At 51.2% G+C, this 922,746-nt stretch carries 763 protein-coding genes, 10 tRNA genes, 1 other RNA gene, 46 pseudogenes, 2 riboswitches and 2 other annotated features (2 of these 824 cut by a window edge); of the genes and pseudogenes, 533 read left to right on the top strand and 287 right to left on the bottom strand.

The genetic code is table 11. The annotated features are described in order from the left end of the window. From P4S53_RS21595 to gltB (P4S53_RS21580), 4 genes are all read right to left on the bottom strand, one after another. Positions 1-587 carry the beginning of an FAD-dependent oxidoreductase gene (locus P4S53_RS21595; protein ID WP_337114315.1) on the bottom strand. Its footprint begins 823 nt before the window's first position, so 587 of the gene's 1,410 nt are visible here — the first part of the coding sequence; its start codon is at positions 585-587; its stop codon lies beyond the left edge, outside the window. Between the two features lie 13 nt (positions 588-600). Next, positions 601-5,064, bottom strand: coding sequence for a glutamate synthase large subunit (gene gltB, locus P4S53_RS21590; RefSeq protein WP_337114314.1), 4,464 nt, complete (start codon positions 5,062-5,064; stop codon positions 601-603). Positions 5,065-5,447: 383 nt separating this feature from the next. Next, complete coding sequence (locus tag P4S53_RS21585) at positions 5,448-6,920, bottom strand: glutamate synthase subunit beta (protein WP_337114313.1); 1,473 nt, start codon at positions 6,918-6,920, stop codon at positions 5,448-5,450. Continuing rightward, positions 6,913-11,466 carry a glutamate synthase large subunit gene (gene gltB, locus P4S53_RS21580; protein WP_337114312.1) on the bottom strand — a complete coding sequence of 1,518 codons (4,554 nt, stop codon included), beginning with the start codon at positions 11,464-11,466 and terminating at the stop codon, positions 6,913-6,915. Before gltB (P4S53_RS21580) ends, P4S53_RS21585 begins: the two co-directional genes overlap by 8 nt. 682 nt (positions 11,467-12,148) lie before the next feature. Between gltB (P4S53_RS21580) and P4S53_RS21575 the strand changes: the two genes are divergently transcribed. Both P4S53_RS21575 and arcB read left to right on the top strand, forming a co-directional pair. Beyond that, positions 12,149-13,957, top strand: a complete 1,809-nt coding sequence (locus P4S53_RS21575) for a GGDEF domain-containing protein (protein ID WP_337114311.1) — start codon at positions 12,149-12,151, stop codon at positions 13,955-13,957. 40 nt (positions 13,958-13,997) lie between these two features. Then, positions 13,998-16,355, top strand: coding sequence for an aerobic respiration two-component sensor histidine kinase ArcB (gene arcB / locus P4S53_RS21570; RefSeq protein ID WP_337114309.1), 2,358 nt, complete (start codon positions 13,998-14,000; stop codon positions 16,353-16,355). A gap of 79 nt (positions 16,356-16,434) precedes the next feature. On the opposite strand, the gene arcA is transcribed toward arcB, so the two are convergent. Further along, a complete protein-coding gene (gene arcA / locus P4S53_RS21565; RefSeq protein WP_337114308.1) occupies positions 16,435-17,154 on the bottom strand; it encodes a two-component system response regulator ArcA in 720 nt (239 codons plus the stop codon). Between the two features lie 420 nt (positions 17,155-17,574). Here arcA and P4S53_RS21560 point away from each other — a divergent pair, with 420 nt between their 5' ends. Beyond that, complete coding sequence (locus tag P4S53_RS21560) at positions 17,575-18,030, top strand: DUF3293 domain-containing protein (RefSeq protein WP_337114307.1); 456 nt, start codon at positions 17,575-17,577, stop codon at positions 18,028-18,030. 11 nt (positions 18,031-18,041) lie between these two features. Then, positions 18,042-18,533 carry a putative 4-hydroxy-4-methyl-2-oxoglutarate aldolase gene (locus P4S53_RS21555; protein WP_337114306.1) on the top strand — a complete coding sequence of 164 codons (492 nt, stop codon included), beginning with the start codon at positions 18,042-18,044 and terminating at the stop codon, positions 18,531-18,533. Between the two features lie 18 nt (positions 18,534-18,551). Here the strand turns inward: P4S53_RS21555 and P4S53_RS21550 are convergent, their stop codons facing one another. After that, on the bottom strand, positions 18,552-19,004 hold the full coding sequence (locus P4S53_RS21550; RefSeq protein WP_337114305.1) for a hypothetical protein: 453 nt from the start codon (positions 19,002-19,004) through the stop codon (positions 18,552-18,554). Positions 19,005-19,130: 126 nt separating this feature from the next. Continuing rightward, complete coding sequence (gene aceK / locus P4S53_RS21545; protein WP_337114304.1) at positions 19,131-20,861, bottom strand: bifunctional isocitrate dehydrogenase kinase/phosphatase; 1,731 nt, start codon at positions 20,859-20,861, stop codon at positions 19,131-19,133. A gap of 405 nt (positions 20,862-21,266) precedes the next feature. Next, positions 21,267-21,381: a sequence feature (Thr leader region), on the top strand. Positions 21,382-21,482: 101 nt separating this feature from the next. Here aceK and thrA point away from each other — a divergent pair. The 5 genes from thrA to P4S53_RS21520 all read left to right on the top strand — a co-directional run bounded on the left by thrA (position 21,483) and on the right by P4S53_RS21520 (position 27,188). Further along, a complete protein-coding gene (gene thrA, locus P4S53_RS21540; protein ID WP_337114303.1) occupies positions 21,483-23,942 on the top strand; it encodes a bifunctional aspartate kinase/homoserine dehydrogenase I in 2,460 nt (819 codons plus the stop codon). A 2-nt stretch (positions 23,943-23,944) separates the two neighbouring features. Next, on the top strand, positions 23,945-24,901 hold the full coding sequence (gene thrB, locus P4S53_RS21535; RefSeq protein WP_337114302.1) for a homoserine kinase: 957 nt from the start codon (positions 23,945-23,947) through the stop codon (positions 24,899-24,901). A gap of 2 nt (positions 24,902-24,903) precedes the next feature. Beyond that, positions 24,904-26,190, top strand: a complete 1,287-nt coding sequence (gene thrC / locus P4S53_RS21530; protein WP_337114301.1) for a threonine synthase — start codon at positions 24,904-24,906, stop codon at positions 26,188-26,190. A gap of 259 nt (positions 26,191-26,449) precedes the next feature. Continuing rightward, complete coding sequence (locus tag P4S53_RS21525) at positions 26,450-26,638, top strand: CopG family transcriptional regulator (RefSeq protein WP_027253128.1); 189 nt, start codon at positions 26,450-26,452, stop codon at positions 26,636-26,638. A gap of 208 nt (positions 26,639-26,846) precedes the next feature. Further along, a complete protein-coding gene (locus tag P4S53_RS21520; protein WP_337114300.1) occupies positions 26,847-27,188 on the top strand; it encodes a zinc ribbon domain-containing protein YjdM in 342 nt (113 codons plus the stop codon). 68 nt (positions 27,189-27,256) lie between these two features. On the opposite strand, the gene grcA is transcribed toward P4S53_RS21520, so the two are convergent. Beyond that, positions 27,257-27,634 carry an autonomous glycyl radical cofactor GrcA gene (gene grcA, locus P4S53_RS21515; protein WP_337114299.1) on the bottom strand — a complete coding sequence of 126 codons (378 nt, stop codon included), beginning with the start codon at positions 27,632-27,634 and terminating at the stop codon, positions 27,257-27,259. A 543-nt stretch (positions 27,635-28,177) separates the two neighbouring features. Here grcA and ung point away from each other — a divergent pair. Both ung and P4S53_RS21505 read left to right on the top strand, forming a co-directional pair. Beyond that, positions 28,178-28,878, top strand: a pseudogene (ung, locus tag P4S53_RS21510) (uracil-DNA glycosylase). Positions 28,879-28,958: 80 nt separating this feature from the next. Then, a complete protein-coding gene (locus P4S53_RS21505) occupies positions 28,959-29,498 on the top strand; it encodes a hemerythrin domain-containing protein (RefSeq protein ID WP_337114298.1) in 540 nt (179 codons plus the stop codon). A gap of 96 nt (positions 29,499-29,594) precedes the next feature. Here P4S53_RS21505 and P4S53_RS21500 read toward each other — a convergent pair whose 3' ends face one another. Beyond that, a complete protein-coding gene (locus P4S53_RS21500) occupies positions 29,595-29,774 on the bottom strand; it encodes a DUF3545 family protein (protein ID WP_027253123.1) in 180 nt (59 codons plus the stop codon). A 426-nt stretch (positions 29,775-30,200) separates the two neighbouring features. On the opposite strand from P4S53_RS21500, the gene P4S53_RS21495 reads away from it, so the two are divergent. Further along, positions 30,201-31,631: an alanine/glycine:cation symporter family protein gene (locus P4S53_RS21495; RefSeq protein ID WP_337114297.1), complete on the top strand. Its 1,431-nt coding sequence runs from the start codon at positions 30,201-30,203 to the stop codon at positions 31,629-31,631. A 104-nt stretch (positions 31,632-31,735) separates the two neighbouring features. Then, on the top strand, positions 31,736-32,509 hold the full coding sequence (gene yaaA, locus P4S53_RS21490) for a peroxide stress protein YaaA (RefSeq protein ID WP_337114296.1): 774 nt from the start codon (positions 31,736-31,738) through the stop codon (positions 32,507-32,509). Positions 32,510-32,593: 84 nt separating this feature from the next. Here yaaA and srmB read toward each other — a convergent pair whose 3' ends face one another. Then, positions 32,594-33,847 (bottom strand): ATP-dependent RNA helicase SrmB, encoded by a 1,254-nt coding sequence (gene srmB / locus P4S53_RS21485; RefSeq protein ID WP_337114295.1) that lies wholly within the window; start codon positions 33,845-33,847, stop codon positions 32,594-32,596. 161 nt (positions 33,848-34,008) lie between these two features. Beyond that, on the bottom strand, positions 34,009-34,752 hold the full coding sequence (locus P4S53_RS21480; protein ID WP_337114294.1) for a tRNA1(Val) (adenine(37)-N6)-methyltransferase: 744 nt from the start codon (positions 34,750-34,752) through the stop codon (positions 34,009-34,011). 366 nt (positions 34,753-35,118) lie between these two features. Between P4S53_RS21480 and brnQ the strand changes: the two genes are divergently transcribed. Continuing rightward, on the top strand, positions 35,119-36,429 hold the full coding sequence (gene brnQ / locus P4S53_RS21475) for a branched-chain amino acid transport system II carrier protein (protein WP_337114293.1): 1,311 nt from the start codon (positions 35,119-35,121) through the stop codon (positions 36,427-36,429). Between the two features lie 91 nt (positions 36,430-36,520). Here brnQ and P4S53_RS21470 read toward each other — a convergent pair whose 3' ends face one another. After that, on the bottom strand, positions 36,521-37,873 hold the full coding sequence (locus P4S53_RS21470) for an amidohydrolase family protein (RefSeq protein WP_337114292.1): 1,353 nt from the start codon (positions 37,871-37,873) through the stop codon (positions 36,521-36,523). Positions 37,874-38,467: 594 nt separating this feature from the next. Here P4S53_RS21470 and P4S53_RS21465 point away from each other — a divergent pair. The 5 genes from P4S53_RS21465 to P4S53_RS21445 all read left to right on the top strand — a co-directional run bounded on the left by P4S53_RS21465 (position 38,468) and on the right by P4S53_RS21445 (position 42,217). Continuing rightward, a complete protein-coding gene (locus P4S53_RS21465) occupies positions 38,468-39,493 on the top strand; it encodes an ABC transporter substrate-binding protein (protein WP_337114291.1) in 1,026 nt (341 codons plus the stop codon). Positions 39,494-39,495: 2 nt separating this feature from the next. Further along, the gene (locus P4S53_RS21460) at positions 39,496-40,323 is read left to right on the top strand and encodes an ABC transporter ATP-binding protein (protein WP_337114290.1); all 828 of its coding nucleotides are present in this window, start codon (positions 39,496-39,498) and stop codon (positions 40,321-40,323) included. A gap of 9 nt (positions 40,324-40,332) precedes the next feature. Further along, positions 40,333-41,112, top strand: a complete 780-nt coding sequence (locus P4S53_RS21455; protein WP_337114289.1) for an ABC transporter permease — start codon at positions 40,333-40,335, stop codon at positions 41,110-41,112. A gap of 104 nt (positions 41,113-41,216) precedes the next feature. After that, a complete protein-coding gene (locus tag P4S53_RS21450; RefSeq protein ID WP_337114288.1) occupies positions 41,217-41,867 on the top strand; it encodes a 2-oxoglutarate and iron-dependent oxygenase domain-containing protein in 651 nt (216 codons plus the stop codon). Next, the gene (locus P4S53_RS21445) at positions 41,801-42,217 is read left to right on the top strand and encodes a 2OG-Fe(II) oxygenase family protein (RefSeq protein ID WP_337114287.1); all 417 of its coding nucleotides are present in this window, start codon (positions 41,801-41,803) and stop codon (positions 42,215-42,217) included. The genes P4S53_RS21450 and P4S53_RS21445 overlap by 67 nt, the downstream gene beginning before the upstream one ends. Positions 42,218-42,268: 51 nt before the next feature. Here the strand turns inward: P4S53_RS21445 and fldB are convergent, their stop codons facing one another. Continuing rightward, positions 42,269-42,787, bottom strand: a complete 519-nt coding sequence (fldB, locus tag P4S53_RS21440) for a flavodoxin FldB (protein WP_192015546.1) — start codon at positions 42,785-42,787, stop codon at positions 42,269-42,271. A 210-nt stretch (positions 42,788-42,997) separates the two neighbouring features. On the opposite strand from fldB, the gene xerD reads away from it, so the two are divergent. The 7 genes from xerD to P4S53_RS21405 all read left to right on the top strand — a co-directional run bounded on the left by xerD (position 42,998) and on the right by P4S53_RS21405 (position 51,644). Next, entirely contained in the window at positions 42,998-43,852 is an 855-nt protein-coding gene (gene xerD, locus P4S53_RS21435) for a site-specific tyrosine recombinase XerD (protein WP_442958701.1), read from the top strand. 198 nt (positions 43,853-44,050) lie between these two features. Beyond that, positions 44,051-44,773, top strand: a complete 723-nt coding sequence (dsbC, locus tag P4S53_RS21430) for a bifunctional protein-disulfide isomerase/oxidoreductase DsbC (RefSeq protein WP_337114285.1) — start codon at positions 44,051-44,053, stop codon at positions 44,771-44,773. Between the two features lie 189 nt (positions 44,774-44,962). After that, a complete protein-coding gene (recJ, locus tag P4S53_RS21425; protein ID WP_337114284.1) occupies positions 44,963-46,690 on the top strand; it encodes a single-stranded-DNA-specific exonuclease RecJ in 1,728 nt (575 codons plus the stop codon). Positions 46,691-46,865: 175 nt separating this feature from the next. Further along, positions 46,866-47,964, top strand: a protein-coding gene (prfB, locus tag P4S53_RS21420) for a peptide chain release factor 2 (RefSeq protein WP_337114283.1) whose coding sequence is annotated in 2 segments (ribosomal slippage) — positions 46,866-46,940 and positions 46,942-47,964 — 1,098 coding nt in all. Because the reading frame shifts where the segments join, the coding sequence is not laid out codon by codon here. Between the two features lie 30 nt (positions 47,965-47,994). Beyond that, positions 47,995-49,497, top strand: coding sequence for a lysine--tRNA ligase (gene lysS, locus P4S53_RS21415; RefSeq protein WP_337114282.1), 1,503 nt, complete (start codon positions 47,995-47,997; stop codon positions 49,495-49,497). A gap of 215 nt (positions 49,498-49,712) precedes the next feature. Then, the gene (locus P4S53_RS21410) at positions 49,713-50,120 is read left to right on the top strand and encodes a hypothetical protein (protein WP_337114281.1); all 408 of its coding nucleotides are present in this window, start codon (positions 49,713-49,715) and stop codon (positions 50,118-50,120) included. Between the two features lie 195 nt (positions 50,121-50,315). Next, positions 50,316-51,644: a sigma-54-dependent transcriptional regulator gene (locus P4S53_RS21405; protein ID WP_442958700.1), complete on the top strand. Its 1,329-nt coding sequence runs from the start codon at positions 50,316-50,318 to the stop codon at positions 51,642-51,644. A gap of 5 nt (positions 51,645-51,649) precedes the next feature. Here P4S53_RS21405 and P4S53_RS21400 read toward each other — a convergent pair whose 3' ends face one another. Then, a complete protein-coding gene (locus P4S53_RS21400; protein WP_337114279.1) occupies positions 51,650-52,075 on the bottom strand; it encodes a PACE efflux transporter in 426 nt (141 codons plus the stop codon). A 101-nt stretch (positions 52,076-52,176) separates the two neighbouring features. Here P4S53_RS21400 and P4S53_RS21395 point away from each other — a divergent pair, with 101 nt between their 5' ends. After that, positions 52,177-53,058 carry a LysR family transcriptional regulator gene (locus P4S53_RS21395; protein WP_337114278.1) on the top strand — a complete coding sequence of 294 codons (882 nt, stop codon included), beginning with the start codon at positions 52,177-52,179 and terminating at the stop codon, positions 53,056-53,058. Positions 53,059-53,492: 434 nt separating this feature from the next. Continuing rightward, the gene (locus tag P4S53_RS21390) at positions 53,493-53,738 is read left to right on the top strand and encodes a hypothetical protein (RefSeq protein WP_337114277.1); all 246 of its coding nucleotides are present in this window, start codon (positions 53,493-53,495) and stop codon (positions 53,736-53,738) included. A gap of 88 nt (positions 53,739-53,826) precedes the next feature. Here P4S53_RS21390 and P4S53_RS21385 read toward each other — a convergent pair whose 3' ends face one another. Next, positions 53,827-54,861, bottom strand: a complete 1,035-nt coding sequence (locus P4S53_RS21385; protein ID WP_337114276.1) for an NADP(H)-dependent aldo-keto reductase — start codon at positions 54,859-54,861, stop codon at positions 53,827-53,829. 164 nt (positions 54,862-55,025) lie between these two features. On the opposite strand from P4S53_RS21385, the gene P4S53_RS21380 reads away from it, so the two are divergent. Then, entirely contained in the window at positions 55,026-55,328 is a 303-nt protein-coding gene (locus P4S53_RS21380; protein WP_337114275.1) for a DUF6482 family protein, read from the top strand. Between the two features lie 12 nt (positions 55,329-55,340). Here the strand turns inward: P4S53_RS21380 and mutH are convergent, their stop codons facing one another. Beyond that, on the bottom strand, positions 55,341-56,021 hold the full coding sequence (gene mutH, locus P4S53_RS21375; RefSeq protein ID WP_337114274.1) for a DNA mismatch repair endonuclease MutH: 681 nt from the start codon (positions 56,019-56,021) through the stop codon (positions 55,341-55,343). Positions 56,022-56,655: 634 nt separating this feature from the next. On the opposite strand from mutH, the gene rppH reads away from it, so the two are divergent. The 6 genes from rppH (at position 56,656) to P4S53_RS21345 (ending at position 62,094) form a co-directional block, all read left to right on the top strand. After that, on the top strand, positions 56,656-57,177 hold the full coding sequence (rppH, locus tag P4S53_RS21370) for an RNA pyrophosphohydrolase (RefSeq protein WP_027253098.1): 522 nt from the start codon (positions 56,656-56,658) through the stop codon (positions 57,175-57,177). A 19-nt stretch (positions 57,178-57,196) separates the two neighbouring features. Continuing rightward, the gene (gene ptsP, locus P4S53_RS21365; protein ID WP_337114273.1) at positions 57,197-59,452 is read left to right on the top strand and encodes a phosphoenolpyruvate--protein phosphotransferase; all 2,256 of its coding nucleotides are present in this window, start codon (positions 57,197-57,199) and stop codon (positions 59,450-59,452) included. Positions 59,453-59,460: 8 nt separating this feature from the next. Then, complete coding sequence (locus P4S53_RS21360) at positions 59,461-59,841, top strand: sulfite exporter TauE/SafE family protein (protein ID WP_337114272.1); 381 nt, start codon at positions 59,461-59,463, stop codon at positions 59,839-59,841. After that, on the top strand, positions 59,826-60,248 hold the full coding sequence (locus tag P4S53_RS21355) for a sulfite exporter TauE/SafE family protein (protein ID WP_442958677.1): 423 nt from the start codon (positions 59,826-59,828) through the stop codon (positions 60,246-60,248). Before P4S53_RS21360 ends, P4S53_RS21355 begins: the two co-directional genes overlap by 16 nt. 96 nt (positions 60,249-60,344) lie before the next feature. Continuing rightward, positions 60,345-61,151: a prolipoprotein diacylglyceryl transferase gene (gene lgt / locus P4S53_RS21350; RefSeq protein ID WP_337114270.1), complete on the top strand. Its 807-nt coding sequence runs from the start codon at positions 60,345-60,347 to the stop codon at positions 61,149-61,151. Between the two features lie 91 nt (positions 61,152-61,242). Next, on the top strand, positions 61,243-62,094 hold the full coding sequence (locus P4S53_RS21345) for a thymidylate synthase (RefSeq protein WP_337114269.1): 852 nt from the start codon (positions 61,243-61,245) through the stop codon (positions 62,092-62,094). A gap of 197 nt (positions 62,095-62,291) precedes the next feature. On the opposite strand, the gene P4S53_RS21340 is transcribed toward P4S53_RS21345, so the two are convergent. Next, entirely contained in the window at positions 62,292-63,434 is a 1,143-nt protein-coding gene (locus P4S53_RS21340; protein WP_337114268.1) for a Na/Pi symporter, read from the bottom strand. Positions 63,435-63,931: 497 nt separating this feature from the next. On the opposite strand from P4S53_RS21340, the pseudogene nhaA reads away from it, so the two are divergent. The 4 genes and pseudogenes from nhaA (at position 63,932) to P4S53_RS21320 (ending at position 66,749) form a co-directional block, all read left to right on the top strand. After that, positions 63,932-65,114 (top strand): annotated as a pseudogene (gene nhaA / locus P4S53_RS21335) (Na+/H+ antiporter NhaA). A 20-nt stretch (positions 65,115-65,134) separates the two neighbouring features. Then, positions 65,135-65,401, top strand: coding sequence for a hypothetical protein (locus tag P4S53_RS21330; protein ID WP_337114267.1), 267 nt, complete (start codon positions 65,135-65,137; stop codon positions 65,399-65,401). A 110-nt stretch (positions 65,402-65,511) separates the two neighbouring features. After that, positions 65,512-66,399, top strand: coding sequence for a transcriptional activator NhaR (gene nhaR, locus P4S53_RS21325; protein WP_337114266.1), 888 nt, complete (start codon positions 65,512-65,514; stop codon positions 66,397-66,399). Between the two features lie 59 nt (positions 66,400-66,458). Then, positions 66,459-66,749, top strand: coding sequence for an ArsR/SmtB family transcription factor (locus P4S53_RS21320; RefSeq protein WP_027253089.1), 291 nt, complete (start codon positions 66,459-66,461; stop codon positions 66,747-66,749). Positions 66,750-66,851: 102 nt separating this feature from the next. Here the strand turns inward: P4S53_RS21320 and rpsT are convergent, their stop codons facing one another. Continuing rightward, a complete protein-coding gene (gene rpsT / locus P4S53_RS21315) occupies positions 66,852-67,112 on the bottom strand; it encodes a 30S ribosomal protein S20 (RefSeq protein ID WP_027253088.1) in 261 nt (86 codons plus the stop codon). A 209-nt stretch (positions 67,113-67,321) separates the two neighbouring features. Here rpsT and murJ point away from each other — a divergent pair. From murJ to carB, 9 genes and pseudogenes are all read left to right on the top strand, one after another. Next, positions 67,322-68,879, top strand: a pseudogene (gene murJ / locus P4S53_RS21310) (murein biosynthesis integral membrane protein MurJ). A 133-nt stretch (positions 68,880-69,012) separates the two neighbouring features. Then, the gene (gene ribF / locus P4S53_RS21305) at positions 69,013-69,987 is read left to right on the top strand and encodes a bifunctional riboflavin kinase/FAD synthetase (protein ID WP_120511636.1); all 975 of its coding nucleotides are present in this window, start codon (positions 69,013-69,015) and stop codon (positions 69,985-69,987) included. Further along, positions 69,984-72,815, top strand: a complete 2,832-nt coding sequence (gene ileS, locus P4S53_RS21300) for an isoleucine--tRNA ligase (protein WP_337114265.1) — start codon at positions 69,984-69,986, stop codon at positions 72,813-72,815. Before ribF ends, ileS begins: the two co-directional genes overlap by 4 nt. After that, positions 72,815-73,330 carry a signal peptidase II gene (gene lspA / locus P4S53_RS21295; RefSeq protein ID WP_337114264.1) on the top strand — a complete coding sequence of 172 codons (516 nt, stop codon included), beginning with the start codon at positions 72,815-72,817 and terminating at the stop codon, positions 73,328-73,330. The genes ileS and lspA overlap by 1 nt, the downstream gene beginning before the upstream one ends. Before the next feature lie 136 nt (positions 73,331-73,466). Continuing rightward, a complete protein-coding gene (gene fkpB, locus P4S53_RS21290) occupies positions 73,467-73,901 on the top strand; it encodes an FKBP-type peptidyl-prolyl cis-trans isomerase (RefSeq protein WP_027253083.1) in 435 nt (144 codons plus the stop codon). Positions 73,902-73,967: 66 nt separating this feature from the next. After that, the gene (gene ispH / locus P4S53_RS21285) at positions 73,968-74,918 is read left to right on the top strand and encodes a 4-hydroxy-3-methylbut-2-enyl diphosphate reductase (RefSeq protein ID WP_337114263.1); all 951 of its coding nucleotides are present in this window, start codon (positions 73,968-73,970) and stop codon (positions 74,916-74,918) included. Between the two features lie 176 nt (positions 74,919-75,094). Next, positions 75,095-75,904: a 4-hydroxy-tetrahydrodipicolinate reductase gene (gene dapB, locus P4S53_RS21280; protein WP_337114262.1), complete on the top strand. Its 810-nt coding sequence runs from the start codon at positions 75,095-75,097 to the stop codon at positions 75,902-75,904. 530 nt (positions 75,905-76,434) lie between these two features. Beyond that, positions 76,435-77,574, top strand: a complete 1,140-nt coding sequence (gene carA, locus P4S53_RS21275) for a glutamine-hydrolyzing carbamoyl-phosphate synthase small subunit (RefSeq protein WP_337114261.1) — start codon at positions 76,435-76,437, stop codon at positions 77,572-77,574. Between the two features lie 16 nt (positions 77,575-77,590). Continuing rightward, positions 77,591-80,821: a carbamoyl-phosphate synthase large subunit gene (gene carB / locus P4S53_RS21270; protein ID WP_337114260.1), complete on the top strand. Its 3,231-nt coding sequence runs from the start codon at positions 77,591-77,593 to the stop codon at positions 80,819-80,821. A 122-nt stretch (positions 80,822-80,943) separates the two neighbouring features. Here carB and dacB read toward each other — a convergent pair whose 3' ends face one another. Further along, the gene (dacB, locus tag P4S53_RS21265; protein WP_337114259.1) at positions 80,944-82,356 is read right to left on the bottom strand and encodes a serine-type D-Ala-D-Ala carboxypeptidase; all 1,413 of its coding nucleotides are present in this window, start codon (positions 82,354-82,356) and stop codon (positions 80,944-80,946) included. A gap of 385 nt (positions 82,357-82,741) precedes the next feature. Between dacB and greA the strand changes: the two genes are divergently transcribed. Continuing rightward, entirely contained in the window at positions 82,742-83,215 is a 474-nt protein-coding gene (gene greA, locus P4S53_RS21260) for a transcription elongation factor GreA (RefSeq protein WP_192015579.1), read from the top strand. An 85-nt stretch (positions 83,216-83,300) separates the two neighbouring features. On the opposite strand, the gene yhbY is transcribed toward greA, so the two are convergent. Then, positions 83,301-83,597, bottom strand: coding sequence for a ribosome assembly RNA-binding protein YhbY (yhbY, locus tag P4S53_RS21255; protein WP_027253076.1), 297 nt, complete (start codon positions 83,595-83,597; stop codon positions 83,301-83,303). Between the two features lie 179 nt (positions 83,598-83,776). Between yhbY and rlmE the strand changes: the two are divergent. The 16 genes and pseudogenes from rlmE (at position 83,777) to P4S53_RS21175 (ending at position 100,273) form a co-directional block, all read left to right on the top strand. Further along, positions 83,777-84,405, top strand: a pseudogene (gene rlmE, locus P4S53_RS21250) (23S rRNA (uridine(2552)-2'-O)-methyltransferase RlmE). A 50-nt stretch (positions 84,406-84,455) separates the two neighbouring features. After that, positions 84,456-86,413 (top strand): annotated as a pseudogene (ftsH, locus tag P4S53_RS21245) (ATP-dependent zinc metalloprotease FtsH). Positions 86,414-86,547: 134 nt separating this feature from the next. Continuing rightward, positions 86,548-87,408, top strand: coding sequence for a dihydropteroate synthase (gene folP / locus P4S53_RS21240; protein ID WP_337114258.1), 861 nt, complete (start codon positions 86,548-86,550; stop codon positions 87,406-87,408). Further along, a complete protein-coding gene (gene glmM / locus P4S53_RS21235; RefSeq protein WP_337114257.1) occupies positions 87,401-88,738 on the top strand; it encodes a phosphoglucosamine mutase in 1,338 nt (445 codons plus the stop codon). The genes folP and glmM overlap by 8 nt, the downstream gene beginning before the upstream one ends. Before the next feature lie 223 nt (positions 88,739-88,961). Continuing rightward, positions 88,962-89,297: a preprotein translocase subunit SecG gene (secG, locus tag P4S53_RS21230; RefSeq protein ID WP_337114256.1), complete on the top strand. Its 336-nt coding sequence runs from the start codon at positions 88,962-88,964 to the stop codon at positions 89,295-89,297. 11 nt (positions 89,298-89,308) lie between these two features. After that, positions 89,309-89,393: transfer RNA gene (locus P4S53_RS21225), tRNA-Leu, on the top strand. Between the two features lie 61 nt (positions 89,394-89,454). Further along, positions 89,455-89,531 (top strand) — tRNA-Met (locus P4S53_RS21220). Between the two features lie 263 nt (positions 89,532-89,794). Then, positions 89,795-90,249 (top strand): annotated as a pseudogene (gene rimP, locus P4S53_RS21215) (ribosome maturation factor RimP). Between the two features lie 22 nt (positions 90,250-90,271). After that, positions 90,272-91,759 (top strand): transcription termination factor NusA, encoded by a 1,488-nt coding sequence (nusA, locus tag P4S53_RS21210; protein WP_337114255.1) that lies wholly within the window; start codon positions 90,272-90,274, stop codon positions 91,757-91,759. Positions 91,760-91,782: 23 nt separating this feature from the next. Next, complete coding sequence (gene infB, locus P4S53_RS21205) at positions 91,783-94,500, top strand: translation initiation factor IF-2 (protein ID WP_337114254.1); 2,718 nt, start codon at positions 91,783-91,785, stop codon at positions 94,498-94,500. A gap of 91 nt (positions 94,501-94,591) precedes the next feature. Next, complete coding sequence (rbfA, locus tag P4S53_RS21200) at positions 94,592-94,993, top strand: 30S ribosome-binding factor RbfA (RefSeq protein ID WP_027253067.1); 402 nt, start codon at positions 94,592-94,594, stop codon at positions 94,991-94,993. Next, positions 94,993-95,952 (top strand): tRNA pseudouridine(55) synthase TruB, encoded by a 960-nt coding sequence (truB, locus tag P4S53_RS21195; protein ID WP_337114253.1) that lies wholly within the window; start codon positions 94,993-94,995, stop codon positions 95,950-95,952. Before rbfA ends, truB begins: the two co-directional genes overlap by 1 nt. A 137-nt stretch (positions 95,953-96,089) precedes the next feature. After that, a complete protein-coding gene (rpsO, locus tag P4S53_RS21190; RefSeq protein ID WP_027253065.1) occupies positions 96,090-96,359 on the top strand; it encodes a 30S ribosomal protein S15 in 270 nt (89 codons plus the stop codon). Positions 96,360-96,654: 295 nt separating this feature from the next. Then, positions 96,655-98,766 carry a polyribonucleotide nucleotidyltransferase gene (gene pnp / locus P4S53_RS21185; protein WP_027253064.1) on the top strand — a complete coding sequence of 704 codons (2,112 nt, stop codon included), beginning with the start codon at positions 96,655-96,657 and terminating at the stop codon, positions 98,764-98,766. A gap of 148 nt (positions 98,767-98,914) precedes the next feature. Further along, a complete protein-coding gene (gene nlpI / locus P4S53_RS21180) occupies positions 98,915-99,829 on the top strand; it encodes a lipoprotein NlpI (RefSeq protein WP_337114252.1) in 915 nt (304 codons plus the stop codon). Between the two features lie 81 nt (positions 99,830-99,910). Next, on the top strand, positions 99,911-100,273 hold the full coding sequence (locus P4S53_RS21175; protein WP_337114251.1) for a hypothetical protein: 363 nt from the start codon (positions 99,911-99,913) through the stop codon (positions 100,271-100,273). Between the two features lie 74 nt (positions 100,274-100,347). Here the strand turns inward: P4S53_RS21175 and P4S53_RS21170 are convergent, their stop codons facing one another. Next, the gene (locus tag P4S53_RS21170; RefSeq protein WP_337114250.1) at positions 100,348-101,703 is read right to left on the bottom strand and encodes a GntP family permease; all 1,356 of its coding nucleotides are present in this window, start codon (positions 101,701-101,703) and stop codon (positions 100,348-100,350) included. Positions 101,704-102,020: 317 nt separating this feature from the next. Here P4S53_RS21170 and P4S53_RS21165 point away from each other — a divergent pair. Both P4S53_RS21165 and P4S53_RS21160 read left to right on the top strand, forming a co-directional pair. Beyond that, positions 102,021-103,560: pseudogene (locus P4S53_RS21165) on the top strand (acyl CoA:acetate/3-ketoacid CoA transferase); the annotation flags it as partial. Positions 103,561-103,747: 187 nt separating this feature from the next. Beyond that, complete coding sequence (locus tag P4S53_RS21160; protein WP_337114249.1) at positions 103,748-104,695, top strand: LysR family transcriptional regulator; 948 nt, start codon at positions 103,748-103,750, stop codon at positions 104,693-104,695. A 16-nt stretch (positions 104,696-104,711) separates the two neighbouring features. On the opposite strand, the gene P4S53_RS21155 is transcribed toward P4S53_RS21160, so the two are convergent. Continuing rightward, positions 104,712-106,751: a putative bifunctional diguanylate cyclase/phosphodiesterase gene (locus P4S53_RS21155; RefSeq protein ID WP_337114552.1), complete on the bottom strand. Its 2,040-nt coding sequence runs from the start codon at positions 106,749-106,751 to the stop codon at positions 104,712-104,714. 555 nt (positions 106,752-107,306) lie between these two features. Between P4S53_RS21155 and P4S53_RS21150 the strand changes: the two genes are divergently transcribed. The 3 genes from P4S53_RS21150 to rimI are packed head-to-tail and all read left to right on the top strand — an operon-like array spanning position 107,307 to position 108,693. After that, positions 107,307-107,816 carry a GNAT family N-acetyltransferase gene (locus tag P4S53_RS21150; RefSeq protein ID WP_337114248.1) on the top strand — a complete coding sequence of 170 codons (510 nt, stop codon included), beginning with the start codon at positions 107,307-107,309 and terminating at the stop codon, positions 107,814-107,816. Positions 107,817-107,843: 27 nt separating this feature from the next. After that, the gene (locus tag P4S53_RS21145; protein ID WP_337114247.1) at positions 107,844-108,245 is read left to right on the top strand and encodes a DNA polymerase III subunit psi; all 402 of its coding nucleotides are present in this window, start codon (positions 107,844-107,846) and stop codon (positions 108,243-108,245) included. Further along, positions 108,238-108,693 carry a ribosomal protein S18-alanine N-acetyltransferase gene (rimI, locus tag P4S53_RS21140; protein ID WP_337114551.1) on the top strand — a complete coding sequence of 152 codons (456 nt, stop codon included), beginning with the start codon at positions 108,238-108,240 and terminating at the stop codon, positions 108,691-108,693. The genes P4S53_RS21145 and rimI overlap by 8 nt, the downstream gene beginning before the upstream one ends. A gap of 2 nt (positions 108,694-108,695) precedes the next feature. Here rimI and P4S53_RS21135 read toward each other — a convergent pair whose 3' ends face one another. Next, a complete protein-coding gene (locus P4S53_RS21135; RefSeq protein ID WP_337114246.1) occupies positions 108,696-109,604 on the bottom strand; it encodes a LysR family transcriptional regulator in 909 nt (302 codons plus the stop codon). Between the two features lie 108 nt (positions 109,605-109,712). Between P4S53_RS21135 and metE the strand changes: the two genes are divergently transcribed. The 7 genes from metE (at position 109,713) to prfC (ending at position 118,659) form a co-directional block, all read left to right on the top strand. Further along, the gene (metE, locus tag P4S53_RS21130) at positions 109,713-111,989 is read left to right on the top strand and encodes a 5-methyltetrahydropteroyltriglutamate--homocysteine S-methyltransferase (protein WP_337114245.1); all 2,277 of its coding nucleotides are present in this window, start codon (positions 109,713-109,715) and stop codon (positions 111,987-111,989) included. A gap of 137 nt (positions 111,990-112,126) precedes the next feature. Then, positions 112,127-112,684: an isochorismatase family protein gene (locus tag P4S53_RS21125; RefSeq protein ID WP_337114244.1), complete on the top strand. Its 558-nt coding sequence runs from the start codon at positions 112,127-112,129 to the stop codon at positions 112,682-112,684. A 127-nt stretch (positions 112,685-112,811) separates the two neighbouring features. Continuing rightward, positions 112,812-113,690: a hypothetical protein gene (locus P4S53_RS21120; protein ID WP_337114243.1), complete on the top strand. Its 879-nt coding sequence runs from the start codon at positions 112,812-112,814 to the stop codon at positions 113,688-113,690. 23 nt (positions 113,691-113,713) lie between these two features. Then, the gene (locus P4S53_RS21115) at positions 113,714-114,856 is read left to right on the top strand and encodes a hypothetical protein (protein WP_337114242.1); all 1,143 of its coding nucleotides are present in this window, start codon (positions 113,714-113,716) and stop codon (positions 114,854-114,856) included. A gap of 154 nt (positions 114,857-115,010) precedes the next feature. Further along, positions 115,011-116,015 carry a 5'/3'-nucleotidase SurE gene (locus P4S53_RS21110; RefSeq protein WP_337114241.1) on the top strand — a complete coding sequence of 335 codons (1,005 nt, stop codon included), beginning with the start codon at positions 115,011-115,013 and terminating at the stop codon, positions 116,013-116,015. 9 nt (positions 116,016-116,024) lie between these two features. Beyond that, positions 116,025-116,729, top strand: a complete 705-nt coding sequence (locus P4S53_RS21105; protein ID WP_337114240.1) for a hypothetical protein — start codon at positions 116,025-116,027, stop codon at positions 116,727-116,729. 349 nt (positions 116,730-117,078) lie between these two features. Further along, on the top strand, positions 117,079-118,659 hold the full coding sequence (gene prfC / locus P4S53_RS21100; protein WP_337114239.1) for a peptide chain release factor 3: 1,581 nt from the start codon (positions 117,079-117,081) through the stop codon (positions 118,657-118,659). A gap of 68 nt (positions 118,660-118,727) precedes the next feature. Here the strand turns inward: prfC and P4S53_RS21095 are convergent, their stop codons facing one another. Continuing rightward, positions 118,728-121,316 (bottom strand): ImpA family metalloprotease, encoded by a 2,589-nt coding sequence (locus P4S53_RS21095; protein WP_337114238.1) that lies wholly within the window; start codon positions 121,314-121,316, stop codon positions 118,728-118,730. A 353-nt stretch (positions 121,317-121,669) separates the two neighbouring features. Between P4S53_RS21095 and P4S53_RS21090 the strand changes: the two genes are divergently transcribed. The 8 genes from P4S53_RS21090 (at position 121,670) to deoD (ending at position 129,347) form a co-directional block, all read left to right on the top strand. Continuing rightward, the gene (locus P4S53_RS21090) at positions 121,670-121,867 is read left to right on the top strand and encodes a hypothetical protein (RefSeq protein ID WP_337114236.1); all 198 of its coding nucleotides are present in this window, start codon (positions 121,670-121,672) and stop codon (positions 121,865-121,867) included. Then, on the top strand, positions 121,854-122,663 hold the full coding sequence (locus P4S53_RS21085; protein ID WP_337114235.1) for a TatD family hydrolase: 810 nt from the start codon (positions 121,854-121,856) through the stop codon (positions 122,661-122,663). The genes P4S53_RS21090 and P4S53_RS21085 overlap by 14 nt, the downstream gene beginning before the upstream one ends. Before the next feature lie 212 nt (positions 122,664-122,875). Continuing rightward, complete coding sequence (locus P4S53_RS21080; RefSeq protein WP_337114234.1) at positions 122,876-124,165, top strand: NupC/NupG family nucleoside CNT transporter; 1,290 nt, start codon at positions 122,876-122,878, stop codon at positions 124,163-124,165. A gap of 291 nt (positions 124,166-124,456) precedes the next feature. Beyond that, positions 124,457-124,627, top strand: a complete 171-nt coding sequence (locus P4S53_RS21075; protein ID WP_192015622.1) for a XapX domain-containing protein — start codon at positions 124,457-124,459, stop codon at positions 124,625-124,627. 402 nt (positions 124,628-125,029) lie between these two features. Continuing rightward, a complete protein-coding gene (gene deoC / locus P4S53_RS21070) occupies positions 125,030-125,803 on the top strand; it encodes a deoxyribose-phosphate aldolase (RefSeq protein ID WP_337114233.1) in 774 nt (257 codons plus the stop codon). A 164-nt stretch (positions 125,804-125,967) separates the two neighbouring features. After that, positions 125,968-127,299: a thymidine phosphorylase gene (deoA, locus tag P4S53_RS21065; protein WP_337114232.1), complete on the top strand. Its 1,332-nt coding sequence runs from the start codon at positions 125,968-125,970 to the stop codon at positions 127,297-127,299. Positions 127,300-127,311: 12 nt separating this feature from the next. After that, entirely contained in the window at positions 127,312-128,532 is a 1,221-nt protein-coding gene (gene deoB, locus P4S53_RS21060; protein ID WP_337114231.1) for a phosphopentomutase, read from the top strand. A gap of 92 nt (positions 128,533-128,624) precedes the next feature. Further along, on the top strand, positions 128,625-129,347 hold the full coding sequence (deoD, locus tag P4S53_RS21055) for a purine-nucleoside phosphorylase (protein ID WP_337114230.1): 723 nt from the start codon (positions 128,625-128,627) through the stop codon (positions 129,345-129,347). A 153-nt stretch (positions 129,348-129,500) separates the two neighbouring features. Here the strand turns inward: deoD and P4S53_RS21050 are convergent, their stop codons facing one another. Further along, positions 129,501-130,118: a YtjB family periplasmic protein gene (locus P4S53_RS21050; RefSeq protein ID WP_337114229.1), complete on the bottom strand. Its 618-nt coding sequence runs from the start codon at positions 130,116-130,118 to the stop codon at positions 129,501-129,503. Positions 130,119-130,231: 113 nt separating this feature from the next. On the opposite strand from P4S53_RS21050, the gene serB reads away from it, so the two are divergent. From serB to P4S53_RS21035, 3 genes are all read left to right on the top strand, one after another. Next, on the top strand, positions 130,232-131,182 hold the full coding sequence (gene serB / locus P4S53_RS21045) for a phosphoserine phosphatase (RefSeq protein ID WP_337114228.1): 951 nt from the start codon (positions 130,232-130,234) through the stop codon (positions 131,180-131,182). 280 nt (positions 131,183-131,462) lie between these two features. Beyond that, positions 131,463-131,996 (top strand): shikimate kinase, encoded by a 534-nt coding sequence (locus tag P4S53_RS21040; protein ID WP_337114227.1) that lies wholly within the window; start codon positions 131,463-131,465, stop codon positions 131,994-131,996. A 354-nt stretch (positions 131,997-132,350) separates the two neighbouring features. Continuing rightward, the gene (locus tag P4S53_RS21035) at positions 132,351-133,217 is read left to right on the top strand and encodes a PhzF family phenazine biosynthesis protein (RefSeq protein WP_337114226.1); all 867 of its coding nucleotides are present in this window, start codon (positions 132,351-132,353) and stop codon (positions 133,215-133,217) included. A gap of 106 nt (positions 133,218-133,323) precedes the next feature. Here P4S53_RS21035 and P4S53_RS21030 read toward each other — a convergent pair whose 3' ends face one another. Continuing rightward, positions 133,324-134,232: a LysR family transcriptional regulator gene (locus tag P4S53_RS21030; protein ID WP_337114225.1), complete on the bottom strand. Its 909-nt coding sequence runs from the start codon at positions 134,230-134,232 to the stop codon at positions 133,324-133,326. A gap of 95 nt (positions 134,233-134,327) precedes the next feature. On the opposite strand from P4S53_RS21030, the gene P4S53_RS21025 reads away from it, so the two are divergent. Continuing rightward, entirely contained in the window at positions 134,328-135,518 is a 1,191-nt protein-coding gene (locus P4S53_RS21025; protein WP_337114224.1) for an MFS transporter, read from the top strand. 228 nt (positions 135,519-135,746) lie between these two features. Further along, positions 135,747-136,550, top strand: a complete 804-nt coding sequence (locus P4S53_RS21020) for a glutathione S-transferase family protein (RefSeq protein WP_337114223.1) — start codon at positions 135,747-135,749, stop codon at positions 136,548-136,550. On the opposite strand, the gene P4S53_RS21015 is transcribed toward P4S53_RS21020, so the two are convergent. After that, a complete protein-coding gene (locus tag P4S53_RS21015) occupies positions 136,480-138,840 on the bottom strand; it encodes a PilZ domain-containing protein (protein WP_337114222.1) in 2,361 nt (786 codons plus the stop codon). The genes P4S53_RS21020 and P4S53_RS21015 overlap by 71 nt on opposite strands. A 188-nt stretch (positions 138,841-139,028) precedes the next feature. Between P4S53_RS21015 and radA the strand changes: the two genes are divergently transcribed. The 7 genes from radA (at position 139,029) to P4S53_RS20980 (ending at position 145,495) form a co-directional block, all read left to right on the top strand. Then, positions 139,029-140,420 carry a DNA repair protein RadA gene (gene radA / locus P4S53_RS21010; RefSeq protein ID WP_337114221.1) on the top strand — a complete coding sequence of 464 codons (1,392 nt, stop codon included), beginning with the start codon at positions 139,029-139,031 and terminating at the stop codon, positions 140,418-140,420. Positions 140,421-140,675: 255 nt separating this feature from the next. Continuing rightward, positions 140,676-142,001 carry an iron-containing redox enzyme family protein gene (locus P4S53_RS21005; protein WP_337114220.1) on the top strand — a complete coding sequence of 442 codons (1,326 nt, stop codon included), beginning with the start codon at positions 140,676-140,678 and terminating at the stop codon, positions 141,999-142,001. After that, positions 142,002-142,313, top strand: coding sequence for a Rieske 2Fe-2S domain-containing protein (locus P4S53_RS21000; protein ID WP_337114219.1), 312 nt, complete (start codon positions 142,002-142,004; stop codon positions 142,311-142,313). It begins immediately after the preceding gene. A gap of 11 nt (positions 142,314-142,324) precedes the next feature. Then, the gene (locus P4S53_RS20995) at positions 142,325-143,497 is read left to right on the top strand and encodes an MFS transporter (RefSeq protein ID WP_337114218.1); all 1,173 of its coding nucleotides are present in this window, start codon (positions 142,325-142,327) and stop codon (positions 143,495-143,497) included. Further along, the gene (locus P4S53_RS20990) at positions 143,487-144,725 is read left to right on the top strand and encodes an ATP-grasp domain-containing protein (protein ID WP_337114217.1); all 1,239 of its coding nucleotides are present in this window, start codon (positions 143,487-143,489) and stop codon (positions 144,723-144,725) included. Before P4S53_RS20995 ends, P4S53_RS20990 begins: the two co-directional genes overlap by 11 nt. Then, positions 144,718-145,002 carry a 2Fe-2S iron-sulfur cluster-binding protein gene (locus P4S53_RS20985; protein ID WP_337114216.1) on the top strand — a complete coding sequence of 95 codons (285 nt, stop codon included), beginning with the start codon at positions 144,718-144,720 and terminating at the stop codon, positions 145,000-145,002. Before P4S53_RS20990 ends, P4S53_RS20985 begins: the two co-directional genes overlap by 8 nt. A gap of 7 nt (positions 145,003-145,009) precedes the next feature. Beyond that, positions 145,010-145,495, top strand: a complete 486-nt coding sequence (locus P4S53_RS20980) for a YbaK/EbsC family protein (RefSeq protein WP_337114215.1) — start codon at positions 145,010-145,012, stop codon at positions 145,493-145,495. A gap of 60 nt (positions 145,496-145,555) precedes the next feature. On the opposite strand, the gene P4S53_RS20975 is transcribed toward P4S53_RS20980, so the two are convergent. From P4S53_RS20975 to ettA, 3 genes are all read right to left on the bottom strand, one after another. Continuing rightward, complete coding sequence (locus tag P4S53_RS20975; protein ID WP_337114214.1) at positions 145,556-145,993, bottom strand: Lrp/AsnC family transcriptional regulator; 438 nt, start codon at positions 145,991-145,993, stop codon at positions 145,556-145,558. 364 nt (positions 145,994-146,357) lie between these two features. After that, positions 146,358-146,723, bottom strand: a complete 366-nt coding sequence (locus tag P4S53_RS20970) for a PilZ domain-containing protein (RefSeq protein ID WP_337114213.1) — start codon at positions 146,721-146,723, stop codon at positions 146,358-146,360. A 255-nt stretch (positions 146,724-146,978) separates the two neighbouring features. Continuing rightward, complete coding sequence (gene ettA / locus P4S53_RS20965; RefSeq protein WP_337114212.1) at positions 146,979-148,646, bottom strand: energy-dependent translational throttle protein EttA; 1,668 nt, start codon at positions 148,644-148,646, stop codon at positions 146,979-146,981. A 242-nt stretch (positions 148,647-148,888) separates the two neighbouring features. On the opposite strand from ettA, the gene sltY reads away from it, so the two are divergent. Beyond that, positions 148,889-150,826, top strand: coding sequence for a murein transglycosylase (gene sltY / locus P4S53_RS20960; protein WP_337114211.1), 1,938 nt, complete (start codon positions 148,889-148,891; stop codon positions 150,824-150,826). Positions 150,827-150,942: 116 nt separating this feature from the next. After that, entirely contained in the window at positions 150,943-151,260 is a 318-nt protein-coding gene (gene trpR, locus P4S53_RS20955) for a trp operon repressor (RefSeq protein ID WP_337114210.1), read from the top strand. Between the two features lie 110 nt (positions 151,261-151,370). On the opposite strand, the gene yjjX is transcribed toward trpR, so the two are convergent. Together yjjX and P4S53_RS20945 are read right to left on the bottom strand one after the other, a co-directional pair. Further along, positions 151,371-151,946: an inosine/xanthosine triphosphatase gene (yjjX, locus tag P4S53_RS20950; RefSeq protein WP_337114209.1), complete on the bottom strand. Its 576-nt coding sequence runs from the start codon at positions 151,944-151,946 to the stop codon at positions 151,371-151,373. Between the two features lie 120 nt (positions 151,947-152,066). Then, positions 152,067-152,708, bottom strand: coding sequence for a helix-turn-helix domain-containing protein (locus tag P4S53_RS20945; RefSeq protein ID WP_337114208.1), 642 nt, complete (start codon positions 152,706-152,708; stop codon positions 152,067-152,069). Between the two features lie 824 nt (positions 152,709-153,532). Between P4S53_RS20945 and P4S53_RS20940 the strand changes: the two genes are divergently transcribed. The 14 genes and pseudogenes from P4S53_RS20940 (at position 153,533) to P4S53_RS20875 (ending at position 177,618) form a co-directional block, all read left to right on the top strand. Beyond that, the gene (locus tag P4S53_RS20940) at positions 153,533-154,753 is read left to right on the top strand and encodes an ammonium transporter (protein WP_337114207.1); all 1,221 of its coding nucleotides are present in this window, start codon (positions 153,533-153,535) and stop codon (positions 154,751-154,753) included. Between the two features lie 202 nt (positions 154,754-154,955). Further along, the gene (locus tag P4S53_RS20935) at positions 154,956-157,385 is read left to right on the top strand and encodes a DUF3772 domain-containing protein (protein ID WP_337114206.1); all 2,430 of its coding nucleotides are present in this window, start codon (positions 154,956-154,958) and stop codon (positions 157,383-157,385) included. A 119-nt stretch (positions 157,386-157,504) separates the two neighbouring features. Continuing rightward, on the top strand, positions 157,505-158,233 hold the full coding sequence (locus P4S53_RS20930; RefSeq protein ID WP_337114205.1) for a 4'-phosphopantetheinyl transferase family protein: 729 nt from the start codon (positions 157,505-157,507) through the stop codon (positions 158,231-158,233). 56 nt (positions 158,234-158,289) lie between these two features. Further along, positions 158,290-158,496 (top strand): hypothetical protein, encoded by a 207-nt coding sequence (locus P4S53_RS20925; RefSeq protein WP_337114204.1) that lies wholly within the window; start codon positions 158,290-158,292, stop codon positions 158,494-158,496. Further along, positions 158,433-159,518: an MFS transporter gene (locus P4S53_RS20920; RefSeq protein WP_337114550.1), complete on the top strand. Its 1,086-nt coding sequence runs from the start codon at positions 158,433-158,435 to the stop codon at positions 159,516-159,518. The genes P4S53_RS20925 and P4S53_RS20920 overlap by 64 nt, the downstream gene beginning before the upstream one ends. A gap of 230 nt (positions 159,519-159,748) precedes the next feature. Next, entirely contained in the window at positions 159,749-161,665 is a 1,917-nt protein-coding gene (locus tag P4S53_RS20915) for a TonB-dependent receptor domain-containing protein (RefSeq protein ID WP_337114203.1), read from the top strand. Positions 161,666-161,849: 184 nt separating this feature from the next. After that, positions 161,850-163,076 (top strand): isochorismate synthase, encoded by a 1,227-nt coding sequence (locus P4S53_RS20910; protein ID WP_337114202.1) that lies wholly within the window; start codon positions 161,850-161,852, stop codon positions 163,074-163,076. Next, a pseudogene (locus P4S53_RS20905) lies at positions 163,004-164,232 on the top strand (AMP-binding protein); the annotation flags it as partial. The gene P4S53_RS20910 and the pseudogene P4S53_RS20905, both read left to right, overlap by 73 nt. Positions 164,233-164,361: 129 nt before the next feature. Beyond that, positions 164,362-164,757: an AMP-binding enzyme gene (locus P4S53_RS22690; protein ID WP_442958699.1), complete on the top strand. Its 396-nt coding sequence runs from the start codon at positions 164,362-164,364 to the stop codon at positions 164,755-164,757. Next, positions 164,754-165,671, top strand: a complete 918-nt coding sequence (locus P4S53_RS20895) for an isochorismatase family protein (RefSeq protein ID WP_337114199.1) — start codon at positions 164,754-164,756, stop codon at positions 165,669-165,671. The genes P4S53_RS22690 and P4S53_RS20895 overlap by 4 nt, the downstream gene beginning before the upstream one ends. Continuing rightward, positions 165,668-168,796 (top strand): amino acid adenylation domain-containing protein, encoded by a 3,129-nt coding sequence (locus tag P4S53_RS20890; protein WP_337114198.1) that lies wholly within the window; start codon positions 165,668-165,670, stop codon positions 168,794-168,796. The genes P4S53_RS20895 and P4S53_RS20890 overlap by 4 nt, the downstream gene beginning before the upstream one ends. Beyond that, positions 168,796-169,593 carry a 2,3-dihydro-2,3-dihydroxybenzoate dehydrogenase gene (dhbA, locus tag P4S53_RS20885; RefSeq protein ID WP_442958676.1) on the top strand — a complete coding sequence of 266 codons (798 nt, stop codon included), beginning with the start codon at positions 168,796-168,798 and terminating at the stop codon, positions 169,591-169,593. The genes P4S53_RS20890 and dhbA overlap by 1 nt, the downstream gene beginning before the upstream one ends. A gap of 32 nt (positions 169,594-169,625) precedes the next feature. Then, positions 169,626-176,093 (top strand): amino acid adenylation domain-containing protein, encoded by a 6,468-nt coding sequence (locus tag P4S53_RS20880; protein WP_337114197.1) that lies wholly within the window; start codon positions 169,626-169,628, stop codon positions 176,091-176,093. Further along, a complete protein-coding gene (locus P4S53_RS20875; RefSeq protein ID WP_337114196.1) occupies positions 176,080-177,618 on the top strand; it encodes an amino acid adenylation domain-containing protein in 1,539 nt (512 codons plus the stop codon). Before P4S53_RS20880 ends, P4S53_RS20875 begins: the two co-directional genes overlap by 14 nt. Positions 177,619-177,760: 142 nt before the next feature. Here the strand turns inward: P4S53_RS20875 and P4S53_RS20870 are convergent, their stop codons facing one another. Continuing rightward, on the bottom strand, positions 177,761-178,693 hold the full coding sequence (locus P4S53_RS20870; RefSeq protein ID WP_337114195.1) for an iron-siderophore ABC transporter substrate-binding protein: 933 nt from the start codon (positions 178,691-178,693) through the stop codon (positions 177,761-177,763). A 198-nt stretch (positions 178,694-178,891) separates the two neighbouring features. On the opposite strand from P4S53_RS20870, the gene P4S53_RS20865 reads away from it, so the two are divergent. Genes P4S53_RS20865 through P4S53_RS20855 form a run of 3 tightly spaced genes read left to right on the top strand, consistent with a single transcriptional unit; the run spans position 178,892 to position 181,780 of the window. After that, positions 178,892-179,857 carry a FecCD family ABC transporter permease gene (locus P4S53_RS20865; RefSeq protein ID WP_337114194.1) on the top strand — a complete coding sequence of 322 codons (966 nt, stop codon included), beginning with the start codon at positions 178,892-178,894 and terminating at the stop codon, positions 179,855-179,857. Positions 179,858-179,891: 34 nt separating this feature from the next. Then, the gene (locus tag P4S53_RS20860) at positions 179,892-180,980 is read left to right on the top strand and encodes a FecCD family ABC transporter permease (protein ID WP_337114193.1); all 1,089 of its coding nucleotides are present in this window, start codon (positions 179,892-179,894) and stop codon (positions 180,978-180,980) included. Next, positions 180,980-181,780 carry an ABC transporter ATP-binding protein gene (locus P4S53_RS20855; protein WP_337114192.1) on the top strand — a complete coding sequence of 267 codons (801 nt, stop codon included), beginning with the start codon at positions 180,980-180,982 and terminating at the stop codon, positions 181,778-181,780. The genes P4S53_RS20860 and P4S53_RS20855 overlap by 1 nt, the downstream gene beginning before the upstream one ends. A gap of 125 nt (positions 181,781-181,905) precedes the next feature. On the opposite strand, the gene P4S53_RS20850 is transcribed toward P4S53_RS20855, so the two are convergent. The 4 genes and pseudogenes from P4S53_RS20850 to P4S53_RS20835 all read right to left on the bottom strand — a co-directional run bounded on the left by P4S53_RS20850 (position 181,906) and on the right by P4S53_RS20835 (position 185,168). Next, a complete protein-coding gene (locus P4S53_RS20850) occupies positions 181,906-182,985 on the bottom strand; it encodes a 3-deoxy-7-phosphoheptulonate synthase (RefSeq protein ID WP_337114191.1) in 1,080 nt (359 codons plus the stop codon). A gap of 88 nt (positions 182,986-183,073) precedes the next feature. Continuing rightward, a complete protein-coding gene (locus P4S53_RS20845; RefSeq protein ID WP_337114548.1) occupies positions 183,074-183,445 on the bottom strand; it encodes a siderophore-interacting protein in 372 nt (123 codons plus the stop codon). A 132-nt stretch (positions 183,446-183,577) separates the two neighbouring features. Then, positions 183,578-183,909 (bottom strand): annotated as a pseudogene (locus tag P4S53_RS20840) (siderophore-interacting protein); the annotation flags it as partial. A gap of 269 nt (positions 183,910-184,178) precedes the next feature. Next, entirely contained in the window at positions 184,179-185,168 is a 990-nt protein-coding gene (locus tag P4S53_RS20835) for a GIY-YIG nuclease family protein (RefSeq protein WP_337114190.1), read from the bottom strand. Between the two features lie 641 nt (positions 185,169-185,809). Here P4S53_RS20835 and P4S53_RS22685 point away from each other — a divergent pair. From P4S53_RS22685 to P4S53_RS20785, 9 genes and pseudogenes are all read left to right on the top strand, one after another. Beyond that, positions 185,810-186,729: pseudogene (locus tag P4S53_RS22685) on the top strand (DUF4007 family protein). After that, the gene (locus tag P4S53_RS20820; protein WP_337114187.1) at positions 186,722-189,991 is read left to right on the top strand and encodes an AAA family ATPase; all 3,270 of its coding nucleotides are present in this window, start codon (positions 186,722-186,724) and stop codon (positions 189,989-189,991) included. Before P4S53_RS22685 ends, P4S53_RS20820 begins: the two are co-directional and overlap by 8 nt. Next, positions 189,981-190,604, top strand: coding sequence for a phosphoadenosine phosphosulfate reductase family protein (locus P4S53_RS20815; protein ID WP_337114186.1), 624 nt, complete (start codon positions 189,981-189,983; stop codon positions 190,602-190,604). Before P4S53_RS20820 ends, P4S53_RS20815 begins: the two co-directional genes overlap by 11 nt. Positions 190,605-190,635: 31 nt before the next feature. Next, on the top strand, positions 190,636-190,812 hold the full coding sequence (locus P4S53_RS20810) for a hypothetical protein (protein WP_337114185.1): 177 nt from the start codon (positions 190,636-190,638) through the stop codon (positions 190,810-190,812). Between the two features lie 29 nt (positions 190,813-190,841). Beyond that, complete coding sequence (locus P4S53_RS20805) at positions 190,842-191,630, top strand: ATP-binding protein (RefSeq protein ID WP_337114184.1); 789 nt, start codon at positions 190,842-190,844, stop codon at positions 191,628-191,630. A 394-nt stretch (positions 191,631-192,024) separates the two neighbouring features. Continuing rightward, positions 192,025-192,828, top strand: coding sequence for a hypothetical protein (locus P4S53_RS20800; protein ID WP_337114183.1), 804 nt, complete (start codon positions 192,025-192,027; stop codon positions 192,826-192,828). 2 nt (positions 192,829-192,830) lie between these two features. Further along, a complete protein-coding gene (locus P4S53_RS20795) occupies positions 192,831-193,175 on the top strand; it encodes an ATP-binding protein (RefSeq protein WP_337114547.1) in 345 nt (114 codons plus the stop codon). Between the two features lie 16 nt (positions 193,176-193,191). Beyond that, positions 193,192-193,779 (top strand): hypothetical protein, encoded by a 588-nt coding sequence (locus P4S53_RS20790; RefSeq protein ID WP_337114182.1) that lies wholly within the window; start codon positions 193,192-193,194, stop codon positions 193,777-193,779. Next, entirely contained in the window at positions 193,755-195,071 is a 1,317-nt protein-coding gene (locus P4S53_RS20785; protein WP_337114181.1) for a hypothetical protein, read from the top strand. Before P4S53_RS20790 ends, P4S53_RS20785 begins: the two co-directional genes overlap by 25 nt. A gap of 99 nt (positions 195,072-195,170) precedes the next feature. On the opposite strand, the gene P4S53_RS20780 is transcribed toward P4S53_RS20785, so the two are convergent. The 3 genes from P4S53_RS20780 to smpB all read right to left on the bottom strand — a co-directional run bounded on the left by P4S53_RS20780 (position 195,171) and on the right by smpB (position 197,339). Continuing rightward, positions 195,171-196,278 (bottom strand): IS3 family transposase gene (locus P4S53_RS20780; RefSeq protein ID WP_337114180.1). Its coding sequence is split into 2 segments (ribosomal slippage): positions 195,171-196,026 and positions 196,025-196,278, totalling 1,110 coding nucleotides; the frame shifts between segments, so codons are not numbered across the junction. A gap of 166 nt (positions 196,279-196,444) precedes the next feature. After that, positions 196,445-196,812, bottom strand: a transfer-messenger RNA (tmRNA) gene (gene ssrA / locus P4S53_RS20775). Positions 196,813-196,856: 44 nt separating this feature from the next. Then, positions 196,857-197,339: an SsrA-binding protein SmpB gene (gene smpB / locus P4S53_RS20770; protein WP_027253003.1), complete on the bottom strand. Its 483-nt coding sequence runs from the start codon at positions 197,337-197,339 to the stop codon at positions 196,857-196,859. 142 nt (positions 197,340-197,481) lie between these two features. On the opposite strand from smpB, the gene P4S53_RS20765 reads away from it, so the two are divergent. Next, positions 197,482-197,916: an SRPBCC family protein gene (locus tag P4S53_RS20765; RefSeq protein ID WP_027253002.1), complete on the top strand. Its 435-nt coding sequence runs from the start codon at positions 197,482-197,484 to the stop codon at positions 197,914-197,916. Next, positions 197,906-198,289: an RnfH family protein gene (locus P4S53_RS20760; protein ID WP_337114179.1), complete on the top strand. Its 384-nt coding sequence runs from the start codon at positions 197,906-197,908 to the stop codon at positions 198,287-198,289. The genes P4S53_RS20765 and P4S53_RS20760 overlap by 11 nt, the downstream gene beginning before the upstream one ends. A gap of 121 nt (positions 198,290-198,410) precedes the next feature. On the opposite strand, the gene bamE is transcribed toward P4S53_RS20760, so the two are convergent. From bamE to nadK, 3 genes are all read right to left on the bottom strand, one after another. Then, positions 198,411-198,767: an outer membrane protein assembly factor BamE gene (gene bamE, locus P4S53_RS20755; protein ID WP_046218907.1), complete on the bottom strand. Its 357-nt coding sequence runs from the start codon at positions 198,765-198,767 to the stop codon at positions 198,411-198,413. A 175-nt stretch (positions 198,768-198,942) separates the two neighbouring features. Further along, complete coding sequence (gene recN, locus P4S53_RS20750) at positions 198,943-200,610, bottom strand: DNA repair protein RecN (protein ID WP_337114178.1); 1,668 nt, start codon at positions 200,608-200,610, stop codon at positions 198,943-198,945. 176 nt (positions 200,611-200,786) lie between these two features. Beyond that, positions 200,787-201,665 carry an NAD(+) kinase gene (gene nadK / locus P4S53_RS20745; protein WP_337114177.1) on the bottom strand — a complete coding sequence of 293 codons (879 nt, stop codon included), beginning with the start codon at positions 201,663-201,665 and terminating at the stop codon, positions 200,787-200,789. Between the two features lie 206 nt (positions 201,666-201,871). On the opposite strand from nadK, the gene grpE reads away from it, so the two are divergent. The 3 genes from grpE to dnaJ all read left to right on the top strand — a co-directional run bounded on the left by grpE (position 201,872) and on the right by dnaJ (position 205,853). Then, complete coding sequence (gene grpE, locus P4S53_RS20740; RefSeq protein WP_337114176.1) at positions 201,872-202,492, top strand: nucleotide exchange factor GrpE; 621 nt, start codon at positions 201,872-201,874, stop codon at positions 202,490-202,492. Positions 202,493-202,707: 215 nt separating this feature from the next. Next, the gene (gene dnaK, locus P4S53_RS20735) at positions 202,708-204,621 is read left to right on the top strand and encodes a molecular chaperone DnaK (protein WP_192016946.1); all 1,914 of its coding nucleotides are present in this window, start codon (positions 202,708-202,710) and stop codon (positions 204,619-204,621) included. 86 nt (positions 204,622-204,707) lie between these two features. Beyond that, positions 204,708-205,853: a molecular chaperone DnaJ gene (dnaJ, locus tag P4S53_RS20730; RefSeq protein ID WP_337114175.1), complete on the top strand. Its 1,146-nt coding sequence runs from the start codon at positions 204,708-204,710 to the stop codon at positions 205,851-205,853. A 249-nt stretch (positions 205,854-206,102) separates the two neighbouring features. Here dnaJ and P4S53_RS20725 read toward each other — a convergent pair whose 3' ends face one another. Further along, positions 206,103-206,483, bottom strand: a complete 381-nt coding sequence (locus P4S53_RS20725; protein WP_337114174.1) for a type IV pilin protein — start codon at positions 206,481-206,483, stop codon at positions 206,103-206,105. Between the two features lie 106 nt (positions 206,484-206,589). Here P4S53_RS20725 and P4S53_RS20720 point away from each other — a divergent pair, with 106 nt between their 5' ends. The 5 genes and pseudogenes from P4S53_RS20720 to mepA all read left to right on the top strand — a co-directional run bounded on the left by P4S53_RS20720 (position 206,590) and on the right by mepA (position 210,122). Next, positions 206,590-207,192, top strand: coding sequence for a pilus assembly FimT family protein (locus tag P4S53_RS20720; RefSeq protein WP_337114173.1), 603 nt, complete (start codon positions 206,590-206,592; stop codon positions 207,190-207,192). Further along, complete coding sequence (locus P4S53_RS20715; protein ID WP_337114172.1) at positions 207,179-207,769, top strand: hypothetical protein; 591 nt, start codon at positions 207,179-207,181, stop codon at positions 207,767-207,769. The genes P4S53_RS20720 and P4S53_RS20715 overlap by 14 nt, the downstream gene beginning before the upstream one ends. Beyond that, positions 207,769-207,966, top strand: a pseudogene (locus P4S53_RS20710) (hypothetical protein); the annotation flags it as partial. The gene P4S53_RS20715 and the pseudogene P4S53_RS20710, both read left to right, overlap by 1 nt. A 340-nt stretch (positions 207,967-208,306) precedes the next feature. Further along, on the top strand, positions 208,307-208,714 hold the full coding sequence (locus tag P4S53_RS20705; protein ID WP_337114171.1) for a prepilin-type N-terminal cleavage/methylation domain-containing protein: 408 nt from the start codon (positions 208,307-208,309) through the stop codon (positions 208,712-208,714). Between the two features lie 418 nt (positions 208,715-209,132). Further along, positions 209,133-210,122 carry a penicillin-insensitive murein endopeptidase gene (gene mepA / locus P4S53_RS20700; protein ID WP_442958675.1) on the top strand — a complete coding sequence of 330 codons (990 nt, stop codon included), beginning with the start codon at positions 209,133-209,135 and terminating at the stop codon, positions 210,120-210,122. A 5-nt stretch (positions 210,123-210,127) separates the two neighbouring features. Here mepA and P4S53_RS20695 read toward each other — a convergent pair whose 3' ends face one another. Next, the gene (locus P4S53_RS20695; protein ID WP_337114170.1) at positions 210,128-210,382 is read right to left on the bottom strand and encodes a YfhL family 4Fe-4S dicluster ferredoxin; all 255 of its coding nucleotides are present in this window, start codon (positions 210,380-210,382) and stop codon (positions 210,128-210,130) included. Between the two features lie 361 nt (positions 210,383-210,743). Between P4S53_RS20695 and P4S53_RS20690 the strand changes: the two genes are divergently transcribed. Continuing rightward, positions 210,744-210,917, top strand: coding sequence for a hypothetical protein (locus tag P4S53_RS20690; protein WP_155804892.1), 174 nt, complete (start codon positions 210,744-210,746; stop codon positions 210,915-210,917). A gap of 52 nt (positions 210,918-210,969) precedes the next feature. Here the strand turns inward: P4S53_RS20690 and trhP are convergent, their stop codons facing one another. Then, a complete protein-coding gene (trhP, locus tag P4S53_RS20685; RefSeq protein ID WP_337114169.1) occupies positions 210,970-212,343 on the bottom strand; it encodes a prephenate-dependent tRNA uridine(34) hydroxylase TrhP in 1,374 nt (457 codons plus the stop codon). Between the two features lie 301 nt (positions 212,344-212,644). On the opposite strand from trhP, the gene P4S53_RS20680 reads away from it, so the two are divergent. Beyond that, a complete protein-coding gene (locus P4S53_RS20680) occupies positions 212,645-213,628 on the top strand; it encodes an SPFH domain-containing protein (RefSeq protein WP_337114168.1) in 984 nt (327 codons plus the stop codon). Positions 213,629-213,630: 2 nt separating this feature from the next. Next, positions 213,631-214,113: an NfeD family protein gene (locus P4S53_RS20675; RefSeq protein WP_337114167.1), complete on the top strand. Its 483-nt coding sequence runs from the start codon at positions 213,631-213,633 to the stop codon at positions 214,111-214,113. A gap of 159 nt (positions 214,114-214,272) precedes the next feature. Here the strand turns inward: P4S53_RS20675 and rdgC are convergent, their stop codons facing one another. Beyond that, positions 214,273-215,184 carry a recombination-associated protein RdgC gene (rdgC, locus tag P4S53_RS20670; RefSeq protein WP_337114545.1) on the bottom strand — a complete coding sequence of 304 codons (912 nt, stop codon included), beginning with the start codon at positions 215,182-215,184 and terminating at the stop codon, positions 214,273-214,275. Positions 215,185-215,436: 252 nt separating this feature from the next. On the opposite strand from rdgC, the gene P4S53_RS20665 reads away from it, so the two are divergent. The 6 genes and pseudogenes from P4S53_RS20665 (at position 215,437) to P4S53_RS20645 (ending at position 223,709) form a co-directional block, all read left to right on the top strand. Next, positions 215,437-216,675 carry an exonuclease SbcCD subunit D C-terminal domain-containing protein gene (locus tag P4S53_RS20665; protein WP_337114166.1) on the top strand — a complete coding sequence of 413 codons (1,239 nt, stop codon included), beginning with the start codon at positions 215,437-215,439 and terminating at the stop codon, positions 216,673-216,675. Between the two features lie 15 nt (positions 216,676-216,690). After that, positions 216,691-216,846 (top strand): annotated as a pseudogene (locus tag P4S53_RS22680) (AAA family ATPase); the annotation flags it as partial. A 53-nt stretch (positions 216,847-216,899) separates the two neighbouring features. Next, positions 216,900-220,454: an SbcC/MukB-like Walker B domain-containing protein gene (locus tag P4S53_RS20660; protein ID WP_442958698.1), complete on the top strand. Its 3,555-nt coding sequence runs from the start codon at positions 216,900-216,902 to the stop codon at positions 220,452-220,454. Between the two features lie 133 nt (positions 220,455-220,587). Next, complete coding sequence (phoB, locus tag P4S53_RS20655; RefSeq protein ID WP_027252987.1) at positions 220,588-221,277, top strand: phosphate regulon transcriptional regulator PhoB; 690 nt, start codon at positions 220,588-220,590, stop codon at positions 221,275-221,277. 77 nt (positions 221,278-221,354) lie between these two features. Next, positions 221,355-222,658: pseudogene (gene phoR, locus P4S53_RS20650) on the top strand (phosphate regulon sensor histidine kinase PhoR). A gap of 115 nt (positions 222,659-222,773) precedes the next feature. Beyond that, entirely contained in the window at positions 222,774-223,709 is a 936-nt protein-coding gene (locus P4S53_RS20645) for a PstS family phosphate ABC transporter substrate-binding protein (protein ID WP_337114544.1), read from the top strand. Between the two features lie 93 nt (positions 223,710-223,802). On the opposite strand, the gene ppx is transcribed toward P4S53_RS20645, so the two are convergent. The 3 genes from ppx to P4S53_RS20630 all read right to left on the bottom strand — a co-directional run bounded on the left by ppx (position 223,803) and on the right by P4S53_RS20630 (position 228,030). Further along, on the bottom strand, positions 223,803-225,317 hold the full coding sequence (gene ppx / locus P4S53_RS20640) for an exopolyphosphatase (RefSeq protein WP_337114165.1): 1,515 nt from the start codon (positions 225,315-225,317) through the stop codon (positions 223,803-223,805). Continuing rightward, positions 225,314-227,437, bottom strand: coding sequence for a polyphosphate kinase 1 (gene ppk1 / locus P4S53_RS20635; protein WP_337114164.1), 2,124 nt, complete (start codon positions 227,435-227,437; stop codon positions 225,314-225,316). The genes ppx and ppk1 overlap by 4 nt, the downstream gene beginning before the upstream one ends. A 71-nt stretch (positions 227,438-227,508) precedes the next feature. Further along, on the bottom strand, positions 227,509-228,030 hold the full coding sequence (locus P4S53_RS20630; RefSeq protein ID WP_337114163.1) for a glycine cleavage system protein R: 522 nt from the start codon (positions 228,028-228,030) through the stop codon (positions 227,509-227,511). A 260-nt stretch (positions 228,031-228,290) separates the two neighbouring features. Here P4S53_RS20630 and P4S53_RS20625 point away from each other — a divergent pair, with 260 nt between their 5' ends. From P4S53_RS20625 to phoU, 5 genes are read left to right on the top strand one after another with little or no spacing between them, the layout of a single operon-like run. Continuing rightward, on the top strand, positions 228,291-230,180 hold the full coding sequence (locus P4S53_RS20625) for a phosphate ABC transporter permease (protein ID WP_337114162.1): 1,890 nt from the start codon (positions 228,291-228,293) through the stop codon (positions 230,178-230,180). Then, positions 230,177-230,494, top strand: a complete 318-nt coding sequence (locus P4S53_RS20620; protein ID WP_337114543.1) for a hypothetical protein — start codon at positions 230,177-230,179, stop codon at positions 230,492-230,494. Before P4S53_RS20625 ends, P4S53_RS20620 begins: the two co-directional genes overlap by 4 nt. A gap of 31 nt (positions 230,495-230,525) precedes the next feature. Next, positions 230,526-232,124, top strand: coding sequence for a phosphate ABC transporter permease PstA (gene pstA / locus P4S53_RS20615; RefSeq protein ID WP_337114161.1), 1,599 nt, complete (start codon positions 230,526-230,528; stop codon positions 232,122-232,124). Positions 232,125-232,138: 14 nt separating this feature from the next. Further along, positions 232,139-232,957: a phosphate ABC transporter ATP-binding protein PstB gene (gene pstB / locus P4S53_RS20610; protein WP_192016966.1), complete on the top strand. Its 819-nt coding sequence runs from the start codon at positions 232,139-232,141 to the stop codon at positions 232,955-232,957. Between the two features lie 12 nt (positions 232,958-232,969). Further along, the gene (phoU, locus tag P4S53_RS20605; protein ID WP_027252979.1) at positions 232,970-233,689 is read left to right on the top strand and encodes a phosphate signaling complex protein PhoU; all 720 of its coding nucleotides are present in this window, start codon (positions 232,970-232,972) and stop codon (positions 233,687-233,689) included. A gap of 37 nt (positions 233,690-233,726) precedes the next feature. Here phoU and ppk2 read toward each other — a convergent pair whose 3' ends face one another. From ppk2 to P4S53_RS20590, 3 genes are all read right to left on the bottom strand, one after another. Continuing rightward, positions 233,727-234,536, bottom strand: coding sequence for a polyphosphate kinase 2 (gene ppk2, locus P4S53_RS20600; RefSeq protein ID WP_337114160.1), 810 nt, complete (start codon positions 234,534-234,536; stop codon positions 233,727-233,729). A gap of 128 nt (positions 234,537-234,664) precedes the next feature. Then, complete coding sequence (locus tag P4S53_RS20595; protein ID WP_337114159.1) at positions 234,665-235,417, bottom strand: copper homeostasis protein CutC; 753 nt, start codon at positions 235,415-235,417, stop codon at positions 234,665-234,667. Positions 235,418-235,601: 184 nt separating this feature from the next. Continuing rightward, positions 235,602-236,204: a peroxiredoxin C gene (locus tag P4S53_RS20590; RefSeq protein WP_027252976.1), complete on the bottom strand. Its 603-nt coding sequence runs from the start codon at positions 236,202-236,204 to the stop codon at positions 235,602-235,604. Positions 236,205-236,334: 130 nt separating this feature from the next. Between P4S53_RS20590 and P4S53_RS20585 the strand changes: the two genes are divergently transcribed. The 3 genes from P4S53_RS20585 to aceA all read left to right on the top strand — a co-directional run bounded on the left by P4S53_RS20585 (position 236,335) and on the right by aceA (position 240,932). Next, entirely contained in the window at positions 236,335-237,231 is an 897-nt protein-coding gene (locus P4S53_RS20585; protein ID WP_337114158.1) for a hydrogen peroxide-inducible genes activator, read from the top strand. Between the two features lie 614 nt (positions 237,232-237,845). Beyond that, on the top strand, positions 237,846-239,453 hold the full coding sequence (gene aceB, locus P4S53_RS20580) for a malate synthase A (RefSeq protein WP_337114157.1): 1,608 nt from the start codon (positions 237,846-237,848) through the stop codon (positions 239,451-239,453). Between the two features lie 171 nt (positions 239,454-239,624). Next, a complete protein-coding gene (gene aceA / locus P4S53_RS20575; protein WP_337114156.1) occupies positions 239,625-240,932 on the top strand; it encodes an isocitrate lyase in 1,308 nt (435 codons plus the stop codon). Between the two features lie 225 nt (positions 240,933-241,157). On the opposite strand, the gene P4S53_RS20570 is transcribed toward aceA, so the two are convergent. Next, positions 241,158-241,766 (bottom strand): acyl carrier protein phosphodiesterase, encoded by a 609-nt coding sequence (locus P4S53_RS20570; RefSeq protein ID WP_337114155.1) that lies wholly within the window; start codon positions 241,764-241,766, stop codon positions 241,158-241,160. 324 nt (positions 241,767-242,090) lie between these two features. Here P4S53_RS20570 and P4S53_RS20565 point away from each other — a divergent pair, with 324 nt between their 5' ends. From P4S53_RS20565 to secF, 7 genes are all read left to right on the top strand, one after another. Continuing rightward, positions 242,091-243,254, top strand: a complete 1,164-nt coding sequence (locus P4S53_RS20565) for a S1 family serine peptidase (protein WP_337114154.1) — start codon at positions 242,091-242,093, stop codon at positions 243,252-243,254. A gap of 423 nt (positions 243,255-243,677) precedes the next feature. Continuing rightward, positions 243,678-244,604 carry a S1 family serine peptidase gene (locus P4S53_RS20560; RefSeq protein ID WP_337114153.1) on the top strand — a complete coding sequence of 309 codons (927 nt, stop codon included), beginning with the start codon at positions 243,678-243,680 and terminating at the stop codon, positions 244,602-244,604. A gap of 89 nt (positions 244,605-244,693) precedes the next feature. Next, on the top strand, positions 244,694-245,746 hold the full coding sequence (queA, locus tag P4S53_RS20555) for a tRNA preQ1(34) S-adenosylmethionine ribosyltransferase-isomerase QueA (protein ID WP_337114152.1): 1,053 nt from the start codon (positions 244,694-244,696) through the stop codon (positions 245,744-245,746). 203 nt (positions 245,747-245,949) lie between these two features. Continuing rightward, the gene (gene tgt, locus P4S53_RS20550; RefSeq protein ID WP_337114151.1) at positions 245,950-247,077 is read left to right on the top strand and encodes a tRNA guanosine(34) transglycosylase Tgt; all 1,128 of its coding nucleotides are present in this window, start codon (positions 245,950-245,952) and stop codon (positions 247,075-247,077) included. A gap of 21 nt (positions 247,078-247,098) precedes the next feature. Beyond that, a complete protein-coding gene (yajC, locus tag P4S53_RS20545) occupies positions 247,099-247,434 on the top strand; it encodes a preprotein translocase subunit YajC (protein ID WP_027252969.1) in 336 nt (111 codons plus the stop codon). Positions 247,435-247,459: 25 nt separating this feature from the next. Beyond that, entirely contained in the window at positions 247,460-249,304 is a 1,845-nt protein-coding gene (gene secD / locus P4S53_RS20540; RefSeq protein ID WP_337114150.1) for a protein translocase subunit SecD, read from the top strand. A gap of 12 nt (positions 249,305-249,316) precedes the next feature. Further along, positions 249,317-250,264 carry a protein translocase subunit SecF gene (secF, locus tag P4S53_RS20535; protein WP_337114149.1) on the top strand — a complete coding sequence of 316 codons (948 nt, stop codon included), beginning with the start codon at positions 249,317-249,319 and terminating at the stop codon, positions 250,262-250,264. Between the two features lie 138 nt (positions 250,265-250,402). Here secF and suhB read toward each other — a convergent pair whose 3' ends face one another. Continuing rightward, positions 250,403-251,203 (bottom strand): inositol-1-monophosphatase, encoded by an 801-nt coding sequence (suhB, locus tag P4S53_RS20530; RefSeq protein ID WP_027252966.1) that lies wholly within the window; start codon positions 251,201-251,203, stop codon positions 250,403-250,405. A gap of 200 nt (positions 251,204-251,403) precedes the next feature. Here suhB and trmJ point away from each other — a divergent pair, with 200 nt between their 5' ends. The 22 genes and pseudogenes from trmJ to P4S53_RS20420 all read left to right on the top strand — a co-directional run bounded on the left by trmJ (position 251,404) and on the right by P4S53_RS20420 (position 272,944). After that, positions 251,404-252,138, top strand: a complete 735-nt coding sequence (trmJ, locus tag P4S53_RS20525) for a tRNA (cytosine(32)/uridine(32)-2'-O)-methyltransferase TrmJ (RefSeq protein ID WP_337114148.1) — start codon at positions 251,404-251,406, stop codon at positions 252,136-252,138. Between the two features lie 109 nt (positions 252,139-252,247). Continuing rightward, positions 252,248-252,754, top strand: a complete 507-nt coding sequence (gene iscR / locus P4S53_RS20520; RefSeq protein WP_237793943.1) for a Fe-S cluster assembly transcriptional regulator IscR — start codon at positions 252,248-252,250, stop codon at positions 252,752-252,754. A 31-nt stretch (positions 252,755-252,785) separates the two neighbouring features. Beyond that, positions 252,786-254,000, top strand: a complete 1,215-nt coding sequence (locus P4S53_RS20515) for an IscS subfamily cysteine desulfurase (RefSeq protein ID WP_337114147.1) — start codon at positions 252,786-252,788, stop codon at positions 253,998-254,000. A gap of 32 nt (positions 254,001-254,032) precedes the next feature. Continuing rightward, positions 254,033-254,419 carry a Fe-S cluster assembly scaffold IscU gene (gene iscU / locus P4S53_RS20510; protein WP_046218868.1) on the top strand — a complete coding sequence of 129 codons (387 nt, stop codon included), beginning with the start codon at positions 254,033-254,035 and terminating at the stop codon, positions 254,417-254,419. 20 nt (positions 254,420-254,439) lie between these two features. Next, positions 254,440-254,763, top strand: coding sequence for an iron-sulfur cluster assembly protein IscA (iscA, locus tag P4S53_RS20505; protein ID WP_027252961.1), 324 nt, complete (start codon positions 254,440-254,442; stop codon positions 254,761-254,763). 81 nt (positions 254,764-254,844) lie between these two features. After that, positions 254,845-255,360, top strand: coding sequence for a co-chaperone HscB (hscB, locus tag P4S53_RS20500; protein ID WP_337114146.1), 516 nt, complete (start codon positions 254,845-254,847; stop codon positions 255,358-255,360). A gap of 39 nt (positions 255,361-255,399) precedes the next feature. Next, positions 255,400-257,252: pseudogene (gene hscA / locus P4S53_RS20495) on the top strand (Fe-S protein assembly chaperone HscA). A gap of 2 nt (positions 257,253-257,254) precedes the next feature. Next, positions 257,255-257,593, top strand: coding sequence for an ISC system 2Fe-2S type ferredoxin (fdx, locus tag P4S53_RS20490; RefSeq protein WP_027252958.1), 339 nt, complete (start codon positions 257,255-257,257; stop codon positions 257,591-257,593). 79 nt (positions 257,594-257,672) lie between these two features. After that, positions 257,673-257,873 (top strand): Fe-S cluster assembly protein IscX, encoded by a 201-nt coding sequence (gene iscX / locus P4S53_RS20485; protein ID WP_027252957.1) that lies wholly within the window; start codon positions 257,673-257,675, stop codon positions 257,871-257,873. Between the two features lie 360 nt (positions 257,874-258,233). Then, a complete protein-coding gene (gene pepB, locus P4S53_RS20480) occupies positions 258,234-259,520 on the top strand; it encodes an aminopeptidase PepB (protein ID WP_337114145.1) in 1,287 nt (428 codons plus the stop codon). Positions 259,521-259,592: 72 nt separating this feature from the next. Then, positions 259,593-260,870, top strand: coding sequence for an aminopeptidase PepB (pepB, locus tag P4S53_RS20475; RefSeq protein ID WP_337114144.1), 1,278 nt, complete (start codon positions 259,593-259,595; stop codon positions 260,868-260,870). Positions 260,871-260,929: 59 nt separating this feature from the next. Next, complete coding sequence (ndk, locus tag P4S53_RS20470; RefSeq protein ID WP_027252954.1) at positions 260,930-261,358, top strand: nucleoside-diphosphate kinase; 429 nt, start codon at positions 260,930-260,932, stop codon at positions 261,356-261,358. Positions 261,359-261,620: 262 nt separating this feature from the next. After that, the gene (locus P4S53_RS20465; RefSeq protein ID WP_337114143.1) at positions 261,621-262,742 is read left to right on the top strand and encodes a bifunctional tRNA (adenosine(37)-C2)-methyltransferase TrmG/ribosomal RNA large subunit methyltransferase RlmN; all 1,122 of its coding nucleotides are present in this window, start codon (positions 261,621-261,623) and stop codon (positions 262,740-262,742) included. Positions 262,743-262,787: 45 nt separating this feature from the next. After that, positions 262,788-263,558 (top strand): type IV pilus biogenesis/stability protein PilW, encoded by a 771-nt coding sequence (gene pilW, locus P4S53_RS20460; RefSeq protein ID WP_337114142.1) that lies wholly within the window; start codon positions 262,788-262,790, stop codon positions 263,556-263,558. After that, complete coding sequence (gene rodZ, locus P4S53_RS20455) at positions 263,548-264,540, top strand: cytoskeleton protein RodZ (RefSeq protein ID WP_337114141.1); 993 nt, start codon at positions 263,548-263,550, stop codon at positions 264,538-264,540. Before pilW ends, rodZ begins: the two co-directional genes overlap by 11 nt. A gap of 14 nt (positions 264,541-264,554) precedes the next feature. Next, positions 264,555-265,670, top strand: coding sequence for a flavodoxin-dependent (E)-4-hydroxy-3-methylbut-2-enyl-diphosphate synthase (gene ispG, locus P4S53_RS20450; RefSeq protein WP_337114140.1), 1,116 nt, complete (start codon positions 264,555-264,557; stop codon positions 265,668-265,670). Between the two features lie 120 nt (positions 265,671-265,790). After that, positions 265,791-267,059: a histidine--tRNA ligase gene (gene hisS / locus P4S53_RS20445; RefSeq protein WP_337114139.1), complete on the top strand. Its 1,269-nt coding sequence runs from the start codon at positions 265,791-265,793 to the stop codon at positions 267,057-267,059. A 13-nt stretch (positions 267,060-267,072) separates the two neighbouring features. Beyond that, positions 267,073-267,684: a YfgM family protein gene (locus P4S53_RS20440; protein WP_337114138.1), complete on the top strand. Its 612-nt coding sequence runs from the start codon at positions 267,073-267,075 to the stop codon at positions 267,682-267,684. A 12-nt stretch (positions 267,685-267,696) separates the two neighbouring features. After that, positions 267,697-268,854 carry an outer membrane protein assembly factor BamB gene (gene bamB, locus P4S53_RS20435; RefSeq protein WP_337114137.1) on the top strand — a complete coding sequence of 386 codons (1,158 nt, stop codon included), beginning with the start codon at positions 267,697-267,699 and terminating at the stop codon, positions 268,852-268,854. Positions 268,855-269,006: 152 nt separating this feature from the next. Further along, a complete protein-coding gene (gene der / locus P4S53_RS20430; RefSeq protein WP_337114136.1) occupies positions 269,007-270,515 on the top strand; it encodes a ribosome biogenesis GTPase Der in 1,509 nt (502 codons plus the stop codon). A gap of 425 nt (positions 270,516-270,940) precedes the next feature. Next, positions 270,941-271,180: a zinc ribbon domain-containing protein gene (locus P4S53_RS20425; protein ID WP_337114135.1), complete on the top strand. Its 240-nt coding sequence runs from the start codon at positions 270,941-270,943 to the stop codon at positions 271,178-271,180. Between the two features lie 150 nt (positions 271,181-271,330). Beyond that, positions 271,331-272,944, top strand: coding sequence for an ABC transporter ATP-binding protein (locus tag P4S53_RS20420; RefSeq protein ID WP_337114134.1), 1,614 nt, complete (start codon positions 271,331-271,333; stop codon positions 272,942-272,944). Between the two features lie 17 nt (positions 272,945-272,961). Here the strand turns inward: P4S53_RS20420 and xseA are convergent, their stop codons facing one another. Continuing rightward, the gene (gene xseA, locus P4S53_RS20415; protein ID WP_337114133.1) at positions 272,962-274,311 is read right to left on the bottom strand and encodes an exodeoxyribonuclease VII large subunit; all 1,350 of its coding nucleotides are present in this window, start codon (positions 274,309-274,311) and stop codon (positions 272,962-272,964) included. Positions 274,312-274,604: 293 nt separating this feature from the next. Between xseA and guaB the strand changes: the two genes are divergently transcribed. From guaB to P4S53_RS20385, 6 genes are all read left to right on the top strand, one after another. After that, positions 274,605-276,071: an IMP dehydrogenase gene (guaB, locus tag P4S53_RS20410; RefSeq protein ID WP_046218850.1), complete on the top strand. Its 1,467-nt coding sequence runs from the start codon at positions 274,605-274,607 to the stop codon at positions 276,069-276,071. Between the two features lie 110 nt (positions 276,072-276,181). Beyond that, positions 276,182-277,759 carry a glutamine-hydrolyzing GMP synthase gene (gene guaA / locus P4S53_RS20405; protein WP_337114132.1) on the top strand — a complete coding sequence of 526 codons (1,578 nt, stop codon included), beginning with the start codon at positions 276,182-276,184 and terminating at the stop codon, positions 277,757-277,759. A 481-nt stretch (positions 277,760-278,240) separates the two neighbouring features. After that, a complete protein-coding gene (gene atzF / locus P4S53_RS20400; protein ID WP_337114131.1) occupies positions 278,241-280,094 on the top strand; it encodes an allophanate hydrolase in 1,854 nt (617 codons plus the stop codon). A gap of 14 nt (positions 280,095-280,108) precedes the next feature. Continuing rightward, on the top strand, positions 280,109-283,741 hold the full coding sequence (uca, locus tag P4S53_RS20395) for an urea carboxylase (protein WP_337114130.1): 3,633 nt from the start codon (positions 280,109-280,111) through the stop codon (positions 283,739-283,741). After that, positions 283,738-284,478 carry a GntR family transcriptional regulator gene (locus P4S53_RS20390; RefSeq protein WP_337114129.1) on the top strand — a complete coding sequence of 247 codons (741 nt, stop codon included), beginning with the start codon at positions 283,738-283,740 and terminating at the stop codon, positions 284,476-284,478. The genes uca and P4S53_RS20390 overlap by 4 nt, the downstream gene beginning before the upstream one ends. 335 nt (positions 284,479-284,813) lie before the next feature. After that, positions 284,814-286,370, top strand: a complete 1,557-nt coding sequence (locus P4S53_RS20385) for an AbgT family transporter (protein WP_337114128.1) — start codon at positions 284,814-284,816, stop codon at positions 286,368-286,370. Positions 286,371-286,480: 110 nt separating this feature from the next. On the opposite strand, the gene P4S53_RS20380 is transcribed toward P4S53_RS20385, so the two are convergent. Then, on the bottom strand, positions 286,481-287,599 hold the full coding sequence (locus P4S53_RS20380; RefSeq protein ID WP_337114127.1) for an S-(hydroxymethyl)glutathione dehydrogenase/class III alcohol dehydrogenase: 1,119 nt from the start codon (positions 287,597-287,599) through the stop codon (positions 286,481-286,483). A 168-nt stretch (positions 287,600-287,767) separates the two neighbouring features. Here P4S53_RS20380 and tadA point away from each other — a divergent pair, with 168 nt between their 5' ends. Then, positions 287,768-288,298 carry a tRNA adenosine(34) deaminase TadA gene (tadA, locus tag P4S53_RS20375; protein ID WP_337114126.1) on the top strand — a complete coding sequence of 177 codons (531 nt, stop codon included), beginning with the start codon at positions 287,768-287,770 and terminating at the stop codon, positions 288,296-288,298. A gap of 100 nt (positions 288,299-288,398) precedes the next feature. Here tadA and mltF read toward each other — a convergent pair whose 3' ends face one another. Beyond that, complete coding sequence (gene mltF / locus P4S53_RS20370; protein ID WP_442958697.1) at positions 288,399-289,889, bottom strand: membrane-bound lytic murein transglycosylase MltF; 1,491 nt, start codon at positions 289,887-289,889, stop codon at positions 288,399-288,401. A 407-nt stretch (positions 289,890-290,296) separates the two neighbouring features. Here mltF and purL point away from each other — a divergent pair, with 407 nt between their 5' ends. From purL to P4S53_RS20355, 3 genes are all read left to right on the top strand, one after another. Then, positions 290,297-294,202 (top strand): phosphoribosylformylglycinamidine synthase, encoded by a 3,906-nt coding sequence (purL, locus tag P4S53_RS20365; protein ID WP_337114125.1) that lies wholly within the window; start codon positions 290,297-290,299, stop codon positions 294,200-294,202. Between the two features lie 219 nt (positions 294,203-294,421). After that, a complete protein-coding gene (gene glnB, locus P4S53_RS20360) occupies positions 294,422-294,760 on the top strand; it encodes a nitrogen regulatory protein P-II (protein WP_027252937.1) in 339 nt (112 codons plus the stop codon). Positions 294,761-295,001: 241 nt separating this feature from the next. Beyond that, positions 295,002-295,793 carry a hypothetical protein gene (locus P4S53_RS20355; RefSeq protein ID WP_337114124.1) on the top strand — a complete coding sequence of 264 codons (792 nt, stop codon included), beginning with the start codon at positions 295,002-295,004 and terminating at the stop codon, positions 295,791-295,793. Here the strand turns inward: P4S53_RS20355 and P4S53_RS20350 are convergent, their stop codons facing one another. Next, entirely contained in the window at positions 295,794-296,417 is a 624-nt protein-coding gene (locus P4S53_RS20350; protein ID WP_337114123.1) for a YitT family protein, read from the bottom strand. A 498-nt stretch (positions 296,418-296,915) separates the two neighbouring features. On the opposite strand from P4S53_RS20350, the gene glyA reads away from it, so the two are divergent. The 11 genes from glyA (at position 296,916) to P4S53_RS20295 (ending at position 306,242) form a co-directional block, all read left to right on the top strand. Next, on the top strand, positions 296,916-298,166 hold the full coding sequence (gene glyA, locus P4S53_RS20345; protein ID WP_337114122.1) for a serine hydroxymethyltransferase: 1,251 nt from the start codon (positions 296,916-296,918) through the stop codon (positions 298,164-298,166). A 172-nt stretch (positions 298,167-298,338) separates the two neighbouring features. Then, on the top strand, positions 298,339-298,788 hold the full coding sequence (gene nrdR / locus P4S53_RS20340; protein ID WP_027252933.1) for a transcriptional regulator NrdR: 450 nt from the start codon (positions 298,339-298,341) through the stop codon (positions 298,786-298,788). 6 nt (positions 298,789-298,794) lie between these two features. Beyond that, the gene (gene ribD / locus P4S53_RS20335; protein WP_337114121.1) at positions 298,795-299,919 is read left to right on the top strand and encodes a bifunctional diaminohydroxyphosphoribosylaminopyrimidine deaminase/5-amino-6-(5-phosphoribosylamino)uracil reductase RibD; all 1,125 of its coding nucleotides are present in this window, start codon (positions 298,795-298,797) and stop codon (positions 299,917-299,919) included. Positions 299,920-299,971: 52 nt separating this feature from the next. Further along, positions 299,972-300,634: a riboflavin synthase gene (locus tag P4S53_RS20330; RefSeq protein WP_337114120.1), complete on the top strand. Its 663-nt coding sequence runs from the start codon at positions 299,972-299,974 to the stop codon at positions 300,632-300,634. Between the two features lie 59 nt (positions 300,635-300,693). Continuing rightward, on the top strand, positions 300,694-301,797 hold the full coding sequence (ribBA, locus tag P4S53_RS20325) for a bifunctional 3,4-dihydroxy-2-butanone-4-phosphate synthase/GTP cyclohydrolase II (RefSeq protein ID WP_337114119.1): 1,104 nt from the start codon (positions 300,694-300,696) through the stop codon (positions 301,795-301,797). A gap of 171 nt (positions 301,798-301,968) precedes the next feature. Continuing rightward, on the top strand, positions 301,969-302,439 hold the full coding sequence (gene ribH, locus P4S53_RS20320; protein WP_027252929.1) for a 6,7-dimethyl-8-ribityllumazine synthase: 471 nt from the start codon (positions 301,969-301,971) through the stop codon (positions 302,437-302,439). Continuing rightward, positions 302,439-302,909, top strand: coding sequence for a transcription antitermination factor NusB (gene nusB, locus P4S53_RS20315; RefSeq protein ID WP_161455939.1), 471 nt, complete (start codon positions 302,439-302,441; stop codon positions 302,907-302,909). Before ribH ends, nusB begins: the two co-directional genes overlap by 1 nt. Positions 302,910-302,981: 72 nt before the next feature. After that, positions 302,982-303,959, top strand: a complete 978-nt coding sequence (thiL, locus tag P4S53_RS20310) for a thiamine-phosphate kinase (RefSeq protein WP_337114118.1) — start codon at positions 302,982-302,984, stop codon at positions 303,957-303,959. A 3-nt stretch (positions 303,960-303,962) separates the two neighbouring features. Continuing rightward, positions 303,963-304,448, top strand: coding sequence for a phosphatidylglycerophosphatase A (pgpA, locus tag P4S53_RS20305; RefSeq protein WP_337114117.1), 486 nt, complete (start codon positions 303,963-303,965; stop codon positions 304,446-304,448). Between the two features lie 133 nt (positions 304,449-304,581). Next, positions 304,582-304,734, top strand: a complete 153-nt coding sequence (locus tag P4S53_RS20300) for a hypothetical protein (RefSeq protein WP_337114116.1) — start codon at positions 304,582-304,584, stop codon at positions 304,732-304,734. Then, positions 304,731-306,242, top strand: a complete 1,512-nt coding sequence (locus P4S53_RS20295) for a hypothetical protein (RefSeq protein WP_337114115.1) — start codon at positions 304,731-304,733, stop codon at positions 306,240-306,242. Before P4S53_RS20300 ends, P4S53_RS20295 begins: the two co-directional genes overlap by 4 nt. A 69-nt stretch (positions 306,243-306,311) precedes the next feature. On the opposite strand, the gene P4S53_RS20290 is transcribed toward P4S53_RS20295, so the two are convergent. The 5 genes and pseudogenes from P4S53_RS20290 to rlmA all read right to left on the bottom strand — a co-directional run bounded on the left by P4S53_RS20290 (position 306,312) and on the right by rlmA (position 311,440). After that, the gene (locus P4S53_RS20290) at positions 306,312-307,106 is read right to left on the bottom strand and encodes an ABC transporter ATP-binding protein (RefSeq protein WP_161443481.1); all 795 of its coding nucleotides are present in this window, start codon (positions 307,104-307,106) and stop codon (positions 306,312-306,314) included. 24 nt (positions 307,107-307,130) lie between these two features. Next, entirely contained in the window at positions 307,131-308,057 is a 927-nt protein-coding gene (locus tag P4S53_RS20285) for an ABC transporter permease (protein ID WP_337114114.1), read from the bottom strand. Positions 308,058-308,119: 62 nt separating this feature from the next. Further along, positions 308,120-309,088, bottom strand: a complete 969-nt coding sequence (locus P4S53_RS20280; RefSeq protein ID WP_337114113.1) for an ABC transporter substrate-binding protein — start codon at positions 309,086-309,088, stop codon at positions 308,120-308,122. Positions 309,089-309,502: 414 nt separating this feature from the next. Then, complete coding sequence (locus P4S53_RS20275; RefSeq protein WP_337114112.1) at positions 309,503-310,459, bottom strand: ChaN family lipoprotein; 957 nt, start codon at positions 310,457-310,459, stop codon at positions 309,503-309,505. Between the two features lie 128 nt (positions 310,460-310,587). Then, positions 310,588-311,440, bottom strand: a pseudogene (gene rlmA / locus P4S53_RS20270) (23S rRNA (guanine(745)-N(1))-methyltransferase). 381 nt (positions 311,441-311,821) lie between these two features. Between rlmA and P4S53_RS20265 the strand changes: the two are divergent. Next, positions 311,822-312,853, top strand: coding sequence for a porin (locus P4S53_RS20265; RefSeq protein WP_337114111.1), 1,032 nt, complete (start codon positions 311,822-311,824; stop codon positions 312,851-312,853). A 72-nt stretch (positions 312,854-312,925) separates the two neighbouring features. Here the strand turns inward: P4S53_RS20265 and P4S53_RS20260 are convergent, their stop codons facing one another. The 4 genes from P4S53_RS20260 to P4S53_RS20245 all read right to left on the bottom strand — a co-directional run bounded on the left by P4S53_RS20260 (position 312,926) and on the right by P4S53_RS20245 (position 318,698). After that, the gene (locus tag P4S53_RS20260; protein WP_337114110.1) at positions 312,926-314,194 is read right to left on the bottom strand and encodes a sigma-54-dependent transcriptional regulator; all 1,269 of its coding nucleotides are present in this window, start codon (positions 314,192-314,194) and stop codon (positions 312,926-312,928) included. Next, positions 314,184-316,547, bottom strand: a complete 2,364-nt coding sequence (locus P4S53_RS20255; RefSeq protein WP_337114109.1) for an ATP-binding protein — start codon at positions 316,545-316,547, stop codon at positions 314,184-314,186. The genes P4S53_RS20260 and P4S53_RS20255 overlap by 11 nt, the downstream gene beginning before the upstream one ends. Continuing rightward, a complete protein-coding gene (locus P4S53_RS20250) occupies positions 316,547-317,710 on the bottom strand; it encodes an ABC transporter substrate-binding protein (RefSeq protein ID WP_337114108.1) in 1,164 nt (387 codons plus the stop codon). Before P4S53_RS20250 ends, P4S53_RS20255 begins: the two co-directional genes overlap by 1 nt. 487 nt (positions 317,711-318,197) lie before the next feature. Then, positions 318,198-318,698 (bottom strand): YfbU family protein, encoded by a 501-nt coding sequence (locus P4S53_RS20245; RefSeq protein ID WP_337114107.1) that lies wholly within the window; start codon positions 318,696-318,698, stop codon positions 318,198-318,200. Positions 318,699-318,870: 172 nt separating this feature from the next. Between P4S53_RS20245 and P4S53_RS20240 the strand changes: the two genes are divergently transcribed. Next, positions 318,871-319,521, top strand: coding sequence for an energy-coupling factor ABC transporter permease (locus tag P4S53_RS20240; RefSeq protein WP_337114106.1), 651 nt, complete (start codon positions 318,871-318,873; stop codon positions 319,519-319,521). 28 nt (positions 319,522-319,549) lie between these two features. On the opposite strand, the gene pflA is transcribed toward P4S53_RS20240, so the two are convergent. From pflA to P4S53_RS20225, 3 genes are all read right to left on the bottom strand, one after another. Next, positions 319,550-320,290, bottom strand: a complete 741-nt coding sequence (gene pflA, locus P4S53_RS20235) for a pyruvate formate lyase 1-activating protein (protein WP_337114105.1) — start codon at positions 320,288-320,290, stop codon at positions 319,550-319,552. A gap of 108 nt (positions 320,291-320,398) precedes the next feature. Beyond that, positions 320,399-322,675: a formate C-acetyltransferase gene (pflB, locus tag P4S53_RS20230; RefSeq protein WP_337114103.1), complete on the bottom strand. Its 2,277-nt coding sequence runs from the start codon at positions 322,673-322,675 to the stop codon at positions 320,399-320,401. Positions 322,676-322,817: 142 nt separating this feature from the next. Beyond that, entirely contained in the window at positions 322,818-324,308 is a 1,491-nt protein-coding gene (locus P4S53_RS20225) for a DUF3360 family protein (RefSeq protein WP_337114102.1), read from the bottom strand. Positions 324,309-325,427: 1,119 nt separating this feature from the next. On the opposite strand from P4S53_RS20225, the gene P4S53_RS20220 reads away from it, so the two are divergent. The 4 genes from P4S53_RS20220 to P4S53_RS20205 all read left to right on the top strand — a co-directional run bounded on the left by P4S53_RS20220 (position 325,428) and on the right by P4S53_RS20205 (position 328,654). Next, entirely contained in the window at positions 325,428-326,198 is a 771-nt protein-coding gene (locus P4S53_RS20220; protein WP_337114101.1) for an ABC transporter ATP-binding protein, read from the top strand. Between the two features lie 115 nt (positions 326,199-326,313). Continuing rightward, positions 326,314-327,090 carry an ABC transporter substrate-binding protein gene (locus tag P4S53_RS20215; RefSeq protein WP_337114100.1) on the top strand — a complete coding sequence of 259 codons (777 nt, stop codon included), beginning with the start codon at positions 326,314-326,316 and terminating at the stop codon, positions 327,088-327,090. A 142-nt stretch (positions 327,091-327,232) separates the two neighbouring features. Next, entirely contained in the window at positions 327,233-327,973 is a 741-nt protein-coding gene (locus P4S53_RS20210) for an ABC transporter permease (protein WP_337114099.1), read from the top strand. Between the two features lie 3 nt (positions 327,974-327,976). Then, positions 327,977-328,654: an ABC transporter permease gene (locus P4S53_RS20205; RefSeq protein WP_120511450.1), complete on the top strand. Its 678-nt coding sequence runs from the start codon at positions 327,977-327,979 to the stop codon at positions 328,652-328,654. Positions 328,655-328,743: 89 nt separating this feature from the next. On the opposite strand, the gene grxB is transcribed toward P4S53_RS20205, so the two are convergent. Beyond that, the gene (grxB, locus tag P4S53_RS20200; RefSeq protein WP_337114098.1) at positions 328,744-329,394 is read right to left on the bottom strand and encodes a glutaredoxin 2; all 651 of its coding nucleotides are present in this window, start codon (positions 329,392-329,394) and stop codon (positions 328,744-328,746) included. Between the two features lie 63 nt (positions 329,395-329,457). Continuing rightward, the gene (gene xthA / locus P4S53_RS20195; protein WP_337114097.1) at positions 329,458-330,264 is read right to left on the bottom strand and encodes an exodeoxyribonuclease III; all 807 of its coding nucleotides are present in this window, start codon (positions 330,262-330,264) and stop codon (positions 329,458-329,460) included. Between the two features lie 181 nt (positions 330,265-330,445). On the opposite strand from xthA, the gene P4S53_RS20190 reads away from it, so the two are divergent. Next, complete coding sequence (locus P4S53_RS20190) at positions 330,446-331,420, top strand: glutathione S-transferase family protein (RefSeq protein WP_337114541.1); 975 nt, start codon at positions 330,446-330,448, stop codon at positions 331,418-331,420. 31 nt (positions 331,421-331,451) lie between these two features. Here the strand turns inward: P4S53_RS20190 and P4S53_RS20185 are convergent, their stop codons facing one another. The 6 genes from P4S53_RS20185 to P4S53_RS20160 form a co-directional block, all read right to left on the bottom strand. Next, positions 331,452-332,504 (bottom strand): hypothetical protein, encoded by a 1,053-nt coding sequence (locus P4S53_RS20185; protein ID WP_337114540.1) that lies wholly within the window; start codon positions 332,502-332,504, stop codon positions 331,452-331,454. Beyond that, positions 332,501-333,190: a response regulator gene (locus P4S53_RS20180; RefSeq protein WP_337114096.1), complete on the bottom strand. Its 690-nt coding sequence runs from the start codon at positions 333,188-333,190 to the stop codon at positions 332,501-332,503. The genes P4S53_RS20185 and P4S53_RS20180 overlap by 4 nt, the downstream gene beginning before the upstream one ends. 226 nt (positions 333,191-333,416) lie before the next feature. Further along, positions 333,417-333,501, bottom strand: a tRNA-Tyr gene (locus P4S53_RS20175). A gap of 68 nt (positions 333,502-333,569) precedes the next feature. Then, a tRNA-Tyr gene (locus P4S53_RS20170) sits at positions 333,570-333,654 on the bottom strand. A 68-nt stretch (positions 333,655-333,722) separates the two neighbouring features. Continuing rightward, positions 333,723-333,807: transfer RNA gene (locus P4S53_RS20165), tRNA-Tyr, on the bottom strand. Positions 333,808-333,876: 69 nt separating this feature from the next. Then, a tRNA-Tyr gene (locus tag P4S53_RS20160) sits at positions 333,877-333,961 on the bottom strand. Positions 333,962-334,176: 215 nt separating this feature from the next. Between P4S53_RS20160 and P4S53_RS20155 the strand changes: the two genes are divergently transcribed. Further along, positions 334,177-335,286 carry an efflux RND transporter periplasmic adaptor subunit gene (locus P4S53_RS20155; RefSeq protein WP_337114095.1) on the top strand — a complete coding sequence of 370 codons (1,110 nt, stop codon included), beginning with the start codon at positions 334,177-334,179 and terminating at the stop codon, positions 335,284-335,286. Then, the gene (locus P4S53_RS20150; RefSeq protein ID WP_337114094.1) at positions 335,286-338,426 is read left to right on the top strand and encodes a multidrug efflux RND transporter permease subunit; all 3,141 of its coding nucleotides are present in this window, start codon (positions 335,286-335,288) and stop codon (positions 338,424-338,426) included. The genes P4S53_RS20155 and P4S53_RS20150 overlap by 1 nt, the downstream gene beginning before the upstream one ends. 60 nt (positions 338,427-338,486) lie before the next feature. On the opposite strand, the gene P4S53_RS20145 is transcribed toward P4S53_RS20150, so the two are convergent. Next, positions 338,487-339,110: a porin family protein gene (locus P4S53_RS20145; protein WP_337114093.1), complete on the bottom strand. Its 624-nt coding sequence runs from the start codon at positions 339,108-339,110 to the stop codon at positions 338,487-338,489. 320 nt (positions 339,111-339,430) lie between these two features. Between P4S53_RS20145 and rluF the strand changes: the two genes are divergently transcribed. The 4 genes from rluF to P4S53_RS20125 all read left to right on the top strand — a co-directional run bounded on the left by rluF (position 339,431) and on the right by P4S53_RS20125 (position 342,779). Further along, complete coding sequence (gene rluF / locus P4S53_RS20140) at positions 339,431-340,492, top strand: 23S rRNA pseudouridine(2604) synthase RluF (RefSeq protein ID WP_337114092.1); 1,062 nt, start codon at positions 339,431-339,433, stop codon at positions 340,490-340,492. Positions 340,493-340,584: 92 nt separating this feature from the next. Continuing rightward, positions 340,585-341,682 carry a chorismate synthase gene (gene aroC, locus P4S53_RS20135; protein ID WP_120511444.1) on the top strand — a complete coding sequence of 366 codons (1,098 nt, stop codon included), beginning with the start codon at positions 340,585-340,587 and terminating at the stop codon, positions 341,680-341,682. Between the two features lie 190 nt (positions 341,683-341,872). Further along, complete coding sequence (locus P4S53_RS20130; RefSeq protein WP_337114091.1) at positions 341,873-342,406, top strand: elongation factor P hydroxylase; 534 nt, start codon at positions 341,873-341,875, stop codon at positions 342,404-342,406. Between the two features lie 94 nt (positions 342,407-342,500). After that, positions 342,501-342,779, top strand: a complete 279-nt coding sequence (locus P4S53_RS20125) for a YfcL family protein (RefSeq protein WP_337114090.1) — start codon at positions 342,501-342,503, stop codon at positions 342,777-342,779. A gap of 129 nt (positions 342,780-342,908) precedes the next feature. Here the strand turns inward: P4S53_RS20125 and P4S53_RS20120 are convergent, their stop codons facing one another. From P4S53_RS20120 to P4S53_RS20095, 6 genes are all read right to left on the bottom strand, one after another. Beyond that, positions 342,909-344,042, bottom strand: coding sequence for an LPS O-antigen chain length determinant protein WzzB (locus tag P4S53_RS20120; protein ID WP_337114089.1), 1,134 nt, complete (start codon positions 344,040-344,042; stop codon positions 342,909-342,911). Positions 344,043-344,402: 360 nt separating this feature from the next. Further along, entirely contained in the window at positions 344,403-344,627 is a 225-nt protein-coding gene (locus P4S53_RS20115) for a hypothetical protein (RefSeq protein WP_337114088.1), read from the bottom strand. Positions 344,628-344,993: 366 nt separating this feature from the next. Beyond that, positions 344,994-347,240: a YjbH domain-containing protein gene (locus P4S53_RS20110; protein ID WP_337114087.1), complete on the bottom strand. Its 2,247-nt coding sequence runs from the start codon at positions 347,238-347,240 to the stop codon at positions 344,994-344,996. After that, a complete protein-coding gene (locus P4S53_RS20105) occupies positions 347,240-348,115 on the bottom strand; it encodes a capsule biosynthesis GfcC family protein (protein ID WP_337114086.1) in 876 nt (291 codons plus the stop codon). The genes P4S53_RS20110 and P4S53_RS20105 overlap by 1 nt, the downstream gene beginning before the upstream one ends. A 78-nt stretch (positions 348,116-348,193) precedes the next feature. Continuing rightward, on the bottom strand, positions 348,194-348,835 hold the full coding sequence (locus P4S53_RS20100; RefSeq protein WP_337114085.1) for a YjbF family lipoprotein: 642 nt from the start codon (positions 348,833-348,835) through the stop codon (positions 348,194-348,196). A 219-nt stretch (positions 348,836-349,054) separates the two neighbouring features. Next, positions 349,055-349,342: a hypothetical protein gene (locus P4S53_RS20095; protein WP_337114084.1), complete on the bottom strand. Its 288-nt coding sequence runs from the start codon at positions 349,340-349,342 to the stop codon at positions 349,055-349,057. Between the two features lie 900 nt (positions 349,343-350,242). Between P4S53_RS20095 and P4S53_RS20090 the strand changes: the two genes are divergently transcribed. From P4S53_RS20090 to wecA (P4S53_RS20005), 18 genes and pseudogenes are all read left to right on the top strand, one after another. Next, a complete protein-coding gene (locus P4S53_RS20090) occupies positions 350,243-351,397 on the top strand; it encodes a polysaccharide export protein (RefSeq protein ID WP_337114083.1) in 1,155 nt (384 codons plus the stop codon). 3 nt (positions 351,398-351,400) lie between these two features. After that, entirely contained in the window at positions 351,401-351,841 is a 441-nt protein-coding gene (locus P4S53_RS20085; protein WP_337114082.1) for an arsenate reductase/protein-tyrosine-phosphatase family protein, read from the top strand. 138 nt (positions 351,842-351,979) lie between these two features. Then, positions 351,980-354,138: pseudogene (locus tag P4S53_RS20080) on the top strand (polysaccharide biosynthesis tyrosine autokinase). A gap of 52 nt (positions 354,139-354,190) precedes the next feature. Continuing rightward, positions 354,191-355,258 carry a dTDP-glucose 4,6-dehydratase gene (rfbB, locus tag P4S53_RS20075; RefSeq protein WP_337114081.1) on the top strand — a complete coding sequence of 356 codons (1,068 nt, stop codon included), beginning with the start codon at positions 354,191-354,193 and terminating at the stop codon, positions 355,256-355,258. Beyond that, the gene (gene rfbA, locus P4S53_RS20070; protein ID WP_337114080.1) at positions 355,255-356,154 is read left to right on the top strand and encodes a glucose-1-phosphate thymidylyltransferase RfbA; all 900 of its coding nucleotides are present in this window, start codon (positions 355,255-355,257) and stop codon (positions 356,152-356,154) included. Before rfbB ends, rfbA begins: the two co-directional genes overlap by 4 nt. Next, positions 356,154-356,713, top strand: a pseudogene (gene rfbC, locus P4S53_RS20065) (dTDP-4-dehydrorhamnose 3,5-epimerase). Before rfbA ends, rfbC begins: the two are co-directional and overlap by 1 nt. A 5-nt stretch (positions 356,714-356,718) precedes the next feature. Next, positions 356,719-357,540 (top strand): NAD-dependent epimerase/dehydratase family protein, encoded by an 822-nt coding sequence (locus tag P4S53_RS20060; RefSeq protein WP_337114079.1) that lies wholly within the window; start codon positions 356,719-356,721, stop codon positions 357,538-357,540. Continuing rightward, positions 357,537-358,874, top strand: coding sequence for an O-unit flippase-like protein (wzx, locus tag P4S53_RS20055; protein ID WP_337114078.1), 1,338 nt, complete (start codon positions 357,537-357,539; stop codon positions 358,872-358,874). The genes P4S53_RS20060 and wzx overlap by 4 nt, the downstream gene beginning before the upstream one ends. Before the next feature lie 231 nt (positions 358,875-359,105). Beyond that, positions 359,106-359,987 carry a hypothetical protein gene (locus P4S53_RS20050; RefSeq protein ID WP_337114077.1) on the top strand — a complete coding sequence of 294 codons (882 nt, stop codon included), beginning with the start codon at positions 359,106-359,108 and terminating at the stop codon, positions 359,985-359,987. Then, on the top strand, positions 359,984-361,123 hold the full coding sequence (wzy, locus tag P4S53_RS20045; protein ID WP_337114076.1) for an oligosaccharide repeat unit polymerase: 1,140 nt from the start codon (positions 359,984-359,986) through the stop codon (positions 361,121-361,123). The genes P4S53_RS20050 and wzy overlap by 4 nt, the downstream gene beginning before the upstream one ends. Then, on the top strand, positions 361,123-362,196 hold the full coding sequence (locus P4S53_RS20040) for a glycosyltransferase family 4 protein (protein WP_337114075.1): 1,074 nt from the start codon (positions 361,123-361,125) through the stop codon (positions 362,194-362,196). The genes wzy and P4S53_RS20040 overlap by 1 nt, the downstream gene beginning before the upstream one ends. Continuing rightward, positions 362,193-362,999 (top strand): glycosyltransferase family 2 protein, encoded by an 807-nt coding sequence (locus tag P4S53_RS20035; RefSeq protein WP_337114074.1) that lies wholly within the window; start codon positions 362,193-362,195, stop codon positions 362,997-362,999. The genes P4S53_RS20040 and P4S53_RS20035 overlap by 4 nt, the downstream gene beginning before the upstream one ends. Then, positions 362,996-363,544 (top strand): acyltransferase, encoded by a 549-nt coding sequence (locus tag P4S53_RS20030; protein ID WP_337114073.1) that lies wholly within the window; start codon positions 362,996-362,998, stop codon positions 363,542-363,544. The genes P4S53_RS20035 and P4S53_RS20030 overlap by 4 nt, the downstream gene beginning before the upstream one ends. A gap of 117 nt (positions 363,545-363,661) precedes the next feature. Further along, complete coding sequence (locus tag P4S53_RS20025; protein WP_337114072.1) at positions 363,662-364,498, top strand: hypothetical protein; 837 nt, start codon at positions 363,662-363,664, stop codon at positions 364,496-364,498. Positions 364,499-364,502: 4 nt separating this feature from the next. Continuing rightward, positions 364,503-365,927 (top strand): mannose-1-phosphate guanylyltransferase/mannose-6-phosphate isomerase, encoded by a 1,425-nt coding sequence (locus P4S53_RS20020; protein WP_337114071.1) that lies wholly within the window; start codon positions 364,503-364,505, stop codon positions 365,925-365,927. Position 365,928: 1 nt separating this feature from the next. Further along, positions 365,929-367,308 (top strand): phosphomannomutase CpsG, encoded by a 1,380-nt coding sequence (locus P4S53_RS20015; protein WP_337114070.1) that lies wholly within the window; start codon positions 365,929-365,931, stop codon positions 367,306-367,308. A gap of 76 nt (positions 367,309-367,384) precedes the next feature. Continuing rightward, positions 367,385-368,578, top strand: coding sequence for a mannose-6-phosphate isomerase, class I (gene manA / locus P4S53_RS20010; RefSeq protein ID WP_337114069.1), 1,194 nt, complete (start codon positions 367,385-367,387; stop codon positions 368,576-368,578). Between the two features lie 106 nt (positions 368,579-368,684). Beyond that, entirely contained in the window at positions 368,685-369,779 is a 1,095-nt protein-coding gene (gene wecA, locus P4S53_RS20005; RefSeq protein ID WP_337114068.1) for a UDP-N-acetylglucosamine--undecaprenyl-phosphate N-acetylglucosaminephosphotransferase, read from the top strand. A 122-nt stretch (positions 369,780-369,901) separates the two neighbouring features. Here wecA (P4S53_RS20005) and P4S53_RS20000 read toward each other — a convergent pair whose 3' ends face one another. Further along, positions 369,902-370,072 carry a hypothetical protein gene (locus P4S53_RS20000; protein ID WP_337114067.1) on the bottom strand — a complete coding sequence of 57 codons (171 nt, stop codon included), beginning with the start codon at positions 370,070-370,072 and terminating at the stop codon, positions 369,902-369,904. 241 nt (positions 370,073-370,313) lie between these two features. Further along, positions 370,314-371,339: pseudogene (gene wecA, locus P4S53_RS19995) on the bottom strand (UDP-N-acetylglucosamine--undecaprenyl-phosphate N-acetylglucosaminephosphotransferase); the annotation flags it as partial. 324 nt (positions 371,340-371,663) lie between these two features. Between wecA (P4S53_RS19995) and P4S53_RS19990 the strand changes: the two are divergent. Further along, a pseudogene (locus P4S53_RS19990) lies at positions 371,664-372,299 on the top strand (phosphomannomutase CpsG); the annotation flags it as partial. A gap of 15 nt (positions 372,300-372,314) precedes the next feature. On the opposite strand, the gene P4S53_RS19985 reads toward P4S53_RS19990, so the two are convergent. Beyond that, positions 372,315-373,394 (bottom strand): hypothetical protein, encoded by a 1,080-nt coding sequence (locus P4S53_RS19985; protein ID WP_337114066.1) that lies wholly within the window; start codon positions 373,392-373,394, stop codon positions 372,315-372,317. A 64-nt stretch (positions 373,395-373,458) separates the two neighbouring features. Then, positions 373,459-375,774, bottom strand: a complete 2,316-nt coding sequence (locus tag P4S53_RS19980) for a hypothetical protein (protein ID WP_337114065.1) — start codon at positions 375,772-375,774, stop codon at positions 373,459-373,461. Positions 375,775-376,372: 598 nt separating this feature from the next. Here P4S53_RS19980 and P4S53_RS19975 point away from each other — a divergent pair. The 3 genes from P4S53_RS19975 (at position 376,373) to P4S53_RS19965 (ending at position 379,621) form a co-directional block, all read left to right on the top strand. Next, the gene (locus P4S53_RS19975) at positions 376,373-377,743 is read left to right on the top strand and encodes an MBL fold metallo-hydrolase (RefSeq protein WP_337114064.1); all 1,371 of its coding nucleotides are present in this window, start codon (positions 376,373-376,375) and stop codon (positions 377,741-377,743) included. Between the two features lie 171 nt (positions 377,744-377,914). Then, entirely contained in the window at positions 377,915-379,081 is a 1,167-nt protein-coding gene (locus P4S53_RS19970) for a nucleotide sugar dehydrogenase (RefSeq protein ID WP_337114063.1), read from the top strand. Between the two features lie 243 nt (positions 379,082-379,324). Further along, positions 379,325-379,621, top strand: a complete 297-nt coding sequence (locus tag P4S53_RS19965) for a hypothetical protein (protein WP_337114062.1) — start codon at positions 379,325-379,327, stop codon at positions 379,619-379,621. A gap of 132 nt (positions 379,622-379,753) precedes the next feature. On the opposite strand, the gene mnmC is transcribed toward P4S53_RS19965, so the two are convergent. After that, positions 379,754-381,781 (bottom strand): bifunctional tRNA (5-methylaminomethyl-2-thiouridine)(34)-methyltransferase MnmD/FAD-dependent 5-carboxymethylaminomethyl-2-thiouridine(34) oxidoreductase MnmC, encoded by a 2,028-nt coding sequence (gene mnmC / locus P4S53_RS19960; RefSeq protein ID WP_337114061.1) that lies wholly within the window; start codon positions 381,779-381,781, stop codon positions 379,754-379,756. 205 nt (positions 381,782-381,986) lie between these two features. Between mnmC and fabB the strand changes: the two genes are divergently transcribed. From fabB to purF, 12 genes are all read left to right on the top strand, one after another. Next, positions 381,987-383,201 (top strand): beta-ketoacyl-ACP synthase I, encoded by a 1,215-nt coding sequence (fabB, locus tag P4S53_RS19955; RefSeq protein ID WP_120511410.1) that lies wholly within the window; start codon positions 381,987-381,989, stop codon positions 383,199-383,201. A 268-nt stretch (positions 383,202-383,469) separates the two neighbouring features. Next, positions 383,470-384,636, top strand: coding sequence for a 4-phosphoerythronate dehydrogenase (locus tag P4S53_RS19950; RefSeq protein WP_337114060.1), 1,167 nt, complete (start codon positions 383,470-383,472; stop codon positions 384,634-384,636). Then, complete coding sequence (locus P4S53_RS19945; protein WP_337114059.1) at positions 384,633-385,646, top strand: aspartate-semialdehyde dehydrogenase; 1,014 nt, start codon at positions 384,633-384,635, stop codon at positions 385,644-385,646. Before P4S53_RS19950 ends, P4S53_RS19945 begins: the two co-directional genes overlap by 4 nt. Before the next feature lie 268 nt (positions 385,647-385,914). Further along, entirely contained in the window at positions 385,915-386,727 is an 813-nt protein-coding gene (locus P4S53_RS19940; protein WP_337114058.1) for a FimV/HubP family polar landmark protein, read from the top strand. A gap of 32 nt (positions 386,728-386,759) precedes the next feature. Next, positions 386,760-388,034, top strand: a complete 1,275-nt coding sequence (locus P4S53_RS19935) for a hypothetical protein (protein WP_337114057.1) — start codon at positions 386,760-386,762, stop codon at positions 388,032-388,034. A gap of 359 nt (positions 388,035-388,393) precedes the next feature. After that, complete coding sequence (locus tag P4S53_RS19930) at positions 388,394-390,445, top strand: FimV/HubP family polar landmark protein (RefSeq protein WP_337114056.1); 2,052 nt, start codon at positions 388,394-388,396, stop codon at positions 390,443-390,445. A 131-nt stretch (positions 390,446-390,576) separates the two neighbouring features. Further along, positions 390,577-391,356 carry a tRNA pseudouridine(38-40) synthase TruA gene (gene truA, locus P4S53_RS19925; RefSeq protein WP_337114055.1) on the top strand — a complete coding sequence of 260 codons (780 nt, stop codon included), beginning with the start codon at positions 390,577-390,579 and terminating at the stop codon, positions 391,354-391,356. Positions 391,357-391,635: 279 nt separating this feature from the next. Then, entirely contained in the window at positions 391,636-392,577 is a 942-nt protein-coding gene (gene accD, locus P4S53_RS19920; protein ID WP_337114054.1) for an acetyl-CoA carboxylase, carboxyltransferase subunit beta, read from the top strand. 202 nt (positions 392,578-392,779) lie between these two features. Further along, positions 392,780-394,063 carry a bifunctional tetrahydrofolate synthase/dihydrofolate synthase gene (folC, locus tag P4S53_RS19915; RefSeq protein WP_337114053.1) on the top strand — a complete coding sequence of 428 codons (1,284 nt, stop codon included), beginning with the start codon at positions 392,780-392,782 and terminating at the stop codon, positions 394,061-394,063. A gap of 2 nt (positions 394,064-394,065) precedes the next feature. Next, complete coding sequence (locus tag P4S53_RS19910) at positions 394,066-394,626, top strand: SPOR domain-containing protein (RefSeq protein ID WP_337114052.1); 561 nt, start codon at positions 394,066-394,068, stop codon at positions 394,624-394,626. A gap of 64 nt (positions 394,627-394,690) precedes the next feature. Further along, positions 394,691-395,182 (top strand): colicin V production protein, encoded by a 492-nt coding sequence (cvpA, locus tag P4S53_RS19905; RefSeq protein WP_337114051.1) that lies wholly within the window; start codon positions 394,691-394,693, stop codon positions 395,180-395,182. Positions 395,183-395,285: 103 nt separating this feature from the next. Beyond that, positions 395,286-396,803, top strand: coding sequence for an amidophosphoribosyltransferase (purF, locus tag P4S53_RS19900; protein WP_337114050.1), 1,518 nt, complete (start codon positions 395,286-395,288; stop codon positions 396,801-396,803). A gap of 99 nt (positions 396,804-396,902) precedes the next feature. Here purF and P4S53_RS19895 read toward each other — a convergent pair whose 3' ends face one another. Then, a complete protein-coding gene (locus P4S53_RS19895; RefSeq protein WP_161444961.1) occupies positions 396,903-397,502 on the bottom strand; it encodes a Yip1 family protein in 600 nt (199 codons plus the stop codon). A 147-nt stretch (positions 397,503-397,649) separates the two neighbouring features. Continuing rightward, complete coding sequence (locus P4S53_RS19890) at positions 397,650-398,528, bottom strand: LysR family transcriptional regulator (RefSeq protein WP_337114049.1); 879 nt, start codon at positions 398,526-398,528, stop codon at positions 397,650-397,652. A gap of 329 nt (positions 398,529-398,857) precedes the next feature. Here P4S53_RS19890 and P4S53_RS19885 point away from each other — a divergent pair, with 329 nt between their 5' ends. From P4S53_RS19885 to galU, 3 genes are all read left to right on the top strand, one after another. Further along, complete coding sequence (locus P4S53_RS19885; RefSeq protein WP_337114048.1) at positions 398,858-399,946, top strand: response regulator; 1,089 nt, start codon at positions 398,858-398,860, stop codon at positions 399,944-399,946. Positions 399,947-400,095: 149 nt separating this feature from the next. Continuing rightward, positions 400,096-400,596, top strand: a complete 501-nt coding sequence (gene rfaH, locus P4S53_RS19880) for a transcription/translation regulatory transformer protein RfaH (RefSeq protein WP_337114047.1) — start codon at positions 400,096-400,098, stop codon at positions 400,594-400,596. 158 nt (positions 400,597-400,754) lie between these two features. Then, a complete protein-coding gene (galU, locus tag P4S53_RS19875; RefSeq protein WP_337114046.1) occupies positions 400,755-401,657 on the top strand; it encodes a UTP--glucose-1-phosphate uridylyltransferase GalU in 903 nt (300 codons plus the stop codon). A 103-nt stretch (positions 401,658-401,760) separates the two neighbouring features. Here the strand turns inward: galU and folD are convergent, their stop codons facing one another. After that, a complete protein-coding gene (folD, locus tag P4S53_RS19870; RefSeq protein WP_192015100.1) occupies positions 401,761-402,618 on the bottom strand; it encodes a bifunctional methylenetetrahydrofolate dehydrogenase/methenyltetrahydrofolate cyclohydrolase FolD in 858 nt (285 codons plus the stop codon). A 351-nt stretch (positions 402,619-402,969) separates the two neighbouring features. Between folD and P4S53_RS19865 the strand changes: the two genes are divergently transcribed. From P4S53_RS19865 to P4S53_RS19830, 8 genes are all read left to right on the top strand, one after another. Further along, positions 402,970-403,046 (top strand) — tRNA-Arg (locus tag P4S53_RS19865). 416 nt (positions 403,047-403,462) lie between these two features. Then, positions 403,463-404,767, top strand: coding sequence for a trigger factor (tig, locus tag P4S53_RS19860; protein ID WP_337114045.1), 1,305 nt, complete (start codon positions 403,463-403,465; stop codon positions 404,765-404,767). A gap of 106 nt (positions 404,768-404,873) precedes the next feature. Beyond that, on the top strand, positions 404,874-405,497 hold the full coding sequence (gene clpP, locus P4S53_RS19855; protein ID WP_027252853.1) for an ATP-dependent Clp endopeptidase proteolytic subunit ClpP: 624 nt from the start codon (positions 404,874-404,876) through the stop codon (positions 405,495-405,497). Positions 405,498-405,611: 114 nt separating this feature from the next. Continuing rightward, positions 405,612-406,892, top strand: coding sequence for an ATP-dependent protease ATP-binding subunit ClpX (gene clpX, locus P4S53_RS19850; RefSeq protein ID WP_027252852.1), 1,281 nt, complete (start codon positions 405,612-405,614; stop codon positions 406,890-406,892). A 139-nt stretch (positions 406,893-407,031) separates the two neighbouring features. Next, positions 407,032-409,404: an endopeptidase La gene (gene lon / locus P4S53_RS19845; RefSeq protein WP_337114044.1), complete on the top strand. Its 2,373-nt coding sequence runs from the start codon at positions 407,032-407,034 to the stop codon at positions 409,402-409,404. 234 nt (positions 409,405-409,638) lie between these two features. Further along, positions 409,639-409,911 carry a nucleoid-associated protein HU-beta gene (hupB, locus tag P4S53_RS19840; RefSeq protein WP_027252850.1) on the top strand — a complete coding sequence of 91 codons (273 nt, stop codon included), beginning with the start codon at positions 409,639-409,641 and terminating at the stop codon, positions 409,909-409,911. Between the two features lie 195 nt (positions 409,912-410,106). Continuing rightward, on the top strand, positions 410,107-411,999 hold the full coding sequence (gene ppiD / locus P4S53_RS19835) for a peptidylprolyl isomerase (protein WP_337114043.1): 1,893 nt from the start codon (positions 410,107-410,109) through the stop codon (positions 411,997-411,999). A 133-nt stretch (positions 412,000-412,132) separates the two neighbouring features. Beyond that, positions 412,133-412,417: a ComEA family DNA-binding protein gene (locus tag P4S53_RS19830; RefSeq protein ID WP_337114042.1), complete on the top strand. Its 285-nt coding sequence runs from the start codon at positions 412,133-412,135 to the stop codon at positions 412,415-412,417. Between the two features lie 62 nt (positions 412,418-412,479). Here P4S53_RS19830 and rrtA read toward each other — a convergent pair whose 3' ends face one another. Beyond that, positions 412,480-413,052 carry a rhombosortase gene (gene rrtA, locus P4S53_RS19825; RefSeq protein ID WP_337114041.1) on the bottom strand — a complete coding sequence of 191 codons (573 nt, stop codon included), beginning with the start codon at positions 413,050-413,052 and terminating at the stop codon, positions 412,480-412,482. A 10-nt stretch (positions 413,053-413,062) separates the two neighbouring features. Here rrtA and P4S53_RS19820 point away from each other — a divergent pair, with 10 nt between their 5' ends. Continuing rightward, positions 413,063-413,680, top strand: a complete 618-nt coding sequence (locus tag P4S53_RS19820) for a tRNA-uridine aminocarboxypropyltransferase (protein WP_337114040.1) — start codon at positions 413,063-413,065, stop codon at positions 413,678-413,680. On the opposite strand, the gene P4S53_RS19815 is transcribed toward P4S53_RS19820, so the two are convergent. The 6 genes from P4S53_RS19815 to P4S53_RS19790 all read right to left on the bottom strand — a co-directional run bounded on the left by P4S53_RS19815 (position 413,677) and on the right by P4S53_RS19790 (position 420,331). After that, positions 413,677-415,041, bottom strand: coding sequence for an anti-phage deoxyguanosine triphosphatase (locus P4S53_RS19815; protein ID WP_337114039.1), 1,365 nt, complete (start codon positions 415,039-415,041; stop codon positions 413,677-413,679). The genes P4S53_RS19820 and P4S53_RS19815 overlap by 4 nt on opposite strands. Next, positions 415,041-415,625: a 5'-deoxynucleotidase gene (gene yfbR / locus P4S53_RS19810; protein WP_046218758.1), complete on the bottom strand. Its 585-nt coding sequence runs from the start codon at positions 415,623-415,625 to the stop codon at positions 415,041-415,043. The genes P4S53_RS19815 and yfbR overlap by 1 nt, the downstream gene beginning before the upstream one ends. Before the next feature lie 131 nt (positions 415,626-415,756). Then, complete coding sequence (locus P4S53_RS19805; protein ID WP_337114038.1) at positions 415,757-416,971, bottom strand: pyridoxal phosphate-dependent aminotransferase; 1,215 nt, start codon at positions 416,969-416,971, stop codon at positions 415,757-415,759. Positions 416,972-417,275: 304 nt separating this feature from the next. After that, positions 417,276-419,147, bottom strand: coding sequence for an MFS transporter (locus P4S53_RS19800; RefSeq protein ID WP_337114037.1), 1,872 nt, complete (start codon positions 419,145-419,147; stop codon positions 417,276-417,278). Between the two features lie 14 nt (positions 419,148-419,161). After that, on the bottom strand, positions 419,162-419,758 hold the full coding sequence (locus P4S53_RS19795; protein WP_337114036.1) for a TetR/AcrR family transcriptional regulator: 597 nt from the start codon (positions 419,756-419,758) through the stop codon (positions 419,162-419,164). 165 nt (positions 419,759-419,923) lie between these two features. Continuing rightward, entirely contained in the window at positions 419,924-420,331 is a 408-nt protein-coding gene (locus P4S53_RS19790) for an NINE protein (protein WP_161459467.1), read from the bottom strand. Between the two features lie 285 nt (positions 420,332-420,616). Here P4S53_RS19790 and P4S53_RS19785 point away from each other — a divergent pair, with 285 nt between their 5' ends. Both P4S53_RS19785 and P4S53_RS19780 read left to right on the top strand, forming a co-directional pair. Continuing rightward, on the top strand, positions 420,617-421,474 hold the full coding sequence (locus P4S53_RS19785; protein ID WP_337114035.1) for a Tim44 domain-containing protein: 858 nt from the start codon (positions 420,617-420,619) through the stop codon (positions 421,472-421,474). A 173-nt stretch (positions 421,475-421,647) separates the two neighbouring features. Then, positions 421,648-421,893: a TIGR02647 family protein gene (locus P4S53_RS19780; RefSeq protein ID WP_027252839.1), complete on the top strand. Its 246-nt coding sequence runs from the start codon at positions 421,648-421,650 to the stop codon at positions 421,891-421,893. On the opposite strand, the gene P4S53_RS19775 is transcribed toward P4S53_RS19780, so the two are convergent. Beyond that, positions 421,870-422,136 (bottom strand): YkgJ family cysteine cluster protein, encoded by a 267-nt coding sequence (locus P4S53_RS19775; protein WP_337114034.1) that lies wholly within the window; start codon positions 422,134-422,136, stop codon positions 421,870-421,872. The genes P4S53_RS19780 and P4S53_RS19775 overlap by 24 nt on opposite strands. A 264-nt stretch (positions 422,137-422,400) precedes the next feature. Here P4S53_RS19775 and P4S53_RS19770 point away from each other — a divergent pair, with 264 nt between their 5' ends. Then, positions 422,401-422,835 (top strand): YcgN family cysteine cluster protein, encoded by a 435-nt coding sequence (locus tag P4S53_RS19770; RefSeq protein ID WP_337114033.1) that lies wholly within the window; start codon positions 422,401-422,403, stop codon positions 422,833-422,835. A gap of 57 nt (positions 422,836-422,892) precedes the next feature. Here P4S53_RS19770 and P4S53_RS19765 read toward each other — a convergent pair whose 3' ends face one another. The 3 genes from P4S53_RS19765 to P4S53_RS19755 form a co-directional block, all read right to left on the bottom strand. Then, the gene (locus P4S53_RS19765) at positions 422,893-423,360 is read right to left on the bottom strand and encodes an arsenate reductase/protein-tyrosine-phosphatase family protein (RefSeq protein WP_337114032.1); all 468 of its coding nucleotides are present in this window, start codon (positions 423,358-423,360) and stop codon (positions 422,893-422,895) included. An 80-nt stretch (positions 423,361-423,440) separates the two neighbouring features. Then, on the bottom strand, positions 423,441-424,400 hold the full coding sequence (gene dusC, locus P4S53_RS19760; protein WP_337114031.1) for a tRNA dihydrouridine(16) synthase DusC: 960 nt from the start codon (positions 424,398-424,400) through the stop codon (positions 423,441-423,443). Between the two features lie 82 nt (positions 424,401-424,482). Beyond that, on the bottom strand, positions 424,483-425,184 hold the full coding sequence (locus P4S53_RS19755) for an NAD-dependent epimerase/dehydratase family protein (RefSeq protein WP_337114030.1): 702 nt from the start codon (positions 425,182-425,184) through the stop codon (positions 424,483-424,485). Between the two features lie 134 nt (positions 425,185-425,318). Between P4S53_RS19755 and P4S53_RS19750 the strand changes: the two genes are divergently transcribed. After that, positions 425,319-425,975, top strand: coding sequence for an SEC-C metal-binding domain-containing protein (locus tag P4S53_RS19750; protein ID WP_337114029.1), 657 nt, complete (start codon positions 425,319-425,321; stop codon positions 425,973-425,975). A 33-nt stretch (positions 425,976-426,008) separates the two neighbouring features. On the opposite strand, the gene dsbB is transcribed toward P4S53_RS19750, so the two are convergent. After that, complete coding sequence (dsbB, locus tag P4S53_RS19745) at positions 426,009-426,530, bottom strand: disulfide bond formation protein DsbB (RefSeq protein WP_337114028.1); 522 nt, start codon at positions 426,528-426,530, stop codon at positions 426,009-426,011. A 112-nt stretch (positions 426,531-426,642) separates the two neighbouring features. Then, the gene (gene nhaB / locus P4S53_RS19740; RefSeq protein ID WP_337114027.1) at positions 426,643-428,232 is read right to left on the bottom strand and encodes a Na(+)/H(+) antiporter NhaB; all 1,590 of its coding nucleotides are present in this window, start codon (positions 428,230-428,232) and stop codon (positions 426,643-426,645) included. 444 nt (positions 428,233-428,676) lie between these two features. Here nhaB and fadR point away from each other — a divergent pair, with 444 nt between their 5' ends. After that, positions 428,677-429,528, top strand: coding sequence for a fatty acid metabolism transcriptional regulator FadR (gene fadR / locus P4S53_RS19735; RefSeq protein ID WP_027252831.1), 852 nt, complete (start codon positions 428,677-428,679; stop codon positions 429,526-429,528). Positions 429,529-429,599: 71 nt separating this feature from the next. Here the strand turns inward: fadR and P4S53_RS19730 are convergent, their stop codons facing one another. The 3 genes and pseudogenes from P4S53_RS19730 to P4S53_RS19720 form a co-directional block, all read right to left on the bottom strand. After that, positions 429,600-431,132, bottom strand: a complete 1,533-nt coding sequence (locus P4S53_RS19730; RefSeq protein ID WP_337114026.1) for a SpoVR family protein — start codon at positions 431,130-431,132, stop codon at positions 429,600-429,602. Between the two features lie 96 nt (positions 431,133-431,228). After that, positions 431,229-432,499 (bottom strand): annotated as a pseudogene (locus tag P4S53_RS19725) (YeaH/YhbH family protein). Positions 432,500-432,529: 30 nt separating this feature from the next. Next, complete coding sequence (locus tag P4S53_RS19720; protein ID WP_337114025.1) at positions 432,530-434,464, bottom strand: PrkA family serine protein kinase; 1,935 nt, start codon at positions 434,462-434,464, stop codon at positions 432,530-432,532. 552 nt (positions 434,465-435,016) lie between these two features. Between P4S53_RS19720 and P4S53_RS19715 the strand changes: the two genes are divergently transcribed. Next, positions 435,017-435,397, top strand: a complete 381-nt coding sequence (locus P4S53_RS19715; RefSeq protein WP_337114024.1) for a VOC family protein — start codon at positions 435,017-435,019, stop codon at positions 435,395-435,397. 55 nt (positions 435,398-435,452) lie between these two features. On the opposite strand, the gene P4S53_RS19710 is transcribed toward P4S53_RS19715, so the two are convergent. Together P4S53_RS19710 and gap are read right to left on the bottom strand one after the other, a co-directional pair. Then, positions 435,453-436,325 carry a D-hexose-6-phosphate mutarotase gene (locus P4S53_RS19710; protein ID WP_337114023.1) on the bottom strand — a complete coding sequence of 291 codons (873 nt, stop codon included), beginning with the start codon at positions 436,323-436,325 and terminating at the stop codon, positions 435,453-435,455. Positions 436,326-436,461: 136 nt separating this feature from the next. Continuing rightward, on the bottom strand, positions 436,462-437,457 hold the full coding sequence (gene gap, locus P4S53_RS19705; protein ID WP_337114022.1) for a type I glyceraldehyde-3-phosphate dehydrogenase: 996 nt from the start codon (positions 437,455-437,457) through the stop codon (positions 436,462-436,464). A 345-nt stretch (positions 437,458-437,802) separates the two neighbouring features. Between gap and msrB the strand changes: the two genes are divergently transcribed. Next, positions 437,803-438,192 carry a peptide-methionine (R)-S-oxide reductase MsrB gene (gene msrB / locus P4S53_RS19700; RefSeq protein WP_337114021.1) on the top strand — a complete coding sequence of 130 codons (390 nt, stop codon included), beginning with the start codon at positions 437,803-437,805 and terminating at the stop codon, positions 438,190-438,192. A 26-nt stretch (positions 438,193-438,218) separates the two neighbouring features. Here msrB and P4S53_RS19695 read toward each other — a convergent pair whose 3' ends face one another. Beyond that, a complete protein-coding gene (locus P4S53_RS19695) occupies positions 438,219-439,028 on the bottom strand; it encodes a DUF2989 domain-containing protein (protein ID WP_337114539.1) in 810 nt (269 codons plus the stop codon). 286 nt (positions 439,029-439,314) lie between these two features. On the opposite strand from P4S53_RS19695, the gene P4S53_RS19690 reads away from it, so the two are divergent. Then, positions 439,315-439,614, top strand: a complete 300-nt coding sequence (locus P4S53_RS19690; protein ID WP_161446517.1) for a YeaC family protein — start codon at positions 439,315-439,317, stop codon at positions 439,612-439,614. A 42-nt stretch (positions 439,615-439,656) separates the two neighbouring features. Here P4S53_RS19690 and P4S53_RS19685 read toward each other — a convergent pair whose 3' ends face one another. The 3 genes from P4S53_RS19685 to sppA all read right to left on the bottom strand — a co-directional run bounded on the left by P4S53_RS19685 (position 439,657) and on the right by sppA (position 443,424). Further along, the gene (locus P4S53_RS19685; protein WP_337114020.1) at positions 439,657-440,331 is read right to left on the bottom strand and encodes a glutathione S-transferase family protein; all 675 of its coding nucleotides are present in this window, start codon (positions 440,329-440,331) and stop codon (positions 439,657-439,659) included. A 107-nt stretch (positions 440,332-440,438) separates the two neighbouring features. Beyond that, positions 440,439-441,452 (bottom strand): asparaginase, encoded by a 1,014-nt coding sequence (gene ansA / locus P4S53_RS19680; protein WP_337114019.1) that lies wholly within the window; start codon positions 441,450-441,452, stop codon positions 440,439-440,441. 118 nt (positions 441,453-441,570) lie between these two features. Further along, complete coding sequence (gene sppA, locus P4S53_RS19675) at positions 441,571-443,424, bottom strand: signal peptide peptidase SppA (protein WP_337114018.1); 1,854 nt, start codon at positions 443,422-443,424, stop codon at positions 441,571-441,573. A gap of 210 nt (positions 443,425-443,634) precedes the next feature. Between sppA and P4S53_RS19670 the strand changes: the two genes are divergently transcribed. The 3 genes from P4S53_RS19670 to P4S53_RS19660 all read left to right on the top strand — a co-directional run bounded on the left by P4S53_RS19670 (position 443,635) and on the right by P4S53_RS19660 (position 448,477). Continuing rightward, complete coding sequence (locus tag P4S53_RS19670) at positions 443,635-445,650, top strand: NADPH-dependent 2,4-dienoyl-CoA reductase (protein WP_337114017.1); 2,016 nt, start codon at positions 443,635-443,637, stop codon at positions 445,648-445,650. Between the two features lie 128 nt (positions 445,651-445,778). Further along, entirely contained in the window at positions 445,779-446,327 is a 549-nt protein-coding gene (locus P4S53_RS19665) for an NAD(P)H nitroreductase (RefSeq protein WP_337114016.1), read from the top strand. A 158-nt stretch (positions 446,328-446,485) separates the two neighbouring features. Next, complete coding sequence (locus P4S53_RS19660) at positions 446,486-448,477, top strand: DNA topoisomerase III (RefSeq protein ID WP_337114015.1); 1,992 nt, start codon at positions 446,486-446,488, stop codon at positions 448,475-448,477. 2 nt (positions 448,478-448,479) lie between these two features. Here the strand turns inward: P4S53_RS19660 and P4S53_RS19655 are convergent, their stop codons facing one another. Beyond that, positions 448,480-449,994 carry a GGDEF domain-containing protein gene (locus P4S53_RS19655; protein ID WP_337114014.1) on the bottom strand — a complete coding sequence of 505 codons (1,515 nt, stop codon included), beginning with the start codon at positions 449,992-449,994 and terminating at the stop codon, positions 448,480-448,482. 395 nt (positions 449,995-450,389) lie between these two features. On the opposite strand from P4S53_RS19655, the gene P4S53_RS19650 reads away from it, so the two are divergent. Then, positions 450,390-450,665, top strand: coding sequence for a hypothetical protein (locus P4S53_RS19650; RefSeq protein WP_337114013.1), 276 nt, complete (start codon positions 450,390-450,392; stop codon positions 450,663-450,665). Positions 450,666-450,726: 61 nt separating this feature from the next. Here the strand turns inward: P4S53_RS19650 and P4S53_RS19645 are convergent, their stop codons facing one another. Both P4S53_RS19645 and P4S53_RS19640 read right to left on the bottom strand, forming a co-directional pair. Beyond that, positions 450,727-452,601 (bottom strand): DUF3413 domain-containing protein, encoded by a 1,875-nt coding sequence (locus tag P4S53_RS19645; protein WP_337114012.1) that lies wholly within the window; start codon positions 452,599-452,601, stop codon positions 450,727-450,729. Positions 452,602-452,634: 33 nt separating this feature from the next. Next, a complete protein-coding gene (locus tag P4S53_RS19640; protein WP_027252814.1) occupies positions 452,635-452,853 on the bottom strand; it encodes a YejL family protein in 219 nt (72 codons plus the stop codon). A gap of 76 nt (positions 452,854-452,929) precedes the next feature. Here P4S53_RS19640 and yejK point away from each other — a divergent pair, with 76 nt between their 5' ends. Continuing rightward, positions 452,930-453,943, top strand: a complete 1,014-nt coding sequence (gene yejK, locus P4S53_RS19635; RefSeq protein WP_337114011.1) for a nucleoid-associated protein YejK — start codon at positions 452,930-452,932, stop codon at positions 453,941-453,943. Between the two features lie 720 nt (positions 453,944-454,663). Further along, positions 454,664-455,778: pseudogene (gene asd, locus P4S53_RS19630) on the top strand (aspartate-semialdehyde dehydrogenase). 150 nt (positions 455,779-455,928) lie between these two features. On the opposite strand, the gene sodB reads toward asd, so the two are convergent. After that, positions 455,929-456,513, bottom strand: coding sequence for a superoxide dismutase [Fe] (gene sodB / locus P4S53_RS19625; protein WP_337114010.1), 585 nt, complete (start codon positions 456,511-456,513; stop codon positions 455,929-455,931). 319 nt (positions 456,514-456,832) lie between these two features. Here sodB and P4S53_RS19620 point away from each other — a divergent pair, with 319 nt between their 5' ends. Then, complete coding sequence (locus P4S53_RS19620) at positions 456,833-457,174, top strand: Grx4 family monothiol glutaredoxin (RefSeq protein ID WP_027252810.1); 342 nt, start codon at positions 456,833-456,835, stop codon at positions 457,172-457,174. Positions 457,175-457,249: 75 nt separating this feature from the next. Here the strand turns inward: P4S53_RS19620 and P4S53_RS19615 are convergent. The 4 genes and pseudogenes from P4S53_RS19615 to rnt all read right to left on the bottom strand — a co-directional run bounded on the left by P4S53_RS19615 (position 457,250) and on the right by rnt (position 463,578). Next, positions 457,250-458,571, bottom strand: a pseudogene (locus P4S53_RS19615) (Na+/H+ antiporter family protein). 309 nt (positions 458,572-458,880) lie between these two features. Then, positions 458,881-461,331 (bottom strand): VolA/Pla-1 family phospholipase, encoded by a 2,451-nt coding sequence (locus P4S53_RS19610; RefSeq protein WP_337114009.1) that lies wholly within the window; start codon positions 461,329-461,331, stop codon positions 458,881-458,883. Positions 461,332-461,374: 43 nt separating this feature from the next. Continuing rightward, on the bottom strand, positions 461,375-462,628 hold the full coding sequence (locus P4S53_RS19605) for an outer membrane protein transport protein (protein ID WP_337114008.1): 1,254 nt from the start codon (positions 462,626-462,628) through the stop codon (positions 461,375-461,377). Positions 462,629-462,918: 290 nt separating this feature from the next. Continuing rightward, the gene (gene rnt, locus P4S53_RS19600) at positions 462,919-463,578 is read right to left on the bottom strand and encodes a ribonuclease T (protein ID WP_337114007.1); all 660 of its coding nucleotides are present in this window, start codon (positions 463,576-463,578) and stop codon (positions 462,919-462,921) included. A 195-nt stretch (positions 463,579-463,773) separates the two neighbouring features. Between rnt and motY the strand changes: the two genes are divergently transcribed. After that, a complete protein-coding gene (gene motY / locus P4S53_RS19595; RefSeq protein WP_337114006.1) occupies positions 463,774-464,661 on the top strand; it encodes a flagellar protein MotY in 888 nt (295 codons plus the stop codon). Positions 464,662-464,710: 49 nt separating this feature from the next. Here the strand turns inward: motY and P4S53_RS19590 are convergent, their stop codons facing one another. Together P4S53_RS19590 and P4S53_RS19585 are read right to left on the bottom strand one after the other, a co-directional pair. Beyond that, positions 464,711-465,154: a DUF2753 family protein gene (locus tag P4S53_RS19590; RefSeq protein WP_337114005.1), complete on the bottom strand. Its 444-nt coding sequence runs from the start codon at positions 465,152-465,154 to the stop codon at positions 464,711-464,713. Between the two features lie 15 nt (positions 465,155-465,169). Beyond that, positions 465,170-465,781: a superoxide dismutase gene (locus P4S53_RS19585; protein ID WP_337114004.1), complete on the bottom strand. Its 612-nt coding sequence runs from the start codon at positions 465,779-465,781 to the stop codon at positions 465,170-465,172. A gap of 178 nt (positions 465,782-465,959) precedes the next feature. On the opposite strand from P4S53_RS19585, the gene P4S53_RS19580 reads away from it, so the two are divergent. After that, a complete protein-coding gene (locus P4S53_RS19580) occupies positions 465,960-466,304 on the top strand; it encodes a hypothetical protein (protein WP_337114003.1) in 345 nt (114 codons plus the stop codon). Between the two features lie 78 nt (positions 466,305-466,382). Here P4S53_RS19580 and gloA read toward each other — a convergent pair. The 8 genes and pseudogenes from gloA to rsxA all read right to left on the bottom strand — a co-directional run bounded on the left by gloA (position 466,383) and on the right by rsxA (position 473,581). After that, positions 466,383-466,774: pseudogene (gloA, locus tag P4S53_RS19575) on the bottom strand (lactoylglutathione lyase). A 22-nt stretch (positions 466,775-466,796) separates the two neighbouring features. Continuing rightward, on the bottom strand, positions 466,797-467,438 hold the full coding sequence (gene nth / locus P4S53_RS19570; RefSeq protein ID WP_337114002.1) for an endonuclease III: 642 nt from the start codon (positions 467,436-467,438) through the stop codon (positions 466,797-466,799). A 115-nt stretch (positions 467,439-467,553) separates the two neighbouring features. Then, complete coding sequence (locus P4S53_RS19565) at positions 467,554-468,258, bottom strand: electron transport complex subunit E (protein ID WP_337114001.1); 705 nt, start codon at positions 468,256-468,258, stop codon at positions 467,554-467,556. Positions 468,259-468,263: 5 nt separating this feature from the next. After that, a complete protein-coding gene (gene rsxG / locus P4S53_RS19560) occupies positions 468,264-468,896 on the bottom strand; it encodes an electron transport complex subunit RsxG (RefSeq protein WP_337114538.1) in 633 nt (210 codons plus the stop codon). A gap of 11 nt (positions 468,897-468,907) precedes the next feature. Then, a complete protein-coding gene (gene rsxD / locus P4S53_RS19555; RefSeq protein WP_337114000.1) occupies positions 468,908-469,954 on the bottom strand; it encodes an electron transport complex subunit RsxD in 1,047 nt (348 codons plus the stop codon). Further along, positions 469,954-472,408, bottom strand: a pseudogene (gene rsxC / locus P4S53_RS19550) (electron transport complex subunit RsxC). Before rsxC ends, rsxD begins: the two are co-directional and overlap by 1 nt. Before the next feature lie 5 nt (positions 472,409-472,413). Next, entirely contained in the window at positions 472,414-472,998 is a 585-nt protein-coding gene (rsxB, locus tag P4S53_RS19545; RefSeq protein ID WP_337114537.1) for an electron transport complex subunit RsxB, read from the bottom strand. Positions 472,999-473,000: 2 nt separating this feature from the next. Beyond that, positions 473,001-473,581, bottom strand: a pseudogene (gene rsxA / locus P4S53_RS19540) (electron transport complex subunit RsxA). A gap of 664 nt (positions 473,582-474,245) precedes the next feature. Here rsxA and uvrB point away from each other — a divergent pair. The 3 genes from uvrB to P4S53_RS19525 all read left to right on the top strand — a co-directional run bounded on the left by uvrB (position 474,246) and on the right by P4S53_RS19525 (position 478,461). Beyond that, a complete protein-coding gene (uvrB, locus tag P4S53_RS19535; RefSeq protein ID WP_337113999.1) occupies positions 474,246-476,267 on the top strand; it encodes an excinuclease ABC subunit UvrB in 2,022 nt (673 codons plus the stop codon). A gap of 382 nt (positions 476,268-476,649) precedes the next feature. Further along, entirely contained in the window at positions 476,650-478,101 is a 1,452-nt protein-coding gene (luxO, locus tag P4S53_RS19530; RefSeq protein WP_337113998.1) for a quorum-sensing sigma-54 dependent transcriptional regulator LuxO, read from the top strand. Beyond that, entirely contained in the window at positions 478,102-478,461 is a 360-nt protein-coding gene (locus P4S53_RS19525) for an Hpt domain-containing protein (RefSeq protein ID WP_337113997.1), read from the top strand. It abuts the gene before it with no gap. Here P4S53_RS19525 and yvcK read toward each other — a convergent pair. The 3 genes from yvcK to P4S53_RS19510 all read right to left on the bottom strand — a co-directional run bounded on the left by yvcK (position 478,423) and on the right by P4S53_RS19510 (position 480,473). Beyond that, the gene (yvcK, locus tag P4S53_RS19520) at positions 478,423-479,322 is read right to left on the bottom strand and encodes a uridine diphosphate-N-acetylglucosamine-binding protein YvcK (protein WP_337113996.1); all 900 of its coding nucleotides are present in this window, start codon (positions 479,320-479,322) and stop codon (positions 478,423-478,425) included. The genes P4S53_RS19525 and yvcK overlap by 39 nt on opposite strands. 141 nt (positions 479,323-479,463) lie before the next feature. Continuing rightward, positions 479,464-480,039, bottom strand: coding sequence for an LON peptidase substrate-binding domain-containing protein (locus tag P4S53_RS19515; RefSeq protein WP_337113995.1), 576 nt, complete (start codon positions 480,037-480,039; stop codon positions 479,464-479,466). A gap of 206 nt (positions 480,040-480,245) precedes the next feature. After that, positions 480,246-480,473, bottom strand: a complete 228-nt coding sequence (locus tag P4S53_RS19510) for a hypothetical protein (protein ID WP_027252790.1) — start codon at positions 480,471-480,473, stop codon at positions 480,246-480,248. 204 nt (positions 480,474-480,677) lie between these two features. Next, a riboswitch (molybdenum cofactor riboswitch) is annotated at positions 480,678-480,843 on the top strand. On the opposite strand from P4S53_RS19510, the gene moaA reads away from it, so the two are divergent. The 11 genes and pseudogenes from moaA (at position 480,832) to P4S53_RS19455 (ending at position 493,951) form a co-directional block, all read left to right on the top strand. After that, complete coding sequence (moaA, locus tag P4S53_RS19505) at positions 480,832-481,821, top strand: GTP 3',8-cyclase MoaA (RefSeq protein ID WP_337113994.1); 990 nt, start codon at positions 480,832-480,834, stop codon at positions 481,819-481,821. (Overlaps the previous riboswitch by 12 nt.) 36 nt (positions 481,822-481,857) lie before the next feature. Beyond that, positions 481,858-482,354, top strand: a pseudogene (gene moaC / locus P4S53_RS19500) (cyclic pyranopterin monophosphate synthase MoaC). Further along, positions 482,354-482,604, top strand: a pseudogene (moaD, locus tag P4S53_RS19495) (molybdopterin synthase sulfur carrier subunit). Before moaC ends, moaD begins: the two co-directional pseudogenes overlap by 1 nt. Further along, a pseudogene (gene moaE / locus P4S53_RS19490) lies at positions 482,601-483,058 on the top strand (molybdopterin synthase catalytic subunit MoaE). Before moaD ends, moaE begins: the two co-directional pseudogenes overlap by 4 nt. A 650-nt stretch (positions 483,059-483,708) precedes the next feature. Next, positions 483,709-484,791 carry a porin gene (locus P4S53_RS19485; RefSeq protein WP_337113993.1) on the top strand — a complete coding sequence of 361 codons (1,083 nt, stop codon included), beginning with the start codon at positions 483,709-483,711 and terminating at the stop codon, positions 484,789-484,791. A 1,266-nt stretch (positions 484,792-486,057) separates the two neighbouring features. Next, complete coding sequence (locus tag P4S53_RS19480) at positions 486,058-487,689, top strand: ABC transporter substrate-binding protein (protein WP_337113992.1); 1,632 nt, start codon at positions 486,058-486,060, stop codon at positions 487,687-487,689. Between the two features lie 95 nt (positions 487,690-487,784). Further along, the gene (gene oppB / locus P4S53_RS19475) at positions 487,785-488,705 is read left to right on the top strand and encodes an oligopeptide ABC transporter permease OppB (protein ID WP_027252783.1); all 921 of its coding nucleotides are present in this window, start codon (positions 487,785-487,787) and stop codon (positions 488,703-488,705) included. Between the two features lie 15 nt (positions 488,706-488,720). Further along, positions 488,721-489,632 (top strand): oligopeptide ABC transporter permease OppC, encoded by a 912-nt coding sequence (gene oppC / locus P4S53_RS19470; protein WP_120511923.1) that lies wholly within the window; start codon positions 488,721-488,723, stop codon positions 489,630-489,632. 81 nt (positions 489,633-489,713) lie between these two features. Next, on the top strand, positions 489,714-490,679 hold the full coding sequence (locus tag P4S53_RS19465) for an ABC transporter ATP-binding protein (RefSeq protein ID WP_337113991.1): 966 nt from the start codon (positions 489,714-489,716) through the stop codon (positions 490,677-490,679). Beyond that, positions 490,679-491,668, top strand: coding sequence for a murein tripeptide/oligopeptide ABC transporter ATP binding protein OppF (gene oppF / locus P4S53_RS19460; protein WP_337113990.1), 990 nt, complete (start codon positions 490,679-490,681; stop codon positions 491,666-491,668). The genes P4S53_RS19465 and oppF overlap by 1 nt, the downstream gene beginning before the upstream one ends. Before the next feature lie 168 nt (positions 491,669-491,836). After that, complete coding sequence (locus P4S53_RS19455) at positions 491,837-493,951, top strand: methyl-accepting chemotaxis protein (RefSeq protein ID WP_337113989.1); 2,115 nt, start codon at positions 491,837-491,839, stop codon at positions 493,949-493,951. A gap of 80 nt (positions 493,952-494,031) precedes the next feature. Here P4S53_RS19455 and P4S53_RS19450 read toward each other — a convergent pair whose 3' ends face one another. The 5 genes from P4S53_RS19450 to P4S53_RS19430 all read right to left on the bottom strand — a co-directional run bounded on the left by P4S53_RS19450 (position 494,032) and on the right by P4S53_RS19430 (position 499,373). After that, positions 494,032-495,165, bottom strand: coding sequence for a ribosomal protein uL16 3-hydroxylase (locus P4S53_RS19450; RefSeq protein WP_337113988.1), 1,134 nt, complete (start codon positions 495,163-495,165; stop codon positions 494,032-494,034). Positions 495,166-495,279: 114 nt separating this feature from the next. Continuing rightward, entirely contained in the window at positions 495,280-496,647 is a 1,368-nt protein-coding gene (gene purB, locus P4S53_RS19445; protein WP_161459730.1) for an adenylosuccinate lyase, read from the bottom strand. A 73-nt stretch (positions 496,648-496,720) separates the two neighbouring features. After that, a complete protein-coding gene (gene hflD, locus P4S53_RS19440; protein ID WP_337113987.1) occupies positions 496,721-497,338 on the bottom strand; it encodes a high frequency lysogenization protein HflD in 618 nt (205 codons plus the stop codon). An 11-nt stretch (positions 497,339-497,349) separates the two neighbouring features. Continuing rightward, positions 497,350-498,459, bottom strand: coding sequence for a tRNA 2-thiouridine(34) synthase MnmA (gene mnmA, locus P4S53_RS19435; protein WP_337113986.1), 1,110 nt, complete (start codon positions 498,457-498,459; stop codon positions 497,350-497,352). A 257-nt stretch (positions 498,460-498,716) separates the two neighbouring features. Beyond that, positions 498,717-499,373 (bottom strand): pseudouridine synthase, encoded by a 657-nt coding sequence (locus P4S53_RS19430; RefSeq protein ID WP_337113985.1) that lies wholly within the window; start codon positions 499,371-499,373, stop codon positions 498,717-498,719. Between the two features lie 143 nt (positions 499,374-499,516). Between P4S53_RS19430 and icd the strand changes: the two genes are divergently transcribed. Then, positions 499,517-500,767, top strand: a complete 1,251-nt coding sequence (gene icd, locus P4S53_RS19425; protein WP_337113984.1) for an NADP-dependent isocitrate dehydrogenase — start codon at positions 499,517-499,519, stop codon at positions 500,765-500,767. A gap of 385 nt (positions 500,768-501,152) precedes the next feature. On the opposite strand, the gene cspD is transcribed toward icd, so the two are convergent. Then, complete coding sequence (gene cspD / locus P4S53_RS19420; protein ID WP_337113983.1) at positions 501,153-501,377, bottom strand: cold shock domain-containing protein CspD; 225 nt, start codon at positions 501,375-501,377, stop codon at positions 501,153-501,155. Between the two features lie 226 nt (positions 501,378-501,603). Here cspD and clpS point away from each other — a divergent pair, with 226 nt between their 5' ends. Both clpS and clpA read left to right on the top strand, forming a co-directional pair. Then, a complete protein-coding gene (gene clpS / locus P4S53_RS19415) occupies positions 501,604-501,924 on the top strand; it encodes an ATP-dependent Clp protease adapter ClpS (RefSeq protein WP_046218647.1) in 321 nt (106 codons plus the stop codon). Between the two features lie 46 nt (positions 501,925-501,970). Then, positions 501,971-504,235, top strand: a complete 2,265-nt coding sequence (clpA, locus tag P4S53_RS19410; RefSeq protein WP_192015168.1) for an ATP-dependent Clp protease ATP-binding subunit ClpA — start codon at positions 501,971-501,973, stop codon at positions 504,233-504,235. 132 nt (positions 504,236-504,367) lie between these two features. Here clpA and infA read toward each other — a convergent pair whose 3' ends face one another. The 3 genes from infA to aat form a co-directional block, all read right to left on the bottom strand. Further along, on the bottom strand, positions 504,368-504,586 hold the full coding sequence (gene infA / locus P4S53_RS19405; protein WP_027252769.1) for a translation initiation factor IF-1: 219 nt from the start codon (positions 504,584-504,586) through the stop codon (positions 504,368-504,370). Between the two features lie 176 nt (positions 504,587-504,762). Continuing rightward, a complete protein-coding gene (locus tag P4S53_RS19400) occupies positions 504,763-505,452 on the bottom strand; it encodes an arginyltransferase (protein WP_337113982.1) in 690 nt (229 codons plus the stop codon). Between the two features lie 9 nt (positions 505,453-505,461). Then, positions 505,462-506,163 (bottom strand): leucyl/phenylalanyl-tRNA--protein transferase, encoded by a 702-nt coding sequence (aat, locus tag P4S53_RS19395; RefSeq protein ID WP_337113981.1) that lies wholly within the window; start codon positions 506,161-506,163, stop codon positions 505,462-505,464. Positions 506,164-506,193: 30 nt separating this feature from the next. On the opposite strand from aat, the gene P4S53_RS19390 reads away from it, so the two are divergent. Continuing rightward, complete coding sequence (locus tag P4S53_RS19390; protein WP_337113980.1) at positions 506,194-506,658, top strand: glycine zipper 2TM domain-containing protein; 465 nt, start codon at positions 506,194-506,196, stop codon at positions 506,656-506,658. A 67-nt stretch (positions 506,659-506,725) separates the two neighbouring features. On the opposite strand, the gene cydC is transcribed toward P4S53_RS19390, so the two are convergent. The 4 genes from cydC to ald form a co-directional block, all read right to left on the bottom strand. After that, positions 506,726-508,447 carry a heme ABC transporter ATP-binding protein/permease CydC gene (gene cydC / locus P4S53_RS19385; RefSeq protein ID WP_337113979.1) on the bottom strand — a complete coding sequence of 574 codons (1,722 nt, stop codon included), beginning with the start codon at positions 508,445-508,447 and terminating at the stop codon, positions 506,726-506,728. Beyond that, entirely contained in the window at positions 508,440-510,212 is a 1,773-nt protein-coding gene (gene cydD / locus P4S53_RS19380; protein ID WP_337113978.1) for a heme ABC transporter permease/ATP-binding protein CydD, read from the bottom strand. Before cydD ends, cydC begins: the two co-directional genes overlap by 8 nt. A gap of 97 nt (positions 510,213-510,309) precedes the next feature. Then, positions 510,310-511,269: a thioredoxin-disulfide reductase gene (gene trxB / locus P4S53_RS19375; protein WP_337113977.1), complete on the bottom strand. Its 960-nt coding sequence runs from the start codon at positions 511,267-511,269 to the stop codon at positions 510,310-510,312. A gap of 164 nt (positions 511,270-511,433) precedes the next feature. Next, on the bottom strand, positions 511,434-512,555 hold the full coding sequence (gene ald, locus P4S53_RS19370) for an alanine dehydrogenase (RefSeq protein ID WP_337113976.1): 1,122 nt from the start codon (positions 512,553-512,555) through the stop codon (positions 511,434-511,436). 156 nt (positions 512,556-512,711) lie between these two features. Between ald and lrp the strand changes: the two genes are divergently transcribed. The 5 genes from lrp to serS all read left to right on the top strand — a co-directional run bounded on the left by lrp (position 512,712) and on the right by serS (position 520,079). Continuing rightward, the gene (gene lrp, locus P4S53_RS19365; protein ID WP_027252761.1) at positions 512,712-513,206 is read left to right on the top strand and encodes a leucine-responsive transcriptional regulator Lrp; all 495 of its coding nucleotides are present in this window, start codon (positions 512,712-512,714) and stop codon (positions 513,204-513,206) included. Between the two features lie 451 nt (positions 513,207-513,657). Further along, positions 513,658-516,624 carry a DNA translocase FtsK gene (locus P4S53_RS19360; RefSeq protein WP_337113975.1) on the top strand — a complete coding sequence of 989 codons (2,967 nt, stop codon included), beginning with the start codon at positions 513,658-513,660 and terminating at the stop codon, positions 516,622-516,624. 33 nt (positions 516,625-516,657) lie between these two features. Then, on the top strand, positions 516,658-517,254 hold the full coding sequence (lolA, locus tag P4S53_RS19355) for an outer membrane lipoprotein chaperone LolA (RefSeq protein WP_442958696.1): 597 nt from the start codon (positions 516,658-516,660) through the stop codon (positions 517,252-517,254). Positions 517,255-517,324: 70 nt separating this feature from the next. After that, the gene (locus tag P4S53_RS19350) at positions 517,325-518,662 is read left to right on the top strand and encodes a replication-associated recombination protein A (RefSeq protein ID WP_337113973.1); all 1,338 of its coding nucleotides are present in this window, start codon (positions 517,325-517,327) and stop codon (positions 518,660-518,662) included. 124 nt (positions 518,663-518,786) lie between these two features. Next, entirely contained in the window at positions 518,787-520,079 is a 1,293-nt protein-coding gene (serS, locus tag P4S53_RS19345; RefSeq protein WP_337113972.1) for a serine--tRNA ligase, read from the top strand. 132 nt (positions 520,080-520,211) lie between these two features. On the opposite strand, the gene P4S53_RS19340 is transcribed toward serS, so the two are convergent. Both P4S53_RS19340 and P4S53_RS19335 read right to left on the bottom strand, forming a co-directional pair. Then, entirely contained in the window at positions 520,212-521,114 is a 903-nt protein-coding gene (locus P4S53_RS19340; protein ID WP_337113971.1) for a hypothetical protein, read from the bottom strand. Between the two features lie 432 nt (positions 521,115-521,546). Beyond that, positions 521,547-523,087 (bottom strand): annotated as a pseudogene (locus tag P4S53_RS19335) (arylsulfatase). 249 nt (positions 523,088-523,336) lie between these two features. On the opposite strand from P4S53_RS19335, the gene P4S53_RS19330 reads away from it, so the two are divergent. The 9 genes and pseudogenes from P4S53_RS19330 to P4S53_RS19285 all read left to right on the top strand — a co-directional run bounded on the left by P4S53_RS19330 (position 523,337) and on the right by P4S53_RS19285 (position 533,137). Beyond that, the gene (locus P4S53_RS19330; protein WP_337113970.1) at positions 523,337-525,562 is read left to right on the top strand and encodes a tetratricopeptide repeat protein; all 2,226 of its coding nucleotides are present in this window, start codon (positions 523,337-523,339) and stop codon (positions 525,560-525,562) included. Positions 525,563-525,650: 88 nt separating this feature from the next. Further along, the gene (locus P4S53_RS19325; protein ID WP_337113969.1) at positions 525,651-526,643 is read left to right on the top strand and encodes an AAA family ATPase; all 993 of its coding nucleotides are present in this window, start codon (positions 525,651-525,653) and stop codon (positions 526,641-526,643) included. Positions 526,644-526,653: 10 nt separating this feature from the next. After that, a pseudogene (locus P4S53_RS22675) lies at positions 526,654-527,585 on the top strand (DUF58 domain-containing protein). Beyond that, complete coding sequence (locus P4S53_RS19310; protein WP_337113966.1) at positions 527,582-528,118, top strand: DUF4381 domain-containing protein; 537 nt, start codon at positions 527,582-527,584, stop codon at positions 528,116-528,118. The pseudogene P4S53_RS22675 and the gene P4S53_RS19310 overlap by 4 nt, the downstream one beginning before the upstream one ends. Further along, entirely contained in the window at positions 528,108-529,118 is a 1,011-nt protein-coding gene (locus P4S53_RS19305; protein WP_337113965.1) for a vWA domain-containing protein, read from the top strand. Before P4S53_RS19310 ends, P4S53_RS19305 begins: the two co-directional genes overlap by 11 nt. Continuing rightward, the gene (locus P4S53_RS19300; RefSeq protein WP_337113964.1) at positions 529,115-530,506 is read left to right on the top strand and encodes a vWA domain-containing protein; all 1,392 of its coding nucleotides are present in this window, start codon (positions 529,115-529,117) and stop codon (positions 530,504-530,506) included. Before P4S53_RS19305 ends, P4S53_RS19300 begins: the two co-directional genes overlap by 4 nt. Continuing rightward, entirely contained in the window at positions 530,485-530,784 is a 300-nt protein-coding gene (locus P4S53_RS19295) for a hypothetical protein (RefSeq protein ID WP_337113963.1), read from the top strand. The genes P4S53_RS19300 and P4S53_RS19295 overlap by 22 nt, the downstream gene beginning before the upstream one ends. 3 nt (positions 530,785-530,787) lie before the next feature. After that, positions 530,788-532,047 carry a hypothetical protein gene (locus tag P4S53_RS19290; protein WP_337113962.1) on the top strand — a complete coding sequence of 420 codons (1,260 nt, stop codon included), beginning with the start codon at positions 530,788-530,790 and terminating at the stop codon, positions 532,045-532,047. Between the two features lie 103 nt (positions 532,048-532,150). After that, positions 532,151-533,137 carry an HAD family hydrolase gene (locus P4S53_RS19285; RefSeq protein WP_337113961.1) on the top strand — a complete coding sequence of 329 codons (987 nt, stop codon included), beginning with the start codon at positions 532,151-532,153 and terminating at the stop codon, positions 533,135-533,137. Between the two features lie 86 nt (positions 533,138-533,223). Here P4S53_RS19285 and P4S53_RS19280 read toward each other — a convergent pair whose 3' ends face one another. Both P4S53_RS19280 and metG read right to left on the bottom strand, forming a co-directional pair. Further along, positions 533,224-534,525: a dicarboxylate/amino acid:cation symporter gene (locus tag P4S53_RS19280; protein WP_337113960.1), complete on the bottom strand. Its 1,302-nt coding sequence runs from the start codon at positions 534,523-534,525 to the stop codon at positions 533,224-533,226. Between the two features lie 404 nt (positions 534,526-534,929). Next, a complete protein-coding gene (gene metG / locus P4S53_RS19275; RefSeq protein ID WP_337113959.1) occupies positions 534,930-536,969 on the bottom strand; it encodes a methionine--tRNA ligase in 2,040 nt (679 codons plus the stop codon). A gap of 163 nt (positions 536,970-537,132) precedes the next feature. Between metG and apbC the strand changes: the two genes are divergently transcribed. The 6 genes from apbC (at position 537,133) to P4S53_RS19245 (ending at position 544,755) form a co-directional block, all read left to right on the top strand. Further along, positions 537,133-538,221 carry an iron-sulfur cluster carrier protein ApbC gene (gene apbC, locus P4S53_RS19270; RefSeq protein WP_337113958.1) on the top strand — a complete coding sequence of 363 codons (1,089 nt, stop codon included), beginning with the start codon at positions 537,133-537,135 and terminating at the stop codon, positions 538,219-538,221. Positions 538,222-538,434: 213 nt separating this feature from the next. Next, positions 538,435-539,079 carry a uridine kinase gene (gene udk, locus P4S53_RS19265; RefSeq protein WP_337113957.1) on the top strand — a complete coding sequence of 215 codons (645 nt, stop codon included), beginning with the start codon at positions 538,435-538,437 and terminating at the stop codon, positions 539,077-539,079. An 85-nt stretch (positions 539,080-539,164) separates the two neighbouring features. After that, positions 539,165-540,399, top strand: a protein-coding gene (locus tag P4S53_RS19260) for an IS3 family transposase (protein ID WP_337111999.1) whose coding sequence is annotated in 2 segments (ribosomal slippage) — positions 539,165-539,510 and positions 539,510-540,399 — 1,236 coding nt in all. Because the reading frame shifts where the segments join, the coding sequence is not laid out codon by codon here. A 174-nt stretch (positions 540,400-540,573) separates the two neighbouring features. After that, positions 540,574-541,170 carry a dCTP deaminase gene (dcd, locus tag P4S53_RS19255; RefSeq protein WP_337113956.1) on the top strand — a complete coding sequence of 199 codons (597 nt, stop codon included), beginning with the start codon at positions 540,574-540,576 and terminating at the stop codon, positions 541,168-541,170. 167 nt (positions 541,171-541,337) lie between these two features. Beyond that, positions 541,338-543,557: an AsmA family protein gene (locus tag P4S53_RS19250; protein ID WP_337113955.1), complete on the top strand. Its 2,220-nt coding sequence runs from the start codon at positions 541,338-541,340 to the stop codon at positions 543,555-543,557. A 154-nt stretch (positions 543,558-543,711) separates the two neighbouring features. Continuing rightward, on the top strand, positions 543,712-544,755 hold the full coding sequence (locus P4S53_RS19245) for a metal-dependent hydrolase (protein WP_337113954.1): 1,044 nt from the start codon (positions 543,712-543,714) through the stop codon (positions 544,753-544,755). Here the strand turns inward: P4S53_RS19245 and cobO are convergent, their stop codons facing one another. Then, positions 544,756-545,361 carry a cob(I)yrinic acid a,c-diamide adenosyltransferase gene (gene cobO, locus P4S53_RS19240; RefSeq protein WP_337113953.1) on the bottom strand — a complete coding sequence of 202 codons (606 nt, stop codon included), beginning with the start codon at positions 545,359-545,361 and terminating at the stop codon, positions 544,756-544,758. A gap of 216 nt (positions 545,362-545,577) precedes the next feature. On the opposite strand from cobO, the gene P4S53_RS19235 reads away from it, so the two are divergent. Continuing rightward, positions 545,578-546,006, top strand: coding sequence for a glycine zipper 2TM domain-containing protein (locus P4S53_RS19235; protein ID WP_337113952.1), 429 nt, complete (start codon positions 545,578-545,580; stop codon positions 546,004-546,006). A gap of 107 nt (positions 546,007-546,113) precedes the next feature. Here the strand turns inward: P4S53_RS19235 and P4S53_RS19230 are convergent, their stop codons facing one another. Further along, complete coding sequence (locus P4S53_RS19230) at positions 546,114-546,671, bottom strand: NADPH-dependent FMN reductase (RefSeq protein WP_337113951.1); 558 nt, start codon at positions 546,669-546,671, stop codon at positions 546,114-546,116. Positions 546,672-546,859: 188 nt separating this feature from the next. Continuing rightward, complete coding sequence (locus P4S53_RS19225; RefSeq protein WP_161456524.1) at positions 546,860-547,192, bottom strand: YnfA family protein; 333 nt, start codon at positions 547,190-547,192, stop codon at positions 546,860-546,862. 288 nt (positions 547,193-547,480) lie between these two features. Here P4S53_RS19225 and P4S53_RS19220 point away from each other — a divergent pair, with 288 nt between their 5' ends. The 3 genes from P4S53_RS19220 (at position 547,481) to P4S53_RS19210 (ending at position 550,481) form a co-directional block, all read left to right on the top strand. After that, on the top strand, positions 547,481-548,971 hold the full coding sequence (locus tag P4S53_RS19220; RefSeq protein WP_337113950.1) for a SulP family inorganic anion transporter: 1,491 nt from the start codon (positions 547,481-547,483) through the stop codon (positions 548,969-548,971). A 9-nt stretch (positions 548,972-548,980) separates the two neighbouring features. Next, complete coding sequence (locus P4S53_RS19215; RefSeq protein WP_337113949.1) at positions 548,981-549,832, top strand: universal stress protein; 852 nt, start codon at positions 548,981-548,983, stop codon at positions 549,830-549,832. Between the two features lie 163 nt (positions 549,833-549,995). Further along, complete coding sequence (locus P4S53_RS19210) at positions 549,996-550,481, top strand: low molecular weight protein-tyrosine-phosphatase (RefSeq protein WP_337113948.1); 486 nt, start codon at positions 549,996-549,998, stop codon at positions 550,479-550,481. 115 nt (positions 550,482-550,596) lie between these two features. Here the strand turns inward: P4S53_RS19210 and rne are convergent, their stop codons facing one another. Then, positions 550,597-553,875 (bottom strand): ribonuclease E, encoded by a 3,279-nt coding sequence (rne, locus tag P4S53_RS19205; protein ID WP_337113947.1) that lies wholly within the window; start codon positions 553,873-553,875, stop codon positions 550,597-550,599. Positions 553,876-554,339: 464 nt separating this feature from the next. Between rne and rluC the strand changes: the two genes are divergently transcribed. After that, positions 554,340-555,284 carry a 23S rRNA pseudouridine(955/2504/2580) synthase RluC gene (gene rluC / locus P4S53_RS19200; RefSeq protein ID WP_337113946.1) on the top strand — a complete coding sequence of 315 codons (945 nt, stop codon included), beginning with the start codon at positions 554,340-554,342 and terminating at the stop codon, positions 555,282-555,284. Between the two features lie 18 nt (positions 555,285-555,302). On the opposite strand, the gene P4S53_RS19195 is transcribed toward rluC, so the two are convergent. Beyond that, positions 555,303-555,884 (bottom strand): Maf family protein, encoded by a 582-nt coding sequence (locus P4S53_RS19195; RefSeq protein WP_337113945.1) that lies wholly within the window; start codon positions 555,882-555,884, stop codon positions 555,303-555,305. A 231-nt stretch (positions 555,885-556,115) separates the two neighbouring features. Here P4S53_RS19195 and yceD point away from each other — a divergent pair, with 231 nt between their 5' ends. The 14 genes and pseudogenes from yceD (at position 556,116) to ptsG (ending at position 568,588) form a co-directional block, all read left to right on the top strand. Then, positions 556,116-556,646 carry a 23S rRNA accumulation protein YceD gene (gene yceD / locus P4S53_RS19190; RefSeq protein ID WP_027253513.1) on the top strand — a complete coding sequence of 177 codons (531 nt, stop codon included), beginning with the start codon at positions 556,116-556,118 and terminating at the stop codon, positions 556,644-556,646. A gap of 5 nt (positions 556,647-556,651) precedes the next feature. Continuing rightward, entirely contained in the window at positions 556,652-556,822 is a 171-nt protein-coding gene (rpmF, locus tag P4S53_RS19185; RefSeq protein WP_027253512.1) for a 50S ribosomal protein L32, read from the top strand. A gap of 9 nt (positions 556,823-556,831) precedes the next feature. Further along, a complete protein-coding gene (gene plsX, locus P4S53_RS19180) occupies positions 556,832-557,860 on the top strand; it encodes a phosphate acyltransferase PlsX (protein WP_337113944.1) in 1,029 nt (342 codons plus the stop codon). Positions 557,861-557,865: 5 nt separating this feature from the next. Then, positions 557,866-558,822 carry a beta-ketoacyl-ACP synthase III gene (locus P4S53_RS19175; RefSeq protein WP_337113943.1) on the top strand — a complete coding sequence of 319 codons (957 nt, stop codon included), beginning with the start codon at positions 557,866-557,868 and terminating at the stop codon, positions 558,820-558,822. Between the two features lie 114 nt (positions 558,823-558,936). Continuing rightward, entirely contained in the window at positions 558,937-559,860 is a 924-nt protein-coding gene (gene fabD, locus P4S53_RS19170; protein ID WP_337113942.1) for an ACP S-malonyltransferase, read from the top strand. Between the two features lie 90 nt (positions 559,861-559,950). Continuing rightward, the gene (fabG, locus tag P4S53_RS19165) at positions 559,951-560,685 is read left to right on the top strand and encodes a 3-oxoacyl-ACP reductase FabG (RefSeq protein ID WP_337113941.1); all 735 of its coding nucleotides are present in this window, start codon (positions 559,951-559,953) and stop codon (positions 560,683-560,685) included. A 157-nt stretch (positions 560,686-560,842) separates the two neighbouring features. Beyond that, positions 560,843-561,082, top strand: a complete 240-nt coding sequence (gene acpP / locus P4S53_RS19160; protein ID WP_027253507.1) for an acyl carrier protein — start codon at positions 560,843-560,845, stop codon at positions 561,080-561,082. Positions 561,083-561,171: 89 nt separating this feature from the next. Then, the gene (gene fabF / locus P4S53_RS19155) at positions 561,172-562,410 is read left to right on the top strand and encodes a beta-ketoacyl-ACP synthase II (protein WP_337113940.1); all 1,239 of its coding nucleotides are present in this window, start codon (positions 561,172-561,174) and stop codon (positions 562,408-562,410) included. 63 nt (positions 562,411-562,473) lie between these two features. Then, entirely contained in the window at positions 562,474-563,298 is an 825-nt protein-coding gene (gene pabC, locus P4S53_RS19150; RefSeq protein WP_337113939.1) for an aminodeoxychorismate lyase, read from the top strand. Then, entirely contained in the window at positions 563,292-564,302 is a 1,011-nt protein-coding gene (mltG, locus tag P4S53_RS19145; protein WP_337113938.1) for an endolytic transglycosylase MltG, read from the top strand. The genes pabC and mltG overlap by 7 nt, the downstream gene beginning before the upstream one ends. Next, positions 564,303-564,941 carry a dTMP kinase gene (gene tmk, locus P4S53_RS19140; RefSeq protein WP_337113937.1) on the top strand — a complete coding sequence of 213 codons (639 nt, stop codon included), beginning with the start codon at positions 564,303-564,305 and terminating at the stop codon, positions 564,939-564,941. Beyond that, entirely contained in the window at positions 564,938-565,900 is a 963-nt protein-coding gene (gene holB, locus P4S53_RS19135) for a DNA polymerase III subunit delta' (RefSeq protein WP_337113936.1), read from the top strand. Before tmk ends, holB begins: the two co-directional genes overlap by 4 nt. 28 nt (positions 565,901-565,928) lie before the next feature. After that, positions 565,929-566,704 (top strand): annotated as a pseudogene (locus P4S53_RS19130) (TatD family hydrolase). A gap of 453 nt (positions 566,705-567,157) precedes the next feature. Next, a complete protein-coding gene (gene ptsG, locus P4S53_RS19125) occupies positions 567,158-568,588 on the top strand; it encodes a PTS glucose transporter subunit IIBC (protein WP_337113935.1) in 1,431 nt (476 codons plus the stop codon). Positions 568,589-568,694: 106 nt separating this feature from the next. On the opposite strand, the gene P4S53_RS19120 is transcribed toward ptsG, so the two are convergent. From P4S53_RS19120 to P4S53_RS19110, 3 genes are all read right to left on the bottom strand, one after another. Then, positions 568,695-569,594, bottom strand: a complete 900-nt coding sequence (locus P4S53_RS19120; RefSeq protein WP_337113934.1) for a lysine exporter LysO family protein — start codon at positions 569,592-569,594, stop codon at positions 568,695-568,697. Between the two features lie 209 nt (positions 569,595-569,803). Next, a complete protein-coding gene (locus P4S53_RS19115; protein ID WP_337113933.1) occupies positions 569,804-570,679 on the bottom strand; it encodes an HDOD domain-containing protein in 876 nt (291 codons plus the stop codon). Between the two features lie 142 nt (positions 570,680-570,821). Beyond that, positions 570,822-571,424 (bottom strand): LON peptidase substrate-binding domain-containing protein, encoded by a 603-nt coding sequence (locus tag P4S53_RS19110; protein ID WP_337113932.1) that lies wholly within the window; start codon positions 571,422-571,424, stop codon positions 570,822-570,824. A 217-nt stretch (positions 571,425-571,641) separates the two neighbouring features. Between P4S53_RS19110 and P4S53_RS19105 the strand changes: the two genes are divergently transcribed. Both P4S53_RS19105 and P4S53_RS19100 read left to right on the top strand, forming a co-directional pair. Next, positions 571,642-572,361, top strand: coding sequence for a TfoX/Sxy family DNA transformation protein (locus tag P4S53_RS19105; protein WP_337113931.1), 720 nt, complete (start codon positions 571,642-571,644; stop codon positions 572,359-572,361). Positions 572,362-572,576: 215 nt separating this feature from the next. Then, complete coding sequence (locus tag P4S53_RS19100) at positions 572,577-572,894, top strand: VF_A0006 family four-cysteine protein (protein ID WP_337113930.1); 318 nt, start codon at positions 572,577-572,579, stop codon at positions 572,892-572,894. Here P4S53_RS19100 and znuB read toward each other — a convergent pair whose 3' ends face one another. Next, complete coding sequence (gene znuB, locus P4S53_RS19095; protein ID WP_337113929.1) at positions 572,895-573,680, bottom strand: zinc ABC transporter permease subunit ZnuB; 786 nt, start codon at positions 573,678-573,680, stop codon at positions 572,895-572,897. Beyond that, the gene (gene znuC, locus P4S53_RS19090; protein ID WP_337113928.1) at positions 573,673-574,440 is read right to left on the bottom strand and encodes a zinc ABC transporter ATP-binding protein ZnuC; all 768 of its coding nucleotides are present in this window, start codon (positions 574,438-574,440) and stop codon (positions 573,673-573,675) included. Before znuC ends, znuB begins: the two co-directional genes overlap by 8 nt. Positions 574,441-574,539: 99 nt before the next feature. Here znuC and znuA point away from each other — a divergent pair, with 99 nt between their 5' ends. Continuing rightward, positions 574,540-575,463, top strand: a complete 924-nt coding sequence (gene znuA / locus P4S53_RS19085; RefSeq protein ID WP_337113927.1) for a zinc ABC transporter substrate-binding protein ZnuA — start codon at positions 574,540-574,542, stop codon at positions 575,461-575,463. 6 nt (positions 575,464-575,469) lie between these two features. Continuing rightward, complete coding sequence (mepM, locus tag P4S53_RS19080; RefSeq protein WP_337113926.1) at positions 575,470-576,831, top strand: murein DD-endopeptidase MepM; 1,362 nt, start codon at positions 575,470-575,472, stop codon at positions 576,829-576,831. Between the two features lie 127 nt (positions 576,832-576,958). On the opposite strand, the gene P4S53_RS19075 is transcribed toward mepM, so the two are convergent. Further along, entirely contained in the window at positions 576,959-577,387 is a 429-nt protein-coding gene (locus tag P4S53_RS19075) for an HIT domain-containing protein (RefSeq protein WP_337113925.1), read from the bottom strand. A 165-nt stretch (positions 577,388-577,552) separates the two neighbouring features. Between P4S53_RS19075 and P4S53_RS19070 the strand changes: the two genes are divergently transcribed. Then, complete coding sequence (locus tag P4S53_RS19070; protein WP_337113924.1) at positions 577,553-578,146, top strand: DUF924 family protein; 594 nt, start codon at positions 577,553-577,555, stop codon at positions 578,144-578,146. A gap of 11 nt (positions 578,147-578,157) precedes the next feature. Here the strand turns inward: P4S53_RS19070 and P4S53_RS19065 are convergent, their stop codons facing one another. Both P4S53_RS19065 and argS read right to left on the bottom strand, forming a co-directional pair. Then, on the bottom strand, positions 578,158-579,210 hold the full coding sequence (locus P4S53_RS19065; protein ID WP_337113923.1) for a GGDEF domain-containing protein: 1,053 nt from the start codon (positions 579,208-579,210) through the stop codon (positions 578,158-578,160). 131 nt (positions 579,211-579,341) lie between these two features. Beyond that, positions 579,342-581,072 carry an arginine--tRNA ligase gene (argS, locus tag P4S53_RS19060; protein WP_337113922.1) on the bottom strand — a complete coding sequence of 577 codons (1,731 nt, stop codon included), beginning with the start codon at positions 581,070-581,072 and terminating at the stop codon, positions 579,342-579,344. Between the two features lie 393 nt (positions 581,073-581,465). On the opposite strand from argS, the gene P4S53_RS19055 reads away from it, so the two are divergent. Continuing rightward, entirely contained in the window at positions 581,466-582,047 is a 582-nt protein-coding gene (locus P4S53_RS19055) for a VOC family protein (protein ID WP_337113921.1), read from the top strand. Between the two features lie 53 nt (positions 582,048-582,100). Here P4S53_RS19055 and purU read toward each other — a convergent pair whose 3' ends face one another. Continuing rightward, a complete protein-coding gene (purU, locus tag P4S53_RS19050; RefSeq protein ID WP_027253486.1) occupies positions 582,101-582,934 on the bottom strand; it encodes a formyltetrahydrofolate deformylase in 834 nt (277 codons plus the stop codon). Between the two features lie 189 nt (positions 582,935-583,123). Here purU and P4S53_RS19045 point away from each other — a divergent pair, with 189 nt between their 5' ends. From P4S53_RS19045 to rnd, 7 genes are all read left to right on the top strand, one after another. Continuing rightward, on the top strand, positions 583,124-585,076 hold the full coding sequence (locus tag P4S53_RS19045; protein WP_337113920.1) for an ATP-dependent DNA helicase: 1,953 nt from the start codon (positions 583,124-583,126) through the stop codon (positions 585,074-585,076). Next, the gene (gene tsaB, locus P4S53_RS19040) at positions 585,077-585,781 is read left to right on the top strand and encodes a tRNA (adenosine(37)-N6)-threonylcarbamoyltransferase complex dimerization subunit type 1 TsaB (protein ID WP_337113919.1); all 705 of its coding nucleotides are present in this window, start codon (positions 585,077-585,079) and stop codon (positions 585,779-585,781) included. 35 nt (positions 585,782-585,816) lie between these two features. Then, the gene (locus tag P4S53_RS19035; protein ID WP_337113918.1) at positions 585,817-586,113 is read left to right on the top strand and encodes a chromosome partitioning protein ParA; all 297 of its coding nucleotides are present in this window, start codon (positions 585,817-585,819) and stop codon (positions 586,111-586,113) included. 57 nt (positions 586,114-586,170) lie between these two features. Beyond that, the gene (locus P4S53_RS19030; RefSeq protein WP_337113917.1) at positions 586,171-586,722 is read left to right on the top strand and encodes a Slp family lipoprotein; all 552 of its coding nucleotides are present in this window, start codon (positions 586,171-586,173) and stop codon (positions 586,720-586,722) included. Positions 586,723-586,759: 37 nt separating this feature from the next. Beyond that, positions 586,760-587,677, top strand: a complete 918-nt coding sequence (locus P4S53_RS19025) for an alpha/beta fold hydrolase (RefSeq protein ID WP_337113916.1) — start codon at positions 586,760-586,762, stop codon at positions 587,675-587,677. Positions 587,678-587,797: 120 nt separating this feature from the next. After that, positions 587,798-589,495 carry a long-chain-fatty-acid--CoA ligase FadD gene (gene fadD / locus P4S53_RS19020; RefSeq protein ID WP_337114535.1) on the top strand — a complete coding sequence of 566 codons (1,698 nt, stop codon included), beginning with the start codon at positions 587,798-587,800 and terminating at the stop codon, positions 589,493-589,495. Between the two features lie 155 nt (positions 589,496-589,650). Then, positions 589,651-590,772: a ribonuclease D gene (gene rnd / locus P4S53_RS19015; protein WP_337113915.1), complete on the top strand. Its 1,122-nt coding sequence runs from the start codon at positions 589,651-589,653 to the stop codon at positions 590,770-590,772. A 62-nt stretch (positions 590,773-590,834) separates the two neighbouring features. Here the strand turns inward: rnd and minE are convergent, their stop codons facing one another. From minE to minC, 3 genes are read right to left on the bottom strand one after another with little or no spacing between them, the layout of a single operon-like run. Further along, complete coding sequence (gene minE / locus P4S53_RS19010; protein WP_027253478.1) at positions 590,835-591,095, bottom strand: cell division topological specificity factor MinE; 261 nt, start codon at positions 591,093-591,095, stop codon at positions 590,835-590,837. Between the two features lie 7 nt (positions 591,096-591,102). Then, positions 591,103-591,915, bottom strand: coding sequence for a septum site-determining protein MinD (gene minD, locus P4S53_RS19005; RefSeq protein WP_337113914.1), 813 nt, complete (start codon positions 591,913-591,915; stop codon positions 591,103-591,105). Between the two features lie 21 nt (positions 591,916-591,936). After that, positions 591,937-592,599, bottom strand: coding sequence for a septum site-determining protein MinC (gene minC, locus P4S53_RS19000; protein WP_337113913.1), 663 nt, complete (start codon positions 592,597-592,599; stop codon positions 591,937-591,939). A gap of 238 nt (positions 592,600-592,837) precedes the next feature. On the opposite strand from minC, the gene P4S53_RS18995 reads away from it, so the two are divergent. Together P4S53_RS18995 and P4S53_RS18990 are read left to right on the top strand one after the other, a co-directional pair. Further along, the gene (locus P4S53_RS18995; RefSeq protein WP_337113912.1) at positions 592,838-593,119 is read left to right on the top strand and encodes a YcgL domain-containing protein; all 282 of its coding nucleotides are present in this window, start codon (positions 592,838-592,840) and stop codon (positions 593,117-593,119) included. Positions 593,120-593,135: 16 nt separating this feature from the next. After that, a complete protein-coding gene (locus tag P4S53_RS18990; protein WP_337113911.1) occupies positions 593,136-594,107 on the top strand; it encodes a lytic murein transglycosylase in 972 nt (323 codons plus the stop codon). 109 nt (positions 594,108-594,216) lie between these two features. Here P4S53_RS18990 and P4S53_RS18985 read toward each other — a convergent pair whose 3' ends face one another. Beyond that, a complete protein-coding gene (locus P4S53_RS18985; RefSeq protein WP_027253473.1) occupies positions 594,217-594,609 on the bottom strand; it encodes an H-NS family histone-like protein in 393 nt (130 codons plus the stop codon). Positions 594,610-594,982: 373 nt separating this feature from the next. Continuing rightward, a riboswitch (Lysine riboswitch) is annotated at positions 594,983-595,162 on the top strand. A 105-nt stretch (positions 595,163-595,267) separates the two neighbouring features. On the opposite strand from P4S53_RS18985, the gene P4S53_RS18980 reads away from it, so the two are divergent. Then, positions 595,268-596,869, top strand: coding sequence for a Na+/H+ antiporter NhaC family protein (locus P4S53_RS18980; protein WP_337113910.1), 1,602 nt, complete (start codon positions 595,268-595,270; stop codon positions 596,867-596,869). A 177-nt stretch (positions 596,870-597,046) separates the two neighbouring features. After that, positions 597,047-597,649 (top strand): thymidine kinase, encoded by a 603-nt coding sequence (locus tag P4S53_RS18975; protein WP_337114534.1) that lies wholly within the window; start codon positions 597,047-597,049, stop codon positions 597,647-597,649. Between the two features lie 78 nt (positions 597,650-597,727). Here the strand turns inward: P4S53_RS18975 and hisIE are convergent, their stop codons facing one another. The 12 genes from hisIE to P4S53_RS18915 all read right to left on the bottom strand — a co-directional run bounded on the left by hisIE (position 597,728) and on the right by P4S53_RS18915 (position 608,523). Then, positions 597,728-598,360 (bottom strand): bifunctional phosphoribosyl-AMP cyclohydrolase/phosphoribosyl-ATP diphosphatase HisIE, encoded by a 633-nt coding sequence (gene hisIE / locus P4S53_RS18970; protein WP_337113909.1) that lies wholly within the window; start codon positions 598,358-598,360, stop codon positions 597,728-597,730. Further along, positions 598,357-599,130: an imidazole glycerol phosphate synthase subunit HisF gene (gene hisF / locus P4S53_RS18965; protein WP_337113908.1), complete on the bottom strand. Its 774-nt coding sequence runs from the start codon at positions 599,128-599,130 to the stop codon at positions 598,357-598,359. The genes hisIE and hisF overlap by 4 nt, the downstream gene beginning before the upstream one ends. Positions 599,131-599,143: 13 nt before the next feature. Beyond that, positions 599,144-599,878: a 1-(5-phosphoribosyl)-5-[(5-phosphoribosylamino)methylideneamino]imidazole-4-carboxamide isomerase gene (gene hisA, locus P4S53_RS18960; protein ID WP_337113907.1), complete on the bottom strand. Its 735-nt coding sequence runs from the start codon at positions 599,876-599,878 to the stop codon at positions 599,144-599,146. A gap of 17 nt (positions 599,879-599,895) precedes the next feature. Further along, positions 599,896-600,528: an imidazole glycerol phosphate synthase subunit HisH gene (hisH, locus tag P4S53_RS18955; RefSeq protein WP_337113906.1), complete on the bottom strand. Its 633-nt coding sequence runs from the start codon at positions 600,526-600,528 to the stop codon at positions 599,896-599,898. After that, entirely contained in the window at positions 600,528-601,598 is a 1,071-nt protein-coding gene (gene hisB / locus P4S53_RS18950) for a bifunctional histidinol-phosphatase/imidazoleglycerol-phosphate dehydratase HisB (RefSeq protein ID WP_442958674.1), read from the bottom strand. Before hisB ends, hisH begins: the two co-directional genes overlap by 1 nt. A 17-nt stretch (positions 601,599-601,615) precedes the next feature. Next, the gene (gene hisC / locus P4S53_RS18945; protein WP_337113905.1) at positions 601,616-602,671 is read right to left on the bottom strand and encodes a histidinol-phosphate transaminase; all 1,056 of its coding nucleotides are present in this window, start codon (positions 602,669-602,671) and stop codon (positions 601,616-601,618) included. Between the two features lies 1 nt (position 602,672). Next, positions 602,673-603,989: a histidinol dehydrogenase gene (hisD, locus tag P4S53_RS18940; protein WP_337113904.1), complete on the bottom strand. Its 1,317-nt coding sequence runs from the start codon at positions 603,987-603,989 to the stop codon at positions 602,673-602,675. A gap of 5 nt (positions 603,990-603,994) precedes the next feature. Beyond that, positions 603,995-604,891 carry an ATP phosphoribosyltransferase gene (gene hisG / locus P4S53_RS18935; protein ID WP_027253462.1) on the bottom strand — a complete coding sequence of 299 codons (897 nt, stop codon included), beginning with the start codon at positions 604,889-604,891 and terminating at the stop codon, positions 603,995-603,997. Between the two features lie 46 nt (positions 604,892-604,937). After that, positions 604,938-605,077, bottom strand: a sequence feature (His leader region). Between the two features lie 157 nt (positions 605,078-605,234). Then, on the bottom strand, positions 605,235-605,723 hold the full coding sequence (locus P4S53_RS18930; RefSeq protein ID WP_337113902.1) for a YchJ family protein: 489 nt from the start codon (positions 605,721-605,723) through the stop codon (positions 605,235-605,237). Beyond that, on the bottom strand, positions 605,724-606,938 hold the full coding sequence (locus tag P4S53_RS18925) for an EAL and HDOD domain-containing protein (protein ID WP_337113901.1): 1,215 nt from the start codon (positions 606,936-606,938) through the stop codon (positions 605,724-605,726). A gap of 296 nt (positions 606,939-607,234) precedes the next feature. Then, the gene (gene lpxH / locus P4S53_RS18920) at positions 607,235-607,978 is read right to left on the bottom strand and encodes a UDP-2,3-diacylglucosamine diphosphatase (protein WP_337113900.1); all 744 of its coding nucleotides are present in this window, start codon (positions 607,976-607,978) and stop codon (positions 607,235-607,237) included. 47 nt (positions 607,979-608,025) lie between these two features. Further along, on the bottom strand, positions 608,026-608,523 hold the full coding sequence (locus P4S53_RS18915) for a peptidylprolyl isomerase (protein ID WP_192015239.1): 498 nt from the start codon (positions 608,521-608,523) through the stop codon (positions 608,026-608,028). A gap of 243 nt (positions 608,524-608,766) precedes the next feature. On the opposite strand from P4S53_RS18915, the gene cysS reads away from it, so the two are divergent. Further along, on the top strand, positions 608,767-610,146 hold the full coding sequence (gene cysS, locus P4S53_RS18910; protein WP_337113899.1) for a cysteine--tRNA ligase: 1,380 nt from the start codon (positions 608,767-608,769) through the stop codon (positions 610,144-610,146). An 88-nt stretch (positions 610,147-610,234) separates the two neighbouring features. Here cysS and P4S53_RS18905 read toward each other — a convergent pair. Beyond that, positions 610,235-611,082, bottom strand: a pseudogene (locus tag P4S53_RS18905) (ion transporter). 648 nt (positions 611,083-611,730) lie between these two features. Between P4S53_RS18905 and adhE the strand changes: the two are divergent. Next, positions 611,731-614,444 (top strand): annotated as a pseudogene (gene adhE / locus P4S53_RS18900) (bifunctional acetaldehyde-CoA/alcohol dehydrogenase). 124 nt (positions 614,445-614,568) lie between these two features. On the opposite strand, the gene P4S53_RS18895 reads toward adhE, so the two are convergent. The 9 genes and pseudogenes from P4S53_RS18895 to P4S53_RS18855 all read right to left on the bottom strand — a co-directional run bounded on the left by P4S53_RS18895 (position 614,569) and on the right by P4S53_RS18855 (position 623,550). Then, complete coding sequence (locus tag P4S53_RS18895; protein ID WP_337113898.1) at positions 614,569-615,258, bottom strand: SDR family oxidoreductase; 690 nt, start codon at positions 615,256-615,258, stop codon at positions 614,569-614,571. Positions 615,259-615,505: 247 nt separating this feature from the next. Continuing rightward, positions 615,506-616,027: a VC2046/SO_2500 family protein gene (locus tag P4S53_RS18890; RefSeq protein ID WP_337113897.1), complete on the bottom strand. Its 522-nt coding sequence runs from the start codon at positions 616,025-616,027 to the stop codon at positions 615,506-615,508. A gap of 88 nt (positions 616,028-616,115) precedes the next feature. Further along, positions 616,116-617,264: a MalY/PatB family protein gene (locus P4S53_RS18885; protein WP_337113896.1), complete on the bottom strand. Its 1,149-nt coding sequence runs from the start codon at positions 617,262-617,264 to the stop codon at positions 616,116-616,118. Positions 617,265-617,373: 109 nt separating this feature from the next. Continuing rightward, the gene (locus tag P4S53_RS18880) at positions 617,374-618,345 is read right to left on the bottom strand and encodes an alpha-L-glutamate ligase-like protein (protein WP_337113895.1); all 972 of its coding nucleotides are present in this window, start codon (positions 618,343-618,345) and stop codon (positions 617,374-617,376) included. A gap of 3 nt (positions 618,346-618,348) precedes the next feature. After that, positions 618,349-619,854: an inactive transglutaminase family protein gene (locus tag P4S53_RS18875; RefSeq protein ID WP_337113894.1), complete on the bottom strand. Its 1,506-nt coding sequence runs from the start codon at positions 619,852-619,854 to the stop codon at positions 618,349-618,351. A 97-nt stretch (positions 619,855-619,951) separates the two neighbouring features. Next, positions 619,952-620,707, bottom strand: a complete 756-nt coding sequence (locus P4S53_RS18870) for an ATP-dependent zinc protease family protein (RefSeq protein ID WP_218383301.1) — start codon at positions 620,705-620,707, stop codon at positions 619,952-619,954. Positions 620,708-620,809: 102 nt separating this feature from the next. Continuing rightward, a pseudogene (cmoB, locus tag P4S53_RS18865) lies at positions 620,810-621,783 on the bottom strand (tRNA 5-methoxyuridine(34)/uridine 5-oxyacetic acid(34) synthase CmoB). Positions 621,784-621,813: 30 nt separating this feature from the next. Beyond that, positions 621,814-622,542: a carboxy-S-adenosyl-L-methionine synthase CmoA gene (gene cmoA, locus P4S53_RS18860; RefSeq protein WP_218383031.1), complete on the bottom strand. Its 729-nt coding sequence runs from the start codon at positions 622,540-622,542 to the stop codon at positions 621,814-621,816. Positions 622,543-622,710: 168 nt separating this feature from the next. Next, entirely contained in the window at positions 622,711-623,550 is an 840-nt protein-coding gene (locus P4S53_RS18855; protein ID WP_337114532.1) for a DUF72 domain-containing protein, read from the bottom strand. 332 nt (positions 623,551-623,882) lie between these two features. On the opposite strand from P4S53_RS18855, the gene aspS reads away from it, so the two are divergent. The 20 genes from aspS to P4S53_RS18755 all read left to right on the top strand — a co-directional run bounded on the left by aspS (position 623,883) and on the right by P4S53_RS18755 (position 644,602). Further along, entirely contained in the window at positions 623,883-625,670 is a 1,788-nt protein-coding gene (gene aspS / locus P4S53_RS18850; RefSeq protein WP_337113893.1) for an aspartate--tRNA ligase, read from the top strand. A gap of 172 nt (positions 625,671-625,842) precedes the next feature. Further along, positions 625,843-626,586, top strand: a complete 744-nt coding sequence (locus P4S53_RS18845) for a YebC/PmpR family DNA-binding transcriptional regulator (RefSeq protein ID WP_337113892.1) — start codon at positions 625,843-625,845, stop codon at positions 626,584-626,586. Between the two features lie 5 nt (positions 626,587-626,591). Beyond that, the gene (gene ruvC / locus P4S53_RS18840) at positions 626,592-627,113 is read left to right on the top strand and encodes a crossover junction endodeoxyribonuclease RuvC (RefSeq protein WP_027253444.1); all 522 of its coding nucleotides are present in this window, start codon (positions 626,592-626,594) and stop codon (positions 627,111-627,113) included. Between the two features lie 170 nt (positions 627,114-627,283). Next, positions 627,284-628,741: a methyl-accepting chemotaxis protein gene (locus tag P4S53_RS18835; RefSeq protein ID WP_337113891.1), complete on the top strand. Its 1,458-nt coding sequence runs from the start codon at positions 627,284-627,286 to the stop codon at positions 628,739-628,741. A gap of 102 nt (positions 628,742-628,843) precedes the next feature. Further along, positions 628,844-629,464, top strand: coding sequence for a Holliday junction branch migration protein RuvA (gene ruvA, locus P4S53_RS18830; protein WP_337113890.1), 621 nt, complete (start codon positions 628,844-628,846; stop codon positions 629,462-629,464). A gap of 10 nt (positions 629,465-629,474) precedes the next feature. Then, the gene (gene ruvB, locus P4S53_RS18825; protein WP_337113889.1) at positions 629,475-630,488 is read left to right on the top strand and encodes a Holliday junction branch migration DNA helicase RuvB; all 1,014 of its coding nucleotides are present in this window, start codon (positions 629,475-629,477) and stop codon (positions 630,486-630,488) included. Positions 630,489-631,527: 1,039 nt separating this feature from the next. Next, positions 631,528-633,111 (top strand): cytochrome ubiquinol oxidase subunit I, encoded by a 1,584-nt coding sequence (cydA, locus tag P4S53_RS18820; protein ID WP_337113888.1) that lies wholly within the window; start codon positions 631,528-631,530, stop codon positions 633,109-633,111. A 25-nt stretch (positions 633,112-633,136) separates the two neighbouring features. Next, positions 633,137-634,273, top strand: a complete 1,137-nt coding sequence (gene cydB / locus P4S53_RS18815; RefSeq protein WP_337113887.1) for a cytochrome d ubiquinol oxidase subunit II — start codon at positions 633,137-633,139, stop codon at positions 634,271-634,273. Between the two features lie 11 nt (positions 634,274-634,284). Beyond that, positions 634,285-634,404: a cytochrome bd-I oxidase subunit CydX gene (cydX, locus tag P4S53_RS18810; protein ID WP_046222334.1), complete on the top strand. Its 120-nt coding sequence runs from the start codon at positions 634,285-634,287 to the stop codon at positions 634,402-634,404. After that, on the top strand, positions 634,376-634,702 hold the full coding sequence (locus tag P4S53_RS18805) for a cyd operon YbgE family protein (protein ID WP_337113886.1): 327 nt from the start codon (positions 634,376-634,378) through the stop codon (positions 634,700-634,702). The genes cydX and P4S53_RS18805 overlap by 29 nt, the downstream gene beginning before the upstream one ends. Positions 634,703-634,923: 221 nt before the next feature. Further along, the gene (ybgC, locus tag P4S53_RS18800; RefSeq protein ID WP_337113885.1) at positions 634,924-635,328 is read left to right on the top strand and encodes a tol-pal system-associated acyl-CoA thioesterase; all 405 of its coding nucleotides are present in this window, start codon (positions 634,924-634,926) and stop codon (positions 635,326-635,328) included. After that, positions 635,329-636,015, top strand: a complete 687-nt coding sequence (tolQ, locus tag P4S53_RS18795) for a protein TolQ (protein WP_027253435.1) — start codon at positions 635,329-635,331, stop codon at positions 636,013-636,015. Between the two features lie 4 nt (positions 636,016-636,019). Then, positions 636,020-636,469 carry a protein TolR gene (gene tolR / locus P4S53_RS18790; protein ID WP_337113884.1) on the top strand — a complete coding sequence of 150 codons (450 nt, stop codon included), beginning with the start codon at positions 636,020-636,022 and terminating at the stop codon, positions 636,467-636,469. Beyond that, a complete protein-coding gene (tolA, locus tag P4S53_RS18785) occupies positions 636,450-637,523 on the top strand; it encodes a cell envelope integrity protein TolA (RefSeq protein WP_337114531.1) in 1,074 nt (357 codons plus the stop codon). Before tolR ends, tolA begins: the two co-directional genes overlap by 20 nt. A gap of 13 nt (positions 637,524-637,536) precedes the next feature. After that, entirely contained in the window at positions 637,537-638,883 is a 1,347-nt protein-coding gene (tolB, locus tag P4S53_RS18780) for a Tol-Pal system beta propeller repeat protein TolB (protein WP_337113883.1), read from the top strand. A 35-nt stretch (positions 638,884-638,918) separates the two neighbouring features. Further along, a complete protein-coding gene (gene pal, locus P4S53_RS18775) occupies positions 638,919-639,452 on the top strand; it encodes a peptidoglycan-associated lipoprotein Pal (RefSeq protein ID WP_046222340.1) in 534 nt (177 codons plus the stop codon). A gap of 14 nt (positions 639,453-639,466) precedes the next feature. After that, positions 639,467-640,216, top strand: coding sequence for a tol-pal system protein YbgF (gene ybgF, locus P4S53_RS18770; RefSeq protein WP_337113882.1), 750 nt, complete (start codon positions 639,467-639,469; stop codon positions 640,214-640,216). A 158-nt stretch (positions 640,217-640,374) separates the two neighbouring features. Continuing rightward, entirely contained in the window at positions 640,375-641,436 is a 1,062-nt protein-coding gene (gene nadA / locus P4S53_RS18765; RefSeq protein ID WP_337113881.1) for a quinolinate synthase NadA, read from the top strand. A 248-nt stretch (positions 641,437-641,684) separates the two neighbouring features. Then, positions 641,685-642,626 (top strand): TAXI family TRAP transporter solute-binding subunit, encoded by a 942-nt coding sequence (locus P4S53_RS18760; RefSeq protein WP_337113880.1) that lies wholly within the window; start codon positions 641,685-641,687, stop codon positions 642,624-642,626. A 74-nt stretch (positions 642,627-642,700) separates the two neighbouring features. Beyond that, on the top strand, positions 642,701-644,602 hold the full coding sequence (locus tag P4S53_RS18755; RefSeq protein ID WP_337113879.1) for a TRAP transporter permease: 1,902 nt from the start codon (positions 642,701-642,703) through the stop codon (positions 644,600-644,602). 57 nt (positions 644,603-644,659) lie between these two features. On the opposite strand, the gene P4S53_RS18750 is transcribed toward P4S53_RS18755, so the two are convergent. Further along, positions 644,660-645,235 (bottom strand): UPF0149 family protein, encoded by a 576-nt coding sequence (locus tag P4S53_RS18750; protein ID WP_337113878.1) that lies wholly within the window; start codon positions 645,233-645,235, stop codon positions 644,660-644,662. 251 nt (positions 645,236-645,486) lie between these two features. Between P4S53_RS18750 and P4S53_RS18745 the strand changes: the two genes are divergently transcribed. The 4 genes from P4S53_RS18745 to P4S53_RS18730 all read left to right on the top strand — a co-directional run bounded on the left by P4S53_RS18745 (position 645,487) and on the right by P4S53_RS18730 (position 649,187). After that, positions 645,487-645,574: transfer RNA gene (locus tag P4S53_RS18745), tRNA-Ser, on the top strand. Positions 645,575-646,242: 668 nt separating this feature from the next. Then, complete coding sequence (locus P4S53_RS18740; RefSeq protein WP_337113877.1) at positions 646,243-648,075, top strand: M4 family metallopeptidase; 1,833 nt, start codon at positions 646,243-646,245, stop codon at positions 648,073-648,075. Between the two features lie 308 nt (positions 648,076-648,383). After that, positions 648,384-648,554 carry a hypothetical protein gene (locus P4S53_RS18735; RefSeq protein ID WP_337113876.1) on the top strand — a complete coding sequence of 57 codons (171 nt, stop codon included), beginning with the start codon at positions 648,384-648,386 and terminating at the stop codon, positions 648,552-648,554. A gap of 189 nt (positions 648,555-648,743) precedes the next feature. Next, positions 648,744-649,187, top strand: a complete 444-nt coding sequence (locus tag P4S53_RS18730; RefSeq protein ID WP_337113875.1) for an L-alanine exporter AlaE — start codon at positions 648,744-648,746, stop codon at positions 649,185-649,187. Between the two features lie 64 nt (positions 649,188-649,251). Here the strand turns inward: P4S53_RS18730 and mscM are convergent, their stop codons facing one another. Further along, positions 649,252-652,566, bottom strand: coding sequence for a miniconductance mechanosensitive channel MscM (gene mscM / locus P4S53_RS18725; protein ID WP_337113874.1), 3,315 nt, complete (start codon positions 652,564-652,566; stop codon positions 649,252-649,254). A 199-nt stretch (positions 652,567-652,765) separates the two neighbouring features. Between mscM and P4S53_RS18720 the strand changes: the two genes are divergently transcribed. The 12 genes and pseudogenes from P4S53_RS18720 (at position 652,766) to P4S53_RS18665 (ending at position 661,072) form a co-directional block, all read left to right on the top strand. After that, positions 652,766-652,853: transfer RNA gene (locus P4S53_RS18720), tRNA-Ser, on the top strand. 6 nt (positions 652,854-652,859) lie between these two features. Continuing rightward, positions 652,860-652,950: transfer RNA gene (locus P4S53_RS18715), tRNA-Ser, on the top strand. Positions 652,951-653,753: 803 nt separating this feature from the next. Next, positions 653,754-654,416, top strand: coding sequence for a LuxR C-terminal-related transcriptional regulator (locus tag P4S53_RS18710; protein WP_337113873.1), 663 nt, complete (start codon positions 653,754-653,756; stop codon positions 654,414-654,416). Further along, a complete protein-coding gene (locus tag P4S53_RS18705) occupies positions 654,413-654,907 on the top strand; it encodes a CsgE family curli-type amyloid fiber assembly protein (RefSeq protein ID WP_337113872.1) in 495 nt (164 codons plus the stop codon). Before P4S53_RS18710 ends, P4S53_RS18705 begins: the two co-directional genes overlap by 4 nt. Before the next feature lie 11 nt (positions 654,908-654,918). Then, on the top strand, positions 654,919-655,323 hold the full coding sequence (locus P4S53_RS18700) for a curli assembly protein CsgF (RefSeq protein WP_337113871.1): 405 nt from the start codon (positions 654,919-654,921) through the stop codon (positions 655,321-655,323). Positions 655,324-655,333: 10 nt separating this feature from the next. After that, a pseudogene (locus P4S53_RS18695) lies at positions 655,334-656,168 on the top strand (CsgG/HfaB family protein). Positions 656,169-656,534: 366 nt separating this feature from the next. Beyond that, positions 656,535-657,098 (top strand): hypothetical protein, encoded by a 564-nt coding sequence (locus P4S53_RS18690; RefSeq protein ID WP_337113870.1) that lies wholly within the window; start codon positions 656,535-656,537, stop codon positions 657,096-657,098. A 20-nt stretch (positions 657,099-657,118) separates the two neighbouring features. After that, entirely contained in the window at positions 657,119-657,970 is an 852-nt protein-coding gene (locus P4S53_RS18685) for a hypothetical protein (protein WP_337113869.1), read from the top strand. A gap of 826 nt (positions 657,971-658,796) precedes the next feature. Beyond that, positions 658,797-659,267, top strand: coding sequence for a GNAT family N-acetyltransferase (locus P4S53_RS18680; RefSeq protein WP_337113868.1), 471 nt, complete (start codon positions 658,797-658,799; stop codon positions 659,265-659,267). Between the two features lie 8 nt (positions 659,268-659,275). After that, positions 659,276-659,482, top strand: coding sequence for a GFA family protein (locus P4S53_RS18675; RefSeq protein WP_337113867.1), 207 nt, complete (start codon positions 659,276-659,278; stop codon positions 659,480-659,482). 481 nt (positions 659,483-659,963) lie between these two features. Continuing rightward, positions 659,964-660,470: a GNAT family N-acetyltransferase gene (locus P4S53_RS18670; RefSeq protein WP_337113866.1), complete on the top strand. Its 507-nt coding sequence runs from the start codon at positions 659,964-659,966 to the stop codon at positions 660,468-660,470. A 146-nt stretch (positions 660,471-660,616) separates the two neighbouring features. Continuing rightward, positions 660,617-661,072 carry an SRPBCC domain-containing protein gene (locus tag P4S53_RS18665; RefSeq protein ID WP_337113865.1) on the top strand — a complete coding sequence of 152 codons (456 nt, stop codon included), beginning with the start codon at positions 660,617-660,619 and terminating at the stop codon, positions 661,070-661,072. A 7-nt stretch (positions 661,073-661,079) separates the two neighbouring features. On the opposite strand, the gene P4S53_RS18660 is transcribed toward P4S53_RS18665, so the two are convergent. From P4S53_RS18660 to cls, 3 genes are all read right to left on the bottom strand, one after another. Then, positions 661,080-662,153, bottom strand: coding sequence for a GGDEF domain-containing protein (locus P4S53_RS18660; RefSeq protein WP_337113864.1), 1,074 nt, complete (start codon positions 662,151-662,153; stop codon positions 661,080-661,082). A 101-nt stretch (positions 662,154-662,254) separates the two neighbouring features. Continuing rightward, positions 662,255-662,770 (bottom strand): oxidoreductase, encoded by a 516-nt coding sequence (locus tag P4S53_RS18655; protein WP_337113863.1) that lies wholly within the window; start codon positions 662,768-662,770, stop codon positions 662,255-662,257. Positions 662,771-663,172: 402 nt separating this feature from the next. Beyond that, positions 663,173-664,630, bottom strand: a complete 1,458-nt coding sequence (gene cls / locus P4S53_RS18650; protein WP_337113862.1) for a cardiolipin synthase — start codon at positions 664,628-664,630, stop codon at positions 663,173-663,175. A gap of 225 nt (positions 664,631-664,855) precedes the next feature. On the opposite strand from cls, the pseudogene P4S53_RS18645 reads away from it, so the two are divergent. From P4S53_RS18645 to P4S53_RS18635, 3 genes and pseudogenes are all read left to right on the top strand, one after another. Next, positions 664,856-666,144: pseudogene (locus P4S53_RS18645) on the top strand (sodium-dependent transporter). Positions 666,145-666,221: 77 nt separating this feature from the next. Then, a complete protein-coding gene (locus P4S53_RS18640; protein ID WP_337113861.1) occupies positions 666,222-666,926 on the top strand; it encodes a TIGR01621 family pseudouridine synthase in 705 nt (234 codons plus the stop codon). Positions 666,927-666,982: 56 nt separating this feature from the next. Beyond that, positions 666,983-667,918, top strand: coding sequence for a class I SAM-dependent methyltransferase (locus P4S53_RS18635; protein ID WP_337113860.1), 936 nt, complete (start codon positions 666,983-666,985; stop codon positions 667,916-667,918). Positions 667,919-667,993: 75 nt separating this feature from the next. Here the strand turns inward: P4S53_RS18635 and gspS2 are convergent, their stop codons facing one another. The 11 genes from gspS2 to P4S53_RS18580 form a co-directional block, all read right to left on the bottom strand. Continuing rightward, entirely contained in the window at positions 667,994-668,404 is a 411-nt protein-coding gene (gspS2, locus tag P4S53_RS18630; protein ID WP_337113859.1) for a type II secretion system pilot lipoprotein GspS-beta, read from the bottom strand. A 5-nt stretch (positions 668,405-668,409) separates the two neighbouring features. Next, positions 668,410-668,712, bottom strand: a complete 303-nt coding sequence (locus tag P4S53_RS18625; protein WP_027253406.1) for a YciI family protein — start codon at positions 668,710-668,712, stop codon at positions 668,410-668,412. An 87-nt stretch (positions 668,713-668,799) separates the two neighbouring features. After that, on the bottom strand, positions 668,800-669,198 hold the full coding sequence (gene yciA, locus P4S53_RS18620) for an acyl-CoA thioester hydrolase YciA (protein WP_120511214.1): 399 nt from the start codon (positions 669,196-669,198) through the stop codon (positions 668,800-668,802). 181 nt (positions 669,199-669,379) lie between these two features. Beyond that, a complete protein-coding gene (locus P4S53_RS18615) occupies positions 669,380-670,648 on the bottom strand; it encodes a dicarboxylate/amino acid:cation symporter (protein WP_337113858.1) in 1,269 nt (422 codons plus the stop codon). Between the two features lie 290 nt (positions 670,649-670,938). Continuing rightward, positions 670,939-671,745 (bottom strand): tryptophan synthase subunit alpha, encoded by an 807-nt coding sequence (gene trpA / locus P4S53_RS18610; RefSeq protein ID WP_337113857.1) that lies wholly within the window; start codon positions 671,743-671,745, stop codon positions 670,939-670,941. After that, on the bottom strand, positions 671,745-672,935 hold the full coding sequence (gene trpB / locus P4S53_RS18605; RefSeq protein ID WP_337113856.1) for a tryptophan synthase subunit beta: 1,191 nt from the start codon (positions 672,933-672,935) through the stop codon (positions 671,745-671,747). The genes trpA and trpB overlap by 1 nt, the downstream gene beginning before the upstream one ends. A gap of 65 nt (positions 672,936-673,000) precedes the next feature. Further along, positions 673,001-674,371, bottom strand: a complete 1,371-nt coding sequence (trpCF, locus tag P4S53_RS18600; protein ID WP_337113855.1) for a bifunctional indole-3-glycerol-phosphate synthase TrpC/phosphoribosylanthranilate isomerase TrpF — start codon at positions 674,369-674,371, stop codon at positions 673,001-673,003. A gap of 2 nt (positions 674,372-674,373) precedes the next feature. After that, positions 674,374-675,384: an anthranilate phosphoribosyltransferase gene (trpD, locus tag P4S53_RS18595; protein WP_442958673.1), complete on the bottom strand. Its 1,011-nt coding sequence runs from the start codon at positions 675,382-675,384 to the stop codon at positions 674,374-674,376. A gap of 19 nt (positions 675,385-675,403) precedes the next feature. Continuing rightward, a complete protein-coding gene (locus P4S53_RS18590; RefSeq protein WP_337113854.1) occupies positions 675,404-676,015 on the bottom strand; it encodes an aminodeoxychorismate/anthranilate synthase component II in 612 nt (203 codons plus the stop codon). Positions 676,016-676,025: 10 nt separating this feature from the next. Further along, on the bottom strand, positions 676,026-677,594 hold the full coding sequence (locus P4S53_RS18585) for an anthranilate synthase component 1 (protein WP_337113853.1): 1,569 nt from the start codon (positions 677,592-677,594) through the stop codon (positions 676,026-676,028). Continuing rightward, positions 677,591-678,604: a bifunctional 3-deoxy-7-phosphoheptulonate synthase/chorismate mutase gene (locus tag P4S53_RS18580; protein WP_337113852.1), complete on the bottom strand. Its 1,014-nt coding sequence runs from the start codon at positions 678,602-678,604 to the stop codon at positions 677,591-677,593. The genes P4S53_RS18585 and P4S53_RS18580 overlap by 4 nt, the downstream gene beginning before the upstream one ends. A 264-nt stretch (positions 678,605-678,868) precedes the next feature. Here P4S53_RS18580 and rnm point away from each other — a divergent pair, with 264 nt between their 5' ends. The 3 genes from rnm to rluB all read left to right on the top strand — a co-directional run bounded on the left by rnm (position 678,869) and on the right by rluB (position 681,620). After that, positions 678,869-679,705, top strand: a complete 837-nt coding sequence (gene rnm, locus P4S53_RS18575) for an RNase RNM (protein ID WP_337113851.1) — start codon at positions 678,869-678,871, stop codon at positions 679,703-679,705. A gap of 46 nt (positions 679,706-679,751) precedes the next feature. Next, positions 679,752-680,372 (top strand): L-threonylcarbamoyladenylate synthase, encoded by a 621-nt coding sequence (locus P4S53_RS18570; RefSeq protein WP_337113850.1) that lies wholly within the window; start codon positions 679,752-679,754, stop codon positions 680,370-680,372. A 243-nt stretch (positions 680,373-680,615) separates the two neighbouring features. After that, complete coding sequence (rluB, locus tag P4S53_RS18565; RefSeq protein ID WP_337113849.1) at positions 680,616-681,620, top strand: 23S rRNA pseudouridine(2605) synthase RluB; 1,005 nt, start codon at positions 680,616-680,618, stop codon at positions 681,618-681,620. A gap of 85 nt (positions 681,621-681,705) precedes the next feature. Here rluB and P4S53_RS18560 read toward each other — a convergent pair whose 3' ends face one another. Continuing rightward, entirely contained in the window at positions 681,706-682,446 is a 741-nt protein-coding gene (locus P4S53_RS18560) for a YciK family oxidoreductase (RefSeq protein ID WP_337113848.1), read from the bottom strand. 273 nt (positions 682,447-682,719) lie between these two features. Here P4S53_RS18560 and sohB point away from each other — a divergent pair, with 273 nt between their 5' ends. Together sohB and topA are read left to right on the top strand one after the other, a co-directional pair. Next, the gene (gene sohB, locus P4S53_RS18555; RefSeq protein WP_337113847.1) at positions 682,720-683,781 is read left to right on the top strand and encodes a protease SohB; all 1,062 of its coding nucleotides are present in this window, start codon (positions 682,720-682,722) and stop codon (positions 683,779-683,781) included. A gap of 512 nt (positions 683,782-684,293) precedes the next feature. Beyond that, entirely contained in the window at positions 684,294-686,930 is a 2,637-nt protein-coding gene (topA, locus tag P4S53_RS18550; protein WP_337113846.1) for a type I DNA topoisomerase, read from the top strand. Positions 686,931-686,956: 26 nt separating this feature from the next. Here the strand turns inward: topA and P4S53_RS18545 are convergent, their stop codons facing one another. Both P4S53_RS18545 and P4S53_RS18540 read right to left on the bottom strand, forming a co-directional pair. Continuing rightward, complete coding sequence (locus tag P4S53_RS18545; RefSeq protein ID WP_337113845.1) at positions 686,957-687,880, bottom strand: DMT family transporter; 924 nt, start codon at positions 687,878-687,880, stop codon at positions 686,957-686,959. Between the two features lie 354 nt (positions 687,881-688,234). Further along, complete coding sequence (locus P4S53_RS18540; protein ID WP_337113844.1) at positions 688,235-689,446, bottom strand: MFS transporter; 1,212 nt, start codon at positions 689,444-689,446, stop codon at positions 688,235-688,237. Between the two features lie 92 nt (positions 689,447-689,538). Here P4S53_RS18540 and P4S53_RS18535 point away from each other — a divergent pair, with 92 nt between their 5' ends. Further along, positions 689,539-691,257: an SgrR family transcriptional regulator gene (locus tag P4S53_RS18535; protein ID WP_337113843.1), complete on the top strand. Its 1,719-nt coding sequence runs from the start codon at positions 689,539-689,541 to the stop codon at positions 691,255-691,257. Here the strand turns inward: P4S53_RS18535 and miaE are convergent. Continuing rightward, on the bottom strand, positions 691,244-692,035 hold the full coding sequence (gene miaE / locus P4S53_RS18530; protein WP_337113842.1) for a tRNA isopentenyl-2-thiomethyl-A-37 hydroxylase MiaE: 792 nt from the start codon (positions 692,033-692,035) through the stop codon (positions 691,244-691,246). The two genes, P4S53_RS18535 and miaE, sit on opposite strands and share 14 nt — an antisense overlap. A 260-nt stretch (positions 692,036-692,295) precedes the next feature. On the opposite strand from miaE, the gene P4S53_RS18525 reads away from it, so the two are divergent. The 3 genes from P4S53_RS18525 to P4S53_RS18515 are packed head-to-tail and all read left to right on the top strand — an operon-like array spanning position 692,296 to position 695,493. Further along, complete coding sequence (locus P4S53_RS18525) at positions 692,296-693,309, top strand: ABC transporter substrate-binding protein (protein WP_337113841.1); 1,014 nt, start codon at positions 692,296-692,298, stop codon at positions 693,307-693,309. A 59-nt stretch (positions 693,310-693,368) separates the two neighbouring features. Beyond that, positions 693,369-694,268, top strand: a complete 900-nt coding sequence (locus P4S53_RS18520) for an ABC transporter permease (protein WP_337113840.1) — start codon at positions 693,369-693,371, stop codon at positions 694,266-694,268. After that, entirely contained in the window at positions 694,261-695,493 is a 1,233-nt protein-coding gene (locus P4S53_RS18515; RefSeq protein WP_337113839.1) for a quaternary amine ABC transporter ATP-binding protein, read from the top strand. Before P4S53_RS18520 ends, P4S53_RS18515 begins: the two co-directional genes overlap by 8 nt. A 104-nt stretch (positions 695,494-695,597) precedes the next feature. On the opposite strand, the gene P4S53_RS18510 is transcribed toward P4S53_RS18515, so the two are convergent. Further along, positions 695,598-696,359, bottom strand: coding sequence for a hypothetical protein (locus P4S53_RS18510; protein ID WP_027253385.1), 762 nt, complete (start codon positions 696,357-696,359; stop codon positions 695,598-695,600). A 324-nt stretch (positions 696,360-696,683) separates the two neighbouring features. Between P4S53_RS18510 and cysB the strand changes: the two are divergent. From cysB to P4S53_RS18495, 3 genes and pseudogenes are all read left to right on the top strand, one after another. Beyond that, a pseudogene (gene cysB / locus P4S53_RS18505) lies at positions 696,684-697,657 on the top strand (HTH-type transcriptional regulator CysB). Positions 697,658-697,791: 134 nt separating this feature from the next. Beyond that, the gene (locus P4S53_RS18500) at positions 697,792-698,970 is read left to right on the top strand and encodes a methyltransferase (protein WP_337113838.1); all 1,179 of its coding nucleotides are present in this window, start codon (positions 697,792-697,794) and stop codon (positions 698,968-698,970) included. Positions 698,971-698,992: 22 nt separating this feature from the next. Beyond that, on the top strand, positions 698,993-699,721 hold the full coding sequence (locus P4S53_RS18495; RefSeq protein ID WP_337113837.1) for a sulfite exporter TauE/SafE family protein: 729 nt from the start codon (positions 698,993-698,995) through the stop codon (positions 699,719-699,721). A gap of 45 nt (positions 699,722-699,766) precedes the next feature. Here the strand turns inward: P4S53_RS18495 and P4S53_RS18490 are convergent, their stop codons facing one another. Next, on the bottom strand, positions 699,767-701,731 hold the full coding sequence (locus P4S53_RS18490) for a putative bifunctional diguanylate cyclase/phosphodiesterase (RefSeq protein ID WP_337113836.1): 1,965 nt from the start codon (positions 701,729-701,731) through the stop codon (positions 699,767-699,769). Positions 701,732-702,045: 314 nt separating this feature from the next. Then, positions 702,046-703,251, bottom strand: a complete 1,206-nt coding sequence (tyrP, locus tag P4S53_RS18485) for a tyrosine transporter TyrP (protein WP_337113835.1) — start codon at positions 703,249-703,251, stop codon at positions 702,046-702,048. A gap of 454 nt (positions 703,252-703,705) precedes the next feature. Between tyrP and P4S53_RS18480 the strand changes: the two genes are divergently transcribed. Continuing rightward, positions 703,706-704,938 (top strand): CinA family nicotinamide mononucleotide deamidase-related protein, encoded by a 1,233-nt coding sequence (locus tag P4S53_RS18480; protein WP_337113834.1) that lies wholly within the window; start codon positions 703,706-703,708, stop codon positions 704,936-704,938. A 44-nt stretch (positions 704,939-704,982) separates the two neighbouring features. On the opposite strand, the gene P4S53_RS18475 is transcribed toward P4S53_RS18480, so the two are convergent. The 6 genes from P4S53_RS18475 to ubiG form a co-directional block, all read right to left on the bottom strand. After that, positions 704,983-706,217 (bottom strand): IS3 family transposase gene (locus P4S53_RS18475; protein WP_337111999.1). Its coding sequence is split into 2 segments (ribosomal slippage): positions 704,983-705,872 and positions 705,872-706,217, totalling 1,236 coding nucleotides; the frame shifts between segments, so codons are not numbered across the junction. 122 nt (positions 706,218-706,339) lie between these two features. Further along, the gene (locus P4S53_RS18470; RefSeq protein ID WP_337113833.1) at positions 706,340-706,627 is read right to left on the bottom strand and encodes a 2Fe-2S iron-sulfur cluster-binding protein; all 288 of its coding nucleotides are present in this window, start codon (positions 706,625-706,627) and stop codon (positions 706,340-706,342) included. Next, the gene (gene nrdB / locus P4S53_RS18465; RefSeq protein WP_337113832.1) at positions 706,624-707,757 is read right to left on the bottom strand and encodes a class Ia ribonucleoside-diphosphate reductase subunit beta; all 1,134 of its coding nucleotides are present in this window, start codon (positions 707,755-707,757) and stop codon (positions 706,624-706,626) included. Before nrdB ends, P4S53_RS18470 begins: the two co-directional genes overlap by 4 nt. Positions 707,758-707,810: 53 nt before the next feature. Beyond that, positions 707,811-710,078: a class 1a ribonucleoside-diphosphate reductase subunit alpha gene (nrdA, locus tag P4S53_RS18460; protein ID WP_337113831.1), complete on the bottom strand. Its 2,268-nt coding sequence runs from the start codon at positions 710,076-710,078 to the stop codon at positions 707,811-707,813. A gap of 343 nt (positions 710,079-710,421) precedes the next feature. After that, positions 710,422-711,138 (bottom strand): HAD family hydrolase, encoded by a 717-nt coding sequence (locus tag P4S53_RS18455; RefSeq protein ID WP_337113830.1) that lies wholly within the window; start codon positions 711,136-711,138, stop codon positions 710,422-710,424. Between the two features lie 177 nt (positions 711,139-711,315). Next, complete coding sequence (gene ubiG / locus P4S53_RS18450) at positions 711,316-712,026, bottom strand: bifunctional 2-polyprenyl-6-hydroxyphenol methylase/3-demethylubiquinol 3-O-methyltransferase UbiG (RefSeq protein ID WP_337113829.1); 711 nt, start codon at positions 712,024-712,026, stop codon at positions 711,316-711,318. 337 nt (positions 712,027-712,363) lie between these two features. On the opposite strand from ubiG, the gene gyrA reads away from it, so the two are divergent. The 11 genes and pseudogenes from gyrA (at position 712,364) to P4S53_RS18395 (ending at position 724,888) form a co-directional block, all read left to right on the top strand. Beyond that, positions 712,364-715,006 (top strand): DNA topoisomerase (ATP-hydrolyzing) subunit A, encoded by a 2,643-nt coding sequence (gyrA, locus tag P4S53_RS18445; RefSeq protein ID WP_337113828.1) that lies wholly within the window; start codon positions 712,364-712,366, stop codon positions 715,004-715,006. Between the two features lie 239 nt (positions 715,007-715,245). After that, positions 715,246-716,326 (top strand): annotated as a pseudogene (serC, locus tag P4S53_RS18440) (3-phosphoserine/phosphohydroxythreonine transaminase). Positions 716,327-716,579: 253 nt separating this feature from the next. After that, on the top strand, positions 716,580-716,738 hold the full coding sequence (locus P4S53_RS18435) for a hypothetical protein (RefSeq protein ID WP_337113827.1): 159 nt from the start codon (positions 716,580-716,582) through the stop codon (positions 716,736-716,738). 80 nt (positions 716,739-716,818) lie between these two features. Next, a complete protein-coding gene (gene aroA / locus P4S53_RS18430) occupies positions 716,819-718,102 on the top strand; it encodes a 3-phosphoshikimate 1-carboxyvinyltransferase (protein ID WP_337113826.1) in 1,284 nt (427 codons plus the stop codon). Positions 718,103-718,251: 149 nt separating this feature from the next. Continuing rightward, positions 718,252-718,944, top strand: a complete 693-nt coding sequence (gene cmk, locus P4S53_RS18425; protein ID WP_337113825.1) for a (d)CMP kinase — start codon at positions 718,252-718,254, stop codon at positions 718,942-718,944. 93 nt (positions 718,945-719,037) lie between these two features. Next, positions 719,038-720,708, top strand: a complete 1,671-nt coding sequence (gene rpsA / locus P4S53_RS18420) for a 30S ribosomal protein S1 (protein WP_027253367.1) — start codon at positions 719,038-719,040, stop codon at positions 720,706-720,708. A 74-nt stretch (positions 720,709-720,782) separates the two neighbouring features. After that, complete coding sequence (ihfB, locus tag P4S53_RS18415; RefSeq protein WP_027253366.1) at positions 720,783-721,073, top strand: integration host factor subunit beta; 291 nt, start codon at positions 720,783-720,785, stop codon at positions 721,071-721,073. Positions 721,074-721,202: 129 nt separating this feature from the next. After that, entirely contained in the window at positions 721,203-721,490 is a 288-nt protein-coding gene (locus tag P4S53_RS18410; protein WP_046219696.1) for a LapA family protein, read from the top strand. Between the two features lie 7 nt (positions 721,491-721,497). Next, positions 721,498-722,666: pseudogene (gene lapB / locus P4S53_RS18405) on the top strand (lipopolysaccharide assembly protein LapB). A 99-nt stretch (positions 722,667-722,765) separates the two neighbouring features. Beyond that, complete coding sequence (pyrF, locus tag P4S53_RS18400; protein ID WP_337113824.1) at positions 722,766-723,464, top strand: orotidine-5'-phosphate decarboxylase; 699 nt, start codon at positions 722,766-722,768, stop codon at positions 723,462-723,464. 152 nt (positions 723,465-723,616) lie between these two features. Beyond that, complete coding sequence (locus P4S53_RS18395; RefSeq protein ID WP_337113823.1) at positions 723,617-724,888, top strand: MgtC/SapB family protein; 1,272 nt, start codon at positions 723,617-723,619, stop codon at positions 724,886-724,888. On the opposite strand, the gene P4S53_RS18390 is transcribed toward P4S53_RS18395, so the two are convergent. The 6 genes and pseudogenes from P4S53_RS18390 to pspF form a co-directional block, all read right to left on the bottom strand. After that, positions 724,885-725,709 (bottom strand): peptide ABC transporter ATP-binding protein, encoded by an 825-nt coding sequence (locus tag P4S53_RS18390; RefSeq protein WP_337113822.1) that lies wholly within the window; start codon positions 725,707-725,709, stop codon positions 724,885-724,887. The genes P4S53_RS18395 and P4S53_RS18390 overlap by 4 nt on opposite strands. Continuing rightward, positions 725,706-726,704, bottom strand: coding sequence for a peptide ABC transporter ATP-binding protein (locus tag P4S53_RS18385; RefSeq protein ID WP_337113821.1), 999 nt, complete (start codon positions 726,702-726,704; stop codon positions 725,706-725,708). The genes P4S53_RS18390 and P4S53_RS18385 overlap by 4 nt, the downstream gene beginning before the upstream one ends. Beyond that, positions 726,704-727,591 (bottom strand): putrescine export ABC transporter permease SapC, encoded by an 888-nt coding sequence (gene sapC / locus P4S53_RS18380; protein ID WP_027253359.1) that lies wholly within the window; start codon positions 727,589-727,591, stop codon positions 726,704-726,706. The genes P4S53_RS18385 and sapC overlap by 1 nt, the downstream gene beginning before the upstream one ends. Next, positions 727,578-728,540, bottom strand: a complete 963-nt coding sequence (locus tag P4S53_RS18375; RefSeq protein ID WP_337113820.1) for an ABC transporter permease — start codon at positions 728,538-728,540, stop codon at positions 727,578-727,580. The genes sapC and P4S53_RS18375 overlap by 14 nt, the downstream gene beginning before the upstream one ends. Positions 728,541-728,543: 3 nt before the next feature. Beyond that, positions 728,544-730,164 (bottom strand): annotated as a pseudogene (gene sapA / locus P4S53_RS18370) (ABC transporter substrate-binding protein SapA). 122 nt (positions 730,165-730,286) lie between these two features. Further along, positions 730,287-731,309 carry a phage shock protein operon transcriptional activator gene (gene pspF, locus P4S53_RS18365; protein WP_337113819.1) on the bottom strand — a complete coding sequence of 341 codons (1,023 nt, stop codon included), beginning with the start codon at positions 731,307-731,309 and terminating at the stop codon, positions 730,287-730,289. Positions 731,310-731,595: 286 nt separating this feature from the next. Here pspF and pspA point away from each other — a divergent pair, with 286 nt between their 5' ends. The 6 genes from pspA to tyrR all read left to right on the top strand — a co-directional run bounded on the left by pspA (position 731,596) and on the right by tyrR (position 737,161). Further along, entirely contained in the window at positions 731,596-732,261 is a 666-nt protein-coding gene (gene pspA, locus P4S53_RS18360; RefSeq protein WP_192015330.1) for a phage shock protein PspA, read from the top strand. A gap of 21 nt (positions 732,262-732,282) precedes the next feature. Continuing rightward, the gene (gene pspB, locus P4S53_RS18355; protein ID WP_027253354.1) at positions 732,283-732,513 is read left to right on the top strand and encodes an envelope stress response membrane protein PspB; all 231 of its coding nucleotides are present in this window, start codon (positions 732,283-732,285) and stop codon (positions 732,511-732,513) included. Continuing rightward, a complete protein-coding gene (pspC, locus tag P4S53_RS18350) occupies positions 732,510-732,896 on the top strand; it encodes an envelope stress response membrane protein PspC (RefSeq protein ID WP_161456179.1) in 387 nt (128 codons plus the stop codon). Before pspB ends, pspC begins: the two co-directional genes overlap by 4 nt. A gap of 83 nt (positions 732,897-732,979) precedes the next feature. After that, positions 732,980-734,377, top strand: a complete 1,398-nt coding sequence (locus tag P4S53_RS18345) for a YcjX family protein (protein ID WP_337113818.1) — start codon at positions 732,980-732,982, stop codon at positions 734,375-734,377. Then, positions 734,374-735,411: a YcjF family protein gene (locus P4S53_RS18340; RefSeq protein ID WP_337113817.1), complete on the top strand. Its 1,038-nt coding sequence runs from the start codon at positions 734,374-734,376 to the stop codon at positions 735,409-735,411. Before P4S53_RS18345 ends, P4S53_RS18340 begins: the two co-directional genes overlap by 4 nt. Before the next feature lie 214 nt (positions 735,412-735,625). After that, positions 735,626-737,161 (top strand): transcriptional regulator TyrR, encoded by a 1,536-nt coding sequence (gene tyrR, locus P4S53_RS18335; protein ID WP_337113816.1) that lies wholly within the window; start codon positions 735,626-735,628, stop codon positions 737,159-737,161. Positions 737,162-737,203: 42 nt separating this feature from the next. On the opposite strand, the gene P4S53_RS22670 is transcribed toward tyrR, so the two are convergent. Further along, positions 737,204-737,437 carry a methylated-DNA--[protein]-cysteine S-methyltransferase gene (locus P4S53_RS22670; protein WP_442958695.1) on the bottom strand — a complete coding sequence of 78 codons (234 nt, stop codon included), beginning with the start codon at positions 737,435-737,437 and terminating at the stop codon, positions 737,204-737,206. A gap of 359 nt (positions 737,438-737,796) precedes the next feature. Here P4S53_RS22670 and rimJ point away from each other — a divergent pair, with 359 nt between their 5' ends. Continuing rightward, a complete protein-coding gene (gene rimJ / locus P4S53_RS18325; protein WP_337113814.1) occupies positions 737,797-738,381 on the top strand; it encodes a ribosomal protein S5-alanine N-acetyltransferase in 585 nt (194 codons plus the stop codon). Positions 738,382-738,493: 112 nt separating this feature from the next. Here the strand turns inward: rimJ and pyk are convergent, their stop codons facing one another. Both pyk and P4S53_RS18315 read right to left on the bottom strand, forming a co-directional pair. After that, a complete protein-coding gene (pyk, locus tag P4S53_RS18320; protein WP_337113813.1) occupies positions 738,494-739,939 on the bottom strand; it encodes a pyruvate kinase in 1,446 nt (481 codons plus the stop codon). A gap of 284 nt (positions 739,940-740,223) precedes the next feature. Next, positions 740,224-741,078: a MurR/RpiR family transcriptional regulator gene (locus tag P4S53_RS18315; RefSeq protein ID WP_046219713.1), complete on the bottom strand. Its 855-nt coding sequence runs from the start codon at positions 741,076-741,078 to the stop codon at positions 740,224-740,226. Positions 741,079-741,391: 313 nt separating this feature from the next. On the opposite strand from P4S53_RS18315, the gene P4S53_RS18310 reads away from it, so the two are divergent. From P4S53_RS18310 to fabV, 4 genes are all read left to right on the top strand, one after another. Continuing rightward, positions 741,392-742,225, top strand: a complete 834-nt coding sequence (locus P4S53_RS18310) for an NAD-dependent epimerase/dehydratase family protein (RefSeq protein WP_337113812.1) — start codon at positions 741,392-741,394, stop codon at positions 742,223-742,225. A gap of 581 nt (positions 742,226-742,806) precedes the next feature. After that, the gene (locus P4S53_RS18305; protein WP_120511160.1) at positions 742,807-743,478 is read left to right on the top strand and encodes a TetR/AcrR family transcriptional regulator; all 672 of its coding nucleotides are present in this window, start codon (positions 742,807-742,809) and stop codon (positions 743,476-743,478) included. Positions 743,479-743,546: 68 nt separating this feature from the next. Then, the gene (locus P4S53_RS18300; RefSeq protein WP_337113811.1) at positions 743,547-745,820 is read left to right on the top strand and encodes an acyl-CoA dehydrogenase; all 2,274 of its coding nucleotides are present in this window, start codon (positions 743,547-743,549) and stop codon (positions 745,818-745,820) included. 289 nt (positions 745,821-746,109) lie between these two features. Next, a complete protein-coding gene (gene fabV, locus P4S53_RS18295) occupies positions 746,110-747,312 on the top strand; it encodes an enoyl-ACP reductase FabV (RefSeq protein WP_337113810.1) in 1,203 nt (400 codons plus the stop codon). Positions 747,313-747,433: 121 nt separating this feature from the next. Here the strand turns inward: fabV and P4S53_RS18290 are convergent, their stop codons facing one another. The 5 genes from P4S53_RS18290 to P4S53_RS18270 all read right to left on the bottom strand — a co-directional run bounded on the left by P4S53_RS18290 (position 747,434) and on the right by P4S53_RS18270 (position 752,922). Continuing rightward, entirely contained in the window at positions 747,434-748,786 is a 1,353-nt protein-coding gene (locus P4S53_RS18290; protein WP_337113809.1) for an ATP-binding protein, read from the bottom strand. Further along, on the bottom strand, positions 748,783-749,457 hold the full coding sequence (locus P4S53_RS18285) for a response regulator (protein WP_027253340.1): 675 nt from the start codon (positions 749,455-749,457) through the stop codon (positions 748,783-748,785). Before P4S53_RS18285 ends, P4S53_RS18290 begins: the two co-directional genes overlap by 4 nt. A 176-nt stretch (positions 749,458-749,633) precedes the next feature. Next, entirely contained in the window at positions 749,634-751,316 is a 1,683-nt protein-coding gene (locus P4S53_RS18280; protein WP_337113808.1) for an aspartate:alanine antiporter, read from the bottom strand. Between the two features lie 162 nt (positions 751,317-751,478). Beyond that, on the bottom strand, positions 751,479-751,742 hold the full coding sequence (locus P4S53_RS18275; protein WP_027253338.1) for a GrxA family glutaredoxin: 264 nt from the start codon (positions 751,740-751,742) through the stop codon (positions 751,479-751,481). A 199-nt stretch (positions 751,743-751,941) separates the two neighbouring features. Next, positions 751,942-752,922 carry a porin gene (locus P4S53_RS18270; RefSeq protein WP_337113807.1) on the bottom strand — a complete coding sequence of 327 codons (981 nt, stop codon included), beginning with the start codon at positions 752,920-752,922 and terminating at the stop codon, positions 751,942-751,944. Between the two features lie 280 nt (positions 752,923-753,202). Here P4S53_RS18270 and nfsA point away from each other — a divergent pair, with 280 nt between their 5' ends. Both nfsA and P4S53_RS18260 read left to right on the top strand, forming a co-directional pair. Then, positions 753,203-753,928: an oxygen-insensitive NADPH nitroreductase gene (nfsA, locus tag P4S53_RS18265; protein WP_337113806.1), complete on the top strand. Its 726-nt coding sequence runs from the start codon at positions 753,203-753,205 to the stop codon at positions 753,926-753,928. Positions 753,929-754,158: 230 nt separating this feature from the next. Beyond that, positions 754,159-755,376 (top strand): hypothetical protein, encoded by a 1,218-nt coding sequence (locus tag P4S53_RS18260; RefSeq protein ID WP_337113805.1) that lies wholly within the window; start codon positions 754,159-754,161, stop codon positions 755,374-755,376. A 153-nt stretch (positions 755,377-755,529) separates the two neighbouring features. Here the strand turns inward: P4S53_RS18260 and P4S53_RS18255 are convergent, their stop codons facing one another. Next, positions 755,530-755,778, bottom strand: a complete 249-nt coding sequence (locus P4S53_RS18255; RefSeq protein ID WP_337113804.1) for a hypothetical protein — start codon at positions 755,776-755,778, stop codon at positions 755,530-755,532. A 31-nt stretch (positions 755,779-755,809) separates the two neighbouring features. Here P4S53_RS18255 and P4S53_RS18250 point away from each other — a divergent pair, with 31 nt between their 5' ends. Further along, positions 755,810-756,403, top strand: a complete 594-nt coding sequence (locus P4S53_RS18250; RefSeq protein ID WP_120511152.1) for an acetate uptake transporter — start codon at positions 755,810-755,812, stop codon at positions 756,401-756,403. Between the two features lie 286 nt (positions 756,404-756,689). Here P4S53_RS18250 and P4S53_RS18245 read toward each other — a convergent pair whose 3' ends face one another. The 4 genes and pseudogenes from P4S53_RS18245 to pabB all read right to left on the bottom strand — a co-directional run bounded on the left by P4S53_RS18245 (position 756,690) and on the right by pabB (position 761,712). Then, on the bottom strand, positions 756,690-758,051 hold the full coding sequence (locus P4S53_RS18245) for an L-serine ammonia-lyase (protein WP_337113803.1): 1,362 nt from the start codon (positions 758,049-758,051) through the stop codon (positions 756,690-756,692). A gap of 180 nt (positions 758,052-758,231) precedes the next feature. Next, complete coding sequence (locus P4S53_RS18240) at positions 758,232-759,512, bottom strand: serine/threonine transporter (RefSeq protein ID WP_337113802.1); 1,281 nt, start codon at positions 759,510-759,512, stop codon at positions 758,232-758,234. A 168-nt stretch (positions 759,513-759,680) separates the two neighbouring features. After that, positions 759,681-760,289: a CoA pyrophosphatase gene (locus P4S53_RS18235; protein WP_337113801.1), complete on the bottom strand. Its 609-nt coding sequence runs from the start codon at positions 760,287-760,289 to the stop codon at positions 759,681-759,683. A gap of 47 nt (positions 760,290-760,336) precedes the next feature. Continuing rightward, positions 760,337-761,712: pseudogene (gene pabB, locus P4S53_RS18230) on the bottom strand (aminodeoxychorismate synthase component 1). 222 nt (positions 761,713-761,934) lie between these two features. On the opposite strand from pabB, the gene P4S53_RS18225 reads away from it, so the two are divergent. The 4 genes from P4S53_RS18225 (at position 761,935) to P4S53_RS18210 (ending at position 768,858) form a co-directional block, all read left to right on the top strand. Further along, positions 761,935-763,449, top strand: coding sequence for a fumarate hydratase (locus P4S53_RS18225; protein ID WP_337113800.1), 1,515 nt, complete (start codon positions 761,935-761,937; stop codon positions 763,447-763,449). A 186-nt stretch (positions 763,450-763,635) separates the two neighbouring features. Beyond that, positions 763,636-764,670, top strand: a complete 1,035-nt coding sequence (locus tag P4S53_RS18220; protein WP_337113799.1) for an efflux RND transporter periplasmic adaptor subunit — start codon at positions 763,636-763,638, stop codon at positions 764,668-764,670. A 1-nt stretch (position 764,671) separates the two neighbouring features. Continuing rightward, the gene (locus P4S53_RS18215) at positions 764,672-765,760 is read left to right on the top strand and encodes an efflux RND transporter periplasmic adaptor subunit (RefSeq protein WP_337113798.1); all 1,089 of its coding nucleotides are present in this window, start codon (positions 764,672-764,674) and stop codon (positions 765,758-765,760) included. Next, positions 765,760-768,858: an efflux RND transporter permease subunit gene (locus tag P4S53_RS18210; RefSeq protein ID WP_337113797.1), complete on the top strand. Its 3,099-nt coding sequence runs from the start codon at positions 765,760-765,762 to the stop codon at positions 768,856-768,858. Before P4S53_RS18215 ends, P4S53_RS18210 begins: the two co-directional genes overlap by 1 nt. An 82-nt stretch (positions 768,859-768,940) precedes the next feature. Here the strand turns inward: P4S53_RS18210 and P4S53_RS18205 are convergent, their stop codons facing one another. The 3 genes from P4S53_RS18205 to pyrC all read right to left on the bottom strand — a co-directional run bounded on the left by P4S53_RS18205 (position 768,941) and on the right by pyrC (position 771,355). Beyond that, positions 768,941-769,186 (bottom strand): cation:proton antiporter domain-containing protein, encoded by a 246-nt coding sequence (locus P4S53_RS18205; protein WP_337113796.1) that lies wholly within the window; start codon positions 769,184-769,186, stop codon positions 768,941-768,943. Further along, on the bottom strand, positions 769,186-770,175 hold the full coding sequence (locus tag P4S53_RS18200; RefSeq protein WP_337113795.1) for a cation:proton antiporter domain-containing protein: 990 nt from the start codon (positions 770,173-770,175) through the stop codon (positions 769,186-769,188). The genes P4S53_RS18205 and P4S53_RS18200 overlap by 1 nt, the downstream gene beginning before the upstream one ends. Positions 770,176-770,323: 148 nt before the next feature. Next, entirely contained in the window at positions 770,324-771,355 is a 1,032-nt protein-coding gene (gene pyrC / locus P4S53_RS18195) for a dihydroorotase (protein WP_337113794.1), read from the bottom strand. A gap of 300 nt (positions 771,356-771,655) precedes the next feature. On the opposite strand from pyrC, the gene P4S53_RS18190 reads away from it, so the two are divergent. From P4S53_RS18190 to P4S53_RS18180, 3 genes are read left to right on the top strand one after another with little or no spacing between them, the layout of a single operon-like run. Beyond that, positions 771,656-771,976, top strand: coding sequence for a (2Fe-2S)-binding protein (locus P4S53_RS18190; protein WP_337113793.1), 321 nt, complete (start codon positions 771,656-771,658; stop codon positions 771,974-771,976). Next, the gene (locus P4S53_RS18185; RefSeq protein WP_337113792.1) at positions 771,969-773,351 is read left to right on the top strand and encodes an FAD/NAD(P)-binding oxidoreductase; all 1,383 of its coding nucleotides are present in this window, start codon (positions 771,969-771,971) and stop codon (positions 773,349-773,351) included. The genes P4S53_RS18190 and P4S53_RS18185 overlap by 8 nt, the downstream gene beginning before the upstream one ends. Then, entirely contained in the window at positions 773,351-774,586 is a 1,236-nt protein-coding gene (locus P4S53_RS18180; RefSeq protein WP_337113791.1) for an NAD(P)/FAD-dependent oxidoreductase, read from the top strand. The genes P4S53_RS18185 and P4S53_RS18180 overlap by 1 nt, the downstream gene beginning before the upstream one ends. Before the next feature lie 274 nt (positions 774,587-774,860). Here the strand turns inward: P4S53_RS18180 and P4S53_RS18175 are convergent. Continuing rightward, positions 774,861-775,816, bottom strand: a pseudogene (locus tag P4S53_RS18175) (transposase). A 341-nt stretch (positions 775,817-776,157) separates the two neighbouring features. Here P4S53_RS18175 and P4S53_RS18170 point away from each other — a divergent pair. Continuing rightward, entirely contained in the window at positions 776,158-776,448 is a 291-nt protein-coding gene (locus tag P4S53_RS18170) for a YkgJ family cysteine cluster protein (RefSeq protein WP_081669315.1), read from the top strand. A gap of 228 nt (positions 776,449-776,676) precedes the next feature. Here P4S53_RS18170 and P4S53_RS18165 read toward each other — a convergent pair whose 3' ends face one another. Together P4S53_RS18165 and P4S53_RS18160 are read right to left on the bottom strand one after the other, a co-directional pair. Then, complete coding sequence (locus tag P4S53_RS18165) at positions 776,677-777,420, bottom strand: class I SAM-dependent DNA methyltransferase (protein WP_337113790.1); 744 nt, start codon at positions 777,418-777,420, stop codon at positions 776,677-776,679. Positions 777,421-777,671: 251 nt separating this feature from the next. Further along, positions 777,672-779,669, bottom strand: coding sequence for a methyl-accepting chemotaxis protein (locus tag P4S53_RS18160; protein WP_337113789.1), 1,998 nt, complete (start codon positions 779,667-779,669; stop codon positions 777,672-777,674). Between the two features lie 360 nt (positions 779,670-780,029). Between P4S53_RS18160 and hinT the strand changes: the two genes are divergently transcribed. The 8 genes from hinT (at position 780,030) to P4S53_RS18120 (ending at position 786,719) form a co-directional block, all read left to right on the top strand. Continuing rightward, entirely contained in the window at positions 780,030-780,380 is a 351-nt protein-coding gene (gene hinT, locus P4S53_RS18155; RefSeq protein ID WP_027253317.1) for a purine nucleoside phosphoramidase, read from the top strand. Positions 780,381-780,448: 68 nt separating this feature from the next. Continuing rightward, positions 780,449-781,846, top strand: a complete 1,398-nt coding sequence (locus P4S53_RS18150) for a COG3014 family protein (protein ID WP_337113788.1) — start codon at positions 780,449-780,451, stop codon at positions 781,844-781,846. After that, positions 781,846-782,241 carry a YcfL family protein gene (locus tag P4S53_RS18145; RefSeq protein ID WP_337113787.1) on the top strand — a complete coding sequence of 132 codons (396 nt, stop codon included), beginning with the start codon at positions 781,846-781,848 and terminating at the stop codon, positions 782,239-782,241. Before P4S53_RS18150 ends, P4S53_RS18145 begins: the two co-directional genes overlap by 1 nt. Positions 782,242-782,311: 70 nt before the next feature. Then, the gene (gene lpoB, locus P4S53_RS18140; protein WP_046219739.1) at positions 782,312-782,902 is read left to right on the top strand and encodes a penicillin-binding protein activator LpoB; all 591 of its coding nucleotides are present in this window, start codon (positions 782,312-782,314) and stop codon (positions 782,900-782,902) included. Further along, on the top strand, positions 782,903-783,748 hold the full coding sequence (locus P4S53_RS18135; protein WP_337113786.1) for a phosphotransferase: 846 nt from the start codon (positions 782,903-782,905) through the stop codon (positions 783,746-783,748). Positions 783,749-783,796: 48 nt separating this feature from the next. After that, complete coding sequence (locus P4S53_RS18130; RefSeq protein WP_337113785.1) at positions 783,797-784,651, top strand: DUF6279 family lipoprotein; 855 nt, start codon at positions 783,797-783,799, stop codon at positions 784,649-784,651. A gap of 102 nt (positions 784,652-784,753) precedes the next feature. Continuing rightward, positions 784,754-785,296 carry an alpha/beta hydrolase YcfP gene (gene ycfP / locus P4S53_RS18125; protein ID WP_337113784.1) on the top strand — a complete coding sequence of 181 codons (543 nt, stop codon included), beginning with the start codon at positions 784,754-784,756 and terminating at the stop codon, positions 785,294-785,296. Positions 785,297-785,429: 133 nt separating this feature from the next. After that, positions 785,430-786,719: an NAD(P)/FAD-dependent oxidoreductase gene (locus P4S53_RS18120; protein ID WP_337113783.1), complete on the top strand. Its 1,290-nt coding sequence runs from the start codon at positions 785,430-785,432 to the stop codon at positions 786,717-786,719. A 127-nt stretch (positions 786,720-786,846) separates the two neighbouring features. Here the strand turns inward: P4S53_RS18120 and P4S53_RS18115 are convergent, their stop codons facing one another. From P4S53_RS18115 to P4S53_RS18095, 5 genes are all read right to left on the bottom strand, one after another. Further along, positions 786,847-787,320, bottom strand: coding sequence for an FKBP-type peptidyl-prolyl cis-trans isomerase (locus tag P4S53_RS18115; RefSeq protein ID WP_337113781.1), 474 nt, complete (start codon positions 787,318-787,320; stop codon positions 786,847-786,849). Positions 787,321-787,387: 67 nt separating this feature from the next. Beyond that, positions 787,388-787,960 carry a GNAT family N-acetyltransferase gene (locus tag P4S53_RS18110; protein WP_337113780.1) on the bottom strand — a complete coding sequence of 191 codons (573 nt, stop codon included), beginning with the start codon at positions 787,958-787,960 and terminating at the stop codon, positions 787,388-787,390. A gap of 59 nt (positions 787,961-788,019) precedes the next feature. Next, positions 788,020-788,841: a peptidoglycan binding protein CsiV gene (locus P4S53_RS18105; RefSeq protein ID WP_337113779.1), complete on the bottom strand. Its 822-nt coding sequence runs from the start codon at positions 788,839-788,841 to the stop codon at positions 788,020-788,022. 28 nt (positions 788,842-788,869) lie between these two features. Further along, positions 788,870-792,325 (bottom strand): transcription-repair coupling factor, encoded by a 3,456-nt coding sequence (gene mfd, locus P4S53_RS18100; protein WP_337113778.1) that lies wholly within the window; start codon positions 792,323-792,325, stop codon positions 788,870-788,872. A 2-nt stretch (positions 792,326-792,327) separates the two neighbouring features. Then, the gene (locus P4S53_RS18095; RefSeq protein ID WP_337113777.1) at positions 792,328-792,903 is read right to left on the bottom strand and encodes a PilZ domain-containing protein; all 576 of its coding nucleotides are present in this window, start codon (positions 792,901-792,903) and stop codon (positions 792,328-792,330) included. A gap of 188 nt (positions 792,904-793,091) precedes the next feature. Between P4S53_RS18095 and lolC the strand changes: the two genes are divergently transcribed. Genes lolC through lolE form a run of 3 tightly spaced genes read left to right on the top strand, consistent with a single transcriptional unit; the run spans position 793,092 to position 796,223 of the window. Beyond that, positions 793,092-794,300 carry a lipoprotein-releasing ABC transporter permease subunit LolC gene (lolC, locus tag P4S53_RS18090; RefSeq protein ID WP_337114529.1) on the top strand — a complete coding sequence of 403 codons (1,209 nt, stop codon included), beginning with the start codon at positions 793,092-793,094 and terminating at the stop codon, positions 794,298-794,300. Then, positions 794,293-794,982: a lipoprotein-releasing ABC transporter ATP-binding protein LolD gene (gene lolD, locus P4S53_RS18085; protein WP_337113776.1), complete on the top strand. Its 690-nt coding sequence runs from the start codon at positions 794,293-794,295 to the stop codon at positions 794,980-794,982. Before lolC ends, lolD begins: the two co-directional genes overlap by 8 nt. Continuing rightward, positions 794,979-796,223, top strand: coding sequence for a lipoprotein-releasing ABC transporter permease subunit LolE (gene lolE, locus P4S53_RS18080; protein WP_337114528.1), 1,245 nt, complete (start codon positions 794,979-794,981; stop codon positions 796,221-796,223). Before lolD ends, lolE begins: the two co-directional genes overlap by 4 nt. Before the next feature lie 226 nt (positions 796,224-796,449). On the opposite strand, the gene P4S53_RS18075 is transcribed toward lolE, so the two are convergent. Then, positions 796,450-796,959 carry a DUF2062 domain-containing protein gene (locus P4S53_RS18075; protein ID WP_120511125.1) on the bottom strand — a complete coding sequence of 170 codons (510 nt, stop codon included), beginning with the start codon at positions 796,957-796,959 and terminating at the stop codon, positions 796,450-796,452. Between the two features lie 44 nt (positions 796,960-797,003). Between P4S53_RS18075 and P4S53_RS18070 the strand changes: the two genes are divergently transcribed. Beyond that, the gene (locus P4S53_RS18070) at positions 797,004-799,304 is read left to right on the top strand and encodes a DNA internalization-related competence protein ComEC/Rec2 (RefSeq protein WP_337113775.1); all 2,301 of its coding nucleotides are present in this window, start codon (positions 797,004-797,006) and stop codon (positions 799,302-799,304) included. 160 nt (positions 799,305-799,464) lie between these two features. On the opposite strand, the gene P4S53_RS22665 is transcribed toward P4S53_RS18070, so the two are convergent. Next, positions 799,465-799,587, bottom strand: coding sequence for a hypothetical protein (locus tag P4S53_RS22665; RefSeq protein ID WP_442958707.1), 123 nt, complete (start codon positions 799,585-799,587; stop codon positions 799,465-799,467). Here P4S53_RS22665 and msbA point away from each other — a divergent pair. The 4 genes and pseudogenes from msbA to kdsB all read left to right on the top strand — a co-directional run bounded on the left by msbA (position 799,577) and on the right by kdsB (position 803,138). Beyond that, a pseudogene (msbA, locus tag P4S53_RS18065) lies at positions 799,577-801,204 on the top strand (lipid A ABC transporter ATP-binding protein/permease MsbA). The gene P4S53_RS22665 and the pseudogene msbA overlap by 11 nt on opposite strands. A 14-nt stretch (positions 801,205-801,218) precedes the next feature. After that, a complete protein-coding gene (lpxK, locus tag P4S53_RS18060; RefSeq protein WP_337113774.1) occupies positions 801,219-802,232 on the top strand; it encodes a tetraacyldisaccharide 4'-kinase in 1,014 nt (337 codons plus the stop codon). Continuing rightward, positions 802,213-802,392 (top strand): Trm112 family protein, encoded by a 180-nt coding sequence (locus P4S53_RS18055; protein ID WP_027253299.1) that lies wholly within the window; start codon positions 802,213-802,215, stop codon positions 802,390-802,392. Before lpxK ends, P4S53_RS18055 begins: the two co-directional genes overlap by 20 nt. Beyond that, positions 802,392-803,138: a 3-deoxy-manno-octulosonate cytidylyltransferase gene (kdsB, locus tag P4S53_RS18050; protein ID WP_337113773.1), complete on the top strand. Its 747-nt coding sequence runs from the start codon at positions 802,392-802,394 to the stop codon at positions 803,136-803,138. Before P4S53_RS18055 ends, kdsB begins: the two co-directional genes overlap by 1 nt. 106 nt (positions 803,139-803,244) lie before the next feature. On the opposite strand, the gene exaC is transcribed toward kdsB, so the two are convergent. Further along, positions 803,245-804,765, bottom strand: coding sequence for an acetaldehyde dehydrogenase ExaC (gene exaC / locus P4S53_RS18045; RefSeq protein WP_337113772.1), 1,521 nt, complete (start codon positions 804,763-804,765; stop codon positions 803,245-803,247). Between the two features lie 284 nt (positions 804,766-805,049). Between exaC and P4S53_RS18040 the strand changes: the two genes are divergently transcribed. Next, positions 805,050-806,831: a sigma-54-dependent Fis family transcriptional regulator gene (locus P4S53_RS18040; protein ID WP_337113771.1), complete on the top strand. Its 1,782-nt coding sequence runs from the start codon at positions 805,050-805,052 to the stop codon at positions 806,829-806,831. Between the two features lie 73 nt (positions 806,832-806,904). On the opposite strand, the gene P4S53_RS18035 is transcribed toward P4S53_RS18040, so the two are convergent. After that, positions 806,905-808,293, bottom strand: coding sequence for an L-cystine transporter (locus P4S53_RS18035; protein WP_337113770.1), 1,389 nt, complete (start codon positions 808,291-808,293; stop codon positions 806,905-806,907). Between the two features lie 237 nt (positions 808,294-808,530). After that, a complete protein-coding gene (gene elyC, locus P4S53_RS18030) occupies positions 808,531-809,343 on the bottom strand; it encodes an envelope biogenesis factor ElyC (RefSeq protein WP_337113769.1) in 813 nt (270 codons plus the stop codon). A 117-nt stretch (positions 809,344-809,460) separates the two neighbouring features. On the opposite strand from elyC, the gene cmoM reads away from it, so the two are divergent. The 8 genes from cmoM to P4S53_RS17990 all read left to right on the top strand — a co-directional run bounded on the left by cmoM (position 809,461) and on the right by P4S53_RS17990 (position 820,977). Further along, positions 809,461-810,255, top strand: coding sequence for a tRNA uridine 5-oxyacetic acid(34) methyltransferase CmoM (gene cmoM, locus P4S53_RS18025; protein WP_337113768.1), 795 nt, complete (start codon positions 809,461-809,463; stop codon positions 810,253-810,255). Positions 810,256-810,305: 50 nt separating this feature from the next. Continuing rightward, positions 810,306-811,634 (top strand): chromosome partition protein MukF, encoded by a 1,329-nt coding sequence (gene mukF, locus P4S53_RS18020; RefSeq protein WP_337113767.1) that lies wholly within the window; start codon positions 810,306-810,308, stop codon positions 811,632-811,634. Further along, complete coding sequence (gene mukE / locus P4S53_RS18015; protein WP_337113766.1) at positions 811,615-812,343, top strand: chromosome partition protein MukE; 729 nt, start codon at positions 811,615-811,617, stop codon at positions 812,341-812,343. Before mukF ends, mukE begins: the two co-directional genes overlap by 20 nt. Continuing rightward, positions 812,340-816,803: a chromosome partition protein MukB gene (mukB, locus tag P4S53_RS18010; RefSeq protein WP_442958694.1), complete on the top strand. Its 4,464-nt coding sequence runs from the start codon at positions 812,340-812,342 to the stop codon at positions 816,801-816,803. The genes mukE and mukB overlap by 4 nt, the downstream gene beginning before the upstream one ends. Positions 816,804-817,164: 361 nt before the next feature. Continuing rightward, positions 817,165-818,205: a hypothetical protein gene (locus tag P4S53_RS18005; protein WP_337113764.1), complete on the top strand. Its 1,041-nt coding sequence runs from the start codon at positions 817,165-817,167 to the stop codon at positions 818,203-818,205. A 315-nt stretch (positions 818,206-818,520) separates the two neighbouring features. Continuing rightward, positions 818,521-819,348 (top strand): tetratricopeptide repeat protein, encoded by an 828-nt coding sequence (locus P4S53_RS18000; protein WP_337113763.1) that lies wholly within the window; start codon positions 818,521-818,523, stop codon positions 819,346-819,348. Positions 819,349-819,501: 153 nt separating this feature from the next. After that, positions 819,502-819,987 (top strand): globin domain-containing protein, encoded by a 486-nt coding sequence (locus P4S53_RS17995; RefSeq protein ID WP_337113762.1) that lies wholly within the window; start codon positions 819,502-819,504, stop codon positions 819,985-819,987. A 147-nt stretch (positions 819,988-820,134) separates the two neighbouring features. Beyond that, a complete protein-coding gene (locus P4S53_RS17990) occupies positions 820,135-820,977 on the top strand; it encodes a PEP-CTERM sorting domain-containing protein (protein WP_337113761.1) in 843 nt (280 codons plus the stop codon). A 59-nt stretch (positions 820,978-821,036) separates the two neighbouring features. Here the strand turns inward: P4S53_RS17990 and P4S53_RS17985 are convergent, their stop codons facing one another. Continuing rightward, the gene (locus tag P4S53_RS17985) at positions 821,037-821,159 is read right to left on the bottom strand and encodes a hypothetical protein (protein ID WP_337113760.1); all 123 of its coding nucleotides are present in this window, start codon (positions 821,157-821,159) and stop codon (positions 821,037-821,039) included. 299 nt (positions 821,160-821,458) lie between these two features. Here P4S53_RS17985 and P4S53_RS17980 point away from each other — a divergent pair, with 299 nt between their 5' ends. After that, complete coding sequence (locus P4S53_RS17980) at positions 821,459-822,229, top strand: TSUP family transporter (RefSeq protein ID WP_337113759.1); 771 nt, start codon at positions 821,459-821,461, stop codon at positions 822,227-822,229. On the opposite strand, the gene P4S53_RS17975 is transcribed toward P4S53_RS17980, so the two are convergent. Both P4S53_RS17975 and P4S53_RS17970 read right to left on the bottom strand, forming a co-directional pair. Further along, entirely contained in the window at positions 822,174-823,034 is an 861-nt protein-coding gene (locus P4S53_RS17975; protein ID WP_337113758.1) for a LysR family transcriptional regulator, read from the bottom strand. The genes P4S53_RS17980 and P4S53_RS17975 overlap by 56 nt on opposite strands. A 136-nt stretch (positions 823,035-823,170) precedes the next feature. Then, a complete protein-coding gene (locus P4S53_RS17970) occupies positions 823,171-823,671 on the bottom strand; it encodes a MarR family winged helix-turn-helix transcriptional regulator (protein ID WP_046219768.1) in 501 nt (166 codons plus the stop codon). A 558-nt stretch (positions 823,672-824,229) separates the two neighbouring features. Here P4S53_RS17970 and P4S53_RS17965 point away from each other — a divergent pair. From P4S53_RS17965 to P4S53_RS17935, 7 genes and pseudogenes are all read left to right on the top strand, one after another. Further along, positions 824,230-825,483: an imelysin family protein gene (locus P4S53_RS17965; RefSeq protein ID WP_337113757.1), complete on the top strand. Its 1,254-nt coding sequence runs from the start codon at positions 824,230-824,232 to the stop codon at positions 825,481-825,483. 104 nt (positions 825,484-825,587) lie between these two features. Next, positions 825,588-827,024 (top strand): di-heme oxidoreductase family protein, encoded by a 1,437-nt coding sequence (locus tag P4S53_RS17960; protein ID WP_337113756.1) that lies wholly within the window; start codon positions 825,588-825,590, stop codon positions 827,022-827,024. Between the two features lie 10 nt (positions 827,025-827,034). Further along, entirely contained in the window at positions 827,035-828,045 is a 1,011-nt protein-coding gene (locus tag P4S53_RS17955) for an imelysin family protein (RefSeq protein ID WP_337113755.1), read from the top strand. Then, a pseudogene (locus P4S53_RS17950) lies at positions 828,035-829,152 on the top strand (DUF1513 domain-containing protein). The gene P4S53_RS17955 and the pseudogene P4S53_RS17950 overlap by 11 nt, the downstream one beginning before the upstream one ends. Before the next feature lie 137 nt (positions 829,153-829,289). Beyond that, positions 829,290-831,077, top strand: a complete 1,788-nt coding sequence (locus P4S53_RS17945) for a L,D-transpeptidase family protein (protein ID WP_337113754.1) — start codon at positions 829,290-829,292, stop codon at positions 831,075-831,077. A gap of 155 nt (positions 831,078-831,232) precedes the next feature. Next, positions 831,233-831,784 (top strand): YcbK family protein, encoded by a 552-nt coding sequence (locus P4S53_RS17940; RefSeq protein WP_337113753.1) that lies wholly within the window; start codon positions 831,233-831,235, stop codon positions 831,782-831,784. A 66-nt stretch (positions 831,785-831,850) separates the two neighbouring features. Further along, positions 831,851-832,504 (top strand): MBL fold metallo-hydrolase, encoded by a 654-nt coding sequence (locus P4S53_RS17935; protein ID WP_337113752.1) that lies wholly within the window; start codon positions 831,851-831,853, stop codon positions 832,502-832,504. 5 nt (positions 832,505-832,509) lie between these two features. Here P4S53_RS17935 and P4S53_RS17930 read toward each other — a convergent pair whose 3' ends face one another. Beyond that, entirely contained in the window at positions 832,510-833,175 is a 666-nt protein-coding gene (locus P4S53_RS17930) for a DUF2982 domain-containing protein (protein WP_337113751.1), read from the bottom strand. Positions 833,176-833,530: 355 nt separating this feature from the next. Between P4S53_RS17930 and P4S53_RS17925 the strand changes: the two genes are divergently transcribed. Together P4S53_RS17925 and P4S53_RS17920 are read left to right on the top strand one after the other, a co-directional pair. Beyond that, positions 833,531-833,923, top strand: coding sequence for a MarR family transcriptional regulator (locus tag P4S53_RS17925; RefSeq protein WP_337113750.1), 393 nt, complete (start codon positions 833,531-833,533; stop codon positions 833,921-833,923). A 224-nt stretch (positions 833,924-834,147) separates the two neighbouring features. Further along, positions 834,148-834,453: a hypothetical protein gene (locus tag P4S53_RS17920; RefSeq protein WP_027253270.1), complete on the top strand. Its 306-nt coding sequence runs from the start codon at positions 834,148-834,150 to the stop codon at positions 834,451-834,453. Positions 834,454-834,588: 135 nt separating this feature from the next. On the opposite strand, the gene P4S53_RS17915 is transcribed toward P4S53_RS17920, so the two are convergent. Beyond that, a complete protein-coding gene (locus P4S53_RS17915) occupies positions 834,589-835,779 on the bottom strand; it encodes an amino acid aminotransferase (RefSeq protein WP_337113749.1) in 1,191 nt (396 codons plus the stop codon). A 280-nt stretch (positions 835,780-836,059) separates the two neighbouring features. Then, on the bottom strand, positions 836,060-836,953 hold the full coding sequence (locus P4S53_RS17910) for a LysR family transcriptional regulator (protein ID WP_337113748.1): 894 nt from the start codon (positions 836,951-836,953) through the stop codon (positions 836,060-836,062). A gap of 112 nt (positions 836,954-837,065) precedes the next feature. On the opposite strand from P4S53_RS17910, the gene P4S53_RS17905 reads away from it, so the two are divergent. Continuing rightward, positions 837,066-838,268 (top strand): MFS transporter, encoded by a 1,203-nt coding sequence (locus P4S53_RS17905; protein WP_337113747.1) that lies wholly within the window; start codon positions 837,066-837,068, stop codon positions 838,266-838,268. 22 nt (positions 838,269-838,290) lie between these two features. Here the strand turns inward: P4S53_RS17905 and P4S53_RS17900 are convergent, their stop codons facing one another. Beyond that, positions 838,291-839,499 carry a GGDEF domain-containing protein gene (locus P4S53_RS17900; RefSeq protein WP_337113746.1) on the bottom strand — a complete coding sequence of 403 codons (1,209 nt, stop codon included), beginning with the start codon at positions 839,497-839,499 and terminating at the stop codon, positions 838,291-838,293. A 229-nt stretch (positions 839,500-839,728) separates the two neighbouring features. Between P4S53_RS17900 and P4S53_RS17895 the strand changes: the two genes are divergently transcribed. Then, positions 839,729-840,400, top strand: coding sequence for a hypothetical protein (locus P4S53_RS17895; protein ID WP_337113745.1), 672 nt, complete (start codon positions 839,729-839,731; stop codon positions 840,398-840,400). 96 nt (positions 840,401-840,496) lie between these two features. Further along, positions 840,497-840,685 carry a DUF4250 domain-containing protein gene (locus P4S53_RS17890; protein WP_027253265.1) on the top strand — a complete coding sequence of 63 codons (189 nt, stop codon included), beginning with the start codon at positions 840,497-840,499 and terminating at the stop codon, positions 840,683-840,685. 70 nt (positions 840,686-840,755) lie between these two features. Here the strand turns inward: P4S53_RS17890 and metR are convergent, their stop codons facing one another. Beyond that, entirely contained in the window at positions 840,756-841,667 is a 912-nt protein-coding gene (metR, locus tag P4S53_RS17885) for an HTH-type transcriptional regulator MetR (protein WP_337113744.1), read from the bottom strand. Positions 841,668-841,852: 185 nt separating this feature from the next. On the opposite strand from metR, the gene P4S53_RS17880 reads away from it, so the two are divergent. Then, a complete protein-coding gene (locus P4S53_RS17880; protein ID WP_337113743.1) occupies positions 841,853-843,559 on the top strand; it encodes a CHASE domain-containing protein in 1,707 nt (568 codons plus the stop codon). 24 nt (positions 843,560-843,583) lie between these two features. On the opposite strand, the gene P4S53_RS17875 is transcribed toward P4S53_RS17880, so the two are convergent. The 7 genes from P4S53_RS17875 to P4S53_RS17845 form a co-directional block, all read right to left on the bottom strand. Further along, positions 843,584-844,018, bottom strand: a complete 435-nt coding sequence (locus tag P4S53_RS17875) for an META domain-containing protein (protein WP_337113742.1) — start codon at positions 844,016-844,018, stop codon at positions 843,584-843,586. A gap of 101 nt (positions 844,019-844,119) precedes the next feature. Continuing rightward, the gene (locus P4S53_RS17870; RefSeq protein ID WP_337113741.1) at positions 844,120-845,757 is read right to left on the bottom strand and encodes a mechanosensitive ion channel family protein; all 1,638 of its coding nucleotides are present in this window, start codon (positions 845,755-845,757) and stop codon (positions 844,120-844,122) included. A gap of 111 nt (positions 845,758-845,868) precedes the next feature. After that, positions 845,869-846,246 (bottom strand): hypothetical protein, encoded by a 378-nt coding sequence (locus P4S53_RS17865; RefSeq protein ID WP_337113740.1) that lies wholly within the window; start codon positions 846,244-846,246, stop codon positions 845,869-845,871. A gap of 238 nt (positions 846,247-846,484) precedes the next feature. Beyond that, positions 846,485-847,234 carry a phosphate ABC transporter ATP-binding protein PstB gene (pstB, locus tag P4S53_RS17860; RefSeq protein WP_027253259.1) on the bottom strand — a complete coding sequence of 250 codons (750 nt, stop codon included), beginning with the start codon at positions 847,232-847,234 and terminating at the stop codon, positions 846,485-846,487. Between the two features lie 17 nt (positions 847,235-847,251). Next, entirely contained in the window at positions 847,252-848,136 is an 885-nt protein-coding gene (pstA, locus tag P4S53_RS17855; RefSeq protein WP_337113739.1) for a phosphate ABC transporter permease PstA, read from the bottom strand. Positions 848,137-848,141: 5 nt separating this feature from the next. Next, positions 848,142-849,053: a phosphate ABC transporter permease subunit PstC gene (pstC, locus tag P4S53_RS17850; protein ID WP_337113738.1), complete on the bottom strand. Its 912-nt coding sequence runs from the start codon at positions 849,051-849,053 to the stop codon at positions 848,142-848,144. Positions 849,054-849,145: 92 nt separating this feature from the next. Next, entirely contained in the window at positions 849,146-849,964 is an 819-nt protein-coding gene (locus P4S53_RS17845) for a phosphate ABC transporter substrate-binding protein (RefSeq protein WP_337113737.1), read from the bottom strand. A gap of 545 nt (positions 849,965-850,509) precedes the next feature. On the opposite strand from P4S53_RS17845, the gene P4S53_RS17840 reads away from it, so the two are divergent. Together P4S53_RS17840 and P4S53_RS17835 are read left to right on the top strand one after the other, a co-directional pair. Further along, complete coding sequence (locus tag P4S53_RS17840) at positions 850,510-851,298, top strand: THxN family PEP-CTERM protein (RefSeq protein WP_337113736.1); 789 nt, start codon at positions 850,510-850,512, stop codon at positions 851,296-851,298. 257 nt (positions 851,299-851,555) lie between these two features. Next, positions 851,556-853,220: a methyl-accepting chemotaxis protein gene (locus P4S53_RS17835; RefSeq protein ID WP_337113735.1), complete on the top strand. Its 1,665-nt coding sequence runs from the start codon at positions 851,556-851,558 to the stop codon at positions 853,218-853,220. Positions 853,221-853,459: 239 nt separating this feature from the next. Here the strand turns inward: P4S53_RS17835 and P4S53_RS17830 are convergent, their stop codons facing one another. Next, positions 853,460-856,276, bottom strand: coding sequence for an FAD-binding and (Fe-S)-binding domain-containing protein (locus P4S53_RS17830; RefSeq protein ID WP_337113734.1), 2,817 nt, complete (start codon positions 856,274-856,276; stop codon positions 853,460-853,462). Positions 856,277-856,558: 282 nt separating this feature from the next. Here P4S53_RS17830 and P4S53_RS17825 point away from each other — a divergent pair, with 282 nt between their 5' ends. From P4S53_RS17825 to P4S53_RS17810, 4 genes are read left to right on the top strand one after another with little or no spacing between them, the layout of a single operon-like run. After that, positions 856,559-856,948: a DUF805 domain-containing protein gene (locus tag P4S53_RS17825; RefSeq protein ID WP_337113733.1), complete on the top strand. Its 390-nt coding sequence runs from the start codon at positions 856,559-856,561 to the stop codon at positions 856,946-856,948. Positions 856,949-856,961: 13 nt separating this feature from the next. Then, complete coding sequence (locus P4S53_RS17820; RefSeq protein ID WP_337113732.1) at positions 856,962-857,435, top strand: hypothetical protein; 474 nt, start codon at positions 856,962-856,964, stop codon at positions 857,433-857,435. Between the two features lie 59 nt (positions 857,436-857,494). Next, positions 857,495-859,594 carry a protein-disulfide reductase DsbD family protein gene (locus tag P4S53_RS17815; RefSeq protein WP_337113731.1) on the top strand — a complete coding sequence of 700 codons (2,100 nt, stop codon included), beginning with the start codon at positions 857,495-857,497 and terminating at the stop codon, positions 859,592-859,594. Between the two features lie 4 nt (positions 859,595-859,598). Further along, on the top strand, positions 859,599-860,117 hold the full coding sequence (locus tag P4S53_RS17810) for a protein disulfide oxidoreductase (protein WP_337113730.1): 519 nt from the start codon (positions 859,599-859,601) through the stop codon (positions 860,115-860,117). 67 nt (positions 860,118-860,184) lie between these two features. Here the strand turns inward: P4S53_RS17810 and P4S53_RS17805 are convergent, their stop codons facing one another. Next, entirely contained in the window at positions 860,185-860,727 is a 543-nt protein-coding gene (locus tag P4S53_RS17805) for a hypothetical protein (protein WP_337113729.1), read from the bottom strand. 236 nt (positions 860,728-860,963) lie between these two features. Between P4S53_RS17805 and P4S53_RS17800 the strand changes: the two genes are divergently transcribed. Continuing rightward, positions 860,964-861,329: a hypothetical protein gene (locus P4S53_RS17800; protein ID WP_337113728.1), complete on the top strand. Its 366-nt coding sequence runs from the start codon at positions 860,964-860,966 to the stop codon at positions 861,327-861,329. Positions 861,330-861,459: 130 nt separating this feature from the next. Beyond that, positions 861,460-862,008, top strand: coding sequence for a copper-resistant cuproprotein CopI (gene copI, locus P4S53_RS17795; protein ID WP_337113727.1), 549 nt, complete (start codon positions 861,460-861,462; stop codon positions 862,006-862,008). Positions 862,009-862,179: 171 nt separating this feature from the next. On the opposite strand, the gene P4S53_RS17790 is transcribed toward copI, so the two are convergent. Further along, on the bottom strand, positions 862,180-863,199 hold the full coding sequence (locus P4S53_RS17790) for an integron integrase (RefSeq protein WP_337113726.1): 1,020 nt from the start codon (positions 863,197-863,199) through the stop codon (positions 862,180-862,182). Positions 863,200-863,516: 317 nt separating this feature from the next. On the opposite strand from P4S53_RS17790, the gene P4S53_RS17785 reads away from it, so the two are divergent. The 3 genes from P4S53_RS17785 (at position 863,517) to P4S53_RS17775 (ending at position 864,816) form a co-directional block, all read left to right on the top strand. Beyond that, positions 863,517-863,888: a hypothetical protein gene (locus tag P4S53_RS17785; RefSeq protein WP_337113725.1), complete on the top strand. Its 372-nt coding sequence runs from the start codon at positions 863,517-863,519 to the stop codon at positions 863,886-863,888. Positions 863,889-863,982: 94 nt separating this feature from the next. After that, positions 863,983-864,297: a hypothetical protein gene (locus P4S53_RS17780; RefSeq protein WP_337113724.1), complete on the top strand. Its 315-nt coding sequence runs from the start codon at positions 863,983-863,985 to the stop codon at positions 864,295-864,297. A 96-nt stretch (positions 864,298-864,393) separates the two neighbouring features. Continuing rightward, the gene (locus tag P4S53_RS17775; protein WP_337113723.1) at positions 864,394-864,816 is read left to right on the top strand and encodes a GNAT family N-acetyltransferase; all 423 of its coding nucleotides are present in this window, start codon (positions 864,394-864,396) and stop codon (positions 864,814-864,816) included. 28 nt (positions 864,817-864,844) lie between these two features. On the opposite strand, the gene P4S53_RS17770 is transcribed toward P4S53_RS17775, so the two are convergent. Next, the gene (locus P4S53_RS17770) at positions 864,845-865,795 is read right to left on the bottom strand and encodes an IS110 family transposase (RefSeq protein ID WP_337113722.1); all 951 of its coding nucleotides are present in this window, start codon (positions 865,793-865,795) and stop codon (positions 864,845-864,847) included. Between the two features lie 390 nt (positions 865,796-866,185). On the opposite strand from P4S53_RS17770, the gene P4S53_RS17765 reads away from it, so the two are divergent. From P4S53_RS17765 to P4S53_RS17740, 6 genes and pseudogenes are all read left to right on the top strand, one after another. Next, a complete protein-coding gene (locus P4S53_RS17765; RefSeq protein ID WP_337113721.1) occupies positions 866,186-867,001 on the top strand; it encodes a toll/interleukin-1 receptor domain-containing protein in 816 nt (271 codons plus the stop codon). A 426-nt stretch (positions 867,002-867,427) separates the two neighbouring features. Further along, the gene (locus P4S53_RS17760) at positions 867,428-867,937 is read left to right on the top strand and encodes a hypothetical protein (RefSeq protein ID WP_337113720.1); all 510 of its coding nucleotides are present in this window, start codon (positions 867,428-867,430) and stop codon (positions 867,935-867,937) included. Positions 867,938-868,248: 311 nt separating this feature from the next. Next, positions 868,249-868,497, top strand: coding sequence for a DUF3297 family protein (locus P4S53_RS17755; protein WP_161456581.1), 249 nt, complete (start codon positions 868,249-868,251; stop codon positions 868,495-868,497). 255 nt (positions 868,498-868,752) lie between these two features. Then, the gene (locus tag P4S53_RS17750; RefSeq protein WP_337113719.1) at positions 868,753-869,310 is read left to right on the top strand and encodes a hypothetical protein; all 558 of its coding nucleotides are present in this window, start codon (positions 868,753-868,755) and stop codon (positions 869,308-869,310) included. Between the two features lie 143 nt (positions 869,311-869,453). Beyond that, entirely contained in the window at positions 869,454-870,458 is a 1,005-nt protein-coding gene (locus P4S53_RS17745) for a S66 family peptidase (RefSeq protein WP_337113718.1), read from the top strand. A gap of 91 nt (positions 870,459-870,549) precedes the next feature. Next, positions 870,550-871,019 (top strand): annotated as a pseudogene (locus P4S53_RS17740) (GrpB family protein). Between the two features lie 250 nt (positions 871,020-871,269). Here the strand turns inward: P4S53_RS17740 and P4S53_RS17735 are convergent. Beyond that, on the bottom strand, positions 871,270-872,226 hold the full coding sequence (locus P4S53_RS17735) for a transposase (protein ID WP_337113717.1): 957 nt from the start codon (positions 872,224-872,226) through the stop codon (positions 871,270-871,272). Between the two features lie 398 nt (positions 872,227-872,624). Between P4S53_RS17735 and P4S53_RS17730 the strand changes: the two genes are divergently transcribed. From P4S53_RS17730 to P4S53_RS17670, 13 genes are all read left to right on the top strand, one after another. Then, positions 872,625-873,317, top strand: coding sequence for an aspartate/glutamate racemase family protein (locus P4S53_RS17730; RefSeq protein WP_337114527.1), 693 nt, complete (start codon positions 872,625-872,627; stop codon positions 873,315-873,317). A 56-nt stretch (positions 873,318-873,373) separates the two neighbouring features. After that, positions 873,374-874,654, top strand: a complete 1,281-nt coding sequence (locus tag P4S53_RS17725) for an RNA polymerase sigma factor (RefSeq protein WP_337113716.1) — start codon at positions 873,374-873,376, stop codon at positions 874,652-874,654. A 126-nt stretch (positions 874,655-874,780) separates the two neighbouring features. Continuing rightward, on the top strand, positions 874,781-875,632 hold the full coding sequence (locus P4S53_RS17720; RefSeq protein ID WP_337113715.1) for a YciI family protein: 852 nt from the start codon (positions 874,781-874,783) through the stop codon (positions 875,630-875,632). 35 nt (positions 875,633-875,667) lie between these two features. Next, positions 875,668-876,066: a YciI family protein gene (locus tag P4S53_RS17715; protein ID WP_337113714.1), complete on the top strand. Its 399-nt coding sequence runs from the start codon at positions 875,668-875,670 to the stop codon at positions 876,064-876,066. A 16-nt stretch (positions 876,067-876,082) separates the two neighbouring features. After that, positions 876,083-876,436: a DUF1428 domain-containing protein gene (locus P4S53_RS17710; protein ID WP_337113713.1), complete on the top strand. Its 354-nt coding sequence runs from the start codon at positions 876,083-876,085 to the stop codon at positions 876,434-876,436. A gap of 75 nt (positions 876,437-876,511) precedes the next feature. Further along, positions 876,512-876,913: a putative signal transducing protein gene (locus tag P4S53_RS17705; RefSeq protein WP_337113712.1), complete on the top strand. Its 402-nt coding sequence runs from the start codon at positions 876,512-876,514 to the stop codon at positions 876,911-876,913. A gap of 659 nt (positions 876,914-877,572) precedes the next feature. Continuing rightward, positions 877,573-878,763: a hypothetical protein gene (locus P4S53_RS17700; protein ID WP_337113711.1), complete on the top strand. Its 1,191-nt coding sequence runs from the start codon at positions 877,573-877,575 to the stop codon at positions 878,761-878,763. Between the two features lie 36 nt (positions 878,764-878,799). Beyond that, a complete protein-coding gene (locus P4S53_RS17695) occupies positions 878,800-880,158 on the top strand; it encodes an NAD(P)-binding protein (protein WP_337113710.1) in 1,359 nt (452 codons plus the stop codon). 12 nt (positions 880,159-880,170) lie between these two features. Continuing rightward, positions 880,171-881,430: a DegT/DnrJ/EryC1/StrS family aminotransferase gene (locus P4S53_RS17690; protein ID WP_337113709.1), complete on the top strand. Its 1,260-nt coding sequence runs from the start codon at positions 880,171-880,173 to the stop codon at positions 881,428-881,430. Between the two features lie 167 nt (positions 881,431-881,597). After that, positions 881,598-882,119 carry a GNAT family N-acetyltransferase gene (locus P4S53_RS17685; RefSeq protein ID WP_337113708.1) on the top strand — a complete coding sequence of 174 codons (522 nt, stop codon included), beginning with the start codon at positions 881,598-881,600 and terminating at the stop codon, positions 882,117-882,119. Positions 882,120-882,204: 85 nt separating this feature from the next. Then, on the top strand, positions 882,205-882,573 hold the full coding sequence (locus P4S53_RS17680) for an MmcQ/YjbR family DNA-binding protein (RefSeq protein WP_337113707.1): 369 nt from the start codon (positions 882,205-882,207) through the stop codon (positions 882,571-882,573). Between the two features lie 558 nt (positions 882,574-883,131). Further along, positions 883,132-884,442, top strand: a complete 1,311-nt coding sequence (locus P4S53_RS17675; RefSeq protein ID WP_337113706.1) for a methyl-accepting chemotaxis protein — start codon at positions 883,132-883,134, stop codon at positions 884,440-884,442. 337 nt (positions 884,443-884,779) lie between these two features. After that, the gene (locus tag P4S53_RS17670) at positions 884,780-886,207 is read left to right on the top strand and encodes a DEAD/DEAH box helicase (protein WP_337113705.1); all 1,428 of its coding nucleotides are present in this window, start codon (positions 884,780-884,782) and stop codon (positions 886,205-886,207) included. 72 nt (positions 886,208-886,279) lie between these two features. On the opposite strand, the gene P4S53_RS17665 is transcribed toward P4S53_RS17670, so the two are convergent. The 5 genes from P4S53_RS17665 to P4S53_RS17645 all read right to left on the bottom strand — a co-directional run bounded on the left by P4S53_RS17665 (position 886,280) and on the right by P4S53_RS17645 (position 890,144). Next, positions 886,280-886,930, bottom strand: a complete 651-nt coding sequence (locus P4S53_RS17665) for a lysophospholipid acyltransferase family protein (protein ID WP_337113704.1) — start codon at positions 886,928-886,930, stop codon at positions 886,280-886,282. Between the two features lie 7 nt (positions 886,931-886,937). Next, the gene (locus P4S53_RS17660) at positions 886,938-887,870 is read right to left on the bottom strand and encodes a phosphatidate cytidylyltransferase (RefSeq protein ID WP_027253220.1); all 933 of its coding nucleotides are present in this window, start codon (positions 887,868-887,870) and stop codon (positions 886,938-886,940) included. Further along, a complete protein-coding gene (locus P4S53_RS17655) occupies positions 887,863-888,558 on the bottom strand; it encodes a CDP-alcohol phosphatidyltransferase family protein (RefSeq protein ID WP_337113703.1) in 696 nt (231 codons plus the stop codon). Before P4S53_RS17655 ends, P4S53_RS17660 begins: the two co-directional genes overlap by 8 nt. 418 nt (positions 888,559-888,976) lie before the next feature. Further along, complete coding sequence (locus tag P4S53_RS17650) at positions 888,977-889,372, bottom strand: rhodanese-like domain-containing protein (protein WP_337113702.1); 396 nt, start codon at positions 889,370-889,372, stop codon at positions 888,977-888,979. Positions 889,373-889,391: 19 nt separating this feature from the next. After that, the gene (locus tag P4S53_RS17645) at positions 889,392-890,144 is read right to left on the bottom strand and encodes a sulfite exporter TauE/SafE family protein (protein ID WP_337114526.1); all 753 of its coding nucleotides are present in this window, start codon (positions 890,142-890,144) and stop codon (positions 889,392-889,394) included. A 102-nt stretch (positions 890,145-890,246) separates the two neighbouring features. On the opposite strand from P4S53_RS17645, the gene P4S53_RS17640 reads away from it, so the two are divergent. The 7 genes and pseudogenes from P4S53_RS17640 to P4S53_RS17610 all read left to right on the top strand — a co-directional run bounded on the left by P4S53_RS17640 (position 890,247) and on the right by P4S53_RS17610 (position 895,313). Then, positions 890,247-891,128 carry an MBL fold metallo-hydrolase gene (locus P4S53_RS17640; RefSeq protein ID WP_337113701.1) on the top strand — a complete coding sequence of 294 codons (882 nt, stop codon included), beginning with the start codon at positions 890,247-890,249 and terminating at the stop codon, positions 891,126-891,128. A gap of 76 nt (positions 891,129-891,204) precedes the next feature. Further along, entirely contained in the window at positions 891,205-891,627 is a 423-nt protein-coding gene (locus tag P4S53_RS17635) for a YeeE/YedE family protein (protein WP_337113700.1), read from the top strand. Positions 891,628-891,631: 4 nt separating this feature from the next. Beyond that, complete coding sequence (locus P4S53_RS17630) at positions 891,632-892,057, top strand: YeeE/YedE family protein (protein WP_337113699.1); 426 nt, start codon at positions 891,632-891,634, stop codon at positions 892,055-892,057. A gap of 16 nt (positions 892,058-892,073) precedes the next feature. Continuing rightward, positions 892,074-892,373: an ArsR/SmtB family transcription factor gene (locus tag P4S53_RS17625; protein WP_027253214.1), complete on the top strand. Its 300-nt coding sequence runs from the start codon at positions 892,074-892,076 to the stop codon at positions 892,371-892,373. A 594-nt stretch (positions 892,374-892,967) separates the two neighbouring features. Next, entirely contained in the window at positions 892,968-894,143 is a 1,176-nt protein-coding gene (locus P4S53_RS17620; RefSeq protein WP_337113698.1) for an amino acid permease, read from the top strand. Positions 894,144-894,531: 388 nt separating this feature from the next. Continuing rightward, a pseudogene (locus tag P4S53_RS17615) lies at positions 894,532-894,920 on the top strand (phosphorylase); the annotation flags it as partial. Between the two features lie 36 nt (positions 894,921-894,956). Then, complete coding sequence (locus tag P4S53_RS17610; RefSeq protein ID WP_337113696.1) at positions 894,957-895,313, top strand: hypothetical protein; 357 nt, start codon at positions 894,957-894,959, stop codon at positions 895,311-895,313. A gap of 94 nt (positions 895,314-895,407) precedes the next feature. On the opposite strand, the gene fusA is transcribed toward P4S53_RS17610, so the two are convergent. Beyond that, the gene (fusA, locus tag P4S53_RS17605; protein WP_337113695.1) at positions 895,408-897,495 is read right to left on the bottom strand and encodes an elongation factor G; all 2,088 of its coding nucleotides are present in this window, start codon (positions 897,493-897,495) and stop codon (positions 895,408-895,410) included. 412 nt (positions 897,496-897,907) lie between these two features. On the opposite strand from fusA, the gene P4S53_RS17600 reads away from it, so the two are divergent. The 7 genes from P4S53_RS17600 to P4S53_RS17570 all read left to right on the top strand — a co-directional run bounded on the left by P4S53_RS17600 (position 897,908) and on the right by P4S53_RS17570 (position 906,831). Then, on the top strand, positions 897,908-899,701 hold the full coding sequence (locus P4S53_RS17600) for an extracellular solute-binding protein (RefSeq protein WP_337114525.1): 1,794 nt from the start codon (positions 897,908-897,910) through the stop codon (positions 899,699-899,701). 27 nt (positions 899,702-899,728) lie between these two features. Beyond that, entirely contained in the window at positions 899,729-900,826 is a 1,098-nt protein-coding gene (locus P4S53_RS17595; protein WP_337113694.1) for a microcin C ABC transporter permease YejB, read from the top strand. 4 nt (positions 900,827-900,830) lie between these two features. Next, positions 900,831-901,877 (top strand): ABC transporter permease, encoded by a 1,047-nt coding sequence (locus P4S53_RS17590; RefSeq protein ID WP_337113693.1) that lies wholly within the window; start codon positions 900,831-900,833, stop codon positions 901,875-901,877. A 16-nt stretch (positions 901,878-901,893) separates the two neighbouring features. Beyond that, positions 901,894-903,489 (top strand): ABC transporter ATP-binding protein, encoded by a 1,596-nt coding sequence (locus P4S53_RS17585; RefSeq protein ID WP_337114524.1) that lies wholly within the window; start codon positions 901,894-901,896, stop codon positions 903,487-903,489. A gap of 427 nt (positions 903,490-903,916) precedes the next feature. Beyond that, positions 903,917-905,464: an alanine/glycine:cation symporter family protein gene (locus tag P4S53_RS17580; RefSeq protein ID WP_337113692.1), complete on the top strand. Its 1,548-nt coding sequence runs from the start codon at positions 903,917-903,919 to the stop codon at positions 905,462-905,464. 171 nt (positions 905,465-905,635) lie between these two features. Beyond that, on the top strand, positions 905,636-906,232 hold the full coding sequence (locus P4S53_RS17575) for a DJ-1/PfpI family protein (RefSeq protein WP_337113691.1): 597 nt from the start codon (positions 905,636-905,638) through the stop codon (positions 906,230-906,232). Positions 906,233-906,321: 89 nt separating this feature from the next. Then, complete coding sequence (locus P4S53_RS17570; protein ID WP_337113690.1) at positions 906,322-906,831, top strand: GNAT family N-acetyltransferase; 510 nt, start codon at positions 906,322-906,324, stop codon at positions 906,829-906,831. A gap of 67 nt (positions 906,832-906,898) precedes the next feature. Here P4S53_RS17570 and P4S53_RS17565 read toward each other — a convergent pair whose 3' ends face one another. Further along, on the bottom strand, positions 906,899-908,767 hold the full coding sequence (locus tag P4S53_RS17565) for a methyl-accepting chemotaxis protein (RefSeq protein WP_337113689.1): 1,869 nt from the start codon (positions 908,765-908,767) through the stop codon (positions 906,899-906,901). A gap of 211 nt (positions 908,768-908,978) precedes the next feature. After that, positions 908,979-910,082 (bottom strand): phosphoribosylaminoimidazolesuccinocarboxamide synthase, encoded by a 1,104-nt coding sequence (locus tag P4S53_RS17560; protein WP_337113688.1) that lies wholly within the window; start codon positions 910,080-910,082, stop codon positions 908,979-908,981. A 286-nt stretch (positions 910,083-910,368) separates the two neighbouring features. On the opposite strand from P4S53_RS17560, the gene P4S53_RS17555 reads away from it, so the two are divergent. Next, positions 910,369-912,723: an ATP-dependent helicase gene (locus P4S53_RS17555; protein WP_337113687.1), complete on the top strand. Its 2,355-nt coding sequence runs from the start codon at positions 910,369-910,371 to the stop codon at positions 912,721-912,723. Between the two features lie 8 nt (positions 912,724-912,731). On the opposite strand, the gene P4S53_RS17550 is transcribed toward P4S53_RS17555, so the two are convergent. Next, the gene (locus P4S53_RS17550; RefSeq protein ID WP_337113686.1) at positions 912,732-913,256 is read right to left on the bottom strand and encodes a TetR/AcrR family transcriptional regulator; all 525 of its coding nucleotides are present in this window, start codon (positions 913,254-913,256) and stop codon (positions 912,732-912,734) included. Positions 913,257-913,413: 157 nt separating this feature from the next. On the opposite strand from P4S53_RS17550, the gene P4S53_RS17545 reads away from it, so the two are divergent. From P4S53_RS17545 to P4S53_RS17500, 10 genes are all read left to right on the top strand, one after another. Next, positions 913,414-913,641, top strand: a complete 228-nt coding sequence (locus P4S53_RS17545; protein ID WP_337113685.1) for a hypothetical protein — start codon at positions 913,414-913,416, stop codon at positions 913,639-913,641. 130 nt (positions 913,642-913,771) lie between these two features. Beyond that, positions 913,772-914,155, top strand: coding sequence for a hypothetical protein (locus P4S53_RS17540; RefSeq protein ID WP_337113684.1), 384 nt, complete (start codon positions 913,772-913,774; stop codon positions 914,153-914,155). A gap of 259 nt (positions 914,156-914,414) precedes the next feature. Continuing rightward, positions 914,415-914,987 (top strand): O-methyltransferase, encoded by a 573-nt coding sequence (locus P4S53_RS17535; RefSeq protein WP_337113683.1) that lies wholly within the window; start codon positions 914,415-914,417, stop codon positions 914,985-914,987. Positions 914,988-915,014: 27 nt separating this feature from the next. Beyond that, positions 915,015-915,905, top strand: coding sequence for an EamA family transporter (locus P4S53_RS17530; RefSeq protein ID WP_337113682.1), 891 nt, complete (start codon positions 915,015-915,017; stop codon positions 915,903-915,905). Between the two features lie 186 nt (positions 915,906-916,091). Next, a complete protein-coding gene (locus P4S53_RS17525) occupies positions 916,092-916,421 on the top strand; it encodes a hypothetical protein (protein WP_337113681.1) in 330 nt (109 codons plus the stop codon). Between the two features lie 745 nt (positions 916,422-917,166). Continuing rightward, positions 917,167-917,655: a GNAT family N-acetyltransferase gene (locus P4S53_RS17520; protein WP_337114523.1), complete on the top strand. Its 489-nt coding sequence runs from the start codon at positions 917,167-917,169 to the stop codon at positions 917,653-917,655. Between the two features lie 21 nt (positions 917,656-917,676). Next, positions 917,677-918,075, top strand: a complete 399-nt coding sequence (locus P4S53_RS17515; RefSeq protein WP_337113680.1) for an ACT domain-containing protein — start codon at positions 917,677-917,679, stop codon at positions 918,073-918,075. Between the two features lie 239 nt (positions 918,076-918,314). Then, complete coding sequence (locus P4S53_RS17510) at positions 918,315-918,911, top strand: GNAT family N-acetyltransferase (protein WP_337113679.1); 597 nt, start codon at positions 918,315-918,317, stop codon at positions 918,909-918,911. 220 nt (positions 918,912-919,131) lie between these two features. After that, positions 919,132-922,344, top strand: coding sequence for a PAAR-like domain-containing protein (locus P4S53_RS17505; RefSeq protein ID WP_337113678.1), 3,213 nt, complete (start codon positions 919,132-919,134; stop codon positions 922,342-922,344). 35 nt (positions 922,345-922,379) lie between these two features. Further along, on the top strand, positions 922,380-922,746 hold the 5' portion of the coding sequence (locus P4S53_RS17500; protein WP_337113677.1) for an imm11 family protein. 191 nt of this gene lie beyond the right edge of the window; 367 of the gene's 558 nt are visible here — the first part of the coding sequence; the start codon lies at positions 922,380-922,382; its stop codon lies off the right edge, out of view.

Genomic DNA, 922,746 nt, shown 5'->3' with positions numbered 1-922,746 from the left:
TTTTCCAGCTTGAACGACGGGATACCGAAGGTCAGCAGACCGCCAATTTCCGGGTAGCGGTCAAACACCACAGGTTTCACGCCGTTACGCACCAGAATGTCGGCGCAGGAGAGGCCGGCAGGACCGGCACCGATAATGGCGACTTTCTTGTCTGTCCATTCAACGCCGGACATGTCCGGTTTCCAGCCCATTTCGAAGGCTTTGTCGGTAATGTATTTCTCAACATTACCGATAGTCACAGCCCCGAAATCATCATTGAGCGTACAGGCGCCTTCACACAGACGATCCTGAGGGCACACCCGGCCACAGACTTCCGGCAGGGTGTTGGTCTGGTGAGACAGTTCAACGGCTTCCAGAATCCGGCCTTCATTGGCCAGACTCAGCCACTGCGGGATATAGTTGTGTACCGGACACTTCCACTCACAGTAGGGGTTGCCGCAGTCCAGGCAGCGATCAGACTGAGCGCTGGCCTGCTGTTGAGTAAAAGGTTCGTAGATTTCGACGAACTCAATCTTACGGATTTCAATCGGCTTCTTCGGCGGATCGACACGTTCTACATCGATAAATTGGTAAATGTTCTGGCTCATTGGATTCCCTCCCTTATTGTGCCTGAACGCGGAGTTCAGCAGCTGAACGGCTTTGGTGACCCAGCAGCGTGTTCACGTCTGCCGACTTCGGTTTAGCCAGGAAGAATTTCGGGATCCACTGATCAAAGTTGGCCAGAATTTCCTGTGCACGGCTTGAGCCGGTTTCCTCCAGATGGCGGTCGATCAGACCACGCAGGTGTTCCTGATGAATCGTCAGTTCCTGCAGGGGCAGGGCTTCGATCAGTTCAGGGTTGACCCGGCCGGCGAAATCACCGACTTCATCCAGAATATAGGCAAAGCCGCCTGTCATACCGGCGCCAAAGTTAACGCCTGTGTGGCCAAGGATCGCCACGATACCGCCTGTCATGTATTCACAGGCGTTGTCGCCTGCGCCTTCAACCACGGCAATTGTGCCTGAGTTACGAACTGCAAAGCGCTCACCGGCCTTACCGGCAGCAAACAGCTTACCGCCGGTTGCGCCGTACAGGCAGGTATTGCCTATGATGGTGGATTCATGCGATTTGAACGCAGATCCCACCGGTGGCCGGATCGTAATCACACCGCCTGTCATGCCTTTGCCGACATAGTCGTTGGCATCACCGGTCAGATACAGGTTCAGGCCACCGGCATTCCATACGCCGAATGACTGTCCTGCCGTACCCGACAGGTGCACATTGACGGGATTGGCCGCCATGCCCTGATTGCCGTAGCGCAGCGCAATTTCACCTGACAGGCGGGCACCGAAGGAGCGGTCTGTGTTGCGGATATCCAGATATATATCGGCGCCACTCTGAGCTTCCACCGCTGGCAGAGCTTCATCGACCAGTTTCTGGTTCAGTACACCGGTATCGAACGGCGTGTTCGGTTCGCTGCAGTACAGGGTCTTACCTTCCATCGGCGTGGGCGTATGCAGCAGACCACTGAGGTCCAGCTTGTTTTGCTTGGCCGTAAAGCCGTTGACCATTTCCAGCAGATCGGTACGTCCGATCAGGTCGGTCAGCTTTTCAACACCCAGTTTCGCCAGCAAGGTCCGTACTTCTTCACCCAGGCCGACAAAGTAATTCATGACCTGCTCAGGCAAGCCTTTGAAGAAATCGCGGCGCAGGGTGTCATCTTGTGTCGCGACACCGGTTGCACAGTTGTTGAGGTGGCAGATCCGCAGGTATTTACAACCCAGTGCCACCATAGGTGCAGTCCCGAAACCGAAGCTTTCCGCGCCCAAAATAGCGGCTTTGACGACATCCAGTCCGGTTTTCAGGCCGCCATCCACCTGCAGGCGGATTTTATGACGCAGACCATTGGCCACCAGTGCCTGCTGCGTTTCCGCCAGGCCCAGCTCCCAAGGGCTGCCGGCGTATTTCACCGAGGTCAGCGGGCTGGCACCTGTACCGCCGTCATAGCCTGAGACGGTGATCAGATCGGCATAGGCCTTAGCCACACCGGTGGCGATCGTGCCGACGCCGGGTTCTGATACCAGCTTGACCGAGACCAGGGCTTTCGGGTTGACTTGTTTGAGATCGAAAATCAGCTGCGCCAAGTCTTCAATCGAGTAAATGTCATGGTGCGGCGGCGGTGAAATCAGGGTGACGCCCGGCACGGCATAACGCAGTTTGGCGATTTCAGTGGTGACTTTATGGCCGGGCAACTGGCCGCCTTCACCAGGTTTTGCTCCTTGCGCCACTTTGATTTGCAGCACATCAGCATTGACCAGATAGTGAGGAGTCACCCCGAAGCGGCCGGACGCGACCTGCTTGATGCGGGAATTGCGCTCGGTGCCGAAGCGACGCGGATCCTCGCCCCCTTCACCTGAGTTGGAGAAACCACCGAGACGGTTCATGGCAATCGCCAGCGCTTCATGGGCTTCCGGACTCAGGGCGCCGATAGACATGGCGGCTGAGTCGAAGCGCTTGTACAGTTCGGTGGCGGCTTCTACGTTGGCAACGTCAATCGGGTTGGTTGATTCTTTCAGTTTCAGCAAGTCACGCAGCGTTGCTGCCGGACGTTCGTTCACCACGTTGGCAAAGGCGAGATAATCCTGGTACTCACCGGATTTAACGGCTTTTTGCAGCGTCGTGACAACATCCGGGTTGTAAGCGTGAAATTCGCCACCGTGGACAAATTTCAGCAAGCCACCGTGATCGATTTGCTTGCGCTTGACAAACGCTTTACGCGACAGGTTGAACAAGTCTTGCTGGAAGTCATCAAAGTTCGCGCCTTCAATACGGCTCGATACGCCCTTGAAGCACAATGCCACCACATCCGAATGCAGACCAACGGCTTCAAACAGCTGCGAGCAACGATAAGAGGCGACGGTGGAAATCCCCATTTTCGACATGATCTTATACAGACCTTTGTCGATACCGTTACGGAAGTTCAGCATCACCTCGCGGTAGGGCTTGTTGATAGCACCGCTGTCAATCTGCTGTGCCAGTGACTCGTATGCCAGATACGGATAAACAGCCGTGGCGCCAAAGCCAAGCAAGACAGCGAACTGATGCGGGTCACGGGCAGTGGCGGTTTCTACGATGATGTTGGCATCACAACGCAGGTTGGCGGTCACCAGGCGAGCCTGTACTGCACCCACAGCCATCGCGGCCGGGATCGGCAGCTTGTCGGCACTGATCCCCCGATCAGACAGTACGACAAGTACAGTCCCGCCACGGACCAGGCGTTCCACCTGATCGCACAGATCGACCAGGGCCTGCTTGAGATCTTTCTCGTTCGGATCGAAGTTAATGTCGATAATGCTGTTACGGTAGTGCTGGTTGTCCAGCCCCAACAGCTGCACCATGTCAGAGTACAGCAGAATCGGTGACTTGAACGCCACGCGGTGGGCATGGCCGTCGGTTTCGTTAAACACGTTCATTTCACGGCCGATACAGGTGGCCAGCGACATCACGTGTTTTTCACGCAAGGGATCGATCGGCGGGTTGGTGACCTGTGCGAACATCTGACGGAAATAATCAGACACCAGACGCTCTTTGGAAGACAGCACGGCCATTGGGGCATCATCACCCATAGAACCAGTGGCTTCCTGACCGTTTTCACCGATCACCCGCATCACCTGATCCAGTTCTTCACGGTTCACCGCAAAGAGTTTCTGGTAAGTGTTCAGCTCTTCCGGCGACATTTCCCGGCTGCCGACCTGATCATCTCCCATCTCTTCAAAGGGCACCAGGCGGCGAACATGGGTATCCAGCCACGCTTTATAAGGGTGGCGTTCCATCAGGTCGTTATCAATGTCGGCGGAATGCCAGATTTTGCCCAGTTTGGTATCTATGACCAGCAGTTCGCCGGGACCGACCCGGCCTTTTTGCGCCACTTCGTCCGGCGCGTAATCCCAGATACCCACTTCTGAGGCCAGGGTGATTAGTTTGTCTTTGGTGATGACAAAACGCGCCGGGCGCAGACCGTTCCGGTCGAGGTTACAGGCGGCATAGCGGCCGTCCGACATCACGATACCGGCCGGGCCGTCCCACGGCTCCATGTGCATGGAGTTAAAGTCGTAGAAGGCGCGCAGTTTCGGATCCATATCCGGGTGGTTTTGCCATGCCGGCGGCACCAGCATCCGCATGGCACGGAACAAGTCCATACCACCGGCCAGGAAGAGTTCCAGCATATTATCCAGGCTGGAGGAGTCAGAGCCGGTTTCGTTGACAAAAGGCGCGGCGGTGGCCAGATCCGGCAGCAGCGGGGAGGCGAACTTATACGCCCGTGCCCGAGCCCACTGACGGTTACCGGCGATGGTGTTGATTTCACCATTATGGGCCAGGTAACGGAACGGCTGAGCCAGTGGCCAGCGGGGTTGTGTATTTGTCGAAAAACGCTGGTGGAACAAACAGATAGAAGATTCCAGGCGTAAGTCACCTAAGTCTTTGTAAAACTTAGGCAGATCGGCGGGCATACACAGGCCTTTATAGACGATAACCTGGGTCGACAGGCTGCAGATATAGAAATCAGAATCGTCCTGAATGCGTTGCTCAATACGGCGACGGGCAATATAAAGGCGACGATCCACATCCCGCGGCTTCCAGCCAGCAGGTGCATTGATAAATACCTGAGCGATAGCCGGCAGGGAATCTTTTGCTATTGGGCCAAGGACTTGCGGATTGACCGGCACATCTCGCCAGCCAGCAACAGACAGGGTCTCTTTGCTTAATTCTTCCTGGATGATCGTGCGGGCTTTTTCAGCCAGAACAGGATCCTGGCTCAGAAACAGCATACCCACGGCGTATTCGCGGGCCAGTGTCCAGCCAAGTTCTTTGGCAACCAGCTGATAAAAGCTGTCCGGCTTTTTCATTAACAGGCCGCAGCCATCACCGGTTTTGCCATCAGCAGCGATGCCGCCTCGGTGTGTCATACGATCCAAGGCCGATATTGCGGTACGGACCAACTTGTGGCTGGCTTCGCCTTCTGTATGGGCGATCAGACCGAAACCACAGTTATCTTTTTCCAGCTTTGGGTCATACAGTGTCATTGCAACTCTCCCTTGCGCCTGCTCCACTGAGCAGGGTTACTGCATAATTATGACAATCTCCCTGATTGTCACTCTCGCGTCCAGCGGACTTTCAAACTAACGGCAAATTACAAAAAGGTCAAATTTTCTTTAATTCTGGTCATAAATTCTGGATTATTCAAAGTCAACTATTTATCTGTATGATTTATAGTGGTTTATTATTTTTTTGAAATATTTTGTTTACAATTGAACGTGTCGAAACTGAGACTTTTTTGCTGTAAAAGGAAGTGATTTTCATTTGCAGGAGAGGTTGGAGTTAAAAAGGATAAAACACTGATTCATTTTAAATAAAAAAGCCAGCTCCTGGGAGCTGACTTTAAATTTTAGTATAAAATCAAGGTTGATCAGGATTCTGATAGCATAAGTGAATGGTCTTTCGCTTCCAGCTTAGAATCACCCATCAGGTAAGCATCAATTTCACGGGCACATTCACGGCCTTCGTTGATGCATCTTACGACCAGTGACTGTCCGGTTCGCATATCACCTGCAGCAAACACGCCAGGCTGGTTAGTGGCAAATCCCTGGGTGGCAACATTGCCGCGCTCATCCAGTCCAATATTGAGCTGGGCCAGCACACCCTGCGGTTCCGGATGCAGAAAACCCATCGCCAAAAAGGCCAGATCACACGGAATGATGCGCTCAGAACCCGGGACTTCTTCAAAACCAGGACGCTCGCCGGGTTTGGCTTCGTTCCAGTGGATATCTGCAATCCGCAGTGCCGTGACCTGACCATCGTCATTGCCGATGAATTCTTTGGTCAGGATATTCCAGTGACGCTCACACCCTTCTTCATGAGAGGTGGAGGTGCGCATGATCATCGGATAAGCCGGCCAGGGCTGATTCACCGGGCGCTTCTCTGGCGGCATCGGCATGATTTCGACCTGAGTGATGCTGGCTGCGCCGTGACGGTTTGATGTACCGACACAGTCAGAGCCGGTATCACCGCCGCCGATCACCACCACATGTTTCCCTGCAGCATGAATCTCTGCTGTTTTCAGATCCATATTGTTGGCACGGCGGTTGTTCTGGCTCAGAAATTCCATCGCAAAATGGACGCCTTTCAGTTCACGGCCCGGGATCGGCAGGTTACGCGGCACAGTGGAACCGCCGGTCAGCAGGACCACATCATGCTGTTTGCGCAGCTCTCGTGCATCAATGTCCACACCGATGTGGGCATTGACGACAAATTTGATCCCCGCCTGTGCCATCATATCCAGTTTACGGTCAATCACACTCATGCTGAGTTTGAAATCCGGAATACCAAAGCGCAGCAGACCGCCTATTTTCTCGTCGCGTTCGTACACTGTGACGGTATGGCCGGCGCTGTTAAGCTGCTCTGCGGCTGCCAGGCCTGACGGGCCGGAGCCGATAATCGCCACGCTTTTGCCTGTGCGGCTGCGCGGGGTTTTCGGCTTTGCGTAGCCTTCACGGTATGCTGTTTCAACAATGGTCTTCTCTATGTTACAGATGGTGATCGGATCTTGGTTGATCCCCAGGACGCATGAGCTCTCACACGGCGCAGGGCATACACGCCCTGTGAATTCCGGGAAATTATTGGTCGAGCTCAGGATATGCCAGGCTTCCTCCCAGCTGTCGCGGTACACCGCATCGTTAAACTCAGGGATGATATTGCCGATCGGGCAGCCGTTGTGACAGAAAGGCACGCCGCAATCCATGCAGCGTGAAGCCTGTGTGCCAATTTTGCTGCCGAACGCGTCATTCAGAACGAATTCTTTGTTGTCCTGAATACGTACTTCAGGGGCAATTTTTGACGGCAGTTCACGGCCGTGCTCGAGAAATCCGGTTGCCTTACCCATGGCTCACCTCCAGTGCTTCCTTGTTCTGTGCTTCTGCCGCTGCTTTACGTTTTTGCAGCACGGCCTTGTAGTCGCGTGGCATCACTTTGACGATGTGTTTGAGGTTTTCCTCCAGATTGCTGAGGAAGGTTTCAGCCACCGTACTGCCGGTCAGTTGCTGGTGACGCGCCACCATATCGCTCAGCAGTGCAATGTCTTCGCTGTCGAGCGGATCCAGGTCGACCAGCTCAGGATTGAGTTTGCTTGCAAAGTCGCTGAACTGATCCCAGACGTAGGCGACACCGCCGCTCATACCTGCCGCGAAGTTACGACCGGTCTGGCCGAGAATAATCGCCACGCCGCCTGTCATATATTCGCAGCCGTGGTCACCCACACCTTCAACCACCACACGGGCACCTGAGTTACGGACACAGAAACGCTCACCGGCTTTACCACGGATGAATGATTCACCCGATGTGGCGCCGTAGAAGCACACGTTGCCGACGATGATGTTGTCTTCGGCAATCAGATCAGACTTGGCATCCGGGTAGAGCACCAGCTGACCGCCCGACAGACCTTTGCCCCAGTAGTCGTTGGCATCGCCTTCGACTTCAAAGCACACACCTTTGGCCAGGAAAGCCCCCAGGCTCTGGCCGGCAGAACCTTTGAACTTCACCTGCATCGGCTGCGGCAGGCCCTGGTCTTTGTAGACTTTGGAGATCTCGTTCGACAGCATGGTGCCGACGCTGCGGTCGATGTTGGTGATCGGGAACTCAGCGTTGACCGCTTCACCACGCTCCAGTGCTGGCTGAGCCGCAGCAATCAGCTGACGATCCAGCACGGCATCCAGATGGTGGTTCTGGCTGCACTGGTTGTAGACACCGTCGGCCTCACGGGCCGGTTCAATGTGCAGCACAGGGCTGAGATCCAGGTTTTTGTATTTCCAGTGACCGATGTTGTCACGGATTTTCAGACGCTGTGACTGACCGACCATCTCATCTATGGTACGGAAGCCCAGCTCTGCCATAATTTCGCGCAGGCCTTCGGCCATGTACTGGAAGAAGGTCACCACGTCTTCGACGCGGCCGTCGAAACGTTCACGCAGCGTCTTGTTTTGCGTCGCGATGCCAACAGGGCAGGTGTTTTTATGACACTTACGCATCATGATACAGCCTTCCACCACCAGTGCTGCGGTGGCCACGCCCCATTCTTCGGCACCCAGCAGGGTGGCGACAGCCAGGTCTCTCGGGGTTTTCATCTGACCGTCACTTTGCACCACGATCCGGTTACGCAGGCCATTTTTCAGCAGTGTCTGGTGTGTTTCTGCCAGTCCCAGTTCCCACGGCAAGCCTGTATGGCGAATCGAGGAAATCGGCGAGGCACCGGTACCGCCGTCGAAACCGGCGATCAGGACCACATCGGCTTTGGCTTTGGCGACACCTGACGCGATGGTGCCGACACCGGCCTCAGACACCAGTTTGACGTTGACGCGGCTCTTGCGGTTGGCGTTCTTCAGGTCATAAATCAGCTGCGCCAGATCCTCGATCGAGTAAATATCGTGGTGTGGCGGCGGCGAGATCAGGCCGACCCCAGGGGTGGAGTGACGCGTCGCTCCGATCCAGTCGTCCACTTTATCACCCGGCAGCTGACCACCTTCACCCGGCTTGGCACCCTGTGCCATCTTGATCTGCAGCTCATCGGCGTTGGTCAGGTAATAGGAGGTCACCCCGAAGCGGCCAGACGCGACCTGCTTGATGGCTGAGCGTTCCCAGTCACCATTGTCTTTTTTCTCGAAACGGGCCGGGTCTTCACCGCCTTCGCCTGAGTTCGACTTGGCGCCGATGCGGTTCATGGCAACCGCCAGGGTCGAGTGCGCTTCATGGGAAATCGAACCGAAGCTCATCGCACCTGTGGCAAAACGCTTGAGAATGTTTTCAGCCGGTTCGACTTCATCCAGCGGGATGCTGCGGCTGGTATCCACTGCAAACTGCAGCTGGCTGCGCAGAGTGGCCGCGTGGTCGCCCTGGCTGTCGACGGCGTGGCAGTATTGCTTGAACTGATTGTAGTCCTTGCCACGGGTAGACTGTTGCAGCAGAGAAATCGTGGTCGGGTTAAACAGGTGTTTTTCACCACGTTGTTTCCATTGATAGACACCGCCGACATCCAGCATTTGCAATGGGATATCCCGCAGCGGATAACCAATGCGGTGGCGAATCAACACTTCTTTGGCAATGTCATCCAGGGTCAGCCCCTGAATCCGTGACACAGTACCGGTGAAATATTTGTCGACCACAGCTTTGCTGATCCCCAGTGCTTCAAAAATTTGTGCACCGTGGTAGGACTGCAGGGTCGAGATTCCCATTTTGGAGAAGATCTTCAGCAGACCGCCGTTCACGGCTTTGCGGAAATTGCTGAAGTACTTGTCAGCGCTGACGTCTTTGTCCAGCTTGTTACGTTGCTGCAGCGAGACAATGGTTTCTGTCACTATGTACGGGTTGATCGCGTTGGCACCGTAGCCGATCAGGGTGGCGAAATGGTGTGTTTCGCGGGCATCGGCGGTTTCAACCACCAGATCACACTTGGCACGCAGCCCTTTGCGGATCAAATGATGGTGTACCGCCCCGACAGCCAGCATGGCCGGAATATGGGCATGCTGTGAGTTGACGGCGCGGTCACTGAGGATCAGGATCGAGTAGCTGTCATTGACTGCATCTTCGGCGTGCTGGCACAGATGGTTGAGTGCTTGTTCCAGTTTGCCTGCTTCGTCGCTGGCCTTAAAGACGATATCCAGGGTTTTGGCCTGCAGGTGGGGCTTGTCGATGGCGCGCAGTTTTTCCAGCTCGGCATCGCTCAGAACCGGTGAGTTCAGCTCCAGTTTCTGGCAGTGCGACGGGCCTTCACTCAGCAGGTTCTGATCTTCACCCAGATAGGTGTTCAGTGACATCACCATACGTTCACGGATCGGGTCGATCGGGGGGTTGGTCACCTGAGCAAACAGCTGCTTGAAGTAATGGGATAAATGCTGCGACTGGTGTGACAGAATCGCCAGCGGCCAGTCCGCCCCCATGGATCCCAGCGGCTCTTTACCGTCACCGGCCATTGGCAGAATGATTTCGTTGACTTCTTCATTGCTGATGCCAAAAGCCTGCTGCTGATGCAGCAATTTTTCAGCTTCAGGCTGGGTGTGGCTGTAATCGGCCTCAGGCAGATCGCTGAGGTGAAGCAGGTTGTTCTTCACCCAGTCTTCATAAGGTTTGGCAGAGGCAATGCTGTCTTTGACTTCGTCATCAGAGACGATACGGCCTTGTTCCAGGTCCGCGACAAAGATACGGCCGGGCTGTAAACGGCCACGGAAATGGACATTCTCAGGGGCGATATCAACCACACCGGACTCTGAGGCCATGACCAGGAAATCATCTTTGGTCACTGTATAGCGAGACGGACGCAGGCCGTTACGGTCCAGAGTGGCACCCACTTGCACACCGTCCGTGAAACAGACAGAAGCCGGGCCATCCCAGGGCTCCATCAGGTTGGCGTGATACTGGTAGAACGCACGGCGTTTGGGATCCATGGCCGGATTTTCCTGCCAGGCTTCCGGGATCAGCATCATGAGTGCATGGGGCAGACTCCGGCCGGACAGCACCAGGAGTTCCAGGGCCATATCAAAGTTGGCCGAGTCCGAGGCTCCTTCCTGGCAAATCGGCAGCAGCATGTTGAGCTCTTCTGCGCTGAACAGATCTGATTGCAGCAAGGCTTCGCGGGCTTTCATCCAGTTCAGGTTACCGCGCACCGTGTTGATTTCACCGTTATGGGCGATATAACGGAAAGGCTGCGCCAGACGCCATCTCGGGAAGGTGTTGGTGGAAAAACGCGAGTGAACCAGTGCTAAGGCACTGACCATAGACGGGTTTTGCAGATCGAGGAAATACTGCGGCACCTGCTCTGTCGTGAGCTGGCCTTTGTATACCAAGGTTTTGCTGGAGAAGGCGTTAATGTAGAAATCGTCACCAATGTTGGTCACGCTTTCCAGACAGACTCGAACCGTGTAGTTACGCAGGACATACAGCTTGCGCTCCAGTTCTTCCTGCGGCATATCGCTGCCGCCGGTGACGAAGGCGTGTTCAAATTGCGGCTCAGTACTGAGGGGATCGGCACCAATCATGCTGTTATCTGTGGGCAGTACGCGGTAGCCAAGTACGCTCAGGCCCAGGCGTTGGGCGTTGCGGGCCAGAATGTCGCGGCACTGTTCACGTTTGTCTTCGTCTTTCGGAAACAGGATGACTCCGACGCCATACTGCTCAAAGGCAGGCAGTGCCAGGCCAATTTTCTGACATTCCTGCAACAGGAATTCATGGGGTTTTTGCAGCAGGATACCGGCACCGTCACCACTGCAGGGGTCGCAACCCTGACCGCCCCGGTGCTCCATACGAGCCAGCATGTCCAGTGCCTGAGTGATGACCTGGTGGGACTTACGGTTCTTGAGATGGGCAACAAAGCCGATACCACAGGCATCGTGCTCCATTTCAGGGACATAAAGCCCCTGACCATTCAACACTTGATCTGTCATAACTACATCCTTCCAGTGTAGAGCAGACGGTTCCTCCGTCTGCGGTTCCCTATTTATTTTTATATAGACCTGCATGTCTTGGTCAGGCGGGCATCTTGCCCGTGACTGACCGCAGGAGGGCTGCCTTATCTGAAGGGAGGCAGCCGGTCTCAGGCGCAGGACTAAGCCAGCACGCTAAAGACATGAAAGCCATCCTGGCGGATGGCAATCTGGTTATATAATGCACACAATGAAAATATATTACAGATCTGTTGGCTGAATTACTATCACTAAATCCGACTTTAGTTGTAGTGCGGGCTAAAACTCTGGTCGGTTTAGTTAAAATTATGATTAAAGATTCACTATTTAATAATGTTGATGAATTGTTACGCATTGTGGTGAGGGGAGGAGATTTTTTGATGGGAAATTTATAGTTGTATTTGTGGTTATTTTATTTCAGATTGTGTTTTTGGCATGATGAAATGTGATTTAGATTCCGTACTAGCAGATTGCTCTGTCATGATGAATGTAATCAGTGTCGAATCCTTGACGCTCTGGAGTGTCAAACATCACTTTTTGGCATTTTAAAAATCCGCGACATGCAGCACCTTCTTGCAACTGTGTTAAATTGGCGGTTGAGTATTGCAGAGCCAAGATGGCCTACACGGAACCGCCAGGGAAGACTGCGGGGAGAAGAAACAGCATGCAGAAAGTGAACATGATGGCGTTTGCTATCCTTGCCTGTACCGCTTTACCGGTATGGGGGATAGCTGAAGAAGGGCTGAATATGTCAGTCATAGGTATGACATTTCTGTTGGTGGCTGTTTTAACTTCACTGGCGGCCTGGATAGTGCATCATTTGGGCAGTCTGGCCTTTCGGCGTCTCCATGCCACCATTTCCCGGCTTCCCATTGCAGCGGCCATTGTCCGCAGTAAAGATGGCGAACTGTTTTATGCCAATGCCAGCTGCCGGGAACTTTTGGGGGTCAGTAAAGTGGAGAACCGCTTTTACTATCCGGAAGGGATTGGCGCGCGGATGATGGCCGATGTCCTGCGCCCCTTACAGCCGGGCACGGGGTTTGAAAACGTAGAAGAAACACTGCAACTCGGCCATTCGACCATCCGGGTGCTGATCTCCGGACAGTTGCTCAGCTATCGCTGGCAATCGGCCTGGTTACTGTTTTTTGTTGCGCCAACCAGCCCGGCGAGCCCTTACGTTCAGATAGAGCAGCGCGTTTTCCAGCGCGTCCTGAACTCACTGTCAGAGCTGGTGTATTTTCAGGATAAGGCCGGCAATATCATCGGCACCAATACCGCCTTTGATCGTTTCTGGCGCGGCCGCCGGGAAGAGGGACTGATACAGGGCGATCCGACCGGCATTGGCGAGACGCCTGTGATTCATACCTGGACCACGGCGCCGGATGGGGCCAGCCGGTTGCTGGAAACCAATAAAACCGTGATGACAGATGAAGACGGTCTGATCATAGGCACCCTGAGTATCAGCCACGACGTGACCGACTGGCACGAGATGCAGGAAAGCCTCAAGCAGGAGATAGAGAAGCGGGAAGTCACGGAGCAGATCCTGGCTCAGCGCAACACCCTGCTCAACTCCATCCTCAATGCCAGTCAGGATCCGATTGGTCTGTACAATGAACACGGCGTCTATGTTGGCTGTAATGAACCGTTTGCCAAAGTACTGGGGTTCAGTGCCAAAGAATTGATCGGCAAGACAGCCCGCAATGTGATTGATCCTGAGATGCTGCAGGAGTTTTATCAGACCGACATCAAAGTGCTGAGAGACGGTCTGACCGTGAAGACGGATGCCTATGTCATTCTCGAAACCGGTGAACCGGTCTGGTATGAAATCGTGAAATCCCCGTATCGCGATCCGACCGACGGCTCAGCCGGCGTGTTGCTGATCGCGCGGGACGTGACAGAGCGTAAGCAGGCTGAGCAGCAGCTGGCCGACGCCATCATGGAATTGCAGGAGCTCAGCTTTGTCGACAGCCTGACAAAAGTGGCCAATCGCCGCAGCTTTGATGAACAGCTGCGTAAACTCTGGCACAGCCATATGCGCGAGCAACAGCCTCTGACATTAATTCTTTGTGATATCGACAGTTTTAAAGCTTACAACGATAATTACGGCCACCAGCAGGGCGATCATGCGCTGCAGGAAGTGGCCCAAGTGTTCGACAGCGTGATCCGGCGGGAAACCGATGAAGTCGCCCGTTATGGCGGTGAGGAGTTTGCCTTTTTGCTGCCAAATACACCTTTGGCGGGCGGGCAAACCGTGGCAGGCAAAATCCACAATAAACTGGCTGAAAAAGCCATTCCTCATGGCTTTTCCGACATCAGTGACATGTTGACGGTCAGTCTGGGGGTGGCGACCATGACACCCATGCCGAATCAGGATTACGGCGAGTTGATTGCCATGGCAGACAAAGCGCTTTACAAAGCAAAAGCCGACGGGCGGAATACCACCCGCCTGATGGCTGAATCAGATGAGTTTTAATGCTGCCTGAGGGCAGCATTTTGTTGTAGCAGGAATCACAATGAAACAAATAAAAATGTTGGCGCAGTTCTATGTCGACCTGTTGGTGAAGCTTGGCATCGTGCGCTTCAGCCTGCTGCTGGCGTTAGCTCTGGTGGCATTGGCTGTGGTGGTCCAGGTGGGGGTCACTCTGGCACTGCAGGGCGAAGTTCTGGATATCGATATTGTCCGCTCTGTTTTTTTTGGCCTGTTGATCACTCCCTGGGCGGTTTATTTTCTGTCTGTGGTGGTGGATCAGCTGGAAGACTCCCGTCAGCGGCTGTCTAAGCTGGTGACCAAGTTAGAAGAAATGCGCTCCCGGGATCTGACCCTGAACAAGCAGCTGAAAGATAACATTACTGAGCTGAATCAGCAGATCGAAGTGCGAATCAAGGCAGAAGAAGAGCGCCGGATTGCGATGCAGGATCTGGAGAACGAGGTGGCACAGCGGGAGAGTGCCCAGCTGGAATTGGCCGAGCAAAGCGCCTTGCTGAAGTCCTTTCTCGATGCGTCGCCGGATCTGATTTATTACCGTAACGAAAAGAACGAGTTTTCGGGTTGTAACCGGGCGATGGCTGAATTAACCGGCAGAACAGAACAAGAGCTGGTCGGCCTGACCCCCTGGGATGTATACAGTGAAGAGGTGGCGGTCAAGATCGTGGAAACCGATCAACAGGTTTTCACGCAAAATATCTCGCTGACCTATGAGCAGTGGCTGGAATATCCTGATGGCCGCAAAGCCATTTTTGAGTTGCGGAAAGTGCCTTTTTACAGCCGCGATGGCCGCCGGCTGGGTCTGATGGGGTTTGGTCGCGACATTACCGAGCGCAAGCAATATCAGGAAGCTCAGGAGAAAGCCAGCCGGGATAAAACCGCGTTTATTTCGACCATCAGCCATGAATTACGGACACCGCTGAACGGGATCGTTGGATTGAGCCGGATGCTGCTGGAAGGCCCGCTCAATGATCAGCAGCGCGGCTATATGCGGACGATTTATGTCAGCGCCATTACTCTAGGCAATATCTTCAATGACATTATCGACATGGACAAGTCGGATCGCCGCCGTCTGGAGTTGTTGCCAACGCCGCTGGATTTCGATGCCTTTATCGAAGAGATGGGCAACATTTCCGGCCTGATGGCCGAGCAGAAGGGCCTGCGATTCGATCTGGAGCAACTGACGGATTTACCGCCCTATATTCAGGTCGACGGGACGCGGCTGCGCCAGGTGCTGTGGAATCTGATCAGCAACGCGACCAAGTTCACCAAGGAAGGCGGGGTCATTCTGTCTGTGAGCAGCGAACTGCTGGACAACCAGCAGGCGGAAATCACCTTTGAGATCGAAGACAGCGGGATCGGCATTCCTGAGTCTGAGCTGGATAAAGTGTTTGCCATGTATTATCAGGTCAAACAGGGCCAGGATAATCTGCACGCCGTCGGCACCGGCATTGGTCTGGCGGTATCGCGCCAGCTGGTGAACATGATGGGCGGGGATATTGAGGTCAGCTCCGAAGTCGGGGAAGGCAGTACGTTCACCGTCACTATCTGTGTCCCTGTGCTTGAGCAGATTGTTGAAGATGAAGAGCTGCCCGAATTGGCACAGCGTTCACTGCGCATTTTCATGGTGGAAGATATCGAGCTGAATATCACGGTTGCCAAGGCCCTGCTGGAGGGCCTGGGGCACCAGGTGACGGTGGCAATGCGCGGGGATGAAGCCCTGGAGGTGTTTACACCGGGTCAGTACGATTTGGTGCTGCTGGATATTCAATTGCCGGATATGACCGGCTTTGAAATCGCCAAAGTCCTGCGTGCGCGTTATCGCCAGCTGCCGCCACTGGTAGCGCTGACGGCCAATGTGATTAAAGACAAGCACGAATATCTGGATCAGGGCATGGATGATGCCATCAGTAAGCCGCTCAGCGTCAAGGCGATTAACACTGTGATTCAGGCTTTGATACAGCAGGGTGCCAGCCAGACGGATAGCACGGAGCCTGTGATAGCGGACGAGAGCCGTCTGAGCGAAGATACGCTGAGCAAACTGCTGGATTTGGAGATGCTGGACTCCTATGTCGATATTGTTGGTGCTCAGCCTGTGTATGATTCTCTGGCTATGTTCGAAAAAATGATGCCTGAGTATCTGGCGATTCTGGATTCGAATATGACGGCGAAAGACAAGGACGGCATTAAGTTTGAAGCGCACAAGATCAAGGGAGCCGCGGGTTCCATCGGACTGAAGCGTATTCAGCAAGTGGCCCAGAAAGCGCAGTCGCCTGAACTGCCGGCCTGGTGGGAAAACATTGAAGACTGGGTTGATGAAATCAAAACGAGTTATCAGGCCGATCTGAAGGTGCTGAAAACCTGGCTAGCCAGTAAAGAGACCTGAACAGGCTGAGAGCAAACCATGAAAAAAAGCGTCGCAATCGCGACGCTTTTTTGTATTCCGGACAAGTGAGTGTCTGGTCTTAGTTTTCTTCGATATCACCGCAGAAACGGTAGCCTTCACCATGGATCGTGGCGATGATTTCCGGGGTGTCGGACACTGATTCAAAATGCTTACGAATACGGCGGATAGTCACGTCAACGGTGCGGTCATGCGGCTTCAAATCACGGCCGGTCATTTTTTTCAGCAGCTCAGCACGGGTCTGGATCTTGCCCGGGTTTTCGCAGAAATGCAGCAGGGCACGGAATTCAGAGCGCGGCAGCTTGAATTGATCACCGCTCGGGCTCACCAGAGAACGGCTGTTCAGCTCCAGAGACCAGCCGTTGAACTCATAGCGTTCAACCAGGCGGCGATCTTCTGAGGCCAGACCCTGGCTCATTGCACGCGTGAGCAGGTTGCGTGCACGAATGGTCAGCTCTCGCGGATTGAAAGGTTTAGTGATGTAATCATCAGCACCAATTTCCAGCCCAAGGATTTTATCCACTTCGTTGTCACGTCCGGTCAGGAACATCAGCGCCATATCGCCTTGCTCACGCAATTCACGCGCCAGCAGCAGACCGTTTTTACCTGGCAGATTGATATCCATGATCACAAGGTGAACATGATGTTCAGACAGCATCTTGTGCATTTCTGCACCATCACTGGCTTCTAAAACCGTATACCCTTCTGCTTCAAAGATGCTTTTCAGGGTGTTACGGGTTACGTGCTCGTCTTCTACAATTAGAATGTGAGGGGTTTGCATTGGCAGTACCTAATTACTCAAAACGGAATCTGGTCTAACAGAGAATATTTCAATTCTATAAAAATAATTCGCTTACAGGCAAAGTAACAGAACAGCTGCGGTTTGCACCCGTCTTTTCAACTACCTGCTGGTACGCCATCCTCATTTTTCAGCGGCCCAACGGACAACTTGCTGAAAAACCCGAACTTGCGGGACTGGCTACAATTTCCCTTGGATGCAGACGATTGTATGCATTTAACAGCGTACTAACAATATGATTTTATTGTATTGCGCTCAGTTTTTTCGATTTTACCGTGCCATACTAGCGTATCGGAAACACTATCTTATTGTTATAGCTCAAACAATTTGTTGTTTCATCAATGAAATAAGGCTGTTAAAGATAACAGTCTTATGGGCTGACCAGGCAGGGAGATCAGACACATGTCGGAAGATGACCGTCACGCTGATGATGACCGGTTGCAGGACAGGCATGCAACATGGCTCAGCTATCAGCAGATCATTTTTCGTGCGTCTGCAACACCTGACTACGCAAACTTCGCTATTTTAACCGCTTTTAACCCTGAAAGTATTGTGCTCAGTTGTAAGGAAAATCGTCAGCGGCAGCGGCGTCTGGAAGCTGAACTGTCCGCTTTGGGATATGCTTACCTGAGGCTTGATTGCAGTGCGCCGGACGGGCGCTGGCATGAGCCGAGTCTGGCGGTGTGTGCCGGGTTAAGTCAGGCCTGTGCGCTGGCGGCGAAGTGGCGGCAAAATGCCATTTACTGGGTATCACAGCAGCAGTTGTACCTGGTGCCCGTGATGCTCAAAAATCAGGGTTTTTCTCAGACTGCGCTCGGGAAATGGCCCGCTTACCTTCATATTCAAGGATTAGAGTAAGGAGTTCTACGATGAAAGATCTACTGCCGGATTTGTGTGATCACTACGAGGATGAAGTACGTTGGTTGCCGCTGGCACATCGCGATTTTGGTGGGAAATCTGTGTTCTATGGCGAGGTAGTCACACTGCGCTGCTTTGAAGATAACAGCCTGGTGAGGGATATTCTCAATGAAGACGGCACCGGCAAGGTGCTGGTAATCGATGGTCATGGATCGTTAAACAAAGCCTTGTTGGGTGATCAGCTGGCTTTGCTCGCGATCAAGAATCAATGGGAAGGCATCGTGGTGAACGGCGCAGTGCGTGATGTTGTTGCACTGAGCGAGATGGCGCTGGGGGTGAAAGCCATCGCGACATGTCCGTTTAAAACCGAGAAGCGCCAGACCGGCGACAGAAATGTCACCCTGACCGTCGCCCATACGCTGGTTTACCCCGGAGATATATTGTACGCGGATCCCAATGGTATCTTGCTGAGTAAAGAGCCGCTGGATTTGTCCGTGCTCTGAGGTCGGCGTTCAGTTGGCCTAAAACCGAAAGCCAATACCGAGCTGATACACCTGCTCTAACGCTTCATAATCCATGGTGGCATGCAGGTTGACCTTCTCATTCAGCTCGTATTGACTGCTGAGTTCGACCCCCAGCCGGGTGTTTTCTTCCACCCGCTCAGACGTCACCGCACTGCGCAGGCTGATTTTGGGGCTGAAGTTGTACTTTACGCCCGATAACAAGCCGCGTGTTGCGGCCTGCTGCTGGTTACCGCTTTTAAGGCGGGTACTGACATACAGCTGGGTGGACTGGGTCAGGGCATAGGCATAACCGCTGTCTATCTGCCAGAGATCGAATTGCTCGGCACTGCGTGACTGAGAATTCAGAAACCATCCTGCCATTGCTGACGCTGAAACAGGCTCAGTTGCCGGCTCGGTGGCCAGCGCTGGCCAGGCCAGACAGAATAAGAGCAATAAGCAGCAGTGTTTCATCCTCAGCCATCCCTGTGAGTGCAGTTTCCTTTGTATGACAATTAATCCTAGGCCAGAAATATTTCACAAAGTGCGTATTTCGTCGCACCGCACTGATTTACATCTCAGATTGCGGCAAAGATCAACTTACGAGTGATTTTGTGCTCTCATCAACCGGTGTTTTTCTTTGTACGGAAAGACATCTTCAAACCGCCCTTGTTCAATGTTGGACTGTAAGTGCTGCCAGTAGCCGGGATCAAACAGATCGCTGTGCAGCTCATCGAACAGTTGTCGCACTTTGGGATTGATCAGCAGGAAAGTCCGGAATTCTTCAGGGAAAACATCATTGGTGCCCACGCTGTACCAGGGTTCGGCTGACAGTTCATCTTCCGGGAACCGGGGCGGCGGAATACGGCGGAAATTAATTTCGGTCATGTAGCTGATTTCATCATAGTCATAGAAGACCACGCGTTTATGGCGCGTCACCCCGAAGTTTTTGAACAGCATGTCACCCGGGAAGATGTTGGCGGCTGCCAGTTGTTTGATGGCTTTGCCGTATTCATCCACGGCGTGGCGCAGATCGTCATCACTGGCTTGTTCAATATACAGGTTGAAAGGGATCATCCGGCGTTCAATGTAGAGGTGCTTTATCATGATTTCCTTGTCCGTCACGATAAGGCTCGACGGCGCTTCACGCCTGAGCTCCTCTAATAAAGTATCGCTGAACCGGCTGCGGTCAAAACTGAAGTTGCGGTACTCCTGGGTATCAGCCATCCGGCCGACCCTGTCATGTTCCTTCACCAGCTGGTATTTCTCTTTGACCGTGGCCCGGTTCATCTCTTTCTGAGGGGCAAACTTGTCTTTGATCACTTTAAACACAAACCCGTAGGATGGCAGCGTAAAGACGCTCATCACCATGCCTTTAATCCCCGGCGCCAGATCGAACTTGTCGTCGGAGTGTTCCAGGTGATGGAGAAACTCCCGGTACAGCTCTGTTTTGCCGTGCTTCTGGCAACCGATGGCGGTGTAGAGTTCGGCATGGGTTTTGTTAGGTAACAGCTCACTGAGGAAACGGACCAGTGCGGCGGGAGCGGGGGCGTACACCATGAAGTAGGAGCGCGCAAAACCGAAGACGATACTGACATCATCGACATGGCACAGGCAGGCATCGACGTACAGTTGGCGGTTTTCAGTGGTCAGCACAGGCAACACCAGCGGGATCTGGGTGTTGTCTTCCAGCAACAGCCGGCCAATCAGATAAGCGGCTTTATTGCGGTAAAAGGGTTCTTTGATCAGCTCAAGCCGGGCTTTTTGCATCGCTGTGGTGCCAAACTCATCCTCGAGTCTGGCGACGATCAGAGCAATATCCCGGTTTTTGTCTTCCCAGCTCAGGGTGAAGGGGGTTTCATCCATCATGCGTTCAAACAGATAGTGCGGCCCGTTTTCAGACTGGTACAACCGGGTTAAAGCCGTTGGATAAGGCGCGATGCGCCCGGCCTGAGAGCTGTGCACAAACAGTTTGTCGCGGTTGATATCGCGATGCTCGAAAATTCGGCAATAGACGGAATTAAAGAAGCTTTCCGCAATATCATAGCGAGGGTAATCCAGCAGCAGATCTTCATAGGAGGATTTGACGGCGGTCAGAAACTCGCGGTTCGCGTATTGCCTGCCGAGCATAATCTGGATCTGGCGGCTGACCAGTTCGACATGATGGTCGTAAAAGCTGATCCGCTGTTTCAGAGCCTGATGGACTGACATCCAGTCCTGATTTTCAAACCTGTCCTGCGCACCGGCGGTGACATCCAGAAACCGGCCGTACATGGCATCAAAGCCTTGGAGTATGGTATGTGCAACAAGCTGTTCCATCGCCGCTGTCATGCCGGATCCCTCCGAAATATTATTGTAATCATTGTTATCCTCCAGGCTGTCTTCCTGCATGGCCTGTGAGTGATCTCTCTGGTTCTGAGGGTGCGTTGACTGTCCTGAACCAGAACATTGTTGGGCTTGAACGGATAAGTTGCTTCAGGTCTTGCTTGAGGAGGCAAATCATCCTTACGAGTTACTATGCTATGTCAATGAGTTAACTGCAATTGCAGAAATGCGATTTCCTCTAATTTTATGCGACGAATCTATTCTTGGCGGGAATAATGAATTGGCAGAGACAAAAACTGTATTCTGGGAAAGTAAGAAATAAATCACTAGTCAGTGTTGACTCATACCTGGGGATCAGGTAAACGTAAACAACACGCACACAACATTAGCAATCATATAAAAGCATGGCACTGAACCTTATCGGCACCACCACCATTATTATTACCGGCACAAACAGTGTTGGGGCGGGCTGATACGCGCAAGATTTCAAAAAAAGCCCGCACCTCACAGTGCGGGCTTTTTTTCACCATGATTTTTCAGATGCAATGGCAAGATTCACTGGCCACACACAATAACAGCCAGGAAGTAGTTGCCGACAAGTCAAAATTAACGGAAGTGGAGTAGGGAATGCGAGTGCTTAAGTTTGGCGGTTCATCTTTAGCGGATGCCGACCGGTTTCTCAGGGCGGCGGACATCATCGCCAGTAATGCCCATCAGGGTGAAGTTTCAGTGGTGCTGTCAGCACCAGGCAAAGTGACCAACAAACTGGTGTCAGTGATTGATACCACAGTTGCGACAGGCGATGCTGAACTGCAGCTCACTGATCTGGAAAACACCTTTAACAGCCTGTTTGAGGGGATTGCGCAGCATTTACCTGCATTTGATCGTTCAGCTGTGGATGCCAAGCTCGCCAGCTCGCTGGGACAACTGAAGCAACTGGTCCACGGGATGAAGTTGCTGGGACAGTGCCCGGATAATGTTTACGCCCGTGTCATCAGTAAAGGCGAGCGCCTGTCGATCGTGGCGATGAAATCGGTGCTGGAAGCCAAAGGACACAAAGCCGATCTGATTGATCCGGTTGCTTCTCTGGTGGCGCATGGTGATTACCTGGAAGGGCATGTTGATATTGAAGTCTCAACCGACAACTTCCGTCGTCATCCGCTGGCTGAAGGGCACATCCATATTATGCCCGGGTTTACGGCCGGCAATGAGAAAGGGGAGCTGGTGATTCTGGGCCGCAACGGTTCGGATTACTCAGCCGCTGTACTGGCCGCCTGTCTGCGAGCCGAGTGCTGTGAAATCTGGACCGATGTCGATGGCGTGTATAACTGCGATCCGCGTCTGGTGCCTGATGCCCGTTTGCTGAAATCGCTCAGTTACCAGGAAGCGATGGAGCTGTCTTACTTCGGCGCCTCTGTACTGCATCCCAAAACCATTGCCCCCATCGCACAATTTCACATTCCCTGCCTGATCAAAAACAGTTTTAACCCGCAAGGGGCCGGTACTCTGATCGGCCAGGATACGGGTGAAGACAAGCTGGCAATCAAAGGTATTACCACGCTCAAAAACCTGACCATGGTGAATGTGTCCGGTCCGGGTATGAAAGGCATGGTTGGCATGGCGGCCCGCGTTTTCGGGGCGATGTCGGCGTCAGGCGTCTCAATTGTTCTGATCACTCAGTCTTCATCTGAATACAGCATCAGTTTTTGTATCGAAAGTGATGATCAGCAAGTGGCAGAGCAGGCGCTGCGTAATAATTTTGAGCTGGAGCTGAAAGAAGGGCTGCTGGAGCCGGTAGAATTCATTGACGATTCAGCCATCGTGACCCTGGTCGGGGATGGCATGCGCACCTCCCGTGGTGTGGCGTCTCAGTTCTTCACTTCGCTGGCTGAAGTGAATGTCAATATTATTGCAATTGCTCAGGGGTCTTCTGAAAGGGCAATTTCCGCTGTGATCCCGGCCAACAAGGTCTCGGAAGCGGTGAAAGCCTGTCATGAGAACCTGTTCAACAGTAAGCACTTCCTGGATGTGTTTGTGGTTGGTGTCGGTGGTGTCGGTGGTGAGCTGGTGGATCAGATCCAGCGTCAGCAGGAGAAACTGGCGCAAAAAGGGATTGTGATCCGTGTTTGCGGCTTGTCGAACAGCAAAGGTATGCTGCTAGACAATAATGGCCTGCCGCTGGAAAACTGGCGTGATGCGATGGGTCAGGCGGCAGAGGGCTTTAATCTGGCCAGTCTGATTCAGCTGGTGCAGCGTCACCATATCATCAACCCTGTGATTATCGATTGTACGTCTGATGAAGGCATTGCCGAGCAGTACGTCGACTTCCTGGCAGCCGGTTTCCATGTGATCACCCCGAACAAGAAAGCCAATACCGCCAGCATGGCTTATTATCACCAGCTGCGTCAGGCCGCGCGCGTGACCCGCCGCCGTTTTATGTATGACACCACTGTTGGTGCCGGTCTGCCAGTCATTGAAAACCTGCAGAACCTGATGGCTGCCGGTGATGAGCTGGAGCGTTTCGCCGGGATTCTGTCTGGTTCGCTGTCTTTCATCTTCGGGAAGCTGGACGAAGGCATGAGTCTGAGTGAAGCAACGACCGTGGCCCGCAATAACGGTTTCACTGAGCCGGATCCCCGTGATGATCTGTCCGGCATGGATGTGGCGCGCAAACTCTTGATTCTGGCCCGTGAAGCCGGTTATGCCCTTGAACTGAGCGATGTGGTGGTCGAGCCGGCCTTGCCGCCGGGCTTTGATCAAAGTGGCGATGTCGAGGCCTTCATGCAGCGTCTGCCGCAGGCCGATGCTTACTTCAGTGAATGGTCAGCCAAAGCGGCCGCAGAAGGCAAAGTCCTGCGCTATATAGGAGAAATCGACCAAGGTCAGTGCAGCGTCAAAGTGGCGGCCGTTGATCCCGATGATCCGATGTTTAAGATCAAGGACGGCGAGAATGCCCTGGCTTTCTACAGCCGTTACTATCAACCCATTCCTCTGGTCCTGCGCGGATACGGCGCCGGTACCGAGGTCACAGCGGCAGGGGTTTTCGCAGATCTGATGCGTACCGTCGGCTGGAAACTGGGAGTCTAATCATGAGTGTGACTGTTTACGCACCGGCATCCATTGGAAATGTCAGTGTCGGTTTTGATGTTCTCGGGGCGGCCGTGTCGCCCGTTGATGGCACCCTGCTGGGGGATAAAGTGACAGTGGCCGCCGGCACAGCGCCCTTTTCACTGCGATGTGAAGGGGACTTTGTCGCCAAGTTGCCGGCTGAGCCGCAGGAGAACATCGTTTATCACTGCTGGCAGGTGTTTGCCCGCGAACTGGATAAGAAAAACGTCAGCCTGAAGCCTGTGTCGATGACACTGGTGAAGAATATGCCCATTGGCTCCGGCCTGGGTTCCAGTGCCTGTTCCATTGTGGCCGCCCTGGATGCCCTGAACCGCTTTCATGATAACCCGCTGACAGAGACAGAACTGCTGGCGCTGATGGGGGAAATGGAAGGCCAGATTTCAGGCGGTGTGCATTACGATAACGTGGCGCCCTGCTATCTTGGCGGGCTGCAATTCATGGTCGAAGAGCTGGGGATCATCAGCCAGTCAGTACCGAGCTTCGATAATTGGTACTGGGTGATGGCGTATCCTGGCATCAAAGTCTCGACCGCTGAGGCCCGCGCTATTTTGCCGGCGCAGTACCGTCGGCAGGATATCATTGCCCATGGCCGTTATCTGGGCGGTTTTATCCATGCCTGCCACAGCCAGCAGCCGCAGCTGGCCGCCAAAATGATCAAAGACGTGGTGGCAGAACCCTACCGCGAAGGCTTGCTGCCGGGCTTTAAGGAAGCGCGCCAGTACGCCTTGGAAGCCGGCGCGTTAGCCAGTGGTATTTCAGGTTCAGGCCCGACCATGTTCAGTATCTGTGATGATCTGGAGGTCGCAGAGCGCATTGCCCGCTGGCTGCAACAGCATTATGTCCAGAATGATGAAGGATTCGTCCATGTCTGTCGTCTCGACAGCCAGGGTTCAACAGAAATAGGAAGTGAGTATTAATCATGAAGTTGTATAACTTGAAAGATCATCAGGAAGAAGTGTCTTTTTCTCAGGCGGTCCGCCAGGGGCTGGGCCGTAATCAGGGCCTGTTTTTTCCTGAACAATTGCCGGATTTAGGCGACATCGATGCGTTGCTGGCGCAGGATTTCGTCACCCGCAGCAGCCGTATCCTGTCTGCTTTTATCGGCGATGAGCTGGGCGCGGACACCGTTCAGCAAATGGTAAGTAACGCTTTCCAGTTCCCGGCCCCGGTGGCTCAGGTGAAAGATGGCGTGTATGCGCTGGAACTCTTCCACGGTCCGACCCTGGCCTTTAAAGATTTCGGTGGCCGTTTTATGGCCCAGTCGCTGGCGGCTGTGTCTGACTCGAACGGTAAGATTACCATTCTGACCGCTACCTCAGGCGATACCGGTGCCGCTGTGGCGCACGCCTTCTACGGGATGGACAATATCAAAGTGGTGCTCCTGTATCCGAAAGGCAAGATCAGCCCGCTGCAGGAAAAGCTGTTCTGTACGCTGGGCGGCAATATCCACACCGTGGCGGTGAACGGCACCTTTGATGATTGCCAGTCGCTGGTCAAGCAGGCCTTTGATGACGCCGAGCTGCGCCAGGAAGTGGGCCTGAACTCAGCCAATTCCATCAACATCAGCCGTCTGATGGCGCAGATCTGTTATTACTTCGAAGCGGTGGCGCAGTTGCCGAAAGCTGCTCGCGGCAACCTGGTGGTGTCGGTGCCAAGCGGTAACTTCGGTAACCTCACCGCAGGTCTGCTGGCCAAAGCGCTGGGTCTGCCGGTGAAGCGCTTTATTGCCGCCACCAATGTCAACGACACCGTGCCGCGCTATCTGCAAAGCGGTCAGTGGGAGCCGAAAGCCACAGTGCCGACCATTTCCAATGCCATGGATGTCAGCCAGCCCAACAACTGGCCCCGCATCGAAGAGCTGTGCCAGAAACAAGGCTGGGGTCTGAGCGAGCTGGGTTATGGTGCAGTGACTGATGAGCAGAGTGCCGAAACCCTGCGTCAGATGGATGCGGCAGGCTACTTGTGTGAACCGCACGGTGCCATTGCCTACCGCATACTCAATGAGCAACTGCAAGACGGCGAGACCGGCCTGTTCCTGTGTACGGCGCATCCGGCTAAGTTCAAAGAAGTGGTGGAAGAGATCCTGCAAAAAGAGATAGATTTGCCGGCGCCACTTGCTAAGCATGGCGCGATGGAGCTGCTGTCGGTGGAGCGCGACAATGATTTTGCTCAGTTAAAAGCTGTGCTGCAAGCCGTTCAGGACTGATAACTTTCTGCGAGCCAGACTCTGATTGAGCCACCGTTATGGTGGCTCTTTTTGTCTGTGTGTCCCGTCCTGCTTGACGTTACAGCGGTGTTGACTGCGTTCATTCACTGGAACGCCAGCCCGGCCCATCGCATAATTCAGCGATGCTCATGGGATTCACTCACTTGTCGCCTATCTGCATCATCAAGTCGTTTGGGTATATTCATCACCCGGTTAAGATTATAATTTGATTATCATGTCCGACCGAGAGTAGCTGAGTGTGGAAAGCAAGACTGCCCGTTTTACTGTATTGATGGATCCCCGCAAAAAGCAGGCTTTTGAAAAGCTGTGCGCTTCCCAGGATCTGACCCCCTCCCAGGTGGTCCGTCAGTTGATCCGTGAATATCTGGAAAAACATGACATCAGTTATCTCGATGATGACGCCACGAAGAACCCTCAAGTGAAGTAATGGTGTCTGGCTGTGCTCCTGAGCCGGTATAAGCTGTTATTTTTAAGGCCCCGCTGTCTTTGATAGCGGGGCCTTATGATGAATGGAACGTCGAGGTGATAATTTAATGATAATTACATTATAATGTTTGCATCCCGTCCGGCATTGGCAAGTCAGTGCAGGGCGAATATCTTTAAGTGACGACTTTTTCAATGAGAGATAGCAGCGTATGAGCGATACCTTACCTCCTTGCCCGGAATGCAATTCGTCTTATGTTTATGAAGACAGCAACCTGTTGATCTGCCCGGAGTGTGGCCATGAGTGGATCCAGGGTGAAGTGAAAGAAGATCCGGATGCACTGATTGTGAAAGATGCGAACGGCACTGTGTTGCAGGACGGCGATTTCGTTACCTTAATCAAAGATCTTAAGGTTAAAGGGTCGTCGTCTGTCGCCAAAGTGGGGACGAAAGTGAAAATCAATCGCCTGGTGGACGGTGACCACAACATCGATTGTAAGATTGATGGCATTGGTGCCATGATGCTGAAGTCTGAGTTTGTGAAAAAAGCCTGATTTCAGTGAATGCCAGACGAAAAAACGCCGCAGCCCAATGGGTTGCGGCGTTTTTGTATAGCAAGCCCTTACAAAGTGTCGGTGAAGGTCCGGGCGATGACATCTCGCTGCTGCTCTGGCGTCAGCGAGTTGAAGCGTACCGCGTAGCCAGACACCCGAATGGTCAGCTGAGGATATCGCTCCGGATGCGCCACAGCGTCTTCCAGAGTTTCGCGTTTGAGCACATTGACGTTGAGATGCTGGCCGCCTTCAATACGCGGCGCCTGTTCAACAGGCAGTTCGCGATACTCAAACTGACCCAGTTCAGACTGGGCGATATCCTGATCTTGCGCAAAGCCGTCAATAGCGCACAGGCAACGGGCTGTGCCCTTGGCAGCGTCCAGCAGCCAGATGGAATTGAGCAGTTGAGGATTGGCCGCTTGGGTAATTTGAATGCCGGTGATCATGGCAGCTCCTTGGTTGTGTTCAGAATGAGCAGAATGGCGAGCCTGACAAGGTGGCCAGGCGTTGTTATTGAATCTGCATCCTACCGCGTTGGCTATCAGGCCCCTTGATCTGCATCAACGAAGCGCCCTTACTGCCGGTTGCGTGACGCTGCACAAATTGTGCGCAAAAATGCGCTCAACTGGCGCATCAGCGATAAAGCAGATTGCTGCTTTGGTCGCCTGAGGACTACAGATGCCGCTAAATCACTGTGAGACAAGCCCAGTGAACAAACTGACAAAGTTGGCATTGATCTTTCATTGAATAGACTGAACCTTCGATTATGAGGAAATACCCTATGAAAGCGAGTGCGATGCCAGCCCCCGAAATGAACTCAGTAAGCGGCTCACGCCTTCCTCAGGCCAACCGTCCCATTCAGGGACGCGGCCACTGGCGTACCCCTGTTGGTCCTGTGTCCCGACCCAAGTGATCGCTGTTTTCATTGCGATGCCCTGATCAGACAGGCAGAATGTCGGCTTACCTTCATTTTCCCAGCAGGAGCCGACATGTCTGTTTCAGAGTCCCCATCTTCAACGCTTTTCGACTGGAAACAGTTGCTGGAACAGGAACGGCAGCAAGCTTACTTTCAGCAGGCTGAGGCACAGGTTGCCGCAGAAAGGCAGGCTGGCAAAGTGATCTATCCTGCGGCAGCTGATGTATTCCGCGCTTTTGATGCTACTCCTTTCGATCAGGTTAAGGTCGTTATTCTGGGCCAGGACCCATATCACGGCCCTGATCAGGCGCACGGGCTGAGTTTCTCCGTGCAACCCGGGGTCAAAATTCCCCCGTCTCTCGCCAATATGTATAAAGAGCTGGCGACTGATATCGACGGATTTAGCATTCCCGGCCATGGCTGCTTACAGCCCTGGGCTGAGCAGGGCGTGCTTCTGCTCAATACTGTGCTGACGGTTGAGCAAGGCAAAGCGCATTCGCACAGTAAATTTGGCTGGGAAACGTTTACCGACAGCGTTATTGCCAGTTTGAATCAGCACAGAGAAGGCCTGGTGTTTCTGCTGTGGGGAGCACATGCCCAGAAGAAAGGGAAACATATCGACAGGGACAGACACTGGGTGCTGGAGGCGGCGCATCCGTCACCCTTGTCTGCTTACCGGGGCTTTTTGGCTGCCGCCATTTTTCGCAAGCAAACAAGTGGTTGCGACAAAGCCGTAAAAGTGAGATTAACTGGCAACTTCCCGAACAAATGTAAGGCAACTTAACCTGGATCAAACAGAATTCGTGATCCCGGTTTACACTTATAGCTGGGATGTTAATGTCCGGGAGGTCGAAATGCTATTGGACAGTATTCACACCGAACATGGTTATATCAACCGGTTGCTTAAGTTGTTAGGGACAAAATTAAAAGGGATCAGAGAGGGGCACGAAGTGAATTATCAGCTGATTCGCGACATAGTGACCTATCTGCAAAACCAGGCCGAGCACTGCCACCACCCGAAAGAAGATGTCATCTACCATTACTACCTCAAACACTATGGTGAGGAGCAGGACATTTTGGATCTGGAGGCGGAACATATAGAGCTGGCCAAACTGACCGCAGAGTTTGCCGAAACCGTCGATATGATCCTGATGGATGCCGTGATTCCGCTGGATGTCTTTGCGGAAAAACTGAATGCCTTTGTGGAGCGTCAGCGCCAGCACCTGGAAACCGAAGAGAAGAGGGTGTTCCCTGTGATTCGCCGGCATTTTACCGACCAGGACTGGGCAGCCGTTGATGAAGAATATCAGGACTGCCTGTGTGATCCTTTATTCGGCAAAGAGGTTTCTGCTCAGTACCGGGAGTTGGCAAACCGGCTTGAGCCTGAGCATTAATATCTGCCGGGTCACTAAAAAACAGCACCGGCTGCAGAGCCGGTGTTGGTCGTTTGAGACTAGCCTTAACCTAGTCATGGTCGTGCAAAACCCAGATTACAAATCTACCTCATCGGTAAACTCATGTAAGATATCAATGTCCTGAAGTTCCTTTTTCAGTTTTTGCTTATCTTTGAGTGCTTCAATTTCCCGCCATTTGCGCTTAACAGGTTTACTGCGTGCATTGCGACGAGGAAAATCGCTTTCAAGCATGTTGTCAAATCCAAAGCTATCCATTTTGCACCTCTCTACCATCCTGAGTATTGCTCAGAGCGGGGGCATCTTGCCCCCTCGATCATCAGTTAAATATCACAATACGGCATAGAATAAAATTGAACTATTTCGCATTTGTTATTTATTTGTGAAATTAGTTCAAACTGAATCATTGAACTCAATGGTTTGTCCAGTGGGTTAGAAAGTAATGCAGTGCTCAATTCTGCTCAGTGTGCGTTGATTTTTTGCGACTAACTCCGCATCATCGCTCAGGTTTTCGGCAGCCGGGAACCAAAACGGTCTGAGATCAGCAAACCGGTCATATCCGGCAATGCAAATGTTTTACTGGCTTTTTATCAGCCTGTGCTGACAGATGAATTACAGTTGAATGAAGCGGCACAGCAAAGGCGTGCCGGGCAAATATACCTTTGAGCAAGGGAAGGGGTTGGTGTGACAAGTCAGATAAATTTCCTCAATGATCTGCTGTGGGGATCTGTATTGATTTACCTGCTGGTCGGGGTAGGGATCTATTTTACCTACTTGCTGGGTTTTATTCAGTTCCGGCATTTTGTCCATATGTTTCAAGTGATGAAAAACAGCCGCAAGTCGGATGCTGCCGGCATCTCTTCTTTTCAGGCATTGTGCACCAGTCTGGCTGCCCGGGTTGGGACCGGCAACATGGCCGGGGTCGCCGTGGCACTCACCTTAGGCGGGCCGGGCGCAATATTCTGGATGTGGCTGATTGCCATGTTAGGCATGGCGACGGCCTTTGCGGAAAGTGCGCTGGCCCAGCTATACAAGACCCGGGATGATGACGGCAATTACCGGGGCGGTCCGGCGTACTACATGGAAAAAGGGCTGGGCATGCGCTGGATGGGGGTGGTGTTCTCCATCTTTCTGATCATAGCCTTCGGTCTGGTATTCAATGCGGTTCAGGCGAACTCCATTGCTAAAGCCATGAATGTGGCCTTTGGCTGGCAACCTGTGGTGGTCGGCATGGTGCTGGTGGCGCTGACCGGCTTTATTATCTTCGGTGGTATGCGAACCATTGCCCGCACCGCAGAAATTCTGGTGCCCGTGATGGCGATTTGTTATCTGCTGCTGGCGCTGGTGGTGGTGGCGATGAATATCGAGCAGGTCCCTTCGGTGATCGCCCTGATTTTCCGCAGTGCCTTTGGTCTGGAAGAGGCGGCCTCCGGTGCTCTGGGCTATACCATCGCTCAGGGCATGATCAATGGCCTCAAGCGCGGGCTGTTTTCGAACGAAGCGGGCATGGGATCGGCGCCCAATGCAGCGGCATCAGCCACGCCGTACCCGCCGCATCCGGCATCACAAGGTTATGTACAGATGCTGGGGGTCTTTACCGATACGATTGTGATCTGTTCGGCCACCGTCGCCATTATTCTGGTTTCAGGTGAATATGTGCCGCATGGCGAAGTGACCGGGATAGAACTGACACAGCGAGCGCTGGCCTCCCAGGTGGGGGACTGGGGTGGGATCTTCATCGCCATTGCCATCTTTCTGTTTGCCTTTACCTCGTTGGTGGCCAATTACTCGTATGCAGAAACCAACCTGATTTTTCTCGAACACAACCACAAAGCCGGGTTGCTGATTTTTCGCGCTGTGGTACTGGGCATGGTGATGTTCGGTGCACTGGCCGAATTACCGACGGTATGGGCGATGGCGGATGTTTCTATGGGGATGATGGCTATTATCAACCTGATCGCTATTTTACTGCTCTCAGGCACTGTGGTGAAACTGGCGAAAGACTATAACGCGCAATTGGCCCAGGGGAAGGTGCCAACGTTTGACAGCGCCCAGTACCCGGAATTGCACGCGCAGCTGGATGAGGATATCTGGACCAGTCGTTCTGAACGATAGGCGGCTCCTATGGCAAAGAAAGCGACAACCACGCGCGTTGTGCGTGGTTTTTTGATGCCGAAATGGTAATCTTGCCGACAGACACGCTTACAGGACATCAAAACATGCTGATAGTGGTTTCCCCTGCTAAAACCCTGGATTATGAATCTCCTCTGGCCACAAAGACTTACACTTTGCCTGAGCTGACCGATCACTCAATGGCGCTGATTGAGGTGTGCCGCCAACTGACGCCGATGGACATTGCGAGCCTGATGAAGGTGAGCGATAAAATCGCCGGGCTCAATGCCGCCCGTTTTGCAGACTGGCAGCCGGATTTTACGCCGGAAAACGCGCGTCAGGCGATTCTGGCCTTCAAAGGGGATGTGTATACCGGCCTGGAAGCCGAGAGCCTGAGCGAGGATGACTTCACTTTTGCCCAGCAGCACCTGCGTATGCTGTCCGGTTTGTATGGTTTGTTACGGCCGCTGGATTTGATGCAGCCGTACCGTCTTGAAATGGGCACTAAGCTGGCCAACGATCGCGGTAGCAACCTGTATCAGTTCTGGGGCAGTATTATTACTGACAAACTCAATGCCGCGCTTGCCGCACAGGGCGATGACATCCTGATTAACCTGGCCTCCAATGAATACTTCAAAGCCGTGAAGCCGAAATCGCTCAAAGGCAAAGTGATTACCCCTGTGTTTAAAGACTGCAAAAACGGTCAGTACAAGGTGATCAGCTTCTACGCCAAGAAAGCCCGTGGCATGATGGCACGTTACATCATTGATAACCGCCTGACGTCAGTCGAGCAGCTGAAACAATTTGACGTGGCAGGCTATTACTTCGCACCGGAAGAATCGACGGCCGCCGAGCTGGTATTTAAGCGCGAAGAGCAATAAAGCCTGAGCTTTATCTCGTTGACAGAAAAAAGGGCCGGATACTGTATCCGGCCCTTTTGTTTTCGTCTGTTGTCACGGCAAAGATTACTTGGTTACTGCCTTCTTTTTGACAGATTTTTTCTTCTTGGCGTCTTTCTTTTTCGTGTCCTTCTTCTTACCGTCTTTGACTTTCTTTTTCTTCACGGTCGTCGGCTTTTTGTGTTTCGGGCGCAGGCCTTCAATATAGCGCTCGGGGATCTCTTCTTTCATATAACGGCTGACACGCTCGATCATGCCTTGATCATGGGCTTCGACCAGCGAGATGGCGGTGCCTTTTTTGCCGGCGCGGGCCGTTCGGCCAATCCGGTGCAGGTACACATCGGCTGTACGCGGCATGTCAAAGTTGATGACGTGGCTGACATCCGGCAGGTCAATCCCCCGCGCTGCGACATCGGTGGCGATCAGGATATTGGTTTCCCCCTCGCGGAAACGACGGATGGCATTGTTGCGGGTGGCTTGCGCCATTTCACCCTGGATCCAGACGCAGGCGATTTTCAGTGCCGCCAGTTGATCGCGCAGCTCGGCCAGACGTTCGCGGGTTTTGACAAAAATGATACTGCGCTCGGCCTGATCACTGAGGATATTTTGCAGCAACGCCATTTTGTGCGCCATGTCGTCACAGCGGTGGTAGACCTGATGGATCTTTTTGCGCTCGCGACGCGGCGGTTCCGCGTTCACTTCGACAGGCTCATTTAAAATGGTCTGGGAGAACTCACGCACCCCTTTGCCTTCCAGGGTGGCAGAAAACAACAAGCTCTGACGGCGCCAGCGGCACTCTTCATGCAGGCGTTTCACAACGGCCCCGAAGCCCATGTCGAGCATGCGGTCGGCTTCGTCCAGGATCAGGCATTCGATGGCGCGGCAATCGAATTTCTCGCCTTCGATGTATTCCATCAGACGGCCCGGTGTGGCAACCACGATGTCTTGGGTTTTGCCCAGGTACTCAGCGTGCTCGTCATAGGAGATACCGCCTGTGATGGTGAAAATTTTCAGATCAGTGTGGGCGGCCAGGGCTTTGGCCTGATCCGCGACCTGAATCGCCAGTTCACGGGTCGGTGTCAGAATCAGTACCCGGGCCGGGCCGGGTTTGCGGCGCGGAAAATCAAGCAGGTGCTGAATCATAGGCAAGACAAACGCGGCTGTTTTTCCGGTACCCGTTGGTGCGGATGCCAGTACGTCACGGCCATCCAGGGCATGAGGGATAGCCTCAGACTGCACAACGGTTGGACGGGAATACCCCATATCTTCAATCGCTTGTAGCAGAGCGCCATCTAACTCTAATTCGGAAAAATCTCTCACCAGTCTTACTCCTAAGTAGCGGGCTGCCCGTATGGGTCGCATGTCGATGGGCAGTTTGCTGCTGTGATTCAGTTAAGGGGCGGCATTATAGTGTGATTTGATGCAAGTATCACCGATTAAAGCACAAAAACTTGGATTATCCGTGCTGGCTGCTGACAGGATCAGAGCTTAAGGTAAAAGTCTTGTGTCAGGGCAATAAACTCTGCTGAGTACTGGCCTTGCTGATGGACGGTCAGCGATGTTTCGTCACACTCGCCGGCCTGAGGGGAAAGCGCAATCAGCAGGCGGTGAACCGGTTTGGTGGCGGTGCTTTTCACCCGGCACAACCGGCGGCAATGTAAGTCATCCTCAGCCAGCATCGCCAGTAAGGCTTCACCTTCGTAGACTGGCAGGATCAGGCTGGCCTGTCCTGTCGGTGCCAGCAGGTCTTGCATGCAGCTGAGCAGTTCTCTGTGGGAGAGAGTGTCGGTGTGACGCGCAGTGGCCCGGCGCTGACAACTGGCCTGTTCACCATGGTTGAAATAGGGCGGATTACACAAAATGGTTTGTAAACGGCCTTTGGGCTGAGCGCGGCTCCATTCGCGAATATCCTGCTGCTCGGCCTGCAATCGCGCAGACCAGGGCGAGGCCGAGAAATTTTTGCCGGCCGCAGCCACGGCGGTCGGGTCAATATCCAGCGCTAGAATATCCGCTGGGACGGATTGCGTGCGCTGCGCTGCCATTAAGGACAGCAAACCGCTGCCGCAGCCAATGTCGAGTATTGTATGGCCACTGTTGTCCGTCTGACTGTCACGGCAGCTTGACACGCTGGCCCATGCGCCTAACAACACCCCATCTGTGCTGACGGGCATGCCACATCCGTGGTCGTCGACATGAAACTGTTTAAACGTAAAACCTTTATTCATCGAATGAATGTCCGAAAAGACAGCCGGGTAAAATCAGTCCGCTATTATAGCGGTTATTCTTATCAATGGTTGAATTGCGGCCAAACACTGTAAAGTTTGGCAAGCTGATGGTTTAATGTTCTGTGTTGGATGTTTTGTGAGCAATGTTTGTTTTGGTGTTTGATTCTTACATCTGGTCACTAATTGGTGGTTTATTTTGGTTTTTTGGTTAACAGTCCGAAGAAAGTGGTGTTTTTGGCTGCAAGGTTGTCACTGACATTCTTTTGCTTCATTATGCTGCCTCTTTGTCTGGATATAGTGATATATCTCAGTCATGAGCCATGAATGCTAACACAACATAACAATAGACGAGTGGGAAGGTGCAGTTTGAATAACACACTCAAGGTTTCAGATATTTTTGCGATAGGTTTTATGACCTTTGCGTTCTTCCTGGGTGCCGGAAATATTATTTTCCCGCCCCAGGCCGGTTTAAGCGCAGGTGATAACCTGCTGCCAGCGATGTTTGGCTTCCTGTCGACGGCAGTCGGCTTGCCGCTGATCGGTATCATCGCCGTGGCTGTTGCCGGTGGCGGCTGGAAAGGACTGACCCGGGATCTGCCGCCTCAGCTGGCAACGCTGATGGCTGTTCTTATCTTTATCATCATCGGCCCTGCTTTTGCTGCGCCTCGTACGGGTCTTGTGGCCTACGAAATGGCGGTCAAACCTTTTATTGCCGATGGTGGACAAACCAGTCTGACCATTTTCTCTGTGGCTTTCTTCGGGCTGGCGCTGTTCTTTGCCTGGTCGCGCGGCCGGCTGATCGATTCTATCGGAAAGCTGCTCACCCCGGCGCTGTTTGCCGTGCTGGCGATTCTGGCGGTTGCGGTATTCCTCAACCCGCAAAGCGAGATTCAGGCCGCGCAGGGCGATTATGTCAACATGGCGTTCACCAAAGGTTTCCTGGAAGGGTATAACACCATGGATACCTTTGCGGCGCTGATGTTCGGTATGCTGATTGTGGATGTGATCCGTAACAAAGGCATCACGGATGAAAAAGCAACCTGCAAGTATCTGATGATGGCCGGTGTGATTGCGGCAGCGGGCCTGGCGTTTGTGTACATCTCCCTGTTCTATCTGGGTGCCACCAGTGCGGCTGTTGCGGATGGTGCGGCCAATGGCGGTGCGATTCTGGCCGGTTATGTACTGGCGCTGTTTGGTCCGGTCGGTCAGTATATTCTGTCGGCGATTGTGATGCTGGCTTGCCTGACCACAGCGATTGGCCTGATCAGTGCCTGTTCGGATTATTTCAGCTCGCTGACCCGTTTGTCTTATGAAACCTGGGCCGTGATCCTGTCTGTGACTTGTGGTGTGGTGGCCAATGTCGGTCTGAATCAGCTAATCAGCCTGTCGGTACCTGTGCTGTTTGCCCTGTACCCTGTGGCTGTGGCACTGGTGATCCTGACCTTTGTCCGCCGCTGGCTGCCAAATCCGCGTCTGGCCTACCGTGTGGTGATGCTGGTCTCGCTGATCTTCAGCATGATTGATGCGGGCAAAGTGATCGGTCTGGATATGTCATTCCTGAGCTTCCTGCCGATGTTTGACTACGGCATGGCCTGGACAACGCCGACCTTGCTGGCCCTGGTGGTGACCCGTTTCTTCCGGGCGGACATCTGTGAGGCCAAAGCACAGACGGCTTAAACCGTCTGCTGCAATTTGTTTTCTCTGAACGCCCCGGTTTGCACCGGGGCGTTTTTTTGCCGCCTGAATACGACGATACGACGACGGCGGCTCAGGCGACTCGCCTGAGCAGATCCTGGATCGCTTCTCTGGCCAGGCTGGCCAGTCGTTGCGGGTCAAGCAGAGGCACACCGTTTTTCACCACGGGTCGGCCTTGCACAAAGGTATATTTGATATCGACGGGTTCGCCGCACAGGATCGGAGCCAGTCGCGGCGTATGGCAGCCCGCGAAGCGGGGCGCCCGCAGATCGTAGAGCACCAGATCGGCTGCGTAACCAACTGCCAGTTTGCCGACTTTATCCAGTCCGAGCAGTCTGGCTCCGTCTTCCGTGCCCCATTTGAGCACGGTTTCCAGCTTCGTTGCATCAGCCCCCTGCTGGGCTCTGTGCAGCAGCCAGGTCAGGTTGAGTTCCTGGATCATCGAACCGGATTCTGAAGACGCTGAACCGTCGACCCCTATGCTGATTGGCATGCCGGCCTGCGCCATGCGGATCACAGGGGCAATGCCGCTGCCGAGACGGCAATTGGAGGTCGGACAGTGGGCTATACCTGTCTTGCTGGCAGCTAGTGCCGCGATATCCCGTGCATTGGCCTGCACCAGATGGGCAAACCAGACATCCTCGCCCAGCCAGTGGCAGCTTTCGGCATATTCCACGGCGCTCATCTTGTAGGTCTGTTGCGCCTGAATCTCATCAAAGCGGACTTCCAGCAAGTGCGAATGCATTTTCAGGCCATGACTGCGGGCAAACTCCGCCAGCAGCCGTAAATCAGCCGGAGAAGATGAGTGCACCAGGCTGGTCGGCGCGACGACCAGTTTGCGCATCGCATCCCCGCCTGGCTGGTGATAGCGTGAGCGGGACTGTTCGAGCCGGGCCAGGCACTGGGCGATGGATTCCGGTTCAACCGGGCTGCTGCGCATGCCTTTGTGGCTGCCCTGGCGGGTTGCGCCTCCCCGGCAAAGTACCAGCCGGATACCCATATCCTCTGCGGCTTGCCACACCGCGGCTTCCAGTTCCGGGCTGATCGTCGCATGATACAGATAATGGTGATCGGCGCAGGTTGTGGTGCCCGAGCGCAGCAGTTCACTGAAACCCAGACAGGCGGCGGCGTACATGATATCCGGCGTGATGTGCGGCCAGAAGCGGTAAGGCACACTGGCCAGCCAGTCACCGAGCGGTTGATTGAGTCCGGCCGGGATACCTTTGAGGAGCGACTGCGCCAGGTGGTGATGGGTGTTGACCAGCCCGGGATAAATCACGCAGTCGCGGGCATCAATGCAGGTCTCTTCCGGCAACTGGGCAAGCTGGCAGCCGATTTCAGTGATGTAGCCCTGCTGGATACGAATATCGCTGGCCGCGGCATCATGGCAGAAAATGGCGGAAGCCCCTTTTATCAGATAGTTCATCGGTGCACTTTCCTCGTTTGAGCAATGTCCCGGGTAGCCTCCCTGACCGCTTCTACTCTTGGGTGTATGAGTTGATCGTTGATTGCTTTCTCGTTCTTCGTACGTTGGCTCGTTCTTCGCGCGTTGGTTTAACGCCCGTGAGCCTGTTCGCTGTCTGTATCCCAAAGCAATTCTTGCGCCAGCCAGAGACTTGCACCGCTGCCTCGCCCTGCGCGCTGGCGTTAGGGCACCGCTGAGTATTTGATGCACAAGCACAACGCATTGAATGGGGGAGTTGCACCAGTGCAGTGCGCTGATTTACAGGGGATTTGTGCGCTGCTGGCGCGGCGGTTGTCTGGTGTCATCTTCATTAAAGCTACGTAAATAAAGGAATGTCTGCCGTGCTGTCTTGCTTTGCAACCAGGCTGGCATGGTGTTTGCCTTAACCCTGTTGTTGATTGTCAGCACGGCTGGCAGCAGCAAGGTTCAGTGTTGAGTAGAAGCGGTTAGGGAAAGATCCCGGGACATTGCTCAATGAGTGCGATGCACAGGGCGGCTCCACACGCTGTGTTATCGCTACTTTTCCCAGGTGCAATGGATGACACGGAGAAAGCAATGACAACTACTTCACACACAGTAAGCCGGTTGAGTCTGGCTGCCATTCTGCTGGTATCGGCCCAGGCCAGCGATGCAAATGAACAGGCGAACGATCAGGTGATGGACAAGGTGACGTTTCAGCTCGACTGGCTGCCCGGGGGCGATAAAGCGCCGGTGTATGTCGGGGTTGAACAGGGCTTTTTTGCCGAAGCCGGACTGGAGGTCAGCATCCGGCAGGGGAAAGGCTCGACCGATGCCATTACCAAGCTGGCCACAGGTGCTGCCGATGTCGGCCTGTCTGATCTGGTTTCTCTGCTGGTCGCCAAAGCCAGCGATGAGGTGCCGGTCAAAGCGATTTACTCGGTATTCAGTAAAGCCCCGTATGCCTTTTATGTGCTGAGCGACAGCAAGATCAAGTCGGTGCGGGACGTGGCCAATACCACGATTGCCACCTCACCGTTTACCTCGGCCAATGTTTTTCTGCCTTTGCTGCTGCGTAAAAACGGCATCGCCGAAGACAGTGTGACTGTGCTGAAAGCCGATCCGGGCGCACTCAATCCGATGCTTATCACCGGTAAGGCGGAGGTCATGATCTCCTGGATCACGGACACCGTGAAAAATCAGGCCCAGGCGGCCGAGGTGGGGAAGCAGCTGACTGTGTTGCCCTGGCATGATGCCGGTCTGGAATTTTATTCCACGGCTGTGATTGCCAGCGATCGGTTTCTGAAAGCGCGTCCGGAGGTCGCCAAACGCTTTGTGGCCGCCTATGCCAAATCGGTCGCCTATACCTGGTCACATCCTGAACAGAGTGCAGCGGCTGTGCATGCCAGGGTGCCGGATGTCGATCCGCAACAGGCGTCAGATACCATCAAATCCATCCAGGGTCTGGTCTATAACGATGTCAGTGACCGGGATGGCATTGGCCATTTTACCCCCGCACGCCTGGCATCCACCTGGCAGTGGACGGCGCAGGCCCAGCAGCTGGAGCCTGCCAGCTTTGATCCGGAATCCGCCATCAGCCGTGATTTTATGCCGGAGGAATAAGCATGAATCCTTTTGTGTCATTTCGTCAGATCAGCCATGTCTATCGCTCAGGACAGCAGTCCACTCAGGTACTGGATAAGGTCAGTTTTGAGATCAACCGCCACGAATTTGTGGCGATTGTCGGGCCGTCGGGGTGCGGTAAGTCGACCTTACTGCGTTTATTGTCCGGTTTACTGAACCCGACCGAAGGGCAGGTGGAAATTTTCGGCCGGGAAGTACGTGAGCCCAGAGAAGATATTGGCATCGTCTTTCAGAAGCCCACTTTGTTGCCGTGGAAAAATGTGCTGGATAACACCTTATTTCCGATTTATCACAAGTACGGCGGGGTCTCGAATAAAGACAGAAAATTTGCCCGCAGCCTGCTCAGGAAAGTCGGTCTGGCCGATTTTGCCGACAGCCGGCCGGATCAGCTGTCGGGCGGTATGCAGCAGCGGGTCGGTATCGCCAGGGCATTGCTGCTCGATCCCGATATCCTGATCATGGACGAACCTTTCTCGGCACTCGATGCCCTGACCCGGGAAGAAATGGGCTTCGAGCTGCTGCGGCTGTGGGCGGAAAAGCCGAAAACCGTGCTGTTTATCACCCACTCGATTTCCGAGGCAGTGCTGCTGGCAGACAAGGTGTTGGTGATGGGCCCCAGACCAAGCACCGTGCTGGAAGAAATCCCCATTGAATTACCCCGGCCCCGGACTCTGGATTCCATCAAGCACCCGCTTTTCGGCTGCTATACCGGCAAGATCCGCGAACACTTTTACCGTCCGGCCGAGTTACCGGTGACGGACAAGGATGCCGAGCCTGAACCTGCCCCCCATATCCGGCCTGTGGCCTGAGGAGAGACGATGAAATCAGCTGTATCTGAGGGGCTGAAAGGCAGCCTGCCGGTGCTGGCGATGCTGGCCATTTTGCCTGTGTGGGAGTTGGGGTGCCGCGTGTTTGCGATCCCCTCATTCATATTACCGTCCCCTTCGGCCATCGTGACCGCATTTCTGGAGGTGCCGCTGGATCGCTGGCTGGATAACCTCTATGCCACGCTGCGAGTCGCACTGCTGGGTTTTGCGATTTCGCTGCTGATCAGTATTCCGCTGGCGATTGTGATGGTGCGATCTCCTTTTCTGACCAAAGCCCTGTTTCCGCTCTTGGTGGTGATCCAGTCGACGCCTGTGGTGGCCATTGCGCCGTTGCTGATTGTGATTCTGGGGACTGGGGATGCGCCGCGGCTGGCCATTACCTGTCTGATCACTTTCTTTCCGCTGGTGGTGTCGGCAACCACAGGGATGCTGGCCACCCCGCCAGAGCTGGTAGAACTGTCGAAATCGCTCAATGTGCCGACCCGCAAAACTATCTGGCAGATCCGCTTGCCCTATGCCATTCCGCATTTGTTCAGTGGCATTAAGGTCGCCATCACGCTGGCGGTGATAGGGGCGGTGATCGCCGAGTTTGTCGCGGCGGAAAAAGGGCTGGGGTACTTTGTTCAGTTCTCCACCTCTTACTTTAAGATCCCGCAGGCCTTCGCGGCTCTGGTGTTCCTGTCGCTGGTCAGCATGGTGCTGTTCAAAGCCGTTCACTGGGTGCAGAAATACTGGTTTGCCTGGAGCTTACCAGCCGAAAAAGAACTGTAACGTACAGGATTATTCACGGAGTAGAAGCGGCGGGCAGGGCACGGATCTCCGCACCTGCCAGGCATTGCTCCAATACGGGCGAAAGCCGACTATTGGAGAACAAGATGAAACCATCAGTATATGAACTGGATGAACTTAACGTGGAATCGACCCTGGGTCAGCGCGGGCTGGAATCAGATCAGGTCAGTATTCCTGTCATTGATCTCAGCGACTTTGAGAACAGACGCGAAGCCATCACGCAAGCGTTGTGGCAGGCAGCGACTGAGGTCGGTTTTTTCCAGGTCAAAAATCATGGGATCGCGCTGCGCGATATTCAGCGCGCTTTTCTGACCAGCGAGCAATTTTTCGCGCTCAGCACAGCGAAAAAGCAGGCTTACCCGCTGAAAGACGGCCTGAATGCGGGCTGGGAATTCAAAGCTCAGGTGCGGCCCTCAACAGGGACGCCGGATCAGAAAGAGTCGTACCAGATCACCTTGCCGCATATGGCAGGCTTGTGGCCTGAACCGGATGAAGTGGCCGGTTTCCAGTCTATTATGCTTGATTTTGAACGCCAGGCCTGGCGGCTGGGGATGGCGATTCTGTCCTGCTTTGCGGATAAGTTAGGGTTTGAGCGGGATTTTTTGCGCGGGTGCATCAGCCGGAGTCTGAGCATTATCAGAGTACACTGCGGTTGTTGCATTACTTGCCGATGGCGGTATTACCGCAAGGGGACAATCACTGGCGCGCCGGCGCCCACACGGATTTCGACTGCCTGACGATGGTCTTTCAGCAGGCCAATCAGGGCGGGTTGCAAGTTGCTGCCGGCAAAGATGCCCGGCAGCAGCCGCTCTGGTGTAACGTGGTGCCGCAGGCGGATATCATCACCTGCAATATCGGTGACATGCTGATGCGCTGGAGCGATGATCAGCTGAAGTCGACCCTGCACCGGGTCAGAATGCCTTATCCGCAAGAGAATCAGCACTCCCGCTACAGCCTGGCTTTCTTCTGCCAGGCCAACAAGGATGTGGTGATTCAGGGGCCGCTCGGCACATACCCGCCCATTACGGCTGCGGACTATCTGAAGCTGAGGATGAATGCGAATTTTGCGGTAAACACAGCTGGGTAAGCGCAAGCCGGCGCATCACCGCCCGTGGTCATACGGGCGGTGCACAGTCCATTACAACGAGTCGCCGTATTCGGTCAGTACCTGCTCGCACCATTGCTGGATGCGCTCATCACTGAGTTCGTACTGGCTGTCTTCATCCAGTGCCAGCCCGACAAATAAGCTCTTGTCTTCGGTCAGGGCTTTTGAGGCTTCAAAGTTGTAGCCTTGATTTGGCCAGTAGCCAACGAACTGGGCCCCGGTCGGCAGCAGCTGATCGTGCAGCATACCCATGGCGTCCAGGTACCATTCTGTGTAGCCTTCCTGATCGCCCAAGCCGAACAGGGCGACGGTTTTTCCGGTCAGCGTCAGGCCATCCAGTTGATTCCAGACCGCTTCCCAGTCTTCCTGCAGTTCACCAAAGTCCCAGGTCGAGATGCCCAGGATCAGCAGATCATACTGGTTCATCTCGCTGAGCGCCGCTTCTTTGATGTTGTGCAGCTCAACCAGCTCGCCGCCGATGCAATCACGGATTTTCTCCGCGGCCATTTCGGTATAGCAGGTGGTCGAGCCGTAAAACAGACCGATTTTCATACTGATATTTCCTGGGGTGGCAACTAATTTGCGCTGATTTTACCCTGTCAGGCGTCCGGGTGCATCCCTCAAGCGAGCGCACCTAGTTACATTGCAGGAGAAATTCAGTACTATGCTGCAATATACTGTGTTTATATCCAGATGTTTTGGGAGTGGCGCGACGTGGAAACCAATAACGATATCGCCCTGATCGAGCGCTTTTTAGATGCGATGTGGATGGAGCGGGGGCTGTCGGCCAACACCCTGTCTTCGTACCGTAATGATTTGATGAAACTGCAGCAATGGCTGGATTCACGACGTCAGTCGCTGTTGTCACTGCACTCCGGCGATCTGCAGGATTACCAGCAATGGCTGTTTGAGCAAGACTTCAAGCAAAGTTCCCGGGCCAGGATGACCTCGGCGCTGCGGCGGCTGTTTCAGTATTTTCACCGTGAAAAGCTCAGGGAAGACGATCCCAGTGCCATTTTGCACAGTCCCAGATTGCCACAGCGACTGCCGAAAGACATCAGCGAAGAGCAGGTCAGTGCCCTGCTGGGCGCGCCGGATGTCAATGATCCGCTGGAACTGCGCGATAAAGCCATGCTGGAGCTGCTGTATGCCACGGGCCTGCGGGTCACTGAGCTGGTGAGCTTGCGGATGGACAACGTCAGTCTGCGCCAGGGCGTGGTCCGGGTGACAGGTAAAGGGGACAAAGAACGCCTGGTACCTATGGGGGAAGAGGCGATGGAATGGATTGAAACCTTTCTGGTTCAGGGACGCCCGTACCTGTTGGGCGAGGTCAGTTCCGATGTCCTGTTTCCCAGCAAGCGTGCCCGCCAGATGACGCGTCAAACCTTCTGGCATCGCATTAAGCATTACGCTGTGCTGGCCGGGATTGATGCCGATACCTTGTCGCCGCACGTCATGCGCCATGCGTTTGCCACCCATTTGCTCAATTACGGCGCGGACCTCAGGGTCGTGCAAATGCTGTTAGGTCACAGTGATTTATCGACCACACAGATCTATACTCATGTGGCAACCGAACGTCTGAAGCAGTTGCATCAGGCGCACCATCCGCGAGCCTGAAACCCGCAGTGATCTTTTGTGACACTTCGCCAGTGCTTACTGGGGCAGAGATCCCAATCATCACCCTGCAGAGCCACCGGAGTATGAAATCACTTGCCTTTTGAGATTGAACTTTGAAAGATGGCCATACTCAAAGGGTCTGTATAGTATTCACAGGGACTATCCCTGAATTGCCAACGATTTGTTAAGGATGTTTTCATGCCATTTTCCCGCCGTCCCCTGCTTGTTGCACTGGCTGCGCTCACGGCTTTTTCTGCCAGTGCAGAACCTGATGTCCGTGCCATTGAAGCCACGTTGAATCCGCTGGGCCTGACTGCAGCGTCAGTGACGCCCTCACCGCTCAAGGGTATGAACGAGGTAGTGACCGAGCGCGGTATTATTTATATGTCTGATGACGGTCAGTATTTTGTTGCCGGTCATTTGTATCAGTCGGTAGACGGTGAGCCGGTTAATCTGACTGAGCAGAAAATGGCCTCAATCAACAAAGACAAACTCAAAGGCATGGAAAGCGAGATGATCGTCTATCCGGCCAAAGAGGAAAAATACGTGGTGACTGTGTTCACTGACACCAGCTGTGGCTACTGCCGTAAACTGCACAGCGAAATGCAGGCCTATAACGATGCCGGTATCACGATCCGTTATCTGGCTTTCCCGCGCGGTGGCGAACGCTCGCAGAATTTCGGCGAAATGAGTGCTATCTGGGCGTCGAAAAACCGTGCCCAGGCCATGGATGACGCCAAGAAAGGCAAGCTGGATGTTGAGCAAAGCCCGCATAATGACTCGCTGGTGATGAAACATTATCAGCTGGGGGTGGCCATGGGCGTGACAGGCACGCCGGCACTGGTGCTGGAAGACGGAACGATGCTGCCAGGCTATCAACCGGCCAGCCGCTTGCTGCAATTTCTCAACAGCCGCAGTTAATTGATTGTTTTAGCTGACGCAACAGCCCGCAGATTGAGCGGGCTGTTGCGTCTTGACGCATTCTCTCTCTTGTCAGCGCCAGCTTGTGAGCCCGGTGCTGGATTGACCCATTCGGGTACCCGCCGGCGCGGTTTTTTGATATAACACCTTCTCATTTTTCCCATCTGCCAATCGCCATTAAGTTGTCTAATGAAAATCGAAATCAAGCGTCGCCCTGAAGCGGATACCTCTGGCTTTTCCTCTGAGATCCCCCCTCTGCTGAAGCGCATTTACGCCAGCCGCGGGCTCCGTACGGACACGGATCTGGAACGAGGCGCCAAGGGGTTGCACAGCTATGACAAACTCAATGGGATTGATGCGGCCGTCGCTTTGCTGATTGAGGCACTGCGTGATCACAAGCGCATTATTGTGGTGGGCGATTTCGATGCCGATGGCGCAACCAGCTCAGCGCTCTCGGTTCTGGCGCTGCGTCAGCTCGGGTGCCGCAATGTCGATTATCTGGTGCCGAACCGGTTTGATGATGGCTATGGCCTGAGCCCGGAAGTCGCTGAACAGGCCGCTGCCCGGGGCGCGGAAATCATCATGACGGTGGATAACGGCGTGTCGTCGGTGGCCGGGGTTGCCGCTGCGAAAGAAAAAGGCATCCGGGTGCTGGTGACCGATCACCACTTACCGGGAGATGTCCTGCCAGCCGCCGATGCGATTGTGAATCCAAATCTGCACAGCTGTGATTTTCCGTCTAAAGCGCTGTGCGGGGTAGGGGTGGCTTTTTATCTGATGCTGGCATTGCGGGCGGCGCTGCGCCAGCAAAACTGGTTTGTTGAGCAGGGGATCCCTGAACCCAACTTAGCCGGGCTGCTCGATTTGGTGGCACTGGGCACAGTGGCTGACGTGGTCGCGCTGGATGGCAATAACCGGATTCTGGTACATCAGGGCCTGCAGCGCATTCGTGCCGGCCAGTGCCGGCCGGGCATTCAGGCGCTGATTGAAGTGGCGAATCGTGATCCGTCCCGGCTGGTGGCCAGCGATCTGGGGTTCGCGCTGGGCCCGCGTATCAATGCGGCGGGTCGCCTCGATGATATGTCTTTTGGCGTTGAGCTGCTGTTGTGCGAGGACATTCAGTCGGCGCGGCGCATGGCGGTCGAGTTAGATGGTCTGAACCAGACGCGAAAAGAAATTGAGCAGGGCATGAAAGAAGAGGCGCTGGCGATTTGCGAGCGTTTAACATTCAGCAAAAAAGACATGCCCTACGGGCTGGCGCTGTATCAGGCCGACTGGCATCAGGGGGTGATCGGCATTCTGGCGTCGCGGATCAAAGAGTTGTATCACCGCCCTGTGATTGCGTTTGCGGCGGCGGGCGAGGGCGAAATCAAAGGATCCTGTCGTTCGATTCCCGGTTTGCACATGCGGGATGTGCTGGATCGGATCGACACCCGCAATCCGGGCATGATCCTCAAATTTGGCGGTCACGCCATGGCTGCCGGGCTGACGCTCGCCGCTGATCAGTTTGAGGCGTTCAGCAAAGCCTTCGATCAGGCGGTGCGGGATGAGCTGGATGAGTCTGCCCTGCGCGGTATCTTGCTGACCGACGGTGAGCTTGCGGCGCAGGAAATGACGATGGACACGGCTGAGCTGATCCGCAGTGGCGGTCCCTGGGGGCAGCAGTTCCCGGAACCAAGCTTTGACGGCCGTTTCCGTTTGCTGCAACAGCGTCTGGTCGGCAGCAAGCACCTGAAAATGATGCTGGAACCGATCGATGGCGGCAGCATGATTGATGCCATCGCGTTTAATATTGATGTCCGGCGTTGGCCGGATGCGTCCGTACAACAGGTCAACCTGGTGTATCGTCTGGATATCAATGAGTTTCGAGGCAATCGTAGCGTTCAGCTGATGGTTGAGTACCTCGAAGCGGTATAATCTGTGTATCGGTGAAGCGCCTGCTTCACCGTTTTTCTTTTGTCCGAAAATCCATGCTGTCAATATTGCGTGCGATATTTTGGATAAGTTTTGTGATCCTCTGTTTATTCCTGCCGCAATTCGCTAGAATCCTCCGGTTATGTCCGTTTCGGCGAAAAGGCTAAGAAGAGTGGCAATGTTCGAAGTTAATCCTATTAAAAACCGTCTTGAGGATGTGTCTGCACGGACCGACATCCTTAGGGGGTACCTTTGACTACGATGCTAAAAAAGAGCGTCTTGAAGAAGTCAACGCAGAATTAGAGCAACCTGATGTGTGGAATGAGCCAGAGCGTGCTCAGGCATTAGGTAAAGAGCGCGCAGCGCTGGAAGCTGTGGTGGAAACCATCGACCAGCTGGATCAGGGCGTCGAAGACGTCGAAGGTCTGCTGGAGCTGGCGATCGAGGAAAACGATCAGGAAACCTTTGACGAGATTGGTCCTGAACTGGACGAACTGGTCAACAAGCTGGAACAGCTTGAATTCCGCCGTATGTTTGCCGGTGATCACGATAGCGCAGATTGTTATGTCGACCTGCAGGCCGGTTCGGGTGGCACAGAAGCCCAGGACTGGACTTCCATGATGCTGCGCATGTACCTGCGCTGGGCAGAAGCCAAGGGCTTCAAGACAGAAGTGATTGAAGTCTCTGAAGGTGATGTCGCCGGGTTGAAATCCGCCACGGTCAAAATCAGCGGTGAGTACGCTTACGGCTGGTTGCGCACTGAAACCGGCGTTCACCGTCTGGTGCGCAAGTCGCCGTTCGATTCAGGCGGCCGTCGTCATACCTCGTTTGCTTCGGCGTTCGTGTATCCGGAAGTGGATGACAATATTGCTGTTGATATTAATCCGTCTGATTTGCGGATTGATGTCTACCGTGCCTCGGGCGCGGGTGGTCAGCACGTCAACACCACGGAATCTGCGGTCCGGATTACCCACGTCCCGACCAACACTGTCGTGCAGTGTCAGAATGACCGCTCTCAGCACAAGAACAAAGATCAGGCGATGAAACAGCTGAAAGCCAAGCTGTTTGAACTGGAAATGCAAAAGCAGAACGCCGAGAAACAGGCGAATGAAGATGCGAAGTCTGATATTGGCTGGGGCAGTCAAATCCGCTCTTATGTGCTGGATGATTCCCGAATCAAAGATCTGCGTACCGGTGTCGAGAACCGCAATACCCAGGCGGTGCTGGACGGAGACCTGGACCGCTTCATCGAAGCTAGTCTGAAATCCGGTCTTTAATACCGGCCCGAACTGTTGCTAAGGTTAACCATGACTGAACAAGTACAAGACGAAAACAAACTGATTGCAGAGCGCCGCGCGAAACTGGAACACATTCGTCAGGAATGCAAAGCAAACGGCCACCCGAACGATTTCCGCCGTGACAGCCTGGCTGCTGATCTGCAGGCAAGCTTTGGTGATAAAACCAAAGAAGAGCTGGAAGAAGCCAACAACATTGTGGCGATTGCCGGTCGTATCATGGCCAAGCGAGGTCCATTCCTGGCGATCCAGGATGTTTCCGGCCGGATTCAGGCTTATGCGTCCAAAGATGTGCAAAAAGAGCTGAAGGAAAAATATTCAGGTCTCGACATTGGCGACATCATCGGTGTGAAAGGGGCGTTGCATAAGTCTGGCAAGGGTGATCTGTACGTCAACTTTGACGAGTACCAGTTGCTGACCAAAGCACTGCGTCCGTTGCCGGAAAAATTCCATGGTCTGACTGACCAGGAACAGCGTTACCGCCAGCGTTATGTGGATCTGATCGTCAACGAAGATTCACGCAATACCATGCTGATGCGCTCCAAAGTAGTGAATGCGATTCGCCAGTTCATGACCACCAAAGGGTTCATGGAAGTGGAAACGCCGATGATGCATGTGATTCCTGGCGGCGCGACGGCGCGTCCGTTTATCACCCATCACAACGCGCTCGACATTGATATGTACCTGCGTGTTGCGCCTGAGCTGTACCTCAAGCGTCTGGTGGTTGGTGGTTTCGAGCGTGTATTCGAAATCAACCGTAACTTCCGTAACGAAGGTCTGTCGCCGCGCCATAACCCAGAATTCACCATGATGGAATTCTATATGGCCTATGCCGATTACCGCGATCTGATGGATCTGACCGAAGACATGCTGAGCACGATTGCGCAGGATCTGTGCGGCACCACGGGTCTGCCATACGGCGATGAAGTGATTGAATTTAAAGGTCCGTATCCGCGTCTGAGCATGCTGGAAGCTATTAAGCAATACAACCCGGAGCATGACACCATCCAGACCCTGACTTATGAGCAGGTGCAGGATCGTGATCTGATGGTGGGTATCGCGAAATCGCTGCACATCCAGGTTGAACCGTTCTGGACCTGCGGTCAGCTGCTGGAAGAAATCTTTGGTGAAACGGCTGAGCCGAAACTGCTGCAGCCAACCTTCATCACTGAATACCCGGCTGATATTTCACCGCTGGCGCGTCGTAATGATAACAATCCTTTCATTACCGACCGCTTTGAGTTCTTCATCGGTGGCCGTGAAGTAGCCAACGGCTTCTCGGAGCTGAACGATGCCGAAGATCAGGACCAGCGCTTTAAAGCTCAGGTGGATGCCAAAGATGCCGGTGATGATGAAGCTATGTTCTACGACGCAGACTACATTACTGCGCTGGAACACGGTCTGCCACCAACGGCAGGTCAGGGAATTGGTATCGACCGCCTGGTGATGCTGTTTACCAACAGTCATACCATTCGTGACGTGATTTTGTTCCCGGCAATGCGTCCGCAGAACTAAGACACTGAGACGATGCATCTCTTTAAGCCACTTCAGTCGAAGTGGCTTTTTTATTGCCCTCCGGCAAAAAGGCATCACGAATGTGCAGAGCGTGTTGAAAGGTAAAATGTATTTCAGCGATGTTTAACATTTTTTGTTATCCGGTATAGATGAATTTATGAGTAAAGTGTCATAATTCAGGCTTTGTGGTGATGTGAACAACGTTAGGCTGATAAATGAAAAAAATGATTCTTCCTGCTTTTGGCGCTTTGGTGCTCAGTGGTTGTGCAGCCATGGCACTGACTCAACCGCCGACCGATTTTGTCGGTTCGTTGCCTGAAGCGTGGAAACAAGAATTCACTAAGTTGAATGATTTACCGCCGGAGGGAGATCGCGGCGAAGTGCGTCAGTTCCATTTTGACAGTGAGCGTTCGCTGTTAACGATTATTCGTCAGTTACGCAGTACACGGTGGAACTGGCAGATGGATGCGTCAAAAGTGAAGCCTGCCCTGGTTGATGTCGCCTGTGAGAATTTTGGTGATGCCATTGCCATGGGGCTGGGGGTGCGCTTTTGGTACACAGGCGCCGGCGGCTTTGTCAGTGAACCTGTGACGAACGAAGCCTGCATGGCAAGAAAATCCTAATCTCCCTTTTTAAAACCTTATCCTCTTGAAGAATTTCCGGAAATATCACCTGTTGTGTTTATGGCAGGTGATATTTTTGTTATCTGGCGATCCTGTCTCTTATACTTGTTGAATACTGTTTTGCATTTTTATGATCAGAACCACTGTATCAGTCTGGCTCTGAATCGTTCTGCTATCGGTGAAATGGGTGAGCGAATGGGAATGGATGCGCGCAAGGACATCTGGCATGGTGAACTGGTGTTGCTTGGGGGACACACGATCCCCTGGCTGAATGCGTTGAAACAGGCCGGATGGATTTGTCATCAATGCCACGATCTGCGGGCAGCAGAAACCTTATTGCTTGAAACCGGCCCTTGCCTGGGGGTGGTTGATCTGAGCCATGATGATTTCAGTCTTCAGGCCATTGCCAGCCTGGTCAACCGGCACAAACAGGTGCGATGGCTGGCGTTGGTCAGAGACGAACAGCTCAGTATTGAATCTGTTTGCCAGTTTATTGTCAGTTTTTGTCTTGATTATTTTACTTCGCCGATCCCTGAATCCCAGCTGCTGAAAACCTTAGGCCATCAGCGCGGCATGCTGACACTGGAACGAAAAGTCTGGCCTAAGCTGGGCCACTTTGGCCAGCAGGGGCTTCAGGGCAATACACCGGTGATGAAAAAGCTGCTGCAGCATGTCAAACGTCTGGCGGCGGCGGACATGCCGGTGTTGATTCAGGGGGAGATAGGCACAGGGAAAGAAATGGTTGCGGAAGCTATTTTTCAGGCATCAACCCGCGCGAAAGGACGGTTTGTGACGGTGAACTGCTCAAGTGTCGGCCACAACTGGACGGTGAACGGTGCCGAGTCAGAGTGCTGTTTTGATGCGGCCAGAGACGGTGTACTCTTTCTCAATGAAGTCACCTCATTACCTCAAGATCGCCAGCAAGAGCTGGTCCAGTGGCTGCAGGACGGGCGCTTTACCAAGGTAAATGGTTCTGAGGTCAGTGCCGAACCCAGACTGATCGCTGCGACACATTATCCGCTCGATGATCTGGTCAGTGAAGGGCGGCTGAGCAAAGCGCTTTTCTACCGGCTGAATGTGCTGAGCCTGACGGTCCCGCCTCTGCGCGAGCGCGGAGATGACTTACTGATGCTGGCCGATGCATTGTTACTCAAGTATGCCCGTCAGTATAACTGCGGAGTGAAAGCCTTTTCGGACAATGCCAGACAGTCCATCGTTACTTATAACTGGCCTGGCAATGTCCAGGAGCTGATTGGGCGAGTCAAACGGGCGGTGCTGCTGACGGAGCAGAAGAATATTGAGGCGGATCATCTTGAGCTGCCAAGGCAGGCCGATGATAAGCAGAGCCTGAAAAAAATCCGGGAAGAGTCGGAACGCAGCGCTTTGTTAAGTGTGCTGGAGAATAACCGGGGGCAGATTTCAGCGGCGGCACGCGAGCTTGGCGTCTCCCGCGCCACTATGTACCGGTTGCTCAACAAACATGACCTGATCCCGCCACCGCGGGATCTGGGTCAGAATTCCTAACTACATCAGGCTGTTTGTGTTTCAGGCAGTGGAAACACTTTGTCGTACGCCAGATTATAGACATAGGCATAGACCAAATAAAATACGACCAGACCCAGGTCCATGATCAGGGCTTGCCAGAGACCGATGTCCAACCACCATGCCAGCATCGGCAGGGTGATCACCAGCAGGCTCATTTCGAAGCCCAGGGCATGGATGATCCGGTGACGGGTCTGCTTCTGCAGCTTGCCGCAGTATTTCAGCATGGCATGATCAAACCACAGGTTGTAGGCGTAATTCCAGAATGTCGCAATGACAGAAAAAATAACGCCCAAAACACCAATTTTTGCCATATCAAACCCAAACATCTGGCTCAGCACCAGTGTGATCAGAATCAGCGCAATGGCTTCAAAACCAATGGCATGACGAATTCTGTCTCTTTGTGTACGCATTTTAGTTACCTCTGAACAATGAATCAGCTTGAGGACTATCCTAATGCTATTATCGATAGATAAAAGTTAGTTGTTATCTGTTTTATAGATAGGTTTTTGGTATGCAATTTTCACTGGAGCAGCTCAGAGCGTTTGTCTGTGCAGCAGAAACCGGTTCATTTTCCGCAGCAGCACGTCAGTTGGGCAAGGCACAATCAGTGGTCAGTACCGCGGTTGCGAATCTGGAACTGGACTTCGATCTGGCACTGTTTGATCGCAGCGGTAAAAAACCGCGGTTGACGCCAGCGGGCGAAGCCTTGCTGATCAAAGCCAGACGGGTGCTGGCACAGTGCGGTGAACTGCAAGTGGCTGCGGACAGTTTTCAGCAGGGGGTGGAGCCCAAGTTGACTCTGGTGGTGGAATCCATGGCGATGATCCCGGCACTAGCCGACACCTTGCAGCAGTTTGAAGCCAGTTTTCCAATCGTTGAGGTAGAAATTCTGACTGTCGGGATGGGTGATGTCGTGAAATTGCTCAATGAAGGCCGGGCACAACTGGCACTGATGGTGCAGCTGTCTCTCCTGCATCCTGAGATTACGGTTCATGGTCTGGGACAGGTCGACGTCTGGTGTGTGGCGGCCAGCAGTCATCCGCTGGCAGCACTGAAAACCGTGGATTGGCCGGATCTCAGACAATACCGGCAGGTATTACTGACCGGGCGTTATGGTCAGGATAGTGAGGAATGGCGGGTGTCTGATGCGATCTGGCGAACTGAGCATATTCTGTCGGCCCTGGAACTGGTTCAGCGAGGTCTCGGCTGGACAGTCTTGCCGGCAGACATGGTCAGGGACAAAGTGCTGGCCGGACATGTTGTCAGACTGGAACCTGCCTTTGAAGCACAGGCATGGAAGCAACCGATTGATCTGGCATGGAGCAGCCAGCATGCTTTGGGTCCGGCGGGCAGGGCGCTGCTGACGATGATGAAAACCATGAAACTGTCCTGACAGCAACAGTCTGGCTGAATGCTACCTGTACTGTGAAAGAGGAATAAGCTGGTATTTTAAGCTAAATAAAGAAATCTATCTGGCTTGGCCTGTTGTCTTGTGCATTCAGCGGAGCATTTCCCTTTTTATCATGTAATGGAAAATAACTTCTTGTTTTTGATGCACTATCAGGCAAAAATAACACCCATATCACATCTTTATATCTTATAACCAGGAGGAACACACAATGAGCACATTCAATACTAAATGTCTGCGTCCTGCTGGTGTTAAGGATCACACTTCCCATCAGCACTAAGATCATCGATCTTAGATACTTTTTACAGTAATACACTCTGTAAATGGGCCGCGGATACGTCTGTCGCGGCTAGTATGTTGTCAGCCTGAAAACGGTCGTATCTGCGTCCCTCCATTTTATTACCCTGGAGAGCACACTCATGCGCCAATCAGTCTATTTACGTTTTGCTGTTTTACTTATCCGTCTTGATTTACACCGTGAAGAAGAAGCATGGCGTCGCGAACACCGACGTATGCAGGTTCATCTGCCACATTTAACGCCGCATATTCTCAAAGATATGGGTATCGACAAAGATTTGCGGGTAGATTCCGCCCTGGTCGGCCTGCGAGTCAGCCGTAAAACACGTCATCTGAGGCGAGCGTTGAGGTGGCGAAGTCTCACGTAATCTCTGGCCTTACTCTGCGGAGTAAGGTCGGAAGAACACTGACAGCCCCCACTGAGGTGGGGGCTTTTTTTCAGCTTGAGAAAATAGTTTAAGGGCAAGGATTTGAGTAGGTGATACCGACTTGTTCTAAGTCTGCCAGCACTTCTGCACTGAGTTCCACCGACAGGCTGTCGATGTTGGCTTCAAGCTGAGACAGGCTGGTGGCACCAATCAGGGTTGAGGCATTAAACGGCTGCTGATTCACAAAGGCCAGAGCCATTTGTGCCGGATCCAGACTGTGTTTTCTTGCCACTTTGACATAGGCTTCCGTGGCCGCCACACCTTGCGGCGTGAAATAACGGACAAAGCGATCAAACAGCGAACAGCGGGCACCGTCGGGTTTTTTGCCATTGAGGTATTTGCCGCTCAGGGTGCCGAAGGCCATCGGGGAGTAGGCCAGTAGTTTGACCCCTTCATAATGGCTGATTTCAGCCAGACCCACTTCAAAACTGCGATTGAGCAGGTTATAGGGATTTTGAATGGTCACCACCCGTGGCAGGTCATGTTTCTCTGCCAGACGCAGGAAAGACATCACACCCCACGGGGTCTCGTTCGATAAGCCGATATAGCGAATTTTGCCGGCCCGCACCAGCTCGGCCAGTGCCTCAAGCGAATCAGTCAGTGTGACACCGGTATTCGTCTCGGGATAAGGGTAATTGAGCTTGCCAAAACAATTGGTTTCTCGCTGCGGCCAGTGCAACTGATACAGATCGATATAGTCTGTTTGCAATCTTTCCAGGCTGTTTTCAACCGCTTCGTGAATATTGCGCCAGTCGAGCGCCATGTTGTCACGGATGTGGGGGACATTACGGGGACCGGCAACTTTGGTCGCCAGAATCACTTGGTCGCGTTTGCCTGATTTCTTCAGCCAGCTGCCGATATAGGCTTCGGTCAGCCCCTGAGTGTCCGCTTTCGGCGGTACAGGATACATTTCAGCAGTATCAATCAGGTTGATACCGCGCTCCAGCGCAAAATCGAGTTGGCTGTGGGCCTCGGCTTCCGTATTTTGCTCGCCAAAGGTCATGGTGCCCAGGCCGATCTGGCTCACTTCAAGGTTTGAATGGGGGATCTTATGGTATTTCATTTGCCCTCCTTGGACCGCAAATTCTCCCTGACTATAACCTAGGAAAGGGTTACTGAGAAGCCGCAGTAAAATGAAGCAGTTATCTCATAGGCTGCACGGGCAGACCTTGCTGATAAGCGAATGTTCGCACATAGTTAAAGCAGTTCCCTTGAAAAGGTGTGATCATGAAACTGTCCCAATTCAAGCACTGGGTAAAGTCACCCGGAGAAGAAATTCCTAAGTGCGTACTGACCAGTTACGCCGGACGTGCAGATTATTTGATGGAAGTTGAATATAAACATCATCTTGAGCCTCTCAAGGATGACGAAGATAACATGCTGCATTTTCAGACCATGGAGCAGGTGAGGGATTTTCTGCGGCCACTGGGGATCAAGTCGATCACATTAAGGACGATTGATCCTCATGATGAATTCTCACTGGATGGCAAACCTGAGTGTTGCCAGGATGACATGACGATCAATGTATAGCCCGCTCTGTGATCAGAGCATAAAGTGGCGTTTGAGCAGCTCGGCGGTGAACTGGGTTTTGAGATAAAAGCCCCGGGGCAAAGTTTTGATCGGGTGGCCGTCTGCGCCGTAAGCATCAGTCTGCACTCTGCTGTTGGCGGCTTTGGGCCTCAGCTGCAGGACTTCGCCGTGGCGGGCCGTAATCTGCTCCACTTTGCCCAGCACGATCAGTTCCATCAGCTCTTCCCAGTCCTGGCGTAACCGGGCTTCTTCGTCGGCAGATGGACTCCACAACAGAGGAGAGCCGACATGGCGTGCAGCAAGCGGAATTTCACGCTCCCCTTCAACAGGGATCCACAGGACCCGGGCGAGTTTGTGCCGGATATGGCTGTTTTCCCAGTTCACGCCCTGCAAGCCAATCAAAGGAGCGACACAGACAAAGGTGGTTTCCAGCGGTTTACCCTGATGGCTGATGGGGATAGTTTTGAGTTCAATGCCTAAATTGGCGAAATCAGGGACGGGCTGGCTGCCTGCCGTCGCACCCAGATGCCATTCCAGCAATTGGCCCACCCAGCCTTTATCCCGGCGTAAATCCGGTGGTGCAATTTGTCCGGCCTGCTCAGCCAGTTCGCCCAGGGTACAACCGGCCAGCGCCTGTGCCCGGCTGAGGAGTTCGGATTCTGAGGTCGGAGCTGGTCGTCTGGAGATCGTCATTCGGATGAGTCATATTTCAAAAGCGTGGCCGTGAATTTTAACACAGTTAGGACGCTGTGCGGATGATTGACTAACCGCTTGATCAGACTGTTTGTGTTGGATCCTGGGATTAAGATATCCACAGGTACTTTTTTGAACAATGTGAATACTGTGTGAGCTGGACGTATCTACAGGGTTTTGTGCAGTATTTAAACGCTTTATCGGTGGTTATTTAACCGTTAATGATCGAGGGGTGTGGATAAAGCCAAGGGTGGTTGATCTTTAACCAGTCGTGATGATCCTCTGGAAACCGGTTGAGCCTTTCGCTGTGTTTTCAGTTGGATTTTAATTTAAATTATTGAATTTAAATTGTTTATCGTTTTTGTTGTTCTCGGGTGGCCATTGTTAGGATCCTGATTTATTGTTGATTAAATGGACAATAGAAGAGCTTCTACACACAACTATCCACAGAAAGCGTGAATAAATGTGGGAGAGGTCTCATTTCTTTGTTTATAACCTCTGAATTCCTCTTAAGTTATCCATAAAGTGAGTGCTAGGTAGGAAAAAACAGTGATTGATGACAATGAATGTTTACCCTGAGGCTCATTCTGTGAAAAAATCACTGTTAATTGATATTTTTACTTGAGGTCGTCCAGTGATTGATGGCGATGGATATCGCCCTAATGTGGGGATAGTTATCTGTAACAGCCATGGCCAGGTATTTTGGGCTCGACGATATGGACAACACTCTTGGCAGTTTCCACAAGGCGGTATTGATGAAGGGGAAACCCCGGAACAGGCCATGTACCGTGAACTGTATGAGGAAGTGGGTCTCACCAGAAAAGACGTCAGGATTCTGGCATCCAGCCGCCATTGGCTGCGATACAAATTACCGAAACGTCTGGTCAGGTGGGATTCCAAACCAGTTTGTATCGGACAAAAGCAAAAATGGTTTTTGCTGAGTCTGGAATGCGATGAGTCTAAGGTGAACATGCAGCGTGGCAGTACACCGGAGTTCGATGGCTGGCGTTGGGTCAGCTACTGGTATCCGGTTCGTCAGGTTGTGTCCTTTAAACGGGACGTTTATCGCCGGGCGCTGAAAGAGTTCGCGGCGATGGCGATGCCTTTCAAGGAGCGCAAGGAACGCAAGTTAAAACGTAAACACAAGCGGAGTTAACCTAGGGAAAGTAACGCTTATGCTGACCCAGCTAAGAGAAATTGTAGAGAAAGTCGCCAGTGCTCCGACATTACTCGAGGCGCTGGATCTGCTGGTTGTCAGTATTTGCCAGGCAATGAAGACTGAGTGCTGCTCAGTCTACATTGTTCATGAACACCGCAAGCAATATATGCTCATGGCGACTCAGGGGCTGACCAAGCCTTCTTATCAGGTCGGGCTTGGCTTTGATGAAGGTCTGGTCGGTCTGGTTGGCCGTCAGGCTGAACCTGTCAATGTGGCCGATGCGCGTCAGCACCCGAACTTCAAACATATCCCGGGCACCAACGAAGAAACCTTCCGCTCCTTTTTCGGCACTCCCATTATCCATCAGCGCAAAGTCCTCGGCGTATTGGTGATCCAGCAACGCGATATGCGTGAATTCACTGAAAGCGAAGAATCTTTTATGGTCACACTGGCCGCACAGCTGGCGGTGATACTGGCGCATGCCAAAGCGCAGGGGATGTGGCCCGGCCATCGTGACGGACTGCATTTAACCGGTTCGGCGGCATCGACCGGGGTTGCCATTGCCAAAGCCTGGTGGGATGACAACCAGCCCCGGCTGGAAGCTGTTTCACCTGCTTCCTGTCTGGACAGAGAGTTCGAACAGGAACGCTTGAGCATTGCCATTGAGATGGCGAGTAATGAGTTTCGGCGATTGCGGAAACGCTTTGACAGCGAGCTGCACAAAGACACCCTGGCGATTTTTGATCTGTTCAGTCACTTGCTCAATGATCCCATGCTGCGTAAGGATCTGTTTGCCAAAGTCGCTGGCGGCGATCAGGCCGAATGGGCCGTCAGGCAGACTGTGGAGGCCTACTCGGTTCGCTTTGCCAATATGAAGGATGACTACCTGCGCGAACGGTCGCACGATATTCGCGAACTGGGTCAGCGCCTGCTGTTTTTCCTTCATAACGAAGAGGGGGTCGAGCACCAGTGGGATGCCCCGATCGTCCTGCTGACCCGAGAGCTGACCGCCGCCATGCTGGCCAGTATTCCGCGAGATAAACTGGCTGCCGTGGTGGCTCAGGAAGGTGCCGCCAACTCCCACGCGGCCATTCTTTCCCGGGCACTGGGTATTCCTGCCATCATGGGCGTCGATTTTGTCCCGGAGAAAGTGCATAACGCTCTGGTGGTGGTCGACGGTTATCGCGGCGATCTGCTTATTGAACCCAACCGGCAGATTCTGGCTGAATACAAGCGGTTACTGAAAGAAGAAAATGAGCTGACGGCTCTGGTCGAACAAGATCTGGATAAAGCGGCGGAAACGGAAGATCAGGAAAGGATTTACCTGTATCTGAATGCCGGATTAAGTGCTGACACCAATATCGCGGTCAACAAAGGGGTCGATGGTGTCGGCCTGTACCGAACCGAAGTGCCGTTTTTACTGCAGCGCAGTTTTCCCTCGGAAGAGGAACAGGCGGCTCAGTACCGCTCGATACTGGCCTCTTACCCGGGTAAATCTGTGGTCATGCGTACCTTGGACATAGGCGGCGATAAACCGTTGCCTTATCTGACCATTGAAGAAGATAATCCTTTCCTAGGCTGGCGCGGTATCCGCTTTACCCTGGATCATCCGGAAATTTTCCTCATCCAGGTCAGGGCCATGCTCAAGGCCAGTATTGGCCTTGATAACATGGACATACTCTTGCCCATGATCTCCGGCATTCCTGAGCTGGATGAATCCAAAGCATTGATTGAACGGGCTTTCAATGAAGTGTCTGTGTATGCTGCCAGCAAAGGACAAGTGCTCAAGCAGCCCAGACTGGGCATCATGATCGAAGTCCCTTCGATTTTATATCAGCTGCCGGCCCTGAAAGGGCGGGTCGACTTTATTTCGGTAGGCAGCAACGACTTAACGCAATATTTATTAGCTGTCGACAGGAACAATTCCCGTGTTGCCAGTGTCTATGATACGTTCCATCCGGCAGTCATTCAGGCACTGAAGCACATTCAGGATACCAGCCATGCGTTATCAATCCCGGTGAGCGTGTGTGGCGAACTGGCCGGTGACCCTCTCGGCGCCTTACTCTTGGTTGGAATGGGATACCGCTCTTTAAGTATGAATACCCGCAACGTCGCCAAAATTAAATATGTTCTTCGTCATGCCAGTCTGGCCGATATGACGCAACTCGCCGATAAGGCGTTACAGGCGACCTTCGGCCAGGAGGTCAGGCAAATGGCAACAGAGTTTGTCGAACAACGCGGCATGGGCGGCTTCATCCGGGCAGGTAAATGATGCCGGATATGTTATGGCTGCTCCTGATGTGTCTGGGGCTGGGGGCTGTGGTCGGCCTGCTGGCAGGTTTGCTGGGGATTGGCGGGGGATTATTAATTGTCCCCGCGTTAGTCTGGATGTTACCCCAAACCGGGATCGAACCTGGGGTTGTCATGCATATTGCGCTGGCGACCTCGCTGGCCTGTATTGTGCTGACGTCCGGCTCTTCGGCACGTAGTCATTTACGGCTGGGGAATGTGGATGTCTCTTTGGTCAGGTTGCTCGCACCGGGTATGGTACTGGGGGCATTGCCGGGAGTGCTGTGGCCGAGTGGGTACCTGCGGATTGGCTGCCCAGGATATTTGCTGGTATTGTGCTTTTACTGGCGCTGCAAATGCTGCTTTCATTGAAAGTCACAGGGCGTCATCCTATGCCGGGGCGGGTTGCAATCGCAGGCAGTGGCAGTGTGATTGGCCTGGTGGCCAGTTTAGCGGGCATCGGTGGCGGTTCGCTGATCGTACCTTATCTGAGTTGGTATGGCGTAGAAATGCGCCGTTCTATCGGGACCGCCGCTTTTTGCGGGTCCATTATTGCCATCGCCGGCATGGCCGGATTTATTGTGGCGGGCAGTGGTGATGACAGCCTGCCGCCTTACAGCCTGGGTTATGTCTATCTGCCGGCACTGATGGGCGTGGTTTGTACCTCTGTACTGACCACCCGATATGGTGCGCGTATGGTCAGTCACTTACCGACTCCGACACTGAAAAAAATCTTTGCCATCTTTTTGTTATTTGTGGGTGGTAAAATGTTGTTTTAACTCGGGTCAGTCACGGGGACTGGCATGAGACTTTTCATTGTGGGTACATGCTGTACCGCCGTGAACTTCTTTATTGATTAACCACGAGTATGTTGAATGAGCCAAGGTTATCTGACTTTTCCAAACTTTGACCCAATCCTGTTTCAAATCGGCCCGCTGGCGATCCGCTGGTATGGATTGATGTACCTGCTGGGCTTCGTCTTTGCGCTCTGGCTGGCAAACCGTCGTGCCGATAAGCCAGGCAGTGGCTGGACGCGAGATCAAGTCAGCGATCTGCTGTTTGTGGGCTTTCTCGGGGTCGTGATCGGCGGCCGAGTGGGTTATGTCCTGTTTTACAACTTCGAAGTCTTCCTGGCCGATCCGCTTTACTTATTTAAAGTCTGGACCGGGGGGATGTCGTTCCATGGTGGCTTATTAGGCGTCATGACCGCGATGGTCTGGTATGCCTACCGCAATGGCCGGCGCTTCTTCGACGTGGCTGATTTTGTGGCGCCGTTAGTGCCATTTGGCCTCGGCGCTGGTCGGCTTGGAAATTTCATCAATGGTGAACTCTGGGGCCGGGTTACAGATGTGCCCTGGGGCATGGTATTTCCGAGCGGTGGGCCGCTACCGCGCCATCCTTCTCAGTTATATGAGTTTTTACTGGAAGGTCTGGTATTGCTGATCATTTTAAATGTCTTTATCCGTAAACCGCGTCCGGCGGGTGCCGTCTCCGGGTTATTCCTGCTGGGGTACGGCTCGTTCAGGTTCCTGGTTGAATACTGCCGTGAACCCGACGCTCAGCTTGGCCTGTTTGCCGGCTGGATCAGCATGGGTCAGATCCTGTCTCTGCCAATGGTGATTGGCGGTGCATTGCTGATGATATGGGCCTATAAGCGGGCCGGTAATCACCGCACCGCTTAACAGTCGTTTCAGGCAGCCATTGGCTGCCTGATTTGTGATTATGGTATGCTAGCAGGCAGATTTTCTCCCGCCATTTTGGGTTAACAGAGACATGAAACAGTATTTAGATTTATGCCAGCGGATTATCAGTGAAGGTGAGTGGGTTGCCAATGAACGGACAGGTAAGCGTTGCCTGACGCTGATTAACGCTGACCTGACTTATGATGTGGCCAACAATCAGTTTCCGCTGATCACCACGCGTAAAAGTTACTGGAAAGCGGCGATAGCCGAACTGCTCGGCTATCTGCGTGGCTATGACAGCGCCGCACAGTTTCGTGCGATCGGTTGTAACACCTGGAATGCCAATGCCAATGACAATCAGGCATGGCTGAGTAATCCTCACCGCACAGGTACCGACGACATGGGCCGTGTGTATGGCGTGCAGGGCAGAAGCTGGCGCAAGCCTGATGGCAGCACCCTGGATCAACTGCGAAAGATTGTCGATGATCTGAGCCGTGGCCTTGACGATCGCGGTGAGATACTGACGTTTTATAACCCGGGTGAATTTGAGATGGGTTGTCTGCGTCCGTGTATGCACACGCATACGTTTTCGCTGTTGGGTGACAGCCTGTATCTGACCAGCTACCAGCGTTCCTGCGATGTGCCGCTCGGGCTCAATTTTAATCAGATTCAGGTCTATACCTTGCTGGCTCTGATGGCGCAAATCACAGGCCATAAAGCCGGTAAGGCCTACCACAAGATTGTCAACGCGCATATCTATGAAGATCAGCTGGCGCTGATGCGAGATGTTCAGCTCAAGCGAGAGCCGTATCCATCGCCCCGGCTGGTAATTAACCCAGAGATTCAATCCCTGGACGATCTGGAAACCTGGGTCACGATGGATGATTTTAAAGTCGAAGATTATCAGCATCATGAGCCGATACAGTATCCGTTCTCGGTCTGATCAAAGGGAACTCCCAGAGCCTCACGCATGTGGGGCTTTTTTGTACCTGAAAGTAGGGGGAGGGGCGCCAAAGCTGCTGACGGCCAGCCTGAGCATCCGCTGGGGTTGCTGGTGCGGCGGGATAAACGGTTATCATCAGATGAAAAAAATCCCTGCTCACAGCGAGCAGGGATTTTTTAGTATTCACCAGGCCTTGCTTATACCGTTAAGGCCAGAATGCCGCCCGGGATAATGATAAAGACCAGTCCCAGATAGGCCGCCACGGTCGATTTGCTTTTTACGGCCAGCTCGCCCAGATAGAGAGCGCCCTTCATCGGCAGTTCACGCAGGAACGGCAAGCCAAAGATCAGCAGGGTTGCGAGTACATTAAAGCACAGGTGCACCAGCGCAATTTGCAGGGCAAACACGGCATGGTCGCCGGAAATCGCGGTTGCAGCCAGCAGTGCAGTAATACAGGTGCCGATATTGGCGCCCAGCGTAAACGGATACACATCGCGTACTTTCAGCACGCCGGTACCGACCAGAGGCACCATCAGGCTGGTTGTTGTCGAGGACGACTGCACCAGGATGGTCACAATCGAACCTGACACAATTCCGTGTACCGGGCCGCGGCCAATCGCACTTTTCAGGATGTCACGGGCGCGACCAACCATCAGGCTGCGCATCAGCTTACCCATGACAGTAATCGCCAGGAAGATAAGCGCGATACCCAGGGCAATCATAATCACACCGCCCATGGTCCCCATCGATTCCAGTGGCGCTTTGACTGCGTTCACTGCCGGTTTCGTCAGGGGCTTAATGAAGTCCAGTCCTTTCATACTCATGTCACCGGTCGACATCAGGGGTGAAACCAGCCAGGCCGAAATTTTTTGCAGCAGACCAAACATCATTTCCAGTGGCAGGAAGATCAGCACGGCCAGCAGATTGAAGAAATCATGCACTGTGGCGGCAGAAAATGCGCGGCGAAACTCTTCTTTACAACGGGCATGGCCCAGACTGACCAGTGTATTGGTCATCGTCGTACCAATATTGGCACCCATCACCATAGGAATCGCGGTTTCAACGGGCAGACCTCCAGCAACAAGACCCACTATGATAGAGGTCACCGTACTGGAAGATTGGATGAGAGAGGTGGCTACCAGACCGATCATCAGGCCTGCAATCGGGTGTGAGGCAAATTCAAACAGGGTTTTGGCCTGCTCTCCGACCGACCACTTAAAGCCGCCGCTCACCAGAGAGACCGCGACCAGCAGCAGATAAAGCATGAAAACCAGGTTTGCCCAACGAACCCATCGCATGGAGCTTTGCATTGGCTCAGCTGTAGTGGCTTGGGTAGTCATATTCTGTTCTCCGTGACATTGTGATGTCATTTTGGTGTCAGTTTTTTGAATGTTGCCGCGATAGTAGAGAACGAATATTTCAGAAATATGACACAGCGAACCCTTTCTGCTGTACCCGTAGATTTTGTGGCCAGGAGCAAAGAATGGGATCAGGATCTATCTTTTTATCTATAGGATTAAAGCTGTGATTTTTTTGATAAAACCTTTATTAGTATTGAAGAGAAGGATGTCGAAAAAAAACAGATAAAAAATTTGTCGGATGGGTTTTCAGTGTCATAGTGAAGGTGGCTTACTCTGGAAAGTGTGCTGTCACTGGCCTGGGATGATAGTTAGATACTGCGGGTATTACGGTGTATTGCTGTCAATGATTCGGTTTTTCCGAGCTGTTGGCTCTAAACAAACGATTTCACACAGATGTCAGTAGGCGTCTACACTGTTTCAACCGCACACCAATAAAAAAGTGTGATTTTACAATGAGTAGTAAGGAGCTGCGGTCAATGACCGATGTAATTCTGAAATTCTTCAAATTAGAGTCTCGCCGGCGGCATTTTGCTGATCGTCGCGGCAGCCCTGGCCATGATCATTGCCAATTCGCCTTTGCAGCCCCTGTATGAGGGCGCATTACATACTTATATTGCAGGCCTGTCGGTAGAGCATTGGATTAACGATGGTTTGATGGCGATTTTCTTCCTGGTGATTGGCCTGGAAGTGAAGCGTGAACTGATCGAAGGCGCACTGAATACGAAAGAGAAAGCGATTTTCCCTGCGATCGCCGCATTGGGTGGTATGGTCGCGCCGGCTTTGGTGTATGTGCTGTTTAACTATGGCGATCCAGTGGCGATTGGTGGCTGGGCAATTCCAGCTGCCACAGATATCGCATTTGCGTTGGGTATTATGGCCCTTCTGGGTAACCGGGTGCCGGTGAGCCTGAAAGTCTTTTTGCTGGCATTAGCAATTATTGATGACCTGGGTGTTATTGTCATCATCGCCTTGTTCTACAGCAGTGATTTGTCCGCCATTGCGCTGGCCGTGGCATTCGCAGCGACTGCCGTGCTCTTTATTATGCACGCACGCAATGTCACCAATCTGGTCTGGTATATCCTGGTCGGGCTGGTGCTCTGGTTCAGCGTACTGCAGTCGGGCGTGCATGCCACGCTGGCGGGTGTTGTACTGGGCTTTGCCATCCCGCTTCAGGGGCAGAATAAGCAGGGCAAAGAAATCTCGCCGCTCAAGACAATGGAGCATGGATTACATCCGTATGTCGCGTATCTGATCTTGCCGTTGTTCGCCTTTGCGAATGCGGGAATTTCGCTGGCAGGTGTCTCAGCAGAAGGTCTGACCGCGATGCTGCCGCTGGGGATTGCACTGGGCCTGTTTGTTGGTAAGCCGCTGGGTATTTTTACCGCAAGCTATCTGGCAGTGAAAATGGGGATAGCGCGTTTACCTGAAGGGACAGGTTTTGGTCAGATATTTGCGGTGTCTGTGTTGTGCGGTATCGGTTTTACGATGTCGATCTTTATTTCGATGCTGGCATTCAGCGGTGCTGATCTCGAGCTGATTACTTATTCCAAGCTGGGGATTCTGATCGGTTCGACCACCGCAGCTGTTGTCGGTTATATACTGCTCCACCGTTCGCTTCCGGCTGCCAAGGCGGTTAAGGATAGTCAGACATCATCGTAATCCGGGACAGGGAGATGTTTATGAAAGCATTTATTGTACTGATATTGGGCCTGAGTTCGGCCGGTGCCTCAGCGGCGGCGGCTGACTACAGTCACTGCCAGCAGCAGCTTGAGAATGAGTTGTGCCAAGCCTATCTGACCGGCTTTGAGCAGGGGGTGAATCAGAGCCAGCAGCGGCAGGAAGATGCCCCCACAGGTTTTCTGGCCCGGGCACTGGAGCAGCGGGCGGGTGAACGTTCCCGCCATTTGGTGTCAGCGGAAACAGTGACTGAAATACAGGCGCAATAATCCTTTCCCGCCCCCAGACTCAGTGTCTTTTCGGATAAAAAACACATAGGATAACCCCAGGCTGATAAGGCCTGGGGTTTTTTATTTGTTGAGTATCGAGGCCTACGACAGTGTCGCACCTGAATTACAATCACCTGTATTATTTCTGGATGGTCTGCAAGCAAGGGTCAGTGACCAAAGCGGCCGATGCCTTATTTCTCGCGCCGCAGACAGTGACGGGCCAGATAAGGGCACTTGAGGAAAGGCTGAACGGTAAGCTGACCAAAAGGGCGGGCCGTAACATAGAGCCCACAGAGCTGGGACAGCTGGTCTTTAAGTACGCTGATAAAATGTTTGATCTCAGTTATGAATTACTGGATATCGTGAATTATACCCAGCGTGAGAATCAGCTGCTGGAAGTCGGGGTTGCGGATGCGCTGTCAAAACGCCTGGTCAGTAAGATTTTGATGGCGGGTATCCCGGAAGATGAGCGCATTCATTTACGCTGCTACGAGTCGACGCATGAAATGCTGCTGGAGCAATTGTCTCAGCATAAGCTGGACATGATTTTGTCTGATTGTCCGGTGGACTCCACACAGAGTCCTGGGCTGTTCAGTAAAAAACTGGGTGAGTCCAGCATGAGCTTTTTCTGTTCGGATGCGGACAAATCACTCAGTTTTCCCGCCTGCCTTGAAGAGTACAAGCTGCTGGTGCCGGGACGTCGTACGGCAATGGGACGTAAACTACATCACTGGTTTGATCAGCAGGGGATCACGCCCAATATCTTGGGTGAGTTTGATGATGCGGCGTTAATGAAAGCGTTCGGCTCGTTTCGTAAATCTATGTTTGTGGCGCCTTCGATTTATGCCGAAGAAATTGAACAGTCGCATACCGTACGGGAAGTGAAGCGAGTCAGGGCGATTCGGGAGGAATATTACGTTATTTTTGCCGAACGTATGATCATGCACCCTGCGGTGAAGAAAATTTGCGAAGCTGACTTCAGAAAATTGTTCAAATGACCGCCTTTTTCAGTGATAGAAGTCAATAGATAAATCACTGAAGTTCAAGCGGTGGGAAGATGGAAACCATAACGTTACATCACAGTGCTCCTCAGGCAGTCTCTTTGCTTAAGGCTATGGCGAATGAGCGGCGGCTGCTGATTTTATGCTATTTGCTGGAAGGAGAGTTGTCGGTTGGAACGATGAGTGACCGTCTGGAATTAAGCCAGTCGGCCTTGTCACAGCATCTTGCCTGGCTAAGGCGTGATGGCCTGGTGGCGACACGTAAAGAGTCGCAGACTGTGTTCTACAGGCTGAGAAGCCAGGAAGTGAAGTCGATGATTCAGCTGTTGCAGCAAATGTACTGCTAAACACTGATTGCCAGTCTGGGACAAGGTGTTCAAGTAAATCGCGAATATAAAAAAACCGGCCATAGCCGGTTTTTTTATTGCTGTAGCATCAATGCACTGAAATTACAGGGCGTTGATTTTTGCAGACAGGCGCGCTTTATGACGAGCAGCCTTGTTTTTGTGAACCAGGCCTTTAGTAGCCATACGGTCCATAACAGGTTGCATGTCAGCGAAGGCCTTAACGGCGGCTTCTTTATCGCCTGCTTCAATAGCAGCAACAACTTTTTTGAAGAAAGTGCGCATCATAGAACGACGGCTAGCGTTGTGCTGACGACGTTTTTCAGAAGTGATTGCACGTTTCTTAGCAGATTTGATATTTGCCAAGGGTGTAACTCCCAAATTCTTGGTATGGTGACAATTTAAGGCCGAGGAATATGCCTCTAAAACCGAACAATGTCAAATGATTTGTGCAAATAACAGCCGCGCCATTGAAATTGGCACTTGTGCATTAACACGGTTAATATGGCGGCAGATTCTACCAGCATTTGGCTCTGCAAGTCACCTTTCTGGGCCATCTTTTATGAGGTTTTTTTGTGAGTAAGCGTCTTTTGCGCTCCGGGCTGATTGTCAGCAGTATGACTTTAGTATCTCGCGTCATGGGTTTAGTGCGAGATGTCGTGGTAGCAAACCTGATGGGAGCCGGTGCGGCTGCCGATGTTTTTTTCTTCGCCAATAAGATTCCCAACTTCCTTCGCCGCCTGTTTGCCGAAGGGGCTTTCTCACAAGCCTTCGTTCCCGTGCTGACCGAAGCGCATGCGGCGGGTGATAAAGACAAGACCCGTGAGCTTATCGCCCGGGTGTCCGGTACGCTGGGGGGGATAGTGACCCTGGTCACCTTGTTGGGCGTATTGGGTTCCGGGGTAATTACTGCCCTGTTTGGTGCCGGCTGGTTTATTGACTGGCTTAATGACGGGCCGGCAGCGCCGAAGTTTGAGCTGGCAAGCCTGTTGCTGAAAATCACGTTTCCTTACCTGTGGTTTATCACTCTGGTCGCTTTGTCGGGAGCCGTCCTCAATACCTTAGGGAAATTTGCCGTTTCTTCGTTTACCCCGGTATTTCTCAATATCTCCATTATTTTATGTGCCTGGTGGATATCGCCGAATCTGGAACAGCCTGAGATCGGACTGGCGCTGGGCGTTTTTCTGGGCGGTTTAGTGCAGTTTCTGTTTCAGTTGCCCTTTCTTTACCGGGAAGGGGTGCTGGTACGTCCGCGCTGGGGATGGCGCGATCCCGGCGTGGTGAAAATCCGCACTCTGATGATCCCGGCCCTGTTCGGTGTGTCAGTGAGCCAGATTAACCTGCTTTTTGATACCTTCATCGCCAGCTTTCTGATGACGGGATCCATCAGTTGGCTGTATTACTCAGACCGGCTGCTGGAATTTCCTTTGGGGCTGTTTGGGATTGCCATTGCGACCGTGATCCTGCCGGCTTTGTCGCGCAAGCATGTCGATCAGAACCGGGAGCATTTTGCTCACACCATGGATTGGGGGTCAGAATGGTACTTCTGCTCGGTTTGCCTGCTATGCTGGGGCTAATGGTGCTGGCGAAGCCTATGCTGATGGTACTTTTCATGCGGGGGAATTTACCCCCAATGATGTCGAGCAGGCGGGTCTGTCACTGCTGGCTTACGCGTCTGGGCTGCTGAACTTTATGTTAATCAAAGTGCTGGCGCCTGGGTACTACGCAAGACAAGACACCCGTACCCCGGTGCGCTATGGCGTGATTGCGATGGTCACCAACATGGTATTCAATGCGATTTTTGCCTATTTCTTAGGCTATGTAGGCCTGGCGCTGGCAACGGCCTTGTCGGCATTGGTCAACGCCGCACTCTTGTACCGCGGCCTGCACCGTGCCGGGGTGTACCGGATTTCACGTACGACGTTTGGATTTGTGCTCCGCTTGGTTGTTGCCGGCGTGGCGATGGTGGGCGTGCTGTTATGGTTGTCGCCGGATATGACGCACTGGCTGGCATTGGGTCTGGTTCAGCGCGTGTACTGGCTGACTGGCCTGATAGGGATTGGTGCCGTGACTTACCTGTTATCACTGACGGTGACAGGTGTCCGTTTGCACCACCTGCGCAGCGAAAGCTAAGGTGCGCGATACGGATTATGGCCGGCACGCAATTGAGGCAAAAAAGTACATCTTACGGCGCGCATGGTTTTAACCCTGTTGCGCTCTGGTATATAATCCGTCAGTTTTTGACTTTGGTAATGATTAGCTGCAGATGGAATTGATCCGAGGAATTCATAATATCCGGCCCGGTCACCACGGCTGTGTTCTGACAATTGGCAACTTTGACGGGGTCCATCAGGGCCATCTGGCCGTGCTGCGTCAGGTACTGGAGCAAGCCCGGCGATTAGGGGTTCCTTCGACCGTGATGAGTTTCGAGCCTCAGCCCATGGAGCTGTTTGCCAAAGACAAGGCGCCGGCAAGGCTGACCCGTTTTCGCGACAAGTATCAGCAGCTCAGCCATGCAGGCATAGATCGCCTGTTGTGTGTCAATTTCAACGCCCGCTTTGCCGCGATGGCACCGGAAGATTTCGTCCGTCGCTTGTTGGTGGAACAATTGGGTGTTAAGTTTCTGGTTGTTGGAGACGATTTTCGCTTCGGCAAAGGCCGCAGCGGTGATTTTGCCATGCTGGAGGCCGCCGGGCGTGAATTCGGCTTTGAAGTTGTCAGTACCCAGAGTTACTGTGTGGATACTCAGCGCGTGAGCAGTACGGCAATCCGCGAAGCGCTGGCCAGTGATGACCTGGCTTCAGCGGAAGCCATGCTGGGTCGCCCGTACAGCATTACCGGCCGGGTGTCACATGGTCAGAAGCTGGGCCGGACCATCGGCTTCCCAACGGCCAACGTGCCGCTGAAGCGCCGGGTGTCACCGGTTTCCGGAGTGTATGCCGTTGAAGTGCTGGGGGTGGCGCAGCAGCCATTGCCCGGGGTGGCGAATATCGGCCGCCGACCGACAGTGAACGGCGAGCGTCAACAACTGGAAGTCCATTTATTTGATTATCAGTCTGATATTTATGGTTGTCAGATTGAAGTGGTGCTACACCACAAATTACGAGATGAAATTAAATTCGCCTCCTTTGATGCGCTGAAAGCGCAAATCGAGCGTGATGCCCAGACTGCGCGGGTGTGGCTGTCTGAGCATCGTCAACATGTCCAACTTCGCCCAAGTAACGGAATTGAGAATCAATGAGCGACTATAAAGATACCCTGAACCTGCCTGAAACAGGGTTTCCGATGCGAGGCAACCTGGCGCAACGCGAGCCTGCAATGCTTAAGCGTTGGTATGACGAGGATCTCTACGGTGAAATCCGTAAAGCCAAGAAAGGTAAAAAATCTTTCGTACTGCATGACGGCCCTCCATATGCCAATGGTGATATTCATATTGGTCACGCACTGAACAAGATTCTCAAAGACATTATTATCAAGTCAAAGTCGATGTCCGGCTTTGACGCGCCTTACGTGCCGGGCTGGGATTGCCATGGTCTGCCGATCGAGCTGATGGTTGAGAAAAAAGTCGGTAAACCCGGCCATAAAGTCTCTGCCGCCGAGTTCCGTGAAAAATGCCGTGCCTATGCAGCCGGTCAGGTTGAAGGCCAGAAAGAAAGTTTTATCCGCCTCGGTGTCCTGGGTGAATGGGACAAGCCTTACCGCACGATGGATTTCGCGACCGAAGCCAACATCATTCGTGCCTTAGGCAAAATTGCCGATAATGGCCACCTGCTGAAAGGGTTCAAACCTGTTCACTGGTGTACCGACTGTGGTTCAGCGCTGGCTGAAGCCGAAGTGGAATACAAAAACAAGGTCTCGCCGTCCATCGACGTGAAATTCAAAGCCGTTGATGAAGCTGAAGTTTTAAGCAAATTTAATCTGGCCAGTGGTCATCAGGGACAGGGCGATGTGTCCATTGTGATCTGGACCACCACGCCTTGGACACTGCCGGCCAACCGTGCGGTCGCTGTGCGTGACGATCTGGAATATGTCCTGATCCAGGTGGAAGGCGAGCAGCCTCAGCGTCTGATTGTGGCCGCTGAACTGGCAAAAGATGTGATGGATCGTGCCGGCATCGAGCATTTCCACAATCTGGGCTTCTGCAAAGGCATCGAGCTGGATCTGCTGCGCTTTAACCATCCGTTCTACAGCTTCGATGTGCCAGTGATCCTGGGTGATCACGTGACCACCGAATCCGGTACCGGTTGTGTGCACACAGCGCCAGGTCACGGTCAGGAAGACTTTGTGGTCGGTCAGAAGTATGGTCTGGAAGTGGCAAACCCGGTTGGCAGTAACGGTGTCTACCTGCCGGATACCGAGCTGTTTGCCGGTCAGCATGTCTTCAAAGCTAATGACGCAGTGGTTGAGACGCTGAAAGAACACGGTGCCTTGCTGCATCATCACTCTTATGAGCACAGCTATCCGCATTGCTGGCGTCACAAGACCCCAATCATCTTCCGTGCCACCCCGCAGTGGTTTATTTCCATGGATCAGAACGGTCTGCGTGCCAAAGCGCTGGAAGAAATCAAAGGTGTTCAGTGGATGCCTGAGTGGGGCCAGAGCCGTATCGAGAGCATGGTTGAAGGTCGCCCTGAGTGGTGTATCTCACGTCAGCGCACCTGGGGTGTGCCGATCGCACTGTTCGTCCATAAAGAAACGCAGGAACTGCATCCGGACAGCCTGGCGCTAATTGAAAAAGTGGCTCAGCTGGTGGAAGAAAAAGGCATCCAGGCGTGGTGGGATCTCAATCCTGCCGAGATCATGGGTGAAGCCGATGCTGAGCAATACGAAAAAGTGCTCGATACCCTGGATGTCTGGTTCGACTCCGGTGTCACCCACTATGCCGTGGTTGATCACCGCGAAGAATTCAATGGCAATGCAGCCGATCTGTATCTGGAAGGCTCTGACCAGCACCGTGGCTGGTTCCAGTCTTCGCTGATCTCATCGGTGGCGATGAAAAACAAGGCCCCTTACCGTCAGGTACTGACCCACGGTTTCGTGGTGGATGGCCAGGGCCGTAAGATGTCGAAATCTATCGGTAACGTGGTGGCGCCAAAAGATGTCACCAATAAGCTGGGCGCTGACATTCTGCGTCTGTGGGTGGCATCGACTGACTACACGGGCGAAGTGGCGGTGTCGGATGAAATCCTCAAGCGCAGTGCTGATGCTTACCGTCGTATCCGTAACACGGCGCGTTTCCTGCTGGCTAACCTGAGCGGCTTCAACCCGGCCACCGACTGTGTGCCGGCTGAAGAGATGGTCGCGCTGGATCGCTGGGCGGTCGCGCAAGCGAAAGCGGCACAGGATGAAATCATCAAAGCGTACGATGAATACAACCTGCACACAGTGACCCAACGTCTGATGCACTTCTGTTCGATCGAAATGGGCTCTTTCTATCTCGATGTGATCAAAGATCGCCAGTACACCGCCAAACGCGGGGGCCATGCCCAGCGCAGCTGCCAGACCGCTTTGTACTACATTGTCGAAGCGCTGGTTCGCTGGATGGCGCCAATCATGTCTTTCACCGCCGATGAAATCTGGAATGAGATGCCGGGCGAGCGTGATACCTTTGTCTTCACCGGCGAGTGGTTTGAAGGCCTGTTTGCGCTGTCTGACAATGAGGCATTCAGCAACGAATTCTGGACTGAGATCCAGGCGGTTCGCGGCGCGGTGAACAAACTGCTGGAAGAAGCGCGTAACGAAAAACGTATCGGTGGTGCGCTGCAGGCTGAGGTAACCCTGTTTGCAGAACCTGAGCTGGCAGCCAAGCTCAGCAGCCTGGAAGACGAACTGCGCTTTGTGCTGCTGACCTCCAAAGCCCAGGTGGCTTTGGCTGATGCGAAACCTGCAGAGGCCAAAGCAACAGACGTGGCCGGCTTGTCGGTGCTGGTGACAGCTTCGGAAGCAGCCAAGTGTGACCGCTGCTGGCACCATGTGGCCGATGTTGGCACCATTGCCGGCCATGAAGAAATTTGTGGCCGCTGTGTGACCAACATCGACGGCCAGGGTGAAGAGCGCAAGTTTGCCTGATGAGTAATTTACCTGCTTTGAAGCAATCCGGAATTCGCTGGCTGTGGCTGGCGGTTCTGGTCTTTGCCATCGATATCGGTACTAAGCTGCTGGTAATGGACACCATGGGTTATGGCTGGCCGAACCGCATTGAAGTCTTGCCCTTCTTTAATTTGCTGTATGTGCACAACTACGGCGCGGCCTTCAGCTTTCTCAGTGATGCCAGCGGCTGGCAGCGTTGGCTGTTTACCGCCATCGCCTTAGGGGTGACTGCGTTACTCATGGTCTGGATGCGTCGCACACCAGCCAGCCACACTCTGGTCAATTCTGCTTATGCGCTGATCATAGGTGGTGCACTCGGCAACCTGTTTGATCGCCTGTACCATGGCTTTGTGGTGGATTTTCTCGATTTCTATATCGGGCAGCACCACTGGCCGGCGTTTAATATTGCCGACTCGGCAATTTGCGTTGGCGCGGGTCTGATCATTCTGGAAGGCTTACTGGCCGGAAAGAGCAAGACCAAAGCCAGCCAGTAAGGCGTTCAGGCTCACGAACCAAGCGCTGCTCGTTGCGATGGGCGGCGCTTTATTGTAAAAAGCGATGGATTTATCCGGTAAGCATGAAAATTAAGGCCTGCCGTAGCACTCAGTAATTCGAAATCAGGATGTATGTATGTCGGTCATCACGCACAACAGTGAAGTTTTAATGCACTTTTCCATCAAGCTGGAAGACGGCTCTGTCGCGGAGTCGACTCAGTCTATGGGGAAACCGGCTAAGTTTCGGATGGGCGATGGCAGCCTGACTGACAACTTTGAACGTTGCCTGCTTGGTCTGGCGCAGGGCGAGAAAAACCAGTTTGTGCTTGAGCCGGAAGATGCGTTCGGTATGCCGAACCCTGACAATATCCATCATGTTGATTTAACCCGCTTTGGCTCTGACGCTCCGGCAGAAGTCGGCGCTATCATTGCATTCAGCGGCCCGGACGGGCAGGATATCCCTGGTGTGATTACCGCTGTGGTCGGTGATTCTGTCACTGTTGATTTCAATCATCCGCTGGCCGGCCAGCGGGTGACCTTTGATGTTGAAGTGGTCAGCATCGAAGGGTAAACCCATATCCGCTCCCGGCCCTAATGAGATCAGGAGTGGAAGGATGAAGGTAAAGAGTCCTCAGATATGAAAATCTTACTTGCTAACCCTCGTGGCTTCTGTGCCGGTGTTGATCGGGCAATCAGTATCGTTGAGCGTGCGCTGGAGCTGTATCAGCCGCCTATTTACGTGCGCCATGAGGTGGTTCACAACCGGTTTGTGGTTGAAGGACTGAAACAGCGTGGGGCAGTCTTTGTCGAAGAGCTGAGCGAAGTGCCGGATGATAATATTGTTATTTTCTCTGCTCACGGGGTGTCTCAGGCTGTTCGCAATGAAGCGAAAGCGCGCAAGTTAACCGTGTTTGATGCGACATGCCCTCTGGTCACCAAAGTCCATATGGAAGTGGCCCGCGCCAGTCGCCGCGACATGGAAGTGGTATTGATCGGCCATGCCGGTCACCCTGAAGTCGAAGGGACGATGGGCCAGTACGCCAGCGATACGGGCGGTATGTACCTGGTTGAAACCCCGGTCGATGTTGACAAGCTGAAAGCTGTGGTGAGAGATCCGGGTAACCTGCACTACGTCAGCCAGACGACTTTGTCGGTGGACGAAACCGCAGAGGTTATTGATCGCTTGCGACAGGTCTTCCCGGATATTCAGGGGCCGCGTAAAGATGATATCTGTTACGCAACCCAGAATCGCCAGGATGCTGTGCGTGAAATGGCCGCCAGCGTTGATGTGATGATAGTGGTAGGGTCAAAAAACTCCTCCAACTCCAATCGCCTGCGTGAATTAGCAGAAAAACTGGGTACCCCAAGCTACCTGACGGACTGTGCCGAAGATGTCGATGCCAACTGGCTGACCGGCAAAGCGAGTGTGGGCGTGACAGCGGGAGCCTCGGCACCGGAAGCGCTGGTTAACCAGATTATCGCCCGAATTCAGGCACTGGCAGGTGGCGAAGTGGAAGAGCTGAGCGGCTGCGAAGAAAATATGTTTTTTGAAGTGCCGCGGGAATTGCAGGTCAAAAATGTAGGCTAAGCAGCCCGTCGCAGGATTATTTCTGGAACCCCGGTCATACCGGGGTTTTTTTCACCGTTATACAGGCTAGATTAATGGGCTGTTTATCTTTCATGGTCTTGGCGTGTAGGCCGGTCAATCTGGCCCTGAAAGATAAACAGACCTTCATCTGCTGAATGTTTTAAGGAGAAACAGCTATGGTCAGAATCGCGATTGCCGGTGCGGCAGGGCGAATGGGACGCCAGTTACTGAAAGCGACAGCACAGTCTGAACAGGCACAGGTGGGTGCGGCGACTGAGCGTCCTCAGAGCAGCCTGATCGGCGTTGATGCCGGCGAACTGGCGGGGATTGGCAAGCTGGAAGTGGCTGTGGTCGATGATATTGAAAAAGCGATCAATGATTTTGATGTGCTGATTGATTTCACAGCGCCAGTCGCAACACTGGCGAATCTGGCGCTGTGCCAGCGCCATCATAAGAAAATTGTCATTGGAACAACCGGCTTTAGCGAAGAAGAAAAAGCCCGGATTGATGCTGCCGCCAGTCAGATAGCCGTTGTCATGGCCCCCAACTACAGCGTAGGCGTCAACCTGACGTTCAAGCTGCTGGAGAAAGCGGCCAAGATCATGGGGGATTACTGTGATATCGAAATCATAGAGGCCCACCACAGACATAAGGTCGACGCACCTTCCGGCACGGCGCTGGGCATGGGCGAGGCCATTGCCGGCGCAATGGGGAAAAAACTGAGCGATGTCGCTGTCTATGCCCGCGAAGGGATCACCGGAGAGCGCAGCCGCGATGAAATCGGCTTCGCGACGATTCGCGCCGGCGACATTATCGGTGAGCATACGGCGATGTTTGCTGATATTGGCGAGCGGGTCGAAATCACTCACAAAGCGACAGACCGGATGACATTTGCCAACGGTGCCGTCCGCGCAGCGGCCTGGCTGGATAAGCAACCGGCAGGTTTTTATACCATGCAGGATGTGCTTGGCCTGAACGATCTGTAAATCACTTCTGTCACACTGCAGTCGGTTCCGGCTGCAGTGTCCTGCCCAGACCTCTGTTTTCATCCACCTTCGTTTTGCATAAATCATCAAATTGAACGAGAAAGCATTCTTGTTGCGCCCTTCGCTGTAAATCCAAGGGTTTGCTTGCTTTTTTGTTTGCTTGTTATGCCTTATGTCCTCCTGAGCTCTGAAAATAGGTGTTATGTTGCCTGATTTCTGTGCTTTACCCGCTTGATAATTTGTGGTGTGCGTTTGGCTGGCTTGGCAAACGGTTGCCTGAACATGCAGCCCGGAAGGCCGATGGAAAAAGGCAGGAAAAGATATGCTTTCTCTGGTTTGGTGTCTTAAGCGGCCGGAGTGGTCGATATTTAAAATTTAATTTCCCCCTGTTGTTGACAGTTTGGGCATGGATCACTAGAATGCGCGCAATTTGTCAAAATTCGGCTTGACTGGGGTTTTGACTTTCTATGGAATGGGTAAGTGCAATTTTATCTGTTTTATTTGCGTTTTTATGAAGATTGGAGGTTGTCTTGAACAAATCGGCGCTGTTAGTCCTTGAAGACGGGACTGTGTTCCACGGCGTATCCATCGGTGCAGATGGTTCGGCCGTTGGTGAAGTTGTTTTCAATACCTCGATGACGGGGTACCAAGAAATTCTCACTGACCCCTCTTATTCTCAACAGATTGTCACTCTCACTTATCCCCACATTGGCAATACCGGAACCAATTCCGAAGACGAAGAATCTACTGCAATCCACGCGCAAGGCCTGGTAATTCGCGACCTCCCTCTTATTGCTTCAAACTTCCGCTCCCAGCAGACCCTGTCTGATTATCTGAAATCTCAAAACATTGTTGGTATCGCTGACATTGACACCCGTAAGCTGACCCGTCTGCTGCGTGAGAAAGGCGCACAGAATGGTTGCATCATGGCGGGGGACAATCTCGATGCCGCGCTGGCGCTGGAAAAAGCCAAAGCCTTTCCTGGCCTGAAAGGGATGGATCTGGCGAAGGTGGTATCGACCAAGGAAAGCTACAGCTGGGCGCAGGGTTCCTGGACGCTGGAAGGCGGGCTGCCGGAAGCCAAAGAGGCCGGCGAGTTACCTTACCATGTGGTGGCTTATGACTTCGGTGCCAAGCGTAATATCCTGCGCATGCTGGTTGACCGTGGTTGCCGCCTGACTGTGGTACCGGCAGAAACCTCAGCAGAAGAAGTGCTGGCGATGAATCCGGATGGCGTCTTCCTGTCGAATGGCCCGGGCGACCCGGAGCCTTGTACTTACGCGATTGAAGCGACGAAAACATTTCTGGACAAAGGCCTGCCTGTGTTTGGCATCTGCCTGGGACACCAGATCCTGGCGCTGGCAAGCGGTGCCAAGACAGTGAAAATGAAATTTGGTCACCACGGTGCCAACCACCCGGTCAAAGATCTGGACCGCAATGTTGTGATGATCACCAGCCAGAACCACGGTTTTGCGGCTGATGAAGACACACTGCCGAATAACCTGCGTGCGACCCACAAGTCGCTGTTCGATGGCTCCCTGCAGGGCATCCACCGTACCGACAAGCCGGCTTTCAGCTTCCAGGGCCACCCTGAAGCCAGCCCGGGCCCGCATGATGCGGCACCACTTTTTGACCACTTTATCGACCTGATTAAACAGCACAGCGCCTAAGCCGGAGTAGTAAACGATGCCAAAACGTACTGACATACAAAGTGTTCTGATTCTGGGTGCCGGTCCTATCGTGATTGGCCAGGCGTGTGAGTTTGACTACTCAGGTGCTCAAGCATGTAAAGCGCTGCGTGAAGAAGGTTACCGCGTTATCCTAGTGAACTCGAACCCGGCCACGATCATGACCGATCCGGAAATGGCGGATGCGACTTATATTGAGCCGATCCACTGGGAAGTTGTACGCAAGATCATTGAAAAAGAGCGTCCTGATGCCGTCCTGCCGACGATGGGCGGCCAGACCGCGCTGAACTGTGCGCTGGATCTGGAGCGCTACGGCGTGCTGGCCGAATTCGGCGTAGAAATGATTGGTGCGACGGCTGATGCGATTGACAAAGCTGAAGATCGCTCGCGCTTTGATAAAGCCATGAAGTCGATTGGTCTGGAGTGCCCGCGCGCCGATACCGCGAAAACCATGGAAGAAGCCTACAAAGTCCTCGATATGGTCGGCTTCCCTTGTATAATCCGCCCGTCTTTCACCATGGGTGGTACAGGTGGTGGTATCGCCTATAACAAAGAAGAATTTGAAGAAATCTGTCGCCGTGGTCTGGACTTATCACCGACCAATGAACTGCTGATTGACGAGTCACTGATTGGCTGGAAAGAGTACGAGATGGAAGTGGTTCGTGATAAGAACGACAACTGCATCATCGTCTGCGCCATTGAAAACTTCGATCCAATGGGTATTCACACCGGTGACTCCATCACAGTCGCGCCAGCCCAGACGCTGACGGACAAAGAATACCAGCTGATGCGTAATGCGTCGCTGGCGGTACTGCGTGAAATCGGTGTGGAAACTGGTGGTTCAAACGTTCAGTTCGGGATTAACCCGAAAGATGGCCGTATGGTTATCATTGAGATGAACCCGCGTGTTTCCCGTTCGTCTGCCCTGGCCTCGAAAGCGACCGGCTTCCCGATTGCCAAAGTGGCCGCCAAGCTGGCGATCGGTTTCACGCTCGATGAGCTGATGAACGACATCACGGGTGGCGCAACACCGGCTTCGTTCGAACCAACCATCGACTACGTCGTGACTAAGATCCCACGTTTCAACTTTGAAAAGTTCGCGGGTGCGAACGACCGTCTGACCACTCAGATGAAGTCTGTGGGTGAAGTGATGGCCATCGGCCGTAACCAGCAGGAATCACTGCAAAAAGCACTGCGTGGCCTGGAAGTGGGTGCCAATGGCTTTGATGAAATGGTGGATCTGGACGATCCTGAAGCGCTGACTAAGATTCGCCACGAGCTGAAAGAAGCCGGTGCTGAGCGTATCTGGTACATCGCCGATGCTTTCCGTGCCGGGTTGTCTGTGGATGGTGTCTTCAACCTGACCAATGTCGACCGCTGGTTCCTGGTACAGATCGAAGAGATCGTCCAAATGGAAGCCAAGGTCAAAGAAGATGGCTTTGCGGGTCTGACCGGTGATTTCCTGCGTAAACTGAAGCGCAAAGGTTTCTCGGATGCCCGTCTGGCGAAACTGCTGGGTGTGGCTGAGCTGGAAATTCGCAAAGAACGCGACCGTCACGATATCCACCCGGTTTACAAGCGTGTGGATACCTGTGCGGCTGAGTTCTCTTCAGATACCGCTTACATGTACTCGTCTTATGATGAAGAATGTGAAGCCAACCCGACCGATCGTGACAAGATCATGGTGCTGGGTGGCGGCCCGAACCGTATCGGTCAGGGGATTGAATTCGATTATTGCTGTGTCCATGCGTCTCTGGCGCTGCGCGAAGACGGTTACGAAACCATTATGGTGAACTGTAACCCAGAGACAGTCTCCACTGACTACGACACCTCAGATCGTCTGTATTTCGAACCTGTGACACTGGAAGATGTCCTGGCGATAGTACGCGTCGAGAAGCCTAAAGGTGTGATTGTTCAGTACGGTGGTCAGACACCGCTGAAACTGGCGCGTGCACTGGAAGCGGCCGGTGTGCCGATTATTGGTACCAGCCCGGATGCGATTGACCGCGCCGAAGACCGTGAACGTTTCCAGGCCGCTGTTGAGCGCCTGGGCCTGAAGCAACCGGAAAATGCGACAGTCACAGCGATGGAACAGGCTGTTGAGAAATCGAAAGAAATCGGTTTCCCGCTGGTGGTGCGTCCTTCGTATGTACTGGGTGGTCGTGCGATGGAAATCGTTTACGACGAAAATGACCTGCGCCGTTATTTCAACGAAGCGGTCAGCGTATCAAACGAATCGCCTGTGCTGCTGGATCGCTTCCTGGACGATGCCACGGAAGTGGATGTGGATGCCATCTGCGACGGCGAGCGTGTGGTGATCGGCGGTATCATGGAGCATATCGAGCAAGCGGGTGTTCACTCAGGTGACTCAGCCTGTTCGCTGCCAGCTTATACCCTGAGCCAGGAAATTCAGGATGAAATGCGCCGTCAGGTTGAGAAGCTGGCGTTTGAGCTCGGTGTTCGCGGCCTGATGAATACCCAGTTTGCGGTTAAAGACAACGAAGTGTACCTGATTGAAGTTAACCCGCGTGCCGCGCGGACAGTACCTTTTGTCTCCAAAGCCACGGGTGCTCCACTGGCGAAAATCGCTGCACGTGTGATGGCCGGTCAGACACTGGAACAGCAAGGTTTCACCAAAGAAATCATTCCGCCTTACTACTCAGTGAAGGAAGTGGTGCTGCCTTTCAACAAGTTCCCGGGTGTCGACCCGCTGCTTGGCCCTGAAATGCGCTCAACCGGCGAAGTGATGGGTGTGGGCGATACGTTCGCGGAAGCCTTCGCTAAGGCTGAACTGGGCTGTGGTAAAGAGCACAGTCGTGAGAATGCCGGCCGCGCACTGCTGTCTGTCCGTAATAACGACAAACGCCGTGTGGTCGACCTGGCTGCTAAGCTGGTGAAGCTGGGTTACGAGCTGGATGCGACCCACGGTACTGCTGTGATTCTGGGCGAAGCGGGTATTAACCCACGCCTGGTGAACAAGGTGCATGAAGGCCGTCCTCATATTCTTGACCGTATCAAGAACAACGAGTACAGCTATATCATCAACACCGCAGAAGGCCGTCAGGCGATTGAAGATTCTAAAGTGTTGCGCCGCGGTGCGTTGCTGGAGAAGGTGAATTACACCACGACCCTGAACGCTGCGTTTGCCACCTGTATGGCACTGACTGCGGATGACCGCAATAAGGTGACCTCAGTGCAAGAGCTTCACGCAAGATTGAACAAGGCTTAACAGCCCGCTGATAAAGCAGCGAAACCCATAGCAAGCCCGTCGTTGTGAAACGACGGGCTTTTTTTCGTGTTATTTTTTGCACGCGATGATGACGTCAGTTCGCGGTTCAAGGCTGAATCTGGTTAAAACGACTCATACAGATCTGTATATAGCTGACGTTCGAACCTGAAAATCTCCGGCATGATAGCCGGGGCATCTTCTGTTTTTTCTGGTGGCAGATAGTTCGTGACAAACTGAACAAATAATAAGGGTTTGCCGGATTTGGCTGTCATCACGCCGGCTAAATTGAACGTGCCGTAGAGTGAGCCAGACTTTGCGGCCAGCCGGTTTTTCAGCGGCTCATGCCGGATACTCTGGCGGTAACGCAGGGTGCCCGTTTCGCCAGAAACGGGCAAATCAGCAAGCAAGTTCAGGCTGTCATTATGCTGGTAGATGTAAGTCATCACTTTCATCATGTCGCTGGCCATGATGCGGTTGTCCCGGGATAAGCCAGAACCGTCGGCCAGCACCGCCCGGCTCAGATCGATCCCGGTATGCTCAGCGATGATCTGCTTGATTGCTTCGGTGCCATTGTGAAAGCTGCCCGGTTGATCGTAGAAGCGCTGGCCCAGCGTTTTGGCAAGGTTATCGGCAATCAGGTTGTCAGAATCTTCCAGCATGACTTTCAGCAATGCCGGCAAAGGTGCTGAGCTGTGGCTGGTGATCAGCTGGCCTGTCTGAGTGTCATCGCGCAGGATTTCGCCCTCAAATGCTATGCCCCTTCTGTCGAGCTCTTGTAATAGCACATCGCGGACATAGGCCTCGGTATCCACGACTGCAAAATTCAGTGGCAAGGGCTTCTCCCGCTGCGGCAGGCAGCCGTTGAGCTGATAATGGTTGCCGGGCCGGGTTTGCAGCTCCAAAGAGCAGAAGGTGGATTTTTGCTGATCTTTGCTGACGACTTTGGCCAGGCTGGTGGCACTGATTGGCTGATGGGCTGGAATATGAAGCCGGGTCGGCTGGCCCAGTGGCCGGTCACTGTATAAGGCCGCCTGAACGCAGTTGTGTTCCAGGGTGATACTGCTGGACGGGGCACTGTAACAGACGCCAAGGCTATCCCAGGGCCAGCCTGATGCTTGTTCGTAGCCGGTAAACTGGCTGCCGTTGAGGTAGATATTCCCTTTGATGCGATGGACACCTTTTTGTTTCAAAGTGTGCAGCATGGCAGCAAGATCGTCACGCGTTAGCGTCGGATCGCCACTGAAACGGATAATATAGTGCTCTTTGTTCTGCTCTAGCCGGGTGCTAAAACGAAAGTTCTGCGCCAGGTACAGCCTGGCTGCTAAGGCCGTCAGCAGTTTCTGAGTGCTGGCGGGGGCCTGCAATTGTTCAGCGCGCTGGCTGAAAATGGTGTTGCCCGTTGCCGGGTCCGTAATAATGAGAGCCAGATCATGCCCAGAGGGGAGTGATGTCATCGCCGCATCAGGAGAAAACTCGGCAAATGCCGAATGGGATAACACGAGTGCCGCGAAAAATAAGCCAACTTTGTTTTTCATAATGGTGACGAGCCGTTGTAAACCTAACTGGCAATCATAGGGGGTAAGAGAGCGGGGTGGCAATGAAAGATCGTTAATATCCTGTAAGATATGATGTCATATCCCGAATACCACTGCCCCTGTACATCAGGGAATCAGACAAAGGCGGCTTCTGGCGCCCGCCCTGCGAAATTGGGCAGGGCGGTAAGCGACGGAATGTGATGGATAGACAGCGACTAAACCGCAAGCTGTAGACAGAGGTTGCATCCGAGGCCGTGTATTAGGTATCTTGTTAGGCAGAAAAGCCGTTTCTTCTATTCATGCGTTAGCCCAGACTTGTGCTGGGCTGGCTTTTTTTGTCCGAAAAGCAATCCTGCTTTTCTGGCGTTTCGAGGTAGATTACTTTATGGAAAAGATCCCAATGACAGTCCGCGGCGAACAGCAGCTGCGTCAAGAGCTGGACGCCTTGATGAAACGTCGTCCACAGATTACAGAGGCCATTGCTGAAGCTCGTGAGCTGGGTGACCTGAAAGAGAATGCGGAGTATCACGCGGCCCGAGAGGAGCAGGGGATCTGTGAAGCACAGATTCGCGATATCGAGTATAAGTTGTCTGTGGCTCAGGTCATTGATGTCACCAAGATGACGAATCACGGAAAAGTGATTTTTGGCTCCACAGTGACTTTGCTGGATGTGAATACTGACGGTGAAGTGACTTACTGCATCGTAGGGGATGATGAAGCTGACATTAAGAAAGGTCTGATTTCGGTTAATTCGCCCATTGCACGGGGTTTGATTGGCAAACAGGAAGGTGATGAAGTCAGTATTGCCACCCCTGGTGGCCGAAAAGAGTTTGAGATCGAGAAGGTTGAGTACGTTTAAAGGTCAGGGCCGGGTGCTTTATTGTTAATAAATGTAACAGCAACCGGGCCTTGAAAAGTAAAAAAGGCCGCGTTGGCGGCCTTTTTTATTTGCGGGGAAGCTCGATTTTCCGGTCTTCCGACTGACGGTACAGCACCAGGATATTACCGATAACCTGTACCTTTTCTGCCTGAGTTTCACGAACGATGGCATCGACAATCAACAGCTTGGTTTCGCGTTCTTCCGCGGCAACCTTCACCTTGATCAGTTCATGGTGGTTCAGGGCCAGTTCGATTTCTGACAGCACGGCTTCAGTCAGGCCGTTAGCGCCCATCAGGACGACAGGCTTGAGGCTGTGAGCAAGGCCTTTCAGGTATTGCTTCTGTTTGGTGCTTAGATTCATGGTGACTCAATATCTATAACAAGGGTTGAAAACAGGGTATTCTAACGCCATCTAGTCAATATGACTAACGTTGTTTCGTTACGCTGGTGTTCCTGCCAACTCTGGGCCACAGTAAAAGTAGTACTGCTGAACCAGAACAGGAACCATCGGCTGTTGGGTTGATTCGCATTGGGTAATGCATGAGTAAAAAGAAACATTCTGCCAGTTCCGGACGCTGGCTGAAGGAACATTTTGATGATAAGTATGTCATGGAAGCCCAGAAAAAGGGTTACCGTTCCCGAGCCATTTTCAAACTGGAGGAAATCCAGAGCAAAGATAAATTGTTAAAACCAGGGATGACAGTTGTCGATCTGGGTGCTGCACCCGGGGGTGGTCTCAGTATGCGGCCAGTGTTGTTGGCGATTCAGGGCAAGTAATTGCCTGTGATATTCTGCCAATGGATTCTCTGCCTGGTGTGAGCTTTTTACAGGGCGACTTCCGTGAAGAAGCTGTGCTGGATGCATTACTTGAGCGAATTCAGCCAGATATGGTTGATGTTGTTTTGTCTGACATGGCGCCGAACATGAGTGGTAATCTGGCGTCAGATCAGCCTAGAGCAATGTATCTTGTTGAACTAGCATTAGATATGTGCAGGCAGGTGCTTGCGCCCAATGGAAGTTTTGCGGTAAAAGTTTTCCAGGGCGAAGGCTTCGATCAGTATCTGGCCGAAGTGCGCAGCATGTTCAAGGCAGTTAAAATCCGTAAACCAGACTCATCCAGGGATCGCTCCCGTGAAGTCTATATTGTGGCTACAGGTTATAAACTGTAGTACCCTACATTCATCTTTAAAGTTATCGCGAGGTTAACACCTTGAGTGACATGGCAAAAAACTTGATTTTGTGGTTAGTCATCGCCGTGGTGCTGATGTCTGTTTTTCAGAGCTTCGGTCCGGGAGATAGTGCTGGCCGTCAAGTCGACTATACGACTTTTGTCCGGGAAATCGGTCAGGATCAGATTAGGGAAGTACGGTTCAGTGATCGTGAAATCACGGTATTTAAGCGTGATAACACCCGTTATGTGACTTACTTGCCTGTCCTGAATGACCAGAAATTGCTGGACGATCTGATTAATGCCAACGTAAAAGTGGTTGGGACACCTCCTGAAGAGCCGAGCTTACTGGCTTCTATCTTCATATCCTGGTTCCCGATGCTGTTACTGATTGGGGTGTGGATCTTCTTTATGCGCCAGATGCAGGGCGGCGGTGGCAAAGGTGCCATGTCGTTCGGCAAGTCTAAAGCGCGCATGATGAGTGAAGACCAGATTAAAACAACGTTCAACGACGTTGCCGGCTGCGATGAAGCCAAAGAAGACGTGAAAGAGCTGGTGGATTACCTGCGTGATCCCAGCCGCTTCCAGAAACTGGGGGTAAAATCCCAACCGGTGTGCTGATGGTCGGTCCTCCTGGTACGGGTAAAACCTTACTGGCTAAAGCCATCGCCGGTGAAGCGAAAGTCCCATTCTTTACTATCTCTGGTTCTGACTTCGTCGAAATGTTTGTCGGTGTGGGTGCATCCCGTGTCCGTGACATGTTTGAACAGGCTAAGAAAGCGGCGCCTTGTATTATTTTCATCGATGAAATTGATGCAGTAGGTCGTCAGCGTGGTGCGGGCGTCGGTGGTGGTCACGATGAACGTGAGCAGACACTGAACCAGATGCTGGTGGAAATGGATGGTTTCGAAGGTCACGAAGGTATTATCGTGATTGCAGCGACCAACCGACCAGATGTTCTGGACCCGGCTCTGTTGCGTCCAGGTCGTTTTGACCGTCAGGTCGTTGTCGGTCTGCCCGATGTGCGTGGCCGTGAACAAATTCTGAAAGTACACATGCGTAAAGTACCGCTGGATGGGGATGTCGAACCATCACTGATTGCCCGTGGTACGCCAGGCTTCTCTGGTGCCGATCTGGCCAACCTGGTGAATGAAGCGGCGCTGTTTGCAGCCCGTGGCAACAAGCGTACTGTGTCTATGGTGGAATTCGAACTGGCGAAAGACAAAATCATGATGGGCGCTGAGCGTAAATCGATGGTGATGTCTGAAGAGCAGAAAGAATCGACTGCTTATCACGAAGCGGGCCACGCCATTATCGGCCGACTGGTACCGGATCATGACCCGGTTTATAAAGTGTCCATTATCCCTCGGGGTCGTGCACTGGGTGTGACCATGTACCTGCCGGAGCAGGATCGCGTCAGCCACTCCAAAGAGTATCTGGAGTCGATGATTTCCAGCTTGTACGGTGGCCGACTGGCAGAAGAGCTGATCTACGGGGTAGAAAAAGTCTCTACCGGTGCGTCAAACGATATTGAGCGTGCCACTGATATTGCCCGTAAAATGGTCACTCAGTGGGGCTTCTCGGATAAACTGGGTCCTCTGTTGTACGCAGAAGACGAAGGTGAAGTATTCCTGGGCCGTTCAGTGACGAAGACAAAACACATGTCTGATGACACTGCTCGTACTATTGATACTGAAGTCCGTGCCATTATCGACCGTAACTATGAGCGTGCGCGTGAAATTCTGGCAAGCAATATGGATATTCTTCATTCAATGAAAGATGCGTTGATGAAGTATGAAACCATCGATGCGGGTCAGCTTGACGACCTGATGGAGCGTAAATCCGAGATTCGCGCACCGAAAGGCTGGGGTGACAAAGACGACACCCTGAAAGCAGAAGCGCCTGAGTCACAAGACAAAGCCAGTGATGCGACACACGACAAGCCGGCTGAAAAGCCTGAGCAGGTTCAGTCACACCACAGCGAAGAAAACGATAAACCGCAGGCCTGATGCCTGGCGGTGAATATAAAACCCCGGGGCGACTCGGGGTTTTTTGTTTCTGTGGTGTCAGATATTCTCAGTTGTAAAGAAACAAGCGAGCCTCGGGATAGTATGAGCGCTCCCCCAGTCAGGAGTAATGGGCCTTGTTACTGAAAAGCAAAGAAAAAACGTTAGACCTTTCTTACCCTCATACCATGGGAATCCTCAATTTCACCCCGGATTCATTTTCTGATGGTGGTCAATTCAATCAGCTGGACGACGCCTTAAGACATGTTGAAACCATGCTGGCCGTCGGAACCAGTATCATTGATATTGGCGGTGAATCGACACGACCCGGAGCGGCGGATGTGTCAGTCGCGGAAGAGCTCGATCGTGTTGTGCCTGTTGTGGAAGCAATCGCCCAACGTTTTGATTGCTGGATCTCTGTGGATACCAGCAAGGCGCAAGTGATGACTGAAACCGTCAACGCCGGGGCCGATTTAATTAATGATATTCGCGCACTGCTTGAGCCGGGCGCGATGGAAGCCGCTGCAGCTGCCGGCGTCCCAATTTGTTTAATGCATATGCAGGGGCAACCGCGTACAATGCAGCATCAGCCGCATTATGATGACCTGCTGTCAGATGTGAATACGTTTCTTACGGAGCGCATTCAAGCCTGTGAAAAAGCCGGTATTCGTCGTGATCAACTGTTGCTGGATCCGGGGTACGGTTTTGGTAAAACCCTGGAGCACAATTATCAGTTGCTGGCACATTTGGAGCAGTTCCATCAGTTTGGTTTACCACTGCTGGTCGGAATGTCCAGAAAATCCATGATTTGTAAATTACTGAATAAAACACCTGCGGAAGCGCTGGCAGGCAGCCTGGCCTGCGCTGCAATTGCAGCAATGAAGGGCGCCCAGATTATCCGTGTCCATGATACCCGTGAAACACAGGATGTCCTGGCTGTCTGCCGTATGACGCTTGAACAGGACAATAAAGCGCTAGGAGCGAAGATTAATGGCTGAACGTAAATATTTCGGCACCGATGGTGTCCGTGGCCGTGTTGGCCAGTCACCCATCACCCCTGAATTTGTCTTGAAACTGGGCTGGGCGGCGGGCCGTGTCTTGTCACAGCAGGGCACCAAAAAAGTTATTATCGGCAAAGATACCCGCATCTCCGGTTATATGCTGGAATCGGCTCTGGAAGCCGGATTGGCCGCCGCAGGTTTGCAGGCCGCATTTACCGGGCCAATGCCGACACCTGCCGTAGCGTATCTGACGCGGACATTTCGTGCCGAAGCTGGCATTGTGATTTCGGCCTCTCATAACCCCTATTATGACAACGGTATCAAGTTCTTCTCGTCTGAGGGGACCAAACTGCCTGACGCAGTAGAAGCGGCCATTGAAGCAGAAATGGATAAAGAACTGGTCTGTGTTGAATCGGCCAGTCTCGGCAAAGCTTATCGGATTAACGATGCGGCCGGCCGTTATATCGAATTTTGTAAGGGCACGTTTCCATCTCATTTGAGCCTGGAAGGCTACAAGGTTGTGGTCGACTGCGCCCACGGTGCCACTTATCACATTGCACCGAACGTGTTCCGCGAGCTGGGTGCGGAAGTGATCACGCTGGGCTGCGAGCCAAATGGTATCAATATCAACGCCGAGGTCGGGGCGACGGATGTCCGCGCATTACAAGCGAAAGTCCTGCAGGAAAAAGCGCATTTCGGTATTGCCCTGGACGGTGATGGTGACCGGGTGATCATGGTTGATGAAGACGGTAACAAGGTCGACGGTGATCAGATTGCCTATATCATTGCCCGTGATGCGTTGCGCCGTGGTGAGCTGAAAGGGGGCGTCGTGGGGACATTAATGACCAACCTGGGGATGGAGCTGGCGCTGAAAAACCTGGGGATCCCGTTTGTTCGCGCTCAGGTCGGCGATCGCTATGTGATGGAAGAGCTGGTGAAAAACCAGTGGACCATAGGCGCGGAAAACTCTGGCCATGTCATCGTGCTGGACAAGGTAACCACAGGCGACGGCATCGTGGCAGGTCTGCAGGTGATGGCTTCGATTGTCAGCAGCAAGCTGTCACTCAAGTCGCTGTGCGAGGGGCTGACAATGTTCCCGCAAGTGCTGGAAAATGTACGTTTCGCTGGCGATTCCAATCCATTGGAATCTGAGGCGGTACTGGCCGCAAAAGCAGCCGCAGAAGCTAAACTCGGTGAGCGGGGTCGCGTATTATTGCGTAAGTCTGGCACTGAACCGCTCATTCGTGTCATGGTTGAAGGTGAAGACGGTGCTCTGGTGAGCGATTCGGCCATGTCGATTGCTGCTGCTGTGAAAGAGTGCTGTTAACAGTTTGCCTTGAAAGGGATTCCGGATTACAGGTCTGTAACCGGAATCCTTCTGAGTAAACTGTTTATTTATTACACAAGCGATTCATCAATCACTACAATCTGAGAAAAATCGCTTGTCACTCCTGTCGGCATTCGCTAGTATTCCCTCGCTCCTGACAAAGGGGTGCGCTGGCACTGCTGTTGCAAAGCCGGCACAACACTATGGAACATAGGTGGAACCCATGTACGAAATTCTACTTGTGATTTATCTGTTGGCTGCGCTTGGTGTAATTGGCCTGGTTCTGGTTCAACAGGGTAAAGGCGCAGATATGGGAGCCTCATTCGGGGCTGGTGCATCAGGAACTTTGTTCGGTGCCAGCGGCTCTGGTAATTTTTTAACCCGAATGACTGCAATTTTTGCAACTGTATTTTTTGTGATCAGCTTGGTTCTGGGCAATTTAAGCTCAAAACAAGCGGATGCAACAAGTGGCTGGGAAAACTTAAGTGCCCCAGCACAACAAGAACAAGCTGTTGATACAACTGAGAAAGCGCCTGTAAATAGCGATATTCCTCAGTAATTAACAGATTTGCCGAGATGGTGAAATTGGTAGACACGCTAGCATGAGGTGCTAGTGCCGTAAGGTGTAGGGGTTCAAGTCCCCTTCTCGGCACCATTGTTTCCCGTTACTTGAAAGAGTAACCTCTGAGGGATATAATCGCTCTCAGAATTACGGACGCGGGGTGGAGCAGCTTGGTAGCTCGTCGGGCTCATAACCCGAAGGTCGTCGGTTCAAATCCGGCCCCCGCAACCAACTTGGACGAAGGTTTGAGTTATTTTCTCAGGCCATCGATGGATTGCCGCCCAGATGAAATCGGCTCCATAACCGAGTTTTGAAAAACGACGATTCCCGGAACAGAATCGATTTTCGTTTTTCTGCTATAACCTTTAAGAGGTTTTAGCTATCAGGGTCCAGAGATAATAAACCCCGTAATTCGGGGTTTTTTATTATCTGAAACATGACCATTCAGGTATCTACTGGGCTTTAATGCCCTTTTTTGTTTCCAGGGGGTTGTCTTGACCGCTTTAGAGATGCAACTAACTGAACTACTGGAAGCGCCAGTTACTGCCTTGGGCTATGAACTGGTGGGTCTGGAGTTTATTCGTGCGGGTGAACATTCCACATTGCGTGTGTTCATTGACCACGAGAACGGTATCACAGTCGATGATTGTGCCGATGTGAGCCGTCAGATCAGTGCAGTGATGGATGTTGAAGATCCGATTACTGTTGCTTATAACCTGGAGGTTTCTTCCCAGGTCTGGATCGTCCGCTGTTCAGAGCGGCACATTATGAGCAGTTTATTGGCCACGAGGTCAGCCTGGTCCTGAAAATGGCGATGAATAATCGTCGTAAGTGGAAAGGTGACATTGTTGCCGTTGACGGCGAGCTGGTCACGTTGAACGTGAAAGGCGATGAAGAAACCTTTGCGCTTAGCAATATTGCCAAAGCCAACCTGGTTCCAAAATTCTAACCGCTAAATTGGGGCATTAGAAATGAACAAAGAAATCTTGGCTGTCGTTGAAGCGGTATCCAACGAGAAAGCTGTTCCGCGTGAGCGTATCTTCGAAGCATTGGAGATTGCACTGGCAACAGCAACAAAGAAAAAGTACGAAGCTGAAATTGACGTGCGTGTTGCGATTGATCGTAAAACGGGCGACTTCGATACTTACCGTCGCTGGAAAGCCGTGGACGAAGTAACGGCGCCAACTCTGGAAATTACTCTGGAAGCCGCGCAGTATGACGATGAAACTGTAGAGCTGGGTGATTATGTTGAAGAGCAGATCGATTCTGTGACCTTTGACCGCATCACGACGCAAACAGCAAAGCAGGTAATCGTACAGAAAGTGCGTGAAGCTGAACGTGCACAGATCGTTGAACAGTTTATCGATAATGAAGGTGAGCTGATCACGGGTGTGGTTAAGAAAGTTAACCGCGATGCCATTATTGTTGATCTGGGTAACAACGCTGAAGCTGTGATTCTGCGTGAAGACCAACTGCCACGTGAAAACTTCCGTCCAGGTGACCGCGTACGTGGTCTGCTGTATGCTGTGCGCCCTGAAGCGCGTGGTTTCCAGTTGTTCATGACTCGTTCCAAGCCTGAAATGCTGTCTGAATTGTTCCGCATCGAAGTCCCGGAAATCGGTGAAGAGATGATTGAACTGATGGGCGCTGCCCGTGATCCTGGCTCTCGTGCCAAGATTGCAGTAAAAACCAATGACAAACGTATCGATCCTGTCGGCGCTTGTGTTGGTATGCGTGGTGCGCGTGTTCAGGCGGTATCCGGTGAACTCGGTGGTGAACGTATCGATATCGTACTGTGGGACGAAAACGCCGCTCAGTACGTTATCAATGCCATGGCACCGGCTGAGGTGAGCTCTATCATCGTTGATGAAGACAACCACACCATGGATATCGCGGTGGAAAAAGACAATCTGGCGCAGGCCATTGGTCGTAGCGGTCAAAACGTTCGACTGGCATCTGTCCTGACCGGCTGGGAACTGAATGTGATGACTGTGGAAGATCTGCAGAAAAAGCACCAGGCCGAAGCGCAGGCGTCGATTGATCTGTTTGTTAAGTACCTGGAAATCGATGAAGAATTCTCGATTGTCCTGGTTGAAGAAGGCTTTACCAGCCTGGAAGAAGTAGCCTATGTACCTGTTCAGGAATTAATGTCAATTGACGGCCTGGACGAAGAGACGGTTAACGAATTGCGTAACCGTGCGAAAGAAGCACTGACCACTATTGCCCTTGCGCAGGAAGAGTCTTTGGATGGGGTTGAACCTGCCGAAGACCTGCTGAGCCTGGATGGTATGGAACGCGAACTGGCATTCAAACTGGCCGCTAAAGGTATCTGTACGCTGGAAGATCTGGCTGACCAAGGTACTGATGACCTACTGGACATCGAAGGCCTGAATGAAACCAGCGCGGGTGAATTGATCATGGCTGCCCGTAATATCTGCTGGTTCAGCGACGAAGCATAATTAATTAGCAAGGGAGGAGCAGCATGTCAGAGGTTTCAATTAAGGCACTTGCCGAAGAAATCGGTACCCCGATTGATCGTTTGCTTCAACAGTTTGCCGATGCTGGTATCAGCAAAAAAGCTGAAGACAGTGTCAACCAACAGGAAAAAGAGTCTCTGTTGAGCCACCTGAAGAAAGAACACGGTGGTAACACTGACGAGGCACCGACACGCCTGACTCTGCAACGCAAGACCCGCAGCACACTGAGTGTATCGGGTACAGGCGGAAAGAGTAAAAACATTCAAGTAGAGGTGCGTAAAAAGCGCACCTATGTCAAGCGTTCAGCCCTTGAAGAAGAGCAGCGTGCTGAAGAAGCACGTAAGGCTGAAGAAGAAGCCAAGCGTGCTGCCGAAGAAGCAGCGAAACGCGAAGCTGAAGAGCGGGCTAAACGTGAAGCTGAAGAAAAAGCGAAGCGTGAAGCGGAAGCAAAACGCTTAGCAGAAGAGAAAGCCCAGCAGTCAGAGAAGCAAGCTAATCGTGATGCAGTGGATGCCAATCCACGTCAGGCAGAAGAGAAAGCGAAACGCGCTGCTGAGCAACAGGCTAAAAAAGAAGCTGAAGAACTGCAACGCCGCCGGGAAGAGGAAGCCAAGCGTAAAGCCGAGGAAGAAAGTCAGCGTCAGCTAGAAGAGGCACGCAAAATGGCAGAAATCAATGAAAAGAACTGGTCGAAAAAGGACCAGGAAACAGGTGCTATGGAACAATCAGACTACCACACGACTACCTCTACCTATGCCCGTGCGGCGGAAGATGAACAAGACCGCCGCGAGGAAGAATCTCGCCGCCGTGCTAAGAAGAAAAAAGCCGCCAGCGGTCCTAAGGGTGATGAGCCGCGTGAGCGTGCGATGCCTCAACGTGGCGGCCGTAACCAGCGTGGTCGTGGCAAGCAGCAGATGAGCAAGCCGACGTCAATGCGCCATGGTTTCGATAAAACAGCCACTGTAGCGAAAGCTGATGTTGTCATCGGTGAAACCATTGTCGTTGCTGAACTGGCCAACAAGATGGCGGTGAAAGCGGCTGAAGTTATCAAAGTGATGATGAAACTTGGCGCGATGGCCACGATCAACCAGGTGATTGATCAGGAAACCGCTCAGCTGGTTGCTGAAGAAATGGGCCACAAGGTTATCCTGCGTAAAGAGAACGAGCTGGAAGAAGCCGTACTGTCTGATCGCGACGAGAATCTGGCTGTTGTCCCTCGTGCTCCGGTTGTGACTATCATGGGTCACGTTGACCACGGTAAAACATCTACGCTGGATTACATCCGTAAAGCGCACGTTGCGGCAGGCGAAGCCGGTGGTATTACCCAGCACATTGGTGCATACCACGTTGAAACCGATAACGGGATGATCACCTTCCTGGATACCCCTGGACACGCCGCGTTTACCGCAATGCGTGCCCGTGGTGCACAGGCGACGGATATCGTTGTCCTGGTGGTTGCCGCAGACGATGGCGTGATGCCACAGACGATTGAAGCGATCCAGCACGCGAAAGCGGCAGGTGTACCGCTGATCGTTGCGGTGAACAAGATCGATAAAGAAGATGCTAACCCAGACAACGTGAAGAACGAGCTGGCCCAGTACGACGTGATGCCGGAAGAATGGGGCGGCGAGAACATGTTTGTTCATATCTCTGCCAAACAGGGTACGAACATCGATGGTCTGCTGGAAGCGATTCTGCTGCAAGCGGAAGTGCTGGAACTGAAAGCCGTTTCTGAAGGCATGGCGAAAGGTGTGGTGGTTGAATCGCGCCTGGATAAAGGCCGTGGTCCGGTTGCGACTGTACTGGTTCAGGAAGGTACGCTGCGCAAAGGCGACATCGTTCTGTGTGGCCTGGAATATGGTCGCGTCCGTGCGATGCGTGATGAGCTGGGTCGTGACATTGAAGAAGCGGGTCCGTCTATCCCGGTTGAGATTCTGGGTCTGTCTGGTGTCCCGTCTTCGGGTGACGAAGCGACGGTTGTCCGTGATGAGCGTAAAGCGCGCGAAGTGGCACTCTACCGTCAAGGTAAGTTCCGCGATGTGAAACTGGCCCGCCAGCAGAAAGCCAAGCTGGAGAACATGTTCTCTAACATGACTGCAGGTGAAGTGGCTGAACTGAATGTTGTACTGAAAGCCGATGTACAGGGTTCTGTGGAAGCGATTGCCGATTCACTGCGTAAGCTGTCAACGGAAGAAGTGAAAGTGAACATCGTCGGTTCCGGCGTAGGTGGTATCACTGAAACTGACGCCGTACTGGCTGCCGCGTCTAACGCGATTCTGCTGGGCTTCAACGTCCGTGCGGATGCGTCTGCGCGTAAGACCATCGAAGCTGAGAACCTGGATCTGCGCTACTATTCCATCATCTATCAGCTGATTGATGAAGTGAAAGCAGCGATGGGCGGCATGCTGTCTCCTGAGTTCAAGCAGGAAATCATCGGTCTGGCTGAAGTGCGTGATGTGTTCAAATCACCGAAACTGGGTGCGATTGCCGGTTGTATGGTTACCGAAGGTACCATCAAGCGTAACAACCCAATTCGTGTCCTGCGTGATAACATTGTTATTTACGAAGGTGAACTGGAATCACTGCGTCGCTTTAAAGATGACGTACAAGAAGTGAAGAACGGTTACGAATGTGGTATCGGCGTGAAGAACTACAATGATGTTCGCGTTGGCGACCAGATTGAAGTTTTCGAAATCGTTGAAATTCAGCGTACGCTGGATTAATCAGGTTGCTCGCTGACCTGGAATGAACACTGGGGAGCTTCGGCTCCCCTTTGTGTCGAGGTAGGCGGCCGACTTTTAGAGAGAGAATCAAATGGCTAAAGAATTCAGCCGTACACAACGTGTTGCTCAGCAGCTGCAAAAAGAGCTGGCAGTGATTCTGCAACGCGAAATTAAAGATCCCCGTATTGGCATGGCGACAATTTCCAGTGTGGAAGTCTCCCGTGATATGGGATATGCCAAAGTGTATGTCACCTTCCTGACGATCGGTGAACAAACACCGGAAGACAGCCTGGAAGCGTTGCGCGAAATGGCACCTTACATCCGTTCGCTGCTGGGTAAGCAAATCCGTCTGCGAGTGACACCTGAGTTGAACTTTATTTTTGACCAGTCACTGACCGAAGGCATGCGTATCTCCAACCTGGTCAGCAAGGTTGTTCGTGATGACGAAGCACGCCGCGTTGACGAACCGAAGGACGAAGGTGAGGATAACTGATGGCACGTCGTCGTAAAGGGCGTCCGGTAGACGGGGTTCTGCTGCTGGATAAGCCGGGCGGCATCACTTCCAATGATGCCCTGCAAAAAGTAAAACGTATCTTTTTTGCGGAAAAAGCAGGCCACACCGGCGCTTTGGATCCGCTTGCGACGGGTATGCTGCCAATCTGCCTGGGAGAAGCGACCAAGTTTTCCCAGTTCCTGCTGGATTCCGATAAGCGTTATCGGGTCATCGCCAAGCTGGGCGAGCGTACCAATACCTCGGATTCGGATGGCGAAGTGGTCGAAACCCGTGACGTGAAGGTCGACCGGGGTCTGCTGGAGCGCTGTATTGCCAAGTTCCGCGGGACAACCAAGCAAATTCCGTCTATGTTCTCGGCGCTGAAATATCAGGGACGCCCGTTGTACGAATATGCCCGTGAAGGCAAAGAAGTCCCCCGTGAGGCCCGCGATATCACAGTGTATGAAATCTCACTGCTGCGCTTTAGCGACAACGAAGTTGAGATGGAAGTCCATTGCTCCAAAGGCACTTATATCCGCACGATTGTGGATGATCTGGGCGAGATGCTGGGCTGCGGCGCACATGTGACTTATCTGCGCCGTATCGGTGTCTCTAAGTACCCGTTAGACAAAATGGTCACGCTTGAGCAGCTCGAAGCGCTGCTGGAGCAGGCCAAAGCGCAGGATATTCAGCCGAAAGAGTTGCTGGACCCGCTGCTGTTGCCAACCGACTCCGCGGTACAGGATTTACCGGAAGTGAATTTATTGCCGGGTGTCGCCAGTTATGTGCTCAACGGTCAGCCCGTTCAGGCCGGTCGTGTGCCTGATGCCGGGACCCTGGTGCGGCTGACGGCCGGTGAGCAGCGTGATTTCATCGGTGTGGGTGAAATCAATGCCGAAAACATGGTGGCACCTAAGCGTGTGCTGGCCAATCGGGACCAGGCTGACCAAGAGAAATAAGCCGCTCAGCGGCCTGTCCGGTGAATTAGATTCCGCTTGCGGCCTTTCGGACAGGTGCGTATAATTCGCGGCTCGGGTGTCGGCTGAATCAGAGATTGGCTGGCACAAATTTTACTATTTTGTATTAGGAATGAGTTATGTCTCTGAATGCAGAAACTAAAGCAACTATCGTTGCTGAATACGCGCAAGGCGCAAACGACACGGGTTCACCTGAAGTTCAGGTTGCACTGCTGACTGCACAGATCAACCACCTGCAAGGTCACTTTGCAGAGCACAAAGGCGATCACCACAGCCGTCGTGGTCTGCTGCGCATGGTTTCTCGTCGTCGTAAGCTGCTGGACTACCTGAAAGGCAAAGATCTGGGTCGTTACCAGTCTCTGATCGAGCGTCTGGGTCTGCGTCGCTAAGATTGCTGGAAGAAAGGAGCCGATTGGCTCCTTTCTTTTTTGCATCTACCGGTCGGAGATGCCAATCTCTGACAGGAAAGTTGTTTTAAAACGGTACTGAATAGCGTTCACGAGTCGTTTTCGTCGACCTAGAGGTCGCGGCTATTGACAGAGGCTGCCCAAACCGGCTTTTGCCATTAGTCGCGATGCGTGAAATGTGCTTTAAAGTACCCCACTTCACATGACGCTTTTTGCTGTGTCGGATATACTTACAGACGCAAATAGAAAAGCAGATCAATATTTTAAGGAAATTCACGTGAATCCTATCGTTAAAACCTTCCAGTACGGCAACCATACCGTAACACTGGAAACCGGTGTGATGGCGCGTCAGGCGACTGCCGCTGTAATGGCTAGTATGGATGACACTTCCGTTTTCGTTTCTGTTGTGGGCAAAAAAGAAGCGGTAGAAGGCCAGGACTTTTTCCCTCTGACTGTGAACTACCAGGAGCGTACTTACGCTGCCGGTAAAATCCCGGGTGGTTTCTTCAAACGTGAAGGCCGTCCTTCTGAAAATGAAACCCTGACGGCCCGTCTGGTAGACCGTCCAATCCGTCCGCTGTTCCCTGATGCGTTCAAAAACGAAGTACAGGTGATTGCGACTGTGGTTTCTGTGAACCCGGACGTTAACCCAGATATCGTGACCATGATTGGTACCTCGGCCGCTCTGGCTATCTCAGGTATTCCTTTCAACGGTCCAATCGGTGCAGCCCGTGTGGGTTACATCAATGACCAGCTTGTGCTGAACCCAAGCAACAAAGAACTGGCTGAGAGCCGTTTGGATCTGGTTGTTGCCGGTACAGACAACGCCGTTCTGATGGTTGAATCAGAAGCAGACCGTCTGACTGAAGAGCAAATGCTGCAAGCGGTTGTTTTTGGTCATGACCAACAACAAACTGTGATCAATGCCATCAAAGAATTCGCCGCAGAAGTGGCAACCCCAGCGTGGGATTGGGTAGCTCCGGCCGTTAACACCGAGCTGAAAGCACGCGTGGCTGAAAAAGCAGAAGGTCGTCTGACAGATGCTTACCAAATCACTGAGAAGATGGCACGTTACGAGAAAGTCGGCGCTATCAAAGCTGACGTGGTTGCTGAACTGCTGGCGGAAGATGCCGCACTGGATGAGCGCGAAATCCGCGACATGCTGGGCTCTCTGGAGAAGAACGTAGTTCGCAGCCGCATCATTGCCGGTAACCCGCGTATTGATGGCCGTGAAAAAGACATGGTTCGTGCGCTGGACGTTCGTACTGGTGTACTGCCACGTACGCACGGTTCATCACTGTTTACCCGTGGTGAAACGCAGGCGCTGGTTTCTGCCACTCTGGGGACCCAGCGTGACGCGCAGATCCTGGACGAGCTGACCGGTGAGCGTAAAGAACACTTCCTGCTGCACTACAACTTCCCTCCATACTGTGTAGGTGAAACTGGCTTTGTGGGTTCGCCTAAGCGTCGTGAAATCGGCCACGGTAAACTGGCGAAGCGTGGTATCAAAGCGGTAATGCCATCAGTTGACGAGTTCCCGTACACGGTACGTGTAGTGTCTGAGATCACTGAATCAAACGGTTCGTCTTCAATGGCTTCTGTCTGTGGTACCTCTCTGGCTCTGATGGACGCCGGTGTGCCAATTAAAGCCTCTGTAGCGGGTATCGCTATGGGTCTGGTGAAAGAAGGCGACGACTTCGTGGTTCTGTCTGACATTCTGGGCGATGAAGATCACCTGGGTGACATGGACTTCAAAGTGGCCGGTACGAACGACGGTATTACTGCCCTGCAGATGGATATCAAGATCGAAGGTATTACCAAAGAGATCATGCAGATTGCTCTGAACCAGGCGAAAGGCGCCCGTATTCACATCCTGGGTGTGATGGATCAGGCTATCAGCACTGCTCGCGATGACATTTCTCAGTTTGCACCTCGTATCCACACCATGAAGATCAACCCAGAGAAGATCAAAGATGTGATCGGTAAAGGTGGTGCGGTAATTCGTCAGCTGACAGAAGAAACCGGTACAACGATTGAGATCGAAGACGACGGTACAGTGAAAATTGCAGCTACCGAAGGGACTGCTGCGAAAGAAGCGATCCGCCGTATCGAAGAAATCACCGCAGACGTTGAAGTTGGCCGCATCTATACTGGTAAAGTAGTGCGAATTGTTGATTTTGGTGCTTTTGTTTCTGTTATCGGTACAAAAGAAGGTCTGGTACATATTTCTCAAATCGCTCAGGAGCGTGTCGAGAAAGTGTCTGATTACCTGCAAATGGGCCAGGAAGTCCAGGTCAAAGTACTGGAAATCGACCGTCAGGGCCGCATCCGTCTGAGCATGAAGGAAGCACAACCTGAGCAGGCACCAGCCGCTGGTGAAGATGCTTAATCCATCTGGATAAGCCTGTCTTCATGAAGTAATAAAAGTGGGGCTGTGATAGCCCCTTTTTTATACCAATGAACTATCAAAACCGAATCGCTACCTTTGGCTCATCACGTGTTGATGAGCGGCAACGGGTTCGCACGGGCAGGGGAGAATGGCATTGTTTGCAAAGAGGTGTAAGTACGTAGCCATTGCGATGGCCGTTATGTTGGCAGGGTGCTCAACAAGTACCTATTCCAGCTGGGAGCAACCGCTGATTGCGGTCCCGCTGCAGCCAACCATACAGCAACAAATCCAGTTAGCACGTATTGATCAGCTGCTGGGACGCAGTGATCTGAACGATGAAACCCGTTCGCAGATCTATTATGAGCGCGGGCTGCTTCATGATGGGATTGGCCTGCGTGATCTGGCCAGACTGGACTTTAACCAGTCGCTGTCTCTGTATCCCGCACAGCCTGATATTTTTAATATTCTTGGGGTGTATTTTACTCAGAGTGCGCATTTTGACGCGGCCTACGAGGCGTTTGACTCTGCACTGGAACTGGATATCAGCCATCCGTTTGCACAGCGAAACCGCGGTATCGCGCTGTATTATGGCGGTCGGTTTGACTTGGCCAAACAAGATTTACTGGCGCATTATCAGCAGGATCCCAATGATCCTTACCGTGCTATCTGGCTGTATATGGTTGAGCTGGAATCTGAGCCGGACAAAGCCAAACAGAATCTGCAGAACCGGTTTGACCGGGCAGAACGCGAAGACTGGGGCTGGAACATTGCCGGTATGCTGCTTGGTAGCGAATCGGAACAACAGCTGCTCGATGGCATCGTGAAAGACAGTGAAACCAATGAACAGATGGCGGAGCGTTTGACCGAGAGCTACTTCTATATGGCCAAGCGTTATCAGCATAACAACCAGTATGCCGAAGCGGTTCAGCTGTATAAACTGGCTTTAGCCGGCAATGTCTACGAGTTTGTTGAGCACAGGTTTGCGACTCTGGAGCTCAATCGTTTACTGGCGAGTTTGCAGGGTGAAGCCGATACCAGCGGCGACATAGGCGATGAACTTTAAGCCGCTCTGTCGCTGAGTTAAGAAAATACTGACCAGCTGCAATCACTATAGTGTTAGAAAGTGTGCTTGCAGGTGGCGGTTATGTTCAGGTTTGGTGTCGCTTTGACGTTCATGACAATGGTGGCGGTCAGCGCAGCCAAAGCACAGCAACTGGACTTCGTCTATTCGGTCTCCACGCCGGGCGAAGGCCGTCTGGTGACTGTCGATAACTACTGGTTGCTGGCATTCAGCCATACCTACGATATTCGCTTGCCTGAGCATGTCAGCCAGGGTGACAAAGTGATGATTGAGGTTAAGCAGGATGATCGCTGGCAGGCCGAACCCTTTACAGTCACAGCAATCAGTATTTTTCAGGATTTGTGTCGATTACACCGCCAGCATCCCAGTCTGGATGGCCGTTTTCCGTCAGATGCCATCTATATTCAGCCTTGCTACAGCGAATAACAGCGTCAAATCATCCAGAATACCGACGAATAACAACGCCCCGTATCATTCGGGGCGTTGTTGATCCGGGACGGTCAGACCAGGCCGGTACTGAGATGTACCACGATGACAGTAAAGGCCGCCATCAGCGGAATCGCCATCGTCACCACGGCAATATCCCCATAGCTCTGTCTGTGAGTCAGGCGGCAAACCGCCAGCAAGGTAATCACAGCGCCACAGTGCGGCAGCGTATCCAGCCCGCCTGCGGCCAGCAAGATCACGCGATGCAGTACTTCAGGGTTAATGCCGGTATTGAGAAAATCATTGCCCAGCAGGGCCAGTACCATACCGGTTCCGCCTGATGACGAACCAATAATCCCGGCAAGACTGGTCGAGGTGAGTGCCACTTTGAAGAGATCCGGGATATCAATGGCGGCTATACCGGCCTTGATAATCACAAAAGCAGACAGCGCGGTAATCACGGCCCCATAACCGACCTCAGAGGCGGTGTTGAAAATGGGCAGCAGAGAGCCCACTGAACCGTCGAAGACGTGCTTATTGGTATCAAACAGATAGCGGCGATAGCTCACCAGCATGAAGATAATGGCGACGGCCAGCGCGATAATCACAGGCCAGGTGCCGTTGATCCGCGTATCCAGCGTCTCATACTCGGCAATCACAGCAGGTGATTTGAAGTAAATATTGGTCAGCACAAAATTGATGACAAATACCATCAGAATCGGAACAAGTGCCATCAAGACGCTCGGTGTTGCTGCGCTGTCATCCAGTTCTTTATCACTTTCCTCATGGTCGCCATAGTTCTCACCCGCCGCAATGGCTTTCTGGGCGCGGTATTTGATCCACAATACTCCCAGTACCAGCATCATAGTCCCGGCCAGCAAGCCCAAGGCCGGTGCCGCGTAAATCGTGGTGCCGAACGGTATGGTTGGCATGGTGTTCAGGTACTGCGGCGTGCCCGGCAACGCCGTCATGGTAAAGGTGAAAGCGCCCAGAGTGATCGCCGCAGGCAGCAGGCGCTTAGGGATGCCGGCCGCGCGAAATGTGGCTGCACCAATCGGATACATGGCAAAGACCACCACAAAGAGTGATACGCCGCCGTACGTCAGCAACGCGGTCGCCAGCACGACAGACAAGATCGCGTGTTTGGTACCTAGATGCAGAATGATAAAACGTGATAAAGCACGGGCGGCACCCGATGCGCCCATCAGTTTGCCAAAGATTGCCCCGGCGATGAAGATGGGGAAGTACAGTTTGATGTAATTGGCAGCGGCGGGCATGAAGACATTAGACAGTGCATACAAAAAAGGGAAATCGCTGGTCAGCAGTGCAGCAGCCATGGCTAAAATGGGGGCGAGGATCAGCACTGAAACGCCTCGGTAGGCAAAGTACATCAAACCCACAAGCGTGAGCAGTATCACGGCAACATCCATATTCTCTCTCCGTTTCATGGTTATCGTTGTAACAGGTCGTTAACATCCTAGACTGCTCAGTCGTGATTGAAAACATCACTGGTCGGTCCAATTTTTAACTTCAGCGGTAAAGTGCGAGCGGCATCATGCTATACCAGGTGTAAATCGCAGCCCCTGTTTTAATTGATGATTATATTTTTTAATTATTTCAATATCTTACCACGTGCTTGCGGCTGGTTGTGGTCAGTTTCGAAAAACACAATTTCATCTGTAGCTATTAAAGCAAGGGGATGGGATTCATACACTTCAGGCAATTGCACGGTAAAAGGAAGTTGCGCATGGCAGTTACCCAACTTACGGCTGAAGAAGCCGCGGCATGGATCACCGACGGGCAGTCCGTCATGCTGGGGGGATTTATCGGTTCCGTGGTACCCGAGTCGATCATCAGGGCCTTGGGTGAACGCTACGACAGTGAAACCTCACCCCGTGATCTGACATTGATCTTTGCGGCCGGCCAGGGAGACGGACAAGGACGGGCGGCGAATCATCTGGCCAGACCGGGTATGGTGAAGCGAGTGATTGGCGGCCACTGGGGGTTGGTGCCCGACCTGCAAAAGCTGGCCCTGAGCAATGAGATTGAGGCGTACAACCTGCCCCAGGGGGTGATTTCACACCTCTTGCGCGATACGGCGGCCGGTAAACCGGGAACGATAACAACCACAGGGTTAGGGACGTTTGTCGATCCCCGGCTTGAAGGCGGCAAAATAAATGCCATAACCCGCGACGATCTGGTGTCTGTGCTGGAGCTCAATGGCGAAGAATACCTGTTCTACCAGCGCCTGCCGGTGAATATGGCGATTTTGCGCGGCACAACGGCAGATGAAAACGGCAATATCACGATGGAAGATGAGTGTCTGGTGGTGGAAAACCTGGCCGCAGCACAGGCAGCCCGTAATCAGGGCGGCAAAGTGGTCGTGCAGGTCAAACGGCTGGTGCCGGCCGGTACACTCGATCCCCATAGCATCAAAATTCCGGGCATTTTTGTCGACGCGATTGTGCTTTGCAACGATGAAGCAGAGCACATGCAGACCTTTGCCACTCGTTTCAATCCCGATTTTGTCGGACGGGCAGGTTCAGGCGAACAGCAGGCAAACCACAGGGATAGTCTGCCTGAGCAACTGGACGCCAAAACCCTGATTGCCCGCCGCGCCGTGCAGGAGCTGACGCCCGGTGCTGTGTTGAATCTGGGGATTGGCGTGCCGGAATACATTGCCATTGTGGCCGGCAAGCTGGGCATCCTGGATACCATGACCCTTACAGTCGAGCCCGGCGCTATCGGCGGCCTGCCGGCCAGCGGACTGGATTTTGGCGCCAGCGAGACATCCGCAAGCCATCATTACTCAGGATCAGATGTTCGATTTTTATGATGGCGGCGGGATCGATCAGGCCTTTCTCGGCCTGGCACAGTGCTCTGCCCGCGGCGATATCAATGTGTCCCGCTTTGGCGATAAATTACCGGGCTGTGGTGGTTTCATTAACATCAGCCAGCATGCGAAGTCTCTGTTTTTCTGCGGTACTTTTACCGCTGCTGGGTTAGAGATCGCCGTCAGGAACGGAGAGCTGCATATTCTGAAAGAAGGCCGCCAGAGTAAGTTTGTGGAGACCGCGGAACAAATTACGTTTTCGGCTTCACGGGCCATCCAGACCCGGCAAGCGGTGCGTTATATTACGGAACGCGCCGTGTTCCGGCTTGAGCCGCAAGGTCTGGTGCTGGAAGAAATTGCGCCAGGCGTGGATCTTGAGCGTGATATTCTGGCGCATATGTCATTCACGCCTGTGATTGATCCGGGCCTGACATTGATGTCAGCAGAGATTTTTCTCCTCAGTTTGGGCACAAAACCGTTTAAATCGCCGGATGTGGATCAGAAGACTGTGAAGCGAGTTGTAAGACGAGATGCCGGTGTTAGTGCAGCCAGGATTGCGCAGGCATTATTGAGGCTCATCACTCTCGGCCCTTGCCTGAAAAACATGGCCGGGTGGGCGTTCAAACCATAAGGAATGTGCTATGACTCAGTCACTGGTCGGGATTAATCCTCGCCAGCAACAATTAGATAAAATCGTGTTTTTTTGTTCGGTGATTCAGCATGGCTCGTTTCGCGAGGCCGCGGAAGTGTGGGGCATATCTGCTGCGGCGGCCAGCCGGTGGGTCAAGGAGCTGGAAGGGCTGATGGCCGTTGAGCTGATCAAGCGCAGTACCCGCCAACTCGTCCCGACCGATGCCGGAGAAATGCTGTATCGCCGTTTTTCTTCTCTGTTGCCGGAAATTGATACCATCTGTGCTGAAGTCGGCAGCATGGCAGATGAACAGCGGGGGATTATCAGTATCTCATCGACCCCGCTGTACGCGAGTTATTATCTGCGGGAAATCATAGCTGAATACATGGAAATGCATCCGCAGGTGAACTTTCGTTTGTTTATTGAAGCCGGGGAAACGGATCCGTTACATGTGGATTTTATTATCCGGGCCAAAGCCACCAACCGGGAAACGGAAGAGAAAGACTCTTTGCTGATCCGCCGGTTGTTGCTCAGTGAGCCGTTATACGCCTGCGCGTCGCCAGGCTATCTGGCACGGTGCGGCAGGCCAACGGAACCGGAAGATTTAAGAGATCACCGCTGCCTGTATGCCAGTTCACTGGTTGGCGGTAATCGCTGGTATTTCCGTTTAAATGGCATGAACCGCGCTGTGGCGATCAGCGATGCGCTGGAATGTGATAACAGTGAGATACTGCGCGATATGGCAATCAGAGGCGCCGGTGTCGCCTATTTGCCGCATTCTGTGATTAAGGATGCGCTGGCGTCTGGCGCATTAACTGTGCTTCTGACTGATTATGTTGCCAGCCAGTTTGATATCAATCTGTACTTTCGCCCCAGGCATCCAATGCCTGCTCGTTGTCAGGCGTTTAAGGATTACCTGCTGCGCAGGACAGAAGAGATTGTGGCACAGCAGGCGTGATGACTGTGCATCAGGCCTAAAATCTGCCGCGGAAGTTTTTCATCAGTATGGTTTCCAGATCATTCTTCGGCAGCGGGCGGAAAAAGTGAAAGCCCTGGATGAAATCGCAATTGAGATTGGAGAGCAGGGCGGCCTGCTGGCGCGTTTCCACACCTTCAGCGACGACACTCATATTCAGCGACTTACCCAGATTGATAATGTTTTCGATCAGGGTCAGCTGCTTAGGCACAGTTTCCAGATCTTTGATAAAGGCCCGGTCGATTTTGAGCTCGTCCAGCGGGAATCGGGCCAGATAGGACAAAGAGGAGTAGCCGGTCCCAAAATCGTCAATCGATAAGGCAAACCCCAGTTTCTTGATAGCGTTCAGCATTTGGATGGTGTGTTCGTTTTCACCCAGCATGGCGCTTTCAGTCAGTTCAAAAGTGATGTCATCCGGATTGACGCCTGTGGTTCGCTGCAAGTCTGAGACATACTGAATCAGGTTGGGATTACCAAATTGCTGGGGTGACAGGTTGATCGCGACCCGGCCCTGAAGGATCCCCTGCCTTTTCCAGTATTTCACTGTGGTGAAGACTTCTTTCATCACCACCTGGCCAAGCTGTTCAATCAGGCCTGAGCGTTCAGCCACCGGAATAAACTGGGCCGGGCTGATGTAACCTTCAATCGGGTGTTTCCAGCGTACCAGGGCTTCGGCGCCATGAATGGAGAAATCCCTCGCACTGACTTTGGGCTGATACCAGACTTCCAGGCCTTTGTTCTGTAAGGCTTTCTGCAGTTCAATTTCCAGCCACAACCGCATTCGTGCTTCTTTGTTCATGGTCTCGTCAAAGGTGACCAGACGGTTACGCCCGCGATTTTTGGCTTCATACATGGCAGTATCGGCATGCTGCAGCAGCAAGCGTGCATCACTGCCATTGCCCGGGTAGTTCACCATCCCGATTGAACAGGCCAGATGCTTGCTGAAGTGCATCAGGTCGAAGGGTTGGTTCACCAGGGCAATAATCTTTTTCGAGACCTGCTCACCAATTTCAGCATGGATGGGATCGGGCAGCAGAATGCCGAATTCATCGCCCCCCAGATGGCCGATCACAGCGTTCTCCGGCAACAGCTGACGCAGACGCTGGGAAATTTCCTGCAGCACCCGGTCGCCAATGTGATGCCCCAGGGAATCGTTGATGTTTTTGAAATTATCGATGTCCAGATACAGCATGACTAACGGGGTCTGCCGGTTGATCATCTGCTCCAGACGACGGCTGAATCCGTGGCGGTTATACAAGCCTGTCAGCGGGTCGGTATGAATCAGCTGTTCCACCTGTTCGGGTTGGACTTGTTGTGTCTGTGGCTGCTTGAGGACAACCAGACTGGCAGGCGAGCCAACGACCAGGGTGTCTTTCAGGGTCAGTGTCAGTACATTTTCAACCTGACATCTTTGACTGGTCAGGCAATGGTAGGCTTTGCCGTTGCTCAGCCCGGCCAGTTGATCACCAAAAGGCCGGTTGTTTCTGCTGTCGATTAATAGCTGCCCTAAATCTTCCCCAGTTATGTCATCCGGTGAAGCAAACCCCAGCAGCTCAGCGGCCATCGGGTTGGCGGACAGCACTTGATTTCTTTCGATCAGCAGGCAGCCATCAGACATCAGCTGACTGAGTTGGTTAAAGTGGTCTTCACGTTCAGCCACGGCATTGGCAAGGTGTAAGCGTTCCGAAGTATCCATCGCATGCAGAGCCAGGCCGGTCACTTCGCCGCTCTCATCGCGCAGTGGCGACACACTGAAATACAGGCAGGTGTGATGCCTGTGTTCATCGAGAATCACATCACCTTCTACGTATTCGCCGCTCAGGGCGCGTTCGTAGTAGGGCTGCAGGGTGTGGTAAAAGGTCTCACCGAGTATTTCGCGATCACGGCGTCCTACCAGTTCTTCCCGGCTGAGGCCGCTGAGCTGGCAGTAATGTTGATTGACCGCGACATAGTGGTGTTGCTTGTCCAGAATGGCGAACAGGAATGGGCTATTGCCTGTCAGTTGAAAAAACCAATTGTTGATGAATTCAGTCGGCATGGCGAAATTGTCTGTTACTGCTGACATCGCTCGGATGTCCCTTTCTGGCTAAGTCGTACCTGTAATATAACGTCAGAAAATGTCTGATTGTCAAAAAATCCTATTTTCATGAGAAAATTTTGATTTGAAATGTAAAAAAATGGATTTATTGACACCGGTTACAAAAAACCAGCCGGAGTAAACGAGATGTATGCATCTAAAATAATGTTTTAAAAGCAGATTATTTCAGCGGTTCATATTTGCAATTGTATTGGCGAGAAGAAGAAAAGTCCGGTTGGTTCGGTATGACATTGATTTTTCATCTGCATGTCTGCAACACAAATACGAATCAGCAACCTATTGACTGACCTGATTTCAGGCGGACGGTCCTAGTGTCCGTTGGGAAGGTATCATTACTATGAATCTGTGCGGATATCCTTTTTCAGCCTGTGCGTTGTGTCTGGCGAGAAAGGGGTTGTTATCACACTGGCCTGGCCGCAAAATAGGGCCGGCTAAATGTGGCGGATACCCGCCACATTCAATGACAGTCTGACGACTGTCTTTTCGAGGATAACTATGCTGATTCGAACTGAAGTGCCGGCGGACATTCTGACGATTGATGCCTTGCTGCGACACACATTTGATACTGAAGCGGAAGCGGATTTGGTCATGACCCTGCGTGAAAATGGCCATATGACGTTATCGCTGGTGGCATGCAATGATGAAGGTGAAGTGGTTGGCCATATCTTTTTCAGTCCGGTCACTGTCAGCGGGCAGGATTTAGGTTGGCAAGGGCTGGCACCGCTGGTGGTAAAAGCCGAATACCGCGGGCAGGGGATCGGCCAGACACTGATGCGCGAAAGTGCAGAAATACTGGCAGAGCTAGGTTACCCTGTGGTGGTGGTGCTGGGGGATCACAGCTATTACCGTAAAGGCGGTTATGTGACGGCGGCGGCGCATGGTTTGCGCTGTACCTGGCCGGTACCGGAAGAGGCTTTCATGGTTCAGGAATTACTGCCATCCACCCTGAGCGGTCATCATGGCCTGGTTGAATACAGCGCTCCTTTTTCCGCGCTCCCGGCCTGACAGAACATCAAAAGCGGTAAACACATCATGCAACAAAGAGACATACAGCTATTGCAGGAAATGGGACTGACCACCTGGCAAATCAGAAAGCCTGAGTGCTTTCCTGACTGGGTTCAGTCTGTGATTGATTTACCCGAATCCTGTCAATTGCTGTTGGTGACCGCCGATGAGATGGATGAACACGATGCCTGGTTGTTCGGCAATATTCTGCGCAGTATGAAGCTGAGCCCGGAGCAGGCATTCACGCTGCCGCCCCACGCCTTGTCTGAATTGGGTGAGCATCATCTGACCTGGTGCTGGTTTGCCGGTTGTCAGGGTGTTGAACCGTCCGATTGCCAGGTTCTGCACTCGGCATCACTGCGGCAGATGCATCATAATCCCGCCAGCAAGAAAGCATTGTGGCAGCAGATCTGTGCCTTCAATGATTGAATTCCTGCCAATGACAGCAGCCCACCTTGATGCCGTGTGGGCGATTGAGCAACGTGCCCACCCGTTTCCCTGGACAGAAAGCCAGATCAGAGAAACGCCCTCCCGTATTGCCCTGAATCTGGTAATGCAGATAGACGGCAAGGTTGCGGGCTACTGTTTTGGTCAGTCCGTGGCCGGTGAAGTAAGCCTGTTTAATCTTGCGGTTGATCCCGGTTGGCAGGGACAAGGGCTGGGCCGTCAGTTACTGGCGGCGTTTGTGGCGGCCGCCCGATCGGAAGGTGGGCAGGACATCTGGCTGGAAGTGCGGGCCAGCAATACAAAGGCCAGTCAGTTGTATCTGGCCGGTGGTTTCGAGCTGATCAGTCGCCGGCAAGACTATTACCGGGCCGACAGCAGTGTCAGTGCGCACGGCCGGGAAGACGCGCTGATCATGAAGGCCAGGCTCTGAGGTTACAGACCTGTCGGCTCTTTGTGCTCAGACAGGGAGTCTGCCAGGCGAATAAACGCACTCAGGTAATCAATGTCCAGATCCGTTTCCCGGATTCCCAGGTGAATGTGTTTGTGAATTCCCCTTTCGCCCAGTCGAACAGCCACGATCGGCATTTTCTCTTCATACTCTTTAGCCAGCCATTTCGGTAGCGCTGCCACCCCGCGTCCGGCCGCCACCATCTGCAGCATAATATCCGTTGTTTCAATCAGTTTATGTTTACGGGGGCTGCATTTGGCCGGTGTCAGAAACTGGCTGTACACATCCAGCCGACTTTGCTCTACCGGGTAGGTAATCAGGGTTTTATCCAGCAGCATGTCCGGCGCTATGTATTCCTCGTGAGCCAGCGGACTCTGCGCGCTGACCACCAGCACTTGCTCATAGTCGAACACAGGAATGTAACGGATACCGGGCCGGAGTAAGGGATCGGGCGTGACCAGCACATCGATTTCATACCCGAACAGTGCGCCCAGCCCGCCAAACTGGAACTTCTGTTTCACGTCGACATCCACATCTGGCCAGCCTTGCAGATAGGGATGGACCACTTTGAGCAGCCACTGATAACAGGGATGGCATTCCATCCCAATGCGCAGCGTGCCCCGCTGGCCGGAAGCGAACTGCTGCATCTGCACTTCAGCGTGTTCAAATTGCGGTAAGACCCGTTCCGCCAGTCGCAGCAGATAAAAGCCCGCCTGGGTAAAGTGCAGGCTTCGGCCGGATTTGCTCCAGACTGGTGTCCCTATCTGCTGCTCCAGTTTTTTCATGCTGTGGCTCAGCGCCGACTGGCTTAAATACAATGCCTCTGCGGCGGCCGTCAGCGAGCCGAGCCGGTGTACCTCGCGCAATATCGCCAGATGGCTCCTTTCTATCATGGTAATCCCTGACTTATGATTAGAATTCATTGGTTAATGAAATAATGCCATTTTTATTCATCACAAGATAGCCATAAGATGTCTTCAACAACCTTGGAGGACGTATAGATGGCTAAAATTCATAACTTAGGTTTCCCGCGCATCGGTGCGAACCGTGAACTGAAATTCGCACTGGAAAAGTACTGGAAAGGCGAAAGCAGCCAAAGTGAGCTGACAGCGCTGGCCGCCGGTTTGCGCCAGAAACACTGGCAGCAGCAGTCGGGGCTTGATCTGATCCCGGTCGGCGACTTCTCTTTTTATGATCAGGTGCTGGATACCAGCTTCACGCTCGGCCATATCCCGGCCCGTGTCCAAGATCTGGCTGGTGACGAGCTGGACAACTATTTTCGTGTAGCACGTGGCCGTTCGGCCAACGACAGCGGTTGTCACTGTGTGCATGCCGGTGAGATGACCAAATGGTTCGACACCAACTACCACTATATCGTGCCTGAATTTACCGCCGACACCCGTTTTGCGCTCAATCCAGAGCGCCTGCTGGCACAATTGTCGGAAGCCAAAGCGCAGGGTGTCGCCGCCAAACCTGTGCTGATCGGCCCTGTGACCTATCTGTGGCTTGGCAAGGAAAAGGACCACGCCAACAAGCTGGATCTGCTTGACCAACTGCTGCCTGTGTACGAGCAGCTGCTGACGCTGCTGGCCGACAAGGGGGTTGAGTGGGTGCAAATCGATGAGCCGATCCTGGTCACTGAGCTCTCTGCGGAATGGCAGGAGGCGCTGAGCAAGGCCTACCAGAGTTTAAATAAAGGTCAGGTCAAGCTTTTGCTGGCGACTTACTTCGGGGAGCTGAAAGAGAACCTGTCGCTGGCGGTCAATCTGCAGGTTCAGGGTTTACACTTTGATGCGGTGCGTGGCCGCAATGAGGTGGATGCTGTGATTGCCGCCCTGCCTGCTGACAAAGTGCTGTCACTGGGGGTGATTGATGGCCGGAATATCTGGAAGACTGATCTGAATGCCGTACTGGACTGGCTGGCGCCCATTGCCCGCGATTTCGGCGAGCGCCTGTGGGTGGCTCCCTCCTGTTCCCTGTTGCATGTGCCGGTTGATCTGAACAGTGAGCAGACACTGGATGCGGAAATCCAGTCGTGGCTGGCGTTTGCGCTGCAAAAACTCGATGAGCTGGCTGTGCTGGCCCGCGCCCTCAATGATGGCTGCGATTCCGTTTCTGCTGAACTGGCTGCCAATCAGGCTGCCATCGACAGTCGCCGTCAGTCCCGCCGGGTGAATCATCCTGAGGTGCAGACCGCCGTGGCAGCGATTCGCCCGCAGCTGGGCCAGCGTCAGAGCCCGTTTGCCGATCGCATCGTGAAGCAAACCGCGCACCTGAACCTGCCGCCGTTTCCGACCACCACGATCGGTTCGTTTCCTCAGACCGCAGAGATCCGTCAGGCCCGCCTGAAATTCAAGAAAGGTGAGCTGGATCAGGCCACTTATGTCAGCCAGATGAAGGAAGAGATTGCCCGCGCGGTGCGTGAGCAGGAAGCACTGGATCTGGATGTGCTGGTTCACGGCGAAGCGGAACGCAACGACATGGTGGAATATTTCGGTGAACAGCTGGACGGTTATGCCTTCAGCCAGTTTGGCTGGGTTCAGTCTTACGGGTCGCGTTGTGTCAAACCGCCTATTCTGTTCGGGGATATCAGTCGTCCGGCAGCCATGACAGTGGCCTGGACCCGGTACGCTCAATCACTGACCGAAAAACCGATGAAAGGCATGCTGACCGGTCCCGTGACCATACTGAACTGGTCTTTTGTGCGCGACGATCAGCCTCGCGCCGTCTCTTGTTATCAGCTGGCACTGGCCATTCGCGCCGAAGTGCTGGATCTGGAAAAAGCCGGAGTGAAAGTGATTCAGATTGATGAAGCGGCACTGCGTGAAGGGCTGCCGTTACGCCGGTCTGAGTGGCAGGACTATCTGAACTGGGCCGTGGAGTCGTTCCGCATCACGGCCAATGGTGTGGCCGATGAAACCCAGATCCATACCCACATGTGTTATTCCGAGTTCAACGACATTATTGCATCTATTGCCGACATGGATGCCGATGTGATCACCATAGAGACCTCCCGTTCCGACATGGAACTGCTGGATGCCTTTGATCACTTCAAGTATCCGAACGAAATTGGCCCGGGTGTCTATGATATCCACTCACCCAATATTCCGACCGAAGCCCAGATGGTGAAGCTGATGCAGCAAGCCGCAAAGCGTATCCCGGCCGAGCGGCTGTGGGTGAACCCGGACTGCGGCCTGAAAACCCGCCAGTGGGCTGAAGTGGTGCCAGCACTGCAAAATATGGTGGCTGCCGCCAAGACGCTGCGCGCTGACAGCTAAGCCGGCCTTCATCTTATTGTGTCCAGCCAGGGCTGCTCCTGATAACAGGGCAGCCTTTTGGGGGTGAACATATTCAGCGGGTGTGGCCGTATCGACACTATAGTGTATCGGTAAGCGAAATTTTAAGGAGTGGTGATATGCCGCTGACACAACTGGATAGTCGTTCGGCCTTGCTTGTGATTGATCTGCAAAAAGGCATCGTGGGGCTGCCTCTGGCTCACGATGCGGGGACCGTCGTGAAACATGCCGCCCGGCTGGCAGAGGCGTTTCGAGCTCATCAGTTACCGGTTGTCCTGGTGAATGTGGCAGGCAGTGCCCCCGGACGCACAGAGCAGCCCCGCACCGGAGGGACGCCTGCCAGCGACTGGGCGGAGCTGGTACCGGCAATGACGCCGCTGGCGAGTGATATCTGTATCACGAAGCAATGCTGGGGCGCGTTCAGCCATACCGGCCTGGCCGAAACACTCAGCGCCTTGTCCGTGACCCAGGTGGTGGTGGTCGGTATCGCGACCAGTATCGGTGTGGAATCCACCGCCCGTCAGGCGTATGAGCTCGGGCTGAATGTCGCTTTGTGTACCGATGCCATGACTGATGTAAATGTGTATGCCCACCATAATTCGCTGGAACGTATTTTCCCCCGTCTGGGTGAAACCGGAACCTGCGAGGAACTGCTGGCCTTGCTGGACAAACGCTAGCGCATCAAGGCTGGCTGATAGCGAACACCATGCTGGTATCGGCGAGCGTCAATTGCATAGTGTCATATAAGCTTCACAACCCTTGTTTATGCTGGCAGTAAAGGAACGAGTGTAAACGTAAACAGGCATGGATGCAGTCAAACGCCGGACAGGGCAATTCGCAAACCAATACGCGGCGCGGCTTAGCGCCTTGGCCGGACAACAGTGGCAGGGGCCAATCTTCTATCTGGCGGCTCAGTCGGCGATACTGCTGACTGTGTTGTTGCTGGTTTTTTGGGTTTTAGCGCCCGTAATGCCAGTGGCTGCTGTCGCTTCTTATAATCAGGTCTCTTGTGCTGATATCGGTGTGGCTTCGACTCAAAATGCGGGCCGGGAGCCGCTGCGGGTCTTTACTCCGGTACATCAGCTGGCACTGCCGATACTGAAAAAACTGTGTTCGCAAGCTGCCATTCAGAGCGCGTATGCTGATGTCAGCGTGTTCTGGCAGGCGCGCAGCGAGTTCGTTCCGGCGCAGATTTACAGTCAGTTCTACGATGTGATGTGGGGGCGGGATTACGTGCTGAACGGCATGAGCCCGAGCTATCTGGATTATTACCAGCCTCTGCTGACCCTGCCCGGATATGATGTCTACTGGTATGCCAATACCGCGGGTTTTCAGGGGAATCGCCATGACTTTGAGCAGCTTGAGGTGGGTCTGCTGGATGATCCCTTCAGCCTGTCCGGTTACCAGCTACCCATGAATCAGCTGAACAGCCTGCAGTTGGCGGCGGATTCGGTGCATATCGCTTTTTATCCGTCGCGGCAAGCCTTGGCTGAGGCATTGCTGGCCGGGCAGGTGGATGTCATTGCCGACACGAGTTTCAGTGCGCTGTTGCAATCTTCGGCAGTGCTGTCCAAAGTCAAAATTGCCAGCCAGGTATCCTCTGGTGCCTGGTATGTCAGCGATCGCGTATCTTCTCCTCAATCCTTAATCGCCATTAAAGACGGCTTATCGTCTTTGCGATAAAAGCGCTGCTCAGGTTATTCCCCATGAAACGAATTTACTGTTTGCCTCTGCTGTGGCTGGTGGTGCTCTACGCCCTGGCCATTGTACTGGCATCTTCCTTCGGCCGTTATCAGGAATATCGGCAGATCATCTCTGACAGGGTGCAGCCTGTGATGGCCGAGGCCTGGCAGGACAGTGCAGATTACCAGTTACCTGAAGCACTGGAAGCGATCCTGATCCGGCGGTTGGAAGGCGAGCTGGATGCGGTGCAGGGCAACTGGCTGTCGGCTCAGATCCAGCAATGTCACAGTCACCTTTACCGGTTTGGTGCTCAGGGGGAGCGGATATCATCAGAAAACAGCCGCTGGTTGCCCTGGAGCATGACCTGGCTGGTCGCTGCGCAGGGGGCGCAGCAAACCTGGCTGGCTATTGACTGCCGGATAAGGTTAGTGCCCTGGCTGAGCCTCAGTCTGGGGCTGGCACTGCTCACTGTGGCTGGCTGGCACCTTATCGGTCAGCCGGTCAAAGAAGAAGACAGAGTGCTGATGGCGCTTTTCTTACAGCCAGGTGTGACTGCAGACCAGCAGGACGGCATGATGAAACGCTCTGCAATCAAAGCGGGTGTGATCCATTTCCGGCAGACTTACCCCGACCGTCAGGTCAACCCGGCGATTTTGCGGGCGCTTATCAGCACGAACCGGGCAATATTCAGTTCGCCGCAGCAATGTGTGGTGTCTTTGCTGGCGCGTGCCAGCCAGCCCCCAGAGCTGCACTTTGATCTGACCGGCGGCAAGGTTCGGGTGACACTGGCAGGCATACCCCTGGCCTTGTCCGTCACACCGGCGTTGTACTTATTGTGGTATGCCGGCAAGCGGCGAGAACAAACAGGCGGCGGATGGGTCAGAAATCCGCCTTCCAACAAACCGGACCCTGTGCTGGCGCAGTCACTGCTTGAGCTGATGTATCGCTATGGCGGTCATGGCCGGGCCATTCGCGAGCTGGAACAGGCCGGACTGAAAGCCAAATCACTCGATCAGAACCGCAGCAAAATCAAAGAAGCGCTGTCAGCTATCACAGGTGAGGAAGCCGCGGAGGATTGTCTCTTTGAAAACAGGAAACCGGGCGACAATCCCCAGACCGAATACCGTTTGCAGATATCTCCGGAACAAATCACCATTGCAAAATGAATGATTAATTCATTGAAAATAAAAAGTTTTATTTTTTAGATATCTCTAATGCCGATCTGGTTTGCCGTGTCACAGAGTCGTCATGTGATTTCGCAACAGTAAGCGCACCCCCTGGTACAGGGAGGACGATGTTGAACTTACTGTAGGAATAACAATGAAACTCACAAAGGAAAAACTGCTGGCTGTCAGCCTGCTCTCTGCTTCTGTCATCAGCGCGCCCGTGATGGCCCTGAATATTGTGCTGACCAATGATGACAGCTGGAGCACTCAGAATATTCAGATCATGAAATCGGCCCTGTTGGCGGCCGGACATCAGGTGATTATGTCGGCGCCCTGCACAGGTCAGAGCGGCAAAGGCGGTGCCATGACCTTCCTGAAACCGGTCAGTGTGGATGAAACGAAAGCGGCACAGCAGGAATTCTGTGTCGGCGATACCGACACCCGTGTGGCGTTCGAAGATTATGCTGAAGGCACGCCTGTGATGGCTGTTCTTTATGGCATTGATGTGGCCGCGCAAACGATCTGGGGCAAGGCGCCTGATCTGGTGATTTCCGGACCGAATGAAGGAAATAACCTGGGGTTCATGAACAACAACTCAGGCACTTTAGGGGCAACCATGGTTGCACTGAGTCGTGGGATCCCGGCAATTGCCATCAGCGGCCATGAGAATACCGCGCATGACGCGGCTCAGTCCGAGCTGGTGGCAAACGCTGTGGTTGATGTGGTGGCCACACTGGAAAGCAGCCGTCCGGCCGGAGGCCCTTTACTGCCAGCCTATACCGGCCTGAATATCAATACCCCGGAAGAGATGTCGAATCATCTGGGCTACAAGTTTACTGATGTGGGCTGGAATGGTGGTGGTATGGAGCTGAAGTTCAGCAACGACCTGTCCAGTGATGCTGTGCTGATGGGCTATATGGTGCAGAAACTAATGGCAGGCGGCATGGATCAGGCAACAGCCGAGGCCACCGCGCAGGCGGCGATGCAGGGCAAGCAAGGGCTGTCGTTCGGTATGGGGGATGCCGGAGATGCCAACGCCAACTCGGAAGGCAATGCGGTGAAGGCGGGGTATATCACGATCAGTACCATAGACGGCAATGTCCAGGCGGCGCGTGCCAAGGTCGCCCTGACAGAGCAGCGTCTGCTGGATTTGAAGTAGGAGGCGGCCATGACAATCAATTCAAGCCACCTGCTGTGCCTGTTGTTCACCCTGGTGCTGGCCGGGTGTAATGGCTCAGATAAGCATTCCGACACGGATAAAGGCAGCAGCGGAGCGGATGCCAGTCAGCAAGCCTGGACAGGCGTTTACCGCGGGATTGCGCTGGATGCGGATGCCAATCCCATCGAGATTCAGATCATTGCTGAAAGCGGGCAACTGCCTTTGCTGACCGTATGGGATGACAGAGAACATCAGCGATCATTTCAGGCAGAGCAACCGGCCGGCAGCGCGGAGGCACTGAGCTATCACTTTGCCGGGATTCAGTTCCAGTGTCAGCGATCGCCGGATGGGGTTGTGTGTGACACCCCTGAAGGCACAGCCCGCTTGGCCGCCGATTTGTCGTCGGCGCAACATACTGGTTTTGTCGCCGGAGAGTATCAGGCGGCATGGAACGGTGAGCGCTATACCCTGGCGCTGGATGCGCAGGGCAATGCCATCGTTTCAGGGGCACAGTGTGAATCTGCGGCGCGCTTTGTTGTGTCGGACTCACTGGAGAATGTGTGGGTGATGACCGTCGAAGCCAGCAACGTTTGTCATTTGCCTTTCTCTCAGGTTTATGCGGAAACCGTGGTGGATAATGACACGCTGTACAGCCTGAACTTTCAGACGCAGATCACTGACTTTCCTCAGGTCTGGGTCAAGGTTGCCGGCTAGGAAAGCTTGCTCCGGACTCAGAAAACTGATCGGCGACAGGGCAGTGTGAACTGGCTTGTTGCCGATTTTCGTTCCGTAATTCTGCTTCGTTCGCCTGTTGGCAGCAGCTTGCGTGGCGAGTGACTGTTTCTTTGCGCAGACTTTGCGTATAATTCCGCCATCATATACCCAAGTCATCCCCTATTGCCTGTTACGGCACAGAAGAGCAAACAGAGGCCAGGATGTAACCACAGGTTAATCAGCCATCACCCGGCTTGTTCCGGGCAAGACTCAACTGACATACCGGGCGCCGCGTTATCACGGATCTCGCCTGGGCTGACTTTATTCGATAACTGGATCTTCACTGAATATGTCTTTTTTAACTGAAGTGGGCAAACGCCGCACCTTTGCCATCATTTCTCACCCGGATGCGGGTAAAACCACCATTACTGAAAAAGTGCTGCTGTTCGGAAACGCCTTGCAGCGCGCCGGTACAGTCAAAGGCCGCGGCTCTAACCAGCACGCCAAATCCGACTGGATGGAAATGGAAAAAGAGCGGGGTATCTCGGTCACTACCTCTGTGATGCAGTTTCCGTACAACGCGTGTCTGGTCAACCTGCTTGATACCCCGGGGCACGAAGATTTCTCGGAAGATACCTACCGTACCCTGACCGCCGTGGACTCCTGTCTGATGGTGATTGATGCGGCGAAAGGTGTTGAGGATCGGACCCGTAAGCTGATGGAAGTCACCCGTCTGCGCGATACGCCTATCGTGACCTTTATGAACAAACTTGACCGTGACATCCGCGATCCGATGGAATTGCTGGATGAAGTGGAAAGTGAGCTGAACATTGCCTGTGCGCCGGTCAGCTGGCCGATTGGCTGTGGTAAAGAGTTCAAAGGTGTGTACCACATTCACCGTGACGAAACCATTCTGTATGCCACCGGTCAGGGTCATACCATTCAGGAAGTCCGGATTGTCAAAGGCCTGGATAACCCGGAACTGGATGCGGCTGTCGGCGAGGATCTGGCCAGCCAGCTGCGTGACGAGCTGGAGCTGGTGCTGGGTGCATCGCACGAATTTGATCGTGAACTGTTCCTGAAAGGGGAGCTGACGCCGGTATTCTTCGGTACGGCACTGGGTAATTTTGGTGTCGACCACATGCTGGACGGCCTGACTGAGTGGGCGCCCGCGCCGTTGCCGCGTCAGGCGAATGAGCGCGATGTTGCAGCGACGGAAGAGAAGTTCTCCGGCTTCGTCTTCAAGATTCAGGCGAATATGGATCCGAAACACCGCGACCGGATTGCCTTTATGCGGATCGTCTCGGGCACTTATACCCAGGGCATGAAGATGAACCATGTCCGTATCGGCAAGAACATCAGCATTTCAGATGCCGTGACTTTCATGGCCGGTGACCGCTCCCGTGCTGAAACCGCCTATGCCGGCGACATCATTGGTCTGCATAACCACGGCACGATTCAGATTGGCGATACCTTTACACAGGGTGAAAGCCTGAAATTTGCCGGTATTCCGAACTTTGCTCCCGAGTTGTTCCGACGTATCCGCTTGCGCGATCCGCTGAAGCAGAAACAATTGCTGAAAGGCCTGGTGCAGCTGTCGGAAGAAGGTGCGGTACAGGTATTCCGTCCGCTGCTCAACAATGACCTGATCGTCGGCGCAGTCGGTGTGCTGCAGTTTGACGTGGTCGTGGCCCGTCTGAAAGCGGAATACAATGTCGAAGCCATTTACGAGAGCGTTAACGTGGCCACGGCGCGCTGGGTTGAGTGTGGCGACGGCAAGAAATTCGAGGAATTCCGTCGCAAGAATGAAGTGAACCTGGCGCTGGATGGTGGTGATAACCTCACCTATATCGCACCGACTATGGTGAACCTCAATCTGGCCAAAGAGCGTTTCCCGGAAGTGGATTTCCGCGCTACCCGCGAGCACTGATCGCCTGATGAATGCAAAAGCCCCTGATTTCAGGGGCTTTTTGTTGAATATCACGCATGAGGATGCGATCAGAAATACACCTTGTCCTGACTCAGAGAGTCACAGTAGGCCCGGTTCGATACCGGATTGAAGAATGCCTTATCAACTGCGGCATAGCCGAATGCTGACAACTGGGCATTTGCTTTACTGCTGTACGTCAGCCCCATCAGATCCAGATACGGCCGATAATCCAGCCCGGTCACGTAGCTGGCCGCAATCAGCAGCCAATCATTGTTATCCATACGCTTCGCGTCTTCGAGCGTATAAGTGCTGAAGCCCAGAGCCGCTTTTTTGGCTTCCCAGCTTGCTTCATCGTGATCGGCATCGGCGAAGGCTTTTTCCAGTAAATGTAACCGCGGGATTAAATGCCAGCCGTTGGCCAGTTTACCTTTGTCCTGCGCATGCATCATCATCTGAATGACTAACGCGACACCCTGACTCCAGCTGCTTCCTAACCGGGCAGCCATATAAGCCGCAGGATCTGAGGTCAACTGGCTTTGCCTGAGATCCTTCAGCATGACATCAAAGGGCAGCAACTGACACTGATGGTCGTAACCCGGTTCATTGATGGCCGCCAGCGATTTTGGATAATAGGAATAAAAGTTCGTGGTGGCATGCCCTTCAAAGCCGTTGAATTTAAAGCGACTACTTTCAACATTGTGCCCCACCTCATGCAGGTCACCGTGGCCGAGCACACTGAATGCCCAGCCCGCATCATAAGGATTGCCGGAACAGCCATAGCCGCAGGTCGGCTGATCGGCATTCATGTGCTGGACCTGAGCCCACACCGGCAATGTCATGCCATGCTGGGTTGCAAAGGACTGCACTTCAGCAATCGGCGTGATGTTTTCCCCCTGATATCCCGCCAGTGCTCTGAGCGCGCTGTGATGATAAGTCGTCATAAAATCCGCCATTTGACTGGGGGTATCCCAGCGGCTGTTGTCGGACAATGTGGTTTGCATCCGGCTGTTTCGAGAGTGAATTTCAAAATGCTCGGTTGCAATTTCCGCCCAATCGAAGGCGTTGTTGCTCAAGGCTGCGAGAAAGTCGGCGTCATTGCTACCCGGCTGCCAGTAAGGGTGCAGGCCAATCTGGCGAAAGGAAAAGGTCATTGCTGTCCCTTGGTCGGTAAAGCCAATCTGGATTGGGCCGCCATAAGGAGAGGTGATCGTCAGGGTTTGACCCGCCTTAATTGTCTGATGGTGGGACTGAAGGAATTTAGGGCGGTTATACCCATGATTGGCAGCCATCTGCTTGGTGGAAGACGGGCGCTGGGTATTGATAAAGAGACTGGCGGCCACGGTATCATGGCTATCGGTACGGGTAACACTAAACGTCTGACCCGGCAGGGCATAGACACCTGCTGCTCGCCAGGGCTGACGGCTGACCAGCGTGACGATTTTATCTGTTGGCGTGATGTGGCTGAAGTCAGTCCGGCTGAAATTCCCCAGTTCAGGCGGAACCGGGTTGTACTTGCGTGAGTGATACACCAGGTGGTCGGCAAAATAGCTTTTTAAAAAGGCCAGGGTGGGTGTCGTGTTCTTTGACATGGGAAAGTGCACCCCTTCACGGTATCTGTCCGCCAGAAGAATCAGATGTTTTTCCAGCGTATACTGACCCGGCAGGGCAAAAATGTCTGTTGCGCTGGCATCCAGAGCACGGATGATCTGACGCAGTGATCCGGCGGGGGCAAGAAACTCTCGGCGAAAGGCGGGAATATTGCTGCAGCTATCATTGTCATCTTCGCAATCTGTCACTGAGAAGCTGAAGCTGTCGTACTGAAGGTGCTCCGTCAGTGCATGAATTTCAGCCAGCAGCCCGGTCTCAGTTCGCATCTCGGCGGCTGATGCCCAGTTAGCTTTGTCTTGTGCAAAATAATTACCCGCTCCGCCGATTGCCTCCGTTTGCGCGCCAAAGTAAGTGAGCACAAGGTTCGTTAAAGGCGTGGCATTCCAGCTGTTGGTGTGGACATACAGCAGGGACTGCTTGCGGGCTGCCGCGGCACTGAGGGCGGCCTGACCCCCAGATTCGCTGAACGAGCCGCTGGAACCGGTAATGATCAGATGTGCAGACGCTAAACACTGTGTCAGTTGTGCTTCATGATTACAGAGCGTTGTTGCGATTGTGGGGTATCGGCTGGCAAGCCAGTTTTTCGACTGGTTGTACTGGCTGTTACTGAGCAGCATAAATGACACGTTGACGGTGTCGTTTTCCGCCAGTGAGGCGGGCGCAAGCAACCAATCTGTGATGTTTTTCATGTGTGATGCGAAGGCCGGGTTTTCACCCGCATCAAGGTCGCGCAAAATGTTGCTGCCGAAAGCGATACTGCGGCGGGAGTGCTGTTCACTGACCGTGGCCAGCGTATTTCCCTGGTTCCCTGAGATCAGCTCTTTGGCGCTGGTTAACGTTTGAAAGCTGAACAGCCGGGAGTTCCGGCTCGGATCATAATCGATCGCGTCATCGCCAAAAATCTGGTGATGCGCCGTCGTGAGAGCGGTTTGCTCAGCCTTGATCAGCGTTGAAATCCGCTGTTCGAGCAGGGCTGTACTGGCAGGCAAGCGTCCGGGATCACCCTGTCTGACAGCCTGGTTGATCGGGTCGTCAGGCAGCGTGATCACGGGCGGCTGCCCATGGTCATTCGGTAAATCGGGCAGACTTCCGGAAGATGTCGATGGGGTGCTTTCCCCTCCACACGCGGTTAATGAGAGCAAGAAAAGAAAACAGTATTTGTTCATGGAGATAAATGATCGCTGAGCCTTGCGAGCCTTGCGAGCCTTGTATCATAAAAAGTGATGATTTATGGAATGATGAGCAATACTTGGGCTGGACAGCTGAAATTTTGGAAAAACCGTGTTGTTTTTAACCGCTGCGAACGCATTGGCGCTCCCGATCTGAATGCCGGCATATTGATTTAGTTTTGGCCCGGCATAATGATCACAGAGATCCATCCGTACTGAAGGAGAAGGTATTCATGTTCACTCTGATCCGCCATTGGCTTGCCCGCTACGATGCCTGGTGCGAGCGTATGGGCTTTGTCCCGGAAAACCGGCGCTGCTGTGCGCCTGTCCGCTATGATGAAGACGATGCCCGTCATCCGGCGCAGCGCGCCGCCAGGGCAAGCGCTGGTCAGCCCGTGAAGAAAAAGGAGACCTCAGGTGCAGCTGATTGATAGTCACTGCCATTTTGATTTTCCGCCGTTTGCCGCTGATCCCGAGCCGTATCTGACACAGGCCGGGCAGGCTGGTGTCAGCCATATCGTGATCCCATCGATCGGGGCGCGGAACTGGCAACCCATTCAGACCTTGTGTGACCGGCCGGCCTCCCCGTCACAGCCAGCGCTCTACTATGCGCTGGGCATGCACCCGTATTTTGCCTCCGAGCATGATGATCACACACTGAGTCAGCTTGAGAGCAGGCTGGAGAAGGTGTGCCAGGAGGCGGAAAACCGCTGTGTGGCGGTTGGGGAATGCGGGCTGGATTTTGCAATCGCCGCTGCAGACAGGCAGCAGCAAATGGGCTGGCTGCTCAGGCAGCTGGAATTCGCCAATCAATTTAACCTGCCGGTGATACTTCACTGCCGCAAAGCCTTTCCTGAACTGATGCAATGCCTGAAATCCTGCCCGCCAATTCGGGGAGGGGTTTATCATGCATTCGGTGGCAGTTTGCAGCAAGCGTCTCAACTTCTTGATCTAGGTATCAAAATTGGAGTAGGTGGTACGATCACCTATCGCAGAGCGAACAAAACTCGAACTACAATGACTCAGTTACCTCTTGATGCGATGTTACTGGAAACCGATGCGCCAGATATGCCGTTGGCCGGTTACCAGGGAGAGCCGAATCAGCCGGACAGAGTGGCGTTAGTGCTGGCGGCTCTGGCTGAACTGAGATCAGAATCATTGGCGGTACTTGCTGCTGCTACTAGCAAAAATGCAGAAGTTTTGTTTGCACTGCCTTCTCAAATTTGATGATTCTGACATTTCTCTGGCTTTTCTTTATGCATCAGGTGGTGCCTTGGTGTGAGTTTCGTCACACTTGATATTCAACTTTCACTCGGTTTCCAATCAAAGTGTGATGTGTGCATTACATGCTGTAAGTTGCCATGCGTATAATGCGCCCGACTCTTGAGAGAGCCGAATTGTCGAGACGCCAAAATTTAACTATAGGGATGCCATAAACTATGAGCGTGTTTATGAGCCTGGTTGGGATGGTTGTGCTGCTGCTTGTGGCGGTGCTGCTGTCTGATAACCGTAAAGCTATTAACTTACGTACTGTGGGTGGCGCGTTTGCCATTCAACTCTTTTTCGGCGCATTCGTACTGTATGTGCCGGTAGGCCGTGATGTGCTGTATGGTGCATCACAATTCGTTGCAAGTGTGATCGGATATGGCGATCAGGGGATTTCTTTCCTGTTCGGCGGTCTGGTATCAGGCAAGATGTTTGAAGTCTTCGGTGGCGGCGGCTTCGTCTTCGCCCTGAAAGTGCTGCCGGTTATCGTGTTCTTCTCAGCACTGATCAGCGTATTGTACTATCTGGGTATCATGCAGTTTGTGATTAACATTCTGGGTGGTGGTCTACAGAAAGCACTGGGAACGTCCCGTGCCGAATCCATGTCTGCAACAGCGAACATTTTCGTGGGTCAAACTGAAGCACCACTGGTTGTGCGTCCGTTTGTACCTAAGATGACTCAGTCTGAGCTGTTTGCGGTGATGTGTGGTGGTCTGGCGTCTGTTGCCGGTGGTGTACTGGCCGGTTATGCCTCGATGGGTGTACCGCTGGAATACCTGATTGCAGCCTCTTTCATGGCGGCACCGGGTGGTCTGTTGTTTGCGAAAATCATCAAACCTGAAACAGAAACGCCTGTGGATCAATTGGGCGTTGATAAAGATGATGAAGGTCACGATGACAAGCCTGCTAACGTCATTGACGCAGCGGCTGCGGGTGCCTCTTCCGGTATGCAACTGGCACTGAACGTCGGTGCGATGCTGCTGGCATTCATCGGTCTGATTGCCCTGATCAACGGTATGTTGGGTTGGTTTGGCGGCTGGTTCAATATGCCTGAGCTGACGCTGGAACTGATCCTGGGTTATGTCTTCCAGCCGCTGGCCTTCCTGATTGGTGTGCCTTGGAATGAAGCACAGATTGCCGGTTCTTTCATCGGTCAGAAAATCGTCGTGAACGAGTTCGTGGCTTACCTGAACTTCACGCCGTACCTGAAAGATGTGGCTGATGGTGGTCTGCTGGTTGCTGAAACTGGCGCAGCGATGACTGAGAAGACCAAAGCGATCATTTCTTTCGCCTTGTGTGGTTTCGCCAACCTGTCTTCGATTGCGATTCTGCTGGGTGGTCTGGGCGGTCTGGCACCAAGCCGTCGTCACGACATTGCCCGCTTCGGTATGAAAGCCGTTGCCGCAGGTACCTTGTCTAACCTGATGTCTGCAACGATTGCAGGTCTGTTCCTGTCACTGTAATTCAGTCAGAAACCGTCAGATTGAAAACGCCACAGCCTAGCTGTGGCGTTTTTTTGCCTCGCATTTTCTTTGCCGCTGACGCTGGCGGCAGTCAACAGAATCAGTAACTATCTGAATCATTTCCGGTAAAAGCCGCTAAAAAGCGCCAATTGACACTTCCTTCGCCCGGGCTGTACGCGCATGCTTAAGGGGTCAGCAGACACTTGGTTTTCTGCGGTCTACACTCTGTGAGTATTTCCAGACCGGATTGCTTCGCTCTCCCTGTCTGGTCACAACGACGGGAGTGATAGCATGCATGACGTAATCGTGGCTTTACTGGCAGGTGTGATCGTCGGGCTGATGTTTTCCGCACTCAAATTGCCGATTCCGGCGCCTCCTGTGTTATCCGGGGTGATGGGCATTGTCGGCGTGTATATCGGCGGGCAGCTGTATCAATGGCTGATTGAACGTTTCTTTTCCTGAGCAAGGGAGTCCTGAGCAAGGAAGCAGAATGCAATCGGGCGAAGGAGAGGTGACGATAGCCACGTGCTGGGTCAACACATTATCCACTCTGGGAAACGTCTATTGTATGGTTTGCCTCTGGGCTCCTTGGTAAAATGGCTGTGTGGAATCGCAGATTGATGATATCTGCGTGTAAGTATCCTGATAATTTTGTGAATTAGGATGCGAAAATGAATGGCTGGCAAGGTGATAGCCACCTTGCGCGGTGAAAAGGACGTCGATCGGGCACGCTGTACAGCGCCTGAGTCTTCATGGAATCAAGTCCGCTTCTGTTTCTCTGAGGCTACAATCTTCAGGGTGTCATTTTCTGAATGGACAAAGAGAACAGGACACTTGGTAGAACATAATCGACTGGAGAAAGTCATGAGCGATTTAAAAACGGCTGCACTGCGTGCGTTAAAACTGATGGATCTGACCACACTGAACGATGACGATACCGATGCGAAAGTGATCGAACTGTGTAAGAACGCGAAAACCCCTGTCGGTAATACCGCAGCGGTTTGTATTTATCCGCGTTTTATTCCGGTTGCCAAAAAACAGCTGCGTGAGCAGGGGACGCCGGACGTTCGCATTGCCACAGTGACTAACTTCCCGCACGGCAATGATGATATTGAGATTGCCGTTGCAGAAACCAAAGCGGCGGTTGCTTACGGCGCAGATGAAGTGGATGTCGTGTTCCCATACCGCGCACTGATCGCTGGTAACGAGGACGTGGGTTTTGAGCTGGTGAAACAGTGTAAAGCCGCCTGCGGTGACATTCTGCTGAAAGTGATTATTGAAACCGGTGAGCTGAAAGATGCGGCACTGATCCGCAAAGCCTCTGAAATCTCAATCAAAGCTGGTGCGGATTTCATCAAAACATCGACCGGTAAAGTACCGGTGAACGCCACGCCGGAATCAGCTGAGATTATGCTGACCGTGATCAAAGACATGGGCGTACAGGACAAAGTAGGCTTTAAACCAGCCGGTGGTGTGCGTACTGCAGAAGATGCACAGCAGTATCTGGCGATGGCTGATCGTATTCTGGGTGCCGACTGGGCAGACAGTGCCCACTATCGTTTTGGTGCATCCAGCTTGCTGGCAAACCTGCTCAACACGCTGGGTGAAGGCGAAAAAGCTGCAGAAGGCGGCTATTGATACCGCTGGTATCGGTTGACCGATTCTGAATCTGATCTGTGGCAGCCGGCTCGGCTGGCTGTCACAGGAAACTGCCAATTCAAGGGAAAGACCGCGCCTGTCGGCACGTGCTGCTGACGCTGCAGGGCCGCTATTGTCTCTCCCCAGCCATGTCGAGGCATCCTATGTATTTACCTCAGGAAATTATCCGCAAGAAGCGCGATAACATCGCACTCACTCCAGACGAAATTAACTTCTTTATTCAGGGCATCGCCAAAGACACTGTGTCTGAAGGCCAGATCGCAGCTTTCGCGATGGCGGTGTACTTCAACGACATGACCATGAATGAGCGGGTCGCACTGACCTGCGCCATGCGCGATTCCGGTATGGTGCTGAACTGGGATCACATGAATTTCGGTGGCCCGATTGTCGACAAGCACTCCACCGGTGGCGTGGGGGATGTGACCTCACTGATGCTCGGCCCGATGGTCGCCGCCTGCGGCGGTTTTGTGCCGATGATTTCCGGTCGTGGTCTGGGCCATACCGGCGGGACGCTGGATAAACTGGAATCCATTCCGGGCTATAACATCATGCCGTCGAACGAGGTGTTCGGTCAGGTAACCAAATCGGCGGGTGTCGCTATCATCGGTCAGACCGGCGATCTGGCCCCGGCGGACAAGCGTGTGTACGCCACCCGTGATATTACCGCCACGGTCGATAACATCTCGCTGATCACTGCCTCGATTCTGTCGAAGAAACTGGCGGCAGGTCTGGAGTCGCTGGTGATGGACGTCAAAGTCGGTTCCGGTGCTTTCATGCCCACCTATGAGGCTTCGGAAGAACTGGCGAAATCCATTGTGGCCGTGGCCAACGGGGCCGGCACCAAGACCACCGCCTTGCTGACCGACATGAACCAGGTCCTGGCCTCCAGTGCCGGTAACGCAGTGGAAGTGCGCGAAGCCGTTCAGTTCCTGACCGGCGAATACCGCAATCCGCGCTTGTTTGAAGTCACCATGGCGCTGTGCGCCGACATGCTGCTCAACGCCGGTCTGGCCAAAGACGACCACGAAGCCCGTGCGAAGTTGCAGGCGGTGCTGGACAACGGCGCAGCGGCAGAGCGGTTCGGCAAAATGGTTCACGGCCTGGGTGGCCCGGCGGGTTTTGTTGAAAATTATCAAAACTATCTGGCAAATGCAGCGATCATCAAACCTGTGTTTGCGGAAACCAGCGGCTTTGCCGGGGCGATGGATACCCGCGCACTGGGCATGGCCGTGGTGAGTATGGGCGGTGGCCGCAAAGTGGCCTCTGACAGCATTGATTATGCAGTGGGCCTGACGGACATGATCCGCCTGGGTCAGACGCTGGATAATCAGACGCCGCTGGCCGTGATCCATGCTCGCAGTGAAGCACAATGGCAGGAGGCTGCGCAGGCTGTTCGTCAGGCTGTCACAGTCACAGAGCAGGCACCTGCGGCGACCCCTGAGGTTTACCGCCGTATCCGTGCTGAAGATGTCTAAATTGGAGCAATGATGAAAAGAGCAATTATCCTGGTACTCGATTCTTTTGGCTTGGGTGCCACTGAAGATGCGGTCAAATTTGGCGATGTGGGTTCGAACACCATGGGCCATATTGCCAAAGCCTGTGCCGAAGGCCGTGCCGACAATGCCGACCGCAGCGGTTTGCTGAATCTGCCGAACCTGACCCGCCTGGGTCTGGGCAAGGCCGCGGAAGAATCCTGCGGTGAATTCCCGCCAGGGCTGGATCCTGTGGCGGAGATCACCGGCGCCTACGGTCACGCTGCTGAGATCTCATCCGGCAAAGACACCCCGTCGGGCCACTGGGAAATCGCCGGTGTACCGGTCTTGTTCGACTGGGGTTACTTCAGCGATACCAGCAACAGCTTCCCGCAGGAACTGCTGGATCGCATCGTCGAACGTGCACAGCTGCCGGGTTACCTGGGTAATTGCCACGCTTCCGGTACTCAGGTGCTGGACGATCTGGGCGAGGAGCACATGAAAACCGGCAAGCCGATTTTCTATACCTCAGCCGATTCCGTGTTCCAGATTGCCTGTCACGAAGAGACTTACGGTCTCGATAATCTGATGACGCTGTGTGAGATCGTCCGCGAAGAGCTGGAAGACTACAATATCGGCCGCGTGATTGCCCGTCCGTTTATCGGTCCGGCCAAAGGTCAGTTCGAACGCACAGGCAACCGCCGTGATCTGTCCCTTGAGCCGCCATCAGCCACTGTGCTGCAAAAACTGGTGGAAGAGAAGCAGGGCGAAGTGGTGTCTGTCGGTAAGATTGCCGATATCTACGCCCACTGCGGGATCACCCGGAAAGTGAAAGCGACCGGCCTGGAAGCCCTGTTTGATGCCACGCTGGCACAAATGGAAACAGCTGGTGATAACACGATTGTGTTCACGAACTTTGTCGATTTCGACTCCGCCTACGGCCACCGCCGCGATGTGGCCGGTTATGCCGCCGCGCTGGAATATTTTGACCGTCGCCTGCCTGAGCTGCTGTCGCAGCTGAAAGAAGACGACGTGCTGATCATCACGGCCGATCACGGTTGCGATCCGACCTGGCCGGGCACAGACCATACCCGTGAGCACATTCCTGTGCTGGTCAGTGGTCCGAAGATCCCGGCCGGCTCACTGGGCCGCCGCGACACCTTTGCTGATATCGGCCAGAGCCTGGCGAGTTACTTCGGTACTTCGCCCATGGATTACGGTACATCTTTTCTGTAACCGCACAGCTGTGTGGTGAGGTTTGGCGCTGAAAGCGTCATTGCCTCGTCCATAATGGATGAGGCAGTTCAACAAATTGAAGGAGCGAACAGATGGCTACTCCACATATTAATGCTGAAATGGGTGATTTTGCCGACGTTGTGCTGATGCCGGGCGACCCATTGCGTGCCAAGTTCATTGCCGACACTTTCCTGCAAGAAGTGAAAGAAGTCTGTAATGTGCGCAATATGTACGGTTACACGGGCACATACAAAGGCCGTAAGATCTCTGTGATGGGCCACGGTATGGGCATTCCGTCCTGTTCTATCTATGCCACTGAGCTGGTCAAAGACTTTGGCGTGAAGAAAATCATCCGGGTCGGCAGCTGTGGTGCGGTGCGTGATGATGTGCACCTGCGCGATGTGGTGATCGGCATGGGCGCTTCTACCGATTCGAAAGTGAACCGCATCCGTTTCGGTGGTCACGATTTTGCGGCCATTGCCGATTTCGGCATGGTGCAAAACGCTGTGGATGCTGCCAAAGCCAAAGGGATCGCGGTGAAAGTCGGTAACCTGTTCTCTGCTGATCTGTTCTACAACCCGGATTTCGACTTCTTCAAGACCATGGACAAGTACGGCATTCTGGGCGTGGAAATGGAAGCCGCCGGGATTTACGGTGTGGCGGCAGAATTCGGCGCCAAAGCCCTGACCATCTGCACTGTGTCTGATCATATTCTGCGTGGCGAAGCGACGACCTCAGATGAGCGTCAGACCACGTTTTTAGAGATGATGGAAATCGCCCTGGAATCTGTCCTGCTGGGCGATCAAGACGCCTGAGTTTGAGTCTACGCTTGTGGAGACAGGCGGACGCGCAAAAGAGGCTTTGGCCTCTGACTCAAAGCAAAAGACGACCTTAGGGTCGTCTTTTTTTGTCTCGGGCTTTTGTCTTAAGCTTTCTTTAGCATACTGCGCTTCATCGCTTGCGCAGATCTAATCTTTGGCGTTTGCCGTCAGCAGGAACGGAAAATGCCACACGTCTTTTCGGCGGCCGAAGGTATACGCCAGAATAAAACCGATCAACAGCGCGACCAGCAACATGCCGCGGACTGTATTGGTCATACTGTCAATCTGATCGGCGGCGTGCTGAACCAGTTTGCCGTGTTCCAGTGTCAGGCGGATAAAGCCGACCACCTGACCATCATCGGTCAGGACAGGCTGAACCAGCTGCTGGCGGCCGATGCTGGCAGTCGAGAGTGGAGTGGTCAGGCCGGACACCTGCTCAAGCGGCATCGCATCTTCGGTTTGTGCCAGCGGCACCCCTTCGAGATCATAAATGCTGGCGTCCAGGATCAGGGGTTCATCGGAAATCCGGTTGACCAGATCCTGCAGTTTGTCCTGTTGTTTGTCGAGAATATCACCAGCTGCCGTACTGGCTGCCTGACGGGCGATAATGCGAGACAGGGATTGCGTCTGCTCGCTCAGCATGTTGAAGTTATTCTGATTCAGCCGGGCGCCGTACTCCAGCATGGTAATCAAGCCGGCAAAACTAACGGCCAATACCACAAACTGCCAGATACGCTGCATGCGTACAGTTTTGAACTTAAACATAGTCATGACTTCTTCGATAAGGCTAACTGAGCAATATTGGGACTTGCCCTGACAAATTGCAATAGGGTACTTTGAAGGGAGTTGAATACGCCTATACAGGGATGTGATATACAGTGCTGACCATCAAAAAACATACTTCGCTTCATACCCGCTTTCCAGACTGTGTTGCCAGCAGCAATCTGGATGTGAAACACGTTGCCTCAGTGATTTACAGTCAATCGCTGACCACAGATCGTATCGAGCGCCTGGAAACCCAGAGTGGGGAAAGCCTGTCGTTGGTGGCCGCCTGGAAGGTGGGCGAGTACGACGTGTTGCTGCTGACTAATGCTTTGTCTGACACCCTGATCCGTGCGCTGGACGCCCAAAAGATTGATTACGCTCATTATAAAGACTTGCCGGATTTGTCCGAGCCGGGTCTGGTGGTGTTTGATATGGACTCCACGGCAATTCAGATTGAATGCATTGATGAAATTGCCAAACTGGCCGGTGTCGGTGAGCAGGTGGCGGAAGTGACTGAGCGCGCCATGCAGGGCGAGCTGGATTTTGAACAGAGCCTGCGCCAGCGCGTCGGCACCCTCAAAGGGGCCAGTGCTGAGATTCTGGAGCAGGTCCGCAGCCAGCTGCCGCTGATGCCGGAAATGCGCGAGCTGGTGGCCGAGTTACATCAATACGGCTGGAAAACTGCGATTGCCTCCGGCGGCTTTACCTATTTCTCGGACTATCTCAAAGAGACGCTGAATCTGACGCATGCCCAGTCCAACCAGCTGGAAATTGTCGATGGAAAGCTGACCGGTCAGGTGCTCGGCAGCGTGGTCGATGCACAAACGAAAGCTGATATCCTGCGCGAGCTGGCAGAAGAATACGACATCGCCAGGCACAATACTGTCGCGGTCGGTGACGGCGCCAATGACCTGGTGATGATGGCAGCCGCAGGGCTGGGCATCGCTTACCATGCCAAACCTAAAGTGGTCGCCGCCGCACCAGCCGCCGTCCGCTACGCCGATCTCGGTGGCGTGCTGTGTATTCTGTCCGCTTCCCTGTGGCCGCAGAAAATCGGCTGGTAAGCCATCCTGCAGTAAACCTCAAGAAGCGAAACCGAGCGGTTTCGCTTTTTTTGGTGAGCAGACAGGCGTGAGTGGATGTATTCGGTAAGAAGTCTGGATCGGCTGTTTGGGGCTCCTCGGCGGAGGACACAAGTGCTCACCCTGCCATTAATGAGTGATGCCGCTTGTAAGGGGGGAATCATTTGTCCTTGTTCTGATCGTGACGTTAGATGAGATGAATTGGCGTCGTTAAGTCGAATATTAGGCGCGGTGTACTCAGTCAACATTTCAGGTAGGCGTTATGGAACGGATTAATATTGTGGGCACCAGTGGTAGTGGTAAATCCACCGTTGGCCGTATGCTGGCCGCCCAATTAGGTTTCCCATATATTGAAATGGACGCTATGTTCTGGAAACCGAATTGGCAAGAATCTACTGATGAAGAGTTCTTTTTTAAACTTGAACATGCGCTTTCTCAGGAAACCTGGGTGTTAGACGGAAATTATAATCGCACCGCACCGATAAAATGGGCCCGTGTCGATACCGTGATCTGGGTTGACTACTCATTCGCCCGAACGCTTTATCAAGCGGTCAAACGGGCATTTATCCGGTCCGTGTCCAAGCAAGAGTTGTGGAACAAAGCGGGGAATGTCGAAACATTTAGCAAGTCATTCTTCAGTAAGGATTCCGTTATCTTGTGGACACTGAAAACCTACAAAAGTAATCGCGTTCGCTATACGGAAATGTTCAATGATCCGAAGCACAGCCATATTCAACTGATCCGTGTCACAAGCCCCAAAATGGCGAAGCTGTACGTGAATGGGTTACGAAAATAGCACATAGTTATGGCTTTAGTAGCGAAACCTAATGCTAAATTCACACCGTACTTAAGCGCGATATACGTTCCGCAACAATGGATGTTGCAAACCTCGTCCTTAATTCGTTAGAGAAATGACAACACCAGAGAACCCAAAGGCTTTTCTGGACACGCTGTGAGCAGACAAAGCGTGTCTGGCGCGCATCAAACCATGCTGAGAAGCACACCGCACGCAAGCGCGACATAGATTCCGTATCAATGAATGACTTTTAAAATATTTTATAAAACAACATGTTGGCTTAATGACGCTCACTGTGGCAAAGTCTGGCGAAAGAGGTTTCATACTATTTGCGATACGGAGCAATACAGACACATGAAAATTGACGCTTATCTGGTGAACGCCTTCACTTTCAATGGCACTGGCGGAAACCCTGCCGGCGTGGTGTTGCAAGCGGATCATCTTTCTGACGACGAAAAATTAACCATCGCCAAGGCCGTGGGTTTTTCAGAAACCGCGTTTGTGTCGCAAGATGACGAAGCCGATTTTGCGGTGTCTTTTTTCACCACCACGGATGAAGTCGATTTCTGCGGTCATGCCACCTTAGCTGCATTTTCAACTCTGTATCAAAAAGGGATGATATCCGAAGGGCAATATGTTCAACGGACCAAAGCTGGTTTGCTTGCCGTCACCATCGCGCCTGATGGTGAAATCATTATGCAGCAGAAGCTGCCTGAATACCTTGGGGAGCTGGGTTACGAGGCAGTCTCAGAACTCATCGGTATTGATGCAGCCGTGCTGGCGTCAACCGGGTTCCCTGTCGAGGTGATTTCAACAGGCTTGCCTGATATGGTTGTTCCCGTGCCCTTGGGGTATCTGGATAGAATTCAGGTGAATAAAGATTTACTCAGTGATTTCTGCAGAAAGCATGGTCTGGTCAGTCTCCATGCGTTTGAATTGTATGACAAAGACAGCGAACCGACTGCGAGTTGTCGAAACTTTGCTCCTTTGTTTGGTATCCCGGAAGAATCCGCAACCGGCAGTGCCAGCGGCGCCTTAGCCTGTTATTTAACCAAGCACCTTGGAGGCGAATATTCGGAAGGTTTTACTTTCGAGCAAGGCAGGGCGATGAACTGCACTTCAAGAATCACGGCGGCCGTTGAGTTGAAAGCGCACAAGATTACCAGGGTACGGGTCGGCGGTTATGCGCATGAGCTTGGGCTGCAGCAAGTCTTCTTATAACAATGTGTTTAAAAGGACAATCGACTCCCTTTGTTTTCAACAGCATAAAATGACATGGGAGATATAGGCCACACGCACTTCAGCCAACGAGAGCCCCTCTACTTCATCATGTGCCTGCCGCCCGATCACCCCAGTAGGCCAGGAGTGCCTCACGAAAAACCGTCAGTTTGGCTGAATATTGACGCGATGGCGGGTAGAGCAATGTCAGTGGCTGGGGAGGCGGTGCATTGTGGCTGAGCACTTCCTGTAAGCGCCCGTCGGCGAGATATGGCCGAACGAAGAAAGTCAGCAGCTGCACAATTCCGGTGCCGGTGACGGCGGCTTCAACCAAAGGGTCGCCATGATCCAGGATCAGGTTTCCATTCACATCAACACTGATGGGCTTGCCATTCTCGGTAAACCGCCATGGGTTCATCTGCCCGTTTGAAGATAAGCGAACTCTCAGGCAATTATGTTGCGATAACTCGTTGATATATTTTGGGACACCACGTCTGGCAAGATATTTGGCAGAAGCCACTGTGACCCAATGGGCCGGAGATAAGCGCCTGGCGATGACCCGGGCATCGGCAACGGGGCCGCTGCGAATGACTGCATCAAATCCCTCATCAACAATGTCGACGATTCGGTCGGTTAAAACCAGTTCGATGTTTAACTGCGGATGGGATTCCAGTAACTCACTGACGACTGGCATCAGGATCGCCCGTCCAAATGCGGAAGGGGCACTGACTTTCAGCGTGCCTTGTGGCGCATGACCATGATGCTGAATTTCATGCTGGGCATCAGAAAGTCCCGCAATTAATGGACGGACGCGAGACAGAAATAATTCACCGTCTGCGGTCAGGCTCAGGCTGCGGGTATTGCGGTGTAACAGTTTGACACCCAATTGTGCTTCCAGTCTGCTGATGGCCCTGGAAATGCCCGACTGCGTCAGACCCAGTTGGGTGGCTGCCACGGTGAAGCTTTGATGGTCGGCCACTTTAATGAATTGCCTGATGGCATTGAGATCAGCATCCATGATTTAAGTCATTAGTGAAATGATTTCAAAGTATTTATCAATCATATTTCATAAATGATACTGGGTGAATCTCAAACGTCATTTGGAATGAATTTATGCGATCTCCTCTACCTTCAGGGATTTACCTGCTTAGTCTCGGTATCTTTATCATGATTTCCTGCGAGTTGCAGGTGCTGGGTTTTATGCCTGCGCTGGCAGCCGATCTGGGTGTTTCCATTGCTGAGGTCGGTTATCTGGTTTCAGCCTTTGCCGCCAGTATGGCCATTGGCGGCCCAATCCTCATGCTGGCGCTTTCTCGCTTTCCACCACGTGTGATTCTGGCTTGCCTGTATACCATTTTTATCCTGGGCGAGCTCTTTGGGGCACTGGCACACAGCTATACCCAACTGATACTGGCGCGAGCGGTGACAGGCATGGTGTCCGGCGCATTCTTTGGGGTATCGATTGGGCTTTGTTCAAGGATGGTTGCCCCCCAAGACACTTTGCGAGCCGTTGCAATGGTGCTGGCGGGTATCATGCTGGGCACCATTATCGGCCTGCCGCTGGCAAAAGTGATTGCTGAATATTGGGGATGGCGTGAAAGCTTTTATGTGGTGGTGGCACTGGCGGTGTTCAGTGCAGCCTTGACGCTGAAGGCGGTTCCGTCCTTGCCAGCAGAAGCTTCGCATCCGTTAAAGCAAGAGCTGAAAGGGGGACTGGATGTGAGGTTATGGTGGGTTTTTGCGACCAGCTTTTGTGTGATTGGTGCGGTTTATGCGCCTTTTAGCTTTATCGTGCCGATTCTGACTGATTTAGCGGCTCTGCCGGAAGGGACTGTGACCTGGTTACTCTTCGCTTACGGGCTGTGCATGCTGGTTGGCAACTATGTCGTTGCTGGTCTGGCTGTGAAACATGCGAAAGCAACAATCATGGGCGGTCTGGCAATGATGATTACTGTTTTTGTGATGTTTGCGCTGTTTGCCGACATTGGCTGGGTCGCGGTGATTTGTCTGGTATTGTTGGGCTTTTGTGGGGTGAGTCTCAACCCGGCCTTGGTCAGCCGACTGATGTCGTTACCCCAGGGGCAGCGGGCCTTTATCAATACCTTGCACGCTTCTGTGATTAATGCCGGGATTATGTTCGGCAGCTTTGCGGCAGGTCTGACTCTGGATTCTGGCTTCACGCTGCATGCCACAATATGGCTGGGAGCTGCCATCGCTATCCTTGGTCTGTTAGTGCTTGCCATGTCGCCACTGCTTTGTGAATCGTCTGCTCAAACAACGTTGCAGTTGCCTGAGACAGAGTAGTCCCGTATCCATTTTGGATAACAACAAACTATTGCTGCCGTTTTTAAATGCTTTTGCTGTCAGCAGCTGACCCAGATAAACCGCAACGCTGATATTGAAGCTAAGCTTGGTTCAATCAATCTCATAAACCGGCCGTGGCATCGTGAATCAGGCTGAGCCAGTGTGGTAAAGCCTGATGCAGTGACAGTCTATGCTATGGGTTGGACGACTCAGCAGGAGATCTGAACCATGAGCGAACTGATTATCTGGACGTTGGACTGGGTACCTGAAGGCCCGCGCGGATTTGTGCGTGACTTGCGCTTGCGATGGGCATGCGAGGAAGCCGGTCTGCCCTACCGGGTGCGAACGATCCCCTTTGATGGCCGTGAGACCAATCATCTTGCCCGCCAGCCTTTTGGGCAGGTGCCGTTTTTGAGCGACGGGGAACTGCAGCTCTTTGAAAGTGGTGCATGCCTGATGCATCTTGCGCAGCAATCTGACCAGCTGATGCCGAGCGATGCTGGGGGTCAGGCGCACACGCTGCAATGGGTCTTTGCGGCGCTCAATTCGATTGAGATGGTCAGCGTCCCCTGGTGGTTTCTGACGATTTCCGGTCATCGCGAAAATGAACTGACCGGGTGGGTCGATAAACGCCTGATGCAACTTGAAGATGTGCTGAGCAAGCGAGAATGGCTTGCTGGCGATCGGTTCACGGCTGCGGACCTGATGATGGCTGATGTGCTGCGCATCCCGCAGGTGCGTGCTGTCGGTGAGCGCCCGGCTTCGGAAGCCTACGTGGTCCGCTTAACCCAGCGTCCGGCCTTCAGAAAAGCGTACGCGATCAGATGGCCCATTTCGAACTGGCCGACAAGATGCGGGCCTAATCTGTATTTCAGTCGTACTGGGCCTGCTCCCTCAAAAACAGCGGCAGCTGTATTTTGCGGTGAGGGAGAGGCCACTTCATCATTCAGCCGGACCTGTGTTACAAGCCCAGCCTCAGCAGCACTTCATCGGTCACGTCGTAGAATTCACCAAACCCGATCAGCGAGGTAAACTCAATTTCCAGTGCCCTGGCGCGGTGCATGGCTACACGGGACAGCTCTGCCAGTTCCCGGCTGATCAGTGCGGTGGTCGGATCCAGCACTGGCACTGCGGTGATCCGTACCGCCAGAAAATGACCCTGCTCTCTGGCCTGCTGCGCAAAGCGGCGACGGGTGTCGCCGGTCGGAAAATCACTGAACAGCTTGCTGATCACTTTGGGCTGACCAAGCGGCTGAGGCAGCACCGCCAGATACATTTCGTGCACATAGGGATCACTGACAGCCACCGGGCGCATGGTTTCGCTGAGCAGGGTTTTCACCCGGTTCTGGAAAATGGGCGCCAGGTTGATCTGCTTGCCATCACCCAGTTCCATCATCAGTTTACCCAGCGGCGGCAGCGGCTGGTTCGCACCTAAGGCACGCACTTTCACCTGATTCTCAATTTTATCGCAAAAGAAGGGCAAGCCATTGAGCCGTGTCAGCAACATCTGGTGCATGGCCAGCAACAGCGGACCGGCCGGCATGATTTCTTCACTGACAGGCAGCCGCTCTTCATTGTGCTTGATGAGACGTCGCAGGAAATGCTCGCTGCGGGTGGCGTCATCGCCCCGGCCTGTTTCCAGTTGCACATTACGCCTGTCGGGACTCAAACGGACAACCTGATAAGGAATGCGTTTGAGCGGTGCGTCTTTGGCCATTTTCAGCAGTTCATCGAAAGTGACTTTCAGGACATCGCCCCGTTTGGCATCCAGCGGTGCGGCAAGGCGGATGTTCAGACCGCGGGTGGACACATCAATGCTGGCGCCGCTGAGAGTGCGGGCTTCCTGGTCCGGTGTGCCGGGCTGCACCAGGCTGACCGGGGTGCGAAACAGAAAACGCGATTCGCTGCGCTGCGGCTTGGGATCAAAGAAAATGGCGTGGGTACCGGCAACGGGGTTTCGCGGATGACGGAAGGTCTGTAAGTGTTTACTTGGCAGTGCCGGCTTCTCTGTCAGGCGGTAGTCATTACGACCTGCCATGTTGGTCAGATTCTGCAATACCCCGATATGGGTCAGACTAGAGAGGGTTTCCAGCAGTTCAGGGGCAATTTCCTGCAGCTGGATTTTGTCATCCTGGCTGATAGGGTAAAGCGTCAGGCGAACAACCCGCCAGCTTTCTCTTGTGGCTCCGATTTGCCAGAACAACTGCCGCTCTTGCACGCTCATTTCAGGTAAGGCAGCGGAATAAAAATAGGTTTTGCCTTCGTGCTGATGGGTAAAACTGTAGATCAGGGTACTGCCCTGACTCAGGCCTTCCTGGCCCAGCGTGCGGATACGATCTTCAGACAGCAGATGATTGATCACCGATTGGTTACGTTCATCATGCCAGTGTTCCCACAGGTGCCGGTTATGCTCTGTCTGCAGGCAATACTTCAGCTCATGACCGGCAAAAAACAGCGGTATGCTGCTGGTATGTTTTAAAAAGCAGTGCTCGTAGCCCCGGGTACGCGACTGGATGATTTTGTCTTCGTGATTTTGCCGCGAGCGGCTGGCCGCCATTTTCTGACGGGCTTCGATGGCATCTTTCAGTGCGTCACTGGATTCGACCAGCATCAGGCGCAGCCAGGTGTAGCTGTCGTTATCTGCATGGGGCGATACCCCCAGAATCCGGTAGCTGATCCCCTGCACGAGCCGTTCGTCTTTGAGTTGTTTGGCCAGCTCGGGGAAATACGCGGTGACCACCTGTCCGGTATGGTAGCGGAATGCGGAAGACACCCGAAAGCGTGCGCCGGAAGGCGAGATATCCGATGTGGTGCCGTTCACTTCCTGTGAATACGGCAGCGTCAGCACAACCGGGGTGGTGATCTGAATGCGTTGTTCACTGCGGCTGAGGTGATAGCCAAAGCGCAGCAGCTCGGCACCAAAAGGCAGCGCTTCGGCCGGCGCCTCCGGCGGCGGAGCGGGTGTGTCCTGTTGCTGCATGACCCGGAAGTTGTTGCGGGTATTCATCAGCGATTCAAACAGACCGACCCGGTATTGTTCGCCATAGGTTTTGATCCGGCGGCGATAGACATTCATCGCCACGTCATCCAGCCAGTGCGTCATCCCGTGCATGTCATAAGGACGGCACTCGCCACTGACCTTGCCGCGTAAATCAACGGGCTGGCGGCAGGGGGCCATCAGACGGTTGATTTCCATTTTAACCTGCAAGCGTACCGGACCACTGAGATCCGCGGTCAGGTGCTGAAACAAGTCATTAAAATCCCCGCTGTCATAAGCCGGGAGCAGTTGTTCTATCAGTCCTTTGTATTCATCCAGCAACATAGTGGTTTTAGCAATAGGTCTCTATCGGGTATGATCCCTATTGTGCAGTAAAACGAAGAATTGTCATAAACTTGTAAGCGGAAAGTCAGGCATGGCGCATGTCCTGTCTGTTTCTTCGCCACAGATTGGCTGGCACCTGCACTGAGTGGCCCTTTTCGGTCACGGCTTGATGATGAAAAAGGGATACAATGGCGAAAACCAAAAGAGCTTACGTCTGCAGTGACTGCGGCGCCGATTTTCCACGCTGGCAGGGCCAGTGCAGTGCGTGTGCCGCCTGGAATACCATTACTGAATTTACGATCCCCAAAACGAAATCTGCCCTGGGCGCTGGTGGTGGCGGCGGTGCGGTCAGCAGTTATGCCGGCTCGGCGACCAAAGTGCAGACGCTGTCGGAAGTTGAAAGTAAAGATTTGCCGCGTTTCAGCTCGGGGATCTCAGAGCTTGACCGTGTACTGGGTGGCGGTATTGTACCGGGCTCTGTGCTCCTGTTGTGCGGTGATCCCGGTGCCGGTAAATCGACGCTGTTGCTGCAAAGCATCGGGGCGGTCGCGGAATCTCGTCAGGCGCTGTATGTGTCCGGTGAGGAGTCCATTCACCAGATTTCGCAACGGGCAAAACGCCTGGCGACGCCGAATATCGACAAAATACAGGTGGTGGCCGAAACCTCGGTCGAGCAGATCCTCAATCACGTGGTCGAGCAGAAAGTCTCTTTCGTGATCATTGACTCGATCCAGACGATGACCGTGGCGCACAATGAATCGGCGGCGGGCAGCCCGAGTCAGGTCAAAGAGTCGGCCGCGGCACTGACCCGTTTTGCCAAGACGGAAGGCGTGACCTTCATGATTGTCGGTCACATCAATAAAGACTCGAATGTGGCCGGTCCGATGCAGTTGATCCACATCGTCGATGGCTTGTTCGCCCTGTCATCGACGTCGGATGAAAAATTCCGGGTCTTACGCACCTCTAAGAACCGTTTCGGGGCCGATTCTGAATCCTGTTTCTTTGCCATGACAGAAACAGGCATGAAGCAGGTTAAAAACCCGTCTGCGATATTTCTCAGCCGCTCGAATAAAAATCACGCCGGTTCGGTTTGTACCACGCTCTGGGAAGGGACCCGCCCTTTGCTGGTGGAGATTCAGGCGCTGTGCAATCAGTCGATGACCGAAGTGCCGCGCCGCCTGAGTGTGGGGTACGATTCCAACCGGCTGGCGATGTCCATTGCCGTGCTGGCGCGGCATGGCGGGGTGATGCTGTCGGATATGGACATCTTTGTAAACTGTGTCGGCGGGATCCGGATCGAAGAGACCTCCGCGGATTTATCTGTGTTGCTGGCGATCTTCTCCAGTTTCAAAAACGCACCGATCCCACAGGATGTCTTGGTGTTTGGTGAAATCGGCCTGAATGGTGACATCCGTCCGTCTGCCAACGGGGTCGAACGGATTCGGGAAGCGGCCAAGCAAGGCTTTACCCGTGCGATTATCCCGAAAGCCAATGCAAGCCGCTCACTTCCCGGGATTGAGATCATGCCGGTTGAGGATCTGCAAGAAGCGCTGGCGGCGTTTGAACGGGTCGCTGTTTAAACCACGAACGCTTGTTATTCACCTGATTCCCCTGTCTGGCCGGTGGTTGTGTAAGGCGAACACAACCACCGGCTTTCGTTGCCGTTAGTCACAGCTATTAACTCCTGTTCAGGGGAATTAAAGGCTTACCGTTTTAAAGAAAATTCACACTTCAGGTGTTAATTTCACTCTGAAAAAAGTGAAATGCTCTTTATCTTTAGTCAATATTTTCAATCGCCCTGCAGTAAAATTGCCTCATTACATAGGAGGTAATACATGGCAATTGAATCATTTCTGAGCTGTTCTCATTTTAAAGATGCACCGAAAGATGTTTTTATGGCATCTCCTTATCAGCGTCCTTGTCGGCCACAGGATTTAAAGGCGCTGGATTTATCGAAACCGGTTGACCTTGATAAGTATTCTTCTAATGAGAATTTGTTGATTCAGCGTTCCATTTTAAACGCCTATGAATTAGATCTGGTTTTTCTGCCATTCAGTAAACCTGTCAACCTGAAGGAGTTCAAAACATTTTACTGTGATGAAAACTATAAGAATGCAGCAGCAGTACTGCCTTTTTTTGAACAGCTTGCATTTTCATCTCTGGAAAAAAGCATCAATGTATCAGGTCATTGGACCTTGCAAGACTTCGTTCAATATACGAAGACAAAAATAAAAGATGTTGCCAATAGTGAGTCAACACTTTATAAGAAAATAACAGGTTCGAAAGATCCTGAGTCAGCGGCTAGGTTTTTCTTTATCCAGTGTGCGGGTGACTTTCTTTCTGAAGCATCAGCGATGGCGCGTAACGTATTAGGAAATTATGGCTCTGCTACCTCTGAGCTATTTAAAGTACTGATCGATGAGTACGGTTACGGTGTACATGAGAAAAAACACTCCAGCATTTTTGAACGTATGATGAAAGATGTTGGATTAAATGACATGATTCACTATTACTGGCATTTTTATACGCCAGGTAGTTTATCTCTGATTAATTACTTTCATTACATTTCTAAAAACCACAGCCGATTCTTTAAATATCTTGGCGCACTTTATTATACAGAAGCGACATTGGCTTTTACGACCAAGAGTCAGTCCAAGATTGTTAACGATGTATTTAAAGGTCGGGTGAGTTCTCTGTATTTTGATGAACATAGTCATATTGATATTCATCATGGCAGAATGGCACTGGAAAAGATTATTATTCCTTTGGTTGAATTACATGGTGAACAAATCATCCCGGATATCTTATCAGGCTTTGAAGAGTTTGCTTCTTTGCAAGATATAGCTGACGAAGAGTTGTATCGCCATATTGAGGTACATGATTCGCTTGATGAACTGGTAGAAAAAGCGAAAAAGTACCCTGATGTGAGTGGTGCCGTTAAGTTTGAAGAAGTACTGGGTGAGGTGTCTGTATCACATATCCACAACAACGATGAACTGTTCATGGTTGATGAAGGGGAATTGGACCTTTATTTCTCACCCGATAAAGTAGTGAAAATGAAGGCGGGGGATAAAATCATCATTCCGTCAGGTATTCTGCATTTATCAAAAATCACATCAGATACATGTTGTTATTCTGTTAAACATATTGAGGTGGCATAAATGACGGTGATCTCTGTTGATTCAAGAAAAAATAACAGGCTAGCAGTGAACGAGAAAAATTTTTTCATTCAACGTGTAGAGCATGATGGCAAAGTGTGGGTATTACCGTCTGAATGCCCACATCGAGGTGGTCCGCTGCATCTGGGTAAACAGTGCGAAAAAACAGGTGCGATCGTTTGTCCCTGGCACGATAACAGAATTAGCATGCATTGCATCAAAAGAAGCTCATTGCCAGCAATATCCAATAAAGATTTAATTCATGTGGTGCTGCCAAATGATAACTATCGTATATGGTCAGAAAGAAAATTATAAAGGAATGGAAAATGAATAGTACATTATTAAAAACGTATCTATTGCTTGCATTTTCTGTTTTCCTGGATATGTCAATTCAAATTGTCATGATCTGGAAAATACTTGAAATCACAAGCTCTACAGTTTATATGGGAATGATTGTCAGTATTGGCGCAGTCACGCCATTTATTCTGAGTAAAATTATTCAAAAGAAAGATATCTTTTATAAGAAGTCGACCATCACAACGCTCAGGGCTGTTTTCTTTGCTTGCATGGTGACCGTTTTATATTTCGGTGCAACGGGTATGATTTACATCATATTTATGATTGCTGTTTTTTCCTCTTGCAATATGGTTTGCAGTATCAATACCTTTGAAGTGAAAAATTCCAGTTTTGTGAAAAGCAAACTGATTGAAGCCTCTAAAGCATCCAGAGTATTGCAGACAACGATTCAGTTTGGTGCTTTCTTTGGTGCATTGTTTGGAGGTTGGTACCTCAAGGCGATGGGTTTTGAAAATTTTATTCATTATATCGCCGTCATGTCTATTTTATTGTCAGTATCTTACCTGTTTGTTTCTGATGTAGATAAAGAAGATGCCGACGCAGAGAAAAGTAATCAGCAAGCGCTTTCCGGGAAAAGAGAACGCTTTGTTATCCAGGTTGCCTTGTCGGTTTTAACCGGCTTACATATCGGTGCGTTCAATACCTTCGTCCCAGTGTACTATCAGCTGTTCAGAGAGTGGGGGCCTGATATTCTGGGTTTTGCATCAGGGTTGGCGGGGATAGGCGCATTATGCGCGGCACTTCTTCCTCAGAATAAACGCGTTTATTTACTCAGTGCGGCACTGTTACTGGTCGGAGATATCGGCCTATTCTTTATGGATATGCCTTACTTATCTGTGCTGTTCTGTTTCTGTATTGGTTATGCGGTTAACTCTGTCAGGATTACATCTAGAACAGAAATTTTGAAATCTGATGCTGTTCAAAGTGATGTCAATAACGCTATCAGCCATTCTAATTACCTGTTTTATATTGTGTCTGGTACCGTTCCTATGCTGGTGACTCTGCTTTTGACTTATTTTTCATTCTCAAGCGAAGCCTATGGTGTATCACTGATATTGGTGGGTGTTTTTTCCGCTGTCGTCATCTTGCTGTTAACCCGAAGTAAAAAAACAATCACATTGGAAGGTGCATATGAAAAGTAAAGTATTGATAGTGAACCCTGCATCCAGCGGAAAAATGATCCGACCAAAATTGCAAGAAAGCAATATTCAATGTGATGTGTATTTTGACTCAGAACATGATCCCAAAGGCATGCTGGATACAATGAATATCGAGAATTATGATCAGAATGTCTCCGGTTTCAGTCTCGATGCGTTGAAAAATGAACATTATGATGCTGTGATTGCCGGATCTGAACTCGGTGTTGAACTGGCAGATAAGCTTGCCAGTGACTTAGGTTTACCAGGAAACTCACCGTTGACGACTGGACTGCGCCGAAATAAAAATGAAATGCAAGATGCATTGAAAAAAAACGGTTTGTCCTATATTCAGACATTCATGGTTGATATGGATGGTAAAGGGCTAAATGAGCTAAATGAAATCAAATGCAAAAAGTATATCATCAAACCTGTGAATTCTGCAGGTTCTGAAAACGTCTACTTCTGCAATAGCAGAGATGAGGTTATTAATAAAATATCTTCGTTGCCTTGGGGGAAAATAAACAGCACTGGAAAAAGAAATGACCAGTTTCTTGTTCAGGAGTTTATTGAAGGCGAGGAGTACGTTTTAGATCTGATAGTCAATGGAGACCAAATCGCTTTAGTGGCGATTTGTAAATACGTTAAAGGTCAGTCGGGTCATAATCCATTTGTTTATAATCGACTGGAACTATTAGATCCATATGACGCCGGGTTGGCGCCAATTCGTGAATATGCTGTTGCAGCGACCCGGGCGCTCGATATTACCTATGGTCTTGTGCATATGGAACTGATGCTGAGTCCGTCATCAGGCCCGGTCATGATTGAAGCAGCAACACGGATACACGGTGGTGTTGCGCCATCATTATTTGAAAGCTGTTATTCTCCCAGTTTGCTGGATACGATTGCTGCACTGGTGTCAGAGCAAAGCGTACCTGAACAAGATTCGCAGATAGTGAAGCAGGGAAGAGTATATTTTCATGTTAATCAATACCCTGCGAAATTTTCAGGTGTCGATGCCATCAGTGACGGTAAGCTAAGACGTATTCCATCATTGATTGATTATTTTGTCACCGTGAAAGAGGGGCAAGAATTACCGGCCACGGATGATTTGTTCACCTGCCCGTGTCTTGTGTGGTTAGCCAATAATAATGCTTTTGATTTAGAGTCTGATATTCAGGAAGTTGAGCATGTTCTGAATGGTGTATTTAACAAGGAGTTGATCAGTGCCTAAGCTAATCATTAAAGACACAGATGAAACGATAGAAGCAGAAGCAGGCACCCCTGTTTCAGAATTGTTTGAGTTTGATGGACTGAGAAGTGTTCCGTTTAATTGTATGCGTGGCATTTGTGGTTCTTGTGCCGTAAAACCGGTCACAAATATAGATCATCTCGGCGATGTACATGAGAATGAGAAAGGCACACTTGAGATTCTGGCTTTGTGTCCGGCTGAATACAGATTACTGTGTCAGTGTACCTTAGTCAGGGATTCAGAGGTTGAGTTAGCTTAAGGTAATTATGAATATATCTACTTTATATAATAACAATGTGAAGTTGTTTGAAATGTTAAATCTGGATTATCGTTCATATAAACATGAGCCTATACTGGATTATGAAACCGATCTGAAAGTTTCTAAAGAATTAGGCTGGACAGCAGCACCCAGTAAAAGCTTATTTCTGAAACGTAAAAGCGGCGGCTACTGTGTGTTTGTGACCCATAAAGAAAACCGTTTTGATCAGAAGAAGATTCGGAATGTGATTGGTGAGCGGGTTTCTATTTGCAACAATGAAGAAATGGAGACGATTACAGGCTGTATTCCCGGCGCGTTATGTCCTTTTGTTTTAGAACCATCGATCCCTATTATTTTAGATGTCTCTTTACTGGACCATAAAGAAGTGATGTTTACTCCGGCTGATCCCAGTTATACATTCATTGTTGAATCAGACTCATTGGTCAATGTGTTTGAAAGCTTAAACAATGAAATGTACTTTTACGCTAATTAAAGCTAATTAAAGCTAATTAAAGCTAATTAAAGCTAATTTAAATAGGGGCTGTTCAGCCCCTTATTCATGTTTAATGTCTAACACGGGAAGAATATGGATGGATTCAATACCGCCCATATCGATGATGAATTTTTTAATTTCATACAGTAGCGGAAGCCGGGTGCTGTTGATCCTGATCAGGCAGTCGAACTCACCGTATATAGATTCGAATTGAAAATCATAACCGGCACTTTTGAGGTGTTTGAAAATTTGTTTACAGTCGACGCTTCCGGATTTGATCAGCAAGTAAGAATGGATATCATCAGAAGGGGATAAACGCTGATCAAAGCAAGTACTGATTGTGAAGCCTGTTATGATGTTCTCCTGTATGAGCGATTGTATTCTTTTATCAACGGCACTGCGTGAGAGATTGACCTGTTCTGCAATTTTCTGGATACTCTCTCTTGAGTTACTTCTCAATAACTCAATAATTTTCATGTCCACTTTATCTAAATTCATGATGGTTACTAACTAGCCTAGCCTGGTGACTTTTTGATTCAAAAGAAACAGAAAGTGTTTGTAGTTATATTCTGCTTTTGATACTGGTTCATTCTCTGCTTTGCTTGACAAGCAACCGCATACTTACCATACACCTCAGGTATCTTGTCAATATGAACATTAACGATTATGTGAATAACGTGATAGGAAATGATCTCAGCAGAGAAATGACTGAAACGGCAGGGCGCAGTCGTGAGCCTGGTTAGGGTTACCTGAAGCCGTAACACATGCGAAACTAGCCTTGAAAAGGAAAATGGTGTCCTGTCTGCATCAAGGCTCTTTGCTGACCGGCGAGCGCGTCAGCACAGGTGAAACGCTGTGGGTTTCAGCCAGCAAGATCAGCAAGAAGTGCCAGTTCGCGATAAAGCAGCTCGTCATTACCCACGTTGAGTTCAATCAGGCGGCGCAGGTGAGAAATGCTGTCGATATCAATATTCACGATCTTCATCCGCAGACAGTGGCTGTCATGGGCGACCAGTTCAGTGACCATCGTCATATGAATCTCTGTGTCATGCAGGGTGACATCGACTTCAAACGGGGCGTTGTCATCCGGCTGCCAGTGTTCAGGCATGCTGAGCAGAATACCATGCAGTGAGATATCCCGAACATCAGCAGACCAGTGTGACTGAGCCTGGCGCACCCGCGCCAGAGCCTGATAAACAATACGGATAAACTGGCGTCTTTCGTTCATAGTCTGTGATTACCTGTATGAGCCTATATTGTCGAGTTTAGGGGCAGTTGGCTTTTTGGGGCTGATTTTTTCTGTGTTGATGCGATGTAAGGTTACAGCACAGCCCCTCTGCGAAGGGATCGAGCTTGTGCTGGAACAGCCCTGACTCTGATGAAACAGGCGACTTTGATGATTTGCTTATTAAGTAATCACGCAATAAAAAGGCTGCCTAAATGGCAGCCTGAGTGACGTGATTGCAAATCTGTCCGGACAGACTTATTTGGCAATACGCTTGTACTTAATCCGGTGCGGCTCTGCAGCCTGCGCGCCCAGTGTTTTCTTCAGCCAGTCGGTATATTCGCTATAGTTACCTTCGAAGAAATTCACCTGGCCTTCATCGCGGTAGTCCAGAATGTGGGTCGCGATACGGTCCAGAAACCAGCGGTCGTGCGAGATCACCATGGCGCAGCCAGGGAATTCCAGCAGCGCTTCTTCCAGTGCACGCAGAGTTTCTACGTCCAGGTCATTGGTTGGCTCATCGAGCAGCAGGACGTTGCCGCCGGCTTTCAGCAGTTTGGCCAGGTGAACACGGTTACGTTCACCACCAGACAGCTCGCCAATGCGTTTTTGCTGATCGCTGCCCCGGAAATTAAAGCGGGACACATAAGCACGCGCCTGAATCTCGAAGTTGTTGATGCGAATGACATCGTTGCCTTCAGAGATTTCCTGATACACAGTATTGTTATCATTCATGCTGTCGCGGAACTGCTCCACAGAGGCCAGTTTCACTGTGTCGCCCAGTTCGATCGTGCCCGCATCGGGCTGCTCTGAGCCGCTCAGCATCTTGAACAGGGTCGACTTACCGGCACCGTTGGCACCGATAATGCCCACGATGGCGCCTTTAGGCATGCTGAAAGACAGGTTATCGATCAGCACACGGTCACCAAAGGATTTGGTCAGGCCGTTGACTTCGATTACTTTGTCGCCCAGACGATCACCCGGCGGGATGAAGAGTTCGTTGGTTTCATTCCGCTTCTGATGATCTGAGGTATTCAGCTCTTCAAAACGGGCCATACGTGCTTTGGATTTGGCCTGACGACCTTTCGGGTTCTGGCGTACCCACTCCAGCTCTTTCTCAATGGTTTTCTGACGCGCTTTCTCCTGAGAGGCTTCCTGTTTCAGACGGGCGTCTTTCTGCTCCAGCCAGGACGTATAGTTACCCTGCCATGGAATGCCTTCACCACGGTCCAGTTCCAGAATCCAGCCGGCGGCGTTGTCCAGGAAGTAACGGTCGTGCGTAATCGCCACGACTGTGCCGGTGTAATCAACCAAGAAGCGCTCCAGCCAGCCAACGGATTCGGCATCCAGGTGGTTCGTGGGTTCGTCGAGCAGCAGCATGTCCGGCTGTTCCAGCAGCAGGCGGCAGATTGCCACACGGCGGCGTTCGCCCCCCGACAGTAGTTTGATCTGAGCGTCCCACTCCGGCAAGCGCAACGCATCCGCAGCACGCTCCAGCGTGTTGTCCAGATTGTGGCCGTCTTTGGCCTGAATCAGGGCTTCCAGCTCACCCTGCTCTTTGGCAAGGGCATCGAAATCGGCATCTGGTTCCGCGTAAGCAGCATATACAGCATCCAGGCGGGTCAGGGCGTTTTTCACATCGGAGACGGCTTCTTCAACCACTTCACGCACTGTCTTGCTTTCGTCCAGTACCGGCTCCTGCGGCAGATAACCGACATTCAGGCCGGGTTGCGGGCGGGCTTCCCCTTCAATATCGGTATCGATACCCGCCATGATGCGCAGCAGGGTGGATTTACCAGAACCGTTCAGGCCCAGGACACCGATTTTGGCGCCAGGGAAGAAACTTAATGAAATATCTTTCAGAATCTGTCGCTTAGGTGGCACAACTTTGCTCACTCGCGACATGGTATAGACGTATTCAGCCATTTCCGTAGGTCATCTCTAATGATTGGAGAAAGGGGTATTTTAACCATTCTGGCCCTAAGTTTAACAGCAATGTCTCACAATGACGGTTAAGATGAATACATGACCTTCACCGCAGGTTTTCGTTATTGACCGGAGCCTGACCCGGGGCTGACGTTGATGCGGGGATGGGGCGCTAGGATGACAGTGTCAATGAAACGTGCTGATTTTTAATCTGAGTGAAGCTGGAGCTAGAAAGAGTATATATGCAGTCTGAAGCCGTTAAGCACCGTTATAGCCGTTGGATTCTGGGCCTGGGAGTATGGGTGCTGTTAGGAGGAAGCGTGGCACAGGCCGCCTCGCTGGAAGAGCAAAGAGAATGGTATGAAGCTGCGAAAGATGCGCTGGAACGTAGTGATCTGGCCACGTATCAACGCTATCGCGGCAGGCTCAATGACTATCCGCTGACCCCTTATCTTGATTACCGCCAGTTTCAGGACAATCTGGAAAAGCGTTCCCCTGCTGAAGTGAGCGCATTCATCAAAAAATTTCAGGATCTGCCTTTCACCATCAAGTTGGGTTATGCCTATCAGGATGTGCTGGCGGAAGCTAACCGCTGGCAGGATCTGGTGACCTTTCAGACTGAGCCGCCTTTCAGGGAAAGTTATCAGTGTCAGTATTATCTGGCACTGAGCAAAGTGGGCCGTAAGAAAGAAGCCTGGCAGGGTGCACAGTCACTCTGGCTGACCGGCCAGTCGCTTGACGATGATTGTGATCCTATGCTGGATGCCTGGGCAAAAGCCGGAAAACGCACCAACTCGCTGATTCTCGATCGCATGCTGCTGGTGTTTGAAGCCGGCAATCAGGGGCTGCTGAAATATCTCGATAAACAACTGACAGGCAGCGCCAGAAAAGACGGCGATACGCTGCTCGCGTTGTTTGCCAAACCGCAGGGTGTGGCCGAGTTCGCCAAAAAAAGCAAAGTGACTGACTATAACCGGCAACTGACGGTGGCGGCTTATCAGCGGCTGGCAAGCGCCGATACCAAAGAAGCCCTGGGCCAGTTAGAGCGGGTAGCGGACGGGCAAAAACTGGATGCAGCGCAGAAGCAGTCACTGGCAGATTATACAGCGTCACGACTGATGGATACCGAGGACGCTGATCTCATCCGCTGGCGCGATGCCATTTTGCGCAAAAGCAGCGATGATGGTTTGATTGGACGACGCATTCGTCTTGCCCTTCGTAATGGCAACTGGACCGAAGCGCAGGCATGGATACCGCAACTCTCGGCCGAAGAGCAGAACACGCTGCGCTGGAAGTTCTGGCAGGCGCATTTGCTGGCTAAAACCGATCCTGTGGTTGCCAAGCCGAAATACCAGGAATTACTGGGTGAGCGGAATTTTTACAGTGCCGCAGCCGCCACTGTGCTGGGCGAAGAAATCGACTTTCCGGTGGAATCCCTGGGAGAAGAAGAACAGGATGTGACCCCTTATCTGCCGGCGTTGAAGCGAATTGAAGAAATGATCGCTCAGGATAAGGTGTTTGATGCCAACCTGGAGTGGTGGTATCTGATGAAAGATCTCGATCCGAAAGCCATCTGGCCGCTGGCGGGTTACGCAGATAAGCAACACTGGCACCATCTGACGGTGCAGGCCACTATTTATGGCCGGATGTGGGAGCACCTGTCGTTACGTTTCCCGCTGGCATTTGCTGAGACCTTCAAGTCATTCGGTCAGCAGCGTGAGCTTTCTGTGACGACTATGATGGCACTGGCGCGTCAGGAAAGTGCGCTGAATCCGCAGGCAATGTCGCCGGTAGGTGCCCGCGGGCTGATGCAACTGATGCCCGCCACAGCCAGAGAGACAGCCGGTAAGCTGAACTATAAATACGCGGGCAGCAACAGTCTTTTTGAGCCTGAGGTTAACATTCGTCTTGGCAGCGGATACCTGAAAATGATGCTGGAACGTTACGACAACAACCGGATCTTTGCTTTCTCGGCGTACAATGCCGGACCGGGCAGGGTCACCAGCTGGCGAAAAATCAGTGATAGCAAACTGGATGCCTTTGCCTTTATGGAAACCATCCCTTTCGGCGAAACGCGTGGTTATGTCCAGAATGTGCTGATGTTTGAAGTCTACTACGACAAATTGACCAATCAGCCGATTCAGTTACTGACCACAGAGGAACTGAACACTAAGTATTGAGACAAACTGCTGCTATAGGTTTGGTGGAAGGCTGTGGTTCAGGGTAGAATCCGGACAGAATTAATACGCCTGTGTGGGTTACGAACGACTAGCGCAGGCAATTTTTGAGGAAAACCATGTCAACCAAAGCCGATACGCCGGACTTTTCTGACTGGCAGCAAATAGTCTCTCTGTTCCGCCAGGCCTCTGCTGAAGGCAAAGATGAGTTACTCCTTCGCCTGCTGTTAACCCCGGATGAGCGTGAATCGCTGATCGCCCGGGTGAATATTTTCCATGAATTGCTGAATGGTGAGCGTAGCCAGCGTAAAATCAGCGAGTTATTGGGCGTTGGTGTGGCGACAATCACTCGTGGCTCCAACGAACTGAAACACCACGATGCGGAGATCCGCGACTGGTTAGCTGAATTCCTGTTGAAACAGCAGCCGAAAGGCTGAAGGACCTTGTCACCCCCTCCTGACCTCCCCCTTGAAAAGGGGGAGGGATTATACAGAACTCACTGAAACCACCAAGATTCCTTTCCCTTGGTCAATCTGCGAGAGCAAGATTACTTTTGTGCAAACTCAGCGGCTGTCTGATCGTACAGTCCCGGGTTCATGAAAGGGATCAGGGCCAGAATCAGAGCCTGCTGGTACACACTGCTGCGGCTGAGCTTGTGTTCAGTAAGCATCGCGATAGCGCCACCTTGCTGCTTCACATTCTGCTGCTGAAACATATCATCCATCACATCCCCCAGTTCTTCTCCGTCATGCAGACGGGCCAGCGCTTTGGGCGGCAGAGGCAGAGAGGCTGAACGGGATTCACCCCGCAGATTGCCGTTCTCGATCACCATCCAGGCAAATGTCGCACAGCCATCAAGTCCGGCTTCCAGACTGACGTAATAGTCCGCGCCAGGCTGCAGTTCCCGGGCATGGACGACCCGGTTACGGGCACCGTTCAGGGTTTCTTCGGCACACATTGGCTGTGCTCTGACGCCGCTCTCTACGGCCACACCGCTAATTTGCAGGGCTTGTGCCGGGAATGCCTGGTGGAAGGCGTTTTCTACTGCCCGGATTTTAGCCGGGTTTGCCGAGGCGACAATAATGCGAGTCTGGCGCTCTGGTACTGGATTGGTGGTGGGCATGATGGGCTCCTTCAGTTCACGTCGTTATTGTACGGATTGGAAGGGCGCTGTCACCCCTGACGGGCGTCTGCAAGCGCATAAGCTAATCAGGGGGAGGCGGCAGGATCACCAGCGGGGCAATCAGATGCGGTCGAATGACCAGTCGGACTGAATAATGTAACCGTGGATCTTGAACTCGTCGTGGTTGACAAACAGGTTCGGAAAATCCGGCTGGGAAGTGGAAAACACCACGCCATCTGCCAGTTGGGTCATGTGGTAGAAATCGGGCTCGCTGCCACGTACCGAGGCAAATACCGGCTGTTTCGGACGATAAGGGGCTTTGCGTGTCGCCAGCGCATAGCTGCCCAGCGGCGCACACTGCGCGATGTTTTCGTTATCGACCAGCAGGCCAAGGCAATCATCGCGATCCAAATGATGCGGGATCGCCCGCTTGCTCAGCACGTCGACTTTGCCGCCATCGCGATAGGACAGGTAGTCTTTGCGATGAATAATCGGAATGTAAGTCGATGTCGAGTTGTGACCCGTTTCGTGACTGATGGCCGTTGTGGCCTGAGTGCCTGAATCAATCTGTCCGGTCAGCAAGTAGCTGATAGAGGTGTTCAGGGTTTCAGCAATTCTTTCCAGCTCACGTACCTCAATGCCGTATTTGCCTGACAGTTTACGGCTCATGGTGCCTTGTTGCAGGCCCAGTGTTTCGCCAAGCTGTTTCTGGCTGATTCCCTGAATCTTTGCCAGGCGCTTAATCCGCTCTAAATATTCCATATGAATGGCTTCCCGCTCGCAGTAAAAAAAGAATGCGAAAGGCATTCGCAAAAGTCATAAATTATTTTACTGATATCCTTGTCTAAAGGTTTTACTCAAGCTGAAAAGTGCGATGGATTTCGTTAAAGGAATATACATTTGCACTGAGTTGGGTAAAAAAAGGGACAATTTTTTTCAGTAAAATAAGCCAGTAAGAAAAAACAACGCCAGCTGCTGACAAAAGTAACATATCAGTTCCGACCAAGAAATAAGGAAACTGCATGCGATTGAGGGTTTTATGCATATTTTATGATATGCAACCCAAGGTTACACAGGATTTCTTAAAAATATGAAGAATGGAAGAAAGGGGAGTGGATTCATGATGCAAATGAAATCGATTTCATCCCTGTGGTGAATATGTGCACTCTATCAATAAAAACGGTGAATATTATTCCTTCTGAGTATATTTCCCGGTTGCCTCGGCCAATCAATAAAAGAGGCTGTTCAGAATCCGGGCTGGCGGAAGTGGATAAGACTCAGCTGCCGGACCGGATAACCTTTCGCTGTTTCACCAGTATTGAGCACGAAAAGGCGTACAAGTTGCACCATTGTGGATCGAACAGCACGGTATTGGTGCACAAGGCTCGGGTGTTCCGGGCAGACAGCAAAGCACACCATTTTTTGTTATTGATTTTCAATCACTTAGTTTTGCTGACGAATTTAGCAGTTAGTGAGTCAAATTGGAACAGTTATTGCTTGCCTCTTAATCATGATTGATTCGCCCTAATTTGGGGCTTGTGGTGATTTTTTGCACATATTTTGTGCGCGACTTAGGGAAGAGTTCGATGACTGAATCTATGACACAGGTGACGGGGGCCGTGCAGGCCCTGACGCAAAGTGCGGACACTTTGTTCCTGCTGCTGGGCGCCATCATGGTGTTTTTGATGCATGCCGGTTTTGCGTTTCTGGAAGTGGGCACGGTACGGCAGAAAAATCAGGTCAACGCGCTGGTGAAGATATTGGCTGATTTTGGTGTATCGACCATCGCTTACTTCTTTATCGGCTACTGGCTGGCCTATGGCGCCACCTTTTTTGCCGATGCAGAAACCTTATCGGCCGGTAATGGCTTCGCCTTAGTCAAATTCTTCTTCCTGCTGACCTTTGCCGCCGCGATCCCGGCGATCGTCTCCGGCGGCATTGCGGAGCGGGCCCGCTTCAACCCTGTACTGATCTCGACCTTCTTTATTGTGGGCCTTGTGTACCCGTTATTTGAGGGCATGATCTGGAACGGCAATTTTGGTCTGCAGGCGTGGTTTGAAGGCCAGTTTGGCGCCGCTTTCCATGATTTTGCCGGCTCAGTGGTGGTGCATGCGGTCGGCGGCTGGATTGCACTGGTGGCGGTGATGCTGCTGGGGATGCGCAAAGGGCGGATCCGGGCCGGTAAACACACGAACTTCGCGCCGTCTAACATCCCGTTTCTGGCATTGGGCGCCTGGATTTTAAGTGTCGGCTGGTTCGGCTTTAACGTGATGTCGGCGCAGTCGATCAACGGTGTCAGCGGACTGGTTGCCGTCAACTCGCTGATGGCGATGGTGGGCGGGATTCTGGCCGCCGTGGTGCTGGGTAAAAATGACCCCGGTTTTATTCATAACGGCCCGCTGGCCGGGCTGGTCGCTGTGTGCGCCGGTTCGGATCTGATGCATCCGCTGGGGGCGCTGATCACCGGTGTGGTGGCGGCTGCTATTTTTGTCTGGCTGTTCACTTACCTGCAAAACCACACCAAAATTGATGATGTGCTCGGTGTCTGGCCGCTGCATGGCATGTGCGGAGCCTGGGGCGGTATTGCGGCTGGTATCTTTGGCCTGCAATCGCTGGGCGGATTAGGCGGAGTCAACTTTATCGTCCAACTGCTGGGTACTGTGATAGGCATCGCGATTGCGCTGGCAGGCGCGTTGATCGTTTACGGCCTGGTGGACAAGCTCTCGGGCCTGCGCCTGAGCGAAGAAGATGAGTTCAACGGCGCAGATCTGGCAATCCACAAGATCAGTGCCACCAATTTAGAATAGAACCACTTAGCTTATCAATGATCGAATGCCGCCTGGTGCGGCATTTTTTTATGTGAGGTATTCAGTGCGTGAATGAAGGCAAAACCGTTCACTGTCACTTTGGGGCTGGTGACAGTGAACGACCGGGATTTCTTACTCTTATGACGACACCATTCGCTGCGATTGCTTAAGCTCAGTCTGTGTTTCTGTGCTGGGTTCAAGCATGCAGCAACGAATAGGGTCAGGTCAGTGGCATCGACTGATCGCAGCCGCCTTGAGCGGTCTTTTTGTCATCCTGCTTCAGGGGATACTGAGTGCCAGTGTGGTCAGCGCAGAAGCCCCTGAGCTGAAAGCGCTGCACCAAAAGGAGCCCTTTGCCAGCTGGGATCGCACCGCATCAGAAGCGCGAGTGCTGCTGCAGGACAAAACCGCAGAGACCACTCAACTAGAGCGCATTCGCGCAACCCTGGCTGAACAGCGGGGTGAAGCTTATCAGATATCACAAGACAAATCGGTGGATGTCCGCTGGCTGGAAGCGCAAATTAAATCCCTGGGTCCGGAACCGAAGGCCGGGGAAAGCGAACCTGAGGTCATTGCCAGCCGTCGCGCCGAGCTGGAAAATGAGCTGGCAACTGCCAGCGCGCCGATTTTTCTGGCTGATGCAGCGTATGAGCGGGCCAACCTCCTGGTGGGCGAAGTCGACAAGGTGATCCGCCAGAACCTGTCCGCAAAATTGCTCGATAAAAGCCCGACGCCGTTATGGCCGGGGCGCTGGGGAGAGGCGCTGAGCGAACTGAAACAGTATGTCAGCGTGTTAGGACAGCAGTTTCACGCTGTCAGGCAAGATCCGCAACAAGCCCGTGAGATGAGTGCATCTATCACTCCGTTTCTGGTGTTTATGGCGTTCGCTCTCCTGACCATGCTGGTAATACAGCCTTGGGTGATCAACCGGCTGGACAGATTCAGCCAGAGCCTGACCAAGAAAAGCCAGATTCTGATCTGCAATGTATTCTCAACATTACTGAGGCTGTTCTTTCCTTTGCTCACTGCGTTCCTTTTAATTGTGGCAATCGGCCAGCTGAAGCTGCCTTTACCGTCTGTCAAAGCGACGATCAGCGCACTGGCGGGCGCGGCTGTGTATATTGTGGTCAGCCATTGGCTGGGGTTTCTGATATTCCGGCCTAATGCAGCAGAACAGCGAATTATCCATCTCGATGACGTTTCAGCCCGGCGTGGCATGCGGATCTGTCAACTGCTTGGGATTTTCCTTGGTCTGATTATCCTCTTAACGGCAGTCAAAACGGATCATGCCTTTTCAGCGGCCAGTTCGGCATTTTTGACCTTGCCTGTGATCGTGTTCGGCAGCTGGCTCATGTGGCAACTGGCGCAGGTCTTAAGCAAGGCTGCTATGAAAACCGATGAGGCCGACGCGCAAAGTGATCAGGCCAATCATGTCAGCCGCGGTGTACTCAACACGCTGGTCTGGTTGATGAAAGCCTCCAGTATCCTCAGCGTGGTGTTTGTCTGTGTCGGCTACGACAGCCTGGCGCGGCAGGCCATTATACCTATGGTGATGTCCATTGCGCTGATTGCCTTTGCCATGGTCATTTACTACGGCCTGCTGAATGTCATCAACCGGATCATGGGAGGTGATAATGGGCAAGACACCGAAGCGAGTGTCAGCGAAGGGCTGTTACCCATCGTGCTGATTGTCATGATGTTCATGGTGTTTGCCCCTATGCTGGCACTCACATGGGGCGCCCGGCTGACCGATATCGCAGAAATCTGGCGGCTCTTGTCCGATGGCGTTGAGCTGGGGGATGTCCGTATTTCTCTGGACGTGATCATTACGTTTCTGGTGGTGGTGTTTGTCGGTGTGCTGCTCACGCGCTGGATTCAGCACGTCATGCGTCATTCCGTGTTGCCGAAAACCAAGACCGACCCCGGCGCACGAACCGCGATTGTGACAGGGCTGGGTTATGTGGGGTATACCTTGGCGATGATAATTGCCGTATCAGCGGCGGGGCTGAATTTATCCAGCCTGGCAGTGGTGGCCGGAGCATTGTCGGTCGGGATTGGTTTTGGCCTGCAGACCATCGTCTCGAATTTTGTCTCCGGTATTATTCTGCTGATCGAGCGGCCGATCAAAGAGGGAGACTGGATCGAGGTTTCCGGTTATTCGGGCTTTGTCCGTAAGATAGCCGTCCGATCAACGCGAATCGAAACCTTTGATCTGCAGGATGTGGTGGTGCCCAACTCGGATCTGATCGCCGGTATCGTGAAAAATATGACGCTGCGATCCGACCATGGCCGATTAATCGTCCCGGTTGGTGTGGCCTACGGCAGCGATCTCAATACCGTCAAGCAAGTGTTGCTGGCGGCGGCCCAAAAGCATGGCATGATCCTCAGCTATCCCGAACCGACCGTTGTCTTCACCGAGATGGCCGACAGCGCATTGCTGTTCGAGCTTCGTTGCTTTGTCCGCGACATCAAACAGTACATGATTATCAAATCCGAACTGTTGTTCGACATTTATCAAACGCTGACTGATCAGGGCGTCAGTATCCCCTTCCCACAACGTGATGTGAGTATCAAAGGGCTGGAAAAATTACTGAAGGTGTGGGAAGAGAAAAAAGCGGAATCGGGTGACTGAGCGGTGAGTCTTACATGTTGCACCGGCGATCTGCGGGCATCAACCCAATAAAGGATTGTGTGGCAGCATCGCAATCATAATAATGACAGCCATTGTTCTTTGGTATGGCTTTGCTTTTTATGATGATTCCGTCCGTTTTCTTTCAGCCGCTGCACTCAGTCACTTTGCCCGGATGTGGCACCGAAGTGTTACTGGCCGGGTTTGATCTGCACCATTACTCGCCGTCCCTGTTCAGCCAGCTTGGCGTGAAAATGCCTGACGCATTAAGCCGGGCGGTGCCAAAGCGGCAGGCGGAATTTCTGGCCGGCCGTTATCTGGCGCAGCAACTGCTGAAAGAGCGGGGAATCGCACCGGTCGAGATAGCGGTTGGCGACAACCGTGCACCTGTCTGGCCGCAGGGGCTGACCGGCAGCATCAGCCACCATGATCAGCTGGCCGCCTGCGTGATTTGTCCCCGGCACCATGAGCAGGCCGGTGTCGGTTTGGATATTGAGCTACCAGTGAACGCGGATATTGTACCGGGCATGCAAGGGGTGGTCGTCAATGAGCAGGAGCAGGCCAGGCTGGAAACCGATGAACAAAATGCTATCTGGCTGATGACCCTGATGTTTTCTGCCAAAGAAAGCATTTTTAAAGCCTTGTATCCGCAAGTGCAGCGCTATTTCGATTTTCTGGATGTCGCATTTCTGGGGATGAACGATCAGTGGCTGTATTTTGAGTTGAACACAGAGCTGGCCGCGTCTTTGCCTGCCGGCCGGCAAGGAAAGGTGTACTACACCAAAATGGGAGAATCTGTCCTCACCTTTACCCATTCTGAGTATTTTACTGATAATAATTATCATTATTGAGTTTGTCCCGATCGGCAGTTACAATCGCTTTCTTTTTGCGGATGGATCGTGTCGTCATGGACAGTAACACGCTGAATGCGAAGTCAGTTTTAAGACTTGCGCTGCTGATTAATATGCTCTCGGTCGGGACCCTGATGATGGTGATGCCGCTGGGGCCCGATTTAGTGCGGGATATTGGGTTGCAAGGCGAGCACATCGGATACATCAGCGGTGGTGCAACATTCGGCTCCGCGATCATTGGTTTTTTCTTGCGCCTTTCTTAGACCGTTATGACCGCCGGGCGGCACTGACACTGTTTCTTCTGCTGCGCTCTGTGCTGATTGCGCTATGCGGGCTGGCAACCACGCCGGAGCAACTGCTGTTGCTGTTTATTGCCGCAGGCTGTTTCTCGGGCCCGCTCAGTGGATTGATCATGGCCTCCGTGCTGGATGTCACCAAAGTGGCGGAGCGGGGCAGGGCGATGGCCTTTGTGGCCAGCGGGTTTTCGCTGGCGGCGATCATTATTGTCCCGGCTTCTTTGCTGCTGGCACAGTGGCTGAACTGGCAGATGACTTTCTTTTTCTTTGGTGGCATCGGCCTGATCCTGGCCGTCGCGGTACGGATCTGTATGCCGTCGCTGGTACCACTGAAGCAGACTTCGGCGCAACCGATCCCTCAGTCAGACGGCTTGTCCGGGATGATCTGCTCAATGCCCTTCATTCTGGCGATGGCGATGATGGGGATCAGCCTGTTCGGGCATTTCCTGTTAGTGCCGAACCTGTCGGCTTATTTCCAGTTCAACCTCGGTTTCCCGCGTGACGAAATCAGTTACCTGTACCTGCTGGGCGGGATCATGAGCATACTCGCCATGCGCTACAGCGGCAGGATGATGGATAAAGGCTCGGGTCAAACGGCCTTGTTTGGTCTCAGTGCGATTGTGGCGGCTGTGGTGTACTACGGCTTTGTCAGCGACAGTTCGGACAAATGGGTCTATCTGATTTTTATGATTCTGATGGCCTCCAGCTCGGCGCGCAGTGCGGTGCTGGCAGCATTCACCTCCAGAGTGCCACCGCCGCAGTACCGGGCGGCTTTTATGACCTATCAGTCTACGATGTCGAACCTAGCCGCCGGTGCCGCCAGCATCATGGGCTCGGTATACCTGACATCCGGCCCGGCGCATCAACTGCTCGGGCTGGATACGCTGGCAACGGCCACGATAGTCAGCGCGATTGCCGTGCCATTGCTGGTCTGCTGGTTTATCCCTTCGCTCAAGCAGGCTCAGGTTTCACAACAGGCTCCGGGTTAATCCCGGAGTTTTTTTATCTCTTTTATTCTCCGCGCCAATACTCCCTGAAGTGCTTATAAAAACATCATTTTTATAAGTAATCAGTCTCAGTCTTTCCGTTGCACTTGAACGCGAATAAAAAAAGTTATCAATTCGATTGAACTTTTGTTGACGCTGATAATAACAATAATTATCATTTGCGCCATTGTTATTAATGGAGTGTTGAAATGTTTCAGCAACAAGGAGATAGTGTGATCAAGTTAACTCGTTTGAACCGGGCTTTATGTGTTGTCGGTATGGTCTCTTCATTTACGGCGATGGCCGAAGTGGCCAACAAAGAAGTGATGGTGGTGACGGCGAGTCAGACGGAACACCCTGAATTAACGGCTCCTGCTTCTGTGTCTTATATCACGCGTGAAGAACTGGATAACCTGGTGGTCAATGATGTCGGCGAAGCGATCAAAAAGCTGCCGGGTATCAACATCAATCCAGGCACCTCTTACGGCCGGAATGAAATCAAAATCCGTGGCCTGGGTGCAGACTACACCTTGCTGCTGATCAATGGTCGTCGCATTAACTCTCGTGATGGCCTGCTCAGCGCCTACGGCAACGACTTTGACCTGTCCAGCATTCCGATGTCCGCGGTTGAGCGGATTGAAGTGATCCGCGGCCCGATGTCATCCCTGTACGGTGCGGATGCACTGGGCGGCGTGGTGAACGTTATCCTGCGCAAACCCACCGAGGAAACGCAAGGTTCTGTCGGTTACCAGTTTGACGGTATCACTGAAGGCTCAGGCGGCGACACCCATAAACTCAATGCTTATGTCAGCGGTGCGCTGATCCCGGAAACCCTGCTCGGTAACCTGATCGTTGAAAAAAGCGATCGTGATGCCTGGCGCACGGATAAATCGGTCAACCCGGATACCGATGTGCTGGAAGAGCGTGATGAGCTGAACCTGTACTCCAACCTGAAGTGGCTGGTGAACGAGCAGCAGGATATCGATCTGGATTTGATCTACAGCAAAGATGATCGTGATGCAGACTGGAACAATTGGGGTACGGCGGTTAACAACGTGCAGGAGATGGCGCGTTATAACGTTGCGCTGACCCATTACGGTTACTGGGCCAATTTTGATTCCCGCCTGCGTTACAACCTGGATATGTCTGAGCTGAGAGATGACTCAGAACTGAACGGTGCGGTCGGTAATATTGATCAAACCAATAATACCGTGGACGGGCAGCTGTCCGGCTACCTGGGGGATCACCTGCTGACCGGCGGTGCGGAATACCGGGATACCAAGCTGAAGAATAACCTGACTCTGAACACGGATTCCGTGAACTACAGCCAGGCGGCCGTTTACCTGCAGGACGAGTTCTCGCTGGGCAATCTGGCCCTGACCCTGAGCGGCCGTTATGACGATCACGAAGTGTACGGCGGTGAGTTCAGCCCGCGTGCCTATGCGGTTTATAAAATCAGCGACAGCTGGGTCGTCAAAGGGGGCGTGGGTAAAGCTTTCAAAGCACCGAGCCTGAACCAGTACAGTGATTCTTACTCAGTCCTGGCCTGCCGTGGCGCTTGTAGCGTGGTCGGTAACCCGGATCTGAAAGCAGAAACCTCGCTGAGCTATGAGCTGGGCACCAGCTATGAAGCCGCTCGCTGGGGCGCCGGTCTGACATTGTTCCAGAACGACATTGACGACATGATTCAGGCTGAAAACTGGGACCGCGTCAGCACCGAGCTGAGCTACTTCAATGTGGCGGAAGCGGAAGTGAAAGGCGTGGAAACCATGGCCTGGGTGGATATCACAGACACGGTGAGCCTGTCGGCGAACTACATGTACACCAGTGCGGAAGACAAGGACACCAAAAAAGATCTGATCCTGACGCCAAGCCATACCGCCAATGTTCAGCTTGACTGGCAGGCAATGGATAACCTGTATGCGTACACTTCGTATCAGTACACAGGCTCTCAGTATGTCCGTTCAGGGGAGAAACTGTCGGCATACGGCACCATGGATCTGGGCGCACGCTATGAAGCGATTCAGAACCTGAATCTGAAATTGGGTGTCACTAACCTGACCAACGAAGAGCGTGACGCCGCCGCGACAAAACTGGATTACATCCTGAAAGCCCGCAGCGTGTATGCAGGCGTTTCATACGATTTCTGATAACAACATCAGTCAGGACCACCTGACACCAAAAAGAGCCAATGTCCATTGGCTCTTTTTTCCCTGCAAAAGCAATGTGATGTCACTTTCTAACCATTAAAGCCCTAACGAATTAACACTCAATCAGCCAGTTTACGATGTGTCATAAGCTGCACATATTCTTGCGTAAAAAGGGAGTTGTGACATGCAACAGACTCAAAGTGAGAATCCAATACTGAATCCGGTATTCTCACCGAATCATGATCTTTTCTTCTCGTCTGTGTACCGGACCGTCAAAGGGAAGGGCATCAGCCAAGTGATCACCACACCTGCCATTCACGGTGAAGACAGCCAGAGTGAATTCCAGCAGGTCATACAGCAGGCATTCGCCAAAGAAAAAGCCAAAGGCGTTGAAAATCCGATTCTGATCGGTTCGATTCCGTTCGATGTCTCTGAGCCATCCTGCCTCTACATTCCACAAAGCGTCGAAGTGACCGAACATCAGCCGGATGCCTTCGGTGCGCTTGGCGGAATGCCAGCCAGCAAACCGTTGCAGGTTGTGGCCAGGCGCAGTGAGCCGGAAGAGTCGGTATTCAAGCAGGCCGTCGCGCAGGCGGTGGAAAAATTTCAGCGCACTCAGCTGGAAAAAGCCGTGCTGTCGCGGGTGCTGAACATTGAGCTCAGCGATGACATCTCGGCCAGTGATATTCTGGCTCGCCTGATCAAACAAAACCCGACCGGCTTCCATTTCGCCATTCCGCAGCAGGATCAGTCCGTGTTACTGGGCGCCAGTCCAGAGCTGCTGATCCGCCAGGAAGGGCTGCAGATTCTGTCCAACCCACTGGCAGGCTCGGCGAAGCGTCAGGCCAGTGCAGAGGCTGATCAGCAAGTGAGTCAAACACTGCTGCAGTCGGTCAAAGACAGGTACGAGCATCGTCTGGTGATCGATGAGATTGCCCAGCAGCTCAAGCCTTACTGCCGCGAGCTGGATGTGCCTGCCGGTCCGTCTTTGATCCATACCCCGACCATGTGGCATCTGTCGACCCGGATTGAAGGCCAGCTCAAGACGCCGGAACAGACACCAAATCTGTCAGAAGCGTCCCCTTATAACGTGCTACAACTGGCGTGTCTGCTGCACCCGACCCCTGCGGTATGCGGTTTTCCGTTCAACCTGTCGCGGGATGCGATCAAAGAGCTGGAAGGCTATGAGCGCGGCATGTTTACCGGCATGGTCGGCTGGTGCGATTCCCAGGGCAACGGCGAATGGGCAGTGACGATCCGGTGCGGTAAAGTGCGCGAAAAATCCGTTCGCTTGTTTGCCGGGGCCGGTATCGTTGACGCTTCCTGCCCGCAGGCCGAATGGGCGGAAACCGAAGCCAAGCTGGGCACCATGCTCAACGCCTTCGGGCTGGGCGAGCAGGGGGTGGCATGAGTATTGCCTTTACGCCCTGGCCGCCAGCGCTGGCCGACCAGTACCGCCAGAAAGGCTATTGGACCGACGTGCCCATGACCGACATCCTGACACGCCATCTGGAAGAACGCGGTGATCATCAGGCGCTGATTTGCGGTGATCGCAGCTGGACGTACCGCCAGCTTGAGCAGGATGCCGAGCGTCTGGCGGTATCCCTGCTGCGGCAGGGGGTGAAACCCGGTGAGACCGCGCTGGTACACCTGCCGAATGTCGCGGAGTTCTACATTGTTTTCTTTGCCCTGATGAAAGTGGGCGTGGTGGCGGTGAATGCCTTGTTCAGCCATAACCGGCATGAGCTGACGGCTTACGCCGAGCAGATTCGGCCGACACTGGCGATCGTCTCGGCCCGTCACAGTTTATTTGCAGACGGCGAGTTTGCGCAGGTGCTTAGCCAGCAGGTGCCCACGCTGAAGCACTGGCTGGTTGATGGCGATGCCGGTTTCGGCAGCTCGCTCGCCGCGGCCATTGCAGGCAGATCGGCGGAGCAACACGTGCAACAGAATCAGACCGATGAGGTGCTGAACTGGCCGGTGCTGTCGGCCGCTGAAGTAGCCTTTTTCCAGCTGTCCGGCGGCAGTACCGGCACCCCGAAACTGATCCCCCGCACCCATAATGACTATTACTACAGCGTGCGTGCCAGTGCAGACATTTGCCAGCTGGATACCAACACGGTTTTCCTGTGTGCACTCCCGGCGCCGCACAACTTTACCCTGAGCTCACCGGGCGCGCTGGGCGTATTCTACGCCGGGGGGCCGTGGTGCTGGCGGCCGAGCCAAGCCCGATGACCTGCTTTCCGCTGATCCAACGCCACCAGGTCACTATGACCTCTCTGGTGCCACCGGCGGTTACGTTGTGGCTGCAGGCGGCTGCGGATGATCGCTCGGCGCTGGACAGCCTGCAATGGCTGCAGGTCGGCGGCGCCCGCCTCGGGGAAAGCCTTGCCCGCCGGATTGAACCCGAACTGGGTTGCCGCTTGCAGCAGGTGTTCGGCATGGCCGAAGGGCTGGTGAATTACACCCGCTTTGACGACAGCGAGTGGCATGTGCTGAATACCCAGGGACGCCCGATCAGCGACGATGACGAAGTGCGCATCGTGGATGAGGACGGCCAGGATGTGCCGCGCGGCACCCCCGGCGCGCTGCTGACCCGTGGTCCTTATACCTTCCGTGGCTATTACAACAGTCCGGAGCACAATCGCGTCGCATTTGATCAGGACGGCTTTTACCGCTCCGGCGATGTGGTGGTGATGACCGAAGACGGCTATCTGATGGTGGTCGGCCGCGACAAAGATCAGATCAACCGCGGCGGCGAAAAAGTGGCCGCCGAAGAGATCGAAAACCAGCTGCTGGCGCTGCCGGAAATTACTCAGGCGGCACTGGTTGCCATGCCGGATGACGTGATGGGCGAGAAAAGCTGCGCCTTCATTGTCACCACGAACCCCAAACTGAAAACCCTCAGTATCCGGAAGCACCTGCGGACGTGCGGTATCGCCGACTACAAGCTGCCGGATCGGATTGAGAAAGTCGACGCCTTACCCATGACGCACGTCGGCAAAATTGACAAAAAAGCCCTGCGTCAGTTGATTGCCAACCAAATACAAGCCCAGTCACAGCCTCAGCCAGAAAAGGACGTTTTATCATGACTATTCCAGCATTACCGACTTATACCATGCCTGCTGCCGAGGCTTTTCCTGCCAACAAAGTGTCGTGGGCCTTTGACCCGCAAAAAGCGGCGTTTCTGATCCACGATATGCAGGAGTATTTTGTCAGTTTCTATGCGCGTGACAGCGCCCTGATGCAAACCCTGCTCAGCAATCTGGTTGCCCTGAAAGCCTTCTGTAAAGCCAATGGCATTCCGGTGATCTACACTGCTCAGCCGAAAGAGCAGAACATGGCAGACCGGGCCTTGCTGAACGACATGTGGGGGCCGGGTCTGAACAAATCTCCTGAGCTGCAACAAGTGGTTGCCGCACTGGCACCGGAAGCGGGCGATACCGTGCTCGACAAATGGCGATACTCGGCGTTTCAGCGCTCGCCGCTGGAACACATGCTCAAAGAGCTGGGTCGTGATCAGCTGCTGATCGGCGGGATTTACGGTCACATTGGCTGCCTGATGACGGCCGTGGACGCCTTTATGCGCGACATCAAGCCTTTCATGGTTGGCGATGCGATTGCGGATTTCTCACTGGAAGAGCATGAAATGGCGCTGAAATATGTCGCTGGTCGTGCCGGTATGGTGGTCTCGACCGCTGCGCTGATCGGCACGGCGCCGCAGGCTGGCTCACAGCACAGCGCGTTGCCGGAAGTACTGACCCGCGCCGGTTTGCTGGCGCGCATTGCCCGGCTGGTGGAAGAAGAGGAAGACGAGTTTGATCCGGAGGAAAACCTGATCGACTACGGTCTGGATTCAGTGCAGATCATGTCATTGATCACCGAATGGCGTAAGCACGGGGTGGTGATGAACTTCGTCCAGCTGGCGGAAACGCCGACCTTCAATCACTGGTGGAGCTTACTCGAAGCCGCACTGCACAATGTGAACCCGGAGGTGCAGGCATGACAGCACTCAATACGGCTCAGCACGGGCTGTGGCTGGGACACACCCTGAACGAAGACAAGGCGTTGTTCAACACCGCCGAATGTATTGTGTTTGACGGCAAAGTGGATGCCGGCAAACTGGAAATGGCGGTGCGTCAGGCGGTGGCGGAAAGCGAATGCCTGTCCTGTTATTACCGCAGCGAGAATGAACAGCCGTACCGGGTTGCGGCCACTGAGCCTGTGACATTTGCGGTGGTGGAACTCGAATTGTCCGGCGGACAGGACGCCGAGCTGGCGGCTGTGCGTCGCTGGGCCGAACAGGATATGACGCAGGCGTTCGATCTTGAGCAGCAGTTGCCCGGCCGCTTCGCACTGCTGCGCGGCGAGCAGCAGGACTATCTCTATAACTGCGTGCACCATATTGCCCTGGATGGCTTCGGCACCACGCTGGTATTCCAGCGCATCGCCGAGATTTATTCCCTGCTGGTGCAGGGCGTGCCGGTCACGCCTTCGCCGTTCGGCGCCTTTCAGGCGGTGCTGGATGAAGATCAGCACCGCCGCGACTCCGGCGCCTATGACAAAGCCCGTCAGTTCTGGCTCGATACCCTGGCCGGCAATACAGCACCTTCCTCGTACAGCCGCGAGATAGCGCCGATTGCGGCCCGCTTTCACCGCGAGAGTACGACCTTCAGCGACAACCTCTGGCAGCAGTGCCAGCGCCTGGCTGATGAGCATCAGCTGACCTGGGTCGATATCTTCCTCGCCGCGCTCTGCACCCATCTGCGTCACTACAGCGACACCGAACAGGTGGTGCTGGGCATGATGGTGATGAACCGTCTGGGCTCGAAATCTCTGACCGTGCCCAGCATGCAGATGAACATCGTGCCGCTGGTGGTTGAGATCTGCGGTGACGACGATCTGCTGAGTGTGGCGCGTAAAGTGGCGGCACACAAAAAGAAAATGCGCCGTTTCCAGCATTATCGCTATGAAGATCTGCGCCGTGACCTGAACCGGGTCGGCGGCAGTCAGCGCTTATATGGCGCGCTGGTCAATATCATGCCGTTTGATCATCCGCTGCAGTACGGCAGCCTGGCGGCTGAGACGCTGAATCTCAGTGCGGGACCGGTGGAAGATCTGACCATCGAGCTGCACAGCAAATCGGAAGGACTGCCGATGGTGGACTTTGATGCTAACCCGGCCGTGTATGGGCAGGGCGATCTGGTCAGCCTGCAACAGGAACTGCTGAGCCTGCTGGTAAACTGGTTAGCGGCGCCGGATCAGAGCACAGCCACCCTGCTTGGCGGTCTGCATGCTCAGGCCAGACTGGACGCTGTGATCCGCAATGAGGAAACCACACTGGCCGGTACGGAAGTGACTTCTGTGCTGGCCGCGATCCGTCGCCATGCCGCTCAGCACCCGGATGCGATTGCGCTGGAGCAGGATGGGGCATCGCTGAGCTACCAGAGCCTGATGGAAAAAGCCGATGCGGCCGCCAGCGCTTTGCTGGCGCAGGGCGTACAGCCGGGAGATAAAGTCGGGGTCGCACTGAGCCGCTCTCTGCCGTGTATCACCACGGTACTGGGCGTGATGCTGAGCGGCGCCGTTTACGTGCCGCTGGATCCGGAGCAGCCGATTGAACGTCAGAGCAGCATCGTCAGCCAGGCCGGTATTCGCATTCTGATCACTGAAGCCCAGCACCAGCACCGTCTGTCGGTGCTACCGGTTACGATTCAGCTGGCCGGTCATCTGCATGCCGCGCCTGTGGCTTTGCCGGACACGGCGAGCTCAGATCTGGCCTATATCATGTTCACCTCCGGCTCGACCGGACAGCCCAAAGGCGTGGCCATCAGCCACCAGGCAATGGATCATTTCGTGGCCGCCGCCGCCCTCCGGTATGGCATCGGCGCGAGCGATCGGGTGTTGCAGTTTGCCCCGTTCAACTTTGATGCCAGCATCGAAGAGATCTTTGTCACCTTAAGTCAGGGTGCCACGCTGGTGCTGCGAACCGATGCCATGCTCGAATCGATGGCGACCTTCTCTGATTCAATCGCCGCCGCCGGGATCAGCCTGCTGGATCTGCCGACCGCGTTCTGGAATGAATGGGTGGTCAGCCTGCAGGCGGGCACAGCGACCCTGCCAGCCAGCTTAAAAGCCGTGATTATCGGCGGTGAAGCTGTGTACCCCGAACCACTGGCTCAGTGGCAGAAGGTGGTTGAGCAGGCCGGGAGCGCTGACGGTGTTCGCCTGTTCAATACCTATGGTCCGACGGAAACCACAGTCGTAGCCACCTGCAGCGAACTGCAGGAGTTCCGCGGCCAGCACAGCCAGTTACCGATTGGCCTGCCGCTGCCCGGGGTTGAAGTCCTGGTGCTGGATGCGCAGTCCCGTCCGGCGAGTACCGGTGAGCTGGTCATTCTGGGCAATACCCTGGCAGACGGCTATCTGGGACAGACCCATCCGGCCTTTATCCACCTGCAGGTCGGTAATGTGTCGCGCCGGGCTTATCGCACCGGTGACCGGGTGACGCTGACTGACGGCCAGCTGACCTATCTGGGACGTATCGATAACGAGTTCAAAATCAGCGGCTATCGCATTCAACCGGGTGAAGTGGAATCTCACTTGCTGGCTCTGGATGGGGTGGACGAAGCCTGTGTGCAGGGCATGGTGTTTGATAACGGGATCCGTCGTCTGGTGGCCTTTGTCGCTGGCGAAGGGCACGATGACTTTGATGCGCTGAGTATCAAAAAAGCCCTGCAGGACAACCTGCCACCGGCCATGGTCCCGACCGATTTCCGCTTTTTTGCCAGCCTGCCGAAAACCGGCAGCAACAAGGTGGATCGCAAAGCCCTGGTGGCCGGTTATCAGAATGACAGCGCCGAGCAGGTGCTGGCCAGCGAGACCGAAAATCGGGTCGGCACTGTCTGGCAGCAGATCCTCGGGGTCAGCGCGATTCAATCACAGGACAATTTCTTTGAGCTGGGCGGCCAGTCCCTGCAGACCATTCAGATTGTGAACCGTCTGGGCGCGGAGTTCGATGTCAGCATCAAGGTGTCCGATGTGTTTGACCGGCCGGTGCTGAGTGATTTCTGTCGTTATCTCGATGAGATGCAGCAGCAGAGCGAAGACGAAGTGGAGATGGTGTGGTGATGGCAGCGCAGCAGCAAACAGCAATGACCTTCAGCGGTCAGTTCGCCAACAAAGTCGTCTGGGTGACCGGCGCCGCCCGTGGCATCGGGCACGCGGTCGCCATGAGCTTCCACCAGCTGGGCGCTCAGGTGATCGGTTTGGATATTGATTTCAGCGCCGCCCATGAAGCGGGCATTGAACATCCGTTTGCCACCTATACGGTGGATATCAGCAACCCGGATGCAGTCCGGGAAGTGGCGCAGAGGATTCTGACGGCCTTCCCTGTGATTGATGTCCTGGCCAATGTCGCCGGGATTCTGCGGATGGGCCAGACCGAGGAGTTGAGCGTGGAGGACTGGCACACCTGCCTGAACGTGAATGCGTCCGGGGTGTTTTACCTGCTGCAGCAGGTGATCCCTGTGTTTAAGCAGCAGCGTCACGGCGCTGTGGTCACGGTCAGCTCCAATGCCGCGCACGTGCCGCGTCAGCACATGACCGCTTATTGCGCGTCCAAGGCCGCGCTCAGCAGCCTGGCCAACTGCGCTGCCCTGGAGCTGGCGCCGTATGGCGTGCGCTGCAACCTGGTGTCACCGGGCTCGACCGATACGCCGATGCAGCGTTCACTGTGGCAAAGCGAAGATGCTGAGCAGCGTACCATTGCCGGTTTCCCCGAGCAGTTCAAGCTGGGCATTCCGCTCGGCAAAATCGCTCAGCCGCAGGAAATCGCTCAGGTTGTGGTGTTCCTGGCGTCTGATCTGGCCAGCCACGTCACCCTGCAGGATATCGTGGTCGACGGCGGGGCCATTCTCAACGCCTGAGCAGGCGCTCAACAGTGAAACAGGAAAACACAATGACAGACATGATTTCATTTTTGGCGGATCTTGAGCGCAAAGGCATCCGGCTGGCACTGAACGAGAAAGGTCAGCTGACTTCTCAGTGCAGCAAGCAGGCACTGACGCCGGAAATCGGACAACAGATCCGCGACAATAAAGACGCCATCATTCGCTGCCTGCGTGCCCGCCAGGCTTACGAACAACCCATTCCGGTACAACAGGCGGCCTCCGGGCCGCTTTCTTTCTCGCAAAGCGGTTTGTGGTTTATTGAGCAATACGAAGACAACTCGCACCTGTACAACATGCCGGTGCATTTCCGCCTGACCGGTCAGCTGGATGTCGGCGCGCTGGAATACGCGTTTTCGGCACTGGCACACAAGCATGCCAGCCTGCGAACCCGCTTTCTGCGCAACAGCCAGGGTAAAGGTGAGCAACACATTGCGGCGCAGACTGAGCTGACGGTGATACATCATGACTTGTCTCATCTGGACAAAGCCGCGCGGGAGCAGGCACTGCTGAAAATGGTCGAAGAGGACATTTACCGGCCATTTGATCTGGAGCTGGGCGGCCTGACCCGGGTCGAATTGGTGAAGCTGGGGGAGGCAGAGCATCTGCTGATGCTGACCCAGCACCACATTATTTCTGACGGCTGGTCGGTCAAAAACATGTTTGCCGACTTCAAGCAGGCGTTTCTGGCCTATCAGAATAACCAGCAGCAGCCGGTCAAACCAACCGCGGTCAACTATATCGATTACGCCCACTGGCTCAATTCCCCGGCGTTTCGCGACTATCACGAAGAGTTTCGTCCGTTCTGGGTTGAACGCCTGAAAGGCATCCCGGAAGTGCATGCCCTGCCGCTGGATAAACCGCGTCCGGCCAGTCACAACAATGACGGCGCGCTGGTGTTTTCTGAGATTTCTCTGCCGAAGTGGCAGCAGTTCCAGCGTCTGTGCCAGCAGAACAGCAGCTCTTATTTTATCGGCCTGCATGCCGTGTTCTCACTGCTGATGGCCCGTCTGGGCGGCGATAACGACGTGGTGATCGGGACGCCGCTGGCGTACCGTGAGCGCGCTGATATCGAAGATGTGGTGGGCTTTTTCGTCAATACCATCGTGCTGCGGACGCAGCTTGATGAGCGCTTGACCTTTGCCGACTATCTGCGCTACTGCCGCGAGCAGGATCTGGCGGCCTTTGATCATCAGCTGTTCCGTTTTGAGTCGCTCAGCGAAGCGATCGGGGCCGACCGGACCACAGCCCTGAATCCTATCTTCCAGATCATGCTGGTCTATCAGGCCAAGGTGGATTTTAACGATCTGATCCCTGGCTGTGGCGCAGTGGAAGAGCCTTCGCCGGTACTGCCGGCAAAAACCGATCTGTCACTCAAGGTTACCGAACTGGTTGACGGCGTGCGACTGGAATGGCTCTACAGCAAAGGCGTGTTTGAACATCAGACCGTGGCACGTTTTGCAGACATGTTCCTGATGTTGCTGGACGGCATTCTGGCGGCGCCTCACGCCAATGTGATGCAGTTGCCTATGGTTGATCACGCGCATCAGGACAGCATCGCTCAGGCACTGGCAGCTTTGCCGGCCCGCGTCGATGCTCCCATGCTGATCCACGAGCAGGTGAGCCGTCATGCGGCAGCCTGTCCGGCTCAGCCAGCCGTCACCGGATTCGACCGGACGCTGACGTATCAGGCACTGGAGCAGGCGTCGAACCGGCTGGCGCATTACCTGCTGGGTCTGAATCCGGCGGGGGACGCTCAGCAGACGGACAAGAAAATCGGTGTGGTCGCCAGCCGGACTGCTCAGTATGCGGTCGCGGCACTGGCGGCCTGGAAAGCCGGCATGAGCTATGTGCCGCTGGATCCGGCCTATCCGACCGCACGGCTGCAGCATCTGGTCGATGATGCCCAACTGGCGGTGGTGATCGCACCGGATGCGCAGTTTGCGGCATCGCATGCGGCATTGACGGGTTGTCAGATCATCAATATGACGGATGAACCGATCCTCGCATCGCTGGCTCAGGCGCCGGATACACCGCCTGCCGTGACGGTCGGCGCGGACGATCTGGCTTATGTGATTTATACCTCAGGCTCGACCGGCCTGCCGAAAGGGGTGGAAGTCGAGCACGGCGCATTTGTCAATGTGCTGACCGACCATACCGCCCGGCTGGCGCTGAGCGCAGACAGCGTGATGCTGAACCCGATGTCGCTGGCTTTTGATGCCGGGAATATGACGGCCATCCTGCCGCTGTTTGCCGGGGCGCAGCTGGTGCTCGGCGAGCCGGATGACACCTTGCTCGATCAGGCCGAGGCGCACGGCGCCACGCATATGATCAGCTCAACCGCGCTGTTTGCCGCCATGGCACCGCGTCCGTTCACTACGCTCAAGACGGTTGCGTTTGGCGGCGAAGCCTGTCCGGCCACCCTGGCGGCCAGCTGGCAGGGCAGACTGCGTCTGCTCAATATGTATGGCCCGACTGAATTTACCGTCACTGCGCTGGTGAAAGAACTGCAACCGGGTGAGCCGGTGACCATTGGTCATCCGGTTGACAATACCCAGGCGCTGATCCTTGATGCGCAGGGCCAGCTGTGCCCTGTGGGTGTCGCGGGTGAGCTGTGCCTGGCCGGTCTGGGGCTGGCGCGGGGTTACCTGAACCAGCCGGAACTGACGGCCAAAGTTTTTGTGACCGTGGAAATTGCCGGACAGACGGTGCGTTGCTATCGCACCGGTGATAAGGCCCGCTGGCTCAATAACGGCGAAGTGGAATATCTGGGACGGATGGATCAGCAGGTCAAACTGCGCGGTTACCGGATTGAACTGGCTGAAATTGAAAGTCAGATCGCCAAAGTGGCCCCGCAGCTGCATCAGGTGCGGGTGATTGTCGCCGGTGAAGGCGCGCAGCGCCAGCTGGTGGCCTATGCCACGGCGGAAACCTCCTCTGCGACAAATCAGCAGCCGGATCCGGGACAGATCCTGTCTGTCGCCGCGCGGATTTTGCCTGAGTACATGGTACCGGCAGAGCTGATTGTGCTCGATGAACTGCCGCTGACCGTCAACGGCAAGCTGGATATCAGCCGCCTGCCAGAACGCCAGATGGCGACCGGAGACGGCGTCCAGCCGCAAACGGCGATGGAAGCGCAGGTGCTGGCGATCTGGCGCGAGGTGCTCAATACCGAACTGGGCGTGGAAGATGATTTCTTCCGCCTGGGCGGGGATTCGATTCTCAGTATCCAGCTCAATACCCGGCTGCGTGATGCCGGCTTTGCCTGCACCGTGAAAGATGTGTTTGAAGCCAAAACAGTCCGCAAACTGTGCCGGACCCTGGCTGCGCATGCCGAGACGGAGCGGGCGGTCGATGCGGAGCAGGGCCAGCTGTCCGGGACCTTTGACTTGCATCCGATCCAGCGCTGGTTCGATGCCCAGCCGTTCGCCCGTCCGGCGCACTGGAATCAGGCGGTGGTGCTGGCCATTCCGGATCTGGATTCGGCCCGCCTGACTGAGATCATGACCCGGTTACTGGCCCATCATGATGCCTTGCGTCTGCGGGTCACTGAAGAAAATGGCGTGCGGCGCCAGCGTTATCAGGCCTCTGTGACTGTCCCTGAGCTGACAGAGCTGGATGCCGCCGGGATGACGCAAGCGGAATTGTATGATGCCCTGACTGCGCTGCAATCGCAGTTTGATCTGGAGAACGGGCCGATCATGGCCTGGGCGCGGATTCGTCATCTGCCGGGTGAGGATGCCACGACGTCCCAGAGCGGACTGTTCCTGGCGCTGCATCACTGGGTGGTGGATGCGGTCTCCTGGCGGATCCTGGCCGATGATCTGCAGCGGCTGTCGCAAGGGCTGCCGCTGGCGGATAAAACCTCCAGTTACCGTCAGTGGGGCGATGCACTGAAGGACTATGCCGATCGCCATCCGGCGCAGTTTGATTACTGGCGCCACCAGCTTGAGTCTGCCCGCAATGGCGGAGCCGGCGCGCTGCCTGACACACGCAATCAAGACGCTGACGGCAATGTTATTCCGAGTCAGGCCATGCTGCAGCTGGATCAGACAGAGACCGACCGTCTGGTGGGCCCGGCCAATACCGCCTTCAGCACTGAGGTGCGTGATCTGCTGCTGTCCGCCCTGAGCGTGACGCTCAAGACGCTGGGCTGGGGCGAGCAGTCGACTGTGATGCTCGAAGGCCATGGCCGGGAAGAGATAGGCGCGCAGCTCGATGTCAGTCGCACCGTGGGCTGGTTTACCAGTACCTATCCCTGCACTGTGGCGGTGCAGCCGTCACTGGCTGAAACCATCAAACAGGCCAAGGAAAGCCTGCGCCGGATCCCGGATAACGGGGTCGGTTTTAATGCCCTGCGCTGTTATCACCCGCAGGGTGAGCAGCTGACCTTCTCGCCGGTTGTTTTGAACTATCTCGGTCGTCAGACCCAGAAGCAGGGACAGCAAACAGAGCTGTGGCGTCCCTTGCCTGTGATCCCGGGTCAAACGGCTTCACCACTGAATCCGGGCGCGGAGCTGCTCAGTCTGCATGGCGGGATCTATGACGGCCAGCTGACGCTGCGTCAGGTCGGGGTGCTGGATCAGGCGCTGAGCGAACAGTTCATGGCGGCGTTCAAAGCCAGCCTGCTGAGTGTGATCCAATACTGTGAGCAGCATGCGGAATCTCACGGACGGCAGTCGACCCCATCGGATTATCCGCTGGTGCGTCTGACGCAGCCGGAGCTGGACAGGCTGTGTGAGCGGTTCGAGATAGAGGCACTGCTGCCGGCCTCGTCGCTGCAGCAAAGCATGTTTGCCCATCAGCAGCGCTGCCCGGACGATGAAGCCTATCTGCTGCAGACACCGATCCGTTACCGCCAGCCGGTGGATCTGACGCGTTATCAGCAGGCGTGGCAAGCCGTCGCAGCGGCCTATCCGGCCTTGCGAACCGTGCTGAGCGGCCCGCATCACATCGGTGATCAACTGATCCAGGTCGTGCAGCGTCAGCCGGTTCTGCCGTTCGAGGTGGTGGATCTGACCGGCGAAGCCGATGCAGAGGGGCTGATCGCCGAATATTGTCAGCATGATCGTCAGCGCGGGATTGCGCTGGATGGTGATGCCTTGCTGCGCGTGCGCTGTTTCCGTCTGGCCGGTCATGACCTCCGGGTGATCTTCAGTTGTCACCATGCAGTGATTGACGGCTGGAGCGGCCCGCGTCTGTTTGCCGCGCTGCATCAGGCTTATGAGGCGCTGGCGGAACCTGAGCGTGACGAGCTGTCCGATGTGCTGCCGGTCGATCAGGCCTATCTGGCTCATGCCGAGTATGCAGCCAGCAGCCAGCCTGAGACGGAGGCCTTCTGGGCCGGTAAAGCGCTGGCAACCGCTCAGGCCGATGATTTAACGGCGCTGTTCGGACCGGATTTCGCCGCTTCACCGCTGCAACAGCAGCCAGAAGTGGTGAAAACCGTGCTGAGCGCGCAAGCCCAGGCGGCGCTGCAAGATTTCGCGCGTCAGGTCGGTGTAACCCACAGCACGGTGGCGCAGTTTGCCTGGCACCGTCTGGTTGCCCGCCTGACCGGCCAGTCATCGAAAACCACCACCATAGTGGGCAATGTGGTGCCGGGGCGTGATGCCCCTGTGGACGGGATTGCCGCCAGTGTCGGGCTGTATATCAACACCTTGCCGCTGGTCATGACCTGGCAGGAGGGCGATTCGCTGGCCAGCCAGCTGACGCAGCTGCAGGGAGAGGCCATGGCGCTGAACCAGCATGCGACTCAGTCACTGATGGCCCTGCAGGCCGGACGCAGCCGCCTGTTTGACAGCGTGTTTGTCTATGAGAACTATCCGCGCGCTGAGGCGAACCCTCAGACCCGAACGGATGATGTAAGACTGCGTCCTGAGTTTGGCCCGGCGTTTGAAAAAGTGGAGATCCCGCTCAGTCTGGTGGTCAATGAAGTGGGCGGACAGTTATCGCTGCGCTTTGAATTTGATGCCATGCAGGTGGCGTCATCGCGGGCCAGTGAAGTGCTGAGGCTGTGGCAGGCGGAGTTGCTGCAGGTGATCGCCGCCGATCCGCAGCAGGCATTGCCGCTGACTCCGGTCGAGGAAGCGGCTCAGACTTTGTCGTCTCAGGCGGCGAAGGTCCGGCCTGAGCCGACTGACCCTGAGCGGGGCATGATTGCATCTGAAATGGCTGAGCTGGTCAGTGAAGTCTGGCAGCAAAGTACCTCGCAGCCCGTCACGCCGGACCATGACGCCTGGCATCAGCCTCTGTGCGTGCTGGGGATCAACTCGCTGGCTGCTATTGGTCTGGTGCAACGCCTGAATCATGCGCTGAATATGCATGATGTGTCGGCGTTGGGTGTTACCCAGCCTGTGTCCTTAGCCTTCCTGTATCAGCATGCCACACCGGATGCAATGTGCTGGGCGCTGAGTGCTGCCAGTTCAGAGCCACTGGATCAGCAGTCTGAACAGGAGGTGGCGGATGTCAGCAACTAATCATCGGGCTAAGCTTTGGGCAGATACTGCGCCGGACTTAGCGCCTATGCTGGAGGCCGCCCTGATCGGGGCGGCCGAATCCGGGCGGGTGGCGATTGATTTTGGCGAGCAGTCCATCAGCTACCGCGAACTGCTGGCAGCAGTCAGCCGGGTTCAGCAGCGGCTGAGTCAGGCGGGTTTGCAGCCGGGCAACCGGGTGGGGATCCATGTTGAACGCTCACCGGCCATGATCGCGACCTTGCTGGCCTGCCTGTTTTCCGGCATCGCTTTCGTGCCGCTCGACCCGCTGTTTCCGGCCGGACGGCTGAGAGACATTGCCGAGGAAGCGCAATTGAATGCGGTGCTGGAAACGGGAGCGGCGGATTCAGCGCCGATCGGCTTTTGCTGCCCGGTGCTGTCTTTGGAGCTGCAAGGCGCCGATCAGCCGCAGGCAGGCACTGTGGCGCCAGTGCTTGCGCCTTTGCTGGGTCCGGACACCACGGCCTACATGATGTTTACCTCAGGCTCGACCGGGAAGCCGAAAGGGGTGGTGATCAGCCATCAGGCGCTGGCAACATTCCTGTGTGCCGCAGTGGAACGACTGGGGCTGGATGACAAGTGTCACTGGCTGCTGATCACCACGATTGCCTTTGATATCTCGATGCTGGAGATTTTTGCCCCTTTGCTGGTGGGCGGCCGTCTGCGCTTAACCAACAGTGAGGAGCACAAAGATCCTCATGCCGTTGCCGCCATTCTGGCACGCTATCCCTCGGTCAATACCCTTCAGGCCACGCCGACTTTCTGGCGGATGCTGGTCAACACCGGCTGGCAGGGACAGGCCGGGCTAAGGGCACTGACCGGCGGCGAAGCCTTGGATCGTGCGCTGGCGCAGCAACTGTTAGCACGCAGCGCGGTGCTGTGGAACTGCTATGGTCCGACGGAAGCGACGGTCTGGTCACTGATGTCAGCGGTGCAGCCGGATCAGCCGATCACCATCGGCCGCAGCCTGGCCGGTTATGGTCATCTGGTGCTGGATGAAACCAATCAGCCGGTTGCTGTGGGTCAGGAAGGGGAGTTGTGTATTTATGGCGATGCGCTCAGCGACGGCTACTGGCAAAGGGCGGATTTGACTGAACGCCAGTTCATCACCCGTGATGATGGCCTGCGCTATTACCGCACCGGGGATCACGTCCGGCGGCTGGCGGATGACAGCTATCAGTATTTTGGCCGCCTGGACGGTCAGGTCAAACTGCGCGGCTACCGGATTGAGCTGGGTGAGATTGAAGCGCGGCTTCGTCAGCTGGAAGCGGTCAGGGATGCTGCCGTAACGCTGGAGGGTGAAGGCGAGCAGGCAACGCTGGTCGCCTATCTGGAACAGGGAGAGCAAAGCGGGACTGATGCGCCGGCGATGACCCGCCTGCAACTGCGCAAGGCGCTTGCGGCCCATCTGCCTGGTTATATGATCCCGGGGCGTTTTGTCTGGCTGGCCCGCCTGCCGACAACCGCCAGCGGCAAAGTGGATCGCAAGCAGCTCGCTGCCGGTTAATCTGACCTGTTGCTACAACGAAAAAACCGCCTGATTGACGTCAGGCGGTTTTTTTATGGCTGCGCTTTTTTATAGAAGCACTTTTTATAGAAGCGCTTTTTATGGGCTGCGCTGTTGATGACAGCGCAGGCTCTGCGAGCGCTTACTGTGTCAGCGGCTGGGCATCCGGGGTATTGACCAGTCTGGCGATATCATCCATCACTTTCAGCGCGGCCAGCGGGCCGCCGACTGAGGTCCACAGCGAGCCGTCAACCGGCGCAAAGCGGCCGGATTCAATCGCGCTCAGCTGGCGGAATGCCGGGGTGTTCTCGGCCTGTTGCATCGCTTCAACTGCTTCTCCTGAGGTGCTCAGGGTGCCGATCACCATCCAGTCGCCGTCCAGCACCGCCAGGGCTTCCAGGCTCAGCGACATGGAGTGAGTATGGCCCGGATCCTGCTGGTTGGCAGGGCGCTTCATGCCGACATCGGCGATCACCTGGCTGGCAAACGAGTCACGGAACATGTAAGCCGGGCCTTTCGGGTTCCAGCGCACCACGCTGATGGTCTGGCCCAGTTTGTCACCAATCGCCTGCTTGGTTTGTTCTGCATGGGCCTGATAACGCGTCATGAAGGCATCGGCGTCTGCCTTGCGGTTCAGAATATTGGCGGTGCGCTGGAACACGCTTTTCCAGTTTTCGCCGTAGTTAAAGGTCACCACGGTTGGGGCGATTTCGCCCAGCAGTGCAATCACTTCCGGGCGGTTGGGCGCAGTCAGGATCAGATCCGGTTCCAGCTCAAGAATGGTTTCCAGATTCGGGCGGGACAGATCACCGACGATCTGAATCTCGCCTTGAATGGCCGGGGTCAGATAGCGAGGCAGAGTTTGCTGGCCGCGACCGTTGACCGTGCCGACCGGGGTCATGCCCAGCGCCAGGGCCGTATCCAGATCGATCTCGCTGAGGGTAATCACGCGTTTCGGGTGTGCGGGGACGGTGACTTTCTCACCCAGCGCATCTTCGATGATACGGGTATCGGCAGCACTGGCCTGGCTTGTCATGCAGAACAGGGCCAGGGCCGTAAAAAGGCTTCGTAGCAAAATAACGCTCCTTATGATGCATCTCAATGATTGGAATGAATCTTTCCGAATTGTACTTAATAAAGATATTGAGAACTATTTTTATTTAATGCTGTTCTCAGAAAAGGCGGATTGATATCATGCTCAGCTTCGTTGTTATACATGGAGTTGCAAGCGTGTCGAAACTTCACCTCGTCTGGTTGGGAGCCGGCGTGTTCAGTGTCTGTTTTTTCAGTGATGTCGATGTCAGTCGGCGCCGGGGAATACGGCGCAGCAGAAGCGCTGGCCTACTATTTCTCTGCGATTGAGCCGTCAGAACACATGACCATGGTGATGGATACCCTGCGCTTGCCGCGCACCCTCTGCGCCCTGATGGTCGGTGTCAGCCTGTCGCTGGCCGCTTCCTTACTACAAAGTGCGACCCGTAATCCGCTGGCCGAGCCGGGCTTGCTGGGCGTCAATGCCGGCGCGGTGCTGGGGCTGGTGACCGGCCTGACCTATTTTGGTGTCGAATCGGCTCAGGGCTATCTGGTCTGGTCCGGGCTGGGCGCACTGGCCGGGAATATCGTGGTGCTGCTGGTCGGCCATGTGATGGGCAAATCCAGCCCGCTCAAACTGATTCTGGTCGGGGTGGCGATGAACGCGACCTTCGGCGGTTTATCCAATTATATTTTGCTGTCGAACCAGGTGGTGCTGGATCAGTTCCGGTTCTGGAACCTGGGTTCGCTGGCGGCCGCCGACATGACAGCGATGGCGCTGATCTCGCCCTTTATGCTGACCGCCATCGTGCTGACCTTCCTGTTGGCCCGTCAGCTCACCATGATGCAGCTCGGGGAGCAGCAGGCCAGATCGCTGGGCATTAACACCCACTGGGTGCGCATCGGCGTGCTGCTGGCCTCGACCCTGTTTACCGCCTGTGCCATTTCGGTCGCCGGGCCGATCAGTTTTGTCGGTTTCCTGGCAGCCTATTGTGCCCGTATGGTCGAGCCGGTCCGGCTGTCGGTGCAGGTGATTTTCTCGGCGCTGTTCGGGGTCTGCTTTATTCTGATTGCCGATATTCTGGCCCGCTGGATGATTCAGCCTTATGAGATGCCGAACGGGGTATTACTGGCGATGATCGGTGCGCCTGTGCTGATTGGCGTGGTCCGGCGTGGCGGTTTCCGCTCCCTGCTGGCTGTGAAGTAGGAGATCCGTTGATGGAAAAAGTATCCCGCAGCACATGGCTGCCAGCCAGCGACAAGATCGCGCGTGCACAACAGCCCAACCGGCACGTCATATCCCGTACGGCAAATGGTTATGGCAGTTCGGCAACAAGACCCTGCTGGTCGAGCGTCGGGCTGTACTCATCGGCGCATTGCTGATGCTGGCGCTGGCGGCGATGAGCCTGCTGGCGGTCAGTATCGGTTCGGCCAAACTCACACCCTGGCTGGCGCTGAAAGCTTTGTTCGGTGAATCGACCCGCATGGTCGAAATCATGGTGTTTAAAATTCGTCTGCCCCGGGTGGTGGCCGTGCTGGTGGCCGGTGCCGCCATGGGGCTGTCGGGCTGTATGATCCAGACGCTGGTGCGTAACCGGCTGGCGACCCCGGATATGGTGGGGGTCAATGAAGGGGCCACACTGGCGATTACCTTTTTTACCTTGTACCTCACGCTGGGCTCCTGGCCCTGGTGGGCCGCGCCGCTGGGTGCCGTGGTGGCGGCTGTGATGCTCTATATGCTGTGCCGTAATCCCGGTGAGCAGGGGTATCTGTTTGTGGTGATCGGGATCGGGGTGTCGGAGCTGATGCGCGCCGTGGGCGAGTTTCTGATGTCGACTGAATCGATCGTGCATGTCAGCAGTGTCTATTTCTGGACCATGGGCAACTTTGTCGGTCAGGGTTACAGCGTCAGTCTGCCGGTGGCCGGATTGCTGCTGTTACTCAGCCCTGCGGTGATTTACTTCTCCCGCCAGCTGGATGTGCTGCGGCTGGGACTGCCGACGGCCCAGAGCCTGGGCGTGAACGTCAGCCGGGTACAGGTGGCGATTCTGATGCTGGCGATTCTGATCGCCGCGCTGGGCACGGCCATCGGCGGCCCTGTGGTGTTTATCGCCATGGCAGCCCCCATTATCGCGACCTTTCTGCTGCGGGGGCGTATTGTCCCGCTCTGGACTGCGGCCATGCTGGGGGCACTGTTACTCCTGCTGAGCGATACCCTGGTCCGGGTTCTGGCCGATCCCCATGAAGTGGCCACCGGGATCATGACCCGCATTCTGGGCGGCATCATGCTATTTATATTTCTACTGCGAGATAAAGGACAGGCAGACTAATGACAGCATTATCGATGACAGGCGTAGGGTTTTCCTACGAGAGCAAGACCGTCCTCAAGGATGTCTCATTTGGTCTCGGCAAAGGCAAGTTGGTGGGCATTGTCGGTCCGAACGGCGGCGGTAAATCAACGCTGCTCAAGATGATGGCCAAACAGCTGACCCCGCAGCAGGGCGAAATCACCCTCAACGGCATATCGCTGGCGGACTACTCCATGAAAGCGCTGGCCAGAGCGCTGGCTTTCCTGCCGCAACAGCCCATCAGCCCGGCCGGGATCACGGTGGAACAGCTGGTGCAGTACGGTCGTCATCCCCATCAGGGCTGGTTCAGTCAGTGGAGTGATGAAGATGCGGCTCAGGTCGCCAAAGCCATCCAATGGATGAAACTGGACGATTTGCTGCAGCAACCTGTGGCCAGCTTGTCCGGTGGTCAGCGTCAGCGCGCCTGGCTGGCGATGATTCTGGCACAGGATACCGATGTGATTTTGCTGGATGAGCCGACCAGCGCGCTGGATATCGGCCATCAGATTGAAGTGATGGAAAGCATCAGCCAGATGGTGGCGATGGGCAAAACTGTGGTGCTGGTGATCCATGATCTGGCCGCAGCCGCGCGTTACTGCGATGAGCTGGTGGCGATTGGTGAGCAGGGTGTGGTCGCAGCTGGTCCGGTGGCCGAGGTGATTACCAAGCCGATGATCGACAAGCTGTACAATACCCATGTCGATATTCTCAAAGCGCCGTTTGATGATGCGCCTGTGATTGTGCCGCGCCGTCAGGCGGACTGGCAGCCGAACGCCGGTTAACCGGCCCGCTGTTCTGTCGGCCTGTATGCCGCCCAATCAAAAGCCAGCCTGAAACGGCTGGCTTTCGTTTATCTGCAGCACTGAAGTCTGTTTTGTGACAGCAGGCCGCAGTCATCCCGCCGGATTTATCCTTCGTTGGCAGCCAGCAGGGTCTGAGCGTCCTGACGACGCTCTTCGACCGCGCTGGCCAGCATCGACAGCAGGGTCTCGGTATCGTCCCAGCCCAGACAGGCATCGGTAATGGACTGACCATAGGTCATGTCCTCTGAGATCTCCTGCCGCCCTTCAACCAGAAAGCTTTCCGCCATGATCGCGTTAATGGCATGGTTGCCGTTGCCAATTTGACGGCACAGCTCTTCGGCCACCAGCAACTGGCGCTGGAACTGCTTCAGGCTGTTGCCATGGCTGCAGTCGACCATCACCCCTGTGGTGATCCCTTTGGCTTCCAACTGCTGCAGAGCATGGTGAATGTCTGCTTCGCTGTAGTTCGGCGCTTTTCCGCCGCGCAGGATCAGGTGGCAGTCCGGATTGCCTGCACTGTTGACGGCATACAGCTGTCCGTCCTGACCTGTGGTGGTGTACAGATGCGGGTGGCGGCTGGCAATGATGGCATCCATCGCCACGCTGACATTGCCGTCAGTGCCGTTCTTAAAGCCGACCGGACACGGCAGGCCGGACGTTTGCTGACGGTGCGGCTGAGACTCAGTGGTTCTGGCACCAATGGCGCCCCAGCTCATCAGATCGGACAGATAGGTAAAACTGGTGGTATCAAGAAACTCTGTCGCGGCGGGCAGGCCCAGAGCATTGATGCGGATCAGCAGCTCTCTGGCCTGCTGCAGGCCTTTGCCGATTTGATCGCTGCCATCCAGATCCGGGTCAAACAGCATGCCTTTCCAGCCGACTGTGGTGCGTGGTTTTTCGAAATAGGTGCGCATCACTACTACCAGCTGATCCTGATAGCGATCGGCGCATTGGGCCAGTTGTTCGGCATATTCGATGGCCGCGTCCGGATCATGAATCGAGCACGGGCCGATGACGACCAGCAGTCTGTCGTCCTGGCCGTGCAGAATTTCTCTGATGGTGCTGCGCGAGTCTGCAATCTGCTCGCTCAATGCTGCCGGGCAGGGGATTGCGTTTGCCAGTGCGGCGGGTGTGGGTAGTGCCTGCCATGAATGGGCGCGGATCACTGAAGGGTCAATAGCCATTACTGTTTCCTTTGTTGTCATCGGGAGATGACATCACTCTTGTGCTTCAAAGTGCCCATACAGGCAAGTACCGGATCGGTCTGAATTATTATTCGTTATCAACAATCTGGTGGCGACTGGTGTGATAGCTGTCTTCATCAATCCCAAAACGCCAGTAGGGAATGGCATAGACCTGAGTGCGCTCAACATCCAGTTCACGGCGGATAAAGCGGCGCAAGCCCACAACAATCTGCTCTTCACCGCCCAGCCAGAAATAACTGTCGGCAAGCTGTTCGGCAGTGGTTTCTGCGCTGAGAAGTTGCTGGCAGAACTGGTCGATCAGCGGCTGCACCTGATCCGGCTGGCCGATAAACCACTGAACCTGAACCCCAGCCGGAGCGCGGAGATCCTGGATATCGGTTTCATCACCGACCTGAATCGCCACATAGCCGCGACTGTCTGCCGGCATGTCTTCCAGCATGGCACTGATCGCCGGTAAGGCCGTCAGATCCCCGGCCAGATAATAATGCGAGGCCGGTTTGAGCATCGGGTACGGGCCACCCGGCGGGGAAATCCCCAGTTGATCGCCGGGGCGGGCATTGAGCGCAAACCGCGACGCCGGGCCCAGATCGCCGTGCAGGGCAAAGTCGATATCCATTTCACCCGCTTCCCTGCGCAGCTCACGGACCGAGAAGGTACGCAGCAGCGGCTTGTCTTCAGGGATGCCCACTTCGGCCCGGTTGCCGTCATGGTCGGCAGCACAGGCTCGGACTGTCCGTCCTGGGCAAGCATGATCTTAATGTGCGCGCCGTGGCTGCAAGCCGGGTAGTGCGCCAGTGCAGGTGACGTAAAGGTAATCCGGCGATAACGCGGGCCCAAATCCCGGACAGATTTCACTGTGAGTAACACCGGCAGACGTTTTTCCCTGTTGTCGGGCACGGTCATATTGTTTCCTTAATCAGTAATGATATCTATTCTCGTTTGATTATACATAAACATATCAGCGAGAAAAGCAAAAGCTCACCTAAGCAACTGAAAGGGTATGGGGGGATGGGATGGTGGGGTTTTGAGTGGGGGCTGATAGTGATAAAGCCCGTCAGGTTAAAACCTTGCGGGCTGGTACAGATTGAGCTCGGCTGTTCGTTTATTTACAAAAATGCTTTGGACGTTATGGGAGCTGCGACGGCGAAGTGCTGCTGATAATTACGGGATGACTAGACTTCCATCTCGATTTCTTTCAGCGATCGGCCTTTGGCGTCGCGCCAATAGTCAGGCCCGCTGCAGGGATAACCAAGCAGAACAGCGGAGGCCTGCGAGGCACTGGTAAACAAAATATCGTCGGTGGCAATCAGCTTGTCACCGCTCTCGATTAACAACCCCTTTTCTCTCAGGTTGGCTCTCAGATTGGTGTAGCCATTTGAAAGACTCTTCTGTACTTCCGGCAATGCCTGAGAGTTTTTGAGGACGACGATGCCTTCATCGGTTAACTTGGCAGTTGCGTCAATCTTTTTAACTTTCAGCTTTAACAGGCTTTTCTGCTGCGCTTCGGTTTCCTGAGCATCAAAGATGACTTTCGGCTCGAGTAATTTATGGCCCAGGGAGCCAATCACAACGCGGATGCTGTCGATAAATGTTTCCATCGCATCTCTGTCTCCACGGGGCAGAGAAGATGTTGGTGGGCGTTTGTCGTTATCCAGTGCATAGCGGTTCGATGACATGACAATCTCGATGAGCCGGGCTTCCAGGTATTTCACATGAGCTTTGGTCAGGTTTTCATCTTTGTTGGTAAAGCAGATGGCTTCATTCCAGAAATCTTTTGCCGCGATGTGTTGCTGCAATCGCCTCTGGATGTGCTCTGCTTCACCAATGTAAACAAGGTTTTTGCCCGTATCGGAATCAAACCCAAACAGAAAATAGACGCCCGGTCTTTGTGTCTCTTCCCAATCCGTCAGATCTTTGACATGAATTCGGGGAACAGCAATGGCTTGTCCGGTCCAATTAACAATCTCTGCATGGCGAATGCCGGTCACCGTTCCGTTTGCAAGATAAATTTTGAGCTGTGTGCCACGCGCCATTTGAAAAGCCTTTGAATTCGAAGAGATTAATTCAAAGCATGCTAATACGAATGTGTTGTTATTTCCATCGCTTATCTCTAGAAGTTGAGCGCAGTCTCTGGTGAGAGGGAATAGGTTGACCCGCTTCATCCATTAGCAAGCAACCTGGTTCACACTGGTGCAAACATGCTACGATTGAGCATCGAGATACTACCAATCACCTCAATTGTGTATTCCAAGTCGATGCATCTAGCCGGGTATGATGCGGTGATGTTATGTATGTCAGGGTGGATCAACGCTTACGTTATCTTGTTGTTGTTATTACCTCTATCATCGGCACGTCGTCATCTGGGTAATGTCAGATAGCCTCGATGCTGTATTAGTGAAAAAAGCGTTGTCTATGGCTTACGAGCTTCAACGCGCCGATGACAGATTGTTCTGGAGCTTAAAATTGGACTGGGTTCCCGCTACAACAGGCTATGCGTTCTTAGCTGAAGTAAGCAGAGATATCAACTGCTTCTATGAGCTATTACAACGGAGAAAGGCTACACGGTTACAACGGTGGTATTCGTATGCGAAGCAGATAGTCAACCTAATTTACTATTTGGAATTCGAATCTAAAAAAATAAAGTAAAATCAATACCATACTGTTTTTTCTCAAATTTATTCCTAAGCATTAAAGCCTACACCTCCGTACTGGAGACACATGTCCAGTAGCCTCTTCATTGTCTGTCACTTGTACAGTATACTAAGAGCATTCACTGGCGGTTGATATCCAGTAAGAGGAATTTATGTACAGCGTTTTCGATAATAATAAGTATGCCTTGACATTTAGTGGGCATGAAACATTTCCTTTGCGACAGACTTGGCTAAAAAAAGTCATCGATATGTCATCTAATAAATTGATTTTAAAGAGTAAGTTTTCATCTCCTCAGCAGTTTGCAGAACTAGGGGTAGGAAAAAATATGCTTACTTCGATGAAGTACTGGGCTTTGGCATGTGGTGTAATTGCCGAGCATGATAGCTCTCACTTCAGAATCACAGAACTAGGAGAAAGAGTATTTCTAGAAGATGGCTATGATCCTTACTCTGAATCAGTAACGACTACATGGTTACTACATTGGTCTTTAGCAAGTGCGGGTTACAAAGCAACTAGTATTTACTACATTTTCAACCGATTAAATTCAAGTAAGTTCAAAAAAATGATGTAAAAGAAGAGCTTGTGAATTTGATTCACACAAAAGGTAAAAGTATTTCCCTTAGTAGCTTAACTAAGGATTTAGATGTGGTTTTTCGAAGCTACTCTCTTAAACTTGGTGGTAACGAATGTTATCAAGAAGACTTTGCTGAGCCTGTATTTAGCGAGCTTGGATTGATAAATCAAGATAATCAAGGGACTTATTCTTTCAACAGAGGTCCGAAGGAATCATTAAATGATTATTTGTTTGTTTATACGTTACTAAGCTTTTGGAATTCTACAGGAAATACCTCTAATACACTGTCATTAGATTTAGTAACTTATGCAGAGGGTTCTCCAGGACGGATTTTTAAACTTGATGAAAACTCAGTTGCAGAAAGGCTTCTTGCTATTGAAGAGCGAACCCAAGGCAAATTGATATGGTCAGACTCTGCAGGAATTAAACAAATTTTACGTACCGATTATGATTTTGAAAAGTTAATGGTAAAAATGTTGGAGAAGGCTTATGAGTAGTAAAGTAACACTGAGTCAAGTTGTCGACATTGCACCCTACTATCAAAAATCGATTCGATTAACTGATGATTTGAATAACTCAGATGCTTTGGGCGGATATGTTTGTCTGGAAACAGCTAAAAAACTGTTGTTTACTATGTCTCAACAAATTGTAAATACCAATCAAAGAGCATTTACATGGACAGGCCCATTCGGTAGTGGTAAATCTAGCCTAGCTTTGGCTCTTGCTAGCTTACTCAGGAAAAACGAAGTTAGTGAAAATATTCATGAGCTTGCTTTAGTTGAAGGTTTTCAAGATGCTTTCCCAAAAGGAGGTAAAGGTTGGCTCATTATCCCTGTTGTAGGAAGCCGGAGTAGTTCTATATCGGCCATTTCTCAAGCGATACAATCTCAAACTGGAATATCTATTTCTACTCAAGAAGAGTTATTTTCGACACTAAGAAATTTATCGTTATCTCATGATGGGCTTTTGCTTATCATTGATGAAATGGGAAAATTGTTGGAAGGAACAGAGCAACAAGGTGATGATATCTATTTCTTCCAGGAACTTGCTGAGTTTGTTTCTAGAGCCAAAAGTAATATGGTTCTGATCGGTATATTACATCAATCATTTAGGCAGTATGCTAAGCATCAAAACTTTTCAGAAAAAATCCAGTACGAATGGGAGAAAGTGCAAGGCAGATTTTCTGATATACCATTAGTTACTAGCTCTGATGAAAGTATTGAGTTAATTGGTAAAGCAATTAAATACAATGGTTCAATCTCAGAAAAAGCTAATGAAGTTTGTTTTGAAGTGGCAAGCTTTATTAAAACGAAGCGATATTCTATTAATGATAACTTTCAGAAACAATTGAAAGAATGTTGGCCAATTCATCCAGTAACAGCCATGATGCTTGGTCCTGCATCCAAAAGGCAGTACGGACAGAATGAGCGAAGTGTTTTTGGTTTCTTAAGCTCGTTGGAAACATTTGGCTTTCAATATTTTATGCGTCTAACTGAAGATAATCTATTAGAGTCGTATACACCGGATATGTACTGGGATTACTTGAAGGAGAACCTGGAGCCTTCGATTATTGCATCAACGGATAGTCAGCGATGGGTGTTAGCGAATAGTTCTATTGAGAGAGCAATACAGCATGGGAATAAATTACATGTATCACTAACAAAAAGTATTTCTGTGATTGATCTATTCAAAAATGGAACAGGGTTATGTGCAAGTACATCAATTCTTGAAACAATTTGTTTAAATTATTCTCAGCGGGAAGTTCAGAACGCGCTACAAGAATTAGAAGAGTGGAAAATAATTGTATTCAGAAGGTTTAATGATGCTTGGTCTGTATTTGAAGGTAGTGATTTTGATTTCAATGGAGCACTTAGAACTGAGCTGAACAGAGAGCATTTTGACTTACACAAGGCAGAAAAGCATGTTCGTCTCCATCCAGTAGTTGCGAAAAAGCACCTTCATCTTACAGGTGCTTTACGTTGGATGAAAATATCTGTTGTTGATAGTGAATCTTTGCGTAAAAAAATCACATCATTCAAGGCTAACCCAAGTGAATTTGGTCAGTTTTTACTCCTACTAGATAAAGATAACTTAGACAAAGCTGATTTAAAGCTACTTGAAACAGAAAAGAATAATAGTATTGTAGGTATTCCTAATAACAGAGCGGAAATATATGACTTAATTAAAGAAGTTTCAGCATTAGATAGAATTGAGACTCACCAAGAGTTGAGTGGTGACTCAGTTGCTCGTAAAGAGCTTCTTGAAAGACGAAGGGTTTCTGTTGAAAGAATTAAGCATTCTGTTTCAGTCTCTATAGGAAATGCTAAATGGTACAGTTCAGAATCGCTAAATGGAGAGTATTGTAAAAATATTTCTCAGCTTTGTTCAAATTTAGCAGATAAGATTTTTTCACATACTCCTAGAATATCAAGTGAACTTATAAATAGAGATGTGTTATCAAGCAATAGTGTTAAAGCTAGAAGAACATTACTTTATAAGATGCTTGAATCCGAACAAAGAGAAGATTTGGGAATTGAGGGCTATCCTGCTGAAAAAGGACTTTATTTGACTTGCTTGAAAGCAACTCAAATGCACCAACTCAATCCTAAAACGGGGCAATGGGCGTTTTTAAAACCAACATTACAGGAAAGTACGATCCCTCTTTTATGGGAAGAGGCTATGAAGTTGATCAACTTGAATGATCGTAAAAGAAATGTGTCCGACATTTATGAACTATGGAAACAACCACCTTTTGGTGTTAAAGAGGGATTATTACCGTTACTTTTTTGGGTATTTTATTTTGCGAACAAATCTAAACTAGGTTTATACAAAGACCAGTATTATCTACCTAATGTAGATGAGGTTACGCTGGATGAAAGTTTACAAAACATATCAAGATTTGAATTGCAAGGAATTGAAATAACAAAATCAAGAAAAGCTTTACTCGAAGGTATTTCAAAAGTTTTGAGAAATCTTAACTGTAGAGTTTCTGAAGCTGCTTCACCACTAGAAGCGGCACGAGGTTTAGTTGCTTTGATACGTAGATTACCGAAATGGACGCGCAGTACTCGAAACTTCAGTAAAGAAACTCTGAAATTAAGAGATGAATTAGGAAGGGCTTCTGACCCTCATAAGGTTATTTTTCATGATATATCATCCATTTATAAGATAAGTGATATTGATAATATATTGGAAAAGTTACAAGAATCTTTGAGTGATTTGGTCAACGCCTACCCTAGGATGCTTAATGAATTATCATCATTATTGTTTAAAGAACTTAATGATGATGATGTTACTCGACTAAATGAAAGAGCTTCGGTGATTAAAGATCGAGCATCTACTTTAGCCGAAAATGCGTTTATAAGTAGAATGTCCAGCTTTGATGGCTCTGAGTTTGCTTTGAAAAATGTTTTAGGAGCAATTGTCGAGAAAAAAACTGAAGACTGGACTGATTTTGACGTCATTACGGCCAAAAACCGGATCGCTGAGGTCTGTATGCAATTTAGGAAGCTTGAAACTTTAGCTCATATACACGGCTTAGAAAATCAACGAGAATCTATAGCCGTTGTTTACGCTACACCACGTAAAGGAATAATTGAAACGAGTATAGAGCTGGATAAAAATAAGCGGTCAGAGCTTGCAATTTTAGGTGCGAAAATGCTTAAAGATTTAAAATCTTCCAACTTACCTCGACACGAACAACTGTCTGTAATTATTTCTGCATTAGAACAACTTGATGAGGTAAATGATGGCACATAAATATGTTCTTGGACTATCTGGAGGCAAAGATAGTGCAGCACTAGCTATCTTTATGAAACATGAACATCCTGAGTTGGATATTGAGTATTTTTTTACCGATACAGGGAAAGAGCTTCCAGAAGTTTATGAATACCTCAATAAGTTAGAAGGGTTTTTAGGAAAACCTATTCTTAGGCTCAATGAAGAGAGAGGTTTTGATTTTTGGTTAGAGCAATATGGTAACTACTTACCCTCAGCGCAAACTAGGTGGTGTACACGTCAGCTCAAGCTATTACCATTCAAGAATTGGGTGAATTCAATGATTCGAGATGGACACATAGTTCATAGTTTTGTTGCAATTCGTGCAGATGAACAGCATCGTGATGGATATAACAGTCACCATCAAAATTTACATATACACTTCCCATTTAGGGAAGCAGGTTACACTAGAAATGATGTTTTTCGCCTGTTGGAGGATTCCCCATTGGGAATACCTAAATATTACGAATGGCGGTCTAGAAGTGGTTGTACGTTCTGTTTTTTCCAACAGAAAATTGAATGGGTCCATCTGAAGGAAAGACATCCTGAAGCTTTTGAAGAAGCCAAGCGATATGAAAAAAGCGAAGGAATGTAACTCTCCTTTCCTCTGGTCTCAAGGAGAGTCATTGGAAGATTTGGAACAGCCTCAACGAATTGTTCAAATCAAATCTGACTTTGAAGCTCGCAAATTGAGAGAGAAAAAGAATAGACCTATAAATGCATTACATCACGACTTGGATGATATTGACGAGCTATATTTTTCTGATGAAGGAAATGGGTCTTGTAACATTTGCCATAAATAAAATTCTTAGAGGCTAAGAGGAGAAATGAAATGGGAAATATTCCTGGCTTCCGAATTGCAGCGAGAGCCTTAAGGCAGTTGGGTGCCGAACTAATTACGTCGGATGAAATAGCTCTAAATGAACTAATTAAAAATGCTCTTGACGCAAAATCTAAGCAAGTTCACATAAATATTACTAATCCGTTCAAAGTGTCTAGAGATGAATTTACTTCTAGTTTAGGTGGGATGTCTAAAGCAGAGTTTATTAATAAACTAAAGAGTAATTTTATTGATGGCTTTGAACTTGATGACAAGTTGATAGAAGTAGATAACCTATTAAATGTTGATGATTCAAATGATTTTGTAGAGATATCTCACACAATATATGATGAGATGGTATCTATTATCATTGAAGATAATGGATCTGGCATGGATGCTAATAAACTCCAAAATTCATTTTTAGTAATAGGAACTCCTACTAAATGGATTGAAAAGCAGTCTGATACTAATGGTGAAATACTTGGAGAGAAAGGTGTTGGTCGTTTATCCATGATGAGATTAGGACGTTACGCTAAAGTCATTTCTTCCAAAGAAAATGAAGAGTTTGAGAATGAGGTAACGTTTGACTGGAAAAAATTTGATGATCCTTCTTTGTATTTAGATGATATTGAAGTATCTGTTGATATAGGAGAGAAAAAAGAAATTAGTGCCCATGGAACTAAAATTATTGTCAAGGGTGTCTATGCTCACTGGGACGAAGATAAAGTATCGGATTTTATTCACTCTTATATTAGACGGTTACAAAATCCATTCGCAAAAAAAATAGATTCCCAATATTAATATATTTAAATGGAAAAAAACTATCGGTAGAAAGAATATATCCATGGTTTAAAAAAGCTGCAAATTTTAGTGCTAGTATTAACCTTTCTATAAATGAAAGTCTGCCATATTCATTGCGTTCTGAATTAGTATGGCGAGGAAAATCTAGTCCTGATATTAGAGAATGGTCTGAAAATGATCTTTTGAGGCTTTTAGGAAATAATGGGAATTTCCTAGATAAAAGATTATTAAAAGAGTTAGGGGGTTTCAACTTGATCTTCTTTGGTTTAACCGTAGTGATTTAAAAGGCCCCAATATTGATCATTCTCCAAGCCAAATTAAAGAAGAATTAAATCTTTGGTGCGGAGGTTATGCAATTTATAGAGATAACTTTCGTATAGGAATGACTGGAAGTTTGGAAGATGATTGGTTGAAAGTTGATACTGGTTCTTTAAAGTCCCAGGGTTTCTCATTTAATCGCTACCAAACTGTTGGTGCTTTATCTATTACTCAAAGAAGTAACCCTAAACTTATTGATGCTGCAAACAGAGAGAAATTAATTAGTTGCGAACATTTAGATTTATTAAAAAGAATATTGACAGAAGTTGTTAATACTGAGCTTAAGTCGCACATAGAACTTTATAAGACTAATGAAGCTAATACATCATCACAAGAATTAACAGCAGAAGAAACGCTCCAAGATGCTAGAAATAGATTAAAGAGAGCCCAAAGGAAAACTATAGAACTTAAGAAAGTTGTTCCAAAAGATAAAATTGAAGTTATTTCAGAGATCAACCATGTTTTAAAAACGCAGTATGAAAACATACGTAAATATGAGAATGCGATAAAACTTGCTACTGATCAACGAGTTGAGGTTTTAGAATTAGCTGGTTTAGGCATGATCGTCGACAAAGTAATACATGAACTAGCTCGTCTCACTGAGAAAACTACGGATAACCTTAAACTTTTGGAAAAAAACAACCCTAATCAAGATATTTCTAATGTAATATCTATAATTAGAGAACAAATCAATGTCACCAACAAAAGGATAAGAACTGTTGATGCGTTAAGTCCATCAGGCCGTAATAGAAAAGAAAGATTTAATTTAACGGAAGTAGTTAAAAGTGTTGTAGCTGGATTTTCAGGGCGTGTAACTCGACACTGTATAAATATAACTATTACTGTAGATGATGTGAATTCAGAAAAAAATTTAATGTGAATATGGTTAAAGGGTTGGTGGCCTTAGTTCTAGAAAATTTACTAGCTAACTCGATATATTGGTTGCAACAAGGGTTAATAGCAGGCGAAAAAAGCAGAGAAGTAATTATTAATATTGATACAGAAACTTATACTTTAAATGTTAGAGATAACGGACCTGGAATAGACCCTTCAGTTAAATCTGATATATTTAGAGCGTACTACTCTAATCGACCGAAAGGTAAAGGATTGGGTTTGTTTATTTGTAAAGAAGTTGCAGATTATCATCAGTGCTCTATATACCTTGATTCAGTTGAAGATAGTGATGGAAGACTTAGAAACTTTATTTTAGAACTACCTAAGAGTTGATTAGTGAGTGATGGAAATGCAAGATAATAAGAAAAAAGTAATTATATTAGATGATGATGTTTTTCCTAAATATTCGGACGTATCTGATTGTGATTTTTATAAAAGAATCAGTGATGAAGATAGTAAAGAATTCTTAGCTACTGTAGAATATTTAGAAAGAAAGAAGATAGAGCACTTAGATGTGCATGATTATGAAGCAATAATTGATTTTATTCAATCTACAAAATTTATAGAAATAGCGCTGTGCGATGATGATTATCTTAGATTGTTTAAAGATGAATCACAAGAATCATTACAGCAACTAATTTGTCAGATTGAACAAACTAGTATCGTTTTTCGTCCTTTTTTTAAGTGTTTCAGTGATGAGAAGCAATTTTTAGTAGAAAGAAAAAATCGAAGGCCGCTTAACTCTAATGAGCTGATTGGTTATGATGTTGTAATTATGGATTTGATGATGAATGATGATTATGACAATAATTTTCCTGGTCTTGCGAATTACCTAGGAGAGTTGTACAAAGATGGAAACCATCCGGGTATTTTTTTAATTTCTTCTAGAGATGAATTAGAAGAGCAAAAAAAATGTTTCGTAAAGAGGCGAAAATAAGCTCTTTGAGTTTTTCTATTTTAAACAAAGAAGTAGATTTAAAATCTAATAGTGCGGAAACTCAAGTCCAGTTGGCTTATGCTCAGATGTGTCGTTCTGAAAAAGAAAGTCGTTTTATCAGAGAATTGTCTTTGAGTCTTGAAGAGGCTATAGCTAAATCAACTCATACATTATTAGAAAAATTATGGACTTTAGATTATCCATATCTTCACCAAATGCACGCTTGTACAACAACGGAAAACGTACCTTTTTCTGATCATTTACTATCTATATTTTCGACAAAGTTGCAATATAGCATGGAGTGTGACGAAGGTTTAAATTTACAAATATCTAATTTAGAAAAACATCTGAATGAATATACAGAAAAACATTGTAGCTTTTCTAAGGAATCACCTAATGCAATGCATGATTTTGAAGCCTCTACATATTTTCTTGGCAAGGCAGTAGATGATATTGAGTTTAATAATGAAATATTACACTTTTTAAGTGAGACACCATCTAAAATACCTTATAAAATTCCTTTTGGTTTGCTATTACGAAAAGGGATTACTTTGGGATTAGATGATTGCTTTTCTGAAGGTGATGAAGTTTTATTAAATTGTACACAACAATGTGATTTAAGTAGGAATATAATCAAGCAAGGGATTAACCTTATTTTTATTCAAGGAAGTCTATCTAGTGGACCATCGAATAAACATTATTCAATACCATTACCAACTGATTTAGATAAAGAAAAAAGAAGATGGTGGATAAATGTAGATGAGAAAAAAATTGTAGCTAAACCATTTTTCGAACTATTGCGATATCTTATTTTAGGCAAATATGCTCCTGTTGCAATTGCACGAGAAAGTGTAGTTCGACAAGTTAGAACTCTTGCATTTCATAATATGTCTCGTACAGAAGCTTCTGTAAAGTCTGGGCATAATAATTTGTTTACAGTTGAATTGATCACGTATGGTCAAGATAATGCAATAAAATACCTGGATGTGCAAGGCCAAGCTAAACAGGTGCTGTTGTATGGTTTTCCTGATGGTGGAAGTGATAAGAGTTATCATCTATTAGATCAAGAGCATGTTGAAGTTATTACTTGGCTTTTAACGAACTCAACTTACGTGAAAGATAAAATATCACAAGAATGTTTAGAGCATGTATTGAAAAATGAGCTTCCTAAAATTAATAAAAAATCTAAATTGATTTCAGGCGTAAAATTTGCTGTGCAAACATGTGAATCTAAACTAGAAAATTTAGTAAGCCAACAATACCCAGTTACTATATTATTTACTATGGTGTAATTATTTGAAATTCAACGGATGTTAAGATGGGATCAAAATAATGGATCGAAATGTTTCTGTCCACTTCCCTTTTTGCGAGACAACCTGTCCACTTCCCCTTTAGCGAGACAATTCAAAACTAGAGGTTTCCAGTTGCCTCCGGTATTCAGCCGGAGGAATATTGCCTAAGCTCTCGTGTGTTCGCTCTTCGTTGTAATCGCACATCCATACCCAAGCCATATCCCGAACCTGCTCAAGTGACTCGAACAAATAGGCATTCAAAAACTCGCGGCGAAATGACCCGTTGAAGCGTTCTACAAACCCATTTTGCTGAGGTTTTCCTGGCTGGATATAAACCAGCTCGATGTTATGAACCTCACACCAGTCGGTTAACTGGGACGATATCAGCTCTGGCCCATTATCCATTCGAAGCTGTTTTGGCAGACCTCGCTCCTGTTTCAAATGCTCTAAGGCGCGCACCACGCGTCCTGCGGGCAAACTCGTATCCACTTCTATCACCAGACATTCTCGGGTCGATTCATCAAGAATGTTCAGTGTCCGAAAACGCTTGCCGCAATATAAGCTGTCATGCATAAAATCGAGTGCCCATTGATAGTTCGATTGATTCACCACATCTAATGGCGTAGCGATGCGAGCCGGTAATACGCGTTTTTGTCGCCTTTTTAGGTTTAATCCCATCCGGCAGTAAACTCGGTATACACGCTTATGATTGAACCCTTTTCCCTTTCGTCGCATTCGCCTGAAGCATTTCCAGAATCCTGCATTGGGTGACTTCTCAAGCACCGCGTTCAGGGCATCGATGACATCGCTGTCGGCAATGCGCCAATCCTTGGGACTTCTGTAGTAGCTGGCCCGTCCCAAAAGCGTGAGTCTGCACGCACGGGTGACACTAAGACCTGCAGCCACCAACATACATGCACAATCGCGCCTGCTGCTGGCTACCAACCCTTTTTTCAAACAGCTCCTTCATGGCCTGGTTTTCTAAACTGACGTCTGCGAACATCTTTTTGAGCTTGGCATTTTCTGCTTCAAGCTCTTTGATTCGCTTGAGCTCAGAGGCGTCCAACCCGCCATATTTGGCTTTCCAGTTATAGTAGGTGGCGCTGCTAATCCCGTGCTGGCGGCAAATATCATCGACCTTCAGGCCCGCATCCGCTTCTTTGAGAATCGCGACTATCTGTGTTTCGGTGAACCGTGACTTCTTCATGGTGATCTCCTGCTGTTATGTGGCAGAAATCTCCAGTTTAGACTGTCTCAGCATAGGGGAAGTGGACAAACCCAAAACGAGGTATTTCGATTCTAAAAACAAAAAGCCCGCCAGGTCAGGACCTTAGCGGGCTTTGTGACATCCGAAGATGTCTTCGTATACGATTTGGTGGAGCTGGCGGGAGTTGAACCCGCGTCCAAAATCAGTCTAACCAATGGCGCTACATGCTTAGTTTGTCTTTAATCTCGTCAAAGCACTGCGAACAAACACGCCATGCTGAGACACACCTGAATTAAATTTAACGCTTCCGCTCCCAGGTCAAAGCTTCCACGCGATCTCGTTTGGGTTTGACTGCCCTGAATCCCCGTCCTACGAGCTAAGGCTAGGGAGGGCAGGCTCTGAGCAGGTTATTAAGCTGCTAGTGCGTAGTTTTCGTCGTTTGCGACTATTTTTTTGCGGCTTTTTAAAGAGGCAAACCGCACCTCTGCATGCTCCACGGGCCTTCTTGATCCTGTCGAATCCTGAATCAGCCCCAGTGAGGTGTTCAATACTAGCAGAAAATTCTGCCAGGTCAATGACTACCGCGAACTGTGCTTCATGATTCGCGCTTTATCACGCTGCCAGTCGCGGTCTTTGGCGTCTGAGCGTTTATCGTGAAGCTTTTTACCTTTCGCGGTCCCTAACTTCAGTTTAACCCATGATCCCTTCCAGTACATGGAAAGTGCCACAATGGTTTCACCGTCGCGGTTGACTGCGCCGGTTAAGCGGTCCAGTTCGCGGCGATTTAACAATAGCTTACGCACACGGGTCGGCTCAGCCACTACGTGGGTCGAGGCGGCATTGAGCGGCGTAAAGGTGGCGCCCGAGAGAAACGCCTCGCCGTTCCGGATAAACACATAGCTTTCGGAAATGTTGGCTTTACCTGCACGCAGGGACTTCACTTCCCAACCCTGGAGCGAAATGCCGGCTTCATATTCATCATGAATCGAAAATTCATGGCGGGCAGACTTATTCAGCGCAATGGTGTTGCTGCCCGGCTTGTTTGGTTTTTTCTTTGCCATAGCTTCTTATTATACGGATTCAAGTTGTTAGGGGAACGTTTTTCCCAGAGGCAATAAGCCATGGAGACACACGATGACTGAATCTTTGGCAGATCGCCGACTAATGGTATCATTACCAGCGATATAGGGTTAAGGAGAAACTATGCCTCAAATCAGTCGCTCTGCACTGGTCCCGTTCAGTGCCAAGCAAATGTTTGACCTGGTGAACGATGTTGAGTCTTATCCGGCGTTTCTGCCGGGATGCTCTGGCACCAAAATTCTGGAAAGCTCTACTGAACATATGATGGCGGCAGTAGACGTTTCCAAGGCTGGGATCAAAAAAACCTTTGTGACTCGTAATCAGTTAGAAGGCATTCATAAGATCAGCATGCAGCTGGTGGAAGGGCCGTTCCGTAAACTGGTGGGTGGCTGGCACTTCACCGAGCTGGATGTTGATGCCTGCAAAGTCGAACTGAAGCTGGATTTTGAATTCACTAATGCGTTGGTGGAAGCTGTGTTTGGCAAAGTTTTTCACGAGCTGACCAACAACATGGTGAATGCTTTTACCCAGAGGGCCAGGGAAGTTTATGAGCTCTGAGCAAAATCATCTGATTCATGTCGAGGTGGTGTACGCGCTGCCCAATACCCAGCGGGTAATCAAGCTGGCGATTACCCCGGATACGCCCGTACAGGAGATCATTGAACGCTCCGGGGTGCTGGAGATGTATCCGGAGATCGACCTGAAAAAGAACAAGGTCGGGGTGTTCAGCCGCACCGTCAAGCTGGATGCTCTAGTGCATGAAGGCGATCGGATTGAGATTTATCGCCCTTTGCTGGCCGATCCGAAAGAAATCCGCCGCAAGCGCGCCGAGCAGGCTAAGCAGGAAGCGCTGGCGGCCAAGAAAGCCAAAGGTGACGCTGCACCAGCGTCAGGCGCGCCAGATGCAAAGGACAGTGATACCGAGCGCTGAGGTTGTCTCGCTGGAAAGGAAGTCAACAGCTGAATGGACTGGCTGCTGAGAATAGAAAATAAAAAAGAAAAGCTCGCCGAGGCGAGCTTTTTTGTGTTCTGGCGCTGAAGCCGTGAGCCGTTTAATTTAACGGATCGTTGAAGTTCGGCCCTGGCTGATAATCCCCTGTCATGCGGGTCAGCAAACGGTTTTGATCAAAGGTGAGAATCAGATCTTTCTGTTCCGGCTCATCATGGCCCGGTTTGTGGTAGAACACATAGTACCAGGTGTTCGGGTATTCAGGTTCAACCAGCATCGGCGAGCCAAGCACATAACGCACCTGTTCCTGATTCATGCCGTATCTGAGGTTATTGATATCTTTTTCATCCAGATAGTTGCCCTGATTGATATCAATACGGTAGACCAAGCGTTCAACCAAAGAGCAGCCACCCAGCAGGCTGACGCTCAGCGCTAACGCGGCAAAAGTTTTCCAGTTCATAGCATCCCGGCAAAATAATCAGTTCTGCTTGTGATGATAAGCAAGTTAGTGTCAGAAGTAAAAGCACTCGACGGGGAACGCCCGCAGAATGCAAAGATTTCGCGGGAGTTCAGACGCTGGAATACTCAGAAAGTTGCATCCGCGGTGCGATTCGCGGGCAACTTTCTGAGCCGGATCATGCTGCGACCAGCAATTCCTTGGCATTGGCCAGTGTGCGCTCTGTGATCTCACTGCCGCCCAGCAGGCGGGCCAGCTCACTGATGCGCGAGCTTTCATCCAGCGCTTTCATCTGGGTTTCGGTCTGGCCTTTGGCGGTTTTCTTGGCAACGAACATCTGCTGATGCCCGCAACCGGCAACCTGCGGCAAGTGGGTCACACAGATCACCTGCGTCGAGGTGCCCAGGGTACGCAGCATACGGCCGACAATCGCAGCCGTCGGGCCACTGATACCGACATCCACTTCATCAAAAATCAGGCTGGGCGTTTCCACTTTCTGCGCGGTGATCACCTGAATGGCCAGAGAAATTCGTGACAGCTCACCGCCCGAGGCCACTTTGCCCAGCGGTTGCAGCGGCTGGCCCGGGTTGGTGGAGACCATGAAGGTAATGGTGTCAAAACCCAGCGGGGTCAGCATGCGTTCCGGATCGCTGTGGATATCAATCTGGAAAATGGCTTTCTCCATACTCAGCTCGTGCATGCTATGCGAGATTTTTTTGTTCAGCTCTTTGGCGTAACGCTGGCGGCTTTTGCTCAGTTTTTCTGCGCTGTCGAGAAAGCTCAGGCGTTTGGCTTCTACTGCATCGGCCAGGGCATCGAGCTTCTCGTCGCCGCCGTCCAGGTTTTCAAGCTCCAGCAGCAACTCCTGATGCTTCTGCCACAGCTCCGCGGGCATCACATAGTGTTTCCGGGCCAGCGACATGATTTTCGCCAGACGCTCTTCGAGATAGACCAGACGTTGCGGGTCCATATCCAGATCGTCCATATAACCGCGCAGCTCCTGGCTGGCTTCCTGGACCTGAATAATGGCTTCTTCCAGCATAGGGGCGAGCGTGCTGAGCTTGCTGTCCATTTCACCCAGCTCAATCAGTTGCTGGCTGGCCTGCTGCAGTAGCTGCAGTGCATTGACCTCATCCCCTTCGTACAGCAAGGCGAGGGCATGCTGGCTGGTGAGTGCGAGATCGCCGGAATTGGACAGGCGCTTGTGCTCTTCTTCGATCTCAGCAAATTCGTCTTCGCCCAGTGCCAGCTCGTTGAGCTCTTTGACCTGATACTGGATCAGCTGCTTTTGCGCTTCGTTATCGGCGCGGTTTTGGCTCAGACGGTTCAGCTCGTTTTTGGCGTGCCGCCAGGCCTGATAATCACTGCTGACTTTTTCCATCAGGGCATGGTGACCGGCATAGTTATCCAGCATTTCCTGCTGGTGTTCCGGACGCATCAGCAACTGGTGTGCATGCTGGCCGTGAATGTTGATCAGCAGCTGGCCCAGTGCTTTTTGCTGGGAGGCGGGTACAGGGCTGCCGTTGATAAAACCACGGGAGCGGCCTTCTTTGGTCACCACACGGCGTAAAATACATTCGTCGCCTTCAATCAGCTCGTTGTCTTCCAGCCAGCGGCGGGCGGCCTGATTGTTGCGCAGCGAGAAGGTTGCATGAATTTCTGCTTTGTCTTCTCCCGGACGGACCATGCTGGCTTCAGCACGGTCGCCCAGGCATAAGCCAAGGGCATCAATCGCTATCGATTTACCTGCACCGGTTTCACCTGTGATGGTTGTCATCCCAGATTTCATTTCAAACTCGAGATTTTTGACAATTGCAAAATTAGAGATCGTCATGTGTGCCAGCATTTGTGTTCACCTGTCTAAATCAACACCTGTTTATTTGCACAGTATATACTGTATCTACATACAGTAAAGTGGTGGCAAACGGATTTATCGTGAAAATTGTGATTAAGGTTAAGTTTCTGATGACATGAAAAAAGCCAGCGCAGGGCTGGCTTGAATAGCGGAAAATGAGGATGGCTTCAGAACAGCTTGCTCGACCAGCCTAACTTGCCGCGCAGTATGTTGTAGTAGCTGTAGCTTGTCGGGTGGATCAGCTGCAGGTGATCCGGACTCTGGTAGATGTGAATTTCATCTCCCGGGCTGACCGGCAGCGATACCTGTCCGTCGCAGCTCACTTCCAGTGTGCGTCCGTCGTCAGGCACAATCAGCTTGATCCTGCGGTTGCCGTCGACCACCAGCGGGCGGCATGACAGCGTATGGGGAAACATAGGCACCAGGGTGATGGCATTGAGGCTGGGTGATAAAATCGGGCCGCCGCCGGACAGCGAGTAGGCAGTAGAACCGGTTGGGGTGGCGATGATCAGGCCGTCGGATCGCTGCGAAAAGGCAAAGCTTTCATCAATATAGACCTCGAACTCAATCATATGGGCGATTTTGTCCGGGTGCAGCACGGCTTCATTGAGCGCGGTATTGCGGCTTTTGATCTGGCCGTGACGGTGAACTTCGGCCTCCAGCAGGAAACGCTGCTCGGTGACAAACTCGCCGTCCAGGACCTTCTCCAGCTCCTGCTCGAAGTTGTCTGGATCTAAATCCGTCAGGAAGCCCAGATTGCCGCGGTTCACGCCGATCACTGAGATATCAAAGCGCGAGAGTACCCGTGCGGCGCCTAACATGTTACCGTCCCCCCCGACGACAATCGCCAGGCTGGCGCGGTCACCGATGGTGAGCAAATCGCACAGTGATTCCGCGGGGACATCCAGATCATGCGCAAGACGGTGATCCACCAGAACCTGGTAGCCTTTGGCGGTCAGCCAGTTGTACAGGCTGGTATGGGTGTGCAGCGCGTCAGGATTTCTCGGCTTGCCAACCAGGGCGATGATTTCAAAAGGGCGCGTCATGTCCTTGATCCAACGGGTAAGAATGGGGCCAGTATAGCCTTAGCCAGAAGGAAATGTCGCCCTTTGTCGTCGATATCGGGTTGAATCGTTGAATTTCATCCCCATAATATGCCCATCACGTTTTCATCGTGGCCGGCACGTTGCGCCTTGCGTGACCGTCCGGCCATGTGTATCACCCTTTTTGAGCTTAGCGGAGTAGCGAAAGCATGAGCAAGAAAGACGAAGTGTTGAACGAAGAAGAACTGCAGCAGGCGCAGACGGAAGCAGAGGCTGAAGCGGCTGCAGACAGCGCGGAAGAACTGACGCTGGACGAGTTGGCACTGTCCCGTATTGAAGAGCTGGAAGCCGCGCTGGCGGTCAGTGAAGCCAAAGTGAAAGAGCAGCAGGATTCCGTCCTGCGTGCCCGCGCTGATATTGAAAATATGCGCCGTCGTACCGAGCAGGAAATCGACAAGGCCCGTAAGTTTGCGCTGGAAAAATTTGCCGGTGAACTGCTGCCTGTGATCGACAACATGGAGCGTGCGCTGGAACTGGCGGACAAAACCGACGAAGCGCTGAAGCCAATGCTGGAAGGCGTTGAGCTGACCCTGAAAACCATGACCGACACGGTAGAAAAATTCGGCCTGAAAGCGATTAACCCGATGGGTGAAGCTTTTAATCCTGAATTCCATCAGGCGATGTCGATGCAGGAAAGCGCTGAGCATGCGCCGAACACTGTGATGATGGTGCTGCAGAAAGGTTATGAGCTGAACGGCCGTGTCGTGCGTCCTGCGATGGTGATGGTCGCGAAAGCTGCACCGGGCGGCAATGTCGATACTCAGGTCTGATCAGCCAGACGGGCAGGCGGCGTGATGAAAGCCCACTCTGGTGGGTTTTTATTTTTTACATTTTTTTCGACCTGCCCCTTGAAAAGGTCTCTGATGGCCTTATTTAGTAGTCATACGATAGCGTAAATGAATGAATTGAGGGCCTTGGCTCTCATGCTCGGTTCTGCATTACGCAGAACGACGCCAGTAAACCAACGAATTTCGGAGAAAGCCAGATGGGTAAAATCATTGGTATTGACTTGGGTACAACCAACTCATGTGTAGCTGTACTGGATGGTGATAAGCCACGCGTTATTGAGAACGCTGAGGGTGATCGCACTACGCCTTCTATCATCGCCTATACACAAGATGGCGAAACACTGGTCGGTCAGCCTGCGAAACGTCAGGCAGTGACAAACCCAGAAAATACCCTGTATGCAATCAAGCGTCTGATCGGTCGCCGCTTCGAAGACGAAGAAGTACAGCGCGACATCGAAATCATGCCTTTCAAAATTGTGAAAGCAGACAACGGTGATGCTTGGGTGGAAGCGAAAGGTCAGAAAATGGCCGCGCCTCAGGTTTCAGCAGAAGTGCTGAAGAAAATGAAGAAAACCGCTGAAGACTATCTGGGCGAGAAAGTAACCGGCGCAGTTATTACTGTTCCTGCGTACTTCAACGATGCTCAGCGCCAGGCAACGAAAGATGCCGGCCGTATCGCGGGTCTGGAAGTGAAGCGTATTATCAATGAACCGACTGCGGCTGCGCTGGCTTATGGCCTGGACAAGCAAGGCGGTGACCGCACGATCGCGGTATACGACCTGGGTGGTGGTACGTTTGATATCTCGATTATCGAGATTGATGAAGTTGAAGGCGAGAAGACCTTTGAAGTTTTGGCAACCAACGGTGACACACACCTGGGTGGTGAAGACTTCGATAACCGTCTGATCAACTATCTGGTTGACGAATTCAAGAAAGATCAGGCCATCGATCTGCGTAAAGATCCACTGGCAATGCAGCGTCTGAAAGAAGCGGCAGAAAAAGCGAAAATTGAGCTGTCTTCTGCTCAGCAGACTGACGTGAACCTGCCGTACATCACTGCAGATGCGACTGGTCCGAAACACATGAACATCAAAGTGACCCGCGCCAAGCTGGAGTCACTGGTTGAAGATCTGGTACAGCGTTCTCTGGAGCCAATGAAAGTGGCCTTGGCTGACGCTGACCTGTCTGTCGGCGAAATCACGGACGTCATCCTGGTGGGTGGTCAGACGCGTATGCCTATGGTTCAGGCCAAAGTGGCGGAGTTCTTCGGCAAAGAAGCCCGTAAAGACGTGAACCCGGACGAAGCGGTTGCCGTGGGTGCTGCGGTTCAGGGTGGTGTACTGGCCGGTGAAGTTAAAGACGTGCTGCTGCTGGACGTGACCCCGCTGTCTCTGGGTATCGAGACCATGGGCGGTGTGATGACCAAGCTGATCGAGAAGAACACCACGATTCCGACCAAAGCGGAGCAAGTGTTCTCGACAGCAGAAGACAACCAGAACGCGGTAACGATTCATGTGCTGCAGGGTGAGCGTAAGCAGGCGAACTTTAACAAGTCCCTGGGTCAGTTCAACCTGGAAGGTATTCAGGCTGCGCCTCGCGGTATGCCTCAGATTGAAGTTATCTTTGACCTGGATGCTGACGGTATCCTGCACGTGTCTGCCAAAGACAAGAGCACAGGCAAAGAGCAGAAGATCACGATTCAGGCATCGGGCGGTCTGAGCGATGACGAAATCGAGAAAATGGTTCAGGAAGCAGAAGCGAACAAAGAAGCGGACAAGAAGTTCGAAGAGCTAGTTTCTGCCCGTAACCAGGCTGATCAGCTGGTACACGGTACCCGCAAGCAAATCGAAGAAGCGGGCGACGCACTGCCAGCCGATGAGAAAGAGAAGATCGAAGCCGCGGTTTCTGAATTGGAAGAAGCACGTAAAGGCGAAGATAAAGAAGCGATTGATGCCAAAGTACAGGCACTGATTGCGGCTTCTCAGAAGCTGATGGAAATTGCCCAGCAGCAAGCTCAGGCCCAGCAAGCGGACAGCGGTGAGCAGACTCAGTCGAAAGACGACGATGTTGTAGACGCCGAGTTCGAAGAAGTAAAAGACGATAAAAAATAAGAGTGTGATCTCATAATCTTATTTGGGCACGGGCGTTTGGGGATACTCTTACGCCCGTAGCTGTATAAGCAGGTGACAGTTTAACTATGTCAAAACGTGATTTTTACGAAGTGTTAGGCGTAGGCCGTGACGCCAATGAGCGTGACATCAAAAAGGCCTACAAACGTCTGGCGATGAAGTACCACCCGGACCGTAATCCGGGCGACGACACGGCGGCGGACAAGTTCAAAGAAGTGAAAACCGCCTATGAAATTCTGACCGATCCTCAGAAGAAAGCGGCCTACGACCAGTATGGCCATGCCGCCTTTGAACAAGGCGGTATGGGCGGTGGCGGCGGCTTTGGCGGCGGCGCTGATTTTAGCGACATCTTTGGCGATGTGTTCGGCGATATCTTTGGTGGCGGTGGCCGTCGTGGTGGTGGTCAGCACCGTGCTCAGCGCGGCGCCGACTTACGCTACAATATGGAGCTGACGCTGGAGGAAGCGGTACGCGGCTGCACCAAGGAAATTCGCGTTCCAACCCTGGTAAACTGTGATACCTGTGAAGGGTCAGGGGCGAAGAAAGGTTCCTCGCCAACGACTTGCGGCACCTGTCACGGTGCCGGCCAGGTGCAGATGCGTCAGGGGTTCTTCGCAGTCCAGCAAACCTGTCCTCACTGTCATGGCCGCGGCAAGATCATTACGGATCCTTGCGGTAAGTGTCATGGTCAGGGCCGGGTTCAGGAAACCAAAACCTTGTCGGTCAAGATCCCTGCCGGTGTGGATACGGGCGATCGGATTCGCCTGACCGGTGAAGGTGAAGCCGGCGAGTTCGGCGCACCAGCCGGGGATCTCTACGTTCAGGTGCACGTGCAGAAACACGCGATTTTCGAGCGTGATGGGAACAACCTCTACTGCGAGGTGCCAGTCAGCTTTACCATGGCGGCACTGGGCGGTGAAGTGGAAGTCCCGACACTTGATGGTCGTGTCAGCCTGAAAGTGCCGACGGAAACGCAGACCGGACGTATGTTCCGTATGCGCGGTAAAGGTGTGAAGTCTGTCCGTGGCGGTGCAGTTGGCGATCTGATCTGCAAGCTGGTGGTTGAAACACCGGTGAACCTGAGCACGCGCCAGAAAGAACTGCTGCAAGAGTTTGAGAACACACTGGCAGGCTCTGATGCCAAAAAGCACAAGCCGCGCTCAGAAGGATTCTTCGACGGCGTGAAAAAGTTCTTTGACGACCTGACCGGCTAACCACTGAGTGACCCGTGATTTATCTCAAAGGCCAGCATGATGCTGGCCTTTGTCGTTTCTGCGGCTGCCCGTTTGTCCCCGCTGCTTTATACCAATCGCAGTAAATAACTGGTCATCCTAGCTTGTTCAAATATTCGATAACTGCGTTAGATTTTTTGATTGTAGAATCACTACTTATCTAAAAAATCTGCCTTGTTCTCAAACATTTTCCCTACGCTATTACTGATCATTTACTTACTTTGATTGGTATTACCAGCACTCAGGCGGAACCGTCGATCCATTGTGCAGCAGTGCAATCGTTCCGCATGCCTGCATTCCGTCTTTGCTTTCGGCCCACAACCTATAATTACCATTCTCCGCTGCAATCCGGTAGGCATAGAAGGGGTTATCAAAACGGCAGGCCGGGCAGAGCGCGGCGGACAACTGCGTCGGATACGCCTGACCCTGAGAACGCTGCTGTTCTATGGCAAGCTGCAACATGATGAGATCGGCCTGGGCCTGGCGCAGATAGGCTTTTTGCTGGTGCGCCTGATAGGCCGGCAGGGCAAACATTGCCAGTATGCCTGCCAGGGCCACGACAATCAGCAGTTCGATCAGTGTCACTCCCTGCTGGCTTCTTGATTTCCTCATCTGTCTTTCCTTTCGATTCACATCACTAAGTCAGTGTTTTTCAGCTGCGTCTTGCCGTTGTTTTGCCATCCTATTGCGCGGTGAAAAAGAATCGGGAGCGAATTCGATGCGAAGTTGGGACTCAGCAACAGAAAACCTGCCAATCAGGCAAGCGCGGTTACATGCTGTTGCGAGCGTCAGAGGGATGACGCTGATTGAAGCCATTGTGGTGCTGTCTGTCATCCTGTTGATCGCGACCTTTGCTGCGCCTTCATTTTCCGATGTCTTTGCCACTCAGCGTTTGCACCGTCTGGTCAGTGAGCTGGAATGGTTGCTGGTTCTGGCCAAATCGGAAGCTGTGATGCGCGGCGAAGATGTGTCGATTGGTTTAGAAAGCATTCCGCAGCATACCGATCCGCACCAAACCGCTCTGCACCATTCCGTGACGTCGCAGCCCGGCACGGACGACTGGACAATCGTCACCAGACTGACTGGTGGTGAGCCTGTGCTCAAGCCGCTGTCCGCCGCTGATTTTCCGCGCCTGACACTGTCGCGGAGTTTCACCGGTGATCAGCTGACTGTGGATAGCCTGACGGGGCGTCCACACGCCGCAGGCAGCTTTTTTGCCGGCCGGGACGGCAAGTCGCAGGTCAGGATCACTTTCAGTAATGTCACCGGCAGAATCTATGTCTGTAGCCTGAGCGGGGAGGCCGGTTATGCCCGGTGCTGAAAATCTCAGCAAGCAGGGCGGATTCAGCTTGACTGAGCTGACGGTCGCGACCGGGTTGAGCCTGATGGTGCTGTCTTTGCTGGTGCAATTGCTGATGGCGGGCAAACAGGCGGCGATGAGCCGTTCGCTGCAGCTGATCCTGGCTCAGGATGTCCAGGATGCGTGGCGCATGTTGTCGGGGGATGTGCGTCGGGCTGGTTTTCAGACAGCAGAGCCCGGGACACCGCTTTTACTGCCGGGGGCGGCTCACACCGTCCATGTGACGGCCGGAGACTGTCTGGTGATGCGCTATGAGCTGGCCGGTCGTGCTGTGGTGAAGGCCTATTATTCGCAGGACGGTGAGTTCAGGGTGCGTTCGTCGCATGACTCTTTTTCGACCCCGGCGCAGGCATGTCAGGGCGGACAAGCGCTGCTGGACTCGCGCTGGATGACGGTGACCGGCTGGCAGGTTCAGTCTGACACTGAACTGGCGGCAGGCGTTCCAGGTCAGCAGTTGTTGGTTCGACTTTCTGTCTCATCCGCCGATGGCTCAGCGCAGCTCGAGGAAAGCATGACGCTGACGGTCAGGAATCCGTGATGAAACGTCAGCGTGCCGCTGTCAGGGCCCAGCAAGGCATCAGCACTTTACTGATGACCAGTCTGATGCTGTCGGTGGCCATGGTCTTTGTGCTGACCAGCTACAGCACCAGCTTTTATCAAATCAAGCGTGCGCAGAATACCGTGTTTTCGCGTCAGGCATTCTGGCTGGCAGAAGGCGGACTGGCGTGCGGGTTTGGCCTGATCGCCGGGCATTTTGAGCATCAGCCGATCAGTACTGAACCCGCGGTGTTTCCCGGTAACCGTGCTGCTGTCTGTCAGTCCACGCAACAAGACCGGCATGTGACGGTCCAGGTTGAGTCTCTGCCGGAAGGCCGGTATCAGGTGAGCGCCGAAGTCCGGGTGGCCGGGAGAGCCAGAGTCAGGCTTCAGCAGGTTGCTGTTGTAAGCTTATGTGGCTCAGCTGCGGAGGCGTTGTCGAGCGAGAAGGATCTGGAGTGTGTCACTTTGGGCCGTTTGCCACAGGTACAAGAGCGGCTGGGGTATCAGGTTCGCTGGTTGCGGGGATCCTGGCAGGATGTCTGATGTCATCACACCTATCGTGTCAAAACAGCAGGGGTTCAGTCTGGTGGAGGTGCTGGTGTCGCTTTTGCTGGTCAGTGTCGGTCTGGCCGGTTTGATGAAGCTGCATGGCTACCTCAATGTCCAGGCAGACAATGCCCTGATCATGCTGTCTGCAGTCAATCTGGCGGAATCACGACTCGAGAGCCTGCGCTTTGCGGCGCAGGGCGTTGCTTCGGAGGCGAGACAGCGTAGGCACACTGAGCAGTACCTTCTGCAGGGTGTCACGATTCGTGTCGAGACTGTGGTGCAGCCAACACAGCCGGGGAGTATCTCATCCGTGGCAGTTCAGGCCAGCTGGCAGGATCGCTGGCAACAGCCGCATCAGATTGTTTTTGAGAGCATGTTCTCGGGACCTCAGTAAACCCCGGTCGTGATTTTCTGATGTGCGTGTCTGTGCTGAGTCTGTCTGTCCATCTATCAATGTTGGCTGGGCGCGCTCAGCGCTGCGCTGTCGCGTCAGGAACGAAGACACAGAGCAGCATCCCCCTTGCCAGGTGAGCTGATGAGCTTTTGGGTTGCAATGGTCAAAAAGCTGTACAAGCTGATCATTAATTAAATATCAATGCTTTACGATTATTTGGCTTGCCATGATCCTTTTGCCTGAATAGCTGTACAAGACAGAGCTGACAAACAGAAGGAAAGCTGTACATGTCGGTTTAGCGCGTCTGGTACTCAAGCGACCACAGCACCCCCGTCTCAATCTTGAACAGCAAATAAAGTCAGCGCTATGGTGTATGCTTATGTGACTATGATCGCAAATTATTACAAGGTGGCGCCCGGTGCTGAGCGTAAATAGTCAACCTGCCCTCTGGCAGTGTTTTGATGGTGTACGGCATGCTTTTCTGGCGGCTGACAGGCGAGCGGCTTTGCTCGCCAGCCTGCTGTGCTTTGTTGGCGGGCTGGGCTTGAGCACCCAGGCGGCTGCGACACCCTGGGAGCAGTTTCGAGCCCCGACGGCAGGCAGTCCGCAGTCGATTGGCAGTTACAGCAATGGCTGTCTGGCCGGTGCGCAAGTGCTGCCCGAGCAGGGGGAAGGCTATCAGAGGGTCAGATCGGAGCGCGGGCGCTTTTACGGCCATGCGAGCATGATTACTTTTTTGCAGCAATTGTCGGCGAAGGCAAAACAATTGCAGCTGGGGCATTTGCTGGTCAGTGATATCGCCATGCCGCGCGGCGGCCGTTTTCGTTCAGGGCATGCCAGTCATCAGACCGGATTGGATGCCGATATCTGGCTGACGACCTTAGATCAACCGGCCTCTCAGAAGATGCTGTCTGAGCTGCAGCCTCTGCCTATGGTTGATCTCAAGGCATACCGCATTATCAAAGACAATTGGTCGGCCAGCCAGGCGAACCTGATCCAGCTGGCGGCGTCAGATGCTAATGTGGCGCGGATATTCGTGCATCCTGTCATTAAAGAACAACTGTGCGAAGCGCAATGGACAGATCGCAGCTGGCTGCGCAAGGTCAGACCCTGGTGGGGACACTACTATCATTTTCATGTCCGTCTGCATTGCCCGCAGGGGAGTCAGCAATGCAAGGAACAGTTACCGCCGCCGCCGGGTGATGGCTGCGGTGCAGAACTGCTGTCGTGGCAACCCAAACCGGCTTCTGAAAAGAAAACGGCCAGTGCCAAACCGGTTAAGAAGCGCCCGGTGCTGAAACCGCTTCCGCCGCCGGGTTGCATGGCGATGCTCAATGCCCCTGCCCAGGATGCGGACAGAGACAAATACGCCAAAGAGCAGCGTGAACGCAAGGCGCAGGCTCAGTAACTGGCTTACGCCATGCCCTGCAACACCACAAACTTTTCTAGTAATTGCTCCTCGGTCTCGACATGTGCGGGATCGAGGATAATGCAGTTGTTGATCGGACAGACGGACTGGCAGGTTGGTTTGTCGTAATGGCCTTTGCATTCAGTGCAGCGGTCAGGATCAATCTCATAGATCTCTGCCCCCATACTGATGGCATCGTTCGGACATTCGGGATCGCACATGTCGCAGTTGATGCATTTGTCTGTAATCAATAAAGCCATAATTTTTATATCCGAGGAGGTTCTTGCCACAGGGTAAAGCGGGTGTGCGATCCTTTGCCGATTCTCTGCGCTTTGTGATATCTCCCCAAAAAATGAAAGGAGTAAAAGCGGCGAAAAGTGTAGCACAGAAGTCAGGAACGCCCAATAACTTGGGGGAAACGGGGATGTTAATGCTAAGAACGGGCTAATTTAGTGATTTAACGTTGTTTCAGCCTCAGCCGCAAATCAATAGTGTTCTGGCAATGTCGGTTTCTTATGCCATGGCTGACAAAGCGGCATCCGACATTATTGTTGAAATTGAGTGCATTATATCAATGGCCATTGTGATCAGTGGTCCCTGGATTGTGCGGGGGAGTGGTAAATGAAGGTGCGATTAGACCCCATAGCGTTGATCGTTGTGTCTATCTTGCTGGGTTGGGGATGGACGGAAGTCACGACAGAACCTGTCTGCCAGCAGGAAATGGTACAGCAGGGTGTGCGGTATACGATCCCGATTAAATGCTCAGATATTCCCAATGTGACGGTGAGCAGTTAATCCGCCACCGTATTGCAGCGGATCAGCAATACGGTGGCGAGCAGAGGCCGGGTCAGACCGCGTTAGGATTACGGGTGGTTGCACCGGCTTCCAGATTGCGCATCAGTAACGCGAACGGTAGTGCCAGATCTTCCGGCACCGGAATAAACACGAAGTGCCCGCTGCCTTTGGCATCTGCAATGGTTTCGGATTTACGGTTTTCCATGTGCTCCAGGGTAAAGGTGACGTTACCGTTCGGTGTCATCAGCTCCAGGCTGTCACCGACCAGAAATTTATTTCTGACTTCGACTTCTGCCAGTGCACCGCGGCGCTTGCCGGTGAACTCACCCACGAACTGCTGGTTATCCGAAATCGAGTAGCCATAATTGTAATTCTGGTATGCATCATGGGTGTGACGACGCAGAAACCCTTCTGTATACCCGCGGTGAGCCAGACTTTCCAGGGTCGACATCAGGCTTTCGTCAAATGGCTTACCGGCCGCGGCATCATCAATCGCCTTACGGTACACCTGGGCCGTCCGGGCGCAGTAGTAGAAAGACTTGGTGCGGCCTTCAATTTTCAGCGAATGAACGCCCATTTTGCTCAGGCGCTCAACATGCTGAACCGCGCGAAGATCTTTGGAGTTCATGATATAGGTGCCGTGCTCGTCTTCAAACGCCGCCATTTTTTCATCCGGCTTATGGCTTTCGCTCAGCAAGACAACCTGATCGGTCGGTTTGCCTTCACCCAGCGTGGGCGCGACCTCCTGCATCTGGACTGCAGAAGCGGCTGGTTGCACTTCGACAATCTGACCGGCATCGTCTTCTTTGGCCGTTTCCGCTTTGTATTCCCAGCGGCAGGCATTGGTGCAGGTGCCCTGATTGGGATCCCGCTTGTTCATATAGCCAGACAGCAGGCAGCGACCCGAGTAGGCCATGCAAAGTGCGCCGTGAACAAAGATCTCCAGCTCGGTTTCCGGGCATTTTTCACGGATTTCTTCGATTTCTTCCAGCGACAGTTCGCGGGAAAGGATCACCCGCTCAATCCCCTGCGTTGACCAGAATTTTACCGTCGCCCAGTTCACCGCATTGGCTTGTACTGACAGGTGAATCGGCATGTCCGGGAAGCTTTCTCTGACCATCATGATCAGGCCGGGATCGGACATGATTAAGGCGTCCGGGCCCATGTCGATAATCGGAGTCAGATCGCGGATAAAGGTTTTCAGCTTGGAGTTATGCGGCTGAATGTTGCACACCACGTAGAACTTTTTACCCTGGGCATGGGCTTCGTCGATACCGATTTTCAGGTTGTCGTGGTTGAACTCATTGTTGCGCACGCGCAGGCTGTAACGAGGCTGGCCTGCATACACGGCATCGGCACCGTAGGCGAAGGCATAGCGCATGTTTTTCAGGCTGCCGGCAGGCGATAACAATTCAGGTTTAAACATAACTCGGGTTTCCCTTTTGGGTCAAAGTCTGATGTCAGATCAGGCCGCACTCCTGCTCACCGTCAGGGTGAATTCATGGGAGGCGGAAAACAGAGGGCGAATTTTACTGTGAAGGCGGGGATCTGGCAAATATCCTGAATCTTGTTAAGGGTATTAAAGGGCACAAAAGATGACAGCGGCTAAGGATTGATGTGAATCCTGTTCCATAAAAATCAGATTCCCTGTATGAGTATTAGGAGAGTCAGCCGTTTGGGTTTACTGATGAACGGTTTTTTTCATTGCATTAAGTTGGATATCAAAAATGGATATAGTGTCTGTGATTTCGTCTGTGTTTAGTATTTGGGTGGTGCTGGCAATCCTGGTGATTGTCATACTGCGTTCTGCGATTAAGTTTGTGCCGCAAAATACCGCTGTGGTCGTTGAGCGATTCGGCAAGTACCACAAAACCATGGAAGCGGGTCTGAATTTTATCGTGCCTATGATTGACCGGGTGGCCTACACCCAGACCCTGAAAGAGCAGGCGTATGATGTACCGAGCCAGTCGGCCATTACCAAAGATAACATCTCCCTGATTGTGGACGGGGTGCTCTATATCAAGCTGATTGACCCTTACAAAGCCAGCTATGGCGTCGATAACTATATTTTTTCTGTCACCCAGCTGGCGCAGACCACCATGCGCAGTGAAGTGGGGAAAATGGACTTAGACAAGACGTTCGAAGAGCGTGAAAATCTCAATACGGCCATTGTGTCTGCCATCAACGACGCTGCTCTGCCATGGGGTGTTCAGGTGCTTCGTTATGAAATCAAAGATATCGAGCCGCCCCGTTCAGTGCTGGACGCCATGGAGCGTCAGATGAAAGCCGAGCGGGAAAAGCGGGCGGTGATTCTGGAATCGGAAGGTAAGCGCCAGAGCGAGATCAACATTGCCGAGGGCATGAAGCAGGCCCGGGTACTGGCCGCTGAAGCGGAACGATCGGAGCAGGTGCTCAAAGCCGAAGGTGAAGCACAGGCGATCCTGGCGGTCTCGAAAGCCGAAGCCGATGCACTGGCAATTATCGGCCGGGTGGCGTCTACCGAAGAAGGTCAGAAGGCGATACAGCTGGATCTGGCGGGCAAGGCCATTCAGGCCAGAGAAGCGATTGCCAAAGAGTCTTCCGTGGTTCTGTTGCCTGATGCGTCCTCTTCTGCGTCAAATATCGTGGCAGAAGCCATGACTATTATTCACCAGCTCAACCGTCAGCAGGGCAGCCCGGCGAAACAGGCCGGAACACAAGAGGAACAGTAATCATGGCGGATTTCTTTGGACTGAGCCCGGCCCAGCTGACCATAGTGGTTGGCCTGATTCTGCTGGCCGTTGAGGTCTGGATGCTGGGGCTGTCGACGATTGTATTACTGGCGCTTGGTGTCTCAGCCATCCTGACCGGAACCCTGGCACTGGTGGGTGTGGTGCCGGAAACGCTGACCGCCCTGGTGGCGGTCAGCGGTATCGGCGCGGGCGTCCTGACGCTGCTGCTGTGGAAACCACTGAAACGCTCTCAGAAAGCAGAAAAACCCAAACAAAATATCAGCAGTGATTTTATCGGCCTGACGTTCCGGCTGGATGCCGCACTCAGCCATGAGCAGCCAGGGACAGTAAAGTATTCCGGGATCAGCTGGAAACTGGTACTCAGCAGCGATTACACCGGTGAGCCGGTGGAAAAAGGCCGGGAAGTGGAAGTGGTGGCGGTGGATGTTGGTCGCTTTACGGTTAAGCCTGTGCCTCAAGGTTAAACAAGTGCTTGTGAGGATTTCTTCTCCTGAAAAGGGGGAGGGACTGAACCGAGATTGCTGAAATCATAATGATCCCCTCCCCTTGGCAAGGGGAGGGAGAGGAGTGGGGTTCGTAAGGCGAGCACGGATTGTGCGTAATCGCCCTGTCAGCCCCTCTAATCAGACGCGTTCTTCCATGCCGCCCAACTCTTCAAACAGGTTTGGCAAGATGGCGGAAAGCTCACCGCACATTAAGGACAGATCGGCATCCAGACGCTGCGCCATGTCTTCACGGTCGATGTCGTCATTTTGCTCTCTCAGCTCATCGGAAAACTTCAGACGCTTGAGTGACAGATCATCGCCCAGCACAAAATCGATGCGCTCCTGCCAGTTGATGGCCAGTTTGGTTACCACTTTATCGGCTTCAATGTGGGCCAGAATTTCATCACAGCTCAAGTCCTGCTGCTTACAGCGGATCACGCCGCCGTCTTCCAGAATGGCTTTCAGCTCCGCTTCTTCCCCGATGGTAAAACCATTGGGGGACTGGCCGGAGCGTACCCATTCTGTCAGTGTCTGCGCGGCCGGTTTGGCCACAGTCACAGGCACAACCGGCAGGCTGCCGATGGATTTACGCAATAAGCCCAGCAGATCTTCGGCTTTTTTGAAGCTGCCGGCATCCACCAGCAACAGTCCCTGCGCCGGCATGATCAGCGCATAGGTGTGGCTCTGACGGCTGAAAGCGCGCGGCAGCAGATCCATCACGATCTCATCTTTCAGGGTGTCTTTTTCGTTTTTCTTCAGCTTACGACCCTGTTCTTTCTCCTGCATTTCCACTTTGGCATTCAGCGATTCTTTGATCACCGAGGCAGGCAGCATTTTTTCTTCTTTGCGGGCACAGATCAGAATGTTGTCCCCGGCCTGGTGCGTATACATATCACCGTGTTTGCCCAGCGCGGAAACCCAGCCGAATTTTTGAATATCCTGGCTACCACAAGGGGTAAAGCGGAATTCTTCCAGTTGCTTTTCAAGTTCATCCGGTTTGATGTCAATCTCGCGACTGAAACGATAGGTAAGCAGGTTTTTAAACCACAGCATAGTTGTGACTGATCCTAGGTGTGTGCATTGGGCCGACAATCTTATACCCAAGTTGCCTCACGATGCTAGGTTCGGTGAGCTTTGACAGGGTGGCGAAAAGCGCAATTGCGCTCAGCAAGAGGCCTGGCGGCAGAAAAAATCTGGCCGGGCTGTCGCACTTTTTCGGTTGATCTGACCTTGAGCGCTGCTGGCTGAGGTACAATCGGCTCTACTCTTTTCTCTGGATCTTTCAGTATTGATACGAACGGCATGAAAATACTTCACACCTCAGACTGGCACCTCGGGCATCAATTGCATGGCTATCAGCGTGACTATGAACATCAGCAGTTTCTCGACTGGCTGGCTGATACGCTGGAACGTGAACAGGTCGATGCGTTGCTGGTGGCCGGTGACATTTTCGACAGCGCCAATCCCCCGGCCACTGCCTGGCGCATGCTGTACCGTTTTCTGGCCCGGTTAGCGAAGAGCCTGCCGGATCTGAACGTGGTGATGACGGGCGGCAACCACGATTCGCCCAGTAAACTGGATGCCCCGCATGAACTGTTAAAAGCCTTTGACCTGCATCTGGTCGGCGGCATCAGCCGTGATGATCAGGGCCGGCTGGACATGGACCGGTTGCTGGTGCCGCTGACCAATCGCAGCGGCGACACTACGGCCTGGGTGCTGGCGGTGCCGTTTCTGCGCAGCAGTGATTTGCGCACTGAGGATCTTGGCGAAGACGAGGATCGCCTGATCAAAGGCGTCGAAATACTCTATCAGCAGGTGACCGATGCGGCCCGTGCGCTTCGCCAGCCCGGTCAGGCGCTGATTGGCATGGGGCATGTTTATATGGCGTCCGGACAGCTGTCTGAAATGTCGGAACGCCGGGTGCTGGGCGGCAATCAGCATGCGCTGCCTGCGTCGATTTTTCCCGATGATCTCTGCTATGCCGCGCTGGGCCATCTGCACCTGGCCCAGCGGGTCGCGAAAAAAGAGCACATCCGCTATTGCGGCTCGCCGCTGCCGCTGTCGATGTCGGAGCGCCACTACAAGCACCAGGTGGTCATGCTGGAACTTGACGGGGAAACCCTGGCCGGTATTACCCCGCTCCCGGTGCCCAGAGTGGTGGATATGCTCAGAGTGCCGGCTGAGCCTCAGCCGCTGGATGTCGTTCTGAAAGAACTGAGCGCGCTGGTCACTGCAGACGGCCCGAGAGAAACCCAGCCTTATCTGGAAGTGCCTGTGCTGTTGGATAAACCTCAGGCGATGCTGCGGGAGAAGGTGCTGCAGGCGCTGGAAGGGAAAGCGGTGCGGCTGGCCAAAATCACCACCCATTATCGTCAGCAGCAAGATGCCCCTTCGCTTGCGCATCAGCGCCTGTCGGAAGTGAGCCCGCAGCAGGTGTTTGCCCTGAGCTGGCAACAGAAATATGACGGACAGCCACCCCATGCGATGTGTGAGGCATTCGAACAATTGCTGACGCGCATTGATGATGAAGAAGACAAATAACGGCAGACTGAGACGATGAAAATTCTGGCTTTGAGGGGCGAAAATCTCGCCAGCTTACAAACACAGTTTGAGATTGATTTTGCCAACGGACGCCTGGGCGAGGCCGGTTTATTTGCCATTACCGGCAAAACCGGGGCCGGTAAATCAAGTTTGCTGGATGCGATTTGTCTGGCGCTGTACGACCGCATGCCGCGTTTACAGTCGAATAAAAAAATGATGCAGAAATCGGACGGGGCGACGACGAGAACCGGATCAGAGCCAACGATGTCCGCAGTATTCTGTCGCGGGGCAAAGCGGAGGCGTTTTCCGAGGTTGATTTTCAGGCCAATGATGGTTCCCGCTGGCGGGCATGCTGGCAGGTTCGCCGGGCCAGAGGCAATGCAGAAGGGCGGGTGCAGCCTTCAGAACAATGGCTGGAAAACCTGGAATCCGGGCAGCGGTTCGCGGGCAAAAAACAAGAAGTGCAGCTGGAAATTGAGCGTCTGATTGGCCTGACGTTTGAGCAGTTCCGCCGGGCCGTGATGTTGCCGCAGGGCGAGTTCGCGGCATTTCTGAAAGCTGCGGCTGATGAGCGCGCGTCTTTGCTCGAGCGCATGACGGGCGGTGAAATTTACGGCCGTCTGTCGGTGGCCGCTTACGAAAGAGCCCGCGAAGAGAAACAGAAACTGCAACAGCTGCAGGAAAAACTGGGTGATATCGCCTTGCTCAGTGACGACGAGAAGCAGGCGTTGCATGCACAGATCGCCGCCCTGAAAACCCAGCTGGCCGAGCTTGATGCGCGGTTGGCGGCGCTGAGCCAGCATCAGCAGACGCTGAGCACAGACAAAACACTGCAGGAGCGGGTGGCGCAGAGTCAGCAGGCGTTGACTGAGGCAATCGCCGAAAGTACCCAGGCCACTCCCCGCATTGAATACCTGGCGAAGCTCGAAACCGCGCAGCCGGCGCGGGCCGATTTTACCTTGCTGACCCAGTCCGTCCAGCAAATCGCCCGTTTGGAGGCCTCACTGAGTGCGGCTCAGCAGGCGCTGGCGCAGGATCAGCAGCAGCGACAGGATGCCGAACAGGCTGTCGTACAAGCCCGGCAGTCACTTGAGCAGGCACAGCAAGCATGGCTGATGCTGGAACCCAAACTGAAACAGGCGCAGATGCTGGATCAACAGCGGCAGGGGCTGGAGCTGCAACATCAGCTGCTGGCACAGGATGCCCAGGCGCTGCAACAGCAAGGGGATCAGGAAGACAGGGAATATCAGCACCAGCAGCATGCACAGCAGCAGCTTCAGGCGCAGAGCCGGCAGTTGTCAAAGCAACTGGAAGACAATCGCGATCTGGCCGCCGTTGCCGAACAGTTTCAGCCTGTGCTGGATAACCTGAAACAATATCTGACTGCCCACCGTTCTTTGTCCCGGCTCAGGAAAGACATTCAGCAAGGGCTGCAGGAACAGCAGGCATACCGGCTCGATGACAGCAAGCTGAAACAAGACAGTGAGCACCTGCTGACACAGCGGCAGCAGCTGGAAAAACAGCGGGCTGAGCTTAATGTCGATGAGGTGAGCGCGGCGCAGGAGCAGAGTCAGCAGGCTTACCGCCATTCTCAGCAGCGTCTTGATGATCTGCGTCAGGCGATGGCCGCCACACAGGAATGGTGCGGCTTGCTGGATCACCAGAATCGGTTGATGCAGGAGCGACAGGAGCTGGAGTCAGCCAGTCAGCAGACAGAACAGAAATTGCAGGCATTAGTGCCCGAGCTGAATCTGCTCAGCGCACGGGCGGAAGAATCTGAATATCAGTTCCAGCAAAGTCAGGCTGTGCTGCAGCTGAGCGATTACCGCAGCCAGCTGAAACAGGATGAGCCATGTCCTTTGTGCGGCGGGCTGGACCATCCTTATGCGGCCAGTCATCCGGCAGTTGAGAGCGTGCTGGAGCAGCACAACCAACGCCGGCAGGCACTGGCGAAGCAGTTTCAGGCGCTGGAAGGCGAACGCCATCATCTGGCGCAGCTTGTCCCGCAATACACGCAACGCCTGGCGGTGATCAACGACGAGCTGGCCAGTATCGCCGCGGTATCCGCGAAGGCGGCGGTTCAGGCGGCCGATTGCGCCAAGGCGGTACATATCGAATTTACTGAGCAGATGCCGCTGGCCTCACTGCGCGAACAGCTGGCCGCCTGGCAGCATGAAGCCGGGCAATTATCCCCGCAACTGCGCCAGCTTCAGCAGCAGTATGAAAGCGGCCAGTTGCGCCTGCGGCAGGCCAGAGCGCTGGAGCAGCAGTACCAGCAAGTGGTACAGGCTGAAAATAAACTCGCGCATGACATCCACCAGTTAGCGCAGGGAGAAGCGGGCCGGCAAGCCAGACTGACCTCGCTGGAAGAGCAGTGCGCCGAACAGCAAACTCTGCTCAGTCAGCGGGCCGAGACCCTGAACAAACAGTTCGGCAGCGAGGCCTGGCTGGAGGGCTTGCGTCAGCAGGGAGAAGAGCAATATACCCTGCAGTTAACCCGGCAGGCGGAGGATTACCTCACCTGCCAGCAGGATCTGCTCACTACAGACAAACAGCTGCATGCCTTGGCTCCGGAACTGGCGCAGCGTCAGACCCGCATTCAGAATCTGCAGAAACAGCTGGCAGATACGAAGAACAAACAAGCGGCACTCAAGAAACAGCTTGAGCAGCTATGGCAGGAAAGAACAGCACTGGTGGGTGAGCAGGCACTCACTCCGTTAGAGTCGCAGCAGAAAGCCTTATTAGAGGCGGCCCGTCAGTCGCTCAGCAGCAGCGAGCAGCAGCAGCGGCAGGCCGGTGAACGCTATGCCGCCACGCAGTCGGCCTTGCACAGCACGCAGCAACAATTGCATGAGGCGAAAACCGCGCACAGTGCAGTGCAGCAGCGCTGGCAGGGCTGGCATCAGAAGCTGGGGATGTCGGAGCAGGAACTGATGGCCTTGCTGGGCAAGGATGAGGCCTGGCTGGCTGAGGAAAAAGCGGCGCTGCGAGTGATTGAGCAGGCACAGGCCGCCGCGCTGACCCGGTTGTCCGAGCGGGAGCAGTCGCTGAAAGATCATCAGCCCAGTGTGGATACTGCCAAAGCCTGGCTGTCTGCGCAGGGTATTGCGCTGGAGAGCGAAATCCAGAGTGAGCACCAGGCGCAGTGGCAAGCGGACAAGCAGGCACTGGAAGAGCAATATTTTACTCAGCGACAGCGTGTGGTGCAGGCGGAGCAGGCCGAACAACTGGCCGGCACGCTGACTCAGCAGCTGCAACAGCAGCAAGCGAGTACCGAACTCTGGCTGGAAATGAGTGAGCTGATCGGTTCTGCCAACGGGAATAAATTCAGAACCCTGGCGCAGGGACTGACATTGCAGCAGCTGGTGCTGCTGGCCAATGAGCATTTGCAGGATCTGGCGCCGCGTTATGCCCTTCAGCCCGTACCGGGCAGCCCGCTGGCGTTGCAGGTTGTCGATCATGATATGGGCGATGAAGTGCGCAGCGTTGAGTCATTGTCCGGCGGGGAGAGCTTTCTGGTGTCGCTGGCACTGGCGCTGGCGCTGGCTTCACTGGCGGCCGATACCCGTCAGCTGGGCTCCCTGTTTATCGATGAAGGCTTCGGTACGCTGGATCCTGACAGCCTGGAAATGGCGCTGGCCTGTCTGGATGCCTTGCAGGCCGATGGCCGCCAGATTGGGGTGATCTCCCATGTCGGCACACTGGTGGAACGCATTGGCGTTCAGGTGGCGGTCGAAGCGATGGGCGGTGGCCGCAGTCGGGTGCGGATTCTGGGCTAAGCGGGATAAATCGCGGATATCATGACAGTTTGATAGCAATCGGGTGAAGCTTTTCGCCTCTCGGTCACAAAAGTGTCATACTTTATTCGGATAATGGCGCCAGACAGAGAGCTATGACTTAGGTATTGAGACTATGGTTAGACGGATTCTAGTGGTTGAGGATGAAGCACCGATCCGCGAAATGCTGTGCTTTGTGCTGGAACAAAAAGGCTATCAGGCCATTGAAGCAGAAGATTATGACTCCGCGCTGGAGAAGATCTGTGAACCTTTTCCCGAGCTGATCCTGCTCGACTGGATGTTGCCGGGCGGGTCAGGCATCAACCTGATCAAACATCTCAAGCGCGATGAGGTGACCCGCAGCATTCCTGTGGTGATGCTGACAGCGCGTGGTGAGGAAGAAGATAAAGTGCGTGGACTGGAAGTGGGCGCGGATGATTACATCACCAAACCTTTCTCGCCCAAAGAGCTGATGGCCCGTCTGAAAGCTGTGATGCGCCGGGTGTCGCCGACCTCACTGGATGATGTGATCGACGTGCAGGGCCTGAAACTGGATCCGGTTTCACACCGTGTGACTTCCAATGATGATCCGCTGGATATGGGGCCGACAGAATTCAAGATGCTGCACTTCTTTATGACGCATCAGGAGCGGGTATACAGCCGCGAACAACTGCTGAACAATGTCTGGGGCACCAATGTCTATGTCGAAGACAGGACGGTTGATGTGCATATCCGTCGCTTGCGCAAGGCACTGGAGTGCGGCGGACACGATAAAATGGTACAGACGGTGCGTGGTGCCGGATACCGTTTTTCAACAAGGGTTTAATGACCACACAAAAGGACGATGAGTCAGTAGCTGGTTGTACGGCCGGGTGAAGCCGCAGTTACTGCCGGGAGAGGTGAATGGTAGAACGCTTGTCATGGAAAAAGCTGGTCCGGGAACTGGCTTTTTTTATTTCCCCTGGGTTATCCTCGGGCTGATTTTTGGTTACATGCCCTGGTTTTTGCTGGCTGCCAGCTGGATTCTGCTGGCCTGGCACTGTCACCATCAACTGAAAATGTCCCGCTGGCTGTGGACGGATCGCAGCCTGACCCCGCCATCCGGTTCGGGCAGCTGGGAGCCGCTGTTTAACGGTATTTACCGCCTCCAGCAAAGAAATCGCCGCCGCCGCCGCGAACTGGCGACCTTGATCCGCCGCTTCCGCAATGGTGCGGAATCGCTGCCGGATGCCGTGGTGGTGTTTCGCAGTGAGGGCAATATTGTCTGGTGCAATAAACTGGCGCAGAATCTGTTGGGGCTTCGCTGGCCGGACGATGCCGGTCAGCCGGTCAGTAACCTGCTGCGCAGTCCGGATTTTGTCCGCTATCTGGCCAGACAGGATTTTGAGGATCCGCTGGAAATCACCTCGCCGCTCAATTACGACCGGACGCTGGAGTTACGTATCATGCGCTATACCGAAGGTGAATACCTGATGGTGGTGCGCGATATTTCTCAGCTCAAGCAACTGGAAGGGATGCGCCGCAACTTTTTTGCCAATGTTTCGCACGAACTGCGCACCCCGATGACCGTCCTGCAGGGCTATCTGGAAATGTCGCGGGACCCGGATATGCTGGTCGGCCCGATGTGGGAAAAAGCCCACGGCGTGATGACAGAGCAGCTGACGCGGATGAATTCGCTGGTGGAGCAATTGCTGACCCTGTCCAAAATCGAAGCGGCTCCTCATCTGGAGCTGGAAGACAGAGTTGATGTTCCCGCCATGCTGGATGTGCTCGAAAAAGAGGCCATCTCGCTCAGTGGCGATAAAAATCAGATCTTTGAATTTCATGTCGATGAATCACTTCAGGTCTTTGGCGATGCCGATCAGCTGCGTAGCGCCATTTCGAATCTGGTCTATAACGCTGTCAAACACACGCCGCCAGAGTGCAAAGTGACGGTACGCTGGTTCCTGTCGCCTAAAGGTCCGCGGCTGGAGGTCACAGATACCGGCAGTGGCATTGAGCCGCAGCATATCCACAGGCTGACTGAACGCTTCTACCGGGTTGATAAAGCGCGCTCGCGAGAAACGGGCGGCAGTGGCCTGGGGCTGGCAATCGTGAAACACGCACTGAGTCATCATGATGCGTTTCTCGAAATTGAAAGTGTGGTTGACGAGGGAAGTACTTTTTCCTTTACGTTGCCACAGCGTTTGATTGCAAAGGCAGCCTGAGTCAGATTGGCATGATGTACAGCCGGGCCTGTGGGCCGGCAGAGGAGAAGAGCGGTAAATGAAACACAAAGGCTGGGTGAGGACATTCAAGTGGGGCTGGCTTGGCGCGATCAGCATGCTGAGTGGCGGCCATGCGCTAGCGCAAGGCGCGCCGGCTGCTGCGCCTTATCAGAACGTCGAAGGCGTCGCCGGCGTGCTGACCTCTGTCGGATCGGACACCTTTGCCAACCTGATGACGTACTGGTCGGAAGCGTTTATGCAGCGCTATCCCAATGTCAATATTCAGGTACAGGCGGCGGGCTCATCCACCGCACCGACCGCGCTGATTGAGGCTACAGCCCAGCTTGGCCCGATGAGCCGCCCGATGAAGAGCCGGGAAATGACGGCTTTTGAACAGAATTACGGTTATAAGCCTACGGCGGTTCGGGTTGCGATTGATGCGCTTGCCGTCTTTGTTCATGAAGACAATCCCTTGCAGGGGCTGCGTTACCGGGAGCTGGATGCAGTGTTCTCCCGCACCCTGCGTTGCGGTGCCAATTCGCCAGTCACACATTGGGGGCAACTGGGGTTAACCGGCCGCTGGGCGCAGCGTGATATCCAGCGCTTTGGCCGTAATTCTGTCTCGGGCACTTATGGCTATTTCAAACAAAAAGCCTTGTGCAACGGTGATTTCCGCAATGATGTCAACGAACAGCCGGGTTCGGCGTCTGTGGTGCAGTCGGTGTCGACTTCGCTCAATGCCATCGGGTATTCGGGAATTGGTTACCGGACCTCAGGGATCCGGGCCTTACCGATCGCTCAGGGTGACGGCCCTTTTATTGCGGCGACCAAAGCCAATGCGGCCGACGGCAGCTACCCGTTAGCGCGTTATCTGCTGATTTACGTCAATAAAGCGCCCGGCAAACCCTTACCTAAACTGGACGCGGAATTCCTGCGGTTCATTTTATCCAGTGACGGCCAGCAAATGGTGGATAAAGACGGCTATGTGCCTTTACCTGCCGCGGTGATCGCCACAGAGCTGGCGGCGCTGGGCCTGGCGGATGCTGAGTAAGTCTCTGTATCTGTTAAAGGCTCAAATGATAATCCCCGCCAAAGCGGGGATCGGGTAGGTTACGAAGGCAGCGCTGTTGTTCGATTGATCTGCCTATTCACTTTCATCGTCCGGCGAAATTGACAGCTCCCAGCCGGTTTTTTGCCAGTAATCCCGCTCTTTCGCCAGGTCGGCGGCCAGCAATCGGTTGTTACTTTGCCAGCCATCAGGCAGGGTGAGCTGCCATTTTTCTTTCTCGGCGCTCAGGGTCAGCGCAGGCAGAGCCTCGTCAGAGCGTTGTCCATGCAGGGCAACGGCCAGTCGCAAGGCGCGGATCATCGGATAGATGTGCTTGCGGTTGTAGATAGTCAGCTCGGGCATTTCATCGAGTTTGAGCGACTTGCGCTGGTAGCGCACTAAGGTCGCCAGCACTGTCTGTTGCTCAAGATTAAAGCCCGGCATGGTGCTGTGTCGCAGCAGATACGCGGAGTGGCGGTGAAAGCCGGGATAGCTGATACTCAGGCCGACTTCGTGCAGCAATGCGCCCCAGCTGAGCAGTGATGCCAGCTCCGGCGTGTGATTGCCGGACGGATCAGCGATCTGGCTGTACAAATGCTCAGCCGTGTTTCTGACCCGGGTGGCCTGATCGATATCCACATTGTACTGCTCTGCCATCGCAGTGGCCGTCCGGCTGCGGATATCACTGTGACGGAATCTGTCTTCCATTTCGTACAGCAGCCCTTCCCGCAGCGCGCCATCCGAAAAAATCATGGTGTCGATTTTCAGCGCACTGAATACCGCACTTAAGATGGCGACACCTGCCGCAAAAACCGGCTTACGATCTTCGGTCAGTCCGGGCAGGTTGAGCTCAGCGCTTTGTTTGCAGGCCGCAACCTGTTTGACCACCTCGTCCAGCCGCTCTTGAGTGATGACACCGTCGGCATGGCCCTGGGCGATGATCACTTCCCGAATCGCTTTGATGGTTCCCGAGGAACCGATGGCTGTGTCCCAGCCCATCTTGCGATATTTGCTGGCGATGCTTTCCATTTTCTGCAGCGCTGCCATCTGGGCTTTATTGATGGCTTTGGCGGAAATTTTACCGTTGGGAAAGAAGTGCTGGTTATAACTCACGCAGCCCATGTGTTTACTGTACTGAAGCTTGGGATCAAAGCCTTCGCCGATGATCAGTTCGGTGCTGCCGCCGCCAATATCGACCACCAGTTTGCGGCCCGGTTCGTGCTGGGTATGGGCGACACCCAGATAAATCAGCCGCGCTTCCTCTGTACCGGGAATAATTTCAATGGGATAGGGCAGGACGCGTTCAGCCCGTTTGAGAAACACATGGGCATTTCTGGCCTGTCTGAGGGTATAGGTCGCTGCAATGCGGACGTTTTCCGGCGCAAAGCCCTGCAAGCGTTCGGCAAACATGGCCAGGCAACTCAGGCCGCGTTGAATGGCGGCCTGATCCAGATCCATATTGTCGTTGAGTCCTTCAGCCAGATGGACGCGCTGTTTATGCCGGCTGACAATTTGCAGGCTATGGCCCACGACCCGGGCGACTACCATATGGAAGCTGTTTGAGCCCATGTCGATTGCTGCGATTTCGCGGGGACGCTCAATTTCTATCATGCTGCGTTTTCATTATTCTCTTCGGAAGCCAATGCTTCAGCCTTTTGGCTGGCTTGTTTTTGCATCTTTTTTTCAGACTGTTTCAGGTAGTCGTAGATGGCAATCTGCGATCTGATTTTCCGCTTGTTACCGCGCGGCACATAATTGTTGCTCATCGACTTATCCAGAATTCTGGCTTTGACCGTATCTGAAAACTGAATATTCAGAATGTCGATGATTTTCTGCTTCAGTTCAGGTTGCCTGATCGGGCAGCCGACTTCAATGCGGTTGTCGATATTGCGCGTCATCCAGTCAGCCGAGGAGATGAACACCTCAGGTTCGCCATTATTCTCGAACACCATGACTCTGGGGTGCTCCAGGAACCTGTCCACAATACTGATGGCCCGGATATTGTCGCTGATACCGGGAATGCCCGGCACCAGTGAACACATGCCACGGATAATCATATCAATGCGGACACCGGCGCTGCTGGCCTGATAAAGACGGTTAATCAGCCCCTTATCAACCAGGTTGTTTACCTTGAGTGTAATGGCTGCCGGCAGTTTTTGCTTGGCGTTGGCAATTTCTCTGTCGATGAGTTCGTACAAACGGCTGCGACAGTTTCGCGGTGAGACAATTAACTGATTGAATTTTACCGGCCGGTACGGGTTCTGAATAAAGCTAAATACCTGACGCACTTCGTTGGTCAGCTCAGGATCGGCGGTGAACAGCGAGAAATCGGTATAAATCCGGGCAGTTTTCTCGTGAAAGTTGCCTGTCCCTATGTGCGCGTAGCGGACGATGGCATCGTCTTCCTGGCGGGTGATCAGGCACAGTTTGGAGTGAATTTTCAGTCCGGGGACGCTGAACACGACACGGACACCGGATTCGGTCAGGCGTCTGGCCCATTCGATATTGGCTTCTTCGTCAAACCGCGCCTGCAGTTCAACCACCACAGTGACCTGTTTGCCGTTGTTGGCGGCATCTATCATCGAATCAATAATGCGCGAGTTCTTGGCGACCCGGTAAATATTGATATGGATGCTGCGGACTTTGGGATCGAACGCGGCCTGACGGACAAATTCCGTCATGTGGTTGAATTTGTGGTACGGGTAGTACAGCAGGATATCTTGCGCCTTGATGGCTTCAAACGCGTTTCTGGCGCTGACAAAATGGTAGCTGTCCAGGGCCGGTAACGGTTTGTTTTCCAGGTAGCTGCGGCCAATGTTCGGGAAGCTGATGAAATCTTTGAAGTTGTGATAGCGGCCGCCGGGAATAATGCTGTCGTAGCTCGACACTTTCAGCAAGCCGCACAGTTTTTCGATCAGCTCCCCCGGCATATCACGCTGATAAACAAAACGGACCGGCATGGCCGTCAGGCGCTGATTCAGGCCTTCCGACATCAGCTCTAAGATGCCGTGGTCGACCTCCTGACTGAGATCGTACTCGGCATCCCGGGTCATTTTCATCGAATAGGCAGACAGACTGTCATAATCGAAAAAGGCCTTGAAAATATCATCCAGACACAGGCGGATAATGTTATCTAACAGGATCAGTGTTTTCCTGTTTTTCCCTTTGGACTCAGGCACTTTAATAAAGCGCGGCAGCTGGTCGGTCGGAATTTCCAGCAAGGCATACTGGCTGTTGTCCCCCTGCTTCATGTCGATCGCCAGATAGGTGTATTCATCTTTGAGAAACTGCAGCAGATCGATATCGTCAGTCAGTAAAATCGGTGTCACGTGAGGCAAGATGGTGTGGCGGAAATAGCGTTTCAGCCACTCAACCTGATTGTCATCGACCTGCTGTTCGTTGATGAGAAAAATATGGCGGCGGGCCATTTCCAGCAGGATTTCGTTATACAGGGTGTCGAAATCCTGGTTCATTTTCAGCACCCGGCTTTGGATCTTACTCAGCAGGTGCTTGGCATTGGTGTCGCCGCTCTGCTGCTGGGTGATCAGAATGCGTCGTTTGACATCGGCAAAGCGGACTTTATAAAACTCATCGGTATTGCTGGAAAAAATACCCAGGAAGCGGACACGTTCAATCAGCGGCACTGATTTGTCCGCCGCTTCCTGGAGGACACGTTCATTAAAAGACAGCCAGCTAAGTTCTTTGTCAATATACAGTGGTTCAGTACTCATGGTTTTCCTAACATCAGAATCAACAGCAGAGAGAGCGGCCTGTCTTTCGGTGTAGAAAGGACAACAGCCCTTTAGTGCGCTTCGGTATTTTCAGGTTCTTCAAAATCTATGGTCAGATCATCGGCCAGACTTTCCAGCTGCTGCTGTACGGTCGAGACGGCCAGCTCTGCCGGGATTTCAAGTTCAAACCAGGCAGTGAAGATGGGGTAGCCCCAGTTGGGTGCGCTGTGGGTATCGGTTTTGAGTTTGTGAATATTGACACCCAGCTCACCAAGGCGTGTGGTGACTTCTTTGACGATACCCGAGCGGTCGTTGCCTGTGACTGTGAGCAGCTGCAGCAGAGCGGGAGGCGCCGTGATCTGGGTATCCTCGGCAATATGAATGTTCAGGCCATCAAGCTTAGACATAGCCTGACGTAAGGGCTTGACGGACTCTTCCGGGATATCGACCTGAAGAATTCCGGCAAACTGACCTGCCAATTTGCTCATACTGCTGCCCAGCCAGTTGCCTTTGTGCTGATACACAGTATCGGATAATGCCCCCACTAAACCCGGGCGATCCTGACCAATGACTGTAATGACAAGGTGTTTCATGTCGCGTCTCCTTCTGGTAGCGGTTAAATTCATTATCTGACCGCGATCAGATTATGTCCAGACAGGATACCTACTGAGTCACCGGAATTCGGCTACCGTCATAAATCATTAAGAATACGGAAATTTTGTTGCAAATTGATGTCAGTCATTCCCTCAATCTCCCACAATAAAAAGGCCAGCAATAAACCGCAAGTCGCTGTAATATTACTGTCATCTAACAGACATATACTTTGTCAGTTTGTAACTTTTATGGGGTGAGAATGGCAGATGCCGGTGCATTTTTGACTGACAATAACCGTAACCGTCAACGAAAAGACAGGTTTGCGCGTTATGGGGTGATTGCCGGTGGAATCTCTGTCCTTCTGACGCTTGTGCTGATCTTTTTCTATCTGCTTTATGTGATAGTGCCTGTGTTCGCACCGGCCAGGATCACCCCTGTTCAGTCGTTTTCCATTCCGCTGACACAAACCGCTGCGGTACGTGTCAATGAACAAAACACCCATGCTTTTCATTTTTCCTCTGAGGGGCAGATCAGCCTGGTCGCACTCAGTGCCCGTGAGGGACAACAACCGGTTACGCAGCAGCAGGTGGTGATGGCGAATCCGACCAGTTTCGCTGCGGCTTTGCCGAACGAGCACGTGTTTGCCTATGGTGATCAGGCTGGTGGCGTCACTGTAGTGAAGCCGCTGATCCGGCAGGGCAGGCTGGTGATGAGCGAGCCGCTGACATCCTCATATATTCAGCTTGATAATCAGGGGCAGCCCCTGGTTCAGCTGGCGGTGTCAGTCCGTCGTCAGGTGGCGGCACTGGTTGGTGTCACCCGGGATCAGCGCCTTGTGGCTAAGGTTTTCCATCGTGGCAGCGGTCTGGATACCGGTGAACAGGCGTGGCAGGAAACCCAACTGGCAATGCCGGCCATCGGGCATCCGGTCACAGATATGGTGGTGACACCGGATGGCCGCACTCTGTATGTGCTCAATGGCCGGCAAGTCACTGTGATTGATCTGCAGCACACCGAAGGGCAGATTCGTCAGCAAACCGATGTCAGTCTGGGGGCGGAGGATCCGGTCGCCATGACGGCACTTTCTGGTGCCAACTCGCTGTTAATTACCGGTCGCGACGGCAAGGTCACGCAATGGTTTGAAGTGGTGCATGCGGGGCAACGCCAGCTGATACCAGCCCGCACCTTTTCAGCCGATAAAGGCGCCCTGCATCGGGTGGTGCCTGAGTATTATCGCAAAGGCTTTCTCGCCGTTCAGGATGGCGGCAGGCTGACGGGGTATTACATGGCCGATTCCGCTGCGCCTGTACTGGAATCCCGGCTGTTCAGTCAAACACCTGATCTGATGGCAATCTCACCCCGTGCCGACAGGTTGCTGGCGATCTCGGGGCAGCAGTGGCAGGTATTTAAGGTGTCCAACCCTTACCCGGAAGTCAGTTTCAGCAGCCTGTGGCAGAAAGTCTGGTATGAAGGTTATCCGGAACCGGATTATGTCTGGCAGTCCACCTCAGGGACGGATGAAAGTGAGCCTAAGCTGAGCCTGGTCCCTGTTGTTTTCGGTACCCTGAAGGCGGCTTTTTATGCCTTGTGTTTTGCGATTCCTCTGGCTCTGGCTGGCGCGATTTATACCGCCTACTTTATGTCTTCTTCAATGCGCAAGGTGGTAAAACCGACAATAGAGATCATGGAAGCCTTGCCGACTGTTATTCTGGGGTTTCTGGCCGGTATCTGGCTGGCACCGATCGTTGAAAATCATTTGATAGGCATAGTGCTCAGCGTGCTGGTGCTGCCTCTGGTGATGGTGGCTGTCGGCTTGGGCTGGGCGATGCTGCCTGGCGGCTGGCAGCGCAAAATGCCAACCGGGTTGCATATTTTGTTGCTGATGCCAACGCTGGTACTGGCCGGATATCTGTGTTTCTCGCTCAGCCCTGTGATTGAACAGGCGTATTTTGGCGACGATATCCGCAGTTATCTGACCAATCACTGGGGGATTGGTTATGATCAGAGAAATGCGCTGGTGGTGGGGATCGCCATGGCCTTTGCGGTGATCCCCACCATTTTTACCATTGCCGAAGATGCGATTTATTCAGTGCCGGCGCACTTGAGCAGCGGCTCGCTGGCGCTGGGAGCGACCCCTGGCAGACCCTGACCCGGGTCGTCCTGCTCACCGCCAGTCCGGGGATATTCTCCGCGGTCATGATGGGGCTGGGACGGGCGGTGGGAGAAACCATGATCGTGTTGATGGCAACAGGCAACACGCCCATTATGGACTGGAACATACTGGAAGGTCTGCGTACGCTATCGGCAACCATTGCCATAGAAATGCCGGAATCGGAAGTCGGCAGTGCGCATTACCGCGTCTTGTTTCTGGCGGCATTTGTGCTGTTTGTGTTTACTTTTTTCTTCAATACCCTGGCGGAAATTGTGCGTCAGCGACTGCGTGAAAAATACAAGTCGCTATGATCACCGGGGCAGAGGCTGTGTGACTGATTAGATGTTGAAATGGATGCGTTCCGGCGCCCCCTGGATCTGGTTGACGGCTGGCACTGTCAGCCTGAGTTTGCTTGCGGTGCTGGGTTTATTACTCATGATAGGCTGGAAAGGATTGAGTTACTTCTGGCCGGCACAGGTGTACCGGTTTGATGTCAGTCTGGCGGATCATCAGCAAGTGATCGTGGGCGAAATTTATGAAACCCGTCAGGTACCCCGCCAACAGTTACTGGAAGCCGGGTATGGGCTGGCGGGTAATGATCATCCGACCATTGCCCGCTATCTGATCAAAACCGGCAACCGTGAACTCGCCGACTTGGACTTTGTCACCCTGCTTGAGACCCAAATTCTGTCCAAGGATCTGGCGACCGGAGTGGCGGTGATTGATCGGCTGCGGAACGGCAAGTTTTACGGTTATCCGCAGGCGGTGATAGTGAATGGCAGTCGCCACAGTGCCGCTTCATTACCAGACTGGCTGAGCCAGGCCGAGGCCGATAAAGAAGCCATACGTGAATTACAGCAAACTCAGTATATTCCGCTGAACCGTCAACTGGCGTCGCGGGCAGCGAACGGTGATAAAACCACCGAGCCGGGGCGGGCGGAGCTGCTGGCTCGTCTGCGTGAGGTTGAGCACGAGCTCGGACAAATCCGTCAGCGGCTGGATGGCCAGTCGCTGCTGATGAAGGATGCCGAAGGGCGTGAGGTATCCATACCGCTGGCGGACATCCTGGATGTCTGGTATCCCAACGATATGTCATTCTCAGAAAAAGTGGCACACTGGGGACGCCAGGTCGGTCACTTTGTCACCGATGCGCCGCGTGAAGCGAACACCGAAGGAGGCGTGTTTCCGGCCATTTTCGGCACTGTGCTGATGGTGCTGCTGATGAGCGTGATTGTGACGCCTTTGGGGGTACTGGCCGCGATTTACCTCCATGAATATGCTAAGCAGAACCGCTTTACCCGATTAATTCGCGTGGCGGTGATCAATCTGGCGGGTGTGCCATCCATTGTATATGGCGTATTTGGTCTGGGCTTTTTTGTGTACATGGTGGGCGGCACCATCGACGAGCTGTTTTTTTCCGATCAGCTGCCCGCGCCGACCTTTGGTACGCCGGGCATTCTCTGGTCGGCGCTGACACTGGCGATTCTGACATTGCCAGTGGTAATCGTGTCAACCGAAGAGGGCTTGGCCCGTATACCGCCTTCCATTCGTCACGGCTCGCTGGCATTGGGCGCGACACAAGCCGAAACCCTATGGCGGATTGTGATCCCCATGGCCAGCCCGGCGATCATGACGGGGTTAATCCTCGCGGTGGCCAGAGCGGCGGGAGAAGTGGCACCACTGATGTTAGTGGGGGTGGTGAAAATGGCGCCATCATTGCCGATCGATGCACAGTTTCCGTATTTGCATTTAGATCGAAAGTTCATGCATCTTGGCTACCATATTTATGATGTCGGCTTTCAGAGCCCGAACGTAGAAGCGGCGCGACCTTTGGTCTATGCGACCTCTTTGCTGCTGGTCACTGTCATTATTGGTCTGAATCTGACCGCCATTGGCATTCGTAATCATTTGCGGGAGAAATTCCGCGATCTGGAACAATAACGAGAAGGATGTAGATGTTTTCATTCAACGCCAGTATGGACTGGCTGAAGCCAGTCGATCTGACCGCACTGCCAGAAGAAAAAACCGCCCTGACGATAGACGGGCTGGATCTGTATTATGGTCAGAAGCAGGCGCTGTTTACTATCAACATGAAGATAGCCAAAGGCCAGGTCACGGCCTTTATCGGTCCGTCCGGTTGCGGGAAATCCACCCTGCTGCGCTGTATTAACCGGATGAACGAGCTGGTAGAAGGCTGTCGGGTTGAAGGACAGATCATGCTGCATGGCAGAAACATCTATGATCAGAATGTGGATGTGGCGGCCTTGCGCCGTCGCGTCGGTATGGTCTTTCAGCGGCCCAATCCGTTTCCCAAATCCATTTATGAAAATGTGGTTTACGGCTTGCGTCTGCAAGGGGTGAAAAATACCCGGGTACTGGATGATGCGGTCGAAAATTCACTGCGCGGTGCGGCGTTGTGGGATGAAGTGAAAGATCGTTTGCACGAGAATGCGTTTGGCTTGTCCGGCGGTCAGCAGCAGCGTTTGGTGATTGCCCGCGCCATTGCGATTGAGCCGGAAGTTATCTTGCTCGATGAACCGACCTCTGCGCTGGATCCGATCTCCACCCTGACGATTGAAGAGCTGATCAATGATCTGAAGAAAAAGTACACGGTGATTATTGTTACCCATAATATGCAGCAGGCCGCCCGCGTTTCAGACAACACGGCCTTTATGCACATGGGCGAGCTGGTGGAATACGCGTCAACCAATGACATTTTCACCACCCCCAAAGAAAAACGCACAGAAGATTACATCACCGGCAGATACGGATAAGGAGTAGAGACAATGTTAGACAATATGAGCCTTAGCCGTCATATCTCCGGCCAGTTCAATGCCGAGCTTGAAAGTATCCGTACCCATGTCCTGGCCATGGGCGGACTGGTTGAGCAACAGCTGACCGATGCACTCAAGGCGATGCACAGGCAGGATGTCGATCTGGCTCGGCGGGTCATTAAAGATGATCATAAAGTTAATGCGATGGAAGTGGCGATTGATGAAGCCTGCACCCGGATTATTGCCAAGCGCCAGCCGACCGCCAGCGACTTGCGTCTGGTGATAGCCATTATCAAAACCATTACTGATCTCGAACGCATTGGTGATGTGGCGGAAAGCATTGCGAAAGTGGCGCTGGAAAACTTCACCAATAAGCAATACAACCTGCTGGTGTCGCTGGAAGCCCTGGGTCAGCATGCAGCCCGTATGCTGCATGAAGTGCTGGATGCCTTTGCCCGCATGGATGTCAAAGCGGCGATTCGGGTGTATCAGGAAGATGATCGGATTGACCGAGAATACGAGGCGATCATCCGGCAGTTAATGACTTATATGATGGAAGATCCGCGATCTATCCCGAATGTGCTGCAAGTGATGTGGTCAGCCCGCTCCATTGAACGGGTGGGGGATCGTTGCCAGAATATCTGCGAGTACATTATTTATTTCGTTAAAGGTAAAGATATTCGCCATACCAGCCCGCAGGAAATGGAAATTTTCATGGATAACAATCGCTGAATGGTTTCGGGGAGTCACACGGCTCCCCGGTTTGCTCTTAATCGTCGTCTTTGTCAAAGCGATCCGGTACAAAGGTTTGCTCGTCCATGGGCGGTCGTATGTAGCCACTCTTGTTGATCTCGGGCAGTATCACTTCCGGGTACTCGATGTCCTGATAGGGGATCTGGCTCAGGAAATGCGAGATGCAGTTGATTCTGGCCTGCTTCTTATCGTCACTTTCAACCACCCACCACGGGCTCTGTTTGGTGTCTGTGTGGGCAAACATCTTATCTTTTGCCGCCGAATACTCCGCCCAGCGCGAGCGTGATTCCAGATCCATCGGACTGAATTTCCATCGCTTGATCGGGGTATTGATGCGCTCCAGAAAGCGCTTTTCCTGCTCTTCGTCTGAAACCGAGAACCAGTACTTGATCAGGATGATGCCGGAGCGTTGCAACATGCGCTCAAACTCCGGGCAGGCCAGCAGAAACTCTTCATATTCTTCTTCGCTGCAAAAGCCCATCACCTTCTCGACTCCGGCACGGTTGTACCAGCTTCTGTCAAACAGCACGATTTCACCGGCAGAGGGGAGCTGTTCCACATAGCGCTGAAAATACCACTGGGTTTTCTCTTTCTCCGTCGGTTTTGGCAAGGCAACCACCCGGCAGACACGAGGGTTGAGCTTTTCGGTGATCCGCTTAATGGTGCCGCCTTTACCGGCCGCATCCCGGCCTTCAAAAATAGCCAGTACCTTCAGGCCTTCCTGTTTCACCCATTCCTGGCATTTGACTAATTCGGTTTGCAGACGCTCGAGCTCTTTCTCATAGTCTTTCTTTTTGAGTTTGCTCTGGAACTGTTTGTCAGACATTGATAAATCACATTCCTGTTGCTGGGGTCTGCAACAATCATAGCTGGTTTGAACAACCCATTATGTGATCAATTGACTATGAGGATAAAAGTTTGGCACTCGCTCCCCGGGCAGGAGCGAGCGTACACTCAGTTTTTGAGTGCTGTGATGAGCGCGGCGATCTTATCACTGCTGGTCACCGGAATGGCGTAGTCGTCGACGTCTTGACTGCCCATGTGGGCACCTGCGGCGATATGCTCCATCAGGCTTGGCCGCGTCGTTTTGCCCGACAAGTGTAACTCTTTCACGCCGGTTTGCGCGACAATTTTAGCGGCGTTGCTGGCGGTAATTCCTGCGCCGGCCATGATGCTCAGGCGATCGCCGCAATAGCGTACCATGTCTGCCAGTGTCTCAGCCCCTTCCAGCGCCGTGGATTGCAGCCCGGAAGACAGAACGCGTTCGCAACCTGCGCTCATAATGGCATCAAGCGCTTCTGTGTAGTTGTCGCATTGATCAATGGCCCGGTGGAAAGTCACGCCCAGTCCGTTGGCCGCTTTCATCAGCTCGGTCAGTTGTGTGGTGTCCACTTTGCCTTGCGCTGTCAGCACGCCTATCACAACGCCCTGAAGGCCTATTTGCCTGGCGGCATGTATATCTGCCAGCATAACTTCCATATCTTCGCCGGAGAATAGAAAGTCGCCTTGCCGGGGACGGATCATGGCATAGACGGGCACCTTAGCGATGCGGGCAGCCTGATGCATTAAACCAACGCTGGGGGTCAGGCCGCCCAGGGCCAGCGATGAGCACAGTTCGATACGGGTAGCACCGCCCTGTTGCGCGTTGTGCAGCGATTCAATACTGTCAATACAGACTTCAAGATGAGTCAGGGGAAATGCGGACATGAGGATGCCTTGTTCAGTAAACCTTGGCAGAGTGTAAACGGAGAGGGGAAGGCTGTCGAAGTGTCTGATCAATCTCAGCGCTGAAATTGGGACAAAAATAAGCCCGGCACTGTGGCCGGGCTATGCATTCAGCTCAGGACTATGTCATTGAGCTCAAGGCTATATAATTCAGCGCAAGGCTGGATTACAGGTCTGCAGTGTGCTCAGACAGGTAAGCAGCAACACCTTCTGGAGAACCAGTCATGCCTGCTTTGCCTTCTTCCCACTGTGCTGGGCAAACTTCACCGTTTTTCTGGTGGAAGTTCAGCGCGTCAACCATACGCAGCATCTCGTCGATGTTACGGCCCAGAGGCAGGTCGTTCACAACTTGGTGACGAACAACACCTTCTTCGTCGATCAGGAAAGAACCACGGAAAGCAACGCCGGCTTCTGGGTGCTCAACGTCGTACGCTTTACAGATTTCGTGCTTCACGTCAGCAATCAGAGGGTATTTCACCTGGCCGATACCGCCGTTCTCAACAGCAGTGTTACGCCATGCGTTGTGAGAGAACTGAGAATCGATCGATACACCGATAACTTCAACGCCTTTCGCTTGGAAATCGGCAAAACGCTTGTCAAAAGCGATCAGCTCAGATGGGCAAACAAAAGTGAAGTCCAGCGGGTAGAAGAAAACAACCGCTTTTTTGCCTTCAGTGAATTGCTTGAAGTTGAAGTTATCAACGATTTCACCGTTACCCAGAACTGCAGCAGCTGTGAAATCAGGTGCTTGACGACCTACTAGTACCATATTGGTGCTCCTAATATTGGAATGTGTACCACCCCGTAAGGGCAGTTCCTTCAAAAATCACGACACACTATAGCGAAAGTGCTACATTGAAAAAAGTGGAATAAATAGATTATTACAATCGAAAAATACGATGAGCAAATTTCCTTCCCTGAAACAACTCCATTATCTGGTGACACTTTATGAAACCCGCCATTTTGGTGAAGCGGCCAAACAGTGTTTTGTCAGCCAGTCGACATTAAGCTCCGGGATTCAGAATCTTGAGGATCTGGTTGGCTGCCAGCTGATTGAACGGGACAACAAAGCCCTGGTCTTTACCTCCACAGGCGAAGAAGTCGTGGTCCGCAGCCGTGAACTGCTGGCAAGAACGCAGGATATGATGGAGCTGTCGAAAAGCGGTGAGGATCAGATGGCCGGCCAGGTCAGGCTGGGGTGTATTCCGACTATTGCCCCTTTTTTACTGGGCGATTTAGTGCAGGCGGTGAATCGCAGGCATCCGCAGCTCCACCTTTTACTGCGCGAAGATACCACGGACAATCTGCTGAGCGCGTTACGCAATGGCGACATGGATGTGCTGATACTGGCACTTCCGGTTGAAATCAGCGGCATGCACAGCCAGATCGTGGGGCGCGACCCCTTCAAGATGGTGATCAGTAAAAATCAGGCCTCGAAGGTGAATGTTCCGCTGCGCTATGCCGATTTACCGGATGAATCTGTCTTTTTGCTGGAAAAAGAGCATTGCCTCACCGGCCATGCCGTATCGGCGTGCCAGCTGACCAGCAAAGAAAAGATCAACCCGTTTGCGGCGACCAGCTTACATACCCTGGTACAGATGGTATCGAATGGCCTTGGCTCAACCTTTATCCCGCACATGGCAATCAAGCATGGTTTAGTCGATAGCCCGGATCTGGTGATCTTAGATCCGCCAGGGCAGGCTGCTTATCGTGAAATAGGCCTGGTCTGGCGACCGACATCCAGCCGTATCCCCACTTTTCAATGCCTGGCAGAGATAGTCACCGAGCTGCTTTAACGACATTCAGGACGCTCAGCAGACATGTTTTTATTTTTTGGTGAAATATTCTGCTGAGCTGCGATTTGTTTGATACTTTGTTCTGTTTGGCGGTTTTGCCAAGTGCTTCATTTTGTAGGTTTTTTCTGTTTCGTCCTGTAAAACAATTCCCTGTCATGCACGCAAAATTAATCCTCCAATGTATGACTCTGCCAAAACTTGTCTATAAATGTATGTAGATTGAGTGCGTTACAGCCCGTCTTGCTATTTTCTGTTGTTTAAAACGGCATATTTCCAATTGTTAATTTAGTGTAAATTGGTAATTTAATTACGTAATACTATACACTTTTGGCAGGGAAACAGACTGGAAGTTAAAAACCGAATATATCGCCTTAAAGTGTTTTAATTTAGTGTTTTGAGTAATAGCTCTATTTTTTGTAATTTATTGATTTTTAATCATTTGTTTTGTTTTGAGATCTGGTTCCTTTTTGGGTGGGTTTGCCTTTTCTGATTTGTTAAGGCAACGTAATAGCCATGTTGAGGCCGAAAGTGGTCTATGATGGAAATCAGCTGATGCATTGTTTAAGTCGTGATTTAGTTACACTTGGCTGGTTTGGGTAAAAGGGGAGTCATAAATGGGTATGGAAAATCATCACCAGTTTGGTCAGCTGACGTTGGCTGCACCGCTTTCAGCATCACAGCGAGACATCCTGAGTGATGACGCAATGGCTTTTGTTGAGCAACTGGTCAGTCGGTTTGCTTCCCGTGTGCCGGAACTGCTGGCAGCACGTGAAGTTCGTCAGCAGTCTATTGATGCCGGGCAGTTACCTGACTTCCTGCCAGACACCCGGGATATCCGTGAAGGCGACTGGACGATTCAGAACATTCCATCCGATTTGCAGGATCGCCGTGTGGAAATCACAGGTCCGGTTGATCGCAAAATGGTGATTAATGCGCTCAATGCCAATGTCAAAGTCTTCATGGCGGATTTCGAGGATTCCTTTGCTCCCGCCTGGAGTGCTGTGATTGACGGCCAGCGTAACCTGCGTGATGCGGTGAACCGCACTATTTCCTATACCCACCCTGACACAGGGAAAGTGTATGAATTAAAAGAGGACCCTGCGGTACTGATCTGTCGCGTCCGCGGTTTGCATCTGCCGGAGAAACACCTCTTCTGGCATGGTCAGCCGATTCCGGGCGCGCTGCTGGACTTTGGCCTGTATTTCTTCCACAACCATAAGCAATTGCTGGAAAACGGCAGCGGGCCGTACTTTTATGTGCCCAAGCTGCAGGCTTATCAGGAAGCGGCCTGGTGGAGCGATGTGTTCAGCTTTGCCGAAGATCAGGCTGGCCTGGCGCGAGGCACGATTAAGGCCACTGTGCTGATTGAAACGCTGCCGGCGGTGTTTGAAATGAATGAAATTCTGTTCAGCCTGAAAGAGCACATTGTGGGTCTGAACTGTGGCCGCTGGGATTACATCTTCAGTTATATCAAGACACTGCGTAACCACCCGGATCGTATCTTGCCGGATCGTCAGGTGGTGACCATGGAAAAACCTTTCCTCAACGCTTACTCGCGCTTGCTGGTGAGAACCTGTCACCGCCGCGGCGCGTTTGCGATGGGCGGCATGGCAGCCTTTATTCCTTCCAAGGATGCCGAGCGAAATGCCTGGGTACTGGACAAGATCCAGACCGATAAAGCGCTGGAAGCCAATAACGGCCATGACGGCACCTGGGTTGCCCACCCGGGGCTGGCCGATACCGCCCGCGAAGTCTTTGATCAGTGCCTGGGCGCACGTTCAAACCAGCTGGATGTGACGCGTGATACGGATGCACCGATCACCGCGGCTGAACTGCTGGCACCCTGCGACGGCGAACGGACAGAAGACGGCATGCGCCATAACATTCGTGTTGCGGTGCAGTACATCGAAGCCTGGATCTCAGGCAACGGCTGTGTGCCGATTTACGGCATGATGGAAGATGCCGCCACCGCTGAAATCTCTCGTGCTTCGATCTGGCAATGGATGAAGCACGGCAAAACGCTCAGTAACGGCCAGGTCGTTACCAAAGCATTGTTTGAACAGCTGCTGGATGAAGAAATGCAAGTCCTGGAGCAGGAAATCGGTACTGAGCGTTTCAGCAAAGGACAATTTAAGGAAGCGGCTGCCATGATGGCGCGCCTGACCACCAGTGATGAGTTGGTCACCTTCCTGACACTGCCTGGTTATGAATACCTGGAATAACAGTGTAGCAAGCATTCAAACCGGAACTGTAACACACAACAATAAGCACATCGTGCAACACGTACTGCCCGGCTGAGTCCGGGCAGAGGAAGCCCAAGAAAACTAAGTACAACTGAAGCGCAGAACGTCCAGATTTTGCGAAATATCGTCACATAATACGAGGGATTTATTATGACACTGACTCGCCAGCAACAGATCGAAGCCATTGAAAAGGATTGGGCGGAGAACCCACGTTGGAAACATGTTAAGCGTACTTATACTGCGGAAGAAGTGGTTAATCTGCGTGGTTCGGTCGTACCGGCGAATACCCTGGCTCAGCGCGGTGCTGATAAGTTGTGGGAATTGGTGAACGGCTCTGCCAAGAAAGGCTATGTGAACTGCCTTGGCGCGCTGACCGGTGGCCAGGCCGTTCAGCAGGCGAAAGCGGGTATTGAAGCGATTTATCTGTCAGGCTGGCAGGTGGCGGCTGATAACAACACGGCATCATCCATGTATCCGGATCAGTCCCTGTACCCGGTCGATTCAGTGCCAGCGGTTGTCAAGCGCATTAATAACTCTTTCCGCCGCGCTGATCAGATTCAGTGGGCCAACGGCAAAAGCCCGGAAGAAGGTGGCATTGATTACTTCCTGCCGATTGTTGCCGATGCGGAAGCCGGCTTTGGTGGTGTGTTGAATGCTTACGAGCTGATGCGCAGCATGATTGACGCAGGCGCTGCCGGTGTGCACTTCGAAGATCAGCTGGCTTCGGTGAAAAAATGCGGCCATATGGGCGGTAAAGTTCTGGTGCCTACGCAAGAAGCGGTACAAAAACTGATTGCTGCCCGTCTGGCGGCTGACGTTTCCGGCACAACGACGCTGGTGATTGCCCGTACTGATGCCAACGCTGCCGATTTGCTGACTTCAGACTGCGATCCGTACGATGCCGATTTCATTACCGGCGAGCGTACGCAGGAAGGTTTCTACCGCGTTCGTGCCGGGATTGATCAGGCGATTGCCCGTGGTCTGGCTTATGCCCCGTATGCTGACCTGATCTGGTGTGAAACAGCGACGCCTTGTCTGGAAGAAGCGCGCAAGTTTGCAGAAGCGATCCATGCTAAATACCCGGATCAGCTGCTGGCGTATAACTGTTCCCCTTCTTTCAACTGGGAGAAGAACCTGGATGCCGAGACGATTGCCAAGTTCCAGCAAGAGCTGTCTGACATGGGCTACAAGTACCAGTTCATTACACTGGCGGGCATTCATAACATGTGGTTCAACATGTTCGAGCTGGCACACGCTTATGCGCAGGGTGAAGGGATGCGCCATTATGTTGAGAAAGTACAGCGTCCTGAGTTTGCGGCGGCAGAGAAGGGCTACACCTTCGTTGCTCACCAGCAGGAAGTGGGTACGGGCTACTTCGACAAGATGACGAACGTCATTCAGGGCGGAAACTCTTCTGTGACTGCGCTGACAGGTTCAACTGAAGAAGATCAATTCTGATTGAGTTGACCGGCAATAAGCAATCTATCCTAGTAAGACCGTTTCGCAGCTGTTGCCCGAAAGGGGATTGCGATTAACGTTATCGACTGTGACCCGGCTTGTTCACGTCAAGCCTGAGTCTGATAACGCTTTCACTGAACGAATTGTTATCGCCTTGGGAGCCTCTGGCTCCCTTTTTCTTTTCTGATTTTGCTCATCGGTATTTTAATGATTTCTGTCTTCAGCTTACGCTGATCTTAGCAAGGTTTCTCTGTGCTCCTGCCAGAATGACTGAGATGCTTCCATCAGTCTTGGATAGAGAATGAAGAAGCTCTGCTCCAGCTCCCGGTAATGCCCGGCCAGAAAAGGCGGACATTCTGCCAGCGAGCTCAGCTTGGGGCGACGAACTGCCATGCGTTCTAATGCCTGATGAATACTGGCAACCTGCTGATACTGAATCAGCCATTCCTGCTGCCACATACGTTGCGTCATTTGCCGGTAATGATCCGGTTCATCGCCTTCAAAGCCTTCCACCTCTTTACGCGCCTGGCTGACAAAGGCAGCTAAAGGTAAATCATGGTAATTCGGCCAGTGGCGGGCGAGATAATGATCCCAGATCATATCCAGCGCGATACCACTTACCCGGCGGATGTCCGGCGGAAACGCCCTGCGCCAGGCTCTGACTTCAGGCTGGCTGTCAATAAAACTATCGACAAAACGGTGAAGCTTGATACCCGCTGCGACATCAGCAGAATAACAGCGGTAGGGATCACCGCGAACAAAATCGGCCAGCAGGTTGCCCGCCAGGTGACTTTGACAATGATCTGCCAGATGAAGGTGTGCCAGGAAGTTCATAGTATTGAGTTCAACATTTTTTGCCGTGAGATAAGAGCAAGCCTGCCACTATAGCAGTAATGCCGGGCACCGGTGCAGTGACAGCGTGCTGTATCAGATACAGTGTAGAGTGAAACACAATGATGCAGTCATTTTGAGGCGTAGGTACGACTTTTTGATCTCTGGTCACAGTTGCTCACTTTTTACGATAAAACGTCAATATCCTTAGAGAGAGCAAGCTGTTTGGTCGCCTTAGCTGATTCGTATACCTGAGCCACATGAATCGATTCGAGAGATCCGAAGTCACCTTTTGCTGTGATGCTTTTGTCCAGGGAGCGAGGAAAGATGATGAACACCTTTTCAGTCATACCGTTAGCCACAGTGCTGGCTTTGTCGCTGATCTCTGGCGTTGTATTGGCCGAACAGCAAGCACCGCAAGCCAGTACATCAGCCCATAGTGAACCGATAGCCAGGATCATAGGCGGCAACCCGACATATCAGGAAAACATTCCTTGGCAGGCGCTGGTTTATATTGACGTTGGCAACGACGGCCAGGATATTTTTCAGTGCGGTGGCGTCGTCATCGATAAAAAAACCGTGCTGACAGCTGCCCATTGCCTGACCGAAGGCTCAGTCACAGCGCAGCAAGATGAGTTGTTTGTCTGGGCGGGGATTACCTCGACCGACTCTGCGACTTTCCTCAATGCCCTGCCGGTGACAGCGATTCATGTGCATCCGGGGTTTAACGAAGAGACTTTTATCAATGATATTGCTGTGCTGCGCCTGGGCACGGATATTCCGGCAGGCGCCCAGCCCATCCAACTGGCCACTGTAAGTGAACAGCAGCAGGCCGATACGGCATTTGACAATACCTTTGTACCCGACAGCCTCCGCGGCCAGAATTTACTGGTGTCCGGATGGGGCCTGACTTCAACCGACCCCGGGGCCACCTCGGCCCGGCAGTTACAGCATGTGTTGCTTGCCGGTGTGCCGGACGATTATTGCGAACAGGTGTGGGGCTCAGTGGTTGAACCATCCCAGAGTACTGTGTTTGTGTGCGCGATGTCGCCAGATCCTGCGGTTCAGCAGGACACCTGTCAGGGCGACTCCGGTGGTCCATTGGTTTGGCAGAATCCTCAGGCCAGCGCCGATAGTGATCTGGGATTCCGGCTGGTGGGCTTAGTCAGCTTTGGGGCGGAATGCGGAGCGGATTTTCCCGCTGTTTATACTGAGGTTTCCCATTACCGTGATTGGATTGCTTTGATCGCGGGAGACGGCTTTCACTTTTATCCGGACTCTGTTTTTGCATTTAATCCGTTTACCCTCAATGGCGGAAGCACATCAGTAGCGCCAGCAACAGACACTGATAGTAGCCAGGGCAGCGCTCTGAGTAGTGCCATGGCTAGCCGATCGGGTGGGAGTGTCACGGCAGCAAACCTGTTGATATTGTTGGGTATGCTCGTCTGGCGCAGACGTCTGGGTTACAGAAGCTTAAGTCACAGAAGCTGAATCAGCGTATTGCAAAAACTGTCTCTGTATCTGAGAGGCGAGTAAGCAGCATCGCGCAGACTGATGTTGATGATCAAAGGTATTGATTACAGGTTTTAGCTGCTTATTCCTCTGGCACTGTGTGCCACGCTGCCTGCTTTGTCTTCTGGGTGAACTATCCGCCCAAATTCTCAATAAGTGACAATGGCGCAATAATAGTGAGAATTATAATTAAGCGACTGTAAATCATGAGGGTCGCAGTGATGAAAGCCCCCATAACGAACAGCCTGTTATTGCTGGTTTTCCTGCTTTTTGTGTCAGGGCTGGCAAAGGCACAGACTGATGAGTCGCCAGCCCAGGCAGAGCAATACGAGCCAACAGCCAGAATCATTGGTGGTATTTCCGCTGTGCCGGGAGATATCCCCTGGCAGGCGTTTATCAATATTGATTTTTCTGATAACGGCACAGAAGTGTATCAGTGTGGGGGTGGTGATTGCGCCTCGCATCGTACTGACAGCGGCGCACTGCATTGTGAATGGCGGCCGGATTGCAACTCCCTTGCATTTGAAAGTCTGGGCCGGTATTACATCGGTATTCAGTGCAACCAACAGAAATGCTGCGCCTGTCAGCGCCATCAATGTACATCCCAGTTACAACAGCAGTAATTTTAACAATGACATTGCCATCATTCGCCTGAGCCTGGATCTGCCGGAAACCGCGATCCCGATACAGATAGCGTCTGTCCCGACTCAGAACCGGGCAGATGCGGAATTTGCCAATACTTGGGTGGCAAACAGCAGCCGTCCGGCTAATTTACTGATTTCGGGGTGGGGCAGTGTGACACCGGATCCGGATTCAGCGGGTTCAACACAGCTGCAACAAACGGTATTGTCCGGCGTACCCGACCGGGTCTGTGACAATTTATGGGGGAGTTCGGTGCATCCCGGGGTGTACAGTATTTTTGTCTGCGCCTCCCCTCCGTCGCCTAATTTATCCCGCGACAGCTGCTTTGGTGATTCAGGCGGCCCGCTCGTCTGGCAGGATCCGCAGGCCAGCAGTGATCCGGATTTTGGCCTGCGCCTGCTGGGGCTGGTGAGTTTCGGTGAAGGGTGTGCCGGCAATTTGCCCGGCGTCTATACCCAGGTTCCTTCCTACCTTGTCTGGATAGCCGCTGTCGCTGGCAGCGATTTCAATCCCACCCCCGCTGCTGTGTTCAGTGTGAATCCTTTTCTGAAAGACTACAGCAATGCGGGGCTGGAGCAGTTTCGGGTAGAGAGCAGCGGTAGCAATGACAGCGGGGGAAGCTATTCGCTGGCATGGCTGCTGGGACTCTTCGGCCTGCTTCTGTGGCGTTCGCGCAAGAAAGGCTGATAACAAATCATTTCATAACTTTTCTCCGGGCTTGATATTGCAGTGTGGCGGCCTATACTAGCTGCCTGCTGTAAGTTAGGGCCTAAAAAATGCAAGTTTCAGATTTTCACTTTGACCTTCCCGATGAACTGATTGCACGTTATCCGCAGCCGGAGCGTTCATCCAGCCGCCTGTTACAACTGGACGGTAACAGCGGTGATGTGTGGCATAAATCGTTTAGAGATGTGTTGGATCTGGTGCGTCCAGGTGACCTGCTGGTCTTTAACAATACCCGGGTGATCCCGGCGCGTATGTTCGGCCGTAAAGCCAGTGGCGGTAAGCTGGAAGTGCTGGTCGAGCGCCTGCTTGATGATAAGAGCATTCTGGCTCACGTTCGGGCTTCTAAAGCACCCAAACCAGGCACCCAACTCTTGTTGGGCGAAAACGACGAGTTTGAAGCCGAAATGGTTGCCCGCCATGATGCCCTGTTTGAAATCCGCTTCAACAGTGCGCTGACGGTACTGGAAATTCTGGAGCAGGTTGGCCACATGCCATTGCCGCCTTATATTGACCGTCCGGACGAAGAAGCAGACAAAGAGCGTTATCAGACGGTTTATAATGCCAAACCGGGCGCCGTGGCGGCTCCGACCGCCGGACTTCACTTTGATGAACAGCTGTTGGCGGATATCAAGTCAAAAGGGGCCGAGTTTGCCTTCGTGACCTTACACGTCGGTGCCGGTACCTTCCAGCCTGTCCGGGTCGATAATATTCATGATCACCACATGCATGCGGAATATGTGGAAGTTCCGCAAGAGGTGGTCGATGCGATTCATGCCACCCGCGCCCGTGGCGGACGGGTGATTGCGGTGGGAACGACCTCTGTTCGCTCGCTGGAAAGTGCGGCTCAGGATGCCCTGAAGAACGGCACCGATCTGGTACCTTTCTTTGGTGATACAGATATTTTCATCTTCCCGGGCTACGAGTTCCAGCTGGTGGATGTGCTGATCACCAATTTCCACCTGCCGGAATCCACGCTGATCATGCTGGTGAGTGCGTTTGCCGGTTATGAAAATACCATGGGTGCTTATCAGCAGGCGGTTGAACACAGTTACCGTTTCTTCAGCTACGGGGATTCGATGTTCATCACCCGGCGTCAGGGCTGAGTGGGCGGAACTGGACAAGTGTCCCACTTTTGGGCGTGAATGCAGGCACGACCGCCCGAATCACTGAACTTTTACTCAATATCACTGTCTGGTCTTGGGCCGGACAGTTCGCGATCCTGATTGCTTGGGGTTGCAGTGCATCAGGCGACGGGCCTTTTGCATTTACTTAACGTCAGATTGTTTCTCTGGCTTTTGGAGGCTTTGTGAAATTTGAATTAGATAAAACCCAGGGACGTGCACGTCGTGGCCGCCTGGTCTTTGAACGCGGTACGGTAGAAACGCCGGCATTCATGCCTGTGGGCACGTACGGCACCGTCAAGGGCATGACGCCGGAAGAAGTGAAAGACACAGGCGCACAGATCCTGCTGGGTAATACTTTCCACCTGTGGCTGCGTCCGGGTCAGGAAGTGATGAAACTGCACGGCGATCTGCATGATTTCATGCAGTGGCAAGGCCCGATTCTGACCGATTCAGGCGGTTTCCAGGTGTTCAGCCTGGGCGATATCCGCAAAATCACCGAAGAAGGGGTGCATTTCCGTAACCCGGTCAACGGTGACAAGATTTTCATGGACGCCGAGAAGTCGATGGAAATTCAGTACGATCTGGGCTCAGACGTAGTGATGATATTCGACGAATGTACGCCTTATCCTGCAACGCATGACGAGGCGAAGGCATCAATGGAAATGTCACTGCGCTGGGCAAAACGCAGCCGCAACCATTTCGATAAAATGGGTAATAAAAATGCCCTGTTTGGTATCGTACAAGGCGGCGTCTACGAAGATCTGCGTGATGTATCGGTCGAAGGCCTGACGGAGATCGGTTTTGACGGCTACGCTGTGGGCGGTCTGGCCGTTGGCGAACCGAAAGAAGATATGCACCGTGTGCTGGAGCATACTTGTCCGAAATTACCGGAAGATAAGCCGCGTTACCTGATGGGGGTCGGTAAACCTGAAGACCTGGTTGAAGGTGTGCGCCGTGGTATCGACATGTTTGACTGTGTGATGCCAACCCGGAATGCCCGTAATGGCCACCTGTTTGTGACCGGCGGTGTGATCAAGATCCGTAATGCGAAACATAAAACGGATACAAGTCCACTGGATCCGCACTGTGACTGTTACACTTGTCGCAATTACTCGAAGGCGTATCTGTACCATCTGGATAAATGTAATGAAATTTTGGGTGCACGCCTTAATACAATCCACAACTTACGCTACTATCAGCGTTTGATGGAAAGCATTCGTCAGGCGATTGAAGAAGATCGTTTCGACGCATTCGTAGAAGAGTTCTACGCGCGCCGGGACCGCGAAGTTCCACCATTAAAAAACGTTTAACTATAACGAGGACGTGAATAAATGAGTCTTTTTATTTCTCAGGCACATGCAGCAGCAGAAGGCGCTCCACAGGGCGGCGGCATGCAGCTGTTTATCATGCTGGCTCTGTTTGCAGTAATTTTCTACTTCATGATCTACCGTCCGCAGGCCAAGCGGGTGAAAGAGCACAAAAACCTGATGTCTTCGATGGGCAAAGGTGATGAAGTGCTGACCAATGGCGGCCTGGTGGGTAAGATCACTAAAGTCTCAGCGGAAAATGACTACATTGTGATCGCACTGAACGACACAACTGAAGTTACCATCAAAAAGGATTTTGTTTCTGCCGTTCTGCCAAAGGGCACAATGAAATCACTGTAATTTATGGCTTTGAAGGATCTTCTCAGTGTTAAACCGGTATCCCTTGTGGAAGAACCTGATGGTGGTGTTCGCACTGCTGATCGGTTTGCTCTATGCACTTCCCAATGTGTTCGGTGAAGATCCAGCGATTCAAATCTCCGGGGCGCGTGGCGCCTCGGTAGAAATGGCCACGCTGGATAAAGTTACCGAGCAGCTTAATCAAGATAAACTCTCCTACAAATCTGTCGCATTCGAAAACGGGACTATTCTGGTCCGCTTCAAAGACACTGAGACGCAAATCAGTGCCCGCGATTTAATGAATCAATTTCTTGGCGATAACTATGTTGTTGCTTTGAATCTGGCACCTTCTACTCCTGCCTGGCTGGAAAGCCTGGGCGCGACTCCAATGAAACTCGGCCTGGACCTGCGTGGCGGTGTGCACTTCCTGATGGAAGTGGATATGGATGCTGCGATGGACAAACTGCTGGGCCAGCAAGAAGACACTTTCCGTACCGAGCTGCGTGAAGCCCGCATCCGTTACCGTGCGATTTCGGTGAAAGACAACGGGGTGGAAATCCGGCTTCGTAACGACGAGCAGGTACAGGAAGCCAGACGTACACTGTCGGCTTTACACCCGGACATGCTGTTCGCTGAAGGCAGTGGCTTTGCACTCACCGCCAGCTTCACTGAAGCGCGGATGCAGGAAATTCGTAACTATGCCGTTGCTCAGAACATCACGATTCTGCGTAACCGGGTGAACGAGCTGGGTGTAGCAGAGCCACTGGTTCAGCGTCAGGGTGCGAACCGCATTGTTGTAGAACTGCCGGGCGTACAGGATACGGCGCGGGCCAAAGAAATTCTGGGTGCGACCGCCACCCTGGAATTCCGTGAAGTGGACACCAATGTGGATCTGGCTGCCGCCGCTGCAGGGCGTGTACCACCGGGCAGCGAGGTGAAAACTTCCCGTGACGGTAATCCCGTGGTGCTGAAAAAGCGGGTGATCCTTGAAGGTTCACACATTACCGATTCCACTTCCAGCAATGACGAGTATGGTCGCCCGCAGGTGAACATCAAGCTGGACAGTGAAGGCGGCAATAAAATGACAGCTTTCTCCCGTAATAACGTGGGTAAGCTGATGGCAACGCTGTTCATTGAATATAAAGACAGCGGTAAGCGTTCTCCGGCTGGCAAAGTGATTCTGGAAAAACACGAAGAAGTGATTAACCAGGCCACCATTCAGACCGCGCTGGGACGTGATTTCCGGATTACCGGGATTGACAGCAAGGCGGAAGCGCACAATCTTGCACTGCTGCTGCGTGCCGGTGCATTGATCGCCCCGATTTCAATTGTAGAAGAGCGTACAATCGGTCCTTCTATGGGGCAGCAGAACATCGACATGGGTATCCAGGCCTGTATCTGGGGCATGGTTGCCGTCATGCTGTTCACTTTGCTGTATTACCGTAAGTTCGGTCTGATTGCCAACCTGGCGCTGACGATGAACCTGGTATTGATCATTGGTGTGATGTCCATGATTCCGGGCGCCACGATGACGCTGCCGGGTATTGCCGGTATCGTACTGACCGTCGGTATGGCGGTGGATGCCAACGTGCTGATCTTCGAGCGGATTCGTGAAGAGCTGCGCGATGGTCGCAGCCCGCAGCAGGCGATTCAGCAAGGTTACGCCAATGCGTTCAGTACTATCGCTGATGCCAATATCACCACGCTGATCACCGCGATTATTTTGTTTGCGGTCGGTACGGGGGCGATTAAAGGCTTCGCGGTGACGCTGTCTATCGGTATTCTGACCTCTATGTTTACGGCTATCGTGGGCACCCGTATGTTGGTGAACCTGCTGTATGGCGGTAAGCGCATCGATAAACTGTCGATCTAAGGAGACGCTGACATGTTTCAATTAATGAAAGCGGATAAAGTGATCGACTTTATGCGTTGGTCGAAGCTGGCCTTTGTATTGTCTGCAGTGATGATCATTGCTTCCATTGCTATTGTTGTCACGAAAGGCATGAACTGGGGGCTGGATTTCACCGGCGGTACCCTGATTGAAGTGGGCTTTGAGCAGCCTGCGGATTTGGGCCAGATTCGTGATTCACTCGAAGCGTCCGGTTTTGGCGATGCCATTGTTCAGAATTTCGGTACGGCCCGTGATGTCATGGTGCGTCTCCAGCCGCGTGAAGGCGTGGCGGGTGAAACCCTGGGCAATCAGATCCTGGATGCCCTCCGTGAGGGGACGCACCAGAATGTCGAAATGCGCCGGATTGAATTTGTCGGCCCGAACGTCGGTGATGAGCTGGCGGAAGCGGGCGGTCTGGCAATTCTGGTCTCACTGATCTGTATTTTGCTGTACGTATCCATGCGTTTTGAATGGCGTTTGGCTGCTGGTGCTGTGCTGTCTCTGACTCACGATGTCATCATTACGATTGGTATTTTTTCACTGCTGCAAATTGAGGTCGACCTGACGATTGTCGCTGCGCTGCTGACTGTTGTCGGTTATTCGCTCAATGACACCATCGTGGTGTTTGACCGTATCCGTGAGAATTTCCGCAAGATGCGCAAAGGTGGCCCGGCAGAGGTAATGAATAACTCTGTGACGCAAACCCTGAGCCGTACCCTGATTACTTCAGGTACAACCTTGTTCGTGGTGATCGCCCTGTTTATGAAAGGTGGCACTATGATTCACGGGTTTGCTGCGGCATTGCTGATCGGTATTACTGTCGGTACTTATTCTTCTATCTATGTCGCTTCGGCGCTGGCGCTGAAACTGGGTATTACCCGTGAGCACCTGATGCCGCCTAAAGTGGAAAAAGAAGGCGAAGAATTCGACGCCATGCCGTAATGGCGATTGGGTGCGGTTCTATTCCGCCCTTAAGTTTTGGCTGAAGACGTAAAAAAGCCCCGGCAATCTGATTGCCGGGGCTTTTTGTTTGATGGCTGAAAACCACCGCACAGCAGTGGTATGCCTTTCAGTACAGGTTTATTTTTTCAGTGCTTCGCTACCGTGTTCACGGATTTTCGCCAGCATAGGCTTCACGACGCGCACATTCCCTGCAACGATGTTGCCAGAGGTCAGGTAATTGGTGTTACCGGTGAAGTCGGTACAGATGGCACCCGCTTCGCGGGCAATCAGCTCACCGGCTGCCATTTCCCAAGGTTTCTGGCTCAGCTTAAACACACCGTCTACACGGCCGGCGGCCAGGTAGCACAGATCCAAAGCAGTACAACCGGACAAACGCATGTCATCACATTCAACAAACATCGCCTGCTGAATTTTGGCGTAGCTTTCAGAGTGTTGTTTGGCAGTGAATGGCAGGCTGCTTGCCAGAACCGTACCGGCCAGATTACGTGGCTGAGAAGCACGGATGCGCTGGCTGTTCAGCTGTGCGCCAGAACCGCGGGTTGCGGTGAACAATTCGTTACGGGCAGGATCGTAAACAGCGGCGACTTCAGTACGGCCGCGCATACGCAGGGCAACTGAAATGGCATAGTGCGGGATACCGCGGGCGAAGTTATTGGTGCCATCCACTGGGTCGATGATCCATTGGCATTCTTTGTCGCGGCCTTCTTTGGTGCCGGACTCTGCACCGACGATGCAGTGATCAGGATAAGACTTCAGAATGGTATCGATGATGATAGCTTCTGCTTCGTGATCGATATTCGTGACAACGTCGTTGCCTTTTTTACTTACTTCAATGCCTTGCGGTTTTTCTAAAGACTTAGCGACATGGTCACCGGCTTTACGGACAGCACGGATCGCGATATTTAGCATCGGATGCATAGGATCTTCCCAACGGATGTTAAAGAACTAAAAAGCGGCGGCGAGTATATCAGAGCCTGAGTAAAAAGGAAGTGGTGATTTTTTATCCAGCATAAGGCCGGAATTGACTGCCAGGCTTCGCTTACAATGTTTTCCCCACTTTACAGAAGGCTGTGCTAAAATCCCCCGGTTTTGGAATCAGAGTTGGAAAACAGGCCGTCATGTTAGATCAAATCCGCGTGGTGCTGGTGGGCACATCACATTCAGGCAACATAGGCTCAGCGGCACGAGCCATGAAAGTGATGGGGTTGACCCAGCTTGTTCTGGTCGAGCCCGCTTGTGAAATTGATGGCCAGGCGATTGCGCTGGCAGCCGGCGCGGCAGATATAGTCGAAAACGCCCGTATTGTTAACAGCCTGGATGAAGCCATTGCCGATTGCGGCCTGGTGATCGGTTCAAGCGCCCGTTCCCGTAGTCTGGAATGGCCGCAACTCAATCCCCGCGAATGTGGCATTAAAGCGATTCAGGAAGCGCCGGCTCACCCGGTTGCCTTGCTGTTTGGTCGTGAACGTACTGGTTTGACCAACGAAGAGCTGCAAAAGTGCCATTGCCACGTGTATATTCCCGCGAACCCGGAGTACAGTTCGCTGAATCTGGCGATGGCTGTGCAGACGATCAGTTATGAAGTGCGTATGGCCTATCTGGATAAGGAATCTCAAGCGTTTCCTGCCGATAACAGTTTGCCTGAATACCCGCGCACCATGGAACTGGAAAAGTTCTTTGACCATTTGTATGACGTCATGGAACAAACACAGTTCATCAGCAGCCGCTCCGGCATGGTGATGGCAAAATTACGGCGCCTGTTTGTGCGCGCCAGACCCGAAGAGCAGGAGCTGAATATCCTGCGCGGTGTGCTGTCATCGGTACAAAAATCCCTCGCCGGACAGAAAAAGTAGTTGTTTAATGTACCGATAATGCCTGACTAAATTAGTCGGGTATATACTTGACCATTTTAGTCGGGTATGCGACACTGCTGCCATAGATTCGAGTAGGTAGCGGTGTGTTATGAGATTGACATCAAAAGGACGGTATGCAGTCACGGCCATGTTGGACGTAGCGCTGCATTCTCAGGACGGTCCAGTACCTCTGGCTGATATTTCAGAGCGTCAGGGGATTTCACTGTCTTATTTGGAGCAATTGTTTGCTCGCTTGCGTAAAGCCGGCCTGGTGGCCAGCGTGCGTGGTCCGGGCGGTGGTTACCGACTGGGCGAAGAGGCGCATCAAATTGCTGTCGGTACTGTGATCGCGGCCGTCGACGAATCGGTCGATGCCATGAAGTGCCACGGTAAAGGGGATTGTCAGGGCGGCGTTCGCTGTCTGACTCATACCCTGTGGCATGACCTCAGCGCGCGCATCAGTGACTTTCTGAACAATATTACGCTCGGTGAACTGATGCAGGACAACGACGTACTGACGGTGTCAGACCGCCAGGACCAGCGCCTTCAGAAGTCGTCTTTTGGACATAAGAATACACACGACAGCGCCACTATAGGTGTCGATGTTCGCTCCTAGCGCCCAGCGGCCCGTGTTTTTGGAGATGAAGATGAAATTGCCAATATACTTAGATTATTCCGCTACTTGCCCTGTAGATCCCCGCGTTGCCGAGAAAATGGTGCAATGCATGACAATGGACGGTAACTTCGGTAACCCGGCCTCCCGTTCACACCGTTTTGGCTGGCAGGCTGAAGAAGCGGTTGATAATGCCCGTGAGCAAGTGGCAGACCTGCTGAATGCGGACCCACGTGAGATCGTATTTACTTCAGGTGCAACAGAATCTGATAACTTGGCGATCAAAGGGATTGCGCACTTCTACGGCAAAAAAGGTAAGCACATCATTACCTGTAAAACAGAACATAAAGCGGTTCTGGATCCTTGCCGTCAGCTGGAGCGTGAAGGCTACGAGGTGACTTACCTGGAGCCTGAGTCAAACGGTTTGATCGATTTGGCTAAGCTGAGTGACGCCATCCGCGAAGACACCATTCTTGTTTCTATTATGCATGTGAACAACGAAATCGGTGTGATTCAGGACATTAGCGCAATTGGTGAAATCTGCCGCGAACGTGGCGTGTTTTTCCATGTTGATGCCGCTCAGTCGGCCGGTAAGCTGCCGATTGATGTACAGGAAATGAAAGTGGATCTGATTTCCCTGTCTGCACACAAAGTTTACGGCCCTAAAGGTATCGGTGCACTGTATGTGCGTCGTAAACCACGTATTCGCCTGGAAGCACAAATGCACGGTGGCGGTCATGAGCGTGGTATGCGTTCCGGTACTCTGGCGACCCATCAAATTGTCGGTATGGGCGAAGCCTTCCGTATCGCGAAAGAAGAAATGGATCTGGACCGTCAGCATGCGCTGGCGCTGCGTAACCGCTTGCTGGACGGCGTAAAAGACATTGAAGCGATGACAGTCAACGGTGATTTGGAGCAGCGTGTTCCGAACAACCTGAACATCAGCTTTGCGTTTGTTGAAGGTGAGTCACTGCTGATGGCACTGAAAGATCTGGCGGTCTCGTCCGGTTCTGCCTGTACATCGGCCAGTCTGGAGCCTTCTTACGTACTGCGTGCTTTGGGCCTGAATGATGAATTGGCTCACAGTTCAATCCGCTTCTCTTTTGGTCGATTCACGACAGAAGAAGAAGTAGACTACGCAATTTCGCAAATCCGTACCGCAGTCGATAAACTGCGTGAGATGTCACCGCTTTGGGATATGTACAAAGAGGGAATCGACCTGAACACAGTTGAGTGGGCACACCACTAAGTTGCGGTCTTCACGAATTCGAGGAAATTACCATGGCATATAGTGACAAAGTCATTGATCATTACGAGAACCCGCGGAACGTGGGCTCATTTGATAAAGATGATAAAAATATCGGTAGCGGTATGGTTGGCGCGCCAGCATGTGGCGACGTAATGAAACTGCAAATCAAAGTGTCTGATGAAGGCATTATCGAAGATGCACGTTTTAAAACCTACGGCTGCGGTTCTGCTATCGCATCCAGCTCACTCATTACTGAGTGGGTGAAAGGCAAGACCTTAGACGAAGCAGCATCGATCAAAAACTCAGCGATCGCAGAAGAACTTGAGCTGCCACCCGTGAAGGTGCACTGCTCAATTCTGGCTGAAGACGCCATTAAAGCCGCTGTTAGCGATTACAAAAAGAAACATCAAAGCAATTAATGAAATAAGGGTTGTTGTTCATGGCCATTACCATCACTGAAACTGCAGCGAGCCGTGTTGCGGCTTTCCTGGAAAATCGGGGCAAAGGTTTAGGCCTGCGCTTGGGTGTCCGAACATCCGGATGCTCTGGTATGGCCTATGTCCTGGAGTTCGTTGATGATATCGACGAGGGCGATGAGGTCTTTGAGCAATTCGGCGTCAAAGTGATCGTCGATGCCAAAAGCCTGGTTTACCTGGAAGGGACAGAGCTGGATTTCGTCAAAGAAGGACTGAATGAAGGTTTCCAATTTAACAACCCGAACGTGTCTAGCGAATGTGGTTGTGGTGAAAGCTTCAACGTTTAAGACTCGCTGACGGCGAGACATTGCCTGGGCGCGAGCATTCTGTTTCGCGCCTCTTGCTTGTAAACCGATATCAGACGCCATATGAATCATTTCGAACTATTTGGCCTGCCTTTCCAGTTTGAACTGGACGGTAGCCTTCTTGCCACACGCTTCCGCGACCTGCAGCGACGTTTTCATCCGGATAACTTTGCGACAGCTTCTGAGCGCGATCGACTGATGGCCGTTCAAAAAGCTGCTCACATCAATGACGCATTCCAGACCCTGAAAAACCCGGTGACGCGTGCTGAGTATATGCTGGCGGAAAACGGCGTTGATATTCGCGCCGAGCAGCAGACCTTGCAGGATCCTGAATTTCTGATGCAGCAAATGGAACTGCGTGAAGCCTTGGAAGAGATCCCTTCTGCTGAGGACCCAGAGTCAGCCCTGTTTGATTTTGATCAGCAGGCAGTCAGTTTGCAGAAAGCTCAACTCAGTGAGTTGAAACAATTGCTGGAAGCCGGCGAGTGGGAACCAGCTGCAGACGCAGTACGTAAACTCAAATTCATCGAAAAGCTGCGAGTCGAGGTCGAACGTCTGGAAGAGACGCTGTTCGACTGATTTTATTCACTTACCAGCTTAAAGCCCACAGGAAGGACAATGGCACTGTTACAGATTGCTGAACCTGGTCAAAGCGCTGCACCGCACGAACATAAACTGGCGGTGGGTATCGACTTGGGAACCACCAACTCTCTCGTTGCTGCTGTGCGTAGTGGCGTGGCCGAGACCCTGCCCGACGCGCAAGGCAAGTCAATTCTGCCTTCTGTTGTTCATTATCATGAGCAAAGCATTCTCGTTGGCGACGAAGCCAAAAAACTGGCTCAGCAGGATCCTGCGAATACCATTATTTCCGTGAAACGCATGATGGGACGCTCGCTGACCGATATTCAGCAACGTTACCCGAATTTGCCTTATCAGTTTGAGGCATCCGAGTCAGGCTTACCGCAACTGCTGACCCGCCGCGGTAAGGTCAATCCGGTTCAGGTGTCTGCGGATATTCTGAAAACCCTGACTGAGCGTGCGAAAGCGACCTTGGGTGGCGAACTGGAAGGTGTCGTGATTACGGTTCCTGCCTACTTTGACGATGCCCAGCGCGCCGGCACCAAAGATGCGGCGTCTTTGGCCAATCTCAAGGTATTACGTTTACTGAATGAACCCACCGCAGCAGCCATTGCCTACGGTCTGGACTCGGGTCAGGAAGGTGTGATTGCCGTTTATGACCTTGGCGGCGGTACCTTTGATATCTCGATTTTACGTTTGTCGAAAGGCGTATTTGAAGTGCTGGCAACCGGTGGTGATACAGCACTGGGTGGTGATGACTTCGATCATCTGCTGGCAGACTGGATTCTGGCACAAAGCGGCCACAGTGACATCCTGACGGCGTCCGAGCGCCGTGCACTGCAGGATGTGGCCACAGACGCCAAAGTGGCGTTGACTGACAGCGACTGTGCTGAGATTGACGTACTGGGCTGGCAGGGGCAAATCACCCGGGCCCAGTTTGAAACCTTGATTCAGCCGCTGGTGAAAAAGACGCTGATGTCTTGTCGCCGAGCGGTGAAAGATGCGGGCATCGCACTTGATGAAGTGATTGAAACCGTGATGGTCGGCGGCTCAACGCGTGTCCCTCTGGTGCGCGAGATGGTGGGTGGATTCTTTGGCAAAACACCGCTGACCTCGATTGACCCGGATAAAGTGGTCGCCATTGGTGCCGCGATTCAGGCCGATATTCTGGCCGGCAATAAACCCGATTCTGAGATGCTGCTGCTGGATGTGATTCCGCTGTCACTGGGCATTGAAACCATGGGCGGCATGATCGAAAAGATCATTCCCCGTAACACCACGATTCCGGTTGCCCGCGCGCAGGAATTCACCACCTTTAAAGACGGTCAAACGGCCATGTCTGTGCACGTGGTACAAGGTGAGCGTGAAATGGTCGCAGACTGCCGTTCACTGGCCCGCTTTACCCTGCGGGGGATTCCTGCCATGGCCGCAGGCGCGGCGCATGTGCGTGTGACCTACCAGGTCGATGCGGATGGGCTGTTGTCGGTCACCGCAATGGAAAAAGCTCTGGTGTGCAATCGTCTATTCAGGTCAAACCGTCTTACGGTTTGAGCGATGATGAGATCGCCAACATGATTCGCGATTCGATGACACACGCGCGTGAAGATAAAGATGCCCGTGCATTGGCGGAACAGCGTGTAGAAGCGGATCGGGTACTGGAAGGGCTGATTGCGGCGCTGGCGGCTGATGGTGAGACGCTGCTGTCGAAACAAGAGCGCGAAGCGCTGGAAGCTGCCATGATGGAGCTGGTTCAATTGCGTCAGGGGGAAGACCCGCGTGCGATTGAAGCCGGTATTAAGAAAACTGATAAAGCAAGCCAGGAATTTGCCGCACGCCGTATGGACAAATCCATCCGGGAGGCACTGGCCGGTCAATCGATTGATGAGGTTTAGGCATGCCTAAAATTGTTGTATTACCCCATGAAGAACTTTGCCCAGAGGGCGCTGTGCTGGATGCATCGAGTGGCGAAACTGTGCTGGATGTGGCACTGCGTAACGGCATTGGTATTGAGCATGCCTGCGAAAAGTCCTGTGCTTGCACAACCTGTCACGTCATTATCCGTGAAGGGTTTGATTCACTGAACGAAAGTGAAGAACTGGAAGATGACATGCTGGATAAAGCATGGGGCCTGGAACCTGAGTCTCGTCTGGGCTGTCAGGCCAGAGTGGCAGATGAAGATCTGGTGGTTGAAATTCCTCGCTACACCATCAATCTGGCCAGCGAAAACCATTAATCAGCCAGCCCGTTCCCCTTCGGTGGCGGGCTTGCTACACTTTTAATACTTTTCTGTTTGCAACGGGGGCAGGTGAATCATGGGACTGAAGTGGATTGACTCCAGAGACATTGCCATTGCCTTGCTGGAAGAGCATCCGGACGTTGACCCGCAAAGCATTCATTTTGTCGAGTTACGGGATTGGATTCTGGCGCTGGACGAGTTTGATGATGACCCAAACCACTGCGGGGAAAAAGTGTTGGAAGCGGTGCAATTGTGCTGGATGGAAGAGAAGGACTGAGAGGACATGCGTGAATAGTCGATCATTCTCTTAATCTTGTGGTAAATGCCTTGTTTATTTGCTTATTTGACGGCAAGGTAAACCAATCGCTTTGATATGTGAGTGACAGCCAATAAATTGCCTGCACTGACAAAACGAAATGGCGGACCAAAAGGTCCGCTTTGTTGTATTTTCGCATTGCTTAACTTGAAATTGCGCATTCATGCACCATAAACACAGTGAATTCAGTGTGACTGGATGCGAACGATGGCCGATCCGGCACAGACAGCCGAAGGACAGAATCCGGCTTTCTGGAAGTCTTAAGCATGCCGCCTGTACGAGCTGTGAGTGCTTGTTGGGCCTATACTCAAGGAGTTTTACATGTCTTCTACTATGTCAGTATTTCTGACTCAGGACGCTGCTGCCGAGCAGTGGGGTGAGAATGCACTGGTTTCTTATACCGCCAACGGTGTTCAGATTCATGTGACCAATGACGATGTGCTGAATCTGATTCAGCGCGCCGGCCGGACTCTGGATGCTCAGGGAATGAAACAAGTCACGCTGAGCGGTGATGAATGGGATCTGGAAACCATCTGGTCTTTCATTCAGGGGCACCGTAATGCCAAGCCGGGCAACAATGTCAGCTGGCCTGAGCTGGATGATGAAGATGAAGCGGAACTGCAGGCACGTCTGACCGCGACCAACTGGGTTCGCGATATTATCAACCAGAGTGCTGAGGTGGTGAATCCTTCGCATCTGGCCAACCGTGCCGGTGAATTTATCAAATCCCTGGCCCCTGATCATGTCAGCTACAAAGTGATTAAAGGCAACGATCTGCTGGATGAAGGCTGGATCGGCATTCATACCGTTGGCCGGGGTTCAGAGCGCTCTCCTGCCATGCTTATTCTTGATTACAACCCAAGCGGTGACGCTGAAGCACCTGTGGCAGCGTGCCTGGTCGGCAAAGGCATTACCTTCGATTCCGGCGGCTACAGCATGAAGCCTTCTGAAGGCATGGCATCGATGAAAGCAGACATGGGCGGCTCAGCAATGGCTACCGGCGGTCTGGCATTGGCCATTGCCCGCGGTGTACAAAAGCGCATCAAGCTGATCTTGTGCTGTGCGGAAAACATGGTCTCGGGTCGTGCCTTTAAACTGGGCGATATCATCACGTACAAAAACGGCAAAACCGTTGAAATCCTCAACACAGACGCTGAAGGCCGCCTGGTGCTGGCGGATGGCCTGATTTATGCCAGCGCGCAAAAGCCGGGCCTGATCATTGACTGTGCAACCCTGACCGGCGCAGCGAAGAATGCCCTGGGGAATGACTACCATGCCTTGTTCAGTTTTGACCACAGCATGGCGCAAAAAGCGCTGATTGCCGCCAGTGAAGAGCATGAAGGTTTGTGGCCTCTGCCGCTGGGCGAGCATCACCGCCGTATGATGCCATCCAGCTTTGCCGATCTGGCCAACATTTCAACCGGCGATTTCATGCCGGGTGCCAGTACAGCGGCGGCTTTTCTGTCTTACTTTGTCGAAGACTATAAGCACGGCTGGCTGCACTTAGACTGCAGCGGTACCTACCGTAAATCGGCCAGCGATAAATGGGGCGTGGGCGCAACGGGCATGGGTGTGCGCACACTGGCGAACATTCTGGCTCAGGATTAATTTCTTTCTCCGGTCTATTTTTACGCACAACAGTTCACGCTGTTGTGCGTTTTCAACTTAGGGAACACAACTATGCTTACCGTATTACTTTCCGCAGAACCGAGCCAGGGTGCCTGGGGCGATAAGGCGCTGGTCTCTTACCAGCAGGACAGCGTTGTCATTCATTATCAGGATGAGTTTGTGCTGCGCCGCATTCAGCAGGCGGCCCGTCAGCTTTCTGCACAAGGTGCGACTCAGGCCAGCCTGAGCGGCGAGGGCTGGAGCTACGAGCGTCAGTGGGCGTTTTATTGTGGCTTTGTCGCAACACGCAAATCGGTGGACGTGCAGTGGGCTTCCCAGGATGAAGACGAGATTGAACTGCTGAACGCACGCCGTCGCAGTGCCGACTGGGTACGTCAGGTTGTCAATGCGACGCCGGAAGACATGTACCCGGAAAAACTGGCGCAGGATGCGGTAGCCTTCCTGAAAAGCGTGGCCGGCGATAACATCAGCCACGAAGTACTGGTGGGCGACGAACTGCTGACCGAAGGCTGGATTGGTACGCACAGTGTCGGCCGTGCCAGCAGCCGTCCGCCTGTGATGCTGACGCTGGACTTTAACCCGACCGGGAATGCGGATGCGCCTGTGCATGCCTGCCTGGTCGGTAAAGGCATTACGTTCGACTCCGGCGGTTACAGCATCAAGTCCAGTGCCGGTATGGTGGCGATGAAGTGCGACATGGGCGGGGCGGCAACAGTAACAGCTGCGCTGGCCTATGCCATTGAACAAGGCCTGAAAAAGCGCGTGAAACTGATCTTGTGCTGTGCCGAGAACATGGTCGCCGGGAATGCCTACAAGCTGGGCGATATTCTGACCTATAAGAATGGTCTGACGGTGGAAGTGGTCAATACCGATGCGGAAGGGCGTCTGGTACTGGCTGACGGCCTGATCAAAGCCGGTGAAATGAAGGCGCCGCTGATCATCGATGCGGCAACGCTGACCGGTGCGGCTATGATGGCTGTGGGTCAGGACTATAACGCCATTTTCTCCATGCAGCCTGAGCTGCTGCGCAAAGCGCAGCAACTGTCCGAGCTGGTCAATGAGCCCGCATGGCCGTTACCGCTGCAAAAATGGCACCAGAATTATTGTCCGTCTGATTACGCTGACACGGCCAACAGCCGTGCTGTAAAAGGTGGCGGTATGGGCGGTGCTTCGAATGCAGCAGCCTTCTTGTCCCGCTTTGTCTGCGATGACAGCCGCTGGGTTCATTTTGATCTGGCTTCCTGCTTCCGTGACGGTGCTGATGCACGCTGGGCGGCGGGTGCGACGGGTCTTGGGGTGGCAAATATTGCCGCGTTGCTGTTACAGTAAGCGCTATGGGACAGGGAAACCTGCCTGCCAGAAGTGAACTGAGTATAAGGAATATAATAATGACAATTGAACGTACCTTCTCAATTGTAAAACCGGATGCAGTCGGCCGTAATCAGATTGGTGCAATTTATCATCGTTTGGAAAGCGCCGGTCTGACGATTGTGGCAGCGAAAATGCTGCGTTTAACCGAACAGCAGGCACAGGGGTTTTACGCTGAGCACGAAGGCAAGCCGTTTTACGCGCCGTTAATTGAATTCATGACGTCGGGCCCTGTGATGGTACAGGTACTGGAAGGCGACAATGCCATTACGCGCTACCGTGAGCTGATGGGCAAAACCAACCCGGAAGAAGCCGCGTGCGGGACACTGCGTGCCGATTACGCAGAAAGCACGCGCCTGAATGCCGTGCACGGTTCTGACAGCCCTGAGTCTGCCGCCCGTGAAATTGCGTATTTCTTTTCCGAGGATGAAATTTGTCCTCGTGACTGATTCATTATCTGCAAACCGGATACAACGGGAAGCCAAGGCTTCCCGTTTTTTTTATCTGTACTGGTTTGATGGAGGCGCTGGCTGGCGTCAGCTAAGCTTTAATCAGCTGCTTAGCTGGCATGAGCAGCAAAAGTGGAAACACGCCGATAAAGTCTGTACAATTTCGCGCCTTGAATCTTCCCGCTATTTGGGGCCACCCTGGGTCAGCGTTCCCTGACATGCCGGGTGCAGGATCAGTCATTTTTTAGTGAGGCGACAACCGATGACGAATGCCAAAATCAATCTGCTGGATTTCGATCGCGAAGGACTGCGGCAGTATTTTGCCGAAGAACTGGGCGAAAAAGCCTTCCGCGCGGATCAGATCATGAAGTGGATGTATCATTTCGGTTGCGATGACTTTGATCAAATGACCAATATCAACAAAAAGCTGCGCGAGAAACTCAAAGCCGTGGCTGAGATTCGTGCCCCTTACGTCTCTGAAGCACAATACTCGGCAGACGGCACGATCAAGTGGGCCATGCGTGTCGGTGATCAGGATGTGGAAACTGTGTACATTCCTGATGATGACCGTGCCACCCTGTGCGTGTCTTCCCAGGTGGGCTGTGCGCTGGACTGTAAATTCTGCTCCACTGCGCAGCAAGGGTTTAACCGCAACCTGAAAGTGTCCGAAATTATCGGTCAGGTATGGCGCGCGGCCAAAGAGATCGGTGTTGAGAAAGAAACGGGCCGCCGTCCTATCACGAACGTGGTCATGATGGGCATGGGTGAGCCGTTGCTGAACATGAAAAACCTGATCCCGTCACTGAAAATCATGCTCGATGATCTGGGCTTTGGTCTGTCGAAGCGCCGTGTCACTGTATCAACCTCAGGTGTCGTGTCTGGTCTTGAGCAGATGATAGGTAAGATTGATGTGGCACTGGCGATTTCTCTGCATGCCGGAAATGACCAGCTGCGTTCTGAAATCATGCCGATTAACGACAGATACAATATCGAGACTTTCCTGGATGTGGTACGTCGCTATATCGCCTCGTCGAATGCCAACCGTGGCAAAGTGACCGTGGAATACATACTGCTGGACCATGTCAACGACGGCATGGAACACGCACGGGAACTGGCGCATACGCTGAAAGATACCCCGGCAAAAATTAACCTGATCCCCTTCAATCCGTATCCGGGTTCACCCTATCGTAAGCCAAGCAATTCACGGATTGACCGCTTCATGAAAACCCTGATGGAGTACGACTTCACAGTGACTGTGCGTAAAACACGTGGTGATGATATCGACGCCGCCTGCGGACAATTGGTTGGTGATGTGATTGACCGCACAAAACGTACCCTGGCAAAACAAGCGAAAGGGGAACCAATCCCGGTAAAAGCGGTCTGATAACAATAACATAAAGCTCGAAATGGATGTGAGCAAGGAGTTGTTATGATACGCTGGACCCTGTATCCGATCACAAGCGGCTTTTTTGCCGCTTGTTTGCTAGTGGGCTGTGTAACCGTTGACCCGACAGCGAAGGATCGCAGTGTGGATCCCATTGCGGTGGCTGATGCCAGAGTGACACTCGGACTCAGTTACCTAAAGCAAGGTCAGCGGCAGAGAGCACAGCAAAATTTACAGAAAGCCTTAGACGTTGCGCCGGATCACCCCAGAGCACAACTTGCCATGGCACATTATTACCAACAAGTGGGTGAAAACCGTTCAGCTGAAGCGCTCTATGTCCGAGCATTGCAATATTCCCCCAAAAATGGCGATGTGCTTAATAACTATGGTGTATTCTTGTGTAATGAAGCACGGTTTGATGAAGCAGATAACGCCTTTATGCGTGCTGTTTTACAGCCGGATTATTTTCAGGCTTCAGCGACGTATGAAAATGCGGCTTTGTGCAGCATAAAACATGGTGATGCGACACAAGCTGCAGATTATTTCAGAAAAGCATTGGATCATGAGCCTTACCGTCCGCTGTCTATGTTGCAGCTGGCAAGACTGGAATTGACTGGTGGTGATTACCAGCAGGCCGATGCCAGACTGGATGCATTCAGTCTGCGATACGGAGAGACTGCTGATAGTCTTGTTCTTAAAATTCAGTCGTCACGCCAGAGCGGTCGCCTTGATCGGATGGAAAAATATGCCGAATTGTTGCGACAACAATTTCCTGATTCTCAGCAATATCAGAATTATCTAGCCAATGAATACTGAACAGAACGAAGAACGAGTAACGGAAGACGTCATTCGTCCCGGAGATATGCTACGCCAGGCGCGTGAGCAGCTTGGCTATTCTCAAAAGGATGTAGCGAGCCGGCTGCGCTTGCGGATGTCTGTAATCGATGACATTGAAAACAACCGGTTTGATGAAGCTCAGATGGCCACTTTTACCCGTGGTTATGTCCGCTCGTATGCAAAATTTGTCGGTCTTGATGTGAACGAAGTCCTGAACAAACTTGAAAGCATTGGTCAGGGGCAGCCGCAAGCCCAGACCATGCAAAGTTTTTCCCGTAAAACCAAGCGTGACAAACACGATAACCGTGTCATGGGCCTGACCTGGCTGCTGGGGGCTGTGATTGTCGGTATGACAGCAGCCTGGTGGTGGCAGACAGAGCAAAAAACGGAAACCCCGGTTATCTCTGAGCAAGTATCGCCAGCGAATCCGCCTCTGGATGAATCACTGGCCGGTACGGTCGATGACATGGCGGGAACGCTGAACACAGACGACGTGAGCGCGATTGCGGAAGGTGCAACGCAGGAAAGTCCCGCTGATGATTCATACAGCAATACTGCGGGTGGTGATGATTTACCGCTCAACACCTTTGATGAAGCCGCCAACAGTACCGCCGGCGAGATGCCTGCGGGCAGTGTGATTGATGATGACGGCAATGTGCTGTTTGATGAAGCCAATGATTCCTTGATTGCCGATGCAGCCCCGGTTGCGGAAGAAGCGCCGGCACCGGATTTGAAGCTGACTTTCAACGGCGATTGCTGGATTGATATTCGTGATGCCAACGGCAAACAACTGGATACAGGTATCAAGTCCAGCGGCGATGTTGTCTCTATTGAAGGACAGGCTCCGTTTAAGATAGTGCTCGGTGCGCCGAGTGTTGTTACAATGAGCTTCAAAGGTGAACCAGTTGATCTGAGCGGCTATCCGGCTGGCAGAGTCGCCAGGTTGAAGTTGCCGTTGTAAACAGAGAATGAAAGATGCATAACGAGTCTCCGATTAAACGTCGTCCTTCCACCCGAATTTATGTGGGTAAGGTGCCAATTGGTGATGGTGCACCGATCGCGGTGCAGTCAATGACCAACACCCGGACCACAGATGTGGCAGCGACAGTTGCTCAAATCCGCGCACTGGAAAAAGTCGGTGCCGATATTGTCCGCGTTTCCGTACCGACCATGGATGCGGCTGAAGCTTTTAAAGCGATCAAGCAGCAGGTGAATCTGCCTTTGGTGGCCGATATTCATTTTGATTACCGGATTGCGTTGAAAGTGGCGGAGTATGGCGTGGACTGTCTGCGCATCAACCCGGGTAATATCGGTCGTGAAGACCGTATTCGCGCCGTGGTGGACTGTGCCCGCGACAACAATATCCCGATCCGTATCGGTGTAAACGGCGGCTCGTTGGAAAAAGATATCCAGCAGAAATACGGTGAGCCGACGCCTGATGCGCTGGTGGAATCGGCGATGCGTCATGTGGAGATCCTGGACAGACTTAACTTTGATCAATTCAAAGTCAGCGTCAAAGCCTCCGATGTATTTCTGGCTGTGGAGTCCTACCGCAGGCTGGCCAAGCAAATCAAGCAACCGTTGCATTTGGGAATCACTGAAGCTGGTGGCGCGCGTGCGGGTGCCGTCAAATCTGCAGTTGGCCTGGGCATGCTGCTGGCTGAAGGCATTGGCGATACGCTGCGCATCTCTCTCGCGGCTGATCCCATCGAAGAAATTAAAGTCGGCTTTGATATCCTGAAATCTCTGCGTATTCGTTCCCGCGGTATTAATTTTATCGCCTGCCCAACCTGTTCACGTCAGGAATTTGATGTGATTGGCACAGTCAACGAGCTGGAGCAACGGCTGGAAGATATCACCATCCCGATGGACGTCTCTGTCATTGGTTGTGTGGTGAACGGGCCGGGCGAAGCAGAAGTGTCCCATATGGGCATTGCCGGCGGAAACCGTAAGAGCGCTTTCTATGAAGACGGTGTGCGCCAGAAAGAGCGTTTTGATAATGACAATGTGATTGATCAGCTGGAAACCAAGATCCGGGCCAAAGCGGCCATGATGGATCAGCGGAACCGGATTGACGTCATCGAAAAGTAAGCCTTTTCTGTCTGACTTACCCCGGAATCCTTCGGGGTAAGGTTCACAACGTCCTGCATAACTTATATATTCAGTTCTATTCATTCGAACTTAATCCCCATCGGTTAATTGAGAATCAACGTGGCGAAACAAATTCAAGCAATTCGAGGCATGAACGACTGCCTCCCAACTCAGTCTCCGCTTTGGCAGAAAGTGGAAAATACCGTGAAACAAGTCGTCAGCGCTTACGGTTACAGCGAAGTCCGTATGCCGATTGTCGAGATGACGCATTTGTTTAAGCGTGCCATCGGTGAAGTGACCGATGTGGTCGAAAAGGAAATGTATACCTTTGAAGACCGCAACGGTGACAGCCTGACACTGCGCCCTGAAGGCACTGCAGGTTGTGTGCGTGCCGGTATCGAAAATGGCCTGCTGTACAATCAGGAACAGCGTTTGTGGTATATGGGCCCCATGTTCCGCCATGAGCGTCCGCAGAAAGGCCGCTATCGCCAGTTTCATCAGTTTGGTGTGGAAGTCTTTGGCATTGAAGGGCCGGATGTGGACGCCGAGCTGATCATGATGACGGCACGCTTGTGGCGTGAACTGGGCATTGATCAACATGTACGTCTGGAGCTGAACTCTATCGGCTCTTCAGAAGCCCGTGCAGCGTATCGTGACGCCTTGATCGCTTTCCTTGAGCAGCATCTTGATGTACTCGATGAAGACAGCAAGCGCCGTATGTACACCAATCCTCTGCGTGTGCTGGATACCAAAAATCAGGACATACAAGCGATTCTGACCGATGCGCCGAAGCTGTCTGACTATCTGGATGAGGATTCCAGGGCGCATTTTTCAGGTTTGTGTGAACTATTAGACGCTGCGGGTATCGAATACCAGGTAAATGAACGCCTTGTGCGTGGTTTGGATTATTATAACCGCACTGTTTTTGAGTGGATCACCGACAGCCTGGGTGCCCAGGGCACTGTCTGTGGTGGTGGCCGCTATGACGGTATGGTTGAACAGCTGGGTGGCAAAGCGACCCAGGGCGTGGGCTTTGCGATGGGCCTGGAGCGTCTGGTACTGATGCTGGAAACCCTGGAGCTGACCGACGTTCGCCGCCCTGTGGATGTCTACGTCGTGACTGCCGGTGAAGGGACACTGATGGCAGGCATGAAGCTGGCGGAAACCCTGCGCGAAGCCGTACCGGGACTGAGAGTGATGAATCACTTTGGTGGCGGTAACTTCAAGAAACAGTTTAAACGCGCAGATAATGTGGGTGCGATTGTTGCTCTGGTTCTGGGGGAGAACGAAATTGCAGAAGGGACTGTAGTCGTGAAAGATCTCCGTGGCGGTGAGCAGCAAACATTGGCTCAGGCAGAGGTTGCCGCGAAGCTGGCAGAATTGATTTAAGAGAGGACAGGACGTGGACGTCAATACCACAGAAGAGCAACAGATTGAATCCATCAAGGCATGGATGAAAGAGAACGGTAAAGCCGTTGTGCTTGGTGCCGTACTTGGTCTGGGCGGCCTGTATGGCTGGCGTTATTATCAGGGAGAAGTGCAGGCTGCGAAGGAACAGGCTTCTGAAGCTTATACTCAGACTGTACAGGCTCTGGACAGTGGCAGCGACGAGGCTATCAGTCAGGCTCAGACGTTTATCAATGATAACCCAAGCAGTCAGTATGCGGTGCTGGCTGCATTGCAACTGGCCAAAGTGCAGGTGGATAAAGGTGAACTGGACGCTGCAGCAGCGCAGTTAAACTGGGCGATCAGTCACACAGAGGATGTTGCTCTGTTGCCTGTGGCTCACACCCGTCTGGCACGAATTCTGGCGGCCCAGCAGTCTTACGACAATGCACTGGCGGAACTGGATAAAGTGAAAGCGGAAAGCTGGCAGGGTAAAGTGGCTGAACTGCGCGGTGATATTTTGCTGCAGAAAGGGGATAAATCAGCGGCTCGTGATGCTTATATCAGCGCACAGCAACTGGGTGCATCTCCGGCACTGCAAATTAAACTTGACGACCTGGCCCAGTAAAGGCGACAGAGTATGCGAAAGCTATTGAAGCAAGCTGTAGCGCTCGCTGTCGCTATTGGTGTATTGAGCGGCTGTGCCAGTGAAGAAGAAGCGGTGCAAATGGCGCCTCTTCCTGCGGTTGAAAACCAGTTCACGCCTGTTCAGGACTGGACTCGCAATATTGACGAAGGCGTACAGCATTATTACTCGCGCCTGTCTCCGGTGACAGGTTACGGGAAATTGTTTGTTGCCAGCCGTGAAGGCAAGGTGGAAGCCTTAGATCCGTCAACGGGTAAGAGCGTGTGGGAGCACGAGATCGCTGGCGACGGCAATGCGAAATTGTCCGGCGGTCTGACTGTGGCTTACAACAAAGTCTTTATCGGCAGTGAGAATGCTGAAGTCATTGCGCTGGATGCCGAAAGCGGTGAACAAGCCTGGCGTGTTGATATTGATGGCGAAGTGCTGGCGAAACCTCTGGCGGACGAAGGCCTGCTGCTGGTCAACACCAGCCGCGGTATTCTCCAGGCTTTAGATGCAGAAACCGGAGCGTCGAAGTGGCAAATCAGCAGTGAAGTGCCCTCGTTGACGCTGCGGGGCGACAGCGCTCCTGTGTCTATCTCCGGCGGGGTATTCTGGGGACAGGCCAACGGCCGGCTGGCGGGTGCTTTCATTCGTAATGGTCAGCTCTTGTGGCAACAGCCGATTGGCCAGCCACAGGGCGCGACAGAAATTGACCGTCTGGTCGATGTCGATGCTGCCCCTGTGATTGACGGTGACCGTCTGTATGCTGCCGGTTACAACGGTAATCTGGTCTCCATTGATCTGCGTAGCGGCCAGCAAGTGTGGAAACGCAATTATTCTTCAGCGACTGACTTTGTGATCGACAGCGGCTTGCTGTTTCTGGTTACGGCAGAGGATCACCTGGTCGCAGTGGATATTCGCAGTGGCACAGAGCTGTGGCAAAATACTGAACTTGCTCACCGCATTCTCAGTGCACCGTCTGTGATCAACGGGAAGTTAGTGCTGGGCGACAGCCTGGGCTATCTGCACTGGCTGGATACCCGCACCGGTGAATTTCTTGCCCAACAGCAAACCGATGGCAGCGGGATTGCGATTCCGCCTTTAGCGCTGTCAGACGGCTACCTGGTGGTGACCCGAGAAGGCAAATTGAGCAAAATGCATTTGCCTTAGTCACAGACATATTCTGTGATAAGATTAACGCTTCGGCTCCTGTTTGTATTCACATCAGGGGCCGTTGTTATTCTACCCTTGACGTAGTGATTGTCGTTTGAGACAGACATTACTGTCATTAAGATGATGAAAAAGATAGAGGTAAACTCATTATGATTCCTGTAGTTGCCCTTGTCGGGCGCCCGAATGTGGGTAAATCGACGTTGTTTAACCGTCTTACCCGCACCCGGGATGCGCTGGTCGCTGACTTTCCTGGCCTAACCAGGGATCGTAAGTACGGTCGAGCAGAGCTCGAAGAGAACGAATTCATTGTCATCGACACCGGCGGTATTGATGGTTCCGAGGAAGGTGTAGAGACCAAAATGGCGGAGCAATCGCTGACCGCCATTGAAGAAGCAGACGTCGTGCTGTTTCTGGTTGATGGCCGTGCTGGCCTGACCGCTTCGGATGAAGCCATTGCCAAGCACCTTCGCAGCCGTCAGAAACCGACATTTTTAGTTGTGAACAAAATTGACGGTATCGATGCCGACAGTGCCTGTGCGGATTTCTGGCAACTGGGCGTGGATGATATGTATCAGATCGCCGCAGCGCAGAACCGTGGTGTGACGGCACTGATGGAGCGTGCACTGGCACCTTTCGTTGAAGAATGGAAAGCGCGTCAGGCTGAAGAAGATGACGGCTTTGTCGATATCGAAAGCCTGGATTCCGCCGATGCCATCGAAAAGGCGAACCTGACAGAAGAAGATGCAGAAGCCGCTTATAAGCGACTGCAGGAACAGCCGATCAAACTGGCGATTATCGGTCGTCCGAATGTGGGTAAATCGACCCTGACGAACCGGATTCTCGGCGAAGAGCGTGTTGTCGTGTACGATATGCCCGGCACCACGCGTGACTCCATTTACATTCCTATGGAGCGTGACGGTCAGGAATACGTGCTGATTGACACCGCAGGTGTGCGTCGCCGTAAGAATATGAACGAAGCGGTCGAGAAATTCTCGGTGATTCAGACACTGAAAGCCGTTGAAGATGCCAACGTCGTGCTGCTGATCATCGACGCCCGTGAAAATATTTCCGATCAGGATTTGAGCCTGCTTGGTTTTGCGCTCAATTCCGGCCGTTCGCTGGTCATCGCGGTGAACAAGTGGGATGGATTGGATAACGAAGTCAAAGAGCGGGTGAAATCAGAGCTTGATCGCCGCTTGGGTTTTGTCGATTTTGCGCGTATCCACTTTATTTCTGCATTGCACGGTACGGGTGTGGGCCATTTGTACGAATCTGTGAAGGAAGCGTACCAGTCTGCGACTAAGCGAATCAGTACCTCCCTGCTGACCCGTATCATGCAGATGGCACAAGATGACCACCAGCCGCCGATGATCCGCGGCCGCCGGGTTAAACTGAAATATGCCCACGCCGGTGGCTATAATCCGCCAATCGTTGTGGTGCATGGGAATCAGGTGAACGACCTGCCGGGTTCCTATAAGCGTTATCTGATGAACTACTTCCGTAAGACCCTGGACATGATGGGGACACCGATCCGGATTCACTTCCATAACAGTGATAACCCGTTTGGTAATGAGAAGCGTCAGAAATTGACTGTGTCTCAGGAGCGGCAGCGTAAGCGCCTGACCAATGCCCTGAAGAACAGGGACCGCAACCAGTAAACACCCAGACCCGGCTGATTCAGCCGGGTTTTTTTGATCATCAAAAAGCAGCAGAGGATCATATTACCGGGAAGCAGGGATCGATGAGCGAAGATTATCCTGTTGGCAGACTGGTTTTTGATCGTATCACTATGATGCTAAACCCCTGTAAATACAGCACTGACAGCCGAGTAACCGATCGGATTTAGAATTTCCATATATGCTGGATCTCATCAAAATTGAGTAGTAATCAAGACTTTTATGCTGCTTAAAATCCATATGCAGAACATGTAACTTATGCTTTCGGGAACTGTATTGATAAATGTTCTTTTTGGAGGTGATCGCTGATCAGCCGGGACTTTGTCGTTGATCAAGCCACTGTTGCCGATCTCTGCTATTGATACACTGAAGCCGATAACACTACTCGGCATACCCAGGAGCGCGATATGTCTCAACCACTTTGTCCGGAATGCCGGCTAAATCTTGTCTGGCAGTATCAAGGCTATTTTTGTCCTCACTGTGAACGCCGGGCGGTAAAGCATGCCACGTGTCACGATTGCGGACACCCGTTGGAAAGCCTGAATGCTTGCGGCGCCATCAGCTATTTCTGCGCGCACTGCAATGCGCTCAAGTCAAAATCTCAAGCAGTGATCACTTATACCCTGGCAGATAAAACCGCGGAATGAACTGTGACGACCAGTGCGAAAACCGATCTGTGACGGTTTTTCTCACTTTTTACGGTATGAACCATACTCATCTATAGCCAATTCCACTTCTTTGATTTACTCTCATTTGCTAATAATTATCATTTGCTTAATCAGGAAAAGGATTCCGGTATGGATATGCAGCGTCCGCTGCTGACGGTCGACAAGCTGTCAGTATCATTCACCATGGAGACAGGCATCGTTGATGCGGTAAAACAAATCAGCTTCAGTATGCATCAAGGACAGACACTGGCACTGGTGGGGGAGTCCGGTTCAGGTAAATCCGTCACCTCTGGTGCTCTCATGGGGTTGCTGCCGAAAAATGCCTGGGTCGATCCCGACAGCCAGGTTCATTTTCAGGGAACGGATTTATTGTCGCTGCCGGAGAAGGTGCTGCGGGGCTACCGAGGTGGCAAGATAGCCATGATCTTTCAGGAGCCGATGACGTCACTCAATCCCTATATGCCGATTGGGGAGCAGGTGGCTGAAGCGATCCGCTGTCACCGCGATGTCACGCGAAAAGAGGCGATGGAAGAAACGCTAGCGCTGTTTGAGCGGGTACAGCTGCCTGAGCCGCGCAAGCGACTTCGTCACTATCCCCATGAATTCTCCGGCGGCCAGCTGCAGCGGATCATGATTGCCATGGCACTGGCAAACAAGCCCGACCTGCTGATTGCAGATGAGCCAACCACAGCGCTGGATGTCACAGTCCAGGCGGAGGTGCTGTCGTTACTGAAAGAAATTCAGGCCGAGATGGGAATGGCGATTCTGTTCATCACTCATGATCTTGGGGTCGTGCGTCATTTTGCCGATGATGTGGTGGTGATGTGTAAAGGGGAAGTGGTCGAGGCCGGACATGTCGACAAGGTTTTCCACACGCCAGAACACCCCTACACCCAAATGCTGCTGGACGCGGAGCCTAAGCCGGGCGAGGCGAGCGAGAAACCGCAAGCCCCTGTGATTTTAGATGCTCAGGAAATCAAAGTTCGCTATGTGCTGAAGTCAAACTGGCTGGGCCACCCGAGCGAATATCTGGATGCGGTGAAAGGGATCAGTCTGAGATTAAGACAGGGAGAAACGCTGGGAATCGTTGGTGAATCCGGCTCGGGAAAATCCACGCTCGGCCGTGCTCTGATGCAATTGCTGCCGTTCAGCGGTACTGTCAGCTTTGAGGGCAGGAAATTGGGCGACATGAGTGCCAGAGAGCGTTTTGAACTCAAGCGCCACATGCAAATGGTCTTTCAGGACCCTTATGGTTCACTGTCACCCCGGATGACCATCGGCGAAATCATCACTGAGCCTCTGACCGTTTTTACGCAAATGACAAAAAGTGAGCGCATCCGGAAAGCGCGAAAAGCGCTGGACGAGGTGCGGATGGATCCCGCCTGCATCAACCGTTATCCCCATGAGTTTTCCGGCGGCCAGCGTCAGCGGATTGCGATTGCCCGCGCCTTGGTTTCTGAGCCTAAGTTTATTTTACTGGATGAGCCGACATCGGCGTTAGACCGCTCGGTACAGCTTACTGTGCTGGAGCTGCTCAAAGACATTCAGCGTCGCCATCACATTGGTTATGTGTTTATCAGCCATGATCTGGCCGTGGTGCGTGCTATTTCCGACCATGTGATGGTGATGCAGCGTGGTGAGGTGGTCGAGCAGGGTACGCCTGAGCAGATTTTCGACCATCCGCAGCAGGCGTATACCCAACGTCTGATCAGCGCCTGTATGTTGGTGGAAGACGCTGCCTGACAGGATGGGTGAAAACGTTAGTCAGTGACGATGGAGCGTAGCGTGCCATCGGCCAGCGTGGTTTGCAGTGTATCCCCGGTGTTCACCTGGCGGGTACTGCGGATCACCTGGCCGTTCTCGTCACGGGTGATGGAATAACCCCGGGCTAAGGTGGCCAGCGGGCTGACGGCATCAAGTTTTTCAGTCGCCAGAGCCAGTTGGTGACTGGCTTTCACCAGCCGGCGATCCATGGCATCGCGTAAACGACGCTGGTTGGTGGCAAGCTGACTGGCGAACCGTTCCAGCTGGTGGGCCGGTGAATGCAGTGCCAGCTTATAATCACTGCGGTGCAGGTGCTGCTGATGCTCAGAGAGCTGTTTGCGCATCGCCCGCTCCAGACGGCTGCGCAATTCATCCAGGCGCTGGCTTTGCTGGTTCAGCTGTACTTGCGGGTGCTGGCGATCCAGCCTGTGCTGCCAGCGAACGAGCTGGCTTTGCCTGACGGACAGATAATGCCGCATCGCATGCCGCAGCTGTTGCTGGTGCTGATGGATTTTCTGCATCTGTGCGCTGAGATCACGGCTGACCAGTTCGGCGGCGGCAGACGGTGTTGGCGCCCGCATGTCGGCGACAAAGTCAGCGATAGTCACATCCACTTCATGGCCGACAGCGCTGATAATGGGGATCTGACTGGCTGCAATGGTGCGGGCTACAATCTCCTCGTTAAACGCCCAGAGATCTTCCAGTGAGCCACCGCCACGTCCGACAATCAGTACATCGCATTCCTGGCGTGTGTTGGCACGGCCGATAGCTTGCGCGATTGAGATAGCGGCCCCGTCTCCCTGAACCAGAGTGGGGTAAATCACAACGGGCAGGCTCGGATCCCGGCGCTTGAGCACCTGGAGAATATCGTGCAGGGCAGCCCCGGTTTTTGAAGTAATAATGCCGACCCGTCTCGGTTGTTCAGGCAGCGGCTGTTTCAGTGTTTGAGCAAACAATCCTTCTGCTGCCAACTGCATTTTCAGTTTTTCGAACTGCTGTTGCAGACGGCCATCCCCTTCGGGCTGCATGCTGTCAATAATCAGCTGATAATCGCCCCGGGGCTCATACAGGGAGAGCCGCGCTTTCACTAACACCTGGTTACCGTTCGCCGGACGAAAGGTGACACGCTGGTTGTTGCCGCGGAACATGGCGCATTTCACCTGCGCCCGCGCGTCTTTCAGGGTGAAATACCAGTGACCGGAAACCGGCGCTGAAAAGTTTGACAGTTCACCGATCAGCCAGACAACCCCCATTTCATTCTCGAGCAAAAGGCGAACCTGAGCATTCAGACTGGACACAGTGTAGATACGCGGATTCTGGGTTGAGGCAGTGCTGTAAAGACTCACGACAAGGAAACCTGTGATTGCAGGACATTAAGACAGAAGGGGATGGTGCACGATTTTGATAGCAGTATCAAATGAATGTCGCAGCAGGAGGGGCTGAAAAGCGTACAGGCGCAAAGAGGCCCTGAACTACGGCCCGCAGCTTGGTCACTTAAACCGGAATATATTACGTATCAACGGAAAAGTGTCAATAAAAAAGATTTATTTTTTTCTAGCCAAACGTTTGCTTCGTACGTATAATTTGTTCGCAATATTTTATCCCTTCTTTAAAACCTTACATGGTGTGAGATATTGCGATGTTACGTATCAAACAAGAAGCTTTGACCTTTGATGATGTCCTGCTAGTTCCGGCACATTCGACTGTTCTTCCTAACACTGCCGATCTGCGCACCCGTCTGACCAAGACCATTACTCTGAATATCCCGATGGTATCTGCCTCCATGGATACAGTAACGGAAGGCCGACTGGCTATTGCGTTGGCCCAGGAAGGGGGAATTGGCTTTATTCACAAGAATATGTCAATTGAGCAACAGGCTCGCGAAGTGCGCATGGTGAAGAAATTCGAAGCCGGTGTCGTACAAGAGCCGGTGACGGTGAAACCTTATCAAACCATCTCTGATGTGAAACGCCTGACAGAAGAAAACGGCTTTGCCGGTTTCCCTGTTGTGGATGATAATCACGCGCTGGTGGGTATCATTACCGGCCGTGATGTCCGTTTCGTCACCGACCTGACACAGAAAGTTGAAAGCGTGATGACCTCGAAAGAGCGTCTGGCTTCTGTGAAGGAAGGGGCTTCCCGTGAAGAAGTCGAAGCCGTGATGCAAGCGCATCGCGTCGAGAAAGTGCTGGTTGTCAATGACCAGTTCCAGCTCAAAGGCATGATCACTGCCAAAGACTTCCAGAAAGCCGAGCGTAAGCCGAATGCCTGTAAAGATGAGCAGGGTCGCCTGCGCGTAGGCGCTGCTGTTGGCGCTGGTGCCGGTAATGAAGAGCGTGTCAAAGCACTGGTCGAAGCCGGCGTCGATGTGCTGCTGATTGACTCGTCTCACGGTCACTCTGAAGGTGTACTGCAGCGTATCCGCGAAACCCGTGCCGCTTTCCCTGAGCTGCCGATTGTCGGCGGTAATGTGGCGACGGCAGAAGGTGCGCGTGCCCTGATTGAAGCCGGTGTCAGTGCGGTGAAAGTGGGGATTGGCCCGGGTTCAATCTGCACTACCCGGATTGTGACTGGCGTGGGTGTACCGCAAATTACGGCGATTGCGGATGCAGCGGCTGTTGCCAATGAATATGATATTCCTGTGATTGCCGATGGCGGTATCCGTTTCTCCGGTGACATGTGTAAAGCCATTGCGGCGGGTGCCTCTTGTGTCATGGTCGGCTCGATGTTTGCCGGGACTGATGAAGCGCCGGGTGAAGTTGAACTTTACCAGGGCCGTGCCTACAAATCTTACCGTGGCATGGGCTCTCTGGGTGCGATGTCTAAAGGCTCTTCTGACCGTTACTTCCAGACGGACAATGCGGCTGACAAACTGGTCCCTGAAGGGATTGAAGGCCGTGTTGCTTATAAAGGTCACCTGAAAGAAATCGTTCACCAGCAAATGGGCGGCCTGCGTTCAAGCATGGGCCTGACCGGTTCGCCAACGATTGAAGATCTGCGTACCAAAGCGGAATTTGTCCGCATCTCAGGTGCGGGGATGCAAGAGTCGCACGTTCACGATGTGACGATCACCAAAGAAGCGCCTAACTATCGTATGGGCTCATAACACACGGACTGGACCGGTTGCTGAGGCAGCCGGTCTGCATTTAAGCTACGAATTTTCCCGGGGTGGTGTGCCGCCCCTTTTGATTGCAATTGATATTTGAGACTGCCCGAATGACCACAAATATTCATGATCAACGTATTCTTATCCTGGACTTCGGTTCCCAATACACACAGCTGATCGCGCGTCGTATCCGCGAAATCGGTGTGTACTGCGAACTGTGGAGCTGGGATGTGGAAGAGGCGGATATCCGCGATTTCAATCCTAACGGTATTATCCTGTCTGGTGGTCCGGAGAGTGTCGCGGCAGAGAATTCCCCTCGCGCCCCTCAGTATGTATTTGAAGCCGGTGTGCCTGTTCTGGGTGTGTGTTACGGCATGCAGACCATGGCAGAGCAACTGGGCGGAAAAGTAGCCGGCTCTGACATGCGCGAATTTGGTTATGCGCAGGTTGAAGTGATTGAACCAACGGCGCTGCTGAAAAATATTGAAGACGCTGTGGCTGAAGACGGTAATGCTCTGCTGGACGTCTGGATGAGCCACGGTGACAAAGTGGTCGAAATCCCTGCAGATTTCGTGAAAGTTGCCGCAACGGAAACCTGTCCGTATGCCGTGATGGCAAACGAAGAGAAGCACTTCTACGGTGTGCAGTTCCACCCGGAAGTGACGCATACCCGCCAGGGTCTGCGCCTGCTGGAAAACTTTGTGCTGAACATCTGTGGCTGTGAGAAGCTGTGGACGCCATCGACCATCATTGATGACGCCATTGCGCGTATCAAGGAGCAGGTAGGTGACGATGAAGTGATCCTGGGCCTGTCCGGCGGTGTGGATTCATCGGTTGTGGCGATGCTGATCCACCGTGCCATCGGTGACAAGCTGACCTGTGTGTTTGTCGACAACGGTCTGCTGCGTCTGAACGAAGGCGAGCAGGTGATGGAAATGTTTGGTGATCACTTTGGTCTGAACATTGTGCATGTCAAAGCAGAACAGCGTTTCCTGTCGGCACTGGCCGGTGAAGCGGATCCGGAAGCCAAGCGTAAAATCATCGGTCACGTGTTTGTGGATGTCTTTGATGAAGAATCGAAGAAACTGAAAAACGCCAAGTGGCTGGCACAGGGCACGATTTATCCTGATGTGATCGAATCTGCGGCGTCGAAAACCGGCAAAGCACATGTGATCAAATCGCACCACAACGTCGGTGGTCTGCCGGAAGATATGGCTATGGGTCTGGTTGAGCCGCTCAAAGAGCTGTTCAAAGACGAAGTGCGCAAGATCGGTCTGGAACTGGGCCTGCCTTATAACATGCTGTACCGCCACCCGTTCCCGGGACCGGGTCTGGGCGTGCGTGTACTGGGCGAAGTGAAGAAAGAGTACTGTGACTTGCTGCGCCGTGCGGATGCCATCTTCATTGAAGAGCTGCACAAAGCGGATCTGTACAACAAAGTCTCTCAGGCCTTTACCGTCTTCCTGCCAGTCCGCTCTGTGGGCGTGATGGGCGATGGCCGTAAGTACGACTGGGTTGTTTCTCTGCGCGCCGTTGAAACCATCGACTTCATGACAGCCCATTGGGCACACCTGCCATACGATTTCCTGGGTAAGGTATCCAACCGCATCATCAACGAAGTGGATGGTATCTCCCGCGTGGTTTACGACATCTCAGGTAAACCACCAGCCACCATTGAGTGGGAATAATCTCCCTACGGAAACCTCTGGTACGACATATCTAAGCCCGCATGATTGTGGGCTTTTTTGTTTTTGGCTTCGTCATGCTCGGCACGGTCTGGCAACGCCAGGTACGGTTTGAACCTGATCTGTTGATGAGGATGATTCATCGCTCATGCCATGGATGACGACCGATACCATGCTGCGTGGGCAGGCGGCCTGGAATTCTCACTCGAAACTGCATTTTCGGTTCCAACCGACCCCAAAATCACTATAAAACAGCATGTTAACTTGTATACAAGTTGTGGTTACACAATTTTGCGGCGAACAAGCCCAGATATCTTGCTCAATTGTGGTGCCATTTTTATCGAACTGCGCTCATTTGGTGCGCATTGTTTTAACAATTAAAGCGTTGAAATTCAGCTATCATGCTGTTTTTATTGAATTAATTACTATTGGGTCCGATATGGCATGAGCCTTGCTGTTGATCATGTATACAAGATGAATCAACGTGAGGATACATGATGCCAACCCCCTTGGATGGACCATTGCCGACTGGCAGCAGGCCTATAAAGAAGGCGCCCGGCCGGACGATCTGCTCAACCCGCTCATTAGTGCATTAGACCAAGACGATCCCGCCTGGATCACCCGGCTGCCTTCCAGCGAACTCAGCGCCACGCTGTCAGAACTGGCTGACAGGCTGGCCGCGGTGGGGGGCGATCTTGAACAACTGCCGCTTTACGGCGTTCCGTTCGCGGCCAAAGACAACATTGATGCTGAGGGTTTCGACACCACCGCCGCCTGTCCGGCCTATGGGTATCGCCCGAATCAGGACGCCGCCGTTATCCGCAGGCTAAAAGCCGCTGGCGCGGTACTGGTGGGCAAGACCAATATGGATCAGTTCGCCACCGGTCTGGTGGGTACCCGCTCACCTTATGGCGCGGTGCCGAACAGTTTTAAGCCGGAAGTGATCAGCGGTGGCTCCAGCTCCGGGTCGGCCTCGGTGGTCGCCCGTGGTCTGGTGCCTTTCGCCCTGGGCACAGATACTGCTGGTTCCGGCCGCGTGCCGGCGGGCCTGAACAATTTGGTGGGGCTGAAACCCACTAAGGGCTGGTTCAGCATCGACGGCGTGGTCCCCGCCTGCAAATCCCTGGATTGCGTGTCGGTGTTCGGTCTTACCCTTCACGACGCCGCTCTGGTGGCAGAGATTCTGGGCGATTTCGAGCCGGGCGATGCGTTTTCCCGTCAAGCGCTCACGGCACTGCCTCTGGATGCCCCGGCCATTCGACGTCCCGGCCCGGTCCAGCGCCTGGGCATTCCCGAAGTCCCTTTGTTCCATGGTGACCTGCAGGCCGAAGCCGCCTGGAATACCACCCTCAGCCAGTGGCGGCAACTGGACATCGCCGGTGTGGAACTGGTGCCGCTGAATTTCTCACCGCTGCTGGAACTGGCGGCGCTGCTGTACGAAGGTCCCTGGGTGGCCGAGCGCCATGCGGCGGTGGAAAGCTTCATGGCCGGGCATGCCGGGGAGATGAACGCCACGGTCCGGGGCATCATCAGCAATGCGGGTAAGTTCACCGCCACCGATACCTTCAAGGCCCTGTACCGCAAGGAAGAACTGCTGCGGGCGATTGATGATCTGCTGGCTGAAGTGGACGGCCTGCTGGTGCCCACGGCACCCATTGCCCCCACTATCGACGCGGTGAACGCCGACCCGGTAACCCTGAACAGCCAGCTGGGCACCTACACCAATTTCGTGAACCTGGCGGACTTCTGCGCCCTGGCCGTTCCTGCCGGTTTCCGCGACGACGGTCTGCCTTTCGGCGTGACGCTGATCAGCGGCGCCTGGAAAGACCGCGAACTCCAGGCGCTGGCCAGTCAATGGCTGAACGCTCACCCGACACCCTTGGGTGCCTTGGATAAAACGCGGCCAGCGGAAGTAGCCACTCACGTACAAGCTGTCCCCACGGTGCAGGTAGCGGTTGTAGGCGCGCATCTTTCGGGGATGCCTCTGAACATTCAACTGACTGAGCGGCGGGCCCGGTTGCTGGAGAAAACCACCACCTCGGCCCGTTACCGGCTCTATGCCTTGCCCAATACCACACCGCCCAAACCCGGCCTGAAGCGGGACGAATCCGATGGCGAAGCAATCGTGCTGGAAGTCTGGGAAATGGCGGCCTCGGAATTCGGGTCCTTCGTCGATCTGATTCCCGCGCCTCTGGGCATCGGCAACGTCGAGCTCGCCGATGGCCGGTGGGTCAACGGTTTTATCTGTGAAGGCTACGGCCTGGACGGCGCCCGGGATGTGACCGGGTTCGGCGGCTGGCGCGCCTACATCAACGCCCTCAAATCCTGCAAGGCTTAAGGAGATTGCCAACTATGTTCACCAAAGTTCTGATCGCCAACCGGGGCGAAATTGCCGTGCGTACCATTCGTACTCTCAAAGCCATGGGCGTGGGCAGCGTGGCTGTACACTCTTATGAAGACCGCCACAGCCTGCACGTGGCCAATGCCGACGAAGCCGTGGCCCTGACCGGCCACGGCGCCAGTGAAACCTACCTGGATACCGCCCAGATCCTGGCTGCCGCCAGGCAGACCGGCGCCGAGGCCATCATTCCCGGCTATGGTTTTCTGTCGGAAAACGCCGATTTTGCCGAAGCCTGTGAAGCCTGCGGCATTGCCTTCATCGGTCCCACCCCGGGCCAGATGCGCGAATTCGGCCTGAAGCACCGGGCCCGTGAACTGGCCGAGGTCGCCGGCGTGCCTCTGGCGCCGGGCAGCGGCCTGCTGGATACCCTGGACGAAGCCCTGCAAACCGCCGGGCGCCTAGGCTACCCGGTGATGCTGAAAAGCACCGCCGGTGGCGGCGGCATTGGCCTGACCCGCTGCAACAGTGACAATGAACTGAAAGACGCCTTTGAAACCGTGCGTCGTCAGGGCCAGAGCTTCTTCAACGACAGCGGCGTGTTTCTGGAACGCTTCATCGCCCGCGCCCGCCACGTGGAAGTGCAGATTTTCGGCGATGGTGAAGGCAATGTCGTGGCTCTGGGCGAGCGGGACTGCTCCCTGCAGCGCCGCAACCAGAAGGTGGTGGAGGAAACTCCGGCACCGAACCTGCCGGTGGCCACCCGCCAGAAAATGCTGGACGCTGCGGTGTCCCTCGGCCAGTCGGTAAACTACCGCTCCGCTGGCACGGTGGAGTACATCTATGACGCCGACCGGGACGAGTTCTACTTCCTGGAAGTGAACACCCGCTTACAGGTAGAGCACCCGGTCACTGAGTCTGTCACCGGTCTGGATCTGATTGAATGGATGCTGAAGATCGCCGCCGGTGAAAGCCCGGATCTGGCGGTGTTCGAGCCGACGCTGAATGGTGCCGCCATGGAAGTGCGCATCTACGCAGAAGACCCGCTGAAAGACTTTCAGCCTTCCCCGGGCGAGCTGACCGAAGTGCACTGGCCGCAAGACGGCGTGCGCGTCGACACCTGGGTGGAAAACGGCAGTGAAGTCTCGGCCCACTACGATCCGATGATCGCCAAGCTGATCGTCCACGGCAAAGACAGGGACGATGCTCTGGCCAAACTGAAAGCCGCGCTGGCTGAAACCCGGCTGATGGGCATTGCCACCAACCTGGATTACCTGCGCCAGGTGGTCGCCCAGGCCAGTTTTGCCGAAGGCATAGTTTCTACCCGCGCGCTGGAAAGCTTCACATTCAGGCCCTCGGTGGCAGAGATCGTCAAACCCGGCACCTATACGACGGTGCAGGACTACCCCGGCCGGGTCGGCTACTGGAACATAGGCGTGCCCCCCAGTGGCCCCATGGACGACTACGCTTTCCGCCTGGCCAACCGCATTGTCGGTAACCATAACGATGCCGCCGGGCTGGAAACCACACTGATCGGCCCGACCCTGAAGTTTCATCAGGATGCCGTGGTGGCACTCACCGGCGCGCTGACCGAAGCCACCCTGGATGACCAGCCAGTGGCATTCTGGAAACCTATCACAGTGAAAGCCGGTCAGGTGCTGGCCGTGGGCAAGGCCGTGAAGGGGTGTCGTACCTATCTGGCCGTGCGCGGTGGCTTCGATGTGCCTGTGTATCTGGGCAGCCGTTCCACCTTCGCTCTGGGCCAGTTCGGCGGCCACGGCGGCCGGCCCCTGCGCCCCGGTGATATGCTGGGCATCAGCCAGCTGGAACTGCCGGCCTGTACCACGCCGGGCCCGACCCACGACCCGGCGCCGGTCGATCCCGATCTGATCCCGGACTACCCGGACCACTGGGAAATCGGCGTACTCTATGGTCCTCACGGCGCCCCGGATTTCTTCAGTGAAGACGCCATCGAAAAGTTCTTCCGGCAGGATTGGGAGGTGCACTACAACTCCAACCGTCTGGGCATTCGCCTGAACGGCCCGAAACCGGAATTCACCCGCGAAGACGGCGGCGAGGCCGGTCTGCACCCGTCCAATATCCATGACTGTGAATACGCCATTGGTTCGATCAACTTTACCGGCGACATGCCGGTGATCCTTACCAAGGATGGTCCCAGCCTGGGCGGGTTCGTGTGCCCGGTGACCATCGCCAAAGCCGAACTGTGGAAGGTCGGCCAGGTGAAGCCCGGCGACACCATTCGCTTCGTGCCGCTGGACTATGACACGGCAGTGACATTATCCGAACGCCAGGAGCTGGCGGTGAAAAGCCTGATGGCTCCGCCCGAAGTGGCGCTGAAAGCCCCGGACCTGGCGCCGCTGAACGGTTTGTCCGCCACCATCCTGGCCCACCTGCCGGAAACCGACGGGCGTCCGGAAGTGACCTACCGCCAGGCTGGCGACCAGTATATTCTGCTGGAATACGGCCCGAATGTGATGGAACTGGGGTCACGCCTGCGCATTCACGCCCTGATGGAAGCCATTGCCAATGTGCAGCCCAACGGACTGCTGGAGCTGTCGCCGGGCGTGCGGTCGCTGCAGCTGCGCTACGACTCGCGTATCCTGTCCCAGCAGGCCCTGATGGCATACCTGCTGGATCTGGAAGTCACTCTGCCGCCGACTGATGAGCTGAAAGTGCGCAGCCGGGTGGTTCACCTGCCGATGGCGTTCGAGGACAGCGCCACGCTGGAGGCGGTGGACAAGTACCGCCAGTCGGTGCGGGACACCGCGCCCTGGCTGCCCAACAACGTGGATTTCATCCAGCGCATCAACGGCCTGAGTGAAAGGGAGCACGTCAAGGACGTAGTCTACAATGCCCGTTATCTGGTGCTGGGTCTGGGTGATGTCTATCTGGGTGCGCCCTGCGCCGTGCCGCTGGATCCGCGCCATCGCCTGCTGACCTCAAAGTACAACCCGGCGCGCACCTACACAGCTGAGGGCACAGTGGGCATTGGCGGGGTGTACATGTGTATTTATGGCATGGATTCCCCCGGCGGTTACCAGCTGGTGGGCCGCACCCTGCCTATCTGGAACAAGTACCTGAAGAACCCGCAATTTGCTGACGGCGCGCCCTGGCTTCTGCGCTTCTTTGACCAGATATGCTACTACCCGGTCAGCGAAAAAGAATTGACGGAGATGCGTGATCAGTTCCGGGCTGGTAAGCTGACCATCAGGATAGAGGAAGACACGTTCGACCTCAGATCCCACCAGGCCTTTCTGGACGCCAACGCCGACGCCATCAGCCAGTTCCGCAAGATGCAGCAGGCGGCGTATGCTGAAGAAGTGGCCTTGTGGAAGGAAAGCGAAGCGGAGGAGCTGGACCGTCTGGCCAAGGCGCCGCCGGTGCCGGACACTTCGGATCTGGAACAGTTCGGCGAGCTGATCAGTGCCGAGATTGCCGGGAATATCTGGAAGTGCCTGGTCAAACCGGGTGACATTGTGGCCGTGGGCGACCCGCTGGTGATCGTGGAAGCCATGAAAATGGAATTCGAGGTGAACGCCACGCAATCGGGCACAATCAGCGCCCTGCATGTGGAAGCCGGTAAGGCAGTGACCCCGGGGGAGCCGTTATTGAGCATTGAGATATGACAACCAGCACCAGACGCAAAACCTCTATGGCCGACAGGGTGTATGACGCCCTGAAAGACGACATCTTCGAATTTCGCCTGCTGCCGGGCGATAAGTTCAGTGAAGGTGATGTCGGTACGCGGCTGGACGCTTCCCGGACACCGGTCCGGGAGGCTCTGTACCGGTTGCGGCGTGAGGGGTACGTGGAAGTGATCTTTCGCAGCGGCTGGCGGGTAACACCTCTGGATTTCGAGCAGATTGCGGAGCTGTACGATTTGCGCATCACTCTGGAAAAGGCGGCTATCCACAAGATCTGCGAATTGCCGGAAGAGCCCCCGGCGATTCGCACCCTGACCGCCATCTGGAACCCCGATCATCCTTCCGAACGGGCCGTCGGCAGCACCGTTCGCGCCCTGGATGAAAGCTTCCACTGTGATCTGGTGGCCGCTGCCGGTAACCGGGAAATGACCCGTATCCACCGGGAAATCAGCGACCGCCTGCGCATCATCCGCCGGCTGGATTTCACCCGCAACGACCGGGTGGAGGCCACCTATGAGGAACACGCCCGGATCCTCGACGCCATCCGCCGGGGCGACGCACAGACCGCCGCCGATGAACTGGACCGGCATATCCGCATCAGCCAGCAAGCGGTGAAGGAAATCACCATGGAGCGAATTCGCGAGGCAGCGCAGCGTCAAAGGCAGGTGGAAACTGTCGCGGCGACGGGTGCTGAACAACCTGAAATGCCTGCTGACTGAAGACGGAACGATCAAATCTGCCCGCGCGACTGTCTGGCATGTACGCGCGGGTTGCAGTGGGTGATCAAGTTTTATTATTCAAATACACTCATATTTATTAAATCAAGGTGCCTGCAGGGCGCTTATTTTTTATTGATAGCGTCAAGCATGCCCTTAGATAGGGTGGAGTTTAACAAACTTTAAATAAATCATGGGTTGGTTATTTATTCTGAATATTTGAATGTTGTTCTATTTTATTGCTTTGGTATTGGATTTTAATGGTTTTACTGACTTGTGGGATGGGGTAGTCTTTAGCGATTTTTTATACTCATTCGATTTGATAAGGAAGTACGACTATGAGTGATGCCTTGAACCCTGCACAAAAATCGCGGGGTATGATTGCGTTTATTGAACGCGCCGGGCAGAAAATCCCCGATCCTGTGGTGATATTCATGTTCTTGTTCGCCTTTGTGCTGGTGCTGACCAGCCTGATTGGCGGCATGCAGTTTGAGGTGATGGGGGCTGACGGCGGTGCAGTCACGCACAGTATTAAAAATATGCTCGAGACTGAGCATGTCCGCTGGCTGTTCGATCATGCCTTGCTGCAGAACTGGCTGGCGTTCGGGCGCGGTGTACTGGGCGTCATTCTGATTGTGATGCTGGCGGTGGGCATCGCAGAACATTCCGGGTTACTGGCCGCGCTGATCAAGAAGGTCGGCCTGCACATCAGTGACCGCTGGCTGCCTTATATGGTGGTTTTCCTGGGCATCATGTCATCCGTTGCCAGCGATGCCGGTTATCTGGTCCTGATCCCGCTGGCAGGCCTTTTGTATGCCGGTTTGGGCAAGAACCCTTTGATTGGTATGGCGGCGGCCTTTGCCGGTGTGTCTGCCGGTTTCAGTGCGAACCTGATCCCCGCCACGCCTTCCGATGTCATTCTCGGGGTCAATGCGCGTATTTTTGCTGAGTCTCAGGGCGTTCCGTTTACCACGGCCAGCGGCGAGCCACTCAACCCGGCCACCATGCATTATTACTTTATTGTGGTTTCGACGATCATGCTGACCCTGGTTGGCGCCTGGGTGACCAAACGTTTTGTCGCTCCGCGCTTGTCTGCCATGAGCTATGAACTGCCGGATGATCTCAAACTGGATGATTTCAAGCTGACGGCGCAAGAGCAAAAAGGGTTACGCATGGCAGGTTTGGGGCTGCTTGCGGCTCTGCTGGGCATTTATCTGCTGGCGACAGGCCCGCTGGCGTCTTATACCAATGCCGCCGGCCGGCAAGTAACGCCATACCTGGATAATGTCATCCTGCTGATTTCATTTGTGTTTGTTGTGGTGGGGATGTGTTATGGAGTGACGACCCGCAAGTTCAAATCGCTGCAGGATGTGGTGAAAGCCATGGTGAAGCAGATGAATACCATGGGCTATATTCTGGTACTGACTTTCTTCTGCTACAACTTTTTGGCGATGCTCAGTTACTCCGGCCTGGGTACTTACGTGACCTATCTGGGCGCGACCTTTTTAGGCTCACTGGGACTGCAGTCATTCCCGGTTGCACTGATTATCGGTTTTATCCTGACGACGGCTTTCATTAACCTGTTTGTGGGGGGCATGACGTCGAAATGGATGCTGTTAGGACCCATTTTTGTGCCCATGCTGTATCAGGTGAACCCGAATATGACGCCTGATTTGGTAACCGCCGCTTATCGTGTTGCCGATTCGTCAACCAATATTATTACCCCGATGATGACCTACGCCGGTGTTGTGCTGGCCTTTATGCGCAAATATAAACCTGAACTGAAATTCGGCGATGTGATCAGCATGATGGTGCCTTACTCGGCGGCTTTCCTGCTGATGTGGACCATTGTACTGGTGATTTTCTTTGCCTTCGGTTTGCCTCTGGGCTTCTGATCCGGCACAAGTACTTGTCAGACACCCAGCGCCCGGTACTTGCCGGGCGCTGTGGGAGAAAAGGCTTGTTGTTGCTGACATTGTCCAGCGCTATGCCATATGGTTTCGGTTCAGTAGTGAATCACAGATCGGATGCTCTTCCCCTGATGCATCAGCTCAAAAGCCTGGTTGATATCATCCAGCGGCATGGTGTGGGTGATGAAATCGTGCAGCTGAAACTCCCCCTGTAGGTAACGCTCTACGATATCGGGCAATTGCGTACGGCCTTTGACGCCGCCAAAAGCGGTGCCGCGCCAGACCCGTCCTGTCACCAGCTGAAAAGGCCGGGTGGAGATTTCCTGGCCCGCACCGGCAACCCCGATAATGACCGACTCGCCCCATCCTTTATGACAGCACTCCAGTGCCGAGCGCATGACGCTGACATTGCCGATACACTCAAAGGAGAAATCGACACCGCCATCGGTCATCTCAATGATGACTTCCTGGATTGGCTTATCATGATCTTTGGGATTGACGCAGTCAGTCGCCCCCAGCTTTCTGGCCAGAGCGAACTTATGTTCATTGATATCAATTCCAATAATGCGAGAGGCCCCGGCCATGGTGGCCCCGATGATGGCTGACAGGCCAATGCCGCCTAAGCCGAAAATGGCCACAGTATCGCCTTTGTGCACTTTCGCTGTATTGAGCACAGCGCCCATCCCGGTGGTGACCCCGCAACCGAGCAGGCAGATTTCTTCCAGCGGGGCGGCCGGGTTTACTTTCGCTAATGAGATTTCAGGCAGCACCGTATATTCAGAAAAGGTTGAGCAGCCCATGTAGTGATAAATCGGTTCGCCATTGAGGGAGAAACGCGTGGTGCCGTCCGGCATCAAGCCTCTACCCTGGGTGTCGCGAATTTTCTGGCACAGATTGGTTTTGCCCGACAGACAGAATTTACACTCGCCGCACTCCGGGGTGTAGAGCGGAATGACATGGTCGCCCACTTGTACTGTGGTGACCCCGGCGCCGACTTTCTCTACAATGCCGCCCCCTTCGTGTCCGAGAATGGCAGGGAAGATGCCTTCCGGATCGTCACCGGACAGGGTAAACGCATCGGTATGGCAGACGCCTGAGGCGACAATACGTACCAGTACCTCACCGGCTTTCGGGAGCTGGACATCGACTTCTTCTATGGTCAGTGGCTGATTCGGCCCCCAGGCAACGGCCGCCCGGGATTTAATAGTGTCCATGATGATTATCTCTCCGCAGCAGTAACTCTTCATATAAAGTAGGAGAGAATGACCCGGAGTGCCCACTGCGGAACGCGACACGGCCATCATCATGCTGCGGCACTGGAGAGGTGGCGGCGCTTGGCTTATAATCCCCCGCCCAAACCTTGTGAGATCAGAGACCCAGTGGTGAGTGACATCAACCCTCAGGATGAATTTTTTATGCGGCGTGCCATTGAACTGGCGAGCCTGGCTGAAGCCGAAGGTGAAGTCCCTGTTGGCGCCGTTGCTGTACACAATGGCCGGGTGATTGGTGAAGGCTGGAACCGTTCGATCGGCCAGCATGATGCCACGGCTCACGCCGAGATCATGGCGCTGCGTCAGGCAGGCAAAGTGTGCAGCAACTACCGTCTGCTGGATGTGGTGCTGTATGTCACCCTGGAACCTTGTCCTATGTGCGCCGCAGCCATGGTGCACAGCCGCATCGGCCGGGTCGTTTTTGGCGCGCCGGATCCGAAAACCGGGGCCGCGGGCAGTGTCATGAACCTGCTCAGCTATTCAGGGGTCAATCACCATGTGGCTTTTGAGGGGGTGCTGGATGCCGAGTGCCGCCAGCAGCTGCAGGCCTTCTTTAAACGCCGCCGAGCCGAGAAAAAAGCCCAGAGACAGCAGGCTGCTCAGGGAACCGTCACTCAGGATACTCTGAAAAAAGACCCGTAAAAAAACGGGTGGCAATGCCTGCCGCCCGTTTCGTTCGTTCTGTCACTCCCTGTTACGGCAGTGACGAGCCTTTCCCCGAAAAGATCAGCCGCTGAAGGGATCAGCGGCTCACGCTTTTGTTGGCTTTGGTCTTATCCAGCACCTCATCCAGCGTCTGTTCGGCGGTGTCGCTGACTGTATTATTTGCGTTGCTTTCCAGCTCGGCCGGCGTAATGGTCTGCCAGTCATCAACCAGTCGGATCCCTTCGCTGTTCACCGGCTGACTGTGCGCCTGCTCGTAGCCGATGATGCTCTGATAGTAGCGACGGATGTTTTCCACATATAGCAGTGCTTCATCGCCACGGGCATAACCATAGCGGGTTTGCCGGTAGTATTTACGTTGCCGTAGCAGCGGCAGGCGCTGTTTGACATCGCTCCAGGCATCCGGGTTGCCGCCTTGTTTTTTGGTCAGGCGGCGGGCATCCATCATATGGCCGTAGCCGACATTGTAGGAGGCGAGTGCAAACCACACCTTTTCATGATCCTCAATGCTGTCGGGCACCCGGGCGACCATTTTTCTCAGGTAATCCGTGCCGCCCCGGATACTCTGATCCGGATCCAGCCGGTTCTGGACACCGACTGATTTTGCCGTCGGCAGTGTCAGCATCATCATCCCGCGCACCCCAGTCGGGGAAACGGCTCTGGGGTTCCAGTGTGATTCCTGATAGGACAAAGCAGCCAGTAGTCGCCAGTCAAATTCGCTGGCGTATTTCTTAAATGTGCCTTCCCAGCGAGGGAGCTTGGTTTCCAGCGCCCTTAAAAAGGCGCGCGTATCGACATAGTCGAACTGATCAACATGGCCGAAATACTTCTCTTCCAGTTTGGCAAGTTCACCGCTTTGTTTCAGTTCACCAAAAAACTCAATCAGCAGCGCATAAAGGCTATCGTCATTGCTCTGCTCCATGAACCAGCCGATGGGTTCGTCATCGGTCAGCTCAAGAGCCACTGCAATATCGGGATGGATACGCTGGCTGAGGGCGACATCGACTGAATCTGCGACGGTATAGTCCAGCTCACCGGCGGCGACCTGGCGCAGCAGCTCCTCGCTGTCAATTTCATCAATGGTCTGCCACACCAGAGCCGGGTGGTCTTTTTTGACAACATCCAGCGTTTTCTCATGGCTGGAGTCGCGAACGACGGTCAGGGCCCCTTTGTTCTGAGCGAGATCGGCGAGATCACGCGGTCGCCACTGACCTTTCTTGTACACCAGGATCTGGCTGGCATAGTAATAGGCAGGGGCAGCCCTGAACTCACGCACCCGCTCCGGCGTCATCGTCAGGCCGGCAGCCAGCAGATCGACATCACCGCGTTTCAATGCCGGAAACAGACCAGATAAGGAGAACAACGGCTGCATTTCCAGCTTTACACCCAGCTTGTCAGCGAAACGCTGCGCAAGGTCATAATCCAGCCCGGTAGGACCGTCCGGACCGATATAGTAGGAAATCTGGTTATTCAGTGTGCCAATGCGCAAAACGCCACTGTCGCGTATCCGTTCCAGCTCAGTGCGGGTGTCGCTTTCCCACTGACAGCCAGATAATGTGAATGCTGTCAGTAGGATGGCGACAAAAGCGCGGAGATTCGTGGCAAAAACTACTCGTCTCAATAATGCATGCTCATTTATTTATTCAGTCGTTCTTTATACCAAAGGTCGCATTCAGGACAAAGCCGACCCCCTTTGATCTTATCCGGCGGTCTGGATTTAGGTGAAAAAATGTCCGATTTTGGGCTGGTAGTCAAAGATCGCTGTGGATATCTGCCGGATTGAAAAAAAATAGCGCAAACGGTTGCGTCAGGTGTTACGTCACACTGTGTTTTCCCTTATACTATCGCCCATCGTAATTTTTCCTCCCGGACAAGTGAGAAAAAAGGGCGCTGAACAAGGTGACATTGACGTGATTCCCGGCTGGGGAGCAGGCCAATATCACCTTCATTCAACTGCTAATCGAGAGTCGTACGCACATGGAAATTTTGCGTGGTTCACCCGCACTGTCTGAGTTTCGTGTCAACAAGCTGCTAGCGCGTTGCCAAGAGTCCGGTCTGCCTGTCACCGGCATCTACGCCGAATACATGCACTTTGCTGAGCTGGCATCGCCGCTGAACAGCGAAGCGCTGGCTACCCTGACCAGCCTGCTCACCTATGGCCCTACGATTGCCGAACATGAACCTACGGGTCGCTTGTTCCTGGTCACGCCGCGTCCTGGCACCATTTCACCCTGGTCGTCCAAAGCAACAGATATCGCCCATAACTGCGGTCTGGAGCAAATCCAGCGCCTTGAGCGCGGGACGGCCTATTATGTCGAAACCGAGTCTGCGCTGAGCGAAGAGCAGTTGTCTGCACTGAAAGGGCTGCTGCATGATCGCATGATGGAAGTCGTGTTTGACGATGTTGCCCAGGCAGAGGCCCTGTTCCGCCATGCTGAACCGGCACCGCTGCAGAGCGTGGATATTCTGGCCGGCGGTCGCCGCGCGCTGGAAGAAGCCAATATCGCACTGGGCCTGGCACTGGCCGAAGATGAAATCGATTATCTGGTTGAGAACTTCACCAAGCTGGGGCGCAACCCGAACGACATTGAACTGATGATGTTTGCCCAGGCAAACTCTGAGCACTGTCGTCATAAAATCTTCAACGCTGACTGGACGATCGACGGGGTCGATCAGGAAAAGTCACTGTTCAAGATGATCAAGAACACTTATGAGCAGAACAGCGAGTACGTGCTGTCTGCTTATAAAGATAACGCCGCTGTCATGACCGGTTCTGAAGTGGGCCGTTTCTTCCCGGATGCGGACAACCGCCAGTACAACTACCATCAGGAAGCGGCGCACATCCTGATGAAAGTGGAAACCCACAACCACCCGACGGCGATTTCGCCCTGGCCGGGCGCATCGACCGGTTCAGGCGGTGAAATCCGTGATGAAGGCGCAACAGGGATCGGCGGTAAACCGAAAGCCGGTCTGGTTGGCTTTACCGTCTCTAACCTGCGTGTGCCGGGTTTTGAACAGCCGTGGGAAACGGATTTTGGTAAGCCGGGTCGCATCGTAACCGCACTGGACATCATGCTGGAAGGCCCGCTGGGTGGCGCGGCATTCAACAATGAGTTCGGTCGTCCGAACCTGCTGGGTTACTTCCGGACCTATGAAGAAAAAGTGGTCTCGCACAATGGCGAAGAAATTCGCGGTTACCACAAGCCGATCATGATTGCCGGTGGTATGGGCAACATCCGTGAAGATCATGTTCAGAAGAAAGAAATTCCGGTTGGCGCCAAGCTGATCGTGCTGGGTGGTCCGGCCATGAACATCGGTCTGGGCGGCGGCGCGGCCTCTTCGATGGCGTCCGGCCAGTCGGCGGAAAACCTGGATTTTGCCTCGGTACAGCGTGAAAACCCGGAAATGGAACGTCGTTGTCAGGAAGTGATCGACCGCTGCTGGCAACTGGGTGATGACAACCCGATTGCCTTTATCCACGATGTCGGCGCGGGCGGTATTTCCAATGCCCTGCCTGAGCTGGTGAACGATGGCGAGCGCGGCGGTAAGTTCCAGCTGCGTGATGTGCCGAACGACGAACCAGGCATGAGCCCGCTGGAAATCTGGTGTAATGAATCCCAGGAGCGTTACGTTCTGGCCGTTGCACCTGAGCAGATGGCAGTCTTTGATGCTATCTGTCAGCGTGAGCGTGCACCGTACGCTGTGGTGGGCGAGGCAACGGAAGCGCGTCATCTGACGCTGGACGACAGCCATTTCGACAATACGCCGATTGATATGCCGCTGGACATTCTGCTGGGCAAGCCACCGAAGATGCACCGTGACGTGACGTCGCAAAAAGTGCAGGGCAGTGCGTTAAATCGTGACGGCATCGAGCTGACAGAAGCCAGCCATCGTGTATTACGTCTGCCGGCCGTTGCTGAGAAAACTTTCCTGATCACTATCGGTGACCGCACGGTGACCGGCCTGGTGGCTCGTGATCAAATGGTCGGCCCGTGGCAGGTACCGGTTGCCAACTGTGCGGTCACAGCAGCCAGTTATGACACTTACCATGGCGAAGCCATGTCTATGGGTGAGCGTACGCCGGTGGCGTTGCTGGACTTTGCCGCTTCTTCCCGTCTGGCGGTCGGTGAGGCGATCACCAACATTGCCAGCGCCGATATCGGCGATCTGAAGCGGATTAAACTGTCGGCCAACTGGATGTCACCAGCCGGTCACCCGGGTGAAGATGCCGGTCTGTACGAAGCCGTGAAAGCGGTGGGCGAGGAGCTGTGTCCGGCGCTGGGCCTGACGATTCCGGTGGGTAAAGATTCCATGTCGATGAAGACCAAGTGGGAAGAGAACGGCGAAGAGAAAGAAGTGACCTCTCCGCTGTCTCTGGTGATCACAGCCTTTGGTCGCGTAGAGGATGTACGGAAAACCGTGACTCCACAGCTGCGTACCGACAAGGGTGATTCCAGCCTGATCCTGATCGATCTCGGCTGCGGCAAGAACCGCCTGGGTGCGACAGCACTGGCCCAGGTTTACAAACAACTGGGTGATAAACCTGCGGACGTTGACAGCCCTGAGCTGCTGAAAGGCTTCTTCCACGCCGTTCAAACGCTGGTGCGGGACGAAAAACTGCTGGCTTACCATGACCGTGGCGACGGCGGCCTGTATGTGACGCTGGCTGAAATGGCCTTTGCCGGTCATACCGGTGTCGAAGTGGATATCAACACCACAGACGGCGACAGCTGTGACGATGTGCTGGCGATGCTGTTCAACGAAGAGCTGGGTGCAGTGCTGCAAGTGCGGACTGAGGATCTGGCGCTGGTTGAAAACGAGCTGGCAAAATACGGTCTGGCATCGTGCAGTCATGTGATCGGCACTGTGGTTGACGAAGACGTGGTGCGCATCTGGAACGGGAACGATCTGGTGCTGGATCAAAACCGCACTGAACTGCGTACTATCTGGGCGGAAACCACTTATCAGATGCAGGCGATGCGTGATAATCCGGCCGGTGCGCTGCAGGAATTCGAGGCCAAGAAAGACAGCCAGGATCCGGGTCTGAGTGCGTCACTGAGCTTTGATATCAACGAAGATGTGGCGGCGCCATTTATCGCCACCGGTGCCCGTCCTAAGATGGCTATTCTGCGTGAGCAGGGCGTGAACTCCCACGTTGAGATGGCAGCCGCTTTTGACCGTGCTGGTTTCGATACCCGCGATGTTCACATGAGTGACATTCTGTCCGGTCGTGTGGAACTGGATGGCTTCAATGGTCTGGTGGCCTGTGGTGGTTTCTCGTACGGTGACGTACTGGGTGCCGGTGAAGGCTGGGCGAAGTCAGTGCTGTTTAATACCATGGCGCGTGATCAGTTCGAGCGCTTCTTCCACCGTGACGGCACCTTCGCACTGGGCGTGTGTAACGGTTGCCAGATGATGTCGAATCTGCGCGATCTGATCCCGGGTGCTGAACTGTGGCCACGTTTTGTGCGTAACGAATCGGAGCGTTTTGAAGCCCGTTTCAGCCTGGTTGAAGTACAGCAGAGTGATTCACTGTTCCTGAACGGTATGGCCGGTTCGCGGATGCCCATCGCGGTGTCGCACGGTGAAGGCCGCGTGGAAGTGCGTAATGCTGAGCATCTGTCCGCGATTGAGCAGTCAGGCACCGTTGCGCTGCGTTTCCTGGATAACTACGGCAATGTCACGCAGAACTATCCGGCCAACCCGAATGGTTCACCGAACGGCATTACCGGCCTGACAACCCAGGATGGCCGGGTGACGATTATGATGCCTCACCCGGAGCGTGTGTTCCGGACTGTGGCGAACTCCTGGCATCCGGATGACTGGAACGAAAACAGCCCTTGGATGCGTATGTTCCGTAATGCGCGCGTTAATCTGGGTTAATCTTTCGCAGTCAGACATCTGACGAGCTGATAACAGGAAAACCGCTGCTTTTCGCAGCGGTTTTTTTTGTGCTGACAGCAGGCGCCGTCGAATCAGAAAATGGTGTAAGTTTATAGGGAGCCGTTGAGTTTTCTATGAAAAATCGGTGATAATGGGGCCTTTCCGGCGTCGACAACCGTCCTGTTTTATCGACCCCCGCAGAGCAAAGGATATTGTGAGATGAAAAAAATCGAAGCCATTATAAAGCCATTCAAGTTGGATGATGTGCGTGAGGCCCTGGCAGAGGTGGGGATCACGGGGATGACAGTATCCGAAGTGAAAGGTTTCGGTCGTCAGAAAGGCCATACTGAGCTGTACCGCGGTGCGGAATATATGGTGGACTTTCTGCCGAAAGTTAAACTTGAAATCGTGGTCACCGATGATGTGGCCGAACAATGTGTCGACACCATCATCGAAACGGCCCAAACCGGTAAAATCGGTGACGGTAAAATCTTCATGTTTGATATTGAGCGTGTTGTCCGTATCCGTACTGGTGAAGAAGACGAAGACGCGATCTGATGACTCGGTAACAAACTGTTTTCACAAGTATTATGCTACTCCTTGCAGCCTCGGTCATGTGCCGGGGCTGTGCTTTATGGAGCCATCTCTGATTCTAAAACTGATGATTTAATATCCAGTTTTCCCTGTCGCATTGATGCCTTAGCCAATCTGACTTTGCTGTTTGCTGACGTTGCCCGTGTCTGACGTTGAAAAACAGTCTGGTCGTCATTCTGTTTCAGTGTCTTCAAGGAGAGTCATCATGAAGCACGTGTCTTTGTCCACTTGCGGCGGGCTTGCCATCTCAGTGCTGATGACGGCAGTCACGGTACTGATCGCATCACCATTACTGAGCAATATCCTGAGTGTTTATCCCACCGGGGCTATCGCGACCGCCATCAAGGATCACCGAGAGATCCTGTCACTCTGGCCCTGGCTGGCGGCGGCAGCTGTGCTGGTTCAGAGCATGAGTCTCTGGCTACTGACAAGAAGCCCGCTCACTGGCAAATGCCTGAGTCTGCTGACAACCTTCGTCCTGTTTCCCTTTGGCCTGTACTTCCATATTTGTTACCTGGCAGATTGTAAGCGCTGGGAGTTGCGGATGTTGCAGGAAGTCAAACCCGAGCTGAAACCTGAATACCCGCAGTTTGGTTTTTGCGATGAAGACCCGTTAGCTTTCGGCCTGTGCGGCGTCGGTATTCTGACCATGATCGTCGGCCTTCCTTTCGGGGCGCTGGCTGTGGTGGCGGGGGTGGTGATTTTTGTCCGCAATCTGGCCGGGAAAAAGAAAACCGCCCTGATGGTAACCCCTCAAGCTTTATTCATCACGCCTAACCCCTGGCTGGGTTGCTACCGGGTGCCCTATACCCAGGTATCTGCCGTGGCGGTCGTCAAAAATCAGCTCAGGATTCAGATTGAGACTGAAGCAGGAAAGAGCATCACTGTGCCGGTGAACATCAATGTACTGGACCGGGATTTACGCCGCCAGGCGAGGGGAATACTACTCGACAAACTCGCCCATGCCGGATTGTTGCATGAGCCAGTGGCCGTGTGATCAGTCGGCTGTTTTAGCCACGGCCTTGCCGTCATTGTAGCGGCCGGGCTTGTGGTTCATGGCCAGTACCAGATTGAGCATCACAGCACCGAGCAGTGACAGCATCAGAATCGTCGGTGTCATCAGAACATAGGAACAAAGCAGAATCGCGATATCGATCCCCATCTGAAGCTTACCGGCTGATACCCCGAATTTCTCCTGCAGATACAGCACCAGTACGTTAAATCCGCCCAGGCTGGTGTGATGCCTGAACAGGATCAGCATCCCCAGTCCCATCAGCATCCCTCCCATCACAGCGCAGTACACAGGATCAAACTGACTGATCTCAACAAAGTGATGCAGGTTATCGGTAATCACAGACACTAACGCGCCGCAGCAAATACTGGACAGTGCGAAACGTCGGTTCATCCGGCACCAGGCCATGATGTAAAACGGAATGTTCATAACGAAATACAGCTGGCCAAAACTGAAATCAACAAAATGGGTCAGCAACAGTGCTAAGCCAGTGGTGCCGCCTGTCAGTAAGTGGGCTTGCTGTAAGAAAAAAACGCCTTGCGCGACGATGAATGTACCAGTAAGAATAGCGATTAGGTTTTCTTTGCGAGAGTGACCGCGGTGTTTCAATCTGTACCTCCAAAATGGTTCCTTTGCAGCCTGCCAGTCGGGGTGGCCTTGATGCTGAAAGGTCATGCGCGCGATATGATATAGAGTGAAATAAAAAAATGAATCCTGTGATCTAACTTAAAGAAAAACCACCTGTAAAAAATTATTTACTTTTTTGTAAATCATTATTTTCGTTTCATGGTTGCATTCACAGTTTCTCTGTCACGTTTTTAATGGACACTGGCAGCAAGGTGAAAAAAATTCATCTGCCAAATGAAAAAAACGAACAAAAAAACCGGTTAAAAAACCTGAAAAGGGCTACCTGTAGGGAAGCAAATTCGCTAAAATACGGGCTCATCTTTCGATGTGACGAAAACGTTTGCGTTGCCGTGGTTACTGGGGTTGTGTTTTTTGTCTGAATGAGGAAAAATGCCAATTATCCCGCGTTGACCTAAGTGTCTGGCCTTGTCTGATACTTAGGTCAACGAATTTGAGAACTATCTGAGTCAGGAGAGACTGATGCTAAAGCGTGACATGAATATTGCTGATTATGACGCAGAACTATTTGCAGCCATCCAGGAAGAGACTGCCCGTCAGGAAGAGCACATTGAGCTGATTGCTTCTGAAAACTACACCAGCCCGCGTGTAATGGAAGCACAGGGTTCACAGCTGACCAACAAGTACGCGGAAGGCTACCCGGGCAAGCGCTATTACGGCGGCTGTGAGTATGTCGATAAAGCCGAGCAACTGGCGATTGACCGTGCCTGCCAGCTGTTTGGTGCCGAGTATGCCAACGTTCAGCCGCATTCAGGCTCTCAGGCCAACAGCGCTGTCTACATGGCACTGCTCAATGCCGGCGATACTGTTCTGGGCATGAGCCTGGCACACGGCGGTCACCTGACTCACGGTTCACCGGTGAACTTCTCCGGTAAGCTGTACAACGTGATTCCTTACGGCATTGATGAAGCTGGCCAGATTGACTACGCAGAAGTTGAAGCGCTGGCACTGGAACACAAGCCGAAAATGATCATCGGTGGTTTCTCCGCTTATTCGCAAATCGTTGACTGGAAGCGGATGCGTGAAATCGCAGACAGAGTCGGCGCTTATTTCTTCGTGGATATGGCGCACGTCGCCGGTCTGATTGCCGCAGGTGTTTACCCGAACCCTGTGCCGCACGCGCACGTGGTCACGACCACAACCCACAAAACACTGGCCGGTCCTCGCGGCGGTCTGATCCTGTCAAACGCGGGTGAAGATCTGTATAAGAAACTGAACTCTGCGGTATTCCCTGGGGGTCAGGGCGGCCCGCTGATGCACGTGATTGCAGCCAAAGCCGTGGCATTCAAAGAAGCCATGGAGCCAGAGTTCCAGGCGTATCAGCAACGTGTGGTGGATAACGCGAAAGCGATGGTCAGCCAGTTCCTGGAGCGCGGTTATAAAATCGTTTCCGGTGGCACCGAAAACCACCTGTTCCTGGTCGATCTGATTGACAAGAACATCACAGGTAAAGAAGCCGATGCAGCACTGGGTGCGGCCAATATCACGGTCAACAAGAACAGTGTCCCGAACGACCCGCGCAGCCCGTTTGTGACTTCCGGTATCCGTATCGGTACACCAGCGATTACCCGCCGCGGTTTCAGCACTGAAGATGCCAAAGAACTGGCGAACTGGATTTGCGATGTGCTGGACAATATCGATAACCCAGCGGTTATCGAAGCGACCAAAGCCAAAGTGCTGGAAATCTGCCAGCGCCTGCCGGTTTACGCATAAGCCAGGCACTTTTTGGTGTAGCTCAACACAATGAAAGGCGGACCCGAACTTGGGTCCAGCTTGTCAAACGGCATCCCTGGGATGCCGTTTTTTGTTGATAAAAATAATGGGCTAAGTCCTCGCATAGCGGTTGATTTGGGGTACACTGAGGCGACGAAATTGAGGAGGCAAGATGCATTGTCCGTTTTGTGGTGCCAATGACACCAAAGTAATCGATTCCCGTCTGGTCGCTGATGGACATCAGGTTCGCCGACGTCGTCAGTGTCTGGCGTGTAGTGAACGTTATACGACGTTCGAAACCGCTGAGCTGGTGATGCCGCATGTCATCAAAACCAATGGCAGCCGCGAGCCGTTCAACGAAGAGAAGCTGCGCGGCGGTATCGAACGTGCGCTTGAAAAGCGGCCTGTCAGCGCTGATGACATTGAACGCGCCATCAACACAATCAAATCTCGTCTGCGTGCAACGGGTGAGCGGGAAGTGAAATCAGACATGATTGGTAATCTGGTTATGGATGCCCTGATTGAACTGGATAAAGTGGCTTACATTCGGTTTGCCTCTGTCTACCGTTCATTTGATGATCTCCGCGAGTTTGGCGAAGCCATAGCTAAACTGGAAAAATAAACCAAGATGTTTACGCCTACTGATCACGCCATGATGCGCCGAGCTGTTAGCCTTGCCCGGCGCGGCCGTTTCACGACCGCCCCAAATCCGAATGTGGGCTGCGTCATTGCCAAAGATAACGACATGATTGGCGAAGGTTATCATTACCGCGCGGGCCAGCCGCATGCCGAAGTGTTTGCTTTGCGTGCCGCCGGTGAGCGTGCCAAAGGGGCTACGGCCTATGTCACGCTGGAGCCCTGTTCCCATTACGGCCGTACGCCGCCCTGTGCCGAAGCCCTGATCGCGGCGGGTGTTTCCCGGGTTGTCTGCGCCATGGTTGACCCGAATCCGAAGGTTGCGGGACGCGGTGTCGAGATGCTCAAACAGGCGGGTATTACCGTTGAAACGGGCCTGCTTGAAGCCGATGCGATGTCATTGAATCCTGGTTTTATCAAGCGAATGAAAACTGGCCTGCCTTATGTCCAGCTGAAACTGGCAGCCAGCCTGGACGGTAAAACCGCGCTGGCGAACGGTGCCAGTCAGTGGATAACCGGCCCTCAGGCCCGTGCTGATGTACAGCGTTTTCGCGCCCAGGCGGGTGCGATTCTGTCAACCAGCGCCACGGTTCTCGCCGATGACCCGTCCTTGAATGTGCGCTGGCAGGAATTAGGGGCAGCCGTTCAGTCTGACTATCCGGAAGCTGAGTTACGTCAGCCGGTCCGGGTGATCATTGACAGCCAGAACCGTTTGTTACCGTCTCAACGTTTATTCTCGCTGCCGGGCAAAGTACTGCTGGCCAGAACCCAGGCGGATGAGGCAGTGTGGCCCGAGCAGGTGCGGCAGTTACGAGTGTCTGCTCAGCCGGATGGTCAGCTAGACTTAACGGCACTGATGACTGCGCTGGCGGCGGAAGAGATCAACCATCTCTGGGTCGAGGCGGGGGCAAGTCTGGCCGGCGCCTTGCTCAACGCCGGGCTGGTGGACGAGTTCATTCTTTATCAGGCACCCAAACTCATGGGCAGCCATGGCCGCAGCCTGATCGATCTGACTGAATTTACAGCCATGTCCCAAGTGCCGGATGTGACACTGAACGATGTGCGCATGGTCGGAGCCGATATTCGGATCCGTGGCACGATCGCTCACTCTGCGTAACAGAATACGTCTGTGTATGGCATCGACAGGTGCCGGGTAAGGAAAAATTAGAATGTTTACAGGTATTATTGAGGCCGTAGGTACGATTACGGCCATCACGCCAACCGGACAAGATGTGTCCGTAACGGTCAACAGCGGCAAGCTGGATTTATCGGATGTTAAACTGGGCGACAGCATTGCGACCAATGGTGTGTGTCTGACTGTGGTGAAACTGACCGGCACAGGTTATGTTGCCGATCTGTCGCTGGAAACCCTGAACCGCACGGCCTTTACCGATTACAGCCCTGGCCAGCAGGTCAATCTGGAAAAAGCCATGCTGCCGACCACCCGCTTTGGTGGTCATATGGTTTCCGGCCACGTGGATACTGTCGGCGAGATTATTTCCCGCACCCAAACCGGGCGGGCGATTGAGTTTTGGATCAAAGCACCGGATACGCTGGCCCGCTATATCGCCGAGAAGGGGTCGGTGGCGATTGACGGGATCAGCCTGACGGTGAATGCCGTCCGGGGCGCTGAATTCAAACTGACGATTGTGCCGCACACGGCAGCGGAAACCACAATGGAACACTTCAAACCAGGCCGTAAAGTGAATCTTGAAGTGGACGTGATTGCCCGTTATCTCGAGCGCCTGATGCTGGGAGATAAAGCGGCTGAGTCTGAACCATCGTCTGAACTCAGTATGGCGCTGCTGGCGCGGAGCGGGTTTCTGGGCTGATGATGCAGCCGGAGCAAGATTTAGTATGACGACAATCATTTGGGTAGAGGGAATAGAACATGGCGTTGAGTAGCGCGAAGGACATCATTGAAGACATACGTCAGGGGAAACTGGTTATCCTGATGGATGACGAAGACAGGGAAAATGAAGGTGATCTGATCATTGCCGCGGAAAAAGTGACCCCGGAAGCGATCAACTTTATGGCGACCCACGGTCGCGGCCTGATCTGTCTGACACTGACGCAGGCCCGTTGTCAGCAACTGAAACTGCCACTGATGGTGCAGGACAATGCGGAACAATTCAGTACCAATTTTACCGTTTCAATTGAAGCTGCCAGTGGCGTGACCACAGGGATCTCCGCCGCGGATCGCGCCCGTACCGTGCAGGCTGCGGTGGCTAAGAACGCTTCTCCTGCCGATATCGTCATGCCGGGTCATATTTTCCCTCTGATGGCACAGGAAGGTGGGGTACTTGCCCGCGCCGGCCACACTGAAGCCGGTTGTGACATTGCCCGTCTGGCAGGTCTTGAGCCATCCAGCGTGATTGTTGAGATCCTGAATCCGGATGGCACCATGGCGCGACGCCCGGATCTGGAAGTATTTGCCGCCGAGCACGGCCTCAAGCTGGGGACGATCGCCGATTTAATCGAATACCGTAACAATAACGAGACCACGATTGAGCGTGTGGCCGAATGCAGTCTGCCAACAGAATTCGGTGATTTCGATCTGATCACCTACCGCGATACTATCGACAACCAGATTCACCACGCCCTGCGCAAAGGGGATGTGAGCCCATCGAATCCGACGCTGGTTCGCGTTCACCTGCAAGATACCTTCAAAGATATTCTGCACTCAGGTGCGTCACAGTGGACTTTGCCGATGGCCATGCAGCGGATTGCTGAGGAAGGCGGTGTGATGGTGATTCTCAATCGCCATGAAACTCAGGAAGGTATAATTACCAAAGTGAAGAATCTGGCTGCTCAGGCCGATGGTCAACCGGGCGTGAAACTGAATCCGAAGAACCCGTCACGTCAGGTGGGTGTCGGCTCGCAGATCCTGGCGGATCTGGGTGTGGGCAAAATGCGTCTGCTGTCATCGAGTAATCAGCGCTATCATTCACTGTCCGGTTTCGGACTGGAAGTGGTGGAATATATTTGCGATTAAGGTCTGTTGACCCTAACGCACTGTTTTTATTAATCCCTAATCCGGAATAGAGATCGCATAACGTTGCCGTGAGTGCCTTGACAGTGAAGTCAATTGGTATCAGGTATAAATTGTGATAGACTCCCGCGGTTTCTCAATCCGGAAAGAAAAGACATAGTCACAGGAAGGCCCATGAAGGTAATCGAAGGCGCCATTGCGGCACCCAACGCAAAAATTGCTATTGTTATCAGTCGCTTCAACAGTTTCATCAATGACAGCCTGCTGGCGGGTGCGCTGGACGCACTGAAACGTCAGGGACAGGTAAGCGACGACAACATTACCGTTGTTCGTTGTCCTGGTGCTTATGAGCTGCCTCTGGTCGCCCAGCAAGTTGCTAAAAGCGATCGTTATGACGCTATCGTGGCACTGGGTTCTGTGATCCGCGGCGGTACTCCGCATTTCGAGTATGTTGCCGGTGAATGTAATAAAGGTCTGGCTCAGGTGGCTCTGGAGTACAACACTCCGGTTTCATTTGGTGTTCTGACTGTAGACACAATTGAACAAGCCATCGAGCGTGCCGGTACCAAGGCTGGTAATAAAGGGGCAGAGGCTGCACTCAGCGCGCTTGAGATGGTCAATGTCCTGTCCCAAATTGAATCCTAATGGGGGTTAGAGTGAAACCAGCCGCACGTCGTAACGCACGACACTTTGCCGTCCAGGCCATTTATTCCTGGCAAATCACCAAAGAAAATGCTGCCGATATCGAGCTGCATTTTCTGTCTGGCGAACAGTTTGAAGAAGAAGCTCATCGGGATGATGCGCCTGTACTGGCAGCACCGCACACTGATGTTGAGTACTTCCGTGACTTGTTCACCGGAGTGGTGCTGAACTATCAGGAACTGGACAGCAAGATGCGTCCCTATCTGTCACGTCCTTTGCAGGATTTGGATCAGATGGAGCTGGCGCTACTGCGTCTGGCCTTGTACGAAATCATGAAACGTGAAGACGTACCGTACAAAGTTGTGATTAATGAAGCGATTGAGCTGGCGAAAATCTTCGGTGCCGAAGACAGCCATAAATTCGTCAACGGTGTGCTGGATAAGCTGGCCCCGGTGTTACGTAAAAAAGCATAATCGCTTCAATGCGAACTGAGGCCAGCTCTGCTGGCCTTTTTTCTGAGTTTCAGCAAACCGACTTGACCTCTTATGGCTAGTAATGAATTTGATTTGATAGCCCGTTATTTTGCCCGCCAGCCGGTTCAGCGCCGAGATGTGACGCTGGCAATCGGTGACGACTGTGCCTTGCTTGAGGCACCTGCAGGGAGCCACCTGGCGGTCAGTACCGACTCACTGGTCTGTGGTAACCATTTCCTGCCCGGTATGGATCCCGCGCTGCTGGCTAAAAAAGCCCTGGCTGCGAACTTAAGTGATTTGGCGGCCATGGGCGCCACACCTGCCTGGGTATCCCTGGCGCTGACCCTGCCGGAAGCCGATGAAGCCTGGCTAGCCCGGTTCTGTGATGGCTTTTTTGAGATGGCCGATTACTATCAGGTACAGCTGATTGGCGGGGATACCACCAAAGGCCCATTGAGCCTGACACTGACCATTCAGGGCTTTGTGCCTCACGGACAAGCGCTGACGCGGCACGGGGCAGGTTCCGGGGACTGGATTTATGTTACTGGCTGTCTTGGCGACAGTGCGGCAGGGCTGGCGGTGTTGCTGGAGCAGGCGAAGCATATTGATGCTGCGCTAGCTGAACATCTTCTTCATCGCCACTATCAACCTCAGCCGCGGGTGCTGGCCGGTCAGGCATTGCGGGGCATAGCGTCTTCAGCGCTGGATATCTCCGATGGTCTGATTGCTGATCTGGGCCATATCCTGACCCGCTCTCGGGTGGGAGCGGTGATAGATGTCGATAACCTGCCATTGTCACCCGAGCTGGTGGCATTTTGTGGCGGCGACAGGGATGCAGCCATCAAGATGGCGCTGACAAGTGGCGAGGAGTACGAGCTGTGCTTCACCGTGCCAGCCCATAACCGTGGTACCTTGGATGTTGCTCTGTCTCATACCGGGGTGAAAGCGACCTGTATAGGTCAGATCCGGCCCGGCAGCCATGTCGTGCTTGAGCGAAACGGGCTGCAACTGGACTGGCAGCTGCGTGGATACGATCATTTTTCGGGGTAAGTAGTGCGAGATCCCAAACTTTATATCAAATTAAGTAATCCCTGGCATTTGCTGGCCACGGGATTTGGCAGCGGTTTGTCTCCTGTGGTGCCGGGAACTGTCGGTACACTGGCATCTGTTCCGTTTTATTACCTGCTGGCCCAGCTGCCTTATGCGGCTTATATCGGCATCACGCTGGCGGCGGCTGTGATTGGGGTACTGATTTGTCGCAATACCGCCCAGGATATGGGCGTGCATGATCACGGCAGCATCGTCTGGGATGAGTTTGTCGGCTTCTGGATCACCATGGCGATTGCCCCGCCGATGAGCCTGCCCTGGGTTGTCAGTGGTTTTATACTGTTTCGTTTTTTCGACATGGTAAAACCCTGGCCGATCAGCTGGCTGGATAAAAATGTCCACGGCGGACTGGGCATCATGATCGATGACATTCTCGCTGGCTTTATGGCTATGATCACCCTGTGGGGCGTGGGTCACTGGATGGGCTGGTAACCGCAGTCTATAGCAAGGAAACCCTCAAGCCGTGCAAGTTGCACGGCTTTTTTGTCCAATATTTAACCCGGCTTCACTGCGCGATTGACACTATTCTTAAGCTGAATCAGGGAGAGGATCCTGGGAGAATAAGATGCAGAAAGTGAATCTGATCCTTGTCTTTTTACTGATGCTGGCCGGTGCTGCCCGGGCGCAGGTGTATCCGTCGACAGGCAGTGTCTGGGTGACCCCGGAGGTTGGGAGGAGCCGCTGTCCACCTCACGGTTTGATTCTGCCGAAGCGGTGAGGCGCTGGGAGTTCCGCCATGCCGATCTGGTGCTGGGGAACTGGCAATCGGCCGCGCTGAATGAAACGGGCACAGTGTTGCTACCTTTTCACGTCCAAAGTCTGTCCTGTGAACCCGATGAGCAGCAGCGCTGGCTGGCGCAACAGGCCGACGTAAATGGACAGGATCCGGAAGGTGTATTCCTGCATTTTTCGCAAGATACCCGGCTGTCACTCAGCGCTACAAATCTGGAATTAGACCGCCTGCTGGAAGCCAAACCCTGGCTGAGCCGGACAGCGGATACCCTGACCATTCCGGGCTGGGATCCGGTGAACGACACAGACAGTAACGGGCAACTCAGCGACGCGGAATATCAGCAGCGGCTCAATCCACAGGCCAGCGCCCGGTTTGCGTATCAGGCCCGGGTATTGCTGACCGGCCGGCAGCAAGGCGGCGTCTGCACCTTTCGGACGAACCTCTCTGACTCTGCCGTTCAAGCCCGGCTGATCAACTGGTATCGCGATTCCTGGCGGCAGATGGCAGCAGATGGCGGTTATACTCCTCGTCTGAGGCCTTTGCTCGGGCCTGATATTCTGCCGGTCGTCAGTGGTGGTCAGATCCTGGAATTGTCCTTACAGGCCGGCACCCCGGAGGCAGAAGCGCGCTACCTGGCGCAACTGGTTGATTTTTTAGGTCAGTTAAAGCAACAGCTTGATCCTGTCCTTCTGGGCGTTTCTACTTCCGGACTGGCGTTATGGCCCGATGAGACGATTGCCGCGCCATTGCGCTCGCAGGTTGATCTCTGGGTCCGTCCTCGCTTTATTACCCCGGCGATGGGGCTGGCCCGTATTCAGCAAAGCTGGCAGCATTTTGCGCTGAGTGCCGAAGGGGCCAACAGTGTGCTGATGGTGTCGATGCGTGATGGCCGTAGTTATCTTCATCCGGGAGATGAAAGGGCCTGGCAACAGGATGTCGAAACCGGGCTTGCCCTCTATTACCTGTTTAATTTGCCTGGCCAGACTTACTATCACAACTGGGGCGACAGCCTGAGTGTTGACAGTACCAATACCAGTATGCGGGACTGGTACCGGCCAGGGCTGCCCAAAAACTGGGTGTATCAGCCAACGGCTATGCTCAAGGTGGATCTTGGCGAGCCGATATCCGCACCTAAAGGTTATAAGCCTGTCTGGTGGCAGGCTGAGCCGCTCAGTGGGGACAGCCGCGGTTCTGTGCTGGGCGGCTACAAGGTTGCGCCTGCTCACTGGTTCTGGCTGTACCGCACTGGCTGGTTTGGCAAACAGCCCTCAGAAGGGGTGATTGCCCGCCGTTATGAGCATGGGCTGGTACTTTACCGGGCAGTCCAGCAAGCGGGGCAGAGCCGGTTTCTGGAAGTGAAACCGATGCGCATTTCCCTGCCGGGCACCTATATCCGGATCTTTTACGACGGCACCACCAGCGAGCCGATGAATTACATTGAGCTCGGGGGTTATGAAGGGGTGGTATTACAAAAAGCAGCATCAGAGCAATAAAAAAGCGACGAATAAAAAAGGCGGCATGAGCCGCCTTTTGCCGGTCTTATTGAAAGCCTGGTATCGCGATCAGCCCAGCAGCAGGCTGTCATCGGCCAGCTCTTCGCCACGCACTTTACTGAACATGTCGAGCAGGTGTTTCACGTCCATATCAGCACGCTCCTGTCCTGCTACATCCAGTACGATATTACCCTGGTGCAGCATCACAGTCCGATCGCCGTATGCCAGCGCATCTTTCATCGAGTGGGTCACCATCAGGACGGTCAGGTCGAATTCTTCGACTACCCGTTTGGTCAGCTCCAGCACGAAAGCGGCCATACGCGGATCGAGCGCGGCGGTATGCTCGTCCAGCAGCAAGAGTTTACTGTCGGCCAGCGTTGCCATGACCAGACTGACAGCCTGACGCTGTCCGCCGGACAGCAAACCAATGCTGTCGCTCAGCCGATCTTCCAGTCCCAGTCCCAGAATGCTGATGCGCTCCTGAAACAGCTTACGGCGCTCGGAAGATAATGCCAGCTTCCAGGTGCGGCGGCTGCCGCGCTGGACGGCTAACGCCATGTTCTCTTCAATGGTGAGTGAAGCACAGGTGCCGGCCAGCGGGTCCTGAAACACCCGGGCAGCATATTGCGCCCGCTCGTGCACAGCTTTGCTGGTCACGTCGACACCATTAATGACTACCTTGCCGTCTGACATCGGTGTTTCACCGCTGACAGCACCGAGCAGGGTCGATTTACCGGCACCGTTTGAGCCGATAACAGTGACAAACTGGCGCTCCGGCACTGTCAGGTTCACCCCGCGCAAGGCCTGATTTTCCAAAATGGTGCCTTCATTGAAGGTAACGCGGATATTACTGAGTTCAATCATAGTGTTACTACCTTCTTTTCCGGCTTACGCGAGCTTCTTTGCTGCGACGGTTTGCTTCTTTTTTCGCTGAAAATTGCGTTTCATCTTAGGCGCAATCAGGGCAAGGGCGACCAGTACCGCAGTGATCAGATTCAGATCCGAAGCCTGCAGGCCAAACATGCCACTGCTCAGGGCAAACGCAACGGCCAGCCGGTAGAGCACTGAGCCTAAAATCACAGCGACAACGGCCACCCAGATCTTGCGGCCCGGAATCAGTGTCTGACCCAGAATCACCGCTGCCAGACCCACGACGATTGTTCCCACCCCGGAGGTGACATCGGCAAAATTATTGGTTTGCGCGAACAGCGCGCCGGAGAAGCCGACAAAGGCATTCGACAGCGCCAGGCCAAAATAGGTATACAGCGCCGTACTGCCGCCTTGTGCGCTCACCATACGGCTGTTTACGCCGGTAGCGCGCAGGCCGAGGCCGAAGTCACTGGCCAGCAGTCGGGTCACGAACCAGCCGCTGAATATCACCAGAGCCAGCACCACAGCCAGGCGCACCAGGCCCGCATCCAGGCCGGTTTCGAAGGCAAAATTTTCGAATGGGGTCAGGATCGTATCGTCACCCAGTAAGGCCAGGTTGGGGCGGCCCATAATGCGGATATTGATAGAGAAAGCCGCAATCATGGTCAGAATACTGGCCAGTAAGTGCAAGATCCCGCAACGGACTGCCAGAAAGGCTGTTACCAGGCCACACATTCCGCCGGCCAGAATTGCCAGCATGGTTGCCATCCACGGATTCACACCAGCCACGATGGCTGTTGCTGCCACAGCGGCACCCATTGGAAAACTGCCATCGACAGACAGATCAGGAAAATCCAGTACCCGGAATGTCAGGTAAACCCCCAGAGCAACCAAGCCGTAAACCAAGCCGATTTCTAAGGTACCGATCAAAGCAAAGAAAGACATCTACAACTCCTTATTCCTTGCTGGCACCGGCTGGAACGCCGGTGCCTGATAGAGAGGTCAGGTTACTTGGCGATAGAGGTCGCGCGGTCAACCAGAGCCTGAGGGAAGGTGATGTTCAGTTTTGTGGCAGCTTTCTGGTTCAGAGCCAGATCTGAACCTACAGCGACTTTGACCGGAAGTTCAGACACTTTCTTGCCTTTGAGCAATGCATCCACATAGTCAGCGGTCTGAATACCCACCTGATAATAGTCGAAGCCCAGTGCCGCCAGCGCCCCACTTTCAATGTAGGTCGTAGAGGCGCCGATGACAGGAATACCCGCCTGGTTACCGGCATTGACTAAGCCTTCAACGGCACTGGCCACTGTGTTATCAGTGGGGGCGTAGAGCGCGTCTGCTTTTGAGGCGACGATTTGCGCTGCGGACTGCACATCAGCACTTTTCAGGGCTGTCCCTTCTACCACTTCCATGCCTTGTTCTTTGGCAGCTTTGCGCAGTAAATCAACCAGTGCGACGGCATTGGCTTCGCCCGGGTTGTAAACGACCCCAATCCGCTTGGCATCTGGCAGAATTTCTTTCACCAGTGCGACGTGCTGTGCGACCGGGGATAAATCAGACAGGCCGGTCACGTTGCGCTCGGGGTGATCAACATTACGCACCAGTTTGGCGCCAACAGGATCGGTGACTGCAGTAAAAACGACGGGAATAGAACGGGTGGCTGCAGCCAGTGCCTGTGCAGTTGGTGTTGCAATACCCACCAGGACATCCGGTTGTTCACCGACAAACTGTTTGGCGATTTGCACTGCAATCGCAGGGTTACCCTGAGCGGTCTGATAGGAGAATTCCAGATTCTTGCCTTCTTCGTAGCCTTTGGCTTTCAGGCCATCAAGCAGACCCTGGCGAGTGGCGTCCAGCGCCGGGTGTTCAACGATCTGAGACACAGCAACTTTGGCCATTTCGGCTAAGGTTGGTGTCGCCGTTAGGGCTAATGCCGCAGCGATGCAGGCTGCTGAAAGCAATTTGTTTCCCTTCATAATATGCAATCCTTGTACTGGTGATGACAGAGATGGGCCGGCGAGCTGTGCCATCAGAAACACCCATCATTGGCATAATGTTTTAGCGCAATGAGAAAAGAAAGAACATCCAAAAATTAACAGCACTGTAACATTGGGTGGGGTGAAGTGCCTGCTAAATGCTGGTTTATTGAAATGTTATGTTGTATTTATGGCTCTGGTTAGGTTGAAAACTATACAATAGCGGTGAAAATCAGAGTCATGTTTTTTATTGGTATTTTTGTGAGCATGATGAGCTATGACTCAGCAGGAGCGAATTCGGCTGCACCGTTGGATAAATTATGAACAATTCTCTGGCGGGTGCTGAATCTGAGCCAATTAAAGATAAGCGGGAGGAAGGCAGTCTGCACAGACTGCCCTGACAGGAAAAAGGTGTTATTCACCAATACATTGAAGTGTATCGTTGCGCTTGCCGATATGGGAAAAAGCCGCTTTCATATTGGCTTCCTGAATATAACGGGGCGGCAGCGGCATGACCTCAACCTGAAAATCCGGTGCATCGGCGGCGACCGGGTTGTCGGCGGTGACCGGGGTGACCATCACCACTTTCAATGCCGGATTGCGCGACAAAATACGCGATGCCGTGCCTAGTCCTTCTGCGGTGTGAAAGCGCCCGGCGACGTGCATGATCTGGTGGCCCGGGTGGGTTTGCAGGTAGTTGACCATGCTTTCAGCCATGGTGTCGTCCCAACTGGTCTGAGCAGCAAATTGTCGTTCCGACTGGGCAGGATCACCATGATGCATAGACTCAGTGAATTTTTCTTTGTATTTGTCATTTTTCAGTGTAAGTGACTGGGCTACCCACTGACGCTCAGTGACAGGAAGCCGATTCAGGTAATCAGCCCCGTAACGGCCGACGCAGCGGACGATGGATTTCGGCGCATTGGCGGCGATCACATCCAGCTGTTGCTGCCGTGCAAAATCAACCAGGGGACGGTAATCGGATTCATAATTCGGCCAGGCGTTGCCCTGCTTGATCAGGACCTGCTCACCGATTTCGCCGTGAAGGAACTGGTCGACGACCTGTTGTTTGTCGCGGGTAAACTGCTCCATGGATAAAGCCAGTTTGGGGTTATTGGCATACAGTGCCGCCAGCAGCCGGGCTTGCAGCAGGTGAGTGCCCGGATGACTGTGCCATTCACCGACCAGTACGATATCCGCATCCGACAGCGCATTTGCCAGGGCTTGTTCTGTCAGTTCGGCCCCGGACGGAGAACGAATGGTGTAATCGTACAGCGTTGGAGGCGTTGCAGCAGTGGTCGTACTGGATGTTGGCTGTGTAGCGCACCCACTCAGCAGGGCGGCGAATGCCATAGCGTAGCCAGTCTTCATGTGTACCATCCTTTGTCTGAAGCATGTTTTACTGAGCTTGCATTAAGAATCAGTATGATAGCTTCAGGGGGTTATGTCATGGCCCGTATGATAATGAAGACTGGCAACAGACTCAATAGAAATGAGAATTAGTTGCAACTATCCGATTCTGAATCATTCACCGCTGCGGATTTCTGGTAAACACGTAGGGTAAAATCGGCCTCGCAGCTGAATGCGTGTTGCTGCGCCAGGTGCTGCCAGACAGCCTCACTGGTCTTCCACGCAAACGGTGTCATCTGCATCAGTGCCGTCGCTTCGCTGCCTTTTAAGCTCATGGTGTAATGCAGCTGTTCTTCCTGCACCAAGGACATATCCGGCAGAATGTCAGGCTGAGTATCATGAAGCCTGACGTCGTCATAAATGAGCGCTTTCAGTTGATACAAGTGCCGCGGAGCGGGTGTCACTGTTAATAAAATCGCGCCGGGTTTCAGCGTACGGACAATTTCTTCTGCTTTGCATGGCGCATAAATGCGCACCATGGCATCCAGGCTCTGGTCGGCGAACGGCAGTCTCGTGACTGGATGCCACGCAGAAGTGGCAATCCGGATAGCGTTTGGCGGCATAGCGCACGGCCACTTTGGAAATGTCCAGTCCGTGCACTTCCAGGCTGGGGTGGCTGGCGCTCAGAGCCGTAAAGGATGAGGTGTAATAACCTTCACCGCACCCGATATCCAGCATTTTCTGGCTATTCTCCGGAAGATGCGCAGTCAGAAGTTTAACCACGTTTTCTCTCATCAACCGGTAGTGATTCGCCTCAAGAAATTGTCTTCTTGCCTGCATCATCTCTTTGTTATCACCAGGATTTTTTGAGCTTTTATGATGAACAGGCATTAAGTTGACATAGCCTTCCTTCGCCTGATCAAACTGATGGTTATTTTCACAACGCCATTGATGTTGCTGATGGCGAAGGGGCAGATGGCATAGGGGACATTGATAGGACATAGGAAAGCACCAACGCTGAAAACAAAGGATTGTAACCTGTTTGGGTATGGCATAGAAGCACAGGGAAAGATCCGGCGGCCTTCGTCATCAGCTCAGAAGCCAAAGACAAAAGGTGATCTTTCTCGCAGAAAAATATCCTAATTAATCAATAACCCATAGACACAGTTTTATTAAGGGCTTATTCAGGGAGAAAGGATACTCTGGTTGCGCATAAAGTGAACCTCTGCTCTATGCTTGGATTGGGTTATGCATTTTATGATGCCGGCATCAGGCTTTGATTGCCTTTTCCCTGTGTCTGGCGGACTAACCTAACCTGATTTTTGCGCTTATGGGTACCATCAGCGTTGTGGTCACTCAGAACACATACTCAAGGAAACCAAAATGAAAAAAACACTAGCAGCGGCGATTATCTCCAGTGTGTTTGCCAGTGGCGCAAGCTACGCGGCGAATATCTATCAAGGCGAAGATGGTAGTGAAGTGAATCTTTACGGCCGTCTGGGCTACAACATTACAGACAAAGCAACCGATGATGGCGACACCAACGGTGAATTTGATGCGCGTCTTGGCCTGGGTGGTTCTCAGCCAATCAATGATCAGTTCTCTGTGATTGGCTGGGCTGAATACCAGGTCAACGCGGCAGAAGCTGAAAATTCCGGCGGTGACAGCCTGTCTCCTCGTTATGTCTGGGCCGGTATTGACGGTAAAGAAATGGGTAAAGTGACCGGTGGCCGTGTGGCTTCTGGCCTGATCATGTTTACCGATATCGTTGATGTATTTGCCTTGTCGGATATCGCCGCAGCCCGTCAGGCAGAGCTGGTTGATGGTACCGCCGTTCAGGTTTTCCGTCAGGATGCGACACTGCAATACCAGAACAGCATCAATGGCTTAGACTTCTCTCTTGGCTATATTTTTGGTAACAATGATAAAAACGCGTTCGGTAATTCACTGGATAACGGTATGAACGCCGCGCTGCGCTATACGCTGGATCTGGGTCAGGGCGGTCGCCTGGCGCCTGTGCTGGCGTATCAGTACAGCGAAGACAAAGACGGTAATGAGTATAACTTCTGGGGTGTGGGTGCTACCTATAGCATCAATGCTTTCACTTTGGGTGCAGAGTACTCTGAAGACGAAGTGGATGCCGGCGGTCCAAGCAAGAGTAAAGATGAAGTGTGGGAAGTGGTTGCCATCTATGATCTGAACACCGACTGGACACTGCGTGCAGGTTACCGCAACCTGGAAAACACCGACGGTGACGAGTTAGAGCTGAAAGACACGACGCTGGAAGCTCAGTATCACCTGAACAGCCGTTCTTCTCTGTTCACCAGCTATGTCTTCCGTGACGGTGAAAACGGTTCTTTCGGCGGTGCTGCTGACGAAGACTTCTACCAGCTGGGTATTCGTTACGAGTTCTAAGTATCTCGCAATAACCGACAATACAAAGGCTGGAGCATGCTCCGGCCTTTGTGGTTTCAGTGCTGAGGTGACTTATCCTGCCTTGTAATCGGCTTTATCCAGATTGTGCTTTTTCATTCGCAGATAGAGCTTTTTACGCGGGATCTGCAGGTAAGTGGATACTTCATTAATTCTGCCGCCGAAAAGGTACAGGGCATCTTCAATCACCTGCTTTTCATAGTCATCAATCAGATCATCTAACGGGCTGCTCATTTGATCCAGCGACTTGGTCCGCTCTTGCCCGGTGAGTTTGACGATCCCAATCGCGTAAAGCTCTGCCACGTTACGTAACTCCAGCACGTTACCTTCCCAGGTGTGCCGGTTCAGCGTTGTGATATAGGCTTTATCCACCACAGGAACGGGTTTGTTGAGTTTCTGGCAACTGGCCTCCAGAAAGTATCTGAACAGTAGTGTGATATCGCTTGCCCTTTGTCTTAATGGCGGAATGACAAACCGCGCCTGGCTGAGAAAGTAAAACAGCTCAGGCACTAAGGTTTCTTTTTCGACCGCTTGCTCCGCTGTGCCTTCAACGAGCGCCAATACGCGTACTTCTCTTTTCGCCAGGCGCTCCTGTTCAAGGAGAAAGCGACATAACCAGTGCTGAGCGTCGGTCGGCATAGCGGGCAGGTTATTGATGCAGAGACTGCCCTCGCGGGCATTGAGCATTGCCCGTTGCAAATCAGCGGTGCGTTCGACTTTACTGCCGCACAATTTTATAAACGGGCCTTTGCCCATATTCGTGTCGGCATGAAGCAAACGGGCCAGGGTATGGCGTCCCGTTCCGGCTTCACCTTCAATCAGGGCATCTTTATCATTGTTCTCCGCTGCGGCAATCTGATCGCGGAGCTTGACGATCAGCGGGCTGTCACCCAGCAGCACATCGCTGGCCGTTTGCCTGAGCCTTTTACGGTGTTCAATCAGCTGCTTTCGTTTTGGCAGATGCTTGTCCAGCAGTGCGATCAGCGCTGCGGGCTGTAATGGTTTTTGCAGGAAGTCGGCCGCCCCGTTTTGCAAGGCGTCCACCGCCATAGGAATATCGCCATGGCCGGTGATTAATATCACAGGCAGGGTGCTATCCAGTGATTTAATGCGATGCAGCACCTCTTTTCCGTTCATACCTGGCATATACATATCGGTAATGACCACGCCGGGCCATTCTTTGTGAAGCAGGGTCAGGGCCTGCAACGGATCGGTGGCTGTCCGGGTCTGATAACCAGCTACTTCCAGCAGGTGCTGGTAAGCATCGGCAACATCCTGATCGTCATCAATGATCAGTACTTCAATGTTATCGCTAATCGTCATATTTTTTTAACTCCAAAACAACCATTGCGCCTCCCTGCAAGGTGGAAGCCAGGAAAATATCGCCGTTCAAGCGGTTCATGATGGAACGGCAAATGTTCAGCCCCAGTCCCAGACCCACATCTTTCGTGGTGGTAAAGGGAGTGAACAGTTTTTCAATAATGTCTCTCGCAAAACCCGGGCCGGTATCACAAATGGCCAGACTGAATGTCGGGTGTTCAGCAGAGTGATTCAGCAGTTCTACGTAAATGTCTCTGCTCTCACTGCCTGCCACCGCATCACAGCTATTGATGAACAGATTAACCAGCACTTGTTCGAGCTGAATGGGATCGGCGATGACCTGAAACGGGCTGTTTATTTTGCTGATCAGATTGGTTTGCTGAACTTTCAGCCTGCTTTCTATCAGTTGCTGGGCGTGATTGATCGACTCTTGAATATCAACGGCCTGAAGCATTCTGTTGGCCGATTGTTTTTTCGCGAAATTGCGCAGGCTGGCAATGATACGGGCCATGCGTTCAGTCAGGCTGTCCATTTTGTCCAGGCTGGCTGGAAGCTGAGTGAGGTTGTTTTTATCCACGGCCATTCGCGTGGCAAAGATATGGGTGGTCATGGCCGACAGCGGCTGGTTCAGTTCGTGTGCCAGTGAGGTCATGGTTTGTCCGACCACCGCCATTTTGGCCGCCTGGATCAGTTCATCCTGTGTGGCCCGTAAATCTTCCTCAATGCGCTTTCTGTCTTCGATTTCGGCTTTCAGCTGCCGGTTTCGCTTGGTCAGTGACTCGGTTTTTTCCTGCACCATGTTTTCCAGCCAGCGGGCTGCGCTTTCCTGCTCGGTAATGTCTGTCACAGTGATGATGACCTTGGCTTCCTGTCCCTGCTTGAACAGGCGAAAGTCCAGGCGAAGATAGCGCGGCTCGCTGGAATGTGTCTGTTTGATGGTGAGGTTACAGGCGCCATTGGACTGCAAAGGGCTGCTGGGCAGGAACAGCCGTTTCAGGCGGGGTTCCATGGCGCGGTTAAACAGCGCCCAGATAGTCTGGTTGTCCGGGATCGCTTCGGCATCAAACAGCGATAACGCACTGGGATTGACCGACTCGACGATGCCGGATAAATCACAGGTGATGATACTGGCCTGAGTGTTATTGATCAGGTTCAGTGCATTGGAGCGCTGCATTTCCAGCATTTGCTGGCGAAATTGACGCAGACTGTCGCCCAGCAGGCCAATTTCATCATCACCATCCACCTGAATTCTGGCATTGAGATCGCCGTGCGCCACGGCATACAGATCCTGACTGAGTTGATTCAAACGCGCGACAATGCCGCGGCTGACCAGATAGACAGACAGAAAGACGGACAGGGTAATGGCCAGCAGTACCACACCAAGCAGAATGTAGCTGCTGATGATGACAGACTGCCGGGTGTGATCGTTGAGAGCAAGCAGAGAGGAATCCGCCTGGCCAACCATAGCCTGGATCAGATCTTCCTGATAAATCAGACGGTTGTTGATGCGCTTGTCATAACTTTGAATTGTTTTCTCCAGTGCAGACAGCTCGCTCAGTTGCATTGTCAGCGGGCCATTGGGCTCAACCTGGCTGATCATATCGTTAAGCTGCTGCCGGAACGCCAGTGTTGAGGGGTAGTGGCTGAGGGAATCACTCATGGTTTTCAGTTGCTGGGTTTGAAAATCAATGTAGTGAAAAGCGTTAGCGATATCCCGTTTATCCCTCTGATGAAATATCTCCTGCACCAGCTGATACAGCTCACTCTCTTTGACTGTGATGGACTGGATGAGAGAAAACTCGTTCACTGTATCCCGTATGGTGTCGCTATCCAGATGACGGGGTGTGGTACGCGTTAACTGCCATTCCACTTCCTGGCGAATGGGAGCAAGCTCATCCACCACTTTTTGGTGCAGCCAGCTGATCCGGCTTTCCGATTGCGCCAGCACCAGCAGCAAGGTCGACCGCTTGCTCAGCAAATTGCTGTACGTCTCTATGTCTTTGAGCAAGCTGGCGTGTTCAATTTTCAGCGCCGGATAGGAAGACAGGCTGGCTGTGTTGGCAATGGCGTGGGTGATCCTTTCGGCTTCGAGCTGAATTTGTTGTTTCAGCTCTGCGTGCCGGGCCGGATCCTGATTGCCCCTGATATGATGCAGGCTGTCTTTCAGCGCCGCCGTGCCGCGTTCCAGATGATAGCTGGCCCTGAGTGTCGGCAGATTTTTACTGACAATGGCATCTATCTGATCATCGAGATTTTCCCAGGTAGCCAGTGCGATGAGGCTGACGCCTATACTCAGGAATGCCATCAGGCTGATGGCACTAATCAGGCGATTGCCGATGGTTTTACGTTTTAGCATCACAGCTCCTGTTTATACGACATGAGTATGTCTTGGGATAAACGAATGGATTGCTGTAATTGCCGGCTCATCTGTTCTTGCCACAGCCCGACGGTACGGGCAGAAGCCGGGTGACGCACAGGATCCTGCAGCGACAAAAAATCCTCAGTATTGGCTTGCTCGGCGCTGATCACTGTGGTTGAAGCCAGCGCAACGGATTGTGCCAGCTGCTCGGTTTGCTGAGGCGTCAGGTCCGGCAGTAACCGGATTTTATGGATCAGCTGCCAGGCATAGTTCAGCAGGGGCTGCTGTTGGCTGATGCTGATATCAAAGAGTTGCTGTACAGCGACCGCCCGCTTTTCCATTAACCCGGTATCGACCGTGAACGCCGCTGTATCTGTGCCGGGTAACTTCGCTCGGCGATGCTTGTATATGGGGGATTGTTCGATGCGCGCCTGCGAGGATGCTGACAGCATAAACCGCACGAACGCAATACCCAGCTGATCGGACGGTTTTCTGTCCAGTGCGGCGATATAGCTCGGCAGAACCAGGCTGTCGGGCTGATACTGAAAATGAATAAACGGGAAATGATCTTGCTGCGCTTTGGCATAACTGTCGATCACCAAACCTATGCCAGACTGCCCGCTGGCGACGAGATCGGTCGCGCGCTGGCTGTTGGCTGAGATGGCATTCAGGTTGCCCCCCAGCTGTAAAAGTAACCGCCAGCCTTGATCCCAGTCGTAACGCTGCAGCAGGCTTTCCACCATCAGGTGTGTGGTCGCAGAGCGGGAGGGGCTGCTCATGACCAGATGGCTGTGGTAGACCGGGGCAATGAGAGACTCCCAGCGCGACGGAACAGGCAGCGCGTTCCTGTCGATATAACGCTGGTTCCATATGATGCCGCATCCCGAGTACCCCAGAACGGCAATGTAGTCTGAATCGAGCTGGCTGTGTTCATCGGTCAGTTCGGAAACCGGCACCAGAGCATGGCTGTCGGCCAGTGGCTGAAACAGCCGCCGGGAAGAGGAAAGCACCACATTCACGCCATGATCCGGCATCGTCAGCAGCGCCAGCCCTTCACTTTCCCGGCGCTGCAGAATAATGACATCCAAACCGGCATGCTGCTGTTCAAAAATCTCTATGCTGCTGCTCAGCAGGGCAGGGTTGAAGGTGGTCAGAATCACCAGCTGCTTTTTTCACTGGCGTGCAGGGGGAAAATCGCCAGTAATGATACGATCAGAAGCCGGTATAACATGACAAAGAGTCCTTCCTTACATAGCCTGATTCATTCCTTGTTCCCCACCTTTACTCACCGTTTGCGGGTGGCAGACAGAAGAGATATTGCGTTACGCGCTTATATACAAGTAAGGGTCAGTGGGTAACAGTAAAAAGTCGATTATCATGGCTGAAATTATGGTCGGCTAGCTCTTTCATACTTTCCATGCCATAAAATGTGCCAATCGTGACCCAATCATCAGTCACTTTGCGATAACTGGCGCAAATTTATCAGAACAGCAGATTTCGCCAATGGGGAAATTGTAAAAAAGATATGCCAGCAATCAGACGGCTTGCTGTTGTGTCAGAGGGAGACCGGGGTGGCTCGGGGGAAGGCGGCCCGAATGATATCGGGGCCGCGTGCGAGAGACATTTTTCGTCATCCAGGCTGATCTGTCAGGCACTGAGTATCTGCAGGATCTCGGTGGCGGAGAGATGATATTGGCGAGGGCACTGTTGCCACACGCTCAGCATGCGGCGATATTTACTCTGCATCGGCACATGGCTGTTAAAACTGTGCTCTGAAGGCAGGAAATGCGGATAAAGATTTTCTACTGTTGTCAGGAAGCGAACATAATGCATTTGCTGAGGCTCACTGGCGGCATCAAAACCCAGGAATGTCAGGCGGCGGGTATCAATCCGGTTCTGCTCGGCCTGGGTTAACTGTTTGCAGGATTCTTGCATGGCATGGTGCATTTCCATCACGTGCAGAATTTCTTTACATTCATCTTCTGAGATCGCCCCGAAGTGTTTATCCAGCTCCCTGAGCTGTAGCCCGTATCCGCGCTCGACTATGGTTTGCAGACGCTGAAACTTGCCGGCATGCTCGGGATCGAGCTGCGCCATCAGGCGATATTGATTCGCCAAAATGAGACGTTGTGCATGTGTCATTTCCATCATGATATCCTGCAATAATTTTACTGGTTACAGCATAGCAGCAAGCTCTCGGGCGGCTTTGATCTGAGCCGGGTTTGCGGCCGAGTTTACAGAAAAAACGACGGCATTTACGTTACACTGGGCGGGACGAAATGTGATTCGATAGGGTGAATACAATGCAAGGATGCTGGCAATGACAATGCTTCCCTGGGCTGGCTGGGCAATTTGGCTTACTGTGCTGTTCTTCTCTTATCCGCGAGAATTCTATCCTAAGTTCAAACACCAGAAAGACTATCAGCACCTGGTCTCCGGAACTGTGGTGGTCCTCTTTTTGTTATGGAGCCTGAGAGCCGGACTGGTCGACGGGCTCAAAGTCCATTTTCTGGCTTTGACCGTGCTGACCCTGACGCATGGCTGGCGAATTGCCATATGGATAGCGGCGGTGCCTGGTTTGCTGTTAGCGGCCTTCGGTATTCAGGACTGGCAAGATCTGGGGCTGATCAATCTGACCAGTGTGGTGGCGCCTGTACTGATCAGCTATTGGGTTTTCTTGCTGAGTTACCGTTATCTGACCCGGCATCTCTTTGTATATATTTTTGTCGCGGCATTTTTTAACGGCGCCCTGTCACAGGTGGTCCATATGCTGCTGACAGGAAGCTGGATCTGGCTCGAAGGGGAATTCAGCTGGCAATATATCGTCGATAACTATTTATTGCTCATTCCTTTGCTGTTGTTCCCTGAAGCACTGCTCAACGGGATGTCGACCACCTTGCTGGTGGTGTACAAACCCGAGTGGGTGAGAACCTTTTATGAACGGGATTATATTTACCAGCGGGATAAGTAAACCTGCACGGGAAAACATCTCCGGGCAATCAATACATCACATTGGGATGATATTGCGACAGGATAGATTTGACTCTGTCCATCACTTCTTTTGACGGCGGTTTGACCCCTTCCAGCGGATAGTCATACCCCATGGCTTCCCACTTGTGTGCGCCGAGCTGATGGTAGGGAAGCAGCTCGATTTTCTCGATATTGTCCATATCCTGAATGAATTTGCCCAACTGATGGGCAGAGATGTCGTTGTCGGTAAAGCCGGGGACCACGACATGGCGAATCCAGGTTTTCTGGCCGATTTTGTGCAGATAACGGGCGAAGTCGAGAATGCGTTTATTGGGTACGCCCACCAAATCATGGTGAATCTCATCGTCGATTTGCTTGAGATCCAGCATCACCAGATCCGTGGCCTCCAGCAGCTCATCAATCACAGGGGTATGTTTACGGACATAACCGTTGGTATCGAGACAGGTATGGATGTTCTCAGCTTTGGCTGCCCGGAAAAAATCGCGAATGAATTCTGGCTGTAATATCGCCTCACCGCCGGATGCGGTGACACCGCCACCTGAGGCTGTCATGAAATGGCGATAAGAGAGGGCTTCTTTCATCAGCTCATCTACGGTGATTTCACGCCCGCCTTCCAGATCCCAGGTATCGCGGTTGTGGCAGTACTGGCATCGCAGCAGGCAACCTTGCATAAACACGATGAAGCGGATGCCCGGGCCATCCACGGTGCCGCAGGATTCAAAGGAATGAATACGGCCTTTTACTGTCATCAGGTGGCGCTCCCAGATAAAAAATTGCATGGCTGTTTAAGTATAATCCCCGCGACTCTTGCAAGCCGCGGGGAAGTGCAGTGCCGGGCGTTGCTGCCCGGCAAGGGTTTACAGCGACTCAGTAAAGGTCCGTGCAATCACGTCCTGTTGCTGCTCTGTGGTCAGTGAGTTGAAGCGGACCGCATACCCGGACACCCGAATGGTGAGCTGCGGGTATTTCTCCGGATGTTTCACCGCATCTTCCAGTGTCTCCCGGTTCAGCACATTGACGTTCAGGTGCTGGCCGCCTTCAATACCGGCATCGTGGTGGAAATAACCGTCCATCAGACCGGCCAGATTGGCGCGGCGGGTATCGTCCGATTTCCCCAGTGCATTGGGCACGATAGAGAAGGTATAAGAAATACCGTCTTTGGCGTGTGCGAACGGCAATTTACCGACTGATGTCAGCGAGGCGACCGCCCCTTTCTCATCACGGCCGTGCATCGGGTTGGCGCCCGGCGCGAAAGGCTGACCGGCACGGCGTCCGTCCGGGGTGTTCCCGGTTTTCTTCCCGTACACCACGTTGGAGGTGATGGTCAGAATCGACTGAGTCGGAATGGCATCGCGGTAGGTTTTCAGCTGACGAATCTTGTTCATAAAGCGTTCGACCAGATCACAGGCGATGTCATCGACGCGGGCGTCGTTATTCCCGAATTTCGGATAGTCGCCGTCGATTTCAAAGTCAGTGGCAATGCCGTCTTCGTCGCGCACCGGTTTCACTGTGGCGTACTTGATGGCCGACAGGGAGTCCGCCGCCACCGACAGGCCGGCAATCCCGCAGGCCATGGTGCGACGCACGTCTCTGTCGTGCAGTGCCATCAATGCCGCTTCGTAGCTGTACTTGTCATGCATGAAGTGAATGGCGTTCAGCGCGGTGACATACTGTGTCGCCAGCCAGTCCATCAAAGAATCCAGGCTGGCCATGACTTTGTCATAGTCCAGCACTTCATCTGTCATCGGGGCGGCTTTCGGGCCGACCTGCAGTTTCAGTTTTTCATCCACACCGCCGTTGATGGAGTACAACAGGGTTTTGGCCAGGTTGGCCCGGGCGCCGAAGAACTGCATATGCTTACCAACCACCATAGGCGAGACACAACAGGCAATGGCGTAATCGTCTGAATTGAAATCCGGACGCATCAGATCATCGTTCTCATACTGAATCGATGAGGTATCGATCGACACTTTGGCGCAGAATTTCTTAAAGCCTTCCGGCAGGCGATCTGACCAGAGCACAGTGATGTTCGGCTCCGGGCTTGGCCCCATGGTGTAGAGGGTATTGAGGAAGCGGAAGCTGGTTTTCGATACCAGTGTCCGGCCGTCAACGCCCATACCGCCAATAGATTCGGTCGCCCAGATCGGATCGCCGGAGAACAGTTCATCATAGTCAGGCGTCCGCAGGAAGCGCACCATGCGCAGCTTCATCACGAAGTGATCTATCATTTCCTGGGCTTGCTCTTCGCTGATCGTACCGGCCGCCAGATCCCGCTCCATATAGATGTCAAGGAAGGTCGAGGTACGACCCAGTGACATCGCCGCCCCGTTTTGCGATTTCACCGCCGCCAGATAGCCGAAGTAAGTCCACTGAATTGCTTCTTGCGCGGTTTCGGCAGGACGCGAAATGTCGTAGCCGTATTTGGCGGCCATTTCTTTCATCTGTGCCAGTGCATGATGCTGATCAGCAATTTCTTCGCGCAGCTGCATGGTCATCTGCAGATCTTCGCCTTGCTCGAAACGCGCTTGCAGCGAGGTAAACTGAGCCAGTTTGTCCTGCATCAGATAGTCAATCCCGTACAGGGCCACCCGGCGGTAGTCGCCGATGATGCGGCCACGGCCGTAGGCATCGGGCAGACCGGTCAGCACCCCAGACTTACGGCATTTCATGATGTCCGGGGTATAAATATCGAAAACACCCTGATTGTGGGTTTTGCGGTATTCAGTGAAGATTTTTTTGACCTGAGGATCCAGTTCACGGTCGTAAGCTTTACAGGAACTTTCGACCATACGGATACCGCCGTTGGGGATAATCGCCCGTTTGAGCGGGGCATCCGTTTGCAGACCGACGATGGTTTCCAGTGATTTGTCGATATAGCCCGCATCGTGAGCTGTGATGGTGGAAATGATTGACGTATCGAAATCAACAGGAGCGTGCGTGGCGTTTTCCTGTTTGATGCCTTCCATCACTTTTGCCCAGAGCTTCTGGGTTGCAGCTGTGCCCTCACTGACCAGAAAATCTTCATTGCCCTCGTAAGGGGTATAGTTTTTCTGGATGAAGTCACGGACGTTGACTTCACTTTGCCATTCACCGGCCTTGAAGCCTTCCCAAGCCGTTGCAAATTGATCTGCCATATTATACCTACCTGTTATCGTCAGTAGAAAATGTCTGCAAATGCTGCAATCAGTCTGCAGCCTGTGCAATTTGTATCATTTCTGTCAGTGCGGCGTTTTGATTTACCGCACTGATAGGTCGGAACCTATTCTTTTTCCTGTGTTATCCCAACAGTGCAGGGATACCCGGAATCATGCCGACCGCCAGCATGGCGCCCAGGCACACCAGTAGTGTCAGGCCCGGAATGATGATGCGATCAGCCAGTGTCAGGTGATTTGGTCTGTCTTTGTCACCAATCAGACCGTTGTTATCCAGCAGCATAGTGACAGCCCAGCCGAACACCGGGTTTACTGCCATGGACGCGAAGATGCAGATCCCCGCCGACTGGCTGGACTTGGCGTCTTTGACCATCTGCATCCCGGCTTCAAGCAGCGGCAGGAATACACCGGCCAGCAGGGCTATCGTCATCACCGGCGGCCAGATCGCAATATCCATAGGGTAGCCGATAATAGCCACAATGATGCATATGCTGCCCAGCAAAATGGCACCGGCCGGAATCGGACGTTTGGCGATGGCGGCCGGGATCATGTAGGTCCCCCAGGATGAAGTGACATTACCGCCGCCAAATGCCGCGCCGACGATCTGGCGAACCGAGCAACCGGTCATGGTGTCATCGACATCCATCAGGGCTTTCTCGGCTTTTTCAGGGTAGTTCATTTCCTGAAAAATGCGGTGACCAAGAAAGTCGGGTGACCACATGGCCACGGCCAGCAGGGCAAACGGCAGCGACGCAATGAAATGCTCTATGGTTGGCATGCCCAGTTTCCAGCCTGTTTCAGTTGAGCCCCACCAATAGGCCGGGTTCAGATTGGGCAGGCCGGGGGTGGTATGAAACTCGAACGGGGCGCCCATGATGGCGGCGATCAGACCGCCAGTCACTGCGCAGACAGGAATCGCCAGCCAGCGCTTGCCGATTCGGGCCAGAAAGGCATACAGCACAATCGAGATAAAGAGGATGAAAGTGGCCACATAGCCCATATTGATATCGCTGCCCCAGCTCAGCAGGCTTTTTATCTGGCCGCTGGAGCCGACAAAGCCCAGGAAAATCAACAGCCCGCCAGCCACACCGTCACTGGTGAGCTTGACCAGTCGGGAGCCGCCTTTACACAGGCTGAGCGCCAGGCCGAAGCCGCCCAGTAAAATAGCCAGTGCTAACGGGTGACCGCCGGCGGCGGCAATCATGCCGATCATGGGGATCATCGGACCATGATTGCCCGCCAGATTGGCGCGCGGGTTCAGAAAACCGGAGACCAGAATACAAAACAGTGATGCTGATACCAGCATCTCAACCCTGACGTTCTCAACCACGAACTCCGGACCCAGTCCGTAAGCGGCAGCATAAGAGGACATCACGGCTGAGTACATCGCAATAATGCCGATCGTGCCGGCGATTGCAGGGACCAGATCTTCCCATTCGAAACGGAAATCGCGGCCGGGCAGGTTCAGTGCCCACCGGCGCGGATTCAGGATCTGCAGTTCGTGATCAAGGTAGTGGGAGCGGCTCGAAAAGCGGCTGGCGGGTTTGTGATGGGCCGAATAACGCTCGGAGTCCACATCGGTTTTGACGTCACCGAATAGAAGGTTTGATGACATAAGGGCCTCGTTCTACAAGTCTATAATTCTTGTGCTCTGCACCGGAGGTGTGGCCTGAATCCAGTGCGGATTTATGTTCTGGTATCAATTACTGATAATGAGGACAGTTTACTCCCGGGGATCCCATGAAAAGTTGATCCTGATCATCCAAGTCTCTTGTATGGAAAAATACTACGTAAAAACCTGTGCTGAGGGTGAATTAAGCGGTGGCTTGGTGATTTTTTGTAATTTTATTACGTAAATTTAAGTCTTGATGAGGTCAAGGAAAGGGGGAAGCGGACCGGGGGCAGTGCAAGAAAAGGCAATATTCGTTTCCTCTGCGGCGATTTTCGTGTGATGAGCAAATTCAATTTCTGCAAGCCTCGTCATGTTATGACGAATTTTATAATTAGCGTAAAGCACATGATCAGTTACTCATTCTGCATGTTTGCCCACTTTCATTTTGCTGAGGCAAACAGAAGGAATGATTGACTACGGGAGGATTCTTATTCTGTGAATAGCCCGATATCGATTACATCCTGGCGCAATCAAAGTCATTGCCTTTATCACCTGCAAATTCAGAAGACTCCCTGCCGCGCTTTTATTTAGCTGCCTCTGATGTTTATTCTTTTTATCACTTGCAGCGGATAATTCGGCCGTAAGTATGAAACTGATTTTTTATACTAAAATAGTGAGAATCTATTGCGATTATTAAATAATCGTTTGTCCTGTTTTATTGATTAAATATGCGATTTTTCCATCTTATAATGCTAAAATCCGAAAGTTAACAAAATGTTGTCAAGCAAAGTTCGTGGTGATACCTTCGTCAAAGGGCTGCGAAAACAGACTATCTCACTGTCGGATTACCGAGAGGAGCAGGATGAATGGTAGCGTCACTAACTGGCTTGATAAAAAGATAAAGTTATCCGTGGCGTGTATTCGTGATGAGTTACCAGCAATAACAATGGGTAACTAATATCGTTCTGCTAATGTTGGTGTAGTGTTAATAGTGATGTGGTGCGAACTTTCACTAACATGCATAAAGACTTTAGCCGACAGTATTCAGCGCATTCAGCCACATTTGCATCATTCGTTTCTGGTGCAGTATTTGGGTTTGACAAGCAACAGGAGACAAAGCGCATGACAGAAGCAGTAGCGCTTGAAGTAAAGGATTTACATAAATCTTTTGGCCAGAATGAAGTATTGAAAGGGATTTCGCTCACTGCGCATTGCGGCGATGTCATCTCGATCATTGGCTCTTCTGGTTCAGGTAAAAGTACATTTCTTCGCTGTATTAACCTGTTGGAAACGCCAACTCAGGGTGAAATTTGGGTCAATGGCGAACTGATCAAAATGAAGAACAATCGCCGGGGTGAATTCCTGCCTGTCGATGATCGTCAGGTGCAGCGCATTCGCTCCCGTCTGGCCATGGTTTTTCAAGGCTTTAATCTCTGGTCACACATGACTGTACTGGGAAATGTGATCGAAGCACCTGTGCATGTCCTTGGTGTACCTAAAGCGGAAGCCATTGAAAAAGCCGAAGCCTTACTGAAGAAAGTGGGTCTGTACGACAGACGTCATTATTACCCGGGTCACCTCTCGGGTGGTCAGCAGCAACGGGCTGCCATTGCCCGCGCACTGGCGGTTGACCCCGAAGTCATGCTGTTTGACGAACCTACCTCGGCGCTTGACCCTGAACTGGTCGGTGAGGTCCTGGGCGTCATGCAGGATCTGGCTCAGGAAGGACGTACCATGCTGGTGGTGACACACGAAATGGCATTTGCCCGCGATGTGTCAAATCAGGTGATGTTCCTGCACCAGGGGCTGGTTGAAGAACAGGGGCATCCTGAAAAGCTGTTCCAGAACCCGGATTCAGAAAGATTAAAACAATTTATTTCCTCCATTTACTAAAATAGGGATGTGAGTTTTACTCAAGCCCGATAATTAACAACTTCGCTGTTTCAGCGGTTTACAACCATCCCATACTCACAAGCGGGGTGGGTGCAAATACAACAGGAGTAAGACAATGAAAAAATGGATTTTGGCTGCCGCCGTCGTTTCTGCTCTGGGGGCCACCTCAGTTCAAGCGAAAGAGTGGAAAGAAATTCGCTTCGGTATTGAAGGCGCCTATCCTCCATTCAGCTGGACCGAACCAAGCGGTGAACTGAAAGGTTTTGACGTCGACATGGCCAATGCACTGTGTGAAGAACTGCAGGCAAAATGTAAGATCGTCGCCCAGGACTGGGACGGTATTATCCCGTCTCTGCTGGCGCGTAAATACGATGCCATCATTGCCGCGATGTCCATCACGGATGAGCGTAAAAAGAAAGTTGATTTCACCGGTAAATACGCGCTGATCCCCAATAAATTTGTGGCCAAGAAAGGCACACAGATTGATTTCAGTAAAGAAGGCCTGAAGGGCGTGAAAATTGGTGTTCAGCGTGCAACGACGCATGATAAATACCTGACCGACAACTATGGCGACTCTGTTGAGATCGTCCGCTACGGCTCTTTTGATGACGCTTACCTGGATCTGAAAGCCGGCCGTATTGCCACCGTACTGGGTGATGCTTCTGCTCTGGAAGAAGGTCTGCTGAACAAAGACGGCGGCGAAGGGTACGAGTTCATCGGTCCTTCTCTGACTGATCCTAAGTGGTTCGGTGAAGGCTTCGGGATTGCAACCCGCAAGCAGGATAAAGATCTGACCGAAAAACTGGATAAAGCCATCTTGTCGCTGCGCGAAAAAGGCGTTTATCAGCAACTGGCGTCCAAATACTTCTCTTACGACGTCTACGGTGAGTAATCGCTGACAATGGACTCAGAGACATCAAGATGTCTCCCGGTGTACGAGCGATGTGATGAGACGAATGAGAGTGCCGGGTCGAGGGTGGCTCGGCACTTTTACTATCTGTCGCTGACTCTTTGCAGTTTAAAGGAGTGACCCCTTGTTAGATTTAAAAGGATACGAATGGTCGTTGATCGAAGGCGCATGGGTAACTTTGCAGGTTGCTTTGCTGTCTTTGGTACTGGCGATGGTCTTGGGTATGATCGGTGCGCTGGCAAAATTGTCACGCTATCGCCTGGCCCGCTTAACGGCGACCACTTACACCACTGTCATCCGCGGTATTCCTGATCTGGTACTCATGATGCTGATCTTCTTTGGCGGTCAGGTACTGCTGAACAACAGTTTGTATGGCATCAATGAGTGGCTGAACAATTATTTTGCGTCATCAGATCCCAGCCATGAATGGACGGCCTATCTGCCTGACTATATCGAAGTCAGTCCCTTTATCGCGGGTATACTGACCATTGGTTTTATCTTCGGTGCCTATATGGCTGAAACCTTCCGCGGTGCCATTATGGCGGTGGACAAAGGTGAGCTGGAAGCCGCGAAAGCCTATGGCATGAGTAGTGCGATGTCGTTCCGCCGTGTCCTGTTGCCGCAAATGATCCGCCATGCCTTACCGGGGTTTGGCAATAACTGGCTGGTGTTGCTGAAAACCACAGCACTGGTCTCTATCATTGGCCTGGATGACATGGTGCGTAAGGGGGCCCTGGCCGCCGGTACGACTCAGATGCCGTTTACCTTCTATATGGCAATTGCCGTGTTGTTTCTTGTGTTTACCTCGCTTTCCACTTCGGTATTGAAGTGGGCAGAGCGTCGGTTCAGTATCCATACGAGGTAAGAGATGGACTTTAGTATTCTGACTGATAGCTGGCCGCTGTATCTGCAAGGTTTTTACACCACACTGTGGATGGTGGCGCTGGCACTTGCCATTGGTCTGGTGATTTCCATTCCTATCGGTGTGGCACGAAACAGCAAGAATCCGCTGATTTCAGGGCCCGCCTGGGCGTACATTTACTTCTTCCGTGGAACGCCACTGCTGGTACAGCTATATCTGATTTATTACGGCATGAGCCAACTGCTCAATGTACAAGGCACGCTGTGGGAAGAAGCCTGGTTTTGTGCCCTGGTATCCTTTGTGCTCAACACGGCGGCTTATACGGCAGAAATCGTGCGGGGTTCCATCAACAGTATGCCGAAAGGGGAAGTGGAAGCAGCGAAAGCGTACGGTATGAGTCACTGGCAGGCATTCAGCCGGATTATTTTGCCAAGCTCGCTGCGCCGCGCCTTACCGGCATACAGTAATGAAGTGATCTTCATGATTCACGGCTCGGCGGTCGCCGGTATCGTAACCATAGTGGATTTGACCGGTGCGGCTCGGATCGTGAACTCTCGCTATTACGCACCTTTTGAATCCTACCTGTTTGCAGGACTGTGTTACATGGTGCTGACGTTCACTGTGATCTGGGCTTTCCGCAAGCTTGAAGGGCGATTCCTGCGCCATATGAAAGCGCTGAGCTGAGAAGAGCTCATCATGCATCACACACGAAGCCAAGGCAGATGCCTTGGCTTCGTTGTTTATGGCATATTATTGCATGGCGAAATCAGCAATTACACTGCCACCGCATCGTACAGGCTGATGCCAGTCAGCGCGGCCACTTGATCAAGGTACTGGCGTACGCGGGCAGGGAAAGTCAGCCCTTTGACCACAGTCAGGTTTCTTAAGGTCGGGAACAGATTGACGTCGTCATAGCTGAGCACATTGCCGCGCTCGGAAGGCAGGGTCAGCCAGTCGAGCTGGGCCAGCACTGCTTCCATACCGCTGAGATACTGCGCTGTCTGTGCAAAGGCGTCATCAAAGCTTTGTTCGATCATGGCTGATTTATTGCGCTCAAACCAGTCTTTAGCTTCCTGGCACTGAAACTCAGGCAGGTCAATCATCAGCCAGCGCGGATACACTAAACGGCTGCTGAAAGGCCGGGCAGCATCGTACCACTCGGCAATGCGTGCCTCATGCCGGGCCTTCGCCAGCAGAGGCTGACCGTCCTGCTCGTCAAGATAGCGGGCAATATCCAGGCTTTCTGCCATATAGCTGCCGTCAGGTTTTTGCAGAATAGGCACCATGTTGGCACCCACTTTATCGATACGCGCCTGCACATCATGGTTTTGTAGGAAAACCAGCTCAACATCGGCCTTATTCAGCCCGGCCACCATCATGGCTTTAATGCAATACGGGCAGTGATCGAAAACAAAGAGTTTCATGGATATAAACCTCGTCTAACCCAGCCCCCGATGAAGGGGCTGGCAGTGGATGTAAGGCGGTGATTATTTGAAAACAGACCAGATAGGTGCGTGATCAGACGGCTTTTCGATACCGCGCAGTTCGTAATCAATCCCGGCTTCCTGGCAACGAGCCGCCAGCGACGGGGTCGCCAGAACCACATCAATGCGCAGGCCGCGGTTGTCATCAAAGCCTTTAGAGCGATAGTCAAACCACGAGAATTTGTCATCCGCGGTGGGATGAAGCTGACGGAAGGTATCGACAAACCCCCAGTCCATCAGGGTTTTCAGCCATTCGCGCTCAATTGGCTGGAAGGAGCATTTACCGGTTTGCAGCCAGCGCTTGGCGTTTTGCGGGCCAATGCCGATATCCAGATCAATCGGGCTGATATTGATATCGCCCATGACCACCAGCTCTTCATCACTGCTGTGATGGGTATTGAGGTAGGTCATCAGATCAGCATAAAACTTTTCCTTGGCCGGAAACTTGGTTTCGTGATTGATGTTTTCACCCTGAGGGAAGTAGCCGTTCAGCACAGTCACGGTTCTACCGTCTTCTTGCTCAAAGGTGGCCATAATCATCCGGCGCTGGGCTTCATCATCATCGGTCGGAAATCCTTTGCGTACATGAACCGGTTCCTGCTTACACAGCAGCGCAACACCGTAATGGGCTTTCTGGCCGTGGTGGTAGACCTTGTAACCCATGGCTTCTACGTCAGCCAGCGGAAAGGCTTCGTCATGGACTTTGATTTCCTGCAGACCAATCACATCCGGCTGGTGTTTATCGATGACCGCTTGCAGTTGATGGAGTCTTGCTCTTAATCCATTGATATTAAAAGAAATAACTTTCATTTGATGATTCTGTATTGTCCGGGTTTAGAATGCAGCCATCCTAGCACAGTTGCTGGTCATCGCGTAAGGTCAGCGCGGAGCTGTTCGAATATCTTGATGATCTTTACCGGATTTTCTGCGCCGACTGATGACACTGGCTTTCCTATAATGAAGGCAAGTGAAAATCAACGCTGAGGCGAGTATGGGTAAACTGATCAAAGGTGTGTGGCACGATGTGTGGTACGACACTGACAAAAGCGACGGTGAATTCGTGCGTGAAGATGCCGGCTTTCGCCACTGGTTAACGGCGGACGGCCGTCCCGGGCCGCAGGGACAACAAGGCTTTCAAGCGGAATCCGGCCGCTATCACCTGTATGTTTCACTGGCCTGCCCCTGGGCACACAGAACCTTGATCTTCCGGACCCTGAAAGGGCTGGAGCCGCATATCGGGGTCACTGTGGTCAGCCCGGACATGCTGGAGCACGGCTGGGAGTTTGCGCAGCCGGAGCCGCTGTACGGCTTTGACTTTATGCATCAGCTGTATGCCAAAGCCAAACCGGACTATACCGGCCGGGTCACCGTCCCTGTGTTGTGGGACAAAGAAACCCAAACCATCGTCAGCAATGAATCCTCAGACATTATCCGCATGCTGAACAGCGCCTTTGACGAGATCACTGGCAACCAGAGTGATTATTATCCCCGGTCGCTGCAGGCAGAAATCGAGCTGTGGAACGCGTTTATTTATCCGTCGATCAATAACGGCGTGTACCGGTGCGGTTTCGCCACCACTCAGGAGGCTTACAGCACGGCGTATTCTGAGTTATTTGCGGCGTTGGATAAAGTCGATGCCCATCTCGCCAATCACAGGTATTTAACCGGCAACAGACTGACAGAGGCCGACTGGCGGCTGTTTACCACGCTGATCCGCTTTGATGCCGTGTACGTGGGCCATTTTAAGTGTAATCAGCAGCGCATTGCCGATTATCCGAATTTACAGGGCTACCTGAAAGAACTGTATCAGGTGCCGGGCGTAGCTGAGACGGTCGATTTTTACCACATCAAACGTCATTACTACTTCAGTCATCAGATGATCAATCCAACCGGCGTCGTGCCGCTGGGACCTCAGCTGGATCTGGACTCACCGCATGACAGGGGCAGATTCAGCCTGAGCGCCTGATGCAGTCTTCATGCAGGCCTAATGCAATTTCCTAATGGAGCAGTGGCGCCCAGATCTCTATGCGGACCGGCGGCAAATCCCGGTTCACCGAGTAAGGTAGGGGCACAGACAAACCGCCTGTCGCAGGATCGGAGTGTCTGCCGGCGCGCATCTGACTCAGTATCTCGCTGCGCCACTGAGCCAGCGCCTCAGGCAGCGGCATCATCGCGACAGCAAGCAGGCTGGTACGAATATTGGCTGCCAGGCCCGGTGACTGCAACCTGAGCAGGCAATCCAGGCGGCCCAGATGGGCTTCGCTGCAAAGCGGATAGTCGTGAATGATGGCATCAAAATGAAACAGCGCCTGGGATGGCTGCGAGTGGCGAATGACCTGAGCGCGTTTGAAGGTGGACTCCAGCCAGCGCAATGCGTCAAAAGCGTGAGTATTTTCCCGCAATGCCTGCAGCCTCAACTGGCTGTGGCCGTCAAAGCTGTCTCTGTGTTTGAGGACCTGGCAGATATCCGCAATCAATCGGGTTTCACCCAGCTGTAACAGCAGCGGCAGCGCATCGGCCAGAATCACTGACGGCAGTTTATTGAGGCGGTCAAAATAGCCGGACAAGCCCAGTAACAGGCGGCGCTTGGCTTTCAGCGGTTTGCCTTGCGCCAGCAGCAGGCGGGCATTCAGCAATTGCTTGAAGCAATAAAGAAAAGGGCGCTGCGCGGGCAGTAATCTGTGGTGGGCACGCTGGGCTATCTGGCTCAGCGTCTGGTGGAGCAGACGGCGGGTGCGCGGATCATCCAGGCTGAAATACAATTGCTCGAAGCTGGCACTGAATTCGGCCAGGCAGATAATCCAGCCAACATCAATAATGGGTAAATGGGTGGCCAGCGTGAGCCCGGCCTGAGCGAATGCATCTGGTTGTTGGCACTTTGCGGCCAGCTGCGCGACCTTCAGGGCCCTGTGACTGGCAGAGGGAGACAGTTTCAGTGCGCGCTGGGCTGTGGTCAGTGCTTGCAGCGGTTGCCCTTGCTCGGCCTGATAGTTTGCCAGCAAATCCATCGCCTCAAGGCACAGAGGGTGTTTCCCGATTAGGTGTTTCAGCAGCTGCAGGGCTTTGGCTGAATTTCCACACTGGTATTCAACTCTGGCTTCCGCCAGCGAGATTTTGATTGAGGGATGACAGCTCTGAAAGAGCCGGATATAGCGCTGTGCCTGTACCCAGTCTTTTTTTCCATCAGCATATCAAGCAGTAAGCTCTCCAGCTGGTGATCCGGACCATGCTGCAGCAGTTGCTGTTTACAGTGCCGGATCCCCTGATCCAGGCCGTGCTCACTCAATTGCTGATAGACAGGCTGCCGGGCCTGACTGTTGCGCCATGCGTGGCTCAGCTTTTGCTGCAGTGTATTGAGTGGCAGTGGCAAAGTGACGAAGGCATCCGGCTCGACCGCCAGCGCATTGAGCACCACTCGGGCACTGGTGTCTGCCGAAAAAATTACGATCCCGCAATCGGCACTGAGCAGCTGTTTTTTTCGCAGCAGGGTCAGCAATTCGCTGCCTGTCAGGGTGTTATCTAAATGAAAATCGACCAGCAGCAGATCATAGGCTGAGCGCTGGCAATGCTTGATGGCTTCGCGATAGTTGGCGGCGGTGTCAATGTGGCGCAGGCCAATCTGCACGAGTACCCCTTTCATCAGGCTTTGGGCGCTGGGCTGATCGTCGACCAGCAAGACTTTCAGCTTATGCCAGGGCGGGGGCGTAAGGCTCAGGGTGTGCAATCGGGTAGCCATCCTATGTCCTCAGAGCAACCGGAATGCAACTGCATGCAAATGTGGCGGCAGTCACATTTTAGATAGACTGAGTGTAGTCGGTTTTTGTGGTGAAAAATTGTGCTATGTGGTGATTGGAGGGCAAGAAATCATAAAGTCGCAAAAGTGAGAATGGTGCAGGGCGCGTGACAAAGCGAAAGAAAAGAGAGCAATAAAAAAAGCCAGCGCGATGCGCTGGCTTGAAAGATGGTGGAGGGAGAAGGATTCGAACCTTCGAAGGCGGAGCCGTCAGATTTACAGTCTGATCCCTTTGGCCACTCGGGAATCCCTCCACGGGATTTTTGCGTATTGTCTGGCTATATCAGCCTTGAAAGCAGCAAAGCGCTACTCTCAGAAAAGATGGTGGAGGGAGAAGGATTCGAACCTTCGAAGGCGGAGCCGTCAGATTTACAGTCTGATCCCTTTGGCCACTCGGGAATCCCTCCACGGGATTTTTGCATATTGTCTGGCTATATCAGCCTTGAAAGCAGCAAAGCGCTACTCTCAGAAAAGATGGTGGAGGGAGAAGGATTCGAACCTTCGAAGGCGGAGCCGTCAGATTTACAGTCTGATCCCTTTGGCCACTCGGGAATCCCTCCACGGGATTTTGTCGTATTGTCTGGCTTTTCAGCCGTGAAAGCCGTACAGCGTACCACTTTCATCAAAAATGGTGGAGGGGGAAGGATTCGAACCTTCGAAGGCGGAGCCGTCAGATTTACAGTCTGATCCCTTTGGCCACTCGGGAACCCCTCCACAAGTGCGGTGCGGATAATAGCAAACAGGTGAAGACTGTAAACCCTTTTTCTGAATATTCATCGTTGCTTGCTGGATTTTTCGTCGTTTTGCAAGTTACGTCTACGGTTTGTGCTTTTTTGTGAGGAAAACTTGCCTAGCTTTACATTTCTTTACCCCGATTATTCTGTGGGTCAGATATGATTAGCCCATAACAAAGAACAGGATGCGTAAGCATGAAGAAAGTTGTTTTGGCCGTTGTGGTAGCGGCATCCCTGGCCGGCGGGGGCTATTTCTATTTTCAGCAGCAGTCTCATGCTGCCCAAGCCGCCAGCCAGCCCAAACCTGGCCGCAGCGTGCCGGTGGCGACAGGCGAAGTGAGCTCACACCAAGTAGTCAGCTCTGTCTCTCTGGTGGGCAAACTGGCCGCGCAGCGTTCAGTGACCATTGCTACTGAAGTGGCCGCCAAGGTGGATCGCATTGTGGTGGACACCGAGCGGAAAGTGACCCAGGGCCAGTTGCTGGTTCAGCTCGATAACGCCAAGCCCAAGGCCGCTTACGATGAAGCGAAAGCCTATTATGACGACGAAAAGCGTAAATATACCGAATATCAGCGGCTGGTGAAGCGCGGCGCCCTGACCCAGACCGAACTGATTGCGCAGCAGGCAAGTGTGAGCATCGCCAAAGCCCGCCTGGATGCGGCTAAAGCGGAGCTGGATGATCACCAGATCCGTGCGCCGTTTGCCGGGACTGTGGGTCTGATTGACTTCAGTGCAGGTCATACCGTGACGGTCGGCAGTGAGCTGTTTACGCTCGATGATCTGTCAACCATGCGCCTCGACGTCCAGGTGCCTGAGCAATACCTGTCAAAACTGGCACCTGGCATGGCGGTACAGGCAAAAAGTCAGGCATGGCCGGATGATACGTTTCAGGGCACGATTCAGGCGATTGACTCCCGGGTTCAGGCTGAATCACTCAATATCCGGGTGCGTGTCCAGTTTGAGAATACCAGCGGTAAACTCAAGCCCGGCATGCTGATGGCAGCGGCGCTGGATTTTACCCCGCAGCAGGCGGCGATTATTCCGGTTCAGGCGCTGGAGTATTCCGGCACCAAGCGTTTTGTTTACCTTGTTGATCCCCAAGGCATTGCGCACCGAACCGAAGTGACGCTGGGCGCCAGAGTGAAAAACGAAGTGGTGATTGAATCGGGCGTTGAGATTGGTGATCGCATTGTGGTGCAGGGACTGGTCAATATGCGTGATGGCCTGGCCGTGCAGGATGTCAGCCCGGGCAACCCGTCTGAGACCAAAGCGGCCAGTGTGATGCAAGCGGGAGATAATGCCTGATGTGGTTATCTGACGTTGCAGTAAAACGCCCGGTGGTCGCGATTGTACTGAGCGTGCTGCTGGTGGTGTTCGGTCTGGTGTCATTCAGTAAACTGCCGGTTCGGGAGATGCCCGATGTGGAAAACCCGGTGATCAGTATCGGCACCTCGTACGAAGGGGCATCGGCAACCATTATGGAAAGCCGAGTCACCACTGTGCTGGAAGATGAACTGTCGGGCATCAGCGGCATTGAAAGCATTACCTCGACCACACGTAACGGTAGCTCGCGGATCAGCGTTGAGTTCGAAATGGGCTGGAACCTCACCGAAGGGGTCAGCGACGTGCGTGACGCCGTTTCCCGGGCCCGGCGCAGCCTGCCCGATGGCGCGGATGAGCCGATTGTCTCCAAAGATGACGGATCGGGTGAAGCGGCGATTTATATCAATCTGACCTCAAGCGAAATGGACCGCTCACAGCTCACTGACTACGCCGAACGGGTGTTAACCGACAGGTTCAGCCTGATCAATGGCGTCAGCTCGGTGCAACTGACCGGCGCACTGTATAAAGTTATGTATGTCCGCCTGTTGCCGGAACAGATGGCCGGGCGCGGCGTGACCACCACGGATATTATCGACGCCCTGCGGGATGAAAACGTTGAACTGCCGGGCGGCGAAGTGCGTAACGATGCGACCACCATGTCGGTACGTACCGCGCGTCTGTACCGCACCGCAGAAGACTTCTCCTACCTGATGGTGCGGCAGACCCAAGACGGCACGCCGATTTACCTCAAAGATGTCGCCGATGTGGCCATCGGCGCGCAAAACGAAGATGCCACCTTCAAAAGCAATGGGGTATCCAGCCTGAGCTTAGGCATCGTGCCGATGTCAGACGCCAACCCGCTGCAAGCTGCCGCTGCGGTCCAACAAGAAGTGGACAGGCTGCAGCGTTTTCTGCCGGACGGCACCCAGCTGGCAGTGGATTACGACTCGACCATCTTTATTGAGCGCTCGATCAACGAGGTCTACAACACCTTGTTGATCACAGGCGCGCTGGTGGTGCTGGTGCTGTATGTCTTTATCGGACAGGCAAGGGCGACCCTGATCCCGGCGGTCACTGTGCCGGTGTCGCTGATTTCCGCTTTTATGGCGGCTTATTATCTGGGTTTTTCCATCAACCTGCTGACCCTGATGGCCCTGATTCTGGCTATCGGCCTGGTGGTGGATGATGCCATTGTGGTGGTCGAAAACATTTACCACCATATCGAAAGGGGCGAGCCGCCTTTGCTGGCGGCGTTTAAAGGCACCCGAGAGGTCGGTTTTGCGGTGATTGCCACCACGCTGGTGCTGGTGATGGTGTTCCTGCCGATCGGCTTTATGGATGGCATGGTGGGGCCGCTGTTCACTGAGTTTTCTGTGCTGCTGGCAATGTCTGTGCTGTTCTCCTCACTGATAGCACTGACCTTAAGTCCGGTGCTGGGCAGCAAACTGCTTAAAGCCAATGTCAAACCCGGACCCTTCAACCGCTTTGTCGATCGTCAGTTTGCAGCGCTGGAGGCGGTGTACCGCAAAGCGGTCACTCAGGCCGTGCGCTGGCGCTGGGCGGCACCTTTGCTGATTGTCGCCGTGGTCGGCGCCAGTGTCTGGCTGTTTAAACTGGTGCCGAGCCAGCTGGCGCCCTCTGAAGACCGAGGGGTGATCTTTGCCTTTGTCCGTGGCGCGGAAGCCACCAGTTATAACCGTATGGTCGGCAATATCGAACAGGTTGAGCAGCGCTTGCTGCCCATGGTGGGCAAAGGGCTGATCCGCTCTGTCAGTATCCAGACGCCGGCCTTTGGCGGGCGGGCCGGGGATCAGACCGGTTTTGTGATCATGCAGCTGGAAGACTGGGAAGATCGCGATGTCAGCGCGACCCAGGCACTCGGGGTGATCCGCAAAGCCCTGCAGGGCATTCCGGATATCCGTGTCTGGCCCTTTATGCCGGGATTTCGGGGCGGTTCGTCCGAGCCGATGCAGTTTATCCTCAACGGTGCTGATTACGACGAGCTGTTTGCCTGGGCCACCAAACTGAAAGATGTCGCGCAGGGCAGCGGCATGATGGACGGCGTGGACATCGATTACGCCGAAACCACACCTGAGCTGGTGGTGACGGTTGATCGCCCTCGGGCGGCCGAGCTGGGTATTCCGCAGTCGGATATTGCCGAAACGTTGGAAGTCATGCTGGGCGGGCGCAGTGAAACCACCTTTGTCGAACGCGGCGAGGAATACGATGTGTATCTGCGCGGCGATGAAAACAGTTTTAACAATGCGATGGATCTGAGCCGGATATATGTCCGCGCCAGGAACGGCGAGCTGGTGTCGCTTAACAGTGTGGCGAAAGTTGAAGAAGTGGCAGCCGCCCGCAAGCTGAGCCATAACGAGAAGCAGAAGTCGATCACCATCACCGCGAACCTGATGCCCGGCCATACCTTGGGTGAAGCGCTCGAATTTATGGATGAGCAGGCCTTGTCTATGCTGCCGAGTGATATTGTGATCGACTATGGCGGTGAATCGAAAGATTTCCGCGAGAATCAGAGCAGTATGGCGATGATCTTTGGATTGGCTTTGCTGGTGGCGTATCTGGTGCTGGCGGCGCAGTTCGAAAGTTTCATTAACCCGATGGTGGTGATGCTGACCGTGCCGCTGGGGATCTTCGGTGGCTTGCAGGGACTGATCCTGATGGAACAGAGCCTGAATATCTACAGTCAGATAGGCATGATCATGCTGATTGGCATGGTGACCAAAAACGGCATTCTGATTGTGGAGTTTGCCAACCAGCTCAGGGATAAAGGCATCGCCTTTGAGCAGGCCATTGTCGATGCCTCTGCACGGCGTTTACGCCCGATCCTGATGACGGCATTTACCACCTTGTTTGGTGCCTTACCGCTGCTGCTGTCGAGCGGCGCCGGTTATGAAAGCCGCATTTCGGTCGGCACTGTGGTGTTCTTCGGTATGGCGTTTGCGACTCTGGTGACTTTGTTCGTGATCCCGGCCATGTATCGTCTGGTGTGCGCGAAAACTCAGTCACCGGGCCATGTCGCGGCACAGCTGCAAAAAGCCCTGGAGCATGATTATGTGGGACGCCGCAGCCATGGTGAACTGCCATTGAATGAAACAGGTAAATAAAGATAAAGGGGCGTAAAGCCCCTTTATCTTACTGAATGTCTTTTTATGGTTTAGATGTGATCAGAAGCGATATCCTACCGCTATTTGAGCGCCTTGATAATCAAAGTAATCACTGAAATCATCCAGTGAACTGTCTGCTATGTTTTTCAGGTATTCACCGCGAATCATAAAGTTATCATTGATATTCCATTGGATACCCACACCACCATCCAGCATGGCACCAGTATCGCTGGAGTTTAATGTGTAGCCATTCAGGCTTGAACCGGAAACTTCTGCATCGGCACTGACCATAGAAGCGTTCAGGCGTGCGTAAAGTTTGATGCCTGAATTACCCAGTTCACCGGTTGACGGCACAACACTGACGCCAATCTGGCTGAGTGAAAGCTCAATTTTAGTATTATCATAAGGATTCCATTCATTGGAATATTCTGTCGAGCTGAAACTGATGAAGGTTTCCAGAGCAAGATATTCACTGAACTCGTGACCCAACCCCAGAGAAAGGTTTGGTGTAATATCTTCAGTAATTGCATTGGGTTTGTCTTTCATCGTCAGGCCGATTGTACCAATACCACCATAAAAATACGTTTTATTGGATGAGACTGTCTCGGCGGGTGATGATGTCTCTGCAAAAGCAGGGGCGGAGGCCATGAAACATGCAGCAGAAAGAATAACGATTGATTTCATTGATATAACCAACTTTGTATTAAAATGTTTAATGTAAAAAAAGCGAGAAGCTTAATACCAAACCTATCAAATGAAATCAAGAGAAGTGACACATGGTGCGTATTGTGAGGCGGCTCATACCAACTGTGCGCTTTTTTTGTATCTAAAATGACGCATTGGAATATCAAACGTTGAGTGAATTCAATCTGATACTGGGTCAAGGATCGAAGAGTTAGTCTGTGTTGCTGTTCATTCGATGTGAAAGCATGGAAATTCGGCTATTTTACAGTAAAATCCCTGCTTCCGAACGCGTTGTGAAACGCACAATGAAGAAGATCACCATGCCAGAAAATAAACCTCAGTCCCGTAATGACGTACCATCTTCAGACACCAGTCTGGTTCGCCTGAACAAATTTATCAGTGATACAGGTTATTGCTCGCGCCGGGAGGCCGACAAACTGATTGAACAAGGCCGGGTGCTGATTAACGGCCAGCAGCCAGAAATGGGCGTCAAAGTCGGCCCGGATGATGAAGTGCTGGTGGATGACAAACCGCTGCGCCGCAAAGAGCCGCCTGTCTATATTGCACTGAATAAGCCTGCCGGGATCACCTGCACCACCGAAAGGCATGTCGAAGGCAATATTGTGGACTTCATTGGTCACCGCAAACGTATTTTCCCGATTGGTCGACTGGACAAGGCGTCTGATGGTCTGATTTTCATGACCAATGACGGTGATATCGTCAATAAGATCCTCCGTGCCGGTAACTCACATGAAAAAGAATATGTCGTGCGGGTGGATAAACCGGTGACCGAGGCGTTTCTGGCCAAAATGGCATCCGGGGTTGAGATTCTCGATACCGTGACTTTGCCGTGTAAAGTTACCAAGGAAACCACTTATTCTTTTCGTATTGTGCTGACCCAGGGCCTGAACCGCCAGATCCGCCGTATGTGCGAAGCGCTGGGCTTTGAAGTCTATAAACTTCGCCGCGTCCGTATTATGAATATCACCATCGACGGGCTGCCAAACGGGAAATGGCGCTATCTGACCGAGGATGAAATGGCAGAGATCCACCGTTTGCTGGCGCTGTCGAGCAAAACAGAGGAAGCCTCGCGGGTCGACAGTCAGGGGCAGGCCATCAGCAAAGCCACAGACGCGAAACTGTTCGATGCCCGCAAGCATGGCGAGCAGGAAGCACCGGTCAGGTATAAAACCTATCAAGGAAAAGGTGAGGTTGAGCGTCGTCGTCCGGGCAGCAAACCGGGCAAATCAACGCAGCGGCCGCACGATAAAAAATCCGGTGGGCATGCGGGCAAAGGACCGAAAGGCGGTCGTCCGGACCGTTCGGGTCATGAATCGACCTCGCCCGGCATTAAAAAATGGAAGTCTAAGAAAGACCAGTAACGGCTGAACGCCGATTCTGCTTGCATTCCCCTGCGCAACTTTGCACTATTCAATGATTACAAAAAGCCAGAAGCAAAGTTACAGGGGAAGTCATGGCAGGCAACACAATTGGACAAGTTTTTCGCGTCACCACCTTTGGCGAAAGCCATGGTCTGGCGCTGGGCTGCATCGTTGATGGCTGCCCACCCGGGTTGGCACTGACAGAAGCCGATATGCAGCACGATCTCGACCGTCGTCGCCCGGGAACCTCCAAGTACACCACACAGCGCCGCGAGCCGGATGAAGTCAAAATCCTGGCCGGTGTGTTTGAAGGCCAGACAACCGGCACTTCTATCGGTCTGATGATCGAAAATACCGATCAACGCTCAAAAGATTACTCCCAGATCAAAGATCTGTTCCGTCCCGGCCATGCTGATTACACCTACGAGCAAAAATACGGTGTCCGCGATTACCGCGGCGGCGGTCGTTCTTCCGCCCGTGAAACCGCGATGCGGGTAGCGGCTGGCGCAATTGCCAAAAAATACCTGAAACAGGTGCACGGTATTGAAGTGCGTGCTTACTTATCGCAAATGGGCGACGTCAGTATTGATACGGTTGATTGGGATCAGGTCGAGCAGAATGCCTTTTTCTGCCCGGATGCCTCGAAAGTCGACGCGCTGGATGAGCTGATCCGTAAGCTCAAAAAGGAAGGTGATTCCATCGGCGCCAAACTGACCGTCGTGGCTGAGAATGTCCCGGTCGGACTGGGTGAGCCGGTGTTTGATCGCCTGGATGCGGACATTGCTCACGCCCTCATGGGCATCAACGCAGTGAAAGGCGTAGAGATTGGCGATGGCTTTGATGTCGTGACACAGCGCGGCAGCGAACACCGCGATGCCATGTCACCGCAAGGTTTCAAATCTAACCATGCGGGCGGCATCTTAGGCGGGATTTCCTCCGGTCAGGACATCGTTGCTCATCTGGCGCTCAAGCCCACATCCAGCATTACCGTGCCGGGCGAGACAATCAACAAGCAAGGCGAAAGCGCTGAGGTCGTGACCCGTGGTCGTCATGATCCGTGTGTCGGCATCCGCGCCGTACCGATTGCCGAAGCCATGGTGGCGATCGTGCTGATGGATCACCTGTTGCGCCACCGCGCGCAAAACGCCGATGTGATTACCTCGACGCCTAAGCTGAAAGAAATCGACTAAAGCGCTAACTGGCAGGCCATAAAGGCTGGCTGCTTAAACAAAAAGAGGACGTTGGGGCGTCCTCTTTTTGTTACTGAACACTCAGTCGCATCGCAGCGACAAACCCGCTATAATCGACGCCATTCTTGCGGGAGGGTCTGAGCGTATCAGCGATGACCTCTCAGATGTTCAATGAAGCCACACACAGTCCATGCCTCACGATTATAACGACCTGATCACACTCTTTAATCGCACTTTCCTGACCAGCCTCAACACAGAACTGGTGCTGGGCGGGGATGAGCCGATTTATCTTCCCGCTGATACTGAGCATCCGCACCACAGAATTGTGTTTGCCCGGGGTTACTTTGCCTCTGCACTGCATGAGATCGCGCACTGGTGTATTGCCGGCCCCGAGCGGCGTCTGCTGGAAGATTATGGCTACTGGTATTTGCCCGACGGGCGGGACGCTGATCAGCAGGCGGTGTTTGAGCAGGTTGAAGTGAAGCCTCAGGCGGTAGAGTGGCTGTTATCGGCCAGTTGCGGCTTTCGTTTTCAGGTCAGCTGCGACAACCTGAGTGGTGATCATGAGCCGGATCGGGTAGCATTTACCCGCAAAGTTCGCCAGCAGGTACTGCATTACCTGAATGGCCATACACCGGAGCGAGCGGGCATATTGTCAGAAATGTTGCGTCAGCATTATGGTGTACAACCGCTCAGCGCAGACGATTTCCCTGAGCCGCTTTGATGATACGGACACGCTTCACGTCAGTGTATGCGTGGCGCGAGTCAACCTATTCTGAGCCGCAGGCCAGATTCAGATAAAACGAAAGAGTGACGAGATGATCCAGCAATACGAAGAAAAGCTGCTCACCCTGATTGACCTGATGGTGGAAACCGCATCAGATGACGAATTATTTGCAGGCGGTTACCTGCGTGGCCACATTTCGTTGTCGGCAGCAGCGTGTGAGCGTGACGGCATTGCGTCTTTAGAGACAATGAACCAGGCGGTGAATGACAGCCTGAAGCATGCGCAGTCTGAACTGAATCCTGCCGATCAGCAGCTGGTAAAATCACTGTGGCTTCAGTTGCAGCAGTCGGCGGTTGAGTCATCCTCCTGACTGGATTGCGGTAACCCAGGCGCGTTGCCGGTAACAGTAACAGAAGTACAAACAGAATCAAAAAGGCCAGTCCGGATATAACGGACTGGCCTTTTTGTGTATCCCATCTTTGATTGCGTGTTTTGGCAATCAGTCGTGATTTCTGAACGCAGAGCGGATCAGGACAAAAGCCACAGCCAGCATACCGCCCAGCAGGGTGGCGATCACCACAATCAGTGCGCGTTTCGGTTTGTCTTTGGTCACCGGTTTTTCTACGTTTTCAAGAAAACGGTAGGTTTTGAATTTGATATTTTTATCCAGTTCAGTGCCCTGTAGCAGGGACAAACGCGCTTCCACTTGCTGAATGCGGGGTTCAACCACGCTCAGGTTTTTGACCGATGCCAGGGCGCTCACCTTGGCCGCCAGCGCTTTGGCGCCTAAGTTAATGGCAAAAATCTCGTTATCACCCAGGTTCTGAACCGGCTGGTTAACATCCGCAGCACTGGCAATATTTAAGGCATATTGGGTACGCTCTTTTTCAACCTGCAGATAGCTGCTGGCCTGACTGCGCAATACCTTGAGCTGCTGTTTCAGCTCATACTCTTTGGCGGAGACCAGCGCCTGCACGTTCGCTAATGTATCGTTATAGACTTTTGCTGAAACGAAATCGATGTACTGTTTCAGCATCTCAAAGCTGCTGTTACTGGTGGTGGCCTGCAGGTTAATCACAAAGGTATCGGATTCCTGCTTGCTGGCTTGCTGAGCCGTGATTTTATCGAACCAGTTCTCCAGCGCTCTGTCAGTATCTTCTTCAGAGGTGACATTCTTTTCAGTCAGAAACTGCTGAAAATCGCTGTTGTCCGTCAGGAAAGCTTTTTTGTTTTCCAGCGAATTAAAGCCATTGATGAAATGCTTAAACAGCACTTCGGCATCAGCCACATCAAGCAGTTGGGTACTGACCAGTACGGTACCGTCAGCCTGATAGACATCAAATGCAGGCTGGAATGCACTGATTTCACGTTGCAGTTGGGCAAAATCGGTAATCTGAGGCTGTATCACTTTGGCTTTGGCCGTCCACCATTCCTGCGCAGTGAGTGCGTAGGCAACACCTGCGATGGCGAATACAAAGGTAATTAGCGCTATCAACAACTTTTCTTGCCACAGGGTTCTGACAAGCTGGACGAGATCGATTTCATCAGTGTTGTCTGGTGTTGGCATAGTTTGATTCGATTGATGAACAAGTTGAGGGCCTGACGGGACGGCTTTTTTGTGTGTATCTGTCACTATGACACTTCCATTGATAACTGCAATTTGTGATGCGATAAAAAAGAAAAATAAAAAAATCTTTGTAATTTTATCTGAATGCGTTCAGTAGAGCATTAGAATTAAGTAAATATGTACTCACAAGGCAAATTATAGGTGGGGGCTCTTAGCGGAAGCAAGCAGCCATAGGGCACTTGAAGGAAATTATTGAACAAGTTTCTACTATCCGTGATCCCTGACAAAAAATTCGGATAACCGAGGCGCATGAAAAGTTACTTTTTATACAAAAAAGCAACTTTCACTGAGTGCGACCTTAAGCGTTGCCTTCAGGCACAAGATGCCGAGCCCCGATTTCGCTTTCTTTGGCAATAAATGTCAGGGTCAATCGACGGAATAGGGGAAGCTGATATATTTACGGCGGTAGTTTGACGAACCGGCAAAAAGGGTCAGCAGAAACAAAACGGCCAGTAACCCCAGGCTGAAGACGATATCTTCCTGCACCACCAGTTGGTAGCAGCAGGTGGCAAAAAACGCGATCGCCAGCAACAGGTTGATTTTATGCAGTACGGGAAATGTTACCGAAAAAACAGCATATTTTCTGAACATATTTCTACCTCACAAACGTCGATTACGAGATCACTTCATCCAGATCAGGAAGGCGACAGTATTCGATGAAGATTAATCTTTAGCCACTTTTTGTGTTGCCGGTACGGGATCCCGGTTCAACCGTTCAATAGGGCGGTTGAGCAGCACAGCAGCGCACGAGTGCAATAAATCCATTCAGTTTGCAGGGCTAATTGTTGGCGTATTCAGACACTCAGAGCAACTAAAAAGAGTTGAAAGAATCTAAAGAAAGCTAAAAAGCAGGAGGAAATCGAAGAAGGCAGAAAAAGCAGCAGCGGTTGTGCTCTCGGAGCTAATGATGACCCGCAGAGGCGGGCCATCCAGAGTTATCTGACTATATAATCATGCTTATTCAGCCTGCATCATCTTCCGGCCGTACCAGGGATAACGCGCATCGGTAATGTTATAGAGCTGGTACTTACGGTTGAGCATCTGTCCGCCGTCCCGCGTCAGAGGAAGCCAGGAAATATTGGCGCGGTTGCGGCTTGGTTTGACGGTCATCAGATCGTAAGGGATCGAGATGTAAAAGCCTTTATTGTAACTGCCCTCACCAAATTCTTCGGCCGACAGGTTGGTTTTGGTCACAAAGGCACCGGCAATGACCCCGCTGTCAAACTGCTTGGAAAAGTCGAAGGTCACACCCACATCTTCCGTCAGGTAGCGTCCGGCACTGATTTTCATCAGTGTATTGGGCAGCAAAGTCCATTGTGGCTGGTAATAGAAAGTCGCATGGCCGGTCAGCGCGCCAGTCTGTACCTTGTAGTCACGCCCTGTAATGGGATCGAAGTGCACTTCGTCACGGAAAAGGCCGAACTGGGTATCCGGGTCTCGCTGAATCACATAGTTTATATCGGCACCCAGCGCCCAGTTGACGCCCATAGGGCGATAAAGCACCTCACTGCCTGCACCGGCAAACATCATTTCCAGGTAGCCTGCGTACGCTTGTCCGTACCAGTTATCCGCCAGTTGATCCATCCAGGTCAGCTGAAGATTGTTCACCCGGATCGGATTGCCATCAATGTACTGGCGAACCAGGGTACGCACGCGTTTTAAATCTGTGCCATCGGGCGGCACATCGTAGAGGAACTTATCGTAGTTATCGAACAGATTGAGATAGACACTGCCGCCCAGCTCCCAGTGATCCGTCATATGATAACTGGCGCCTGCCGTTACCCCTAAGTTATACAGATAAAATCCTTCCGAGCCGCCAAAAGACTGCTGAAGGGTTGGGGAAACACTTATATCCCATTTGTCAGTGTCTGTGGCAATCAGCCGGCCTTGCGGCTGCGCCGGTACCTGATGCGTGATGGCATCGTCGACAGAAGCATTGACATAGCTGTAACGGGCGACTTGATCAAATGCTTCCACGTTCACCCGGGTTTCCCTGATTGGCAGTTTGTTGCTGGTTTCGATCAGGCGATACTCGTTATACAGCGGCAGGCCGGTTTGCGGATCAGTCGGTAACTGGTTACTGAGCAGGGTTGCGGCACGCTGGTAGCCCTGGTCGCTATCCCGGTACTTGTTCTGCGGCGCCACGACAGTCACGGTATAATCATCGGCATACAGGGTCGGGTTTTCATAACCGGCGTTGGTATGCAGTTGATTGGCAATATTCTGCCAGTCTGCACTGGTGGTTGTACGCTTTTGCCTGTCGGGTGCATACGTGGCAGCAGGTGTGTCCCGCCAGGAGGTGGTCAGCTGATTAAAATTGGTATTGAGGTTAAAACCGGCGGTCCAGGTATTGCCGCGCTCATAGCTGATCCGCAGATCGCCCCAGTCGCCCAGGCGGTATAACACACCCAGGTTTATCGGGCTGTCCTGAGTCATATCCGAGTCTGCGCGGGTCACAGGAAAATCACTGGTATAGTCGTTGCCGTCATATTCCAGTTTCAGCCGCAAAGGCTGCCAGGGCGTCTGGTATTCGACTCCGCCAAATAACGCCATGCAGCCGGAGAACCAGCGCTCGAAATCGACACTGCCGCCTTTGCCTTTATATTCGGTATTGCGGCCGCAATCGCTGCTCAGGCTTTTATCACCGGACAGATTGGCGCCGTTGCCAATATAGCCCCAGCCGAGCCCCAGGGTAAAATCCAGCGCTCCCCAGTGTTTGCTGGCGGCAATGTATTCACCGTCAAACAATCCGGTACCGCCAAAATCACGAATCCCAACAGAGGTTTCCGGTAACCAGAAGCTTTCTTTTAATAGCCGAAGTTTGAAGTCGATGCCTTTGTCTGTGTATTTGGTGTCGCCACTGAAGTCTTCATCTTCACTGTAGAGGACATCCTGAACCAGGGTGTAACGTACGGTGGTTTCCAGCCAGGGGAACAGTTGCAGCGACACATTGTAGTGCAGGTAATCTTCATTATAGGTGGTGCCAAAGGTGAATTCGCCTTCCGGTGCGACTCGGCCGGAAGGCATCTGGATCAGGCCTACGCCACCAAAATCAGACTGGGAAACGGAAAAATCAGGATAACTGAAAGCATCGGCATGAACCGGCAGGGCGATGAACCCCAATGATAATCCTGACAGAAAACGGAGACCCGGAAAACGAAGACCCAGGTGCTTGGAATCGGAAGACAGAACAGGCTGAGCCATCAGAAAGGCCTTTGTGAAAGCAAATGAATAATTTGAGCATTTAACGACTTCGCACTCTCCGGCAGATCGGTAAACGCAAGATAAAGAATGGCGCCCGGCGCGATATCTTGATGCTGCCGGTTCCAGTACGCGATATTGTGCTGTTCGGCTTTGCCGTCGGGTTGAATCACCCAGACATAATCCCGGTTGGCGACCGATAACGCTGGTATCTGTTTCAGATAGTCTGCAGCATCCTGTCTTTCCTGCCAGGGCAGCGAAATATCAGCCGTATTGCCGGTCGGCAGTTTGACGGCACCTGTCACTTTCACGGTATTGGGCCGGGTCGTCAGGCGCAACGCAAAGGGCCCGTTCAGCGCAGGGTTGTTCTCGGGCACGATGCGCACACGATCTCTGTCTAGCGGCAGGAAAATGCGCTCACCCGGCAGAGGCGAAGCCAGGCTTTGTGCCAGCTGAATGAGCGTCTCGCTGGCTGCCGGGCGGCTGTAACGCCAGTGATCAGCCAGTGCTCTGGTCTGTTTGTCTAAGGTTTGCTGATGCAACGCGATGGCCTGCTTTGCACGGTGATCGGCTTTCCATAGCAAAGCACCGCTCCAGTAAAGCGACTGAGCGGGCTTGTCTGATGACGGCGTTAAAGTGCTGAGATTGGCCAGCGCGTCTTGCTGAACCTGATCCAGTCGCACAGTCGACGGGTAGCGCAGTTGTAATTCTTTACCGGCGCTGTTCAGTTGTACCCTCACCGAAGTGGGTGCAGCCTCATCAGGCATTGCCATCGCCGGTGTCGGGGATAAGGAAGCAATGAGTATCAAAGCAGGTTGCACTAAAGCAGGCAGTAACAAAACAGGCCGCGTAAAAATAGTCTGTATCAAAGCTTTCATCATAAATCCTGGGGCGGAAAGCCTTGTCTGGTCAGGCGAAAAGATCGGCTGTAAGCGATGATTTGCATTCATAATCCGTTATTGTCCGTAAGCTTTCAGCAGTTGTGTTTCGACTTCAGGTAAACCGGGGGCGATCAGCTGGCGACTTTTCAGGACCTGACCACTGGCGGGATCAATCCAGAAAGCATTGTCAAACTGCAGAGCCAGACTGGGTACATTGACCTTTTCAACAAAGTAGCGTGCCGGCTGAGTGATCGTGTTGATGGTAATCGTCACCAGCCCTTTGTCCTCAAAGTGCGAGGTGAGCTGATAGCCAAAATGGTAGCCGGGTTGCCAGTCGACGCGACGGGTCCAGGTGGTGGGTGTTGAGGGCAATTGCAGCCCGAGTGCCACCGGGTCTGGCGTCTCAGCGGTAACCTGAACAAGATTGCCAAGGGGCAGGTTCAGGGTTTTCACCAGTCGTCCGTGTTCTGTCACCAGCATGCCTTTGTCGGCGGCCAGCCATTTCAGTTGCATCGCAGGCTCGGTCGCTTCTGAATCCGTCGCTGTTTTTGGCGATGTCAGAATCGCAGCAGGTTCCGCCAGTGCCAGTACCATAAAAGCCTGAGGGCCATCTCCAATACGGGCATACATACTGGCGTAGGGGAGTTGTTCAATCCAGGCTGAGGATTTCACCGTGTCGTCATCACCGCGAACAGCAAGACGAAAGGTATCCGACACATTCTGAAATTTTTGGCTGCATCCGGATAAAAAAGCGTGAACAGGGCGATGAGTACCAGAAAGCGTCTGTTTACAGAAAGACGGGCGTCGAACATGAGGTATCCGCTAGTCATAAGTCAATGGGAGCCACAGGCCAATAGAAGTCACAGGTCAATGACAAAAATAAAAATAACCGCACAGGTGTGCGGTTATGAAATCTGAGACAGCAAACGGGTTTGTTTAGCCCTGATTTACAGATGTAGAATTCGCTGTATCGTTGCTGTTGGCATCGACAACAGCAACAGCTGTTACGGCTACAGCAGCACCCACAGCAACGGTCGTCGCAGTGATACCACCAACCGCGGCAGCTGTGGCGCCCGCAGTACCCGCTGCAGTACCGGCTGCTGCGGTAGAAGCAGTTGTTGCACTTGTGGTCGACGTCGTCGCTGCTACAGAACCAGTACCGGTTGCTGCAAACGCTGAACTGGCCATAAGCAATGCAGCCAGAGAAACGATTACCTTGTTCATCCTATTCCCTTATTCAGTTGTGTTAAGTGATAAATACTAAAGATTGCGGCTTGTTGATAACGCAAAACGCTTTTCAATGATATTTGCATATATAAAGGATAGCAATGTATAGAATGTGAAGATTGCTGTTTACTGCGATTTTAAAACAAAACACTCAGTTAGTATTTTTATACTAAGCGCATTATTAAGCGCATCGTATGGCCCTGTAGTCACTTGTCAGTCGCAGAGGTTCGATAAACATTGTGTTAAGTGCATTGAAAATTGAATTTTTTTCTGCGAACAATAACCTGACGGTGACTAATTACTCTAATTAGAGACCTGTTGCATTTAATGGTTTCTCAGTGGAGTGCGATTGTGTAGAATGCTGCTGCCAAAGTGACAGTCGATCAAGGCGTTTTTACATGCCTTGCAACGATTGTGATGGGGGAAGACAGGCGTTTTCACAGGTTTCGGTTCAAACAAAATCAAATGTAACCTAAATCACACTTTTCTAATGAAATGTCATGCGGCTGACATGCGTGTCATGTGAAAACGCTAACCTGCACCTTGCAGAAAACATGGATGTTATTGAAGGCGTTTGGGAGCTGTAACCTAAGGGCGGTAGCGTGTCTGAAAGGCCAGGAGACTGTTTACAGGCAGCCTCTGAAATATAAAATTTATTGCAGTTTCTCTTTTTAAACAGGCTCTCAATTCCTGTTTTACGTATAGGTCCGGGTGTTATGTGCCGGAGCGTACTCTTCACTCCATCAGGTTTATCTAAATAAGCAGTTGTTGTCACCTTGGTGTGATTCAGCTGTTTGCATAATGTGCGATTGACTTATCCATTGGCAACTGCAATTTGCATACTGCGATTAGTTTTTCGATCAAAATTCAATTTTTATTTATCAACGTTGATTGGATATGGATTTCTCTAAGAAGCTCCTTTTTACTGCTGTGGCGTCATTGTTATTAGCAGGTTGTACGGTTGTTCCCGGTTCCCATCTGTCGTTACCCGACAATAAACAACAAGCAGACAACGAAGCGTTTAACGTGTCTGAGCAGGTGAACGTCTATCCGCTGACACCTTCTGTGATATATCAGTCAAAACGGCCAGAAGTGACAGCCAGAACCAATCCAGCGTTGGATGCTGAACTCACCGGCTATGAGTATTACATTGGCCCTGGCGATATCCTGAATATTACTATCTGGGATCATCCTGAGCTGACCATTCCGGCCGGTTCTTACCGCAGTTCCAGTGAGTCTGGTAACTGGGTGCATGCCGATGGCAGCATCTTCTATCCCTATATCGGCATTGTTCAGGTCGGCGGAAAAACCGTGACGCAAATCCGTGATGAAATCTCGCATCGACTGGCGGCTTTCATTGAAAGCCCGCAAGTGGATGTCAATGTCGCGGCCTTCCGCTCTCAAAAAGCGTACGTGACCGGTGAAGTCAACGAGCCGGGTCAACAAGCCATCACCAATGTGCCGATGACACTCTTAGATGCGATTAACAAAGCTGGTGGCCTGGCAAAAGATGCCGACTGGCGAAATGTGACCCTGACCCGAAATGGCATAGAACAGGACATTTCGCTGTATGCCTTAATGCAGCGTGGCGATCTGACGCAAAACCGCCTGCTTCGCCCGGGTGACATCGTGCATGTGCCGCGTAACGATGCGCAGAAAGTGTTTGTCATGGGTGAGGTGAACGCGCCTCAATTGCTGAAAATTGATCGTGCCGGTATGACACTGACCGAAGCACTGAGCAGTGTTGGCGGTATAAACGAGCTGGAAGCGGATGCGACTGGTGTGTTTGTGATCCGCAACGTGCGCAAAAATAACAAGGCAGATAATGTATCTTCAGCAGACAACGCGCAATTGGCGGACATTTACCAGCTCAATATCAAAGATGCTGCGGCGTTAGTACTGGGGACAGAGTTTGAACTGGAACCTTATGATGTGGTGTATGTGACCTCGGCACCGATTGCGCGCTGGAACCGTGTGGTTCGCCAGTTGCTGCCAACCATTACCGGGTTTAACCAGCTGACCGAAGGGGCAGTACGAGTGAGGGATTGGTAAGCCATGTTTAACAATATTCTTGTGGTATGCGTCGGTAATATTTGCCGCTCTCCGTCGGGAGAAGCGCTGCTGAAACAATTGCTGCCTGCGAAAAATATTCAGTCGGCTGGGTTAGGCACAGAGAAAAGCAAGCTGCAGGGAAAACCTGCGGATCGCACAGCCAGCGAGATTGCCGCTGAGAATGGGGTCTCCCTTGAGGGCCATCAGGCCCAGCAACTGACTTCCGCGATGTGCCGTGACGTCGACTTGATTCTGGTGATGGAAAAAAGCCATCTGGATGCCGTGGCGTCTATCGTGCCTGAAGCCAGAGGAAAAACTATGCTGTTCGGGCAATGGATTGGTCAGCAGGACATTCCCGACCCCTACCGCCTGAGCCGGGAAGCCTACGAGCATGCGTATCAGCTGATTGACAAAGCGGCCCGTGCCTGGGCGCAAAAGCTGTAACATCGGGCGTCAGTTTTTACAGACTGATGCTTTCTGAGTGATCAAAGACTGTCGGTTTGAACCCTGAACGACAGTAATTAAGACAGGGAAGATCACCATGACATCCACCATCATGAGTAGCCTGAGTAGATAGACACTATGACTGTTTCGCAACAAGTGTCGGTGAAACAATCCGACTCCGACGAGATTGATCTGGGCAAGCTGTTTGGCATTTTGCTGGACAGGCGCTGGACCATTATCGCCATGACGTTCGCCTTCGCGGTTGCAGGCATTGCTTATGCACTGTTAGCGACACCCATTTACAAAGCTGATGCCCTGCTGCAAGTCGAAGAAAAAAGCAATGGTCTGTCTGCGCTGGGGGAGATGGGCGATCTGTTTTCGAGTGAATCCTCCTCGAATACAGAAATTGAGATTATTCGCTCGCGCATGATACTCGGTAAAACTGTGGACAAACTCAACCTGACCACACTGGCAGAACCTGCTGCGTTGCCTTTGATTGGTAAGGGCTTACATCGTCTGTCCGGCAATAACGACAGTATCGCAATCAGTCGATTTGAAATCCCGCAAGACATAGAAAAGCCAGTTTATACCCTGGTGGTAGATGATCCGGACAGCGGGACTTACATCTTGTTCGACAACGTAGCGCAGAAAGTTTTATCGGGGAAAGTCGGCGAGCTGGCAACCTCCGGTGAGTATCAGTTGTTTGTATCAGAGCTCGTTAGCGGGCAGGCAGGCACAGAGTTCAGCATCAGCAAACGTTCCCGGCTAGATACCATTCAGTGGCTGCAACAAAGTTTGTCAGTTTCAGAGCGCGGTAAACAAACCGGTATTTTGCAATTGTCGTTCACCGGACCGGATAAAGCGCAGAATACTGCGATTTTGAATGACATCAGCCAGAATTATTTTCTGCAGAATGTGGCCCGTAATTCGGCCGAAGCGGAAAAGAGCCTGGAATTCTTACGCGGCCATCTGCCGGATGTGAAAGAACACCTGACCAAAGCAGAAGACGAGCTGAACCAGTTTCGTCAGGCGAACGATTCTATTGATCTGGGATTGGAAGCCAAATCGACGCTGGAGGTAATGGTCACCCTGGAATCCCAGCTCAATGAGCTGACCTTCAAAGAAAGTGAAATTTCACAACGTTTCACCAAAGAACACCCGGCCTATATTGCGTTGCTGGATAAGCGTAAAACCTTATTGGGCGAGCGAGAGAAACTTAATCGGCAGGTGCAAAAACTGCCGAAAACCCAACGTGAAGTGCTACGCCTCACCCGGGATGTGGAAGTGAACCAGCAAATTTACGTTCAGTTGCTCAATAAAGTGCAGGAACTGAATATCCTCAAAGCCAGCACAGTCGGTAATGTTCGCATTCTGGATGTTGCTCAATCGTACACGACAGCGATTAAACCCAAGAAAGCCTTAATTGTGGTGTTAGCGACCTTGCTGGGCGGTATGCTGGCTGTGGCGTTAGTCCTGGTTCGCGCAGCATTTCACCGTGGAGTCGAAAATCCGGATGAAATTGAAGCCATTGGCTTACCTGTTTATGCCAGTATTCCGCTGTCGGACTGGCAGAGTGATATGGAAAAGAAACAGAAAACCAAGCGTCAGCTCACGGTGGAAGAGAGTTTACTGGCAGTAGCGAACCCGGCGGATTTGTCGATTGAAGCGCTGCGTAGCCTGCGCACCAGCCTGCACTTCGCCATGATGGAAGCCAAAAATAATATTTTGATGATCTCCGGCCCAAGCCCGGGTATCGGTAAATCGTTTGTATCGTCTAACATGGCGGCAGTGATCGCCAAAACCGGGCAGCGTGTGTTGCTGATCGATGCTGATATGCGCAAAGGCCGGCTGGAAAAGAACTTGGCGGTCGCTCATACACCGGGCCTCTCGAGCTATCTGGTGGATAAAGCGGGTATCGAAGAGATTATCAAACAACCTGGCGTGGACAATCTGGATTTTATCGGCCGCGGTGAAGTGCCCCCGAACCCGTCAGAGCTTTTGATGCACCCAAGGTTTAAGAAATTGTTAGAATGGGCATCAGAGAATTATGACATTGTCGTGGTCGATACCCCCCAATTCTGGCGGTCACCGACCCGGCGATTGTTGGCGCTCATGCCGGCACAACCTTGTTGGTAGGCCGCTTTGGCCAGAACGCGGTGAAAGAGATTGAAGTGACTAAGCAACGCTTTGAACAAAATGGCATTGAAGTGAAAGGCTTTATTCTCAATGCGGTGCTGCGAACCGCAAGTTCGCATTATAGCGGTGGTTATTACAACTACAGTTATGAATCTAAGTGAACAGAAAGAACTTAAATACGAACAGATAAACTGATCAGGTTAGGGTTGTATTGTGAAAATTTTAGTTACAGGTGGTGCTGGTTTTATTGGCTCAGCAGTTGTTCGTCATATTATTCAAAACACTGCAGATAGTGTGATTAATCTGGATAAACTGACTTATGCAGGCAATCTGGAATCATTAAGCAGCGTGTCCGATAATGAGCGCTATCACTTTGAGCAAGTTGACATATGCGATAAAGCCGCGCTGGAAAATGTGTTTGAAAAACACCAACCAGATATGGTGATGCACCTGGCAGCTGAAAGCCATGTTGACCGTTCCATCGATGGTCCAGCCGCGTTTATTGAAACCAACATCATGGGTACCTATAACCTGCTGGAAGTGTCACGCGCCTATTGGAACCAGCTGGACGAAGTACGTAAAACCGCTTTTCGTTTCCACCATATTTCAACCGATGAGGTGTACGGCGATCTTGAAGGTACAGCAGATCTGTTCACTGAAAGCACATCTTATAAACCTAGCAGCCCGTATTCAGCATCCAAGGCATCAAGCGATCATTTGGTTCGTGCCTGGCTGCGGACCTATGGCTTCCCGACCATAGTCACCAATTGTTCCAATAATTATGGCCCGTATCATTTTCCTGAAAAGCTGATCCCGCTGATGATTTTGAATGCATTAGACGGCAAACCTTTGCCTGTTTACGGTGATGGTATGCAGATCCGTGACTGGCTGTATGTGGAAGATCATGCCCGTGCACTGTACACAGTGGTGACGCAAGGAGAAGTGGGCGAAACCTACAACATTGGCGGCCATAACGAGAAAGCCAATATTGAAGTGGTGAAGACCCTATGCGCATTGCTGGAAGAACTGGTTCCTGAGAAACCTGCTGGTATCGTGTCTTACGAATCTTTGATCACTTATGTGGCAGATCGCCCAGGGCATGATGTCCGTTATGCAATTGATGCCAGCAAGGTAGAGCGCGAATTGGGCTGGACGCCAGAAGAAACCTTTGAAACAGGTTTGCGTAAAACCGTAGAATGGTACCTGAATAATAAAACCTGGTGGCAACGTGTGCTGGATGGTTCTTACAGCATGGAACGTTTGGGAGTAACCGCATCATGAAAGGGATTATTTTAGCTGGCGGTTCGGGTACGCGTCTATATCCTATTACCCGTGGTGTGTCTAAGCAGTTGTTACCTGTTTATGATAAACCAATGATTTATTATCCGCTCTCCACGTTGATGCTGGCAGGTGTACGCGATATCCTGATTATCACTACACCGGAAGATAATGAATCCTTTAAACGCCTGCTGGGTGATGGTTCTGATTTTGGCATTAATCTGCAATATGCAGTACAACCAAGCCCGGATGGCCTGGCGCAAGCCTTTATTATCGGTGAAGAATTCATTGCCGGAGACAGTTGTTGTCTGGTACTCGGCGATAATATCTTCTACGGTCAGTCATTTTCTAAAACACTGAAGTATGCTGCGCAGCGAGAGTATGGCGCCACTGTATTTGGTTATCATGTAAAAGATCCAGAACGCTTCGGTGTGGTTGAATTTGACTCTAGTTACAAAGCATTATCAATTGAAGAAAAGCCAGTTGAACCAAAATCTAATTGGGCTGTGACCGGTTTGTATTTTTATGATAACCGCGTTGTCGATTTTGCAAAGCAAGTGAAGCCTTCAGAACGTGGCGAGCTGGAAATTACCTCAATCAATCAGATGTATCTGGAAGATGAGAGCCTGAATGTCGAACTGTTAGGCCGTGGTTTTGCCTGGCTGGATACAGGTACACATGAAAGCTTACATGAAGCTTCTTCTTTTGTTCAAACCATTGAGCATGTGCAGGGGCTTAAAGTTGCATGCCTGGAAGAAATTGCTTGGAGTCAAGGCTGGCTATCGGATGACGAGCTATTAAATATAATTGCCCCATTAATGAAAAATGAATATGGGAAATACCTGAAATCACTACTTGGCAATAAGACGTTGCAAAAATCACTCTTGGTAAATCGATAATGAAAGTAATTAAAACTCCATTGAAAGATTGTGTAGTCATCGAACCTACGGTTTATGGTGACGAAAGAGGCTTTTTTTAGAAACGTTTCAGTCACAACGTTATAAAGACTTAGCAGGAATTAATTTAGATTTTGTCCAAGATAACAGATCTCGTTCAACTAAGAATGTTTTAAGAGGATTGCATTTCCAAAAAACTAAACCGCAGGGAAAATTAGTCTCAGTAACTGCGGGTGAAGTTTTTGATGTTGCAGTAGATCTAAGACAAGAGTCACCTACCTTTGGCCAATGGCATGGTGTTGTTTTGTCTGAAGAAAATAAGAAACAATTTTGGGTACCGCCAGGGTTTGCTCATGGTTTTTGTGTGCTAAGTGATGTCGCAGATTTTTTCTATAAGTGCACTGATTACTATGATCCGAGTGACGAAAGTGGGATTGTATGGAATGATAAACAATTATCTATCTCATGGCCTATCGAAGCACCTGTTTTATCGCTTAAAGATGAACAGCTTTTAAGCTTTAAAGAAGTTAGCGACATGTTGAATATGACTAAAAGTAGGTAAGTTTAGTGGGACGTTATACAATTTTTGGTGGTAGTGGATTTGTTGGCTCACACCTTGTTGAAACACTTAAGTTGCAAGGGCACGATGTTTTCATTCCAAAAAGGAATGATGAAAGTGTTTTTCGTAAAGAACTCGGCACTGTTGTATATTGCTCAGGTTGTGGCGATTGCAAAAATACGCCAATGGATGTTTTGTCGGCAAACACTGAGCTTTTAGCTAAAGTACTAAAATACGGCGATTTTTCACGTTTAGTTTATTTGTCTTCGACTCGAGTTTATATGAACAATCAGGACTCAGACGAAGTAACTGATGTGGTAATATGTTCAGATGATAATCGACGATTGTTTAATATAACGAAACTTTGTTCAGAAGAGCTGGCTCTAAAAAGTGGCAGAGATGTTGTTATAGTTCGTCCAAGTAATATTTATGGGGTAGCTTTAAATAGTCCTCTATTTTTGCCAAGCATAGCAAGAAATGCAGTGAAAACAGGTAAGATAGATATGTATATTACACCTGAATATACAAAGGACTACGTTTCAGTGGAAGATGTAGTTGAAGCCATAATTTATCTATCTAACGCTGAAAGTGCTATTGGCCAGATAGTAAATATTGCATCTGGTTATAATACGAGTGCATCAAAAATAGCAGAAGCCTTGGTGGATAATACTGGCTGTGAAGTTGTTTGGCATGATATTAATTATCCTCGTGAATTTTTCCCAGAAACAAAGATAGAAAAACTAATCAACTTAATGCCACATTATACACCCAGAGATGTAATCGAAGATATGAAGGGAATGATCTCTGAGATTAAAAGAAACCTAAAATGAAGCATGTAGTTAAAAGAAGCGATGTTATTTGGGGGTATCTTTCTCAGTTTTTGAATATATCCTCTAGCCTGCTTGTACTTCCTTTTATCATTGCATTTTTATCACAAGAAGAACTTGGTGCATGGTACGTGTTTGTTACAATGGCGGGTTTAATCCAGTTATTAGAATTTGGATTATTACCTACTGTATCCAGGTTCTTTTCTTACGTATATTCGGGTGCACAGAGTCTTAAATATAATATCATTCCAAATACCAGTGATGGAGAAATAAACAAAGAGCTTCTGGTTGATGTTTATAATTCAGCTCGCAGTATATATTTGATAATTTCGCTGATGTCACTGTTTATTGTCCTCACAATTGGGAATCTGTATTTATACTCTCTGGATACAGATGAAAATAATGTCTATTTTATTCAAGCATGGACAATGTATGGTGCTGCAATATCAATTCAGCTTTATTTTGGATATTATAACTCTCTACTCAAAGGACGTGGAGAACAAACGGCTTTAAACAAAATAATCGTTGTAACAAAGTTAACGTTTATTATTCTAGCAATACCTTTACTGACTTATAATTTAGGGCTTTATGCCTTATCTATCGCAGCACTATTTTCAATCGTTGTTGATAGGATTTTAGTTAGAAGAGCAGTGTATAATAAAAATAATGATACGTTTGCACATCTTTTAAAAAACAAAATAAAAAGCACAAAAAAGAAAGTTATTTGGAAAAGTGCTCGAGATATGGGGCTTGTTCAGCTAGGCAATTTTTTGACTGTTAGAAGTGGTGTCTTGATAGTTTCGAGCTTCGTTAGTCTGGAAGCTGCAGCAAGTTATGGTTTGACTGTACAGATAACAATGGTTTTAGTCATTGTATCATCAATGCTTTTTGGATTGAATTTACCTAAATTGAATGCTGAGCAGTTAAACAAAAATAAAAGTAGTATCAAATCATTAATGAAGAAGTCACTGGTCGTAGCTTGGGGTATTTATATCGCTGGTGCGTTAAGTATGCTATTTGTAGGTGACTTTTTCTTGTCCTTTTTATCAGAGAACACGACATTATTGCCTAAATACTTACTGGCACTGTACCTCTTTACTGCATTGCTTGAAATGAACTACTCAATTTGTGCATCGTATTTAACAACCAAAAATCAAGTTATATTTCTAAAGGGTGTTATAATCAGTGGTGGACTGATTGTCTGTGTGTCATTTATTGCTGCAAAGTATTTCAGTGCTGGTGTTATAGGTGTAATTTTAGCTCAACTGATAGTACAAATGCTGTATAACAATTGGAAGTGGCCACTGGTAGTTTATCGAGACTTGAAATATGCTTAATAAAAAAACATCACGATAGTAGATTTAATCCGAAGGAAAGAAGAGCATTATGTTTTTAATTCCTTAACCATTAAAGCTCTTACTGTTATTAGTCAAATAGATAATTACTGGTTAGCCCAAGACTCTAAAGTTATTAAAGATATCAAACATAGAGATAAAATAAAAAAAATAAAAGTTTTAAACTCTAAAATATATCTATGGGTGATTTCTTCACTGAGACTGATAACTGTTATGTTATCAGTTAAAACAAAAAAAAGTGAAGTGCTATTCTTGTCACTTACACCATTACAATATTGGTTAGTTAACTTTATATCTAAAGCTATAAAGGTCAAGACATATGTAATTATGCATGGTGAGTTAGGGTATTTAAATCATGCAGAAGGAAGAGGGCAAAAGCTTGGAGCAAAGTTCATTGATGCCACTTTAAAGAGCAAGAGTGATGTTGAATTTATAGCTATAAGCTCAACTATATTCGATAGAATTTCAAGCAAATATCCGACTCGTAAATTTTCTTATATAGAGCACCCACTACAGGACTTTTCAGGAATTAATAAAATTAAGAATGATAAGCTGACATTTGGGAGTTTTGGTATTCAATCGAAAGAAAAGAACAGTTGTCAAATTTATAAACTGGCAGAGTTGGTAGAAAATAAATTTCATTCAAGATTAAACTTAATCACGGTCGGAGTTAGTAATGGTACGTTTGACTACGATCTCTCAGATAATGTAAAACATTTCTGCAAAGGACATATAAAGAGCTCTCTTATAGAGAAAGAAACATTTTTTGAAAATGTAAGTCAAATTGATGTTTTCTTACTTTTTTCTCAAGGTGGAGATAAATATGATCTCGTTTCTAGCGGAGTTTTTGCTGATTGTATTGCAATGCAGAAACCCATTATAGGGATGCGAACGCCTATGTTATCAAGGTGTTTTGAGCTATATGGTGAGATAGGTGTTCTCTGTGATTCTTTGGATGATATGAAGAATGCTATTTATAATATTTGTCAAGACGAAGAGCTTTTGAAAAAATATGCATATAACTTACAAGAAATAAAAAATGACTTTAGCTTTGATAGTTATGTGAAAAAGCTAGATGGGATAATGAATAAATGAATAAGTTGAAAGTATTCACTCTCTACATTTATATGATCCCAACATTTATTTCATTATTGATTATTTTTAATAATGGCTATTTATTAGGTGATTTTAGGAACTATTTATATTCAGCTTCATTTTTTGATATAGCTCAAGTGTTTTTTTTGTATTCTTGTATGTTATTGGTGATTTATCTGTTCATTATATCAGGAAGTAGAATACATTTTTTTTCGGAGAAGAATAAACAGTTTGAAAAATATTCTTTACTTGTTTTTTGTTTCATATTATTTATTACTTTAGCTTTTGGAGCTGTTAAAATAGGCCAGCCGGTAGAAGGAGGCTTAACTGGTTTAATGATAAAGTTAGCAAGTAAATTTAATCCTCTTTTATTAGTTTTAATAATATCTTATTCAAATATCTCTGTTAGAAAGTTTGCTTTTTGTATACTTGTAACACTGATTTATGGCTTTAAACAGCAATCTTTACAGGGATATTTAATCTCTTTTATTGCTGTTATGATCTATGCTTTAAAAGCAAAAGAGATAAAGTCATTCTATTTCTATTTCCTTCTTCTTAGCCCTATCATATTTGGTAAGTGGGTGCTGGATTTTGTTACATGGATTTATACATTAAGAAATGAGTTGAGGGGAGTTGAGTTTGATACTAATGAAATTTTATCACTTGCAGTGGGGCGGATTTCATCAATCTCATCGTATATTTATTTAACAGAGAACCACTTTAGCTACAATAAGATATCTGAATATTTTTCCCACTCTATATTTATCTCCAGAATTATCGGTGTGCAGATGGGGGGTGGGGTATCACCATCAGATATATTTAATCAAGAATTGCTAGGTGGGAATGCCGGGTATAGTATATTTTTAGGCTTACTTGGGATGCTGGATATGCTAATTAAAGGCGATATTCTAGTCGCAGCCAATAATGTTATATTTCTATTAATGATGCTTTTTATATCATTTCAAATGATCCCATACTTTAATAAGAAAGAAAGAGTTTTAATGTTTTTTAGCGTTTTTTATTTACCATTTCTATCCTCAGATATATGGGAGTGGTCTATTTTACTCCAGAGTTTGATTGTGATTCAACTTGGATATCTAATCTTTGATTTCTGCTCGAAAGGCTTAAGGCGTTAATGAAAATATTATTTTACATACCAAGTATGGCTCCTGCCGGAGGGATTGAAAGAGTCGTATCATCTATTGTTAACAAACTGTCTGGTGAATATGAAATTACACTGTTGACAAAAGATAAAAAAGAAAGCTTTTATACTATCAATAGAGAAGTAAAGACTGAAACGTTATCTTGCCACTCAAGATTAAATATGAACAATCGTTTTATTCGAATGGCACAAATATTCTATGGTATTCTTTCTTCAGCACTTAAGCTGAAGAAGTTTAAAAAATCTCACAGCTTTGATTATATTTATATTACTCATCCAATATCATATTTAGAATGTCTTTTTTCTGGGATAAGTTACGATAAAATAGTGATTTCTGAACATGGCTCTCACAGTAATTACAACTTCGTTTATAAGGTTATAAAGAGCTTAATATATAAAAAAGCATACTCATACTGTGTACCTACTAAATTAGATTACGATTTCTATTTGAAGATGGGATTCCCTGTAAGATATACACCTCACTTTAAGCCTGAGCTGAATTATAAGTATCAAACCCCAAAAGAACAAGTTGTGTTAAATATAGGCAGGTTTACTGAAGATAAGCAGCAATTAGTACTTTTAGGTATCTGGAAAAACGTTATTGAAAAAATTGATGGTAACTGGATTCTCAAAATTGTAGGAACCGGTGAGCTAAATGATATCTTAACTGATTACATAGATAAAAATGAACTTAAAGAAAGGGTGAAATTAGTAAAACCGTGCAGGAATATAGAAAAAATTTATGGCAGCTCAGAAATTTTTGCTTTAACTTCCAAAAGTGAAGGTTTTGGAATGGTATTGTTAGAGGCAATTTCATTTGGAATGCCTGTAATATCTTTTGACTGTCCATCAGGTCCAAGAGATATTATAAATCAAGATAATGGTTATTTAATTCAACCTGGTGATACCAAAAGCTTTGAGAATAAGTTGATAAGTTTAATTAATAACTCTAATTTGCGCAATGAACTGTCTAAAACTGCATTAAAGTCATCTGAGAAATGGTCAGATAAAAAGATAGTATCTCTTTGGAAAGATGTGTTTATATGAAAATATCAGTAGTGATTCCTGCTTACAATGCAGCACTAACAATAGATAAAGCTATTCAGTCTGTTGTGAAACAAGATCTGAACTTCAAAAAAATTGTCATTGATGTAATTGTTGTTAATGATGGTTCAACAGATATGACTTTGCAGGTTGTTCAGGAGATAATAAATAAACATAACAGTATTAAAATTCAAATTTTCTCCAAAAAAAATGAAGGTGTTTCGAAGGCGAGAAATTATGGGATATCAAAATCAGAAGGAGACTGGATAGCATTTCTTGATTCTGACGACGAATGGTTACCAACTAAGCTTAAAGAACAAATTAGAATCATTGATTCATTGCAAGGAAAGGTTGATTTTATAGGGTGTGCAAGAAATGATGAATCACTCCAATTATTAGGTAGGAAAGTAGATAAGCTTTATAAAGCAGAAGTAAATGATCTGCTGATAAAAATGTTCCCTCAAACATCTACAGCTCTAGTAAGAAAAGAACTCCTAAACTTAGTTGGTGGATACAATGAAGAGATGACCCATTCAGAAGATGGAGAGCTTTGGGTAAGGCTTTGCGGTCAAGGCGATTTTTATTATATGCCTGAATCTCTTGTACGTACTGGTGGTGGAAAGGCTAATTATGGTTCTTCAGGATTATCAGCTAATTTAAAAAAAATGCATGAAGGGTCACTTGAAATTCTTAATACAGCATTAAGATTGAATTATATTAATGGTTTTCAATATATTAGTTTATATATATTTTACACATTAAAATACATTCGACGTATTTTAATTGTGAAGGTGAAAAAGAAATGATATTCAAAATTAAGTGGCTTATTTCTACCTTTATAATATATTTCTTCCTTAAAAAATTGGTTATGCCATCCTATATTTCTTTTCCAGTTTTCTTTAAAGGGCTAAACCGAGTTACAATTGGAAAGAAAGTACGTATTTTTCCGGGGGCACGGATAGAAGTTCATGGGGATGGTGAAATCCTTATTGGAGATAATGTCGGTATTGGGCAAAACTTCCATATAACGTCAGCAGGAAAATTGTCTATTGGTTCAGGAACTGTGATCACAGCGAATGTATGTATAACTAATATTCATCATTCATATCAGTCATTAGATTTACCAGTATTATCACAAGATATTGTTTCTAAACCTACAAGCATCGGAGATAACTGTTTTATTGGTTTTGGTTCTGTTATCTTACCAGGTTCATCCTTGGGTGATAACTGCATAGTTGGGGCAAACTCTGTTGTGAATGGTTCATTTCCTAGTGGTTCGGTGATTGCTGGCAATCCAGCAAGAATTATCAAATTATATAATTTTAATACTGGAGTATGGGAACGAGTCTGACATGAAAAAATGTTTGTTATTTTGCCCGGCTTTTTTTGACTATGATAAAAAAATAAAAAAAATCTTGAAATAAAAGGCTACGAAGTTAAGTTACTAGACGAAAGGCCTTTCGATAGCATGATTGGCAAGGCACTACTTCGTTTAAATGTTAATTTCGCAACAAAGTACTTTATAGAGTTGTATTTTAAAAATGCTTTTAAAAACATAGATGACTATGACTTGGTATTCTTTGTAAATCCCGAAAGTATTACACCAAAAATAATTAATAAGTATATCGGTGGTGCATGCAAAGTAGTTACTTATATGTGGGATTCTTTTAAAAATAAGCCTAATGCGATTGGTTTGATTTCCTGCAGTGATAAGTTTTTTACGTTTGATAATAACGATGCGGAGAGGTATAAAATAAATTTTTTACCTTTGTTTTATACTGATGACTTTAAGATAGATTCTTGTAATCATACCGAAGTTTATGATGTGCTGTTTATTGGTACGGCTCATAGTCAACGTTATAATATAGTTAAACGTATAACTAGAAATCTAAATGCTTATTTGTTCTTCTATTCACCAAGTAGGTTTGTGTTTTATTTTAAGAAATATTTTCTAGGTGAACTTAAAAATATGCCTATTTCAGATATTTCTTTTACATCAATGGATAAAGAACAAGTTTTAGATAAAATCATGAAATCTAAATCATTAATTGATGTTTCTCATCCTGACCAAGATGGTTTAACAATAAGAACTATAGAATCTATAGGTAGTAATAAAAAATTAATAACAACAAATGGAAATGTTATAAAATACGATTTTTTTAATAAAAATAACATATTAGTCCTAACTGAAAAAACAACAAGTTCAGATGTGGAATGTTTTCTTATGCAACCATATCAAGAGTTACCTGAAGATATTTATAGAAAATACGCTATTAGTAATTGGATTAATAACATAGTAAGTTAAGTTGATGAAATTAAAGATTCTCCCTGTTGTCATGGCTGGAGGCTCAGGCTCTCGACTCTGGCCAATGTCTAGAACACATTATCCTAAGCAGTTCCTATCGTTGACTGGTAAATCAACGATGTTGCAAGAAACCTTGCATCGCTTAGAGCAAGTTAATCACTTACCTGCATACTTAATATGTAATGAAGAACACCGCTTTCTTGTTGCTGAACAGTTAAGAAGCGCAAAAATTGATACGGGTGCAATAATATTAGAGCCGGTAGGAAGAAATACAGCACCAGCCATTGCTCTTGCTGCTTTAAAAGCAGTTGAAGAAGGTGAAGATCCTCTATTGCTTGTATTAGCAGCTGACCATCTCATTCAAGATACAAAAAGCTTTATAGAATCCATCGAAGTGGCTAAACATCATGCTGAATCGGGTAAGCTAGTTACATTTGGTATAGTGCCAACCCTACCTGAAACGGGCTATGGCTATATTCGAAGAGGTAGCCTTACTAATAATGATGAATTAAAGGCATATGTTGTTGATTCTTTTGTTGAAAAGCCAGATTTAGCAACCGCTGAGTCATATCTTGCCTGCGGTAATTATTATTGGAATAGCGGAATGTTTATGTTTAAGGCATCTCGCTTTATTGAAGAACTTAATAAATTCCGGCCAGATATTTTGAAAGCAACGAAAAAATCTTTATCTGGAGCAGCTATGGATTTAGATTTTATTCGAATTGAGAAAGAAGCATTTGTTCAATGCCCTGATGACTCTATCGATTATGCTGTCATGGAATTAACAGAAGATGCTGTTGTTGTACCACTTGATGCTGGATGGAGCGATGTCGGTGCTTGGTCATCACTTTGGGAAGTCAGTAAGAAAGACAATAATAATAATGTTATAGCTGGAGATGTTTTAGTTGATGATAGCTACAGCTGTTATATCAACTCCCCAGAACGCTTGGTGGCTGCTGTTGGTCTTAATGATATAGTTATTGTTGATACGAAAGATGCATTGTTAGTTGCTCATCGCGATAAAGTTCAGAATGTTAAAAATATTGTTTCTGAGTTAAAGTTACAGGAAAGAAGTGAATTTTTACATCACCGTGAAGTATATAGGCCGTGGGGAAGGCACGATTGTCTTGTTCAAGGTGAAAGGTATATTGTCAAAAAAGTAGAAGTGAAGCCGGGGAAAAAAACGGCAAAGCAAATACACTTTAATCGTTCTGAACATTGGGTTGTAGTGTCTGGTACAGCGAAAGTATATTGTGGGGACCAGATTCATATAGTTGCTGAGAATGAATCAATGTATATTCCTGTTGGAACGGAACATTGCTTCGAGAACCCAGGTAAGATTCCATTAGAGATAATTGAAGTACGTACTGGTAGCTACTTAGAAGAAGACGATATCATTCGCACTGAAGAAAATGGTGAAGGTTACTGATATGAAGAAATTAACTTGTTTCAAGGCTTATGATATTCGAGGTGTTTTAGGCGATGAATTGAATGCTGACATTGCATATCGAATTGGTAGAGCATTTGGTGATTACCTAAAAGCCAGAAAAGTTATCGTCGGTGGTGATATCAGAATCTCCACGCCTGAACTAAAAGCTGCTTTATCGGAAGGACTGCTAGATTCTGGATCTGATGTTGTTGATATAGGACTTTGTGGAACTGAAGAAATATATTTTGCCACAAAGCATCTTCAAGCTGACGGTGGTATAGAAATTACGGCGAGCCACAACCCAATTAACTACAACGGTATGAAATTAGTCCGTAGAGGTTCAATGCCGATTAGTGGTGATACAGGATTGTTTGAAATAAAAAGGTTGGCTGAGGATAATGTTTTTTCTCAGGTCTCCCAACGAGGTGTGTTAAGTAAATGTTCTAATCTCAAAGATTATGTCGATCATTTAATGACTTACATTAAACCTGAATCTATAAAACCATTAAAAATTGTTGTAAATGCAGGCAATGGTGCGGCTGGACATGTAATTGATGAAATTGAAAATCGTTTCATTGCTCAAGATGTACCAGTTAATTTTGTTAAAATTAATCACGATCCTGATGGTAACTTTCCTAATGGTATTCCCAACCCACTACTGCCTGAATGTCGTTCAAGCACATCGGATGCTGTTATTGAGAATAGTGCCGATCTTGGAATAGCGTGGGATGGTGATTTTGACCGTTGCTTTTTATTTGATCATAATGGAAGATTCATAGAAGGCTATTATATAGTTGGCCTTTTGGCTGAATCCTTCCTGCTAAAAGAAAAGGGAGCCAAGATTATTTTCGATCCTCGATTATATTGGAATACGCAAGAGGTTATTGAAAATAATCATGGTGAACCTGTGATGTCAAAAACAGGTCATGCATTTATTAAAGAACGAATGCGGGCTGAGGACGCAATATATGGTGGTGAGATGAGTGCTCATCATTATTTCCGTGATTTCGCTTATTGTGACTCAGGTATGATCCCATGGCTGCTTATTACCGAGTTGCTTTCAGTTAAAGAAAGGACTCTTTCTGATTTGGTTAGTGGCTATATGGATGCATATCCGTCTTCAGGTGAAATTAATTTTAAAGTCAAAAATCCTGAACTTGTAATTGAATCAATATATAATAACTTTATTGCAGAAGCGACGTGTGTTGATAAAACAGATGGCATAGGTATGGAATTTAACAGTGATGAAGGGGCGTGGCGATTTAATCTACGGACTTCCAACACTGAAGCTGTTGTTCGGCTAAACGTTGAATCAAAAGAAGATATTCATTTGATGAAAAGGAAAACCAAGGACATTATTTCTATAATTAACAAGCATTGATTTATGTAACCTGAGTTTACTTTTATATGTACTCAGGTTACCTCCATTTTTTACAAAGGTACATGATGTCTGCCGCATGTTTTACTCAAGTTTTTTTCCTTTGAATAATACGATCAAAGACTATGAATGGGGAAGTAAATCTTCTCTAAAAGAGTTGTTTGGGTTCGAAAATAAAAGTAATGCTCACCAAGCAGAGCTTTGGATGGGTATACATCCTTGCGGCTGTTCTTTAGTTAAAGTTGATACTGAAGAAATTAGTCTTTCATCTTTAATAAACCGAGATAAAGATGATATTTTATCTAAGCGAGTTTCTGATGAATTTGGAGAGCTTCCTTTTCTTTTTAAAGTCTTAGCCGCAGAATCGCCTCTTTCTGTACAAGTACATCCGAATAAAACACAGGCTATCGACGGGTTTAATACTGAAAATGAACTCGGTATCTCTATTGATTCTGCAATAAGAAATTATAAAGATGAGAATCATAAGCCGGAGTTAGTCTATGCTATTACACAATTTCAGGTGATGGCTGGCTTTAAGTCATACCAAGAAATTAATGAGTGCTGGTCTTATTTTTCAGTGCCAAAAATCGATAAAGCTTTCAATGGTCAAGTGGAAATAAATAATGATCATGATTTAGAGTTATTTTTTTCAATACTTCTAACTTTAAGTGGTGATGACAAGATTGATGCAGTTTCTCAGCTAAAAAATTATGTAAAAGATCATAAATATGATCATCATTCAATATTAGTTAATGATCTCCTGCAACGTTATGCTGATGACTTAGGGGCATTTTCACCGCTATTACTAAACGTTTTCACTTTAAATCCTGGCCAGAGCCTGTTTATCACCTCTGGAATTCCTCACGCTTATATTCATGGTACAGCTCTTGAAGTCATGGCTAATTCTGACAATGTATTACGAGCAGGATTGACTAATAAAAACATTGACATCGTCGAACTCACTAAGTGCACAAATTTCAAGCCGACCGCTATATCTGAATTGATATGTAATCCTGTCTCTATCGCAGGGAATATTTCACGCTATGAGGTGCCAGTTAGCGACTTCTGCTTTGAAGTGTATTCAAATAGTCAGAATCAGCTTATATCAGTTGATAGTGCAGAAATTGTTTTTTCTTTGGATGATTCGCTTACTCTTCGGCATGAATCTGGAGAAGTGATGACAATAGATAAAGGAGACTCCGTATTTATTCCGCATTACGCAAAATCCTATAGCATAAGTGCTATTGGGCGGGTGATAAGAGTTTTTTGTTAATTTTAATAGATGTTGAATAATGCATTTTTAGTGTCCTAGATTGTGTATTGTTTCCTTGCAAGCACATGTCTTGTGAATGTTATTTAATTTACTCAAGAGTCCCATCATGACTTCTGCATTCATTTTTGTTTTCCTGATGTCCTTTTGCAGCCTGTTTATCTGCCGCAAAGTGGCGAAACGGGTTGGACTGGTTGATGCGCCTAACGAACGGAAGCACCATAAAGGTGTGATCCCGCTTGTGGGTGGTGTGTCTATCTTTGTTACGCTGGCTATCGCCTTTAGCTTTTTTGAACTGTTCCCGCAGAACCCATGGCTGTATTTAAGCTGTGCAACCGTGCTGGTGGTTGTCGGGGTAATTGATGACAGATACGACATCAGTTTTAAGTTACGTTTGCTGGTACAGGCGTGTGTGTCGCTGGTGATGATTTTTGCCGGTGATAAAAGCCTGCATTATCTGGGTTACATGTTGGGGGATTTCTCGCTCGATTTACCCGTAGCCGCCAGCACCTTGCTGACAATTTTTGCGGTCATTGGCGCGATTAACGCGTTCAACATGGTCGACGGTATTGATGGTCTGTTAGGGGGCCTGGGATCGGTCAGTTTTGCTGCCCTTGGGTTTGTTTTTTATGTGTCAGGTAATACGGAACTGTTTGTGATCTGCACCATGATAGTGACTGCCATGATCCCTTACATTCTGCTGAATTTAGGTTTCCCTCTGGGGCGGCGGTTTAAAGTCTTTATGGGTGATGCGGGCAGTATCTTCATTGGCTTTACGGTGATCTGGCTATTATTGGAAGCCACTCAGGCTGGTGCGCAGAGTGCCATGCGTCCTGTAACCGCACTCTGGCTGATTGCTTTGCCACTCATGGATATGGCCACCATCATGATTCGCCGTATCCGCAAAGGCCAGTCACCCTTTAAGCCGGATCGCGAACACCTGCATCATATTTGCCAGCGTATTGGTTTGTCACCTTTTATGACCCTGGTCGTGATTTGTGGTCTGGCAGCCAGTATGGCAGGAGTCGGGATATGGTCTGATTTGTCGCAGGTCAATGAAACCCTGATGCTGCTGAGCTTTATGATCACGTTCGGTGTGTATTTTGCGGTGATCAGCCATATCTGGCGTATTACCACCTTGATACACAAGCTGACGGGTCGTAGCCAGCCGAAAACACCAGAGCAGGTAACTTCAGAGCGGTAAGCGCCTTCATTGTGTGAGTGATTGAACAGAAGTCAAAGATGCTGAACATGAACCCAGGCTTGTCCTGGGTTTTTTTATGTAATTTTTTCGTATTACCCAGAGTCTGACTGTTTACCGCTTATCTAATGCTCCAGCCTGTCTTCCCTTCTTATCTGCTTGGCGGCTTTGTCGTAGTGCTCCAGCCGATTGAGCCAGCTTGAAGTCGCCCAGAACAGGACAAAGATGAAGTGGGCACTTATCTGAACCAGATGTTCTAAACCTTTTAAGGCGGCATGTAATCTATGTGTTCTCATCGCGCGTAATCTTTCTCTCGTTGTTCAGTTTTTCTCTGGGCTAGTACAGATGTCCCTGCATGACTGGATATATAAAGATGCGTCAATTATCAGGAAGAAATGTAGTGGATCTGAGAGCAGATGAACGAACTGGGAACTATGATCGAATAATCTTGAAACACACTTGTAACAACCAGTTCAAACACGGAATTATTTACAGCCGTACAGAAATACGGCTGTGCGATTAGATTTGTTGGTCTGGTTAGGGTGTTTCTTGCGGCGGGGAGTATTTTTCTACTTTCGACAGGGTGAAGAAGTAGATAATGAAACACAGGATGAATAACCAGAACATCAGATACTCGGGCACATTGGCAATCTCGCCATAAATACCCACAGCGCTCAGTAGGGTCGCTATACTGCAGATAGCGATCAGCGTTTGCAGTGAATTCAGGCCCAGCCGCTGGAAAATGTGGTGCAGGTGTTCGCGATCCGGCTTGAAAGGGGAATCGCCACGCTTGATACGGCGAATCATAATCGCTGTCATATCCATTAAGGGGACGGCGATGATCCAAAGCGCCGTCACCGGACGCAGCGGTGGGCGGCTGCCATTCTGGCTGGCCAGCAGTAAAAACCAGATCACAGTGAAGCCAATCAGCATACTGCCGGCATCCCCCATGAAGACTTTGCGCTGTCGGCCGAATGCCCCCAGATTAAGCAGGATATAAGGGATCATGGCGACAATAATGATCCCGCACAGATACGCCAGCGATTGCTGACCATCGTAAAACAGCATGATCCCCAACCCGCCAAAGGTCACCATAGATAACCCGCCCAGCAGACCATCAATACCGTCGACCATGTTGAAGGCGTTAATCGCGCCAATCACCGCCAGTACAGTGACCAGATAGCCAAACATTCCCAGATCGATTTTGCCAAAGCCAATCATATTCCCCAGCGTATGCAGTTCAAGACCAGCAAAAACCATCATGCACACTGAGAGCAGAGCCTGGATTGCCAGCCGGAGCTTAAAGCTCACATCAAACTTATCATCCAGCGCGCCGATAATGGTCAGAATGGTAATACAGAATACGTAAAGCCCGGCATCGTCCAGTATGGTCGGCGAGTAGTAGAGAAACTGCGCTAGCGTTATGCAGATAGCCAAACCGCCAACCAGCGGGATCGCTCCCTGATGCAGCTTTCTGGCATTGGGCTTATCCACCAGACCGACACGTTTGGCGACCTTTCGAAGTAAAAAAAGTGCGGCAAATGAAGAAAAAAGACAAAGAAAAAATCGGCTATCATGCTGGGGTCCGGAGGCTTACAAAACGCAAAAAGACTACCAATATTTTGTCTCTCTAGGAAGAGAAGAAAAAATATTCAGTAAGTAAATTATTACTTTTGTTCTCTTCGTCCCAACTGCTGCCTCCGTGCTGGCCCGATGCTGAGCGATCTCAGCCTTTGTCAATTTTTTACTCTGGCATGTCTATACTTACCCTGTGTCAGAGAAAAGCCAGCAAATAAATTCAAACACAGATGTCCTCTCTGGCCCGTTCTGAAACGCGTTTTGTGTTTTTTGCAATCACGATTGTTGCAAAGTGACATTCGAGGAGAGGGGCGTTTTATAGAAGGCTACTATATCGTCGGTTTGCTGGCACAAGCTTTTTTGCAGCAGCCCGCAGATCAGAAGGACGTCCGGCCGAGGAAAATCATTCATGATCCCCGCTTGGTCTGGAATACAGTCGATATTGTCACGGCTAACGGCGGACAGGCGATTCAGTCGAAAACCGGTCATGCATTTATCAAAGAAAGGATGCGGCAGGAAGACGCCGTATACGGCGGCGAAATGAGTGCCCATCATTATTTTCGTGATTTTGCCTATTGCGACAGCGGTATGATCCCCTGGTTGCTGGTGGCTCAGTTGCTGTCTGTAAAAGGGCAGCGTCTGTCGGAGCTGGTAGCGGAAAGAATGCGGGCGTATCCGGTTTCCGGCGAAATTAATCTCATGGTCACCAACACAGACGATGCCATCGCGACAGTGCGCGCTGTGTACGAGCCGGACGCACTGGCACTGGATCAGACTGACGGGATCAGTCTGAGTTTTGCTGACTGGCGCTTTAACCTCAGGGCATCAAATACCGAACCCGTTCTGCGTCTGAATGTCGAGTCCCGTGGCGATCCCGCGCTGATGAAAGCGAAAACGGCTGAAGTGCTGGGGTTGCTTCAGCCGTTTTCTGTTTCGGTGTCATGACGAAAAAAGGTGTACTCAGAAAGGCACCTGACCCGACAGCTTCACGGTCAGCTGGCTGGCTTGCTGATAATCCAGGTTGTCGCTGACGACCTGCATTGACCAATAGCGGTGGGTGAGGGCCAGCCCGATGGCCTGACTCTGTAAAGTATACGAGAGCCGGGCACTGATCCCGCTCCAGCCATGACTGACCGCGAGATCCGTTAGTTGCGCACCATAGCCATAAAAATGGCTGGCCGACAATGCGGTATCACCAAACAGATAGGCTAAGCGGCCTGTGTACTTGGGGGTCAGCCGCTGTTTGTATTCTTTGTAACCTTCAAAGCCGCTCGCGATCGGGTTGATGTTGATGTAACCATTTTCATCGGTTTCTGCTGTGGCCGTGTTGGCAACGGCTGTGGTGTAAGGCGCGCGATCCCACATGATTTCGCCATAGGCATCCTGCACAAAAGCGGACAGAAACCAGTGTCGGTTCACCTGCCAGTCAAATCCCAGATCGGTACTGAAGCCGTAACGGCTGGTGGGTTGGTCGGCGATCCGATCCAGCAGCACATCTTCACCATAGACATAGTCCAGGTTCAGCTGACCGCTGATATCATCGCTGGCACCGCGCTGAACCTGGCCATGGAGCTGGCCTTCCATTAAATCGGTGGCTTTCAGGTAGCTGCCCGCGATATAGAAAGCCAGATTTTCAGCCGGTTCCATTCGCCAGCCGAGGCGTATGCCTTGCTGAATGGTATGGTTCACATTCAAATCTACCTGATAGGTTTTACCCGGCACCATGTCTTTCCGGTTCAGGGAATCCCCATAGAGCAAGAGTGCATCCGGCGAGTGTTTGAGAAACCATTCATAGCGGTAGAGGTAGCTGAGCGTCACATTGCGATAGCGCAGGCCAAAGGCGGCTTCGTTAAAGGTGAAGGCGTGGTTTGAGCCCTGATAATCACTTTCTTTGCCTTTGACCAGCGCATAAATGCTGTTGTTCTCAGCATAGCTTTGCGAGTTTATCTGAATAAAGGGGGCGATGGAGTCAGTCGCTGTTCCCGGCGCCAGAGGCAGCAGGCTCAGGCCTGTCAGGGTTGTTAAGGTTGTCAGCATCATAATTACAACAAGAGAGCCCTGACAGATCAGGGCTCGTGACTAAAAGAATGAATGAGCAAATCGCTTACATCGATTCGAAGGAACCGTCGGTATAACGGATCAACAACAGATTATTGTTCGTCATGCCAATCGTCCCGGTCGATTGACCGTTCACATAGATGGTGCCGCCAATATCGTCTTCCCCTTTTTCGGTCAGGGTCGCCACCAGACCTTTGCCATCGCGCAGCGAGACATAAGGCGTGTTGGTGTCACTGTAAGGCTTGTAGCTGGTGCTCAGGTAAGTGTCTTTACCATTGTAAGTCACACCGGCATCTACTTCGATCAGGTTGTAATCGTTGCGGGAGATGTCCAGCGACAGGCCAGTCGCAACTGGAGTGTTGTTAGCGTTCAGAATGTTAGCGCCTAGTGCCATTTTGACGTTGGCTCTGATGAAGCTGTCTTTGGTTTCAAAACTTTCTTCTGTGATGATTTCTTCACTTCTTGTATAGCAACGGTTGTCCCAATCAGACCACCAATCGCAGTAACGGCCACTGGTTATGTGGGTGATATCTTTTAGATGCACATAACCACCGATGTTATTCAACCTGATATCCATCAAGGCTGAAACTGCCTGATCGTCTGAAGCAATAACACCATCAATTTTAAATGTCAGGCTTTTTGCTTCGATGATGGAACTGTCTTTGCTCTCGTTGGACCAATCAGTGCCCGTACCATCCCAATATCCACTATATTCATAACCATTGAAATCGGCAGAGGAAAGACCGTCGGCAATCAGAGTGATATTTCCCGTAAAGGTATTCTGGAATGGTGTATTTTCCTGGTAGCTAAAATATGCAAGCGTTGCTTCAGAGAGTTGAAGCTTTAAGGTGTTTACCTGAGAGGCTTTCGAGGTACTCCACTCGGACTCATGGATCTCAGTTGAAGGATTGCTATAGTTTCTTTTCTCTTCTTTGGTGATCTTGGCGCTCAACACAACATGACTTTCGGAAGCATGTAATAAAGCGTCATTATAATATGCAGCCAGCTCGTTTAGCGTGATATTGGTATGCACTTCTTCTGTCGAAGTCTTGGTGCAGTAATCTGAGTAGCTACAATTCTGGTCGGTTTCAGTAACTGTTCTGGTGCTATGATCGTAAGAGCCTGTAGCCACCAGCGATACGCCATTTTGATTTACCGTATATTGTTCACCATCTTTATATACGTAATAGTCATTTTTGGTGAGCAACATACTGCCTTCGAAGTTGGCATCTGGCTTCATGGCTTCACTAATGGCAATAATGGCGCCATTGACATTTTCCAGCAACATTTCTGTATCTTCCTGCGCGATACTGCTGATATCGCCCAGTTCATCAGCAAAGTTTGTCAGTCCGGTATTCAGATCGCCGCCATCAGACGCGGCGGTATAGACAGTACGGATTTGTTTGATGAAGTCTTTGGCCTGAACGACGGCGTTCGCGACGGGTTTGTCAATATCAATACCAATCTCGATATTATCCGGATCAATGGCTGAAACATCCTGATCGGCATTATCCAGTTTTGACCCTGTGTTGCCCTGATTTTTCGAGTGGGCTTTTGCCTGACTGACCACCTGAGTGGTATCCGCCTGGATCTGGCTGACGACATTTTTATTCACCGCCAGTTTGCCATTGGCGTCATAGTCAATTAAGTCATCAATATTGACGCTGCCATTTTTGCGGCTTTGTTCAATCGATGCCGACAGAATGGCAGCCCGCAGATCTTCGTTGTCTGAACCGGTAATGGCATTGGCATCGGTAATATCGACTGAGCCCATTTCCGTAATCGGCTTGGTCAGGCCGAGTGCCTTACCGATAATGGCGTTACTGTTGTTGACTATGTCTGTCGTCAGATCCAGCGAACCGGTCAGCTCAATGGCTTTCTTCGCCGCCAGATTGGTCAGGCTGTTAACATTGGCGGTTTTGATTTCACCTGAAGAGGCAATCACGGCCAGCAGTTTGAAATCGTCAGGAACTGTCATCCACTCGCCGAATTCAATGGGATTACCGTTTGCATCCTGACAGCCGACGTAGTCACATTTCATTTGGGTGCCGTTGCCTTTGGTCACAACAACCAGCAGGGCTTTATTGGCGGGCAGGCCTTTCAGAGAGAACTGGCCTTTGTCATTGGTGGTGGTTGTGAGCAACGGTGAAACACAGTGTTGCTGGCTGGTATTCGCGACTGTGGCTTCACATACAGCGACCTGGCCTGATTTGACGATCCCTTTATTGACGACACCCGCTGTAGTGATCTTTGTTGGTGAAGGATTAGAGTCTGTACTATCGTTATGACTCCCGCTGCCACCACCACAGGCGGTTAATCCCAGCGAGGAAATGATAAGTGTCGCCAAAACTGACTTTTTCATGATATTTCCTTTGAATAAATATGAGAGCCTGAGGCTACTTTCAATGTGCCTTTTTTATTGGCTGCGATTGAGCTTGCTATCTGTGCTCTGGTCTGTCTGCCAGTTCGCGCAGTCAATGATTGCGATAAGCTTTATAAATGAATGGCTGAATAAATAAAGCCTTGATTCCAGATACAATGTGCATTTCATTTTTTAATGATGAAAACTGTGAATTGCTTCATTAGTTTTTACTTTTATTTGGTGCCTGTCATTGGGTCTTGTTTTTCTGCCAGGCTGTTTTTTGAGCGGAGAATGAATGAGGTAAGCGCACTGTTTTCGTAATAAAGGCATGAAAATGCGTGGTAAAAGCAAGATTAAAGTATGGTAACAGTGTGATTTAAACGAGATAAAAGTCCGGTAAAAAGTAGGGTCAAAAGGAAGACTGAATCTGATGGGATTTGACTAAACTGACATGCCGTCGAATATTTAACATTAACCTGTGTTGGGCGTGAAAGTTTTTCGTGAATTCAGTCGCGCAATTTTGCTGTTAATGTTTCACCTGTCATTAACTTTGTCATGCTGGGTGAATTATTTAATCTCTTAATACCAGGGGAAACAGGTGAATATTTTACACCATGGAGCCAGGGACGGGGTGACCGGTTCCTGTCATGAACTACAGCTAGGAAAATACAGTCTGTTAATAGATTGCGGTGCGTTTCAAGGCGAGGAAGCCAAAGCCAGCAATGATATTACTTTTCCTGTCGAGCCGATTCGGGCATTGATTCTGACCCATTGCCATATCGATCATGTCGGCCGTATTCCCTGGTTATTAGCGGCTGGCTTTCGCGGGCCGATTTATGCCACAGAAGCGACAGCAGCCTTGTTGCCTTTGATGCTTGAAGATGGATTAAAGCTGCAACTGGGACTGAGCGATGAAAAGTGCGAAGCCTTTATCCGGCTGGTGCGATCTCAGCTCAAACCTGTGCCATTTGATTGCCGGGCACAGATCATGCTGCCTGACGGCCAGGATGTCAGCCTGTCATTTCGTCACGCAGGCCACATTTTAGGGTCAGCCTATGTCGAGTTGCTGTTGCCTGATCGCCAGAAAGTGGTGTTCTCCGGCGATCTGGGTCCCAGCAATACCCCGCTGCTGGTTGATCCTCAGCCGCCGCAGCATGCTGATGTACTGGTGCTGGAAAGCACCTATGGCAATAAGCGCCACCCTGGCGTGGCAACACGAGAGCAGGTTTTAAAATGCGTGGTTGAACAGTCGTTAAAAGACGGGGGAGCCATTCTGATCCCGGCGTTCAGTCTGGGGCGTACTCAGGAGCTGCTGTTTGATCTGGAAAACATCGTCAACAACGAAATCAGTCAACCCACAGCGGAGAGCCCGTGGCTCAATTTGCCGATTGTACTTGATTCACCGTTAGCCATGAAAATCACGCAAGCTTATCAGGGCTTTAAACGGTTATGGACCAAAGAGGCCAAGGCAAGGCTGGACAACGGGCGCCACCCGCTGGACTTTGATCAGTGCACCCAGATTGATGAACACAGTGATCATATCGGCTTGGTGAATCGTCTGAAGGCCAGCGGCGAGCCGGCCGTTATTGTGGCTGCCAGCGGGATGTGCAGTGGCGGGCGGATCATGAATTATCTCGAAGCTTTGCTGCCGGATGCCAGAACCGACCTGCTGCTGATTGGCTATCAGGCCAGAGGTACACTGGGCCGGGAACTGCAAAACGGCGCCAAAGAAGTGATGATTAACAACAACCGCATTGAAGTGAATGCCAGAGTGCACACCATGACGGGGTATTCAGCCCATGCCGATCAGTTGGATCTGATCCGTTTTGTGAAGGGGATTGAAAAAGGACCGGCGGAGATTCGTCTGGTTCATGGCGACAGGCCTGCTCAGGAAGCACTGGCGCGGCGTTTGCAAAAGGTTAAACCGGATGCAAAGGTGATAGTTTGCGCAAACCTGAACCAGGATTAAGTCTTCACTTGCATCAGGACTGTCTTTCGATACTCTATTCTGCGCGATAACACAGTGATAGCTGAGCAGTATATTCAATCCGTTTAATGGGCTTTGTCATCTGTATTCCATATCAACCCATTAAGCTGGAGCTATCATTGTTGTTAAGTAGGCTGAGTTTGAGGACAGATAATGAAAATAACAGTAGCAGGAACAGGTTACGTTGGCCTGTCGAATGCTGTATTGCTGGCGCAAAACCATCAGGTGATTGCACTGGATATTGTAGAAGAAAAAGTAAATCAGCTGAATCAGAGGCTCTCTCCCATCGTTGATACAGAAATCAGCGAATACCTCAAACACCGTGAGTTAAACCTGACGGCCACGACAGATAAACACCTCGCGTATGAAAACGCCGATTTTGTGATTATCGCAACCCCGACCGATTATGATCCGGTCACTAATTATTTTAATACTTCGTCAGTGGAGTCGGTGATACGTGATGTGATGACCATTAACCCTGATGCGGTGATGGTGATTAAATCCACGGTACCTGTTGGTTATACTCGGCGGATCAAAGAAGAGTTTGGCACTGATAATATTCTGTTTTCACCTGAATTTCTTCGTGAAGGCCGGGCGCTGTACGATAACCTGTACCCATCACGCATTATTGTCGGTGAGCAATCGCAGCGAGCTGAAACCTTCGCAAATCTGCTGATCGAAGGCGCGGTGAAAGACGATATTCCGGTGCTGTTTACCCATTCGACCGAAGCGGAAGCGGTGAAACTGTTTTCCAATACCTATCTGGCGATGCGGGTGGCTTATTTCAATGAGCTGGACAGTTATGCTGCCGCACATGGCCTGGACAGCCGTGAAATTATCCAGGGAGTGGGGTTGGATCCACGCATTGGCACTCACTATAACAATCCTTCGTTTGGTTACGGCGGTTATTGTTTACCCAAAGATACCAGGCAGTTGCTGGCAAACTACGAGAAAGTACCTAATAACCTGATCCGCGCCATCGTTGATGCCAATGCCACCCGCAAGGACTTTATTGCTGAATCCATTTTGCGCCAGAAACCCAAAGTCGTGGGTATATACCGCCTGATCATGAAAAGCGGCTCAGACAATTTCCGGGCATCATCGATTCAGGGCATCATGAAGCGTATTAAAGCCAAAGGCGTGGATGTCGTTGTTTACGAACCCGTGCTGAAAGACGATCAATTTTTTCATTCCGCAGTGATTCGTGATTTAGCGGAGTTCAAGACAATGTCTGATGTGATTGTGTCGAACCGAATGACGCCAGAGCTGGAAGATGTGCTGGAGAAAGTCTACACCCGCGATCTGTTTGGTGCTGATTAATCAGAGAGTTCCGACCCAAATGGGGGAGTGTCTTACTTTTCTTGCGGTTTGATTTCGACATAGATCACAGAAAATTAGCATCCCTGTCTATACTTGAATTACCTCTTTGGTGATTTGAGATGGTCAGGGACTGCTATGAGAACTCTTGCGAGAATCCTTACGGGGAGCGATTCCCGAAAACCCGTCATTGCGCGAATGGCGGCTGGAATAATGGCGGCTGGAATAATGTTGGCTGGAATGACGATGAGTCTGGGTGTGAGTGCAGCAGAAACGGTAACTGACGTACCTGCTGTACCCAGAGCAACGTCAACCCCAGTGACGACCCCTTCTTCGACAACATCCTCTTCTGCGACGACCTCGTCGGCAACTGCCTCGAAAGGGTCTGCGGCGGGCATCACTACGGCGTCTGCGGCATCAGCCGGAGGCTTGACGGCCACTGTGGTTGCTGTCGGGGTGGCTGCTGTGGTGATAGGCGTCGCGTTATCGGACACCGGCGGCGGTGATGATAACCCTGCACCACCGGTCACCAATCAGCAATAATCAAACGATCGCCAGACACTGAGGCCTTTCAGTGTCTGGGATTCTTGCTCTCTATTCTTTTCTTCTTCTCTTTATCCCGGAAAAACGGGTGGGAAGGAGAGAGGTTGCTTTGGGCTCTGCCAAGCGGTGAACTCAGCTTTCGACCGCTTTTCCTTTGAGTAATTTTCGGACCCACATCCGCCCCGGATGCAGCGCATCAAGGACACTCAAAGGCAGAGGCAGGGGATCACCGCATAACTGGGATGCCAGCACTTCTCCCAGCAGCGGTGCTGAGCTGAGACCGCGAGAGCCCAGTCCTATCATGGCATACAGTCCGGAGTAGACAGGCACATCCGCGGCTTCGCTTTGTTGTTCCCGCAGATCGGCATATTGACTCAGCAGCGCCTCATAGCGGCAGACATCCCCGACGAAAGGCAAATGATCCCGGCTGGCACAGCGAACACCGGTTCGGGCATCCTGTGCGGAGAAATCGATGGCTGTTGGCCAGTCAACTGCGGGCAGACACTCAGCCAGCCGCGTCTGGTTGTCCTGATGTTCTTCTGGCGAGAAACTCAGATCGGTACTGTTGCGGCGATAACTGGCGCCGATACAGTGCGTCTGTGTGTCTGGGTTGACCGGCGTCAGATAACCGTCGTAACACAGCACCGATTTCAGTTGCGCTAGTTCACCCTGACTGGGCACATGGCTGACCTGACCACGGACTGAGTAGGCAGGAATATTCTGGGTCTGCGCGAACTCGGTAAAGCGATGCCCGTTGGCCACCACCACAGTGGAGTGGGTGAATTGCCGGTGATCACGGCTGCTCAGCGACCACTGAGCACTGTCATTCTGGCTCAGGCTGGTGATGTCAGTCTCAGTGTGCAGTGACAAGCGTCCTGTTGCCTGGGCCTGTTGGATCAGGGCGCGCGTCAGCGCTTGCGGGCACAGCCAGCCGCCAAGCGGGTAGTGCACACTGCGGTGACCTGTGGTGACGCCTGTGATGGCCTGAGTCTGTTCGACATCCAGGGCATGAACGACATCCTGCGGAAAGCCGCCGTTCAGCATCTTATCCAGTTTTTCTGCCGTTTTCTCATTCCAGGCCAGCTGAGTGACGCCGCACCAGTCATGACTGAAATCACTGACGGCAGCTGCCTGTTCGACAAACTGCCGGGCGTAGAGATAAGCCGGGGCAAAGAAACGGCTGAGCGCATCGTTGGAACCATTGAGCAGCGGGTAGACAGCACCCTGGCGATTGCCTGATGCCCCTTCTGCCGGCAGAGCGTCGGCACAGTAAAGGCTGACCTGAACGCCGCGCCGTACCAGTGCCAGTGCGGTCGCGGCTGATCCTATTCCGCCGCCAATAATCGCCACGTCGGATAAATCCGCGGTGCTCTGGCGGGCATACCAGGGGGCAAAATTGGCCCCCTGACGGCGTTCGGACAAGGTGCCGGCCAGCATATCTCGCTTGTAGCCGAACCCTTTGACTTTTTTCATGTCAAATCCGGCATCGATCAAGCCGCGACGGACAAAACCGGCGGCGGTGAAGGTCGCGGCCGTACAAGCTTCGCGGGCCAGTGCTGCCATGCCGTTGAAGAGATCCTGATTCCACATCTCAGGATTTTTACTGGGGGCAAAACCATCGAGAAACCAGGCGTCGACTAACCCGCCTGCTGGGGTCCATACTTGAGGAAGAGAGGTTTGAATGTCACCAAACCACAGGTCCAGGGTGATCATGCCGTCTTCCAGCACCAGGCGGTGGCAGTCGGCCACGGCTGGCGGATAATGGGCATGGAGCTGACGGGCAAGATCGGCCAGCTCAGGCCAGGATTCGTGGGCTTTGATCAAATCCTCGCGTGTGACCGGGAATTTTTCGAAACTGATAAAATGCAGCTCTTGAACACTGGCGTCCGGGTTCGCCTGACGAAAGGCTTTGAACCACTGCCAGACCGCAAGAAAATTCAGCCCTGTGCCAAAGCCGGTTTCTGCCACAACAAACCGGCGGCGGTCAAAGGTGTCCCAGCGTGTCGGCAGCCCATTCTGCTGCAAAAATACATAACGTGTTTCTTCGAGTCCGTTGGCATTAGAGAAATACACGTCGTCGAAATCGTGCGAAACTGGCGTACCGGCTTCGTTCCAGTCCAGAACGGCATTTTCAATCTGTTTAGGCGACGAATGGGACAAAAGGAAAACCTCTTAGTAAAGATAACGTGATGATTTTTTAAGCACGATGTGTGAAATGCCGCTATGTCTTACAGGCAAACTTTGGTAAAAGATCATCAACTGACCACGATAAGTAGCGGATTGTAACCGATCACGGGGAAAGCTGACCACTTAAGCTTACTAAACCCGTTATCATCACCGCGTTAAATGACAGTAGGAATTCATCATGAAACGAGCCGTAATTACAGGCATGGGTATCGTATCCAGTATCGGTAACAATGTGAAAGAGGTACTGGATTCTCTGAAAACAGGTAAGTCAGGCATTAACTTTTCTCAGCAGTTTGCAGACGCAAAACTGCGCAGCAATGTCTGGGGTGACCTGAAAATGAACCCGGCTGATCATATCGATCGTAAAAAAATGCGTTTCATGGGCGATGCCGCAGCCTTCGCGTATTTGTCTATGGAGCAGGCAATTGAAGATGCTGGTCTGACTGAAGAGCAGGTCTCGAATGAACGGACTGGTCTGGTGGCCGGTTCGGGTGGTGCATCCTCGTATAACCAGGTTGCAGCCGTTGATATTCTGCGTGAGAAAGGTGTGAAACGTGTCGGTCCTTACATGGTACCGCGTACCATGTCGTCCACCGTATCTGCCTGTCTGGCAACCCCATTTAAGATTCGTGGTGTCAACTACACCATGAGTTCTGCCTGTGCGACATCCGCGCACTGTATCGGCCACGCGCTGGAGCTGATTCAACTGGGCAAACAAGACGTTGTATTCGCCGGTGGCGGTGAAGAACTGGACTGGTCACTGACCATGATGTTCGATGCTATGGGCGCGCTGTCGACCAAGTACAATGATGATCCATCAAAAGCATCACGTACCTATGATGCCGACCGTGACGGTTTTGTGATTTCCGGCGGCGGCGGCATGGTTGTCGTGGAAGAGCTGGAGCATGCGCTGGCACGCGGCGCGAAAATTTACGGTGAAATCGTCGGTTATGGCGCGACATCGGATGGCTATGACATGGTTGCCCCTTCAGGTGAAGGTGCAGTGCGTTGTATGAAGATGGCGATGCAGGATCTGGATGCCCCTATCGACTACATCAACACACACGGCACCTCAACGCCTGTGGGTGATGTGAAAGAGCTGGGTGCCATTCAGGAACTGTTCGGTCAGAACAGTCCGGCGATTTCAGCCACCAAAGCCATGACAGGTCACGCTCTGGGTGCTGCCGGTGTTCATGAAGCCATTTATTCCACGCTGATGCTGGACAATGACTTTATTGCGCCGAGCATTAACATTGATAATCTGGACCCGGCAGCAGAAGGTCTGGACATTGTGCGTGAAACCCGTGAGGCCAAGCTGAAAACCGTGATGTCGAACTCGTTTGGTTTCGGCGGCACCAACGCGACGCTGGTGATCAAGAAATACGAAGCTTGATAAGCTGGCATACAGGTGATGCTTCATGCAGAGTCTGTAGCCCCTGATTTCCAGGCCGGCGCGAGATTCAGGGCTTCCTGTATCGCGCCAGTATTCAGACGCGGCACTGATCGAGTGTTCTTCCCCCATCCTGGATGTTTAACCCGGTATTAATACCGGGTTTTTTTGTTGTTGCAGGATGGTCAGTCAGTCTGAGCTTTTCTTGACATCAGCCGAATTTTTCCCATGCTAGTCCGCAATTGATTCGCGCTACTTTTTCGGAGCCCCAATGAAAATCCTTGTAGATGAAAACATGCCCTATGCGGTTGAACTGTTCGGTCGCTTAGGTGAGGTGATAGCCAAACCTGGTCGTACACTGACAGCCGATGATCTGGTTGATATTGATGGCCTCATGATACGTTCAGTCACCAAAGTGAATGCCGATTTACTGGCAAAAGCCGACAAGCTGCGTTTCATTGGCACGGCAACAGCCGGTCAGGACCATATTGATCAGGCCGCGGTGCAAGCGAAGGGAATTGCCTACACAGCCGCGCCGGGCTGTAACAAGGTCGGGGTGGCTGAATATGTGCTCAGCAGCCTGATGGTGCTGGGCCAGCAGCAGGGATTTTCGATTTTCGACAAAACGGTCGGGATAGTCGGAGCAGGCAATGTCGGCTCGTACCTGGCTGGCTGTCTGGACGCCTTAGGTATCCGCTATTTGCTCAATGATCCCATCAAAGAAGCGGCAGGTGATCCGCGTCAGTTTGCTTCACTGGACACTCTGATTCAGCAGTGCGATGTCATGACCCTGCACACACCGTTGACCAAACAGGGCGATTATCCGACTCATCACCTGGTCGATCAGGCGTTTCTTTCCCGCCTGAAAGACGGGGCGATTCTGATCAATGCCGCCCGGGGACCCATTGTTGACAATCAGGCTCTGAAACAGGCCCTGCAACAGTCGCAATCCGGTCAGGGCAAAGTACTGACGGCGGTACTGGATGTGTTTGAGCATGAGCCTCTGGTGGATCGCGATCTCTTGCCTCTGCTGGCATTTGCCACTCCCCATGTGGCAGGCTACGGTCTGGAAGGCAAAGCCCGCGGCACGACTATGATTTTCAACAGCTTCTGCGAATTTCTTGGCCGAGACGACAGAGTAGAAGCGGCAGAATTGTTACCGGTTGCGCCTGTGCCGTTTGTACAACTGAGCAGGGCGTGGGATGAAGACACGCTCTTCACCTTGATTCAGCTGATCTATGATGTCAGAAAGGATGACGCTCTGTTTCGCCGTAAGATGCAGGCGGTCGATGATGCCGCGATGGTGTCGGAATTCGATAAGATGCGAAAAAATTACTGGGATCGGCGCGAATACAGTGCGGTCACAGTAGAAGGTCAGGGGCATTTTGGGTTAGAGTCGCTGGCTAAATTAGGTTTTACTGTTGAGGAAACACCATGAGTCAGGAATTTGATATTGCCATTCTCGGAGCCACCGGTGCCGTTGGGGAAGCCATGGTTGAGGTGCTGGAGGAGCGTAATTTTCCTGTCCGTAACCTGTATCTGCTCGCCTCCGAGCGCGGTGCGGGCAAGACGCTGCGATTCAAGGGCAAAAGTGCCCGCGTGACCAATGTCGAAGACTTCGACTGGACGCAGGTGCAGCTGGCGTTGTTTTCTGCCGGTTCTGAGGCCTCTGAACATTGGGCGCCGATTGCCGCCGACGCGGGTGTGGTGGTGATTGATAATACCTCATGCTTCCGCTACGACCCTGAAATTCCGCTGGTGGTGCCGGAAGTGAACCCGGAGGCACTGGCTGATTTTCGTAACCGCAATATTATTGCCAATCCAAACTGTTCGACGATTCAGATGCTGGTGGCCCTGAAGCCGATTCATGATGCGTATGGCATCGACCGGATTAACGTGGCGACCTACCAGTCTGTTTCCGGCTCGGGGAAGAGTGGCGTGAATGAACTGGCGGGCCAGACGTCCAAGCTGCTGAACGGTTTGCCGGTGGAAAACAAAGTCTATTCGAAGCAGATTGCCTTTAACTGCCTGCCGCAAATCGATGAGTTCATGGATAACGGCTACACCAAAGAAGAAATGAAAATGGTGTGGGAAACCCAGAAAATTCTGGGGGATGCCAATATCCGCGTGAACCCGACTTGTGTTCGTGTGCCGGTCTTCTACGGTCATGCGGAAGCTGTGCATGTGGAAACCTGCCAGCCGGTGATCATGGAAGAAGTGATCAGCCTGCTGGAAAATGCCGAGGGCATCGAAGTGTTCCACGGCAGCGAGTACCCGACTCAGGTGGTGGACGCCATCGGCAAAAACCATGTCATGGTCGGCCGTATCCGGGAAGACATCAGTCACCCTTGTGGTCTGAATATGTGGGTGGTGGCGGATAATGTCCGTAAAGGTGCAGCAACCAACAGCGTGCAGATTGCTGAGAAACTGATCCAGGAATACCTTTAAGACACAAAGCGAGTTGTTCCGGCCACCAAACGGCCGGAGACACCCGACGATGCAAAGGCGTGCGAATGAGCACGCCTTTGCATTCCTTTAGCCAATTTCTTGATCTTCACAGTAAAAGCCGGGCATGGTGATTGACATCAAGCCATGGCAGGCAACAATCACTTTTAATGTTCACAAACGCCTGTCGTTTTGCATTTACGCTCAAGTATTCTGGCTACAGGCCGAAGAATTCCTAGTTTACTATCTCTGCCAGAGAGGACAGCAGGCAGTGTCTGACTCATCAAATAAAATGAAACGTGCCATCTTACCGGTCGTCATCGCATCGGCGGCTTTGCAGCTCCCTGTCACCGTACAAGCGAACACGGTTCGAATCATGGGGCCGGCTGACCAGGTTGCAGAGCCCGTACAACCACCGGCGCCTGCGGTGTCACCCGCGCCGTCGCCCCGACCCGCTGTGACTCAGCCTCGCGCGGCCACACCGCGTCCAGCGACTGCCCCCGGCAATCGTTCCGTTGGTATTTACGGCCCGACCGGCGAAAACGAAACCTTATGGTCCATTGCATCACGATATAAGCCCAATGACAGCGTTTCTATTTATCAGGTCCTCGGGGCAATTTTCCGGGCTAATCCCAATGCCTTCACCGACAGCAACATTCATGGCCTGATCCCGGGCAGCCGCCTGAGAATGCCGACCATGGCTCAGATTCAGGCGGAAAATGCCGATCAGATACGCAATCGCGTCGAAACTGACCTTCAGCGCCGGGAGCAAGCGCGTGCGCGTACGGGCAGTACGCCCGCAAGTAATAATCCCCGTCCGGCCTCTGCATCAGCAGGGACTCCGGGGACAGGCCCGGCTTCTGCACCCAGATCGACGCCAGCACCGAAACCGGCCGTGTCTGCACCTCAGGTACAGGCTCAGCCCGCGTCAACGGCGGCTACCGTGCCGGAACGCCCAGCTGCAACAGCAGCCTCTGCTTCCACCACACCGGCTCCGGGGTTGCCGCCGCTGCCGCAAGCCCAGCGAATGGTGCGCTTTCGCCTGCGCTTCAGGAGCAGCTTGGCATCTCAGATGAAGAGCTGACAAAATTACGCGAAAGCAATCAGCTGCTGCGTGTGCGTCTGTCTGAAATGCAGCATGAAATTGGTGCGCTGAAAGAACAGCTGGCGGGCGACGAAGAGTTGCGCGGGGAAATTCAGTCTTTCATTGCCCAGCAAAAGGCGCAGCAAGGCCAGGTTGACGCGCCGCTGGCTGAACAACCGCCAGTCCACTGGCTCGATAAACTGGCTGCAAATCCGTGGGCACTGGCAGGTGCAGCCCTGATCCCTGGTAGCCTGATTGCAGGTTTGCTGGCCTTTTTCGTGGGCCGGCGCCGTAAAGAAGAAGATACCGCTCCCCCTGCCGCCGAGGTCAGCAAAGAAGCGCCTCAGCCAATGGTTGCTGATCTGGACGATGATGAGCCGCATCTGGGGCTGGACAGTGAAGACAGCAGTCTTGATGACCTGTTTGATGATAAGACGCCGCAGGACAACCCGATCTTCTCGGACAATCTGTTTGATGATAATGATGCAGAGCTTGATGAACTGGATCTGACGGACGGACTGGAGGACGCTTTTGGCAATGAATTGCCAAAGAGTGATATCTCGGTGAAGAACAAGGATCAGGCCATTGGTCTCCAGGATATGGAGCGCGCACTGGACCAGATTGATCAGGCACCACCGCAGGAGAAAGAAGACAGCCTCAGTGGCATTTGGGACAAGCCTTTCAGCGCTCAGGATAACGAAGAAACCGACTTTGATCTTGCCGTTGGTTTACTGGAAGACGAGGACGCGTTGCCGGCAAAGCCCGTTAAGGACAACCGCAATGACGAACTGTTCGATGCCTTTGCCGACAGTGAAGTAACTGGTCATAAAGCCGACAGTATTGAGCTTGGCATGCTGGATCAGGACATCCTCAATGAACTGATGCAGGATTTTGAACGTGAAGATGACGTCCAGCCTGAGCCTGTCAGCCCAGCGGTGAACAATGCCCAGGCTGACAGCACGGAAGAGGATTGGGACCTGGACGATCTCAATGCCGATTTCAACCTGGATGCCAGCAGCACAGAGTTGCTGGACGAGCTGATTGATGATCAGGAAAGTGATGCTGACAACAGCGACTTTGAACTGGATGAAAACAGTACGGTACTGCTGGACGAGTTGCTGGATGAAGACAGCCAAAACGCGCAGATCGATCCTGAGCTGGATGCTGAAGAAAACGCAGAGGAAGACAAAGATGTCTTCGATGAGCTGCTGACACTGGATGAGGAAGATCCTCAGGAAGAGGACACAATCAGCGCGGATGACATCGACGATCTGATTTTTCTGAAAAAACCGTCGATGAGCACTTAAGTGAGCTGGATGACACTGAGCTACAGAGCGAGCCGTCAGAAGAGTACTTCCAGGGCATAGCCGATGTCGGTGACTCGGTTTCAGAGGGCACTGAGACCCAAGATTCTGAACTTGATGATGCTGACGTTGATATTTCTGAGGCTGATAAGTCCGAAGCTGAGAAAGCGATCGCCGCCGCGTCATCAGCTGCAGCCCAGACAGCAGTTGATGAACCAGAAGCTGTTGCTGAAACTGAATCAGAGCCGGTATCTGAGCCAGAAACGACAGCCAGCCAGGATGCGCTGTCCGATGAAACGGACCCGCAGCAGGATGATATTGATAGCCTGCTGAGTGACATCCAGAGTGATGACGCCGTCGTGATGGGATCTGACAGCGCGGATTCTGCCCCGGACGATAATATCGAAGCCGAGGATTCAGACGCTGTGGATGCACCGGTTTCATACAGCGAAGCACCGGCAACTGAGTTTGACGATACTGAAGCAGAACCAGAAGCAGAACTAGAGCCGGAAGCAGAGCCAGAGCCAGAGCCAGAGCCAGAGCCAGAGCCAGAGCCAAGCTTGTCTGTAGAGCAAGATGCAGACGCAGAAGCGAGTGAGCAGGAAGTTGCGGAACACGCGGCGCCAGAAGCGCAGCCGGATGTGACTGCTGAGTCTGCTCAGGCGTTACCCGACCCAGAGTCGGCTGAAGATCACGATACCGAAGCCGTGCAATGGCATCACGACAGTGATGAAGCCTGCCAGTTGATCGAGCAGAACCGGTATCTGAAATCGGAACTGGCTGAAAAAGCTGCCGATGAGGCTCAAGCACAGGATCAGACTCAGATTCAGACCCAAGAGCGGGCTGCAGAGCCTGAGCCTGTGGCCAATGAACAGACTTCCCCGACGCTGGATGCAGCGGCGGAGCAGCCCGAAGCAACACTCGATCCTGCCTGGGATGAGGCTGTTGCCGGACGCCAGGAGCCTGTGTTCAACCTGGAGGATTTTCCGGAGTTCGACGAAGAAGCTGCGCTGCTCGACCCGGAAGCTGTCTCGTTGGAAGACGATGAGGATGACAAAGGTTGGTCCGATGATGATGCCCTGGACGCGCTCAATAGAGTGTCGGAGCAGTTACAGCTGGCTGCGCAGGCTGTGGAGCGCAAAGGCGATCTGACTGAAACAGAAGCAGAACCGGGACAAGATTCGCCTTCATTGCAAGATGTATCTTCTTCGCAACAGGCTTCTTCCGGGCAAGAGACTGCCGGGCAAGCCGTGCCTATGCATGGCAAACCTCAGTACGAATATGCGGTGATCGATCCGGCGAGCTTGCCTGAGTTTGATGAAGATGATGCCTTGAATGCCTCGTTTGAAGAGCAGATGGAGCTGGAGCAGTATGAGCAGGAACTGAAGCACGGTGAAGAAACGCCGACAGACCAGCCACAGTTGCCGTCACAGCCGCAGCCAGGATCCGAGCTGAATGAGCCCTGGAGCGATGAACTGATCGACTCCGCAGGCTTGGATATGGCGGCGCTGCTGGCAGAACCTGAACTTGAACTGCCAACCATGCAGGCGTTTGATGCGTTTCAGGCCGATGAGACACTGCCTTCAATGCACACCGAAGACAGTGCGGAAACTGAGCCAGAGGCACATTCTGAATGGCCTGCGCTGACGGACGACAATCGCCAGACAGAGAATAGCCACACAGACAGTGATCGGACCGACATTGGCAATATCCCGTCAGACAGCAGCCAGCCAGCCGGTGAGCATGGGGTTGAGCTGACTGATCTTGCGCTCTCGGAGCATGTGTTGCCTGATGCCGACGTTCCGGCTGAGCCTGAATCTTTGCCAGCGTCAGAGCCAGAACCAGAACCTGAACTCAGAGCAGAACAAGACAACCCTGACGAGTTCGAGCATGAGCAGTGGCTGTTACATGAAAGCGTGCCGCTGTCCGAGCTGGATGATCAGGAACTGTCCCCGGAGGAAAGCGCTATCTGGGGAGCGGATAACCCTGAACCTGAACTGGAAAGTGAAGACTGGGGTGAACAGCCGCCGCTCTCTGAACAGGCTGACGATCCTGCAGACGGCGCAGATACTCAGGCAGAGAGCCAGCTGATTGCCTCGGCAAGTGACAACGAGCCTTACATCAGCATTGATGAACTGATGAAAGAGCTGGAAGGGGAATCGGATCCTGAACTGGATTCAGCACCGCTGAAGCTGGATGTGGGGCTGGATGAGTTTCCGGATGTGTTAGCCGGCATAGGCGATATTGATGTCGACGGTGCGGGTGAGTACGCCAGCAAACTCGATTTGGCCAAAGCCTATCTGGAAATGAATGACACTGACGGGGCATACTTTTTACTGGATGATGTGGCTGAAAACGGTGATGGCGATGTCAGCCGTGAAGCTGCGAATCTTTTATTAAAGATGGATCGCTGATCATTTCATCACACTGAACAGGAAGTCCGCGGATGCGGGCTTCTTTTCTTTTAGCGCTTTTTTTATAATCCCTGCTTTCGCTTTGCTGGCGGACACGCTGGCAGGGTTTTCAGATAAGTAAGAGTGCAGACATGCGAATTGCCTTAGGAATTGAGTACGACGGGAGCCGCTATTTTGGTTGGCAGCGTCAGCGTGATGTGGACAGTGTGCAGGGCAGACTGGAAAAAGCGCTGAGCAAGATTGCCAACCAGACCATAGAGGTACAATGCGCCGGTCGTACCGATGCCGGTGTGCACGGTACCGGGCAAGTGGTGCACTTTGATTGTGATACCCCGCGCAAGCTGGTGGCCTGGACGATGGGAACCAACGCCCATTTGCCCAAAGACATCGCTGTGCGCTGGGCAAAGGAAGTGCCGGATGAGTTTCATGCCCGTTTCAGCGCCACCGCCAGACGCTATCGTTATGTCATTTACAATCATGCGCTGCGGCCTGCTATCCTTGGTTCGGGTATCAGCCATTATCACGGTGAACTGGATGCTGAAAAAATGCATCAGGCTGGGCAGTACTTGCTGGGCGAGAATGACTTTACTTCATTCCGGGCGGTGTTTTGCCAGTCCCGCAGCCCGTGGCGTAATGTGATGCATCTGAATGTTACCCGGCAGGGCCATTACGTCATCATAGATATCAAGGCCAATGCCTTTGTTCATCATATGGTGCGGAATATCACAGGCAGCCTGATTAAAGTGGGACGGGGCGAAGAAACACCTGAATGGATTCAGTGGCTGCTGGCAAAGAAGGATCGTACTTTAGCGGGCGCGACCGCAAAAGCGGAGGGCTTGTATCTGGTTGAAGTGGATTATCCAGCGGTCTATGATTTGCCCTGTGTCCCTGCTGGCCCGCTGTTTTTATGAGCAGATGGCCCGGTTGACTGGCCGTAGCGTACTGGGCTGGTTGCCTTGCAGGCAAGGTCTGCAGAAATTGAGTGAAATGTGAGCGAGGTCGGGTAAGTCGGGCGTTCACTGGTCGGTCAAGTTTCTTGAGCTAAGATCCCGTTAATACTCTATTTCCTCAAGGTACAACCAGTTTTTTATCTACACTTAGACGAGTTTGTGTTTTAATTCCGGACTTGAAATTATCGAATTGATTATCCCTTGCCACAGGGCGGGGGAGATGTAAATGAAAGGTCATTCATGAGCTGGCTTGAAAAGATCCTCACAAAAAGCAACATTGTAACGTCTCGTAAAGCATCTATCCCTGAAGGGGTATGGACGAAATGTACCTCTTGTGAACAGGTACTTTATTACGCTGATCTTGAGCGCAATCTGGAAGTTTGCCCAAAGTGTGATCACCACATGCGAATGAAAGCCCGTCGCCGACTGGAAACCTTCCTCGATGAAGAAGGTCAGGTGGAGATTGCTGCGGAGCTGGAGCCTAAAGATCACCTCAAATTCCGTGACTCGAAAAAATACAAAGACCGTATTGCTGCAGCCCAGAAAGCCAGCGGTGAGAAAGATGCCCTGGTGGCCATGAAAGGAACATTGTTGCAGCAGCCTGTGGTTGCCTGTGCCTTTGAATTTTCCTTCATGGGCGGCTCTATGGGCTCGGTTGTCGGTGCCAAGTTTGTGCGCGCGGTTGATGAAGCGATTGCCAATAACTGCGGTCTGGTATGTTTCTCTGCCAGCGGCGGTGCCCGTATGCAGGAAGCACTGATGTCTCTGATGCAAATGGCGAAAACCAGTGCGGCGCTGGAACGTTTATCGGCGAAAGGCCTGCCTTTCTTCTCTGTGCTGACTGACCCGACTATGGGGGGCGTGTCTGCCAGTCTGGCGATGCTGGGGGATATCAACATTGGTGAACCGAAAGCACTGATTGGTTTTGCCGGACAGCGGGTCATTGAACAGACGGTACGCGAAAAGTTACCTGAAGGTTTCCAGCGCAGTGAATTCCTGCTGGAGCATGGCGCGATTGATATGATTGTTGACCGCCGTGAAATGCGTCAGCGTATTGGCGGCCTGCTGGCCAAGATGATGAATGCCGAGTCTCCGCTTGTGGTGTCTGTCGAAAGGGAGCCGCAGGTATCAGCGGACGTAGAAGCTGACAGCGATACCGAGTCTGCGCAAGACAAAGCTTAAAACGAAAAACGCCTGGTTGAATACCGGGCGTTTTTTTGGCGCAGACAAATGTCAGGCTAAAGTGAAAAGCGGTCTGCCAGTCAGGCAAATATCGTTATTGTTCCACATTTCCTATCTTCGTTTGGCGCTCAACCGTTAAATTCTGCGTACTTCATGCTACATTAAGCGACATCATCTTAATTACATTAGTTAGTACTGTTACATGTCTGATTCCTCTGCAACGCCGCAATCTGTTCCTTCGGCTACTTCACCGCTAAATGACTGGCTGCTTTATCTGGAAAACCTTCACACCAGTGCCATCGATCTGGGGCTGGATCGTGTGCAGGCCGTGGGTGAGCGGGCCGGATTACGTAAACCGGCACCGACTGTGATTACTGTTGCGGGCACCAATGGTAAAGGTTCGACCTGTGCCATTCTTGAAGCCATCCTGCTGCAGGCGGGATACAGCGTGGGTGTGTACAGCTCACCGCATTTGGTGCGCTATAACGAGCGGGTGCGCATTAATGGCCAGGAGCTCGATGACAGCGAACACAGCCAGGCGTTTGCGGCGGTAGAATCATACCGGCAGGACACCAGCCTGAGCCTGTTCGAATTCGGTACACTGGCCGCACTCAACCTCTTCAAAACCCATCAGGTGGACGTTGTGGTGTTGGAGGTAGGACTGGGTGGCCGTCTGGATGCGACCAATATCGTGGATCACGATGTCTCGGTGATCACCAGTCTGGCCATTGATCATGTGGACTGGCTGGGCAGCGATATCGAAGTGATTGGCTATGAGAAAGCCGGTATTTTCCGTGCCGAGAAGCCCGCTGTCTGTGGCCAGCCCAATCCGCCGGCTTCCGTGGCCGCGCATGCTGACAGTATCGGTGCTGAGTTGTATCAGGTGGGGTATCAGTATACCTACGAGCAGACAGGCGAAACCTGGAACTGGAAATGCGGTGCATTCGACATGGAACAGCTGCCTCTGCCTGCTTTACCTTTGCCGAATGCGGCCACTGCGCTGATGGCGCTCGGCGTTGCTGATCTGGAAATCAGTGATCAGCACATTGTGTCCGGTTTAGCCAAAGTGCGCCTTGCAGGCCGGATGGAAACGGTCGCGGATCATCCGCTGATTTTGCTTGATGTGGCCCATAATCCGCATTCGGCAAATTATCTGGCCCGTCAGCTTAAGGCACTGAAGAATATCCGCCCGGTGGGCAAGATTCATGGTGTGGTGGGGATGCTGCGTGATAAAGATATCCCATCAACCCTGGTTGAAATGAAGACGGTAGTGGATGCCTGGTATCCGGCCTCGCTCAAGGGGCCTCGCGCCGCGTCTGCCCAGGAAATTGCTGAGCATCTGACGTTTCAGGGCGAGCTGTATACTGCACCTGAACTCGCGTATCAGGCAGCATTAATGATGGCGCAACCTGAAGATGTTGTAATTGTCTTTGGTTCGTTTTACACAGTGGGCGAAGTGTCCAGCTACATTAAGACACAGGAGTAAGTGTGGCGAGTAAATTTCAGAGTCGCCTGGTCGGAACGATCGTACTGGTCGCAATCGGTGTGATTTTTCTGCCCGATTTTTTTGATGGCAAAAAGCAGCACTTCCAGGAGCAGTTTGCCAGTATTCCTTTGCAGCCTCAGACCGGGAATGAAGACCGTGTGACTGCCATGCCGCAACCCGTGGATGCGGAAACCGAATTACCGCCTATGCCAGTGACTGAGCAAATTGCCGGAGAACCGACATTACCTGAGTCGGTATCCGAGCCTGTTCACGTCAAGCCGCAACCTGTCGGTGAACCGCAGCCGGGCAACACGGACAGTGGCTGGGTAATACAGCTGGGAGTGTTCCGTAATTTTGAGAATGCGCACCAGCTGGTTGAGAAACTGAGAAGCAAAGGCTATCAGGCGCACGTTCTGCCAAAACAGCTGAAACCAGGTGATTTGGCCCGTGTTGTCGTCGGACCCGAGATCGACAAAGATAAACTGTCAGGGAAAGCAGACGATTTGCGTAAACTTACCGGGCTGAACGGGCAATTGCTCAGATTTAACCCACTCAACCCTTAGGTAAACGTTTGCGTTCTGATTTTTTCTGTTAGAATACGCGCCAACAACAAGAATTAAGTAGAAGATGATCTGGATTGATTATGTCATTTTAGGGGTGATTGCCTTTTCTTCACTGGTCAGTTTGATCCGTGGTTTTGTGAAGGAAGCGCTGTCGCTGGTGATTTGGTTTGCGGCATTTTTTGTCGCCAGCAATTTTTACAAAGAACTGGCGGTGTATTTCACCAATATTCAGGATGAGCTCATACGAAATGGCAGTGCTATCGCAGTATTGTTTATTGCCACACTGATTGTGGGAGCGGTTGTGAATTACGTGATCGGGCAACTGGTGCAAAAAACCGGTTTGTCCGGTACCGATAGGGTGCTGGGTATCGTATTTGGTGCCCTTCGCGGTGTGCTTATCATCGCCGCTGTGCTGTTTTTTCTGGATGCCTTTACCGGTTTTGCTGAGGCAGAATGGTGGCAGGCATCGCAGTTAATCCCGCAGTTTGGCGTGGTAATTGAGTGGTTTTTCTCTTACCTGAAAGAGAGTTCCAGTTTTCTTCCCGGCGCGTTATAGCGCCGGATTTATATTAATTGCATTGAGTAACCGTATGGGTACAACAAACTAACGTATTGTTACTCAATGCAATTATTGATGATCCATGACGAGGATTTAGGACATGTGTGGTATTGTCGGAATCGTGGGAAACACCCCGGTTAACCAGTCTATTTATGATGCACTGACCGTGCTGCAGCACCGTGGCCAGGATGCTGCCGGTATTGTTACCCTGGAAAGCAATCGTTTCCGTCTGCGCAAGGCCAATGGCCTGGTGCGTGACGTATTCGAAGCAAAACACATGCAGCGTCTGCAGGGAACTGTCGGGCTTGGGCACGTTCGCTACCCTACCGCGGGCAGCTCTAGTGCTTCAGAAGCTCAGCCTTTTTATGTGAATTCCCCTTACGGTATTTCACTGGCGCACAATGGTAACCTGACCAACGCCGCGGATATCAGAGATTCGCTCTTTGAGCAGGCTCGCCGTCATGTGAACACCTCTTCCGACTCGGAAATTCTGTTGAACGTTCTGGCCCATCAGCTGGAAGGTGCAACCAACTACCCACTGACTTCCAATGACATCTTTGCGGCAATTCGTGCTGTGCATAAAGCAGTGCGCGGTGCCTATGCCGTTGTGGCTATGGTCATCGGACATGGCCTGATGGCATTCCGCGACCCGCACGGCATTCGCCCTCTGTGCCTGGGTAAGCGCGAAGTGGAAGGGAAAGTCGAGTACATGGTTGCCTCTGAGTCGGTGGCACTGGACGCAGTGGGTTTTGATTTCATGCGTGATGTTGCTCCGGGAGAGGCTGTCTATATCACTTTTGACGGACAGCTGTTCACGGAGCAGTGTGCTGAGAATCCGGCGCTGAATCCATGTGTGTTCGAGTTCGTGTATTTTGCCCGTCCTGACTCCTTTATCGATAAGATTTCTGTGTACAGTGCTCGCCTGAATATGGGTAAGAAACTGGGTGAGAAGATCAAGCGCGAGTGGGATGACCTGGATATTGATGTGGTTATCCCGATTCCGGAAACCTCTTGCGACAGTGCGCTGGAAATTGCCCGTACGCTGGATAAACCTTACCGTCAGGGCTTCGTGAAGAACCGCTATGTCGGCCGTACCTTTATCATGCCGGGTCAGCAGCTGCGCCGTAAGTCGGTACGTCGTAAACTGAATGCGATCAGCTCAGAATTCAAGGGTAAAAGTGTCCTCCTGATTGATGATTCGATTGTACGCGGCACCACCTCTGAGCAAATCATTGAAATGGCGCGCGAAGCGGGTGCCAAAAAAGTCTATCTGGCTTCTGCGGCGCCGGAAATTCGTTTCCCTAACGTATACGGCATTGATATGCCAAGCGCGAATGAACTGATTGCTCATGGTCGTGAAGTGGACGAAATCTGCAAGATGATCGGTGCAGACGGTCTGATTTTCCAGGACTTGCAGGATCTGGTGGACGCGGTTGCAGAAGGCAACCCTGACATTAAACTGTTTGAAACCTCCGTCTTTAATGGCAACTATGTCACGGGCGATGTGAACCAGCAGTATTTAGAGTACCTGGAAACGCTGCGCAGCGAAGATGCCAAAACGCAGCGTGAAATTCAGCAGGAGCTGGCAAACCTGGAACTGTATAACGAAGGCGTGTAACGTCATTCATTGCCAGTACCAGCGCGTCTGAACACAAAAAGGCAAGCTCATTGAGCTTGCCTTTTTAATGCGTGTTTAGTGCGTGGAAGTCGGGGCAGGTTAGTGACTGAACTGTGGGCCTAATCCCATGTTCCACAGGATGACAGAGCCGGCAATGATAGAAACCAGCAGCACCAGACCACAGGTCACAATCGAGCTGGCATAGATAAAGCCTCGCTCTTCCGGAATGTGCATCAGAATAGGGACACCTGTGTAGAGCAGGTACACTGAGTAGGTGATGCCGACCAGTCCGGCCATCATCAGAAACCACAACTGAGGATACAAGGCGGCGATGCTGATCATAAACAGCGGCGTTGCTGTGTAAGCCGCCAATTCTAGCGCTTGCGTATAAGTTGGCGTTGAGCCAAAGGTATGGCTCATCCAGTAGGTCAGGTAGGCCAGTGCAAATACCCCGCCAATCAGGGCGAAGTACATAGCGACAGACATGAACAGCGCACTGGACGGTGTCAGGTAAATCGGGTCAACAGCCCCGACACGCCAGCCGATAAACACACTGGAAATGTAGGCAAAAATGGGTGGAAGTAAGGCGATCAGCATAATGTGGCTCAGGCTGCTTTGCATCCCCTCATGCTGCTCATCAATGTTGTGCCACTCTTTTTTGGGATGAGTGTAAAGCCCGAATAAATGTCCCAGAATCATAACCTATCCTCGTTATCTAGGGTGCAAATCGCACAACGTATTACAGGTTGTTGTTCAGAACACTGTCAGTGCATATCCGGGCACTTTTTGTGTTCTTTGTCATATAACATTTAGACGGGCTTCTGCCGCTTGGCAAGGATAGCAGGCTCAGGATGTGCTGAAGAAGTGACTTGCGAACTCAATAAACAGCCTCAGCTTCTCTGGCTGGTGATCTTTGTGATTATAGAGAAGATAGACATTGCGCGGGTTGGCCGACCAGTTATCCAGCACTCGTACCAGCTCACCGCTGTGAATGTATTTTTTCAGCATGGCATCTGGCATTAATGTAATTCCCAGTCCGGCCACGCAGGCTTTTCTGACCACATTCAGCTGATTGGACTCGAAGCGTCCTTTCTCATTCACCGTGATGCTTTCTCCGTCTTTGTTGCTGAGCCGCCAGCGCAGCAGGGGAGAGCCTTTGAGCAGGGAGTGCTTGGGCAGATCTTGTGCATGAGTGAGCGTTGGGTGGCGTTGCAGATAATCTGGGCTGGCAACCAGTATATCTTCCACCGCGTTAATTTTACGGGCAATCAGTGCCGAATCACGCTGCGGACCGACACGGAAAATCACATCCCAGTCGGTTGGGTCCAGCTGCTCGGGTTCGTTGCTCAGAAACAGCTCAATGCTGATTGCCGGCTGTTCAAGCATGAAGGCGTTGAGCATAGGTTGCAGCATGACTTTGCTCAGATTGGTCGGGGCCGCTATTTTGAGTCGTCCACTCGCCCCTCTGGACTCTTCCCGAATATTTTCTGCGGTATCCAGTAACTGTTGAAGCAAGGGGGTACACAGCTGGTAATACTGCTGGCCAGCTTCAGTCAGCGACAGCTTGCGTGCATGGCGGTTTAACAGGCGAAGATTCAGGCTGTCTTCCAGCGCCTGTATACGGCGGGTCAGTGTGGCAACAGGCACCTGATGCTTGCGAGAAGCGGCGGTATAGCTGCCTTCCTCAACCACAATGCGAAACAAATTTAAATCATCAAGCTTCATAGGCGTGTCGTGATCGGATATGAGAAAGTGGGAATTGTATAACAAAACACGCAATGTGAAGAGGTTAACATTGAGTGTTATTAAAATAGGAACTTCAGGGACGAAAACGAGTTTCGCAATGGGCAAGATTTTGAACTGGCTTACAGAATATTAAAACTAACGTTCATGAACAGGCAGACGCCCTGACGTAGCGAGGTTTTACGCCTATCCTAAATGAGAACATTCATCGCGACTACCCAGCTTCGCACAGATTCGATTAGAAGGATGTGCCTGTTCAGCAGAATATTATTCTGTGCTCTTGGCCCCTTGTTTCATGGAGGGCACAATCGTTGTTAGAAGGTAAAGATATCCTCATTGTGGAGGACGATCCGGTGTTTCGCCGGATGATCACAGGCTTTTTGCTATCGCAAGGATGCGAGGTCAGGGAAGCTGAAGACGGTTTGCAGGGACTGCGGGCCCTGCGCGACGGTATCCCTGATGTGCTTTTGTGCGATCTGGCCATGCCTGTATTAACAGGCATGGAGTTTGTTGAAGAGGTTTCACTGCATTACCCCATGATTCCTGTCATTGTCATTTCCGGTACTGGTGAAATGGCCGATGTCGCAGCCGCGCTCAGGCATGGCGTCAAAGATTTTCTGGTCAAACCGCTGGATAACATCATGGTGTTGAAAGCCGCACTGATGTCGGTACTCAAAGCCCAGGAAAACACAACCGAATACACAGACTTTTCCAGCCAGCTATTGCAGCATGACTCGGCGGTAGATGAAGAACTGCAGTGGCATATCAATGAGCTGGAATCCCACCCGGAGATTGCACGCGAGCTGCTGGTGGGGCTGATGCCGGACACCTTATCCCGTCAGGGAGACTGGCAGATGAGCTATTGTGTTTTGCAGTCTGCCGATGTGCAACCTGTGTTGCTCGACTACACTTGGTTGATGGACGGTCGTCTGGCTTTCTATCTGCTTGATGCCGAGTCAGGAGGCCGGCAGGGGGCGGCCACTGTGCTGCTGATACGGGCATTGTTCAATGACTATCTGCGCAAACGTATGGCAAGCGAAAATGACATTTCCAGTATGCTGCAAACCATTGAAAACGGGATGAAGCAGTCGGGGTACGCGGTGCCTATCAAGGGGTTGTTTGGTATTTTTGATGCGTGTGACAGAAGCCTGGTGGTGGTATCAACCGGTTCGGAAGCGATGCTGAGAACCAGTGATGGAGAAATGATAATCCCGGCTGGCGCCAGTCTGGGAGACGGAGCACGAAAAAACCTGACCTCATCCTATGTTTTGCCGCATTCAGGTGCGCGTTTGTCTTTGAGCAAAATTGGCGCCGCCAATTTCAGTATTACGATTCAGCGACTGGACGCTATGAAAGAACACGAAATCCATCCGGCAGTGAAAGCAAAAACGAAAGTTTAGCGGGTAATCAATAAATCATCAGCTGCAGGAGTAAACGGGAAAACGTTGGAAAAGTAAACGCTTAGCGTCAATGTACAGGGAAACTATTGAGGTTTATACCTCCCACCATATAATCACTTTCAGACAGACATTTTCCGGGCAGAGACGATATGAAAGATTGGTACCTACTTTATTGCAAGCGAAGCGAGCAGGAGCGGGCCGTGGTTAATCTGGATCGTCAGGGCGTGGAGTGCTATTACCCTCAGGTACTCGTCGAGAAAGTGGTGCGCGGCAAACGTGTCACTGTGAATGAACCACTGTTTCCTAATTATATGTTTGTCCGTTTTGATCCTGAATATGTCAGCTATACCACAGTCCGTTCGACGCGCGGTGTGGCTGACTTTATCCGTCAGGGGGCATACCCGCAAAAAGTTCAGCCAGAATTGCTGCTTGAGTTAATGACGAATGAAAATTGCGAAGAACACAGAAGTCTGTTGTCTAACCTGCCCAAACCCGGCGAGTACCTCGAGCTCAAACAAGGCCAGTTCAAGGGTCTTGAAGCCATCTATCAGGAACCTGACGGTGAAAAACGCTCATTCATGCTGATAAACCTGCTCGGTAAACCGGTGAAAATCAGTATCGATAACGCCGATATCGTCCGCCGTGGATAACCTGACCACGGCTTCACCACTCCGTCATGTCTGTCCTGTGCAACTTGTCTTTTTTGCCGTCGATGACACCAGCTCACGCTTATGGCTCAGATCGCTCGCTGCATAAAGGCAAGTTTGTTATATTGCGGCTGACAATGCCAACGTACATGGAAAAAACAATGCAAAAGTCTTCCCCAGTTCGTAAAGCGGTCATTCCGGTCGCCGGTTTAGGGACCAGGATGTTACCCGCCACCAAGGCCATCCCGAAAGAGATGTTGCCTATTGTGGATAAACCTCTGATTCAATATGTTGTGAATGAATGTGTTGCGGCCGGTATTAAAGAAATCGTGCTGGTGACCCATTCGTCTAAAAACTCCATTGAAAACCATTTTGATACGTCTTTTGAGCTGGAAGCCACGCTTGAAAAACGGGTTAAGCGGCAGTTGCTGGACGAAGTCCAGAATATCTGTCCAAGTGATGTGACTATCATGCATGTGCGTCAGGGCCAGGCAAAAGGCCTGGGCCATGCGGTACTGTGTGCCCGTCCGCTGGTCGGCAACGAGCCGTTTGCCGTCGTCCTGCCGGATGTGATTCTGGATGATGCCGCCAGCGATCTGCGCAGCGAGAACATGGCCGCTATGGTCAGGCTGTTCAATGAATCAGGTATCAGCCAGGTCATGGTAGAGCCGGTGCCAATGTCGGATGTGTCTAACTATGGTGTCGCTGATGTGAATGGCGAGCAAATTGCGCCAGGCGATTCAGCCGCTATGGCCAAGGTTGTTGAGAAACCTGCGGTTGACCAGGCGCCGTCTAACCTGGCGATTGTGGGACGTTATATCCTGCCTGCCGAAATCTGGGAAATTCTTGCCAAGACTCCGATTGGTGCAGGTGATGAAATTCAGCTGACAGACGCCATTGATATGCTGATGGAAAAGCAGCAGGTTAATGCGTTCCACATGACAGGTAAGAGTCATGATTGCGGCAGTAAGCTGGGTTATATGCAGGCATTCGTTGAATACGGCTTGCGCCACCCTGTACTTGGGGAAGATTTTGCGGCTTATCTGAAAACGCTGCAAAAATAACCCAACCTGGTAACACGGGTTATCAATGCAGGTCAGCAAGATGAATAAAAAAAGCGAGGTTGATGACCTCGCTTTTTTGGTGTCCGGAGTAGCGGAATACCTGTCAGCTTTCGTGGAATTGTTCGCAGGCCAGCAGGGTATTTTCGATCAGTGTGGCAACTGTCATCGGCCCAACACCACCAGGGACAGGAGTAATGTGTTTGGCCTTTTGGCGCGCCACATCGTATTCCACATCACCCACCAGGGTGCCATTGTCCAGGCGATTGATACCGACATCGATAATAGTCGCGCCTTCTTTAATCCAGCTGCCCGGAATAAAGTTAGGCTTTCCTACCGCAACAACCAGGATATCGGCCTGACGAACATGGCTTTCCAGATCCTGGGTGAATCGGTGGCACGTTGTGGTCGTAGCGCCGGCAAGCAGCAGTTCAAGGGTCATAGGACGGCCAACGATATTAGAAGCCCCCACAATAACCGCATGTTTGCCACGTGCCTGGATGTTATAACGCTCCAGCAGAGTGATAATCCCCTTTGGTGTGCATGAACGCAGCTTAGGGATGCGCTGACACAGACGGCCGACGTTATAAGGATGGAAGCCGTCGACATCTTTCTCGGGATTAATATGTTCAAGCACTTTGGTCGAATCAATGCCTGCAGGCAGAGGCAGCTGTACCAGTATCCCGTCTATGGACTGATCTGCATTCAGTTCATCAATCAGCGCCAGCAGTTCGACTTCTGCAGTATCCGCAGGAAGGTCGAATGAGCGAGAGATAAAGCCCACTTCTTCACAGGCTTTGCGCTTGCTGCCGACATAAATCTGTGAGGCAGGATCCTGACCTACCAGAATGACGGCTAACCCAGGTGCACGTAACCCCGCGTCAGTGCGAGCCTTAACACGTGCAGCAACTTCTTGTCTGACAGTTTGTGAGATAAGTTTTCCATCAATGATTTGAGCGGCCATGATTTTCCTTCGTACAGAAATGAACTGAGCAGACTTATTGTCGCAGAGATAAAGGGGGAAATCTATAGCGCAAACGTTTGCTTTTTGCGAGATTCAGATAAAACCCTTGCGTGAATCAAGCGATGAACGCTGGCTAAAATGCTGCAATCTAAAGACTTTCAAAAATAAGCGCCTGGCACCCCAGAGAAAGGATGCGCCTCGCTGAGGCAACAAAGGGGGATGTTTGCCGTAAGTTTAACCGCTTGGTGCATTTGGCGAGGTATTTTAACGTTTTATCGTTGACCTTGATCTCAAGCGACGTATAATTCACCCCCGTTAGTTAACACATCTGATTGTTAACTCTCAAACAATGCGCCCTTAGCTCAGTTGGATAGAGCACGTGCCTTCTAAGCATGTGGTCGCAGGTTCGAATCCTGCAGGGCGCGCCACTTTTCTCCCTTGTACTCCTCTTTTTTACCCGCTTAGTCATTTTTCATCTTAGGTTGCAGTGCGCGAAGCAGCGTGTCGCATTGATTAAAATTCCTGCACTGAATCGACATTTGAACAAAAAATCGAGGCTAAACTGCAATTTTTTCGTGTTTTCTCTTGAAAATGCGAATTCAGCCCCTATCTTGTCCGAAGGTTTACACTTGGTGTGACACCAGATGCCTCGACGAAAGAGGGCTGGGTCGTTATAATACCGCGCTTTAATTTTTGTTTCAGTGGCATTGGCTAGTGATACAAAAATTGACCGAATTCAGGCGTTATGGTGTTCAAGCCGTAACACGAAAGGATGCCAGCGTCAGCAGAGATCTGACGGGCAAGATAACTCAGTCAACCTGAGTCAGTTTTGAGGTTTATGAAAATGCAAGTTACCGTTGAAACCACTGAAGGCCTAGAACGCCAAATTACGATTACTGTACCTGCTGCAAACATCGAAGATGCAGTGACTGCTCAACTGCGGAAAATTGCCAAAACCCGTCGTTTTGACGGTTTCCGTCCTGGTAAAGCACCAATCAAAATGGTTGCACGTATGTTCGGCGCATCTGTACGCCAGGACGTGCTGGGTGAAGTGATGCAGCGTCACTACATTGAAGCGATCGTGAAAGAGAAAATTAACCCAGCCGGCGCGCCAACGTTCACGCCAGTCGACATGGCTGAAGGTAAAGATCTGGTTTTCAAAGCAACTTTTGAAGTGTTCCCTGAGATTGAACTGACGGGTCTGGACAAGATTGCTATCGAGAAGCCAGCGGCTGAAGTGAAAGAAGAAGACGTTGCTCAGATGCTGGAAACGCTGCGCAAGCAGCAAGCTAACTGGGCAGAAGTCGATGCCGCTGCTGATGCAAACAGCCGTGTTACGATTGATTTCACTGGTTCTATTGACGGTGAAGAGTTCGACGGCGGTAAAGCAGAAGCTTTCCCTCTGGCAATGGGCCAGGGCCGCATGATTCCGGGCTTCGAAGAAGGCATCGTTGGTAAGAAAGCGGGTGAAGAGTTCAATATTGAAGTCACTTTCCCTGAAGATTACCACGCCGAGAACCTGAAAGGTAAAGCGGCTGTATTCGCGATTAAACTGCACAAAGTCGAAGCTCAGGAGCTGCCAGAGCTGAATGAAGAATTTGTGAAGAAGTTTGGTGTTGAAGACGGTTCTGTTGACGGTCTGAAAGCTGAAGTGCGCAAGAACATGGAGCGCGAACTGAAGCAAGCGGTTAAAGGTCGTATCAAGGATCAGGTTCTGAATGGTCTGATTGAGCAAAACGACATTGCTGTTCCTTCTGCCCTGATTGACCAGGAAGTGAACGCTCTGCGTCAGCAGGCTGTTCAGCGTTTTGGCGGTAATGCGGATAATGCACCAGAGCTGCCACGTGAGCTGTTCGAAGAGCAGGCTAAGCGTCGTGTCGTGGTTGGTCTGCTGCTGGGTGAAGTGATCAAGGCTGAAGAACTGAAAGCGGATGACGAGCGAGTTAAGGCGCTGATCACTGAAATGGCATCTGCTTATGAAGATCCAACAGAAGTTGTTGCATACTACGAAAAGAATGAGCAACTGATGAACAACATGCGTAATGTTGCTCTGGAAGAACAAGCGATCGATGCTCTACTGGCTAAAGCACAGGTTTCAGAAAAACAAGTAAGCTTCAATGAGCTGATGAATCAGCAACCAGCAGCTTAATTGACTGAAATGACTGTAAAGATTTGACTTCATTTCAAATCTTCTGCTAACAATGGTCCGTATGAGTCAATCATTCGGGCCATTAATTTTTTGGGGAAATAAGGTTATGAGCTACCAAGATAATAACGCCATGTCGCCAATTATGAATGCGCTGGTTCCTATGGTGGTCGAGCAGACCTCTCGTGGCGAGCGTTCCTACGACATCTATTCCCGACTATTGAAGGAGCGTGTGATCTTTCTGACCGGTCAGGTTGAAGATCAGATGGCCAACCTGGTTGTGGCACAGCTGTTGTTCCTGGAGTCAGAGAACCCTGACAAAGATATTTTCCTGTATATTAACTCTCCTGGTGGCTCAGTCACTGCAGGGATGTCCATCTATGACACGATGCAGCACATCAAACCGGATGTGAGTACCTTCTGTATGGGACAAGCATGCTCAATGGGTGCATTCCTGCTGGCAGGTGGAGCGAAAGGGAAACGTTTTTGTCTGCCTAATTCCCGTGTCATGATTCATCAACCATTAGGCGGTTTCCAGGGACAGGCTTCTGATATTCAGATTCATGCTCAGGAAATTCTGACAATTAAGAAGCGATTGAACAATCTGCTGGCTGAGCATACTGGCCAACCATTGGAAATCGTTGAAAAAGATACAGACCGTGACAACTTCATGTCTGCTGAGCAGGCTGCGGAGTATGGACTGGTCGATGCCGTTTTGAATAAGCGTGACTAACCTGTCATTATGGTGCACAGTGCTCTGAAGGCGCAAGGTGACAGCAAAGTGACGAGAGATGTTATACACTCAAAACAAGGCAAGGATGGGTGAAACCCAATATGAGGTTAGCGAATGACAGATAAGCGAAAAGAGAGTGGTAGTGGAAAACTGCTGTACTGCTCTTTCTGCGGTAAAAGTCAGCATGAAGTTCGCAAGCTGATTGCTGGCCCTTCTGTGTATATTTGCGATGAGTGCGTCGATCTGTGTAACGACATCATTCGCGAAGAAATCAAAGAAGTTATGCCAAAGCGCGATGGTAATGAACTGCCAACGCCAAGGGAGATCCGCACGCACTTAGATGATTATGTCATCGGCCAGGATCACGCGAAGAAAGTACTGGCTGTAGCTGTCTACAACCATTACAAGCGTTTGCGTAATGGCGACACCACTAGTGATGGTGTCGAGTTGGGTAAAAGTAACATCCTGCTGATAGGTCCGACAGGTAGTGGTAAAACACTGCTTGCAGAAACGCTGGCGCGTATGCTGGATGTACCTTTCACGATGGCGGATGCAACGACCCTGACCGAAGCCGGTTATGTCGGTGAAGATGTAGAAAACATCATCCAGAAGTTGCTGCAGAAATGCGATTACGATGTCGCCAAAGCTGAGCGCGGAATTGTTTATATTGATGAGATTGACAAGATTTCCCGTAAATCTGACAACCCATCGATTACCCGTGACGTGTCTGGCGAAGGTGTGCAGCAGGCGCTGCTGAAATTGATCGAGGGTACGGTTGCCTCTGTGCCTCCACAGGGCGGTCGTAAACATCCTCAGCAGGAGTTCCTGCAGGTTGATACATCGAAAATACTCTTTATTTGTGGTGGTGCGTTTGCAGGCCTGGATAAAGTGGTAGAGCAGCGTGTGGCAACCAGTTCAGGTATTGGCTTTGGTGCGGAAGTCCGCTCTAAAGACCAGCGCAACACACTCAGTGATTTATTCGAAAAAGTCGAACCGGAAGATCTGGTGAAATACGGCTTGATCCCTGAGTTTATCGGTCGTCTGCCAGTCACTGCGATTTTGAGTGAGCTGGATGAATCTGCGCTGGTGCAGATTCTGCGTGAACCGAAAAATGCGCTGACAAAACAGTATGCGGCTTTACTGGAGCTGGAAAACGTTGAACTGGAATTTCGTGACGATGCGCTGCAGGCAATTGCCCGCAAAGCCATGGAACGTAAAACCGGTGCACGTGGCCTTCGCTCTATCGTAGAGGCGGTGCTGCTGGATACTATGTATGAGCTACCTTCTGCCGAAGGCGTGAGTAAAGTCGTGATTGATGAATCAGTCATTAAAGGGGAATCTGAACCTTTGCTGATTTATGAAAACACTGAAAATCAAGCTGCAGGCGGCGAGTAAGTGGTTGCAAAACGTACGGTTTGAGTAAATAAAGGAGGCTTTGGCCTCCTTTTTGATTTTCTGGCAAATCGACCGTTGAATCTTGTCAGTCTGCCCCCATATACTCACTAAAAGAGACTGAACGGAAAGAGAGAACAATATGAACCTGGAGCGTTCGGAACGCCTTGCCATTCCCGTTCTGCCACTGCGTGACGTGGTGGTCTACCCTCATATGGTTATTCCATTGTTTGTAGGCCGGGATAAATCCATTCGTTGCCTTGAAACCGCAATGGATAACGATAAACAAATTTTGTTGGTTGCCCAAAAAGAAGCGGCAACTGACGAACCAACCGTTGACGATCTCTATGATGTCGGCACAGTGGCGACCATACTGCAGCTCCTGAAATTGCCTGATGGCACAGTGAAGGTGTTGGTAGAGGGTCAGCAGCGTGCAAACGTTAAGAAGTTGACTGACGACGAATTTTTCAGTGCGGAAGCGGAATTTCTGGTCACGCCGGAAATGGACGAACGCGAGCAGGAAGTGCTGGTTCGCACTGCGATCAATCAGTTTGAAGGCTTTATCAAGCTGAACAAAAAGATCCCGCCTGAAGTGTTAACCTCACTGAATGGTATTGATGAGGCCGCACGCCTTGCTGATACCATTGCTGCGCACATGCCACTGAAACTGGCAGATAAGCAGAAAGTGCTCGAAATCGTGGATATCACGGAACGTCTTGAGTTCCTGATGGCCATGATGGAATCTGAAATTGATCTGCTGCAGGTTGAGAAACGTATCCGTGGCCGCGTCAAGAAACAGATGGAAAAGAGCCAGCGCGAGTACTATCTGAATGAGCAGATGAAAGCTATCCAAAAAGAACTGGGTGAGCTGGACGATGCGCCGGATGAATTCGAATCGTTGAAGAAAAAAATCGACGAGTCGAAGATGCCAGCAGAAGCGCGCGAAAAAACTGAGCAGGAATTACAAAAGCTGAAAATGATGTCGCCGATGTCTGCTGAAGCGACTGTGGTTCGTGGTTATATTGACTGGATGCTGAGTGTGCCCTGGCACAAGCGTACCAAGGTCAAGAAAGATCTGGCGAAAGCGGAAGAGATCCTCAACGCCGATCACTATGGTCTGGAACGCGTCAAAGACCGTATTCTTGAGTACTTAGCCGTCCAGAGCCGTATCAATAAGCTGAAAGGCCCGATCCTGTGTCTGGTTGGCCCTCCTGGTGTCGGTAAAACGTCTCTGGGGCAGTCGATTGCTGCTGCCACTGGCCGTAAATACGTGCGTATGGCGCTGGGCGGGGTGCGTGATGAAGCGGAAATCCGTGGTCACCGCCGGACTTACATTGGCTCAATGCCAGGTAAGCTGATCCAGAAAATGGCCAAAGTTGGCGTGAAAAACCCACTGTTCCTGCTCGATGAGATCGACAAGATGTCTTCCGACATGCGTGGCGATCCTGCATCAGCATTGCTGGAAGTCCTGGATCCGGAACAGAACAATGCGTTTAACGACCATTATCTGGAAGTGGATTACGATTTGTCCGACGTGATGTTCGTGGCGACATCGAACTCGATGAATATTCCTGGCCCGTTACTGGACCGTATGGAAGTGATTCGTCTGTCTGGTTATACCGAGGACGAAAAACTCAACATCGCCAAACGCCACTTGCTGGAAAAACAGATTCAACGTAACGGCCTGAAAAAAGGCGAAGTGGAGATAGAAGATTCTGCCATCATCGGCATTATCCGCTACTACACTCGTGAAGCTGGCGTGCGTAATCTTGAGCGTGAAATTTCCAAGCTGTGCCGTAAAGCGGTGAAAGAGATCCTGCTGAATCCGGAAGTGAAGAAGGTCACCATTAATCAGGCGAACCTGAAGCAGTATCTGGGTGTGCAGCGCTTTGACTACGGAAAAGCAGAAGAAAGCAACCGTATTGGACAAGTCACCGGGCTGGCGTGGACCGAAGTGGGCGGCGATTTGCTGACCATTGAAACCGAGTCTATGCCGGGCAAAGGCAAGCTGTCTTACACCGGGTCTCTCGGCGATGTGATGCAGGAGTCTATCCAGGCAGCAATGACTGTGGTGCGTACTCGTGCAGAGAAACTGGGTATTAATAACGACTTCTATGAGAAGCGTGATATCCATGTTCATGTTCCTGAAGGGGCAACCCCGAAAGATGGCCCAAGTGCGGGTATTGCCATGTGTACGGCACTGGTGTCGAGCCTGACAGGTAACCCTGTGCGCAGCGATGTCGCGATGACAGGTGAGATCACCCTGCGTGGTGAAGTTCTGCCTATCGGAGGTTTGAAAGAAAAACTGCTGGCAGCACACCGTGGCGGCATTAAAACCGTGCTGATTCCGAAAGAGAATGAACGTGATCTGGAAGAGATCCCGGATAACGTTATTGCTGATTTGGAAGTTCGCCCGGTTCGCTGGATTGATGATGTGCTACGTATCGCCCTGGAAAATAATCCGACAGGGATCGAGCTGGTAAACGCTCAAAACAGTGATATGCAGCAAAATTAACAGATGTAAGGGGCTGACTGCGGTGGAAATCGCTTGTCAGCCTTTTTCTGTCTGGCTATAAGTGGGGTCTAATTTGCTGTAAGCTCAATAATAACAAGGCTTACAGCCTGTTCAGTGTCACAATGAGCTGATAAATTAGACCTGATACAAGTTTTTGATTGTCCTTTGTCGTCACAGCGTAAACATAGATTATGCTGTTGTCAGGAAGACAATGTTCATAGAGGGGAAGAAATCGTGAACAAAACTCAATTGGTTGATAAAATCGCCGAAGGTGCTGATATTTCTAAAGCATCTGCTGGCCGTGCGCTGGACGCTTTCATTGAGGCAGTTTCTGAGTCTCTGAAGGAAGGTGACCAGGTTGCGCTGGTTGGTTTTGGTACATTCTCTGTTCGTGAGCGCGCTGCCCGTACCGGCCGTAACCCACAAACTGGTGAAGAAATCCAAATCGCAGCAGCACGTGTACCAGGTTTCAAACCAGGTAAAGCGCTGAAAGATTCTGTCAACTGATTCTGGCTTTGCCAGTAAGTTGAAATGAACAAAACCTTACGCTTCTTGTCATATAGTGGCATTATTGCGTAACACGAGAGCGCATCATATCTGATGCGCTTTTTTTACATTGTATCAGGGTGAACAGATTGTGATTCTTCAGAGTCGTAATCAACAGTTATTGCCAGCTCGAACAACTAGGAGATACGGCACGTTATGATGGAGCGGATGCGCGAAGGCGTTAGCAGCATTTGGGTGAAGATTATTCTCTCCCTAATCATATTTTCTTTTGTCTTTGCCGGTGTAGGCAGTTATCTGGCAAATTCTAATCAGCCTGTAGCGGCAAAGATTGACGGCGAGGAGATCAGCCAGAATCAGTTCGAGCAGGCATACCAGAACGAACGTAATCGTATGCAGTCGCAGCTGGGAGAGTATTTCTCTACGCTGATGGGTGACCCTGGCTATGTTCAGCAATTTCGTCGCAGTGTGTTAGACCGTTTGGTGAACGATGCGCTGATTGAGCAACGTGCAAACGAGCTGGGCTTACGTATCAGTGATGATCAGGTGAAACAAGCGATTCGTTCAATGCCAGAGTTTCAGCGTGACGGTAAGTTTGACAACGAAGTGTATGCTTCTTTGCTTCGCCGCTCGCGTTTCACGCCTGATCAATTTGCCGAGTACATGCGTACCGACATGCTGCGTCAGCAACTGCTGAGCGCGATTCAGGGCAGTGATTTTGCACTGGGCAATGAATTGGCTCAGTTGCAGCAACTGGAGCAACAACAGCGTGAAGTGCGCAGTCTGACCCTGAACCTGGATACGTTTAAGGCAACTGCTGAGATCTCAGAAAGCGACAGTAAAGATTACTACGAGCAGCATCCGGAAGCCTTTACTCGTCCGGAACAAGTGAAAGTTGCTTATATTGAGCTGTCTGGCGATACGCTGAAAAATACCATGGATGTCAGTGATGATGAGCTGAATGCATACTATCAGGATAACCTGGCTAAGTTTTCGACGCCTGAACAGCGCCATGTTCGCCACATTCTGATTCAGGGTGACGATGCTGAGGCCCAGTCAAAGGCGGAGGCGATTCTTGCCGAGCTGAATCAGGGAGCGGATTTTTCCGAGCTGGCAAAGTCCAAATCGGATGACACTTTTAGTGCGAAACAGGGGGGTGAGCTGGACTGGTTTGAGCGTGGCGTGATGGACCCTGCGTTTGAAGAAGCGGCTTTTGCTCTGGAAAACCAAGGCGATCTGTCTGGCGTAGTGAAATCCTCATTTGGCTATCACATTATTCAGCTGGAAGCGGTCAAAGCGCCTACTGCCAAGCCGCTTGATGACGTTCGGAGCGACCTGTTAGCGGATCTGCGTGAGCAAAAAGCGGCTGAAGCGTTTTATCAGCTGCAGACCAAACTGGCGGAATCTGCTTTCGAGATGCCGGATTCGCTGGATGATGCGGCTAAAGCGGTCAACGCTAAAGTACAGAAGACTGACTTCTTCGCACTCAACAATGCCCAGGGCGTGTTGGCTTCACCTGCTGTTGTCCAGGCGTTAAGCAGTGCGGAAGTACGTGAAGATGGTTTGAATTCTGAAGTCATTGAATTGGGTTCAGAGCATATCATCGTGGTGCGTGTTGATGAGTCTCGCCCTGAGCAACTGCTACCGTTTGAAGAAGTTGCTGATCAGGTGCATGAGATCATGGCTGCCCAGCGTGGTGAAGAAGCGGCTGAGAAGCAGGCTGATGAGATTCTTGCTGCGTTGCGTAATGGCGATAGCACCATTTTGGAACAGCATGAACTGAGCTTCTCTGAACCTCAGACTATCAGTCGTCGTGGCAGCGATCCTGTGATTGCTCAAGAAGCATTTGCAATGGCAAAACCTGAATCGGGTAAGTCGGTCTACGGTGTAACGCATGACCAGCAGGGCAATGTTGTTTTGATTGCGCTGGATAAAGTGATTGAGCCTGAGATTGATTCGGCCAGCGTGAATGGGCAACTGGCCGAGCAGGTTGCTCAGATGAATGCTCAGCAGGATGTGGCCGCTTTACTTGATGTGCTGCGCGCCGATGCAGAAGTGAGCTATCCGGTATTGGATGCATCTGCAAACTAAATGTAATTGATATTTATCATAGACGGGCCGCTTTGTGCGGCCCGTCGTTTTTTTATCTTGCCATTTTCTGGCGAGCATTATTGTGTGATTAAAAATGATTATCCTTGTGCTGAATTAACACCAAGGAGAAAAAATGAAAAACACATTTGCATTGATTTTGCTAGCGTCGAGCGTTGTCTTACCTGGAGTGGTGGATGCGGCCGATAAGCATGAAGGGATTGAAATAACAATTAATATCAATAGTGCCAATGCTGAGGAACTGGATAAGCTGCTGTTAGGCGTGGGTCCGGATAAAGCTCAGAGCATTATTGAATACCGGGAGCAGAATGGGAAGTTTGCCACTATCGAGGATCTGAGTAAGGTCAAAGGCATTGGCGCCTCTACTGTAGACAAAAACCGCGATCGCATTCAGCTCTGATGAGCTGAAAACTGGAACGCCACTATCTTGTAAGGGGTGCCATGCACCCCTTGCAACCTGTATTATTTCACCGGCGATGCTGATAATCTGAAAGCCGGTGGCAGCATGGCTAACAGGAAGCCGCCGACAGCCCCAGCAAGATGCGCTTCAACTGCAATTTGTGCATGAATCATGGACGCGGTTTCAGCGGACCCTCCGGTATACAAATCCCAGCTGATTTTTAGCATACCGGCTATCAGCATTAACCTTCCTCCGGCACGTTGTGTGCGGATATCCTGACAGGCTCCCCAAATGAAAATCCCATGTAGCAGGCCGGATAACCCTGAATAACCGTCCAGTTGGGTAAGAAACAGGGACAGACCGACAATCAGGCTTAACGAGACTAATAACAGCCCGAAGCGCCCTGCAGTCAGGTAAAACCGGAACAGATAACTGATTATCAGCAGACCTGACACATTCATGCCGAGATGGGCCCAATTGGTATGGGTGAAATTTCCTGTTAGGATCCGCCACCATTGCCCGGCTTCAATGAGTGACCGCTGCCATTCCAGCAGAGCATGCAGCGGTGCAAGCTGTGCCGTGACACAAAACAGACAGATTGCCAGCAGGGACAGGAACAGAGATCGTGATAACAAGGGCACCTCAATGAGCCGATATTGTGTAGATTGCGGTAAAGCAGGCAATGCCTGCATTTGCCAGTGGATTGAAAAAATTGATGCTAGAACTGAACTCTGGATATTGCAACACCCGTCTGAAGTCAGCCGGCCGCTCGGGACGGCCCGTATTCTGACTCTATCCCTGCCAAATGCACGTTTATGGGTAGGTGAAGATTTCAGCCGGCATGAGGAAATCAATCACCTGCTGGCTGATCCTGATCGCCATGCTGCGGTACTCTATCCGGACGGACAGGCTATACCGCTTTCCCGCCTGGCGTTACAGAACACCTCTTCCGCTCTGACGACATTAATACTGCTCGATGGCACCTGGAAGAAGGCGTATAAAATGTGGCGCTTGTCAGCGAACCTGCAAGCCTTACCGTGCGTGTGTCTTGATGATGTGCCTGCGGGGAATTACCGGATTCGAAAATCGCCTAAACAATCAGGACTCTCAACTGTTGAAGCTGCGTTTCACGCTCTGAGTCAGCTTGAAGGCGAAAGCGGGCGTTTTTTGCCATTAGTGACGGCGTTTGAAAAGATGATTGATTTTCAGATCAGCCAGATGCCGCCCGGATTGTTCGAACGGCATTATGGCAAGCAGTCTTAAACGATAGGCCCTATTTTCCAATCGCTGGCAGGCTGAAACAGGTTACTGTAAAGACGTTGGGCGAATCCGTCTGTCATCCCTGCAATATAGTCGGCAATGATCCGCTGTTCATTTTCGTTATGCTGGACGGCTGTGCGCCAGCGGTCGCGGGTACTGGCCGGCAGCAATCGTTCGGGATCTGAGGTGAAAGCCTCGAACATTTCCATGATGATCTGCTGCCCTTTGTACTCAAGCAACTGAATTTCCGGTTTACGGACTACATACTCGCTGACAAATTGCTTCAGCACTGTCAGGGCATTTTCCATGGGAGCCGACAGATAGGCGTTCCATTTTAGCAGTGGTTCGCTGAATGCTGGGGCATTTGCAGCGGTTGTCGGGCCGATCTCAATGGCGGTGATCAGGGCATTCACTAAAGCGCCAATCGCATCTTTGCGCTGATGGTGATCGGCAAACAGCTGCTGACTCAGCCACTCCGTCCGCGATGCCAGCCAGGGCTCCCCACAGTGCAGTAACTGACTGGCTGCAGCCTCTTCCCATTGTTTTTGTGTCACTATGCCCATGACGATGGCATCTTCCAAATCATGTACCCCATACGCAATGTCGTCGGCAAGCTCCATGATGGAGCAGTCCAGAGACTTAAAGCGTGTTTTGAGGTGCTGAGTGGGGGAGTGCCGCTCGCTGCGCATCATACCGAACAGCTCTCTGTCGTGCTCTGGCAGGCAAGACAGCACCCATTCAAAGGTCTCTTTGTCGTCACGGTAAATTCCTTTGGCCGGCTGCCAGTCTTTGGCGCGCAAATGCCGGAAATCACTGACCTCAGGTGGCTGCTCTGTGGCTCGCGTATCGCGGATAAAAGCCGGGTATTTCAGCAGTCCAAGCAAAGTGCGGCGCGACAAATTCATACCAAATCTTTCGGTATAGGGTTCAAGTAATGTGACAATTCTGAAAGTCTGCGCATTGCCTTCAAAACCACCATGATCACGCATCATATAATTGAGTGCCACTTCGCCACCGTGACCAAAAGGCGGATGCCCGATGTCATGCGCCAGGCACAGGCTTTCCATCAGACTGTTAGAGGGCAAGAGCGAGCGAAACTCGGGCTGCTTGATTTTCAGCTGAGCCACAATACCTGTGCCGATTTGGGAAGCTTCCAGCGAGTGGGTCAGCCGGGTGCGGTAAAAATCGTGGTGACCGGCGCCATGGACCTGGGTTTTGGCCTGTAAGCGGCGAAAAGCCGCAGAGTGAAGGATTCTGGCGCGATCACGCTGATAGGCGGTGCGGTGGTCATCGCGTCTTTCTTTTTGCTCCTGACTCTTTCTGGCTTGCCACAGAGCGGTGCTTGGGTCACTGGGTAAAGGCATTAACTGATCTCATCCAAAGTTAGGTTGAAGCTGGTGGCGAAGGTTTTCAGGAAATAGCTCATTTCCTGTGTCTTTCGCTCTTCCAGCGTTTCTTCGAGACGTTTCTTGGCCTGTGTGAATTCGTGATTGCCGGCACTGAGTTCTTCCAGACATTTCAGGTAAGCACACAAGGTATCTGCCTGCTTGACGATGTGGTAGTCCTGCTGGTCGATGGCATCACTGACCAGCAAAGGGGCGTAGTCGGCCTGAAATTCGTCGGGGAGCATAGAAAGCAGCCTTTGTTCGGCCGCCAGTTCAATCTTTTTGTACTCTTCTGCAATGGTTGGATTGAAGTATTTGATCGGTGTCGGCATGTCGCCTGTCAGCACTTCACTGGCATCATGAAACATGGCCAGCAGGGCAATACGTTCCGGATTCAGCTGTCCGCCGAAGTGGCGGTTTTTGATCAATGCCAGCGCGTGGGCCACAAAGGCCACCTGCAGGCTGTGCTCAGAGACATTCTCAGTGGCGACGCAGCGCATCAGCGGCCAGCGTTGAATTAGTTTCATACGAGCGAGATGAGCAAAAAAATGGCTGGTTTTCATGATGTTTCCACATTGATCAGACTGCTACTTAAACCTAACAGATTTTTTGCAGCCTAGGAAACAACAAAAGCCCCGAGAACCGGGGCTTTGCGATATATGCTGAAGGGTTTATTGCCGGTAGCGATGTCTTGTTATTGGCGATAAGTGTGAAGAAACCGTTCCAGACGGCCGATGGCCATCTCCAGGTCATCGACCCTGGGCAATGTGACAATGCGGAAGTGATCCGGTTTTTTCCAGTTAAAGCCTGTCCCGTGGACGATCAGGACTTTCTCTTGCTGCAGGAAGTCCAGGGCCATTTTCTGATCATCGACAATGTTGAACTTCTTCTGATCCAGTTTAGGAAATAAGTACAGGGCACCTTTAGGTTTCACGCATGATACGCCGGGAATTTGCGTAATCATGTCGAAGGCTTTGTTTCTTTGCTCTAACAAGCGACCGCCAGGCAGGATCAGCTCGTTAATGCTCTGGTAGCCACCTAAGGCTGTCTGTACCGCATGCTGCATCGGCACGTTGGCACACAGGCGCATTGAGGCCAGCATATCCAGGCCTTCGATATAGCGTTTGGCTACGTGGCGTGGCCCGGAGAGCAACATCCAGCCGGCACGGAAGCCGCAGACCCGGTAAGACTTGGACAACCCATTAAAGGTGACACAGAATACGTCTTCTGCCAGTGGGGCGATAGACGTGTGCTGGGCACCGTCATACAGAATTTTGTCGTAAATTTCGTCGGCAAAGATAATCAGTTTGTGCTGACGGGCGATTTCAATCACTTCCAGCAAAAAGTCACGACTGTAGACCGCACCGGTTGGATTGTTCGGGTTGATCAACACAATCCCGCGCGTTTTCGGGGTGATTTTACTGCGAATGTCATCCAGATCCGGATACCAGTCTGATTCTTCATCACAGATATAGTGTACCGGATTGCCGCCAGACAAGGAGATAGCCGCGGTCCACAGCGGGTAATCGGGGGCAGGAACCAGTATTTCATCCGTATTATCCAGCAGTGCCTGCATCGCCATAACGATCAGTTCAGATACGCCATTGCCGATATATACGTCTTCGACATCCAAATCCAGCAGACCGCGTTTCTGGTAATGCTGGACCACGGCTTTGCGCGCCGAGTAAATGCCTTTTGAATCGCAGTAACCCTGTGACGTTGGCAGATTGCGGATCACGTCCACCAGGATCTCATCCGGCGCATCAAAACCGAATGGGGCGGGGTTGCCAATGTTGAGCTTAAGAATTTTGTGGCCTTCTTCTTCCATGCGTTTGGCATGTTTAAGAACGGGTCCCCTTATGTCATAACAAACATTGTTGAGCTTGGTAGACATCCCGATGTTGTGCATGTGGTCATCCTGCGAAAAAGTGAACATTTCCCACAAATTACACTAAATGCCACCTTTTGATAAAGGGTTTACAGGAAAAAATTATGCGAAGGGGCGTAAATTTAATGTTTATCAGAATAATAAACCAAAAGAGCGAAAATTGGTCTGCGAGGTATGAAGCCGGTGATATCTCGGCTTCATTGGATAATGACTGGTTTTAATGATTAATATTGATTTATAAGTTGGTAGATTATTCTGGATTAATTTTTAAATCAGGATAAAAACGGAAAGCGCAAAACCACGCACTTTCCGTTTTGTCAGCGTATTAGCGAGATTCGCCTCGCAGTGCAATCACCGTCTCCCGTAAAGCCGCGCTATTGGCCGATTGCGCATTAACCGGGGCTCCGGCAACAATCGTCACGCGCGACCAGAAACGTTTCGGCCATTTCAGCAAGGCTTTACCGCCTTCACGGCTGAAGTAACTGCCCCACAAACCTTGCAGTGCCATCGGGATGACAGGTGCAGGGGAGCGTTTCAGAATCAGGTCCACTCCCCGCATGAAAGGTCCGACTTCTCCATCATGGGTGAGTTTTCCTTCAGGGAAGATACACACCAGCTCGCCTTGAGACAGATAGTATTCCACTTCCTCGAAAGCTTTTTGAATGGATCGCCTGTCTTTTGCAGCAATGGGGATCACTTTGCAAGCGCTGCAGAAGGTTTTAATCAGTGGCAGTTTGAATATGTCCTCGTCCATGATGAAACGTATCGGGCGAGGGCAGGCACCGGCCAGCAGCAAGGCATCCATATAGCTGACATGGTTGCAGACAATTAACGCACCGCCCTGCTTGGGAATGTTCTCCAGCTGCTGGTGGCTTACCCGGTATAAGGTATGGCTGACAATCCAGATGAGGAACCGCCAGAAAAAATCGGGCGCCTGCAGGTAGATATACCCCAGCACCAGCAGATTCAGAACGGCCAGGAAGAGGAAGAGCTGGGGTATCGACAAAGACAGCACTGACAGGAAAACGATCGCTGTCACTGAGCTGACGACCATGAAAATGGCATTCCAGATATTGTTGGCCGCAATTACCTGCGCCCGCTCCGACGGCTCGGCGCGGTTTTGCATCATGGCATACAGTGGCACGATATAGATACCGCCAGACACACCCAGCATGGTCAGTGAGAAGAACACCCGCATCAGATCCGGTTGAGTCAGAAAGGCCCACAGTGAGTCTGACACCGGCGCGATATCCGGGGTCGCGAACAGCAGGTCTGCACCAAACAGGGTGATGCCGAGTGAGCCCAGCGGAACAATACCCGGCTCGATGCGATGGCCAGACAAGCGATCGCACAGCAGTGAGCCGATCGCGATACCGATGGAAAACAGGGTCAGCAGGACTGAAACCGAAGCGGCATTACCGCCAAGGTATAACTTGGCAAAGTTGGGAAACTGGGTCAGATAACTTGCCCCCAGAAACCAGAACCAGCTGATCCCCAGCACGCATTGCAACACCACTTTATCTTTCGCCGCAATCGACAGCGTTTTGCGGGTTTGTCTGATCGGCTGCCAGCGAAACTTGTGGCCCGTGCCGCAGGGTTTAGCTTCTGGGATATAACGTGAACTGGCATAGCCTAAGACGGCGAATGACACCACAGCCACTGCCGCGATGGTTCTCGCTGCTTGCTGATCGGCAATGATCCCCGCAAGCAGGGTACCAATTAGGATGGCCAGGAATGTTCCTGTTTCAACCAACGCATTGCCGGAAACCAGCTCCTCTTTTTTCAGGTGCTGGGGTAGCAGGGCATACTTGGCCGGGCCAAAGAAGGCTGATTGCGAGCCCATCAGGAACAGCAGCAGCAGTAAGGCGGTATAATTCTCTGCCACAAATGCTACAGCCGCCATGGCCATAATGATGATTTCAGCCATTTTCACTTTTCGCATGATGCTGGCTTTATCATAGGAATCAGCCAGTACACCGGCAGACGCCGAGAACAAAAAGAAAGGCAAAATAAAGATACCGGCGGCCAGGTTGATAATGAAATCGGACTCAAAGGGCAAAGTGCCTGGTGCCGCAAAAGCGATCAGAATGAGCAGAACATTTTTATATATATTGTCGTTAAACGCACCCAGCGCCTGGGTAATAAAATAAGGGAGAAAACGGCGTTGGGTCAGTAAAGCGGATTGTGAATGACTCATCTGGCTGGGCTCCTTCATACCTGCCAATTTTTCAGGTAAGTGTCCAGCAGGTTGTCGATCAGCGCTTTTCCGTCAACGGGTGTTGCGGTGAACAGCTTATCGTCAACCGTGAGCAGAGTAATGCCATGTACGCCCGCCCACAGCACGCGACTGGCTTCCATCACCGCAGTTTCGGATTGGTCGGGAATAAGCTGGCGGATCAGGCTTTCTAACATATTAATCATATTGTTGATGCGTTCATTCTGCCACTCAGGCAGTTCCTCGCCATTCATGGTGTGCTGGAAAATCAACTGCCAGCGGTAAGGGTTATCCACCGCAAAATTCAGATAGCAGTAAGCGAGCTTGCGCAGTGCGTCAGTGGTCGACTCTGACTGCTGCAACTGTTTTTCAGCTTCCGCAAACAGCTCATCCATGGTTTGGGCAACCGCATGGAGTAACAGCAGGTTATAGTTGCCAAACACATTGACTAAGGTGCTGGGCACATAGCCAATCATTGCGGCGACTTTACGTAAGCTGAGTTCGTGATGGGGGTGCTCGCTGAGAAACTTTTTGACTTGCTCAAGTGTCATGCTGATGAGCTCTTCCCGCGTGTGATCGTTTCGTCTTGCCATGATCTTCCCTACATGGTGCGCTAAGCACAAATAAAAGGCCGGACAGTTTGCTGACTGCCTTCGCACAGGCTCGGTGTGCTATAAAAAGTATAGAATATAGAACAATGTTCAATATTCTATGGGCAACAAAACTTCCGGGTCAAGAATGTCTCTTACTTACCGGTATTAACGGCGTTCGGCATTTTTGACCGACACCTGCTCATTCAGTGTCCAGAAATCAATCAAAACACCAATCAGGAAAAAGCCAAACGTCAGTAAATACAAGAGTCCGCTGATCCATTTTCCCATATACATGCGGTGCACGCCGAAAACACCCAGGAAAGTGAGCAGCAGCCAGGCAATGTTATAGTCCAGCTCACCACTTTGAAAACGAAGATCCGCTTCTTTGTCCATGCCGGGGATCAGGAACAGGTCGATCAGCCAGCCAATGCCCAACAGACCCAGCGTGAAGAACCAGATCGTGCCGGTTACCGGTTTGCCGTAATAAAAACGGTGGGCGCCGGTAAAACCAAAAATCCAAAGCAAATACCCTATCAGTTTACTGTGTGTGTTCTGATGCGCAGCCTCTTGCATGGTGTTGCCTCACTGTCTGTGAATTGAGATGAATAGGTCTTGCCTAATACTAGGTGGGATGTACACGAAGTAACAAGCCATTTCATTAGCTTAGCCGTAGAAGATCGCATAGTTGACCATGGAGTGATGTCAGCTTGACACTGATAAGTGTAACGGTTTGCAGGGAGGAGAACCGGCGAGCCTGCTAAATTTGGTAACAATTTGGCCGACGGACCTGATTGACTTTACTATCCCCCCGCTAGGATGCATAAGGAATTGCATTTTAAAGGCAAAGGTAAAGGATTGATGAAACGCTATTTAACCATGTTCGCGTTACTGGTGGCTGTGTCTTTCACTGCTCCGCACGCAGAAGCGAAAAAGTTTGGCGGCAGTAAATCATTGGGCAAGAGCTATAAAACAGCGCCTGCACAAAAACAACAACCACAACAAACAGATACGATCAGTAAACAGAACCCAACGGCATCAGCCGGCAAAAAAGGCTTGATGGGTGGACTGCTGGGCGGATTACTCGCCGGTGGACTGCTGGCAGCATTCTTCGGTGGGGCTTTTGAAGGGATTCAGTTTATGGATATCCTGATTTTTGGCCTGATCGCTTTTCTGATTTTCAAGTTCCTCAAAGGCATGCGTAAAGCCAAGCCGACGGCCATGGGGCATCAACAGGCGTACGCCGGCGACTCACCTCAGGCACAGCATCGTCAGCAAGCGGATGCATTTACCGGCGCGGCGACTGCACAGCCTGAGTATCGCGCAACCGACAGTGATGTGCCGTTCAATCTGCCTCCTGGCTTTGATATGAATGCCTTTTTGCAAGGTGCGCGTGAGCATTACCGCACACTGCAAGGCGCCTGGAATCACAATGAGCTGGAAACCATCCGTGAATATGTCAGCCCGGCACTGTTTGAAGACTTAAAAGCAGAGCGCAGCAAGCTGGATGGCGAGCAGCACACTGAAGTGATGTACGTGGATGCAGAGCTGGTTCGTGCCGATTATGATGCCAATACAGCGCATCTGAGTGTGAAGTTTACTGGACGCTACAAAGACAGCCATGAAGGGGTAGAAGAAGATATTTCTGATATCTGGCACTTGGAGCGTGATCTGAGCGCGACGAATGCACCTTGGCTGATTGTCGGTATTCAAGCCTGACAGACAGGGTAAAAAGACCCTTAGAAACTCAGCATTTCATAAACCGCTTATCCCGAATAGGGGGAAGCGGTTTTCTTTTTTTCAGATAATTACTGATGTTTTGATCTAAACCGCAGCGATTTTAGGTTTCTCTCACTATGCTTGGAGATAAGTTCTTAAGAGGAGAGGTCGCTATGCCCCTGACACCAGAGTTAGTCCAAGAATTGAATCTGCTGGTTAAGTTCCCGATGCACAGTGATATGGAGGGGATCAAGGTGAACCATGAAGCGAGTTCAGAGATGATCTCTGCCGCACAGCGTTTATATGATAAAGGGCTCGTCACTCAGCCCGATGGCGGCTATCTGACCAGTTCGGGCCATCAGGCCTTAGAGCACGCCAAATCCGCTTTGCGAATATTATCCGGCAAAGTGAATGTCTGAAATCTGCTCCAGCTCTGTCAGGTTGGACAGCGCCTGCTGATTGGTGGTGCCGCAGAGATCCGGACAGGGTTTGAAGTGATGGCATACCGCCGGTCTTTCCGGCTTGCCAAAAAGCTTGCACAGATTATTGTCGTTTAGCTGAATACAGCGCACCCCGGCAGGTTTGCCATCAGGCATACCCGGTATGGGGGAAGAAATACTCGGGGCAATACAACAGGCTCCGCAGCCTAAACGACAATCCATTCCAACCTTCTATACTTATCTGGCAGTCTATTCAACAGTGACACTTTGTGATTCCGGCCAGTATGACTGGCCGCTCACGCTGGTGGCGCAAACTATCACCCATAGTATCGGGAATCAACCTTTGTGGTGGGCTGAATGGCAGCCTGAGAGGGGGAAATCCGGACTGAGGCTTGCACTTTGCCGGTCAGACAGCTATAACACCGCCTTGTTTCCTCTTATCCCTACAATAAGAGGGCGAATAACGCATGATATTGGGGCACAGTGATGGCAGCATTTTGGCAAGAGAAAGACCTGACAGCAATGACAGATACAGAGTGGGAATCGCTGTGTGACGGCTGCGGTAAGTGCTGCCTGCATAAACTCATCGACGATGATACCGATGAGATTTATTACACCAATGTTGCCTGCAGTTTGCTTGATGACCAAACCTGTTCATGTAAAGACTATGCCAATCGGTTTGAGTCGGGCGAAGAGTGTCTCAAGCTTACCCGTGAGCGCATTGATGAATTCAGCTGGCTGCCGGACACCTGTGCCTATCGTCTGCTGGCCGAAGGTCAGTCCTTGCCTGAGTGGCACCCGCTCATTACCGGCTCCAAAGACGCCATGCATGCGGCAAATCAGTCGGTCCGCGATACAGTCGTGTATGAAATTGATGTGATCGACTGGGAAGATCACATTTTGAATCACCCGAACCGCTAGTCCTTATTATCCGCGGTCTGGGCAGGTTTTGGCGGCTGTAAAAGGGCGGCAAGTGAGCTACAAGGCAATTTGGCTCAGCCTTGTCTTTATCTCTTCCGCACTGAGAGTGTCTATCGGTAGTGTACTCAGTGTATCGACGTGATGTTTCAGCAGTAGTGCAGTTTGCTCACAGGCCTTTTCCTGCTCATCCGGGTTCGGGCTGCTTATCAGAGGATTGGGTAAGTCCCAATTGACACGGATGCCGTCTGCCAGCCAGTCCGGACAAGACTCACCATGCTGGCTATCGCCGACAGAAATCACAATATCAGGATGGAAGCGTGAAAACTCTTCCCAGGACTTGCTTCGGTAATCTGCCGGATCAAGGCCCATTTCTCTCAGGTAAGTCTGCATGAGCGCAGGCAATTCCCCCTTAGGGTTGGAGCCTGCACTGGCGATATGAAAATGAGCAGGTAAAAAACGTTTGGCGACAGCTTCTGCCAAGATACTTCGGCAAGTATTGTGACGGCTGATAAACAACACTTTCATTGTAAGTCCCACTTATACAAGGCTCTTCATGTTTCAGCCTAAGTGTTGTTGATGACGTTTTTGTGTCAGTGTTGCTGCAATTAGCTGGCTTGCCGTAACAATTGCGCTTTTGCAGATTGCAGCACGTCGACAATGGGAGCGGCTTTATTATGGCGGCGAACATCGGCAAACAGGGCTTTGGCTTGCGGGTATTCGTGGCGAAGGTAAGCAAACCACTGTTTCACGCGGTTGGGGTAATACAGGCCTTTGTCCCCTTTGATTTCGTAACCGGAATATTTTAGCAGCAGATCCAGCACCGTCTCCCATCCCATATGGGGATGGTTATATTTAACCACATTGCCCAGATTCGGCAGGTTGAGCGCGCCGCGACACACCATCAGGGCATCGGCCTGCGTGGTTTCCATACACTCTTGTCCGTCGGCATGGTTCCAGACTTCACCGTTTGCGACAATTGAAATCTGGGATGCTTTTTTTACCTGGCGGATATAATCCCATTTTATCGCCTCGGCTTTATAGCCATCGGTTTTGGTGCGGGCATGTATGGTGATTTCATCCGCTTTGGCCTGCGAAACCGCATCGGTGATCTCAAAGCAGTGACCCGGGTCATCCCAGCCTAAACGGACTTTGGCCGAGACTGGCACTCGCGGGTCAACCGCATCGCGGACGGCCTTGACGATCTGATACATCAGCTCGGGTTCTTGCAGCAATACCGCGCCTCCCCGGCTTTTATTGACTGATTTGGCCGGGCAGCCAAAGTTGATATCGATACCGGGAGAGCCCAGCGAAGCAGCGAGATGGGCGTTTTCGGCCATCCAGTCCGGATCCTGACCGAGTAACTGAACCCGAACCGGTGTACCGGACAGGGTTTTTCCGCCTTGCAGTAATTCCGGGCACAGGCGATAGAAGACACTTTTGGGCAGGCACTGGTCGATCACGCGGATAAATTCAGTCACGCACAGATCGTAGTCATTGATTTCAGTAAGCATTTCCCGCATCAGGTGGTCAAGCACACCTTCCATCGGGCCAAGTATCAGTCTCATAGCCTCAGATTACAGCCGTTCAGTGAAAGAGGCGAGATTGTAGTGTGGTTAGGCAGGCTTGTCACCTTTTGCTCAGTGTCTGTCAGGCTTGGGGGCGCTGAGAATCTGCGGCGTGTCGTCTTAGCGCATTGCCGCTGTGAATTTCCGCAGAGGCGGGCGGTAGCTCTAACGCCTTGATTGCCAGATTCAGCATGGTCAGGGCGACCTCTTCGGCCGGAATGGGAACCAGGTGCGAAAGCGGACCGATCAGCAAAGGCTGAGCGAGTTCCAGACCTTTTTGCAACAGCACTTCATCTTGCCGTGACTCCGAGCGCTCACCGCTCAGCGGCCCCGGGCGTACGAAAATGCAATGGCTGAATCCCATGTCACTCAGTGCCTGCTCCATTTTCGCTTTGCAACGCAGATAGAAGGAGGGGGAGTAGGGTGTGGCGCCCAGACTGGAGATGACAACCAGGTGCTGTACGCCCAGCTGTAACATAGTGCGCGCCACCGATTTGACCAACTCGACATCCACTGCTTCAAGTCCGGCTTTGCTGCCGGCAGACTTTTTGGTCGCACCCAGGCAAATAAAGCCAAGCTCAGGGACGGGATCGGTATCTTCCCATTCCGTGATACGTAATTCAGGATGCACGATCTGCACCAGGTTTTTGCTGCGATACGGTAATGCGACACGGGTCAGGGCGTATACCTTTTCCATGGTACCGGAACCGAGCAGCAGGTGCAGAAGCTCGTTGCCCACCAGGCCGGTAGCTCCTGCAATAATAGCGCTGACCTCTCTTTGCATCTTTGTCACCTACAGCTGTTAGCGGTAAGGCCATTTTTGCGCTGTTTTGAGTGAAATTTCAACAACAAATCGTCACATTTGCGGCCTTTTTCGTTTGCGTTATACTCGCCGGTAACAACAAACAGGAAAACACCATGACCACATTGATCTCGCTCTCTGATGACTGGGCAGGCATGCCGCCGGCCTTTATTGAAGGCGCCTTACTTGCTGCAAATGCTAACCCTGTTGCAATGGGGCCGGATAACTGGTTGCCCGCGCTGGTTCACGGTGGTCTGACAGAAGATGAGCCAGTGACCATCAGCCAGCAAGACAGAGCCAGCATACTGGCCCATTTTGAGCACCAATACCTGGCCATTAAATCGGGCGAATACAGCCTTCCTTTGGATCTGCAGTGGCAGGAAGCGCAGGGGGTAACAGAGGCCATGGGGCATTTTGCCGAAGGCTTTCTGTCCGTTTGGCCGCATGTGGCAGTGCACTGGGAAAATAAAACCCTGTCCGATGGCACCGGCAGAATGCTGTCGGCCTTGTTGACGACCTGCATGCTGATTCTTGATGAGGCCGGTACGCTGACTCAAATGGCAGATGACGGCGTCGGCGGTATGCCAGAGCCCAGTGCATTGTATGCCAATCTGCCTTTTATGATTTCAGAGGTCGTGATGGCCGCTGATGAGTTGCAGCAGGGGGGCAGTTCGGCGCAGTCGATCAACCCTTATAAAGGGGTTGGCCGCAATGACCCTTGTCCGTGCGGCAGCGGGAAAAAGTTTAAGCAGTGTTGTGGCCGAAATCAGTGACAGAACACAGGAGGCATCGCGCCTCCTGTGTTGTCAGTATCTGTTTGAGGCGGATTTAACAAACTGAGAGAGCACGATGACGGCCCAGACAATCAGGTTAGCCGCGAAAATGATGACCAGCCATTGCGGCATAGATTGTCCCAGAAATTGCCAGACCACTTTACTGCAATCGCCGTAAGCTTCGAATAGCCAGGGTGCCCATTGATTCAGTGGTGCCCAGTCAGGCAGTTTGACAAACAGATCGCAGGTGGCAAATGGGGAGGGGTTAAACTGATAGCCAACATGTTCTTGTGCCAGAGACAGACCACGCCAGGCGCTGTATCCCCATAACGCCAGACCGGACCAGCGAACAACACTCACCTCAGGCGCAATCAGGCCAACCAGAGCCGCAATACCAATCCCAAACATCGCTATGCGCTCATAGATACACATGACACAGGGCGCCAGATTCATTGCGTGCTGGAAAAACAGGGCACAGCCTTCGAAGAAGACGGCGAAAAGTAGCAACAGTAGCCACGACAGACGGCGTTGGCTGAAGGTTTTTAACATTTGCATGAAATTCTCTCGGTCAGATACAGCGAAGGGATTGTAAACGCAAAAGTCGACAACCCCTTCTTACTCAGTGCTTTGCTTAAGCTATGACAACCTAGAGAACCAGAAATTCCCTTTAGTGTCCAGTGACCGGTGCCAATTGTGGAATGACTTCACTGGCAGCGGACAACCAACCGTTTTGATAGAACCACTCTGTCATTGGGAGCAGCGTCAGCTCAATCCCTGCGAGACCAACCAGCGACAGGACCAGAGTATATGGCAGTGCCATATAGACCATGCGTCCGTATGACAGTCGGATCAATGGTGCCAATGCTGATGTCAGAGCAAACAGGAAAGCAGCCTGACCGTTTGGCGTCGCGACCGATGGCAGGTTGGTGCCTGTGTTGATGGCCACGGCCAGCATGTCGAAGCGTTCGCGGTCAATCATGCCGTCGATCAGCGCTGATTTTACTTCATTGATATAGACAGTACCGACAAAAACGTTATCCGACACCATGGATAACAGCCCGTTGGCAATGTAGAACATCCCCATTTGCGCACTGCCATCCATTTCCAGTACGGCGCTAATAATAGGGCTGAACAGTTTTTGTTCGATGATTACTGCTACGACTGAGAAGAAAACCGCCAGCAGAGCGGTAAATGGCAGAGCTTCTTCAAAGGCTTTACCCAGCGAATGCTCTTCAATGATGCCGGTAAACGCAGTCGCCAGAATGATCACGGTCAGACCAATCAAGCCGACAGCCGCCAGATGCAGGGCCAGACCGGCAATCAGCCAGACGGCTATGATGACTTGAACCCAGAGTTTAGCGATATCCAGATTAGTACGACGCTTACGCTCTTCGTTATCGTAGTCGATCAGAATGTTGCGCACGTTTTCAGGAAGCTTGGCGCCGTAGCCGCACAAACCAAACTTTTCGACCAGAGCACAAGTGATAAGGCCACAAAAGAAAACCGGCACGGTCACAGGCGCCATGCGCAGGAAGAATTCGCCAAACTGCCAGCCTGCCTGATTGGCAATGATCAGGTTTTGCGGTTCGCCGACCATGGTCATCACACCACCCAGTGCAGTACCCACGCCCGCATGCATCAGCAGGCTGCGCAGGAAGGCCCGGTAGTTTTCCAGATCGTCGCGGCTCAGCTCCTGAATGGCATGATCGGAAGTGTGGTCGTGAGACGCGTGTGGCTCCTGACCGGAGGCGACTTTATGGTAGATGCTGTAGAAACCTGTGGTCACACTGATCACAACGGCAATCACTGTCAGGGCATCCAAAAATGCCGACAGGAAGGCCGCCATGACACAAAAAGACAGTGATAGCAGAATTTTTGAGCGGATGCCTATCAGTATCTTGGTGAAAATGAACAGCAGCAGTTGCTTCATAAAGTAAATGCCCGCCACCATGAAGATAAGCAGCAGCAAGACTTCAATATTGGCGACCAGTTCATGCTTGACCAGTTCAGGCGTCGTCATGCCGATGGCGACAGCCTCAATGGCCAGCAGACCACCAGGCTGGAGCGGGTAGCATTTCAGTGCCATTGCCAGAGTGAAGATAAACTCAACAACCAGTAGCCAGCCAGCGACAAAAGGGTCGATGAAGAAAAAAACGATGGGGTTGATCACCAAGAAGGCAATGATCGTGAGTTTATACCAGTCGGGCGCTTTACCCAGAAAATTCTTAATAAACGCGTTCCCTAGCGTGATAGCCATTTTTTTGATCTCTGTGTTATTTATGGGCGTCACCAAAACAACAGGTGTACCTCAGCCCTGACTCTGAATGTTTCCGAGTCATTGAAAGTCCTGAGATTTTGATGACAAATTGCTTCCTTTCCGGGGAAATGTCATTGCTGACTCCCCTTATTACGGGTCGCAATTTTAACCGATTGTATGAATTGTTTGTTAAGGTGTTAATATTTCGTAACACAAAAATAGAACGCAAATCCAAACCGTGGACTACGTCTTAGAGATTGTATCAGAAATAGTTGTAAATATATCTGCCAGAACAATAAGTTGGGATGAGGGTTTGATTGCAGGATATTGCACCTTTGTTAACTTACTTCAAAACTCCCGGAGGCAACGTTTCTACTCAGCCATAACTAGTGGTATGATGAGTTTATAAAAGATAAGCAAGAAGCAAGTTTGGAATACTAACTGATGGTTATAAAGGCTGATAGCCCAGCAACATTTGCTGAGAAATACATCATTGAGAGTATCTGGAATAATCATTTTCCGCAGGGGTCAATCTTACCTGCAGAGCGTGAATTATCAGAGCTGATTGGTGTGACACGTACAACTTTACGGGAAGTGCTGCAGCGTTTGGCACGTGATGGATGGTTGACCATTCAGCACGGTAAGCCGACCCGGGTAAATAACTATATGGATACTTCAGGACTGAGCATCCTGGATACCCTGATTACACTGGATGGCCAGGATGTACAGCGCGTTCTGGAAGATCTGCTGGCTGCCCGTACCGATATCAGCACCGTTTACATGCGTTATGCGGTGAAATCTAACAGCGAAAAAGTCAGCCAGTTGCTGGATTATGTGATCCACTCCTGTGAATCTCTCCTGGCTGCGAGCAGCTTTGAGTCTTTCGTGGAAAGCTGTGAGGCGAAGCCTGAGCTGCTGCTGGAAGTCAGAAAAATTGTGGATAAATACGGTAAGGAACAGCCGGAGCTGTGTGAGCAGATTTGCCGTGCCCGTGCTTTCAATTATTTTGATTACCGCATGTTTCAGGGAATGGCTACCCACTCAGGTAACATCCTGTATGTACTGACGATTAACGGTCTGCGTAAGATTTACACCCGAGTGGGTGGATATTACTTCATGAATCGTGAAGCGTGTGAACTGGCGTTGGCATATTATCGCGATCTGAAGTCGTACTGCGATAATCATCAGTCTGAGCTGGTAGCAGATCGTATTCGAAAATATGGTCGCGACAGTGGCGCTATCTGGTACAGCCACCGTATCGAAATTGCACGTTATCTGCACGAAGAGGAGCAGTAATCTGCTTTTTATCGCTGAGTGAATGAAAAAGAGAGGCGGAATGCCTCTCTTTTTTTGCGCAAGATTTTAATTCAGATCTCTGAAGAGTAGCTGTTATTTCTGTTAGGGCAGGTCGACAGAATATGGCTTCTGCCGTCACTCAGCTCTTCTTCGAGAATGACATCAAATCCCCACAGACGATGAAGGTGTTTCAGTACCTCGTTATAACTGTCTGACAAAGGTATCCGGTTATGCGGCACGTACCGGAGCGTGAGTGACCTGTCGCCGCGCAATGCCACGTTCCATACCTGCAGGTTCGGCTCGTTGTTACTCAGATTGTACTGTGACGACAGTTTTTCCCGTATCGCCCTGTAACCTTCTTCATTGTGAATTGCATTGACTTCCACATAGTTGTTTCTGTCATCGTCATCAACGGCAAAGAATTTAAAATCACGGATCAGCTTTGGCGATAAAAACTGGCTGATGAAACTTTCGTCTTTAAAGTTCTCCATCGCAAAATGCACAGTATCCAGCCAGTCTTTACCGGCAAAATCAGGAAACCAGTATTTGTCTTCCTCGGTTGGATTCTCACAGATGCGGCGAATATCCTGGAACATGGCAAACCCGAGGGCATAAGGGTTGATGCCACTGTAGTAAGGGCTGTTATAGGTTGGCTGTGCAACGACATTGGTGTGGCTGTGCAGGAACTCAAGCATGAAACGATCAGTGACCAACCCTTCATCATAGAGATGATTCAATATGGTGTAATGCCAGAACGTCGCCCAGCCCTCATTCATCACCTGGGTCTGTTTCTGCGGATAAAAATATTGGCTGATCTTGCGCACAATCCGCACAATTTCTCTCTGCCAGGGCTCAAGGAGCGGGGCATGTTTTTCAATGAAATACAGAATGTTCTCCTGGGGATCGGCAGGAAAACGGATTTCTTCGTCATGTAAATCCTTTTCCGCTTGCGCCGGAATCGTGCGCCACAGCGCATTCACTTGCGTTTGCAGATAGTCCTCCCGTGCTTTCTGACGGGCGGTTTCTTCAACCAGCGAGATTTTTTGCGGCCGCTTGTAGCGATCGACGCCGTAGTTCATCAGTGCATGGCAGGAGTCGAGTAATTTTTCGACTTCCACATCACCGTATTTTTCCTCGCATTCAGAGATGTATTTCTTAGCAAACAGCAGATAATCAATAATTGAGCTGGCATCCGTCCAGGTTTTGAACAGGTAGTTGCCCTTAAAGAACGAATTATGGCCATAGCTGGCATGGGCCATAACCAGGGCTTGCATAGTGATCGTGTTCTCTTCCATCAGATAGGCGATACAGGGATCTGAGTTGATCACGATTTCATACGCCAATCCCATCTGACCATGCTTGTAACCACGCTCGGTTTCAATAAAGCGCTTTCCGAATGACCAGTGATTGTAGTTAATTGGCATGCCGATGCTGGAATAGGCATCCATCATTTGTTCGGCCGTAATGATCTCAATTTGATTCGGGTAGGCGTCTAACCGGTAATGGTTGGCCACCCGCTTGATTTCCATGTGGTATTGATCAAGCAGTTCAAATGTCCAGTCTGGACCATCACTGAGTGCCTTTTGTTTGATCTCTGTTTCCATAACCCACTCCCCTGATGCGCGTCGGCCAATAATCAGCGCTGTCCCTTAAGTGTAGATTGCAGATGGGCGAGTTTTTATGTCGCCCTGCGCTTAGGATTAATGGACTTGTTTTTTGAACAGTTCTCGGAATACCGGGAAGATGTCTTCTACGCTGCGAATGTTCTGCATGGCAAAGTTTTCATGGTTGCCCAGCAGGGACTCATATTCACGCCACAGCGTCTGGTGAGCCCGACGGGTGATCTCAATGTATGAGTAATAACGCGAAACCGGCAGAATATGCTTGTCGAGCAACTCACGGCAGCCAGGGGAATCATCCGCCCAGTTGTCGCCATCTGAAGCCTGCGCGGCATAGATGTTCCATTCTGAAGGGGAGTACCGCTTCTTAATGATTTCATCCATCAACCGTAATGCGCTGGATACTATGGTGCCCCCGGTTTCCTGAGAATAGAAAAACTCGTGTTCGTCGACTTCTTTGGCTTGCGTATGGTGGCGGATAAAAACCACCTCCACATTTTTGTAGGTGCGTGTCAGGAACAGGTAAAGCAGGATATAGAAGCGCTTCGCCATATCCTTGGTGGCCTGATCCATGGAACCTGATACGTCCATCAGACAAAACATGACTGCCTGACTGCTGGGCATAGGGCGACGTTCGTAGTTTTTGTATCTCAGGTCAAAGGTATCGATAAATGGCACTTTGTTGATGCGATCACGCAGCGTCTGGATTTCTTCTTTCACACGCTGCTCATCAAACGGCTGTGCCGGTTCTGTGCTTTGTAATCTGTCGAGTTCAAGCTCCAGCTCACGCAACTGGCGACGTTTTGCTGCCGTCATCGCGGTGCGACGGGCGAGTGAATTCCGCAGGGACCTGACAATGGCGATATTGGCCGGTACCCCGGTCGATTTAAACCCTGAGCGGAAGGTTTTCCACTCAACAAGTTTGTTGAACTGATTTTTTTTCAGGTTCGGGAGTTCGAGATCCTCAAAAAGCAGATCCAGATACTCGTCTTTGGAGATTTGAAAGACAAAGTCATCCTGTCCCTCACCATCTGGGCTGGCCTGGCCTTCGCCGGCACCACCGGAACCGGCTCCCCCTGGGGCCGCTCAATGCGGTCGCCAGGGCTGAACTGATCGTTACCAGGGTGGACGATTTCTCGCTGCCCACCTCGTCCCTGATGGAACGAGGGTTCACGGATGTCGCGGGAAGGGATAGTAATGCTTTCTCCGCTTTCCACGTCAGTGATGGAGCGTTTATTGACGGCATCAGCAATAGAATCTTTGATCTGTTGCTTGTGTCGGCGTAAAAAACGCTGCCGGTTCACTGTGCTCTTATTTTTGCCGTTGAGCCTGCGGTCGATAAAGTGCGCCATAAGCTCTCCCCCTTGATCATCATCCATCAATTACGATGATTTACGTACGCGCAGATACCATTCAGACAACAGACGTACTTGCTTGCGGGTATAGCCTTTTTCCATCATACGGGCGACAAAATCGTCGTGCTTCTTCTGCTCCTCCGTAGAGGTTTTGGCATTGAACGAGATGACAGGCAGCAGCTCTTCGGTATTGGAGAACATTTTCTTCTCAATAACCGTGCGCAGTTTCTCGTAGCTGGTCCAGTTCGGATTTTTACCGGCATTGCTGGCACGTGCACGCAATACAAAGTTGACGATCTCGTTACGGAAGTCTTTCGGATTACTGATACCGGCAGGCTTCTCGATTTTCTCAAGCTCGTTGTTCAATGCAGCGCGGTCGAACAGTTGACCTGTCTCCGGATCGCGATATTCCTGATCCTGAATCCAGAAGTCCGCATAACTGACATAGCGGTCGAAAATATTTTGACCGTACTCAGAATAGGACTCCAGATAAGCGGTCTGAATTTCCTTGCCGATGAATTCGACATATTTGGGGATCAGATAGCCTTTCAGGTGCTCCAGGTATTTCTCGGCATTTTCCTGTGGGAACTGCTCACGTTCGATCTGTTGTTCCAGAACATAGAACAGATGAACCGGGTTCGCGGCGACTTCAGAGTGGTCGAAGTTGAACACCCGGGACAGGATTTTGAACGCGAATCGGGTCGACAGACCAGACATGCCTTCATCCACACCAGCGTAATCGCGGTATTCCTGATAAGACTTGGCTTTTGGATCCGTGTCTTTGAGGGTCTCACCGTCATACACCCGCATTTTGGAATACATGCTTGAGTTCTCCGGCTCTTTCAGACGCGACAGCACTGAGAAGCGGGCCAGGATATCCAGCGTACTCGGAGAACATGGCGAGTTAGCCAGTTCACTGTTCATCAGCAGTTTTTCGTAAATCTTGATCTCTTCCGATACACGCAGGCAATAAGGCACTTTCACGATGTAAACACGGTCGAGAAACGCCTCATTATTTTTGTTGTTTCGGAAGGTCTGCCATTCTGATTCGTTGGAGTGAGCCAGAATAATGCCATCGAAAGGCAGGGCGGACAGACCTTCTGTACCGTTATAGTTGCCTTCCTGAGTGGCGGTCAGCAGTGGGTGCAGCACTTTCAGCGGTGCTTTGAACATCTCCACGAATTCCATCATACCCTGATTGGCTTTACACAGCGCACCTGAGTAGCTGTAAGCATCCGGGTCGTCCTGGGCAAAATGCTCAAGCTGACGGATATCCACTTTACCCACCAGGGATGAAATATCCTGGTTGTTCTCATCACCAGGTTCTGTTTTCGCGATACCCACCTGATGCAGAATGGATGGACGCACTTTTACCACTTTGAATTTGGTGATATCACCACCGAATTCTTTCAAACGTTTCGCTGCCCATGGCGACATGATGTTGTTCAGATAGCGATGAGGGATGCCAAATTCTTTATTCAGAATTTCGCCGTCTTCAAGCGGGTCGAACAGGCAGAACGGGTGATCATTTACCGGACTGCGTTCACCGTTAGCAGTCAGCACATAAATGGGCACTTTTTGCATCAGACTTTTTAATTTTTCAGCCAGTGAGGATTTACCGCCACCTACCGGACCCAGCAGATAGAGGATTTGTTTACGTTCTTCCAGGCCCTGAGCGGCATGTTTCAGGTAAGAAACAATCTGTTCAATGGCCTCTTCCATGCCATAGAAGTCTTCAAATGTTGGATAGCGCGACATGACACGGTTGGAAAAGATCCGGCTCAGACGCGGGTCTTTCGCGGTATCTACCATTTCCGGTTCACCAATGGCCATCAGAAGACGTTCTGCGGCGTTTACGTAAGCACTGCGATCGTTACGGCAAATCTCAAGGAATTCTTGCAATGAAAGCTCTTCATCCTTGGCTTCTTCATAGCGATGACGATAGTGGTCAAAAATACTCATGGTATGCCCCCTGAATCGTTCTTCAATCATTTAGAAAGGACGAAATCAATAATCTTTCACATCCCTCATCACTAAGACTAGACCTAACTAATTAATTTGCTTTAGTGAGTGGTTGGTTTTGCTGAAAAATTTAGCTGATACATCAAACAGTGGCGGTCAAAAAACAACCGATCCATAGAGGTACTATCCTCCTATCAACAGGGATCTGCAAGCCATCTTGTTCAAAAAAGCGCCACTTTAACGGGGTTGGAATTCAGCTTGCAGCCGCATGATTTCAGGGAAGTGAGTTGAAGCGGGCAAACCGGAGGAACTGGTGCGAAATCTGGTATCAGCAGTGTGGGTTGGCGTTAAATGATGTCGGGAATGGGAAAGTCAGCGGAAGATGGTTTTTTTGGGAGGAAGTCATGAAGCAAACCAGCGACCCGACATGTCTCAGCATTGGGAAACAGGCTCAGAGGTGGTGTACGCCGGCAAACACTTTGCTTATTTTTTGAGCTAAATCAACAGCTCTGATTTAAGCTAGAAAAGTGTAGCTTGAGGGGGAGGAGATACATGCCGATTTCGCGGGTTGATACTGTGTCGATTCCTGTATCGGACCAAAGCCAGGCACTTTTGTTTTACCGAGATGCACTGGGATTTGAGCTGATCAGGGATCACAAGGCAGATAGCCATAAACGTTGGATACAGCTGGCACCTAAGGGCGCAGAGACGACCATTAGTCTGGTAATGCCATTTGGGGGAATGCGGGCAGGTTCTGTCCAGGGGTTAGTGGTGCACACTGACGATATGACCTCGACATACGATGAGCTCACCAACCGGGGTGTCAGTCTGTCAGAGATTGTGACTTTAATGGGAGGGCGCTTCGCGACTTTCAATGATCCGGATGGTAACGGCTGGGTGCTGATTGAAGCGGACATTACCATGCAGGCCTGAGATCAGAGGTTGAGTCAGCGGGCAAATCAGGCTCAGGCTTTCCTGAGCCTGGCCGTTACTCGACGCTGATTTCTGTACTGAGGTGATGTGATTGCCCGGGTTCCAGCACAATCCCCTGACCCGCCAGGGCAGATTCCACACACAGCATCGTGGTGTAGCCCTCAGGCGTCATATCAGCCATACCTGCCGCACCTGACTGCCATGGGTTCCAGACCACAGCGCTGTCATGGCCATGGTTGTGTATGCGCAGACGGCGAAACAGAGCAGGATCTTCCAGATGAATCGTGTCTTCAGCCCGGCTGTAAATTCTGTCTACGACGTCATCGAATTGTAAGACACCATTGGTTGGAAGGCGCTGCTGATCGGCCAGACCATCGAGGTATTCATTCCCCAGTCCGGACAATTTCGCTTGCATAATGTCACCCACGGCCAGATAGGTATGAAGCGCGCCGGACATACGCCAAGGGCGCTGGTCGGTATTGGTGCTGGTCAGCTGGACTTTGAGGGCTTTATCGAACTCAAAGTGGAGCCGGTTATGGAAGCGGTAGGGCCATATAGCCCGGGACTTGGGGGAGTCATGCAGCGTGAGCGTGACAGTGACATGGCTCTTCTGGTCATTAAAACTTTCCAGCTCCCAAACACTGGTACGTGCAAAACCGTGCGAAGGACTGGCTACTTTTCCGAACCATGGCCAGCACACGGGCACGCCGCCACGAATCGCCGACTGACCCGAGAAGTCGGCGGCTTCACTCATCCAAATCAGATCTTTGTGTCCCTGAGGCTGAAAACTTAAGAGATGACCACCAAATAATGATATCGCTGCCTGGCATTCAGGGTGAAGAATTCGAATGATATCCACACCATCAAGACGGCACAGGCTGATATGTTCTGAAAGCACTGTTGAGGTCGGGAGTTGACGTAAGTCCATAGTGATTCCTTAATAAGCCAATGAAGGAGCGGGCGACACGGCTGCCCGTCGAGACGCTATCCGATGACAGATAGATCCGGGATGACAGATAGCAAAAAGGCGGCCATCAGCCGCCTTTTGAGTCATCGTCTAAGTCTTACTTAGAGATGTGCGCAACCAGATCCAGTACTTTATTAGAGTAACCGATCTCGTTGTCATACCAGGAAACAACTTTCACGAAAGTATCGGTCAGCGCGATACCTGCGTCAGCGTCGAATACAGAAGTACGTACTTCACCGATGAAGTCCTGAGAAACGACAGCGTCTTCAGTGTAACCCAGTACACCAGACATCTCAGCTTCAGAAGCACGCTTCATTTCAGCTTTGATTTCTTCGTAAGTCGCAGGTTTTTCCAGGTTCACAGTCAGGTCAACAACAGAAACGTCTGCAGTTGGAACGCGGAATGCCATACCAGTCAGTTTGCCGTTCAGCTCAGGAATGACTTTACCTACAGCTTTAGCAGCACCTGTTGAAGATGGGATGATGTTCTGAGAAGCACCACGGCCACCGCGCCAGTCTTTCGCAGAAGGACCGTCAACCGTTTTCTGAGTCGCAGTGGTTGCGTGAACAGTCGTCATCAGACCGTCTTTGATGCCCCACTTGTCGTTCAGAACCTTAGCGATAGGTGCCAGACAGTTCGTCGTACAAGACGCGTTAGAAACGATTTCCTGACCTGCATATGATTCGTGGTTTACGCCCATGACGAACATAGGGGTGTCGTCTTTAGACGGACCCGTCAGAACTACTTTTTTCGCACCTGCTTCGATGTGCTTACGTGCAGTCTCGTCAGTCAGGAAGATACCCGTTGCTTCTGCAACAACATCAACACCGATTGCACCCCAGTTCAGACTTGCTGGATCGCGCTCAGCGGTAACACGTACAGTCTTGCCGTTAACGATCAGGTTACCGTCTTTAACTTCAACTGTGCCTTTGAAACGGCCGTGAGTTGAATCGTACTTCAGCATGTAAGCCATGTACTCGACGTCGATCAGGTCGTTGATACCGACAACTTCAATATCATCACGTTCTACAGAAGCACGGAAAACGAAACGACCGATGCGGCCAAAACCGTTAATACCTACTTTGATAGTCATTATGTTGCTCCACAACTTAATTTCTAATGAAAGATAACTGGTAGTAAAATTACATAATCTCACGCGGGTCTGCAAGCAAAAACAGACCTCAAATTGTCTTTAATCAAAAAAGTTTCGGATTTTTATTACAATCCTGGCCGAAAGATGAATAGTTCACCTATAAATGCTGGCAAAGTAATCAACGATGTAGCTCAGTTTTAATTCAGTACCCGAAATACAGGGGAATATGCTTAAATGCACTGATTCGATGTAAAAACCTTTCGAGCAAAAGTATGTGCCATATATGCAAAAATTGGCAAATTTTAAGTCGTACGGGTTTGGAAAACTGTGTTTACAGGCAGGTAAATGGCTTTTAAAACAAATTCTTATTGGAAAGAACTGTTATCAGATGAACAATATTATGTCTGTCGGGAAGGTGGCACAGAAGCCCCGTTCTCAGGCACGTTATTGCATAATAAGAAAACAGGAATATATCACTGCACTTGTTGTCAAATTGCCTTATTTCATTCTGAGCAAAAATATGATTCAGGATGTGGCTGGCCGAGTTTTGATGCACCTGTTCATTCTGATTCAATTCGATATTTAAGCGATACAAGTCATGGGATGAAGCGAACGGAAATTCGCTGTGCTGAGTGTGACAGTCATTTAGGGCATGTATTTGATGATGGGCCGGTTTCTACCGGACAGCGCTACTGCGTCAATTCTGTCTCACTGCAATTTAGTGAAGTGGAGTAACGGCTGCGCTGCCCGTAATGGCGTTGTCAGGATGATGGCTGGTCGGTTTGCTGACTCGGCAGGGCGGTCAGATTTTTTTCTACATAGACACGGTTAAAATGGCCGGCACTGATGCTCTGGATGATGCTGTCGGCTAAGGAATCCAGATGACTTTTATCTTGTTGCGGCATTGGATACAGGCGCGATAAGGTTTCTGAATTGGCAACAGGCAGTCCCATCAGGCTACCCACTCTTGACCATAAATAGGCTTCGGTTTTGTTGTTGTCCTGGTGGGCCTGTGTTGCCAGGGTCAGAATAATGTCTGGTTTCACTTTGACCTTGCCATGATAAAGCTCCAGCGCTCTTAACAGAAGCTGGCGAGTTTTGGCTTTATCAATACCAGTATAAAAAGAGGCCAGTGCCAGCTGCAATTCAGGTGTCTGAAGCTGGCCTGTTCCCTCTAATTTCAGAAATTCTTCCTTCGCCTGATGCTCGCCCTGGCTCCAGCGGTCATAAATGACTTCGGGTTCTTTAGAGTCAGCCAGCTCTTCGGTCAGCTGTTCAATGACCTCATAACTGTGGATGAGCGCAGCAGTCCGCACCGATTTGCGTTCTTTATAGCGGGTTGGCTCAATTTCTGCGGCATACTCCAGGCAATACTGATAACTGCGAGTGAACTCAAGGGTATGCAGTTTTTCAATGTCGGTTGGTGTTTTCAGCTGTTTATAGCGTTGCCAAATGAGGTCGGTGCGCTGAATACGGCATTGTCCATCATTGTTATTCAGTCCTTCACACAGCTCGGGATGTGCCGCGCAAAGACTGTCCGTTGTTTTGAAATCACCCTGGCAGGCTGGCAGAAAGGCGACAGCAGATAAAAAAACAAAATGTTGCGCGTTTTTTTGCCAGAAGAAGTCATGTGCGGTGCGTTACTCATAGGTCGGTTCACTACAATCAAGAATACCCTAATACCTATCGGCAGAAACTGACCTGAGAGAAAGAATAATGTGACATTGCTGCAGTGTGATCACGAAAACAAAAGAAAACTAAAACCAAGACGCTACTTGACTGGCAAACTCAGGTCATTATCGTAGCCTACCATTGCAAGTGGCCTGAAATAATCAGGCATCAAGAGGAGTAGATGGGATGGATGTACAACAGATTCTGGCTGCAATGACCCCAGAGGTGTACCAAAAGTTACTGGTAGCGGCAGAAACGGGTAAATGGGCTGATGGCACCCCATTAACGGACGCGCAGAAAGAATCCACCATGCAGGCCGTGATGCTCTATCAGTCTCGTCACAATACCGAGGCCGAGCATATGACAGTGGCAGCTGGCGGTGAGATACGTTTTAAATCTAAATCTGAGCTCAAGCGTGATTTTGCCATAGAAGACAGTGAAGCCCCTGTGGCAGATATTGCCCGTTTCTCTTTGCAGCAAAACTGATACCGATGACCCTGTAAAGGCTGATGCGCTCATCCGCAGTGATCACTGCCTGGGCACAGTGAAAGGCACAGGGTCACAGTAAAACCCACTCAGCTCATGATCTTCCTGCGTCACCAGGCTCGATACCCAGGGCTCTTGCTCAATACCTTCCAGATACATAGCCAGTTTAGGATAATGAGGCTTCAATCTTAAGCCAGCCATCCAGCCACTGCGGAAAATACTCCAGAGCGTAATTTCGGCCATCGAAAAACGGGTCGTAATATAGCCTTCAGCGGGTACTTGTTCTTCCAGGTAACTCAGAACCGGCGGCAGATGATGCTGAATACAATCATCAATGGCATCCTGATCAACGTCTTTTTCCAGAATCTGCCCTCTCAGAATTTTCTGATAGAAGAGCACGCCGGCAAGCAGTGCGCTGAGCCGGGTATCGGCATACTCTTCCAGCCAACGGATTTTTGCTCTTTCACCGGCATCGCCGGGGTAGAGTGGTGGTACCGGGTAGATGTCGTCCAGGTAATGGGCAATTACGGTTGAGTCGATCACTGTCAGGCTGTCATGTTCCAGAACCGGCACTTTCCCCATCGGGTGGCGTCTGTGCGCCAGCTCTTTTTCCAGGTACGGGTTGAGCGGCTGTAAATCGTAGTTCAGCCCTTTGTAAGATAAGGCCAGCATGATTTTTCTGACAAAAGGAGAAATGGCGGCGCCGTGCAGAATCATAATCAACCTTGCTCATAGCCAACAGACGAAATTTGCTATAAGTGTAGTTGAGATATAAAAAGAGCCGCACGCGTGCGGCTCAATTTGACGTCGTCCGATTATCCGGATTAGCGGGACAACTCGCCGCGGATGTCCTGTTGCATCAGCTCACGCACTTTTTCTGTTGGCAGCGCCTGGCTGAGCAGAAAGTGCAGTTTCGCCAGTGCGGCTTCGCGGGTCATGTCATAGCCACTGAGGACGCCGGCATCCGCCAGGGCACACCCAGTTGCATATCCATCCATATTTACTTTTCCGGACAGACACTGAGTCAGGTTCACGACGATAACGCCGCGGTCGGCCGCCTCTTTCAGCTGAGCCAGCAGCTCAGCGTTTTGCGGCGCATTGCCCACGCCGAACGTCAGCAGGATCATGGCGTTGACCGGCTGGCGCAGGGTGTTGCGGATCACTTCTGGTGAAATACCGGGGTACATGGTAATCACACCAATCGGCTGCGGGGTAATCTGGTGCACCCGAAACTCACCTGCAGGCTGTTTGTTCAGCTCTGTGGTGGGTTTGACCTGAATGTTGATACCGGCTTCGATCAGTGCCGGCATGTTGGGCGAAATAAACGCATTGAAACCGTCGGCATGGGCTTTTGTACTGCGGTTGCCGCGCAGAAGCTGGTTATTAAAGAAAACCGTCACTTCATTGACCGGATAATTTGCCGCGAGATGCAGCGCATTAAGCAGGTTGCTTTGCCCGTCTGAGCGCATTTCTGCCAGTGGGATTTGCGAGCCGGTGACAATCACAGGTTTGGCCAGATTTTCCAGCATGAATGACAGAGCAGATGCGGTATAGGCCATGGTGTCCGTACCATGAAGAATGACAAATCCATCAAACTTGTCGTAATTGGCCTTAATATCATCCGCAATGCGTTGCCAGTCTTCAGGTGTCATGTCTGAAGAGTCAATCAGTGGTGCATATTCATGGATAGTGAATGCAGGCATTTCCGAGCGGTGAAACTCAGGCATGTTCTGCAGTTGCTGTTCCATAAAGCCAGCGACAGGAATATATCCATGGGCTGACTTCTGCATTCCTATTGTTCCGCCCGTATAGGCGATATAGATATGTTTTTTTGTCATTAGAGTACGGGTACAGCATAGTGATTGATGGTGAAGGCATTATACGGCGAAAACCGGCGAAAAAAAGCCCGGATATACCGGGCTAAGTCAAGTTTCATCACTGTGAATCCGAACAGAGTTAATTTCCTGTGCTGGAACAATTCAGACAGAAAGCATATTGTCCTTTGGGATCATTAAAATTATTCATATTGGTGATATCTGCTGTGATATGACGCAAGGCCGGCGTGAACACATTGGGTAGCTGGGCGGATATTGCCATGCCAATGCGGGCGCTGGTTTCCGAAGTCATATCCTGCAGAAATTGCTCCATCGGGCTGAGCGGCAAATCTATCCAGCGGATGTCGTAGCTGTCCAGTTTTGCCAGTTTGGCTGCAGAGACAATGGCATCATCAAAATCACCCAGACGATCAACCAGACCCAGTTTCAGTGCATCCTGACCGGTCCAGACCCGGCCTTGGGCTATTTTGTCTGTCTCTTCGAGTGACATATGGCGATTCTCACTCACCAGGCTGATAAATCGCTGATAACCGTTTTCGATCCCCAGCTGGAAAATTTCAGCGACATCATCAGGTAAGCCTCGGGTAATTCCGATACCGGCAAAGGGGGTCGTGCCGACGCCATCGCTGTGCACGCCGATGTTTTCCAGGCCTTTTTCAAAGGTAGCCAGCATACCGAAGATACCGATAGAACCTGTAATCGTGGTTGGCTGAGCAATAATTTCACTGGCGCTGGACGAGATCCAGTACCCGCCGGATGCCGCCAGGCTGGACATGGATACCACCACAGGCTTGCCGGCCAGTTTTAATGCATCCACTTCATTGCGGATAATCTCAGAAGCGAAGGCACTGCCACCCGGACTGTCGACGCGCAGAATCACCGCTTTGATGTCATCATCAAGACGGGCTTCCCGCAGCAAAGCGGCCGTTGTATCGCCACCGACTCTGCCTTGCCCTTGCTGACCATCGACAATAGCGCCGCTGGCAACGACGATGGCAATACCATTGTCACTTGGCTCGAATGGCGCGCCGACCGAAGGCTGATAATCGTAATAACTGATCTGATTAAAGCCATGGTCGCCATCGCTGCCAAATTCCTTGATAAAGGTCTGGCGCAATTGGGTACGGCTGACCAGTTCGTCCACCAGTCCCATTTTCTGGCTCAGGCGGGCGAAATCGCCTTCGACACTTTTCAGCTCAGCAACCAGATCTTTGACTTCAGGGTTCAGGACACTGACATGGATGCGGCGGTTACGCGCGACATCCTGGGTATAAGCATCCCACATCTGGTTGAGCCAGACTGTGTTTGCTTCGCGGGCAGCGTCTGACATGTCGTCGCGGGTGTAGGGCTCAACGAATGATTTATAGGTCCCGACACGGAAGACATGGGTGGTGACATCCAGGTTATCCAGTAAGGTTTTATAATACAGCGAATAGCTGCCGTAACCTGTCAGCATCACGCCGCCGTCGGCAGACATGAACACTTTGTCGGCGAAACTGGCCAGGTAGTACTGGCTCTGACGGTAGTGATCGCCAGTGGCATAGACAGGTTTGCCGGCCTGCTTGAATTCTTCAATGGCCTTGGCAATGTAGCGCAGCTTCGTCAGGTTGGTCTCTGGCATGCTTTTCAGATTCAGGATAAGGCCGGTGATCCTGTCATCCTTGGCGGCTGCCCGGATGGTATCGACAATATCAAACAGGATATTTTCCTGAACCGGCACCTGGCCCATGGCGCTGTCGACAAACTGATCGAAGGGATTGACGTAGGATCGCTGTTCAACAATCGGGCCGTCAATATCCAGTACCAAAGCGGCTTTTTCTGGCAGAACCGGCGATTCAGCCCCTTGCTGGAAGGCAAAAATGATGACCCCAATCAGCGCAATAAATAACAGGTTGAAAAATAGCTTACGGGTAAAGCTCAGCAGCTTCCAACATCCGCGCAGCACTTTGGCAATGCCTTTTAGTAGTACTTTCATGGCCTTTCCTGATAATAAATCCCAGTGCTTATCCTAACCGAGACAGAGCGTAAAATCCTAATGATAGCTATATTGCGACTAAAATAGCGTATTTGAAAAGTGCCGCAGCAGTGATGGATGTTGAGGTTATGTAAACAGGTGTTTGAGTGAAGGTTAACCCTATGCTATAACTGGTCTGACCTACAATAATTAAAGAGATATAGGGAAGCTATGGACACTCTTACCTACCCACACTTGCTGGCACCGCTGGATCTTGGCTTCACTCAGCTGAAGAACCGGGTGTTGATGGGGTCTATGCATACCGGCCTGGAAGAAGCTCACGATGGATTTAAAAAGCTGTCTGCCTTTTACGCTGCCCGCGCCCGAGGTGGAGTAGGCTTGATTGTCACTGGTGGGTTTGCGCCCAATTTTCGCGGCCGCTTAACACCACTCAGTGCCGAATTCAGCAGCGGACGGGCGGCAAGGGCGCACCGGGTGATCACCGATGCGGTCCACAAAGAAGGCGGCAAGATTGCCATTCAGCTTCTGCATGCCGGGCGCTATGCGATGCATCCGTTTGCTGTCAGTGCTTCTGGCATTAAAGCGCCTATCTCTAAATTTACGCCCAAAGAAATGAGCCGCCGCCAGATCCTCAAGACCATCGATGCCTTTGCACGCAGCTCTGAGCTGGCAAGAGAGGCCGGTTATGACGGTGTTGAACTGATGGGCTCTGAAGGTTATCTGATCAACCAGTTTATCTGTCAGCGCTCCAACCACAGAATCGATGAATGGGGCGGCAGCTATGAGAACCGGGTCCGATTTCCGATTGAACTGGTCAAAGCCGTTCGTGCCCGGGTCGGCACAGATTTTATTATTATTTTCCGTCTTTCGATGCTGGATCTGGTCGAGCAGGGCAGTACCTATGATGAAGTGGTGCAGTTGGCTCAGGCGCTGGAAGCTGCTGGTGTGACCATTCTCAATACCGGTATCGGCTGGCATGAGGCGCGCGTGCCGACGATTGCAACCCAGGTGCCCCGCGCGGCGTTCAGCTGGGTCACGGAAAAGCTCAAAGGGAAAGTGTCGATTCCGCTGGTGACCTGTAACCGGATCAATACGCCTGAGGTGGCTGAAGCCATTCTTGCATCCGATCAGGCGGATATGGTGTCGATGGCCCGTCCGTTTCTGGCTGATGCTGATTTTGTGCTGAAGGCCGAACAGAACCGTGCTGACGATATTAATACCTGTATTGGTTGTAATCAGGCCTGTCTGGATCATGTATTTGCCGGCAAGCGGGCAAGCTGTCTGGTGAACCCGCAGGCTTGTTATGAAACCGAGCTGGTGCTGACTCCGGCTGCACAGCATCGTAAAGTCGCGGTGATTGGTGCGGGTCCTGCCGGTCTGGCTTTTGCAACCGCTGCGGCAGAACGTGGCTTTGAGGTCGATTTATACGAGAAAAACGATTATATCGGCGGGCAGTTTAATCTGGCGATGCAAATTCCGGGGAAAGAAGAATTCCGGGAGACGATTCGTTATTTCTCCCGCCGTTTGAGCCAGACCGGTGTGAACCTGAAATTGGGCAAGGCGGTGGATATCAATGCGCTGAAAGGCTATGACGATGTCGTGGTCTCAACCGGAGTGAAACCTCGTATTCCTGCCATTCCCGGCTTGGAAAGCAGCGATAAGGTGATCGATTATCAGACCTTGATCCGTGATAAAGTGCAGTTGGGTCAGCGGGTGGCTGTGATTGGTGCAGGCGGTATCGGGGTGGATGTCTCAAGTATGCTGACCGAGCCTCAGGACAGTTCGCTGGACAGTTGGCTAAAGGACTGGGGCATCGATAAAACCATTACCCATGCGGGTGGTTTATGTGCACCTCAAAGCGAGCACAGTGAGCGCCAGGTGTGGCTGATGCAGCGTCGCCCGGGCAAGATGGGCAAAGGGCCGGGTAAAACGACAGGCTGGATCCACCAGCAGGTGTTGCTGAAACGTGGTGTTGAAATGCTGTCCGGTGTCAGCTATGACAAGATTGATGCGCAAGGCCTGCATATCAGCGTGGAAGGTCAGCAGCGCGTGCTGGAGGTTGATCACATTGTGCTGTGCGCCGGTCAGACCTCAGTGGAAGAGTTGTCAGCGCCGCTCAAAGCGTTGGGCATCAAGGTGCATGTTATCGGCGGTGCTGAATTCGCCGGGGAAGTGGATGCGAAACGGGTGATTCGCCAGGGAACTGAACTGGCCGCCCGTCTCTAGATACCGGCAGATATCGGCGACGGTGACCAAGAGGCTCCTGAGGGAGCCTCTTTTCGTTGCCGTTACTCAGAAGCGCAGATGTGGTATGGTATTTAACAAGAATCGTTATCATTGAGGATACATAATCTATGGATGCATTGTCGCTGCTGCTTAATCGTCGCTCTTTGCCTAAAATGACGGCCCCGGCCCCTCAGGGTGAGGCGCTGGACAATATTTTTCGCGCCGGACTGCGCGCTCCGGATCACGGTGCGCTGACGCCCTGGCGGTTTATCGTCTCGGAAGGTGAAGGGTTGCAAAAGCTGGCCGATATTCTGGTTTCTGCCGCTCAGGCTGACGGTGCAGAAGAGGCCGTGATCGAGAAAGCCTCGAAAGCCCCTTTCCGTGCGCCTATGGTGATTACCGTTGTCGCTAAAGTGCAGCCCAGCGATAAAATCCCAGTGATTGAACAACACCTGTCGGCAGGCTGTGCGGCTCAGGCGATGCAGATGGCGGCGGTTGCTCAGGGCTACGCGGGTTTTTGGCGCACAGGAAGCTGGGCATATCACACTGTGGTGCGCGAAGCGCTGGGCGTACAGGGTGATGATATGATTGTCGGTTTTCTGTATCTGGGCACCCCGGATTGCCGCGATGCGAAAGCGCCAGAGCGGGATTTAGCGCAATTTGTTGAGTATTTATAGTTTCCTGCGAATGACCACAGGCAGCGTTTTGCTGCCTGCCTTTCTTCAATCCTGCGACGGCTTTGTGAACGGATACTGGGTTTATATCCAGTAATGATTGTCACCGATTCCTGAATTCTTTATAGTACTGAGAGTTATTTCCAGTAGTTACAGACTTCATGACCCGTCTTTATATCGCTGAAAAACCCAGCCTTGGACGTGCTATTGCAGCCGTATTACCCCGTCCGCATAAGAATCATCAAGGCTACATTGAAGTCGCCAACGGCGACATTGTCACCTGGTGTATCGGCCATTTGCTCGAGCAGGTAGAGCCGGATGCCTATGATCCGCGCTATAAGAAATGGAACCTGGATGATTTGCCTATCATCCCTGAGCAGTGGCAATTGGCTCCGAGAAAATCGGCCAAGCAGCAACTGAGTGTGGTTCGCAAGTTAGCGAAGCAGGCCGATGAAGTGATCCATGCCGGCGACCCGGACAGGGAAGGCCAGCTGCTGGTCGATGAAGTGATTGATTACGTGAAACTGGCCGCTGCAAAAAAAGCGACTATGAAACGGTTGCTGATCTCAGATCTTAACCCGGCAGCAGTCAAAAGGGCGCTTGGGCAGTTAAGGGACAACAGCGATTTTATTCCACTGTCGGTGTCAGCTCTGGCCCGCTCCCGGGCGGATTGGCTGTATGGCATGAATATGTCTCGTGCCTATACCTTGCTTGGGCAGCGGGGCGGCTATCAGGGCGTCCTGTCGGTCGGCAGGGTGCAAACACCTGTGCTTGGACTGGTGACTCGCCGGGATGACGAGATCGCCAATTTCGTGCCGGTTCCTTTCTATGATGTCTATGCACTGATCCCCTATCAGGACAATGTTATCCGTGCCCGCTGGCAGCCGAGCCAGGCCTGTGAGCCCTGGCAAGACGAGGAAGGCCGGGTACTCAATCGCAAGCTGTGTGAAAATGTCGTGGCGCGCATCAAAGGCCAGCCGGCTACGGTCTCGGATGCGGAGCGAAAAGAAACCCGCCAATCGCCGCCCTTACCGTATTCTCTGTCGGCACTGCAGATTGATACAGCGCGCCGCTTCGGTATGAGCGCGGCGGATGTACTGGCGTGCTGTCAGTCACTGTATGAGAAACACAAAGTCATTACCTATCCGCGCTCTGACTGCCGTTATCTGCCGGTTGATCACTATCGCCAGGCCAGTGAAGTGGTGAACGCCGTGTCGTCCACGGCACCGCAGATGCTGGAGGCGGTCAGGGGCGCCGATTTATCGCTACGCTCAAAAGCCTGGAATGACAGTAAAGTGGATGCGCACCATGCCATTATTCCCACCCCCAAAGCCGTGCAGCCCGGCAGCCTGAGCGATCAGGAAGCCAAGGTTTATCAGTTGATTGCCCGTCAGTATCTGATGCAGTTTTACCCGGCGGCGGTTTACGCGGAAGCCAAACTGACATTTGCTATCGCAGGCGGGGTGTTTATTGCCAGAGGCCGCCAGCTGATGCAGCCCGGCTGGAAAGTGTTGCAGGGCAAGGACGATGCCGACAAAGAGCAGGATCTGGCCGACAAAGTACCGCCCTTGGATAAAGGCACAGTGCTGACCTGCCAGGACGGAGAGATCAAAGACAGGGTGACTGAGCCACCTAAGCATTTTACCGAAGCAACTCTGCTTCAGGCGATGACGGGGATCGCCAGATTTGTGGCAGATAAATCGCTGAAGAAGATTTTGCGCGAGACGGACGGTTTAGGTACGGAGGCCACCCGGGCCGGTATTATGGAAGTCTTGTTCAAGCGCCAGCTACTCTACCGTCAGGGGAAGAATATTCATGCCTCAGATGCTGGCCGTGCACTGGTGTACGCTTTACCCGATGAAGCGACGTACCCGGATATGACGGCACATTGGGAACACCAGCTGCAGGACATGGCTGAGCGGAAATATGCCTATCAGCCGTTCATGGGAGCATTGCAACAGCAGATTGAGCAACTGATGGGAGCGATCAAGTCAGGTGGCGTCCCGCCAAGCTTGCGAACGCTTCAGGCGGTTGCGCCACCGGCCAGTAAAGGTAAAGGGAGCTATAGCCGACGGGCACGGGGCAGGCAGCATTCTGGCGCGGCGGGTCAGAAAAGTGCAGGTCAGAAGAGAGCCGCTAGTCGTCGTAAATAAAACTAGTCGTCGTAAATGAAAAAGGTATCCCGGCCCAGCGACTTGGCTTTGTATAAGGCGCTGTCGGCCTGGTTAAACAGTTGATCCGCTGTCGATTGTTTGTCCGGCACCATACAACTGATGCCAACACTCACAGTGACACTGCAGCATTCCTGGCCGTTGACCGGAATGAGCAATGAACGCACCGCTTCTAAGGTGTTCTCGGCGGCGACAATCGCAGCCTGGGCGTTTTGACCCGGCAGCAGAATCACAAATTCTTCTCCGCCATAACGGGCAAACAGCGCGCCTGCACGACGCTCGACCGAGACCAGTGTCTGGGCGATCAGGGTCAGACAACGGTCGCCAGTCGCGTGGCCATAGTTGTCATTGAATGATTTAAAGTGATCCACATCAATCATCAGCAAAGAGACGGGGAGCTGATGCCGCTGTGCCCTGCGCCACTCTAGGTGCAGGGTCTGATCAAACACCCGACGGTTCGGTACCTGCGTTAAGGGATCATGACGGGAAGTGTGTTCCAGTTGCCGGTTGAGCTGCTGCAGTTCCCGTGTTCGTTCAGTGACGCGCTTTTCTAATTCGCCATTGAGCTGGTTGAGGTTTTCTTCTGTCTGTCTGCGAACCAGGTGCTGAGAGACGATAAAGCTGAACTGCTTGAGCAGTTGCGGATGATAGTCAGCCAGCGGGCGTCCGTGAATCAGATTATCGTACGCTATCCAGCCAACGCGTTTATCCCCCTCCCACAGTGACGTGTAAGCACTCCAGCCAAACCCGATTTCTTGCAAATCATGATAAAGCGAGGTGTTTTCTTCAATGGCCAGGTAACCATGTTGTGCCTGAGGATGGTCAATGAACCAGTGAGGCGGGATAGGGGACTCAAAATAGGCTTCTTTTACCGTATTGCCTTCCGTATCTGTACCATAGGTGCCTTTCATCCGGTTATGTCCGGTCAGCAGAAAGATAGCAATACGATCAATATTCAGCACTGTCTTTCCCTGCTCGACGGCATGAAAGAGCATCTCGTCAATACTTTCTGCACGCCACAGCGCGAAAGAGATGTCGTGCAAGCCCTGCAGCATATCCAGCAGCACCGGGCCTGAGCCCGCAGGCTGCTCGGCTGCGATGCAATTTTTCAGCTCGGCACTCAGGTGGAGGATACAGGGCTGTAAATAATCAGGATCGGTCAGTGCCGAACCTGCAGGATAACGCAGTGCCAGCAAGCCAAGTGGTATACCCTGATGTTGCAGCGGGAGCCATAGCTCCGTCTTCTCCGCACTTTGCCGGTAAAAAGGCATGGGCTGACAAAGCCAGCCATCTAGCTCTTCATCACGCGGTGACCTTGGGGCATCAATTGATGGAGAGCAATGCGTGAAATGGATCCACTCAGCGTGCTTTTTGACGAACAGACGGCACGATGAAGCACGCAAGTGGCGGCACAACAGAGCAAGCAGCCCGTCAATAATCACCGGCTTTTCTTTTGCTGTCTGCCAATGTGAAAAGTATGCCTGATAGAAGGAATCCATTCCGTTCTCGCTGCTACTGACCTGAGTGGTGGTATGAAACGTTTTTCAACACATTACGATATAAAAATAATAAAAAGAGAACAGAGTGCTCACACAGGAAAATGAATAAACATATAAAGCAATTAGTTAAAATCTGGCTGCAGTCAAATTTATTATGTTTGTGTGAGTTTTGTTGCAGTGACACTCCGATGGCATTTCTTTTGCGGATGATGCTCAGAGGCGACAACGGGTTTTTTGGCGGCTTTGTTGCCAGCTCGGGGCCGGCTGGCCAGGACTGGCGATGCTCAGTAGCCAGACGGTCCTTGTGTCAATCTTGAGACAGGGCGAACTGATAAGTTTCACTATTTTTACCTTACGGGGATATTTTGACTTTATATACACCGTCAGGTGAGAACATGAAAAGACGACATGTGTTTTTATTGTGGGTATCACTTTCTCTGATTTTGTCAGCATGTGGCCAGACACGGCATGCTCAGCTCGCAGAACTGGGATTTACCCGCAATTACCTTGAAGGGTATCAGGATGGTTGTGACAGCCGAAAAGTACAGGCGACGACTTTCTATGACGGGTTTCGTCAGGATCCCGAGAGAATGAAGAAAGAGAATAAATACGCCAATGGCTGGAATGATGGCTATGAACAATGCTACGCCAGCAATATTGACTACCACTAGCGGGCTGATGGGCCATCGTTCATCATAGAACAGGGCAGCGATGAGCTGCCCTGTTGAGATGTTATTGCGCAGAGCCGGGCTGATAAAACCGCTTCAGCTCATGCATGACCTGCATCAAAGTGGAGAGTTTCGGTTTCCCGTTATCTTTCATTCTGTATTCAGCATCATACACAGTGTAGTTGCCGTATTTATCCACAATTGTCGTGCCTTCCGGCTGGACAACGACAATGTCCTGGCTGTCGCCAGCCAGGACCCAGCGACGCTTATTGCTGGTATCGAACAGACTGATACCACTGCTGTAAAACTCAGGTGCTGTTGTGGTACTGAGCAGGGTTTCCATCAGCGTCGGGACAATATCAAGGTGACTGGTTGCCCGGCTGATCTGAGCGGTCTGGCTATCTGGCCAATGGACGATCAGCGGTACTTTCAGCTGATATTGGCTGTAGTTGGATCCCGAACCCCAGGAATTGGTGCCGGTTTCATTAAATTCAGTGCCGTGGTTTGCCGTGATAATGACTACCGTATTGTCCAGCATGTCGCGCTTAATCAGGCTGTCAAAGATACCAATCAGTTGCTCATCAACATGGTAAGCCGAATTGCGATAACTGTTTTTCAGCAGTTCAGCTGGATTTGTGCCTGCATCTTCACCGGGCTGAGTGTCTTTCAGCGAGGGTGAAAACGTCGCTGCAACGGCATGATCAGAATCTTCGTAATCCTGGACTGATACCAGCTCCAGATAACCAAACCAGGGTTTGCCAGCGGTTTGTTTGCTCAGCCAGCTTTGCATATTGGCAATGGCTTGCTGATCGTTATCTGTCTCCGGATTCAGGGCTGCGGCTAAAGCAATCTGATCTTTGGTAAAGATAGCCTGCGGATAGATGACATCGGCAAAGCCTGAACCGCTGAACAAACCAAACCGATACCCGCGTTTGGTGAGGGTATCGAGTAAAACCGGTGGGCTGTGTTCAGCCCGGATACTGGTATTGTATGCGCCAGGCAGACCATAAAATAAACCGAACGTACCCAGAGTACTGTCGTTTCCTGTGCTGTAATGCTCAGTAAAGTTCAGATTCTGCTGCGCATAGGCCGCCAGATACGGCATGGTTTCAGGGGTGACCATATCACTGCGTAGGCCATCTATCATGATCACCAACAGGTTCTGGCCGGTCCCTTTATCGCTGAACGACAGGGGTTTGAGCGGATAACGGATATTCTCGCTGTTTTCAACACCTTGCTTTTCCTGCAGCCGGGTGTATTCCTGCCGGTCTAGCAGGCCATGACGTTCCATAAAGGATTTGGCTGTCATTGGATAAGACAGCGGAAAATTGGATCGCTGTGCCGTGACAGGCCGGTAAAGATTGGCATCTGCCCAAATGTAGAGCAGGTGGCTGGCGAGGAAACATAGTCCAAACACAGAAGCAATCGGCACGCCGACATGCTTGCGCGTGAGTTTACGAAGTTTGCGCCACAGCCATTCTGACAAAAACAGCTGGAGCAGGAATATGGCTGGCACGACAATGAACAAGTATTGCCAGCGGGCATTCAGTTCGGTCCGTTCCCCACTAAGTAACAGATCCCAGACCAGAGGGCTGAGATGGAGATCCAAGCTTTCATAAGCATGGGTATCCAGTATCAGTATAGTTTGACCTATGGTTCCAACCAGCACCGCAAACAGACGCATTAGGCGCTGAGAGGGGATGAGAAAGCTGGCTGGAAACAGGATAAGAATGTAAAAGCCAAAAACCAGAAAGCCGAAATGACCCACCCAGCTCAGGCCCATATAAAGCTGCCCCATCAGGGTTTCCGGCCACTCCGAATGGATAATGTACCGGGTACCTAACAGCATGGCTGCGATAATATTGAAAAAACTGAACCAGTGTCCCCAGCTAATCAGTTGAGACACGGTTTCTTTGTAGTTGTTTCCGCTGGAGACCATATACCTGTGTTCTTCTTCTCTCTGGTGCTGGGATTAATCTTTCTTGATTGAGGTCAGCAGAGCTTGGGCGAATTTATCAGCAATGGCTTGACGTTGTGATGCTGGAACATCGGCATTAATGATATTGGTAGCAACATTACCTACAATCATAAGCGCTAATTCAGCAGATGTATCGTGCTTTTCAAAGACATCGAACACATCATTCAGGATCTGTTCCACTTTTTCATTACTGTATTTTGATGTAATTGGCATATCAGGTCTTGTTTTATGGTGAAGAAAGCGACTTATAATACCCTACACTTTAGATTTACTGAAAAACTTTTCCATTATGAGTCTCACGCTTTCCAACGTCATCCTGCACCAATTCTCCAAAAACGAACAAGATGAGCTGTCTGTTCAGCTGAGAGAGCAGGAACTAGAACATACTGATACCACCACTGAACTGGTTGCCGAACTGCACCGGGTATACAGCAGCAAGGGTACCAAAGGTTTTGGCCGATTCTCCGAAGAGAGTGAATTCGGTTACTGGCTAAAACAGTGCCGCCAGGACGAACTGGATTTTCTGACTTTTTCCAATCAGGCCTCACAACGGTTGCAATCTGAACTGGTCAAGTATCCGTTTGCTGATGCCGGGACACTGGTGATGGCGCAATACCAGTCTCTGGCTACCGATTATCTCTTCATTGGTCTTCTGCCAACCTGCCACAGCATGAAGGTGACTGATCAACTTGATATTAGCGCCACAGACTATCTGGATGTCAGCAAAATGGAAATTGTTGCCCGGATAGACTTGTCATCCTGGGAGACTGATCCCGAATGTAATCGCTACCTGACCTTTATCAAGGGACGGGTTGGCCGCAAAGTGGCCGATTTTTTCCTGGATTTCCTGCAGGCGGAAGTCGGCCTGGATGTCAAAGTGCAGAATCAGGTGCTGATGCAGGCGGTAGAGGATTTCTGTGCTGATTCTCGTATGGATAAAGAGGAAAAGCAGCAGTACCGCAAGCAAGTCTACGATTACTGCAACGGTCAGCTGCAGTCCGGTGAAGAAGTTGCGGTGAAAGAGTTGTCGGGCGAATTACCTGCCACAGAGGCCGGTGTCGACTTCTATCAGTTTACCTCCAACCAGGGTTATGAACTGGAAGACACCTTTCCGGCAGATCGGACTGCCATGCGAAAGCTGACCAAGTTTGTCGGCTCGGGTGGCGGGCTGACGATCAACTTCGACAGCATGCTGCTGGGTGAGCGAATTTTCTACGATCCGGACACTGATACACTGACGATTAAAGGCACACCGCCGAACCTCAAAGATCAGCTTCAGCGACGCCAGAACAGCGACACCTGATACGCAGTTGATCAGACGTGCTGCTCAGATGGAAGTCTGTGCAGCACGTCTGATCTAACCTTAGTGTTTCGGACTTTTTATCCCGCTGACTCTGGCTGTATTATTCAGAGCCAGTTTGCCGGTGCCTTCCTCTTACTTCCCTCCTGATTATCTGCTTATTTCTGAACCATTGCACAACCTGAACATCAATTGTTACAGACGGATGATTGATACTTTTTGCCTGTTGATGATAAATCAGTACCCTGATAGCAATAAAGTAAACTAAAGGGAAATGAATATTCGGTTTACTGAAATGAAGAGTGTGAAAAACAGGGTTTTACTTTTTTCAGAAAAATCATGATTTATTCCCTGAAAATCTAGCATCATCGCTCTGTGCAATGACATCAAATTAGCTGAATACTCTGAAAAAGCTGGTGCACTCGTCTTGCTGCGCTGTGTTACAGCTTTGACACCAGTTAATTTTGGCATTTTGTTGCGTTGGTAGGGGCTTTGCTTTATGGTATTTAGCTATCTTCGGTTCATGGCTGTTGCAAGATTGCAGAGTGTTTCTGATGCGTAAGAGTCGTGAATGTGGTTTTCAAAAACGTGATTGAAATGGGTATGCGGCTGTCAGTGTGTCACTGATGGCCTTTATTTGACCTGTTGCATACTAAAGGTGGCTTTTCTCCAATCAGTTTAGGAGGTGCCCAATCACGTCAACATGGAGTGTAGCAAGCTATGATGAAAGTTGGTTTGATCGGTTGGCGCGGCATGGTAGGTTCTGTGCTTATGCAACGTATGGTGGAAGAAAAAGACTTTGACCATATTGAACCTGTTTTCTTTTCAACCTCGCAGGTTGGAATTCCTGCGCCTGACTTCGGTAAAGATGCAGGCGTACTTCATGATGCATTTGATATTGATGCACTGAAGAAGCTTGATGCCATTATTACCTGCCAGGGTGGCAGCTATACCGAGAAAGTGTATCCGGCGCTGCGTCAGGCAGGCTGGAAAGGTTACTGGATTGATGCGGCGTCGACGCTGCGTATGGATGATCAAACTATCATCACGCTGGATCCGGTTAACTTTGATCAAATTCAGCAGGGTATTCACTCTGGCGTGCGTTCATTCGCCGGTGGTAACTGTACTGTCAGCCTGATGCTGATGGCAGTCGGCGGACTGTTCAAGGCAGGTTTGGTTGAGTGGATGACCTCCCAGACTTATCAGGCGGCGTCAGGCGCCGGTGCTAAGAATATGCGCGAGCTGATCTCTCAGATGGGTGTCATTAACGACAACGTGACCAGCGAGCTGGCTAATCCGGCCACGTCTATTTTGGATATCGACCGTAAAGTGGCGCAAGCCATGCGTTCTGCCGACTTCCCGACATCTGAGTTCGGTGTGCCGTTGGCGGGCTCTCTGATCCCCTGGATCGATGTGAAGCGTGAAAACGGTCAGAGCAAAGAAGAATGGAAAGGCGGCGTCGAGACCAACAAGATTCTGGCAACCGGCAACAGCCCGATTGCGATTGACGGGACTTGTGTGCGTATCGGTGCGATGCGTTGTCACAGCCAGGCGCTGACGCTGAAACTGAAGAAGAACGTTCCGCTGGATGAAATCGAAGGGATTATTGCCTCGCACAATGACTGGGTGAAAGTAATCCCGAATGAGCGCGACATTACCATGCAGGAGCTGACGCCAACGAAAGTGACAGGCACGCTGTCTGTTCCTGTCGGCCGTTTGCGTAAGCTGGCCATGGGCGATGATTTCCTCAATGCTTTCACTGTGGGTGATCAGTTGTTGTGGGGGCTGCTGAGCCGCTGCGCCGTACACTGCGTATCATTCTGGCAGAGAAAGCCTGATCGTTTTCTAGTTCAGACCAGAGGTTTTTGTTCAGCGGGTAGTGGGGCTGCCTGCTGAAAAATCAACAACTGAAATGCTGACAAAAAATATAAGAAAAGGCCCGCACTGCTGTGCGGGCCTTTTGCGATCTTAACCGTCAGGTTTGAGAATTAAGCTGCCAGATTGTTAGCAACGAATTCCCAGTTAACCAATGCCCAGAAACCATTCATGTAGTCTGGACGCAGGTTGCGGTAGTCGATGTAGTAAGCGTGTTCCCACAGGTCAACTGTCAGCAGAGGCGTAACACCTGCTTCAGTCAGTGGCGTATCTGCGTTAGAGGTGTTCACGATGTCCAGAGAACCATCTGCTTTTTTCACCAGCCAGGTCCATGATGAACCAAAGTTGTTGATTGCTGAGTCAGTGAATTTTGCTTTGAATGCGTCAAAAGAACCAAACGCTTGAACAATAGCATCCGCCACTGCGCCAGTTGGCTCACCGCCGCCATTTGGGCTCAGGCAGTGCCAGTAGAAAGTGTGGTTCCAGATCTGAGCTGCGTTGTTGAAAACACCGCCAGTCGAGGTCTTGATGATCTCTTCCAGAGATTTGTCTGCGTACTCAGTACCTTCGATCAGGCCGTTCAGTTTCACAACATAAGTGTTGTGGTGCTTACCGTGGTGGTATTCCAGCGTTTCTTGAGAAATGTGTGGCTCAAGTGCATTTTTCTCGTACGGTAGAGCAGGTAGTTCGAATGCCATTACTCGATTCTCCATATTGATTGTGTGGGCAGACCCACGACATTGCTTCCGTTAGCAGGCTAAGCCTGCGTCACTTCAAACTGTGTTTGTTATTGTATACAAGCGATAGGCTTGCGTGTTTGCAAATCATTTTAGCAAGTTTTTTCTTTATTAAAAGTAGTCTGAATGAAAAAGGTCGCTGCAAGCAGAAGATGGTCAGCAAGCGTTCAGACAAGTATAAGTCTTAACCTTACTTTCATTAGGCGTTTTTTTCCTTGCCGTGACAAAGTAGAATGTGGGTATCACACTTACTATAAAGCTAACGTTGTTAGAGGAAGCTATGGAAACCATCGACAAAATCAAACAGCAGATCGAAGAAAACCCAATTCTGCTGTACATGAAAGGATCACCAAAACTGCCGAGCTGCGGTTTCTCTTCACAGGCTTCTCAGGCGCTGATGGCTTGTGGTGAAAAGTTTGCTTACGTTGATATCCTGCAAAACCCGGATATCCGTGCTGAGCTGCCAATTTATGCGCAATGGCCAACGTTCCCACAGCTGTGGATTGAAGGTGAGCTGGTTGGTGGTTGTGACATCATTCTGGAAATGTTCCAGAAAGGTGAACTGCAGCCGTTAATCAAAGAAGCCGCCGCGCGTCGCGACAGTGCTGAAGCCGCAGAATAATCTCTGAACGCTTGTACTGATAAAAAAAGACCCCGCACTGCGGGGTCTTTTTGTTTCTGCTCAACAAGAAGCGGCTTACAGCATCATGGAAGCCAGCCAGCCAAAGGCAATCAGTGGCAGGTTGTAGTGAATAAAGGTCGGGACAACCGTATCCCATACGTGCTCATGCTGACCGTCAGCATTCAGACCGGCTGTCGGGCCCAGGGTCGAATCCGAGGCCGGCGATCCGGCATCGCCCAGCGCTGCAGCGGTACCGACCAGCGCCACAGTTGCCAGCGGCGAGAAACCAAAACTCAGGCACAAGGGCACATAGATAGTTGCCAGAATCGGAATGGTTGAGAAGGATGACCCGATCCCCATGGTGACCAGCAGGCCAACCACCAGCATCAGCAGGGCAGCCAGTGCTTTGTTGTCGCCGATCGTATCAGACAGCGAGCTGACCAGGGTTTCCACCCCGCCAGTGGCTTTCATAACGGCTGCAAAACCGGCGGCTGCAATCATGATGAACCCTATCATCGCCATCATGTGCACGCCTTTGGTGAACACGTCATGGGTATCTTTCCACTTGATCACACCGGCCAGGGTAAACACCATGAAGCCAGCCAGACCCCCAATGATCATCGAGCCACTGTACAGCTGAACGCCCAGTGCAGCCGCGATAGCAACCATCGCAACATAAACATGCTGCATGTTGATTTCAGCGTGCTCCGGCTCGCTGGCCAGAATCTGTGCTTCAGAATATTCCCGGGGTTTGCGGTAGCTGACAAAGGTGGCCAGCAGCAGGCCGAACAGCATACCGGCCGCCGGCAGAATCATGGCATAAGGCACTTGGCTGGCCGCCACATCCAGGCCATTGTCATGCAGGTTTTTCAGCAGAATGTTATTGAGGAAAATACCGCCAAAGCCTACTGGCAGCACCATGTAAGGTGTGACCAGGCCAAAGGTCAGAACGCAGGCAATCAGGCGGCGATCCAGTTTCAGTTTGGCGAACACATGCAGCAAAGGGGGATCACAATCGGGATGAAAGCAATGTGCACCGGAATCGCATTCTGCGATGAAATAGACAGCAGCAGTAAAATGGTCAGCACTGAGTACTTCACGCCGGTCGCCGCAGCCGCATTATGGTGGCCGCTGATGCGTTTGATGACTTTCTGTGCCAGTACATCCGTAATCCCTGAGCGGGAAATGGCCACCGCGAATGTGCCCAGCATGGCATAGCTCAAAGCTGTGGTGGCGCCGCCGCCCAGCCCGCCTTCAAAGGCAGAGATGGTATCGGTGAGGGAGAGCCCTCCGACTAGGCCGCCGAGGATGGCACTGAAGGTCAGCGCGACCACGACGTTGACTCGCATCAGCGCCAGGACCAGCATGACGCAGACGGAAATAACGACAGGATTCATAAAACGACTTTCCATTGATAGTTATGTGATTGCATCACTGAATAATCATGCTATTCAGCAGCAATATGCAGGCCGTCTAGTTTGCTGAAATTTTCATACATGTCGAGAAGAAATTGTGCTCAAGGTAGAGTTTTTAGCCGGATATAGTGAGAAGACGGTCAGAATACTGATGAGCGGCTGTTTGATATTGACACAATCAACCGGCTCAAAGCGATACTTGGACGGATTCGCGTTATGCAAAGGCCATTCAGGAAAGATGAAAAAGGCCAGCAGAGCTGGCCTTTGGAACTAGAGAGATAACAGCAGGTGTTATGGCATGGTTGTCATCAGGCTGGAGTTACTCACTGTGATGTTTCCTTCGGTCAGGAAGGTTTTTGCCTGCGCTTGCATTTCAGCTGTGATGTCTGGGTCGGTTTTCGGATCCAGCAGTGAACTGTGGTCTCCGCTGACAAAAATGCCTGCAGATTTAGTGACGCCAGATACAGTATTTACAAACTGTTCGAAGCCGCTGTTAATCAACGGCAGTGTGCCGCCAAACGGAGAGTATTGTTTCGTTGAATCTGCAGTCAAGCCGTTGGGAATCACTTCATCGTTTTGCACCATAGTCAGGTATTGCTGGGTTGTACTGTCGACCTGACCAATGAGGTTAATCGGGTCAACGGTATCCAGCACTGACTGTGCAGCATAGGCAAACTGAGACAGAGTGCCATCAACAACTGCTTTTTGTGCGTCAGATGCTTTACTGTAGAACAACGCATAACAGTCGCTATCTGTCGCGCCCTGGCAGTAAGTTTGTTTAAAGCCTTGATAATCGGAACTGGCTTTTGATAACAGCTTGTCTTTAATTACAGGACCAAATTTTGTCGAGTTGAGTAACAGATATGCAATGCCTGCTCCAGGGTTGGCATATTGAGCCCGATCGATTCTGAAAGCACCATACTCAGTGGCTTTTTCTGTCGGATCAGTAATGTCCAGTACAGGCTTGTTCGCCGTCGCTGCAAAGCCAATGCCTGTCATTGCGCCCAGAGAGTGGCCGATGTAGTTCACACCAACAATCTCATTGGATGTGTTTTTCGGCGACAATATTGTGAGAGGTTTGGCTGGATTTGGTGTTCCGGCAGCGTTCATCTGGAACTGCAGACCAAGCGCGGTACGCAGGCTGAGTGTATCTGTAATGGATTCACGGAAATTATCCCGAGCAATGTTGAGGTATTCCAGATTCATATAAACTTCTGGAGAGCTCTCTTCGGTGACATATGTTGTCCCGCCGTCCACAATGCCGCGATCACCATGTAATGGATGATCGATAGCAATCAGCGCCATACATTTACCATTCAGAGCTGTCGGAGCAAGTGCCAGAACCGAACTTTTGTCAGCGGTGATACCGTGCTGGAAAATCGTAACTGGGATACCTGTACCGCCACCAAGTTCAGTAAGGCAATTGGCTTGTGCAGGCATAACAAGGGTATATGGAACAGATTCCATTGACTTCAGCTGAGGAATCGGACTGTACTGAGAAATCACGCGCTCTGCATCAAGTTGACTTCCGTTTGCCAAGGTCAGTTTCGCACCGGTTAATGCCGAAATCACTTTTTTCTGAACTGCAGCATCGGTTTGCACGTTTGCCATATCTTCCACAGTGATAGCCGGTGTTAATCCACCCAGTTGTTTTACGATTGCAGCTTTATCTGCATCAATGCCATTTTCCAGAACATGTTTGATTTTAGCCAGGCTAGGCATGCCGCTTTGCCAAGGTGTTGTATTCCAGGAGCCCGCTTTTGTTTCAAGGAAGTAAGGTATCTTGACTGTGCCTTGGTAAGCTTTGATGGAAAGTCCGTTAAAAATTGGAGTGAGAGTGTCCCCGAGAAAATCGGTAATGTCAGTTGGTGTGTCACTGTTAAAGGTGAACATACCAGTGGTATCGACATTATTGGGGTTTGCAGTACCTTTCCAGATTGTATTGGCATTTCCTGTTGTACCCACGGCTTCAGCTGAAAGAGCAATTGCTCCTTTCGTTGCATAAAGCACGCTACCTGCGGATGTTGTTGTGAACCAGCTGGAATAAATGATCGTATCTGTATCAATACCAGTCATACCGCTGATTAAGCTTTCGACGCCTTGGGTAATCTTCTGCGGGGTGATGAGTTCAGCATTTGCTGGTGTTCTTTTTGACTTCATCACAGCATAAGAGTTGCTCATGCCGACGGCATTTCCATTGATGTCTTTCAAATCATTGGTTAGCGCGAACATGTAATTGCTAGTCAGATCCAATGGCTTAAGCGGCATAACGGTGAGCGATGAACTTGAAGGCACGATCACATAATCAACACCTTCAGTAAGCTGTACTGGTGTTGTTGTGGACGCAGTGCCATCAAGGGGACTACCAGTTTTGAATAAGTAAAAACTACCAGTAACGGTATTTGTATTGATGTTTTTTCCGGAAAAGTTAATCACAATTGGCTGTGTTGTACTCCAGCCATCAGCTTTGCCCAGCGCAACTTTGGGATCGCTTAAGTCTGAAGGATCCGCGGCACTATCATCCGTCTTGATGGTTCCGTCTGTGCTGTCCATGATCAGAAATGAAGGCAGGATAGGCGCTTTTGTTTTTGAGATAATATCAAAAACCACTTTTGTCTCTGCGTTTAAACTGTCCTGAATTTTTGGATCAACACTTGGATCTCCGTTTAAGCTCAGCTCATCCCCGCAACCAGTCAAACCGATGCTGGCACCAACTAATAACGCAATTAGTTTTTTATTCATTTTATTACCCTTAAATTCTTGAAAGATCATCACTGTGAACGATTTAGAAGGTGTAGTTCACCTGACCTGCGCTGATAATCGCGCCACCTGTCGATTTGTTTGAGAAGCCATCTTCAGTGAATGTCATCTCTTTAGCTGCCAGATAAGCAAATCCGAAATCAAACGACAGATCTTCATTGTGTTTGTAGGTAAAGCCTGCGCTATACCAGTGGCGGTCAGTATCCGGAATACTCAGGGTTGGTTTACCTGCTTGTTCATCCAGCGCATACCCTGCACGAATCGTCCAATGAGGATTTAAGGAATAGGTTGTACCAATGGCGTAGCGGAAATTATCGTCGTAATCTTCTTCTTTCAGCAGACATAAGCCTTCAGTGCCATCTGTATATGTGCATTCGCTGCCAGTAGCACGTAGTTCCTCGAACTTACTGTACTGGGTCCATTGGACGCTGTAATGCACTGCCCATTTGTCAGCAACCTGGTGGAATCCAGAGAACTCTGCAATAGCCGGTAATACGACAGTCAAATCGCCAGAAACAGTGTTGTTTGGTGTTCCTGTAAAGAGGCCAATGTTGTCAGTAAAATCACCCTCAAAATCTAAATCGGTTTGAGAGCGGTAGCTCAAGCCGAAGCGGTGATCTTTATTGACTTCGTACAGCGCCCCAATATTCCAGCCAAACCCAAAACTGTCGCCTTCTAAGCCGATAATTTGATCGGATGCACTGTTGCCTAGGTTCGTTGAACCGGAATAACGGTGGAGCTCAGCTGTGCCGTATATCAGGCTGACACCCAACCCTAAGCTGAGGTTATCATTCACACGATAACCGACGCTTGGGTTGAGATTAACAGTAATTAAAGATGTTTTACCTGCCGATAGGCCAGCTTGGAAAGCTTGTGGGTATTCAGTTGTAACGCCATAGTTTGAAAACATGGCAAGACCCAAAGCCAGTTTGTCGTCGATTGGGTTGATATAGTATGCGGCTGGCACAATACCTAGCGGGGCAATGTCTTTCGCCGTTTGAGTTGAACTGACATTTGGATTTAAGTCAGTACTTTCAATATCAATCGATGGATCGACAATGCTCAGCGCACCGGAAAAAGTGCGTTGCTTGAACAGGGTCGATGCGGCGGGGTTACGGGCCAGCACTGCGGCATTATCGGCAATCGCGGCTTCACCGGCGAAAGCCCGGCCTAAACCGCTGGCGGAGTGTTCAGCTACCTGGAAACCAGCACTTTGCGCCTGGAGGGATGTCAGCGCGGCGGCCACGGCGAGTGCGGTTACATGAAATCTTTTGGACATTCTGCTGCCTCTCTTGTTGTTTATTATTGATATGCTTCGCGTTCTTCAATCCATGAATGAATGGTGAATCAGCTTGTAGACACGGAGTATAAGGATTCGCTACGCCAATGTTAACCATATGTAACAGGGTGTTTGGGCGAAGAAAAGCACATTTGAACGCTGTATTATTTATTTCCGTTTTAAACTGATGTTTGATTAATTTTGGACGTTTGTTTCATTTTTGTAAAAAGGCCCAGCATAGCTGGGCTTTGGTAGGAGGTCTGATGAGTATTTGTTCTTCAGGTCTGACCTTAAGCTTCTTCTGCTGTTTGAAGTGCAGCGACGGGCCATCCACCTAATTTTTTCCATTTGTTAACGATCTCACAAAATAATTCTGCGGTTCGTTCGGTGTCATAGAGGGCTGAATGCGCTTCTTTGTTACAAAATGGAATATTCGCTGCTTCACAGGCTTTTGCCAGCACCGTTTGACCGAATGCCAGGCCACTCAGTGCCGCAGTATCAAAGGTGGCAAAAGGATGAAAGGGAATGCGCTTCAGTTTGGCCCTTTCAGAGGCGGCCATGACGAAGCTGTGATCAAAGTTCGCATTATGCGCGACCATGATGGCGCGGGAGCAGCCTTCTTCCTTTTGCTCTTTCCGTATGACTTTATAGATTTCTTTCAGGGCTTCTTCTTCTGTCACCGCACCACGTAATGGGCTGAACGGATCTTTGATACCGTTAAAATCCAATGCTTCCTGATGGATAACCGCACCTTCAAAAGGCGTAATGTGAAAATGCAGTGTGCTGGCAGGTTTGAGCCATCCTTCTTCGTCCATGGTCAGGGTGACAGCACAGATTTCAAGCAGGGCATCCGTGTTGGCGTTGAAACCGGCCGTCTCGACATCGACAACGACAGGAAAGAAACCACGAAAGCGACTTTTCAGGGTATTTAATGTGTTTTCTTGGCTCATGATAATGTTGCTGATAAAAATGAGGCCAGCATTATGTCAGATCTGGTTCAGAAGCTAAACCCTTGCCGCTAAGGTGTGATGGCAGGGCAGGGATACTGAGAGGTTGTCAGAAAGATAAACGGCGGCTAAAGATTTTGCGACAAAATCCGATACAATACCCAGTACTTGCAAGTAGGTTATACCGGGATGATAAAAATGACGTTGCCATTGAAGCTGGGAGCTTGGTCTTTAGCGCTGATCGGCGCCTGTTCGCCAGCTTGGGCGGGAAAATATTATGTTGCGACACCTGGGGAATCCACCTGGGAAATGGTGGTGGATACACCTCTGGAATGTCAGTTGCAGCATGCCATTCCGAATTTTGGTCAGGCGCAGTTTACATCCCGTGCCAGCAAAAAAATGAACCTCGACTTTGAACTGAAAATGCGGCGCCCGCTGGGACAGACCAGCAATGTCAGCCTGGTGTCTATGCCTCCGCGATGGCGTCCCGGTGATGCCGCAGAGCCATTGACGCGTCTGAAATTCTTTAAGCAGTTTGACGGTTATGTCGGTGGTCAGATGGCATGGAACATGTTGTCGGAACTTGAAGAAGGGAAAATACCGACCTTCAGTTATCAGGACTGGCAGCACAGAAACGAAAGGATTGAAGTTGGCCTGTCTGCCGTGGCATTCAGTGCGGGATACAAGACCTTCAGTACCTGTCTGGCCAATTTGCTGCCGTATAACTTCGAGGACATTTCCTTTACTGTGCTGCATTACGATAAAAACAGCGATGAGCTGAACAAAGCATCACAGAAGCGTCTGGCGCAAATTGCGGATTTTATTAAATACAGTCAGGACATCGATTTAATCCTGGTCGCGACTTACAGTGATTCTTCTGGTGGAAAAAATACCAACCAGTCTTTATCAGAACGCCGTGCAGAAAAGCTGGAGCAGTATTTTGTCTCTTTGGGCCTGCCGAAAGATCGCATTGAGGTTCAGGGCTTTGGTGAGCGTCGCCCGATTGCGGACAACAGTACGCCGCTGGGCCGTAATAAAAACAGGCGTGTTGTGATTTCCATGGGCCGGACTTCCAGCCTGATGTAATTTGTGATGCCCTCATCCGCCAGTGACTGCGGATGAGGGCATAGGGCATTCACTGCAAGCGGAATCGGGCAATAAGCTCACACTGATTGCTGGTGGTGATATGCGCCACCTGTTTTGCCACTTTGGGGTTCGGGTGGCGTTTGAGAAAATCGATCAGCGCTGTCTTGCAACAACCCAAAGAGCTGATGAAAGCTTCGCAGTCACGGTTCGGGCATTGCGGAATCAGCGCCATGATCTGTTCGGAAGCCAGTTGCAGATATTTCAGCTCGTAGTCGCCGTCTCCCTGCTTTCGCCAGAAACTGGCCATGTTGTGACAGGCCGTCACTTTAATGGCGAGTAATTCTTCCAGCTCATCCAGACTCCCGTCGACAGGTTCAAGTTGCTGCGATTCAGACAGCGCAAGCTGATAATGGATCACTGACATCATGGGCTTATGGTCTTTTTCTGCTTCTGCTGCCAGCAAGGTGTGCATTTCCCACCGTGACACGTTCATGAGTACATTTCCTTCTTATTGGTGAAGTGCATCCAGGTAATGCTGCTCTACCTGATCCCAGTCAACCACCTGCCACCAGGCACTGATGTAGTCGGGGCGCTTATTTTGATACGTCAGGTAGTAAGCATGTTCCCACACATCCAGGGCAAGGATTGGGGTGCCGCGGCTTTCCACCACATCCATCAGGGGGTTATCCTGATTCGCGGTTGAGGAAATCTCTAATCGCCCGTCAGTGACAGACAACCAGATAAAGCCTGAGCCGAAATGGGCTGCAGCGGCGTCTGAAAAGGCAGTTTTGAAATCATCAAAGCTGCCAAAGTGGCATCGAATCGCTTCTGCCAGCAGGCCGACAGGCTGTCCACCGCCATTGGGTGACATGCACTGCCAGTATAGGTTGTGGTTGTAATAACCCCCGCCGTGATTTCTGACTGCAGGACTGAATTCGGAGACCCGCGAGAAAATATCTTTGAGGGTGAGTTGTTCGAGCCCGGTGTTTTCAATGGCGCTGATAAATTTATCAAAGTAGGTTTTATGATGACGGCTGTGATGCACTTCCATGGTTTTGGCATCAATATAAGGTTCGAGTGCATCATAGGGATAGGGTAGCGCTGGGAAAGTAAATGACATAAAAGTTCCTCCTGTATTACGCAAATAATAATGAGATCGTTTCTCATTATCAATAGTGATGAATCATGTACTGATGCCAGTTCTCATTATTGAAGAGGAGAGATAGCCAAAACACGCTAGATTGATAGAAGCAAGGATCGTTGATCCGACATAACAATAGAAAAAGCGTGGTGAAAAAATGAAACGGCAACTCTTGGCTATGGTGATAATGATCGCCGCATCTTCCGCCTTTGCGGACGACAAAGACGTAGTGAATAGCGGCTTAGAAACAATGAAAGAGGAGGTTGCGGCAGCGACTCAAGCTCAGCTCATTACTAAGGAGCAGGCTGAAGAGATGGGGCTAAACCGATCAGCCACTTATGAGGTGTTCAGTTCTATCAGTCCGGAAAACCTGACGGAGAACGTGATAGAAAAACTGAAAGAATCAAAAATGCCGTACTACTCAGTGGATGTCATGGATCCTGGCAGTCAGGAAGAAAACTATCGGGCGGAAGTGACAGAATATTTTGGCAAAGTGGAATAGCCACTCATCGATGTGCTCGTGCGTAACAAGAGGGCAGAAACGATTCTGCCCTCTTTGCGTTTCGTGTTATCCGGTTTATCAGCTGCGCTGAATCAGCTCAATCTGATAGCCGTCAGGATCGCGCACAAAGGCAATATGCGTTGTGCCGCCTTTGACTGGCCCAGGTTCGCGGGTAACATTCCCCCGGAAGCTTTTATGGCCTCACAGGTGGTATAGATATCATCGACACCAATGGCGATGTGACCGTAAGCATTGCCCAGGTCGTATTCACTGGTGCCCCAGTTATAAGTGAGTTCGATGACTGCACCTTCGGATTCATCCGAATAACCGACAAAAGCCAGAGTGTACTGATAGGCTTCGTTATCTGACTTTCTTAACAGCTTCATGCCCATGATGTCTGTGTAGAAAGCGATTGAACGGTCCAGATCACCCACACGTAACATGGTATGCAGAATGCGTCCGTTTGCCATTTTTTTCTCCTCAGAGTAGAGCTTATTCAGCGGGATAGACTTTGTCTTTGAATTCACAGAGATCTTCAATAATGCAGCTACCGCAGCGGGGCTTGCGGGCCACACAGGTGTAACGTCCATGCAGGATCAGCCAGTGATGGACATCAACTTTGAATTCTTTCGGCACCACTTTCAGCAGTTTTTGTTCGACTTCGTCGACATTCTTGCCCATGGCGAATTTGGTGCGGTTGGACACCCGGAAGATATGGGTATCGACAGCAATCGTCGGCCAGCCAAAAGCGGTATTGAGCACGACGTTGGCGGTTTTACGGCCGACGCCCGGTAAGGCTTCCAGTGCTTCACGGTTTTCAGGGATTTCACCGCCGTGTTTCTCAACCAGAATCCGGCAGGTTTTGATGACATTTTCCGCTTTAGCATTAAACAGACCGATGGTCTTGATGTGCTCTTTCACACCCTCGACCCCCAGCGCCAACATGTCTTCCGGCGTGTTGGCGACAGGATACAGCCTGGCGGTGGCTTTGTTGACGCTGACATCGGTTGCCTGCGCTGACAGCAATACGGCTATCAGCAATTCAAACGGGTTGCTCCAGTGAAGTTCCGTTTCCGGGTGCGGGTTATTCGCCCGCAATCGCTCAAGGATTTGAACGCGTTTCTGATTGTTCATGCTCGCTTCCTAAGTTCGGCAGGGCAGGAGACCGGCACAGATAAAAATTGTAGGGAATGCCAGTCACCGTGATCAATGTTGCTGAGCTTCCACCCTCATGAAAGGCTCGTGGAAATCAGTTGGCAGAGGTAATACGAACCCGTTCAATCTCAGGTTTTTTCTCTGCGGTCTGTGTTCTCTCTGCCTGTTTTTTGTCAATGATGTTCTTTAGGGCGATCAGGAACCCGACACCAATAAAGGCCCCCGGTGGCAGCATCGCCAGCAGGAAATTGTTCTCAGTGCTGAAGACTTCGATTCGCAGCACTGAGGCCCAGTCACCCAGCAGCCGGTCGGCCCCGTCAAACAAGGTGCCGTTACCCAGAATCTCACGTCCTGCACCCAACACTACCAGTACAGATGTCATGCCCAGCCCCATCCAGAGCCCGTCAATCACGGCTGGCATAGGTGCATTTTTTGAGGCAAAGGATTCGGCGCGACCAATGATGATGCAGTTGGTGACGATCAGAGGAATAAAGATCCCCAGGGATAAAAACAGGCCGTAAGTGTAAGCGTTCATCAGCAGCTGGACACAGGTGACCAGCGCCGCAATGATCATCACAAAGATCGGAATACGGACTTCGTTTGGCACCCATTCCCGAATGAGAGACACAATCAGGTTAGAACCCACTAACACCAACGTGGTGGCAATACCCAGTCCAAGGGCGTTGGTGACTGTGGCAGAGACTGCCAGCAGCGGGCACAAGCCCAGAAGTTGCACGATAGCCGGGTTGTTGTGCCACATCCCGTTTGCCATCAGTTCTTTATTTGGCGTTGAACTCATTTTGCTCAGGCTCCTTCGCAGTTAGCCGGTTGCGTAAAAAGCGTATTCTGATGCTGGTTAAAATACAGCGACACGCGTTTTACGGAATTCACCACGGCGCGCGGGGTAATGGTGGCACCGGTAAACTGATCAAAATCACCGCCGTCTTTACGTACAGCCCAGGCCGGGTCTTTCTCTCCGTTCAGTTTGCGTCCGGTAAAACTGTAAATCCAGTCAGTGATCCGGGTGTCAATTTTATCGCCCAGCCCCGGTGTTTCCTGATGCGCCAGGACACGTACCCCAGTGACTGTGCCTGCCATATCCAGCCCGACAATCAGTTTTATCGCACCGTTATAACCATCCGGTGCGATCGCTTCAATGGCAATGCCATTTGGTTGTCCGGCTTTGGTTGCCAGATAGGCCGGCATCGGCTCGCTGGTGCCAAGAAATGCCGGGTCACTGATCAGAATGCAGCTCTTGTAGAGCTCGTTGTCATGATTCTCTTTCGGAATCACCTGGTTGAGCACCTGCAGCAGCTGCTTTTGTTCCTGCTCTTGGATACGCGCCGCGGTGACCTGATGCGTCAGGGCAACCAGGGCAGTGGCAAGGAAAGCAGAAACAGCCAGAATGCCACCATTTTTTTGCATATTTTTCAGTATCATGGGTGCTCCTATGAATGACCGTAAGTCCGCGGGCGAGTGTAGTAATCGATCAGCGGAACACACATGTTGGCCAACAGGACGCTGAAGGCTACGCCATCCGGGAAACCACCAAAAGTGCGGATCAGATAGGTCAGAATACCAACCATGGCACCGAAAATCAGACGTCCGCGCAGGGTGGTGGATGCTGAAACGGGATCTGTGGCAATGAAAAAGGCCCCTAACATGGTCGCCCCTGAAAACAGATGAATCAAGGGAGACGCAGCACCATCCGGACTGATGATGTACCCAAGAAAGCTGATCACGAAAAGCGACGACAGCATGGCAACCGGAATTTGCCACTGAATAATCCGTAGCCTCAGCAGTACCATACCGCCCAGGAAGAAGCCCAGATTGACCCAGGTCCAGCCGATACCCGCCAGCGCACCAAACACCGGGCTTGCCATTGCTTCTGATGCAGTATAACCGGCTTTCATAGCCGTTTTGAGGGTATCCAGCGGTGTTGCCATGGTGACGCCATCAATGCCGTTACGTAACTGGTGAACACTGAAGCCATCAGCCGTAAAGCCGGTAAAGATCACATGCAGGCTTTCCATCAGAGTCACCGGATGATCACTGATTGAAGCCGGCGGCAGCCAGGATGTCATCGGCACCGGGAAGGAGATTAGCAGCACCACATAAGCGACCATGGCCGGATTAAACAGGTTCTGCCCCAGTCCGCCATACAGGTGTTTGGCAATGATGATGGCAAAGAAAATACCAATGACGGCTATCCACCACGGTGCCAGAGGCGGAATGGACAGACCCAGCAGAATGCCGGTCAATAAGGCGCTGTTGTCCCGAACCTGACGAAGGGGGCGTTTACGTATTGTCAGGACAAAGCATTCCGCCAGTACTGCCAGCGAACCGGCCAGTAAAACCTGAAAGACAACACCCCATCCGAAAAAATACCACTGGGCGGCAAATCCAAGGCCGCAGCAGAGAATGACATTTCGCATGATGTCATTGGTGCTGCGACGGCTGTGTGCATGGGGAGAACTGGCAATATTAAAAGCCACTACTTGTTTTCCTCGTTGGGTTTGTTGTTGTTTTCCGCACTCTTCTCAGCGGCTTCTTTCTCAGCCGCTTGCGTTGCTTTACGGGCTTTGGCACGGGCAATGGCTGCCGCGACCGCGGCTTTTTTTGCATCGGCCTGTGTGTCAGCTGCAGACTGATCGTCTGCGACTGCGTCAGACGGTTCGTCAGCTTGTGGTTCAGCCGCTTGGGCCGCTTTGCGGGCTTTGGCGCGGGCAATGGCTGCCGCGACAGCGGCTTTCTTCGCATCGGCCTGCGTGTCAGCTGCAGACTTATCGTCTGCGACTTTGTCTGCCGGTTCGTCAGCTTGTGGTTCAGCTGCTTGCGCTGCTTTACGGGCTTTGGCACGGGCAATGGCGGCCGCAACCGCGGCTTTTTTCGGATCGGCCTGCGTGTCAGCTGTCGCCTGATCGTCTGCGACTGCGTCAGCCGGTTCGTCAGCTTGTGGTTCAGCTGTTTGCGCTGCTTTACGGGCTTTGGCGCGGGCAATGGCTGCCGCGACCGCGGCTTTCTTCGCATCGGCCTGCGTGTCAGCTGTCGCCTGATCGTCTGCGACTGCGTCAGCCGGTTCGTCAGCTTGTGGTTCAGCTGCTTGGGCTGCTTTACGGGCTTTGGCACGGGCAATGGCTGCCGCGACGGCGGCTTTTTTCGGATCACCCTCAGACGGCTTGGCTGTTTCAGGCTCGGTGACCGACGTCTTGGCTTCCGCCGCGGCTTTGGCGGCTTTCTGTTCCCGGGCCTGGCGCTTACGCTCTTCGCGCAGTTTTGCCATTTCACTGTTGTCTGGCTGGGCGGTGTCACCCGGCGCAGCTGATTGTGCTTTTGCCAGCGCCTCAGCCTGTTTGGCTTTGGCTTTGGCAATTGCAGCGGCCACGGCAGGTTTCACCTCTGCACCGGCATCTGCTTCTTTTTTCGCTTTTACGCGAGCAATCGCGGCGGCCACAGCATCATCGCCGCCTTTGGCTGCCATGTCTTTGCGACGTTGTTCCGCCGCTTTCTGGAAGCGTTGCTCACGTTCTTCTTTTTCCCGTTCCATCCGGGCGTTTTTGGCCTCGAAGCGCTGCTTGGCACGTTCGGCACTTAACGCATCCTGCTTTCTGTGGCGGATTTCCGCTTTGGCCTGGCGATAATAGTGAACAAGAGGTATTTCGCTGGGGCAAACATAGGCGCAAGCCCCGCACTCGATGCAGTCGAACAGATTATATTCTTCACACTTGTCATAGTCGCCGTCTTTGGCGTACCACTGTAACTGCTGGGGTAACAGGGAAACCGGACACGCTTCAGCGCAGGCAGTACAACGGATACAGGACATTTCATCGCCTGGCGCACTGAGCTCTTTGCGACTTGGCGCGAGGATACAGTTAGCCGTTTTGGTGATGGGGACCTGAGTATGCGGCAAGGTAAAGCCCATCATCGGGCCGCCCATAATGACGCGCGGCTGTTTTTTGTCGATCGTATAGCCATGACGATTGAGCAATGCCTGCACAGGCGTGCCCAGTAAGGCCCAGGTATTACTGGGAGTACTGACGCTCTGACCCGTGATGGTCACCACACGCTGAATCAGCGGCTCACCGTCAATGACGGCTTTTTTTATCGCGTGCGCCGTGCCGATATTCTGCATCATAATGCCAATATCCGCCGGGATCCCCTGCGTCGGAACTTCTCTTCCGGTCAGAATTTTGATCAGCTGTTTTTCACCCCCGACGGGTATTTGGTCGGGATCACTCGGATCAGTATGTTGTCTTGTTCTTTCACCGACTGAGTCAGCGCGGCAATGGCTTCCGGCTTATTATCTTCAATTCCGATGACGGTCATTTTGGGTTTGAGGATATAGCTGATGATGCGGATGCCTTCCACGATTTCATCGGCATAATCCTGCATGAGTCGGTCATCGGCCGTGATATAAGGCTCACATTCGGCGGCGTTAATGATGAGCAGATCCGTTTTACCTGACGCGCTTTGCAGTTTGCGCGCGGTAGGAAAGCCTGCGCCGCCCATACCGGAAATACCACAGCTGCGGATATGCTCAATCAGATCCGCCGGTTCGGTTTCCAGGTAGTTGGAAATGGTGTGTTTAGCGCCCCAGCAGTCTTTTCCATCGGGTTTGAGGATGATGCAGCGATCGGATAAACCGGAAGGGTGGGCTATGGTCCTTGCTTCGATAGCAGCAATGACACCGGAGGTTGGCGCATGGACCGGAACACTCAGAGCGACATCGGTATGCGTCAGCGCCTGGCCTTTCAGTACCTGATCACCCACAGCAACAGACAGGCTGCCAACTGCGCCCAGGTGTTGTTTGAGCGGAATGACCAGCTCATCCGGTAAAAAGGCTTCAGAAACCGGGCTTTGGTTGGATTGTTTTTTTGTTCTGGCGGATGGATACCACCCGGAAAATCCCAAAGCTTTCCTAATTTGAGTTGTTCAATAATAGACAGCATGACGGTTATTCTACCTTTTGACCGTGGTGCTCAGTGGCAGGAAGATTGACCACGGGTATTTGATCCAGGTTCCAGCGCCAGCTTTCTGGCGTCGATTCAACCGGAATCATCTCAATGCAATCCGTCGGGCAGGGGGCAACGCAGAGATCACAGCCGGTACACTCATCTTTGATCACCGTATGCAGCGCTTTGGTCGCACCCGCGATAGCATCAACCGGACAGGCTTGGATGCACTTGGTACAGCCGATGCACATGTCCTCATGAATAAAGGCCACTTTTTTAATGCTTTTTTCTGCGTCATGGGCTGAATCTTTGACTTCAACACCCATTAAATCGGCCAGCTTTTCTATGGTCGCCTGTCCGCCCGGCGGACATTTATTGATCTCATCACCATTGGCTATCGCCTCGGCATAAGGACGACAGCCAGGATAGCCGCATTGACCGCACTGGGTCTGTGGCAGGATGGCATCGATCTGTTCAACAACCGGATCCGATTCGACTTTGAAGCGAACAGCGGCAAAGCCCAGGATCAGACCAAAAATCGCAGCAAGGACAGCGATAGCGATAATGGCAATTAAAATTCCGCTCATCATTACAGTTTAACCAGTCCGGTAAAGCCCATAAAGGCGAGCGACATCAGACCTGCCGTGATCATCGCAATGGATGCGCCTTTGAAGGGGAGGGGACGTCGGCAGCCGCAATACGTTCACGCATGGCCGCAAAAAGCACGAGCACCAGAGAAAAGCCGACAGCGGCGCCAAATCCGTACACTACGGATTCAATGAAATTATGACGTTCATTGATATTGAGCAGGGCGACACCCAGAACGGCACAGTTGGTCGTGATTAAGGGCAGGAAAATGCCCAGTAACCGATACAGTGTCGGACTGGTTTTGTGTACGACCATTTCTGTGAACTGAACAACGACCGCAATCACAAGAATAAAACTGAGTGTGCGCAGGTATTGAATGCCTAAAGGCTGCAAAATGTAAGCTTCGACCAAATACGCGCACACAGAAGCGAGTGTGAGGACAAACGTCGTGGCGAGCCCCATACCAATGGCGGTTTCCAGTTTTTTAGACACCCCCATAAACGGGCAGAGTCCCAGAAATTTGACCAAAACGAAGTTGTTGACCAGTACGGTGCCGATCAGAAGTAACAGGTATTCCGTCATACCAACTTTTTTATGCTTGCCAGTGAGCGGTACATTATCTGCCTTTGTGACGGCTATAACAACTCCTCAGAGAAAGGGTTTTTCAAGTTTGTTGCTCTTTTAGCCGAATTGAGGCGTAAATCGCTCCCAAATAGTCTCGTGTCAGAACAGGAAAAAATGACTTGATCTTTGCTAAACCAGAAGAGACAAGGGGTTGGGCTACTTATCCACGGAAACTGTGGATAACTGTGTTGATTGTGGTCGGGTAAACGGTAAAGCGGGCTACTTTCTTTATGAGTAATCTAATTGTAATCGATATCATGCAGGGCAGATAAGCTGCTGTTTCAGAGGAACAAGAAAGAAAACGAGAAAGCTGAAAAAATCAAATTAGAATTTTAGCTCTACACCCGGGTTCATAATCAGGAGACTGTGCATGAAAAAATGCGGTTTGAGGATAAGCTGTGGATGGTGAACTATTCGCAGCGCGTATATTTTCGCTGGGAATTTGACATGATCTATCACTTTTTTGACAGTGAACTGCCAGCAAGGCGCTTACTGAGGCGCATGATGTTACGTCGACATTTTGTCTGGGTCAATAGCTGATTTCACCTTTCTTGGTTGACAAGTATCTTGGTGGCCTCACAATGGACTCAGATCCAATTACCTGAACTTTTCGGATGATGTCATGAGTAAATCCTTCAATCTGGCTTCTGCATTTGCCCCGGCAGGGGATCAGCCGACAGCCATACAACAGTTATTGGAAGGTCTGGATTCCGGTCTGGCACACCAAACCCTGCTGGGTGTCACTGGCTCAGGGAAAACATTTACGATGGCCAATGTCATTGCCAGCGCAAACAGGCCGACCCTGATACTTGCCCCCAACAAGACTTTGGCTGCCCAGCTCTACGGGGAAATGAAAGAGTTCTTTCCGGAGAATGCGGTTGAGTACTTTGTCTCTTACTACGATTATTACCAACCAGAGGCCTATGTTCCTTCCACGGATACCTTCATAGAAAAAGATTCATCTGTGAATGCACATATCGAACAGATGCGTTTATCCGCCACGAAAGCGTTAATGGAACGCCGGGATGTGGTGATCATTGCCTCTGTATCGGCGATTTATGGGTTGGGTGATCCAGACTCTTATCTGAAAATGATGTTGCACGTGCGACGTGGTGACATGCTGGATCAGCGAGATATTCTGCGGCGGTTGGCAGAATTGCAGTACACACGCAATGATCTTGCCTTTGAGCGCGGCAACTTTCGGGTAAGAGGCGAGGTGATCGATATCTTTCCGGCAGAATCCGACCATGACGCGATTCGTATTGAGCTGTTCGATGATGAAGTGGATTGCATCAGCCGGTTTGACCCGCTGACCGGCGCTATCATTCAGAAAGATATGCCGCGGGCGACGATTTATCCGAAGACCCACTATGTCACCCCACGTGAACGTATCCTTGAAGCGGTTGAAAAAATCAAAGTCGATCTGGCAATTCGTCGTCAGCAGCTTATTGACAATCATAAGCTGGTGGAAGAGCAGCGAATTACCCAGCGCACGCAGTTTGATCTGGAAATGATGCATGAGCTTGGCTTCTGCTCGGGTATCGAAAACTATTCACGTTATCTCAGCGGTCGTGCGGAAGGCGAGCCACCACCAACGCTTTTTGATTACCTGCCGCCAGACGGCTTACTGATTATTGACGAATCGCACGTGACTGTCTCTCAGATAGGCGCCATGTACAGAGGTGACCGTTCTCGCAAGGAAAATCTTGTTGAGTACGGTTTCCGCCTTCCTTCCGCCCTTGATAACCGGCCTTTGAAGTTTGAAGAGTTCGAGTCTTTGGCGCCGCAGACGATTTATGTCTCTGCCACGCCCGGCGATTATGAAAAAAACAAATCCGGCAACGATATTGCGGAGCAGGTTGTACGTCCGACTGGCTTGCTGGATCCTGTGATTGAAGTCAGGCCGGTGTCCACTCAGGTTGACGATTTGTTGTCGGAAATCCGGCTTCGGGCCGCAATTAATGAGCGGGTGCTGGTGACCACCCTGACCAAGCGTATGGCCGAAGATCTGACCGAATACCTGGATGAGCATGGCGTCAGGGTCAGATATCTGCATTCAGACATAGATACAGTCGAAAGGGTCGAGATCATTCGTGATTTACGCTTGGGTGAATTTGATGTGCTGGTCGGGATTAACTTGCTGCGAGAAGGTCTGGATATGCCGGAAGTGTCCTTAGTGGCCATTCTGGATGCAGATAAAGAAGGTTTTCTGCGCTCTGAGCGTTCATTGATTCAGACCATTGGCCGGGCTGCGCGCAACCTGTCAGGAAAAGCCATTCTGTACGCCGACCGCATCACGGGCTCAATGCAGCGTGCAATGTCTGAAACCGAACGGCGCCGGGAAAAACAGGATGCGCATAACCGGGAAAGAGGTATCGAACCTAAGGCTCTGAATAAGCAGGTTGCGGATATCATGGAACTGGGTAAAGGACGTACACGCCGAGCCAGTAAAGCGGAGCAGCTACATCAAGTGGCGGAACGCCGGGGCAGCTATAACCTGATGTCTCCTCAGGAACTGGAAACTGAAATCCAGAAACTGGAAGCGCAAATGTATGATATGGCGCAGGAACTGGAATTTGAGAAAGCGGCACAGCTCCGTGATCAGATTCATTCGCTGCGCGAGCAGTTCATCGCCAACAGCTGAAAGTACTTCCCTGTCTGAAGGCAGCTTCCTGCTGCCCTTCTGCTGAAACGCAGCCAAAAAAAGCCAACCGTAAATTCTTCGGTTGGCATCATTGTTTAAGTGAAATATTCCACAAACAACGTCAGTTGGCTAGGTTGACTCTATCAGAGTCGGTTATATTAATGCAGCAAGCGTGCCAACTTTTAATAGTGTCTCGAAAAGCGATTATTTGGGATTTCTGGTCACCATGTCTGCACAAAAAAGTTATACTAGAGATAGTTTTTTGCATTTTGCAAACCGATTTGCAATGCGAAATGGTAAATGGCCGAGAATAGAAAAGTCAGCAGGCGGTAATTTTTTCTAGTGATTACAATGAGATCAGGGATACTGCGTCGGAGGATAAATGGATAACAAGCTGAAAGTACGACAAGTACTGATGGTAGAAGATACTGCATCAGTTGCGGCCTTGTATAAATCCTACCTTAATCCGTTAGGGTTAGACGTCAAAATAGTCGGTACAGGAACAGAAGCCCTGGCAGCGATGAAGGACTCAGTGCCTGAGCTGGTACTGTTAGATTTGCGATTGCCTGACATGACAGGCATGACGGTACTTGAGCAGGTACGTCAACAACACCCTAAGTTGCCCGTAGTGATCATGACGGCTCATGGCTCGATTGATGTGGCTGTGGAAGCGATGCGTTATGGCGCGAAAGATTTCCTGATCAAACCCTGCGAAGCGGATCGGCTGCGTATCACGGTGAATAATGCGCTGAAAAATGACAAAAACGACAATAAAACCATTTCAGTGACTCAGGGGGCGCAATATCAAGGCTTTATCGGAACCAGTCTGCCGATGCAGGCGGTGTATCGTGTGATAGAGTCCGCGGCGTCCAGTAAAGCAACCGTGTTCATTACCGGTGAAAGTGGCACAGGCAAAGAAGTGTGTGCCGAAGCCGTTCACGCCGCGAGCCCGCGTGCCAATTGTCCTTTTGTTGCACTGAACTGCGCCGCGATTCCCAAAGAGCTGATAGAAAGTGAACTGTTCGGCCATGTAAAAGGCGCGTTTACCGGTGCGCTGACAGAAAGACAAGGCGCTGTAGAGCTGGCAAACAAAGGCACCCTGTTTTTGGACGAGCTTTGCGAAATGGATTTGGAATTGCAAAGCAAATTGCTACGATTCATTCAGACTGGCACGTTTCAGAAGGTGGGTTCTTCTGTCACCAGCTCGGTGGATGTCCGCTTTGTTTGTGCCACCAACCGTAATCCCTGGGAAGAGGTTAAACAAGGGCGGTTCCGTGAAGACCTGTATTACCGCCTGCATGTTATTCCTATCAGTCTGCCGCCGCTTCGAGATCGCAGCGATGATGTCATTGAAATTGCTCATGCTTTGCTGGGACATATCTCGGTGGAAGAAGGGAAACGCTTCAGTCGCTTTTCGCCAGAGGTGATAGAACGCTTCCGCCAGCACACCTGGCCCGGGAATGTGCGTGAGTTGCAAAACGTTATCCGCAACATTGTTGTGCTCAATGATGGCGAAGAAGTACTCGTTCAGATGCTCCCTCCTTCCCTCAAGCACGTTTCTGGCGTTGAAATTGCATCAGTTCATGCTGTGTCCACATCATCTGTACCGGAACGTGGAACGGTTATCCACGCTTTGGATAGTTTGTCCGTTGTGAGTCCCAGTCAGATTGAACCATTGTGGAAGGTAGAGAAGCGGACAATACAGTCAGCAATCGCAGCCTGCGACGGGAATATTCCCAGAGCAGCCGGTTTACTGGAAGTCAGCCCATCGACCATCTATAGAAAATTACAGGCTTGGCAAGAGGCCGAGAGTAGTCAAAGGGAGAAAGAATAAATGACTGCCATGATTAATGAAGCAACATTAAAACGCTTGGCTGTTGAAGTTGGCCAGGAAACTGTTGCACTCTTGCTTGAAGTTTTCAGCGGCGAGTTAGAGCAATATTTGCAGCAATTAACTGAGCAGCCCAGCGTGATGCAAATCCGCGAGATTAGCCATGCGATCAAAAGCAGCGCCGCCAGTTTTGGGGCTGATGAATTAGCCCAAATGGCTCAGGAGTGTGAATCCAGAGTCAAACAGGGACAGGAATCCTGGGTCAATGATCACTTACCTGAGCTGCAACAGCTGGTGGGCGACATGGCGCAACAGTACCGGCACTTAGCGTCGAATCAGGAGGCCTTCAACCGCATTTTTTAGTTTCTGCCGGTCATGGCGCCATTCATGGTTGCGGGAGGCAAACTCCCCAACCACCTGATCATAGGCTTCGTTCAGCTCTGGCCTGTGTTTGTCTGACAGCACACCATCAATTTTTCTTCCTCCCATTGCCCTTTCACACCAGTACAACATGGTCTCAAGTGACATACTGCCTGCCGGCCCTTTTTCTTTATCGAGATTGGCAATGAAATAGACGGGCGCATCGCAGATTTTCAGTTCATGGGCAAGGTCATTTAACAGCAGTGGCGGCATGATACTGGTCAGAAAACTGCCCGGTCCAAGCAGGACAAGATCCGCTTCTTTTATTGCAATTAACGCTTCTTTTGTCGCGGGTACGGAAGGCTCGATGAACAGGCGCTTCGGGATTTGTTGCAGCTCATCAATACTGGTTTCACCGCTAATGATATGACCGTCGGGTAACCAGGCTGCCAGATCCGTCGGGTGTTCTGACATCGGGAGGATCTGAGTCTCCACGTGCAGGATTTCCCGGATCAGGTTGATGGCTTCAAGCGGACGAATACATAAGTTGTCCAATGCAGTCAGAATGAGATTGCCAAGATTATGCCCGTTCAGATCGCCATTACCTCTGAACCTGTATTCAAATAACATGGAGCCAATAGACGGCTCGGTGATTAACTGATTGATACAGTTTCTGGTATCTCCCCAGGCAATGCCGCCCATGGAGGCTCTGATACGCCCGGTAGAGCCGCCATTGTCAGTGGTCGCCACGATGCCTGTGACATTTGAACCAAAGCAGGAAAGGGAAGACAGAATTCGCCCAAGGCCGTGACCACCGCCAATCGCGACAATTCTGGCAGAGGATGGAGATACATGGCTGCTCATAGGTTTTGGAATGCTCGTTATTGAATCATGTGCTGGATGGAAAGTGTACCCAAGGGCGGGCGAGTGGGAAAGCGGCATTCCGCTGCAGTGGAATAAAATGTGCAGCCAGCACATATTTCAGTGCTGGCCGGCGATCAATGGTCAGTGATTTTGCTGCATGATGCTCTGAAGATAATCGTACGTATTCAGGCAGTTCGGTGCGGTCAGCAAGGCCTGCTTCTGAAATGCCGGCAGTGGCAGTAATTCAAGCCAGCGTTGGCATAACCAGCTGAGATTATTCAGATATTTTGTCTGATGCAGTTTGTCCAGCTCCGGGTGATTGTTAAACATCACCTGAAGTTTTTCAGCCAATGGTTGCTGATCATCACGCAGAGTCATATCAGGCCACTGGGGAATGTCTTCCGGATCAGCATAAAATACGCCATTGTCTGCTTGATCTAACGATTTTATCCGGAAGTTACTGTGTCCGTATAAAGTCGCGATCAAAGCACCATCCTGACTGGAAATGTCAAAATCTTCGACAGTAACCCGGGTACCTATATAGCAAAAATGCTGGCCATGCTCATCTTCATCGAACATACAGATACCGAAGCCATTGCCAGATGCCAGGGCAACTTTGAATGTCTCCATCTGGCTGCCGGGCGGGATACGTACTGGGATCCGACCGCCTGGCAGGATGTGACGCTGTTGAAATATCAGTGGGATCATGTCACTCATTGTCGGCTCCAATTTTTTCATTTTAGTTGGTCTTTGGTCTCATCGACGTTGCTTAACATACCTACTGCAAATTGGATGCCGGATTTTCATATGCAGTATCGCTCTGTCATAAATTTTCCATCGTTTTGAAATGCAAATCGCTTTGCAAATTGCAAATATCCCTCTGCAAATTGCATGAACAGGTAGCATAACTGTTTGTGGCAATCCTACTTATGATTGGCGATGATTTTCATTGCAGCATCACTGGGTAACAGTTCTAAATGATTTTGCTCGTCAAAATACCAGCCCTTGATTAACCCTTTGCTTCTCATATCAGTAAAGCTGTCTATAACTTGCTTGGCCTGACTGCGGGCAAGATGGGCATCAATCCCTTCTTCCCGTTGCAGATACAATGCAATGTCTTCAACCGTTGCAGATTCTACAATGTCCGACATACCCCCTCCCTGCCTACATCCGCTCAGATAAAAGAGACTACTCCTTAGTAGTATTGTCGCTTCTGTGGGCTAGGGGTAGACTTAAAAAGGTAATTCTCAATTATTTGTCAATCAGAGCTAAACTCTGGTAATGTGAAATTACAACGCTGTTGTGTGTTTTCTGTGAAGAGTGTGAAAATTCTTTGTAAAATATTCTGACGCATAACTGCCATCAAAACTCCGAGCGACTCTCTTCTAAGTCATGAAGACATACGGAATCGTCCATGATAAGAGGGTGTCGCCAGTGACCGGCCTGTGCTGGTTTCACTCAGGGTGAGTTCAGAAATGAGCTGGCCTCCCGTATTTGGAAAGGTGTTCCGTGGCGAAACAATTTGAAGATAACTTCCAGCGCAAATTCTATTATTTGCGCCTGTCAATCACTGATGTCTGTAACTTCAGGTGTACCTACTGTCTGCCTGATGGCTATCATCCTGAGCATGGGAAAAAGCCCTCTTTCCTGACTTTGGACGAGATTCGCCGTGTCACGTCGGCTTTTGCTGACTGCGGTACGACCAAAGTCAGGATTACCGGCGGTGAACCAAGCTTGCGGCGTGATTTTACCGATATCATCCATACAGTTGCTTCACAACCTGGTATCGAAAAAGTGGCAACCACCACCAATGGATACCGGATGGAGAAGCAGGTTCATCAATGGCGTCAGGCCGGGCTGACAAATATTAATGTCAGTGTTGATAGCCTGGATCCCCGCCAGTTTCATCTCATTACCGGTGAAAATCTGTTTCACCAGGTGATGCGTGGTATCGATGCAGCCTTCGAAGCCGGTTACGAGCAGATCAAAGTCAATACTGTGTTGCTCAAAGGCATGAATGCTGAGCAGCTACCGCAATTTCTGGCCTGGATAAAAGATCGCCGGATTCAGCTGCGTTTTATCGAACTGATGCAGACAGGCGAGATGGATGAGCTGTTCAGCAAGCGTCATGTGTCCGGTGTCAGTATTCGTAATGCTCTGATAGCCAATGGCTGGTTACTGAAATCCCGTGGCTTGAACGATGGTCCGGCGCAGGTTTTTTATCATCCGGACTATCTGGGCGAGATTGGCCTGATCATGCCCTATGAAAAAGGTTTTTGTACCACCTGTAATCGCTTGAGAGTGTCAGCGCGGGGGAAATTGCACCTTTGTTTGTTTGGTGATCACGGTGTGGAATTGCGGGATTTACTGGCCAGCGATCATCAGCACGAGGCGCTGATCGCCAGAATCCGGGGTGGGCTGACAGAAAAATCAGTCAGCCATTACCTGCAGGACGGCATTACGGGTATGACGCCCCATCTGGCTTCTATCGGCGGCTGACGCGGTTTTCCCTGATTCAATATAAAAGAGAAACAAATGACAGAACTGACTCATATTAATGCGTCCGGCGAAGCGAATATGGTGGACGTATCGGAAAAAACGGAAACCGTTCGTGAAGCGAAAGCTGAAGCTTTTGTTACCATGTCGGATAAAACACTGCAATTGATTGTCTCCGGCCAGCATCACAAAGGTGATGTGTTTGCTACCGCCAGAATTGCAGGTATTCAGGCGGCAAAGAAAACCTGGGATCTGATCCCCTTTGTCATCCACTCCTGCTCTCGAAAGTCGAAGTGCAGTTAGAGGCCCAGCCTGAACAGAAGCGGGTATGTATTGTGTCTACCTGTAAGCTGGCAGGGAAAACCGGCGTTGAGATGGAAGCCCTGACGGCGGCATCGGTGGCGGCGTTGACCATTTATGATATGTGTAAAGCGGTTCAGAAAGACATGGTGATTGGCCCTGTCAGGTTACTGGAAAAACGCGGCGGAAAATCCGGCGATTTTCAGGCAGCAACGGATATGCAGGGAGAGGGATGATGATTACTGTGCTGTTTTTTGCGCAAGTGCGTGAATTGATCGGTGAAGATAAGCTGCAAGTACCGTCTGAGTATGAAAAAGCAGAAGACTTACGTGCATTTTTGTCATCGCGCGGTGACAAATGGGCGTTGGCGCTGGATAACGATAAATTGTTAGTGGCCGTCAATCAGACAATTTGCCCGCTGAATACCTTGCTGAACGATGGTGATGAAGTGGCCTTTTTCCACCGGTTACCGGGGGTGAAAGATGACAGATAAGATTTGCGTCCAGGCTGAGGACTTCAGTTTAGCGCAGGAATATCAAGCCTTAGCCGAAGGCAACCAGGCTGGCGCTGTGGTGACTTTCATCGGAAAAGTCAGGGATATGAACCTGGGCGAATCCGTATCGACTCTGACGCTCGAACATTATCCTGGTATGACGGAAAAGTCCTTGCTAGCGATTGTTGAACAAGCGAAATCACGCTGGCCGGTTTTAGCTGCGACTGTCATCCACCGGGTCGGTCAGTTAACAGCAGGCGATCAGATTGTGTTTGTCGGGGTATCCAGCGCGCACCGGGGGCCGCTTTTCAAGCCTGCGAATTCATTATGGATTACCTGAAAACCGAGGCACCTTTCTGGAAGAAAGAAGTCAGGGAAGGTGAAACCAGCTGGGTCGATGCCCGTGAAACGGATCAGCAAGCCAGGCAACGCTGGCAAAAATCGTAAAAATAAATGTTAACACCAGATTAATAGGTTGTGTCTTCTATTGTCTCCCAGAGACTAGAGTAAAACACCTATTAATCTATCCGCACCAGTGAAACCATCCTAATAACCCGCAGTGATCTGTGATCTCTACCTGAGATCTTATTTATTAACGTTATTTTACGTTCATTCAGAATGCATATCTTTTCTTAAAAAATGCATACCCGGTGTATAAAACCAGTCTCTCATTGTAATGGCGATTTTTTGCTCCAATCATGTTTGTAAACACAGTATTAACAACGCAAAGGGTGAAAAATGACACTTTTTTATCGTGTTCAGAAGTCCACTAATCCATAAAGTTCAAAAAAATATTTATATCTTTTTCATTTTAATTCGATAAATCTTATAACCAAAAAACATTAAGCTTGTGTTCAGGTTTGTGAATGAAATAGTGGCTGACATTCAATGCAATCCATTTTATTTGATTTCTTATTTCCTTTTGGTGGGTATTTATTCATAGTGGATCGTGATCACAATTCTCATTTTGGTGGTTTTTTATACTAATTTGTTGCACCGATGTTGAAATGTTCTGTTGCGCCGCTGTTCAGTGCCTGTTAAGTTTTTGTCGTCCTTGGATGGGGCCAAATAACATAAAATCGTTACAGGAATGTAAAATGAAAAAGACACTTTTAGCAGTAGCAATCCCTACCTTATTGATTGCCAACACAGCGAATGCTTATGAGCTGATCAACGAAGAAGGAAAGTTCGTTGATTTTTATGGCCAGTTGCGTACTCAAGTTGAAAAATATGAAGATAAAGACGTTACCCTGAATGCGGGTTCTTCACGTGCCGGTGTGAATGCCAAATATGCAGTAAACGAAGACTTAGATGTCGTCGGTTCTGTTGAATTCGGTGTGGGTTACTCTGAAGGTTCATACGATATTAAAAACCGTCTGCATTTTGCAGGCTTTGCAACCCAGGCAGGTACTTTTACATTTGGTCGCCAGTGGATTTCAACTGATGACGTCTGGGGCGCAGATTACTCGTACTTCTTTGGTGGTACAGGTATAGGTCAGACATCTGAAAAGCTATCAGGTGGTCGCCACGATTCAGCGATCAAATACAAGTTTGAAGGTGAAAACTTCTGGGTGAACTCAACTTTCGGTTTGTCTGAAGATGATACCAATGCTGAACTGGGTGAGCTGTATGTAGGTACTACGGTTGCTGGTTTTAATGTTCACGCTGGTGGTGGTTACTACAACGATAAATCTTACAAAGTTGGTTCTCAGACGGTAGGTCAGGATCTGGCTGGTAATGATATTAACAAAGACATTAATGCTGATATCGACAGTACTTACTTCGAAGGTACTGTAGAGCGCACTTTTGGCCCTGCAACTGTTGGTTTCACTTATAACAATGGTTCATTTGAGCAAAATGGTACCAATCGTTCGATTGACGTAGACAGCTTCATGCTGGCTGCAACTTACAGTGTTGCGAGCAATGCAAGCATCTACGGTGGTTATGAGTTCTCTGACTTTGAAGCCGAAAATGGTGCTCAGAGCCTGTCTGATGACTACACCGTTGTTTATCTGGGTGGTGTTTATCACCTGAACAGCTGGTCACGCGTTTATGCTGAATACGGTTACGCTGATGGTGCAACCATTGGTTATGACAATGACAACGCAGATATCACTGTTGCTCGTGGCGTGAAAGATGCTGAAAACTCATTCGCAGTTGGTTACCGCGTTTACTGGTAATCCCTCCGCGTAACAGCAGTTCGTAACTTGCAAATACTACTGCCTTTGAACCCGGTGCCATGGTGCCGGGTTTATATTTATCAGCAGGTTACATAACAAAAAACATAAAATAAAAAATAGCCCCAAATCTGGGGCTATTTCATTGCATTCAGAGCAGACAATAACTCTTCAATGCTTATTTAATACCTTCTTCTTCTTTCACTTTACGCGCTGGTGGCATGTAGCCATGACGGACTCGTGAAGGGCTGGGGCGTGATGCGCCGCCGGCTGGTCTCATAGTTGCACTCTCGATCACTAACGGAAATATTCAGGAACAGGTTGATTGGCATTTGCCTTCACTGCGGCCAGTAGAATAGCCCTGCCAATATCGGTGATATTAGCGCTAAAAATCTGGCTGAGATACTTGAAAATTGCCTTGAAATGGAGATGTGAAAACAAAATCTAACAGCGTTTTTTTTATGCGCTTTTGTTCTTAAAACCTACCTCCGGCAGAGCATGAAATTTTGTGCCATAGTTAATGTCTGCGGAAATCGGCCGTGGTCGTGATTACGCCAACAATGAAGGCGTAATTGTTTTTACCAACCTGAAATTTTAATGCAGTCAATCACACATTGATTTCTTGTATTCACAAAGGAGGGGGTATGAAGCACAGACGCGTATCGAACAGACGAGTGAAACAGATTCTTGAAGAAGCGGGCATTAGAGACCCATTTTCTGATCACATACACGATGATCGTGACATCCAGCGAGAAGGGAAAAGCAAGGGGTTCGATGAGGGCCACTCACAACTAAGAACTGAATCCGATCGAAAATAACGATTATTTTGTCTTTAAAAGCGCCTATTTTGGCGCTTTTTTATTGCGTTCGGTCAAGATTCTAAAACTTACCGGTTGCATATTTGTGAATAGTGAAATCCATGCCAGATAAAATGGTGATATTTTGATTTGTTATGCTATTAAATTGCACATTTATTCATGTTATCAGTATGTTTAGCTGTATTGACTATTAACGATGAATAAAGTGGACAAATTATCTGTCTGCGTATTTTGACTCGAAACTTTTGTCTTTATTCGTCATTTTTATGAGGTGTGTTCTCTGTTTTGTGATGAATTTATGGCAAATATTGTTAGTTACTGTTAAAGTTTTCAACCAATTCTTCGGCTGTTTCATCATTGATAATTGGAATAACAATGCGTGATAATGGTTATCATTAGCCAGGTCGAAGAAAGTCATGGACGCAATGAAATAATGTATTGGAGATAATGCATGTTTAAGAACAAAATTACTCAGGCACTTCTGCTTGGCGCGGGTGTTTCTGTTGCAGCAGCTTCATTTTCTGCAATGGCCGCAAATGTACCAGCTGGTGTGAAACTGGCTGAGAAGCAAGAACTGGTACGCGGTAACGGTGCTGAGGTTGCTTCTATCGATCCGCACAAAACGGAAGGTGTGCCGGAGTCCCACGTGATTCGCGATTTGCTGGAAGGTCTGGTTAACCAGGATGGTGACGGAAATACCATTCCAGGCGTTGCCGAAAGCTGGGAAACCAAAGATAACCGCACATTTATTTTCCACCTGCGCAAAGATGCTAAATGGTCAAACGGTGATCCTGTCACCGCTGGTGACTTCGTATACAGCTTCAAGCGTGCGGTAGATCCTGCGACTGCTTCCCCTTATTCATGGTATCTGGAAATGACGACCATGAAGAATGCTGCCGACATCATTGCCGGAAAGAAAGACAAAGACACACTGGGTGTTTTTGCAGAAGATGACAACACACTGCGTATTGAGCTTGACCAGGCCGTTCCTTACTTCGTGAAGATGATGGGCCACACCACAGTGAAACCTGTCAACCAGAAAGTGGTTGAAAAATTTGGTGATGACTGGACCAAGCCAGAAAACTTCGTCGGTAACGGTGCTTACGTGATGGACAAATGGGTGGTGAACGAGCGTATCGAAATGAAGCGCAACCCATACTACTGGGATAACGAGCACACTGTCATCGACAAAGTGACTTACCTGCCAATCGAAAACCAGGTTGCAGAAATGAACCGTTTCCTGGCCGGTGAAATTGACTTCACGTATGAAGTGCCCAATGAGCATTTCCGCCGCCTGGAAAAAGAGCACCCGCAAGAAGTTACCATTACTGGTAACCTATGTTCTTACTACTACGGTTTTAACAACGAAAAAGCGCCATTTAATGATGTGCGTGTCCGTAAAGCGCTGACTTACGCGATTGACCGCGACATTATCACCAAAGCGCTGTTGGGCCAGGGCCAGAAACCGGCTTACTTCCTGACACCGGAGATCACTGCTGGCTTTGATCCGGTTGCGCCAGAATATGCGGCTATGACGCAGAAAGAGCGTGTGGCAAAAGCCAAAGAATTGCTGAAAGAAGCAGGTTTCGACAGCAACAACCCGCTGAAATTCACTCTGCTCTATAACACTTCAGAAAACCACAAGAAAATTGCAGTCGCTGTAGCTTCTATGTGGAAGAAGAACCTGGGTGTGACCGCTGAACTGGAAAACCAGGAGTGGAAAACCTATCTGGACAACCGTCGTCAGGGTAATTTTGAAGTTACCCGTGCTGGCTGGTGTGGCGACTACAATGAAGCATCGAGCTTCCTGTCTCTGATGCAAAGCAACAACTCTTCAAACGATCCGCGTTATAAGAGTGAAGCATATGACAAAATCATGGATCAGGCTCTGAAATCTACTTCTGATGAAGAACGTGAAGCGCTTTACGTCGAGGCTGAGAAACTGCTGGCGAAAGATATGCCAATCGCGCCTATCTATCAATATGTAAAACCTCGCTTGTTAAGTCAGAAAGTTGGCGGCTTCCCATATAACAATGCGGAAGAGAAGATCTTCACAAAAGATCTGTACATTAAAGCGAACTAAACGCTCGTACTAATCAAAAAATAAGATCAACGGCATTTCCTTCTCAGGAGGAGGGGATGCCGCATTTCTGTCACAGCTATCAGTCGGTAACAATTATGATTAAATTTGTTGCAAAACGGATTTTTGAGGCGATCCCAACGCTGTTGGTTCTGATCACCATCTCATTTTTCCTGATGCGCTTCGCGCCGGGTAATCCGTTCTCAAGTGAGCGCCCGCTTCCGCCGGAAGTGATGGCAAATATCGAAGCTAAGTATGGTCTGGATAAGCCTGTTTTCGAACAGTACACCACTTATCTGGGTAACATTCTGCAGGGCGACTTTGGCCCGTCTTTTAAATATAAAGATTTCAGCGTGAATGAGCTGGTTCAGGATGCCTTGCCGGTTTCTGCGAAAATTGGTTTCTTTGCCTTTGTGTTTGCACTGGTGATGGGGGTGACGGTCGGCACGCTTGCCGCGCTCAAGCAGAACACCTGGCTTGATTACCTGATCATGTCGACGGCCATGGCCGGGGTGGTGATGCCATCCTTTATCCTGGCGCCTGTCCTTATTTATATCTTTTCAATTAACATGCAATGGTTGCCGGCAGGCGGCTGGCAGGATGGATCGGTGAAATTCATGCTGCTGCCTATGTTGGGTATGGCACTGCTGTATGTGGCGACATTTGCCCGTATTACCCGGGGCAGCATGATCGAAACACTGAACAGTAACTTTATTCGTACTGCCCGTGCGAAAGGTCTGAGCTATCCGTATATCATTGTGAAGCACGCACTGAAGCCAGCCTTGTTACCTGTTGTCTCATACATGGGCCCGGCTTTCGTCGGTATTATCACAGGCTCTGTGGTGATTGAAACCATCTTCGGTCTGCCTGGCATTGGTAAGCTGTTCGTGAATGCAGCTTTCAACCGTGATTATTCACTGGTGCTTGGTATTACTATTCTGATCGGTACGCTGACCATTCTGTTCAACGCGATTGTTGATATTGTTCTGGCGTATATCGATCCGAAAATCCGCTACTAAGGAAGCTGACCGATGATGTTAACTAAAAAAGAAAACGTAAACGCGGTAGAGAAGTTTTCAGAGCAGCTGGAAATTGAAGGCCGCAGTCTGTGGCAGGATGCCCGTACCCGATTTACACGTAACAAAGCCGCCATGATTAGTCTGGCCATTCTGTCTTTGATCTGCCTGGCCGTTATTTTCGGGCCGATGTTCAGTCAGTATGCCTTTGATGACACGGACTGGTATGCATTGCATGCCGCACCAAGTTTTGGTCCGGAAGGCCATTTATTCGGTACAGACAGTCTGGGGCGCGATCTCTTTACGCGTACCCTGATCGGCGGCCGTATCTCATTGATGGTCGGTATTCTGGGTGCCTTGGTTGCTGTCGTGATCGGCACCTTGTACGGCGCAACGTCCGGCTTTCTTGGCGGCCGCACCGACCGTGTCATGATGCGTATTCTGGAAATTCTGTACTCAATTCCGTTTATGTTCTTCGTGATCGTTCTGGTGACTTTCTTTGGTCGTAATATCATGCTGATCTTCGTGGCGATTGGTGCGATTTCCTGGCTGGATATGGCCCGTATCGTCCGGGGTCAGACGTTGTCACTGCGCAGCAAAGAGTTTATCGAAGCAGCCCATGTGTCTGGTGTCAGCCGCTGGAATATCATTACGCGCCACATCGTGCCTAACGTACTGGGTATTGTCGCTGTGTATTCAACACTGCTGGTACCGCAGATGATTTTGACCGAATCTTTCCTGAGTTTCCTTGGCCTGGGTGTACAGGAGCCAATGACCAGCTGGGGTGCCCTGCTGCAAGAAGGCGCACAAACAATGGAGATTGCCATCTGGCAGCTGTTGTTCCCTGCGATATTTATGGTCCTGACTTTATTCTGCTTTAACTATGTTGGCGATGGCCTGCGCGACGCGCTGGATCCAAAAGACAGATAAAACCAAGGAATATTCATTGCCGCTGTTCAGGTGACCTTGCTGGAACACTGACTGCACGGCGGCAAGATAAGGAAGTGAAATATGAGCTTATTAAATGTCAAAGATCTGCGCGTAGAGTTCACCACGCAAGATGGTATTGTCACCGCAGTGAATGATTTGAACTTTTCTCTTAGCCAGGGTGAGACCCTGGGAATTGTGGGCGAGTCGGGTTCTGGTAAAAGCCAGACCGTGTTCTCCATTATGGGGCTGCTCGCCAAGAACGGTAAGATCAGCGGCAGCGCGAAATTTGAAGGCCGTGAAATCCTGAATTTGCCGGAGCGTGAACTCAATAAGATCCGCGCCGAGCAGATTGCGATGATTTTCCAGGACCCGATGACATCACTGAATCCTTACATGAAAGTCAGCGATCAGCTGATGGAAGTGCTGATGCTGCATAAAGGCCTGGGGCGTGCCGAAGCGTTTGAAGAAAGCGTGCGCATGCTCGATGCCGTGAAAATTCCGGAAGCACGCAAGCGCATTACCATGTACCCGCACGAGTTTTCCGGCGGCATGCGTCAGCGTGTGATGATCGCCATGGCGCTGCTGTGCCGTCCGAAACTGCTGATTGCCGATGAACCAACCACAGCGCTGGACGTGACCGTACAGGCGCAAATCATGGATTTGCTCAACGAGCTGAAAAGTGATTTCAACACTGCCATTATCATGATCACCCATGATCTGGGCGTAGTCGCCGGTAGCTGCGACAAAGTACTGGTCATGTACGCTGGCCGTACCATGGAATATGGCAAAATCGATGAGATTTTCTATCAACCCGCTCACCCTTATACCGAAGGTCTGCTGAGAGCGATTCCCCGCCTGGATACCGAAGGCGAAGAGCTGCCGACGATCCCGGGCAATCCGCCAAACTTACTGCGTCTGCCTGTCGGCTGCCCGTATCAGGAGCGTTGCCACCGTGTCAGCAGCCGCTGTTCACAGGAAGCACCAACACTGGAGCCTTTTGCTGAAGGTCGTTTACGTGCATGTTTTTCTGATGTGGGGACGTGGTAATGCAAACAGAAAAGAAAGTTTTACTCGATATTAAAGATCTCAAGGTTCACTTCAATATTGCACCCAAGTCAGCCTGGCCCTGGACCAAACCGCTCAAGCTGAAAGCCGTAGACGGTGTCGGAATTCGTTTGTACGAAGGTGAGACGCTGGGCGTTGTGGGTGAGTCGGGCTGTGGTAAGTCAACCTTTGCCCGTGCTGTGATTGGTCTGGTGCAAGCCACAGAAGGGAATGTTGTCTGGCTGGGTCAGGATCTGACCAAGCTGGAACACAATGCGATGCGTGAAAAACGCAAAGAGATCCAGATGATTTTCCAGGATCCGCTGGCCTCTCTGAACCCGCGTATGACGGTGGGAGATATCATTGCCGAGCCGCTGAAAACTTTTTATCCGGAGCTGACGACAGATGAAGTCAAAGCCCGGGTGAAAGAAATGATGAATAAGGTGGGCCTGTTACCGAACGTGATCAACCGCTACCCGCATGAGTTCTCCGGCGGTCAGTGCCAGCGTATCGGTATTGCGCGCGCACTGATCCTGAAACCTAAGCTGATTATCTGTGATGAGCCGGTGTCGGCCCTGGACGTGTCTATTCAGGCTCAGGTGGTCAACCTTTTGAAATCACTGCAGAAAGAGATGGGCCTTAGCCTGATCTTTATTGCCCACGACCTGTCGGTGGTGAAGCATATCTCTGATCGCGTCATGGTGATGTATCTGGGGAATGCCGTTGAAATCGGTGAGGGTGATGCGCTGTTTGACGGACCGAAGCACCCTTACACCAAGGCACTGATGTCTGCTGTTCCGATTCCGGACCCGGAGAAGGAGCGCAATAAGACCATCCAGTTACTGGAAGGTGATTTACCCTCACCGATGAATCCACCTTCGGGCTGCGTGTTCAGAACACGCTGTCCGCAGGCAACCGACAGCTGTGCGCAGAAAAAGCCTCAATTAGAAGGCGGAGACGTACATGCTGTGGCTTGCCTGAATGTGCACTGATTTAAGCCTGTGACAGGCTTTAAGCGCGGCGTAAAACCCGCGCTTTTTTTGTTACACCCCAGAAAGATTGAATAAAAATCAAACTTTTGAGTGTTTTGTTAACATCTAATTGATGTTGTTGTCGCCAAAAGTTACATTTTGACTGATTTGACTTACAAGGACGGTTATATGCGGTCACTTTCGGTTCAGTGGAAAATTACCCTGATGGCGGGGTTTGCCTTACTGGCAACCGCTGCGGTACTCACCAGCCTCTCGTTTTACTTTTCGGGACAAAGCCAGCAGCTGGTGAGCCAGCAGTCATTCAGTTCGCTGCGAAACCAGTCGCAAGAGCTGGTGAAAGCACAGGCTGAAAGACAGGCGATTTCTGTTCAGCAATTTTTTGATGAAGCGTCACACCGGGCTGAGATGCTGGCTCAGAGTGTGCTGTTTCTGAAATATAACGCGGAAGAAAATTATACCAATAGTGCAGAACTGCGCGGCTCGATCACCGAGTTACTCCGTCGCTCTGTCAATGAATTTGCCAACATTCATGGCGCGTTTGTGGTGTTTGAGCCGGATGCGCTGGATGGTGAAGATGGCAATTACGCCGATGCCGCTTATGTGGGGGCCAATGCGACCGGGCGATTTTCACCCTACTGGTTCCGTGGCGAAAGTGGCGAAGCCGAACAGCGTATCATCAGTGAAGCGAAAATTGGCGATAAGGCCACCAATGCCTGGTATACCTGCAGTCTCAATGGCAGGGAATCCTGTGTTCAGGATCCGGTATTCTCTACCGACAATGGCCAGAAGGTGCTGCTGAGCTCCATTACTATTCCGCTGATTGTAAAGGGTAAAGCCATCGGTGTGATGGGCATTGATGTGAAGCTGGATTCTTTACAGAGTGTCATCAATACCGTAGACGAGAACCTGTTTCACGCCAGCGGTAAGGTTTCTCTGGTCAGTCAGAATGGTACCGTTGTTGCCTGGGATCAGGCCAGCGACAGAGTCGGCAGTACCGTCATGCCGGGTGATGGCCTGCCCGCAACGCTGACCGACTGGCTCAGACAGGGCACGCAAATGGTAGGCTGGAGTCAGGATCAAAGCTGGCTGACCGCTTACAATCCGGTTGAGCTGGGCCAGACAACCTGGGGCGTGGTCATCCAGCTGCCGGCGGAAAAAGTGCTGGCAGAAGCCACGAGCCTGGATCATGCGATTCAGAAACAGCGAGATGAATCTTCCGCTATTCAGCTGATGGCCAGCCTGGCGATTGCAGCGGCTGGCCTGCTGATGCTGTGGTTTGCTGCCGCCCGGTTGGTCGCTCCGATTCGCCAGATTGCTGAGCGACTGAAGGATATTGCCTCAGGGGAGGGGGATTTAACCCAGCGGCTGCATGTCGGCCAGCAAGACGAGCTGGGTGAGCTGGCGACCTGGTTTAACCGCTTCCTGGATAAATTACAGCACACCATCTCACAAGTGATTATTGCAGTTGATGAAGTTGGCACAACGGCCAATGAGGCTGCGCAGGTGGCAAGCCATACCCGTGATGGCAGCCAGGCGCAGTTTAAAGAAGTCGACATGGTGGCGACGGCGTCTGAAGAAATGTCGCAGACGGCTGAGCAGGTTGTCAGTCATACCGAAACAGCCGTTGGTGCTGCCCGCGATGCGGACTCTGCTGCCGTAGAGGGCCAGGGGGTGATTCATGCCTCAGCAGAATCCATGAACCATTTGGTTTCCCGCATGGAAACGGCAGTTCCTGTTGCCCGGGATCTGGAGCGAAACAGCGAAGACATCAATCAGATTCTGCAGGTGATTGCCGGCATTTCAGAACAGACCAACCTACTGGCCCTGAATGCGGCCATTGAAGCAGCGCGGGCCGGGGAGCAAGGCCGCGGATTTGCAGTAGTCGCGGACGAAGTTCGTCAGCTCGCCAGCCGTACTCAGGATTCTGTCGGCCAGATCCGCAACGTGATTGAGGTGCTGCAGCAGGGTACCCGCGATGTGGTGAATGCGATTGAAGAAGGCAACCAGCTGGCAGGTGATACCGCGCATCAGGTCAGTGAGGCAGTCGCGAGTCTGGAGCGTATTACCGAAGCGGTCCGCGCAATTCAGTCCATGAATGAGCAGATCATGCATGCTGCCGGTGAGCAACGTGCGGTTGCCGGAGAAGTGAACCGGAATGTCTCGAATATCCGCGAGCTGAGTGAGACGATTTTAGGGCAGGCTGAACACTCGGCCACCATAGGTCAGCGTTTAACCTCCTTGTCCCACAAACAGCAAGAGTTAGCCGGTCAGTTCAAAGTGTGACAGCACCTGACACAGTGACACAGTCTCGTGATCAAAAAAAGCCCGCATCGCGGGCTTTTCTGTCATATGGCAAAGCGGGTTTAGTCGGCCTGATGCCAGTAACCCATGTTCACCCACTGGGTCAGCAATACAATTAATGCTGAGTGATTGATGAGTTCGCCCACCTCTGCGATAGAAAAACTGTCCTGATTGCAAAGCCAGTCCGCGGCCTGTTCGCAACCGGCAGGTAACTCGTAGCGCTCGCCGTCAATATAGACAGTGTGTGGATGCCCCTGATGGTAGAACGCACGCAGGCCGCCAACTTTGTAGAAGATTTCACCCTGCATCAGCGCGCCCACGATTTCATCACCCGACCAGGCCGGGTCGGCTGCGATCACATCCATGTTATGGCGACTCAGGCTGAGATATTCACCCAGCCACTGATGCATGGTTTCCGGTTTTTCCATCAGGCTGCGCATCATGGCGATCAGATCCTGGCATTCGCTGGCGGGCAGTTCGCCAACCTTGTCACGAGCCGGCAGATCCGGGTTGTGATAATGTTCATCGCCCATTTCATTTTCGATGATGAAATCGGCAAAGCTGCTCAAAAGCTCCTGTTGTTTCGGTGAACGGAACCCCATCGAGTAGCTCATGGCAGTTTCCAGGGCATAACCGTCATGAGGGAAGCCGGCGGGAATATACAGAATATCGCCCGGCTCCAGCACTTCATCAATGATAGGGTCAAACCCGGTGATCTGGCGCAGGTTCGGGTGACGGAAACATTCTTCGTAGTTGTCTTTGCGCGGGCCAACCCGCCAGCGGCGTTGCCCTGAACCCTGAATAATGAAGACATCGTACTGGTCGAAATGGGGGCCGACACCGCCTCCTGGCGTGGAGTAGCTGATCATCAGATCATCAAACAGCCAGCCGGGCATGGCCTGAAACGGTTTGACCAGTCTGGCTGCGCCGCTGTGCCAGTGGTTAGCCGCCTGTACCATGAAAGACCAGTGATCATCCGGCAGGTTGTCAAAGCTCAGCGGCCCTTGTTCGACCTGCCAGTCTTCACCCTGACGTGCGATATAACGGGAATCGACTTCTTCTTCCATCGCCAGTCCGGCCAGCTCATCGGGTGAGATAGGGTCAACGAAATCGGCAAAACCGCCTTTAATCACTGTGGGTTGCTTTTGCCAGTAAGTCGATAAGAACTCGCTGAACGAGAAGGTAAATTGATACATAGTCTTCATCGGTTAGAAATTTAACGGGGATTATATCAGTGATTGGGGGCAGACCGGCAGAAACTAAAAAGGCCAGCATCTTATGCTGGCCTTGAGACACAATAAATCAGCCGATCAGAGTTGATCGGTCAGTTTAATTGCATCACCAATGTAGTTCGCTGGTGTCATGGCTTTCAGGCGTGTTTTCTCGTGTTCCGGCAAATCCAGACCATCGATAAACTGACGCATACCTTCGCCGTCGACACGTTTGCCGCGGGTCAGCTCTTTCAGCTTCTCATACGGTTTTTCGATACCGTAACGACGCATCACTGTTTGTACCGGCTCGGCCAGCACTTCCCAGTTTTTGTCCAGCTCGGCTTCCAGTGCCGCCTGGTTGACTTCCAGCTTGCTGATCCCTTTCAGGGTAGACGTGTAAGCAATGATGGCATAACCGCAGCCAACACCCAGGTTACGCAATACCGTGGAGTCGGTCAGGTCGCGCTGCCAGCGGGAAATCGGCAGCTTTTGAGCCAGGTGGGCAAAGATAGCATTCGCCAGACCCAGGTTGCCTTCTGAGTTTTCAAAGTCAATCGGGTTGACTTTGTGCGGCATGGTGGAAGAACCTATTTCACCGGCAATGGTCTTCTGCTTGAAGTGGCCCAGTGCGATATAGCCCCAGACATCACGATCAAAGTCGATCAGAATTGTATTGAAACGCGCAAAGGCGTCAAACAGTTCTGCGATGTAATCGTGTGGTTCAATTTGCGTGGTGTACGGGTTCCAGTCCAGGCCCAGAGAGGTGACGAACTCTTCGCTGTACTGGTGCCAGTCGATGTCCGGATAAGCAGACAGGTGCGCGTTGTAGTTACCGACAGCGCCGTTGATTTTACCCAGCAGCTCGACCTGTTCAATCTGACGGTACTGACGTTCCATACGGTACGCCACGTTCGCCATTTCTTTACCCATGGTACTTGGTGAAGCCGGCTGACCGTGGGTACGGGACAACAGAGGCACTTCACGGTATTCCGCTGCCAGTGCTTTAATGGCGTCAATCACGTTACGGACTTCAGGCAGCATGACTTGCTCACGCGCTTCTTTGAGCATTAAAGCGTGCGACAGGTTGTTGATGTCTTCAGACGTACAGGCAAAATGAATGAATTCATTCACCGCGTGCAGCTCAGGATTATCAGCCACTTTTTCCTTCAGGAAGTACTCGACGGCTTTCACATCGTGGTTGGTCGTGCGTTCAATGGTTTTGATACGCAGCGCATCTTCTTCGCTGAATTCAGCGGCAATACGATCCAGGAAGGCATTGGCTTCAGCGCTGAAGGCCGGAACTTCCGCGATAGCGTCAGTCGCTGCCAGTTTTTGCAGCCAGCGAATTTCAACGATGGTACGGTATTTCAGCAGACCAAATTCACTGAAGATACTGCGCAGTGCGCTGGTTTTGCTACCGTAGCGGCCGTCTACCGGGGAAACAGCAGTCAATGCTGACAGTTCCATGATGTCTCTCTCCTGATTAAAGGGTTATAGCTGAGTTACAGAACGCCCGAAAGGCGCTCTCTGAGAATAGTGTTTAGCTTCGGGCCTGAATGATTTTTGCCTGTTCAAGCATCTGTTTGCGGCCAAAAATCAGATGACGACGCTTACCGCCGACCTGACGCCACAATACGGCACTGCGAACCGCTGCCAGCAGCAGGGCACGCACTTTGTGCTGCACTTGTTGCTGTTGCAACTGAGCCGGTGTTCCTGTGACCTGAATGCGCGGGCCAAGCGGGCTGATGATATCCAGATACACACTGGCCAGATTGCTGATCATCTGGTCATCAAGCAGGTCGAAATGATCCAGCTGGCGTTTCACCATATCAATCCGGTCGCCCAGCTGCGCCATACTGTCGCGACGGCTGGCCAGTTTACGCTCCAGTGCCATCACGCTGACCAGATACCGGGTAATTTCACTGCCTGCTGGTGTATTGTCGATTTCATTGATCATGGTGCTGAGGCCTAACCTGAGGTCGGCTTCGTCACCAAAAATTTCAATCACGTTGTTTGGGTTGGTCGAGGTCAGGGTGCGCAAACAGGTGACGAAAGCGTCGTTATCACAAGTGCCTGTGCGCGCAACAGTCTGCACTAATTTCACTGCCTGACAAATGCCTGCAAACGCAATGGTTCTGTCATAAATTGTATAAGCCATGGACTGTCCCTTTAAAACCGCTCTTCAATGATGCCGCCGCCAAGACACACATCGCCCTGATAAAATACAGCGGACTGACCGGGTGTGACTGCGATTTGCGGTTCATCAAAAATGACTTTGATGCTGTTGTCATCGACAGGAATAATGGTGCAAGGCGTATCCTGCTGGCGATAGCGGGTCTTCACTGTGCATTTCACCGGCTCGCGAACCGGTTCGCGATCGACCCAGTGCAGCTGAGCGGCGACCAGGCCATTCGATTGCAGGCGCGGATGATCCTTCCCTTGGCCGACAATCAGCAGATTCTTCTCAATATCTTTATCAACCACGTACCAGGGCTCATCTGAGCTGTCTTTCAAACCACCAATCAGCAGACCTTTACGCTGGCCCAGGGTGTGGTACATCAGTCCCTGATGCTGTCCGATCACCTTACCGTCTTCAGCCGTGACAATATCGCCTGGTTGTGCAGGCAGGTATTTACCGAGAAATTCGGTGAACTTACGCTCGCCGATAAAACAGATACCGGTAGAGTCTTTTTTCTTGGCGGTGATCAGCCCTTGTTCTTCAGCGATGCGGCGTACTTCTGGCTTTTCCAGTTCGCCGACAGGAAACAGACTGCGGGCAATCTGATCGTGGCTCAGGGTATACAGGAAATAGCTCTGGTCTTTGTTGTTATCCAGTCCGCGTAACATCTGCGCTTTTTGACCTGGCTGGGTCGGGAAAGTGCGACGGGTATAGTGACCCATGGCAATGTAATCAGCATCCAGCACTTCATCGGCAAACTCCAGGAATGCCTTAAATTTGATTTCTTTGTTACACAGAATGTCAGGGTTTGGGGTACGGCCCGCTTTATATTCTGCCAGAAAGTATTCGAACACATTGTCCCAGTACTCAGCAGCAAAGTTGATCGTATGAAGATGAATGCCCAGTTTGTCGCACACAGCCTGTGCGTCCGCGAGATCTTCTGCTGCTGAGCAGTACTCGTCATTGTCATCTTCTTCCCAGTTCTTCATGAACAGGCCTTCTACCTGGTAGCCCTGTTGAAGTAGCAGGTAAGCAGAAACCGAGGAATCGACGCCGCCGGACATGCCGACAATAACTTTTTTCTGGCTGTTATCTGACATTTTTCTCTTCAATCTTGAATAAGTGATAAGGGCGTAATTCTAACAGAAAGCTGCGAACTGAAACAGATCGAGAACCGCTTCACACTTTATTCATCTTTCATCGGCAAATTTGGCTGTCAGCCTGCACGATTACTCGGTAATTACCACTAACGCAAACGTTTGCTATTTGCCGGCAATGATAGTGTAACTCTCCGCTAATGTGTAGTGTTTTAGCAAAATTAACGCGCCGGTGAATCTCATCTGTCGGCCAGCAATGGTCAGAGAGTCACTTCCCGCCATTCACCGGGAGCCAGACCATCAACGGTCCAGTCTGCCATCTGGTAGCGGATCAATCTGAGCGTCGGGTGGCCTATGTGGGCCGTCATGCGGCGTACCTGCCGGTTGCGTCCTTCTCTTAACGTAATGCTGAGCCAGGTGGTCGGGATATTTTTACGCTCACGGATCGGCGGATGTCTGTCCCAAACCGCAGGTGTGTCAATGACGGTGACATCGGCAGGCAATGTCATGCCGTCTTTTAATGTGACGCCTGTGCGTAATGCTTTGAGCTGCTCGTCATCCGGAATGCCTTCAACCTGCACCCAGTAGGTTTTGGGCTGCTTGGAGCTGGGCTGTGTCAGACGCGCTTGCAGGATACCGTCATTGGTCAGTACCAGCAGACCTTCGCTGTCTTTGTCCAAACGTCCTGCGGCATAGACCTCTTTTACCGGGATGTAGTCAGCGAGTGTTTTGTCGCCCGGCTCTCCGCTAAATTGCGTCAACACATTGAAGGGCTTGTTAAAAAGAATAATCTTCTGCGGACCACGGTGACGGCCTGGCTGAGCGGCAGAGCGTGATTTTCGCGGCTTGGTGCCAGGCTGACGGGACGGGTTACGATCGTCGTTCCGGGTAGTGCGTCGGGTACGTTGAGTTTTCATGGCGATACAAAGTAAAGGGGGATAAGTATTTTGTGAGCGCACCATTATAACGTAAAAAACCACCCATGGCGTGCTGGTGAATTTTCAAGTATGATTCCCCCGCATCTTACAAAAAGATAACAAACGGACGCTAGGAGAATTTAATGGATAGTAAAGTAGTTGTACCAGCAGAAGGTCAGAAAATTGCCCTTGATGCCGATGGTAAGCTGGTCGTTCCTAACAACCCGATCATTCCTTTTATTGAAGGTGATGGTATTGGCGTTGATGTAAGCCCTGCAATGATCAAAGTGGTTGATGCGGCAGTTCAGAAAGCTTACGGCGGCGATCGTAAAATTTCCTGGATGGAGATCTACACCGGTGAAAAATCGACTCAGATTTACGGTGAAGATGCTTGGCTTCCTCAAGAAACGCTTGATTTTATTCGTGAATACAAAGTTGCAATTAAAGGTCCATTGACTACACCTGTTGGCGGCGGCATTCGTTCACTGAACGTTGCACTGCGCCAGGAGCTGGATCTGTATATCTGTGCGCGCCCGGTTCGTTATTTTGAAGGCGTACCAAGCCCGCTGAAACAACCTGAACTGACTGACATGGTTATCTACCGTGAAAACTCAGAAGATATCTATGCAGGTATTGAGTTCAAAGCGGGTACAGCCGAAGCAGATAAAGTGATCAAGTTCCTGCAAGACGAGATGGGCGCGACGAAGATCCGCTTCTCTAAAGACTGTGGCATCGGCATCAAGCCAGTCTCTGAAGAAGGGACTAAGCGCCTGGTACGTGCAGCAGTGCAGTACACCATCGACAATGACCGTGATTCACTGACGCTGGTTCATAAAGGCAACATCATGAAGTTTACTGAAGGTGCCTTTAAAGACTGGGGTTACGAAGTCGCGAAAGAATTCGGTGCTGAGCTGCTGGATGGCGGCCCATGGATGACACTGAAAAACCCGAACACAGGGAAAGAAATCATCATCAAAGACAGCATTGCAGACGCGTTCCTGCAACAGATCCTGCTGCGTCCGGCTGAGTATGATGTGATTGCGACTATGAACCTGAACGGTGACTACATTTCTGATGCACTGGCTGCTCAGGTAGGTGGTATTGGTATCGCACCTGGTGCCAACATCGGTGACGGTGTTGCACTGTTTGAAGCGACTCACGGTACTGCACCTAAGTATGCCGGTCAGGATAAAGTGAACCCGGGTTCTCTGATTCTGTCTGCTGAAATGATGCTGCGTCACCTGGGTTGGACAGAAGCTGCCGACCTGATCATCAAGTCTATGGAAGCGGCAATCCGCAACAAGACTGTGACTTACGACTTTGAACGTCTGATGGACGGCGCAACACTGCGTAAGTGTTCAGAGTTTGCTGGCGATATGATTGAACAAATGTAAGCCAGTTTCATCGCTTTGAGAAAAGGCTCGGCTTCGGCTGGGCCTTTCTGTTTTTACTCGATTATTTTATCCCATGGCCGGAGAAAAGCATGCCCCTGGCATTGTGTTGTTTCTACTAGATCGGTCATAATTAGCCCACAAGCGCTTGTTCAAAACGAGAAGAAAACGCGGGCTGAATAGCCAGTTGTTAACTGAATTGTTAATTGCTTGTTTTCTTGTGCTTTATTCACTGTTTATTCACTTAATTGTCAATGAAGTGGTGATGAAAAAGCAGAGCCGGAGATGAAATGCTTGAAGAGTAGGCTGTCAATAGGATGGTAGAGGCAATAACTAAAGGTGAGCAGTCGCCCACCTGGATAAAGTGATGTAAATGTGTCAGCTACGTTTATTTACTGGCGCTTTCAACATCGATGGGGACGATTTCACTGGCGTGATAGCCTTTCGGGCCAGTTTGAACGATGTAGTTAACTTGTTGACCTGCTTTCAGCGTTCGATATCCTTCCATCTGGATAGTTGAATAGTGTGCAAAGATATCGCCTTCACCGTTTTCTGGACAAATGAAACCGAAGCCTTTTGCGTTGTTGAACCATTTAACTGTACCTGTTGCCATGCTTTTACATCCCTCTTTGCATTCAATTTCCATTTAGCATTTATTTATCAGTACTGTTTTAACATGACTTGAATATAAATGCTATTTTGATGCAGTTAGTATCTACTACAAGGTACACTTTAGTAAAAAGACTTAGACAGTCAAGCAAGACTTGTAACATTTGGATGAAATCTTTTTTGTCCGTCGCAATCTAGCAACCGATTGAACAAATGACTAAGATGAGATTATGAGTAAGTTAAGCGAAAGGATTAACCCTGAGTCAGACATACTTGATAAGGAGGACACTCAGGTTAAGCCGCCATCGATGTATAAAGTGATTTTAAATAATGATGATTACACACCGATGGATTTTGTGATAGAAGTGTTACAGAAGTTCTTCTCCATGGATTTGGAGAGAGCAACACAGTTGATGCTGGCTGTGCATTATGAGGGGAAGGCAGTGTGCGGCATTTTTACTGCCGAAGTCGCTGAAACCAAAGTGGCTCAAGTCATGATGTATGCAAGAGAGCATGAACATCCGCTACTGTGTACCATGGAAAAAGCCTGACTTTTTCCGGCACGCCAAATCAAGTGGTATTTAGGGGAGGTGCCTTATGCTAAATAAAGAACTTGAAACCAGTCTCAATGGTGCCTTCGCGCGGGCAAGGGAAAAACGCCATGAGTTTATGACGGTTGAGCATCTGCTGTTGGCGCTATTGGAGAATCCTGCTGCTCAGGAAGCCCTGTTAGCGTGCCGTGCTAATCTGGACACCCTTCGAAAAGAACTGGATGCCTTCATTGAACAAACCACGCCATTAATCCCTGCCGATGATGAAAGCAGGGAAACCCAGCCAACGCTGAGCTTTCAGCGCGTATTACAACGCGCGGTTTTCCATGTACAGTCATCGGGCCGCAGCGAAGTGACCGGTGCCAATGTGCTGGTGGCTATTTTCAGTGAGCAGGAATCGCACGCGGCTTATCTGCTTAAGAAAAGTGATATCAGCCGTCTTGATGTGGTGAATTTCATTTCTCATGGCACCGTAAAAGACAGTGACAGTGATGATCTGAACCAGTCAGAGGTCAGCCCTGACGATCCGCGTGCCGAAGGCGGTGAAGATCGTCTGGAAAATTTCGCCACCAATCTCAATCAGCTGGCCCGGGCCGGTGCTATTGATCCATTAATTGGCCGTGAATATGAGCTTGAACGTACCGTTCAGGTGTTGTGCCGTCGTCGTAAAAATAATCCTTTGCTGGTCGGTGAGGCCGGAGTGGGTAAGACGGCTATCGCGGAAGGTCTTGCCTGGCGTATCGTTGAAGGTCAGGTGCCCGACATCATTAAAGATTGTGTGATCTACTCGCTGGATATCGGCTCACTGTTGGCCGGCACCAAGTATCGTGGCGACTTTGAGAAACGCTTCAAAGCGATTTTGAAACAGCTTGAAAAAGAAGAAAAAGCTGTCCTGTTTATTGATGAAATTCATACCATCATAGGTGCAGGAGCGGCTTCTGGTGGTCAGGTTGATGCGGCTAATCTGATCAAGCCTTTGCTGAGCAGCGGTAAAATCCGCTGTATGGGATCAACCACCTATCAGGAATACAGCAATATCTTTGAGAAAGAGAGAGCGCTGGCTCGCCGATTCCAAAAGATTGATATTGTTGAACCTTCGTTGGACGATACCACGAAAATCCTCATGGGGCTGAAAACGAAATACGAAGCCCACCATGAAGTCAGGTACACCAATAAAGCCATTCGGGCGGCAGTTGAGCTTTCTGCGAAATATATCAATGAGCGCCATTTACCTGATAAGGCGATTGATGTCATTGATGAAGCCGGTGCGCGTTGCCGTCTGGCACCTGTCAGTAAGCGTAAGAAAACCATCAATGTCAGCGACATTGAAGCCATGATTGCGCGTATTGCCCGGATCCCTGAAAAGTCGGTTTCCTCAAGCGATAAAGAAGTGCTGCTGAACCTGGACAATAAGCTCAAGATGCTGGTCTTTGGTCAGGATAAGGCGATTGAAGCGCTGACTGAAGTGATCAAACTCAGCCGTGCCGGGTTAGGGGCAGATAATAAGCCTGTGGGTTCATTCCTGTTTGCCGGCCCGACAGGGGTCGGTAAAACCGAGGTGACGGTGCAATTGGCGAAAATGCTGGGCATCGAACTGTTGAGGTTTGATATGTCCGAGTATATGGAGCGCCATACGGTCAGCCGTTTGATTGGTGCGCCCCCGGGCTATGTCGGCTTTGATCAGGGTGGTTTGCTGACCGATGCTGTTATTAAGCATCCGCACTCAGTTGTGCTGCTGGATGAAATAGAGAAAGCGCACCCGGATGTCTTTAACCTGCTGCTGCAGGTGATGGATAACGGTACGTTGACTGATAATAACGGACGTAAAGCGGATTTCCGCAACGTGATTTTGGTGATGACGACCAATGCCGGTGTTCAGGAGACGGTCCGTAAATCCATCGGGCTTGTTCAGCAAGATCACAGCCATGATGCGATGTCGGAAATCAAGCGGGTCTTTGCGCCTGAATTCCGTAACCGTCTGGATAACATCATTTGGTTCAATCACCTGGAAAAAGATGTGATTAATCAGGTTGTTGATAAATTCATTGTTGAACTGCAGGCCCAGCTGGATGCCCGTGGTGTCTCAATGGAAGTCTCGAATGAAGCACGTGAGTGGCTGGCCAATAAAGGCTACGACAAGTCTATGGGGGCTCGTCCAATGGCCAGGGTCATTCAGGAAAACCTGAAAAAACCTATGGCGAACGAGTTGCTGTTCGGCTCGCTGGTCAATGGTGGCTCGGTGCGTGTCACCTTAAAAGATGACGGTACACTGGATTTCCGCTTCAGCAGTGAAATGGAACCGGCGCATTAAAGTGTGTTATCCATCAGAAACGACAAATAAAAACGGGACCTGAGAGTCCCGTTTTTTATGCCTTAGCGATGAAGGCGATAGAATTGTGTGCTTCGCAGCTGGGCCAGTCTGATATCACCAGCCCGGCGCAAATTAGCGTGAACGGAAGACGATGCGGCCTTTAGACAGATCGTAAGGAGTCAGCTCAACTGTCACCTTGTCGCCGGTCAGGATACGGATGTAGTTTTTGCGCATTTTGCCAGAGATGTGTGCAGTCACTACGTGACCGTTTTCCAGCTCAACGCGGAACATAGTATTAGGTAGTGTATCCAGTACAGTACCTTGCATTTCGATTACGTCTTCTTTTGCCATTGAATCCTCTTAGGCTACCGTGCCTTGCATCTGATTGGGCCGGATAATGCCTTGAAACTGTTTAAGTGTAAAGTTCAGGCCCGCAATTTTACCCTTGCTGCTGCCCTTTGTCAGCTTTTGTTGCAAACTTCGTTCCTTTTAATGAGGCAGAGGCAGGGAGGAGTAAAGTAAGACGCTTATTGCCATTGGCCCTGAATCAGCTTTTGGTAAGGTCTGAAGCGGGTTTTATAGTTCATCGCAGGACAGTCATCAATCTGGTATCCGGGATAGAGCCAGCGCCGTCCGGTATCCCGGCAATACTGGATTTGCTTCAGTACGCAGAGCGTTCCCAGCGATAACGGGGAGTTCGGTTCGAAGAAGGTATAGACTGCGCTCAGTGCCAGGTCAAAAAAATCGGTGACGGCGACAGCCAGCAATTGCTGATCCTGATAGAGGTGCAAAAAACGGGTTTCCATCCAGTTTGCCTGGCAAAACTCAAAAAACTGCTGTCTGCTGGCCGGATACATGGCCCCGTGCGCATGTCTTTCCCGGATATATTGCTCATAGAGAGGGAACCAGCCATCATCAAGCTGGGTTTTGAATTCTGCCCGAAAGCCATTGAGCTGTTTTAACAGCCTTTTCTGGCTTTTGCTGGGAGTGAAGTTGGCACAGTCAACGCGAAGGGGAGTACAGGCCTGGCACTGGTCGCACATAGGTTTATAAACGGCCTGACCGCTGCGACGATATCCGCAGCCAAGCAGAGCGCCGTAGCCAGAAGTCGTTAGCCAGCGATGATCAATAACCACGCCAAGTTGCTCTTTTTGCTCTGGCAAATAACTGCAACTGATTTCCGGAGTAAAGCCTAAACGTATCGTGGGAAGACTCATGATAACCTACTACGCAATGACCTGGGGCGAATAACAACCTGACTTAAGTATGGCGCATCTCTGTTGTCCTAAGGTTTGCAAAAATGCGTCACGAGGGACATCTTGCGCGCCCAGAGAGGCGAGGTGCGAGTTCATAATCTGACAGTCAATCAGGCTGCCGTGATGTGCGCTGAAATGCCGGCAGAAATGCCAGAAAGCAATCTTGGAGGCATTGTCGGCGAGCGAAAACATGGATTCACCGCAAAAGACGGTGCCCACGCTAATACCGTATAAGCCGCCAACAAGCTGGTCGTCATGCCAGACTTCAACGGAATGGCAGTGACCCTGGTTATGTAAGTGCTGATACGCTTGAATCATGGCGGAAGTGATCCAGGTGGCATCAACCCCGCGGCTGTAAGCGCATTTCTCTATGACTTGATGACAGGCATGGTTCAGAGTGACCTGATAGCCTGATTTGCGGTAAAACTTCTTCAGACTCTTACTTGGCTGAAAAATCTCTGGCAGGATAATCGCTCTGGGAGACGGGCTCCACCATAACAGGGGCTCACCTTCAGCGTACCAAGGGAAGATGCCTTGCCGGTAAGCATGAATAAGTCGCTGGGCACTGAGATCACCACCAAATGCCAACAGGCCATTGGGATCATCCAGCGCCGTGCTCGGATGGGGAAACTGTAAGTCGACTGAGTCGAGCTCAGGCAAATATATAGCCATATAAATACAATGTAGGTGGAGAATATCAGTATGAGAAAGTGGTTATGGTTCGTTTTACTGTTTTCATGTGTGTCGCAAGCCGCGCCTTATCATCGCAATCAGGCGCGACCAGTCAATCAGGTTGTTTTCGGCCAGCTGGAAACAGTACGTTATATTACCCAGCAGCAAGTGGTCAACTCTGAACATAACGGCTGGCAGACTTTATTGGGTGCAGTGGTGGGCGGTTTGATCGGCAATCAGTTCGGCGGAGGTCATGGCCGTGAGGTGGCGACCACGGTTGGTGCTTTGGCAGGCGCTGGGGTTGCCTATCAAAAGCAACATCTTGGCCAGTCAATCCGGCAGTACAAATTGGTGGAGCTGTTGATAAAAACGGAGGAGGGTAAGCTGGTGGATGTGATTCAGGATATAGATCCGAACATGCTGTTTCAGTCAGGTGATAACGTCCGGATTCTCTATTTTGACGAAGGGGTCAGAGTTGACCGCACTTATCCATAGCCAGAACGAGTGAGCTTGAACGAGAAAAAGGCGCTGGAATCGCTCCAGCGCCTTTCTGCAGCCTGGGTTAAACCCTACGGCACAGTTCAGCGTAACGCCCGTTCAGGGCCATCAGGGATGCGTGATCGCCACGTTCTATGATGTCGCCCTGATCCATCAGGCATATCTGATCCATTTGCTCCAGCCCGACCAGACGGTGGGTAATGAAGACCACTGTTTTATCCGGCATATGCTCGAACAGCAAAGACAAAATCTGTTGTTCAGTCCGGCGGTCCAGCCCTTCGGTCGGTTCATCGAGCAGTAAAATGGGGGCATCATGCAAAAGCGCCCGGGCGATACCCATACGGCGGCGTTCGCCCCCGGAAATTTGCCGGCCCCCGTCACCCAGCCAGGTATTCAGGCCGTTACCGTCCAGCAGTTTCTCCAGTCCGACTTTGCTCAGTACGGCGGTCAGTTCGCTGTCGGTTGCATCCGGTTTGGCTAATTGCAGGTTATCGCGAACTGTGCCGTTAAAGATATCGACACGCTGACTGACCACACTGACAGCATCACGCAGTGCTGCTTCCTGCCAATGAGACAGCGGCGTACCATCCAGTGTGATCTCGCCTTGCTGCGGGTCCCAGTTTCGGGTCAGCAATTGCAGCAGGGTTGATTTACCACAGCCCGTGCGTCCAAGCAGCGCCAGTTTTTCACCGGCTTTGAGCTCAAGCGTGACATGGTTGAGCACGGATTGTTCGCTGCCGAAGTAGCTGAAGCTGACGTCTTGGATTTTGATCTCGCCCCGGATACGGGCTTGATGTCCCTGAGGATCAAACTGTGTGTCGGGCGTGGCATGAATAATGTCATTCAGGCGTCTGGCCGAGGAGAGCGTTTGTCCCAGATACTGGAAAGCCCCGGCAACCGGCATCATCAGCTCAAAGCTGGCCATCGTGGCAAAAGCCGCCAACGCAATCATAGGATCGGGCGTGCTGCCCCCCACACCGTCAGCCGCTAACCACAGCATGAGTACCAGAGACCATCCGGTGGCCAGCAGTAACATCGCATTTGCCATCCCGGTCAGGCTGGCCATGCGGCGTTGTGCCAGCAGCAGCTGACTTTGTTCATTCAGTGTCCGCTCTCTGTACGCGGGCTCTGCGTTAAACAGTAAGAGCTCGGCCTGGCCTTGTAACCAGTCGAGCAGGCGTATTCTGAATCCGGCTTTGGCCATCGTCAGGGTTTCACCGTGTTTCTTGCCCAGCTTGTAGAAAATAACCGGCAGAGCAAGCATCAAAGTGAACAGCAAGCAACCGAGTACCAGGCCAAGTGCGGGGTCAAACCAGGCCAGAAAGCCACTGATCGCCAGTATACCAATCACCCCAATCACTAAGGGGCTGATCAGCCGCAGGTAAACGTGGTCCATAGCATCCACATCAGCAACCAGGCGGTTGAGCAAATCGGCGTCGCGCAGATTGGTCTGACGGCCGGGAATGAGCGGAATGAGCTTACGGAAGAAGAAAATGCGCAGGTCGGCCAGCAGCTTAAAGGTTGCATTATGGCTGACAACACGTTCCCCCCACCGGCCAGCGGTACGGGCGATGGAAAAACCGCGCACACCCGATGCAGGCAACATGTAGTTGAAGGTTTCACGGGCGATCGTCATACCCGCAACGGCAGAAGCGGCAAGGAACCAGCCAGACAGTGTCAGCAGGCTCATGGCTGCCAAAAGGGTCGCCAGACCCAGCAACATCCCCAGAGTCAGGCCAAACCAATGACGACGGTAGAGTTTAATGTAAGGGATTAAATCACGCATCGAGATCCCTCTTATCCGTGTGTGACAACATGTCTGCGAGTAAGCCTTCGCGGCTGATCTGGCTGAAATGGCCTTGTTGAACAATCTGGCCGTTTTCCAGCACCAGCACCTTATCCATACGGGTCAGCTGGTCGAGACGGTGGCTGATCATCAGGGTCGTCTGGCCTTGGGTGGCCTGATTAAGGCTCTGTTGCACCAGGTGTTCGCTGTTAGCATCCAGGCTGGCGGTGGGTTCATCGAGCAGCCAGAAACTACCGTTCTGAAGCAGGGCACGGGCGACAGCCAGTCGCTGCGCCTGACCCACGGACAAACCGGCTGAGCGGTCACCGACCGGATGATCCAAGCCCCGTTCCAGATGCTGAATAAACTCACTGGCGAAGGCATTGTCCGCCACTTGCCGGACATGCTCGTCAGCAGCATTTGGGTTACCCAGCATAATGTTATCGCGAATGCTGCCGTGAATCAGCAGCGGGTTTTGGCCCACCCAGCTGATCGCCTGCCGCCATTGGGCCGGGTCGATATCGCGCAGTTCAGCACCATTGACCTTGATGCTGCCTTCATAGGGCAAAAACCCCAGCAGGGCATTGAACAGGCTGGTTTTACCGGCACCACTAGGACCAACCAAAGCCACTTGTTGTCGGGCATCAATCTCAAAACTCAGCGGGCCGGCCAGTACCTGCCCTTGCGGGCTGAGCACTTTCACGTCGGTCAGACTGATGCGGATGGTCTCGGGAGAGGGCAGTGGTTGCTCACCCTGGCTCATGTTGTCGGCTTGGGTATTGAGGAAAGTCACGATAGATTCTGCCGCGCCAATGGCTTGTGCCTTGGCGTGGTAATAGGTGCCCAGATCTCTCAGCGGCTGATAGAACTCAGGCGCCAGCAGCAGAATAAAGAAACCGGTGAACAGAGTGATCGGCAGGCCATAATGGCCGAAGTCCAGTTCGCCAATGAAAGAAAAACCAAAGTAGACCGCGACCAGTGCGATGGAAATGGCTGTAAAAAATTCCAGCACGGCGGATGACAGGAAGGCCATGCGCAGTACTTCCATGGTGCGTTTGCGCAGTGTGTCGGCGGCCTCATGCAGGTTTTCGGCTTCGGCGTCTGCACGATTGAACAGTCGCAGGGTGGCCAGGCCCTGCAGGCGGTCATAAAAGTGGCCGGACAAACGCTGCATGGCAGTAAAGTTGCGGCGGCTTGCATCGGCAGCACCCATACCAACCAGCGCCATGAATAAGGGAACTAACGGCGCTGTGATCAGGAAAATCAGACCGGCAGCCCAGTTAAACGGGAATACCGCCACCAGGATGACGACCGGGATCAGGACAGACAACGCCATCTGAGGGATATAGCGGGCAAAGAAATCCTGCATTTCTTCGACCTGTTCCAGAATCAGGCTGGCCCATGAACCGGCGGGGCGACCTTTGATAAACGCCGGGCCAAGCTGATGCAGTCGCTGGATGATCAGCTGACGGATGTGCAGGCGGATATGCTCTCCGCACCGGTATCCCGCCACTTCTCGTGCCCAGCTGCAGGCGGCACGCAGTGCAACCACAGCAATCAGGCCGACAAAATGCGGGATCAGCTGCTGTTTGTCTGTGTGTTCGATGATCAGCTGCTGCAAAATGTAGGCGAGCAGTCCGGCCTGGGCAACCAGGAGAAGTCCCGACAGGAATCCCATGCCGACACTCAGCATGAGCCAGGGTTTGGCGAGCTTGCTTTGCGATTTTAACCATCTGGTCAATTCGCGCTGTAATTGTTTATCCATTGTTTAAAGTAGCGCTGTATGGTTGGTCAAATTCTGGTTTCCCAAAGGGGAAGGCAAAAAAGGCCGCGGTCGATTGCCGTGGCCGTAGTTTCAGTTTTTACTTGCTGTTTAACGCATCAAGATAGCGTTCTGCATCCAATGCGGCCATGCAACCTGTGCCGGCTGAGGTGATCGCCTGACGGTAGACGTGATCCATGACATCTCCGGCAGCAAATACACCAGCAACGCTGGTTTGTGTGGCATTGCCTTCCAGGCCGGACTGGACTTTGATATAGCCATTTTCCATGGCCAGCTGACCGGTAAAGATGCCGGTGTTCGGTTGGTGGCCAATCGCAATGAACACGCCCATCACGTCCAGATCTTCCGTGTTATCAGACTGGGTTTCTTTCAGGCGCACACCTGTCACACCCATGTCATCACCCAACACTTCTTGCAGCGTGCGATCGGTGTGCAGGACGATATTACCGTTGTGGACTTTGTCCATCAGGCGATCGATAAGAATTTTCTCGGCGCGGAAGGTGTCACGTCTGTGAACCAGATGCACCTCAGACGCGATGTTGGCCAGATACAGGGCTTCTTCTACAGCGGTATTACCACCGCCGACGACAGCTACTTTCTGGTTACGGTAGAAAAAGCCATCACAGGTTGCGCAGGCAGAGACACCGCGGCCCTGGAAAGTTTGCTCAGATTCCAGACCGATATATTTAGCCGACGCGCCGGTGGCGATGATCAGTGCGTCGCAAGTATATTCACCGTTATCGCCTTTCAGATGGAAAGGACGCTGGCTGAAATCGGTTTCGTTGATGTGATCGAAAATGATCTCAGTATTGAATTTTTCAGCATGCGCTTTCATGCGGTCCATCAGTGCCGGACCTGTCAGTCCTTCCGCGTCGCCAGGCCAGTTTTCAACTTCTGTCGTCGTGGTAAGCTGGCCGCCTTGCTGCATGCCAGTAATCATGACTGGATTGAGATTGGCACGGGCCGCGTAAACTGCTGCCGTATAACCGGCGGGGCCAGAACCTAGGATGAGTAGTTTACTGTGTTTTGCGTTACTCATTGTTTCTCCAGACTTAGTCAGCGTCACTTATCAATAAGGCATCGATTGTAGGGAAAATGCAGGCGTAAGGAAAGAGCAGACCATAGCTGTTCAGGAAACTCAACGAAAAAGCGCCGGAAACTATGTTTTCAGCGCTAGAGGCAGCGACATGCAACAGGCGCACTTTAGTGCATGCTCAGGGCAACCATCGGATCGGTATAGTGAAGGTTAAAGGCTTCAGCGACTTCGCGACAGGTCACTTTGCCGTGGATGACATTTAAACCGGCCAGAAATCCGGGGTCATCCCGTAACGCCTGCTTATAGCCTTTACCGGCCAGACTGATGATATAGGGCAGCGTGGCATTGTTGAGCGCAAAAGCTGACGTTCGCGCCACTGCACCGGGCATATTGGCGACACAGTAGTGCACGACATTATCCACTATAAAGGTCGGATTGGTATGTGTGGTCGGATGAGAGGTTTCAAAACAGCCGCCCTGATCAATCGCTACATCAACAAGGCATGAGCCGTGCTTCATAGCTTGAACGTGCTCGGCCGTGATGAGTTTAGGGGCGGCCGCACCGGGAATGAGCACCGCGCCGATAATCACATCGGTATCCGGCACCAGACGGTCAATCAGATCATCCGTCGAGTAGCGCAGCTTCACTTTGCCCTGAAACTCGCAGTCCAGCGCCCGTAGCGTATCCAGGTTACGATCCAGTACAGTGACATCGGCCCGCATTCCTACCGCCAGACGGGCGGCATTGGAACCCACAACACCACCACCTAATATGAGGACTTTGGCCGGTTCTACACCGGGTACGCCGCTGAGCAGCAAACCTCTGCCGCCGCGGGAATTTTCCAGTGTTTGCGCCGCGGCCTGAACGGACATCCTGCCCGCCACTTCCGACATGGGCGCCAGTAATGGAAGCCGGCCTTTGTTGTCTTTTACCGTTTCATAAGCAATACAAATAGATTTGCTCTGAATCAGATCCTTTGTTTGCTCATAATCAGGGGCCAGATGCAGATAAGTGAACAGAATTTGCCCTTCGCGAAGCATGGCTCTTTCGACGGTCTGGGGTTCTTTTACTTTAATAATTAGCTCTGATCTGGTAAAAACTTCTGAAGCAGTCGAAAGAATCGTTGCTCCGGCAGATTGATAATCTGCATCGGACAACCCTATACCTGCTCCGGCCTGGGTTTCAATCAGTACCTGATGACCCAGCGAAACCAGTTCTCTGACACTACTGGTAACAAGGCCAACACGGTATTCGTGGTCTTTGATTTCTTTAGGCACACCGATGATCATGCTGTGCTCCTTGATCTATGTAGCAGGGTTAGCTATGGACAAGGTTGAAATGACAGAGCTAATGGCAGTATAGTTTGACTAAAAGAGTATTTGATACTAAATAACTAGTAGATGTAGTATATTTTTTTGCAAGGAAGTAAATAGGTGGAATAAAAAATGGTAGATACCAAAAAGAAACCCTCCAAGGAGTTGGATCGCATCGACCGCAACATTCTGAACGAACTTCAGAAGGACGGACGAATTTCAAACGTTGAGTTGTCTAAACGTGTTGGATTGTCTCCAACTCCTTGTCTGGAGCGTGTACGTCGCCTGGAGCGCCAGGGGTACATCAGTGGCTATACTGCGCTGCTGAACCCGCAATATCTGGATGCCTCTCTGCTCGTTTTCGTTGAAATTACCCTTAATCGTGGTGCGCCCGATGTCTTTGAGCAATTTAACCGTTCGGTTCAGGAGCTGGAAGATATTCAAGAGTGCCATCTGGTGTCGGGCGATTTCGACTACCTGTTAAAAACACGTGTATCGGATATGTCTGCATACCGTAAGCTGCTGGGTGAAACCCTGCTGCGCTTACCGGGTGTAAACGACACCCGTACCTATGTGGTCATGGAAGAAGTGAAACAGACCAATAACCTGGTGATCAAAACGCGTTAATTGGCCCGGAGCCAGTCTGATTTCAATCAATACCAAGCGGCCTTGCGCCGCTTGTTTCGTTTTTGTGGCAGTCATACCGTTTTTTGTCTCAATTGCTGAAAAAGTCAGCATCCCATCATCTATTTGACATTGGGATGAATTATTTGTGTTATCAACCAACTACAATTACAGCTTGTTTGGTGGGGCCAAGCGTGCAGCGGGAGCGCGCAAAGTGAATGAAAGTGTCAACGGGCGTGCATTCTGTGTTGTTCACATCATTTTCCTACTTTGCTCCCACATTTTCTCAGGCAGGTAACATTACCTGCTAAGTGGTATAAAATAGGCCACAATGCCCAAGCCCCTTAACGTGGCCTGGGTGACATATATGTCAAACGCACATTCAGCTGGGTCACACACAGGACGTTGATTACCCCCGGCTTACAGCCAGTATTAGCAAGACCGGAGAGAGTTTTTGAGGAAAGTTAGAGGCAAAACTCAGCCTATACGCCTGTCAGGCGGACAGCGCCTGCTGGAAAGTTTTTTGATCATCGGCATTCTTGCCGCTGTGTATCTCATGGTTGCCCTGGTCAGTTTTAATCCGGCCGATCCGTCCTGGTCACAAACGGCCTGGCAGGGGACGGTGCAAAATAAAGCCGGTGCATTTGGTGCCATGGTGGCCGACACCGCCTTTTTCACTTTTGGTTCGCTGGCGTACCCTTTGCCGCTTGTTATGCTGGGAGTGACCTGGATCATGTTCCGTCGTCGCGGCGAACGGGAAGCGGCGGACTACATGATCTACGGCACCCGCCTGTTAGGCTTGCTGTTACTGTTTTTGACCAGTTGTGGCCTTGCCGATCTGAACTTTGATGATATCTGGTACTTTTCCTCCGGCGGTGTGATTGGCGATGTGGTCGCCAACCTGACGCTGCCGTTGTTTAGCCTGCTTGGCACGACGCTGGTTCTGATGTTTTTATGGGCGGTGGGGTTTACCCTGCTGACCGGTATTTCCTGGCTGCGCGTGGTGGACGGCATCGGTGAGACAACCTTAGGGATGCTAGGCTGGCTGCTCAACAGAATCCGCGGCGAACAGCCGCAGACACTGACGCCATTTGCTGCTGATATTCCGGACGAAAGCCAGACGGCTTATGCCGCCAGGCTGACGCACAATCCGAACGAGACAGAGATTGACGAGGATGACGTATTACTGCGTCGTTCAGAACGGATTGCCTATACCCCAACGCCGCTGGCTGACACTCAGGTTTCGGATACGGCTGCCGAGAAACCCGCCCAGATCAATCAGGCTCGTCCTGAGGTTAAACCGCCGCCGGTACACGCGACTGTTCGGTCAGAGCCAGCCATTGTGATGCCGGAGCGCAACAAGCCCGCAGCTGCCTCAGCCAGTCAGCCGCTGGGATCCAATCCGGATATCGCTGGCGTGACGATTGCAGACTTGCAGTCCCAGCTGGCTGAAAATGATGATTACAGCGTGTATGCTGCCGAATCGGATGACGCCCAGGCCGGCACTCCCGCTGACAGTCTTGATCAGCCTGTTCAGGAGCAGCCGGCTTACGATAGGGTCGATGAACCCGCGATTGGCGATCTGTCCCTGGTCGGTGAAGCGCCTGTGATGTCCGAGTACGAATCTGCGCCTGAGCAGGAGTATACGGTCGCTGAATCTGATGATGATATGCCCTGGGAAGACGACCCCATGCCGGCTGCGGATATTGAGATCGGTGTCCACGATGGCATGTCTGAGCTGGAGCGTGCTGGCATAGCCTCAGAAACTGAGGGAGAGGCCGATGACGTTGATGACGAGGAGTCAGATGAAGACGCATTCCAGCGCAAGATTCGCGAAGCGCAGCAGGCACAGCAGCAGCAGGCCTACGCGGCGGGACTGGATAATCCGTTCCTGGTGAAAAAAGACGTCGATTTGCCTAAACCGACCTCACCGATGCCGACTTTGGATCTCCTGCAGCCACCGACGCAAAATGTGCAGCCGACCAGCGAAGAAGAATTAAAAAATACCGCCCGTCTGGTGGAATCTAAGCTGGCGGATTACAAAATTAAAGCCAAAGTGGTCGGGATTTATCCCGGTCCGGTGATCACGCGCTATGAGCTGGATTTGGCACCCGGTGTCAAAGTGAGCCGAATCTCAGGGCTGGCAAAAGATCTGGCCCGTGCCTTGTCTGCCTATGCGGTGCGCGTGGTGGAAGTGATCCCGGGTAAGCCTTATATCGGTCTGGAACTTCCCAACGAGAGCCGCGAAACCGTGTATATGTCTGAAGTGCTGGGCAGTGAGCGCTTTATGAACATGCGCGGTCCGCTTCCGATTGTGCTGGGTTATGACATTGCCGGTGAGGCGGTTGCCGCTGATTTGAGTAAAATGCCTCACTTACTGGTGGCCGGTACCACAGGTTCGGGTAAGTCTGTGGGGGTCAACGTGATGATCCTCAGCCTGCTGTACAAATGTAAGCCAGAGGATTGCCGTTTCATCATGATCGACCCGAAAATGCTGGAATTGTCTATTTACGAGGGCATTCCGCATCTGCTGACCGAAGTCGTCACTGACATGAAAGACGCCGGGAATGCGCTTCGCTGGTGCGTGGGGGAAATGGAACGTCGCTACAAACTGATGGCCGCGGTAGGGGTGCGAAACCTGGCCGGTTACAATGCCAAGCTGAAAGAAGCGGCTGCCGCCGGGCACCCGATTCACGATCCGCTGTGGAAACCTGGCGATAGTATGGACGAACATCCACCGCTGTTGGAGAAAATGCCAAGTATTGTGGTCATAGTGGATGAGTTTGCCGATCTCATGATGGTGGTCGGCAAGAAAGTGGAAGAGTTGATCGCTCGTCTGGCGCAGAAAGCGCGAGCGTCAGGGATTCACCTGGTGCTGGCGACGCAGCGTCCGTCGGTGGATGTGATTACCGGTCTGATCAAGGCCAATATTCCAAGCCGTATGGCGTTTACCGTTTCAACCAAGACAGATTCACGGACTATTCTGGATCAGGGCGGGGCAGAATCGCTGCTGGGCATGGGGGATATGTTGTACCTGCCGGCAGGTCAGAGCCACACCATCCGTGTTCACGGTGCCTTTGCATCCGATGATGATGTGCATAATGTGGTGAACGACTGGAAAGCCCGGGGTAAACCCCAGTATATCGACGGGATTCTGAACTCTGATCAGGGCTCGGAAGCCATGTTGCCAGGGGAAACCTCATCCGGTGGTGAGGATGATCTTGATCAGCTCTTCGATCAGGTCGCGGCTTTTGTCGCCGAGAGTCGTCGCGGATCCGTTTCTGGCGTACAACGCCGTTTCAAAATTGGCTATAACCGCGCCGCCCGTATTGTAGAACAGCTGGAAGCACACGGGATTGTCAGTCCTCCGGGCCATAATGGTAACCGTGAAGTGCTGGCACCGGCTCCGGCAGGAGATTGATGTATGAAGAAAAATCAGCAAATAACAAAAACCATTCAGGGCGTTATTCTGGCCGCTGCATTTTTACCGGCTCTGGCTTTTGCCAGTGCCCAGCAGGAGTTGAGCCAGCGTCTGAGTAAAGTCGATGCTTTCAGCGCCACCTTCACTCAGAAGGTCACCAGTCCTGAAGGGGATTTGCTGGTTGAGGGTGAGGGGAATGTCTCGGTTCAGCGTCCGAATCTGTTCAGATGGCATGCCGACACGCCGGATGAAAATCTGCTGGTGTCAGATGGCCGCACTCTCTGGTACTACACGCCTATGGTTGAGCAGGTGACGGCGATGAAACTGGACGATGCCACCGCGCAGACTCCCTTTGTTTTACTGATTCGTAATCAGAATCAGGACTGGGCGAAATACAACGTGGCCCAGACGGCGGATACGTTTACCCTGACGCCGAAAGATAGCGCCGCAGTGACCGGGAAGTTTGTGGTCACGGTCGGCCGGGACGGCCAGGTTCGCGGGTTTTCCGTCGAAGAGCAGGATGGTCAGCTCAGCCAGTTTCGCTTTGCCCAGTTTGCGCGTGGCAAGCAAGATCGTAAGCAATACAGTTTCACGCCACCTCCGGGTGTAGAGCTGGACGATAAGCGCTGATTGCGTTAAAAACGAGAAAGTCTTATTCAGGCGGTAGAGATACCGCCTTTTTCAGTAATGGATGGTCAGCGTGGATAATCTCAGCCTCAATTTTTCCTCGGATTTTCGCCCTCTGGCTGCGCGCATGCGTCCGCGTACGGTCGAAGAGTACATTGGCCAGCAACATATACTCGGCCAGAGCAAGCCGTTACGAAGAGCGCTGGAGGCCGGTCATCTTCACTCCATGATTCTCTGGGGGCCACCCGGAACGGGTAAAACAACGCTGGCGGAAGTTGCGGCCCATTATGCCAATGCTGAAGTGGAGCGTGTGTCGGCGGTGACCTCGGGCGTGAAAGAGATTCGTGCCGCTATTGATAAAGCGCGTCAGAATCAGCACGCCGGTCGGCGAACCATTCTGTTTGTCGATGAGGTGCACCGTTTCAATAAAAGTCAGCAGGACGCGTTTTTGCCGCATATTGAAGATGGCACTGTGACCTTCATCGGCGCGACCACGGAAAATCCGTCTTTCGAGCTGAACAATGCACTGTTATCCCGCGCCCGGGTTTATAAGCTCAAATCCCTGACGACAGACGATATTCTGACCGTCATCAATCAGGCAATGGATGACGCAGAACGCGGTATCAGGGACGACAGTCTGGCCTTTGCCCCGGGTGTGAAAGAAAACCTGGCAGCCCTGGTGAATGGCGATGCGCGTATGGCGCTGAACTACCTGGAGCTGCTGGCAGATATGGCAGAGGCACATCAGGGCAGTAAAGTCATCACCTTAGCGCTGCTGGCTGAAGTTGCCGGTGAGAAGATCACCCGTTTTGATAACAAAGGCGATCTCTGGTACGACATGATTTCCGCGGTGCATAAGTCAATTCGCGGATCCAGTCCGGATGGCGCCTTATACTGGTATGCCCGTATGCTACAGGCAGGTTGCGATCCCCTTTATGTCGCCCGCCGATTACTGGCCATCGCGTCTGAAGATGTCGGCAATGCCGATCCCCGTGGGATGCAGGTTGCGATTGCGGCCTGGGATTGTTTTACCCGCGTGGGTGCTTATGAAGGCGAAAGGGCCATCGCGCAGGCCATTGTCTATCTTGCTTCGGCACCTAAAAGTAATGCGGTCTACACTGCTTTTAATCAGGCCAAGGCGGATGCGGCCAATTTGCCTGACTACGAAGTCCCGCCGCATCTGAGAAATGCGCCGACTAAACTGATGAAAGAGCTGGGATATGGCGCCGAGTACCGGTATGCCCATGACGAGCCTGGCGCCTATGCGGCAGGGGAGTGCTATCTGCCCCCTGAGCTGCAGGGCAGGAAGTACTATCAGCCTTCAGAGCGAGGCTTAGAGAGTAAAATTGGCGAGAAGCTGGAATATCTGGCCTCACTGGACGCAAAAAGCCCGCAGAAACGCTATCAATAATCAGGCTTTTTGGGTATCGTTTATCAACTTGCGTTAGGGATTCTAACGTATTCAGATTTCAACTTATTTAACCCGCGAACGGGTTAAATTTTGTGCAACATTCTATGACGAGCACAGGATTAGCATGCTAGATTCAAAACTTCTTCGAACTGAGCTGGACGCGACAGCAGAAAAATTAGCGCACCGTGGGTTTACCCTTGATGTAGAAACACTTCGTTCCCTGGAAGAGCAACGTAAGTCCATCCAGGTGAAAACGGAAGAACTGCAGTCCTTGCGTAATTCCCGCTCGAAGTTAATTGGTCAGCTCAAAGGCAAGGGCGAGCACGAAGAAGCCGATAAAGTCATGGCAGAAGTTGCCGGCCTGGGCTCTGAGCTGGATGACGCGAAAAAAGCGCTGGCTGAGGTTCAGTTTCAGCTCAGCAATATTGAGCTGTCGATTCCGAACATCGCAGACGAGTCGGCGCCAATCGGGAAAGACGAAGACGATAACGTCGAAATTTCTCGCTGGGGCGAGCCGAAGACGTACGATTTTGAAGTGAAAGATCACGTTGATCTGGGCGAGATGGCTGAAGGTCTGGACTTTGCCAGCGCAGTCAAACTGTCTGGCTCCCGTTTCATTGTCATGAAGGGTCAGTTTGCCCGTCTGCACCGTGCACTGGCGCAGTTCATGCTTGATCTTCACACCCAGGAGCACGGCTATATAGAGATGTATGTGCCTTACCTGGTCAATCAGGACAGCCTGTTCGGTACGGGCCAGCTGCCGAAGTTCGGCGAAGATTTGTTCAATACCAAGCCTGCAACCGAAGAAGGCGTTGGTATGTCACTGATCCCGACCGCAGAAGTGCCGCTGACCAATATGGTGCGTGATACCATCGTTGACGAAGCTGAACTGCCAATCAAAATGACGGCGCATACGCCATGCTTCCGTTCTGAAGCCGGTTCGTATGGCCGTGATACCCGCGGCCTGATCCGTATGCACCAGTTCGATAAAGTGGAACTGGTTCAGATCACCCGTCCGGAAGATTCCATGGCGGCGCTGGAAGAGTTGACCGGCCAGGCAGAGAAAGTGCTGCAACTGCTGCAACTGCCTTACCGTAAAGTGATTCTGTGTACTGGTGATATGGGCTTTGGCGCGATGAAGACTTACGATCTGGAAGTCTGGCTGCCGGCGCAGAATACTTACCGTGAGATCTCATCCTGCTCCAATGTGGGTGATTTCCAGGCACGCCGGATGCAGGCTCGTTTCCGCCGCAAAGGTGAGAAGAAGCCTGAACTGGTGCACACCCTGAACGGCTCTGGTCTGGCGGTTGGCCGCACCATGGTTGCGGTACTGGAAAACTATCAGCAGGCTGATGGTCGTATTGAGATCCCTGAAGTGCTGCGTCAGTACATGGGCGGCCTGACTCACATCGGTTAATTGATCCGTGAGAAAAGTTAAAATGGAAAACCCAGCCTGCGCGCTGGGTTTTTTTATGTCCTGTTACTTACCTTGACCGCTCCCGGCCCTGGCTGCAGGATAAAACCTGTGCCAGAGGCGGGCGCATCGCTATCAAGCCTGAAGCTTGAGTTCGGTCTGACCGGCAGCTTCTGATTCAGCCTGTGCCAGCAAGGGCTGCAAACTGGCACTGATATCCAGCGGAAAATCTTCTATCGCCAGCGCATGGGCAATCTCGGTCAACTTGGCATCAAACAAGTAGAAAATGTTATCCGACAAACTGAGTGAGAACTTATACAGTGCCAGCCGGCATGCTTTGCTGGCACTGGCCGATTGCAGCAAAGTGGTCAGGTCATTCTCCAGCTGATCTGCCATGAGTGACGGCCCGGGTATTTTGAGCATCAGGTTCATTTGTCCCAGCCGGCGTTGCAGCAAATGCAAATGCCTGCGTAGTAAGACTTCCTGTTTTGTGTTGCCTGAGTGAAATACCGCGACCGTTGAGCGGAACTGGGCCAGCGTATCCAAGGCATTCAGTGTGATCGGCCAGAACTGCTGATACTGCTCGAACAGGGTGCTTTTGTCTGCAATGAGCAGGCTGGTGGTTAAATGGTCATCAATCAGATACATCACATGACGAATATTTTTGCCATGATTGGCCTGGTTACGTGATATCGAATATTGCGGCCACTCAGTGCTTAATTGCTGCAAATGCTGGGTCAGAATCCGGTACATGGGTTTTTGCTCAAGCCCGGTCTGGCTCAGCAGGGTTTGACTCAGGCTCAGGATGGCATGCTGCTCGGGAAAAACCGGCAGGGTTTCACCATGACTTTTCATGAGACGATTTTTCATCAGATGGTCATGGGACAGGCGTCGGTGTTGACGCAGCAGCTGAATGAGCTGCCGAAGGCCAAGAATCTGATCGAAGTGGGCTTCAGTTTGCGCCTGTTGCTGTTTGTTGTAGAAATACCAAGCCGTGAGCGCCAGCACAGTCAGTGTTAAACCGAGAATAATCCACATATCGACTCCCTAAATGCCGGTGAATGGCATGAATACTTTGTTGATCCTCTTTGACGTTTTGATTCTGTTTCTGAGTCAGCTGATTGAAGCCAGGAGTGCAGTTTCTTAACGACACAGGCATATCGCAAAAAACGAGCCAGTTTTAATTTGGCTTGATACAAATAGCCACTCCTGTATCTATCTGATAAATATCAGTTATTTCAGGCGTGGCTCTTAAGGGTGGTGCACTAACTTGGTGCAATGTGATAATTTTGGTGCAGGCTGGCGCACTCGCAAGGAATGTAATAAGAAACCGGTGAAAGGGGAGATCCTCTGAAAGAGAATGACGCATCGCAGGTAAAACAGAAAAGACCAGCACTCTAAGAGGCTGGTCTTTGATGGTTCGCTCACACAACCTCTGCAGGCGGTAAGCTGAGTCAGAGTTTGGTACGGTTAATTTCTTGGCACCCGTGCATCTAAGGCTTCAAGTTTTTTCAAAGCATCCTGCGTCATCAGGGTCTGATAACTGATGTTGCTCGCACTGAGGCTTGAACCTTGCTGGAATGGATATTCCGGAATGGTTTTCAGGAATTCCATGACTTTTTGCTGTACCGGCACAAACAACCACATGGTGTTTTCTGCGTACCACTTCAGGTACATACCGGACTCCAGTGCCCCTTTCTGGTATGGGTCAGCCCGCAGGTTGATCACCAGAGGCCAGGCCGGAGTTTCGCGAACAGCGGTATTAATACCACCGGAAAGCGTGGCGAAGTGGATTTTCCAGTCTTGCCAGCGCACCGCATTCAGCTCACCAGTTGCACCAAAGTAGTAGATACTGTCACGCGGACCTTGCTCTGCTTTACCTTGGAAATAGGGCATAAAGTTATAGCCGTCAGCGTGAATTTTGAACTCTTTACCATTGGCGCTGTAGCCTTTTTTCAGCTTCTCGACCACGTCGGGTTCACCGGCTGCTGCCAGAAAGGTCGGCATCCAGTCTTCATGAGAGATGATGTCGTTATAAATCGTGCCCGGCTTAATGACATTGGGCCATCTCACCACCAGCGGCACGCGCATCCCGCCTTCCCAGGTGGTTCCTTTTTCACCATGGAAAGGTGTGGTACCGCCATCAGGCCAGGAAATGGTCTCGGCGCCATTATCGGTTGAGTACACAACAATCGTGTTGTCGGCAATCTTCAGCTCATCGAGTTTGTCCAGCAAGGTACCGACTGACTTGTCGTGTTCAACCATGCCGTCCGGGTACAGACCAATCCCGTCGTTCCGACAGACTCAGGTTTTAAGTGCGTCCATACGTGCATACGCGTGGTGTTAAACCACATGAAGAAGGGCTTGTCACTTTTCACGGCACGTTCCATGAAATCCAGACCGGCAGCCATAAACTCCTCATCTGCGGTTTCCATCCGCTTACGGGTCAGTGGCCCGGTATCTTCAATTTTACCGTCAGCGGTGGATTTTAATACGCCCCGCGGGCCGTATTTTTTGCGGAACTCAGGATCTTTCGGGTAGTAGTAACCCTCGGGTTCTTCTTCTGCGTTCAGGTGATACAGGTTACCAAAGAATTCATCAAAACCGTGGTTTGTCGGCAAGTGTTTGTCCTGATCACCCAGATGGTTCTTACCAAACTGGCCGCTGACATAGCCCTGCTCATGTAATAAATCAGCAATGGTTGGTGACCAGTCGGGAATACCGTGATCGGACCCCGGCATACCGATGGTTAATAACCCGGTGCGGAACGGGTGCTGACCCAGAATAAAAGATGCCCGGCCCGCGGTACAAGACTGCTGGCCATAAGCATCGGTAAACATCGCGCCTTCTTTGGCGATGCGATCAATATTCGGGGTTTTGTATCCCATAATACCGTGGTTATAAGCACTGATATTATGAACACCGATATCATCTCCCCAAATCACGAGTATATTGGGTTTATCTGCTGCACTAACACTGGTTGCACAAAAGGCAATCCCGAAAACAACCATAAGCTTTGTTATTTTTGACTTAAGAGAAATCAAAATAACCTCCTTTGTACGGCAAATGCCATGGGTTCAGAAACTTGGTTTATGTTTATATCGCGGTAAGTGTTGTTCTTTTGATGAAGGCGTTGTCCTAAGGGTAACTTGTTGTGAATAATAAGTTTAATTGCTATACAGATATTAACCAGTCGAAAGTAAGTATTTTTTAATGAAGCAATCTTTTGTCACAAGCGCGCTTTTTTTCTGAGCTCACTGATGCTCTCTTTTGATGCTGTGTCTCAGAATAATGTAGACGCTCAGTGTGTAAATTGTCACAAAAAAGAAGTGCAACAATGGAAAGTCTCGCATCATTTTCATGCCATGAATCACGCAAATACGACTGATGTCTTGGCTGAATTTGACGGTATAACGCTTCAAAAAGATCAATCCGTTTTTAAATTACGGCAGAGAGAAAAAGAATATCTGATTGATATTATTGAACCGTCAGGGCAGCGTGCCGAATATAAAGTGGCGTACACTTTTGGTTATTATCCACTTCAGCAATATGCATTTTCGGTTGGGGATGGGAAGCTGCAGTTTTTACCGTTTGCCTGGGATAGCCGAGAGCAGGCGCAAGGCGGGCAGCGCTGGTTCGATCTCCATCCGGATCAGCAAGCCAATGATTCGTTTCACTGGACGCAAATGGGGCAAAACTGGAACCAGATGTGCGCCGACTGCCATACCACCAATTTCGAAAAGCGCTATGATCCTCAAACCCAAGCCTATCAATCGACCTATAGTGCCGTGAATGTCAGTTGTCAGGCCTGCCATGGCGAGCCTCAACAGCATCTTGCCTGGGCGGCAGGAAACACCGACATCAGCCAGAAAGGGTTTGCGCAGCCTATCGGGAAAAAAACACCGCTCTTTTATCAGCAGACGGACGGAAGTATGCAGCCTGCTGCGCCATTGCAAACCAGCCAGCAAATTGAGGTCTGTGCTTCCTGTCATGCGAGGCGGACTCAGTTGGCAGACAGAACCGGGCCCATGGACTTTTCCCAGTACTTCCAGGGAGCGCTGCTCACACCAGAGCTTTATCATGTGGATGGGCAAGTCTGGGATGAAAATTATGTCTGGGGATCGTTCCTGCAGAGCAAGATGTACCAGGCTGGGGTTACCTGTACCAATTGCCACAATCCCCATTCCGGGGAACTGGTGTTGCCCGCAAATCAAACCTGCACCCAATGCCATAATGCAGAAAGCTATGACAAAACCGAACATCATCAACACGCGGCCAATAGCGCAGGCAGTCAGTGTGTGGATTGCCACATGCCTGCCACCACGTACATGCAGATTGACCCAAGGCGCGATCACAGTTTTCGGGTTCCGCGACCGGATCTGTCAGTGAAGACAGCTGCGCCGAATGCCTGTAATGCCTGTCATCAGGATAAGAGCGCAACTTGGGCGAAGCAGCAGGTCGAGCGCTGGTATCCGGCATCCTCGCATCGAAACCCGGATCATTTCTCACTGGCCTTCCAGGCTGCCGATCAGGGTGTGCCTTCCGCCTCGGAACAGCTGACCCGCATCGCGCAGGACAATCAGTTACCGGATATTGTTCGGGCATCGGCGATTGAAAGAATGGCGAATTATCCGGACAGAAACTCGCTGGTGGCTATTGTTCGTGCGATTCGCGATGACGAGCCGTTGAAACGTCAGGCAACAATTGCAGCTACCGCGCAGTACCCGCTGACGGATCGTTACCGGATGTTGTCACCGTTACTGGCCGATAAGCATATGCCGATCAGAGCCAATGCTGCGCGTGCGCTTGCGCCGATGCTGACTTTACCGCATGTGACTGAGCTGAGTACCGGGCAAAAGACGCAGCTTGAACAGGCGCTGGACAGTTATCGGCAAATGCAGCTTTACAATGCGGATCGCGGGTTTGCCCATACCAACCTGGGCAATCTGGCGCTGGCAGTGGGGGATTCCCTGGCCGCCGAACAACATTTTAAAACCGCGATCAATGTCGAGCCGATTTACGCACCGGCTTATGTCAATCTGGCAGAAGTTTACCGTCGTAGCGGAAATGAGCAGCAAGTACGTGCTGTGCTTGAACAGGCTCTGGCGGTACAGCCGGAAGAGGCCAGCGTGCATTATGCGCTGGCGATGAGCTGGGTCAGGAGCGGCAGTAAAGATAAGGCACTGCTTTCGCTGAAACAAGCCGTTGATAATGCGCAAGAAGAAATAAACTACCTCTATACTTACGGTTTACTGTTACAGGATCAGGGGCAGTATCAGGTTGCTTCCACTTACCTGCATCGGGCGCTGGTACAGGCACCGGCTAATCCGGATGTGCACTATACCCTGGTGCAGAATTACCTGATGCTCAAAGATTATGATAATGCGCTGTATTTTGCGCAGCAGCTGTCTCAACTGTTGCCGGGGAACCCGCAGATTCAGCAATTGGTGCAGCAGATTACAGTGATGAAACGTACTCAATTTTGACCGCATGCAGGCAGGAGCAGTCAGTGTTGTCGTGTGATTGAGCCGAAACGGGTGCGATAAGCAATAACAAGTGACAGGAGTGACTCACGTGAATGCTGCACAACAGGCAATGAATCTACTGCTGGAAAAAATTGATCAATCTGTGATTGGACAACACCATGTTGCCCGTTCGATTGTTATCGGTTTGATCACCAATGGCCATATCTTGCTGGAAGGTTTACCGGGCACAGCGAAAACCCGTTCAGTGAAAGCGCTTGCCGGGATGATGGATGCCAGATTTGGCCGGGTGCAGTTCACGCCGGATCTCTTACCCTCGGATGTGACCGGGACAGATATGTATCAGGAAGATAGTGAGGGTAAGCCGCAGCTGACCTTTCAGCCTGGTCCCATTTTTAACAACATCCTGCTGGCCGATGAAATTAACCGGGCCCCTGCCAAGGTACAGGCCGCTTTGCTGGAAGCCATGGCTGAAGGTACGGTGACGGTCGGTGACAGCAGCCGCAAGCTTCCTGAGCCTTTTATCGTGCTGGCCACGCAAAACCCGATTGAGCAGGAAGGCACTTATCCGTTGCCGGAAGCGCAGATAGACCGTTTTATGCTGAAAGTCACCGTTGACTATCCGGAAGATGAGGCGGAGTTAGACATCGTCCGTCTGGTACGCGCGGAAGAAAAGTCGCAGGGGAAAATGGCAGCGGAGCAAACCTCTGCTGAGGAACGGATCGATCCGCAACTGGTGCTTGATGCCCGCAACCAGCTGACTGAGATTCATGTGTCTGAGGTGGTAGAGCGCTATATCGTCAACCTGGTGATGGCGACCCGCCACCCGGATCGTTACTCCGACACGCAACTGAGTGAGTGGATTGACGTTGGCTCCAGTCCCAGAGCCTCGATCGCGCTGGACAAGTGTGCGCGTGCCTGTGCCTGGCTGGCCGGACGGGATCATGTCGAGCCGGATGATGTGCGGATGATGGCAAAACCGGTCCTGGGGCACAGGTTGAATTTGAGTTACAGCGCCGCGGCTGACGGGGTGACCAAAAACGATGTCATCCAGGTGTTACTTGATCATGTACTGATTGGGTAGGAGTGGGGTTATGGCCGATCCTTTGCTGGATTCACGCTTGTACTGTCAACCAGCCAGAATGGCGGCCTTGCAGGTGCAGGCTGAGCAGCTCTCCTCACCTTCAATGCTGAAAATTCACAGTATTTTGTCCGGGCGCCACAGCGCCAACTTTCGCGGCCGTGGTCTGAACTTTGAAGAGTTGCGCCACTATCGCAAAGGCGATGATATTCGCCAACTGGACTGGCGGGTGACGCTGCGCACCGGTGAGCCCTATGTGCGGGTGTATACCGAAGAGAAAGATCACCATGTGACTTTGTGTGTTGATCAGCGTGCCAGCATGTTTTTTCTTCTGTCGATACCATGAAATCCGTTGTTGCGGCGGAAATCGCGGCTTTGATTGGCTGGTCTGTGGTCAAAAAGAACGATCGGGTCGGGCTGGCCATTTTCGGCGAAGCGCGGCTGACAGATCCGCGGCCAACCCGAACGCAATCAGAGTATCTGGCTCAGCTTCACCGGCTTTGTGAAGTGAACCAGTCGCTGAGTGTGGCTTCGTCTACGTCAGGACAAAACCAGCTTGATGCCATGCTCACGCGGCTGATGGAGCGAAAAGAGCGGAATGCGTTGGTGGTGATCCTCAGTGATTTCTATCAGTGCAATGCGGCCTGTATTCAAAAATTGCAGCATCTTCAGCGGCGCGGGCATGTCCTGTGTATTGCGATTAACGACCCGCTTGAGCAGTCTTTTGCTTCTGCAGAGGCCTGGGTTGTGTCAGACGGGGATTTGCAGATGAACATTGAACCCGGTGAAAAAAGTCAGGCCGTCGACAGGCTCCTGACCGCCTTGTATCAAGCAAGGAAAGAGACGCTGAGCAAAATCATGGCCATGAAGCATTTGCCTTTGATTGAGCTGGATACCTCAGGTACACATATTCACCAATTCCGGCAGGCACTGGAGAATGCATGATGACGCAACCAGCGCCCCCTTCATCTCAGATACTGAAAGATTTGACTGAAATCGTGCTGCCGGACCCCGTGGGCTGGTGGCCTCAGACGCTCGGCTGGCAGATATTGGGTATTCTGGCTCTGGCATTCCTGCTGTTGTGGGCTGTGTACCGGTATCGCCTGTATCGCTTTAACCGTTACCGTCGCGAAGCATTGCAGGCGATTGCAGCAATAGCGCAAAGTCGCGGGCAGAGTGCATCCCAGTCTGTCATGAGTGACTTATTTCTGGTGCTGAAAGTGGCTGCGGCGCATGTTCAGCCCGCACTGGCCTCGCACCTTGACCGGCAGTTTTTGCGCTATCTGGACACCAGTGCCTCCCTGGCGGAAGGCTTTGATTCGCCGGCAGGTCAGTACTGGCTGGACAGCCTGGTGCAACCGGATTTCACGCTCAGTGACAGCCAGATGCAGCAACTACTGACCCTGGCCAACCGTTGGGTGAAGCACCACAGTAACCCCAATCAGCCCGGACTGGTCTGGAGGCGAGATGAACATTGAGCTCACGTACCCTTGGGCGTTGTTGTTGCTGCCGCTGCCCCTGTTGGTGTACTGGCTGACGCCTGGCTACAAAACGCGTCGTACGGCGATTAAGGTGCCGTTTTTTGATGCGATGGTTGAAGCCTTGGGTGAGAAGCCGGAGCGGGGCGCCAGTATTCTGCGGCCTGCTTTCTGGCAGCGAGCCTTGCTGACCTTGTCCTGGGGGTTGGTGGTTCTGGCACTGTCCAAGCCCATGCTGCTGGGCAAACCGCAGCAACGTCAGGAATTTGGCCGTGATGTGATGGTCGCGGTTGATTTGTCTGACTCGATGAACACCGAAGATTTCACCTCGGCCGCCGGCGACAAGCTGTCGCGCCTGGAAGCGGCCAAGCAAGTACTTGCCAGTTTTGCCGAAAAACGTCAGGGAGACAGGTTAGGGCTGATTCTTTTTGGTGATGCTGCTTTCGTCCAGGCCCCCTTTACCGCCGATCATCAGGCCTGGCTGTCATTGCTCAATGAAGCGCAGACACCCATGGCCGGTTTGAGTACCCATATGGGGGATGCGATTGGTCTGGCGATTAAGGTTTTGCTGGAAGACAATTCGCCGCAAGGGGAGTCACAAAAAGAGAAGCTGGCGATCGTTTTAACCGATGGGAATGATACGGACAGCTATGTCGCCCCTGAGGATGCAGCCAAGCTGGCGAAGGCCCGTGGTGTCAAAATCCACATGATTGCCATGGGCGACCCGCAGACGGTCGGAGAGACCGCCATTGATATGGAGACGATCAACAGCGTCGCAGAAACGACAGACGGGAAGGCGTTTCAGGCATTGAACAGCCAGGAGCTGAACCAGGCTTATGACACCATTAATGAACTGGAACCCCAGCTCTATCAGAGCACTTACTACCAGCCCAAGTCTTCACTGCATCCTTATTTGCTGATGGTTGTGAGCTTCTTGTATCTGGTGGCCTTCAGTCTGGCCACCTGGCGACACCGCCGGAAAGCGCGGGAGACAGCATGATGGACATGTCAGATTTCACCCTTGTACTGAGCCAGTTCCGTTTCATACGCCCGGAATGGTTATTGCTGTTGTTGCCCTTCGGCTATCTGTTCTACGTGCAATGGCAGAGTCAGGACGCAGGCAGCCAGTGGCAGAGAAATCTGCCTGAACACTTGCGAAAAGCCTTAACGGTTGGTGGTTCTGGCTGGCGCAGGCAATTGCCGTTAATGATTCTGATGGCGATATCTTTGCTGGTCGTGCTGGTGTGTGCCGGCCCGACCTGGAAAAAGCAGCCGTCCCCCTTTCATGAAGACAGAACGCCGCTCATTGTCCTGATGGATACCAGTCAGGCCATGCTGGAAAAGGATGTCGCACCGGACCGGCTCACCCGATCGAAACAAAAAGTGGAAGATCTGCTGGCGATTCGGGCCGGCGGCGAGAATGCCTTGATTGCTTACGCTGCGACAGCCCATGTCGCGATGCCGCTGACACGCGATATTGCCGTTTTCAAGCCCATGCTCGAAGCCCTGTCGCCGGAAATCATGCCTAAGGAAGGAAAAAATGCGGCATCGGCCATCTCACTGATCGACCAGCAACTGCAGCGGCGTGATATTCCGGGCACTGTGTTACTGATGACCAATGATGTATCGGCGCAGAGTATCAGCCAGCTCCAGGACTACTTTTCCCGGCATCAGCATCAGTTGCTGGTATTAGCAGCCGGGGATGAGACCCGAGCCAGCGATTTACCGCTCAGCATGAATCATCTGAATGCACTGGTGGATATCAGCAATGCCGATTTACATGTCCTGACGGTGGATAATGCGGACGTGGAATGGATTAAGCGCAAGGTTGAAAATCATGCGGCACTGAATGCCAGCACTCATCAGCCCTGGCAGGACATGGGATATTACCTCTTGTTCCCCGTTGCAGTGCTGTTACTGCTTTGGTTCCGGCGGGGCTGGCTGGTTCAGTGGAGCGTGGCGGCTCTGGCTGTCTTTACTCTGCTGGCCGTTCCTGAGCCGGCGTATGCTGAGAGTGTGCATCAGGTAAATCCGGCCAGTCAGAAGTCCGCTCCCCCGGAGCCGGATATCGGTGAGCGGCTCAAACAATTCTGGCTGGATCTCTGGCTGACCCGGGATCAGCAAGGACAGTGGTATTTCCGCCGGGGGATTATCTCAAGGCGGCAGAACATTTTGCGGATCCGCTCTGGAAAGGGGTCGCGTATTATTATGCGTCTCAGTTTAATGCTGCGCATACGGTGTTCATGCAAAGCAGTGAAGAAGTCATGCAGTTCAATGCCGCCAATGCGCTGGCCCATCAGCGCGAGTATGTCGCGGCACGCAAACTGTTGCGCGAACTGGTCAAGACCTATCCGGATAATGCCGCGATGCAGCATAACCTGCAGGTAATTGAGGGCATTATCGAAGAAATTAACCAGTTCAGTGAAAGCCAGTCAGGGGGTGAAAATGCGAACGAAGGTTCCGTTGAACTGGGCGACGAGCCTCAGACGGCAGACGGCGTGGATGAGCAAACCACAGCTCAGGCAGTGATTCAGGACAAACTGACTGCTGAGCAATTGTTGGGTGATGAAGATATCGCCAACAAATGGCTGGAGCGGGTAGAAGCAGATCCGAAAACGTTTTTGCGCTCTAAATTTTCCATTCAGTATCAGCAAGCTCAGGAGTAATAAGTGATGTCGCGCGTTTTCATGTTTGTCCTGCTGCCTCTGGTACTGACGATGACTGCGCCCTGGGTACAGGCGGCGGAAGCAAGCAGTGATAACCATCGTGTAGTGATCAAAACCTGGCTCACAACCGCCAGTCAGAAAGAGGCTCGTCAGGTGGCGGTGAATGAAATGATCACCCTGCATATCGATCTGGCAACCTCGACCTGGTTTACCGCCGGCACCCGGATCGGCAAGATCACCGATCCCGGACTCATGACCTCGCAACGCAGCCTGAAAGCGGTGAACTATACCGAGCAGCAGCAAGGGACGACCTGGTCGCATCAAAGCTGGGAGATCCCGGTTTTTGTGACCCAATCGGGCCAGTATGTCATACAGCCGATTCCGGTAACGGTCGAAGTTTCGGTCTCTCCCGGACAGAATCAAACAGCGACTTTCATGACGCCGGAACTTCGTTTCTCGGCATCATTGCCCTCGCCGGCGCTGACCGGTCAGCGGCCCTGGTTTGCGGCATCGGAGGCTTCACTTGAGCAGACCTGGCAGCAGAGTGCTGATGCTCTGCGTGTTGGGGACAGCATCTCGCGCCGGATCACGCTCAAGGGAGAAAGTACGCTGGCCGCTATGCTGCCAAGCCCGTCTCAGCCTTTGTATGATGATGCCTATCAGACTTATGTTTCCCCCAGTGATCTGCAAGATAGCACTAATCGCGGTCTGTATTCAGCCAGCAGAACCGAGCTGGAAACTTACGTGCTCCAGGGCGGCGGCGAGCTACATTTTCCGGCGATAGAGGTGCAGTGGTGGGACAGCCAAAATCAGCAGCTCAATACACTGACCCTTGAAGGGAAAACCTTTGCTGTGAAACATACGTTGCAGTCCTGGCTGAAGTTTTACGCGCCCTGGCTGATTGCTGTGCTGGTACTGCTTGTTCTGGCTTTGCTCGCCTTTCAGTTTGCCAAACGCTATTTCGCCAGCCGCCCGTTGCCATCGCGTTATCTGCTCTGGCGGGCTGCCCGGCACCAGGACTGGCCACAATGCCGTCAGTTGATCTATCAAAGGCTCTATGAAAAGACGCAACTGAGCGCACTGGCTGATTTTTCTCAGGATCAGAGGTGGCTTGCTGACAGCCAAAGACTGATGTCGGATCAGATTGACAGCCGTCTCGTACGGTCGATGTGGCGGAAAATCACCCGCAGAGACAAAGCGCAGAGCCCGTATCAGGTTCTGCAACCCTTACGTCAGCTGGCGCGCAGGTATCCGCCTTCGTAGACCGCCGTCTGCATGTTCGGGACATGAACTAAGCTTACAACGTCATATTCATGAAAATCTTTACATCACGTAAAACGACACATTGATTGCTAAGGGGATTTGTATGATTCGAGCAACAAGGTTTTTGCTTCTGCTATGGTTGAATGCCGTGATGATGCCGGCTGCATTCGCGGCTGCCGATCCGCTTCCGTCCTGGAATGATACGGCGACCAAACAGCAGATGATGCAGTTTGTTGAACAAACCACAGACAAGAATTCTCCTCAGTTTGTGCCTGTCGCTGAACGGATTGCGACGTTTGATAACGATGGCACTTTGTGGGCAGAGCAACCCGCTTACTTCCAGCTGTTTTATGCGATTGACAGAGTGAAAGATCAGGCAGACAAACATCCTGAGTGGAAAACGGAAGAACCTTTCGCTTCCATCCTCAAAGGTGATATGGAAGGGGTGAAAAAATCGGGCATGGAAGGCTTGATGAAACTGGTGATGGTGACTCATGCCAATATGACAACAGCGCAGTTTTACCAGTCGGTTGAGCAGTGGGTGCAAACGGCGAAACATCCGGTAACGAACAAGCCATTCACCGAGATGGTCTACCAGCCCATGCTGGAGTTGCTGAACTATCTGCGCAGCAACGGATACAAAACCTACATTGTTTCAGGCGGCGGTGTTGAATTTATGCGGACCTGGGCGCCACAGGTTTATGGTATTCCGCCTGAACAGATTATCGGGTCGACGATTAAAACTGAATTTAAACTTGTAGAGGGAAAGCCTGCGATAACACGGCTTCCTGAGATTGACTTTATTGACGATAAAGAGGGAAAACCTGTCAATATACAGAAGATCATTGGCCGGCGCCCTGTGATTGCGTTTGGTAACTCAGATGGCGACTTAGCGATGTTGCAATGGACTAAAGCGGGCAGTGGTCCGCGGATGTCACTCTTGTTGCATCATACCGACGCGGAACGGGAGTGGGCTTACGACAAAGAGTCATCCATCGGGCATTTAGACAAAGCCTTGTCAGTGGCTGAAAAAGAGCAGTGGATCGTTGTCGATATGAAGCGGGACTGGAAGCAGGTTTTCCCACAATAAGCTCGTTGGTGAGCTGAAGCAGAAATGAAATACGCCAGTCAGAGACTGGCGTATTGGCTGGACTGAACGACGGTCAGAGATGCGTATCAAGCTTTGTGCAGGTGCACTTCTTCGTCTGCTTCGCCCGCTTTAGGATCGTTAAAGCGGCTGATGTCCATTTCGTTTTCAGATTTACCCACAATACAGGTCACCACACTATCGCCTGTGATGTTGACGGCTGTGCGGATCATGTCCAGCAGGCGGTCAACACCCATGATGATCGCAATCCCTTCTACCGGCAGACCGACCTGATTCAATACCATTGCCAGCATGATCAGCCCGACGCCCGGTACACCGGCGGTGCCGATTGAGGCCAGTGTTGCTGTCATGATCACGGCCATGTAATCGCCCATGGTCAGGTCGATATTGAATGCCTGGGCAATAAAGGCCGTGGCCACACCCTGCATGATGGCGGTGCCATCCATGTTGATGGTTGCGCCCAATGGGACAGTGAACGAGGCAACTTTATTGCTGACTCCCAGACGTTTGGTCGCCGTTTCCATGGTCACCGGGATGGTGGCATTTGAAGAAGCGGTGGAGAAGGCGAACATGATCGCATCTTCCATTTTCTTGAAGAAAACGAATGGGCTCAGGCCCGAGAAAATTTTCAGCATCAGGCCGTAAGTGAACACGGCGTGCAGGATCAGGGTACAGCTCAGCACCAGGAAATAACCCATCAGGTTATAGATAGCATCCAGGCCCAGGCCGGTGAACAGTTTGGCCATCAGGAAGAACACGCCGTATGGTGCGATGTGCATCAGCAACGCTACCAGTTTCATGATCACTTCGTTCAGATCGGCAAAGACGCCGGCAATGCGCTCGCCCGCTTTACCTGCCGCACTGATGGCAATACCGAACAGAATGGCAAAGACGATGATTTGCAGCGTATTGCCTTGCGCCATGGAATTGATCGGGTTGGTCGGGAACATGCCAATGATCACTTCACCCAGCGAAGGAGCTTCCTTGGCTGCAAATGAAGTCGCGGCTGCCAGATCTGCACCTTCGCCAGGCTTAAACAGCGTGCCCATTGTCAGGGCAAGCGTAATCGCCACAGCGGTCGTGGTGAGATAGAAAGCCAGCGTTTTACCGCCAAGACGACCCAGGGTGCTGATATCGCTCAGGGTGCTGGTACCGCACACCAGTGAGACAAAAACGAGTGGCACCACCAGCATCTTCAGGCTGGCAATGAAGATTGAGCCGCCTACTTCGAACAGGCCGTTAACGATGTAGTCTTGAACAAATGCCGTGTCAGCGAAAAGCGAGCGGATGATAAATCCAGTCAAAATACCCAGCACCATACCGAGGATGACTCGGGCGGTCAGGGACAGTTTTTTGTTTTGGGTTTTCATGAAAGAACACTCCTTATTATGTGGCTCTGTTACTGATCCTCAGAGCGCGGAGCAGATTACCAGTTCCGGTTACAAACCCGCGATGTAAAATCAATGTCATGATTTAAAGCTTGTATGAGATCACACTTTATTGAGTGAATTGTTAGAGAAAGCTTATATTCATTAACAATCCAGAAACCGTTTGATTGCTTTATATACTGATATAGCAAGCATTTTTTGGTTCGATCGTCTGCTCTTTGCGATTTTGGTGAAATCAATCGCTGAGGGTGCGGGCCGTGTGTACTGCTCAGAAGAGTATGATTGCGAGAGAGACGGCGGTGGGTGAGCCTGTGTAATATGGGTCAATCAGCAAAATAAAAAGGGAGCCGCAGCTCCCTTTTTCGATGGTTTTCTGTGAATTCGCTTTACATCACACGCATGCCAGGCTGGGCGCCGTCATGGGGCTCCAGCAGCCACAGATCTTTGCCGCCAGGACCGGCAGCGAGGATCATGCCTTCGGACATCCCGAATTTCATTTTACGCGGTTTGAGGTTGGCAACGACGACCGTCAGCTTGCCGACCAGATCTTCCGGGTTGTAGGCAGATTTAATGCCAGAGAAAACCTGACGGGTTTCGCCGCCGATATCAAGCTGGAATTTCAGCAGCTTGTCTGCTTTTGGCACTGACTCGCAGCTGATGATTTTCGCGATTCGCAGATCCACTTTTGCAAAGTCATCGAACTCGATTTCATCGGCGATGGGCTCTTCAACCAGAGGTCCGGCAGCAGGTTTGGCAACTGCGGCTTTTTCAGCAGCGGCATCTTCTTTAGACGCCTCAACCATCGCTTCAATGTGTTTGCTGTCGATTCGGCTGAACAGGGCTTTGAACTTGGCAATCTCATGGCCGATCAGAGGCTGTGCGATGCCATCCCAGGTCAGGGTTTCATTGAGGAAGCCTTCAACGCGTTCTGCCAGTTTTGGCATCACAGGTTTGAGGTAAGTCATCAGCACGCGGAACAGGTTAATCCCGACAGAGCAGATTGACTGCAGCTCGGCATCTTTGCCTTCTTCTTTGGCCACCACCCAAGGTGCTTTCTCATCGACGTACTGGTTGGCTTTGTCTGCCAGCGCCGTGATCTCGCGGATGGCACGACCAAATTCGCGGTTTTCATACAACGCGGCAATACGGTCAGACGCTGCGACAAATTCCTGATACAGCGCCGGTTCTGCGAAGGTGTCGGCCAGCTTGCCGTCAAAACGCTTGGTAATGAAACCTGCGTTACGGGAAGCCAGGTTGACAATCTTGTTCACGACATCGCTGTTGACGCGCTGGCTGAAGTCTTCCAGGTTCAGGTCCAGATCATCAATCCGGTTGTTCAGTTTGGCGGCGTAGTAGTAGCGCAGGCACTCAGGATCCAAATGTTCCAGATAAGTGCTGGCTTTGACAAATGTCCCCTTAGACTTGGACATTTTGGCACCGTTGACCGTGACATAGCCGTGAACAAAGACATTGCTCGGTTTGCGCAGGCCGGCACCGTCGAGCATGGCTGGCCAGAACAGGCTGTGGAAATACACGATGTCTTTACCGATGAAATGGTAAAGCTCAGTGGCGCTGTCTTTGTTCCAGAACTCATCAAAGTTCAGATCGTCACGTTTGCCACACAGGTTTTTGAATGACCCCATGTAACCGATAGGCGCGTCCAGCCAGACGTAGAAATACTTGCCGGTTTCGCCCGGGATCTCAAAGCCGAAATAAGGCGCATCACGGGAAATATCCCACTGCTGCAGTCCGCCGTCGAACCATTCCTGCATTTTATTGGATGTTTCTTCCTGCAGGGCGCCGGATTTGGTCCACGCTTTTAACATGCTTTCAAACTGAGGCAGGTCAAAGAAGAAGTGCACTGAGTCTTTCATGACAGGCGTAGCACCAGAAACGGCTGATTTCGGGTTGATCAGATCGGTCGGGCTGTAGGTTTCACCACAGTTGTCACAGTTGTCACCGTACTGATCGTCCGCTTTACATTTCGGGCAGGTGCCTTTCACGAAACGGTCCGGCAGAAACATTTCTTTCTCTGGATCGAACAGCTGAGAAATGGTGCGGCTGGTAATAAAGCCGTTTTTCTTGAGTTCGTTATAGATGAAAGCAGACAGCTCGCGGTTCTCTTCAGAGTGCGTGCTGTGGTAGTTATCAAAGCTGATATCGAAGCCAGCAAAATCCGCCTGGTGCTCTTTGCTCACTTCGGCAATCATTTGCTCAGGCTCCATCCCCATCTGTTGGGCCTTCAGCATAATTGGCGTACCGTGCGCGTCGTCTGCACAGATGAAATGAACTTCGTTGCCGCGAAGGCGCTGATAGCGCACCCAGATATCCGCCTGGATATGCTCAAGCATGTGGCCAAGGTGGATAGAACCGTTAGCGTACGGCAGGGCGCAGGTCACCAGAATTTTTCTTGGGTTTGCAGCCATATTTCTCTATTCGCTCATGATGGGTAAAAAAGATAATAAGCCTTGAATAGTACCCCAAGGCAGACCTGATTCATAGCCGTAATCACTGACAATTAGAGCGGTTTCAGACGCAAAGTGGTAGGATAAAAACAGCGTATTACAATGAACAAAACAGGTCTTTCTCATGGTGAATCATCCCAACAATCCTTTTGCCGATAAATCGGCATTGTGTGGCTGGCTAAATCAGTTTACACATCCCTGGCTGGTGCATGAGTGGGCGGATACTCCCGGTCTCGTCCACTGGCAAGGTGATCAGGCAGTGATTATCACGCTGCCTTTTGCTGCTTCGTCTGTGGCCGATGCCTTGACAGACTGGATTGCTGACCAGCAGGCACAGCAGATTGCCGTAAACCTCAATGTCAGTGTCAAAGTGCGTGTCGTACCGCTGGCTGCGAATGACAAGCCGCGACTGAAAGGTGTGAAAAATCTGCTGGTCGTCAGTTCAGCCAAAGGGGGCGTCGGCAAGTCGACGACAGCCGTAAACCTGGCGCTGGGATTACAGGCGTTGGGCGCCCGAGTCGGGCTGCTGGATGCGGATATTTATGGGCCATCTGTGCCGATGATGCTGGGCGCGGCAGATGAAAAACCGTCCTCACCGGATGGAAAAATGATGTCCCCGGTGGTGGCTCATGGCCTGTATACCAATTCGGTTGGCTATCTGGTGCCGGCTGAGAATGCCACGGTATGGCGCGGCCCGATGGCATCGAAAGCTCTGTCGCAGATTATGAATGAAACCCTGTGGCCGGAGCTGGATTATCTGGTGGTGGACATGCCGCCGGGTACGGGAGATATCCAGCTGACCATGGCGCAGCAGATGCCGGTCACCGGGGCTGTGGTGATCACCACCCCGCAGGACCTGGCCCTGGCTGATGCCATCAAAGGGGTCAACATGTTCAGTAAAGTGCAGGTCCCTGTGCTTGGTGTGGTGGAAAACATGAGCTACCACATCTGCAGCGCCTGCGGTCATCATGAGGCAATTTTTGGCACCGGAGGGGCAGAGCGCATGGCGCGGGACTACGCGATTCCTTTGCTGGCTCAGGTGCCACTGCATATTCAGATTCGTCAGGATATTGACGAGGGGGCTCCGACAGTGGCGTCATCACCAGACAGCGAACAGGCTCAGGCTTATATAGAGTTGGCCGGCCGCGTCGCCAGTCGACTCTATTGGCATGGGCAACCTGTGGCAGAACAGATCAGTATTAAAACCCTATAATTGCAGTGAATGTAACGGTTGGCGCCTTGTTTTCCGTTGCATTTTCACAATGTTTTGAGCGCAAGATCGCATTTACTCTGGTATCCAAGGCGTCAACTCCTTATAATCGTGCGGTTTAATTTTTACCTGCAGTATAGTGCTGTGCCGCTGAGTGGGGCCGGTGACTGAAATTGGGTAATAACCCGCTAGATATTCTTACAGGTGCTTTCTGATATGTCTGAACATTCACACCAATGCGTAATTATCGGGATTGCAGGCGCGTCTGCTTCCGGTAAAAGTTTGATTGCCAGAACGGTTTACAACGAACTTAGAGAAAAAGTTGGCGATCAACAGATCGGTGTTATTACGGAAGATTGTTACTATAACGATCAAAGTCACCTGAGTATGGATGAACGGGTTAAGACGAATTACGATCATCCCAATGCCCTTGACCACGATTTGCTTTGTGATCATCTCGAAACCCTGATTCGCGGTGAGGCGGTTGAAGTGCCGCAGTACAGTTACAGCGAACACACCCGCATGACAGAAACCACCCCGTTGACGCCAAAGAAGGTGATCATTCTTGAAGGCATCCTGCTGCTGACTGACCCTCGTTTACGTGACCTGATGCATGCCACCGTTTTTATGGACACCCCACTGGATATCTGCCTGCTTCGCCGTTTGCAGCGTGATGTGGCAGAACGCGGCCGGACCATGTCATCGGTTCTGCAGCAATACCAGAAAACCGTTCGCCCTATGTTTATGCAGTTCATTGAACCGTCCAAACAATATGCCGATATTATTGTGCCCCGAGGCGGTAAGAACCGCATTGCCATCGATGTATTAAAAGCGCATATTGCCCGCTTACTCAAAGCGTAACGGGATAGCAAAGGCTGACTCAGGTCAGCCTTTTTTGTCTCCTGTGTCCCGTCCTGAGATAAGTTGACACATTGGAGACTTATCAATGAACTCATCAAGCAAATCAAAGATAAAACGAACACAGCGTGATTACACATTAGGCTTTAAACTCGCTGTTGTTGCTCAGGTTGAAAAAGGCGAGATGACCTACAAACAAGCCCAAGCACACTTTGGCATTCAGGGACGAAGCACTGTTCTTGTATGGCTAAGAAAGCATGGTAAGTTAGATTGGTCGAAGCCAGTTGAACACTTCCCTACTATGCCTAAATCAAAAGAATCGCCAGCACAGAAGATTAAGCGCCTAGAAAAAGCCCTTGCCGACGCTGAATTAAAGAACATGATTTACAGCGATATGGTGGAAATCCTTAAAAAAGAACACGGAATAGACTTGGAAAAAAAGTACTTAGCCGAGCGCTCTGGCTTGCCAAAGAGCAAGGAAAAGTAAAGCTCGCAACTGCATGTAGGCAGTTCAATTTATCCCGGCAAGCTGTGCATCAATGGAAGCAGCGCCTCGAAGTGCGTGCTGAGGAACTCTTGCCTGTAAAAGAGATGGTAAGGTACTGGCGGCAACTTATGCCTCGGGTTGGTACTCGTAAGCTATACCAGTTGATTAAGCCCCAGCTAGAGAAACAAGGAATAAAGTTGGGACGAGATGGGTTATTCAAGTACTTAAAAAACGAGAACCTGCTGGTCAAGCCAAGGAAGAACTACACCAAGACGACGAACAGCAAACATTGGCTCAGGAAGCACCCAAACCTTTTGAAAGATAAAGTTGTTCATCATGTAGAGCAAGTGGTTGTGAGCGATATTACCTATGTCAAAACAGATGAAGGGACACACTATCTCTCACTAGTTACAGACGCTTACTCCCGGAAAATATTAGGCTATGAATTGAGTAACGAAATGAAGGCTAGCGACGTGGTAAAAGCGCTGGATATGACCATAACCAACCGCCAAACAGATGCAGCAACAATTCACCACTCAGATCGAGGGTTACAATACTGCTCATCAGAGTACCAGGAAAAGTTAAGCGCCAATAGCATGATACCTTCAATGACTGATGGTTATGACTGTTATCAGAATGCGCTGGCTGAGCGGGTTAATGGCATACTAAAGAGTGAGTTCCTACTCTACCAGTGCAATACCCTAAAAGAGCTTATGGTGTTAGTGAAAGAGTCGATATCGACATATAACGACTTGAGACCGCATACGAGCTTGGGGATGAGAACCCCGAGTGAAGTGCATGAAAAAGCCAGTAGGGAATACCTACTGGCTACATAAAAAGCGTCAACCTATTTTAGGACTAGACACTGAATTCTGTTTTGTAATAAAAAGCCGTGACGTTATGTCACGCAAGCGGCTGCAAAGATAGACCTGCTGCGAGCAGGTCGTTATAGTGGCGGCAAACTTTTCTGATAGTATTTTTGATTTTTTGCCCTGGAGATAATCCGCACCATGAGACTTTGTGACAAAGACATCAAGGCCTATCTTGATGAAGGTAAGATCAGTATTGAGCCGCGCCCGTCAAATGATGTGATTAGCGGTCTGACAATCGATGTCACCTTAGGTAATAATTTCCGTATTTTTACTGATCACGGTGCGCCGTTTATCGATCTCTCCGGCAAAAAAGAAGATGTTGCAGCACAGCTCGAAAAAGTCATGAGTGATGAGATTCAAGTCGCCGACGGTGATGCCTTTTTCCTCCATCCGGGACAACTGGCGCTGGCGGTGACGCATGAATCTGTTACCTTGCCGGATAATATTGTCGGCTGGCTGGACGGACGTTCTTCGCTGGCCCGCCTGGGTTTGATGGTACACGTGACTGCGCACCGGATTGATCCGGGCTGGTCGGGCAGAATCGTACTGGAATTTTATAACAGTGGCCGGCTGCCGCTGGCGCTGCGTCCGCACATGCCGATTGGCGCTCTGAGTTTTGAGGTGCTGTCCGGCTCTGCTGAGAAGCCTTATAACAAGCGCGCCAATGCGAAATATCATAATCAGCAGGGTGCGGTTGCCAGCCGAATCAATGAAGACGAGAAGAAACATCGCTGATTATTGTCAGCCGCGTATTAAATTGTCGTCAGAATGATAAGGTCACCTTAACGGTGGCCTTATTTTTTGCTTTAATAAATCAGGTATTTTGACATTTTTTGTTGGCATTTTTAGTGTGTCACAGGTCAATAAATCTTGTTCAACATGGCACACACTCCGAGGACACAATGAAAAAAATTCTCTATGTACTGCTGGCGATCGTGCTGGTTGTGGTGGTGGCGATTGGCGTTCTGGTGACGCTGGTCGACCCGAACCAATTTAAGCCTTTGATTGCGGAACAGGTGAAGAAGGCCACTGGCCGTGATTTGGTTATTGAAGGCGATATCGGCTGGCGTTTTTTCCCGAGCATGGGTTTCGCGGTTGGCCGGACCGAATTTCGTAATCCGGCAGGTTTTGATGAAACCAACCTGGTTCAGTTCAATGAAGCGGGGGTGTCTGTGTCTGTACTGCCGCTGCTGTCTAACCGGCTGGAAATTGGCCAGGTCACGCTCAAAGATGCCCGTGTGTTTATTCAGACGCGCAAAGATGGCGTCAGTAACCTGGATGGCTTAGGTGGCGATAAACCGGCTGCAGACAGGGCGTCTGACTCCCGGGAAACTGAGGCGCAGCCGACAGTGTCAGGTGAGGGTGAAGTGGTGGCTGAAGGCGAAACAGCAACCGGAGAGAAGTGGGTGATCAGTCTGGCAGGCATCGCGCTTGAAAATGCCAGTGTCAGTTTGCGGGACGATCAGGCAGGCACTGTCACTGCGCTGGACTCGCTGAACATGAATCTGAGCCAGTTTGCGCCGGGAGAATGGGCGGATCTGAATTTTGATCTGGCGGGTCAAAACGGTGCGATGCGCTTTTCTGTCCAGGGTAAAACCAGCCTGCAATTGGCGGAAACTCTGGATAACGCGGCGCTGAAAAACACCGAATTGTCCGCCAGCATGACAGAAGCCGGCACTCAGCTGGAGAATGTCACCCTGAAGCTGGATGCCTTTAATCTGGGCGAGTGGAGCGAGGTGACCCTGTCAGCGAAGGGGGAAATCCCTGATCTTGCCTTCAAGGCTGAGGGTAAAACCCGGATTAGGGTCAGCCAGGATAAGGCGAACATTTCTCTGCAGGCGCTGGATCTGAATTCTGATCTCGAAGGTGCGGCTCTGCCCCGACCGACGATGAAAGTGGCCGTGTCTGGCGATGCTGAATACGATCTCAAAGCCGCGCTGGCGACCCTGAGCGGATTGACGGTGAAGGCGGATGAGCTGGCGTTGAGCGGTGATGCTTCTTTCAAACAGGCGGATATTCCGGTGATCCGTTTTACGCTCAGCAGTGAGGAGATTAATGTCGACAACTGGACTGGTGGCGACGCAGAGGCTGCAGAAAATGAGGAAGCCAAGCCGTCAGAGACCGCAAACACGGCACCTGCACCGGCTGGCAGTGCGACTGTCAGCGAACAGGAGCCTGATCTGTCGGTCTTGAAACAGTTCGATGTCGACGGCACTGTGACGGTGAAGCGCTTTGTGGCGGCAAACGCCAAGCTGAACAATGTTGATCTGGCGATAGCGATTAAAAATGGGGTGTTTTCTCTCAACAAGTTTGCCGCCCAGCTGTACGACGGGACAATATCCGCCACAGCCAGACTGGATGCGAACGGTTCTTTGCCGGTTTACCAGATCAGCAATGCCATCAAAGGGGTACAGGTACAGCCTTTGCTGGTTGATGTCGCCGACAATGATATTTTGGCGGGCACGGGTAACATTGATGTTGAAGTGGCAGGCAAAGGTCTGGCCGAGTCGCGGCTGAAGAAGAACCTGGACGGGACAGTTGCCATCAATTTTGCCGATGGTGCGGTGAACGGGATCAATATTGCCAAGATGATCCGTGAAGCCAAGGCCAAGCTGAAAGGTCAGTCTGATACAGTACAGAACGAGCCGAAAAAGACAGATTTCTCTGCGCTGACGGCGACCTTTATGCTGAAGGACGGCAAAGCGGCGACCAATAATATGCATCTGGCTTCGCCTCTGCTGCGTGTTGAGGGTAAAGGGAATACGGATCTGACCGAGCAGTCACTGGCGTTTCAGATTGACACCTCTGTGGTGGCCACCAGTAAAGGACAGGGCGGTAAATCGGTAGACGAAGTCGCGGATATCACAGTGCCGCTTGATATTACCGGCACCTGGCAGGCACCAGATTATGCCATCAACTTTAAAGAGCTGGTGAAACGGAACAGCGAGCTGGATAAGCGGGCGAAAGAGCTGGAAGCGAAAGCCAAAAAAGAAGCCGACAGGCTGGAAGAAAAGGCCAACAAGGAAGTGCAACGCGGGCTGGATAAACTGCTGGGTGATAAAGCCAGTGATGATAAAGTCAAAGAAGCCACGGATAAGCTGCTGAAAGGACTGTTTAACTAACGCGCAGTTTGCGAACAAGTCAATGTGATCAGGGCCAGCCGGGTAAACCGCTGGCCCTTTTTATGTCTGCCGCTATTTTGTTACTGATAATGTAGTTGGGCTATCTCTGACTGAGCGGTTTGGTACAATCAGCAAAAAATCATGGAGAGTGACCTTGGATTCAGTGACACAGGCGGCGTTGGGCGCTGCGGTTGCCGGTATGATAGCCGGCCGAAAAGCTTCACCCAAAGTACTGGTGGCCGGTGCTATGCTGGGCACGGTGCCGGATCTTGATGTCGTCATCGATTATGGCGATCCCGTTTCGGATATGGTGAAGCATCGCGGGTTCAGCCACTCTCTTTTTGTGCTGTTTCCGTTCTCATTGCTGCTGGCGTGGTGCTGGCACAGATGGCGGCCAGCCACCTCATTTAGTTTCTTACGGTTGTGGGGCCTGATCGCGGCCTGTTTAATCACCCATCCTATTCTGGATGCTTTTACCGCTTACGGCACTCAGCTCTTGTGGCCGCTGCCTGTCAGCGTGGCGGTGTCCAGTATCTTCATCATTGACCCGCTGTATACCCTGCCGCTGTTAGTGACCTTGCTGGCGTCATTCATGTGGCGTGATCGTATTGCCCGTTTGTGTCAAGCCGGGGTGATTCTGTCCAGTCTGTACCTGATCTGGTCGGTTGTGGCGATGCAGATCATTGAGCAGAGAGTGGAGAACCAGGTGGCAGGAACACCATTGGAAGGTAAACCGGTATTTGTTTCGCCAACCCCTTTTAATACCGTGTTATGGCGAATTGTGGTGCTGGGCGAGGACAGCTACTGGGAAGGGTTATCGTCACTGCTGGATGAGTCAGATACGGTGGACTTTCTGGAGAAAGACCGCGGCCGCTGGCCACTGACTGATAAGCCTTCAACATTACAGGCGCTTGAACGTTTTACCCGCCAGTTCATTCGCTATGAAGAGAACGGCAGCCAGATCATCGCCACCGATCTGCGTCTGGGCATGGTGGATTATCTGCCGTTCCGGTTTGTGTTTGCCAGCCGGGAGAAGTATTCAGACTGGCAATTCCCGCTGCCGGTGCAATTGAACAGCCCGCAAGTGCGGATCAAACATCTCCCCTCATTGTGGCTGCGTCTTTTGGGCAATCAGGATATTGATGCAGACCTCTGCCATGTGTCTGAGGCCTGTCATCATTCGGCGCCGCCGTCCTGATTACCAGTCTACGCCTTTGCGGGCTTTAATACCGCTCTCAAAGGCGTGTTTGATGTTGCGGACTTCTGAAACGGTATCGGCCATGTCAGTCAGGCGACGGTGAGCCGCGCGGCCTGTGACCACCACGGATTGCTCCGGTGGGCGCTGCGCAATCGTGTTCAGCACGTCATCGATATCCAGATAGCCGTAAGTCAGCATGTAAGTCAGTTCGTCGAGCAATACCACGTCATAGCTGGCGTCTGTCAGCATCTTTTTACATTCAGTCCAGGTGGTCTGTGCTGCGAGTGTATCGGCTTCTTTGTCTTGCGTATCCCAGGTAAATCCTGTGCCCATGACGGCAAATGTCACACCGTGCTGTTCGAGCAGATTTCTTTCGCCATTGTCCCAGGTGCCTTTGATAAACTGACCAACACCGCATTTCTGACCATGACCGACCGCGCGGGCTATCGTGCCAAAACCAGAGGTGGACTTCCCTTTCCCATTACCGGTAATGACCAGCAAAATACCTTTTTCAGTCTGCGCGGCAGCCACTCGGGCATCGACTTCATCTTTGACTTTTTGCTGCCGGGTTTTGTAACGATCCTGTTTCTTGTGTTCGTCTGCCATAACTGCCTCTTTATGTTGGCGTGCCTGCGGAAAAGAAAAGAGGTGATTGTGTTCGAGGCAGGCAGAAGACGCAAGTGGGATTGGCGGTTTAATGTCGTCCAGACTCTCTCATTCCTTAGTCAATGGAAGAAAACAGGGATTGCTATACTTCTAGCGTGACCCCTTGGCAGGTATAGAAGGTGACGTTGTGAAATATGCCCTTTTTGTTTTTTTATTATGGCGCTGGCAGTGAGCGGCTGCGCAAGAAACCCTTACGGTAACAGCTACGGCCGATCTCAGGCACAACAAATTCAGCAAGTGAAATACGGCACGATTGTCCAGATTGATCCTGTGACCTTAGAAGGTGAGCAGAATGTCATTGGCACGATAGCAGGTGCAGCCGTTGGCGGGATACTGGGCTCGAAAATCGGTGGCGGCAGCGGTTCAGACATAGCGGCTATCGGTGGGGGATTACTGGGTGGTTATGCCGGGAATAAAGCCTCACAGAATCTGTCGGAAAGTAACGGGGTAAATCTGACGATTAAACTTGATTCAGGCGAAACCATTGCCATCGTCCAGGCTGTTGATCCGAATATGCTTTTTCGGGTTGGGCAGAAAGTACGGATTAATGTTACCGGCAGAACCGCACGGGTCGTGCCTCAGTAGTCCATTCTTTAATACTGAAATTTAGATAAGATTTCACAATTCTCGAGTAGCCAGGCCGCGATATTGCGGCCTGGCTGATCTGTCGGATGACAGGATCTGGCCGGTGTTTATGTCTTAGCGACCAGTTCAGCCATTCTTTGCAATTCCGTCAGCAAGCCAGCGAGCCCTTTGTGCATCGCGTCATTGGCTTGTAGCACGCCTTCGTCATTAATGTATTGATTGTAAAAAGCAATGGGTACAGATGCCGACAGAGTCAGCGTACCGACGCCTGACAGCAACAACCGTAAGGCCTGGGTTGAACGCAGCCCGCCGGACACTCCGCCATAACTGACAATACCGGCCGGTTTTCCTGCCCATTCTTTGGCCAGAAACTGGATGGCGTTCACCAGTGCGGCAGGCGGGAAATAGTCGTATTCCGGAGTTACAAAGAGAATGGCGTCTGCCGCGGCAACGGTTTGGCTCCACTGCTTCGTATGTGCTTGGGTGTATTTTTGCTGAGCAGGGTGATCAGGCTCATCCAGTAAGGGCAGGTTCACTGCTTTCAGATCAGCAAATGCCACTTCAAACTGTGCTGCACTTTCTGCTTCTTGTACCACCCAGTTAGCGACTGGTAAACCACCACGGTTCGGCCGGGTACTGCCGAAGATGATCAGTAGTTTTTTCATAACTATTCCTTGAATACTGACACAGGCTAGTGACGTCAATGTTCAAGTGTAGTGTTGATTTGCTGTAAATGACGAAGAGCAAAGTACTTTTTATGCTGTTGCAATCCGATTTGAGGCCCGGCGGGCATTCAGGACTGACAGAGACGTATCAGCCTTACCGGATGACAACATCTATTATATGCAAATATCTATGTATGCCTGGGGGCAAACATGATGATGCACATGCCCGTGATGGCCACAGACGCACCGAGCAGATCCCAAAATGTCGGGCGGATGCCGTCAACCAGCCATAGCCAGAAGATGGCAGCGAAGATATAAACCCCGCCGTAAGCAGCGTATACCCGGCCGGACGCTGTGGGGTGCAAAGACAAAAGCCAGGCGAATATCGCCAGACAAATCGCGGCAGGAAAAAGCAGCCAGATGGATTTGCCTTCTCTGAGCCACAAATAGGGAAGGTAGCAGCCAAGAATTTCTGCCAGTGCGGTGAATAAAAACAGCATCAGGGTTTTCAGTTCTGTCATGGGGCGAATGTTCAGTGTGTGGATAATCTGCTGCTATTTAACCATAACAGCTTCAGTTAGGGGGAATTTGCTGAGACTGCGGAGACTTTTCATCCGGTTTACTGAGCTTGCGTTTGATCCCGAGCAGATTGGATAAAAAGGCATTTTTATTGACTAGGTCGAAAGGAGTGAATAGGATCACACTTTTTGCTCACTATGGAGAGACAGATGTCAATTACGCCGCCTTAGCCGACAAGCCACCCTCTCATCTTTCTAACCTCTTGTTTACACAATTTTTTGAGAAATTTTATGATAGAAACGATAAAGCGCGATTGGTTCTCCAATGTGCGTGGTGATGTATTGTCCGGGCTTGTAGTTGCACTGGCTCTTATTCCAGAAGCGATTGCTTTTTCCATTATTGCCGGGGTTGATCCAAAAATCGGCCTGTATGCCTCATTCAGTATCGCGGTCATCATTGCGTTTACCGGCGGCCGCCCTGGCATGATTTCCGCGGCAACCGGTGCCATGGCACTGCTGATGGTGACTCTGGTCAAAGAGCATGGTTTGCAGTATTTGCTGGCAGCCACAGTACTCACCGGTATCTTGCAAATCGCAGCCGGGTATCTGAAGTTGGGTGATCTGATGCGCTTTGTGTCCCGCTCGGTGGTGACGGGATTTGTGAACGCATTAGCGATTCTGATCTTTATGGCTCAGCTACCTGAACTGACCAATGTCACCTGGCATGTTTATGCCCTGACGGCTGCCGGGCTGGGGATTATCTATCTGTTCCCTTATTTGCCTTATGTCGGCAAAATTCTGCCTTCGCCGCTGGTGTGTATTCTGGTTATTACTGCCGTCACATTGACCTTTGGGATTGATATCCGCACGGTTGGCGACATGGGGCAGTTGCCTGACACCTTGCCTGTTTTCCTGTGGCCGGATGTGCCGCTGAATCTGGAAACCTTATGGATTATCCTGCCTTACTCCGTTGGTCTGGCCATCGTGGGTTTGCTAGAATCCATGATGACAGCCACAATCGTGGATGATCTCACCGACACCGGCAGCGATAAAAACCGCGAGTGTAAAGGTCAGGGGATTGCCAATATTGCCACCGGCTTTCTGGGCGGAATGGCCGGTTGCGCCATGATTGGCCAGTCGGTGATCAATATCAAATCCGGCGGCCGTGGCAGGTTATCAACCTTTATCGCAGGCTTGTTCCTGCTGATCATGGTGGTCTTTCTCAGTGACTGGATCAAGCAGATCCCAATGGCAGCGCTGGTTGCGGTCATGATCATGGTCTCTATTGGTACTTTCTCCTGGTCGTCCATTAAAGATCTGAAGTCACACCCGCTGTCGACCAATATCGTGATGGTCACGACTGTCGCTGTGGTTGTGGCCACACACAACCTTGCGATCGGTGTGTTTGTCGGTGTTCTGCTGGCGGCCCTGTTTTTTGCCAACAAGATCGGCCACTTTATGGTGGTGAAGAGCGAGCTGGAAGAAAACGGCGAAGCAAGAACCTATCGCGTTGTGGGACAAGTCTTTTTTGCCTCTTCAGATCAATTTATCGCCGCCTTTGACTACAAGGAAGTGCTGGAGCGTGTCACTATTGACCTGTCATCGGCCCACTTCTGGGATATCACAGCTGTCTCATCACTGGATAAAGCCGTACTGAAGTTCCGCCGTGAAGGTACCCAGGTCAATATTATCGGTATGAATGAAGCAACAGCGACCATCGTTGATAAATTTGGTGTTCATGACAAGCCAGAAGATGTTGAAAAACTGATGGGCGGCCATTAAGGAGATATCATGACGCAATATATAACCGCATGTATAGACGGTCAGCATTACTCGAATGCTGTGGTGGAACTGGCCGCCTGGACAGCCAGGCGTTTGGATACGCCGTTAAAACTGCTGCACGTGCTGGATAAAGACAGGTATCAGGCTGACTCGCAGCTCTCCGGGACCATTGGTCTGGGTAGCCGCGAAGCGTTACTGAAAGAGCTCAGTGAGCTGGATGAGAAGCGCTCCAGACTGGAAATCCAGCACAGTAAAGCTTTGCTCAATGATCTGGCATCTCTGGTCACAGACACTGGCGTCCCTGCTGTGGTAAAGCAGCAACTGCATGGCCACCTTGTTGAGACCCTACTGGAACTGGAACCCGAGATTCGGGTATTGGTGCTGGGCAAATCCGGCGAATTACACCAGAAAGATGCCAAGGCGATTGGTTCACAGCTGGAAAGTGTGGTGCGGGCATTCTCTACCCATACCCTGATCGCAAACGGCGATTTCAGTGAACCGACAGAGTACCTGCTGGCGTTCGATGGCAGCGAAACCAGCCAGAAGCTGGTGCAGAAAGCCATTGATACCCCGTTACTGAAAGGCATGACGTGCCACTTGGTGATGGTCGAGGATGCAGACAATAAACGCGATGCGTTTGAATCTGCTGCGAAGACCCTGACCAATGCTGGCATTACCGTCACTCAGGTGTGCCTGACGGGATCAGTCGGCAGTGCGATTTTGCAATATCAACAGGAAAAAGCGATTGGCATGATAGTGATGGGGGCGTACGGTCACTCTCAGCTGCGCCAGTTCTTTGTCGGCAGTCATACCACCCGGCTTCTGCTTGATGCCACTGTCCCTGTGCTGTTAATCAGATAACACAGAGAAACATCCGAGACTCAGACCAAGGGAGCGATTTCGCTCCCTTTTTTTGATCGCTAAAACACCGCCTATGGCGGTGGTGATTGTTTGGATATTGCTTTTATCTGACAGGGATGCGTACTCTGTATCAAGCATAAAGATAAGCTGATGAGGGAAATGGATGCCAGAGAAAAGAAAACCGTCCGTGCTGTTCGTCTGTATGGGCAATATTTGCCGCTCGCCGACCGCAGAGGCTGTGTTGCGTGCCAAGGCAGTGGAAGCGGGGGTTGAGGTTGAGATCGATTCTGCAGGAACGATTGGATATCACCAAGGAAAACGGCCGGACAGCCGTGCGCGTGCTGCCGGAGAAGCCAGAGGATACAGTTTTGAGGGGATTCGTGCCCGTCAGATAGCTGCTGGTGATTTTGATAAGTTTGATTTAATTCTGGTTGCGGACAGACAGAATTTGTCTGATCTGACAGCCATCTGTCCGGCAGAATACTTGTCTAAGCTGTCCTTGCTGCTCAACTTTGCCGAAGAAGCAGAGGAAGATGAAGTCCCGGATCCGTACTATGGCGGCGAGGCAGGATTCGAGCATGTGCTGGATTTAATCGAAGCTGCTGCGGACAGGATAGTTGCCGGTATGAAAAAAGGTGATTTAGCGTGAGCTGTGTGTGGCTCTGAGTGAGGTGGCCAGGCTGGAGAGGTCCGTTCATTCGGGACACAGAAAGTAAAAAAGCCATGCAAATGCATGGCTTTTTATTTTCATGGCGGTATCAGAATTACTCTTGTGTCTCTGAGGCCGCTTTGGTCATTGGCGCTGAAGCAATGTTCGTTGCTGTCTGACTACCTGCCTGACGGGCTTGCATCAGACTGGCACGTAACGGTGCAATCGCGACCGGTGTCGTATCCAGTACTTGCTGCGGAGCAGGGGCCTTGGTCATCGGAGACACGCTGTGAATCCCGCGAGGTGAGCTTGCCGTCACTTGCTGCTTAACGGCAGCTGTCACTTGGGCCACAACAGGCTGTTCAATGCTCTCTTGCGGACTGGCTTCTTCTGCCTGCTTGTTCGCAACAGTTTCTGCGACAGCTTCAGTGACAGTCTCTGCGACCAGAGGCTCGGCAACATCAGCGTCGGTAGCCGGGCTTTCAGAAACCTGGGTGGTTTCCGGTGCTTCAGCCACAGTTGCAGGTGCCGTTTCAGCTTGCTCAACGCTGGCTTGCGCTGGTTCACTTTGCGCTGCAGGCTGACGAAGTGGCATGACTTTACCCATTGCCAGTTCCGGCATAGCCACACCGCTCAGAGATGCAGTCTGGGTTGTCGCGGGTTGCTCAGTCTGTACTGCTTCTGCAAGAGTTTCAGTGACTGCGGCGCTATCTTCTGCGGCAGTATCTTCTGCATGGACAGCAGGCTTGTCGTGACGAGGCCAGACTTTACCCATTGCCATTTCAGGAGACGCCACACCTGTCGTTGGGCGACGCTTGGGGCGCTCAACAATGGAGACCACGTTTTCCATTTCGCCCAGGCTGTCAGACACTTCTTCTACCGCATGGGTAATGGCATCAGAGACGGCCTGATCGACCTGGTTTTCATCCTGTTGAGGACGTGTATCGCGAATGCGGCGACGGCGTTGACCGCTGGCACGCAGGTGACGCGGTGAGCGGCGGTTACGGCGTTGACCTTCCTGACCTTCCTGAGCATCTGTTTCCGGCTGTACATCGGCAGATTCAAGCTCAGCGGCAGAGTTGGCTTCTTTGGCCATTTCGATACCGACGTTCTTAACACGGCTTGGCTTGTTCTCGCTGACCGCAGCAGGTGCTTGCTCTGTGTCACCGGCTGGCTGCAGTTCTGCAGATTCCAGGCGGATCTTCTTATGCAGCTGGCGACGCTGGCGACGCTGTTTTACCTTCTCGGTCTTGGGTTGCTCAACGTTGTCGGTGATCGCTTCCGCTGTTGTGTCAATGGCCTCTGCCGTTTCAGCTTGTTGCTGCTTTTCCTTACGGCGTTGCTTTTGCACTTCATCGCGGCGTTGGCGTTTTTGCTCTTTGATTTCTTCGTCAGCGATGGTGCGCGGTGCCGCCGCTTTCACTGGTTTTTCAGCCTGAGCGTTACGCTCTTGCTTCGGACGCTCATTGCGACGACGTTGCTGACGCTGACCTTTTTCGCCAGCTTTAGCATCGCGTGAATCGCGATCATCATCCTGACGGTTACGGCTCTGGCCCTGACGGCTGCCGTCTTTGCCGCGGCGGTTATCACGACGGTTGTCACGTCGGTTATCCTGGCGTACGGCAGGTGTTGTCTCTTGCTTCTCTGCCGGCTTCTCTTCAGAGGTGCTGCTAAAGAGGCTGGCAAGCGCACTGAACAGACGCTGGAACAGACCCGGCTTGCTTTCAGCTTTGACCGTCGGCTCAGAGACTGCAGCAGGGGCAGGCTTCACAACCGGCGCTGGTGCTTTTGGCGCAGTGAATCCTTGCAGAACGGGCTCTTCACGTTTCTTGGTTGCACGCTCCGGCGCCGCTTCCGCGGCTTCTGTCTCACGTGTGGCTTCCAGCACTTGCGGAATGTGGTAAGACAAGGTGTCTTTTTCTTCGCCGGTACGCACACGCAGCACTTCAAAATGCGGTGTTTCAATATCAGCGTTAGGCACAATCACCACTCTTACATCGTGATATTTTTCGATGTGTTGAACAGAGCGACGTTTTTCGTTCAGCAGATAGGACGCAACAGCAACCGGCACGATAGCCTGTACCTGAGAGCTGTTGTCTTTCAGTGCTTCTTCTTCAATTAAGCGAAGAATAGACAGAGACAGCGACTCGTTATCACGGACCACACCTGTACCTGTACAGCGTGGGCAGACATGGTGGCTGGCTTCAGCCAGAGAAGGACTCAGACGCTGACGCGACATTTCCAGCAGGCCGAAGCGGGAGATACGGCCGATTTGCACGCGGGCACGGTCCATTCGCACGGCTTCGCGCAGGCGGTTTTCCACTTCACGCTGGTGACGAACCGGGGTCATATCGATGAAGTCGATAACCACCAGGCCGCCTAAGTCGCGCAAACGCAGTTGACGGGCGATTTCGTCGGCCGCTTCCAGGTTGGTCTGCAGCGCGGTTTCTTCGATATCACCACCTTTCGTGGCGCGGGCAGAGTTGATATCGATAGAAGTCAGGGCTTCTGTCGGGTCAATCACCACAGAACCACCGGAAGGCAGACGTACTTCACGCTGGAAAGCTGATTCAATCTGGCTTTCAATCTGATAGTGGCTGAACAGCGGCACTTCGCCTTCGTAACGTTTTACTTTAGGCAGAAAATCAGGACGGATCAGCTTGATGTGATCACGGGCGCGGTCGAAGATTTTCGGGCTGTCGATCAAAATCTCGCCAATATCACGGCGCAGATAGTCACGAATCGCACGGGCAATCACGTTACTTTCCTGATGGATCAGGAATGGGGCAGGGTGGGCATCGGCGGCTTCTTTCACTGCACTCCAGTGATTGAGCAGTACGTTTAAATCCCACTCCAGCTCTTCAGCGGATTTGCCCACGCCCGCAGTACGTACAATCAGGCCCATGCCATCGGGTAGCTGCAGGGTGCTCAGTGCGGCTTTCAGTTGTGTGCGTTCTTCCCCTTCGATTCGGCGCGAGATACCGCCGGCACGAGGGTTGTTTGGCATCAGTACCAGGTAACTTCCCGCCAGAGAGATAAAGGTTGTCAGCGCAGCCCCTTTGTTGCCGCGTTCTTCTTTATCCACTTGAACGATCACTTCCTGACCTTCTTTCAGTACTTCCTTGATATTAGGACGACCCTGATAGGTGTAGTTGGCTGGGAAGTAGTCGCGTGCAATTTCTTTCAGAGGGAGGAAACCGTGACGCTCGGCACCATAGTCGACGAAAGCTGCTTCAAGACTAGGTTCGATACGGGTAATGCGGCCTTTGTAGATATTTGCTTTCTTAGATTCGTGTCCTGGGCTTTCGATATCAAGATCGAATAGCTTTTGACCGTCCACTAATGCGACGCGCAACTCTTCCTTCTGAGTTGCGTTGATCAACATTCTTTTCATTCTGTGTACTCATTTATTGTCGTTGTTTTAGTGAGCCAATATTGGATTTTCTACCGATGCTGCCTGACCCCAAGTCTGATTTACGGTTGCAACCTCACGGTTGGATGTTTCAGGAGTGCTCTATGGCTACACGTATCTGCCAGCTGTACTTAAAGATGGTATAAGACCATTAAAAGTGGCTTTAAGACCCTACGGTACTCAGCCGGTAACACCGCGTCATCGCGGTTGTATCTCTAACACCGATAAAAAATCTGCAATCGGAACACTAATAATGACTCTGCATGACTTATCGTCTTACGCCTATTGCAGCGACGCCAAGCAGAGCAGGATAAAAAACATTCATCATGACGAAAATATGACCGTCATGGCACGGAAAGTGGGAAATTCCCTATTCCAGACTGCAATCATAGCAGGGTGACTTTTTTGCGGCAATCTGCTTTATAGCCGTGATAGAATCTTGGGCTATGAAAGATGACAAACCAAAAGTGCAATTCATCGCGATTGCTGATGATTTTGCCGGGCAAAGGATTGATAATTTTCTCCGTGCCCGACTGAAAAACGTGCCCAAAAGTATGATTTACCGGATTTTGCGTAAGGGTGAGGTGCGAGTAAACAAAAAAAGGATAAAACCGGAGTACAAACTCCAGGAAGGGGATCTGGTGAGAGTACCGCCTGTGACCTTGCCAGAGAAAGAAGCAGCGGCGCCTGTCAGTACCAAACTGGACAAAGTCGCTGAGCTGGAAAATTGCATCATTTACGAAGATGAGCACATGCTTATCCTCAATAAACCGTCAGGTACCGCTGTACACGGTGGCAGTGGCCTGAAATTTGGTGCCATCGAAGCGCTGCGGGCGTTGCGCCCGGATGCCCGTTTTCTGGAGTTGGTACACAGGATAGACAGAGATACTTCAGGCATTTTGCTGGTCGCAAAGAAACGTTCAGCCCTGCGTAAACTTCAGGAACAGTTCAGGCAGAAAACGGTTCAGAAATATTATTTTGCGTTAGTCATGGGGCAGTGGCCGAAAGAGTGCCGTAAAGTCACCGCTCCGCTGCTGAAAAACGAAGTCAACAGTATTGTTCGGGTCAATCCGAACGGCAAAGCGTCTGATACACGTTTTAAAGTCCTGGAAAGTTTTCAAGAGGCGACGCTGGTGCAGGCCAGTCCGGTCACAGGCCGTACGCATCAGATCCGTGTGCACTGTCAGTACACAGGTCACCCCATTGCCTGGGATGACAGATACGGTGACCCGCGTTTTGATGCGTATACCAAGACGGCCGGGCTGAACCGTCTCTTTTTACATGCAGCGAATATCCAGTTTGAGCACCCGCACTCGGGTGAGAAAGTGGAATTCAATGCCCCGATGGATGCCATGCTCAACAGAACGCTGGAGGCGCTTCGCCAGCGTTGATGCACTCAGTTAATGCATTCAAAGGACGTCAATACCCTGTCGGGACAGCATCTCCCGCAAACAGATGAGAGGCAAACCGATCAGGGTATTGGGATCCCGGCCTTCCAGGCGGTCAAACAAGGCGATACCCAAGCCTTCGCTTTTGAAGCTGCCGGCGCACTGTAAAGGTTGCTCCCGTTCAACATAACGTTGGATCTCAGCCAGCGTCAGGATGCGGAAATGCACATGAAAGGGCTCGCAGATGACGTCGCTGGTGTCCGTCTGAGCGTTATAGACGCACAGGCCTGTATAAAACGTGACTGTCTGACCGCTGGCGGCGGCGAGCTGGGCACAGGCCTGCTCTGAGATATGAGGTTTACCCACGATCTTGTCGTTAATGACGCAGACCTGATCCGAGCCGATGATGATATGGGACGGATGTTCTGCCCGGCATGCACGGGCTTTGGCTTCAGCCAGCCGCTTGACCAGTGTTTCAGCCGATTCATCAGGAAACGGTGTTTCATCGATATTGGGTGATGCGCAGTCGAACGGTAAACCGAACTTCTCCAGCAGACTGCGGCGGAAGGGAGAAGTGGAAGCCAGAAGTAGCGGTTGTTTCATGGTTTGACTCAATGTGTGTAGGTGTGTTCAGTGCGTTTTTTCTCCCAGCGATAGGGGGAGCAATAAGCTGAAATCTACGCTAGTTTTAACTCAGAACCAACCTTATTATACCTGCCGTACCATGGACTTGGACAGGCAATGAAAACCCCCTGGGGGGAAATGGTCAAAAGCTGGGATTTCGGACACATTTCCTTTGACTCAAACCAATTAGAAGGCTAATATTCGCGCCCTATGCAAAAGGTAAAATTGCCGCTGACGGTAGATCCGGTCCGCGCTGCTCAAAAAAAGCTCGACTATGATGGCATCATCAAAGCCGAGCTTTTAGAGCGTTTGGCTGAATCGGCTTCCAGCGTTTTAAGTGATGCAAACGTCATCTTATCATTTGACTTTGACCAGCGTCATATCGCATTCATGCGCGGGCATGCTGATGTCGATGTGATGTTAACCTGTCAGCGATGTCAGGAAGAATTCCAACACCATTACAGTGTGGATTTCTGTTATAGTCCGCTCCTCAGACCCGAGGAAGCAGATGAGTTTCCGGAAGCTTATGAGCCGGCTGAAGTCGACGAAAATGGTGAGATCAATCTGCTTCAACTCATCGAAGATGAGCTGATTCTGGAGTTACCGCAAGTGCCAATGCATGATGAAGCTGACTGTTCAGTCACTGCATCAGGTATGAGCTTCGGTGAGATCCCTGTTGCTGATGAGCGTCCGAATCCGTTTGCAGTATTAAAAAACTTGAGTAAAAGTAATAAGGAGTAGGGTTAATGGCCGTACAAAAGAGCAAAAAATCACGTTCAGCACGTGGTATGCGTCGTTCACACGATGCACTGACTAGCGCTGCTGTATCTGTCGATCAGAACAGCGGTGAAACCCATCTGCGTCACCATGTGACTGCTGACGGTTTTTACCGTGGCCGCAAGGTTATCAACAAATAAGGTTGAACCTTGACTGGTCTAACCGTTGCACTTGATGCAATGGGTGGGGATTTCGGTCCTCAGGTAACAGTGCCTGCCGCCGTGCAGGCACTGTTACAATACCCGTCGCTTAATCTGCTTCTCTTCGGTGATCAAAGTGCAATCACCGCTCAACTCTCATCGCTTAATTCTACTCATCATCCCCGTCTGACTGTTGTCCACTGCGATCGTGCCATCGCTGATCACACGCGTCCGTCTCAGGCATTACGCCAAAGCCAGGGTTCGTCTATGCGCCGGGCATTGGATGCGGTGGCAGAAGGTGACGCGGATGCCTGCGTCAGTGCAGGAAATACCGGCGCTCTCATGGCCTTGGCTCGCTATACGTTGAAGCAACTCCCCGGCGTAGAACGTCCTGCTTTGGTGTCCGCGATCCCCAGCCGCCGCGGTGGCAAAACCTGGTTGCTGGATCTGGGCGCCAATGTCTCTTGTGATGCTGATACTTTGTTTCAGTTTGCGGTGATGGGATCGGTACTGGCCGAGCAGGAATTGACGGGCAGGCCGCCCAAAGTGGCCCTGCTCAATATTGGCTCTGAAGAAATTAAAGGCAACGATCTGGTTAAACGTTGTGCTTCTATGCTGAGCCGTTCACCGGATGTGCATTACATTGGCTATGTTGAAGGCAATGAACTGTATGACGGCAAAGCCGATGTGGTTGTCTGTGACGGTTTTGTCGGCAATGTCAGCCTGAAAACCAGCGAAGGGGTTGCTAATCTCTTTATAGAGAGCTTTAAACAGGCGGTCAGCCAGCATCCTATCAAGCGATTGATCGCTAAGTGGCTGTTTAGTGACCTGTTCCGTCAGATACAAAGCCTGAACCCCGACCAGTACAATGGTGCAAGTCTGTTAGGATTGCGCGGTATTGTCGTGAAAAGCCATGGAAGTGCTGACGTTGCTGCTTTGACCAATGCGATTGGTGAGGCGGTACATGAAATCAAACGGAAGATACCGGCAAAAATCAGTGACCGTTTGGAACACGTACTACTTGAGAGGCATTTTTAGTCTTCATGTATAGCAGAATATTAGGCACTGGCAGCTATCTGCCAGAGCAGGTTCGTACCAATGCGGATCTGGAAAAAATGGTGGATACCAGCGATGAGTGGATTGTCGCTCGCACTGGTATTCGTGAGCGTCGCATCGCGGCAGAAGACGAAACCGTTGCAGTCATGGGGTATCACGCTGCAAGCCGTGCGATGGAAATGGCCGGTGTTGCGGCTGACGAGATTGATTTAATTATCGTTGCGACAACTTCCGCCAGCCATGCTTTTCCGTCTGCAGCCTGTCAGGTACAGGGGATGCTTGGCGTCAAAGGCTGCCCGGCATTTGATCTTGCCGCGGCCTGTTCCGGTTTTGTCTATGCCTTGAGTGTGGCGGATCAACACATCAAAACCGGCATGGCGAACAAGGTGCTGGTTATCGGTGCGGATGCGCTGTCCCATAAGTGCGATCCGCAAGACCGTTCCACCATCATTTTATTTGGGGATGGTGCCGGGGCCGTCGTGCTGGGCGCCAGTGAAGAAGCCGGTATCATTTCTACCCATTTACATGCAGATGGCCATTTTGGCGGTTTGCTCAGTTTGGCTGTGCCTGAACACGGTAAGACATTCGATTGTAATAAATGGCTCTTCATGGCAGGCAACGAAGTCTTCAAAGTGGCCGTCACACAGTTGTCGAATCTGGTGACGGATACACTGGCAGCCAACAATATGGAAAAATCTGATTTGGACTGGCTGGTGCCGCATCAGGCCAATTTACGTATTATTACGGCGACGGCGAAAAAGCTGTCCATGTCGATGGATCAGGTTGTCGTGACTCTGGATAAGCAAGGGAACACGTCAGCGGCAACGGTGCCAGCTGCACTGGATGAAGCCGTACGAGACGGCCGCATCCAGCGGGGACAGACACTGTTGCTGGAAGCCTTTGGGGGTGGATTCACCTGGGGTTCGGCACTGGTGAAATTCTGATAGCACCGCACGTTTTTTACTATGAGGCACAGGCGGAATTAATCAATCATCGCCTGATTACCGCATCAATGATGGCATCTTGGATGCCATTTCTCTTTGTATAAGGATTCTCGAATGTCTAAGTTCGCGATTGTTTTCCCTGGTCAGGGGTCTCAGGCTGTTGGCATGCTGGCTGAACTGGCTGAGCAGTATGAAAGCGTACAGCAAACTTTTGCACAAGCATCTGATGCTCTGGGCTATGACCTGTGGGCGCTGGTTCAGAATGGCCCGGCCGAAGATCTGAATCAGACTCACCGTACTCAGCCTGCTCTTCTGGCTGCCTCGGTGGCTATCTGGCGTGTCTGGCAGCAAGAAGGGGGCGCACAGCCTGCGGTTCTGGCTGGTCATAGCCTGGGCGAATATTCTGCACTGGTTTGTGCTGGTGTGCTGGACTTCAGCGATGCCATTAAGCTGGTTGAGCTGCGTGGTCAATTGATGCAGGAAGCGGTGCCGGCAGGTGTGGGCGCCATGTCGGCGATCATTGGTCTGGACAATGACGCGATCGCGAAAGCGTGCGAAGAAGCCGCTCAGGGCGAAGTGGTTGCACCGGTTAACTTTAATTCACCGGGTCAGGTAGTGATTGCCGGACATAAAGCGGCAGTGGAACGAGCGAACGAGCTGTGTAAAGCCGCTGGTGCGAAACGCGCACTGCCACTGCCCGTATCTGTCCCGTCTCATTGCGCCCTGATGAAACCTGCTGCCGATAAACTGGCCGTGGCGCTTGAGTCAGTTACTTTCAATACACCGGTTATTCCGGTGATTAATAATGCGGACGTCGCGACTGAAACCGATCCGGCCGCGATCAAGCTGGCGCTGGTCAAACAGCTTTATGGCCCTGTACGCTGGACAGAATCTGTCGAACGTATGGCCGCGGAAGGTATCGAACTGCTGCTGGAAGTGGGACCGGGCAAAGTGTTGACGGGTCTGACTAAGCGTATTGATAAGTCACTGAATGGTGCGGCTGTGAATGATCCAGCCAGCCTCGCAGCGGCTAAATAATTTGACGTTGTCGCGATAGCTGCTTGTTAGTCGCGACAAACTGAATCATCAGCCTGTCAACAAAGACAGGCTATATAAAGAGGAAATAACATGAGCCTGGAAGGTAAAGTTGCTCTGGTCACTGGCGCAAGCCGTGGTATTGGCCGTGCGATCGCAGAAATCCTGGTTGAACGTGGTGCTACCGTAGTCGGCACTGCCACTTCTGAAAGTGGTGCGGAAGCGATTAGCGCCTACCTGGGTGATAAAGGGAAAGGTCTGGCACTGAATGTCACCTCGCAAGAGTCTATCGATACAGTGCTGAAGCAGATCAAAGAAGAGTTTGGTGATGTTGATATTCTGGTGAACAACGCCGGTATTACACGCGATAACCTGCTGATGCGAATGAAAGATGACGAATGGCAGGATATCATCAACACAAATCTGACCTCGATTTTCCGTCTGTCTAAAGCTGTGCTACGTTCAATGATGAAAAAACGTTATGGACGTATTATCAGCATTGGCTCTGTGGTCGGTACTATGGGTAATGCGGGTCAGGCGAACTATTCAGCGGCAAAAGCCGGTGTGATCGGTTTCACTAAATCCATGGCACGCGAAGTGGCTTCACGGGGTATCACAGTGAACGCTGTGGCGCCTGGTTTTATTGAAACAGACATGACCAAAGCCCTGAATGATGAGCAACGTGCTTCTACTTTGTCTGCCGTGCCTGCGGGACGTTTAGGTGAGCCGCGTGAAATTGCAGCAGCTGTTGCATTTCTGGCTTCTGACGATGCTGGTTACGTTACAGGCGAAACCCTGCACGTGAACGGCGGCATGTACATGATTTAAGCAAAAAAGTTGAATTCTTTTTGGATGCAGGTCAAACTCACGTAGATTTGACGCAGAATCGTGGTTTGACCAGCACCCTGAGTGTTGCAACTTTTACAGTAATGAATAAACTACAGCAAATCGCAATAGCGAACTCTTGTTAAGGAAATAGATTAGTATGAGCAACATCGAAGAACGCGTAAAAAAAATCATCGTTGAGCAGCTGGGCGTAGATGAGTCTGAAGTAAAGAACGAAGCTTCTTTTGTTGACGATCTGGGTGCTGACTCTCTGGATACTGTTGAGCTGGTAATGGCTCTGGAAGAAGAATTCGACACAGAAATTCCAGATGAAGAAGCTGAGAAAATTACTACAGTTCAGGCAGCTATCGACTACGTTGTAAGCGCTTCTGCTGAGTAATTTCAAGAACACTTCCAGGCGGTCTCCATGACCGCCTGATTTTCATTTGTAAATCCTTATTTAATACTTCAGTTCCCGGAGAATAAATCGTGTCTAAGCGTCGCGTAGTTGTAACTGGCATGGGTATGCTGTCGCCGGTTGGCAATACTGTCGAATCTTCATGGAAAGCCTTGTTGGCAGGCCAGAGTGGTATCAGCAATATTGAGCACTTCGATGCGAGTGATTTTGCAACCCGTTTTGCTGGCATGGTCAAAGACTTCAATTGCGAAGATTACATGTCAAAGAAAGATGCCCGCAAAATGGATCTGTTCATCCAGTATGGCGTGGCTGCTGGTATTCAGGCGCTGAAAGACTCTGGTATTGAAGTCAACGAAGACAACGCCAATCGCTTTGGTGTTGCTATCGGTTCAGGTATTGGTGGTATTGGTCTGATTGAAGTCAACCACCAGGCTATGCTAGAAAAGGGTCCGCGTAAAATCAGCCCGTTCTTTGTACCATCCACTATTGTCAACATGATTGCAGGTCACTTGTCTATCATGTACGGCCTGCGCGGTCCAAACATTGCTATTTCTACTGCCTGTACGACTGGCCTGCACAACATTGGTCACGCTGCCCGTATGATTGTATACGGTGATGCGGACATGATGCTGGCTGGTGGTGCAGAAAAAGCGTCAACACCGCTGGGTATGGGAGGCTTTGCTGCGGCGAAGGCTTTGTCTACCCGTAACGATGATCCTCAGGGCGCGTCTCGTCCTTGGGACAAAGATCGTGACGGTTTCGTCCTGGGCGACGGTGCAGGCATGATGGTGTTGGAAGAATATGAACATGCGAAGGCGCGTGGTGCCAAGATTTATGCGGAGCTGGTTGGCTTTGGTATGAGTGGTGATGCTTATCACATGACTTCGCCAAGTGCTGATGGTTCTGGCGGTGCCCTGGCCATGGAAGCGGCGATTCGTGATGCCGCGATTTCACAAGATCAGATTGGCTATGTGAATGCACACGGTACCTCTACACCGGCTGGTGACGTTGCTGAAACGCTGGGCATTAAACGTGCCTTGGGTGCAGCGGCAGACAAGGTGCTTGTGTCTTCCACTAAGTCGATGACAGGTCACTTGCTGGGCGCAGCAGGTTCTGTGGAATCCATTATTACTGTGATGTCTCTGGTTGATCAGGCGGTACCGCCAACCATCAACCTGGAGAATCCAGACGAAGGTTGCGACCTGGATTATGTACCGGGTGAAGCCCGTCAGGTTTCGATGGAGTACGCATTGTGTAACTCCTTCGGATTCGGCGGCACGAATGGCTCTTTGCTGTTCAAGAAAATCTAAGTCGATTCTGTTATGCTAGACGGCCCGGTCATCTAACCGGGCCGTTTTTTTATGGGGGTCGCAATGGTGTGGATGAACCGTTTTGCAAAGGGCTATGTGGAACACGACAAGGTTGAGGTGGCTGACCGTGCTTTGCAGTACGGCGACGGTTGTTTTACGACTGTGCTGGTTGAACACAGTGAACCCAGGCTTTGGCATCTGCACCTTGAACGCCTGCGAACGACCTTGAAAAGACTGGACATTGATGCTCCAGACTGGTCGCCCCTAACAGATAAGGTGATGTCTCTTGCCAAGGGGTATCCTGAAAAAGGCGTTGTAAAAATACTCATCAGCCGGGGAGCCGGAGGCAGAGGTTACAGCCCTGCAGGCTGCCATCAGACCCAGGTGATTATTTCCGACTTTGTCTGGCCATCCTTTTACAAGACCTGGCAACAGGAAGGGATTGAGTTAGGCGTCTGTCAGCAGCGGCTCGGGCTTTCTCCCATGTTAGCCGGCTTAAAGCACCTGAACCGTTTGGAGCAGGTGTTGCTGAAGCAGGAAATCGAACGCAATGGCTGGCTTGATGCTGTCGTGCTAGATGCGAATGGCCATGTGGCAGAAACCAGTGCCTCCAATATTTTCTGGCGTTGTGGCAATCAGTTGTACACGCCGGCTTTGGATCTGGCTGGGGTACATGGCTTAATGCGGGCGCATGTTTGTCAACAGGCAAGCGCATTGGGTTATTGTCTTGAGTTTGTCAAAAGCCCGCTCGACACCTTGCTTTGCGCGGATGAAGTCTTTATTACTAATGCGTTGATGGCCCTGGTGCCTGTCACGAAAATCCAAATGAAAACGTACACTGAACACAGTGCGTTCAAAGCGATAACGAAGAGGTTGTACACGTGCTAAAGAAACTGGCATTGGTGTTTGTACTGTTGGGAGCCATCCTGGCGGGCGGTGCAGGCTGGACGTATGTGCAGGTAAGAGCAAGTATTGACCAGCCATTGCTAAAAACGACTGAGCCCTATCTCACGGTCAGACAGGGCTCCACCTTCCGAGGCTTGCTTTACCAGCTCACTCAGATGGGGTTGATTGCCGATTCCCCCTGGACGCGCTGGATCGGGCGGATTGAACCGCAACTGGCGCAAATTAAAGCGGGCACGTATTCCATTGAGCAGGCACATACCCTGCGCGATGTCCTGAGGACAGTGGCTTCGGGCAAAGAACACCAGTTTGCGATCACCTTGCTGGAGGGTGGCCGTTTTTCCGATTGGCTGGCTGAGCTTGAAAATGCCCCAATGCTGAAGAACGACACTTCCCAGATGACAGAGCTGGATATCGCCAAAGCGATCGGCGCCGATGTTGATAAGCTGGAAGGGTATTTATTACCTGAAACCTATCACTATACAGCGGGTACCTCTGATCTGGCTTTGCTTAAACGCGCTTATAAGCATATGACAGAACTGCTTGATAATGCCTGGAAAGACAGGGACGATTCGATCCCGCTCAATAATCCGTACGAAGTCTTGATCATGGCTTCGATTATCGAGAAAGAAACAGCGGTTGATGAAGAGCGCGCTAAAGTGTCATCTGTCTTTATGAACCGTCTGCATAAAGGGATGCGTCTTCAGACGGATCCGACGGTGATTTATGGCTTAGGGGAGAAATTTGACGGTAATATTCGCAGAAAAGATTTGCGAACCCCGACACCTTATAACACCTATACCATAGACGGTTTACCACCCACGCCCATTGCTATGCCAAGCGCGGCCTCTGTGATTGCGGCAGTGAAACCGGCTCAGACAGGCTACTACTATTTTGTGGCCGACGGAAAAGGTGGCCATACTTTCTCAACAACATTAAGCGAGCATAATCGTGCTGTTCGCCATTATCTAAAGATATTAAAACAATAAATGAACGGAAAATTTATCGTCATCGAAGGCCTGGAAGGGGCGGGTAAAAGTACCGCGATTGCCACTGTGCTGGACACGCTTGCGGCACGGGGGATCACCGACATTCAGTCTACCCGTGAACCAGGCGGGACACCTCTGGCCGAGCAAATGCGAGCGCTGGTGAAAGAAGGACACCCGGAAGAGCCATTGACAGATATGGCTGAGCTCTTGTTACTGTATGCGGCGCGCAGCCAGCTGGTAGAAAATGTTATTAAGCCTGCGCTTCAGGCGGGTCATTGGGTGGTGGGTGATCGTCATGATATGTCATCGCAGGCTTACCAGGGCGGCGGCAGGGGATTTGACCCTGAGCTGATGTCTGGGATTAAAACCATGGTGCTTGGCGATTTCGAACCGGATCTGACCATTTATATGGACATTGACCCTGAGCTGGGTCTGTCGCGGGCTCGGGGACGCGGGGCTTTGGATCGCATCGAAAAAATGGATCTGTCTTTCTTCGAGCGAACCCGGGAGCGGTTTTTAGCGCTGTCACGTCATGATCCCAAAGTGGTGATTATTGATGCGTCCCAATCGCTGGAAGCTGTGACCTCGGATATCCGCCAGCAGTTGAATATCTGGCTGGCTCAGCAGGAGTTAACATGAGTTACCCTTGGCTGGCAACGGTCTGGCAGCAATGGCAGCAGCTTTTGAGTCAGGATCGTTTGCATCACGCCATGCTGTTGATTTCACCCGCCGGGTGCGCCGGGGACGTGCTGATTCGCCAGCTGGCAAAAGCCGTGCTCTGTCAGAACGGTGTCGAAGAGCCCTGTGGGATCTGCCACAGCTGCCAGCTCTTTGAAGCCGGAACCCATCCAGATTGTCACAGCATCAGTCCGCAGGATGGCAAAGCCATCGGCGTTGATATGGTGCGTCAGTGTCATCACTGGGCGTGGGAAACCTCTCAGCTCGGCGGTAAGCGTGTGGTACTGATTGAGCAGTCAGAGCATATGGGCGAGGCGGCGGCGAATGCCTTGCTGAAAACACTGGAAGAGCCGCCGGCAAACTGCCAGTTCATCTTAACCGCTTCTGAGTTGGACCGCTTACTGCCAACGATTAACAGCCGGTGTAACAAGTGGCGTCTGCCTCTGCCGCCTGAACAGGATGTTAAGCGCTGGGTTGAAAATAAACTGATGCAGTCAGTCAAACTGGAGGCGGTACGGCTGAACGGCAATGCGCCTCTGGCGGCCTTAGCATTTATTGAACAGGGGCAGGATATCCGCCATCAGAATCTGCTGGCGGGTTTTCATCAGTTTTTGTCTCCACCCTATAGTGGCCTGTTCAGTGTGGCTGACAGCTGCATGAAAGACGGTCACTTAAGCCTGAAATGGCTGAGCTACTTTCTGGTTGACTGCCTGAAAGTACAGCAAGGCGCTGAGCAGCACTTGATTCATTGTGAATCAGCAGCTTTGGTCAGGCAGGTCGCGGGACAGCTGACCACGGCCACATTGCTGGCGCAGATCAAAGGGCTCAATGCCTTGATCCGGGAACTGGAAACCCATCCCGGTCTGAATGATGAATTGTTGATCTCTGACTGGTTGTCAGGCTTTATCAGTACAACATAAATACACCGAAACGCGAGAGGATATTCAGGTGCTAGTAGATTCCCATTGCCACCTTGATAAATTGAATTACAGCGAACTGCATACTGATGTCGCAGACGTACTGGCGAAAGCACAGGCTCGGGGGTAGAGTATTTTCTGTCTGTCGGTGTCACCCTGAACAGTTTCCCTGCCATGATGGAAATGATTGCCCCTTTCGAGAATGTGTTTGCATCTTGTGGGGTGCATCCGCTGGATATTGAAGCTGGTTTTGATTATGACCAACTGAGGCAATATGCCAGCGATGACAAAGTTGTCGCTATTGGTGAAACCGGGTTGGATTACCACTACCAACCTGAACTGGCCGAACAGCAGCAGGATATTTTCCGTCAGCATATCCGTTTGGCGATTGAACTGAACAAGCCGTTGATCATTCACACCCGGATGGCGCGTGAAGACACCATTCGTATTTTGCGTGAAGAGGGTGCTGAGCGCTGTGGCGGTGTGTTGCATTGTTTCACTGAAAGTCTGGAAATGGCAGAAGCGGCGATTGAGCTGGGCTTCTATATTTCGATTTCCGGGATTGTGACCTTTAATAAAGCCGCTGAGTTAAAAGATGTGGTGAGCCGCTTGCCTCTGGAGCGACTATTGGTGGAAACTGATTCGCCCTACTTAGCGCCTGTGCCTTATCGCGGCAAAGAAAATCAGCCGGCTTATGTCAAAGAAGTAGCAGAGTATATCGGCCTGCTGAAAGGGGTATCTGCCGCCGAGGTGGCCAGAGTGTCGAGTGAAAACTTTTTTCGACTTTTTTCGCAGGCAAAACGATAAAACGGATAAAAAAGGAGCTCAGGCTCCTTTTTTTAACTTTTTTAATGTTTATATCTTTTAATTTTAATTTCCCCTCTTTTATCCATACTTTCCTCAATACTTTTCAAGTATTTCTTGAAATCTTCATTCGTTACATAAAGAAACATGAGATACAAAAGTGAAATATAATTACACCCGGGCGCCCCACTGGGTTTTGTGTTCAAGTGTATGTATTTTAAGTATTTTGTTGTTTTTGTTGTGTTTTTTGAGTCAATTGTTAATTGTGATCTATGCGTCAAACTGAAACTTACTTTCATGTTCGGTTGGCAATATTGATTGATGTCACGTTATATTTAGCGCCGCATTTTATACTTATGCCGAACAATAAAAATGAGCGGTGCTAGCATTATGACTACGGGGGTAGGTCGCTGGAAACCGCTGAAACAAAACAAACATCTCACTCAGGAGCACAATATGTTTAAGAACTTTTTTGCTAACCTGCAGAAGGTCGGTAAGGCGCTGATGCTGCCTGTATCGGTTCTGCCGGTAGCGGGTATTCTGTTAGGTGTGGGGGCTGCTAACTTCAGCTGGTTACCTGCAGTGGTATCTCATTTGATGGAACAGGCCGGTGGCTCTGTATTCGGTCAGATGGCACTGTTGTTTGCCGTTGGTGTGGCGCTTGGCTTTACGAAAAACGACGGTGTTGCCGGTCTGTCTGCCATCGTCGGTTACGGCATTATGGTTGCCACCCTGAAGGTGATGGGTGATGTCATGGGTGTCGCGAAAATTGAGACCGGTGTACTGGGCGGTATCCTGGCTGGTGGTGTGGCAGCCTGGGCCTTCAACCGCTTCTTTAAGATCCAGTTGCCGGAGTACCTGGGCTTCTTTGCCGGTAAGCGTGCAGTACCTATCATTACAGGTTTTCTGTCTATTGCGCTGGGTGTTGTGCTGTCATTTATCTGGCCGCCAATCGGTTCAGCGATTGCCGCATTCTCTGACTGGGCTGCTAACCAGAACCCTGTACTGGCCTTCGGTATCTACGGTGTCGTTGAGCGCTCTCTGATCCCATTTGGCCTGCACCACATCTGGAACGTTCCATTCTTCTATGAAGCAGGTACGTGTGTGAACAGTGCCGGCGAGACAGTTCACGGTATCATGACTTGTTTCCTGACAGCGGATGATGCATCTCGTGCCGCAGGCAACGGTTTTGGTCAGCTTGCGGGTGGTTACCTGTTTAAGATGTTCGGTTTGCCAGCAGCAGCGTTTGCGATTGCTCACTGTGCTAAACCTGAAAACCGTGCCAAGGTGATGGGTATCATGGCATCTGCTGCCCTGACCTCTTTCCTGACCGGTATTACGGAACCGATTGAGTTCTCATTCCTGTTCATCGCGCCAGTCCTGTACGGGATTCACGCTTTGCTGGCTGGTCTGGCATATGTACTGACCAATGCGCTGGGTGTTGTACACGGCCATACCTTCTCAAACGGTTTCATCGACTTCATCGTTCAGATGCCTCGTGCAGAGAACGTGTGGACGCTGGTGATTCTGGGTCTGTGTTATGCCGTGCTGTACTACGTGGTATTCACTTTTGTGATTCGCGCCCTGAACCTGAAAACACCGGGCCGTGAAGATGAAACGGCAGAGGTTGAAACAGCAACGGGCACTGAGCTGGCCGGTGAACTGGTTGAAGCCTTCGGCGGTAAAGCGAACATCACTAACCTGGATGCCTGTATTACACGTCTGCGTGTCAGCGTGGCTGATACCGAGATCGTTGATCAGGACAAACTGAAGCGTCTGGGCGCAGCCGGTGTGGTTGTCGTCTCTGGCGGTGTGCAGGCTATCTTCGGTACTAAGTCTGATAACTTGCGTACAGAAATGGATGAGTGGATTCGCAATCACGCATAATCCGCGGTGACACTTTTCCTTTCACCCTCATCAAAGCCTGGCAGTTGCCAGGCTTTTTGTTGTCACTGCTAATCCACCGCCGATGGCGGCGGATTTTTACTTTGGTTTAAAGCGACAGGAAAAACAGCATCAGCACTGGCACCAACAGACTGAGAATGAATCCGCTGACGATGGCAATCGGCACGCAGCGAATGCCGCCGCAGTTCTGGATAATCGGTAGAGTGAAGTCCATTGCTGTGGCACCGGCATAACCGATGGCTGTGTTGGGGAAGCGCGAAATAACGGCGGGGATCATGGTTAACGCAACCAGTTCCCGCAGCAGCTCATTTAAGAATGATGCGCCGCCGTATACAGGCCCGAGGCCATCTCCCATCAAAATACCTGCCAGCGAATACCAGCCGAACCCGGAGGCCATTGCCAGTCCGTGATTGAGCGGAATACCCAACAGCCAGGCGGCGAGCAATCCGCCAGGTAAAGACGTCGCAATAATCACTAAAGCGATCAGCATGCCTTGCTTGTTGAGCAGGATTTGGCGCAATGTCATGCCACTGTTGCGCAGCTGGATGCCGATTAAAAACAGCAGCAGTAACAGAATGATTTCACTTGCCTGGTCAACCCAGCTCAAATCTATATTCAGCAGCAGACCAACAATCAGCCCGGCGGCCACGACCAATATCAGTTTGGCTGACTCCAGCAACATTTTTGCTTTGGGAAGCTGCTGGTGGCCATGCTCTGTTTTCAGTGGATAACGTTTATCAAGCAGCGGCAGAACCAGCAGGTTTGATGCGCTGATACAGAGGAAGAAGGTGATTGTATATAGCAGGATCTGACTGAGATTCTCGCCCAGATTATCCAGACCGGCCAAGCTCAGTCCCATCAGTGACAGAATCACCAGCACCAGGCGTGATGTCTGCGCGTGAATAAACTGAAGCACTGAGTCTTTCCTGACCGGTATGAGGTAGCCAACGATAAGTGGCAGGAAAATAAAAAGCATTCCTGAAAACATGAGTATCCTTACAATACGTTGCCTGTTCTGGCGAAAAGAAGCACCCGGATACTGCATTGTTGGTGCAGTTCTGACAATGAACCTTTTTGTCAATGGGCTGTTAATGAAATCAGAAGCTTATCAGGCTGCTGAAGACAGGGTCAATAGAGCGCTGTGTGTCTACAGCGCTTAAGTGGAGGAGATCAGGCTGGAATGGGCTTACTGGCAGATTAAAAACCACTGCTGAGCAACACGTGGTTGATTTGGCTGTTAAATTCGTCATCGGGCAGATTGGTCAGGGTAAACATGACTTCTGCACCGGCCAGATCCAGTTCAACCTCATGGTCGTCGATGGCGTCATCATCGTTTTTAAACAGTAATAAATGATTCGCCATGCGGGCGACATCCAGATAAGTGATGTCATCTTCTTTTTTGTGATCGGGGAAAAAACGCTTATTACAGGCGACTTCAAGATAATCCTCATCAAAGCCCCAGTGTTTGAGGATATCCAGGCTGGATTTATTACAGCAATGTTCAAAGACGTATTTGGCAAAATTGATATCCAGAAAATTCCCGCTATCAAGGTAGCTTTGGTATTCATGTATCAGGCTGAACAAACCGATGTCGGCAAATAATCCGGCCAGCAGGGCTTTCTCCGGCTCAATTTTCAGCTCTGGACGGTATTGCAGCAGGTTCTGGGTAATTAATGCCATAGAGCCCGCCAGTTGCCTGGAACGGGTGGCGCTGTTTGATAACAGAGATTTGCATTCAATATCAAAGCTGCTGTGCAGTTTAATGTCTAAGACTGTTTTTGCTGTAATGATATCTCTGACACGGAAAATACCGAGCCGGCTGACAGCGGTTTGAATATCGTGACAGACAATATTACGGCGATTAAACATCATGGTATTCGACGTTTTTATCACAGTTGCAGCCATACCCGGGTCATTCAGCAATAGGGTAGCTGCATCACGAACGGTGGAGTCGTCTCTGTTACATAAGGTCTGCAGTTCTGTCAGGACGTCGGGAATAGGCGGTAGCTTCAGACGATTTTCTTTGATCGCGTCCTTCACTAACGCGTGAAACTCTGATTGCAGGCCTGTCAAAATTTTGTCGTTTTCAGGTTTTAACCAGAAAAAAGATACATGCGGCATGAGGGAACGTTAACCTATGAGATTTTGCTTATTTTATCTTGGTCAGATGAGTTGAGTACACCAGACCAGGTGATTTTTGAGAACAATGTAAGGGTTAGTTGATATCGTCATCAAATAACTGGTTATTATCGAGAAGCTTGAGTAAAAAACGCGCAGTGAGGGCGGGGGAATCCTGAGCAATTAATAGCTGTTTATAGTGAACTTCGAGCGGTAGTGATTCAATCCAGCGCTGACAGACCCAGCTTAAGTCATCGAACTCACTGATTGGATATAAGGCGCCGATTTCCGGCATAGTGGCGAAAAAGAGTTTCAGCTTGTCCACTAAGCACTGGTGTTTGTCTGTTAAAGGAGTTGGCGGCCATGCTCTGAAAGGCAGATAGTCAGCAATCAGCAGGCGATCACTTTCATACCTGACTGATAAAATCCGTATTTTGGTTTTACCTTCAACAACTATGCTGAGCAAGCCATTCGTTAACGCGTTAAAGTCCACCACCCGGACTTTGGTAGCGATAGCGGGTATACGGGTGATGGTCTCGTCGTTGTCCTCTTCTTCACTGCGCATACATAATGCAAAATCCCTTTGTCCTTCAATCGACTCTTTCAGCATTCGCTGGTAACGATGTTCAGCAATGGTAATTTCCAGTTTGCCTTCAGGGAGTACATGGTTGGCAGAAGGAAACAGGGCAATATCAGGCATATTTCTTTATTCCTTTCTCCCGTTACTCTCTTAACCTTAGTCGCTATCACAGCGTAAAACGATCTGCCGCAGTGGAAAATGACACCGAATTCGCCATTCATCTCTATTGATAGAACACTTTAATTGCCTGAAATTGCATTCATTTTTTCTTAATAATTTGCTCTGAATCTCACTTTCATCTGTACTTTGTTTCATATGTGGAATTTGCAATTTCAGTGTGACATCGTTGCATATGATAGTTGGCGTTGGTTTTAGATCGACAAAGAAGAATAAATTTAGGACTTATGTTATGTCGATTACAAAAGAAACATTCATAAATTACCTGGATACCTTTGTACCGAATGAACAGCGTTCTATGTTTGGCGGGACAGGTATCTTCGTTCAGGGGGCCATGTATGCTCTGCTGTCGAATGAAAAGCTTTATATTCGTGGCGGAGAAACGCTGGATCAGCAACTGCTCGAATTGGGCTGCCACAAGTTCAAACATGTGAAGCGCAGTACGGTGGCAGTCGTGAATTACTACGATATCTCACCTCTGTATTCATCACGGCTATCGCTTTGTAACGAGCTGATTCAAAGCTCAATCGCGATAGCGTTGCAGGAAAAAACAGTCAAAGGAGCGTCCCGTAACAAGCGGTTGCGGGATCTTCCGAACTTGCGTTTGACCCTCGAAAGGATGATGAAGAAATCCGGCATTGATGACGTAGAAGTTTTTCATCAGATGGGAGCGGTGGATGCGTATCTGCAGGTAAAACAGACTCAGGGGAAAAATGTTGATCAGAAATTGCTGTGGATGTTTGCAGGAGCGATCGAAGGTTGCCATTGGACTTTGCTGAATGAATCACATAAAAATGTGTTATTGCAGCAACTTGAGCAGAAAAAGCAACATTACAAGCCCCCGCGCGGTGCTGAGCAACTTCCTTGTGATCTTATCTAATTGATAATCGCTGGAAAAAGACTTGTTGTTGCCTTAAATTCTGAGGCCAGTGGTTAAGTCTTTCGCAGAAAGTAAATCCGGGTGTGTGCAAACCACCCGGATTTCTTATTTTCAGCGCAGCAATGCTCCGGGGCGGACCTTTATCCTTTATCAGTGTCATCTATCTTTAATAGAGAAGGTTCGGTTGACCAGATGCTGCTGTGAAGAGATGAGAAATGAATGACCTGATCAGGGTGGGTTACATGGCCTGCTGGCTGAGTTGCGGTCCTGTATGGGCTGCGGGTTTCGCTGAACAGCGTGAACAGTACAATGACTGTATTCTGGCGTATGTTTCTGCTGCTGAGGAAGCGGCGGCAATTACCTGGTTAACCAATGCCTGCCGAGAACTGTATCTGGATAATATTCTGCTGACAGACAAAGACAAACAATACTACCAGTGCCTGCTCGAATTCATGCCGAAATCGAGCAGGCTTGAAGCCACATTGAGTATCAAGCAGGCCTGTCAGGACAGATACCGCTCTTTCTTACGCTGATCAGGCCTCTGAGCGTTTTGTCTGGCTGAGCAAAAACAGCAAAGCGGCAGAGACGACCACAGACGGGCCCGCAGGGGTGTCGTAGTGCCATGACAGTAACAGACCGAGTACCACAGCAATGCAGCCCAGAATGGCGGCAATCACTGCCATACTTTCCGGGCTTTGTGCAAAGCGGCGCGCTGTGGCTGCCGGGATGATCAGCAAAGAGGTGATAATCAGTGCGCCGACAAATTTCATCGCTACCGCAATCACCATGCCGACCATCAACATCAGCAGTAATCGCATCAGATCGACATTCACCCCTTCAACCTGAGCCAGATCTTCGTTGACTGTCATCGACAGCAGCGGACGCCATAATGCAATCAAAGCGGCCATGACCAGCGCGCCGCCACCGAATATCCAGATCAGATCATTGGTTGTGACCGCCAGCAAGTCACCAAAAAGATAAGCCATCAAATCAATGCGGACATGATCCATGAAACTGATGGCGACTAAGCCTAACGACAGTGCGCTGTGGGCGAGAATGCCCAGTAAGGTGTCCGTGGCGATATAGCGTTGCTTTTGTAAACTGACCAGGATAACCGCCAGAGTCAGACAGCAGATCACCAAAGCAAGGTTGAGGTTGATATTAAACAAGAAGCCCAGTGCTATGCCCAGTAATGAGGCGTGGGACAGCGTATCGCCAAAATAGGCCATTTTACGCCAGACAACAAAGGAGCCCAAAGGCCCGGCTAACATCGCGATGCCAATGCCGGCGGCAAAGGCGGGTAGCATAAATTCAAGCATTGTTTTTTCCGTGCTGGCATGGACCTACCAGGCTACCGCCCAGATCGTGTTCGTGATTGTGGTGATGGTGATACAGTGCAAGTTGCTCACTTTGCTGTGTGCCAAAGAGCGCGACATACGACGGGTGGCAGGTAATCGATTCTGGTTCACCCGAACAGCAGACATGGTGCTGCAGGCAGATCACATGGTCGGTTTTAGCCATAACCAGATGAAGATCATGAGAAACCATCATGATCGCGCAGTTCAGTTTATCTCTGAGCGACTGAATTAAACTGTAGAGCTCGAGCTGACCGTTGACATCGACGCCTTGTACGGGCTCATCAAGCACCAGCAAGTCTGGATTTTGCAAAAGGGCGCGAGACAGCAGCACTCTTTGCGTTTCCCCTCCCGACAGGCTGTGCATATTACTGTGTATCAGGTGCGCGCTGCTCGCCAGCGCCAGTGCATCCAGACGTTGCTGAGCACTGTAGCGCCCGCCAAGTGCCATAAAACGATCGACGGTCAGCGGCAGCGTGTCGTTGAGCTGCAGTTTTTGCGGTACATAGCCAATGCGTAGCCCTGGTGCGCGAATGACTCGGCCAGATGTGGGTTTGCGCAATCCGGTAATGACTTTCACCAGCGTGGACTTGCCTGCCCCGTTCGGGCCTATCAGAGTGGTGATCTGGCCTCGTTCAAGCTCGAGTGAAACCTGATCAAGGATGTGGCGGCCTGAAGCGTTAACAGTAACATTCTGAAGTTCAACCAAAGGTTTGGTGGACATTGTACTGGCCATAAGGGGTGTGAATCTCGTTGCTATCGGTTGGTGTTATATTATAACATTATCAAACTTCTTTTCATTGAATATTTTTAGGGTAGGTAGATGTTGCGTTTTCGAGCCTGGTACTTTGCGGCAATGGTGTTGGTACCTTTTGCGGTTTCAGCAGGCAATGTGCATGTTGTGACCACTGTACATCCGGTGAATCTGATCGTGCAGGAACTGGTCGAGGGTGCAGGCCAGAGCGACACCCTGTTACCTGCCGGCAGTTCCCCCCATGACTATGCTTTACGTCCATCAGATGTGGAAAAGCTGAAAGCCGCGGATTTGGTGGTCTGGGTTGGCCCGGAACTGGAATCTTTTCTGACCAAAATACTCAGTGGCCAGAAAAATGCACTTTCACTGACTTCGCAAGAGACAATTACTTTCCGGGATTTTGAAGGCCATGAAGATCATGACGGTCATGAAAGTCATGAAGACCATGGCGGTCACGAAGGGCACGAACATCATCATGATGGCATTGATCCGCACCTTTGGTTGGGGCCGGATCAGGCAATTCAGGCTGCAAAAGTGATCAGTGCTGCATTGATTGAACTGGATCCGTTGAATCGTGCGCAATATGAGGCTAACCTGTCCCGGTTCATTGCCAGTGTTAATGAAACTGTACAGAACCTGAAAGAGCAGCTCCAGCCTGTGCGTGATAAAGGGTACTACGTTTTTCACGATGCCTATGGCTATTTTGAAGACACGTTCGGGTTACATAATCTGGGACACTTTACGGTTTCACCGGATCGCCGCCCAGGCGCAAAAACCTTGATCGCTATCCGCAATACGCTAAAAAAATCACAGGTTAAGTGTATTTTCAGGGAACCGCAGTTCTCACCTGCGGTCATTAACAGTGTCACAAATGGCAGTGACATCAAAATTGGAACCCTGGATCCCATGGCAACGGATATTGCCTCTGGCCAGGGAGGTTATGTTCGATTCCTGCAAGAACTCGGACGAAGTTTTACCGAATGTCTTAAATAAATAACAATGAAAATATTAACGGTTGCAGCCCGACGGTTTTATCAGCTCCCCCGTCAACACCGAATTGCGCTTGCTTCTACATCACTTATCGTTGCGGCTGCCCTGATGTGGCAGCCTTCTGTCGTCCACTCTCCCTCTTACGGTTCGCGCAGCGAATCAGAACCGCGGCGCGAAGTCCCGCTGTTGTCAGAGGAGATCTTGTCACTGTCTGAACAAAACAGTGAACCGCTTGGAGTCGTGCTTGACCCGGAAGATCCGGACTTCCAGGTTCCCAAAGATGAACTGGAACAACAGTTGGATCAGGCCACTGATGTTGCGCATTCCCACAAAGTGTCTTCTGGTGAAACCTTAGGTGAAATCTTCACTCAATATGCGCTGCCTATTTCAGATATGTACAAACTGATTGAGGCAGATAAATCTATCCAGTTTCTACGTGTCGGACAAAGTATTGGCTGGTCACTGGATGAAGAAGGACGGATCGGTGAACTGTCGATCGAACGCAGTGCGAAACTGACTGATACTTATACACTGACCTCAAAAGGTTATGAGCATCAAGAAGTGGAGCGTACCGGCGAGTTTAAACCTGTACGTTTAACCGGGCGGGTTTCCGGCAGTTTCTATCAGTCGGCTCGCTCTGCCGGTCTGTCACCGACGCAAATTCAGACTCTGGTCAAAGCGCTGCAGTGGCGGTTTGACTTAGGTAAAGAAGCCCGCAAGGGCGACCGCTTTGCGATTACGCTTGAACGTGAATTTCTTGACGGAAAAGCGGTGGGCCAGGGTGAAGTGAAGGCCCTTTACTATATGAATCGTAATCAGGAACTGTTTGCCATGCGTTATGACGATGGTGAGTTCTATGATGAAGATGGCCGAAGCCTGAACCGGGCACTGAACCGGTATCCGACCCAGAAACGTTTTCGGATCAGTTCATCGTTTGATCCCCATCGCAAGCATCCTATCACTCACAGAGTCTCGCCGCACAACGGAACTGATTTTGCCACACCTGTCGGTACACCTGTGTTAGCGACAGGCGATGGTGTGGTCGTCAAAGCGCAGAAACATGCTTTGGCGGGTAATTTCATCATGATCAAACATGGCCGGGAATACTCAACCCGCTACCTTCATCTGAGTAAGATACTGGTAAAAGTCGGGCAGAAAGTCCGTATGGGTGACAAAATCGCATTGAGTGGTAATACCGGACGGTCCACCGGTCCGCATCTTCATTATGAGTTGCTGAAATACGGACGCGCAGTGAATGCCATGAAGGTACCGCTGCCTCAGGCTGAACCTGTGCCCAACAAAATCCGAACCGACTATCGCAAACTGGCGAACCGGGAACGGCAGAACCTGCTGGCGGTTATGCCGGGTTAATACCTTAAAAACGCATCCAATCGGATGCGTTTTTTTGTTTTATAGCCTGTCTGTTGCAGCGATGGGGCTTAGCCCCGTGTTTCGCGCTGGATTTATTCTCGTCTCGGTCGCTTGTCCGCTGAGCCATTTATGCTGGCGTAAAGCCGTTTACCTGACTGAACAGTAATTGCAACCGTTCAACCAGTTGTTGTCGCTCATCTTCGCTGCGCTGGCTGCCGTCGGTATTTCCCCAGACAGGTCCTGGCCAGGCAATATCTGTGGTAAACCGGGCAATATGATGGACATGAAGCTGCGGCACTAAATTGCCTAAGGCACCAATATTGATTTTATCTGGGCTGAAATAGGTCTCAAGCAGTTGGGCGGTTGAACTGGACTCTACCATCAACTGTTGTTGATCCGTGGCGGACATGTGGTGAATTTCACGCAGTGCGTCATATCTGGGTACCAGAATTAACCAGGGACCAATGGCTTCTTTTGACAACAGCACACGGCAAAGCGGTAAATCGCCAATCCACTGAGTATCCGCGCTTAGTCTCGGATGAAGGGTGAAACTCATGGAAATATTCCTTCTTTCTATTAAGTGCTTCACAAGTCAGCTATCAGGCGACAACAAAAAGCCCTCGCACTATGCAAGCTCGCCCTAGGATAAACTAGAACGTATAAGCACGAAAGCGGCTTAATTATCTCAGCGTCATTGTTAGGACACAGGCAGGGGGAAACCATGGCAGAGTGTGAGGAAGTGCTTACCTATTGGTTCGGAAACCTCAAAGGGGAAGTCACCGAACAGGATAAACAGGTACTGTGGTTTAAAGGCGGGGATGCGGTAGACCGTGAAATCACGGAACGTTTCAGAGATTTAGTCAGCCGTGCTGGCCGGGGCGAGCTGAATGCGTGGACAGAAACGCCCAAGGGTACGCTGGCGCTGATTATTTTGCTTGACCAGTTCAGTCGTAATATCTACCGAGGGTTAGCGGCCGCTTTTCGCTATGATTCATTGGCGCAGGCCATCTGTAAACGCGGACTGGCGAAGAATTTTGATCGCGCGTTAGCCCCGATTGAGCGAGTGTTCTTTTATCTGCCGCTGGAGCACTCGGAAGCACTGGAAGATCAGGAAGAGAGTGTGTTCCGTTTTGACCAACTGCGGCAGGAGGTCATGAAAGAGCATAAGTCAGAGTTTGATGACTTCTATCAATACGCTGTCAGCCATTTCCAGGTCATCAAAGATTTCGGCCGCTTTCCGCACCGCAATGCTGTTTGTGGCAGATTATCGACTCAGGATGAGATCAGTTATCTGCACCATGCCCCGAGATACTGACAGTAAACGGGTTACAAAACAGGCAGTACCCGGTTCCGGCCCAGGCTTTTTGCCTGCAGGAGATACTTATCGGCTCTGGCCAGTACTGCCAGACCGTTTTCTTTTCCTGTTTGTTCTGCAATGCCAAATGACGCCGTAATCGAGCTGACAGTGTTACCTGATTGTTTGTCCTGCACGGCAATGCCGGAGAGGGTTTTACGTAATTTTTCTGCTTTGTCCCGACTCTGCTGCAGGTTAGCACCAGGTAAGATAATGACGAACTCCTCCCCACCATAGCGATAGGCCTGCATGCCTTGCTCGCACCAGACTTGAAGATGGCGGGCAACAGAGCAGAGTACTTTATCGCCCATTAAATGGCCAAAGTCATCATTGAAGGTTTTAAAGTTATCAATATCCAGCAAGACCAGGCTGAAAGGCGTGCGGTGCTGGATACAACTGTTGAGATCTTGCTGAAAGGCGCGTCGGTTGAGCAGTCCGGTTAAGGGATCTTCGTTGGCACATTTGAGGCTGTCTTTCAGGGCTTTTCTCAGGTTTTCGATTTCTTTATTGGCGTTTTCCAGTTGCTGGTTCAAAAGCGTGCTGGACTGATGCATGTGTCTGGATTCATCCAGTAATTCTTGTACCAAATCATTGGCTTCGTGCACGTTGACACCCTGATCGGCTTTCTGACTCAGCCGCTGGCAGGTCCGGGATAGCGATTGATGGAATGTCTGGGTTTCTTTCTGAGACCCGCTCATGGTGTGGCAAAGCTCATCCAAGATGGCCTGCAGGCTATGGCTGATCTGTCCTTGCTCACTGGCAGGGTGCTGGGCCAGATGGGTTCGGTAAAGCGAATCACTCAGGCTGGGCGGGCAATGCCCGTACTGCGCTAAACTCTGGTCGATGGCCTGAGTAAGAAGAGGATTCTGATTTGAGGTATAGCTGTACCACAGGGCGTAATTGACCGGTGTCGTGGGGACTTTATGTTTGATCATCAGTGGAATGGCTTTACGTAAGGTCTGAGTTGACGTGAGAAATTCGTCAGTCATACCGTCGTCGGTTTCGTGTGAGTCATCGAGGCTCATTGCAACATTCCATGTAACAGAGAAAGGCCAGTACCCAAAAAAATTTGTGTCAAAAAAGCCTTCTAAGGATACCTCAGAAGGCTGTATAAGTTTAGCTTTGCTTAATTAGATAAATGTGATGTTCTGCCAGATTACATACGTTCCAGTGTGTCAATACCCAGCAAATCCAGACCTTGTTTGATGGTTTTCGCTGTCAGCAGCGCCAGTTTCAGTCGGCTGTGCTTGACGGGCTCATCAGCATTCAGAATCGGGCAGGCTTCATAGAAGCTTGAGAAATTCCCTGCCAGTTCAAACAGGTAGCTGCACATCACGTGCGGATGACCTTCACGGGCCACGGTTTCCACGGCTTCTTCAAATTGCAGCAGTTTCGACAGCAGTACTTGCTCTTTCTCGTCATTGATCACGACTGGGTGTGTCAGCTCACTTTCGTTCAGGCCTGAGCGTTTAAACACAGAAATGACACGGGTATAAGCGTATTGCATGTAAGGCGCTGTATTGCCTTCGAAGGCCAGCATGTTATCCCAGTCGAACACATAATCTGTGGTACGGTGTTTGGACAGATCTGCATACTTAACCGCAGCCATGGCGACGGTCGAGGCAATTTTGGTTTTCTCAGCCGTATCCAGCTCAGGGTTCTTCTCTTCGATCAGTACCTGAGCACGTGATTCTGCTTCATCCAGCAGATCAGCCAGACGCACGGTACCGCCGGAGCGTGTTTTGAACGGACGGCCGTCTTTGCCCAGCATCATGCCGAAAGCGTGGTGCTCCAGCGACACATCGTCAGGGATGTAGCCAGCTTTGCGGACAATCGTCCATGCCTGCATCAGGTGTTGATGCTGGCGTGAATCGATAAAGTAAAGCACCCGGTTGGCGTTGAAATGCTCGTAGCGGTATTTTGCACAGGCAATATCCGTCGTTGTGTACAGGAAACCGCCGTCACGTTTCTGGATGATAACCCCCATAGGCTCACCATCTTTGTTTTTGAACTCATCCAGGAAAACAACCTGAGCGCCGTCGTCTTCTACGGCCAGCCCCTTCGCTTTCAGATCGGCCACAATTCCTGCCAGCATATCGTTGTACATGGACTCGCCCATCACGTTGTCACGGGTCAGGGACACATTCAGACGGTCATAGTTGTGCTGGTTTTGCTCCATGGTCACGTCGACCAGCTTTTTCCACATATCAGCACAGTACTGATCGCCACTTTGCAGTTTTACTACATAGTTGCGGGCGCGTTCAGCAAAAGCTTCATCTTCGTCATACAGTTTTTTCGACTCACGATAGAAAGCTTCCAGATCGGCCAGTTCCATAGAGATCTCGCCCGATTCTTGCTGCACACGTTCCAGGTTGGCAATCAGCATGCCGAACTGAGTTCCCCAGTCACCGATGTGGTTGGCACGAATCACGTTATGGCCCAGAAACTCCAGTGTACGAACCACAGCATCACCAATGATAGTGGAGCGCAGGTGACCTACGTGCATTTCTTTGGCGACATTGGGTGCCGAATAGTCGACAACGATGTTTTGTTTTTCCTGCGTGGCCACACCCAGGCGGGCATCAGTCAGTGCCGCTTCGGCGCGCTCGGCCAGCCAGGTTTTATTCAAAAAGATGTTAATGAAACCAGGACCGGCGATCTCGACTTTCTCTGCGATCTCGCCCAGATCGAGTTGATCGATGACTTTTTGTGCAAACTCGCGCGGGTTAGCTCCCAGTTTTTTCGCAACACCCATCACACCGTTGGCCTGATAATCACCGAACTGTGCTTTGGCTGACTGACGAACAGCTGCCGGGCTGCCTGCCGGGGCACCGGCCGCTTCGAGCGCCTGGGAAACTTTATCGTTAATGAGTGCTTGAATGTTCACACGTCTATCCTTTAAATCGGTCTGTAGCCTGACAGGCAGGCAAAAGTCTTGGGTATTCAATAAGCTATGCAGCTACATCTTACATCTGAACCGGTCAGAAGCGTGGTCAGCAATACACCAGAAAAGGTGAAAACAACCCTGTCTGATGTTTTTAAAAAGGTCATCCGGGTAGTGCTGACGGGAGCTTGCTGGCTGCAAAGGCGGCTGCATGGATACTAAAAATAGTTAGCCGTAATAATACCCATAAACACAGGGCAGTTGGCAAGATGAAAAGGCGATAGAAGCTGAAATTTTTCTCACTGCTATGACTGGCTGAAGGCCTGTTGCTCAAGGCTTTTGCTGGCAAAGATTCTGTGGATAATGGTCGGCCTGAGATCAGTGAGGAGAAATCACATGCAAGATTTACAGCAGGCAAATCTTCAACCGGAGCAGATGCTGGCACAATTGCCTGAATTTATGGTGAAAATTGAGAGGCTTGCTGAAGAGCTGGGGTTGGATCTTTCTGCCTGTCAGGCAGACCACATTGCCCTGCGGGTCAATCGTACGGCACTAGCGACGGCACTGCATCAGGCATGGCTGACATACGGTGATGAGTGGTCAACCAATGTGATCAATGGTCGTCCGATTGTGGTGATTGGCTTTCATCAGCCCCTGCAAGCGGGTCAATGGCAGATTGAAGCACTGGAGCTGCCTTACCCGGGCGATAAAACTTACCCGGTTCAGGGGTGGGAGCATGTTGAGTTTGTGGTGCCTTGTCAGGCGTCAACCACAGCGGAATTCAAAGCGGCTCTGGAGGCGCGTTTTCCCGCATTGAACTGGGATAAAGTGGCCAAAGCGGGCATAGCGGTGAAAGCGAGTTCGCCGGCAGGGGAGAAAGAGCGGCTGGCTAACCCGACCTTTGCGTTTAAGAAAAACGGAGTGTGTATTAAGCTGCATCCGTGTTCGCTGAAAGCCGTGATCGAGAGTGAAGGCTGATCTGAGCCATAAAGCCAGGGCGGAGAAGTGATAAACACTTTTCCGCCACAGGTTTACAGCACCACGGTGCGATTACCGTAAACAAAGACCTTGTCTTCGACGACTAGGCTGAGTGCCTTGCTCAGGACAGATTTTTCGACATCACGCCCTGAACGGGCCATGTCTTCTGCACTGTAGTTATGATCTACCGGAATGACATTCTGGGTAATGATAGGGCCTTCATCCAAATCATTGGTAACGAAGTGGGCGGTGGCACCAATGATTTTTACCCCGCGCTCATAGGCTTGCAAGTAAGGTTTCGCGCCAATAAATGCCGGAAGGAAACTGTGATGAATATTGATAATCCGGTGCGGAAACTGAGCCACAAAACCAGGGGTCAGAATACGCATGTATTTTGCCAGCACCACATAATCGGGAGAATACTGGTTTACGCAGTCCAGTAATTTGGCTTCATGCTCTTCACGGCTTAAACCTTCATGGCAGACATGGTGAAAGGGAATATCAAACTTTTCCACCAGGCCGGCCAGTTTGTCGTAGTTACCAACAACAGCCGCAATCTCAATATCCAGTGTCCCGTCATAGGCTTTGACCAGGATATCGCCCAGGCAGTGTGCTTCTTTGGTCACCATAATCACGACTTTCTTGCGGGCAGAGCTCACCAGGCGGCGGTGGCTGCCTTCTGGCAGGGCGCGATCCAGATCGAACAGAAAGGTTTCATCGTTGAACACCCCTTCCAGCTCAGTACGCATAAAGAACTGCCGATGGCGGTGATCGACAAATTCTTTGTTATGGATAATGTTGAGTTGATGTTTGTAACAGATGTTGGTGATCTTAGAAATCAATCCCATGGCATCCGGGCAATCGGTGAGCAGGGTTTTCTTTTCCATGGTGTCCTTATGTTGCGTGCATATATGTATTCGTTGTGTCATTAATTATTTACATGGCTTTGTTTTCGACGTCAAAAGATTTTGTGATCTGACTCAATAATTTTTCCTGGTAACTGCTGCTGGCTGTTGCGGGGCAATCTTGGCATAATCTCGAAAGATACTGGATAAATAACCAATAGATTGGCGCTCATGATTGCAAAATTCTTTCAACCCGGCGGTGCACTGGAAAAGGCGATACCTGGTTTTCAGGCACGTCAGCCTCAGATTGATATGGCAGAAGCGGTCGGGCGGGCAATAAAACACCAGCAGCAGTTGGTGGTCGAAGCAGGAACCGGCACAGGCAAAACTTTTGCGTATCTGGTGCCGGCTTTGATCAAGGGCCATAAAACCATTATCAGTACCGGCTCGAAAAACCTGCAGGAGCAGCTTTTCTACCGGGATCTACCTTTGATGACCCAGGCGCTGGGCTATACAGGGAAAGTGGCGTTACTGAAAGGGCGCTCAAATTATCTCTGTCTCGACCGGCTCAGCCGTCAGATCACCGAAAGCCATGGTGGGTTTGTCGACCCGGGCATGCTGAGCCAGCTGGTGACGATTCGCAGCTGGTCTTCAGCCACCAAAACCGGTGATATCAGCGAGTGTGATTCGATTGCCGAAGACAGCCCGGTGATCCCGACGATTACCTCAACCAACGACAACTGCCTAGGAAGGGAGTGCCCGTCTTTTGAAGACTGCTTTGTTGTGAAAGCCCGGCGAAAAGCCATGGATGCGGATGTAGTGGTGGTGAATCACCATTTGTTTATGGCGGATCTGGCCATTAAAGAAACAGGTTTTGGCGAGCTGATCCCGGAAGCCGATGTGTTTATTTTTGATGAAGCCCATCAGATCCCCGATATTGCCAGTCAGTATTTCGGCCAAAGTCTGTCGAGCCGGCAACTGCAGGATCTGGCGAAAGACATTACTATCGGTTATCGCACTGAAGCACGTGATATGCGTCAGCTGGAAAAAACCGCAGACCGGCTGAGTCAAGCCGCTGCTGATATGCGACTGGTGATGGGTGAACCCGGCTATCGCGGCAACTGGCGTGAGGCGGTGAACAGCCCGGCCATTCAACGGGAGCTGACGCGGCTCAATGATGCGTTGGATCTGGCACATGACGTGCTCAAACTGGCACTTGGCCGCAGTGAGCTGCTGGATGCCGCATTTGAACGAACCACCTTGCTGAAAGCCAGACTGACACGCTTGTGTGATACCTCGATTACCGGCTATTCCTACTGGTATGAATGCACCCCCCGCCATTTTACGTTGCATATTACGCCGCTGTCGGTCGCAGAGAAGTTTCATGAGCAGATAGAAAAGCAAAAAGGCGCCTGGATCTTTACCTCAGCGACACTGGCCGTTGATGAAGATTTCAGTCATTTCAGTCATCGCTTAGGGCTGCAGCCAGCGGAGCAGATGTCGCTGACCAGCCCGTTTGATTATGAGCAGCAGGCGTTGCTGTGTGTTCCCCGTTTTTTACCTGAACCCAACAGTCACGGACTGGCGGACAAACTGGTGACTCTGATGGCACCTGTGATTGAAGCCAACCAGGGGCGGTGCTTTTTCCTGTGTACCTCGCACCAGATGGTACGGGATCTTGCTGAAGGTTTTCGCGCCTGTCTGGATTTGCCTGTGCTGGTTCAGGGAGAAACCAGTAAGCAAAAACTGCTTTCAGAATATCTGGAATTGGGAAATGCGCTGCTTATTGCAACAGGTGCGTTCTGGGAAGGGATTGATGTTAGAGGGCAGGCGCTGAGCTGTGTTATTATCGATAAACTTCCCTTTACCGCGCCGGATGACCCATTATTGAAGGCGCGGATAGAAGATTGTCGTTTGCGTGGCGGGGACCCCTTCGCGCAGGTGCAGATACCGGATGCGGTAATCACCCTCAAGCAGGGAGTTGGCCGGTTAATCCGAGACCAGCAGGATAAAGGCGTGCTGGTTATCTGCGATAATCGTTTGGTCACGCGCCCTTATGGCGCTGTATTTTTAAGAAGTCTGCCGCCGATTCCCCGTACGCGGGATGTTGACGGTGTCGGACAATTTCTGTCTGGACTGCACGCCGAGCAGCAAGCAGCCGACAGCCAGCATTCAGAGGCTTGAATGAGCAGTAAGATTTTAGCGGTTGATACCGCGACTGAAAATTGTTCTGTTGCGCTTTTAGTGGGCAGTGAAGTGATTGCGCGTTGTGAGTTTGCGCCGCGTGAACATACCACCAAAATTTTGCCTATGGTTGATGAAGTCCTCGCCGAAGCGGATTTGCGTTTAACCCAGTTAGATGTGCTGGCGTTCGGCCGTGGCCCGGGGAGCTTCACCGGAGTGCGGATTGGCATAGGTATCGCTCAGGGACTGGCATTTGGTGCCGGCTTACCCATGATCGGTGTGTCGACACTGGCCGCAATGGCTCAGGGAAGCTACCGTTTGCATCAGGCCAGCCATACCCTGGCGGCTATTGATGCGCGCATGGGCGAAATTTACTGGGGACAATATCAGCGCCAGCAAGATGGCGACTGGCAAGTTCTGGGTGAAGAAGCCGTGCTGCACCCGGAACACGTATCAGAGCGCTTGATTTCTGTACCGGATATCCGCTGGTTTACCGCAGGGACCGGCTGGCAAACCTATCAGGAACAATTACAGGCTTTGGCTGTCGAAAAGCAAGCCGGCACAGTGCTTTACCCTGAAGCTCAGGATATGGCATGGCTGGCTCAATTTGCTCTGCAGCGTGGTGAAGTCGTCGATGCTGAACATGCCAGCCCTGTCTATCTGCGTGATGAAGTGACATGGAAGAAATTGCCCGGCCGTGAATAATGGGTATTCACAGCGAATAAGACACACAGGTCAATATGGTCAACATACCCCGTTTACCGACAGCAACGCAGGCGCCGCAACGGCCGAAGCGAACTGAGAAGCAGCGCAAGGCTGAGCAGACAGCTGCGCCTGTTTCTCAGCCGACTGTGGTGGCTAAAGCGGTGGCGGAAACGATCAAGGATCCGGCTTTTATCGAAGAAGTTCAGGCCAGGGTGCAGTACGACAGCCCGCAGGGGAAAAATAAGCAGGCATTGTCGGCTTATCTGGATGTGCTGCATCAGGCGAAACGGGAAGAATACTCTCATTTGTTAGGTGTGGATTTCTACGTTTGAGCTTCGATGCCGGCAGAGCATCAGACGCGAATTTCTCTTTTTGACAAGGATCCTGTGGTGAAAAAATCTATATTGGCACTTGCCCTGATCGTACTCAGTGGTTGCAGCCAGCTGCCAGACAGCCTGCAAACATCAACCGAGACACCAGTCACCGACTTAACCCTAGTGATTGAAGACCCTCAGGGCGTACAGGGTCAAGAGGTGCGTCTGGGAGGCGTGATTGCCTCAGTGGTCAACGAAACGTCACGTACGCGGCTGGAAATAGCCAGTCTGCCGATAGACAAATCAGGCAAGCCTGAACTGAATGCGTCGCCTCAGGGGCGATTTATTGCTTATGTGGATGGCTTTGCCGATCCCATCGAATACGCTCAGGGTAAACTGGTGACCGTTGCCGGTCAGCTGCGTGGCAGCGAGGCGGGTAAAATTGGTGATTTTGATTACACCTATCCTGTGGTGTTTGCGACAGGCCAGCAGATCTGGCAAATCAAAGCGCAGATCCGTGTTGATGATGTGAGTGCCTACTACCGTTGTCTTGGCATCCGCTGTCAGTACATCCATTATGGTTTGCGGCCGGATAATCTGGATGTCCAGTACCGCGTTACCCCTTAGTTACCACTACCTACCTGATTGAACAGCGAAACTTACTATGATGTTTGAAAGCCGCTTACCGCTTGCCGACATTGAGCTGGCGGTAATCACGTCTTTTTCTCCTTGCCGGGAAAGCATAAGTCAAGGCGTGCTTAAACCAATAAGCGACTCTGACAAAGATCGTCCGACGCTTTTATTTCTGCACGGATGGCACGATAACGCAGCTAGCTTTGCTGTGCTGTTTGAGCCACTGGCTGCGAGGTTCAATCTGGTTGCAGTGGACTGGCCCGGGCATGGTCTGTCTGCGCATCGTCAGACAGATAATTATTACTACTTCATGGACTATGTCGATGATCTGGCTCAGATCGTACAGTCTCTGTCTTCTCCAAATCTGATGCTGGTTGGCCATTCTCTGGGAGCGCTGGTTGCGGCAGCCTATGCAGGGGCCTTTCCCGAATCGGTCACCGGACTGGTGCTGATCGAAGGGCTTGCGCCACTCCATGAAAGCGCTGAGCTGGCGCCTCAAAGATTGCGGCAGGGGATTGAAAGCCGGATGCGGCGCAGGCAGCGTCAGGGCGCAGAACTTAAACTGGATTCGTTTCAGGCCGCATTATCTGTTCGTTGTCGGGTAAACGGATTAACACCCGAGCAGCTGAGACCATTGGTACAGCGAGCAACCTATACCGATGGCCAACACTGGTACTGGCGTCATGACGATAAGTTGCGTTGCGACTCGTTATTCAGGATGACAAAGGAACAGGTTCAGGCGCTGATGCGGCATGTTGAGTGCCCGGTATTGTCCGTGATCGGAGATAAAGGTTTTTCATACCTGAAAGAACCGGACGCTGGTTTGTCATGGCTGAAACAGGCCGGACAAATCGTGGTACCTGGCGGTCATCACTGTCATCTTGAGAGCCCTCAGCTGGTTTGTGAGCAGATTTTGCTGCTCAGTTCAAAAATCAATAAGCTGGTCTAATCAGTTGTGTTAATTCAATGTTAATTGTGCTGTAATGCTTGCATAGAACAAGTGTTTGAATGTCCCGCTACAGCCATTTTTTGGCGCTTGAAGCCCTAATAAATATAAGGAGAGTGCATGGTGGATAAGGTTTGGCTTAACCGCTATCCGGATGATGTACCGGCTGAAATCAACCCTGATACTTACACGTCATTGGTTGAACTGTTTGAACAGTCCGTCCAGAAATATTCCGATCAAACGGCCTATATCAATATGGGCCAGGTGATGACTTTCAGAAAACTGGAAGAACGCAGTCGTGCATTTGCGGCCTATCTGCAAAATGACCTGAAGCTCGAGAAAGGTGATCGGGTGGCTGTCATGATGCCAAACCTGCTTCAGTATCCTATCGTGCTGTTTGGTATTCTCCGTGCGGGTTGTGTGGTGGTTAATGTGAACCCACTCTACACACCTCGCGAACTGGAACATCAACTGAATGACTCTGGTGCAAAAGCCATTGTGATTGTGTCGAATTTCGCCCATACGCTGGAGAAAATCGTCGACAAAACCAGTGTTAAGCATGTCATTTTAACCAGCCTGGGGGATCAGCTTTCGCGTCCCAAAGGTACACTGGTTAATTTTGTGGTGAAGCACATTAAAAAGATGGTCCCTAAATACCACCTGCCACATGCCACCTCACTGAATCATGCGCTCAAGCGCGGGCGCAGAATGCAATACGTGAAACCTTTCATTTCAGGAGAGGACATCGCATTTCTGCAATACACCGGAGGGACAACCGGCGTAGCGAAAGGCGCAATACTGACGCACAGAAATATGATTGCCAATGTGCTGCAGGCGAAAGCTGCCTACGGACCCATTTTGCATGAGGGCCGTGAACTGGTGGTCACAGCGCTTCCGCTGTATCACGTTTTTGCTCTGACTGTGAACTGTCTGCTGTTCATTGAAATGGGTGGCCAGAACCTGCTGATTACCAACCCCAGGGATATTCCCGCTTTTGTCAAAGAGCTGAAGCGCTATCCGTTCACTGCGCTGACAGGCGTCAACACACTGTTCAATGCACTGCTCAATAATGAAGATTTTCTGGAGCTGGACTTCAGTCGTCTGCACCTGTCTGTGGGTGGCGGGATGGCCGTACAGCGTGCCGTTGCCGAGAAATGGTTAGCAACCACCAAGAGCTATTTGCTGGAAGGGTATGGCCTGACTGAATGTTCACCGCTGGTGGCCGCTTATCCGCATAATCTGACTGAGTACAATGGTTCGATCGGCCTGCCAGTGTCTTCGACAGACATTCGTATTGTGGATGAAGACGGTAAGGTTTTGGCCATGGATCAAACCGGCGAGCTGCAGGTCAATGGTCCTCAGGTGATGAAAGGTTACTGGCAGCGCCCTGAAGCAACGCGTGAGGTGCTGACCGAAGATGGTTGGTTATCGACAGGCGATGTTGTGCGCTTCGACGAAGACGGATTCTTACATATCGTTGACCGCAAGAAAGACATGATTCTGGTCTCCGGCTTCAATGTGTACCCCAATGAAGTGGAAGATGTCGTTGCCCTGCACAACAAGGTGCTGGAAGTGGCGGCAATCGGTCAGCCGGATGAAGCCTCGGGTGAGGTGGTGAAGATTTGTGTTGTGAAACGCGATCCCAGCCTGACCCGCGAAGAATTGCTGTCGCATTGCCGTCAATACCTGACCGGCTATAAAGTGCCGAAAGTCGTGGAGTTCAGAGATGAGCTGCCGAAAACCAATGTCGGTAAAATTCTGCGCCGGGCACTGCGTGAAGAGTCAGAGAAGGCAGCGCAAAAAGAGACAGCGCAAGCATAATCCTGAAATTTAGGATAAACTTGTTTCAAGTACAGTGCCGGCTTACACAGCCGGCACTTTGTTTTGTGCCAGCTGTCAGTATTCATCAGAGAATGGCGTTAAGACACAAAGAAAAACAGGCTGGTATCTGCTTGTTATGTTGAAAAAGGTGAGTTTTGAAATTTGAGATTATAACCACGAATGACAGACTGGCTGAGGTTTGCCAGCAGGCAAGTCAACAACAGGCGGTCATGCTGGATACCGAGTTTGTTCGTACCCGGACCCTGTTTGCTCAGTTGGGACTGATCCAGCTTTATGACGGCGAACTTCTGTCTTTGATTGATCCCCTCAAGCTGACAGATATGTCGCCGCTATGGGCGTTGATGAAAGATCCTGATGTCGTGAAAGTACTGCATGCCTGTGGTGAAGATCTGGAGGTGTTCCAGTCTGTTGCCGGTTGCATGCCAGCGCCTATGCTGGATACTCAGATCATGGCGGCCTTCATCGGTCATGGCCTGTCGACGGGCTTTGGCGCCTTAGTGCAGGAGTATCTGGGGATTGAGCTGGAAAAAGGTGAAGCCAGAACGAACTGGCTTGCTCGTCCTCTGAGTGACAAGCAGCTTGATTATGCCGCCGCAGATGTTTTTTATCTGTTGCCTCTTTATCAGCAGCTTTTGGTAAAAGTGGAAGCGAAAGGGTGGATGGATGCCCTGCGTCAGGAATGCGAAACTATGCTGGTGAAACGTAGCCGTGTTCCCGACCCGGAGCAAGTTTACACCGACATAAAGAATGCCTGGCAGCTTTCCCCTAAACAATTGGCTATCTTACAGAAGCTGGCTTCCTGGCGTCTTCAGGAAGCCAGAAAGCGCGATCTGGCACTTAACTTTGTATTGAAAGAGCTGCATCTTTGGAAAATTGCCCGATATGAGATCACCTCAAAAGCGGTGATGGCCCAGGAAGGTTTTGATGAGCGCGAGATTCAAAGACATGGCAACCGTTTGATTTCCATTGTGAAAGAGGTTGAAAAAATGAGTCAGTTGGATTATCCGCAGCCATTATTTCGCCTGATGGAAATGCCCGGCTATAAACAAATGGTCAAACGCATCAAAGATGAAGTGAATGCCGTGGCCAAAGAAACTGGGCTGGCGACTGAGTTTCTTGCTTCGAAGAAGCAAATTAATCAGTTGCTGAGCTGGGCATGGAAGAAGGGCTGTCCTGAAGATCAATTGCCTGAAATGTTGTCTGGCTGGCGAAGAGCGCTGTTTGCTCACCGGGTTCTGCCTCTGGTGCAGGCTTAAAATTTGTACAGTAACAAACCAAGTCAACATTTGAAAAAATCCCCGGCGAACCGGGGATTTTTTTATTTTTCATCGGGCAGGGTGACATTGAGTTCAAGTACCGACAGGTCTTCTTCTTTCTGATCCAGGTGTACCGTGACATGTTCAGGCGATACATCAACGTAACGGCGAATGACCTCCAGAATATCCTGCTTCAGTTGGGGCAGGTAACTCGGATTACCCATACTCGCGGAGCGACGTTCAGCAACAATGATCTGCAGCCTTTCTTTCGCCACACTCGCGGTCGACTGTTTTTTGGGGCGGAAGAACTCTAGCAAAGCCATAGTGTGGTTAGCCTCCAAATATGCGTTTTAGGAAGCCTTTTTTCTCTTCCTCTAAGAATCGGAACGGGCGGTCTTCACCCAGTAAGCGTGCAACTGTGTCCTGATATGCCTGACCTGCGTCTGAATCGGCATCCAGGATCACTGGTTCACCTTTGTTGGATGCATTCAGAACAGACTGGCTCTCAGGTATTACGCCTAACAGTGGAATGTGCAGAATTTCTTCAACATCAGCAACGCTGAGCATATCACCATGAACCACACGAGAGGGATTATAGCGAGTGAGCAATAAGTGTTGCTTAACCGGTGTTTCACTGTTCTCGGCTCGACGGGATTTAGAGTCGAGAATACCAAGGATACGGTCTGAGTCACGCACAGAGGCTACTTCAGGGTTGGTGGTGACTATCGCCTCATCGGCAAAGTATAACGCCATCAGCGCGCCTGTCTCTATGCCTGCCGGTGAGTCACAGATGATAAAGTCGAAACCCAGTGCATCTAATTCAGCCAAGACTTTTTCGACACCTTCTTTACTCAGGGCATCTTTGTCACGGGTTTGTGAAGCCGGCAACACGAACAGGTTTTCTACACGCTTGTCCTTAATCAGCGCCTGATTAAGCTTTGCCTCGCCATTGATAACATTGACGAAATCATAAACAACGCGGCGTTCACAACCCATAATCAGGTCCAGATTCCGCAGGCCGATATCAAAATCAATGACGGCCGTTTTTTTACCTTTTAAGGCCAGGCCGGACGCAATGGCCGCACTGGAGGTCGTTTTACCTACCCCACCTTTACCTGAGGTCACCACGATAATTCGTGCCATCTGTATTATTCCTTTTCAAAGTTATACAGCCAGATGCTCTATATTTAAATTGTTGTCAGTCAGAGAGATAGCGACACTTTTTCCCCAAAAAGCGTCTTGAATTTTGTCACTTAGCCAATAATTACCAGCAATAGATATCAACTCTGACTGTAAATTATGGCAGAAAATCTGAGCATGAGTTTGGCCGCTGGCGCCGGCAATTGCCCGGCCACGCAAACACCCGTAAATATGGATACATCCATCAGCAATAATTTCAGCACCTGCGCTGACATGATTCAATACGACGAGATCGCAATTTTTTGCATAAATCTGTTGCCCCGATCTCACCGGGGTGCGAATCACTTTTGCCGGCTCCATTACCGGGCTGGAGGCCCGGGCCTGCTTGGCCGCATTCATAATGGCAAAACCGGCTGATTTTGCCTGCGCTTGCAGGTGAGAGGGCTTGCAGCCACTGATCCCGACAGGGATCATGCCCGCATCCTGAATGCCTTGTCGAAGTTGTTCGAAATCAAGTGCTCTGCCAGCCTGGCTGACATCAATCACCAGAGGCGCATGGGCAAAGAATGCCGGAGCTTGCTCCACTTTGTCCTTCAGGAAACTGATTGCCTGTTCTAAGCCGCCGTCAGCCAAGTGTAAAGATGAGAGCGTGTAACTGCCCCCTTTTAATTCTGCCGTTTTTGTCATGGCTTATTCATCTTACGCGGACAATTTCGCGCTCAGGTACGTTATCACATAGGTTATAGCATGGTATATTCCCAGGCAGGTCTCAGCAAGTTCTCCTTGTCAGAGTTCGGTATAAAGTTTAAATGATAGCCACAATCGTGAACGCAGAACGCAGAGGAGCCCTGATCCTGATTCGGGTTGGAATGTTTTCTGCTTTTTGTGGTCAGATACTGGTGATTGGTAACCTGCAGGTCAGCTCATGTTTTGTGCAATTTATAAAAGTTCTAAAAAAGAAAACACCTATTTATATATCAATACCAAAGATGATTTTTCAGATGTACCTGAAGCCTTATTGAACACTTTTGGTACACCTCAGTTTGTAATGGTGCTAAAACTGAGTGATGAGAGGAAGTTAGCATTGGCGGATATCAATAAGGTACGGGAGTTGCTCTCTACCCAGGGGTATTACCTGCAAATTCCGCCACCTGTGACTAACCTTCTAGACGAATACAAAGCAAAAAAGTCAGAAAATAATACATGACGATGAAAGGGTGGATATGCGTAAGCAATGGGTAGCAGTCTTTGTGTCCTTAGGACTAGGCCTTGCATCACCGATAGTAACGGCTGATGAAAGTTTTGATAATTATGTCTCCGGGCTAAAACAAGAAGCACGTGAGAAGGGGATAGATGATTCGATTCTTGAATCCGCCTTCGCTGATGTTGCATTCATAGAACGTGCAGTTAAAGCTGATAAAAATCAGCCAGAAAAGAAATTAACACTGGATGAATATTTACCCAAAGCCGTTCCCCAGTGGAAAATTGAACAGGCGAACAAGTATTATCAGCAGCATAAACCGGTACTGGAGCGGATCGGGCGTCAGTATGGTGTTCAGCCCAGATTCATTGTGGCATTGTGGGGCGTGGAAAGTAATTTTGGTCGCTTAACCGGCTCATATAATGTCATTGAGGCATTGACGACGCTCGCCTATGAAGGCCGACGTGAAGCTTTCTTCCGTGAGCAAGTCATGGCGGCTTTAACTATTTTACAGCAAGGCCATATCACTGCAGCAGAAATGAAAGGCTCCTGGGCCGGTGCCATGGGGCAGCCTCAGTTTATGCCGACCTCATACCTGACCTTTGCTGTTGACGGAAATGACGACGGTAAAGCTGATATCTGGAAAACGGAAGATGATGTTTTTGCTTCTGCAGCCAATTACCTGAGTAAATCAGGTTGGGATGACAAATACACATGGGGACGCCAGGTGCGCATTCCTGAGGGGTTGAGTGACAGTCTGAAGGGTGTGGAATCCCAAAAGATGAAAACGCTGTCTGAGTGGGAGCAACTGGGTGTGCGCCGTTTGAATGGCACCGCATTGCCTAAGGTGGAGGTCAATGCATGGCTGGTGCAACCCGATGATAATCATGGCAGAGCTTACTTAGTGTACGGTAATTATCAAACATTATTAAAATGGAACCGATCGCATTATTTTGCGTTAGCCGTCAGTACGCTGGCAGACAGTATTCGATAGCTGCAGGTTTAGCTGAACAAAAAAACGACATGCACTATTAATGGCGAATAATAAAAAAGCCCGGCATTGCTGCCGGGCTTTTTGATCAGCTGTAATCAATCTTGTTTGATCACAGTTTGAAATCGTCCAAAGATTTACCTTCATCCAGTGCTTTTTTAAGAGCGCTTGGTGTACGGCCTTGGCCTGTCCAGGTTTTCTCTTCACCGTTTTCATCGATGAACTTGTATTTAGGCGGACGTGCTGCACGCTTAGTTTTTGCTTTACCAATGTTTGCCATCAGTTCTTCAGGGTCAATACCATCAGCCAGTAGCATATCTCGGTATTGCTTCAGTTTCTCTTCGCGCTCTTTTTCTTTCGCGATTTCTTCCGCTTCTGATTCTTCACGTTCATCAACCACGGTCTGAAGTTTTTCCAGGGCTTCTTTCAGTTGCTCCAGTGAATATTCGCGAGCAAGTGCACGAAGACTACGAAGGTTTAATAGCGCTTTCATTGCATCAGACATTTCAAATTTCCTGTTGGCGTTATACTAATTATTAGTGAATCACTTTATATCTGCAATAGTAATACTTTTTAAACCCAACTGCCAAATAAAAATGTTAATTTACATTATTAATCAGGCGGTTTTTTATACTTGAACTTTATCTTTGGACAATGAAAGACGGCACCATTCGTTTTTTTGCTTGTTAATAAAATGGGAATGTACGAATATTTTAACTTGCTGTAGTGCTAATAATTTCATATTAATTACAGTGTGTTTTGGGCGTAAATGTAAGTAAATACAGAAGATTAGTGCGGTAGTATTAACTCAAAGTAGCAGATATTGGCTTTCTGTAGTTGCAAATCAGATAACAAAAAGTAGAATACGCGATTCCTTGACTAAGGGTAGAGGTGCATTATCTATCAGTAACTGGCGGGAGGTGACCCCGAGGAACGTCAGTGAAAGGAGCTAATGCCGAAGTAAGGTTGGTCTGTCAAATCACCTTGCTGGGGTTGTCGTCGAAAGGGGCAACACTGCCATAGTAACTTACAATTAACTATGGAGCGCTACTGTGGGGTCGGGAGGGGCAACAGTCTCTTTCCTATATCGCTTCCCATCACGGTTGACATCGGTACCGTGTTTAACAGTAGATCTCCAACCACGATCGGTTGTAGTAGAGATCATGAACCTAGTAGATTTTTCCCAATCTTCCATTTCCATTTTACCGCCACTTGTGGCGTTAAGCCTTGCTATTCTGACTCGACGAGTGCTTCTCTCGCTGGGTATTGGCATTTTGATCGGTGCGTTTTTGCTGACTGATTTCAGTATGTTCAATACTGTTTCTTATTTAAGAAACAAAATTGAAGGGCTGTTTATAGATGGTGATAGCATCAATACCTGGAATATGAGTATTGTTGCTTTCTTGCTTTTATTAGGCATGACCACGGCATTACTGACGCTCTCCGGCGGTACGCGTGCCTTTGCACAATGGGCGCAAACTAAGATTAAAAGTAAACGCGGTGCAAAACTTTTAGCGGCTTTTCTTGGCGTGTTTATTTTTGTTGATGATTATTTCAACAGCCTGGCGGTTGGTTCGATTTCCCGGCCTGTGACCGATCGCTTTTATGTTTCCCGCTCTAAACTGGCTTATATTCTGGACTCCACTGCCGCGCCTATGTGTGTACTGATGCCTGCATCCAGTTGGGGGGCATATATCATTACAGTGGTGGGTGGCATTCTGGTTTCACATGGTGTGACTGAATATTCTGCGTTAAGTGCCTTCATGCAATTGGCACCCATGAATTTTTACGCCGTGTTCGCGCTGCTGATGGTATTTGTTGTTGCCTGGTTCCAATTAGATGTTGGTCTGATGAAGAAGCATGAAGTTCAGGCCAGTCATGCTCGCGGGTTTGACAATGATGAAATTCATGCCGAAGCGAAAGATTTGAACGACGAACTTGAAATCGAAGAAAGTGAACATGGAAAAGTGGGCGATCTCATTATTCCTATTCTGGTGCTGGTGGCCGCCACATTATTCTTCATGATCTTCACCGGTAATCAGAGTTTGCAGGCGGATGGTAAACCGTTTTCTATTCTCGGCGCCTTTGAGTCTACCAATGTCGGGGCCTCTTTGTGTTACGGCGGCCTGCTGGGGTTATTATCGGCACTGGTTGCCGTGGGACGTCAGGCCATTCCGGTAAAGCACATTCTGCATGCTTTATGGATTGGTGCGAAATCCATGTTCGGCGCGATTCTGATTCTGTTTTTCGCCTGGACAATCGGTAGCATCATCAGTGATATGGCAACAGGTAAATTCCTGTCGACTTTGGTTCAGGGCAATATTAACCCTGTCTGGTTGCCTGTGATTCTGTTTTTGCTGGCCGGCATTATGGCGTTCTCGACCGGTACGTCCTGGGGCACGTTTGGGATTATGCTGCCGATAGCCGGCGATCTGGCGGCGGCCACTGACATCAGCCTGATCCTGCCTATGCTCAGCGCTGTACTGGCTGGTTCTGTCTTTGGGGATCATTGTTCACCGATTTCAGACACCACCATATTGTCTTCAACCGGAGCGCGCTGTAATCACATAGATCATGTGTCGACCCAGTTGCCTTACGCGTTGTCTGTTGCACTCGTCTCTGCGGTCGGCTTTACCGTGTTAGGGATGACGGAGTCTCTGGCTGTGTCTTTCGTGGCAGCGACGGTCGCATTCTTACTGGTTTGTGTCTGCCTCGGCTGGATTGCCAAACGTCCGCTGAAAGCCATGCCAGAAATGTCCCGATAAAACCAATGCGGTTTTGATGTTGAACCGGTTTAGTCGTGGACTGAGCCGGTTTTTTTATCCCTGTGTCTACGAATGCATCGTCAAGCTGACTCATCGTATGAAGCGGAGAGCCAGGCTTCCAATTCGCATGCTTCTTCGGTAGCATCTTGCGACATTCAGAGTGATGCGGAAAGCCTGATGGCGCAAATGTATTTTTATTACTCGGCGATGAATGCCGGGAAGTCGACGACGCTGTTGCAGTCGTCGTTCAATTATCGTGAACGCGGCATGTCGCCGGTAATTTTTACCGCAGCCATTGATAATCGGTTTGGTCAGGGCAAGGTCAGTTCGCGAATTGGCCTGTCTGAAGAGGCTGAACTCTATAGCCCGGAAGATAACCTGTGGGAAAAGCTGTCTCAGATGAACAGCTTGTCACGGGTTGATTGCGTGTTAATGGATGAATGCCAGTTCCTGACGAAGGCCCAGGTGCACCAGTTGACTGAAGTGGTCGATAAACTGGATATCCCGGTGCTTTGCTATGGTCTGCGTACCGATTTTCGTGGCGAGTTGTTTGAAGGCAGTCAGTATCTGCTGGCCTGGGCCGACAAACTGGTCGAACTGAAAACCGTTTGCCATTGCGGCCGGAAAGCGAATATGGTGATCCGCCATGATGCGTCAGGTAATGCCATAGCGGATGGCGATCAGGTTGAAATCGGTGGTAATGACAGATACGTATCGGTTTGCCGGAAGCATTATAAAGAAGCGATGGAACAAGCTCGTCAGGCTGCGAAAAGTGCCTGATAAAGCAAACGCAAAATGAAGGCGTAATAAAAAGGAAGCTGTTAAAGCTTCCTTTTTTTATTGGGATCGATTGCCGGGTTAACCTTTGTGTCTTTCTTGCAGCTTGGCTATCACATCAGACAGGCTCAGCCCCTGATCCTGGAGCAACACGATCAGGTGATACATCAGATCGGCCGATTCGGAAATTACTTCCTCTTTGTCACCCGCCGTTGCCGCAAGCGCGACTTCAACGCCTTCTTCGCCCACCTTCTGCGAAATCCGCTTGGTGCCACGAGCGTAAAGGCTGGCGGTGTACGAGGACTCAGGATCGGCGCCTTTACGGGCTGCCAGCACTTGCTCCAGTCGGTGAAGAAACACCAGGTCAGGGGCGGTAGCACTTTCGCCGCTGTCTGTAATGCCCTTGTCGAAGCAGGTGGTCGTACCGAGATGGCAGGTGGGGCCAACAGGCTCGGCGCTGACCAGTAGGGTGTCTTGATCACAGTCGAGCTGAATCTGTTTGAGTTGCAACACATTGCCGGATGTCTCGCCTTTGGTCCAAAGACGTTGTTTGCTGCGAGACCAGAAAGTCACCTGCCGGGTATCCAGCGTTTTGCTGAGGGCTTCATCATTCATGTAGCCCAGCATCAGTACCTGGCCACTGCGGCTGTCCTGCACCACGGCGGGAACCAGACCGTCGACTTTGGCCCAATTAATTTCACTGTTCAGGCTCATAGTCGGATCTCCACCTGTTGTTGTTTGAGGTATTGCTTGAGTTCGCCAATGTTAATGATTTGCTTGTGGAAAACCGAAGCGGCGAGGGCACCGTCGACTTTGGCAATCTTAAAGGCATCGGCAAAATGCGCCATTTCACCGGCGCCGCCGGAGGCAATAAGCGGGACTTTGCAAAGGTCGCGCACCAGATTCAGCTGAGTCAGATCATAACCCTGGCGAACACCATCCTGGTTCATCATATTCAGCACGATTTCACCTGCCCCGCGGCGCTGCACTTCCTCAATCCAGTCAGCGGTTTGCCACTGGGTGACCTGGGTACGGCTTTCATCACCGGTGAACTGGTAAACCTGATACTGACCGGTTTTGGCATCAAAGTAAGAATCGATACCCACCACAATACATTGCACGCCGAATTTGTCGGCCAGCTCAGTGATCAGCGCAGGGTTGGCTAACGCCGGCGAATTGATTGAAATCTTATCTGCGCCAAATTGCAGAATTTGCCGGGCATCGTCGGCGGATTTAATGCCGCCAGCAACGCAGAACGGAATGTCGATGACTTCGGCGACGCGTTCGACCCAGCTTTTGTCAACCACACGGCCGTCGCTGGACGCTGTGATATCGTAGAAAACTAACTCATCGGCCCCTTCTTCCGCGTAGCGTTTTGCCAGCGGCACGATGTCACCGATGATTTCGTGATTTCGGAACTGGACGCCCTTAACGACCTGGCCGTCACGGACATCCAGGCAGGGAATAATACGTTTTGCTAACATGTCAGGCTCCTTATCACGCGTTCCAGCAGGCAAATGCCTGCTCTGCGGTAAATTTACCGTCCAGCAGGGCACGGCCGACAATCACGCCGGCCACACCTGAGCCTTTCAGCGCAGCAATGTCGTCCAGTGATCCGATACCACCGGATGACTGGAACTGAACGTCCGGGTATTGCGCACATAAGTCGCGGTACAGATCGACATTAGAGCCAGCCAGCGTACCGTCGCGTGAGATATCCGTGCACAGAACATGCTTTAAGCCCACAGTGCGGAAATCTTCAATCAGGGCTTCAATGGTGACACCTGAATCTTCCTGCCAGCCGGAGACTGCGACTTTACGCTGGCCGTTGTCATCAATGTTAACGTCCAGCGCCAGTACGATACGTTCCGGGCCGTACTTTTCCATCCAGGCCTTCACGATTTCCGGTTGTTTTACTGCGGTTGAACCAATCACAACACGCTGTGCGCCGGCATCCAGCAAATCCGCTACATCTTGCTCACTGCGAACGCCGCCGCCAATCTGGATATTGGCTGGCGTGCTGGCCAGCAGGGTGCGGATTAAATCGAGCTGACGTGCTGAAGTGTCTTTCGCGCCGGTCAGATCCACCAGGTGCAGCCAGTCAGCTCCTGACTGGTGATACAGTGCAAACTGCTCTGCAGGGTTGACTTTATACTCGGTCACCTGACCGTAATCGCCCTGAAACAGGCGGACGACCTGACCATCTATTAAATCGAGTGCGGGAATAATCATAACCAGTCCTTGTCGTCCTACATATCGAGAAAGTTTTGAATCAGTTGCGCACCGGCTTTACCGGACCGTTCAGGGTGAAACTGCACCCCGTAGTAATTGCCGCTTTGCACTGCGGCAGTAAAGGGCTGGCCGTATTCACAGCTGGCTATGGTTCTGCCTTGCTCAGTATTGAATGCCGGCATAGCGTAGCTGTGAACGAAATAGAAATAGCTGCCGGCAGGGATGCCGTTAAACAAGGGATGGCCCTGTTCCGGGGTAATGGTATTCCATCCCATGTGCGGTAAGGGCAGCTCACCTGTGTGCATTTTCTGCACCGGGGCCGGACAGAGTTTCAGGCACGGCACGTGCTGCGTTCCATTCTGGCCTTGCTCTTGCGAATACTCACCCAGCAGCTGCATGCCCAGACAGATGCCCAGCAAGGGTTTGTCGACCTGGCTGATCAGGGTGATCAGATCGCGCTCGGCCAGGTTTTTCATGGCCTCACTGGCGGTACCGACACCGGGCAGGAAGAGTTTATCTGCCGCCAGCACAATCTCAGGATCCCGGCTGACGGTCACCGGATAACCCAAACGTTCAATGGCAAATCGCACTGACGACACGTTGGCGCATCCGGTATCAATGATCACCACTTTCTGTGTTGAATCAGTCATTACAGCACCCCTTTACTGCTTGGCAGCTCGTTGCCTTCCACTTTAATGGCCTGGCGTAAGGTACGGCCAAAGGCTTTAAACAGGCTTTCAACGATGTGGTGATCGTTGTTGCCATCGGAAGAAAGGTGCAACGTGCAGGCCAGGGTATCGGTCAGGGAACGAAAGAAGTGCGGGACCATTTCCGTTGACAGATCACCGACATTTTCACGGCTGAACTTGGCATCGAATTTCAGATAGGGGCGGCCGGACAGGTCCAGCGCACACTGAGCCAGGCACTCGTCCATGGGCAGGCTGAAACCAAAGCGGCCGATGCCGCGTTTGTCGCCCAGCGCTTCTTTCAGCGCCTGGCCCAGTGCCAGTGCGGTGTCTTCCACGCTGTGGTGATCATCAATGTGCAGGTCGCCATCCACGGTCAGGATGAGCTGGAATCCGCCGTGAGTGGCAATCTGATCCAGCATGTGATCGAAAAAGCCCAGACCGGTCTCAATCACATTGCCGCCGGACTGATCCAGATTGACCTTGACTCTGATATCGGTTTCTTTGGTTTTGCGAACCACTTCAGCAATGCGTGGGCGAGTGGTGAGGTCGGCCACGATCTGCGCCCAGCCCAGGTTTTCGCGCTGGTACTGAATCCCCCGGAGAGCCATGTTGTCGGCCAGCTGCAGATCGGTCTGACGATCGCCGATCACCGCAGAGGTGGCAAAATCGACACGGCCCTGTTGCAGGTAATCTTTGACCAGGCCAAGCTTCGGCTTGCGGCAACTGCAGTTGTCGTGTTCAAAGTGCGGGCAGATCAGCACCTCATCGAAGCGAACGCCCTGAGACTCGAAAATGGCCATCATCATATTGTGCGGGGCATCAAAGTCAGCCTGCAGGTAACTGTCGGTACCCAATCCGTCCTGGTTGGTCACCATGACCAGTTTATAGCCTGCCTCCTGCAGTTTTAACAGGGCAGGGATGACGAAGGGCTCCAGCTCAAGTTTGTCCAGCCGATCGACCTGAAAGTCTACCGGCGGTTCGGCAATCAGCGTACCGTCGCGATCAATAAAGAGAATTTTTTCCTTGCTCACAATAGAATCCTTCCAAATTACGAAATCTTTTCCAGCTGAGTGCGGATGAAGGCCAGGGTCTTCTCGCACTCATCCCGGCTGCCGATACTGATACGGATACAGTTCTCGATCGGCGAGCGGCGTAAAATAATGCCGTTGTCCCACAGGGCCTTGAACAAGGCGTCCCCGTCGGGAAAACGCACCAGCAGATAGTTCCCATAGCCGTCGTATACCGTCACGCCGGGTAACATACTCAGTCCTGCCTGCAGGTAAGCACGGTTGGCGCTTAGGTCGAGCACCTGAAATTTGGTTCTGGCCAGGCCGGCGGGCGACAGGGCCTGGACCGCAATATCGGCCACAGGTACAGGAACCGGGTAAGGCGCGATGACTTTCAGCAGCAAATCAATCACTACAGCGTTCGCCAGTGTGAAACCACAGCGCAGGCCAGCCAGTGCAAAGGCTTTGGACAGGGTACGCAGGATCACCAGATTCGGGAACTGCGCCAGTAAATCAACCGTGGAAGCTTCCGGACAGAAATCGATATAGGCTTCATCCATCACCACCAGCGCTTTGTCTTGCGTCATGTTCAGCAGCGCAATAATGTCCTCACGGCGAATGAGGTTGCCGGTCGGGTTATTCGGGCTGCAGACAAACACCAGTTTGACGCCGTCCAGATTCTCGGCAATTGAAGGCAAATCCAGCTGCCAGTCAGAGGTCAGCGGTACTTGTTTCACGCCCACATCAAAAGTCTCTGCGCTGATGCTGTACATGCCGTAAGTCGGCGGGCAGTAAAGAATGCTGTCTTGCTTAGGCTCACAGAAAGTGCGAACCAGCAATTCAATTCCCTCGTCAGCCCCGCGGGAGGTCAGGACCTGGGATTTATCGACCCGCGCATAATCGGCATAAGCCTGAATCAGTGCTTCCGGCTGGCAGGTGCTGTAGCGGTTCAGGCGATCACACTGAATCTTGTATTCATTGACGAACGGCGACTCGTTGGCATTCAGCCAGATGTCACCACTGCCACCAAGGCGGCGTGCTGACTGGTATGGCGTGAGGTCGCGAATGGTTTTACGAGCCAGTAATTCAGGGTTCATCTTAAGCCTCTTTCAACGTCGATGCGCGTGATTGTTTGATTTTGTCTACCCGGATGCTGACGGCACGGCGGTGTGCGTCCAGACCTTCTGCGGTTGCCATGGTTTCTACCGTCGGCGCCAGTTCCAGCAGGCCATCGGCACTGAGTTCCTGGACTGTCATACGCTTGGTAAAATCGGCCAGGCCCAGGCTGGAGTATGTTTTGGTATAACCGTATGTGGGCAGTACGTGGTTGGTGCCGGAGGCGTAATCGCCGACCGATTCCGGTGACCAGTGGCCCAGGAAAATCGAGCCGGCATTATCCAGCAGGGGCACTAAATCACGTGGGTTACGGGTCTGGACTATCAGGTGTTCAGGCCCGTAGTGATTCGAGATGGACACGCACTGCGTGATGCTGTCGGCAATGATCATCAGGCTCGAGCCGAGTGCCTGACGGGCAATATCGGCGCGGGACAGCGTGTTGAGCTGTTGTGCAATGGCATCCGCGACACGGTCGGCAATACTTGGCTCAGGGGTGACCAGCACAACCTGTGAATCTGGTCCGTGCTCTGCCTGACTGAGTAAATCAGCCGCGATAAAATCCGGATCCGCGCCACTGTCGGCAATCACCATCACTTCAGACGGGCCGGCTGGCATGTCAATGGCGGCACCTTTGAAATCGTTGCTGACCTGACGTTTGGCTTCGGTAACAAACGCATTACCCGGGCCGAAAATTTTGTCGACTCTGGACACAGATTCCGTGCCGTATGCCATGGCTGCAACCGCCTGCGCACCACCGATATTGTAGACATCTGTAATACCACACAGTTGGGCGACATACAGAATCTCATCGGCAATCGGCGGGGGCGAACAAAGGACCACGCGGCGGCACCCGGCAATCTGTGCCGGTACGCCCAGCATCAATACCGTCGACGGCAAGGGTGCACTGCCACCCGGAATGTACAGACCTACGGCATTAATGGGCCGGGTGACCTGCTCGCAGATCACACCAGGTTGTGTTTCAACCTGAAGCGGCTTGGTTTTTTGCGCTTTGTGAAACTTGGCGATGTTGGCATAAGCCTGCTGCAGCGCCTGCTTCATGTCTTCTGACAGTCTGTCAGCAGCGGCCTGAATCTCGTTCTGGCTGACTGTGATGGAATCCGGGCGGACTTTATCGAATTTTTCTGCCAGTGCCAGCAAGGCCTCATCGCCACGTTCACGAACATCGGTAATGATATCTTTCACAATTACCGTCACATTCTCGCCTGCAGTGATGGCCGGACGTTGCAGTAACGATTCACGCTGCTGTTCACTCAGAGATTGCCATACAACCGTTTTCATGGTGTTTACTCCATCATTTTCTCAATGGGCAGAACGAGAATTGAGCTGGCGCCCAGCGCTTTTAGTTGTTCCATGGTTTCCCAGAACAGATTTTCTGAGCTGACAAGGTGAACGGCAACCCGGCTCTTGTCGTGAGACAGCGGCAGCACGGTCGGGTCTTCCGCGCCAGGCAGTAAAGCTGTCACTTGTTCCAGGCATTCAGTCGGTGCATGCAGCATGATGTATTTTGACTCTTTGGCCTGAATCACACCTTGCATACGGGTTAACAGACGCTCGATCAGCGCTTGTTTGTCGGCGCTGAAATCACCAGAGCGCTGAATCAGTACCGCTTTTGACTGCAGGATCACTTCGACTTCTTTCAGGCCGTTGGCTTCGAGAGTGGCACCGGTGGAAACCAGGTCACAGATGGCATCGGCCAGGCCGGCCCGAGGGGCAACTTCGACAGAACCATTGAGCATGCAGGTGCTGAATGTCACACCCTGTTCAGTCATGTAGCGCTTCACCAGTTGCGGGTAGGTCGTGGCAATGCGTTTGCCTTGCAGATCTTGCGGGCCTTGGTATTCCTCGTCTTTATCGATCGCAATAGACAGACGGCAGCCACCGAAATCCAGACGGCGCAGCATCTCGTAGTGGCTGGGTTCACCTCGTGCCGCACGCTCAAGCCCGACTTCTTCTAATTCATTTTCACCAATGAAGCCCAGATCAACGACACCATCCATGATCAGACCGGGAATGTCATCATCACGAACCAGCAGCAGGTCGATAGGCATATTTTCGCAGTGAACCACAAGGCGCTCACCGATCAGATTGAATTTCACACCGCAGCGTTTCAGGAGATCTTTACATTCAGTGCTCAGTCGTCCTTTCTTCTGGATAGCAATGCGTAGTCGTTGTGTTTGCATGATGACATTCCCTATATGCTTAATTTATTTTTAATTTCAAAGCTAAAACGAAAAACCCCCGGAAGATTTCTCTTCCGGGGGTCTGAATGCTGCTTACATGTAGCGACCGCTGGAAGAGGCGATTTGTCGTCTTCCAGAGTGAGGCGTATCCTCCTGAAAGACTAATCAGGATGATGATGGTGGTTTAGGTTTACCATTTGGATACGCATAATTATGTACTCTGTCTAAATCATTATTGACTGTGGACTTGCTATTCACACTAACCAAGCTAAGGCGGTTTTGCAATAGTTAATTAGTACATTTTGAAAATTTCTTCGTGCCGCATGCCATCACCGAGAATGGCTTACAGACAGCATTTTTTAAACTTCTTGCCGCTACCGCACGGACAGGGATCATTCCGGCTGGCTTTCATCGGTTCAGTTGCTTCCGGATACACACCGTCGACATAGAACCATTGCTGGCTGTTGCCGACCATTTCACGTAAAAAACGTGACTTTTCGTGCAGGCAATAGTCTTGGTTACCGTCACGGTAAAAGGCTTTGAATTCGACATAGCCTTCAGTATCGCTGGCGATCTGACTGCTGACAACCTCAAGCCCAAGCCATTCACTATTGATGGAGTCTGCGATGGCATCGCGGTATTGTTCTGCCTGGCAACTGGGATGGTAAGTCGCGACGACAAAATCGACCAATCCCAGAACATGCGCGCTGTATCGGGCACGCATCAACTGCTCAGGATGGTGAGCAGCCGACGGGTGCTGATGGACAGGCTGGCAGCAAAGGGACAAAGGCTGTTGGCTGCCACAAGGACATAATTGTGTGTTCGTCATCATTTATTGCAGTTCTTCTATGCTGGTCACCCATTCTAAAGATTCCAGGTAGCGGTTCGCAACATGTTCACTCTCCAGGCCCAGTTTAGAGCACATGGTATCCACCTGATCCCAGTCGGCATGATCATAAGCACACACCAGTGACAACAGATACCCCAGTTTACCTTTACGATGGATCAAGGCGTCCTGAATGCTGATATCAAGCGGCAGCATAGGGATCAACACATCAAGCGGCTGATCAAGCAGTGAATCCAGCATCGAGAAAAGTCCCGTCAGGAAAGCACGGTTGCCATTTAATTTCGGGGAAATATCGGCGGCCAGAAGTTCACACAGATGGGCCCGTTGCAAAGACAGGCAGTAGAGTGATGGCGGCTTGTCACGGGTCACGTGGGAGGTCGCCACAAAACTGATAAAGCGGCGAAGCCGTTCTTCTCCCAGATAAATGAGTGCCTGCTTGAATGAAGAAATGGGCACAGCACGGTTTGAGGTGATGGCATTCACATGGCGTAACAATTTGTACGACAAGGACAAATCAGTCGCAATGATTTCTTCTGCCTCATCAAAATTCACAACATCCTGGCAGATCTGCTGATAGAGCCGCAGCGTCGTCAGCGCAGAAGGGCTGAGGGTTTTTTGCTGCATCATCTCCGGTTTGCTGAAGAAATACCCCTGAAACAGATGAAAACCCGCTGCTTTGGCTTCTTTGAATTCGGCGTAGGTTTCCACTTTTTCAGCCAGAAACTGAATAGGTTTGTCTTTGTGGCGACGAATAAAGAAGCGCGCCTTATCAATGGGCGTCAGCTGTAAATCAAATTTAATGATGTGGACGAAAGGCAGAAACCGGTTCCATTCCACGCTCGGATTAAAATCGTCCAGTGCTATCTGGTAGCCACGCTGATGAAGGTCCCTGACCGAGTCCAGCAGTGTGTCTGAGGGGGTACAGTTTTCCAGCACTTCAATCACAAAAGTATGGGATGGAAAAAGAAGCGGTGTGCCTTTGAGTAAGCTTTTTTCAGGAAAATTAACAAAGGCGAGTTTGCCACTGCATACATCGTTTGAACCGTTAGAGAAGAAATTGTCCAGTAACAAGCGATTTGTTGCCTCTTCGGGCGGCACATCCGGGAAACAATTTTTGGGCCCGTCGCGAAAGAGCAATTCGTAGCCAATAGTCGTTTTGTCGCGATCTAAAACGGGCTGCCGGGCAAGATAAGAATACATGATATCAGCACTGTTTATGGTTATCGTTGTGTTGGCGAGGGCTTGCATTGCCAGTGATTCTCTTTGGTGAATAGTCCGCATGACAGGAGTGAACCAGTATATTACTAATAATTATCACCGTTGCGTAACATTAGCAGTAGAATTTTCCACTGGTTGTGACCTTTCGCTGAGAAATTACGCCGCTTGTGATCTTCAGCCCAAAAGATAGGGTTGATAAGTAAAAGTAATGCCCGGTGCTGACCCGAATTCAGCCTCGTGTTATGAATCACCGGGTTATGTGTGAGTTTGATTATGCATCACTGGTTTTGTGCTGCCAGTCTGAAGCTGCGCGTTCGCAGTTGGCAACCTGCAGCGGTGCAGAGCAGCACGGAACCCTGATCATACCAGTCACCCAGCACGGTCCGGGTAGCATACTGGCCATCAACGGTTAGCTCATGAACGGCCGGACGATGGGTATGGCCATGAATCATATGCTGCACCCTGTGTTCTGACATTAAGTCAATCACTGCTTGCGGCGTCACATCCATGATGTCATAGGACTTCATCTGATTGTTGCTGCTGCTGCCTGAACGCATTTTGCGGCCAACGGCCTGGCGCCATGCCAGCGGTAAGCGCAAAAACAGCCATTGAATAAATGGGTTATGGACTTTTTTCCGGTAACGCTGATAGCTTTCATCCAGGGTACACAAAGTGTCACCGTGCAAAATCAGCGTTGGCGTACCGAACAGGTCAATCACAGTGTGCTCTGGTAATAACATGACGCCCGTTTCGCGGCTGAATTGCTTGCCGATCAGGAAATCACGGTTGCCGTGGATGAAAAAGCAGGGCACACCGGAATCCGTCAATGCTTTGAACGCACTTTTGATCTGGCGGTGAAAGGTATTGTCGTCATCATCACCAATCCACATTTCAAACAGATCGCCCAACACATAGAGTGCGTCGCATTGGGTTGCCTCGGTTGACATAAAGTGCAGAAAACAATCGGTAATATCAGGGCGATCCGCACTCAGGTGCAAATCAGCTATAAAACATATGGTCATAAGTATTGAGACAGGTGGCCGGTATGAGCGGCCACCTTGGCAGGGAATTATTCTTCGATGGTCACAGAATTGATGACAACTTCTTCAACCGGTACGTCCTGGTGGACATAGCCCCAGTTACCTGTCGCAACCGCTTTGATCTTGTTGACGATATCCATCCCTTCAACCACTTCACCAAATACGCAGTATCCCCAACCATCTGGTGTTTCAGATTTGAAATCCAGGAAGTTGTTATCATTCACGTTGATGAAGAATTGAGAGCTTGCGGAATGTGGCTCCATGGTGCGGGCCATCGCGATGCTGCCAGTCTTGTTGCTCAGACCATTGTTAGCTTCATTCTTGATCGGTGCGCGGGTTTCTTTTTCAACCATGCCGGACGCCATACCGCCACCCTGAACCATGAAACCGTCAATCACACGGTGAAACAGCGTACCATTATAGAAACCGTCACGGCAGTACTGCAGGAAGTTCGCACTGGTTTCCGGAGCTTTTTCTGTGTTGAGCTGGATTTTAATATCACCAAAAGTGGTGTGAAGCGTTACCATGAGCTTATCCTTAACTGGAGTGTATTGCTTTAAACCCTGAATTCTAACGAACTAAGGCAAAGCGTCAATACAGTTTGTCTAGGTGAACCAAGTTAATTCTATAACTATAGAAGAGGGTTGGGATTGGTAAAATCGGTACTGCGCCTGTTCACCATGCCAATCGCGCTGAACCTAGCATCTTGAGGCGACTTGGGTATAATCAGCCCTTTGAATCGTAACCCCTGAAATGAGTAATTATCAGACATGCTAAAGATCTATAACTCACTGACTAGACAAAAAGAGGAATTTAAACCCATAGTGCCAGGTAAAATCGGCATGTACGTCTGCGGGGTTACTATTTACGATTTATGTCACATCGGCCACGGCCGCACTTTTGTTGCATTCGACGTGGTGTCACGCTACTTGCGTTACAGCGGCTATGATCTGACCTTTGTTCGTAATATCACAGATATTGACGATAAAATTATTAAACGCGCGGCAGAAAACGGTGAAAGCTGTGATTCTCTGACCGAGCGTCTGATTGGCGAAATGTACGCCGATTTTGATGCCCTGGGTATGGCGCGTCCGGATATTGAGCCTCGTGCGACCAAATTCATTCCGGAAATTGTTGCGCTGTGCGAACGTCTGATCGAACGCGGTTTCGCGTACGTGGCTGATAACGGCGATGTCATGTTCGAGGTCAGCAAGTTTGACGAATACGGCAAACTGTCTGGCCAGGATCTGGAACAGCTTCAGGCCGGTGCACGTGTTGATATTGAAACGGCAAAACGCAGTCCGCTGGATTTCGTGCTGTGGAAAATGTCCAAACCGGGCGAGCCGACCTGGGAATCGCCATGGGGGCCTGGCCGTCCGGGCTGGCACATTGAATGTTCTGCAATGAACTCTGCCATTCTGGGCGATCATTTTGACATTCACGGTGGCGGCTCTGATCTGCAGTTCCCGCATCACGAAAACGAAATTGCGCAATCCTGCTGTGCCCATGACACCCAGTATGTGAATACCTGGATGCACAGCGGTATGGTGATGGTTGATCGTGAGAAGATGTCCAAATCACTGGGTAATTTCTTCACCATCCGTGACGTACTGGAGCATTACGATGCTGAAACGGTTCGTTATTTCCTGATGTCTGGCCATTATCGCAGTCAGCTCAATTACAGCGAAGAGAACCTGAAGCAAGCACGTTCTGCGCTGGAGCGTCTGTATACGGCACTGCGTGGTCTGGATGCGGATGTTACCGCACAGGGTGGGGAAGCCTTTGTTGAGCGCTTTACCGCGGCGATGGATGATGACTTCAACACGCCTGAAGCCTACTCTGTAATGTTTGATATGGCGCGTGAGATTAACCGCCTGAAAGGCGAAGATCTGAAGGCGGCTTCAGCACTTGGTGCTCAATTGCGCGCACTGGCTGAAGTACTGGGACTGCTGGCGCAGGATCCTGAAACCTTCCTGCAAAGCAGCGCTAAGGCAGATGATGTGGCTGAGATTGAATCCCTGATCCAGCAACGTCTTGATGCCCGAGCTGCGAAAGACTGGGCAGCAGCGGATGCCGCCCGCGATACGCTGACCGCCATGGGGATCATTCTTGAGGATGGCCCGCAAGGCACGACCTGGCGTCGTAAATAACCGTTTATCGGATCCTCGGACAGCTGAGTGAAAAAGCCCTCTTGCGAGGGCTTTTTTGTGCGTGCTGATCGGGTTCGTTATTCTGGGATCATTTGGTAGCTGACGCTGAGACGACCCTGTCATCGGGGTGTGCGAGTTCGCTGCCACAGTGTTTACAGAAGATGGCATCGGGCTCATGACCCGAACGGGAGCAGTTCATGCATTTCACCAGGGTTCGGTGCAACTGACTCTGATGGCCAATTTCTGCCGTGATAATGCCGGTGGGGATGGCAATGATGGAGTAACCCAGCAGCATAGTGAAAGAAGCGAGTGTTTTGCCGAGATCAGTTTGAGGCACCAGGTCGCCGTAGCCTACAGTTGTTAAGGTCACTATGGCCCAGTAAATGCTGTAAGGAATGCTGGTAAAACCATGTTCTGGTCCTTCAATGACAAACATCAGTGAACCAAACACAGTGACCAGTATCGCGACCGTAGTGAAAAAGATAAAAATCTTGCGGCTGGACTGTAACAATGATCTCAGCAGCAAATTAGAATCCTGCAGATAGCGGACCAGCTTAAGCACCCGAAATATGCGCATGACCCGCAGTAACCGGATGACCATCAGGTAGTGCGCGGCCGGGAAAAAAACACCAGATAGGTGGGTAAAATAGCCAGCAAATCGACAAGACCGTAAAAACTTCGGGCATAGGCAGTTGGCTTGGGAGAGCAGTACAGCCTAAGCAGATACTCAAGCGTAAAGATCAGTGTAAATCCCCATTCCATCAGGTAGAACAGCTGCCCCCACTCCTGGCTTATCGGGCTGACAGATCCGAGCATCAGCACAATGATCGATGCCAGTATGGTCAGAATTAATGTGATATCAAATGCTTTGCCCGCCGGGGTGTGGGTGCCAAAAATGGTGATGTAGAGTTTTTCTTTGAGTGTTGAGTCGGACATAAATAACATCTGAGTGATTGAAAAATAAAGCATACTTAAGAGTCGCTGCCTTTGCCAGAGCCATTTCCCCGCTGTGTGCACCTGCTGCCGGTAAGCGCTGACTCAGTTGACAGCAGCAGGAGAAGACAAGATTGACTGCTCCTATCTCACTGTTTTTGTTTGCTGTTACGACTTTTCCGACTAAAGTTATGCTCGGTATTGCTTATCATTGGTAAAAAAGTCATACAGTGACATTGTCGTTCTGAACCTGACTGGATTAGGCTTTATGTGGCGTGATGACTCCCCACAACGGGGTATTTGTCAGTAGCCATTTGGGGGCGCTAATCTGTTGTTTCGATTTGAAATAAAATTACCAGTGTGAAAATTATTTTCATGGTAAAGGGCGTCTAAATATTTGTTTCGTGAATGATTTTAATTGGGTTGCTTTTTAAATAATTGATTTGATTTCTTTTTCCTGGGTGGTGACATATTGCTGATGTGTGTGTTTAGCATGATCCAGATCAAGCCTCACCTGGCAATGAAGTCATAAAATCAGTTTTGAAAGCAATTTACTAAGTATGCTCAATCGGCGATAAGCGCTCTCATGGCAAGGAATCAGAGACGTATCCTTACTAAAAAGTTTTCAATCTTAAAGTTAGGAGTTTGACTATGCCTGTAACGAATTTGGCAGAACTCGATGCAATGGTTGCCCGTGTAAAAGCCGCACAGAAGATTTTTGCCACCTACTCGCAGGAGCAAGTAGACAAGATTTTCCGTGCCGCCTCTCTGGCGGCAAACAATGCCCGTATTCCTCTGGCCCAGCAAGCCGTACAAGAATCTGGCATGGGGATCGTTGAAGACAAGGTGATCAAAAACCACTTTGCCTCTGAATTTATTTACAACAAATACAAAGACGAAAAGACCTGCGGCATTCTGGAAGAGAATGACGAGTTCGGCACCATCACCATCGCAGAGCCTGTCGGTATCATCTGCGGCATTGTGCCAACGACAAACCCAACCTCAACCGCTATCTTCAAATCCCTGATTTCACTCAAAACCCGGAACGGTATTATTTTCTCTCCGCACCCACGGGCGAAAGAATCGACCAACGCTGCGGCGAAACTGGTGCTGGATGCCGCTGTTGCGGCTGGCGCACCCAAAGACATCATTGGCTGGATTGATCAGCCTTCGGTGGAATTGTCCAATGCCCTGATGAAACACCCGGATCTGAACCTGATTCTGGCCACCGGTGGTCCGGGCATGGTGAAAGCGGCTTACTCGTCGGGTAAACCGGCCATCGGTGTCGGCGCGGGGAATGTGCCTGTGGTGATTGATGAAACGGCCGATGTCAAACGTGCGGTGGCATCTGTACTGATGTCGAAGACATTTGATAATGGCGTGGTATGTGCCTCAGAGCAGGCCGTGATCGTGATGGATGAAATCTATGACGAAGTGAAGGCGCGTTTTGCCAGCCACAAAGGCTATGTCCTGAGTAAAGAAGAAGCCGATAAAGTCCGCAAAGTGATTTTGATTGAAGGCAGTCTGAATGCCGACATCGTGGGTCAGCCTGCGACAAAAATTGCTGAAATGGCAGGGGTATCAGTGCCTGCCGATACCAAGGTACTGATTGGTGAAGGCGATGCCATTACGATTGATGAAGAGTTTGCCCACGAGAAACTGTCGCCAACCCTGGGGATGTTCCGTGCCAAAACCTTCGAAGATGCGGTAGAGATGGCCTGCAAGATGGTGGATCTTGGCGGTATTGGTCACACCTCAGGCTTGTACACCAACCAGGATATCAATGAAGATCGCATCAAGTATTTTGGCGACAAGCTGAAAACCGCGCGTATCCTGGTGAATATCCCGACCACCCATGGCGGTATCGGTGATCTGTACAACTTCAACATTGCCCCATCATTGACCTTAGGCTGCGGTTCATGGGGGGGAACTCTATCTCTGAAAACGTAGGGCCTAAGCACTTGATCAACAAAAAAACAGTGGCGAAGCGAGCTGAAAATATGCTGTGGCACAAACTGCCGAAGTCGATCTATTTCCGCCGGGGCAGCCTGCCTGTGGCACTGACGGATCTGGAAGATAAGAAACGTGCTTTTCTGGTGACTGACCGTTTTCTGTTTAACAACGGCTATGCTGATGAAGTGATGACGTTACTCAAAGCACAGGGCATAGATGTGCATGCATTCTACGATGTGGAAGCCGACCCAACGCTGACGATCGTCAAGAAAGGTGCTGAGGCAATGAAGAGCTTCCAGCCTGATGTGATCATCGCACTGGGTGGTGGTTCGCCGATGGATGCCGCGAAAATCATGTGGGTGATGTATGAGCATCCTGAAACCCACTTCGAAGAGCTGGCAATGCGCTTTATGGACATCCGTAAACGTATCTATAAATTCCCTAAAATGGGCAAAAAGGCGGAGTTGGTTTGTATTACAACCACTTCAGGAACGGGCTCTGAAGTGACACCGTTCGCAGTCGTCACCGATGATGAGACAGGCGCAAAATACCCGCTGGCGGACTATGAGCTGACACCTCAGATGGCAATCGTTGATGCCAATCTGGTGATGAACATGCCAAAATCCCTGACTGCATTTGGCGGTTATGACGCAGTCACCCATGCGTTGGAAGCCTATGTCTCTGTGCTGGCAAACGAGTATTCAGATGGTCAGGCATTGCAGGCACTGCAACTGCTCAAGCAATACCTGCCTTCCAGCTACGCCAACGGTGCGAAAGATCCGATTGCCCGTGAGAAAGTCCATAACGCGGCAACTATCGCCGGTATTGCATTTGCCAATGCCTTCCTGGGTGTGTGTCACTCGATGGCGCACAAGATAGGCGCTGAGTTCCATATTCCGCATGGTCTGGCAAATGCCTTGCTGATTGCGAATGTGGTGCGTTATAACGCCAATGACAATCCAACCAAGCAGACGGCTTTCTCTCAGTACGACCGCCCGCAAGCGCGTCGTCGTTATGCGGAAGTGGCCGATCACCTGGGCCTTTCTCAGCCCGGTGACCGTACCGCACAGAAAATTGAGCGCCTGCTGAGCTGGCTGGATCAACTGAAAGACGATTTGGATATTCCTAAGTCCATTCAGGCGGCTGGTGTATCAGAATCTGACTTCCTGGCGAAACTGGATGAACTGGCTGTCGAAGCCTTTGATGATCAGTGCACCGGCGCGAACCCGCGTTATCCACTGATTGCAGAGCTGAAAGAGGTACTACTGGCTTCTTACTACGGAAAGGCGTATGTCGAAGGGGAAACCTTTGAAGGCACGACTGTCATTAAGAAAAATGCAGACCAGAAACCTGCAGAGGTCATTCAGGTGGCTCCCGCGGCCAGAAGCAAAAAGGTTGCGGCCAAGGCTTGATAGCCTTGCGGCTGAGTGAAACAAAAACCCGCCATCCGGCGGGTTTTTTAATGCAGTCTAATCATCACTGCCTATGGCGTGATTGATTGCGAGGACAAGGACGGAACTGCTGAAGTGTCAGGGATCAGACGACTTCGGCTTCAATCATTCTGCCGTTGAAATAGTCGTTTGAGACGATGTACTCAGCGCTACGGGCAATCTCATACTGCATGGGCAGGCTGAGTAGGGTGCTGGGTGGCAGATCATGCCGCTCATCAAAGATCAGCGGGAAGACGCCACCGACACGAATTTTGTACTGCGCCAGCTCTTTGGACCAGCTTTGAGTAAATCCCGCCAGCATGGCTTTGGAGCTGCTCGTCAAAGGGATGGGATTATCCGGGCGGCAAGCGGCTAAATTGATAATCACACCAGACTGATGGTGTTCGCGCATGTAGCTTGCGGTTTGTTTGCCAAAGGAAAGAAACGCCGAGGTGCCTTCTGTCATGAGCTGACAGAATTCTTCAACCGAGGTCTGGGTCAAGAGCATGGGAATATCCACGCCAAGCCAGCAGTTGATCAGTACATCGATTTTCCCGTATTGCTCGTGTACCGCATGAATGGCACTGGCAATGGTGGCTTCTTTATTATCGGACAAACAAAGTGCGTAGCACTCACTGCCTTTGGCTAAGCATTCCTGATAATTGGTGTGCAACCGTTCACTGTCTGTATCTACCAGGGCTATCCGTGCGCCTAATGAGGAGAAATGGAACGATGCGGCTTTTCCTAATGGGCAGCCTGCAGCAGTAATAAGAATAACTGAGTCTGCAATATTCATAGCGCAATCTTCCTATATGTGGATACCGAGAAGTCGTAACAGCAATGACGGCTTTAACCATCCTCACCTTCACTATTCAATAAACTAATAACACCCTGATAATGTTAAATCTTAGTTAAGTAAGCTGGTAAAGCGGCATTGAATTGTTTGGCATATGACGCTTGTCACGAAATTTAGTACTTTGTGATATGTTGCGGAAAATTTGCTTAATTGACTGAAAAATAACGAAAAGAAAAGGTGACGGTGATCAGCAGACCTTAGCAACGGCGCCGTACATTTCAGCGGAACGTTTGGCCCGGATAAGGTTCAGGTAGAGATCCTGCGGTGACCCTTTGATCGGTTCAGGCTGGGTAGGTGGCAGGCGGCGGCGCTCATGCCCGGACAGGTTGTGGTACAGCTCTTCAGGCAAACCTTTGGTGTCCTGAGGGGGAAACGTCATCGCTATGGGTTGTAACGAGCTGAGTAAACGGGTTGCGGAAAGTCCGCCATAATGGAACGCTCGTGACTGCTCTGCACCGCGAGGGTAGCAGAACTCGGATGTTGACAGTGGCGCCGGGTCTTGCAACTCGAAATAAGAGCGCAGCTGCTCTTCTGTGGTCGCAGGGGGCAGTGGTTTTTCGGTCGGCGTGGTTTCCAGATAATCCGGCGACAACATAGCCAGCATCAGTGCGAAGTCAGATCGGCGCCCCTGCTCAACCGCACGGTTGAGCTGGTTACCAAGCTGCACTTCACTGATAAGCTGTGCTTTGTCTATGGTATGGATTTGCATGGAGTCCGACAGAAATTAAAACCAGTGTTATCTCTATCGGACAGTTGGTGAAAATCTTTAGCGAGATTGGCTCTCAGATGGCTAATTATTAACCGATTGATTCAATGGCGTTCTTCATGCGCGATAGCGCCAGCGCTAAAGTCTGGCTGGTACAGCCAAAATTCATTCTGACAAAACCGGAATGGCCAAAATCAGCGCCAGGCGAGAAACCAACCCCGGCGGCTTCAAAGAAGGCATGTGGGTTTGCTACAGGCAGGCCGGAGGCATCGATCCAGGCCAGGTAGGTCGCTTCAATCGGATGCAGTTTAAGCCCTGGCAGGCTGTTGATTGCTGTCATCAGCCTGTCTCTGTGCTGGCGCAGATAATGGAGCTGACTGTCGAGCCATGGCTGGCAATCACGGTATGCGGCTTCGGCGGCCGTATAAGCCAGCACATTCACATCCGGGACGATGCCGGCCCGCGTACGGTTAAAACGGCGTCGTAACTCGAAATTCGGAATAATGGCCATTGAGGCGCCAAGGCCGGCAATGTTAAAGGTTTTGCTCGGCGCGATCAGGGTGATGGAGCGTTGTGCGGCATCATCATCCAGACTGGCAAAGGGAATATGACGGGCGTTCTCATTGAGGATCAAATCGCAGTGGATTTCATCGGAACAGACATACAAGTCATGCTTTTTGGTAAAGCTGTGCAGCGCCTCCAGCTCCTGCCGCGTGTAGACGGTCCCGCCGGGATTTAAAGGATTGCAGAACAGCAACAGCTTGCTGTCGGCCGGAACCTCAGTGGCCTCTAAATCCATCAGCCAGCGGCCTTGCTGTAAGGTCACCGGGGAATAGGCCAGCGGTCGTGACGCGTATTTTGCCGCGGTAAAGAATTTCGGGTAAACCGGCTTGGGACTGACAACGGCCTGATGTTGCTCGGTACAGGCGCGAACCGCCAGATTGAGACCACAGACCAGACCGGGCAAATAAACAATCCATTCCGGTTTGATCTGCCAGTGATAGAGCGTTGTCATGCGCTCAACGATTAACTCGCTCAGTGATGCCGGCACTGAGCCGTATCCAAAGACGCCGTGATCGACATGCTGGTGGAGGGCGTGTGTGATCGCATCCGGTACTCTGAAGTCACTGTCTGCCACCCACATCGGCAGGACATCCTTTCCCTGATACTTCAGCCACTTTGTACTGTTGCTCTTGGTGCGATCCACCGGCTGGTCAAATAAACGCAGGATCTCTGACATAGGCTCTCCAATAACCAGTTGAAATCAATGACTATGATGACTCAGCTATTATGCGCCGAATTGGCCAGAAGAAGAAAGCCCCGGTCAGAAACCGGGGCTTGAGAGGTAATCAGAACTGCGGTTTCGCACCAAACTGCTCGGCGGCATAGGCGACGCGTTCAGCCGGAGAGGGCATCTTGGACGGTGTGCCCAGACTTTCAATGTGATGAAGGCGCGGCAGCAAGCCGCAGCCATTGGCAGTCTGGATCGCAAGACCAGGACGGGCATTGAGCTCCAGGACCATAGGGCCTTTGACTTTATCCAGTACCATGTCAGTCCCCAGATAGCCCAGGCCAGTCATTTCCCAGGCACTGGCAGCGAGCTCCAGTAACTTCAGCCAGTTGGGAACGGTGAGTTCACTGAGCAACCTTTCGGTGTCCGGGTGACGTTCTACCGGCAGGTTAAACTGCACCGCACGAACCGCTTTGCCGGAGGCGATATCAATACCAACCCCGACGGCTCCCTGGTGAAGGTTGGCTTTGCCGTCAGAGGCCGCGGTAGAACAACGCATCATGGCCATGACAGGGTAACCTTTAAATACGATCACCCGTATATCCGGTACCCCTTCAAAGCTGAACCCGTCGAAGACATTATCAAACTGGATCAGGTTTTCGACCATGGCCACATCGTTTTTGCCGCCGAGCGAAAAGAGCCCGGCCAGGGTATTGGTGATGTGCCTTTCAACATCCTGCTTATTAATCACAGCCCCTGACGGTTTGGTGTATAAACCGTTTTCATGCTTGATAATGACAAGAATGCCTTTCCCGCCAGAACCTTGAGCCGGTTTGATCACAAAACCCGGCCAGTCACGCACCATGTCGTGAATTTCTTTCACATGAACCTGGCTTCTGATCACCCCGATCAGTTCAGGGACAGTGGCCCCCGCACGCTGGGCGATGATCTTGGTTTTGAGTTTATCATCAACAAGCGGGTACAGACTGCGGTCGTTATACCGACCGATATAACTGTGATTGCGCTTGTTCATGCCCATGATGCCGCGTTCGCGCAGACGCCACGGCGTAGTATAACGCGATAAAAACATGGCTTAATCCTCCGCTAACGGCTTAAAGCGTCGTAGCTCACTCAGGCGGTAGCCTGTGTAGTTCCCCAGCATCAGGATCATTGCCATGATAATCAGTTGCAGGCCGATAAAGTTAAAGGTTAAGTGACGCACCAGATCATTGGTCATGACCAGATACACTATGATAGCCGTTAACAGCGAGCCACCACCCTGAATAAAGACCTCTTTTGCCCCTTCTTCTTCCCACAGAATTGACATGCGCTCAATCGTCCAGGACAGGATGATCATCGGGAAGAAGGTGATCGTCAGACCTTCCACCAGGCCAATCTTGAAGGCCACCACGGTGAAGATTGAAATAATGAGTATCACGGTCACGATGACGGCGGATATTCGGGCCACAAGCAGCAAGTTCAGCCGCGACAAGTAGCTGCGGATGATTAAGCCTGTACCCACGATCAGCAGAAAACCAAGTACACCTGTGATCAGTTGCGTCTGCACAAAGGCCACAGCAATCAGTACCGGCATGAAAGTCCCTGAGGTTTTCAGGCCCACGATAACCCGGAGGAAGACCACAATTAACGCACCAATTGGTACCAGCATGATCGTTTTGAACATCGCCTGCTCTTCAATCGGCAGACTGTGGATTGAGAAGTTCAGCAGATCTTCAGCCTGGATTTTTTCACGGGTGGCCTGCTGCGGGGTAATATCCTGCGAAATAATCGAAAAGCTGATATTGGAGTTACGGCCACCGATCACATCCAGCAAGGAGTGACCCTGCTGGTTCCAGACCAGCACGTCGTTAGGCTTACCTTCCTGCCCCGTCTGCGGGTCAAACAAGTGCCATTTTTCGCCACCCCAGACTTCCACCATAGGACTGATGCTTTGACGGCGCCGACCATCTTCAAGCTGCAAGCCACCGACGATGCGGGAATTGATCCCTTCCATCGACAGCAGGAAAACCACCACATTTTCCCGCGGAAACGCATTGAGCAGCAAGGAGGCGTTTTGGTTATTCCTGTCATTGAGCTGCTTCAGAATTTCCCGGGTCAGCGTCAGATTGTCCGCCGACAGCGTTCTTGCCTGAGCCAGCATGGCTTTGGCTGCCGTTTCCTGAGGATTATCCAGGCTGGGGGCTTCCGGCTTGCCTCTGGGTTTATCGGTCGAGAAACTGGCCAGGGGGTCAACAAGCATCTGTGTTTTGTAATAAAGCACCTGTTTGCCGGATGCCTGACGAATTGACCATTCGGCCCGGCGTCCCTGATCCGTATCGATCAGTGCGACGCCATAGCCAGGTGATGAGGTGCTTTCGTCAATTTGCGTGAAGCCCTGCTGTGATTCCGGTGCGGCCATTGAGACTTTGACTGGCTTGCCGATGGCATCAAACTCAACTCTGGCTTCCAGCTCCCACAAGGCGCGCTCTTCGCCCGGTGTCCAAGGCACACCGTAAATATCATGGCGGTAGAGACTGAGCGCTGTCCCGGCAATGACGAGCAAGGTGATGAGAAAATAAAACGGAATTCTTGACGTCATGACAACCTCTAATTTTTCCTTTATTGGTTGAAGCAAACGAAACGATGAAAACGAAAATGGGGCAATGACAAGCTGTCATGCCCCAAACTGAAAACGGTTATCGCCCTTGGATGAACTGTTTACCGACATCAACCAGTGCGACGTCTTTAAAGAATTCCCGCCCAAGCAACACCGGGTAGGTCATCTGCGTCCGGTCTGCCAGGGTAAACTGGGCTTTCTCATGCAATTTGCCGAGCTTAAGCCACATTTCAACCACGGGGCGCCGCTCGGTATCGTCGGCGGAAGACTGGCGGATTTTCACCCAGCGGACAATCGGGGCTTCCACGATTTGGTCGGCAGGCTGATTCTCTTCCCCGCTGTGGCTGAGATTGAACTTGGCCCACTGTTTACCATCCCGTTCAAAGATCTGGACATCCAGTGCGTTGATCGAAGAGGTTGTCGCACCCGTGTCAACCCGTGCTTTAAAGAAGGATTGCACTGAGTCCAGCCAGATCCATTCTTCTTCACCCAGGATAACTTTGCCATGGGCAGTTTTAGGATCGATATCAATAGTTTTTTGTGGTACCGGCACTATTTTTTTCTCAACAATGACTTCAGGTTTAGACGATGAAACAGAAGCAACTTTATTCAGCTCTTCTGACATTGATGATAGCTCTTTTTCTAACTTAGCAATGTTTTCATTTTGTTCATTTATTTGTTGCGACATGCGATTCAGACGAAAATGAACATTGGTTTCCATCATTTCAATCGCAGTCAGTGTATTTGTTTCCCGCTGCGGGCTGGGTTCAGTTTTCAGCATCGAGCAGCCGGAAATAAATGTCAATGCAATAAAGGTTACGCTGCGGCCAAGCATGCTTACTCCCAAAAGTGGATAGTGTGTAATTCTTAGTTTTTCTTTAGGGGGCCGTAGTTTAGCGTACAAAAAAGGATGCGGGTAGCACCCTTTTGTTAACACTTAGTCAGGATTTACGGCAACCAGCACAGCGCGCCGGGGGCCGGGTAGCCTTCGATTGTTTTTGACGGATCTTGCGGATCGAGATATTCAGGCAATGAATTATTTGTCATCCAGTCGGTTGAACGTTGCTCATCGGTAGTGGTGACACTTTCATCAACAATCCGCACATCGACAAAGCCACTTTTCTCCAGCCAGACTTTCAGGGCTTTGGCGGAGGGGAAAAAGTAGACGTTGTGCATCTGAGCATAACGGTGACCCGGGACCAGCACGGCGTTTTCATCGCCTTCGATCACTAAGGTCTCCAGCACCAGTTCACCGCCTTTGCGCAGCTGGTTTTTCAGTTGCAGCAAGTGATCAAGCGGTGAGCGGCGGTGATAGAGCACACCCATACTGAAGACGGTATCAAACGCTTTCAGCTCCGGCAGTTGTTCTATGCCCAGTGGCAGCAGGTATGCCCGCTCATCCTGACCCATCAGGCGGCGGATCGCCTCGAACTGGATCAGGAACAGGTTCGAAGGATCGATCCCGACCGTCAGTGCAGCCCCTTCACCCAGCATGCGCCACATGTGATAGCCGTTGCCGCAACCGACATCCAGCACTTTACGGTGCTTGAGCGGCGAGATGTGCGGCAGGACGCGATCCCATTTCCAGTCGGATCGCCATTCTGTATCGATGTGAATACCGTGGATATGGTACGGGCCTTTGCGCCAGGGATGGAGCAGGCGCAGCAAACTTTCCAGGCGTTTCTGCTCACCATCGGCAACCTGGACTTCATTCATCACACTGACTTGGGTTTTCAGGTCGATAAAGTCCGGCTTATCGGCAGGAAACTTTTTCAGCGCCCGAACCCAGCGGGCCATGTCGCCGTGCTGGGCAGTTTCCCAGTCGGATAATTGCTGCGGCAAAGTGTTGAGCCAGGGACGCAGTTGTTCGTCATTGGCCAATAAGCGATAGAATTCTGAAAAGCTAAACATGGAGCGTCAAAATTACCTTAAATGGGTGAATTACTTGATGGCAAACATAGAGCCGAAGTTGAAGCACTGGAACCAGACTTCTACGCTGCGAAAGCCAATATCGGACAAACGCTCACGGTGGGCCGGAATGCTGTCCGGGCGCATGACATGCTCAATGGCGCTGCGTTTCTGGCTGATTTCCAGCTCGCTGTAGCCGTTGGCGCGTTTGAAATCATGGTGAAGATCGATCAGCAACTCGTGCGCCTGACCGTTCTCAAAGACATATTTCTCAGACAGGATCAGAATGCCGCCCGGACGCAGGCCTGCATAGATTTTTTCCAGCAGTTGGCGGCGATCTTCCGGTGCCAGAAACTGCAGCGTGAAATTCAGCACCACCACAGAGGCATTGTGAATATCCACATCCCGGATATCCGCTTCAATAATGTCTGCCGGTGTGTCGGAACGGTAAGCGTCAATATGCAGACGGCAGCGCTCAACCATGGCGCGGGAGTTGTCGACGCCGATGATTCTACAGCCGGGCTGTTTGATATGACGACGCATGGACAGTGTGGCAGCGCCAAGCGAACAACCCAGATCATAAATCGTGGAATCCGGCATCGCAAAGCGCTCGGCCAGCATGCCAATGGCGGAGATGATATTGCTGTATCCCGGCACAGAGCGTTGGATCATATCCGGAAATACTTCGGCGACGCGTTCGTCAAAGGTAAAATCACCCAACTTATCGATCGGGGCGGCGAACAAATTGTCGTGGCCAGCCATTATCTCTTCCTCACACCTGATATCTGAATCTCGGACGGTTCCTTCCGGCATACCTCGCCGCAAGGCGATTTATGGCTATGGGGAGTCCTTCTCCCGCTGAAAAGGCGCGTATTGTAGATAAAATAGCGCCAGTTGTCTTGTGGATTTACAGGGCAGGTCAGGCAGGGTTCAGAGCAGTGACACCTGGTCGCCACCTTGCGGCAATTTCAGCTCGGGCAGGTGTAACGCTGTGTCAGCCAGTTGTTGTGCCAACTGGCGATGAAGCCGGACGGCCAGTTCCGGGGCAAAATCGTTGTCGGGCGTATGAATGAACAGATAAGGCTGACGGCCTTCGCTCAGCCATAAGGGAAGACGCTGTAACCAGTTGGCAAAAAAGGGATCGTTGGCCTCAAGATCCGGATGACCAATGAAACGCACCACAGGGTGCATGGCGGTTGCAATCGCATGAACCGGCACTCTGGGTTTTTTCTGATGGGCATCCATGACGGCCTCGCTGGTGGCGGGAGCGGAAAAAACCGGGCGAGTGTCCATGATAATGCGGTTGGCCTGGTGCTCAATCAGTAATCGGTTGAGGGTTTTTTCTGCTTCGCCTTTGCTGAAAAAGGCCGGATGACGGACCTCAACCCCAACCGTCAGATCTGACGGCAGCTGTTTAAGAAAAGCAGTCAGCGCAGGCAGCTCTGCCGGTCCGAAACTGGCGGGCAGTTGAATTTTCCAGATGCCGGTTTTTTCTGCCACAGGCGCCATGACATGGAAAAATTCACCGAGCTGGCCCTGGCAGTGCATCAGCTTATATTGATGGGTGATGGTTTTCGGCAGCTTGAAGGTGAATTGAAAATCGTCCGGTGTGGCATCCGCCCAGTTCTGTACCGTGGCCGGTTTGGGTGTGGCATAGAAGGTGGTATTGCCTTCCACCGTGGAAAAGGTTTCTGCGTACCGGCTTAACCTGTCCGTGGCAGGGCAGCCGCGGCCATAAAGACTGCGTTGCCAGGGCGCATGTGACCACATGGCCATGCCGATCTTAAGGGGGAAGAAAAGGGCATTGAACAACCTTAGTGAATACTTTTTATCCGTCCGGATAGGAGCTTGGCTGACATTGTGGAGAATATCCCGCCATTTGGTCAACATTCACCGCCGGAATCAGGCTATTTTGCTTGATTTACGCCAGAGGTTTTTCCTACAGTGGTGTTTTTCATTTATAATACCGCGTTATTTTTATTTCGGACGTCAGTCAGGCCGCAGCCGGACCCTGAAGATGGCCGAAACTGGCACAGTTGGTGTCTGTCGTACCATTGTGGGCGGACACACAGGATTGTAAGTAAACAGATCGGGAAATTCTTATGCGCACCCAATATTGTGGTCACCTGAACAAGTCCCATGCGGGACAAACCGTTGAGCTTTGCGGCTGGGTAAACCGCCGTCGTGATTTAGGCGGTCTTATTTTCATTGATATGCGAGATCGTGAAGGTATCGTTCAGGTAGTGGTTGACCCGGATATGAAAGATATCTTCGAGGTGGCAAACCAACTGCGCAATGAATTCTGTATCCGCCTGACCGGTGAAGTCCGTCAGCGTCCGGACAGCCAGGTTAATAAAGACATGGCGACCGGTGAAGTGGAAGTGATTGCCAAAGGCCTGGAAATCATCAACCGTTCCGATGTGCTGCCGCTGGACTTCAACCAGAAGAACACCGAAGAGCAACGCCTGAAATTCCGTTATCTGGATCTGCGTCGCCCGGAAATGAGTGACCGGATCAAACTGCGTGCAAAAGCATCCAGCTTCGTGCGACGCTTCCTGGATGAAAACGGCTTCCTGGATATTGAAACCCCGGTTCTGACCAAAGCGACCCCGGAAGGTGCCCGTGACTATCTGGTGCCGAGCCGTGTGCACAAAGGCAGCTTCTATGCACTGCCGCAGTCACCGCAGCTCTTTAAGCAGCTGCTGATGATGTCTGGTTTTGACCGTTACTATCAAATCGTCAAATGTTTCCGAGACGAAGACCTGCGTGCAGACCGTCAGCCTGAATTTACCCAGATCGATATCGAAACCTCGTTCATGACGGCCGACCAGGTGCGTGCCGTGACTGAGCAGATGGTCACCGAGATGTGGAACGAGCTGCTGAACGTTGATCTGGGGACTTTCCCTGTGATGAAGTACGAAGAAGCGATGCGCCGTTACGGTTCAGACAAGCCGGATCTGCGTAACCCGCTGGAGCTGGTGGACGTGGCAGATATCCTGAAAGATGTGGATTTCAAAGTCTTCGCCGGCCCTGCCAATGATCCGAAAGGTCGTGTGGCCGTGCTGCGTGTACCGGGCGGTGCGGAACTGTCCCGCAAGCAAATTGACGAATACACCAGCTTTGTGGGTATCTATGGTGCCAAAGGCCTGGCATGGATGAAGGTCAATGATCGCGCGGCCGGTTTTGACGGCGTACAGTCACCGGTGGCCAAGTTCCTGAACGAAGACATTGTGACTCAGCTGCTGGAGCGCACTCAGGCTGAATCTGGCGATATTCTGCTCTTCGGTGCAGATCGCAAAAATGTGGTTGATGAAGCGATGGGCGCACTGCGTCTGAAGCTGGGTAAAGATCTGAAACTGACTGACGAATCAGCATGGGCACCGCTGTGGGTGGTTGATTTCCCGATGTTCGAAGAAGACGAAGAAGGGAATCTGCACGCGATGCACCACCCGTTTACCGCTCCGCTGAATATGACAGCGCAAGAGCTGGCGGCGAACCCTGTGGCAGCCAATTCGAATGCCTACGACATGGTCATCAACGGTTACGAAGTGGGCGGTGGTTCTGTGCGTATTCACAACGCAGACATGCAGGCGGCCGTGTTTAACATTCTGGGTATTGACGCGCAAGAGCAGCAGCTGAAGTTCGGCTTCCTGCTGGACGCGCTGAAATTCGGTACGCCGCCGCATGCCGGTCTGGCTTTTGGTCTGGATCGCCTGGTCATGCTGCTGTGCGGCACAGAGAATATCCGTGACGTGATTGCCTTCCCGAAAACAACGGCAGCTGCGTGTCTGATGACAGATGCCCCAAGTCTGGCTAATCCGGCCGCGCTTGAGGAGCTGGCAATTGCGGTGAAACTGGCTGCGAAAGACGAACCAAATACCGAAGCCTGATCAATCAGACTTATCCGGGCTGGCAACTCTGCCAGCCCGATCACTCTTCAAGACATTGCAGTATGCTTCATACCATCTGATGTACGATCTCACGCCGTGTTCTGAACAGTGATCAGCGCCTCCCAGTGACGCAGAGCTGGGACAACACCCTCTATCAACCCGGAGCAATGTTATGGCAGGTCATAGTAAGTGGGCCAACATCAAACACCGTAAAGCGGCGCAAGACGCTAAGCGTGGCAAAATTTTCACCAAGTTAATCCGAGAAATCGTGGTGTCGACCAAAGAAGGTGGCCCTGAAACGGAAAGCAACCCGCGTTTGCGTGCTGCAGTTGATAAAGCGCTGTCCAATAACATGACGCGTGACACTATCAACCGTGCCATCAGTCGTGGTGCCGGCGGTGAAGGTGACGACAACATGGAAACCGTGATTTACGAAGGATACGGCCCGGGCGGCACTGCGGTGATGGTTGAATGCATGACAGACAACCGCAATCGTACGGTGTCTGGTGTGCGTCATGCCTTCAGTAAAGCGGGCGGTAATCTGGGCACAGACGGCAGCGTCAATTACCTGTTTGAGAAGAAAGGGGTGATTTCTTACGCACCGGGCCTGGATGAAGACGCCGTCATGGAAGCGGCCCTGGAAGGGGGCGCCGATGATGTTGAAACCAATGAGGATGGTTCGATTGATGTGTACACCACACCAGCGGATTTTGGCCCGGTGAGAGACGCGCTGGATGGAGCCGGGTTCGAAGCTCAAAACGCGGAAGTGACTCTGGTGCCGTCAACCAAGGCGGAGCTGGACGCGGACACAGCGCCAAAACTGCTGCGTCTGATTGATGCGCTGGATGATCTGGATGATGTGCAGGAGGTATATCATAACGGAGATATTTCCGACGAAGTGGCGGAACAGTTGTAATATCAATGGCCATTATTTTAGGGATAGACCCAGGCTCCAGAATCACGGGATACGGTGTTATCCGTCAGGTGGGCAGGCAACTTGAATATCTGGGCAGCGGTTGTATCCGCACCAGCTGTGATGATATTCCGGGCCGGCTGCATCAGATTTATGCCGGGGTCACCGAAGTGATCACTCAGTTTCGCCCCGATGACTTTGCCATCGAAGAAGTCTTCATGGGCAAAAATGCCAATTCGGCACTGAAACTCGGGCAGGCACGCGGCAGCGCAATTGTTGCAGCCGTGAATGCCCATATCCCTGTCAGCGAATATGCGGCCAGGTTGATTAAACAGGCAGTGGTTGGCAAGGGCAGTGCCGATAAAGTACAGGTTCAGCACATGGTCTGCCATATGCTGAAATTACCGGGTAAGCCTCAGGCGGATGCGGCAGATGCTTTGGCGGTGGCGATTTGTCATGCCCATACCCACAAAACCCTGGTGGCGATGGCAGGACAGGCATCGGGTTCGAAACGGGGACGATACAGATAGTCACACGCGGTTCAGTCACCATATCAATATCCCTGTCAGGCATGTGTTCTGTTGGACGGATCAAAAAAAGCAGCCTTGTGCTGCTTTTTTCTTTGTTAATTCATTGTTAACTGAATATAGTGGTCGGAGCTGTTGGATAGTTCATATATAACAATGACAAGGATAACAAAATGTCCCCAGTCACTTTTTGGCGCGGCCTGTTTTTGCCCTCTTCACATCAGTGGCAGGAAGAGCAAGTCCGCCTGGTTGATACCCTGCTATTTTTCACCCTTATCTCGTTCTTCGTCGGCTTGTACAGCTGGATAAAATGGTCGAGCCACGCCCATACCAGTCTGGTTATCACTTCTATTACACTCATTGGATGCGAAATACTGGCCGGTTTGATTGTACGCTGGCTGAAACAGATTGAACTCGCGGTCAACGTGGGTTTTCTGGGGATGGTGATCCATGCCGTGAATATCGTCTATCAAAGTGGCGGTATTGTTGTTTCCACTCAGGCGTTCTGGATGCCGCTGCTGATCGTGGCCTTTTTCCTGGCGGCCAAACCGGTCACAGCCATGATCTGGAGTGTGCTGGTTGTCGTGATCTCTGGCTGGATGATCAAGGAATCTCTGGCCGGTCACGATTTTCCTCACCTGGTGTTGACGCCGGCAGCAGAGCGGCTGGAAACCTGGTCTGGCTTATTACTGCCTCTGATTGTGATCGGTATCGCGCAGGCCTTTACCGTGCGTCAGCGAGAAACTGCGCTGGTGAAGTCGTCCGAGGCTGAGCGGGCCAGTGCTACCTTGGCAGAACAAGCCAAAAAAGGTGAACAGGCGCTGGGCAGCATTATGGATCGTGCCAGTGATAATGCCAGTCAGCTGGCACAGCTAGCTGATGATTTGGAACAGCAGTCTGATGCGCTGCATCATCAGGTCAAAGATCTCAATCAAAACTGCCTGTCACAGGCCAGTGCGGCAGAGCAGATGAGTCAGCAACTCGGGCAGATGACAGAAGGGCTGGATGAATCAGACCGTTCTGTGACTGAGTTGCGCCAGCGCAGCCGAACCATAGAAACTCAGGCTCAGCACAGCTCGGCATCACTCCATGCCTCGACCGAAGCGATCGCCCGCATCCTGCATAGTAATAATGAAGTCATGTCAGCCGCTGCACTGATCACTGCCGTTGCCGAACAAACCAATCTGCTGGCATTGAATGCGGCGATTGAAGCTGCACGAGCCGGGGAGTCGGGACGAGGATTTGCCGTGGTCGCCGATGAAGTTCGTAAGCTGTCTGCCAAGAGTAATGCTTCAGCCACAGAGATCCGCAGTTTGCTGGAGAAAAGTAAAAATGAAGTGCAGCAGGGGCAAAAAGTCATTCATGCCACGGCGACCGAGCTGGGCGGCATAATTGCCGAGATCACAGGCTTATCTGAGGATGTGAACCGGCTGGCCGATACCCTGGGCATTCAGGTCCAGTCACTCAAAGAGCTCAATCAGGCCAGTACCGAAGTGGCACACAGCGTGGTGCAGACGAACCAGGTTTCGGATCAGGTTGCTCAGCAGGGTGCGGAGCTGGCCAGCAGAGTTGAAACGTTAAAAGGACTCGCCGATAGCCTCAATGCGCTGGTGTCACGTCATCAGGCTTGATCTTGTCTGTCATTTCTTGCTCCATCCTGATAAAGCGCTGGATATCCATCCAGCGCTTTATTATGCTAGAGCCAATTTTATTTGCGAGATAGAGGCAAGGCAGTGATTGGCCGATTACGAGGAATCATCTTAGAAAAACAGCCACCGGAAGTGGTGATTGAAGCCGCCGGAATCGGGTATGAAGTTCAGATGCCGATGAGCTGTTTTTACGAATTGCCGGAAATGGGGCAGGAAGTCACCATCGCTACCCACTTTGTGGTGAGAGAAGACGCCCAGCTGCTGTACGGTTTCAATAAGAAAAGTGAGCGGGATTTGTTTCGCGAAGTCATCAAAGCCAATGGTGTCGGGCCTAAACTGGGTTTGGCTATCTTGTCAGCCTTGACGGCCAGCCAGTTTGTGCTTTGCGTGGAAAATGAAGATATTTCTACTTTAGTGAAGATCCCCGGTGTGGGTAAGAAAACGGCAGAACGCCTGCTGGTTGAAATGAAAGACCGCCTGAAAGGCTGGGGCGAAGGTGATCTCTTTACACCAGCGCTGGATACCGCAGCCAGTCAGGCACAGTCTGCCGCATCCGATAAGAACCGGGCGGAAGATGAAGCCGTGAGCGCCCTGATAGCGCTGGGTTATAAACCTCAGCAGGCTTCTAAAGTGGTGGCTCAGGTCGCGCAGGATGATATGCCAAGTGAAGCCATTATCCGTGAAGCCCTGCGCTCCATGGTGTAAGTGAGATTATATGATTGAAGCTGATCGCCTGGTATCGGGGAGTTACCCGGTTAACCGCGAAGAAGAGGTCATTGACCGTGCCATCCGCCCGAAATTATTGCAGGATTATCAGGGCCAGGATCATGTTCGTGGCCAGATGGAAATTTTTATTCAGGCTGCGAAACTGCGTGCTGAAGCGCTCGATCATCTGCTGATTTTTGGTCCGCCCGGGCTGGGTAAAACAACGCTGGCGAACATTGTGGCAAACGAGATGGGTGTCAGCATCCGTACCACGTCAGGCCCTGTGCTGGAAAAGGCCGGTGATCTGGCCGCACTGCTGACCAACCTTGAAGAAAATGACGTGCTCTTCATCGATGAGATCCATCGTCTCAGTCCTCAGGTGGAAGAAGTGCTCTATCCGGCAATGGAAGATTATCAGCTTGATATCATGATTGGCGAAGGGCCAGCAGCGCGTTCTATCAAGATAGATCTGCCTCCTTTTACCCTGGTGGGGGCGACAACGCGTGCCGGTTCGCTGACCTCACCGCTGCGCGATCGTTTTGGGATTACCCAGCGACTGGAGTACTACAAAGTTGCCGATCTGCAAGATATTGTCCAGCGCAGCGCCCGGTGCCTCGGGTTGTCTATGGTGCCTGAAGGGGCACTGGAGATTGCCCGCCGTGCCCGCGGCACGCCGCGTATCGCGAACCGGTTGTTACGTCGCGTACGGGATTATGCGGAAGTGAAAAGTGATGGCCATATCAGCGAAGAAGTGGCGAGCCAGGCGCTGGATATGCTGGATGTCGACAGCAGCGGTTTTGATTATATGGATCGAAAACTGCTGATGGCGATTATTGACAAATTCATGGGGGGGCCGGTGGGGCTGGACAATCTGGCGGCCGCTATCGGAGAAGAAAAGGATACGATAGAAGATGTGCTCGAACCTTATCTGATCCAACAGGGATATTTGCAGCGCACACCCAGGGGGCGGATCGCGACTCATCGCGCTTATCTGCATTTCGGACTGGATATACCGAATCACTGAGATTACCGATAATAAATGTTAAAAACGGAGCTTAAGGCTCCGTTTTTGTTTGTCTTTCACTTGGGGTTTTTCGGTAAAACCCGGCTGAGTATTCTAGAATCTTTAACATTTCCGGGGAAGAAATGCCTGTCTGTGGGATGAAACCCTGCTGGTTTCAATGAGTGGGGTGCCGAAAGCGGTACAATTGTTTTACGAAGGCCAGGAATGGCTGGTGTTTTTGTCAGATCAAAGTTGGGTACTGATTGTTTAAAACTTCGGCATTGATGTCGCGGTATAAACGGGAAATGTTAATAGAAACCTCCTAACAATGAGGACGCATGACCGTTGTCATGTCGGTCTGCAAGGTGATGCCTGCAGTGCGAAGTCGTCAGAGTGTTTGAACTAATTGATTAGATAAACTAATCAAAACGCCTTGTCGGCTTCATTTTAAGCGCACTGTTTTTACGCTTGTTTATCGGTGACATCTTGTGCACTGAAATCATTTCCGCCTTTGAGCTTCACTGAGAAAAATTACACGTTTTGAATTGTGATCTTTGTCTTTGTCAACGTGATTAAACTTGCATCTTTGGTAACTTTATAATTGAAAAATCACATTTATTTAAAGTGTTAGCTACAAAACTATGCAGGTGTCAGAAGTTTGATCTCTCGCATGGACATCGTTTATCTATACGATTTAAATCACAATCTGTTTGGCGAATCAGCGCGTATTTTATAAATACCTTTGAACCTGTGTGGCGAAGTCAGTAGTATTAGTTTCAGCTTAACCGGTTGTAGTTTTACATTAAATTCTATAATTCGACACAAGTCTGCAACATCCAGTTTGGCGAGTCATCGCTGGCCAGGAAATGATTTTGTAAAACAAACAGGCGTGTTCGCTGACGTTTTGCGTAGCCTACCGATGAGTAACGCGTTGTAAGGTTATCAATCAATGATTGCTGAAATTTTAATCAATAGGCGGTAATCTTGAAGAATACTTGCTGGGCGTACTTGATCAACAATGTTGTACGTTGCCGGGAGACTGGTGACTTAAGGAGTTATCATGTTTGATATCGTCGAACTATCGCGGTTACAGTTCGCAATGACTGCGATGTACCACTTTTTGTTCGTCCCACTGACTTTGGGCATGGCGTTTCTGCTTGCCATCATGGAGTCTGTGTATGTGATGACCGGAAAGCAAATCTACAAGGACATGACCAAGTTCTGGGGTAAGCTTTTCGCCATCAACTTTGCACTGGGGGTTGCCACCGGACTCACCATGGAATTTCAGTTCGGCACGAACTGGGCTTACTATTCTCACTACGTCGGCGACATCTTCGGCGCCCCGCTCGCCATTGAAGCCCTGATAGCCTTTTTCCTCGAATCCACTTTTGTCGGCTTATTCTTTTTTGGTTGGGATCGACTCAGCAAGCGTCAGCACTTAACGGTAACCTGGCTGGTGGCTCTGGGCTCAAACTTCTCTGCATTGTGGATTCTGATTGCCAATGCCTGGATGCAAAACCCGGTCGGGGCTGAGTTTAATTTCGAAACCATGCGCATGGAGATGGTGAGCTTTGCCGAAGTGATCCTCAATCCAGTCGCCCAGGTGAAATTTGTTCACACTGTGGCATCAGGTTATGTGACAGGCGCCATGTTTATCCTGGGTGTCAGTTCTTACTACATCCTCAAAGGCCGCGATCTGCCGTTTGCCCGTCGTTCATTCGCGATTGCGGCTTCTTTTGGTATGGCCTCCATCCTGTCTGTGATCATTTTGGGTGATGAATCCGGGTACGAGCTGGGTGATGTCCAAAAGGCAAAACTGGCCGCGATTGAGGCTGAGTGGCACACCGAAGAAGCGCCGGCGGCTTTCACCTTGTTCGGCATTCCGAACCAGGACACCATGCACACGGATTACGCCATTAAGATTCCCTATGTGATGGGCATTATCGCCACGCGTTCATTTGATACCGAAGTCACGGGCTTGCGTGATCTGAAAGATGAACACGAAGTGCGTATCCGTAACGGTATGGAAGCTTATGGCTTGCTTGAGAAGCTGCGTTCGGGTGACAAATCACCTGAGAATGTCGCCGCGTTTGATGCCGTGAAACAAGATCTGGGTTATGGCCTGCTGCTGAAGCCTTATACCGACAGGGTCGTGGATGCCACCGAAGAGGAAATCGCGCAAGCGGCGGCAGACTCTTTGCCAACCGTTTGGCCGCTATTCTGGGCCTTCCGTATCATGGTGGGCTGTGGATTTATCATGCTGGGCGTGTTTGCTGCGGCATTTATCCAAACGTGCCGTCATAAAATCACTGAGAAGAAATGGGTGCTCCGTGCGGCGCTGTACGCCATTCCGCTCCCTTGGATCGCCATTGAAGCAGGCTGGTTTGTCGCTGAGTATGGTCGTCAACCCTGGGCAGTGGGTGAGATTTTGCCAACAGCGATGGCGGCGTCAAATCTGGCTGTCTCGGAAGTACTGACGTCGATGGCGGTGATCATTGCGCTGTATACCTGTTTCCTCATTGCGGAAGTCTATCTGATGCTGAAATTTGCCCGCCTGGGTCCAAGCAGCCTGAAAACCGGGCGTTATCATTTTGAACAGAATGTTGCGCCGCATGACTTAACTGAAAACCCGGTCATGAAGTGATCCGAGACGGGCAGGAGTATTAAAAATGTTTGATTACGAAGTGTTACGTCTTATCTGGTGGCTGCTGATAGGTGTCTTGTGCATCGGTTTTGCGGTAACCGATGGATTCGATATGGGCGTCGGTGTGCTCACCAACATTATTGGTAAAACAGACACCGAACGCCGCATCATGATTAACTCTATCGCACCACACTGGGACGGTAATCAGGTTTGGTTGATCACAGCCGGCGGCGCATTATTTGCGGCCTGGCCACTGGTCTATGCGACGGCTTTTTCCGGGTTTTATCTGGCCATGGTGCTGACACTGGCGGCTCTCTGGCTCCGTCCCCTGGGCTTTGATTACCGCTCGAAAATTGAAGATCCAAAATGGCGTAACCTGTGGGACCGTGCGATTTTCATCGGCAGCTTCGTTCCGCCGGTGATCTTTGGTGTGGCTTTCGGTAACCTGCTGCAAGGTGTACCTTTTGTGCTGAGCGAGCTGTTAATTCCGACTTATAAGGGCTCGTTTTTCGGTCTGCTGAATCCCTTCGCTTTGCTCTGCGGCGTTGTCAGTTTGGCGATGATAGTGACTCAGGGTGCGGTATACCTGCAGATGAAAACCACAGACGAGCTGCATGAGCGCGCACGTAATATTGCGCCAATTACGGCCCTGATTACCTTAGTCGCTTTTGTGCTGGCCGGATTCTGGGCGAAAAACCTGGAAGGGTATGTGGTTGCTTCCGAGCTGGCAAAAGACGCGGCGTCAAACCCGCTCAATAAAGAAGTGATTCGCCAGACCGGCGCGCTGATGATGAATTTTAATGCTCAACCGCTGCTGTGGATTGCTCCGGCGCTGGGCATTGTGATGCCGCTGCTGACGATTCTGGCATGTCGTATAGAACGGGCAGGGTTTGCTTTCCTGTTCTCCAGTCTGACCATGGCGGGCATTATTCTGACTTTCGGCTTTGCTATGTTCCCGTTCATCATGCCGTCCAGCGAGATCCCAAACCACAGTCTGACGCTCTGGGATGCAACGTCCAGTGAGCTGACACTGAATATTATGACAGTGGTGGCTTTTGTCATGGTTCCGATTATTTTGGCCTACACCTGCTGGTGCTATTACAAAATGTTTGGTCGTCTCGATAAGCAATATATCGAAGACAATAAAAATTCACTGTACTAAGGAGACTGACTATGTGGTATTTCGCCTGGATCCTGGGGGTCTTGTTAGCCTGCTCATTCGGTATCATTAATGCACTGTGGCTAGAAACGACAGAGAATATGGATGCTGAAAACCAATCTGACAGTGAGTAATCGCATCGACCTCTGGGTCACAACCAGTCATGCCTGGCTGGCGCACGGTGTATTGCGTGTGCTGGCCCTGATGATGGGGCTGGTAACAGGGGGGCTCGTGATCTGGGATCCGGTCTTGTTCGCCGAGGAGATAGGTGGCTTTGGACCGGTTATTTCTCCGGCGCTGATCTGGTCATGCTGTACCGCGATTATCTTCGGCGTCGGTTTCGTGCCTCGCCGGTGGTACAGGCAGCTGTTTTTCACGCCATATGCCGCTTTACCCATATTGGCGGGTATTCTTTGGCTCCGTCTGAGCTGATAGCATGCTTGTTACGACACAGCCCGCTGAGAATAGCGGGCTGTGTTTTATGTGGCAGTATTTCCCGGAAATACCGACAAGGTCAAAAATTGAAAGGAAATAATTCATGCTGAAAGTCAGGGGTTTCATTCTCTAATTTAACTCCGGTATAGTTATTGCTGGATTACCTTCCGACGTCATTTTTTTGGCGTTGGTTATGCATCATCATTAGTGGTATTGGGATGACGGAAGAAAGTGCCTTTGAATGGCCAATCACTATTTATATTGAAGACACAGACACTGGCGGCATTGTTTATCATGCCAATTATCTTAAGTTTTTTGAGCGTGGCAGAACGGAACTATTCAGAAGCTTCGGGGTCAGCTTACAGGACATGTTAGAGCAGGGTTTCAGTTTCGTGGTGCGCCACCTTGAAATTGATTACCTGAAAGGTGCGAGATTAGACGATCAGCTCAAGGTTCGTACCTGGCCGTTAAAAGTGCGTAAAGCCTCCATCGAATTTTGTCAGATTTTAGTAAACAATGAGGGGCAGTGCTTGTGTAAAGCTACTGTTCAGGTAGCCTGTGTCGACCCTCGTTCAATGAAACCCATTGTGATACCAGAACATATACTGTCGGAGATAGCCTAAGTGAGTGCTGAACTTTCTATTCTGGATTTGTTTTTGCAGGCAAGCCTGCTGGTCAAAATTGTCATGCTGATCCTGCTGGGAATGTCGGTCATCTCCTGGGCGATGATTGTGAAACGTTCGCAGATACTGTCTCAGGCAGCATCGAAAGCCGAGCGCTTTGAAGACCGTTTCTGGTCTGGCATTGATTTATCTCATTTGTTTCAGGAAGTGCAGAGCCGTAAAGACGATCTGAGCGGAACGGAACAGATTTTTTATGCGGGTTTTAAAGAGTTTGCCCGTTTGCACCGTAATAATGGCAAAGCCCCTGAATCTGTTATGGAAGGCGCTGGCCGTGCGATGCGTGTATCGCTGTCACGGGAAGTGGAAGAAATGGAAACCAATCTTCCGTTTCTGGCTACTGTGGGTTCAATCAGCCCTTATATCGGTCTGTTCGGTACCGTATGGGGCATTATGCATGCCTTTATTGCGCTGGGTGCCGTGAAGCAGGCAACCCTGGCGATGGTTGCTCCGGGGATTGCCGAAGCATTGGTTGCAACGGCGATGGGCCTGTTTGCCGCCATTCCGGCTGTGATGTTTTATAACCGCCTGACCAACAAGGTTGCCAAACTGGAGCATAACTACGCCACCTTTATGGAAGAGTTTTCCAGCATCCTGCACCGTCAGGCGTTTGCTGCGAACCAGGAGTAACATCATGGCGGTTTATCAACCGAAAAAGCGCAAGATGACGGCGGAAATCAATGTGGTTCCTTACATTGATGTGATGCTGGTGCTTTTGATCATCTTTATGGTGACTGCGCCCTTTGTGACTCAGGGCGTGGATGTCGAGTTACCGGCAACGCATACGGCAAAAACGGCCGCTGAACTGGCCGGTGAAAACGATAGTGGTGCACCTATCATTGTCGAGGTGGACAAATATGGTCAGCTTGGTCTGAGCGTCAACAACGATGACATGATACGTGGCCTGCAATTGACTGAGCTGCTGACGCGCGTGAAAGCCGAATTGCAGCTGAATCCGAAAACGCCCGTCATGGTGGGTGGCGACGCCAGAGTCCCTTATTCAGCGATTATCGAAACACTGGATGCTTTGAATCAGGCAGGTGTCGGCTCTGTGGGTCTGATGACTGAGCCATTGGAGCAATAGGGAAGTAAATGAAAAAAACAACTATACAGTTGCCATCATCATTTCGTTATTTTTCCATGCTGTATTGTTTGCTGCTCTGATTTGGGGAACGGATTTTACGATGTCGAAGCCTAAGCCTCAGGGTTCGACGATTCAGGCCGTTGTCGTTGATCCCGCTTTGGTCAACCAGCAGGCCCGCCAGTTTCGCGAGCAGCGTGATGCAGCGAAAAAAGCTGAGCAGGAACGTCTTGAGCGCCTCGAACGCCAGGCTGTCGCACTGGAGCAGCAGCGTCAGGCTGAAGAAGAGCGCATTCGCAAACTGAGAGCGGATAAGCTCCAGGCAGAAAAAGCGGCGCGCGAAGCGGATGCGGAAAGGGCTCGGATTTCTCGTGAAAAAGAAAAAGCAGCTGAAGAAAAGCGTCAGGCGGACGAACAAGCGAAGCTGGCTCGCGAAGAAGCGAAAAAAGCAGAAGCGGATCGCCAGGCTAAGTTAAAAGCCAAACAGGAAGCTGAAGAAGCAACGCGTAAAGCTGAAATTGCGCGTCAGCAGAAAATTGAAGAACAAAAGCGGGCGGAAGAAGCGGCTCGCCAGGCAGAAGCTGATCGTAAAGCTAAGGTAGCGGCGAAGAAGAAAGCGGAAGAAGAAGCGCGTCAAGCTGAAGCCGCCCGTAAAGAAGCCGAACGTAAAGCGAAAGAAGCAAAAGCACTGCAGCGGCAGCAGGAAGCGGCCCTGAATGACATGTTTGCGGGCCTGGAAGCAGAAACTGAGCAACGCGGCAGTGCGAAAGGGCAGTTCATCGCGGATGAAACGGCCCGTTACGGCGAAATATATAAGCAGATGATCCAGCAAAATTTGCTGTTTGATCAAAATTTCTCAGGTAAAGAATGCAACCTGCAAATGCGACTGTCTGTGAGTGGCTTGCTGCTGGATGTGTCGGATGTGGGGGGCGATACAGGTTTGTGCCGTGCGGCCAAAGCGGCCGTTGTTAAAGTCAGCCAGTTTCCCATGCCAGAAGATCCGGCAGTGGTGGAAAAACTGCGTTCAATTCGCTTAACCGTGAAGCCAGTAAGTTAAGAGGGAAAGCTAAATGAAACGTTGGATTTTGGGCTTGTGTGCCGCCCTGCTCACTATGAGCCAACTGGCGCACGCTGAACTGGAACTGGTCATCACTGAAGGTGTCGACTCGGCACGTCCCATCGGTATTATTCCCTTTCAGTGGGAAGGGGGTGGTGTCGCGCCTGTTGATATGGCATCGGTGATTGCCTCGGATTTACGTCGCAGTGGCAAATTTAGCCCTGTCGCCCCGAATGCCATGCCGCAAACGCCGACCAGTGAAGCAGACATTAATTATGCCGCCTGGACAGCTCTGGGCGTTGATGCACTGGTGACAGGCACTGTCAGCAAGAATGCTGATGGCAATTATGTCATCAATTACCAGCTGATTGATGTGGTGCGCGGCCAGCTCACCAATGGCGAGAGCCGTGGTCTGGAAGACGGTCAGCTGGTTCAGACCAGTGATCACGTATTGCTGAACAACCGGGCGACAGTCAGAACCAACCGTCTGCGTCAGTATGCGCACCGGATCTCTGATGTGGTCTATGAAAAACTGACCGGTGAAAAAGGGGCGTTCCTGACGCGGATCTCCTACGTGGTCATCGACGATAACTCAGATTATCCGTACCAGCTTCGCATTGCAGATTACGATGGTTATAACGAGCAACTGGTGCTGAAATCCAAACAGCCGCTGATGTCGCCATCCTGGTCTCCTGACGGCAACAAACTGGCTTATGTCAGCTTTGAAAATCAGCAGTCCCAGATTTTTATCATGAACATTACGAATGGCACCCGCGAAATGGTCGCCTCATTCCCTAGACACAATGGTTCACCGCGTTTTTCCCCAGACGGGAAGAAACTGGCCATGGTCTTGTCGAAAAGCGGGAGTTTGCAAGTCTACGTAATGGACTTACAAACGAAAGCGATGAAACAGGTGACGGACGGGCGTGCAAACAACACGGAAGCGTTTTGGGATCCAAGCGGTCAATCTATGATTTTCACGTCAGACAGAGGTGGTAAACCTCAGATATATCGAGTAAATTTAGCTGACGGTTCGACTGAGCGTCTGACATGGCAAGGATCGCAAAATCTCGGTGGTCAGCTGACTCCAGATGGCCGTTATTTGGTAATGGTGAACCGATCGGATTCGGGTTACAACATTGCCAAACAGGATTTGAAAACAGGTGCTGTACAGATTTTGACGAAAACATTTTTGGATGAATCTCCAAGCATTGCCCCAAATGGTGGCATGGTGATCTACAGCTCGGTCAATAACAAATCCAACGAGTTGTCTCTGGTATCAATAGATGGTCGTTTTAAGGCTCGTTTACCAGCTACCAGTGGGCGAGTAAGAGCGCCATCTTGGGGACCGTTCTTATAGGGTTCACTGCAATATAGCGATAAATAAGGAAAAAAATGCAACTGAATAAAGTTTTAAAGGGTTTGGCAATTGCGCTGCCAATGTTTACTCTGGCTGCTTGTAGTTCTACCGACAGCACAGACAGTTCTGCCGCTCAAACGAACACTGGCGCTGGCACCACTGGCTCAGAAACCACAGTTGTAACACCTGTAGATTCTGGTTCAGCGGCGATGTCAGAGCAAGAAATCCGCAACCAGCAACTGCGTCAGGAACAAACGGTTTACTTCCAGTTTGACAATGCTGAAATTCAGGCCAGCTACCAGGCGATGCTTGAAGCACATGCTGAATACCTGCGTAACAACAGCGGTGTGAAAATTGTTGTAGAAGGTCATGCTGATGAGCGCGGTACGCCAGAGTACAACATTGCACTGGGCGAGCGTCGTGCCAATGCTGTTGCTAAGTACCTGCAGGCACTGGGTGTGTCTTCAAGCCAGATCTCTATCGTAAGCTACGGTGAAGAGAAGCCGCTGGTACTGGGCCACACTGACGCCGATTACGCGAAGAACCGTCGTTCGGTTCTGGTTTACTAATTAAGGTTATGAAAATGAACAGTAACATGATGCGGTATATCGCATTAACGTTGCTGATTGGTGCGGCGACCCCTGTGGTCGCCGAACCTGCTCCTGTTTCTGAGCTCAAAGGCAGCTCATCAAGCAGCGAAAGCAGTCTGCAACGTTTAGAACGTATGTTTGAGGCGCGTAGCCAGATGCAACTGGATATGCAGCGTCAACTTGATGAATTGTCCCGTGAAGTTGGCGAACTCCGCGGTATGGTTGAACGCAATAGTTATGATATGAAGCAGATGCTGGAACGCCAGCGTGAGCTCTATCGTGAAATTGACAAATTAAGCCGCGAGCAACCTGCTGCAGCCAAAGCAGAGAAAAAGGATGTATCCGGCGGTGAAACTTATGCCGCAAGCGCTGATGAAAATACAGCTTATGAAAGTGCTGTGAATTTGATCCTGAAAGAAAAGGATTATGATGGCGCGGTGACGGCGTTCAACGGATTTTTATCCACTTATCCTGATTCTGTGTATGCGGCCAATGCTCATTACTGGCTTGGACAGCTTTATTTTACCCAGAACAAGATGGCGGATGCTCAAACACACTTTGAAGCGGTTGCCAGCTTCAAAGACTCCAACAAGCGCGCCGATGCGCTGCTGAAGATGGGTGTGTTAGCCGAGCGTGGCAACAAAGCGGATGTGGCGAAAAAGCTCTATGAGCAGGTCGTGGCAGAATATCCCAATACCGCGACATCCCAACAAGCCGAAAAAAGCCTCAAGAATCTTAAATAACAGGATATCTGGCTTCATCTCTTCCTCGCCGCTAACCTCTCAAAATTGGGTTAGCGGTGCCTGATTGCCCCTTCTATGTCTTATCCAGATTAGTATTACAGCGTCATTGCAGTGTATAATGCGCGGATTGTAAGGACGAGCTGATAGAGCAAGACGTAATGAGCCTGACATTTGACCCTTCAGAAATGGTGTATCCATTTCCACCCAAACCGATTCCACTGACTCAAAGCGAGCAAGTGGATTACAAAGCGAAAATCAAAGCGCTGCTTGAAGAAAAAGAAGCGGTATTGATCGCGCATTACTACACCGATCCTGAAATCCAGGCCCTGGCCGAGGAAACCGGTGGTTTTGTGGGTGATTCGCTGGAAATGGCACGATTTGGTAATCAACATTCTGCGAAAACCCTGATTATTTGCGGTGTGCGTTTCATGGGGGAATCGGCCAAGATTCTGACCCCAGAAAAACAGGTGTTGATGCCGACGCTGGAAGCGGAATGCTCTCTGGATCTGGGTTGTCCGGAAAAAGAATTCAGCGAATTCTGCGATGCGCACCCTGATCACACTGTGGTGGTGTATGCGAATACGTCTGCGGCGGTCAAAGCACGCGCTGACTGGGTGGTGACGTCCAGTATAGCGCTGGAGATTGTCGAACATCTTGATGCCGAAGGTAAGCCGATCATCTGGGGACCAGACCGCCATTTAGGCAGCTATATCCAGAAGAAAACAGGCGCTGAGATGCTGCTATGGCAAGGCGAGTGCGTGGTTCATGATGAGTTTTCTGCCAAAGCGCTGAAAGACATGAAGCACCTGCATCCGGATGCGGCGATTTTGGTCCATCCTGAATCGCCGGCGAGTGTTGTTGCCTTAGCGGATGCTGTCGGGTCGACCAGCCAGCTGATCAAAGCGGCGAAGAGCCTGCCGCAACAAAAACTGATTGTTGCGACTGACAAAGGCATTTTCTTCAAAATGCAGCAGATGGTGCCCGAAAAAGAACTGATTGAGGCACCAACGGCCGGCGCTGGCGCGACATGCCGCAGTTGTGCGCATTGTCCCTGGATGGCAATGAACGGCCTGAAAGCGATTGAAGCGGCTTTGCGCGAAGGCGGCGAGAAGCACGAGATCTTTGTTGATGAAGCTATCCGTGTGAAGTCTCTGATCCCGTTGAACCGTATGCTGGATTTTGCTGCGTCACTGCAATTGCAAGTGAAAGGCAACGCCTGACCGGACAGAACTGGATCCAACGATATGAAAAGCGACCTGAGGGTCGCTTTTTTTGTATCCGAAGATGTTACAGCGGCTTTACTTGACCTGTTTATAACAAATATATCGAACTTGTAACATTTAGTGGTACCTGAGATCTCATTGTCAGTATTTTTTTGTTGATCATAGGTGCTAACAAGGCAATAACATTTGTAGGATAAATAAAATGCAATAACCCTAATAACTATCTGAAAATCAGGATCATAATTATGCTTACACAATTCAGAAAAGGCTGGCTGGCCTTCACGACGACAGCATTACTGACATTTTCGGTTCAGGCGAGTGCGGAAAATTACACTATAGGAACAGGTAGTCAGAGTGGTACTTATTACCCGTTAGGTGGGATGCTGGCCAAGATCTGGAGTGAGAATATTGATAATTTTGACATGCGGGCTGAAGTCACTGCCGCCTCGGTTGAAAACGTGATCAAAGTGTCCACCCATAAGCAGTTGGCGGGGATCGCGATGGGTAATGTGGTTGAGCAGGCCTATGAAGGCACGAAACCCTTCCCGAGAAAAATGGATGCGGTCGTCTTGTTTGCTTTGTATCCCAATGTTGTGCAGTTTATGGTGCCTGCGGATTCAGATATTCACAGTATTGCTGATCTGAAAGGCAAAAAAGTCTCGCTTGGCGCGCCGGGTTCAGGTACACGAGTCAGCGCAGTGAATATTCTGAATGCTTTGGGTGTTGAAGAGAAAGATATCCAGGCCCAGTCACTGAATTACACCGCAACCACCAGTGCGATTGCCAATGGTCAGATTGATGCCGGAGCCATTGTGGGTAGCTTAGGTGTAGGGGCAATCACAGAGCTGGCATTGACCCGTAATATTCGTATTTTGTCGTTTACCGAAGCGGAGATGGCGAAAATCACTGCGGCCAATCCCTCTTACCAATTGATCGAAGCCCCCGCGGATACCTATAAGAACGTTGCAAGCTTTAAGGCCCCGGCAATCTGGAATGTGTTAGTGGTGAATAAAGACCTGGATAACAAACTGGCGTATGAAATGACCAAAACCGCCTTCGAGAATATGGATAAGATTCGTAAAACGATCAGCGTGACTCAATATACGACACTTGAAAATATGAAAAAACTCGATGGTGTGCCATTGCATCCCGGTGCCCAGCAATATCTGGATGAGCAGTCTCAGTAAATATCGGTTGTTTTCAGGGCTGAGAAGTACAGACTCGGGTCTGTCTCTCAGCCCTTGTGTGAATTGGAGTTTTTATGTCAACGACAGCGACTGCCCGGCACGGGCAAAAGCTTGCCGATATGCTAATGAAAATAGCCGCTTTAGCGGCTATCGTTTTGTCTGCCTTTCAGATTTGGCAAGGGGTGACGGCAGAATTAGCGGCGCCTGTTTTTCGTCCGGTACACCTGAGCTGGATTCTGGTCTTAGTGTTTCTCACGCAGCCGTTAATCAAACAGAGCCATTCTTTTGCTTTCTATCTGGCGGCACGTAGTGTCGATTTTGTATTGTCGGCCGCCACCATCTGGGCGACCTGGCATATTGTTCAGTTTGATTACGACGATATCAGTTTTTTACTGGATGGGCTGAAAGGGTCAGACCAACTGGCCGGGTTGATCACGATTGTTGCCTTACTGGAAGCAACCCGACGGTCGGTTGGCATGGTGATGGTGGTGATAGCGGCTGTCTTTATCACTTATGCGCTGTTTGGTGATGCCTTGCCTTCTGGCATTGCCAGCAAAGGGTTTGAACTGGAAGAGCTGATCCGATTCCATATTTTTTCCACCAACGGGGTATACGGCGCGCCGTTAGCGATTGCAGCAGGGGTGGTGTTTATTTTCGTACTGTTTGGTGCTTTTCTGCAGGTAACCGGCGCCGGGCAATTTTTTATCGATATTGCCTTTGCGGTTGCCGGAAAATATCGCGGAGGCCCGGCAAAAGCCAGTGTGATCGCGTCAGCGGCGTTAGGCTCTATTTCTGGCTCTGCCATCGCCAACACGGTGACCACAGGGTCGTTAACGATTCCAATGATGAAAAAGCTGGGCTACAAACCCGAGCAAGCTGCCGGTATTGAAGCTGCTGCATCCACTGGGGGGCAGATCATGCCGCCTGTGATGGGGGCGGGTGCCTTTGTCATGGCGCAGTTTACGGGGATCCCTTATAGCGAAATATTGCTGGTGTCGATTGCACCTGCGATTTTGTATTTTGCCTGCACGCTGCTTTATGTTCACCTGATGGCCTGCAAGCTGGGGCTGGAAGGGATGGATGTCAAAGCCGGAGTGCGTGAAGTACTGAACAACGGCTGGCACTTTCTCGCACCATTGATTCTGGTCACTGCGCTGCTGATGATGAGTTACTCGCCGGAACTGGTCGGGATTGCAGGGTGCGTCGTGGTCCTGGTTTCTGCCCTGTGCCGCAAATCCAGCCGTGTCAGCCTGAGCCAGGTGCTGGAAGGCATGAAAGAGGGGGCATTGATGGCCCTGCCGATTTCAGTGGCCTGTGCAACGGCCGGTATTGTCGTTGGCGTTGTCGGGCAAACCGGTATCGGCCTGCAGTTCACCCAGTTCCTGCTGGCGCTGTCCGGCGGTCACTTATGGTCGGCACTCCTGCTGATTGCACTGGCGGCGGTGGTGCTGGGCATGGGCTTGCCGGTCACAGCCGCGTACATAGTGTTGTCTGTGATGGCGGTGCCGGCGCTGAGTGATTTCGGCTTGCCTATTCTGACGGCCCACATGATTGTTTTCTGGCTGTCACAGACTTCGAATGTCACGCCACCCATCGCTCTGGCAGCCTTTGCCGGTGCCGGTATTGCCAATGCATCGCCGATGCGATCTGCGGTGCAGGCGTTCAAACTGGCTCAGGGCTTTTTCCTGATCCCTGCCATGATGGCATTCTCCGGGCTCATACTGGGTGACGGGGAAACGCTGCATTTTGTGATTGGCATTGCGACAACCGCAGGGCTGATTATTGCTTTTGCAGGGGGGATAGAGGGGCGTTTGATTAACCCGCTCAATAAGCCTTTCAGAGTGGTGCTGCTGGCATTGGCACTGATTATTCTGTTTATGGATGATTCGGTCAGGTTAGCCGCTTTAGTGGCTGTCCTCGGGATGGTCGTGATAAACATTAAGGTCAGCCGGCAGAAGGCGGAAATGACCCACTGACGCTTGTTGCCTGTCAATCTGATCAGCCGGGCAGAAGAGGCTGCCCGGCTTTAGGTATCATTGGTTTTCGGTTAGCTGTTGCGCGCGCTGGGTGAGGCCGCACAGCATGGGAGGGATGGCTTTGAATACTTCTTCAAATTGTGCCAGACCTTCGGCGCCTTGCTCAGTTAAAGCGGCCATGGCACTTTCCGGATCATACAGCAGACTGACAGAAAGCAGCACGCCGCCCAGCAGGGCATTGTCCTGGCTGTTTTCCGGCATGATGGTTTCCCAGTCATCCCGCGTCAATTGCCAGCCCTGTAACACGCCTTCGGCAAATTCACGGGTGGCTGGCGTGACCAATTCTTTGTCGTCCAACTCGCAGCCTTCCGGCCATTCCCAGCAATTAGTCAGCAAGGCCTGACGCGCTTCGTTCCAAATCTGAACGATGGCGTTGGCATAATTTTCCAACGCTTGATGACTGGTAAATGGCGAGGTTTCATCACCACCCCACAGGTACGCCAGCCATTCAGCCGGATCCAGTAAATGAGGGGCCGCCGCCATTGCTGTGACAAAGCCACGGGTTTGATGCTCAGACAGCAGATGCTGGCTCAGTTCAGGGTCTTGCAAAATTGCCGAAAGTTGCGCAGACATGATCAGTTTCTCTTTCAAATAGGCAGGCACGTTGTTTCAGCGCCTGTGAGCAGAATACCGGTATTGTATCAGGCAGAGCCAGAAGACATAGCCTTGTAACGGGGAAACATGAAAAAAGGGCAGTGTGGGCCTGACAATGCTGCAAAAGTATCCACTTGATTGATAATGTGATGATTTGGGTTGACCTCAGTCAGGGTCAACACTATAGTTACGCCCCGTTGCTGAGTGAGTAAGCGCAGTAACCAAAATTAGGTGAGGTGTCCGAGTGGCTGAAGGAGCACGCCTGGAAAGTGTGTATACGGCAACGTATCGAGGGTTCGAATCCCTCCCTCACCGCCACATTCAGAAAAGACCCGTTGAGTAATCAGCGGGTCTTTTTGTATTTGATGGCTCTTCATTGTATCCGTATTGCTTATCAGCCAGAAAAATCAAGGCGGGCCTTCTTTATTTCATTCCTGATTCAGTCTTTATTCATGAATCGTTATTCATTTTGTATTGAAAATTTAAAATAGCGTCGTTCATTCTAAATGACAGCGAACTGGTTTATTCACGAAATACTCATTTTTATGATGCTTGTTAAGCGATTTCATGAGCAGAACATATTTGCGAGTCATTATTCATTTTGTATTTATTCGTTACATTCAGTATTACATCCGCGTTATATTTGTAAATTAGCAAGATCTAATTTGTAAATATTTATATACAACCTATCGCAATTCAACTTGTTGATTTAATTTGACATTAGAGTAATAGCTCTCATTAATTGTTCCATTTGTTATTTAAATGTTAACTTTTTTGTACGTTCCATGATTGGTTTTTTGTTTGTTTTGTTTGCAAAGTATTGAAATGCTGAGCCAAAGTTGAATCGCTTTCTTGAAAAGCATACATATGTGTAACAGAGCTGAAACAAGAGGTTCTCAGAAGTTAGGCGATAAAACATTTGCAGTATGAATGGTTTGTTGGTTGGGATGCGCAGGACAGCTCACTAAAATCTCTAGGAATGAGTAATGAAAACAAACAAACAACAAGCATTGGCTGTATTGACACTAGGTTCACTTTTCACCTTGCCAGCTATGGCCGCAGAAATGGTTGATGTCACCGATTCTGCTGTCCTGGAACAAGGGTTAATGGCACGTTCACTGACACCATTAAATAACAGTTTTAAACCTGTAAAATCGGTCACTTTACCAAATGGTAAACAAAAGGTCCGCTATCAGCAGCTTTATAAAGGATTACCCGTTTATAATACTGCCGTCGTGGCGACGACAAGTAATAAAGGCCTGACTCAGGTTCATGGCCGAATGGCGCAAAATGTAGAGCAAGATCTGCCATTAATTCAGGCAGGCATTGATGAAAAACAAGCGCTGAATATTGCTAAAGCACACCATGCTTCTTTACATTCTCCGCAATTAACCGGTGAACTGCCACTTGAAAATGAGCAAGTGACGCTGATGGTTCGTCTGGATGAAAACAATCTGGCCGAGCTGGTTTACCAGGTGAGTTTCTTTGTTGCTTCCGATGAGCCATCCCGTCCTTATTTCTTCATTGATGCCAACACAGGTGATGTGCTGGATACCTGGGACAGCATCGCCCATATCCAGGCACCAGGCTCTGGCCCTGGTGGAAACACGAAGACCGGGCAATACCAGTTTGGTGTGGATTTCCCGAATTTCATGGTGGAGAAAAACGGAACCACCTGCACCATGAATACCAGTGCAGTAAAAACTGTCGATCTGAATGGCGCGACGTCAGGCTATAACGCTTTCAGCTATAACTGTCCGACAGACAGCAACGCCAATAACCACAAACAGATCAATGGCGCCTATTCACCGCTCAATGACGCGCATTACTTCGGTCAGGTGGTCTTTGATATGTATAAAGACTGGCTGAATTCGGCACCGCTAACCTTCCAGCTCACCATGCGTGTGCACTATGGCTCCCAATATGAAAATGCCTTCTGGGACGGCAGTGCGATGACCTTTGGGGACGGTTATTCCACCTTCTATCCATTGGTGGATATCAACGTCAGTGCGCATGAAGTCAGCCATGGCTTTACCGAGCAGAACTCAGGTCTGGAATACCGCAACATGTCTGGTGGTATCAATGAAGCCTTCTCTGATATCGCCGGTGAAGCGGCTGAATTCTATATGCGTGGCAGTGTGGACTGGGTCGTCGGAAGCGATATTTTCAAACAGTCCGGTGGTTTACGTTATTTTGATCAGCCATCCAAAGACGGCCGTTCGATTGATCATGCTTCGCAGTACACATCGGGTCTGAATGTGCACTATTCAAGCGGTGTATTCAACCGTGCGTACTACTTGTTGGCCAATAAATCCGGCTGGGATGCCCGTAAAGGTTTCGAAGTTTTTGCCGTGGCGAACCAGCTGTACTGGACGGCCAACTCTAACTTTGACCAGGGGGGATGTGGCGTTGTTAAAGCAACCCAGGATCTGGGCTATAACACTGCCGATGTTGTCGATGCGTTCAATACTGTCGGTGTCAATGCCGCTTGTGGGGTCACACCACCAACGGGTGATACGCTAGAAAAAGGCAAACCTATCAGCGGTCTTTCCGGTAACAGAAGCAGTGAACTTCATTACACATTCACTGTACCAGCATCAGTGTCCAGTGCTTCTGTCAGCATCACTGGCGGCTCTGGCGATGCAGACCTGTATGTGAAAGCCGGCAGCAAGCCCACCACGACCTCATGGGATTGCCGCCCTTATGTTGGCGGGAACAATGAAACCTGTAATGTTGCCGTTTCTTCCGGCCAGACCTACTACGTGATGTTGCGTGGCTACAGCAACTTCTCAGGCGTGACGCTGAGCCTGAACTATTAATCCGTTTTCAACGCGATTCACCGAAAGGGAGCCTTGTGCTCCCTTTTTCTTTGTGGCGCGCTTGGTTGCGATGTGTAATTAAATTTCACTTTTGTAGTTATACCTCTTTTGCGTGCCTGAGTTCGCGCGATAAAAACCTGCCGTTTTATCTCAATTTGGCAGAATATTCATTCCTGAGTCAGTAAAGTGCATCTTATGCGTACGATTTTTGGCCGTCTTAATCGTGTTAATTGCCGGACAGAGAGGGGGCGAATTGTTTTTATCCTAAGTTGATGAAAAAAATATAAAAATATCGTACAGGAACGGAGGTGAAGCTTGCGTTGGGTTTTTATATAAATAAACCGAATCTTGGCGATAAGCTGTGTTTATCAACTGATAAACTGCGCCTGCCTGCCCTTTTTGTGCCAGAAAACATGCAGAAAAGCCGGATAACAGAAGGCGAGAAATACCTGAGTAGCACGTCAGTAGTGCGCAACTAGCTAAAGATGCGGCTTTGATCACGATTATTGGTTGTAAATAGACAACATTAATATGAATACAGTGAGATATTTTACCTGAAAGTTGATTTAATATGACGAATGACTGGTTGTTTGTGGTGATTCTGGTCATATGGTCTTTTTGAATCGCCTATGTTGGCTTTTATCTCTGGTTAATGGTTCGGAGCGGCAGTGAAAGAACAATTTAATGTACGCAATGCGGCAGCAGACACTTTTGCAATGGTGGTGTTCTGCTTTATCACAGGCATGATGATCGAAGTGTTTATCTCTGGGATGACCTTCCAGCAGTCGCTGGCTTCCCGAACACTGTCAATTCCGGTGAACATTGCCATTGCCTGGCCATACGGCGTATTTCGCGACTGGATGATCCGCCAGGGAGCAAGGTTGAGCCCGTCAGGCCGGATGAAGTTTGTCTCTGATATGCTGGCATACGTGCTGTTCCAGTCGCCGGTTTATGCGGCTATTCTGTGGTTTGTGGGGGCAGAGCCTGAGCAAATTATGACAGCGGTAGCCACGAATGCACTGGTGAGCGGCGTGCTGGGTGGCGTTTACGGCCAGTTTCTTGAAGTTTGCCGTCGTATGTTCAGAGTACCGGGTTACTACCAGCAGGCTTAAAACAGTGAGCTGAAGCGTCTTTGATGAGAGGCAGTCCAATGGACTGCCTTTTTTGTTGCTGTCGCTAGCGGCTCAAAGGATGGCGCTGCTGCTTCTTGATGGCAATTTCAAGTTGAGGGTGCGCAATACTGATATCGTGAGCCAGAAACTTACGTTTAATCCGGCTGTGCAGATCATGGGTCAGGCTGAGCCGGTGGCCGGTTTCAGCGGCATAGGCCCGCACTTCAAAATTTTGAGCATCGGCGGTAATACTCAGGAAAAACACCTCGGGTTCAGGATTGTCCAGAACCAGTTCGCATTCGTCCGCCGCCTCAAATAACAACCGGGTGACTAACTCAGTATCCGACAGATATTTCACACTAATGGCAATGGTGACCCGGGTGATGGAATCCGATAACGACCAGTTGACAAACTGCTCTGTCACAAAGGCTTTGTTCGGCACGATGACTTCTTTTCTGTCCCAGTCGACAATCGTCGTTGCCCGTGTATTAATTTTGGCCACAATCCCGGTAAGATCGCGGATGGTGACCGTATCACCAATGCGGATGGGTTTCTCAAACAAGATGATTAAGCCGGATATAAAATTGGCGAAAATTTCCTGCAGACCAAAACCCAGACCGACACCCAGTGCCGCAATCAGCCATTGCATTTTTGACCAGTCAAAACCGATTAATGCCGAACCGATAATGATGCCAAAGAAAATGGCCATATAGCGGGTCAGGGAAGTAATCGCATAGCCGGTTCCCGGACTCAGGCTGATGTGTTGCAGCACCAGTAGCTCCATTGCCCCGGGTAAATCACGGGCCAGAATGGCAGTCAGCCAGAGCGCCAGAATGGCGAGCAGCACACTTTTCAGCGTGATATGACTGAGCTGTTCTATCCCGTCGATATTGGCATTGACATCCCAGAGTGTAATGTCTTCAAGGAAGCTGGTGGCCTGGTATAAATCTGACGATAAGAGCGCAAGAATAAACAGGTAAATCAGCAGCAACAGCGAACGCAAAAGCCGCAGTGATTGCGCACTGATGACATCCAGATCGACCTCTGGCTCTTCAATCTCAATGTGCAGTTCACTGCTTGTCGACTCCTCTTTGCCCTCAAGCAATTCTGCTTTGCGTTGCGCCAGTATTTCCTGACGTTTTGCTTTGGCCCGCTCGAAAGCCAGCCTGCGTCGCTGAATGAGCATCAGCCTTTTTATCAGGTAATACACCAAGAGGGTAAACACGCCCAGCACTGCAGCATATTCGAGTTTGGACATCAGTTTTTGTGCCGAACCCAGATAGCCCATCAGTGCAAAATAGTTGAGTGCTTGCGGTAATAAAATCAGCAGCCACCAGAATAAATGGTGGCTGAGATGCAAATGGCCTTGGGGTAAATCCCGGTAAGTCATGGGAATACGCTCATTGGCCATTTTCCACAGAAAGTAACTGACGGCTAGGTTACTGATGATAAAAGCAAGCCGTCCCAGGGTGGCGTTCACATCAATGTCGTTGTAATAGAAGGCAAAGTTCTGGATAACCATCATCGGGAGGTAGATCCAGATCAATCGGCGATAGTGACTGAAGCAGCGCATGACCAGGTTGGGCTGCCAGTCAAAATGTTTGATGAGCAGACCGTCCGGTCGCACCAGCTCCCGCATGAAACAGTACATGACCAGAGGCAATGGCAGTGCGAGGGCCTGACCTAAGTGATGGATGAATGGCAGTTGCCAAAGCGCGCTTAACAGGGCGCCAACCACGGCTACAACCAGTGGTGCCGGCCAGGCAAACAGGCCAGAGCAGATGACATTGATCGTACTGAAGCTGAACCTGTCTTTGGTGACTTTACCGATATACTGGCTGGTTTCTTTCAAATATTTCTTCCAGCGAGTCCGGCTCCAGCTGAGGGCAATAATCAGCAGTGCGACAATGATCAGACAAAAAGCCAGTAGTACAGGATCGGCAACCAAAGGGATTTTGAGTAATCCCAGCCAGTGCGTCGGTGAAAAAAACCACTGCAATTTTTCCAGTGTATCGGTCGCTAATTTGATACTGAAAGCGTTGCTGTCCGGGGCCAGGAACAGCAAGCGTGCTGCTCTGTTTTTCAGGTTATTCAGTGCAGAATCCAGCTTGTCATAGGCGACTTTTAGGGTAGCTTGCTGATAAATCAGGATATCACTGCTGTCGATCAGCTTTTCTAACAAAGACAGGTTGTTCTCAATGAGTTCGGATTGCAGTGCTTGCTGATCTTCCGACAGATTTTTTTCCGGCGCAGATTTTGCGCTTTCGGTCAGATCTTCAAACCGTTGCTGGTATTCATACTTTCGGATCTGATTCTGAGCAATTTGATTGTCGAGCCCTGACATATCCGGCGGATCAGGCAGTCTCTTGAGCCGGGTACGCATGTTTTCACTAAACGCAGGGCTGAGGGACAGCCACTCGGCCATGTTATTCAGATCCTCAGCCGTTTTTGCCACTTGTTCGGATTGCTGATCGGCTTTTTCCTGTTGCAGCTGAACCTGATCCAGTTGATCGGACAGTGACGATAACACACTGGCATAGCGCCGGTTTTCTTCACTGAGCTGTTTCAGTTCAGGGGGAAGGTCGACCAGCTCTTGCACCAGCTCATCGGTATCGAGTGCGGACTGTTCGGCATCGGTTCGGAGTTGCCGGTTCAGCATCAATTGCAGATTGTTGCGATAAGCTTGTCTGGCCTCGATTTCTACATTGACCAGCTGGAGTTTTTGTTTGCTGAGTGTGCGGCGATTATCCCCTGTCAATTGTTCGGCTTCGAGTGCTGACAATTGATTGTTATAAAACTCATACTCAATGTTATGAACCAGCGAAAGCGGGTTATCACGATCTCGTTCCGCCTGTTTACGGGCTTTGTCGGCATCATCTATCTGCTGGCGAAGCTGCTCAGCCCGTTTGGGAAACGCTTTCATATCGCGTTCTATGTCTTCAATCTCGTTGCGATAGTTATGTCGCTGTAATTCAAGCTGCTCTAACTTGTTGTCCTGCTCAGCTATCTCAAGGGTAAGCTGATTCTGATCCCACTGGCTGAAATCTGGAAAGTTAGAGGCATTGAATTCACTGATTTGCGTTTTGATGGTTTCAGTCTGCTCATTGAAGTTATCAAGCAGCTTTCGGTTTTTTTCGATTTGTGTTTTATAGGTTTCCGTTTTTTGCAATTGATCCTGTGCCTGAAGCAGTTTCTCCAGCAATTTCTCATTCTCAGGCGTTGTCTCCAGCGCCTTGGCCAGCGAAATCTGTTTATCCAGCGCTTGACTGTAATCGGACGTTTGCTGGGTGGGGGCGGAATCTGACTCTTCACTGGCGTAGCAGGGAAAGACGGTGATCAATAAGATGAACGAGAGTACGAATACGGTGAGATTGCGCATAGTGAAGTGGTAAGACTCAAATAAGAATTATCTTACAAGTGTAGAAATAAGCGTGTGTTAGGCCTAAGAAAAAACCGATTTGATCTTTTGATCATCGCTTGCGATAAGAAAGTACAACAAATTGGGAAAAAACCTTGACCCAATTAGCACAAGTCAGTAAATTAGCCGCCGTCGACGCGACAGGCGTTGGCAACAATTTGGTGAGGTGTCCGAGTGGCTGAAGGAGCACGCCTGGAAAGTGTGTATACGGCAACGTATCGAGGGTTCGAATCCCTCCCTCACCGCCAAATTCAGGAGAGATGGCTGAGTGGTTGAAAGCACCGGTCTTGAAAACCGGCATACGTTAATAGCGTATCTAGGGTTCAAATCCCTATCTCTCCGCCACATTTAAAAGCCCCGTCTTAGACGGGGCTTTTTTCATTGAGATGTAGTGTACGTTTTCCGGGATTTGAAAATCCCTCTATCCCTTGTTCTGGCTCCATCACATCCGAAGAAACAGCTGAACTGTCAGCGGTTTTTTCGCCTGAACCTTGGCAAGATCAGATAGGGTGAAGAAGCCTGGACCGGGGCGGACGGCTAGTCTCAGCCGAGCGGAGCGAAACCACGTTGCCTTCAGGCAACGCCCGAAGGGGCGCGAACCTGCGGCGATAAATCCCTGTTCAGCCGGATGTCAGACCAAACAGCTTAGTCGACTGAAATACAGCGACTGCCCCTCTGGATCTCTTTTTCACCCATATCCTGCTTAATCAATATAGGTATTAATCCGGTTCATTGCGTTGCCATATACTTACTGATGAATATTGAGTCGATCTATCTCAGATTTTATCTGCCTAAAAAGATAAACGTAAAAAATACTGACACATGCATTTCTGATAAAAATGTTTATATAATAAATTCCTTTATCAACTATCTAATTTAACTGAATAATTGAAATTTAATACTTAAGTTTACTACCAAACTAAACTTCCAGTGCTAAAAATAAGAAGGTAATTTTTTATATAACTTTATTGAGATTTACAAGGCAATAAAGTATCAAGGATAAAATGTAAGACCAATTGTAACTCCATGTTTTTAAAGGGTTAGCTTTTAGTATCTATCTCGGCGACTTTATTGTTTGTTATTTTTTTGACGTGAACTAAAGTTAACTTTATTAAAACGCTAATATAATAATGAAAGGACGAGTAGGGATGTCTAGAAAATCATACACTAGATTGGCATTAGTGTCGGACGAGAGCATTCAGTCTTCTATTCTGAAAGAGTACTTGGTAAAGAAGCTTACATTTTCCATAAACTGTATAAAGCTGGATGAAATCAGCAAGTTATCAGCGAAACATATCGAAGAGACTTTGTTCATTTTAGATTCTGCCAGTATCACGCCAAAATCGAGTGAAAAGTATCTGAGTATCATGGCTGATAAAGAGGTGATACCTTCTGAAATTCTGATCAATGTATGCACTGATATCAAGGTCGATGAGCTTAAGAGATGGCCGAACTTGGTGGGAGTCTTCTATACCAGTGATTCACTTGAGCTGCTATCTGAAGGGTTGCTGAAGATACAAAGTGGTGAGTTGTGGTTTAGCCGTAAGCTATGCCAGGAACTGATTTCTGAATACCGTAGTACTCAAACCAATATCCCAAAATTGAGCGTAGAGTTAACGGCTCGGGAGAAGGAGATTATGCAACTTTTGGTTTCTGGTGCATCAAATTTGCAAATTGCCGAGTCCTTGTTCGTCAGTGAAAATACAGTGAAAACACATCTTCATAATGTGTTTAAAAAAATAAAAGTCAAGAACCGCCTGCAGGCGTTTATGTGGGCTAAGAATCATACATTTAATAGTTTGTTATCATGAAAAAGTTAACCACTGTTCTGATTTCACTTATCTTGGTTTTCCCCGGCACTGTTGTTGGAGAAGGTACAAAAACGGATAACGGTAAGCCTTTGGAAAATGGTCCACCGTTGGAAAATAACGAGTCTGTAGAGTTGCAAGATAGACTAGAAAGCCTGGATAGCCTACGTGAAATTAATGGTGTTGTTGTTGATCGTACAATGACGAAGCTTGGTGAGGATTTTTATTCTTTATTCTCACAGAAACTCGATGATCAAATTGAAGAGCTCAAAGAAAACTTAACAGTTAAAGAAAGGCCAACAGCTTTGTCAGGAAGCATTATTACTATTTTTCACCGGCAAAACATTATATATCGAACTGCTTTATCACCGGGAAGACAAACGGTTGAAGATAAAACGGATCAGGCTGTCTCTGCAGTAAAGAATTATGTGTTGAGATGGCGAATAGAACGGTATTTAAAAGATACCTTTGATGTTGACTACGACGAAATTTAAGAGGTAAGCACATGAAAGGGAAAGTATGTTGTTTATTATTTCTTGGTTTTTTTGGAATGAATAGCCAGGCAACAGAGCTGATTTATACACCAGTGAATCCCAACTTTGGTGGAAATCCGCTAAATGGTAATTTTCTGCTGGGAGTGGCAAATGCAATCAATGATTACAAAGCTCCCAAGGATGATTCATTGTTTGAAGAACAATCCGATCTAGAGCGACTGGCTTCCAGTTTAGAATCCCGTTTGATTAGCCAGTTACTTTCAGATGTGGGAAACGGAAACACCGGGCAATTAGTCACGGATGATTTTCTGCTCAATATTGTTGATAACAACGGTACCCTGATGATTCAAATTACGGATAAAGAAACAGGGGAATCGTCAACCATCCAGGTCAATGGCTTAGTGCCTGATATGTAAGGAGATAGGCATGAAAGTCATTACTATGCTGGTTTGTGCACTGGTGCTGAGTGGATGCAGTCAATCGATGAGAATTCCTGAGATAGACCGAGAGCCGACTTTAATGCCAAGAGGTGCAACGTATCTTGATTTGACCTCTTTGCCTATGCCCAGAGGCCAGGTTTTCGTTTCAGTTTACGATTTCAGGGATCAGACAGGGCAGTATAAACCGCAGCCAAACAGTAACTTTTCTACTGCTGTTCCCCAGGGGGGCAGCAATGCTGACCACGGCATTGTTAAATTCTAAGTGGTTTATCCCTCTTGAGCGAGAGGGGTTACAAAATTTGTTGACTGAAAGGAAAATAATACGCGCTGCGCAGAATAAGCATGAGATCCCTAAAAACCACGGTGATCATCTACCGTCGCTTATGGCTGCCAATATTATGATTGAAGGCGGGATTATTGCCTATGACACCAATATTCAGACTGGAGGAGCAGGTGCTCGTTATTTGGGGATAGGTATGTCTTCACAGTATCGTTCTGATCAGGTCTCTGTGAACGTCAGGGCTATTGATGTTAGAAGTGGTCGTGTATTGTTAAGTGTGACAACCAGTAAAACGATATTATCTCAGGAGTTGCAAACCGGTGTGTTTAAATTCATAGACTATAAGGACTTACTGGAAGCAGAACTCGGCATTACCACCAATGAACCAGTGAATGTTGCTGTGATGTCTGCGATAGACTCGGCGGTGATACAGCTGATTGTCGATGGTATCAAGACTAATATGTGGCAGTTGAATACTTCATCTGATATTAATAATCCAATTATTCAGAGATATATGAACGTTACTCAGCCAATTATTTAATATCTCAAATTATTTAAAAGCGTCCTCAGGACGCTTTTTTTGTGTCAAAAGCATATGTTTTATCGCGTGTGTGAAATGATTCATCGGAGGCTTTCCTGCTAGATACATAATGATTGGGTTTTTTTGATGTCAGCATTATATGTATATGTTTATATTGTGATTATATTGTCTGTCTGACGAGTGAAAATATCTTGATAATGTATTTTTATTGATGTTATTCAATGTGTTATGTTTCTTGTCTTTAATTTGAATGTAATGTAAAAGTACTAGCAAAAAAAGTCACACATTCATTAGTAAGTTTATAGAATTTGAATAATTAAATACCATAATAAAGTTACAAGATGACATTGAGTTCAGGTTGCAGTAATGAAAACCCAAGTAATTAATAAAAGTGTTTTGTTCATCTGTGGTGCTTTATTTGTTTCAAGTGCAAGTGCCTTTGATTTAGCCAGGAATGAATTTGGCTACTATGACTCAGAATTAGATGGCATCAATGGTAATGCATCTTCTGTTGAGTTATCAAATGCAACGAATAGTAAAGTGTTTATCCGACAAAATAGTCCTCAGGGTTGGAAAGGAAATAAGGCGATGGTACGCCAGTCGGGTAATAACAATGTTGCAGTCGCTAATCAAAATGGTGTGAATAATTTCGCTTATTTAGACCAGAATGGAAATGACAATATTGCGGCTGTTTATCAGAATGGTTGGAATAATAAAGGCATTATTATTCAAAATGGAAATGAGAATTTTGCAGCGTTGGTACAAAATGGTAACAACTCTCGCGAATACATCAACCAGCAGGGTGATGGCAATAAAGCTGTAGTGGTAGAAAGACCTGGAGTGAGTTACTCGGGATATAATATAAACCAGTCGGGTAACGAACAATTATTAATAGTAAACGGAATGAATAAAAATATTTCTGTCCATTAACACAATTAAAGGAAATGATCATGAAAAAGTTAGCAGTAGTAATCTCAACAATTCTGATGTCTTCTGGTGCAATGGCATATGACAACTACTCATTCACTGAAGCAACTTATGGCAGTGATGATAACACAGAAATGGTGACTCAAGTTTCTGATGGATATCATGGTCACAATCGTTCAACAACTTTATTTCAATATAATTCAGATGATAATAAGGTTGATATTTTTCAAGATGGTAAAGATAACAATTCTCTGGTCGAAGTGAAACATTCAAGCTGGAACCGAGTTGATGTTGATCAGAAAGGTCAAAATAACGATTCTGACATTTATCTGACCGACTATTCTGATGGAAATAAAGTTGATGTCAAACAGCGTGGCGAAGACAATGAATCTTACGTGAAAATTGATGATGGCTCAGATCACAACGATGTTGATGTTATGCAGCATGGTCATGACAATGACGCGAATGTCAAAATTGACGATAATGCAGAGCGGAACGATGTGAAAATTGCTCAGCGTGGTGCCTGGAACGATGCAGACGTTACAATTGAAGGTGGTGATTATAACGATGCCAGCATCAAACAGGATGGCTATGGAAACAAAGGCGATATCGATCTGATTGGTTATGATGTTGACCACAATGATGCACGTATTGACCAGGATGGTAATCACAATACAGCATATATTAATATGTGGTCTGGTGCAGACAATAACGTCGCAGACATTGACCAAATGGGTGATGATTCACATGCTGTGATTAATATAGCTTACGGCTCAGATGATAACCGTGTATATATTAATCAAACATCAAACGACCAAGCATATAAAAATGTCTATGGTAGCGATGGTAACTTGTTTGTTACGAATCAGTTCTGATAATGACTATGTTTAGGTTTCATTCAAAAGCGGCGATTATCGCCGCTTTTACTTATCTCCCGTTAACCGTTCTGGCACAGGATGATTTACCGGTTGATTTGTCCTGTAAGGTTCTGACTCAGAACATTTCTTTACAAATCACAACGAACGGCAACGAGTCGGTTACGTTAACGGTGGAATCTGCCAGAGGCAATCGGATGCGAAGTACTGTCAGTGGCTCGAGCCGTGCTTCAATGATGTTGAGCAAGACACAATTTCCTGTGACTATCACGGTCGATACCGTGGGAAAAAACTCTGTCTTGACAGTCACCGACGACTGCCAAATTACCCACCAGACACCTCATTCCTGAGGTGTCTCAATACTCATGGCATCTTATATAGCCTTGTAGTACTGTGCGCCTGCCAGAGCCTAGCTTGATGCAAAGAACTGTTTGGCCCAAAGCGTCAGTCGGGATGCACAGCAGCTGAGTTTACTTTGGTGGTTGGCTATGTGCGTGAGTGCACAGAATGTTACCACTTTACGCTTTAAGCTCTCATTCCGATTTCAAAATTGCTATTATGTGAGGCTGATTCCGATTATAGCGCCCGGGCGCAGGTCGGTTTGATTGGCTGATGAGGGGAAGCAGTCTGGCATTGGCCGCCAGCGAATGCAAAAAGCTATCCTGTTCGCCCGTCGCACCGGCGCCAGAGGGATCGCGTTAGAGGCATCGCACAGAAACCATACTGACCAGGTTCTTTATGCCTCGTTGGGTTTTGGGAGCGATGAAAATTATTATCACTATTTTTGACTGTGTAGCAGTAACAACATTAATGCTTGGTTAATACTATGTATATTCAGAAAGTTATGCCCAATCGAGACGACGTCCGAGGGATCCTGAGCGCGTCCGATGATTATATGTATAGTCTGTACCCGCCCGAGACGAACAATCTGGAGAGTGAGGAATCCCTCATGAAGGATAATGTTCATCTGGTCGGCGCCTTTGTACGCGGTGCGTTAGCCGGTATTGGCGCAGTGAAAATGATGGATGATGACGGGCAGTACGGTGAAATCAAGCGTATGTTTGTACTGGATCATTACCGCGGCCTGGGTATATCCCGGCAAATTATGGATGCTTTGCACCAGTACCTGAAGCACAATGGGATCAGCATTGCCCGCCTGGAAACCGGCGTGAATCAACCTGAATCCATTGGTTTATATCAGACCCTGGGTTATCGGGTTTGTGAGCCTTATGGCCAGTATCAGTCGCACCCGCTCAGTATTTTCATGGAACTCGACCTGAATTCACTGGACGGTTAGCACTTCTGATGTCGAATCATTATCACGGCTCCTGTCAATGTGGGGCCGTGACCTTTTCTATCTATGGCGATATTAAAGCCATTACCCATTGCCATTGTTCTATGTGCAGAAAAAGCCATAGTGCTGTGTATGCCACTTATGCGGCGACCTTGAAGGATAACTTTCGCCTGAAAGGTGAAGAGCATCTCACTGCGTTTTTATCCTCCCTGGCGTAATTCGTCGGTTTTGTAAGCACTGCGGAGCCAGCGTACAGTGGCTGGACAGCGGTAAATACAGTAATGAGTGGGTGACCTTTTCGCTCCCTTTACTGGATACTCCTTTTATTCCCAAGAAGCAAAAACATATTTATATCGATGATAAGCTCGTTTGGTTAGCGGTTTGTGATGCGCATAAACAATATCCAAAAGGATGTGAATAAGACTTTCTTCTGCCCTTTTCACTGAAAAAAGTGAGAGTTAGTGCAATCAATCAGCTTTCGACCGTTGATTTGGCTCTCAATTACAGCAATGCTACAACGCGGTGTGCAACTTGATTCATTTTGATGACGTGTTGTGGTGATGCATTGTTCGGCCTGTTGGTGAAAAAATCAATCTTCTCAGTGTTTCGTCATGGTTTCCGTGTCTGACCGAATCCCATTTTGCGTACTGCTGCATCTGTATAAACATCGTATAAATTTGTCCGTTATAAAGGAAGATCATGCTCATCAAACGGCCAGACTCCCGGTATCAACTTAAACCGTTTACCGCGCAGGACTATTCATTACTCATGGATTGGGTAACGGATGAGGAGTTTAATTTGCTTTGGGGAGGGCCTGTCTATCAGTTTCCTCTGACTTTAGACCAGATTGAGAAACATGTTTCTCGTCCAGAGGTCCATCCCTATTTATTTCAGTTCGCAGGCCAGACAAAAGGCTATGTCGAGTTATACCAATCATCGCCAAAGCAATGCCGGCTTTGTCGCGTATTAGTGGCGAATGAATCGGATCGCGGTCAGGGATATGGCCGGGTACTGCTGGATATGGCGGTGGAGAAAGCCGAGTCTGAGTTCGGTGCTGAAGCGGTATCACTGGCGGTGTTTGAGCACAATTTTCGTGCGGTAAATTGTTATCGCGGGATGGGCTTTGAAATCTATCAGGCTGACCGGGCGACTCGGGTTTTTAATGGTGAACCCTGGACGTTACTGCAAATGAAGAAGTTATTGTAACTATCCGGTTCGGCTTGCAGAGACACTCAGTGCTACGCTCAATAAAGAATGACTGAATAACTCTTCTTTGGTTGTGATGCTAACGTATCTTGGCCGGTACCTTGGATGTCCGGCCAGATTTGCCGCCCCTGTGATGAGGTATGCCCATGAGCTTGGAACAATTTAAATATGTCAGCTATATCGCGGCAAAGGATACCGACGTCTGGAATGCTTTGCTTGATCCGAAAATGACACAGCAATACTGGGGGCATGTGAATGAGTCTGACTGGAAGGTGGGAAGTCGGTGGGCACATATTCGGGCTGATGGCTCCGAAATTGAAGATGTGACGGGAAAAGTGCTGTTGATTCATCCCCCTCACCATTTAGTGCTGAGCTGGCAGGAAACCGGTGGGCACCATGGTGTCATGCATTCCTCCCAGGTGAGTGTTGCGCTGGAAAACCTGGGTGAAGACACCCGAATCACGGTTATCCACAGTGATTTACAGTCGGGTTCACTGAGCTATCAGGATGTCAGTGAAGGCTGGCCTGCGGTGATCTGTAATTTAAAAACCTTGCTGGAAACGGGTCATGTGATGGCCAGTGATATTTGGTCGGCCAATTAGCAACAGGTTACTGACGTTTGGTGAAGCCTGATGCGGCATCAGAAGCAGGGTGTTCAAGGTTGATGATTGGGTACGGATGCTCTGCTTTAAATTGCTGTTTCATTTCATACATAGCAAAATCCGCCTCCTGCAATAGTTCTGACAGGCTTTTGCTGCCTGGAGTATAAACGCTCAGGCCGATACTGGCCGAGAGCGATAATTCGCGATGGAGGAGCTGAATGGGGATTTTGAGTACGTGATCCAGCGTGTTCATCAGAAAATTCGATACATACGCCTGATTGACCGATTGAGGGAAAACCTGAATCACAGCAAACTCATCGCCACCCATCCGGGCGACGTACATGCCATCGTGGGTCAGGTTATCAAGTCTGCGCGCGATCGTTTTGAGCAACTGATCCCCGGCACCATGCCCCAGCGTATCATTCACTTCTTTGAACCCGTTCAGGTCAATCAGGAAAAACGCAAAGTCTTTACCGGATTTCTCCAGATCTTTTAATTTTCTGTTGAGCCACAGCCGGTTATGAATGCCCGTTAAAGAGTCATACATGGCCAGCTGGTGGTGTGTTTTAGACTCTTTCATCAGTAAGTAAATCATCATGATGCCAATCAGCAAGGTTGAAAACAGGGAGGCATGAATGAGCCAGCGCAGAGAAATAAACCTGTCCAGTTTCGAACGTAATACATTGTTTGTGAAAAGAAATGTTTTCAATGCATAGTTCATTAATTGATCGTAATTATCTTTAATCATCAAGGTCAGTTCAGCCACGTTCTGTCTGGTGAGCTGTTGCAGCGATGCTTCGTAGCCTTTGACGATCTGATAGTGATGATTAAACGACTGCAGTGAGCCAAAGGTGCTGTGAAGGCGGTTCACCTGGCTGTTGACCTGAATGGAATTAAAGCGGCTTAACAGTATCTCATACTGGAGTAACACATCGTTATTATCAGCACGCCCGGCTTCATAACTCTGAAGCTGGTAAATTAACTCGCTGTATTCGTCACTCAGCTGCATCATGAACCAGCTGGCCAGATTCTGATCTTTACTGACAGATTCAGCATTGGATTCCAGAGAGCTGACAGACACGAAAGTAAACACAATTAGCAGGGGGCCGCAAAAAAAGCAGCTTTTTCATCAACGGCATGCCGGCTAAGTGAAAAATTTTTAATGATTTCAAAGGTAACACGTCATGGCACCACATTAATTTCGTTAATTTGCCAGACCATTTTTTCTAAGAAGCCCTTATCAATGAGGTCCGGGTGCGCGTCTAGCGCAAAAATAAGCCAGAAAGGGCCGTAATCACGTACTCTCATCCACGCATCATTATGACGTATCGCCAGTACAGGTTGATATTTTTTCATATCCTGCCAGTTTAACTCGGCGGTAAATTGATTCAGGGCCGTCAAATGTATAGTGCCGGGTTTCAGTTGATAATGGTTTAACAAGGCTTGCAGGTTAACGCCGGAAAATGTTGCCTTGCCATTGACCCAGGGCATGGAGGTGGTGATAGATTCCTGTGGAAGGCTGGCGATATCGTCCTGTGTCAGGCGTACTTCGATGGGCGCATTTTCCGCCGACTGCCCTTTAAGCGTTAACGGAGGAGGAGTGAGGGCAAAAACAGGAAAAACAGCAACAAAACCTGCAAACAGCAGGCCTGACGAGAGGAGATTGGAAAGCGTTGAAATATACTTCCTGGGAATCACATATCCCTCAGCTTTGTAGGTGGCCAGTGCGTAAATACAAAGATAGCTATATAAAATCGCAAAGCAATACTTTTCTCGTATGAATGAAGTTGAGGTAATTATTTCATCTTTGAATGGTTTGCGGTTTTTCCCGCTGAAATTTCGGATTTCCTGAATTTTTATGATGCAGTGACGGCTTTTTATAGTTTTTATTCATGTCTGCCCAGTGTGATCCTTGTTCAAAATACGGGATGTTGTAAGCGGTTGCATATAAGAAGTTCCCACTTTAGTTTATGTCTGATCTGGAAAGTCAGACAAAGATATCTGTATTTTAAGGCGGCTGGCGCACTCACCAAACAGCGACTTTTTTATGTTTCTGCTTATGTGTTTGGCGCTATTTATTTCGCTGGCTAAACCTTCAAATTAAAGTAACGGGCTGAACATATAAAAGCACTGTTCAAGAAATTTATGGCCTAAAGAACGTTCACGCCATTTTTCCGGATCAATCCGGGTGGAGTGTCTTATATATTGTTGCTGTAATTGTGCTAATTGTTCTGTAAAAACCGGATTATCTACCGCTAGCGTCACTTCAAAATTCAGCCACAGACTTCGCATATCCAGGTTGACTGTGCCAATCAGACAGTGGGTATCATCAACGACAACCGATTTAGTATGGAGCAGACCGCCGTTAAACCGGTGAATAAACACACCGGCGTTGAGAAGTTCGGCAAAAAACGAGCGGCTGGCCCATTCCACCATCACAGAGTCGTTTTTGGCGGGAATGACAATGTGAACCTCTGTCCCTCGTTCTGCGGCACTGATCAGCGCATGTAACAGGTGCTCGCTGGGCACAAAATAGGGCGTAGTAATAACCACGCGTTCCCTGGCCTGGTAAATACTGATGAGCAGAACCTGATGGATAATTTCATCTGGCATGCCGGGTCCAGAGGGAATGACCTGAATCATGTCTAAGTTACCATTAGCAGGAGCGGCATCGCATTCAGGCACGGGGGGCAAATAGCGTTGACCGGTTTCGACTTCCCAGTCCCAGGCCTGTATACAATTGAGTACCGAAACGGCCGGGCCGGTGACACGCACCATCACATCAATCCATTGTCCGACACCGGCGTCTGTTTTGAAAAAAGCCGGATCGACCAGATTCATGGAGCCGGTATAGGCAATCTGCGCATCGATGACAACAATTTTGCGGTGCTGCCGGATATCCAGTCTTCGCAGGAACATACGTAACGGGCTGACAGCCAGCGCTTCTGTTAATTCGATACCGGCGTGCTTCATCAAACGCGGCCAGTGGGAACGGAAAAAACGCATACTGCCGGCGGAATCCAGCAATATTCTGACTTTTACACCGCGTTTGGCGGCAAGAATTAATGCCGTCGCCACTTCGTCGGCCAGGCCGCCCGGATGCCAGATATAAAATTCCAAATGAATTGCGCGATGGGCCTGCTGGATATCTGAAATCAGCGAGCGCAGAATGGTCTGCGGGGTGTCCTGCAATGTCATGCTGTTACCCACCAATGCCGGAATGCCGAGGCGGTTCTGACACAGGTCGTGAATCGGTTTGGTATGCAGGTTCATCAGCTGAGGCTGATGCCCCGGGCAGTGATACAGTTGCTTAAACCAGCTGGCGAAGGGCTCAAACATTTCTTCGGCACGTAATGCCCGTTTTTTGCCAAGATTGAGCTCACCAAACAAGAGATAGGCAATGATGCCGCCAATAGGAATGATGTAGATAATCATCAGCCATGCCAGCGACACGCCCACCACACGGCGTTTGAATACCACCCGCATCGTAACAGCCGCAATGGCGACCCAATAGATGAACAGGCTGAGCCAGGCTAAGACTTGATAAACGTGATCCATAAAAGCGGCTTGTCTCTTTCTATATGCATACCTGCGCTCTATTTTGCACCCGAATCTCTGTAAAACATAGGGTTAAGCGAAAACTTGACACACTTTATCATGCCGCATGTATCAATAGTGAAGGCGTGTGACGGCGAGAAATGTCTTATCTTGTAAGAGCCCCTTGTCATTTGAGTATCGTGTATGGCGAACAGAGCGCAATTCAGCTCCCGAATGGGATTCATTCTGGCCGCGGCAGGCTCCGCGGTCGGGCTGGGTAATATCTGGGGGTTTCCGACCCAGGCGGCCAGTAATGGCGGCGCGGTATTTCTGATGGTTTATTTACTGATGGTGTTTGCGCTGGCTTATCCCTTGCTGGTGGCCGAACTGACCATTGGACGCTACGGCAGTGCCGATCCTATCACCTCGCTGCGTAAAGTCTGGCCACGGCAGAAAGCCCTGATGGGACTGGTCGGGCTGGCGGGCATGATAGCGGTATCGCTGATACTGAGTTTTTACGCGATTGTTGCCGGTTGGCTGCTGGGGTATTTGCTGGCCCCGATTTGTGAGGCGGTGGGGCTGGTGTCACTGGCTCACTGGCTGGAAGCGTTTGGCAGCGGCCGTAATCTGATACTCATGCTGGTCTTTATGTGGCTGACCGTGATGGTCGTCAGGAGCGGGGTCGCCGATGGCATCGAAAAATGGTCCACCCGTCTGATGCCTGTTCTGCTGCTGCTGTTCGTGGTGATGGTGATGTATATATTGACGCAGGACGGTGCCTGGGACGGCCTGAAACTGTATCTGGTCCCGGATTTCAGCCATTTGTCTCCCAAGCTGATTGTCAGCGCGATGGGGCAGGCGTTTTTTCTCTTTCTCTTGGGGTGTGCACTATGATGGTGTACGGCTCGTACCTGAGTAAGTCCGCGAATCTACCGAAAACCGCAGCGCAGGTTGCACTGCTCGATACCGCCGTTGCCTTTATCGCCGGGCTGTTGATCCTGCCTGCAATGTTTGTGGCCCAACATCACGGCGTGGTGATTTACGACGAGAGCGGGGCATTACTGGCGTCAGATACGCTGGTCTTCAGTGTGCTGCCGACCATGTTCGACACCATGGGGCCGGTGGGCATGATAGTCGGCATCCTGTTTTTCGTGCTGATGATCATTGCGGCGCTTACCTCCTCCATTTCTATGCTGGAGGTACCTGTCTCTTGCGCCATTGAAGAGCTGAACCAGAGCCGCAGTACCGCCGTCTGGTGGATAGGCGGATTCATCTGTGTCATCTCGGCGGTCATTGTGTTTAATTTTGACGTTTTGTTTGGCCGGGTCGTGACCATGACCACCGCCTATGCGCAGCCGTTTATCGGTATGATTTTCGCGTTGCTGGTGGGGTGGGTCTGGCACAGAGACAAAGTATTGCAAGAAATCCGCAAAGGCTATCCGGCCGTTGAGTCGAGTCTGTTCTGGCGGATCTGGCCCTGGTATGTGCGTCTTGTCTGTCCGGTTCTCATGTTGCTGGTCTTTTTCCTTCAGTAACGGATGACATCACAAGGCTGGCGTCATGCGGCAGAGCGGGTATACTGCCGCTTTCCTGAGTCAACTGAACGGCGAACATGTTTACACTTCTGCATCAAACCCCGGATTTCCTCGTTATTTGCAAACATGCTGGCGTGAGTGTACATAAAGATGACAATGATCAGCCACTGCTGGCGGAGGTTGCTGCGGCCACCGGTGATACACAGCTGTATCTGATCCACCGGCTGGATAAGATGACATCGGGCATTTTGCTGCTGGGCCGTCACGCCAAAGCCGCCGCCGAGTTGTCGGGTGGTTTTGCCCGCCGTGAAGTGCAGAAGTTTTATCTCGCGATCAGCAGCAAGAAACCCAAAAAGAAGCAGGGCACTGTGATTGGCGATATGAGCCGTTCACGTCGTCGCAGCTGGAAACTGGAGACGACACGAGAGAATCCGGCGATTACCCAGTTTATTTCAACGGCTGCCGGTGAGGGCCGCCGGTTGTTTTTGTGCAAACCCTGCACAGGGAAAACCCATCAGATCCGGGTGGCGTTAAAAAGTGTGGGGGCCGGCATCACAGGTGACGACATTTATGGCCAGGAAGAGGCCGATCGGGGGTATTTACACGCTTTTGCCCTGCAGTTTACTTATCAGGGACAAGTCTGGCGCTTTGTCTGTGTGCCAGAACAAGGCTCGCTATGGCAAGCGGCGCAAGTGCAGGCTGCCCTGGCCGGGTGGTCAGCCCCCTGGGACATTCCCTGGCCTTCGTTACCTTCAGGGCTGGTTCAACCGCGACTTGACTAACGTCGTTGCCGCAATCTGCTTAGATTTATTGATTCTTCTTTCCATACGGGTGATCCATGGACGCTTCTGCTTTACCTCTGTTTTGTCAACATTTGCTGTCGCAACTGGCTTCTCCGCCTCATGAGGTGCGCCGGTTATTTCATGGCCGCGGCCGGCGCTGGGCCGGACTGGAGCAACTGACAGCCGACTGGCTTGACGGCCAGGTGCTGATATCGCTGTTTAAAGAACAAGATGCTGAGTTTCTGGCTGCTTTAACAGCTTCGCTGCATGATCTGGTGCAAACGGACACGTGGCAGCGCTCGGGTGCAGTATCACTGTTGGTGCAGCACCGTGACCGGGCAGGCTCGCCGATGGAAGTCATCTGGGGGGAGCTGCAAACCTGGCAGCAAGTAACGGAAAATGGCCTTAAGTTTCAGCTCGACTTGGGCCAGAAGCAAAATAATGGCCTGTTTCTGGACATGCGTTATGGCCGTCAGTGGGTCAGGGACGTGGCGAAAGACAGCAAAGTACTGAATTTGTTCGCCTATACCTGCGGATTTTCTGTGGCCGCCATTGCGGGCGGTGCGGCGCATGTGGTGAATCTGGATATGGCCAAAGCGGCTCTGGGGCGCGGCCGGGATAATCACCGGCTGAACGGGCACGATCTGAACCAGGTGAGCTTTTTAGGGCACGATATCTTTAAATCCTGGGGTAAACTGAAAAAGTACGGCCCTTATGATCTGATTATTATTGACCCGCCGTCCTTCCAGAAAGGCAGTTTTGCACTCACGAAAGATTACGCCAAAATTCTGCGCCGTTTGCCGGATATGCTGACAGATGACGGCAAGGTGCTGGCCTGTGTGAACTCACCAGCCGTGTCGCCACAGTTTCTGATTGATGGTATGGCAGAGGAAGCCCCCGAGCTGAGGTTTATCGAGCGTCTTGATAATCCGCCTGAGTTTGCGGATCTGGATCACGACAGTGCGCTGAAGGCTATGATTTTTGCCCGATAAATAAAAATGCCGGATGATATCTCCGGCATTTTTTTGCGGGTTAGTTTCCTGCCTGGCTTTTTGTCTGGCAATAGATCAGGAGTCGGGAGCCAAAATCTGGGCACAGAATTGTGCATTGATTGGCTGCTGCACTACGGGTCTTCCCCGCATATCCAGGATCTGAATCAGATAGCCCAGACCTTCGCTGACCATAGGCGTCAGTTCAGGATTATTGCAGAAGTTTGCTGCCGCTGCCTGCGCCGCCTGAGTGGGAGGAACTTTACCGCCACCACCGTAAAGAATGGTAATTTCGACGATATGCTGCTGCGCCTTCGCTTTCATGATCTGGTACTGATCAATCTTGGGGTAAGGCGCTTTGGAATTAATGACCGCTGCCCGGCGCTCTGCCAGTTCGTTGGTCAGATCTTCCTGCGATTTAGCACAGCCAGTGAGAATAACCGCAGCCATCATGGCGGTAAACAGGGCCTTTCTGGATGCTCGATTCATAACCATCAGGCCGGAAGTACTTTTTTGAAGGGCTTCACGATGACCTTGTCATAGACACCGGCGTCGATGTAAGGATCTGCATCTGCCCAGGCTTTGGCTTCTTCAAGTGAGCCAAATTCAGCGATGACAGTAGATCCGGTAAAACCGGCTTCACCCGGGTTGTCACTGTCAATGGCAGGCATTGGTCCGGCAACCAGCAGACGACCTTCATCCTGCAGGGCTTTGAGGCGAGCCAGATGGTTTTCGCGAACGCTCAGACGGCGCTCCAGACTGTTTTCAACATCTTGAGAAAAAATGACGTACCACATGCGTTCTGTCTCCCTGTACTTGTGGTGGAATGCAGCCGTTATCATAGCGGAATGAAAAAGCCCCAACCAGCGGTCAGGGCAGATAAATCAGGCTTTGTTGATCGGACGAGGCCGGCCATTGGCATCAATGGCGACATAATTGAACGTCGCTTCACTGACTTTGTAACGCTCGCCAATTCCGTCATTGCCAACGGGCTTCACCCACACTTCCATGGCGACAGAGAGCGACGTATTCCCGATACGGTTACATTCGCCATAACAGCACACCACATCACCCACACCGACCGGCGCTTTAAACACGATGTTGTCGACAGAGACGGTAACCACTTTGCCGCGAGAAATTTCCTTAGCCAGAATGGCGCCTGCCAGGTCGAGCTGGGACATTATCCAGCCACCAAAAATATCGCCATTCGCATTGGTGTCAGCAGGCATGGCTAAAGTGCGAAGTAATAACTGGCCACGAGGAACATTATTTTCTGAATTCATCATAAATCATGTGTTGGGAAGATGTATTCATATGGTCATCAATATTGCGGTAGCTTGCAAGCAGAAAGCACCTGGTCTGACCCAGGCCTGATGGAACTTTGAACGAAAATCGGATCCATAGCGGCAGAAAACAAAAAAGGCTGTCGGTTGACAGCCTTTGGGAGATTGCAGAAGCAGCAGTTTAGGCTTCGTTCTGTGTTGCCATGCGTACGTCTTCTTTCTTCTCGTCAGTGATCAGGCTGTCCACAATCACAGCACAGGCCGCATCACCTGTGATATTGAGTGCGGTCCGGATCATGTCGAAGATACGATCCAGCGCAAACAGCAGCGGCAGACCTTCGATAGGAATACCAGCCGACAGCAGTACAGCCACGACCAGGAATGAAGGTCCAGGTACACCAGCCTGACCCACAGCGCCCAGTGTCGAAGTCACGATGATGGCGACATAGGCACTCATCGACAGGTCGATATTGAACAGTTGAGCAAAGAAAATAGCCACAAGACCATAATAGATAGCGTTACCGCTCATATTGATGGTCGCGCCAAGCGGCAATACGAAAGCCGCCGTGCTGTTTCTTACTTTCAGCTCTTCTTCGCAGGTTTCCATAGTGACTGGCAAAGTCGCCATGGAAGAGGCGGTAGACAGTGCAACCGCCTGAGGCTTCTTCATGGCAGCCAGGAACTTGATTGGCGATGTCTTGCTGAAGCATTTGATCATCAGCGGGTAGAACACGAAGCCGTACACCAGGATGGCAGCGATGTAGACAACAAACAGTTTGAACACCACCATCAGGGCGTCAAAACCAAACGTACCCACAGCATCAGCCATCAGGCCGAACACGCCGATAGGTGCGATCTTCATGACCACGTTGATCATCCAGACCATCGCATCAACGATGGAATTCACACCGTTGATCAGCGGGTCACGGCGTTCCTTTTCCAGTTTGGAAACGGCGAGACCGAAGAACATGCAGAACACCAGAATTTGCAGGATGTTTGCTTCATTCAGGGATTGGAAAATGTTGGTTGGGATCATCCCCAAAATAGTTGCCCAGAACGAAGGCAGGTCACCTTTGTCAGCATAAGTGTTTGCGAACATACCCTGAACGCCGCTCAGGTCGACACCCATGCCAGGCTGGAACACTTCACCCATAAACAGTGCCAGTGCAACGGCAACCGCTGACGTCAGGCCAAAGAAACCCAGAGTAATCAGGCCGATCTTACCTGCTGACTGGCTGCTTCCCAGTCCGGCTGCGCCAGAGATGATCGCTACAGCAACCAGAGGGATTACCAGCATTTTAATCAGGTGGATGAAAATGCTGCCCAGCGGAGCAAACATGCTCGCCGAATGCCCCATCATTGCACCAGCCAATGTACCTAAGCACATGGCAATGACAACCTGTACGCCAATGTTGCTAAGTAGTCCTTGTTGTTTTAGCACCTTGAACACCTTTATTGTGGAAGTTGTTAATTGATGAAAGACTTATGTTTCGTAAATGTTGATTAATTTGAGTCAATATTTTGCGGGTTAAGGTTTTACAGCAGAATAATGCGATAATCAATGCTGTAATGCATTACTTTCTACTTCCGTTACGCTTTCGGGGCGATTTATCTGAAATAGGCGTGCGGGCTTATGCATTACGTTTTTTATGCCTGAGAAGAGAGGGTGTAAAAGGATTGTTAATAAAATAGCCCCGACTTGTCATCAAGCCAGGGCTTTATTCGGGGCGGAGAAAAGCATCAGCCTCGGGTGGCCTGCTTCATGCTGTGGATGAATTGTCCTAATGCGTGGAGTAAAGCATCGGGATTATCTTTGTGCTGCTCAATAATTTTTACGACCGCTGAGCCGGATATCGCACCGGCGGCACCGGCTTGGATCGCGTCAGACACCTGAGCCGGCTCTGAGATACCAAAACCCAGCAGCGCAGGCGGCGCCTCATACTCGGCCAGAGAAGCCAGCAGGTGGTCAATGGGCATACCTGCTTTGGTTTCAGCCCCTGTTACACCGGCGCGTGACAGCAGATAAGTATACCCGCCGCCGTATTCTGCCACGGTTTTCAGGGTGCTGGCTGTGGCATTTGGCGGCGCGATGAAAATCGGATGAATGCCGTATTTCTCAGCGGCCTGACGGAACTCAGCGGATTCATTTACAGGCACATCTGCGACCAGCACTGAGTCGACACCTGCTTCCTGACAACGCCGGTAAAAATGATCGATACCGCCTGCAAACACCAGGTTGGCATACATCAGCAGGCCAATGGGCAGCTCGGGATACTTTGCCCGTACCTGTTTTAACAGCTCAAAACAGGTGTCAGGCGTAGTTCCGGCATCCAGCGCACGAATCGTCGCGCCCTGAATGGTCGGGCCGTCGGCGAGCGGGTCTGAAAACGGAATACCCAGCTCAAGGGCATCGGCCCCGGATTCCACTAAGGTATCAATGATCTGTAAAGAAAGTACCGGACTCGGATCCCCTAAGGTGACAAAAGGAACAAACGCGCCTTCCTGTTTGGCCGCTAAACGGCTGAATAAAGCTTGATAACGGTCCATTACAGGGCTCCCTTTTCATCCAGAATCTTATGTACGGTAAAGATGTCTTTGTCGCCACGGCCAGATAAGTTCACCACCAGGAGTTGTTCTTTTTCTGGTTCATCTTTAATCAGTTTGAGGGCATACGCGAGGGCATGGGCCGATTCAAGGGCTGGAATAATGCCTTCATGGCGGGCCAGCGCCTGAAACGCATCCAGTGCTTCATCGTCGGTTACCGAGCCGTATTCCGCGCGGCCGGTGGCATTGAGATGCGCATGCTGAGGGCCGACAGACGGGAAGTCCAAACCGGCAGAGATAGAGTAAGATTCTTCCACCTGACCATGTTCATCCTGCATCAACGGGGCTTTCATACCGAAGAAAATGCCCAGCTTGCCATGTTTGAGCGGCGCGCCGTGCATGTGGGTATCCAGACCCAAGCCTGCAGGTTCCACGCCAATCAGTTTCACCTCAGTGTCTGCAATAAAATCGGCAAACATACCGATGGCGTTTGAACCGCCGCCAACACAGGCAATCACCGCATCCGGCAGACGGCCTTCTTTATCGAGTATCTGCGCCTTGGTTTCTTCGCCGATAATGCGCTGGAATTCACGGACTATGGTCGGGAATGGGTGCGGACCTGCTGCTGTGCCCAGCAGGTAGTGCGCCTTGTCGTAAGTCGCCGACCAGTCACGCATGGCTTCGTTACAGGCATCTTTCAGGGTGGCTGAACCAGAATGGACCGGAATGACTTCTGCGCCCATCAGTTTCATGCGAAACACGTTCGGGCTCTGGCGCTCGACGTCCTTGGCACCCATGTATATACGGCATTTCAGGCCCAGCAGGGCACAGGCCAATGCGGTCGCCACGCCATGCTGGCCAGCACCGGTTTCGGCGATGATCTCATGTTTTCCCATGCGCTTGGCCAGCAGGGCCTGACCCAGAACCTGATTGGTTTTGTGTGCGCCGCCATGGAGCAGGTCTTCGCGTTTGAGATACAGTTTGGTTTTTGTCCCCTTGGTTAAATTCTGACACAAGGTCAGCGCCGTGGGGCGGCCGGCATAGTCTTTCAGTAAATCAATAAATTCTTTTTCAAAAGCCGGATCTTTTTGCGCATCAATAAAGGCATCTTCCAGCTGGTCCAGGGCCGGAACCAGAATCTGGGGCACAAACTGGCCACCAAATTCACCAAAATACGGGTCGAGTTTACTCATGTGTCTGCTGTCCTATTCTTGTCATCTGTGTCAGTGCGGAAGCCGCAAGCTGTTCGCTAACCTGATTAAGGCTTCACTGCCTTGAATACCGAGAGTAATTTCTGTCTGTCTTTTTTGCCGGGCTCGCTTTCCACGCCTGAGTTAAAATCAAGGCCACGACAGCCTTTGCTGGCGGCGTCTTTAGCATTGTCCGGGTTCAAACCGCCAGCCAGCATAATGCGGCTTTTTTCTTCGCAGTTTTCCAGCAGCGACCAGTCAAATTGCTGACCTGTGCCGCCGCTCTGGTGACCGACCTGAGTATCCAGCAGATGCCGGTCAGCCGGCCAGGCCGTGAGGTCGGGCAGGGCATCAGTGACACCATGGGCTTTCCAGACTTCACAGTCTGCGGGTAATAGCGCTTTCAGCGCTGAAATATAATCAGAGGACTCGCTACCGTGCAACTGAACGGCTGCCAATTTCAGAGCGTTCGCGTGTTTGGCGACCGCGTTGACATCTGCGTTGCGGAATACACCGACGTATTTCAGCGGCGCACCGCTCATCACCAGACGAGCAAGCTCAGCGTCGACGGCTCGTGGTGAGCCTTCGACGAAAATCAGCCCGCCATAAACCGCGCCGCTCTGGTAAGCCGCACAGGCATCATCCGGGTGAGTCAGTCCGCAGACTTTATGCTCGCCCAGCAGCACAGTGCGCACAGCCATTTCCAGATTCTCTTCACTCATCAGTGAACTGCCGATCAGAAAGCCATGGGCGTAGTCTGATAAGTCACGTATTTGCTGGTTGGTATAAATGCCGGATTCTGAAATGACCAGGGTACCTTTCGGCAAACGCGGAGCCAGTTCTTTGGTCCGGTTCAGATCAATGCTGAGATCGCGCAGGTTACGGTTGTTAATCCCGACCACTTTGGCCTGCAGTGCAATGGCACGTTCCAGCTCTTCTTCGTTACTGACTTCGGTCAGCACGCCCAGGTTCAGCGTGTCGGCCAGGGCAGCCAGTTCACGGTATTGCGCGTCGTTCAGGACGGACAGCATCAGCAAAATGGCATCGGCCTGATAATAGCGGGCCAGATAGACCTGATACGGGTCTATCATAAAATCTTTGCACAAGACTGGTTGGGTCACGTGCTGGCGGACTTGCGGCAGAAAATCAAAGTTGCCCTGAAAATACTTTTCATCTGTCAGTACGGAAATCGCATTGGCGTAACGGCTGTAGATCTGAGCAATATGATCCAGATCGAAATCTTCCCGGATCAGCCCTTTCGACGGCGACGCCTTTTTGCATTCAAGAATGAATACCGCGTTTTCGCTTTGCAGGGCCTGATAAAAGTCCCGGTCACTGGGGGTGACATCGGCAATAAAGCTGTCCAGCGGTTGGACTGCCTTACGGGCTTCAACCCAGATTTTCTTATCAGCGACGATTTTGGCGAGTACAGTTTCCATGATTAACCTCGTGCGGCCAGTTGCGCTACCAGCTGGTAGGCTTTGCCGGATTGCATGACTTCCATCGCTTGCTGAGCATTGGCTTTCAAATCTTCCTGACCAAACAGACGAAGCAGCAGCGCGACATTGACGGCCACAGCACTTTGCTGTGCTTCCGTGCCTTTGCCCGTCAGTATGTTGGTGATAATGGCACGGTTTTCTTCCGGTTCGCCTCCTTTAATCGCATCTAACGCGTGGGTTTGCAAGCCAAAATCTTCCGGTGTCACTGTATATTCGCGAATATCGCCATTGATGATCTCTGCAACCAGAGTCGGACCGTGAATGGCCACTTCATCCAGACCGCTGCCGTGGACCACAGCGGCGCGTTTCATCCCCAGCGCAATCATGGTTTCGGCAATCGGGCGAACCAGCGCGGCATCGTACACGCCCATCAGCTCAATGCTGGGACGGGCAGGGTTAATCAGCGGACCGAGCAGGTTAAAGATAGTACGGGTTTTCATGGCCTGACGGGCAGGCATCGCATGGCGAACACCGCTGTGGTACTGAGGCGCGAACAGAAAACAGACCCCTTGTTCATCCAGTGCGGCACGGGCATCTTGTGCTGACATCGCCAGATTAATGCCAAATTTGTCCAGCAGATCTGAAGAGCCCGATTTGCTGGAAACACCTCGGTTACCGTGCTTGGCGATTTTGACGCCGCAGGCGGCGGCGACAAAGGCCGAGGTGGTGGAAATATTAATGGTGTCTGCGCCGTCACCGCCTGTGCCGACAATATCGGCAAAGTCGTAGTCCGGACGCGGGAAGGGCGCGGCGTTTTCCAGCAAGGCCGTGGCGGCGCCGGCAATCTCGTCGGGGGTTTCGCCTTTGATCTTCAGGGCGGTCAGAATCGCAGCCAGCAGAGCCGGCTCGACGTCCCCTTTGATAATGGCATCGAATAATGTGCGGCTTTCGTCTTTGGTCAGCGTTTGCTGCGCGTATAACTTGTCGGTAATCGGATAAATAGCGCTGTTCATCTGGGCATCTCCCTTAGCTTTAAAATTCAGTCACAGTGGCGGATTGGCCCGAGACCCAGTCGAGGGTGTTTGCCAGCAGTTGTGCCCCTTGCGCCGTCAGAATGGATTCCGGATGGAACTGAAATCCGCAGACTTTATCTTTCTCATGGGTGACCGCCATCACCAGGCCATCGACCTCAGCCACGACCCTGAGCGCGTCCGGCACCCGGGTGGCCACCAGCGAGTGGTAACGGGCGATGGTCAGCGGGCTGGATAACTGGCCAAAGACGGCGTGCCGGTTATGGGTCATCTGCGCGGCCTTACCATGGACGATGTCTCCGGCTCCTTCGACTTTGCCGCCGTAGGCTTCAACAATGGCCTGATGACCCAGACAGATACCGATCATGGGGATCTTACCAGCCACCCGCTTGATCAGTGCCGGCATACAGCCCGCCTCAGCCGGCGCGCCCGGACCCGGTGACAAAACCAGCACCGGATTTTGTTTCTCTGCCAGTGCCTGCTCCACCTGCTCTGCGCTCAGGCTGTTGCGAAAAATGGTGACCGGATAACCCATGGCGCGAAACTGGTCGACCAGGTTGTAGGTAAAGGAGTCGAAGTTATCCAGCAGAACGATGTCGATGTGTTTGTTCATGGTCGGCTCCTTATTGCGCACTGTGCGCGTGACGAATGGCGGTGATCACGGCCTGTGCTTTGCTGCGGGTTTCATCTGCTTCGGCCTGGGGCACGGAGTCATACACCACACCGGCACCGGCCTGTACGGTGGCCACACCGTCTTCGACATACGCCGAACGAATGACGATGCAGGTATCCATATCGCCTTGTCCGGTCAGGTACCCGACGGCGCCGCCATAGCTGCCGCGACGTTGCTGTTCAACATCACGGATGAGCTGCATGGCGCGGATTTTCGGTGCGCCGGTCAGGGTGCCCATGTTCATACAGGCCTGATAGGCGTGCAGGGCGTCAAGATCGTCGCGCAGCTGGCCAACTACACGGGATACCAGATGCATCACATGGCTGTAGCGGTCAACTTGCAGCAGATCGGCCACGTAACGGGTACCTGGCTGGCTGATCCGAGCCACATCGTTTCGGGCCAGATCGACCAGCATCATGTGCTCGGCGTTTTCTTTTTTATCGCAGCGCAGTTCAAGCTCGATCCGGCCATCCAGATCCAGATCGATACTGCCATCGGGTTTTTTACCGCGGGGACGGGTCCCGGCAATCGGGTAGATTTCGACCTGATTGCTGTCGGTGCAATATTTCAGTGCGCTCTCTGGCGAGGCGCCGAACAACGTGAAATCGGCATCTTTCAGGTAGAACATGTAAGGGCTTGGGTTGCCAATCTTCAGGGCTTTATAGGCGTTCAGCGGTGACGGGCAGGGCAGCGTGAACTGACGGGACGGCACCACCTGAAACACATCACCCCGGACCACAAATTGCTTTAATTGCTCGACGGTAGCACAGAAGTCGGCATCACTGATGCTGACGCTGGGTTCGCACTGGTCCAGGAACTCGGCCTGTGGCAGGGCTACCGGTTTCAGGCAGATTTCTTTGATCTGTTGCAGCCGGCGGCTCAGTTCGAAATAGCTCGCTGTGTAGTTGTCGCCGCCGAACAAGGTGGCCTGCAGTTTGCCTTTACGGCGCTGGTGGTCGATCACCAGCAGGGTTTCGGCCACGTAAAACAGGTAGTCCGGGCAGCGGTTACCCTGCTCAGCATCAGGCAGCGGCTCGAAGCTGGCGACCAGATCGTAGGCAAACAGACCGCCCAGAAACAGCGCTTCGCGCGACTGTGCGGGCTGGTGGAAAATGTGCTGGATCAGGCGCAGTGCATCAAAGGGGGATGACTGGCGCAGCCGGCTGTCTTCATCCAGCGCACGGCCACTTTCCTTAAATGTCATGATCAGGGTGTCGTTGTCCACGGCCAGGTCAACATCGGCCGGGATCTGATGTTTCACGGCCTGCAGGACGTTCTGACCATTACTGGTTAAGGCTTCCAGGCGGACTTCGCGGCCGCGGCAGACAATGCGCACGGCGGCATCAATCAGCATCAGGCTTTTCAGATCTTGTTTGGAGTCGATTTCTGCCGATTCCAGTAACAGGTTGTGGGGACGGTCGCCGCAGATCGAATAATACAGCTCTGTGGGCTCAGAGACATAAGGCACGTCCAGGTTCAGAACGTCCAGTTCTCCGACAGCTAAAGGCGTTGTTTTCATAGTGTTTTACCTGCAGCTTCGACAAAGGGTTTCAGTTCCTGCATCAGTTGCTGGAACATGGGGCCGGTCAGTGCCTGATGGCCGTCAGACAGGGCTTCGCCCGGGTTGAGATGAGATTCAACGATGATACCGTCAGCACCCACAGCTGCTGCCGCGCGGGATAAAGGAATCACCAGCTCACGGACACCCGTACCGTGGCTCGGGTCAACAACAACGGGCAGGTGGGTTTTCTGCTTCAGGAAGGCAACGGCATTGAGATCCAGTGTATTGCGGGTCGCCGTTTCGAATGTGCGGATACCACGCTCGCACAGGATGATGTTCGGGTTGCCGGCATCATAGATATATTCCGCCGCCAGCAGCAATTCTTCGATAGTGGCAGACAGGCCGCGCTTGAGCAGAACAGGCTTTTTGCTCTCACCCACTGCTTTAAGCAAAGCATAGTTTTGCATGTTACGGGCGCCGATTTGCAGACAGTCGATGTATTCACACAGGGTCTCCACCTGGCTCACTTCCATCACTTCAGACACAGTGGGCATGTTCAGCATCTCGCTGGCTTGTTTGAGCAGTTTCAGCCCTTCAACACCCATGCCCTGAAAATCATAAGGGCTGGTACGCGGTTTGTAAGCGCCGCCCCGCAGTGCCACCGCGCCATGCTGTTTGACCACTTCGGCCACAGACAGCAGTTGTTGCTCTGATTCCACCGAGCAAGGGCCGGCAATCACGGCAAACTGATTGCCGCCCACTGATGCATTGCCGAAGCGCACGACCGTATCGTGTGCCTGCACTTCGCGGCTGACCATTTTGTATTTGGTCAGGATCGGCTTGATATTTTCCACACAAGGATTGGCATCCAGATTCAGTTTCTGCAGCACCCGCTCGTCGCCCAGTGCGCCCAGGACAATGCGTTCCACACCCGGCATATACAGGGGCTTAAGGCCGGCATCTTCAATACGTTTCAGGATATCTTGTGCTTGACTCTCAGTGGCTGTTGGTTTGAGTACGATAATCATGTTGTTGTCCTTGCTCGCCAGATGTGGAATTGATTTTTGATTGTTCAGCGATAAAAAACCCGCGCAGGGCGGGTTCTGGATTCTGTGCAGTCGGCACAGCAAATCTCACAACCCGCTATCGGTTATGCAGCCACCAAGTGAAGAAAGCGCGAAGCGAATGTAGTTTTTGCTGTAACATAAACAGAACCTGAGTAATGAATTGTTCATCGAGTAACTTCGTACTAGTAAACTAGTTCATGAGTATTATGTCAAGACTTTATTTTTATGTTGTTTGATCTTCACAGTCATACCACGGCCTCGGACGGTCGACTTACACCAGCTGAGCTGGTGAAGCGGGCGACCGACTTCCGTGTGGATGTTCTCGCGATCACTGATCACGATACTGTCGCGGGCCTGGAATCTGCCCAGCAGGCAATCGATGCACAAAATCTGGCGTTAAAGCTGGTCAAAGGCATTGAAATATCGACAGTTTGGAATAATTTTGATATTCACATTGTTGGCCTGAACATCGATCCGTCGCATGCTGACATCGTGTCTTTAATCGCGCAGCAGGCAGAGCGCCGGACCGCCCGTGCTGTGTTAATGGGAGAGCGTCTGGCCAAAAGCCAGATCGTCGGCGCGTATGAAGGGGCGAGAGCCCTTGCCGGAGATGCCACCTTAACCCGGGCCCATTTTGCCCGCTGGCTGGTAGATCAAGGGCACGCCAAAACAATGCAGGCCGTGTTCAAGAAATACCTGACCCGGGGCAATACAGGTTATGTGCCGCCGAACTGGTGCAGTATTGCCGAGGCTGTCCTGGCGATTCATGCCGCTGGCGGACAGGCGGTGCTGGCTCACCCGGGCCGCTATGATATGACTGCCAAATGGCTGAAGCGTTTGCTCACCGATTTTGTATCCGCCACCGGCGATGCCATTGAAGTGGCACAGCCGCAGCAGGCCCAGAATGAGCGCCGCACGCTGGCGGAGTATGCGGAACAATTTGGTCTGTTGTCATCCCAGGGGTCGGATTTTCACTACCCGTCACCCTGGACGGAATTGGGACGCAATCTTTGGTTACCCAAAGCGTCAGTGCCTGTCTGGCAGGACTGGGGCATGGAATAAAATGTTGTAAACCTGCGCCCTGAATCAGCGCAGGTCTGGAGGAGTGATGAGTCAAATTTTTTATGTTCACCCGGAAAACCCGCAGGCAAGGCTGATCAGTCAGGCCGTGGCGATTGTTCGTAACGGTGGCGTGATCGTTTATCCAACCGACTCAGGCTATGCGCTGGGCTGTCAGCTGGCCAATAAGCAGGCGCTGGAACGTATCTGTCGGATCCGTAAGCTTGACGAAAAGCATAATTTCACCCTGTTGTGTCGTGATTTATCTGAATTGTCGCTCTATGCCCGCGTTGAAAATGATGCATTCAGATTGTTGCGTAACAATACGCCGGGTGCCTATACCTTCATTTTCAAAGGAACAAAAGAGGTGCCTCGCCGCCTGATGAATCCGAAGCGTAAAACGATTGGGATCCGGGTACCGAACAACGAGATTGCACTGGCATTGCTGGATGCGCTGGGTGAACCGATGATGTCCACCAGTTTGATTCTGCCCGGCAAAGACACAGCGGAATCGGATCCTGAGGACATTCACAATGCGCTCGACCACGCCGTTGATTTGATCATCCATGGCGGGGTTATCGGGGAAGAGCCGACGACTGTGGTGGATTTCAGTAACGACAGCGTCGAGATTGTGCGTTACGGCGCCGGTGATACTAACCCGTTTGAATAAACGCGGCTCAGTCAGAAGAGAAGGGATTCAGGCGATGAAAGAATCGTCTTTTCCCTTCTTTTTATATGGTATCAGGCAGCAGTATTTGGCATAATTCACGGCTGCTTTGAATAGGGTGGACGCCGTTTCAGCACAAGGGTGCAAACGGCGGGTATCTTGTGTTGCTGGTGTACGAAACGCCAGTAACAGAACGATGATTTTTAGAATGTTTCGACGCCTGTGAAGGCGACAAAGGTTTGTCTGATGAGTGAAAAATTACAGAAGGTACTTGCGCGTTCCGGTCAGGGTTCACGACGTGAAGTGGAACTGATGATCCAGGAAGGGCGTGTCAGTATTGATGGCAAAGTGGCCCACTTGGGTGATCGTCTGGATAACCTGGACGTACTTGTGCGTATTGATGGTCACAAAGTCGACCTGGTCAAGCCTTCTGAAGAAGTGTGCCGTGTGCTTGCTTATAACAAACCTGAAGGTGAGCTGTGTACCCGACACGATCCGGAAGGACGCAGAACGGTATTTGACCGCTTGCCACGACTGAGTGAAGGCCGCTGGGTATCCGTCGGTCGTTTGGATGCCAATACATCCGGTTTGCTGCTGTTCACGACCGATGGTGAGCTGGCTAATCGCCTGATGCACCCGAGCCGTAGTGTAGAGCGTGAGTACATGGTGCGTGTATTCGGTGAAGTCACAGAGCAGATGGTGAAAAATCTGGTTCACGGTGTCCAGCTGGAAGACGGCATGGCCCGTTTTGAAGATGTTGTTTACGCCGGTGGCGAAGGCATGAACCATACTTTCTATGTGGTGATTACCGAAGGCCGTAACCGTGAAGTGCGTCGTCTGTGGGATTCTCAGGGTGTGACGGTGAGCCGACTCAAGCGTGTGCGCTATGGCGACATCTTCCTGACCAAAGATTTACCGCGAGGTGGCTGGCTGGAGCTTGAGCTGCAGGAAGTGAACTATCTGCGTGAAATCGTTGAGCTGCCTGAAGAAACGCGTTCGCATCTGACCGTCGAAGGTCTGAAGCGTAAGAAAGGGGTGCGTAAGATCCGTCGTGCCGTTCGTCGTCATGAAGAGCGTGTCAGTGATGACTCACGCGGTCGTCGTCGCGACAATCGTCGCCCTGCGCCTCAAAGCCAGCCTGCTGAAGAGACGGGGCGTTCTGCCGGTAACAAGCGTAAGCCTGCCGGTAACGCAGCGAATCGCAGGAACCCGCTGAAGAACAAACCTGCCAAGCCGCGTACTCGCAAGTAAGCAGTGACGCACAGTAAAAAGCCGACCCGTAAATGGTGGTCGGCTTTTTTATACCTGTTATTTCAGGGCAGAGACGTTCAAGCGCTTATTTAGGCTGAGCATCAATGCATTGCCCGTTGACATCTTTGCTTTCCGGCCCCATCAGGTAAAGATACAGCGGCATAATGTCTGCCGGTGTTTTCAGTGTCTTCGGGTCTTCTCCCGGATAGGCTTTGGCGCGCATGCCTGTCCGTGTACCGCCCGGGTTAATCGCATTGACCCGCACATGGGTGCCACTCAGCTCATCTGCCACCACTTGCATCATGCCTTCAGTCGCAAATTTTGAAATCGCGTATGCTCCCCAAAAAGCCCGGCCATCATGGCCTACGGTGGAGGAGGTGAAAATGATACGGCCGTCTTCGGATTTTTTAATCAAAGGCATAATCGCTTGAGTGAGCAGGAACTGCGCTTTGACATTGACCTGCATCACCTCGTCAAATGTGTCTTCACCCAGTTGGTCAAAAGGACTGAGCACACCAAGCAGGCTTGCGTTATGCAGCACACCGTCAAGGCGACCGAACTGGTCATTGATGGTGTCTGCCATGTCCAGGTAGTTCTGTTTTGACGCGCCTTTCATGTCCAGCGGGATGATTGCCGGCTGCGGATAGCCCAACGCCTCTATTTCATCATATACAGCTTCCAGCTTGGCAACCGTGCGGCCCAGCAGAATGACTGTCGCACCGTGAGCGGCATAGCTGATAGCAGCCTGACGGCCAATACCGTCACCGGCACCGGTCACCAGAATGACACGGTCTTTGAGTGAGTCAGCGGCAGTTTGATAATTCACTTGCTTTCCTTCTTGGTAAGGCATCTCTTTGTGCCGCTATTGTAGGCGCTTCACGCTCAGGGTGACAAGCCAGCAAGATCGATCGGTGATGAAAAACAGCAGGTTGCTAAGACGGTTCACTGCCAGTATGGTGTGCTTGTCGAGTGCCAGGTGCCAGTCAGGCGATAAATCACACTGGAAAGCGCAAAATGTAAACCTGAACCGTCATCAGGCCTAGAGGCTTGATTGGATTGGTATTACAATCAGGTAAAACCAGAACATGAGGAAATACTCTTGGATTTTTTGTTTGATTACGGACTTTTTCTGGCCAAGATCATCACAGTCGTGGTTGCTGTCGTCAGTATTTTGGTGATTGTAAAAAGCGTAGGTGGTCGCCAGGGGACGCGAAAAGGGTCGTTGGAAATTACCGATTTGTCTGAACGCTATAAAGAAACCGTTCATCATTTAGAGTCTCACCTGTTCGATAAGCCTTTGCTTAAAGCAAGAGAAAAGGCGGAAAAGAAAGCCGAGAAAGAAAAAGGCAAGGCCCGTCAAAGTGAAATTAAAGCCGCGGCAAAATCGGGTGAGCTGTCAGAGGCCCGTGAGCCACGACTGTTTGTCCTGGACTTTCACGGTAGTATTGATGCCAAAGAAGTGGCCGGATTACGCGAAGAGATCTCTGCGATTCTGGCCGTGGCGGCTCAGGGCGATGAAGTGCTTCTGCGTCTGGAAACCGGCGGTGGTATGGTGCATGGCTATGGTCTGGCGTCTTCGCAGCTTGATCGCCTGAAACAGGCGGGTATTAAGCTGACCATCGCGGTAGACAAAGTCGCTGCCAGTGGCGGCTATATGATGGCCTGCGTGGCCGATCAGATTATCTCTGCGCCGTTTGCTGTGGTGGGATCAATTGGTGTGATTGCCCAGTTGCCCAATTTCAGTAAGGTATTGAAAAAGAATGATATTGAGTTCGAACAAATCACAGCCGGTGAGTTTAAACGTACCCTGACTATGTTTGGTGAAAACACAGATAAGGCACGTGAAAAATTTCAGAGTGAAATTGAAGCGACCCATGATTTGTTTAAGGATTTTATTGCAGAACATCGTCCGTCTCTGGATCTGGAAACCGTTGCGACCGGAGAGCACTGGTTCGGTAAGCAAGCGATTACGCTTGGTCTGGTCGACAGTATTGGGACCAGTGACGACTTTATTATGAAGGCGTGTAAAGACCGTGAAGTCTTGCAGGTACATTATGTTCAGCGCAAGAAACTGGCGGAACGTCTGGCGGGCGCGGGCAGTGAAGCCGCCGACAGTTTGCTGCTGAAATGGATCAGCCGGGGACAGCGGCCGATTATGTAAATAGCAGAGAGATAACCCGCCAGCAGGCGGGTTATCTCTTTCTGGCAGAAGTAATCACGACAGATGAATGTTTTTATATTTTTGGCATGCCGTCCGCTGTATTAAATAATGTGAGTGAATATTACGCCTTTCAATCGTTTTATTGGTTGTAAAATAATCACACTGAGTCGTTTTGTAGTAAGAAAACGAATATTTCTGTGAGCTGACACAAATAAACAGGGCTGAAAATAGTCAAAGTTCCGTCGAGGTGGTAATGATCTGCGCCCTGTCAGAATACTGACTCAGAGAGATGAAAAGTGGGCGCTGATTGGATAATACAGCGGCACTTAACACAGTGTTTACATATGTAGAAGGGTCGAGCAATTAGCCTGAATTTCTTAAAAACAGGTTGACCTTCTTGTATAGTAGCCCAATATTGTAATAGCGTTGCCGTGCATACACTGTCACTTTTAGCGTGCAACTATATGTTTTTATTTGAAAATTTCGCGAGCACGAGGACGTAATAGAGTCATATGGGTAAATCTCTTGTTATTGTGGAGTCCCCGGCCAAGGCAAAAACGATTAATAAGTACCTTGGTAAGGATTTCATCGTAAAGTCCAGCGTTGGTCATGTTCGAGACCTGTCTACTGGTGGTAGCAGTACGGGTAAAAAAGCGACTGCATCGTCCACGAAAGGTCTGAGCGTTGAAGAGAAAGCACAGATCAAAAAAGAAAAAGAGCTTACAGCGCTGATCAATAAAATGGGTGTCAACCCATATAAAGATTGGGAAGCGCATTATGCTGTGCTGCCCGGAAAAGAAAAAGTCGTCCAGGAATTGCAAAAGCTGGCTGAAAATGCAGATTGTGTCTATCTGGCAACCGATTTGGATCGCGAGGGAGAAGCGATTGCGTGGCACCTTCGTGAGCTCATCGGTGGTGATGAAGAACGCTATAAACGTGTTGTTTTTAATGAAATTACCAAAAATGCGATTCAGCAGGCTTTCGAACATCCGGGTGAACTGAATATTGATGGCGTGAATGCACAACAGGCGCGCCGTTTCCTTGATCGTGTTGTTGGCTTCATGGTTTCCCCGCTGCTGTGGAAAAAAGTTGCCCGGGGCTTGTCTGCCGGTCGTGTTCAGTCGGTCGCGGTCAAGCTGATCGTTGAGCGTGAGCGTGAAATCAAAGCCTTTGTGCCGGAAGAATTCTGGGACATTCACGCCAATACGGTCACCGGCGGCAAAGACGCATTACGCCTGATGGTGGCTCAGCAGGCGGGCAAAGCATTTCGTCCGGTCAATAAAGCGGACACAGATGCAGCGGTTTCTTTGCTGGAAAATGCGGCTTATAAAGTTGCAGAACGTGAAGATAAACCAACCAGCAGCAAACCTTCTGCGCCTTACATCACATCAACGCTGCAACAAGCGGCCAGTACCCGTCTGGGTTACGGTGTAAAACGCACTATGGGCCTGGCCCAGCGTCTGTACGAAGCGGGTTACATCACCTATATGCGTACGGATTCGACCAACTTGTCCAAAGAAGCGGTTGAGGCGGTGCGTGGTTATATTGCCTCCGAATATGGTGAAAATTACCTGCCTGCCAATCCTGTGGTCTACGGCAGCAAGGGCAATGCACAAGAAGCACACGAAGCGATTCGTCCATCCAGTGTGGATACCCAGCCCGCTGATCTGGAAGGCATGGATCAGGATGCCGTCAAGCTGTATGACCTGATCTGGCGCCAGTTCGTGGCTTGTCAGATGACAGCGGCTCAGTATGACTCCAGTACGATTACCGTGCAGGCCGGTGACTTCACGCTGAAAGCAAAAGGCCGGATATTACGTTTTGCTGGTTGGACCAAAGTGCAGCGTCCGTCAGGCAAGAATGAAGATACCACCCTGCCGACCGTTCAGGTGGGTGATGTACTGACACTGGACAATTTAGAGCCCAAGCAGCACTTCACTAAACCGCCTGCGCGCTTCACAGAAGCGGCACTGGTGAAAGAGCTAGAAAAGCGCGGTATTGGCCGTCCTTCGACTTATGCTTCGATCATTTCTACGATTCAGGATCGCGGCTACGTCAAAGTCGATCAACGTCGATTCTATGCGGAAAAAATGGGAGAAATCGTCTCTGACCGTCTGCAAGACAGCTTTTCCGATCTGATGGACTACGATTTCACCGCCCGAATGGAAGGCAATCTGGATAAGATTGCAGAAGGACAGGCAAACTGGAAATCGGTGCTCGACAAATTCTTCAGTGATTTTACTGATGAACTGGTCAAAGCTGAGCAGGATGAAGATGAAGGCGGCATGAAGCCGAACAAAATCGTCCTGACTGATATTGAGTGTCCGACCTGCTCTCGTCCTATGGGGATCCGAACCGCTTCTACCGGCGTGTTCCTGGGATGCTCGGGTTATGCCCTGCCGCCGAAGGAGCGCTGTAAGACCACCATTAACCTGGGGGATGAAGAAGGGGTGGTGAACGTCCTTGAAGAGGATGTGGAAACCGCCGCTTTACGGGCGAAGAAACGTTGTCCTAAGTGCGGCACAGCGATGGATGCCTATCTCATCGATCAGAGCCGTAAACTGCATGTGTGTGGTAATAACCCGGGCTGTGATGGTTTTGAGGTTGAAAAAGGTGAGTTCAAACTGAAAGGCTATGAAGGCCCTGTAGTTGAGTGCGATAAGTGCGGCTCAGACATGGAACTGAAAAATGGTCGTTTCGGCAAATATATGGGCTGTACCAATGAAGCCTGTAAGAACACACGGAAAATTCTGAAAAACGGTGAGGTTGCGCCACCAAAAGAAGATCCGGTGCATTTGCCTGAGCTGCCTTGTACTCAGGATCCGGATGCCTATTTTGTGTTGCGTGATGGCGCATCAGGTCTGTTTCTGGCTGCCAGCACCTTCCCTAAATCCCGCGAGACCCGTGCACCTCTGGTGGAAGAGCTGGTTCGTTTTAAAGACAGACTGTCACCTAAGTTTCATTATCTGACTGAGGCGCCAACGGAAGATCCGGATGGCCTGAAAACCGTGGTTCGCTTTAGCCGCAAGACGAAAGAGAACTATGTCCGTTCAGAAGTCGATGGTAAACCAACCGGTTATACCGCACTCTATGATGGTGGAAAATGGCTGATTACCGATAAGCGTAAGAACGCCAAAAAAGAGAAATAATGAAAAACCGCCGCAAGGCGGTTTTTTTATGCTTCCGTTCTGGGCTTGCGGTTGACCTGAATCACAGCAAACACCACCAGGGTTATCCCAATCAGGTGATAGAGCGTAAATGACTCATCCAGGAGGGTGATCGCGAAGATGGCTGTCATGGCCGGGCCGATGTTGCTGGTCAGGCTGACGGCGGAAGGGGTCAGGCGTGCCATCGCAGCTGCAATCAGATAGGACGGCAAGACAGTGCAGAAAAACCCAAGCGCCACACCCAGCAAAGCCAAATCCAGTGAGATGGTGCTTAGCTTCGCCCCAGACCACTGAAAATGCAGCAAAATCACAATGCCGGCACTGGTCATGCCAAGGCTGGTAAATAAGGGACTGCCGAGCTGGCTGATCACCTGTTTGCTGAGCACCAGGTAAGTGGCAAAAATTATTGCCGACAGCAGGGCGTACAGGCTGCCGAGCCAGATATCATCACCCAGATGCTGAATATCGTGCGCGACAATCAGAGCAATCCCCAGATAACCCAGCAGGATGGAAAGGAATGTCCCCGCTTTGGGCGCTTCTTTTAAAACCAGCATGCTGATCAGAACCACAAAAGACGGATACATAAATAACAGTAACCGCTCAAGTTGTGCAGAAATGCTTTCCAGCGCCAGAATGTCGAACAGCGAAGCAAAGTAATAGCCTAATATTCCAATCAGCATCGCCTGCCAGCCATAGCGGAGGGTCTTTTGTCGCTGTCCGGCATCGCGGAGCAGCCAGCCCAGAATTAACAGATAAAAAGGCAGAGAACTGGCGGCTCTGAGGCTCATGATGGTGACAGCATCACCGCCGAGCTGATAGGCAATTTTAATCAGTACAGGCTTTAATGAGAAAAAGACGGTCCCGATCAGGGCGCAGAGAATGCCTTGTTTGTCAATCGACAGGGTTAAGCTTGGTGCCAGTTCTTTTTGCATGACTCACATCCTTTTGTGTTTGAGAACAGGCTGTGAGACATGGAGACCGGCTGCATGATTCACAGCCGGGCAGGGGAATTGCTACCGACTGAGAGGTATCCAGGTGAGAAGCCAGCGCTGCAGCAAAATGATATTCATGATGGGTACCTTGGTATCGGTGAGTATTTAAGCTACCTAAGTTTACATGGCCACACAAGGGAGCGGAAAAGTTCAGAGGAATATGCCAGTCGTTGCTGTTGATGGCTGAGAATCTGTGGTGAAGCCGTAGCGAATGAGTACTATGGTTACTCCGGGTTTACCCCGGAGCCAGCCAGTATTTGGAGTCTTAAGTATTTGAGTACCTGTAATTGAGCATCAGGGGGTGTACCGGATACGGGTCAGGCTAAGCAGGATCGCAGTGGCGAACTGAATGATACAGCACACTAAGAACAGTCTTTCTGTCCCGAGTGTCGCCACCAGATAACCCGATGCCGCCAGACCGAATGGCATGCCGAGTTTGAAGAGCGAGCCGGTGATACCTGCAACGCGTCCGAGCAGTGTGTCACTGAAGGCTTCCTGCCGGTAACTCCAGATACAGATAGAACTCATCAATCCGATACTGCTGATCAAAAAGAAAGACAGGGCTAACACGGGCGCACTGGGCAGCAGGGCCGGCAGGGCAAATCCAATGGATTCAATAGCAATGGAAAGGATCAGCAGCAAGCCCAGACCGAGACGTTTTCGGATCTTATCGGCGACGAATCCGCCCAGAATACCGCCGATCCCCGATGCGGCAATCAGATAGCTGACTTCCAGGTTGGTCATCATGAGCGTGGCTTTTGCAAAGTATATCGCCTGAACATGAAACACAGCGCCTGTAGTGTTAATGACCACAACGGCGGCGGTGATCAGGCACATGGTCTTGTCAGCACGCAGCGCCTGCCAGCCTTCTTTGAGTGCAGTGAGCACCGGCGGATGCGCAACAGGATCAGCCGGTGTAAATGACATGCGGTGCAATTGCACAAAGGCAATCAGATAAAAAATAATCAGCAGCAGAAACACCTGATGGATCGCCGTCAGCAGTAGCAGTATGCCGGACAGTACGGGCCCGACAGTCTCAAGAAAACTGTACATGGTACTGAAACGTGCGGTGGCCGTATTTTGTAATGCCTGCGGCAGCGCTGTTTTCATCATGCCGAGACGGGCATTGTGGTAGCCGTAATCAAAAGCCATCATCATGAAGGCGGCCGGAAAGAGCGCCCAGAGCGGTTCCGCCAGCCATTCAACGGCGGCATAAGCAACGAGCAGACAAAGACACTGACCTAGCAGCATGGCTTGTGACCAGTGCTTGCGGTTCACACGGTCAACCCAGACCCCGATGAAGAGTGCCAGCAACAGATTCGGTAAATACTCTACTGCGCGCATCCAGCCCATCCACTCGGACGATGCTGTCAGTTCATAAACAAGCAGTGGCAGCGCAAGACTGTAGATTTTGGCACCGAAGGCAGCAAAAAATGCACTGGATAGCAAAATGAGAAATCTGGGCTCCTGCCAAATGCCCGTTGGGTGCTGGGGGACGGTTGTCATCATCAATTCCTTTTCACATCATAGAGATTTGCGATTATCCGTGATAAAAGTGGAAGAAAAAGTGTAATCGACAATATGGAATTTCATCTTTTATGCGCTATTGGCGGGCATTAATTTACTTCAGGGAAGAACTGGCAGTTGGACAGCCCCAGTCGTTATCCCTTGATACTCTGGCAGAGAAACTCGCCTGCACCCGGCGCAATGCTCAGCTTGTGATTAAAAAGCTGGTTGAAGAGGGATGGATAAGCTGGCAACCAGGCGTTGGTCGCGGTAATTTGCCGACGATTTGTCTGAAAAAACCAGTTGATTCGTTGCTCAAACAGCAGGCATTGTCGTTGCTGACACAAGGTCAGGTGGAACGCGCTACGGCTTTAGTGCCCGAGCCACAAAGGCAGGGGCTGCTGGCCGAGTATCTGGCCGGTTATCGTCGTTCCGGCCCCTGTTCAAGGTCGGAGAAACAACCCAGCGATGTGCTGCGAATTCCGTTTTACCGGGGGATCCATGATCTGGATGCTGTACAGCTTTCCCGGCGGACTGAAGTGCATCTCGGCAGCTATCTTTATGCCGGTTTGCTGCAGCGGGATCCGGATTCAGGGGAGATTTGCGGCGACTTAGCCGCACACTGGGCGCGTGCTGGCAATGACTGGCATGTCACACTCAGAAAAGGGCTGATGTTTCATGACGGCTCGCCCCTGGATGCGTTCGCGGTGAAAGCTCACTTTGACCGGTTGCAAGCCTCTGACAGCAGTAACCACCGGCTGTTCGGCTGTCTTGAGGCGGTTGAAGTGCTTGCGCCGCTTCGTCTGAAACTGATCACCAATGCGACCGCTGGCTTCATACCGACCCTGTTAACACAAAAGGCGGCTGGTATCTCGAAGGTGTCTCATGACGGGCAGGTTCTGGGCGCTGGTGCCTTTCGTCTTGATGCGCATACCGAGTGGCTGACCCGACTGAGCGCATTTGAGCAATACCATGGCTACCGGCCCTGGCTCGATGCCGTGGAGATCTGGAACATTGGCGATCAGGCCATGGATTTTGAAGTCAGCAGTGATGTGGTTCATCCCTGGCTGGTGCCGGGACAGACCGCGCCGTTTTCGCAACTGGAAAACTGGGAAAAAGGATGTGCCTACGCGCTGCTGAATGAAAACCGTGCCGGCTGGATGGCGGTGCCGGCACACCGGCAGCGATTATCCGCTTTCATTCGTCAGTTGCCGCTCCCGGCAGCCATGACAGCGGCGGATTACCGGGTTGCAAAAGGAATGCTGCGCTCCGAAGTGCTGTGCCAGAAGGCTGGCAACACACTGGATTTATCCGGTTTACCCGCACCGGAACGGCCCTTGTCTGTGCTGACCTACCAGTTGCGGGATCATATTGCCCTGGCCGAGCAGCTGGTCACTGCTCTCAATACCGCCGGTATGCCGGCGACGTGCACCGTGGAGACATTTCCGGACTTCAACCGGACAGAGCGGCTGGCCCAGGCGGATATCATGATTTCCGGTGAAGTGTTCGGCGAAGATGAAGAACTGAGCTGGATGGAATGGCTGAAAGCGAGTACTGCGTTAGCGGTATGTCTGCAGCCTCAGCAGCAGAGGCGATTGCAGCGTGAACTGGAGAATGTCTTTCTGTTTGAAAGCCTGGCTGAGCGTCTGGAAAAATTTCAGGAGATTGAACAATGGCTGGTGGGTATCGGGGTCTATCGTCCCTTGTGGCAGAACCGCCAGCAGCTCAATATCCGAAGTCATCTCAACGGGATCTCGCTGCTGGCGAATGGCTGGATTGATTTCAGCCGCGTGGTGTTCAGTTCACCATAGCTGAGGCCGGAACGCCGCTGTGGAAGCGGAAATCTTGATCCGGGGTGTTAATCAGTCTGGCTTCCCGCTGACCAATGTGCTGAATTCGGTCACTGATATCCTGGCCGGCAATCTGCTCCGCCAGTTTCAGATAATCCTGGTAATGACGTGCTTCAGAGCGCAGCAATGAGATGTAAAACTTTTTGAGTTCGTCATCAAGATACGGCGCCAGTCTGGCGAAGCGTTCGCAGGAGCGGGCTTCAATGTAAGCGCCCACAATCAGTTTATCGATTAAGGTGGCGGGTTCATGAGTACGCACGGCTTTCATCAGCCCGCGGGCATAGTTGCCGGCACTCAGATTGGAATAAGCGATGCCGCGCTTGTCCATGATTTCCAGCACCTGTTCAAAGTGGTGGAATTCTTCTTTGATCAGGCGAACCATCTTATCAATCAGATCCTGGCCGTAAGGGCAATCTGCCCTGGCTGTCAGTTCAGCACTCAGGCCATTTTTTCTGCCGTGGAAGGCGTCTTTATGGCGTGACCTGCCATAGACGAAATCTTCGTACGGTTTGGCCCAGTCAAGCAGTGCCTGGCCGCTTTTCTCATCCACGGCGTATTTGCGGATCAGGAAAATAGCGGTCTGGCTGGCTTTCAGCTCACAGTTACAGTGATCAACCAGCAAGGCATTGAGGTTTTCCGGTTTGCGCGCTTCCACAAGCCAGCTTTCCGGGGTTTCGCAATGCAGAAACCGGCGGACGGGAAGGAGTAGCTCGTTGATCATGCTCTGAGTGTCTGTCATGGATGGGTCTTATTGCTGAGTTGAACAGGAGAAAGAAAACCGGCGGATTATAACAAAGCTCTTTCTGAGCGACCAGAGAATGACAGAGATTGGCTCATCAGACGAAACTAAGACAAAAATGAATCACTTAGCTTGAAAAAAGAGGGCTGTATCATCGTTATTCCATGTTGGTGTGCTTATACTGAAAAAGTATGTGTCGATGGCTGGTGAAGGAGGTCTGCCGGTTATTGGCATCCAGACACATCAGAAAAGGACTTTATATGCACTTACCCCGGATTGCCCCCTGGCTGCTGGCCGCTGTTACTTTACCTTTGAGTGTGAATGCGCAGGCTGCACAAGCGTGCGGGCATGTCACCATTGCCGACATGAACTGGAATTCCGCGACCTTTATCGCCCATCTGGATCAGTTCATTTTGCAGCAAGGATACGGTTGTGACGCCGAGCTTGTCCCCGGCGACAGCATTCCGACCACAACGTCCATGATTGAAAAAAGTGAGCCCGATATTGCCCCTGAAATGTGGAGCAATACCATGCGCGAAGCACTGGATAAAGGCGTGAAGGAAGGCCGGTTACGCTATGCCGGCGTGACCTTATCTGACGGCGGTGAAGAAGGCTTCTGGGTGCCGGCCTACATGGTGGACAAAGAACCCAGCCTGAAAACCCTGGCCGGGGTGAAAGCCAATGCCCGTTTGTTTCAGCATCCTGAAGATCCGGATAAATCAGCCATGATGGGCTGTCCTGCTGGCTGGACCTGCCAGATCACCTCTGAGCATTTGTTTGACGCGCTCAAATTGGGCGATGCTGGCTTTGAACTGGTGGATCCCGGTTCAGGTGCCGGTCTGGCGGCATCCATCGCCAAAGCTTATGAGCGGCAGGAGCCCTGGTTTGGTTACTACTGGGCGCCCACCGCAGTTCTGGGCAAGTATGAGATGGTGAAAGTAGACTTCGGCACAGGGGTCGATGCTGAGCATTATAAGGCGTGCATTACCCAGGCGGACTGTCTGGACCCCAAACCGACCATGTATCCGCCGTCACCGGTTGATACTGTCGTGACGGAGAGTTTTGCGGCACGAGCGCCTGACGCGCTGGCCTATTTATCGAAACGTTCATTCACCAATCCGCAGATGAACCGCATGCTGGCCTGGATGGAAGAAAACCAGGCCGACGGTGAAATCGCGGCAGAGCACTTCCTTACTGAGAACGAGTCGCTGTGGCGCCAGTGGGTAACGCCTGAAGCGTTACAGCGTATCAGGCAAGCCCTGGCGGCTCGCTGATCCAGTCAGACCCGGTGGTTGCCGGGTCTGTTCATTTTACTGATCGACGGCACTTCGATATGGCTGAACTCTCCTGGATTACCGATTTCCCTCAACTCGATCGTCATCAACTGCTCGCGATTCGTAAAACCCTCGATGGCGCCTATCGCTCTTTTTCTCGTGAATATGGCGACAGCATTGAGTCCTTCTTCGATCCGCTGCTCTCGATGCTGATTGGCTTTGAAAAGCTGCTGCTGAATACGCCCTGGTGGCTGATGATTGCCATACTGGCCGGACTGGCGTTTTATGCCAGTCGTTCCTGGAAGCTGGTCGTTGGCGTCGTCGTTGCTTTTGTGTGCATTGGTCTTTTTGGGATGTGGGAAGATACGATGCGCACCATGAGCATTATTATTGCGTCCACCATGCTGGCGATCGTGCTGGGTTTACCGACAGGGATTTTGATGGCCCGCTCCGACAGGGCGCAAAGTGTGATCACCCCGCTGCTGGATGTGATGCAAACCATGCCGGCGTTTGTGTATCTGATCCCGGTCGTGATGCTGTTGGGCATCGGTAAAATTCCGGGCCTGATCGCTGTGGTGATTTATGCGATCCCGCCTGTGATCCGCCTGACGAATCTGGGTATCCGGCTGGTGGACAAAGAAGTGCTCGAAGCGGCGGAGGCATATGGCGCGAGCAGCTGGCAACGGCTGACCGGTGTGCAGTTGCCGCTGGCAATGCCGACGATCATGGCGGGCATCAATCAGACCATTATGATGGCGTTGGCCATGGTGGTGATTGCGTCCATGATTGGTGTCAAAGGTTTGGGGCAGCCTGTCCTTAAATCGATTACCAACCAGTATTTTACGTTGGGTCTGCTCAACGGGCTGGCCATCGTGGCACTGGCTATCATTTTTGATCGCATTTCCCAGAGCTATGCCCGGCGCACCCAGCAACATCTTTCGGGGCGCAAACATGACTGATTCAATCCACACGCAAGACACAAGCACACCGCTCATTCGTGTGCGCGACTTGTACAAAGTGTTCGGCCCTCAATCTGAGCAGGTTCTGACACAGGTTTATGCCGGAAAATCGAAATCTGCCATTCTGGCCGAAACCGGGCACACGCTTGGTCTGAACAAGATCAACCTGTCGATCTGTCAGGGCGAAATATTTGTTGTGATGGGCTTATCCGGCTCAGGCAAATCGACCTTGATCCGGCATTTCAATCGGCTCATCGAGCCGTCTGCCGGTCAGGTGGAAATTGACGGGGTGGATGTCACCGCTTTGAGTGCTTCTGCGCTGCAGGCATTCCGGCGCCAGCGGATGGCCATGGTTTTTCAGCGGTTTGCGCTGCTGCCTCACCGGACTGTGTTGCAAAACATTGGCTATGGTCTGCAGATACAAGGTGTTGATCACAACGAGTGGCGGGAAAAAGCCCGCTACTGGCTGGAGACTGTGGGGCTGACAGGTTATGGCGATCATTATCCATCAAGCTTGTCCGGCGGGCAGCAGCAGCGGGTTGGACTGGCGAGGGCGCTGTGCACCGATGCCGATATTCTGCTGATGGATGAGGCTTTTTCGGCGCTGGACCCGCTGATTCGCAGCGAGATGCAGGAGCAGCTGATGGCCCTGCAGTCCAAACTCGGCAAGACCATTATTTTTATCACACACGATCTGGACGAAGCGCTGCGGCTGGGTGACAGGATCGCGATATTGCGCGACGGTGAGCTGATTCAGCAGGGCCGACCTGTGGATATTCTGCTGCACCCCGTTGACGATTATGTTGAAGCTTTTGTCAAAGATGTGAATCGGTCCAGAGTGCTGAAAGTCGAGGCTGTCATGTCACCAGAGGTGCACAGTCTCGGAGTGTGTTCAGTATCCGAGGCGAGCCGATACATGGCGCAGCATCGCCTGAACGAGGTCTATGTGCTGGATGAGCAGCAGCGATATCTGGGCGTGCTGACCCGTCACCGTCTTGAAAAGGCCATGACTGACGCGCCGGATGGGTGGTTAGAAGAACCTGTCTTGCTGCAGGTGCCTGCGATTTCGCGTTATCAGCTGCTGGAGCAGGTGCTGCCAGTCACACTGGAGGCGGATGTCGCTTTGCCTGTACTGGGAGAGCAGGGGGAAGTGTGCGGCTGTCTGTCACGTTCTACACTGGCGAAAGTGCTCAGTGAACACCATGTTGTAAACGCAGTGCCATAAATGCAATGTCGTCAACATAATGCCGGATCATTGATGTATCTGTGGGGCCAAAATGAATCAGGCCGCTTGGAGGCGGCCTGATTGGGTTTTGCAATGTGCTGTCATTACCATTTCTTTTTCGGCTGGAACAGGATATCCAGCTCGTCCTGCTCTTTTTCCAGCATTTCCTGACGCTGTTTCGCATTGCTCTGATTTTGCGAGCTGTCAATTTCATCCAGCATGGCCTGCAATTTTTCGCGCGCCTGATTGGCATAATTGTGATTTTTGGTCGCCAGCGCATCCAGCCCTTTTCTTAACAGCTGTTTGGCGGTTCCAATCTGGCGTTTCATGCGGGCATCGTTGGCACGTTTCACCACGTTTTCAATGTTAATGCGCAGCTGTAATCCCTCCAGACGCGCATTTTCAGCGACGAATGCCTGAGTGCCCAGACGGCCTTTGCTGTGTTCGCTTTTTACGACCTGTTTCAGGCGTTTGACCAGCTGCAGCATGGCAATCGCCTGACGGTCTGTGGTGGGGACCTTAAAGCCGGACATTTCATTTGGGGTGTAATTTTGCTGCAGCTGATGAATCTGCTCCCGGACGTTGTTAATACGCTGGGGCATAGAGCGATCTTTCTGATCCACCTCGAACATGCTTTCCAGCGCTGACAGAATACGTTGATTCAGACAGACCAGTAATTCTTTGCTGTAAGGCAAATGATGAGCATGACCGATCAGATCTTCACTGGAGTCGATGATGGCAATGTGCTTAGCCAATTCCTGCTGCTTCTGGCTCTCCAGCTGCTGCCGGTACTGAATGATAACGTTATAACCCACAACCAGGACTAACAACAGGCCGATAAGACCGACCACTAAAGGTATACTCATAAAACTCGATCAGATAATCCACAGACAAACGAAGCCATAAGATACACCATCTGATCATGAGGTCATAGCATAGGGTAGAATTTTGCTCATAGCCTCACATTCGCAGTGCGCACATTTTTACATTGGGAGAGCTTGCTGGTTATCTGTCACTAAGGCCGGGCCCGTATAGATTTCCACCTGTTGTCAAAATATGATGGTCAGAACGCGTTCAGAGCCTATGTGTTGCTGTACATGTGCATTTTAGACACTATGATACTGTATATAACATAGTGAAATAGATAGTCGCATTGTTAGAATGTAACGGACTATATTTGGGACGGGAAAATGAAACTACAACAATTACGCTATATCGTTGAGGTGGTGAACCATAATCTCAATGTGTCCTCGACGGCTGAAAACCTGTATACCTCTCAACCGGGTATCAGCAAACAGGTCCGTTTACTTGAGGATGAGCTCGGTATTCAGATTTTCGAGCGTAGCGGTAAACACCTGACCAAAGTGACACCGGCGGGTGAGAACATTGTCCGGATTGCGCGTGACATTCTTTCACGAGTGGAAAGCATTAAATCGGTTGCCGGTGAATATACCCATCCGGAAATGGGTACATTGCATATCGCGACCACACACACCCAGGCGCGTTATGCTTTGCCGAAAGTGATTCAGGGCTTTATTGAACGTTACCCGAAAGTTTCTTTACACATGCATCAGGGCACGCCTTCCCAGATAGCGGACGCGGTATCCAAAGGGACGACCGTCTTTGCCATTGCCACAGAAGCACTGCATTTATATCAGGATATGATTATGTTGCCGTGCTATCACTGGAACCGCTCAATTGTGGTGCGCTCCGATCATCCCTTGGCCCAGAAGAAAGACATTAGCATTCATGATCTGGCCGCTTACCCATTAGTAACCTACGTGTTTGGTTTTACCGGGCGTTCTGAACTGGATAATGCGTTTAACCGATCCGGGTTAACCCCCGTATTGTGTTTACGGCGACAGATGCCGATGTCATTAAAACCTATGTGCGGCTGGGAATCGGCGTCGGTGTGATGGCAAGCATGGCGATTGATCCTGAGACAGACCATGATCTGGTTGCCATTGATGCCAGCCATATTTTTGAAGCCAGTACCACGACCATTGGCTTTAAAAAAGGCACCTTCCTGCGTACCTATATGTACGATTTCATGGAACGCTTCGCCCCGCATCTGACCCGGAACGTGGTTGATCAGGCGCTGGCACTCAAGAGCAATGACGAAATCGAAGCCATGTTTGCCAGTATTAAATTACCGGTACGCTGAGTTTTTAAAGCCTTACAGCAAACATTAAGCCGCATTGTGCGGCTTTTTTGTACTTGCTTCACTATTCACTGCTTTTGCGACCTGAGATGAGATAAAATACGGCCTTTCAGTTTATCAGCGTATCAGGGTTGTGAATGTCTGCTTATTCAGACACATTTTGTCAGTTGGATGTCTTGCTCACTCAGAAAAGAGCATTCTGGCAGTTTATGCCTTTTGCCTGCCACGAATATCCCTGGCAACACAGTCACCCGGCGCTGTCGGGCTGGCTGGACTCGTTGACCGATCAGGATGTGGCCAACTTATTGCAGGACACTGCTGCGCTGATTGATGAGTTAGCGGTTTTTCTCCCAGCCCTGCCTGAAGTGCATCAGTTGGCTGATATTCCTCTACTCCCTTTAGTCTCAGAGGTTTCGCCGCATCTGCCCCGTGGGTTGGATGTCGGTATTCCGGGCCGGAAATGGCAGCAAGTGCTGGCATTCAATGCGGTACTGCCTTCGCATCAGCTCCCCTGGCTGGAATGGTGTGCCGGGAAAGGGTATTTAGGACGAGTGCTGGCCGCATGCCACCACACTCAGGTCACCAGTCTTGAGTGGCAACAGAGTTTGACGCTAGCCGGTCAGTCAGCCGCGGATCAGTTAGGCTTGCCAATGACGTTCGTTCAGGCAGACGCCTTCGCGCCGGAAAGCGCCAGTGTGATCCGGCCGGATCAGCATGCGGTGGCTTTACATGCCTGCGGCGATCTGCACGTTAGCCTGTTGGAGCGGGGAGCTGCAAAGCGCACAGCGGCGGTCAGTGTGTCACCTTGTTGTTACCACCTGATCCGTCATGACACCTATCAGCCATTGTCGGCACCGGCAAAAGCGAGTGAGCTGAGATTATCCAAGCATGATTTGAGAATGCCGCTGCAAGAAACCGTCACAGCCGGACAACGGGTGAAACAGCAGCGATTTGTCGAAGTCAGCTACCGCCTGGGCTTTGATGCTTTGCAGAAACATCTGACCAACAATGACGCTTATTTGCCTGTCCCCAATGTGCAAAAAGCCCTCTTGAAGAATGGCTTTGCTGATTTTTGCCGGTGGGCGGCAGCGCAAAAGGGATTGCAATTGCCGCAAGAGATGGATTATTTGTACTGGCAGCGATTGGGGAAGCCCGCTTTCGAAAGGTCGAGCGTATGGAGCTGGTTCGCCAGGCTTTTCGCCGACCGCTTGAAATGTGGCTGGTTTTTGACCGGGCGCTGTTTATGGAAGAGGCCGGATATCAAGTGTCTGTGGGCACATTCTGCGATAAACCCATCACACCAAGAAATATTATGATTCACGCCCAATTGGAGAAATAATGGAGACAAGCACGCTGATTTACTGTGCGCTGGCCTTATCGGCTGGTTGTTTTGTGCAAAGTACCGTTGGCTTTGGCATGGCTATTGTGGCGGCGCCGATTGTGTATTTTTATGAACCGCGTTTTGTTCCGGGTGTGGTGACATTTGTTGGCCTGGTACTGGCGCTGATCAATATGTGGCAGTACCGGCGAATGATTTCCTTTACCGGCATGAGCGCGGCGTTTGTCGGGCGCGTGCCTGGCACCATAGTGGCCGGCTGGATATTGGTGTACATCAGTGCGGAGCATCTGGCGCTGGTACTGGGGGCGGGTGTGTTACTGGCGGTTGTGATCAGTTTGTCGAAGGTGCGCTTTAAGCCCACCCCAAAAGCTTTATTTGTGGCTGGTTTTACGTCAGGTCTGATGGGAACGACAACCAGTATTGGTGGTCCGCCGATGGCCTTGGTTCTGCAGCACGCCGAAGCCGGAAAGTTACGAGCCAATCTGGCCGTGTATTTTGTTTTCAGCTGTATATTATCGCTGATTGCTCTGTCGGCAACGGGCCACTTCAGTGTGTGGCATCTGAAATACGCACTGATTGTTCTGCCCGCACCGATATTGACCACTTTGTTTGCTTATAAGGTTCAGCATTTGATCAAAACCGAATGGGTCAGATATGCCTTGCTGGTGTTGTGTACCTTTGCCGGCATGGCCGCCATGTGGCAGGGACTCAGCCCGATGTGGGCGTAGAATGACAGAGGCCGCTGAGAACAGCGGCCTCTGTCGTTGGATGGGTTAGCTGGCTTTGGGGATGATATTAAACAGATTAAATTGGCGCTGTTCCAGTTCATGAGCTGGCATGGGTTTACCCATATAATAGCCCTGACAATAGTCAAACTCGCACTGCTGGATATACTCCAGCTGTTCAAGCGTCTCGACACCTTCGGCGACTAACTTCAGGTTAAGTTTGTCACAGATGGCGCAGGTCGCCTCCACAATGGCCCGGCTGCTCGGGTTATTGGCCTGCACGAAGCTTTGATCGAGCTTCACCATTGTGATTGGCAGATTCTGTAACTGAGAAAGCGACGAATATCCGGTACCAAAATCGTCAAGATGAAGTTCTATGCCCAGTTCAGCAAGATCAACAAGGCACTGTTTGGCGTCATCGTATTCCTGCAACATGGCAGACTCAGTTAACTCTAATGCCAGTTGTTTAGCATTTATGTCGTAGTGTTCGAGTAATGTCCCGATATAGCTGGCGAGACTGGCATGCAGCTGCGCCCGGGATAAGTTCACACTGACGGTAAATCGCTTCCCGTAGGCCTTATTCCAGTTTGAAAGCTGCATGCAAGCTTGCTTCAGCGTCCATTTACCGAGCGGTACAATCTGGCCGGTTTCTTCAGCAAGCGGGATGAATTCAGACGGAGCAACCTGGCCAAGATCTTCATCGTACCAGCGGATTAAAGCTTCAAATCCGCCTAAGCGATTGTTTTTTAAATCAACAATAGGCTGGTAATACAGCTCGAAGGCTTCAGCATCCATGGCCAGCGTCAGGTGGTGACGCAGTGTCATTTTTCGGTATAAATCTTCCGCCATCTCGGGGGAGAAATGATGGCATCGATTCCGTCCTCTCAGTTTGGCGCGATGCATGGCCATGTCGGCCTGGGTAATGAGGGTTTCAATTTTCTTGGCGTCATTGGGGAAGCTGGCCATTCCGATACTGCAGCCAATGGATAGCTCACCCACTTCTTTCAGATGAAAAGGCTTATTGAGATTGGTAATGAGCTTTCGCGCAAACTGGGCCGGATCGTCAACCTGGCGGTGATCAATCTGGATGATGAACTCATCTCCGCCAAACCGGGCCAGCAAGCCGTTGAATTTGACAATTTCACTGAGGCGAATCGCGATCGCCCGCAACATCTTATCGCCAATGGCATGACCATAGGTGTCATTGATGAGCTTAAATCCGTCCACATCCAGAAACAGCAAGGTATACGGCTGAGACGAATGTTGAGAGGCATGGATAGCATTAATCATCCCTCTGCGGTTCAGCAAGCCGGTCAGGTAGTCGTGTTCTGACTGGTATTTTGCTTGTTTCAGCTGTTCTTTCTCCTGGCTGATATTCACCAGGCTGAGTAAGAGTTGCTGTTTGTCTGCCAGCCACTTGCCATCAATGCTGAACCAGTCGTAGTTTCGGCCTGTCCAGCACAGCTTTCTGTGGTTCACCACTTGTCCTTCACTGGCATCATGCAACCACTTTTCAGCCAATTTGATATCGCCGACAAACGTGGCGAGGCTGTCCAGCTGTTCACCAAAAGCGTGAATGAAGGCGCGATTGGCACTCAGCAACTGACCTTCAGAAGAAAAAAGCAGGGCAAGATTGGAGCCGTCAGAAAATGCCAGCTCACGTCTCAGGCTGGCTTCCTCAGAAATCACATGAACCAGCATGGCGATTCTGCCATCTTCGCTCGGAATACCAGAAAAATGACACAAGGCATTTTTCACTTTGCTCTTGGGGCTGTAGCTCCACCAAAGTTTTAGCGACTCACCGCGTTTGAACATTTGCAAATAGTCATTCAGGGTCGCTTCTACCGCGTCGGACATATCCTGTCCCAGATCCCGTGATGTCAGCTCACTCAGGCTCTCTGCCTCCCAAAGAGGAAGTGCAGCAGAATTCGCCCAGATAATGGCTTTGTTTTCGATGTCGAAAACCCATACAGGGGATTGCAGATATTCAAAGGTCGTAAAGAATTGGCTCATACCAGATAAAGGAATGACTTTAAAGGGGCAATGCCTCAACGATAGCCTAAATTGCCTGAGGCATACATGCGAGAGGGTGTAAAGCGTGATCTTGATTCCGGAAGTGAGTGTTGCATAAATGTAAATTAATGATAAATAAGCACAAATAGTGATCTGGTCGTGTATCTTTTTACTCGGGAATGTGCGGTGCTGGTGATGAGTCAGCCTTTGAGACAGGGCTTAGCGAAATCACTAAGCCCAGAATTGCTCTGATCTGACAGGTAAATGCACACTCACTTTTCATTATGAAACTCAGTGTGCATTTTTATGGTGCTTTACCCGACGGCAGGAATCAATCCAGCCATCTGGAGGAACTGTGCTGTGATGATCAGCACACCTGCGCTGGTTGCCATGATGAGAGCCGGTTTACCGCCGCTGACCTGGTACTCACCGACCGTCTGGCGTTGTCCCCGCTGAACATGCACCATGGCCACTGGCAGGAAGATAGCCAGAATGACGAGCGCAATGGCCGCGTAACCCAGCGCCATGATAAAGCCTTGAGGATAAAACAGGGCAAAGCACAGCGGTGGTACGAAGGTAAAGAGAGCCGTTTGGACTCTGCCGGACTTCGAATTTTTCTGATTTAAGGTATCTGACAGGAAGTCAAACAAGCCCAGACTTACACCGAGGAAAGAAGTCGCCAGCGCAAGGTCTGCAAAGATAGAGACGGAATTGCTGACCATAGGGCTTTTGAGCAGCGTGTTCAGTGCGGCAATAAAGCTACCCAGGCTGGAATTGGCAATCAGATCAGACTGGCTGAGAATGCCCTGGCTGGCCACTTGCCACAGCAGATAAATGACTAACGGCACAGAGGCTCCCAGGATCATCACCTTTCGCAGCGCTTTCATATCGATGCCCACATAGCGGACGATCGAGGGAATGCTGCCGTGGAAGCCAAAGGAGGTAAACACCACAGGCAGTGCCGAGATGAGCAGGCCTTTTTCGACTGGCATATCAACCAGGTGTTGTCCCTGAATATGCGGCAATAACAGGCTGAGCATGACTGCCAGCGCAATAATTTTCAGCGTAAACAGGATACGGTTGACCAAATCAACTGAGTGTGTCCCGACCGAGACCACAGTGGCAATCAGCAAAGTGAACAGGACTGTGCCAGTTTGAGGCATGACATCAAGTCCAAACCAGCCGGATAACTTGTCATTTAGCTGGGCACCGCCACCGGCAATATAGGCCGCGCACAATGCGTAAAACAGAAACATCATCGCAATGTTGGCGATAATTTGTCCTTTGGTACCCAGCAACTCCTTCGCCAGCGAATGGAGTGTGGCTGATGGGTCAGCATGTTGATGGACTTCCAGCATCAGCAGCGCTGTGTATACCATGAGTGCCCAGATACCGACCATGGTCAGTGTGGCGGTTGTAAAGCCCAATCCGGCCGATGCCAGCGGCAATGCCAGCATTCCTGCACCAATGGTTGTTCCGGCAATAATTAATGTACTGCCGAAGGTTTTGTTCATGCTCATCGAGTCAAAACTCCCTGTATTTTTATTAGTTTAATGAGTGGGAGAGGGGCGGTCAGGCTGATTCTCTCCGAAGAAAAAATATAGCCACAATGGTGCATGGGGTTGGAAGGAATTGATATGTTCAGATTTCTTTACAACACGCTCGACCACTGTGGCCGACGATAATAGAATTTCATGGCGAACTTACTCATAACATTTGTACAACAATTGGTGTTTTTGTCTGTAAAATATCCAGATTTGCAGGCTTAATTTACGGTCGACACTTTAAATGCAGAAAAATGACCTGTCAACTTTAGTTTATTTTTGTGTAATCTTATGTTTACACTTTAGGTGTATTGTCAGTGTGTGTAATGCATTGCACCGAGGTGGGTTTTCAATTATCAGTGCTTAAGATTCTCTCGTGGTTGACTAAGTGTTACAGTGAAGTGCCAACTGAATCAATAAGAGGAACAACATGTTGCAAGTTGTCATGATAAGTACCGGTGAAGAAGTCCTGCATGGAGATATCGTTGATACCAATGCGGCATGGCTGTCCCGTTTGTTTTTTCAGAACGGCTTCGCGCTGTCGCGACGCACGACTGTCGGTGATCAGCTTGAAAGCCTGGCATCGGAAATTGAGCAGTGCAGCCTGACGGCTGATATTGTCATTGTAAATGGGGGGCTGGGGCCGACCACGGATGATTTGACAGCCCAGGCAGCAGCCATTGCAGCAGGCGCCGGTTTAGAGCAATCGGAGTTCTGGGTTGAGCAAATGATCGAAAAGTACCGGATTCTGGGCCGGGAAATGCCGCAGGCAAACCTGAAGCAGGCCATGCTGCCAGAGGGTGCCGATGTACTGGATAACCCGGTTGGCACGGCATGCGGCTTCATGATGAAGCTGAACCGTGCGCACTTGTTCTTTACTCCGGGTGTACCCAGCGAGTTTAAAGTCATGGTCGAAGATGAGATCCTGCCCAGGCTGAAATCGCTGCATCCGGAAGTTGCCGGCCTCGAGTGTCACCGGTTGTACAGCTTCGGATTATCAGAATCAGGGATTAACGACACTCTGGCTTCCCTGTCCTTACCGCCGTTATTCCAGCTGGGTTACCGATCTTACTTACCTTTTATTGAAGTGAAGTTGTTTGCACCGAAAGGTGATGCCCAGGCTGTTGCCGTGTTAGCGCAAATTCAAGCGCGTCTCGGCGAGAACATTGTCGGTGCCGGTGAAAACTTGCTGGATACCATAGGCACACATTTCTCCAAAGCCCCGCTCACTTTAACCGTTGCCGAGCAGTTTACCGGCGGTGATGTGCTTAACTGGCTGCAGGATAATCCGGCGACCCAGACCGCATTAAGTCAGGGCTGGTTGCTGACGACCCAGGTCGATCCCTCTTTGAGCGATGCAGAGCCTATGGGGGCCTCTTTAGCGATGGCTGCCGCCGCCCGGCAGCAGACGGGCTCCGATCTGGCACTGGTTTGTGGCCCGCTGTATGACAACAGTATTGCGATTGCCTTGTCTACGCCAAACGGTGACTGGGCGCAGCACGTGCGCACCAGAAGACAGTATGCCAATAAACCGCATCGTAAAATGGTCGCGACTTTGATGCTGGATATGCTGCGCCGATGGCAAACGGGTCAGACCGTGATTGGCCAGTATGAATCGTTCGAGCGGCTGAGTGAGTTGTTTTTACCGGCAGAGCCGAACTGATCTCAATCAGCACAATGTCTAGTCCTAAAATAGGTTGACGCTTTTTATGTAGCCAGTAGGTATTCCCTACTGGCTTTTTCATGCACTTCACTCGGGGTTCTCATCCCCAAGCTCGTATGCGGTCTCAAGTCGTTATATGTCGATATCGACTCTTTCACTAACACCATAAGCTCTTTTAGGGTATTGCACTGGTAGAGTAGGAACTCACTCTTTAGTATGCCATTAACCCGCTCAGCCAGCGCATTCTGATAACAGTCATAACCATCAGTCATTGAAGGTATCATGCTATTGGCGCTTAACTTTTCCTGGTACTCTGATGAGCAGTATTGTAACCCTCGATCTGAGTGGTGAATTGTTGCTGCATCTGTTTGGCGGTTGGTTATGGTCATATCCAGCGCTTTTACCACGTCGCTAGCCTTCATTTCGTTACTCAATTCATAGCCTAATATTTTCCGGGAGTAAGCGTCTGTAACTAGTGAGAGATAGTGTGTCCCTTCATCTGTTTTGACATAGGTAATATCGCTCACAACCACTTGCTCTACATGATGAACAACTTTATCTTTCAAAAGGTTTGGGTGCTTCCTGAGCCAATGTTTGCTGTTCGTCGTCTTGGTGTAGTTCTTCCTTGGCTTGACCAGCAGGTTCTCGTTTTTTAAGTACTTGAATAACCCATCTCGTCCCAACTTTATTCCTTGTTTCTCTAGCTGGGGCTTAATCAACTGGTATAGCTTACGAGTACCAACCCGAGGCATAAGTTGCCGCCAGTACCTTACCATCTCTTTTACAGGCAAGAGTTCCTCAGCACGCACTTCGAGGCGCTGCTTCCATTGATGCACAGCTTGCCGGGATAAATTGAACTGCCTACATGCAGTTGCGAGCTTTACTTTTCCTTGCTCTTTGGCAAGCCAGAGCGCTCGGCTAAGTACTTTTTTTCCAAGTCTATTCCGTGTTCTTTTTTAAGGATTTCCACCATATCGCTGTAAATCATGTTCTTTAATTCAGCGTCGGCAAGGGCTTTTTCTAGGCGCTTAATCTTCTGTGCTGGCGATTCTTTTGATTTAGGCATAGTAGGGAAGTGTTCAACTGGCTTCGACCAATCTAACTTACCATGCTTTCTTAGCCATACAAGAACAGTGCTTCGTCCCTGAATGCCAAAGTGTGCTTGGGCTTGTTTGTAGGTCATCTCGCCTTTTTCAACCTGAGCAACAACAGCGAGTTTAAAGCCTAATGTGTAATCACGCTGTGTTCGTTTTATCTTTGATTTGCTTGATGAGTTCATTGATAAGTCTCCAATGTGTCAACTTATCTCAGGACGGGACACAACAAACAAAAAAGCCAGTCCGGTAATCCAGACTGGCTTTGTTTGACAGAAACTTGAGCTGTATTCAGCGCTGAGGTGGGTTACTCGTTCACCGCAGACTGAGAGAGCTGGACCTGGTAATCAAACTCCAGACTCAGATCTGAGGTTGGCACGGACTGGCAAGCAAGGATTTCTCCCGGTGCGACAAAGGCCATTGCCTCGCGCTGCTCTACACTGCCTGCTGTGAGTTTGCACCGGCAGGCTCCACACATTCCATTGCGGCACTGGTACTCAGGTTGTAAACCTGCGCGTTCCAGTTGAACTAATAAGGGTTCGTCGCTGTTAGCAGAAACCTGTTGTCCGTTAACCGTAATGGTCAATCGGCTCATAGTTCGAAGTCACCCAGATCGTCAGCACTGACATCGTTGTCAATCTGACCAACCAGATATGAACTGATCTCAGCTTCCTGTGGTGCCACCTGAACGTTGTCAGACGACAGCCAGGCGTTGATCCAGGGAATCGGGTTCTGTGTCGCGCCAGGATAGGCAGGTTTCAGGCCAACCGCCGTCATACGCAGGTTGGTGATGTATTCCACGTACTGACAAAGAATATCTTTGTTCAGGCCGATCATCGATCCATCTTTGAACAGGTACTCTGCCCATTCTTTTTCCTGCTCTGCGGCATCTTTAAAGATGTCGAAGCTCTGCTGTTCGCACTCACGGGCAATCTCAGCCATCTCAGGATCATCCTGACCGGTACGCATCAGATTAAGAATATGCTGAGTGCCTGTCAGGTGCAGTGCTTCATCACGTGCGATCAGCTTGATGATTTTGGCATTACCTTCCATCAGTTCACGCTCAGCGAAGGCAAAAGAGCAGGCAAAGCTGACGTAGAAACGGATCGCTTCCAGCGCATTCACCGACATCATGCACAGGTAGAGCTTTTTCTTTAACTCGTGCAGACTGACCACAACGGTTTCACCGTTGACCACATGCTCGCCTTCACCCATACGGTGATAATCACTGGTGCCTTGGATCAGTTCGTCGTAGTAACGGGAAATATCCGCCGCGCGTTTAATAATGTGCTCATTTTCAACGATATCGTTAAATACCACAGCAGGATCGTTAACGATATTGCGGATAATATGCGTGTAGGAGCGCGAATGGATAGTCTCTGAGAATGACCAGGTTTCAATCCAGGTTTCCAGTTCAGGAATCGAGACCAGTGGCAGCAGGGCAACGTTTGGGCTGCGTCCCTGAATGGAATCCAGCAGGGTTTGGTATTTCAGGTTACTGATGAAAATGTGGCGTTCGTGCTCAGGCAGATTGTTGAAGTTAATCCGATCACTGGATACATCAACTTCTTCCGGACGCCAGAAGAAAGACAATTGTTTTTCAATCAGTTTTTCGAAAATCTCGAACTTTTGCTGGTCGTAACGTGCAACGTTCACCGGCTGACCAAAGAACATCGGTTCATGCAGCGGGTTATTGTTAGTTTTACAGAAAGTACTGTATGCCATTGTGTCCTCAGCATCAAAGGGGAGCCGAAGCTCCCATTTGTTTTTGTTAGTGATTATATCTTGCAGCTGGTGCAGTCGTCTGCAGCGACATCGCCCTGCGCATCAGAAGCACCATCGCGGGTGTTGTGATAATACAGAGTTTTAACGCCGAGTTTATACGCTGTCAGCAGGTCCTTGAGCAAGAGTTTCATTGGCACTTTGCCACCTGGCTGAATGCTCGGGTCGTAGTTGGTATTCGCGGAAATCGCCTGATCGACGAACTTCTGCATGATACCGACCAGTTGCAGGTAGCCATCATTGCTGCCAATGTTCCAAAGCAACTCATAGTTGTCTTTGTATTTATTGTATTCAGGAACCACCTGCTTCAGGATGCCGTCTTTAGACGCTTTGATGGAGACGAAACCACGAGGTGGCTCAATACCATTGGTCGCGTTAGAAATCTGAGAAGATGTCTCAGACGGCATGAGCGCAGACAGTGTTGAGTTACGCAGGCCGTGCGTCATGATTTCCTGACGCAGCGCATCCCAGTCATAACGCAGTTCCTGACCACAGATTTTATCCAAATCTTTCTTATAGGTATCAATCGGCAGGATACCTTTCGAATAGGTGGTTTCATTGAACGCCGGGCAAGCACCGCGCTCTTTAGCCAGGCCGACAGACGCTTTCAGCAGGTAGTACTGAATGGCTTCAAAAGCCTGGTGGGTCAGGTTGTTCGCACTGCCGTCTGAATAACGCACACCGTGTTTTGCCAGATAGTAAGCGAAATTGATCACACCCACACCCAGAGTACGACGGTTCATGGTTGCACGACGAGCTGCTGGCAGCGGATAATCCTGGTAGTCCAGCAGGGCATCCAGAGCACGAACGGTCAGTTCAGCCATTTCTTCCAGCTCATCCAGGTTCTCAATTGCACCCAGGTTGAACGCAGACAGCGTACACAGTGCGATTTCACCGTTTTCATCTTCAACGTTGGTCAACGGTTTGGTTGGCAGCGCAATTTCCAGGCACAGATTAGACTGGCGAATTGGCGCAACCGCCGGGTCAAACGGGCTGTGTGTATTACAGTGGTCAACATTCTGGATATAAATACGGCCAGTAGACGCACGCTCTTGCATCAGCAGAGAGAACAGATCGATGGCTTTCACGGTCTGCTTTTTAATGCTGTCGTCTTGCTCATACTTCACATACAGGCGTTCAAACTCTTCCTGATCGGCAAAGAAAGCATCATATAGCCCAGGGACATCCGACGGTGAGAACAGAGAAATGGTCTCGCCTTTGATCAGACGGGTATACATCAGTTTGTTGATTTGGACACCGTAATCCATGTGACGGACACGGTTTTCTTCAACACCACGGTTGTTTTTCAGCACCAGCAGAGATTCAACTTCGCGGTGCCAGATTGGGTAGAACAAGGTGGCAGCGCCACCACGAACACCGCCCTGAGAACAGCATTTGACCGCGGTCTGGAAATACTTGTAGAACGGAATACAGCCGGTATGGAAAGCTTCGCCGCCACGGATTTCAGAACCCAGGGCACGGATACGACCTGCGTTGATACCGATGCCCGCACGCTGGGAAACGTAGCGAACAATCGCGCTGGCGGTTGCATTGATCGAATCCAGGCTGTCATCACATTCAATCAGGACACAGGAGCTGAACTGACGGGTTGGCGTGCGCACACCAGACATAATCGGTGTAGGCAGGGAAACCTTAAACAGCGACACGGCATCATAAAAGCGCTTGATGTAGTCCAGACGGGTTTCTTTCGGATATTTACTGAACAAACACGCTGCAATCATGATGTACAGGAACTGGGCACTTTCGTAGATTTCACCGCTGACACGGTTCTGGACAAGGTACTTACCTTCTAACTGCTTCACTGCAGCATATGAGAAGTTCATGTCGCGCCAGTGATCGATATAGTCATCCATCGCGGCCATTTCTTCAGCCGAGTAATCTTCAAGCAGGTGCTTGTCGTACTTACCCTTGTCGACCATTTTTCGGACATGGTCAAGCAGTGTCGGTGGCTCGAACTGACCATACGCTTTTTTACGCAGATGGAAGATAGCAAGGCGGGCAGCCAGATACTGGTAATCTGGCGACTCTTCCGAAATCAAGTCAGCAGCTGCTTTAATGATGGTCTCATGAATATCTTCTGTTTTGATACCATCGTAGAACTGGATATGAGATTTCAGCTCAACCTGCGACACTGACACATTTTCCAGACCTTCAGCGGCCCAGGTAATGACACGGTGGATCTTGTCCAGATCGATGCGTTCTTTGCGTCCATCACGCTTGGTTACAGTTAGCTGTTGATTCATTTTTAATCGTTTTCCCAGTTTTCCCTGATCTATAGTGCTTTTTTGCAATTTTATTATAAAAGTGAAAGAAGATTGTGATCTTCGTTACACTTAAAATGATAGACCAAAACACTATATGTTGGGGTGTTAAGCCATGTGGCAAACAAGATAGTGGTGAGGATACGAATTTGCAAGCTGGTATTTTTTGACCGCTTGTGGATAACGTGGGGATGTAAAATGGATAGTTAGTGCGTACTCACCTATTTCATCAGACTTGCCAGTGTCATAGGAAAATGCAAACAAAATGCACCTGTTTTTTCCGCCGGAAAAAAATTTTTTCCTTGATTTTTCCTGATTTTCCGCTCTATTTTTGCGTGCAGCATGATTGGTTAAAAAAGGCGCTTTCGTTACGATTATGTTGTTCCAGTATGGGGATGAGTGCGGCGGGTTCAGACAGGATCGCTTGCGCTTGCCACAGGTCGGGATGATGCTCATCACCTATGTATCCCCAGCCTGCGACAGCACCCGGCATGCGTGCGGCTCGCGCGGCAATCATGTCCTTTTCAATGTCACCGACATACAGGCAACGTTCAGGTGGGATGTTCAGCAGCTGGCAGGCATGCCAGAGCGGATCCGGGTGTGGCTTTGCTTTGTCTAATGTGTCGCCACAAACGACGACTTCTGCTTCAGACAACACAGGGAAGTAGGGAAGCAGGCGCTGAGTGAGAAACTCAGGTTTGTTTGTCATTATTCCCCATGGAACTCTATTTTTGTTCAAATAGTTTAAAAGTGTATCAATACCATCATACATTGATGTTTTTAAACAAATTTCATCATGATAGTAATCAAGGAACTGTTGCCTGAGATGCAAAGGGTTCAGATGTGCGGGTATGGTGCCAAATCCCGCTTTTATCAAGCCATTGGCACCGTAGCTGGTATTCGCCTGGATTTGCGCTGACGTCAGTGGCTGAACATCGTAATCTGCAAGCACTCTGTTAGCCGCCCTTGCCATATCCGGAGCGGTATCAAGCAAGGTGCCGTCCAGGTCAAAAAGTACAGCATCAATCCGGAATTCCCACATAGGCCGTATCCTTCTCCCAAGCGCTGATAAAGTAAGTACAATGAGTGTGCTTAAAGCATATCAGTAAAACGGCAAAACAGTATGATGATGCGTTTTATCCGGACATTAGATGAAACGCGGAAGAAGGGGAGGTCGCCAGGCCGGAATGACCAGCCTGGCTGTAGTGAGACAGGCTGTTTATTCTGGTTTCACTGTGTGCAGAATATAATTCACGTCCACGTTACGGCCCAGCTTGTAGGTATCGGTAAGCGGGTTGTAGTGCAAGCCGGTCATGTGGCGGTCTTCGAGCGCAGTCAGATCAACCATCGCCATCAGCTCTGACGGACGAATAAACTTTTTGTGATCATGCGTACCTTTAGGGACCAGTTTCATGACCTGCTCGGCACCGACAATCGCAAACAAGTAGGATTTCATGTTCCGGTTCAGGGTTGAAAAGAACACATGGCCGCCAGGCTTCACGAGCCGGGCACAGGATGCAATGACAGAGGCGGGATCCGGCACATGTTCCAGCATTTCCATGCAAGTGACGACGTCGTACAGTCCGGGGTGCTGTTCAGCATGTTCTTCAACCGTTTGCTGGATGTAGTCCAGCTGAGTGCCGGTTTCCAGCGCATGCAGACGAGCCACCGTTAATGGCTCTTTCCCCATGTCCAAACCCGTGACATCCGCGCCTTCTCTGGCCATACTTTCGGCCAGGATGCCGCCACCGCAGCCTACATCGAGGATTTTTTTGCCAAACAGTCCGCCGGCATGGTCGATCACATAGTTCAAGCGCAGTGGGTTGATCTGATGCAAAGGCTTGAACTCACCTTCCAGATCCCACCAGCGTGATGCCATTTCTTCAAATTTACTGATTTCTGCCGGATCGACATTTAACTGCTTGGTCATTATTGCTCGCCATTTCCATTGATGTCAGAGCGGGCATTATAGCGAAAGACGGCTGACATGAAATGCTTGTTTGCCTAACCCAGGTCTGCCGCAAGAAAATACAGTTTCGCAGGTGTATCTTTCGCCAGTCGTTGTTCTTTCTGTATTAAAAACCTTCACTTGAGGGCGGGAAGACCCCCCATGGATTGCAAAGAAGGACAAGAGTTTATTTTCAATTCGTAAAATTACTCACAAGAAAGGCACTGAAAGGTGTGCCTATTAAGTGGGAAATATGCTATATTCCCGCACCTTGCACGTATAAAAATACGACAGAATCTACCTGAGGGATAGTGGCTCCATGAGCGATCTTGCAAAAGAGATCACGCCGGTAAACATTGAAGAGGAGCTGAAAGGCTCATACCTCGACTACGCGATGTCAGTCATCGTGGGTCGTGCTCTTCCTGATGTGCGTGATGGCCTGAAGCCGGTACATCGCCGCGTACTATTCGCGATGAACGTACTCGGTAATGACTGGAATAAACCATACAAAAAATCTGCCCGTGTTGTGGGCGACGTGATCGGTAAATATCACCCTCATGGTGATAGTGCGGTATACGACACTATTGTTCGTATGGCACAACCTTTCTCCCTTCGTTATATGCTGGTTGACGGCCAGGGTAACTTCGGTTCCATTGATGGCGACTCTGCCGCGGCAATGCGTTATACCGAAGTGCGGATGAGCAAAATTGCTCACGAACTGCTGGCCGACCTGGATAAAGAAACGGTCGACTTTGTTGACAACTACGATGGCACAGAGCGCATTCCTGCTGTGTTGCCAACCAAAATTCCTAACCTGCTGGTGAACGGTGCATCCGGTATTGCCGTAGGTATGGCGACCAATATTCCACCGCATAATCTGGGTGAGGTGATTGACGGCTGTCTGGCATTTATGGACAACGATCAAATTACCATCGACCAGCTGATGGAATATATACCTGGCCCCGATTTCCCGACAGCGGCGATGATCAGTGGTCGTAAAGGTATTATTGACGCTTATAAAACGGGGCGCGGTAAAGTTTACATGCGCTCTAAAGCCGATATTGAATCAGACAAAAATGGTAAAGAAACCATCGTTGTCACCGAGATTCCTTATCAGGTCAACAAAGCGCGTTTGATTGAAAAAATCGCGGAACTGGTCAAAGAGAAAAAAGTCGAGGGCATCAGTGCACTGCGTGATGAGTCTGATAAAGACGGCATGCGCATTGTGATTGAGTGTCGTCGTGACGCTGTGGCCGAGGTGGTTCTGAACAACCTGTATGCCCAGACTCAGCTGCAGACCACGTTCGGTATTAACATGGTGGCGCTGGATAAAAACGGCCAGCCTAAGCTTTTCAATCTGAAAGAGATGCTGGAAAGCTTTGTGAACCACCGCCGTGAAGTCGTGACACGCCGTACCATCTTTGAATTGCGTAAAGCGCGTGAGCGTGCGCATATTCTGGAAGGTCTGGCGATTGCACTGGTCAATATTGATGAAATCATCGATCTGATCCGTCAGGCGGCGACGCCGCAAATTGCCCGTGAAGGCCTGCTGGCCCGTCCATGGCAGTTAGGTGACGTGGCAGCCATGCTGGAACGTGCCGGTGTGGATGCGGCTCGTCCTGAGTGGCTGGCTGCAGAGCTGGGTGTTCGTGAGGGTATGTACTACCTGACAGAACAACAGGCACAGGCCATTCTGGATCTGCGTCTGCACAAACTGACCGGTCTGGAACACGAGAAGATTCTCGACGAGTACAAAGGTCTGTTGACTCAGATCGAAGAGCTGATGCTGATCCTGAGCAGTGCTGAGCGCCTGATGGAAGTGATCCGCGGTGAACTTGAGCTTGCCCGGGAGCAGTTCAATGATGTTCGCCGGACCGAAATCACAGCGGCCAGCCACGATATCGATCTGGAAGATCTGATCACACAGGAAGATGTGGTGGTGACTTTGTCTCACCATGGCTATGTGAAATATCAGCTGCTGGCTGATTACGAAGCACAGCGCCGCGGTGGTAAAGGCCGTGCAGCAACGCGCATGAAGGATGAAGACTTCATCGAACGCCTGCTGGTTGCCAATACCCACGATACCATCCTGTGCTTCTCAAGCCGCGGCCGTATGTACTGGCTGAAGGTTTACCAGTTGCCGCAGGCTAGCCGGACAGCACGTGGCAAGCCAATTGTGAATATTCTGCCGCTGGAAGAGAATGAGCGTATTACCGCGATTCTGCCGGTGAAAGAATATGAAGAAGATAAGTTCATCTTCATGGCAACCGCTGATGGTACGGTTAAGAAAACACCGCTGACGGATTTCAGCCGTCCTCGCAGCGCCGGTATTATTGCCGTGAACCTGCGTGAAGGTGACTCACTGATTGGTGTGAATATCACGGACAGCAGCAATGATATCATGTTGTTCTCTGCCGCCGGAAAAGTGGTGCGCTTCTCTGAAGAGCAAGTACGTGGCATGGGCCGTACAGCGGCAGGTGTCCGCGGTATCAAGCTGGCCAATGACGACAAAGTGGTGTCGCTCATCGTACCAGGCAATGAAGGTGACGTGCTGACTGTGACTGAAAACGGTTACGGTAAGCGTACCAGCCTGGAAGAGTACCCAGCGAAGAGCCGTGCAACTCAGGGTGTTGTGTCCATCAAGGTCTCCGAGCGTAATGGCTCTGTGGTCGGTGCGGTTCAGGTACAGGAAGGTGATGAATTCATGATGATCACCAATGCCGGTACTCTGGTTCGTACCCGTGTCGCAGAAGTCAGCCGCGTTGGTCGAAATACTCAGGGGGTTACCCTGATCCGTACTGCAGAAGATGAACAAGTGGTTGGTCTTCAGCGTATTGATGAACCTGAGGATGACGAGTTGCTGCAAGTTGACGGCGAAGAGGTTGTGGCGGAAGTGACAACGGATACCGATGCGGTAGTGCCTGAAGAAGGCGATGAAGCGAAAGACAGCAGCGAAGACTGATTGTTCGCTTAACCATAAAAACGCAGCTCAAGAGCTGCGTTTTTTTATAACATTTTTTCAGCAAAATGCCTCTTTTGTTTGTTTCGCTGACGCTTATCGGTATTTTTTATTGTTTACTCAACAAAAAAGGTTTTCAGCAACGAATGAAAGGTGTAAAAAAATAAAACACAGATCCAGTTATTCATGATGTTGATAACAGGGTCACCACATTTTCGCAAAGCAGGAGCATGTTTCTCATCATGGATAAGGTTTATAACTTTTGTGCAGGTCCAGCAATGATGCCAGCAGAGGTGTTGGTTAAAGCCCAACAGGAATTGGTGAACTGGAATGGTCTGGGAACCTCGGTCATGGAGATCAGCCATCGAAGTAAAGATTTTATCGCGGTAGCAGAACAGTCCGAGCGCGATTTGCGTGACCTGCTGGCTATACCTGACAACTACCATGTTCTTTTCTGCCACGGTGGTGCACGGGCACAGTTTGCTGCCGTGCCGATGAACCTGCTGGGCGATGCCACCACGGCGGATTACATTGACGGCGGCTACTGGGCACACAGTGCTATCGATGAAGCCCAGAAATACTGCCAGCCGAATGTAATTGATATCACGTGCGAGCGTGATGGCAAAAAAGCCGTTCTGCCGGCGAGTGACTGGGCGCTGACTGAACAGGCCGCCTATGTGCATTTCTGCCCGAATGAGACAATCGACGGTATTGAGATCCGTGACCTGCCACAGACTGATAAGCCGATTGTCGCCGATATGTCTTCTACTATTTTGTCGCGCAAAATCGATGTGTCGCAGTACGGGGTGATCTACGCCGGGGCGCAGAAAAATATCGGCCCTGCAGGCCTGACAATCGTGATTGTGCGTGATGATTTACTGGGGCTGGCCAAAGACATCCTGCCAAGCATACTGGATTACAAAGTGCTGGCAGAGAAAGAATCTATGTTTAATACCCCCCACCTTTGCCTGGTATCTGGCCGGTGAAGTGTTCAAGTGGCTGAAAGCCATCGGTGGTGTAGAAGTGATGCAAGCGCGCAATGAAGCAAAAGCGAAATTGCTGTATGACTTTATTGATCAGTCCGATTTTTATCGCAATGAAGTGCATCAGGCGAACCGTTCATTAATGAATGTCCCTTTCCAGCTGAAAAATGCGGAACTGGATAAAGCCTTCTTGCAACAGGCGGATGCCGCGGGATTGAAAGCCCTGGCCGGTCACCGTGTGGTTGGCGGTATGCGGGCCTCTATTTATAATGCTATGCCGATAGAAGGCGTCCAGGCGCTGGTCGATTTCATGGCGGCATTCGAACGCGACAATGCCTGATTGAGCGCCTGCTGATCGAAACAAACAAGCCGCCTTTTTTAAGGCGGCTTGTTTGTTTCGGTCAGCATCCCATTCTGAAAGACCAGATAGAAAAATGCTTTGCTGGCCTCTGATGTAACAATACCCTTCCGAGGTCACAATGGGTCGGCTCAGCATGAAGGGACAGCACAGGATAATAATGACACGTTGTCTGCGAATGACGTTGAATTGCTGATGAGCTCAACGGTTCGCCTGAAGTTACACTGGACGGGTAATGGGCGAACTGGCATGTTATTTCGATGGCTCGGCCGTCAGCCAGTGCCGTTTGGATGAACAGGGGGATTCAGCCAGTGAAAAAGACCCTGTCACAAGGTTTCGCAAGCAGGGTTTATCCCCTGTCAGGCTCAGTCTGGCGGGGGATAGCGCGTTTTGAGCCCGGGGATGACTAGCATCACTTCGAAATATTAGTTACTCTGCGAAAACGCAAATACAACAGGATAGAAAAATCACCCAATGGAGAGTTTAACTTTACAGCCCATTCAGCGTATTGACGGGGAAGTGAACCTGCCAGGTTCCAAAAGTGTGTCTAACCGGGCCCTCTTGCTGGCGGCACTGGCGAACGGCACGACGCGTCTGACGAATCTGCTCGACAGTGACGATATCCGTCACATGCTCAATGCTCTCACCAAACTGGGCGTTTCGTATCAGCTTTCAGCGGACAAAACCGTCTGTGAAGTTCAGGGCTTGGGGCAGGCATTTCACGCCAAACAGCCGCTTGAGTTGTTTCTGGGCAATGCTGGCACGGCGATGCGTCCGTTAGCTGCAGCCTTAAGCTTAGGCTCGGGTGAGTATGTGCTGACCGGAGAGCCGCGGATGAAAGAGCGCCCGATTGGCCATTTGGTCGATGCGCTGCGCAGTGCCGGTGCGGAGATTGCTTACCTCGAAAATGAGGGTTTCCCGCCGCTGAAAATTAAGGGAACCGACCTCAAAGGCGGTGAAGTAGAGATTGATGGCTCGATTTCCAGCCAGTTTCTGACCGCCTTTCTGATGACGGCACCTCTGGCCTCAGAAGAGACAGTGATTCGCATCAAAGGCGAGCTGGTTTCTAAACCCTATATTGATATTACTCTGCACATCATGGCGCAATTCGGGGTCCAGGTAGAGAACGATAATTACCAGCGTTTTATCGTCAAAGGCGGCCAGCAATATCAGCCGCCGGGTGATTTTATGGTCGAAGGCGACGCCTCTTCCGCATCGTATTTTCTCGCTGCAGCAGCCATTAAAGGCGGTGCTGTGAAAGTCACCGGGATTGGTAAATCCAGTATCCAGGGCGATACCCAGTTTGCTGAAGCACTGGCGGCTATGGGCGCTGAGATAGAGTGGGGTGATAACTATGTCATCGCCCGCCGCGGCACACTTCACGGTGTGGATATGGATTTTAACCATATCCCGGATGCCGCCATGACGATTGCCACAACGGCATTGTTTGCCGAAGGGCCCACTGCTATCCGCAATGTGTATAACTGGCGGGTGAAAGAAACGGATCGTTTATCTGCCATGGCAACAGAGCTGCGTAAAGTGGGCGCGACAGTCGAGGAAGGTGAAGATTACATTATCATCACACCGCCGGCGCAGTTGCAGCATGCTGCTATCGACACCTACGACGATCACCGTATGGCAATGTGTTTTTCCTTAGTGGCGCTGAGCGAAGATACGCCGGTGACGATTAATGATCCCAAGTGTACCTCGAAAACATTCCCGGATTACTTTGACAAACTGGCTGCATTAAGCCATTGATCCACCTCCTCAGATTTGTCCCTGTCACCCAGCTGAAGGCTGGGTGATTTTTTCCCGACTAGAAGTGCCTCCAGGACAAATTTACCGTATAATACGGCCCGCGTTGAAACAGCAAGTTTGCTGAAGGTTTAACAAATTCGGAGAATTCTATGTCTACAAACGCACCAGTGATTACTGTTGATGGGCCAAGTGGAGCCGGTAAAGGAACACTTTGCATGCTGTTGGCAGATAAGCTGGGCTGGAATTTACTGGATTCCGGTGCTATTTACCGCGTATTGGCACTGGCAGCAATTCATCATGGTGTAGAACTGGATTCTGAAGCCGCTTTGGTTCCGTTGGCTGCGCATCTGGATGTGCAGTTCATTGCTGAAGGTGAACTGGTAAAAGTGATTCTGGAAGGGGAAGATGTCTCTTCCACATTACGCACCGAAGACGTTGGCAATGCGGCATCAAAAGTCGCGGCATTACCCCGGGTGCGTGAAGCATTGTTACGTCGCCAGCGTGCATTTAACGGAGAGCCTGGCCTGGTTGCGGATGGCCGTGACATGGGTACAGTGGTTTTTCCGAACGCTGAAGTGAAAATTTTCCTGGATGCCAGCGCCGAAGAGCGCGCCAAGCGCCGCATGAACCAGTTGCAACAAAAAGGCTTAAGTGTTAACTTTGACAGTCTTTTAAGCGAAATTCAGGAGCGCGACGATCGCGACCGCAACCGAGCTGTTGCGCCGTTACGCCCCGCAGCAGATGCTTTAGTGCTAGACTCTACGCATCTGTCGATTGAGCAAGTGACCGAACAGGCGCTGGCTCATATTGAAGAAAAATTGTCGGCTGAGAAATCAGCCTGATGGTATGTCGGTGTCAAGGAATGATAACTGACTTTGTTTTCAACCCCATGCGGTAGGATACCCATGGTTGTTCATATACTGAAGATTATTTAAATGACTGAATCTTTTGCTCAACTCTTTGAAGAGTCTCTAAAAGAAATCGAAACACGCCCTGGCGCGATCGTTAAAGGTACTGTAGTTGCCATTGAGAACGGTTTCGTTCTGGTTGACGCTGGCCTGAAATCTGAGTCAGCTATTCCTGCTGAGCAGTTCAAAAATGCTGCTGGTGAGCTGGAAATCGAAGTTGGCGTTGAAGTTGACGTAGCTCTGGACGCGATTGAAGACGGTTTCGGTGAAACTCAACTTTCTCGTGAGAAAGCGAAGCGTCACGAAGCTTGGATCCAGCTTGAGAAAGCTTACGAAGATGCTGAAACCGTTATTGGTATCATCAACGGTAAAGTTAAAGGTGGCTTCACTGTTGAGCTGAACGGCATTCGTGCGTTCCTGCCTGGTTCTCTGGTTGACGTTCGTCCAGTACGTGACACTGCTCACCTGGAAGGCAAAGAGCTAGAGTTCAAAGTTATCAAGCTGGACCAGAAGCGCAACAACGTTGTTGTTTCTCGTCGTGCTGTTATCGAATCTGAAAACAGCGTTGAGCGTGATGAGCTGCTGGCTTCTCTGCAAGAAGGCATGGAAGTTAAAGGTATCGTTAAGAACCTGACTGACTACGGTGCATTCGTAGATCTGGGCGGTGTTGACGGCCTGCTGCACATCACTGACATGGCTTGGAAACGCGTTAAGCATCCATCAGAAATCGTTAATGTTGGTGACGAAATCAACGTTAAAGTTCTGAAGTTCGACCGTGAGCGTACTCGCGTATCTCTGGGTCTGAAGCAACTGGGTGAAGATCCATGGGTTGCTATCGCTAAGCGTTACCCAGAAGGCACTAAGCTGTCTGGTCGCGTAACGAACCTGACTGACTACGGCTGCTTCGTTGAAATCGAAGAAGGCGTTGAAGGCCTGGTACACGTGTCTGAAATGGACTGGACCAACAAGAACATCCACCCATCTAAAGTGGTTAACGTGGGTGACGAAGTTGAAGTTATGGTTCTGGACATCGACGAAGAGCGTCGTCGTATCAGCCTGGGTCTGAAGCAATGTAAAGCTAACCCTTGGCAGCAGTTCGCTGAAGCACAAGCGAAAGGCGACCGTGTAACTGGTAAGATCAAGTCTATCACTGACTTCGGTATCTTCATCGGTCTGGACGGTGGCATCGACGGTCTGGTTCACCTGTCTGACATTTCTTGGAATGTTGCAGGCGAAGACGCTGTTCGTGACTTCAAGAAAGGCGACGAGATTTCAGCAGTTGTTCTGGCTGTTGATGCTGAGCGTGAGCGCATCTCTCTGGGCGTTAAGCAAATCGAAGAAGACCCGTTCAACAGCTTCGTAGCTCTGAACAAGAAAGGTACTTTGGTTAACGGTAAAGTGCTTGCCGTTGATGCTAAAGGCGCAACCATTGAGCTGGCTGAAGGCGTAGAAGGTTACCTGCGTGCATCTGAAGCTTCTCGTGACCGCGTAGAAGACGCAACTCTGGTTCTGTCTGAAGGCGATTCAGTTGAAGCGAAGTTCACCGGTGTTGACCGTAAGAACCGCGTTATCAACCTGTCTGTACGTGCGAAAGACGAAGACGAAGAGCAAGAAGCAATGGCTAGCCTGAACCAGCAGGACGAATCTGCATTCGGTAATGCTATGGCTGACGCGTTTAAAGCGGCTAAAGGCGAATAATTTGCCCCAAGGGGGGAAGCATTTTCCCCCTTAACGGTTATACTATTGAGAAACATACTAAAAACGGGGTGATTATGACAAAGTCTGAATTGATCGAAAGGCTATGCAGCCAACAAACTCATCTTTCTGCCAAACAGGTAGAAGATGCGATCAAGGAAATCCTTGAGCATATGGCAACAACCCTTGCTGAAGGGGACCGCATTGAAATCCGTGGCTTTGGTAGTTTCTCTTTGCATTACCGTGCACCGCGCGTAGGACGTAACCCGAAAACCGGTGATAAAGTGGAGTTGGACGGCAAGTACGTTCCTCACTTTAAACCGGGTAAAGAGTTACGTGACCGTGTGAATGCACCGAATGCAGGATAATCGTATTTAGCACGAAAAAACGGCATGCTGTAAGTATGCCGTTTTTTTATGTCTGTTGATCATGGTCTGATGAGTCGTTTTACTGCATAATCTAATCATCAAGTTTTTGATCTAGTGAGAGGATTCACGATGAAAATAGTAGGCATTATTATCTTGATAGCGTGTTTTTTATTAACGCTGGCGCTGGGTGCGCAGAATCAGGTGATGGTTGACTTCGATTTTCTGATAGCCAAAGGACAATTTCAGCTATCTACGCTTTTAGGTGCAACCTTCGGTATCGGATTTGCAATTGGTTGGTTGATTTGTGGCTCTATGTATCTGAAAGCCCGCTTCACGAAAAATCGTTTAACGAAAAAAGTCGCCAAACAAGAAAAAGAACTAGAGCAGTTGCGTTCTGTAGAGACCGCCAAGGAATAATCACTTCATGCTAGAGCTGTTGTTTCTGTTACTTCCTATTGCCGCAGCATATGGCTGGTACATGGGTAACAGAAGCGCGAGTAATAAGCGGCAGGAAAAGTCTCATCACCTGTCACGCCAATATGTGACAGGCCTGAACCTGCTGCTCTCTGATCAGTCTGATAAAGCTGTCGACCTGTTTATTGAACTATTACAGGTTGATAGTGAAACGATAGATACTCACCTTGCCCTGGGGAACCTGTTCCGTAGCCGGGGTGAAGTTGATCGTGCCATCCGTATTCACCAGAACCTGATTGCCCGCCCGAACCTGACGATTGATCAACGCAACCTGGCATTGCAACAATTGGCCAAAGACTATATGGCCGCAGGATTCTTTGATCGCGCAGAAAAAATCTTTGAGCAGTTGCTGGACGAGCCTGATCACCGAGAAGGGGCGTTACAACAGTTACTGACGATTTACCAGCAAACCCGGGAATGGGATAACGCGATCGAAATGGCCAGCCAGCTGGTCAAGATGGGTAAAAATAAGCTCAGACATGATATCGCACATTTCTGGTGTGAGCTGGCCATGCTGGAGCTGAGTGCGCATAATGCAGAAAAAGCCAAGCAGCTGCTGAAGAAAGCCCTGTCTGCCGACAAACACTGTGTCCGGGCCTCAATCAGTACCGCCCGGATTCTTATCGCTGAAAAAAATTATAAATCCGCCGCGCAGCACCTGGAAAAAGTTGCCGAGCAGGATGTGGACTATATCAGTGAAACCCTGCCTATGCTGTTGGAGTGCTATGAAGCTACTCACAATGAGGAAGGCTGGATCAAGTATCTTCACCATTGTGTAGACAACCATGCCGGGGCGACCGCTGAACTGATGCTTGCGGATGAAATCGCTCGTCATGAAGGCGCGATTATGGCGCAGACCTTCATGACTCGCCAACTGCTGCAGAACCCGACAATGAAAGGCTTCTACAAACTGATGGATTATCATCTTGATGAAGCAGAAGAAGGCCGCGCCAAGGACAGTTTGACCACTTTGCGTAGTCTGGTCGGCGAACAGTTGAAAATGAAACCACATTATCGTTGCGGTAAGTGCGGTTTTGAAAGTCATTCGCTTTACTGGCAATGCCCGTCCTGCAAAGGGTGGGGGCAGTGAAACCCATTCGAGGACTGGATGGGGAGTAATGGCGACAAAGAGAATGTAAATTTGAAAGGGCTGATCACCGTGTGTGCTGGCCCTTTCTTTTGAATATAGCTATGCAGAACAGAAGTCTAGGAGAGAGAATGTTAGACCCAAAAGTGATTGTGGCACTGGATTATCCCACTCAGGATGCGGCACTGGCGTTTGTTGATCGCATTGAGCCAGGCAGTTGCCGACTGAAAGTAGGCAAAGAAATGTTTACGCTGTTTGGGCCGGACTTTGTGCGTCAGCTACACGACAAAGGCCATTCCGTCTTTTTGGATCTTAAGTTTCACGATATCCCAAATACCTGTTCCCGTGCGGTGAAAGCGGCGGCCGAACTGGGGGTATGGATGGTGAATGTACACGCCAGTGGTGGTGAGCGCATGATGAGCGCTTCTCGTGAGATCCTGGAACCTTATGGTAAAGACAGGCCGCTGTTGATAGCCGTCACTGTGCTGACCAGCATGGAAGCACAGGATTTGGCCGGGGTGGGGATTTCCTGCTCACCAGAACAACACGTTCTGAATCTTGCCACGCTGACCAAGAACAGTGGGCTCGATGGCGTAGTATGTTCAGCGCATGAAGCCAGTCTGCTGAAGGCCAATCTGGGTGCTGAATTTAAGCTGGTGACGCCGGGAATTCGCCCTGCCGGCAGTGCCGCGGGTGATCAGCGCCGAGTGATGACGCCAGCAGAAGCGGTAAAAGCAGGGTCAGATTATCTGGTCATTGGTCGTCCTATCACTCAGGCTGACGATCCGGCAGCAGTGCTGGCCGAGATCAACCGCTCTCTTCTGGCGTAATTTCCCCTTCATATCCTGCCTCTGTCTTCACCTGGCAGGGGTAGTTCTGTTTCATTTTGTCATCCCCGCTGCGGCGGGGTGATTTTTTACAGCACTTTGCCAAGTTGTTTCTTACACTTTTACTTGTAAGAACAAAAAGATGATAAAGCCGTATGGAGCATGTGCTGGATTGGCAATCTCCACTCTGGCGGTTAGGGATTGCACTCTTGTTAGGGGCAATCGTTGGCTTGCAGCGTGGCTGGGTAACCCGTAATCAGCAAGAAGGGCAGCGTGTTGCTGGCATTCGGACCTACTCATTAATTGGCCTGATGGGAGGGCTGATAGGTCTCCTATCGGGTATTTATTCGGCTGTAATTCTGGGATTTGCCCTGGTGGCATTAAGCGCGGTGATCACCATTGCGTATCTGTCCAGTCAGCGTTTAGCTGTTAATCTGAGCATTACTGGCTTAATCGGTATTTTGCTGACTTTTCTGCTGGGGTGTCTGGCGGTGAGTGGCCAGCCTGTGGTCGCAGTATCGGCCGCTGTTGTCACGGCAATTATTCTTGATATGAAAGAGGAGCTCCACGCCGCGATTGCCAAGGTGCAGGAGTATGAACTGGATGCAGCTCTGAGGTTGCTACTGATTTCAGTGGTATTACTGCCGCTGCTGCCAAATGAAGGCTTTGGTCCCTGGAAAGCCATTAATCCGTTTGAAATATGGTGGCTGGTAGTGCTGATTGCGGCCATTTCGTTCGTCGGCTATTTTGCCATCAGAATCGGCGGCCCGCGGAAAGGGATTTTATTTACCAGTTTATTTGCCGGTCTGAGCTCATCGACTGCGCTGACGCTGCAATTCTCAAACCTGTCGAAGCAGGACACTGCGCTGTCGCCTTTGCTGGCAAGCGGGATCCTGATCAGCTGCGGGACCATGTTCCCGCGGGTCGTTTTACTTTGTTTTGTGATTAACACCCGACTGGTGGCGATTGTTGCTGTTCCTATGTTGATCATGATGGCGTGTTTTTATTTGCCTGCATTGTGGGTCTGGTTGCGAAACCCGATGGAAAGCTATCAACCGCCCCAGGTGAAACGTAATCCGCTTGCATTACCTGCTGCGTTGTTGTTCGGTGCTGCTTTACTGGTGATTGTAGTGCTGGCTCATGCACTGCAGGAGTGGTTTGGTGATACGGGCACGTATGTGCTTTCAGCGGTGTCAGGCATAACAGATGTTGATGCCATCACGCTTGCTCTCGGCCACCAGAGTCAAAACCTGCTCAGCATCCAGACGGCAGGGTTTGCAATCGTTATTGCGACGTGTGTCAACAGTCTGGTGAAGATGCTGATGGCTTGCTTTGCAGGCAGCCGCACGCTGGCCAGTTACGTGGTCTTGCCTGTGCTGATGTCTTTATGTGCGGCGGCGATATGGGCCTGGCTGGTTCTCAGTTAAACGTGAATTTTCGCCGAGCGGCTGCTGGTCCGGGTGCTGCGATCGTGCGATGGTGCTGTAAAGTGACTGTCCAGCAGCTTCTGAGTCAAAGGGTGTTGTGGCGAACTGAACACCTCCTGCGTTGCGCCGGCTTCGACCACTTCACCTTTTTGCATCACCATCAGCTTATCGCTGAAATGCTTAATCACGCCCATATGCTGGGAAACATAGATGTACGACAGTCCCATTTCCTGTTGGAGATCGAGCAGCAGGTTAATGATCTGAGAGCGTACCGACATGTCCAGTCCATTGAGTGCTTCGTCCGCCACGATAATACAAGGCTGCAGAATCAGCGCACGAGCCAGTGATACCCGTTGTTTCTGGCCGGTTGCCAGCATTTGCGGGTAGAAATAGGCATGTTCCGGCAGCAAACCAACGCGCAGCAAAGTAGCTTTGATACGATTCTCGCGCTCCTGCGGTGTCATACTGGTGTTACGTTTCAGCGGCCCTTCCAGGATCTGACCAATCTGAATTCTTGGATTCAGCGAGGTATTGGGATCCTGGAAGATCATGCGAATCAGCTTACAGCGGGTTTTGTAATCTTCGAAAGCCAATGGTTCGCCGTTGACCCGGATTTCACCGCCCGAGGGGTCGACAACGCCAGCCAGCATCTTCGCCAGCGTCGATTTACCTGAGCCGTTTTCACCGATCAGAGCCAGGGTTTCACCCACTTCCAGATTAAAAGACACAGGTTTGACGGCTTCAGTACTACGGCGGCGGAAGAAACCGGAGCGGTGGTGGTATTCTTTTCTCAGGTTGGTTACTTCCAACAGGGCACTCATGATTTAGGCTCCGGCATATTCAGCGGGAAATGGCAGCTGTACTTATGATTTTTGACCTTTTTACGCTTAGGAACTTCGACGCACTTCCGTTGCGCATGCGGGCAGCGTGGTCCCAGTCGGCAGCCAATGGGTAAATGCTGCAAAGGCGGAATCGAGCCGGGCAGCGTGGTGAGTTTGCTCTTATGCGGAATATCCTGGCTGAAATCCGGCATGGCCTGCAGCAAGGCGATCGTATAAGGGTGGTGCGGCGTGGTCAGTAACTGCTTACGGCTGCCGGATTCAACCGCCTGTCCGCAGTACATCACAGTAATGCGGTCGGCCCACTGGGTGACAGTTGTCAGATCGTGGCTGACCAGCAGTATCGTGGTGTTATTGAGCTGGTTCATCCGGCTCAGCAGACGGAAAATCTGCGCCTGTGTGATGGGGTCCAGATCATTGGTGGGTTCATCGGCAATCAATAGCCGAGGCCGGTTGGCAATGGCCATCGCTATCATGATCTTCTGGCACTCACCGTCAGTCAGCTGATAGGGATAGCTGTTCATCACCCGTTTATGGTCTTTGATACCGACCTTGTGCAGCAGGGCAATGGCCTGTTTCTGGCGCCAGTGGAAGCGCTGCCAGAAGGTGCCATTGAAAGAGCTGCGCGGAATGGCTTCTTCCAATTGCTGACCCACATGTTCAGAGGGGTCAAGACAAGAAGAGGGTTCCTGAAAGATCATCGCAATTTCGCGGCCCACCACTTTGCGGCGTTCGCGCGGAGACAGTGCCTGGAGATCAATATCGCCCAGACGTAAGCGGTCGGCACTGACCCGCCAGTTGTCTTTCGTGACACCGGCGATGGCCTTCGCGACCAGACTTTTGCCTGACCCTGATTCGCCAACCAGTCCGCGTATCTCACCTTCGTTCAGGGTCAGGCTCATACGCTCAACGGCTTTGACCATGCCCTGAGGCGTTTCAATTTCAATGGTGAGGTTTCGTATATCGAGCAGTGGCATCAGTCGACTCCTGCATTAATTGCCTGACGGAGACCTTCTCCTACTAAGTTTACCACTAAGATGCTGAAGGTGATGGCCAGGCCGGGCAGGGTGACTGTCCAGGGTGCCAGATAGATTAATTCGATGGAATCACCCAGCATCGCGCCCCATTCCGGTGACGGAGACTGCGCGCCCAGCCCCAGAAAGCCCAGTGCCGCGATATCTATCATGGCGATAGAGATTGCCCGGGTCAGCTCGCTGATAATCACAGGCTGAATATTTGGCAAAATCGAGTAGTACAGCAGATAGAAACTGTTTGCGCCGTCTAACCGCGCTGCAATGATGTACTCTTTTTCCATCTCATCGTGGACCGCAGAGTAAATCGCGCGGATAAAACGCGGGATCAGCGCCAGCCAGATTGCCAGCAGAATACTGGTCATGCCGGTACCCATGTAGGCAATGATGATAATGGCCAGCAGCAGCGACGGTATCGACAACACAGTATCAAGTACGTGGTTCAGGATACTGGATTTGAGCCCGCGGGTCATGCCAGCCAGTACGCCAATGACGATGCCCAGGATCGCCGAAGCCAGCGCCACGAGCAGCGCGTAGCCAAAGGTCAGCTGGCTTCCCAGCAGAATTCGGGTGAAGAGATCGCGGCCCAGATCATCGGTGCCGAAGAAAAATTCCACATGTCCGCTGGCGTCCCAGGAGGGAGGCATCAGAAACTCGCCCACTTGCTCACCCGGCCCGTAGGCAACCATTAACGGGGCGAAGATCGTTATCAGCAGCAGAAAGCCAAGGCACCACAGTCCAAACACCGCCAGAGAATTGGCCTGATAATTTTGCCAGGCCCGTTCCCATTGCGTCGGAATCTTATGTTCCTGATAAATATTATTTGATGGCATACCATTCCTTACGGGTCAGTGGGTTCACCATGGCGCCCGCCAGGTCAGAAAGAATGTTTGCGAACAGAATGAATCCACCGACAGTAATCACACCGGCCTGAATGGCCACATAGTTTTGTGTGGCAATGGCGTCCAGCAACCAGCGACCTATGCCGGGCCAGTTGAAAATGGACTCAGTTAACATGGCAAAGGTCATCATGGTTGAAAACTGCATCCCCAGTTTGGGGATGATGGGTGGAATGGCATTTTTCAGGGCATGCCGGATGATGATCTCCCACATGGACAGCCCTTTGGTTTGTGCAACTTTAATGAAGTTTTGCTGCATGACATCGGCAACAGAAGCACGGGTCAGACGTATCACTTCGGTCGTTGGCGCGATGGCCAGCACTAATGTCGGCAATACCAGATGCCGGATGACATCGATCAGTGCGGCTGAACGGTAGCTCATGTCAGACAGAAACACATCGATCAGGGCAAAACCTGTCACGGAATCAATCTGGTAGAGCAGGTTATAGCGCCCGGCAACAGGGAGCCAGCCCAGCTTGAGCGAGAACAGCATAATAAACAGCATGGCCAGCCAGAATAACGGCAGGGAATAACCTACCAGTGTCAGGGATGAAATGCAGGTATCCACCCAGCGGCCACGTTTGACCCCAGCCAGTGTGCCAAGCGGGATGCCAACAATCAGCGACAGAATAAAGGCGAAAAAACACAGCTCCAGAGTGGCAGGGAACACCTGGAGAATCTCTGACAGAATAGGTTGCCCTTCCTGATTGAGCCCGAGGTTACCCACCATCAGGTTATCGAGATACAACAGCCAGCCGGGCCAAAATTCGTGAAGATTCCAGTAGCTTGACGGTTCGATACGTAAAATGCTGTAGCCGATCAAGGTGAGTATGAACAGGGTGATCAGAAACAGATTCAATCGGCGAATGGTATAGATAAACATCAGTTATTCGCTCCGGTACACATTAGAGAATGAGCGAGTACCAAACGGACTCAGATGCAGCCCGTGCAGAGATTTATGATGGATCTGATAATGGATACCGTGCGCCAGCGGAATAATCGGCATTTCGTCGCGCAATATTTCCTGAGCGTATTGGTAGTAGTCCATACGCTGATCCAGTTTAGTGGTGCGTGATGCCAGTTCCAACAGGTTATCAAACTGAAGGTTGCACCAGTTAGCGACATTCAGGCCAGCCTGTTTGGCGCTGCACGACAGCAGTGGGCGCAGGAAGTTATCCGGGTCGCCATTATCCGCCACCCAGCCAGTCAGCGTCAGATCGATGCCTTTCTGAGCCACCGAACCTGGCCGGAGCGGTCTGTCCTGTAACAGTAAGGTGATATCAACTCCCACAGCCCGTAAGTCAGCCTGGATTAACTCGGCTGTTTTGCGCGGGCTGGGGTTGTAGGGCCTGGGTTCCATGGGAACGGCAAGGATCAGGTGCAGGTTATTACTGTAGCCTGCCTCTTTCAGCAGTGCTATGGCAGCGGCCGGGTCATAATTGAGGTCTGCCAGATGGTCATCATGTGCCCAGGACATGGGCGGCAGCAATGTTTTTGGCCTTGGTACCCGTGCCGTAATAGACAGAATCGAGCAGGTTTTCACGGTTAATGGCCAGATTGATCGCCTGGCGTACCCGAACATCCTGCAAAGCGGGGATATTATTATTGATGGCCAGAAAAGCAACGTTCATGGCTGTCTGGGCTATCAGTTCAAAGTCCGGGTTATTTTTAATCACAGGTAACTGACTGGCAACCGGCGAGGAGAGCACATCACACTCATGATTGAGCAGCTTGGCCAGGGATCCGGTACCGCGGGAAGAAATATCAAACACCACCTGGTTCATAAAAGGTGCGCCACGCCAGTAAAAAGCATGGCGCTTCAGTCGGATCAAATCATGGGGATGATATTCAGCCAGATAGAAGGGGCCAGTGCCGACCGGTTTGGTATCAATGTAATCAGGATGGCCTTCACGCAGCAGCTGATCAGCATATTCTGCCGAATGAATGGCCGCATACGAACTCGACAGGGTAGACAAAAAGGCATTGTCAGGCCGGGTGAGCGTGAATCTCACTGTGCTGGGATCAAGAACATCAATGCTGTCAATCAGCTGGCCGAATGACTGACTTTCAAACCAGGGATAATGACCGCCGGAGACAGAATGATAAGGGTGCTTAGGATCGATGACCCGCTTAAAGCTGAATACCACGTCTTCGGCATTAAAGTGCCTTGTGGGGGCGAAATTCGCGGTCTGCTGGAAGCGCACATCTTTTCTGAGCGTGAAGGTGTATTCAAGCCCGTCTTCACTGACGGTCCAGCTGCTGGCAAGCGCAGGTTGCGGCAAATGACTGATAGGATCAAGCTGGAGCAAACGGTCAAATACCTGAGCGGCCAGACTGTCTGCAGTATGCCCGCCATCAGTGAGCTGCGGGTTAAAAGTCCAGGGAGTATCCTGGCCACAATAAATAAACCCCCACTGACGTATGGTGTTATCTTGTTGTGGCTGTGAACAGGCCGTCAAACCCAGCAATCCGGCACAGGTGAGCAGCAATCGGAAACAGGCGTTCATAACAACGCTCTTATCTAAATGGTGTCGAGAAAAAACAAGTGGCTAAATTTACCACTTTCCGTGCCAAGCACCAAGGTATCTCCTTCAATATCCAGTGTGTTTTTATCTGAACGTCCTTTTTTCTATTCTTCCTGGTTACTGCCGACCATATTATGTTTGCGCAGTAAACCCCTGAGTTGATGGTAGCTTAATCCCAACAGTTGTGCGGCTTTTCGCTGGTTGTACTTGGCTTGTGCCAGGGCGTGATTGATCAAAGCTACTTCCTGTTCGGTCTGATACTGGCGCAAATCCAGTGGTAACACAGGCTGGACATTCACGGACTGAGTGCTGTTTTCAGGGGCGCTGTTTGCTTGTTCAGAGTCATTAGCCGACCAGGGTGACTGAAACGGGTCCAGCACAATATGCTGTATTGGCAGATCTTCATTTGACTGACGGAACACGGAACGCTCGACGGTATTTTTCAGTTCTCTGACGTTGCCGGGCCATTGGTAAGCCATTAATGTGCGCTGGGCCTGCGGACTGAATCCGGCAAAATAGCCGAAACCCATTTCCCGGCACATGCGCACGGCATAGTATTCAGCCAGTGGCATAATGTCTTCCCGGCGTTCACGCAGCGGCGGCAGGTGTATGATATCGAAGGCGAGTCTGTCCAACAGATCCGCTCTGAACTTGCCGGCTTCGGCCATCGCCGGCAGATCGGCATTGGTGGCACAAATCAAACGGACATTGGCCTGACAGGTTTTGCTGCCTCCCACCCGTTCGTATTCACCGTATTCAATGACACGCAGCAGTTTTTCCTGAATGCCCATCGGAGAGGTAGCCAGCTCATCGAGAAACAGCGTGCCTCCTTCAGCCCGCTCGAACCGGCCTTGATGGCGGCCTTTGGCGCCGGTAAAGGAGCCGGCTTCATGGCCGAACAATTCAGAGTCGATGATACCGTCACTCAGTGCGGCACAGTTTAACGACACCAGGGGCTGATCCCAGCGCTTTGATAAATAGTGGATACGCTGGGCAATCAGCTCTTTCCCTGTCCCGCGCTCACCGAGAATCAGTAAAGGGCGCTCAAGCGGCGCCAGACGGGAGGCATGATCCAGGGCAGCAAGGAAGGGTTCAGATTCACCGATCAGATTGTCTGTTTTTTGCATCAGGTTATCCGTTACTGTGTAGAAAATAAAGATATGCCCAACTGGCGTGAGGTTGCCGGGAGGCACAACACTGGTGTGGTGAATTTTACCAACTCTTGGTGTAAACAATCATAAGATAGCAGTGAGAATCTGTATCCGCAAAGGTAAATATCTGAAATTACGGCTTTTTAAAAGTTGGCACGGCTCTTGTAATAAAAGTTACAGGCAGATTGCTATCTGGTGAAATGACATATCACAATGCTTGCAACCCGACAGGTGTGGTTGCAGCGATGAAAGGAGAGACATAATGGGTATTTTTTCTCGCTTTGCGGACATTGTAAACGCCAACGTGAATTCGCTGTTGGACAAAGCTGAAGATCCGCAAAAAATGATCCGCCTGATCATTCAGGAAATGGAAGACACACTGGTGGAAGTCCGTACTTCTTCGGCCAAAGCGATGGCAGATAAAAAAGAGCTGTATCGTCGGATCAACAGCCTGCAGTCACAGTCAGAAGACTGGCAGAACAAAGCCACACTGGCGCTGCAGAAGAGCCGAGAAGATCTGGCGCGCGCTGCGCTGATTGAAAAACAGAAAATCAGCGATGTGGTACTGACGCTGCAGGAAGAATATAAGCTGGTGGAAGAGACCATCGAAAAGCTGGCAACCGAAGTGGCTGAACTGGAGCGTAAGCTGCAGGAAACCCGCGCCCGTCAGCAAAGTCTGGTGGTGCGTCACCAGGCTGCCGATAATCGTCGTGAAGTCCGCCGTCAGCTCGATACCGGTAAAGTGGAAGAAGCTTTGTCTAAGTTCGAGCAGTACGAGCGCCGGATCGATGAAATGGAAGCAGAAGCCGACAGCTATAATATAGGCCGGGGCAAAAGCCTGGAGCAGGAATTTGCTGATCTGCAGGCGCAGGATGACATTGAAAAAGAGCTGGAACGCCTGAAAGCGGGCATGAAAGACAAAGAATAACGCCTCAGAAGGAGAGTGTGCATGTCCATGGGATTTATTGTAGGGCCGTTGATTGTCTTTCTGGTGTTTGTTGCGCCACTGTGGCTGATTTTGCATTACCGCAGTAAGCGTCAGACGGCACAGGGGCTGTCAGGTGAAGATACTGACAAATTACAAGGGCTGGTGGTCCGTGCTGAGCAAATGCAGCAGCGTATTGTGACACTGGAAAAAATACTTGATGCAGAAGCGCCACACTGGAGGCAGAAGCCATGACGAAAACCTTATACCGTGATCCGAAGAACGGCAAGCTGGGCGGGGTTTGCGCCGGGATTGCCGAGTACTTCGGGGTGGAGGCCTGGGTCGTCCGTATTCTGACCGTGTCTGCCTTTCTGCTGGGTATCGGGTTCTTTGTGACACTGGCGTATATCGCTGCTTGTCTGTTTCTCGACAAGATGCCGGAAGAGCGTCAGATTCAGCAGCATGCTTATAAAGAGCACACAGTGAAACAAAAACCCTGGCAGTCGGGACAGTCGCCGTCGCAGCTATTGGATAATATTGAAAATGAGTTTGATGAGATGGAAGGCAAGCTCCGCGACATGGAAGCCTATGTCACTTCATCGGCATTCAATGTAGAAAAAGCGTTCAAACAGCTTTAATTGATCGGTCAAGTGTTACGAAAAGCAGGCAGTGGCCTGCTTTTCTGTTGCGTATCAGCCAATAACAACCAAAAGGGCAGGATATGATTCATTTGGGGCAAGAGCTCAACAAACTGGTAAACCGTGGCCTGGACAGGCATGTGCGTCTGGCGGTGACAGGATTGTCCCGAGCCGGTAAAACGGCCTTTATTACTTCGCTGGTGAATCAGCTGCAGCATGTCAGTACCAACCCGCGGCTGCCGCTGTTTCCGGCCGTTAGTGACGGCTATCTGCTGGGCGCTCGTCGGGTGCCGCAGGTTGATATGCACGTCCCGGCTTTTGGTTACGAAGAAGGCATGCAGGCTTTGCTGCAATCGCCCCCACACTGGCCGGAACCGACCCGGGATGTCAGTCAGATCCGTATGGCGCTGCGCTTTAAACCGCAGAAAGGCCCGCTAAAACTGCTGCAGGATACCGCTACCCTGTATCTGGATATCATCGATTATCCCGGTGAGTGGTTGCTGGATCTGCCGTTGCTGGAAATGGATTACCTGGCCTGGTCGAAACAGCAGAGCCGGCTGATGACTGGCCGTCGTCAGCAACTGGCCAGCGACTGGCTTGCCGCAGGCGAGGCGCTGGATCCTTTCGCTCCGGCTGACGAACAAGCATTGGCGCGCCTGGCGGCGACCTTCACCGATTATCTGTTCAAGTGTAAAGCGGAAGCCGGACTGCACTGGGTCCAGCCGGGACGCTTTGTGTTACCCGGTGAGCTGGCCGGGGCACCGGTGTTGCAGTTTTTCCCGTTTATGTGGCTGGAAAAATACACCGAAGCCCAGTTAAACCAAGCGGGTGACGACACCAATATCGGCGTGCTGAAACGCCGCTACAAGTATTATCAGCAGCATGTGGTGAAAGGTTTTTACCGGGAGCACTTTTCCCGTTTCGACCGACAGATCATTCTGGTCGATTGCCTGCAGCCGCTCAATGCCGGCCGCGAATCGTTTAATGATATGCGCCATGCACTCAATCAGCTGATGCAGAGTTTTCATTACGGCAGAAGCTCCTTGCTGCGCCGCTTGTTTTCGCCTCGTATTGATAAAGTTCTGTTTGCGGCGACCAAGGCCGATCATATTACCCCGGAGCAACATCCGAATCTGGTCAGTCTGTTACAGCAAATGGTCAATGAAGCCTGGCAAACGGCTTCCTTTGAGGGCATTCACATGAGCTGTACCAGTCTGGCCGCCATTCAGGCCACGGAGCCGGGCTTTGTGGATCATCAGGGCAAGCAGGTGCCGGCACTGCGGGGGCATACTTTGTCGGGACAGGCACAAACAGTGTTTCCCGGCGAAGTGCCGCGAAGGCTGCCGGATGATGCCTTCTGGCAGGCGCAGGGGTTCGACTTTGTCAGTTTCCGTCCGCTGCCACAACAAAGCGATGAACCTTTGCCGCACATTCGTATGGATAAAACATTGGCGTTTTTGCTGGGAGATAAACTGCGATGACGAAGCCGTATCAAAGCAAAATTGTGTTTGATGAGCAGGAAACCGAGCCGTCAGGACCGGATCTGAAAAGCCGGCTGGAATTTGCCGGGCAGGAAAGCTTTTTGCCCGCAGCGGCCGAAGAAGATACCGGCTCGCAGGCCGAAGCGCAGCTGGAGAAAACGCTGGGAAAATCCTCTTCCCGGGGGCGCTGGCTGAAGACTTTGCTGCTGGGCGGCATCGGACTGACGGTGTGGCAGAGTGTTGACTATGTTGCCAGCGCCTATCAGAGCGGTGACTGGTTGTCGCTGGGCTGGAGCGTGCTGGTGGCCTCGGTGGCTGCAACGGGTATTGGTGTGATTGGCCGTGAATGGCTCAGGCTGCGCCGCCTCAAAGATCGCCAGACAGAACGCGAGCAGGCTGAAATATTGCTCGCCGCTGAGGGCATCGGACAGGGGAAAGCGTTTTGTATCCGGCTGGCCAAGCAAGGTGCAATTTCGGCTGAGAACCCGGGTTACAGCCGCTGGCAGTCGTCTTTGGCGGCAACGCACAATGATGCGGAAGTGCTGGCCATGTATGACCAGCTGGTGCTCAGTCAGCAGGACAAACAGGCCAGGAAGCTGGTGGTTAAATATTCACGGGAAGCCGCCCTGATGGTCGCGGTCAGTCCGCTGGCGATTGCTGACATATTACTGGTCGCCTGGCGAAATTTTCGTCTGATTGATCAGGTTGCGGCAGTCTATGGTATCGAGCTGGGCTACTGGTCTCGCATTCAGCTGTTTAAGCTCGTGCTGCAAAATATGGCCATCGCCGGTGCCAGTGAGCTGATTACCGACAGCAGCATGGATATCTTGTCTGTTCACCTTGCCGGTCGACTGTCTGCCAGGGCGGCACAAGGCCTGGGGGTCGGCTTGTTGACCGGCCGTCTTGGACTTAAAGCCATCAACTTGATGCGTCCGTTACCCTGGCAGCCGGAACAAGCCCCGGCGCTGAGTGATATTCGTCGTGATTTGCTCAGCCGGCTGGGCGGCGATAAAGCAGAAAAACCCGCAGACTGATGCCCGGAAATACAACGACCAGCCGTAAAACGCTGGTCGTTTTTTATCCGATTCACGGTACTCAGAAACAAAAAGTATTTTCTGCAGCCATTTCATCACGATATAGCTCTCACCTTCGTGCATTGCCGTCTTGACGGCACACCGACTTCCGCGCACACTTCTTTTTGTGTCACGAATTGTTGACAGTTTTGTCTGGAGCGAAAAGGCAACCCCTATGAGACTACAAGTCTTTTGTGTCGATCGGCTTGGGATGACCCGTGAACTGCTGGATATTCTGGCGAGCCGGGAACTGGATCTGCGGGGAATCGAAATCGACCGCAGCGGTATTATTTATCTCAATTGTCCGGAAATCGAATTTGAAGAGTTTCGTCAGTTAATGTTTCAAATCCGTCAGTTAGATGGCGTGACGGATGTCCGTAAAATACAGTTCATGCCGAGCGAGCGTGAACACAAAGAATTGAAAGCTTTGCTGGAAGCGCTGCCGGATCCCTTTTTCTCTGTCAATTTACAGGGCAAAATCGATCTGGCCAATCAGCCGGCAGAGCAGTTATTAGGTAAAACCCGCGAAGCGGTACTGGGAGAAACCGTCCACAGTGTGCTGGGCTTCAACTTCCATCGCTGGCTGGAGAAAGACAGCGCCAAGCATTACAGCGAAATGGTGGTCTTGTCCGGCCTGGATTATCTGATGGAAGTCATGCCGGTCTACGTGGCCGATGAATCCGATAATGAAGTGCTGGCCAGTGCGGTGATTCTGCTGAAATCCCTGTCGGAAGCCAAAATGCCCCTGGCGATGCGCAAGATCAGCGGTGACAATGGTTTTGAACATCTGGTCGGGCAGTCTTCCCGTTTCCGGCATTTGATTGCGCAGGCGAAGAAACTGGCCCTGCTCGATGCGCCTTTACTGATCCAGGGCGAAACCGGGACAGGCAAAGAAATGCTTGCCAGAGCCTGCCACCAGCGCTCACTGCGCCGGGAAAAGCCATTCCTGCTGGTCAATTGCGTGTCGATGCCGGATAACGCCGCCGAAACCGAGTTGTTCGGGGTGGCTGGTACCGGTGGTGAATCCGGTAAGAAAGGTATTTTCGAACAGGCCAGCGGCGGTACGGTGTTCCTGTATGAGATCGGCGAGATGTCGGCTCATTTGCAGGTGAAACTGTTACGCTTCCTGCAGGATGGCACCTTCCGCCGGGTCGGTGAAGAGAAAGAAGTGCGGGTCGATGTCCGGGTGATTTGCTCCACACAGAAGCGATTACCGGATCTGGTTGCTGCGGGGCAATTCCGTGAAGATTTGTACTACCGCCTGAATGTGTTATCTCTGGTGGTTCCGCCGTTGCGGGAACGGGCGGCAGATATAGTGCCACTGGCTGAGCTCTTTGTGTCTCAGTTTGCTCAGGAGCTGCAGCAGGCGAAGCCTGTGATGTCAGATAAACTGTCCCAGATGCTGAGTCAGTATGCGTGGCCGGGCAATATCCGCCAGCTCCGCAATGTGCTGTTCCGGGCGATGACGCAGCTTGAAAGCGCCGAAATGACAGTCGATGATATTCAGCTGCCAGAGAATGAGTCGGCCAGCGTGATCAATGAAGAGACACTGGATGGCTCGCTGGATGACATCATGAAGCGCTATGAAACCGGCATTCTGACAAACCTGTACCGGAGTTACCCTTCTACGCGTAAATTGGCAAAACGATTAGGAGTGTCTCACACCGCAGTGGCGAATAAATTACGCGAGTATGGTATCAGTAAGCCGTAACCTGCTGGCAGCGCTATCTTAATTACCTGGAAGGTCGTTCTGCTAAAGTGGCCTGAGTTTAGGCTGGATGTGGCCTTTTTCAAGGGCCCGTAAAAGGTTGATTAAATCCAGCCCGAAACGGCAGCTGATTCTCGGGTTCTGGCAGATCACGCGGTGACAGGGGATGAGTATAGGAATGGGATTCACATTCTTAGCCAGTGCCACCGCCTGATGGGCTTGTTTATTGCCAAGTTGGACAGCCAGTTCCTGACTGGTGCGTGTTTCGCCATAGGGGATGGTCTGGATAGCCTGCCAGACCTGATGCTGAAAAGCTGTGCCATCGGGCGCTAATCGCAGTGAAAATTGCTGCCGCTTGCCTTCCAGGTATTGCTTGAGCTGAAGGGTGTACTCTTGTAATTTTTTAGGATGGTGAACCCAGCAGGGGGAGGCTGATAGCCGTCACTGGCAATGGTGAGCAGCTTCAGTCCCCGGTCGTCGGCCTGCAGATAAATCAGACCAAGCTCAGTGTTGATCAGGTCATAGTACATAGTTGCCTTTACCGGTCAGAGAGTCTTAACGGCTACCTTTCATCAGGCACAGGTGAACGCCTCAATGCCGGTAGCGTTAAAGTGAAAGTATAGTATGCAGAGGTCAGCTTGTTTCATTCAATCATGCAGCGTTCATCAACCTTGAAAGTTGATGGACTGACAGTGCGTCTGGTAACAAATAAAGATGCGCGTCAGATAGCGTCCTATTATCAGCGCAACAAACAGTTTCTCCAGCCCTGGGAACCGCTTCGGGATCCGGCTTTCTTTACTGTGGAAGGCTGGGAACGCCGCCTGACACAGCTGGCTGAGCTCCATAAACACCAGCTGGCGTATTATTTTGTTATCTTCACGGAAGGCTCAGAAGAAGTCTGCGGTGTCATCAATTTCAGCAACCTGGTGCGCCATCCTTTTTATGCCTGCCATGTGGGCTATTCGCTGGATGAGAAATGTCAGGGCCAGGGCATTATGCGCCGGGCGCTCAATGCAGCCATACGCTGGATGTTTGACGTGCAGCAATTTCATCGGGTGATGGCAGCTTATATCCCGCGCAATAAGCGGAGTGCGGCAGTCCTGAAATCGGCGGGTTTCGAGCAGGAAGGGGTTGCCCGTGAATACTTGTTGATCAATGGACGCTGGGAAGATCATATACTGACGGCCCGTATTAACCCGGACTGGTCGCAACCTTCGCAGTAACGGTTTGCAGAGCACATTGACTGCAGGCCGGTAAAACGGAAATAAAAAAGCTTGCGTTGACTGTATGCTCAGTACCGCAAGCTTTTTCGTTTCAGCGTGTTGCTCTGACTTATCAGTCGACAGTCAGGATACGCATATTGTTGGTACTGCCGACAGTGTCCATGATGTCACCTTGCGTGATAATCACCAGATCGCCTGCTCTCAACAGATTCAGCTCTTTCAGGTCGTTAATTGCATGTTTGGCAACATCCAGACCTGCATCACCGGCACGATCGAAATAGACAGGTGTGACACCACGATACAGTGCAGCGCGATTAAGTGTCTGCTCATTGCGAGACAACGCAAAGATGGGCAGGCCGGATGAAATACGCGACATCATCAGCGGTGTACGACCGGATTCGGTCAGGGTGATCATGGCAGTCACACCCACCATGTGGTTGGCGGCATACATGGTTGACATCGCAATGGTTTCTTCCGGGGTATCAAAGGTGCGGTCCATGCGGTGAGAAGACACGTTCACACTGTGCTCTTTCTCGGCACCCAGACACACGCTGGCCATGGCTTTGACGGTTTCAACCGGATAATCACCGGCAGCGGTTTCAGCCGATAACATGACCGCATCCGTACCGTCGAGTACGGCGTTAGCCACGTCCATCACCTCAGCACGGGTTGGCATCGGGCTGGTGATCATAGATTCCATCATCTGGGTGGCAGTGATGACAGTGCGGTTCAGGCTGCGGGCGCGGCGGATCAGTTTCTTTTGCACGCCAATCAGTTCCGGGTCACCAATTTCCACACCCAGGTCACCACGGGCAACCATCACAGCATCTGAGGCCATAATAATATCGTCCATGGCTTCTTCGCTGGCCACCGCTTCAGCACGCTCTACTTTAGCCACCAGACGGGCATTCAGGCCAGCATCGGTTGCCAGGCGGCGCGCATAGTGCATGTCTTCGCCGTTGCGGGGAAATGAAACCGCCAGATAGTCCACATTCATAGCAGCTGCTGTGATGATATCTGCTTTGTCTTTTTCCGTCAGGGCTTCGGCGGACAGGCCACCGCCTTTTTTGTTGATGCCCTTGTTATTGGATAACGGGCCGCCCACAGTCACTTTTGTGTGGACTTTGTTGCCTTCAACATGCGTGACTTCAAGTTGCACACGGCCATCATCAAGTAGCAGTAAGTCGCCAGGGCTGACATCTTTTGGCAGCTCTTTATAGTCAAGGCCAACCGCTTGCTGATTACCTTCGCCTTTCGGCAAGTCGCTGTCGAGGGTAAAAGTGTCACCGATAGCCAGCTTGATTTTGCTGTCTTTGAAGGTTGAAATTCGGATTTTCGGGCCTTGCAGATCGCCAAGTATAGCGACGTGGCGGCCAAGTTTAGCAGCGATTTCACGCACTTGTTTAGTGCGTTGAATGTGATCGTCAGGGCTGCCGTGCGAAAAGTTCATGCGTACCACGTTGGCGCCGGCCGCAATAATGGCTTCGAGGTTGTTGTCGCGATCGGTAGCAGGGCCGAGTGTCGTTACGATTTTGGTACGTCTTAACCTTTGAGACATGAAGCTCTCCATATAGTCGAAAGGATACGATGGGATGGGTTATAACTTGGGTATATAGTGTTAGCATTATCTGTAATTATATTACAGGTGCTTGTCGTAAAAAGGCGACATAGGACAATGAATTGACGACTTTGTCATCCGTGTTGGTCATTTTCATTCTCAGCTCAGCGGGTATTATTGTCCGTTTTAAACGCAGAGGGAATACTGAGGGTATAAAAAAAGCATGGCGGTATCACCATGCTTCGATGTTTTTCTGTCCTGAGTCTCATGAACAGGCTGTTGAGTTAAAATAACCCTTCTTTTGCAATGCGTGAATCTTTGATGGTCTCTTTGACGCGTTTCAGGTTCTCTCTGAAACCCGGGCCACGGCGCAAGGTAAAACCTGTGGCGAGTACATCGATGACCGTCATCTGTACCACGCGACTGGCCATCGGCATGTAGATGTCGGTATCTTCCGGTACATCAAGACAAATCGACAGAGAACATTCGCGATCCAGCGGCGAGTCTTTGGCGGTAATACCGATAACCGTTGCACCGTTTTCACGGGCCATCTCAGCAATCTCGACCAGATTCTTGGTACGGCCGGTGTGAGAGATCAGCACCACAACATCATTGTCAGTGCAGTTAATCACACTCATACGTTGCATCACAACGTCATCAAAGCAGACAATCGGGATGTTGAAGCGGAAGAACTTATTCATGGCATCATGGGCCACCGAGGCGGATGCTCCCAGACCAAAAAAGGAAATGCGTTTCGCCTGAGTCAGCAGATCTACGGCCCGGTTCACCTGCATCGGGTCAAGACTGCTCTTCGCGACATCCAGACAAGCCATTGTGGACTCGAAGATTTTGGCTGTGTAAGCTTCTGCGCTGTCGTCTTCTTCAACGTTACGGTTTACATAGGGAGTACCGTTCGCCAGACTTTGAGCAAGATGGAGTTTAAAATCCGGGAAACCTTTAGTATCAAGGCGACGGCAGAAACGGTTGACCGTCGGCTCGCTGACATCGGCCATTTTGGCCAGCGTCGCAATGCTTGAGTGAATGGCGGTTTGCGGGGATGCGATGATAACTTCAGCAACCTTGCGCTCAGACTTACTGAAGTTTTCTAAATTATTTTGGATTTTTTCAAGGGTATTCATACGATAACCGCGATTCGTTGCTGAATTTCAAAATAGGCGAGTTCGTTGGGACGCTGCCAAATATGATGAAACTATACTACTTTTCTTTTCAGGCCTCCTAGCAAATCTCAGAAAATCACTTTTCCTTTTTATTATAGTTTGATCACGATCTACTTTCCCTTTCAGTTTTGAAGTGATTTTAAAGGGGGAAAATGAATGAATTGCCGAGTATTAAGCTGCTTTGTGTTATTTATTTTCAATCCGCGGAATTAATTTACAGTTTGAATTAAATGTACAACAAAAACACAACGAATAAGTTTCAAAGGGAATTACGATGAAAAAAGTAAAGCGTGTCAGTGTCAGTGTCTGTGGTTGTGGCTGGTTAGGTTTACCTTTGGCTAAGCGCCTGAATCAATCCGGTTATGAAACATTCGGTTCAAAGCAGACCCAAGCGGGTGCTGAAGAATTAGAACATCAGGGGCTCAAAGGTGTCGTAGTTCGTTTGCCGCTCGAGGCGCATTCGCCAGCGCTGAACGCATTTTTAGCGGCAGATGTCATGGTGCTGAATGTACCGCCCGGGAGACAAACAGCGTCAGCTGATGAATACAGTGCAAAAATCCTGTCTTTATCTGAGGCAGCGAAAGCGGCCGGTTGTCATCGGTTGATTTTTATCAGCACCACCTCGGTGTACGGAGAAGCCGAAGGGGAAATTACGGAGTTCACTGTGCCTGAGCCGGCGACAGAATCTGGCAGGGTTCATGTTGAACTGGAACAGCAACTCCGTCAGGCATGGGGTGAGGATCTTGTGGTGTTGCGTTTGGCAGGCTTGATTGGCCCTCAACGGCATCCGGTGAAGTTTCTGGCTGGACGGCAAGGCATTGCCAATGGCGGGGCGCCAGTCAATCTGGTGCATCTGGAGGATGTGATATCAGCCGTGATGGCAATGCTAGAACGTTGGCCGGCAATGACGACGTTGCATCTGTCTGCACCCCAGCACCCCAGCAGGGAAATGTATTATCGGGAAATGGCGCGTTTGGCAGGATTCGCCCTGCCTGAGTTTCAGCCTGGTGGCGAGCAGGGAAAATGGATCAATGCGTCCGCAACCGTTGAGGCTCTGGGGCTGAACTGGCGTTATGAGGATCTAATGACTCTGGCTCCCGAGCTCTGAGGGAGAGCCCAAAGGCTTCACCATGTATGCTCAGTGTTGCGATCGCCAGATAAAAAAATCCCGCTGAAAAGTCAGCGGGAGGAATTTATCCTTAACACAATTAGGAGTTTAGCAGCAGTGGCATTGTCGATTAAAGCTGTTCAGTGAACCATTCATTGGCGGCCGGTTATCAATCACTTCGTTAATCTTAATGTCACTAGTTATGACCGAGCGCTCATCGCTTAGTTCCGATTCCGCAGCGATTTTTTTGAAATATTTTCTAACCAATTGATATCTATAAGGCAAAATGAACCGTTTTTTTAAACAACCGCGCACTTGCTAAAACGGTTAAGCAAAGGTCGTCTGTCATAGGGTGAAAATGAAAGAAAACCCGTTTCCAGATGAAAACGGGCTTTGAAGAAAATCTTCTAAGAAAAAGCAGTGGCACTATGTATGACTCCGGTATTTAGCCTTGGTTCCCACCGTACTTCGCATTATTTAAAATTTTTTCTTTTCTTCTCCGTTTCAATACTGTTCATCACTTGTTAAATCTGTTAGCAAGGTGTAGAGTTTAAACATGTGTTTAATACGGGTGACTTAACATGGTAGTCAAAGCTGATACAAAAAGCCGCATACTGGACGCCGCTGAACTCTTGTTTGCAGAGCATGGCTTCAAAGAAACATCGCTGCGAACAATAACCAGTAAAGCGGGAGTCAACCTGGCCTCTGTGAACTATCACTACGGTGATAAAAAAACGCTTATCCGGGCCGTGCTGAGCCGCTACCTGGAAGAATTCATGCCAGCGCTCAAGCAGGAGCTGGAAGTGCTGCTGACCCGCGATGATTTCAGCATGGAAGATGTCTTCCGTTGTACCAAGCAACCATTGCTGAAGCTGGGTAATTTCCGTTCGGGTGGTGCCACTATTTTTATGTCCCTGATTGGTCGCGGTTATACCGATGTTCAGGGCCATTTGCGCTGGTTTATCGTCACGCGTTACAGCCCGGTGCTGAACCTGTTCACCAAAGCGGTGTGCCGCGCCAATCCATCATTAGATCCGGAAACCCTGTTCTGGCGTTTGCATTTTACCTTAGGGGCATCCGTTTTTACGATGGCATCCAGTACCGCACTGCGCGAAATTGCTGAAAATGATTTCAAATGTACTGTGTCGACCGCCGATCTGATTGATCGCATGGTGCCGTATCTCGCTGCGGGTGTTGCCGCGCCGATAGAGATGCCTGCGCCCGTATCAGCAGCGACAGAGAATTCGTACTGAACCCTGCAAAAAAACGATAACAGTTAACTCTCGCCAAGACGTGGCAGAAAGACAAAAGGACGTGACCCATGAGTAATAAAAGTCTGAGACAACGCTACATCAGTGATCCTGCTTTTAAGGTATTTAAGAAAGTGTTACCACCACTGTCTGATACCGAACGGGAAGCCATGGAGGCAGGCAGTGTCTGGTGGGACGGTCAGCTTTTCGCCGGTAAGCCGGACTGGAATACTTTGCTGAATTATCCCAAGCCGAAGCTGAGTGACGACGAACAGTCTTTTATTGACAATGAGCTTGAAACCCTGCTGAAAATGCTGGATGACAACCAGATTGTTCGTGAAGATCGCGATTTGCCTTCTGAGGTGTGGGAGTACCTGCGCAAGGAGAAATTCTTCTCATTGATCATTGGCAAAGAGTACGGCGGTCGCGAATTCTCAGCACATGCCAACTCAACCATAGTGACGCGTATTGCCACCCGAAGCCAAAGTGCCGCCGTGTCTGTTATGGTACCCAACTCGTTGGGCCCGGGTGAACTGCTGAGTCACTATGGGACAGAAGCGCAGAAGAATTACTGGTTGCCACGTCTGGCTGACGGTACAGATATCCCGTGTTTTGCACTGACCGGCCCGGAGGCGGGCTCAGATGCCGGCGGCATTCCGGATATGGGTGAAGTCTGTTACGGCGAGCATGAAGGTAAGGAAGTTCTGGGTATCCGCGTCAGCTGGAACAAGCGATATATTACCCTGGCACCTGTTGCGACTGTGCTGGGTCTGGCCTTTAAGCTGCGTGACCCGCAAGGTCTGATTGGTGATCAGAAAGAGATCGGCATTACCTGTGCCCTGATTCCAACCAGCCATGAAGGCGTTGAAATTGGTGAGCGTCACGATCCGCTGGGCGGCGCGTTCATGAACGGTCCTACCCGTGGCCAGGATGTGTTTATTCCTATGGACTGGGTGATCGGCGGTCAGGACTATGTCGGGCGCGGCTGGCGTATGCTGGTGGAATGTCTGTCAGCAGGGCGTGGTATCTCGCTGCCGGCACTGGGCACGGCCATCGGCCATCTGACATCACGCAGCACCGGCGCTTATTCTTATGTGCGTAAGCAGTTCGGTATGTCGATTGGTCACTTTGAAGGGGTGGCTGAAGCACTGGGGCGTATTGGCGGCATGACCTACATGCTGGAAGCGGCCCGTACCCTGACAACCACGTCACTGGATATGAAAGAAAAACCGGGCATAGTGACGGCAATTGCCAAGTACCATATGACGGAAATTGCCCGTACTATCCTCAACGACGCCATGGATATTCACGCCGGACGGGGGATTCAGGCCGGACCGATGAATTATCTGGCCAATCAGTACATTGGTATGCCTGTGGCGATCACGGTGGAAGGGGCGAACATTCTGACCCGTAACCTGATGATCTTTGGTCAGGGGGCGACCCGTTGTCACCCTTATGTGCTGAAAGAAATGGAAGCCGCGGCGAATCCGGATGCAGATCAGGCAGCGAAAGACTTCGACCAACTGCTGTTCAAACACATTGGTTTTGCGGTGGGCAATGTCAGCAAAGCTCTGCTCAATGCCTTTACCGGCTCCAAACTCAACCGGGCACCGGTATCGGGTGAAACGGCGTATTACTATCGTCATCTGTCCCGCATGAGCCGTGCTCTGGCGGTAGCGGCAGATTTCTCTATGCTGTCGTTGGGCGGTGAACTGAAACGCCGTGAAATGGTGTCTGCGCGTCTGGGTGATGTGTTAAGTCATCTGTATCTGGCATCTGCTGTACTGAAGCGGTATGAAATGGAAGGCCGTCAGCAAGAAGATCTGCCTCTGGTTCATTACGCGTTACAGCACTGTCTGAACAAGTGCGGTGTTGCGTTTGATGAAGTCTTCAATAACTTCCCGCGCAAAGGGGTTGGCCGGGTACTGCGTACACTGACCTTCCCGCTGGGAATTCACTACGAAGCACCAAAGGATGAGCTGAAACTGGCGATTTCCAAGCTGCTGATGACCCCAGGGGTTGCGCGTGACCGACTGACCACCAACTGCTATATCGGTGAGAAAGACAATGATCCTGTGGCGATCATGGAGCGTGCTTTCGTTGCCATGTACGGTGTGCGCGATATTGAGCGTAAACTGGCGAAAGCGGTGAAAGCCGGTACTGTGCCTCGCAAGGCACCGTTGGCTGAAAAACTGAAGATTGCCCTGGATGCGGGAGTAATCACAGAAGCTGAGGTTGAGAAAGTGCATAATGCTGACCAGTTGAGATCGCATGCGATACAAGTGGACAGCTTCGCACCCGAAGCATTTAAAAAGGGCGCCTTACAGCCAGGGAAAGCCGCCTGATAAGCAATGATATTGCTTCATGAAGAATAAACCTGGTGGTCAAATATGCCGCGCATTTGCGCGGCATTTTTTTCACCGGCTCAGCTATCCTGAAGAGGCCTGGGCTTTTAAGACGTATCCTGATTGTCTGTGGGTGCTGTTTTCTTCAGCAACTCATGGCTCAATATCAAAGAATCAGCCTTAACACCTCCAACCACTGGTCGATTTTAGCGGTTTCGAACATAAAACTGATGCGAATTAGTGACTAACCTTTTATCCTACGGGCAACAGAACAAAGGAAGAAAACGAAATGATCATCAAACCAAAAATTCGTGGATTCATTTGTACAACGACTCACCCAGTGGGTTGTGAAGCAAACGTCAAAGAGCAAATTGAATACACCAAGTCTCAGCCTAAGCTGGAAAATGGCCCTAAGCGTGTATTGGTGGTTGGCTCTTCCACTGGCTACGGTCTGGCTTCTCGTATCGCGGCAGCATTTGGCTCCGGCGCTGCGACTATCGGCGTGTTCCTGGAAAAGCAAGGCACAGAGAAAAAGCCGGGTTCAGCGGGCTGGTATAACTCTGCGGCGTTTGATAAATTCGCCAAAGCAGAAGGTCTGTACTCCAAGAGCCTGAACGGTGATGCTTTCTCGCATGAAATGAAGCAGAAAGTGATTGAGCTGATCAAAGAAGATCTGGGTCAGATTGACATGGTGGTTTACTCACTGGCATCCCCAGTGCGTAAAATGCCGGATTCAGGCGAGCTGATTCGCTCCAGCCTCAAGCCGATGGGCGAGACTTATACAGCGACAGCGGTTGATACCAACAAAGATGTCCTGATTGAAGCGAGCATTGAGCCTGCCAGCGAGCAGGAAATTGAAGATACAGTGAAAGTCATGGGCGGCCAGGATTGGGAACTGTGGATCAATGCGCTGGCTGATGCCGGCGTGCTGGCTGAAGGTTGTAAGACGGTTGCATACAGCTACATTGGTACGGAAATTACCTGGCCAATCTACTGGCATGGCGCACTGGGTAAAGCCAAAATGGACCTGGACCGCGCTGCCAGCGAACTGAGCCATAAACTGGCCGATATCAAGGGTACGGCAAACGTTGCTGTGCTTAAGAGTGTGGTGACGCAGGCCAGTGCGGCGATTCCTGTAATGCCATTGTATATTGCAATGGTCTTCAAAAAAATGCGCGAAGAAGGTGTTCACGAGGGCTGTATGGAGCAAATCTTCCGTATGTTCTCACAGCGCCTGTATAAAGCCGATGGCTCAGCCACTGAGCTCGACAGCGACAACCGCCTGCGTCTGGATGACTGGGAACTGCGTGACGATATCCAGGAGCACTGCACAACGCTGTGGCCACAGGTAACGAATGAGAATCTGTTCGAAGTGACAGACTATCAGATGTACAAAGACGAGTTCATGAAACTGTTTGGCTTTGGTCTGAATGGCGTGGACTATGATGCAGACGTCAATCCAGTGGTCGAGTTCGACGTTCAGGATGTCTGATCACTTTATGGTGATTACAAAAACGCTGTGATAAAAAAACCGCCCAAGTTGGCGGTTTTTTTATGGCTGATATTTTTGTGCAGCGTAAACAGGGTATAAACGGCGCTTCGATTAACGCGCGTTAACTGTTTTTGTCATCCGGCAGCTCAATCACGAAGGCTGCCCCTTCAATACTGGCTTTTTCCACGTAAATACGACCACCGTAACAGGTGACGATATCGTGGCAGACAGACAGACCAATCCCTTGTCCCGGATTGCGCTGATCCGCACGGATCCCCCGCTGGAAGATGGCCTCCCGCATGTCATCACTGACACCGGGTCCGTCATCCTCGATGCGGATAATCAATTTTCCCTGTTGTTGCGCGGCGCTGAGCCGAATTTCACTGATGCAGAACCTGAAGGCGTTTTCCAGCAGATTTCCCAGCAGTTCCATCAAGTCGGTACGGTTCAGAGGGAGGCACAAGCCCGTACTGTACTGGCGTTTCAGTGTGACCTGTTTGGTGCTGTAAATCTTCTTCAGCATCCGCTCAAAGCTTTCCACGACAGGGTTGAGCAGAGTTTTATCTTTCTGCAGACCTTGCTGTCCCATCAAAGCGCGTTTTAACTGATACTGAACCAGATCGTCCATCTGGCTGATTTGCTCCAGCATGCGGTGATTGAGATCGCAGCGGGGCAGGGAATGATCATCCAGCAAGGCATTGGCGGCGGCCAGGCGGGTTTTCAGGCTGTGCGCCAGATCGTCCATCGCGTGGCGGTAACGGGCGGTTTTGTCGTTACTGATCCGGATGAGTCGATTCAGTGACTGTGTCACGTCCTGCAACTCGGTAGGAAAGTCACTGTCCAGCTGCTCGCGTTTGGCATCCGTGACCTGATTGAGCTGAGTTGCCAGTTTTCGTAACGGCTGAAAGCTCCAGTGAAATGCGGCGATGAGAAAGGCAACGGCGATCAATACAAACAAGCCGAGATAGAGGGCAGTCCGGTTGTGAAGCCGGCTCAGAGACTGTTCATAGGCCGTGCCTGAGCGCAAAACAACCAACTGGTAAGCATTGCCATTTTCGCGGTCACGGCTGATATCGTAAGCGATATAGCTCTTCGTGTTGTCAGCCTTAACCAGAGTCGGGGTTTGCATGGCATCCGGCAGGCTGCTGCAAATACTGATCAGCCCTGCGGCTTTGGCCTCATCTGATAACCACATCGTATTATCATTGCGATCACAAAGTACCGACATGTAATCCGTCGCGGACGGATCCAAAGAGTCAATCCACTTATCAACGTCTTTGATCAATCCTGCCCGGTTCAGCTGAGCAACGACGAGTGGCATCTGGGCCACAAGATCCGTGGAATAGGCAGCCATGTAACTCTGGCTGTAGAGCTCATTGATCACCCAGGCCAGGGCCGATGTAATCAGGGCAATGATCGCAATGGATGTGATCATGACCCGATGGCGCAACCGCGGGAGAATAGCCAGATTCATTGCGCGGTCAGCTCAAAGATGTATCCCTGACCGCGAATGGTCGAAATGGGATTATCCTGTCCGGTCTGGCTGATTTTTTTGCGCAGACGGCTGATCATGACCTCGATGGTATTCGGATCGCCTTCCTGATCTTCATACAACACGTCCAGCAGTCGCTGCTTGGAGACCACCTGGCGGCTGTGGCGCATCAGGTATTCCAGCAGTTCGTACTCAAAAGCGGTGAGGTCGAGCAGGCTTTCACTGACAAAAACCTGTTTCGCCAGCAGGTCAACCCGGATTTCTCCGGCGGTCATTTCGGGTTTGATGAATCCTGCACTGCGCCGAACCAGTGCACTTAGCCGGGCAACCAGCTCTTCTCTCTGGAAAGGTTTCACCAGATAATCATCGGCGCCGGCTTCCAACCCCGTGACTTTATCCTGCCAGTTAGACCGTGCTGTCAGAATCAGGATCGGCAGTCGTAAGCCTTTATCCCGGATTTCACGAATCAGACTGATACCGTCACGGTCGGGCAGACCTATATCGACGATAGCGACATCATTGGGGTAGTTATCAGCATAAAACAGGCCTTCTTCGGCCGTATTGGCACACTGAACTTGATTACCCAGCTCACTGAGCTGCGTTTTCAGATGGTGGCACAGGATCGGATCGTCTTCGACTATCAGGATGCGCATCATAATAAAGTTACCTGAAACTGTGGAATAGAGTTGCGAATACCAGAAAGCACGCTTTATAGCAAAGGGGCTGGCGGGTACAATTTTCACCGGTTAATTGTGAGAGATTATACCATCTATCATCTGAATCACGGCTGACTCTGCCAAATGCCAGTGTCAGCCGTATGGGGGAGGTGTTAACTGAGAATAATAATCAGCGTACCTGCGATTGTGAGCAGAACGTTCGCGATGGCGTAGGTGCCCGCATAGCCCAGAGCCGGAATCGTACTGCGGGCATGCTCATTGATCATGTCCATCGCCGGGGCGCAGGTACGGGCACCGATAATGGCACCGAACAGTAGTGCGCGGTTCATATCCAGTACGTACGCGCCGAAAAGGTAGGCGAGCATCACGGGAATCACGCTCACCATCATGCTGACCAGAAAGACACTCGGACCAATTTGCGTAATCGATTCAAACAGGTTAGAACCGGCACTCAGGCCAATACCGACCATAAACACCATCAAACCGAGATCCTTGGCCATATTGAGTGCCCCCTGAGGAACATAGCCGAACGTCGGGTGATTGGCCCGCAGGAAACCCAGGGAGATCCCGGCGAGCAACAGACCCGCGGCATTCCCCAGACCAAAGGTAATCTGGCCGAAGGTCATGGTAATGGAGCCGAACAGCAGCCCCATAATAAAGAAGCAGCAAAAGGCGAGAAGATCAGCAATCTGACTGTGGATAGAGATAAAGCCAATGCGCTCGGCCAGCCCCAGCACCCGGCTTTTCTCACCGCTGACCTGGAGGATGTCACCTTTATTGAGCAGAGTACTGTGGTCCATCGGCATTTCAATCTGCGCGCGTACCACACGGTTGAGAAAGCAGCCATATTCGGCCAGATTCAGCTCGGATAATCGCTTACCGGCAATATTGTCGTTCTTGACCACGATCTCTTCTTCTACAATGCGCAGATCGAGTAAATCACGGTCAAACACTTCTTTTCCGTTGCGGAAGCTGGGATCCAGACGTGCGTGACTGTCAGGATAACCCACCAAGGCTATCTCATCGCCTTCCTGCAGAATGGCATCACCATCCGGGTTGGCAAGAATACCGTGGCGACGAATACGTTCAATGTAGCAGCCCGTCTGGCGATAGATGCCCAGTTCACGCAGGTTACGGCCATCGATCCAGTCAATCAGTTCCGGTCCCACACGGTAGGCCCGTATGATAGGTAAGTAGACTTTGCGTTGTGAGGCGCCACCTATTCCACGCTCTTTCGCAATCTGTTGTGAAGATTCAGCCAGATCTTGCTTTTGCAGTTTGGGCATCAGCTTGGCCAGCAGTATCAGGCTGATCAGGCCAATCAGGTAAGACATGGCGTATCCGACACTCAGGCTGTCAATCAGGTCCTGAACAACCATAGGATCAGACAGATTCGACAAGCCGCCACTTAATGCATCTTTGGCACCGACCAGAACCGGCGTCGCGGTAAGAGAGCCTGCCATCAGGCCGGTCGCCAGGCCCAGATCCAGGTTCAGGTAGTGCGACATGGTCAGTGTGATCGTGATGGCCGATAACAGCACCACTAAAGCCAGCAATAAATAATGCTTACCATCCCGGAAAAAAATACCGAAGAAGTTTGGCCCGGCCTGAATGCCCACACAGAAGATGAATAGCATGAAGCCAATATTGAGGGCTTCAGCATCAAAGGTAAAACCGGCGTTACCGAAGAGCAGTGCAGTCAGGAGGACGCCAATGGAATTACCAATCTGCAACTTGGCGATACGAAGTTTTCCGACAGTAAGACCTACAGCGAGAACTACAAAGAGGAGCAGAATATCATTCTGGCGAAGCAGGTCAGCAATGTCGATGTTCACAACAAATTTTTCCGAAGTCAGCGCAATATACTAAAGATATGGTGCGGAATTTTATCTTAAACTCCTGCTATGCGATACCGATATTCGAGGTGCGCGACACAAAAAAAGGCTGATTAAACAGCCTTTTTGTCAACGAGTCACATTTGCGCAATTGAACTGTGATTATTGAAACAGTCCAAGGTTGTCTTTTGCGTACGCTTCGAAGTCTGTGCAGCCACCGATGTGCTGTTGATCAACGAAGATTTGAGGAACCGTTTCAACGGGCTTGCCCACGGTTTTTTCCAGGTCAGCCTTGGAAATGCCTTCTGCGTGAATATCCACGTAACGATAGTTGAAATCATCACGTTCTTCTTTCAGCTTGTCAGCCAAGTCTTTTGCACGTACACAGAAAGGGCAGCCAGGGCGACCAAAAATTACTACAAACATAAAGCTTCTCCTTTGTCTTGTGGCGCTACTATAACGTGAGTCTGTCGGTGGTGAAAGTCGGAATTATCAGTAGCATCAATAGAAAATTTCGATGGTTAGCGCTATTTACATCAGCAGCAAACCTGTTATGTCTGAGGTGAATACAATGAAAAAAGCCAGGCTGGACAGGCCTGGCTTTGGGCGGCAGTGGAGCAAGATGTTAGAAGTCGTAGCGGATAGCCATCGCCAGAACGTCTTCATTCCCGTCGATTTGATCAGCTTTGTACTCTGCGTAAGTACGTAGGTTTTTGTTGAATTTGTAGTAGGCACCAAGCACAAAATAGTCTTCGACATCTGACGTGGTGCCTGTATCGGCTTCCAGATAGTTGTAGACAGCCTGAGCAGAGAAGCCATTGCCAAAGTTATACCCCAGGACAACTTCGTAGCCGTCGTAATCAGTACCGGTTTCTGCGCCTGACTTGTCTTTCCAGTTTTCACCCATGCTGTACAGCAGAGCGGCATAGATGTTGTTGGCATCGTACGCGACAGACAGGCCTGTCACTTTTGCATCATCAGTACCGTCTTCACCTTCACCCTGGTTGTAACCAGCACCGAATTTAACACCGACTGGCAGAGCGTAAGAGGCGGCAAGACCGAAGGAGCTTGATGTGTCGCCATCGACCTGAGTCACCGCGTTGTTGTCCAGCTGGTAGCTCGCCTCAACGGCCAGGCCGTTAAACTCACCAGCGTATTTCAGCACTGAGCTTGCTTTACCTGTACCGAAACGGTCGGTCCCTGTACCACTTGCATCAGCACCGAATTCTTCCAGGGTATCGGTATAGTCAGAAATCAGTGTGTAAGCACCGTACTGGCGACCGTAGGTGGCTTCACCGAAGTTACCGCCCAGACCCGCATAAGCTTTACGTGTTTCAAGACCTTCGTCTTTAGAAGAGGCGTTCACTTCGGTTTCGTATACGCCAACACCGTAAAGGTCGTTGTTAATCTCTGACTTCGCTTTGGCACCGAAGCGGAAGTAGCTTTGATCGCCTTTTTCACTGTTATCATCCGAGCTGTAATACATCCCTACTGCACGGCCATACAAATCAACGGTTGCCCCATCCTTGTCATAAACGTTTGCAGCAACAGCTGAGCCAGAAACAAAAGCAGTAATCAATGCCGATGCTAAAACAGTTTTTTTCATTTCTTTTTCCCCTAAGTAGGTATCAAGTGCTTCATTGCTGTTTTGATGGGCTGCAGGATAGAAGGTGAATATGACAAAAAAATGTTGTTCAAAAGTCACTTTGATGAAAGCGGCTCATATTTATCAATAAATTAATGAACTTTTTACCTCTGTTGGCCCCTAAGATTGTTCAATCTCAGTCATCGGGTTGTTTATGGTAGAGTGCGTGAATTGCTCCCGGATAATCTCTGTTATTTACAAGCCACTGATGGGATTTTGAACTGAACAGCAGGATGAGAAAATGAATCAGACCATTGATACGATACTGGCACACCGTTCTATACGACGTTTTACCTCTGAACCTATTCAGGCGGATGTACTCTCGACCCTGCTTGATTGTGCAATTGCTGCGTCGTCTTCCAGCTTTATCCAGTGCGTGAGCGTGATACGGGTGGCTGATACAGACAAACGGACTCAGTTGGCTCATCTGGCTGGTGATCAACCTTATGTGGCTTCTGCCGCAGAGTTTTTAGTGTTCTGTGTTGATTTCCACCGTCATTTGCAAATTCATCCTGAAGCTCAGCTTGGTTTTACTGAGCAAACGCTGATTGGTGCCGTTGATGCCGCGCTCATGGCACAAAATTGTTTGTTAGCGGCTGAATCTTTGGGGTTGGGGGGCGTTTATATTGGCGGGATTAGAAATAATCCGGCAGAGGTGGCTGCATTGCTTGATATGCCTAAGCATGTCATGCCCGTCTTTGGTTTGTGTCTGGGCTATCCGGATCAAAATCCTGAAGCTAAGCCACGTTTGCCGCAGTCTTTGGTGATTCACCAAAACAGCTATCAGCAGGAACTGGATCGCCATCAACTGGCAGAATACGATGAAAAAGTGCGCCAATATTACCAGTCGCGAACTGGCGGCAATAAAGACATGAGCTGGTCAGAACAGATCACCGCGACCTTAACCAAAGAAGCCCGGCCCTTCATGAAGGATTTCCTTATCAGTAAAGGCTTTAGTACCAAGTAGGCTTCAGTTAAACTATTTGAGTATTCACTCATTTATTATCAGACCGATTTGTATAAACGGCCACTTTCTGCTTGTAATTTAACAAGAAAGTGGCCAAATCGAGCACTTAGCATGCCGATGCTGGAGGGGATTGTCATTTCATACTGGTAGGACTTCTGCCGCTTTACAGACATAGCTTTCCATCATAGTGAGTGGATTGGCTGTAAAATCAAATTATTACGGAATTTTTTATGAAAAGAACGGGCCTTTCAGCCCTGGTGGTATTGTTTGCCCTGTTATTGGGTGCTTGCTCAAGCACACCTGAAATGAGTGAGTCGGATACTGCGATCTCTGAACAGGGAGAATTTCAGCGGGTTGTGTCTGCTTACCGGCACTGGCAGCAGTCACTGCAACATACCAGCGAACTGGCCATCTATTCACCGGATGTTTATCAGCTCATGATAACCAGCTGGGAAAATGCAGAAAAAATTTATCAAGAGATCACCGCAACGCCGTCGACGGCTTATAAAAGTTACTCTTTGTTTTCTTCTACGACTTATTTACAGCAGATACAGTCAGAGCTGAATCAGGTTGAAGTTTCTTTGAATCAATTGAAGCAGTTACAGAAGGTCGCCGATGATGTTCTGTCTCCAGCCATCACTCAGATGCAGTATCTGGATTCTCTGGATGCCAGGCAGTATTACCGAAGTGAGTACACACGCTTGCATCGGCTGTATGCCAGCCTGTTTACCTTGGTAGAAGATGATGAACTGAGTGATGCGAGAGAGGAGCAGGATGAGTTTCTTTTGCGTAGCCACAGCCTGGAAGTCAAGACGATCAAGAAAATCTACATTGCGCCGCTGGAAGCCATGATGATTGAACTGCGTCGTCAGGATGTGAATGACTATGCGCCAAACAGCTATGCGCAAATTGAGCAGCGTATCGAAGCCGGCAAGGCATTAATCGAACGTACCCCCCGCGATCTTGATGCCATCCAGCAGGCGGCGAGTGCGGTACAGTTTGAGCTTGCCCACGCTCAGCATATTTCGCTGGAAGTTCAGCGCTTACGAGATTTAAGTAAAGATGATTACGAGTCATATATTCTGGATTTCGAAAATAAGCTGCTGAGAATTTCCAAGGCTTTAAAAGAAGAAGACTTGCGTGATCAGCCCATTCAGGAGCAGGCCAGATTAATCATTGATGGCGCTATTCATGCCAGAGAGGCTAGGGCCAGCGATCCGCCGGCAGATGAGGTGCTGAAGGATAAAGACAAGTATATCCGCGACCTCAATGCATTGGTCATGAGCCAGCAGCGTCAGATCAGCCTGCTACAGTCTAAGCTGTCTGTCAGCCAGGAGACACTGCCATCCGCGCCTTTACCGGCGTCGAGCGAAGCATCTGACTCCAGTGTCACCTTGACTGAGCCGCAGAAGGATACTGGTGAAACCGGATCTGCCGTTATGCAGTAAAGCGTCTGCCATACGGGTACACAGAAGCGAAAAGCCGCTGCCAGGGTAGCGGCTTTTTTTGTATACAATTTACGCACTGATTGTTTGAGAACACCATAACTCCTTTTTCCTGGCCACTTGTCTCAGGCCATGAACGCAGCGATTTATGCTGCATCATTCCTGCCTTTTTATCATCGATTCGCTGTTTCTATGATCAATGTTCACAGGCATCAGACGGATAATGATGTATTTTGTTACATCTTTAGCTGGTTTTGAGATATTTTTTAGATTTACTTTTATTTGGTTAATCATGCTTTTTTGTCTGATGGTTGGTTTTTGTACGGCTGAGACATTGTTTTCCCTCAGGACATAGATTAGAATTCGCGCCGCGCTAGATTGCGCAATTATTTTAATTAATGTCACTTTTATTTAAATTTTCCTGTAGGGGAATAAAATGTCTACGAATTTTGCAAATCCAGCACCTCTGGGATTGATGGGCTTTGGTATGACCACCATTTTGCTGAACATCCACAATGCAGGCTTTTTCCCATTGAACTCAATGATTCTGGCTATGGGGATTTTTTATGGCGGTCTGGCTCAAATCCTTGTCGGCATGATGTGTTTTAAGCGTGGTGACACATTCGGTACGACCTCTTTCACCTCTTACGGTCTGTTCTGGTTGACCCTGGTTGGTCTGATTGTGATGCCGTACATGGGGTTGCCTGCCGCACCTGCAGAGTTCATGGCATGGTATCTGCTGCTGTGGGGCGTATTTACGGCGTTTATGTTTGTCGGTTCACTGAACTACCCACGCGCCAAGCAATTTGTCTTTGCCTCTTTGACTGTGTTGTTCTTCCTGCTGGCAGCCCGCGATTTCACCGGCAGCGCCCTGATTGGCACCATTGCGGGTTTTGAAGGCATCATCTGTGGCGCGAGTGCGATTTATTTTGCGATGGCTCAGGTACTGAACCATGAGTTTGGCCGGACTATCCTGCCAATCGGCGAGCGCAAAGTGGCTGCTGTGGAGCCTCTGAAAGCAGCTGCTTAATTTTTCAATTCTATATTTACTGCTTACCCCGTGCCGTCAGGTACGGGGTTTTTTTATGCCGGTTTCCGGCTCAGGTAGTTGTATCGCATTGCGATGAATGAAGCAGGCCCCCTTAGCCTGGCTGCGCAATATAGCAGTGGGGTGAGCGCGTTGTCAGCAAGTGCGGCAAATTAGTAGGTGGGGAAGCCGAGGCTGTAGGACAAAAAGACAGATAGGCAGATAGACAGAGCATAAAAAAGGAGGCTTAAGCCTCCTTTCACGGATCAATCTGGCCACCCTTTTGGGATTAGCAGATCACTTTAATCGCCAGACCACCCTGAGAGGTTTCACGGTACTTGGCATTCATGTCTTTACCGGTTTCCAGCATGGTCTCGATCACTTTATCCAGTGATACCCGAGGCTCGGAAGCACGACGCAATGCCATACGGGAAGCATTGATGGATTTAACGGCTGCGATACCGTTCCGCTCGATACAAGGAACCTGTACCTGGCCGGCAACCGGGTCACAGGTCAGACCCAGGTTATGTTCCATCGCAATTTCTGCTGCCATACAGACCTGCTCAGGGCTCGCGCCCATCAGCTCTGCCAGACCGGCTGCTGCCATTGAACAGGCCACGCCCACTTCACCCTGACAGCCAACTTCTGCGCCAGAGATAGAAGCATTACGCTTATACAGACCGCCGATTGCACCGGAAGCGGCGAAGTAACGGATATACTCTTTCTCGCTGACCGGCTGAATGAACTTATCATAGTAAGCCAGTACCGCAGGGATGATACCGCAAGCGCCATTCGTGGGTGCTGTCACTACCCGGCCACCTGCTGCGTTTTCTTCATTCACAGCAAAGGCGTACATGTTCACCCAGTCAACCACTGTCATCGGGTCAGTGTTGGTACGCTCCGAAGTAATCAGCTGCTGGCGCAGTGCCGCTGCACGACGAGGCACACGTAGTGGGCCAGGCAGAATGCCTTCTTCGTTCATGCCACGCTCCATGCAGTCCTGCATGGTTTTCCAGATTTTAGCGAAGTAATCTTTAATTTCGTCTTCTGTGTTCATGGCACGTTGGTTTGCCATGACGATAGAGCTCATGGAGCGACCGCTTTCTTTGCAGTGCTGAACCAGCTCTTGTGCCGAGGTAAACGGGTAGGGGACTTTGATTTCAGATTCTTCTTCTTTACCGAAGTTTTCTTCATCAACAATGAAGCCGCCACCGATAGAGTAGTAAGTTTTGCTGTAAATTTTGTCTTCACCAGCCCATGCATGAATACTCATGCCATTCTCGTGCAGGGATAGGTTGGTGTTATGAAAATTCATTCCGCCATCACGTGGGAAATCAACGGTGTGAATATTACCTGCAATTGGAAGACGCTCGGTTTCACCAACGCTGGCGATAAACCCAGGGATGCTGTCGATATCAACAGTTTCAGGGCTGTTGCCAGCCAGGCCCATGATAATGGCAATGTCTGTGTGGTGGCCTTTACCTGTCAGAGACAAAGAGCCATACACATCAACGGTGACTTTTGTCACATCATTGATTTTGCCCATTTCACGCAGGTTATCGACAAACTCTTTACCTGCTTTCATCGGACCTACAGTGTGCGAACTGGAAGGACCCACACCAATTTTGAAGATATCAAAAATACTGATCATGCGTAGTACCTCAGTCGGGGAAGCGATCTTGCCTCGGCCCGGGACTGTTATCTTTTTATGAACTCCCGCCCCTTCCTTGGCGAGTATAGTCAAAACAAAAGAGCAGGTGCTGAAAGCTCCCCTGCTCTTAAGTATCGGTTCTTTTACGTATTTTGTCAGTAATGCTGTACAGGCGAGAGGTTAGAAAAACAGCCCGTACATAATGGCTGAAATCGCAATCAGGCCCATGAGTGTGACAAATACGTTGCTTACCGCGCCCTTGTACTTCTGCATTGCCGGTACTTTATGTACAGCATACATAGGCATCAGGAACAAGATTGTCGCAATAATCGGGCCGCCTAATGTTTCAATCATCCCCAGAATACTAGGATTAACTGTCGCGACCAACCAGATAGTAGCAATCATGAAGACAACGGTAAATTTGTCAATATTCTTTTCGTTAACTTGCTTACCAGCCGACTTTAATTGTTTAGAAACTAGACCATTCAGACCTTCTCGCGCACCCAGATAATGACCGAAGAAAGAGGAAACGATAGCCACAAATGCTACAACCGGACCCAGGTACGAAATAAATGGGCTGTCATGTTTGTTGGCCAGGTAAGACAGAATCGCCAGGTTTTCCGCTTTCGCTTGTGCCAGATCCTGAGGGCTCAGGCTCAGTACGCACGAGAACACGAAGAACATCACAAAGCCCAGCAGCATAACGGCAGATCGCGCCAGAATGCGGGACGCTTTCTCTTCTGCCTGCTCGCCATGTTCGCGCGCTTGTGCTTGCGAGAAAGCCGAGATAATCGGGCTGTGGTTAAACGAAAAGACCAGAACAGGGATGGTAATCCACAAGGTGACCGCAAAATCACCCAGTGAAGGCATGGTGCTCAGGCTGACGGAAGACAGGTTCCACTCGGGGATCAGATATACCGACATAAACAGCAAAATGCCCACCAGCGGGTAAACCAGAAACTGAGTGACTTTCAGCATCAGTTTTTCACCGGCAATCATGACGGACATCATGCCCAGAATCAAAATGATCGACAGTAAAGCCCGTGGCATAGAATCCATGCCAAGCTGGTTGACCATGAAAGAATCGACAGTATTGGTGATACCGACACCGTAAATCAGCACAATCGGGTAAATAGCAAAGAAGTAGAGCAGGGTGATTAATTTACCGGCACGGGCACCAAAATGTTCTTCCACCACTTCAGTAATGTCACTGCCGGGCTTTGCGGAAGACAGGACAAAACGCGCCAGACCGCGGTGCGCGAAGTAAGTCATCGGGCCAATCAGCAGTGTCATCGCCAGCAGTGGCCAGAAGCCGCTCATACCCGCGTTGATGGGCAGAAACAGGATACCGGCACCAACTGCGGTACCAAAAAGAGAAAGCACCCAGGTCGTATCTTGTGCGGTCCAGCGGCTTTTGGCAGCAGCGGAGGCAGCAGATACAGATGCAGTTTTCGTTTGCATAAGTTAGTCCAACATTTAATAGGGAACAGGAACCGGGGTATTTTCGCTTATTTAAGGCGTGAAAAAATGATCTGTGAAAAAACTCGCTCACTATTTAACATTTGTTGCAAGGAAATGAGAGTTTGATCACCAAAGGAGTGGCAGTTTGTGTCTCAGGTGGTGAAAGGTTCAGCGATTGTCGACCCAGATTTGATGTGACAGGGCTTTGACTATCTGAGCCGTTGCGCCCCAGATGGAATATTCCTGATAGGGGATGGCATAAATGGTGTGTTCTTTACCTTTGAAGGTAAAACGCTGGGTGCGCATATTACGGGGATTGAGCAAGAAGGTGACCGGGACTTCAAAGATGCTGTCGACTTCGTTGGGATCGAGCACGGGCCGGTAGCTGGCGGCAACTGTCGCTAAAAACGGTGTCACCATATAACCGCTGAGCGTCGGGAGGGCCGGCAATGTGCCCAGAATGTCTTTTTTATCACACAGAATGCCGATCTCTTCCTGTGTTTCCCGAATCGCGGTATTGATGAGTTCGCCATCTTCTGTTTCAAAGCGCCCGCCCGGAAAGGCGACCTGTCCTGGGTGGTGTTTCAGATGGTTTGCCCGCCGTGTCAGGATCACATGATAGCCGTCAGGTCTTGCCACCAGAGGGATCATCACGGCTGCCGGTTTCAAGCGGCTGCTGTTTGGCAACAATTGCTGGATGCGTCTCTGATGGCTGCGATCATACTGACCTGGCTGCGCAAGCAGGAAGCGACTGAGCATGTGATGCTGAACTAACATGTGGACTCTCTGGTGGCGCCCCCTCCCGGCAATTTATTGAGGGTCTGTTATAAGATTGGCAGAATTTTGCTCAGCTTGTCCAGCGTTTCCTGGTATTCACTCTGAGCCTCACTGTCGGCCACCACGCCGCCGCCGGCCCAGGCATAAATCTGCTTCTCTGCTGCAATCAGGGTCCGGATTGTGATGCTGGTATCCATCTGGCCACAACGACTGATGTAACCAATACTGCCGCAGTACACGCTGCGTCTGTGCGGCTCCAGCTCTTCGATGATTTCCATGGCGCGAACTTTCGGCGCCCCCGTGATAGAACCGCCAGGAAAACAAGCTCTGAGCAGATCCGTTGCACAATAGTGAGCAGGGTCCATGTCCGCCGTGACTGTGCTGACTAAGTGATGCACGGCCGGAAAGCTTTCAATGGCAAACAGGCTGGGGACACGCACCGTTCCCGGTGATGCCACCCGGCCGATGTCATTGCGCAGCAAATCGACGATCATCAAATTCTCTGCCCTGTCTTTATCTGCGTGTTTCAGATCATCGGCATTGGCCTGATCGGTGACCGGATCGGCAGAGCGCGGGCGGGTGCCTTTGATCGGCTTGGTTTCAATCTTATTGTCTTTGAGTTTCAGAAAACGCTCCGGCGACACAGACAATACCGCAGCCTGATCAAGACGAATAAAGGCTGAAAATGGCGCGCCATTCTGGCTTTCCAGTTTCCGGTAAGCCTGCCATTCATCGCCCTGATAACCGGCGTTGAAACGCTGGGCGAGATTAATCTGATAACAGTCGCCCGCAGTCAGGTAATCCTGCACCTGATTAAATTTCCGGGTATAGCTGTCGAGCGTCATATTGGCCTGCCACTCAGTGGTCAGCCGAAAGGGGTCGCTCTGTTCAGACTGAGAGGCGCGCTGTGCCTGAAGCCACTGCAGTCGCGCTGAGGTATCTGGCGCCACTAGAGTAAGCTGGCGGGTCTGGTGGTCAGCAATCAGCGCCCAGTCATATAAGCCCACCGCCATATCCGGCGCCTTGATATCCTGAATGGCCAGGGCCGGTATCTTTTCGACCTGTCGGCCCAGATCGTAAGCAAAATACCCCACAGCACCACCGGTAAAAGGCAGATCATCGATGGCCGGACAGGGGGTAACAATTCAGACTGCAGCGCGTGCAACAATGAAAAGGGGTCTTGATCTGAGCTGCGTTGCTGGCCGGTTGCCTGAGTGATCACACTGATACCGTCGCGGGTTTCTATGGTCGCCAGCGGGCTGGCAACCAGAATGTCATAACGATTGTCAGGGTGGCCTTGCGCCGCTGAGCGCAGCAGCATCGCCCAGGGGGAGGCAGACAGTGGTTCGAACCAGTCCAGAACAGCATCCTGGCTATAGTCCAGATGCATCACCTGGAGTTGAGAGGCAGCAGAATATTTCATTTTCTTTTTGTGACAGGTGTTCGATTGGCGCATAGCGCGAGATTGCGGGCAAGAGTATCATAACCTCGGAAATAAATACGACGTCTGTACCGCGACTTTTCCGGTGCATTGATGATTCAGCTCAAGATTTCGGTCTGCCTCTGACACCCTACCACGCATAAGGTCTGGGTCAGGCCCGTCAATTTGCAGGCGCGTATACGACAATAAGCAACGAGGGCAATTATGACCGTCATCCGTAAAGAAGATGTGATCAGCAGTGTGGCAGACGCGCTGCAATACATTTCCTACTACCATCCGCTGGATTTTGTGCAGGCGCTTGAAAAGGCATACCACAAAGAGCAGAGCCAGGCTGCGAAAGATGCCATGGCACAGATTCTGATTAACTCTCGTATGTCCGCCGAAGGCCATCGTCCGATTTGCCAGGACACAGGTATTGTGACCTGTTTCGTGAAAATTGGTATGAACGTACAGTGGGAGAGCGATCTGACCGTTCAGGAAATGATCGATGAAGGCGTGCGTCAGGCGTACAACAACCCGATCAACCCTCTGCGGGCATCAGTTGTTGCGGATCCTGCAGGAGCGCGCATCAACACTAAAGATAATGCCCCTGCAGTTGTCCATATTGATATGGTCCCGGGTAACGAAGTGGAAATTCAGCTGGCGGCCAAAGGTGGCGGCTCAGAGAACAAAACCAAAATGGTGATGCTGAACCCGTCGGATGATATTGCCGAGTGGGTTGAAAAGACGGTTCCTCTGATGGGCGCGGGCTGGTGTCCGCCGGGTATGCTCGGCATCGGTATCGGCGGCACGGCTGAAAAAGCCGCGGTACTGGCGAAAGAGTCGCTGATGGAAGCGGTTGATATTCATGAGCTGATCGAGCGCGGCCCGCAAAATGCGGAAGAGAAACTGCGTCTGGATATCTATGAGCGTGTCAACAAGCTGGGTATCGGTGCTCAGGGCCTTGGTGGCATGACAACCGTGCTGGATATCAAAATCAAGACAGCGCCAACGCATGCGGCCTCTAAACCTGTGTGCATGATTCCGAACTGCGCGGCCACCCGCCATGTGCATTTCACTCTGGACGGCAGTGGCCCGGCAGAGCTGACACCGCCTAAGCTGGAAGACTGGCCGGAAGTGACCTGGGAAGTGGGCCAGAATGTGCGTCGTGTTAATGTCGACAACATCACCAAAGAAGAAATTCAGCAATGGAAGTCCGGTGAAACTGTGCTGTTGTCCGGTAAAATCCTGACCGGCCGTGATGCGGCCCATAAGCGTATTCAGGAAATGCTGAACAGCGGACAGGGCCTGCCCGATGGTGTCGATTTCAACAACCGCTTCATCTATTACGTCGGCCCTGTGGATGCCGTGGGCGACGAAGCTGTGGGTCCTGCCGGTCCGACAACGTCCACGCGTATGGACAAATTTACCGACATGATGCTGGCTGAAACCGGCCTGATTGGCATGATCGGTAAAGCAGAGCGTGGCCCTGTGGCGATTGAATCAATTAAAAATCACAAGGCTGTGTACTTGATGGCTGTTGGCGGCGCGGCGTATCTGGTGGCGAAAGCGATCAAGAAATCGCGCGTTGTGGCATTTGAAGATCTGGGCATGGAAGCTATCTACGAATTTGAAGTGCAGGATATGCCTGTCACGGTCGCCGTCGATTCAGACGGTGTGAATGCGCACCAGACCGGCCCGGATATCTGGAAAGTCAAAATCGCTGAAATGGATGCGTAACACGCTCAAGTGGTATCTGCTGAAACAATTTGAAATAAAAAGGAGCCGTTTGGCTCCTTTTTTTGAACTGGTTTAACCTTTGATTAAGGATAGAAACAATAAAATGGCACTTTTTTGCTATGTTAGCGAAAAGGCAGCATGAAAAATGTTGAATAAATCAGACGTATTGAATTGGAGAGGCATTGAATGAGGTTCACTCTGCTGGCCCTGACGCTGTCGGTGAGCATGCTCACCGGTTGCAGTGAGGAAACAAAATCTGTGCCCGAACCTGTCTCCCGACCGGTGAAGTTGTTAACTGTTGAGGTGGGTGGCAGTCAGAGTTATCGGACATTTCCAGCTCAGGTAGAAGCCGGCGATAAAGCGGTGCTGGCATTCAGGGTCTCGGGAGTGTTGGAAAGTGTGGATGTACGCGATGGCGAAGCCGTGAGAAAAGGCCAGCGTCTGGCAAAGCTGAAAACCGATGAGCTGACCTTGCTGGTCGAACAGGCCAAAGCCAATTACAACCTTGCGCAGGTTCAGTACAAACGAAATGCGGAATTGCTGAAAACTAATGTCGTGTCCGAACTGGATTTTGACCAGTCAACGGCAGCCAGAAATCAGGCCAGAGCAGAATTAGATAAACAGGAAGCTAACCTGAAATATGCCACCCTGGTTGCACCTTATGATGGTGTCGTGTCTATTACGATGGCCAACAATTATGAATATGTTTCAGCGAAACAACCTGTGATGCATATTCAGAGTGAAGGATTGTTGAATGTGAGTTTCCAACTCCCGCAACAGTTACTCTCGCGCACGAGATCCAGCGATGAGCGTTCTGCTCAGGTGATCTTCGATACCATCCCCGATCAGGTGTTTCAGGCGAGTCTGAAGGAAATTGACACTGAAGCGGATACCAAAACGTCCAGTTACCAGGTCAAGCTCACCATGGAAAAACCCGTTGATCAAAATCTGCTTCCCGGCATGGCAGCGCAAGTGAAAATTGCGTTACCGCAAACCGGCGCCGGTTCATTACCAGCGCGGGCGATTGTGAAGGAGAACGGCAGCACTTATGTATGGCGGGTGGCTGACGATGGCAAAGTCAGCAAAGTTGAAGTGGTGCTGGATGAACAATCCCGTGTGGTCAGTGGGTTAGAAGATGGTGCGGTGATTGCTGCGTCTGGTGTGACTGAGCTGAAAGAAGGCCAGGTCGTGCGTGAATGGGTGAAGGAGCGGGGTCTCTGAGATGATAAATACCCTATTACGTTCGGCATTCTGGGTATTGCCGTTGTTGCTTACAGGGTGTGGCCAGGAGCCGCCTGCCGAGCCTAAGGCTCCGCCGTCTGTGAGCGTTTATCGGGTGGGACTGGAGCAAAGCTCACCGATTTTATCTTTTCCGGCCGTCGCTGCGGCGGCGGATAAATCTGTGCTGTCTTTTCGTCTCTCCGGTGAAGTGATCAAGGTCAACGTCAAGCCTGGCGAGTTTGTGAAAAAAGGCCAGTTGTTGGCACAACTTGATCCGACCGATTACCAGCTGACAGTGAATGATGCGCAGGCGAAATTCAGTCTGGCAGACAGTCAGTATCGCCGCTCGGCAAAACTGGTTAAGCAAGGCTATCTGGCCCAGTCGCAGTTCGATGAATTGGCTGCGCAAAGGCAAATTGCGCTGGCAAGGCTGAATCTGGCCAAGTTACGTCTGACATTCACGGCATTGCACGCCCCGGTCAGCGGGGTGATTTCGCGTGTGCCGGTTGAGCAGTTCGAAAATGTCCAGGTAGGTGAAGCGGTGATGAATATCCATAGCGCGACTGACGTGGATATCCTGATCCAGGCGCCGGACATGATTTACTCGAAAAGCACCGCCAGCCAGGTACAAAATAAGCGGCCGGGAACAAAAGTGATATTGGATGACGGGACAGAATATACCGCTTATCTGAAAGAATTTACCACAGAGCCGGATCCGGACTTGGGCTCTTTTAAAGTCACACTCACCATGCCTATGCCGAAAGAGCAGTTCATTTTAGATGGCACATCGGTCGAGGTAAAAGTGGACGGACAAAAAATACAGATTTATCGCTCGGACGAAGCGGTGATTCCGCTCAGTGCTGTGTTCAATGAAGATGGCGATGCGATTAACCCTGCCAATAAATTCGTGTGGGTAGTCAATGACGAAAGTACAGTGAGTAAGCGCCAGATAGTGACAGATAAAGTGGTCCCGAATGGTGTGCGTATTGTGTCAGGGTTACAGGAAGGCGAGGTGATTGTGACTGAAGGTGTCAACCGTCTCCGTGATGGTCAGCAGGTGATTGTTGTCGATCAGGAGGCAGCGAAGTAATGAAACAGGATATCGCCACATACTTTATTAAAAACAAAGTCATCAGTTGGATGCTGACGCTGATCTTTCTGATTGGCGGGACAATGGCATTTCTGGATTTAGGCCGTCTGGAAGACCCTGAATTTACGATCAAAGACGCCATGGTGGTGACTTCTTATCCTGGTGCAACAGCGCAGCAGGTTGAGGAAGAGGTGACTTATCCGATAGAGAAAGCCATTGGCCAACTCTCTTATGTTGATGAAGTGAACTCCATTTCGAGCCGGGATCTGTCTCAAATCACCGTGACCATGAAAAATAATTATGGGCCGGATGATCTGCCGCAGATCTGGGATGAACTGCGCCGCAAGGTGAATGATCTGAAACCCAGCCTGCCACCCGGTGTCGGCACACCCAAAGTGGTGGATGATTTTGGTGATGTATACGGTATTTTGCTGGCTGTAACCGGGGAAGGTTATAGCTACCGTGAGTTAAGCGATTATGTGGATTATCTGCGGCGGGAGCTTGAGCTGGTCAACGGTGTGGGTAAAGTACAGGTCACAGGGACGCAGCAGGAGCAGGTATTTATTGAAATCTCCATGCAGCGGCTCAGTAATCTGGGTATCTCGCCAGAGACGATTTATGGCACCTTGCAGCAGCAGAATCTGGTAACCAGTTCTGGCGCTATTCGCGTTGGTGATGAGTACATTCGTGTTCAGACCACAGGCGAATTTCAGAATGTGGATGCGTTGGGCGATCTGATCATCAAAGATTCAGGCTCTCAGGGGCTGATTTACCTCAGAGATGTCGCCACGATAGAACGCGGGTTCAGGGAAGTTCCGGATAACCTGGTCAGTTATAACGGCAAGCAAGCCTTGAATCTGGGAATTGCCTTTGTTTCCGGTATCAATGTGGTCGAAGGCGGCAAGCGTGTCATGAGCCGCCTTGCTGAACTGAAAGTGCAGCAGCCGGTGGGCATCGATATCGGCGTGGTGTACAGCCAGCCGACAGAAGTGGATAAGTCGGTCAGTGGTTTTGTGGTCAGTCTGGGGCAGGCTGTCATCATTGTTGTCGTTGTTCTGCTGTTTTTCATGGGATTGCGATCCGGTCTCCTGATCGGGTTGATTTTGTTGCTAACCGTTCTTGCCACCTTTGTGTTTATGAAATGGATGGCCATCGATTTGCAACGTATATCACTGGGTGCGCTGGTTATTGCCCTGGGGATGCTGGTTGATAATGCCATTGTGGTAGTCGAAGGTATATTGATTGGTTTGCAGAAAGGGCGAACCCGGCTGCAGGCGGCGTCTGATATCGTCACCCAAACCAAATGGCCGTTGCTGGGTGCAACCGTGATTGCCGTGATGGCCTTTGCGCCGATTGGCTTATCGCAGGATTCGACCGGCGAATACACCCGTACTTTGTTTACCGTGCTGCTCATTTCTTTGATGCTGAGCTGGTTTACTGCGATTTCACTGACACCTTTCTTTGCCGATTTGTTCTTTAAGTCGCAAAAAGTGTCTGAAAATAGTGAAGAAGAGGATCCGTACAAAGGCAAAGTTTTTGTCCTCTACCGGCAGTTCCTCGAATTTTGTATGCGTCGTGCATGGCTGACTGTGATTGCGCTGGTGGCTATGTTGGGGGTGAGCCTGTATGGCTTTACGCTGATTAAGCAATCTTTCTTTCCCGCCTCAACCTCGCCTATGTTCATGGTGGATATCTGGTTGCCTGAGGGCACAGATATCCGGGCGACGAACGATGCGCTGAAACAAATGCAGCACCAGATAGAGCAGGACGACAATATTGATTATGTCAGTACCAGTGCGGGTAAAGGCTCGCAGCGCTTTATGCTGACTTATTCACCGGAAAAAAGTTATGCCGCATACGGTGAGCTGATTATTCGGGTGAAGCAGTTTGAAGGTGTGTTACCTGCCATGTCTCAGGTACAGGCGATCATTCGCAAAGACTTCCCGAATGTCGAATACAAGCTCAAGCAAATCATGCTTGGGCCCTCTTCGGGCGCGAAAATCGAAGCCCGTCTGGTTGGCCCGGATCCGACGGTACTCCGCAGTCTGGCCAAGGACGTGACGGATATCATGCGAGCTGATTCAGGAACCGCCAACATACGTCATGATTGGCGAGAGCGTACTAAAGTGCTTGAGCCGGTCTTCAACGAGAGCCAGGCCCGACGTTACGGGATCACCAAAAAAGATGTCGATGATCTGCTGCAAATGGCGTTTTCCGGTCTGTCGGTAGGTATCTACCGTGAAGGGACGACCCTGATGCCAATTGTTGCCAGATTGCCCGAGCAGGAACGTGTTGATATCAACACGATTGAGGGGATGAAAATCTGGAGCCCGGCGGTTCAGGGCTACGTGCCATTACAGCAAGTTGTTTCTGCCGTTAATCTGCGTTGGGAAGATCCGCTGATTGTACGTAAAGACAGGAAGCGGGTACTGACAGTGATGGCTGACCCTGATCCGCTGGGCAATGAAACCGCCGCGACGGTGCAGAAACGTATCCAGCCCGCCATTGATGCCTTAGACCTGCCACCGGGCTACGCGTTGGAGTGGGGCGGCGAGTATGAGTCATCCGGCGATGCCAAAGCGTCGTTGTTCAGCTCAATGCCTATGGGCTATCTGATGATGTTCCTGATCACTATCTTCTTGTTTAACAAGGTGAAGGAAGCGTTGATCGTGTGGGCGACTGTCCCTCTGGCGGTGATTGGGGTGGCTTCCGGTTTGCTGTTGCTGAACACCCCGTTTGGCTTTATGGCTTTGCTGGGCTTTTTGAGCTTGTCCGGCATGCTGGTGAAAAACGGTATCGTGCTGTTGGATCAGATCGAAATTGAAATCAGCAGCGGTAAAGAAAAATACCAGGCGGTGGTGGATGCCGCAGTCAGTCGGGTTCGTCCGGTCTGCATGGCGGCGATCACCACTATTCTGGGCATGATCCCGCTATTGCCGGATGTGTTTTTTAAACCAATGGCAGTGACCATCATGTTCGGCCTGGGCTTTGCGACCATACTGACCCTGATTGTTGTCCCTGTGCTGTACCGTTTATTCCACAGCGTCCCGATACCGGGTCGTGAGGGGGAACCGGTACCAGAAAATCAACCGGGTTAGTCTTTTCATACTGATTTTTGGAATATCACACCTGTGTCCTCCCCCGCATTTGCGCGGGGAGGACGGTGAATTGAGGCGGATGTTATGATGCCGATTCACGGATGGGGCTGCTTTGGGACAGCATACGCTTGGTGATCACCGGATAAATAATCAGAGAAAACAGAACCATGCTGATTGCCATCGTCAGAAATAAAGGTTTGTAACTGAAATCGGCCGGCAGCATCAGGATCAGGGCAATGGATACCGCGCCGCGTGCCCCTGAGAAATTCAGCAGCCAGAAATCAAGCCGGGACAGTTTTTTCGACTCGATTCGCAGGACAGGCAACATCAGCCAAAGCGAAATAAACCGCGCCGAAAAAGCAGCACGATGGATAACAGTATGATAACGGCGGACAAAACATCGGCAGACAGCAGGGTAAACACGCTGGAACCGAGCAGGAAGAAAAGCAGCGCGTTGGCGACATAATCCAGATACTCCCAGATCTCCTGGTGCGCCAGATGATTGGCATCGTCCTGATAGGGCTTGTAACCGTAGGCCAGTGCCGCGGCAAATACGGCCAGAATCCCGGAAAAATGCAACTCTTCTGCCAGCACAAAACTGCCATACGCCAATGCCAGCGTGATATTGGTTGTTAAGGTGTAATGCCGTTCATGGAGTAACGTCAGCAGCCAGCGAGCCCCACGCCCGAGTACGGCACCCACCGCTAAAGCGCCCACCACATGCGACACCAAACTCAGGCTGCTGCTTGTCACATCGAATTCCGCACCGCTGAAAATGACCAACGAAAGAATACTGGCCACAGTGACGACGAAACCGTCGTTCAGTATGGACTCCCCTTCAATCAGCAGTTTCTGGTTTTCGGTCACGCTTTGGTTATCTTTGAATAAGGCGCTGATTGCCAAAGGATCGGTGGCGGAAATGACAACCCCGAACAACAATGCAGGCATGAACGGCACCCCGAGCAGCCAGTGTATGGCGGTCGCTATCACCAACATGCTGATCAATATACCGAAGGAGCCGGCCAGTGACGCGGGGATAAGCACCTGCCTGAAATGAAACAGACAAATACATTGGGTGGATGAAAACACCAGCAGCGGCACGAAAAGATACAGCACAACATGTGGCTCCAGCACCAGATCCGGCAAGTTGGAACCTGGCATTGCGGAAACCGCGCCGTAGATCAGTCCCAGCAGGAGGATCCAGGTAATGTCTGAAAACAGCCGCCAGCGGTGAGAGAAGAAAAAGATGGCGTTCAGGGCAACCCAGCCCAGTACGGCAAAGATGACAAGTGAGGGGATCGATTCATAGCCAGTCACAGACATCTCTCCAAAAAGTGATTGTTTTTTATACTTTAATCGTGCTGGAAGATGAAGCAAGCGGATTGTGTGAAATGAGAACCGATCAGATAAGAAAAAGGCTCCATGCCTGGAGCCTTTTGACTATGACTGGACAGATAAAAGCTGATTACTCAGCTACTTTCCAGCTGATTTGTTCACCGGCCCGAATCGGCACCACCTGGTCGGCACCGAATTCCATGGTGTCCGGCACCGCCCAGCTTTGTTTGGTCAGGGTGATGGTGTCGTGATTGCGAGCCAGGCCGTAGAAATCAGGACCATTGTGGCTGGCAAAACCTTCCAGCTTGTCGAGTGCACCTGCCAGCTCGAAAACTTCTGCGTACAGTTCAATGGCAGCATGTGCCGTATAAGAACCGGCACAGCCACAGGCGGCTTCTTTTTTGCCTTTCGCATGCGGTGCTGAATCTGTGCCCAGGAAGAATTTGTTGCTGCCACTGGTCGCTGCTGCAATCAGTGCTTCCTGATGGGTGTTGCGCTTTAAAATAGGCAGGCAGTAAAAGTGCGGGCGGATGCCGCCAGCCAGCATATGGTTGCGGTTATACAGCAAATGGTGAGCGGTAATCGTTGCGCCCACGTTCGGCCCGGCGTTGTTGACAAAGTCGACGGCATCTTTGGTGGTAATGTGTTCAAGCACCACTTTCAGGTTTGGCATGGCAGCAACAATCGGTGCCAGCACAGTGTCCAGAAAGACTTTCTCACGGTCAAAAATATCCACATCGTGCTTGGTCACTTCGCCGTGAATCAAGAGTGGCATACCCAACTCCTGCATGGCTTCCATGGTGGGCAGCAACTGATTGATATCGGTGACGCCTGAATCAGAGTTCGTGGTTGCCCCGGCAGGGTAGAGCTTTGCCGCATACACATGACCACTGGCCTTGGCTTTGCGAATCTCGTCAGGGGTTGTGTTATCGGTGAGGTAGAGCACCATCAAAGGAGAGAATGTTTCACTGGGCTGAGCAGCCAGAATACGATCACGGTAAGCAAGAGCAGCAGAGGTATCAGTCACGGGAGGAACAAGGTTAGGCATGATGATAGCCCGTCCCATATAACGGCTGATGTCCCGAACCGTATCCTTCAGTACATCGCCATCGCGCAGGTGTACGTGCCAGTCGTCCGGACGTGTGATAGTGATCGACGTCATAGTAGCTCCCTCCAAAAAATTCGCCCGATTCTAAAAGTATGGCGTGACTAAGTAAAGCCGTATTCCTGATTTACCCATCCAAACCGCAATCGTTTGCATTCTTTGTCCTGTCCTGTCCTGTCCTGTCCTGTCCTGTCGGTGGTGTTGCGGTTAAGCATCGTTTGATCAGACGAAACATTGATCGAAAACAATCACAGAATCTGTCTGAGTGGTAGCGTAAATATATGCTTTCGGTTTCATTAAAATTGAGTGCATTTCAATAACAGTCCTTACCTTACCTACAAGAGACAGAATATAAAAATGGCATCTATAACCAGAACACAAGATATTACGCCGCTAAAAGACAGCACGTTTTGTGTGTCAGTGAATGATATTGAAGTGAAAGCGGTAGCCGGTGAAAGTGTCTTGAGCACACTGTTAGCCAGTGAGTTCAGGCGTTTGATGAAAAACGATTTTGGCGCATCGTCAGGGGCCTATTGCGGTATGGGCGTTTGCCATTGCTGCCTGGTCGAAATTAATGGCCGCCACAAACAGCGTGCCTGCCAGACGCTTGTTCAGCCCAGCATGAAAATCCGTACCTGTCGTAATCGCGTTATCGAAGGGGACAGCAAAAATGCCTGAGAATATCGTGATTGTCGGTGCCGGCCCAGCAGGCATGTCGATAGCATCCACTTTGTCGGCATTTGGTATCCGATCAACTGTCATTGACGAGTCGCCCAAAGCCGGCGGTGTTATCTATCGCGGCCCCTGGCGGGCAACACAAACCATGCCGCATCTGGATGAAAGCCTGCAGAAGAACATCGCTTTGCAGCAGGCCCTGGTGGCGGAGCATCGACACAATATTGAATTGCTGACCGAGACGCGGGTGCTTGGCCCGTTAGCCGGCAGTCAACTGCTGCTGTCCTGCCATGACAGGCTTTCCGCTCAGGACTTTGATTATCTGTTTTTGGCAACGGGCTGTCAGGAACGGAGCATTCCTTTTCCGGGCTGGCAGTTACCGGGTGTGATGCTGGCGGGTGGTATCCAGCTACAGCTCAAGAGCGGATTGGTCCGCCCCGGTCGGCAGGCGGTCATTACCGGGACAGGCCCGTTATTGATACTGCTTGCTTGTCAGCTGCTTCGCTCAGGCATTGCAGTGAAAGGTGTCTATGACGCCGCATCTTTCAGTGAGATGAGCAAGGAAGTGGTCGCGCTGCTCAACCGTCCGCAAATAGCACTGGAAGGTCTGTCGCTTCTTGCGTATCTCAGGTTGCATCAGGTACCGGTGTACTATGGCTGGGGGATAGTAAAAGCGAAAGGCAGTGTCAGTCTGGAGCGTGTTGCCGTTGCACCCTATAACAGCAACTGGGAAGCCGATCAGCAGAAAATGCAGTGGATAGAGGCCGATTTACTGGGCGTGGGTTACGGCTTTGTGTCCCGGTCCCAGCTGGCTCAGTTAATGGATCTTGAGGTCAGAGTGGATGAATTCAGCGGACTGATTCCGGTAACAGATGCTTATCAGCGCAGTAGCCGCGCGAATATTTTCTGTGCCGGTGACTCTGCCCGTTTCGCCGGGGCGGATGTCGCCATTGTGGAAGGACAGATCGCGGCCCTGGCATTGGTGGCAGAGCTGTATCCAGACAAAGCGGCAGACGTAGCAGAACGTCATTCTGAACTGCAGAAGACGCTCAAGCGTTTGTACCGTTTCCGTGGCGCTTTTGACCGTGCCAATCAGCGTAAAAAAGGGTTGTTGAACCTGCCCGACGCCGAAACTGTGATCTGTCGTTGCGAGCAGGTAAAGCGTTCTGCCATAGATAAAGCGATCGCCGAAGGATGCCGGGATAGCGTAAGCCTGAAAATGCGGACCCGTGTCACCATGGGGGACTGCCAGGGAAAAACCTGCAGTCATTATTGCTATGACAGGTTAGCAAATGAAGGCTTTCACCGCGAACAGGGCCTGTTTCGAGTCAGATTCCCTCTGGATCCCATTCCTTTTGCTGCCATGGAGAACGAATAATGAAGCACTATGATGTTGTGATTTGTGGCGGTGGGGTGATTGGCGGAGCGGTGGCCTTCGCGTTAAGCCGTAACCGGGATCTGAACATTGCGCTGGTCGATTTTAAAAAACCGGGTAATGCTTCCCGCGCCTCTGCCGGCGGATTGTGGGCAATGGGCGAATCAACGGGTTTGGGCTGTGGAGTTATTCTGTTTAAGACGCTGTCAAAACAACTCCGGGAAGGGGCGGACGTATCAGACGCCTCTGACATGAAGCCACATATCATGCCTAAGCCTTTTTTTGATCTGGCGATGATGTCAAATGCCATGTATCCGGCATTAAATCAGGAGCTGCTGGAGAAACACGGTGTTGATATGAAATTTGAAAAAACAGGGCTGAAGTTTGTGCTGTTTGATCAATACGATCGTATTTATGCTGAACATATTGCGGCTGCTGTACCAGATCGTCAGCAACACATTCGCTGGCTTGATAAAGCCACGCTGCTGGCAGCAGAGCCGAATATAGCACCGGATGCCATTGGCGCGATGGAGTTCGATACCGACCATCAGATTAACCCTTACCGGCTGAATGATGCCTATGTGGAAGCTGCGCGCCAGAACGGTGTGGATTTGTATCTTAATACCTCAGTCACAGCGATCGAACGACAGGGTCATCGGGTGACGGGCGTGCAGACGTCCCGGGGTAAATTAAGCGCCGGTATGGTCATCAATGCCGCCGGGGCGTGGGCTGAGCAGATCAATCTGTGGGCGACAGGTATGCAGATGCCGGTGTTCCCGGTCAAAGGACAGGTGCTGGTGTCTGAAAAAATGCCCAAGATACTGAACGGCTGTATTACCACCAGTGATTGTTATATTGCGCAGAAAGACAATGGCGAGATACTGATTGGCTCAACCACAGAAGAGTGTGGTTACGACACCCGCACAGATTTGAACCAGCTTAAATCCTTGGCCCGGGGCGCGATGAAGACGATTCCTCAGTTGCGCGACATGAACATTAAACGCTGCTGGGCCGGATTACGTCCCGGCTCGCCGGACGAGCTGCCGGTTCTGGGGCCAGTGCCCGGCATTGAGGGGTATCTGGCGGCCTGCGGTCATTTCAGAACCGGTATGCTGACTTCTGCGATTACCGGTAAGTTACTGAATGAACTGGTCCGCGGTGAACCAACCAGTGTGGATATCAGCCCATTTCTGTACCAGCGCTTCTTGGATGATTTACCAGGACAGACGCCGGTGTAGTCACCGATGGATTTAGAAGTACAGTCACATTAAAGATTGGTTTGGATTTAGAAGGACAGTCACACTAAAGATTGGTTTACAGGGACAGTCATATTAAAGCTTAAACCAATAGGCGCTTCACTGAATTCAATGAATTGCTTGTAAAGCGCCGTTAAAAGTATCGATTTACAGCGTGTTGGAATGCAACGTCAGATTTTATGTCTCTGGCATGATTTCCAGGCGAGCGGTGGCATACGAATGCATCGCTGTTGCGGTTCTGTTTGTTGTGAATGGATTAAGGGATCTGTAAACCGATACACCGTTGCCGGTTCAGTTTCGGCAAAACGGCTTGAATTGATGATGTTGTGCCAATGAGGGACCCTGTTTTTATTTTGGTGCAGATATCAAGCCACACATTTGAGTGTAAACCGAGCCGTTCAAGGATGGGATGCTGGGTTGAGCAAATATGGTGACGTGTCCCTTCTTTGATTTGCCTTCCGGTCCACTCAACCAGTTCAAGATAATCGAACAGGTAAAATGGCAGTCCTTCAGGCATATCGTTGCGCGGATTGCCCGCAAAGGGAAAGAGATTGGGCGGCGTTGCTTCGTTTTTTGAAGCGATTTAATGCGCGCTTTCAGGGAAGTGTAATCGGAGGTTTCTGGTGTCTCCGCGATACCCGCCCGAATCGGGTTCAAGTCAACGTATGCCATGGCCGCAGCCAAGGCTTTTTCATCCAGCAATGCCTGGCTTTTGAAGCGGCCTTCCCAAAAGTGGCCAGTACACTCGTCTTCCTGATTGGCTTTGCTGGCGATGTGTTGATTGAGCAGGCGCATGAACCAACTAATGGAGCAAAGCCGCTCGCGCCAGGTTTTGATGATGGTTAAGCAAGCAGAATGTTCAGCCTCGGATAAAGCCTCGTGCTTTAAAAACCGCTGAATCAGCACAGGGGCGCGATGTAAGGTGAGCCAGCGCTCTATAACTTCATGGTTCGAGATGCGGTGGGCCTGATCCTTGTTGATATGCAGAACGACATGGTAGTGATTGCTCATAATGGCGTAGGCACAAACATCGACACAGAAGACACTGGCGATGCGTTTCAGCCGTTTCTCAACCCATCCCCGCCGGTGTTCATAGCTGATCTTGGTCAGTTCATCGTAGCCGCACAGGGAGGAGCGGCGAACACAGCGGGAAACGCAATGGTAGTAGGGCGTGGCTTCTATACTGATAAGCTGGCTGCGTGCTGTCGTCATTGGGAGTCACAATTATTGAACTGGATAAATATACAGTATATGTCTGTGCTGGCCGAAAAAAGGAGCAAATAACGAAGTGGGGATCTGTGTCAGAATCTCATGAAATTAATGAAGTTCTTTGTTTCTTTACGTGTCTGTCCTTGCAAGCAGTCCTTGTACAACTTGCGACTGTAATGTCCATTCTTGATATGTCTGTCCTGCTATGTCGCCTCCTTGCGTGCGGTGTGCCTGTCCTGATAAGTAGTTGCACTTAATAGCCCTTATTGTCGCTTGGTTATCTATTTCGGTAAAACGGTGCGGATTAGCGTATTATGTCGTTACTGTATTTGCTGAAGATATTCATGACCATTCCAATAAAAAACATCGCTGTTCCTGAAGTTTCTTGCTCTACTTGTCAGGCTTGCTGCTGCCGCTTAGAAGTCATGATCATTACGGATACTGGCGTCCCAGAACAGCACATTGCCACTGATGAATGGGGTGGTGAAACTATGTTACGCCTGGCCGATGGTTGGTGCTCGGCGCTAAACAGGGAAACTTTTATGTGTACCATCTATGAAAACCGGCCTTGGATTTGCCGGGAATTTGAAATGGGCTCATACGAATGCCGGGATGAAAGAGCCGATTTGGTGTGATTATTGGGAATAAATCAGGATCAGAAGAACAGAGTCTATCTAAGCGCCTACGGAAAACTCAGAGATAGTATAGATCGGGCTAAATAGATGCTTTTAAATCGGGGCCAACATGGGTTATGGACACCAAAGTTGGCCTCTGGGGTAACGAAGCGGTTTTATAGCTGCTGCCGCCAATAAGCCAATCAAATGAACATCACTCACAATCAACGTGAATGATGCCCGTCAGAGTCAGATTTTCACGCAAGCGAAAAGGGCATTGCCTGAGCTGTTATCCCAAGGGATGATTTTCTCATAGTCATGTTCAAAGACATGAACTTCAAAGTAGGGCTGCAGGATCTCTTTTAACTGATTGATAGTGACAGCAACCATGGGGTGTTCGTCATGCCATTGATGGGTTTCTTCAGCCGTGCTTTTTTCGATGCTGAGCTTTAACGACTGTTTTTCGCCGTCGCCGCAATAATGCCAGCCGGAGTGGAAAGTGAACTGGCTGCCGTCGTGCAGAGCTGTGTGCCTGACAAATAAATCGTTATTGATTTTATCTTTGTCGACCACGTTAAAGCAGAACATCCCCTGATCGCTTAATGCACTGTGTACGCTGGCGATACAGTCTTTCAACTTTTCAATGCCATCGCTGTAATGGATGGAATACAGGAAACAGGTAATCAAGTCGACCGGGGAAGTGATGTTGAAATCACTCATGTTTTGCAAAGTGAACTCTGCTTCCGGACAACGCGTGGCCGCAATATCCAGCATCGGCTGATTGATATCCAGTCCGCTGCTCTGATAGCCATAATCAATGAAATGCCGAACATGCGGTCCTGTTCCGCAGGCCAGATCAAGATGGGTATTTCCGTTGTTACCGAACAATTGATGGAGCCGGCGAATACAGTGGCTTTGGGCCTGATAATCGATATCGACACACATTAAGTCGTAATAGCCTGAAAGGTCGGTGTAAAGGGCGTTGGCGGACATAGATGCCTGGTAGACTGAGCTGAAATTTTTGGGTGGCGCATAGTAAACCAATCTGCCGCAATTGCGAAGCAGATAAAAGTATCAGTAACTGAGCCTGTCGCTGGTTATGGCGGGACAGACACGGTTATGAAGGTAACAGGGCTTGTCGCTGGTGATACTGGGACAGACGCGGTGAAAAAGGGTGTTGGCGGGACAGACACTATAAAAAAGGCCAGAAACTCGTTCTGGCCGTTAGAGCGTTATTGTAATGTTCAGAGGGTAAATCGCTGAACCAGGGCGTTTTGTTCTTTGGCCTGGTGATCCAGTTTCAGGCTGGCACTGGTGACGCTTTCCATCGCCGCAAGGTTGGCATCGGCAATTTCACTGATGTCTTCCAGGCTACGGGCAATACTGGCCGTGGTGCTGCGCTGCTCTTCAGTGGCTTGCACAATCTGGCTGCTCATATCGCTGATTTCAATAATGATGGCTTCAATTTCTTCCATCGCGCTGCTGGCTTCCGAGGTCTGGTTGACACTGTCTTCCATTTCGTTCACGCAACTTTCAATCACCTGAACCGCCTGGCTTGAGCTGGATTGCAGCTCTTGAATCATGGATTCAATCTCACCTGTGGAGGCGGTCGTTCGCTGCGCAAGAATGCGCACTTCATCAGCAACCACCGCAAAACCCCGGCCTTGTTCACCGGCGCGGGCGGCCTCAATGGCTGCATTCAGTGCCAGCAGGTTGGTCTGATCGGCAATTGTGCGAATCACGTCCAGGATACTGCCGATATTACTGCTCATTTGCTGAAGCTGATTCACCGCCTGAACGGATTGATCCAATTGCTCAGACAATTGATGGGTGGTGGAAATATTGCGACCCATCACACCGCGGCCCGTCGCTGCAGCAGACTCGACATTTTTGACTTTATCCAGCGTGTGCTGGGCACTTTGGGTCACCTGAGCCACAGAATGCTCCATTTCTGTCATTGCCGTCGCGACGGATGCGGTTTGCTGGCGCTGTTCATTCAGACGATCTTTGGCGTCGGCTGTGGTGGTCTGGTTTTGGGTCGCGACTTCCGTCAGCTCGGCAGAGGCATCGCTGAGCTGGCTCAGGAGTTGCTGCAGATGGTCTGCCAGGGTATTGATGTGGTGACTCAATTGCCCGAATTCCGCAAACTTGTTGTCTGTAATGCGCTTTGTCATATCGCCAGCTGTCAGTGCTTCCAGTGTGGTCAGGGTCGAAGCCAGCGGTTGTCTGACATTACGCGCCAGGAACCAGCCGATAACAACGGCCAGAAATGCGGCCAGGCTGCCTAATAACACGGTATTTCTGACCCCAGTCTGGTAAGACGTACCGGCCTGAGCGATAGCCGTGTCCATGTCTCCACGAGCCTGACTCCGGAAGCTTTCCAGTAAAGCATTGGCATTGTTAATTTCTGCCGCCAGATTACTGATACTGGTATAGAGGCGTTCCTGAGCCTGAATATAGTTAAAATGCACATCCAGTACACCGCCGGACTGACCGATGTCCTGATTGTACTGCTCAATCGACGAGTCAAAAGTCCGCTTGAGATCGGGGATCATTGAGGTCAGTGTGCGGTAAGAATTACTGAGATGGTTAACCAGGCGCTTATTGTTTTTTATCGCTTCATTAATTTTTTCAACATCACTGGATGCCAGCGCATCAGAAGTGATGGCTTCTGTCTGACCGAGTTTGTCGAAGTAACTTTTTGCCAGCATCAGCTCAGACACGCGGCTGCGATCGGCAATCACATCTTTCATCCGCACATTGAGGTCACGATGTAACTGCTGAAAACGGCGGATGGATTGTTGACGAGCGTCATTGGCGGTTAATTGATCACGATAGTTGCTCATGGCAACCTGGGCCTGAGTAAAGTATCTGTCTTCTAATGCTTTCAAGGCTTCCAGCTGGCTGCTCAGCGAAGGGTAGTCCTTCGCGGTATCGATAAGGGTTGCCAGCGTTTGCCTGAAATGATCGTAAGACTCAGTAAACTGACTTTCATACTGCTGCATTCGGTCCTGATCATTGGTGGTCAGAAAATCTTTAAACACTTTGTCGGCGACCAGAAGTTCCACATTGGCCTGACTGGAAATGGTGACTAACGGAACGGATTCGGTGTTTACCGACTCTAATTGCCCATAGATGGTTTTGGTTTCCATCAGCGTCAGTGTGCTGGTGGTCGCGAAGAGGCCGATCATCACGGCGAAACCCGCGTACATACGCCGGATGACAGAAGTCTGTTTTTTCATTGCACTATCGTCCCTAAAACATCCCGGGCCGGACACAGCCCGAGCATTTCCTTGCTTGCCAGTGTGGTTTTTATTCTGAGTGTTATTATTCTGTTACTCATACATCGTTTGCTTCACGACGTAAAATAAGTGTGCCTCAAGCCGTGACCGTGTCATCAAAATATCACCCTGATTTGCTAGGCAGGCGATGTATGAGGATAACCGGATACTCTCTGCACATACTTTGGCAGGTGTAACAAAATGAAGATTTTGCAGTGAAATAGTCGCAGGAAAATTGGTTTAAAACGACGTTCAATATTGCTCTGATTACGCGACTCACGCATACTCGGCAATGGTAGAATTCAAAAGATGGAGAAAGTCATGGCAGAAGAAACTATCTTCAGCAAAATAATCCGTAAGGAAATCCCGGCCGATGTGGTGTATCAGGATGATCTGGTCACTGCATTTCGTGATATTAACCCCCGCGCGCCAAGCCATATCCTGATCATTCCGAATAAGCTGGTCCCAACGGTGAATCATGTCGAAGCGGAAGATGAAGCGATGATGGGGCGTTTGTTTACCGTGGCCCGCAAACTCGCAGAAGCGGAAGGAATTGCGGAAGACGGATATCGTTTGATTGTGAACTGTAATCCTCACGGTGGACAGGAAGTGTACCACGTTCATATGCACCTGTTGGGTGGACGACCGCTCGGCCCGATGCTGGTTGGTTAAGACGGCGAATCTTCATGGTCTGCCGGCAGCAGAGATTTAGTGGGCGGCCAGATGACAAACAGGATCGAATGAAAAAACATTTCCGGCACAAAACGCTTGTCTTTTTTTGCGCTTTTATACTCTCTGGCTGTGCCAATTTATCCGGACATAGCCTGTTCAGCCATTACAGTGCCAGCACGAAAACCAGCCGGCAGGCTTTGTATCAAGGCCAGGTACAGGGCGCATTAGACACCCTGCCTGATGAACCTGCTGGGGCGATTCTCGACGGCATGGAGCGGGGCAGGCTGACGATGCTGGCCGGCGATTACACCGCCAGCTTTGCTGCGCTGCAGAAATCGGACAACGCGGTTAAAGAACAGCAAGATGCTGCCCGGATTCAGGTGTCTGAAGGGTTGAACCAGGCGGGTTCATTGTTCACCAATGACAATATGATCAGCTACCAAGCCTCTGATTATGAACTGGGATTTTTGCATTTATATCTTGCGCTGAACTACATTCATGATCGGGACCTGGATGGTGCGCTGGTTGAAATGCGCAGAGCGAACCAGGTTCAGGAAGCGGCCAAACAGCAGCGTGAATCTGAGTTAGCCTCGGCAGAAAATCAACTGCAAAAAGATGGGCTGACAGACAATATCGGTTCGGTGCTCGCGCGTTACCCGAATGCCGGCCAGACGCTGGCAGCGGTGCAGAATGGCTATTTATTCTATCTGTCAGGCATGCTGTATGAGGCGGACGGCAATCTGAATGATGCCTATATCGATTTCAAACGGGCATTAGCGGTTGCTCCCGAAAATCCCTATGTGGCAGAGGCGGTGCAAAGACTGGCTGAGCGGTTGAGCATGAAAGATGATCAGCAGCTGTTGGCCAAAAAGTATGGTCCCTGGCAATCACCTCCGTCAGAAACTGGTCGCCTGATTATTTTAGATGAACAGGGTGTGGTACAGGCTCCCGAAGGCTGGCGCTTGCCGCTTTGGCTTTATGACAGCCAGGGTCAGAGTGTGCTTTACAATCTGGCACTGCCTCATTACCCACCGCGTCCGACGGTTTTGCCGGGTAAACTCAGCTTGAACAACCGGTTACTGACTGCGCCACCTTTGGTCAATGTCGATCAGATGGCGAAACAGAGTCTGAGCGAAACCCTGCCAGTGCGGGTATTGCGCCAGAGCCTGCGAGTGATTGCCAAAGAACAGGTCAGGCAGTCGGCGGCGCGAAACGGTGATGAAGTCGGTAATGTTTTGGCGAATATATTCAATGCATTAACAGAGCAACCGGATACCAGAAGCTGGCAGACGCTGCCTGCTCAGGTTGCCTTGTACCAGGAAGACTTGCCTCCCGGCAGCCATCAGATTCAATGGCAGGGCAGGTCGGTGGATGCTGAGGTTAAATCAGGCCGTACCACGATGGTCTGGATTTCCCGACAAGGTCAGTCAATGAGTGGCTGGTCGGTGTTATTAGGAGGAAACTGATGAAATATTTTGCGACAATATTGTTCACTGTGATGATGGCAGCCTGTGCGGATACCACAACCTCTGGTATCAGTATTGATAGCAGTAACCAGTATGTGGTCATTGCCAATCCTTATCTGGCTAACCAGATTGGGATAGAAAAAGCCATTGTCTCGCGTCAGAATGGTTTGCTTCAGGCCGGTGTACCGGTAAACAGCAAGTCAGATACTGATATTAAGCTGCAGTATCGTTTTTACTGGTACGATGCCAAAGGCTTGGAAGTCAGCGGTAGCGAAAGCCCGTGGCGGCAGTTCGTTCTGCATGGTAAGGACACAATGACAATCAAAGCCATGGCGAAGAGCACGGATGTCACCAATTACCGTATTTATATCCGTGAAGCGACCAGTACCTGGTAAATAAGTTGAGTGGGCTGATTGCAATCACCTCATTATTCCAACAATGATAAAAACCGATGAAGGGCTAGAAATGAAAAAACGCGTCATAGCTTTAGTGGGAATTGCTGCCCTGATGGGTGGCTGTGCAAAACAGGTAACTTATGGAGATGCTCAGGGGGTAGAAACCACGACCTCTGAATTCGGCTCGACTGACCTGCAAAAGATTGCGGAAAACATGACAGACAGCATGCTGGCATCGGGTTCAGTGGGTGCGATCACCGCCGGTAAGCGGCCTATCATCGTAGTGGACAGCATCAAAAATAAAACCAGCGAGCACATCGATACAGAATCGATTACCGATTCAATCAGCACACGAATGCTCAACTCAGGCAAGTTCCGTTTTGTCGATATGACGCGTGTAGAAGCGGTACGTAAGCAACTGAACTTCCAGAACAACGATGAACTGGTGAATCAAAGCACAGCGATTCAGTTTGGCAAGATGGTTGGCGCGGAATACATGATGTACGGTAACCTTGCCAGTATTGTGAAGCAATCAGGCAGCGATAAAGACGTGTATTACAAAATGACGATGCGCCTGATGGATCTGGAAACCGGCCTGATCGAGTGGGCGGATGAGACTGAAATTCGTAAGCAGGAAGCCAAACGCTTGCTGGGCTGGTAAGTGCCTGACTCATCGTTTCTACAGCCGGAAGAATGGCCATTCTCCCGCATTGCTGGTTTCGATGTACTGAATGCCTGCCCTTTGGGGGGCGGGCTCAGTAACCGATGCTGGCGGCTTGTTCTGCACTCCGCTTCCTCATCTGATTTACAAGCGGTCTGGCGTCCTGTCAGCCCGGCCAGCCAGGCATTTGGCATTGATCGTCAGCAAGAATACCAGCTGCTGTCAGCGATTCAGCCTTGCCGGTTTGCCCCGCATCCGATTGCACAAACACCGGCCGGTATACTGGTGGCGTGGCTGGCAGGAGAGGTTTGTACCCATTCCCCATCACCAGCTGTGCTGATGGCTTTGCAGGCCAAGATTCACCGACTACCTCTGCCCGGCTGGCGGTTAGCCGTGCGTCAGCGGGCTGAACACTATCTTGCTGCCATCTCACCGGAGGATAACGGGGAGGCGCTGGCATCAGTATGCGCACATTATTTCAGCCATATTCCTCACAGTGGGTTTCCTGACACCTGTTGCCATCATGATCTGGGATTTTACAATCTCATTCAGCGTCCGGGCGGCGAGCTGGCCGTGATTGACTGGGAGTATGCGGCGGCCGGTGACCCGATGCTGGATCTGGCGCTGACGGTTCAGGCCAACCATCTTGATGTTGTAACCGTTGCGCAGCACTACTGCCGTTACCAGGGAGGTGACCCGGCCCTTGTCTCACAAGCAGTGCAGCGGTGGCTCCCCTGGTGCGATTTCTTGGCTATGCTTTGGTATTATGCTGGCGCAAATTTGTGGCAGGATGAGAACTATCGTATTGAGGCAAAAGCATTGTTAGCAAAATTGGCTGCGGTCTGATTGCTATCGCCGGGTAAATCTGTCAGACAGTTTCTGGAGGAAGTGCGTGTGAGTCTAGCCTGTGCTCGTTGGCATCGTCCGTTACTGTTACTGTGTTTGTTGGTTTTTCTCTCGGGGTGTGCCGCCCGTCTTGCCTATAACACCATGAACTATTGGGTTCCCTGGTATCTGGATGATTATGTCAGCCTGACTCCGACGCAGGCATCCCGGTTTGAAAGCGAGCTGTTACAGGCTCAGGCTGTGCACCGTCGTCAGGAGCTGCCAAAACTGCATCAGCATATTCTTGATTTTCAGCAGGATCTGCAACGCCCGTTGACCTCAGCCCAGATAGCGCGCTACCACTATAGCTTTACGGCACTGGCAGAGCAGAGTGTTTCCGTTTTTACCCCGCCGGCGGCAAACTTGCTGCGATACCTGAGTAATATCCAGATTGATCAAATTAACAGTAAGATCAATAAGGATTTGGATGAACTTCGGGCCAAAAGAGAGAAGTTGAGTCAGGAAGAGAAGCTTCAGCGCTATACCACCAGATTTGAAAAGTTCAGCAAGGAATGGATTGGTTCACTGACCGAAGAGCAAGAAGCCATTATTGAGCAACTGGCAAAGCATCAGTTGGATATTGAGCCGGTCTTTTTTTCTGCGCGCAGCGGGCTTTATCAGCAATGGCAGGCGCTATTGTTACAGCGTCACCGTCCGGAATTTGATGCCAGCCTCGAGAGGTTATTCAAAGATGTTGTCGCGCTTCGCTATGCGCCGGTGCAGTCCCAATTAGATCAATATCTTCAGCGCCGATTTGCCTTAATGGCGCAGTTGAATCAGAGCTTGTCTTCTTCTCAGCGCCAGTATCTGATGAATCAATTAACCGAAATGCGCAAAGAGATAGCCGTCCTGATCCAACAGTAACCATTATCAATGGCCCGATTAACCGCTTTTATTTTGTGGTTAATGGTGAATGTCGTATAGTGATTCACCTTGATACGGACATTTTCCAGGAGTCGCTTTACTATGATCATTTATCTGCATGGCTTTGATTCCACCAGCCCTGGGAATCACGAAAAAGTACTTCAGCTGCAATTTATCGATCCCGATGTTCGCGCAGTGACTTATAGTACATTTCATCCCAAACACGATATGCAACACTTACTGAAAGAAGTGGATAAGCTGATTGCTGCCAGTGATGATGCGCACCCTTTGATATGTGGCGTGGGACTAGGGGGATACTGGGCTGAGCGGATCGGTTTTCTCTGTGGTATCAAGCAAGCAATTTTTAACCCAAATTTACATCCTGAAACAAATATGCAGGGAAAAATAGACCGGCCGGAAGAGTACGAAGATATAGCAACAAAATGCGTGTCTGATTTCAGAGAAAAAAATATCGGGAAGTGCCTCTGTATACTTTCAACTGATGATGAAGTGTTAGATAATCGATCCATAAATAGAACATTGGACGCATATTACCAAGTGATCTGGGACGAGACACAAACACATAAATTCAAGAAAATCTCCCAGCACTTACAAGCAATAAAGCAATTTAAAGCAGCCCATTGAGTATATGCCTCTCCCTCCGCAGACGGATTGAAACGATCCGCTGCCCAACTCTACGTCAGTCAGAATTTTTACCTGGCAGGGCAATATCCCTGCCGGTTTGTGCAAGATTTATAAAAACTAGAGGAAAAAGACTGTGACGAGAATCATCGTAGTTGGAGGCGGTGCCGGGGGCCTGGAATTGGCCACCAAACTAGGGCGAACCTTAGGCCGTAAACGGAAGGCAAACGTTACCCTGGTCGACAAGAACAGCAGTCATCTGTGGAAACCACTGTTACATGAAGTGGCGACCGGCTCGCTGGATGAAGGCGTTGACGCATTGAGCTACCGTGCGCATGCCAAAAACCATCATTTCGATTTTCAATTGGGCGCACTGAAAGACATTGACCGCGACCGCAAAAGCATCACATTGCATCCGCTTTACGATGAGCACGATGAGCTGCTGATCCCCGAGCGTGAGATTGAATACGATATTCTGATCCTGGCTATTGGCTCGAAATGTAATGACTTCAACACCCCAGGGGTACGTGAGCATTGTATTTTCCTGGACAGTCCGGCGCAGGCACATAAATTCAGAACTGAAATGAATAATCAGTTTCTGAAGCTGCATGCCCACAAAGAACAGAAAACGGTGGATATTGCCATTGTCGGCGCGGGTGCGACCGGGGTGGAACTGTCCGCGGAGCTGCATAATGCGGTGAAAGAGCTGCGTTTGTACGGCTTTGGCGATTTGGACAGTTCACGACTGAATGTCAACCTGATTGAAGCCGGTGAGCGTATTCTGCCTGCATTGCCGCCGCGCATTTCAGCTGCCGCGCATACCGAGCTGACTAAGCTGGGCGTAAAAGTGCACACGGCAACCATGGTGATTAAAGCAGATGAAACCGGCCTGACAACTAAAGATGGCCAGCATATTCCGGCCAAACTCATGGTCTGGGCAGCGGGCATTAAAGCCCCGGATTTCATCAAAGACATTGCGGGTCTGGAAACCAACCGTATTAACCAGCTGGTCGTGAAAGACACGCTGCAGACCACCCGTGACGATGATATTTATGTGATTGGGGATCTGGCGGCCTGTACGCAAAAGGACGGCACCCTGGTGCCGCCACGTGCACAGTCGGCTCATCAGATGGCAAGTCGCTGCTTCTCAAATATCGTTGCCAAACTGACAAATCGTGCGCAGAAGCCTTATGTCTTTGTGGATCATGGTTCGCTGGTTTCCCTGAGCCGCTTTTCTACCGTCGGGAGCCTGATGGGCAATCTGACCAAAGGGTCGATGATGATTGAAGGCCGCATTGCCCGCGTGATGTATATTTCGCTGTACCGGATGCACCATATTGCGCTGCACGGTTTCTTCAAGACCAGCCTGATGATGCTGGTCGGACGCATTAACCGCGTGTTGCGTCCTAACCTTAAACTTCATTAAGGCTATCGTGCCAGGAGTCTGACACCTGGCAATAGCGCCCAATAAAAAACCGCCGTCATGAAACGGCGGTTTTTTTATTATCTCTAAGCCACAGTACCTAGTACGGCCGATGGTGATGGCTTGGCTATCAATTAATTTTTAATAACTCGACATCGAAAATCAGCACCGATCCGGGACCGATTTTACCCATAGAGCGGTTACCATACGCCAGTTCGGCCGGGATAAACAAACGCACTTTTTCCCCTTCAACCATCAGCTGAAGCCCTTCGGTCCAGCCTTTGATCACCTGATTGAGGTTAAAAGCGATCGGCTCGCCACGCTCAACAGAGCTGTCAAACACAGTGCCGTCAATCAGTGTGCCGTGGTAGTGGACAGTCACTTTGTCCGATGCCTTGGGGTGTTCCGTTCCCGTGCCTGATTTCAGCACAGTATATTGCAAGCCGGAGGCTGTGGTTTTAACACCTTCCTGATTTTTATTGGCTTCAAGGAAGGCTTTGCCTTCTTCTGCATTTTGAACCGCCAGCTGCTTATTGTTCTGGCTGCGTTGAAAGAAGAAAATCACCAAGCCGATAATAATGATCGCGAGAATAATTTTAAACACTGATATTCCTACCTTTTTGTATTGTCTTTGATGAATATAGCCAAGTATTCCGTGTTATTTGGCTATCTTAGCCTATCCGGTTGCGTTTCGGTGCCAAGTCCTGCGGGATCAGTGAGTAGACCATGCCATCGCAGGCTTTGCCATGGGTGTAAATTCGGTTACGGCTCAGAGATTCGAACAGGGCACCTGTACGTTCAGCCGTTTTCTGGCTGGGGGTATTCGTAATGTGTACCACGATTTCCAGTCGGGTCAGTGCCAGCGTATCAAACGCAAAACGCGCCAGAGCGATAATCGCTTCTGTCGCATACCCCTGACGATGGCAACTGCTTCGGATCCAATAGCCCAGTTCAGCAGAATTGGTCAGCTGAGACAGATTATTCAGACACACAGTGCCTAAAAACTTGTCGTCACGGCGGGTAAAAATCGCCAGCTCGTAGCCATTGTCGATTTTCCAGTTCATCTGAGAAGCCGACAGCCAGGCGTGTGCATCCTGTTGGTCATAGCCATCATGGCACCACTCAACCCAGGGCGATAAATCCGGCTGCGATTCCAGTACCGCGGACAAGTTGTCATCGACATCCGCAATTTTGTAGGGTCGCAGGTAAAGGCGGGGAGTGGTGAGCAAGAAGTCCAGCTTCATCAGTGATTCCTGCAGACAGTAACCGGAAAAAGGGGCCGGATGGCCCCTCGCAAATGTTGTTATTCTGAATCAAGGCGGCGGATTTGGACCACCATCCCCATTAGCGGGTGATCAAGATAATGGGTTTCACCGCTTCGCATTTTACGCTGCTGGTCAAAGCGGAATGCTTTGAGGAATTCTTCAACTTCTATTTTCTTTTTCACTTCCTGCAGCTGACCGTACTGAACCGTGCCGCTCTGGTTTGGATCCAGACTGTCTAAGGGCTCGGTGCCGACAACCACTTCACGGCGGCCAGGCTCACGTAAATCCAGCTGGGTATTGGTGAAAAGAAAGTGATTCACATAGACCTGAATTTTCCCTTCAAGCTCATACAGCGGCTTACTCGCTGCCGGAGCAGGCTCTGTTTGCGTGACTTCACCGGAAGCAAGATCAAAGCTGGGCGGTGCTGTCATTTCATTGTTGCTCAGGCCACGGCGCGCCGCTTCGGCTTTTGAGGTGCCGTCTTGCAGAAACTGGTCTGAGAAATCCCGGCCAGCGGTTAAGTGAAAAGTCGGTGCTTGTGCTTTGCTGAGATCCCCCTGCCGCCAGCCAAAGTGAGCAAGCGGGGTGAAACCGGCATGACTCTTCAAGCGCTGATACTGTTCGCTCAGCTTAAATCGGCTTGCCGGCATCGGCGTAATGCCTCTGTTTGCCAGTTGCGCCATATTGTTCAGTCGCACCGCGCCACTGTAATTCAGAGGCTCTGCCTGATCCGGCCAGGATTCAGCCGTTTGTCCCGGATCAATATTTCGCTTGAAGATAATGACTTCAATGTCAAATTGTCGTGCTGCGAAACTTGGCAGGCTGATGGCAAGCAGCAGCAAATAAATCAGATTTTTCAAGGTTATACTCCGCACTGGTATGCAGCCATTATAGGGTGTTTTCAGCTAATTGTGTTAGGAAGCCGTCAACATACTTGATGCGCTCCCGGCGATCCGTCAGAGTTGCCGTGACCTTCAGCTTAGTCGGACCATCCATTCTGAACTGCTGTGGCTGTGATTGTAACAGACCGACCAGAAAACCGGGATCAATGGCAGCATTTTCAGTAAATTCAAAATAGCCGCCTTTTTCTCCGGCTTCGATGCGACGAAGCCCCAAATTTGCTGCTTTTAGTTTCAGCGTATTCAGGGTGAGCAGGTTCGTGGCGGCATCCGGCAGCAGGCCAAAGCGGTCAATCAGCTCCACTTTGATTTCGTTGAGCGCATCTTCATTGCCGGCACTGGCAATCCTTTTATACAGGGACAGGCGCGTATTGATATCCGGGATGTAATCTTCCGGCAGCAGGGCTGGTAAGCGCAGCTCAACCTCAGTCTGTTCGCGCAGCAGGTCATCCAGCGACGGCTCTTTGCCGGCTTTGAGTGCCTCGACGGCTTGTTCCAGCATTTCCATGAACAGGGTAAAACCGACCGACTGAATCTGACCCGATTGCTCATCACCCAGCAGCTCACCGGCCCCGCGTATTTCGAGATCGTGTGTCGCCAGCGTAAAGCCGGCGCCCAGATCTTCCAGCGAAGCAATGGCCTCCAGGCGCTTCACGGCGTCTTTGGTCATCCGCTTGGGATGCGGGGTCAGCAGATACGCATAGGCCTGGTGGTGAGAACGACCAACGCGGCCACGCAGCTGATGCAACTGGGCCAGACCAAGATGATCAGCCCGGTTGATCACTATGGTGTTCGCTGTCGGCACGTCAATCCCGGTTTCGATGATCGTTGTACAGACAAGCAGGTTAAATCGCTGATGATAAAAGTCGCTCATGACTCTTTCCAGCTCACGTTCGCGCATCTGTCCATGAGCGGTCGTGATACGCGCTTCCGGGATCAGCGTGGCCAGATCCTGCGCCGTTTTTTCAATACTTTCTACGTCGTTGTGCAGGAAATACACCTGCCCGCCGCGCATAATTTCACGCAATACGGCTTCTCGGATGATCAGATCTTCACGCTCGCGAACGAAGGTTTTGATCGCCAGACGCCGGGCAGGTGGTGTGGCGATAATCGACAGATCGCGCATGCCGCTCATGGCCATATTCAGCGTACGCGGAATCGGGGTGGCGGTGAGCGTGAGTATGTCGACGTCCGCACGTAGTGATTTCAGTTTTTCTTTCTGGCGGACGCCGAAGCGGTGTTCTTCATCGACAATCAGCAGGCCGAGATCCTGATACTTCACTTCGGCGTTGAGCAGTTTGTGCGTGCCGATCAGAATATCAATTTTTCCCTCAGCGACATCTTCCATAATCGCTTTTTGTTCTTTTGCGGTTTTGAAGCGGGACAGCACTTCCACACGCACCGGGGTATTGGCAAAGCGGTCGCGGAAATTTTCAAAATGCTGCTGTGCGAGCAACGTGGTTGGCACCAGCACTGTGACCTGTTTGCTGTTATCGACGGCCACAAAGGCAGCCCGCATGGCGACTTCAGTTTTACCGAAACCGACATCACCGCACACCAGTCTGTCCATGGCTTTGGCCTGACACATATCCGACAGCACGGCATTAATGGCCATGGCCTGATCATGGGTTTCTTCGAACGGGAAGCCGGTACAGAAATCGGCATAGGCTTCGCGATCGAGTTTAAATTTGAAACCCGGTTTGAGTTCGCGCTTGGCGTAGACATCCAACAGCTCTGCGGCGACATCACGGACTTTTTCTGCCGCTTTTTTGCGGGCTTTCTGCCAGCTTTCACTACCCAGTTTATGGATAGGAGCGGCGTCTTCAGCACCACCCGAATAGCGGCTGATAAGATGCAGGGATGCCACGGGCACATAAAGTTTGGCGCCGCCCTGATACTCCAGAGTCACGTATTCTGTGGTAATGCCGCCGGCTTCGAGGGTCTGCAAGCCCTGATAGCGGCCGATGCCATGATCAAGGTGGACCACAGGCTGGCCAATTTTCAGCTCAGCCAGATTTCGGATAATGGTGTCTGAGCTGACCGTGCGCTTATCTTCACGGCGACGGCGCTGAATCACACGCTCACCCAGTAAATCACTTTCACAGATGAAAGCCAGAGCCGGTTCGTCGAGGATAAAGCCCTGTTCCGCGGCGCCAATCACCAGCGTGTACGGACTGGCAGCTGACATGGCCTCTTCAAGACTGTGACAGACCATAGGGCGCAGTTTTATCCGGGCCAGCAGGTCCAGCAAGGCTTCACGGCGGCCTTCACTGGCCACGGAAAAGATGATTTTTCCGGTGAAGCTTTCCTGAAACTGTCGCAGCGCTGATAGGGGCTCTTTCAGCTGATGATTGATCGTCAGCGTCGGTACCGGTGAAATGGCCGGGTTGAACCGACCGGCTTTGTCTTCTTCCGGGGCTCTGTTCAGCTTGACCTGCGGCAGGGATTTAAAGCCGCTGAACATTTCTGCGGTGGTCAGCCACAGGGCTTTCGGCTCGAGCAGCGGGCGCAGCGGGTCGACACGGCGCTCCTGAAAACGGTATTCGGCATCTTGCAGAAAATGTTCCGCCGCGTTGTCCAGATCGCCAATGGTCAGTAGCAGCGTGTTATCCGGCAGATAATCAAACAAGGTATCTGTATGGTCGAAAAACAGCGGTTGCCAGTATTCAATCCCTGCCGGCCAGGTGCGTTTGCTCACCTGCTGATAGACGGACTCTGGCTCACGGCGGGCTTCGAATTGCTCACGCCAGCGCATGCGGAAGTTCTCGACAGCCACTTCGTCTGTCGGAAACTCGTGTGCGGGAAGCAGGTGAATATTGTCAATTTCACCGGTTGAGAGCTGTGTTTCCGGGTCAAACTGACGAATTGAATCCACTTCGTCATCAAAGAAATCAATCCGGAAGGGCTCATTGTTTCCCATCGGGAAGAGATCAAGCAGTGAGCCGCGGCTGGCGTATTCGCCATGTTCCATCACCTGATCGACATGGCGGTAACCGGCGGCTTCAAGCTGCAGACGTAATTTTTCCAGCGACAGGCGATCGCCTTTACTGACCAGCAAGGCGTGCTGATGGATAAAGCTGCGCGGTGTCAGGCGTTGCAACAGGGTACTGACAGGAACCAGCAAGACACCATCCTGCTGCGTCGGCAGTTGATACAGACGTGCGAGGCGATCAGAAATGATGTCCTGATGCGGCGAAAAACTGTCATAGGGCAGGGTTTCCCAGTCAGGAAAAATATTGACCTCTGACTGAGTGAACTGGCTGATCTCGGGCTGTAAACGCAATGCCGTCTGTGTATCCGGCACCACAGCCAGCACTGGCCCTGTGTGGCTTTTCGCCAGTTCGGCAATGGCAACCGCCAATGCGGCGCCGGAGACATTTCCCACAAAGCGCTTGTCGCCGGCTTTGTTCGGCAAGGGTAGAGAAAATAGCGTGTGTGTTGTCATGACTATGATTGGCTTTCGTTTCGTTGCAGCGCACGTTGACGCAGCAGTTTTTGTTGGATGTGCAAAGCTGCACGAATGAGTAGATCCCTGTCGTCTTCCTGCAGTCGGGTGTACTGCAGTGTGATGTCAAACTTATCTTCCCTGACCTGACAGTCGCAGACACTGGCATAGCAATACACGGCAGCAGGGGGATGATCAAGAAACAGTTTCAGGCGAACCTGAGAATCTATTTGAAGCGGCTGTTCTGCCAGGTAAGTCAGCTGGCTGGCCCCGAAGGTTTGCGTGGTATGACGAAAGGTTGGGTCATCTTGCTGTGAGAGCACAAAAGAGAGCAGCAGATTGATCTTATTGTTCTGTGCCGCAAGATAATCCAGCAGTGGCCGGTTCATCGTCTTACTATCCTGCTGCAGCATTTTTTCTGCACTGCCTTCCAGTTCGCTACATTCACTGGCAACACGAAACAGCGGTGGAATTTCCCGCAGAAATTCGGCGTCATCGGGCAGCACAGCATGTTCCCCCAAAGGTTCAACATTAATGGTAAGCCCTGCATGGACTGAAAAGTACTCGTCCTGATTCATGTCACACTCGTGATTTGTTAACTATTCTTCGATTATCACTTAGCATCGGCTAACGGGCAAGTTAGAGGTCTCAACAGGTTGATTTCTAGCCACTCTTTTTGCATGAGATTGACCAAGTTGCATGGTAATCACAGCCAGCAGCAGGTATGCTTTTGACCACTGTTAACAGGATGGTTCCAGACTGAATGATGTTTCATCCCTTGCCTATTTTTATTGGGCTGCGCTATCTGAAAGGCCGTTCGGGTGACCGTTTCAGCCGCTTTGTTTCTGCAATGTCCACTGCAGGCATCACCATAGGTGTGCTTGCGCTGGTGATTGTCATTTCTGTAATGAATGGTTTTGAGCAGCAGCTTAAAGACCGCATTCTGGGTGTGTTGCCGCAGGCACTGATCACGCAGCAGGATGGCCCTTTTACTCAGCCGGAAGCACCGCCAGCGGCGCTGTCTGCCTTACCTCAGGTCAACCGGGTGGTGCCGTTAACCCGCGCAGAGGCCGTGTTGCAAAGTGCTGGTGCACTGGCGGCCGGATCCATGCTGGGGGTAGAACCGGAAGGTTATGAACCCCTGGCGGCGCACATGGTGCAAGGGCAGCTTGCTGATCTGACACCGGGCAGTTACCGGGTCATTCTCGGGAATGGCATGGCGCAGCAATTGGGGGTTAAAGTCGGGGATAAAGTTCGCCTGATGGTGACCAGCGTCAGCGTCTATACCCCGCTGGGGCGTATTCCCAGTCAGCGCAATTTTATTGTCTCTGGCATCTATTTCACCGGTTCCGATGTCGATAAATCTCTGGTGTTAACCAACATTGCCGATGCAGGGCGTCTGTTACGTTACAAACCCGAAGCGTTCACCGGCTGGCGCTTGTTCCTCGATGATCCGTTTAGCGTCACAGCGCTCTCACAGTCTGATTTGCCCGATGGTTTGAGTTGGTCAGACTGGCGGGATCAGCGCGGTGAGCTGTTTCAGGCAGTGAAAATGGAAAAGAACATGATGGGGCTGATGCTGGGGCTGGTGGTTGGCGTCGCGGCTTTTAACATCATTTCGGCCCTGATTATGGTGGTGATGGAAAAGCAGGCTGAAGTCGCTATTTTGAAAACGCAGGGAATGACCAGTCAGCAGGTACTGCTGACCTTTATTGTGCAGGGAGCCAGCAGCGGTGTGATAGGGGCTGTGATCGGCGGCATACTGGGCACCCTGCTGGCATTGAATATTAATGGTATTTTGTCGCTGCTGGGCGTTGATCTGGCAAGCTTAGGTGGTTCGTTACCGGTCGATGTGAAGCCATTCCAGGTGGCTATCGTAATTATCGGGGCGATCTGTTTGAGTTTACTGGCGACCCTTTTTCCTTCTTATCGGGCGGCGGCTGTCCGTCCTGCTGAGGCCTTGCGTTATGAGTGATTCGTTATTGGTATGCCAGCATCTGAGTAAGGTATACCGTGAAGCCCAATTGGAAACCCAGGTGCTGAATGATATCAGCCTGCAAATTGAAGCCGGGGAACTGGTGGCGATTGTCGGGTCATCGGGATCGGGCAAAAGCACCCTGCTGCATTTACTGGGGGCGCTGGATGCGCCGACGTCAGGAGATGTGTACTTTAAAGGCAAGAAACTCAATGGCATGAGCGCCAATAAACAGGCCAGAATTCGTAACCAGGACATCGGTTTTGTTTATCAGTTTCACCATTTGCTGTCTGATTTCTCTGCGGAAGAAAATGTCGCCATGCCCTTAATGATTGGCGGGGTATCCGCCGCGGCTGCCAAAGAGCAGGCCAGACAGATTCTGGGCCAGGTGGGGCTGAGCCACAGAACCAGCCACAGACCCTCAGAACTCAGTGGTGGCGAGCGCCAGCGGGTCGCCATTGCCCGGGCACTGGTGAATAAACCGGCCCTGGTTCTGGCGGATGAGCCGACCGGGAATCTGGATCATAAAACCGCGTTGGAAATTTACGATCTGATGCGCAAACTGAATCAGGAATCGGGCACCGCTTTTCTGGTGGTCACGCATGACAATGAACTGGCCGGCAAACTTGATCGTTGCCTGCATATGCAGGATGGCCAGTTGGCGGCCTTTGAGGTGACCTGATGCGACCACTGTCTCTTTTTATCGGCAGCCGCTTTAGCCGGGCCCGGCAGCGGAACCGACTGGTTTCTTTTATCTCAATCTCTTCCATTCTCGGTATCGCAGTGGGTGTGGCGGTGATTGTGATTGGCCTGTCGGCAATGAATGGCTTTGAACGTGAGTTACAAAACCGGGTACTGGCGGTGATCCCTCATGGTGAACTGGAAGCTGTGAAACCGCCATTCACCGACTGGCAATCGGTTCTGGAAACCGTTGAAAAGCACCCCAGAGTCAAAGCGGCGGCACCTTATGTGCAATTTACGGCCTTGCTTGAAAAGGGCACGCAGCTCAAAGCGGTGGAAGTCAGAGGGGTCGATCCTGTGCAGGAAACCCGGGTCAGCGCCTTGCCTGGGTATGTCAAAGACGGTGCATGGCAAGGTTTCCAGGCGGGTCAGAAACACATTATTCTCGGGCAGGGCGTTGCGGATCTGCTGGGGATACAAGTGGGTGACTGGATCTCCGCCATGTTGCCAAACCGTGATAGTGGCAATCAGCTTAAAGCGCCGAAGCGTATTCGTCTGCAGGTAGCCGGGGTGCTGGCGCTGGGCGGTCAGATTGACCATAACTTTGCCTTAGTGCCCCTGCAAGATGCGCAGGATTACCTGGCCATGGGGGAAGGGGTTTCAGGCATTTCGATCAATGTGGACCAGGTGCTGGATGCCACCAACATCGTGAAAGAAGTCGGATATACCTTACCTGTGTATGTCTATCTAAAGAGCTGGACGCAGAAGTACGGGTATCTTTATCGCGATATCCAACTGGTGCGTACCATCATGTATCTGGTGATGGTGCTGGTGATTGGGGTGGCGTGCTTTAACATCGTTTCCACGCTGATGATGGCGGTGAAAGACCGAGCGGCAGATATTGCGATTCTGCGGACCATGGGCGCCAGTGATCGTCTGGTCAAAATGATTTTTGTCTGGCATGGCTTGCTGTCTGGTCTGATTGGCAGCTTGCTCGGGGCTTTTCTGGGGGCCTTGGTTGCATTGAATCTGACTTCGATTGCGCATTTTGTGGAAAAACTGATTGGTCATCCGTTTTTATCAGGGGACATTTACTTCGTGAATTTCCTGCCGACTGAGCTGAGATGGCATGATGTGGTGATCGTGATGGTGACAGCGATTGTGCTGAGCCTGCTGGCAACCTGGTACCCGGCTCGCAGGGCGAGTGCACTTCAGCCCGCGCAAGTCTTAAGTGCCAAGTAACAGTCGGTAAATTGACGCGTATATTGCCTGAGCTTGTGAATCAGGCCGAAAAAGTATTGATGCAAATGATGCATGACCGTTAATCGATATTATCCGGCTTCCAAACAGGCAGTGTTTTTCTGCACGCCATAAATATAAGTTATAAAAAAACCTCGCATTGGCGAGGTTTTTTTATGGGCAATCGTAGGCGCTTATTGTCTGGAGAACTGATGACCGCGAGCGTTGATTAACGGAAGCGGCGGCGGTTCCAGCTTCTGACAACAGAATAACGCCAGAATCCCCGAATGCCGAAGTAACCAATCAATGCGCAAATTGTCCCGCAAACTAAACAGCCCAGCAGAAACGGCGGACCAATCTGGTTCATCTGTTGTTCAAGGAAGGCCCAGGACAGCTCGAAATGGAAAGGCTGATAGGGCACGTTCATCAGCCATGCCCCGAGCTTGTATGCCGCGTAGAACATGACCGGCATCGTGATTGGATTGGTAATCCATACCAGAGAAACGGAAAGCGGCAGATTGACGCCAAACAGTATGGCTAACCCTGCAGCCATGATCATCTGGCTGGGTAAGGGGACGTATGCCATAAACAGTCCCACCGCGAATGCGCCAGAGGCGGAGCGGCGGTTCAGACACCACAGGTTAGGGTTATGCAGCACAGTACCAAAAACTTTCAAAGCCTTGTGGTTTTTAATCATCTCTGGGCTGGGCAAGAAACGTTTTATCAGTTGTCTTGGCATCGTCTGTCGTTATTTTTAATGGCTGTTAGCGTCAGGTTGTCATGATGTTTCAGATGACAGCCGGTTTATCCATTGGCGTTTTGTCACTTCACTACTGGCAATCCTTACCAGACTACAAATGGTTTATTACAGCCATGATTATAGGTGGAGCGATATTTTTTTGTTTGCGTATCAACTTGTTTCTTGCGATCGCAATCGGTGGGCTCTGGGCATGGGTCACTGCTGTTGACTATAGCCAGGCAGTCAATAGCCTTCCTCAGGAGCGCGAGAATATTACCATAGTTGGCGAAGTTCGCAGCCTAATTAATCATAATATTCTTGATAAGCGATTCATTTTTGTTGCTGAGCGTGTGAAGGAACGCGATCTTCTGCGAAAAGATGCGATCCGTTTATTGCTTGACTGGCCGGCGGTGACGCATCTCAAGCAAGGGCAACGGTATCAGCTGGAGATCAGGGTTCGTCGCCCCAACGGACGTGCAAATATCGCAGGGTTTGATGCTGAACGTTATGCGGTGGGGAACGGTATCCATGCCACAGGGACCGTCATTGCCGGTAGGTTGCTGTCGCAAAATGACACGATGAGCTGGCGTCAGCGCTGGTTTGATCTTGCGGTGCAGCAAACGGAGGGTTTCACCTACCGGGCCTATCTGTTAGCACTCGGTTTTGGCGAGAGAGATGGCTTAGATCAGGATGACTGGTCAATCCTTCGTGATAGTGGACTGGCTCACCTCATGGCAATATCCGGTTTGCATATCGGACTGGTTGTCGTGATTGGATGGGGCATCGGAAGCCGGGTGCGAGGAGCCTTGCCTGAGTCCGGACGTTGGTTCTGGTTACCTTTCTGGCTGGCGTTACTGCTGGCGTACGGTTATGCCTGGCTGGCCGGATTCAGTATTCCCACTCAGCGCGCTTTACTGACATCGGTCTTGTGTCTGCTGATGATTCGTTGCGGCGTGGTTTGGAGCGGATTGCAATTATGGTCAGTGATACTGGCCAGTTGCCTGATACTCAATCCGCTGGCCTCTTACTCGGCCGGATTATGGCTGTCATTTGGCGCGGTGCTGGTGTTGTATCTGGCCAATACTGGTGGTATCCGGCGACGAAAGCAGGCTGAGCAGGCCCGGATGCCATGGCACGAGACCGTCCGTGTTTACGTGCTGCTGCAACTGGCACTGCTGGGGCTCATGCTGCCGTTGCAGTGGGTCTGGTTTGGCGGGATCTCGCTGGCGGCGCCGCTGATCAATCTGCTCGCGGTGCCCTGGGTCAGTCTGGTGACTGTGCCTTGCGTTCTGATGGCTGTTGTTACGATCACTGTGCCTGGTCTCTCTGGTGTATTCTGGCAGTTCGCTGATTGGTCTCTGCATCCGGTTATTGCCCTGGCAAGCCTGGCCGAAGGTGCCTGGTGGCCACTGTCAGAAAGCCTGTTTATCGTCCTGCTGGCGATGGTGACGGGTATCGTGTTGTGCTGGCTGCTGCCCTGGCGGCGTTTTCTATGTCTTCAACTGAGTCTGGTTCTGGCAATGTGGGGAGTCAGTTACTGGAGCAAGTCCCAAACGCTTGATCCTGACAGCTGGCAGGTTGATATGCTGGATGTCGGGCATGGTCTGGCGGTACTGATTCAGCGGCAGGGCCGAGCCGTGCTTTACGATACCGGCAACAGCTGGCCGGGCGGGAGCATGGCGCTTTCGGTCATCGAGCCGGTATTGAGACGGCAGGGCATCCGCCATCTGGACGGTTTTATTCTCAGCCATGCCGATGCCGATCATGCTGGCGGAACACCGGATGTGCTAACACGCCTGAATCCGGCCTGGCGGCGCAGCAGTGACCAGCGCGAGGGCTTTGCGCCTTGTGTTCGTGGCCGCTTATGGCGCTGGCAGGGACTGACCTTCAAGGTACTCTGGCCGCCGAAAAGGGTAACAAAAGCCGCCAATCCGCATTCCTGTGTGATCCAGGTGAGTGACCAGTGGCTAAACCCGGAATCTGACACATCGCTGTTGCTCACCGGTGACATTGATGCCATTTCGGAGTTGCTGCTCGCCAGGCTGGAGCCGGATCTGAAAGCGGATATCTTGCTGGTGCCCCACCATGGCAGTAACTCATCGTCCACTCAGACCTGGTTAGATTCGTTGCAGGCGACATACGCCTTAGTCTCTGCCGGAAAATACAGCCCCTGGGCTTTACCGGCGGAGCAGGTCAGGCAGCGTTATCTGATGCAGGGCCTGGACTGGCTGGATACAGCACAAGACGGCCAGGTCAGCATGCGTATTGAACAGGGTGAAGTGGCGGTCACACGCTATCGCAAAGACAGCCGGCAGCACTGGTATCAACCGCTTTTCAGGCCTTGATTGAGCCTCTCAAATTGGGAACGAACGGATAAAAAAGCATCGCTTTTCAGGATTTAAGAAGCAAGAGGGCCTTGTAACTTACTTGGTGCATGACTCGTTAACGAGTAGAATAACCGCCACTAACAGATAACAATCGGTTTTACATGATACAAGCTAACGATCAATCCACCTGGGATACGTTCAAACGACTCTGGCCTTCAATCAGCTTATACAAAGCGGGTTTGATTGCTGCCGTTATCGCGCTGATCATTAATGCAGCCAGTGATGCATTGATGTTATCCATGATCAAACCTTTGATGGATGAAAGCTTTGGCGGTCTGAACAGTGTGGACTCCAATTTTCTGGCCAAGATGCCTTTTTATCTTCTGGGGTTGATGCTGATTCGTGGCTTGAGCGGCTTTGTTTCCACTTATTGCCTGTCCTGGGTCTCCGGCAATGTTGTGATGAATATGCGTCGGCAGGTGTTTAACCACTTCATGACGATGCCGGTCAGTTTTTTGACAAAGAATCATCCGGCGCGCTCTTATCCAGAATTACCTATGACACCGAGCAGGTTGCCTCCGCAACCAGTGGTGCGCTGGTCAGTCTGGTTCGTGAAGGTGCAACGATCATTGCGCTGATGGGGATGATGTTCTGGAACAGCTGGCAGCTGTCTGCCATTTTGCTGGTGATTGCCCCAGTGGTGGCTGTCAGTATTCGTGTGGTCTCAAAACGCTTCCGCCGCATTTCTAAAAATATGCAGGACACCATGGGCTCTGTGACCTCATCGGCTGAGCAGATGCTGAAAGGGCACAAAGTTGTATTAAGCTACGGCGGGCAGCAGGTCGAGAAAAGCCGTTTTGAGCAAGTCAGCAATCGCATGCGTCAGCAGACCATGAAGCTGGTGTCGGCTCAGGCAATCGCCAACCCTGTGATTCAGCTGATTGCGTCAATGGCGCTGGTGGCTGTGCTGATCCTGGCCAATACCGAAAGTCTGCGCAGTGAACTGACGCCCGGCACTTTTGCCCTGATCTTTGGGGCCATGTTCGGCATGATGCGGCCACTGAAAGCGCTGACCAATGTCACCTCTCAGTTTCAGCGTGGGATGGCGGCGTGCCAGACGCTGTTTGGCATCCTGGAGCTGGAAACCGAAAAAGATCACGGTACTTACGAAACCCAGCGGGTGAAAGGAGATGTGGCCTTTAAAGATGTCACCTTTACCTATCCAACTAAAGATACTCCCGCACTGCGCAATGTCAGTTTTGACTTACCGGCCGGTAAAACACTGGCCCTGGTTGGCCGCTCGGGCTCGGGTAAAAGTACGATTGCGAATCTGCTCACCCGTTTCTATGACATCGATTCGGGCCTGATTACCATAGATGAGCGTGACATCCATGATTATAAACTGGCCAACCTGCGCGATCAGGTGGCGATTGTGTCGCAAAACGTGCACCTGTTTAACGACACCATCGCCAACAATATCGCCTATGCCAGTGGTGATAAATACAGCCGTAAAGATATCGAAAAAGCCGCTGAACTGGCCTATGCCATGGACTTTATTCAGGGGATGGATCAGGGTCTGGATACGGTGATCGGCGAAAACGGCGTCAGCTTATCCGGTGGTCAGCGTCAGCGTATCGCAATTGCCCGTGCGCTGTTGCGCGATGCACCTGTACTGATCCTCGATGAAGCCACATCGGCGCTGGATACAGAATCCGAGCGTGCGATTCAGGCCGCATTGGATGAGCTGCAGAAAGACAAAACCGTGCTGGTGATTGCTCACCGTTTATCGACCATTGAAAATGCCGATGAAATTCTGGTGGTGGACGAAGGCGAAATCATCGAACGCGGTGTCCATGCCGCGTTGCTGGAAAAAGACGGCGCCTATGCGCAGTTGCACCGAATCCAGTTTGGCGAATAAGCAGAGCGGGTCTCATGACAAATCTGATTGAAAAAATCTGGTTTGAGCGCCACCCGGCAGGGTGGGCGCTGGCACCTGTCTTCTGGCCATTAAGCCAACTGTTTGGCTGGATTAGCCGCCGCCGCCGCCATGCTTTCCAATCCGGTAAAAAAGTGGCGTACCGCGCCTCCGTTCCTGTGGTCGTGGTTGGCAATATTACTGCAGGCGGAAACGGTAAAACCCCGGTCGTGATCTGGCTGGTGGAACAACTTCAGGCGCAGGGTTTGACAGTCGGCGTGGTATCCCGGGGGTATGGCGGCAAATCGGATCATTATCCACTGCGCCTCAATGAGCGCACAACAACGGCAGAAGCGGGTGACGAGCCGGTATTGATTGCTCGTCGTACCTGTGCCCCTGTTGTGGTTGCACCAAACAGGGCGGAAGCGGTGAAAGTGCTGGAAAAGGACGTCGATGTCATAATCACCGATGACGGCCTTCAGCATTACGCGCTCGCCAGAGACATTGAGATTGTCGTTATTGATGGTAATCGCCGCTTCGGCAATGCACAGTTGATTCCTATGGGGCCACTGCGCGAGCGCTGTGACCGACTGAACGAGGTCGACTTTCTGATCTGCAATGGTGGCGAAGCCCGCCACAATGAAATTGCCATGCAACTGAAGCCCGGTGAGCTGGTGAATTTGCTGACCGGTGAACGCCGGTCACCAGACAGCCTGCAAAATGTCGTGGCTATGGCCGGAATCGGTCATCCGCCACGTTTTTTTGCCACCTTGAATACGCTGGGCGTGACGCCGCTTCATTGCCAGCCCTTCCCGGATCATCAGGCTTTTGAGGCCAGTGAACTGGAAGCGCTGGCAGAGCAAGGCGAACACCTGGTGATGACTGAAAAAGATGCGGTGAAGTGTCAGGCATTTGCCCGGCAAAATTGGTGGTATCTGCCTGTTGATGCCAAACTTTCAGAGCCTCAGTCAATCGAATTACTGAACAAAATTATAGAAGTGAAGGAAGAATATGGATCACCGTCTGCTTGAGATCGTTGCTTGTCCGGTATGCAAAGGCAAACTGCACTTTGATAAAGACAATAATGAACTGATTTGTAAATTTGATCGCCTGGCTTATCCGATAAATGACGGCATTCCAGTTCTGCTGGAGCCGGAAGCGCGCACTTTGAGTGCCGATGAGGTGATGTAATGGCATTCACTGTCATTATTCCGGCCCGTTATCAATCCTCCCGTTTACCCGGCAAACCGCTGGCCGATATCGCCGGGAAACCGATGATTCAGTGGGTGTACGAACAAGCGAGCAAAGCCGGTGCCAGACAGGTCATTGTCGCGACGGATGATCAGCGCATCGCAGAGGCGGTGACAAGTTTTGGTGGTGAGGTGTGCCTCACGCGGGCAGATCATGAATCTGGTACTGAACGTCTGGCGGAAGTGGTTGAAAAGTACCAACTGGCTGCTGATGAAATCGTGGTGAATGTGCAGGGCGATGAGCCGATGATCCCGCCAAGCATCATTCGTCAGGTGGCAGACAATCTGGCCCGCAGTGACGCGCCTATGGCCACCCTGGCGGTGGAGATTGACCATGCTGATGAAGTGTTTAACCCGAATGCCGTCAAAGTGGTCATGGATAAAAACGGTTACGCGCTGTATTTCAGCCGGGCCTCCATTCCGTGGGATCGCGATAACTTTGCCAAGCGCCCGCAGGAGATCCATCAAAATCTGCTGCGCCATATCGGGATCTATGCCTACCGGGCTGGTTTCATCAATACCTACATCAACTGGGAACCCAGCGCACTTGAGAAAATCGAGTCGTTAGAGCAGTTGCGCGTACTCTGGCACGGCGAAAAAATTCACGTTGATGTCGCCATTGATCCGCCTCCGGCTGGCGTAGACACCCCGGAAGATCTGGCAAAAGTCCGTTTACTGATTCAGTAAGTGGGATAACTCGATATGAAAACAGCCGACCAAGAGGTCGGCTGTTTTTTGTCACTTCTGGACACCGTTATCACGGTAGCGAAAGAGCTTCAGGCAATAGCGTGGATCAGAAGAAACCCAGCGGATTGGCATCATAACTCACCAGCAGGTTTTTGGTGTTTTGGTAATGATCCAGCATCATTTTGTGGGTTTCGCGGCCAATCCCGGATTTTTTGTAACCCCCAAAGGCTGCGTGCGCCGGATAGGCGTGATAGCAGTTCACCCAGATCCGGCCAGCTTCAATGCTTCGTCCCATCCGGTAGGCGCGGTTGGCATCCCGGGTCCAGACTCCGGCGCCCAGACCGTATTCGGTGTCATTGGCGATCGCCAGCGCTTCAGCTTCATCCTTGAAAGTGGTGATGGCAATCACCGGACCAAAGATTTCTTCCTGGAACACGCGCATCTTGTTGTGGCCTTTGAGCAAAGTCGGTGAAATGTAATATCCGGATGCAAGCTCCCCGCTTTGTCTGGCGATATCGCCACCGAACAGGACTTCAGCACCTTCCTGACGCCCGATTTCAAGATAGCTCAGAATCTTATCGAATTGTTCCTGAGATACCTGCGCGCCCACTTGGGTGTCAGTGTCCAGCGGGTTGCCTTGCTGAATCGTGTTGGCCCGCTCGATGACCTTAGCGATGAATTGATCATAGACAGACTCCTGGACCAGCACGCGGGACGGGCAGGTGCAGACTTCCCCCTGGTTAAAAAAGGCCAGCAGCAGACCCTCGACGCATTTATCCAGATAGGCATCTTCGTGATCGAAAATGTCTTCAAAGTACACATTGGGCGACTTGCCGCCCAGCTCAACAGTGGAAGGGATCAGGTTATCGGCGGCACATTTCAGAATGTGATGACCGATTTCCGTCGAGCCGGTGAAAGCCAGTTTGGCAATGCGTTTGCTGGTGGCCAGCGCCTGACCGGCTTCATTGCCATAGCCGTTGACAACGTTGACCACGCCAGCCGGGATCAGATCACCGATGGTTTCCATCAACACCAGAATTGAGGTGGGCGTCTGTTCAGCGGGTTTCAGAACCACGCAGCAGCCTGCCGCCATTGCCGGCGCCAGTTTCCAGGCGGCCATCAGCATAGGGAAATTCCAGGGAATGATCTGGCCGACAACGCCGACAGGCTCTGGGAAATGGTAACTGGCCGTGTGGGCGTCCAGTTCTGCCGCTGAACCTTCCTGCGCCCGGATACATCCGGCGAAATAACGAAAATGATCCACGACCAGAGGCAGATCGGCGGCCAGGGTTTCGCGCACCGGCTTGCCATTCTCCCAGCATTCGGCCACGGCCAGCATTTCCAGATTGGCTTCGATACGATCGGCAATTTTCAGCAGAATGTTGGCGCGTTCTGTCACGCTGGTGCTGGCCCATTGGGCGCGGGCTTCATGCGCGGCATCCAGAGCCAGTTCAATATCAGCTTCGCCGGAACGAGCGACCTGACAGTACACCTTGCCGTTCACTGGCGAGATATTGGCCAGATATTGTCCGGACACCGGTTGAACCCACTTACCGCCAATGTAATTGTCGTAGTGAGACTTGAAATTGATGATAGCGTCAGCGGAACCTGGTTGAGCGTAGATCATAACAATATCCCTTTTCTGTTGATGTGATGAGCTAACGAGTCAGAGTGTGTTTTTTTATCCATATTTTCATGGTGATAGTCTGACTTAGACTGTTTGTCTTCATCACAGACAAGGCAAATTGCAGGCCAACAGGGCAGACTTGTTGTTAAATAAATGTAACGCTATGATTAATAAAATTTTTCAATTTTGATGCTGTTATGGGCATCACTGTGTTTGACCGCTGCCAGTGTTCCGTTATTTATCAGTCACCTGTGGAACACTGTACCAAAATGGAACACTTGAACATGCCGACTCAAGCAAGTACTTCACAGCAGGACTGGCTGGCTGACTCCTGGCGTCGTTGCCAGTTAGCGGGTTTGAATGAGAGCAAAACTCCGGACAATATCCGGCTGAACAATGACCAGCTGGACGAGCGGCGTGCGCAGGCAGCTCAGCTGATTCAGCTGGTCGAACAGTTTGCCGTCCCGCTGTTTAATCAGGTTTTTGCGGGGACCAACAGCCGTCTGTTGCTGGGGGACACTGAAGGCGTGATCATCAAAGCCTGGGGACAGGTTCGTTTCGAAAAACGTCTTACCACCATTTCACTGGAGTCCGGCGTCTGTTGGCAGGAAGGGGTAAAAGGAACCAATGCGATAGGTAATGCACTGACCGAGAAGCAATTTATCACAGTCGTTGGCGATCAGCATTTTATCCGCCAGCACCGCTTTATCAGTTGCTCGGCCGGGCCCGTGTTCAGTGCTTCCGGCGAATTGCTCGGTGTGCTGGATATTACCAGTGAACAGCAGGTGCATTCTGAACAAACCCGGCTGCTGGTGCAGAATATGGTGCAGCTGGTCGAGAATGCGCTGCTGTGCCAGTTGCCGAATGCCATGATGCGCATCGATTTAGCTTGTGATAAAGCTTTGTTGCAAACAGGCTGGCAGGGGATATTGGTGACGGACGAGGAAGGGCGGATACTGGCTCACAATACGGTGGCAGAACGGTTGTTGGGACAGACACAGGTATTGGGGCGTCAGCTGGATGAGATTATGGCCGATACCCGGAAAGGCACGGCCAATGCTCAGTCTCTGATCTTTGAAAAGCACCGAATAATGCCTGCCTCTGTCTCGGGTTACCGCCATGCCAATTCCTTATCGCCATCTTGTCCGCTCCACTTTGGTGATGACAGAATCGAGCGTGCCTGGCAGCAAGCCTGCAAGCTGATCGAGAAAGACATCAGCTTATTGGTGCTGGGTGAAACCGGAGTAGGCAAAGGCGAATTTGTGAAACAGCTGCATCGTTACAGTTCAAGGCGGCATGCGCCACTGGTCGCGGTTAACTGTGGTGCGTTACCGCCCGCTTTAATTGAGTCGGAACTATTCGGGTATGTGTCGGGGGCTTTTACCGGCGCAAGCCGTCAGGGGCAGCAGGGACGAATCAGGCAAGCGGATAAAGGGATATTGTTTCTGGATGAAATCGCAGACATGCCTTTAACAGCGCAAACCCGTCTGCTGCATGTTTTACAGGAAAAAGAAGTGATCCCGGTAGGTGCAAATCAGCCTGTAGTCGTGGATATTCGTATCATCGCTGCGACCCATAAAGATCTGGCAGCAGCGGTGGCACAAGGGCATTTTCGCGAGGATTTGTACTATCGGCTCAACGGCTTGATTCTGACCTTACCGGCTTTAAGGGAGCGACAGGACAAAGCGGCACTGACGGAAGCCATGTTGCGGCAATACTGTGAATCGACTATGTCTGTCTGCCCGATACTGGCAGCGCGGCTGGCAAGTTACCATTGGCCCGGCAACATTCGCGAGCTGGATAATACGCTCAAGGTCGCGGCTGTGCTGGCAGAAGGCGAAGCCGAGTTAACACTCGCGCATTTGCCTCAGTATCTGGTGGCACAATTACCTGACGCCATGGTGCATGAATCCTCAGGTCCGGCCAGGAAACTGGAGGCCACCATTTCAGAAACCTTGCTGGATACCTATCACGCAAATGACGGTAATATTTCCCGCACCGCGAAAATGCTGGGGATCAGCCGCAATACCTTGTACCGGCGCTTACGAAAAATGGGCATGACCTAAGCCTCTGTCAGCCCTGAAAAAAAACAGCCCGGTCATTGACCGGGCTGTGGATTGATAACGATATTCAGATTCGTCAGGCGCTGGCCCGCTCGCCACTGATTTCTTCATCGCTCTCGAAAATGCTGTTGTCAGCTTGTCCCAGAACCCGGGATGTCACTGTACCTGCAGTCATCGAACCGCTGACATTCACCGCAGTCCGGCCCATATCAATCAATGGCTCGATGGAAATCAGCAGGCCAGCCAGAGCCACCGGCATATCCAGCGCAGACAGAACGATAATCGCAGCAAACGTTGCACCGCCACCCACACCGGCAATACCGAAGGAACTGATAGTGACGATCGCAATCAGGGTCATCATGAAGCCCGGATCCAGCGGGTCAATGCCCAGCGTTGGGGCAATCATCACCGCCAGCATGGCCGGATACAGGCCAGCACAACCGTTCTGACCCATGGTGGCACCGAACGAGGCAGAGAAGTTAGACACCGCTTCACCGTTACCCAGTTTTTTCACCTGAGTCTCAATGTTCAGCGGCAGGGTACCTGCGCTGGAACGTGAGGTGAAGGCAAACGTCAGCACCGGCAGGATCTTTTTCAGGAATCGAATCGGGTTCACGCCAACACCGGCGACCAGAATCAGGTGCATGACCAGAATCAGGCCTAAGCCTACATAGGAAGCGACCACGAAGTTCAGCAGGTTCAGAATGTCGCTGTAGTTCGAGCCGGCAACGACTTTGGTCATCAGCGCCAGTACACCGTACGGTGTCAGGGCCAGTACCATACGCACCAGCGTACGGACCACTTCCTGCGCAACATTGACGAAAGTTTCCAGGCTCTTACCCAGTTCAGGCTGAGTGCGGATAACGGTCAGGCTGGCGACACCGATGAACGCGGAGAAGATGACCACGGCAATGGTTGAGGTCGGACGGCTGCCGGCCAGATCGGCAAACGGATTACCCGGGAAGAAAGAAATAATCATGTCTGCCAGAGACAGGGTTTCTACCGAGGCCAGACGGGTCTGCAGTGCTTCACCACGGGCAATTTCACGCGCGCCCTGAACAATGCCTTCAGCGCTCAGACCGAACAGATTGCTGACCAGAATACCGATCAGAGCCGACACGGCTGTGGTTGCCAGCAGGATACCGATACTCAGGCCTGAGATCTTGCCCAGTGAACCGGCATTTTTGACTTTAACGATAGCGGCGATAATCGACACCATGATCAAAGGCATCACAATCATTTTCAGCAGGCTGACGTAGCCTGAACCGACAATACCGACATATTTGAGTGTGGTGGCAATGGCTTCATCCCCGGCACCGTAAATAAACTGCAGCGCCGCACCAAAAATGACACCCAGTCCCAGACCGGTAAATACACGCTTGGACAGGGTTTGATCACTTTTTTGTTGTTTCACCAGAAAGGCAATCAGCAGCGCAAATACCGCCAGGTTCACGATTAGAAACATACTTCTCTCTATTCATAAGGTATCCAGCCTGCATAACATGTTGCGCAGAACTGTCAAAAAATGTTTTCAGCATCATAGGGATTAAGCGGAGTTTAAGGAATGTTTCCTAATTACTTTAACTATTCAAAAATCGAACATGTTAAAACTAAATGGAATATTGATGAAGATGTAACCGATTGAAGAGGAATTATTGTGCAGTGACAGCCAGCAATGAGCTGGCTGTCGTATTGAGGTGTGTCAGGCGGCGGTGTTGTTAGCGACAGGTTGCACAACATTCACAGGTGCAGCGCTGTCGGCCATGTCGCGCAATTTCTGCCACCATTTGCCCAGTGTTTCGTGCCAGAATCGCTCTGTTTGCTCCAGATACTGGGCTTTGGGCGCGTATTTCAGCCAGGGCTGATGGATCTCATCACTGGCCAGGTAGTTGGTCGGGGCGGGGGTCGGGCTCAGGCCCGCCTGACTAAACTCAGCAATGGCACGCGGCATATGGCTGGCTGAGGTCACCAGTACCAAATTGCGTTTACCGACCACAGAAGCCGCCTGAAAGGCTTCTTCCCAGGTATCTTTTGCGGTTTCCAGCAGAAGGACATCCAGCTTATTGACTCCTAAGGCAATGGCTACTTTTGCCATCATCCGGGCCTGACTGATTTCGGTGCCTCCGTCATAGCCTGACAGGATGATTTTGGAGCCGGGTGACAAGTTATGAATACGGATGGCTTCAGCAAGGCGCATCAGCGAGGCACGTGACAGTTCAGAGGTGATAGGCAGATCTTTGTCGACCACATGGCTGTTGCCTAACACCATGATGTAATCCACCGGCTGTCCGGATGGAATATAGCCTTTATACTGGCGTTCCAGAGGGGTCAGCAGGCTGCTGGAAACAGGCTGAAAGGCGACCAGGAAAATACCCAATAAAGAGACGGCCAGCATGTACCCGGCCAACTTATGCCGGCGGGTAAACCAGAGTATCATCAGCCCTGTGATGCCCACGATCAGCAGCAAAGGAAGGGGCATCAAAAAAGCTGACAAGATTTTTTTCAGTTCAAACATATCAGGTCGTCCGAAATTTCAGCAATTGAGCTTGAATACGCGCTCCAAGTCTTTATTACTCTAAAGCTTGTGACACAATAAGCATCTGACTAGGCCACTATCATAACGAAAACTGACGTGATCAGAGATCGAAATTTTGATGATTTAGCCCAAAAGTTCTCAGAAAACATCTACGGTACAGCCAAAGGGCTGATCCGTCAGACTGTCGTATGGCAAGATTTGGAGCAGATTTTACATACCCTTGACGCGAGATCAGCACCGCAGGGCACAGTATTGCATGTGCTGGATGCTGGCGGCGGAATGGGACAGTTGTCGCAATTAATTGCGAAACGTGGTCATAAAATCACTTTATGTGATCTTTCTGGAGAAATGCTGAAACTGGCGGGTGCGGAAATTGCCAAAAATGGCCTGCTTGAGCAATATCGACTCATACATTGTCCGGTGCAGCAGGTTGATCACTATCTGGATGAGCCGGTCGATTTGATTTTGTTCCATGCGGTGATGGAATGGCTGAGCGATCCCCGTGCAGCACTCGAACACCTGATGACACAGCTGAAACCGGGCGGAATAATCTCCGTCATGTTTTATAACCAGAATGGCTTGCTGTTTAAGAACCTGATTTGCGGTAATCTAACCCACGTAGAACAAGGGATGCCTCACCGCAAACGATTCAAGCTTCAGCCCCAGTCGGCACAGACACCGGAAGAGGTGTATGCATGGCTCACGGAAGGCGGTTTTACTCTTTTAGGGAAAACCGGCGTAAGGACTTTCCATGATTACATGCGTACCGACAGGGTGGGTGAGTACAGTCTTGAGCAATTACTGGCGATGGAGCAGCGTCTCTGCCGCCAGGAACCGTATTTATCTTTAGGGCGCTATATCCATGTATACGCTCAGAAACCGTTGCAGTAAGAAACATCAAGCCGGTTGCAAGTAATAAATCTAACAAATAAGGACAACGGATGAGTGACCAATCCCAGACTGTTCCTGAGCTGGTGACCTGGGTGAAACAACATGAATTCGCCCTTAACCTGCCAACGGAAAGACTGGCATTTTTATTGGCGATTGCCGTGTTAAGCGGTGAGCGTCTGGATGAGGAACTGGGGGAAGGTGAGCTGGTTGACGCGTTCAAGATTGTGAGCGACATGTTTGACCAGTCGAAAGACACCCTGGTTTTCCGCGCCAATAACGCAATCAACGAACTGGTGCGCCAGCGTCTGATTTCCCGTTTTACCAGTGAAATGACAGAAGGTGCCAGTATCTACCGGCTCAGTCCGTTGGCACTGGGGATTGCCGATTACTACGCCCGCCATCGCGAATTTTCATCGATGAAACTGTCGATTCAGCTGGCGATGGTAGCCGATGAGCTGACCAAAGCCGCGGTGGCTGCCCATGAAGGCGGCAATGAACAACACTGGAAAATCAACGTCTATGCGGTACTGAAGTATTCAGTGGCCGAGATTTTTGATCGTATCGATCTGAACCAGCGTACGATGGATGAACAGCAGCAGCAGGTGAAAGAAGATATTGCTGAACTGCTCAATCAGGACTGGCGTGCGGCCATCACCAACTGTGAAAGCCTGCTGAATGAAACCTCCAGTACGTTGCGCGAGCTTCAGGATACCTTGCAAGCTGCCGGTGATCAGCTGCAAACCCAGCTGCTTGCCATTCAGGATGCGGTCAGCACAACCTCGGATCTGGAGCTGGAATATGTCGAAGGCATGGTGTATTCCCTGCAGGCAAAGCTGGACCGGATTATCAACTGGGGCCAGCAGGCAATCGATCTGTGGATCGGCTACGACCGCCATGTGCATAAGTTTATCCGTACCGCCATTGATATGGACAAAAACCGTGCCTTCAGCCAACGCTTGCGCCAGTCGGTCGCCGAGTTCTTCGACGCGCCATGGCAGCTCACTTACGCTGATGCTGACCGCTTGCTCGACATGCGCGATGAAGAACTGGTGCTTCGCGACGATGAAGTGACAGGTATCGTGCCGGAAACGCTTGAATTTGAAGAACTGAGCCAGGTCAATGATCAGCTCAGTGAAAGAATTGCTGAAATGCTGGATATCCATAAATCTCAGGGTGCTGCCATCAATCTGGGCGCTTTGATCCGGGAATACCTGGCCCAGCATTCCCATGCACAACATTTTGATTTAGCTCGTATTATTGTCGATCAGGCCGTGAGGCTCGGTTATTCCGAGTCGGATTTCAGTGCGATTCAGCCTGATTGGGAACTGATCAACGACTACGGAGCCAAGGTACAAGCCAATGTCATTGACAAATATTGAAGAATTTATGCCAGAGAATCTGGCCAAAGCCATTGCCAACCCTTTGTTCCCGGCATTGGATAATGCACTGCGTTCGGGTCGTCATGTGTCCAGTGAAGATCTGGACAACCATGCGTTTCTGCTGGAGTTTGAGCAGGACCTGATGCTGTTTTATAAGCGCTATAACGCAGAACTGGTCAGGGCACCGGAAGGCTTCTTCTATCTGCGCCCCCGCTCCACCTCACTGATTGGCCGTTCTGTGCTGTCAGAACTGGATATGCTGGTCGGAAAAGTGCTGTGTTTCCTGTACCTGAGTCCTGAACGTCTGGCCCATGAGGGGATATTCACCAATCAGGAACTGTTTGATGAGCTTCTGTCGCTGGCCGATGAAAAGAAACTGATGAAGCTGGTGACTAACCGGGCGTCAGGCTCTGATCTGGATCGCGAAAAGCTGTTCGACAAAGTGAAAACCTCCCTGCGCCGCATGCGCCGTCTGGGCATGGTGATCATGCTGGGCGACAGCGGTAAATTCCGTATCAGTGAAGCGGTGTTCCGCTTTGGCGCGGATGTGCGTAACAGTGATGATATCCGGGAAGCTCAGCTTCGCCTGATCCGTGACGGTGAAGCCATCGTGCATCAGCAATTGCCGACTCAGTCCAGTCTGATTGAGGCAGAGCAACCGAATGACACTGAAAGTGATGAAGAAACCGAGCAAGAGGAACACGCCTGATGGAGCGCGGTAAGTACCAATCTCTGACCATGGTTAACTGGAACGGCTTCTTTGCCCGGACATTTGATATTGACCAGCTGGTCACCACACTTTCCGGCGGTAATGGTGCGGGTAAATCCACCACCATGGCTGCTTTTATCACGTCTTTGATCCCGGATCAGAGCCTGCTGCACTTTCGGAATACCACAGAAGCGGGAAGTTCCAATGCCTCCCGGGATAAGGGATTACACGGCAAGCTCAAACCTGGCGCCTGTTATTCTGCGCTCGATATCGTCAACTCGAAAAACCAGCGCATTATTTTTGCGGTGAAACTGCAGCAGGTTGCCGGCCGGGACAAAAAAGTCGACATCAAACCTTTCCTGATCCAAGGCCTGCCGTCAGCGGTGAAACCGACGGATATTCTGGTGGAAACCCTGTCTGAGAACCAGGCACGGGTGCGTCAGATCAATGAAGTGAAAGACGCTGTGTCGCAGTACGAAGGGGTGCAGTTTAAAACCTTCTCTTCTGTCACCGACTACCATACACAGATGTTTGAATTCGGCGTCTTGCCGAAGAAGCTGCGTAACAGTACCGACCGATCGAAGTTCTACCGTTTAATCGAAGCATCCCTGTACGGCGGTATTTCCAGTGCGATTACACGCTCGCTGCGCGATTACCTGCTGCCGCATAATTCTGGCGTGAAGAAAGCCTTCCAGGATATGGAAGCGGCGCTGCGTGAAAACCGCATGACGCTTGAAGCCATAAAAGTCACCCAGAGCGATCGTGACCTGTTTAAACATCTGATCACAGAAGCGACCAATTATGTGGCGGCCGATTACATGCGTCACGCCAATGAGCGTCGCATCAAACTGGAACAGACGCTTGGCCTGCGCAGCGAATTGCTGGGCTCACGCCAGACGCTGATAGATCAACAGCAGGTGTTCGGCAACCTGTCGCAAGAGCTCGACGAGCTGAAAGACAACGAGAGCGCGCTGGAGCAGGATCATCAGGCGGCGTCGGACCACCTGCAACTGGTTCAGACAGCCGTTCGTCAGCAGGAAAAAATTGAGCGTTACCGTGATGATCTTCTGGAGCTGACTGAGCGTCTGGAAGAGCAGGTCATGATCGTGGAAGAAGCGGCCGAGCAACTGGCACTGGCGGAAGAACAAGCCATGCTCAGTGAAGATGAGGTCGACAGCCTGAAATCTCAGCTGGCCGACTATCAGCAGGCGCTGGATGCACAGCAAACCCGTGCCTTACAGTACCAGCAAGCCGTTCAGGCCCTGGAAAAGGCCCGTCAGATTTCGGCCGATGACACGCTGAGCCCAGAGAATGCCCCTGAGCTACTGTCCAGCCTGAAACAGCAGCAAGACAGCAAAACCACAGCACTGCTGGCACTCAAACACAAGCTGGATATGTCTGCAGCCGCGGCGCAGCAATTTGAGCGTGGTCTGCAGCTGGTGGTGACTATTGCCGGTGCTGTTGATCGTGCCTCAGCTGGTCAAAAAGCCCGTGAATTACTGGCAACAGGCCGAGAATTACGGATGATTGCTCAGCGCAGTGAACAGCTGAGTGCTCAGTATCGCGACCTGGAACGCAGCATGCGTCACCAGCGCCAGGCTCAGGAACTGGCAGATACCTACGCGAAACGGTTTGCCGTTAAGATTGATGGCGAGCTGGCGCTAACTGAAGAGCAGGCCCGTCACGAAGCGACTTTAGAGAGTCTGGAGCAGAATCAGTCTGATTTGGTGGAAAAACGCAGCGAGCTGCGCCGCCAGGAACAGCAGCTGTCCAAAGACATCAGCCTGCAGGAAGGTAAAGCGCCGGCCTGGATTGCTGCCAGCGATGCGCTGGAGAAACTGGCAGAACAATCTGGTCAGGATCTGTACGACAGCCAGGCGGTGATGACGGCCATGCACCAGACGCTGGAGTCTGAGCGTGACGCTATTCATGCCAGAGACAAGCTGGCGGTGCGCAAGCAAAATGTTGAACATGAAATCGAACGCCTGGCCTTGCCTGGCGGCAGCGATGATTCCCGTTTGCGTGTGATTGCCGATGTGCTGGGTGGCACCTTACTGTCCGAAATTTACGACGACATCACGATTGATGATGCCCCGTATTTCAGTGCCATGTACGGCCCTGCCCGCCATGCCATTGTGGTACAGGATATTGCGTCTGTCCGCGAGAAACTCTCTGGTTTGGATGATTGCCCGGATGATCTGTATATCATCGAAGGTGAGGCGGACTCGTTCGATGACAGCAGTTTTGTTGTCGACGAACTGGAAGGCGCAGTGTGCGTTCAGCTCAATCAGCAGCAGCTGCGTTATTCGCGATTCCCGAAAGTACCGCTGTTTGGCCGGGCCGCCCGCGAGCAGCGTCTGGCAATTTTACGTGAAGAGCGTGATCAGATTGTTGAGGATCACGCCAAGGCCTCTTTCGATGCGCAGAAACTCCAGCGTTTGTATCAGAGCTTCAATGCCTTTGTCGCCAGTCATCTGGCAATTGCGTTTGATGCCGATCCGGAAGAAGCTATTCGCATTGCGCGTGAAAAACGGAATCAGATTCAGCGTCAGCTGAATGATACTGAAGCCACTGAGCAGCAGCAGCGCAGCCAGCTGACCGCTGCACGTGAAGGCTTATCGCTGTTATCTAAACTGCAGCCGGTTGTGGCCTTATTAGAAGATGAGACGATTGCCGCCCGTCTTGAGGAAGTGGAGCAGCAGCTTGCCCAGATTGACGAAGCACGCCATTACCTTGAGCGTCACGGCAAGGCACTGGAAGAGCTGGAAACTCTGGTGTCAGCACTGGATACAGACCCTGAGCGGTTTGATGCCATGCAGGCCGAGTACCAGGATGCGGACCAGGCACTTCAGACACTGAAAAGCCAGATTTTTGCCCTGGCTGATCTGGTTGAACGTCGCCACCACTTTGGCTATGCCGATGCGGTTGAGTTGCTGAGCAAGAGCTCTGAGCTCAACGAGCAACTGAAAACCAAACTGGAAACGGCGGAACGTGAACGTACCCGTCACCGTGAGAGCCTGAAACAGGCACAGACTCAGAGTAACCAGTACAACCAGTTGCTGGCGTCGCTGAAAAGCTCACATCAGGCCAAGCAGGAAACCGTACAGGAATTTGAGCGTGAGCTGCAGGAACTGGGCGTTCGCGCCGATCTTGAGGCGGAAGAGCGTGCACGCCTGCGTCGTGATGAGCTGCATGAGCGTCTGCACAGTTCCCGTAACCGTCGCAGCGAGCTGGAAAAAGCCACCACGTCACTGGATATGGAAATGCGCACGCTGGTGAAGCGCCTGCGCAAGGTGGAAAAAGACTATATCGACTTACGCACCCTGGTGGTGAACACCAAAGCGGGCTGGTGTGCTGTATTGCGTCTGGCCCGGGAAAGTGATGTTGAACGTCGCCTGCATCGGCGCGAAATGGCCTACATGACGGCCGACGAACTGCGTTCTCTGTCAGATAAAGCTCTGGGGGCACTGCGTCTGGCCGTGGCAGATAATGAAACGCTGCGGGATGCACTGCGTGCTTCTGAGGACGTATCGCGTCCGGAACGAAAAGTCCTGTTCTACATTGCGGTGTACCAGCATCTGCGTGAGCGGATTCGTCACGATATTATCCGTACCGACGATCCGGTTGAGGCCATCGAAGAGATGGAAGTCGAACTGGCCCGTCTGACCGAAGAGCTGACGGCACGTGAAAAGCGTCTGGCGATCAGTTCAGACAGCGTGGCGAATATCATCCGCAAGACCATCATGCGGGAGCAAAACCGCATCAAGATGCTGAACCAGGGGCTGCAGAACATCAGCTTTGGCCAGGTGAAAGGGGTGCGTTTGAACGTGAACGTGCGCGAAACCCATGAATCTCTGCTGACGGGTCTTGCCGATCAGCAGGATCAGCATCAGGATTTGTTCGGCAATAATCGTCTGACCTTCTCTGAAGCCATTGCCAAGCTGTTCCAGCGACTGAACCCGCATATTGATATGGGTCAGCGCTCACCGCAGACCCTGGGCGAGGAACTGCTGGATTACCGGAACTATCTGGAACTCAGCATTGAAGTGAACCGTGGCACAGATGGCTGGCTGCAGGCGGAATCGGGCGCCTTGTCAACCGGTGAGGCCATTGGTACCGGTCAGGCTATCTTGCTGATGGTTGTGCAGAGCTGGGAAGAAGAAGCCCGCCGTCTGCGCGGGAAAGATATTATTCCATGCCGACTGCTGTTCCTGGATGAGGCCGCGCGACTGGATGCCAAGTCTATCGCGACCCTGTTCGAGCTGTGTGATCGTCTGGACATGCAGCTGCTGATTGCCGCGCCAGAGAACATCAGCCCGGAGAAGGGCACCACCTATAAGCTTGTACGTAAGATCTTTAAAGATCGGGAACATGTCCATGTGGTGGGTTTGCGTGGTTTTGGCCAGGAACCGAAAGGTGAACCGGAACCGGGCAGACAACTCGAGTTAGACCCGGCCTAAAGCCTGATGAAAAACAAAAACCAGCATGGAAACATGCTGGTTTTTTTGTCCTATCTTTTTCCTGCTCTCTCCGGCCCTCTGACTTGAGGGCTTTTGTATCAAGCGCTGTCTGAACGATCACTTCGCCTCTTTTTGTCCTGCTTACGCATCATCATGCGGTCAGTTTTGTCTTGTTCCTAAGACCTGTTTCTCAATCGTTAGTGTCACTGTCGATAGCGCTTTGCGGCTCGGTAGAGTGCCTAGAATTTTAGTGTTGGAGTCGGCCATCTGACTAACCACCCAATGCATGTTTCAGGCGTGGCGGCCGGGTTGGGTGAATAGTGAATAACGAATGAATAAGTTTTGTCGTAGGGGTGATGACATGAAAAGTATAATTCTATTAATGCTCGCCATGATGGCAGTGGCGGGTTGTAGTGATTCAGGCAGTGCGGATAACGCTGCGAATACACCATTGGATTCAGATGGTCAGCAGGAAGTGCCCGTCACGATTGAAGTCCCTGAAAATCCGGGTACGGACCCTGGTGATCCCGGCGGTCCTGGTAATCCCGGAGACGGCTATGACGGCCCACGCAAAGTGTGTCTGGCTATTACGGGGCTGGAAATTAAAGGCAGTGCCGGCAACATCATTGAATACACCAATGAAGTGATTGAAGAGGCGCTGAAGTCAGATCCTGATTGTGTACCACCATCAGAAATCATCAATGATGCGCTGCCAGAAGGCATGGTGCTGATTGATTTACTGCATATGAGCAATGATTTGGCTTATCTGCTGAAAGGCGTGGGCCTGCCGGTTGATGACTATGTAAGTGTGACCCTGAATATTAACGATCAGGGTAGCTACGGCGGTGGTTATGATATCGATCTTGATGGTGATATTGATATCAGCACGGGCAGCCCATACTCCTATGTCCAGGAATACGATGGCGATTACAAGAAAATTGACCTGGGCGGTAAGCTGGAATTTGCAGGCTTTAATCTGAAAGACAAATACGGCTACCCACAAACTTACTCGATGATGATTGACCCTTACAGTGCTTTTGATATGCAGGATAACGGGGCTTACGGGTTGTCTGGTAAAGGGATGTGGCTGGTCAATAAACTGGATGCGGTCGATGTTGTCGGTGAAATCCTGGATTCAGCTTGCGTGCAAGACAGCCTGAAACTGATTTATCTGTTCAAGTCTGATTCCGATGGTCCAAGCTCAGGTGATCCTGATTATGTGACCACTGCGAGTCAGGATGATAACGGAGGCTATTCCTACGGTATGGCAAGTATACCGAAAGGCTATTATGACTTCGAAATCATGTGCGATGTCGATGATGCTATCCCTGAGTTTTCCGGTTACGGTAGCTACGATGTTGAAGTGACAGATAACGCTGACGGTAACTATGATATCTACTGAGTTACCGGGTTAATGTAAACACAACCGGTCGACTTTGTTCGACCGGTTTCTTTTTATCACAAGCTTGAATTCTTGCTGAACAGCTAGTCGATCATGCTGAAAATGCGGTTTTTTAGCTTTTTACACAAGATCAATATCTCATTTTTACGCAAAAATAATCTTAGTGTGTTCAGAACAACTCTTTGATTCCCGTCCTCTTTATCAATAATGTCGATGTTTTTAGTCGCGATTGCCCAGATAGGGTTGGTTGTTTTTTGACCTGTCATTCATTAAAGTTCTCACCATTGCGTGTACAGGAACCAAAGAGAAACAACTATGAATTTCAGTGGCAAATTGCTTTCACCGGCGTTGAATGGACTCACACTACTTAAACAGATTGCACTCAGTTCAGTATTTGGTGTCGCTGTGATGGCGTATGGTATACAGCCGGTTCAGGCATCTGTAACCACCAAGCCGACCAATCATCTGAAATCGACACTGAAATACGTGGAGCTTGAAGCGGAAGCAGGTGATAAGAATATGCAGCTTTTCCTGGGCCGGGCATATCTGGAAGGGAATAGCGGTATTGAGGCCGATCCACTGAAAGGACTTTACTGGCTGGAAAAAGCCGCGGTAGATATGCCTGAAGTGAAAACAATGATCGGCGATTTGTTCAAAAAAGGCCAGTTGCTGCCGCAAAATAATGAGCTGGCGATCAACTGGTACAGCAAGGCGGCCAGAGAGGGAGATATCCCTGCGATGGTTGAGTTAGGCAATTATTATGCTTCCGGCGCTGCAGGAGGCGAAGTGAACTGCGGTAAAGCGATTCACTGGTTTACTCAGGCATCGAATGGCGGTTCGCTGGATTCAAAACGTAACCTGGTTTGGTTATATGCCACCTGCTCTGATGAAAATGCGCGCGACGGTCATTTAGCGCTGAAGCTGGCGAAACAGCTGGTCAAAAAGTCTGAGGCAGATGCGGGTGACTATGACAATCTTGCCGCCGCTTATGCTGCCTGCGGCCAATTTAACCAGGCGATCAGAGCGCAGGAAATTGCTCTTGAAAAATTAGAGCAGGACGCAGAAGCGCAACGCATTGCCAAGTTTACTCAGCGCTTAAGGCTCTATCAGCAAAACCAGACAATTTACAGTGCTTCACTGTAATCCCCTTTTCGCATAACAACACCTGAACGGTTATTTCTTCTCCTGTTATGCATTCAAGCCTTCACCTTGTTGTGAAGGCTTTCTTTTGTCCCATTTCGAAGACAGATTTTTTACATCAATTGGCAGTATTTTGCCGATAATGAATGCATAGCTGTGTTTTTTGTAATGGGCGATGTTGTGATTCCTCCCGAACGTGATATTTCCGATATTGTCACCCGTGGCACTCTGGATTTCTCATCCGGCGAAAACCGACTGAGCGCCGTGGGTGGTGAAGCGGGTATTCGTAAACTGGCAGATGCATTTTGTCAGTGCATGGAAACGCACCCTGAACTGGCTGTGATCCGGGCCAAATACCCGGACGATCTGACTGACTATCGTGAAGCGCTGGCGACTTTTCTGTTGAGCTGGATACGGGGTGAAGTGCCGCTTTACACAAAGTCCAACGGGCGGCGTTATCTGAATACCAACCGGCGACGGGTACGTCTGAACAGCACCGAGAAAGAGGCATGGCTTCGGTGTATGCAGCAGGCGCTGGATACTCAGCCTTTGAGCGAAGTGTTTAAGCGGTACGTCATGGTGCAGTTAACTTTGTCGGCTGAGATGACACGTAAGCGCCAGGATGAACAGCACCCGGACTGACAGGAAGGGCCAACCACAGGCTTGTCAGAGAATTTTACAACCCTCACTTCTGTAACCTGTTTTTTTGATTAAAAACAATCGCTTACCATTTGGCCTCATATTTGCCTTCTCAATCTGTAGCGCATGTAGTAGGCAGAGGGGCAAAGGATGAAGGTATTAACTGGTTTAACCATGACAGCACTGTGCTGTCTGGGGGTTTCGGTCAACGCAGCTGAAATCAATTTAGCGGCACCGGGTGTTGATCAGGCTGTACTGACGATGGGCAACCAAGGTGACAGTTATGTCGCGGTTTATCAGCAAACCGGGGCCGGGTCGGGTAACCTGGGCTCTTTCCTTCGTGTTCAGGAAGGAGGAAATGGTAACGGGAACGGTAATAGTAATGGGGATGGAAACGGTATCCAGGAAGGGTTTAATACCGGTACGACAGATCCCTACATGATGGATCAGCATCCGTCGGGCAATTTTACCCGTGATGTGACGTTTTCTGAGCTGCAGTCGCTGGATGGATTCTTCGCCTTCATACTGGATGCCAATGAAACCGGGAATAATAATGAAATTGTACTGACGAACCTGATGCTGTTCTCAACCAGTGTTGCCAGCCAGAATGTGGATGATATTGCCAACTTGCAGAGCAGTACTTTGCTCTGGAGTCTGGACTGGGATGATAACGGTGCTTTTCAGGATAACTCAGTGCGTCTGGATACCAGCAAGAATAACAACGGCCCAGGTAGTGGTGCGACGGATCTAGTGTTCTTAATCAATGAGAATTACTTCGCTAATATTCCCGCGGGTCAGAACAATTTTGTGCTCTACTCCAGCTTCTCTGAGTTTGATTCAGGTTATGAAGAGTGGGCACATGGCCAGGTGGCGTTTGATCCGGATGGGGGCGATTCGCCAACCCCGGTTCCTGAACCTGGCAGTTTAGCTTTACTGGGTCTCGGCTTACTGGGTTTATTAAGCCGCCAGTCCAGACGCCGCCATCAGGCATAACCTAGTCATAAACTGTGTCGGAAAGGGAGCCTGTGCTCCCTTTTTTGTGCGTGAAAGCGCTAATCTTGCGGAGACTTCAATAAGTCTTCCAGCGCCTGAATGGCAGCATTGACCCATTCCTGTAAGCTTTCAGCCTGAGATAAAGGGCCAGGGCACTCAGTGCGCTGAATCTTGATAGACATAACTTTTTACCTCCCTATTGAGTGTAGTTCGGCCGGGTCACCTTCTGACTGTCTTAAAAGGACAGACACGAAGCCTTACAGGGGCAGGCACAAGGGCGGTTAGGTGTCGATTGATTCCATTGCCAGTCTTAAAAGGACAGACACGTTAGCTTTACAGGGACAGGCATAAAGGGCGGTTAAGTGCCAATTGATTCCATTGAGGAATGAATTGATATCTTAGCTTTCGCTGTTAACGGGTGATGAGGGATGTTAATTTTCCCGGCCATGGGGACAGGGCCCCATCGTTTTCAGGAAGAAGTATGGACATCTCTTTAGACATTCTCGCGATTTTATTCTTCGTGGCCGGGCTGGCTGCCTTTATTGATGCCATTGCTGGTGGTGGCGGACTGCTGACCGTGCCTGCGTTATTGGCAGCCGGTGTGCCGCCGACGCAGGCGCTGGCAACCAATAAACTGCAAAGTTCCTTTGGCAGTTTTTCAGCGACCTATTATTTTGTCCGTAACGGCCTGGTCGATCTCAGGCAAATGGTGCTGGCAATCCTCTGCACTTTTGTCGGTTCAGCCGTGGGGGCAGAACTGGTGCAAGTGATTGATGCCGGTCTGTTGACGACCATGATTCCTGCCTTGCTGATTGTCATTTCTCTGTATTTTCTGTTCGCGCCCCAGGCCAGTATCCACGGTGGGAAAGCGAAAATTTCTGACGGACTTTTTGCCTTTACCGTCGGCACCAGCATTGGTTTTTATGATGGCTTTTTCGGGCCGGGGACCGGCTCATTGTTTACCATTTGCTTTGTCACTTTGGCCGGTCTGGGCATAGTGGAAGCCACTGCCCGCACGAAAGTGCTCAATTTCACCTCCAATATTGCCGCGCTGATGTTCTTTATCATGGCCGGTCTGCCGGTATGGGAGATCGGCCTGGTGATGGCGGTAGGAGGATTTATCGGCGCCAGAATCGGCGCTAAAGTGGTGGTCAGTAACGGACGAAAGCTCATCCGCCCTATGGTGGTGATCATGTCTATGCTGATGGCAATAAAGCTGCTGTGGGAACAAAATCCGCAATGGTTTCAATAAGGTGCTTCACGCGTTCTGAGCGGTAACTGTGCTGGCGGTAGCAAAGGTAAATCGGGCGGACAAAGCCGTCCAGAAACGCAAAATGCTGGCAGTGGTGCTCTTTGATTGCCAGTGTCTTCACCACCGAAAGCGGCACCAGCGCCGGGGCTGCGCCGCCCAGTGCCAGCTTGGCGGCGGCGGTGTAGGAATCCATTTCCATCAAAGGTCGGATTCCCGCCTGCTGTAATAATCCCGCCTGATAAGCATTGGCCGGATTGCTGAGATCATTGGTCAGCAGGCACTCTGGCGCCTCAGCCAGTGGCTGATTGAAGACCAGAGTAAAAGGCTCATCAAATAAATGCCTTGCCTGAAGCCCGTGATGCGCGGGCAGATGACCGGCACAAAACCCGACGGTTGCATCACCGGCCTGTACTCGCTCAACAATGACAGGGGTGTGGTGGGTATTGAGCACGATATGTGGATCGTCTTTCAGAAAGCGCCCCATCAGGGCGGCCAGATAACCAGCCACCAGGGTTTCTGAACAGGCCAGAATAATCGGACTATGATCCCGAATCGCCTGCTGATCGAAGATCTGGCCTTTTAATTCATTGAAACCGGGGCCGACCTGCGCCACGAGTGCCTGCGCATCCGGGGTTAATTTGATATTGCGGCCATCAGGCACAATCAGCTTTTTGCCCAACCGTTGTTCCAGCCTGGCGATACGTTTACTGACAGCACTCTGGCTGATGTATAAACGGCTGCCGGCACGGCTCATGGTGCCTTCTTTGGCCAGTACCAGTAATGTTTCCACACCTTCAAGCAGCACAAATAGCTCCTGGTGCATGATTGATGAATTGTTGGAATGGATGATAACAAAGCCAGCAAGGGGAGGCGATGGGCGAGCGGGGAAATAACAGATAAACCGCCAGTCAAACTGCCCGGCGGTTTATCGGAAAGGAAGCTTAGTGATGACCTGAGGTGTCGTCGGGATGCGTTTGCGTAATACTGCCGACTTCCAGCATAGGCGCCACATCCAGGTGCTCGGCATTCATCATGGAAGAAATACGTTGTACCGACGACAGCAGCAGCGACTGTTCCCATTCGTCTAACTGCTGAAAACGGGAGACAAAACTTTCCTGCAAAGGCAGAGGGGCTTTATCCAGATTCGCCAAGCCTTCAGCGGTGAGATGCGCGTGCACTTTTCGTTTATCCAGCTTGCTTCTTTCTCTGACGACAAGGCCACGTTTTTCCAATCGGTCAAGAATGGTTGTTGCAGTTGCCTGACTCATATTGGTGTTGCTGGAAAGCTGGCGAATCGTCACTTCACCTGAATCGCGTATGGCTTTCATCAGTACCAATTGCGGTCCGGTCAGACCGGTTGATTTGTTCAGTTGTCTTGAATGCAGGTCGATCGCTCGGATTATTTGTCGCAGGGCGATGAGGACTTCTTCATGTTTGTCCATGTTGCTCTCCCACCTTGTTGCCGCACGGAACATCAGGTGATGGATTGTTGCGTGATAGAAACGGCAAAAGCACTTATTGATTCAGTTTGTCTGAGTAGTCAGCTGACGTGATGGTTTGTCTTTTTCAGTCAGACCTTCAGTAAAGCCAAAATTCTAGCACGCCAGTGAATAAGCCAGCTATCAAAAATGCTGTAAAAACCATGATTTGCTCGATTTATCAGCTTCTGACATCAGGAAGCAGCGACGAACAACTCAGGTATTTCCTGATAAACAGACTCGCTGTCGATTCCTGCTGATCATTTCTATTGTAGATTAGTGGAATAGTTATCGGCCCCACACTGTAATCTTGATAAGGAGCGGAGGACTATCCTGAGGCACGCGAATGAAAATGATTAAACCTTCACCACAAAATACCGCATTTTTTTGTTTGTACGGATTTTGGTCACTATTTTTCAAATTGTTTCTATTTGTTGCTTGTTATTGTTGTTTTTGTGAATAATAATAATTCTCAATATAAGCCTCATTGTTTTTAATTTCACCAAGGACGATACGCCCAAGATGAAAAAGACTTTTCCCCTTTCTCTGTTGGCCGCTTCTGTTGTGGCCTCCGCTTCCGCACATGCTGCTGTGTCTAAGCAAGATGTCGTCAGCCATTATGCAGATATTGCTTTTCATGTTTTCAGTGATGCCCAGACAACGGCACACAATCTGGACAAAGCCATTGATGCTTTGATTGCTGCGCCTTCTGAAAAGACGCTGGCTGAAGCCAAAGAGGCCTGGAAGCTGGCTCGTATCCCTTATCAGCAATCGGAAGTGTTTCGTTTTGGTAACCCGGTTGTAGACGACTGGGAAGGCCAGCTGAATGCCTGGCCTCTGGATGAAGGTCTGATCGATTATGTTGCTCAGGGTTACCACCACGAGCTGGGTAATGACGGTGCAACGGCCAATATCATTGCAAACGAAACGATTCAGGTGGGTAACGCGACGATCAATGCGGTGCAAATTACGCCTGAGTTACTGGCGGATATGAATGAAGTCGGTGGTTCTGAAGCTAACGTCGCCACTGGTTATCACGCCATTGAATTTTTGCTGTGGGGCCAGGATTTGAACGGGACCTCTGCAGGCGCCGGTGCGCGTGCTTATACCGATTTTGCCAATGGTGAAGCTTGTACCAATGGTCATTGTGATCGCCGCCGGGCTTACCTGAAAGCGGCGTCTGAGCTGCTGATGACCGATCTGGACTGGATGGCCAAGCAATGGTCTGCGGCCGAAAAAGGCAATTATCGCAGCGAGTTGCTGGCAGATTCACCAGATAACGGTTTGCGGAAAATGCTGTTCGGGATGGGATCGCTCTCGCTGGGCGAACTGGCCGGTGAGCGTATGAAAGTGGCACTGGAAGCTAACTCGACCGAAGATGAGCATGACTGTTTCTCAGACAACACCCATAACTCACATTTCTATGATGAGCAGGGTATTTATAACGTTTACACCGGGACTTATAAGCGTGTTGATGGCAGCACCCTGACAGGGCCGAGTATCCATGATCTGGTCGCTGAGAAAGATCAGCAAGCGGCCAAGGCCATCCATGCTGAATTCGACAACGCCCGCTCGCAGGTTTATACCCTGGTTGAGTCGGCAGAAAAGAATAATCAGCACTTTGACCAACTGATTGCGGCCGGCAATAAAGCCGGTAACCAGCTGGTGAATGACGCCATTTTGGCGCTGGTGAAACAAACGGCGGAAATTGAGCGAGCTGCCAGTATTCTGGGTGTAACTAACCTGAACCCGGATACCGCGGATCACCAGTTTTAAGCGTGATGATGTCAATTTATTAAAACTATAAACAAGGGCTCATCTGAGCCCTTTTGCCGTCATGATGTGTACCAGAAGAATTGAAAATGTGAGTGTGTATTAACATGAAGTTGAAGTCCTTTGCAGCCAGGATGGTTGCGTTTTCTTTGCCGCTGGCGATCGCTTTGCCAGCCGCGGCCCAGCAAAGCAGTGGAACAGCGGCTACGGCTGATCTTTCACAGCTAAAGTCAGGTGGAGCAACCAGTGTCACGAAAACCGGTGCCAATGCCTATTCGATGCCTGCGGCGAATCTGCCGTTAATTCAACGCCTGGACTTTAGCGTCGGTAACAGTTTTTTCCGTAATCCTTGGGTACAGGCCCCCGCGACCACAGAAGCGCGAGACGGATTAGGGCCCTTGTTTAACACCAATGGCTGCCAGAATTGCCACATCAAAGATGGCCGGGGGCACCCGCCGGAACCTGGCGATACCAACGCTGTGTCTATGCTGGTGCGCTTAAGCATTCCAGCCCTGACACCGGAGCAGAAAAAAGCCCTGATTGTCGATGGTGTGATTCCTGATCCTGTCTATGGCGGTCAGCTGCAGGATTTTGCTTTGCCTGATGCCAAGCCCGAAGGTCAGATCACAGTGACATACACGGATGTACCGGTCACTTTTTCGGATGGCGAGATCGTCACACTGCGCAAACCGACGCTGGCGATCACGCAGCTGAATTATGGCGACCTGCACCCGGACATCATGATGTCGGCACGGATTGCTCCGCCTATGATCGGCCTGGGATTGCTGGAGCAGATCCCCGAGCAGACCCTGGTATCGCTGGCAGCAGCCCAGCAGGAAGAAGGCAAAGGGATTTCCGGCCGTCTGAACCGGGTCTGGGATGTTGAAAAACAGCAAACCGTTGCCGGCCGCTTTGGCTGGAAAGCTGGTCAGCCGACACTGATGCAGCAAAACGCCGGTGCGTTTAACGGTGATCTGGGCCTGACCAGCCGCCTGTTTCCGGTTGAAAACTGCACCAGCGGTCAGGAGGTCTGTCAGACAATGGCCAATGGCGGTTCCCCCGAAGTCAGCGATAAGATCCTGAATTTTGTTGAATTCTATTCCCGTCACCTGGCGGTACCTGTGCGCCGCAATCTGGATGACCCACAAGTAAAACGCGGTGAGCGCTTATTTGCTGAGGCAGGGTGCGGATCTTGCCACCAGAGCAAGTTGCAGACAGCCAAAGTCGACAGTTTGCCGGCTCTGTCTGAGCAGACCATTCACCCTTATACCGATCTGCTGTTGCATGACATGGGAGAAGGCCTGGCGGATGGCCGTGGCGAGTTTCTGGCTAACGGCCGGGAATGGCGCACCGCACCGCTGTGGGGGATTGGTTATACCGAGGAAGTGAATGGCCACACCTATTTCCTGCATGACGGCCGGGCCCGCAATCTGATGGAAGCTGTGCTCTGGCATGGCGGTGAAGCGCAGGCCAGCCGCGATCAGGTGCGCCAGCTGGGTCAACAGGACCGGGAAGCCTTAATCGCTTTCTTGCATTCACTGTAAGGACATGAAAATGAAAAAAACGATGATTGCACTGGGTTTGATGTCACTGATGACAGGGCTGACTGGGTGCAATGAAAATCAAGAGGCAGTCAGCGCCACGATTCACCAGCAGCATGTTAAAGCTGTCGGCGCATTTACAGAAGCCGCCCGGGAGCTGGAGAGTACCGTCGAGACGCTTTGTCAGGCAAACACGGATGATCATCTGGCCGCAAGCCGCGCAGCATGGCAAGTGCTGATGCAGGATTGGATGGTATTACAGGGACGGGAAAAAGGCAGTGAAGCAGCACTGGCACTGACCTGGCAAATTCAATTCTGGCCGGACAAGAAAGACATTACCGGGCGAAAAATGGCGCAGCTTCTTGCCCAGAGTACACACTGGAACGCGGCATTACTTGCCGATCAAAGTGTCGCCGTACAGGGAGCAGGTGCCATGGAATGGTTGCTGTATGCCCATCCTGAACAATTGAAGCAGCCGCAGGGCTGTGAGGTAGCCACAGCAATAAGCCAGCGCCTGACACAGAGTGGGGAAGCCCTGATTGAAGCCTGGAAAGCCAATCCCTGGCAGGCAATGACACCGCAACTGGCATTGAGCGAATATGTTGGCGCCCTGACTAATCAGCTGGACTTTGCCATGAAGAAGCTGACATTGCCGATGGGCAAACCGGGTCATCCGCGTCCTTATCAGGCTGAGTCCTGGCGATCTCAAACATCAATGCGCAATCTGAAAGCCAATGTACAGGCCATGCAGTCGCTGTATCTGGCTGAAGGGAAAGGGCTGGATGCCTTGTTACGGGCGCAGGGAGAAATTGCACTGGCTGATCGTATCGCCGGTGAGTTTGACAGTCTGATTGCAGGCTGGCCGCAAACTGCCAGTATGGGGGCGTTACTGAAAACACGCGACGGCTATCGCGACCTCATTCGTATTTATAACAGCCTGGAGTACATTCGTTTCGCACTTCATGATGAAGTGTCGCCAGCTTTGGGCATAGTCGTAGGATTTAATGCAACCGATGGTGACTGATTTAACACGACGCGCGCTGCTCAAAAAAGCGCTGGGTACCGCGATATTGCTTCCCACCGCCGGGCTGCTGTCGGCCTGTGCTTCAGCAGAACACAGTAAGGGACAGCTATCCGGTACAAAAGACGGTGATCGCATCATTGGTTGCAGCAGGACGCCTGACGGCCGTTATGCCGTTGTTGTGGCAGACTCGCGCGGCCGGCCTATACACCAGATAGCCCTGCCTGAACGTGGACACGGGGTGGCGATTCAGCCTGGCGGCGCGCTGGCAGTAGCTTTTGCCCGTCGTCCGGGGACGTATATGCAGGCTTTTTATCCGGCAACGGGAGAGATGCTGCCGCTTCGCCGTGCCGACCAGAACCGCCATTATTACGGTCATGGCGCGTTTTCTGCTGACGGCCGTTACCTGTTCGCAACCGAAGGGGTGAGCACAACCAGTGAAGGTGTGATTGGCGTTTATGATACGACAGCCGGTTTGCAAAAAGTGGCTGAATATAAAGGATTTGGTATTGGCCCGCATGAAGTGGTGCTTGCCGATCCGGACACCCTGGCGATAGGGGTCGGGGGGTACATACCTTGGGCCGCGAACCGTTAAATCTGGATACCATGGAGCCTGCATTAGTGTATCTCGATATTCAGAGCGGAAAAGTTGTCGAAAAAGCTGTGCTGTCAGACAAAAGACTGAGTATCCGGCACCTTGCGGTGACAGATACCGGTGATATTGCCTGCGGTCAGCAATACCGGGGACTGCCAGAGCAGGCCGCGCCGCTTGTCCATCTGCATACACGGGGCGGCGCGCTTCGCCCGCTGCTGGCCGATGAAGAAGACTGGATGCGGTTTAACCATTACATTGCCAGTATTGCCAGCCTGGATGGTTATCTGCTGGCGACCTCGCCACGAGGTAACTGCTATGGCATCTGGCGTGAAGAGACTGGCGAGCTGGTGGATTTGCAGCCATTGACGGATGCGTCAGGAGTGGCAGTCAGCCAGGGGCAGTGGCTGGTGGGTTCAGGAGCGGGAAAAGTTCTGACCCGCACGCCGCTCCATCCGGGGCGGATCGATCAATCCGCAGTGATGTGGGACAACCACTGGAAATTGCTGTTCAGTTGAAACTTTGAAACAACGGGCATTCGAAGATCTCACTACCTTTATAACTATAAACAGGAAAAGCATCGAGTTATCGTTTGAATTCAAGCGATAATCTCTTTGCTTTGCCATAATGATAGTGATGGTAGCGGAGAGCACACATGACGAGGCTAGGTCGTATCGGGCTTCTTCTGGTAATCAGCAGTGTTTCATATACGCTGCATGCACAGGTTGTGTCAAACACAGCATCTGAGTCAGAGATCAGTGTAGACATCGAAGCGCCTGTTGCGCCAGAAGCTGAAACAAGTGCCGTCGCTGAAGCGGCTGCTGTGGCCGATACGGCAGCCGTCGCGCCAACCCCGGAGCAGATTCAGGCTCAGAAACAAGCGGACGAATTAGCGCTGATCCGGCAAAAGTCACTGGCCTGGGTCGATGAGGTGTCCGCTCAGTTACCGGGATTGCGATATAAACAGCAACTTGCTCAGCTCTATCACGGGTTAGGTTATGTCCCTCTCTGGCAAGACAGTTTCACGGTGACCGATTTTGAGCAGCAGTTATGGGTGCTGACACTAGCAGAAACCAGCCCGGATTTTAATCAGCGCCTGAAACACCTCAAACAGCTCAAGCAAAGCAACGACTGGCGTCAGTATGATCTGCTCGCAACAGACACCTTACTGGCGTATCTCAGTTTCATTGAAAATGTCATTGATAACCGCACACAATGGTTGTTTAGCGAGGAAGTGCCAACGCGCATGCCTGCGCCCTCAGATGAGAGTCTGGCTGAGCTGATGGCTGTACTGGAGCGTGACCAGCTCAATGCGTTTGTGGCGTCGCTCAAACCTACCGGACGCCACTACAACCAGTTTCTGCAAGCCATCAACCGTATGGAAGCGATAGCGGAGAAGCCCTGGCCTGTGTTCAGTCAGCCCGGCATTATCCGTCTGGGCGCCTGGCTGAGAGATCCCGATGTTTTAATCACCATGCTGGAACGCTTGGGGGATTTAACTGCCTATCAGGCAGAGCAGCTCAGAACCGCAGGCAAGAAACACTACAATATCGATATGGCAGAAGCGGTGAAGCACTTCCAGCAACGGCACGGATTAAAAGTGGATGGTGCAATCGGTCCGCAGACCCGTGCCTGGCTCGCGGTAACGCCTCAGGAACGTATTCGCCTGCTGGCACTCAATGCCCAGCGCAGCCGGGTGTGGACGTCTGATTTCCCCTCCCGGCTGGTGGTGAATATTCCCGATTTTGCGTTGAATTTGTGGCTGGATAATCGCATGGTGTTTGATACCAGAGTCATTGTCGGACAGCCCAAACGCCCAACGCCGATTATGAGTTCAAGCTTATCCTCAGTGGTGTTCAACCCCTACTGGAATGTCCCGAACTCAATCATGAGAAAAGATATTCTGCCAAAAGCCCGTTACGACAGCGGTTATCTGTATCGTCATCACTACGACGTACTCCGCGGCTGGAACAGTAACGAAAAAATTCCGATCAGCTCTATCAACTGGCGTTATGTCAACGCGAAAAACTTTCCGTATCGTCTGCGGCAAAAGCCAGGCGCCCATAACGCGCTGGGGCGTTTTAAATTCAATATTCCAAACAATCAGGCGATTTATCTTCACGATACACCGTCAAAAAGCCTGTTTAATAAAGACTTCAGAGCATTCAGCTCAGGGTGTATCCGCGTTCAGGGCGCGGATGAAATGGCGAAAGTCCTGTTAAGCTACGCAGGTGTGTCAGAACAGCGCTTTGATCAGCTGGCCGGGCGAACTTCGACCCGGACCGTGGGGGTGAAACCGAAGATCCAAGTATTCCTGATCTATAAGACAGCGTGGATTGATGAACAGGGACTGGTGAACTATCGCAATGATGTGTATCAATACGATGAGCAGGATAAAAATTCACCAGACTCTGAAAAATTTGCATCAATTTACAAAAATTAAATTCCTTATGCGTCAATAACTAGTCAATTTTATGGCTTTTGTAATGTCTGTTTTTTGACATTTGTGCGTTGACTCATCGAAAACACACGGCTATCGTGCAGTCGTTTACAGGCTTTTGCGCTTGTTTTTTGTGTTTTACAGTTGAGTTTTTCAGGATGTCAGAAGTAGATAATAAGCGTCGTCAGCTCCTGATCGCGAGCGGGCTGACATTAGGCGCCTTTATGTTGCCAAAAATGGCTGTTGCGAGTCCCTACACTGCGAAAAGTGCCCGAGAACTGTACCTATGTAACATTCATACCAAAGAAGAATTGGAAACACGTTACTTTGACGGGAAGTTCTATCTGGACAAAGAGTTAAAGCGCATGAACCATATTTGCCGCGACTTTCGTCAAAATGAAGTGGCGCCAATGGACCGACGCCTGTTCGATGCGATTTCCCAGATCCGTGAAGAGCTGAGCCATAAAGGTCAGGTCCGCATTATCTCTGGCTACCGTTCGCCTAAAACCAACCAAATGTTGCGCGGCTCCACCAAAGGCGTGGCAAAGAAAAGCTACCATATGACAGGTCAAGCTATTGATTTTAATCTGGAAGGTATTTCTTTGTCTCGTGTCCGCAGTGCAGCCCTGGATCTGAAGTTGGGTGGCGTGGGTTATTACCCTCGCAGCGGATTTGTGCACATTGACACAGGTCCTGTGCGTCGCTGGTAAGCCCGGTACGCAGAACAGCAGGGGTGTGGTATGCTGGCGCGGTTTTGGAACAGTTAGGACAAATGTATGAGTCTGCAGTTTGAAATCGTGCCAGTGACTCCGTTTCAGCAGAATTGCTCAATTCTGTGGTGTGATAAAACGCTGGAAGGTGTGGTTGTCGATCCCGGTGGGGATATTGAACGTATCACGGCCCGTATTGCGTCACTCGGCATCAGGGTAGTGAAAATCGTTCTGACGCATGGTCACTTGGATCATGTTGGCGGCACGGCACCTTTATCATCTCAGCTTGAGGTGCCTGTATGGGGACCGCATAAAGACGACGCGTTCTGGCTGGATTCGCTGCAGCAGCAGTGCCAGATGTTTGGCTTTCCTCCTGTGACCGGGTTTCAGCCTGACCGCTGGCTCGATGAGGGAGACAGCATCCGCTTTGGTGAGCAGAGTCTGGCTGTATATCATACGCCGGGTCATACACCGGGACATGTTGTGCTTCACAGCGAGGAAGCCAGGCTGGCTGCTGTGGGTGATGTGCTGTTTAACGGCAGTATCGGCAGAACTGATTTCCCGCGTGGTGACCATGGTACATTGATTTCGTCGATCAAAACCAAGTTATGGCCACTGGGCAACGACACGCGTTTTATACCCGGCCACGGTCCAATGTCGACTTTTGGTGAAGAGCGAGCCAGTAACCCGCACGTTGCGGATGCGATGCCGCTCTGGTAATCCGCTTATCTGGCCTGCGCCAGAAAACGACGCGCCAGACCGATAAAGTCATCGGCTGGCCTGTCGAGCAAATCTTCTGAAATAAAAAAATCATACCCCATCAGCTCTCTGTTGTAGCGCATGCGGTTCGCCAGCATCGCGAGCAGTCCTTTGTTGATTTTTCCGTTTTCTCCCACATAGTGTTTGTCATCAAATAGCATATCTTCTATTTCGTGCGGCGGATTGTCTGCGCGCTTATACGCCATGATCATCAAACCGCGCTGTTCCATTAAGATCTGGCTGGCAATACGGGGGCAGATGCTGTCCAGAAATTCATCGTAATGTTTGAGTCTGATCCCAATCCAGGGCAGGGGTTTGTACCAGCCCTGAGTGCTGACCGACGCGCGTCCGATATCCGCGACATTCTGCCACCGGGTCAGCCAGCCGCCGTGCGGACTGTGGTATTGCAGGTGCATGAAAGTGAGGGTGAAAGTAATCGGCGACTGCCGGTTGAGTTTAACCCCGATGAGTAACAAGGTCGTCATGGCGAGCAGTAACAGCGCGACGGCCACGCCGTTAATGTCGGGAAAGGTAAAGACTGTCAGCCCCAGCGCGAATATCGCCAGCAGGCTCAGCCAGATCAGATAAGCGCCGGGTTTGGGATGCGGCGACTGGATATATACGCTATTCAAAATAACTCCAGAGAGAGCATGAAGAGGACATCTTTATCAAGTATGGCAAATTGTCCGGAGATGTTACTCACAGGTTGCAGTGACCGATATGGGCGTCAAATCATTGGCGACTGTTTATGCAAAGCGTAAGGCCCAGTTTGCATGAAAATCAGTATTTATTCCATGAAGTGCATGAACTTGGAAAAGATAAAAATGAGATCTTGTCGCTTAAAATACGCAAAATATGGCTTTTATTGTGCTTAAAATAGCCGTTTGCTGGCATTCCTCTGACATCCTTGATATAACTCGCGCTACTTTTTTCCCCGCTGGGCATCCAAACTGGCGACTGAAAGTAGTACAACGGAGTAGGAAGTTAATGAGAATCTCTCACAAACGTAAAGTACAGCTTAAACTGCAAAAACGCATCAAAGCGGCTACGGCAGTGACTCAAAAACCTGTCACCAAAGCAGCGGTGAAGCAGGCAGCCCCGGTAGCGGCAGCAAAGCCTCAGGTTGATGTGAAAAAAACAGAAGCACCAGCGGGTAACGTTGCAGTTACTGTATCGCTGACACCCAAGCAGCAGCAGGTGCTGGGCATCGTGGCAAACAATGCAGAAGGCATTAACCCGAAAAGCATCGGCCTTGAAGCCGGCCAGGAAGACAGCAAAGCCGCTTCCTGGGCAACGGGTGCACTGAAAAAACTGGTTGAAGAAGGGCTTGTTGAGCGAATTCAGCTTGCTGGCAATAAAGTCGTATATAAAACGCTATAATTGTCCTTCCCCGTTCCTGAATGATCAGGGGCGGGTTACCTTTCTTGCCTTTTTCAATCATTTATCTCCCTTTTTCCTCGCTATCATCATTTCTCACAGTTGACCATTCATGGCTGATTTTATTGCGTAAATTCGTTTCGGTCTGACGAACTAGCCTTATTCTGCTATACCTATTTAAGAGGATCGGATTATTCACGGATGTAGGCACTCACAGACGAGGTAATATGACAATGATCAGTGCTCGAGAGTTTTCCGAATGGTTACGCAACCGTTTTGCTGAGGACGAACAGGGTGTGTGTTTAACCCGGGAGGACATAAATCAGCTGACTGGCCGGCAAAGTTTCTCGCTGGGATTTGTGCATGATATTCATTACGAGTTGATGCAGTTTGATATGGCATTTGTCACAGATACATCACGGGAAAACTTTTATCTGGTCCATATTTCCAAGAAGTCGTGGCGCGATCAGTTGGAACGACAATATGAACGTGAGCTGTTTTGTAATGTGCTGCCGCTGGATAAATCCGGTTGATTTGAAGAACCAATACAGCAAAGTGCAATCGTGAAATAAAGCATCAGACAGAAGTCAAAAAATAGCCAAATGACAGTCAAAAGAAAGGGGCGCCCTGTGAGCGCCCCTTTCTGTGCAGATCACTGAACCTAAAGGTTACAGGACAGCAGCAATGCCATGACAAAGCGGCTGCATGTTATCTTTGGTCATACCCGCAACGCTGATACGGCCAGAGCCGACGATATAAATCGCAAACTCTTCTTTCAGACGTGCCACCTGCTCTTTATTCAGGCCTGAGAATGAGAACATGCCATTCTGGCGCTCAATAAAGCTGAAGTCGGCGTCAACACCCAAATCTTTCAGGGTCTGAACAAACAGAGTACGCATTTCCTGAATGCGGTCACGCATGTCTGCGACTTCCTGCTCCCACTCTGCACGCAGTTCGGCATTGTTCAGGATTTCAGTCACAATCGCTGCACCGTGAGCTGGTGGGTTCGAGTAGATCACACGGGCAATGCTTTTCACCTGGCTGAATGACGTGCTGGCCACTTCAGCGGTTTTCGCTACCAGAGTAAAGGCACCCACACGCTCGTTGTACAGGCCAAAGTTCTTGGAGAAAGAGCTGGCGATCAGCAGTTCACTGTTGTGTTCCGTAAAAATACGCAGACCGGTTGCATCTTCTTCAACGCCTTTGGCAAAGCCCTGATAAGCAAAATCGAACATGGGCAGCAGGTTTTTCTCGGCACAGAATTTTGCGAGTGCCAGCCATTGATCCGCATCCGGGTCGATACCGGTCGGGTTGTGGCAGCACCCGTGCAGCAATACCACGTCACCGGCTTTGGCATTTGCCAGAGAACTCAGCAAAGCATCGAAATCCATGCTCTTGGTTTCGGCATTGTAGTAAGCGTATTGTTCTGTCTGCAGACCCGCCGCGCCAAACACGCCAAAGTGGTTGGCCCAGGTTGGGTTGCTGATCCACACGGTCACATCGCCCAGTTGGCGTTTAATGAATTCAGCCGCGACACGCAGTGCACCGGTACCGCCCGGCGCCTGAGCCGTTTGAGCGCGTTTGTCAGTAATAATGGCGGCATCTTTGCCGAACAGCAGTTCCTGAACAGCCAGACCGTATTCTGCTGTTCCGGGAATACTCAGATAAGATTTGGTGGTTTCTTTTTCCAGCAGGATAGCTTCAGCTTTTTTCACTGTCGCCAGAACCGGGGTATTGCCCGATTCATCTTTGTAGATGCCAACGCCCAGATTGATTTTCTCAGCGCGAGTGTCATTTTTGAATTCTTCAGTCAGTCCCAGGATAGGGTCAGCTGGTGCGGCAACGATTTTTTCAAACATTCGTGAATCATCCATGCTAGTCAGTGATACGGTCGACGTGCCTGGAAAGACCATAATTTTTCAATGGCCATGTGACTCTGATCGAAATTCTGCAGTCCTTCAAGGATCTGGCAGACAGAAATCCGGTCTGGCTTTTGACATTCCGGTGCGATCAGGCTCCCAAGCAAACATCCATTGTAAAAGAAAATGAAACACAAACATCATCTATTGGAAATTTTCACGTGAGCTGGATCACATTGCGAATTTGCAACTTTTCATTCCCCCATCCTGAAATGCCGGATCACGCTGAATGTAATCGTCGATGGCGTTGATGCTCTTTGATAAATTCCATGAATGCCCGATCAGCGATCGATAAGTAACCATTTTTTCGCCAGGCGATAGCCAGGCTGAGCTGTACCGGTTGTTCGAAAGGCACGGCAGCCAGACCGGGTTCGTGGCGGGTCACCATTTCGAGTAAGGCTGATATGGCAAACTCCTGCCTGATAATACTCAGGATCATAGGCAACAGGTTTGTTTCAAACGCGATGTGCTGTTTGAGCTGATGTGCCTGACAGACATGGTCGATATAGTCGCGATGAAAGTAGCCTTGCTTGAACATCACCAGTTCCTGGCTGAAAAACTGTTCGAACGACACCGAGGACTGCCGGGAAAATTCGTGGTTCGGGCTGACGACAGCCACCATTTCTGAGGTGAGCAAGGGTTCGGCTTCCAGGCTGTCGGGGAGATCGGCACTTCGGATCACGCCTAAATCCAGCTCTCCGTTCAGCAGCATCAAACGGATCGATTGGGTACCGGCTTCGACCAGCGTCAGTTTGAGGTTGGGGTAGCGGGATTTAAACCCCATCAGAATATCGGGAAAGAAATACGACCCCAGCATACTGGGCACACCCAGCCGGACTTCGCCTTTTTGTAACCCCTTTAATTCCGCCATGGCGACCTTTGCATCATCCACCTGCTGCAAAATTAAGCGGGCATGCTGAATCAGTACCTCACCTTCGTGAGTCAGCACTATCTGACGATCGCTGCGGTGAAACAAGGGCATCTCTAACTGTTGTTCGAATTTCTTGATCGCAATGCTCAGAGCCGGCTGGGCGATGTGCAGCTTTTCCGCGGCTTTCGTGAAACTGCCGGCTTCTGCAATGGCAATGAAATACGTGAGCTGGCGAATGTCCATGGGTTACTCCGGATATTAATAAAAGATATGGAGTCGATATTTTTAATATATTTTCACTATCAAAGGGAAATTGCTACTGTTTCAGCAACTCTTCATCATCCGGTGCCAGTCTGTGATAGAAATCCATAGTTCTGCTTATCGTCGGGCCAGTTTTGCGCTGGCTCTTGGCTCATTTCTGGTGTTTTGTAATTTGTATCTCTTTCAGCCGCTGTTACCTGTGATGACAGAGGCTTTTTCTGTCAGTGCGACCAAAGTGAACTGGTTGCTGGCTGCAGGCACACTGGCTCTGGCACTGACTTTAGTGCCATGGGCGGTCAGCTCCGAAATGATTGGCCGGCGTAAGGTGATGCTGCTCAGTCTGTTTTTGCTGCCTGTGGTGGGTGTGTTGATGCTATTGGCTGAAAGCTTGCTGATGCTGAGCCTGGCCCGGGCCCTGATGGGCGCCTCGCTGGCCGGGTTTGCGGCGGTTGCTGTGGCTTATATGGCTGAGGAGTTTTCGCCGAGAGCCCTGTCGCTGGCGGTCGGCGGATACATCAGTGCTAACTCACTGGGTGGCATCGCCGGGCGATTATTCGGCGGTTTTGCGTCTGATGCCTGGGGCTGGCAGGGTGCTGTGCTGGGGATGGCCCTCTTGAGTTTGATTGGCGCTTTGGTGGTCGCCAGACTGTTGCCGCCGCAGCAACATTTCACCCCTCAGCGCGGGCAGCTCAGGCATCATACAAAACACGTGATCCGGCATTTACAGCAACCGGTATTGTGGATCCCGATGCTGATTGGCGGTATCAATTTTGCCTTGTTTGTGAACCTGTATTCCGTGATGGGTTTCAGGCTGGTCTCACCACCTTATTCCTTGCCGGTCAGTTGGGCGTCTTTGATCTTCCTGTGTTATCTGAGCGGCACGCTGACCGCAAAACTCAGTGGCAGCTGGAGCATCCGATATAAGCCGGTGAGTGGCATGATACTGGGGACGACAATCAGTGCGCTGGGCATGTGGGTTGCCGCCCTGGACTCTGTGTCGGCGATGCTGAGCGGTTTGCTGTTAATCAGTTCCGGTGCGTTTTTCACCCATTCTCTGGCGTATGCCTGGGTGAGTCAGAAAGCGAAGACCGGAAAAGCTACGGCCACCGCCCTATACCTGGTGCACTATTATGTTGGCGGCAGCCTGGGCGGGTTTTACCTGATCACCTGCTGGCAGCACTGGGACTGGCACGGTGTGCTGGTGGGCGGCAGTGTGCTGTATTTTGCTCTGTATGCCTTGTGCTGGCGTCTGGTGAGAAAGCAGGCCACCGAGCCTGCTACGTCGGTGGCTATTTAGCATCTATCCGGATCCGATTGGATTAAACCTCGCTGCTGGCTTCACTGACCAGGGGTTCTAAGGGCTTGCGTCTGTCACGGTACTGATAGCCGTAGGGATGGAACCGATAGCAGTCGCGACCGGCATCTTTGCACTCGTATAATGCGCGATCGGCACGATCGATCATGGTCATCAGGCTGTCGCCAGCAGTAAATGTTGCAATGCCGATACAGGCTGTGATCGACACATGTGTTTCTTCTATATCCGTCGGCAGTTGCAGTGAGCGGATATCGGCTAACATCCGGTCTGCAATTTTTTGCGCTGTTAAGGTATCGCAGCAGGGCAGGCAGAGAATAAATTCTTCACCGCCATAGCGTCCGAACAGGTCGGTTTTCCGTGAGGCCAGTTGCAGATGATCGGCAAAACCACGCAGTACTTTGTCGCCAACGCCATGGCCCCAGGTATCATTGATGCGTTTGAAGCGATCAATATCAAACAGCAGCAGAGAAAAAGACTGGCGCTTGGCCTGACAGTTTTCCATCGCTTTCTGGGCTTGCTGCAGTAACATTCGCCGATTGTAAATACCGGTTAACGGATCCAGGGTTGCCTGACGGTACAAACGCATCAACATGTAAAGCTTGGATAATTGCGACCAGATGACGACGATAGCCAGCACGTTCTGCAGCCAGTAATTGGCCAGTGTTTCCGGCATCAGAACAGTGCCTGTCTGGAAATCGACTGTGATTTCTGTCACGGCAGTAACTGCCAGCAGACACAGGCTTTCTTTCAGCGTAATCGGCAGGATGGTCAAAATAGCGACATGCAAAATAGGCAAGAGCGTATAGCCGTATTCAAAACCGCTGTACACTTTGGGGAACCCCAGTACCCAGATGCAATAGGTGTAGAAGAGGTTCAGCCCTAAAACCATGAGTGTCATGCACCATTGCGACTGACGTAAGGTGGTGTGTGTCTCGTTGACTTTGGCAATACCGATTAAAAATAACGCCAGAAGTAAACGGGCGCTGGCAATTCGGGTATCTTCTCCTGTATTGAGGTAAAAAAAGTCAAAAGGTATCCATGCGATGATCAGTACTGCCCATACAATGCAGAGCAGAGAAATTCGGCTGCGCAGGTATCCGCTTCGCGTATTCTGGAAGCTCTGGGTGTGCGCTTTAGCACTCCATAGATCCGGAATATAGAGCTTGAGCGCATGGCACAGCAGCCTATGGTAGTGGTTATAAGTCGATATCATCTTTGCTTCCAGCTCATCTGACATCTGTTTTGTGAGAAAAAACAGACGGTAAACGCCCTTTATTTTTATAATCGAACAATTATTCTACAAGATGAGCCTTAAAACCGTGATCTTGGTTCACATAAGGCATGTGAAACCAGGTTAATTGTCGGTAATTTTGAGCAATGGATGTTTTTAGTACTGTTCTGATATAATTTCGGGTGTTTTTCTCTTTCTTCTGTAGCCTTTCATGAATATGACTTATACCACTTTACTTATCTCTGCGCTGCTGGGCGCCCAGATGATTCTCACGCTCGTTTTGACCAAAGGGGAGATCTGTCCGGGCCAGCGCGGCCGGGTCCATAAGATGCTCCCTGTGCTGCTGCTGGGCTGGTTAATCGCATGTATCAGCCAGCCGGTTGCCCTGTTGCCTCTTCTGGGGCTCGCCTGGTTCACTTTCCAGGTAAAAACCGGAAAGACGCGCGATCAGGGGCCGCTGAAGCTGTTGTATGCATCATGCGCGATGGCAGTGCTGAGCTGGCTGATGGTGCTCTTTTCGCTGCCATGGCCTGAAAAAGCCCAGAGCCTGATTGCGGTAGTGATGTTTGGTGCCGCCCTGGCGCACCTGTTGCTGACCCAATCGCGAACGCGTTTGCAGGCTTTTCACCGGGTGTTACCGGCGGCAGGTCTGGTGAGTGCCATACTGAGTGTGCTGCTGTTTTCAGGACAGCTCTACTCCGTGCCTCAGGCGCAGGTGGAAAGCCAGTTGCTGGTGATTTGTGCGGCACTGTTCTTGCTGATTGCTGCTCAGGTGATTTGGGTGGGTCATATTGTGCTGGCGAAACCGGTCAAAGTCTGGCAGTTGTCCGGTGTGCTGTTCTTGCTGTCTGCCTCAGCAGGATGCCAGCTTTCCGTGTTCTGACTGGTCGAATGACGGCTTGAGCGTCTATGCTAACAACAGAGGCGTTGTTTGACTCTGGATCTGATGTTCTGACGGCAGTCGCCGGAGGAGGGAGAGGTGGAAATCAGTAATTTGCTGAACATGGACGCGAATATCGTACTGGGCATAGTGAATGAAAGGCTGCGCCTGGAATGCGATACAATTGATGATCTTTCCAGCCGTTACGAGCTGGATCAGGAACAATTGCGACAAAAAATGGCAGCCCTGGGCTACCGCTACGATCCCATTTCTAATCAATTTAAATGAGCAGAGGGCACCAATTACGGTGCCTTCTGTTTTTTCAGGTATTGTGCTTCAGGTATTGTGTCGACTTGCCTCAGGCCGCTTTAATGCCCTCAAGGTGGGTCTGGCACTGCTGTCGGGCTGTCGCAAAGAAGGCCTGAAGGTAGTGGCGCTCTTTTTCTGATGCGCGAATCGCCGCATACAGTCTTCGCCACAAGCCTTTCCCTAACGGCTTACTGACGATCAGCCCCTGACGGGCAAAATCATGGATTGCCCAGTTAGGCAGAGCCGCAACCCCTAAGCCTGCCGACACCATTTGTACCAGCATCAGGGTATTATCGGCTTGCTTCCAGACCTTAGGCTCGATGCCGGCAGGCTGCAGAAAATGTTTCACCACATCCAACCGGTTTTTTTGCACCGGGTAGGTCAGCATGGTCTGGCTGGCAAGGTCGGCCGGTTTGATTGTGCTCAGTTCAGCAAGGGGAGACTGCGGCGAAACCACCAGACGCATCTCAAAGTCGAATAGGGGTTCATAGTGCACTTCCGCTCGCGGGTTGATATCGGAGGTGATCACCAGATCAAGCTCCCCGGCAGCCAGGGCCGGGATAGGCTCGAAACTGAAACCGGATGAAAAGTCCAGGCTCACCGCCGGCCAGTTCATCTGGTATTCCTTCAGCGCAGGCATCAGCCACTGAAAGCAGGAATGGCACTCAATTGCCATATGCAGCCGGCCCTTTGCGTCTTCTTTTAAATTGGCAAGTTCATGCTCGGCGCGTGCGATACGGGGCATTAAGTCATCGGCCAGTTTCAGCAGGATCTCGCCTTCTGCAGTGAATCTGACCGGGCGTGTTTTGCGTAAAAACAGGGGCGCACCAATCCGCTGCTCAAGATCCTTGATTTGGTGAGACAGCGCCGACTGGGTCAGACAAAGGGTGTTGGCTGTTGCCGTCAGGGAGCCGGTGTCTCTCAGTACCGCTAATGTGCGAAGGTGCTTAATTTCAATCATGTTCACTCAGTCCCTGAATATTACTGCTGTTCAGAGTACTGGTTATCGAGAGATGTGTAAACATCTAGACGTCTATAATCGATTACATTCGGGAGTGTTGCGTGTCGCATAGTGATCTTGTATCTGTTATCTGAAACCAAACTGGTAAATAGACGGCGCCTGGCTGAAAATAGGATTGAAACCCGGTGTTACTTATTTGTTTAAGGGAATTTGATGAAGCGACAACGTCTTACATTGATTGGCTTACTCTTGTTTGCCGGGTTGCTATTATCGATTGTGATGCTGCTTTTTTCTCTCATCTGGAAACCCGCCGTATTCAGCAGGAATTTGAATCGGATGTTACGGAAGCCTCACACGCCTTTATTCAGGCGATGAACAGCCACTTTGAAGCGCTGTATACCCTGCAGCTTAATCTGGACACCAATGGCATTCCGGATGCCAAGGGCTTCACGGCACTGACCGCTAAAATCCTTGCCCGTTTTCCGGCGATCACGGCCCTGGAATGGATCCCTGAAGTGGATCAGGCCGAGCGTGCCAGCTTAGAGCAACGGGCCAATGAATGGTTGCCCGGTTATGTGATTACTGAACAGGTCGCGTCTGGTGAGCGCGTCGCGGCCAGCGAGCGAGCCGTTTACTATCCGGTGTATTATGTCGAACCTGTGACCGGTAACGAGGCAGTGATAGGCTATGACATGGGCTCACACTCCCTGCGTTTTGAAGCGGTTCAGCGCGCCAGAGATACCGGGCAGTTGCAACTGACTGTCCCGCTCCAGATCCAGCGCAATGATGTGACCGCCCAAGGCATCCTCAGCCTGTTGCCTGTGTACGAATTCCCTGAGCCGATGTCGGAGACGGAGCGGCAGGACAGCCTGCTGGGCTTTGTGGCAGGGGTGTTTAATCCTGCCCAGATTTTCCTCTCTTCTCCCGGTTTAACCAGGGTGGAGCCTTTTGCTTTGACGCTGATTGATACGCAAGCCCCCCAGTCAAACAAGCTGGTCTTCAGTCTGGTACCTGTGCCGGATACCGGGCCGGTTAGCCAGCAAAAACATTACCACTATAGTCAGAAAGTGCTGACTCAGGCGGCGATTACCCGCGATTATGCTCCTGACTATCGCTACGTTCATCAGGTGCTGAGCAAAGGCGGGCGCCGCTGGGTGATTGAAGCCACACCCATGCAGGATTATATCCGCCAGCATCAGTCATCCATACCCTGGTGGGTGTTCTGGGGAGTCAACGCATTTTTTGCCGTCGCCGCTTTGGTCTGCTTCTTCGTGTTTCAACGAGGCCAGCACTATCTGGATACGCTGAATCAGCAACATGACAGGCTGCTGGCCGTGAACGAAAAACTGGAACGCATGAGCCTGATTGATCCGCTGACGGGGATCGCGAACCAGCGGGCGTTTGAAGAAAGCCTGGATAAAGCGGTCCGAGTTGCACGGCGGGAACAATCCCCGCTGGTGGTGGTGCTGATCCAAATTGATGACTATGCGCATTTTGTCAGTCAGTGTCCGCAGGACATGTACGAGTCCAGTCTCCGGATGCTGGCCAACGAGCTGGGCAGAACATTGAAACGCCCTGCTGATATGGTGGCACGGCTTGATGATGACAGGTTTGCCGCTGTACTGCCAAATACCAACAATGGTGAAGTGGTTGCCCGTCACCTGCGCACTGCGGCCGAACGTCTGAATCTGGCCAATACTGAAATGAGTGCCAATCCTTACCTGACAGTGTCTGTAGGCGCCATGACAGTTTTCGATCTTCAGGGATTAACCGCCGAAACCTTGTTCCATCAAACAGAAGCTTTGTTGTATCAGGCGCAGCAGGAAGGATTGAATAAGGTGAGTGCCGCGGTTCGTCAGCAACAAGCATCAACTGAGCAGGCACTCAGCTGATGCTGTCAGACGAAAGGTTGCGGGTTACATTGGCTGAGTAGCGGTGAAAGTCAGAGTATGCTGGTTATTACTGAGCGTCAGCGTATTGCCTTTGACTTCGGCTTTGCTCCACTGGCTTAAGGTATCACTCATCACTCGTTCCAGTTTCATTGCATCGTCCGGGCAGGCCATCATGGTCATGCCCATTTTTTCAATGCGGAACTGGCCGTCTTTCACTTCGGCAGAACCGAAATAGCGGTTACAGCCGGAATGCCCATGTGCCATGGTATTATTTTCAAACCCCAGAGTCGGCACGGCGCCCATGCTAGGGATGGTGACGGCCTGATTGTCGATCTTGGACAGTTCCCATTCATATTGTGTCAGATCAGCAGAAGCGTCAGCTGTTGTGCTGCCACCGGTTCCGGCGCAGGCAGATAACAGCAGGGCAGTGCCCATGGCAGTCAGCAGGTGTTTTTTCATTGTATTTCCCCAAATGGATTCGAAGATTTTTGACTCACGGAAAGACAAAAAATTCCGTAAACCGTGTTTTTTAGTGTAGAAGCAATTCAACCCGGATGTTTTTACGCATCGTGCTTTTCCGGGTTGACCATGTGTAAATGCACATCCTGCTGCGGGAATGGGATAGAAACGCCTTCTTTGTCGAACCGCAGTTTGACCTCGCGCGTGACATCCCAGTACACATCCCAGTAGTCATCCGTTTTCACCCAGGGACGAACGATAAAGTCGACCGAAGAAGTATTAAGCGTGTGTACTTTGATGGTTTTCTCCGGTGCGCGCAGCACAGCCGGATGGTTATCAATAATGTCATGTAAAATAGCTTCGGCTTGCTCAATACTGTCTTTATAGCCAATCCCAAAGACCATATCGACACGGCGAACACGCTCGTGCGTGACATTTTTGATCGTATCTCCCCAGATTTTACTGTTCGGCACGATGATGATTTGGTTATCAAAGGTACGGATCGTGGTATTGACCAGGCTCATGTGGCTGACCTTACCGGACACCCCGCCGGCTTCCACAAAATCGCCGACATCAAAAGGACGGTAAATCAGCAGCATCATCCCCGAAGCGAAATTTGACAAGGTATCCTGCAAAGCAAAACCGATGATCACACCGGCCACACCGAAACCTGTCAGTACTGGCGCAAGGTTAAGTCCAACCTGTGACAAGGCAATTAACAGCCCGAGGAAAAAGACCGCTTTGCCCGACATGGAAATGAAGAAGTCCTGCATCAGCTGCGACATCTTGAGGTTGGGCGAGGCCACGGCGCGTTTCACCACTTTACGTGTCAGGTTTTTTAACAGCCGGAACAGCAAAAGGACCAGGGCGAAAATAAACACTTTGAACAACACCTGCGGGGTATTATCAATCAGCCATTTTTTCAGGTTGTCAGCCCAGGTCGAGACAATCGAGTAGATGACCTGCGGATTCAGGATGTCATTGGTGAGATCGCCGGTCACTTCAAACTGCTGCTTTTTGTAGTTCGACGTATCGATCTGTGCCTGATCGCCGAGGTTGATCAAGTAGTTTAAGCGGTCAATATCGCTCGACAGTTTGCGTTGTGCCAGAATGTGCATCAGTTGCAGTGAGGCTTTCTCACTCTCGGATGCCTCTTTGAGCTGTTTAGCCAGCATTTTTTCCTGCTGGTTGTTGTAATCCAGTGAGGCAGAGACAAACTCTAAACGGTTGCTGATGTCTTTCGCCAGTTTGGCTTTTTTCAGTTCTGCATCATGGCCAAGCTGTTCCATCCAGCGGTAGTTTTCCCACTGCTCACCCAGCATCTGAACAGACAGCATGCGCTCTTCATTTAATTGTTTGAGTTTGAGTAACTGTTCTTCCTGCGAGGCTTTGTCCAGCGCTTTTTCATCAGCCTGAATTTTGTTGCTCAGATAGTTGGCTGTATTGCTGGTATAGCGTTCCTGCCGTTTGACGTAATCCAGCAGCGTGGCGGCTGACCCTTCAGGCGGTTCGTGAATGAATTCCCCGATCTTGTCGCGCAGTTCATTGTTTTTATTCAGTACCTGCATGCGCAGAACATCGCGTGTGGTACCGGTACGGTTCTGGCCGGCCTCATACAGCGCCATGACTTCCTGGCTCAACTGTGACAGTTCATCCAGCGGAGACGTCGGTGTTTCAGCCTGGGCAAACACATTGAGGCTGTATGTAAGCAACGTAATAAAGAGTAAAAGCTTGCGCATAGTAGAGCGGTAGTCCGGTTCAGAGAGATAAAACAAGTACATCGCGGCAATGAGTGTGCCGCGATGAGAATGAGTGCTGTGATTATAACATGCTTACCGTTGCAGGTGAGGTCAGAGCAAGTCCTGCTGGCAAAGGAATTGATGATGATCAAATTGCCAGCACCAGTCCGGCGTCCACATTTCCTGATTGAGAATGATCACCATTGGCCGGTTAATCTGATGCAGCATATACCAAAGTGCAGGGTAGTGGCGTTGATCACAGATGAGGGTGTCGCACCCTGAAGCCGCAAGGGTATCTGCCAGCAGTTGCTGGTGGCCATTTTGCGAATAGGTGAAAGCCATCAGGTTATGTAAACGGCAATAGGCGGCGTATTGTTGCGTCATGATCCGCGAAGATTGCAGAATACCTGTGAGTTTAGGGTGAGCATCCATTGCTGCGAGTTTATGAATCCAGGATTTAGCATGTGAAATTTCATGATTCTTTTGCATCATCTCACCTGTCTGGCCTTGGCCTGAATATTCGGTGCCAATAGAATTAATCAGAGTTCATTTGAGTGTAAGTCCGGCTGCTGAGTGAATTGTCAGGAATGGGTAAAAAAAGCACAAAAAAAGCCCCCGAATCGGGGGCAAATACTTACCATCGCTTTTATTATCTGTCGTTTCGGGTTTCTGCTGTTTCGGAGACAGGCCGGATTTCAAGGCCTGCGAAACAGTCTGGGATCCGGGATTAACCGAAGTCGCCGTTGACGTAGCCACGGGTACGATCATCACGCGGGCTGTTGAACAGCGCATAGGTATCGTCATGTTCGACCAGTTCACCCATCAGGAAGAAGGCGGTCCGGTCTGAAATGCGGCGTGCCTGTTGCATCGAGTGGGTCACGATCACGATCGTGAAGTCTTTTTTCAGCGACTCCATCAGATCTTCAATTTTCTTGGTTGCGATCGGATCCAGCGCAGAAGTCGGTTCATCCATCAGAATGACCTCAGGCTCCATGGCGATGGTGCGGGCGATACACAGACGTTGCTGCTGACCACCAGACAAACCGAAGGCGTGTGATTTCAAACGGTCTTTCACCTCATCCCACAGCGCCGCGCCGCGCAGCGATTGTTCTACTACTTCATCCAGACGTTTTTTGTCGGTCACCCCCTGAGCACGCAGGCCGTAGGCTACGTTCTCGTAAATGCTCATCGGGAAGGGGTTGGGCTTCTGGAACACCATGCCCACCTTAATGCGCAGTCTGGAGACATCGATGTTGCCGTAGACGTCTTCACCGTCCATCGACAGCTTGCCTTTGATCTTCACCCCTTCAATCAGGTCATTCATGCGGTTCAGGCAGCGCAGCAGTGTGGATTTACCACAGCCAGACGGGCCAATCAGTGCAGTCACCTGGCGGTTTGGAATTGGCAGATTGATCTTTTTCAGTGCCTGGTTGTCACCGTAAAACAGGTCCAGATTTTCAATGTTAAATTTGTTCATGATGTATTTCCCCGAAATCAGTAAGTCGCAGTGTTAAAGCGTTTCGCAAGCAGTTTGGTGCACAAGTTGATGATCAGAACAACCACAATCAGAATGGTGGCAGTGGCGTACGCCTGATGCCATTCATGAATGGTGTAGAGTTCCTGCGTCAGCTTGTACAGGTGCACGGTAAGTGTCCGGCCGGAGTCCATCAGACTTTCCGGAAGACGGGCCACCATGCCTGCTGTCATGAACACAGGTGCCGATTCACCGATGACACGACCTACACTGAGGATGATAGAAGTAACGATACCTGGCATTGCACTTGGCAAGATCAGGCGCCAGATGGTGTAAATTTTCGATGCGCCCAGCCCGTACGAACCTTCACGGTAAGTTTGCGGTACCGCCATTAAGGCTTCTTCTGTGGTGCGGATGATCACGGGCAGAATCAGAATGCTCAGTGTCAGGGCACCAGATAGGATCGAGAAGCCAAAGCCAAGCACAACCACAAAGAAGGTCATCCCGAACAGGCCGTAAATAATTGACGGAATACCCGCCAGCGACTCGGTACAGAAGCGGATCACTTTGACCAGACGGCTGCCGACTTTGGCATATTCTGTCAGGTAGATCGCGGTCATGATCCCCATCGGTGCTGCGACCAGAATTGATGCCAGCACCATGTAGAGCGTGGCAACGATCATCGGCCAGATACCCGACTCTTCACCCAGCGTTGTGTAGTTGCTGGAAATGAATGTCCAGTCGACGTAGGCAAGGCCGTTGCTCAGGATGTACCAGACCACCCACAGCAGGAAACCGACCGTGACCGTGGCCGATGTCCAGATCACACCGAGGTAGAGTTTATCTTTGAGTTGTTGTCTGGCAGGGTTACTCGCCTGCAGATGTGTGGTTGTTGATAGCGTCATTGTGATTACCTCGCGCGCTCACGGTTCAGGTAGAGCAGGGCGGCATTCAGCATCATGATGAACACCAGCAGCACAATACCTGTGGCATACAGGGCGCTGGCGTGAATACCGGTGGCGTACGACATTTCAATCGCGATATTGGCGGTGAGGGTACGTGCTGAATCCAGGATGCCCTCAGGCATGGCCGGGGAGTTCCCCATCACCATGATGATGGCCATGGTTTCCCCTAAGGCGCGTGCAATCCCCAGAATGACGCCTGTCATAATGCCGGAACGGGCAGCCGGGACCAGCAGTTTGAAGATGGTGAAAATATGCGACGCACCCAGCGCCAGTGAGCCTTCTTTATAGCTGCGCGGTACGGCACGAATGGAGGTTTCCGACACGGTAATCACTGTAGGCAGAATCATGACTGCCAGTACGATAATCCCCGCCAGCACTGTATTACCCGCCGGGACATTAAATACGTTCTGGATCAGCGGCACGATAATCACCAGGCCGAAGAAACCGTAAACCACAGAGGGGATACCCGCCAGCAGTTCAACCATGGGACGAATGATGTCAGCCAGGCGCTTGGGGGCCACTTCAGCGATAAAGATCGCGGTCATTACCCCAACCGGCACACCTAAAATCACAGCACCTGCGGTAGAAACCACAGAAGCGACAATCATAGGGAAGATGCCGAACAAGGCAGGTGGCAGCCATTCATCTCCCAGCACAATGCCAGTGATACCGGCTTCCGCAAAAGCGGCATAGCCTTCACGGAAAATGAAATAGCCGATCGTAATCAGCGATAAGATTCCGATGACGGCACTTGCGAGGAAAAGGTATTTGAAAAAGAGTTCACGCCAGTCAATTTTATTAGCAGCAGCAAGCTGAGGCTTCTTCTGCGTGTTCTCAATATTGTTCGCGATGGTCATTTTGCATTACTCCAGACACTGAACCAAAAACTTCAGGTACTGAGAAATCGAAATATCCGGCCTGCATATCAGGCCGGAAAAGGCATTGCAAATTAGTGAGTTGAAATCAAACCGTGCTCAGAAACGATTTTTTGTGCGTCAGCTGTTTTCATCCATTTCAGGAATTCCAGCGCTTCTTTAGAAGGGCGACCATCTTTGTAAACCACCAGGAATGGACGCTGTACACCGTAATCACCCGCTTTGATGGCTTCAACTGACGGCTCATGGCCTTCAATAGACAGTGCTTTCACCGAGTCGTCCACTGAGCTCAGAGAAATGTAACCAATCGAGAACGGGTTGCTGGCAACCATAGTTTTCAGCTGACCGTTACCGCTGGCCACTTGAGCACGCTGAGAAATCGCTGAAACAGATTTATTGTTCACTTTACGTTTCAGAGACATGATGTCTTCGAAGGCGCCGCGAGTGCCAGAAGCGGTATCACGGGTCGCCACAACGATAGGTTTGTCTTCACCGCCTACTTGTTTCCAGTTGGTGATTTCGCCTTTATAAATTTGTGCAACCTGCTCTTTGCTCAGGTCTTTCACAGGGTTTGAATTGTGAACAACGACGGCGATACCGTCACGGGCAATCACAACTTCTTGAATATCAGAAGATTTTTCAGACGATTTCAGATCACGAGAGCTCATGCCCAAATCAGAAGAACCGTCGTGTGCTGCACGGATACCGGCAGAAGACCCCGGACCCTGAACTTCAACCACGACATCGTGGGATTTTGCGTAAGTCTCGCCGAATACTTCCATCAGTGGCGTTACAGAAGAAGAGCCAACAACAGAAATTGTTTCAGCCGCCATAGCCGGGTTAAACATCATTGAGCCAGCCAGTGTGATAGCACCGATAACCTTTGCTTTCATTTTTCCATATCCTTTCGAATTTGGCGGAATTGCCAATCAGTTGTTTAACGAACGAGGCACAGGTTAGGAGAGTTTTATGACAGGTTTGTTGCAGTTTGTTGAACACTCTATGAAGATGATAGTAAGTGTCTGATATGCATAAACAATCGTGGCAGTTATGAAATCTTAGTTTGATGAAAGGCCATCAATGATACTCATCAGGTATAGATAATGCCTGACTGCACTATCAATTCTGGAAGCCATTTCTCACTTGTTCCGCGGCTCTGCCGGAAGCGGATTGGAGGGCTGCTCTCCTGATGTCACCTTTTTTTACACAGACAGACGTCGAGAGTTCTGGGCAAGCAGGTCTGAAAAAAACGCAAAATTACCCGGAAAAACACACAGACAGCTTTGTTAGCGTTATGGCGTTGATTTATTGAGATCATTTCCTGAAATGTCCGGCTTTTCTGACTGCGCTGTCTTTTGTTCAGGCCGTGATGGCACAGAACTTGATGCACTTTTCCCTGAACACAATAACGACAATAAAGTTGGGTTGGGGGTGTGTAATGAAACCTGTGACAAAAATAACGATATTCAGCCTGGCGATGCTGGCAAGTGCACATGTCAATGCCGCATTAGTCACTGTGGAGTTTGGCGCCTTTACCGGTTCCTGGGTGAACGCCGTGGCGGATTCTGGCAGTGGCCAGCCAGTGACGATCGGCAATGCAACGGACAACCCCATGTTGCGCTGGGGGTTGCCATCGCCGTCTTCGGGTCCGCAGAGCGGTTATGATTTTGCCTCTGCCGCCAGCTTTGATACCACCTTTGATACGGATACCGGCACCAGTGATGATTTTCAGTTGGGGACATTTACCCACTTAAATAATGTCATTCTGAGCACCGGGGCCAGCCTGCAGAGTGTCGATTTGCAACTGAGCACGACAGTGTCTATTGATGGCGGAACACCGGTTGATGTGCAGTTTGTGTTTAACTTTACCCATAACGAGACCAGCAATAGCGCGGATCCCTGTGCGAACGGGGAAGCGAATGGCGTTGGGGTCAACGTGAATGGTTGTGCCGACATTATTACGGTCTCCACTTCGCAGTTCACCGATGTCACGACAGTGAACGGCATCAAGTATACGGTGAATATTCAGGGTTTCCTGGTCAACGGTCTCTTTGCTGATCGGTTTGAAACCATTGAGAAAAGCACCAATCAGGCGTTTATTCAGGCCAATATCTCTGCACTGACAGAGGTGCCGGTACCGGAACCTGCGAGTGTTGCCATTCTGGGGACGGTGCTGGCCGGCATTGCCATGATACGCCGCCGCAGACGGCAAAATCACAGTGCATAAGCCAAGCGCATAAAGCCGCAGAAGCTGCGGCTTTTTCTTTGCCTAAACAGCGACTATTTATACTTCGGGGCACGAAAATTTTCAGGCAGGGCTTTAGCTGACTTGCAAGTCAGAATTAAATATATTTGTATTATTTATGCAAAAATTTGAGCTCGAGTGGCATTCTGTCATTCCCTTGTGGCATTTATTTGCCTTTATTTTTCTTTTTGTGAATAGTGAGGACAAAATTACATCAAATCGTTGTTTGGGGCGCGTCAATGCAGCTTAGTCATTTCTCCATCCGCAATAAAATTTTGGTTTTAGGTGGTGCAGTCTCACTGATGTTCGTGATTGCAATGTTATTCATTAAATCAGCCAATGACCGAATTGGCAGCAATTTCAGTGAGTTTTACCAGCATAATTACAAAGTATCGCAATTGATTAGTCAGATCCGCCAGGCGCAAGCCGATATTATCGGTAACGTGCGGGGGTTGCAGGTGGTGTATCTGCTGGGTTTGTATGAACAAGTTCCTGAATTTAATGCGATTGTCGATAAAAACAGTGCGATCACTCCAGAACTGGTGAAAGAGCTGAAGCAAGACTACAACGGTGATCCTCAGTTGCTGGCGGACTTCGAGCAGAAGCTGTCAGTCTATCAGGCGAATACCCATCAGTTTGTGTCGGACATGGAATCGGCACCGAATCACCAGGCGCCTTATCCAGTGTTCAGAGCCTTTGTGGACAGCTATGAAGCCCTGAATTTGCAGTTCGATAAAATCCAGCAGGCCAGCGCTGAGATGGCGATTCAGGCCAATCAGGACACCTTGCAGTCGATTAAAACCGCCAATACAGTTTTTTATGTCTCTATTATTCTGGCGGTACTGATTGCGTTTGTGTTGAGTCACTGGATTGCGCGAGGTCTGGTTGGTGGGATCAGCCGTGTTAAGGCAACGGCCGAAGCTCTGGCCAGCGGCCATCTGGACGTATTGTCCAATGTGAAAGGGACAGATGAAGTTGCCCAGCTGAGCAGCGCCATTGACAGTACGGTCAACCGTCTGAACAGTACGGTGGCAGGCATCGTGCGCTCCAGCACCCTGGTGACCGAGAACAGCCGTATTTTGCAGGACGCCAATAACAATATTCAGGTTGCGGCGGGTGAGGTATCAGAGCATACCATTCAGGCTGTGACGGCGATTGAAGAGCTCTCGACCACCAGTAAGAGTATTGCGGTCAATACCTCAGATTCAGCCAGAGCTTCGGATCAGATGATGGAGCTGGCGGAGAGGGGCATTGAATCTTCCGAGCATACTCAGTCTGTGGTGCAACGGCTGGTTGCCACGCTGCAAGATACCTCGGGGGTCGTGAACGAACTGCAGGGCGAATCCCGCAAAATTGAAAGTATTCTGGAAGTGATTCGCGGGATTGCCGAGCAAACAAACCTGCTGGCCCTGAACGCGGCGATTGAAGCGGCCCGTGCCGGTGAACAGGGACGTGGCTTTGCAGTGGTCGCAGATGAAGTCCGCGGACTGGCGCAGCGCTCACAAACTTCTGTCAATGAAATTGAGCAGATGCTGGCTCAGCTGCAGCAAGCCTGCAGCAGCGCGGTGGACATGATGGCAGACAGCACCACAGAGGCTGATCAGGCCGAAGCTCGGATGTCGGAAACCAACCAGTTACTGGCAGACATCATGAGCATGATCAATCAGGTGAATGAGCAGACGCAACAGATTGCGACGGCAGCGGAAGAGCAGAGCGCGGTAGCCGCCGATATCAGCCAGAATATTCATACGGTCCAGGCGCTGTCGGACAAGACCTCATCCATTGCTTCTGAAACGGTACAATGCAGCGATGACATGCACCGTGTCAGCCAGGAAGTGGTTGAGCAGGTCAGCTTTTTTCAGGTCACTAACGCGCGTGAAGATTATCGCATCAAGGCCAGCTAAAAAAGCGACATTAACGCAACAGTTTGAAAAGTAGAAAAAATAATAAACCCGCCAATAAGATTACTGGCGGGTTTTTTCGTACATGTAAGACCTAAAGGCCTATTTATAGTAGTGTCAGCGGCTTGCTTTTTCTGTCTTAATGCTGAGATCTGGGCGCGAGATAACAGTATCGGATATCAGCGGAGTCACTGGTAACTGCCCCATTGCGTATTCACCCTTTGTGCACTATTGGGGGCGCACTAACGGGCCACTTCATCCACCAGATACAAGATCGACTGATAAGGCACGCCACTGTGGTGCGAGAGGCCGATTTCGCAGGTACGGCTGTTGCTGAAACCACGCCGGCAGTCTGGCGGAACCTGAGCTTTCAAGGGGTCCAGAGAGGCTGCATTCAGCTCAGGGACACTGAACCCTTTATCACCCGCCCAGCCACAGCACTGGATGTGCTCCGGTACGATCACAGTGCTGACGCAGGCTTTGGCGAGCTCCAGCATGTCATTTTCAAGCCCCATCTTACGACTGCTGCAGGTAATATGCAGCATCACAGTTTCATGCAGCCGTTTCAGCTCCAGATGAGGCAGAAGATAATGCAGCACCAGGCCAACAGGTTCGACAATATTCATCAGCCTGGTGAAATTTTCCACACTGCGTTTGGCGCAGGGGCTGGCATCGATCAGAATCGGGTATTTGCCCTGTTCACTGGCTTGCCAGAGCGCGTCTTCCAGCTGCTGGCTTTTTTGCATCGCGGGCTCTGTCATTCCTTTGCTGTCGTAAGGCATCCCACAGCAGAGATCGTTGATGTCCTCTGGCACAATGACATCAAACCCTGCCTTGGTAATCAGTGACAGTGTCACCTCTGTCAGCGGGCGCTGGTCGGGGTTATCTGGCTGCTGACCCATCGTACGACTGGCGCAGGTGGGCAGGTACACCACTTTTTTCTCGCCGTGTGTCGGACTGTTGCCGCTTTCAGTTAACTGATGACGATTGACTGTCGGCAACTCTGGCAGCCACTGCGGTGTGCGATTGTGGCTCCAGCGTCTGGCCGTGTCGCTGATCGCTGTCATTCTGCGCTCACCAAGCAGCGACTGTGCAGACTGCGCCACACCCAGCCCGGTTTTCACCAAGCGGGTTGTGGTGGCGAAGTGATCCGCCGTCCAGCGCGCAATGGGCGTAAAGCGCTGATATTTGTCGGTACGCAGTTTTTTGATCAGATCCCCTGTATTGATCCCCACCGGGCAGCGTTCTGCACACAGCCCCGTGGCCGCGCAGGTATCGATTCCCTGATACTGAAAGACAGATTCCAGTGCCTGCGCACCGGCTGTGTTACCGCTGCGGCGACGATGCTGCAATTCGCGGTATAACACAATGCGCTGGCGCGGGGATAACGACAGGGTCCGCGACGGACACACAGGCTCACAAAACCCGCACTCAATACAGCGATCCACCAGATCATCCGCCGCAGGCATGGGCTTCAGATGGCGTATGTGGGCGTGTGGATCGTCGTTGATGATCACGCCCGGATTCAGCAATCCTTGCGGATCGAACAGCCGCTTGATGCGCTGCATCAGCTGGTAGCCTGCTTTGCCCCATTCCAGCTCGACGTAAGGGGCCATGTTGCGACCAGTGCCATGTTCGGCTTTCAGTGAGCCCTGATACTTGACGGCCACCAACTCGGCGACGGCATCCATAAAGGCGCCGTAGCGGTCGATTTCACTCTGCGCCTCGAATCCCTGGGTGAACACAAAGTGCAGGTTACCTTCCAGCGCGTGGCCGAAAATGATGGCTTCGTGATAACCGAATTGCGCAAACAGGGCCTGTAGATCACGCACACCTTGCGCCAGATCCGCAACGGGGAAAGCCACATCTTCAATGATGACGGTGGTGCCGGTTTCCCGTACCGCGCCCACCGCAGGGAACATGCCTTTGCGGATTGCCCACAGGGTATTCACTGTGGCCGGCTCAGAGGTGAAAGGCACCGACTCAATCACGGTAAAGGCTGACAAGCTGGTCATGATGGCCTCGCACTGGCTGAGCAGTACGTCGTGGGTACTTGCCCGGCTTTCAACCAGCAAAGCGGCGGCCTCCAAATCCAGATGAGCGATAAATTCGGGCATGCCGGCTTTATCGGCAACAGAGCGCATGGCGCGGCCGTCCATCATTTCGACGGCGGAAACCGGTGTGGTCGCCAGGATTGATGTGGCTTCGCTCGCGTGTTCGATATTGCTGAAAACCAGCAGTGCAGAGGCTTTGTGAGGGTGCTCGATAACCGTCTTGTAAGTAATGTCGGCAATAAAGCCCAGTGTGCCTTCCGAACCGATCATCAGGTGTTCAAGAATATCAATCGGATCACTGAAATCGGTCAGCGCGTTCAGCGCGTAGCCTGTGGTGTTTTTGAGCCGGTATTTATGCAGGATTTTATCTTTCAGCGCCGGGTTATTGTCGACGTCTCTCTTGAGTTCAGACAACTCGCTGAGTAATGAGGCATGGCTGCGGCGGAAAGCGGCCTTACTCGCTTCATCACGGGTGTTCAGTACTGTGCCATCGGTCAGGATCACTGTCATGCCATCGACTGTACGATAGGAGTTCTGCGCCGTGCCGCAGCACATACCGCTGGCATTGTTGGCCGCGATCCCGCCAATTTTACAGGTGTTGATCGACGCGGGATCCGGCCCGATTTTACGTCCGTAAGGGGCAAGGTAACGGTTCGCATCGGCACCAATCACTCCAGGTTGCAGGGTGATTTTCAGCCCGTTGTCTTCAATGCGGTGGTTACGCCACTGATCGCTCAGGGTGATCAGCACAGAATCAGAGACTGCCTGTCCCGACAGGCTGGTGCCTGCGGCGCGGTAGGTGTAGGGAATGTCCAGCTCAGCACAGGCGCGAATCACCTCAATGACTTCATTCTGATTGTGCAGGCGAAGCACTATTTTTGGGATCAGGCGGTAGAAACTGGCATCGGTGCCATAGGCGAGGCGCTTGGCTTCGTCTGTGATGATCTGCCCGGCATCAAGCCGGGTGCCAAGCTGCTGGATCAGCTGCTGATAATTGTCCGTCATAGTTGGCCTTGCTCGTCGGCGAAAAGTGAAAGAGTCTGATGCTTTTATTTATGAATCATGAAGATACTTTGAGTGTAGCGCGTAACTGCAAACAGACTTTGCGCTTGATCTCAGCTTTCGGCGCTTCGCGGTATTTCTGTGAACAGGGTGTGAACCCAATCGCTTTCCTGATTTTCAAAAGAGAAAAACTAAAAATTTGTGATCTGACTCTATACTTGACTGTAACTGACTCTGGTCACCTGCAGAAATTTACCTGACAGCTTCCAAGCCAAGGGATAGAGCATGAACTGGTATTTGTACGCACTCAGAAAGTACGCGGTGTTCTCAGGTCGCGCGCAGCGGCAGGAGTACTGGTATTTCTTTTTGATCAACCTGGTCATTACGCTGGCGCTGGGCATCGTAGACAATTTGCTCAATACGCCGGGCGCAGGTGAGGGCACGGGTTTACTGGGCGGTGTGTACTCACTGGCGGTACTGCTCCCTTCTGTTGCGGTAGGGGTTCGGCGCTTGCACGACATCGGAAAATCAGGCTGGTGGATGTTACTGAGCCTGATCCCGGTCATCGGCTTTGTGGTCCTGCTCTTTTTCTTCGCCAGAGACGGGCAGCCTGGCCCGAATGAATACGGTAATAATCCAAAAGAAGAAAGCGGAATGGGCCATATGGCGATGTAATCATCAGCCGGACATGCCTGGTAACATTCTGTGGCTTACCCTGCTGCTGTTTCGTGCTATTTTCTTGCTGGTGACTACGAGCCAGGTTTCGAGACAGACAAGCATCATGCAGTATTTTTTCCGACGACAATTCTTAGCACACTGGGCGTTACTGTTAACGGTCTGGGTGGTGTTCGTGTGTCTGTCGAAAAACACGGCTCTGCTGGCGCTCTGCCCGAATCAATCGGTTGAGGCTGTGCAAATCATCACTGCCAGTGACATGGCCGGACATGAAGCCGCGGCAGATGCCTCTGAATGTGAGTTATCGGAACAACTGCTGCAGCTGAAGTTTCAGCAGCTTGATACGCTCTTTTTGATCCCCATTCTTTTACTGACGCTGATGCTGGCCGGTCTGTTCGGTGCAGGCTGCCTTTCTCCGCCCCCGTCTCGTGAGCCTAAAGTTCCGAAAAGACGCATTCACCTCACACTGTGTATTTTCCGGGAATAACACACAGCCCTCTGGCGTGATGCCAATAAAGTCTGTGTGTTTATTACTTAGGAAAAACAATGCAAAAAAATCAAAGATTGACCATCAAATGGCTGGCAAGCAGCTGGCTATGGCTGTGCCTGTTGTTGATGTCTGTGGCCCAGGCCTCACCTGTCAGTACGGGCTGGCTGAGCGACCCCAATCATCCGCCGATTGAAACCCGCTTTGTGCTAACCGGACAGACAGATGCTGTGAATGGCACTGTGGCTGGCTATCTGGAAGTGCGCTTGCAGCCAGGCTGGAAAACCTACTGGCGCTCTCCCGGCGAAGGGGGCGTGGCACCCAGCATCAACTGGCAGGACTCGGCGAATATTGCGGAGCTGGATTGGCAGTGGCCTGTGCCGCACAGGTATGACGTACTCGGTGTGGAAACCATCGGCTATGCTGAGGATGTCATTTTTCCGATGACCATTAAGACGGAAGATTTTTCTCAGCCGGTGATTCTGCTGGCGACTCTGAGTTTGTCTTCGTGCTCGACGGTCTGTGTAATCACCGATTATCCGATTGATTTGTCCTTTATTCCATCCAAGCTGACGCCTTCAGAGCCTGACATGCGCCGCTATGCGCAAGCGTTGAGCACTGTGCCGCAAGCCTCGTCGCTGGCCGGGATCAAGTCTGCGATCTGGGATGCGGACCAAAGCACACTGCAACTGGTGTTGAGCAATGCGCAAGGCTGGGCCAAGCCCGATCTGTTCATTGATGGCGATGCTGACGCGGTCAGAGACAGCCATTTCTCGCGTCCGGACATCAGGATTGAGGGGAACACCCTGACGGCGCAGATAGGCGTGTCGAGCTGGTTCGGTGAGCCGGATCTTGCGCAGCAAGCGCTCACAGTCACAGTGACAGACAATGCGGTGTTGGCTGAACACAGTGTCCAGGTGCAAAGCGGCATCATTAGCGCTCAGGCAGGTCACAGTCTGTTGGTGATGTTCGGTCTGGCGCTGCTGGGCGGGCTGATCCTCAATATCATGCCGTGCGTGCTGCCGGTGCTGGGGATGAAACTCTCGACAGTGCTGACGGCAGAAAAGCAGGAAAAGCGACAAATCCGACTGCAGTTTCTGGCCTCGGCCGCAGGCATCATCAGCGCATTCTGGCTGATTGCTCTGGCCCTGGCGGCGCTGAAGCTGTCCGGTCAGGCTATCGGCTGGGGGATCCAGTTCCAGAGCGGGGCCTTCCTGGCCGTAATGGTTCTGGTGACCTTCATGTTTGGTGCCAATATGCTGGGGCTGTTCACCATCAGCCTGCCATCGGGCATCAGTACCTGGCTGGGCACCAAAGGTGGCAAAGGTTATGCCGGGCATTATGCGCAAGGCATGTTTGCCACCTTTCTTGCCACGCCCTGTTCCGCACCGTTTCTCGGTACGGCGGTCGCTTTTGCCCTGGCGGGCAGTGTGGGCAATCTGGCCGTGATCTTTACCGGTCTGGGACTGGGCATGGCACTGCCCTGGATAGCAATTGCCTTATTCCCGTTGATGGTGCGATGGTTGCCTAAGCCGGGTGTCTGGATGGGCAAAATGAAAGTCCTGTTCGGGATCATGATGCTGGCGACAACACTATGGCTGCTGACGCTGCTGGCCCCGCACTGGCCAATCTGGTCGTTGTGGCTGGCAGGCATTGCGGGCGTGAGCCTGATTGTGTGGCGATCTGTCAAGGTGTTTGGCGGCAAGCCTGTCGGCGTACTGGGCAGCGTGTTTCTGCTGTTGAGCGCGGTTGTCCTGCTCACCGCCAGTCTGACGGCTGAAAAGTGGGCGACACCTTTGCCACCGGAGCCAAGCTGGCAGCCGCTGAACGTGGCTGCGATCAGCCAGCAGGTGGCCGAGGGCAACACCGTGTTTGTGGATGTGACCGCAGACTGGTGCATTACCTGTAAAGCCAACAAAGTTCGCGTTCTGCTGCAGCAACCGGTTTATGACGCGCTTCAGCAACCCGGCCTGATACGCATGCAGGGAGACTGGACCATTCCGAACGATGCTGTGACCGCCTATTTGCAGGCCAATGGCCGGTTCGGCGTGCCATTTAATATTGTTTACGGCCCGGGTGCGCCTCAGGGAATTGCGTTACCTGTGATTTACACCAGCGAGGATGTGATGCTTGCGATTCAACAGGCTCAGGGAGGATAAACCAGTGAGTGAACAGAACAGAAAACGCCCGGGGAAATGGAAAAAGTGGCTGAGAGAGATTCTCTTTTTTACTGTGCTGCTGACGGTCGTTTCCGTGGGGATGGATCTCTGGCGGAGTCAGTCGGTGCCGGATGACACACCATTTACCCTGCAAGCGCTGGATATCCAGGGTGAGCCGGTTGATATCGCGGCGCTCAGTCAAGCGCAGCCTGTGGTGGTGTATTTCTGGGCCACCTGGTGTGGCGTGTGCCGCTTTGTCACCCCGAGTGTCAATTGGCTGAGCCAGTATTATCCAACCGTGGGTATTTCTCTGACCTCCGGTACTGATCAAAAGCTGCAGCAGTATTTTGCCCATAAAGGGCTGGATTTTCAGAACGTGAATGACGAAAAAAATGTGCTGGGTCGTGAATGGGGTGTGGCGGTTACGCCGACCGTGTTCATCGTCCGTGATGGCAAGGTCACCTTTATCACCAGTGGCATCACCACACCGCCGGGCTTGCTGGCAAGGATCTGGCTGAGCTGAGGCTTGGGTTTAACTAAGGTTGATTGATTTGAAAGCCTGTCTGCCGTTGCGGCAGGCAGGCTTTTTGCTATTGAGGCAGATCCTGCCGACGGCTGAGATCCCGCGCAAGTATCAGTGCCAGCCCGATAATCTGCAGAAATAGCGCGAGGTTTCTTAACCCGGAGATGTGTGCCATCAGTTGGGTGTGCTTATCGGCCAGCGAAAGGTTATCGATAAAAAGCTGGTTGATCTTTTCTCTGAGTTGTTCCTGCTCGTGATTGAAGGCAGCCATCATGCCTGCCAGCTGATCTGTTGCCAGACCGGCAAATGTCGCATTGTGTAATGGTGCCAGTTGAGCTTGTATTTCCTGCTGAACCGGGGCGGGCAGTGGCGCGCCGCTTAGCTCACTGAGTGACACCAAGTTCAGCACTAACTCCCGCTTTCGTTCAATCCCTTCAATCTGCTGCCAGGTCAGACTGATCAGCTTTTCATGATTGTATTGCTGCTGGACGAGCTGGTTGGCATCAACCGTGGCACCGTCGATATAAACGTTGGTCATCAATGCCGAGACAATATTGAGCAATAGCCCTGTGGCGACAAGCATCCAGGTGGGAACCGACCATCTGCGCATGGATTGTAATCCTTAGTAACACTCTCTTGAGTATGACCGGGCTGGTGAGGTCGGTGTTGCATGGGTAAGACAGGGCAGGCGAAGACGCGGGTCTCAGGGGGATGCATGATATTTTTTGTCACAGATATCATTTGTTTGATCAGACGAGAGCATCAGTATTGACCTTTCCCTAAGGGAAAGCTTTAGGGTGTCGGCGTTCAGATATTCATAGGCTGGCTATGCGTCGGAAATCGCGTGTGACATTCGGGTTAATCTTATGGACCTCACTGGTACTCATGGTATCGAGTGTGGTCAATAGCACGCCTTTAATGACCTTCAGTATGATCAGTGGCAGCATGGTCACCGCTGATCATCACTGTGCCGGTATGTCTCACACGGCTGACACGGAACACGCCGAACACAGCGCACAGCAGCCATCCGGTTGCGATCATGAGATGACCATGGCGCATACTTGCTGTACCGCAACTTGTAGTCCTGCTTTTGTGCTGCCCGTCCAGTATCAGCTTTTTCCTCTGATGAGCCAGCTGGCTTTAAGACCTGCAGAGAGCAAGGCGTCTGTGGTTGACACTTCCCGGACGCTTTACCGTCCTCCCATCGCCTGAATTCATGTTTCGTCAGTTATCTCGCCGTCATCTGACGGTATGAATCATTTTTGTGTGCGCCTGCCCGACGGGAGAAGGGCACAAACGCCAACACATCAGAATCATTTTGCTGAACACATAGGAAATACCGATGAAAATAACAGGACTCGCACTCATCATGACACTGGCCTCGACGACTGCCTTTGCCGATGAAATGGGCCACGGCTCAATGGACCACGGTTCGAAGGATCATTCAACCATGGACCACAGTCAAATGGATCATTCGGAGATGAGCACGGATGGTATGAAGATGGCGGGCATGTCTGCTGTCGGCATGCCCGCCCAAGGCGCCAAACCCGACAAAGTGGTTCACGTTATTCTCTCCGATGACATGAAGATCCGCTTCAAGAAAGACGTGCAGATCGAAGCGAACGATGTGGTGCAGTTTGTGGTAATGAACACGGGAAAAATCGACCACGAGTTCTCCATTGGCTCAATGGCAGAACAGCTCAAACACCGGGAAATGATGCGTAACATGACAACCGGGCATGCCCACGACAGCGGCTCAACCGTGACGGTAAAACCAGGACAGGCAAAACAACTGCGCTGGTACTTCCACGGCGAGCCCGATGTTGAGCTCGCCTGCAATATCCCCGGCCATGCCGAAGCCGGTATGGTGAAAAGCATTCTGGTGCAGTAATCCAACCCCATCAACAGCTTGAACGCTACCCACTCAAGGAGGCACTGCCTCCTTTTTTCTCGTCGCAGAACCTGTCCCAACGCACAGATATGCAATCAAAATCTCATCAAAGCGTGAAACAGCGGCCATATCTGAATATCATCTCAAAGCGTCAAATTTCCATCATGCCATTTACTTCAATGTGAAGGGCGGTAGCGTGTCTGAAATGGACTCATCGATAGGGCTGGTCACTCCAGAGTCGTGGGTACCAGCGACGTGCGTATAAATTTGCGTGGTTGAAAGATCGGCATGCCCCAGTAACTCTTGGATAGTTCGTAAATCGGTACCCGCTTCCAGAAGTCTAGTAGCAAAAGAATGTCTGAATGTATGACATCCCGCTTTTTTATAGATGCCCGCTGTATTGATTGCCATTTTGACTTGCCGCTGGATATGACGGGCGCTGAGATGATGACGCATTTTTCGGCCTGATCTTGGATCTGTGCTGAGTTTTGGAGCTGAAAACAGGAACTGCCAACCTGTGCTTTTGGCCGCTGAAGGGTATTTCTTTGCCAGTGCAAAAGGTAGGTATACCTCACCAAATCCGTTTGCCAAGTCGAGTTGATGGCGCTGCTCTACGATTTGGATTTGTCTGGACAAGGCTTGATGTAAACTTTTGGGAAGCAGCGATTGGCGATCTTTGTCCCCTTTACCGCTTCTCACTGTTAACGCACTACGGGTGAAGTCGATGTCCTGAACACGCAATCGCAACGCCTCACTTACACGTAAACCACTACTGTACATCATCTGTGCAGCAAGTTGGTAGGGTTGAGGAATGTGCTGAATAACCGCCATCGCTTCTTGATGTGAAAAAACCACGGGTAATCGAACTTTTGGTGCAGCTCGCTTGAATGCCAACTTTTCTGTATTGAGATGAAGATATTCCCGGCACAGAAAAATCAACGCATTGAGTGCTGTCTTTTGCGTGCTCGGAGCGACATTGGCTTGCAATACCAGATGGTCAAGAAATGCAGGAATGTCATGAGCACATATTTGATTTCTCTGTTGGTAACGATGGAAAAGAATAAAGCGTCGAATCCAGTGAAAATAGGTTTTCTCAGTCGCATAAGATAACCCTCTAACCCTGATAAAAGCTCGTACTTGATCTAGAAATTTTTGTGAATGTTGATTAATCGGTGGTGGAATGTCAGTCATATTTGAACGGCTGTAAATGAACAGACCTGAGACTATAGAATATCGCTTTATTATTTCGAATCACTTGTCACTGATTGACGATGCAACGGACATGAATGATGAAATCATCTGTGAATCAGTTACATAGAAATTGATTCAAAAGCGAGATATACGACATCATGTCGTATATCTTAGTGATGAGGCTATATGATAAAGTTCGATTTTTTGTTTTATACCAGATGGTTGCGTGTTAATTTAAGTGAAGAAATATACGACAGAGTTATACGACATGATGTCGTTGAATAAAATGTTAGCTTTACAAGAAGGAGATCAGCAGTATGGCTACCACAGAAATTTCTATCGGCCCGTTTCGCGACGTCCATGACATTAATGTCACAACAATGAAAGGGCGTCGTTGCATTGTCGACATCTACAAAAATAATAGCGGCTTTGACTCAGAAGTAACCATTCTTGATGGTGTCTCAAGTCCATCTGGTAGCTGGGTGTACAACACCAAACCAGCAAGTGACTCTGCCGTCGATAACTTTGATGCAGCTATCCAGCTTATAGAAAAATACCTTTCTCAGGTAGACCCTCAGGATTCGATCAAAGATGTTCATAATCCATGCAATACGCCATTTATAAGCGAAGCAGACCAAAACAGTGTTCTATCAAATAGAGGGGTTCCTCTTAGTGTTCGAGTCAACTAAAGCTAACAAAGCAATTAAGTTCGCTCCCTTCGGTCGCCGGACGCTCGTTCCTCGCGCCGCTTATTGCGGGCGTTAACTGCCCAAGAGAAATCGAGTGAAATACGAGATTCGAGTAGAAGATAAAATCATCGGTACTACCGATTTAGAAGGTGGCGATCCGCCAATGGGTTTTGTGTTTGGCGCAGTCGATCCAACAGATTTCTATGAATCAAATGGGGGCCGTACTGCCCTCAGAATCTATATTCGTGAAACTAACGAAGAAATAGCTACCGAACATATCGCTATCGAAGATCATTCTGGAGAATTTGGCGAACAGTGCGTAGAGGTAACCGCTCTAGTAAGTTCAGCGGAAGAATACGAAAAGTTTTTTAAACACCATCTAGATGCTTATGAGAAGCAATTTAGGTAGGCAGTTAACAAACAAAGGCAGCATCGCCCCTGCGGGGCTGGACCTCGCTACGCTCGGCCGCTGCTTTGGGCGTTATGAGCTAGGAGGCAATTTCAAATGGAATACATCGTCAGACCTGCTTCAGAGTCGGATGCCGTCGGTATCAATAAAGTCTCGGAACACCTTGCTTATTCTCAATTATCTTCCGCTGAATCCAGAACAAATCTTCAAGAATTACTCGACTCTAGTCAAGACCAAGTATTTGTCGCAGAGCAGAATGGTCTAATTATTGGGTGGCTACATCTTTTCTACGCTAGACGTCTCGCGTCTGATAATTTTTTTGAAATTGGTGGTTTAGTCGTTTCGCCAGATAGTCGTGGTCATGGTGTTGGTCGAGCTTTAGTTCAATATGCTCAAGATAAAAACTCGGGTAAATTCAGGGTGCGCTGTAACGAAAAACGACTTGATGCACACAGATTTTACGAAAAGATTGGGTTTAATAGCAATAAGGTTCAGCGTGTGTTTCAAGTACGCTCATAACAAACGACTATGACGTCAATAATTAATTTCATGCTGTTTTTTCTTCCCACCTGACGCCATCGCGAAGCATCGCATTGAGGATAACAACCATCTTCCTGACACAGGCAATTATGGCTACTTTTTTCGGTTTTCCTTCAGCCAGAAGTCGCTGATAGATGCTCTTGAATACCGGGTTACATTGCATGGCCGACATCATCGCCATATACAAAACGGTCCTGACCTGAGCTCGACCACCTTGTATTTTCCTTAGCCCCTTATATCGGCCACTTTCCCGGTTCATCGGAGCCACGCCGACCAACGCGGCAGCTTGTTTGTTGGTGATATAGCCGAGTTCAGGAAGGTTGCTAATCAAAGAAGCGGCGGCGATTTTTCCGATCCCCGGCATGCTTTGCAATATGTCATTTTTAGCCTGATACTCGGGACAGCTTTCGATCAGTTGAATGAGCTTATTTTCTATTTTCTCGATCTGATTTTTGAATGTTGTCAGGATGGGTTTGATGGTCATCGCTAGGTGTTTGGGCATGATTTGAAGCCGGTTCTTTTCCATGGTTTGCATGGTAAGCAGCTGATTTCTGCGAATCACTAAGTCCGCCATCAACCGCATGCTCTCTGGTTTGAGTTGGGTTAGTGTTGGTTTGATTGCCTCAGCATAGTGGGCAATGAGTTTGGCATCGAGCTTGTCCGTTTTGGCGCGTTGGCCAATGGCCCCGGCAAAGCGTTTTACGTGAATGGGATTGGCAATCACGTAAGGCAGACCGGCCTCGGCGCAGGCCAAAATAAAAGGCATTTCCAACCGGCCGGTGGCTTCCACAACGATGCGTTGCGGTGAATGTTGTTGAATTGTTTTGATAGCTTTTTTGATGCCTTTATCATCGTTGGATATCGAGAAAAAGATATCGAGTGGACGCACGTAGATATCGAGTTGAGATTTTCCGGTATCGACGCCGATGTTTATACTTTGAAGTGTTGACGTATTCATAATAAGCTAACTCTGCATTGCGAAATTCGGGTTCGAGACCCAGTCGACTATTCGAGGTTTGTGCTTGGAGTCCCATGTAGTGTTCGTGTTTGTTATCGGTCTCTCGACAGAGGAGCCAGCGTTTAATCGAACTACTACATGGAAAGCTTTAGTTGCAGCTAAAGCCTGGGTCTCACTTTATCCAAATTCGTGGTTTATTATCCATACAAACTGTTTAAGAGTGATTCGCAACGCGAGGCATTTTTACTATGCGTTGGTTTAAGTGATTAAGGTGGTATTCGGCAATATCGGTATTGCGTTGCTCACACCTTAACAGGGCGTTAAATGCTCAAGTGTTTATTCCTGTGTTGTAATAAATGATGCTTAATAACTATAAGGAAATTGTCTGAAATGAACCATAAGATGTATCTGTTTTCATTAGACTACGGTAATCGAGCGGAAGAAAAGATTTTTGTCAAAGAAATACTCGATAGATTCGACAGTCAGACTCTCGTAGGGTGTGGAACATTAATTAATAACAACCCGTACAATTTAGAGTTGTTTCTTTTCTTAAACTTTGAAAAAGACGACCGTGATTTTGATCATTGGTTGTCTGTTCATTACCCAAACAAAAGCCGTACGTTTAATGTGTTAATGGATGAGCTTACAGAAGCTGCATTCTCCAGACGCGGGTATTCAATTACTACATTTTGTGACTCAGAAGAAGTAGATATTATATTCTCAAGCGAAGCTAATGAATTGTTCTTGTTCCCAGATCGGGGACGAATGTATGAAGTATGGGGTGCACCTATTATGCAAAAGCAAAAAATATTCTTGTCACATTCATCGCGAGACAAACATGTAGTTGATGATTATTTTAGTGAACTACAAAAATCACAAATCAAAGCTTGGTATGACAAAGAGGAGATAATTCCTGGAGACAGCATAACGTCTCGAATTAATGAAGGGCTAAATGAGTGTGATTTGGGTGTACTTTTCATGTCTAACAATTTCTTGTCTAAATATTCAGGCTGGACAGAGGCTGAATCAAACTTCTTTATTAGTAACCGTATGAAAAAAAATAAATCCCTGATTGTTGTAAATTTAGGGGTTGAATATGAGAATATTCCTCCATTGCTACAAGATTACTTGTACATTGATGGCAGAAAAGATACTGCAATTGACGAGCTTATTTTTGCGGCAAAGAAACAATTAGAACGCATTTAACAAACAATTTAAGTGGATTCTCAACGCGTGGCAGTTTTACTATGCGTCAGGCGCCGTATTTACGGCGCAAGAATTACAAGGACAGACACATTAAGGGGAACTTGATGACGTTGTTGTTTTTTCATGTGCCAGCCCAAATGCAATTCGATGTGAGGCACCATAGGCTTCCATACCGGTGGCGGTATGTGGCGTGTTGGCAAAAGTATCAAGGACTTTGATCGCGATATTATTTGCGGATCAACAGCTTGCCAGGGTGACCGTCACTTTGGAGACTGATATTATGTTTGGCTCAATCAATGCCGTAGACAGAAGGGGCATGGTTGCTACTGGTGATTTTGGGATTAAACTTACCCAGCGCGCCAAAGCTTGATCCTGAAAAGGGGGAGCCCATGACAATTGTTAGGCAATGATGAATGTTAGGCAACGATGAAAAAGCAACGTCCCACAATTCCAATTTCTGAGTGGAAATTGGCTATTCACCTAGAGGCTACCCGCGAGATTCAAAATCAAAAAGGTATGCCTGCGTATGATTGTAACTGTGAATGGTGTTATACATGGAAGCATTGCTCGAGGGCGGTTCTTCCTGAAGCGTTACAGGAGCAACTCACAAGAATTGGGGTGGATCTGAATCATCCTACTGATTTATATAAATTTGAAAGTGATGAGAGCCATTCAAGTATCAGGGTTGTTTATCATGCGGTGGGACGGATTATTGACGGGCCCAACCAGTGGAAAACAACGGAAATGGGTAAAATGCGAATCTATGTGACAATCAGGGAAAAGCCTTACTTGTCCTTGGCTGTGTTCCCGCAGAGCCAATCCCATGAGAAAGCCCCTGCACTAAAAAATCATACAGCGGGTGAGTTAATTTGCATTGATTTCCGTCTTTCCATACCAAACGAGATAATAAAAGGTAATGTGCCAAGTCTTGCCTAGCAAAGCGACTTGAACTCCCGGTTGTCAACAGTAGCACGAGGTACACAAGTTTTGAGACTGCCGCTCCACATTCGTTCTGTTACTGACTTTGGTGGCATACCCCTGAAGACACTGCGTGGCTGGTGCTCCTCATACGTTAGACAGCATCCAACGCGCCCGCTGTATTATCTTTTCGGCATTGACTGGCGTGCATAGGAATTACCAGGACAGTCACCTTACAGAACACAAGCGAAATAGTCCCTCTGCCTGGTTGAGCCTCGGGCGGGCATTGTCTACAATGGCGCACTTTGTACAGACATCAGGTCATGAAAATGAGCGATACGAACAATAAACCAGCTTTACCCGATCATCTTTCCGGTAACCCGCGCAGTCCACACTATGTAGAAGCGTGTTTTGAGCACCATATTGGCATTCGTCTGAATGGTAAAGAGCGCACTGATGTTGAAGAATATTGCATCAGTGAGGGCTGGGTTAAAATCCCATCACCGAAAGCAAAAGATCGTTTTGGTCAGCCAATGCTGATCAAACTGAAAGGCCAAGTAGAAGCTTTTTATAAATAAGCAAGAAGCTTTCTATAAATAAGTCGTTTCTTACTGCTTATCATCCAACACATAGAGTGAGAGAACTACTGACTCTATGTGTTTTCTTAATTGTCTGTAAAACCTCTCGACGGATTTCTTATTCCCATACTCGTTATTGATATTTTTTAATAAACCTTTGGCGTTTATTGAAACTTAATTGTTTATGTCATTCATGCGTGACAATATGCGCTTTATTTATCCCTGATTAAGACGCGATATAAAAAGGAGGTAATTTTGAACCAGGACGATCTGAAAATCGATCAATTACCGATTCAAAAAGAACTCATTCATTCTGCATGTGCTGCTTTTTACCCGGATGAACATGTGATTGCTGCTGTGTTGCTGGGCTCACTTGCAGCCGGTACGGGTGATCGTGTTTCGGACGCAGACATAATCGTTTTCACCCAAGGTTTTTGTCATCACTCCATTGATGCCTGTTTTTCAGATTTTGAATCAGGGAAAGATATTTTCTATTGTCTTGACGGAATTCATAACGAGAATGCCTATTTCAAGAAGTACATATTCAATGATCTGACAAGTGCTGAGATTCATTGTTTAGATTTAAGTGAACCCTTTTATATATCCAAACCGTTTAACGTGCTATTCGATAAAAAGGGTATCGTAGAAAGCCGGTTAACCGACGAAGCTGCACCTAAGCATGAAGATTTTCCAGTCTACACTCATGGTGATAAAGGTTTAATCTGGGAGCTGTTTGACTGCATCAAGTGGCTCAGTCGTGACAATCATGACCTAGCAAAATCGTACCTTAAGAAGTTATCAGAAAAACTCTGACTGCTTGTATGGCAAGGGATTGTGTCATGAAAATTCAAAGGTCGTTGTGTTTTCATCCTATGTGCGATCATGTTTATACGCCATGAATCACACCCATTCGACAGACGTTATTGTGAGCTTAACTTCATGGAGGAGAGTGACTTGTGATATTCCCGAAAGCCTTATCGATTGGTGACAAAATAGGCTTCTTTTCACCGTCATCACCCGCAACAGTATTCGCACCCAATCGATTTTCAAGAGCGAAAGCTTACTTGGAAAATCACGGCTTTGAGCTGGTTGAAGGCTCACTGACAGGATGTTCAGATTCATACCGCTCTGGATCAATTCAGGCCAGGGCTGAAGAGCTCAATCAGCTTATTCGAGATCCAAGCATTCGATGCATTATGTCGACCATTGGTGGTAATAACAGTAATTCATTATTGCCATACATTGATTACGAGGCCCTGAGAAAAGATCCAAAAATCATTGTTGGTTATTCCGATGCTACAGCGATATTGCTTGGTATTTATGCGCAAACGGGTCTCGTGACTTTCTATGGGCCCGCTTTAGTCGCCTCTTTTGGTGAGTATCCACCTTTAGTGGATGAAACTTTTCAGTCATTTCTGGATATATTGAGCTCAGAGAAACGTGAATATCAATATGTCATGCCTGAACGCTGGACAGACGTTAAACAGGATTGGGAAACACAAAATACGGCAAAGCCTGTTTTTAGCAACGAATGGACATTTCTCGGGTGCGGAAAAGTTACCGGGCGTATTATTGGCGGTAATCTGAATACCATGGCAGGAATTTGGGGAAGCCGTTATATGCCTGAGATACACTCAGGTGACATACTGCTGATTGAGGACTCGTTAAAAGGAATTGAAACTGTTGAACGATCGTTTGCTCACTTAAAGGCTTGTGGTGTTTTTGACAAGGTTGGGGCGATAGTGCTGGGTAAACATGAGCTTTTTGATGATAGAGGCACTAATCGTTCACCATTGGATGTCTTGCTTGAAGTGCTTCATGGTCAGAACATCCCCATATTTTATGGTTTTGACAGTTGTCATACCCATCCGATGTTGGTGACGCCATTAGGTGTCCAAGCCAGCATTGACTTTGATAATCAGGTTTTTCAGCTGGAAAGCCCGTGGTTATCTGGGATGTAACCAATGATTCAGCATTACCAGGACAGGCATACAGCATGACCAGGACAGACACACTATTCGTAGTTAGGACAATTGATGATGAAGGGGAAAGATGAAATTTCTTAGTCCGGATCAGTATCAGAAAGCTTGTCATGAGCGGTTTGATTATTATCGGAATCAAGTATGGAGGCTGTTGCCAGCGGCAAGCGTGGAACACGTCGGATCTTCTTCTATCCCTGGTGCTATTTCAAAAGGGGATCTTGATATTTTGATCGGTGTTGAGGCGCACGAACTGGAAGCCTCTGTACGTGTTCTGATCACCTTGGGGTTTCAGGAAAAGAAAAACACATTGAGAACAGCTGAGCTATGCATGCTTGAGTCAACAAGCGAAGATGTGGCTTTTCAGGTGGTAGCGATAGGTTCAGAGTTCGAGTGCTTTATGGATTTTCGTGACAGGTTACGCGCATCACCAGATTTAGTGGTTCAGTACAATGAATTAAAGAAATCGTGTGAGGGTTTGTCACACGACGAGTACCGTGAAAAAAGTCGAGGTTTATTGATCACGTTTTAGCACAGGTATAGCGCGGGAGATAATTAACAAGGACAGTCATGATAGTTAAAAGTCGTGAGGAGTTACAAGGACAGGCATCCATAAGGCAGAGGGCCATAAAGACTTTCACGAGATTCAAAAATTCACTTTCATTGACATCTTTTAAAAGCTGATTTGCAGTGTATTGAATGCTAAGTCAGATTTTACGCTATTGATCTGATTTTCAGGCGAGTGGCGGCATACGAATGCATCGCTGTTGAGGATTTATTTGCTGTGAATGGGTTATGGGATCTGCAAACCAATACATCGTTGCCGGTTCAGTTTCGGTAAAACGGCTTGAATTGACGAGGCTGTTCCAATGAGGATGCCTGTCTCTATTTGGGTGCAGATCTTCAGCCACACATCAGAGTGTAAACCGAGCCGTTCAAGGATGGGATGCTGGGTTGAGCAAATATGGTGACGTGTCCCTTCTTTGATTTGCCTTCCGGTCCACTCAACCAGTTCAAGATAATCGAACAGCCGAAATGGCAGTCCTTCTGGCATCTTATTTCTTGGGTTACCAGCGAAGGGAAAAAGACAGGGCGCTGCAGCTTGGTTGCGTTGAAGCGATGCGATGCGCGCTTTCACCGAAGTGTAGGCGGAGGTTTCCGGAGTATCTGCGATACCGGCCCGAATCGGGTTCAAGTCAACGTATGCCATGGCCGCAACCAAGGCTTTTTCATCCAGCAATGCCTGGCTTTTGAAACGGCCTTCCCAAAAATGACCGGTGCAGTTGTCTTCCTGATTGGCTTTACTGGCAATGTACTGATTGAGCAGGCGCATGAACCAGCTGATGGAACAAAGCCGCTCGCGCCAGGTTTTGATGATGGTTAAGCAAGCAGAATGTTCAGCCTCGGATAAAGCCTCGTGCTTTAAAAACCGCTGAATCAGCACAGGGGCGCGATGTAAGGTGAGCCAGCGCTCTATAACTTCATGGTTCGAGATGCGGTGGGCCTGATCCCTGTTGATATGCAGAACGACATGGTAGTGATTGCTCATAATGGCGTAGGCACAAACATCGACACAGAAGACATTGGCGATGCGTTTCAACCGCTTCTCAACCCATCCCCGCCGGTGTTCATAGCTGGTCTTGGTCAGTTCATCGTAGCCGCAAAGAAAGGAGCGGCGAACACAGCGGGAAACACAATGGTAGTAGGGCGTTGCTTCTATGCTGATTAATTGACTGCGAGCTGTCGTCATTGGGAGTCACAATAATTAAACTGGATGAATATACAGTATATGTCTGTGCTGGTCGAAAAAAGGAGCAAATCACGAAGTGGGGATCTGGGTCAGAACCTCATGAAACTGATGAGGTTATTTTTTTCTTCACGTGTCTGTCCTGGCTTTTCTTCTTCTGCGGCAGGTTGGCTTCATCTTTTGTCATCATTCGGGCGAATGCTGCTTGTTATTTACAGTATTTTCTCGCCTAATCTGAGCTATTCTGAAGCGCTGAAATTGCAGAGTCTCAGGGAGTAACAAGGACAGACACGTTAAACTGAGTGAATCTTTTTTTGTGTCTGTCCGCGTATTGACTTGTATTTATTGTGTCTGTCCCTGTATTTTTTCAGGACGACATTCAGGGAGTGGTGAGAGTGCAGATGAAGACAATCGGGCTGATCGGTGGCATGAGCTGGGAAAGCACAATCGGGTATTACCGGACGATTAACGAAGGGGTAAAAAATACGCTTGGGGGCCTCCACTCGGCTAAAATTCTTCTTCATAGTGTGGACTTTGCACCGATTGAACAATTACAGCGCAGTGGCAACTGGGCAGGTGCGGCTGAGATACTGGTTGATGCAGCAAAAAGTGTGGAGTCTGCAGGTGCCGACTTTGTGCTGATCTGCACGAATACCATGCATAAAGTCGCCCCGGAGATAGAACAGAGTATCAGGATTCCATTGCTTCATATTGCTGATGCAACGGGTGAAAAACTTGTCAAAGACGGGATCAGAAAAGTAGGCTTGTTAGGCACTGCATTTACAATGGAGCAGTCTTTCTATAAAGATCGTTTGTCGGAAAAGTATGGCCTTGAAGTTGTGATACCCGGCGAAAAAGATCGAAAGCGGGTTCACGACATCATTTATGACGAGCTTTGTCTGGGTAAGATTAATGCGGCATCTCGTCATGAGTATATTCGTATCGTCCATGCGTTAGAGCTGGCTGGTGTGGATGCCGTGATTTTGGGCTGTACTGAAATTGGTATGTTAATCTCTCAGGAGCATGCTGGCATCCCGCTGTACGATACGACGGCTATTCATGCCGCCAAAGCCGTAGCATGGGCAACCTCTTGAAGTGATGCCAACACTGACCTGAGGTTGGTTAACGCCGACCCGCGTGGGAGAGATGAATGAAATCACCTGTATCCAGCGAAGCAGTACAACGCCAAATTGATCATCTGTATCGCAACGAATCCCGCAAAGTGTATGCGAGCTTAATTCGTTTACTGGGTGATTTTAACCTCGCGGAAGAGGCGCTGCACGATGCGTTCAGCACAGCGTTAACCCAGTGGCCGAAAGAGGGGATTCCTGATAACCCCAGCGCCTGGCTGGTGTCTGTCGGACGTTTCAAAGCCATCGATCATCTGCGCCGGCAAAAACGGCAAGTCGAGATTGTCTCAGAGCTGCTTGATGATCCCGATGACACATCTTTTATCCGCACTAACACTGAAAGCCCATTCGAATTCGATGGTCAGGTGATTGAAGACGATCAACTGAGATTAATCTTTACCTGCTGCCATCCGGCCATAGATGCCAAAGTGCAGGTCGCGCTCACGCTGAGGGAAGTGTGTGGTTTGACCACGGAAGAGATCGCCAGCGCTTTTTTGACGTCGCCATCCACCATGGCCCAGCGTATTGTGCGGGGTAAGGCAAAAATCCGTGAAGCAAACATTCCTTTTCAGCTTCCTTCAGAAACAGAATTGCCAGACAGAATAGAGTCCGTGCTGTCTGTTATTTATCTGGTCTACAACGAAGGCTACTCCGCATCGGCAGGCGAGCAAGTCACACGTTCTGATCTCACAGCTGAAGCCATTCGTTTGGCGCGTTTAGTGGGATCTTTACTGCCCGACGCTGAAGTGTCTGGCTTGCTGGCGCTTATGCTGCTCAATGAATCCCGCCGCGGCGCCCGAACGGATTCACGCGGCGACATCGTATTGCTGGAAGATCAGGATCGCAGGTTGTGGGATGCCGCTCTGATACAAGAGGGAATTGTTTTAGTACAGAGTGCGCTGGAAACCAGACATATTGGCTATTACACATTACAGGCCGCGATTGCGGCGGTCCATGCCCAGGCGACAGATATCATCAGCACTGATTGGGCGCAGATAGTGTCGCTGTATTCCCTGCTGCTTCAAGTGGCACCCTCTCCAGTCATTGAACTGAATCGAGCTGTCGCTGTGGCAATGCGTGATGGGCCGCAGGCCGGGATTGAGATCGTCGAACGCCTGCTTGAACAAAAAGTCCTCCAAACCTATCACCTCACCTATGCCACCTATGGCGAATTACTGAGCCGGGCCAGCCGGGTACAGGAAGCTATCTCTGCATTTGAGCACGCGCTGAGCCTGACTCAGCAAGCCCCGGAACAACGCATTCTCAGACGAAAGCTGGCACGGCTGACAACACCTAAATAGTTACCTGTCAAAAGATAAAAATTTTTTCACGCGTTGTCGATTTTCTAAAGGTTCACTCGACTATTGTGTAGAGAGCAAAAAGAAGTCGCTCTTCTTTTAATCTGAATACACAACAGGAGATGCACAATGAAAGTCATGGTTATAGTGAAAGCCAGTGAAAGTTCGGAAGCCGGTAAAATGCCAACCCAGGAGTTGTTACTGGCCATGGGCGAGTTTAATGAAACCCTGGTGAAAGCCGGCGTCATGGCATCGGGCGATGGATTAAAACCCAGCAGTGAAGGTGTTCGTGTACGTTTTAAAGGCAGCGAACGTACCGTGACCAAAGGGCCATTTGCTGAAACCAATGAGCTAGTGGCCGGATATTGGGTCTGGAATGTCAGCTCGATGGACGAAGCCGTTGAGTGGGTTAAAAAATGTCCGAACCCGATGGAAGAGGCGTCCGACATTGAAATTCGTCCTTTCTATGAAATGGACGATTTTGCTGAAATCGACAGCGACGGATCGGCTCGTGCACAAGAAACTCAGTTAAGGCAAACACTTGCGATGCAAAAAGCGCAATCACACTGTTATCTGTTTTTCTCTGGCTGCTGTGAAGAGGCGCTGGAATATTACCAGAAACACCTCGGCGCCAGTGTGGTCATGCTATTTCGGTTCAATGAAAGCCCGGATCCTGTGCCCGAGGGGATGTTACCTCCCGGCTTTGAAAACAAGGTGATGCACTGCGAATTTACGGTCGGAAACATGACACTTTTTGCCTCAGACGGCTGTGGTGACGAGGGGCCGTTTACCGGGTTCAATCTGTCATTAACGATTGACTCCGAAGCGGAAGCGCGTCGTGTATTTGATGCGCTGGCAGACGGTGGTTCGGTTCGAATGCCGCTGGATAAAACCTTCTGGTCACCTTTATATGGTCAGGTAACGGATAAATTTGGCATGGGCTGGATGGTGATGTTACCCGGCGACGACAGCCAGCAGTAACCGGTATCTGAAACCAGACAGGGAGTATCAGGGCAATGAAATATGTAGCTTTGGTCTATTACGACGAATCAATCATGAAGTCGCTCTCGCAAGACGAGTGGGATGCGCTCAACCGTGAGTGTATCGATTGCGGTGAATCTCTGCGATCCCGTGACTATATGCTTGGCGGCGAGGCGCTGTTATCCATCCAGACGGCAACCACCTTGCGCGTCCGCAATGGCAAGGTGGACATTACAGACGGCCCGTTTGCAGAAACCAAAGAACAGCTGGCAGGTTTCTACCTGTTAGATGTCAGAGATCTGAATGAAGCGATTCAGATGGCCAGCAAGATCCCGCCGGCACGCTACGGCAGCGTAGAAATTCGTCCGGTACGCGAGTTGCAGGGCGAAAATAACGTGAGTTATCAAGACGCAGAGGTGCGTGAAGCACCATAGGCAAAGGAGAAAGAACATGAGTTATGTTGATGGTTTTGTTTGCGCTGTGCCAACAGACAAACGAGAGGAATACCGACAACATGCCGCAGAAGCCGCACAGGTTTTTAAAAAGTACGGCGCCGAGCGTGTGGTCGAAACCTGGGGCGATGATATACCCGATGGCGAAGTCACGTCTTTTCCGATGGCAGTTCAATGTAAAGACAGTGAGACTGTGGTGTTTTCATGGATCCAATGGTCTTCAAAAGCGGCACGAGACGAAGGCATGGCCCTGTTCATGAAAGATCCTATCTGTGATCAGAATCTGAATCCCATGCCGTTTGATGGTAAGCGCCTTATTTATGGCGGGTTCGAAACTATCGTCGATTGCTAGAAAACTGTAGATAGGGGCTAAGAAACGCGGTGCTGTCATGCACCGCTTAGTCTGCTGAACCAAAAGGAAAAACGCATGATTGTCATTGCTCGGTTTTCATTTCCCCATGAAGCGCATATTGCCAAAGCCAGTCTTGAGGCTGCCGGTATTGTTAGCCATCTGGCTGACGAGCATACAGTGAATGTGCAGTGGCTGTATTCCAATGCAATGGGCGGCGTACGCCTGATGGTGGCGAAACAAGATGCTGAGCAAGCGCGCAGTATTTTAAGCTGTGACTTTTCTCAGGCTGTCGAGGACAGTCATCTCTTTTCCGGGAAAGCGGATGTCTGTCCGCACTGCGCAAGTCATGATTTAATGCCGTATACACAGGGGAAAAGGCCCGCTTTTGTTGTTTTCCTCTTACTTGGCTTTCCCTTGTTTTTTTACCGACATGGCTATCGATGCAAGGCTTGTGGCGAGTTCACTGAAAAGCTTTGAGCCTGTATTTCTTACCGTGACTGTCCCGGTAATCCTTCGTTTCTTAAAGTGTCTGTCCCGATATCCCTGCCAGCGCTGGCGACAAGCCGCTTGTGACGTGAGGCATCTATCGCTTTGTCTGATGTCTGTCCTTATAGTCTGGGACTGTGCCTGTCCCGATTTCCCTATCCCGATTTCCCTAAACCCCTTCTGATATTCCTCCTTCCTATGTCTGTCCTGGTGTTTTTTCGCTATGAAAAAGTACATGGCTCATGACGCTTGTTTGCAAATGAAGCTAATGACAACTCTATCTTTAATGGGCTAATTTAACAGAGTTATTCTTCTTGGTATAAAGTAGCCATATCTGAGAGGTAAGCAGATTATTGTCGCTTCCATTGGTGGTTATTTGGAAGGTTTGTTGTTGTTGATGAACAGGCTAAGCGTTATATTTTATTGCTTCCATTTTTGGTATCTGCTTTTGATCACGCCTTGAATTGTTGAACTCTCTTTGTTTCTTTAAATAGTATTAAGTGACTCGAGATAAGTTCTTTTGTTGATATAAAAAACATATTCTTGTGTTTAATCTCCCGCCAACTGACTTATCGGTTAATTGTCAGGATTTCAGAGTCACACCTTAATTGACCATGTTCTTATTAGAACGTGCGACACAAAGGCTTTATATGTTCAATATTTTAAAATCGTTCGGTCGTTCAGATTCGCCCGTTTCTCTGTTTATGAACAAACAGGTGTTTGCCATTTTGTTGTTTGCCAGTGCAAATGCGGCTGTGAATCCCTATAAAAATATTTTTGGTGTCGATGTTATTGGTCTGCAGGAGATTTACTACAGTTTAGTGATTCTACTGTCGGGTGTAATCATTACCTTCTTCAGTATTTATTTCGGTATGCGATCCGATAAAGAAGGCAGCTTTGTAAAGTATATTATTATTTGCAGTATTTGTGGTGTGTTTGGAAATATTACACTTTATGTCTGGCCGAATGAGTATACGTACTTTTTAGCGAATTGCTTACTACTACCTGTCTTTTGCGTATTGAACTCATTAATTTTTGGTTATGCTGCGGCGAAGCGTAATGCGGATGGTTCTGAAAATGCGCACAATGAGAATGCGGCACTGCGTTCGACCTACTCAATGGGGTATGTGTTAACCCTGGGTATGATTGGGATGCTAGCGCTCCAAAAAGAACAGCTCATCTTTATCTGGTTGTTTTCTGGCATTATGTGCTGTTTGATTTTTACCTTGTACTTTAAAGAAAAGTTTGTCAATGAAAGCCATAAATCCATGTTGTCTTCTGAACCTATCTCTAAAGTATTTCATACTTCGAATATTATCAAATTGGTCAGTGTGTCGCTTGTTACCAACATGCTGTTTACATTAGATGCGACTGTGCCTTTTATTATTGTTAATCAGGTGCAGGGAGAGTATTCCGATATCGGGGTATTTGAAGCCGGTATTGCTGTGTTTGAGGTTTTCTTTATTTTTTATTGGTCGAAGTCAGCGCAAAGAAAGAAAACATCCAGTGTAATAATCATGGGAGCAGTCATCTTTTCATTGTCGACCATGCTGTTGTCTGTAACGCAGAATATTGTTCATGTCTACCTGTTAATTCCTTTGATTGCATTAGGTGCGGCATGTCTGATTAGTATCCCTATCGGATTTTTGCAATCGCTGGCTGAAGGAAGACCGGGTGTTGGTAGTTCGTTGCTGTCCATTTCATTCTTTGTCTCGTCCTCGGTTTCATCTGTTGTTTACTTCTTCGGTAATTATTTCTTTGATATCAGCATGACCATATTTATTTCATCGGCTGTTGGCTTGTTAGGTTTGACCATTTTATACCTAGCTGACAGACGGTAATTTTCGCCCGAAAGGGAATTTAATAAAGGAGAGAAAATGTCGACGTTTTGTGTAGTCGGAGGGGGACTGTCTGGCCTTGAGTTTGCGCTTTATTCCGCGATTCAGGGCAACAAGATTGTGGTTTATGAAGCCGGACCGGACTTGCGGAAAGAACATGTGCATTTTGATACCCGTGTTTTGCAAGGGGATGAAAAGAAAGTGCACTGGACGGCGGATGAACATTGGGCCATCGGTGGCATCAGTGAACGGCTGGGAGGTCGTTCGCTGTGTTACCACGGGGTTATGCTGCCGCTTGAACCGCAGGCGATGGCAAGCTGGCCCGAGGTTTGGCAACAGCGCTTAAATGGCCCGGAGGGGTTATATCGTCAGTTGCAGAAGGAATTTACCGGTAAATACCCGGAAATGACCAGACAACAACAGGTTGGTATGCCTTTGACTCATGCGCCTCAGGCTGCGTTTATCGGCGAGAATGCATCATTTTCGTCATACAGCCCTTTATATCAGCTTGAACCTTTTATCCGGGATGGCGTGATCCGAATTGAAAGAGCGACTGTCGCTAAAGTGGAAAAGAAACCGGAAGGCTTTTTTCTGATTGATCAGGACGGGCGCACAGTGAATTCGTTACCGTTCGATAAATGTATTTTGTCGGCATCGGCTTTGGTGAATAACAAGATTATTTCCACATCACTGGGAAAATCCACCACAGCGCAGGTGACCGATCATTACTGCATTGGCGTCGCTGTGAAAGTTGAGCAGGGTGAACGTATTGGTGAATACCGCCATGAAATGTTGTGGCATGGTTTCAGCGAGCATCATGATCTGAATGCCAACATCTTTGTGGTGGAGCGACCAAATCTCGACAGCGGAGATCGCCTTTTGTTACTGATGGCTGTGGTGGAGCAAAACCCGCATCAGTCTGAATTCAGCCAGCTCCATTGTCACTACAGTCAGGGGCAGACCAGGCTGGAGATTCAGTCACATCATTCAGAGGCAGGGATTGAAAACTACAACCGTGTAGCCAGACGCATCGTTGAATTTGCCAGTGAGCAGTTAAGCACTGAATTAGCGCCACTGTTTGACACGCCGACCGAGCAAGCGGGTACGTTCTTCGGCTCGACAGAAAGTACCGAGATAGAGCAGGCACTGGCAGCGTTGAGTCAAACGGAGCAATCCAATGTCTATACGCGATTTATCTTCCCTTACGGTTCGTACGAACACGAGAGCTGTACGCATCCCATAGGCGGAACCGGTGATATTGCTTTAACGAACGACTTGGAGTTAACGGCTATGCCGGGTGTGTATGCCATTGGGCCGGGCGCTTTTCCTCGTCTGGGCATCGCGAATCCGGCCTTAACCATTTGTTCGCTGTCCCGTTGGCTTGCATCACATATTTAAGTAGGAAAAATGATGAATAAACTCGCAACTCTGGGCGGCAGCCCTGTTATTTCAGAACCATTACCCGCCTGGCCCAGCCTGGATCTATCCGTGATGGCAGATATTGAAGCGATCTTAAAAACCGGTGAAATTAACTATTGGACCGGTAAACGAGGCATGGCCTTTGAGAAGGACTTAGCTGCCTATCTCGGTGATGGCTATGTCGTGACCACCACCAATGGTACATCGGCCTTACATACGGCATTTTCTGCATTGGGTATTGGATCGGGTGATGAAGTGATCTGCCAGTCCTATACCTTTATAGCGACCGCATTTTCGATTCTGCAGGCGGGAGCGCTGCCTGTATTTGCCGATGTGGATCATACGCATACGCTTGACCCTCAGTCGGTAGAAAGCAAAATCAGTGAGAAAACCAAAGCCATCGTGGTTGTGCATACATTCGGGGTGCCAACCGATATGGACGCGATTATGGCCATCGCCAGAAAGTATGACCTGAAGGTGATTGAAGATTGCGCTCAGGCCTTGGGTGCCAAATACAAAGGGGCTTATCTTGGGACGATTGGCGATGCCGGTTGCTTCAGTTTCTGCCAGAGCAAACATATCACGACAGGCGGTGAAGGCGGTGCGGTTTACGTTAATTCAGAAGATCTGGTCTGGAAATGCCGCTCGTTCCGCGATCACGGTTACGACGTAGCCAAAAGACTGGGTTTGTTTGAAATTTCGCAGAAACTGCCTTACATCCATACTCAGGTTGGTTTTAACTACCGGATGACAGAAATTCAGTCTGCCATTGGTATCAGGGAGCTCTCTCGCTTTAAGGCAACTGCATTGGAACAGCGAATTCGCAACGGGCGCTACCTGACTGTGTTACTGAAGGAACACCCTTTGGTGAAGCATGCACCGGTTGATGATGAAGTCCGTGGCAACGCTTTCTGGTGGGCGCCGTTTGTGCTGGATATGAGCCAGCTCAGTTGCGACATCAAGACGTTTACCAAAGCCATTGATGCCGAAGGTGTGCCCGGTTATCCGGTGCCCTGGCCGGAAGTTTACAATGAAGATGCCTTCCAGAAACAAAATGGGTTTGGCACGAATAACTACCCATTTAACGATCCGGCCCACAGGCGGATGGATTACACCTTAACGGACTGCCAGGCGGCCAGACAACTGGGAGACAGTTCCATCGTGTTCCATACCCATCCTGTTTATTCAGAACAGCACATGGAAAAATTCGCCACTGCGTTCAATAAAGTCTACAAGCACTATAAAAAGTAACCCGCGTAAAATAATTTTTGATGAGATGGTTGTTCCATTGAGCACCGCCTCCGCATTCGCGGAGGCGTTTTTTTTGCGAATACTGTCTTAACTTTCAGATAAACCGACAAAAAATCTCTGTGTTTGTAACATAATGACCATAATCACTCGTCTCTGAGGCGTAAACTGTGGACATCAAACCTGAGTTAGACCTAACAAGCGATGAGCATGCCGCAATCACAGTGCTTCGCAATAATGCATTTCCCGATCATCAAGTCGCCCGTTCTTATTACAAACAGTTACCGCATATGCGGGCGCTGGAATACCGAGATGGTAGATTAGTCGGTTATCTGGGGCTGGACTATCGTGTGATCAGTGTTGGGGGATGCGTATTTAAGGTGCTTGGCGTTATTGATTTTTGCGTTGCCAAAACGCACCAGGGGCAGGGTATCGGGTCTGCTATGTTGTCTGAGCTCAGCGAGTATTCGCAGCGCCGGGATGTCGACTTCATTATTTTAGTCTCTGATCTGACGAAGTTTTACACGCATAATGGCTTCAGACAGATTCATGCGCCAAGTGCCTGGCTGAGGTTGCATGAGCATAAAAATTTCGGTGTCACCTTTGAACATCTTGATGATCTGTTTATGAAGCCCATCAGCGGTAAACGCTGGGAGTCTGGGTATGTTGATTGGCTGGGTTATCTATTTTAAAGGCCAGCGGTTTTGAGCCTCCTGAGTGGCAGGTGATAGACATGCGACGGTGCGCCATTTGTGAATCATAAGAAGGAATCTGACTGTGACATATGAGGAATACAATGCATTCTGCCGTTCTTTGCCCGCAACGACATACGTAGTTCAGTGGGGAGGCGCTCATGTCTGGAAAGTGGGGGGCAAAGTCTTTGCCATTGGCGGTTGGGATACATCGGGCGGGCCAGCATTTACATTCAAAGCTTCTGAGCTCAATTTTCAGATCTTAAAAGATGAACCCGGATTCAGACCTGCACCCTATCTGGCTTCGCGGGGGATGAAGTGGATTCAGCAAACGGATACCGACCAGACAAAAGATGAAGCACTCAAATATTATCTCAAAGAGTCACACCGTATTGTGTCTTTAGGGCTCAGCAAGAAAAAACAAAAAGAACTCGGCTTGAATCAGGGTGAATAAAAATTTTTATAACATCAGAGCACTGAAACCTTTGCCCGATAAGAACGGCTATCACCTGAGTACTTAGAAACGTTCGGGTTGATTCTGTGCCATGGAGTACTGAAAATGGACGACTGTTTGATATCGATAGCGATGAAACTTCGGCACTAAGCTCATTGCGACGAAATAAGCGTTATTGATCAGTGCCGTTCTGAATGGTGTCTCTGGGCTTCTTCGATGGATGGGGGAGTCGTTTTGCGCCAAATGCCAGTCCCGTTGCTTGGGCCAGTATGCATCTTCAAAGCATTTGAGCTCTGTTTCATCACTTAGCAGGTAAAGAGCCCTAAAGGATGATTCTGAATATATGTGTTTAAAATGAATAGCTTACACCTAATTTCAAAGTGTGTGATCTCACGTTGACAATCAGGTAGACTGATTGACGGCAGGCAATATCACATATTAGTTTAAGCTGACCAAACCATAACAGTGTCATCCTTAACCAGAGCGATCGTTCTGGTTTTTTTGTATTATTCCTAATTTCACTTCACGCACCATGACAAGATTTGCAGGACAGGTGATATGTTTTTCAGAAAATTGAAGCAACAAAACCATGAGTTGCAAGCAGAGCTATATGCTTTAGCGCAGGTTAAAGAGAGTTTAGAGTCTGATCTGCTGCGATTGACGTTGGAGGAGAGTGGGAGAGTAATATCCGCTAATCCATTGTTCCAAAATGATATTTTTTTGCCTCTGGAAGACGTTAAAGGAAAACACATTGCTGATTTAGTGCCTCTGCAGGCGCGGGACACCCGTCACTTTCATCTGATGTCTGATGCTATCAGGCAGGGGAAGCACTGGAATGGTGCGTTGCAAATTTTAAAAGGAAATGGTGAAGAAGCCTGGTTACGGGCTATCCTTCAACCTATTTTGTCTACGGATGGCGTGATGAAACATATTGTGATTTACGCCTCTGAGCTTACCAGAACCATTACAATGTCGCGTGAGCAAGAGGATCTGATTAATGCTTTAAACCGTTCTACGGCAGTCATCGAGTTCACGTTAGACGGTATGATTATCGACGCGAACAGCAACTTTCTGGCGTCTATGGGTTATGAAAAAACGAAAATTGTCGGGCAGCATCATCGCATTTTCTGCGAGCCTTCTGAAGCTAACTCTCCCGAATATCGCGCGTTTTGGCAAAGACTGGGACAAGGGGATTTTGTTTCTGATCGGTTTAAACGGATCGACAGTCATGGCAATGTCGTCTGGTTAGAAGCGTCTTACAACCCCATCTATAACGCGCATGGTCAGTTATATAAAGTCGTTAAATTTGCCACCGTGATTACGGATCAGATCAATCGTGAGATTGCGATTGCGGAAGCCGCTGACATTGCTCATGAAGTCTCGACGGAGACCGGTCAGCAGACGACGCAAGGCAAACAAGTGATTGATTCAACCATAGAGAAAATGGAAGCGTTAACAAAAGTGATGGAAAAAGCGAATGCTGGTATCCAGGCACTGTATGAGCAATCTCAGAAAATTAACGAGTTGGTTGGCAGCATCAATGGGATAGCGGCGCAAACTAACCTACTGGCGCTGAATGCAGCCATTGAAGCGGCCAGAGCAGGTGAACAGGGACGTGGTTTTGCCGTTGTGGCGGATGAAGTCCGTCAACTCGCCTCCAGGACAAGCCAGACCACTGAAGAAATTGTTGCTGTGGTTACTGAGAATTTAACCTTAACGGGAAATGCGGTTCACCTGATTGAACAGGGGTTGTCTCAGGCATCTGACACACTCGCCCTGTCCAATAAAGCCGGGCAAATGATGAGTGATATCCGTAAAGGGGCCGAGAAAGTGGATATGGCGGTTGGCAGTTTTACCAAACAGCTATAGCGATGAAAAGATAAAGCTCAGTTTGATCTGATCGATATTGAGCGGAATGCGCGTGACGCATTGGGCTGGTGCTATTTCTTCACGATGACATGCTGAAGAAATGGCACCCATGCTTCATTCTGGCTACTGATCCTTGCTGATTTTTCGATGAATTTCTCGCAAGTTCCCGCGTCTTTTTACTGAGAATATTGTTCTGTTGACGCTCTTTCTCTGGGCCTGCCACGAAACAAATCACAATTATAGGTTGCTACCCGGGAGTGAAAGCCTCAGAATGTCGGACTTTTCGCCGTCAGAGAGTTAGGCGAACATTCACATCATTAACAATTGAGAATCATATATGGGTTTTGCCTCAACAGGTCTTTCTGCGCCAATCCTGAAAGCTATTCAAGAAAAAGGATACGACACTCCCTCACCAATTCAAGCACAGGCTATTCCAGCAGTGTTAGATGGCAAAGACGTCATGGCTGCAGCTCAGACGGGAACAGGTAAAACCGCTGGCTTTACATTACCGATTCTTGAGCGTCTTTATCAGGGCCCGCAGGTTCGCAGTAACCAAGTGCGTGCGCTTATCTTAACGCCGACACGTGAGCTGGCAGCACAGGTGCAGGAAAGCGTGTCTGTCTACAGCCGTCATCTGCCGTTGAGCAGTGCTGTGGTGTTTGGTGGGGTAAAGATTAATCCGCAGATGCTGCGTTTGCGCAAAGGCGCAGATATTCTGGTGGCAACACCAGGGCGTCTGATGGATTTGTATAACCAGAATGCAGTGAAATTTGATCAGCTGGAAGTCCTGGTGCTGGATGAAGCTGACCGCATGCTCGATATGGGCTTCATCCGCGATATTCAGAAAATTCTCAAACTGCTTCCTGCGAAACGTCAGAATTTGCTGTTTTCAGCAACGTTTTCTGAAGAAATTCGCACCCTGGCGAAAGGCCTGGTAAACAACCCTGTTGAAATTTCTGTCAATACCGCGAACTCAACGGCACGGACGGTTGAGCAGTGTATTTATCCGGCTGATGTGAAGAAGAAAGCGCCTATGCTGGTCAAACTGATCAAGGATGGCGACTGGCAGCAAGTGTTGGTGTTTACCCGTACGAAGCACGGCGCAAACCGCCTGGCAGCATTTTTGTCTGAAGAGAAGCTGGCTTCTGCGGCCATCCACGGTAATAAGAGTCAGGGCGCGCGAACCAAAGCGCTGGCTGATTTTAAATCGGGCAAAATTCGCGTGTTAGTGGCGACAGATATCGCGGCACGTGGCATCGATATTCCTCAGTTACCACAAGTGGTGAACTTTGAGCTGCCCAATGTGGCGGAAGATTATGTTCACCGTATCGGACGTACAGGCCGTGCAGGCGAGACAGGTAAAGCGATTTCGCTGGTGTGCGCTCAGGAAGCTGACGAGTTGTTTGGCATTGAGCGTTTAATTCAGCAACTGCTGCCGCGTATGGAACTGGACGGTTACAAGCCGAGTAATCCATTGCCGGAGTCTAAGCTGGACTCGCGTCCGATCAAACCGAAAAAGCCGAAGAAACCGAAGTCCAATAAACCGCGCTCAGGCCAGGCTCAGGGCGAGAGAAACAATGCCGGCGGGAATTCTGCGCAAAAGCCAAGGCGCAGAACGAATGGCCAGGCTAATGCTGCAAACAAAAATGGTGCCGGACGTTCTGAAGCGGGTCAATCAGCGGGTAATGCAAGACCTGCCGGTAACGCAGCTGGCGGCAACAAGCGTCCTGCTCAGCGTCACAGAGCGCGTCCGCAATCGGCGTAATGCCTTTCTGAGCAGTGACACCTGAAACGCAACAAGCCTGTCCCGGACAGGCTTGTTGCGTTTGAACAGGTCTTAATTTTCGCTGGTGGTTTGTGTAATGCAATGTTTGGCCAACTCACGATACCGGGCCTGCATGGTATCGACGAAATCGTTGGCATCGTCAAAATGACTGACCGGCTCACCAACCACCACATCACAGTTAAATGGCACGAACATCGCGGTGCCTCTGGGTAAAGAACGGCCAAGACCACGCATGACGACCGGGATAACCGGGCAGCCCTCATGATCTTTCACTAAATGATAAATGCCTTTCTTAATGCCGCTCATGGTTTCCGGCTCGCCCCGGCTGCCTTCAGGGAAGATGATCAGTATATCGCCCTGTTCCAATGCCTGATGGCATTCCTGTAATACCGCTTCCCGTTGGCTGGGTGAAGGAGAGCGCCTCAACGGAATAATGCCGATGACGTTCAGGGACAGCCAGGCCACGACTTGATTGGCCAGAAAGTAATCCGCCGCGGCGACCGGACGAACTTTATGGACGATGGAAATAGGAAACAGCGCCAGTAACACCAGGGTATCTAAGTGGCTGTTGTGGTTAGCCGCAACCACAACCGGGCCATTAGCAGGCAGGTTTTGTCGCTGGATAATATTCAGGCCAAGGCCAATAAAGACCAGCGGCTTAACAATGAAGAGGATAAATAACACCTTGAGCACGTGAGCCATGGAATCCTCAATAGTAGAGATAGTAAATGTAGTGGAAGAACAGCGGCGCTGTGAACATCAGGCTGTCGATGCGATCCAGAATCCCACCGTGGCCCGGAATAAACTGACTCGTGTCTTTGATCTGCAAATCACGTTTCACCGAAGAAATCACTAAATCCCCGATAAACCCACTGAACGCAATGATCATCCCGGCGACCAGACCCTGCAGCGAGGTGAGGGGCGTGAGATAGGGCGCGACGAAATACGACACCAGAATCACGGTTGCACTGCCGCCGATAAAACCTTCCCAGGTTTTGTTCGGGCTGACTTTGGGCACTATTTTGTGTTTGCCGAAAGACTTGCCCCAGACGTACTGACAGACATCGTTAAACTGGGTAAATACCAGCAGAAACAGCAGCATGCCCAAGGATCCGGCGTCCGGATTCAGGCTGGGCAAGACCAGCAGATAGGCCATGTGACTGATACAAAATACGGTCAGCATCATGGCCCAGTGAATGATACCGGCGGAGCGGATAAAGCCTTTGGTATCGCCAATCAGTACCATCACCATCGGCAGGTACAGGAAGACATACACAGGGATGAAAATGATGAACATGCCGTACCAGCCAATCGACAGCCAGTAATACTGAAAAGGAATCGACAGATAGGCCCAGAAGATCACGCGGCGATCTGTCATTCGGGTCGGCACGATAGACAAAAATTCTTTCAGCGCCATAAAACTCAGAAAACCGACAAAAAACAGCGTATAGGTCAGCGGCAGGTAGAGGACAACAAAAACAATCCCAATCATCCACCACCAGGAGCGGATACGCAGTTTCAGTTCAAGGTAATCTCTGTCCGGGTGGGCGCGTGATTTCCACAAATACACCAGCGTCCCTGTGACCAGGACGGCAATGATGGCGAGCATCAGGTACAGCGAATGGGAAGGAATACTATTCATTGTCTGCGCTTTCCTTATCAGTCTGCTCTGACGCTTTAAAGCGGTAAATACCCACCAGACGGCGCCAGGTGGTCATCACAGATCCAACCAGCATGATCGCCAGCGCGGCGTCCAGCGTGTAGGCCAGCACCTCTGGCAGCAAGGTGAACACCTGGCTGGCGAACAAGACCAGGAAGCTCACGGTCAGCAGCGCCATTCTGTGCTGTTTGGCCATAGGCCCGCGGAAGTCGGCCGGACAGCCCATGCTGACCCCTAATACGCGAACGTACGCCGTCAGCACGGCGACCAGGGCGCACAGCCATGCTAGTGTCATCCCGATATCAGACTGAGTTGCAAAGCCTGCGGCCAGGATCAACAGCGGGTCAGCAATGCGATCCGGCACGTCATTGAATAATTCACCTGCCGGGGTTTTCTTGCCGCCTTCTACAGCGACCATGCCATCGAACAGATTGCACAGCAGCCGCAACTGGATACAGGCTGCAGCGACAAGCAACAGGACACTGCACGCAGAGGCCTTGTACCAAAGCATTGAGAGCAGGCCGATGATGGCAAAGGCGATACTCATCAGGGAGATCTGGTTCGGTGTGATGTTTTTCTGGCTTAACCAGATCGCAATACGCTTGGTTAAAGCCGTCTCCCTGACGGCAAGGGGACGCCGGTTGGATTCTGATTCGTGCTGATTCTTCATGTTTATGGCTTATAGAAAAAGAAAGATGAGCTGGCCGATCTGAGTATTAAAGAGCGTTATTCATCTGCGTAAATAAGACGGATGCACGATGGCAGATAAAATGGGCCACAGAATGCCTTCGGTCTTGTCAATCGAACTCGCCAGCAAGGAGACATAAACATAAATGGAATCGATTGAATATCAAGCGATTGATTATGACTTTTTGAACTGCTTTCAAACTAAGAGGATGATATCGGGACAGACAGCAGAGACTCAGCGGGATGGCGGGGCAGTGACAGTCTCTGAGATCATGCTGTGGAGGCCAAAATCTTCCACAGCATGACTGGCACAAGCGAATTGGTTTACTGTCGGGCAGTGCGGTATGTACGGAAGGCACTGATCAGGCGCTTGCCTGATAATAAGGTTTCACGTGACTTCACTATGTCTTGGCATTGACCACAGGTAGTTTGGCCTCTTGCCAGGCTTGTATGCCGCCGGCCAGTGAAAACACCCGCTTAAATCCCATTTTTTGCAGCGATTCTGCGGCTAAGGCAGAGCGGACACCGGATCGACAGTAAAGGTAAACAGGCTGCTGGGCCATCACTTCAAGCGGATTGCTGTGATGGGCAACCGCTGGGTGCGTATCAAGCTGCATTTCAAGTACGCCCCGGGAAATATGAACGGCTCCTGGCAGCATGCCTGTGTCGACTTCATGGCGTTCGCGAACATCGATTAAAATAATCTCTTGAGTGAGCAGTAAAGCTAACTCATGGCAGTGAATTTCTTCAATACTTTGTTTAGCCTGGTTGGCTAAGTCGCGTCCATTGACAAGCATAATCATATTCCTCTTAACCTCAGAGAGTCATTGAAGGGAGCAGTGAAGGCAGTGACTGGTACAGAATGAATCCTGCCATCAGAATCAAACACACAGAAAAAATACGTTGTAAGCGATGTTGGGGTAACCGCCCGGCCAGTCGCTGCCCGGCTAAACTCCCCGCCACACCAATGACAGCCATGATCGCAATCACAGCCCAATCCAGCTTGGTGTGTGTAAGAGCAAGGACATTCTGGTATTTCAGAAAACCGATCAACGAGTTCATGACGATGATCACCAGGCTGGTCGCCACCGCAGTTTGCATTGTCAGACCACTGAGCAGTACAAGCGCAGGGACAATCAGAAACCCACCGCCGACGCCGACAAATCCGGTCAGCACCCCGACCAGCAGCCCCTGCAATCCGGTCAACCAATATGGCTGAGTCTGAGCATGTGAGGATGCAAGGCCAACCGGCTGGAACATTCGCCACGCCGCAGCCAACATCACGACGGCAAATACTGTCATCTGGATAGCGCCATCCAGATAGCTGGCGAACCAGGCTCCCAGGTAAGTTCCTGCCATACCGGGAAAACCGAACAGCATGACCAAGGGCCAGCTGACTAAACGTTGCCTGATACCACTGAAAGAAGTGATGCTGCTAATGATTCCGACAATAATTAAGGCACTGGCTATTGCTTGTTTCTCTGTCTGTCCCAAACCGTAAGCCAGAATCGGTACCGTGAGAATAGCGCCGCCGGAGCCAAGCATGCCCAGGCTAAGCCCGACAGCGATTGCACCAAAAAAAGGGTGATCATAGAGACCTCAATACTTGCTATGATTGTTCGTATATCTGTAATATACGATATATAGATATTAATGCAAAGGAAGAGTCTGATGAATGCGATGATTAAAGCTTTCTATCACACTGACACCAGTACCATCAGTTACCTTGTTTATGACAAACAGGGCGGACATGCTGCCATTATTGACAGTGTGCTGGATTTCGCCGCGCACTCCGGCAAGGTCTGGACCGCATTTGCTGATCAGCAACTGGCGTTTATCAAAGAGCAGCAACTGACTGTCGACTGGATTTTGGAAACGCACGCCCATGCCGATCACTTATCAGCGGCACATTATCTCCGTGAGCAGCTCGGTAGCCCTATTGGCGTTGGCGAAGGAATCGTCAAGGTACAAAAAACCTTTAAAGCGGTATTTAATATCGATGACGATGCGTTAATGGCAGATGGTCAGGTCTTCGATCATCTGTTTAAAGAGGGTGAAGTTTTTACGTTTGGCACATTAACCGGCAAGGTGATGTCGACACCAGGACACACGAATGACAGTGTGACTTACCTGATTGAAGGTAATGCCTTCGTCGGTGATACCTTATTCATGCCGGACGGCGGTACAGCCCGGTGTGATTTTCCCGGCGGTGATGCAGGTGTGCTGTATGACAGCGTGTCCCGGTTACACAGCCTGCCGGCCGAGACCAGGTTATGGATGTGCCATGATTATCAACCTGATGGCCGTGAGCTGGCTTACGTGACGACAGTTGCAGAGAGCCGCTGTGACAATATCCACATTCATGAGGGCGTCGACAAAGACACTTTTATTCAGGTGAGACAAGCCAGAGATAAACATCTGGATGTACCTAAGCTGTTGTATCCCTCTGTGCAGGTGAATATACGTGGCGGTCAATTACCGGCAGCCGAGAGTAACGATACAGCCTACATCAAGATTCCTTTAACCCTCGAGCGGCCAAGTCGGGCAGATTGAACCACTCAACGCTGTTTGTGCGCCACTAGGTTGTCGCCAAACTGAAACGATTAACTGCATTAGTGAGAGTAATGAAATGACAGAATTCACACCTTGGACGGCGCTGGCAGGTGGGGCAGTGTTGGGCATTAGCGCACTGATACTGCTGTTACTGAATGGCCGAATAGCAGGTATTTCAGGTATTGTCAGCGGCGCGATGGATGTCAGTGACCCAAACGCCAAATGGCGCTGGATGTTTATCGCCGGACTGATTATCGGGCCCTTACTGGCAGCCCCTTTTGGAACGTATTTGCCAGAACAGATAGATGCAGGCTGGCCGCTCATCATTGCGGGCGGGCTGTTGGTGGGCGCAGGAACACGATTAGGTTCCGGCTGTACCAGTGGACACGGTATTTGTGGCATCGGGCGCTTATCTCCACGTTCTATTGTCGCAACAGTAACCTTCATGCTGGTCGCTGTTGTTGTTGTATTTATTGTTCGCCATCTGACAGGAGCGTAATGGTATGCAGATGATCATCGCCCTTATTGCCGGTTTGTTGTTTGGTGCCGGATTAACGATATCGCAAATGGTGAATCCGGATAAAGTGTTGAATTTTCTGGATGTAGCAGGACAGTGGGATCCCAGTTTAATTTTGGTGATGGGTTCAGCATTGGTTGTTTTTAGCCTGGGTTATCATTTTTTAGTGAAGCCGCGCTCAAAGCCTCTGATTGCCGATCAGTTTTTTATCCCTACCAATAAAATTATCGATAAACCTTTGATCATTGGCGCTATTTTATTTGGCCTGGGGTGGGGTTTAGTGGGGATTTGCCCTGGGCCCGCTGTGAGTAATCTGCTGGGAGGTAATGCTAAAATATTCGGCTTCGTTATCGCGATGTTGGCGGGAATGCAGTTTTCTGGCACTATCGACCGTCTGCTTAAAAAGTCTTGAAAATTATGAGGGTAGAATGCGGGATTATTCCAACATGGAGGCAAATGTCGAGCAGGCGGTTGAGCTGCTCAAAGCCATGGGCAATCAGCACCGGCTGATGATACTGTGTGTACTCCAGGAAGAGGAATTGTCTGTTTCTCAGCTGAATGAGCGATTTCCTATCCCTCAGTCGTCTTTGTCACAGCATCTGGCCTGGTTGCGCCGGGCCGGTTTTGTGAAAACGAGGCGGGAAGCGCAGACGATCTACTACCGTCTCGATAATGCCGCTGTGATCGATATCATCGCGATGCTTCATAAGCATTATTGTGCCGACTGAAGCTGCCTGCTGTGAATTTACTATCAATCTGAGCAAATTTCGCTCAGATTGATCTGCTCCTTATGGTCACCCAGACAGGCAATTTGACCTGTATTCCATTTTTTCCAAGATCAAAATCAAATATTTCAATAATGCAGGTTGTAGTTTGTGCGGCACCTCATTATTTTGCTTCCTGACCGAACGCCTTGCCTTGACCTGGCAAGAGATGAAATATCAGCCAATCTGGCTGGTTTTTATCAGAAATGACCGAAGTTCTATCGTGTTAGGAGTACGATAAATGACATTACACTGCTCGCTTCCAGGCCAGGCATTATTGCCGGGTAGGGGCGCTATTCTCACCATTTCCCTTCTGAGTGCTTTGCCCAGCCGCTGCGCTTTCGCTTCGCTGACTTTTTCACGCCCGTTTTCTGTCTATCGCCTTCAATTCTTTCGCCGATTTAGATGTTTTGGCCTGTTAGCCCATACAGAACGCAACTGATTACGCCTAAGTCGAGTCAGAGTGCTTTTAAATATAACAAAATCAGATGGTTATAAAGATAACGCTTGAGTGCGCTTTTGACATAAGCCGCAGTTAAGGACAGAAAGGAAAATTCCGTGAATATGAAATTATTAGGCAGCTCCCTGATTATTGCTGGTACAGCACTGGGTGCAGGCATGCTTGCCATTCCTATGGTATTGGCCCAGTTTGGCCTGCTGTGGGGCACCTTGTTAATGCTGCTGATCTGGGTCGGTACAACGTATGCGGCGCTGCTGTTGCTGGAAGCCAGCATCAAGTCTGGTGGCGGCCTGGGGATGAATTCCATTGCCCGCAAAACACTGGGCAAAGGTGGTCAGCTGGTCACAAATGGCTTGCTGTACGCGTTGTTGGTGTGTCTGCTGATGGCCTACATCATCGGGGCCGGCGATCTGCTCAAGAAGCTGACAGACGGTCTTGGTCTGACATTAACAGCCACACAGGCACAAATTGCGTTTACTGTGGTAGCGGGTGTTGTGGTTGCTGCAGGCACCGGTGTGATCGACCGGCTCAACCGGCTGCTGTTTGCAGCCATGGTGATCATGCTGGCCATGACTTTGATAACTCTGGTACCAGGCATCAATCCTGACAACCTGGCATCAGTAGGCAGCGATAACAAAGTCGCACTCATCAAAACCAGCTCAGTGCTGTTTACCAGCTTCGGCTTTATGGTGGTTATCCCGTCACTGGTGACATATAACCCTGAAGCCACGCAAAAGCAGCTGAGAAATATGGTGATTGCAGGTTCTGTCATCCCATTATTCTGTTACCTGTTCTGGCTTTACGCGGCAGTTGGCAATCTGCCGCCTGAGCAGCTGGTGGGCTTTGCCAATGTGTCTGAGCTGATTGCCGCGCTGAGTGTGAATCACGGCAGCATGCAGTTGATTCTGTCTATCTTCACCGGCCTGGCTTTGCTGACCTCTTTCCTGGGCGTGGCAATGGCACTGTTTGACCAGAATGCGGATGCTTTCCGTCAGAATCGGGCTGTGACCTATGTACTGACCTTTATTTTGCCGATGCTGGGTGCGATTCTGGCAGCGAATCAATTCCTGTCAGTATTAAGCTATGCCGGTATTATTCTTGTTTTTCTGGCCATTTTTGTCCCGATGGCAATGACAGTCAAAGTCAGAAAGGATGTCGGGAAGGCGACCGTCAAAGAGGGGAGCGAAGCTGTGTATCAGGCGGGTGGCGGCGTTATGGCGCTGGCGCTGAGTTTTCTGTTCGGTTGCTTTTTATTAATGGCTGAACTGATTTAAACAGCGAATACGAAGAGATGTAAAAAGGCGCTTCCCAATGGAAGCGCCTTTTTTTGTGGTGCTCAATATCGTATTCGCGATATTGCTTTGAGGATGCTAACGATTTGTTTGACCGAACAAGACCGATATCGTCAGGTGTTGTTTCAGGTTTGACCGAACGCTGAAATAACCTATCTGCAGGAGTAGTGATCTGTTGACACAGAGTAAGCAGCTAGTGACGTATCCTCAAAAAGTTGAGCGAATCTTACCGACTTTCCTTTTCTGGTGCTAGGCTTGGGGCTGTTTTCCCAAAGAGACAAAATCCGCCATAACGTAAACTTTTTTATACACGCTTTTCTCCTATGACACGCATGCCAAGTTAGAGTATCTTGGTTAAAAAAGATGGGATATGGATATGAACTGGAAACTTGCGGATCAGGTGGCTGCAAAGGCTCTGGCAGAAGGTAGTCTTATGCCAATAGCCACAGAAGCGGAACAGATTGAAGAACAGGGTGTCTGTTATCTTGGTCACCTGGTCACAGAGAATGCGGGCAAGAAGTTACTGAATTTAACGGCTAAGCATACTTCTAACCCCTTTCTGCCTTATGAGAAATCGATGTATGTTTGTGAAGCAGGGGAACATCATGTGTGCCTGCTCAATAAGTTTCCTGTGATCTCGCCACACTTACTGATTTGCTCGAAAGATTTTGTGCCTCAGGATTCGCCTTTAAGCTGGGAAGACTGGCATGCCTGGCTGGGGGATTTACACACTCAGATGTGCTCGGCTTTTATAACAGTGGTCCGTTAGCCGGAGCGAGCCAGTCACACCGGCACATGCAGCTGGTCCGAAGTGATATACCGCTGGAAAAAGTGATTGCGGGTGGAAAGCTGCCATTTAAGCATTGGTTGTATCTGGTTGAAGCCATGACCACTGACGAGCTGTATGACGCTTACCTGAGGGGCATGAAAGCTTTGTCACTCTTCAATGAGACGGGTGATGTGTGTAAGCCACATAACATCCTTCTGACGGAGCGTTGGTTGCTGATACTGCCTCGTAGCGGTAACAATGTTCAGGGGCTTTTTGCCAATGGGATTAACTACAGCGGACGTTTCCTGGTGAAACAACCGGAACAGCTGGTGTGGTTACAGAAATACGGCTTAATGCGGTTTTTGCGCGAATGCAGTGAGTGAATCTCGGGCCAGAGAAGGCGCATTTGTTGTGACGGTACGAACAAAAACCCCAGCCTGAGCTGGGGTTTTTTTGTCGTTACGTTAAGAAAATAAATTATTTCTTAGCGTTACGCTCTTTCACTTCTGCGATAACTGCTTCAGCAACGTTCGCTGGGCATGCAGAGTAGTGAGAGAATTCCATTGAGAACTGACCACGGCCAGAAGTCATGGTACGCAGGTGACCGATGTAGCCGAACATCTCAGACAGAGGTACGTCAGCTTTAATACGAACACCTGTTGCAGCAGCAACCTGATCTTTGATCATGCCGCGACGACGGTTCAGGTCACCGATAACATCACCAACGTGATCTTCCGGAGTGAACACGTCAACGTGCATGATAGGCTCAAGCAGCTGAGCACCCGCTTTAGGCATAGACTGACGGAATGCGCCTTTCGCTGCGATTTCGAACGCTACAGCAGAGGAGTCAACTGCGTGGAAACCACCGTCGAACAGCTCAACTTCAACGTCCAGCACAGGGAAGCCAGCCAGAACACCAGTACTCATCATACCAGCGAAGCCTTTTTCGATTGCAGGCCAGAATTCTTTAGGTACGTTACCACCAACAACAGTAGAAACGAACTTGAAGCCAGAGTTTGGCTCACCTGGTTTGATACGGTAATCGATCTTACCGAACTGACCAGAACCACCAGACTGCTTCTTGTGCGTGTAGCTGTCTTCGATTGCTTTGGTGATTGTTTCACGGTAAGCAACCTGTGGAGCACCGACAGTCAGTTCAACACCGTGAGTACGCTTCAGGATGTCAACTTTGATGTCCAGGTGCAGCTCACCCATACCTTTCAGGATGGTTTCGCCAGAATCTTCGTCAGTTTCAACCTGGAATGATGGATCTTCTGCGATCATCTTACCCAGTGCGATACCCAGTTTCTCAGAAGCTGTTTTGTCTTTCGGCGCAACAGCGATAGAGATTACTGGATCTGGGAAGATCATTGGTTCCAGAGTACATTCGTGCTTAGGATCACACAGGGTGTGACCAGTCTGAACGTTCTTCATACCAACGATAGCGATGATGTCACCTGCTTGCGCAGCATCCAGCTCGTTACGGTCGTTCGCGTGCATTTCCACCATACGGCCAACACGCTCAGTTTTACCCGTTGCAGAGTTCAGGATGGTGTCACCCTTCTTCAGCTTACCAGAGTAAACACGAACGAAGGTCAGGGCGCCGAAACGGTCGTCCATGATCTTAAACGCAAGCGCGCGGAACGGTTCGTCAACAGAAACGGTAGCAACTTTACCAGTTGGTTCACCAGTTTCTGGATCAGTCAGATCCTGTGGGTCAACTTCTGTTGGGTTTGGCAGGTAGTCAACAACGGCGTCAAGCAGCAGCTGCATACCTTTGTTCTTGAACGCTGAACCACAGTAAGTTGGGAAGAAAGCCAGGTCACGCGTACCTTTACGGATACAACGTTTCAGGTCTTCGATAGAAGGCTCTTCACCTTCCATGTAAGCTTCCATCAGGTCGTCGTCTTGCTCAACGGCAGTCTCGATCAGCTCTTCGCGGTAAGCTTCTACGTCATCAACCATATCCGCTGGGATTTCTTTGATTTCGTAGTTTTCTGGCTGACCTGAATCGTCCCACACGTATGCTTGGCGAGTCAGAACGTCAACAACACCTACGAAATCGTCTTCGCGGCCGATAGGCAGGGTCATAACCAGAGGGTTAGCGCCCAGAACTTTCTTCACTTGCTCAACAACGCTGAAGAAGTCTGCGCCCATACGGTCCAGTTTGTTTACGAAGATCAGACGAGATACTTCTGATTCGTTCGCGTAACGCCAGTTAGTTTCAGACTGAGGCTCAACACCACCTGAACCACAGAATACACCTACACCACCGTCAAGTACTTTCAGAGAACGGTAAACTTCAACGGTGAAGTCAACGTGTCCCGGAGTATCGATAACGTTAAAACGGTGGTCTTTCCAGAAACAGGTCGTCGCAGCTGACTGGATGGTGATACCACGTTCTGCTTCCTGATCCATGAAGTCCATGGTAGAAGCACCGTCGTGTACTTCGCCCGTACGGTGGATTTTACCGGTCAGCTTCAGGATACGCTCAGTGGTAGTGGTTTTACCCGCATCTACGTGCGCGAAAATACCAATGTTTCTGTATTTAGATAGATCTGCCATTGTTTTTCTCTATATGAACAATTGTTGTCACATGTCAGGGTGGGGAGTATAGCACTACTTACAACTATCAGAACATAGATCTGAGTAATTTAATGAGTATTCGTTGGCTTTTAACCCATTGATTCAGGCAGGAACTGGATGATTGGTCAAGAAAAATACAGAAAATGTCTGTTAACTGATTGTGACAAGGTGTCGCATCCCGGCCGGACAGTTCAACAAATTTCTTGATGATATGCCCAGCGATTCAGGCGGCGTATTTTCTTATGGTATATATTTGTGTTACATGTCAGTGTTCGTCATTGATAACTCATACAATAATGAAAAAGAACGATTTTCTGGCGCCGACTGGATTATTAGGTGAAGTTGCCTTGGAGGGGATATGAAGAATGGATTGACTGTAAGCCTGTCATTAATGGCAGGATTATTACTGGGAAGTACCAGTGCACTGGCAAAAGAGGTGATAGAAACCACCAGTTTGGTGGGGTTTGGTACGGCGAAATATGCCCCTGAATTCAAACACTTTGACTATGTCAATCCGGAAGCGCCAAAAGGCGGCGCCATCACCTATGCGGAAGTCGGCACCTACGACAGTTTTAACCGCTATGCCTCAAGAGGGGTTTCGGTCGCCGGCGCGGACGAGATGTATGACACCCTGTTTGCGCCAGCAAGCGATGAAATTGACAGTTACTACCCGTTAATCGCAGAAAAAGTGCGTTATGCCGATGACTTTTCCTGGATGGAAATTGATATCAACCCGAAAGCGCGATTTCATGACGGTCAGCCGATTACCGCGAAAGATGTCGCCTTCACCTTTGATAAGTTCATGGCAGAAGGGGTGCCTCAGTTTCGTGTGTTTTATAAAGACGTGAAGTCGGTGACGGCGGTATCGCCGCTGACAGCGCGGGTTGAAATGTCTGTGGCCAACAGAGAAAAACTGTTTTCCCTGGTGGAAGGCATGAACGTCTTACCGGAACACTACTGGAAAGACAAGAAACTCAGTGAGCCGCTCAATGCGCCGCCGGTTGGCAGCAGTGCGTACAAAGTGACCAGTTATCAGTCGGGTCAGAGCGTGACTTACTCAAGAGTGAAAGATTACTGGGCGGCCAATCTTCCGGTGAATGTCGGGCGGCATAATTTCGACACCATCCGGTACGACTATTACCGTGATGATACTGTGACCCTGGAAGCATTCAAAGCCGGCGAATATGACTTTCGTCAGGAGAATGTCGCCAAGTTCTGGGCGACCCTCTACGAGGGAAATAATTTTGATAACGGGTATATAAAGAAGGAAGAAATCCCTCACGAAATCCCTCAGGCGATGCAGGCCTTTGTCTTTAATACTCAGCGTCCTGTTTTCAGTGATGTCCGGGTCAGGGAAGCGCTCAATTACGCCATGGATTTTGAGTGGATGAATAAAACGCTTTTCTATAACCAGTATTCCCGTACCCGCAGTTTTTTCCAGAATACCCCGTATGAAGCAAAAGGGTTGCCAACGCCCGCAGAGCTGAAATATCTGGAGCCATTGAAAGACAAGATTCCGGCGCGTGTCTTTACAGAATCTTACCAACCACCTGTTACTGACGGCTCAGGCCGTGTTCGTGCACAATCGCGTAAAGCGTTTGCATTGTTAAAAGCGGCAGGCTGGGAGCTGAAAAATCAGGTCATGACCAATGTGAAGACCGGGGAGCCTCTGGCCTTTGAATTACTGATCTACAGCCCGACCTCGGAGCGCATTGCAATTCCGGTTCAGAAAAACCTGAAGCAACTGGGGATCGATATGAAAATCCGTACGGTCGATACGACGCAATACATCAAACGTCTGCGTGATCGGGATTTTGATATGGTGTCGTCCGGTTACAGCGCCAATGCCTACCCGACACAGAACCTGCTGATTGTCTGGAACAGTCACTATCTGGATTCCACCTACAATACTGCCGGCGTTCAGGACCCGGCGATTGATGCACTGACAGAACAAATTGCTGCGCATCAGCAGGATCCTGCTGCGCTGGCGGCATTAGGTCCGGCGCTGGACAGGGTGCTGCAATGGAACTTTTTTGTCATTCCTCAGTGGCATTTAAGCAAATTCCGAGTGGCGACCTGGGATAAATTCGACCGTCCTGCGGTCCGACCTAAGTATGCACTGGGTGTGGATACTTGGTGGGTGGATACGGCCAAGGCGGCCAAGTTGCCGGAAAAACGCCGTTAATCGAAACGTGAAAACAGGTAAAGCAGTATGACGGCATATATTATCCGGCGACTTTTGCTGGTGATTCCAACGCTTTGGGCGATTATTACGATTAACTTTTTCGTGATTCAGATTGCACCGGGTGGGCCTGTTGAACAGGCTGTGGCGCAGCTTGAAGGGCATACTTCCGGTATTATGGAGCGCTTTACCGGCGGCGGACAGGAAGTGCAGCAGTCGGAAGGTTCGCAGCAAAACGGCAATGGCGGAACGGGCTATCGTGGCTCCCGCGGGCTGGACCCGGAAGTGGTGGCAGAAATACGTAAGCAGTTTGGTTTTGATAAACCGCTCTGGGAGCGGTACGTCGATATGCTGAAAAACTATGTCACTTTCAATTTCGGCGAAAGCCTGTTTCGTGGCGGCAATGTGATCGATTTGATTATTGAGCGGCTGCCGGTGTCAATTTCACTGGGTTTGTGGAGCACCTTGATCATTTATTTCGTCTCAATTCCGCTGGGAATTGCGAAAGCCGTGAATCATGGCAGCCGTTTTGATATCTGGAGCAGCGCATTAGTCATTGCCGGTTATGCGATTCCCGGTTTCCTGTTCGCCATTGTATTGATTATTTTCTTTGCCAGCGGTAATTATTTCAGCTGGTTTCCGTTACGGGGATTGTTTTCGGCTGATTTCGATCAGATGACCTGGTATCAACAAGTCGGTGATTACTTCTGGCATCTTGCGTTGCCCATCTTTGCCATGGTCATCGGTGGTTTTGCGACGCTGACGATGCTGACCAAAAACTCGTTTCTGGATGAGATCAACAAGCAATACGTGATAACTGCCCGTGCGAAAGGGCTCGATGATCAGAGCATCTTATATAAGCATGTATTTCGTAATGCCATGCTGATCATTATTGCCGGTTTTCCCAGTGCGTTTATCAGCATTTTCTTTACCGGCTCAATGCTTATTGAAGTGATGTTTTCGCTGGAGGGAATTGGCTTGCTGGGCTTTGAATCAACGATTCAGCGTGATTACCCCGTGGTATTCAGCTCGCTTTATATCATGACATTGCTGGGCCTGATCCTGAACATCATCTCTGACCTGACTTATACCCTGGTCGATCCACGTATTGATTTCGAGGCCAGGTAATCTCATGAGAAAGACATTCACAACCTTGTTTACCTTCAATCCACTGACAAAAGAGCGCTGGGCTCGGTTTAAAGCGCACAGACGCGGATATTGGTCAATGTGGCTGTTTGGCGTACTTTTTATTATCAGCCTGTTTGCTGAAGTGATCGCCAACGATAAGCCCTTGTTTGTCAGCTTCAAAGGTGACTGGTATTTTCCGATCGCCGAACAGTATGCCGAAACGCAATTTGGTGGTGAGTTCGCTACAGAAGCCGATTATACCGACCCGTATGTGCAGGATCTGATCAACGAAGACGGCTATATGATCTGGCCACTGATCCATTTCAGCTATGACACGATTAACTATAACTTGTCCGGTCCGGCGCCCTCGGCACCGGACCATATCAACTGGCTGGGGACCGATGATAAAGGCCGCGATGTGCTGGCACGCATCATTTACGGCTTTCGGATCTCTGTGCTGTTTGGTTTTGCGCTGACGGTGATTTCAACCATTGTCGGTGTCATGGTCGGAGCCGGGCAGGGATACTATGGCGGCTGGCTGGATCTGTTTGGTCAGCGTTTCATTGAAGTCTGGTCAGGCATGCCGACTTTGTTCTTGCTGATCATTCTGTCCAGTTTCGTTGAACCTAACTTCTGGTGGTTGCTGGGTATCATGGTGCTGTTTAGCTGGATGGGGTTGGTGGGCGTTGTGCGGGCGGAATTTCTCCGCTGCCGTAATCTGGATTATGTGCGTGCGGCGCAGGCACTGGGCGTGAATGACAGACGCATCATGCTTCGCCATATGTTGCCCAATGCTATGGTGGCCTCACTGACGATGATGCCCTTTATTCTCAGTGGGTCAGTCACCACACTGACATCGCTGGATTTTTTGGGATTCGGCCTGCCTGTGGGCTCTCCATCACTGGGTGAATTGCTTGCCCAGGGTAAAACCAACCTTCAGGCACCCTGGCTGGGGTTGTCTGCGTTCGTTGTGCTTTCCATCATGCTGAGTCTGCTGGTTTTTATCGGCGAGGCGGTGCGCGATGCTTTCGACCCACACCATCAATCGTAACGACCGGGATACTGCAATGAGTGATGCTTTACTGACTATTGAAAATCTCTCTGTCGGCTTTGCCAACGATAAGTCGGTCCGCCCGGTCACGGAGAAAGTTTGCCTGACAATCAAGCGGGGAGAAACTCTGGCACTGGTGGGGGAAAGTGGTTCAGGCAAGTCTGTGACGGCCAATGCCATTCTGCGCCTACTGCCCAAAGCTTCTGCGCGTTATCTGGACGGTCATATTTATTATGACGGTGTGGACATGCTGCGCTGCAGTGAACGCCAGATGCGCGGGTTACGCGGAAACAAAATCGGCATGATCTTTCAGGAACCGATGATGTCGCTGAATCCGCTGCATAAAATTGGCCGCCAGCTGTGTGAGACCCTGGCGATTCACAAGGGAGTGCGTCAGAAGCCGGCAGAGAAACGCGCGCTGAGCTGGCTGAAGAAAGTGGGTATCCGTAACCCCGAGCAGCGGATGTATGCCTATCCTCATGAGTTGTCAGGCGGTGAGCGCCAGCGTGTGATGATTGCCATGGCGCTGATCAATGAGCCCGATCTTCTGATTGCCGATGAGCCAACGACCGCACTTGATGTTTCTGTTCAGGCCCAGATCCTTGATTTGCTGAAAAATCTGCAGCAGGAACTGGGTATGGCCATGCTTTTCATTACGCATGATTTGAGTATTGTGCGCAAAATTGCCGACCGGGTCGCGGTCATGCAACTCGGGCAGTTAGTGGAAACCAATCAGAAAGAGATTCTTTTTGCGTCGCCTTCCCATCCTTATACCCAGAAACTCATTCACTCTGATCCCAGTGGCGAGCCTGTTCCGGTAAACGGGAATCCTTCCGCGCTGTTTGAAATAGACAAATTACGAGTCTGGTTCCCGGTCAAAGGCGGGATCATGAAACGTGTGATCAGTCATATTAAAGCCGTGACTGATGTGAGCTTCCAGCTGAAGCAGGGGCAGAGTGTCGGGCTGGTCGGGGAAAGTGGCTCAGGGAAGTCGACGACCGGGATGGCGATACTTAGATTGCTCAATAGCGAAGGGAGTATTCGTTTTGACGGCCAGGAGATCAGTCACCTGAACCGCAAAGGCATGTTACCTTTTCGCAGTCGTTTGCAAGTCGTATTTCAGGACCCGTTTTCCGCACTGAATCCAAGAATGTCTGTGGCGCAGATTATCGGCGAAGGTCTGAAAGTCCATCAGACATTATCTGATGAGGAAGAAGATGCTGCAATTTGTCAGGCAATGAAAGATGTGGAGCTGGATCCGTCCACTCGCTTTCGTTATCCCAATGAATTTTCAGGTGGACAACGCCAGCGGATAGCCATCGCTAGGGCGCTGGTATTGAAACCCGAGTTTATTCTGCTGGATGAACCCACCTCCTCACTGGATCGCACCGTGCAGCATCAGGTGCTGAATTTACTGAAAGAATTGCAGCTGAAGTACGGCCTGAGTTACCTGTTTATCAGCCATGATCTGAATGTCGTAAAGTCATTGTGCCACTATACCTTGGTATTAAAAGATGGCTGTGTGGTAGAGCAGGGGCCAACCCGTCAGCTGTTCAGCCACCCCGAAGCTGAATATACCCGCCACTTAGTGAATTTGTCTGCGGTTCACTGATATCCACTCACTGTTATCTCTTCTTCGCTGAACTGCTTTTTTTGGGAGGCAGTTCATGCGTCAAATTTCACATAAATGCTTTTGATGGCATATGCTTGAAATACAGTGTTTTGTGCCTGTTGATGTCTGACGCGTATCTGTCACGGCCTCTTTATGCTGACATACTGCACATTATTGACATCTTTTGTGAATCACCTGGCTAAGACTTATACAAATGATCACAGGCCTAACGGGTGATGATTGGTGATGTATGCCGAATTTGTCGCTAACCATGGTCTCAATGACTGGATGTTGTGGATTTGTTGCTATTTGATGCCTTCATCAAGCAAATCAATGCTGATGAAATAAAATTCTTAACAATCAGGTTACAATTTGCGTATTATACTGCTCGAGTTGTAACCAAACAGACTATAACAGGGAGACTCATATGCAGTCATTGGTCGATTTTATTAACGGGATAATATGGAGTCCGGCATTGATTTATCTTTGCCTGGGTGCCGGTTTATTTTATTCCATCACAACACGTTTTATGCAGGTTCGCCATTTCGGTGAAATGATCCGCCTGCTGTTCTCCGGACAAAGCTCAGACAAGGGGATTTCCTCATTTCAGGCACTGGCGGTTTCACTGTCAGGCCGTGTCGGTACCGGTAATATTGCAGGTGTCGCTGCTGCCATCGGTTTTGGTGGTCCGGGTGCTGTCTTCTGGATGTGGGTTGTAGCCTTCCTGGGTGCTTCTACAGCTTATTATGAATCAACGCTTGCTCAGATCTACAAAGTGGAAGACGAAGGTCAGTTCCGTGGTGGCCCTGCGTACTACATTGAAAAAGCAATGGGTCAGAAGTGGTATGCATGGATTTTTGCGATTTCGACAATTGTTGCCTGTGGTCTTCTGTTACCTGGTGTGCAGTCAAACAGTATCGGCAACGCGGTTGAAGCAGCATTTGGTTCTGGTGATGTGATCGAAACCACTTTAGGTACATTCAGCTCTGCGAAGATCATCACTGGTGCGATTGTGTGTATGGTGCTGGCTTTCATCATCTTTGGTGGTGTGAAGCGTATTGCTCACTTTACTCAAATCGTGGTTCCTTTCATGGCGTTGGGCTATATCGTCATTGCTTTAGTGGTTATCCTGCTGAACATTGATATGGTACCAAGTGTGTTTGCCACTATTGTGGGTGATGCCTTCTCGCCAATGGCGGGTGTCGGTGCGGCGATTGGCTGGGGTGTGAAACGTGGTGTTTACTCCAATGAAGCCGGCCAGGGTACAGGCCCGCATGCAGCAGCAGCAGCCCAGGTTGATCACCCTGCACAGCAAGGTATGGTACAAGCATTCTCGATTTACATCGATACGTTGCTGGTCTGTAGTGCCACTGCATTTATGATCATCATCACAGGTGCATTTAATGTCCATGGTGCTGAAGGCGCATTTCTGGTGCAGAACCTGCCAGCGGAAATTGCTGCCAATAGTCCTGTCTTTACCCAGATGGCGATTGAAACGGCAATGCCTGGCCTGGGTAAACCTTTCGTGGCGATTGCCCTGTTCTTCTTCTCATTCACAACTATTCTGGCGTACTACTACATCGCAGAAACCAACATTGCGTACATTCACCGTACGATCCATGTTCCTGGCCTGATTTTTGTCCTGAAAATTGCCTTGCTGTCTTCCGTGTTCTACGGCGCAGTGAAAACCGCCAATCTGGCATGGGCATTGGGCGATGTGGGTGTGGGCCTGATGGCTTGGCTGAACATCGTCGGTATTCTGATTATCTTCTTCATGGCAAAACCAGCGCTGAAAGCGTTGAGAGACTATGAAATGCAGAAGAAAGCCGGCGTGAAAGAATACGTATTCGATCCAGTGAAATTAGGCATTAAAGGTGCGGATTACTGGGAAGAGCGCATGAAGCGTAAAGGCCAGAAAGCGCCAGACCTGGGTGAAGATTCATCTACAACAGGTACAGCGAAATCAACTTCATAATGTGAATTGACAGACATTCACTAACTAACAAAGGCCAGCATTTGCTGGCCTTTGTTGCTTAAGGCGTTTACTCAAATAAAGCAGTGCAAGGCACACTTACTTATACATTCTGATGCTTATGTGTTAACTTTTTCCGTCGGTAAGTACAAGCAGCTTGGCGGGTATGAGTCTATGTATCAAATAGCTATCGTCATTTTTGATGATTTCACGGATATCGATTTTTTCTTACTACGGGATATTTTGGGAAGAAGCCAGATGGACTGGACAGTCAAAATATTAGGCACGAAGCCGTCCCATATCTCTTCTTTAGGCATGGAAGTCAAAACAGACGGGCATGTTGCAGAGACCTCGGAGGCCGATGTTGTGTTATTCAGCAGTGGTTATAAAGGGGTGCCGGCGGCGTTAAATAATCATGAATTTATGGCATCGCTTAAGCTGGATCCTCAAAACCAGCTTATTGGGTCAATTTGTGCCGGTGCGTTTATTCTGGCCAAACTGGGGTTGCTGGATGGTATTACTGCTACGACTCATCCGGATGCAAAATCAGCGCTTGAGGCGGAAGGTGTTTATGTTCTGGATAAAGCGCTGGTCGTACATGGAAATCTTGCCACAGCAGGTGGGTGCTTGTCGCAATTGTACCTGACAGGCTGGCTGGCAGAGCGTTTGTATGGTGTGGATAAACGTCGGGAAATTCATCGGCAGGTTATTCCTGCAGGCCAGTCAGAAATGTTTGAAGCATTAATTAGCCGTACGCTTTCAGAAGCATGACTAACCTGAGGGATGGATGTGCTGTCATTCAACATAGTGAAAATGGATGATGATTGAATCTTAAGGCCGTCTTTAAGAGGTGATTCAGGATGAATTTAGAAACACAACAATTAGTTTTAGAGCCAATTACTGAAACAGATTGGCCACTTTTCAAGGCGCTCCATACGATACCAGCCGTGATCGAGAAATGTTTTGATGCGCCATCTGACGATGAATTAAACGCAAAATTCCAAGCGCGTCTTGAGGCGTGGACGCCTGAAAGCGGCGCATGGTTAACCTTGATCATCAAAGAAAAAGCGTCGGGTGAAAAAGTCGGCATGACTGGCTTTTTCGTCGAACAGGGGGTTGCGGAAATGGGTTATTTGCTGATGCCTGAATTTTATGGCAAAGGCTATGGTACCGAATCCCTGCGTGCAGTGATTGACTGGGCGGAGGCAGAACTAGGACTTGTCTTATTCAGAGCCGTGGTAACCGAAGGCAATATCGCTTCAGAACGCGTGCTGGAAAAATGTGGTTTCAGGTTACAGAAGAAAATTCCTGAAGCATACGAAATTGGCGGTACGTTGTACGCAGATCATGTTTATCAGCGAGCGTCATAGGCTTTAGCTCAGAAAACCTCGCTCGTGAAAGGAAAGCCGCCAGTCGGAACCGGCGGCTTTGAATTGCTTACACAGTAAATTGCTTCATCAGTGCGTTTTGTTCGCGTACGTTCTTTATCTGGGTTTCCATCGCTGCACTGGTTTCAGTGGCGGTTTCAGCAACCTGAACCGACAGATCCTTAATCGTGATGGTATTACCATTAATATCTTCAGCCACCAGACTCTGCTGCTCGGCGGCCGAGGCGATTTGTATGTTCATATCGTTGATTTGCTGGATGGCTTCACGAATCCGCGACAGTGCCTCATCGGCTTCCTGCGCTGTTGCAACGGTTTCGCTGGCCGTGTTTTTACTCAGCGCCATGGTGCTGGTGGCAGAGCTGGCACCGGCCTGAAGCTGCTCAATCATCTGACGTATTTCAGTGGTGGATTGCTGAGTGCGTTGCGCCAGTGTGCGGACTTCATCGGCAACGACCGCAAAACCCCGACCGGAATCGCCAGCCCTTGCGGCTTCAATGGCTGCATTCAGCGCCAGCAGGTTTGTCTGATCGGCAATGTCATTGATCACCTGAAGAATACGCTCAATGTTGCCTGTGGCAGATTCCAGCTCTTTGACGACATCAACAGCCTGATCAATTTGATCAGACAAATCATGAATAGACACAGAGGTCCGGGAGACAATATCGCCACCTTCCTGTGCAGCCAGCTCTGCCGCAGACGCTGCAGATGCAGCGCTGTGCGCATTGTCTGCCACGTTGGCCGATGTCGATGCCATTTCGTTCATGGCTGTCGCTAACAGCTCAAGCTGTTGCAACTGGCTGTTCATCGCCTCGGATGAACGGTTCGCGCCCTGAGCTGTCAGCTCAGTGCCCTGCATAATGTCGTTACTCAGCGCTTGCGAGCGTATGATCTGTTGCTGCATACGTTCAGTGAACTGATTAAAACTTTGTGCCAGAGCCGCAAATTCCGGTTCGGTATTGGTGCTCAGTCGCTGAGTCAGGTCGGCCTGTCCGGTAGCGATGTTTTTCATGGCCTGATTGATGACATCCAAAGGACGCATCAGACGTTTGACCAAAAAGAAGACTGCGACGAAACCGACAATAATAAACAGCAGTGAATAGGTGATGGCGTTATTTTTGATTTGATCAACAGCGGCAAAGGCCACATCATTTTTCAGCACCGCGCCAATATACAGTGTCTGTCCCTGTACTTTATGGAAGCTGATATTCACGGATTCATTATCGAGCACAGTAGCCAGAGGCTGCGCTGAGATTTGTATGCCGGGATACGCCTCCGACAGCGCTTTACCATTCACCGTTTTGTCAGGGTGCGCGATGATCACACCTTTGTCAGAGACCAGAAAGAGATATCCGGCATTAAATAAAGAGGCCTGGTTAATCAGATTGGCAATTTTACTCATGCTGACATCAAAGAAGATGGCACCGATAAACTGACCGTTGTCTTTCACGGGCGTGGCAAAAGAGACCAGAATTTCGTTTGTGACCGAATCCCGGTAGGGCGAGGTAATGATCATATGCCCGGCTTCTTTTGCCTGGGTGTACCAGGGACGGGCACGGGGATCCCAGCCCGGTGCGGGTTTCCAGGACGGATCACTGATGATGAAAGAGCCGTCTTTTTCGAACCCGATGCCGGTCAGCTCAAACGTATTTTTGAGCACTGGCTGGCTGATAATCTGGCGAATACTATCCGGGGATAAATTTTGCTCGACGATCCCAGCGGTGATATTGGCTAATTTCGTCCGGCTGGCGATCTCAGTGACTAAGGTCTGATTCACGCCGGATACGATTTCATTAATGCTGTTGTCTACCAGTTGATGCACATCATCCCTGGTGTGAACATACTGGATGCCGGAAAGTAAAACTAAAGCGGCGATCAGTATTGCCGACGAAGTGGCAACGATTTTGTGGCTAAACTTCATGGAATCCCTCAACGACTGTCCTTACTATTATTGTTCTCCCATTGTCGGCGCTGACACGAAAAGACTTAATAGCAAAAATATGTAATTGTGATGAGGGATAAATATTAGCAATGATTTTGTGAGGAATAATGCATTCCTGAGCCGAATATTAACCCAGAACTCAAAGAAAAAGGGCAGCAATCAGCTGCCCAGATATTCCATCAAGGGAATATTAGTCGATCAGACCATACTCATTGCGTAGCACAGTGATGATTTCTTCTTTCGGATTGCCGCTGAGCTCAATTTTCTGACCGGTCACTTTCTCTGCAATGCCGGTATAGATGCGGGACACCTGCATCAGGACATCTTCAGGTAGCGCATTGTCACGGGCCAGTGCTTCACGTTCTGCCATCCGATCTTTGTTCAGCAGAATGTCCGGATCAGGGAAGTGGTTCAGCAGCAACTGGCGGAAATCTTCTTTCGAGTTTTCGACAATCTTGCCTTCGCGGTAGGACGGACCATCCCAGATGCGGGATGAATCCGGTGTGCCGACTTCATCCATGTAGATCATCTTTTCCTGGCCTTGCGCGTCGGTGACATAACCAAACTCAAATTTTGTATCGACAAAGATCTGATCAAGTTGCGCTAACGCATCACTGATAACTGAAAAACCTTCTTTCAGCAGCGTTTCGTAATGATCAACATCTTCAGGCTGGCTGAAATTGAACGCCTGATAGTTGTTCAGCAAGTCACTGCGCGTGACATTGACGTCATCGACAGCAGGCACACCCGGAATACCGTGCAGAATCCCTTTGGTCGAAGGGGTGATCAGAACCTCAGGTAATTTCTGATCTTTGGTCAGGCCGTCAGGCACCTGAATGCCGCAAAACTCGCGGTCGCCGTTGGCATAGGCACGCCACATGGAGCCAGTGATGTACTGACGGCAAATCGCTTCTACTTTGATTGGACGGGCTTTCTGCACTATCCACACAAACGGGTGAGGGATATCCAGAATATGGCTGTCTGCCAGGCCTTTCTCGCGGAACAGGTGGAACCAGTGATTGGAAATCGCATTCAGTGCTGCGCCTTTACCCGGTACACCGTTCAGGCCACCTTCACCATGCCAGATGCAGTCGAACGCAGAAATACGATCGCTGATAACCATGATTGCCAGAGGCGCATCCGGGCGAACATTGTAGCCTTTCTCTTTAATCAGCCGGCGGCTGTCAGCCTCAGTCAGCCAGTAGACGGAGCGGACTTTACCGCTGTGAACCGGCTGGTCGGTACGGATTGGGAGATCATCATTTACAGCAAGAACTTGATCAGCAAGGCTCATGGTGAAGTTCCTATTTCAAGAGTCAATTCGATGAAAATCGCTGTTCGGGTGTTACCCAATCAGCGCATATCCTGTTGGCGTGGCAGATGATAGCAGAAGTGTTTTCGCCTTTCAGCAAAAAAGCAAACGTTTGCCTTGATGTTTCTCTGAGTGGTGGGAAATGCAACAGTACCGCCATTTTGCCTGAATTTTCAGCGGTAATCGCAAAAGAATGACGGACGTTAGTGCGACGGGCGGAACTGTGGCAAAATCACCGTCCTTTCAGACTTACAGGTAAAAACGGTACATGAAGCATTTTACATCCGAGCAGCAGTGTTTTATTCAGCATCGCGAGGGAAATGCCTTATGTATTGCCGGTGCGGGGACGGGGAAAACGACGACCCTGGTTGGCCTGATTCAGGCTCAGCTCGACATACGGTCGGCCAGCGAAATGCTGGTGCTGATGTTCAACAGCGACATACGCCGTGATTTTCAGCAAAAACTCAACCAGTCCGGTATCACTCAGCCTGTACCGGTGCACACCTTCCACAGCTTTTGCCTGCGGGTATTGAATCAGTCGGGCTATCTGGCTGAAAGCGGATACCGCGTTGATTTCAACCCTGGCGAAAACGATAAAAGTCTGGCGAAACAAGTATTGCGCCAGATGGCGGGAAAAGAGACGACGTACAGCAAACAGCAGCAATTAAAAGATCCCAAAACCCTTGAACTGTTGCTCAGTTTTGTCGGTCTGGTGAAAGCGCATATGTTGCCGCCCCATGAAGTGTTTGCCATGGCGGGTATCAACAATGATTATCGCTTCATTCTGGATGCCTATACCGCCTTTGAACACTTGCGGCAGGCGCAGAAGCTCCTGTTTTTTGATGACTGGCTGGTGACTGTCGTGTCACTGCTTGAACAAAATGCCTCACTGCGTGCGCATTGTCAGCAGCAGTGCCGGTTACTGGTGGTTGACGAATTTCAGGACATCAACAACGCGCAGTACCGGTTACTGAAGCAGTTGCTTGGGCCTGACTGTCAGCTGGTGGCCGTGGGCGATGTCGATCAGTGCATTTATACCTGGCGGGGCAGTGCGCCGCAGTTCATGCTGAATTTCGAACGTGACTTTGCCCCCGCGAAGGTCTATTCGCTGTCGCAGACATTTCGCTTCGGCCATAGTCTGGCGCTGGCCGCCAGCCATTTGATTGCGCACAATCAGGCCCGCTTTTCAGATTTCCTGACCGTGCCTGCTGACCATGTCCCTGATACTCAGGTGAATTTGATTGGCTCACCCAGACAGGTGGGGGAAATTGTGAGTGCTGTTCACGCGCATATTGAACAGGGTGGGCAGCCGGACGATATCGCCATTCTGGTCCGGCGCTGGTCTCAGACGCTGCTGTTTGAACTGGCGTTTCTCAGCAAACAGATTCCGTACCATATGCCCGTACCTTCTGTGTTGGCAAACAGCCGTGAAGTGCGCTTACTGATGGAAGTCATGACCCTGGCCATCGGGCGATTTGCCCAATTCAATGATCAGGACAAATCCGCACTGCTGTTCAGCTTGCTGTCATTTCCCCATTGTTACGTACCCAATAAAGCGCTCAGGCCCTTGTGCGATCAACTGGTGAAAATACCGGATGACCGCTGGGTTGAATTTGCTGAACGACATGGACAGGTCAACCCCAATCTGAAATTGGATAACCTGATTGAACGCCTTGCGCTTTTTACCCGGTTACAGCGCAAAGGCGGGCAAAAGGCCTTTGATGTGTTTGAGCAGTATCGGCGTGAAAGCGGTCTGGACAGCTGGATATGGAAAACCGAAGCCACAGCCAGCGAGATAGAAGAAGCGATAGACAGGCTGGATGCGGTCTCGACCGTGCTGGAGTCGATGGATCAGCGTTGCGAAAAAGCCTTACAGTATTTTGAGTTCTACACAGCGCAATCCCGCGATACCGGTCAGGGGCAGGCTGATCAGAAGCCGCGTTCGGCCAGCGTGCAGGTCACGACGATATTCCGCGCCAAAGGGTGTGAATACCCGCGTGTATTCCTGCCGTTCTGGGATAAAGATGCGTTTCCCTACCGCAATCCGGCAGCCACAGACATGAAAACGGATCAGGAAGAAGAACGGCGGCTGGCTTATGTGGCTTTAACGCGGGCAAAAGCGTATTCGGCTGTGTATTACACAGATTCAGAAAAGAAAGGCAAACGTAACGCCAGTACATTCGTCCGGGAAGCCGCTATTGAGCAAGCCAAAACCATTGGGCCGGCGCTGTATCAGAAGGGGTCGTTGCCTGCTGCACAATCCCCGGTCACGGAAAGGTATTATGAACGTGTCGGCCGGTCCGCGGATGCAGAGCAAGCTAGAATCCATAGCACGCCTCACAAAACGCTATCCAGGACAGGCAGCCGGAACCTGAACCAAGCCAGTGAGGCCAATCATGTCAGCGTGGCAGCTTACAGCTACCTGTGGGCCATTGAGCAACCTTTGCCGGATAACGCCGAGAAGGTGATTCGCTCCTTGATCAGAACCAAAAATGCCCGTTACCTTGACGGAGAAATTACCCGGTTGTTGCGAGATCTGGAAACGGCAGCGGACAGTAAAAAATCTGTGCTGGTCAAACGTTTGATTGCGGTGTCCCACGCGCGTCGGCAGGTGCTCCGATGAAAGCGAAGTTACTGCAAAACATCTAACTTCTTTTCTAATTGATTCAGCATGAATGCCGCATCCGGTTTATCTGCATTCAAACCGGTGATCAGCGTCATAAAGTAGCAATCCATCATCACGGCGGCGCGGTGTTGATCGTAACTGGCTTCATGCGAAAACAAGCGCCGGCGAAAGGCTTCCAGCTGCTGTTCAAACTCTTCCTGCTGCCAGATTAAAACCCGAAACAGCTCTCTGCTGAAATCCGCTTCCAGACAATAAAACGCGTAAAGGTAACCGGCAAAGTGCATGAGTTTTTCTTTGGGGCCGGTCTCGGGGCAATCAGTATTTGCTGCCGCTAAGACATGATCAATTTGCTGACTCAAACCGGCTTTCAGTAAATCCAATTTTGTCGGAAAGTGGCTAAATACCGTTCCGGCCGCGACCTCAGCGCGCTCAGCGATGTGTCGTGTCGTTGTGTCCTGATAACCTTTCTCGCGAAATAACTGCCAGGCGGCTTCCTGAATCCGTCGTTTTGTCTGTTCTCTTTTCATCATGTCTTCTTGCTTTGCTGATAGCCGGTTGCGGATGAGCAGCCATCATACCGTAATTGTTGCGCGGGCTTCATCTTGAATGTTGAAAATTGAGCGCGCTCAAATTACTATAAATGAGCGCGCTCAATTATATCTAGCAGAAAGATGGAGAAATCGAATCATGAATTATTTACTTGTCATCAAAAGCCTTGTGCTTCAGGTGTTGCGCTATGGCGTTTATGTGCCGTATCTGGTGTTTTACAGTTTTGTTCTGGGGCCGATTGTGGGCGGTATATTAATGCTTGGCGGCGTGGCCGTACTGTCATTGATCCTTGGCCCCAAGACGAGCTGGCTGGCATTGAAAAAGGCCTACCGGGAAGAAGAAGTAAAAGCACTGAGCACGCATTAAAGCGGGAGAGTGATGCCGTGAACAGCCTGCTGACGGGGGAGGGCTAGACTACACACATTATTTTGCGTTTATGAATCTTTCCTGAACGGTCGCCATTGTATAGCGTCCAATGCAAAAGGAAGGGCTGACAATGCGATTTCAGTGGTTGCTGATCATACCGTTTTTCTGTTTGCTCACGGCCTGTTCTTCATCTCAGGTACATTGGCGGGATATTTCGCCCAATGCCGTGCAAGCAAGCGCCGCCGAGGAGCCTCTGTCATTGTGCAGAGAGCTTTACAAAGATGAGGCCCAGATTTATCAGTGCGAAGTCGAGATGTCGGCATTGTTGCGGGCAAGACAGCAGTGCGAAAAAGATACCGATCCCGGCTACTGCGTGCTGATGGCGGAATATACCTGGCGCCATTATAAAGATCATGTGCTGGAAGATTCCCCGAATATCAAGCAGGCAGGGACTTATCCTGTGATGTGTGGTTACAAAGAAAATCAGATCACGCCGTGTTCTCTGACAAAATAATGTTTAATACTCAGCGTCATACAGTCGTCTCTTTATACTGATACATCAATCTGCCAGTAACAGAAAGATGTTGAACGGTATAAGAATGGGTGACCAAACCCTATAAGTTGTGATGCTTGGCTGCCTTTGGCAGCCTTTTTTTATGTCTGCTATAAGCGGTTATAGTTGATGAAATGTGATGCCATTGATATGTTTCCATGTTCATATATTGGTTGGGCGGATGCTTGCTCTGCCCGACATGATGAACAGGGAGAAACGGATGTCGTTCGCATTATTACTGGCTGAATTAGAATCGTTAGGTGAACAAAATGACGCAATGCAATCAGACCGGGCGAAAAAAATGCTGAATATTACCCGGGATACAGGGGAATTCCTGTCTGTTATGGTGAAGGCAACAAGCGCCGAAAACATACTGGAAATTGGCACCTCAAATGGGTATTCAACGCTGTGGCTGGCTTCGTCTCTGCCCGCTGAAGGCAAAGTGGTCACGATTGAAAAGCAGACAGAAAAAATCGCAATGGCAGCTGAAAATTTTGTGCGGGCCGGATTACAGGATCGGATTGAACAGGTTCAGGCGGATGCCGGAGAATTCATACAAAGCACAGATCTGATCTTTGATTTTATTTTTCTCGACGCCGATCGTTCAGCCTACATGGATTATATTGACCCGCTGCTAAGTAAACTCTCATCCGGTGGCGTACTCGTGTGTGACAATGCAATTTCACATCGTCATGAACTCGAAGCCTTCACCGACTATCTGTGTCGTCGGGAAGGATTAACGACCTGTCTGCTGCCCGTCGGCAAAGGTGAGTTTGTGGTTCACAAAGCCTGATCGTGATGGCCGAATAGGAATGGGTTAATGAAATCAAAGGACATGGTACTTGCGCTGTTGGTTGTCGTCATTTGGGGCGTCAATTTTTCTGTGATCAAGATAGGACTGGAAACGCTGCCGCCGATATTATTTTCTGCTTTACGTTTCGCTGTGGTGGCTGTCCCGGCTGTCTTCTTCATTCCCTTCCCGAAAACCTCTGTCTGGAATGTGCTGGGAGTCGGTGTATTTCTGGGTGTACTGAAATTCGGCTTACTGTTTATTGCCATGAAAGCGGATGCTTCAGCCGGATTATCATCGCTGATCTTGCAAGCTCAGGTGTTCTTCACCATAGGTTTGAGTGTCTTGCTGTATCAAGAAAAGGTCAGCCGGTATCAGGCGCTGGGCATTTTTGTTGCCGTGGCCGGTTTCGGGCTGTTTTTTCTCGATGCCGACGGCAACATTACCGCCATGGGTCTGATGATGATTCTGGCGGCCGCTTTCTGCTGGGCTATTGCCAATAGCATCATGAAGCGGATGCAAGGGGTCAATTTGCTTCATTTTATGGTATGGGTCAGCCTGGTTCCTCCGATGCCATTGCTGCTAATCTCGTATTTCACAGAAACGGCACAGCCACTGGACGTGCTGTTTGCTGCCACGTCGGACACCTGGCTGGCACTGCTTTACGTGAGTTATATTTCAACACTGCTGGCCTTTGCATTGTGGGGGTATTTACTGAAAAGCTATCCCGCTGCCACAGTGACGCCTTTTGCGTTGCTCATTCCCGTCGTCGGCATGTTCACATCCACACTGGTACTGAACGAGCGCATGACGGAAACAGAACTGGCAGGTGCAGGACTGATCTTTGCTGGTTTGACATGTTGTATTTTAGGGGGACGACGGATACAGGCAAAAAGTCGCGCCGCCCGGCAGCAGGTATAAAGCATGATGGCGACAGGCACATTTTATTGTCACCCTAAGCCACCGCCTATGGCGGTGGTTTTATCATTGCGCTCCCACTATGAATGATAACGGCCCTGCGGGCCGTTTTTCTTGCGAGATGTACTCCATAAGTTTCTATGGCAGAACGCTTTGATTGAAAAACATGATATAGAAAGCTCATGTTGAATGAAATCAAAGGCATATGTGTTCATGAAGTGGGTCAGTCTATTGCTATACGTTTGTATGATAACGGGTTGTTCAAGTATCGCGTCGAGAGTTGGCTCGGGTTATCAGGTCGGGCAGCCTTACGGTGGCCTTGAATATGCTGTAGATAATGCAGACTGTAATGTTTATGCGCTTCTGGCATTTCCACCCATTATTATTGTCACCATTCCACTCTCCGTTGCGGATATCCTGACGTCGGCTGCTTTAGATACCGCTTTATTGCCGTTCGATCTCATCCTGGAAGACAATGGCAATAACAAAACCAGTTTCTGTCGGATGTCCTGGCGATAAGCTTATGGAGTGGGCTGATTAGAGCGGATCGAACGTTGATGAAATCTTTTCGCCAGCGTGACCAAGCCGCCAGAATGCCAGGTTCAGGCATTTAAACTGTTCAGGCAATAAATCCTCAAGGAGAAATTGTCAGCCGAGAGAGGAAAAGGTATGCTTTTCAGCCCTGTCATCAGAGGCTCAGTGCCGGTGAACCCGGTCAGGTCTGTCGCAGACAGGTATCTGGCTGGCAGTTCAGCATCATGGATTCAACTGTCTCTGGATTTGAACCGAATACGTCCTTCCAGAGCGCGTGCTGTGCTTGGAATAGGAAAAATTTTGACGAATTACCGTGATCATGACGCGATTTTTCCGCAATATCAGGGTGATAACTCGCCATATTGAGTTCGATTGGATACTCTTAAGGTATAAGGCCGTGCAGCATCATGCTGTAAGCCAACGGAATTATAATAAGAAACTGAACAATGGTTCCTTGAGTGCGGGGCTTCACAGCCCCGATTTTTTTCACTTCAAACGGCATGATGCTTGCCTCCTCTGAGATCAGACACTCAGTCTGACTCTTGAATCAATTCAATATTTCATTCTGTTCCACAAGGCAAAACCGCGCTTATCAGTCAATGACCAGCGACGCGATTATCTTTCTATCTATCTATGCTTCTTACGACTCTGCTGACGTGGGACCAAGGCATGACAGCCAGCGGTTTTCGTCGTAAATTCAGTCAATCACAGTTAAGGGAACTCAGATATGCTGATACGTGAAATGGATGCCGCCGATTTCGAACAATTCTGGCCTGAATTCAGGCACATTATTCAGGCGCAGGAAACCTATGCCTTTGATCCGGCGATGAGCCGTGAGCAAGCATATACTTTGTGGGGCGAGATGCCGCTCAAGACGTTTGTTTGTGTGGAAGGTGGTAATGTGCTGGGCTCTTACTATCTGAAAGCCAATGCCATGGGGCCGGGGGATCATGTTTGTAACTGCGGCTATATGGTGACGGCGGCAGCGCGGGGCAAAGGCGTGGCACGTGCCATGTGCGAGCATTCGCAACGTGTGGCGCTTGAACAAGGATTCAGCGCGATGCAGTTTAATTCGGTGGTATCGACCAATGAGGTTGCCGTGAAGCTCTGGCAGAAGCTGGGCTTTCAGATCGTCGGCACCTTGCCGGCTGCCTACCGGCACAAGACTCAAGGCTTAGTCGATTGCTACGTAATGTACAAACAACTGACCGATGAATAGACGACTGAACAAGGAGGAATGATGTCAGGCATCATGGATTTAAAACGGCTGCTGCAAACCATGTCGCCGGTTACACGGGAAGACGACTATGTTTTTTGTACCGTCAACGGGGACATTACTGAGTATCTGCAGTATGCGCCTCTGGCGACATTTCAGGAGCAGGAAGGTTTAACGCTGGTGGTGACGGCACAGGCGGCTGATAAGGCTGGCATGACGTATGAATCGACCTTTCGCTGTATCACACTGACGGTCCATTCCAGCCTTGAAGCCGTGGGGCTGACGGCGGCGGTATCCACTGCGTTGGCAAAGCATGGCATCAGCGCCAATGTGATTGCCGCGTTTTATCACGATCACGTTTTTGTCCCAGCGGAGAAAGCGGACCTGGCATTGCAGGTGCTGACGGATCTGACAAATCAATAATTTGGTCTGCGACGGTTCACCGCTTGTGACGTTATCTGCACCAACAGGTGATGATGACTGAGGGATGAATCGCTGTGCAGTAGATGTGATCTTGTACCCTAATGTAGACATCTGATTGCGTATTGTGTGGCTTGGCGCACGCACAGCGTTATCTCGTTTTGATGGCGATGTTTTGTCGATTAAAGTCAAGGCTGCCCGGGTTATTATTTCCTGCAAGAAGACTGCTCAGAGGTTTTTTCATGGACAATTCTATGATTCAGCAAGGCTGGCATGCGTCTCATGCTTTAGCTGTTGCATCTCTTTATGAAAATGCGTTTGGACACAAGTTTAAAGCTGCGATTCCCAGCAAAGCGCAGCGGATTCATTTGCTGGCTGAATCCTTCAATCCGGATTTTTCTTTTGTGGTGATCGACAATGAAAAAGTCGTGGGGATTGCCGGGTATCAGACAGCGCAGGGCTCGCTGACGGGTGGCATCACCTTAAAGCGGTTATGGCGAGTCCTGGGCTTCTGGCGCGGGACCTGGGCCGCGCTTGTCCTGAGTTTGTTTGAGCGCAAGCCTGATCCCAAAGAGCTGATCATGGACGGCATCGTGGTGGATCCCGCCTGCCGAGGTCAGGGACTCGGCTCGGAACTGTTATCGCATATCATCACGTATGCCCGTGAAAATCAGTATCAGAAAGTGCGGCTCGATGTTATCGACAGCAACCCAAGAGCCAGAAAACTGTATGACGAAAAAGGCTTCCTTCCGGTGAGAACCGATCGTTTTCCTGCTCTGAAATGGCTGGTTGGCTTTTCTGGCTCAACCACCATGGTTTACGAGATACAGGCAAGCTGATGGCCACCTTTTCCTTCCGTTGTGCATAGTCGTGTTGCGAGGCAAATCCAGACTTTTTAGTTGTTATCTTGATATTCCTCACAAGAATTGAACAACTGTCAGATTGACTGGGTAAAAAGTCATATTGACTAGTATTTCCTATTTTTTATCAATGGGATACGATGATGGGCATCTGGTAGAATAATGGCTATTTATTAGTCTGTGTTGCGAGGAAAGCGTCATGGGAGTCACTATCAGTGCTGATGGTCTGAGTATTGTTCATAAAGGGTCTGGCGGTGAAGCGAATGCTGCCGTCCCTGATGTATGTATGACAACAGTCGGGCCACCCGTTGTGCCCATCCCTTACGGAAACAATGCGAAGTCGGCCGATCTGGCCGATGGAAGCACAACCGTCACCGCCGATGGTGGTAACAGCATTGCACTGAAAAGCAGCCAGTTTTCGTGCAGCACCGGCGATGCAGGCGGCGATAAAAAAGGCATTGTTTCCGGTACGACCGAAGCGGAAGCCAAATTCACCACGGCATCTTCCACAGTGAAAATTGAAGGTGTCGGGGTGGCCCGTAAAACCGACATGATGACCATGAACGCAGGCAATACCATGTGTTTTGGTTGTGAAAATCCGTCAGTGACCGTTCAGCCCGATGAAGACAAAACCCATGCGCTGCGTGTTCAATGTCGTTACACGTCCGGTAAACCGCTCGCCAATGCCCCGTTCAAACTGAAAGATGAATCCGGTGCCGTTCTGGCTGAAGGCACACTGAATAACGCAGGTGAAGCCATTGTGGACGGCTTGCCCACCAAAGGCTGCACCGTTGAATATGGTGAAGCGCCAGCGCCTTATAAAATCAATTATCCTCGCCCTGCTAATCCTGAAAAAGCCACGCTTGATGACGAGGTGTTTTTTGACCGCGCATCGCATATGTGCGTGCCATTCTGGGTCCCAAGAGGTGATCTGCAAGAGCGTCACTGGGGTTATTTGGGCGAAACGCTGGCAGACAGCCTTGAATTTCGCCACATGCTGGAAGTGGAGATTCGCGCGCATCTGCCATTGAACCCTAAACCGGGTCAGGCAGAAGAGATCGCAGCGCGCCTGATCAATTTCTTTGACCAGCAGCCTGTGTCGGAGCAAGACATCCTCGGCCTGATCAGCACCATGCTGCCGATAATGGAAGCAGACGGCGTCTTGTTTGATCTGTTCGTCAATTATCACAAAGAGGAATCCGGCAACAACCTGCTGGCTTCCATGCGTCATCTGGGAACCGGCAATCCGAATGAGTGGCTGGACAACCTGGACTGGGACGCCAAGGCAACCCTGCTCAGTCGCGAATGCGGCAGCATTCTGGAAAAAACGGATGCCCGGCTGGAAACGATCCTTTTTCACTCAGATACCCGGGGTTATACCTATATCTCCGACAACATCAAAGCCCATCGGGAATCGGTGAAAACGGTCCGAAAAAACCTGCCTGATGACATTTCAGCGGCAATGAGCGGCCTGAAACAGAAAATCGCCACCATCCGCAGCAAGGGTGAAAACATCATGGTGGTGCCGACCAATAACCAGCGCACCACGCAGGGCGGCAGCATTACCGATGTGGTTCACTCGCTGAACGCATTGCCAGCGCCGCTGGCGATTCGACTGACCTACGATGACATGGAGCAAACGCCAGCAGGCTATGTGCCTTACTCCGTCATGTTCGCCAACGGTGAAAAACAGGAAGGAAAGCTGGATGCGAACGGCAGTGTGATGCTGTACGGCGTGCCTCAAGTCGGCGCAGAAGTGACGTTTGGTGATAAAGAAGCAGCGAAAAAGGCAGAAAAGGAACAAGCCGAGCTGAAAAAACAGTTATCTGAAGCACTCGATAACATGGTTGAAGATTTCAAGCCGATAGCACACCGGCAGGCAGCAATGGCAGTTGACGTTGCGCCTGAAACATTTGCATTGGTGAAGGCCTCTGTTGAAGCCGAATTAGCTGAGATGGAAAGCCGCAAAGATGCCTTTGATGACTTGTCTTTCCTGGAGCAAAGTTGGTCCTATGCGAAAAGTGCAGGACTGGGGGTAAGCACGGGCGTTACCGAATATATCCCAGATTTTGGCGAATTTGGCGAGCTGATGGAAGCGGCAGATATTGGTATCGATGTTCTCGTGGAAGCCATTTACAAGGGTGAAATTGACATCCTGCAACGTAAACTAAAGCATGTTGATCGTGCCAAGCTGGGTTTGCAGCAAGCCAGTATGGCGATGGAAGTTTTATTGCTACTGGCCTCGGATCCAGAGACACGACAATATCTTGCCAGCCTGCCACGCCGTTTCATGGAATCCATGCCACCAGATGAACTGGCTCGTTTTACTGTATCTCAAATGACCCAAAAAGGGATAGATGTCGCAGCTGTTGCAGGCAGTACAGCCGTTGCGGGAGCTGTTAGTGCTGGAGTTGGCGCACCAATTGCTGCTGCAGCAATGACGGGAGTGGTCACAGCCCGTAACGCAGGGAAAGGCATGGAAGGCTTGATCAAGGTGCTGATGAAGATCTTCGAAAACAATAAGAAAATGCTGAATCATCATCCGAAAAAACAGCATGAGAGAGACAATGAAACTCATCTTGAACGCCGAAATGGAGAGCCTTGTTCGTTATGTGGCAAGAAAGTACTGAAAAAAGGTAAAAAGCCGAAAAAGAAAACTAAGAATCTTTGTAAGCACGATGGCTATAAAGGCAAGTTGTATAAAGAAACTGACAGAGAGTATGGATTTACTCGCAGAGGTTATACTGGTAAAGGTGCTGATAAAGAGCAGCGGCAACATTCGCCGTGGAAATATTTAGGTATTAAACCCATTGAACATGATTGGTGGGCTAGATGTGCGGATAAAGATGAGCATGGTAATTGGCGTCGACGAGAGCATGAGGTGAGTTATCCTTCGATTGTATTAGCTGCACACCATATAATTACTATTAATGAAATGGCTGATAGTGAATTCTTATATGAGTTATTACCTCAAGTTGGATATAATATAAATGAGAAATATAATGTTACAGTTCTGCCAAGAGTTCCTGAACTGGCTTGTGCACTTGGAGTACCTTTACATAATAGTGGTCATCCGTCACCTTACACGGAAGAAGTGTTTAGAAGACTTGATGAGCTTGAAAGTGAAATTCGATCTTCAAAATATTGTAATGATATACAAGGTGCTAGAAAAATTATAAAAGAAAGAATGAATCGCATATCAGTTGATATGTTAACTCTTATTAATGATTTTAAGCATGAAGGGATAATTAGTTTACCTAAAATTTTCGGTAAAGATTATCAGCTAGGTAATGCGGGTTGCCGCGGCCAGTTACTTGAATCAGAGAAAATTAATACAGAAGTAACAATGTGTGAGCATCGTAAAAATCACACGAGTCATCAGTTCTTAGATTTTGATAAGAAGAAAAAATAATTACGAAAAACAATAAGGCAAAAGTTGGAGGGTAAGTGAAATATTATCAATTAAAAAGTGATTTTATTAGTGATGAAGCTTCATTTGCTTTTGATAGCAAATATAAGAATATTCTTGATAAAAGCGACTTGTCTATTAAATTGTATTCTGATAAGCCTTTAATTAAGGTTAGGGAAGTATATCGACAACGAAATATGTCTGACGTACTTAAAGCGATTGACTTGATACCACATCAACGTTTGGTTAATCCTTTCATTGATAACTTCATTTCTGGTGTTCAATTTATTCCTGTTGTCGTAGATGTTGATGGAAAGCTACATCACGATTATTTTTATATGAATGTATTTCCTACATATTCACTATTAGACGTCGTTAAATCACAAGCGAGTAGCTATAGTGATT

Source organism: Photobacterium sp. Hal280, from assembly GCF_037162255.1.
Classification (GTDB): domain Bacteria; phylum Pseudomonadota; class Gammaproteobacteria; order Enterobacterales; family Vibrionaceae; genus Photobacterium.
This window is presented reverse-complemented; position numbering and strand designations above follow the sequence as displayed.

Bases quoted from the DNA above. Each gene is read 5' to 3' on its own strand.
- tsaB (WP_337113919.1), top strand. From the start codon at position 585,077: ATGAGCAGTAAGATTTTAGCGGTTGATACCGCGACTGAAAATTGTTCT.
- pflA (WP_337114105.1), bottom strand. From the start codon at position 320,290: ATGACAGTAAAAGGCCGTATTCATTCCTTTGAATCCTGCGGCACCGTG.
- P4S53_RS20765 (WP_027253002.1), top strand. From the start codon at position 197,482: ATGCCTCAAATCAGTCGCTCTGCACTGGTCCCGTTCAGTGCCAAGCAA.
- P4S53_RS18270 (WP_337113807.1), bottom strand. From the start codon at position 752,922: ATGAAAAAAACTGTTTTAGCATCGGCATTGATTACTGCTTTTGTTTCT.
- hisH (WP_337113906.1), bottom strand. From the start codon at position 600,528: ATGACTGATTCAACACAGAAAGTGGTGATCATTGATACCGGATGCGCC.
- P4S53_RS20215 (WP_337114100.1), top strand. From the start codon at position 326,314: ATGAAAAAATGGATTTTGGCTGCCGCCGTCGTTTCTGCTCTGGGGGCC.
- P4S53_RS20680 (WP_337114168.1), top strand. From the start codon at position 212,645: ATGGATATAGTGTCTGTGATTTCGTCTGTGTTTAGTATTTGGGTGGTG.
- arcA (WP_337114308.1), bottom strand. From the start codon at position 17,154: ATGCAAACCCCTCACATTCTAATTGTAGAAGACGAGCACGTAACCCGT.
- P4S53_RS17760 (WP_337113720.1), top strand. From the start codon at position 867,428: ATGAAAAAGCAACGTCCCACAATTCCAATTTCTGAGTGGAAATTGGCT.
- P4S53_RS19750 (WP_337114029.1), top strand. From the start codon at position 425,319: ATGACCACATTGATCTCGCTCTCTGATGACTGGGCAGGCATGCCGCCG.
- P4S53_RS18590 (WP_337113854.1), bottom strand. From the start codon at position 676,015: ATGAACAAACACATCGACATCGTTCTGCTGGATAACTTCGACTCCTTT.
- P4S53_RS17835 (WP_337113735.1), top strand. From the start codon at position 851,556: ATGCAGCTTAGTCATTTCTCCATCCGCAATAAAATTTTGGTTTTAGGT.
- P4S53_RS19110 (WP_337113932.1), bottom strand. From the start codon at position 571,424: ATGCCTGATATTGCCCTGTTTCCTTCTGCCAACCATGTACTCCCTGAA.
- xthA (WP_337114097.1), bottom strand. From the start codon at position 330,264: ATGAAAGTTATTTCTTTTAATATCAATGGATTAAGAGCAAGACTCCAT.
- P4S53_RS19890 (WP_337114049.1), bottom strand. From the start codon at position 398,528: ATGAAGCTTGATGATTTAAATTTGTTTCGCATTGTGGTTGAGGAAGGC.
- tig (WP_337114045.1), top strand. From the start codon at position 403,463: ATGCAAGTTACCGTTGAAACCACTGAAGGCCTAGAACGCCAAATTACG.
- P4S53_RS19065 (WP_337113923.1), bottom strand. From the start codon at position 579,210: ATGAGCCTCGATGACTCACACGAAACCGACGACGGTATGACTGACGAA.
- grcA (WP_337114299.1), bottom strand. From the start codon at position 27,634: ATGATCACCGGCATTCAAATTACCCAAGCGGCCAATCCTCAACTGCTC.
- nadK (WP_337114177.1), bottom strand. From the start codon at position 201,665: ATGACGCGCCCTTTTGAAATCATCGCCCTGGTTGGCAAGCCGAGAAAT.
- P4S53_RS22665 (WP_442958707.1), bottom strand. From the start codon at position 799,587: ATGGATAACATCAATGCATCACTGGCTGCATTAATGATCAGCGCGATA.
- P4S53_RS20125 (WP_337114090.1), top strand. From the start codon at position 342,501: ATGATCCAGCAATACGAAGAAAAGCTGCTCACCCTGATTGACCTGATG.
- P4S53_RS18300 (WP_337113811.1), top strand. From the start codon at position 743,547: ATGAGTAATAAAAGTCTGAGACAACGCTACATCAGTGATCCTGCTTTT.
- P4S53_RS18895 (WP_337113898.1), bottom strand. From the start codon at position 615,258: ATGAATATTGCAGACTCAGTTATTCTTATTACTGCTGCAGGCTGCCCA.
- P4S53_RS20835 (WP_337114190.1), bottom strand. From the start codon at position 185,168: ATGAAGCGGGTCAACCTATTCCCTCTCACCAGAGACTGCGCTCAACTT.
- P4S53_RS17790 (WP_337113726.1), bottom strand. From the start codon at position 863,199: ATGACTGACATTCCACCACCGATTAATCAACATTCACAAAAATTTCTA.
- P4S53_RS20000 (WP_337114067.1), bottom strand. From the start codon at position 370,072: ATGAGAACACATAGATTACATGCCGCCTTAAAAGGTTTAGAACATCTG.
- P4S53_RS20595 (WP_337114159.1), bottom strand. From the start codon at position 235,417: ATGTCCGCATTTCCCCTGACTCATCTTGAAGTCTGTATTGACAGTATT.
- P4S53_RS19485 (WP_337113993.1), top strand. From the start codon at position 483,709: ATGAAAAAGACACTTTTAGCAGTAGCAATCCCTACCTTATTGATTGCC.
- apbC (WP_337113958.1), top strand. From the start codon at position 537,133: ATGGTGAATCATCCCAACAATCCTTTTGCCGATAAATCGGCATTGTGT.
- P4S53_RS19815 (WP_337114039.1), bottom strand. From the start codon at position 415,041: ATGCCTTTACCCAGTGACCCAAGCACCGCTCTGTGGCAAGCCAGAAAG.
- metG (WP_337113959.1), bottom strand. From the start codon at position 536,969: ATGGCTGCAAACCCAAGAAAAATTCTGGTGACCTGCGCCCTGCCGTAC.
- P4S53_RS20805 (WP_337114184.1), top strand. From the start codon at position 190,842: ATGGGAAATATTCCTGGCTTCCGAATTGCAGCGAGAGCCTTAAGGCAG.
- P4S53_RS21000 (WP_337114219.1), top strand. From the start codon at position 142,002: ATGACGGTGATCTCTGTTGATTCAAGAAAAAATAACAGGCTAGCAGTG.
- P4S53_RS18525 (WP_337113841.1), top strand. From the start codon at position 692,296: ATGCACTTACCCCGGATTGCCCCCTGGCTGCTGGCCGCTGTTACTTTA.
- P4S53_RS20515 (WP_337114147.1), top strand. From the start codon at position 252,786: ATGAAATTGCCAATATACTTAGATTATTCCGCTACTTGCCCTGTAGAT.
- P4S53_RS18710 (WP_337113873.1), top strand. From the start codon at position 653,754: ATGTCTAGAAAATCATACACTAGATTGGCATTAGTGTCGGACGAGAGC.
- P4S53_RS19775 (WP_337114034.1), bottom strand. From the start codon at position 422,136: ATGGATTGTCGTTTAGGCTGCGGAGCCTGTTGTATTGCCCCGAGTATT.
- P4S53_RS18930 (WP_337113902.1), bottom strand. From the start codon at position 605,723: ATGATGACGAACACACAATTATGTCCTTGTGGCAGCCAACAGCCTTTG.
- P4S53_RS20015 (WP_337114070.1), top strand. From the start codon at position 365,929: ATGAAGAAATTAACTTGTTTCAAGGCTTATGATATTCGAGGTGTTTTA.
- P4S53_RS17630 (WP_337113699.1), top strand. From the start codon at position 891,632: ATGCAGATGATCATCGCCCTTATTGCCGGTTTGTTGTTTGGTGCCGGA.
- P4S53_RS18670 (WP_337113866.1), top strand. From the start codon at position 659,964: ATGCTCATCAAACGGCCAGACTCCCGGTATCAACTTAAACCGTTTACC.
- P4S53_RS21405 (WP_442958700.1), top strand. From the start codon at position 50,316: ATGGGAATGGATGCGCGCAAGGACATCTGGCATGGTGAACTGGTGTTG.
- P4S53_RS17610 (WP_337113696.1), top strand. From the start codon at position 894,957: ATGCAGCTGGTCCGAAGTGATATACCGCTGGAAAAAGTGATTGCGGGT.
- pstB (WP_192016966.1), top strand. From the start codon at position 232,139: ATGTTTTCATTCAACGCCAGTATGGACTGGCTGAAGCCAGTCGATCTG.
- P4S53_RS17705 (WP_337113712.1), top strand. From the start codon at position 876,512: ATGATTGTCATTGCTCGGTTTTCATTTCCCCATGAAGCGCATATTGCC.
- P4S53_RS21390 (WP_337114277.1), top strand. From the start codon at position 53,493: ATGCGCCAATCAGTCTATTTACGTTTTGCTGTTTTACTTATCCGTCTT.
- dacB (WP_337114259.1), bottom strand. From the start codon at position 82,356: ATGAAAAACAAAGTTGGCTTATTTTTCGCGGCACTCGTGTTATCCCAT.
- P4S53_RS18705 (WP_337113872.1), top strand. From the start codon at position 654,413: ATGAAAAAGTTAACCACTGTTCTGATTTCACTTATCTTGGTTTTCCCC.
- P4S53_RS18915 (WP_192015239.1), bottom strand. From the start codon at position 608,523: ATGGTAACGCTTCACACCACTTTTGGTGATATTAAAATCCAGCTCAAC.
- P4S53_RS17960 (WP_337113756.1), top strand. From the start codon at position 825,588: ATGAAGTTGAAGTCCTTTGCAGCCAGGATGGTTGCGTTTTCTTTGCCG.
- P4S53_RS17990 (WP_337113761.1), top strand. From the start codon at position 820,135: ATGAAGGTATTAACTGGTTTAACCATGACAGCACTGTGCTGTCTGGGG.
- P4S53_RS20695 (WP_337114170.1), bottom strand. From the start codon at position 210,382: ATGGCTTTATTGATTACAGACAAATGCATCAACTGCGACATGTGCGAT.
- mfd (WP_337113778.1), bottom strand. From the start codon at position 792,325: ATGACAACACACACGCTATTTTCTCTACCCTTGCCGAACAAAGCCGGC.
- P4S53_RS20420 (WP_337114134.1), top strand. From the start codon at position 271,331: ATGGATATGCAGCGTCCGCTGCTGACGGTCGACAAGCTGTCAGTATCA.
- hisIE (WP_337113909.1), bottom strand. From the start codon at position 598,360: ATGAGCCTGAACAGTGAAATTAATTGGGCCAAAGTCGACGGTCTGGTT.
- galU (WP_337114046.1), top strand. From the start codon at position 400,755: ATGCAAAAGTCTTCCCCAGTTCGTAAAGCGGTCATTCCGGTCGCCGGT.
- P4S53_RS19210 (WP_337113948.1), top strand. From the start codon at position 549,996: ATGCCAGAGAAAAGAAAACCGTCCGTGCTGTTCGTCTGTATGGGCAAT.
- gap (WP_337114022.1), bottom strand. From the start codon at position 437,457: ATGACTATCAAAGTAGGTATTAACGGTTTTGGCCGCATCGGTCGTTTC.
- P4S53_RS19770 (WP_337114033.1), top strand. From the start codon at position 422,401: ATGGCAGCATTTTGGCAAGAGAAAGACCTGACAGCAATGACAGATACA.
- P4S53_RS17695 (WP_337113710.1), top strand. From the start codon at position 878,800: ATGTCGACGTTTTGTGTAGTCGGAGGGGGACTGTCTGGCCTTGAGTTT.
- nrdB (WP_337113832.1), bottom strand. From the start codon at position 707,757: ATGGCATACAGTACTTTCTGTAAAACTAACAATAACCCGCTGCATGAA.
- deoA (WP_337114232.1), top strand. From the start codon at position 125,968: ATGTATTTACCTCAGGAAATTATCCGCAAGAAGCGCGATAACATCGCA.
- purL (WP_337114125.1), top strand. From the start codon at position 290,297: ATGGAAATTTTGCGTGGTTCACCCGCACTGTCTGAGTTTCGTGTCAAC.
- P4S53_RS18760 (WP_337113880.1), top strand. From the start codon at position 641,685: ATGCTTACACAATTCAGAAAAGGCTGGCTGGCCTTCACGACGACAGCA.
- P4S53_RS18385 (WP_337113821.1), bottom strand. From the start codon at position 726,704: ATGCCACTGCTCGATATACGAAACCTCACCATTGAAATTGAAACGCCT.
- P4S53_RS19055 (WP_337113921.1), top strand. From the start codon at position 581,466: ATGCAAGATTTACAGCAGGCAAATCTTCAACCGGAGCAGATGCTGGCA.
- fabV (WP_337113810.1), top strand. From the start codon at position 746,110: ATGATCATCAAACCAAAAATTCGTGGATTCATTTGTACAACGACTCAC.
- P4S53_RS21385 (WP_337114276.1), bottom strand. From the start codon at position 54,861: ATGAAATACCATAAGATCCCCCATTCAAACCTTGAAGTGAGCCAGATC.
- ruvB (WP_337113889.1), top strand. From the start codon at position 629,475: ATGATTGAAGCTGATCGCCTGGTATCGGGGAGTTACCCGGTTAACCGC.
- P4S53_RS21050 (WP_337114229.1), bottom strand. From the start codon at position 130,118: ATGTTTAAGTTCAAAACTGTACGCATGCAGCGTATCTGGCAGTTTGTG.
- P4S53_RS18500 (WP_337113838.1), top strand. From the start codon at position 697,792: ATGTCTGCTTATTCAGACACATTTTGTCAGTTGGATGTCTTGCTCACT.
- P4S53_RS19820 (WP_337114040.1), top strand. From the start codon at position 413,063: ATGAGCCGATATTGTGTAGATTGCGGTAAAGCAGGCAATGCCTGCATT.
- motY (WP_337114006.1), top strand. From the start codon at position 463,774: ATGACGTTGCCATTGAAGCTGGGAGCTTGGTCTTTAGCGCTGATCGGC.
- P4S53_RS18975 (WP_337114534.1), top strand. From the start codon at position 597,047: ATGGCGCAAATGTATTTTTATTACTCGGCGATGAATGCCGGGAAGTCG.
- P4S53_RS19645 (WP_337114012.1), bottom strand. From the start codon at position 452,601: ATGGTCTCCAGCGGAAACAACTACAAAGAAACCGTGTCTCAACTGATT.
- P4S53_RS18165 (WP_337113790.1), bottom strand. From the start codon at position 777,420: ATGTCCGCCAACGCCCTTTACACCGACCTTTCAGGCTATTACGACTTA.
- P4S53_RS20275 (WP_337114112.1), bottom strand. From the start codon at position 310,459: ATGAAGACTGGCTACGCTATGGCATTCGCCGCCCTGCTGAGTGGGTGC.
- P4S53_RS18210 (WP_337113797.1), top strand. From the start codon at position 765,760: ATGAAACAGGATATCGCCACATACTTTATTAAAAACAAAGTCATCAGT.
- P4S53_RS19035 (WP_337113918.1), top strand. From the start codon at position 585,817: ATGGTCAACATACCCCGTTTACCGACAGCAACGCAGGCGCCGCAACGG.
- P4S53_RS20265 (WP_337114111.1), top strand. From the start codon at position 311,822: ATGAAAAAAACACTAGCAGCGGCGATTATCTCCAGTGTGTTTGCCAGT.
- P4S53_RS20240 (WP_337114106.1), top strand. From the start codon at position 318,871: ATGACAATGCTTCCCTGGGCTGGCTGGGCAATTTGGCTTACTGTGCTG.
- P4S53_RS21145 (WP_337114247.1), top strand. From the start codon at position 107,844: ATGCAACAAAGAGACATACAGCTATTGCAGGAAATGGGACTGACCACC.
- yvcK (WP_337113996.1), bottom strand. From the start codon at position 479,322: ATGAGCAGCCATGTATCTCCATCCTCTGCCAGAATTGTCGCGATTGGC.
- P4S53_RS20820 (WP_337114187.1), top strand. From the start codon at position 186,722: ATGAGTAGTAAAGTAACACTGAGTCAAGTTGTCGACATTGCACCCTAC.
- nth (WP_337114002.1), bottom strand. From the start codon at position 467,438: ATGAACAATCAGAAACGCGTTCAAATCCTTGAGCGATTGCGGGCGAAT.
- P4S53_RS18515 (WP_337113839.1), top strand. From the start codon at position 694,261: ATGACTGATTCAATCCACACGCAAGACACAAGCACACCGCTCATTCGT.
- yjjX (WP_337114209.1), bottom strand. From the start codon at position 151,946: ATGCCCACCACCAATCCAGTACCAGAGCGCCAGACTCGCATTATTGTC.
- P4S53_RS19985 (WP_337114066.1), bottom strand. From the start codon at position 373,394: ATGATGCTGACAACCTTAACAACCCTGACAGGCCTGAGCCTGCTGCCT.
- P4S53_RS21330 (WP_337114267.1), top strand. From the start codon at position 65,135: ATGAAAGCATTTATTGTACTGATATTGGGCCTGAGTTCGGCCGGTGCC.
- ybgF (WP_337113882.1), top strand. From the start codon at position 639,467: ATGAACAGTAACATGATGCGGTATATCGCATTAACGTTGCTGATTGGT.
- P4S53_RS17580 (WP_337113692.1), top strand. From the start codon at position 903,917: ATGCAGTCATTGGTCGATTTTATTAACGGGATAATATGGAGTCCGGCA.
- sltY (WP_337114211.1), top strand. From the start codon at position 148,889: ATGCAGTCTGAAGCCGTTAAGCACCGTTATAGCCGTTGGATTCTGGGC.
- lon (WP_337114044.1), top strand. From the start codon at position 407,032: ATGAACCTGGAGCGTTCGGAACGCCTTGCCATTCCCGTTCTGCCACTG.
- P4S53_RS19970 (WP_337114063.1), top strand. From the start codon at position 377,915: ATGAAAATAACAGTAGCAGGAACAGGTTACGTTGGCCTGTCGAATGCT.
- hinT (WP_027253317.1), top strand. From the start codon at position 780,030: ATGGCAGAAGAAACTATCTTCAGCAAAATAATCCGTAAGGAAATCCCG.
- manA (WP_337114069.1), top strand. From the start codon at position 367,385: ATGTTTTACTCAAGTTTTTTTCCTTTGAATAATACGATCAAAGACTAT.
- P4S53_RS18690 (WP_337113870.1), top strand. From the start codon at position 656,535: ATGAAAACCCAAGTAATTAATAAAAGTGTTTTGTTCATCTGTGGTGCT.
- P4S53_RS17690 (WP_337113709.1), top strand. From the start codon at position 880,171: ATGAATAAACTCGCAACTCTGGGCGGCAGCCCTGTTATTTCAGAACCA.
- serS (WP_337113972.1), top strand. From the start codon at position 518,787: ATGCTAGATTCAAAACTTCTTCGAACTGAGCTGGACGCGACAGCAGAA.
- gspS2 (WP_337113859.1), bottom strand. From the start codon at position 668,404: ATGAATCGAGCATCCAGAAAGGCCCTGTTTACCGCCATGATGGCTGCG.
- ispH (WP_337114263.1), top strand. From the start codon at position 73,968: ATGAAAATCTTACTTGCTAACCCTCGTGGCTTCTGTGCCGGTGTTGAT.
- P4S53_RS21110 (WP_337114241.1), top strand. From the start codon at position 115,011: ATGAAACTCACAAAGGAAAAACTGCTGGCTGTCAGCCTGCTCTCTGCT.
- P4S53_RS17575 (WP_337113691.1), top strand. From the start codon at position 905,636: ATGTATCAAATAGCTATCGTCATTTTTGATGATTTCACGGATATCGAT.
- P4S53_RS22690 (WP_442958699.1), top strand. From the start codon at position 164,362: ATGACCGAAGACGGCTATCTGATGGTGGTCGGCCGCGACAAAGATCAG.
- P4S53_RS18150 (WP_337113788.1), top strand. From the start codon at position 780,449: ATGAAAAAACATTTCCGGCACAAAACGCTTGTCTTTTTTTGCGCTTTT.
- P4S53_RS19025 (WP_337113916.1), top strand. From the start codon at position 586,760: ATGATGTTTGAAAGCCGCTTACCGCTTGCCGACATTGAGCTGGCGGTA.
- P4S53_RS19390 (WP_337113980.1), top strand. From the start codon at position 506,194: ATGAGAAAGTGGTTATGGTTCGTTTTACTGTTTTCATGTGTGTCGCAA.
- P4S53_RS20425 (WP_337114135.1), top strand. From the start codon at position 270,941: ATGTCTCAACCACTTTGTCCGGAATGCCGGCTAAATCTTGTCTGGCAG.
- P4S53_RS20145 (WP_337114093.1), bottom strand. From the start codon at position 339,110: ATGAAATCAATCGTTATTCTTTCTGCTGCATGTTTCATGGCCTCCGCC.
- glmM (WP_337114257.1), top strand. From the start codon at position 87,401: ATGGCTGAACGTAAATATTTCGGCACCGATGGTGTCCGTGGCCGTGTT.
- P4S53_RS19945 (WP_337114059.1), top strand. From the start codon at position 384,633: ATGAGTCAGGAATTTGATATTGCCATTCTCGGAGCCACCGGTGCCGTT.
- thrB (WP_337114302.1), top strand. From the start codon at position 23,945: ATGAGTGTGACTGTTTACGCACCGGCATCCATTGGAAATGTCAGTGTC.
- ribD (WP_337114121.1), top strand. From the start codon at position 298,795: ATGTTTACGCCTACTGATCACGCCATGATGCGCCGAGCTGTTAGCCTT.
- mepM (WP_337113926.1), top strand. From the start codon at position 575,470: ATGAAAATATTAACGGTTGCAGCCCGACGGTTTTATCAGCTCCCCCGT.
- P4S53_RS18680 (WP_337113868.1), top strand. From the start codon at position 658,797: ATGTATATTCAGAAAGTTATGCCCAATCGAGACGACGTCCGAGGGATC.
- P4S53_RS21360 (WP_337114272.1), top strand. From the start codon at position 59,461: ATGTTATGGCTGCTCCTGATGTGTCTGGGGCTGGGGGCTGTGGTCGGC.
- P4S53_RS19805 (WP_337114038.1), bottom strand. From the start codon at position 416,971: ATGCACAACATCGGGATGTCTACCAAGCTCAACAATGTTTGTTATGAC.
- P4S53_RS17535 (WP_337113683.1), top strand. From the start codon at position 914,415: ATGTCGTTCGCATTATTACTGGCTGAATTAGAATCGTTAGGTGAACAA.
- smpB (WP_027253003.1), bottom strand. From the start codon at position 197,339: ATGGCAAAGAAAAAACCAAACAAGCCGGGCAGCAACACCATTGCGCTG.
- P4S53_RS20690 (WP_155804892.1), top strand. From the start codon at position 210,744: ATGAAGGTGCGATTAGACCCCATAGCGTTGATCGTTGTGTCTATCTTG.
- P4S53_RS18980 (WP_337113910.1), top strand. From the start codon at position 595,268: ATGAACCTAGTAGATTTTTCCCAATCTTCCATTTCCATTTTACCGCCA.
- P4S53_RS20110 (WP_337114087.1), bottom strand. From the start codon at position 347,240: ATGGCTCAGCCTGTTCTGTCTTCCGATTCCAAGCACCTGGGTCTTCGT.
- P4S53_RS19280 (WP_337113960.1), bottom strand. From the start codon at position 534,525: ATGAAAACCCAAAACAAAAAACTGTCCCTGACCGCCCGAGTCATCCTC.
- pspF (WP_337113819.1), bottom strand. From the start codon at position 731,309: ATGCAAAAAACAGACAATCTGATCGGTGAATCTGAACCCTTCCTTGCT.
- P4S53_RS17925 (WP_337113750.1), top strand. From the start codon at position 833,531: ATGAGAATCTCTCACAAACGTAAAGTACAGCTTAAACTGCAAAAACGC.
- P4S53_RS17870 (WP_337113741.1), bottom strand. From the start codon at position 845,757: ATGCGCAAGCTTTTACTCTTTATTACGTTGCTTACATACAGCCTCAAT.
- luxO (WP_337113998.1), top strand. From the start codon at position 476,650: ATGGATAACAAGCTGAAAGTACGACAAGTACTGATGGTAGAAGATACT.
- P4S53_RS19215 (WP_337113949.1), top strand. From the start codon at position 548,981: ATGACGCAATATATAACCGCATGTATAGACGGTCAGCATTACTCGAAT.
- pyk (WP_337113813.1), bottom strand. From the start codon at position 739,939: ATGTCTCAAAGGTTAAGACGTACCAAAATCGTAACGACACTCGGCCCT.
- P4S53_RS20715 (WP_337114172.1), top strand. From the start codon at position 207,179: ATGCCCGGTGCTGAAAATCTCAGCAAGCAGGGCGGATTCAGCTTGACT.
- P4S53_RS21355 (WP_442958677.1), top strand. From the start codon at position 59,826: ATGCTGCTTTCATTGAAAGTCACAGGGCGTCATCCTATGCCGGGGCGG.
- nlpI (WP_337114252.1), top strand. From the start codon at position 98,915: ATGGCATTGTTTGCAAAGAGGTGTAAGTACGTAGCCATTGCGATGGCC.
- yciA (WP_120511214.1), bottom strand. From the start codon at position 669,198: ATGAATTCAGAAAATAATGTTCCTCGTGGCCAGTTATTACTTCGCACT.
- cobO (WP_337113953.1), bottom strand. From the start codon at position 545,361: ATGGCAGACGAACACAAGAAACAGGATCGTTACAAAACCCGGCAGCAA.
- P4S53_RS18160 (WP_337113789.1), bottom strand. From the start codon at position 779,669: ATGAAAAAACAGACTTCTGTCATCCGGCGTATGTACGCGGGTTTCGCC.
- P4S53_RS19225 (WP_161456524.1), bottom strand. From the start codon at position 547,192: ATGACAGAACTGAAAACCCTGATGCTGTTTTTATTCACCGCACTGGCA.
- ybgC (WP_337113885.1), top strand. From the start codon at position 634,924: ATGACGGAAGAAAGTGCCTTTGAATGGCCAATCACTATTTATATTGAA.
- P4S53_RS17650 (WP_337113702.1), bottom strand. From the start codon at position 889,372: ATGCTTGTCAATGGACGCGACTTAGCCAACCAGGCTAAACAAAGTATT.
- clpA (WP_192015168.1), top strand. From the start codon at position 501,971: ATGCTAAATAAAGAACTTGAAACCAGTCTCAATGGTGCCTTCGCGCGG.
- ppiD (WP_337114043.1), top strand. From the start codon at position 410,107: ATGATGGAGCGGATGCGCGAAGGCGTTAGCAGCATTTGGGTGAAGATT.
- znuA (WP_337113927.1), top strand. From the start codon at position 574,540: ATGTTGCGTTTTCGAGCCTGGTACTTTGCGGCAATGGTGTTGGTACCT.
- oppF (WP_337113990.1), top strand. From the start codon at position 490,679: ATGCAAACAGAAAAGAAAGTTTTACTCGATATTAAAGATCTCAAGGTT.
- P4S53_RS21005 (WP_337114220.1), top strand. From the start codon at position 140,676: ATGGCAATTGAATCATTTCTGAGCTGTTCTCATTTTAAAGATGCACCG.
- P4S53_RS17635 (WP_337113700.1), top strand. From the start codon at position 891,205: ATGACAGAATTCACACCTTGGACGGCGCTGGCAGGTGGGGCAGTGTTG.
- P4S53_RS19175 (WP_337113943.1), top strand. From the start codon at position 557,866: ATGTATAGCAGAATATTAGGCACTGGCAGCTATCTGCCAGAGCAGGTT.
- recN (WP_337114178.1), bottom strand. From the start codon at position 200,610: ATGCTGGCACACATGACGATCTCTAATTTTGCAATTGTCAAAAATCTC.
- P4S53_RS18580 (WP_337113852.1), bottom strand. From the start codon at position 678,604: ATGATTATCGTACTCAAACCAACAGCCACTGAGAGTCAAGCACAAGAT.
- P4S53_RS17755 (WP_161456581.1), top strand. From the start codon at position 868,249: ATGAGCGATACGAACAATAAACCAGCTTTACCCGATCATCTTTCCGGT.
- P4S53_RS19285 (WP_337113961.1), top strand. From the start codon at position 532,151: ATGATTCGAGCAACAAGGTTTTTGCTTCTGCTATGGTTGAATGCCGTG.
- P4S53_RS17525 (WP_337113681.1), top strand. From the start codon at position 916,092: ATGAAATCAAAGGCATATGTGTTCATGAAGTGGGTCAGTCTATTGCTA.
- P4S53_RS21105 (WP_337114240.1), top strand. From the start codon at position 116,025: ATGACAATCAATTCAAGCCACCTGCTGTGCCTGTTGTTCACCCTGGTG.
- P4S53_RS20220 (WP_337114101.1), top strand. From the start codon at position 325,428: ATGACAGAAGCAGTAGCGCTTGAAGTAAAGGATTTACATAAATCTTTT.
- P4S53_RS21135 (WP_337114246.1), bottom strand. From the start codon at position 109,604: ATGATAGAAAGGAGCCATCTGGCGATATTGCGCGAGGTACACCGGCTC.
- P4S53_RS21410 (WP_337114281.1), top strand. From the start codon at position 49,713: ATGAAAAAAATGATTCTTCCTGCTTTTGGCGCTTTGGTGCTCAGTGGT.
- oppC (WP_120511923.1), top strand. From the start codon at position 488,721: ATGTTAACTAAAAAAGAAAACGTAAACGCGGTAGAGAAGTTTTCAGAG.
- copI (WP_337113727.1), top strand. From the start codon at position 861,460: ATGAAAATAACAGGACTCGCACTCATCATGACACTGGCCTCGACGACT.
- aroC (WP_120511444.1), top strand. From the start codon at position 340,585: ATGGCAGGCAACACAATTGGACAAGTTTTTCGCGTCACCACCTTTGGC.
- fadR (WP_027252831.1), top strand. From the start codon at position 428,677: ATGGTTATAAAGGCTGATAGCCCAGCAACATTTGCTGAGAAATACATC.
- P4S53_RS19605 (WP_337114008.1), bottom strand. From the start codon at position 462,628: ATGTCCAAAAGATTTCATGTAACCGCACTCGCCGTGGCCGCCGCGCTG.
- P4S53_RS17920 (WP_027253270.1), top strand. From the start codon at position 834,148: ATGACAATGATCAGTGCTCGAGAGTTTTCCGAATGGTTACGCAACCGT.
- pflB (WP_337114103.1), bottom strand. From the start codon at position 322,675: ATGGCAGATCAATTTGCAACGGCTTGGGAAGGCTTCAAGGCCGGTGAA.
- P4S53_RS21400 (WP_337114279.1), bottom strand. From the start codon at position 52,075: ATGCGTACACAAAGAGACAGAATTCGTCATGCCATTGGTTTTGAAGCC.
- P4S53_RS20085 (WP_337114082.1), top strand. From the start codon at position 351,401: ATGTTTAACAATATTCTTGTGGTATGCGTCGGTAATATTTGCCGCTCT.
- P4S53_RS17875 (WP_337113742.1), bottom strand. From the start codon at position 844,018: ATGAAAAAACACCTGCTGACTGCCATGGGCACTGCCCTGCTGTTATCT.
- P4S53_RS19650 (WP_337114013.1), top strand. From the start codon at position 450,390: ATGAAAAGACGACATGTGTTTTTATTGTGGGTATCACTTTCTCTGATT.
- P4S53_RS21030 (WP_337114225.1), bottom strand. From the start codon at position 134,232: ATGGATGCTGATCTCAATGCCATCAGGCAATTCATTAAAGTGGCCGAC.
- hisF (WP_337113908.1), bottom strand. From the start codon at position 599,130: ATGTTAGCAAAACGTATTATTCCCTGCCTGGATGTCCGTGACGGCCAG.
- P4S53_RS18740 (WP_337113877.1), top strand. From the start codon at position 646,243: ATGAAAACAAACAAACAACAAGCATTGGCTGTATTGACACTAGGTTCA.
- cydB (WP_337113887.1), top strand. From the start codon at position 633,137: ATGTTTGATTACGAAGTGTTACGTCTTATCTGGTGGCTGCTGATAGGT.
- P4S53_RS21175 (WP_337114251.1), top strand. From the start codon at position 99,911: ATGTTCAGGTTTGGTGTCGCTTTGACGTTCATGACAATGGTGGCGGTC.
- fdx (WP_027252958.1), top strand. From the start codon at position 257,255: ATGCCTAAAATTGTTGTATTACCCCATGAAGAACTTTGCCCAGAGGGC.
- P4S53_RS17940 (WP_337113753.1), top strand. From the start codon at position 831,233: ATGTCAGAAGTAGATAATAAGCGTCGTCAGCTCCTGATCGCGAGCGGG.
- P4S53_RS17505 (WP_337113678.1), top strand. From the start codon at position 919,132: ATGGGAGTCACTATCAGTGCTGATGGTCTGAGTATTGTTCATAAAGGG.
- P4S53_RS18685 (WP_337113869.1), top strand. From the start codon at position 657,119: ATGAAAAAGTTAGCAGTAGTAATCTCAACAATTCTGATGTCTTCTGGT.
- ndk (WP_027252954.1), top strand. From the start codon at position 260,930: ATGACAATTGAACGTACCTTCTCAATTGTAAAACCGGATGCAGTCGGC.
- P4S53_RS17730 (WP_337114527.1), top strand. From the start codon at position 872,625: ATGAAGACAATCGGGCTGATCGGTGGCATGAGCTGGGAAAGCACAATC.
- cydX (WP_046222334.1), top strand. From the start codon at position 634,285: ATGTGGTATTTCGCCTGGATCCTGGGGGTCTTGTTAGCCTGCTCATTC.
- P4S53_RS17970 (WP_046219768.1), bottom strand. From the start codon at position 823,671: ATGGACAAACATGAAGAAGTCCTCATCGCCCTGCGACAAATAATCCGA.
- P4S53_RS19610 (WP_337114009.1), bottom strand. From the start codon at position 461,331: ATGAATAAAAAACTAATTGCGTTATTAGTTGGTGCCAGCATCGGTTTG.
- P4S53_RS20945 (WP_337114208.1), bottom strand. From the start codon at position 152,708: ATGGAATATTTAGAGCGGATTAAGCGCCTGGCAAAGATTCAGGGAATC.
- P4S53_RS21150 (WP_337114248.1), top strand. From the start codon at position 107,307: ATGCTGATTCGAACTGAAGTGCCGGCGGACATTCTGACGATTGATGCC.
- P4S53_RS21090 (WP_337114236.1), top strand. From the start codon at position 121,670: ATGTTCACTCTGATCCGCCATTGGCTTGCCCGCTACGATGCCTGGTGC.
- P4S53_RS18240 (WP_337113802.1), bottom strand. From the start codon at position 759,512: ATGCAAACGAAAACTGCATCTGTATCTGCTGCCTCCGCTGCTGCCAAA.
- yajC (WP_027252969.1), top strand. From the start codon at position 247,099: ATGAGTCTTTTTATTTCTCAGGCACATGCAGCAGCAGAAGGCGCTCCA.
- P4S53_RS18220 (WP_337113799.1), top strand. From the start codon at position 763,636: ATGAGGTTCACTCTGCTGGCCCTGACGCTGTCGGTGAGCATGCTCACC.
- clpX (WP_027252852.1), top strand. From the start codon at position 405,612: ATGACAGATAAGCGAAAAGAGAGTGGTAGTGGAAAACTGCTGTACTGC.
- P4S53_RS17830 (WP_337113734.1), bottom strand. From the start codon at position 856,276: ATGACGGACAATTATCAGCAGCTGATCCAGCAGCTTGGCACCCGGCTT.
- mnmA (WP_337113986.1), bottom strand. From the start codon at position 498,459: ATGTCAGATAACAGCCAGAAAAAAGTTATTGTCGGCATGTCCGGCGGC.
- P4S53_RS18700 (WP_337113871.1), top strand. From the start codon at position 654,919: ATGAAAGGGAAAGTATGTTGTTTATTATTTCTTGGTTTTTTTGGAATG.
- secF (WP_337114149.1), top strand. From the start codon at position 249,317: ATGTTTCAATTAATGAAAGCGGATAAAGTGATCGACTTTATGCGTTGG.
- P4S53_RS21470 (WP_337114292.1), bottom strand. From the start codon at position 37,873: ATGAACTATCTGATAAAAGGGGCTTCCGCCATTTTCTGCCATGATGCC.
- P4S53_RS17865 (WP_337113740.1), bottom strand. From the start codon at position 846,246: ATGCAAAAGAATCATGAAATTTCACATGCTAAATCCTGGATTCATAAA.
- P4S53_RS19100 (WP_337113930.1), top strand. From the start codon at position 572,577: ATGAATGACCTGATCAGGGTGGGTTACATGGCCTGCTGGCTGAGTTGC.
- P4S53_RS19930 (WP_337114056.1), top strand. From the start codon at position 388,394: ATGGGATCTGACAGCGCGGATTCTGCCCCGGACGATAATATCGAAGCC.
- folC (WP_337114053.1), top strand. From the start codon at position 392,780: ATGTCTGATTCCTCTGCAACGCCGCAATCTGTTCCTTCGGCTACTTCA.
- thrA (WP_337114303.1), top strand. From the start codon at position 21,483: ATGCGAGTGCTTAAGTTTGGCGGTTCATCTTTAGCGGATGCCGACCGG.
- pepB (WP_337114144.1), top strand. From the start codon at position 259,593: ATGCTTACCGTATTACTTTCCGCAGAACCGAGCCAGGGTGCCTGGGGC.
- P4S53_RS19310 (WP_337113966.1), top strand. From the start codon at position 527,582: ATGATGACGCAACCAGCGCCCCCTTCATCTCAGATACTGAAAGATTTG.
- P4S53_RS17655 (WP_337113703.1), bottom strand. From the start codon at position 888,558: ATGAAGAATCAGCACGAATCAGAATCCAACCGGCGTCCCCTTGCCGTC.
- rnm (WP_337113851.1), top strand. From the start codon at position 678,869: ATGTTGTTTGATCTTCACAGTCATACCACGGCCTCGGACGGTCGACTT.
- rpmF (WP_027253512.1), top strand. From the start codon at position 556,652: ATGGCCGTACAAAAGAGCAAAAAATCACGTTCAGCACGTGGTATGCGT.
- rimI (WP_337114551.1), top strand. From the start codon at position 108,238: ATGATTGAATTCCTGCCAATGACAGCAGCCCACCTTGATGCCGTGTGG.
- P4S53_RS17805 (WP_337113729.1), bottom strand. From the start codon at position 860,727: ATGCGCAGATGGTCGGTTCCCACCTGGATGCTTGTCGCCACAGGGCTA.
- ppk1 (WP_337114164.1), bottom strand. From the start codon at position 227,437: ATGAGTACTGAACCACTGTATATTGACAAAGAACTTAGCTGGCTGTCT.
- P4S53_RS18675 (WP_337113867.1), top strand. From the start codon at position 659,276: ATGTCGAATCATTATCACGGCTCCTGTCAATGTGGGGCCGTGACCTTT.
- deoB (WP_337114231.1), top strand. From the start codon at position 127,312: ATGAAAAGAGCAATTATCCTGGTACTCGATTCTTTTGGCTTGGGTGCC.
- ribH (WP_027252929.1), top strand. From the start codon at position 301,969: ATGAAGGTAATCGAAGGCGCCATTGCGGCACCCAACGCAAAAATTGCT.
- uca (WP_337114130.1), top strand. From the start codon at position 280,109: ATGTTCACCAAAGTTCTGATCGCCAACCGGGGCGAAATTGCCGTGCGT.
- P4S53_RS18890 (WP_337113897.1), bottom strand. From the start codon at position 616,027: ATGCAAATCCATACCATAGACAAAGCACAGCTTATCAGTGAAGTGCAG.
- aceA (WP_337114156.1), top strand. From the start codon at position 239,625: ATGACACTGACTCGCCAGCAACAGATCGAAGCCATTGAAAAGGATTGG.
- fabG (WP_337113941.1), top strand. From the start codon at position 559,951: ATGAGCCTGGAAGGTAAAGTTGCTCTGGTCACTGGCGCAAGCCGTGGT.
- P4S53_RS19965 (WP_337114062.1), top strand. From the start codon at position 379,325: ATGAGTCTGGGTGTGAGTGCAGCAGAAACGGTAACTGACGTACCTGCT.
- trhP (WP_337114169.1), bottom strand. From the start codon at position 212,343: ATGTTTAAACCTGAATTGTTATCGCCTGCCGGCAGCCTGAAAAACATG.
- P4S53_RS19525 (WP_337113997.1), top strand. From the start codon at position 478,102: ATGACTGCCATGATTAATGAAGCAACATTAAAACGCTTGGCTGTTGAA.
- pstB (WP_027253259.1), bottom strand. From the start codon at position 847,234: ATGAACAAATTTAACATTGAAAATCTGGACCTGTTTTACGGTGACAAC.
- ppx (WP_337114165.1), bottom strand. From the start codon at position 225,317: ATGATAGAAATTGAGCGTCCCCGCGAAATCGCAGCAATCGACATGGGC.
- P4S53_RS21020 (WP_337114223.1), top strand. From the start codon at position 135,747: ATGAGCGAACTGATTATCTGGACGTTGGACTGGGTACCTGAAGGCCCG.
- P4S53_RS17700 (WP_337113711.1), top strand. From the start codon at position 877,573: ATGTTCAATATTTTAAAATCGTTCGGTCGTTCAGATTCGCCCGTTTCT.
- P4S53_RS18095 (WP_337113777.1), bottom strand. From the start codon at position 792,903: ATGAATCAGGACGAGTACTTTTCAGTCCATGCAGGGCTTACCATTAAT.
- P4S53_RS19195 (WP_337113945.1), bottom strand. From the start codon at position 555,884: ATGAAACAACCGCTACTTCTGGCTTCCACTTCTCCCTTCCGCCGCAGT.
- nrdR (WP_027252933.1), top strand. From the start codon at position 298,339: ATGCATTGTCCGTTTTGTGGTGCCAATGACACCAAAGTAATCGATTCC.
- P4S53_RS18885 (WP_337113896.1), bottom strand. From the start codon at position 617,264: ATGTCAGAGATCCTGCGTTTATTTGACCAGCCGGTGGATCGCACCAAG.
- P4S53_RS18310 (WP_337113812.1), top strand. From the start codon at position 741,392: ATGAAAAAAGTAAAGCGTGTCAGTGTCAGTGTCTGTGGTTGTGGCTGG.
- clpP (WP_027252853.1), top strand. From the start codon at position 404,874: ATGAGCTACCAAGATAATAACGCCATGTCGCCAATTATGAATGCGCTG.
- P4S53_RS21450 (WP_337114288.1), top strand. From the start codon at position 41,217: ATGAAACCATCAGTATATGAACTGGATGAACTTAACGTGGAATCGACC.
- ettA (WP_337114212.1), bottom strand. From the start codon at position 148,646: ATGGCTGAATACGTCTATACCATGTCGCGAGTGAGCAAAGTTGTGCCA.
- P4S53_RS17710 (WP_337113713.1), top strand. From the start codon at position 876,083: ATGAGTTATGTTGATGGTTTTGTTTGCGCTGTGCCAACAGACAAACGA.
- P4S53_RS20980 (WP_337114215.1), top strand. From the start codon at position 145,010: ATGAATATATCTACTTTATATAATAACAATGTGAAGTTGTTTGAAATG.
- trpCF (WP_337113855.1), bottom strand. From the start codon at position 674,371: ATGGAAACTGTACTCGCCAAAATCGTCGCTGATAAGAAAATCTGGGTT.
- dusC (WP_337114031.1), bottom strand. From the start codon at position 424,400: ATGAGACTGATACTTGGCCCGATGGAAGGTGTGCTTGACCACCTGATG.
- P4S53_RS21460 (WP_337114290.1), top strand. From the start codon at position 39,496: ATGAATCCTTTTGTGTCATTTCGTCAGATCAGCCATGTCTATCGCTCA.
- fusA (WP_337113695.1), bottom strand. From the start codon at position 897,495: ATGGCAGATCTATCTAAATACAGAAACATTGGTATTTTCGCGCACGTA.
- P4S53_RS18245 (WP_337113803.1), bottom strand. From the start codon at position 758,051: ATGATCAGTATTTTTGATATCTTCAAAATTGGTGTGGGTCCTTCCAGT.
- P4S53_RS20115 (WP_337114088.1), bottom strand. From the start codon at position 344,627: ATGTTCAGAAAATATGCTGTTTTTTCGGTAACATTTCCCGTACTGCAT.
- ptsG (WP_337113935.1), top strand. From the start codon at position 567,158: ATGTTTAAGAACTTTTTTGCTAACCTGCAGAAGGTCGGTAAGGCGCTG.
- ribF (WP_120511636.1), top strand. From the start codon at position 69,013: ATGGAATTGATCCGAGGAATTCATAATATCCGGCCCGGTCACCACGGC.
- rfaH (WP_337114047.1), top strand. From the start codon at position 400,096: ATGAAAGATTGGTACCTACTTTATTGCAAGCGAAGCGAGCAGGAGCGG.
- grxB (WP_337114098.1), bottom strand. From the start codon at position 329,394: ATGAAACTCTTTGTTTTCGATCACTGCCCGTATTGCATTAAAGCCATG.
- P4S53_RS18845 (WP_337113892.1), top strand. From the start codon at position 625,843: ATGGCAGGTCATAGTAAGTGGGCCAACATCAAACACCGTAAAGCGGCG.
- hflD (WP_337113987.1), bottom strand. From the start codon at position 497,338: ATGGCTTATACAATTTATGACAGAACCATTGCGTTTGCAGGCATTTGT.
- P4S53_RS21320 (WP_027253089.1), top strand. From the start codon at position 66,459: ATGGAAACCATAACGTTACATCACAGTGCTCCTCAGGCAGTCTCTTTG.
- uvrB (WP_337113999.1), top strand. From the start codon at position 474,246: ATGAGTAAATCCTTCAATCTGGCTTCTGCATTTGCCCCGGCAGGGGAT.
- P4S53_RS19430 (WP_337113985.1), bottom strand. From the start codon at position 499,373: ATGAAAACTCAACGTACCCGACGCACTACCCGGAACGACGATCGTAAC.
- lolD (WP_337113776.1), top strand. From the start codon at position 794,293: ATGAGTGATTCGTTATTGGTATGCCAGCATCTGAGTAAGGTATACCGT.
- miaE (WP_337113842.1), bottom strand. From the start codon at position 692,035: ATGACAGACACTCAGAGCATGATCAACGAGCTACTCCTTCCCGTCCGC.
- P4S53_RS21340 (WP_337114268.1), bottom strand. From the start codon at position 63,434: ATGACTACCCAAGCCACTACAGCTGAGCCAATGCAAAGCTCCATGCGA.
- minC (WP_337113913.1), bottom strand. From the start codon at position 592,599: ATGACAAAAACGGCAGAATTAAAAGGGGGCAGTTACACGCTCTCATCT.
- P4S53_RS20025 (WP_337114072.1), top strand. From the start codon at position 363,662: ATGATTGGCAAGGCACTACTTCGTTTAAATGTTAATTTCGCAACAAAG.
- P4S53_RS18835 (WP_337113891.1), top strand. From the start codon at position 627,284: ATGTCCCCAGTCACTTTTTGGCGCGGCCTGTTTTTGCCCTCTTCACAT.
- P4S53_RS19730 (WP_337114026.1), bottom strand. From the start codon at position 431,132: ATGGAAACAGAGATCAAACAAAAGGCACTCAGTGATGGTCCAGACTGG.
- P4S53_RS17675 (WP_337113706.1), top strand. From the start codon at position 883,132: ATGTTTTTCAGAAAATTGAAGCAACAAAACCATGAGTTGCAAGCAGAG.
- P4S53_RS20190 (WP_337114541.1), top strand. From the start codon at position 330,446: ATGGGTAAACTGATCAAAGGTGTGTGGCACGATGTGTGGTACGACACT.
- rbfA (WP_027253067.1), top strand. From the start codon at position 94,592: ATGGCTAAAGAATTCAGCCGTACACAACGTGTTGCTCAGCAGCTGCAA.
- hisC (WP_337113905.1), bottom strand. From the start codon at position 602,671: ATGAACCCTGAATTACTGGCTCGTAAAACCATTCGCGACCTCACGCCA.
- P4S53_RS20090 (WP_337114083.1), top strand. From the start codon at position 350,243: ATGGATTTCTCTAAGAAGCTCCTTTTTACTGCTGTGGCGTCATTGTTA.
- P4S53_RS19515 (WP_337113995.1), bottom strand. From the start codon at position 480,039: ATGAGTGACATGATCCCACTGATATTTCAACAGCGTCACATCCTGCCA.
- P4S53_RS19305 (WP_337113965.1), top strand. From the start codon at position 528,108: ATGAACATTGAGCTCACGTACCCTTGGGCGTTGTTGTTGCTGCCGCTG.
- P4S53_RS19790 (WP_161459467.1), bottom strand. From the start codon at position 420,331: ATGCAAGAGGCTGCGCATCAGAACACACACAGTAAACTGATAGGGTAT.
- P4S53_RS21585 (WP_337114313.1), bottom strand. From the start codon at position 6,920: ATGGGTAAGGCAACCGGATTTCTCGAGCACGGCCGTGAACTGCCGTCA.
- bamB (WP_337114137.1), top strand. From the start codon at position 267,697: ATGCGAAAGCTATTGAAGCAAGCTGTAGCGCTCGCTGTCGCTATTGGT.
- P4S53_RS17735 (WP_337113717.1), bottom strand. From the start codon at position 872,226: ATGACGACAGCTCGCAGTCAATTAATCAGCATAGAAGCAACGCCCTAC.
- P4S53_RS20930 (WP_337114205.1), top strand. From the start codon at position 157,505: ATGATGATTCCGTCCGTTTTCTTTCAGCCGCTGCACTCAGTCACTTTG.
- pstC (WP_337113738.1), bottom strand. From the start codon at position 849,053: ATGACCATCGCGAACAATATTGAGAACACGCAGAAGAAGCCTCAGCTT.
- phoB (WP_027252987.1), top strand. From the start codon at position 220,588: ATGGTTAGACGGATTCTAGTGGTTGAGGATGAAGCACCGATCCGCGAA.
- trpB (WP_337113856.1), bottom strand. From the start codon at position 672,935: ATGAGTAAACTCGACCCGTATTTTGGTGAATTTGGTGGCCAGTTTGTG.
- ileS (WP_337114265.1), top strand. From the start codon at position 69,984: ATGAGCGACTATAAAGATACCCTGAACCTGCCTGAAACAGGGTTTCCG.
- P4S53_RS21075 (WP_192015622.1), top strand. From the start codon at position 124,457: ATGCATGACGTAATCGTGGCTTTACTGGCAGGTGTGATCGTCGGGCTG.
- P4S53_RS18205 (WP_337113796.1), bottom strand. From the start codon at position 769,186: ATGTTGCCTGTCCTGCGAATCGAGTCGAAAAAACTGTCCCGGCTTGAT.
- iscX (WP_027252957.1), top strand. From the start codon at position 257,673: ATGGGACTGAAGTGGATTGACTCCAGAGACATTGCCATTGCCTTGCTG.
- P4S53_RS17720 (WP_337113715.1), top strand. From the start codon at position 874,781: ATGAAAGTCATGGTTATAGTGAAAGCCAGTGAAAGTTCGGAAGCCGGT.
- P4S53_RS17945 (WP_337113754.1), top strand. From the start codon at position 829,290: ATGACGAGGCTAGGTCGTATCGGGCTTCTTCTGGTAATCAGCAGTGTT.
- P4S53_RS20855 (WP_337114192.1), top strand. From the start codon at position 180,980: ATGACAGCATTATCGATGACAGGCGTAGGGTTTTCCTACGAGAGCAAG.
- fkpB (WP_027253083.1), top strand. From the start codon at position 73,467: ATGTCGGTCATCACGCACAACAGTGAAGTTTTAATGCACTTTTCCATC.
- P4S53_RS20665 (WP_337114166.1), top strand. From the start codon at position 215,437: ATGAAAATACTTCACACCTCAGACTGGCACCTCGGGCATCAATTGCAT.
- udk (WP_337113957.1), top strand. From the start codon at position 538,435: ATGTCTGAACATTCACACCAATGCGTAATTATCGGGATTGCAGGCGCG.
- P4S53_RS19655 (WP_337114014.1), bottom strand. From the start codon at position 449,994: ATGGATTCCTTCTATCAGGCATACTTTTCACATTGGCAGACAGCAAAA.
- nusB (WP_161455939.1), top strand. From the start codon at position 302,439: ATGGGGGTTAGAGTGAAACCAGCCGCACGTCGTAACGCACGACACTTT.
- P4S53_RS20585 (WP_337114158.1), top strand. From the start codon at position 236,335: ATGAGCAAATTTCCTTCCCTGAAACAACTCCATTATCTGGTGACACTT.
- rluC (WP_337113946.1), top strand. From the start codon at position 554,340: ATGAAAGATGACAAACCAAAAGTGCAATTCATCGCGATTGCTGATGAT.
- trxB (WP_337113977.1), bottom strand. From the start codon at position 511,269: ATGAGTAACGCAAAACACAGTAAACTACTCATCCTAGGTTCTGGCCCC.
- P4S53_RS17640 (WP_337113701.1), top strand. From the start codon at position 890,247: ATGAATGCGATGATTAAAGCTTTCTATCACACTGACACCAGTACCATC.
- P4S53_RS18640 (WP_337113861.1), top strand. From the start codon at position 666,222: ATGTTTACACTTCTGCATCAAACCCCGGATTTCCTCGTTATTTGCAAA.
- P4S53_RS19295 (WP_337113963.1), top strand. From the start codon at position 530,485: ATGCAGCATAACCTGCAGGTAATTGAGGGCATTATCGAAGAAATTAAC.
- P4S53_RS19590 (WP_337114005.1), bottom strand. From the start codon at position 465,154: ATGAACGTGTCACGGTGGGAAATGCACACCTTGCTGGCAGCAGAAGCA.
- P4S53_RS19715 (WP_337114024.1), top strand. From the start codon at position 435,017: ATGCCGATTTCGCGGGTTGATACTGTGTCGATTCCTGTATCGGACCAA.
- rfbA (WP_337114080.1), top strand. From the start codon at position 355,255: ATGAAAGGGATTATTTTAGCTGGCGGTTCGGGTACGCGTCTATATCCT.
- P4S53_RS21170 (WP_337114250.1), bottom strand. From the start codon at position 101,703: ATGGATGTTGCCGTGATACTGCTCACGCTTGTGGGTTTGATGTACTTT.
- rluB (WP_337113849.1), top strand. From the start codon at position 680,616: ATGAGTGAAAAATTACAGAAGGTACTTGCGCGTTCCGGTCAGGGTTCA.
- P4S53_RS21025 (WP_337114224.1), top strand. From the start codon at position 134,328: ATGCGATCTCCTCTACCTTCAGGGATTTACCTGCTTAGTCTCGGTATC.
- suhB (WP_027252966.1), bottom strand. From the start codon at position 251,203: ATGCATCCGATGCTAAATATCGCGATCCGTGCTGTCCGTAAAGCCGGT.
- P4S53_RS17725 (WP_337113716.1), top strand. From the start codon at position 873,374: ATGAAATCACCTGTATCCAGCGAAGCAGTACAACGCCAAATTGATCAT.
- P4S53_RS20465 (WP_337114143.1), top strand. From the start codon at position 261,621: ATGACGAATGCCAAAATCAATCTGCTGGATTTCGATCGCGAAGGACTG.
- glnB (WP_027252937.1), top strand. From the start codon at position 294,422: ATGAAAAAAATCGAAGCCATTATAAAGCCATTCAAGTTGGATGATGTG.
- P4S53_RS20245 (WP_337114107.1), bottom strand. From the start codon at position 318,698: ATGGAAATGACACATGCACAACGTCTCATTTTGGCGAATCAATATCGC.
- sapC (WP_027253359.1), bottom strand. From the start codon at position 727,591: ATGCCATCAAATAATATTTATCAGGAACATAAGATTCCGACGCAATGG.
- znuC (WP_337113928.1), bottom strand. From the start codon at position 574,440: ATGTCCACCAAACCTTTGGTTGAACTTCAGAATGTTACTGTTAACGCT.
- pstA (WP_337113739.1), bottom strand. From the start codon at position 848,136: ATGACGCTATCAACAACCACACATCTGCAGGCGAGTAACCCTGCCAGA.
- ispG (WP_337114140.1), top strand. From the start codon at position 264,555: ATGCATAACGAGTCTCCGATTAAACGTCGTCCTTCCACCCGAATTTAT.
- pepB (WP_337114145.1), top strand. From the start codon at position 258,234: ATGTCTTCTACTATGTCAGTATTTCTGACTCAGGACGCTGCTGCCGAG.
- greA (WP_192015579.1), top strand. From the start codon at position 82,742: ATGGAAAAGATCCCAATGACAGTCCGCGGCGAACAGCAGCTGCGTCAA.
- P4S53_RS19785 (WP_337114035.1), top strand. From the start codon at position 420,617: ATGAAACGCTATTTAACCATGTTCGCGTTACTGGTGGCTGTGTCTTTC.
- rne (WP_337113947.1), bottom strand. From the start codon at position 553,875: ATGAAAAGAATGTTGATCAACGCAACTCAGAAGGAAGAGTTGCGCGTC.
- P4S53_RS19510 (WP_027252790.1), bottom strand. From the start codon at position 480,473: ATGTCGGACATTGTAGAATCTGCAACGGTTGAAGACATTGCATTGTAT.
- P4S53_RS21380 (WP_337114275.1), top strand. From the start codon at position 55,026: ATGAAACTGTCCCAATTCAAGCACTGGGTAAAGTCACCCGGAGAAGAA.
- rnt (WP_337114007.1), bottom strand. From the start codon at position 463,578: ATGAGCCAAGAAAACACATTAAATACCCTGAAAAGTCGCTTTCGTGGT.
- P4S53_RS20895 (WP_337114199.1), top strand. From the start codon at position 164,754: ATGACTATTCCAGCATTACCGACTTATACCATGCCTGCTGCCGAGGCT.
- P4S53_RS19220 (WP_337113950.1), top strand. From the start codon at position 547,481: ATGATAGAAACGATAAAGCGCGATTGGTTCTCCAATGTGCGTGGTGAT.
- secG (WP_337114256.1), top strand. From the start codon at position 88,962: ATGTACGAAATTCTACTTGTGATTTATCTGTTGGCTGCGCTTGGTGTA.
- P4S53_RS18040 (WP_337113771.1), top strand. From the start codon at position 805,050: ATGCCGACTCAAGCAAGTACTTCACAGCAGGACTGGCTGGCTGACTCC.
- grpE (WP_337114176.1), top strand. From the start codon at position 201,872: ATGAGCAAGAAAGACGAAGTGTTGAACGAAGAAGAACTGCAGCAGGCG.
- P4S53_RS21575 (WP_337114311.1), top strand. From the start codon at position 12,149: ATGCAGAAAGTGAACATGATGGCGTTTGCTATCCTTGCCTGTACCGCT.
- gltB (WP_337114314.1), bottom strand. From the start codon at position 5,064: ATGACACTGTATGACCCAAAGCTGGAAAAAGATAACTGTGGTTTCGGT.
- P4S53_RS18290 (WP_337113809.1), bottom strand. From the start codon at position 748,786: ATGAATCTGGCTATTCTCCCGCGGTTGCGCCATCGGGTCATGATCACA.
- P4S53_RS20875 (WP_337114196.1), top strand. From the start codon at position 176,080: ATGTCAGCAACTAATCATCGGGCTAAGCTTTGGGCAGATACTGCGCCG.
- P4S53_RS20935 (WP_337114206.1), top strand. From the start codon at position 154,956: ATGCAGCAACGAATAGGGTCAGGTCAGTGGCATCGACTGATCGCAGCC.
- der (WP_337114136.1), top strand. From the start codon at position 269,007: ATGATTCCTGTAGTTGCCCTTGTCGGGCGCCCGAATGTGGGTAAATCG.
- P4S53_RS19950 (WP_337114060.1), top strand. From the start codon at position 383,470: ATGAAAATCCTTGTAGATGAAAACATGCCCTATGCGGTTGAACTGTTC.
- aat (WP_337113981.1), bottom strand. From the start codon at position 506,163: ATGGCTATATATTTGCCTGAGCTCGACTCAGTCGACTTACAGTTTCCC.
- P4S53_RS18755 (WP_337113879.1), top strand. From the start codon at position 642,701: ATGTCAACGACAGCGACTGCCCGGCACGGGCAAAAGCTTGCCGATATG.
- iscA (WP_027252961.1), top strand. From the start codon at position 254,440: ATGGCCATTACCATCACTGAAACTGCAGCGAGCCGTGTTGCGGCTTTC.
- P4S53_RS20850 (WP_337114191.1), bottom strand. From the start codon at position 182,985: ATGGCTATTGACCCTTCAGTGATCCGCGCCCATTCATGGCAGGCACTA.
- pyrF (WP_337113824.1), top strand. From the start codon at position 722,766: ATGTTAGACCCAAAAGTGATTGTGGCACTGGATTATCCCACTCAGGAT.
- P4S53_RS18005 (WP_337113764.1), top strand. From the start codon at position 817,165: ATGAAAAGTATAATTCTATTAATGCTCGCCATGATGGCAGTGGCGGGT.
- P4S53_RS19330 (WP_337113970.1), top strand. From the start codon at position 523,337: ATGCTCTCTTTTGATGCTGTGTCTCAGAATAATGTAGACGCTCAGTGT.
- P4S53_RS19690 (WP_161446517.1), top strand. From the start codon at position 439,315: ATGGATGTACAACAGATTCTGGCTGCAATGACCCCAGAGGTGTACCAA.
- tolR (WP_337113884.1), top strand. From the start codon at position 636,020: ATGGCGGTTTATCAACCGAAAAAGCGCAAGATGACGGCGGAAATCAAT.
- P4S53_RS20630 (WP_337114163.1), bottom strand. From the start codon at position 228,030: ATGAAACACCTTGTCATTACAGTCATTGGTCAGGATCGCCCGGGTTTA.
- P4S53_RS20105 (WP_337114086.1), bottom strand. From the start codon at position 348,115: ATGAAAGCTTTGATACAGACTATTTTTACGCGGCCTGTTTTGTTACTG.
- prfC (WP_337114239.1), top strand. From the start codon at position 117,079: ATGTCTTTTTTAACTGAAGTGGGCAAACGCCGCACCTTTGCCATCATT.
- P4S53_RS18480 (WP_337113834.1), top strand. From the start codon at position 703,706: ATGTTGCAAGTTGTCATGATAAGTACCGGTGAAGAAGTCCTGCATGGA.
- sppA (WP_337114018.1), bottom strand. From the start codon at position 443,424: ATGAAAGTACTACTAAAAGGCATTGCCAAAGTGCTGCGCGGATGTTGG.
- truA (WP_337114055.1), top strand. From the start codon at position 390,577: ATGCGAATTGCCTTAGGAATTGAGTACGACGGGAGCCGCTATTTTGGT.
- P4S53_RS21040 (WP_337114227.1), top strand. From the start codon at position 131,463: ATGGAACGGATTAATATTGTGGGCACCAGTGGTAGTGGTAAATCCACC.
- pilW (WP_337114142.1), top strand. From the start codon at position 262,788: ATGATACGCTGGACCCTGTATCCGATCACAAGCGGCTTTTTTGCCGCT.
- pabC (WP_337113939.1), top strand. From the start codon at position 562,474: ATGGTGTGGATGAACCGTTTTGCAAAGGGCTATGTGGAACACGACAAG.
- acpP (WP_027253507.1), top strand. From the start codon at position 560,843: ATGAGCAACATCGAAGAACGCGTAAAAAAAATCATCGTTGAGCAGCTG.
- yejK (WP_337114011.1), top strand. From the start codon at position 452,930: ATGAGTCTCACGCTTTCCAACGTCATCCTGCACCAATTCTCCAAAAAC.
- P4S53_RS18410 (WP_046219696.1), top strand. From the start codon at position 721,203: ATGAAAATAGTAGGCATTATTATCTTGATAGCGTGTTTTTTATTAACG.
- P4S53_RS18375 (WP_337113820.1), bottom strand. From the start codon at position 728,540: ATGTTTATCTATACCATTCGCCGATTGAATCTGTTTCTGATCACCCTG.
- sodB (WP_337114010.1), bottom strand. From the start codon at position 456,513: ATGGCATTCGAACTACCTGCTCTACCGTACGAGAAAAATGCACTTGAG.
- hscB (WP_337114146.1), top strand. From the start codon at position 254,845: ATGAATCATTTCGAACTATTTGGCCTGCCTTTCCAGTTTGAACTGGAC.
- aroA (WP_337113826.1), top strand. From the start codon at position 716,819: ATGGAGAGTTTAACTTTACAGCCCATTCAGCGTATTGACGGGGAAGTG.
- infB (WP_337114254.1), top strand. From the start codon at position 91,783: ATGTCAGAGGTTTCAATTAAGGCACTTGCCGAAGAAATCGGTACCCCG.
- P4S53_RS18145 (WP_337113787.1), top strand. From the start codon at position 781,846: ATGAAATATTTTGCGACAATATTGTTCACTGTGATGATGGCAGCCTGT.
- P4S53_RS17915 (WP_337113749.1), bottom strand. From the start codon at position 835,779: ATGTTTGAAAAAATCGTTGCCGCACCAGCTGACCCTATCCTGGGACTG.
- P4S53_RS19465 (WP_337113991.1), top strand. From the start codon at position 489,714: ATGAGCTTATTAAATGTCAAAGATCTGCGCGTAGAGTTCACCACGCAA.
- P4S53_RS18510 (WP_027253385.1), bottom strand. From the start codon at position 696,359: ATGAGTATACCTTTAGTGGTCGGTCTTATCGGCCTGTTGTTAGTCCTG.
- iscR (WP_237793943.1), top strand. From the start codon at position 252,248: ATGAGATTGACATCAAAAGGACGGTATGCAGTCACGGCCATGTTGGAC.
- pspB (WP_027253354.1), top strand. From the start codon at position 732,283: ATGTCCATGGGATTTATTGTAGGGCCGTTGATTGTCTTTCTGGTGTTT.
- wzx (WP_337114078.1), top strand. From the start codon at position 357,537: ATGAAGCATGTAGTTAAAAGAAGCGATGTTATTTGGGGGTATCTTTCT.
- P4S53_RS20095 (WP_337114084.1), bottom strand. From the start codon at position 349,342: ATGAACAAGGTAATCGTTTCTCTGGCTGCATTGCTTATGGCCAGTTCA.
- P4S53_RS21555 (WP_337114306.1), top strand. From the start codon at position 18,042: ATGAAAGATCTACTGCCGGATTTGTGTGATCACTACGAGGATGAAGTA.
- P4S53_RS18665 (WP_337113865.1), top strand. From the start codon at position 660,617: ATGAGCTTGGAACAATTTAAATATGTCAGCTATATCGCGGCAAAGGAT.
- P4S53_RS20845 (WP_337114548.1), bottom strand. From the start codon at position 183,445: ATGCTGGAAGACATGCCGGCAGACAGTCGCGGCTATGTGGCGATTCAG.
- P4S53_RS18185 (WP_337113792.1), top strand. From the start codon at position 771,969: ATGCCTGAGAATATCGTGATTGTCGGTGCCGGCCCAGCAGGCATGTCG.
- yaaA (WP_337114296.1), top strand. From the start codon at position 31,736: ATGCTGATAGTGGTTTCCCCTGCTAAAACCCTGGATTATGAATCTCCT.
- trmJ (WP_337114148.1), top strand. From the start codon at position 251,404: ATGTTAGATCAAATCCGCGTGGTGCTGGTGGGCACATCACATTCAGGC.
- pspC (WP_161456179.1), top strand. From the start codon at position 732,510: ATGACGAAAACCTTATACCGTGATCCGAAGAACGGCAAGCTGGGCGGG.
- bamE (WP_046218907.1), bottom strand. From the start codon at position 198,767: ATGAACTGGAAAACTTTTGCCGCGTTAGCGCTGAGCGTCAGCCTGCTG.
- aceB (WP_337114157.1), top strand. From the start codon at position 237,846: ATGGGTATGGAAAATCATCACCAGTTTGGTCAGCTGACGTTGGCTGCA.
- recJ (WP_337114284.1), top strand. From the start codon at position 44,963: ATGAAAATCGAAATCAAGCGTCGCCCTGAAGCGGATACCTCTGGCTTT.
- tmk (WP_337113937.1), top strand. From the start codon at position 564,303: ATGAACGGAAAATTTATCGTCATCGAAGGCCTGGAAGGGGCGGGTAAA.
- P4S53_RS18435 (WP_337113827.1), top strand. From the start codon at position 716,580: ATGGGCGAACTGGCATGTTATTTCGATGGCTCGGCCGTCAGCCAGTGC.
- P4S53_RS18110 (WP_337113780.1), bottom strand. From the start codon at position 787,960: ATGAAGCTGGACTTCTTGCTCACCACTCCCCGCCTTTACCTGCGACCC.
- P4S53_RS20130 (WP_337114091.1), top strand. From the start codon at position 341,873: ATGCCTCACGATTATAACGACCTGATCACACTCTTTAATCGCACTTTC.
- P4S53_RS19755 (WP_337114030.1), bottom strand. From the start codon at position 425,184: ATGCAAAGAGAGGTCAGCGCTATTATTGCAGGAGCTACCGGCCTGGTG.
- P4S53_RS20860 (WP_337114193.1), top strand. From the start codon at position 179,892: ATGGCTGCCAGCCAGCGACAAGATCGCGCGTGCACAACAGCCCAACCG.
- nfsA (WP_337113806.1), top strand. From the start codon at position 753,203: ATGAATCAGACCATTGATACGATACTGGCACACCGTTCTATACGACGT.
- aspS (WP_337113893.1), top strand. From the start codon at position 623,883: ATGCGCACCCAATATTGTGGTCACCTGAACAAGTCCCATGCGGGACAA.
- pyrC (WP_337113794.1), bottom strand. From the start codon at position 771,355: ATGACGTCGATCACTATCACACGTCCGGACGACTGGCACGTACACCTG.
- mukE (WP_337113766.1), top strand. From the start codon at position 811,615: ATGTCATTGACAAATATTGAAGAATTTATGCCAGAGAATCTGGCCAAA.
- P4S53_RS18540 (WP_337113844.1), bottom strand. From the start codon at position 689,446: ATGACAACCGTCCCCCAGCACCCAACGGGCATTTGGCAGGAGCCCAGA.
- metR (WP_337113744.1), bottom strand. From the start codon at position 841,667: ATGATTGAAATTAAGCACCTTCGCACATTAGCGGTACTGAGAGACACC.
- P4S53_RS20995 (WP_337114218.1), top strand. From the start codon at position 142,325: ATGAATAGTACATTATTAAAAACGTATCTATTGCTTGCATTTTCTGTT.
- oppB (WP_027252783.1), top strand. From the start codon at position 487,785: ATGATTAAATTTGTTGCAAAACGGATTTTTGAGGCGATCCCAACGCTG.
- exaC (WP_337113772.1), bottom strand. From the start codon at position 804,765: ATGATCTACGCTCAACCAGGTTCCGCTGACGCTATCATCAATTTCAAG.
- P4S53_RS20890 (WP_337114198.1), top strand. From the start codon at position 165,668: ATGACAGCACTCAATACGGCTCAGCACGGGCTGTGGCTGGGACACACC.
- trpD (WP_442958673.1), bottom strand. From the start codon at position 675,384: ATGAACAGCGCTATTTATCCGATTACCGACAAGTTATACGCGCAGCAA.
- P4S53_RS20030 (WP_337114073.1), top strand. From the start codon at position 362,996: ATGATATTCAAAATTAAGTGGCTTATTTCTACCTTTATAATATATTTC.
- trpA (WP_337113857.1), bottom strand. From the start codon at position 671,745: ATGGACCGTTATCAAGCTTTATTCAGCCGTTTAGCGGCCAAACAGGAA.
- P4S53_RS20300 (WP_337114116.1), top strand. From the start codon at position 304,582: ATGCAGAAAGTGAATCTGATCCTTGTCTTTTTACTGATGCTGGCCGGT.
- pstA (WP_337114161.1), top strand. From the start codon at position 230,526: ATGTTGAAATGGATGCGTTCCGGCGCCCCCTGGATCTGGTTGACGGCT.
- deoD (WP_337114230.1), top strand. From the start codon at position 128,625: ATGGCTACTCCACATATTAATGCTGAAATGGGTGATTTTGCCGACGTT.
- P4S53_RS19340 (WP_337113971.1), bottom strand. From the start codon at position 521,114: ATGTGGATTATTCTCGGTTTAACACTGACTGTGCTGGCGCTCACGGCT.
- P4S53_RS17565 (WP_337113689.1), bottom strand. From the start codon at position 908,767: ATGAAGTTTAGCCACAAAATCGTTGCCACTTCGTCGGCAATACTGATC.
- P4S53_RS18880 (WP_337113895.1), bottom strand. From the start codon at position 618,345: ATGTTTTTATCGCGTTATACTACGCCGTGGCGTCTGCGCGAACGCGGC.
- P4S53_RS18055 (WP_027253299.1), top strand. From the start codon at position 802,213: ATGGATCACCGTCTGCTTGAGATCGTTGCTTGTCCGGTATGCAAAGGC.
- P4S53_RS20255 (WP_337114109.1), bottom strand. From the start codon at position 316,547: ATGCTAAAACGTAAAACCATCGGCAATCGCCTGATTAGTGCCATCAGC.
- P4S53_RS20940 (WP_337114207.1), top strand. From the start codon at position 153,533: ATGACTGAATCTATGACACAGGTGACGGGGGCCGTGCAGGCCCTGACG.
- cspD (WP_337113983.1), bottom strand. From the start codon at position 501,377: ATGGCAACAGGTACAGTTAAATGGTTCAACAACGCAAAAGGCTTCGGT.
- purU (WP_027253486.1), bottom strand. From the start codon at position 582,934: ATGGAAAAGAAAACCCTGCTCACCGATTGCCCGGATGCCATGGGATTG.
- guaB (WP_046218850.1), top strand. From the start codon at position 274,605: ATGTTACGTATCAAACAAGAAGCTTTGACCTTTGATGATGTCCTGCTA.
- P4S53_RS20720 (WP_337114173.1), top strand. From the start codon at position 206,590: ATGCGAAGTTGGGACTCAGCAACAGAAAACCTGCCAATCAGGCAAGCG.
- P4S53_RS18985 (WP_027253473.1), bottom strand. From the start codon at position 594,609: ATGTCTGATGCAATGAAAGCGCTATTAAACCTTCGTAGTCTTCGTGCA.
- P4S53_RS20035 (WP_337114074.1), top strand. From the start codon at position 362,193: ATGAAAATATCAGTAGTGATTCCTGCTTACAATGCAGCACTAACAATA.
- P4S53_RS18625 (WP_027253406.1), bottom strand. From the start codon at position 668,712: ATGTGGTACGTCATTTTTTCTCAAGATGTTGAAAACAGTCTGGAGCGC.
- cmoA (WP_218383031.1), bottom strand. From the start codon at position 622,542: ATGGCTGGCCACGACAATTTGTTCGCCGCCCCGATCGATAAGTTGGGT.
- ubiG (WP_337113829.1), bottom strand. From the start codon at position 712,026: ATGACCAAGCAGTTAAATGTCGATCCGGCAGAAATCAGTAAATTTGAA.
- carB (WP_337114260.1), top strand. From the start codon at position 77,591: ATGCCAAAACGTACTGACATACAAAGTGTTCTGATTCTGGGTGCCGGT.
- dhbA (WP_442958676.1), top strand. From the start codon at position 168,796: ATGGCAGCGCAGCAGCAAACAGCAATGACCTTCAGCGGTCAGTTCGCC.
- P4S53_RS17515 (WP_337113680.1), top strand. From the start codon at position 917,677: ATGTCAGGCATCATGGATTTAAAACGGCTGCTGCAAACCATGTCGCCG.
- P4S53_RS20355 (WP_337114124.1), top strand. From the start codon at position 295,002: ATGAAGCACGTGTCTTTGTCCACTTGCGGCGGGCTTGCCATCTCAGTG.
- P4S53_RS19895 (WP_161444961.1), bottom strand. From the start codon at position 397,502: ATGATTCTGGGACATTTATTCGGGCTTTACACTCATCCCAAAAAAGAG.
- ptsP (WP_337114273.1), top strand. From the start codon at position 57,197: ATGCTGACCCAGCTAAGAGAAATTGTAGAGAAAGTCGCCAGTGCTCCG.
- P4S53_RS18870 (WP_218383301.1), bottom strand. From the start codon at position 620,707: ATGCTTGGCCGCAGCGTAACCTTTATTGCATTGACATTTATTTCCGGC.
- P4S53_RS17845 (WP_337113737.1), bottom strand. From the start codon at position 849,964: ATGAAAGCAAAGGTTATCGGTGCTATCACACTGGCTGGCTCAATGATG.
- P4S53_RS19665 (WP_337114016.1), top strand. From the start codon at position 445,779: ATGGATGCATTGTCGCTGCTGCTTAATCGTCGCTCTTTGCCTAAAATG.
- P4S53_RS17955 (WP_337113755.1), top strand. From the start codon at position 827,035: ATGAAAAAAACGATGATTGCACTGGGTTTGATGTCACTGATGACAGGG.
- P4S53_RS20925 (WP_337114204.1), top strand. From the start codon at position 158,290: ATGGACAGTAACACGCTGAATGCGAAGTCAGTTTTAAGACTTGCGCTG.
- P4S53_RS18180 (WP_337113791.1), top strand. From the start codon at position 773,351: ATGAAGCACTATGATGTTGTGATTTGTGGCGGTGGGGTGATTGGCGGA.
- P4S53_RS20785 (WP_337114181.1), top strand. From the start codon at position 193,755: ATGTTTCGTAAAGAGGCGAAAATAAGCTCTTTGAGTTTTTCTATTTTA.
- P4S53_RS17775 (WP_337113723.1), top strand. From the start codon at position 864,394: ATGGAATACATCGTCAGACCTGCTTCAGAGTCGGATGCCGTCGGTATC.
- purF (WP_337114050.1), top strand. From the start codon at position 395,286: ATGTGTGGTATTGTCGGAATCGTGGGAAACACCCCGGTTAACCAGTCT.
- radA (WP_337114221.1), top strand. From the start codon at position 139,029: ATGGCGAAAACCAAAAGAGCTTACGTCTGCAGTGACTGCGGCGCCGAT.
- ribBA (WP_337114119.1), top strand. From the start codon at position 300,694: ATGGCGTTGAGTAGCGCGAAGGACATCATTGAAGACATACGTCAGGGG.
- iscU (WP_046218868.1), top strand. From the start codon at position 254,033: ATGGCATATAGTGACAAAGTCATTGATCATTACGAGAACCCGCGGAAC.
- P4S53_RS19300 (WP_337113964.1), top strand. From the start codon at position 529,115: ATGATGGACATGTCAGATTTCACCCTTGTACTGAGCCAGTTCCGTTTC.
- P4S53_RS20645 (WP_337114544.1), top strand. From the start codon at position 222,774: ATGCTGAGTGGCGGCCATGCGCTAGCGCAAGGCGCGCCGGCTGCTGCG.
- P4S53_RS18855 (WP_337114532.1), bottom strand. From the start codon at position 623,550: ATGTGGTCACATGCGCCCTGGCAACGCAGTCTTTATGGCCGCGGCTGC.
- lolC (WP_337114529.1), top strand. From the start codon at position 793,092: ATGTTTCATCCCTTGCCTATTTTTATTGGGCTGCGCTATCTGAAAGGC.
- P4S53_RS21480 (WP_337114294.1), bottom strand. From the start codon at position 34,752: ATGAATAAAGGTTTTACGTTTAAACAGTTTCATGTCGACGACCACGGA.
- yfbR (WP_046218758.1), bottom strand. From the start codon at position 415,625: ATGAAAACCAGCCATTTTTTTGCTCATCTCGCTCGTATGAAACTAATT.
- P4S53_RS20050 (WP_337114077.1), top strand. From the start codon at position 359,106: ATGTTATCAGTTAAAACAAAAAAAAGTGAAGTGCTATTCTTGTCACTT.
- P4S53_RS19235 (WP_337113952.1), top strand. From the start codon at position 545,578: ATGGCGCTGGCAGTGAGCGGCTGCGCAAGAAACCCTTACGGTAACAGC.
- P4S53_RS20725 (WP_337114174.1), bottom strand. From the start codon at position 206,483: ATGAGGAAATCAAGAAGCCAGCAGGGAGTGACACTGATCGAACTGCTG.
- P4S53_RS17510 (WP_337113679.1), top strand. From the start codon at position 918,315: ATGGACAATTCTATGATTCAGCAAGGCTGGCATGCGTCTCATGCTTTA.
- P4S53_RS17590 (WP_337113693.1), top strand. From the start codon at position 900,831: ATGAGAAAGACATTCACAACCTTGTTTACCTTCAATCCACTGACAAAA.
- mukF (WP_337113767.1), top strand. From the start codon at position 810,306: ATGAGTGACCAATCCCAGACTGTTCCTGAGCTGGTGACCTGGGTGAAA.
- lspA (WP_337114264.1), top strand. From the start codon at position 72,815: ATGAGTAATTTACCTGCTTTGAAGCAATCCGGAATTCGCTGGCTGTGG.
- tolB (WP_337113883.1), top strand. From the start codon at position 637,537: ATGAAACGTTGGATTTTGGGCTTGTGTGCCGCCCTGCTCACTATGAGC.
- minE (WP_027253478.1), bottom strand. From the start codon at position 591,095: ATGGCTTTGCTAGAGTTCTTCCGCCCCAAAAAACAGTCGACCGCGAGT.
- P4S53_RS17555 (WP_337113687.1), top strand. From the start codon at position 910,369: ATGAAGCATTTTACATCCGAGCAGCAGTGTTTTATTCAGCATCGCGAG.
- cmk (WP_337113825.1), top strand. From the start codon at position 718,252: ATGTCTACAAACGCACCAGTGATTACTGTTGATGGGCCAAGTGGAGCC.
- P4S53_RS18805 (WP_337113886.1), top strand. From the start codon at position 634,376: ATGCTGAAAACCAATCTGACAGTGAGTAATCGCATCGACCTCTGGGTC.
- P4S53_RS17980 (WP_337113759.1), top strand. From the start codon at position 821,459: ATGGACATCTCTTTAGACATTCTCGCGATTTTATTCTTCGTGGCCGGG.
- P4S53_RS19720 (WP_337114025.1), bottom strand. From the start codon at position 434,464: ATGAGTATTTTTGACCACTATCGTCATCGCTATGAAGAAGCCAAGGAT.
- P4S53_RS18250 (WP_120511152.1), top strand. From the start codon at position 755,810: ATGTCTACGAATTTTGCAAATCCAGCACCTCTGGGATTGATGGGCTTT.
- P4S53_RS18275 (WP_027253338.1), bottom strand. From the start codon at position 751,742: ATGTTTGTAGTAATTTTTGGTCGCCCTGGCTGCCCTTTCTGTGTACGT.
- dnaJ (WP_337114175.1), top strand. From the start codon at position 204,708: ATGTCAAAACGTGATTTTTACGAAGTGTTAGGCGTAGGCCGTGACGCC.
- P4S53_RS18285 (WP_027253340.1), bottom strand. From the start codon at position 749,457: ATGCGCATCCTGATAGTCGAAGACGATCCGATCCTGTGCCACCATCTG.
- dnaK (WP_192016946.1), top strand. From the start codon at position 202,708: ATGGGTAAAATCATTGGTATTGACTTGGGTACAACCAACTCATGTGTA.
- P4S53_RS17585 (WP_337114524.1), top strand. From the start codon at position 901,894: ATGAGTGATGCTTTACTGACTATTGAAAATCTCTCTGTCGGCTTTGCC.
- P4S53_RS17825 (WP_337113733.1), top strand. From the start codon at position 856,559: ATGAACTGGTATTTGTACGCACTCAGAAAGTACGCGGTGTTCTCAGGT.
- P4S53_RS18455 (WP_337113830.1), bottom strand. From the start codon at position 711,138: ATGTGGGAATTCCGGATTGATGCTGTACTTTTTGACCTGGACGGCACC.
- rsxB (WP_337114537.1), bottom strand. From the start codon at position 472,998: ATGAGCGGAATTTTAATTGCCATTATCGCTATCGCTGTCCTTGCTGCG.
- fabD (WP_337113942.1), top strand. From the start codon at position 558,937: ATGTCTAAGTTCGCGATTGTTTTCCCTGGTCAGGGGTCTCAGGCTGTT.
- P4S53_RS17770 (WP_337113722.1), bottom strand. From the start codon at position 865,795: ATGAATACGTCAACACTTCAAAGTATAAACATCGGCGTCGATACCGGA.
- P4S53_RS19565 (WP_337114001.1), bottom strand. From the start codon at position 468,258: ATGAGTTCAACGCCAAATAAAGAACTGATGGCAAACGGGATGTGGCAC.
- P4S53_RS21500 (WP_027253123.1), bottom strand. From the start codon at position 29,774: ATGGATAGCTTTGGATTTGACAACATGCTTGAAAGCGATTTTCCTCGT.
- P4S53_RS20880 (WP_337114197.1), top strand. From the start codon at position 169,626: ATGACAGACATGATTTCATTTTTGGCGGATCTTGAGCGCAAAGGCATC.
- P4S53_RS17670 (WP_337113705.1), top strand. From the start codon at position 884,780: ATGGGTTTTGCCTCAACAGGTCTTTCTGCGCCAATCCTGAAAGCTATT.
- P4S53_RS20590 (WP_027252976.1), bottom strand. From the start codon at position 236,204: ATGGTACTAGTAGGTCGTCAAGCACCTGATTTCACAGCTGCTGCAGTT.
- P4S53_RS17570 (WP_337113690.1), top strand. From the start codon at position 906,322: ATGAATTTAGAAACACAACAATTAGTTTTAGAGCCAATTACTGAAACA.
- P4S53_RS20675 (WP_337114167.1), top strand. From the start codon at position 213,631: ATGGCGGATTTCTTTGGACTGAGCCCGGCCCAGCTGACCATAGTGGTT.
- P4S53_RS21155 (WP_337114552.1), bottom strand. From the start codon at position 106,751: ATGCCGACTGAATTCATCAACAATTGGTTTTTTCAACTGACAGGCAAT.
- znuB (WP_337113929.1), bottom strand. From the start codon at position 573,680: ATGCTTGAATTTATGCTACCCGCCTTTGCCGCCGGCATTGGCATCGCG.
- P4S53_RS18535 (WP_337113843.1), top strand. From the start codon at position 689,539: ATGCGCTATTGGCGGGCATTAATTTACTTCAGGGAAGAACTGGCAGTT.
- accD (WP_337114054.1), top strand. From the start codon at position 391,636: ATGAGCTGGCTTGAAAAGATCCTCACAAAAAGCAACATTGTAACGTCT.
- P4S53_RS21560 (WP_337114307.1), top strand. From the start codon at position 17,575: ATGTCGGAAGATGACCGTCACGCTGATGATGACCGGTTGCAGGACAGG.
- P4S53_RS19045 (WP_337113920.1), top strand. From the start codon at position 583,124: ATGATTGCAAAATTCTTTCAACCCGGCGGTGCACTGGAAAAGGCGATA.
- minD (WP_337113914.1), bottom strand. From the start codon at position 591,915: ATGGCACGAATTATCGTGGTGACCTCAGGTAAAGGTGGGGTAGGTAAA.
- P4S53_RS18345 (WP_337113818.1), top strand. From the start codon at position 732,980: ATGATTCATTTGGGGCAAGAGCTCAACAAACTGGTAAACCGTGGCCTG.
- P4S53_RS20040 (WP_337114075.1), top strand. From the start codon at position 361,123: ATGAAAATATTATTTTACATACCAAGTATGGCTCCTGCCGGAGGGATT.
- P4S53_RS20260 (WP_337114110.1), bottom strand. From the start codon at position 314,194: ATGACGATTAGCGATAACATTGAAGTACTGATCATTGATGACGATCAG.
- dsbC (WP_337114285.1), top strand. From the start codon at position 44,051: ATGCCATTTTCCCGCCGTCCCCTGCTTGTTGCACTGGCTGCGCTCACG.
- cydC (WP_337113979.1), bottom strand. From the start codon at position 508,447: ATGCGTGATTTAATCCCTTACATTAAACTCTACCGTCGTCATTGGTTT.
- kdsB (WP_337113773.1), top strand. From the start codon at position 802,392: ATGGCATTCACTGTCATTATTCCGGCCCGTTATCAATCCTCCCGTTTA.
- P4S53_RS21115 (WP_337114242.1), top strand. From the start codon at position 113,714: ATGAAACGAATTTACTGTTTGCCTCTGCTGTGGCTGGTGGTGCTCTAC.
- metE (WP_337114245.1), top strand. From the start codon at position 109,713: ATGGCTAAAATTCATAACTTAGGTTTCCCGCGCATCGGTGCGAACCGT.
- P4S53_RS20570 (WP_337114155.1), bottom strand. From the start codon at position 241,766: ATGAACTTCCTGGCACACCTTCATCTGGCAGATCATTGTCAAAGTCAC.
- P4S53_RS17660 (WP_027253220.1), bottom strand. From the start codon at position 887,870: ATGAATAGTATTCCTTCCCATTCGCTGTACCTGATGCTCGCCATCATT.
- P4S53_RS17665 (WP_337113704.1), bottom strand. From the start codon at position 886,930: ATGGCTCACGTGCTCAAGGTGTTATTTATCCTCTTCATTGTTAAGCCG.
- P4S53_RS21160 (WP_337114249.1), top strand. From the start codon at position 103,748: ATGACTCAGTCACTGGTCGGGATTAATCCTCGCCAGCAACAATTAGAT.
- P4S53_RS21120 (WP_337114243.1), top strand. From the start codon at position 112,812: ATGGATGCAGTCAAACGCCGGACAGGGCAATTCGCAAACCAATACGCG.
- dsbB (WP_337114028.1), bottom strand. From the start codon at position 426,530: ATGCAAATGTTAAAAACCTTCAGCCAACGCCGTCTGTCGTGGCTACTG.
- ppk2 (WP_337114160.1), bottom strand. From the start codon at position 234,536: ATGTCTGACAAACAGTTCCAGAGCAAACTCAAAAAGAAAGACTATGAG.
- cvpA (WP_337114051.1), top strand. From the start codon at position 394,691: ATGATCTGGATTGATTATGTCATTTTAGGGGTGATTGCCTTTTCTTCA.
- P4S53_RS17560 (WP_337113688.1), bottom strand. From the start codon at position 910,082: ATGAGCCTTGCTGATCAAGTTCTTGCTGTAAATGATGATCTCCCAATC.
- elyC (WP_337113769.1), bottom strand. From the start codon at position 809,343: ATGTTTGAACTGAAAAAAATCTTGTCAGCTTTTTTGATGCCCCTTCCT.
- P4S53_RS21445 (WP_337114287.1), top strand. From the start codon at position 41,801: ATGGCGGTATTACCGCAAGGGGACAATCACTGGCGCGCCGGCGCCCAC.
- P4S53_RS18470 (WP_337113833.1), bottom strand. From the start codon at position 706,627: ATGAGCCGATTGACCATTACGGTTAACGGACAACAGGTTTCTGCTAAC.
- lgt (WP_337114270.1), top strand. From the start codon at position 60,345: ATGAGCCAAGGTTATCTGACTTTTCCAAACTTTGACCCAATCCTGTTT.
- icd (WP_337113984.1), top strand. From the start codon at position 499,517: ATGGATAGTAAAGTAGTTGTACCAGCAGAAGGTCAGAAAATTGCCCTT.
- P4S53_RS19795 (WP_337114036.1), bottom strand. From the start codon at position 419,758: ATGGCAAGACGAAACGATCACACGCGGGAAGAGCTCATCAGCATGACA.
- P4S53_RS21015 (WP_337114222.1), bottom strand. From the start codon at position 138,840: ATGTTGCTGGATGAATACAAAGGACTGATAGAACAACTGCTCCCGGCT.
- P4S53_RS21455 (WP_337114289.1), top strand. From the start codon at position 40,333: ATGAAATCAGCTGTATCTGAGGGGCTGAAAGGCAGCCTGCCGGTGCTG.
- dcd (WP_337113956.1), top strand. From the start codon at position 540,574: ATGAGACTTTGTGACAAAGACATCAAGGCCTATCTTGATGAAGGTAAG.
- lpoB (WP_046219739.1), top strand. From the start codon at position 782,312: ATGAAAAAACGCGTCATAGCTTTAGTGGGAATTGCTGCCCTGATGGGT.
- dapB (WP_337114262.1), top strand. From the start codon at position 75,095: ATGGTCAGAATCGCGATTGCCGGTGCGGCAGGGCGAATGGGACGCCAG.
- P4S53_RS17545 (WP_337113685.1), top strand. From the start codon at position 913,414: ATGAATTATTTACTTGTCATCAAAAGCCTTGTGCTTCAGGTGTTGCGC.
- mutH (WP_337114274.1), bottom strand. From the start codon at position 56,021: ATGACGATCTCCAGACGACCAGCTCCGACCTCAGAATCCGAACTCCTC.
- P4S53_RS20760 (WP_337114179.1), top strand. From the start codon at position 197,906: ATGAGCTCTGAGCAAAATCATCTGATTCATGTCGAGGTGGTGTACGCG.
- P4S53_RS19250 (WP_337113955.1), top strand. From the start codon at position 541,338: ATGAAAAAAATTCTCTATGTACTGCTGGCGATCGTGCTGGTTGTGGTG.
- rluF (WP_337114092.1), top strand. From the start codon at position 339,431: ATGCCAGAAAATAAACCTCAGTCCCGTAATGACGTACCATCTTCAGAC.
- P4S53_RS19980 (WP_337114065.1), bottom strand. From the start codon at position 375,774: ATGAAAAAGTCAGTTTTGGCGACACTTATCATTTCCTCGCTGGGATTA.
- P4S53_RS18520 (WP_337113840.1), top strand. From the start codon at position 693,369: ATGGCTGAACTCTCCTGGATTACCGATTTCCCTCAACTCGATCGTCAT.
- P4S53_RS18495 (WP_337113837.1), top strand. From the start codon at position 698,993: ATGGAGACAAGCACGCTGATTTACTGTGCGCTGGCCTTATCGGCTGGT.
- P4S53_RS18305 (WP_120511160.1), top strand. From the start codon at position 742,807: ATGGTAGTCAAAGCTGATACAAAAAGCCGCATACTGGACGCCGCTGAA.
- P4S53_RS18585 (WP_337113853.1), bottom strand. From the start codon at position 677,594: ATGAAAACAACGCCTTTAGCTGTCGGAGAACTGGACGTTCTGAACCTG.
- mscM (WP_337113874.1), bottom strand. From the start codon at position 652,566: ATGCGCAATCTCACCGTATTCGTACTCTCGTTCATCTTATTGATCACC.
- nadA (WP_337113881.1), top strand. From the start codon at position 640,375: ATGAGCCTGACATTTGACCCTTCAGAAATGGTGTATCCATTTCCACCC.
- nusA (WP_337114255.1), top strand. From the start codon at position 90,272: ATGAACAAAGAAATCTTGGCTGTCGTTGAAGCGGTATCCAACGAGAAA.
- P4S53_RS20020 (WP_337114071.1), top strand. From the start codon at position 364,503: ATGAAATTAAAGATTCTCCCTGTTGTCATGGCTGGAGGCTCAGGCTCT.
- P4S53_RS17785 (WP_337113725.1), top strand. From the start codon at position 863,517: ATGGCTACCACAGAAATTTCTATCGGCCCGTTTCGCGACGTCCATGAC.
- P4S53_RS19830 (WP_337114042.1), top strand. From the start codon at position 412,133: ATGAAAAACACATTTGCATTGATTTTGCTAGCGTCGAGCGTTGTCTTA.
- P4S53_RS20975 (WP_337114214.1), bottom strand. From the start codon at position 145,993: ATGAATTTAGATAAAGTGGACATGAAAATTATTGAGTTATTGAGAAGT.
- P4S53_RS20815 (WP_337114186.1), top strand. From the start codon at position 189,981: ATGGCACATAAATATGTTCTTGGACTATCTGGAGGCAAAGATAGTGCA.
- P4S53_RS20205 (WP_120511450.1), top strand. From the start codon at position 327,977: ATGGACTTTAGTATTCTGACTGATAGCTGGCCGCTGTATCTGCAAGGT.
- phoU (WP_027252979.1), top strand. From the start codon at position 232,970: ATGTTAGACAATATGAGCCTTAGCCGTCATATCTCCGGCCAGTTCAAT.
- P4S53_RS20280 (WP_337114113.1), bottom strand. From the start codon at position 309,088: ATGAAGGGAAACAAATTGCTTTCAGCAGCCTGCATCGCTGCGGCATTA.
- truB (WP_337114253.1), top strand. From the start codon at position 94,993: ATGGCACGTCGTCGTAAAGGGCGTCCGGTAGACGGGGTTCTGCTGCTG.
- P4S53_RS20225 (WP_337114102.1), bottom strand. From the start codon at position 324,308: ATGTCATCAAACCTTCTATTCGGTGACGTCAAAACCGATGTGGACTCC.
- topA (WP_337113846.1), top strand. From the start codon at position 684,294: ATGGGTAAATCTCTTGTTATTGTGGAGTCCCCGGCCAAGGCAAAAACG.
- ald (WP_337113976.1), bottom strand. From the start codon at position 512,555: ATGATCATCGGTGTGCCTAAAGAAATCAAAGACCACGAATACCGTGTT.
- P4S53_RS18990 (WP_337113911.1), top strand. From the start codon at position 593,136: ATGCGTAAGCAATGGGTAGCAGTCTTTGTGTCCTTAGGACTAGGCCTT.
- ycfP (WP_337113784.1), top strand. From the start codon at position 784,754: ATGATCATTTATCTGCATGGCTTTGATTCCACCAGCCCTGGGAATCAC.
- infA (WP_027252769.1), bottom strand. From the start codon at position 504,586: ATGGCAAAAGAAGACGTAATCGAAATGCAAGGTACTGTACTGGATACA.
- P4S53_RS19480 (WP_337113992.1), top strand. From the start codon at position 486,058: ATGTTTAAGAACAAAATTACTCAGGCACTTCTGCTTGGCGCGGGTGTT.
- trpR (WP_337114210.1), top strand. From the start codon at position 150,943: ATGTCAACCAAAGCCGATACGCCGGACTTTTCTGACTGGCAGCAAATA.
- tyrP (WP_337113835.1), bottom strand. From the start codon at position 703,251: ATGAGCATGAACAAAACCTTCGGCAGTACATTAATTATTGCCGGAACA.
- P4S53_RS18545 (WP_337113845.1), bottom strand. From the start codon at position 687,880: ATGCAAAAAGAACTGGCACCAAGCTTAACCCTGTCGATTGACAAACAA.
- P4S53_RS20990 (WP_337114217.1), top strand. From the start codon at position 143,487: ATGAAAAGTAAAGTATTGATAGTGAACCCTGCATCCAGCGGAAAAATG.
- P4S53_RS20565 (WP_337114154.1), top strand. From the start codon at position 242,091: ATGATGAACACCTTTTCAGTCATACCGTTAGCCACAGTGCTGGCTTTG.
- P4S53_RS17840 (WP_337113736.1), top strand. From the start codon at position 850,510: ATGAAACCTGTGACAAAAATAACGATATTCAGCCTGGCGATGCTGGCA.
- P4S53_RS18875 (WP_337113894.1), bottom strand. From the start codon at position 619,854: ATGACGTCAAGAATTCCGTTTTATTTTCTCATCACCTTGCTCGTCATT.
- P4S53_RS19075 (WP_337113925.1), bottom strand. From the start codon at position 577,387: ATGAGTTTCACCCTTCATCCGAGACTAAGCGCGGATACTCAGTGGATT.
- P4S53_RS18490 (WP_337113836.1), bottom strand. From the start codon at position 701,731: ATGAGCCAATTCTTTACGACCTTTGAATATCTGCAATCCCCTGTATGG.
- msrB (WP_337114021.1), top strand. From the start codon at position 437,803: ATGGCTTTTAAAACAAATTCTTATTGGAAAGAACTGTTATCAGATGAA.
- P4S53_RS21520 (WP_337114300.1), top strand. From the start codon at position 26,847: ATGAGCGATACCTTACCTCCTTGCCCGGAATGCAATTCGTCTTATGTT.
- P4S53_RS17530 (WP_337113682.1), top strand. From the start codon at position 915,015: ATGAAATCAAAGGACATGGTACTTGCGCTGTTGGTTGTCGTCATTTGG.
- thiL (WP_337114118.1), top strand. From the start codon at position 302,982: ATGGCTAGTAATGAATTTGATTTGATAGCCCGTTATTTTGCCCGCCAG.
- P4S53_RS17985 (WP_337113760.1), bottom strand. From the start codon at position 821,159: ATGTCTATCAAGATTCAGCGCACTGAGTGCCCTGGCCCTTTATCTCAG.
- P4S53_RS19685 (WP_337114020.1), bottom strand. From the start codon at position 440,331: ATGATTCTGCACGGCGCCGCCATTTCTCCTTTTGTCAGAAAAATCATG.
- P4S53_RS18000 (WP_337113763.1), top strand. From the start codon at position 818,521: ATGAATTTCAGTGGCAAATTGCTTTCACCGGCGTTGAATGGACTCACA.
- P4S53_RS20390 (WP_337114129.1), top strand. From the start codon at position 283,738: ATGACAACCAGCACCAGACGCAAAACCTCTATGGCCGACAGGGTGTAT.
- P4S53_RS21035 (WP_337114226.1), top strand. From the start codon at position 132,351: ATGAAAATTGACGCTTATCTGGTGAACGCCTTCACTTTCAATGGCACT.
- nrdA (WP_337113831.1), bottom strand. From the start codon at position 710,078: ATGAATCAACAGCTAACTGTAACCAAGCGTGATGGACGCAAAGAACGC.
- P4S53_RS19070 (WP_337113924.1), top strand. From the start codon at position 577,553: ATGGCAGAGTGTGAGGAAGTGCTTACCTATTGGTTCGGAAACCTCAAA.
- lpxK (WP_337113774.1), top strand. From the start codon at position 801,219: ATGACAAATCTGATTGAAAAAATCTGGTTTGAGCGCCACCCGGCAGGG.
- P4S53_RS17935 (WP_337113752.1), top strand. From the start codon at position 831,851: ATGAGTCTGCAGTTTGAAATCGTGCCAGTGACTCCGTTTCAGCAGAAT.
- rpsA (WP_027253367.1), top strand. From the start codon at position 719,038: ATGACTGAATCTTTTGCTCAACTCTTTGAAGAGTCTCTAAAAGAAATC.
- P4S53_RS19640 (WP_027252814.1), bottom strand. From the start codon at position 452,853: ATGCCAATTACATCAAAATACAGTAATGAAAAAGTGGAACAGATCCTG.
- P4S53_RS18035 (WP_337113770.1), bottom strand. From the start codon at position 808,293: ATGTTTCTAATCGTGAACCTGGCGGTATTTGCGCTGCTGATTGCCTTT.
- glyA (WP_337114122.1), top strand. From the start codon at position 296,916: ATGCTAAAGCGTGACATGAATATTGCTGATTATGACGCAGAACTATTT.
- wzy (WP_337114076.1), top strand. From the start codon at position 359,984: ATGAATAAGTTGAAAGTATTCACTCTCTACATTTATATGATCCCAACA.
- P4S53_RS20625 (WP_337114162.1), top strand. From the start codon at position 228,291: ATGGCAGATGCCGGTGCATTTTTGACTGACAATAACCGTAACCGTCAA.
- P4S53_RS19120 (WP_337113934.1), bottom strand. From the start codon at position 569,594: ATGTTTTCAGGAATGCTTTTTATTTTCCTGCCACTTATCGTTGGCTAC.
- P4S53_RS19620 (WP_027252810.1), top strand. From the start codon at position 456,833: ATGGAAACCATCGACAAAATCAAACAGCAGATCGAAGAAAACCCAATT.
- ansA (WP_337114019.1), bottom strand. From the start codon at position 441,452: ATGACAAAAAAACATATCTATATCGCCTATACGGGCGGAACAATAGGA.
- P4S53_RS18170 (WP_081669315.1), top strand. From the start codon at position 776,158: ATGACCATTCCAATAAAAAACATCGCTGTTCCTGAAGTTTCTTGCTCT.
- pal (WP_046222340.1), top strand. From the start codon at position 638,919: ATGCAACTGAATAAAGTTTTAAAGGGTTTGGCAATTGCGCTGCCAATG.
- P4S53_RS20330 (WP_337114120.1), top strand. From the start codon at position 299,972: ATGTTTACAGGTATTATTGAGGCCGTAGGTACGATTACGGCCATCACG.
- P4S53_RS20795 (WP_337114547.1), top strand. From the start codon at position 192,831: ATGGTTAAAGGGTTGGTGGCCTTAGTTCTAGAAAATTTACTAGCTAAC.
- P4S53_RS21550 (WP_337114305.1), bottom strand. From the start codon at position 19,004: ATGAAACACTGCTGCTTATTGCTCTTATTCTGTCTGGCCTGGCCAGCG.
- P4S53_RS17815 (WP_337113731.1), top strand. From the start codon at position 857,495: ATGCAAAAAAATCAAAGATTGACCATCAAATGGCTGGCAAGCAGCTGG.
- P4S53_RS17765 (WP_337113721.1), top strand. From the start codon at position 866,186: ATGAACCATAAGATGTATCTGTTTTCATTAGACTACGGTAATCGAGCG.
- P4S53_RS20910 (WP_337114202.1), top strand. From the start codon at position 161,850: ATGCAACAGACTCAAAGTGAGAATCCAATACTGAATCCGGTATTCTCA.
- holB (WP_337113936.1), top strand. From the start codon at position 564,938: ATGAGTTACCCTTGGCTGGCAACGGTCTGGCAGCAATGGCAGCAGCTT.
- P4S53_RS19450 (WP_337113988.1), bottom strand. From the start codon at position 495,165: ATGTATCAATTTACCTTCTCGTTCAGCGAGTTCTTATCGACTTACTGG.
- cydA (WP_337113888.1), top strand. From the start codon at position 631,528: ATGTTTGATATCGTCGAACTATCGCGGTTACAGTTCGCAATGACTGCG.
- P4S53_RS17895 (WP_337113745.1), top strand. From the start codon at position 839,729: ATGAATATGACTTATACCACTTTACTTATCTCTGCGCTGCTGGGCGCC.
- hisG (WP_027253462.1), bottom strand. From the start codon at position 604,891: ATGCAAACACAACGACTACGCATTGCTATCCAGAAGAAAGGACGACTG.
- fabB (WP_120511410.1), top strand. From the start codon at position 381,987: ATGAAACGAGCCGTAATTACAGGCATGGGTATCGTATCCAGTATCGGT.
- P4S53_RS18390 (WP_337113822.1), bottom strand. From the start codon at position 725,709: ATGAGTGCCCTGTTGGAAGTAACCAACCTGAGAAAAGAATACCACCAC.
- rodZ (WP_337114141.1), top strand. From the start codon at position 263,548: ATGAATACTGAACAGAACGAAGAACGAGTAACGGAAGACGTCATTCGT.
- P4S53_RS20705 (WP_337114171.1), top strand. From the start codon at position 208,307: ATGTCTGATGTCATCACACCTATCGTGTCAAAACAGCAGGGGTTCAGT.
- P4S53_RS18995 (WP_337113912.1), top strand. From the start codon at position 592,838: ATGTTTTGTGCAATTTATAAAAGTTCTAAAAAAGAAAACACCTATTTA.
- P4S53_RS19710 (WP_337114023.1), bottom strand. From the start codon at position 436,325: ATGGACTTACGTCAACTCCCGACCTCAACAGTGCTTTCAGAACATATC.
- queA (WP_337114152.1), top strand. From the start codon at position 244,694: ATGCAAGTTTCAGATTTTCACTTTGACCTTCCCGATGAACTGATTGCA.
- folD (WP_192015100.1), bottom strand. From the start codon at position 402,618: ATGGCCGCTCAAATCATTGATGGAAAACTTATCTCACAAACTGTCAGA.
- gltB (WP_337114312.1), bottom strand. From the start codon at position 11,466: ATGACAGATCAAGTGTTGAATGGTCAGGGGCTTTATGTCCCTGAAATG.
- gyrA (WP_337113828.1), top strand. From the start codon at position 712,364: ATGAGCGATCTTGCAAAAGAGATCACGCCGGTAAACATTGAAGAGGAG.
- P4S53_RS18315 (WP_046219713.1), bottom strand. From the start codon at position 741,078: ATGAATACCCTTGAAAAAATCCAAAATAATTTAGAAAACTTCAGTAAG.
- P4S53_RS18635 (WP_337113860.1), top strand. From the start codon at position 666,983: ATGGACGCTTCTGCTTTACCTCTGTTTTGTCAACATTTGCTGTCGCAA.
- P4S53_RS21395 (WP_337114278.1), top strand. From the start codon at position 52,177: ATGCAATTTTCACTGGAGCAGCTCAGAGCGTTTGTCTGTGCAGCAGAA.
- lpxH (WP_337113900.1), bottom strand. From the start codon at position 607,978: ATGACCATATGTTTTATAGCTGATTTGCACCTGAGTGCGGATCGCCCT.
- P4S53_RS19660 (WP_337114015.1), top strand. From the start codon at position 446,486: ATGACCCGTCTTTATATCGCTGAAAAACCCAGCCTTGGACGTGCTATT.
- P4S53_RS19780 (WP_027252839.1), top strand. From the start codon at position 421,648: ATGCCCCTGACACCAGAGTTAGTCCAAGAATTGAATCTGCTGGTTAAG.
- P4S53_RS17820 (WP_337113732.1), top strand. From the start codon at position 856,962: ATGCCTGGTAACATTCTGTGGCTTACCCTGCTGCTGTTTCGTGCTATT.
- P4S53_RS20150 (WP_337114094.1), top strand. From the start codon at position 335,286: ATGTGGTTATCTGACGTTGCAGTAAAACGCCCGGTGGTCGCGATTGTA.
- P4S53_RS21465 (WP_337114291.1), top strand. From the start codon at position 38,468: ATGACAACTACTTCACACACAGTAAGCCGGTTGAGTCTGGCTGCCATT.
- P4S53_RS19230 (WP_337113951.1), bottom strand. From the start codon at position 546,671: ATGAAAAAACTACTGATCATCTTCGGCAGTACCCGGCCGAACCGTGGT.
- hisD (WP_337113904.1), bottom strand. From the start codon at position 603,989: ATGAAAACGGTTGTATGGCAATCTCTGAGTGAACAGCAGCGTGAATCG.
- P4S53_RS19400 (WP_337113982.1), bottom strand. From the start codon at position 505,452: ATGAGTCTTCCCACGATACGTTTAGGCTTTACTCCGGAAATCAGTTGC.
- P4S53_RS19455 (WP_337113989.1), top strand. From the start codon at position 491,837: ATGCGGTCACTTTCGGTTCAGTGGAAAATTACCCTGATGGCGGGGTTT.
- P4S53_RS17965 (WP_337113757.1), top strand. From the start codon at position 824,230: ATGAAAAAGACTTTTCCCCTTTCTCTGTTGGCCGCTTCTGTTGTGGCC.
- xerD (WP_442958701.1), top strand. From the start codon at position 42,998: ATGTGGATGGAGCGGGGGCTGTCGGCCAACACCCTGTCTTCGTACCGT.
- P4S53_RS20385 (WP_337114128.1), top strand. From the start codon at position 284,814: ATGAGTGATGCCTTGAACCCTGCACAAAAATCGCGGGGTATGATTGCG.
- cysS (WP_337113899.1), top strand. From the start codon at position 608,767: ATGCTAAAGATCTATAACTCACTGACTAGACAAAAAGAGGAATTTAAA.
- P4S53_RS17540 (WP_337113684.1), top strand. From the start codon at position 913,772: ATGCGATTTCAGTGGTTGCTGATCATACCGTTTTTCTGTTTGCTCACG.
- lysS (WP_337114282.1), top strand. From the start codon at position 47,995: ATGACTGAACAAGTACAAGACGAAAACAAACTGATTGCAGAGCGCCGC.
- P4S53_RS19585 (WP_337114004.1), bottom strand. From the start codon at position 465,781: ATGTCATTTACTTTCCCAGCGCTACCCTATCCCTATGATGCACTCGAA.
- P4S53_RS18215 (WP_337113798.1), top strand. From the start codon at position 764,672: ATGATAAATACCCTATTACGTTCGGCATTCTGGGTATTGCCGTTGTTG.
- wecA (WP_337114068.1), top strand. From the start codon at position 368,685: ATGACTTCTGCATTCATTTTTGTTTTCCTGATGTCCTTTTGCAGCCTG.
- ruvC (WP_027253444.1), top strand. From the start codon at position 626,592: ATGGCCATTATTTTAGGGATAGACCCAGGCTCCAGAATCACGGGATAC.
- P4S53_RS18235 (WP_337113801.1), bottom strand. From the start codon at position 760,289: ATGTTAGTTCAGCATCACATGCTCAGTCGCTTCCTGCTTGCGCAGCCA.
- P4S53_RS18190 (WP_337113793.1), top strand. From the start codon at position 771,656: ATGGCATCTATAACCAGAACACAAGATATTACGCCGCTAAAAGACAGC.
- P4S53_RS18340 (WP_337113817.1), top strand. From the start codon at position 734,374: ATGACGAAGCCGTATCAAAGCAAAATTGTGTTTGATGAGCAGGAAACC.
- rpsO (WP_027253065.1), top strand. From the start codon at position 96,090: ATGTCTCTGAATGCAGAAACTAAAGCAACTATCGTTGCTGAATACGCG.
- ihfB (WP_027253366.1), top strand. From the start codon at position 720,783: ATGACAAAGTCTGAATTGATCGAAAGGCTATGCAGCCAACAAACTCAT.
- P4S53_RS18070 (WP_337113775.1), top strand. From the start codon at position 797,004: ATGTTTCAGATGACAGCCGGTTTATCCATTGGCGTTTTGTCACTTCAC.
- P4S53_RS18925 (WP_337113901.1), bottom strand. From the start codon at position 606,938: ATGTATTCTTATCTTGCCCGGCAGCCCGTTTTAGATCGCGACAAAACG.
- cls (WP_337113862.1), bottom strand. From the start codon at position 664,630: ATGGATCACGTTTATCAAGTCTTAGCCTGGCTCAGCCTGTTCATCTAT.
- thrC (WP_337114301.1), top strand. From the start codon at position 24,904: ATGAAGTTGTATAACTTGAAAGATCATCAGGAAGAAGTGTCTTTTTCT.
- P4S53_RS17900 (WP_337113746.1), bottom strand. From the start codon at position 839,499: ATGATATCGACTTATAACCACTACCATAGGCTGCTGTGCCATGCGCTC.
- P4S53_RS18225 (WP_337113800.1), top strand. From the start codon at position 761,935: ATGACCGTCATCCGTAAAGAAGATGTGATCAGCAGTGTGGCAGACGCG.
- P4S53_RS17625 (WP_027253214.1), top strand. From the start codon at position 892,074: ATGCGGGATTATTCCAACATGGAGGCAAATGTCGAGCAGGCGGTTGAG.
- arcB (WP_337114309.1), top strand. From the start codon at position 13,998: ATGAAACAAATAAAAATGTTGGCGCAGTTCTATGTCGACCTGTTGGTG.
- P4S53_RS18075 (WP_120511125.1), bottom strand. From the start codon at position 796,959: ATGCCAAGACAACTGATAAAACGTTTCTTGCCCAGCCCAGAGATGATT.
- P4S53_RS20380 (WP_337114127.1), bottom strand. From the start codon at position 287,599: ATGGACACTATTAAATCCCGGGCGGCCGTTGCCTGGGGGCCGAATCAG.
- P4S53_RS19800 (WP_337114037.1), bottom strand. From the start codon at position 419,147: ATGAGTCATTCACAATCCGCTTTACTGACCCAACGCCGTTTTCTCCCT.
- hisA (WP_337113907.1), bottom strand. From the start codon at position 599,878: ATGATTATTCCCGCACTCGATTTAATAGATGGTCAGGTCGTCCGCCTG.
- P4S53_RS20285 (WP_337114114.1), bottom strand. From the start codon at position 308,057: ATGTCTTTCTTTGCTTTGATCGGTACCTTAGAAATCGGCTTGGTTTAC.
- P4S53_RS17715 (WP_337113714.1), top strand. From the start codon at position 875,668: ATGAAATATGTAGCTTTGGTCTATTACGACGAATCAATCATGAAGTCG.
- P4S53_RS21345 (WP_337114269.1), top strand. From the start codon at position 61,243: ATGAAACAGTATTTAGATTTATGCCAGCGGATTATCAGTGAAGGTGAG.
- P4S53_RS17595 (WP_337113694.1), top strand. From the start codon at position 899,729: ATGACGGCATATATTATCCGGCGACTTTTGCTGGTGATTCCAACGCTT.
- aceK (WP_337114304.1), bottom strand. From the start codon at position 20,861: ATGACAGCGGCGATGGAACAGCTTGTTGCACATACCATACTCCAAGGC.
- P4S53_RS20180 (WP_337114096.1), bottom strand. From the start codon at position 333,190: ATGGCTACCCGATTGCACACCCTGAGCCTTACGCCCCCGCCCTGGCAT.
- purB (WP_161459730.1), bottom strand. From the start codon at position 496,647: ATGGAACTGTCAGCATTGACTGCTGTTTCCCCGGTAGACGGCCGCTAC.
- P4S53_RS18750 (WP_337113878.1), bottom strand. From the start codon at position 645,235: ATGTCTGCGCAACTTTCGGCAATTTTGCAAGACCCTGAACTGAGCCAG.
- P4S53_RS21080 (WP_337114234.1), top strand. From the start codon at position 122,876: ATGAGCGTGTTTATGAGCCTGGTTGGGATGGTTGTGCTGCTGCTTGTG.
- P4S53_RS20970 (WP_337114213.1), bottom strand. From the start codon at position 146,723: ATGAACGAAAGACGCCAGTTTATCCGTATTGTTTATCAGGCTCTGGCG.
- P4S53_RS21125 (WP_337114244.1), top strand. From the start codon at position 112,127: ATGCCGCTGACACAACTGGATAGTCGTTCGGCCTTGCTTGTGATTGAT.
- P4S53_RS21505 (WP_337114298.1), top strand. From the start codon at position 28,959: ATGCTATTGGACAGTATTCACACCGAACATGGTTATATCAACCGGTTG.
- P4S53_RS20155 (WP_337114095.1), top strand. From the start codon at position 334,177: ATGAAGAAAGTTGTTTTGGCCGTTGTGGTAGCGGCATCCCTGGCCGGC.
- deoC (WP_337114233.1), top strand. From the start codon at position 125,030: ATGAGCGATTTAAAAACGGCTGCACTGCGTGCGTTAAAACTGATGGAT.
- yhbY (WP_027253076.1), bottom strand. From the start codon at position 83,597: ATGAATCTAAGCACCAAACAGAAGCAATACCTGAAAGGCCTTGCTCAC.
- tyrR (WP_337113816.1), top strand. From the start codon at position 735,626: ATGAGACTACAAGTCTTTTGTGTCGATCGGCTTGGGATGACCCGTGAA.
- fldB (WP_192015546.1), bottom strand. From the start codon at position 42,787: ATGAAAATCGGTCTGTTTTACGGCTCGACCACCTGCTATACCGAAATG.
- cydD (WP_337113978.1), bottom strand. From the start codon at position 510,212: ATGGATAAACAATTACAGCGCGAATTGACCAGATGGTTAAAATCGCAA.
- P4S53_RS18570 (WP_337113850.1), top strand. From the start codon at position 679,752: ATGAGTCAAATTTTTTATGTTCACCCGGAAAACCCGCAGGCAAGGCTG.
- P4S53_RS18395 (WP_337113823.1), top strand. From the start codon at position 723,617: ATGGAGCATGTGCTGGATTGGCAATCTCCACTCTGGCGGTTAGGGATT.
- P4S53_RS17910 (WP_337113748.1), bottom strand. From the start codon at position 836,953: ATGGACATTCGCCAGCTCACGTATTTCATTGCCATTGCAGAAGCCGGC.
- clpS (WP_046218647.1), top strand. From the start codon at position 501,604: ATGAGTAAGTTAAGCGAAAGGATTAACCCTGAGTCAGACATACTTGAT.
- guaA (WP_337114132.1), top strand. From the start codon at position 276,182: ATGACCACAAATATTCATGATCAACGTATTCTTATCCTGGACTTCGGT.
- P4S53_RS19765 (WP_337114032.1), bottom strand. From the start codon at position 423,360: ATGAAAGTGTTGTTTATCAGCCGTCACAATACTTGCCGAAGTATCTTG.
- lrp (WP_027252761.1), top strand. From the start codon at position 512,712: ATGGTAGATACCAAAAAGAAACCCTCCAAGGAGTTGGATCGCATCGAC.
- P4S53_RS19670 (WP_337114017.1), top strand. From the start codon at position 443,635: ATGGACACTCTTACCTACCCACACTTGCTGGCACCGCTGGATCTTGGC.
- yceD (WP_027253513.1), top strand. From the start codon at position 556,116: ATGCAAAAGGTAAAATTGCCGCTGACGGTAGATCCGGTCCGCGCTGCT.
- nhaB (WP_337114027.1), bottom strand. From the start codon at position 428,232: ATGGCTATCACGCTAGGGAACGCGTTTATTAAGAATTTTCTGGGTAAA.
- P4S53_RS18260 (WP_337113805.1), top strand. From the start codon at position 754,159: ATGAAAAGAACGGGCCTTTCAGCCCTGGTGGTATTGTTTGCCCTGTTA.
- P4S53_RS17600 (WP_337114525.1), top strand. From the start codon at position 897,908: ATGGCAGGATTATTACTGGGAAGTACCAGTGCACTGGCAAAAGAGGTG.
- P4S53_RS17550 (WP_337113686.1), bottom strand. From the start codon at position 913,256: ATGATGAAAAGAGAACAGACAAAACGACGGATTCAGGAAGCCGCCTGG.
- P4S53_RS20290 (WP_161443481.1), bottom strand. From the start codon at position 307,106: ATGATTGAACTCAGTAATATCCGCGTTACCTTCAATGAAGGCACCATT.
- P4S53_RS20790 (WP_337114182.1), top strand. From the start codon at position 193,192: ATGCAAGATAATAAGAAAAAAGTAATTATATTAGATGATGATGTTTTT.
- P4S53_RS19580 (WP_337114003.1), top strand. From the start codon at position 465,960: ATGAAACGGCAACTCTTGGCTATGGTGATAATGATCGCCGCATCTTCC.
- pspA (WP_192015330.1), top strand. From the start codon at position 731,596: ATGGGTATTTTTTCTCGCTTTGCGGACATTGTAAACGCCAACGTGAAT.